Origin of the sequence: Kitasatospora sp. NBC_01300, from assembly GCF_041435235.1 — a bacterium.
Taxonomy (GTDB): domain Bacteria; phylum Actinomycetota; class Actinomycetes; order Streptomycetales; family Streptomycetaceae; genus Kitasatospora.
This window is the reverse complement of the sequence record NZ_CP108408.1, coordinates 2,933,530-3,587,500: the sequence shown is the minus strand read 5'-3', so window position 1 is coordinate 3,587,500 and position 653,971 is coordinate 2,933,530. Positions and strand designations below refer to the sequence as shown.

At 72.5% G+C, this 653,971-nt stretch carries 575 protein-coding genes, 6 tRNA genes, 2 rRNA genes, 3 pseudogenes and 3 riboswitches (2 of these 589 running past the window's edge); of the genes and pseudogenes, 344 read left to right on the top strand and 242 right to left on the bottom strand.

The window, feature by feature from the left end:
• From OG556_RS15825 to pstB, 10 genes are all read left to right on the top strand, one after another.
• Positions 1-2,699: ribosomal RNA gene (locus tag OG556_RS15825) — 23S ribosomal RNA — on the top strand (it extends 422 nt beyond the left edge of the window).
• 87 nt (positions 2,700-2,786) lie between these two features.
• Positions 2,787-2,903: ribosomal RNA gene (gene rrf, locus OG556_RS15820) — 5S ribosomal RNA — on the top strand.
• Positions 2,904-2,978: 75 nt separating this feature from the next.
• The gene (mshD, locus tag OG556_RS15815) at positions 2,979-3,941 is read left to right on the top strand and encodes a mycothiol synthase (RefSeq protein WP_371517583.1); all 963 of its coding nucleotides are present in this window, start codon (positions 2,979-2,981) and stop codon (positions 3,939-3,941) included.
• 347 nt (positions 3,942-4,288) lie between these two features.
• Positions 4,289-6,466: an RNA degradosome polyphosphate kinase gene (locus OG556_RS15810; protein WP_371522723.1), complete on the top strand. Its 2,178-nt coding sequence runs from the start codon at positions 4,289-4,291 to the stop codon at positions 6,464-6,466.
• A gap of 103 nt (positions 6,467-6,569) precedes the next feature.
• Positions 6,570-7,658 (top strand): CHAD domain-containing protein, encoded by a 1,089-nt coding sequence (locus tag OG556_RS15805; RefSeq protein ID WP_371517582.1) that lies wholly within the window; start codon positions 6,570-6,572, stop codon positions 7,656-7,658.
• A gap of 31 nt (positions 7,659-7,689) precedes the next feature.
• Positions 7,690-8,169, top strand: coding sequence for an NUDIX hydrolase (locus OG556_RS15800; protein WP_371522721.1), 480 nt, complete (start codon positions 7,690-7,692; stop codon positions 8,167-8,169).
• Between the two features lie 243 nt (positions 8,170-8,412).
• Positions 8,413-9,543 (top strand): phosphate ABC transporter substrate-binding protein PstS, encoded by a 1,131-nt coding sequence (gene pstS / locus OG556_RS15795; RefSeq protein ID WP_371517581.1) that lies wholly within the window; start codon positions 8,413-8,415, stop codon positions 9,541-9,543.
• Positions 9,544-9,692: 149 nt separating this feature from the next.
• Positions 9,693-10,670, top strand: a complete 978-nt coding sequence (pstC, locus tag OG556_RS15790; RefSeq protein ID WP_350885123.1) for a phosphate ABC transporter permease subunit PstC — start codon at positions 9,693-9,695, stop codon at positions 10,668-10,670.
• A complete protein-coding gene (gene pstA, locus OG556_RS15785) occupies positions 10,667-11,743 on the top strand; it encodes a phosphate ABC transporter permease PstA (RefSeq protein WP_371517580.1) in 1,077 nt (358 codons plus the stop codon). The genes pstC and pstA overlap by 4 nt, the downstream gene beginning before the upstream one ends.
• A 43-nt stretch (positions 11,744-11,786) precedes the next feature.
• A complete protein-coding gene (gene pstB / locus OG556_RS15780) occupies positions 11,787-12,563 on the top strand; it encodes a phosphate ABC transporter ATP-binding protein PstB (protein WP_063348284.1) in 777 nt (258 codons plus the stop codon).
• 156 nt (positions 12,564-12,719) lie between these two features.
• Here pstB and OG556_RS15775 read toward each other — a convergent pair whose 3' ends face one another.
• Together OG556_RS15775 and OG556_RS15770 are read right to left on the bottom strand one after the other, a co-directional pair.
• Positions 12,720-13,715: an inorganic phosphate transporter gene (locus OG556_RS15775; protein ID WP_350885128.1), complete on the bottom strand. Its 996-nt coding sequence runs from the start codon at positions 13,713-13,715 to the stop codon at positions 12,720-12,722.
• Positions 13,716-13,720: 5 nt separating this feature from the next.
• Positions 13,721-14,341: a DUF47 domain-containing protein gene (locus OG556_RS15770; RefSeq protein ID WP_063348282.1), complete on the bottom strand. Its 621-nt coding sequence runs from the start codon at positions 14,339-14,341 to the stop codon at positions 13,721-13,723.
• A gap of 425 nt (positions 14,342-14,766) precedes the next feature.
• Here OG556_RS15770 and OG556_RS15765 point away from each other — a divergent pair, with 425 nt between their 5' ends.
• Positions 14,767-15,159 carry a metal-sensitive transcriptional regulator gene (locus tag OG556_RS15765; RefSeq protein WP_363586545.1) on the top strand — a complete coding sequence of 131 codons (393 nt, stop codon included), beginning with the start codon at positions 14,767-14,769 and terminating at the stop codon, positions 15,157-15,159.
• Positions 15,160-15,234: 75 nt separating this feature from the next.
• On the opposite strand, the gene OG556_RS15760 is transcribed toward OG556_RS15765, so the two are convergent.
• Both OG556_RS15760 and OG556_RS15755 read right to left on the bottom strand, forming a co-directional pair.
• A complete protein-coding gene (locus tag OG556_RS15760) occupies positions 15,235-15,435 on the bottom strand; it encodes a hypothetical protein (RefSeq protein ID WP_371517579.1) in 201 nt (66 codons plus the stop codon).
• Positions 15,436-15,631: 196 nt separating this feature from the next.
• Complete coding sequence (locus OG556_RS15755) at positions 15,632-16,531, bottom strand: hypothetical protein (RefSeq protein WP_371517578.1); 900 nt, start codon at positions 16,529-16,531, stop codon at positions 15,632-15,634.
• Between the two features lie 162 nt (positions 16,532-16,693).
• Here OG556_RS15755 and OG556_RS15750 point away from each other — a divergent pair, with 162 nt between their 5' ends.
• On the top strand, positions 16,694-16,891 hold the full coding sequence (locus OG556_RS15750) for a hypothetical protein (RefSeq protein WP_371517577.1): 198 nt from the start codon (positions 16,694-16,696) through the stop codon (positions 16,889-16,891).
• Positions 16,892-16,905: 14 nt separating this feature from the next.
• On the opposite strand, the gene OG556_RS15745 is transcribed toward OG556_RS15750, so the two are convergent.
• Together OG556_RS15745 and OG556_RS15740 are read right to left on the bottom strand one after the other, a co-directional pair.
• Complete coding sequence (locus OG556_RS15745; RefSeq protein ID WP_371517576.1) at positions 16,906-17,619, bottom strand: phosphatase PAP2 family protein; 714 nt, start codon at positions 17,617-17,619, stop codon at positions 16,906-16,908.
• A 185-nt stretch (positions 17,620-17,804) separates the two neighbouring features.
• The gene (locus tag OG556_RS15740; RefSeq protein ID WP_371522719.1) at positions 17,805-19,040 is read right to left on the bottom strand and encodes an NlpC/P60 family protein; all 1,236 of its coding nucleotides are present in this window, start codon (positions 19,038-19,040) and stop codon (positions 17,805-17,807) included.
• Positions 19,041-19,288: 248 nt separating this feature from the next.
• On the opposite strand from OG556_RS15740, the gene OG556_RS15735 reads away from it, so the two are divergent.
• The 6 genes from OG556_RS15735 to OG556_RS15710 all read left to right on the top strand — a co-directional run bounded on the left by OG556_RS15735 (position 19,289) and on the right by OG556_RS15710 (position 26,922).
• Complete coding sequence (locus tag OG556_RS15735; protein WP_350885142.1) at positions 19,289-19,639, top strand: hypothetical protein; 351 nt, start codon at positions 19,289-19,291, stop codon at positions 19,637-19,639.
• A gap of 168 nt (positions 19,640-19,807) precedes the next feature.
• A complete protein-coding gene (locus OG556_RS15730; RefSeq protein ID WP_371517575.1) occupies positions 19,808-20,623 on the top strand; it encodes a hypothetical protein in 816 nt (271 codons plus the stop codon).
• A 28-nt stretch (positions 20,624-20,651) separates the two neighbouring features.
• Positions 20,652-21,893 (top strand): hypothetical protein, encoded by a 1,242-nt coding sequence (locus OG556_RS15725; protein ID WP_371517573.1) that lies wholly within the window; start codon positions 20,652-20,654, stop codon positions 21,891-21,893.
• 7 nt (positions 21,894-21,900) lie between these two features.
• Complete coding sequence (locus OG556_RS15720; protein WP_350885148.1) at positions 21,901-23,475, top strand: SCO6880 family protein; 1,575 nt, start codon at positions 21,901-21,903, stop codon at positions 23,473-23,475.
• A 54-nt stretch (positions 23,476-23,529) separates the two neighbouring features.
• Complete coding sequence (locus OG556_RS15715; RefSeq protein WP_350885150.1) at positions 23,530-24,879, top strand: ATP-binding protein; 1,350 nt, start codon at positions 23,530-23,532, stop codon at positions 24,877-24,879.
• A 243-nt stretch (positions 24,880-25,122) separates the two neighbouring features.
• Positions 25,123-26,922 (top strand): bifunctional UDP-sugar hydrolase/5'-nucleotidase, encoded by a 1,800-nt coding sequence (locus OG556_RS15710; protein ID WP_371517572.1) that lies wholly within the window; start codon positions 25,123-25,125, stop codon positions 26,920-26,922.
• Between the two features lie 56 nt (positions 26,923-26,978).
• Here OG556_RS15710 and OG556_RS15705 read toward each other — a convergent pair whose 3' ends face one another.
• The 5 genes from OG556_RS15705 to OG556_RS15685 form a co-directional block, all read right to left on the bottom strand.
• The gene (locus tag OG556_RS15705) at positions 26,979-28,520 is read right to left on the bottom strand and encodes a sensor histidine kinase (protein ID WP_371517571.1); all 1,542 of its coding nucleotides are present in this window, start codon (positions 28,518-28,520) and stop codon (positions 26,979-26,981) included.
• Positions 28,517-29,287, bottom strand: a complete 771-nt coding sequence (locus OG556_RS15700; protein WP_371517570.1) for a response regulator transcription factor — start codon at positions 29,285-29,287, stop codon at positions 28,517-28,519. Before OG556_RS15700 ends, OG556_RS15705 begins: the two co-directional genes overlap by 4 nt.
• Positions 29,288-29,349: 62 nt before the next feature.
• Positions 29,350-30,492 carry a S1C family serine protease gene (locus tag OG556_RS15695; protein WP_371517569.1) on the bottom strand — a complete coding sequence of 381 codons (1,143 nt, stop codon included), beginning with the start codon at positions 30,490-30,492 and terminating at the stop codon, positions 29,350-29,352.
• 125 nt (positions 30,493-30,617) lie between these two features.
• The gene (locus OG556_RS15690; RefSeq protein WP_371517568.1) at positions 30,618-31,679 is read right to left on the bottom strand and encodes a LacI family DNA-binding transcriptional regulator; all 1,062 of its coding nucleotides are present in this window, start codon (positions 31,677-31,679) and stop codon (positions 30,618-30,620) included.
• A gap of 114 nt (positions 31,680-31,793) precedes the next feature.
• The gene (locus OG556_RS15685; RefSeq protein WP_350885162.1) at positions 31,794-32,525 is read right to left on the bottom strand and encodes a response regulator transcription factor; all 732 of its coding nucleotides are present in this window, start codon (positions 32,523-32,525) and stop codon (positions 31,794-31,796) included.
• Between the two features lie 679 nt (positions 32,526-33,204).
• Here OG556_RS15685 and OG556_RS15680 point away from each other — a divergent pair.
• The 7 genes from OG556_RS15680 (at position 33,205) to OG556_RS15650 (ending at position 37,943) form a co-directional block, all read left to right on the top strand.
• Positions 33,205-33,498 carry a MoaD/ThiS family protein gene (locus OG556_RS15680; RefSeq protein ID WP_371517567.1) on the top strand — a complete coding sequence of 98 codons (294 nt, stop codon included), beginning with the start codon at positions 33,205-33,207 and terminating at the stop codon, positions 33,496-33,498.
• Between the two features lie 5 nt (positions 33,499-33,503).
• Complete coding sequence (locus OG556_RS15675) at positions 33,504-34,886, top strand: hypothetical protein (protein ID WP_371517566.1); 1,383 nt, start codon at positions 33,504-33,506, stop codon at positions 34,884-34,886.
• Positions 34,887-35,066: 180 nt separating this feature from the next.
• Positions 35,067-35,792: a DUF2993 domain-containing protein gene (locus tag OG556_RS15670; RefSeq protein ID WP_371517565.1), complete on the top strand. Its 726-nt coding sequence runs from the start codon at positions 35,067-35,069 to the stop codon at positions 35,790-35,792.
• A gap of 291 nt (positions 35,793-36,083) precedes the next feature.
• Complete coding sequence (locus OG556_RS15665) at positions 36,084-36,164, top strand: Ms5788A family Cys-rich leader peptide (protein ID WP_350517234.1); 81 nt, start codon at positions 36,084-36,086, stop codon at positions 36,162-36,164.
• Between the two features lie 231 nt (positions 36,165-36,395).
• Entirely contained in the window at positions 36,396-37,232 is an 837-nt protein-coding gene (locus OG556_RS15660; RefSeq protein WP_063351213.1) for a sulfurtransferase, read from the top strand.
• A gap of 38 nt (positions 37,233-37,270) precedes the next feature.
• Complete coding sequence (locus tag OG556_RS15655; RefSeq protein ID WP_030059605.1) at positions 37,271-37,561, top strand: DUF1416 domain-containing protein; 291 nt, start codon at positions 37,271-37,273, stop codon at positions 37,559-37,561.
• Positions 37,562-37,670: 109 nt separating this feature from the next.
• Positions 37,671-37,943: a DUF3099 domain-containing protein gene (locus tag OG556_RS15650; RefSeq protein ID WP_350885170.1), complete on the top strand. Its 273-nt coding sequence runs from the start codon at positions 37,671-37,673 to the stop codon at positions 37,941-37,943.
• A 3-nt stretch (positions 37,944-37,946) separates the two neighbouring features.
• On the opposite strand, the gene OG556_RS15645 is transcribed toward OG556_RS15650, so the two are convergent.
• Positions 37,947-38,309: a DsrE family protein gene (locus tag OG556_RS15645; protein ID WP_371517564.1), complete on the bottom strand. Its 363-nt coding sequence runs from the start codon at positions 38,307-38,309 to the stop codon at positions 37,947-37,949.
• Positions 38,310-38,657: 348 nt separating this feature from the next.
• Between OG556_RS15645 and OG556_RS15640 the strand changes: the two genes are divergently transcribed.
• The 3 genes from OG556_RS15640 to OG556_RS15630 all read left to right on the top strand — a co-directional run bounded on the left by OG556_RS15640 (position 38,658) and on the right by OG556_RS15630 (position 40,804).
• Entirely contained in the window at positions 38,658-39,260 is a 603-nt protein-coding gene (locus OG556_RS15640; RefSeq protein WP_350885173.1) for an FABP family protein, read from the top strand.
• A gap of 106 nt (positions 39,261-39,366) precedes the next feature.
• The gene (locus tag OG556_RS15635; RefSeq protein WP_371517563.1) at positions 39,367-39,831 is read left to right on the top strand and encodes a Fur family transcriptional regulator; all 465 of its coding nucleotides are present in this window, start codon (positions 39,367-39,369) and stop codon (positions 39,829-39,831) included.
• A gap of 10 nt (positions 39,832-39,841) precedes the next feature.
• Complete coding sequence (locus tag OG556_RS15630; RefSeq protein ID WP_371517562.1) at positions 39,842-40,804, top strand: folate-binding protein YgfZ; 963 nt, start codon at positions 39,842-39,844, stop codon at positions 40,802-40,804.
• 19 nt (positions 40,805-40,823) lie between these two features.
• On the opposite strand, the gene dtd is transcribed toward OG556_RS15630, so the two are convergent.
• Positions 40,824-41,264 (bottom strand): D-aminoacyl-tRNA deacylase, encoded by a 441-nt coding sequence (gene dtd / locus OG556_RS15625; RefSeq protein WP_063348263.1) that lies wholly within the window; start codon positions 41,262-41,264, stop codon positions 40,824-40,826.
• A gap of 523 nt (positions 41,265-41,787) precedes the next feature.
• Between dtd and OG556_RS15620 the strand changes: the two genes are divergently transcribed.
• From OG556_RS15620 to OG556_RS15610, 3 genes are all read left to right on the top strand, one after another.
• Entirely contained in the window at positions 41,788-42,408 is a 621-nt protein-coding gene (locus tag OG556_RS15620) for an ABC transporter substrate-binding protein (RefSeq protein ID WP_371517561.1), read from the top strand.
• A gap of 62 nt (positions 42,409-42,470) precedes the next feature.
• Entirely contained in the window at positions 42,471-43,433 is a 963-nt protein-coding gene (locus tag OG556_RS15615) for an asparaginase (protein ID WP_371517560.1), read from the top strand.
• A 182-nt stretch (positions 43,434-43,615) separates the two neighbouring features.
• Positions 43,616-43,825 (top strand): dodecin, encoded by a 210-nt coding sequence (locus tag OG556_RS15610; protein ID WP_371517559.1) that lies wholly within the window; start codon positions 43,616-43,618, stop codon positions 43,823-43,825.
• A gap of 75 nt (positions 43,826-43,900) precedes the next feature.
• On the opposite strand, the gene OG556_RS15605 is transcribed toward OG556_RS15610, so the two are convergent.
• Genes OG556_RS15605 through OG556_RS15595 form a run of 3 tightly spaced genes read right to left on the bottom strand, consistent with a single transcriptional unit; the run spans position 43,901 to position 46,796 of the window.
• Positions 43,901-44,716, bottom strand: a complete 816-nt coding sequence (locus tag OG556_RS15605; RefSeq protein WP_371517558.1) for a heme ABC transporter ATP-binding protein — start codon at positions 44,714-44,716, stop codon at positions 43,901-43,903.
• Positions 44,713-45,774 carry a FecCD family ABC transporter permease gene (locus OG556_RS15600; RefSeq protein WP_371517557.1) on the bottom strand — a complete coding sequence of 354 codons (1,062 nt, stop codon included), beginning with the start codon at positions 45,772-45,774 and terminating at the stop codon, positions 44,713-44,715. Before OG556_RS15600 ends, OG556_RS15605 begins: the two co-directional genes overlap by 4 nt.
• Positions 45,771-46,796 carry a hemin ABC transporter substrate-binding protein gene (locus OG556_RS15595; protein WP_371517555.1) on the bottom strand — a complete coding sequence of 342 codons (1,026 nt, stop codon included), beginning with the start codon at positions 46,794-46,796 and terminating at the stop codon, positions 45,771-45,773. The genes OG556_RS15600 and OG556_RS15595 overlap by 4 nt, the downstream gene beginning before the upstream one ends.
• A 186-nt stretch (positions 46,797-46,982) precedes the next feature.
• Here OG556_RS15595 and OG556_RS15590 point away from each other — a divergent pair, with 186 nt between their 5' ends.
• Together OG556_RS15590 and OG556_RS15585 are read left to right on the top strand one after the other, a co-directional pair.
• A complete protein-coding gene (locus OG556_RS15590; RefSeq protein WP_371517554.1) occupies positions 46,983-48,551 on the top strand; it encodes an HtaA domain-containing protein in 1,569 nt (522 codons plus the stop codon).
• Between the two features lie 57 nt (positions 48,552-48,608).
• A complete protein-coding gene (locus tag OG556_RS15585; RefSeq protein WP_371517553.1) occupies positions 48,609-50,276 on the top strand; it encodes an HtaA domain-containing protein in 1,668 nt (555 codons plus the stop codon).
• A 94-nt stretch (positions 50,277-50,370) separates the two neighbouring features.
• On the opposite strand, the gene OG556_RS15580 is transcribed toward OG556_RS15585, so the two are convergent.
• Together OG556_RS15580 and OG556_RS15575 are read right to left on the bottom strand one after the other, a co-directional pair.
• On the bottom strand, positions 50,371-51,039 hold the full coding sequence (locus OG556_RS15580) for a heme oxygenase (biliverdin-producing) (protein ID WP_371517552.1): 669 nt from the start codon (positions 51,037-51,039) through the stop codon (positions 50,371-50,373).
• A gap of 215 nt (positions 51,040-51,254) precedes the next feature.
• On the bottom strand, positions 51,255-51,746 hold the full coding sequence (locus OG556_RS15575) for an inorganic diphosphatase (protein WP_063348256.1): 492 nt from the start codon (positions 51,744-51,746) through the stop codon (positions 51,255-51,257).
• A 76-nt stretch (positions 51,747-51,822) separates the two neighbouring features.
• Here OG556_RS15575 and dacB point away from each other — a divergent pair, with 76 nt between their 5' ends.
• The 6 genes from dacB (at position 51,823) to folE (ending at position 59,820) form a co-directional block, all read left to right on the top strand.
• The gene (gene dacB, locus OG556_RS15570) at positions 51,823-53,475 is read left to right on the top strand and encodes a D-alanyl-D-alanine carboxypeptidase/D-alanyl-D-alanine-endopeptidase (protein ID WP_371517551.1); all 1,653 of its coding nucleotides are present in this window, start codon (positions 51,823-51,825) and stop codon (positions 53,473-53,475) included.
• A gap of 100 nt (positions 53,476-53,575) precedes the next feature.
• Positions 53,576-54,751: a zinc-dependent metalloprotease gene (locus OG556_RS15565; protein WP_371517550.1), complete on the top strand. Its 1,176-nt coding sequence runs from the start codon at positions 53,576-53,578 to the stop codon at positions 54,749-54,751.
• 323 nt (positions 54,752-55,074) lie between these two features.
• The gene (gene tilS / locus OG556_RS15560) at positions 55,075-56,202 is read left to right on the top strand and encodes a tRNA lysidine(34) synthetase TilS (RefSeq protein WP_371517549.1); all 1,128 of its coding nucleotides are present in this window, start codon (positions 55,075-55,077) and stop codon (positions 56,200-56,202) included.
• Between the two features lie 70 nt (positions 56,203-56,272).
• Positions 56,273-56,827 carry a hypoxanthine phosphoribosyltransferase gene (hpt, locus tag OG556_RS15555; protein ID WP_063348252.1) on the top strand — a complete coding sequence of 185 codons (555 nt, stop codon included), beginning with the start codon at positions 56,273-56,275 and terminating at the stop codon, positions 56,825-56,827.
• Between the two features lie 228 nt (positions 56,828-57,055).
• Positions 57,056-59,110 carry an ATP-dependent zinc metalloprotease FtsH gene (gene ftsH, locus OG556_RS15550; RefSeq protein ID WP_350885202.1) on the top strand — a complete coding sequence of 685 codons (2,055 nt, stop codon included), beginning with the start codon at positions 57,056-57,058 and terminating at the stop codon, positions 59,108-59,110.
• Positions 59,111-59,214: 104 nt separating this feature from the next.
• Positions 59,215-59,820 carry a GTP cyclohydrolase I FolE gene (gene folE / locus OG556_RS15545; RefSeq protein ID WP_063348250.1) on the top strand — a complete coding sequence of 202 codons (606 nt, stop codon included), beginning with the start codon at positions 59,215-59,217 and terminating at the stop codon, positions 59,818-59,820.
• A gap of 89 nt (positions 59,821-59,909) precedes the next feature.
• On the opposite strand, the gene OG556_RS15540 is transcribed toward folE, so the two are convergent.
• The gene (locus tag OG556_RS15540) at positions 59,910-61,064 is read right to left on the bottom strand and encodes an alpha/beta hydrolase (protein WP_371517548.1); all 1,155 of its coding nucleotides are present in this window, start codon (positions 61,062-61,064) and stop codon (positions 59,910-59,912) included.
• Positions 61,065-61,440: 376 nt separating this feature from the next.
• On the opposite strand from OG556_RS15540, the gene OG556_RS15535 reads away from it, so the two are divergent.
• The 7 genes from OG556_RS15535 to OG556_RS15505 all read left to right on the top strand — a co-directional run bounded on the left by OG556_RS15535 (position 61,441) and on the right by OG556_RS15505 (position 67,990).
• Positions 61,441-63,279: a phosphatidylglycerol lysyltransferase domain-containing protein gene (locus OG556_RS15535; protein ID WP_371517547.1), complete on the top strand. Its 1,839-nt coding sequence runs from the start codon at positions 61,441-61,443 to the stop codon at positions 63,277-63,279.
• 68 nt (positions 63,280-63,347) lie between these two features.
• Positions 63,348-64,235 carry a dihydropteroate synthase gene (gene folP / locus OG556_RS15530; protein ID WP_371517546.1) on the top strand — a complete coding sequence of 296 codons (888 nt, stop codon included), beginning with the start codon at positions 63,348-63,350 and terminating at the stop codon, positions 64,233-64,235.
• Positions 64,232-64,729 (top strand): nuclear transport factor 2 family protein, encoded by a 498-nt coding sequence (locus tag OG556_RS15525; protein WP_063348246.1) that lies wholly within the window; start codon positions 64,232-64,234, stop codon positions 64,727-64,729. Before folP (OG556_RS15530) ends, OG556_RS15525 begins: the two co-directional genes overlap by 4 nt.
• A gap of 247 nt (positions 64,730-64,976) precedes the next feature.
• Positions 64,977-65,336, top strand: coding sequence for a dihydroneopterin aldolase (folB, locus tag OG556_RS15520; RefSeq protein ID WP_371522717.1), 360 nt, complete (start codon positions 64,977-64,979; stop codon positions 65,334-65,336).
• Between the two features lie 40 nt (positions 65,337-65,376).
• A complete protein-coding gene (gene folK, locus OG556_RS15515; RefSeq protein ID WP_363586580.1) occupies positions 65,377-65,976 on the top strand; it encodes a 2-amino-4-hydroxy-6-hydroxymethyldihydropteridine diphosphokinase in 600 nt (199 codons plus the stop codon).
• Between the two features lie 188 nt (positions 65,977-66,164).
• Positions 66,165-66,653, top strand: coding sequence for a DUF3180 domain-containing protein (locus OG556_RS15510; protein WP_371517545.1), 489 nt, complete (start codon positions 66,165-66,167; stop codon positions 66,651-66,653).
• 122 nt (positions 66,654-66,775) lie between these two features.
• Positions 66,776-67,990 carry a hypothetical protein gene (locus tag OG556_RS15505; protein WP_371517544.1) on the top strand — a complete coding sequence of 405 codons (1,215 nt, stop codon included), beginning with the start codon at positions 66,776-66,778 and terminating at the stop codon, positions 67,988-67,990.
• A gap of 106 nt (positions 67,991-68,096) precedes the next feature.
• Here OG556_RS15505 and OG556_RS15500 read toward each other — a convergent pair whose 3' ends face one another.
• Both OG556_RS15500 and OG556_RS15495 read right to left on the bottom strand, forming a co-directional pair.
• On the bottom strand, positions 68,097-68,672 hold the full coding sequence (locus tag OG556_RS15500; protein ID WP_350885215.1) for a TerD family protein: 576 nt from the start codon (positions 68,670-68,672) through the stop codon (positions 68,097-68,099).
• Between the two features lie 124 nt (positions 68,673-68,796).
• On the bottom strand, positions 68,797-69,294 hold the full coding sequence (locus tag OG556_RS15495) for a hypothetical protein (RefSeq protein ID WP_371517543.1): 498 nt from the start codon (positions 69,292-69,294) through the stop codon (positions 68,797-68,799).
• Between the two features lie 92 nt (positions 69,295-69,386).
• Here OG556_RS15495 and arfB point away from each other — a divergent pair, with 92 nt between their 5' ends.
• Positions 69,387-69,821, top strand: coding sequence for an alternative ribosome rescue aminoacyl-tRNA hydrolase ArfB (gene arfB, locus OG556_RS15490; protein WP_371517542.1), 435 nt, complete (start codon positions 69,387-69,389; stop codon positions 69,819-69,821).
• 10 nt (positions 69,822-69,831) lie between these two features.
• Here arfB and OG556_RS15485 read toward each other — a convergent pair whose 3' ends face one another.
• Positions 69,832-70,359, bottom strand: coding sequence for a flavin reductase family protein (locus OG556_RS15485; protein ID WP_350885220.1), 528 nt, complete (start codon positions 70,357-70,359; stop codon positions 69,832-69,834).
• Positions 70,360-70,732: 373 nt separating this feature from the next.
• Between OG556_RS15485 and OG556_RS15480 the strand changes: the two genes are divergently transcribed.
• Both OG556_RS15480 and OG556_RS15475 read left to right on the top strand, forming a co-directional pair.
• Entirely contained in the window at positions 70,733-72,523 is a 1,791-nt protein-coding gene (locus OG556_RS15480) for a diguanylate cyclase domain-containing protein (protein ID WP_371517541.1), read from the top strand.
• 143 nt (positions 72,524-72,666) lie between these two features.
• Positions 72,667-73,656 (top strand): hypothetical protein, encoded by a 990-nt coding sequence (locus tag OG556_RS15475; protein WP_371517540.1) that lies wholly within the window; start codon positions 72,667-72,669, stop codon positions 73,654-73,656.
• Between the two features lie 113 nt (positions 73,657-73,769).
• On the opposite strand, the gene nagA is transcribed toward OG556_RS15475, so the two are convergent.
• Together nagA and OG556_RS15465 are read right to left on the bottom strand one after the other, a co-directional pair.
• Entirely contained in the window at positions 73,770-74,951 is a 1,182-nt protein-coding gene (gene nagA, locus OG556_RS15470; protein ID WP_371517539.1) for an N-acetylglucosamine-6-phosphate deacetylase, read from the bottom strand.
• On the bottom strand, positions 74,948-75,895 hold the full coding sequence (locus tag OG556_RS15465; protein WP_371517538.1) for an ROK family protein: 948 nt from the start codon (positions 75,893-75,895) through the stop codon (positions 74,948-74,950). Before OG556_RS15465 ends, nagA begins: the two co-directional genes overlap by 4 nt.
• A 293-nt stretch (positions 75,896-76,188) precedes the next feature.
• Between OG556_RS15465 and OG556_RS15460 the strand changes: the two genes are divergently transcribed.
• On the top strand, positions 76,189-77,469 hold the full coding sequence (locus tag OG556_RS15460) for an extracellular solute-binding protein (RefSeq protein WP_371517537.1): 1,281 nt from the start codon (positions 76,189-76,191) through the stop codon (positions 77,467-77,469).
• Positions 77,470-77,532: 63 nt separating this feature from the next.
• On the opposite strand, the gene OG556_RS15455 is transcribed toward OG556_RS15460, so the two are convergent.
• The gene (locus OG556_RS15455; protein ID WP_371517536.1) at positions 77,533-77,883 is read right to left on the bottom strand and encodes a cupin domain-containing protein; all 351 of its coding nucleotides are present in this window, start codon (positions 77,881-77,883) and stop codon (positions 77,533-77,535) included.
• Between the two features lie 67 nt (positions 77,884-77,950).
• On the opposite strand from OG556_RS15455, the gene OG556_RS15450 reads away from it, so the two are divergent.
• Both OG556_RS15450 and otsB read left to right on the top strand, forming a co-directional pair.
• A complete protein-coding gene (locus OG556_RS15450) occupies positions 77,951-78,211 on the top strand; it encodes a DUF3263 domain-containing protein (RefSeq protein ID WP_363584876.1) in 261 nt (86 codons plus the stop codon).
• A gap of 30 nt (positions 78,212-78,241) precedes the next feature.
• On the top strand, positions 78,242-79,081 hold the full coding sequence (otsB, locus tag OG556_RS15445; RefSeq protein WP_371517535.1) for a trehalose-phosphatase: 840 nt from the start codon (positions 78,242-78,244) through the stop codon (positions 79,079-79,081).
• Positions 79,082-79,167: 86 nt separating this feature from the next.
• Here the strand turns inward: otsB and OG556_RS15440 are convergent, their stop codons facing one another.
• The gene (locus OG556_RS15440) at positions 79,168-80,634 is read right to left on the bottom strand and encodes a trehalose-6-phosphate synthase (RefSeq protein WP_371517534.1); all 1,467 of its coding nucleotides are present in this window, start codon (positions 80,632-80,634) and stop codon (positions 79,168-79,170) included.
• 50 nt (positions 80,635-80,684) lie between these two features.
• On the bottom strand, positions 80,685-81,662 hold the full coding sequence (locus OG556_RS15435; RefSeq protein WP_363632276.1) for a glucosyl-3-phosphoglycerate synthase: 978 nt from the start codon (positions 81,660-81,662) through the stop codon (positions 80,685-80,687).
• Between the two features lie 171 nt (positions 81,663-81,833).
• A riboswitch (SAM riboswitch) is annotated at positions 81,834-81,970 on the top strand.
• Positions 81,971-81,987: 17 nt separating this feature from the next.
• On the opposite strand from OG556_RS15435, the gene thrC reads away from it, so the two are divergent.
• The 5 genes from thrC (at position 81,988) to OG556_RS15410 (ending at position 86,805) form a co-directional block, all read left to right on the top strand.
• On the top strand, positions 81,988-83,268 hold the full coding sequence (gene thrC / locus OG556_RS15430; protein WP_371517533.1) for a threonine synthase: 1,281 nt from the start codon (positions 81,988-81,990) through the stop codon (positions 83,266-83,268).
• 40 nt (positions 83,269-83,308) lie between these two features.
• Complete coding sequence (locus OG556_RS15425; RefSeq protein ID WP_350877443.1) at positions 83,309-83,587, top strand: MoaD/ThiS family protein; 279 nt, start codon at positions 83,309-83,311, stop codon at positions 83,585-83,587.
• 593 nt (positions 83,588-84,180) lie between these two features.
• Positions 84,181-84,384, top strand: a complete 204-nt coding sequence (locus OG556_RS15420; protein WP_030289665.1) for a cold-shock protein — start codon at positions 84,181-84,183, stop codon at positions 84,382-84,384.
• Positions 84,385-84,730: 346 nt separating this feature from the next.
• Complete coding sequence (gene groL, locus OG556_RS15415) at positions 84,731-86,353, top strand: chaperonin GroEL (RefSeq protein ID WP_063348228.1); 1,623 nt, start codon at positions 84,731-84,733, stop codon at positions 86,351-86,353.
• Between the two features lie 95 nt (positions 86,354-86,448).
• Complete coding sequence (locus tag OG556_RS15410) at positions 86,449-86,805, top strand: hypothetical protein (protein WP_063348227.1); 357 nt, start codon at positions 86,449-86,451, stop codon at positions 86,803-86,805.
• Between the two features lie 39 nt (positions 86,806-86,844).
• Here OG556_RS15410 and OG556_RS15405 read toward each other — a convergent pair whose 3' ends face one another.
• Positions 86,845-88,419: an IS1182 family transposase gene (locus OG556_RS15405; RefSeq protein ID WP_371522715.1), complete on the bottom strand. Its 1,575-nt coding sequence runs from the start codon at positions 88,417-88,419 to the stop codon at positions 86,845-86,847.
• Positions 88,420-88,601: 182 nt separating this feature from the next.
• Here OG556_RS15405 and OG556_RS15400 point away from each other — a divergent pair, with 182 nt between their 5' ends.
• The 3 genes from OG556_RS15400 to OG556_RS15390 are packed head-to-tail and all read left to right on the top strand — an operon-like array spanning position 88,602 to position 90,724.
• Complete coding sequence (locus OG556_RS15400) at positions 88,602-88,985, top strand: PadR family transcriptional regulator (protein WP_350877446.1); 384 nt, start codon at positions 88,602-88,604, stop codon at positions 88,983-88,985.
• Complete coding sequence (locus OG556_RS15395; RefSeq protein WP_371517532.1) at positions 88,982-89,980, top strand: hypothetical protein; 999 nt, start codon at positions 88,982-88,984, stop codon at positions 89,978-89,980. Before OG556_RS15400 ends, OG556_RS15395 begins: the two co-directional genes overlap by 4 nt.
• A 57-nt stretch (positions 89,981-90,037) precedes the next feature.
• Entirely contained in the window at positions 90,038-90,724 is a 687-nt protein-coding gene (locus OG556_RS15390) for a copper homeostasis protein CutC (protein WP_371517531.1), read from the top strand.
• 58 nt (positions 90,725-90,782) lie between these two features.
• Here the strand turns inward: OG556_RS15390 and OG556_RS15385 are convergent, their stop codons facing one another.
• Both OG556_RS15385 and OG556_RS15380 read right to left on the bottom strand, forming a co-directional pair.
• Complete coding sequence (locus OG556_RS15385) at positions 90,783-92,834, bottom strand: AAA family ATPase (RefSeq protein WP_371517530.1); 2,052 nt, start codon at positions 92,832-92,834, stop codon at positions 90,783-90,785.
• 284 nt (positions 92,835-93,118) lie between these two features.
• Positions 93,119-94,756, bottom strand: coding sequence for a DNA repair helicase XPB (locus tag OG556_RS15380; protein ID WP_063348223.1), 1,638 nt, complete (start codon positions 94,754-94,756; stop codon positions 93,119-93,121).
• A 189-nt stretch (positions 94,757-94,945) separates the two neighbouring features.
• Between OG556_RS15380 and OG556_RS15375 the strand changes: the two genes are divergently transcribed.
• Positions 94,946-95,197, top strand: a complete 252-nt coding sequence (locus tag OG556_RS15375) for a hypothetical protein (protein WP_280678786.1) — start codon at positions 94,946-94,948, stop codon at positions 95,195-95,197.
• Positions 95,198-95,217: 20 nt separating this feature from the next.
• Here OG556_RS15375 and OG556_RS15370 read toward each other — a convergent pair whose 3' ends face one another.
• Positions 95,218-97,719, bottom strand: a complete 2,502-nt coding sequence (locus OG556_RS15370; RefSeq protein ID WP_371517529.1) for a helicase-associated domain-containing protein — start codon at positions 97,717-97,719, stop codon at positions 95,218-95,220.
• 160 nt (positions 97,720-97,879) lie between these two features.
• Here OG556_RS15370 and OG556_RS15365 point away from each other — a divergent pair, with 160 nt between their 5' ends.
• Positions 97,880-98,917, top strand: coding sequence for a hypothetical protein (locus OG556_RS15365; RefSeq protein WP_371517528.1), 1,038 nt, complete (start codon positions 97,880-97,882; stop codon positions 98,915-98,917).
• On the opposite strand, the gene OG556_RS15360 is transcribed toward OG556_RS15365, so the two are convergent.
• Complete coding sequence (locus OG556_RS15360) at positions 98,814-99,548, bottom strand: TetR/AcrR family transcriptional regulator (RefSeq protein ID WP_371517527.1); 735 nt, start codon at positions 99,546-99,548, stop codon at positions 98,814-98,816. The two genes, OG556_RS15365 and OG556_RS15360, sit on opposite strands and share 104 nt — an antisense overlap.
• A 102-nt stretch (positions 99,549-99,650) precedes the next feature.
• On the opposite strand from OG556_RS15360, the gene OG556_RS15355 reads away from it, so the two are divergent.
• Positions 99,651-100,301: a hypothetical protein gene (locus OG556_RS15355; protein ID WP_371517526.1), complete on the top strand. Its 651-nt coding sequence runs from the start codon at positions 99,651-99,653 to the stop codon at positions 100,299-100,301.
• 104 nt (positions 100,302-100,405) lie between these two features.
• Here OG556_RS15355 and OG556_RS15350 read toward each other — a convergent pair whose 3' ends face one another.
• Positions 100,406-100,594: a hypothetical protein gene (locus OG556_RS15350; RefSeq protein WP_371517525.1), complete on the bottom strand. Its 189-nt coding sequence runs from the start codon at positions 100,592-100,594 to the stop codon at positions 100,406-100,408.
• Positions 100,595-100,608: 14 nt separating this feature from the next.
• Positions 100,609-100,767 (bottom strand): nuclear transport factor 2 family protein, encoded by a 159-nt coding sequence (locus OG556_RS15345; protein ID WP_371517524.1) that lies wholly within the window; start codon positions 100,765-100,767, stop codon positions 100,609-100,611.
• 70 nt (positions 100,768-100,837) lie between these two features.
• On the opposite strand from OG556_RS15345, the gene OG556_RS15340 reads away from it, so the two are divergent.
• Positions 100,838-101,716 (top strand): LysR family transcriptional regulator, encoded by an 879-nt coding sequence (locus OG556_RS15340; RefSeq protein WP_371517523.1) that lies wholly within the window; start codon positions 100,838-100,840, stop codon positions 101,714-101,716.
• A gap of 33 nt (positions 101,717-101,749) precedes the next feature.
• Here OG556_RS15340 and OG556_RS15335 read toward each other — a convergent pair whose 3' ends face one another.
• On the bottom strand, positions 101,750-102,355 hold the full coding sequence (locus OG556_RS15335) for a TIGR03086 family metal-binding protein (RefSeq protein WP_371517522.1): 606 nt from the start codon (positions 102,353-102,355) through the stop codon (positions 101,750-101,752).
• Between the two features lie 234 nt (positions 102,356-102,589).
• Between OG556_RS15335 and OG556_RS15330 the strand changes: the two genes are divergently transcribed.
• Positions 102,590-104,023, top strand: coding sequence for an MFS transporter (locus OG556_RS15330; protein WP_371517521.1), 1,434 nt, complete (start codon positions 102,590-102,592; stop codon positions 104,021-104,023).
• 19 nt (positions 104,024-104,042) lie between these two features.
• On the opposite strand, the gene OG556_RS15325 is transcribed toward OG556_RS15330, so the two are convergent.
• Complete coding sequence (locus OG556_RS15325) at positions 104,043-104,927, bottom strand: IS982 family transposase (RefSeq protein ID WP_331744010.1); 885 nt, start codon at positions 104,925-104,927, stop codon at positions 104,043-104,045.
• Positions 104,928-104,989: 62 nt separating this feature from the next.
• Positions 104,990-105,433 carry a MarR family winged helix-turn-helix transcriptional regulator gene (locus OG556_RS15320; protein ID WP_371517520.1) on the bottom strand — a complete coding sequence of 148 codons (444 nt, stop codon included), beginning with the start codon at positions 105,431-105,433 and terminating at the stop codon, positions 104,990-104,992.
• Between the two features lie 101 nt (positions 105,434-105,534).
• On the opposite strand from OG556_RS15320, the gene OG556_RS15315 reads away from it, so the two are divergent.
• Complete coding sequence (locus OG556_RS15315; protein WP_371517519.1) at positions 105,535-106,368, top strand: DUF6597 domain-containing transcriptional factor; 834 nt, start codon at positions 105,535-105,537, stop codon at positions 106,366-106,368.
• Here the strand turns inward: OG556_RS15315 and OG556_RS15310 are convergent.
• The 4 genes from OG556_RS15310 to OG556_RS15295 all read right to left on the bottom strand — a co-directional run bounded on the left by OG556_RS15310 (position 106,331) and on the right by OG556_RS15295 (position 110,280).
• Positions 106,331-107,302, bottom strand: a complete 972-nt coding sequence (locus tag OG556_RS15310; RefSeq protein ID WP_371517518.1) for an ABC transporter substrate-binding protein — start codon at positions 107,300-107,302, stop codon at positions 106,331-106,333. The two genes, OG556_RS15315 and OG556_RS15310, sit on opposite strands and share 38 nt — an antisense overlap.
• Before the next feature lie 67 nt (positions 107,303-107,369).
• Positions 107,370-108,176: an ABC transporter ATP-binding protein gene (locus OG556_RS15305; protein ID WP_371517517.1), complete on the bottom strand. Its 807-nt coding sequence runs from the start codon at positions 108,174-108,176 to the stop codon at positions 107,370-107,372.
• Positions 108,176-109,252 carry a FecCD family ABC transporter permease gene (locus OG556_RS15300; RefSeq protein WP_371517516.1) on the bottom strand — a complete coding sequence of 359 codons (1,077 nt, stop codon included), beginning with the start codon at positions 109,250-109,252 and terminating at the stop codon, positions 108,176-108,178. The genes OG556_RS15305 and OG556_RS15300 overlap by 1 nt, the downstream gene beginning before the upstream one ends.
• A complete protein-coding gene (locus OG556_RS15295; RefSeq protein ID WP_350877476.1) occupies positions 109,249-110,280 on the bottom strand; it encodes an iron ABC transporter permease in 1,032 nt (343 codons plus the stop codon). The genes OG556_RS15300 and OG556_RS15295 overlap by 4 nt, the downstream gene beginning before the upstream one ends.
• A gap of 100 nt (positions 110,281-110,380) precedes the next feature.
• On the opposite strand from OG556_RS15295, the gene OG556_RS15290 reads away from it, so the two are divergent.
• The gene (locus OG556_RS15290; protein WP_371517515.1) at positions 110,381-111,007 is read left to right on the top strand and encodes an HAD family hydrolase; all 627 of its coding nucleotides are present in this window, start codon (positions 110,381-110,383) and stop codon (positions 111,005-111,007) included.
• Positions 111,008-111,029: 22 nt separating this feature from the next.
• Here the strand turns inward: OG556_RS15290 and OG556_RS15285 are convergent, their stop codons facing one another.
• Positions 111,030-111,272 (bottom strand): hypothetical protein, encoded by a 243-nt coding sequence (locus OG556_RS15285; protein ID WP_371517514.1) that lies wholly within the window; start codon positions 111,270-111,272, stop codon positions 111,030-111,032.
• 474 nt (positions 111,273-111,746) lie between these two features.
• Here OG556_RS15285 and OG556_RS15280 point away from each other — a divergent pair, with 474 nt between their 5' ends.
• On the top strand, positions 111,747-112,130 hold the full coding sequence (locus OG556_RS15280; RefSeq protein ID WP_063348207.1) for a cold-shock protein: 384 nt from the start codon (positions 111,747-111,749) through the stop codon (positions 112,128-112,130).
• 10 nt (positions 112,131-112,140) lie between these two features.
• Here the strand turns inward: OG556_RS15280 and OG556_RS15275 are convergent, their stop codons facing one another.
• The 4 genes from OG556_RS15275 to OG556_RS15260 all read right to left on the bottom strand — a co-directional run bounded on the left by OG556_RS15275 (position 112,141) and on the right by OG556_RS15260 (position 115,706).
• On the bottom strand, positions 112,141-112,992 hold the full coding sequence (locus OG556_RS15275; RefSeq protein WP_371517513.1) for a 1,4-dihydroxy-6-naphthoate synthase: 852 nt from the start codon (positions 112,990-112,992) through the stop codon (positions 112,141-112,143).
• Positions 112,985-113,749: a futalosine hydrolase gene (locus tag OG556_RS15270; protein ID WP_371517512.1), complete on the bottom strand. Its 765-nt coding sequence runs from the start codon at positions 113,747-113,749 to the stop codon at positions 112,985-112,987. The genes OG556_RS15275 and OG556_RS15270 overlap by 8 nt, the downstream gene beginning before the upstream one ends.
• A 10-nt stretch (positions 113,750-113,759) precedes the next feature.
• Positions 113,760-114,290: a hypothetical protein gene (locus tag OG556_RS15265; RefSeq protein ID WP_371517511.1), complete on the bottom strand. Its 531-nt coding sequence runs from the start codon at positions 114,288-114,290 to the stop codon at positions 113,760-113,762.
• Between the two features lie 72 nt (positions 114,291-114,362).
• Entirely contained in the window at positions 114,363-115,706 is a 1,344-nt protein-coding gene (locus OG556_RS15260) for an MFS transporter (RefSeq protein ID WP_371522713.1), read from the bottom strand.
• Between the two features lie 582 nt (positions 115,707-116,288).
• Here OG556_RS15260 and OG556_RS15255 point away from each other — a divergent pair.
• A complete protein-coding gene (locus OG556_RS15255; RefSeq protein WP_363585068.1) occupies positions 116,289-117,170 on the top strand; it encodes a DUF3027 domain-containing protein in 882 nt (293 codons plus the stop codon).
• 174 nt (positions 117,171-117,344) lie between these two features.
• Positions 117,345-120,641, top strand: a complete 3,297-nt coding sequence (locus tag OG556_RS15250; protein ID WP_371517510.1) for a sacsin N-terminal ATP-binding-like domain-containing protein — start codon at positions 117,345-117,347, stop codon at positions 120,639-120,641.
• Between the two features lie 4 nt (positions 120,642-120,645).
• Here OG556_RS15250 and OG556_RS15245 read toward each other — a convergent pair whose 3' ends face one another.
• From OG556_RS15245 to OG556_RS15235, 3 genes are all read right to left on the bottom strand, one after another.
• Positions 120,646-120,903 carry a hypothetical protein gene (locus tag OG556_RS15245; protein ID WP_371517509.1) on the bottom strand — a complete coding sequence of 86 codons (258 nt, stop codon included), beginning with the start codon at positions 120,901-120,903 and terminating at the stop codon, positions 120,646-120,648.
• Between the two features lie 98 nt (positions 120,904-121,001).
• Positions 121,002-123,476 carry an HAD-IC family P-type ATPase gene (locus OG556_RS15240; RefSeq protein WP_371517508.1) on the bottom strand — a complete coding sequence of 825 codons (2,475 nt, stop codon included), beginning with the start codon at positions 123,474-123,476 and terminating at the stop codon, positions 121,002-121,004.
• Positions 123,477-123,528: 52 nt separating this feature from the next.
• Positions 123,529-123,831 (bottom strand): DUF2530 domain-containing protein, encoded by a 303-nt coding sequence (locus OG556_RS15235; protein ID WP_371517507.1) that lies wholly within the window; start codon positions 123,829-123,831, stop codon positions 123,529-123,531.
• 162 nt (positions 123,832-123,993) lie between these two features.
• On the opposite strand from OG556_RS15235, the gene OG556_RS15230 reads away from it, so the two are divergent.
• The 3 genes from OG556_RS15230 (at position 123,994) to OG556_RS15220 (ending at position 128,555) form a co-directional block, all read left to right on the top strand.
• Positions 123,994-125,454, top strand: coding sequence for an NCS2 family permease (locus tag OG556_RS15230; RefSeq protein ID WP_371517506.1), 1,461 nt, complete (start codon positions 123,994-123,996; stop codon positions 125,452-125,454).
• A gap of 204 nt (positions 125,455-125,658) precedes the next feature.
• Entirely contained in the window at positions 125,659-126,582 is a 924-nt protein-coding gene (locus OG556_RS15225) for a DUF4231 domain-containing protein (protein WP_350877520.1), read from the top strand.
• Between the two features lie 260 nt (positions 126,583-126,842).
• Positions 126,843-128,555, top strand: coding sequence for a hydrogenase maturation protein (locus OG556_RS15220; protein ID WP_371517505.1), 1,713 nt, complete (start codon positions 126,843-126,845; stop codon positions 128,553-128,555).
• 120 nt (positions 128,556-128,675) lie between these two features.
• On the opposite strand, the gene OG556_RS15215 is transcribed toward OG556_RS15220, so the two are convergent.
• Positions 128,676-129,482 (bottom strand): MHYT domain-containing protein, encoded by an 807-nt coding sequence (locus OG556_RS15215; protein WP_363584956.1) that lies wholly within the window; start codon positions 129,480-129,482, stop codon positions 128,676-128,678.
• A 309-nt stretch (positions 129,483-129,791) separates the two neighbouring features.
• Positions 129,792-130,211: a VOC family protein gene (locus OG556_RS15210; protein WP_363584958.1), complete on the bottom strand. Its 420-nt coding sequence runs from the start codon at positions 130,209-130,211 to the stop codon at positions 129,792-129,794.
• 151 nt (positions 130,212-130,362) lie between these two features.
• On the opposite strand from OG556_RS15210, the gene OG556_RS15205 reads away from it, so the two are divergent.
• Both OG556_RS15205 and OG556_RS15200 read left to right on the top strand, forming a co-directional pair.
• Entirely contained in the window at positions 130,363-130,797 is a 435-nt protein-coding gene (locus tag OG556_RS15205; RefSeq protein ID WP_063348195.1) for a MarR family winged helix-turn-helix transcriptional regulator, read from the top strand.
• Positions 130,798-131,154: 357 nt separating this feature from the next.
• Complete coding sequence (locus tag OG556_RS15200) at positions 131,155-132,444, top strand: MFS transporter (protein WP_350877760.1); 1,290 nt, start codon at positions 131,155-131,157, stop codon at positions 132,442-132,444.
• Positions 132,445-132,523: 79 nt separating this feature from the next.
• Here the strand turns inward: OG556_RS15200 and OG556_RS15195 are convergent, their stop codons facing one another.
• Entirely contained in the window at positions 132,524-133,042 is a 519-nt protein-coding gene (locus OG556_RS15195; RefSeq protein WP_363584960.1) for a GNAT family N-acetyltransferase, read from the bottom strand.
• A gap of 45 nt (positions 133,043-133,087) precedes the next feature.
• Here OG556_RS15195 and thpR point away from each other — a divergent pair, with 45 nt between their 5' ends.
• Positions 133,088-133,675, top strand: a complete 588-nt coding sequence (gene thpR, locus OG556_RS15190) for an RNA 2',3'-cyclic phosphodiesterase (RefSeq protein ID WP_363584962.1) — start codon at positions 133,088-133,090, stop codon at positions 133,673-133,675.
• Positions 133,676-133,990: 315 nt separating this feature from the next.
• Here thpR and serC read toward each other — a convergent pair whose 3' ends face one another.
• On the bottom strand, positions 133,991-135,109 hold the full coding sequence (gene serC, locus OG556_RS15185) for a phosphoserine transaminase (protein WP_371517503.1): 1,119 nt from the start codon (positions 135,107-135,109) through the stop codon (positions 133,991-133,993).
• A 194-nt stretch (positions 135,110-135,303) separates the two neighbouring features.
• Positions 135,304-136,404: a citrate synthase 2 gene (locus OG556_RS15180; RefSeq protein ID WP_350877533.1), complete on the bottom strand. Its 1,101-nt coding sequence runs from the start codon at positions 136,402-136,404 to the stop codon at positions 135,304-135,306.
• A gap of 416 nt (positions 136,405-136,820) precedes the next feature.
• Between OG556_RS15180 and pdxH the strand changes: the two genes are divergently transcribed.
• The 6 genes from pdxH (at position 136,821) to OG556_RS15150 (ending at position 143,649) form a co-directional block, all read left to right on the top strand.
• Positions 136,821-137,453: a pyridoxamine 5'-phosphate oxidase gene (pdxH, locus tag OG556_RS15175; RefSeq protein WP_363585069.1), complete on the top strand. Its 633-nt coding sequence runs from the start codon at positions 136,821-136,823 to the stop codon at positions 137,451-137,453.
• Positions 137,454-137,975: 522 nt separating this feature from the next.
• Positions 137,976-138,158, top strand: coding sequence for an FxSxx-COOH cyclophane-containing RiPP peptide (gene fxsA / locus OG556_RS15170; RefSeq protein ID WP_350877535.1), 183 nt, complete (start codon positions 137,976-137,978; stop codon positions 138,156-138,158).
• A 41-nt stretch (positions 138,159-138,199) separates the two neighbouring features.
• The gene (locus OG556_RS15165) at positions 138,200-140,641 is read left to right on the top strand and encodes an FxsB family cyclophane-forming radical SAM/SPASM peptide maturase (RefSeq protein WP_371517501.1); all 2,442 of its coding nucleotides are present in this window, start codon (positions 138,200-138,202) and stop codon (positions 140,639-140,641) included.
• A gap of 15 nt (positions 140,642-140,656) precedes the next feature.
• Positions 140,657-141,481 (top strand): aminoglycoside N(3)-acetyltransferase, encoded by an 825-nt coding sequence (locus OG556_RS15160; protein WP_371517500.1) that lies wholly within the window; start codon positions 140,657-140,659, stop codon positions 141,479-141,481.
• A gap of 144 nt (positions 141,482-141,625) precedes the next feature.
• The gene (locus OG556_RS15155) at positions 141,626-142,108 is read left to right on the top strand and encodes a DUF6879 family protein (protein ID WP_371517498.1); all 483 of its coding nucleotides are present in this window, start codon (positions 141,626-141,628) and stop codon (positions 142,106-142,108) included.
• A gap of 305 nt (positions 142,109-142,413) precedes the next feature.
• Positions 142,414-143,649, top strand: coding sequence for a cytochrome P450 (locus OG556_RS15150; RefSeq protein ID WP_371517497.1), 1,236 nt, complete (start codon positions 142,414-142,416; stop codon positions 143,647-143,649).
• Between the two features lie 137 nt (positions 143,650-143,786).
• Here OG556_RS15150 and OG556_RS15145 read toward each other — a convergent pair whose 3' ends face one another.
• The 7 genes from OG556_RS15145 to OG556_RS15115 all read right to left on the bottom strand — a co-directional run bounded on the left by OG556_RS15145 (position 143,787) and on the right by OG556_RS15115 (position 149,174).
• A complete protein-coding gene (locus tag OG556_RS15145) occupies positions 143,787-144,905 on the bottom strand; it encodes a hypothetical protein (RefSeq protein ID WP_363584975.1) in 1,119 nt (372 codons plus the stop codon).
• Between the two features lie 9 nt (positions 144,906-144,914).
• Positions 144,915-145,589: a histidine phosphatase family protein gene (locus tag OG556_RS15140; protein WP_363632108.1), complete on the bottom strand. Its 675-nt coding sequence runs from the start codon at positions 145,587-145,589 to the stop codon at positions 144,915-144,917.
• A 10-nt stretch (positions 145,590-145,599) separates the two neighbouring features.
• Positions 145,600-146,595, bottom strand: a complete 996-nt coding sequence (locus tag OG556_RS15135) for a nucleotidyltransferase domain-containing protein (RefSeq protein WP_363584978.1) — start codon at positions 146,593-146,595, stop codon at positions 145,600-145,602.
• Positions 146,596-146,629: 34 nt separating this feature from the next.
• Positions 146,630-147,532, bottom strand: a complete 903-nt coding sequence (locus tag OG556_RS15130) for a phosphotransferase (protein WP_371517495.1) — start codon at positions 147,530-147,532, stop codon at positions 146,630-146,632.
• A 100-nt stretch (positions 147,533-147,632) separates the two neighbouring features.
• Entirely contained in the window at positions 147,633-148,466 is an 834-nt protein-coding gene (locus OG556_RS15125) for a helix-turn-helix transcriptional regulator (RefSeq protein ID WP_363632111.1), read from the bottom strand.
• Positions 148,463-148,978 carry a DUF6879 family protein gene (locus OG556_RS15120; protein WP_363632112.1) on the bottom strand — a complete coding sequence of 172 codons (516 nt, stop codon included), beginning with the start codon at positions 148,976-148,978 and terminating at the stop codon, positions 148,463-148,465. Before OG556_RS15120 ends, OG556_RS15125 begins: the two co-directional genes overlap by 4 nt.
• On the bottom strand, positions 148,962-149,174 hold the full coding sequence (locus tag OG556_RS15115) for a hypothetical protein (protein WP_363584986.1): 213 nt from the start codon (positions 149,172-149,174) through the stop codon (positions 148,962-148,964). The genes OG556_RS15120 and OG556_RS15115 overlap by 17 nt, the downstream gene beginning before the upstream one ends.
• A gap of 352 nt (positions 149,175-149,526) precedes the next feature.
• On the opposite strand from OG556_RS15115, the gene OG556_RS15110 reads away from it, so the two are divergent.
• Positions 149,527-149,946 (top strand): NUDIX hydrolase, encoded by a 420-nt coding sequence (locus OG556_RS15110; protein WP_363632113.1) that lies wholly within the window; start codon positions 149,527-149,529, stop codon positions 149,944-149,946.
• Between the two features lie 49 nt (positions 149,947-149,995).
• Here OG556_RS15110 and OG556_RS15105 read toward each other — a convergent pair whose 3' ends face one another.
• Together OG556_RS15105 and OG556_RS15100 are read right to left on the bottom strand one after the other, a co-directional pair.
• The gene (locus OG556_RS15105) at positions 149,996-150,190 is read right to left on the bottom strand and encodes a DUF397 domain-containing protein (protein ID WP_363584990.1); all 195 of its coding nucleotides are present in this window, start codon (positions 150,188-150,190) and stop codon (positions 149,996-149,998) included.
• Positions 150,191-150,192: 2 nt separating this feature from the next.
• Positions 150,193-151,062 (bottom strand): helix-turn-helix transcriptional regulator, encoded by an 870-nt coding sequence (locus OG556_RS15100; RefSeq protein WP_363584992.1) that lies wholly within the window; start codon positions 151,060-151,062, stop codon positions 150,193-150,195.
• 146 nt (positions 151,063-151,208) lie between these two features.
• Here OG556_RS15100 and OG556_RS15095 point away from each other — a divergent pair, with 146 nt between their 5' ends.
• Both OG556_RS15095 and OG556_RS15090 read left to right on the top strand, forming a co-directional pair.
• Complete coding sequence (locus OG556_RS15095; protein WP_063348181.1) at positions 151,209-151,577, top strand: ATP-binding protein; 369 nt, start codon at positions 151,209-151,211, stop codon at positions 151,575-151,577.
• A complete protein-coding gene (locus tag OG556_RS15090) occupies positions 151,574-151,825 on the top strand; it encodes a hypothetical protein (protein ID WP_371517494.1) in 252 nt (83 codons plus the stop codon). The genes OG556_RS15095 and OG556_RS15090 overlap by 4 nt, the downstream gene beginning before the upstream one ends.
• A gap of 160 nt (positions 151,826-151,985) precedes the next feature.
• On the opposite strand, the gene OG556_RS15085 is transcribed toward OG556_RS15090, so the two are convergent.
• Positions 151,986-152,180: a DUF397 domain-containing protein gene (locus tag OG556_RS15085; RefSeq protein WP_371517493.1), complete on the bottom strand. Its 195-nt coding sequence runs from the start codon at positions 152,178-152,180 to the stop codon at positions 151,986-151,988.
• 194 nt (positions 152,181-152,374) lie between these two features.
• Here OG556_RS15085 and OG556_RS15080 point away from each other — a divergent pair, with 194 nt between their 5' ends.
• From OG556_RS15080 to OG556_RS15070, 3 genes are all read left to right on the top strand, one after another.
• Positions 152,375-153,754 (top strand): TIR-like protein FxsC, encoded by a 1,380-nt coding sequence (locus OG556_RS15080; protein WP_363584998.1) that lies wholly within the window; start codon positions 152,375-152,377, stop codon positions 153,752-153,754.
• A gap of 83 nt (positions 153,755-153,837) precedes the next feature.
• Positions 153,838-157,758 carry an FxSxx-COOH system tetratricopeptide repeat protein gene (gene fxsT, locus OG556_RS15075; RefSeq protein ID WP_363585070.1) on the top strand — a complete coding sequence of 1,307 codons (3,921 nt, stop codon included), beginning with the start codon at positions 153,838-153,840 and terminating at the stop codon, positions 157,756-157,758.
• Between the two features lie 65 nt (positions 157,759-157,823).
• Positions 157,824-158,792: a 2-hydroxyacid dehydrogenase gene (locus OG556_RS15070; protein ID WP_371517492.1), complete on the top strand. Its 969-nt coding sequence runs from the start codon at positions 157,824-157,826 to the stop codon at positions 158,790-158,792.
• 4 nt (positions 158,793-158,796) lie between these two features.
• Here the strand turns inward: OG556_RS15070 and OG556_RS15065 are convergent, their stop codons facing one another.
• The 3 genes from OG556_RS15065 to OG556_RS15055 all read right to left on the bottom strand — a co-directional run bounded on the left by OG556_RS15065 (position 158,797) and on the right by OG556_RS15055 (position 161,568).
• The gene (locus OG556_RS15065; protein WP_363585072.1) at positions 158,797-159,651 is read right to left on the bottom strand and encodes an alpha/beta hydrolase; all 855 of its coding nucleotides are present in this window, start codon (positions 159,649-159,651) and stop codon (positions 158,797-158,799) included.
• A gap of 23 nt (positions 159,652-159,674) precedes the next feature.
• Positions 159,675-160,583, bottom strand: a complete 909-nt coding sequence (locus OG556_RS15060) for a DUF4231 domain-containing protein (protein ID WP_363585002.1) — start codon at positions 160,581-160,583, stop codon at positions 159,675-159,677.
• A gap of 220 nt (positions 160,584-160,803) precedes the next feature.
• The gene (locus OG556_RS15055) at positions 160,804-161,568 is read right to left on the bottom strand and encodes a sugar isomerase domain-containing protein (protein WP_371517491.1); all 765 of its coding nucleotides are present in this window, start codon (positions 161,566-161,568) and stop codon (positions 160,804-160,806) included.
• A 222-nt stretch (positions 161,569-161,790) separates the two neighbouring features.
• On the opposite strand from OG556_RS15055, the gene OG556_RS15050 reads away from it, so the two are divergent.
• The gene (locus tag OG556_RS15050; RefSeq protein WP_350877579.1) at positions 161,791-162,483 is read left to right on the top strand and encodes a metal-dependent transcriptional regulator; all 693 of its coding nucleotides are present in this window, start codon (positions 161,791-161,793) and stop codon (positions 162,481-162,483) included.
• 546 nt (positions 162,484-163,029) lie between these two features.
• Here OG556_RS15050 and OG556_RS15045 read toward each other — a convergent pair.
• Positions 163,030-163,734 carry a bifunctional DNA primase/polymerase gene (locus tag OG556_RS15045; protein WP_371522710.1) on the bottom strand — a complete coding sequence of 235 codons (705 nt, stop codon included), beginning with the start codon at positions 163,732-163,734 and terminating at the stop codon, positions 163,030-163,032.
• 315 nt (positions 163,735-164,049) lie between these two features.
• Here OG556_RS15045 and OG556_RS15040 point away from each other — a divergent pair, with 315 nt between their 5' ends.
• Together OG556_RS15040 and OG556_RS15035 are read left to right on the top strand one after the other, a co-directional pair.
• Positions 164,050-165,426 (top strand): transcriptional regulator, encoded by a 1,377-nt coding sequence (locus OG556_RS15040; RefSeq protein ID WP_350877580.1) that lies wholly within the window; start codon positions 164,050-164,052, stop codon positions 165,424-165,426.
• Between the two features lie 209 nt (positions 165,427-165,635).
• On the top strand, positions 165,636-166,865 hold the full coding sequence (locus OG556_RS15035) for a hypothetical protein (protein ID WP_363585008.1): 1,230 nt from the start codon (positions 165,636-165,638) through the stop codon (positions 166,863-166,865).
• Between the two features lie 106 nt (positions 166,866-166,971).
• On the opposite strand, the gene OG556_RS15030 is transcribed toward OG556_RS15035, so the two are convergent.
• Positions 166,972-168,270 carry an ABC transporter substrate-binding protein gene (locus tag OG556_RS15030; RefSeq protein ID WP_371517488.1) on the bottom strand — a complete coding sequence of 433 codons (1,299 nt, stop codon included), beginning with the start codon at positions 168,268-168,270 and terminating at the stop codon, positions 166,972-166,974.
• A 174-nt stretch (positions 168,271-168,444) separates the two neighbouring features.
• On the opposite strand from OG556_RS15030, the gene OG556_RS15025 reads away from it, so the two are divergent.
• Together OG556_RS15025 and purU are read left to right on the top strand one after the other, a co-directional pair.
• A complete protein-coding gene (locus OG556_RS15025) occupies positions 168,445-168,960 on the top strand; it encodes a hypothetical protein (RefSeq protein WP_079135686.1) in 516 nt (171 codons plus the stop codon).
• Positions 168,961-169,171: 211 nt separating this feature from the next.
• The gene (purU, locus tag OG556_RS15020; RefSeq protein ID WP_371517487.1) at positions 169,172-170,038 is read left to right on the top strand and encodes a formyltetrahydrofolate deformylase; all 867 of its coding nucleotides are present in this window, start codon (positions 169,172-169,174) and stop codon (positions 170,036-170,038) included.
• Between the two features lie 61 nt (positions 170,039-170,099).
• Here the strand turns inward: purU and OG556_RS15015 are convergent, their stop codons facing one another.
• Entirely contained in the window at positions 170,100-171,347 is a 1,248-nt protein-coding gene (locus OG556_RS15015) for a zf-HC2 domain-containing protein (RefSeq protein ID WP_371517486.1), read from the bottom strand.
• Positions 171,344-172,012: a sigma-70 family RNA polymerase sigma factor gene (locus OG556_RS15010; RefSeq protein ID WP_371517485.1), complete on the bottom strand. Its 669-nt coding sequence runs from the start codon at positions 172,010-172,012 to the stop codon at positions 171,344-171,346. The genes OG556_RS15015 and OG556_RS15010 overlap by 4 nt, the downstream gene beginning before the upstream one ends.
• Before the next feature lie 596 nt (positions 172,013-172,608).
• Here OG556_RS15010 and OG556_RS15005 point away from each other — a divergent pair.
• Positions 172,609-173,082 (top strand): ATP-binding protein, encoded by a 474-nt coding sequence (locus OG556_RS15005; RefSeq protein WP_371517484.1) that lies wholly within the window; start codon positions 172,609-172,611, stop codon positions 173,080-173,082.
• A gap of 474 nt (positions 173,083-173,556) precedes the next feature.
• On the opposite strand, the gene OG556_RS15000 is transcribed toward OG556_RS15005, so the two are convergent.
• The gene (locus tag OG556_RS15000; RefSeq protein WP_371517483.1) at positions 173,557-174,528 is read right to left on the bottom strand and encodes a GlxA family transcriptional regulator; all 972 of its coding nucleotides are present in this window, start codon (positions 174,526-174,528) and stop codon (positions 173,557-173,559) included.
• Between the two features lie 182 nt (positions 174,529-174,710).
• Between OG556_RS15000 and OG556_RS14995 the strand changes: the two genes are divergently transcribed.
• Complete coding sequence (locus OG556_RS14995) at positions 174,711-176,042, top strand: MFS transporter (protein WP_371517482.1); 1,332 nt, start codon at positions 174,711-174,713, stop codon at positions 176,040-176,042.
• A 22-nt stretch (positions 176,043-176,064) separates the two neighbouring features.
• Here OG556_RS14995 and OG556_RS14990 read toward each other — a convergent pair whose 3' ends face one another.
• Positions 176,065-176,949, bottom strand: a complete 885-nt coding sequence (locus OG556_RS14990; RefSeq protein ID WP_331745013.1) for an IS5 family transposase — start codon at positions 176,947-176,949, stop codon at positions 176,065-176,067.
• Between the two features lie 313 nt (positions 176,950-177,262).
• Between OG556_RS14990 and OG556_RS14985 the strand changes: the two genes are divergently transcribed.
• The 5 genes from OG556_RS14985 (at position 177,263) to OG556_RS14965 (ending at position 181,865) form a co-directional block, all read left to right on the top strand.
• Complete coding sequence (locus OG556_RS14985; RefSeq protein ID WP_331744010.1) at positions 177,263-178,147, top strand: IS982 family transposase; 885 nt, start codon at positions 177,263-177,265, stop codon at positions 178,145-178,147.
• 79 nt (positions 178,148-178,226) lie between these two features.
• Positions 178,227-179,465 carry an IS701 family transposase gene (locus OG556_RS14980; protein WP_371516237.1) on the top strand — a complete coding sequence of 413 codons (1,239 nt, stop codon included), beginning with the start codon at positions 178,227-178,229 and terminating at the stop codon, positions 179,463-179,465.
• Between the two features lie 184 nt (positions 179,466-179,649).
• A complete protein-coding gene (locus tag OG556_RS14975) occupies positions 179,650-180,177 on the top strand; it encodes an N-acetyltransferase family protein (protein WP_371517481.1) in 528 nt (175 codons plus the stop codon).
• A 120-nt stretch (positions 180,178-180,297) separates the two neighbouring features.
• Complete coding sequence (locus tag OG556_RS14970) at positions 180,298-180,642, top strand: DUF4229 domain-containing protein (protein WP_371517480.1); 345 nt, start codon at positions 180,298-180,300, stop codon at positions 180,640-180,642.
• Between the two features lie 227 nt (positions 180,643-180,869).
• Entirely contained in the window at positions 180,870-181,865 is a 996-nt protein-coding gene (locus OG556_RS14965) for a LacI family DNA-binding transcriptional regulator (RefSeq protein ID WP_371517479.1), read from the top strand.
• A gap of 72 nt (positions 181,866-181,937) precedes the next feature.
• Here OG556_RS14965 and OG556_RS14960 read toward each other — a convergent pair whose 3' ends face one another.
• Entirely contained in the window at positions 181,938-183,146 is a 1,209-nt protein-coding gene (locus tag OG556_RS14960; RefSeq protein WP_371517478.1) for an MFS transporter, read from the bottom strand.
• Positions 183,147-183,573: 427 nt separating this feature from the next.
• Between OG556_RS14960 and OG556_RS14955 the strand changes: the two genes are divergently transcribed.
• Positions 183,574-184,920 carry a dicarboxylate/amino acid:cation symporter gene (locus tag OG556_RS14955; protein ID WP_371517477.1) on the top strand — a complete coding sequence of 449 codons (1,347 nt, stop codon included), beginning with the start codon at positions 183,574-183,576 and terminating at the stop codon, positions 184,918-184,920.
• Between the two features lie 281 nt (positions 184,921-185,201).
• On the opposite strand, the gene OG556_RS14950 is transcribed toward OG556_RS14955, so the two are convergent.
• Entirely contained in the window at positions 185,202-185,405 is a 204-nt protein-coding gene (locus OG556_RS14950) for a cold-shock protein (protein ID WP_052580872.1), read from the bottom strand.
• 368 nt (positions 185,406-185,773) lie between these two features.
• On the opposite strand from OG556_RS14950, the gene OG556_RS14945 reads away from it, so the two are divergent.
• The 6 genes from OG556_RS14945 (at position 185,774) to OG556_RS14920 (ending at position 191,812) form a co-directional block, all read left to right on the top strand.
• Positions 185,774-186,673 carry a menaquinone biosynthetic enzyme MqnA/MqnD family protein gene (locus OG556_RS14945; protein WP_371517476.1) on the top strand — a complete coding sequence of 300 codons (900 nt, stop codon included), beginning with the start codon at positions 185,774-185,776 and terminating at the stop codon, positions 186,671-186,673.
• A gap of 168 nt (positions 186,674-186,841) precedes the next feature.
• Positions 186,842-188,062 (top strand): cyclic dehypoxanthinyl futalosine synthase, encoded by a 1,221-nt coding sequence (mqnC, locus tag OG556_RS14940; RefSeq protein ID WP_063348156.1) that lies wholly within the window; start codon positions 186,842-186,844, stop codon positions 188,060-188,062.
• A 16-nt stretch (positions 188,063-188,078) separates the two neighbouring features.
• Positions 188,079-188,720 carry a hypothetical protein gene (locus tag OG556_RS14935; protein ID WP_371517475.1) on the top strand — a complete coding sequence of 214 codons (642 nt, stop codon included), beginning with the start codon at positions 188,079-188,081 and terminating at the stop codon, positions 188,718-188,720.
• A gap of 247 nt (positions 188,721-188,967) precedes the next feature.
• Positions 188,968-189,555, top strand: a complete 588-nt coding sequence (locus OG556_RS14930; RefSeq protein ID WP_371517473.1) for a hypothetical protein — start codon at positions 188,968-188,970, stop codon at positions 189,553-189,555.
• Positions 189,556-189,692: 137 nt separating this feature from the next.
• Positions 189,693-190,388, top strand: a complete 696-nt coding sequence (locus tag OG556_RS14925; protein WP_063348153.1) for a demethylmenaquinone methyltransferase — start codon at positions 189,693-189,695, stop codon at positions 190,386-190,388.
• 134 nt (positions 190,389-190,522) lie between these two features.
• The gene (locus tag OG556_RS14920) at positions 190,523-191,812 is read left to right on the top strand and encodes a geranylgeranyl reductase family protein (protein WP_350877772.1); all 1,290 of its coding nucleotides are present in this window, start codon (positions 190,523-190,525) and stop codon (positions 191,810-191,812) included.
• A 39-nt stretch (positions 191,813-191,851) separates the two neighbouring features.
• On the opposite strand, the gene OG556_RS14915 is transcribed toward OG556_RS14920, so the two are convergent.
• From OG556_RS14915 to OG556_RS14905, 3 genes are all read right to left on the bottom strand, one after another.
• On the bottom strand, positions 191,852-192,214 hold the full coding sequence (locus tag OG556_RS14915) for a MazG-like family protein (RefSeq protein ID WP_371517472.1): 363 nt from the start codon (positions 192,212-192,214) through the stop codon (positions 191,852-191,854).
• A 104-nt stretch (positions 192,215-192,318) separates the two neighbouring features.
• Positions 192,319-192,975: a peptidylprolyl isomerase gene (locus OG556_RS14910; RefSeq protein WP_371517471.1), complete on the bottom strand. Its 657-nt coding sequence runs from the start codon at positions 192,973-192,975 to the stop codon at positions 192,319-192,321.
• A 127-nt stretch (positions 192,976-193,102) separates the two neighbouring features.
• Complete coding sequence (locus OG556_RS14905) at positions 193,103-193,786, bottom strand: TetR/AcrR family transcriptional regulator (protein ID WP_371517470.1); 684 nt, start codon at positions 193,784-193,786, stop codon at positions 193,103-193,105.
• A 564-nt stretch (positions 193,787-194,350) separates the two neighbouring features.
• Between OG556_RS14905 and OG556_RS14900 the strand changes: the two genes are divergently transcribed.
• The 18 genes from OG556_RS14900 (at position 194,351) to OG556_RS14815 (ending at position 215,958) form a co-directional block, all read left to right on the top strand.
• Positions 194,351-194,710: an NADH-quinone oxidoreductase subunit A gene (locus OG556_RS14900; RefSeq protein WP_030060100.1), complete on the top strand. Its 360-nt coding sequence runs from the start codon at positions 194,351-194,353 to the stop codon at positions 194,708-194,710.
• 100 nt (positions 194,711-194,810) lie between these two features.
• On the top strand, positions 194,811-195,365 hold the full coding sequence (locus OG556_RS14895; RefSeq protein WP_063348147.1) for an NADH-quinone oxidoreductase subunit B family protein: 555 nt from the start codon (positions 194,811-194,813) through the stop codon (positions 195,363-195,365).
• Positions 195,362-196,075: an NADH-quinone oxidoreductase subunit C gene (locus OG556_RS14890; RefSeq protein WP_371517469.1), complete on the top strand. Its 714-nt coding sequence runs from the start codon at positions 195,362-195,364 to the stop codon at positions 196,073-196,075. Before OG556_RS14895 ends, OG556_RS14890 begins: the two co-directional genes overlap by 4 nt.
• On the top strand, positions 196,075-197,451 hold the full coding sequence (locus tag OG556_RS14885; protein WP_371517467.1) for an NADH-quinone oxidoreductase subunit D: 1,377 nt from the start codon (positions 196,075-196,077) through the stop codon (positions 197,449-197,451). Before OG556_RS14890 ends, OG556_RS14885 begins: the two co-directional genes overlap by 1 nt.
• Before the next feature lie 17 nt (positions 197,452-197,468).
• Positions 197,469-198,218, top strand: a complete 750-nt coding sequence (gene nuoE, locus OG556_RS14880) for an NADH-quinone oxidoreductase subunit NuoE (protein WP_371522708.1) — start codon at positions 197,469-197,471, stop codon at positions 198,216-198,218.
• Complete coding sequence (nuoF, locus tag OG556_RS14875) at positions 198,218-199,579, top strand: NADH-quinone oxidoreductase subunit NuoF (protein WP_371517466.1); 1,362 nt, start codon at positions 198,218-198,220, stop codon at positions 199,577-199,579. The genes nuoE and nuoF overlap by 1 nt, the downstream gene beginning before the upstream one ends.
• Positions 199,576-202,125 (top strand): NADH-quinone oxidoreductase subunit G, encoded by a 2,550-nt coding sequence (locus OG556_RS14870; RefSeq protein WP_371517465.1) that lies wholly within the window; start codon positions 199,576-199,578, stop codon positions 202,123-202,125. Before nuoF ends, OG556_RS14870 begins: the two co-directional genes overlap by 4 nt.
• Positions 202,122-203,450, top strand: coding sequence for an NADH-quinone oxidoreductase subunit NuoH (nuoH, locus tag OG556_RS14865; protein ID WP_371517464.1), 1,329 nt, complete (start codon positions 202,122-202,124; stop codon positions 203,448-203,450). The genes OG556_RS14870 and nuoH overlap by 4 nt, the downstream gene beginning before the upstream one ends.
• Before the next feature lie 6 nt (positions 203,451-203,456).
• Positions 203,457-204,059, top strand: coding sequence for an NADH-quinone oxidoreductase subunit NuoI (gene nuoI / locus OG556_RS14860; protein ID WP_063348141.1), 603 nt, complete (start codon positions 203,457-203,459; stop codon positions 204,057-204,059).
• Entirely contained in the window at positions 204,056-205,060 is a 1,005-nt protein-coding gene (locus OG556_RS14855) for an NADH-quinone oxidoreductase subunit J (RefSeq protein ID WP_371517463.1), read from the top strand. The genes nuoI and OG556_RS14855 overlap by 4 nt, the downstream gene beginning before the upstream one ends.
• Entirely contained in the window at positions 205,057-205,356 is a 300-nt protein-coding gene (gene nuoK, locus OG556_RS14850) for an NADH-quinone oxidoreductase subunit NuoK (protein ID WP_030060110.1), read from the top strand. Before OG556_RS14855 ends, nuoK begins: the two co-directional genes overlap by 4 nt.
• 13 nt (positions 205,357-205,369) lie before the next feature.
• On the top strand, positions 205,370-207,265 hold the full coding sequence (gene nuoL / locus OG556_RS14845) for an NADH-quinone oxidoreductase subunit L (RefSeq protein ID WP_371517462.1): 1,896 nt from the start codon (positions 205,370-205,372) through the stop codon (positions 207,263-207,265).
• Positions 207,266-207,299: 34 nt separating this feature from the next.
• Complete coding sequence (locus tag OG556_RS14840; protein ID WP_371517461.1) at positions 207,300-208,934, top strand: NADH-quinone oxidoreductase subunit M; 1,635 nt, start codon at positions 207,300-207,302, stop codon at positions 208,932-208,934.
• An 11-nt stretch (positions 208,935-208,945) separates the two neighbouring features.
• Entirely contained in the window at positions 208,946-210,568 is a 1,623-nt protein-coding gene (gene nuoN, locus OG556_RS14835) for an NADH-quinone oxidoreductase subunit NuoN (RefSeq protein WP_350877774.1), read from the top strand.
• Between the two features lie 303 nt (positions 210,569-210,871).
• A complete protein-coding gene (locus tag OG556_RS14830) occupies positions 210,872-211,882 on the top strand; it encodes a polyprenyl synthetase family protein (protein ID WP_371517460.1) in 1,011 nt (336 codons plus the stop codon).
• Between the two features lie 115 nt (positions 211,883-211,997).
• Positions 211,998-212,660, top strand: a complete 663-nt coding sequence (locus OG556_RS14825) for a response regulator (RefSeq protein WP_371517459.1) — start codon at positions 211,998-212,000, stop codon at positions 212,658-212,660.
• A gap of 248 nt (positions 212,661-212,908) precedes the next feature.
• Entirely contained in the window at positions 212,909-214,906 is a 1,998-nt protein-coding gene (locus tag OG556_RS14820; RefSeq protein ID WP_371517458.1) for a 2-oxoacid:acceptor oxidoreductase subunit alpha, read from the top strand.
• Complete coding sequence (locus OG556_RS14815; RefSeq protein ID WP_371517457.1) at positions 214,903-215,958, top strand: 2-oxoacid:ferredoxin oxidoreductase subunit beta; 1,056 nt, start codon at positions 214,903-214,905, stop codon at positions 215,956-215,958. Before OG556_RS14820 ends, OG556_RS14815 begins: the two co-directional genes overlap by 4 nt.
• Positions 215,959-216,030: 72 nt before the next feature.
• Here OG556_RS14815 and OG556_RS14810 read toward each other — a convergent pair whose 3' ends face one another.
• The 3 genes from OG556_RS14810 to OG556_RS14800 form a co-directional block, all read right to left on the bottom strand.
• Positions 216,031-216,411 carry a VOC family protein gene (locus tag OG556_RS14810; RefSeq protein ID WP_371517456.1) on the bottom strand — a complete coding sequence of 127 codons (381 nt, stop codon included), beginning with the start codon at positions 216,409-216,411 and terminating at the stop codon, positions 216,031-216,033.
• 184 nt (positions 216,412-216,595) lie between these two features.
• A complete protein-coding gene (locus tag OG556_RS14805) occupies positions 216,596-218,248 on the bottom strand; it encodes an LCP family protein (protein WP_371517455.1) in 1,653 nt (550 codons plus the stop codon).
• A complete protein-coding gene (locus OG556_RS14800; protein WP_371517454.1) occupies positions 218,241-218,594 on the bottom strand; it encodes a DUF6542 domain-containing protein in 354 nt (117 codons plus the stop codon). Before OG556_RS14800 ends, OG556_RS14805 begins: the two co-directional genes overlap by 8 nt.
• Before the next feature lie 544 nt (positions 218,595-219,138).
• Between OG556_RS14800 and OG556_RS14795 the strand changes: the two genes are divergently transcribed.
• Positions 219,139-219,795 (top strand): TetR/AcrR family transcriptional regulator, encoded by a 657-nt coding sequence (locus tag OG556_RS14795; protein WP_371517453.1) that lies wholly within the window; start codon positions 219,139-219,141, stop codon positions 219,793-219,795.
• 249 nt (positions 219,796-220,044) lie between these two features.
• Here the strand turns inward: OG556_RS14795 and OG556_RS14790 are convergent, their stop codons facing one another.
• The 4 genes from OG556_RS14790 to OG556_RS14775 form a co-directional block, all read right to left on the bottom strand.
• The gene (locus OG556_RS14790) at positions 220,045-220,602 is read right to left on the bottom strand and encodes an RICIN domain-containing protein (protein ID WP_371517452.1); all 558 of its coding nucleotides are present in this window, start codon (positions 220,600-220,602) and stop codon (positions 220,045-220,047) included.
• Between the two features lie 80 nt (positions 220,603-220,682).
• Positions 220,683-221,555: a peptidoglycan-binding protein gene (locus OG556_RS14785; RefSeq protein WP_371517451.1), complete on the bottom strand. Its 873-nt coding sequence runs from the start codon at positions 221,553-221,555 to the stop codon at positions 220,683-220,685.
• A gap of 63 nt (positions 221,556-221,618) precedes the next feature.
• On the bottom strand, positions 221,619-222,518 hold the full coding sequence (locus OG556_RS14780) for a CAP domain-containing protein (protein ID WP_371517450.1): 900 nt from the start codon (positions 222,516-222,518) through the stop codon (positions 221,619-221,621).
• A gap of 131 nt (positions 222,519-222,649) precedes the next feature.
• On the bottom strand, positions 222,650-225,679 hold the full coding sequence (locus OG556_RS14775) for a BTAD domain-containing putative transcriptional regulator (protein WP_371517449.1): 3,030 nt from the start codon (positions 225,677-225,679) through the stop codon (positions 222,650-222,652).
• A 132-nt stretch (positions 225,680-225,811) separates the two neighbouring features.
• Between OG556_RS14775 and OG556_RS14770 the strand changes: the two genes are divergently transcribed.
• Positions 225,812-227,296, top strand: coding sequence for a BTAD domain-containing putative transcriptional regulator (locus tag OG556_RS14770; RefSeq protein WP_371517448.1), 1,485 nt, complete (start codon positions 225,812-225,814; stop codon positions 227,294-227,296).
• A gap of 46 nt (positions 227,297-227,342) precedes the next feature.
• On the opposite strand, the gene OG556_RS14765 is transcribed toward OG556_RS14770, so the two are convergent.
• From OG556_RS14765 to OG556_RS14710, 12 genes are all read right to left on the bottom strand, one after another.
• Positions 227,343-227,831, bottom strand: coding sequence for a hypothetical protein (locus OG556_RS14765; protein WP_371517447.1), 489 nt, complete (start codon positions 227,829-227,831; stop codon positions 227,343-227,345).
• 133 nt (positions 227,832-227,964) lie between these two features.
• The gene (locus OG556_RS14760; protein WP_371517446.1) at positions 227,965-228,543 is read right to left on the bottom strand and encodes a DUF4157 domain-containing protein; all 579 of its coding nucleotides are present in this window, start codon (positions 228,541-228,543) and stop codon (positions 227,965-227,967) included.
• Positions 228,544-228,680: 137 nt separating this feature from the next.
• Positions 228,681-229,859, bottom strand: a complete 1,179-nt coding sequence (locus tag OG556_RS14755) for a methyltransferase domain-containing protein (RefSeq protein ID WP_371517445.1) — start codon at positions 229,857-229,859, stop codon at positions 228,681-228,683.
• Positions 229,856-230,002 carry a hypothetical protein gene (locus OG556_RS14750; protein ID WP_371517444.1) on the bottom strand — a complete coding sequence of 49 codons (147 nt, stop codon included), beginning with the start codon at positions 230,000-230,002 and terminating at the stop codon, positions 229,856-229,858. Before OG556_RS14750 ends, OG556_RS14755 begins: the two co-directional genes overlap by 4 nt.
• 118 nt (positions 230,003-230,120) lie before the next feature.
• Positions 230,121-230,969 carry a helix-turn-helix domain-containing protein gene (locus tag OG556_RS14745; protein WP_371517443.1) on the bottom strand — a complete coding sequence of 283 codons (849 nt, stop codon included), beginning with the start codon at positions 230,967-230,969 and terminating at the stop codon, positions 230,121-230,123.
• Between the two features lie 6 nt (positions 230,970-230,975).
• Positions 230,976-231,491, bottom strand: a complete 516-nt coding sequence (locus OG556_RS14740; protein WP_371517442.1) for a DUF6879 family protein — start codon at positions 231,489-231,491, stop codon at positions 230,976-230,978.
• Positions 231,492-231,496: 5 nt separating this feature from the next.
• Positions 231,497-231,739, bottom strand: coding sequence for a hypothetical protein (locus OG556_RS14735; RefSeq protein ID WP_371517441.1), 243 nt, complete (start codon positions 231,737-231,739; stop codon positions 231,497-231,499).
• Positions 231,740-231,936: 197 nt separating this feature from the next.
• On the bottom strand, positions 231,937-232,455 hold the full coding sequence (locus OG556_RS14730) for a DUF6879 family protein (RefSeq protein WP_371517440.1): 519 nt from the start codon (positions 232,453-232,455) through the stop codon (positions 231,937-231,939).
• A 276-nt stretch (positions 232,456-232,731) separates the two neighbouring features.
• Positions 232,732-233,304 (bottom strand): DUF1707 domain-containing protein, encoded by a 573-nt coding sequence (locus OG556_RS14725; RefSeq protein WP_371517438.1) that lies wholly within the window; start codon positions 233,302-233,304, stop codon positions 232,732-232,734.
• 86 nt (positions 233,305-233,390) lie between these two features.
• Entirely contained in the window at positions 233,391-233,591 is a 201-nt protein-coding gene (locus OG556_RS14720) for a DUF397 domain-containing protein (RefSeq protein ID WP_371517437.1), read from the bottom strand.
• Between the two features lie 29 nt (positions 233,592-233,620).
• Positions 233,621-233,821 carry a DUF397 domain-containing protein gene (locus OG556_RS14715; protein WP_371517436.1) on the bottom strand — a complete coding sequence of 67 codons (201 nt, stop codon included), beginning with the start codon at positions 233,819-233,821 and terminating at the stop codon, positions 233,621-233,623.
• A gap of 10 nt (positions 233,822-233,831) precedes the next feature.
• Positions 233,832-234,722: a helix-turn-helix domain-containing protein gene (locus OG556_RS14710; RefSeq protein ID WP_371517435.1), complete on the bottom strand. Its 891-nt coding sequence runs from the start codon at positions 234,720-234,722 to the stop codon at positions 233,832-233,834.
• Between the two features lie 175 nt (positions 234,723-234,897).
• Here OG556_RS14710 and OG556_RS14705 point away from each other — a divergent pair, with 175 nt between their 5' ends.
• The 5 genes from OG556_RS14705 (at position 234,898) to OG556_RS14685 (ending at position 236,802) form a co-directional block, all read left to right on the top strand.
• Complete coding sequence (locus tag OG556_RS14705; RefSeq protein WP_371517434.1) at positions 234,898-235,269, top strand: ATP-binding protein; 372 nt, start codon at positions 234,898-234,900, stop codon at positions 235,267-235,269.
• Entirely contained in the window at positions 235,269-235,532 is a 264-nt protein-coding gene (locus OG556_RS14700; RefSeq protein WP_371517433.1) for a hypothetical protein, read from the top strand. The genes OG556_RS14705 and OG556_RS14700 overlap by 1 nt, the downstream gene beginning before the upstream one ends.
• A 105-nt stretch (positions 235,533-235,637) precedes the next feature.
• The gene (locus OG556_RS14695; protein WP_371517432.1) at positions 235,638-236,015 is read left to right on the top strand and encodes a hypothetical protein; all 378 of its coding nucleotides are present in this window, start codon (positions 235,638-235,640) and stop codon (positions 236,013-236,015) included.
• A gap of 77 nt (positions 236,016-236,092) precedes the next feature.
• Positions 236,093-236,293: a hypothetical protein gene (locus OG556_RS14690; protein WP_371517431.1), complete on the top strand. Its 201-nt coding sequence runs from the start codon at positions 236,093-236,095 to the stop codon at positions 236,291-236,293.
• Between the two features lie 104 nt (positions 236,294-236,397).
• Complete coding sequence (locus OG556_RS14685; protein WP_371517430.1) at positions 236,398-236,802, top strand: DUF3052 domain-containing protein; 405 nt, start codon at positions 236,398-236,400, stop codon at positions 236,800-236,802.
• Between the two features lie 86 nt (positions 236,803-236,888).
• Here the strand turns inward: OG556_RS14685 and OG556_RS14680 are convergent, their stop codons facing one another.
• From OG556_RS14680 to OG556_RS14670, 3 genes are all read right to left on the bottom strand, one after another.
• Positions 236,889-237,623: a DsbA family protein gene (locus tag OG556_RS14680; protein WP_371517429.1), complete on the bottom strand. Its 735-nt coding sequence runs from the start codon at positions 237,621-237,623 to the stop codon at positions 236,889-236,891.
• Between the two features lie 118 nt (positions 237,624-237,741).
• Positions 237,742-238,566 (bottom strand): methyltransferase domain-containing protein, encoded by an 825-nt coding sequence (locus OG556_RS14675; protein ID WP_371517428.1) that lies wholly within the window; start codon positions 238,564-238,566, stop codon positions 237,742-237,744.
• Between the two features lie 171 nt (positions 238,567-238,737).
• Positions 238,738-239,472: a chitinase gene (locus OG556_RS14670; protein ID WP_371517427.1), complete on the bottom strand. Its 735-nt coding sequence runs from the start codon at positions 239,470-239,472 to the stop codon at positions 238,738-238,740.
• A gap of 311 nt (positions 239,473-239,783) precedes the next feature.
• Here OG556_RS14670 and OG556_RS14665 point away from each other — a divergent pair, with 311 nt between their 5' ends.
• Positions 239,784-241,718, top strand: a complete 1,935-nt coding sequence (locus OG556_RS14665; RefSeq protein WP_371517426.1) for a hypothetical protein — start codon at positions 239,784-239,786, stop codon at positions 241,716-241,718.
• Positions 241,719-241,786: 68 nt separating this feature from the next.
• On the opposite strand, the gene OG556_RS14660 is transcribed toward OG556_RS14665, so the two are convergent.
• Both OG556_RS14660 and OG556_RS14655 read right to left on the bottom strand, forming a co-directional pair.
• Positions 241,787-242,044, bottom strand: coding sequence for a DUF6011 domain-containing protein (locus OG556_RS14660; RefSeq protein WP_371517425.1), 258 nt, complete (start codon positions 242,042-242,044; stop codon positions 241,787-241,789).
• 125 nt (positions 242,045-242,169) lie between these two features.
• Positions 242,170-243,735, bottom strand: a complete 1,566-nt coding sequence (locus OG556_RS14655; RefSeq protein ID WP_371522706.1) for an MFS transporter — start codon at positions 243,733-243,735, stop codon at positions 242,170-242,172.
• 262 nt (positions 243,736-243,997) lie between these two features.
• On the opposite strand from OG556_RS14655, the gene OG556_RS14650 reads away from it, so the two are divergent.
• Together OG556_RS14650 and OG556_RS14645 are read left to right on the top strand one after the other, a co-directional pair.
• The gene (locus tag OG556_RS14650) at positions 243,998-244,993 is read left to right on the top strand and encodes an Lrp/AsnC family transcriptional regulator (RefSeq protein WP_371517423.1); all 996 of its coding nucleotides are present in this window, start codon (positions 243,998-244,000) and stop codon (positions 244,991-244,993) included.
• A gap of 82 nt (positions 244,994-245,075) precedes the next feature.
• On the top strand, positions 245,076-245,843 hold the full coding sequence (locus tag OG556_RS14645) for a TetR/AcrR family transcriptional regulator (protein ID WP_371517422.1): 768 nt from the start codon (positions 245,076-245,078) through the stop codon (positions 245,841-245,843).
• Here OG556_RS14645 and OG556_RS14640 read toward each other — a convergent pair.
• Complete coding sequence (locus tag OG556_RS14640) at positions 245,830-246,171, bottom strand: helix-turn-helix domain-containing protein (protein WP_350877776.1); 342 nt, start codon at positions 246,169-246,171, stop codon at positions 245,830-245,832. The two genes, OG556_RS14645 and OG556_RS14640, sit on opposite strands and share 14 nt — an antisense overlap.
• A gap of 205 nt (positions 246,172-246,376) precedes the next feature.
• On the opposite strand from OG556_RS14640, the gene OG556_RS14635 reads away from it, so the two are divergent.
• Positions 246,377-247,225: an SDR family oxidoreductase gene (locus OG556_RS14635; protein ID WP_371517421.1), complete on the top strand. Its 849-nt coding sequence runs from the start codon at positions 246,377-246,379 to the stop codon at positions 247,223-247,225.
• Between the two features lie 137 nt (positions 247,226-247,362).
• The gene (rarD, locus tag OG556_RS14630; RefSeq protein ID WP_371517420.1) at positions 247,363-248,331 is read left to right on the top strand and encodes an EamA family transporter RarD; all 969 of its coding nucleotides are present in this window, start codon (positions 247,363-247,365) and stop codon (positions 248,329-248,331) included.
• Here rarD and OG556_RS14625 read toward each other — a convergent pair.
• From OG556_RS14625 to OG556_RS14615, 3 genes are read right to left on the bottom strand one after another with little or no spacing between them, the layout of a single operon-like run.
• The gene (locus OG556_RS14625) at positions 248,321-249,241 is read right to left on the bottom strand and encodes an ABC transporter permease (RefSeq protein WP_371517419.1); all 921 of its coding nucleotides are present in this window, start codon (positions 249,239-249,241) and stop codon (positions 248,321-248,323) included. The two genes, rarD and OG556_RS14625, sit on opposite strands and share 11 nt — an antisense overlap.
• Entirely contained in the window at positions 249,228-250,340 is a 1,113-nt protein-coding gene (locus tag OG556_RS14620; RefSeq protein WP_371517418.1) for an ABC transporter ATP-binding protein, read from the bottom strand. Before OG556_RS14620 ends, OG556_RS14625 begins: the two co-directional genes overlap by 14 nt.
• Positions 250,341-250,343: 3 nt before the next feature.
• Positions 250,344-251,633 (bottom strand): outer membrane lipoprotein carrier protein LolA, encoded by a 1,290-nt coding sequence (locus OG556_RS14615; protein ID WP_371517417.1) that lies wholly within the window; start codon positions 251,631-251,633, stop codon positions 250,344-250,346.
• A 182-nt stretch (positions 251,634-251,815) separates the two neighbouring features.
• On the opposite strand from OG556_RS14615, the gene OG556_RS14610 reads away from it, so the two are divergent.
• Together OG556_RS14610 and OG556_RS14605 are read left to right on the top strand one after the other, a co-directional pair.
• Positions 251,816-254,425, top strand: coding sequence for a bifunctional FO biosynthesis protein CofGH (locus tag OG556_RS14610; RefSeq protein WP_371517416.1), 2,610 nt, complete (start codon positions 251,816-251,818; stop codon positions 254,423-254,425).
• Positions 254,426-254,655: 230 nt separating this feature from the next.
• On the top strand, positions 254,656-255,771 hold the full coding sequence (locus OG556_RS14605) for an ADP-ribosylglycohydrolase family protein (protein WP_371517415.1): 1,116 nt from the start codon (positions 254,656-254,658) through the stop codon (positions 255,769-255,771).
• 197 nt (positions 255,772-255,968) lie between these two features.
• Here OG556_RS14605 and OG556_RS14600 read toward each other — a convergent pair whose 3' ends face one another.
• The 3 genes from OG556_RS14600 to OG556_RS14590 form a co-directional block, all read right to left on the bottom strand.
• Positions 255,969-256,178, bottom strand: a complete 210-nt coding sequence (locus tag OG556_RS14600) for a DUF397 domain-containing protein (RefSeq protein WP_350877671.1) — start codon at positions 256,176-256,178, stop codon at positions 255,969-255,971.
• Positions 256,178-257,038, bottom strand: coding sequence for a helix-turn-helix transcriptional regulator (locus OG556_RS14595; RefSeq protein ID WP_350877673.1), 861 nt, complete (start codon positions 257,036-257,038; stop codon positions 256,178-256,180). The genes OG556_RS14600 and OG556_RS14595 overlap by 1 nt, the downstream gene beginning before the upstream one ends.
• 601 nt (positions 257,039-257,639) lie before the next feature.
• Entirely contained in the window at positions 257,640-258,383 is a 744-nt protein-coding gene (locus OG556_RS14590; protein WP_371517414.1) for a GPP34 family phosphoprotein, read from the bottom strand.
• Positions 258,384-258,681: 298 nt separating this feature from the next.
• On the opposite strand from OG556_RS14590, the gene OG556_RS14585 reads away from it, so the two are divergent.
• The gene (locus OG556_RS14585; RefSeq protein WP_371517413.1) at positions 258,682-260,931 is read left to right on the top strand and encodes a hypothetical protein; all 2,250 of its coding nucleotides are present in this window, start codon (positions 258,682-258,684) and stop codon (positions 260,929-260,931) included.
• A gap of 137 nt (positions 260,932-261,068) precedes the next feature.
• On the opposite strand, the gene OG556_RS14580 is transcribed toward OG556_RS14585, so the two are convergent.
• Positions 261,069-262,601 (bottom strand): glycosyltransferase family 39 protein, encoded by a 1,533-nt coding sequence (locus OG556_RS14580; protein ID WP_371517412.1) that lies wholly within the window; start codon positions 262,599-262,601, stop codon positions 261,069-261,071.
• 747 nt (positions 262,602-263,348) lie between these two features.
• On the opposite strand from OG556_RS14580, the gene OG556_RS14575 reads away from it, so the two are divergent.
• The 3 genes from OG556_RS14575 to OG556_RS14565 all read left to right on the top strand — a co-directional run bounded on the left by OG556_RS14575 (position 263,349) and on the right by OG556_RS14565 (position 266,526).
• Positions 263,349-264,794 (top strand): hypothetical protein, encoded by a 1,446-nt coding sequence (locus OG556_RS14575; protein ID WP_371517411.1) that lies wholly within the window; start codon positions 263,349-263,351, stop codon positions 264,792-264,794.
• Between the two features lie 149 nt (positions 264,795-264,943).
• On the top strand, positions 264,944-266,236 hold the full coding sequence (locus OG556_RS14570) for a transglycosylase family protein (protein ID WP_371517410.1): 1,293 nt from the start codon (positions 264,944-264,946) through the stop codon (positions 266,234-266,236).
• 214 nt (positions 266,237-266,450) lie between these two features.
• Positions 266,451-266,526: transfer RNA gene (locus tag OG556_RS14565), tRNA-Arg, on the top strand.
• A gap of 78 nt (positions 266,527-266,604) precedes the next feature.
• On the opposite strand, the gene OG556_RS14560 is transcribed toward OG556_RS14565, so the two are convergent.
• Positions 266,605-267,486: a carbon-nitrogen hydrolase family protein gene (locus tag OG556_RS14560; protein WP_371517409.1), complete on the bottom strand. Its 882-nt coding sequence runs from the start codon at positions 267,484-267,486 to the stop codon at positions 266,605-266,607.
• A 104-nt stretch (positions 267,487-267,590) separates the two neighbouring features.
• Positions 267,591-268,403, bottom strand: coding sequence for a phosphatase PAP2 family protein (locus OG556_RS14555; protein ID WP_371517408.1), 813 nt, complete (start codon positions 268,401-268,403; stop codon positions 267,591-267,593).
• A gap of 442 nt (positions 268,404-268,845) precedes the next feature.
• On the opposite strand from OG556_RS14555, the gene OG556_RS14550 reads away from it, so the two are divergent.
• Positions 268,846-269,817 (top strand): sigma-70 family RNA polymerase sigma factor, encoded by a 972-nt coding sequence (locus tag OG556_RS14550; RefSeq protein WP_363585362.1) that lies wholly within the window; start codon positions 268,846-268,848, stop codon positions 269,815-269,817.
• A 172-nt stretch (positions 269,818-269,989) separates the two neighbouring features.
• Positions 269,990-270,223, top strand: coding sequence for a hypothetical protein (locus tag OG556_RS14545; RefSeq protein ID WP_371517407.1), 234 nt, complete (start codon positions 269,990-269,992; stop codon positions 270,221-270,223).
• Between the two features lie 10 nt (positions 270,224-270,233).
• Here the strand turns inward: OG556_RS14545 and mscL are convergent, their stop codons facing one another.
• The 5 genes from mscL to OG556_RS14520 form a co-directional block, all read right to left on the bottom strand.
• Positions 270,234-270,653, bottom strand: a complete 420-nt coding sequence (gene mscL, locus OG556_RS14540) for a large conductance mechanosensitive channel protein MscL (RefSeq protein WP_371517406.1) — start codon at positions 270,651-270,653, stop codon at positions 270,234-270,236.
• 30 nt (positions 270,654-270,683) lie between these two features.
• The gene (locus tag OG556_RS14535) at positions 270,684-270,947 is read right to left on the bottom strand and encodes a hypothetical protein (protein WP_371517405.1); all 264 of its coding nucleotides are present in this window, start codon (positions 270,945-270,947) and stop codon (positions 270,684-270,686) included.
• Positions 270,948-271,295: 348 nt separating this feature from the next.
• On the bottom strand, positions 271,296-271,628 hold the full coding sequence (locus tag OG556_RS14530) for an FmdB family zinc ribbon protein (protein WP_371517404.1): 333 nt from the start codon (positions 271,626-271,628) through the stop codon (positions 271,296-271,298).
• Positions 271,629-271,821: 193 nt separating this feature from the next.
• Positions 271,822-273,204, bottom strand: coding sequence for an MFS transporter (locus OG556_RS14525; protein WP_371517403.1), 1,383 nt, complete (start codon positions 273,202-273,204; stop codon positions 271,822-271,824).
• Positions 273,205-273,522: 318 nt separating this feature from the next.
• On the bottom strand, positions 273,523-275,007 hold the full coding sequence (locus OG556_RS14520; RefSeq protein ID WP_371517402.1) for a potassium/proton antiporter: 1,485 nt from the start codon (positions 275,005-275,007) through the stop codon (positions 273,523-273,525).
• Between the two features lie 311 nt (positions 275,008-275,318).
• On the opposite strand from OG556_RS14520, the gene OG556_RS14515 reads away from it, so the two are divergent.
• Positions 275,319-278,027, top strand: coding sequence for a penicillin acylase family protein (locus tag OG556_RS14515; RefSeq protein WP_371517401.1), 2,709 nt, complete (start codon positions 275,319-275,321; stop codon positions 278,025-278,027).
• 63 nt (positions 278,028-278,090) lie between these two features.
• Here the strand turns inward: OG556_RS14515 and OG556_RS14510 are convergent, their stop codons facing one another.
• Complete coding sequence (locus OG556_RS14510) at positions 278,091-278,666, bottom strand: 5-formyltetrahydrofolate cyclo-ligase (protein ID WP_371517400.1); 576 nt, start codon at positions 278,664-278,666, stop codon at positions 278,091-278,093.
• Positions 278,667-278,754: 88 nt separating this feature from the next.
• Here OG556_RS14510 and OG556_RS14505 point away from each other — a divergent pair, with 88 nt between their 5' ends.
• From OG556_RS14505 to OG556_RS14465, 9 genes are all read left to right on the top strand, one after another.
• A complete protein-coding gene (locus OG556_RS14505) occupies positions 278,755-279,666 on the top strand; it encodes a GGDEF domain-containing protein (RefSeq protein ID WP_371517399.1) in 912 nt (303 codons plus the stop codon).
• 50 nt (positions 279,667-279,716) lie between these two features.
• Positions 279,717-280,637 carry a UTP--glucose-1-phosphate uridylyltransferase GalU gene (galU, locus tag OG556_RS14500; RefSeq protein ID WP_363585354.1) on the top strand — a complete coding sequence of 307 codons (921 nt, stop codon included), beginning with the start codon at positions 279,717-279,719 and terminating at the stop codon, positions 280,635-280,637.
• 25 nt (positions 280,638-280,662) lie between these two features.
• Positions 280,663-282,003, top strand: a complete 1,341-nt coding sequence (glp, locus tag OG556_RS14495) for a gephyrin-like molybdotransferase Glp (RefSeq protein ID WP_371517398.1) — start codon at positions 280,663-280,665, stop codon at positions 282,001-282,003.
• A 125-nt stretch (positions 282,004-282,128) separates the two neighbouring features.
• A complete protein-coding gene (locus OG556_RS14490; RefSeq protein WP_371517397.1) occupies positions 282,129-283,112 on the top strand; it encodes an IS481 family transposase in 984 nt (327 codons plus the stop codon).
• A 93-nt stretch (positions 283,113-283,205) separates the two neighbouring features.
• A complete protein-coding gene (moaC, locus tag OG556_RS14485) occupies positions 283,206-283,706 on the top strand; it encodes a cyclic pyranopterin monophosphate synthase MoaC (RefSeq protein ID WP_371517396.1) in 501 nt (166 codons plus the stop codon).
• A 38-nt stretch (positions 283,707-283,744) separates the two neighbouring features.
• Positions 283,745-284,248, top strand: coding sequence for a molybdenum cofactor biosynthesis protein B (locus OG556_RS14480; protein ID WP_371517395.1), 504 nt, complete (start codon positions 283,745-283,747; stop codon positions 284,246-284,248).
• Positions 284,245-284,871, top strand: a complete 627-nt coding sequence (locus OG556_RS14475) for a GNAT family N-acetyltransferase (RefSeq protein ID WP_371522704.1) — start codon at positions 284,245-284,247, stop codon at positions 284,869-284,871. Before OG556_RS14480 ends, OG556_RS14475 begins: the two co-directional genes overlap by 4 nt.
• Positions 284,872-285,020: 149 nt before the next feature.
• Positions 285,021-286,169 carry a gephyrin-like molybdotransferase receptor GlpR gene (glpR, locus tag OG556_RS14470; protein WP_371517394.1) on the top strand — a complete coding sequence of 383 codons (1,149 nt, stop codon included), beginning with the start codon at positions 285,021-285,023 and terminating at the stop codon, positions 286,167-286,169.
• Positions 286,170-286,251: 82 nt separating this feature from the next.
• Positions 286,252-286,325: transfer RNA gene (locus tag OG556_RS14465), tRNA-Ala, on the top strand.
• A 235-nt stretch (positions 286,326-286,560) separates the two neighbouring features.
• Here the strand turns inward: OG556_RS14465 and OG556_RS14460 are convergent.
• Both OG556_RS14460 and OG556_RS14455 read right to left on the bottom strand, forming a co-directional pair.
• Positions 286,561-287,460: a peptidase gene (locus OG556_RS14460; RefSeq protein ID WP_371517393.1), complete on the bottom strand. Its 900-nt coding sequence runs from the start codon at positions 287,458-287,460 to the stop codon at positions 286,561-286,563.
• 2 nt (positions 287,461-287,462) lie between these two features.
• The gene (locus OG556_RS14455; RefSeq protein WP_371517392.1) at positions 287,463-288,782 is read right to left on the bottom strand and encodes a VWA domain-containing protein; all 1,320 of its coding nucleotides are present in this window, start codon (positions 288,780-288,782) and stop codon (positions 287,463-287,465) included.
• A gap of 186 nt (positions 288,783-288,968) precedes the next feature.
• On the opposite strand from OG556_RS14455, the gene OG556_RS14450 reads away from it, so the two are divergent.
• From OG556_RS14450 to OG556_RS14425, 6 genes are all read left to right on the top strand, one after another.
• Positions 288,969-289,817 (top strand): ATP-binding cassette domain-containing protein, encoded by an 849-nt coding sequence (locus OG556_RS14450; RefSeq protein WP_371517391.1) that lies wholly within the window; start codon positions 288,969-288,971, stop codon positions 289,815-289,817.
• Complete coding sequence (locus OG556_RS14445; RefSeq protein WP_371517390.1) at positions 289,814-290,497, top strand: ABC transporter; 684 nt, start codon at positions 289,814-289,816, stop codon at positions 290,495-290,497. The genes OG556_RS14450 and OG556_RS14445 overlap by 4 nt, the downstream gene beginning before the upstream one ends.
• Positions 290,498-290,683: 186 nt before the next feature.
• Positions 290,684-292,060 carry an FtsW/RodA/SpoVE family cell cycle protein gene (locus tag OG556_RS14440; RefSeq protein ID WP_371517389.1) on the top strand — a complete coding sequence of 459 codons (1,377 nt, stop codon included), beginning with the start codon at positions 290,684-290,686 and terminating at the stop codon, positions 292,058-292,060.
• Entirely contained in the window at positions 292,060-293,580 is a 1,521-nt protein-coding gene (locus tag OG556_RS14435; RefSeq protein ID WP_371517388.1) for a penicillin-binding transpeptidase domain-containing protein, read from the top strand. Before OG556_RS14440 ends, OG556_RS14435 begins: the two co-directional genes overlap by 1 nt.
• A 160-nt stretch (positions 293,581-293,740) precedes the next feature.
• Positions 293,741-295,309: an amino acid permease gene (locus OG556_RS14430; protein WP_371517387.1), complete on the top strand. Its 1,569-nt coding sequence runs from the start codon at positions 293,741-293,743 to the stop codon at positions 295,307-295,309.
• 124 nt (positions 295,310-295,433) lie between these two features.
• The gene (locus tag OG556_RS14425) at positions 295,434-296,843 is read left to right on the top strand and encodes a glycosyltransferase 87 family protein (protein ID WP_371517386.1); all 1,410 of its coding nucleotides are present in this window, start codon (positions 295,434-295,436) and stop codon (positions 296,841-296,843) included.
• A 29-nt stretch (positions 296,844-296,872) separates the two neighbouring features.
• Here OG556_RS14425 and OG556_RS14420 read toward each other — a convergent pair whose 3' ends face one another.
• Both OG556_RS14420 and OG556_RS14415 read right to left on the bottom strand, forming a co-directional pair.
• On the bottom strand, positions 296,873-298,633 hold the full coding sequence (locus tag OG556_RS14420) for a penicillin-binding transpeptidase domain-containing protein (RefSeq protein ID WP_371517385.1): 1,761 nt from the start codon (positions 298,631-298,633) through the stop codon (positions 296,873-296,875).
• 174 nt (positions 298,634-298,807) lie between these two features.
• Positions 298,808-300,685 (bottom strand): dolichyl-phosphate-mannose--protein mannosyltransferase, encoded by a 1,878-nt coding sequence (locus OG556_RS14415; protein WP_371517384.1) that lies wholly within the window; start codon positions 300,683-300,685, stop codon positions 298,808-298,810.
• A 106-nt stretch (positions 300,686-300,791) separates the two neighbouring features.
• On the opposite strand from OG556_RS14415, the gene rsmI reads away from it, so the two are divergent.
• The 8 genes from rsmI (at position 300,792) to OG556_RS14375 (ending at position 309,614) form a co-directional block, all read left to right on the top strand.
• Complete coding sequence (rsmI, locus tag OG556_RS14410) at positions 300,792-301,685, top strand: 16S rRNA (cytidine(1402)-2'-O)-methyltransferase (RefSeq protein ID WP_371517383.1); 894 nt, start codon at positions 300,792-300,794, stop codon at positions 301,683-301,685.
• A 247-nt stretch (positions 301,686-301,932) separates the two neighbouring features.
• Positions 301,933-302,358, top strand: a complete 426-nt coding sequence (locus tag OG556_RS14405; protein ID WP_371517382.1) for a hypothetical protein — start codon at positions 301,933-301,935, stop codon at positions 302,356-302,358.
• A gap of 151 nt (positions 302,359-302,509) precedes the next feature.
• Complete coding sequence (gene metG, locus OG556_RS14400) at positions 302,510-304,129, top strand: methionine--tRNA ligase (RefSeq protein ID WP_371517381.1); 1,620 nt, start codon at positions 302,510-302,512, stop codon at positions 304,127-304,129.
• A complete protein-coding gene (locus OG556_RS14395) occupies positions 304,129-305,007 on the top strand; it encodes a TatD family hydrolase (RefSeq protein ID WP_371517380.1) in 879 nt (292 codons plus the stop codon). The genes metG and OG556_RS14395 overlap by 1 nt, the downstream gene beginning before the upstream one ends.
• Positions 305,008-305,077: 70 nt before the next feature.
• Complete coding sequence (locus tag OG556_RS14390; RefSeq protein ID WP_371517379.1) at positions 305,078-305,701, top strand: Uma2 family endonuclease; 624 nt, start codon at positions 305,078-305,080, stop codon at positions 305,699-305,701.
• Positions 305,702-305,729: 28 nt separating this feature from the next.
• Positions 305,730-306,653, top strand: coding sequence for a 16S rRNA (adenine(1518)-N(6)/adenine(1519)-N(6))-dimethyltransferase RsmA (rsmA, locus tag OG556_RS14385; RefSeq protein WP_371517378.1), 924 nt, complete (start codon positions 305,730-305,732; stop codon positions 306,651-306,653).
• The gene (locus tag OG556_RS14380; protein ID WP_363619217.1) at positions 306,650-307,567 is read left to right on the top strand and encodes a 4-(cytidine 5'-diphospho)-2-C-methyl-D-erythritol kinase; all 918 of its coding nucleotides are present in this window, start codon (positions 306,650-306,652) and stop codon (positions 307,565-307,567) included. Before rsmA ends, OG556_RS14380 begins: the two co-directional genes overlap by 4 nt.
• 187 nt (positions 307,568-307,754) lie before the next feature.
• On the top strand, positions 307,755-309,614 hold the full coding sequence (locus tag OG556_RS14375) for an ABC-F family ATP-binding cassette domain-containing protein (protein WP_371517377.1): 1,860 nt from the start codon (positions 307,755-307,757) through the stop codon (positions 309,612-309,614).
• Between the two features lie 92 nt (positions 309,615-309,706).
• Here the strand turns inward: OG556_RS14375 and OG556_RS14370 are convergent, their stop codons facing one another.
• Both OG556_RS14370 and OG556_RS14365 read right to left on the bottom strand, forming a co-directional pair.
• Positions 309,707-311,368 carry an FUSC family protein gene (locus OG556_RS14370; protein WP_371517376.1) on the bottom strand — a complete coding sequence of 554 codons (1,662 nt, stop codon included), beginning with the start codon at positions 311,366-311,368 and terminating at the stop codon, positions 309,707-309,709.
• The gene (locus OG556_RS14365) at positions 311,341-311,604 is read right to left on the bottom strand and encodes a hypothetical protein (protein ID WP_371517375.1); all 264 of its coding nucleotides are present in this window, start codon (positions 311,602-311,604) and stop codon (positions 311,341-311,343) included. The genes OG556_RS14370 and OG556_RS14365 overlap by 28 nt, the downstream gene beginning before the upstream one ends.
• A 418-nt stretch (positions 311,605-312,022) precedes the next feature.
• Between OG556_RS14365 and OG556_RS14360 the strand changes: the two genes are divergently transcribed.
• The 4 genes from OG556_RS14360 to OG556_RS14345 all read left to right on the top strand — a co-directional run bounded on the left by OG556_RS14360 (position 312,023) and on the right by OG556_RS14345 (position 317,030).
• The gene (locus tag OG556_RS14360) at positions 312,023-312,466 is read left to right on the top strand and encodes a hypothetical protein (protein WP_371517374.1); all 444 of its coding nucleotides are present in this window, start codon (positions 312,023-312,025) and stop codon (positions 312,464-312,466) included.
• Between the two features lie 43 nt (positions 312,467-312,509).
• Positions 312,510-314,165 (top strand): WXG100 family type VII secretion target, encoded by a 1,656-nt coding sequence (locus OG556_RS14355; RefSeq protein ID WP_371517373.1) that lies wholly within the window; start codon positions 312,510-312,512, stop codon positions 314,163-314,165.
• Between the two features lie 132 nt (positions 314,166-314,297).
• Complete coding sequence (locus tag OG556_RS14350) at positions 314,298-315,584, top strand: S8 family serine peptidase (protein WP_371517372.1); 1,287 nt, start codon at positions 314,298-314,300, stop codon at positions 315,582-315,584.
• Positions 315,585-315,707: 123 nt separating this feature from the next.
• Complete coding sequence (locus OG556_RS14345; protein WP_371517371.1) at positions 315,708-317,030, top strand: MFS transporter; 1,323 nt, start codon at positions 315,708-315,710, stop codon at positions 317,028-317,030.
• A 20-nt stretch (positions 317,031-317,050) separates the two neighbouring features.
• Here the strand turns inward: OG556_RS14345 and OG556_RS14340 are convergent, their stop codons facing one another.
• A complete protein-coding gene (locus OG556_RS14340; RefSeq protein ID WP_371517370.1) occupies positions 317,051-317,647 on the bottom strand; it encodes a flavodoxin family protein in 597 nt (198 codons plus the stop codon).
• A 185-nt stretch (positions 317,648-317,832) separates the two neighbouring features.
• On the opposite strand from OG556_RS14340, the gene OG556_RS14335 reads away from it, so the two are divergent.
• The 5 genes from OG556_RS14335 (at position 317,833) to OG556_RS14315 (ending at position 321,794) form a co-directional block, all read left to right on the top strand.
• Positions 317,833-318,282, top strand: coding sequence for a winged helix-turn-helix transcriptional regulator (locus OG556_RS14335; protein ID WP_371517369.1), 450 nt, complete (start codon positions 317,833-317,835; stop codon positions 318,280-318,282).
• A gap of 206 nt (positions 318,283-318,488) precedes the next feature.
• A tRNA-Thr gene (locus OG556_RS14330) sits at positions 318,489-318,564 on the top strand.
• Positions 318,565-318,764: 200 nt separating this feature from the next.
• Positions 318,765-319,433 carry a LuxR C-terminal-related transcriptional regulator gene (locus OG556_RS14325; protein WP_350877730.1) on the top strand — a complete coding sequence of 223 codons (669 nt, stop codon included), beginning with the start codon at positions 318,765-318,767 and terminating at the stop codon, positions 319,431-319,433.
• A 151-nt stretch (positions 319,434-319,584) separates the two neighbouring features.
• Positions 319,585-320,547: a UDP-glucose 4-epimerase GalE gene (gene galE / locus OG556_RS14320; RefSeq protein WP_371517368.1), complete on the top strand. Its 963-nt coding sequence runs from the start codon at positions 319,585-319,587 to the stop codon at positions 320,545-320,547.
• Between the two features lie 299 nt (positions 320,548-320,846).
• Positions 320,847-321,794, top strand: coding sequence for a LuxR C-terminal-related transcriptional regulator (locus OG556_RS14315; RefSeq protein ID WP_371517367.1), 948 nt, complete (start codon positions 320,847-320,849; stop codon positions 321,792-321,794).
• 15 nt (positions 321,795-321,809) lie between these two features.
• Here OG556_RS14315 and OG556_RS14310 read toward each other — a convergent pair whose 3' ends face one another.
• The gene (locus tag OG556_RS14310) at positions 321,810-322,307 is read right to left on the bottom strand and encodes a MarR family winged helix-turn-helix transcriptional regulator (protein WP_063348053.1); all 498 of its coding nucleotides are present in this window, start codon (positions 322,305-322,307) and stop codon (positions 321,810-321,812) included.
• Positions 322,308-322,417: 110 nt separating this feature from the next.
• On the opposite strand from OG556_RS14310, the gene OG556_RS14305 reads away from it, so the two are divergent.
• Positions 322,418-323,209 carry a methyltransferase domain-containing protein gene (locus tag OG556_RS14305; protein WP_371517365.1) on the top strand — a complete coding sequence of 264 codons (792 nt, stop codon included), beginning with the start codon at positions 322,418-322,420 and terminating at the stop codon, positions 323,207-323,209.
• Between the two features lie 70 nt (positions 323,210-323,279).
• Here the strand turns inward: OG556_RS14305 and OG556_RS14300 are convergent, their stop codons facing one another.
• Complete coding sequence (locus tag OG556_RS14300; RefSeq protein WP_079135661.1) at positions 323,280-324,047, bottom strand: TetR/AcrR family transcriptional regulator; 768 nt, start codon at positions 324,045-324,047, stop codon at positions 323,280-323,282.
• Positions 324,048-324,073: 26 nt separating this feature from the next.
• Positions 324,074-325,063 carry an acyl-CoA desaturase gene (locus tag OG556_RS14295; RefSeq protein WP_371517364.1) on the bottom strand — a complete coding sequence of 330 codons (990 nt, stop codon included), beginning with the start codon at positions 325,061-325,063 and terminating at the stop codon, positions 324,074-324,076.
• A gap of 249 nt (positions 325,064-325,312) precedes the next feature.
• Here OG556_RS14295 and OG556_RS14290 point away from each other — a divergent pair.
• The 6 genes from OG556_RS14290 (at position 325,313) to OG556_RS14265 (ending at position 330,180) form a co-directional block, all read left to right on the top strand.
• Positions 325,313-325,383, top strand: a tRNA-Gln gene (locus OG556_RS14290).
• Positions 325,384-325,527: 144 nt separating this feature from the next.
• The gene (gene glmU, locus OG556_RS14285) at positions 325,528-326,982 is read left to right on the top strand and encodes a bifunctional UDP-N-acetylglucosamine diphosphorylase/glucosamine-1-phosphate N-acetyltransferase GlmU (protein WP_371517363.1); all 1,455 of its coding nucleotides are present in this window, start codon (positions 325,528-325,530) and stop codon (positions 326,980-326,982) included.
• Between the two features lie 200 nt (positions 326,983-327,182).
• Positions 327,183-328,160: a ribose-phosphate diphosphokinase gene (locus OG556_RS14280; RefSeq protein WP_350877737.1), complete on the top strand. Its 978-nt coding sequence runs from the start codon at positions 327,183-327,185 to the stop codon at positions 328,158-328,160.
• 283 nt (positions 328,161-328,443) lie between these two features.
• Complete coding sequence (locus OG556_RS14275; protein WP_363619228.1) at positions 328,444-329,031, top strand: 50S ribosomal protein L25/general stress protein Ctc; 588 nt, start codon at positions 328,444-328,446, stop codon at positions 329,029-329,031.
• 109 nt (positions 329,032-329,140) lie between these two features.
• Positions 329,141-329,719: an aminoacyl-tRNA hydrolase gene (gene pth, locus OG556_RS14270; RefSeq protein ID WP_063348046.1), complete on the top strand. Its 579-nt coding sequence runs from the start codon at positions 329,141-329,143 to the stop codon at positions 329,717-329,719.
• Positions 329,720-329,856: 137 nt separating this feature from the next.
• Positions 329,857-330,180, top strand: coding sequence for a hypothetical protein (locus OG556_RS14265; RefSeq protein WP_371517362.1), 324 nt, complete (start codon positions 329,857-329,859; stop codon positions 330,178-330,180).
• 159 nt (positions 330,181-330,339) lie between these two features.
• Here the strand turns inward: OG556_RS14265 and ppc are convergent, their stop codons facing one another.
• The gene (gene ppc, locus OG556_RS14260; RefSeq protein WP_371522702.1) at positions 330,340-333,075 is read right to left on the bottom strand and encodes a phosphoenolpyruvate carboxylase; all 2,736 of its coding nucleotides are present in this window, start codon (positions 333,073-333,075) and stop codon (positions 330,340-330,342) included.
• Between the two features lie 334 nt (positions 333,076-333,409).
• Here ppc and OG556_RS14255 point away from each other — a divergent pair, with 334 nt between their 5' ends.
• Entirely contained in the window at positions 333,410-334,678 is a 1,269-nt protein-coding gene (locus tag OG556_RS14255; RefSeq protein WP_371517361.1) for a sensor histidine kinase, read from the top strand.
• Between the two features lie 66 nt (positions 334,679-334,744).
• Here the strand turns inward: OG556_RS14255 and OG556_RS14250 are convergent, their stop codons facing one another.
• Together OG556_RS14250 and OG556_RS14245 are read right to left on the bottom strand one after the other, a co-directional pair.
• Positions 334,745-335,254 (bottom strand): SUKH-3 domain-containing protein, encoded by a 510-nt coding sequence (locus OG556_RS14250; RefSeq protein WP_371522700.1) that lies wholly within the window; start codon positions 335,252-335,254, stop codon positions 334,745-334,747.
• Between the two features lie 83 nt (positions 335,255-335,337).
• A complete protein-coding gene (locus OG556_RS14245) occupies positions 335,338-335,799 on the bottom strand; it encodes a YwqJ-related putative deaminase (RefSeq protein WP_371517360.1) in 462 nt (153 codons plus the stop codon).
• A 380-nt stretch (positions 335,800-336,179) separates the two neighbouring features.
• Here OG556_RS14245 and OG556_RS14240 point away from each other — a divergent pair, with 380 nt between their 5' ends.
• The 7 genes from OG556_RS14240 (at position 336,180) to OG556_RS14210 (ending at position 349,433) form a co-directional block, all read left to right on the top strand.
• Entirely contained in the window at positions 336,180-337,364 is a 1,185-nt protein-coding gene (locus OG556_RS14240) for a Gfo/Idh/MocA family protein (protein ID WP_371517359.1), read from the top strand.
• Positions 337,361-338,509, top strand: coding sequence for a DegT/DnrJ/EryC1/StrS family aminotransferase (locus OG556_RS14235; RefSeq protein WP_371517358.1), 1,149 nt, complete (start codon positions 337,361-337,363; stop codon positions 338,507-338,509). Before OG556_RS14240 ends, OG556_RS14235 begins: the two co-directional genes overlap by 4 nt.
• Positions 338,510-338,613: 104 nt before the next feature.
• Positions 338,614-339,615, top strand: a complete 1,002-nt coding sequence (locus tag OG556_RS14230; protein WP_371517357.1) for an SMI1/KNR4 family protein — start codon at positions 338,614-338,616, stop codon at positions 339,613-339,615.
• 60 nt (positions 339,616-339,675) lie between these two features.
• Positions 339,676-342,285, top strand: a complete 2,610-nt coding sequence (locus OG556_RS14225; RefSeq protein ID WP_371517356.1) for an SUKH-4 family immunity protein — start codon at positions 339,676-339,678, stop codon at positions 342,283-342,285.
• Between the two features lie 266 nt (positions 342,286-342,551).
• The gene (locus OG556_RS14220; protein ID WP_371517355.1) at positions 342,552-343,856 is read left to right on the top strand and encodes a hypothetical protein; all 1,305 of its coding nucleotides are present in this window, start codon (positions 342,552-342,554) and stop codon (positions 343,854-343,856) included.
• An 808-nt stretch (positions 343,857-344,664) separates the two neighbouring features.
• Positions 344,665-348,294: a transcription-repair coupling factor gene (mfd, locus tag OG556_RS14215; RefSeq protein WP_371517354.1), complete on the top strand. Its 3,630-nt coding sequence runs from the start codon at positions 344,665-344,667 to the stop codon at positions 348,292-348,294.
• 113 nt (positions 348,295-348,407) lie between these two features.
• Entirely contained in the window at positions 348,408-349,433 is a 1,026-nt protein-coding gene (locus tag OG556_RS14210) for a MazG family protein (protein WP_371517353.1), read from the top strand.
• Between the two features lie 15 nt (positions 349,434-349,448).
• On the opposite strand, the gene OG556_RS14205 is transcribed toward OG556_RS14210, so the two are convergent.
• Positions 349,449-349,874: an SDR family NAD(P)-dependent oxidoreductase gene (locus tag OG556_RS14205; protein WP_371517352.1), complete on the bottom strand. Its 426-nt coding sequence runs from the start codon at positions 349,872-349,874 to the stop codon at positions 349,449-349,451.
• Between the two features lie 275 nt (positions 349,875-350,149).
• On the opposite strand from OG556_RS14205, the gene OG556_RS14200 reads away from it, so the two are divergent.
• From OG556_RS14200 to OG556_RS14170, 7 genes and pseudogenes are all read left to right on the top strand, one after another.
• Positions 350,150-351,445, top strand: a complete 1,296-nt coding sequence (locus tag OG556_RS14200) for a cytochrome P450 (RefSeq protein ID WP_371517351.1) — start codon at positions 350,150-350,152, stop codon at positions 351,443-351,445.
• Between the two features lie 210 nt (positions 351,446-351,655).
• A riboswitch (cyclic di-AMP (ydaO/yuaA leader) is annotated at positions 351,656-351,823 on the top strand.
• A gap of 5 nt (positions 351,824-351,828) precedes the next feature.
• A complete protein-coding gene (locus OG556_RS14195) occupies positions 351,829-352,746 on the top strand; it encodes a transglycosylase family protein (protein ID WP_371517350.1) in 918 nt (305 codons plus the stop codon).
• Positions 352,747-353,013: 267 nt separating this feature from the next.
• Positions 353,014-354,300: a phosphopyruvate hydratase gene (eno, locus tag OG556_RS14190; RefSeq protein ID WP_371517349.1), complete on the top strand. Its 1,287-nt coding sequence runs from the start codon at positions 353,014-353,016 to the stop codon at positions 354,298-354,300.
• A gap of 181 nt (positions 354,301-354,481) precedes the next feature.
• Positions 354,482-354,994, top strand: coding sequence for a septum formation initiator family protein (locus OG556_RS14185; RefSeq protein WP_371517348.1), 513 nt, complete (start codon positions 354,482-354,484; stop codon positions 354,992-354,994).
• Positions 354,966-355,505, top strand: a pseudogene (locus tag OG556_RS14180) (DUF501 domain-containing protein); the annotation flags it as partial. The gene OG556_RS14185 and the pseudogene OG556_RS14180, both read left to right, overlap by 29 nt.
• Before the next feature lie 131 nt (positions 355,506-355,636).
• Positions 355,637-356,572 carry an exopolyphosphatase gene (locus OG556_RS14175; protein ID WP_371522699.1) on the top strand — a complete coding sequence of 312 codons (936 nt, stop codon included), beginning with the start codon at positions 355,637-355,639 and terminating at the stop codon, positions 356,570-356,572.
• 428 nt (positions 356,573-357,000) lie between these two features.
• Positions 357,001-358,368 (top strand): NAD(P)/FAD-dependent oxidoreductase, encoded by a 1,368-nt coding sequence (locus tag OG556_RS14170; RefSeq protein WP_063348030.1) that lies wholly within the window; start codon positions 357,001-357,003, stop codon positions 358,366-358,368.
• Between the two features lie 200 nt (positions 358,369-358,568).
• Here the strand turns inward: OG556_RS14170 and OG556_RS14165 are convergent, their stop codons facing one another.
• Both OG556_RS14165 and OG556_RS14160 read right to left on the bottom strand, forming a co-directional pair.
• Complete coding sequence (locus OG556_RS14165) at positions 358,569-361,127, bottom strand: ABC transporter permease (RefSeq protein WP_371517347.1); 2,559 nt, start codon at positions 361,125-361,127, stop codon at positions 358,569-358,571.
• A gap of 63 nt (positions 361,128-361,190) precedes the next feature.
• Positions 361,191-361,964, bottom strand: coding sequence for an ABC transporter ATP-binding protein (locus OG556_RS14160; RefSeq protein WP_371517346.1), 774 nt, complete (start codon positions 361,962-361,964; stop codon positions 361,191-361,193).
• A 393-nt stretch (positions 361,965-362,357) separates the two neighbouring features.
• Between OG556_RS14160 and OG556_RS14155 the strand changes: the two genes are divergently transcribed.
• The 3 genes from OG556_RS14155 (at position 362,358) to OG556_RS14145 (ending at position 363,900) form a co-directional block, all read left to right on the top strand.
• A tRNA-Leu gene (locus tag OG556_RS14155) sits at positions 362,358-362,439 on the top strand.
• Positions 362,440-362,578: 139 nt separating this feature from the next.
• Positions 362,579-363,451 carry a Bax inhibitor-1/YccA family protein gene (locus OG556_RS14150; RefSeq protein ID WP_371517345.1) on the top strand — a complete coding sequence of 291 codons (873 nt, stop codon included), beginning with the start codon at positions 362,579-362,581 and terminating at the stop codon, positions 363,449-363,451.
• A gap of 80 nt (positions 363,452-363,531) precedes the next feature.
• Complete coding sequence (locus tag OG556_RS14145; protein WP_371517344.1) at positions 363,532-363,900, top strand: hypothetical protein; 369 nt, start codon at positions 363,532-363,534, stop codon at positions 363,898-363,900.
• A gap of 105 nt (positions 363,901-364,005) precedes the next feature.
• Here OG556_RS14145 and OG556_RS14140 read toward each other — a convergent pair whose 3' ends face one another.
• The 3 genes from OG556_RS14140 to OG556_RS14130 all read right to left on the bottom strand — a co-directional run bounded on the left by OG556_RS14140 (position 364,006) and on the right by OG556_RS14130 (position 367,654).
• A complete protein-coding gene (locus OG556_RS14140; protein WP_371517343.1) occupies positions 364,006-364,998 on the bottom strand; it encodes a hypothetical protein in 993 nt (330 codons plus the stop codon).
• A gap of 290 nt (positions 364,999-365,288) precedes the next feature.
• The gene (locus OG556_RS14135) at positions 365,289-366,509 is read right to left on the bottom strand and encodes an acetyl-CoA C-acetyltransferase (protein WP_063348024.1); all 1,221 of its coding nucleotides are present in this window, start codon (positions 366,507-366,509) and stop codon (positions 365,289-365,291) included.
• Positions 366,510-366,571: 62 nt separating this feature from the next.
• Positions 366,572-367,654, bottom strand: coding sequence for an SGNH/GDSL hydrolase family protein (locus tag OG556_RS14130; protein WP_371517342.1), 1,083 nt, complete (start codon positions 367,652-367,654; stop codon positions 366,572-366,574).
• A gap of 254 nt (positions 367,655-367,908) precedes the next feature.
• Between OG556_RS14130 and OG556_RS14125 the strand changes: the two genes are divergently transcribed.
• From OG556_RS14125 to OG556_RS14115, 3 genes are all read left to right on the top strand, one after another.
• Complete coding sequence (locus OG556_RS14125) at positions 367,909-369,309, top strand: cystathionine beta-synthase (RefSeq protein WP_350880017.1); 1,401 nt, start codon at positions 367,909-367,911, stop codon at positions 369,307-369,309.
• Positions 369,310-369,809: 500 nt separating this feature from the next.
• A complete protein-coding gene (locus OG556_RS14120; RefSeq protein ID WP_063348021.1) occupies positions 369,810-370,145 on the top strand; it encodes a hypothetical protein in 336 nt (111 codons plus the stop codon).
• Positions 370,146-370,337: 192 nt separating this feature from the next.
• Positions 370,338-371,624 (top strand): Ig-like domain-containing protein, encoded by a 1,287-nt coding sequence (locus OG556_RS14115; RefSeq protein ID WP_371517341.1) that lies wholly within the window; start codon positions 370,338-370,340, stop codon positions 371,622-371,624.
• A gap of 79 nt (positions 371,625-371,703) precedes the next feature.
• On the opposite strand, the gene msrA is transcribed toward OG556_RS14115, so the two are convergent.
• Complete coding sequence (gene msrA, locus OG556_RS14110) at positions 371,704-372,369, bottom strand: peptide-methionine (S)-S-oxide reductase MsrA (protein ID WP_371517340.1); 666 nt, start codon at positions 372,367-372,369, stop codon at positions 371,704-371,706.
• Positions 372,370-372,593: 224 nt separating this feature from the next.
• On the opposite strand from msrA, the gene OG556_RS14105 reads away from it, so the two are divergent.
• Positions 372,594-373,478 (top strand): IS982 family transposase, encoded by an 885-nt coding sequence (locus OG556_RS14105; protein ID WP_331744010.1) that lies wholly within the window; start codon positions 372,594-372,596, stop codon positions 373,476-373,478.
• Between the two features lie 32 nt (positions 373,479-373,510).
• Complete coding sequence (locus OG556_RS14100; protein WP_063348017.1) at positions 373,511-374,665, top strand: cystathionine gamma-synthase; 1,155 nt, start codon at positions 373,511-373,513, stop codon at positions 374,663-374,665.
• A gap of 173 nt (positions 374,666-374,838) precedes the next feature.
• Here the strand turns inward: OG556_RS14100 and OG556_RS14095 are convergent, their stop codons facing one another.
• Both OG556_RS14095 and OG556_RS14090 read right to left on the bottom strand, forming a co-directional pair.
• On the bottom strand, positions 374,839-377,727 hold the full coding sequence (locus OG556_RS14095) for a SpaA isopeptide-forming pilin-related protein (protein WP_371517339.1): 2,889 nt from the start codon (positions 377,725-377,727) through the stop codon (positions 374,839-374,841).
• A 174-nt stretch (positions 377,728-377,901) separates the two neighbouring features.
• A complete protein-coding gene (locus OG556_RS14090; protein ID WP_371517338.1) occupies positions 377,902-378,384 on the bottom strand; it encodes a MarR family winged helix-turn-helix transcriptional regulator in 483 nt (160 codons plus the stop codon).
• Between the two features lie 122 nt (positions 378,385-378,506).
• On the opposite strand from OG556_RS14090, the gene ilvA reads away from it, so the two are divergent.
• The 3 genes from ilvA (at position 378,507) to OG556_RS14075 (ending at position 381,999) form a co-directional block, all read left to right on the top strand.
• Positions 378,507-379,718, top strand: coding sequence for a threonine ammonia-lyase (gene ilvA / locus OG556_RS14085; protein ID WP_371517337.1), 1,212 nt, complete (start codon positions 378,507-378,509; stop codon positions 379,716-379,718).
• Positions 379,719-380,003: 285 nt separating this feature from the next.
• A complete protein-coding gene (locus tag OG556_RS14080) occupies positions 380,004-381,140 on the top strand; it encodes an ATP-binding cassette domain-containing protein (RefSeq protein WP_371517336.1) in 1,137 nt (378 codons plus the stop codon).
• A 1-nt stretch (position 381,141) separates the two neighbouring features.
• On the top strand, positions 381,142-381,999 hold the full coding sequence (locus tag OG556_RS14075; RefSeq protein WP_371517335.1) for an ABC transporter permease: 858 nt from the start codon (positions 381,142-381,144) through the stop codon (positions 381,997-381,999).
• 128 nt (positions 382,000-382,127) lie between these two features.
• Here OG556_RS14075 and greA read toward each other — a convergent pair whose 3' ends face one another.
• Together greA and OG556_RS14065 are read right to left on the bottom strand one after the other, a co-directional pair.
• Positions 382,128-382,628 carry a transcription elongation factor GreA gene (gene greA, locus OG556_RS14070; protein WP_371517334.1) on the bottom strand — a complete coding sequence of 167 codons (501 nt, stop codon included), beginning with the start codon at positions 382,626-382,628 and terminating at the stop codon, positions 382,128-382,130.
• A gap of 419 nt (positions 382,629-383,047) precedes the next feature.
• Entirely contained in the window at positions 383,048-383,464 is a 417-nt protein-coding gene (locus OG556_RS14065) for a DUF4307 domain-containing protein (RefSeq protein WP_363585466.1), read from the bottom strand.
• A 240-nt stretch (positions 383,465-383,704) separates the two neighbouring features.
• Between OG556_RS14065 and mca the strand changes: the two genes are divergently transcribed.
• The 3 genes from mca to OG556_RS14050 all read left to right on the top strand — a co-directional run bounded on the left by mca (position 383,705) and on the right by OG556_RS14050 (position 386,344).
• Positions 383,705-384,610 carry a mycothiol conjugate amidase Mca gene (mca, locus tag OG556_RS14060; protein ID WP_063351176.1) on the top strand — a complete coding sequence of 302 codons (906 nt, stop codon included), beginning with the start codon at positions 383,705-383,707 and terminating at the stop codon, positions 384,608-384,610.
• Between the two features lie 49 nt (positions 384,611-384,659).
• Entirely contained in the window at positions 384,660-384,851 is a 192-nt protein-coding gene (locus tag OG556_RS14055; protein WP_371517333.1) for a hypothetical protein, read from the top strand.
• Between the two features lie 770 nt (positions 384,852-385,621).
• Positions 385,622-386,344 (top strand): ArsR/SmtB family transcription factor, encoded by a 723-nt coding sequence (locus OG556_RS14050; RefSeq protein WP_371517332.1) that lies wholly within the window; start codon positions 385,622-385,624, stop codon positions 386,342-386,344.
• Positions 386,345-386,431: 87 nt separating this feature from the next.
• On the opposite strand, the gene OG556_RS14045 is transcribed toward OG556_RS14050, so the two are convergent.
• Entirely contained in the window at positions 386,432-387,079 is a 648-nt protein-coding gene (locus OG556_RS14045) for a response regulator (protein WP_371517331.1), read from the bottom strand.
• Between the two features lie 216 nt (positions 387,080-387,295).
• On the opposite strand from OG556_RS14045, the gene lanKC reads away from it, so the two are divergent.
• The 7 genes from lanKC to OG556_RS14010 all read left to right on the top strand — a co-directional run bounded on the left by lanKC (position 387,296) and on the right by OG556_RS14010 (position 396,536).
• Positions 387,296-389,863, top strand: a complete 2,568-nt coding sequence (gene lanKC, locus OG556_RS14040) for a class III lanthionine synthetase LanKC (RefSeq protein ID WP_371517330.1) — start codon at positions 387,296-387,298, stop codon at positions 389,861-389,863.
• Between the two features lie 6 nt (positions 389,864-389,869).
• Positions 389,870-389,956, top strand: a complete 87-nt coding sequence (locus OG556_RS14035; RefSeq protein ID WP_371522697.1) for a class III lanthipeptide — start codon at positions 389,870-389,872, stop codon at positions 389,954-389,956.
• A 55-nt stretch (positions 389,957-390,011) separates the two neighbouring features.
• Complete coding sequence (locus tag OG556_RS14030; protein ID WP_371522697.1) at positions 390,012-390,098, top strand: class III lanthipeptide; 87 nt, start codon at positions 390,012-390,014, stop codon at positions 390,096-390,098.
• Between the two features lie 243 nt (positions 390,099-390,341).
• Positions 390,342-392,297: an FtsX-like permease family protein gene (locus OG556_RS14025; RefSeq protein ID WP_371517329.1), complete on the top strand. Its 1,956-nt coding sequence runs from the start codon at positions 390,342-390,344 to the stop codon at positions 392,295-392,297.
• The gene (locus OG556_RS14020; protein ID WP_371517328.1) at positions 392,294-393,565 is read left to right on the top strand and encodes an MFS transporter; all 1,272 of its coding nucleotides are present in this window, start codon (positions 392,294-392,296) and stop codon (positions 393,563-393,565) included. The genes OG556_RS14025 and OG556_RS14020 overlap by 4 nt, the downstream gene beginning before the upstream one ends.
• Positions 393,558-395,687: a prolyl oligopeptidase family serine peptidase gene (locus tag OG556_RS14015; RefSeq protein ID WP_371517327.1), complete on the top strand. Its 2,130-nt coding sequence runs from the start codon at positions 393,558-393,560 to the stop codon at positions 395,685-395,687. Before OG556_RS14020 ends, OG556_RS14015 begins: the two co-directional genes overlap by 8 nt.
• Positions 395,688-395,723: 36 nt before the next feature.
• Positions 395,724-396,536, top strand: coding sequence for an ABC transporter ATP-binding protein (locus tag OG556_RS14010; RefSeq protein WP_371517326.1), 813 nt, complete (start codon positions 395,724-395,726; stop codon positions 396,534-396,536).
• A 243-nt stretch (positions 396,537-396,779) separates the two neighbouring features.
• On the opposite strand, the gene OG556_RS14005 is transcribed toward OG556_RS14010, so the two are convergent.
• Positions 396,780-397,622: a helix-turn-helix transcriptional regulator gene (locus tag OG556_RS14005; protein WP_371517325.1), complete on the bottom strand. Its 843-nt coding sequence runs from the start codon at positions 397,620-397,622 to the stop codon at positions 396,780-396,782.
• 125 nt (positions 397,623-397,747) lie between these two features.
• On the opposite strand from OG556_RS14005, the gene OG556_RS14000 reads away from it, so the two are divergent.
• The 4 genes and pseudogenes from OG556_RS14000 to OG556_RS13985 all read left to right on the top strand — a co-directional run bounded on the left by OG556_RS14000 (position 397,748) and on the right by OG556_RS13985 (position 400,955).
• Entirely contained in the window at positions 397,748-398,485 is a 738-nt protein-coding gene (locus tag OG556_RS14000) for an SDR family oxidoreductase (protein ID WP_371517323.1), read from the top strand.
• 14 nt (positions 398,486-398,499) lie between these two features.
• A complete protein-coding gene (locus OG556_RS13995) occupies positions 398,500-398,976 on the top strand; it encodes a nuclear transport factor 2 family protein (protein ID WP_371517322.1) in 477 nt (158 codons plus the stop codon).
• Between the two features lie 261 nt (positions 398,977-399,237).
• A pseudogene (locus tag OG556_RS13990) lies at positions 399,238-399,396 on the top strand (DUF255 domain-containing protein); the annotation flags it as partial.
• A 707-nt stretch (positions 399,397-400,103) separates the two neighbouring features.
• The gene (locus OG556_RS13985; RefSeq protein WP_371517321.1) at positions 400,104-400,955 is read left to right on the top strand and encodes a methyltransferase domain-containing protein; all 852 of its coding nucleotides are present in this window, start codon (positions 400,104-400,106) and stop codon (positions 400,953-400,955) included.
• A 7-nt stretch (positions 400,956-400,962) separates the two neighbouring features.
• Here OG556_RS13985 and OG556_RS13980 read toward each other — a convergent pair whose 3' ends face one another.
• The 8 genes from OG556_RS13980 to OG556_RS13945 are packed head-to-tail and all read right to left on the bottom strand — an operon-like array spanning position 400,963 to position 410,781.
• Positions 400,963-401,493 (bottom strand): adenylyl-sulfate kinase, encoded by a 531-nt coding sequence (locus OG556_RS13980; RefSeq protein WP_371517320.1) that lies wholly within the window; start codon positions 401,491-401,493, stop codon positions 400,963-400,965.
• On the bottom strand, positions 401,490-402,224 hold the full coding sequence (locus OG556_RS13975; protein ID WP_371517319.1) for a sulfotransferase: 735 nt from the start codon (positions 402,222-402,224) through the stop codon (positions 401,490-401,492). The genes OG556_RS13980 and OG556_RS13975 overlap by 4 nt, the downstream gene beginning before the upstream one ends.
• Positions 402,217-403,014, bottom strand: a complete 798-nt coding sequence (locus OG556_RS13970) for a hypothetical protein (protein ID WP_371517318.1) — start codon at positions 403,012-403,014, stop codon at positions 402,217-402,219. The genes OG556_RS13975 and OG556_RS13970 overlap by 8 nt, the downstream gene beginning before the upstream one ends.
• Before the next feature lie 5 nt (positions 403,015-403,019).
• Positions 403,020-404,672, bottom strand: a complete 1,653-nt coding sequence (locus OG556_RS13965; protein ID WP_371517317.1) for an aspartate aminotransferase family protein — start codon at positions 404,670-404,672, stop codon at positions 403,020-403,022.
• Positions 404,665-405,708 carry a radical SAM/SPASM domain-containing protein gene (locus OG556_RS13960; protein WP_371517316.1) on the bottom strand — a complete coding sequence of 348 codons (1,044 nt, stop codon included), beginning with the start codon at positions 405,706-405,708 and terminating at the stop codon, positions 404,665-404,667. The genes OG556_RS13965 and OG556_RS13960 overlap by 8 nt, the downstream gene beginning before the upstream one ends.
• On the bottom strand, positions 405,705-406,904 hold the full coding sequence (locus OG556_RS13955; protein WP_371517315.1) for a glycosyltransferase: 1,200 nt from the start codon (positions 406,902-406,904) through the stop codon (positions 405,705-405,707). Before OG556_RS13955 ends, OG556_RS13960 begins: the two co-directional genes overlap by 4 nt.
• An 11-nt stretch (positions 406,905-406,915) precedes the next feature.
• Complete coding sequence (locus OG556_RS13950) at positions 406,916-408,931, bottom strand: radical SAM protein (RefSeq protein WP_371517314.1); 2,016 nt, start codon at positions 408,929-408,931, stop codon at positions 406,916-406,918.
• Between the two features lie 47 nt (positions 408,932-408,978).
• The gene (locus OG556_RS13945) at positions 408,979-410,781 is read right to left on the bottom strand and encodes a hypothetical protein (protein ID WP_371517313.1); all 1,803 of its coding nucleotides are present in this window, start codon (positions 410,779-410,781) and stop codon (positions 408,979-408,981) included.
• A gap of 341 nt (positions 410,782-411,122) precedes the next feature.
• Between OG556_RS13945 and argS the strand changes: the two genes are divergently transcribed.
• Positions 411,123-412,883: an arginine--tRNA ligase gene (argS, locus tag OG556_RS13940; protein WP_371517312.1), complete on the top strand. Its 1,761-nt coding sequence runs from the start codon at positions 411,123-411,125 to the stop codon at positions 412,881-412,883.
• A gap of 290 nt (positions 412,884-413,173) precedes the next feature.
• On the opposite strand, the gene OG556_RS13935 is transcribed toward argS, so the two are convergent.
• The 11 genes from OG556_RS13935 to OG556_RS13885 form a co-directional block, all read right to left on the bottom strand.
• Positions 413,174-413,314, bottom strand: a complete 141-nt coding sequence (locus tag OG556_RS13935) for a hypothetical protein (protein WP_371517311.1) — start codon at positions 413,312-413,314, stop codon at positions 413,174-413,176.
• Positions 413,315-413,505: 191 nt separating this feature from the next.
• Positions 413,506-416,490: an RNaseH domain-containing protein gene (locus OG556_RS13930; protein WP_371517310.1), complete on the bottom strand. Its 2,985-nt coding sequence runs from the start codon at positions 416,488-416,490 to the stop codon at positions 413,506-413,508.
• Between the two features lie 57 nt (positions 416,491-416,547).
• A complete protein-coding gene (locus OG556_RS13925) occupies positions 416,548-419,865 on the bottom strand; it encodes a hypothetical protein (protein WP_371517309.1) in 3,318 nt (1,105 codons plus the stop codon).
• Positions 419,862-421,148 carry a hypothetical protein gene (locus OG556_RS13920; protein WP_371517307.1) on the bottom strand — a complete coding sequence of 429 codons (1,287 nt, stop codon included), beginning with the start codon at positions 421,146-421,148 and terminating at the stop codon, positions 419,862-419,864. Before OG556_RS13920 ends, OG556_RS13925 begins: the two co-directional genes overlap by 4 nt.
• Positions 421,149-421,200: 52 nt before the next feature.
• Positions 421,201-422,436, bottom strand: a complete 1,236-nt coding sequence (locus OG556_RS13915; RefSeq protein WP_371517306.1) for a helix-turn-helix domain-containing protein — start codon at positions 422,434-422,436, stop codon at positions 421,201-421,203.
• A 411-nt stretch (positions 422,437-422,847) separates the two neighbouring features.
• Positions 422,848-425,856 carry a DUF499 domain-containing protein gene (locus OG556_RS13910; RefSeq protein ID WP_371517305.1) on the bottom strand — a complete coding sequence of 1,003 codons (3,009 nt, stop codon included), beginning with the start codon at positions 425,854-425,856 and terminating at the stop codon, positions 422,848-422,850.
• A gap of 49 nt (positions 425,857-425,905) precedes the next feature.
• Positions 425,906-428,614: a DUF1156 domain-containing protein gene (locus OG556_RS13905; protein WP_371517304.1), complete on the bottom strand. Its 2,709-nt coding sequence runs from the start codon at positions 428,612-428,614 to the stop codon at positions 425,906-425,908.
• Positions 428,611-431,847, bottom strand: a complete 3,237-nt coding sequence (locus OG556_RS13900) for a helicase-related protein (RefSeq protein ID WP_371517303.1) — start codon at positions 431,845-431,847, stop codon at positions 428,611-428,613. The genes OG556_RS13905 and OG556_RS13900 overlap by 4 nt, the downstream gene beginning before the upstream one ends.
• Complete coding sequence (locus tag OG556_RS13895; protein WP_371517302.1) at positions 431,844-432,959, bottom strand: hypothetical protein; 1,116 nt, start codon at positions 432,957-432,959, stop codon at positions 431,844-431,846. The genes OG556_RS13900 and OG556_RS13895 overlap by 4 nt, the downstream gene beginning before the upstream one ends.
• Positions 432,960-433,312: 353 nt before the next feature.
• Positions 433,313-434,164 carry an HNH endonuclease gene (locus OG556_RS13890; RefSeq protein WP_371517301.1) on the bottom strand — a complete coding sequence of 284 codons (852 nt, stop codon included), beginning with the start codon at positions 434,162-434,164 and terminating at the stop codon, positions 433,313-433,315.
• Complete coding sequence (locus OG556_RS13885; protein WP_371517300.1) at positions 434,164-435,657, bottom strand: AAA family ATPase; 1,494 nt, start codon at positions 435,655-435,657, stop codon at positions 434,164-434,166. Before OG556_RS13885 ends, OG556_RS13890 begins: the two co-directional genes overlap by 1 nt.
• A gap of 341 nt (positions 435,658-435,998) precedes the next feature.
• Between OG556_RS13885 and OG556_RS13880 the strand changes: the two genes are divergently transcribed.
• From OG556_RS13880 to OG556_RS13870, 3 genes are read left to right on the top strand one after another with little or no spacing between them, the layout of a single operon-like run.
• Positions 435,999-436,160, top strand: coding sequence for a DUF255 domain-containing protein (locus OG556_RS13880; RefSeq protein ID WP_371517299.1), 162 nt, complete (start codon positions 435,999-436,001; stop codon positions 436,158-436,160).
• A 20-nt stretch (positions 436,161-436,180) separates the two neighbouring features.
• Positions 436,181-438,160, top strand: a complete 1,980-nt coding sequence (locus OG556_RS13875) for a thioredoxin domain-containing protein (RefSeq protein ID WP_371517298.1) — start codon at positions 436,181-436,183, stop codon at positions 438,158-438,160.
• Positions 438,161-438,200: 40 nt separating this feature from the next.
• Positions 438,201-439,076 (top strand): GNAT family N-acetyltransferase, encoded by an 876-nt coding sequence (locus OG556_RS13870; RefSeq protein WP_371517297.1) that lies wholly within the window; start codon positions 438,201-438,203, stop codon positions 439,074-439,076.
• Here OG556_RS13870 and OG556_RS13865 read toward each other — a convergent pair.
• Positions 439,067-439,423, bottom strand: a complete 357-nt coding sequence (locus tag OG556_RS13865) for a hypothetical protein (RefSeq protein WP_371517296.1) — start codon at positions 439,421-439,423, stop codon at positions 439,067-439,069. The genes OG556_RS13870 and OG556_RS13865 overlap by 10 nt on opposite strands.
• A 67-nt stretch (positions 439,424-439,490) precedes the next feature.
• Here OG556_RS13865 and OG556_RS13860 point away from each other — a divergent pair, with 67 nt between their 5' ends.
• Positions 439,491-441,242 carry an alpha/beta hydrolase gene (locus tag OG556_RS13860; protein WP_371517295.1) on the top strand — a complete coding sequence of 584 codons (1,752 nt, stop codon included), beginning with the start codon at positions 439,491-439,493 and terminating at the stop codon, positions 441,240-441,242.
• A complete protein-coding gene (locus tag OG556_RS13855) occupies positions 441,239-441,859 on the top strand; it encodes a hypothetical protein (RefSeq protein WP_371517294.1) in 621 nt (206 codons plus the stop codon). The genes OG556_RS13860 and OG556_RS13855 overlap by 4 nt, the downstream gene beginning before the upstream one ends.
• Positions 441,860-441,870: 11 nt before the next feature.
• On the opposite strand, the gene OG556_RS13850 is transcribed toward OG556_RS13855, so the two are convergent.
• A complete protein-coding gene (locus OG556_RS13850; protein ID WP_371522695.1) occupies positions 441,871-442,803 on the bottom strand; it encodes a hypothetical protein in 933 nt (310 codons plus the stop codon).
• Positions 442,804-443,068: 265 nt separating this feature from the next.
• On the opposite strand from OG556_RS13850, the gene OG556_RS13845 reads away from it, so the two are divergent.
• The 3 genes from OG556_RS13845 to OG556_RS13835 all read left to right on the top strand — a co-directional run bounded on the left by OG556_RS13845 (position 443,069) and on the right by OG556_RS13835 (position 445,472).
• Positions 443,069-443,743, top strand: coding sequence for a papain-like cysteine protease family protein (locus tag OG556_RS13845; protein ID WP_371517293.1), 675 nt, complete (start codon positions 443,069-443,071; stop codon positions 443,741-443,743).
• Positions 443,744-443,751: 8 nt separating this feature from the next.
• Positions 443,752-444,600, top strand: a complete 849-nt coding sequence (locus tag OG556_RS13840; RefSeq protein ID WP_371517292.1) for a hypothetical protein — start codon at positions 443,752-443,754, stop codon at positions 444,598-444,600.
• A 389-nt stretch (positions 444,601-444,989) separates the two neighbouring features.
• Positions 444,990-445,472, top strand: a complete 483-nt coding sequence (locus tag OG556_RS13835) for a hypothetical protein (RefSeq protein ID WP_371517291.1) — start codon at positions 444,990-444,992, stop codon at positions 445,470-445,472.
• Here OG556_RS13835 and OG556_RS13830 read toward each other — a convergent pair.
• Positions 445,443-446,138 (bottom strand): hemolysin III family protein, encoded by a 696-nt coding sequence (locus OG556_RS13830; RefSeq protein WP_371517290.1) that lies wholly within the window; start codon positions 446,136-446,138, stop codon positions 445,443-445,445. The two genes, OG556_RS13835 and OG556_RS13830, sit on opposite strands and share 30 nt — an antisense overlap.
• A gap of 285 nt (positions 446,139-446,423) precedes the next feature.
• Between OG556_RS13830 and OG556_RS13825 the strand changes: the two genes are divergently transcribed.
• Entirely contained in the window at positions 446,424-448,250 is a 1,827-nt protein-coding gene (locus OG556_RS13825) for a phosphoenolpyruvate carboxykinase (GTP) (protein WP_363585457.1), read from the top strand.
• Between the two features lie 193 nt (positions 448,251-448,443).
• On the opposite strand, the gene OG556_RS13820 is transcribed toward OG556_RS13825, so the two are convergent.
• Positions 448,444-449,658, bottom strand: coding sequence for a pyridoxal phosphate-dependent aminotransferase (locus OG556_RS13820; protein ID WP_350879977.1), 1,215 nt, complete (start codon positions 449,656-449,658; stop codon positions 448,444-448,446).
• A gap of 100 nt (positions 449,659-449,758) precedes the next feature.
• Positions 449,759-450,496: a hypothetical protein gene (locus OG556_RS13815; RefSeq protein WP_371517289.1), complete on the bottom strand. Its 738-nt coding sequence runs from the start codon at positions 450,494-450,496 to the stop codon at positions 449,759-449,761.
• A 99-nt stretch (positions 450,497-450,595) separates the two neighbouring features.
• Here OG556_RS13815 and OG556_RS13810 point away from each other — a divergent pair, with 99 nt between their 5' ends.
• Entirely contained in the window at positions 450,596-451,306 is a 711-nt protein-coding gene (locus OG556_RS13810) for a prepilin peptidase (protein ID WP_363585480.1), read from the top strand.
• A 205-nt stretch (positions 451,307-451,511) separates the two neighbouring features.
• On the opposite strand, the gene OG556_RS13805 is transcribed toward OG556_RS13810, so the two are convergent.
• On the bottom strand, positions 451,512-453,119 hold the full coding sequence (locus OG556_RS13805; RefSeq protein WP_371517288.1) for a chitinase: 1,608 nt from the start codon (positions 453,117-453,119) through the stop codon (positions 451,512-451,514).
• A gap of 443 nt (positions 453,120-453,562) precedes the next feature.
• Between OG556_RS13805 and OG556_RS13800 the strand changes: the two genes are divergently transcribed.
• The 4 genes from OG556_RS13800 to OG556_RS13785 all read left to right on the top strand — a co-directional run bounded on the left by OG556_RS13800 (position 453,563) and on the right by OG556_RS13785 (position 458,985).
• Positions 453,563-454,357: an isoprenyl transferase gene (locus OG556_RS13800; RefSeq protein ID WP_208869076.1), complete on the top strand. Its 795-nt coding sequence runs from the start codon at positions 453,563-453,565 to the stop codon at positions 454,355-454,357.
• 206 nt (positions 454,358-454,563) lie between these two features.
• On the top strand, positions 454,564-455,898 hold the full coding sequence (locus OG556_RS13795) for a PhoH family protein (protein WP_063347994.1): 1,335 nt from the start codon (positions 454,564-454,566) through the stop codon (positions 455,896-455,898).
• A 433-nt stretch (positions 455,899-456,331) separates the two neighbouring features.
• Positions 456,332-457,090 carry a transglycosylase SLT domain-containing protein gene (locus OG556_RS13790; RefSeq protein ID WP_371517287.1) on the top strand — a complete coding sequence of 253 codons (759 nt, stop codon included), beginning with the start codon at positions 456,332-456,334 and terminating at the stop codon, positions 457,088-457,090.
• 473 nt (positions 457,091-457,563) lie between these two features.
• On the top strand, positions 457,564-458,985 hold the full coding sequence (locus OG556_RS13785) for an AI-2E family transporter (RefSeq protein WP_371517286.1): 1,422 nt from the start codon (positions 457,564-457,566) through the stop codon (positions 458,983-458,985).
• Positions 458,986-459,059: 74 nt separating this feature from the next.
• Here OG556_RS13785 and OG556_RS13780 read toward each other — a convergent pair whose 3' ends face one another.
• On the bottom strand, positions 459,060-459,602 hold the full coding sequence (locus OG556_RS13780; RefSeq protein ID WP_363629586.1) for an alkyl hydroperoxide reductase: 543 nt from the start codon (positions 459,600-459,602) through the stop codon (positions 459,060-459,062).
• 3 nt (positions 459,603-459,605) lie between these two features.
• Entirely contained in the window at positions 459,606-460,157 is a 552-nt protein-coding gene (locus OG556_RS13775; protein ID WP_371517285.1) for a peroxiredoxin, read from the bottom strand.
• A gap of 117 nt (positions 460,158-460,274) precedes the next feature.
• Here OG556_RS13775 and OG556_RS13770 point away from each other — a divergent pair, with 117 nt between their 5' ends.
• Positions 460,275-461,300 carry a LysR substrate-binding domain-containing protein gene (locus OG556_RS13770; RefSeq protein ID WP_371517284.1) on the top strand — a complete coding sequence of 342 codons (1,026 nt, stop codon included), beginning with the start codon at positions 460,275-460,277 and terminating at the stop codon, positions 461,298-461,300.
• A 20-nt stretch (positions 461,301-461,320) separates the two neighbouring features.
• Here OG556_RS13770 and OG556_RS13765 read toward each other — a convergent pair whose 3' ends face one another.
• On the bottom strand, positions 461,321-461,944 hold the full coding sequence (locus tag OG556_RS13765) for a TetR/AcrR family transcriptional regulator (protein WP_371517283.1): 624 nt from the start codon (positions 461,942-461,944) through the stop codon (positions 461,321-461,323).
• A gap of 151 nt (positions 461,945-462,095) precedes the next feature.
• On the opposite strand from OG556_RS13765, the gene OG556_RS13760 reads away from it, so the two are divergent.
• Complete coding sequence (locus tag OG556_RS13760) at positions 462,096-464,282, top strand: MMPL family transporter (protein WP_371517282.1); 2,187 nt, start codon at positions 462,096-462,098, stop codon at positions 464,280-464,282.
• A 104-nt stretch (positions 464,283-464,386) separates the two neighbouring features.
• On the opposite strand, the gene OG556_RS13755 is transcribed toward OG556_RS13760, so the two are convergent.
• The 3 genes from OG556_RS13755 to OG556_RS13745 all read right to left on the bottom strand — a co-directional run bounded on the left by OG556_RS13755 (position 464,387) and on the right by OG556_RS13745 (position 470,545).
• Entirely contained in the window at positions 464,387-466,252 is a 1,866-nt protein-coding gene (locus OG556_RS13755; protein WP_371517281.1) for a SpoIIE family protein phosphatase, read from the bottom strand.
• A gap of 81 nt (positions 466,253-466,333) precedes the next feature.
• Positions 466,334-467,098 (bottom strand): methyltransferase domain-containing protein, encoded by a 765-nt coding sequence (locus OG556_RS13750; RefSeq protein ID WP_371517280.1) that lies wholly within the window; start codon positions 467,096-467,098, stop codon positions 466,334-466,336.
• Between the two features lie 471 nt (positions 467,099-467,569).
• Positions 467,570-470,545 (bottom strand): BTAD domain-containing putative transcriptional regulator, encoded by a 2,976-nt coding sequence (locus OG556_RS13745; RefSeq protein ID WP_371517279.1) that lies wholly within the window; start codon positions 470,543-470,545, stop codon positions 467,570-467,572.
• A gap of 215 nt (positions 470,546-470,760) precedes the next feature.
• On the opposite strand from OG556_RS13745, the gene OG556_RS13740 reads away from it, so the two are divergent.
• Positions 470,761-471,045: a hypothetical protein gene (locus tag OG556_RS13740; protein WP_371517278.1), complete on the top strand. Its 285-nt coding sequence runs from the start codon at positions 470,761-470,763 to the stop codon at positions 471,043-471,045.
• Between the two features lie 246 nt (positions 471,046-471,291).
• On the opposite strand, the gene OG556_RS13735 is transcribed toward OG556_RS13740, so the two are convergent.
• Positions 471,292-471,510: a hypothetical protein gene (locus OG556_RS13735; protein ID WP_350879954.1), complete on the bottom strand. Its 219-nt coding sequence runs from the start codon at positions 471,508-471,510 to the stop codon at positions 471,292-471,294.
• 197 nt (positions 471,511-471,707) lie between these two features.
• On the opposite strand from OG556_RS13735, the gene OG556_RS13730 reads away from it, so the two are divergent.
• Positions 471,708-472,466 carry a GntR family transcriptional regulator gene (locus OG556_RS13730; protein WP_371517277.1) on the top strand — a complete coding sequence of 253 codons (759 nt, stop codon included), beginning with the start codon at positions 471,708-471,710 and terminating at the stop codon, positions 472,464-472,466.
• A 67-nt stretch (positions 472,467-472,533) separates the two neighbouring features.
• Here the strand turns inward: OG556_RS13730 and OG556_RS13725 are convergent, their stop codons facing one another.
• The gene (locus tag OG556_RS13725; RefSeq protein WP_063347981.1) at positions 472,534-474,201 is read right to left on the bottom strand and encodes a fumarate hydratase; all 1,668 of its coding nucleotides are present in this window, start codon (positions 474,199-474,201) and stop codon (positions 472,534-472,536) included.
• 204 nt (positions 474,202-474,405) lie between these two features.
• Here OG556_RS13725 and OG556_RS13720 point away from each other — a divergent pair, with 204 nt between their 5' ends.
• Together OG556_RS13720 and OG556_RS13715 are read left to right on the top strand one after the other, a co-directional pair.
• Positions 474,406-475,131, top strand: a complete 726-nt coding sequence (locus OG556_RS13720; RefSeq protein WP_371522693.1) for a DUF1707 domain-containing protein — start codon at positions 474,406-474,408, stop codon at positions 475,129-475,131.
• Positions 475,132-475,444: 313 nt separating this feature from the next.
• The gene (locus tag OG556_RS13715; RefSeq protein WP_371522692.1) at positions 475,445-475,828 is read left to right on the top strand and encodes a WhiB family transcriptional regulator; all 384 of its coding nucleotides are present in this window, start codon (positions 475,445-475,447) and stop codon (positions 475,826-475,828) included.
• An 87-nt stretch (positions 475,829-475,915) separates the two neighbouring features.
• Here the strand turns inward: OG556_RS13715 and glpX are convergent, their stop codons facing one another.
• The gene (gene glpX / locus OG556_RS13710) at positions 475,916-476,956 is read right to left on the bottom strand and encodes a class II fructose-bisphosphatase (protein WP_063347979.1); all 1,041 of its coding nucleotides are present in this window, start codon (positions 476,954-476,956) and stop codon (positions 475,916-475,918) included.
• 236 nt (positions 476,957-477,192) lie between these two features.
• Here glpX and OG556_RS13705 point away from each other — a divergent pair, with 236 nt between their 5' ends.
• Positions 477,193-477,708 carry a DUF4245 domain-containing protein gene (locus OG556_RS13705; protein WP_371517276.1) on the top strand — a complete coding sequence of 172 codons (516 nt, stop codon included), beginning with the start codon at positions 477,193-477,195 and terminating at the stop codon, positions 477,706-477,708.
• A 150-nt stretch (positions 477,709-477,858) separates the two neighbouring features.
• Here the strand turns inward: OG556_RS13705 and OG556_RS13700 are convergent, their stop codons facing one another.
• The gene (locus OG556_RS13700) at positions 477,859-478,461 is read right to left on the bottom strand and encodes a malonic semialdehyde reductase (protein ID WP_363585443.1); all 603 of its coding nucleotides are present in this window, start codon (positions 478,459-478,461) and stop codon (positions 477,859-477,861) included.
• Between the two features lie 113 nt (positions 478,462-478,574).
• Entirely contained in the window at positions 478,575-478,832 is a 258-nt protein-coding gene (locus OG556_RS13695; RefSeq protein WP_371517275.1) for an exodeoxyribonuclease VII small subunit, read from the bottom strand.
• Between the two features lie 177 nt (positions 478,833-479,009).
• Here OG556_RS13695 and OG556_RS13690 point away from each other — a divergent pair, with 177 nt between their 5' ends.
• Positions 479,010-479,504 (top strand): GNAT family N-acetyltransferase, encoded by a 495-nt coding sequence (locus OG556_RS13690; RefSeq protein ID WP_371517274.1) that lies wholly within the window; start codon positions 479,010-479,012, stop codon positions 479,502-479,504.
• A gap of 28 nt (positions 479,505-479,532) precedes the next feature.
• Here OG556_RS13690 and xseA read toward each other — a convergent pair whose 3' ends face one another.
• Both xseA and OG556_RS13680 read right to left on the bottom strand, forming a co-directional pair.
• Positions 479,533-480,753: an exodeoxyribonuclease VII large subunit gene (xseA, locus tag OG556_RS13685; protein WP_371517273.1), complete on the bottom strand. Its 1,221-nt coding sequence runs from the start codon at positions 480,751-480,753 to the stop codon at positions 479,533-479,535.
• A gap of 10 nt (positions 480,754-480,763) precedes the next feature.
• Positions 480,764-482,128 carry an APC family permease gene (locus OG556_RS13680; RefSeq protein WP_371517272.1) on the bottom strand — a complete coding sequence of 455 codons (1,365 nt, stop codon included), beginning with the start codon at positions 482,126-482,128 and terminating at the stop codon, positions 480,764-480,766.
• Between the two features lie 87 nt (positions 482,129-482,215).
• On the opposite strand from OG556_RS13680, the gene OG556_RS13675 reads away from it, so the two are divergent.
• Positions 482,216-483,190, top strand: coding sequence for a 4-hydroxy-3-methylbut-2-enyl diphosphate reductase (locus OG556_RS13675; RefSeq protein ID WP_371517271.1), 975 nt, complete (start codon positions 482,216-482,218; stop codon positions 483,188-483,190).
• Positions 483,191-483,366: 176 nt separating this feature from the next.
• On the top strand, positions 483,367-484,113 hold the full coding sequence (gene ppgK, locus OG556_RS13670; protein ID WP_371517270.1) for a polyphosphate--glucose phosphotransferase: 747 nt from the start codon (positions 483,367-483,369) through the stop codon (positions 484,111-484,113).
• A gap of 22 nt (positions 484,114-484,135) precedes the next feature.
• Here ppgK and OG556_RS13665 read toward each other — a convergent pair whose 3' ends face one another.
• The gene (locus OG556_RS13665) at positions 484,136-484,768 is read right to left on the bottom strand and encodes a DUF6542 domain-containing protein (RefSeq protein WP_371517268.1); all 633 of its coding nucleotides are present in this window, start codon (positions 484,766-484,768) and stop codon (positions 484,136-484,138) included.
• Between the two features lie 254 nt (positions 484,769-485,022).
• Here OG556_RS13665 and ychF point away from each other — a divergent pair, with 254 nt between their 5' ends.
• The 8 genes from ychF to OG556_RS13625 all read left to right on the top strand — a co-directional run bounded on the left by ychF (position 485,023) and on the right by OG556_RS13625 (position 490,457).
• Positions 485,023-486,096 (top strand): redox-regulated ATPase YchF, encoded by a 1,074-nt coding sequence (ychF, locus tag OG556_RS13660; protein ID WP_371517267.1) that lies wholly within the window; start codon positions 485,023-485,025, stop codon positions 486,094-486,096.
• Between the two features lie 248 nt (positions 486,097-486,344).
• Entirely contained in the window at positions 486,345-486,653 is a 309-nt protein-coding gene (locus tag OG556_RS13655; RefSeq protein WP_371517266.1) for a hypothetical protein, read from the top strand.
• Between the two features lie 115 nt (positions 486,654-486,768).
• Complete coding sequence (locus OG556_RS13650; protein ID WP_184935829.1) at positions 486,769-486,990, top strand: hypothetical protein; 222 nt, start codon at positions 486,769-486,771, stop codon at positions 486,988-486,990.
• On the top strand, positions 486,974-487,486 hold the full coding sequence (locus tag OG556_RS13645) for a DUF6879 family protein (protein WP_371517265.1): 513 nt from the start codon (positions 486,974-486,976) through the stop codon (positions 487,484-487,486). The genes OG556_RS13650 and OG556_RS13645 overlap by 17 nt, the downstream gene beginning before the upstream one ends.
• Entirely contained in the window at positions 487,483-488,325 is an 843-nt protein-coding gene (locus OG556_RS13640; RefSeq protein ID WP_371517264.1) for a helix-turn-helix domain-containing protein, read from the top strand. The genes OG556_RS13645 and OG556_RS13640 overlap by 4 nt, the downstream gene beginning before the upstream one ends.
• 132 nt (positions 488,326-488,457) lie before the next feature.
• Positions 488,458-488,880, top strand: a complete 423-nt coding sequence (locus tag OG556_RS13635; protein ID WP_371517262.1) for a hypothetical protein — start codon at positions 488,458-488,460, stop codon at positions 488,878-488,880.
• A gap of 117 nt (positions 488,881-488,997) precedes the next feature.
• The gene (locus tag OG556_RS13630; RefSeq protein ID WP_184935825.1) at positions 488,998-489,450 is read left to right on the top strand and encodes an NUDIX domain-containing protein; all 453 of its coding nucleotides are present in this window, start codon (positions 488,998-489,000) and stop codon (positions 489,448-489,450) included.
• Positions 489,375-490,457 (top strand): hypothetical protein, encoded by a 1,083-nt coding sequence (locus OG556_RS13625; RefSeq protein WP_371517261.1) that lies wholly within the window; start codon positions 489,375-489,377, stop codon positions 490,455-490,457. Before OG556_RS13630 ends, OG556_RS13625 begins: the two co-directional genes overlap by 76 nt.
• 1,436 nt (positions 490,458-491,893) lie before the next feature.
• Here the strand turns inward: OG556_RS13625 and OG556_RS13620 are convergent.
• The 5 genes from OG556_RS13620 to OG556_RS13600 form a co-directional block, all read right to left on the bottom strand.
• Positions 491,894-492,835: a P22 phage major capsid protein family protein gene (locus OG556_RS13620; protein WP_371517260.1), complete on the bottom strand. Its 942-nt coding sequence runs from the start codon at positions 492,833-492,835 to the stop codon at positions 491,894-491,896.
• 10 nt (positions 492,836-492,845) lie between these two features.
• Positions 492,846-493,292 carry a hypothetical protein gene (locus OG556_RS13615; RefSeq protein WP_371517258.1) on the bottom strand — a complete coding sequence of 149 codons (447 nt, stop codon included), beginning with the start codon at positions 493,290-493,292 and terminating at the stop codon, positions 492,846-492,848.
• Positions 493,289-493,624 (bottom strand): helix-turn-helix domain-containing protein, encoded by a 336-nt coding sequence (locus tag OG556_RS13610; protein ID WP_371517256.1) that lies wholly within the window; start codon positions 493,622-493,624, stop codon positions 493,289-493,291. The genes OG556_RS13615 and OG556_RS13610 overlap by 4 nt, the downstream gene beginning before the upstream one ends.
• A gap of 207 nt (positions 493,625-493,831) precedes the next feature.
• Positions 493,832-494,392, bottom strand: coding sequence for a hypothetical protein (locus tag OG556_RS13605; RefSeq protein WP_371517255.1), 561 nt, complete (start codon positions 494,390-494,392; stop codon positions 493,832-493,834).
• Between the two features lie 2 nt (positions 494,393-494,394).
• Positions 494,395-494,562: a helix-turn-helix domain-containing protein gene (locus tag OG556_RS13600; protein ID WP_371517254.1), complete on the bottom strand. Its 168-nt coding sequence runs from the start codon at positions 494,560-494,562 to the stop codon at positions 494,395-494,397.
• 172 nt (positions 494,563-494,734) lie between these two features.
• Between OG556_RS13600 and OG556_RS13595 the strand changes: the two genes are divergently transcribed.
• Positions 494,735-495,334, top strand: a complete 600-nt coding sequence (locus tag OG556_RS13595) for a hypothetical protein (RefSeq protein ID WP_371517253.1) — start codon at positions 494,735-494,737, stop codon at positions 495,332-495,334.
• Between the two features lie 24 nt (positions 495,335-495,358).
• A complete protein-coding gene (locus OG556_RS13590) occupies positions 495,359-496,519 on the top strand; it encodes a tyrosine-type recombinase/integrase (protein ID WP_371517252.1) in 1,161 nt (386 codons plus the stop codon).
• 250 nt (positions 496,520-496,769) lie between these two features.
• Here OG556_RS13590 and OG556_RS13585 read toward each other — a convergent pair whose 3' ends face one another.
• The 4 genes and pseudogenes from OG556_RS13585 to OG556_RS13570 form a co-directional block, all read right to left on the bottom strand.
• The gene (locus OG556_RS13585) at positions 496,770-497,033 is read right to left on the bottom strand and encodes a type II toxin-antitoxin system RelE/ParE family toxin (protein ID WP_371517250.1); all 264 of its coding nucleotides are present in this window, start codon (positions 497,031-497,033) and stop codon (positions 496,770-496,772) included.
• Complete coding sequence (locus OG556_RS13580) at positions 497,026-497,295, bottom strand: type II toxin-antitoxin system Phd/YefM family antitoxin (protein WP_371517249.1); 270 nt, start codon at positions 497,293-497,295, stop codon at positions 497,026-497,028. The genes OG556_RS13585 and OG556_RS13580 overlap by 8 nt, the downstream gene beginning before the upstream one ends.
• A 64-nt stretch (positions 497,296-497,359) precedes the next feature.
• Complete coding sequence (locus OG556_RS13575; protein ID WP_371517248.1) at positions 497,360-498,025, bottom strand: HAD-IA family hydrolase; 666 nt, start codon at positions 498,023-498,025, stop codon at positions 497,360-497,362.
• A 57-nt stretch (positions 498,026-498,082) separates the two neighbouring features.
• Positions 498,083-499,230: pseudogene (locus OG556_RS13570) on the bottom strand (dihydrofolate reductase family protein).
• A gap of 160 nt (positions 499,231-499,390) precedes the next feature.
• Here OG556_RS13570 and OG556_RS13565 point away from each other — a divergent pair.
• The 19 genes from OG556_RS13565 to OG556_RS13475 all read left to right on the top strand — a co-directional run bounded on the left by OG556_RS13565 (position 499,391) and on the right by OG556_RS13475 (position 525,990).
• Entirely contained in the window at positions 499,391-500,209 is an 819-nt protein-coding gene (locus OG556_RS13565; protein ID WP_371517247.1) for a methyltransferase domain-containing protein, read from the top strand.
• 232 nt (positions 500,210-500,441) lie between these two features.
• Positions 500,442-501,881, top strand: coding sequence for a DUF4190 domain-containing protein (locus tag OG556_RS13560; RefSeq protein WP_371517246.1), 1,440 nt, complete (start codon positions 500,442-500,444; stop codon positions 501,879-501,881).
• 179 nt (positions 501,882-502,060) lie between these two features.
• Positions 502,061-502,243 carry an SPOR domain-containing protein gene (locus OG556_RS13555; protein ID WP_371517245.1) on the top strand — a complete coding sequence of 61 codons (183 nt, stop codon included), beginning with the start codon at positions 502,061-502,063 and terminating at the stop codon, positions 502,241-502,243.
• A 10-nt stretch (positions 502,244-502,253) separates the two neighbouring features.
• Positions 502,254-502,670 (top strand): NUDIX domain-containing protein, encoded by a 417-nt coding sequence (locus OG556_RS13550; protein WP_371517244.1) that lies wholly within the window; start codon positions 502,254-502,256, stop codon positions 502,668-502,670.
• Positions 502,671-502,849: 179 nt separating this feature from the next.
• Entirely contained in the window at positions 502,850-505,603 is a 2,754-nt protein-coding gene (locus OG556_RS13545) for a SpoIIE family protein phosphatase (RefSeq protein WP_371517243.1), read from the top strand.
• 254 nt (positions 505,604-505,857) lie between these two features.
• Positions 505,858-508,467: a SpoIIE family protein phosphatase gene (locus tag OG556_RS13540; protein WP_371517242.1), complete on the top strand. Its 2,610-nt coding sequence runs from the start codon at positions 505,858-505,860 to the stop codon at positions 508,465-508,467.
• A 103-nt stretch (positions 508,468-508,570) separates the two neighbouring features.
• Entirely contained in the window at positions 508,571-510,430 is a 1,860-nt protein-coding gene (locus tag OG556_RS13535; protein WP_371517241.1) for an ABC transporter family substrate-binding protein, read from the top strand.
• 272 nt (positions 510,431-510,702) lie between these two features.
• Positions 510,703-512,607, top strand: a complete 1,905-nt coding sequence (gene typA, locus OG556_RS13530; RefSeq protein WP_350879930.1) for a translational GTPase TypA — start codon at positions 510,703-510,705, stop codon at positions 512,605-512,607.
• A gap of 429 nt (positions 512,608-513,036) precedes the next feature.
• Complete coding sequence (locus tag OG556_RS13525; RefSeq protein ID WP_371517240.1) at positions 513,037-514,674, top strand: ABC transporter substrate-binding protein; 1,638 nt, start codon at positions 513,037-513,039, stop codon at positions 514,672-514,674.
• Positions 514,675-514,815: 141 nt separating this feature from the next.
• Complete coding sequence (locus tag OG556_RS13520; protein ID WP_363372519.1) at positions 514,816-515,742, top strand: ABC transporter permease; 927 nt, start codon at positions 514,816-514,818, stop codon at positions 515,740-515,742.
• On the top strand, positions 515,735-516,679 hold the full coding sequence (locus OG556_RS13515; RefSeq protein WP_371517239.1) for an ABC transporter permease: 945 nt from the start codon (positions 515,735-515,737) through the stop codon (positions 516,677-516,679). Before OG556_RS13520 ends, OG556_RS13515 begins: the two co-directional genes overlap by 8 nt.
• 19 nt (positions 516,680-516,698) lie before the next feature.
• A complete protein-coding gene (locus OG556_RS13510; protein ID WP_371517238.1) occupies positions 516,699-517,751 on the top strand; it encodes an ABC transporter ATP-binding protein in 1,053 nt (350 codons plus the stop codon).
• A complete protein-coding gene (locus tag OG556_RS13505; RefSeq protein ID WP_371517237.1) occupies positions 517,744-518,760 on the top strand; it encodes an ABC transporter ATP-binding protein in 1,017 nt (338 codons plus the stop codon). The genes OG556_RS13510 and OG556_RS13505 overlap by 8 nt, the downstream gene beginning before the upstream one ends.
• Before the next feature lie 172 nt (positions 518,761-518,932).
• Positions 518,933-520,558 carry an ABC transporter substrate-binding protein gene (locus OG556_RS13500; RefSeq protein ID WP_363621423.1) on the top strand — a complete coding sequence of 542 codons (1,626 nt, stop codon included), beginning with the start codon at positions 518,933-518,935 and terminating at the stop codon, positions 520,556-520,558.
• Between the two features lie 117 nt (positions 520,559-520,675).
• Entirely contained in the window at positions 520,676-521,602 is a 927-nt protein-coding gene (locus OG556_RS13495; RefSeq protein ID WP_363585423.1) for an ABC transporter permease, read from the top strand.
• Between the two features lie 76 nt (positions 521,603-521,678).
• The gene (locus OG556_RS13490) at positions 521,679-522,593 is read left to right on the top strand and encodes an ABC transporter permease (protein WP_363585478.1); all 915 of its coding nucleotides are present in this window, start codon (positions 521,679-521,681) and stop codon (positions 522,591-522,593) included.
• Between the two features lie 16 nt (positions 522,594-522,609).
• Positions 522,610-523,662, top strand: coding sequence for an ABC transporter ATP-binding protein (locus tag OG556_RS13485; protein WP_363585422.1), 1,053 nt, complete (start codon positions 522,610-522,612; stop codon positions 523,660-523,662).
• Positions 523,652-524,782, top strand: coding sequence for an ABC transporter ATP-binding protein (locus OG556_RS13480; RefSeq protein ID WP_371517236.1), 1,131 nt, complete (start codon positions 523,652-523,654; stop codon positions 524,780-524,782). The genes OG556_RS13485 and OG556_RS13480 overlap by 11 nt, the downstream gene beginning before the upstream one ends.
• 158 nt (positions 524,783-524,940) lie before the next feature.
• Positions 524,941-525,990, top strand: coding sequence for an ABC transporter ATP-binding protein (locus OG556_RS13475; protein ID WP_363585420.1), 1,050 nt, complete (start codon positions 524,941-524,943; stop codon positions 525,988-525,990).
• Between the two features lie 23 nt (positions 525,991-526,013).
• On the opposite strand, the gene OG556_RS13470 is transcribed toward OG556_RS13475, so the two are convergent.
• The 5 genes from OG556_RS13470 to OG556_RS13450 form a co-directional block, all read right to left on the bottom strand.
• Positions 526,014-527,726, bottom strand: coding sequence for an ABC transporter family substrate-binding protein (locus OG556_RS13470; RefSeq protein WP_371517235.1), 1,713 nt, complete (start codon positions 527,724-527,726; stop codon positions 526,014-526,016).
• Positions 527,727-527,847: 121 nt separating this feature from the next.
• Positions 527,848-530,172: a peptidoglycan binding domain-containing protein gene (locus OG556_RS13465; RefSeq protein ID WP_371517234.1), complete on the bottom strand. Its 2,325-nt coding sequence runs from the start codon at positions 530,170-530,172 to the stop codon at positions 527,848-527,850.
• Positions 530,173-530,409: 237 nt separating this feature from the next.
• Entirely contained in the window at positions 530,410-530,871 is a 462-nt protein-coding gene (locus OG556_RS13460) for a DUF6113 family protein (protein WP_363585417.1), read from the bottom strand.
• Positions 530,868-531,797 (bottom strand): N-acetyl-1-D-myo-inositol-2-amino-2-deoxy-alpha-D-glucopyranoside deacetylase, encoded by a 930-nt coding sequence (gene mshB, locus OG556_RS13455; protein WP_363585416.1) that lies wholly within the window; start codon positions 531,795-531,797, stop codon positions 530,868-530,870. Before mshB ends, OG556_RS13460 begins: the two co-directional genes overlap by 4 nt.
• Positions 531,798-531,828: 31 nt before the next feature.
• Positions 531,829-532,023, bottom strand: a complete 195-nt coding sequence (locus OG556_RS13450; protein WP_063347949.1) for a DUF2304 family protein — start codon at positions 532,021-532,023, stop codon at positions 531,829-531,831.
• Between the two features lie 311 nt (positions 532,024-532,334).
• On the opposite strand from OG556_RS13450, the gene OG556_RS13445 reads away from it, so the two are divergent.
• The 5 genes from OG556_RS13445 to OG556_RS13425 all read left to right on the top strand — a co-directional run bounded on the left by OG556_RS13445 (position 532,335) and on the right by OG556_RS13425 (position 537,996).
• Positions 532,335-534,488 (top strand): prolyl oligopeptidase family serine peptidase, encoded by a 2,154-nt coding sequence (locus OG556_RS13445; protein ID WP_371517233.1) that lies wholly within the window; start codon positions 532,335-532,337, stop codon positions 534,486-534,488.
• 205 nt (positions 534,489-534,693) lie between these two features.
• The gene (locus OG556_RS13440; RefSeq protein ID WP_363629547.1) at positions 534,694-535,641 is read left to right on the top strand and encodes an ABC transporter ATP-binding protein; all 948 of its coding nucleotides are present in this window, start codon (positions 534,694-534,696) and stop codon (positions 535,639-535,641) included.
• The gene (locus OG556_RS13435; RefSeq protein WP_363585413.1) at positions 535,638-536,360 is read left to right on the top strand and encodes an ABC transporter permease; all 723 of its coding nucleotides are present in this window, start codon (positions 535,638-535,640) and stop codon (positions 536,358-536,360) included. The genes OG556_RS13440 and OG556_RS13435 overlap by 4 nt, the downstream gene beginning before the upstream one ends.
• An 8-nt stretch (positions 536,361-536,368) precedes the next feature.
• Positions 536,369-537,631 carry a sensor histidine kinase gene (locus tag OG556_RS13430; protein WP_371517232.1) on the top strand — a complete coding sequence of 421 codons (1,263 nt, stop codon included), beginning with the start codon at positions 536,369-536,371 and terminating at the stop codon, positions 537,629-537,631.
• 14 nt (positions 537,632-537,645) lie between these two features.
• Complete coding sequence (locus tag OG556_RS13425) at positions 537,646-537,996, top strand: hypothetical protein (RefSeq protein WP_363585411.1); 351 nt, start codon at positions 537,646-537,648, stop codon at positions 537,994-537,996.
• 50 nt (positions 537,997-538,046) lie between these two features.
• On the opposite strand, the gene OG556_RS13420 is transcribed toward OG556_RS13425, so the two are convergent.
• Positions 538,047-538,547 carry a GNAT family N-acetyltransferase gene (locus OG556_RS13420; protein ID WP_371517231.1) on the bottom strand — a complete coding sequence of 167 codons (501 nt, stop codon included), beginning with the start codon at positions 538,545-538,547 and terminating at the stop codon, positions 538,047-538,049.
• 83 nt (positions 538,548-538,630) lie between these two features.
• On the opposite strand from OG556_RS13420, the gene OG556_RS13415 reads away from it, so the two are divergent.
• A complete protein-coding gene (locus OG556_RS13415; protein ID WP_063347943.1) occupies positions 538,631-539,260 on the top strand; it encodes a response regulator transcription factor in 630 nt (209 codons plus the stop codon).
• A gap of 63 nt (positions 539,261-539,323) precedes the next feature.
• Here OG556_RS13415 and OG556_RS13410 read toward each other — a convergent pair whose 3' ends face one another.
• Positions 539,324-540,196, bottom strand: a complete 873-nt coding sequence (locus OG556_RS13410) for a transglutaminase-like domain-containing protein (protein ID WP_363629540.1) — start codon at positions 540,194-540,196, stop codon at positions 539,324-539,326.
• Between the two features lie 88 nt (positions 540,197-540,284).
• Positions 540,285-541,298 (bottom strand): GNAT family N-acetyltransferase, encoded by a 1,014-nt coding sequence (locus OG556_RS13405; protein WP_363629538.1) that lies wholly within the window; start codon positions 541,296-541,298, stop codon positions 540,285-540,287.
• Between the two features lie 131 nt (positions 541,299-541,429).
• Here OG556_RS13405 and fdxA point away from each other — a divergent pair, with 131 nt between their 5' ends.
• Complete coding sequence (fdxA, locus tag OG556_RS13400) at positions 541,430-541,756, top strand: ferredoxin (protein ID WP_030061559.1); 327 nt, start codon at positions 541,430-541,432, stop codon at positions 541,754-541,756.
• Between the two features lie 95 nt (positions 541,757-541,851).
• On the top strand, positions 541,852-542,943 hold the full coding sequence (gene dapC, locus OG556_RS13395) for a succinyldiaminopimelate transaminase (RefSeq protein WP_371522689.1): 1,092 nt from the start codon (positions 541,852-541,854) through the stop codon (positions 542,941-542,943).
• Between the two features lie 65 nt (positions 542,944-543,008).
• On the opposite strand, the gene OG556_RS13390 is transcribed toward dapC, so the two are convergent.
• Entirely contained in the window at positions 543,009-543,776 is a 768-nt protein-coding gene (locus OG556_RS13390; protein ID WP_363586759.1) for a hypothetical protein, read from the bottom strand.
• A gap of 280 nt (positions 543,777-544,056) precedes the next feature.
• Positions 544,057-545,121, bottom strand: a complete 1,065-nt coding sequence (locus OG556_RS13385) for a hypothetical protein (protein WP_363586758.1) — start codon at positions 545,119-545,121, stop codon at positions 544,057-544,059.
• A gap of 169 nt (positions 545,122-545,290) precedes the next feature.
• On the opposite strand from OG556_RS13385, the gene dapE reads away from it, so the two are divergent.
• Positions 545,291-546,367 (top strand): succinyl-diaminopimelate desuccinylase, encoded by a 1,077-nt coding sequence (dapE, locus tag OG556_RS13380; protein WP_363586757.1) that lies wholly within the window; start codon positions 545,291-545,293, stop codon positions 546,365-546,367.
• 123 nt (positions 546,368-546,490) lie between these two features.
• Positions 546,491-547,300 (top strand): TIGR00730 family Rossman fold protein, encoded by an 810-nt coding sequence (locus OG556_RS13375; protein WP_363586756.1) that lies wholly within the window; start codon positions 546,491-546,493, stop codon positions 547,298-547,300.
• 36 nt (positions 547,301-547,336) lie between these two features.
• On the opposite strand, the gene folP (OG556_RS13370) is transcribed toward OG556_RS13375, so the two are convergent.
• Positions 547,337-548,149 carry a dihydropteroate synthase gene (gene folP / locus OG556_RS13370; protein WP_363586766.1) on the bottom strand — a complete coding sequence of 271 codons (813 nt, stop codon included), beginning with the start codon at positions 548,147-548,149 and terminating at the stop codon, positions 547,337-547,339.
• A gap of 178 nt (positions 548,150-548,327) precedes the next feature.
• On the opposite strand from folP (OG556_RS13370), the gene OG556_RS13365 reads away from it, so the two are divergent.
• Both OG556_RS13365 and OG556_RS13360 read left to right on the top strand, forming a co-directional pair.
• Entirely contained in the window at positions 548,328-548,768 is a 441-nt protein-coding gene (locus tag OG556_RS13365) for a DivIVA domain-containing protein (RefSeq protein ID WP_363586755.1), read from the top strand.
• Positions 548,765-549,358: a DNA-3-methyladenine glycosylase I gene (locus OG556_RS13360; protein WP_363586754.1), complete on the top strand. Its 594-nt coding sequence runs from the start codon at positions 548,765-548,767 to the stop codon at positions 549,356-549,358. Before OG556_RS13365 ends, OG556_RS13360 begins: the two co-directional genes overlap by 4 nt.
• A gap of 25 nt (positions 549,359-549,383) precedes the next feature.
• Here the strand turns inward: OG556_RS13360 and OG556_RS13355 are convergent, their stop codons facing one another.
• Positions 549,384-550,184, bottom strand: a complete 801-nt coding sequence (locus tag OG556_RS13355) for an enoyl-CoA hydratase-related protein (protein ID WP_363629537.1) — start codon at positions 550,182-550,184, stop codon at positions 549,384-549,386.
• 296 nt (positions 550,185-550,480) lie between these two features.
• On the opposite strand from OG556_RS13355, the gene OG556_RS13350 reads away from it, so the two are divergent.
• Complete coding sequence (locus tag OG556_RS13350; protein ID WP_014137929.1) at positions 550,481-550,648, top strand: DUF3117 domain-containing protein; 168 nt, start codon at positions 550,481-550,483, stop codon at positions 550,646-550,648.
• A gap of 177 nt (positions 550,649-550,825) precedes the next feature.
• On the opposite strand, the gene OG556_RS13345 is transcribed toward OG556_RS13350, so the two are convergent.
• Entirely contained in the window at positions 550,826-551,434 is a 609-nt protein-coding gene (locus OG556_RS13345; protein ID WP_350879900.1) for a class I SAM-dependent methyltransferase, read from the bottom strand.
• 312 nt (positions 551,435-551,746) lie between these two features.
• Between OG556_RS13345 and sigE the strand changes: the two genes are divergently transcribed.
• The 4 genes from sigE (at position 551,747) to OG556_RS13325 (ending at position 554,992) form a co-directional block, all read left to right on the top strand.
• Positions 551,747-552,475, top strand: a complete 729-nt coding sequence (gene sigE / locus OG556_RS13340) for an RNA polymerase sigma factor SigE (RefSeq protein WP_371522687.1) — start codon at positions 551,747-551,749, stop codon at positions 552,473-552,475.
• On the top strand, positions 552,472-553,500 hold the full coding sequence (locus OG556_RS13335; protein ID WP_363586752.1) for a zf-HC2 domain-containing protein: 1,029 nt from the start codon (positions 552,472-552,474) through the stop codon (positions 553,498-553,500). Before sigE ends, OG556_RS13335 begins: the two co-directional genes overlap by 4 nt.
• Before the next feature lie 154 nt (positions 553,501-553,654).
• A complete protein-coding gene (locus OG556_RS13330; RefSeq protein ID WP_363586751.1) occupies positions 553,655-554,092 on the top strand; it encodes a sec-independent translocase in 438 nt (145 codons plus the stop codon).
• Positions 554,093-554,314: 222 nt separating this feature from the next.
• Positions 554,315-554,992: a hypothetical protein gene (locus OG556_RS13325; RefSeq protein ID WP_363586750.1), complete on the top strand. Its 678-nt coding sequence runs from the start codon at positions 554,315-554,317 to the stop codon at positions 554,990-554,992.
• Positions 554,993-555,062: 70 nt separating this feature from the next.
• Here OG556_RS13325 and OG556_RS13320 read toward each other — a convergent pair whose 3' ends face one another.
• The 4 genes from OG556_RS13320 to OG556_RS13305 form a co-directional block, all read right to left on the bottom strand.
• On the bottom strand, positions 555,063-556,223 hold the full coding sequence (locus OG556_RS13320; protein ID WP_363586749.1) for an Mrp/NBP35 family ATP-binding protein: 1,161 nt from the start codon (positions 556,221-556,223) through the stop codon (positions 555,063-555,065).
• A 56-nt stretch (positions 556,224-556,279) separates the two neighbouring features.
• A complete protein-coding gene (locus OG556_RS13315) occupies positions 556,280-556,852 on the bottom strand; it encodes a DUF1003 domain-containing protein (RefSeq protein WP_371522685.1) in 573 nt (190 codons plus the stop codon).
• A gap of 49 nt (positions 556,853-556,901) precedes the next feature.
• A complete protein-coding gene (locus tag OG556_RS13310; protein ID WP_363586748.1) occupies positions 556,902-558,197 on the bottom strand; it encodes a magnesium transporter MgtE N-terminal domain-containing protein in 1,296 nt (431 codons plus the stop codon).
• A 129-nt stretch (positions 558,198-558,326) separates the two neighbouring features.
• A complete protein-coding gene (locus OG556_RS13305; protein ID WP_363629533.1) occupies positions 558,327-558,866 on the bottom strand; it encodes a hypothetical protein in 540 nt (179 codons plus the stop codon).
• A 160-nt stretch (positions 558,867-559,026) separates the two neighbouring features.
• Between OG556_RS13305 and OG556_RS13300 the strand changes: the two genes are divergently transcribed.
• Positions 559,027-559,953, top strand: coding sequence for a DMT family transporter (locus OG556_RS13300; RefSeq protein ID WP_371517229.1), 927 nt, complete (start codon positions 559,027-559,029; stop codon positions 559,951-559,953).
• A 23-nt stretch (positions 559,954-559,976) separates the two neighbouring features.
• Here the strand turns inward: OG556_RS13300 and corA are convergent, their stop codons facing one another.
• Entirely contained in the window at positions 559,977-561,098 is a 1,122-nt protein-coding gene (gene corA, locus OG556_RS13295; protein WP_371517228.1) for a magnesium/cobalt transporter CorA, read from the bottom strand.
• Between the two features lie 425 nt (positions 561,099-561,523).
• Between corA and OG556_RS13290 the strand changes: the two genes are divergently transcribed.
• Positions 561,524-562,165, top strand: a complete 642-nt coding sequence (locus OG556_RS13290; protein ID WP_363586745.1) for a suppressor of fused domain protein — start codon at positions 561,524-561,526, stop codon at positions 562,163-562,165.
• Between the two features lie 74 nt (positions 562,166-562,239).
• Here OG556_RS13290 and OG556_RS13285 read toward each other — a convergent pair whose 3' ends face one another.
• The 5 genes from OG556_RS13285 to OG556_RS13265 all read right to left on the bottom strand — a co-directional run bounded on the left by OG556_RS13285 (position 562,240) and on the right by OG556_RS13265 (position 567,630).
• On the bottom strand, positions 562,240-563,100 hold the full coding sequence (locus OG556_RS13285; RefSeq protein ID WP_363586744.1) for a PHP domain-containing protein: 861 nt from the start codon (positions 563,098-563,100) through the stop codon (positions 562,240-562,242).
• A gap of 71 nt (positions 563,101-563,171) precedes the next feature.
• The gene (locus OG556_RS13280; protein ID WP_363586743.1) at positions 563,172-563,810 is read right to left on the bottom strand and encodes a DUF6758 family protein; all 639 of its coding nucleotides are present in this window, start codon (positions 563,808-563,810) and stop codon (positions 563,172-563,174) included.
• Between the two features lie 310 nt (positions 563,811-564,120).
• Entirely contained in the window at positions 564,121-564,279 is a 159-nt protein-coding gene (locus OG556_RS13275) for a hypothetical protein (protein WP_159398440.1), read from the bottom strand.
• A gap of 360 nt (positions 564,280-564,639) precedes the next feature.
• Entirely contained in the window at positions 564,640-565,515 is an 876-nt protein-coding gene (locus tag OG556_RS13270; RefSeq protein ID WP_363629529.1) for an alpha/beta fold hydrolase, read from the bottom strand.
• A gap of 153 nt (positions 565,516-565,668) precedes the next feature.
• Complete coding sequence (locus OG556_RS13265; protein WP_371517227.1) at positions 565,669-567,630, bottom strand: DEAD/DEAH box helicase; 1,962 nt, start codon at positions 567,628-567,630, stop codon at positions 565,669-565,671.
• A 706-nt stretch (positions 567,631-568,336) separates the two neighbouring features.
• Between OG556_RS13265 and OG556_RS13260 the strand changes: the two genes are divergently transcribed.
• A complete protein-coding gene (locus OG556_RS13260; protein WP_063347921.1) occupies positions 568,337-569,065 on the top strand; it encodes a ferritin-like fold-containing protein in 729 nt (242 codons plus the stop codon).
• A gap of 19 nt (positions 569,066-569,084) precedes the next feature.
• On the opposite strand, the gene OG556_RS13255 is transcribed toward OG556_RS13260, so the two are convergent.
• The 3 genes from OG556_RS13255 to OG556_RS13245 all read right to left on the bottom strand — a co-directional run bounded on the left by OG556_RS13255 (position 569,085) and on the right by OG556_RS13245 (position 570,562).
• Positions 569,085-569,408, bottom strand: a complete 324-nt coding sequence (locus OG556_RS13255) for a hypothetical protein (RefSeq protein ID WP_363586741.1) — start codon at positions 569,406-569,408, stop codon at positions 569,085-569,087.
• A gap of 134 nt (positions 569,409-569,542) precedes the next feature.
• The gene (locus OG556_RS13250; RefSeq protein WP_063347919.1) at positions 569,543-569,770 is read right to left on the bottom strand and encodes a DUF3107 domain-containing protein; all 228 of its coding nucleotides are present in this window, start codon (positions 569,768-569,770) and stop codon (positions 569,543-569,545) included.
• A gap of 141 nt (positions 569,771-569,911) precedes the next feature.
• On the bottom strand, positions 569,912-570,562 hold the full coding sequence (locus tag OG556_RS13245; RefSeq protein WP_363586740.1) for a TetR/AcrR family transcriptional regulator: 651 nt from the start codon (positions 570,560-570,562) through the stop codon (positions 569,912-569,914).
• 793 nt (positions 570,563-571,355) lie between these two features.
• Between OG556_RS13245 and OG556_RS13240 the strand changes: the two genes are divergently transcribed.
• The 4 genes from OG556_RS13240 to moeZ all read left to right on the top strand — a co-directional run bounded on the left by OG556_RS13240 (position 571,356) and on the right by moeZ (position 576,623).
• Positions 571,356-573,023: a DUF3492 domain-containing protein gene (locus tag OG556_RS13240; RefSeq protein WP_371517226.1), complete on the top strand. Its 1,668-nt coding sequence runs from the start codon at positions 571,356-571,358 to the stop codon at positions 573,021-573,023.
• Complete coding sequence (locus OG556_RS13235; RefSeq protein ID WP_371517225.1) at positions 573,023-574,123, top strand: hypothetical protein; 1,101 nt, start codon at positions 573,023-573,025, stop codon at positions 574,121-574,123. The genes OG556_RS13240 and OG556_RS13235 overlap by 1 nt, the downstream gene beginning before the upstream one ends.
• Before the next feature lie 118 nt (positions 574,124-574,241).
• On the top strand, positions 574,242-575,216 hold the full coding sequence (locus tag OG556_RS13230; protein ID WP_363586737.1) for an NAD-dependent epimerase/dehydratase family protein: 975 nt from the start codon (positions 574,242-574,244) through the stop codon (positions 575,214-575,216).
• 228 nt (positions 575,217-575,444) lie between these two features.
• Entirely contained in the window at positions 575,445-576,623 is a 1,179-nt protein-coding gene (moeZ, locus tag OG556_RS13225; protein ID WP_363372596.1) for an adenylyltransferase/sulfurtransferase MoeZ, read from the top strand.
• Positions 576,624-576,683: 60 nt separating this feature from the next.
• Here the strand turns inward: moeZ and OG556_RS13220 are convergent, their stop codons facing one another.
• Positions 576,684-579,440, bottom strand: a complete 2,757-nt coding sequence (locus OG556_RS13220) for a lysylphosphatidylglycerol synthase transmembrane domain-containing protein (protein WP_363629524.1) — start codon at positions 579,438-579,440, stop codon at positions 576,684-576,686.
• 134 nt (positions 579,441-579,574) lie between these two features.
• Between OG556_RS13220 and OG556_RS13215 the strand changes: the two genes are divergently transcribed.
• The 4 genes from OG556_RS13215 (at position 579,575) to OG556_RS13200 (ending at position 588,063) form a co-directional block, all read left to right on the top strand.
• A complete protein-coding gene (locus OG556_RS13215) occupies positions 579,575-579,937 on the top strand; it encodes an MGMT family protein (protein WP_371517224.1) in 363 nt (120 codons plus the stop codon).
• A 173-nt stretch (positions 579,938-580,110) separates the two neighbouring features.
• Positions 580,111-583,428 carry an ATP-dependent DNA helicase gene (locus tag OG556_RS13210; protein ID WP_363586734.1) on the top strand — a complete coding sequence of 1,106 codons (3,318 nt, stop codon included), beginning with the start codon at positions 580,111-580,113 and terminating at the stop codon, positions 583,426-583,428.
• Positions 583,429-583,460: 32 nt separating this feature from the next.
• The gene (locus OG556_RS13205) at positions 583,461-586,688 is read left to right on the top strand and encodes a UvrD-helicase domain-containing protein (RefSeq protein ID WP_371517223.1); all 3,228 of its coding nucleotides are present in this window, start codon (positions 583,461-583,463) and stop codon (positions 586,686-586,688) included.
• Positions 586,689-586,878: 190 nt separating this feature from the next.
• A complete protein-coding gene (locus OG556_RS13200; RefSeq protein WP_363586732.1) occupies positions 586,879-588,063 on the top strand; it encodes a PP2C family protein-serine/threonine phosphatase in 1,185 nt (394 codons plus the stop codon).
• 18 nt (positions 588,064-588,081) lie between these two features.
• On the opposite strand, the gene OG556_RS13195 is transcribed toward OG556_RS13200, so the two are convergent.
• Positions 588,082-589,053: an endonuclease/exonuclease/phosphatase family protein gene (locus tag OG556_RS13195; RefSeq protein ID WP_371517222.1), complete on the bottom strand. Its 972-nt coding sequence runs from the start codon at positions 589,051-589,053 to the stop codon at positions 588,082-588,084.
• Between the two features lie 78 nt (positions 589,054-589,131).
• On the opposite strand from OG556_RS13195, the gene OG556_RS13190 reads away from it, so the two are divergent.
• The 6 genes from OG556_RS13190 (at position 589,132) to OG556_RS13165 (ending at position 597,128) form a co-directional block, all read left to right on the top strand.
• The gene (locus OG556_RS13190) at positions 589,132-589,764 is read left to right on the top strand and encodes a PadR family transcriptional regulator (RefSeq protein ID WP_371517221.1); all 633 of its coding nucleotides are present in this window, start codon (positions 589,132-589,134) and stop codon (positions 589,762-589,764) included.
• A 128-nt stretch (positions 589,765-589,892) separates the two neighbouring features.
• Positions 589,893-590,657, top strand: a complete 765-nt coding sequence (locus OG556_RS13185) for an ABC transporter ATP-binding protein (protein WP_371517220.1) — start codon at positions 589,893-589,895, stop codon at positions 590,655-590,657.
• On the top strand, positions 590,654-593,518 hold the full coding sequence (locus tag OG556_RS13180; protein WP_371517219.1) for an FtsX-like permease family protein: 2,865 nt from the start codon (positions 590,654-590,656) through the stop codon (positions 593,516-593,518). Before OG556_RS13185 ends, OG556_RS13180 begins: the two co-directional genes overlap by 4 nt.
• A 145-nt stretch (positions 593,519-593,663) precedes the next feature.
• A complete protein-coding gene (locus OG556_RS13175; protein WP_371517218.1) occupies positions 593,664-595,067 on the top strand; it encodes a dipeptidase in 1,404 nt (467 codons plus the stop codon).
• A 69-nt stretch (positions 595,068-595,136) separates the two neighbouring features.
• Positions 595,137-596,078 (top strand): NAD(+) diphosphatase, encoded by a 942-nt coding sequence (gene nudC / locus OG556_RS13170; RefSeq protein WP_371517217.1) that lies wholly within the window; start codon positions 595,137-595,139, stop codon positions 596,076-596,078.
• Positions 596,079-596,288: 210 nt separating this feature from the next.
• Positions 596,289-597,128 (top strand): GntR family transcriptional regulator, encoded by an 840-nt coding sequence (locus OG556_RS13165; RefSeq protein ID WP_371517216.1) that lies wholly within the window; start codon positions 596,289-596,291, stop codon positions 597,126-597,128.
• Positions 597,129-597,196: 68 nt separating this feature from the next.
• On the opposite strand, the gene OG556_RS13160 is transcribed toward OG556_RS13165, so the two are convergent.
• Complete coding sequence (locus OG556_RS13160; protein WP_371517215.1) at positions 597,197-597,454, bottom strand: mycoredoxin; 258 nt, start codon at positions 597,452-597,454, stop codon at positions 597,197-597,199.
• A gap of 200 nt (positions 597,455-597,654) precedes the next feature.
• On the opposite strand from OG556_RS13160, the gene OG556_RS13155 reads away from it, so the two are divergent.
• From OG556_RS13155 to OG556_RS13140, 4 genes are all read left to right on the top strand, one after another.
• Positions 597,655-599,922: an ATP-dependent DNA helicase UvrD2 gene (locus tag OG556_RS13155; protein ID WP_371517213.1), complete on the top strand. Its 2,268-nt coding sequence runs from the start codon at positions 597,655-597,657 to the stop codon at positions 599,920-599,922.
• A gap of 249 nt (positions 599,923-600,171) precedes the next feature.
• Complete coding sequence (locus OG556_RS13150; protein WP_371517212.1) at positions 600,172-600,630, top strand: hypothetical protein; 459 nt, start codon at positions 600,172-600,174, stop codon at positions 600,628-600,630.
• A 167-nt stretch (positions 600,631-600,797) separates the two neighbouring features.
• On the top strand, positions 600,798-601,166 hold the full coding sequence (locus OG556_RS13145) for a WhiB family transcriptional regulator (protein ID WP_371517211.1): 369 nt from the start codon (positions 600,798-600,800) through the stop codon (positions 601,164-601,166).
• A 149-nt stretch (positions 601,167-601,315) separates the two neighbouring features.
• The gene (locus OG556_RS13140; protein WP_079136258.1) at positions 601,316-601,561 is read left to right on the top strand and encodes a hypothetical protein; all 246 of its coding nucleotides are present in this window, start codon (positions 601,316-601,318) and stop codon (positions 601,559-601,561) included.
• 108 nt (positions 601,562-601,669) lie between these two features.
• Here the strand turns inward: OG556_RS13140 and OG556_RS13135 are convergent, their stop codons facing one another.
• The gene (locus OG556_RS13135; RefSeq protein ID WP_371517210.1) at positions 601,670-603,097 is read right to left on the bottom strand and encodes an ABC1 kinase family protein; all 1,428 of its coding nucleotides are present in this window, start codon (positions 603,095-603,097) and stop codon (positions 601,670-601,672) included.
• A gap of 240 nt (positions 603,098-603,337) precedes the next feature.
• Positions 603,338-604,060, bottom strand: a complete 723-nt coding sequence (locus OG556_RS13130) for a TetR/AcrR family transcriptional regulator (protein WP_363586723.1) — start codon at positions 604,058-604,060, stop codon at positions 603,338-603,340.
• A 165-nt stretch (positions 604,061-604,225) separates the two neighbouring features.
• On the opposite strand from OG556_RS13130, the gene OG556_RS13125 reads away from it, so the two are divergent.
• The gene (locus OG556_RS13125; RefSeq protein WP_371517209.1) at positions 604,226-605,761 is read left to right on the top strand and encodes an MFS transporter; all 1,536 of its coding nucleotides are present in this window, start codon (positions 604,226-604,228) and stop codon (positions 605,759-605,761) included.
• Between the two features lie 530 nt (positions 605,762-606,291).
• Here the strand turns inward: OG556_RS13125 and OG556_RS13120 are convergent.
• Positions 606,292-607,380, bottom strand: coding sequence for a ThiF family adenylyltransferase (locus tag OG556_RS13120; protein WP_363589728.1), 1,089 nt, complete (start codon positions 607,378-607,380; stop codon positions 606,292-606,294).
• A 324-nt stretch (positions 607,381-607,704) separates the two neighbouring features.
• On the opposite strand from OG556_RS13120, the gene OG556_RS13115 reads away from it, so the two are divergent.
• A complete protein-coding gene (locus OG556_RS13115; RefSeq protein WP_371517208.1) occupies positions 607,705-608,361 on the top strand; it encodes a M48 family metallopeptidase in 657 nt (218 codons plus the stop codon).
• 127 nt (positions 608,362-608,488) lie between these two features.
• On the opposite strand, the gene OG556_RS13110 is transcribed toward OG556_RS13115, so the two are convergent.
• Together OG556_RS13110 and OG556_RS13105 are read right to left on the bottom strand one after the other, a co-directional pair.
• Positions 608,489-609,052 carry an NUDIX domain-containing protein gene (locus tag OG556_RS13110; protein ID WP_363586992.1) on the bottom strand — a complete coding sequence of 188 codons (564 nt, stop codon included), beginning with the start codon at positions 609,050-609,052 and terminating at the stop codon, positions 608,489-608,491.
• Between the two features lie 20 nt (positions 609,053-609,072).
• The gene (locus tag OG556_RS13105) at positions 609,073-610,635 is read right to left on the bottom strand and encodes a zinc-dependent metalloprotease (RefSeq protein ID WP_363586988.1); all 1,563 of its coding nucleotides are present in this window, start codon (positions 610,633-610,635) and stop codon (positions 609,073-609,075) included.
• A 200-nt stretch (positions 610,636-610,835) separates the two neighbouring features.
• Here OG556_RS13105 and OG556_RS13100 point away from each other — a divergent pair, with 200 nt between their 5' ends.
• The 4 genes from OG556_RS13100 to OG556_RS13085 all read left to right on the top strand — a co-directional run bounded on the left by OG556_RS13100 (position 610,836) and on the right by OG556_RS13085 (position 614,146).
• A complete protein-coding gene (locus OG556_RS13100; protein ID WP_107452871.1) occupies positions 610,836-611,984 on the top strand; it encodes an NAD-dependent epimerase/dehydratase family protein in 1,149 nt (382 codons plus the stop codon).
• A gap of 108 nt (positions 611,985-612,092) precedes the next feature.
• Entirely contained in the window at positions 612,093-612,533 is a 441-nt protein-coding gene (locus OG556_RS13095) for a molybdenum cofactor biosynthesis protein MoaE (RefSeq protein WP_350879704.1), read from the top strand.
• A 263-nt stretch (positions 612,534-612,796) separates the two neighbouring features.
• Complete coding sequence (locus OG556_RS13090) at positions 612,797-612,988, top strand: hypothetical protein (RefSeq protein ID WP_350879703.1); 192 nt, start codon at positions 612,797-612,799, stop codon at positions 612,986-612,988.
• Positions 612,989-613,030: 42 nt separating this feature from the next.
• The gene (locus OG556_RS13085; protein WP_363586987.1) at positions 613,031-614,146 is read left to right on the top strand and encodes a PDZ domain-containing protein; all 1,116 of its coding nucleotides are present in this window, start codon (positions 613,031-613,033) and stop codon (positions 614,144-614,146) included.
• A gap of 66 nt (positions 614,147-614,212) precedes the next feature.
• On the opposite strand, the gene OG556_RS13080 is transcribed toward OG556_RS13085, so the two are convergent.
• Positions 614,213-614,794: a PPA1309 family protein gene (locus OG556_RS13080; RefSeq protein WP_363586986.1), complete on the bottom strand. Its 582-nt coding sequence runs from the start codon at positions 614,792-614,794 to the stop codon at positions 614,213-614,215.
• Between the two features lie 190 nt (positions 614,795-614,984).
• Between OG556_RS13080 and OG556_RS13075 the strand changes: the two genes are divergently transcribed.
• The 3 genes from OG556_RS13075 to OG556_RS13065 all read left to right on the top strand — a co-directional run bounded on the left by OG556_RS13075 (position 614,985) and on the right by OG556_RS13065 (position 620,434).
• Complete coding sequence (locus OG556_RS13075; RefSeq protein ID WP_371517207.1) at positions 614,985-617,954, top strand: UPF0182 family protein; 2,970 nt, start codon at positions 614,985-614,987, stop codon at positions 617,952-617,954.
• A 76-nt stretch (positions 617,955-618,030) separates the two neighbouring features.
• A tRNA-Met gene (locus tag OG556_RS13070) sits at positions 618,031-618,104 on the top strand.
• Positions 618,105-618,460: 356 nt separating this feature from the next.
• Complete coding sequence (locus OG556_RS13065) at positions 618,461-620,434, top strand: tetratricopeptide repeat protein (RefSeq protein WP_371517206.1); 1,974 nt, start codon at positions 618,461-618,463, stop codon at positions 620,432-620,434.
• A gap of 40 nt (positions 620,435-620,474) precedes the next feature.
• Here the strand turns inward: OG556_RS13065 and OG556_RS13060 are convergent, their stop codons facing one another.
• Positions 620,475-620,894 (bottom strand): Fur family transcriptional regulator, encoded by a 420-nt coding sequence (locus OG556_RS13060; protein ID WP_371517205.1) that lies wholly within the window; start codon positions 620,892-620,894, stop codon positions 620,475-620,477.
• Positions 620,895-620,997: 103 nt separating this feature from the next.
• On the opposite strand from OG556_RS13060, the gene OG556_RS13055 reads away from it, so the two are divergent.
• Positions 620,998-622,473 (top strand): catalase, encoded by a 1,476-nt coding sequence (locus tag OG556_RS13055; RefSeq protein WP_363586983.1) that lies wholly within the window; start codon positions 620,998-621,000, stop codon positions 622,471-622,473.
• 85 nt (positions 622,474-622,558) lie between these two features.
• On the opposite strand, the gene hisN is transcribed toward OG556_RS13055, so the two are convergent.
• From hisN to OG556_RS13030, 5 genes are all read right to left on the bottom strand, one after another.
• Positions 622,559-623,356: a histidinol-phosphatase gene (hisN, locus tag OG556_RS13050; RefSeq protein WP_063347890.1), complete on the bottom strand. Its 798-nt coding sequence runs from the start codon at positions 623,354-623,356 to the stop codon at positions 622,559-622,561.
• Between the two features lie 106 nt (positions 623,357-623,462).
• The gene (locus OG556_RS13045) at positions 623,463-623,786 is read right to left on the bottom strand and encodes a multidrug efflux SMR transporter (RefSeq protein WP_355672455.1); all 324 of its coding nucleotides are present in this window, start codon (positions 623,784-623,786) and stop codon (positions 623,463-623,465) included.
• A gap of 130 nt (positions 623,787-623,916) precedes the next feature.
• Positions 623,917-624,972: a ribosome small subunit-dependent GTPase A gene (rsgA, locus tag OG556_RS13040; protein WP_371517204.1), complete on the bottom strand. Its 1,056-nt coding sequence runs from the start codon at positions 624,970-624,972 to the stop codon at positions 623,917-623,919.
• 15 nt (positions 624,973-624,987) lie between these two features.
• A complete protein-coding gene (aroA, locus tag OG556_RS13035) occupies positions 624,988-626,319 on the bottom strand; it encodes a 3-phosphoshikimate 1-carboxyvinyltransferase (protein ID WP_063347887.1) in 1,332 nt (443 codons plus the stop codon).
• A 154-nt stretch (positions 626,320-626,473) separates the two neighbouring features.
• A complete protein-coding gene (locus OG556_RS13030) occupies positions 626,474-627,205 on the bottom strand; it encodes a M50 family metallopeptidase (RefSeq protein WP_371517203.1) in 732 nt (243 codons plus the stop codon).
• A gap of 138 nt (positions 627,206-627,343) precedes the next feature.
• Between OG556_RS13030 and OG556_RS13025 the strand changes: the two genes are divergently transcribed.
• The 8 genes from OG556_RS13025 to def all read left to right on the top strand — a co-directional run bounded on the left by OG556_RS13025 (position 627,344) and on the right by def (position 635,407).
• Positions 627,344-628,096 carry an SOS response-associated peptidase gene (locus OG556_RS13025; RefSeq protein ID WP_371517202.1) on the top strand — a complete coding sequence of 251 codons (753 nt, stop codon included), beginning with the start codon at positions 627,344-627,346 and terminating at the stop codon, positions 628,094-628,096.
• Positions 628,097-628,169: 73 nt separating this feature from the next.
• Positions 628,170-628,805 (top strand): alpha/beta family hydrolase, encoded by a 636-nt coding sequence (locus tag OG556_RS13020; protein WP_371517201.1) that lies wholly within the window; start codon positions 628,170-628,172, stop codon positions 628,803-628,805.
• A 301-nt stretch (positions 628,806-629,106) separates the two neighbouring features.
• Positions 629,107-629,850, top strand: coding sequence for a sigma-70 family RNA polymerase sigma factor (locus OG556_RS13015; RefSeq protein ID WP_371522683.1), 744 nt, complete (start codon positions 629,107-629,109; stop codon positions 629,848-629,850).
• Entirely contained in the window at positions 629,847-630,254 is a 408-nt protein-coding gene (gene rsrA / locus OG556_RS13010; protein ID WP_371517200.1) for a mycothiol system anti-sigma-R factor, read from the top strand. The genes OG556_RS13015 and rsrA overlap by 4 nt, the downstream gene beginning before the upstream one ends.
• 349 nt (positions 630,255-630,603) lie before the next feature.
• A complete protein-coding gene (locus OG556_RS13005; RefSeq protein ID WP_371517199.1) occupies positions 630,604-632,040 on the top strand; it encodes an HD-GYP domain-containing protein in 1,437 nt (478 codons plus the stop codon).
• Between the two features lie 23 nt (positions 632,041-632,063).
• Complete coding sequence (locus OG556_RS13000; protein ID WP_371517198.1) at positions 632,064-633,395, top strand: HD-GYP domain-containing protein; 1,332 nt, start codon at positions 632,064-632,066, stop codon at positions 633,393-633,395.
• A 291-nt stretch (positions 633,396-633,686) separates the two neighbouring features.
• Positions 633,687-634,679: a tetratricopeptide repeat protein gene (locus OG556_RS12995; protein WP_371517197.1), complete on the top strand. Its 993-nt coding sequence runs from the start codon at positions 633,687-633,689 to the stop codon at positions 634,677-634,679.
• A gap of 83 nt (positions 634,680-634,762) precedes the next feature.
• Entirely contained in the window at positions 634,763-635,407 is a 645-nt protein-coding gene (def, locus tag OG556_RS12990) for a peptide deformylase (protein ID WP_371517196.1), read from the top strand.
• An 80-nt stretch (positions 635,408-635,487) separates the two neighbouring features.
• Here the strand turns inward: def and OG556_RS12985 are convergent, their stop codons facing one another.
• Complete coding sequence (locus tag OG556_RS12985) at positions 635,488-635,610, bottom strand: hypothetical protein (protein WP_371517195.1); 123 nt, start codon at positions 635,608-635,610, stop codon at positions 635,488-635,490.
• Here OG556_RS12985 and OG556_RS12980 point away from each other — a divergent pair.
• The 5 genes from OG556_RS12980 to OG556_RS12960 all read left to right on the top strand — a co-directional run bounded on the left by OG556_RS12980 (position 635,594) and on the right by OG556_RS12960 (position 641,614).
• Complete coding sequence (locus tag OG556_RS12980) at positions 635,594-635,821, top strand: hypothetical protein (protein WP_371517194.1); 228 nt, start codon at positions 635,594-635,596, stop codon at positions 635,819-635,821. The two genes, OG556_RS12985 and OG556_RS12980, sit on opposite strands and share 17 nt — an antisense overlap.
• Before the next feature lie 261 nt (positions 635,822-636,082).
• A complete protein-coding gene (gene cseB / locus OG556_RS12975) occupies positions 636,083-636,799 on the top strand; it encodes a two-component system response regulator CseB (RefSeq protein ID WP_371517193.1) in 717 nt (238 codons plus the stop codon).
• A gap of 5 nt (positions 636,800-636,804) precedes the next feature.
• Positions 636,805-638,067: a sensor histidine kinase gene (locus tag OG556_RS12970; RefSeq protein ID WP_371517192.1), complete on the top strand. Its 1,263-nt coding sequence runs from the start codon at positions 636,805-636,807 to the stop codon at positions 638,065-638,067.
• 178 nt (positions 638,068-638,245) lie between these two features.
• Positions 638,246-639,004, top strand: a complete 759-nt coding sequence (locus OG556_RS12965) for an ABC transporter ATP-binding protein (protein ID WP_371517191.1) — start codon at positions 638,246-638,248, stop codon at positions 639,002-639,004.
• Positions 639,005-639,034: 30 nt separating this feature from the next.
• Positions 639,035-641,614: an ABC transporter permease gene (locus OG556_RS12960; protein ID WP_371517190.1), complete on the top strand. Its 2,580-nt coding sequence runs from the start codon at positions 639,035-639,037 to the stop codon at positions 641,612-641,614.
• Between the two features lie 147 nt (positions 641,615-641,761).
• Here OG556_RS12960 and OG556_RS12955 read toward each other — a convergent pair whose 3' ends face one another.
• The 8 genes from OG556_RS12955 to OG556_RS12920 form a co-directional block, all read right to left on the bottom strand.
• Positions 641,762-642,043 (bottom strand): hypothetical protein, encoded by a 282-nt coding sequence (locus OG556_RS12955; RefSeq protein ID WP_371517189.1) that lies wholly within the window; start codon positions 642,041-642,043, stop codon positions 641,762-641,764.
• 189 nt (positions 642,044-642,232) lie between these two features.
• Entirely contained in the window at positions 642,233-642,652 is a 420-nt protein-coding gene (locus OG556_RS12950) for a hypothetical protein (RefSeq protein ID WP_371517188.1), read from the bottom strand.
• A gap of 76 nt (positions 642,653-642,728) precedes the next feature.
• Positions 642,729-642,965 (bottom strand): DUF397 domain-containing protein, encoded by a 237-nt coding sequence (locus OG556_RS12945; protein WP_371517187.1) that lies wholly within the window; start codon positions 642,963-642,965, stop codon positions 642,729-642,731.
• 93 nt (positions 642,966-643,058) lie between these two features.
• Positions 643,059-643,232, bottom strand: coding sequence for a hypothetical protein (locus tag OG556_RS12940; RefSeq protein WP_371517186.1), 174 nt, complete (start codon positions 643,230-643,232; stop codon positions 643,059-643,061).
• Positions 643,233-643,589: 357 nt separating this feature from the next.
• On the bottom strand, positions 643,590-644,420 hold the full coding sequence (locus tag OG556_RS12935) for a helix-turn-helix domain-containing protein (protein WP_371517185.1): 831 nt from the start codon (positions 644,418-644,420) through the stop codon (positions 643,590-643,592).
• The gene (locus OG556_RS12930) at positions 644,417-644,920 is read right to left on the bottom strand and encodes a DUF6879 family protein (RefSeq protein WP_371517184.1); all 504 of its coding nucleotides are present in this window, start codon (positions 644,918-644,920) and stop codon (positions 644,417-644,419) included. The genes OG556_RS12935 and OG556_RS12930 overlap by 4 nt, the downstream gene beginning before the upstream one ends.
• A gap of 429 nt (positions 644,921-645,349) precedes the next feature.
• Complete coding sequence (locus tag OG556_RS12925) at positions 645,350-646,345, bottom strand: ribonucleotide-diphosphate reductase subunit beta (protein ID WP_079136257.1); 996 nt, start codon at positions 646,343-646,345, stop codon at positions 645,350-645,352.
• Between the two features lie 20 nt (positions 646,346-646,365).
• Positions 646,366-648,777, bottom strand: coding sequence for a ribonucleoside-diphosphate reductase subunit alpha (locus tag OG556_RS12920; RefSeq protein ID WP_371522681.1), 2,412 nt, complete (start codon positions 648,775-648,777; stop codon positions 646,366-646,368).
• A 191-nt stretch (positions 648,778-648,968) separates the two neighbouring features.
• A riboswitch (cobalamin riboswitch) is annotated at positions 648,969-649,111 on the bottom strand.
• Between the two features lie 443 nt (positions 649,112-649,554).
• Between OG556_RS12920 and OG556_RS12915 the strand changes: the two genes are divergently transcribed.
• The 4 genes from OG556_RS12915 to OG556_RS12900 form a co-directional block, all read left to right on the top strand.
• Positions 649,555-650,601 (top strand): hypothetical protein, encoded by a 1,047-nt coding sequence (locus OG556_RS12915; RefSeq protein WP_371517183.1) that lies wholly within the window; start codon positions 649,555-649,557, stop codon positions 650,599-650,601.
• 140 nt (positions 650,602-650,741) lie between these two features.
• The gene (locus OG556_RS12910; RefSeq protein ID WP_371517182.1) at positions 650,742-652,196 is read left to right on the top strand and encodes a glycoside hydrolase family 26 protein; all 1,455 of its coding nucleotides are present in this window, start codon (positions 650,742-650,744) and stop codon (positions 652,194-652,196) included.
• A 182-nt stretch (positions 652,197-652,378) separates the two neighbouring features.
• Complete coding sequence (locus tag OG556_RS12905) at positions 652,379-653,302, top strand: hypothetical protein (protein ID WP_371517181.1); 924 nt, start codon at positions 652,379-652,381, stop codon at positions 653,300-653,302.
• Positions 653,303-653,385: 83 nt separating this feature from the next.
• Positions 653,386-653,971, top strand: partial view of a glycosyltransferase family 2 protein gene (locus OG556_RS12900; protein ID WP_063347871.1) — the start only. It continues 866 nt past the right edge of the window; the window shows 586 of its 1,452 coding nt (coding positions 1-586); its start codon is at positions 653,386-653,388; its stop codon lies off the right edge, out of view.

Genomic DNA, 653,971 nt, shown 5'->3' with positions numbered 1-653,971 from the left:
AGACGAAATCTGTACGGCTTGCTTGCTCATCTCCCAAGTAGCACGGGGCCCGAGAAATCCCGTGTGAATCTGGCGGGACCACCCGCTAAGCCTAAATATTCCCTGGTGACCGATAGCGGATAGTACCGTGAGGGAATGGTGAAAAGTACCGCGGGAGCGGAGTGAAATAGTACCTGAAACCGTGTGCCTACAAGCCGTGGGAGCGTCGTTCATCAGCTTGCTGGTGGGCCGTGACTGCGTGCCTTTTGAAGAATGAGCCTGCGAGTTTGCGGTGTGTAGCGAGGTTAACCCGTGTGGGGTAGCCGTAGCGAAAGCGAGTCCGAATAGGGCGGTTGAGTTGCATGCCCAAGACCCGAAGCGGAGTGATCTAGCCATGGGCAGGTTGAAGCGCGGGTAAGACCGTGTGGAGGACCGAACCCACCAGGGTTGAAAACCTGGGGGATGACCTGTGGTTAGGGGTGAAAGGCCAATCAAACTCCGTTATAGCTGGTTCTCCCCGAAATGCATTTAGGTGCAGCGTCACGTGTTTCTTGCCGGAGGTAGAGCACTGGATAGGCGATGGGCCTTACCGGGTTACTGACCTTAGCCAAACTCCGAATGCCGGTAAGTGAGAGCGTGGCAGTGAGACTGTGGGGGATAAGCTCCATGGTCGAGAGGGAAACAGCCCAGAACACCGACTAAGGTCCCTAAGCGTGTGCTAAGTGGGAAAGGATGTGGAGTCGCAGAGACAACCAGGAGGTTGGCTTAGAAGCAGCCACCCTTGAAAGAGTGCGTAATAGCTCACTGGTCAAGTGATTCCGCGCCGACAATGTAGCGGGGCTCAAGCACATCACCGAAGTCGTGTCATTGCAGCATGAAGGGCCAACGCCTGCTGTGATGGGTAGGGGAGCGTCGTGTGCCGGGTGAAGCGGCGGTGGAAACCAGTCGTGGACGGTATACGAGTGAGAATGCAGGCATGAGTAGCGATACAAGAGTGGGAAACTCTTGCGCCGATTGACCAAGGGTTCCTGGGTCAAGCTGATCTGCCCAGGGTAAGTCGGGACCTAAGGCGAGGCCGACAGGCGTAGTCGATGGACAACGGGTTGATATTCCCGTACCCGCTTTGAAGCGCCAACGCTGAACCTCTTGATGCTAAGCCCGTGAAGCCGGCCCGGAGTCTTCGGACAATGGGACGTGGTGGAGCCGGTGACCCAAGAGGGTAGTAGGTGAGCGATGGGGTGACGCAGGAAGGTAGTCCAGCCCGGGCGGTGGTTGTCCCGGGGTAAGGGTGTAGGACGAACGGTAGGCAAATCCGCCGTTCACATAGTCTGAGACCTGATGCCGAGCCGATTGTGGTGAAGTGGATGATCCTATGCTGTCGAGAAAAGCCTCTAGCGAGTTTCATGGCGGCCCGTACCCCAAACCGACTCAGGTGGTCAGGTAGAGAATACCGAGGCGTTCGGGTGAACTATGGTTAAGGAACTCGGCAAAATGCCCCCGTAACTTCGGGAGAAGGGGGGCCATTCCTGGTGACGGCACTTGCTGCCAGAGCTGGGGGTGGCCGCAGAGACCAGCGAGAAGCGACTGTTTACTAAAAACACAGGTCCGTGCGAAGCCGTAAGGCGATGTATACGGACTGACGCCTGCCCGGTGCTGGAACGTTAAGGGGACCGGTTAGCTTGGATTCGTCCAGGCGAAGCTGAGAACTTAAGCGCCAGTAAACGGCGGTGGTAACTATAACCATCCTAAGGTAGCGAAATTCCTTGTCGGGTAAGTTCCGACCTGCACGAATGGCGTAACGACTTCTCGACTGTCTCAACCATAGGCCCGGTGAAATTGCATTACGAGTAAAGATGCTCGTTTCGCGCAGCAGGACGGAAAGACCCCGGGACCTTTACTATAGCTTGATATTGGTGTTCGGTTCGGCTTGTGTAGGATAGGTGGGAGACTTTGAAGCAGCAACGCCAGTTGTTGTGGAGTCGTCGTTGAAATACCACTCTGGTCGTGCTGGATGTCTAACCTGGGTCCGTGATCCGGATCAGGGACAGTGTCTGGTGGGTAGTTTAACTGGGGCGGTTGCCTCCTAAAGAGTAACGGAGGCGCCCAAAGGTTCCCTCAGCCTGGTTGGCAATCAGGTGTTGAGTGTAAGTGCACAAGGGAGCTTGACTGTGAGACTGACGGGTCGAGCAGGTACGAAAGTAGGGACTAGTGATCCGGCGGTGGCTTGTGGAAGCGCCGTCGCTCAACGGATAAAAGGTACCCCGGGGATAACAGGCTGATCTTCCCCAAGAGTCCATATCGACGGGATGGTTTGGCACCTCGATGTCGGCTCGTCGCATCCTGGGGCTGGAGTAGGTCCCAAGGGTTGGGCTGTTCGCCCATTAAAGCGGTACGCGAGCTGGGTTTAGAACGTCGTGAGACAGTTCGGTCCCTATCCGCTGTGCGCGTAGGAGTGTTGAGAAGGGCTGTCCCTAGTACGAGAGGACCGGGACGGACGAACCTCTGGTGTGCCAGTTGTCCTGCCAAGGGCATGGCTGGTTGGCTACGTTCGGGAGGGATAACCGCTGAAAGCATCTAAGCGGGAAGCCTGCTTCGAGATGAGCACTCCCACCTCCTTGAGAGGGTAAGGCTCCCAGTAGACGACTGGGTTGATAGGCCGGATATGGAAGCCCTGTGAGGGGTGGAGTTGACCGGTACTAATAGGCCGAGGGCTTGTCCTCAGTTGCTCGCGTCCACTGTGTTGTTCTGAAACAACGACCCCAACCCGTTTGGCTACGGGGTTGGTGCGGTTGACAGTTTCATAGTGTTTCGGTGGTCATAGCGTGAGGGAAACGCCCGGTTACATTCCGAACCCGGAAGCTAAGCCTTACAGCGCCGATGGTACTGCAGGGGGGACCCTGTGGGAGAGTAGGACGCCGCCGAACAATCATTCACAGAGAACCCCCATCCGGGAAACCGGATGGGGGTTCTTTGCATTTCCGGTGACGTATCGTCGGGGCATGGACGATCAGACAGCGGTCATTGCGAACAGTGTGCTCCGCCCCGAGCAGCGCGACGGCGCCCTGCGCGTTCTGGCGGACGCCCAGGCGGTGGACGGCCGGGCTGCCGTGTCCGAGCAGGGCCGGCTTCGGCTGCGTTCCTCGGACACTCCGCGCCCCGGGGTGAGCCACTTCATCGAGAGCGAGCACGCCGACGTCGTCGGTTACGGACAGCTCGAAGTCCCGGAGGGCTCCGCCGCCAACCCCGCCGCCGAGCTGGTGGTCGACCCGGCCGCCCGCGGCCGCGGCCTGGCCCGGCCGCTGGTGGACGCGGTGCTGGCACAGGCCCACCGGGCCGGCCGCGACGCGGTGGACTTCTGGGTGCACGGCGGTCACCCGGCGGCCCGGCACCTGGCCGGCCGGTACGGGGCCGAGCTGGTCCGCGAGCTGCGGCAGATGCGCCGCACCGGGCCGCAGACCGAGGCCGTCGCCGTCCCCGAGGGCGTCGAGCTCCGGACCTTCCGCCCCGGCGAGGACGACGCCGAGTGGCTGCGGTTGAACGCGCTGGCCTTCGCCCACCACCCGGAGCAGGGCTCCTGGACGGAGCGGGACCTGGCCGAGCGGCTGGCCGAGCCCTGGTTCGATCCGGCCGGCTTCTTCCTCGCCACCCGGGGCGGCAAGGTGGTCGGCTTCCACTGGACCAAGGTGCACCCGGCCACCGCCACCGAGCCCGCGCTCGGCGAGGTCTACGTGGTCGGGGTGGACCCGGCGGAGCAGGGCAGCGGTCTCGGCCGTGCCCTGACCGCTGCCGGTCTGCGTCACCTGACCGGTTCGGACGCCGGCGAGCGCGGTCTGGAGACGGTCCTGCTCTACGTCGACGCCGACAATCCGGCCGCGGTGCGGGTATATGAACGACTGGGGTTCACCATCCACGAGGTGGACCTGATGTACCGCGTCCAGTACCGCGAGGACCAGGCGGCCTAGGACCGGACAGGACCTACAGGACCTACAGGACCTACAGGACCCGCAGGACCGGGCAGGGCCTAGCGGCTCGGGGCGGTCCGGGGCAAGGGGCCGGACGTCACCGGCCCTTGCCCCGACCGACTCAGCTTTCCTCCTGGCCATGCGGTGTTTACCGTGGATTCAATTGCTGCCGCGAAGATCACAGGATGAAGTCCGTAGTGTCTCGCTCGTGCAGAGTCGACCGCCACGTGCCGGCCGGCCCTGTACGGACCGCGCCCGGCGGGTGGGCGTTGGCCCTGGGCGAGGACGACGGCCCGCAGAGCCATTCGCGTCCGGACGACGTCCTGCTGCTGGAGGAGCTGGAGCCCATGAGCATCCCCCGCCCCGTCGCTGCCTCGCTGTCCCCGCCGGCCAGGATGTCCGGTGCGCTGGGGATACCGCCCGAGCTGCCGGCCGAGGACGAGCAGGAGTTCGACGCACTGCCGCAGGGTCGCTTCCTGGACCGCGAGCGCAGCTGGCTCGCGTTCAACGAGCGCGTTCTGGAGTTGGCCGAGGATCCGGGGATCCCGCTGCTGGAGCGGGCCAAGTTCCTCGCCATCTTCGCGAGCAACCTGGACGAGTTCTTCATGGTCAGGGTGGCCGGGCTGAAGCGCCGGATCGCGACGGGCGTCGCCCAGCGCAGCGCGTCCGGCCTCCAGCCGCGCGAGGTGCTGGACCTGATCTGGACCCGCTCGCGCGAGCTGATGGCGCGGCACGCCGCCGCCTTCCAGCAGGAGGTGCTGCCGGACCTCGCCACCGAGGGCATCGAGGTGGTCCGCTGGCCGGAGCTGGCCGAGAAGGAGCAGGCCCGGCTGCACACCCTGTTCCGGCAGAAGATCTTCCCGGTCCTCACCCCGCTGGCGGTCGACCCGGCGCACCCCTTCCCGTACATATCGGGGCTCTCGCTCAACCTGGCCGTGGTGGTGCGCAATCCGGTCTCGGGGCACAAGCACTTCGCCCGGGTGAAGGTGCCGCAGTCGCTGGCCCGCTTCCTGGAGGCCTCGCCGCAGCGTTACGTCCCGCTGGAGGACGTGATGGGCGCGCACCTGGAGGAGCTGTTCCCGGGCATGGAGGTGCTCGCCCACCACGCCTTCCGGGTGACCCGCAACGAGGACCTGGAGGTGGAGGAGGACGACACCGAGAACATCCTCAAGGCCCTGGAGAAGGAGCTGATGCGGCGGCGCTTCGGCCCGCCGGTGCGGCTGGAGGTCGAGGAGTCGATCGATCCCTACATCCTGGACCTGCTGGTGCGGGAGCTGAACATCACCGAGGCGGAGGTCTTCCCGCTGCCCGGTCCGCTCGACCTGACCGGTCTGTTCGGGATCGCCGAACTGGACCGCCCGGAGCTGAAGTACCCGAAGTTCGTGGCGGGCACCGCCCGCGGGCTGACGGACGTCGAGTCGGCGTCCCAGCCGGACATCTTCGCCGCGATGCGCGAGCGGGACGTCCTGCTGCACCACCCGTACGACAGCTTCTCCACCTCGGTGCAGGCCTTCCTGGAGCAGGCCGCCGCCGACCCGGACGTCCTGGCGATCAAGCAGACGCTGTACCGCACCTCCGGTGACTCGCCGATCGTGGACGCGCTGATAGACGCGGCGGAGTCGGGCAAGCAGGTGCTGGTCCTGGTCGAGATCAAGGCGCGCTTCGACGAGCAGGCCAACATCAAGTGGGCCCGCAAGCTGGAGGAAGCCGGCTGCCACGTGGTCTACGGCCTGGTCGGGCTGAAGACGCACTGCAAGCTGTCACTGGTGGTCCGGCAGGAGGGTGACACCCTGCGCCGCTACTCGCACGTCGGCACCGGCAACTACCACCCGAAGACCGCCCGGCTGTACGAGGACCTGGGGCTGCTGACCTCGGACCCGCAGGTCGGCGCCGATCTCTCGGACCTCTTCAACCGGCTGTCCGGCTACTCGCGCCGGGAGTCCTACCGCCGCCTGCTGACCGCCCCGCGCGGCCTGCGCGACGGGCTGGTCTCCCGGATCCACAACGAGATCGCCCACCACCGGGCCGGCCGGCCGGCGTACGTGAAGCTCAAGGTCAACTCGATCGTCGACGAGGCCGTGATCGACGCGCTGTACCGGGCCTCGCAGGCCGGCGTGCAGGTCGACGTCTGGGTGCGCGGGATCTGTGCGATCCGGCCGGGCGTGCCGGGGCTGAGCGAGAACGTCCGGGTCCGCAGCATCCTGGGTCGCTTCCTGGAGCACTCCCGGATCTTCGTGTTCGGCAACAACGGCGATCCGGAGGTCTGGATCGGCAGCGCCGACATGATGCACCGCAACCTGGACCGCCGGATCGAGGCGCTGATGCGGATCACCGACCCGGCCCACCGGGCCGAGCTGTCCGGCCTGATCGACCTCGGGATGTCGGACGAGACCGAGTCCTGGCACCTGGGGCAGGACGGTGCGTGGACCCGCCACTCGCAGGACGCCGAGAGCCGGCCGCTGCGGCACGTCCAGGATCTGCTGATCGACTCGCGCCTGCGCCGCCGGGCCGTCGCCTCGCGCTGACGCGACCACTGATGCGAGCCGCTGGAACCGTAGGGGACCGGTTCCAGCGGTCGGCCACCAGCCCCGGGGGGACGAACCCGGGGGAACGGGGATCTACCACGCCATGACCGATGCGCCGATGACGGCCCAGGCGGCCGCCACCACGACCGCCGGGGACATCCTCTCCAGCCACCTCACCGCCCAGGCCGGCGCGTTCCTGCGCGCCCTGCCGCTGACGGTGGGCGAGGTCGGCGCCAGACCGGGGACGGCCGCGGTCGTCCCGGCGGCCGGTACCGCAGACCTGCTGCGGGCGGTCCGGCGGATCGGCGGGCTGCTGCACACCTTCGGCTCCGTCTTCGAGCAGGCCTGGGCCCAGGAGTCGCGCACCGAACTGCGCTGGCTGCTCAACCTGCTGGCGCTGGAGCCCGGTTACGTCCGCCGCTCGGCCCGGCTGCTGGGCGCGCTGGACTCGCTGAGCGGCAGCGATCCGGACGGGACGGGCATGCTGGCCGGGCACGCCGGGGCGCCCAAGGCGCGGGCGCTGCTGGACCGGCAGCTGACCCTGGCCCGGACCAGGGCGCACTCCTCGGTGCTCCAGGAGCTCCGGTCGGCCCGGCTGCACGCGCTGGCGGACCGGATGACGCTGCTGGTCGGCGACGCCCCGCTGCTGGAGTCGGCGGGCGGCCGGGCGCCGGCGGTGCTGCTGCCGCAGGCGGCCGCCGCGTTCACGGCGCTGTCGGCGAGCGTCCAGCAGCTGCCGCTGCACCGGGCGGCCACGCCGTACGGCGGCGACGGGCTGCGCCGGCTGGGCGCCGTCCCGGCGGCGCGCGGCGCGGTGGACGCGGACACGGCGCTGGCGGCCGACGACGCGCCGTGGGCACGGACGCGCATCCTGGTGAAGCGGGCCCGGTACGCGCTGGAGGTGTGCGGTCGGGGGTCCGCCGAACTGGACGAGCTGGACGGGGTGCTGGGCCGGCACCAGGAGGCGGCGGACGCCGCGGTCACCGCGGCCACCGCCGCGCGGACCCCGCGGATCACCCCGGCGACCGCCTACGTGCTGGGCGTGGTGCATGCTGATCAGCGACTGGAGGTGGAGGCGGCGCGGTACGCCTTCGGCCGCCGGTGGCCCGACCTCCCGCCCGGCCTGGACGGCTGGCCGGACCTCCCCCCTGCCGAGGGCTGGGGGCATTCCCCCGCACCACGGACGGCCTGAATTGCGCGATCGCCTGAGCACCGGGCCGGCAGTGGACGCGGCCGCGACCGGGGCGGGACGTGCCCGGGTGGTCCTGGCGGCGGGCGCGGTGCTGTGGCTGCCGGGCCGGCCGAAGAAGAGCGGCCGGCTGGGGCGGCCGCGGATCGCGGTGATCCACCGGCCCAAGTACGACGACTGGAGCCTGCCGAAGGGCAAGCTCGACCCGGGGGAGGGAGTGGTCGCGGCGGCGCTGCGCGAGGTGCGCGAGGAGACCGGGTTCGCCTGTCTGCTCGGTCCGGAGCTCCCGACCCAGCACTACCTGGCGCAGGGTCGGCCGAAGGAGGTGCGCTACTGGGCGGCGGTGCCGTCGAGCGGGGCGTTCCGGCCGAACCGCGAGGTGGACCGGCTGGAGTGGCTGCCCGCCGGAAAGGCCCGCGCCCGGTTGACGCACGACCGCGACCGGTTGCTGGTCGACGCCCTGCTGGCGATCCTGGGGGCGAAGCCCGTACGGGCGAGCGACCACGCTCGGTGAAGGAACGGTGGGAGTGATCTCGTCGCGCCCTTGCCGTGACGCAACCGTGACTACCTGGCGTAGTTTCCTGTCATCCTTTCGAGGTTCACTCTCCGTTCACTTGTGACCGGCTGTCGTGTCACCTACCCGGCCTAACTTCGGGTTTACCGGAGGGCCGAACGGGCCCCGGACCACAGCAGAACCCGCGCCCGCCGTCCTCGCACGGCCCGCGCGACGGGCAATGCCACAGAAAGGGACATCCCTGTGAAGCTCCAGCGGAACGGCCGCTCCAAGGCCCTCGCCATCGGTGCCATGGCGCTCGTCAGCTCGCTGTCGCTCGCTGCCTGCGGCTCGGACGACAACGGTGCCAAGGCCGCCGGTGGCTCCAGCGGCTCCGCCTCGGCCGCCGCGGTCAACTGTGGCAAGGGCGGGACGCTGCTCGCCGCGGGCTCGACGGCCCAGGCCAACGCGATCGACGTCTGGAAGACCACCTACGGCGCGTCCTGCTCCGGCACCACCGTCAACTACAGCGGTGGCGGTTCCGGCGCCGGTGTGCAGCAGTTCAACCAGGGCAAGGTCGCCTTCGCGGGCACCGACTTCGCGCTCAAGCCCGCCGACGTCGACGCCTCCAAGACGGTCTGCACCGGTGGCAAGGCGATCGACCTGCCGCTGGTCGCGGGTCTCGTCTCGCTGGTCTACAACGTCGACAACGTCGACAACCTGGTCCTGGACGGCCCGACCTCCGCCAAGATCTTCGACTCGCAGATCACCAAGTGGAACGACCCGGCGATCGCCGCCCTGAACCCGGGCGTGCAGCTGCCGGACGCCGAGATCCAGACCGTCCACCGTTCGGACGACTCCGGGACCACCTACAACCTCACCTCCTACTTCACCAAGACCTCCGGTGGCGCCTGGACCGCGGCGCCGGAGAAGGCGTGGAAGGGCAAGGGCGGCCAGTCCGCCCAGGGCAGCGCCGGCGTCTCCGCGCAGATCAAGCAGGTCAAGAACTCCATCGGCTACGCCGAGCTGTCCTACGCGCAGAGCAACAACCTCAAGAGCGCCAAGATCGCCACCGGTGCGGCCAAGCCCGTCGAGGCGACCGCGGCCAACGCCGCCCTCACCTTCGCCTCCTCCACCGTGGTGGGCACCGACGGCGACCTCGCCCTCTCCCTGGACTACGGGACCAAGGCCGACAACGCCTACCCGATCGTCCTGGTGACCTACGAGATCGCCTGCGACAAGGGCAACAAGCCGGAGAACCTGGACAACCTCAAGTCCTTCCTGACCTACGCCGTCAGCGACGCCGCGCAGAAGGCGATCGGCGACAAGGGCTACGTCCCGCTCCCCGCCGCCATCAGCGACAAGGTCAAGGCCGCCGTCTCCTCCCTGGCCTGACCCGACAGGAGCACCGGTGGGACGGCCCCGTGAGCGAGGGGGGCCGGGGCCGTCCCACCGGAACGCACCGACCCAGCACCAACGTCCGGGGCACCGCCGCCATGGTGCCGTCCTCCTTCCGGGGCGGCACCACCAGACCGGAGTAGACAATGACTTCATCCTCCCCTGCCGCCCCGCGAGGCAGGGAACGCCGACCGCGCGACAGCCGCTTCGGCGACAAGATCTTCATGAACCTCGCCCGCGGTTCGGGCATCCTGCTGCTGGTCATCATGGCCGCGATCGCCGGCTTCCTGGCCTGGCGCGCGGGCCTGGCCCTCAGCACCAACGAGGGCAACTTCCTCACCACCTTCGAGTGGACGCCGGACGCAACGAAGCCGGTCTTCGGCATCGCCGTCCTGGCCTTCGGCACCCTCGTCAGCGCCGTCATCGCGATGACGATCGCCGTCCCGGTGGCCATCGGGATCGCGCTGTTCATCTCGCACTACGCGCCGCGGAAGATCGCCCAGCCGTTCGCCTACCTGGTCGACCTGCTCGCCGCCGTCCCCAGCATCGTCTACGGCCTGTGGGGCGCGCTCTTCCTGGTCCCGCACATGGACGGCCTGACCAGCTGGCTCAACCAGTACCTCGGCTGGACGTACCTCTTCGACCAGACCAAGAGCGGCACCCCGCGCAACCTGTTCACCGTCGGCATCCTGCTGGCGATCATGGTCCTGCCGATCATCACAGCGGTCTCCCGCGAGGTGTTCCGCCAGGTGCCGCGGATGCAGGAGGAGGCGGCGCTCGCGCTCGGCGCGACCCGCTGGGAGATGATCCGCACCGCGGTGCTGCCGTTCGGCCGCCCCGGCATCATCTCGGCCTCGATGCTCGGCCTCGGCCGCGCGCTCGGCGAGACCATCGCCGTCGCGGTGGTGCTGTCCGCGAGCAACGTGCTCTCGCTGCACATCCTCGACGCGGGCGGCGGCACCTTCGCGCAGAACATCGCGCTGAAGTTCGCCGAGGCCGGCAACAACGGGCGCGACGCCCTGATGGCCTCCGGCCTCGTCCTGTTCGTCATCACCCTGCTGGTGAACGGTGCCGCGCGACTGATCATCGCCCGCCGCAAGGAGTACTCGGGGGCCAACGCATGACCGCGGCAACGACTTCCGTCACGGCCGACGCCCGGCCGCTCAGCCGGTCGCTGACCGCCAACCGGCTGCCCAAGTGGGCCCCGGCCGCCGTCGCGGTCGGCTCGATCGCGGTCGGCTGCGGGATCGGCGCCGCCGCGGGGCTGCAGAGCCACCTGCAGTGGGGCCTGATCTCCGCCCTGCTGTTCCTGCTGGTCAGCTACGGCGTCTCGGCCCAGGTCGAGGGCCGCCGCCAGGCCAAGGACCGGTTCGCCACCTCGGTGGTCTGGGTCGCCTTCATCCTGGCCGTCGTCCCGCTGATCTCCCTGACGGTCTACACGATCCAGCAGGGCATCGGCGTGGTGAACGGGAACTTCCTGAGCCACTCGATGAAGGGCGTGATCGCCTCCGGCCCCGGCGGCGGCATCTACCACGCGCTGCTCGGCACCATGCAGCAGGTCGCCCTGGCCACCGCGATGGCCGCCCCGGTGGGTCTGCTGACCGCCGTCTACCTGGTCGAGTACGGCCGCGGCACGCTCGCCAAGACCGTCACCTTCTTCGTCGACGTCATGACGGGCATCCCGTCGATCGTCGCCGGTCTGTTCGTCCTGTCGCTCTGGAACATCGCCCTGGGCTTCAGCTACTCGGGCTTCTCGGGCAGCCTCGCCCTGGCGATCCTGATGATGCCGGTCGTGGTCCGCTCCACCGAGGAGATGCTCAAGCTCGTCCCGAACGAGCTGCGCGAGGCCTCGTACGCACTCGGCGTGCCGAAGTGGAAGACGATCCTGCGGATCGTCCTCCCCACCGCGATCGGCGGCATCACCACCGGCGTGATGCTGGCGGTCGCCCGCATCACGGGCGAGACCGCCCCGGTGCTGATGCTGGTCTTCGGCGCCGACGCCATCAACAGCAACCCGTTCGAAGGACCGCAGCAGTCCCTGCCGATGTACATCTGGCAGCAGTACTCGGTGGTCAACAACGACTTCGGCTACGCCCGCGCCTGGGGCGCCGCGCTGGTGCTGATCGCCTTCGTGATGGGGCTCAACCTCATCGCCCGGGGCATCGCACGCTGGCGCTCGCCCAAGGGCGGACACTGAGCGACCGACTGACGTACGAAGACAGACGAGAGAAGCAACGATCATGGCCAAGCGCATCGACGTCAGCGGACTGTCCGCCTACTACGGCACCACCAAGGCCATCGAGGACATCTCGATGAGCATCGAACCCCGCTCGGTGACCGCCTTCATCGGCCCCTCCGGCTGCGGCAAGTCCACCTTCCTGCGCACCCTCAACCGGATGCACGAGGTGATCCCCGGCGCCCGGGTCGAGGGCAAGGTCCTCCTGGACGACGAGAACCTCTACGCCTCGAACGTCGACCCGGTCGCCGTCCGCCGCTCGGTCGGCATGGTCTTCCAGCGCCCGAACCCGTTCCCGACCATGTCGATCTACGACAACGTGATCGCCGGCCTCAAGCTCGCGGGCGTGCGCAAGAAGTCCGTCCTGGACGAGGTGGTCGAGCGCTCGCTGAAGGGCGCCAACCTCTGGAACGAGGTCCACACCCGGCTGAACAAGCCGGGGGCCGGCCTCTCCGGCGGCCAGCAGCAGCGGCTGTGCATCGCCCGCGCCATCGCGGTCGAGCCGCAGGTCCTGCTGATGGACGAGCCCTGCTCCGCGCTCGACCCGATCTCCACCCTCGCGATCGAGGACCTGATCGGCGAGCTGAAGTCGCAGTTCACCATCGTCATCGTGACCCACAACATGCAGCAGGCGGCCCGCGTCAGCGACCGCACCGCCTTCTTCAACCTGGCCGGCGTCGGCCAGCCGGGCAAGCTGGTCGAGCTGGACGACACCCAGCGGATCTTCTCCAACCCGTCGGTCCAGGCGACCGAGGACTACATCTCCGGCCGCTTCGGCTAGGCCGGACCCCCGCCACCGGCCTCCGGACCGCGGGTCCGGAGGCGAACGGCGAGCACACAGGCTGCTCCGCGGTGCTGCATGGCGGTGCCGCCGTGGAGCATGAAGAAGGGCCCGCCCCCGAGATGTGGGGGCGGGCCCTGTCACGTGCGGGGCCGGTCAGCCCCAGAACAGGTGGGCGAACCAGTACACCAGCGCTGCGACGATGGCGGCCGCCGGCATCGTGATGAACCAGCCGAGCACGATGTTCTTGGCGACGCCCCAGCGCACCGCGCGGATCCGCTTGGTGGCCCCCGCGCCCATGATCGCCGCGGTGATCACGTGGGTGGTGGAGATCGGCGCCTTGAAGACGAACGAGGTGACGTACATGACCGTCGCGGCGGTGGCCTCGGCGGCGAAGCCCTGCGGCGGGTCCAGCTCGATGATCTTGCGTCCGAGCGTCCGCATGATCCGCCAGCCGCCCGCGTAGGTGCCCAGCGAGAGCATCGTGGCGCAGGAGATCTTCACCCACACCGGGATGCCCTCGCCGGAGTGGTGGCCGGAGATGGTGAGCGCCATCACCACGATGCCCATGGTCTTCTGCGCGTCCTGCAGACCGTGCGCCAGCGCCATCGCGGCGGCCGAGGCGGTCTGGGCGACCCGGAAGTTGCGCTTGGCCTTGTGCGGGTTGGCCCGGCGGAAGATCCACAGGATCGCCAGCATCACCAGGAAGCCGCCGACCAGGCCGACGATCGGCGAGACGATCATCGGGATGACGATCTTGTCGAGGACGCCGCCCCAGATCACGTCGATGCCGCCGGCCATGGCCGCGCCCACCATGCCGCCGAACAGCGCGTGCGAGGAGGAGGACGGCAGGCCGAAGTACCAGGTGACCAGGTTCCAGGCGATCGCCCCGACCAGCGCGGCGAACAGGATCACCATGCCCCGGTCGCCGGTGGGCGTCTCGATGATCCCCTGGGAGACGGTGTGCGCCACGCCGCTGCCGAGGAAGGCGCCGGCCAGGTTCATCACCGCGGCCATCGCCAGCGCGGCCCTGGGGGTCAGCGCACGGGTGGAGACCGAGGTGGCGATCGCGTTCGCGGAGTCGTGGAAGCCGTTGGTGTAGGTGAAGAAGAACGCAACGCCGACGACGGCGATGAGTGCAGCCATGTCCACGAGGGTCAGGACTCCTTGACGGCGATGGTCTCCACCGTGTTGGCGACGTGCTCGAACGCGTCCGCCGCCTCCTCAAGGACGTCCACGACCTGCTTGAGCTTGAGCACCTCGATGGCGTCGTACTGGCCGGAGAACAGGTGGGCGAGCAGCTTGCGGTGGATCTGGTCGGCCTGGTTCTCCAGCCGGTTGACCTCGATCCAGTACTCGGTGAGGTTCGACATGCTGCGCAGGTTCGGCATCGCCTCGGCGGTGAGCTCGGCGGCCCGGGCCAGCACCTCGATCTGCTGCTCGATCCCCTTCGGCAGCGTCTGGATGTCGTAGAGGACGACCAGGTCGACGGCCTCCTCCATGAAGTCCATGATGTCGTCCAGCGACGAGGCGAGGTTGTAGATGTCCTCGCGGTCGAAGGGCGTGATGAAGGACGAGTTCAGCTGGTGGAACACGGCATGGGTGGTGTCGTCCCCGGCGTGCTCGGCGGCGCGCATGCGCTCGACGATCTCCGCGCGGGCCGACACGTCTGATCCCAGCAGTTCCAGCAGGAGCTTCGAACCGACGACGAGGTTCTCCGCGGCGGCAGAGAACATGTCGTAGAAGCTCGTCTCCTTCGGGGTCAGGCTAAAACGCACGGAAATCTCCGATGTGCGGGGTAGGGACTGAACGATGCTAGGTGCAACCAAGCGCAATCGCGCAAACGGGGTGGTGATGGTGGAGGCGGAACCTCCTCTTCCGTTCGGCTGCCGCACCAGCTGACCCGGACCGCACACCCAGGTGCGGACGTGAGCCCCCAGTCTGACGGAACCTCGCCCGGATTGTCCCCGTGGTACGTACGGAAGACGGGGGCGCCGCTCAGACGGGTGAACCGCGCGGCGGCCCGCCCGCAGCCCGTCCGCAACCCGTTCGCGGACCGCCCGGAACCAGTCCGCAGACCGTCCGCCGACCGTCCGGAACCCTTCGGCACATGCCGCGTCGGCCGTCGGAACACCACGGACGGCCCCGGTGTTGGACACTGGTGGCCGACGCAGCCACCAGGCATCCAGACGAAGGCGGGCCGATGACCACGACGCAAGCGCGCACCGAGCCGGACCACGGGCACGGCACCGACGCGCAGGCCGACGCACCCGCCGCCCCCGCGGCCGCCGCAGGACATCAGGGCGGGCACGGCCCGCACGGCTACAGCGCGCAGAAGGACGCCCACCTCAAGCGGCTGCGCCGGATCGAGGGCCAGATCCGCGGCCTCCAGCGCATGGTCGACGAGGACGTCTACTGCATCGACGTGCTCACCCAGGTCTCGGCCGGCACCAAGGCGCTGCAGTCCTTCGCGCTGTCCCTGCTGGAGGAGCACCTGCGGCACTGCGTCGCGGCCGCCGCCGAGGAGGGCGGCGCCGAACTCGACGCCAAGGTCGCGGAGGCCACGGCCGCGATCGGCCGGCTGCTGCGCAGCTGAGGCCGGGCCGGTTCCGGGCGAGCGGGTCCGGGCCGCGCACGCCCCGGCCGCCAACACCCCCGGGCCGCGAACCCGCTAGCCGTCGGCCTGCCGCCAGGCCTCGCCGTCGGTCCGCCCCGGCTCGATCCGGTCGAGCAGCACCTCGTCGATCCGCTCGGTCGGCAGCCGGTCGCCGGTGCTGGCCGTCGCGGCGATCATCAGCTCGCCGGCCAGATCGATCTCGTCGAGGGCCGCGTCGTCGTGGCCGCCGCTGCGGCCGCCCGTGGACGACACCACCTGCACCACCCCTTCAGTGCCTCGCCAGCCCGGGCGGCAGCCACCCGACGTCCAGCCTAGGCACTTCGGAGCCCGTCCACATGGCACGGACGGGCCATCTCGGCGCCGCCGAAACGGGTGGCCGCCGCTCCCCGGGCGGCCACCCGCTCCGGCGGCGCCCCGGTTCGCCCCGGCGCCGGAGCCCTGCCCCGGCGGCCTACTTCGGGCTTTCCGAGGGTTTCATCGCGTAGATGTCCGAGGCCGGCGGCTCGGCCGCCTCCACCGGCTTGCCGAAGTCCGTCACCGAGGTGGTCGACGTCACCTTCACCTGGTCCTTGGCCTCCTTCGAACCGGCCACCCCGGCGAAGGTGAACACCTCGACCACCTTGTGCAGCCGGCCCTGGTCGTCCAGCCAGGCGTCGTACGGGACCTCCTTCACGGTGAAGGTCTGGGCCCCCATCCGCAGGCCGTCCCCGCCGCGGCCGCCGGTCGCGTCGGCCGCCTTGGCCAGGTCCAGGGTGCCGCGGTAGTGGTGCAGCGCCACCCCGTCGACGGTCTCGGTGCCGACCGCGTCCGCCTTCTGCGCCCCGCGCAGGGCGCCCGCCGCCGAGGCCGGGTCGGTGGCGCCGCTGCTGACCAGGTTGCCGTCCGGCAGCTGGCGCACGTCCAGCTTGACCCACTTGCCCTCGGGCACCTTGGCGCCGCTGTTCTGCAGGTAGACGGTGCCCGGCAGGACCACCTCGACGATCTTCCCGGTGGTCGCCGCGCCCGGCGGCACCTGGACCTCCAGCCGGCCGATCCGCTTCACGTAGTCGTAGCCGCCCGTCCCGGTGAAGACGGCCTTCTTCTCGGACGACTCGGTGACCAGCTCGGTGGCGGTGTGCGCGGAGCCGGTGCGGCCGGTGATGTCGGCGCTGTTGCGCACCGCCGTCAGCGGGTCCGCGGCGAGCTGGTCGGGGGCACCCGACTGCCGGTCGGAGGAACCGCCGCTGGAGCCGGCCGCGCAGCCGGCGGACAGGCCTGCCAGGGCGGCGGCGAGCAGGGCGGCCCCGGCCGCCGAACGCAGATGCGGCCGCGGACGGCGCCCCGGCCGTCCGCCACGCTGCTGGTCGGTCATCTTCATCCTCGCGACAACCCCCTCGGGCCCGACTGCCCTGCCGACACCACCAGGTGAGCAGAGCTCTTTCCGGGCAAACGAGTTGAGCCGCGAAGGGTTACGCGGAAAAGGTCTCGTGGACGGCATCGCGCGCCCGGTGCCCGGCGCGTTACGGTGAACCACGTGCACAGTGAGCTGCCGGCCTCCCCCGGCACCGCCCGGATGCCCGAACACCGCGTCGCGGTCAGCGAGCGCGGTTCCTTCGCCTTCGCGACCTGCAGCTGCGGCTGGTTCTCACCGGCCCGCCGCTCGCGCGACCTGGTCCGGCGCGAGGGGGACGACCACCTCGCCCTCGCCGAGAGCGGCGCTGGACCGGGGTAGCCGGGCCGGGAGGCTCACGCCGCCAGGTCGGACTCCGGCGGCTGCTCCTCGGAGCGCACCGACCCGCGCTCGCGCCCGCGCCGTCGGCCGCGCGGGCCGCCGCCGGCGCGCTCCGGCGCCCGGATCAGCGGGGCGAGGGCGGTCCGGCCCAGCGCGTGGCAGAGCGGGACGAGCACCGCCATCGCGATCGGCGCCAGCAGCAGCACCACCGCGGCGGCCAGCGCGAAGCCGCCGATCACGTCGGTCGGGTAGTGCACGCCCATGAACATCCGGCAGAAGCCCTGCAACAGGGCCAGGCCCCCGGCGATCCAGCCGAGCCGCCGGTTCACCAGGAACAGCGCCACCGCCACGCCCATCGTCATGGTCGAGTGGTCGCTGACGAAGGAGTGGGTGCCGGCCTTGCCGTCCACCAGCACCAGCAGCCCGCTGTGGTCGACGAACGGGCGCGGACGGTTCACGATCGCGGCGATCGGCAGGTTGGCCAGTTCGGCGATGGCGACGGAGAGCGGCACCCAGAGCAGCCCGGCGACGGCCACCGGCGCGTCGGGGCGGCGTCTCGCCTGCAGCCAGGCCACCAGGCCCAGCATCGCCAGGCCGATCAGGATGCCGTACTCACCGATCCACGAGACCAGGTGGTCCAGCCACTGCGGGGAGCGCTTGGCCAGTCCGTTGACGGCGTAGAGCAGGCCGAGGTCGGGGTTGGTCGTGTCGGCAAGCGGCGTCGACACGCCGCACCTCCTTCTGGTCCGCTGCAGCTGTTCGATCCGGTCGGGGCCCTTCCCGGCGCGGGAAGCTGACGGTGGGCCATCGGGACCAACGTCATCGCCGGGGCACAGCGTTCCACGGAAACGCGCGGTTATGGAAACTTGACTCAGCGTCCACAGGGCACTCACACCTCGGGGCCACGGGCGGCTCAGTTCTTCGCCGTCGGCCGCCCCGCCCCGGCGGGGTCCGGGCCGGTCGGGGCGGGTGGCGCGGCGGCTGCGGGCGGTCCGGCGGCGGGCCGGGTGGCGGCGCCGCCGGGGCTCGCCAGGGCTGCCGGGGCCACCGGGGCCGAAGGGGTGGTCGCCGCGGCCGGACTGGTCGGACTGGTCGGGCTGGTCGGCGTCGTCGAGCCCGGGCGGCTCGGGGCGCTCACGGAGCCGTCCGCGTTGCGGGCCGGCAGCGCCTGGGCGCCGTCCGAGGTGACCCGGGTCGCGCCGATGTACTCCCTGGTGTCGATCTTGTCGTAGCGGATCACCGCGCCGGTGTGCGGCGCGTTGATCATGTAGCCGCCGCCGACGTAGATCCCGACGTGGTGGATGCTCCGCGGATCGTTCAGGTCCGTCGCCCAGAACACCAGGTCGCCCGGCCGCAGCTGATCGCGCGACGGGTGCGGCCCGGCGTACCACTGGTCGTTCGCCACCCGGGGCAGCGTGATGCCCACGCTGGCGTACGCCGCCTGGGTCAGGCCCGAGCAGTCGAACCGTCCGTTCTGCGAGGGCAGCCCCTCCCCGCCCCACAGGTACGGCGTCCCGAGCTTGCTCTGCGCGAAGTAGATCGCCCCGGCCGACTGCCCGGACACCTCCACCGGCGCCGTGGGCACCGAGAAGCTGCGGGCCATCGCCTGGATGTTCCTCACGTAGCCCTGGGTCTCCTTGTACGGCGGCACCCCGTTGTATTTGGTCACCGCGTACGGGCCGGCGTTGTAGGCGGCCAGCAGGTTGGCCTGCCGGTCGCCCGGGACCTTGGCGACGTCCTTCGCGAGCGCGCAGTCGAAGGTGGCCGCCGAGGCGATCGCGTCCAGCGGGTCCCAGACGTCCTTCTTGCCGTCCCCATTGGCGTCCGTGCCGTACGCCGCCCAGGTATCGGGCATGAACTGCGCCATTCCCTGTGCCCCGACGCCCGATTGGGCCTTCGGATCGAAACCGCTTTCCTGGTAGAGCTGTGCCGCGAGCATCGGCGGCGAGATCTCCGGGCAGAGCGCGCCCCACTGCTGGATCGGTGCCTGGAACGCCGCCGGGACCGTCCCCGGCGAGAGTGCGGCGCGATTCGCCGACTGCTGCGGTGTCCCACTCGCCGCGAACGTCCCCACCGTCACCAAACCGAGCAACCCGAACGTCACAACTCCCGCAGCGGCGGCGGCCGTACCGGCCTTCCGGAGTACCATCAGCACCATCCCGACGAATCGTCAGTCGAAGTGTTCCGGAAGGCGTTGCTCACCGCAATCATCAGAGATACAAAGAGTGAGCGCTATCCTTCGTACGGTGGACATCCTCGCGTACGTGCCCGGTGCCTCACGACCAATCCGCGAGAAGTAGCCAAGTCGACATCAGATCTGGCCAAGAATAGGTACCGACCCTTCGCGCGGGCGGGGTCAGGGCCCTTGAATTTGCCTGATCGGGCGGTGAGATGGAAATGAACCTGAGCAGCGTGCACACGAACGCGATCGGCCACCTGGCCGAGGACCCACCAAAGAAGCCGAATATCGACACCATCATCGGCGGGATCGCCCCGGACTGGGGCCCGTTCGCGACCCTCGGGTCGGAGGCCAGGGTGATGGTCGAGGTCATCATGGCCGTCGCCATCCTCATCTGCCTCGGCATCGCCGTCTGGGGGGCGGCCAAACAGCGGATCGGTGCGACCGCGATGCGCGACAGCTTCGGTGCCGAACAGGGTAAGGGGCTGATCGTCGCCGGTCTGACCGGCGTGTTCATCATTGGATCACTCGGCACTCTGTTCACCATTGTCTACGGCATGGCGATCTGACGATCGGACAGCAGTAGCCAGGCCCGCCCGCCCCGGGGCCAGGTCCCCGTCCGGACCGCCCCGAGCCCACCCGCCAGCAGTCCACCCCCCGTTCCCACCCTCCGTCCGCGCCCGCCCCCGGCGGAGGGTCCCCGGAGCCGCCCGGCTCCCCGCACCAGGAGGGCCGCCGTGCCGTTGTCCGACGACCAGCCGCACACCCGTACGCGGCTGCCGGTCGGCGAACAGCCCTCCTCCCAGCCGACCCTGCGTCAGGCCCGACCGCTCCGCACCCTGCTGACCGTCCTCGTCGTCGTCACCCTGCTCGTCGTGGCCATCGCCATCGCCAACCGCGACAAGCCCGACCCCGGCAGCACCGGTCGCTCCGCCGACCACGCGGCCCCCACCGCGCCCGCCGGCGCCGGCCCCGCCCCCAGCGGCGACCAGCCCGTCGGCACCACCATCAACGGCATCGGCTCCGGCTACCCGCACACCGACCAGGGTGCCCAGTCCGCCGCCGCCAACTACGCGGTGGCGATCGGCTCCGCCGACATGTTCCGCGCCGACAGCCGCCACACCATCGTCGCCACCATCGCCGACCCGGGCGCGGTTGCGGGCCTGCAGAGCCGCCTGGACCAGGGGTTCTCTCCCGAGACGGCGGCCAGGTTCGGGGTCGATGCCCAGGGACAGCCGCCCAAGGGGATGGCGTTCGTCAGCCGGACCATCCCGGTCGGGACCAAGAGCAGCAGTTACACCGCGGAGAGCGTCAAGGTCGACGTCTGGTGCACCGGGTTGTTCGGACTGGCCGGCGAGCGTTCCACCAGGCCGGTGTCCGAGGAGTGGTTCACCCTGACACTCAGCCTGCGGTGGACCGGGACGGACTGGAAACTCACCGACTTCAGCCGAGCAGCCGGTCCGGCGCCGGTTCCGCCGGACCAGCAGGCCGCAACCGCCGAGGAGATCACTGGTGCCGTCGAGCAGTTCGGAGGCTTCCGTTATGCCCGCTGACGGTTGTTCCGGTTTCGTGCGGCGGGGCATGAGCCACCTGGCCGGTGGGGCGCTGTTCGGCGTCCTTGCGGTGGTCCTGACGGCCCACCGCGCCATGGCTGAGCCGTCGCCGACCCCGACCTCAGGGGCGACCAACACGAGTTGCCCGGGTGTTCCCCTGCCCGGCAACGACGTCTACTGCGCTCCGGGCGGCTCCGGCGCGATCCCGGGCGGTGGGGCCATCGGGAGTGTGGCCGATCCGTTGGGGTCGTTGGCCAAGGGGTGTGCCCAGGCGGCGGCTTGGGTGGTGCGGAAGCTGTCGAGCGCGATCGACGGGACGACGCAGGTGGACTTCACCAACGCGTCGTTCCTGCAGCAGTACGCGGTGGTGTTCGCCGTGTCGACGGTGATCACGCTGGTGCTGTGGCTGCTGGCGGTGACGAAGCGGGCGGTGCGGGGGGCGCCGTTGGCGACGGCGTTCACGGAGGCGATCGGCTTCCTGTGGCTGACCGTCGTGGCGTCCGCGTTCACGCCGCTGATCCTCTACACCGTGGTGAGCGTGACGGACGGGCTGACCAAGGGGATCGCGGTGGGGACGAAGTCGGACACCGGGTCGTACCTGGGCGCGTTCGCCGACACCCTGGAGAAGGGTGACATGGGCGGCGGCCCGCTGATCCTGATCATCGTGTCGCTGGTGGCGGTGCTGGCGGCGGCGGTGCTCTGGATCGAGCTGCTGATCCGGGCGGCGATGTTGTACGTGGGCGCGCTGCTGGGTACGGCGGTGTACGCGGGGTTGGTGGACAAGCAGCTGTGGAAGCACGTGCGCCGGTGGGCGGGGGTGATGGTGGCGGTGGACCTGGCGAAGCCGATCATCGTGGTCATCCTGGGCCTGGCGGGTGCGGTGGCGTCGGGGGCCGGGGCCAGCGACGACTTCGCGCGGGTGCTGTCGGGGCTGGCGATCCTGTTCCTGTCGATCTTCGCGAGTGCCGCGGTGTACCGCTTCGTGCCGGGCTTCGGCGACGAGATCATGAACATGCGCCATGCCCGGGCGAGCGCGGTGTCGGCCGGATCGGCGATGATCAACGGCACCGCGAACATGATGAAGCAGGGCATCACCACCCACGGTGACCGTGGGCCGGTCGGTGGTGGTGGCGGCGGGGGCGCGGGCGGCGGTTCGGTCGCGCCGGGCATCGCCGCGCACGCCGGGCGGACGCCGGCGCCACCAGCGCAGGCCGGGCCGCCGCAGACCTCGGTTCCGATCCGCGACAGCAACTCAGCGAAGGGAGGGTGACGGGTAAGTGAGCAGTGAACCGCTCGGCCAGTACGGAGCCCAGTACGCCCAGCCGTACGTGCACCAGCGCCGCACCTACCTGATCGGCAAGGCCCGCCCGAACGCGCCGATCGGCCGCAACCGGGAGTCCGGCGAGATCGTCCTGATCATCTTCGGGGCGTTCCTCGGCATGCTCTGGGGCCTGCTGATGCCGATCCTGCCGCTGCGGATCGGGGGCCTGATCGGCCTGCCCATGGTGGCCATCGCGGCGGTGTACGTGCCGTACCGCAGGCGGACGTTCTACAAGTGGGCGGAGATCAACCGCACCTACCGCCGGACGGTGCGGAGCGGCCGGTCGGTGTGGCGCTCGGACGTGATGGACGCCGGGACCCGGATGGACGGCCGCGAGGTGGAGGTCGGCCCGCCGCCCGGGGTGGGGCGGCTGCGCTGGCTGACCGCGCCGTTCGGGCCGGACGAGGTCGGGGTGCTGATGCACCTGGAGCGGCGGACGGTGACGGCCGCGATCGAGATCGAGGGCCCGGGTGTCGGCCTGCGCGACTCGGAGGACCAGGAGGCGCTGGTCGACCGGTTCGGCACGCTGCTGAAGCACGTCGCCAACGGGGACGGCTTCGTGACCCGGTTGCAGATCCTGGCCCGGACGCTGCCGGCCGACCCGGACGCGCACGCCAAGGACGTCGAGCGGCGCGGGGACCACGACGCGCCGCGCTGGCTGCAGGACTCGTACGACCAGTTGCAGTCGATGGTGTCGACCTCCTCGGAGCAGCACCGGGCGTACCTGGTCGCGTGCATGCACTACACCCGCGACCTGGCGGCCGAGGCGCACGCGATGGGCCGTACGGCGACCGGCCGGCGGGCCCGGGACGACGAGGGGCTGGCGGCCGTGATGGCGCGCGAGCTGACCGACATCTGCGCCCGGCTGGCGGAGGCGGACATCCGGGTGCGCCAGCCGCTGGGGCAGGCCCGGCTCTCCTCGCTGCTGCACTCGATGTACGACCCGGACCACCCGATCGACCACATCCAGGCGATGTCCCGGCGCAACGCCTGGCCGGCCGAACTGGACGCGACCAACCCGCAGTACCTGGAGGCGAAGACCCGCGAGTCGGCGACCCGGGAGCCGTGGTGCCACGCCACCGCGTGGATCAAGGAGTGGCCGCTGACGCCGGTGGGGGTCAACTTCCTGGCGCCGCTGCTGGTGCACACCCCGGACGTGATCCGGACGGTCGCGGTGACGATGGACCTGGAGCCCACCGACGTCGCGATCGAGCGGATGCTGACCGAGAAGACCAACGACGAGGCGGAGGCCAGCCGCGCGGCCAAGATGAACCGGACGGTCGACCCGCGCGACCTGGCCCACACCGGCCGGGTGGACCAGCGCGGCGACGACCTGGCCTCCGGCGCGGCCGGCGTGAACCTGGTCGGCTACATCACGGTGTCCTCGCGCAACCCCGACGCGCTGGCCCGGGACAAGCGCACCATCCGGGCCTCGGCCGGCAAGAGCTACCTCAAGCTGGAGTGGTGCGACCGCGAGCACCACCGGGCCTTCGTCAACACCCTGCCGTTCGCGACCGGCATCCGCCGCTGACGCCCGGTCCGCACCGCTCCACCACCGCCCGTCGACCAGACCAGGAGGCCGTACATGGCGCTCGGCAACCTCTCCGAGGCGTTCACCAGCCTGATGTTCGGCAAGGTGGAGACCACCCGGCTGCCGGTGCGCACCTCCACCGGCCAGGCGCAGGCGGTCTACCTGCCCACCGCTGCGCCGGGGCTGGGCGACTCGGGCGTGATCATCGGCCGTGAGGTGTACAGCGGCAAGGGGTACGTCTACGACCCCTTCCAGCTGTACGGGCAGCAGCTGCCGGCCCCGCACTGGCTGGTGCTCGGCGAGTCCGGCAACGGCAAGTCGGCGCTGGAGAAGACGTACGTGCTGCGGCAGTTGAGGTTCCGCGACCGGCAGGTCGTGGTGCTCGACGCGCAGGGCGAGGACGGCGTCGGCGAGTGGAACCTGATCGCCAACGCGCTGGGCATAAAGTCGATCCGGCTCGACCCGATGGCCGCCCGGGACGGCGGGGTGAAGCTCAACCCGCTGGACCCGGCGATCACCCAGACCGGCCAGCTGTCGCTGCTGCGCACCATCGTCGAGGTGGCGATGGGCCGGGGCCTGGAGGAGCGGGCCGGGTTCGCGCTGAAGGCCGCGCACGCCCATGTGGTGGCGACGGTGAAGGACCGCCAGCCGGTGCTGGACGACATCATCGACACCCTGCGCAGCCCCGAGCTGTCCTCGGTGGAGTCGCTGGGCGTGGCGGTGGACGAGGTGCAGTCCTGGGGCCTGGACGTGGCGCTGGTGCTGGACCGGCTGGTCGACGGCGACCTGCGCGGCATGTTCGACGGGTCGACCACCGACGGCATCGACCTGGACGCGCCGCTGATCGTCTTCGACCTCTCGCACATCGACCGGAACTCGATCGCGATGCCGATCCTGATGGCGATCGTCGGCGTGTGGCTGGAGCACACCTGGATCCGGCCGGACCGGAAGAAGCGCATCTTCCTGGTCGAGGAGGCCTGGCACATCATCAACAGTCCCTTCGTGGCGCAGCTGTTCCAGCGGCTGCTGAAGTTCGGCCGCCGGCTCGGGCTCTCCTTCGTCGCGGTGGTGCACCACCTGTCGGACGTGGTGGACGGCGCGGCGGCCAAGGAGGCGTCGGCGATCCTGAAGATGGCCTCCACCCGGACGATCTACATGCAGAAGGCGGAGGAGGCGCGGGCCACCGGCCGGGTGCTGGGCCTGCCGCGCTGGGCGGTGGAGATCATCCCCACCCTGTCGCCGGGCATCGCGGTCTGGGATGTCAACGGCAACGTCCAGGTGGTCAAGCACATCATCACCGAGGCCGAGCGGCCGCTGGTGTACACCGACCGTGCGATGACCGAGGACGCGGTGGCCGAACGGGACCGGGCCGAGCGGCAGTTGGCGGCCGAGCCGGGAGTCTGAGCGGCCGGCGGGGGGCCGGGCGGCCGGCGGGGGCCGGGCGGCTCTGCCGGGCGGGGCCGGGAGGCCCGGACGGGGGCAGCGGCCCTGGTCGGACGGCGACGGTTCGTCAGGAGGTAATCCTCTCGTTACGTTCAACGTCCTGACAGCTACGCGCGTTGACTCTAGGCTTCACAGGCGCAACACATCGCCCAGACGCCCGGTCCAGTCCACAGCGGGCGCTCCTCCAAGGTGCAGGGGACCCTCATGCTCACCGTCAGATCCCGACGCGCGGCGCTCGCCGTCGTCGCCGCCGCAGGTCTGTTCGGCACGGTGGCCGTGCCGACGGCCGCGCAGGCCGCCGACGCCAACGCCAAGCGTCACAAGACCGTCAACCTCCAGCTGCTGGCGATCAACGACTTCCACGGCAACCTGGAGCCCCCGGCCGGTTCGTCCGGCACCATCCGGGAGATCGACCCGGCCACCGGCAAGGAGGTCTCGACCCCGGCCGGTGGCATCGAGTACCTGGCCACCGAGCTGCGCAAGGCGCGGATCCCGGCCGACGACTCGATCACCGTCGCGGCCGGCGACATCATCGGCGCCAGCCCGCTCACCTCGGCGCTCTTCCACGACGAGCCGACCATCGAGGCGATGGACAAGCTCGGCCTGGACGTCACCTCGGTCGGCAACCACGAGTTCGACGAGGGCGCGCAGGAGCTGCGGCGCATGCAGGACGGCGGCTGCCACCCGGTCGACGGCTGCTACGAGCCCGGCCGCACGTTCAAGGGCGCCAACTTCAACTACCTGTCGGCCAACGTCACCGACGAGAAGACCGGCAAGCCGCTGCTGGCCCCGTACTGGGTGACCAAGTCCCAGGGCGTGAAGATCGGCTTCATCGGCGTCACCCTGGAGGGCACGCCGAACATCGTGACCGCCGAGGGCGTCAAGGGCCTGAAGTTCGCCAACGAGGTCACCACGATCAACAAGTACGCCGCCGAGCTCAAGGCCAAGGGCGTCAACTCGATCGTCGCGCTGATCCACGAGGGCGGCTACCCGGCCAGCAGCGTCTACAACTACGACTGCGGCCCGGCCGGCCAGGGCATCTCCGGTCCGATCGTCGACATCTCCAAGAAGCTCGACCCGTCGGTCGGCGCCATCGTCACCGGCCACACCCACAACGCGTACGCCTGCACCATCCCCGACCCCAACGGCGTCCCGCGCTCGGTCACCAGCGCCGCCTCCTTCGGCCGGCTGTACACCGAGATCGACATGAAGCTGGACAAGACCACCGGCGAGATCGTGCGCCCGACGGTCAAGGCCGAGAACCACGTGGTGCGCCGCACCGTCGAGAAGGCGCCCGACATGACGGCGCTGGTCGACCACTACTCCAAGCTCGCCGCCCCGATCGCCAACCGGCCGATCGGTTACATCGCCTCGGACATCAACGGCCGCGGCAACAGCGACCTGGAGAAGCCGCTCGGCGACCTGATCGCCGACGCGCAGGTGGAGGGGCTCGCCCCGGCCGCCAAGGGCGGGGCGCAGATCGCCTTCATGAACCCCGGCGGCATCCGCGCCGACCTGGTCTACAAGGCCTCCGGCGCCGAGGGCGACGGCGTGGTGACCTACGGCGAGGCGTTCACCGTCCAGCCGTTCACCAACATGATGCAGGTCAAGACACTGACCGGCGCCCAGCTGGTGCAGCTGCTCCAGCAGCAGGTCAGCGGCTCCAACGCGGCCGCGCCGAAGATCCTCCAGGCGTCCTCGGGCCTGCACTACACCCTGGACATGCGCAAGACCGGCGCGGACCGGGTGGTCGTCGACTCGATCCGGCTGAACGGCGCTCCGATCGACCCGGCCGCCAAGTATCGGGTCGCGGCCAACGAGTTCCTGGCCGGCGGCGGCGACGGCTTCCCGGCCTTCGCGGCCGGCACCGACAAGCTCGTCGGCGCCTCTGACCTGGACGTCTTCGCGGCCTACCTGGGCGCCCACAGCTCGGCGGCCTCGCCGCTGAAGGCCCCGGCGCAGGACCGGATCAAGGTCATCGGCCCGGGCGTCGACATCGACTGACCGAGCCGGTTCCGGGGCGGGTGGGGCGCTGTCGGGGCGCCCCACCCGCCCTTCCGTCATTCCGGGGCGGGGCCGCCGGGCAGCCGGACGGTCGCCAGCGCGCCCGGTCCACCGTCCCCGGCCGGGCCCAGCGACACCTCGCCGCCCGCCTCCCGGACGCTCTGCGCGACGATCGACAGGCCCAGGCCGGAGCCGGGCAGCTGCCGCGAGGACGGCGAGCGCCAGAACCGGTCGAACACGTACTGCAGTTCCTCCGGCGGAATGCCGGGGCCGTGGTCGCGGACGGTCAACAGGCCTTGGTGGAGCCGGACTTCGATGGTGCCGCCGGGCGGGCTGTACTTGACCGCGTTGTCCAGCAGGTTGATCACCGCGCGTTCGAGCCCGGCGGCGTCGCCGTGCACGAACCAGGGGTCGGTCGCGGTCTCGAAGACCAGCCCCGGGCCGCGCAGCTTCGCCCGCTCGACCGCCCGCCCGGCGATCTCGTGCAGGGCGACGAGGGTGAGGTTCGGGCCGGCCTTGGGGGTGTCGGGGCGGGAGAGCTGGAGCAGGTCGCCGATCAGGACGGTGAGCTCCTGCATCTGGGCCTTCATGTTGCCGAGCAGCTTGGTCTTGGTGGCTGCCGGGAGCGGGCGGCCGGTGTCGTTGCTGCGGATCAGCAGGTCGACGTTGGTGCGCAGGGAGGTGAGCGGCGTCCGGAGTTCGTGGCCCGCGTCGGCGATCAGCCGGGTCTGCCGCTCGCGGGAGTTGGCGAGGGCGGTGCTCATGGAGTTGAACGAGGTGGAGAGGCGGGCGATCTCGTCGTGGCCCTGGACCGGGATGGTGGTGCCGACCTCCTCGGTCCTGGCGATGTGCTCGACGGCGTCGGTGAGTTGGTCGACCGGCTTCAGGGCGGACCGGGCGACCAGCCGGCCGGCCACGGCGGCGAGCAGGATGCCGCCGACGGAGACGGAGCCGAGCAGGATGGCCAGGCCCTGGAGGGAGTCCTCGACGGGCTTGGTCGGCGCGGCGACCATGACCAGGACCGGCGGGTAGCCGGGTTTGATGTTCGGGTACCAGGCCAGCCGGACCATCGCGGGCTCACCGTTGGTGTACAGGCCGTCCCGGACGACCGACTGGCCCTTCTTCAGGCCGAGGACCTTGGCGTCACCGGGTTCGATGACGATGGCCCGCTTCGCGCCGATCGGCAGGCAGACGAGGGACAGGTCGGAGGAGACGTTCTGGGTGTCCCGCAGCGGGGGGCTGCCCATGTCGGTCGGCGGCCGGCTGGTGCGGGGGGTGGCCAGGGACTTGGCCAGGGCGTCCTGCGGGGTGTCGCCACAGGGGTAGTTCGCGCCGCGCAGCGGCTCCGGTTCGGCGCTGAGCAGGTCGGTGCGGACCTGGTTGTAGAGCTGCTTCTCCACGATGAACCAGCACGCCAGCGCGGACAGCGCGATGGCCACCGCCACCGCCGCCGAGCTCAGGATGGTGAGGCGGCTGCGCAGGGAGCGGGATCGCAGCCAGTGGACGAGGCGCTGCCGGCGGCCGGGGGTGCGGGGTGGGATCAGGGGCGGCGGCGGAACGGTGGCCCCGGTCGCGGTGCGCTCGCCCTGCTCGTTCACGCGCCGGTGCCGGCAGCCGGGCGCAGGGCGTAGCCGACGCCGCGTACGGTCTGGATGAGGCGGGGCATGCCGCCCTGCTCGGTCTTGCGGCGCAGGTACATCACGTAGACGTCCAGGGAGTTGGAGGAGGGTTCGAAGTCGAAGCCCCAGACGGCCTTGAGGATCTGTTCGCGGGTCAGGACCTGGCGGGGGTGGGCGAGGAACATCTCCAGCAGCATGAACTCGGTGCGGGTGAGTTCGACGGGCTTGCCGGCGCGGGTGACCTCGCGGGTGGCGGTGTTCATCCGCAGGTCGCCGAAGGCCAGCACCTCGCTCTCGTCCTCGGCGGCGGCGCGGGCGGCGGCCTCGGTGGCGAGGGCGTTGCGGCGCAGCAGGGCGCGGACGCGGGCGAGCAGTTCGTCGAGTTCGAAGGGCTTGGCGAGGTAGTCGTCGGCGCCGACGTCCAGGCCGGTGACGCGGTCGCCGACGGCGTCGCGGGCGGTGAGCATCAGGACGGGGACGGTGTCGCCGCGGGAGCGCATCCGGCGGACGGCGGTGAGGCCGTCCATCCGGGGCATCATGATGTCCAGCAGGACGAGGTCGGGCCGGTCGCGTTCGACGGATTCCAGGGCCTCGTAGCCGTCGGTGGCGGTGGCGACCTCGTAGCCCTCGAAGGCGAGGCTGCTCTCCAGGGCGTCCCGGAGGGCGGGTTCGTCGTCGACCACGAGGAGCCGGGCGGAGGGGTGGCCGGCCTCGGCGGGGGTGCGGTCGTCGGCGGACGGGGTCATGGGCTGCTGCCCTTTCTCGTCGGGTGGAGGGCCTGCTGGGAGTACGGGGGCAATTGTCCGTCCTACAGGTTCTGGCCGGCCTCCAGTTTCGGCAGAACCTGCTTGATGTCGTTGATCGGGATGGCGAAGCCGAGGCCGACGCTGCCGGCGCTGCTGCCGCCGCCGCCGGCGGTGGAGCTGGCGCCGCTGGGGGCGTACATCGCCGAGTTGATGCCGATGACCTGGCCGTTGGCGTTGATGAGCGGGCCGCCGGAGTTGCCGGGGTTGAGGGCGGCGTCGGTCTGGAAGGCCTTGTAGGTGGTGGTGCTGCCGCTGTTCTGCTGCGGGAGGTTGCCGCGCGTTCCGGGCAGGTTGGGCAGGCCGGGCAGGCTGGGGAAGCCGAAGCCGCCGTTGCTGCTGGTGGTGCCCTCGTCGAGCTGGACGGTGACGTCGCGGTTCTCGGCGCTGATGATGCCGGAGGTGACGGTGCCGGTGAGGCCGTCGGGGTTGCCGATGGCGACGACGGGGTCGCCGACGGCCACGGCGGAGGAGTCGCCGAGGGTGGCGGGGGTGAGGTTCTTGCCGCCGCCGGCGGTGATCACGGCGACGTCGAGGGACTTGTCGGTGCCGGTGACGGTGGCCGGGGCGGTGGAGCCGTCCTTGAAGGTGACGGTGATCTGGCCGCCGTCGGCGGCGGTGTCGATCACGTGGTAGTTGGTGAGGATCCGTCCGCTGGTGTCGAGGATGACGCCGGTGCCGGTGGCGGTGCCGTTGCCGTTCTTGACGGTGATCTGGACGACGCTCGGCGAGACGGCGGCGGCGATGGCCGGGACGTCGGCGCCGCCGTCGGAGCGGGCGGAGACGGGGCTGGCGACGGTGCTGGTGCGGGTGGCGGAGCCGTGCTGCTCGGCGGCGACGAACCCGCCGGTGACGCCGCCGATGACGGCGGCGACCGCGGCGACGGCGGTGACCAGGGCGAGCCGCCCGCGCAGCAGGCCGCGCCGGGCGCGGTTGCCGTGGCCGCCGTGCCCGCCGGGCTGGCCGGTGGTGGGCGGCTCGGGGGGCATGGGCGGGGGCGGGGTCGGGGAGTCGAAGCCGCCGGCCGAGTGGTCCTCGCGGTACCCGTAGGCGGTCGTTGCGGCGCTGCTGCCGAGGACGGTGCCCTCGACCACGCGGGGCTCGTACGGGCCGTACTGCTCGTCGTGGTGCTGCTGCTGTTCGCTCATGCCGACCAAAGTCCGCCTGGTGGATGAGGATGGCATGAGAACCGGCTCAGAAGGGTCCGAGAAGCCCGTTGGGTTCTCATAAAGCCTGGTCAGGCGGTGTACGGCGGCGGGTGGAGCGGAGTGCGCTACTCCGCTTCCCCGGTCGGGACCGCCGCGGCGCCGCCGCAGCCGCAGGAACGGCGGATCACCAGGCGGGACGGGAACTTGCGGACCCGCTCGGTGTCCGACCCGGGCACCATCAGCGAGTCGTCGAGCACCAGGTCCACGGCGGCCCGGGCCATCGCGTCGCGGTCGGAGGCGACGGTGGTCAGCGGCGGGTCGGCGAGCGCGGCCTCGGGGACGTCGTCGAAGCCGGCCACCGCGAGGTCCTCCGGGACCTTCAGGCCGACCTCGCGGGCGGCCCGCAGCACGCCGATCGCCTGGTCGTCGGTGGAGCAGAAGATCGCCCGCGGCCGGTCCGGCGAGCGCAGCACCCCGAGCGCGACCTCGTACGCGCCGTAGCGGTGGAAGGGCGCGTCGATCAGGTGGGGCTCGGTGGGCAGGCCGTGCGCGTCCATGGCGCGCTGCCAGCCCTCGACGTGGTCGATGACCGGGTCGCCGGGGGCGGGGGACTCGACCGGGCCGCCGAAGCAGGCCACGTACGGGTGCCCGTGCACCTCCAGCAGGTGGCGGACGACGGCCTCGGCGCCGCCGACGTCGTCGGTGACCACCGCGACGTCGTCGATCGCCTCGGGGCGGCGGTGCAGCAGCACGACCTTGGCGCCCTCCATCGCGGCGAACTCCTCGGCGGCGCGCTGCGAGGGGCCCTGGCTGACCAGGATCAGGCCGGAGACGCGCATGCCGAGGAAGGCCCGGACGTAGTGCACCTCGCGGTCGTCCACGTAGTCGGAGTTGCCGATCAGCACGAGCTTGCCGCGCTCGGAGGCGGCCCGTTCCACGGCGTGCGCCATCTCGGCGAAGAAGGGCTGGCGGGCGTCCGGGACGACCATGCCGATCAGGTTGGTCCGGCGGGAGGCCATCGCCTGGGCGACGCTGTTCGGCCGGTAGCCGAGCTGATCGATCGCGGCGAGGACCTTCTCCCGGGTCGCGGGTGCGACCGGGCGCGGCCCGTTGTTGATGACGTAGCTGACGACCGCGGTCGAGGTACCAGCCAGCCGGGCTACATCGTCGCGCGTCACTTTGGCCACGGGGGGGAGTCTACGCGTGTGGCGTGCGTGTCGGCAGTGGGACCTGGGGCCTTCTGCGGGTGTCCGGGGGAGCGAACCGGACAAGCCGGGCGGGGCGGCCCGCCCGGCCGTCGGTCAGGCCTCCAGCGGCGCCGAGGGGCGCTGGGCGAGCTCCGGGCGCTCGCCCTTCTCCGGCTTCTCCGGGACGACGAAGCGGTAGCCGACGTTGCGCACGGTGCCGATCAGCTGCTCGTGCTCGACGCCGAGCTTGGCGCGCAGCCGTCGGACGTGCACGTCCACCGTCCGGGTACCGCCGAAGTAGTCGTAGCCCCAGACCTCCTGCAGCAGCTGGGCCCGGGTGAAGACCCGGCCGGGGTGCTGGGCGAGGTACTTGATCAGCTCGAACTCCTTGAAGGTGAGGTCGAGCGCCCGGCCCTTGAGTTTGGCGGAGTAGGTGGCCTCGTCGACCGAGAGGTCGCCGTTGCGGATCTCCATCGGGCTGTCGTCGGTGCTGATGTGGAGCCGGCCGAGCGCGAGCCGCAGCCGGGCCTCGACCTCGGCCGGGCCGGCCGTGTCCAGCAGGACGTCGTCGATGCCCCACTCGGCGGTGACGGCGGCGAGGCCGCCCTCGGTCACCACCAGGATCAGCGGGCAGCCGATGCCGGTGGAGCGCAGCAGTTGGCACAGACTGCGGATCTGCGGCAGGTCGCGCCGGCCGTCGACCAGGATGACGTCCGCACTGGGGGTGTCCACCAGGGCGGATCCCTCGGCGGGGGCCACCCGGACGTTGTGCAGCAGCAGGCCGAGGGCCGGCAGCACCTCCGCGGAGGGTTGCAGAGCGTTGGTGAGGAGGAGGAGAGAACTCATACCCGGTAGTCCCCTTTCCGGGTCGTCGCGGTCGCGTTACGGCTGCCGCCACAGCCGGATGGCGCACGTGCTGAGGTCGGGGGGAGGTGGACGGACGTCAGAGGAGCGCCGGAGGGCCGGCCGGTGCGCAGGACGCGACGGCGCACGCGCCGAGGGTCCCGCAACCCTTGGCGCACCGTTTCTGCCCTGTTCATCCCGCGAATCCTCCGGTTCGTTCCGGTCCCGGGCGGCGGCCCGGGTGCCGGGTGGACACCCCGGCCGGCCGGGGCACGTCGTCGTGCCGCGTGGGGCGGGGCGGTTCCCGCGACGCGCCGGGGGTGGGCCGACGAATCGCAAGAATGTCCGTACTGGCGTCCTGAAAGCACAAAAGGACCCGGGGGCGACTCTGCCCGGATCCCTCTTGGACGTCGAGAATAGCCGACGGCCCTGCGCGCCGGGAGGGCTCGAATCCGGCGGTTCGCCCAATCCGGGCGCGCGCCGGGTGAGCCTGGACACAGCTTCGAGCCGTCCTCCGGGCCCCCTGGGCCAGGGCGATTGCCCCTCGTGGCGGCGGACACGCCATCATGGGACCCACATCGGCGGCGCCGTGCGAGTCCATCTTTCGGGTGGTCGGGCGGCCCGGTGGCGAGCCGGACCGGGGCACCGGGGCCGGGCGAGGACGACGAGAAGGGGTGGCCCGATGGGTGCGACCACGGAGCCCGCGAGCGGCGCCCGGGCGCGCGGGACGATCCGCTACTGGGCGGCCGCGAAGTCCGAGGCCGGGCTGGCCGAGGAGCCGTACGAGGCGGTGACCCTGGCGGAGGCGCTGGCACAGGCCAGGCGGCGGCACGCGGACCGGCCGAAGCTCGTCCAGTTGCTCGGGCACTGCTCCTACCTGGTCGACGGCTCCCAGGTCGGCGGCCGGGACCACACGACCGTGCCCCTGACCGAGGGCGGCACGGTCGAGGTGCTGCCGCCGTTCGCGGGAGGCTGAGCGGCGTGACGGACATGAACAACGCGAACCAGGGCGGCTACGGCGAGTGGCCGCAGCAGCCCCCGCCGCCCCAGCCGCCCTACCGGCATCCGCAGCAGCAGCCCCAGTCGCCGTACCCGCAGCCGCCGTACCCGCAGGCCCAGGCACCGCAGCCGGGGCAGCAGCCGCCGTACGGCTACCCGGGGTACGGGCAGCCGCCGATGGACGACGCGGCGACGACGCTGCTGCCGCCCGTCCCCGCGACGGACGACGCCACGGCGACCACGCTGCTGCCGCCCGTGCCGCCGATGGACGACGCGGCCACCACGTTGCTGCCGCCCGTGCCCCCGATGGACGACGCGGCGACGACGCTGCTGCCGCCGGTGGTCGTGTCCGGCGCGATGCCGACCGCCCCGCCGGCCTGGACGCCAGCCCCACCGCCGCCGGCGGCACGGCACGCCGCGCCGCCGCAGGCCCGGCACGCTGCTCCGGCGCCGGTCCCGCGGCAGGCGGCCCCGCCGGTGGTGACCCCGCCGACGGCGCCCCCGCAGCAGGGAGGGCCCGCCCTCGACTCGCCGACCATGACGCTCAAGCGCCCGGTCGCCCCCGGCGGCCCGGCGGGCGCCCCGGCCGCGCCGCCGTACGCGGCCGTCCCGGCGCAGCCCGCGCCGGTGGCGCCGCCCGCCGGCCCGCGCGGCCGGACCGGTTCGCCGATCATCGATCCGGGCCTTCAGCCCGCGCTGATCACCGCCGGCGTGGCCGCGCTGCTGGCCGGCGGTGCCGCGCTCGGGCAGGTGGCGCTGGCACTGGTGGTGGCGCTGCTCCAGGTGCTGACGGCGGCCGGCTGGTTCCGGCTGAACGGGATGTGGCCGGCCCGCCAGGGCATCGCGCTCGCCGCGCTGGCCGGGCTGACCGCGGACGCGGCGGTGCTGCTGGCGGACTCCGAGGGCAGCGTGGCGGCGGTGGTCGGCACGCTGGGCGGGTTCTTCCTGCTGGTCCTGGTGCTGCAGACGTTCCGTCCCTCGGACCCGAAGGAGCGGTTCTACGCGCTGACGGTGCTCGGCTCGGCCACGGTGGTGACGGCGCTGTGCACCTCGCTGCTGGTGGCCGACTGGGTGCCCGCCGGGGTGGGCGCGGTCGCGCTGGCCACCGTGCTGGCCGCGGCGCCGCTGCCCGGCCCGAAGCTGCTGGGCCCGGTGCTGGGCCTGGCGGCGGCGGTGCTGCTGGGTCTGCTGGTGGGCGCGCCGCCGGCGCTGGGGGTGCTGGCGGGGCTGGGTGCGCTGGTCGGCCGACGGGTCGCGGCGTACGACTTCCCGTCCCGGTTCGTACACATGACGGCGGGCGTGGCGCTGCCGCTGGCGGTGGCCTCGCCGCTGATCTGGATCGCCACGGACCTGCTGGCCGGCTGACATCCGGCCGACGACCGCGCGTCCCGCCCCGGAACCATGCTCCGGGGCGGGACGTCGTACGGTCGGGCGGGAACGGCCTCGGCCGGGGCCGCCGCGGAACGCCGGGCAGGGAACGCCGGGCGAGGAACACCGGACGAGGACAGCGAACGACGACGGCGACCGGCGACGACGGGGAGTGCGATGCGCGGATGGCTGAAGGCGACGATCGGCCTGGTGGTGCTCTCCGGCCTGCTGGTCGGCGCCGACCGGATCGCGGTCGGGGTGGCCGAGGACCAGGCCGCCGACCGGATGGTGAGCAGCGGCCGGATGAGCCAGCGGCCGGACATCTCGATCGAGGGCTTCCCGTTCCTCACCCAGGCGCTGTCGATGAAGCTGGACGACGTCCGGATCTCCTCCGACGGCCTGACCGTCGGTGACGGCGGCCGCCAGGTGGCGCTGCGCTCCTTCAAGGCCCGGCTGTCCGGCGTCACGGTGAGCGACAGCCTGAGGAGCGCCACGGTGGACAGCGGGACCGGCAGCGGCCTGATCTCGTACGCGGATCTCGCGCTGCTGCTGCCGCCGGCCTCCCAGCTGGTGACGGGGGCGGGCAAGCTGCCGGTGGGCGGCAACACCCGGCTGGCCCTGTCGTACGGCGGGCCGGGCAAGGTCAAGGCCGCGCTGGGGCCGATCGAGGTCGGTGAGGGTTCGGTGCACAACAGCGGGAGCACCGTCACCGCGGACGGCTTCCAGCTCAGCGCGCTGGCCGGGATGTTCGCCGGGGTCACCGACCAGCGGCTGAAGCCGATGAGCTTCACCCTCGACGCGCTCCCGGCGGGGCTGAAGCTGGCCGACAAGGACGGGGCGACGCCGCTGCCGGAGGGTCTGCAGCTGACCTTCGAGGGGAAGGGCGTCAAGCTGCTGGGCTGACCGGCCGGTCACTTCCGCTCCCGTGCCGTCCCCTCTTCCGCTCCTTCCGCTCCTTCCGCTCCTTCCTCTTCTTCCGTCTCCTGCGTTCCGCTCCGCGAGACACGCCGTCCGGCGCGTCTGGCGGAGCGGTGCCGTTTCCGCCCGTTGTGGGCCGCCCGGGGCCGCCGGTCTCGGGCGGGACGGCGGCCCCGGCAGGCCATGAAAAGGTCAAATCTCGGCATTCGGGCTATTCAGTCTCGACATTCGGTACGCTGATGACAGCGGACCTCCGGTGTCCCTAGCATCGTCGACATGAAGCGACAGACGGATCTCACGAAGCGGCGGGCGGTCGACCTGTGCCGCGTGGCCGCCTGTCTGTGTCGAATGCGCTAACTCGGCGTTTTTGCTGGGCAGTTGAAGCCCGCCGCCGATTTTCCCGGTGACCTTGCCCGGCCACCCCGGCCGGCCGTCGCCGCCGCACCCCGCAGTTCCTCGCCCGTCGGCCCGGACCGCCACCCCCGTCCCAGTATTCGGACAGGAATTCGGACCGCAGTCGCCCGGGCACCCAGCAGCACCTCCCGAGCAGAACCTTCCGCACACCGCCCTCGGATGGAGAACACCACCATGAGCCGCAGCGACGTCCTGGTCGACGCCGACTGGGTCCAGGCCCACCTGGACGACCCGAAGGTCGTGATCGTCGAGGTCGACGAGGACACCTCCGCGTACGACAAGAACCACATCCGCAACGCCGTCCGGATCGACTGGAAGCAGGACCTCCAGGACCCGGTCCGCCGCGACTTCATCGACCAGGCCGGCTTCGACGCGCTGCTCAGCGCCAAGGGCATCGCCAACGACGACACCGTCGTGCTCTACGGCGGCAACAACAACTGGTTCGCCTCGTACGCCTACTGGTACTTCAAGCTGTACGGCCACGGTGACGTCCGCCTGCTGGACGGCGGCCGCAAGAAGTGGGAGCTGGACTCCCGCGACCTGGTCGCCGAGGTGCCGGCCCGCGAGGCCACCGAGTACCGGGCGCAGGCCGCCGACTCCTCGATCCGCGCCTTCCGCGACGACGTGCTCGCGGCCATCGGCCAGCTCAACCTGGTCGACGTCCGTTCGCCCGACGAGTTCTCCGGCAAGCTGCTCGCCCCGGCGCACCTCCCGCAGGAGCAGTCGCAGCGCCCCGGCCACGTGCCGAGCGCCCGCAACATCCCGTGGGCCAAGAACGCCAACGACGACGGCACCTTCAAGAGCGACGACGAGCTCAAGGCGCTGTACGAGGCCGAGGGCATCGACCTGGCGAAGGACACCATCGCCTACTGCCGCATCGGCGAGCGCTCCGCGCTCACCTGGTTCGTCCTGCACGAGCTGCTCGGCCAGGAGAACGTCAAGAACTACGACGGTTCGTGGACCGAGTACGGCAGCCTCGTCGGCGTGCCGATCGAGCTCGGCAGCAACTGAGCCCGCGGCTCGACCGTCGTCAGAAGGGAAGACAAGACATGTGCGGTGCGAAGGCCGGCGGGCCGGACCTGGCAGGAGTTGACGTGGCGAACGAGACGATCATCCAGGGTTCGGTGACCCGCGACGGTGAGCCGGTCAACGGCTACGTGCGGCTGCTCGACGAGGGGGGTGAGTTCACGGCCGAGGTGCCCACCTCGGCGACCGGCCAGTTCCGGTTCTTCGCCCGCCCGGGCAAGTGGACCCTGCGCGCGCTGGTGCCGGGCCAGACCGTGGACCGTCAGGTGGTGGCCTCCCAGGGCACCGCCGTCGAGGTCGCGATCGCGGTCTGACCGGAACCCGGTCCGCCCGTTCCACCTGAGCCACCCGATCCGCCTGATCCACGGGCGGAGTACACCGAGGGCCCTGCCGCGGCAGGGCCCTCGGTCGTACCGTGGAGACGTGCAGACAAGGCGGCGGCGGCATTACTACTTCGCCCTGATGGGCGTCTGCCTGGGCCTGTTCGTGCTGGCCTGGGGCGTGGTGAGGTTCTTCTCCGTGCCCGCCGCGATCGGCATGTGCGTGGTCGCGATGGTGATCCCGCCGGCCGCCGCCGTGTTCGCCAACAAGCGGGACCCGGACGACGACTGGTGGAACGACCCGCGCTGGGACGACCCGAAGTGGGACGAGCCCGGTCACGACCGGGACCGCCCCGACCACGAGGAGCACCCGTAGCCGTCAGTAGACGAGTGCCTGGACGTTGTCCGCCATGATCTCGCTGACGAAGACCTGCGCGCCCGCGATCCGGACGCCCTCGACGGTGTCCTGCTGCACGATCCCCCGGCGGGCCGCACACTGGGTGCACAGCGTCACCGAGCCGTTCGCGAGGATCGCCTCCAGCAGGTCCGGAAGCGGTGCCGCGTGCGGCAGTTCGAACTCCGCCGCCCGCCCCGGCAGGGCGAACCAGGAGGACTCCCCGGTCAGCCAGAGCGAGACCTCGATCCCGCTGGCGACGGCCACCGCCGCGACGGTGAACGCCTGCGAACACCGCTCCGGCGCATCGGCCCCGGCGGTGACCTTGATGACGAGTTTCTTCGACATGGCGCCACCTTAGAGGGCTCGCGGCCCCCGCTCGCCGTCATCCCAGGATCCCTTGGGGAAACCTTGGACGGCGGGGGAAAATCGGCGCGAACGATGACGTGGTGGGGCTCACCGCGACCGGCCGATGACCGGCGGATAGAGTGAGCGGCAGCAAAATCCACCACACTGTCGCCGCCTGGGAGCCACCCGTGTCCGGTCTGGAAATCTTCTTCGACGGTCTGCTGGCCCTCATGGCCGTGCTGATCACCTGGTTCGCCATCTTCTCGGTGATGAAGCTCTACCAGGGCCAGCGCTGATCCTGCCGTACGGTTGAGGCAGCCCACACCGACGACGACAGCGACCAGGAACATGATCGAGATCCCCTCTGACCTCCACAAGGACGTCGTCCCGCTCGCCTTCCTCCTCGGCACCTGGGAGGGCGCGGGCGTTTACGCCCCGTTGCCAGATGAAGAGGGCCCTGGCACCGAGAAGTGCAACTTCGGCCAGGAGATCGTGATCCGGCACGACGGCCGGCCCTTCCTGGAGTTCCGCTCCCGCACCTGGGTGCTGGACAACGAGGGCGAGAAGGTCCGCCCGCTGGAGAACGAGCACGCGTTCTGGCGCATCACCAGCAACCACGACGGCACCAGCGGCGTCCGCGGGATCGAGATCTCGTCCGTCCGCGACGACGGCACCGTGGAGATCTGGTACGGCGAGCTGGCCGACGGCAAGCCGCAGATCGACGTCTCCACGGACGCGGTCGCCCGGATCGAGGGCTCGCCGGAGTACTCGGGCGGCAAGCGGCTGTACGGCTTCGTGAACGAGGAGCTGCTCTGGGTCGGCGAGAAGGCCGCCCCGAACGTTCCGCTGCGCCCGTACATGTCGGCCCAGCTGAAGAAGGTGCTCAGCCCGGCCCAGCTGATCAAGGACATCAACGACCTGCCGGACGACGGCATCGCGTTCTTCAAGTGAGCCCGGCGCTCCGCTGAGCGGTACGGCTTTCGCGTGAGGTAGGGACCGGCCGCCGGCCGGTCCCTACACTTGCCTCAGGACCCCCGACCTTGGCAGGGACAGCACCGTGGCGGACACCGGCACCACCGACTGGCAGCTCTCCGGCGACTGGAAGGCCGACCTGCGCGAACGCGGCTACCGGCTGACCCCGCAGCGGCAGCTCGTACTCGAAGCCGTCGACCGCCTCGACCACGCCACCCCCGACGACATCCTCTGCCACGTCCGGCAGACCGCCAGCGGCGTCAACATCTCCACCGTCTACCGGACCCTGGAGCTGCTGGAGGAACTCGGCCTGGTCTCGCACGCCCACCTCGGCCACGGCGCCCCGACCTACCACCTGGCCGGCCGCCACCACCACCTGCACCTGGTCTGCCGGGACTGCGACAAGGTCTCCGAGACCGGCACCGAGATCGCCGAGCCGCTGATCCGCAGCCTGCGCGAACAGCACGGATTCGACACCGACCTCAAGCACTTCGCCATCTTCGGCCGCTGCGCGGACTGCACCGCCAAGCTCGCGGACGGCCGGTCGTAAGCTGGCCGGTATGAAGAGCCCGCTGCTGAGCCTGCCCGGAGCCGTCCCCGCCGAAGGCGCCGACGAGGGCGTCGCCGCCCACTACGGCGACATCTTCCGTGAGCAACGCAACCTCTCGCAGGGCACGGGCTTCGTGGACCTCTCGCACCGCGGCGTGCTCACCGTCACCGGCCAGGACCGCCTGGCCTGGCTGCACCTGCTGCTCACCCAGCACGTCAGCGCGCTGGCGCCGCAGGAGGCCACCGAGGCGCTGGTGCTCTCCCCGAACGGGCACGTCGAGCACGCGCTCTACCTGGTCGACGACGGCACCACCACCTGGGCGCACGTCGAGCCGGGCACCCAGGAGGCGCTGCTGGGCTACCTGGAGAGCATGAAGTTCTTCTACCGGGTGGAGGTCGCCGACGCGACCGCCGAGTACGCCGTGGTGCACCTGCCGGCGGGCTCCACCGCTTCCGTCGAGGGCGCCGCGGCGGTGCGCGAACTCCCGTACGGGCGCGATCTGTTCGTGCCGCGCGCCGAGCTGGCGGAGCTGACCGCCGGGTACGGCCCGGCGGCGGGGGTCTGGGCGTACGAGGCGCTGCGGATCGAGGGCCACCGGCCGCGGCTGGGCTTCGAGACCGACCACCGGACCATCCCGCACGAGGTGGACTGGCTGCGCACCGCCGTCCACCTGCAGAAGGGCTGCTACCGCGGACAGGAGACCGTCGCCCGGGTGCACAACCTGGGCCGGCCGCCGCGCCGCCTGGTCTTCCTGCACCTGGACGGCACCGAGGAGACGCTGCCCCCGCACGGGACGCAGGTGCGGCTGGCCGCGGAGCCGGACGGGCGCCCGCTCGGCTTCGTCACCTCCTCGGCCCGCCACCACGAGCTGGGGCCGATCGCGCTGGCGATCGTCAAGCGGAACGTCCCGGTGGACGCGGTGCTGCTGGCCGGGACGGTGCCGGGCACCCAGGACGTGATCGTCCCGCAGTAGCCCGTGCGCCCGGCTGCGGTCAGACCTCCACGAGGACGGTGAACGGGCCGTCGTTCACCAGCGCCACCTGCATGTCGGCGCCGAACCGGCCCGTCTCCACCTTGGCGCCGAGCGCGCGCAGTTGGGCGACCACCTCGTCCACCAGGGGCTCGGCGACCGGGCCGGGGGCGGCGGCGTTCCAGGTCGGGCGGCGGCCCTTGCGGGCGTCGCCGTAGAGGGTGAACTGGCTGATCACCAGCAGCGGGGCCCCGAGGTCGGAGCAGGACTGCTCGACGCCCTCGTCGTCGGCGGGCAGCAGCCGCAGCGTCCACAGTTTGCGGGCCAGCTGGGCGGCCTTGGCCGGGGTGTCCTCGTGGGTGACGCCGACCAGGACGCAGAGCCCGGGCCCCTCGATCGCGCCGACGGTCTCTCCGGCCACGGTCACCCTGGCCTCGGTCACTCGCTGCACCACTGCTCGCATGCCGCCATTGTGCCGGAGGCCCGGGGCGGGCCCGACGGGCACCCGGCGCCGTGCTCGGCGGGCACCCGGTGCCATGCCCGGCGGCACCTTGGGGCGTGCAGGAGGGGCGCGTGTGCAGGTGGTGCACGCCGGGTGGTGCGCGCCTGCGCGGGGTCGGGCGCCGCTCTTCCTGCGGAAAGGTCCGGTCATATCAGCCACCCCCGTTCGCCAGGGGGCCGTTCGGGTGCACGGGCGGTGCGCCCGCGCCGGGCGGGGTGGCACGCTGGTGGACCGTACGGAGGGCCCGGCGCGCCATGTGGTCCGCCGCACCGGGCCGGGCTCGGCCGGGCGGTCGAGCCCGTAGGTCAGGCGTTCTGGCGGCATCGCCCCGGTGGGTGGTTCCGGCCGGGAACCGGAACCTTCGGGGGCGGCCGGGCGTGCCAACGGACGGGACGCGTGAGCCCGTCGGGGGACGGGTCGGACCGGCGGCAGGGACGCAGTGCCGCGAGCGGGCGGGATCGGACGACGGCAGGTGGGTTGGTTGATGGACGCGAGCAGCGCGGCGTGGGACCGGTCCGGGCACGTGGCGGAGGTCGCCGGGGGCGCCGGGGCCCTGGGCACGGCGATAGAGCCCGACCTGGAGCGGCTGGGCCTGGACCAGCTGCGGATCCTGCGCCGGGAGACCCTGGAGCAGGAGGCCGACCTCTCCTACCTGCGGCGGCTGCTGCACGGGCGGATGGACATCCTGCGCGCCGAACTCGACCGCCGGCCCGGAGGTCCGCCCCGGGCCGCCGGGCCGCCCGGGGCGGACGGCGCCGACGGGCCCCCCGGCGACCTGCTGGACCGCCTCCCGGCCATCCTGACCGACGCGCCCTCCACCGTGCGGCGCTCGGCCCGGCACGTCACGCTCGGGCCGCCGCGCGGCCACGAGTCCCAGCTGGAGGCGGCCGAGCTGATGGGGGACGTCCAGCTCGCCGACCTGGCCGCGCACCCGGCGGAGGAGCTGCTGGCCGCGCTGGAGCGGCTGCGCGCGCACGAGCGCGAGGTGTCCGGGCGGCGGCAGCTGCTGCTGCGGACGGCCGACGGTTGCAGCGCGGAGATCACCCGCAGGTACCGTGATGGGGAAGCACGGGTCGAGGACCTGCTCGCAGGGGGGCCGCTCTGACCGGGTGAGGTACCACGGGCGGGCGGGGCCCGGTCCACCCTCACCCCCGGAAGGCTCCCGCCATGTCCCAGTCCGCCACCCCGCCCGTCGTCCTCGCCGAGGTCATACGCTCGGGCTTCACCGAGGGCCGCCACCACGGCTCCCTGGTGCTGCTCGCCGCCGACGGCTCGGTGGAGTTCGCGCTCGGCGACCCCGACGCGCCGGTCTTCCCCCGGTCGACCGCCAAGCCGTTCCAGGCGGTGGCCACGCTGCGGGCCGGGCTGGCGATCGAGGGCGAGCTGCTGGCGCTGGCCGCCTCCAGCCACTCCGCAGAATCGTTTCACCTCGACGGTGTGCGGACCATCCTGAGCTCCGCAGGGCTCGACGAGTCCGCCCTGCTCACCCCGGCCGACCTCCCGCTCGACGAGACCGAGGCGGAACTGCTGCTCGGCTCCGGCGGCCGCCGCGCCCCCGTCCTGATGGACTGCTCCGGCAAGCACGCCGGCTGGCTGGCCGCCTGCGTCGCCAACGGCTGGGACACCGCGAGCTACCTCGACCCCGGGCACCCGATCCAGCGGCTGGCCCGCGAGGCCCTGGAGGAGGGCACCGGCGGGACCGCCACGCACGCCGGGGTGGACGGCTGCGGCGCGCCGCTGCTGGCCGTCACGCTGACCGGCCTGGCCCGCGGCTACCGCGGCCTGGTGCTGGCCGCCGAGGGCACGGCGCCCCGCCGGGTGGCCGACGCGATGCGCGCCCACCCCGAGTACGTGGCCGGCACCCGCCGGGCCGACACCTGGCTGATGCGGGCCGTCCCCGGCGCGCTGTCCAAGATGGGCGCCGAGGCCGTCCAGGTGGTGGCGCTGCCGGACGGGCGGGCGCTCGCCTTCAAGATCGACGACGGCGGCGAGCGGGCCCGCGGCCCGGTGCTGGCGGCCGCGCTGCGCCGGCTCGGGGTGACCGGCGCGGACGAGACCGTCGAGCGGATCGGGGCGGCCCCGCTGCTGGGCGGCGGGGCTCCGGTCGGGCAGGTGCGGGCGGCCTTCTAGCGGCCTCCGCGGCCTCCCGCGGCCGTCCCGGGGTGTGCCGGCGGCCTCCCCGGGGCGTCCCGGAGGCCTGACAGCGGCCTTCCAGGGGATGCGGGGCGGCCGGAGGCGGCCGTCGGCGTGCGGGCGGAGCGGCGGCGGTGCACGGTGGACCGGGGGCCGTCGCACAGCTGAGGGAGTCCGCCATGACTGACCACGTGTACCGGGTGACCGAGATCGTCGGATCCTCGACCGAGAGCGTCGACGCCGCGATCCGCAACGGGGTGGAGCGGGCCTCCCGGACGCTGCGCAACCTCGACTGGTTCGAGGTGACGCAGGTCCGGGGCCACCTGGACGGCGGCGGGGTGAAGCACTACCAGGTCGGACTGAAGCTCGGCTTCCGGCTGGAGGACTGAGCCGCTCCCACGGCCCGCCCCGGCCCGCTCGCCCGGGCCCGCCCGCAGCCCTGCCGCCGCCGGCCCCGCGCCCGGTCAGCGTTCGGGCAGCACCAGCGGAACCCCGGTGCGCGGGTGCGCCAGCACCTCGACCGGGTGGCCGTACACCTCGCTGAGCAGCGGGGCGCGCAGCACCTCGGCGACCGGCCCGTCCGCGACCGTCGCCCCGGCGTTCAGCAGCACCACCCGGTCCGCGTAGGCCGCCGCCAGGGACAGGTCGTGCAGCACCACGACCACGCCGTCCCCGGCGGCGGCGCGCTCCCGGGCGACCCGCAGCACCAGCTCCTGGTGGCGCAGGTCGAGGGCGGCGGTCGGCTCGTCCAGGAGCAGCAGCGACGCGCGCTGGGCCAGGACCCGGGCCAGCGCCACCCGGGCCCGCTCGCCGCCGGACAGCGCGGTGAACGGGCGCCCGGCAAAGGCGGCGGACTCGGTGGCGGCCATCGCCTCGGCGACCACGGCCTCGTCCTCGGCGGCGGCCGCCGTGCCGGTCCAGGGGGCGCGGCCCATCCGGACCACCTCGTCGGCGGGGAACGGGAAGGACAGCGCGGCGGACTGCGGCAGCAGCGCGCGGTGCAGGGCGAGCTCGGCGGCGCCGTAGCCGGCCAGCGGGCGGCCGCGCAGCCGGACCTCGCCGCCGTCCGGCCGGACGTCGCCGGCCAGGACGGACAGCAGGGTGGACTTGCCGGCGCCGTTCGGCCCGAGCAGCGCGACCACCTCTCCGGCGGCGACCCGCACCGACGCGCCGTCCAGCAGGGCGCGCCCGCCGATGGTCAGCCGGACGGTCTCGGCGGTCAGCAACTCGGTTCCGGGAACGGGCCGTTCGGGCACCTCCCGGAGGGTTCGCAATCTCATGCCCAGCCTCCCTGCCTGGTCCTGGTCCGGCGCAGCAGCCAGAAGAAGAACGGACTGCCGATCAGTGCGGTGAGCACCCCGAGCGGTAGCTCGGCCGGCTCGGCGACGGTGCGGGCGGCGAGGTCGGCGGCCACCAGGACCAGCGCGCCGCCGAGCGCCGAGGCGGGCAGCAGGAAGCGGTGGCCGGGCCCGGCCAGCATCCGCAGCAGGTGCGGGACGACCAGTCCGACGAAGCCGATGATGCCGCTGACCGCGACGGCCGCGGCGGTGAGCAGCGCGACGACGGTGATCAGCACCAGCCGCATCCGCTCGACGTCCACCCCGAGGTGGCGGGCCGGGCGTTCGCCGAGGGCCAGCAGGTCCAGCTTGCGGGCGTACAGCGGGGCGACGGCCAGGCCGACGGCGGCGAACGGCAGGACGGCGAGCACCTTGCCCCAGGTGGCCTGGGAGAGCGAGCCGAGCTGCCAGAAGGTGACCTGGCTGATCGCGGCGGAGTCGGCGGTGAACAGGAAGATCCCGATCAGCGCACCGCAGAAGGCGTTCACGGCGACCCCGGTGAGGATCAGCGTGACCACCTCGGTGCGGCCGCCGGAGCGGGCCATCAGGTACACCGCGAAGACGGTCAGCAGGCCGGTGGCGAAGGCGAAGGCGGTGATCGTCCAGCTGCCGAGGGCGTCCAGGCCGAGCACGATGCAGGCCACCGCGCCGACCGCGCCGCCCGAGGAGACGCCGATCACGGCGGGCTCGGCCAGCGGGTTGCCGAACACGCCCTGCATCAGCGCCCCGGCGCAGCCGAGCGAGCCGCCGACCAGCAGGGCGAGCACCACCCGGGGGAGCCGGACGTTCCACAGCACCGACTCGGGCACCCGGTCCAGGGCGTGCCCGCCGAGGCCGAGCCGGTGGGCGGCGGAGGCCAGGATGTCGCCGAGCGGGATGCGGTAGGCGCCGATGCCGGCGGCGAGCAGGGCGCAGAGCACCAGGGCGGCGGCGAGCCCGGCGGTGATCAGGGTGGTCCTGCTGACGGCGGGCGCGCTCTTCGCCCGTACGGCGGTGGTCACTTGGCGTCCGCCGGGTAGAGCTGGGCGGCGATCTCGCGGAGCACCTGGGGGGTGCGCGGGCCGTAGCTGAGCAGTTGGCCGTCCTCGATCGAGACGATCCGGCGGTCGAGGCCGGCCGGGGTCTGGGCGACGCCGGGCAGCTTGAGCAGGCCGTCGACTCCGCCGACCGAGTCCAGGCCCTTGCTCATCACCAGGATGGCGTCGGGCGCGGCCTTGACCAGGGCCTCGCTGGTGAGCGGGGTGAAGTCGCCGGTGAGGCCGGCGGCGGTGCCGGCGTCCTGGCCGCCGACCGCCTCGATCAGCGAGCCGGCGCCGGAGGCGGGCCCGCCGAGCAGGTAGACGGAGGCGCTGCCGCGCAGGTAGAGGAAGGCGACCTTGGGGTGGCGGGCGGCGGCCGGGGCGGCGGCCTTGGCCTCGTCGATCCGCTGGTCGGTGCGTTCCTTCAACTGCCGTCCGGCGTCCGGGACTCCGAGGGCGGCGGCGACGGTGTCGATGCGCGGGCCGACGTCGGCGAGCCGCTTGGCGTCGTCCAGGACGAGCAGCGGGACGCCGGCCGCGCGGATCTGCGCGATGGCCTCGGCCGGGCCGGTGGAGCGGTCGGCGAGGACGACGGTGGGGTGCAGCGACAGCACGCCCTCGGCGGACACGTCGTGGGCCTGGGTGATCACCGGCAGGGCGGCGGCCTGCCGGAAGGTGGTGGAGACGTCCCGGGCGACGACCTTGGGGCCGAGGCCGAGGCTGAACACCAGCTCGGAGAGGCTGCCGTTGAGCGGGATGATCCGCTCGGCGCTGGTGACGGTGACCTGGCGGCCGTCGACGGAGGCGGTGGTGGCCGGGAGCTGCGGGACGGGTTCGACGGGCAGCGGTTCGACCGCGTCGGGGGCCCGGGAGGAGCTCGCCGCGGCCGCTCCGCCGGTGGTGCCGGACGGGCCGCAGGCGGTGAGGGCGAGCAGCAGGCCGAGGGCGAGCAGCAGGAGGGCGGGCCCGCGGGCCGCCCCGGTTCGGATCGTACTGCTGCTCAACGCTCTTCCCTTCAGTGGGAGTTGTCGCCGATCCGGTCCTGGTGGAGGGGTTGCGGCGGGACTCTTGACTCATATATTAGGTTAGCCTTACCTGAGTTTCGCAAGGGGGGTCGGCGCCACGCCCGACCCCTCCCTTGCCGCGTCCTCCACCGCCACTGACCGCACCCCGCCGAGGAGTGATCCGCCGTGCCCCTGTCCAGCCGGCTCCGCCGTCTGGCCGCCACCCTGGTGGCCGCCCTCGCCGCCCTGCTGGCGGTGGGCCTGTCACCCGGCCCGGCGCACGCGGCGGAGGGCAAGGTCGCCGGCGGACGGCTGGACTGGGGCATCAAGCAGTCCTTCCTGACGTACATCACCGGGCCCATCGCCAAGGGGAGTTGGACGCTCAACGGCGGCGCGGCCACGGTCGGCGGCAGCACCTTCCGGTTCCACTCCGCGACCGGCGGCTACGACCCGGCGACCGGTGCGCTGACCGCCGCCTTCTCCGGCGGGGTCCGGTTCACCGGGCACCAGGAGAACGGCGCCAACGCGCTCGACCTGAGCCTCAACCGGCTCACCGTCCGGGCCGTCCAGGGCGGCGCGGCCGGGCTGTACGCCGACGTCAGCAGCAAGTCCAAGGACACCGGGCAGGTCAGCAGCGCGAGCCAGGCCAAACTGGCCGAGCTCTCACTGGGCGGCGTCGACCTGCGCGGCGCGGCCGGCACCCTGACGCTCAGCAACGTGCCGGGCACCCTCACCGACGCCGGGGCCAAGGCCTTCGGCAACTTCTACCCCGCCGGGACGGCCCTGGACCCGCTCACCCTCTCGGTCAACCTGCCTGCCGCGCAGCCGACTTCGCAGGCCCCGTCGCCGACCGCCGCGGCCACCCCCTCGGCGGCCGCCGTGCCGACGCCGTCGGCGACCGCCGAGGCCCCGAGCGCGGAGACCCCGACCGCCCCGCCCGTCGCCCAGGCCCCCGCCAGGACCGAGTTCGCGAACGGCGCCCTCGACTGGGGCGTGCGCCGCACCTTCCGCGACTACGTCACCGGCTCGATCGCCCAGGGCCGCTGGGAACTCGGCGCCGGCGCGGCGGACGGCGGCGCCTACTTCCGCTGGACCCCGGCCAAGGGCAGCTACGACCCCGCCGACGGCGGCCTCACCGCCGCCTTCGCCGGCACCGTGCGCTTCACCGGCCTGCGCAGCGGCGACGCCTACGGCCTGGACCTCACCCTCGCCAACCCGGGCGTCACCGTGGCCGGCGGCCAGGGCCGCCTGGTCGCGGACGTCTCCGGCCGGACCCTGGACGGCGCCACCCAGCAGCTCACCGGCGTCGAGCTGGCCGCCTTCGACCCGGCCGGCCTCAAGCCCGAGGGCGGCCTGCTGAAGGCCGTCGAGGTGCCGCTGAAGCTCACCGAGGGCGGCGCCAAGGCCTTCGGCGGCCTCTACCCGGCCGGCACCGAGATGGACCCGCTGAGCTTCGCCGTCGCGCTCGACCCGGCCGCCGCGCTGCCCCCGCTGCCCGACCTCGGCAGCGCCCCGGCCACCGCGCCGAGCGCCACCGCGACCCCCGCCACCAGCCCCTCCGCCGCACCCGTCGCCGCCTCCTCCCAGGGCGGCTTCCCGATGGCGGCCGTGGCCGGCGGCGCCGTGCTGGTGGCCGCGCTCGCCGTGACCGGCGGCCTGCTCGTCCGGCGCCGCCGCGCGGCCGCCGCGTCGGGCGCGGCCGACGGCCCCGGCGACGGCCCCGGCGCCGCGTCGGGCCCCGGCGACGCGGCCTGACACCCCGGAGCGTCCCCCCGCTCCCTCCCCCCGCCCCATCCGAACGGAGTACCCACCATGTCCCGCAACCGCACCCGGCTGGCCGCCCTCGCGGCCGCCACCGCCGGCCTCGGCCTGACCGCCCTCGGCGCCCCCGCACTGGCCTTCGGCGCGGGCGGCCCCGGCAGCGTCACGTACGACACCGGCTCGCTGGACTGGGGCGTGAAGGCCAGCTTCCGCAGCTACGTCAGCGGCCCGGCCTCCCAGGGCGGCGCCATCGAACTGACCGGCGGCGCCACCACCAACGCCGACGGCACCTTCCACTTCGGCCTGGCGAACGCCACGTACGACCTCGCCACCCACGCGCTGAGCTCCTCCTTCACCGGCGGGGTCCGCTTCACCGCCCACCACGGCGCGCTGGACGTCGCCCTCAGCGACCTCAAGGTCACCACCGCCGGGACGACCGGCACGCTCACCGCCGACACCGCCTCCAAGGAGTCGATGGGCGCCACCGAGGTCACCCGACGGGACGACGTGCCGCTGGTGACGTTCACCGTCGGGCGCGACACCACCACCGGGGTGCCGACGGCGGCGAAGCTGACCGAGCAGGGCGCCAAGGCCTTCGCGGGCTTCTACGCGGCCGGGACGGACATGGACCCGCTGTCGCTGCTGCTGAAGCAGAGCCCGGCGACGCCGTCGCCGACGGCCACGGCGACCGCCACCGCCACCGCTTCGCCGACGGCCCCGACCCCGACGTCGACGCCGTCCGCGACGGGCACGCCGACCGCCTCGCCGTCCGCCACCGGCACGCCGACGGCCGCGCCCTCCGCCACGCCGTCGGCCACCTCGACGCCGTCCGCGACGCAGTCGCCGAGCGCCACCGCCTCGCCGTCCGCGAGCGCCACCCCGTCCGCGACCGGGACCCCGGCGCCCACCGGCGCCCCCGGCCGGCTGCCCGTGCTGAACGGCACCCTCGACTGGAAGGTCAAGGAGAGCTTCCGCGCGTACCTGGCCACCCCGATGGCGAGCGGCAAGGTCGAGTTCGGCGGCGGCGCGGCCGACTACCGCTTCGGCGGCGCCACCGGCGGCTACAACACCGCCGACCACTCGCTGACCGCCGCGTTCGACGGCTCGGTCCGCTTCCTCGGCCACCCCGGCAAGGACGGCTGGGCGCTCGACACCACCCTCTCCAAGCTGGGCCTGACGATCGACCAGGGCGGCGCCTTCCTGACCGCCGACGTGAACGGCAAGTCCCCTGACGGCAAGGCGACGTCGCTGAGCGGCGCGCGGATCGCCAAGCTGGACGTGCCCGCCTCCGCCCTGAAGCCGGTCAACGGCGTGGTGACGCTCTCCGGCGTCCCGGCCACGCTCACCGCCGAGGGCGTCCCGGTGTTCTCCAACTACCCGGCGGGCACGGCCCTGGACCCGGTCAGCGCCACCCTGGCGTTCGACAAGGACGCCAAGCTGCCGGCCACCCCGCCGACCGCCGGGTCCGGTGTCGGTGCCGGTGGTGCCGACCAGCCCGCCGGAGGCCAGGGTTCGGGCACCGGCACGGTCGGCGGCGCCTCGCTGACCACCGGCGGCGGCCTGACCGGTGCGGGCAGCGCGGGCGGTGCGGGCGGCGTGCTGGCCGCCACCGGTTCGGACACCCCGGTGGTCCCGCTGCTGGCCACCGCGGCCGGTCTGCTGCTGGTCGGCGGCAGCGCCACCGTGCTGGTGCGCAACCGGCGCGGCGCGCGCTCCTGACGCACCCCCGGGACGCGCGACGGCCCCGGCGAGCAACCGCTCGCCGGGGCCGATCCGTTGGCGCACCCGGGCGGGTGCGCCTCGGGAGAAACGTTCAGGCGCTCAGGGGGTAGCGAGCGTCCAGGTCCCGGAAGACCGCGCCGTTGAGCACGAAGGCCCGCTTGCACTCCTCGACCACCCGGCGCCGCTCCACCTCGTCCATCGCCAGCCCGGCGGCGTCCAGCCGGGCCCGGTACTCGCGCTTGAAGGCGGCCGGGTTGTCGACCTCCTCGAAGACGTAGAACCGCACGCCGTCGCCCTTGCGCTCGAAGCCCCAGGTCTTCTCGGCGATGCCGCGGATGATCTGACCGCCGGACAGGTCGCCCAGGTAGCGGGTGTAGTGGTGCGCGATGTACCCGGCCGGCCACGTCTCGGCCAGCTCCTCCACCCGCGCGACGTACGCGGCGGTGGCCGGCAGCGGCGCCAGGCCGTCCTGCCAGTCCGGCCCGCGCAGGTGCGCCAGGTCGTGCTCGATGGCGGCGGTGCGCAGCAGCGCCCGGTCGATGAAGGGCCCGGCGAGCGGGTGCTCGGCCAGGTGTCCGGCGCGGTCCTCCAGGGCCCGGTAGACGTACCAGAGCTGGCCGGTGAGGTCGGCGTAGGCCTCGATGCCGAGCCGTCCGCCCAGCAGGTGGCTCATGAACGAGGACTGCTCCGCAGCCTCGTGCTCCTCGCTGCTGGCGGTGCGGAGCGCGGTGGAGAACGGGACGGGCTCGGGCGTGGGCATGCGGCCTCCAGGATCGGATTCGGCCCCGACTGTTTTGGTTAGCCTAACCTAACAATCCGTCTTGCCGACAGGTTGTCGGCAAGACGGCCGCGTCCGGCCCCGGACACGGCGAAGGCCGGGGCCCGCGGACGAATCCGCTAACCCCGGCCTCCGGCTGCCCCGACCTACCTCGAACTGCTCAGAACTATCTGATCGAACGAGATCGGAACGACGGCTCAGTGACCGCCCTGCTCCGCCAGACGCTTGATCGAAGCGGTGACCTCGGCCTCGGCCTCGGCGCGGCCGACCCAGTTGGCGCCCTCGACGGACTTGCCGGGCTCCAGGTCCTTGTAGACCTCGAAGAAGTGCTGGATCTCCAGACGGTCGAACTCCGACACGTGGTGGATGTCCCGCAGGTGCTCCCAGCGCGGGTCGGTGGCCGGAACGCACAGCAGCTTGTCGTCGCCGCCGGCCTCGTCGGTCATCTGGAACATGCCGATGGCACGGCACTTGATGAGGCAACCCGGGAAGGTCGGCTCGTCCAGGATCACCAGCGCGTCCAGCGGGTCGCCGTCCTCGCCGAGCGTGCCCTCCACGTAGCCGTAGTCGGCCGGGTAGCGGGTCGAGGTGAAGAGCATCCGGTCGAGCCGCAGCCGGCCGCTCTCGTGGTCGACCTCGTACTTGTTACGAGAGCCCTTCGGGATTTCGATAAGGACGTCGAATTCCAACGGTTCCTCCAAGGTAGGGACTGACAGAATCCAAGTGTCTCCTACGGGAGTGAGTGCTCAGGAAAGGGGCCGGTCGGTGGGAACAGGGGTCGGGGCGGCGCGCCGCCGCAGGGGGACGGCCGCGGGACTGTTCGGGGCGGCCCTGCTGGTCGCCGGAACGGTCCTGACCTCGGGCGGAGCGTACGCGCAGCCCTCCCCGGGCCCCGGCGGCCACAGCACCGAGCACGGCGAGGGCGACGGCCGGGGCGACGGCCGGGACGGCCGCGACGGCGGGAAGGGCGGCCGGGGGAAGGGCGACGGCAAGTCCAGGCCGGGCGACACCCCGGCCACCCGCCCGGGCGAACAGCCCGCCACCTCCGGCACCGCCGCCGGCTCCACACCCACCGGCACCGGCTCCACGGGCCCCACCGGCTCCGCCCCCGCCCCGGGCGGCGGTGCCCGCCCGGCCCCCGCCCCCGGTGCCGTCCTGGCCATCGTCGAGGCCGGCGGCTCCGCCGCCGCACCCACCGCCCAGGGCCTCCAGCAGGCGCTCGCCGCCGTCGTCGCCGACAAGAGCCTCGGCACCGTCACCTTCGCCGTCGCGGACGCCGCCGACGGTCAACTCCTCTACGGCTCCGGCGAGAACACCCCGGCCACCCCCGCCTCCACCACCAAGCTGGCCACCGCGATCGCGGCCCTGTCGCTGATCCCCGGCGACACCCGGCTGACCACCCGGGTGGTCCGGGGCGCGGACCCCGGCACGATCACCCTGGTCGGCGGCGGCGACCCGACGCTCACCGCGCTGCCCGCCGACCAGGTCCAGATCGGCGGCCAGGCGGCCGATGCCGACACCGCCCCCGCCTCGCTCGACGCCCTGGCCCGGCAGACCGCCGCCGCCCTCAAGGCGGCCGGCACCACCACCGTCAAGCTCGACTACGACCTGTCGATGTACGCGGGCAACCCGCAGCACAAGAACCACGACGGCCAGAACATCGCCCTGGTCGTCCCGTTGATGGTCGACGAGGCCAAGGTGGACCCCAAGAGCCGTGACGACGCGCCGGCCCGGGTCGCCGACCCGGCCGGGAAGGCCGCCGAGGTCTTCGCCGCCCTGCTCAAGGCCCAGGGCGTCACCGTCGACGGCACGGCCAGGCCCGCCGCCGCCCCGGCCGCTGCCGCCGCCCCCGTCCTCGGCCGGGTGGACTCGCCGACCGTCGCCCGGCTGGTCGAGCGCATGCTCACCACCTCCGACAACCAGATCGGCGAGGCGATGGCCCGTCAGGCGGCCCTCGCCGCGGGCCAACCGGCCAGCTTCGAGGGCGCCGCCACCGCCGTCACCCAGGAACTCGCCAAGCTCGGCGTGCCGATGGCGGGCGTGTCCCTGAACGACGGCAGCGGACTGCACCCGGGCAACGCCGTCCCGCCCGCCGTCCTCGTCCGACTCCTCGCCCTGGCCGCCTCCGACCAGCACCCGACCCTGCGCCCGGTCCTCACCGGCCTGCCCATCGCCGGCTTCACCGGCACCCTCGGCAAGCGCTACGGCACCGGCTCGGGCGCCGCCGACGCGGCCGGTCTGATCCGCGCCAAGACCGGGACCCTCAGCGGCGTCAACACCCTCGCCGGCACCGTCGTCGACGCCGACGGCCGCCTCCTCGCCTTCGCCGTCATGACCCGCACCACCGCCGCCGCCGACACCGCGCGCGCCGCCATGGACCGCATCGCCGCCCGTCTCGCCACCTGCGGCTGCCACTGACCCGCCCCCGCCCGCCCGCGGCCCCCGCCCCGTCGGGCGGGGTGAGGGTGTTCGTGGCGGGTGGCTGCCGCTGGCGGGTGGGAGCACGTACGGTGAGGGCATGACGAGCGCGAGTGGCGGTGCTGGCATGGTCGACTGGAATCTCGCGGTCGCAACCGCGACCAGGTTGGTGCGGCCGGGGCCGGAGGTGAGTCGGGCGGAGGCGGCGGCCGTGGTCGCCGAACTGCGCCGGCACGCGCTGGAGGCCGAGGAGCACGTCCGGGCGTTCACGGGGATGCGGTCGAGCAGTCTGACGGCGGCCGCCGCGACGCCGGTGCTGGTGGTGGACCGCCCGGGCTGGGTGCGGGCGAACGTGGCCGGCTTCCGCACGGTGGTCCAGCCGCTGGTGGAGAAGCTCCAGGCGCGCCGGGCGAGCAGCCCGACGGCGGGGGTGTTCGGCGCGGTGGGGGAGAAGGCCACCGGGATCGAGGTGGGCGCGCTGCTGGCGTTCCTGGCCGGGAAGGTGCTCGGCCAGTACGAGACCTTCGCCCCGGCGGAGCCTTCGCTGGAGGCTCCGGACAGCCCGGCGGCGCTGTTCGACAAGCCCCGGCTGGGGCCGGAGGGCCCGGGGCCGGGCCGGCTGCTGCTGGTGGCGCCGAACATCGTGCACGTCGAGCGGGAGCTGGACGTCGACCCGTCCGACTTCCGGCTCTGGGTCTGCCTGCACGAGGAGACGCACCGGACGCAGTTCACCGCGGTGCCGTGGCTGCGCGACCACATCCAGTCCGAGGTGCAGTCCTTCCTGGCGGAGACGGACGTGGACCCCGGCGCCCTGCTGGAGCGGCTGCGGGACGCGGCGGGTTCGCTCGGCGGCGGGCTGCCGGGGGCCGGGGGCCGGGACGGCATGCCGTCGGCGGGGCTGATGGAGGTCGTCCAGTCGCCGGCGCAGCGCGAGATCCTGGGCCGGCTGACGGCGGTGATGTCGCTGCTGGAGGGCCACGCGGACGTGGTGATGGACGGGGTCGGCCCGGCGGTGGTGCCGACCGTGGCGGAGATCCGGGAGAAGTTCCAGCAGCGCCGGGACCGCGGGGCGAACCGGCTCGACCTGCTGTTGCGCCGACTGCTCGGGATGGACGCGAAGCTGCGCCAGTACCAGGACGGCGCGGTGTTCGTGCGCGGGGTGGTGGAGCGGGTCGGCATGGAGGGCTTCAACCGGGTCTGGACCTCCCCGAACACGCTGCCGACCAAGGAGGAGATCCACGATCCGGCCGCCTGGGTCGCCCGCGTCGCCCGCTGAGGCGGGCGCGGACGGGGCTCGGGCAGGGTTCGGGCAGGGTTCGGGCAGGGCACGGACGGGGCTCGGACCCCAACTGCCGCGCGGTGGTCGGTGGTGGTCAAACCCGCTCGTACGAGTGGTCCAATCGGGCAGCCGGAGGGTGAAGATACGTTTCTCCATTCACCCGAACGTGGGACGGTGGTCGTACCGGTGGCGCGGGTGGCGTAGCGGGGTGCTCCTTTCTGCCACCATCTGTGAGCGCCCGGTAACAGGGCGCTCATGAAGCTGCGCGGCCCCGCCGCGTGAGCCGCCGTCCTGTCCCCTCCGTCGAGGAGTCGTCCGCCGTGGGTCCACACCCCGCAGTCGCAGCGATACGCCTGGCCGTCCGCCGCACGCTCACCGACCTCGCCGCCGAGGCCGGTATCACCTTCACCGCGCCCGTGCGCGAGCCCCGCCAGCGCCCGGCCGGGGCGCCCCTGGTGGGCGCCGCCGTCGGCACCACCCTGATCGGCAACGCCGCCCGGCACCCGTCCGGACTGCCCCGGACCCCGGCCGCCCCCGGCTCGCCGCTGGTGCTGGTCGCCGTCAGCGGCGGCGCCGACTCGATGGCGCTGGCCATCGCCGCCGCCTTCGAAGCCCCCAAGATCGGCCTGCGGGTCGGCGCCGTCACCGTGGACCACGGCCTGCAGCCCGGCTCCGCCGACCGCGCCGCCCAGGTGGCCGAACGGCTGCGCTCGCTCGGCCTGGACCCGGTCGAGGCGATCCCGGTGCGCGTCGGCCGGTCCGGCGGCCCGGAGGCCGCCGCCCGGGACGCCCGCTACGCGGCCCTGGACGCGGCCGCCGAGCGGCTCGGCGCGGTCGCGGTACTGCTCGGCCACACCCGGGACGACCAGGCCGAGACGGTGCTGCTGGGCCTGGCCCGCGGTTCGGGCTCCCGCTCGCTGGCCGGGATGCCGGCGCAGAAGGGCCGCTACCGCCGCCCGCTGCTGGAGCTGGACCGGGCAGCCACCCGGCAGGCCTGCTCCGCCCAGGCGATCCCGGTCTGGGACGACCCGCACAACTGTGATCCCGCCTACACCCGCTCGCGGGTCCGGCACGAGGTGCTGCCGGTGCTGGAGAAGCACCTGGGCGGCGGGGTGGTCGAGGCGCTGGCCCGCACCGCCCGGCTGTTCCGCGACGACGCGGACGCCCTCGACCAGTGGGCCTCCCTGGCCGAACGCGACCTCCGGACGGGTGAGGGCGCCCTGGACGCGGTGAAACTCGCCGAGCTCCCGCCCGCGGTCCGCCGCCGGGTGCTGCGGCGGGCCGCGCTGCGGGCGGGCTGCCCGGCCGGAGACCTGTTCGCGCGGCACCTGGAGACGATCGACCTGCTGGTCACCGGATGGCGCGGCCAGGGGCCGCTGCACCTACCCGGGGGCGTCGAGGCCACCCGCAGGTGTGGCACGCTGGTCTTTCGGCGGCAGGGCGACTGACGGGCGGGCATGTCCCGGGGTAGTCGGCCGCCGGCCACACAGACCCCGAACGTTTGAGGACGTATCCCCGGTGGACCAGAACGACATGGGCGCTGACCTCGCGAAGGTGCTCATCAGCAAGGACGAGATCGACGCCAAGCTCCTGGAGCTGGCCGAGCGCATCGACCGGGACTACGCAGGCAAGGACCTGCTGATCGTCGGCGTCCTCAAGGGGGCTGTGATGGTCATGGCCGACCTCGCCCGGGCCCTGCACTCGCAGGTCACCATGGACTGGATGGCGGTGTCGTCCTACGGCATGGGCACCAAGTCCTCCGGCGTGGTCCGCATCCTGAAGGACCTGGACACCGACATCGCCGGCCGGGACGTCCTGATCGTCGAGGACATCATCGACTCCGGTCTGACCCTGTCCTGGCTGCTGGGCAACCTGAGCTCGCGCGGCCCGGCCTCGCTGGAGGTCTGCGCCCTGCTGCGCAAGCCGGACGCGGCCAAGGTCGAGATCGACGTGAAGTACGTCGGTTTCGACATTCCGAACGAGTTCGTGGTCGGCTACGGCCTGGACTACGCGGAGAAGCTGCGTAACCTGCCCTTCATCGGGACGCTCGCCCCGCACGTCTACGGGGGCTGAGGGCTCCGTTCGGGCTACGGGTGGGAACAGGAGCCGGTTCCCGCCCGTTGGACCGGGGGGACCAAGAACGACGGCCGTGTCGCTGCGCTCCCGCCATGGGCGGGTGCGACTGCGGTACGGTCCATTAAAACCGCTCTTCACATGAGCACCGACCAGGATGCGCCGGCGGCACCCAGCCCGCGGCGCCGCTGAGTGGCAGGAGGGACGGGGCGGCAACGCCCCGCATGGATGGACGTCAAGCGATACTTCCGTGCGCCGATCATGTGGATCGTGCTGGCCGTCCTCGCCGTCATCGTTTTGATGCAGGTCGTTTCGGATTCGAACGGCTACAAGACGGTGGACACCGGTCAGGTCGTCGCGGCGATCGACGCGAAGCAGGTCAAGTCGGCGCAGATCACCACTGGTGACTCGAACACGATCAAGATCCAGCTGAAGGACGGCGCCACGCTGTCCAACGCCGGTACCGGCAAGACGCCGTCCGGCAGCAAGTTCCAGGCCTCGTACATCGGCGACCAGGGTGTTGCGATCGCCGACAAGCTCCAGGCCCAGATCAACGACAACGACCAGAGCACGCTCGCCGAGGGCTACACCATCAGCCCCGAGAAGCAGAGCACCTTCGTCAGCCTGCTGCTGTCGATGCTCCCGATCGTCATCATCGTCCTGGTCTTCCTGTTCCTGATGAATCAGATGCAGGGCGGCGGCTCCCGGGTCATGCAGTTCGGCAAGTCCAAGGCCAAGCTGCTCACCAAGGACACCCCGAAGACGACCTTCGCGGACGTCGCGGGCGCCGACGAGGCGGTCGAGGAGCTCCACGAGATCAAGGAGTTCCTCCAGGAGCCGGCCAAGTTCCAGGCCGTCGGCGCCAAGATCCCCAAGGGTGTGCTGCTCTACGGCCCGCCCGGTACCGGCAAGACCCTGCTGGCGCGTGCCGTCGCGGGCGAGGCCGGGGTGCCGTTCTACTCGATCTCCGGCTCGGACTTCGTCGAGATGTTCGTGGGTGTCGGCGCCAGCCGCGTCCGCGACCTCTTCGAGCAGGCCAAGGCGAACGCCCCGGCGATCGTCTTCGTCGACGAGATCGACGCCGTTGGCCGGCACCGCGGTGCGGGTCTGGGCGGTGGTCACGACGAGCGCGAGCAGACCCTCAACCAGCTGCTGGTCGAGATGGACGGCTTCGACGTCAAGGGTGGCGTGATCCTGATCGCGGCCACCAACCGCCCCGACATCCTGGACCCGGCGCTGCTGCGCCCGGGCCGCTTCGACCGCCAGATCGCGGTCGAGCGCCCCGACCTCCAGGGCCGGCTGGACATCCTCAAGGTGCACCAGAAGGGCAAGCCGATCGCGCCCGACGTCGACCTCTCGGCCGTCGCCAAGCGCACCCCCGGCTTCACCGGCGCGGACCTGTCGAACGTCCTCAACGAGGCCGCTCTGCTGACGGCCCGTTCGGACAAGAAGCTGATCGACAACGGCATCCTGGACGAGGCGATCGACCGCGTCGTGGCCGGTCCGCAGAAGCGCACCCGGATCATGTCCGAGCGCGAGAAGAAGATCACCGCGTACCACGAGGGCGGCCACGCCCTGGTGGCGGCGGCGTGCCCCAACAGCGACCCGGTGCACAAGATCACGATCCTCTCGCGCGGCCGCGCCCTCGGCTACACCATGGTGCTGCCGGACGAGGACAAGTACTCCACCACCCGCAACGAGATGCTCGACCAGCTGGCCTACATGCTGGGCGGGCGCGCGGCGGAGGAGCTGGTCTTCCACGACCCGACCACCGGCGCGTCGAACGACATCGAGAAGGCCACCGCCACCGCCCGGGCCATGGTGACCCAGTACGGCATGACCGAGCGGCTCGGCGCCATCAAGTTCGGCTCGGACAACGCGGAGCCGTTCCTGGGCCGCGAGATGGGCCACCAGCGCGACTACTCGGAAGAGGTCGCCGGGCTGGTGGACGAAGAGGTCAAGAAGCTCATCGAGAACGCGCACAACGAGGCCTGGGAGATCCTGGTCGAGAACCGCGACGTGCTCGACAACCTGGTTCTGGAGCTCCTGGAGAAGGAGACCCTGAACAAGGAGCAGATCGCGGAGATCTTCGCCACGATCGTGAAGCGCCCGGCCCGGCCGGCCTGGACGGGCTCGTCCCGTCGCACGCCGTCCACCCGGCCTCCGGTGCAGTCCCCGAAGGAGCTGGCGCTCACCAACGGCGCCGCCGCGATCGACACCGCCCCGGTGGACATCGTGAAGCTCCCGCCGCTGCCGACCGCGGAGCCGCCCGCCGAGGGCTGATCCCGCGCACCGTACGGAATGGATGCCGCGTCACCGGGGTTTGTACCCTGGAGACGCGGCATCCGTGCTGTTCAGCAAAGTCGTCCCAAGTAAGCGAGGCCCGCATGATCGACCCGGTGACGCTCGACGGTCCACCCACCGTCGGGACCTTCGACCAGAAGCGGGCCGAGAACGCCATCCGCGAGCTGTTGCTCGCCGTGGGTGAGGATCCGGACCGCGAGGGGCTGCTGGAGACCCCGGCCCGGGTCGCACGCGCCTACAAGGAGATATTCGCGGGCCTCTGGCAGGAGCCCGAGGACGTCCTCACCACCACCTTCGACCTCGGGCACGACGAGATGGTGCTCGTGAAGGACATCGAGCTGACGTCCGTCTGCGAGCACCACCTGGTGCCGTTCCGCGGCGTGGCGCACGTCGGGTACATCCCGTCCGCCAGCGGCAAGATCACCGGCCTGTCCAAGCTGGCCCGGCTGGTCGACGTCTACGCCCGCCGCCCCCAGGTGCAGGAGCGGCTGACCAGCCAGGTGGCCGACGCGCTGATGCGGATCCTGGAGCCGCGCGGGGCGATCGTCGTGGTCGAGTGCGAGCACATGTGCATGTCGATGCGCGGCATCCGCAAGCCCGGCGCCAAGACCATCACCTCGTGCGTCCGCGGCCAGCTGCGCGACCCGGCCACCCGGGCCGAGGCGATGAGCCTCATCATCGGCCGATAGCGGAACGGCCGGCCGGTCCCCTCGGACCGGCCGGCCGTCACCTGCCCGCGTCACCTGCCCGCGTCACCTGCCCGCGTCACCCGGCTGCGTCAGCCGAGCCGTTGGCCGATCCACTCCAGCGAGGACGGCAGCTCACGGGTCCAGCTGTCGAAGTTGTGGCCGCCGTCGTCCAGGTAGAGCGAGTCGACCTTGAACTGCGGGTTGGCCGCGGCGACCTGCTGGGCGTGGTCGACGAACTGGAGGGTCTGCGCGAAGTCGCCCTCCTTGCGGGAGGAGACCACCAGCAGCGAGAGGGCGGGGGCCGGGAGGTTCGTCAGCCGCCAGTCGAGGTCGCTCTGCTGGGCCAGGGCGGCGTCGCCGGCGAACAGGTCACCGCCGGTGAACTGGTCCTCCTTGACCTTGTACTCGCTGTGCAGGCCCACCCCGATGCCGTACACGTTCGGGAAGCGCATCGCCAGCCGCAGCGCGCAGCTGCCCCCGGTCGAGTAGCCGAAGACGGACCAGGAGGCGGCCGAGCGGCCGGTCCGGTAGGTGGTGCGGAGCGCCTCCGGCAGGTCCTTGGTGAACCAGGTCTCGGTGCGCGGGCCGCCGGGGACGTCCACGCACTCGGTGTCGCGCGGCGGGGCGACGGTCGGGCGGGCCATGACCACGACGGTCGGCGGCATCTTGCCGGACTTCCGCAGCTCGGCCGCGGTGCGCAGGAGCGGCAGCTCCTTGATCAGGTTGAGCGAGGTGCCGGGGAAGCCGGAGATGGCGACCAGGACGGGGAAGCGGACCAGGGCGAACTTCGGGTCGAAGTACTCGGGCGGCAGGTAGACGAACAGCTGGTCGGACAGCCCGGTCTCCTTGCCGGTGACCCGGACCGATTCGACCTTGCCGACCTCCTCGGGCGGGCCCTTGGGCAGGTCGGTGACGGTCTCCAGACCGCCCTCGTCGGTCGGCTGGAGCTGGGTGTCCGAGGCCGGGGCGCCGCTCTTGTGGTTCTCGTTGCTGGTCAGCGCGAGCTTGGTGCTGCCGGGGCTGAGCAGGTCGTCCCACGAGGTGTAGAACCCGAAGGAGTTGTTCACCGCCAGCGCCAGCACGGCCACGACCGCGACTTGAGTGACGGTCAGCAGGCCGATGCGGCCCAGCACGGGCAGCGGGCGCTGGCGCGCCAGTCGCGGCCAGAGCCACAGGGTGGTGACGAGAGCCGCAGCGCCGAGTGCGAGCAGCGAGTTCACCAGCGCGTCGCTGGTCAGTTCCATGCCGTCGGCCTTCCGGTGGGACACTGTCGGTGCACGCCTCATCGTCTGGCGGTCCGTCAGCTCCGGCCACCGCGGCTAGGCTGTCCGGATGCCCGGGCGAGCTGGGAGGGCGGGGGGAGCCACAGGCAACCGGCGCCCTAGAATGCGGCGTCCACCGTACGTACGGCGTACCGGAGGACCCTGCCGCGCCACGCGGCGGCAGGCCCTCGGCTCCGTCCCCGGCTCCACCGCAGCGCGCCCACGGCACCGGTTTACCGACCGTTTCCGGGTCCTTGGTATGCGCATTGCCTGATGAAGGAAAAGGCATTGAAGGTCCATCACACGTGCTCCCCCGGAGTGACCGGACGGCGTCCCGCAGCCTCTACGCTGAGCTTCCATGAGCGTTCCCGTGTCCGTTGAGCCGAGCCCCGAGCAGCCGCGTCGCCGACGCGGCCTGCAGACGCTTCGCACCCAGGCGGCGGCCGTTCCGAGGGCCTGGCTGCCCCGCGCGGTCGGGTACGCCTGTCTGCTGATCGGCCTGGTCGACATCGCCAGCGCGGTGTTCCCCAAGCTCCGGCACTCCAAGATGCACACCTTCACCGGGCAGCTGCCCGGCGGCACCACCTCGCTGGCCGCGGTCGGGACGATGATGGTCGGCCTGCTGCTGGTGCTGCTCGCGCACGCGCTGCGCCGGCGCAAGCGGCGGGCCTGGCGGGCGGTGTGCGTGCTGCTGCCGGTCGGCGCCGCGCTGCACATCGTGCGCTGGCACCAGGTCGGCCCGGCGGTGGTCTCGCTGGCGGTCTTCGTGGTGATGCTGGTGCACCAGCGCGAGTTCTACGCCAAGGCCGACCCGCGCACCCGCTGGCGGGCGCTGGTCAACCTGATCGTGATGGGCGCCGTCAGCGTGCTGCTCGGCCTGCTGATCGTGAGCACCCGGACCAAGTACGAGATCGGCTACCCGGCCCTGCCCGAGCGCCTCCAGCACGTCGTGTACGGGCTGTTCGGCTTCGAGGGGCCGATCCGGTACAACAACGTCCGGATGTCCGACCTGGTCGCCTACCTGCTCGGCGGGCTGGGCCTGCTGACCGCCTTCACCACCGCCTACCTGGCGCTGCGCCCGGGCAAGCCCAAGCCGGAGCTGACCCCGGAGGACGAGGAGAAGGTCCGCGAGCTGCTCACCCGGCACGGCGAGCGCGACTCGCTCGGCTACTTCGCGCTGCGCCGCGACAAGAGCGTGCTGTTCTCGCCCACCGGCAAGGCCGCGATCTCCTACCGGGTGGTCTCCGGCGTGATGCTGGCCTCCGGCGACCCGGTCGGCGACGTCGAGGCCTGGCCGGGCGCGATCAAGGTGTTCATGGCCGAGGCCCGCGAGCACGCCTGGGTGCCGGCCGTGATGGGCTGCAGCGAGGTCGGCGGCGAGGTCTGGACCCGCGAGGCGGACCTGGACGCGCTGGAGCTGGGCGACGAGGCGATCGTCGACACCGCCACCTTCTCGCTCTCCGGCCGGGCCATGCGCAACGTCCGCCAGATGGTCAAGCGGATCGAGCGCAACGGCTACTCCTGCCAGGTGCGCCGGGTCAGCGACCTCACCCCGGAGGAGAAGCACCGGATCGCCGACGCCGCCGCCCGCTGGCGCGGCACCGACACCGAGCGCGGCTTCTCGATGGCCCTCGGGCGCTTCGGCGACCCGCTGGACGACGACTGCGTGGTGGTCACCGCCCACAAGGCCCCGGAGGAGGGCGAGAGCGGCGACGACCTGAAGGCCGTGCTGCACTTCGTGCCCTGGGGGCCGGACGGCATCTCGCTGGAGCTGATGCGCCGCGACCGCGCGGCCGACCCGGGCCTGAACGAGCTGCTGATCGTCGCCGCCCTCCAGGCCGTGCCCGCGATGGGCGTGCGCCGGGTGTCGCTCAACTTCGCGATGTTCCGCTCGGCGCTGGCCCGCGGCGAGCGGATCGGCGCAGGCCCCGTGCTGCGGGCCTGGCGCGGACTGCTGGTGTTCCTCTCGCGCTGGTTCCAGATCGAGTCGCTGTACAAGTTCAACGCCAAGTTCCAGCCCGAATGGGAACCGCGCTTCCTGGTCTTCCCGAACACCCGGGACCTGCCGCGGATCGGCTTCGCCGCGATGCAGGCCGAGGCCTTCATCACCCTCGGCATGCCGCGCTTCGGCCGCCGGCGCCAGCGGGAGGGCCTGATGCCCACCCCGGGCGCCCGCGACGTCACCGAGGCCGCCTGAGGCACCGCCGCGACCAACGGGGCCCCCGCCGAGAATCCTCGGCGGGGGCCCCGTTCGATAATGGGCGCATGAGCAACTCGCCGTCCTTCTCGCTGCCGGCCGGACTGCCGCGGCTCGACCGCTGCGCCGTGATGGGTGTGGTCAACGTCACGCCCGACTCCTTCTCGGACGGCGGCCTCTGGCACGACCCCGCCAAGGCGATCGCGCACGGGCTCGCCCTGCGCGCCCGCGGCGCGGACCTGGTGGACGTCGGGGGCGAGTCCACCCGGCCCGGCTCGCAGCGGGTGCCCGAGGAGGAGGAGCTGCGCCGGGTGCTGCCGGTGGTGCGCGAGCTCGTCGCCGCCGGGGTCGTGGTGTCGGTCGACACCATGCGGGCCTCCGTCGCCGAGCAGGCCGTGGCGGCCGGTGCCGCGCTCGTCAACGACGTCTCCGGCGGGCTCGCCGACCCGGAGATGGCCCGGGTGGTCGCCGACACCGGCGCGCCGTTCGTGGTGATGCACTGGCGCGGCCAGTCCGCGGACATGGAGCGGCTGGCGGTCTACCGGGACGTCGTGACGGACGTCGTCGCCGAGCTGGCCGTCCGGGTGGACGCGCTGCTGGCGGCCGGGGTCAAGGAGGACCAGCTGATCCTCGACCCGGGCCTCGGCTTCGCCAAGACCCCCGAGCACAACTGGGCGCTGCTCGGCCGACTGGACGCGCTCACCGCGCTCGGCCGTCCCGTCCTCGTGGCCGCATCGCGCAAGCGGTTCCTGGGTACGCTGCTCGCCGACCCGCAAACCGGGGCGCTGCGCCCGGCCCGGGAGCGCGACGACGCGACCGCCGCGGTGTCGGTGCTGTCGGCCCAGGCCGGCGCCTGGGCGGTGCGGGTGCACGACGTGTCCGGCACGGCGGACGCCGTCCGGGTGGTCGCGGCCTGGCAGCACGCGGCCCGGCAAGGGGTGAGGGAGGGTCTGTGACAGGTGACGGCAGGCTGAGCGGCGGAACGGCCGGCCAGGCCCGCGAGGCGGACCTGGAGGCGGTGCTCGCGGCCAACCAGGCGCTCTACCAGGCGCTGGAGGAGGGGGACCTGGAGGCGGTCGAGGACGCCTGGCTGGGGGCCGCGGACGCGGACGACAAGGGCGGCGTGGTGTGCGTGCACCCCGGCTGGCCGGTGCTGCGCGGACGGGCGCAGGTGACCCGCTCGTACATGCTGATCATGATGAACACGGAGTACATCCAGTTCTTCCTGACCGATGTCGAGGCCGAGGTCCACGGAGATGTGGCCCTTGTCACGTGCACCGAGAACATCCTCTCCGGCGGCGAGGCGGAGGAGGAGGGGGAACTCGGTCCGCTGGTCGGCGGAAAGGTCGTGTCGACGAATCTGTTCCGCCGTACCCCGGGCGGGTGGAAGCTCTGGTCGCACCACGGTTCACCCGTTCTGACCAGCGGTGACGACGAGGACGAGGACTGATTCGGGCGGCCTTCGGAAAACGCCGCCGGGCGGTCGCCCGGGAATTCCCGAGTGGTCACCGAACGTTCACGTCAATCGCCATTCCGGTGCGCGTGGCGACGGTTCGTGCCGGGTAGGACGGTCAGACGTTGTCAGCGCCCGCGGGTAGATTCGAAACGGAGTGGCGGGTGTGCTGCCCGCCTTCGCCCCGCTCGTCCATGCCATTCTCCGGGTGGGGCCCGTCCGACTGGGAGCAGTGATTCGTTTGCTGGACCGCGTCACCCTGCGGGGGCTGCGTGCCCGGGGCAACCACGGCGTCTTCGAGCGCGAGCGCATCGAGGGCCAGACCTTCGTGGTCGACCTCGTGCTGTACCTGGACACCCGCCCCGCCGCGGCCGGCGACGACCTCACCCGCACGGCGCACTACGGCCTCGTGGCCGAGGAGGTCACCGCGATCATCGCGGGGGAGCCGGTCGACCTGATCGAGACCCTGGCCCAGCGCATCGCCGACCAGTGCCTGAAGCACGAAGCGGTCGAGGAGGTCGAGGTGACCGTGCACAAGCCCGACGCCCCGATCACCGTGCCGTTCGACGACGTGACCGTGACCATTCACCGGGGCCGCGCATGACCGCCGCCGTGCGCCCCGTTCCAGTTGCAGAGGGATCTCGATGAGCACCAGCGACCCGACCGCCTCGCCGACCACGTTCGACCTGGAGAGCCGGGTGGACTCCGCCGACACCACGCTGCACAGCCAGCGCTGCGCGGTGATCGCACTCGGCAGCAACCTGGGCAACCGCCTGGACACCCTCCAGGGCGCCGTCGACGCGCTCGCCGACACCCCCGGGCTCAAGATCAAGGCCGTCTCCGCGGTCTACGAGACCGAGGCCGTCGGCGGCCCGGACGAACAGCCCAACTACTACAACGCGGTCGTCGTGCTGCGCACCTCGCTGCCGCCGCGCGACCTGCTGGAGCGCGGCAACGCGATCGAGGACGCCTTCGGGCGGGTCCGGACGGTGCACTGGGGTCCGCGGACCCTGGACGTCGACATCCTGGCCTACGAGGGCGTGCTCAGCGACGACCCGCAGCTGCTGCTGCCGCACCCGCGCTCGCACGAGCGGGCCTTCGTGCTCGCCCCCTGGCTGGACGCCCAGCCGGAGGCCGAGGTGCCCGGGCACGGGCAGGTCGGCGAACTGCTGGACGCGCTCGGCGGCCCGGGCGCGCAGGGCGTCCGGCGGCGGGACGACATCCGGCTGACGCTGCCGGAGTGACCGGCCCCGGCCCGGCGGCCCGGTGAGGGCGGCCGGGGAACTCGACCGGGGGGCCCGGCCGTACGAGTAGGTGTCCGCCGTTCGCGCGGGTGCCCGCCCGGCCGGGCCCGGTACGGTGGCCTGGCGCCGTTGTGCCGGGCCACCGGGCGGCGGCCGGCTCTGGTAACCCCGGGAAGGACCTCCTCCGAGTGAAGCTGCTTCGCCTCCGCCTGCTGGTCGGCATCACCGCTGCTACCACGGCGCTGTCCTGGGCCGGTGCCAAGCTCTGGGCCTCCCTGGACACGCTGCCGGCCGTGCCGGTCGCGGCACCGGTGGTGCTGGCGGCGGTGGCGGTGGTCCTGCTGGCGACCGCCCTCTCGCTGCGGTCCCGGCTGAAGGCGGTGCGCGAGCGGCAGCCCGGCGCGAAGGGCGTCGACCCGCTGCTGGCGGCCCGGGCGGTGGTGCTGGGGCAGGCCAGCGCGCTGGTCTCGGCGGTGGTCACCGGCGTCTACGCGGGCGCGGGGATCTTCCTGCTCGGCGAGCTGGACGTGTCGGCGCGCAAGGACCAGGCCGTCACGGCCGGGCTCGCGGTGCTGGCCGGGGTGGCGGTGATCGCGGCGGCGCTCTGGTTGCAGCACGTGTGCAAGCTGCCGGAGAACCACGACGATCCGAGCGGCCCGGCGCCCTCGCCCCGCTGAACAGGTCTTTTTTCGTGATCTTGAGTGAAACGCCGGGTACGTGCGGTAAAACTTGCGCACTGTCAAGGGCGGAAGAGGACCCTGGGCTGACACGGCCCCAATTCGCACGCTAGTTTCTTGGCATGTCTCGCGGACGCCACCGTCATTCCTCCGTCCTCGGCCGGATCTTCCCCCCCACCGCCGCCGGCGTGCTGCTCGTCGCCGCGCTGGCCGCTCTGCTCTTCAGTCAGGACGCCGTCCTCGTGCGTTCGGTGGGTGTCGCGGCGGTGGTCGCGACGCTCGGCTTCGCGCTGCTGCTGCGGCAGCGGGACAAGGCGGCCCGGGCGGCCGCCGAGATGGCCGCGGCGCAGCGGCTGCGGGCCGAGGAGCGCTTCGAGGAGCAGCTGGCGGAGGCCGAGTACGCGGCGGAGGTCGCCGAGGAGCGGGCCACCCGGTTCGGGCGGCGGCTGACGGCGGAGAAGTCGCGGCTGGCGAAGGCCGAGACCGAGATCGCCCGGCTGCTGCGGGAGCGGGCCGTGACGGTGGCCGAACAGGCGCTCAAGGAGGCCGAGGCGGCCCAGCGGGCGCTCGCCGCGAGCCGCCCCAAGTACCCGGCCAGCCCGGCCGCGTTCGTCCGTGCGGCGTCCGTGCTGCGGCTGCTGGAGCGGCGGGCGGCGGAGCAGGAGGCGCGGCGGGAGCGGACGGCGGGCTCGGCGGTCGCGCTGCGGGCGCGTACGGCACCGGCCGCTGCGGCCCCGGCGCCCGTGCCCGCGGTGGTGGCGCCCTCGGTGCCGGCGCCGGTGGCCCCCGCGGTGCCCACTCCGGAGCAGGCTCCGGTGGCACAGGCACAGGCACAGGCACAGGACCAGAGCCGGGCACAGGCCCCGGCGCCGGTGCGGCCCGCGCCGGTGCGCCCGGCGCTGACCGCCACGGTCGGGCAGCTCGGCGGGACGCCGTCCGCTCCGGTCGCGGCGCCCGCGCAGGTGGAGCGGCAGCGGCCGCGGTCGGCGCAGTCCGGGGCGGTGCGCGGGCCGGGCTTCAGCTTCTTCGGCCGGGGTTCGGGCGCGGCCGTGCGGGCGGCGGCCCCGGCGCCTTCGGTGGGCAGCGTCGCAGAACTGGGCGAGCGCACGGACCTGGCCGACGTGGTGGGCGACGAGGCGGTGGCCGCGCAGGCGAAGGCCGAGGCGCAGGAGGCCCAGGAGGCCCAGGAAGCTCGTGAGGTGCAGGAGGCCGTGGCCGACTCGCAGGAGTCGCAGCCGGCGGCCGAGTCGGCGCCGGGTGCGCCCGCGGTGGTGGACCTGACCCCGGAGGACGAGACCGAGCTGATCCAGCTGCCGGAGCTGCGCGCCTCGCGCTGAGCCCGGGCCGGGCACGCGAAAGCGGCGCGGGACGTCGGTGTGACCGATGTCCCGCGCCGCTTTCGTTCCAGGCGGTGCGCCGGGCCGGGAGGGGCCCGGCGGGGCGTCAGAGCTGGACGCCGAAGTCCTGAGCGATGCCCGCCAGGCCGGAGGCGTAGCCCTGGCCGACGGCGCGGAACTTCCACTCGCCGCCGTTGCGGTAGAGCTCGCCGAAGATCATGGCGGTCTCGGTGGCGGCGTCCTCGGAGAGGTCGTAGCGGGCGATCTCGGCGCCGCCGGCGGCGTTCACCACGCGGATGTACGCGTTGCGGACCTGGCCGAAGCTCTGGCCGCGGGCGACCCCGTCGTAGATGGTGACGGGGAAGGTGATCTTGACGGCCTCGGCCGGCAGGCCGGCCAGGTTGACGTTGATCGACTCGTCGTCGCCGGCGCCCTCACCGGTGCGGTTGTCACCGGTGTGCACGACGGTGTTGTCCGGGCTGCTGGTGTTGTTGAAGAAGACGAAGTGCCCGTTGGAGAGCACCTTGCCGTCCGCGTTCAGGACGATCGCGCTGGCGTCGAGGTCGAACTCGGTGCCGGTCGTGGTCCGGACGTCCCAGCCCAGGCCGACACTGACCGCGGACAGGCCCGGGGCCTCCTTGGTCAGCGAGACGTTGCCACCCTTGGAAAGGCTCACTGGCATGGCGATTGCAGTCCCTTCGTTCGCTTTTTCCGGGACAACGCAATACTCCGGTGGGTTGGTTCCGCGAAGCCCGTGAATTCTTCGTGGACGTCAATCCGCCGGCAAAGGCCTGACAATGTCCTGGTCAGATCCGGGGGAACCGGCCCTGCAGCGACCAGATGTTCGGATTGTCGGCCAGCTCGGGGTGCATATCGAAGAGATCGGCGAGGGTGTCCTGGAGGAAGTCCCGGGCCTCGCGCCGCAGCTCGCCGTGGCGGACCACGGCGGGCGGCTCGTCCGGCAGCCAGGTCGCGGTGATCTCGACCCAGTTGAAGCGGCGGGCGAACCGCAGCAGCTCGGTGTTCTGGGTGAAGTCGAGGTCCGCGGTCTGCACCCGGGCGGCCCGGCCGCCGTCCGGGTCGCGGTCCAGCTCCTCGACGATGTCGCACAGCGCCCAGGCGAAGTCGAGCACCGGCACCCACCCCCAGCCGGTGGACAGCTCGGCGCCCTCGGCGTCCAGGTAGACGTCGCCGCAGAACAGGTCGTACCGCAGGGACCGCACCGGGACGGAGCGGTAGTCCGTCTGCGGGGGGTCGGGGAAGCGGTTGGAGAGGGAGTAGCCGAGCTCGATCACGTACGCCATTGTCCGGGCTGCGGGCGGTGGCGCGGAACCGGGCCGTCGGCCGCCGCGGATAACCGGGTGACCGGGCGGTACGGGCGCGGGATGATGGACGCATGCCCGAGCCCATCCGCGTACGGGGGTCGGTGGTCGTCCCCGACACCGAGCTCGTCTGGCGCTTCTCGCGTTCCTCCGGCCCCGGTGGCCAGCACGTCAACACCTCCGACAGCAAGGTCGAGCTGCGCTACGACCTGGCGGCGTCCAGAGCGCTGCCCGAGGTGTGGCGCGAGCGCGCGCTGGAGCGGCTGGCCGGGCGGCTGGTGGACGGCCGGGTGCTGGTGATCCAGGCCTCGGAGTTCCGCTCGCAGTGGCGCAACCGGGAGGCGGCCGCGGCCCGGCTGTCGGCGGTGCTGACCGAGGCGTGCGCGCCGCCGCCGAAGTCCCGCCGGGCGACCAGGCCGAGCCGGGGGATGGTCGAGCGCCGGCTGTCCAACAAGCGGCGCCGCTCCGAGCTGAAGCAGGGGCGGCAGTCGCCGCGGGGCGGCGAGTAGCCGGGGCGGTTCAGCCGAGGGCGCGGTAGCCGCCGCGGAAGTAGAGCAGCGGCCGGCCGGCCGGGCTGGGTACCGCGGCCTCCAGGACACGGCCGAGCAGCAGGGTGTGGTCGCCCGCCGGTATCCGCTGCTCGGTGCGGCACTCGACGGTGGCGAGCGCGCCGTCGATCAGCGGGGCGCCGGAGCGGGGGCCGCGGTGGTGCGGGGTGTCCGCGAACAGCAGCCGGTCGCTGAGCCGGCCCTTCATGGCGAAGCGGGAGCCGAGCGCCTTCTGCCCCTCGGTGAGCAGCGAGACCGCCCAGGTGTCGGTGCGGGAGAGCACCTCGTCCATCCGGGAGTCCTCGCGGACCGAGATCAGGACCAGCGGCGGCTCCAGCGACACGGACAGGAAGGACGTGGCGGTCATGCCGACGTCCTCGCCGTCCTCCGGGTCGTGGACGGTCACCAGGCTCACGCCGGAGGCGAGCTGGGAGAGTGCCGCCCGGAACTCGTCGGGCGTGGCGTGGGAGGCAGCTTCGGGCTGCGGGGACGAGTACACGTACCGCACGGTAGTCGGCGGCCGCCGGAATCGGCATCGGGCCGAGGTCGTAGGACCAGCGGCGCACGGGGTGCGGTTGCGGCCGGGTTCGGGACTCACCCTCAGGAGTGAAGCAAGGGGCCTGCCGGGCGGCAGCGGGCTTCAGGGCGGGGCCAATGCGGTCGACCAAGGGAAATATCCCGATAGCGCTTTATGTCCCGCTATGGGGCGGATGAGCTGATTAAGGGTGCATTAGTGTCGTGTGATTTAAGTCACAAGTGATGGCCTATTGCTGACCGAGCGTGCCGAACGCTGTGCTCCCTGTGATTCAGTTCTTCTGGCAATCGGACGATAACCAATCAAGAACTATCCGAAGCAGCCGGGGAGCCCCCGCATGGAAGCCGAGTCGGAGCCGTACGTCCGTCTCGCGACCCTCCGCACCTTGCACCGGGTCGTGGCGGACCTCAACGCTGCCCGCAGCCTGGCGGGCACGCTGCAGGCCGTCGTCGAGGGTGCGGTGCACGGGCTCGGCTTCGACGCCGCCGCGGTCAGCCTGGTCCGCCCGGACGGGGACCTCGTGGTGGCGGCCGTCTGGGAGCTGGAGGAGAGCACCATGGGCGGCCCCTCCGTCCTGCTCGGCCAGGTCGGCTCCCGGGAGTCCTGGGACCGGCTGCTCGGCGTCAGCGACCACTGGGGCACCCTGCGCTTCCTGCCGTACGACCGCGGCTGGGCCGTCGCCAGCGACATCCCGCGCTGGATCGGGGACGGCCCGCTGCCCGTCTACGCCAACGACTGGCACCCCGCCGACGGACTGCTCGCCCCGATGTACAGCGCCGGCGGCGACCTGCTCGGCGTCCTCTCGGTGGACCGCCCGCGCAGCGGCAAGCGGCCCGGGGCGTGGACCCGCGAGGCGCTGGAGATGTTCTCGCTGCAGGCCTCCATCGCGATCGGCAACGCCCGGCTGCGGGCCGAGATGCAGCGCGCGCTGGCCCGCCTGGAGAAGGAGCAGCAGGCCCTGCGGGCCAGCGAGGAGAGCTTCCGTCAGGCCTTCGAGTACGCGCCCAGCGGGATGGCCATCACCGAACTGCACGGCGCCGGGCGCGGCCAGCTGACCAGGGTCAACGACGCGCTCTGTCGCCTGCTCGGCCGCCCCCGCGCGGTGCTGCGCCAGCAGAGCTTCGCCGACCTCGTGCACCCGGAGGACCGGGCGCTGTTGGAACGCACCAGTGCCGAGAGCGGCCGGGCGGAACTGCGGCTGTCCCGGCGGGACGGCGGCTACCAGTGGGTGTGCCTGCGCAACTCGATCGTGGCGGACGCGGCCGAGGGCCCGAGCTTCCTGCTCACCCACGTCGAGGACATCGAGGACCGCAAGCGGCACGAGTTCCAGCTCGCCCACCGGGCCAGCCACGACGCGCTCACCGGCTTGCCGAACGGTGCCGAACTGAAGGCCCGGCTGGGCCGCCGGCTCTGCGCCGAGCCGCAGACCGTCGGGGCCCCCGCCGGGCCGGGCGAGCCGGCCTACCCGGCGCCGTACGGCTACCCGGCCGACTCCTACAGCGCGCACGCCGCGTACGACCGGCTGGAGGGCGCGGACCCGTACGGCGGGCCGGTGCACGGCTACGGGATGCCCGAGGGCGGCCCGCCGTACGGCCTCGCCCCGGGCTACGGGGAGCACGTGCACGCGGTGGTCCCGGCCGACCAGGGTCCGGGCGGCGAGGCGTGGTCCGTACCGTTCCGCTCCGGCGTCGCGGCGTCGCTGGACAAGGGGCTCGCGGTGCTCTTCTGCGACCTGGACGGCTTCAAGTCGATCAACGACCGGTTCGGCCACAACGCGGGCGACGCGGTGCTGGTCGAGGTCGCCCGGCGGCTGAGCCAGGCCGTCCGGGACGGCGACACGGTGGCCCGGCTCGGCGGCGACGAGTTCGTCGTGCTGGCCGACGGGATCGGCCGCGAGGAGGCCAAGGACCTGGCCCACCGGCTGCGGGGCGCCATCATCCCGCCGATGCGGATCGACGGCCGGGCGATGCGGGTGGGGGTGAGCCTCGGGGTCGGCTGGGCGGGCTGCGGGATGAGCATCGAGGAGGTGCTGCACACCGCGGACGAGCGGATGTACGACGAGAAGCGGGCCCGGGGCGGCGCGGTGCGCGGCGCGCGGGGCGAGCGTTCGCACCGACGGGCGGGCTGAACCCGCCCGGTCCTGGTTACCCACGGGTTGTCAAGGGTTCTTTTCCGGCTGTCACAAAGGACAGGTAGGGTTCCCGGGTACGACAGCGTCCATGATCTGCGCCGGCGGCCCCGCATCCCGGCGGCGCGAACCGGATGGGGGAGTTGACCACCGTGACGACCGCCGGCAACAACGGAGCGCCCGAGGGCGGTGCCCCGCAGGACGACGACCCGTTCGGCTACCTCTACCGCCCGGCGGAGGGTGCCTCCGGGCAGCCGGCCGAGCCACAGCAGGGCGTGCCCCGGACGCCGTACAGCCGTCCGATGGAGGTCGGCCGGGCCCAGTACGGGCAGCAGCCCTACCAGCCGAGGCCGCAGCAGCCCCAGTACGGTCAGCAGGCGGGGCCGCAGCAGGGCTACCCCGGCGGCCAGCAGCCGTACCCGCCGCAGCAGCAGCAGCCCGAGTACGGCACCGCGCCCACCCAGCAGACCCGTTACGCCGAGCACTCCCGGCCGCAGCCGGGGGAGGACCGGTCGAGCAGCGGCCGGAGCAAGGGCGCGGTGATCGGTGCGGTCGCGGTGGTCGCGGCCATAGCGATCGGCGCCGGGATCGCGCTCTCCAAGGGCGACCCGGACGGCGACAAGACCGCCAAGGGCGGCGTCCAGACCACCGCTGCGGTTTCCCCCAGCGCGCCGGCGACCGGCAGTTCGTCCCCGACCCCCTCGGCCTCGGCGAGCACCACCGCCCCGGCCGGGCCGTTGACCGTGGACGCGGGCCAGCTCCAGGCCCAGAACGCGCCGTCCGGCAACGGCATCAAGGGCACCAAGTCCGCCGACGGCAGCTACCTGACGCTCCAGCCCGGCGGCTCGGTGACCTGGAGCGGCGAGGTCGCCGCGGCCGGCACCTACAAGCTGAACGTGCACTACAACAACACCGGCGGGGACCTGAAGGGCGCCGCCTCGGTGAACGGCAAGGACTGGCCGAGCGGGCTGCTCTTCAAGAACTACGCGTCCGGCAAGGACCCGGCGTCCTCCTGGTTCAACACCTGGATACTCCCGCAGCTCCAGGCCGGGGCGAACACCATCACCTTCACCGTGCCCTCCGGTTCGATCCTGATCGACCAGATCACCCTCGAACCGAATGCGACCGGCTGACCGGCAGAGCGGCTGACCGGTTGAGCATCTGACCGGTTGATCGGCTGAGTCGAACGCGAGACGGCCGCCCGTCCCCGTGGGGGAAGGGCGGCCGTCGGCGTTCCGGCGGGCCGTCAGGAGGGCTTGACCACGTCGAAGCGCTCGCCGCCGAGGACCCAGCGGCCGCGACGCATGACGGCGACCAGGTCGTAGCCCTCGGAGTCGAGCACGACCAGGTCGGCCTGCTTGCCGGCCTCCAGCGAGCCGATCGAGTCGGCGAGGCCCAGCAGGCGGGCCGGGGTGGCGGACAGCGACTCGACGGCCTGGTTCAGCGTCAGGCCGTTGACGGTGAGCGAGCGCTTGAACGCGACGTCCAGCGTCAGGGTGGAGCCGGCGATGGCGCCGCCCTCGACCAGCCGGGCGACGCCGTCCTTGACCTCGACCTGGAGCGGGCCGAGCGGGTAGAGGCCGTCGCCCATGCCGGCCGCGCCCATCGCGTCGGTGATCAGGGCGACCCGGGACGCCCCGGCGGTGCCGTAGGCGAGGTCGAGCACGGACGGGTGCAGGTGCACGCCGTCGTTGATCAGCTCGACCGTGACCCGCTCGTCCTCCAGCAGCGCCACGATCGGGCCCGGGGCGCGGTGGGCGATGCCGGGCATCGCGTTGAAGAGGTGGGTGGCGACGCTCGCGCCGGCGTCGATCGCCTCCAGCGTGGTGGCGTAGTCGGAGTCGGTGTGGCCGACGGCGGCGATCACGCCGAGGTCGGCGAGCATCCGCACCGAGTCCAGGCCGCCGGGCAGTTCGGGGGCCAGGGTGACCATCTTCGCGTGGCCGCGGGCCGCGTCGACCAGCTTGCGCACCAGCGCCGGGTCCGGATCGCGCAGCAGGTCGGGGCGGTGGGCGCCGCAGCGGTTGTGGGAGATGAACGGGCCCTCGAAGTGGATGCCGGCCAGCACGCCGTCCTCGACCAGCTCGGACAGCACGGACGCCTGGCGGGCGACCTCGTCGATCTCCCCGGTGACGGTGGACGCGACCGTGGTGGTGGTGCCGTGCTCCAGGTGCGTCCGGGCGGCGAGCAGGGCCTCCTCCGCGATGCCGGAGGCGTAGGAGGCGCCGCCGCCGCCGTGCACGTGCAGGTCGACGAAGCCGGGGACGACGGTGTACCCGGTCAGGTCGAGGTCGCCCGGCTCGCTCCCGCCTCCGAGGCCGGCGATCCGGTCGCCCTCGACGGCCAGGCGGCCGCCCTCGACGACGCCGCCGGGCAGGACCAGCCGGGCGCCGGCCAGTGCGGTACGGTCACGGTCCGCGGTGGTCACGCGGTCACCTCCATGGAGAGCAGATCCCAGGCGAGCAGGCCCGCGCCCAGGGACGCGGCGGTGTCTTTGAGCATGGCGGGTACGACCTTCGGGGGCATCTGGAAGGTCAGGCGCTCGGTGACCGCCGCGCGCAGCGGGCCGAAGAGCGTGTCACCGGCCTCGGCCAGCCCGCCGCCGACGATCACCGTGGACGGGTCGAGCAGGCTCTGGGCGAGCACGATCCCGTCGGCGAGGGCGTCGACGGCGCCCTGCCAGACCGCGAGCGCGCGGTCGTCCCCGGCGTCCACCGCGGCGGCGCAGGATGCCGCGTCGGCGTCGGGGTCGCCGCTGGCCGCGGCCCAGGCACGGGACACGGCGGAGGCGGAGGCGAGCGTCTCCAGGCAGCCGCGGGCGCCGCAGCCGCACTGCGGTCCGCCCGGGCGGACCACGACGTGGCCGATCTCGCCGCCGTAGCCGTGCGCGCCGGCCTCGATCCGGCCGCCGATGCCGATGGCACCGGCGATGCCGGTGCCCAGCGCGATGAACAGGAAGCGGTCGACGCCCCGGCCGGCGCCGAGCCGGCCCTCGGCCAGGCCGCCCGAGCGCACGTCGTGGCCGAGTGCGACGGGGATGCCGGCGCGGTCGGGCCCGGCCAGGCGCTCGCCCAGGAGCTTGCGCAGCGGGAGGTCCCGCCAGCCGAGGTTGGCCGAGTAGACCGCGATGCCGTTCCTCTCGTCGATCGTGCCGGGGACGGCGACGCCGGCCGCGAGCGGGGCGACGCCGAAGCGGCCCCGGCCCTCGTCCGCCAGGTCGGCGGCGAAGTCGAGGATGGCGGTGACCACGGCGTCCGTGCCATGCTCCCGCCCGGTCGGTCGGCGTGCTTCGAACAGCACGGAGCCGTCCTGGGCGAGCAGCGCGGCCTTCATGCCGGTGCCGCCTACATCGAGTGCGATGACGTGCTTCACGGAGGACAGTTTCCCTTGGTCGGGTAGAAGAGGTCTAGTCCAGTTGTCGGATTGGTCTGGTCCAAAGTAGGTGAGCTTTGTCGCAGATGGGGGCGGTGTGAGCGGCTTTGCGCCGGGCGCCTTCCGTTCACCTTCTGTTGCGCATCGTGCAATGACGTCCGCACTTCGATAACTACTCGGCGGGCTCGGCACAGTGGTGTGGACCACCGCCCGGTGGGTTTGGCAGTGTTGCGCCTCCCCCCTCCCGGATTCCCCCGTCCGGTCGCAGTTCTCCCCTGAAGGCGGTACCCGCGTTGAACAGGCGCGCCCACGTTCCCACCCGCGTCCTCGGCACCGCGCTGGCCGGAGCACTGGTACTCACCGCCGTCAGCGCCTGCGGCGGGAAGGACGACGGGCCGGTCACCCTCAAGCTGGTCGCCGCCGACTACGGGGAGAGCGCCGACACCAGCTCCAAGCTGTACTGGGACGAGATCGCGCGCGGCTTCGAGGCCGCCAACCCCGGCATCAAGGTCGACGTCGAGGTGGACAGCTGGACCGACATCGGCAAGAAGGTCGACGACATGATCGCGGCCGGCAAGTCCCCCGACCTGCTGCAGACCGGCGGTTTCGCCGACCAGGTCGCGGCGGACCGGCTGTACCCGGCCGCCGACGTGCTCTCGATGGACACCCAGGCCAATTTCCTGGACACCTTCGCGCACGCCGGGCAGGTGCTCGGCACCCAGTACGGCATCCCGTTCGTCTCGTCCTCCCGGGTGCTCTTCTACAACAAGGCGGTCTTCCGCCAGGCCGGCATCACCCAGCCGCCGGCCACCTGGAACGAGCTGCGCCAGGACGCCGAAAAGATCAAGGCCAAGGTGCCGGGCGTGACCCCGTACGGGCTGCCGCTCGGGCCGGAGGAGGCGCCCGCCGAGTCCATGCTGTGGTCGCTGAGCGGCGGCGGCAGCCTCTCCGACGACGTCGGCAACTACACCATCGACAGCACCCAGAACCAGGCCACCTTCAGCTGGCTGAAGAACAACCTGGTGGCCACCGGGCTGACCTATCCGGACCCGGGCAAGATGAACCGCACCCCCGTCTTCCAGGACTTCGCGGCCGGGAAGGTCGCGATGCTGAACGGGCACCCGACGCTGCTGCGGATGGCCACCGCCGGGAAGATCGACTTCGGGACGGCGCCGATCCCCAAGAAGGACGGCGTGGGCAAGACCGGCAGCCTCGGCGTCGCGGACTGGATGATGGCGTTCAAGGCCAACGGGCACAAGAACGAGATCAAGAAGTTCCTGTCCTTCGCCTACTCCCGCGAGTTCCAGCTGAAGTTCGACGAGCAGTACAACCTGCTGCCGGTCACCCAGGACGCGTTCAACCAGATGACGTCCGACCCGAAGCACGAGGACCTCAAGCAGTTCGCGGTCGGGCTGACCAACGCCAGCTTCTACCCGTTCGGGGACCCGGCCTGGGGCGACGTCAGCAACCGGATCAAGGCCGGGATCGGGCAGGCCGTCACCGGGGACCCGAAGCAGGCGCTCGCCGGGCTGCAGGACGCGGCGGTCAAGGAGGCGGCCCGGGTCCGCAAGTGAACCCGGGCCGGGGCGCCCTCCGGGGGCGGGGTCGTCAGGGTCGGGGTCGTCGGTGCGGGCTCGTCAGGGGAGCGTGATGGCGTAGGCCTTGCGGAGCGTCTCGTGGACCGTCCAGGTGGTCCGGTCGCCCTCGCGCAGCACGGCGCAGTCGCCCGGGCCGACCTCCAGGATCGGGCCGCCCTCGACCTCGATGGTGGCCCGGCCGCTGAGCACCACGAACAGCTCGTCGGCCTCCACGTCGGTGACCACGCCCGGGGTGATCTGCCAGATGCCGCGCAGCTGGCGGCCGTCGGGGGACTCGGAGAGGACCAGGCCGGAGACCTCCGGGGTGCCGGAGACGATCTGGGCCGGGTCGAGCGGATCGGGTTCGAGGTCGGCGGTGGGGATGTGCACGGCGAAGCTGGGCGTGGTCATACCGCCGACGCTAGCCGGGGCGGCCGGACGCCGGAGGGCGCACAGTGTGTCCGGCTCACGCGGGAGAATGACACTCCGTAGTGATGGCGGAGGTGTCCTGGTGGGCGAGCTGAGTGAGCGGGACGTGGCGGTGCTGGCCCTGGAGGGGCGGCAGTGGCGGACGGCCGGGGCCAAGGAACGGGCGATCCGGGAGGAGCTGGGGCTCTCCTCCACCCGGTACTACCAGCTGCTGAACGCGCTGCTGGACCGGCCGGAGGCCCTGGCGCACGCCCCGGTCCTGGTGAACCGGCTGCGCCGGATCCGGGAGGCCCGGCGGGCGGCACGGTAGCGGGACGGGGCCGCGGGGTAGGGCTCGGGCATGGGCTTTGACGAGAAGTGGGCGCCGGTCACGGCTGCCGGGCGGGACGGGCTGCGGGCGATCCTGGCAGCGCCGGGTGACGCGGTGATCGCGCTGGACTTCGACGGGACGCTGGCGCCGATCGTGGCGGACCCCGATCGGGCGCGGGCGCATCCGGGGGCGGCGGCCGCGCTGCGGGCGCTGGTGCCGGCGGTGCGGGCCGTGGTGGTGGTGACGGGGCGGCCGGCCGCGCTGGCGGCGGAGTACGGCGGCCTGGACGGGCTGCCCGGGGTCGTGGTGCTGGGGCACTACGGCGCCGAGCGTTGGGAGGGCGGCGAGGTGACCGCGCCGCCGGTGCACCCCGGGGTGGCCGGGGCACGGGCGGCGCTGCCTGGCCTGCTGGCGGCGGCGGGGGCGCCCGAGGGGACGTGGCTGGAGGACAAGGGGCGCTCGCTGGCGGTGCACACCCGGCGCACGGCGGCGCCCGAGGAGGCGCTGGAGCTGCTGCGGGCGCCGGTCGGCGAGCTGGCGGCCGGGCACGGGCTGGTGGTGGAGCCCGGGCGGCTGGTGCTGGAGCTGCGGCCGCCGGGGGTGGACAAGGGCGCGGCGCTGACCGGCTTCCTGCGTGAGCGCGGGGCGGCTTCGGTGCTGTACGCGGGGGACGACCTGGGGGACGTGGCGGCCTTCGCGGCGGTGGAGAAGCTGCGTGGCGAGGGGGTGGCGGGGCTGCTGGTGTGCAGCGGCGCGGTGGGGGACGCGCCGGTGCGCGAACTCGCCGACCGGGCGGACCTGGTGGTCCCGGGCCCGGCCGGCGTGGTGGAGCTGCTCGCGGCGCTGGGTGCGGCCGTCGGCGCGGGCTGAGCCGGGCGGCGGCGCGTCGAGCGGGCTCAGCGTGCTTTGAACCGGTTCACAGCACGTCGAGCCGGTTCACAGCACGTCGAGCCGGTTCACAGCGCGTTGAGCTGGTCGAGGAACCACTGCTGCGGGGGCAGCGCGGTGGCCGCCGCCGCGAGGCGCTTGGTGCGGTCGGCGCGCTCCTCCTCGGGCATGGTGAGGCCGGCGTGCAGGGCGTCGGCGGTGGCGATGACGTCGTACGGGTTGACGGTGAGCGCGTCCTCGGCGAGTTCGGCGTGCGCGCCCGCCTCGCGGGAGAGCACCAGGGCGCAGCCGTGGTCGGACACCACCGGAACCTCCTTGGCGACCAGGTTCATGCCGTCCCGGATCGGGTTGACCAGGGCCACGTCGGCGAGCCGGTAGGCGGCCAGGGAGCGCGGGAAGTCGTCGTCGACGTGCAGGATCAGCGGCTGCCAGGCGGGGGTCGCGAACTCGGCGTTGATGTCCTCGGCGAGCCGTTGGACCTGCGCGGTGTAGGCGCGGTACTCGGCGAGGTCGGTGCGCGAGGGGTAGGCGAAGGCGATGTGCACCACCCGGTCGTGCCATTCGGGGCGGGTGCGCAGCAGGTGCCGGTAGGCCTGGAGGCCGCGGACGATGTTCTTGCTCAGCTCGGTGCGGTCGACCCGGACGATGGTGCGGCGCCCGCCGACGGCCTCGCGGAGGGCGGCGAGGCGTTCGTCGACGTCCGGGCGGTGGGAGCGCTCGCGCAGGAAGTCGGCGTCGGCGCCGAGCGCGTGCACGCCGAGCCGGGTGGTGCGGCCGGCGTGGGTGACGGTCATGGCGTCCCGGTCGACCTCGGCACCGAGCAGGTCGGCGCAGCAGTCGGCGAAGGCCAGCGCCCAGCGGCGGGTCAGGAAGCCGGCCCGGTCGGCGCCCAGGATGCCGGTGAGGACGGCCTCGGCGACGTCGTCGGGCAGCAGCCGGAAGTACTCGGGCGGGGCCCACGGGGTGTGCGAGAAGTGGCCGATCCGCAGGTCGGGGCGGGCGGCGCGGAGCAGGGCCGGGGTCAGCGAGAGGTGGTAGTCCTGGACCAGCACGGCGGCCCCGGGGGCTGCCTCGGCGGCCAGCGCCTCGGCGAAGGCGGCGTTGTAGGCGCGGTAGGCGGCCCACTCGGTGCGGAACCCGGCGTCGAAGGCGGGGGCGGTGGGGGTGGCGTAGAGCAGGTGGTGGACGAACCAGAGGGTGGAGTTGGCGACGCCGTTGTAGGCGCGGGCGAAGGTGTCGGGATCGATGTCCAGCATGCGGACGGCCTGGCCGCCCACGTCGTGCCCGGCGAGGTCGAGGCGGCCGTCCGGGGCCTCCCTGGCGGCCTGCCGGTCGGCCGCGCCGAGGGCGGCGCAGACCCAGACGGCGTCGGGGTCGTCGATGGCGGAGAGGCCGGAGACCAGGCCTCCGCCGCCGCGGCGGAGGGTCAGCGCGCCGTCGTCCGCGGTGCTGAACGACACCGGTCCCCGATTGGAGGCCACCAGGACGGGGGCGGTGCCGGTCACACTCGAACGTTCGGTCGTGAGATCGCCCATGGTTGGTACGTTGCCGGGGCTCCGGAGCGGCAAACCCTTTCGGTGGGTGTTCAGTGTCGGGTCGCGTACTCGGGCACGGTGTGCATGGGCGGGCGTTCCAGGGCGGTCACCGGGTGGGTGTGGGCGGTGAACTCCCGGCTCTGCGGGTCGCGGGTGAACTGGGTCAGCAGCGGGTGGACGAGGTCGGCCGAGGCCTTCAGCCGGTGGGTACGGTCGAGGCGTTCCAGGGCGGTGCGGTAGATGGTGGCGGCCATCCGGCCGAGGGCCTGGCCGTCCTGGTGCCGGTGGTGCCGGACGCCGACGTCCACCTGGGCCAGGGCGTCCAGCCCGACCGTCTCCAGCGCGTCGACCAGCAGGCCGAGTTCGACGCCGTAGCCGGTGGGGAAGGGGAGCCGTTCGAGCAGCGCGCGGCGGGCCGCGTACTCGCCGCCGAGCGGCTGGACGAAACCGGCGAGTTCCGGCCAGTGCAGGTTGAGCAGCGGGCGGGCGACCAGTTCGGTGACCCGGCCGCCGCCGGCCGGGACCACCGCCCCCTCGGTCTCCAGCGGCCGGTCGTACATGGCCTTGACCAGCTGGATGTCCGGTTCGGTGAGCAGCGGGCCGAGGATGCCGGAGACGAAGGCCGGGTCGAACTCGCGCAGGTCGGCGTCGACGAAGCAGACGATGTCGCCGCGGGTGACCAGCAGCGAGCGCCAGAGCACCTCGCCCTTGCCGGGGACGGCGGGCAGCCGGGGCAGGATCGCGTCGCGGTACTCCACCCGGGCGCCGGCCCGGGCGGCGACGGCGGCGGTGGCGTCGGCCGAGCCGGAGTCGACCACGACGAGTTCGTCGACCAGCGGGAGGCGCTCCATCAGCTCGCGGCGGATGGTGCGGACGATGTCGCCGACGGTGGCCTCCTCGTCCAGCGCGGGCAGCACCACGCTGACCGTGTGGCCGGTCCGGCGCTTGGCCTCCAGCAGGGCGTGCACCGGCCGGTCGACCGCGCTCCACGAGCGGCGGCGCAGCCAGGACGCCGCCTGCGGGAGCAGCGCGGGGGTCGGTTCGGCGGGCACGGGACTCTCCTCGGCGGGGTCGGTGGGACGCGCCATCTCGCGTGGCGGACGATCCCATTCGGGGTTGACGCCTTCGGATACAGTCTTCGTACAGCGGCCGGACCTTTGCACGCCGGGGTCGCCGTTGAGCACCACCACAATTTCACATGCTCATCCAGAGGGACTGAGGGAACGGCCCGTTGACGTCCCGGCAACCTTCTCGCGCGGCTGTCTGTCGACAGGCCCCGGCGGGACAGGTGCCAATTCCGGCCTGTGGCGCGACCGTGCCACGGGGAAGATGAGGAGAGAGGCCTCCGCCATCATGGCTATCGACACTGTCGCACCCGCATCCGTGGACCTCGGCCCCGCCACCGCGCTGTCCTGTCGGGAGTGCGGCACCCGCTTCCCGCTCGGTCCGAGCTTCGCCTGCCTGGAGTGCTTCGGCCCGCTGGAGATCGCGTACGACTTCGGCAGCGAGGACGCCGAGGAGCTGCGCCGCCGGATCGAGGCCGGCCCGAGCTCGATCTGGCGCTACGCGCCGCTGCTGCCCGTCCCGGCCGACGTCGCCACCAAGCCCAACCTGAACCCCGGCTGGACCCCGCTGGTCAAGGCGGACAACCTGGGCCGCGAGCTGGGCTTCACCGCGCAGCTGCACATCAAGGACGACTCGGGCAACCCGACCCACTCGTTCAAGGACCGCGTGGTGGCCTGCGCCATCGAGGCCGCGCGGGCCTTCGACTTCACGACGCTCTCCTGCTCCTCCACCGGCAACCTGGCCGGCGCGGTGGGCGCGGCGGCCGCCCGGGCCGGCTTCAAGTCCTGCGTGTTCATCCCGCACGACCTGGAGCAGGGCAAGGTCGTCATGGCCGGGGTGTACGGCGGCGAGCTGGTCGGCATCGAGGGCAACTACGACGACGTGAACCGCTTCTGCTCGGAGCTGATCGGCGACCCGGCCGGCGAGGGCTGGGGCTTCGTCAACGTCAACCTGCGCCCGTACTACGGCGAGGGCTCCAAGACGCTGGCGTACGAGATCTGCGAGCAGCTCGGCTGGCGGCTGCCGGAGCAGATCGTCATCCCGATCGCCTCCGGCTCCCAGCTGACCAAGATCGACAAGGGGCTGCAGGAGCTGATCAGGCTCGGCCTGGTCGAGGACCGGCCGTACAAGGTCTTCGGCGCCCAGGCGGCGGGCTGCTCCCCGGTGTCGGCGGCGTTCAAGGCCGGCCAGGACGTGATCCGCCCGGTCAAGCCGGACACCATCGCCAAGTCGCTGGCGATCGGCAACCCGGCGGACGGCCCGTACGTGCTGGACATCGCCCGGCGCACCGGCGGCGCGGTCGAGGACGTCACCGACGCCGAGGTGGTGGACGCGATCCGGCTGCTGGCCCGCACCGAGGGCGTCTTCGCCGAGACCGCGGGCGGGGTGACCGTCGGCGTGCTGAAGAAGCTGGTGGAGACCGGCCAGCTGGACCCGGCCAAGGAGACCGTCGCGATCAACACCGGCGACGGCCTGAAGACCCTGGACGCCGTCGCCGGGTCCGGGATGACCGCCGTCATCCGCCCGACCCTGGCGTCCTTCCACGACGCCGGCCTCGCGTCCGCCTGAACACCCCCCACCCCGCTGGGCCCCGTCCGCTAGGAGAACCATGAGCGCCAACGTCCGTATCCCCACCATCCTGCGCACCTACACCGGCGGCGCCGCCGAGGTGGCCGCCGAGGGCGCCACCCTGGGCGAGGTCATCGCCGACCTGGAGAAGAACCACGCGGGGATCTCCGCCCGCATCCTGGACGACGCCGGCAAGCTGCGCCGCTTCGTCAACGTCTACGTGAACGACGACGACGTGCGCTTCGCCGAGGGCCTGGCGACCGGGATCGCGGACGGCGCCAGCGTCTCGATCATCCCGGCGGTGGCCGGCGGCTGCTGAGCCGCGCCCCGATCGATCCGGGCACCCCGCCCGAGCCGTTCGTCCGACCGGCCGTCCGCGCGTACGGAATTCCGTTCTCCGTACGCACGGGCGGCCGGCCGCATTTCGGCGGGAATATGGCGGGGTCAAGTCGGAGTAGAGTGTGGCTCGGTTGGGAACAGGGCTTCCCCTCATCCTCACCCGCGAATCACCCGCGAATCGCCGGACGGTCGTCCGGCCGCTGAGACCGGTCGGGTGCCTGGGCCGTGAAACATGTCAGGCAGATGTCAGAATTCCCGCGGGGATTTGTAGTAATCCGTCCGCTATGTCCGGCGTGAAATGCCGAATTCCTCCCGCTTTGGCCCGTCCTGCCCCTTGGCGCGTTGCCGGAATTCCCCGCAGCTGACCCTGTTGCAGAGGGCGTCGATCCGGATACATTCAGCCGCGGTCGACGTAATCACCCGCTCACAGGGCGCCGTCAGGCACCCCCGGTGGAGGATTGCGGCGTGCACGGCTGCGCCCAGGGGGGGTTCCCCGGGCCGGCCTTCAAACCAGACCCGGGCCCGCGACCTGCGGGCGCGTGAAGGGCCAGCACAGCACTAGGGGAGTTCGGAATGGCTCAGGGCACCGTCAAGTGGTTCAACGCGGAGAAGGGCTACGGCTTCATCGCGGTCGACGGTGGTGCGGACGTCTTCGTCCACTACAGCGCGATCCAGATGGACGGCTACCGCACCCTCGAGGAGGGCCAGCGGGTCGAGTTCGAGATCTCCCAGGGACAGAAGGGCCCGCAGGCGGACATGGTCCGCGCCGCGGTGTGACCCCCTTCCGACCCCAGGAGCTCGGCGCGGCCCACGGCTGGTGACCACTCGCTTCTCGGCGGGCCCGTACGACACGCGTCGTGCGGGCCCGTCGGCGTTCCCCGGCGGGGAGTTGCGCGGGTCGGCGGGAGCGCCCCGGGCGGCTCGCGGGATCGCGATTGGGCTTGCACTCGACCACCCGGAGTGCTAATCATTGGCGTTAGCACTCACAGCGTGAGAGTGACAGCGGACCGGGTCGGTGAGGCCCCCGGGAGCGGTAGGGGAAAGGACCCCCGCACACCAGGGCCGTCCGTCGCGGGCACCCCTTGGTCCGAGCAGTCGACCGTGTCCCGGAGGACCACTTCTGATGGCCAAGATCATCGCCTTTGATGAGGAAGCTCGCCGCGGCCTTGAGCGTGGCATGAACCAGCTCGCCGACGCAGTGAAGGTCACGCTCGGCCCCAAGGGTCGCAACGTCGTGCTGGAGAAGAAGTGGGGCGCCCCCACGATCACCAACGACGGTGTCTCCATCGCCAAGGAGATCGAGCTCGAGGACCCCTACGAGAAGATCGGCGCGGAGCTCGTCAAGGAGGTCGCCAAGAAGACCGACGACGTCGCGGGTGACGGCACCACCACCGCCACCGTGCTGGCCCAGGCCCTGGTGCGCGAGGGTCTGCGCAACGTCGCCGCCGGCGCCAACCCGATGGCCCTGAAGCGCGGCATCGAGAAGGCCGTCGCCGCCGTCTCCGACCAGCTGCTGGCCCAGGCCAAGGACGTGGAGACCAAGGAGCAGATCGCCTCCACCGCCTCCATCTCGGCCGCCGACACCCAGATCGGCGAGCTCATCGCCGAGGCCATGGACAAGGTCGGCAAGGAAGGCGTCATCACCGTCGAGGAGAGCAACACCTTCGGTCTGGAGCTCGAGCTCACCGAGGGCATGCGCTTCGACAAGGGCTACATCTCCGCCTACTTCGCGACCGACCTGGAGCGCATGGAGGCGACGTTCGAGGACCCCTACATCCTCATCGCCAACTCCAAGATCGGCTCGGTCAAGGACCTGCTGCCGCTGCTGGAGAAGGTCATGCAGAGCGGCAAGCCGCTCGTCATCATCGCCGAGGACGTCGAGGGCGAGGCCCTGTCGACCCTGGTCGTGAACAAGATCCGCGGCACCTTCAAGTCCGTCGCCGTCAAGGCCCCGGGCTTCGGCGACCGCCGCAAGGCCATGCTCGGCGACATCGCCATCCTCACCGGTGGCACCGTGATCTCCGAGGAGGTCGGCCTCAAGCTGGAGAACGCCGGCATCGACCTGCTGGGCACCGCCCGCAAGGTGGTCATCACCAAGGACGAGACCACCATCGTCGACGGTGGCGGTGACAGCGAGCAGGTCGCCGGCCGCGTGAACCAGATCCGCGCCGAGATCGAGAACAGCGACTCGGACTACGACCGCGAGAAGCTCCAGGAGCGCCTCGCCAAGCTGGCCGGCGGCGTGGCCGTCATCAAGGCCGGCGCGGCCACCGAGGTGGAGCTCAAGGAGCGCAAGCACCGCATCGAGGACGCCGTCCGCAACGCGAAGGCCGCCGTCGAGGAGGGCATCGTCGCCGGTGGTGGCGTCGCGCTGCTGCAGGCCTCGGTCGCCTTCGACAAGCTGGAGCTGGAGGGCGACGAGGCCACCGGTGCCAACATCGTCAAGGTCGCGCTGGAGGCCCCGATCAAGCAGATCGCGACCAACGCCGGCCTGGAGGGTGGCGTCGTGGTGGAGAAGGTGCGCAACCTCCCCGCCGGTCACGGCCTGAACGCGGCCACCAACACCTACGTCGACCTGATCGCCGAGGGCATCATCGACCCGGCCAAGGTGACCCGCTCCGCGCTGCAGAACGCCGCCTCCATCGCGGCGCTGTTCCTCACCACCGAGGCCGTCATCGCCGACAAGCCGGAGAAGGCCGCTGCGGCCGCCGGCGGCGGCATGCCGGGCGGTGACATGGACTTCTGATCCTGATCGCACCGATCGGATCGGCTGGTTCCTGATCGTGTGGGCGGTTCCCTTCGGGGGGCCGCCCACACGGCGTTCTACCGGAGAATGGACAGATGGCTTCCGACGACATCGAGACCGCGCTGCACAACGCGCGGGCGCTGATCCTGGCCGACCTCACCGCGCGGGACGTGGCGGACGCCGCCGTCGTCTCCCTGGTGGAGCAGGCCGTGACGCACCGCCGCTGGTGGCTGGAGCAGTGGCCGGACGGCACCGAGTACGTGCTCGGGCTGGTCGCCCAGGACGTCCAGGACGCGCTGCTGGAGGCGTACGGGCGCTGGCCGCTGTGCACCGCCTGCGCCGCCGACGGGGACCCGCACGCGCTCGGCGTGGAGCCGGAGCTGGGGCCGGAGCCGCACTGGGTGTGCGGCAAGCAGGGCGCGGTGGTCGCGCCGGTGGGGGAGCTCTCCTAGAAGGCTGATGAAGATCTTGGGTTGATCCGGGCCGTGCCGTCAGGTGGTGGCCTGGATTTGCCAGGTCGTGCCGTTGTGGGCGAGTCCGAGGTTGACCAGGGTTCGCAGGTTGAGGGCGGCTGCGCGGGTGTGGAGCCAGGTGTTGTTCTTGATGGTTCCTCGGTAGCGCAGGCGGCGGCTTCGGTGTCCGACGAGCCAGGCCACGGCTCGTTCGACCGGGGGTCGCCATCGGCGGTAGGCGGCTTGCCAGGCGGGGTCGGCGGCTTGTCGGCGGGCGGTGTGCTGGAGGTCGTAGCCGGGTTGGATCCGAAGGGTCCTGCCGGTCTTGGAGGCGGTGCACCGCTCGCGGAGCTGGCAGCCGGTGCAGCGGTCACCGAAGGCCGCCGAGCGGGGTGTGTCGGGGCCGCGGTCGGGTGAGAGCGGGAGGGTGCGGCCGGCGGGGCAGGTGACCGTCCCGCCGGCGGTGTCGATCCGGAAGTCGTCGAGGATGAAACCGCCCGCGATGGCGGGTCGTTGAGGGGCGGGCTTGAAGAACAGGCGGTGTCCTGCGTCGCCGAGGGCCTGGCGGGCGCCCCCGGTGGAGTAGGCGGTGTCGCCGAACGCGTCCACCGGCTCGTCCTCGCCCGCGAGCAGGCTCTCGGCGACGGCGGCTTCGTGGTGCCGGGGTCCTGCGCCCGGGGTGAGCTCGACCTCGGTGTAGATCGTGGTCTCGGGCTCGATGGCGAGGTGGGCCTTGTATCCGTCCTGGTAGTGGGTGCGGGTCTTGTGGACGTGTCGGGCGTCGGGGTCGACGGTGGAGACGATCCGGTCAGGTGCGGTGCCCCGGGTGATGCGCCAGCGGCCGTCACGGCCGTCGGAGTCGTCGGCGGGCTCGACGTCCTGTCCGGCGACCAGGGCCAGCAGGCCGACCGCAGTGGCGGCCTTCTCGCCGAGTTGCTGCTCGGGCAGGTGCCCGAGCAGCAACAGCGCGTCGCCGACCAGGGCGTCCACGAGGTCGGCGCGGGCCTGGGCGTCGTTCCAGGCGATGCGGGGCTTGCCCGGGTCGGCGTAGTCGTGTGCGGTGCAGTGGCGGGTGGCGACCGCGTCGGCGCCGGGGACCTCGCGGATCACCGCCCGCACGGCGGCGATCAGCTGGGTCACGGTGTCCTGGGTGGCGACCGCGTCGTCCAGCACGGTGGAATCCAGCGCCCGGCGGTGCTTGCCCTTGAGGACCCCGGTCGCCTTCACCACCTCCCGCACGGCCTCGAACACGCGGTTCGGTCGGGCGGAGCGGGCCAGGCGGCGGCGGAAGTAGGCCAGGAGTGAGGAATCGAACGCGGTGTCGTGCAGGCCGAGTCCGCACGCTGCCTTCCACCGCAGGTCGCAGCGCAGTTCCTGGACCGTCTCGAAGTCCGAGAGCCCGTGCAGGGCCTGAAGAGTGATCGCGGCTGCCAGGATCTGGGGCGGCATGCTCGGGCGGCCGTTCGCCGACGGGTACATGTCCGCGAACATCACCGCAGGAAACAGCCGGCCGCGATGCTCGGCCAGGAACGCGAACACACTCCCTGCCGGAATCAGGTCCCCGCAGGTCTCCCAGACATCCGGCCCGACAGTCTCTCCGGACCATTCCCCCATCGCCACAACACAAGTCTGGCCCCGCCGCTCACGCGGCGGGGCCAGAACCCAACATCTTCATCAGCCTTCTAGCCGGCGTCCGGCCTGCGCCTGGTCCGCTTTCAGCCCGCTCGTGGTCCGCGTCGTGGACCGGGCGGCGGGAGTACTGGACCTATAGGTAGGTTGGCGATATATGTAGTCGTATGACTGAACGCTCGATGCAGGAGCCGACGCTGCTGCTGCTCACCGCCCTGGCGGACGCCCCGAGACACGGCTACGCCCTCATCCAGGAGATCGCCGCCATCTCCGAGGGCCGGGTCAAGATGCGCACCGGCACCCTGTACGGCGCCCTCGACCGGCTGCTCCAGCAGGGGCTGATCGAGGTCGCCGCGGAAGAGGTCGTGGACGGGCGGGCGCGGCGCAGCTACGCGCTGACCAGCGTCGGCCGGGAGGCGCTGGCCTCCGAGGCGGAGCGGCTGCGGGCCGTCGCCACCGAGGCGGAGCGCCGCCTCGCGAACGTCCTGTCGGCGCTGCAGGGCAAGCCGGAGCCGGAGGGGAAGTCGACGATGAGGGGGTTCTTCGCATGACGATGACCACGCCGGCGATCGGGACGCCGTCGACCGTGCTGCGGGCGGCGCTGCAGTTCTACCCGCCGCGCTACCGCCGGGAGCGCGGCGAGGAACTGGCCGCGGTGTTCGCCGACACCACGGCGGAGGCGGGCCGCTCGGCCGTCGTCCGTGAGGCGATCGACCTGGCCGCGTACGGGCTGCGGGTGCGGCTCGGGCTGACCGGCTCCTCGCTGGCCGGGCGGGTGCTCGCGCTGGCCGCGCCGATGGTCGCCGGGGCGCTGGCCGGTGCGGCGCTGGTGCCGTGGGTGAGCGATGCGGAGCGGGCCGCCCACCGGCTGACCTGGGACACCTCGTACAGCACGTACGCGCTGACCATCGCGCCGCCGGTGATCGCGCTGCTGCTCGCGGTGGCCGTCGTGACGGGGCGCTGGACGGCGGTGCGGGTCATCTCGCTGGTCCAGGCCGTCTCCGCGCTGTTCGTGCTGGCGCAGGCCGTCGTGCTGCCGCAGGAATTCGACCTCTGGGGGGTGGGGGACAGCAGCGTGTCCACCATGCCGTTCGTGCTGGGGGCGCTGGTGGTGGCCGCGGCGCCGACGGAGTTGCTGCCCAGGGCCTCCTGGCGTTCCGGCGGGCTGGCGCTGGCCTCGGTCCTCGGGGGCGGGGTGCTGGTGGCGGTCCAGCGCTGGGGCGACTCCACCTTCCCGCTGGACATGCAGTGGTTCGCGGTGCTGCTGATCGGGCCGCTGCTGCTGACCTTCACCGCGCTGCGCGGCCGGGTGCTGCCGGCGGCCGTCGGGGTCGCGGTGCTGTCGCTGACGATGTTCGCGGGCCTGTTCAACATCTGGCGCGAGGGCCGCGGGTTCTGGCACGTGCTGCCGATGGCGGCGCCGGTGCTGCTGCTCCTGGTGGCGGCCGCGGTGGCGATGCGCCGGATCGGGACCGGCGACGGGTTCGGCGGACGGTTCGGCGGATGGTTCGGCGGGGACTCCGGGAAGGGGCGCAGCCTGGCGTGACCCGGGGGGTGGGGAGAAGGGCTCGCCGGGCCCGGCCGGATGTGGCAACCTACTGATATGTCTAGACCAATTTTCGAAGTCATCGCGCTGACGCCCCAGGACGCCCAGGCTGCCGAGTCGGGCGGCGCCGACCGGCTCGAACTGGTCACCGACATGGCCGCGGACGGGCTCACCCCGTCCGTCGAGGACTTCGCCCGGATCCGGGCCGCCGTCGACATCCCGCTGCGCGTCATGCTCCGGATCCGGGACGGCTTCGCGCCCGGCGACCTGGACGAACTGGCCGCCCGGGCCGCCGCGTTGCGGGCCGAGGGCGCCGAGGAGTTCGTCTTCGGCTTCCTCCACGCCGACGGCGCCGTCGACCTGGCCGCCACCGCCGCCGTCGCCGAGGCGGTGGCCGGCTGCCGCTGGACCTTCCACCGGGCGATCGACCACAGCACCGACCGGGCCGCCCTGCGGGCCGCCGTCGGCGCGCTGCCCGGGCTGGACACCTTCCTCACCTCGGGCGCACCCGCCGGCGTCGACGCCGGGTACGAGGTGCTGCTGGCGGAGCTGGCCCGCGCGGGCGAGCCCGGGTACGGGCAGCGGATCCTGATCGGCGGCGGCCTGCGGGCCGAACACCTGAAGGGGCTGCGGGCCGAGGGCTTCGACGGCTTCCACGTCGGCGGTGCGGTGCGGGTCGACGGCTGGCGGACGCCGGTGGACGCGGCCAAGGTCGCCGAGTGGCGGGCGCTGATCGACGCCTGAGCGCGCGCGGAGGGCGGGGGCCGGTCCCGGTCGGGGCCGGCCCCCGCCGCCCGGTTCCTCAGCGCAGCTGCGCGGGCAGCGGTTCGCCGTGCAGCACCGTCAGGCCCGAGACGGCACGGGTGAGCGCCACGTACAGCCGCCGCAGGCCGGTCCGCTCGTCCGGCTCGCCCGCGATCACCGCGGCCGGCTCGTCCAGCACCACGTAGTCGTACTCCAGACCCTTGGCCAGCGAGGCCGGGACGAGCGTCAGCCGGGCCTCGGCGCTGGTCTCGGCGCCCGGGGACAGGTACGGCAGGCCGGCCGCGGTCAGCGCCTCGGCGAGCATCGGGATCCGGGCGTCGGCGGCGATCAGCCCGGTCGAGCCCTCGTGCTCCAGCGCCTCGCGGCAGGCCGCCACGACGGCGGGCGCGGCCTCCGCGTCCGGGAGGTGGCGGATCGTCAGCGAGCCGGGGGCGTCGCGGACGGAGGTCGCCGGGGCCAGGCCCGGGGCGATCGCCGGGAGCAGCCGGGAGGCGTACGCGATGACCTCCTCCGGCACCCGGAAGCCCTTGGTCAGCTCCTCGACGTGGGCGTCCGGCTTGCCCAGGTGGCGCAGCGCGTCCGGCCAGCTCGCCGTCGCCCACGGGGTGGTGCCCTGGGCGAGGTCGCCGAGGACGGTCGCCGAGCCGGTCGTGCAGCGGCGGCCGACCGCGCGGTACTGCATCGGGGAGAGGTCCTGCGCCTCGTCCAGCACCACGTGCCCGAGCGAGGGGGTGCGCTGCACCAGGTCCGTCGCCTCGTCGACCAGGACGGCGTCGGCCTGCGTCCAGCGGGCCGTCTTCACCGAGCGGCCCGGCTTGGGCCACAGCACCGCCTGCTGCTCCTCCGGGGTCAGCACGCCCTCCGCGCAGGCGGCCAGGAACTCCGGGTCGGAGAGCAGCCGCAGCACCAGCTTCGCCGGGTCGACGGCCGGCCAGCACTCCTTGGCGACCGCCTTGACCGCGGCGTTGCGGGCCACCGCGTCCTGCACCCGGTCGTCGGGGGCCTCGCCGGACTGCTCCATCTTCAGCAGCACGGTGTGCGCGATCCGCTGCGGCAGGGCGTCCCTGGCGGCGCCGTAGCGCACCTCGCGGCTCTTCAACTCCTCGATGATCGCGGTGAGCTCGTGCACCTGGACGCGCCAGCGGCGGGAGCCGCGGACCACCACGCAGGGCTCGGTGGGCAGCGTGATGCCCGCGCGCACCGCCCGGCGCAGCACCTCGGCCATCCGGGCGTCGCCCTTCAGCCGGGCCGCCTGCGGGTCGTCCTCGCCGCGCACCTCGACGTGCCCGACCAGCTGCTGCACGGTCGCCTGGTTGACGTCCAGCTCGCCCAGGGCCGGGAGCACCTGCTCGATGTAGGAGAGGAAGGCGTTGTTCGGCCCGATCACCAGCGTGCCCGTCCGGGCGAGGCGCTCGCGGTGCGCGTACAGCAGGTACGCGACGCGGTGCAGGCCCACGGCCGTCTTCCCGGTGCCGGGGGCGCCCTGGACGCAGATGGTGCCCGTCACGTCGGAGCGGACGATCTCGTCCTGCTCGGGCTGGATGGTGGCGACGATGTCGCGCATCGGGCCGACGCGGGGCTTCTCGATCTCGGCGGCGAGCAGGGCGGAGGCGGTGTCGGCCTCCGCCGGGTCGCTCAGGTGCTCGTCCTCGTAGGCGGTGAGCTCGCCGCCGGTGTAGCCGAAGCGGCGGCGGCGTTCGACGTCCAGCGGCTCGGTGCGGCTGGCCCGGTAGAACGGCTGGGAGACCGGCGCGCGCCAGTCGATCACCATCGGGTCGCCGTCGGCGTCGTGGACGTGCCGGCGCCCGATGTAGAAGCTCTCCCCGCCTCCTCCCTCGCTCAGCTCCTCGCTGATCGTGTGCAGGTAGTCCAGGCGGCCGAAGAACAGCGGGGTGTGCGAGAGGTCGGCGAGGGCGGCGATCCGGGCCTCGATCTGGTTCTGGAGGACGGCGGCGGACACCCAGGTGCCGGTCACGTCGCGCAGGTCCAGCGACTGGACGTCCTCGCGCATCGCTCGCAGCGCGGACCGGGACGCGGCCAGGTGGTCGCGTTCGCGCTGGAGGGGGTCGGTGGTGGGGGTGGCGGGCACAGCGAACCTTCCCGGCTGCGCCGGAAGCGGGCGCAGCGGATCGATGGAGCTCACGGTGGGTACGGCCGACCGGTTGCCGTGCGGTCGGCGCCTCCCCCGGCTGCCTGCGCGACTTCAGCAGGTACCACGGTTCGGGAGGGGGCAGACGGACGATCCTAGACCCGTGCGCCCCGGGGTTCCAGCCCCGCAGCTCCCGGGCCCGCAGGTCCCGGCCCCCGTACGGGCCGCAGGACGTGCGCGACGGCGGCACCGTTCCGGGCACCGCCACGCGCCTGCCGCACGTCCTACAGCACGTCGTCCGCGTCGATGATGCGGTACGCGTAGCCCTGCTCGGCCAGGAAGCGCTGCCGGTGGGCGGCGAAGTCCTGGTCCACGGTGTCCCGGGCGACCACCGAGTAGAAGTGCGCCGAGTGGCCGTCCGCCTTCGGACGCAGGACGCGGCCCAGGCGCTGGGCCTCCTCCTGGCGGGAGCCGAACGTCCCGGAGACCTGGATGGCCACGGTGGCCTCGGGCAGGTCGATCGAGAAGTTCGCGACCTTGGAGACCACCAGGACGCCGATCTCCTTGTTGCGGAACGCCTCGAACAGCTTCTCGCGCTGGGCGTTGCTGGTCTCGCCCTTGATCACGGGCGCGTCCAGCACCTCGCCGAGCTCGTCCAGCTGGTCGATGTACTGGCCGATGACCAGCGTCTGGTCCTTCTCGTGCTTCTTCACCAGCGCCTCCACCACCCGCCGCTTGGTCGCCGTGGTGGCGCAGAAGCGGTAGCGCTCCTCGGGCTCGGCGGTGGCGTAGGCCAGGCGCTCCGAGTCGGTCAGGGTGACCCGCACCTCGCAGCAGTCGGCGGGCGCGATGTAGCCCTGCGCCTCGATCTCCTTCCACGGCGCGTCGAAGCGCTTGGGCCCGATCAGGCTGAACACGTCGCCCTCACGGCCGTCCTCGCGCACCAGCGTCGCGGTCAGGCCCAGGCGGCGGCGGGCCTGGAGGTCGGCGGTGAACTTGAACACCGGCGCCGGCAGCAGGTGCACCTCGTCGTAGACCACCAGGCCCCAGTTGCGGGCGTCGAACAGCTCCAGGTGCGCGTAGGCGCCCTTCCGCTTGGTGGTCATCACCTGGTAGGTGGCGATGGTGACCGGGCGGATCTCCTTGCGCGTCCCGCTGTACTCGCCGATCTCCTCCTCGGTGAGCGAGGTGCGCTTGACCAGCTCGTGCTTCCACTGGCGGGCCGAGACGGTGTTGGTGACCAGGATCAGCGTCGTCGACTTGGCGTGCGCCATCGCGGCCGCGCCGACCAGCGTCTTGCCGGCGCCGCAGGGCAGCACCACGACGCCCGAGCCGCCGTGCCAGAAGCCCTCGACGGCCTGCGCCTGGTACGGGCGCAGCCGCCAGCCGTCCTCGTCCAGCTCGATCGGGTGCGCCTCGCCGTCCACGTACCCGGCGAAGTCCTCGGCCGGCCAGCCGAGCTTGAGCAGCACCTGCTTGATCTGGCCGCGCTCGGAGGGGTGCACCACCACCGTGTCCGGGTCGACCCGGGCGCCGACCAGCGGGGCGATCTTCTTGGAGCGCAGCACCTCCTCCAGCACCGGCCGGTCGGTGGTGGCGAGCACCAGCCCGTGCGTCGGGTGCTTGAGCAGCTGGAGCCGCCCGTAGCGGCCCATGGTGTCCGCCACGTCCACCAGCAGCGCGTGCGGCACCGGGTAGCGCGAGTACGTCACCAGGGCGTCGACCACCTGCTCGGCGTCGTGCCCGGCCGCCCGCGCGTTCCACAGCCCGAGCGGTGTCACCCGGTACGTGTGCACGTGCTCGGGGGCGCGCTCCAACTCGGCGAACGGCGCGATGACGCGGCGGCACTCGGCGGCCTTGGGGTGATCGATCTCCAGGAGAAGAGTTTTGTCGCTCTGGACGATGAGCGGTCCGTCGTTCACGCGGGGAAGCCCTCCACTGGCTGACAGGCTGGATTGACGCAGACCCTCCAGTGTCGCGCATTCCGCGGCGAACGTGGTCGGGCTCCTTCCGAACGGGAGCGGGCACCTTCCGTTCGTACGGGTGAGCGCGCCCGCGCTCCGGGCGGCGGCGCCGGGTGACCACGGTGCGCATCGCTCGTTGAGCCGGTCATGAAGAAGTCGAAGCGCGTTCTCACCGCTCTCGCCCTGATGGGCACGGCCTTCGCGGCCACCGCCTCGTCCGCCGGCTCCGCGCACGCCCTCGCGGGGATCGGGGAGGGGCCCGGCGGGCTGCTCGCAGCGCCCGGATTCCTGATCGCCGACCAGGTCGGCGGCGGCTCGCTGCCGGTCGGACAGGGGGAGATCGGCAGCCTGGCGGACAAGGCCGTCAAGGAGAAGATGAAGGAGTCGCAGGGGCACTGAGCCCGGCCCTGTCGCCGGGGTTACTCGTCGAGCTCCGCGACGCCGGTGATGCGGTGCAGGGCGAAGGTGCGGAGCTCGTCGGCGTGGTGGTCGAAGGCGGTGACGAAGCCGCCTTCGACCTTGACCGGGTCGATGATCCGCTGGCTGGCGATGCCCTCGGCGTTGAGGTAGCCGATCCACATCCGTTCGCCGAGCAGGACGGCGGTCTGCAGGGCCGCGAGGGTCTCGGCGGCGGCGGTGCGGGGCAGCTGGCGCGGGTCGGGGGTGGAGTCCCGGCGGTTGACGGTGGCGGCGCGGTCGCCGGCCCGGATGGCCTTGATGGCGGCGGCGAGCAGGGTGTCGTCCGGGGTCGGCGGGCCGTCCGGGACGGGCGCGGGGGCGGTGCGGGGCGGGGTGCGGTGGCTGTCCTGGCGGGTGATCAGGACGTCGCCCTCGGCGGACTCGGCGGCCGGGGCGTAGCCCATCGTGCGCAGGGCGGCGAGCAGGACGTCCGGGGCGGCCTGGGCGGCGAGGACGGTGGGGGCGAGCAGCCGAAGCCGCAGGTCGGCGGAGCGGCGGTCGGCGAGGACCTCGTTCAGCAGGGACGGGTCGTCGCAGCGCAGGTAGGAGGAGGCGGCGCCGACCCGCAGGATGCCGTGCCGGCGGGCGACGTCGTCGATCAGGTAGGCGAGCGGCTGCGGGACGGGCGTCCGGGAGTGCTGCTCCAGGAAGGCCCGCAGGTCGGCGGCGGTGCGTCCGGCGTCGAGGGCGCGGCGGACGGACACCGGGGTGAAGCGGTAGACGGTGGCGCCGCCCTTGGACTCGATGTCGGCGCACAGCGCGAGGGCCTGGGCGAGCGGGGTGAGCAGCGGGCCGGGGGCGATCGCGGTGAGGTCCGGTTGCAGGATCACGTGGTCGAGCGGCTGCGGCAGCAGCGGGGCGAGCACCTCGGCCGGGTCGGCTTCGGCGGTGAGCAGGGCGCGGGCGGGGGCGGCGAGGGCGCCGCGGCCGGTGACGCCGAGGAGTTCGGCCTCGGCGAGGGTCCAGGCGGCGAGGTCGTCGCGCAGCTCGTGGCCGTCCGGGCCGGTCGGGCCGCCGCGCAGCGGGCGCTGCCAGCGCAGGGTGGGCAGGAGTTCGGCGGCGGTGGCGGGGGTGCCGGGCGGGAGCTCGGCGAGCAGCGCGAGGGTGGCGCGGCGGACGGACGGGGCGAGGGTGCGGTCGAGCTCGGGCCCGAGGGCGGCGCGCGGCTTGCCCTTGCCGTCCGGGGTGCCGGTGAGGGCGGGGACGCGGGTGGCGGCGAGCCAGGCGGCGGCGAGGACGGACCAGCGTTCGGCGGTGTCCCGCTGGAGCCAGCCGTCGTAGGCCGGGGTCGGGGCCCAGCGTTCGTCGGCCTCGCCGTCGGGGGCCAGCAGTCCGGCGGCGTAGGCGAGTTCGAGCCAGAAGGCGGCCTGCTGCTCGGTGGTCTCCAGGGCCTGCGCGGTGCGCTTGAGGTCGCGGACGCCGAGGCCGCCGGCGCGCAGCGTGGGCGGCGGGGTGAGGCCCCAGGCGTCGAGGAGTTCCTCGACGGTCTTGACGGCGGTGTGGGCCTGGCCGGCCGCCGCGCCGTCCACAGCCTGTGGATCGCGCGGGGCGGCGGCCGGGGCGGGCTCGGGCTGGACCGGCTCGACGGCGCGGTGGGTGCGGCCGCCGCGCAGGTGCAGGGCCAGTTCGCGCGGCAGGACGACGCTGCCCGGCCCGCTGGGCAGCAGCAGCCCGCGGGCGAGCAGCCACTCGACGGGGCTCTGCGCGTCCTCGGCGGTGACCGGGCGGGTGGCGTCCGGGACGGTGCCGGTCGGCGGCCCCCAGACCAGCCGTTCCAGCAGCCGCAGCGCGGCCTCGGGGGCGGTGTCGAGCAGCGCCGCGCAGCGGGCGCGGTCGTTCAGCAGGGAGGCGAGCGCATCGACGGCGGTGACCGGGTCCGGGGTGGCGGGCTGCCCGGCGGAGGCGAGCAGCTGCTGCAGCCGGGCCGGGGACATCCCGACGGTCGCGTCGGAGAGGGTCGGGCCGAGGCCGGTGCGACCGGGGTTGGCGGCCGTCGGGGCGAGTGCCTCGCGGACGGCGAGGACCAGCCGCAGGCCGTTGTCCGGGCCCCAGAGCAGGGCCCGGTCGCGCAGGGTGGCGATCGCCCGGGGGAGGGCGGCGGCGACGGCGGACCGGTCGGCGGGCGTCAGCGGGGTCGCGCCGGGGTGCGGCTTGACCTTGGCCGGGCCGGTCAGCAGGGTGCGGACGGTGGCCAGGCCGGTGCCGTCCGGAGCGGTGGCCAGGACCTCGGCGACCTGCAGGGTGAAGCGGTCCAGGCGCTCCAGGGCGCGCAGCGCCGAGGCGCGGGAGGAGAGCCGGGCGGACAGCTGGGTGAGGTCGCCGGGGACGGGGTTGAGCAGGTCGGGGCGGGAGCGGAGCAGGGCGGCGATCGCGTCGTCGGGGCGGGCGCGCAACTCCTCGGCGAGGGTGCGGGGGCCGGCGGCGGACCTGCCCTGGCGTTGAGGGCCCTGCTGTGTGGTCATTCGACCTAGGTTAGTCGGGCGGGCGGACGGCGGGGTGTCCGTGCGGCGGCCCGTGGTGGACCGGCCCTCAGGACTCGCGCGCGCGGGGGCGGGGTGGGTAGCGTCACGGCCGAGGGTGGTTCGGTGGGCCGGGGTTCGGGCGCGAGGCGGGGTGTCGGTGATGACGGACGGCGAGTGGTGGCGCAGGAGTGGGCCGTGGAGCGGCCGTTCGGGGGGCGGGGAGGGGGCCTCCGGCGGGTCCGCCGGCTCCGGTGCCGCCGGCGACAAGGGCGGTTCGGGCGGTTCGGGTGCGTCCGGCGCCTCCGGTGCGTCCGGTCCGTCCGGTGCCTCCGACGGGGACAGCGTGTACGACACGGCGGCGCCGGGCGGCGGGAGCCCGTCGGTGCCGCTGGACCCGCCCCGGACGCCGCGCGCCCCGGGGGCCGGGGCGCCGCCCGTACAGCTGGACAAGCCGCCTCTCGACGGGCCCGAGGACGATCCGGGCTCCATCCCGCCGCCCCAGGTGTACAGCTCCGGCGCGAACGGCTGGGATCTGGTGCTGCTCAACTTCTCGGACGCGCCGCAGGCTCCGCCGAAGCCGATCCCCGAGCAGCGCGCCGGGGGCGGGGCGGGAGCGGCGGGTGCGCAGGCCGCCGATCCGGCGGGGGCTGGGGCTGGGGCTGGGTCTGGGGCGGCTGCGGCGGCCTCGGCGAAGGGGAAGAAGCAGCGCAAGGCCAAGTGGAGGGCGGCCGCCGCCGGGGGGAAGGCGAAGGCGCAGCCGGCCGCCCCCGCCCCCGCCGGCCAGGCCGATGCCGGTGCCGGTGCGGGCGCAAGTGCGGGCGCGGGCGCGGGCCTCGGGGCCCGGCGGCCGTCCCTGCTGGTGCTGCTCTCCTGCGGGCTGCTGATCGGCGGCGCCGCCATGAGCTTCTTCCCGGCCATGCTGGTCGGCTGGGCCCTCGGCTACCTGTCCCGCCAACTCTCCGATCTGATGCGCAAGTTCGTCATCCTCGGGATTCCGCTGATCACGATGAGCGCGGCCACCCTGCACGCCATGCAGGCCAAGCCGGGCGCCCAGGGCGGCGCGGGCGTGCAGGCCGGCGCGCAGTTCAGTCAGATCAGCTGGTCGGCGGCCCCGGGCGTGCTGCGCCTGTCGGCGGTGCTGTCGGCGGTGGTGCTGCTGCTGTTGAGCCTGCGCCGTCGTCCGCCGCAGCAGGGCTGACGCCCGGGACGAGGGCGGCGAAGCCGGTGCAGAGCAGTCGGATGCTCTGGGTGAACTTCTCGTCCTGGCCGATCCGGGGGATCAACTCGCCCATGATCAGCGGGAACTGCGCGCACAGGTCGGCGTAGAGCTCGGCGCTGACGGGCGGTGGGGCCGCCGGCTGGTTCTGTTCCTGGAGGACGAAGCCGGTGACGTGGCTGAGCAGGATGTCGGCGGCGATGCCGCAGTGGACGGTGGGCAGGCCGGCGTCGAGGAGGGTGCGCAGCAGGCGTTCCATCAGGGAGAGGCCGCCGGAGCTGAGGACACCGGGGCTCTCGGCGAGGAGCAGTGCGCCGCCGGGGTGTTGCCGGATGCTGCGGCGCAGGGTGGCGGCCTGGGCCTCGACCCGGTCCCGCCAGGTGGCGTCGGGGGGGAGGGCGGCGAGGGTCGCGGTGCCGGTGTCGTAGGCCTGTCGGCAGACGCGGTCGGCCATCAGGGTGAGCAACTCCTCCTTGCCACGCACGTGGTAGTAGAGGCTGCCGGCGTGGGCGTCGAGGCGGTCGGCGACCTGGCGCATGGACAGGTTGTGGTAGCCGACCTCCGCGAAGACGGCCATGCCCGCATCGACGATGCGCTCCTTGGTGAGCTTCATGGCTCCACCGTACAACGTTTTCCAACACCGTTCGAAAACTGTGTTAGCTTTGCCCTGCCCGGTTTTCGAACGGTGTTGGAATGCGATGGGGGAGGGGCAGTCATGGGGGCGATCCTGTTCAACGTGACCACGGCCGCGCTGATGGTCATGATGGTCAACTGCGGGCTCGGCGTGGTCGGCCGGGACACGCTGCGGGGGCGGCCGATCCCGTGGGCGGCGGTGGCCCTGACCGCGCTCGCCGTCGGCGGCGTGCTGCTCCAACTGCTCTGGTCCGGCGCCATGGACGCGCTCGACGCCGACCCCGCCAAGTCCGGCTGGTGGCGCGAGTTCACCTCGGTCTTCATGCAGAACGGCGGCCTCGGCGGCGGACTGTGGAACCTCGCCACCCTCGCCGCCGTCGCCGCGCTCGCCCAGTGGTACTGGGGCGGCCCGCTCACCCTCGCCCTCTTCCTCGCGGGCATCCTGCTGCCCGGCCGGATCGACGACCTGCTCGGCTTCGGCGACGGCCCCAGCACCGACCCCCGCAACTTCGCCGGCAGCTCCGGCGCCACCTACTTCCTCGGCGCCACCCTGGCCCTCGCCTTCCTCACCCGCACCCGCCTGCCCAAGGAGCGCGCACTGGCCGCAGGCGTCCCGGTGCTGGGCCTCGCCATGTGGCTCGCCCAGGACAACGGGCACGGCCTGGTGGCGGTCTACGGCTTCGCCCTCGGCGCGGCGGCCTGGGCGGTTCGCGGCCGGCCGGCGCGTCGGTAGCCGGGCCCGCCGCGATCCGGCCCGCCGGGCTGGATCACCCGGCTCGGCGGGCCGGACCGCTTGGCCCGGAGCTCCTCGGCCCGGCCGCGTGGTGTGGAATCCGCTCAGCGGGCGAAGCCCGCCAGCAGCTCCCGCGGGTCGAAGGCCACCCGGATCCGGGTGATCCGCCCGTTCTCTACGTGGCTCCAGTTCGCCGTCGGCGCCGGCGGCGCGATGCTCGTGTGCAGGTCGAACCAGGTGACCACGTCGTCCCCCTCGGCCACCCGGGCGTGCACCTCGATCTTCTCCAGCACCTGCCCGAGCCCCTTCAGCCGGCCAGGGCGTCCTCCGCCCCCGACACCGTGGCCAGCGGCCCCACGAAGTCGACGTCCTCCGCCAGCAACCCCCGCAGCGTCTCGAAGTCGCCCGCCTGCCAGGCCGCGAAGTAGGTCTCGGAAATCTCACGCGCAGTCTTCGTCGTCGTCATGCCTCCATCCTTCCGAGCACTCCGCCATCCGTCCAACAGATGGATCAGATCCCAGCTATCATCACTGGTTATGGAGATGCACCAGCTGCGCTACTTCGCGGCCGTCGTCGACGAGGGCTCCTTCACCGCCGCCGCGACCCGCCTGCACGTGAGCCAGTCCGGCATCAGCACCCAGGTCGGCAAGCTGGAACGCGAGCTGGGCCAGCTGCTCCTCGACCGCTCCGGCCGCCGGGTCCGCCTCACCCCCGCCGGCGAGGCCGTCCTGCCGCTGGCCAAGGACGCCCTCGCCACCCTCGAAGCCATCCAGCACACCGCCGCCGAGTTCGCCGACGCCGTCCGCGGCCGCGTCCGGCTCGGGATGATCATGGGGTGCGCGATCCCGCCGTTCCTCGACGTCGTCGCCGACCTCGGTCGCACCCACCCCGGCATCGAACTGAGCCTGCACGAGGGCCACTCCGAGCTGCTCCAGGCGCAGGTCCTCTCCGGGGCCCTCGACCTCGCGCTGATCGGTTTCGCCAAGGAGGCCGGCCCCGGTCTGGACGTCACCGTCGTCGTCGACGAGCCGATCGCCGCCGTCGTCCCCGTCGGCCACCGGCTGGACCGCCCCTCCGTCCGGCTCGCCGACCTCGCGTCCGAGAAGATCCTCTGCCTCTCCCCGGGCACCGGCATCCGCGCCGCCTACGAGCACTCCTGCCTGCAACTCGGCCTCGACCCGCGGGTGGACATCGACGCCAGCTCCCCGGCCACGCTGTTCCGGCTCGCCCAACGTGGCGCCGGCGTCGCCGTCCTCAGCCCCTCCTCCGCCGCCGGCGAGGGCCTGCGGACCGTCCCCGTCGCCGATGCGCCGGTCCGGGCCTGCCTCGGCCTGGCCGCCCGGCCCGGCCGGCACTCCCCGGCCGTGCGCCTGCTGCACGCCCGGCTCCGCGCGTCCCTGCGGGCGACGGGCTGAGGGCCTGACCGACCGGCCGGCCCGCTCAGCCGCTCACGCGCTCCAGCGCGGATCGCGCCCGGAGGCGGCCAGCGCGCGGTCCAGCGCCGGGGCACCGTCCGGCACCGCCACCGGGGCGGCGAAGCCGCCGTACTGGCGGTACAGCTCGGCGTTCTCCTCGACGACCTCCAGCACCAGCCGCGCGAGCTCCTCGTCGATCCCGATCGGACCGCCGGTCGCCCGGGCGACGTCCCAGCCGTGCAGGACGAGCTCCGCGATCAGCATCCGGGCGACGCCCTCCGCCGGTGCCGGGGAGCCGCCGAGGTCGACGTCCCCCGCCCAGGCGGCCGGGTCGGCCCAGGCCGCCACGGCGCGGTCCAGCTGGGCCGCGTAGGCGGCGGGCCAGCCGGGGTCGGCGGTGAAGTCGTGGTCGACCAGCGCCTTGGGCAGTTCGGCGCGGCGGGCCCGGTGCTCCAGGCCGTGCGAGGTGTAGAGCACCCAGTGGTTGACGAGGGCGCGGGCGTCGAAGTCCGTGCAGGGCGTCGGGCCGTCCAGCGGGTGGTCCGCCGGGACGCCGTCGGCGACGCGGGCGGCGGCCGCGGCGGCGCGGGCCAGCAGGGGGTGCAGCGGGTGGGTGTCCGGGGTCGGGTGATCGTTCATGCCCCGATCCTGCGCCGGTCGGGGCCGCCGGGTCTTGAAGAAACGCGACGGCCGGCGCCCTGACTAGGGGCGTCGGGACGGGGCTCGCGGCGGCCCGCCCCGACTGCGGCGAACACTTCAAAATAGGCAGGCTGCCTGCTAATGTTCAGCAGGTAGCCTGCCTATCTCCGCCGGGATCTCCCCAGCAGGCCCGCCCCGTCGCAGAGGTCCCGGAGGAAGCGGAAGGAACCCGGCATGCCTCTCCCCGGCGACACCCGCACCCCACCGTCAGCGGCCACGACCCCGGCGCCCGCCGGCAACCCCTTCGGCCCGCGCTTCGTGGCCCCGCTGTACCTGGGGGCCTCGCTCAACCCGGTCAACAGCTCGATCATCGCGACCGCACTGGTGGCCATCGCGGCCGCCTTGCACCTCCCCGTCGGGGACACCGCCGTCCTGATCTCCTGCCTGTACCTCACCAGCGCACTGGCCCAGCCCGCCGCCGGGCGGCTCGCCGAGGAGTTCGGGCCCCGACGGATCTTCGTCGCCGGCATCGTGCTCGTCTTCGCGGCCGGGATCGTCGGCACGCTGGCCCACTCGATGGCCGCCCTGATCGCGGCCCGGGTGCTGATCGGCGCGGGCACCTCGGCCGGCTACCCGGCCGCGATGCTGCTGATCCGCCGCCGCGCCGAACAGGCCGGGTACCGGACCCCGCCGCGCGGGGTGCTCGGCGGCCTGGCGATCACCGGCGCCGCCACCGTCGCCGTCGGCCCCGCCCTCGGCGGGCTGCTGGTGGGCTGGTTCGGCTGGCAGACCGCCTTCTGGATCAACATTCCGGTCGCCGCCGTCGCCCTGGTCCTGGCCGTGGTGGGGATCGCGCCGGACCCCGACCCGGTGCGCCTCGGTTCACCCCGCGCCCTCGCCTCCCGCCTCGACCTGACCGGCATGCTGGGCTTCGGCGGCTCGCTGGCCGCCCTGATGGTCTTCCTCTCCGCCCTGCCGCGCCCGGACTGGCCCGCGCTCGCCGCCGCCCTCGTCCTCGCCGCCGTGCTGGTCGGCTGGGAACTGCGCGCCGCCCACCCGTTCCTCGACGTCCGGCTGCTCGCCTCCAACGGGGCCCTGACCCGCACCTACGTGCGCAACGGCCTGACGCTGATGGGGACGTACGTGATCCTCTACGGGCTCACCCAGTGGCTGGAGGCGGCCCGCGGGCTGTCCGCCTACCAGGCAGGCCTGGCGCTGATGCCGATGGGCGTCCTGAGCGCCGTGACCGCCCGGGTGGTGGCACGACGGACGGGCGTGCGGCTGCCGTTGATCGCCTGCGCGGTGCTGCTGCTGCTCGGCGCGGTGGCCGTGCTGTTCGTCGGCGGCGGCACCCCGATGGCGGCGGTCGTCGCCGTCAGCGCGGTGTTCGGCCTGACCTCCGGCGCCGGGGCGATCGCCAACCAGACCGTCCTCTACCAGGAGGCCCCCGCCGCGACGGTCGGCACCGCCTCCGGACTGCTGCGCACCTTCGGCTACCTCGGCTCCATCGCCTCGGCGGCGATCACCGGCACCGCCTTCCACGACCGGGTGGGCGACGCCGGCCTGCACTCCATCGCCTGGGTGCTGGTCGCGATCTCCGCCCTCCTCCTCGTCCTGACCGTCTGCGACCGCCGACTCGCCCGGCGTGATCCGAAAGAGAGCCCCTAGATGAATGAGTCCGATGTCCTCAGTGGTCATAGGCGATGAGTGAGCGCTTGAGCGCGGCGCCGGTGTTCCAGTTGTGCCAGATCGCGGCGGCGAGGGCGAGCAGGCGTTGACCGGTGCGGGCGAAGACGCCGGCCTCGGTTCGTGCGCCGTGCTGTTCGAGACTGAGCTGGCCCTTGAGGGTGTCGATGACCGCCTCGATCCACTGGCGGACGCGGGCGAGCCTGCCGAATCGGGCAGGCTCGCCCTTGCGGTCGGGCCGGACCAGGTGCGCGCCGAGCTCGTCGGTGACGAAGGCCTCGAACGCGGCTCCGGCGAAGCCTTTGTCGCCGAGGATCACCTGGCCCCGGCGCACGAGGTGTCGGTCACGGCCGAGCATGGCCTCCATGACCTCGCGCTCGCCGAGTTTCGGGTTGGCCAGGCACCAGCTGACCGGCATGCCCTCGGCCGTGGTCAACAGGTAGAGCCGCAGACCCCAGAAGAAGCGGGAGTGACTGGCGCAGTAGCCGTACCCGGCGGTGCCGGCCAGGGCCGAGCGCTTGACCGTCTCACGGGAGGCCGCGCAGGGCAGCGGCGTGGAGTCGATCAGCCGCAGGTCGTCGTGCCAGGTCGGCACCTGCCGGGCCAGTGCGCCGACGACCTGCGGGATGAGCGGGCCGGCCGCGTTCAGACGCTTGTTGTAGCCGGACTGCCCCGGCAGGTACGGGAACAGGTGCCGCAGCCGGCCACTCGCGAAGCGGTGCCAGTGCCTCGCCGACGGGAAGCCGAGCAGTACCTGCGCCACAGCCAGGCACAGCAGTTCCGCATCCGAGAGCCTCGGAGGTCGCCCGATCCGGTGACGAGGGGCCATGTGATCGTCGATGAACACGTACAGTGCCGTCAGAAGGGTGTCCAGGTTCGTCTTCACAAACCAACCAACGGGCACCCTTCGTCATGGTCGCGGCCAACCCAACAATCGGACTCATTCATCTAGCTGTCCGCCAGGCGGTTCATGATCTCGGCGGCCCGGTCGAGCGTCTTGCGCTCGCCGGCCCGGAGGGTGGAGCCGATCACCTCGGCCAGCCACGCCTCCCGCGCCGCCGGGATCCGCTCGCACAGGTCGGCTCCGGCCGGGGTCGCGCTGAAGAGGGACTTGCGCCCGTCGTTCGGGTCCTTGGCGGCGCTGACCAGGCCGCCGGCCCGCAGCGCGGCCACGGTCTCCGCCATGGACTGGCGGCGCACGTGCTCGGCCTGGGCGAGTTCGGTCACGGTCGCCGGGCCCTGCTGCACGACGCGGTGCAGGGTGGTCAGGTGCGACCAGTTCCACGGCAGGTCGTCGATCGGGGCCTCGGTGCGCAGCCGTGCCCGCAGCCGCGTCATCGCGCGCATCAGCTCGACGGCGGTGTCCTCGGGCGGGGCCGGTTCGCTACTCACCGCGCCAGCTTATGGCAGGGTGCAGCCGTCCCCACCGGCGCCGGAACCCGGGCGTCGCGGGCCCGGAGAGTCCATGCCGGACAGGCCCTAGCCTGGCGGGTATGGACTCTCCCGACCTCGGACGCGGCGTGCTCCACCCCGCCCGCGCGGCGGAGGCGATCAGGGTGGAGCGGCTCGCGCCCGCCCCCGCCGTGGCGCGCTTCGTCGAGTTCTACTGGCTGGTCCGCTGGGACCTGCGCGGCCGGCCCCCGTACGAGCAGAAGGTGCTCGCCCACCCGAACGTGCACCTGGTCTTCGAGGCCCCGCGGGCCCGCGTCTACGGGGTCGACCGGTCGCTCTTCGTCCGCCGCCTGGAGGGCGCCGGGCACGCGCTGGGCGTGAAGTTCTTGCCGGGCGCGTTCCGTTCGTTCGCCGGGCACCCGGTGGCCGGGCTCGCGGACCGGTCGGTGCCCGCGGCCGCCTACTTCGGCCCGGAGGCGGACCGGCTGAACGAGGACGTCCTCGGCGAACGGATGCGGGACCAGGCCGCCCTCGTGGACGCCTTCCTGCTGCCCCGGCTGCCCGCGCCCGACCCGGTCGCGCAGGAGGTCGCCGCCATGGTGGAGCGGATCACCGGCACCCCCGACCTGTGCCGGGTCGACGACCTGGCGCGGGAGTCGGGCCTCACCGTCCGCCGGCTCCAGCGGCTGTTCGCCGAGTACGTCGGCGCCTCCCCGAAGTGGGTGCTGCGCCGTGCCCGCCTCCACGAGGCCGCCGAACGCGCCGACGCGGGCGGCGCGTTGGACCTGGCGGCGCTCGCGGCCGAACTCGGCTACGCCGACCAGGCCCATCTCACCCGTGACTTCACGGCCGCCGTCGGCACCTCCCCGGCCCGCTACGCCGAGGCCGCGCGGCGGGTCAGGCCTCCAGGAAGCGCTGCAGCTCGGCCAGCATGAAGTTGGCGCCGGTGTACCCGATCCCCTGGAACCACAGCTGGTCGTCCACCGGGAACGCCCGGTGCGCCTTGACCACCTCCAGCGCCTGCCAACCCGGGCTCTCCAGCACGGCGTTGGTGTCGGCCAGGCCCTGGTCGCCGAAGGTGGCGTACAGCAGCAGGTCGCCGTCCGCCTTGGCGATCTGGTCCAGCGGGATCTCGACGTCGGACTGGTCGACGTTCTGCGCGTCCGGCCGCCCCACCTGGGCGTCCGACAGCACGATCCCGGGGAAGCTCTGCTTCCCGAACAGCCGGATCCCGCCGCCCTCCACGAACCGCACCAGGCTCACCTTCCGGCCGGACGCCTTCGCCGTCGACAGGGCCTGCACCACCTGGTTGGCGTGCCGCTGGTAGGAGGCGACGAAGGCCGCCGCCGCGGCCTCCCGGCTCAACGCCTGGGCGTGCACCTGGAAGTCGGCCTTCCACGGCGCGCCGGTGGTCTGGGTGAGCACGGTCGGCGCGATCTCCCGCAGCTGGTCGTAGCGGTCGCCGTCGCGCGCCTGGTTGGAGAGGATCAGGTCCGGCCGCAGCGCCCGGATCGCGACCAGGTCCGGGGCGCCGGCCAGGCCGACCCGGTGGATCCCGGCGACCCGGGAGGCCGGCCAGTAGCTCGGGAACCGGATGTCGGCGGCCGGCAGCGCGGCGCCCACCGGGGTGATGCCGAGGGTCAGCGCGGAGTCCAGCACGTCCGTGTCGAGGACGATCACCCGCAGCGGCTCGCCCGGCACCAGCACCGGCCCGGTGGCCGCGTCCACCGTGACCGGCGGCACCGGGGTGGGCGAGGCGGACGCGCCCAGGCCGTCGGCGGTCGGCGGCGCCGACCGCCCGGTCGTGCAGGCCACGAGCGCGGCCCCGCCGAGACCGGCGAGGAACGAACGGCGGGCGATCCGGTGCATCGGCGGTCCTCGGGCGGTGAGGCTTCGGGGGCGCGCCGATTATGTCCGGTTTGGTGTGGAATTTTCGTCAGGCGTCCACGGCCGCCGCCCACGGGGCCCCCGGAACGACCAACGGCGTGCCCGTCACCGGGTCCGGTACCACCACCGACTCCAGCCCGAACACCTCCCGCACCAGCTCGGCCGTCACCACCTCGGTCGGCGGGCCCTGCGCCACCACCCGGCCGTCCCGCATCGCCACCAGGTGGTCCGCGTACCGGGCCGCCTGGTTGAGGTCGTGCAGCACCGCCACCACCGTCCGGCCGCGCTCGACGTTCAGCCGGCGGACCAGGTCCAGCACCTCCACCTGGTGCGCGATGTCCAGGTAGGTGGTCGGCTCGTCCAGCAACAGGATGTCCGTGCCCTGCGCCAGCGCCATCGCGATCCACGCCCGCTGCCGCTGGCCGCCGGACAGCTCGTCCATGCTGCGCTCGGCCAGCTCCGCCGTGGACGTCCGCTCCAGCGCCTCCGTCACCGCCGCCTCGTCCTCCGGCGACCACTGCTGCCACCAGCTCTGGTGCGGCTGGCGGCCCCGCGAGACCAGGTCCGCCACCGAGATGCCCTCCGGCGCCGTCGGCGACTGCGGCAGCAGGCCCAGCCGCTGGGCGATCCGCTTCGTCGGGATCCGCGCCAGCTCCTCGCCGTCCAGCAGCACCGCGCCCCGGACCGGCTTCAGCAGGCGCCCCAGGGCCCGCAGCAGCGTCGACTTGCCGCAGGCGTTCGGGCCGACGATCACCGTCACCCGCCCGTCCGGGATGCCGACGTCCAGGCCCTCGACGACCGTGCGCGCCTCGTAGGCCAGGGTGAGGCCCCGGGCCTCCAGACGGTGAGCGGACATCAGGAACCTCCACGACGGGAACGAATCAGCAGCCACATCAAGTACGGCGCGCCGACCATGCCGGTCACCACGCCCACCGGCAGCTCGGTCGGCGCCATCAGCCGCCGGGCGATCAGATCGGCCAGCACGACCACCAGCGCGCCCGTCAGCGCCGAGCAGAACAGCGGGACCTGCGCGGACCGGACCAGCCGCAGCGCGATCTGCGGGGCCATCAGCGCCACGAAGTCCACCGGCCCGGCGGCGCCCGCCGCGCACGAGGCCAGCACGATGCCCAGCAGCGCCATGCCGAGGCGGATCCGGTCCAGCCGCAGGCCCAGGCCGACGGCCGTCGCGTCGTCGAAGGAGATCGAGCGCTGCGCCCGCGCCGCCCACAGGACGACGGGCACGGCGGCGAGCAGCACCCAGGCCAGCCAGTCGGCCTGGTCGTAGCCGGCGCCGTTCAGGCTGCCCGTCATCCAGACCTTCGCGGCCTGCGCCTGGAAGCCGTCGCCCTTGGTCAGGAACACGGAGGTCAGCGAGGACAGGGCCACGCTGATCCCGATCCCGATCAGCACGAAGCGCTGCGCGTGCAGGCCGCGCCGCCAGGCCAGCGCGTACACCAGCAGCCCGGCCACCAGCCCGCCCGCGACCGCCGCGTACGGGGCCTGGCCGGTCGAGCCGACCACGCCGTACGCCATCAGCCCGACGACGGTGGCGGTCGCGCCCCAGGTCACGCCCACCACGTCGGGGCTGGCCAGCGGATTGCGGGCGACGGTCTGGATCAGCGCCCCGGCCAGCCCCAGCGCCGTGCCGACCAGCAGGCCCACGACCACCCGGGGCAGCCGGAACTCGCCGACCACCAGCTCGTGCGGGCTCGGCTGCCCGAGCACCACCTTCACCACCTCGACCGGGGACACGGCCGACTCGCCCAGGCAGAGCGAGGCGACGACCGTCCCGGCCAGCGCGACCAGCAGGCCCAGCGCCACCACCGCCGACCGGCGGTGCAGCAGCACGGACGCCCGCCCGGCCCGCAGCACGGCGTACCCGCGCGGGGAGACGGCGCCGCGCCCGACGGTTCGCCCGCCCTGCGCGCTCATGACGCGACCACCTTCCGGCGGCGCACCAGCGCGACCAGGACCGGGACGCCGACGAGCGCCGTCATCACGCCCGCCGGGACCTCCGACGGCGGGAAGAGGACCCGCCCCAGGGTGTCGGCGAGCAGCAGCAGGGCCGGGCCGAGGACGGCCGAGAAGGCGAGCACCCAGCGGTGGTCCGCGCCGGCGACGGCCCGCGCCGCGTGCGGGACGGCGAGGCCGACGAAGGCGATCGGCCCGGCGGCCGCGACGGCCGAGCCGGTCAGCACCGTCGCGCCGAGCGCGCCGACCGCCCGGACCAGGCCGGTCTTGGCGCCGAGGCCCTTGGCGGTGTCCTCGCCGAGCGCGAGCGCGTCCAGGCCGCGGGCCACCGCGACCACCAGCACCGTGCCGACGGCGAGGAACGGCAGCAGCTGCCAGGCCACGTCCGAGGTCCGCCCGGAGAGCGAGCCGACGTGCCAGAAGCGGAACTGGTCCATGGTGGCCGCGTCGGTCGTCAGCACCATGGTGTTGAGCGAGGCGATGAACGCGGACATCGCCGAGCCGGCCAGCGCCAGCTTGATCGGCGTGGCCCCGCCCCGGCCGCGCCCGGCCAGGCCGTACACGAGCACGGTGGCGATCACGGCGCCCGCGAAGCCGAACCAGACGTAGCCGGTGAGGGTGGAGACGCCGAAGCCGGAGATGGCGAGGACCACGCCGGCCGCCGCGCCCTGGGAGACGCCGAGGATGCCGGGGTCGGCGATCGGGTTGCGGGTGAGGCCCTGCATGACGGCCCCGGCGAGGCCGAGCGCCGCGCCGACGGCCAGTCCGACGACGGTGCGCGGCACCCGCAGCTCGCGGACGACGACGGCGTTGGCCGTGTCGCCGCCGTGCAGCAGGGCGTCGAGGGTGTCGCCGAAGGGGATGGTGCGGCTGCCGACCGCCAGGCTCAGCAGCACCGCGGCGGCCAGGACGGCCAGCGCGGCGGCGAGCCACAGTATTCGGTGGCGCGCTGTCCGTCGCGCGCCGGGCGGCGCGGTGGTGTCGGTCATGGGCCCTCTCCGCAGACAACTCAGGTAAACCTAAGTTCCCGTCGGAAGCCGGGGCAAATTGCCTCGTCCCCCCGAACCGCCCGTTGGATAGCCTGGCAGCATGCCCGAGACCCGCACCGCCCCGCTCACCGTCGGCTTCGACCTCGACATGACGCTGCTGGACACCCGGCCGGGTATCCACGCCACCTACCTGGCGCTCGCGGCCGAGACCGGCGCCCGTATCGACGCCGACCTGGTGGTCACCCGGCTCGGCCCGCCGCTGCTGGACGAGATCCGCAACTGGTTCCCGGAGGACGAGGTGGAGCACGCCGCCGCCCGCTACCGCGAGCTCTACCGCGACCTCGCCTTCGCCCCGACCGTCGCCCTCCCCGGCGCGCACGCCGCCGTCGAGGCGGTCCGCGACCACGGCGGCCGGGTCGCGGTGATCACCGGCAAGTACGAGCCGAACGCCCGCCTGCACCTGGAGCACGCCGGGCTGCACGCGGACGCGCTGGTCGGCGACCTCTGGGCGGAGACCAAGGGCGAGGCGCTGCGCGAGCACGGCGCGAGCGTCTACGTCGGCGACCACCTCGGCGACATCCGGGGCGCCCGGAGCGCTGACGCCGTCGCGGTGTGCGTGGCCACCGGCCCGTACAGCGCGGACGAGCTGCGCGCGGCCGGGGCGGACGTGGTGCTGGCGGACCTCACCGGCTTCCCGGCCTGGCTCGACGCCCACCTGGCCGGCTGAGTCCCGGCCCCGGGGCCAGGGCTCAGGAGGCGCCCGCGGACTCCACCCGGCGGCGCTGGGCCCGCGCGTTCAGGAACAGCCCGGCCAGCGCGGCCAGGAAGCCCGCCGGCATCAGCATGCTCAGCCAGTACGCGGCCGTCGGCAGCGGCGTCAGGTGCAGGAACAGCGGGACGAAGGTGACCAGGGTGGCGAGCGCGCCCAGACCGAAGACGATCGTTCCGGCCTTGACGTACACGTCGCCGGGGTCGGCGCTCTGGCTGCTCACGTCTGCTCGCTCCTCGGGGCTGGTCGGGCCGGTCCGTCCAGTCTGGCAGAGCGGCCGCCGGCCCCCGCCACCGGAGCGGTCCGGTCACGTTGCGCAGTTTCTCGGAAGCTGAACGTTTTGATCCCTGCTGGGCGGGGGTATGCAGGGGGTGCCGAGGGGTGCGACAGGTGCGCCCCGTTTCCTCAGACCCGGGGGGTGTGAGCCGATGGACCGTGCTGAGCCGCGCCCCGGCCGTGCCAGTACCGGGTCGCCCGTGATCGCGAGAACGCCGCGCCCGTACCGCCCCCAACGGGCCTTGGAACGCGGATCTTTCGCGGAACGCGGATGAGGCAGTGACGGACCGTTAGTCTGCTCCTGACAGCGTGCTGACCGTGAGCGCCCGCGGGCGCCGAGCCGAGGTCGGCTGCCTTCCCCACCACCCAGTGATCCCCGGCCAGGGCCGGGATCCCTCACACCCATTCGAGGACTGTCGAGATGCCCACCGGCCAGGTCAAGTGGTTCAACGAGACGAAGGGCTTCGGCTTCCTGTCGCGCGACGACGGCGGCGACGTCTTCGTCCACACCAAGGCGCTGCCCGCCGGTGTCACCGTGCTGAAGCCGGGCCAGCGGGTCGAGTTCGGCGTGGTCGCCGGCCACCGCGGCGACCAGGCGATGGCCGTGCAGCTGCTGGACGCACTGCCGTCGGTGGCCGCCGCGCAGCGCAAGAGCGCCGACGACATGGCGCCGATCGTCCAGGACCTGATCACCACGCTGGACGCGGTGCTGCCGGGCCTCCAGCACGGGCGCTACCCGGCCAAGGCGACCGGCCAGAAGCTGGCCGGCCTGCTGCGCGCGGTGGCCGACCAGTTCGACGTCTGACCGAGGGGGATCAGAACGCCAGCGCACCCGGGTCGAGCGGGGGCACCAGCCCCTCCGCGGCGGCCCGGGTGAGCAGGGCGCGGACGGCCGCGTAGCCGTCCTCGCCGAGCTCCGCGGTGAACTCGTTCACGTACAGGGCGATGTGCTGGTCGGCGACGGCCGGGTCCATCTCCTGGGCGTGCGCCAGCACGTACTCCCGGCTGGCGCTCGGGTCCGCCCAGGCCTGCCGGACGGAGGCGCGGACGGCGTCGGCGAGCGCGCGCAGCCGTTCGGCGCCGAGCGAGCGCCGGGCGACGATCGCGCCGAGCGGGATCGGCAGGCCGGTCTCCTGCTCCCAGGCCTCGCCCATGTCGGCCAGGCTGTGCAGGCCGTACTGCCGGTACGTGAACCGGGCCTCGTGGATCACCAGGCCGGCGTCCACCCGGCCGTCCCGGACGGCGGGCATGATCTCGTGGAACGGCAGGACGACGATCTCGCCGAAGCCGCCCGGCACCGCCTTCGCGGCCCAGAGCCGGAACAGCAGGTAGGCGGTGGAGCGCTCGGACGGCACCGCCACCGTCTTCCCGGTGAGGTCCGCGGGGGCGTCCGTGCCCGGCCGGGTGAGCACCAGCGGGCCGCAGCCGCGCCCGAGCGCGCCGCCGCAGGGCAGCAGGGTGTACTCGTCCAGGACCCAGGGCAGCGCGCCGTAGCTGATCTTCAGGACGTCCAGCTCGCCGCGCTCGGCCAGGCCGTTGGTGATGTCGATGTCCGCGAAGGTCACCTCGGGGGCGTCCGCTCCGGGCACCAGGCCGTGCGCCCAGGCGTGGAAGACGAAGGTGTCGTTCGGGCAGGGCGAGTACGCGATGCTCAGCCGTTCAGCCACGGCCGGCCTCCTCGATCAGTTCGTGGACGGGCAGTGCGGCGAAGGCCCGCTCCAGGGCGGCCAGCGCCTCGCCGATCCGCCAGGCGGCCCGGTCGCGCGGGCCGACCGGGTTGGAGACGGTCCGCAGTTCGAGCACCGGCACGCCGTACCGGGTGGCGGCCTCGGCCACGCCGAAGCCCTCCATCGCCTCGGCCAGGGCGCCCGGGTGGCGGGCGGCCAGCGCGGCGGCCCGCTCGGCGCTGCCGGTGACGGTGGAGACGGTCAGCACCGGGCCGGTGGCGGCGCCCAAGGCCCGGGCGGCCAGCGCGACGGCGGCCGGGGGAGGGGTGTGCCGGACGGTGCCGAAGCCCAGTTCGGTGACGTCGACGAAGCCCTCGGGGGTCTCGGCGCCGAGGTCGGCGGTGACGATCGCGTCGGCCAGCACGGTGGTGCCGACCGGGGCGTGCGGGGCGAACCCGCCGGCGATCCCGGCCGAGACGACCAGGCCGTAGCGGCCCCCCGAGGACGCCTGAGCCCCCAGCGCGGCGGAGGCGGCGGCCGCGGCGGCGGCCGGGCCGACCCCGCCCGCCAGGACGTCCACCGGGGCGTCCGCGGCCCGGTGCAGCGCACCGCCGGGCAGTGGCAGCGCGGTGGCCGGGCCGGGCAGGCCGCGCAGGACGGCCTCGGCCTCGGCGGGCACCGCGACGACGACGAGCAGCCGGGCCCGGTCGGGGCCCGGCTGCTCGTCGCGCTCGTCCGCGACGGCGTGTGCGGTCATCGCGGGAGCGTCAGCTGTCCTGGGTGTTCAGCTGGAAGTACCAGACGGCGATCGGGTTGTCCGAGTTCTTGTCGCCCTCGACCACGGTGACCAGGGTCTTGCCGGAGGCGTTCAGCACCTGGCTCGCCGGCTGGGAGCCGGAGAAGGTCGGGCCCTTGGCGTAGGAGAACAGGCTGAAGCGCCCGCCCTGGCCCTGCGAGCCGCCGTTGGTGAAGGCCCACCAGCCCGTGTCCGCCACGTTCGGGGAGACGCCGACGCCGACCCGGTCGCTCACCGCGACGTCGGAGGTCGGGAGGGTGCCCTCCGCGAGGGCCTGGGTGGCCTTCTGCTGGCACTCCTGCTGCAGGTCCTCCGTGATCGGGCTGCCGCCGTTGAAGCACAGCGGGTCCGCGACGATCGAGGAGTTGCCGACCTGGAGGGTCGCGCGGTGGGAGCTGTGCTCGGTCTGGCCGCTCGCGATGGCGACGGACGTGCCGACCGTGGCAGCACCGACCACGACGACGGCGCCGAGGGCGGCGATGGCACGGGTATTGAGGCTCATGCGTCAGAATCTACCGGGCTTCGTCGATCACGCTACGCGGGGGTCGGCCACCGCGTGTTGCCCGTGGCCGGTTCAGGCCACCCTGGGCGCCGTCGGGCGCCGCCGCAGGCCCACCCGGAACAGCGTGCGGACCGTCCACAGCAGCATCAGGCCCACCACCCCGGCGGCCACCGACAGACCCAGCACGCCGTTCAGCGGCAGCAGGATGCCGGCCGCGCCGCCGGCCACCCAGGACAGCTGGAGCAGCGTCTCCGAGCGCGCGAACGCCGAGGTCCGCACCGCCTCCGGGACGTCCCGCTGGATCAGCGCGTCCAGCGACAGCTTGCCCAGCGAGGCCGCCACCCCGGCCACGCCGGCGACCAGGACCACCGTCACCACGCCGTACCAGAGCGCGGCCGCCGCCGTCGCGCCGGTCGCCAGCAGCAGCATCGCGGTGACCGTCGCCTCCGGGCCCCGGGTGCGCAGCCAGGAGCCCAGCACCGAACCCAGCGCGTTGCCCGTCCCCGCCGCCAGCGCCACCAGGCCCAGCGCCAGCGTCGGCCGCAGGCCCCCGATCGGCTCGTCGCGCAGCAGGAACGCCAGGAACATCACCAGGAAGCCGACCAGCCAGCGCAGCGCCGACATCGCCCGCAGCGCCAGGATCACCGACGGGCCGACGGTGCGCAGCGAGGCCTTCGGGGCCCTGGCGTCCTCCGGCGCCCGCCCGCCGTGCACCTCGGCGTGCAGGAGGGCGCGCTGCTCGCCCTTGGCGGAGTCCACCGCGTGCGGCAGGTGGAAGGCCATCAGGGTGCCGATCACGAAGACCAGGAACGCGCCGCGCAGCGGCCAGCCCGGCCCGATCAGGTGCAGCAGACCGCCCACCCCGGCCGCCACCCCGGTGGCCAGCAGCCCGGCCAGGGTGACCCGGGAGTTCGCCTTCACCAGCGACAGCCGGCTCGGCAGCAGCCGCGGCACCACCACGCTGCGCACCACCCCGTACGCCTTGGACGCCACCAGCACGCCCAGCGCCTCCGGGTACAGCGCCAGGCCGCCGCCGGTGATCACCCCGGCCATCGTCCAGGCCAGCACCGCCCGGGCCAGCATCGACATCGCCATCGCCGCCCGGCGGCCGTGCGGCAGCCGGTCCAGCAGCGGGCCGATCACCGGGGCCAGCAGCGCGAACGGGGCCATCGTGATCAGCAGGTACAGCGACACCCGGCCGCGGGCCTCGCCGGTGGGCACGGAGAAGAAGATGGTCGAGGCCAGCGCGACGGTGATCAGCATGTCGCCGAAGGAGTTCAGCGCGTGCAGTTCGATCAGCTTCGCCAGGCCGGATTCGCCCGCGCCCTCCGCGGAGGTGGCCTTGCGGATCCGGCGGCCGGTGCCGTGCACCACCCGGCCGGTGCGGGCGCCGGCCGCGGAGGCGGTCCGGACCAGGAGGTTGCGGCTCGGCTCGGAGTCCTCTTCGCCAGGGTCCCCGTCCAGGGCGGCGAGCTGCCGGGCGTGGACGGTCGGGTCGGCGCCGGTGCCGGTCAGGGTGGCGATCGCGGCGCCGGTCTTGACGAGGCTCACGGGGGCGGTGGGCGACTCGAAATCGCCCCCCGGCTGCGGTTCGCCCGCAGCGGGGGCCGGAGACTGCTGTCGCGGCACGGCGTCCGCCTGGTCGGGGCTGTCGGCCTGCGAGGCGTGCAGTGCGTGCTGCGACGGGTCCTCGTCCGCCACATGCCCATCCTGCCCCAGAATCGCCGCAGTGACGCGGGAATCCACCCCCCTCGGCGCGGCCCCGGAACGGCCGCCACCGCCCCGGACTGTGCCGGGGCGCCGACCGGCGGGTAGCCTGCCCAAGGGCCGCGCGCCGAGCGCCGGGGCGCCGGCAGGCCCGGACGAGCGGCGCGGCCGGTATCCGCGGCGGCCCCTGGTCGCGCAGAATGGACAAGGGACTATCGAGCCGCGACGGAACAGGCAACACGCCGTGGGCGACAGAAGAACTGGGAGAGAATCGACGCCGTGAGTGCTGCGATGCGAAGCCGTACCCCCGATCGGCTCTGTGCCGAGGCCGTCGAACTCGCCCGGAAGGCGGCCGAGGAGGCCGTCGGCCCGGAGACCGTCGGACCACATCTCGGCGCCCAGGCGGACGCCGACCGCGTCGTCACCCACACCTTCGAGTGCCTGGACGCCGCCTACCGTGGCTGGCACTGGGCGGTCACCGTCGCCCGCGCGCCGCGCGCCAAGAACGTCACCCTCGACGAGGTCGTCCTGCTGCCCGGCGCCGACGCCGTCCTCGCCCCCCAGTGGGTGCCGTGGAGCGAGCGGCTGCGCCCGGGCGACATGGGGCCGGGCGACCTGCTGCCCACCGGCGCCGACGACGCGCGCCTGGAGCCCGGCTGGAGCGGCGAGGACGAGCCCGCCCCGAACTCCGCGGTCGCCCTCGCGGCCGAGGAGGACGTGGTCGTCACCGACCCGGGCATCCAGCCCGCCCCGGCCCGGGCCCGGATCAACGCCGTCGCCGAGGAGCTCGGCATGGGCCGCAGCCGGGTGCTCTCCCGGCTCGGCCTGCACCTGGCCGCCGACCGCTGGGAGAAGGCGCACGGCGCGCAGACGCCGATGGCGCAGGCCGCGCCCGCCGCGTGCGGCAGCTGCGGCTTCCTGATCCCGATCGGCGGCTCGCTCGGACAGGCCTTCGGCGTGTGCGGCAACGAGTTCGGGCCGGCGGACGGGCAGATCGTCTCCTTCGCGTACGGCTGCGGCGGGCACTCCGAGGCGGCCGTCATCCCGGCCCCGCCGGCGCCGTCCGAGCTGATCCTGGACGAGCTGGTGGTCGAGCCGATGCAGCTGCACCCGGACCGCACCTCCGGCTCGGTCGAGCCGGACGCCCCGGCGGAGGAGCTCGGGCACTCCTGACCGGCTGTCGTCGCTCGCGGCCCGCTCCACCGAACCGGTGGGGCGGGCCGCGGCGTTCGTGCGGGTGGGGGCCCCGCGGGCGCCCGGCGGCGGGGGCGCGGTCCGGAGCAGCGGCCGGGGCGGGGGAGAATGCCCCCCGTACGAAGTACAGGGCGGCGGAAGGCGGCAGGTCCAGTGGAACCTCGGATCATCGGCAGCGGCACGGACGAGCACCTCGCGGACCCCTTCGGGAGCGCCGCGCTGCGCCGGCGGGTGCTGGACGCCTGGGCCGCCTCGCCGGCCCGGTTCCGGGAGGACGCCAACGCCGAGGAGGAACTCGCGCTCGGCGGCTACCGCGACCGCCTGGTCGTCGAGTTGGCGCAGAACGCGGCCGACGCCGCGGTCCGGGCCGGGCACGGGCCCGGCCGGCTGCGGCTCACCCTCGCCGACGGTGTGCTCGCCGCAGCCAACACCGGAGCCCCGCTGGACGCGGCCGCCGTCGAGTCGCTGTCCACCCTGCGCGCCTCCTCCAAGCGCGGTGAGACGCCCGCCGTCGGCCGGTTCGGCGTCGGCTTCGCCGCCGTGCTCGCCGTCACCGACGAGCCCGCCGTGCTCGGTGCCGCCGGCGGGGTGCGCTGGTCGCTCGGCGAGGCCCGCTCGCTGGCCCAGGCGCAGCCCGCGCTGGCCGAGGAACTGCGCCGCCGGGACGGCCACGTGCCGCTGCTGCGGCTGCCGTTCGCCGCCGAGGGCCCGGCCCCCGACGGCTACGACACGGTGGTCGTGCTGCCGCTGCGGGACGCCGCCGCCGAGGACCTGACCCGCCGTCTGCTCGCCGGCATCGACGACGCGCTGCTGCTCACCCTGCCCGGCCTCGCCGAGGTCGTGGTGGAGACCCCGGAGGGCACCCGGACGCTCACCCGGGCCGCCGACGAGCCCCGCCCGGACGGCGTCACCGAGGTCACCGTGACCGACGACGCGGACGGCCGGCCGCGGCGGACCCGCTGGCAGACCGCCGGCGCCACCGGCACCCTGGCCGCCGAGCTGCTCGCCGACCGCCCCACCGAGGAGCGCGCCCGCCCGTACTGGACGGTCACCTGGGCCGTCCCGGTCGCCGCCGACGGCACCCCGCAGGCGCCCGGCATCGCGCCGGTGCTGCACGCGCCCACGCCCAGCGACGAGCCGATCGGCCTGCCCGCGCTGCTCATCGCCTCCTACCCGCTGGACTCCACCCGCCGGCACGTCGCCCCCGGCGCGCTCGCCGACTTCCTCACCGAGCGCGCCGCCGACAGCTACGCCGACCTGCTGCGCGCCCGCGGCGCCGACCTCGGCTCGCTCGGCCTCGTCCCCGGGCCGCTCGGCCAGGGCGCGCTCGACAACGCGCTCCGCGCGGCCGTCCTGTCCCGGCTGCCCGGCACGCCGTTCCTGCCGCACCCGGCGCCGGTCGAGGCGGGCACGCCCGCGCTGCGCCCCCGGGACGCCACCCTGCTGGAGGGCGCGGACGGCTCGGTGGTCGAGGCGCTGGCGCCGATCTTCCCCGGACTGCTGCCGGCCGGGCTGGAGCGCCGCACCGAGCTGCGGGTGCTGAACGTGCGCCGGGTGCCGCTGGCCGACGTGGTCGACCAGCTCGGCGGCCTGGACCGCGAGCCCGCCTGGTGGCGCAACCTGTACGCGGCGCTGGGCGCCGCCGACCCGGAGGCGCTCGGCGCGCTGCCCGTCCCGCTCGCCGACGGCCGGACCATCACCGGGCCCCGGCGCGTCCTGCTGCCCTCCGAGGACGCCGACTGGGCGGCCTTCCCCGGCTACCCCGAGTCGCTGGCCGACGCGCTCGCCGCCCTCGACCTGCGGCTTGCCCACCCCGAGGCCGCCCACCCGCTGCTCGCCAAGCTCGGCGCCGGCACCGCCACCCCGGCCGGGGTGCTCGACACCCCCGAGGTGCGGGCCGCCGTCGCCCGCTCCTACCAGGTGGCCGAGGACGACGTCGAGGCCGCGCTCGAACTGGCCGACGCCGTCCTGGCGCTGGTCAAGGTCGCCGGCCCGGTCGCCGGCGAGCACCCCTGGCTGGCCCGGCTGGCCCTGCTCGACGACGAGGGCGAGCCCGCCCGCGCCGGTGAACTCGTCCTGCCCGGAAGCCCGTTCGCGGCCCTCGCCCGGGAGGAGGACGCCGGCTGGGTGGACGACGAGCTGCTGGAGCGCTGGGGCCCGGAGGTGCTCACCGCCGTCGGCGTGCTCGCCGACTTCGTCCTCGTCCGCGCCGAGGACGTGGTGCTCGACCCGGACGACCTGGAACGGCTCGACCCCACCGCGCCCGCCGACCGCGCGGCCGGCGGCCACCCCACCGGGCTGCTCGACGAGGCGCCCGACGGCCTCGCCGACTGGGCCGAGGACGCCCTCGAAGCCCTGCAGGCCGACGACGTCGCGGGCGTCCCGCCGGTGGCCGCCGAACTGCTGGCCGTCCGCGACCTCGACCTGGTCGACGACGACGCCTGGCCCGAGGCGCTCGCCGCGCTCTCCCGCCCGCCGTACCGGGACGCCGTCGTCAACCCCGTCCGCACCCTGCTGCCGGACGGCTCCTACACCGACCTGCCGCCGTACACCGCCTGGTGGCTGCGCGACCACCCGGTGCTGGACGGCCGGGAGCCCGCCGGGCTGCGCGCGGCCGGTGCCGACCCGCTGCTGCGCGGCCTCTACGACGAGGCCCGGACGACCCTGGACGAGCAGTTCCTGCACGCGCTCGGGGTGCGCACCACGCTGGCCGCGCTGCTCGCCGAACCGCACGGCCCGGACGAGGTGCTGGACCGGCTCACCGATCAGGCCTCCGATGTCGGCCACCGCCAACTGCACGGTTTGCACAGCGCCTTGGCGCGGGTCGAGATCGAGCGGATCGAACCGGTCGACGTGGTGCGGGCGCTGCCGCCGCTCGACCCGGACACCGGCCGCCGGCCGGCCCACACGGTGATCGTCGACGCCTCCAGGGCGGTCGTCGCCGACGCGCCCGACCTCGTCCAGCTCCTGCACCCGTACCCGCTGGTGCCGGTCGCCCCGGCGCTCGCCGCCGACCTCGCCGAGCGGCTGCACGTCTCGCTCGCCAGCGAGGTGGCGGGCGGGCGGGTGCTGTCCGAGGGCGTGCTGCACCGGGTCCCCGCCGTGGTGCGGGAGCTGCTGCCCGGCTGCCCCGTCGCCTACGAGGAGCACGAGGAGCTGCTAGTGGTCGGCCCGGACGGCAACGACGCCGCCGTGGACTGGCGTTGGGACGTCGAGGCGGACGCCCCGGAGGCGCCCTACGACCCGGACGCGGCCGAGGCCGCCGACGAGGACGACGAGTTCGAGCTCCCGCCGGTGCCCGGGCTGCTGCACGCGGCCACCCCGGAGGGCCTGGCGGCTGGGCTCGCCTGGTCGGTCGGGCAGTGGCACCGGCGGTTCGAGGTGCTGGCCGCGCTCACCGATCCGGACCGGGCGTACGAGCTGTCCGCGGCGCGGGACTTCGAGGGCTGAGCGCTCAGCGGGCCCGCCCTCGGCGCTTGAACCGCAGGTAGACGACGGTGGTGGTGGTCAGCCAGACGGCCGCCACCAGGGCCTTCACGGCCGTCGGCACCCACGGCAGCGCCGGGGCGGTCACCTCGCCGGCGTTCGTCAGCCAGCGGCCGCCCACCAGGGCCAGGACCGTCAGTCCGGCGGCCAGCAGGCCGGCCAGGAAGGCGGCGAACGCCTCCACCTGCCCGGTCTCGCGCTCGGTCTCCCCACCCGTGTGGGCCATGTCGGCACCCCCGTTCGTGGTGGCCATCATGCAGGTCGGGAGGGCGGACCGCCAGAGGCGCCCCGGGCGGGCGCCGCCCCGGTCAGGTCCAGCCCCGGTCAGGAGTCGACGCGGCGCTTCATGAAGCGCCAGGCGACCTCCAGGGCCAGGCCGCAGACCACCGCGATGCCGACGCCGACCAGGGGGTCGCGGGTGCCGACCAGCGAGAGCTGGAAGAACTCCGCGAGCCAGGGCACCAGCAGGACCAGGGCGAAGGCGCCGCCCATGGTGCCGATCAGCAGCAGGCGCCACCAGTTGTAGGGGCGGGCGACGATGGCGAGCACCCAGATGGCGATCAGGAAGAGCGTCAGGGTGGCCACGCTGGTGTCGGCCTTGAGGTCGGTCGCGTGGTCGGCGCGGGCCAGCGCGTAGGCGACGAAGGTGCCGGTGCCGGCGATGACGCCGCCCGGCACGGCGAGCCGCAGGACGCGCTTCACGAAGCCGGTGCGGGCCCGCTCGTTGTTGGGGGCGAGGGCGAGGAAGAAGGCCGGCACGCCGATGGTGAGGGTGGAGAGCACGGTGGAGTGCCGGGGCAGGAACGGGTACGGCGAGTGGGTGAAGATCACCAGCAGGGCCAGCAGGACCGAGTAGACCGTCTTCACCAGGAACAGGCCCGCGACCCGCTCGATGTTGCCGATCACCCGGCGGCCCTCGGCGACCACCGAGGGCAGGGTGGCGAACGAGTCGTTGAGCAGCACGATCTGGGCGACCGCCTTGGTGGCGTCGCTGCCGGTGCCCATCGCCACGCCGATGTCGGCGTCCTTGAGCGCGAGCACGTCGTTGACGCCGTCGCCGGTCATCGCCACGGTGTGCCCGCGGGACTGCAGGGCGGCGACCAGCTGGCGCTTCTGCTGCGGGGTGACCCGGCCGAAGACCGTGGTCCGTTCGGCCGTGTCGGCGAGGGCGTCCGGTTCGGTGGGCAGCGTCCGGGCGTCCAGCGGGTGGTCGGCGCCGGGCAGGCCGAGGTGGCCGGCGACCGCGCCGACCGAGACCGCGGCGTCGCCGGAGATGACCTTGGCCTGCACCTGCTGGCCCTCGAAGTAGCGCAGGGTCTCGGCGGCGTCGTGGCGCAGCCGCTGCTGGAGCACCACCAGGGCGAGCGGGGCGAGCCCGGCGGCCGGGTCGGGGGAGTCCAGCGGGGTGGGGGTGCGGCCGAGCAGCAGCACCCGCAGGCCCTTGGCGCCCAGCTCGTCGACCTCGGTGAGCGCCGGGTGCCCGGGGGGCAGCAGCACGTCGGGGGCGCCGAGCAGCCAGCTGGCCTCGCCGCCCTGCGGCTCCAGCAGCTGCACGCCGCTCCACTTGCGGGCGGAGGAGAACGGCATCGCCTCGATCACCCGCCAGCCGTTGGCGGCCGGGGCGCCGCCGGCCTCCGATGCGCCGCCGTCGCCGCGCCCGTAGGCGTCGATGACCGCCTGCATGGACGGGTTGGGGCGGGCGTCGGCGCCGGCCATCACGCCGAGCGCGTGCTTGATGGTGTCCGGGTCGAGGGCGCCGGGCTCGCCGTCGGAGAGGACCCGCAGGTCGACGACGTCCATGCCGCCCTCGGTGAGGGTGCCGGTCTTGTCCAGGCAGACGGTGTCGACCCGGGCCAGGCCCTCGATCGCCGGGAGCTCCTGGACCAGGCACTGCTTGCGGCCCAGCCGGATCACGCCGATCGCGAAGGCGACCGAGGTCAGCAGGACCAGCCCCTCGGGGACCATCGGTACGATCCCGGCCACCATCCGGCGCACGGCCTCGCGCCAGTCGCGGCCCTCGACGGCCAGCTGGCTGATGATCAGGCCGATGGCGGTGGGGATCAGCAGGTAGGTGATGAAGCGCAGGATGCTGTTGATGCCGCTGCGCAGCTCCGACTTCACCAGGGTGAACCGGCTGGCCTCCTCGGCGAGCTGCGCCGCGTACGCCTCGCGGCCGACCCTGGTGGCGGTGAACGCGCCCGCGCCGGCCACCACGAAGCTGCCGGACATGACCTGGTCGCCGGGCTGCTTGAGGACGGGGTCGGGCTCGCCGGTGAGCAGCGACTCGTCGATCTCCAGGCCGTCCGCCTCGGTGACCTCGCCGTCGACGATCACCTTGTCGCCGATGCCGAGCAGCACCGTGTCGTCGAGCACGATCTCGGCGACGGCGATCTGTTCGACGGTGCCGTCCCGGCGGACCTCGGGGCGGGCCTCGCCGATCAGGGCCAGGCTGTCCAGGGTCTTCTTGGCGCGCAGCTCCTGGATGATGCCGATCGCCGTGTTGGCGACGATGACCAGGCCGAACAGGCCGTCCTGGATCGGACCGACGATCAGGATGATCCCGAACATCACGCCGATGATCGCGTTGAAGCGGGTGAAGACGTTGGCCCGGACGATCTCCTTGGCGGAGCGGCTGGACCGTACGGGGACGTCGTTGACCTGTCCGCGCGCGATCCGTTCGGTGACCTCGGCGGAGGTCAGTCCGCCGCGTCGGCCGGGCAGCAGCCCGAGGGGGTGCGCACCGTCGGGGCGGTCGGCGTCGCCGGGCTGCTCTTCCGCGGGGTGGGCAGGCTGCGTCATGGCACCGACTCTACGGGTGCCTTATGTCCGGTGCGTGCTACTAAAGGACTATTCAGTCCGACCGGGTGGCCGGGTCCTGGCCGTCGTTTCCGGCCGCCCGGTTCGCGGTCTCGGCGGCGCGGTCGCGGGCGATGGCGTCCCGTCGGGCGCGGCAGTACCAGAGGCCGATCAGGCCGAGCAGGCCGCCGGAGAGACAGATCCACGGCCAGGTGCCGTGGCCGTGGTCGGAGAGGGTGCCCTGGAAGGGGAGCAGCGCCAGGAAGGCGACGAACCACAGCACCGTGCCGCCGCCGACGATGGCGACGTCGTTGGCCTCCAGCGGAGGGGGCGAGGGGTGCAGCGGCTTCTTGGGCATGGGGCCTAGCGTACGGTGCGGCGGCCGGCCCTCAGGGGCCCTTGGGCTTCTACGCGCGAAGATAGCGCGTGTGCGATCGGGAAACCATACTGAAAGTTCCCCGCCCGGCCACCGTCGCCCCGGGCGTCACCCCTCCTCAGCTCCCCCACAGAGGACGCACGCATGCCTGTGGTCCAGCCGACCACCGAGTCGCCCGAACCCGCCTCCAGCGCCCCCAAGCCCCCCGCCGGCGCCCTGGACCGTTACTTCCGGATCAGCGAGCGCGGCTCCACCCTGCCGCGCGAGATCCGCGGCGGCGTCGCCACCTTCTTCACCATGGCGTACATCCTGGTGCTGAACCCGATCATCCTGGCCAGCGCCACGGACATGACCGGGGCCCACCTGGACAGCGCCCAGCTGGTCACCGCCACCGCCCTCACCGCAGGTCTCACCACCCTGCTGATGGGCGTGATCGGCAACGTCCCGATCGGCCTGGCCGCCGGCCTCGGCGTCAACACCATCGTGGCGCTCCAGCTCGCCCCCAAGATGACCTGGCCGGACGCCATGGGCATGGTCGTGCTGGCCGGCTTCGCGATCATGCTGCTGGTCGCCACCGGCCTGCGCGAGCGGGTCATGAACGCCGTGCCGCTCGGGCTGCGCAAGGCCATCGCGATCGGTATCGGCCTGTTCATCAGCCTCGTCGGCCTGGTCGACTCCGGCTTCGTCAGCCGCATGCCGGACGCCGCGCACACCACCGTCCCGCTGCAGCTCGGCGGCAGCGGGCACCTGCTCGGCTGGCCGGTGCTGATCTTCGTGTTCGGCCTGCTGCTCACCCTCGTGCTGCTGATCCGCAAGGTGCCCGGCGCCATCCTGATCAGCATCGTGGTCAGCACCGCGCTCGCCGTGGTGATCGACAAGCTCGTCGACATCCCGGCGCTCAAGTGGGGCCTGACCGTCCCGGCCTGGCCGGGCAACCCGGTCGCCGCCCCCGACTTCGGCCTGGTCGGCAAGGTCAGCCTGTTCGGCGGCTTCGAGAAGGTCGGCGTGCTGACCGGCGTGCTGTTCGTCTTCACCGTGCTGATGTCCTGCTTCTTCGACGCGATGGGCACCATCCTCGGCGTCGCCGACGAGGCCCACCTGCTCGACGAGAACGGCGACCTGCCCGGCATCAACAAGATCCTGATGGTCGACGGCATCGCCACCGCGGCCGGCGGCGCCACCTCCGCCTCCGCGAACACCTGCTTCGTGGAGTCCACCGCCGGTGTCGGCGAGGGCGCCCGGACCGGCTTCGCCTCGATCGTCACCGGCCTGCTCTTCGTGGTCGCGCTCTTCCTCACGCCGCTCGCCACCATGGTCCCGGCCCAGGCCGCGACCCCGGCCCTGGTCGCCGTCGGCTTCCTGATCCTGGCGGGCTCGATCAAGGAGATCGACTGGTCGGACCACACCATCGCGATCCCGGCCTTCCTGACGATCGTGATGATGCCGTTCACCTACAGCATCACCAACGGCATCGGCTTCGGCTTCATCGCCTTCTGCGTCCTGCGCGTGGCCGCCGGGCGCGGGCGCAGCGTGCCCGTCCCGCTGTACGCGGTGGCGGCGGTGTTCGCCTTCTACTACCTGATGCCGGCCCTCGGCCTGCTCTGACGCCGTACCGCTCCACCGGCGGCCCCGTCCTCTCCCCCTGGGGGAAAGGCTGGGCCGCCGTCGTTGTCCGGGGCCGGTGGACGCGGAGCCCGTTGTCCTCGGGGCCGGTCGGACGCCGCGCGGGAAAATGTCAAGAATGGCCCTGTGTAGCGAAGTTGACGGAGGGAATACTGCCTGGACGGACACCGGGAGGGGGCTCGACCGATGGTGCAACAGGATCCGCCCGGGGGAGACGAGGCGAAGCTGCTGCCGGAGCTGTTCTGGACGGCGGACAAGGCCTCGCTGGACGGCCAGCGCGAGACGCTGCGCTGGTACCGCGGACTGATCGCCATGCTGGTGATCGCCGCCGTGATCGGCTCGTTCCCCGGGCCGAAGGACCGCGGCTCCTTCGACAGCGTGCCGCTGTACTCGGTGGGCGCCTTCCTGATCGCCGGCTACTTCTGGTCCCGGCTGCGCCGCAGCAACCCGCAGGGGCGCTGGTACGAGGCCCGGGCGGCGGCCGAGTCGGTCAAGACGCTGGCCTGGAAGTACACCGTCCGGGCCCGGCCGTTCGACGGTGAGGCGGAGTCCGCGGACGTGGACCGCGGCTACCTGCTCCAGGTCGAGGACGTGCTGCGGGCCTTCGAGGACCCGGAGATCGTGCCGCCCGGCACCGTCCCCGAGATCACCCCGGAGATGCGGCGGATGCGGGCCGGCAGCCTGACCGCGCGCCGCATGCTCTACCTGCGCACCCGGGTCGAGGGCCAGCGCACCTGGTACCGCGCCCGGGCCGAGGCGTGCGAGACGCAGGCGGTGTCCTGGGGGCTCGGCATCGCGGCGCTGATCATCATCGGCGCGGCGGCGGCCGTCGCCCAGGCCACCGGCGCCCTCCAGGTGCACGTCTTCGGCGCCAGTTCGGCCGCGGCGGCCGCCGTCATCGCCTGGACCCAGCTCAAGCAGCTGCGCCCGCTGGCCGCCGCCTACCAGCTGGCCGCGCGCGAACTGGAGAACGTCGGCAACCAGCTCTCCGACCTGGACCTCAAGACGCCGGACGCCGAGGCGCGCTGGGCCCGGATGGCCGCCGAGGCGGAGGACGCGGTGTCCCGCGAGCACACCACCTGGCGGGCCCGCCGGGCGTTTCCGAGGTAGCGGCCGGGGCCGTCGACTCCGGGGAGCGACCGCTGCCGTCAACGTCGGCGAGCGGTCGCCGCCGTCGATGCCGGCGAATGGTCGGGGCCGTCAACTCCGGGGAGGAGCTGGGGAGATCCGGCGAAGCGGGCGCCACGCCGGGGGCACAGGTGTGCGGAGTGCGTGAGGGTCGGGCGGGAAGGCGTAGAACGTAATCATTACGTGTCCATGCCCTGGTTTCATCGCCTGCGCGCGACCCCAGTCCCTGTCCGGAGGCCCTCTTGCGCATTCTCCTGATCGCCAGCGCGTTCAACAGCCTGACCCAGCGCGTCCACACCGAGCTGCGCGGGCGCGGCCACCAGGTCGCCGTCCAACTCGCCCTCGGCGACGAGGCGATGAGGACGGCGGTGGACCGTACCGACCCCGAGCTGATCATCTGTCCGATGCTCACCAAGGCCGTCCCGCAGGACATCTGGTCCACCCGGACCGTCCTGATCGTGCACCCCGGGCCCCAGGGCGACCGCGGCCCCTCCTCGCTCGACTGGGCGATCACCGAGGGGGCGGACCGCTGGGGCGTGACCGTCCTCCAGGCCGTCGAGGAGATGGACGCCGGTGACATCTGGGCGTCCGTCGAGTTCCCCGTCACCGACTGCGGCAAGAGCGAGCTGTACCGGGGCGAGGTCGCCGACGCCGCCGTCGAGGCCGTCCTGCTCGCCGTCCAGCGCTTCGAGGGCGGGCTGTTCACCCCCGAACCGCTCGACTACGACCGGCCGGACGTCCACGGCAGGCTGCGGCCCCTGCTGCGGCAGGACGCGCGCCGGATCGACTGGGCCGCCGACGACACCGCCACCGTGCTGCGCAAGCTCCGCGCCGCCGACTCCCAACCCGGCGTGCTCGACGAGCTGTTCGGACGCGAGTACTTCCTGCACGGCGGCCACCCCGAGGACGAGCTGCGCGGCCCGGTGCCCGGCGCCGTGCTCGCCACCCGCGACGGCGCGATCTGCCGTGCCACCGTGGACGGCGCGGTCTGGATCCCCCAGCTGCGCCCGCGCCGCACCCCGGGCGGGCCCGCCACCTTCAAGCAGCCGGCCGCGACGGTGCTCGCCGGCCGCCTGCACCGGGTCCGCGAAGTCCCGGTGACGCCGACCTCGGCGGCCCACCGGGACACCTGGTCGGAGCTGCGCTACCGCGAGGAGGGCGACGTCGGCTACCTCGAATTCGCCTACGCGGGCGGGGCGATGAGCACCGGGCAGTGCCGCCGGCTGCTCGCCGCCTACCGCGAGGCCGCCGGCCGGCCCACCTCGGTGCTGGTGCTCGGGGCGCCCCGGGACTTCTACTCCAACGGGATCCACCTCAACGTCATCGAGGGTGCGGCGTTCCCGGCACTGGAGTCCTGGGAGAACATCAACGCGATGGACGACCTGGTCCACGCGGTCCTCACCACGACCGACAAGCTCACCGTCGCCGCCCTGGCCGGGAACGCGGCGGCCGGCGGCCTGATGGCGGCCCTCGCCGCCGACGAGGTGTGGTGCCGGGAGTCGGCGGTGCTCAACCCGCACTACCGGCTGATGGGCCTCTACGGCTCCGAGTACTGGACGTACACCCTGCCGCGCCGGGTCGGCGACGAGCAGGCCGCGCGGCTGACCACCGAGGCGCTGCCGGTCGGCGCCGAACACGCCCGCCGGATCGGCCTGGTGGACCGCACCTGCGGCGGGGACGCGGCGGCCTTCCGGCGCTGGGTGGTCCGGGAGGCCGCCGCGCTCGGAGCCTCGCCCGAACTCACCGGGCGGCTGGTCGACAAGAAGCGCCGCCGGTCCGCCGACGAGGAGGCGAAGCCGCTGGCCGAGTACCGGGCGGAGGAACTGCGGCGGATGCACGCCAACTTCTACCGGGCGGGCGAGCCCTACCACGCGCTGCGGCGGGACTTCGTGCACAAGGTCTGCCCGGTGGCCACGCCCGCGCACCTGACCGGGCTGCTGGGGCGGCCGGAGTGAGGCAGGGGTGGTCGCGGGAGCGAGGCGGGGGCGGTCGCCGAAAGTGAGCCGAGGGCGCCCGGCCGGGGTGGGGGACCCGGTCGGACGCCCTCGGGGCTTGGGGGGTGGGGCCCGCCCGGCTCAGCGCCTGACGCCGGCCTCGTCCCGCCGCCGCGGCTGGCGCGGGACCAACGGGGCCGCCGGGCCGAGCAGGAGCGGCTGCGTGGTGCCGCGGCTCGGCGAGACCGCGAAGGCCAGCGAGCCGAAGAAGACGTAGCAGCCGAGCCCGACCCCGAGCGGGAAGATGAACTGCAGCGCCATCACGCCGCCCTGGGTGGAGTGCGAGAAGTCGAGCCGCACCGAGAGCGCCGCCATGCCGGTGTAGTGCATCGCGCACACCGCCACGCCCATGACCGGCGCGGCCGCCAGGACGGCGAGCGTGCCGCGGATGTTCAGGGTGGCCCACAGTGCGGCCGTGGCCGCGAACACGGCGATGGCGACGGACAGTCCGACCGTGAGCCGGTCGTAGCCGAGGTGGCCGGGCAGGACCATCGCGGCCATTCCGAGGTAGTGCATCGCCGCGACCCCGAGGCCGGTGGTCAGCCCGCCGGCCAGCAGGGACAGGACGGGCCGGCGGCTGTACCCGACGGTGAACAGGCCGATGCCGACGACGGCGATGGCGACCAGCAGGCTGAGCACGGTCAGTCCGGGCCGGTAGCTGATGTCGACCCCGGTGACGGAGAAGCCGAGCATCGCGATGAAGTGCATGGACCAGATCCCGGCGCCGAGCGAGGTCGAGGCGAAGAGCAGCCAGAGCACCCGGGTGCGGCCCTGCGAGACGAGTGCCCAGCGGGCGCTGCGCAGGGCGACGAAGGCGCCGAGGCAGGCGACGAAGTACGAGACCGCCGGTGTCACCCAGCCGTGGTCGGCATGATGGATCTCACCCAAGAGAGCTCCCAGGACGGATGCGGGGGAGGAAGGGCGCCAGGCCTCGGGCGGACACGGGTGGTCGGGAGGGAACGCGGCAACGGGCGCGGGAACGGCGCCGCCGAAGGGAGACCTGGCGTGTGGTGCCCCTGACAACGGGGGACAGTAACCACTACCGGACGGTCGCACAAGGTTCGCGCTTTTCGTGAAGTCCCTGGTCAGGATGGACCTTTACGCGGTCTGCATGATCTTGGCACCAACTCCTGACACCGCCTGCGCACGGCCGCCGGGCGGTTCGTCCGTTACTCCGGGTTCGTCACTCCGGGTTGGTCACTCCAGCGGGGCTAGCCCGAACGGGTGGCCGGCCGGGTCGATCAGCACCTTGAGCGTCCGGCCGTGCTGGTACGTCGGCTCGGTCGCGCCGAGCGCGAGCGCCTTCGCGATCGCCTCGTCCAGGTCGTCCACGTAGAAGTCCAGGTGGAAGTGCTTGCCGCCGTCCGGCTCCGTCCACGGCTCCGGCCGGTAGCCCGAGACCCGGCCGAAGCCCAGCGGGCTGCCGCCCTCCGGGTTGTCCAGGATCGCGAACTGCTCGTCCAGGTGGCGGCTCTCCCAGCCCAGCAGCTCGCCGTAGAACCCGGCCAGCGCGATCGGGTCGGCGCAGTCGATGGTGACCATGGCGAGGCGGGCGAAGCCGGTGTCGTCCGGCTCGGCGGCGAGGCCGGAGGCGGGGTCGGCGGCGAGGTCGGACATGTCTGGTCGGCCCTTCCAGTCGAGATCATTCGAGACCCAGCACCAGCATCGCACCGGGCCGATCTTCCGGCGCGCGGTGAACGGACGGGGCCGGCGGGGTGGAATGGGAACGCATTTTCCTTAGCGAGAGTAATGACGTAAGCTAAAGAACATGCCCGAGATGTCCGAGCAGGACCTCGCAGCGATCAATCAGCTGCGATCGTCCACGATGCGCCTCTCCCGTCGACTCAAACACCAGCGGGTCGAGGAGTCGCTGAGCCCCACCGAGATGGGGGTGCTCGGCACCCTCGCCAGATGCGGAAAGGCGACACCGGGTGAGCTCGCCCGGAAGGAGCACGTGCAGCCGCCCTCCATGACCAGGATCGTCGCGATGCTGGAGGAGAAGGGGCTGGTGCGGCGCGAGCCGCACCCCGAGGACCGCCGCCAGGTCGTCGTCAGCAGCACCGAGCAGGCCGAGGCGATCCTCGCCGAGAGCCGCCGTCGCCGCAACGTCTGGCTCGCCGAGCTCGCCGAGGGGCTCGACGAGGAGGAGTGGGCCGTCCTCCGGGAGGCCGCGCCCGTGCTCTACAAGCTCGCACACCTCTAGGCACGCCGACCCCGGCCCGCCGGCCGGGAGAAGAAGGAGCACCGCATCACCGCAGGACCGACCACCGAAACCAGGAGCACGACGGCCGCAGTTCGGGCCGCCGCGCCGCGAGGGGAGACCACCGTGACACCGCCGGCCGCAGCCAGCGCCGCCGCCATCCGCACCGACGACCAGACCACCGACCCCGCCGCGGCAGGCGCCGCGGCCGCCGACCTCCAGGCGCCCGCCCCCACGGGGCTGCCCGGCAGCGGCGACGACGACCCCGACGAACGCACCGCGGCGGACGACCCCGCCGCTCCCGGACGCACCCACGCGTCCACGTCTCCCGCAGGTGCCCGCTTCACGAGGCCCGGGGGGATGTTCTCCTCCCTTCGCGTTCGCAACTACCGCTACTACTTCGCCGGCCAGGTGGTGTCCAACACCGGTACCTGGATGCAGCGGATCGCCCAGGACTGGCTGGTCCTCAGCCTCACCGGCAGCCCCCTCGCGGTCGGCATCACCACCGCCATGCAGTTCCTGCCGATGCTGCTGCTCGGCCTGTTCGGCGGCGTGCTCGCCGACCGGATGCCCAAGCGCCGGCTGCTGATCTACACCCAGGGCGCCATGGGCCTGCTGGCCGCCGGCCTGGCCGTTCTGACCATCGGCGGCGTCGTGACGCCGTACTACGTGTACGCCTTCGCGCTGCTGCTCGGCCTGGTCACCGTGGTCGACAACCCGACCCGGCAGGCCTTCGTGTCCGAGATGGTCGGGCCCAAGGACCTCGCCAACGCGGTCAGCCTGAACGCCGCCAACTTCCAGACCGCCCGGCTGGTCGGCCCCGCCGTCGCGGGCCTGCTGATCGCCGTGGTCGGCAGTGGCTGGGCGTTCGCCGTCAACGCGCTGTCCTTCGCCGCCGTGATCGGCGGGCTGCTCGCCATGCGGGAGAGCGAACTGCGCCCGACCGAGCCGATCGCCCGCGAGAAGGGCCAGCTGCGGGAGGGCCTGCGCTACGTCAAGGAGCGGCCCGAACTGCTCTGGCCGATGGTCCTGGCCGGGTTCATCGGCACCTTCGGCTTCAACTTCCCGACGCTGCTATCCGGCTTCGCCTACGACACCTTCAAGGTCGGCGCCGGCCAGTACGGCCTGCTGAACACCGCGATGGCGGTCGGCTCGCTGGCCGGCGCGCTGCTCGCCGCCCGCCGGGGCGTGCCCAGGCTGCGCCGGCTGGTGGCGGCGGCGCTGGCCTTCGGCTCGCTGGAGGTGGTGGCCGCGTTCGCGCCCGACTACTGGACCTTCGCGGTGCTGCTGACGCTGATCGGGGTGTTCGGACTCAGCTTCAACACCTCCGTCAACTCCACGCTGCAGCTGGCCACTGACCCCGCGATGCGCGGTCGCGTGATGGGCCTGCTGGTGCTGGTCTTCACCGGCGGCACGCCGATCGGCGCCCCGATCGTCGGCTGGGTGACCGCCTCGTACGGGCCCCGGCTCGGCCTGCTGGCCTGCGGACTGGTGTCCGCGCTGGCGGCCGGCGTGGTGGGCCTGGTGCTGGCCCGCAGCGCGGACCTGCGGGTGCGGTTCGACCTGCACCCCGGCCGTGGCGGCCGGGTGGTGGCCTTCGTGCCGCGGACCGTCACCGCCAACAAGTCGGAGCTGGCGCCCGCCTGCTGACGAGGCGTCATGCCCCGGGGCGGTGGTCCGCCCCGGGGCTTCGGTGCAGGGTCGAGGGGCTTCGGTGCAGGGTCGAGGGTCAGAGCCGGATCGCGAGGACCTGACCGGGCCAGACGCCGTCCGGCTGCTCGACCTCGAAGGACTCGGTCTCGGTGAACCCGAGTGCCCGGTACTGGCCGACCAGCCTGCGGTCGGCGCCCGCGTAGCAGTCCACCCGCAGCAGGCCGAGGCCGCGCCGGCGGGTCTCCTCGACCGCGTCGGCGATCAGCGCGGCGCCGATCCCCGAGCCCTTGCGGCTGCGGTCGGTGACCAGGATGCGGACGAACAGCTCGGGCTCGTCCACCGGGGGGATGTACTTCCCCCGCTGCTCGGACAGCACGCAGCAGCCGATGGCGCGGCCCTCGGCGTCCTCGGCGAGGCGGATCAGGAACGGTTCGGCGGCGTACCCGGCGACCTGCTCGACCCGGGCCGGGATGGTGCTGAAGGGCTGGTCCCCCCACTGGCCGGTGCGGCCCTGGCCGGCCAGCCAGCCCACGGCGCCGTCGAGCAGGGCGAGGATGTCGGGAATGTCGTCCGGTCCCCCGGTGCGGATCTTCATACGAAAGGTTCTAGCCCAAACGGCCTCGCGCGGGAAGATGTCCCCATGAGGCTCTTCGTGGCGGTCCTGCCGCCGGTCAACGCGCTCCAGGGGCTGTCGGACGCGGTGGCGCCGGTGCGCGGGCTGCCCGGGGCGGACCGGCTGCGCTGGACCACCGTCGAGGGCTGGCACCTGACCCTGGCCTTCCTCGGCGAGGTGCCGGCCGAGGAACTGCCGGAGCTGGAGGCGGGCCTGGCCGCCGTCGCCGAGGTGCATCCGGTGCACCGGCTGCGGCTGTCCGGCGCCGGGCGGTTCGGCGACCGGGTGCTCTGGGCCGGGGTGGAGGGGCAGACCTGGGCGCTGCGCAGGCTCGCCGAGGCCGTGTCCGAGGCCGCCGCCGGGGTGACCGGGGAGGTCGACGCCTTCACCTTCCACCCGCACCTCACCCTCGCCCGGGCCGGCTCCTCGCGCGGCCACCGGCGGGCCGTCCAGCGGCTCGCGGCGGCCGAGCTGGACACCCTGGCGGCCGCGCTGGCCGACTACCGGGGGCCCGAGTGGGAGGCCGCCGAGCTGCACCTGATGCAGAGCGACCTGGACGGCGGCTTCGCCCACTACTCCTCGCTGCGCGCCTGGCCGCTCGCCGACTGGAGCTGAGCCGGGGCGCGCCCGGGTCCGGGGCGGGGGGGGGGGGCCGGGATGGCCGTTGGGCCCGGGGTGGCCGTTGGGCCCGGGGCTCCGATCCGTCGGCGGATGGTCCGGAGGTACGCTCGTTGACCGTGGATCCCAAGACTCGTATGCGTATCGTGACCGGCACCCTGGTGCTGCTGCTGGTCGTCGTGCTGATCAGCTCGATGGTCGGCGGGTAGCCGGGCCGGCGGGCACGCCTACCCGGCCCGGTGGGTCGACCCCGCCGCAACGGCTGAGGGCCACCGCCCGGAGGCGGTGGCCCTCAGCCGTGCACGGGATCGCTCAGAGCTGCTCGACCACGTAGTCGATGCAGTGGGTGAGCGCCTCGACGTCCGCCGGGTCGATCGCCGGGAACATCGCGACGCGCAGCTGGTTGCGGCCCAGCTTGCGGTACGGCTCGGTGTCCACGATGCCGTTGGCACGCAGTGCCTTGGCGACGGCGGCGGCGTCCACCGACTCGTCGAAGTCGATGGTGCCGACCACCTGGGAGCGCTCGGCCGGGTTCGCCACGAACGGGCTGGCGTAGGAGGACTTCTCGGCCCACGCGTACAGCCGGGACGAGGAATCAGCCGTACGGGCGACGGCCCAGTCGAGCCCGCCGTTGCCGTTCAGCCATTCCAGCTGGTCGGCCAGCAGGAACAGGGTGGAGATCGCCGGGGTGTTGTACGTCTGGTCCTTCGACGAGTTGTCGATGGCCGTCGGCAGGTCGAAGAACGGCGGGATGTACCGGCCGGAGCCGGCGATCTCGGTGGCGCGCTCCAGGGCGGCCGGGGAGAACGCGGCCAGCCACAGGCCGCCCTCGGAGGCGAAGGACTTCTGCGGGGCGAAGTAGTAGACGTCGGTCTCGGTGATGTCCACCGGCAGGCCGCCGGCGCCCGAGGTGGCGTCCACCAGGACCAGCGAACCCTCGTCCGCGCCCACCGGGCGCTTGATCGGCATCGCGACGCCGGTCGAGGTCTCGTTGTGGGTGAGCCCGTAGACGTCGACGCCGGCCTCGGCGACCGGCAGCGGGTGGGTGCCCGGGGCGGTCTTGATGACGCTCGGCTCGGCGAGCCACGGCGCGGCCTTGACCGAGGAGGCGAACTTGGAGGAGAACTCGCCGAAGTCCAGGTGCTGGGACTTCTCCCGCACCAGGCCGAACGCGGCGATGTCCCAGAAGGAGGTGGAGCCGCCGTTGCCGAGGACGACCTGGTAGCCCTCGGGGAGCGAGAAGAGGCTGCTCACGCCCTCGCGTACGCGCTTGACCAGGTTCTTGACCGGGGCCTGGCGGTGTGAGGTGCCGAGCAGGGAGGTCTGGGTGGCGGCGAGGGCACTCAGGGCCTCGGGGCGCACCTTGGACGGTCCGCAGCCGAAACGGCCGTCTGCGGGCTTGATGTCAGCGGGGATCTGGATCTGAGCCACGCGCGCAGCCTACCGGCCGGGGAGCCGCCCGGGGTACGGTCGTCCGCCCGCTGAGACTGTGATCTTCACGGCTCCCAGCTGCGGAAACAGCGGGCCCGACGGAGGTCGGACCCGCTGCTCAGGGGTGGTGCGGACGAGGGGCGCCCGGGGCGCTCGGGGGGCGTTCGGCGGGCGCTCGGGGGCGCTCGGCGGGCTCAGTGGCCGATGGCGTCCCAGCCCTCGATCTCCTCGGGGCGGCGCGGGCCGGGGCCGATGTAGCGCGCGGCGGGGCGCACGAGCCGGCCGGTGCGCTTCTGCTCCAGGATGTGCGCCGACCAGCCCGCGGTGCGCGCACAGGTGAACATCGAGGTGAACATGTGCGCCGGCACCTCGGCGAAGTCCAGCATGATCGCGGCCCAGAACTCGACGTTGGTGGCCAGCACGCGGTCGGGGCGGCGGTTGTGCAACTCCTCCAGCGCGGCCTTCTCCAGCGCCTCGGCGACCTCGAAGCGCGGGGCGCCGAGCTCCTTGGCGGTGCGGCGCAGCACGCGGGCGCGCGGGTCCTCGGCGCGGTAGACGCGGTGGCCGAAGCCCATCAGGCGCTCGCCGCGGTCCAGCGCGTTCTTGACCCAGGTGGTGGCGTCGCCGGTGCGCTCGATCTCCTCGATCATGCCGAGCACGCGGGACGGCGCACCGCCGTGCAGCGGGCCGGACATCGCGCCGACCGCGCCGGAGAGCGCGGCCGCCACGTCGGCGCCGGTGGAGGCGATGACGCGGGCGGTGAAGGTGGAGGCGTTCATGCCGTGCTCGGCGGCGGAGGTCCAGTAGGCGTCGATGGCCTTGACGTGCTTCGGGTCCGGCTCGCCGCGCCAGCGGATCATGAACCGCTCGACGACCGTCTCGGCCTTGTCGATCTCGCTCTGCGGGACCATCGGCAGGCCCTGGCCGCGGGCCGACTGGGCCACGTAGGACAGCGCCATCACGGCGGCGCGGGCGAGGTCGTCGCGGGCCTGCTCGGCGGAGATGTCGAGCAGCGGCTTGAGGCCCCAGACCGGGGCGAGCATGGCGAGCGCGGACTGCACGTCGACCCGGATGTCACCGGAGTGCACCGGGATCGGGAACGGCTCGGCGGCCGGCAGGCCGGGGTTGAACTTGCCGTCCACCAGCAGGCCCCAGACGTGGCCGAAGGAGACGTGGCCCACCAGGTCGTCGATGTCGACACCGCGGTACCGCAGCGCGCCGCCTTCACGGTCGGGTTCGGCGATCTCGCTCTCGAACGCGACGACTCCCTCAAGCCCGGGTACGAAGTCGGACATACGACGGCTCCTTCAGTTCTGCGATCGGCGCTGCGCCGTGGTGGGGCGGCGCGCCAGTGACCGAATGGTGGTTGGCACTCGGTGCCAGAGTGACAGGCACCGGGTGCATTGCGCCATACACCACCATGGTGATGTTGCGCTTGGGCCCGCTTGACTTTTCCGCCGAGGGTCGGTCGTGCCCGGGAATCTCCGGAACCAAACGCCTGGTTCGGGACAATTCACCGTACGGGGGGCGGTCGAGCGGTGGCGGGACACCTTATCTCCCACCGGGGTTTGTCCGGAGGTAGCGGTGCCGGTTGCTTGTCGTACGGGATGATGTTGACGTGCAGACCCCGGAACGCGCCCAGTCGACGCCCCTGAGCCCCGCCACCCGGATCCTGGCCGACGATGCCCGGCCCGGACCGGACCTCACCGTGATGCGCAAGCACTACACCCACGAGGGCCTGGTCGAGGAACAGCTCGCGCCCGAGCCGATCGCCCAGTTCACCCGCTGGTTCCACGAGGCGGACGACGCCGGGGTGGTCGAGCCCAACGCGATGGTGCTCTCCACCGCCGACGCCCAGGGGCGGCCCAGCTCGCGCACCGTCCTGCTCAAGGGCTACGACGCGCGCGGCTTCGTCTTCTTCACCAACTACGGCTCCCGCAAGGGCTCCGAGCTCGCCGCCAACCCGTACGCCGCGCTGCTGTTCCCGTGGATCGCGCTGGCCCGCCAGGTGATCGTCCAGGGGCGGGTGGAGAAGGTCGGCCGGGACGAGACCGCCGCCTACTTCCGCACCCGGCCGCACGGTTCGCAGCTCGGCGCCTGGGCCAGCGAGCAGTCCAGTCCGGTCGGCGGGCGCGACGTCCTCGAACAGCGCTACGCCGAACTGGAGCGCCGCTACCCGGAGGGCGAGGGCGTGCCCGTGCCGCCGTTCTGGGGCGGGTACCGGGTGATCCCGGAGAGCGTGGAGTTCTGGCAGGGGCGGGAGAACCGGCTGCACGACCGGCTGCGCTACTTCGCCGATCCGGCCGGAGCGGGCGGGTGGCGGGTGGAGCGGCTCTGCCCGTAGCGGGCGGGTCTGCGAGGCGTTCGAATACCGGCGCGTCCGTCGGTGGGTTCGCCGTCGGGCTCGTCGGGCTCGTCGGGCTCGTCGGGCTCGTCGGGTCCGCCATCGGGCTCGTCGGGCTGGCTGTCGTGCGGTGGCGGGGGAGTGTGGGGCGCTGTCGAATCGCGCCAACTGGCCTTCGCCGACCGGTGGTTCGGATGGGGCGCGAGCGCCGGGGGAGCGGGCTCCGGCCGCGCCGGGGGAGCGGGTCGGGCCGGGGCGGCGGCCGTACGTCGGCGGAGGGGCGCCGCCAGGGTGGGTTCGGCGGCGCGACGCCGGTCCCCTGTGCGCCGGTCAGGTGCCTTCACGCGACCGCCGAGTGGGTGAACTTTTGGCGAGACTTCGCTGCGTGAAGGGGGTAGTGGGCTGTTAGGGGCGCGCAAGAGCACGGCGCAGCCCACGTGCTGGCAGTACCCTGGTCGACTAGGCCGACCTATATACCCGGCCCTGCTTCTCTCTAACCCCCATCGTGGAAGAGAATCGAACATGACACCCGCACTGGACACCATGCCCCGCACTGAACTGACGGAGCCTCAGGGTGAAACCCGGCCTTCACTGGCCGACCTCGCCCAGCTCGGCGCCGAGGAGCTCTCCACCAGGATCCGACGAGCCCTGCCCGACACCGGTGCGGGTGCGGTGCCGGTCGCGGCCTTCAACTCCTCCATCTGATCGGCCGACTGACCATCGGCTCCGGCTGAATCCGATCGACCATGACGCCAACTCCGCTGCCTTTCACCCAGTTCGTCGTGAAAGTGCACAGCCGGTGTGATCTCGCCTGCGATCACTGCTACGTGTACGAGCACGCCGACACCAGTTGGCGTCGACGCCCCAAGGTCATCGGTGACGAAGTCCTGAACAGGATCGCCGAGCGGATCGGCGACCACGCGGCCGCACACCGGCTGCCCGCCGTCCGGGTCGTCCTGCACGGGGGAGAGCCCCTGCTCGCCGGCCCGGACCGGTTACGCCACGCGGCCAAGGCGCTCCGGGCGGCCCTGCCGCCCGGCTGCGCACTCGACCTGCGCATCCACACCAACGGCGTCCAACTCGACGACGCCTACTGCGAACTCTTCGCCGAAGTCGGCATGAGGGTCGGCGTCTCGCTCGACGGCGACCGCGCCGCCAACGACCGCCACCGCCGCTTCGCCGACGGCCGCAGCAGCCACCCGCACGTCCTGCGGGCGGTCGAGCGGCTGCGCCGGCCCGCCTACCGGCACCTCTACGCCGGGCTGCTCTGCACCGTCGACATCGAGAACGACCCGGACGCCGTCTACCGCGCCCTGGCCGAACTCGACCCCCCCGCCGTCGACTTCCTGCTGCCGCACGCCACCTGGGAGGACCGGCCGAAACCGGCCGTCGACGGTGCGCGAACGCCGTACGCGGACTGGCTGTTGGCCGTGTACCGGAGATGGGACGCCGACGGCCGCCCGTTCGCCGTCCGCACCTTCGAATCCGTCCACCGGACGTTGCGCGGGCTCTCCAGCCTCACCGAATCGCTCGGCCTGGAACCGTCCGACCTCGTCGTCCTGGAGACGGACGGCAGCTTCGAACAGGCCGACAGCCTCAAGACCGCCTACGACGGCGCGCCGGAGACGGGGTACGACGTCTTCACGCACAGCCTCGACCAGGTCGCGCTGCACCCCGGCATGACCGCCCGCCAGTCGGGGCTGGCCGGGCTGAGCGCCGCCTGCCGGGCCTGCCCGGTCGTCCGCAGCTGCGGCGGCGGCCTGTACGCCCACCGGTACCGGGCCGACACGGGCTTCGACAATCCCTCCGTCTACTGCGGTGACCTCATGAAGCTCATCAACGAACTCGCCGGCGACGCCGCCGGTTCCGCCTCTGGTTCCGCTGCCGGTTCCGCCGCCGCTTCCGCTGTCGGGGCGGGTCCTTCTGTCCCCGCCCAGGCCGGGGAGCCGGTGGTGCCGGCCACCCTCACCGAGCGGCAGCTCGACCAGCTCGCCCGCGGGTACGGGGACCAGGACACCGTACGGGCCCTGTCCCGCGCCCAACTCGCCCTCACCCGGGCCATGCTGGCCGCCGCCTGGGACGCCTCCGGGCAGCCCGGATCGGCCGCGTGGGCGTTGCTGTCCGAACTCGACGCGAGCGCACCCGCCGCCGTCGACACCGTCCTCGCCCACCCGTACGCCCGCGCCTGGGCCGCCCGCCGGCTCGCCGGGGACCTCACCGTCGGGCTCGGCCCGCTGGCCGCCTTGGCCGCCGCCGCCGCCGTCCGCGCCGGGCGGGGGGACGCGGTCGCGGTGCCGGTGCGCGGCGGGTGGCTGCACCTGCCGACCCTCGGGCGGACCGCCACCCCGGACGGGGAGGCGGTCGTCACCGGCCTGGCCGACGGATTCAGCGTGCGGGTGTCCGACGGATCGGTGTCCGCCGCCCTGGACGAGCCGCTGCGGCGGGTCCGGCTGGCCGGAGGGTGGACGGTCACCCTGGAGGACGTCGACCCGCTGCGCGACAGCCACGACCACGCCGTGGCCGGCCGGCTCTCCGACGGCGAACTGCTCGACTGGACGGGCGCGTTGCGCGAAGCCTGGGAACTGCTCGGGCACGACCTGCCCGCGTACGCGGAAGGCCTCCGGGCCGGCCTCACCACCATCACCCCGCTACGGCCGGGCCCCGCCGGGCGGGACGTCAGCTCGGCCGCCCGGCAGGCCCACGGCGCGGTCGGCATCGCCCGGCCCGCGACCGCGCCGACGCTCGCACTGCTGCTCGCGCACGAGTTCCAGCACGTCAAACTCGGCGCCGTACTCGACCTGTTCGACCTCCACGACCCGGCCGACGACCAGCTGTACCTCGCGCCCTGGCGGCCCGACCCGCGCCCGCTCGAAGGCCTGCTCCAGGGCACCTACGCGCACCTCGCCGTCACCGAGTACTGGGGCACCCGCGCGCTCGCCTACGACGGGCTGCCGGGCGAGGCCGCCGACCGGGCGCGTACCCAGTTCGCGCTCTGGCGCCGGTACACCGCCGAAGCCGTCGACCGGCTGGCCGGATCCGGCGCCCTCACGGCGCTCGGCTTGCGCTTCGCCGACGGCATGCGTGAGAGCGTCGCTCCGTGGCTCGCCGTGCCGTTGCCCGCCGCCGCCGAACGGGCCGCCGAACGGGCCCGCCACGAGCGCGGCCACGCCCGCCCCGCCGAGGTCTGACCCAGAGGAGCGGCCATGCGCACCGTCACTGCTCTCACCGGCACCGCCCTCACCGATACCGCCCTCACCGATACCGCCCTCACCGCTGGGGGTCTGGTCGCCGGGTTCGCCCAACTCGGCGTCCGCCCAGGCATGGTGGTGCACGTCGAGGCCTCCCTGCGCGCCCTCGGCCCGGTGGACGGCGGCGCCGCCACCGTCGCCGACGCGCTGCTCCACGTCCTCGGCCCCGGCGGCACCCTGGTCGCCTACACCGCCACCCCCGAGAACTCCGCCACCTCGCGCATCCACCAGACCGCCACCGCCGGCCTCACCCCGGCCGAGACCGCCGCCTACCGGGCCCGGATGCCGCGGTTCGACCCGGCGAACACCCCCTGCTCGCCGACCATGGGCGCCCTCTCCGAGGAGATCCGCACCCGCCCCGGCGCCCTGCGCAGCCGCCACCCCCAGACCTCCTGGACGGCCCTCGGCCGGCACGCCCGCGAGATCACCGCCCACCACCCCCTCACCTCCCACCTCGGCCCCGAGTCCCCGCTCGGGCGCCTCTACGACCTCGACGCCAGGGTGCTGATGCTCGGCGTCCCGATGGCCCGGTTCACCGCCTTCCACCTCGCCGACCAGCGCATGCCCGACGTCCCCCTGCGTGAGTACCGCTGCGTCGGCCCCGACGGCTGGCTCACCTTCCGGGCCCCCGAGCTCGACGACCTCCACTTCGCCGACCTCGGCACCCAGGTCCTCGCCGCTGCCACCGGCATCACCACCATCCACCTCGGCACCACCGACTGCCGCCTCGTCCCCGTCCGCGAAGCCGTCGACCTCGCCGAACACCTCCTCCGCCCCTGACGGTCCCGCGCCCCCGCCCCTCCTCCAGTTCGGTTGCTCCCGTCGCCGCTTCGGCCCCGCCGAAGCGGCGACGGTCCTGTCCAGGTCTCTTGTGCGTAGGAAGTCGGCCTCACCGACTTCCTACGCACAAGGACGCGCCTACCTGTGGAGAGGGCTGGGCCTGCGCTCTCCGCACAGGCCCGGCCCGGTCATGACGTCGGCCCGCGTCCCAGGACACCTGGGACGCGGGCCGACGGATGCGGTGTTGCACAAGAAGTCGGTGGGGTCGACTTCTTGTGCGACCCTCGCAGCAGGTTCGGTGGCGACGGAGCTGTTCGGCGCGATCACGTGATCACCCGGCCCCTGACGGACTACCTCCGTTTCGAGTTCGCGCACTATGTCCACAACGTCGCGGCCGGCGAGGACATCCGGATTCTCGACCTGACCGGCCGCGAGAATCCGGGCTTACCGGATCAGGATTTCTGGATGTTCGACGAGTCCAGGGTGGTCCCGATGAACTACCGCCCGGACGGGACGCAGATCAGTCGCGAGGTGTTCGACGGCGACCCGATCCGATTCGTCGAGTGGAAGCGCTTGGCCGTATCCGAGTCGGTTCCTTTCTCGGAGTACGTGAGAGCAAGCGGCTGAGTGTCTCTGGATCCGGAACGGCTCGGACAGTCCAAGTCCGAGCTGGGGAAGAAGCTGCGAGAGCTGCGCAAGCGAGCCGGCCTGGTGGTGGGGGAGGAGGGGAGGCCGGACCTGGGCCGGTTCGGCGTGACCGTCGGTGTAGACGGTGCACAGTCCGTCTGACTGGATGATCCTGGTAACACCGTCCCGGCCCGTTGACGACCGCTCCGCGCCGCTCTAGAACGGAGCACAGGCCCCGGACACGGCAGGACGTGTCGCGGCACGGACTGCCGGGGCACCCCCGAGAGATCCTGAGGAGCAATGCCATGGCTCCAGACGACAACGGCTGCCCGGTGCTGGACATGACCGCCCGGGCCCTGCACCAGCAGAACGCGGAGCTCCGCGCCGCCGGGCCCGCCGTGCGGGTCGAACTCCCCGGCGGCATCATCGCCTGGTCCGTGACCCGCAGCTCGGTGATCCGCGCTCTGACCGGCGATCCGCGGGTCTCCCGCGACCCGCGCAAGCACTGGCCCGGCCTGGCCGCGGTGCCCGAGGGGTGGCCGATGGGCCCGATCGCGTTCCAGCAGAACTTCTTCAACCGCTACGGCGACGAACACCGCTCGGCACGACGACGGATGGCGCCCTCGTTCTCGCCCCGCCGGGTGTCCGCGCTGCGGCCCGGGATCGAGGCGACGACCACCGCCCTGGTCGGCGCGTTCCGTGACCTCGCCCCCGGCGAGGCCGTGGACATCCGCCGGGCCCTCTCGCTCCCGCTCACCATGACGGTGATCTGCGACCTCTTCGGCGTACCCGCCGACATGCGGCCGCAGATCGGCCGGTCGATGGACACCCTGCTGACGACGACGGCGACGACCGAGCAGATGACGGTCGCGCGGGCGGAGATCAACGTGGTGCTGGTCGAACTGCTGGAGCTCAAACGGCGCGACCCCGGGCCCGACCTCGCCAGCGACGTGGCCGCCGTCGGCACCGGCGGCGACACGGGCCGCGCCGAGGAGGAGTCCCGCGACGAGCTCTTCCTGATGCTCGGCGCCGGGTACGAGACGGCGGTCAACCTCATCACCAGCGCCGTCCAGGCGCTCCTCACCCACCCCCGCTACCTGGCCCAGGTCCGCGAGGGCGCCCTCGCGTGGGAGGACGTCATCGAGGAGACCCTGCGCCACGAGAGCCCGGTGATGCACATCCCGCTTCGCTACCCGCTGGAGGACATCGACCTCGGCGAGGGCGTGGTCATCCGGCAGGGCGAGCCGATCCTGCTCGGATTCGGCGCGGCCGGCCGGGACCCGGAGGTCCACCCGGACCGGCCGGACGACTTCGACCCGACCCGCCCCGACACGGAGCACCTGTCCTTCGGCTACGGCCCGCACTTCTGCCTCGGCGCACCCCTGGCCCGGCTGGAGGCCGAAGTGGCCCTGGACGGCCTCTTCGGCGCCTACCCCGGCAGTGTCCTGGACCCGGCCAGCCCGACGCCGGCCCGCCTGGAGTCCGTCATCATCAGCGGCCCGGCCGAGCTCTGGATCGTCCCGAGGCCCACCGCAGAGTGACGGCGGCACCTGGGGGAAGGGCGGCTCCCGCGAGTTCGCGGGAGCCGCCCTTCCGTCGAAGGCGGCGACGTTCCTGTCGAGCCTCCCTGTGCATAGGAAGTCGGTGGGCCCGACTTCCTATGCAGGGCCGGATGCTTCTACACAGTGGCCTCACAAGCTGTCATCGCGGCGGCCAGCACGCGTTTCCGAGTGATCCATTCCGTATTGCCGGCTTCGACTGAGCACCGTAGGGCCTCGATCATCTCTTCGTCGGCTGCAGCCGGTCTGGCCAGGTGCGCCCGCATGTAGTGCCTGAAGATTGCCGGCAACTGCTCGGGCCGGGTTGCGGCCTTGGCCTGCAGGGAGAAGAGGGGGAGGAACCAGGCTTCGAAGCTCTCCTTGATCGCCGGGGTGGCTCGGTATGCGTCGTGGAGCGGTTGAAGATCTGCCGTGTGGTTGTAGGGCAGGTGTCCGTGGAGGGCATAGCGGAGGCGGATGCCGTCGTGTTCGCGGAAGTGCAGGCCGTGGGCGGCGATGTGGTTGGCGGCATTCTGGGTGGTGGCCATGACGGCCACCTCCGCCCGGTGCCTTCGGGCTGCGGCGAGGACGGTGGCATGGATGCCGGCGCGCGGGTCGAGCACGAGGCGGTCGAGACCGACTGGCGACAGGTCGATGCCGTGGTCGCGGGTACGGGAGAGGATCAGGCGCCCTGGAACCTTGCCGACGGTGCCCTGAAGGTGTCTGGGCTGCTGTCGGTGACTGGCGTGGATGTCCGAGCGGTCGAGGATGGGGCGGTCCTTGGCGAGTTCGGCGACAAGGTGAAGGCTTGTGCGGTCCCGGGTGTCGGTGCTGCCGCAGGCGTTGCAGGGGCGGCCACCGGTACCGGTCATGTGGCCGCAGGCCCGGCAGGTGGGAACGGTCTCACGGCTGATGGTCAGGGTGCCGGCGCGGAGGTTGTTCTCGATCATCTCCAGGGCGAGGCTTGCGACCTCAGTGTCGGTGTCGGTCATGATGCCGCCTGCCGGAGACTGCCCCGGCGCGTACTTGCTCGCGATGAGGTCGGCCTCAAAGCGCTGACGGGGGATCTTCGGCCCCTCAGCCTCGCGGTGGCGGAGGTCTCCGGCGAGGGTGGCGGTGTTCCACAGGTGGGGTGCGGGCGGTGAGCCGAGGATGGCGTTGAGGGCGGCGGCGAGGCGGATGCCGACGGCCTTGCCGGGGCGGGTGCCGAAGATGAAGGTCCCGTTCTGGACAGGGCCGTTGAGGAACAGGTGTCGCACGGACTCCTCCTAGATCGGCGGGGTCGTGGTTCGCGTCCGGGTGAACCGGCCGTCTCGCAGTTCGTAGTGGAGGATCGCGGCGTTGGGCATCTTGCCCTTCCGCTCCTCGGCGAGGATCTCGGGCAGGGTGCAGGCTTCGAGTAGGGAGCGGAGTGCCACTGCGGCGGTCTGGTGGGTGAAGGCGACGATGGTGCTCGATTCCTGGAGTTCGGCCTGGGCGAGGGCGGCGAACTCGGTGGCCCGGTTGAGTACGCCTTCGGCGAGCGACTCGCCGCCACCCGGTGCGGTCCAGAGGTGCTTGCGCAGGCGGCGGTCCTCGGCGAGTTCGGGGTAGCTGTCGTTCAGCTCACGCTTGGTCATGTAGGTGGCGTCGCCGTAGTGCTGCTCGTCGAGGAGCGTGGTCTGCTGGGGCCAGCCGTCGGGGATGTCGGGCAGGGCGATCGCGGCGGTGTCGATCGTCCTGCGGTAGGTCGACGTGTAGACGCGTGGCGTGGGGCCGGCGAGCTTCGGCAGGATGCCGGCGAGCCACTGGGCCTGCCGGAAACCGTGCGGGGTGAGGCCGACGATCGTGCGGGAGATGGTGTGGGCGACGGCTCCGGTGCAGGGGCGCGGGTCCTGGTAGAAGCCGTGGTACTTGTCGGCGTTCTCGACGGACTCGGCGTGCCGGATGACGAGCAGGGCCACCGCGCGGCGCCTACGCGGCGAGGTTGGCGACGTAGGAGCCGCTGACGGTCCAGGGGGTGAGCTCGATGCCGAAGCTGCTGCGGTCGCCGTCCTGGGAGTGGACGAGTTTGCCGGACAGGTGCACGGTGTCTCCGGATCGGAACGCGCCGGTGTAGGCGCCGAGGTAGGAACGCATGTGGGTGATCCGGCGGGCGAAGGAGTCGGGCTCGTCGATGGTCGAGCTCAGGATGGTCCTGACCTTGATCCCATAGAGCGCCGGGGTGGTGAGGCCTTCGGCGTGGTCGGTGATTCTCGCGAGGAGGGAGATCTCTCCGATCTCCTTGGAGGAGATGCGGGAGAAGGGTCTGTCGCGGTCGGAGCGGATGGGTTCGCAGTTGATGTGCGCGCCGGAGCTGGAGGTGAGCCCCTGGAGCTTTCGGCGTTCCTGCTTGATGAGGGCCTCGAAGGAGCTGCCCTCCATGTACTTGGCCCGGCGGATGTACAGCCGGGTCAGGTCGTCTCCGTCGTAGGGCTTGATCAGAGCGGTCTGCTGGAACAGGTCCTGGGCGGCCTCGTAGCCCTCCGGCCCGTAGCAGACGAGGTCGATGTCCGAGCGTTCGTTGAAACAGCCGACGAGAAAGGACCCGGTGACACCCAGGAGATCCCGGGCGCCGTTCGTGGCGACCCACTCGGTGATCGCCAGGAGGTCCTTGCCTGCCGGATTGTCGGCGACCGATCCGGGTTCCTCATGGATGGCAGAGAGGGCCTGGCGGCACGAGTAGTGGACGGCGACGTCCTCGCGCGGAATGCCCGTGATGACGCAGCCGAGGGCGTCGGAGTAGACGTAGCACTCCGGTCGGTCGGCAAGGATGCCGAAGGATTTCGACACGACACTGTTCTGCCGGTAGGTCCGGCCGAACACCCGCCGGTCCCCCTTCTCGTCCGGGTGGTACTTGACGTAGCCCAGGTAGTGGCTGCCGGGGTGGCTGTCCCCGATGACCTTGAAGACGACGCCGTGGTGATCCATCAGGTAGTCACGGTCGCGGACGATGGGGACCGGCCTACCGGTGTTCAGCGGCGAACTGCTCCAGAGCGGGGAAGGCTCCGGTGTCAATCGTGGTGGACGACTCATACTGCTCAAGTCCCATCGAGAAGAGGGCGCGGCGGTACTGCCACTTGATGTGCTTGTCATGCCCTGCGGGGTGAGTGGGCCGCATGAGGGCGAGGAAGAAGAAGCACTTGACGAGCAGGAAGTCGCCCAGGTGATCGCTCACCCGCCGGCCGATCAGGGACGTGCTGGTCCGGTCGAGTGCGACGGTGTACGTGGCGCGCTGCTCCGAGGTGATGGTGTAGCCCTTGCCTCCACCTTTGAAGGCCACGATGTCGAGCGCCGGGTACACGTCGTAGCCGAACGGGATCGGTCCGTGGTGCTGCCAGTCGATGATCCCGGCCGTGAGGATGTTGGGCAGACCGTAGTCCAAGTGCCCGTGCACGATGGGGAGTCGGGACAGCCGGTCGAGGGCGTGCTCGACGGCCTGGTGGACCCGCGGCGTGTCGAAGTCCGGGTTCTCCTCGAAGACGGCCGCTGCGAAGGCCGCCTTCTCGAACCACGGGGTCGAGGGCAGAGGGTGCCTCGCCTGGGCCTGTAGGAGCTTCGAGGCGACGGCGGCCGCGGTGCTGATCACGTGGTCGCCGACCTGTCCGGCCCGCTGAGTGTCGGCCAGGGCGTCCTCGTGCAGTGAGCTGTTGCCGATGGTGCGTTCGATGGCGAAGTAACTTCCGCCTTCGAATCCGCTGTCGACAATCGCAGGTACGGGGTATCCAAGTCCGGCGGCCAGCTGCTGGAACTCGACTTCCGCCCGCAAGTCCTCTCCGCCGGTCCGCTTGTAGAGCGAGCCGTCAGCCGATCTCCAGACCGCACCCCGGGTGGCGGTCCGGTCCTTCACGAACTCCCAGGTGTTCATCGGCCCGTCCTTCTGCCGTACCGAGTCGCCGTAGCGCAGGCGTCCAGACTAGGAGGGTTCGAGCAGGCCGGACAACGATATTCCCGTCAGTGAATAAATATCACCCACGGTAAATCATCGACCATTCGCTGAGCCGCCCCCTGGCCTCGTCGCCGAAGAGGGCGGATTCTTCGAATATCGAGAAAATTTCACGATAGCGCTGGATGTCCCGGTGATCGCGAAATGCGAGACGGCCGGTGAACGACTCCACAGTGGCGAGGCGGTCGTCGTACACCGTGAACGTGTTCATTGGTCCGCGAGTAATAAGTGTCCCATATGGAATCACGCCGATTCGAACGGACGGCAGATGGGTGAGCGATGCAAGGCGGTCAATCTGGACGGCCATTGCCTGAGGAGGAAGCAGTGCCCAATTCACCGCCTGCTCCGTGAGCAGGAACGTGAATGACTTTGATTCGTCGTAGAGAGCCACCTGGCGTTCCAGCTTGCGGCCCACGATGATCGCCCTGTCGCCGGGGGAGTGGCTCAAGCTGGCCCGAATGTACTCGGGCGTGGCCAGGAGGCCTGTGATCATTGCCGGCAGGAAATATCGCAGCTCTGTCGCGTCCGACTCCAGCGACGCCAGCTCCGCCTGTCGCTTTTCGATGCCCCGGCGCCATGAGGTTCGCTTGTCCTGCCACTCGGTATTGGCCGTACGAGCCAGCGAGGATACTTCCCGGACGAGGGCGGCCGGAGCCCCAAGAGCCCTGAGGATGCGCTCCACATCGACGAGGGTCGGGGTCAGTTTTCCGGTCTCGATCTTACTGATCTTGCTCTGGGAGATGCCACAACGCACCGAAAGCCGGTCTCCTGTGAGACCGGCTTCCAGGCGGAGCCTTCTGAGCGTTTCGGCCAGATCGGACTTCGACCGGCCGAGCTGATCTGGATCGAGCGTCACCCGAGCTCTTTCAGATATTCGGAAAACGGCACGGAGTGAGCCAGGGCGATTCTTTTCCACTCGCGGTGGCGGCGCATGTCGCCGCTGACCAGCTCCCGGTTGATCTGGGTGCCGTCAGGTCGGAAGTTCAGGTGGACCGCCGAGGTGTCATCGAACAGCCACCAGTCCTGGTCGGGGATACCGAAGTTCCCTTCAGTGGCGTCCAGGATTCGAATGTCTTCCCCGGCGGCGATGTTGCCGGGGATGCCCCAGGCGAACTGGTACCGCTGGTAGTCCGTGAGGGGGCGGCGCACCACCCGGACGCGGCCGATCGTCCGCCCCGAGGAGACGAAGCCGTGCACCCTCCGGTGCCACGCCGCGTTGTGATCGACCGGCTTCGGCTCGCCGCGCAGAAAGCGGGCCAGGCTCTCTGCTTCCCTGGGCATGGTGTAGGCGGGCTGCGCCTCGAACCGGAACGCTTCGTGCTGGTAACTGTCGAAGTGAGCGCGCCACTGGTCACCATCCAAGAGCACGGATGGCCTCCTCCAGGACGTGTCGGGGAATCTCGACGGCGGACTCCCCGGTGGGCACCTTCAGGGCCGTGAAGTGGTCGCCCTGGACCACGAACGTCCCTCGGTCGGTGGCGTACACGTTCGGGCAGTCGTCATCGTCGCAGTTCGGGCCGTTGAACTTGCCGGTAAGACGCAGCAGTTGCGGGTACTCAGCCATGCTGACCCCTTCCAGGTCGAGTGCCTCCCAACCCATCAACGACGCTAAGGCCGGCTGCGGCGCCTGTCCAAGCCGTATCGGGCATATTCCTGATCTGGAATAAGAATCTTGCCGGGGGTCTCCCGCTCTGACGCTCCGGGGAGCTGTTGACCGGCGGCTCCTTGCGAGGGGCAACCGCTGGTCCGGCTGAAGTCCGTCATCATCAGAGGCCCGGCCGAGCCCTGGAGCTGATGTGCTCCAGAAAGCGCTTGGAGAAGATCGTCTCGGCACTGGTGTCGGCGAGAGAAGGTGACCCGCTTCATCGCGCCGATACGATCTTTCCACCCGTCCTGGCCGCGCTGGAGGAGCAGACGTGACACAGCAGACTGCCGAGGAACGCCCGGGAATCGCCGCCGCGATCGTGGCCCACGAAGGCCGCGTCCTGATGGTCCGGCGGCGGGTCAGCGAGGGCCAGCTCTCGTGGCAGTTCCCGGCTGGTGAGATCGAGTCCGGCGAGTCGCCCGAGCTGGCGGCTGTCCGAGAGACGGCGGAGGAGACCGGGCTCGGTGTGGCCGCGATCAAGCTCCTGGGTGAGCGCGTGCACCCGAAGACCGGCCGACTGATGTCGTACACGGCCTGTGAGGTCGTCAGCGGCACCGCCGAGGTGGTCGACACGGAGGAGCTGGACCAGCTCGCGTGGGTGGCTCTCGCCGAGATCCCCGAGTACGTGCCGTACGGGCTGTTCGAGCCGGTGCAGGAGTATCTCGATACCGCGCTCAGCGCCGATCGGTAGGCGGCGGCTCCCGCGAGTTCGCGGGAGCCGCCCTTCTGCGCTGTGTGGGTCAGGCGGTGAAGTGGTCGAACTCGCCGGCCTTGGCGCCGAGGAGCCAGGCGTTGAGCTTGGTGCGGGTGGTGGTGACGATGTGGGCGGGGTCGTCGGACTCGCGGATGTAGACCAGCTCACCCTCGGAAGCGACCTCGATGCAGTTGGTCTGCTCCCCACTGAAGCTCGACTTCTGCCAGTTGAGCTGTTCCATGCTTACCTTCCCTGTACTGCGTACCGAATGTGCTGGAGCAAGCCCCATGAGTCGCGATATGAGGGCGATAGCTCGGATGCGCTGGCCGTCAGAGGCGGGAGTGCCAGGCCTTTGAGTCGTTCGAACTGTCGCCGGAACGAGGCTACTGCTTCGGGCTCGCCAAGGAATGGTGAGCCCTGGGGCTGTTCCATCAAGACGGTGTCGAGCTTGGAGTGTCGGCCGTGAAGCAGCATGAACGGGGTGTCGGCCGAGGCGAACACGGTGCAGTCGAACGGCAGGATCTGGATGGTGACGTGAGGCAGCTTGCCGACCTCGGCCAGGTGGTTCAGCTGGTCACGCATGACGGTAGGTCCGCCGTACATCGTTCGTAGCGCAGCCTCGTGGATCACGGCATGAAATGGCGTCCCGTTCTCGACGCTCAGGATGCGTTGCCGCGACTGTCGGAACTCGACCGTCTTCTGCGCGTATTCGAGGATGACCTCGCTGTAGCCCTTGGTCTGGAGCAGGCCAGGGATCAGTAGCGTCTCGTATGTGTCCAGGCGGGTAGCGCCGTGTTCGAACTCGGCGAGATCGAGGGCTGACGTTGGAACGTAGGGCCGGTAGTCGGTCCACCAGCCCTTGCCGTTGCTCTGGCCCATGGCGAGAAGGCCTGCTCGATACTCGGGATCGTTGGCATGGCAGGCGTCGAGCCAGAGGGCCAATCGCTCAGGATTGATACCAAGCCTGCCCGACTCGGTGTGGCTGACGGCTGGTCCCTTCATGCCGACCAGCTCGCCGAGTTCTGGAAGGGACATGCCTGCGCTGGTGCGGAGACGCCGCAGCTCATCGCCAAGTCGACGCTGTCGTTCGCTGATTGCGGTCCTGAATCCCATGCACGTGCCCTTCTCGTGCAGTAGTTCGGCCAACGAGTAGGCCGCCTACTGAAAGTGTAGATCTAGATGCGGAGAGTGTTGCAGGATTGTGGTGATTGGCCCTACAGTCCACTCACCAATCACTTTGCACCGCTGGGAGATTCCCCATGTGTGACCCCAACCTCAACTCCCCCTCCCTCACCGTCTCTCGCGAGGCGTTGCGCGACACCATGGCGCGCGCCGGGTACCCCAATTCCTCCATCGGGGATGCCGAACTCGCTCTCGTGGAGCTGGTGGTGAACGCCTGGCGGCACGGGTTGACCGCCGCGCCCGTCGTCCTGGTCGCCGTCGTCCACGGGACGCTCCGCGTCACCGTCGCGGACCGCAGTCCCGTGCTGCCCGAGCAGCGGAAGCCCGACCCGTTCGCCCAGTCCGGGCGGGGGTTGATGCTGGTGGAGGGGCTCATGCACCGCTGGGGTGCGGAGCCGCAGAAGCTCGGCAAGCGCGTTTGGTTCGAGCTGGACGGCGCCGCGTGATCGCCCACCACCCGATCCACCCCGCCGACCCGGCCCTGCGGCAGCTCACCGGCCGGCAGATCACCGAACTGATCGTCGATCTCCGCACGGAGGGACGCGAGTTCGGCCTCCTCTGGCCGTCCGCCCAGTCCGGCGAGACCGATCTGAACGGCCGTGCCCTGGTCTCCATCGGCAACATCCCGGCCAGCACCTTGATCAACCTGCTGACTCTGCTGCGCGAGTTCAAGCGCCGACGGGGCCAGGCGTGACGGGCATGCTGGTCCTGATCCTGCTGGCCGCCGCCGTCGGCGGTGTCTGCCAGGCCCGGTCCGAGCGGCTGCGGGATCGACGGGATCGGACATAGGTGCCATGCATGGCACGCGGGCCCGCCTCCTCCAGGCGGGCCCGCGCCATGCCCGGCCGTGGAGGTCAGGCGATGAAGTGGTCGAACTCGCCGGCCTTGGCGCCGAGGAGCCAGGCGTTGAGCTTGGCGCGGGTGGTGGTGACGATGTGGGTGGGGTTGTCGGACTCGCGGAGGTAGACGAAGTCGCCGTCGGAAGCGATCTCGATGCAGTTGGCTTCCTCCCCGCTGACGCTCGGCTTCTGCCAGTTGAGGTGGTCCATGGCTACCTTCCTTGTACTCCGTGGCGGACGTGCTGGAGCCACGATAAGCGGGCGCACAGCCGCGTCGTTTCGGTCATGTCAATTCGTACGACTCGTTGTGCTATTCCCTTGGGTCCTCAGTCGTTCCTACACTGAGACCCCGCCGCACGGGGGCTGCGGGAACCAGGTTGCCGACGGGCCCGGGGGAGGCGCGTGTGAACGACCGTGGCTGGGACGAGGACGATGCCCGGCCGTACTTCTTCCTCTCCTACGCGCACACCCCGAAGGCCGGCACGCGCGGCGCCGGTGATCCGAACCACTGGGTGCGCCAGCTGTACCGGGACCTGTGCGAGGCGGTGCTGCAACTGACCACGGTCCCGGCCGGGGTGCCGGTCGGCTTCATGGACGAGTCCATGCACCAGGGGGAGTTGTGGGCGGAGCGGCTGTCGGAGGAGCTGGCGACCTGCCGGGTGTTCGTACCGCTGTACTCGCCCCGGTACTTCAACAGCGTCCCGTGCGGGCAGGAGTGGCACGCCTTCACCCGCCGCCCGGTGTACCCGGCGACGATCGACGCGGAGCGCACCAGTGGCATCGTGCCGGTGCTGTGGGCGCCGATGAGTCGCTACCGGCTGCCCAAGGTGGCCAGTGAACTCCAGTTCAACCACGCCAGTTTCGGGCCGGACTACGCCACCGAGGGCCTGTACGCGCTGATGAAGCTCACCTACTTCCGCTCCGCCTACGAGCTGGCCGTGCACCGGCTGGCGGCGCGGATCGTGCAGGTGGCGGAGGAGACGGTGATCCCGGTCGGGCGGCGGCTGGACTTCAACGGCCTGCCCAGTGCCTTCGACGTGAGCGCGCCGACCAAGCAGCTGCGGATCTCCGTACTCTCCTACCATCAGGGCGAGTTGCCGCCCGACCGCAATCCCGACTTCTACGGCACCCGGCGCACCGACTGGCACCCCTATCGCCCGGCCGGCTCGCCGATCGCCCAGCACGCGGTGCGGCTGGCCCGGCAGTTGGGGTTCCAGCCGACCGTGCACGAGTTCGACGACGAGGTCGAGTCCATCATCGAGGGGGAGGCGGCAGCCCCCGGCCTGCTCCTGCTCGACCGGTGGGCGCTGCGCGACCCGGACCGCCGGGAGCTCGTCCGCCGCTTCGACCGCTCGGACGCCACCTGGGTGAGCGTCCTGGAGCCGTGGAACACCGAGGACCCCGAGTGCGAGGAACGCGGCGGCGACCTCGGAGAGTTGAGCGACCAGGCGCTGCGCATCACCCGGCGGGCGAGCCGCCCCAGCTTCCTCGGCGTGACCGGCCCGACCGGGCTGAACACCCTGGAGGACTTCGACGACGCGCTGCCCCGGGCCGCCATGAAGGCCAAGTACGCCTTCGAGGGCCGCACCAGGGCCGAGCCGGAGGACCCGCCGCCGCCCCGCCCGAACCTGCGGGACGCGTTCCGGCGCGGCCCGGGCGCGGCCCCGTTCGGCCGCGACGCCCCCTTCGGGCAGGACGGCTCCGGACCCGACGACCACCCAGACCGTGACGACGGCGATGACCCCGATGACGGGATGGCGCCCTTGGGAGGACGACCCAGATGAGCGAGAACCCCACCAGGAACTTCCGCGTCGGGGGCCTCACCGTGGCCGAACTGGCCGCCCAGCGGGAGGCCGAGCGACGGTCCGTGGAGCAGGACCGCAACGGCCGGATCATCACCTTCTACTCCTACAAGGGCGGCACCGGGCGCACCATGGCGCTCGCCAACACGGCATGGATCCTGGCCGCCAACGGCTACCGGGTGCTCACCGTGGACTGGGACCTGGAGGCGCCGGGCCTGGCCAAGTTCTTCCACCCCTTCCTCGACCCGGCCTCGCTGGCCGGCACGACCGGGATGATGGACCTGATCGCCGAGTACCGCGAGGAGGCCCTGCGCCCGGTCGAGCACGCCGAGGGCTGGCACCTGGACTTCGCCAGGGTGCACCCGCACGCGCTGTCGCTGTCCTGGCCGCTGTTCCCGACCGGGGGCAGCCTGGACTTCCTGTCCGCCGGCCAGTTCAACCGGGACTACTCCGAGGCCGTCACCCACCTGGACTGGGACATCTTCTACGACCGCTTCGACGGCGGGCAGTTCTTCGACGCCCTCAAGGCCGACATGAGCAAGCGGTACGACTACGTGCTCATCGACTCGCGCACCGGACTGTCCGACATCGCCGAGATCTGCACCGTCCAGATGCCCGACGACCTGGTGGTCTGCTTCACCCTGAGCGACCAGTCCATCGACGGTGCCTCCCGGATCGCCCAGCACATCCACGACCGCTACCGCGAGCGCGGCATCCGCATCCTGCCCGTCCCGATGCGCATCGACGAGGGCGAGAAGGAGAAGGCCGACGCCGGCCGCTCCCTCGCCCGGGTCCGCTTCGACGGGCTGCCGGCCGGCCTCAACGGCGAGGAACTCGCCTCCTACTGGGGCTCGGTGGAGATCCCGTACCGGCCGTTCTACGCCTACGAGGAGATCCTCGCCACCTTCGGCGACCAGACCGGCACCCCCACCTCGATGCTCGCCGCCTGCGAGCGGCTCACCGCGATGATCACCCGGCGCAAGGTCACCTCCCTGCCGGTCATGGACGAGGAACTACGGCTGCGCTACGTGGACGCGTTCACCCGCCGCCGCCCGTCCGTCCCCGCCGACCTCTACCTCTCCTACGTCCCCGAGGACCGGATGTGGGCGGACTGGATCGAGTCCGTGCTCACCCGGGCCGGCTTCCGGGTGCTGCCCCGCGACCTCAGCGCCGGCACCGACACGCGCGAGGAGACCGAACGCGGCATCGACGCCGCCTACCGGACCGTCGCCGTGCTCTCGCCCGCCTACCAGCGCTCCCCGCAGGCCCGGGCGCTGTGGGAGTCCGTGGTCAACTCCGACCCCGCCGGCACCCGGCGCCAGCTCGTCCCCGTCCGCGTCGGCGACGTCAGGCTCACCGCACCCTTCAGCAACCGCAACCCCGTCGACCTCGTCGGCCGCGACGAGACGCAGTCCGTCCAGACCCTGCTGCGTGCCCTCGGCCGCGGCGACGTCGTCCTGACCGAGCCCAACGGCGGCGGGCCGCGCTTCCCCGGCAGCAAGCCGACCGTGTGGGACGTCCCGCCGCGCAACCCCTCCTTCACCGGCCGCGCCGCCGTCCTGGAACAACTGCGCAACCAGCTGCGCGGCGGCATGGCGGCCGTCCTGCCCACCCCCCAGACGCTGTACGGGCTCGGCGGCGTCGGCAAGACCCAGGTCGCGCTGGAGTACGCGCACCGGTTCATGTCCGACTACGACCTGGTCTGGTGGATCGACGCCGAACAGACCGAACTCGTCGCCCCCGCCCTCGCCGACCTCGCCCGCCGGCTCGGCCTGCGCGTCGGCGACTCCGTCACCGAAGCCGCCGAGGCCGCCCGGGAGGCGCTGCGCCGCGGCGTGCCCACCTCGCGCTGGCTGCTGATCTTCGACAACGCCGACGAACCGGCCGAGATCCGCCGCTTCTTCCCCGGAGGCTCCGGCCACATCCTGGTCACCTCCCGCAACCAGGCCTGGACCGGGCACGCCGAGGCGCTGGAGGTGGACGTCTTCACCCGCGGCGAGAGCGTCGAGCACCTGTGCCGGCGCGCCCGCGGCCTGTCCCGCCCGGACGCCGACCGGGTCGCCGAGGCGGTCGGCGACCTGCCGCTCGCCGTCGAGGTCGCGGCCGCCTGGCTGGACACCACCGGCACCCCGGTGGAGACCTACGTCGCCCAACTGCACGCCGAGGCGGCCCGCGCGCTGGCCGTCGCCCGCCCCGCCGACTACCCGACCCCGGTCGGCGCGACCTGGAACGTCTCCATCGGCCGGCTGCGCCAGCAGTCCCCGGCCGCCGTCCGGCTCCTCCAGCTCTGCGCGTTCTTCGCGCCCGAGCCGATCTCGATGAACCTCTTCTACAGCGACCAGATGATCCGGGCGCTGGTGAAGTACGACGCCGACCTCAGCGACAAGTTCATGCTGGGCAAGGTGATCCAGGCGATCGGCCGGTACGCGCTGGCCAAGGTCGACGCCGGCAGCAACAGCTTCCAGGTGCACCGGCTCGTCCAGGCGGTGATCCGGGCCGAGATGACCGACGACGAACAGGAGATCGCCGTCCACGAGGTGCATCGCATCCTGACCGGCGCCCGGCCGGTCCTCGGCGACACCGACGACCCCGCCAACTGGCCCGCCTTCGACGAGATCTGGCCGCACCTGTCGCCCTCCAAGGCGCACAACTGCGACGAGGCGGACACCCGCCAGCTGCTCATCGACCGCGTCCGCTACCTCTGGAAGCGCGGCGAACTCGACCGCGCCCGCGACCTCGGCCACGCCCTGGACACCGAGTGGACCAACAAGCTCGGCGAGAACGACCGGCAGACCCTGCTGCTGCGCTTCCAACTCGCCAACGTGCTGCGCTCCCAGGGCAACTACGCGGAAGCACTGGCCCTGGACGAGGACACCCTGGAACGCCAGCGGGCCCTGCTCGGCGAGCACCACCCGTACACCCTGATGACGGCCGGCTCCCTCGGCGCCGACCGCCGGGCACTCGGCCGGTTCCAGGCCGCACTCGACCTCGACCGCGAAATCCTCGACCAGTTCCGCGAGTTGTTCGGCGACGACAACCCGCGCACGCTCTCGATGGCCAACAACCTGGCCATCGACTACCGGCTCGTCGGCAACAGCGAGGCCGCCCGCGAACTCGACCAGGAGACCCTCGACCGGCGCACGGCCGTCCTCGGCCCCCGGCACCCCTACACCCTCTCCACCAAGTCCAACCTCGCCCGCGACCTGCGCGAACTCGGCGACTACCGCGGCTCGGTGGACCTGCTCCAGGAAGTCACCTCCGACCTCGGCGACGTCCTCGACCCCGACCTGCCGGAGAACCTGCGCAACGCCAAGTCCCTGGCCGTCTCACTGCGCCGCATCGGCGCGCTCGCCGAAGCCCGCCGGATCACCAAGGAGACCTACGAGCGCTACCTGGAGCGCTACGGCGCCGACGCCCCCGACGCGCTCGCCTGCGCGCTCAACCTGGCCGCCGACCACAGCGCCTCCGGCGACAAGGAGGCCGCCCGCGACCTCTGCTCCACCGTCTTCGAAGGCCACCGCCGCCTGTTCGGCGACGAACACCCCTTCACCCTGGCCTGCGCCAACAACCTCGGCATCTACCTGCGCGGCAGCGGTGACGTCCAGGGCGCCATCGAACGCGGCCGGCTCACCGTCGAGGGGCTCACCGACTCCGTCGGAGCGGACCACCCGTACACCCTCAACGCGGTGATCAACCTGGCCAACGCCTACGGCGACGACGGCCAGATCGGCCTCGCCGAGGAACTCGGCCGGGCCGCCTACCAGGGCCTGTGCGAGCGCTACACGCCCCGGCACCCGGACGCCGTCGCCTGCGAGGCCAACCTGTCGATCACCCTGCGCTCGGCCGGTCGGCACACCCAGGCCGCCGAACTGCGGGCCCGCGCGATCGGCGAGCTGATCCGGCAGTTCGGCGAGGAGCACCCCAACACGGTCGCGGCGCGCGGCTGGAAGCGGATCAACCGGGACCTGGAGCCGCAACCGGTGTAAGCGGCGGTGCAGGCGCCGGTGAGAGCACGGCCTCCGGCCGGGGGCGGCGGGTACGCTGCGGGACCATGAGCAAGCAGACGCCGCCCCCGGTCCTGGTCACCCGGCGCCTCGCGCCCGGGGTGATCGAACGGCTCACCGCGCGCCACACCGTCACCTGCCACGACTCCGACCAGGCGATGGCCCGGGCCGACCTGCTGGCCGCCGTCCGCGACCGCCGTGCCGTGCTCACCACCCTGGACGACCGGGTCGACGGCGAGTTCCTGGACGCGGCCGGGCCGTCCCTGGAGATCGTCGCCAACCACGCCGTGGGGCACCACAACATCGACCTGGCCGCCTGCGCCGAACGCGGCGTGCTGGTCTCCAACACCCCCGGCGTGCTCACCACCGCCACCGCCGACATGGCCTGGGCGCTGCTGCTGGCCGCCACCCGCCGCCTCGGCGAGGGCGAGCGCCTGCTGCGCTCCGGCAGCCCCTGGACCTGGGCGCCGAACTTCCTGCTCGGCATGGAGCTGGCCGGCACCCCGCTGGGCGTGCTCGGCATGGGCCGGATCGGGCAGGCGGTGGCCCGCCGGGCCCGCGCCTTCGACATGCCGGTCAGCTACCACAACCGCCGCGAGCTGCCGCCCGAGCAGGCCGACGGCGCCACCTGGCGGCCGCTGGAGGACCTGCTCGCCCACTCCACGGTGCTGGTCGTCACCGCCCCGCTCAGCGCCGCCACCCGGCACCTGCTGGACGCCCGCCGCCTCGCCCTGCTGCCGCGCGGGGCGGTGGTGGTCAGCATGACCGCCGGAGTGGTGGACGAGGAGGCGCTGGCCGGCGCGCTGGAGTCCGGCGCGCTGTTCGCCGCCGCCGTGGACAACTTCGAGCACGAGCCGGCCGTCCCGTCCGCGCTGCTCGCCCAGGAACGCGCCGTCCTGGCCCCGCACCTGGGCAGTGCCACCGTCGCCACCCGGCAGGCGATGGGCGGCCTGGCCGTGGACAACGTCCTGGCCGTGCTGGGCGGGGGAGCGCCGGTCACCCCGGTGACGGCCTGAGGCCTTAGCCCGCCGCCCAGGCCAGGGCGGTGGTCAGCACCCGGAAAGCGCCGAAGTGCGCGGCGCCGGGCTCCAGGAAGAGCTCGGCGCCGGGGATGTGGTCGCCCAGCCAGCGGGAGTGCTCGACCGGGGAGAACTGGTCGTCGGTGCCGTGCCACAGCCAGCTCGGCACCGCGATGTCCTCGACCTTGAACCCCCAGTCGGCGGTGAACGCCAGCACGTCGTCGATCCAGCCGTCCGCGCCGTGCCGGAACGCCTCCCGGTAGTTGCTCTGCAGCATCCGCCGCAGCCCGCTGTCGGCCACCACCTCCCGGTCGGCGGGCGACAGTTCGGGCCGCAGCCCGTTCAGCAGCCGGACCGGGTCGTCCTTGATCTGCCGGGAGCGGAACTCCATCGCGTCGGCGATCCGGCCGTGCCCGCGCTCCGCCTCCTGGTAGGCGTGCACGTTCGACGGGGTCATCCCGGCGTACCAGTCCAGGCCGGCCGCGTTGCGCGGCGCCAGGCCGACCAGCACCGCCACCCGGCTGACCCGCTCCGGCAGCAGCGCCGCGCAGGCCAGCGCGTGCGGGCCGCCGCCGGAGCGGCCGAGCACCGCGAAGCCGTCCAGCTTGAGGTCGTCCGCGATGGCCCGCACGTCGGCGGCCGCCGCGCTCACCCGGCGGCCGAACTGGCGGGTCGAGTCGCCGTAGCCGGGCCGGTCGTAGGAGATCAGCCGCACCCCCAGCCGGTACAGCACGGTGCTGCGCGGGTGCGGGCCCACCCGGCTGCCGGGCATGCCGTGCAGCAGGAACACCGGGCGGCCGCGCGGGTCGCCCAGGGATTCGACGGCGAGGGCGCGACCGTCCGGGGCCTTGACCATCCGTAACGACACCTGCGGCCTCCTCAGTGGTCCCGGTCGGTGGTGGTGCGGATCTCCCGGCGGGCCTGCCAGGTGGTGTGCTCGCGGGAGACCGCGTCCTCGGCGTCCCGGGCCAGCCGGGCCCAGAGCTCCTCGGCGTCCGCCGACTCCACGTCCAGCCGGGCCAGTTGGCGCCGGATGAGCTCCAGCTCGTCGGCGGCCAGCCCGTACGCGGCGGCCAGCGGGCGGTACTGGCGCAGCTGCGCCCACGCGGTGATCGAGGCGGCCACCGCCGAGACGGTGCCCAACGCGTCGTAGGTGAACGCGCCGAGCGCCCGCAGCACCGCGAGCACCAGCCCGAGCGCCGGGAGCACCACGCCCAGCACCCCCGCCAGGGCTCCGGCCCGGGCGCAGTACCGGGACTTGGCGCGGTACCAGTCGTGCTGCACCTGGATCCGCTCCCGCAGGTACACCTCGCGCCGCACCGCGAGCGGCTGCTCGCGCAGGTCGCGCATCGCCGCCGTGATCCCGGCGAGCTCCGCCCCGGCGCCCGGCGTGACCACCCGGCTGTCCCGGAAGGCGCCCAGCACCCCGCCGAGCTGGACGCGGTACAGGCCCTCCGCGTCCGGCAGGGTGTGCGGCGGCGGCTGGTAGGCGTCCGCCCGGACGGCGAACTTCCAGGCCAGCGTCTTGACCGACTCGGCGGCGGCCCGGCCCTCGTACCAGAGCCCCTGCGGGTTCTGCCGGCTGATCACCACCGCGAGGACGATCGCGCCGAGGTAGGCGGCGGCCGCCGGCCAGGCCCACGGCTCGCCGTCGGCCGAGCCGGTCGCGGCGGCGGCCACCAGCAGGAGCAGCTCCCAGGCGGAGAGCAGCACCGAACGCCGCTGGCCGCGCAGCGAGGCCGCGTCGGCGGCCCAGAAGAACCCGGGCAGCAGTTCCCGCTCGCGCACCCACCCCGTCCGTCCCGCCCCAGACGCCATGTCCGGCCCCCACCCGTCGCTCCGGTCGCACCGCCCTCCTGCCCCGGGCGGCTTCCCGGTACGCCTGGCCCGCCCCCGGGCCGCCCGCAATGGCCGGGATGCCCCGGTGGATTGTCCGGCCCGGGTACGTTCGGTGGGCGGGCGGACACCCTGCGTGGCCCGGCGTGCCCGTGGGCGCGACCGGTGGGCGTCAGTAGGTGTAGAGGATCCGGTCGGCGTTGTCGGCCATCTGCTTGGCGTTCCACTCGGTGCCGCCGGGGACGTTGCCGGAGCGGAACAGCGGCGGGGCCGCGGCGGTGCCCTCGGCCGCCGCGTCGGCCAGCCGGCCGACCGCCGAGGCGACCACGGCCTGCATGAGCGCGCTGGTCACGATGGTGGAGACCGGGCCGAAGGTGGTCTCGGCGGCCGGGTGGGTCAGCTCGCCGTCCCCGACCGCGATCTTGCTGTCCAGCACCACGTCGCAGTTGTCCTTCAGGTACGTGCCGGACGGGTGCGCCGGGGGCACCTCGCCCGGGTACGCCAGCGAGGTCACGCCGATCACCTTCAGACCGCGCTCCCGGGCGTACCGGGCCAGCTCGACCGGCATCACCTGGCGGCCGGACAGCGAGATCACGAACAGCAGGTCGCCGGAGGCGGCCGGGGTCAGGTCCAGGGTGGTGGTGGCCAGGCCGGACACCCGCTCCAGCGCGCTGGCCAGCGGCGCGGGCATCACCGTCACCCCCGCCATCCCGGGGACGTTCAACAGGTTCATCGGGACCAGCCCGCCGGCCCGGTAGACCACGTCCTGGGCCGGCAGCGCGGAGTGCCCGGCGCCGAAGGTGAACACCCGGCGGCCCTCGGTGATCGCCTCGGCGAGCAGCGCCGCGGCGGCCTCGATGGCGTCGGCCTCCTCCTCCCGGACCCGCTGGAGATGGGCGATCGCGGCGTCGAAGTACCGGCCGACCAGGTCGTTCATCTGTTGCCTTCGCTCTCTGCCGGTGGGGGAGCCGGCCGGGTGGGGCGGGCCGGTCGGGTCCGGGCCGCCAGTGGAGAAAGCTACGGCGAGCACCGTGGCGCCCAGGCGGCACCGCTGTCAACAGGAACGAAAACCGGGACCCGGGGCCCTTGCGCGGGCCCGGTTGTCGGTGCAGTACGTCAGAATTGGCGGTGAGGACACCGAAGAACGGAGCCAGCGGCGATGTCTGGGCTGATCGACACCACTGAGATGTACCTTCGCACCATCCTGGAGCTGGAGGAGGAAGGCATCGTCCCGATGCGCGCCCGGATCGCCGAGCGACTGGAGCAGAGCGGCCCGACGGTCAGCCAGACGGTCGGCCGGATGGAGCGCGACGGGTTGTTGCAGGTGGCGGGGGACCGCCACCTCGAACTGACCGACGACGGGCGCCGGCTCGCCGTGCGCGTCATGCGCAAGCACCGCATCGCCGAGTGCCTGCTCGTCGACGTGATCGGACTGGAGTGGGAGCAGGTCCACGAGGAGGCCTGCCGCTGGGAGCACGTGATGAGCGAGACGGTCGAGCGCAAGGTGCTCGCCATGCTCGGCCACCCGACCCAGTCCCCGTACGGCAACCCGATCCCGGGCCTGGACGAGCTGGGCGACGCCAAGGCCGAGGGCGAGGGCTTCGACGCCGCGCTCGTCCCGCTGGACACCGTCAAGCCGGGTGACGGCGGCGCCAGCGTGGTGGTCCGCCGGATCGGCGAGCCGATCCAGACCGACGGCGAACTGATGCGCACGCTGCGCCGGGCCGGGATCCGGCCGGGCTCCACCGTGCGGGTCAGCGCCGGCGTCGGCGGCGTGCTGGTCGGCACCGGGGAGAACGCGGCGGAGCTGGGCAAGGACATCGCCCAGCACGTCTTCGTCGCCCAGGCCTGAGGAACGCGCCCCCCGGGCCCGGAGGAACGCTTCCGGGCCCGGGGAACGTGCTTCCCGGAACGACGCGAAGGGCCCGCTGCTCCCCGTGCAGCGGGCCCTTTCGCCTCCCCGTTCCCTCCCTGTCCCCTCCGTCCCTCCCATCCCCTCCGTTCCCTCCCGGCCCCTCCACCGCCTCGCCCGGCTTCCCCGTCCGAGCGCTCCCTCCGGCGTCCCCTCGCACCGCAATTCCTCCCCTCGGCCGATCATGGCAATCCTTGAGCGTTGTCACTCGTCCGGGGGGCTTTCGTCCATGGTCAGCGGGTACACGGAGGCCTTATCCGCACATGCGTGTGACGGGCCTCGCCTCCGGTGGGAGACAAGGCCCGTCAGCCGGGCGCGGGGTGTCGCGCGCTGCGCGCCCTCACCCGATAGGCGGAGGGCGGCCGTTCACGGGGTGGTGAATCGGGGCAGTGAATCGGGGCGGTTCACGAGGCCGTTCACGAGACGGTGAACCAGGGTGGTGAACCAGGATGGTGAACCGCGGCGGTGAACCGTTGCCGCGCCCGTTCAGCGCACCGCTGCCGCCGGCTGGGCGGGCTGGGGGTGGGCGGCCGCGGGCGCCTCGCGTCCGCAGGCGTACGCGAGCGGGCTGATCAGCTCGGCGGCGTCGGGCAGCCAGCGGTTGAGCGCCGAGGGGGAGCGGGCCCACTGGGCGTAGCCGGTGCCGCCGATCCGGGAGGGCGGGGCGACCGTCCAGTCCCCTTCGCCGCGGGCCACCAGGTCCAGCCGACCGGGCGGCCAGCCGAGCTTGCGGAGCATCTCCGGCAGCTTGGCCGCGACCCCGGGCAGCACCAGGAAGTGCAGCCGCCGGCCGATCCGGCCGGGCGAGGCGGGCAGCACCGCGACCGGGCCCAGCTGGAGGTCCATCCGCTCCATCCGCGCCAGCGCCAGGCAGCCGGCCGTCTCCGGGACGTCCAGGACGTCGAAGGACCGGCCGGTGGGCAGCAGGATCGAGGCCTGCGGCCGCTCGGTCCACCAGCGCCGCACCGCCCCCGGCCCGGCGCTCGCCTTGCGGGCCCAGTCCGCGTCGAGCGGGTGGGCCCCCGGCAGCAGGCAGCGCCGGTCGCCGCAGGAGCAGCGGGCGGGCCCGTCGCCGTCGATCAGCCAGGCGCCGGGAGCGACCTCCCAGTGGCGGTTCTCGGCGTAGCCGACGGCTTCGATGAGCAGCGGGGGCAGTGCGGCGGTCTTGCCCTGGTCGGGGGAGTCGGGGATGTCTTCCACACGCTGCTCAACTACCGTGTGTGAGGCTGGTTACGGCCCGGCGCAAGCCGGTTGGGCGTATACCGGCAATGTCACCCGAACCGGTTACTCGACCGAGTTGAGGCGGGCGGAGGCAGGCGCAGTGGGGGCGCACAGGAGCATTTCCCAGGGCGCGTGGGGGGTGCGGATCGTCACCGTGGGTATCCCGCTGGCGTTGCTGATCGCTAACCTGGTGTCAGATTCCTTGGACGGTCGGACAGTCGGCAACAGATCAGCAGAATCGTCGCCCGCCGGCCGGGACCGGAGGGTGTGGGGAGGCGAAACCCAATGGCCGCAAGACCACTCGTCGCACGACAGCCCAACGAGCGTCTGCAGCAACTGATCCAGGAGGCCAGCTGCTCCAACGCCGGCCTGGCCCGGAGGGTCAACCTCTGCGGCGCCGAGCACGGTCTGGACCTGCGGTACGACAAGACCTCCGTCGCCCGCTGGCTGCGCGGGCAGCAACCGCGCGGGCAGGCGCCGGCGGTGATCGCCGAGGCCCTCGGCCGCAAGCTCGGCCGCAGCGTGTCGGTCGAGGAGATCGGCATGGCCGACGGCAAGAACCTCAGCTCCGGTATCGGGCTCCAGTTCGCGCCGACCCTGAACGCCGCCCTGGAGCAGGTCTGCGAGCTCTGGCGCAGCGACGTCGGACGGCGGGACTTCCTGACCGGGGCCACGGTCGCGGCCTCCGCGCTGGTGGAGCCCAGCCGGGACTGGCTGATCACCCCGCCCGACCCGGTGGTGGCCCGCACCGGCGGCCCCCGGGTCGGCCCGACCGACGTGGCCGCGATCAAGGCCACCACCACGATGCTGGTCGACCTGGACCACCGCTTCGGCAGCGGTCACGTGCGCCCGGTGGTCGTGCACTACCTCAACTCGGTGGTCTCCAGCCTGCTCGGCGGGGCGTACCGGGACGAGACCGGGCGCCAACTCTTCGCCGCGGTGGCCCGGTTGACCGAACTGGCCGGATACATGGCGGTGGACACCGGCCAGCCCGGCCTGGCCCAGCGCTACTACATCCAGGCGCTCCGGCTCGCCCAGGCGGCCGACGACCGCGGCTACGGCGGCTACGTGCTGGCGGCGTCGATGAGCCACCTGGCGGCGACGCTCGGCAACCCGCGGGAGATCGCCCAGCTCGCCCGCGCCGCGCAGGAGGGCGCCCGGACGGTCGCCACCCCGACGGCGATGGCGATGTTCTACGCCGCCGAGGCCCGCGGCCACGCCCTGCTGGGGGACGCCCGCTCCTGCGAGGCGGTGTCGGCCAAGGCGCTGGAGATGATGGAGAAGCGCCGCCCGGAGGACGACCCGGACTGGATCGTCCACTTCGACGACGCCTACCTGTCGGACGAACTGGCCCACTGCCACCGGGACTTGGAGCAGGCCGGCCAGGCCGAGCACTACGCCCGCCGGGCGCTCGACCTGCACCCGCCGACCCGGGTCCGCCGCCGCGCGGTGGACCTCGTCCTGCTCGCCACCGCCCAGTTGCAGCAGCGGGACCTCGAACGCGCCTGTGAGACGGGCGCGCAGGCGGTCCGGCTGCTGAGCGGGCTGCGGTCCAACCGGGGCGTGGAGTACCTGGACGAGTTCCGGCGCAGGCTGGAGCCCTACCGGGAGCAGCGGGTGGTCCGCGAGTTCCACGCCCGGGCGGATGCGGAGGCCGCCTAGTGTCGCGCCCGGGGCGCCAGGGCGGGTCCAAGGCCCCGGGCCCCGGCGGGGCGGGGTGAGGGGAGCGTGAGGGATGTCCCGCCCGCGTGGTCACCCGGTTCGGCGAACCGGTAGCGTGGGCGCGACGTCCAAGGAACTGTGATGCCCCCAAGAACCGACGAGATGTGGTCCGCCGTCAGCGCGCGGTCGTGCACAGGTGAGGAATCGCGTTGAGCCAGCGCCGCTCGTACCCCAACTCGGGTGACTTCAACCTGGACGACCTGTTCCGCCCCGAGCCCGGCCAGACCCAGGGCGGCGCGCCGGGCCAGCCGCAGGGTCACCCCCAGGGCCACCCGCAGGGGCAGACGGGCGTGCCGCCGGTGGGGCAGCCGTCCGGGCAGCCGGAGTACCTCGGCGAGGGCGGGCACGCGCGGCCGACCCAGGCCATGCCGGCCCAGCCCGCCCCGTGGGCCGGCGCTCCGCAGCCCGGTTACGGCGTCCCGCAGCACGAGCCGGCGCCGGAGACGCAGCACCTCCCGCCGTACCCGGGCGCGGACCCGTACGCGGGCGGGTACCCCACGGGCCAGTCCCAGGCCGGCTACCCGCAGCAGCCCGGCCCGGGCGGCTACCAGGGCTACTCGCAGGCCGGGCAGCCGCCGCCGGCGCCGGCCTACCCCGGTCAGGACTACGGGCAGAACTACGGCCAGGGCTACGGGCAGGACCACGGGCACGGGCAGGGCTACGCCCAGGACCACGGGCAGGGCTTCGACACCACCCAGGCGGGCGCGCAGGCTCCGGCCGCCCGGGGCGGCCGCCCGTCCAACAAGCTGATCATCGGTGGGGTGGTGGCCGGTTTCGCGGTGGCCGGCATCCTGGTCGCCGTCCTGGTGAACGGGGACGACACCACCCCCGCCGCCGACGCCAAGAAGACCCTCCCGGTGGCCGCCACCGGCAGCGCCACCCCCGGCACGGCGAGCGCGAGCAGCTCGGGCACCACCGTCGACCCGGCGGTCAAGGCCCAGGCGCAGCCGCTGTCGGACCTGCTCGGCACCGCGAGCGACAGCCGCTCGGCGGTGGTCGGCGCGGTCGCCGCGGTGCAGAAGTGCGACAAGCTGCCCGAGTCGCAGCAGGCGCTCACCGGCGCGGCCGGCAAGCGGCGCGAACTCCAGACCAAGCTCGGCCAGCTGAAGGCCGACAAGCTGCCCGGCGGCCAGCAGCTGGTCGAGCAGCTCAATGCGGCGTGGACCGCCTCCGCGCAGGCCGACGACGAGTACGCGGCCTGGGCCGGGGACTCACAGGCGCCCGGCGCCTGTGACCCCAAGAAGCTGGACAACCAGCACTACAAGAACGCCGTCCAGGCCAGCGGCACGGCGACCACCGCGAAGAAGCAGGCCTCGACCCTGTGGAACGCGATCGCCACCCAGACCGGCCTGCCCAGCCGCAGCGACGGCGACCTGTAGGACGGACGGGGGAACGGGCCCGCCGGCCCGCCCCTTCGTCGTCCGTCCCCCTGTCGTCCGTGCTGCGTCGGCTGTCCTTCACCGGCCGTCCTGCGCCGCCCGGGCGTCACGCCGGCGGGCGGCCCCCGGTGAGCACCCAGCGGATGTCCACGAAGCCCGGCTGCTGGAGGGTCATCCGGCCGCCCTTGACCACCTGGTAGGTGACCCAGGTGTTCACCAGCCGCGGGGACTCGGTGCTGGGCAGCATGTTGGGGGTGCCCCAGTTCAGTGGCGGGGTGAGGCCGACGTCGATGCCCTCGCCGCTGTCCAGCAGCCCGGTGACGGTCTTCTCGGTGACCTGCCGGCCGGACGCCGCGACCTTCTCGGCGACCAGCCGGAACACCTCGTACGCGACCCAGGTGGTCTGCACGCCGGGATCGGAGACGTCGATGGTGTGGCCGCCGGTGGTGTCGGCGCGCACCACCGCGCGCAGCCCGTCCCAGACCTTCGCCGACTCCGGCGGGTACCAGCTGGTGACGTAGGTGCCGGCCAGCGGGCCGGAGTCGCCGCCGGTGGAGTCGACCACCGACTGCTGGACGCTGCCGATCACCGAGGCGAACCGGGTGTTCCTCGGGTTCAGCCGGCGGTAGGAGTCCAGCAGGTTGCCGGTCGGCTCGGCGGCGAGGGCGCTGGTGACGCAGTTCGCCGCTTCGTCCTTGCCGATCGCCTTGCGGGCCACCGCCGTGTAGTCGGTGGACTGCTCGGGAGCCTTGACGTCGAGCAGCTTGATGCCGGCCGGCTTGAGCGCGTTGGCCAGGTAGCCGAGCAGGTTGTCGCCGGACGGGGTGTCCGGGCGGACGAGTGCGACGGCCTTGCAGCCGGCCTCGACCAGCTGACGGCCGCTGCCGCCGATCAGCGCGGGCATGCCGCCGTCCACCGGGTACGAGAGCGGGCTGCTGAACTCGGGCTGGGAGAGCCCGTAGCCGCCGATCAGGGGGATGCCGGCGCGCTCCAGGACGGGCATGAAGTCGAAGCCGTACTGGCTGTAGGAGCCGATCACGGCGACCGCCTTGGCGTCCACCGCCCGCTGGGCGCAGGCCTTGGCGCCTTCGGAGGTGTTGTGCTCGTTGCAGGTGAGCACCTGCAACCGGCGGCCGTTCAGTCCGCCCTTGAGGTTGACGTCCCGGCCGATCGCCTCGGCGAGGGCGGTCATGCCGGGCCGGTCGGCGGCGCCGGTGCCGGACGGGGACCAGGTCATCACGGTGAGGTCGCCGCCGTTGGTGGAGGCATCGGCCGGTCCGCCGCACGCGGAGGCCGAGAAGAGGGTGGGGAGCAGGGCCGCGGCGGTGGCGGCCGCGGCGATCGGGCGGCGGCGGCGCCGCGCGAACTGGTGCCGGGGCTGGAACGGGTCCCTTCGGCTGGTCATCGGTCTTCCCTCTCTGGGGCGCCATCCGGCGCACCGGAGCAAGCCAAGCCCCGGCGCCACACGCAGAGAGGGCCGAAGTGCGAACGGTCGGACAACGGGAGCTGAAATCCGGTGGGGCACGCGTGTAGATCGGGAGTGGAGTACGAACGGACAGGGAACGTACGATCGTTCTCCATGTCCGCCAGCACAGATTCTTCGCATCGGTCTGCCCGAAACACTTCTCGTCCGGGCCACCGCTCCAGCACGATGAACGGCATGCCGCTCAACGACCTGCCCTGGTGGCGCTGGCGAGCCCGACTGCGCTCGGCGCTGCACATGTTGTCCGACCCCGGTTTCCAGCAGGAGACCTGGCTGAACGGCCGGGAGGGGTACGGCGACGTGACCGACGCCGTCTACCGGCTGGTGGAGGACACCTGGCTGGACCACTGGTCGGCCGAGAAGTACGTGGGCACGATCTTCCGCGACTCCGCCGAGGCCGCCCTGGTCGACGTCGCGGTGCTGCGGGTGGTCCAGCTGCTGCACGAGGTCGGCGCGGACGCCCACGCCTCCGCCTACTTCGGCCACCCCGGCTGGCCGGAGGCGGTCCGGGCCGCGCGCGAGGCGCACGTCGCGCTGGCGGTGAACGACGGGGACGACCCGGACGCGGCGCCCAAGTCGCTGGACGTGCTGCGCATCCTCACCCGGGTCTGAGCCCGGGTCTGGGCCCGGGTCTGGGCCCGGGTCTGGGCCCCGGCCGACGGCGGGGCCGCCGGCCGGGTGCCCGGTCGGGTGCCCGGTCGGGCTTTCGGCCGGGCCGCTGAGCAGTGCCGTCCCGCAGTACGGGCAGCCGGGCGGCGACTGTCCAGGATGTGACACGCTGGACCACCCACGAACGCCACGACATCAGGACGGGATACCCCCAGTGGACCAGCAGCCGGCCAGCGCCCAGTACGTCCTCACGCTGTCCTGCCCCGACAAGCAGGGCATCGTCCATGCCGTCTCCAGCTACCTCTTCATGACCGGCTGCAACATCATCGACAGCCAGCAGTTCGGCGACGGGGACAGCGGGCTGTTCTTCATGCGGGTGCACTTCTCCGCCGCCGAGCCGGTCACCGCCGACAAGCTGCGGGCCAGCTTCGCGGCGATCGGGGCCTCGTTCGGGATGGACTGGCAGATCCACCCGACCGAGCAGCGGATGCGGATCGTCCTCATGGTCAGCAAGTTCGGGCACTGCCTGAACGACCTGCTCTACCGCACCCGGATCGGCGCCCTGCCGGTGGAGATCGCCGCGGTGGTGTCCAACCACACCGACCTGCGCGACCTGACCGAGAGCTACGGCGTCCCGTTCCACCACATCCCGGTCACCCGGGACACCAAGGCCGACGCCGAGCAGCAGCTGCTGGACCTGGTCGCCAAGGAGGACGTCGAGCTGGTCGTGCTGGCCCGCTACATGCAGGTGCTCTCGGACCAGCTGTGCACCGCGCTGTCCGGCCGGGTGATCAACATCCACCACTCCTTCCTGCCGAGTTTCAAGGGCGCCAAGCCCTACCACCAGGCGCACGCCCGGGGCGTGAAGCTGATCGGCGCCACCGCGCACTACGTCACCGCCGACCTCGACGAGGGCCCGATCATCGAGCAGGAGGTGGCCCGGGTGACCCACGACGTCACCCCGGACCAGCTGGTCGCGCTCGGCCGGGACGTCGAGTGCCAGGCGCTGGCCCGTGCGGTGAAGTGGCACAGCGAGCACCGGGTGCTGCTGAACGGCACCCGCACGGTGGTCTTCGCGTAGCGAGCTCGGGGCGCGCAGTCGGGACGGTCGGCGCGGTTGCTGCCGTTGCTGCCGTTGCCGCTTACGGCCGCGACAGCAGCGGCAGGGCGTGCAGCACTTCGCGGATCGCGGCCCGGTCGCCGTGCTCGCCGACCGGCAGCCGGTCCGGATCGCGGTGCGCGGCGGCCAGCTGGCAGAGCTCCAGGCCGTCCAGCACCATCGAGGCCACCGGCTCGCCGCCGGGCGGCCCCGACTCCGGTCCGTCCAGCGGTATCAGCCACTCGCCGGCCGCCGGGCCGTCGATCACCAGCCGCAGCCGCCGGCCCCGGCCTCGGCCCTGGTCCGCCACGGGCGGGAGGGCCGGCGCCCCGGCGGGCTCGGGGCGGGTGGCGCGGGCGGCACGCAGCTCGGCCAGTGCCCGCGGGACCATCCGGACCGCCAGGTCCACCATCTGCCGCAGGTGCTGGGGCGCCGGCGGGTCGTACGGGTAGGCGACCGCGCGGGCCACGTCCTCGCCGTGCACGTAGCACTCGAAGGCGCGGTCCACGAACGCGTCGCGCAGCGGCAGCACGGCGAAGCCGTAGTCGACGGGGGTGTTGCCCTGCGGGGCGAGCGCGGCGGTGCGCACCAGGTCGTGGGTCTGCCGCCGCCACCGCTCCCGCACCGACTGCGGCGGGAGGCCGGCCTGGTCGGCGACCAGCCGGGCGGTGCGCTCGGCGATCCCGGCGTACGGCCCGCCCTGCGGCGGGACCCGGGGCGGGAACAGCGGCGGGAGCCGGAGCGCCGGCGGCCGCCCGGCCGGCTCCTGCCGAGGCACCCGCCGGGCGGCCGGGGCCGGTGCGGCGCCCGGGCCGGCCGGCACCGGGTCGGGCAGACCGAGGGCGAGCGCCAGGTAGCCGTCCACGGCGGCGAGGTGGCACAGCACCTCGGCCGGGCGCAGCCGCCCGGTGCCGCCGTGCCACGGCAGGTCGGCCACCTCCTGCCACTCCTCCGGGCCGAGGTCGCGCAGCAGCGCGTCGAGCTTGGCCGTCTCCGCGGTGTACGGCATGCCCCAGGCGGGGACGGGCAGTTCGGCCGGGCGGCGGGCCAGGCACCAGTCGAGCACCTGCTGGCGCAGCGAGTTGGGCTGGTCGAGCGGCTCGTCCAGAGCGAGCCAGCCCGCCGCCTCGCGCAGCCGGACGGCCTCCTCGGCGCACTCCGGGCAGGTGCGCAGGTGCCGCTCCAGCTCGGCGGCGTCATGGCTCGGGCAGGCGCCGAGGGCCCAGGCGCCGAGCAGCGAGCGCAGGGCGTCGTGCCGCTCCTCGGTGGTGGGCTCGCTCCGCTCGCTCATGCGCCCCAGTCCCCGTCGTCCCTGTCGCCCGCGTCGCCCGCGTCGCCCGTGTCTTTCCGGTCGCCCTCGCGGCCGTGCCGTTCGTCGTGGCGGGCGCGCTCCTCGGCCAGTTCGGTGGCCAGCAGTTCCAGTCCGAGCCGCATCCGCTGCTTGGCGGCCTGCTCGCTGATGCCGAGCAGCCGGGCCGTCTCCTGGTAGGTGCGGCCGTCGTAGTACGTCACCGCGATGGTCTCACGCAGGGGTTGGGGCAGGGAGTCCACCACGTACTGCATGCGCGCGGCGGTGGCCACGGCGCGGATCTCCGCCTCGGCCGCGCCCTCGCCGCCGCCCGGTCCGTCAAGTCCGCTGCCCGGGCCGCCCGGTACCCGCTCGGCGGCCCGCCGCGCCCGCAGCCGGTCGACCGCGCGGCGGTGGGTGAGCGCGCCGATCCAGGAGCGCAGCGAGCCCTGGGCCGGGTCGAAGTCCTCGGGGTGCTCCCAGACGTGGGCGAATATCTCCCGGGTGAGCTGGGCGGCGGCGGCCTGGTCGGCGAGTATCCGCCCGGCCAGTCCGTGCACCATCGGTGCGAGCTGGTCGTAGATCTCGCCGAGCGCGGTCTCCTCGCCGCGGGCGAGGCGGCGTTGGAGCTGCTCGTCCCAGCGCGGCGCGCGGTCGGGGGTGGCCATCGGGAACCACCCTCCTGCCCGGGTTTCGCTGGCGTACCCAACGGTATCTTGCGGCCGGTCGGCGGCGGGAGCATTCCCCGAAGAACGGAACCCGGGTCCGCGGATCGTCGCCCGGTTGTCGCTCGCACCGGCGGCCCGTGTGCGGGGCGGTCCGTGGAGGCCGCTGTTCGAAGGCCGTTGGACATATGTCGCACGGGTGGTTCGCGAGTGGCGGGCCGGGCGTGCGGGGCGTCCGGAGGTAGGTTCGCCACTGCGGGGACCGGCGGGTCGGCCCGGGCCGGACGAGTGCCGGTACGAGGCTCGCGAGAGTGAACGGGACAGTATGCACTGCGCTGTCCCCCGATCGCTGGAATATGCCCGAAGCGCTTGCCGAGGCCCGTCCGCCCACTCATCCTGAGGCGTAATCGAGTCGCGGCCAGTGCGCGACGGACGAGTCGGCCCGGACGAGTTGGCCCGGACAGGACAGGTCGGGTGAGCGCCGGGCGGGAGCCCGGCCGAGGGCCCGGGTGGCACCGGGCGATGTGCGAGGGTTCGCCGGCTGGACGATCCGGCCCGATCGGGACGATGGCCGAACTGCGAGTGCGGGTGGTGGAGCGGTGCAGGTTCTTCAGGTACAGCTGGCGGTGCAGGCGGACCCCGCCGAGGTCGGCCGGGCCCGTCGGTGGGTGCGCTCGCGGCTGCTGAACCACGGGGTGGACCCGGACGCGCCGGTCGCCGAGACGGTGGTGCTGGTGGTCTCCGAGCTGGTGACCAACGCCGTGGTGCACACCGGGTGTCCGGCGGTGCTGCGGCTCTGTCTGCCGGTGGAGGAGGACCAGGCGGGCGGCGAGCCGGCCGGCCCGCTGCGGGTGGAGGTCGCCGACGCGAGCCGGACGGCCCCCGCCCCGCGGCACGCCGGGGCGGACGAGAACGCCACCAACGGGCGCGGTCTGGAGCTGGTCGAGCTGCTCTGCGAGCGCTGGGGCTGGTTCCCGGACGGCTCGGGCAAGCGGGTGTGGTGCGAGATCGGTGCGGACGCCCGGCCGACGGACCCGCTGGCGGGCGTGGACTGGGCGGCGCTGGCGCAGTAGCGGCAGCACGAGCGGCAGCGGCAGCCCGGGGCCTGCTCGGTTCGCCGCCGTTCCCGCCGCCGTTGCCGTCGGTGATCGTCGGTGGAGATCACTGGCGGAGATCACCGGCCGAAAGTTGACGCAACCATTCCGAATTTCGGACTACCCATTGACGTGACGTATCCGACTGATCACGCTTGGGTGCGGCTCTCCGTCAGTGAGGGGACGCCGAGGGGACGCCCGAACGCCGCCGCGGTGCTGTTGTCCAGGGGGACCACGCCAGCAGGGGGGCCGTGGACCGCCGGTCGCGGGCGCTCCTTGGCGAGTGCGGAGGGCGCGGCGCGGGTTCAGGGCCCGTGCGTCGCGATTGGATGGCGGCCGGCCGCGCCGTGCTCGGGGTGCACGCGGCCGGCCGCCATCCGACCCGCCGTCATCCGGCGTCGCTTTTCGGCCACTCGGCCGAGAGCCGCCCAGGGCACCCGAGGCCGCCCGGGGTCACCCGGGGACGGTGCGGAAGGTGCGCCGGTAGGCGCTCGGGGCGACGTCCAGCCGGTCGCGCAGTTGCAGCCGGAGCGAGGCGGCGGTGCCGAAACCGGACTCCCGGGCGACCTGGTCGATCGTCAGGTCGGTGCGCTCCAGCAGTTGCCGGGCCCGCTCGGTGCGTTGCACGGTGAGCCACTTCCCGGGGCTGGCGCCGGTCTCCTCGCGGAAGCGCCGGGTGAAGGTCCGCACGCTCATGCCCGCCCGGTCGGCGAGTTGGCGCAGCGCCAGCGGCTGGTCCAGGTGTTCCAGTGCCCACGCGCGGACGGCGGCGGTGCCGTGGCCGGTGGAGTCCACCGGGCTCGGGGCCTCGACGTACTGCTTCTGGCCGCCCTCGCGCCACGGCGGCACCAGGCAGCTGCGGGCCACCGCGTTGGCCACCGCGCTGCCGTGGTCGCGGCGGACCACGTGCAGGCACAGGTCCACCCCGGCGGCCACCCCGCCGGAGGTGAGGAGGTCGCCGTCGTCGGTGTAGAGCACGTCCGGGTCCAGCCGCACCTTCGGGTACAGCTCGGCGAAGCGCTGGGTGTAGCGCCAGTGGGTGGTGGCCGGGCGGCCGTCGAGCAGTCCGGCGGCGGCCAGCAGGAAGGAGCCGGTGCAGATCGACATCAGCCGGGTGCCGGGCCGGATCCGGCGCAGCGCGGCGGCCAGTTCGGGGGTGAAGGCGGTGTCGACGGTGGCCGTGCTCGCGTCGGCGGAGGCCGGGATCACCACCGTGTCGGCCCGCTCCAGCAGTTCCGGCCCGTGGTCGACGCTGATCCGGAAGTCCGCGCTGGTGGCGACCGACCGGCCGTCCAGCGTGCAGGTGGCGACCTCGTAGAGCGGCCGTCCGGCCGGGTCCTTGGCGCCGCCGAAGATGCGGGCGGGGATGCCGAGTTCGAAGGCGATCACGCCGTCGAGGGCGAGTACCGCGACCAGGTGGGCCATGCCGTTCCCCTTCGGTGGTGCGGCCGCCCGGGCCGATCGGGCCGGGTCGGCGGGTTGAGTTGGTTCGGTCGGCCGGTCCTGCCGGTTCGAGCCAGGGTACGCCGGGACCGTGGCCCGATTCTTGCGAAAGCTGTCATTCAGGCCACTCGTCGCGGCCGCGTCGCTTCGGGACACTCGTCCGCGTGACCGAACGCAACGCCCTCGCCCCCGCCCCCGCGCCCGCCCCCGAAGGACCCGTCCGCCCCGCCCGCCCGGCCCGCTTCCGGGTGCACTACGCCTGGGTGGTGGCCGGTGTCTCGCTGCTGGTCCTGCTCGGCTCGGCCGGCTTCCGGTCCACGCCCAGCCTGATGATGGACGCCCTGCACAACGAGTTCGGCTGGTCGCTCGGGACGATATCCAGCGCCACCTCCGTCAACCTGACCCTCTACGGCCTCACCGCCCCCTTCGCCGCCGCCCTGATGGACCGTTTCGGCGTGCGCCTGGTGGTGGTCTGCGCGCTGCTGACCATCTCGGTCGGCTCCGGGCTCACCATGCTGATGCGCGAACCCTGGCAACTGGTGCTCTGCTGGGGCGTGCTGGTGGGCCTGGGCAGCGGCTCGATGGCCGGCGCTTTCGCCACCACCATCACCGGCCGCTGGTTCCAGGCGCGCCAGGGCCTGGTCACCGGCGTGCTGACCGCCGCCGGGGCAGCGGGAAACCTGGTCTTCCTGCCGGTCGGCGCCTGGCTGGTCGAGCACCACGGCTGGCGCTCGGCGGTGATCGTAGTCTCGCTCGCGGCCAGCGCGGTCGCCGTCCCCGTCCTGCTGCTGATGCGCGAGCGGCCCGCCGACCTCGGCCTGCTCCCGTACGGAGCGACCGAGGAGCCCCCGGCGCCCGCCGCCGACGGCCGCGCCCTGACCCGCTCGCTGCGGGTGCTGCGGGACGCCGCCCGGAGCCGGGCGTTCTGGCTGCTGTCCGGTTCCTTCGCGATCTGCGGCGCCACCACCGCCGGCCTGGTCGGCACCCACTTCATCCCGGCCGCCCACGACCACGGCATGCCGGTGACCACCGCGGCCGGCCTGCTCGCCATGATCGGCGTCTTCGACGTGGTCGGCACCATCTTCAGCGGCTGGCTCACCGACCGGGTCGACTCCCGGATCCTGCTGGTCACCTACTACGGGCTGCGCGGGATCTCGCTGCTCCTGCTGCCGCAGCTGCTCGCCGGCTCGCTGGAACCGCCGATCCTGGCCTTCGTCGTCTTCTACGGCCTGGACTGGGTGGCCACCGTGCCGCCGACCGTCGCGCTGTGCCGCCGGCACTTCGGCGGGGACGCCCCGATCGTCTTCGGCTGGGTGCTGGCCAGCCACCAGATCGGCGCGGCCGTCGTCGCCGGGCTGGCGGGCCTGGCCCGCGACGCGCTCGGGAACTACGACCTCACCTGGTACGGCGCCGGCGCCCTGTGCGTGGTCGCCGTCGGGCTCTGCCTGGCGCTGCGCACCGGCCGGCCGGACCGCCCCGTCCCGGCCCTCGCTTAGAAAGTGTTGGGTAATCGGGTGATCACTCGTTCTTGAGGTCGTCGGCGAGGCGGCGGGCTGCTTCGGTCTCGATGGGGCCGCGTGGTTCGACCTCCTCGCCGGCGAGGCGGGCGGCCATGAGCCGGATCATGGCGACCTTGATCATCGCTTCGGCGTGCGCGGTCTTGCGCTCGTAGTCCCGTGCCAACCGTCTGCACCGTCCCAGCCAGGAGAATGTCCGCTCGACCACCCACCTGCGGGGCAGCACCTGGAAGCCTTTCACATCAGCATTGCGCGGCACCGCGACGATCTCCAGGTTCTCGCGTTCCGCCGCCCAGCCGACCAGGCCCGCATCGACGATGTTGACGTAGCCGCCGTCGACCCAGACGAGCCCGACCTGCGGGAACAGCTCCCGGATGCCGGAAAGGACGAGCTTCGCGCCCGCCCGGTCCTGCACCGAGGCCGAGTGCACCACCGCCCGCAGGACCAGCCCGCAGGTGTCCACGAGCAGGTGCCGCTTGCGGCCCCGCACGCGCTTTCCCGCGTCGTAGCCGATCGCCTCGCCGCCCTGGTGGCTGCGGGCCGACTGCGAGTCCAGCACCGCCGCCGAGGGCTGCGGATCCCGCCCGTCCGCCACCCGGACCCGCTCGCGCAGCGTCTCGTGGACCCGGCTCCACGTGCCGTCGGCCGTCCAGGCGCGGAACCACCGGTAGGCCACGTCCCACGGCGCCAGATCGTGCGGCACCAGGCGCCACGCACATCCGCTGACCAGCACGTACAACACGGTGTCCACGACCAGCCTGCGCGGGAACTTCAACGGCCGCCCTCCCCGACGCGGATCCCGCTCGGGCAGCAGAGGCTCGATCACCAGCCACTGGGCATCCGTCAACGACGAGTCGTAGGAAGGCTTGCACGCGCAGACACACATGGCGGTGATCGTCGCGGATGCCCCGCCCGCGACGATCACCGCCAGCGCATCACGCCACGAAGTTGATCAATTACCCAACACTTTCTTAGGGCCTCTCTTTCGGATCACGCCGGGCGCGCGACGCCGGAGCACGCACCTCGCTGCGTTGTCGTCGGTCGCCGATGCTCCGCATGGACTCCCTCCTCCGCCTTGCGATGCACGCACCCCGACGCCGCGCGCTGATCCGACGTGATCCGAAAGAGAGCCCCTAGATGAATGAGTCCGATTGTTGGGTTGGCCGCGACCATGACGAAGGGTGCCCGTTGGTTGGTTTGTGAAGACGAACCTGGACACCCTTCTGACGGCACTGTACGTGTTCATCGACGATCACATGGCTCCTCGTCACCGGATCGGGCGACCTCCGAGGCTCTCGGATGCGGAACTGCTGTGCCTGGCTGTGGCGCAGGTACTGCTCGGCTTCCCGTCGGCGAGGCACTGGCACCGCTTCGCGAGTGGCCGGCTGCGGCACCTGTTCCCGTACCTGCCGGGGCAGTCCGGCTACAACAAGCGTCTGAACGCGGCCGGCCCGCTCATCCCGCAGGTCGTCGGCGCACTGGCCCGGCAGGTGCCGACCTGGCACGACGACCTGCGGCTGATCGACTCCACGCCGCTGCCCTGCGCGGCCTCCCGTGAGACGGTCAAGCGCTCGGCCCTGGCCGGCACCGCCGGGTACGGCTACTGCGCCAGTCACTCCCGCTTCTTCTGGGGTCTGCGGCTCTACCTGTTGACCACGGCCGAGGGCATGCCGGTCAGCTGGTGCCTGGCCAACCCGAAACTCGGCGAGCGCGAGGTCATGGAGGCCATGCTCGGCCGTGACCGACACCTCGTGCGCCGGGGCCAGGTGATCCTCGGCGACAAAGGCTTCGCCGGAGCCGCGTTCGAGGCCTTCGTCACCGACGAGCTCGGCGCGCACCTGGTCCGGCCCGACCGCAAGGGCGAGCCTGCCCGATTCGGCAGGCTCGCCCGCGTCCGCCAGTGGATCGAGGCGGTCATCGACACCCTCAAGGGCCAGCTCAGTCTCGAACAGCACGGCGCACGAACCGAGGCCGGCGTCTTCGCCCGCACCGGTCAACGCCTGCTCGCCCTCGCCGCCGCGATCTGGCACAACTGGAACACCGGCGCCGCGCTCAAGCGCTCACTCATCGCCTATGACCACTGAGGACATCGGACTCATTCATCTAGTAGTACTTCGTTAGGTTGATTTGATCTTGTGGTCGTGGCGGTGCATGCTGCGGTCTGTGGATCTTGGTGAGGTGGAGAAGCTTCGTGGGGACCTCGGCGACTTCGTGGCCGAGGTCTTCGCATCGCTCGCGCGCAAGGATCAGCGCCGGCAAGGGGATTGCTATCTGCGCGGGCTGATGTTGGACGGGCGGCGCAAGTCGATCCAGCCGATGGCCGAGCGGCTGCCGGACGGGAACATGCAGGCGCTGCAGCAGTTCGTCAGCCAGTCGCCGTGGGACCACACGCCGGTTCTGCGGCAGATCGCACGGAAGATGACCGCCGCCCTCGCGCCGGAGGCGTGGGTGATCGACGACACCTCGTTCCCGAAGGCCGGCGACCAGTCCGTGGCCACGTCTCGGCAGTACTGCGGCGCGCTGGGCAAACGCTCTCTCTGCCAGGTCGGGGTGAGCGTCCACGCCGTCACCGACCAGGCCTCCGGCCCGCTGTCCTGGCGGCTGTTCGTGCCGCCGGAGTGGGACGATCGTGACGATGCCCGCCGCCGTCGCACCGGCCTGCCACCGGAGGTCGGGCACGTCGAGAAGTGGCGCCTGGCCGTCGACGCCCTCGAAGAGTTGATCTCCTGGGGGCTCGCCCCGCAGGTCGTGGTCGCCGACGCGGGCTACGGCCAGTCCGCCGCGTTCCGCCATGCCCTGCGCTCACGGGGCCTGGACTACATCGTGGCGGTGCGCGGCGACGAGACCGCGCACCGCCACGACGCCGAACCGGTGGCGCCCGCCTATGGCGGTGCCGGCCGCAGGACACTGCCCCGTTACCGCACGGATTCCGTCGCCCTGCACGAGCTCGCCACCGAAGGCGGGCGCCGTGCGTTTCGGCAGGTCACCTGGCGTCAGGGCAGCCGCGGGGCGATGCGCTCGCGCTTTCGCGTCCTGCAGGTGCGGCCCGCGGGGAAGATCCCCCGGACGCTCGCCGCCGCCGAGGCCGGCGGCGGCGCCGCATGGAACGGCGTCCTACCGGCCGAGACCCTGCTGGTCGAATGGCCTCCCGGCGCGACCGCGCCCACCGACTACTGGCTCACCAACCTGCCACCCGACACCGTGATCCGCCGCCTCGTGCGCCTGGCCAAGATCCGCTGGCGCATCGAGCACGACTACCGCGAGATGAAACACGGCCTGGGCCTGGACCACTTCGAGGGCCGCACCTGGCGCGGCTGGCACCACCACGTCACCCTGGTCACCGCCGCCCACGCCTTCCTCACCCTCCGGCGCCTCGACCCAAAAGTCGAGACGCCGGCCTGACCTTCTACCGAGTCCTCGACACCATCCAGGACCTGATACGGGCCTGGACCGGCGAATGCCCCACCTGCCACCGCGAGTTACCCACCACACGCCGACCGGGACGCACCCGACCACGCCAGACCTAACGAAGTACTACTAGGGCGGGTCGGGGGCCTGTCGGACCGGAGAGCTAGGCTCCGCAGCCATGGCGCTCATCTTCACCCTGGACCCGAAGCTCGACCCGGACCTGCGCACCGCCGTCGTCCGGCTGTGGGCCGACGTCACCAACGCCGGCGGCGCGGTCGGCTTCGTGGCGCCGGTGACGGAGGACGAGGTCTGGGACACCGCCGACCACCAGTTCGCCGGGGTCGCGCCGGACGGCCCGGACCGGCTGCTGGTCGCCCACGAAAGTGACACCGGTCGGCTGGTCGGCGTCCTCTTCTTCGAGTCGATGCGCTTCGGTCTGATGGAGCACTGGCGGATGCTCAAGCGGGTCATGGTGCACCCCGACTGCCAGGGCCGCGGCTACGGCGTCCGGCTGCTCGCCGAGGCCGAGCGGACGGCTCGGGAGTGGGGCCTGGAGAGCCTGCGGCTGACCGCGCGCGGCGGCCAGGGCCTGGAGCGCTTCTACACCCGCTGCGGCTACCGGGAGGTCGGCCGGGTGCCGGCCGCGGTCCGGGTCGCCCCCGGGGACGACCGTGACGAGATCACCATGTGGCTCGACCTGCGCTGATCCGCAGGACGGCCGGGCGGCGGCGGGCGGGGGACGGGCGCCCCCTTCCCCACGCCCCCCGTCAGGCATGCTTCACTGGGAGACCGGCCCCCGCCCAGACCAGTGAAAAGGATGTGTCCCGTGAGCAGCACCGGCCAGGAGAAGTCGCACGCCACGCTCCGCTACACCTCCCTGCGGGTCAGCATCTTCCTCGGCTGCCTGCTGGTCGCCCTGCTGCTCGGGCACTTCAAGATCATCCCGGTCAGCGGCCAGGCCGGAGTGATCTTCCTGTTCCTGCTGGCCGCGATCGCGTCCGCGCCGCTCAGCTACGTGCTGCTGAGCCGTCAGCGCGACGACATGTCCGCCCAGATCACCACCAAGGTCTCCGGCCTGCGCAGCCGTACCGCCGAGCGGATCGCCGCGCAGAACGCCGAGGAGGACGCCGCCGACGAGGCGGCCCGGGCGGCCGCCGTCCGGCAGAGCTGACCCCGGCCGGACCCGCAGCCGCAGCCGCCGTGCCCGACTCCGCCGCCTCGGACGCCTCCGACCCCGACCCCGCTTCCGCTTCCGCTTCTGCGGCTTCCGGGCCCGGACCGGCCGACCCGCCGTCCGGGCCGTCCGCGTCGAGCGGGTCGGCCGCGTCGCCCGAGGCAGCCGTCGAGGGGGAGGCCGGGACCTGGCCGGCCCCGGTGCGCCGGCCCACCGGCCGGGACGTGGCCAGGCTCGCCGGGGTCTCCCAGGCCACCGTCTCGCTGGTCTTCTCCGGCGCCGAGGCCGGCCGCCGGGTCTCCGACGCCACCCGGGAGCGGGTCCGGGAGGCCGCCCGCAGCCTCGGCTACCGCCCGCAGGCGGCCGGCCGGCAGCTGCGGCTCGGCCGTAGCGGGATGATCCTCCTGGCGGTGCCGAACATCCTCGGCCCGTTCTTCGGCCGGGTGCTGGAGGGCGTCCACGAGGAGGCCGGCCGGCACGGCCTGGCGGTCGTGGTCAGCTCCGGCTGGGGGAGCGCCACCCTCGCCGAGGCCGCCACCACCAGCCGCTTCGACGGCCTGCTGATCTGCTCCCCGGACGACAGCCAGCTCGGCGAACTGCCCGCCGACACCCCCGTCGTCTTCCTCGACGCCGACCCGGGCACCGACCGGGCCCGGCCGACCGTCGAACTCGACGTGGCGGGCGGGATGCGCGCCGCCGTCGAGCACCTGGCCGGGCTCGGCCACCGCCGGATCGGGCGGCTGCGCTCCACCCACTCCGCGTACACGTTCCGGGTGCGGCAGGCCGCGTTCGAGCAGGTCGCCGCCGAACTCGACCTGGAGGTCGTGGAGTTGGGTGTGAGCCTGAACGAGGGCCAGCCGGCCGCGCGGACGGTGGCGCACCGCCTGCTGGAGCGCCCGGACCGCCCGCGCGCGGTGATCTGCGACGACGACGTGGTCGCCTCCGGGGTGTACCAGGCCGCCGCCGAGCTGGGGCTGAGGGTGCCGGCCGACCTGTCGGTGGTCGGCATGGACAACGTCGCGGTGGCCGCGCTGCTGGCCCCGCCGCTGACCACCGTCGACCTGCCCGGCGAGGAGCTGGGCCGGGTCGGCGCGGCGGCGCTGGCGGGCCTGCTGCGCGGCGAGCGGGCGGCGCCCGTCCCGCCGCTGGCCACCTCGCTGGTGCTGCGCTCCTCCACCGCGCCGGCGGTCGGCGCGCCGGGGCGGGGCGCGAAGCCGTAGGCAGGAGCAGGGGAGAACGAAAGACCGCGCCCGCCGGCCAGACCCCGGTGGGCGCGGTCGTCTGTGGGGGCCTCAGCCCACCGGCACCGGCCGCACCGACGGCGCCGGCGGCACCGGGTGGAACCAGCGGCGGGCGCCGAACAGCAGCAGGGCGCCGAGCGCGATCCCGCCCGCCGCGCACAGCGCCACCGGCCGCAGCGAGTCCTCGGCCAGGTTGCCGGACACCGCGTAGCCGAGCGAGTTGCCCGTCGCGAACAGCGTCACCAGCCAGGCGAACGCCTCGGTCACCGTCCCGGTCGGCGCCAGCTCGGCGACCAGCACGAACGCCGCCGCCAGCAGCGGCGCCAGCCCGATCCCGGAGAGGAAGGCCAGCGCGGCCATCGGGTACGGCCCGGGCAGCAGCACCAGCGGCAGGTAGGACGCGGCCATCGCGAGCGCCATGACCCAGGTGCGGGTGGCCGTGCTGCTGCGCCACTTCACCGCGCCGTAGGCGAGCGCGCCGAGCAGGCCGCCGAGCGCCGCCAGCGCCAGCAGGGTGCCCGCGCCGCCGGGCAGGGCGTCGGCGTGGTGCTCGGCGTAGGCGATGAACAGCACGTTCTGCGCGCCGACCGCCCAGCCGGCCCCGGCCAGTCCGACCAGCAGCAGCACCAGGCCGGGGGAGCGCAGCGGGCCGAGCAGCCCGGCGGAGTGCGCGCGGGCCGGGGCGCGCCAGGCCCGGGCCGGGGCGGCGGTGGCCACGATCAGCGCGCCGGCCAGCCCCAGTCCGGCGGCCATCCAGAGCGCGGCGACCGGGCTGAACAGGCCGGCGATCCCGGCGACGGCCAGCGGGCCGGCCACGTAGAGGATCTGCTGGGAGGCGGAGTCGAAGGCGTAGGCGGTGTCGAGCTGCTCCTCCTCCACCACGTCCGGCCAGAGCGAGCGCAGGCAGGGTTCGAGCGGGGGCATGGCGAGCCCGGCGATCGCGGCGCCGAGCGGGGCGGCGATCCCGGAGCCGGGGGCGAGGGCGAGCAGCGCGTACCCGCCGCCGGCGAGCACGGCGGAGACGAGCAGGACGCGGGGCTGCCCGGTGCGGTCCACGATCCGCCCGAGCACCGGCCCGCCGACGGCGGCGGAGATCGCGTAGGCGGCGGTGGCCAGTCCGATCCGCCCGTACGGCGCGCCGGCCTCGCGCAGGGCGAGGGCGATCACCAGGGCGGTCATGCCGGCGGGCAGGCGGCCGAGCAGGGTGCCGAGGAGCAGGCGGCTGACATGGGGGGCGCGGAGCAGGGCGAGGTAGCCCATCGGGCGTCTTCTCCGGTCTGGGCAGGCGGGGGCGGGGACGCCGTCAAAGTTATACGTATAACTGTTCAGCGGTCAATCGGGCCGGTGGGGATGATCTGATGGTGTGTCAGCTTCGTTCGTGTCCGGATCTCGCTCCAACCTCAAACAACTACTTTGAACATCTCAAACCTTTGCTGCTAATGTGTCGGCCATGACCACCTCAGACGCATCGCGGAAGCACGGCCAGGGCTCGCTGCCCGGCGCCGCCCGCCCGTGCGCTCTGACCGGTGCTGTGGACAGCCCGCGCCGTTGTCGCGCCATGAGCTGTATCCCGGCGGCACGCCCCTGACCGGGGGCCGGGACCTCCCCGCCCGGCCCGCGCGCCGTGCCGCCTCCTCCGCCACACCCCCACCGTCGAAGCAACGCCCTCCCCCGGAGCCGCACCGTCATGTCCACAGCGCCCGAGGCGACCCCGTCGCCGTCCGTGCTCGCGAGAATCCGCAAGACCCCGTTCTGGGTCCAGATCGTCGGCGGCCTGCTGCTCGGCGTCGGCCTGGGCTACCTGGCCCGCGCCGCCGACATCTCCTGGCTGGCCACCACCCTGGAGACCATCGGCAAGATCTTCGTCCAGCTGCTCAAGCTGGCCGTCCCGCCGCTGGTGTTCACCGCGATCGTGGTGAGCGTCGCCAACCTGCGCAACGTCACCAACGCGGCCCGCCTGGCCACCCGCACGCTGCTCTGGTTCATGATCACCTCGCTGATCGCGGTGGCCGTCGGCCTGGGCCTGGGCCTGCTGACCAACCCCGGCCAGGGCACCAACCTCAAGACCGACGGCCTCAAGGCGCTCGACTCCAAGGGCTCCTGGATCGACTTCCTGACCGGGATCTTCCCGACCAACATCGTCGACGCCTTCGCCAAGGTGAACGTGCTGCAGATCGTCTTCATGGCGGTCGTGGTCGGCGCGGCGATCATCAAGCTCGGCAGCAAGGCCGAGCCGGTCCTCAAGCTCAGCGAGTCCGTCCTGGAGCTGACCCAGACCGCCCTGTGGTGGGTCATCCGGCTCTCCCCGCTCGGCACCCTCGGCCTGATCGGCAAGTCCGTCGCCAAGTACGGCTGGGACCTGCTCAAGCCGTTCGCCACGCTGACCCTCGACATCTACGTCGGCTGCGCGCTGGTGCTCTTCGTCGTCTACTCGCTGCTGCTGAAGTTCGCCGCCGGCCTGAACCCGGTCAACTTCTTCAAGGGCGCCTGGCCCGCCATCCAGCTGGCCTTCGTCTCGCGCTCCTCGGTCGGCACCCTGCCGGTCACCCGCCGCGTCACCGAGCGCCTCGGCGTCCCCAGCGAGTACGCGTCCTTCTCCGTGCCGTTCGGCGCCACCACCAAGATGGACGGCTGCGCCTCGATCTACCCGGCGATCGCCGCGATCTTCGTCGCCCAGGTCTACAACATCGACCTCGGCATCCGGGACTACCTGCTGATCGCCTTCGTCTCGGTCGTCGGCTCGGCCGCCACCGCAGGCCTCACCGGTGCGATCATCATGCTGACGCTCACCCTCTCCACCCTGGGCCTGCCCCTGGAGGGCGTCGGCCTGCTGCTCGCCATCGACCCGATCCTCGACATGATGCGCACCGCGACCAACGTCGCGGGCCAGGTGCTGGTGCCGGTCCTGGTGGCCTCGCGGGAGAAGATCCTCGACGTCGCCGCCTACAACCGCCCCTCCGGCGACCTGTACGAGGACGCGCCGTCGGCCGCCGCCCCGGCGCAGACGGACAAGGCGGCCCCGGTGGCCGCCTGATCCCCGCCGGCTCGGCGACCAGGGCCCGCCTCCGCACCGCTCCCCGGTGCGGGGGCGGGCCCTCGTGCGTGCCGCGGGGGCGCGGGTGGTGTGCTGCTCCCCGGGGCGTGCGGTCGGGAGAAAGGCCGGGGGAAGGCTGGGGGAAAAGGCCCGGGGAAAAGGCAGGGGGCCCGCCGGTTGGGCGGGCCCCCTTGGGTGTTGCTCTTGTGCTCATGGTGACGGCTGTCGGGAGCCGTCGACGGACCCGCTGGGGTCCCGAGCGATCAGAACATCAGAGGATGTCAGATGGGGGTGACGTTCTCCGCCTGCGGGCCCTTCGGGCCCTGGGTGACGTCAAAGTTCACCGCCTGGTTCTCCTCCAGCGAGCGGAAGCCGCTCGCGTTGATGGCGGAGTAGTGGACGAAGACGTCGGGGCCGCCGCCCTCCTGGGCGATGAAGCCGAAGCCCTTCTCAGCGTTGAACCACTTGACGGTTCCCGTGGCCATGCCGTTCTCCTTGCGAGGGACGTGTCGGGGCCACACCGTGTGGCACCCGGTCCGCTGCGCTGATCGCCCTGCCTCCGGACGAGTCCGAAGTTTTTCGATATTGCTGAAAAACTACAAAAAGCCCGCGGTTACATGCTCCGCAGGCTTCAAGTACTGCAAGGGGAATCAAACTGCAACTGAGGGCAACGCTAGCATGCGGTCGCTGTGACGACCAGGGGTGAACTGCGGCCCCCACGGCGCGTGTCGTAGGGCCCCGCGGGGGCCTCCCGCAGGCCTCGCGGGCGCGTGTCGGGTGCCCGGTGCAAGCCTTTGTGAACAGCAGGCATACGCTGCGGGAAAGCGCACGAACAGTACAAGGGAGCGGCGCAGTGGCAGCACCGGACGGACAATCGCGGGAGCCCCAGGAACACCCGGTCAGGCCTCGCGTCGGCCACATCCAGTTCCTGAACTGCGTCCCCCTCTACTGGGGCCTCGCCAGGACCGGCAACCTGCTGGACCTCGACCTCACCAAGGACACTCCCGAGAAGCTGAGCGACCAGCTCGTCGACGGCTCGCTGGACATCGGTCCGATCACCTGCGTGGAGTACCTGCGCAACGCCGACGACCTGCTGGTGCTGCCCGACATCGCGGTCGGCAGCGACGGCCCGGTGATGTCGTGCCTCATCGTCAGCAAGGTGCCGCTCGCCGACCTGGACGGCCGCCGCGTCGCCCTCGGCTCCACCAGCCGCACCTCCGTCCGGCTCGCCCGGCTGCTGCTGGAGGAGCGCGAGGGCGTCCGCCCCGACTACTTCAGCTGCCCGCCCGACCTCAGCTCGATGCTCGCCGAGGCCGACGCCGCCGTCCTGATCGGCGACCCGGCGCTGCGCGCCTACCTCGGCCAGGCCGCCGACCTCGGACTGACCGTCCACGACCTCGGCGAGATGTGGAAGGAGTGGACCGGCCTGCCGTTCGTCTTCGCCGTCTGGGCCGTGCGCCGCGAGTTCGCCGAGCGCCGTCCGGAACTGACCGCGGCCGTGCACCGGGCCTTCCTGGAGTCCCGCGACCTCTCACTGGTCGAGGCCGCCAAGGTCGCCGAACAGGCCGCCCGCTGGGAGGCCTTCGGCGCGGACGTGCTGGAGCGGTACTTCAGCGAGGCCCTCGACTTCTCGCTCGGCGAGCGGCAGCTGGCCGGGGTCGCCGAGTTCGCCCGCCGGGTCGCGCACGACAGCGGCTTCGCGTCGGACGTCGCGGTGCGGCTGCTGGAGCCGGCGGCGCTGCCGGTCGGCTGAGCGCGACGGGGCGCTCCGGTGCTCGGGTGCTCCGGGGCCGACGGGCAGCGGGCTGACGCGGACGCCCGAAAGGCCTGGCGTAGGCTGGTTCGGCCGTACCCGGACGCCCGCCGTCCGGGGGTCGGCAGCGCCGAGAACTGCAGTATCCGAGAGAGAGAAGGCGGCCAGGTGACCGAGCTCGCAGCGACCACCCTCGATGCGCCCAGCACCGATTTGCAGGCCGTGCTCGACCGCGCCGCCGGCGGTGGCCGGATCACCCCGGAGGAGGCGCTGGAGCTGTACCGCTCGGCGCCGCTGCACGCGCTCGGCTCCGCCGCCGACGCGGTGCGCCGCCGCCGTTACGCCGGTACCGAGCACATCGCGACGTACATCATCGAGCGCAACATCAACTACACCAACGTCTGCGTGACGGCGTGCAAGTTCTGCGCCTTCTACGTGCCGCCGAAGAGCGACAAGGGCTGGTCCCGCGAGCTCGACGAGATCCTGCGCCGCTGCGCCGAGACCGTCGAACTGGGCGGCACCCAGATCATGTTCCAGGGCGGCCACCACCCGGACTACGGCGTGGAGTACTACGAGCGCGCGTTCTCGGCCATCAAGGCCGACTTCCCGCAGCTGGTGATCCACTCCCTGGGCGCCTCCGAGGTCGACCACATGGCCCGGATCTCGGGCGTCTCGATCGAGGAGGCCATCACCCGGATCCACCGGGCCGGCCTGGACTCCTTCGCCGGCGCCGGCGCCGAGCTGCTGCCCGCGCGGCCGCGCAAGGCGATCGCCCCGCTCAAGGAGTCCGGCGAGCGCTGGCTGGAGATCATGGAGGCCGCGCACGGCCTCGGCGTGGAGTCCACCTCCACCATGCTGATGGGCACCGGCGAGACCAACGCCGAGCGGATCGAGCACCTGCGGATGATCCGCGACGTGCAGGACCGCACCGGCGGCTTCCGGGCCTTCATCCCCTACACCTACCAGCCGCAGAACAACCACCTGAAGGGCTCGACGCAGGCCACCGTCTTCGAGTACCTGCGGATGATCGCGATCGCCCGCCTGTTCCTCGACAACATCGCCCACATCCAGGGCTCCTGGCTCACCACCGGCAAGGAGGCCGGCCAGCTGTCGCTGCACTACGGTGCGGACGACCTCGGCTCGGTCATGCTGGAGGAGAACGTCGTCTCGGCGGCCGGTGCCAAGCACCGCTCCAACCTCACCGAGCTGATCCACCTCATCCGGGCCGCCGACCGCGTCCCGGCGCAGCGCGCGACCACGTACGAGCACCTGCGGGTGCTGGACGACCCGGCCAACGACCCGGTGGACCCGCGGGTCGCCTCGCACATCGCCTCCACGGCGATCGAGGGCGGCACCGCGCACCCCGAGCTGAAGATCCTGGACAACTGAGGCCCGGGGCACCGCCGTGCTGACCCTGCACCGGGCGGCCCTGGTGCTGCCCGACCCGGCCGACCCCACCGCCCCGTCCCTCCCGGACGGGGCGGTGCTGGTGCGCGGCGACCGCGTCGAGGCCGTCGGACCGTACCGGGAGCTGGCCGCCGCGCACCCGGGGGCGCGACTGCGGGACTGGGGCGCCGCGGTGCTCACGCCGGGGCTGCGCAACCCGTACGGGCACCGGCTGCTGGAGCACGCCTACCACCCGGACCCGCGCGAGGAGATCGGCGTCGAGCCGGTCGCGGACGGGCTGACGGGCTCCGTCGACGAGGGGCGCTGCGGCGCGAGCGCCCGGCGCGGGCTGCAACGGATGCTCGGGTTCGGGGTGACGGCGGTGGCCGGGCCGTTCGAGCGGGCCGCGGTGCGCACGGCCGTGGCGCGCTCCGGGCTGGTCGCGCTGCCGGGCGCCCCGGACGCGACGGACCCGGGGGACGGCCCGCTGGACCCGCTGGCGGTGCTGCCGCTCACGGCGGCCGTGCACGGCCGGGTGGCGGCGGGCGGCCGGGCCGACTTCGCGGTGTTCCCGGCCGTTGGGGAGGGCTTCGCCCAGCCATCGCCGGGCGGTTGCCTGGCCGCGGTGCTGGGCGGACGGTTGGTGTACCGGCGGCGCTGAACGGGGCCGGGAACCGGGCGGCGTACCCGCCGGTAGTCGGACTTCCTTGCGGCGCACGGCACTTCCTTCGTGTGCCGTCGAACTCCATTGTCCACCCTGTGGGGTGATTCCCCCTTCGCCGTGACCTGAGGGCCCGCCAGCGGATACGATCCCGGACAGCTCACTCCGTACCCTCACCACCTACCGCCCGTGCCCGCGGGTGGCGGGGCCGTGTCCCAGGCCCCGAAGGCAAGCCAGGACAGGAACCATGCGATCCGCGACCGTCCCCCCGCCGCGATCCCCGCGGTTGGGCCGTGGTTGGTACCTCGCCGCCGTGCTCAGCGCCGTGCTGGCCGTCGGCATGTGCCTGCTCGGCTGGCGCCAGGCCGACCAGGCCGACCGGATCGGCGCCCACCCCGTGAGAGTCGAGGGCGTCGTCACCCAGCTGCCCACCGGCGGCGGCTCCTACAGTGCCGTCAGCTACCGGGCGTCCGGCCAGTCGCACACCGCGGCCGCGCTGCCGCTCGCCGACGGCGCCAGGATCGGGGACCCGATCTGCCTGGAGCACGCCGCCGACGACCCGGGCGCGGTGCGGATCTGCGGCGACACCTACCCGCAGCCGGTCGGCGTGGGCCTGGCCCGGTTCAGCGTGCCGGTCGCGGTCGGGATGTTCGTGATCTGCGTGCTGCGCATCCGGCGGCACCGGCGGGCGCTCGCGGTCCGCGCCGGGCAGGGCCGGCTGGCCACCACCGTCGCCCTGGCGACCGGGGCGCTGGCCGACGGGATGCCCGCGATAACCCACGGCAAGCGCTCCCGGCGTCGGCGGCGGGCGGGCGGGCGGCGCGCGCAGCACTGACGGGGCGCGCGGCACCGGTGGGCCGGGCGGGGGCGCTGGACGGCGGGGGCGTGCGGCGGGGCCCGTACGGCGGGTGCGGACGCCCCGCGGCGTGCCCCGTTGGTCGGGGTGTCGGCGCCAGGGTGAACAATGGGGGCGTGACCCGAGCCTCTCTGGACAAGCAGCCGCACGAAGTCGCCGCCATGTTCGACGACGTCGCGGCCAAGTACGACCGCACCAACGACGTGCTGTCCCTCGGCCAGGCCCGCGCCTGGCGCCGGGCGGTGGCCGAGGCGGTGGCCGCCGGACCGGGGGACCTCGTGCTCGACCTCGGAGCCGGCACCGGCACCTCCTCGCTGCCCTTCGCCGAGGCCGGCGCGCAGGTCGTCCCGTGCGACTTCTCCGTCGGCATGCTCGTCGAGGGCAAGCGCCGCCACCCCGAGCTGCCGCTCACCGCCGGCGACGCCACCCGGCTGCCGTTCGCGGACGGCACCTTCGACTCGGTGACGATCTCCTTCGCGCTGCGCAACGTCCAGGACACCGACGCGGCGCTGCGCGAGATGCAGCGCGTCACCAAGCCCGGCGGCAAGCTGGTGATCTGCGAGTTCTCCACCCCGACCTGGACGCCGTTCCGGACGGTCTACACCGAGTACCTGATGCGCGCCCTGCCGCCGGTCGCCACCGCGGTCAGCAGCAACCCGGACGCGTACGTGTACCTCGCCGAGTCCATCCGCTCCTGGCCCGACCAGCCCGAGCTGGCGGCCCGGCTGCAGGAGAGCGGCTGGTCCAAGGTCGCCTGGCGCAACCTCACCGGCGGCATCGTCGCGCTGCACCGGGCGTACAAGCTCGGGTAGCCGTCGGACCGGCGGGGTGGGGGCGTGGTCGTTTCCGGCGGCGGGGACGGAACTAGACTGCCGGAGACAAAAGCCGCCGTCCCCACAGCCGCAGCTCCAGGAGAGTGTCCACCGTGACCGAGACCGCAGCCGATCTGACGAAGCCGGACAGCCCGGTCGAGAGCACGGCCGACGTCATCGTGGTCGGCGCGGGTCCGGCCGGGTCCACCACCGCGTACTACCTCGCCCAGGCCGGGCTGGACGTGCTGCTGCTGGAGAAGACCGCGTTCCCGCGCGAGAAGGTCTGCGGCGACGGCCTCACCCCCCGCGCCACCAAGCAGCTGGTGGACATGGGCATCGACGTCTCCACCGAGAACGGCTGGCTGCACAACAAGGGCCTGCGCATCATCGGCGGCGGCGTCCGGCTGGAGCTGGACTGGCCCGAGCTGTCGGCCTTCCCCGACTACGGCCTGGTCCGCAAGCGCGCCGACTTCGACGAGCTGCTGGTCCGTCAGGCCGAGAAGGCCGGTGCCCGGCTCTACGAGCGCTGCAACGTCAGCGGGCCCGTCCTGGACGAGCGCACCGGCCGGATCGTCGGCGTCACCGCCAAGCTCGGCGACGAGAAGCGGCCGGTCACCTTCCGCGCCCCGCTGGTGGTCGCCGCCGACGGCAACTCCACCCGGCTCTCGCTCGCCATGGGCCTGCACCGCCGCGAGGACCGCCCGATGGGCGTCGCCTACCGGACGTACTTCACCTCGCCGCGCCACGACGACGACTACCTGGAGTCCTGGCTGGAGCTGTGGGACACCCGCGGCGGCCAGCGCAAGCAGCTGCCCGGGTACGGGTGGGTCTTCGGCATGGGCGACGGCACCTCCAACGTCGGCCTCGGCATCCTCAACTCCTCGCCCGCGTTCGGCGAACTCGACTGGCGCGAGGTGCTCAAGGCCTGGTGCGCCGGCATGCCGGAGGAGTGGGGCTACACCCCCGAGAACATGACCGACCCGATCCGCGGCGCCGCGCTGCCGATGGCCTTCAACCGGCAGCCGCACTACACCCGCGGCCTGCTGCTCGTCGGCGACGCGGGCGGCATGGTCAACCCGTTCAACGGCGAGGGCATCGCCTACGCGATGGAATCCGGCCAGATCGCCGCCGGGGTCATCGTCCAGGCCCACGCCCGGGTCACCGAGACCGGGCGCGAGCGCGCCCTGCAGGGCTACCCGCGCGTCCTCAAGGACGTCTACGGCGGCTACTACACGATGGGCCGCGCCTTCGTGAAGCTCATCGGCAACCCCAAGGTGATGCAGCTCGCCACCCAGCGCGGCCTCACCCACCCGATGCTGATGCGCTTCACCCTCAAGATGCTCGCCAACCTCACCGACCCGCAGGGCGGCGACGCGATGGACCGCATCATCAACGGCCTCGCGAAGGTCGCGCCCAACGCGTAGCGGGCCCGGGGCCCTCTCCCGGCCCCCCTGCCAAAGGCCTCAGGGCGTCTCCTCCGCCGTCTTCCGCTCCCCGTCCGCCGGGCGGCGGGAGGCGGCGGTGCGCTGTTCGACGTAGACGAGGCGGTCGGCGAAGACCCGGGCCGCGTCGGGGGTGAGCGTCCGGAGGGCGACGAGGGCGGTGAAGACGACATCGCAGAGCTCGTGCTGGACGTCCTCCCAGCTGTGGGTGACGCCCTTGCGCGGGTTCTGGCCGGTGGCGCCGATCACCGCGGCGCCGACCTCGCCGACCTCCTCGGAGAGCTTGAGGATCCGCAGCAGGCGCTCCTCCCGGGGCGACTGCGTGCTCTGCTCGTCGAGCCACGCGACGAGGTGGTCCACGCTCTCCCAGATCCGGCTGTCCATGCGCGCTGCTCCCGTGCGGTGTCGTTGGTGCTGCCACCGTACGGGAGGCGCCGCGGGCGTACGGGAACGGCGTGGGGGCGGACGGTGCGGGGGCGGGCTCCCGGTCAGCGGGTGCTGATCTTCACGTGGCGGATGTTCACGGGGAGGGTGGGGAAGCCGTCGCCGGGGTTGTTCTGGTCGTCCTCGCCGCCTGCGGCGATCTTCTGCAGGACGTCCAGGCCCGCCGTGATCCGGCCGAACGGGGTGTAGGCGGGGGAGAGCTTGGTGTCCTTCCAGACGAAGAAGAACTGGCTGCCGTTGGTGTTCGGACCGGCGTTGGCCATCGCCACGGTGCCGGCCGGGTAGGTGGCGCCGGTCAGGTTCTCGTCCGGGAAGGAGTAGCCGGGCCCGCCGCTGCCCGTTCCGGTCGGGTCGCCGCACTGCAGGACGTAGAGCCGCTGGGTGGTGAGGCGGTGGCAGTGGCTGCGGTCGAAGTAGTCGTGCTCGGCGAGGAAGCGGAACGAGAAGGTGGTGCAGGGCGCCTTGTCGGTCAGCGCCTGGAAGGTGATCGCGCCCTGGCTGGTGCGCAGGGTGGCGCGGTAGGGCTGGGCGGCCTTCTTGGCGTCGAAGACCGGGATGCCCTTGAAGTTGTCGGCCGGCACCGCGGGCGTGTAGGCGCAGGCGGGCGCGGGCGGCGGGGTGTCCGCGACGGCGGTGCCGGTGCTCGCCGTCAGCGGGAGGACGGTGGCGACGGCGAGCAGGGCCCAGGGTGCGCGCTTCACGTGACGGGCCTTCCGAGGGGTGGTGGACGGCGGGGTTGGCATGGCGACATCATCCACGCCGGGGCGGGGATCCGGTAGGGGTAGGCAGGGATCGGTGGGGTTCGGGGCCCGCCGGGCGGATGGAGGGTCAGGAGTCCTTCGAGGGGCCGGGGTTGGCCTCGGGTGCGGAGGTGAACAGCCCGGCGCGGGCGGCCAGCGCGGCGGCGTCGGCGGCCCGTTCGGCGGTGTGGGCGTCCAGCGGCTCGCCGGTGACGAACAGCCGGTAGTAGAGCGGGGCGGTGGCGGCCCGGACCACCTCGGCGCCGTCCGTTCCGGTGGGCAACTCGCCCCGGGCGACGGCTCGTTCGGCGACCTCGGCGGCCTGGCGGTGGCGGGAGGCGAAGAAGGCGCGCAGGGCGGTCGCGCCGGCGTCGGAGCGCTGGGCGGCGAAGATCAGCGCGGTGGGGGTGGCGCCCAGGTCGGGATCGGTGAAGACGGTGAACACCTCCCGGGTGATCAGCCGCAGGTCCTCGCGGAGGTCGCCGGTGTCGGGCAGCGGCCAGGGCTGGTCGGCCGAGGCGGTCAGGGCGTCCGCGACCAGGCCGTCCACCCCTCCCCACCGCCGGTACAGCGTCGCCTTGTGGACGCCGGAGCGGCTCGCGACCGCCTCGACGGTGAGGCCGTCGTACCCCTTCTCGGTGATCTCGGCGAGCGTGGCGGCGACCACGCCCTCCCGGACCCGGGCGCTGCGGCCGCCGGGGCGCGGGGTCGGGGTGCGGGGCTCGGGGTGGTCAGTCCCGGGGTGGTTCGTCCCGGGGGTGCTCTCGTGCACGGTCGACTCCAGTCGCGTCAGGGCTTGCCGTGGCGTGGCGGTCTCGCCACGCCCATCGTAAGGCGACTTCTGTCGCGTTACGGGTGGAGTCCCGCCGACCGTCGAGCCCGGGGCCGCCGGCTCCGAGGGCCGTTCCGCACGCTTGTGAACGAAGGGTCAAGCGAGCGTTCGGACCCCCGCCACCCCTCAGGGTGAGCCGCTATAACACGTCAACATGACGCCTCTAAATTTGCTCCGGTGGACGCATAGTTGATATAGGAGCGCGGCTCTGACCAGCCGCTTCACAGGTAAATGCGACTGATTGTGACCATTTGACTTCTTTGCGTCGACAACTCTGGGCATGTTCATATTCGGCACGATTCCCATCGTGGCGTAGATCACAAAGATGACGTTGAACTGCGTGTCGCAGATCACAAGCCGACGGGCATAGGATGCGCTCGTTCCAGGCTTTGTGAACTGCCTCACATGGGGTGGATTCCGGGAACCGGAACGCGGGTTCACCACAGCGTGACCCGCCGGTTCCGATCTGCAGTCAAGGACGACTGGACGGAGGGAGCGGGGGCTATGAATGCCTACGCGCCGATCCTCGTACTCGGTGCCATCGCGGCGGCGTTCGCGGTCGGCTCCGTCGTGATGGCCTCACTCACCGGCCCCAAGCGGTACAACCGGGCCAAGTTGGAGGCGTACGAGTGCGGCATCGAGCCGACCCCGCAGCCCGTGGGCGGCGGTCGGTTCCCGATCAAGTACTACCTGACGGCGATGCTCTTCATCGTCTTCGACATCGAGATCGTCTTTCTCTACCCCTGGGCGGTGACCTTCGACGCCCTGGGGATCTTCGGGTTGGTCGAGATGCTCCTGTTCATCGCCACGGTCTTCGTCGCCTACGCCTACGTGTGGCGCCGCGGCGGCCTGGAGTGGGACTGAGCGCGGGGTGGCCGCCGCCTTTGTGAACGAGCGGACAAGCCCGAACGGGCCGACGTACCACAGGACTTGAGGGCTTCTTGAGGGCATTGAGAGGGATCTGATGGGAATCGAGGAGAAGCTGCCGAGCGGCTTTCTGCTCACGACCGTGGAGACGGCCGCCGGTTGGGTGCGCAAGGCGTCACTCTTCCCGGCCACCTTCGGTCTGGCCTGCTGCGCGATCGAGATGATGACCACCGGCGCCGGCCGCTACGACCTGGCCCGGTTCGGCATGGAGGTGTTCCGGGGCTCCCCCCGGCAGGCCGATCTGATGATCGTGGCAGGTCGGGTGAGCCAGAAGATGGCCCCGGTGCTGCGCCAGGTTTACGACCAGATGGCCAACCCGAAGTGGGTCATCTCGATGGGCGTCTGCGCCTCCTCGGGCGGGATGTTCAACAACTACGCGATCGTGCAGGGCGTCGACCACATCGTCCCGGTGGACATCTACCTGCCCGGTTGCCCGCCCCGCCCGGAGATGCTGATGGACGCCATCCTGAAGCTGCACGACAAGATCCAGCACGAGCCGCTGGGCGCGAACCGGATCCGGGCCGAGGAACTCGGCGAGGCGCTCGCCCTCAAGGCCACCCCGGTCAGCGAGATGCGGGGGCTGCTGCGATGAACGAGCAGGTACCCGAGACCCGTCGCGAGCACCCGGTCCGCGAGATCCCGGTCGAGGTGGTCGGCCGCCGGCAGGGCATGTTCGGCGCCCAGGACAGCGGTGACACCTCCGGCTTCGGCGGCCTGGCCGCGCCGATCGTGCTGCCCGGCCCGAGCGAACGGCCGTACGGCGGCTGGTTCGACGAGGTCGCCGACGAGCTGGAGGGCGCCCTGGAGGAACAGGGCCTGGACCCGGCCGAGGTGATCGAGAAGACCGTCGTCGACCGCGGCGAGCTCACCTTCCACATCGACCGCGCCCACCTGCTCCGGACCGCCCGCACCCTGCGCGACGACCCGGCGCTGCGCTTCGAACTGTGCCTGGGCGTGAGCGGCGTGCACTACCCCGACGACAAGGGCCGCGAGCTGCACGCGGTCTACCACCTGCGGTCGATCACCCACGGACGGCTGATCCGGGTGGAGGTCACCGCGCCGGACGCCGACCCGCGCATCCCCTCCGTGGTGAGCGTCTACCCGACCAACGACTGGCACGAGCGCGAGGCCTACGACTTCTTCGGCCTGGTCTTCGACGGCCACCCGGCGCTCACCCGGATCATGATGCCGGACGACTGGCTGGGCCACCCGCAGCGCAAGGACTACCCGCTCGGCGGCATCCCCGTCGAGTACAAGGGCGCCCAGATCCCGGCTCCCGACCAGCGGAGGTCGTACAGCTGATGAGTACTCGGCACCACGAAGATGCTCGGCACGACGAAGAGACCCGACCCCACGAGGAGACCGAGCAGGCAGAGTCCCGGGAGACCACCGAGGGCCGGGTCTTCACGGTCACCGGCGGCGACTGGGGCGAGGTGGTCGAGGCCGTCGGCCGGGCCGACGACGAGCGCATCATCGTCAACATGGGCCCCCAGCACCCGTCCACCCACGGCGTGCTGCGGCTGATCCTGGAGATCGACGGCGAGACGGTGAAGGAGGCCCGCTGCGGCATCGGCTACCTCCACACCGGCATCGAGAAGAACATGGAGTTCCGCAACTGGGTCCAGGGCACCACCTTCGTGACCCGGATGGACTACCTGACCCCGCTGTTCAACGAGACCGCGTACTGCCTGGCCGTCGAGAAGCTGCTCGGCATCACCGACGACATCCCGGACCGGGCCAGCGTGATCCGGGTGCTGATGATGGAGCTCAACCGGATCGCCTCGCACCTGGTCTGCCTGGCCACCGGCGGCATGGAGATCGGCTCCACCACCCTGATGATCTACGGCTTCCGCGACCGCGAGCTGATCCTGGACGTCTTCGAGCTGGTCACCGGCCTGCGCATGAACCACGCGTACGTGCGCCCCGGCGGCCTCGCCCAGGACCTCCCGCCCGGCGCCGTCGACCAGATCCGCGAGTGCGTGAAGACCCTGCGCTCCCGGATGCACGAGTACGACAAACTCGCCACCGGGAACCCGGTGTTCAAGGCCCGCCTGGTCGACGTCGGCTTCCTCGACCTGCCCGGCTGCCTGGCCCTCGGCGCCACCGGCCCGATCCTGCGCGCCACCGGCCTGCCGCACGACCTGCGCAAGACCGACCCGTACTGCGGCTACCAGGACTACGACTTCGAGGTCGCGACCGCGGACAGCGCCGACTCCTACGGCCGCTTCCTGATCCGCCTGGAGGAGATGCGGCAGTCGCTGGGGATCGTCGAGCAGTGCCTGGACCGGCTGCGGCCGGGCCCGGTGATGGTGGCCGACAAGAAGATCGCCTGGCCCGCCCAACTCGCCGTCGGCCCCGACGGGATGGGCAACTCGCTCGACCACATCCGCAAGATCATGGGCACCTCGATGGAGGCCCTGATCCACCACTTCAAGCTGGTCACCGAGGGCTTCCGAGTCCCGGTCGGCCAGGCGTACGCGGCGGTCGAGTCGCCCAAGGGCGAGCTGGGCGTCCACGTGGTCAGCGACGGCGGGACACGCCCGTACCGGGTCCATTTCCGGGACCCGTCGTTCACCAATCTGCAGACGATGGCGGCGATGTGCGAGGGCGGCCAGGTCGCCGACGTGATCGTCGCGGTGGCCGGGATCGACCCGGTGATGGGAGGCGTGGACCGGTGACAGACGTCCAGTTGGGGATGCCGGCGCTGCCGGCCACACCGTACCCCGAGGAGGTGCACGCCCGGCTGGCCGCCGACGCCGCGGAGCTGATCGGCCGCTACCCGCAGGCCCGGTCGGCGCTGCTGCCGCTGCTGCACCTGGTGCAGGCCGAGGAGGGCTTCGTCAGCCCGACCGGCATCCGGTTCTGCGCCGAGCAGTTGGACCTCACCACCGCCGAGGTCACCGCCGTCGCCACCTTCTACACCATGTACCGGCGGCGCCCGGCCGGGAAGTACCACGTCGGGGTCTGCACCAACACCCTGTGCGCGGTGCTCGGCGGCGACCAGATCTTCGACGAGCTCCAGCAGCACCTCGGCGTGCGCAACAACGAGACCACCGGGGACGGCGAGATCTCGATCGAGCACATCGAGTGCAACGCGGCCTGCGACTACGCGCCCGTGGTGATGGTCAACTGGGAGTTCTTCGACGACCAGACCCCGGAGAGCGCCAAGCGGCTGGTCGACGACCTGCGCGCGGGCCGGGAGGTCCGGCCGACCCGCGGCGCCCGGCTGTGCACCTTCAAGGAGTCCGCCCGGATCCTGGCGGGCTTCCCCGACGAGCGCCCGGGTGCCAACGACGAGTCCGGCGCGGGCGGCGCGCCCTCGATGGCCGGCCTGCGCCTGGCCAAGGGCGAGGCGCTGCCCGGCACCGGCGGCACCAAGGTCGTCGCACCCCGCCACGAAGGCACCGGTCACGAGGGCACCGGCCACGAAGGGACGGAAGCGTGATGACCGCCGCCGAGCCGGCCGAGAAGCTGCTCACCCCCGTCCTGTCCGCCTCCTGGGACGACGAACGGCCCTGGACGCTGGCCACCTACCGCCGCCACCACGGCTACGACGGCCTCAAGGCGGCCCTCGCGATGCCGCCGGACGACGTGATCGCCCTGGTGAAGGAGGCCGGGCTGCGCGGTCGCGGCGGCGCGGGCTTCCCCACCGGGATGAAGTGGCAGTTCATCCCGCAGAACGACGGCAAGCCGCACTACCTGGTGGTCAACGCGGACGAGTCCGAGCCGGGCACCTGCAAGGACATCCCGCTGATGTTCGCCAACCCGCACGCGCTGATCGAGGGCATGATCATCGCCTCCTACGCGATCCGCTGCGACCACGCGTTCATCTACCTGCGCGGCGAGGTCGTCCCGGTGCTGCGCCGCCTGCACGCGGCCGTCGCCGAGGCGTACCGGGCCGGGCTGCTCGGCCGCGACATCCTCGGCTCCGGCGTCAACCTCGACATCACCGTGCACGCCGGCGCCGGCGCCTACATCTGCGGCGAGGAGACGGCACTGCTGGACTCGCTGGAGGGCCGCCGCGGCCAGCCCCGGCTGCGGCCGCCGTTCCCGGCGATCGCCGGCCTGTACGCCTGCCCGACGGTGGTCAACAACGTCGAGTCGATCGCCTCGGTGCCGCCGATCCTGGCCCGCGGCAAGGAGTGGTTCAAGGGCCTGGGCACCGAGAAGTCCCCCGGCTTCACGCTGTACTCGCTCTCCGGCCACGTCACCAACCCCGGCCAGTACGAGGCGCCGCTGGGCATCACGCTGCGCCAGCTGCTGGACATGAGCGGCGGCGTCCGCCCCGGGCACCGGCTCAAGTTCTGGACCCCGGGCGGCTCCTCCACCCCGATGTTCACCGACGAGCACCTGGACGTCCCGCTGGACTACGAGGGCGTCGGCGCGGCCGGCTCGATGCTCGGCACCAAGGCGCTGCAGGTCTTCGACGAGACCACCTGCGTGGTGCGGGCGGTCACCCGCTGGACCGAGTTCTACGCCCACGAGTCCTGCGGCAAGTGCACCCCCTGCCGCGAGGGCACCTACTGGCTGGTCCAGCTGCTCAAGCGGATCGAGGCGGGCGCGGGCGTCGACGGGGACCTGGAGAAGCTCCTCGACATCGCCGACAACATCAACGGCAAGTCCTTCTGCGCACTGGGCGACGGCGCCGCGAGCCCGATCGTCTCCTCCCTCCAGCACTTCCGGGCCGAGTACGAGCAGCACCTGGCCGAGCGCCGCTGCCCGTTCGACCCGGCCGCCTCCACCGTCTGGGCCGACGGCCCCCGCCCCGGCCACCAGTCCGCCACCGAAAGGGAGGTGCACGCGTGACGATCACAGAGCCATCCACCTCCACGGGCGACAAGGCCGCGGTCGAGCTGGTCACGCTCACCATCGACGGCGTCGAAGTGCAGGTCCCCAAGGGGACGTTGGTGATCCGGGCCGCCGAACGGATCGGCACCCAGATCCCGCGCTTCTGCGACCACCCGCTGCTCGACCCGGCCGGCGCCTGCCGGCAGTGCATCGTCGAGATCGAGGGTCAGCGCAAGCCCGTCGCCTCCTGCACCATCCCGGTCGCCGAGGGCATGGTGGTGCGCACCCAGGTGAGTTCACCGGTGGCCGAGAAGGCGCAGCGCGGCGTGATGGAGCTGCTGCTGATCAACCACCCGCTGGACTGCCCGGTCTGCGACAAGGGCGGCGAGTGCCCGCTGCAGAACCAGGCGATGTCCACCGGTGACGCCGACACCCGCTTCGAGGGGATGAAGCGCACCTACGAGAAGCCGATCCCGCTCAGCACCCAGGTGCTGCTGGACCGGGAGCGCTGCGTGCTGTGCGCGCGCTGCACCCGCTTCTCGCAGCAGATCGCCGGGGACCCGTTCATCGACCTGCTGGAACGCGGCGCGCTCCAGCAGGTCGGCACCGGGGACGACGAGCCGCTCGACTCGTACTTCTCCGGGAACACCATCCAGATCTGCCCGGTCGGCGCCCTGACGTCGGCGGCCTACCGCTTCCGCTCCCGCCCGTTCGACCTGGTCTCCTCGCCGAGCGTGTGCGAGCACTGCTCCGCGGGCTGCGCCCAGCGCACCGACCACCGGCGCGGCAAGGTGCTGCGCCGGCTGGCGGGCGAGGACCCGGCGGTCAACGAGGAGTGGAACTGCGACAAGGGCCGGTTCGCGTTCCGCTACGCCCAGCAGCGGGACCGGATCGCCACCCCGCTGGTGCGGGTGGACGGCGAGCTGGTGCCCGCCTCCTGGCCGGAGGCGCTGGCCCGGGCCGCCGAGGGACTGCGCGGCGCCCGCGCCGGGGTGCTGACCGGCGGCCGGGTCACCGTCGAGGACGCCTACGCGTACGGGAAGTTCGCGCGGGTGGTGCTCGGCACCAACGACGTGGACTTCCGGGCCCGCCCGCACAGCGGTGAGGAGGCGGACTTCCTGGCCGCCGCCGTCGCCGGGCGCGGCGTGGACGTGGACGGCGAGGGCCTGACCTACGAGCAGCTGGAGCAGGCTCCGGCGGTGCTGCTGGCGGGCTTCGAGCCGGAGGAGGAGTCGCCGATCGTCTTCCTGCGGCTGCGCAAGGCCAGCCGCGACCGGGGCCTGAAGGTGTACTCGGTGGCGGCGTTCGCCTCCCGGGGCCTGGCCAAGCTGCGCGGCGCGCTGCTGCCGGCCGCCCCGGGCACGGAGGCGGAGTGGTTCGCCGCGCTGGCCGCCGACGAGCCGCTGAACGACGAGGCCGGGCGGGCCGCCGAGCTGCTGCGCGGCCCGGGCGCGGTGATCCTGGTGGGCGAGCGGCTGGCCGCCGCCCCGGGCGCGCTGACGGCGGTGCTGCGTCTGGCGCACGCGACCGGCGCCCGGCTGGCGTGGGTGCCGCGCCGGGCGGGCGAGCGCGGTGCGGTCGAGGCGGGCCTGCTGCCGGGGCTGCTGCCCGGCGGCCGTCCGGTGGCGGCTCAGGCCGCCCGGGCGGAGGCCGCCGGGGTGTGGGGGGTGGCGGAGCTGCCGTCCCGGCCGGGCCGGGACACCGAGCAGATCCTGACGGCCGCCGCGCACGGCGAGCTGGACGCGCTGCTGGTCGGCGGCGTCGACCCGGACGACCTGCCGGATCCGGCGCTGGCCGACGCGGCGCTGGCGGCGGTGCCGTTCGTGGTGTCGCTGGAGCTGCGGCCCTCCGCGGTGACGGCGCGCGCGGACGTGGTGCTACCGGTGGCGGCGGTGGCGGAGAAGGCCGGCGCCTTCCTGGACTGGGAGGGCCGGCTGCGGATGTTCGAGGCGGCGCTCAAGCCCGATCAGCAGATGGGCCGCCACCTGTACCCGGACCTGCGGGTGCTGACCATGCTGGCGGAGGCGCTGGGCCACCGGCTGGGCCTGCCGGACGTCCGGGCGGCCCGGCTGGAGCTGGACCACTTCACTCCGTGGGCGGGCGACCGGTCCGCGGACCCGGCCGCGCACCCCGGCGTGCTGCCCCGCCCGGCCACCGGCCAGGCGGTGCTGGCGGGTTGGCGCCAGCTGCTGGACAACGGCACGTTGCAGCAGGGCGATCCGCACCTGGCGGGCACCCGGCACCGGGCGGTGGCCCGGGTCTCGCCGGCCACCGCGAAGGAGATCGGCGCGTCGGAGGCCGGCACGTCGGAGGCCGGCGCCGAGGGGGGCGGGGCGCTGCGGCTGACCGGCCCGGCCGGCTCGCTGACCCTGCCGCTGGAGGTCACCGACTCGATCCCGGACCGCACGGTCTGGATCCCGCTCAACTCCACGCCGGGCGGCGCCCACCGCGCGCTCGGCACCACCGTCGGCCATCTGGTCACGATCGCCGTGGCCGCCCCCGAGCCGGCCGCGCGGGCCGAGGCCGCGGCGGGCGATGCGGGCAGCGAAGGGGAGGAGCGATGACTCCGCAGCCGTACGAGACGCTCCACTTCTTCGGGCAGGACCCGTGGTGGATGGTGCTGCTGAAGGCGGTGTTCTGCTTCGGCTTCCTCGTCCTGACGGTGCTGATCGCGATCGTCTGGGAGCGCAAGGTGGTGGCCTGGATGCAGCTGCGCATCGGGCCGAACCGGCACGGGCCGTGGGGGATGCTGCAGTCCCTGGCGGACGGCGTGAAGCTGGCGCTCAAGGAAGACCTGGTGGTCAAGGGCGCGGACAAGGTGGTCTACATCCTGGCCCCGATCGTCTGCGCCGTCCCGGCGTTCATGGCCTTCGCGGTGATCCCGTTCGGGCCGGCCGGCAACGAGGTGTCGATCTTCGGCACCCGGACGGCGATGCAGCTGACCGACTTCCCGGTGGCGCTGCTGTACATCCTGGCGACGGCCTCGATCGGCATCTACGGCATCGTGCTGGCCGGCTGGTCGTCCGGTTCGACGTACCCGCTGCTGGGCGGGCTGCGCTCGGCCGCGCAGATGGTCAGCTACGAGATCGCGATGGGCCTGTCCTTCGCGGCGGTGTTCATCTACTCGGGGTCGATGTCGACCTCGGAGATCGTGGCGCACCAGCAGCCGACCTGGTTCGCGGCGCTGCTGCCGGTGTCGTTCATCGTGTACATCATCGCGATGGTGGGTGAGACCAACCGGGCGCCGTTCGACCTCCCGGAGGCCGAGGGCGAGCTGGTCGGCGGCTTCAACACCGAGTACTCCTCGCTGAAGTTCGCGATGTTCATGCTGGCCGAGTACGTCAACATGGTGACCGTCTCGGCGGTGGCCTCCACCCTGTTCCTGGGCGGCTGGCGGGCCCCGTGGCCGGTGTCGACCTTCTGGGAGGGCGCCAACCACGGCTGGTGGCCGATGCTGTGGATCACGCTGAAGATCCAGCTGCTGCTGTTCTTCTTCATCTGGCTGCGCGGCACGCTGCCCCGGTTCCGCTACGACCAGTTCATGAAGCTGGGCTGGAAGGTGCTCATCCCGGTCTCGCTGGTGTGGCTGGTGCTGATCGCGAGCGTGCGGGCGCTGCGCAACGAGGGCTACGGCTTCGGCGAGGTGGTGCTGTACGTCGGCGCGCCGGTCGGGGCGATCCTGCTGCTCGCCCTGCTGCGGGACTTCCTGAAGAAGGAACCCGAGCCCGAACCCGCCCCGCCGAAGGGGGAGTTCGACCCGATGGCGGGCGGCTACCCGGTGCCCCCGCTGCCCGGACAGGAGCTCCCGCCGGTGCCGCGCCGGCGCAGCCGGGCCCCGAAGCAACTCCAGGACGCCCTCAACGGGGCCGACCATACCGAAGGGAGCTGAACCGAGATGTCGTCCGACCAGACGGAGCGGGCCGAGCGGCCCGACAAGCCGTCGATCCTCGGCCCGGCCGCCGGCTTCGGCGTGACCTTCAAGGCCATGTTCAAGAAGCGGCTCACCGAGCAGTACCCGGAGCAGAAGAAGCCCACCGCTCCGCGCTTCCACGGCCGCCACCAGCTGAACCGGCACCCGGACGGCCTGGAGAAGTGCGTCGGCTGCGAGCTGTGCGCGTGGGCCTGTCCGGCCGACGCCATCTACGTGGAGGGCGCGGACAACCGGGAGGAGGAGCGCTACTCGCCGGGCGAGCGCTACGGCGCGGTCTACCAGATCAACTACGCCCGCTGCATCCTGTGCGGGCTGTGCATCGAGGCCTGCCCGACCCGCGCGCTCACCATGACCAACGAGTACGAGCTGGCCGACTCCTCGCGCCGGGACCTGATCTTCACCAAGGAGCAGCTGCTGGTCGGCCTGTCCGAGGGCATGGTGGACTCCCCGCACTCGATCTTCCCGGGCGCCGACGAGGGCGCGTACTACCGGGGCGAGATCACCGCGGCGGCGCCCGGGACGGTCCAGCAGGAGCGCACCGACCGGGAGCGGGAGGTCCAGCAGTGACCTCCCTCAACCTGGCCGCGACCGGGACGACCTCCCTCGGGGAGGCCGTCCAGTTCTGGGTGCTCGCGGTGATCGCGGTCGGCGGCGCGCTCGGCATGGTGCTGATGCGCAAGGCCGTGCACAGCGCGCTGTGCCTGGCGGCCACGATGATGGCGCTGGCGGTCTGCTACATGGCGCAGGGCGCGGTGTTCCTGGGCGTGGTGCAGATCGTCGTCTACACCGGCGCGATCATGATGCTGTTCCTGTTCGTGGTGATGCTGGTCGGTGTCACCAGCGAGGACTCCCTGAAGGAGCAGTTGAAGGGCCAGCGGTTCGCCGCGGTGCTGTGCGGGCTGGGCTTCGGCGTGCTGCTGATCGCCGGGATCGCCAACGCGCGGCTGGACCACTTCACCGGCCTGTCCGAGGCGAACGCCGAGGGCAACGTGCCGGGCCTGGCCCGGCTGATCTTCACCCGGTACGTGTGGGCGTTCGAGGTCACCGGCGCGCTGCTGATCACCGCGGCGATCGGTGCGATGGTGCTGACCCACCGCGAGCACGTGAAGGCGCCGAAGACGCAGCGCGAGCTGGCCGCCCAGCGGGTCGTGGACAACCTCCAGCTGCCGCCGCTGCCGGCGCCGGGCGTGTACGCGCGGCACAACGCGGTGGACGTTCCGGCGCTGCTGCCGGACGGCACGATCGCCGAGGACTCGGTGATGGCGACGCTGCGCGAGCGCGGCCAGGTCCGGGACGTCAGCCAGGAGATGCTGCGGCGGATGGCCGAGCTGGAGAACACCACGGCGGACTGGCTGGGCCGGCCGTCGTCCGAGCGGCCGGCGGTCTCCGGACCGCGCAAGTCCCTGGAGCCGGTGCCGGCGTCGGTGAACGGCAAGGACGGCAACGGCGGTCCGAACGGGCTGAACGGTCTGAACGGCAACGGCGGTTCGAACGGCCTGAATGCCAAGGACGGTCTGAACGGCAAGGGCGGCCCGAACGGCCGCGCCGACGAGGAGGGAGCGGAGTGAACCCGGTCAACTACCTGTACCTCGCGGCCCTGTTGTTCACCATCGGCGCGGCCGGAGTGCTGATCCGGCGCAACGCGATCGTGCTGTTCATGTGCGTGGAGCTGATGCTGAACGCCTCGAACCTCGCCCTGGTGACCTTCTCCCGGCTGCACGGCACCCTGGACGGCCAGATCATCGCGTTCTTCACGATGGTGGTCGCGGCGGCCGAGGTCGTGGTCGGCCTCGCCATCATCGTCTCCATCTTCCGGACCAGGCACTCCGCTTCGGTCGACGACAGCAATCTGATGAAGCTGTAGGCGGAGGGCCTCGGTGAACTCTCTCATTCCGCTGCTGGTGGCGGCCCCGCTGGCCGGCGCCGCCCTGCTCCTGCTCGGCGGCCGCGCGCTGGACCGCTTCGGCCACTGGCTGGCCACCGCCCTCGCGGCGCTCTCGTTCGGCTTCGGCCTGGCGCTGTTCCGGGACATGCTGGGCCGCGAGGCCGAGCACCGGGCCGTCACCGAGCACCTGTTCAGCTGGATCCCGGTGAACGGGTTCCAGGCCGACATGTCGTTCCGGCTCGACCAGTTGTCGATGACCTTCGTCCTGCTGATCACCGGCGTCGGCACGCTGATCCACCTGTACTCGGTGGGCTACATGGCGCACGACGAACGCCGGCGCCGCTTCTTCGCGTACCTGAACCTGTTCCTGGCCGCCATGCTGCTGTTGGTGGTCGCCGACAACTACCTGCTGCTGTACTTCGGTTGGGAGGGCGTGGGCCTCGCCTCGTACCTGCTGATCGGCTTCTGGCAGCACAAGCCGAGCGCGGCGACGGCGGCGAAGAAGGCGTTCATCGTCAACCGGGTCGGTGACCTGGGCCTGTCGATCGCGATCATGCTGATGTTCACCGAGTTCGGCTCCTTCGCCTTCCAGCCGGTCTTCGGCGGGGCGGCGCAGGCGAGCGAGGGCAAGCTGACGGCGATCGGCCTGATGCTGCTGCTGGCGGCCTGCGGCAAGTCGGCGCAGGTGCCGCTGCAGTCCTGGCTGGGCGACGCGATGGAGGGCCCGACCCCGGTGTCGGCGCTGATCCACGCGGCCACCATGGTGACGGCCGGCGTCTACCTGATCACCCGCTCGTCGGCGATCTTCGACCTGGCGCCGGACGCGCAGACCGCCGTGGTGGTGGTCGGCGCGGTCACGCTGCTGTTCGGTGCGATCGTCGGTTGCGCGAAGGACGACATCAAGAAGGCGCTGGCCGGGTCGACGATGTCGCAGATCGGCTACATGGTGCTGGCGGCCGGGCTCGGCCCGATCGGCTACGCCTTCGCGATCATGCACCTGGTGACGCACGGCTTCTTCAAGGCCGGGCTGTTCCTCGGCGCCGGGTCGGTCATGCACGGCATGAACGACGAGGTGAACATGCGTCACTACGGTGGCCTGCGCAAGTTCATGCCGGTCACCTTCGTCACCTTCGGCCTCGGCTACCTGGCGATCATCGGCTTCCCCGGCCTGTCCGGCTTCTTCTCCAAGGACAAGATCATCGAGGCGGCCTTCGCCAAGGGCGGCACCGAGGGCTGGATCCTCGGCCTGTGCGCGCTGACCGGCGCCGCCGTCACCGCGTTCTACATGACCCGGGTGATGCTGCTGACCTTCTTCGGCGAGAAGCGCTGGCAGCCGGACGCGGAGGGCAACGCCCCGCACCCGCACGAGTCCCCGAAGACCATGACCATCCCGATGGTCCTGCTGGCCTTCGGCTCGGTCTTCGCGGGCGGGCTGTTCGCCTTCAACGACTCGTTCCTGAAATGGCTGGAGCCGGTCACCGGACACTCCGAGGGCAACTCGCCGCTCGCCCCGCTGGTGGTCACCGTGCTCACCACGGCCTGCATGCTGGCCGGCGTCCTCGTCTCGTACCTGATGTACGGGCGCTCCGCCGTCCCCGTGGTGCCGCCGGTCGGCTCCCCGCTCACCCGGGCCGCCCGCCGCGACCTGCTCCAGGACGACTTCAACCACGCCGTCCTGGTCCGCCCGGGCTCGGCGCTCACCGCGACGCTGGTCTACTTCGACAGCCGCGGCCTGGACGGCTTCGTCAACGGCCTGGCCGCCACCATCGGAGGCGTGTCCAGTCGGCTGCGGCGGATCCAGAACGGCTTCGTCCGCTCGTACGCGCTCTCCATGTTCGGCGGCACGCTGGTGCTGGTCGCCACGACTCTCCTGATGAGGTCCGTCTGATGACTCGCGCAGATTCCACGTGGGGGGTGCGGCCATGAGCGCGTTGCTGACCGCCACCTGTGCCGTCCCGGCGGCCGGCGCGGTGCTGACCGCCGCCCTGCCCGCCGGGTCGACCGAGCGCCGCCGCTCGACCACCAAGGCCGTCGCCCTGGGCGTCTCGGTCGTCACCCTGGTGCTGGCCGCCGTGGTGGCGACCCGCTTCGACCCGCACGGCGACCGCTACCAGCTGACCGAGTCGTACAGCTGGATCCGCTCCTTCGGCATCACCTTCTCGCTCGGCGTGGACGGCATCGGCGCCGTCCTCGCCCTGCTCACCGCCGTCCTGGTGCCGGTGGTGATGCTGGCCTCCTGGCACGACGCCGACCCGGGGCCGGCCGCCCCCGACGGCACCTTCGCCCCCGACACCTTTGAGGGCAGGCGCCGCACCCAGGGCTTCTTCGCCCTGATCCTGGCGGTGGAGGCGATGGTGGTCGTCTCCTTCTACGCCACCGACGTCTTCCTCTTCTACGTGTTCTTCGAAGCCATGCTGATCCCGATGTACTTCCTGATCGGCGGCTTCGGCGACCGGGCCGGCGGCCCCGACGCGGCGCGCCAGCGCTCGTACGCGGCCGTGAAGTTCCTGCTCTACAACCTGCTCGGCGGCCTGGTGATGCTGGCCGCCGTGATCGGCCTGTACGTGATCGCGCAGGACCAGGGCTTCGGCACCTTCGACCTCCGGACCCTCACCTCGGCGATCGCCGACGGCAGGCTCCAGCTGTCCGGCACCGCCGAGAAGGCGCTGTTCCTCGGCTTCTTCTTCGCCTTCGCGGTGAAGGCCCCGCTGTGGCCGCTGCACACCTGGCTGCCGAACGCGATGGGCGAGGCCACCGCCGGCACCGCCGTGCTGATCACCGCCGTGGTCGACAAGGTCGGCACCTTCGCGATGCTGCGCTTCTGCCTCGGGCTGTTCCCGCACGCCTCGAAGACCTTCGCCCCGGCGATCCTGGTCCTGTCGGTGATCGGGATCATCTACGGCGCGCTGCTGGCGGTCGGTCAGAAGGACATCAAGCGGCTGGTCGCCTACGCGTCGATCTCGCACTTCGGCTTCATCATCATGGGCATCTTCGCGCTGACCAGCCAGGGCCAGAGCGGCGCCACCCTCTACATGGTCAACCACGGCATCTCCACCGCCGCGTGGATGCTGGTGGCGGGCTTCCTGATCTCCCGCCGCGGCTCGCGGCTGATCGCCGACTACGGCGGGGTGCAGAAGGTCGCCCCGGTGCTCGCCGGAACGTTCCTGGTCGGCGGTCTGGCCACCCTGTCGCTGCCCGGGCTGGCCCCGTTCGTCAGCGAGTTCCTGGTGCTGGTCGGCACGTTCACCCGCTACCCGGCGATCGGCATCGTGGCGACCTTCGGCATCGTGCTGGCCGCGCTGTACGCCCTGCTGCTGTACCAGCGCACCATGACCGGCCCGGTGAAGGCCGGCGTCGGCGGGATGCCCGACCTCAAGGTCCGCGAACTGGCCGTGGTCGCCCCGCTGGTGGCGCTGACCATCCTGCTCGGCGTCTACCCCAAGCCGCTCACCGACCTGGTCAACCCCTCGGTGAACGCGACGCTCTCGCAGGTCCACGAGACCGACCCGGCGCCGGCCCACCCGGTCGCCGCCACCTCAGGAGGTGAGCAGAAGTGAGCACCACCGGCATGCTCGCCGCCGCCGGCGGCAACACCGCCAGCATCCCGGCGCCGCACCTGGAGTACGGCCAGCTCTCCCCGATGCTGGTGGTGTTCGGCGCCGCCGTGGCCGGCATCCTGGTGGAGGCCTTCGTGCCCCGCCGGTACCGGCACTGGACGCAGGTGTCGCTCGCCCTGGCCGGACTGATCGGCTCCTTCGTCGCCGTGGTGGTGTTGGCCTCCCAGGGCTTCGGCTCCACCCGGGTCGACCTGCTGGCCATGGAGTCCGTCGCGCTGGACGGCCCGGCACTGTTCCTGCAGGGCGTGATCCTGCTGGCCGCCGTCGTCGCGGTGCTCACCTACGCCGAACGGAAGCTGGAGCCCAAGGCGGGCGGCCTGCCCGCCGACGCCTTCGCGGCCCAGGCCGCCGCCACCCCCGGCGGCGAGCAGGAGCGGGCCGCGGTCCGGGCCGGCTTCGCCACCAGCGAGGTCTTCCCGCTCACCATGTTCGCGGTCGGCGGGATGCTGCTGTTCCCCGCGGCCAACGACCTGCTGACGATGTTCGTGGCGCTGGAGGTCTTCTCGCTCCCGCTGTACCTGCTCTGCGCGCTGGCCCGGCGCCGCCGGCTGCTCTCCCAGGAGGCGGCCGTCAAGTACTTCCTGCTGGGCGCCTTCGCCTCGGCGTTCTTCCTGTTCGGCACCGCGCTGCTGTACGGCTACGCGGGCAGCGTGAAGCTCGGCGACATCTCGGACGTGATCTCCGGCAAGGCGATGACCACCCCGGCGCAGCTGAGCAGCACCCAGAGTGACGCGCTGCTGCTGATCGGCCTGGCGATGCTCGCGGTCGGCCTGCTGTTCAAGGTCGGCGCGGTGCCGTTCCACTCCTGGACCCCGGACGTGTACCAGGGCGCGCCGACCCCGGTGACCGGCTTCATGGCGGCGGCGACGAAGGTCGCGGCCTTCGGGGCGTTCCTGCGGCTGTTCTACGTGGCCTTCCCCGGCCTGCGGCTGGACTGGCGGCCGGTGCTGTGGGGGGTGGCGATCCTCACCATGGTGGTGGGCGCGGTGCTGGCGGTCACCCAGCAGGACGTCAAGCGGCTGCTGGCGTACTCCTCGATCGCGCACGCCGGGTTCATCCTCACGGGCGTGATCGCCACCAACAAGCAGGGCCTGTCCTCGGTGCTGTTCTACCTGCTGTCGTACTCCTTCGTGACGCTCGGCGCGTTCGCCGTGGTCACCCTGGTGCGCGACTCCAAGGGGGAGGCGACCCACCTGTCCAGCTGGGCCGGGCTGGGCCGGCGCTCGCCGCTGGTGGCGGCGGTGTTCGCGCTGTTCCTGCTGGCCTTCGCCGGGATCCCGCTGACCTCCGGGTTCACCGGGAAGTTCGCGGTGTTCCAGGCGGCGGCGGCCGGCGGGGCGACGCCGCTGGTGATCGTCGGTGTGCTGAGTTCGGCGGTGGCCGCGTTCTTCTACATCCGGGTCATCGTGCTGATGTTCTTCTCCGACCCGAAGCCGGGCGGCCCGACGGTCGCGATCCCGAGCGCCTTCACGGCGACCGCGATCGGGGTGGGGGTGCTGGTCACGCTGGGTCTCGGCCTGCTGCCGCAGTACTTCCTGGACCTGGCGTCGAAGGCCGCGCTGTTCGTCCGCTGACCGCCTCCGGGGCGGCGCCGCCGCCCCGGGCCCGTCCGGGCCGCGCCCTCGGCGCGCGGTCCGGACGCGCGTTTGCCGCCGGCCCGCCGGCGGAGGGGCTCCGGCCCGTGTTTTCCAGCTGAATTCGCCCCCACCGCAGTACTGCCCCCACAGCCGCCCTGACCAGGGCATCCGGCCCGATCATGACAGGATCCGCACGCCCGTGCAGTGATCCACTCGTGACCGGATACCCTGCCTGTATGGCCAGCGGCGGCACTCAGGGACCAGGCCGCTAGATCGACCAGGGACAGAGGAGTGGTCTTCGTGACCGTCGTGGGACCCTTCGGGCTCAGCGTGCAGGACCGCGACCTGACCCGGGACGTTCAGGCCGGACTGGACGCGGTGGAGACGGCGCTCGCCGAGGCCGTCAAGAGCGACGTCCCGTTCATCACCATCACCGCCAGTCACCTCATCGAGGCCGGCGGCAAGCGCTTCCGCCCGCTGCTGCTGCTGCTGGCGGCGCAGTTCGGCGACCCGGGGGCGCCCGGCGTGGTGCCGGCCGCCGTCGTCGTCGAGCTCACCCACCTGGCGACCCTGTACCACGACGACGTCATGGACGAGGCCCCGGTGCGCCGCGGCGCCCCCAGCGCCAACTCCCGCTGGGACAACTCGGTGGCCATCCTCACCGGCGACTTCCTGTTCTCCCGCGCCTCCCAGGTGCTCGCCGACCTCGGCCCCGAGGCCGTGCGGATGCAGGCCGACGCCTTCGAGCGGCTGGTCACCGGCCAGATCCTGGAGACCCGCGGCCCCGGCCCGGACGGCGACCCGCTGCTGCACTACCTCGACGTGCTGGCCGGCAAGACCGGCTCGCTGATCGCGGTCTCCTGCCGGATAGGAGCGCTGATGGCCGGCGCCGAGCCGTGGATGGTGGACACCCTCAGCGAGTTCGGCGAGCGGATCGGCATCGCCTTCCAGCTGGCCGACGACGTGCTGGACATCGCCAGCGACGGCCAGGAGTCCGGCAAGACCCCCGGCACCGACCTGCGCGAGGGCGTGCCGACCCTGCCGACCCTGCTGCTGGAGCAGATGCCGGCCGACCCCGCCGACCCGGCCGACGCCCGGCTGCGCGAACTGCTCACCCTGGACCTCGCCGACGACGAGCTGCACGCCGAGGCGCTGCGGCTGCTGCGCCGCCACCCCGCGCTGGAGCGCGCCCGCCGGGAGACGCTGCGCCAGGCCGAGGACGCCCGGGCGCTGCTCGCCCCGCTGCCGGACTGCGCGGCGAAGGCGGCCCTGGAGGGGCTCTGCGACGCGGTGGCGATCCGGACCATGTGACCGGGGCGCGGCGGGCGGCGGCCCCCGGCCGGCGGATCCGCGGACGGCGGGCCGGGTGTTTACCCGGATGGGGGACACTGGCCCCTGTCAGCTCAGCCCTGCCGGGAAGGTCACCATGCGCCGTGTCGTCATAGCCGAGGACTCCGTACTGCTGCGGGAGGGCCTGACCCGGCTGCTCACCGACCGGGGCCTGGAGGTCGTGGCGGGTGTCGGCGACGGCGCCGCGCTGGTGAAGACCATCCACGACCTGGCCGCGGCCGGGCAACTGCCGGACGTCGTGGTCTCCGACGTGCGGATGCCGCCGAGCCACACCGACGAGGGCCTGCGCGCCTGCGTCGAGCTGCGCGGGCGCTACCCGGAACTGAACGTGCTGGTGCTGTCGCAGTTCGTGGAGGAGCGGTACGCCTCCGAGCTGCTGGCCGGTTCGACCCGGGGCGTCGGCTACCTGCTGAAGGACCGGGTCGCGGAGGTGCGCGAGTTCGCGGACGCGGTGGTCCGGGTCTCCGAGGGCGGCACCGCGCTGGACCCGGAGGTCGTGCAGCAACTCCTCAGCCGCAGCCGCAAGGGCGACGTGCTGGCCAACCTCACCCCGCGCGAGCGGGAGGTGCTCGGGCTGATGGCGGAGGGCCGCACCAACAGCGCGGTGGCCAAGCAGCTGGTGGTCTCGGACGGCGCGGTGGAGAAGCACGTCAGCAACATCTTCCTGAAGCTGGGCCTGGCGCAGAGCCCGGAGGACCACCGCCGGGTGCTGGCGGTGCTCACCTACCTCAACTCCTAGTCGTCCCGGCGGCCGGGCAGCTCGGGGGCAGCTCGGGCGCAGGGGAGCGGGACGTCGGACGCGGAATGATCTCCGCCGTTCGGACGTTGTACCCCGTGTGCGGTTCGGGCGCGGGCCGGTGTTTTCCCGCCGCACGTGGGAGTTCCGTCCGGGATCAAGTGCCCGCGCATAGGATGCGGGAGGTGCACCAAGCGGACGGGGCACGGGGCCGCGCCCGCGGTGGTGTGCCCTCGAGGAGGTCCGCGGCAGTGACCAGTCAGGTCGATCAGTCAGAGGCAGTGGACGGCTCGGACGGCGATGGTGGTCGTTCCGGGAACGGTGACGGACGCCCTGGTGCGGCCGTGCCCGCCGATCCAACGGCCCCGGGAGGTTCGCCGCCGAGGCACAGCAAGCCGATCCGCCGACTCGACCGGGTGATCATCCGTTTCGCCGGCGACTCGGGTGACGGCATGCAGCTCACCGGTGACCGGTTCACCTCGGAGACGGCGTCCTTCGGCAACGACCTCTCCACGCTGCCGAACTTCCCGGCCGAGATCCGGGCGCCCGCCGGGACGCTGCCGGGCGTGTCGAGCTTCCAACTGCACTTCGCGGACCACGACATCCTCACCCCGGGGGACGCGCCGAACGTGCTGGTGGCGATGAACCCGGCGGCGCTGAAGGCGAACCTGGAGGACTTGCCGCGCGGCGCGCAGATCATCGTCAACACGGACGAGTTCACCAAGCGCGCGCTGGCGAAGGTCGGTTACGCGGCGGATCCGCTGGCCGACGGCTCGCTGGAGGGCTACCACCTGCACAAGGTGCCGCTGACGACGCTGACCCTGGAGGCGTTGAAGGACAGCGGCTTGGCGCGCAAGGACGCCGAGCGGGCCAAGAACATGTTCGCGCTGGGGCTGCTGTCCTGGATGTACCACCGCCCCACCCGCGGGACGGAGACCTTCCTGCGCAGCAAGTTCGCGAAGAAGCCGCAGATCGCCGAGGCGAACATCAGCGCCTTCAAGGCGGGTTGGAACTTCGGTGAGACCACGGAGTCCTTCGCGGTCTCCTACGAGGTGCCGCCGGCCAAGCTCCCGGCCGGGCGCTACCGCAACATCTCGGGGAACCTGGCGCTCTCCTACGGCCTGATCGCCGCCGCGCAGCGCTCCGGGCTGCCGCTGTACCTGGGCTCGTACCCGATCACGCCGGCCTCGGACATCCTGCACGAGCTGAGCCGGCACAAGAACTTCGGCGTCCGCACCTTCCAGGCCGAGGACGAGATCGCCGGGATCGGCGCCGCGCTCGGCGCGTCCTTCGGCGGCGCGCTCGGCGTGACGACGACCTCGGGCCCCGGGGTGGCGCTGAAGAGCGAGACGATCGGCCTGGCGGTGTCGCTGGAACTGCCGCTGCTGGTCGTGGACATCCAGCGCGGCGGCCCCTCCACCGGCCTGCCGACCAAGACGGAGCAGGCGGACCTGCTGCAGGCGATGTTCGGGCGCAACGGCGAGGCGCCGGTGCCGATCGTCGCCCCGGCGACGCCGGCCGAGTGCTTCGACGCCGCGCTGGAGGCGGCGCGGATCGCGGTGACGTACCGGACGCCGGTGTTCCTGCTCTCGGACGGCTACCTGGCGAACGGCTCGGAGCCGTGGCGGATCCCGGAGGTGGACGAACTCCCGCTGATCAGCCCGGACTTCGCGACCGGGCCGAACCGCGAGGACGGCTCGTTCTGGCCCTACCTGCGGGATCCGAAGACCCTGGCCAGGCCGTGGGCGCTGCCCGGCACGCCGGGGCTGGAGCACCGGATCGGCGGGATCGAGAAGCAGGACGGGACGGGGAACATCTCCTACGACCCGGCGAACCACGACTTCATGGTCCGCACCCGGCAGGCGAAGATCGACGGGATCGCCGTCCCCGACGTGGAGGTCGACGACCCGAGCGGCGAGGCGCGGGTGCTGGTGCTCGGCTGGGGCTCGACGTACGGGCCGATCACCGCGGCCGTGCGGCGGGTGCGGGCGGACGGCGGGGAGGTCGCCCAGGCGCACCTGCGCCACCTGAACCCCTTCCCGGCCAACCTGGGCACGGTGCTCCGGAGTTACGAGAAGGTCATCGTGCCGGAGATGAACCTCGGCCAGCTCGCGCTGCTGCTGCGGGCGAAGTACCTGGTGGACGCGGAGTCCTACAACCAGGTGCGTGGACTGCCGTTCAAGGCGGCACAGTTGGCGGACGTGCTGTCGGCGGCGATCGGCACCCTGGACGAGGAGGACCACCGATGAGCGAGAACGGCTTCCCCTCCCTGAACCTGGTGCCCAAGGCCGAAGGGCCGCAGAGCGCCCGGGACTTCAAGACCGACCAGGAGGTGCGCTGGTGCCCCGGCTGCGGGGACTACGCCGTCCTGGCGGCGGTGCAGGGCTTCATGCCGGAGCTCGGCATCAAGCGCGAGAACACCGTGTTCGTCTCCGGGATCGGCTGTTCCTCGCGCTTCCCGTACTACATGAACACCTACGGGGTGCACTCGATCCACGGGCGCGCGCCGGCGATCGCGACCGGGCTGGCCTCCTCGCGGCAGGACCTGAGCGTGTGGGTGGTGACGGGGGACGGCGACGCGCTGTCCATCGGCGGCAACCACCTGATCCACGCGTTGCGGCGCAACGTCAACCTGAAGATCCTGCTGTTCAACAACCGGATCTACGGCCTGACCAAGGGCCAGTACTCGCCGACCAGCGAGCTGGGCAAGATCACCAAGTCGACGCCGATGGGCTCGCTGGACGCGCCGTTCAACCCGCTCTCGCTGGCGATCGGCGCCGAGGCGACCTTCGTCGCCCGGACGATCGACTCGGACCGCCAGCACCTGCAGTCGGTGCTGCGGGCGGCGGCCGCGCACGAGGGCACCGCGCTGGTGGAGATCTACCAGAACTGCAACATCTTCAACGACGGCGCGTTCGAGGCCCTGAAGCAGCCCGGCACCCGGGACGAGGCGCTGATCCGGCTGGAGCACGGGCAGCCGATCCGCTTCGGCGCGGACCTGGCCGGCGGCGTGTTCCGCGGCCCGGACGGCGAGCTGTTCACCGCGCCGGTGACGGCGGACAACGAGGCGCGGGTGCTGGTCCACGACGCGCACGCGGCCAACCCGGCGGCGGCCTTCGCGCTGTCCCGGATCGCCGACGCCGACACCCTGCACCACACCCCGATCGGTGTCCTGCGCGATGTGCGGCGGCCCGTCTACGACGAGCTGATGGCGGGCCAGCTGGCGGCCGCGCAGGCCGATCGCGGGCCGGGCGACCTGGGCGCGCTGCTGGCGGGTGGCGACACCTGGACGGTGGACTGACCGGTCCGGTCCGGTCACTGCGGCGCCCCCTCGGCCATCGGCCGAGGGGGCGCCGCAGTTTCGGGCGGGCGGTCACTGCCTGGCCCACTCGACCAATTCGATCACGACCCCGTTCGGGTCGGTGACCTGGAACAGCTTCTCGCCCCACGGCTCCTCGCGCAGCGGCAGGGTGATCTCGACCCCTTCGCCGCGCAGCCGCCGCTCCTCGCCGGCGAGGTCCTCGACGACGAACGCCAGGATGAGGCCGGACGTGGTCCGGTCGCGCTGGCCCTCGGGCAGCACCTCCAGGCCGCGCCGCAGGCAGACGACGTCGACCCCGCCGCCGGGGTGCTGGAGCGAGACGAAGCCGTCTGCCGACATCTCCTCGGTGTAGCCGAAGTGCCGCTGGAGGAAGGCGGCTGAGGCGGTGACGTCCTCGACGGTCAGGGCGAGGGTGGTGGTGGTGATCTGCATGGCGGAGCCCTCTCGTCGGCGCGGGCGCGCGGTTATCCCGTACGCAGTACACTATACATAGTACGGAGAATTGTGCGAGGGGTGTCCGCCCTGGATCCGGACGTGGGGGAAGGCGCGGGGAAAAGCCGTAGGGAGGCTCCCTGGTGGGAGCCTCCCTACGGTGCGGTGCGTCAGGTGCGGGGTGTCAGTAGACGCAGGGGATGCCGCCGTCGCTCTGGGCGTCGACCGACGGGCCCTGCACGGGCAGGTTGGCCGCCGGGTCGGACGGGGCCCCGGTCGCGCCGCCGCCCGGCGCTGCGGCGCCCGTCTTGTCGTCGGTCGCGCCGGTGAAGCCGGTGCCGAGGGTGACGACCACCCGGTCGGCGGGGGCCGACGCGGACTCCGTGGCGGTGACGCCGTAGCGGGCGGCGATCTGGTCGGCCGCCTCCTTGGCGCCCTTGCCGTAGGCCACGGTGGTGGTCTTGGGCTTCGCGGCGGCGCTGCCGGTCTTGCCCGCCTTGAAGCCCATCGCGACCAGGGCCTTGGACTCGGCGGTGGAGGAGACCCCGGCGGCCGTGGAGGCGTTGAAGACGTCCACGGTGGTGGGGACGGCGGCCTTGGTGGTGGGCGGCGCGGTCGTGGGCGGAGCGGAGGAGGCCGCCGGGGCGGGCGAGTCGCCCGCCGCCTCGGGGGCGGCCGGGGCGGAGTCGGCGTAGCCGAAGATCTGCTTGACGACCTTCTGGAGCTTCGCGGGGGTGACCAGGTTGACGTCCTGGCCGTTGCGGGTGCCGAAGCCGTCGAAGGTCAGGGTGTTGAACTCGACGTTGCCGCCGGTGAGGTTGGGGGCCTGCTGGGCGAAGTCGAGGACGTTCCACTCGTTGTCGATGACCAGGTCCTTCTGCACCACGCCGAACAGCTGCTGCAGCTTGCCGAGGTCGCTGATGACGCCGTCCTGCTTGAGCTTGTGCACGACGGAGGAGATGAAGGCCTGCTGGCGGTGGGTGCGGGCGAAGTCGCCGCTGTTGCCGTCCGGGCCGTCCAGGTTGTGGCGCTGGCGGACGAAGGAGAGCGCCTGGGAGGCGTTGAGCTTGTTGATGCCCTTGTGGAAGTCGGCACCGGAGCCCTGGCCCTCCATGGCCGGGTCCTTGGTGTCGTGGGTGAGGCAGACCTCGATCGGCTCGACGGCCTTGGCGATGTCGTAGAAGCCCATCAGGTTGACTTCGGCTATGTGGTCGACGGGCTGGTCGAGGAGCTTCTGCACGGTCTGGATGGTGGCCGCCCGGCCGGCGTCGCGGCCGGCCTTCTCCAGGTCCGCGCCCTTGAGCCCCTTCGCCTGGAGGGCCGGGGTGGCCTTCTCCTTGGCCTCGCCGTAGGCCTCCTTGATCTTGCGCATGCCGGCCTGCTTGCCGTCCCCGGTGTAGGTCATGACGTAGTCGTCACGGGGGATGGAGACGGCCTGCGCCTTGCCGCCGCCGGCGGGGATGTGCAGCAGGATCAGGGAGTTGGTGTTGTAGCCGCCGATGTCGGAGCTGTGGCCGGCGTGCAGTTCGTCCTGGACGAACTCCGGGGGCAGGTCCGTCCCGTCCATGTTCTTGCGGCTGTCGAGGCCGATCAGCAGGATGTTGACCGAGTTGTCGAGGTGCTTGGGCGCGTTCTTCTTGGTCTCGGCGATGGCGTTGGAGGTGGTCATCCCGTCCGTGAGGGACGTCACCTCGTACCAGACCACCCCGCTGGCGGCGAACACCGCGAGGGCGACCGAGCAGGCCAGCGTCCGGCCCGCGATCAGCAGGGGGGACGTGCGGCGGGTCGGGGGCGCGGCGGCGCGGCCGCCGTCCCGGGTCTGCGGGTTCTCAGCCATGGTCCCTCCTCCGGTCCCGGACCAGCCGGACCACGATCACCAGGGCGGCCGCCGCGGCGGCCGCGGCCATCACGGGAAAGTCGTGGACCACCCACTTCGCGGAGCCGGTGGCCAGGTTCTTGCCCTGGTAGGCGTCGCCGTTGGCCAGCAGTTCCGCGCCGGCCGTCACCCCCAGGACCAGCAGCGGAGTGGAGGCGAGGACCCACCACCAGCCGTTGCGGCTGCTGAGTGCGGCCGCCAGGCCGGTGCCGAGCACGGCGCCCACCAGGAAGGCCGTCCCCATGCCGGGGCCGGAGAGCTCGTCGATACCGGCGCCCACGGCCGGCAGCCCCACGGCCAGGGCCACGGGCAGGGCCGCTCCGCCGGGGCGGGGGCGGGCGGGGGCCTTGTTCGCCCGCCGGCGGGCTCCCTGGTCGGAGGCGCGCCCCGGTGACCGGCGGTCGGAGGCGCGCCCCGGTGTCCGCTGGTCGGTCGTTCGCTGGTCGGTCGTTCGCTGGTCGGCCGACCGTTGGCCGGTCGTCCGCTGGTCGGTCGTCCGCGCCTGCGTCTCCTGGCCGGGCGTTCGCCCGTGTGCCTCCTGGTTGGACGTCCGTCCTCGCCGCCCCGCCACGCACTCACCCCCGGTGTTCCCGTGCTTTGCGCCCCTGTGGCGCCTGCGCCCGGTCCTCGTGAGATGAGCCGTTGTGCGCTGCCACTTCTGGACGCTGCTGTTCGGCCGGCCGGTTCCCGCGCTCGGCTTCCGTGTTCCGGTCGGGGGCAGGCGTGCTGTTGAATTCCCTCTACACGGGTGTAGAGGTTGTAGGCAGCATAGAGCACCCTTGTTCGATGGCAACCCGGCTCAGGCGGGCTCGGGAGACACTACACCGGGCAGTTTTCGAGAGTCCCGGTAGATGAGGAGTGACGCCGTGGCGGCGACGGGCGGAGCGGGACGGCCGGAGAAGCGCAAGGCGATCACGCGGGCCGCGACGGCGGTGTTCGGGCGCGAGGGTTACGTCCGGGCCAGCATGGACGCGATCGCGGCGGAGGCCGGGGTGTCCAAGCGCACGGTCTACAACCACTTCGCCGACAAGGAGACCCTCTTCCTCTCCGTCGCGCTCCAGAACTCGGCCGAACTAACCGAGGTCATGGGCGAGTTGATGGACAAGCACCTCGACCGGGTGGTGGACCTGCGCCAGGGCCTCACCGACTTCGCGGTCGAACGGGCCCGGGCCGCCCTCTCGGCCGGGGACCGCGGCGCGCTCGGCCGGGCCATCCGCGCCGAGGTCGCCAACATCCCGGCCGACGTCCTGGAGGCGTGGCTGGAGGCCGGCCCGATCGCCTCGCAGCGCGACCTCGCGCGGCGGTTCGAGGCGATCGCGGACCGGGGCCTGCTGGCCGTCGACGACGCCCCGCAGACCGCCGAGCAGTTCACGCTGCTGACCTTCCACGGCGTCGCCGAGCGCTCGTTCTGGGGCGCCCTGCCGGTGGCGGACGAGGAGCTCGCCCGGATCGCGGCGCTCGGTGTCGACGCCTTCCTGCGGATCCACCGGGTGCCTGTGGCGCGGTGACGGCGGGCGCCTGACCGTGACACGCCGTCGGGGAGGGGTTTCGGCGGCGTGTCACGGGGCCCACTCGTGGGCGGGCAGGTCGAGGACCGGCTCGCCGACGAACCCCTCCGCCGGCCCAGGGGTGGCTCGGGCGGAGGGTGGTGGGCGCGGACCGGTCCGCTCGCCGGAGTCGGCGAACGGACCGGGGACGGGGCGGGTCCGACGGTCCGCGCCCCGGGCGGGAACCGTCGGGCCCCTCTCGGCGAGCCGTCAGCCGATCTTCCAGCGCTGGGCCGGGTCGCTGCCGTTGCAGGACGTCACCGAGGTGAGCTGGGCGACGCCGTTGGACTTGAGGCACTGGCCGGTGGCCACGTTCTGGATCAGGTACCAGCCGCGGTCCTCGCCGGTGCGGATCCACTTCTGGTTGGTCGGCATCCACTCGCCGGCCGGGCGGTTGAGGCCGTCCCAGCCGCCGGGGGTGTCCCAGAGCTGGACGGCGCCCGAGCGGGTGTCGAGGTCGACGACCTTGCCGGCCGAGCCGTGCGAGATGGCGGTGGTGCCGTCGCAGTAGCCCCAGAACGACCAGGTCTGCGCGGCGCTCTGGTTGCCCTGGTAGACGCCGATCCGCTGGCCGTTGACCTCCGTGTTGGCCGGCAGGTCGAGGACGCCGGTGGCGCCGTTGTAGACGGCGGTGACGGTCTGCAGGTTCGGCGGCAGCTCGCAGCCGGCGGCGTGCGCGGCCGGGGCGGTGACCACGGCCGCCCCCGCGACGGCCGCGACGGCGCCGAGCCCGGCGAGGAACCTGCGGGTACGGGTGACGGGTTTCATCGGGTTCTCCTTCTGGGTGTGGTGGCCCTGGGTGCGGTGGATCCGGGTGGGGTGGATCCGGGTGGGGTGGAGGCGCGGCGTCAGCCGCGCGGGACCTGGAGGGCGTCCCACTGCTTGGGGCCGGGGATTCCGTCGGCGTCGCTGCCGGAGTCGCCCAGCTTGTGCTGCCAGTTGCGGAAGGATTCGAGGTCCGCGCCGGACCACTCGGGGCCGGGGCCCTCGGCGTAGGCGGAGCAGCCCTCGGCGACCAGGCGCTCGCCCATCCGGGTGATGACGTCGCTCTTCTGGCCGTCCTGGAAGAAGTCGGCGCCGGGGAAGGGCTCGTAGCCGCCCTCGCCGCCGCCTCCGTCCCCGCCGTCTCCGTTCCCGCCGCCGTCGGCCTGGGGCCGGGCGCCGCCGTTCGGCTGGTCGGCGGCGGATGCCTCCTGCCCGAAGTAGACGGCCCCCTGGCGGTCCCGCCACTGCGGGTCGGCGAGGATGACGCCGTCGGCGAAGTCCGGGATGCCGTACCCGTACACCCAACTCGACTTGCGGTCACGGGTCTTGAGGTAGACGCCGTCGCCCTCGGAGCTGCCGTCGTCGTTGGTGTTGCCCTCGACGGTGGTGATGGTGGAGCTGGTGTAGGCGACGCAGATGCCGGTGTGGCTGCCGCCGCCGGGGCCGTAGAACACCTGGCCGCCGATCACCGGGTAGTCGGTGAAGCGGTCGCGGTCCCTGAACCAGGCGACGCCCTCCGCGCAGGAGGCCGTCACCGGGAACAGCCCGGCGTTGCCGGACTGCCGGGCGCACCAGGCGACGAACGTCGCGCACCAGGCCTCGCCCTGGGACCACTCCAGGCCGGGGACGGCCGGGGAGTACTTCTGGATGTTGTTCCAGTGCGAGCCGCTGCGGCCCTCCTGGTATCCGACCTCGTCTCGGGCGACGCGGATCAGGTCCGCCGCGTTCGAGGACATGAGGGTGGCTCCTTGCTTGCTGTGGCTGCTGTGGCTGATGTGACGACTGAGGGGGTGGGGAGGTCAGGCCTGGGCGAAGGTCTGGACGTAGCGGCCCCAGTTGCCGCGCTGGCGGGGGGTGTAGCCGATGCCGATGGAGGTGAAGTCGCGGCCCAGGATGTTGTCGCGGTGGTGCGGGCTGTTCATCCACATCTGCATGGCCTCCGCCACGCTGTTGCCCGGGGTGACGTTCTCGGCGGCCGAGCGGAACTGGAAGCCGGCGGCGTGGATGCGGTCCCACGGGTTGCTGCCGTCGGTGCCGTCGTGCTGGGTGAGGTCGTGGGACGCCATGTCGTTGGCGTGCCGCTGGGCGGCGGCGCTCAGGCGGTCGTCGAGCCGCAGCGGCTGGAGGCCGGCCCGGCCGCGCTCCGTGTTGACGGAGGCCAGCATCTCGGTGCGGAAGTCGCCGCCGGGCTGCGGCTGGGGCTGGGGCTGCGGCTGCTGCTGGCCGCCGGCGCCGCCGTTCTGGCCGCCGGCCGGGATGAGCTGCCAGCGCTGCGCCGGGTTGTTGTCGTCCTGCTTGGTGAGGGTGAGCGGGGAGCCGGGGGCGGCCGCGGTGAGGAACAGCTGGCCCTCGTCGCAGCGGGCGGTCCGGATCCGGAACCAGTCGTTGTCGATGACGTCCAGCACCCAGCGCTGGTTGGGCTGCCCGTGCTCGTTGAACAGCCAGGTCTGGCCGGTGGAGTAGTTGTAGTCGATGACGACGGCCTGGCCGGGGGCGTGCCTGCCGTTGGTGAGCTGGGTCTCCAGGAGCCAGCTGCCGCCGTCCTTGGCCCAGAAGACCCAGCCCTGGGCGGTGGTGCCGTTGGGGCCCCAGGACTGGACCGGGGTGCCCGGGCTGCTCTGGCTGGAGCGCACGTCGGCGACCGTTCCGTTCGCGGACTTGAGGGTCCAGGTCTGGCCGTTCTGCGGGAGCGTGGGCATGAGTCGCGCCTATCTTCGGTGGGAGTGGCCCCGGCTCCGCACTGGTGCGGTCCGCGACCTGACGAGAGAGAAGATCGCGGACCGCGGTAGACAAGTGATCAACAAGGGGTGGACGGCCCCCGGGGACACGCTCAGGGCCGCGGCAGGCCGTCCAGCAGGGCCCCGGTCCGCTCGGCGTCCTCGCCGAGCCCGAGCCGCTCGTACACCTCCAGCGCGTCCGCCAGGCAGGCGCGGGCCTGGCGGGGGCGGCCGAGGCCGGTGAGCGCGGTGCCCAGGGTGCGCAGCAGCGCGGCCTCCAGGGCGGCGCTGGTGCGGCGGGCGAGCGGCAGCGCCGCCTCGGCGGCGTCGGCGGCGAGCAGCCAGCGTTCGGCCTCGGCGTGGATCCGGGCGGCGAGGTCGCCCGCCGCCGCCGCGAACACCGTCACCTGGAGGGCGGCGAACTCGTCGCGGGCGCCGACGGCGTGGGCGAGCGCCGCCTCCGGGTCGCCGCACAGCCGCAGGACCCGGGCCAGGTAGTAGCGGCCGGTGGCGGCGGACACCGGGCCGGATCCGCTCATCAGGCGGGCGCCGCGCTCGGCGGCGTCCCGGGCCTCGGCCAGCCGGCCGGTCTGGGCGCAGCTGAACGCGAACTCGCCGAGGGCGCTGCCCTCGGAGCGTTCGGCGCCGAGGCGGCGGAACAGGTCGGCGGCGCGGCCGGCGTGTCGGGCGGCGTCGGCGTAGCGGCCGTGGACGCGGGCGTTGCCGCCGAGGGTGAGCAGGGCCTTGGCGAGGACGCGGACCTTCGGGCCGTCGCCGCTGCCCCCGTTGCCGCGGTCGTCGTCCTGGCAGAGCGCGACGGCCTGGCGGATGTCCTGTTCGGATTCGGCGTAGCGGTTGATGTGCCAGAGCATGCCGCCGCGCACGTAGCGGGCGAGGGCGAGCGGGCCGTGGTCGCCGCGGGCGGCGGCCTCGCGGGCGATGCGGTCGGAGAGGTCGGCGATGTCGCGGGTCTGGGTGCGTTCGGCGAGTACGGAGCCCATCCGGTCGGCGAGTTCGGCGGCCCGGTCGAGCGGCAGCGCCGGGTCGGCGCAGCTCAGGGCGATGGCGGCGGCGTGCACGCCGGCCTGTTCGCGCATCCAGCGGACGGCGGCGGGCCCGTCCGTGATCGTCTTCCCGGGGGAGCGGACGGGGGCGTCGAGCAGGCTGAGTTCGACCGGGTCGGCCTTGCGGGCGGCGCGGTCGGCGTTGCGGGCGGTGGCCAGGCAGTAGTCGACCAGCCGGTCGGCGGCGGCGGTGTGCTCGGCGGCGGGCTCCTCGGCGGCGAGCCGGCCGCGGGCGTAGTCGCGGACCAGGTCGTGGAAGCCGTAACGGCCGAAGCGGGGGGAGTGCAGCAGGTTGAGGTCGACGAGCGCTTCGAGGAGTTCGTCGGTCTCGGCTTCGCTGCGGCCGAGCAGGGCGGCCGCGCAGGGCAGCGGGACGTCCGGGGCGTCGGGCAGGGACAGCAGGCGGAAGGCGCGGGCGAGTTCGGTGTCGAGGCGGTGGTAGGAGAGGGCGAAGGTGGCCTCCACCGTCCTTTCGCCGTCGCTGAGTTCGGCCAGCCGGTGTTCCCGGCGCAGCCCGTCGGCGAGCGCGGCCAGGGTGAGCGCGGGGTCGGCGGCGAGCCGGGAGGCGACGATGCGCACGGCGAGCGGCAGCAGTCCGCAGGCCCGCACGATCTCCTCGGCGGCGCCGGGTTCGGCGTCGACGCGGTCGGCGCCGACGATCCGGGTCAGCAGTTCCAGCGCCTCGGCGGGCGGCAGGGTGTCCAGGCGCATCTGGTGCGCCCCGGCGAGGCCGGCCAGCCGGACGCGGCTGGTGACCAGGACGGCGCAGCCGGACGAGCCGGGCAGTAGCGGTTCGACCTGGCCGAGGGTGGCGGCGTTGTCGAGGACGACGAGGACCCGCCGCCCGGCCAGCGCCGAGCGGTAGAGGGCGGAGCGCTCCCCGGTGTCGAGCGGGATCTCGGCGGCGGCCACGCCGAGGGCGCGCAGGAAGCCGGCGAGTACCGCGCCCGGGTCCAGCGGGGTGCGGTCGGCGCCGCGCAGGTCGGCGAAGAGCCGTCCGTCGGGGAAGCGCCCGTGGGCCTGTCGGGCGACGTGCACGGCGAGCGTGGTCTTGCCGACCCCGCCCATGCCGTCCAGGGCGGAGACCACGACGGCTCGCCCGCCGGCCCCGGCGAGGCGGTCCACCAGGGTCTCGACCTCCTCCGTGCGGCCGGTGAAGTCGGCCAGGCCGTCGGGCAGTTGGTCGGGCGGCTGCCAGGCGGCGGCGGGTTCGGCGTGGGCGGAGGCGGAGGGGGCGGGGGCGGGCAGCAGGGACGGGTCCTCGCGCAGGATCCGCAGGTGCAGTGCGGCGGGGCCGTCCTCGGCCGTCGGAGCGGCGGCCGTCGGCGGCCGACGGGTGTCCTCGTGCCGGGTGGGCCCGTCCCCGCCGGGCGGCAGCCGGCGGCGGGCGTCCTCGTACACGGCGAGCGCCTCGGCCTTGCGGCCCGCCTGGTAGAGGGCGCGCATCAGGACGGCGGTCAGCCGGGGCCGTTCGGGGTGTTCCAGGGCGAGGGCGGCGGCCTCGGCCGTCAGGCCGGTGTGGTCGCCGATCTCCGCGTCCAGCTCCAGCCGCGTCTCCTTGGCGTGAAGTCGCTGTTCGGCGAGGCGGGAGCGGACGGCCTCGGCGTGCGGCCCGGGCAGCCCGGCCAGCGGTTCGCCGACCCACAGCCGCTGCGCGGCCAGCAGGACCTCCCGGACCTCCTGCGGCGGGGCCTGCTCGTCGCGCAGCCGTCCGGCCGTGGCCAGCAGTTCCTCCCAGCGGGCCGCGTCCACCTCCGCGTCGGGCACCCGCAGCGCGTAGCCGTCGCCGACCCGCACCAGCGGCATCCGCTGCGGATCCGGCCCGGTGTACGGCTTGAAGGCCGACCGCAGCCGGGAGACGGCCAGCTGGACGGCCTTGCGGGGGTCGGCCGGTGCGGCCCCGCCCCACACCCCCTCCACCAGCACCGGCGTCGCCACCGTCCGTCCGGCGGCGCCCAGCAGCACCGCCAGGACGGCCCGCTGCTGCGGCCGGCCCAGTTCGATCTCCCGCTCCCCGTGCCAGGCGCGCAGCGGCCCCAGCAGTCCGAACCGCAGTCCGGACGCCCCGATGTCAACCATGTCCCGTCCCCGAATGTCGTGCGGTGCCCGGATCGCGCCAGTTCTGTGCGGACGGCGGTGCCCCCTGGTCCGGTCACCTATGCTCTGTCACGGATTGTGTACTTGAAACTCATGGCTTCGAGGGGTGGGGGCATGGGGCTCGAATTCCGTGTGCTGGGGCCGCTGCGGGCCCGGTGTGACGGCCGCGAGATCGACCTCGGCCGGCCGCAGCAGCGGGCCGTGCTGGCCGCCCTGCTGCTCGCCCCGGGCCAGCTCGTGCCCACTGAACGGCTGGTCGAGGGCTTGTGGGGCGAGGATGACGCCCGTTGGCCCAAGGCCCCGGCCGGCCAGATCGGCACCCACGCGCACCGGCTGCGGCGCGCCCTCGCGGCCCCCGGCCTGTTGGTCGCCACCGCCGGTGGCTACCGGCTGGAGGTGGATCGGGCCGCCGTCGACCTGTTCCGCTACGAGGCCGGGGTGGCCGAGGCCGTCACGCTGCGCTACGACGACCCGCTGCGGGCCCGGGAGTTGCTCGCCGGCGCGCTCGCGCTGTGGGAGGGGCGCGCGCTGGACGGCGTGCCCGGCGGTTTCGCCGAACGCGCCCGCGAACGGCTCGCCGCCGGACACCACGCCGCCGTCAAGGTGCTGTACGACCTGGACCTGGCGCTCGGCCGGCACACCGAGGCGCTGCCCGCACTGGACGCGCTCGCCGCCGCACACCCGCGCGACGAGGAGGTGCAGCGCCTCCACCTGCTGGCCCTGCACCGCTGCGGGCGGACGGCCGAGGCGCTGGCCGCCTTCGAGGCGCTGCGCGAACGGCTGGACCGCGAGCTGGGGCTCGAACCGGCACCGGCGGTCGCGGACCTGCACGCCCGCATCCGGGGAGGGGACGCCGAGCTCGCGGCGCCGTCCGCCCCGGTACCGCCGCGCAGGCCCGCCCGGCCCTGCCAACTGCCGCCGGACATCCCCGACCTGGTCGGGCGGGCGGCCCAGGTGCGGGAGGCCGAGCGGATCCTGCGGGCGGCCGGTGACGGCGGTGACGGCGGTGGTGCCGACGTCGGGGCCTCGCCGGTGCTCGGCCTGTCCGGGCCGGCCGGCAGCGGCACCTCCGCGCTCGCCGTGCACCTGGCGCACACCGTCCAGGACGCCTTCCCGGACGGGCAGCTGTACGCGGCCGGCGAGACGGCGGAGCCGGGCACGGTGCTGCCCGCCTTCCTGCGGGCCCTGGGGGAGCGGCCCGTCGAGGACGCCGACGTCGGCGAACTGGGCGCCCGCTACCGGGCCGCGCTCGCCGGGCGGCGGGTGCTCGTCGTGCTCGACGGCGTCACCGACCCGGCGCCGCTGCTGCCCGCGGTGGCGGGCTGCGCGGCCGTCGTGGCCGGCGCCGAACCGGGCGCGCTGCCCGCCGACGCGGCCCGGCTGGCCGTGGGCCCGCTGGAGCCGCAGGACGCGTACGAGCTGCTGGCCCGGGTCGTCGGCGCCGAGCGGATCCGCCGGGAGCCGGGCCCGGCCGCCGAGGTCGCCGAGCTCTGCGGCTACCTGCCCGTACTCCTGCGGTCGGTGGCGGCGCGCCTCGCGGCCCGCCCGCAGTGGTCCGTCGCCGACCTGGTCCGCTGGCTCGCCGAACGGGGCGCCTGAGCGGCGCTCCGTCCGGGGGCGGGGGCTAGGGCGTGTCAGACACGCCTTAGTAGAGGTCCGAGGACATCGCCCACATGCGGATGTCGCTGGTGGGCGTGGTGACGATGGGGACCTCGCCGTCACCCCAGTAGATGGCGACGCCGCCGAGCTTCTTCACCACCAGCCGGGCGCCCGGGTGCCCGTACGTGCCGGAGGACCAGCAGACGCCCCCGGAGGCGGAGTAGACGACCAGGTTGCCGTCGGACTGCATGACCGCCTTGTACCCGCAGTGGTTCACGTTGGTGCGGGAGTCCCACACGGCCAACGGGTTCGGGGTGTTGTACCCGCGGTAGACGACCAGGTTGCCGTCGGACTGCATGATCAGCCGGGAGTTCTCGGAGTCGACGTGCCAGCCCGGGTAGAGCGGCTCGTCGTTCCAGAGCGTGTGGGTCACCGGGTCGTACGCCGCCTGCGCGGTGCCGGCCCCCAGCATCGTCCCCGTCAGCGCCAGCGCCGTCGCCGCCACCCCGACGGCCATGCGTCGCACTGCCTTCACTGCCTTCATCCCCGGGTACCTCTTTCGTCCATATCGCGCCCGTGAAAGTTCGGGGCGCCCCGTGGGACTGACCATGGGGCAAGGCGGTAGACAAACGATGAACGATCCCGTTCATGGGCGGGGGCGAGACGGCTCAGCCTCCGTGCTCCTCGTCCTCGTGGGCGGCGGCGTGGTCGGCTTGGTGGCCTGCGGCCGGGCCGGACAGCACCCGCCGGGCGTTGGCCTCGGCCTCGCGCTCGAAGCGGTCGGACGGGTCGCTGATGCTCAGCCCGGAGCCGTTGTCGGAGCCCGCCACGGGGCCCTGCCGCTGCTGGAGGACGTGGGTCAGCTCGTGGGCGAGGGTGTGCCGGTCGCCGCCGCCGTCGCCGATGACGACGTGGTTGCCGGAGGTGTAGGCGCGGGCGCCGATCTCGGCGGCGGAGCTCCGGGCGGCGCTGTCGTCATGGATCCGGACGTCCGAGAAGTCGGCGCCCAGGCGGGCCTCCATGTCGGCGCGGGTGGCGCCGTCGAGCGAGCGGCCGCCGCTGCGCAGCACGTCGTGGACGGCGGCGCCGGAGCGCTGCACCTGGCCGGCCCGCTGGAGCCGCTGGACGACGGCGGCGTTGCCGACGGACGCCTGGAGGCCGAGCAGCGCGGGTGCTGGTGTCCGGGCGGAGGCGGGAGAGCTGGTCGAGGGGGAGTGCGCCTTGTCGTCACTGTCGCGGGTCCTCATCGGCGTCCCTTCGGGTCGATGGCCGGTGAGTCCTGGATACCCCGCCCACGCCCGGAGCGGTAGGGATGGCGGGGGCAGCAACCCTGCCCCCGAGGGCATCAACGTGCTTACGAGGCAAGGGTTTTTGCGTACTGCCGTCAGCCTCGGACCGGCACCGGGTTGCTCGGGTCGTCCAGCCACACCGCATGGCGGCCGGGTGTGACCGTCAGGCCGAAGCGGTCGAAGCCGGGGCGGCCGTGGCCGTCCCACCAGCGGTAGGCGGCCTCCACCTCGTCCCAGAGGTTGCGGGGGCCGGACTGGTAGACCTCGTACTCGGTGCGGTCCCGCTCGTAGTCGGCGGAGGCCCAGGAGAGGGTGTCGCGGCTGTAGAGCCAGAGTGTGTACGCGCCGTTGTCGTAGCGCTCCGTCCGCCAGAACGCGGCGGGTACGCCGGACCCGATGACGAACTGCTCGAACCAGCCGCCGGTTTCGGGAGGAGACAGCTCGGTGCTACTTCTCACCGCATCGGCGGGCCAAGGCTCCCCGCGCAGGTAGTCCTCGAAGGGCGGCCGGTCCGTGCGCTGCTGGCGCAGCCGCATGAACGCGGAGCCTCTGGTGAACCTGCCGCTCGCGCTCGTCCCGTCCTCGCTCATGGTCAGCCTGACGATCTGCTCGCCGCCGAACTCGGTGCCGAAGGGCGCCACGATGATTCCGCCGGGGGCCGTCTGCTCCAGCCACGCGGGAGGGATCTCCAGCAGGGAGCAGGTGGCGATGATCCGGTCGTAGGGGGCGCCGTCCGACCAGCCCTGTCGTCCGTCGCCCTCGACCACGGTGGGCGCGAGCCCGACCCGGTGCAGGCTCTCCCGGGCGCCGCGAGCGACGTCGGGGTCGTACTCGACGGTCACCACGTGGTGGTTGCCGAGGCGGTGGGCGAGCAGGCCCGCGTTCCAGCCGGTGCCGGCTCCGACCTCCAGGGCCCTGTTTCCTGGGCGCACGTCGAGGTCCTGGAGCATCGAGAACACCATGGTCGGCATGGAGCTGGACGAACTCGGGGTGGTGCCGAGCCCGTCGCCCTGGTGGTCTCCGTCGTCCCACTGGGTGGTCAGCGGGATGTCCGAGTAGACGGCCTCCCGCCATGCTTCGGGCTCCTGCGACCGGTACACGACGGGGTTCTGTCGGGTGCCGTCCTCGATGCCCGGCCAGATGCGGTCCGGAACGAACAGCTCGCGGGGCACCGCGTTGAAGGAGGGCAGCCAGTCCGAGACGAGCGCGCCGCCGGCCACCAGCGCGGAGGCGAGCCCCTGAGGGCCCGCCTCCTGGTGCGTTTCGCTGGTCACTTGCCGCCGCCCGCCGGGCCCTGGCCGTCCGAGGTGTTGCCGCCCTCGTCGGACCCGCCGCCGCCGTGCCCGGCGCCCTTGTTGGAGTCGTCCTGCTGCCCGCCGCCCTTGCCGTCGCCCGAGCCGCCACCGCGCTTGCCCATGGTTTTCCCCTCTCTGTCGGTCGGGTCGGTCGCTTCCTCGAAGCTGCTGGACCCGATGGCAACACGCTAGGAACACAGGCTGGTTGGGCTCTACGACATTGCACGATCTTGCACAGATTCACCCGAGAGAGTTGATCGCCGAGGTGATCAGCGTCCGGGCGTCCGGGCCGTAGACCGCCATGTCAGCCAGTTCGGCGAACGTGTCGGCATACGTCGCGACCTCGCTGGGCTGCGTGATCGTGAGATAGCCCGAGACCAGCTCGACATTGACCTGTGCAGCGTCGAAGATCCAGAACCCCTCTACCGGCATCCGCGTCCGACCCGGCTGATCGGGCACGATGCCCAGGCTCACGCTCGGCAGCGAGCCGACCGTGAGCAGATGGCCGAGCTGCTCGATCAGCACGTCAACGCCGCCGAGTCCGTTGCGCAACACTGACTCCTCCATGAGGAAGGCAAACCGTCGGCCCCCCTCGTGCAGGACTGCTTGACGTTCCATGCGGGCCGTCACCGCTTCGGCCACGTCGTCCACCTCGACCCTGCGGCGTTGCACAGCGCGCAACACCGACTCGGTGTAGCCGCGAGTTTGGATCAATCCGGGCACAAGCCATGACGAGTACGAGCGGAAGCGTCGCGTGCGCTGGTACAGGGGCAGGCGCGCTTCCTGCGCCCGCTTGAGCCCGGACCGTTCCATGCGCCGCCAGCCGATCCACATGTCTTCGACGGTCCGCAGCGAGGCAATCAGGTCTTCGGCTTGGTCTTCCGCCCCGCACGCCTGGCACCACGCCCGGATATCGTCGGCGGACGGGGGAGTTCGGGCGTTGATGATCCGGGACGACTTCGACGGATGCCAGCCGCACAGGCGTGCGATGCCAAGCCCGGTGAGCCCAGCATCCCGGCACAGTTCGGCGAGCCGATTCGCCAGAACATGACGGGCCTGCTGGGCACTTGAAGAGGGCGAGGCAGCCATGGTGGATCAGTGAAGCCGGTACTCCTCGTGCGGTGTGGCCCGGTCCCACACCGCCTCGAACGCCGACTTCACCAGTTCGACGACGGCCGGCTCGGTGCGCCACTCACGGTCGACGACCTCACCGACACCCGAGAAGTACGTGAACAGCACCGACGACCCGTCGAACAGCCACAGGTCGGTACCGGGCAGCGCGATGTCCGCTGCCTTCCGGCGGGGAAGCCAACGGATCTGCTCGCCTGCTCGGACGTTCGGGAACGTCACGTCGTACTCGTACCGGATGTAGTCGGTGACCGGTTCGGAGATGATCCGGGCGCGCCTCATCACGACACCGCGCGCCGTCGTCTCGGTCACCACGTCCAGGAACGGGCGCCACCAGGACGACCGCTCGGCAGCAGGGTCAAGGCGTTTCCCCTGCTGCCACGCGATGAACTCGGGGTCGCTGGGCTGGTAGGCGTCGCGCATCTCAAGATGCACGGCGGAAACCTTGGCCTCGGCCAGGCCCTCAAGTACCGGGTTTGTCATCGCTCCTACTCACTGTCGGGCTTGGGGATGAACTGAAGCATGATCTTGGGAAGCCTGATGATCGTCTCGTGATCGGGCACGTCGGTGGAGTGGCCGGGGATCGAACCGATCTCCTGGCATGCCTTCACTTCGTCGTCCGTGGCCTTGTAGGACTGGATCAGCAAGTCTCCGGTCTCCTCGTCCAACCAGATCGTCGGCGAGTCCGTGTCCGGGGTGTTCGGGATGATGCCGAGGAACCTCAGGGCCATTCTCACTCCCGTAGTCGAGTGGGGTGCACCGGTGTGCGTGAGCTTCACCCTCCCGGTGGATGGCCGTCAAGAGGGCGGTGGGGCGGTTGCCGCCCGCTCGTTGGGCTCCAACGAGCGGGCGGGTGCGGCCTCCTCCTACGGGCACTTGGCCAACGCCAGATTGCCTTGCAGGACGCCGGATGACGCTCGTGCGCCGGTCAGTGGAGCTGGAAGTCCTCGTGTGGGACCGCCCGTTCCCAGACGGCCTCGAACGCGGAGTGAGAGAGCTTCACGGTTTGCGGGTCGGTGCTGATCTCGTCGTCGACGAAGTCGCCCTCGCCGCCAAAGTGGTGGACGACGAGTAGCTGACCGTCGATGAGCCAGAAGTCATTGCCGGGGAGCGCCAGGTCGGTCGTCTGTTGGCGGGGGAGCCACCGGACCTGCTCGCCGGAGGCGATGTTCCGGAACGTGATCTCGTGTTCGAACCGGATGTACTCGCTCACCGGCTCCGACACCACGCGGGCGCGTCGGACCTCGACGCCTCGGGCCGTGGTTTCGTGGATCAGCTGCAGCCACGGGCTCCACCACGACGAGCGGTCGGCCGGATCGTCCCGGTGCCCGTCGAGCCAGCGGAGGAACAGCGGGTCGTCCCGCATGTAGCCGTCGCGCATCTCAAGGTGAAGCGCGGAGTGGGTGCAGGATCGCAGCAGGTCCTCAAGTGGGGTCTCTGCGGGCATCGTTCACCTCCGGGAAGAACTGCATCGTTCGCTCGGGAGATTCGACCACGACCGCGCGCCTCTGGGAGCCGATCTTCGTGAGACGGCCGGGGATCGGTGTGTAGCGGAGATGCTTGGAGAGGAGGTCACCAGCGTGGTCGTGCCGGAAGGCTGGAATCGGCCAACGAGGAGTCATGGCAGTGCCTTTGAGGTCCGTAGGCCTGCGGATGAACGAGAGCGCCCGCTCGTCGGGATCGACGAGCGGGCGAGGGTGTGTAGCTGTGGAGTGGGTATGCCTCAAGCGCTGAAGAGGCGGCGGCGGGGAGGGCGCGCGACGACCGAGGCGTGTTTGAGGGTGCCGACGAGCTCGATGCGGAGCCGGGGCCTGGCGTCGCCGCCGCTGTCGAAGCGCTGCTTGACCTTGGAGAAGACCAGGGTGAGACCGTCGGTGTCGAGGGTGACGAGGCCCGGCGGGCTGATGATGAGCAGCTTGCCGTGCCGCAGGGACACGTCGATCTGAACGGTGTCGGCCGTGATGACCGCCTCGGTGAAGTCGAGGACGACCGTGCAGTGCTTCGGCCGCAACTCGATGTGCCGGGGGACAACCCAGCGTCCGGCCCGGGTGTACTTGCCGCCGCGTTGGTCGATGACCAGCACGTCCTTCGGCACGGCCACGGTCGATGCGAAGCCCGGCAGGTCGGTGGTCAGCTCGGCCAGCTCGCCGAGCGTCCGGGCCGAGAGCGCGGCTTCCAGTCGGGTTTCGAGCTCTTCGGGGGTGAGCCGGCCGTCTGCGGCGGCGACCTGCAGCGTTTCTACGATGCGGTCCCGGTCCTGATGGGATGCCCGTAGCGCGGGCAGGTCACTCGACATGAGGTCCACGCTAACCCAGGCCGGGCGGCCCGGAACAGGGAGTTGGACGGGGGCGGTCAGCACCAAGCGTGCTGACCGCCGGGGGTTCAGGCGAGGTGGTCGAACTCGCCGGCCTTGGCGCCGAGGATGAGGGCGCGGAGTTTGGCGGTGGTGGTGGTGAGGATGACGTCGGGGTCGTCGGATTCGCGGAGGTGGAGGATGTCGTCGGCGCCGTAGGCGAGTTCAACGCAGCTGCCGCCCTCGTTGGAGCCGCTGAACGATGACTTCTGCCAGGCCGCTCTCTCCACGTTCAGCTCCGTTTAGGCGTTGCGGATGGCTAGAGAAGGTGGTCGAACTCGCCGGCCTTGGCGCCGAGGATGAGGGCGCGGAGTTTGGTGGTGGTGGTGGTGACGATGATGTCGGGGTCGTCGGATTCGCGGAGATGGCGGAGGTCGTCGTCGCCCTGGGCAAGTTCAAGGCAGGCATCGGCGCCTTCTGCGTCGCTGTACGACGACTTTTGCCAGACGAGGTGGGACATCGGATGCCTTTCAGGTCTGAAGCTCGTAGAGGAGATGGTGAATGAGCCCCCAAGAGTCACGTGTATCGAGCTTACGCAGGGCGCCGTTGCGGTCGACAGGCGGGAGTGAGAGCTCGCTCAACTGCTGAAACTTCTGGACGTAGGCATCAACGTCGACTGGGTCTCCGAGGTGCTCCGAACGCTTCGGGCCGGAGAGGATCACCGTCGACAGCTCAAGGCACCCCGGGTCGCAGAACAGGAATGAAGCCGAGAGCGGCGCATGCCTCGGTGCAGTGAATGGCAGTACCTGGATGCTGACATTCGGCGATTCCGCCACTTCGATCAGATGAAGAAGCTGGGACCGCATGACTGTGTCTCCGGCAAAGCGCATGCGCAGCGCGGCTTCATGGATGACGAACTTGAACTGCCGGGGCTTGTCATCTGCGAGGATCCGCTGTCGGTCGCTTCGGAAACGGACCTGCGTCTGGGGTTCCCAGGGGCTCTTGGCGTGACCACCCTCGTAGATCGCCTTCGCGTAGTCGGGTAGTTGCAGCACCCCTGGGATGTAGAGCGAGTCGTAGCTGTGCAACCGGACGGAGCGGTCCTCCGTCTCGGCCAGATCCAGGGCAAGGGGCGGGACCTTTCCCTTGAATTCGGTCCACCAGCCCTTGCCATCACTCGCCCCGAGATCGCGCAAGAGGGCGGCATAGGTCTCATCCGTGCACCCGTAGCCGTCAAGAAGAGTCGCGAGCCGTTCCGAGTCGAGTGCCGTGCGCGCCGCCTCGATGTGGCTGAGCTGCGGCCCGGCGATGCCGATGAGGGCACCGGCATCCTTGACCGCCAGCCCGGCGGCCTCGCGCAGCCGCCTCAGCTCAGCGCCGAACCGCCGCTGCCGTTCGCTGATTTGGGTCCTGAGTGCCAAGGGAGGTTCCTTCCGTGTCGGGGCAGTCTCCACCCACACGAGTGAGCTTATCCAAGCTGGGTGGGTCTTCTCCGCGATTAGGTTGCACGCGTGAGCCCTGTGCTCTTACTCTCAGTGTTGCACCGGTCACATGACGGATCGTCAGTGACTCCCCCTCTCCCTCCCGGGGTCTCCCATGCGTGCTTCCAACCCTCCCGACTGGACCGCCGCCCGCACCGAGCTGTGCGACCTCCTCACCACCGCCGGCTGGCCGCCTCCCACCATCTCCGACGCCGAACTCGCCCTCCACGAACTCTTCTTCAACGCCTGGAAGCACGCCGGGAGCCTCGCGCCCCTCGTCGTTCTCTCCCTCCTCAACCACCGGCTCCGCGTCTCGGTCTGTGACGACAGCCAGGCCCTCCCGCCCGAGCCGTGCGCCCCCGTCGACCCCTACGCGCTCTCCGGCCGAGGCCTGCACCTCGTCCGTTCCCTCACCCACCGCTTCGGCGCCGACCTGCGCAAGCAGGGCAAGGCCGTCTGGTTCGAGCTCCAGTTGGACGCCGCCTGATGCCCCTTCCCCGTCGCCGCCCGATGCTCCCGACCGACCCCCGGATCCGGTACTACACCGACGACCACATCCGCACGCTCCTCGCCGAAGTCGACGAGCGCGGCCGCAGGTTCGGCCTCATCTTCCCCTCCGCCACCATCGACCGCACCATCGACGGCCGCGTCCTCGTCCGCTTCAACACCGCCCCGGCCTCCACTCTCCTCAACCTCCTCTCCCTCCTCCTCGCCGCCGAACGAGACCGCGAAGACCCGTGCGCTTCCTGATCGCCACCGCCTTCGCCGTCCTCCTCGCCCTGGCGATCGCCACCGTCGTCCTGGGCGTCATCACCGCACTCAACGTTGCAAAGCCCGACGAGGAGGACCCCTGACATGCCCGACCCCGACCCGGACCCCGGCTTCGGCCCCACCCCCCTGGCCAACGCCCTCGCCGCGACGCACTACGCCGTCGCCGCCGCCTTCAACACCGTCGCCCCCGGCGCCGCCCAGCCCGTCCCCGACGACTTCGACTGGCGCGAACTCGAATCCTTCATCTTCCACTTGGGCTTCGTCGCCGACGGCTCCGACGCCGCCCTCAACCTCTACCGCCTGCTCACCGCCGTCCAGCGCATCGCCTACCGCGAGGCCGCCGGCCGCAACGCCGCCGGCCACCCCGCCCGCCTCAACCCCCATCCCAGCCCCCACCTCAAACCCGGCCCCAACCCCCGCCCACCCTCCGCCGGATTCACCCGTGGGAGTGGTGCCGGGTGAATGCCACCGACCGCGCCCCGCGCGGCCCTTAGCGTGGGCAGGGCCAAGCGCCAGCCACCCCAGGGGAGGGGCCCGACGTGTCCGACGTCGCCGAGTACCTGCTGCTCTACGTCGAGGGCGACGCGGTCGTGGCGCATGACGCCGACCTGCACCCGCACACGTTCCCCCTCCCGCCCGGCGAGCTGGGTGCCACCATCACCCGGGCCGATGCCACCGGGGGCGCCCAACTCCTGCTGGCCGTCAGCTCGGCCGGGATCGTCTCCTGCCGCGAGATCTGACGTACCGTCAATCCCCGGGCGTGTTCCGCGCCGACCACCGTCCGCGTCTGGTTGGCTACCCGGATGCGAGGCGACAGGCGCCTCCAAGTCAAAGGAACACCGGCATGACGACAGAGCGCACCAACCCGGCGGCCCGGCTCGGGTTCCAGCCCGGGCAGGTCGTCCAGGAGATCGGCTACGACGACGACGTCGACCAGGACCTCCGCGAGGGCATCGAGTCGATCACCGGCCAGGACCTCGTCGACGAGGACTACGAGGACGCGGCAGACACCGTCCTGCTCTGGTTCCGCGACGACGACGGCGACCTCACCGACGCCCTGGTCGATGCCATCGGCCTCCTCGGAGAGGGCGGCATGATCTGGCTGCTCACCCCGAAGTCGGGCCGGGAGGGCTACATCGAGCCCAGCGACGTCAACGAGGCCGCCCAGACCGCCGGCCTCGCCTCGACCAAGGCCATCAGCGCCGCCGCGGACTGGACCGGCATCCGCCTCATCACCCCCAAGCGCTGACCCCCCCGGAGCAGGAAGTCGGCGGAGCGGGAAGTCGGCGGAGCAGGAAGTCGGCCCCGCCGACTTCCTGCTCCGCGCCCCTCGCCTCACCGCTGCGGCAGCTCGCACCCGTCCGGCCCGCAGACCTCGCCGCTGCCGTCACCGCTCGTGCCGCCACCGGCGCCGCCGACCAGCAGCGGCACCACCACCCGGCTCTCCCAGGCCTGCTCCAGCGCCGCCGTGAACGTCTCGGCCGGCTGGGCGCCCGAGACCCCGAGCCGCCGGTCGAACACGAAGAACGGCACCCCGGTGGCACCCATCGCGCCCGCCGTCGCCTCGTCCTCGCGCACCGCCTCCGCGTAGGCGTCCGGATCGGCCAGCACCGCCGCCGCGGCCTCGCCGTCCAGCCCCGCTTCGACGGCCAGTTCCACCAGCCGTCCTTCCGCGAACGCGGATCGCGCGTCGGCGAAGTTGGCCCGGTACAGCGCGTCCAGCAGCTCCCCCTGCCGCCCGTGGTCCTTGGCGAAGTGCAGCAGGCGGTGCATGTCGAAGGAGTTCGCCGCGTCGCGGCCCTCGCGGAGGTACGCCAGCCCCTCCCCGTGCGCGTTGTCCGCGATCCGGGCCTCCGCCGCCTCGGCCTGCTCCAGGCTGAGCCCGTACTTGGCGGCGATCAACGGGACGACCGGCCGTGCCTCGGCCGGCGAGTGGGGGTCGAGCTCGAAGGAGCGGTGGACGACCTCCACGTCCCCGCGGTGGGGGAACCGCTCCAAGGCCTGCTCGAACCGGGCCTTGCCGATGTAGCACCACGGGCAGTTGATGTCGGTCCAGATCTCCACGCGCACGGCGTCGCTCCCGTCTCCAGCCGTGCGGGGCCTTCCCGCACCCGGCTCCGTGGCCAACGCCGACGACCACCTGAATATTTCTCGTGATGAAATATTCAGGTGTCCGACGGGACCGGCCTCACCGCAGCCGCGCCGTCGCGAGGTGGATCCTGAACCCGTACGGGAGGTGCCCGTCCGCCGAGCCCGACGCCGCCCGGGCCTCCGTGAGGAACGCCTCGCGCAGGGCGGCGCGGTCCTCCTCGTCGAGCGGGCCCATGTCGTAGACGCCGGACACGGCCTCCCACACCCGTTCCGCCGGGCCGCCGAGGTCGATGAGGACCGTCTCCCACCCCACCGGCCCGAACCCGGCCGGCCCGAGCAGCCCGGCGAGGCCCTCGCGGCTCCGCGCCCGCCGATCGCCCAGCGCCGGGATGCGACGGTCCGCGGGGAGCGCGGCGAGGGCGGCGGACAGCCGCTCGCCGAACCGCTCATGGACCTCGCCGCCGACCATTCCGCCGCCGAGTACGCAGGCGAGCAGCCCTCCAGGGGCGAGCACCCGGGCGATCTCGGCGGTGACCAGTTCCAGGTCGCCCATCAGCATCAGCGCGAGGTGGGAGACGCAGGCGTCGAACGCGCCGTCCGTGAAAGGGAGCTCCTGCGCCCGTCCGACGGCCAGCCGGGCGCCCGCGAGGGCCGGTCGGCGGCGGGCCAGCGCGAGCGCCTCGGGGGACAGGTCGATCCCGGCCAGCTCGCGACCGCCGGTCCCGGCGAGCAGTTCGAGCAACAGCCCGTCGCCGCAGCCGAGGTCGAGCACCCGGCGGCTCCCGTCGGCGCGGTCGCGGAGGACCTGGTAGCTGGTCCTGCCGTCCGAAGCCCTGGCGCGGCCGAGCACGTCCGAGGTCAGCGCCGGATGCTCGGCGTGGAAGGCCTTCAGGAACGCTTCCTGCGATGCGGTCGTCGTCATGTCCCCGAACGTAGGTACTCGGCGCCCCGCCCGCAGGTCGTTCCGTGGATCGGCGACGGTGGCCGGGGCGGGTGCCATCGCCACTCGCTCGTACGGCAACGGCCGCATCCGCGAAGGGCCCCCGTGAGCAGGAAGTCGGCCCGGCCGACTTCCTGCTCAACTCCCACCGCTTCAGCAGGAGATGTTGCCGCCGCCGACGTCGGTGCCGAGGACGCCGACGAACTTCTTGTAGAGGTTGATGCGGTCGTTGCGCTCGTCCGGGTTCTTGCCGTTGCACTCCAGGTCGCCGTTGATGCTGCGGATGGTCTCGCCGAAGCCCTTGCCGTTGACGATGGCGTCGTGCGCGGTCATCGTCCCGGCGCCCTTCTGGGAGTTCCAGAACCAGAGGCCGGTCTTCCAGGAGACGGCCGGGTCCTTCTCGGCCAGGGAGGGGTTGTTCAGCAGGTCGATGTGCAGGGCGTCGCCCGCCGCCTTGTAGTTGAAGTTCCAGCTGATCTGGAGCGGGCCGCGCCCGTAGTAGGCGCTCTTGCCGGCGGGACAGCCGTAGGGCTGCGAGGTGTCGCAGTAGTGGCTGTAGTTGGCGGTGTTCTGCTCGACGACGTACTTCAGGCCGCCGGTCTCGTGGCTGACGTTGGCGAGGAAGGCGGCCGCCTCGCGCTTGCGGGTGGCGTCGTTGCCGGTGGTGGTGAACCCGGGGTAGGCGCTGAGGGCGTCGGTCAGGCCGCGGTAGGTGTAGAAGGAGTTCCGGCTCGGGAACATCTGGTTGAACTGGGCCTCGCTGACCACGAACGAGGCGGCGGCCGCGGGTGTGGCGTGCCCGGTGAGGGCGGTGGTGCCCAGGGCGACGGTGCTCAGGACGGCGGCCGAGGCGGCCATGGACAGGGTGCGGGAGAGCTTCATCGTCACTTCTCGCTTGTCGTCGGGGTCGGGGTGCTCCGGTGGCGCTCCGGTGGTGCTCCGGTGGGTGCATCGGTAGGTGCATCGAGGGATGCTTCGGGAGCGAAGAGCCGGGAACATCGTGGTGCGCCGATTCCGGGAAAAGGCGTAGACCAGCACCCAAACCACTCGTTCGAGGTGTATCCGGCCCAGAAGGTGGGCGTGATTCAGGCCAATTCCAGCTCGTCCGACACACCGACAAATTGATCATCCGGTCATCAGATGCGCGGGATAGCCTCGTCCGCGCACAGGGCAGACACCGCGAGCGGGGGGACGACCACATGGGGCACGCCGACGACGAGGGCGACGAGCGGCTGGCGGCGGAGGGCGAGGTGGCGGTGGCCCGGCTGGCGATCGACTCCGGAGACCTCCCGCACGCCGCCGACCACCTGGCCGACGCGATCCTCGCCGACCCCCAGCTCCCCGAACTGCACGAGGCACTGGCCGAGTTGTGCGCCGCCGCCGGAGGACCGGCCGCCGCCCGCGACCTGTTCCCGCTGGACGGCCAGGTCTACCTGGGCACCGTCGCCTGCCGGGCCCACGTCGAGGCCGCCGCCGGGGACTGGGACACCGCCGTCGGCCTGCTCGCCTCCGCGATCCAGTACGAGCCCGCGAGACCCTGGGCGCACGCCGCCTGGCTCGCCCGTGAGGACCTGCCCGCCCTCGTCGACCCGGACGCCGTCGCCCAGGCGGTGGCCCGGGCCACCGGCGGACTGCCCGACCCGCTGCCCGCCGAACTCGCCGAAGCCGTCCAGCCGTTCGAGGACTTCGTCCAGTCCGTGGTGGCCCGCCACGGCGACCACGCACTGCTGCTCGCGATGGCCTCCGGCCTCACCCGCCGCCTCGGCGCCACCGACCGCGCCGTCGAACTCGCCGAACTGGCCCACCTGCTGTCCCCCGGCTACCTGCCGTCCGTGATGCTCGGCAACGCCCTGCGCGCGCACGGCCGGCCGGAACGGGCGCTCGCCGTCTGGGAGGCCGAACTGGCCCGGGTCGAACCGGAGCGGGACAACTCCAGCAGCTACCTCGCCGTCGACGTCGCCGAGTTGTACGGCGCCCTCGGCCGCCCCGCCGACGGCCTGCCCTGGCTGGACCGCGTGCTCGCCACCGAACCCGACCACCCCAAGGCGGCCCCCGCCCGGTACGGCCTGCGGCACGCCGCCGACGGCGACACCGCCCACCTGCTCGCCCTGGCCGACCACCACCGCGCCCACCCGGACCACGAGTACGCCCAGGACCTGCTGGAACGGCTCAGCCACCGGGAACCCTGGCTCGGCATGGTCTCCGGCGCCACCGAGGCGACCGTCAACGTGCTGCACCAGGTGCTCGCCGCCCCCGGCACCACCCGCGACAGCGAGATCGAGTGCAGCGCCTCCGCCGTGGAACCGCCCAGCTCCCTGCTGGCCGTCCGCCTCGCCCTGCCGCGTTCCACCGTCGCCTACCAGTCCGTCGCCGAGCCCGACCCCCGGCTCCCACTGGCCGAACCGGCCACCCGGATCTGGGCCTGGGACGGCACCGACCCGCGCCCGGCCGTCGCCCCGCCCGCACCCGACAGCGCCGAACTCGTCCGGGCCACCGCCGAGATCGTCTGGGCGACCGTCCCCGCCGCCTACGACCACGCCGTCCGGCTGGCCGGGCTGCCGCTCGACGACCTGCTCGGCGCGCTCGTCCACCCGCCGATGCCCCGGGAGGACGAGCTCGGCCGGGCCCTGCTCGCCCACCAGCCCGAACTGTGGGTGCGGGCCGTCCAGGTCTTCGCCTGCCTCGGCATCGCCCACCACCGCACCGACCAGCCGTGGGAGGAGTCCGAGCGCCGCCGCGTGCTGGTCGACCTGCTGCTCGGGCCCGAGGACTGGGTGGTCGAGGCGGCCGGCTTCGCCCTCGTCGCGATCGGCTGGACGCACCCCGAGACCCGCGCCGACATCGCCGACCGGCTCCGGCAGCGGCTGCACTACAGCGCCCGGGCCCGCCGCACCCGTGTGGTGACCGTCCTGCGCTCGCTCGCCGCGCTGTCGCTCACCGCGCCCTGGCTGCCCCGGGCCGACCTCGACCTGGCCCGGCGGATGATCGAGCGGGCCGAGGCGCAGGAGGCCAGGGAGGCCCGGGAGGCGAGGGAAGCCCGGGAGGTCGGGGAAGCCCAGCAGGCCGAGGTGGCGCCCCAGGAACAGCCGGAACCCCGCCCCGGCCTCCTGCGCCGCCTCTTCCGGCGTGCCTGACGGGCGCTACAACACCTGACGGGCGCTACAACAGGGGGCGCCGGGCCACGCCCGTCACCCGACGTGCGTCACCCGATGCCCGGCAGCGGATCCTGGTCGACGTCGAAGCGCGCGACCCGCTCCGCCGGATCGCGGCACTCCGGGCCGAGCCGCAGGATCCGCGACTCCGGGTCGTGCAGCGGGCGGTGGCAGCGGCGGCAGGTGACGCGGGGCCGGATGGCCTCGGGGGTGTCGGTGCCCGGGAGCGGGTCCGGGCCGCCACCGCTCGGGCCGCCACCGCTCGGGCCGCTGCCACTCGGGCCGTTGCTGGTCGGGACGCTGGTCATGGAGAGACGGTAGCCCGGCCTCGGGGAACACCGGTACAGCGGTCGGCGCCGAGATCGATCACGGTCGGCCGGTGCACCGGCCGGGGGCTCCGCCGGGGTTCGCGGAAAGATCGCCGGGCGGGTCCTCAGGCCGGCTGCGCCGCGACCGGGACCGCAACCGGGACCGCGGCCTGCTCCGCTTCCGGCACCGGCCGTCCCGGACCAGCCGCCCTCGGTGCCGCGCTCGACGGGCTCCTCAGCAGCAGGGCGCAGGCCAGCGCGGCCAGCAGGGCGAGGCCGGCGGAGACCAGCAGGCACAGCCGCATGCCGTCCAGGAAGGAGTTGCTCAGCGCGGTCAGGGCCTGTCCCGTGGCGGGGCCGAGGTCGAGTCCGGCGACGGCGCCCAGGCCGTGTTCGCGGGCGGCGTCCAGGACGCGCGCGCCGGTCCGGGCCGGGACGCCGGCGTTCGCGAGCTGTTCGGGCAGGGCGTTCAGGGCGCGGGTGGTGAGCAGCGCCCCGAGGACGGCCGGGCCGAGCGCGGCGCCGACCTGGCGGATCGCGTTGTTGCCGGCCGCGGCCATCCCGGCCAGGTGGAAGGGAACGGCGGAGACCGCGGAGGCGGTCATCGGGGTGAGCACCGCGCCCATGCCGAGTCCGAGCAGTACCAGCCGCCAGGTCAGCGCCGCGTAGGAGGTGTGGGCGTCGACGCCGGTCATGGCGAACATCGCGGCGGCGATCAGCACCAGCCCGGAGGTGATCAGCACCCGCGGCGGGATCCGGTGCATCAGCCGTCCGACCGGGAGGCCGGCCACCAGCGAGGTGCCGGACACCAGCACCATCCGCAGTGCCGCCTGCATGGTGCTCAGGTGCTGGACCAGGCCGAAGTACAGGCTGAGCACGAAGAAGAAGCCGATCAGGCCGAGGAAGCTGACCACGGCCACCAGTGCGGTGGCGGTGAACGCGGGGCTGCGGAACAGCGCCAGGTCCAGCATCGGGCCGGCACTGCGGAGTTCCACCAGGACGAAGGCTCCGGCGGCGACCGCGCCGAGCGTCAGCGCGGTGATCACAGCGGGTTCGTCGAAGCCTCCCGCGCCGCCCTCGATGACGCCGTAGACCAGTGCGGTGACGGCGACGGCGGCGGTGATCTGGCCGGGCCAGTCGAGCCGGCGGCCGTGCGGGGCGCGCGAGTCGGGCAGCCGGAACGCGGCGACGGCCAGCAGGGCCACGGAGAGCGGTATCGGCAGCAGGAAGATCCAGCGCCAGGTGGTGTGCTCCAGCAGGGCGCCGCCGATCAGCGGGCCGACGGCGAGCGGGGCCGTCAGGCTCATCGCCCAGAAGCCGATGAACTTGCCCCGCTCACGGTGGTCGGGCACGGCATGGCTGATCAGCGTGAGTGTGGTGGGCAGCAGAGCGGCGGCGCCGATGCCGGAGACCGCCTGCCCGACCCACAGTGCCTGCACCGAGTTGGACAGCAGCGAGATCGCGGCGCCCAGCGCACAGAAGACCATGCCGGTCTGGAAGACCTTCTTGCGGCCGTGGACATCGCCCCAGACGCCGGTGGTCAGGATCAGCGCGGCCATCGGCAGCACGAACGCGTCCGACACCCAGGACAGTTCGGAGGTCGACGTGCCCAGCGCGCGCTGGATCGCCGGCAGGCTCACCGACACGGTGGTGACGGGCAGGTAGGCGACGAAGACACCCAGGCAGGCCATGACGAGCGTGGCGGCCCGTCCGGCCCTGAGGTCCGGCGTCGTTGTGGAGTTCACGGGGTCGTTCCTTCGGCTGCTGCGGGGGAGGCCCCGCATTCTCGGAGCGCCGCCGGGAGCGTGCGCCCGCTCCCGGGGGCGACGGCCGATGGCAGCCGCCCGTGGAGCCGCCGATCAGCTTCTCCCCGAGGCGCCCGAAACCCGCAGTCGATCCCAAGAAGCCTCCCGGAACCTCCGCCTGAGCGCCTGGCGATGGGACCATTCCTCCATGGCTGATGATCTGGACCGCAAAATCATCCACGGTTTGCAGTGCGCGCCCCGGGTCTCGTTCCGGCGGCTCGGGGAGGTCATCGGCGTGTCCGAACAGACTGTGGCGCGCCGCTACGCCGCCCTGCGGCGGGACGGCCTGCTGCGCGTCGTCGGGCTGGGCAACCCGAACGCCGACGGCCAGGCGGAGTGGATCGTCCGGCTGCGCTGCCGACCTGATGCGGTGGCACCGCTGGCCCAGTCACTGGCCCGCCGGTCCGAGGTGGCGTACGTCGGCATCGCCTCCGGCGGCTCGGAGATCATCTGCATCATCCGGTCCCCCGCCGGAACCGACCACGACGACCTGCTGCTGCGCCAGCTGCCGCGAGCGGGCGCGGTCCTGGACGTGAACGTCGACCTGGTCGTGCGCATCTACGGCGGTCCCGGAACCGCGCCCTGGACCGACCCCGACGCCTCGCTCACCCCCGAACAGGTGCGGCGGCTGACCTCCGGCCACCCCACCCCGGCAGCGGCCTCGTCGACGCCCCTGGGCGAACAGGACCTGCCGCTGCTGCGCGCGCTCGCCGAGGACGGCCGGGCCACCCACACCCACCTGGCCGAGGTCACCGGCTGGTCCAAGCCCCGGGTCGCCCGTCGCCTGGAGGCACTGGAGGCGGCCGGCTCGCTCACGTACGACGTCGACACCCTGGCCGAGCGCCTCGGCTACCGGCTCAACGCCACCCTGTGGCTGCAGGTCGACCTACCGCGGCTGCACCAGGTCGGCGAGGAGGTCGGCGGCCACCACGAGTGCGCGTTCGTCGCCGCGATCAGCGGACGCCACAACCTGATGGCCGTGGTCGCCTGCCGGGACACCCCCGACTTCTACCGTTACCTCACCGGCCGCCTGGCCCACGTCGAGGGCATCCGCGGCTACGAGATCAGCGTCCGGGTGAACCGGCTCAAGCAGTCCGCCTCGCTCGTCCACCACGGGCGGCTGATCCACCCGGCGCTCGTATGACGCCGGCACCGGGCTGCCGGCCCGCCGAGCGACCGGCCGTCGCTCCGTCGAGCCGTCGGCGGGGCCGTGAAAAGATCCCCCCATGGCCACGGACCGCAGCAGCGCAGGAGATCCGGCGCGCACCCTCGCCCTGCTCTGGGGGCTGACCGCCGAGGAGAAGCCCGGCCGGCGCGGCCCGCGGCAGGCCCGGTCGACCGGCGAGATCGCCGCCGTGGCCATCGCCCTGGCCGACGCCGAGGGCGTGGACGCCGTCACCATGCGCCGGGTGGCGCAGGAGCTCGGGCTGTCCCCGATGGCGCTGTACACCTACGTCCCCGGCAAGGCCGAACTGCTCGATCTGATGCTGGACACCGTCTACGCGACGACGCCGCGCAGCACCCCCGCCGACGACGGCTGGCGGGCCAGGGTCACCGCCGTCGCCGACGACAACCGGGCGCTGCACCGAGCCCACCCGTGGGTCTCGGCGGTCTCCACCAGCCGCCCGCCGCTCGGCCCGGGCCTGATGGCCAAGTACGAGTACGAGCTGCGCGCCTTCGAGGGCACCGGCCTGCCCGACGTCGAACTGGACGCGGCGCTCACCCACCTGCTGGGCTTCGTCCAGACCTGCGCCCGGATGGCCGCCGACGAGCGCGCCGCCCGGCAGGACAGCGCGATGACCGACGCGCAGTGGTGGGACGCCAACGCCGAACTGCTCGCCAAGGTCTTCGACGCCGAGCGCTACCCGGTCGCGGCCCGGGTGGGCGCCGCCGCCGGCGAGGCGCACGGCGGCGCGTACGACCCGGACCACGCGTACGCCTTCGGCCTGGCCCGCGTCCTGGACGGGCTGGCGGCCCTGATCAGCGAACGCTAGGCCGGGCGTCGTACTCCGCGCGGGCGGCCTCGACGGCGGGGACCCGCTGCTCGGACCAGTGCGCGAGGGCGGCGACCAGTTCGGCGGCCTCCCGGCCGAGCGGGGTGAGGCTGTAGTCGACCCGGGGCGGGATCACCGGGTGGGCCTCGCGGTGCACGAAGCCGTCGCGCTCCAGCGTCTGCAGGGTCTGCGCGAGCATCTTCTCGCTGACGCCGGAGACCCGGCGGCGCAGTTCGCTGAAGCGGTAGCCGCGCTCGCGCAGCGCACCGAGCACGAGGACGCCCCAGCGGCTGGTGACGTGCTCCAGCACGCCCCGGGACGGGCACATGCGGTCGAACACGTCGGCCGGCGGCAGCTCGCGCACCGGGACGGCCGGGCGGCCTTCCTCCAGGGTCCTCATGACTGTCCTGCCATTACCTTCATGTCAGTACCGTACTTTGAAGTGCGTACTTTCGAAAGGTTAGTGCAGTCCCTAGGGTGAGTTTCGAGGCAGGAACCCCATCGAGGCAGAAACCCACCCGAGGAGCATCCCCATGTACGTCGTCACCGGTGCCACCGGCCAGCTCGGCCGTCTCGTCGTCGAAGGCCTGCTGGCCGCGGTCCCCGCGAGCGAGGTGGCCGTCGCCGTCCGCTCCGCCGAGAAGGCGGCCGACCTGGCCGCGCGCGGGGTCGCCGTCCGCGTGGTCGACTACGACGACCCGGCGTCCCTGGCCGGCGCCTTCGCGGCCGGTGACCGGGTGCTGCTGATCTCGGGCAGCGAGGTCGGCCGCCGGATCCCGCAGCACCGCGCGGTGGTCGACGCGGCCCGTGCGGCCGGCGTCGCGCTGTTCGCCTACACGAGCGCGCCGGGCGCGGCGACCTTCCGGCTGGCCGACGAGCACAAGGCGACGGAGGAGCTGATCCGCGCATCCGGCCTGCCGTCCGTCCTGCTGCGCAACGGCTGGTACACCGAGAACTACCTGGGGGACGCGGCCGGCACGGTGGCGCGCGGCGTGGTGCTCGGCAGCGCCGGGGACGGCCGGGTGGCCACCGCCCCGCGCAAGGACTACGCGGACGCGGCGGTCGCCGTGCTCCTCGGCGAGGGCCACGAGGGCCGGGTGTACGAGCTGAGCGGCGACGCCGCGTGGAGCCTGGCGGAGCTGGCGGCCGAGCTGGCGCTGGTCTCCGGGCAGCCGGTCGCGCACCAGGACGTGGCACCGGCGGAGCACCTCGCGGCGTTGGTCGGCGCGGGCCTGCCGGAGGGCTTCGCCGAGGTGCTGGTGGACGTGGACGCGGGCATCGCCCGTGGCGAGCTGGCCGGCACCCCGGGCGACCTGGCCCGGCTGATCGGCCGCCCGACCGTCCCGCTGGCCGAGTCGGTGCGCGCCGCGCTCCAGGCCTGAGGCGCTGCGGGCCGGCGATGAGCCCCGCGTTTCCCGAGGTCAGCGATGTCATGACCAAAATGCGGAAACGGAGATGACAGCCTGCCCCTCCGCCAGCTACCGTCACCTCGACACACGCGCGCGGAGGGCAGGCGGCCATGCCAGACACAACCCAGCAGGACAGCGGTCGAGGCCTCTGGTACGGCGTCGCGGCCTACGGCATCTGGGGCCTCTTCCCCCTGTTCTGGCCACTGCTGGAGCCCGGCGCCGCCGACGACATCCTGGCCAACCGGATGGTCTGGTCCCTGCTCGCCGTGGTGCTGCTGCTGATCGCCCAGCGGCACTGGAGCTGGATACGCCCGCTGCTGCGCCAGCCCCGACGGCTCGCCATGCTGGCCGGCGCGGCCACGGTGATCTCGATCAACTGGGGCGTCTACATCTGGGGCGTCAACGCCGGGCACGTCGTCGAGACCAGCCTCGGCTACTTCATCAACCCGCTGGTCACCATCGGCTTCGGCGTCCTGGTACTCAAGGAACGGCTGCGGACGGCGCAGTGGGCGGCGGTCGGCGTCGGCGCGGCCGCCGTCGCGGTGCTCAGCGTCGCGTACGGGCGGCTGCCGTGGATCGCGCTCACCCTGGCGCTCTCCTTCGCCACGTACGGGCTGCTGAAGAAGAAGGTCGGACTGAGCGGGCTGGAGAGCCTGGCGGCGGAGAGCGCCTTCATGTTCCCGTTCGCGCTCGGCTACCTGATCTACCTGGAGGTCAGCGGGCGCGGCACCTTCGGCCACACGGTGGCCGGCTCGTACGGCTGGGGGCACTCCGGGCTGCTGATGCTCAGCGGGGTGATCACGGCGATCCCGCTGCTGCTCTTCGGCACGGCGGCCGTGCGGGTGCCGCTGACCGTGCTCGGGCTGCTGCAGTACCTGGCGCCGGTGTTCCAGTTCCTGATCGGCGTGGCGGTGTTCCACGAGTCGATGCCGCCCGCCCGCTGGGCCGGCTTCGGCCTGGTCTGGCTGGCGCTCGCGGTGCTCACCTGGGACGCGCTGCGCCAGGTGCGGGCCGACCGCGCCGGGCGGGCCGCGGCCGTGCCGCAGCCCGCCCCCGCCGAGGCGGCCGTCAGGCGCTGATGTCCCGGCTGGTGAAGCGGGACCAGGCCGCCGCGCCGAACACGGCGACGTAGGCGGCCTGGAGGCCGAGGTCCTTCCACACGTCGTCCCAGTACATCGGCTGGCGCAGGAGGTCCGCGAAGCTGAGCCAGTAATGGGTGAACAGGAACGGCCTCACGGCGTCCAGCTGCGGGAAGGCGTCCAGGATCTGCACGGTGACCACCAGCCCGACGGTCGCGGCCATCGCCGCGATGCCGCTGCCGGTGAGCGTGGAGACGAACAGCCCGATCGCCACCAGCCCGGCCAGCGAGGCCGCCACCACCCCGGCCACGAGCACCGCGCGCAACAGCGCGTCGCCGAAGCCGATGGTGTCGCCGGAGATCAGCGTCACCTCGCCGAGCGGGAACAGCGCGGCGCCGGTGGCCAGCGCCGCCGCCGCGACCGCCGCGGTGGCGGCCAGGCAGAACACCAGCCCGGCGGTGAACTTGGCGGCCAGCAGCCGGGTGCGCCCGGCCGGGGCGACCAGCAGGTAGCGCAGCGTCCCGGTGGCCGCCTCGCCGGCGACCGAGTCCCCGGCGACCACGCCGACCGTCATCGGCAGGAACACCGGCAGCGCGACCGCGAGGGCGGTGAAGACCAGGAACAGGCCGTTCTGGGTGGTCTGCGCGATGAAGTTCACCCCGCCGCCGCCCTCGTGCGGGCTGCCCGTGTTGAGCTTGACGACCACGCCGATCAGGATCGGCAGCACCGCCAGGATCCCCAGCAGCACCTTGGTGCGCATCCGGCGGAAGGTCAGGTGCAGTTCGTTGCGGAACAGCGCCAGGAACCCGGCCGCCGTCTGCGGCCTCCGCCCGGCCCGGACCGGCTGCGCACCGACCGGCTGCGCCCCGACAGGCACCGCCCCGGCCTGTGACAGCTCAGCCTGCGACATCGAAGCCCTCCCCGGTCAGCGCCACGAAGGCGTCCTCCAACGTGCCCCGCTCCAGCCCGAACCCGTGCACCCGCACCCCGGCCTCGACCAGCGCCGCACACAGCTTCGGCAGCGCCTCCTCGACCGGGGAGCCGAGCGGGCCGAGCGCGCCGAGATCGCCGTCCACCCGCCCGTCGCGGGGCAGCAGGGAGCCGACCCGGTGGGCCGCCAGCACCTCCACGGCGTGCGCCACGTCCGGCGTGCGGACCACCAGCCGGCCCTGCGCGCGGGCGGCCAGTTCGGCGACGGTGCCCTGCACCACCAGCCGGCCCCGGGACATCACCGCCGCGTGCGTGCAGACCTGCTCGATCTCGTCCAGCAGGTGCGAGGAGAGGAACACCGTGGTCCCCTCCGCCGCGACCTCCCGCACCAGCGCCCGGATCTCGCGCATGCCCTGCGGGTCCAGCCCGTTGGTGGGCTCGTCCAGCACCAGCAGCTCGCGCGGCTGGAGCAGCGCCGACGCCAGGCCGAGCCGCTGCTTCATGCCCAGCGAGTACGCGCGGGCCTTCTTGGCCGCCGCGGCGCTCAGCCCGACCCGTTCCAACGCCGTCTCGACGCGCAGGCGCCGGGTGCGCGGGTCGGCGGTCGGGTCGGCGGCGTCGAACCGGACCAGGTTGTCCCGCCCGGAGAGGAAGCCGTACAGCGCCGGGCCCTCGATCAGCGCGCCCACCCGGGGCAGCACGGAGGCGACGGACTGCGGCATCGGCTCGCCGAGGACGGTGGCCACGCCGGAGGTGGGGGCGATCAGGCCCATCAGCATCCGGATGGTGGTGGTCTTGCCGGAGCCGTTCGGGCCGAGGAAGCCGAAGACGGAGCCGCGCGGCACGCTCAGGTCCAGGCCGTCCACGGCGAGCTGGCCGCCCCGGAAGCGCTTGGTCAGGCCGCGGGTCCTGATCACGTCGTCGGGCCGGGAGGAGCCGGCGGAACCGGCGGAGGCGGCGGAACCGGGGGCGGAGGGGGAGGAGGAGGGAGAGGCGGAAGGCGCGGGGCCCGGGCGCTGCTCGGCGCCCGGACCCCCGGCCGACTCCGTAACGTCCCCCGTTACGGGAGTCTTCGTCATCCGTCAGTTCACCCCGGCGGCGTGCTGGAGCACCGGCAGGGTCACCGCGCCGGCGAACACCCGGCCGTCGTCGGTGACCAGGACGTTCACCACCTTGGTGCTGATCAGCGTGCCGCCGCCGACCGGCTTGCCGAGCGACTTCACCAGCGCCTGCGGGTTCAGGGCCGCGCCCCGGCCGCCGTGCTTGCCGCCCTTGCCGCCGTCCTGCGGCGCGTCGACGGCGCCGCCGGGCAGCTGCGCCGAGACCACGGTCGTCCAGCCCTCGCCGATCACGTTCACGCCGCCGTGGTCCTGGCCCGAGGCGTCCTGACCGGCCTTGCCCCCGGGAGCGGAACCCTCGGGCGCGAAGCCCTGCGGCACCTCGCCCTTGGCGCCCTCGTCCGCCTTGTGCTCCGTCACCTTGGCGCCCTTGGGCACGGTGAAGTCGAAGGTCTTGGCGGCCGGCTTGGCGAAGGACACGTCGGTGAAGTGGACGTCCAGCACGGTGGAACCGTCGACGCCCTTGACCACCACCGAGAGCGGCACCCCGTTGTCGGCGGCGACCGCGATCCGGACCTCGGCGACGGTCGAACCGGACTGCGCGGGCTTGACGCTCAGCTGGTACGCCTTCTGCCCGGCCACGTTGGCGGTGCCGGCCACGGTGACCGACGTGGTGCCCGCGCTCGCGGTCAGGAACTGCCGGGCGGCCTCCTGCGGGGTCGTCGGCACCCCGGTCAGCGGCGCCCCGGCGTGCTTGCCGGCGGCGTCGGGGTGCTGGGCGCCCGTCTGGCCGGTCAGGCGCACGGCGGTGTTGGTCGAGCTGTCCCAGGCCCAGGCCTGGTCGCCGTTGTGGACGACGGTGTAGCCGGCCATGTCCTCCAGCAGGTCGACCCGCTGGCGGTCCGGGCCGTCCACCGCGATCCGCAGCGTCTGGTCACCGCCGAGCAGGCCGAGCAGCTTGGCCTGCGGGTCGGCCGCCGAGGAGCCCTGGCCGCCGCCGCGCCCGGCCGCCGCGCCGAGCCCGCCGGCCGCGGCACCCAGCAGCTGGCTGGGCAGGCCGAGGTCGGTGGAGACCGACACCGTGCCGGAGAGGCTCTGCGCGTCGGAGCCGAGCACCTTGGCCACCAGCTGCTCCGGCGTCAGCGAGGGAAGTTCGGGCGGGGCGTCGGCGGCCAGTGCGGGCACCAGCCCGACCCCGGCGGCGATCACCGCGGCCACCGTCAGCGGTACCCCGGCCCGCACCAGCATGCGCCGCCGTGAGCGGTACGGCACGCCGCCGTCCACGTTGTCCCCCGCCGCCGTGTCATTGGTCATGGCGTCCTCAACTCCTCTACGAACACGAGCGATTGGCTGTGCCCCTCCATTAGAGGCCCGCACTCCGCTCCCGTCATCGCCCTGCGGGGCCAGTTCGGGGTAAACCTCACGGGTACATCGACCCTGAGACGCCCTCAGGGTTGGCTACTCCGAACGTACGACACCTGGCGTAGGGTCGCGCCATGGACGGAACCGCCATGGACGCAAGCAACCCCCCGACCGCTAACGCGATGCGGCGCGCACTGCGCCGAGCCCGGGACGGCGTCGCCCTGGACGTCACCGAGACCGCGGTGCTGCTCCAGGCCAGAGGCGAGGACCTGAACGACCTGTGTGCGAGCGCCGCCCGGGTCCGCGACGCGGGGCTGGAGGCGGCCGGACGGCCCGGCGTCATCACCTACTCCAAGAGCGTCTTCATCCCGCTCACCCGGCTCTGCCGCGACAAGTGCCACTACTGCACCTTCGTCACCGTCCCCGGCAAGCTGCGCCGGGCGGGCCACGGGATGTTCATGTCCCCCGACGAGGTGCTGGACGTCGCCCGGCGCGGGGCCGAACTCGGCTGCAAGGAAGCCCTGATCACCCTCGGCGACAAGCCCGAGGACCGCTGGCCCGAGGCCCGCGAGTGGCTCGACGCGCACGGGTACGACGACACCATCGCCTACGTGCGGGCGATGTCGATCCGCATCCTGGAGGAGACCGGCCTGCTCCCGCACCTCAACCCCGGGGTGCTCGGCTGGACGGACTTCCAGCGGCTCAAGCCCGTCTCCGCCTCGATGGGCATGATGCTGGAGACCACCGCCACCCGGCTGTGGAGCGAGCCCGGCGGCCCGCACCACGGCTCGCCGGACAAGGAGCCGGCCGTCCGGCTGCGGGTGCTGGAGGACGCCGGGCGCAGCTCCGTCCCGTTCACCAGCGGCCTGCTGATCGGCATCGGCGAGACGTACCAGGAGCGCGCGGAGTCGCTGTTCGCGCTGCGCAAGGTCTCCCGGGCCTACCACGGCGTCCAGGAGCTGATCCTGCAGAACTTCCGCGCCAAGCCGGACACGGCGATGCGCGGCATGCCCGACGCCGAACTGGACGAGCTGGTCGCCACCGTGGCGGTGGCCCGGCACGTGATGGGCCCGGCGGCCTGCCTGCAGGCGCCGCCGAACCTGGTGGACGGCGAGTACGAGCGGCTGATCGCGGCCGGCGTCGACGACTGGGGCGGCGTCTCGCCGCTCACCCCCGACCACGTCAACCCCGAACGCCCGTGGCCGCAGATCGAGCGGCTCGCCGAGCGCTCCGCGGCCGCCGGCTTCGAACTGCGCGAGCGCCTCGCCGTCTACCCCGAGTACGTGCGGCGCGGCGAGCCCTGGCTGGACCCGCGGGTGCTGCCGCACGTGCGCGCCCTCGCCGACCCGGAGACCGGGCTGGCGAACCCGGACGCGGTGGTCCGCGGCCTGCCCTGGCAGGAGCCCGAGGACCTGCCCGTCTCGTACGGGCGGACCGACCTGCACGCCACCATCGACACCGAGGGCCGCACCGGCGACCGCCGGGCCGACTTCGAGGACGTCTACGGCGACTGGGAGGTGCTGCGCGAGCAGGTGCTCGCCGAGGGCGCGCCCGAGCGGCTGGTCGGCGACCTGCGCGAGGCGCTGGCGGTGGCCGCCGACGACCCGACGCGGCTCACCGACGACCAGGCGCTGGCGCTGTTCCACGCGGACGGCCCGGCCCTGGACGCGCTCTGCCGGATCGCCGACGACGTCCGCCGGGACACCGTGGGCGAGGACGTCACCTACTGCGTCACCCGGAACATCAACTTCACCAACGTCTGCTACACCGGCTGCCGCTTCTGCGCGTTCGCCCAGCGCCGCACCGACGCCGACGCCTACACCCTGTCGCTGGAGCAGGTCGCCGACCGGGCCGCGCAGGCCTGGGAGGTGGGCGCCACCGAGGTCTGCATGCAGGGCGGCATCCACCCGGACCTGCCCGGCACCGCCTACTTCGACATCGCCCGCGCGGTGAAGGAGCGGGTGCCCGGCATCCACGTGCACGCCTTCTCGCCGATGGAGGTGGTCAACGGCGCGACCCGCACCGGGCTGTCCATCCGCGACTGGCTCCAGCGGGCCAAGGAGAACGGCCTGGACAGCATCCCGGGTACGGCGGCCGAGATCCTGGACGACGAGGTCCGCTGGGTGCTCACCAAGGGCAAGCTGCCCGCCGCCACCTGGGTCGAGGTGGTCACCACCGCGCACGAACTGGGCATCCGCTCCTCGTCCACCATGATGTACGGGCACGTGGACACCCCGAAGCACTGGCTCGGGCACCTGCGGCTGCTCGCCGAGATCCAGCAGCGCTCCCTGGCGGCCAACGGCACGGGCGGCGGCTTCACCGAGTTCGTGACCCTGCCGTTCATCCACACCAACGCGCCGGTCTACCTGGCCGGCATCGCCCGGCCCGGCCCGACCGCCCGGGACAACCGCGCGGTGGTCGCGATGGCCCGGCTGCTGCTGCACCCGCACATCCCCAACATCCAGACCAGCTGGGTCAAGCTGGGCGCGGAGGGCGCCGCCGAGATGCTCCGCTCGGGCGCCAACGACCTGGGCGGCACGCTGATGGAGGAGACCATCTCGCGGATGGCCGGCTCGGCGTACGGGAGCTACAAGTCGGTGCGCGACCTCCAGGCGATCGCCGAGGCGGCGGGCCGCCCGCACCGCCAGCGCACCACCACGTACGGCGAGGTGCCGGCCGAGCGCCGGGCGGCGGCGCTGGCCTCGGACGGGCACCTGCCGGAGCTGCTGCCGGTCCTGGACTGATCCCGCCACTTCCCTGCCACCGGCCTCCCGGTTCCCCGGCCTGCTGGTTCACCCGGCCCCGGCCTGCCGGTTCCCCCGGCCCCGCTGCCGCCCGTACGGCGGCCGGGGCCGGGAAACCGGAGCACGAGGGACGCCCTTGATTCGCTCGGGTCTTCGAATACAGTGCCAGGGCGCGCGCCGCGGCCGTGCGTCGCGCAGCCCCCTGCCCCGAGGAAAGGCGCCCCGTCGTGATGCCACTGTGGTCACGCGCCCAGCAGCAGGACTTCCGCAGCCGGGTGCGGGGCTGTCTGCTCGGCGGTGCCATCGGCGACGCGCTCGGCGCCGGCGTCGAGTTCGAGCCGCTGGAGAAGATCCGGGCCCAGCACGGCCCGCAGGGCGTCACCGGCTACGTCCCCGCGTACGGGCGCACCGGCGCCGTCACCGACGACACCCAGCTCACCCTGTTCACCGTCGACGGCCTGATCCGCGCCCACATCCGGCGCGACACCGGCAGCTGGCACCCGCCCACCGACCTGCACCTGGCCTACCTGCGCTGGGCCGCCACCCAGCGCGACTGGGGCCCCGACGAGCGCCGCCCCGACCTCGGCTGGCTCGGCCGCGAGGAGTGGCTGTACGCCCAGCGCGCCCCCGGCCAGGGCTGCCTGTCCGGCCTGACCGGCGCCGACGCCGAGTTCCTCGGCACCGTGGAGCGGCCCAAGAACCCGCACTCCAAGGCCTGCGGCACGGTGGTGCGGGCGGCGCCGTTCGGCCTGCTCACCAGCTGGGAGCCGGGCCTGGTCTTCCAACTCGCGGTGGAGTGCGCGGTGCTCACCCACGGCCACCCCACCGGCTACCTCGCGGCGGGCGCGCTCGCGGTGATCGTCCAGAGCGTGGCCCGCGGCGGCACCCTGGAGGAGGGCGTCCACCTCGCCCTGGCGCTGCTCTCCGAGCGGCAGGCGCACGAGGAGACCACCGCCGCGCTGCGGGCCGCGCTGGACGCCGTCCGGGCCGGCGAGCCGTCCGCCGACCGGGTGGAGGCGCTGGGGGAGGGCTGGGTCGCCGAGGAGGCGCTGGCGATCGGGGTCTACTGCGCGCTGGTCGCGCACGACGTGCGCTCGGGCCTGCTGCTCGCCGTCAACCACTCCGGGGACAGCGACTCCACCGGCGCGGTCTGCGGGAGCCTGCTCGGGGTGCTGCACGGTGACACCGCGCTGCCGTCGGGGCTGGTGGCCGGGCTGGAGGGGCGAGGCGCCATCCTCGAACTCGCCGACGACTTCGTGCTGGAACTGATGCACGGCACCGAACTGCACGATCCGCGCACCCCGGAGGGGCTGACCTGGGCCGAGCGGTACCCGGTGGTGCGCTGAACGGGGCGGACCGGACGGGAAGTTCGGGCGGGAAGTCCGAGCGGGAAGGTCGTTCGGGCGGGAAAGCGGTCCGGGCGGGAACGACGGTTGCCCGTAGCGTCGGCCGCCGGCGAGGGCGACGGCCACTGCTACGGGCAACCGGGCCGAGCTCGGATTCGCACCGGGGGCGCGGGGCCGGGTCGATGGCCGCCGCAGGGTCAGTGGCGGCCGAACACCCCGGTGGCCGCAGCGCTCGCGAACGCGGTCCAGGCCTCGGCGGAGAAGCGCAGCTGCGGCCCCTGAGGGTCCTTGGAGTCCCGTACCGCCACCGCCCCCGTGGCCGGCGTGGCGATCTCCACACAGGCGCCGTTGCCGCCGCTGTGGCTGCTCTTCCGCCAGCGGGTTCCGTGCTCGGAGGTGGTGCTCATCAGTGGTATCCCTCTTCAATCTCAGCTATCAGTGCCCGGCTCTCCGCCACGCCGAGTGCCGCCGCCCGCAGGTAGTCGTACAGACCGGTATAGCGGCGGACGTCCGCGTCCTTCTCCAGGTAGAGATCGCTCGTCACCCCTTCGAAGTAGACAACCGTGGAATCGGCTGACTCGGGGAACTCCAGCAGGGAGAATGTCCCGGTCATACCGGGGTGGGCCCCGGCCGAGAACGGGATCACCTGGATGGTGATGTTCGGGTGCTGGCTCAGCTCCATCATGTGCTTGAGCTGCTCGGCCATCACCTCGCGGCTGCCGACCTCGCGGCGCAGCACCGCCTCGTCTATGACGGTCCACAGGCTGCCGAGCTGGTTCTCGCCCTGGATGCGGTCCTGGCGCTTCATCCGGACCTGCACCCTGCGCTGCACGGCGAGCGCGTCGGTGTCCGGCTGGGTGCCCTCCACGACAGCCTGCGCGTACTGCTCGGTCTGCAACAGGCCCGGGACGAAGGAGGATTCGTACGCGCGGATCGAGGAGGCCTCGGCCTCCAGTCCGATGTAGACGCTGTACGGGGTCGGCATGTCGTTGAAGTCGTGCCACCAGCCGCGCTGGCGGGACTCCTTGGCCATCTCCATCAGGCTGGCGCGCATCTGCTCGTCGTTCACGAGGTAGACGTCGCAGAGGTCGCGCACGTCGCGCTGGCTGATGCTGCGGCGGCCGTTCTCCAGTCGGCTGATCTTCGACTGGGAGACCATCAGCCGGCCCGCCACCTCCTCCGCCGTCATCCCGAGGCCCTCGCGGAGTTTGCGCAGCTCCGAGCCCAGGCGCCGACGGCGCACGGTGGGATTGATGCTCGTCGACACATCGACCTCCGGCCGGACCTCTGGTGATCGTTGGATCGGCAGCCCTCGGAACACTTCGGACATTGGGACCAACCCCCCTGACTTGGAGCAGCATGTCACCTTGGGCCAGGTCGGCGTCAGGGAATCACAGCAGCGCAGTAGAACAGATCGTCGGAAAAGCACTTCTGCGAGACGGCGAGGGCCTTCGAGTGGTAATGCGGCTCAGCGGCTCGAACCGGTACGGGCTAAGGATGTGCTCCCCGGCGGCGCAGGTGCCAGAGGCACGTGCGAGGGCAGGACCGCCGGGCTCCCCGGACGGGCCCCGAAGGGCCTCCGGGGACGGCAGAGGGGCGGTCACCGGGCGACTTCCGTCGCGGGGCGACCGCCCCTCCGTGCTCCTGGTGGTGCGGGTGCTGCTTCGGTGGTGCGTCGGGTCCTTCAGCGCCGTTGCTCAGCGCCGTCGGGCGGCGTGAACGGGGCGGCGCGCGCCGTCGGGGGTGCCGCCGGGCCCGTGGTGCCGGTGGTGCTCGTCCTGCCCGCCGTCACGGGCTGCACGGGCCGTACGGGCCGCGCAGGCCGTACGGCGACCGGTGCGGCGTCCCGCGCGCCCGGGCGGTCCCGGTCAGCGGACGCCGACCCGTGAGGCGGCGACCCGCCCGGAGCCCCGGCCCGCCGCGCGGGCGCCGGAGCGCCCGGTGCCGGTGCCGGTCCCGGAACCCTGGGCAGCACGGTTCTGCTGCGCCGGCAGGCCGTTCTGCACGTCCATCACGGCGTGCGCGACCATCCCGCCCAGCGGGTCGTACCGGATCAGGTCGCGCAGCCGCGACCGCGAGGACCGGCCCTCGTTGCCCGGATACAGGTGCTTGCCCAGGCCGACGGAATGGGCCAGCGCCGCCAGCGCCGCCGTCCGCGGGTCCGGCGGCACGCCGGTGCGGATGGCGGTGTCCAGCCGCTGTTTGATCGCGGCGTTGGTGCAGTCGTCCGACGCCTGATAGCGGGTCGTCGGCAGCACCCCGCACACCTGGCCCGGCACGGCCGTGACCATGCCGCAGCGCTCCAGGTGCGCCAGGTAGGTCTGCCGCAGCCCCAGCCGGGGCCCGCCGATCCAGTGCGCCGCGCGGACCGGACTGCCGCGTCGGCGCAGCAGTTCCAGTGCGTGGTCCAGGGTCGGGTCGCCGGTCGGCCGTGCGAGCACGACTGCGATCCGGTCTCCCTCCGGTACGATCCGTCCGGCCAGGGACAGCTCGACGAGCTGGGCCCCGGCGAGTCCGAGGTCGAGGGTCTGCGGCTGCGCCGTGGTACCCGTGGTCGGGTCCAAAGCGAGCAGCAAGAGTTCCTCGGGAACAGTTCTGCGGCTCTTGCCCATCCAAGCCTCCCCGCGTGGATGAGAGACAGGGTGACGCCTCTCACACGGGCTTGTCGAGTACGCCTCCGAATCGTGACCTTGCCGCGGAGGCGGGGAACCAGGGGCGGCGGGCCCGGCGTCTGACCGGTGAACAGACCGCAGTACGCCCGTGCGACGGCAATAAGCGCCGGTCGGGCGGGGTGTGCGCGGCCGGATCGGCCGGCGGTGGCGGAGACTGTACAGGTACACGGGGCGGGGCGTCGGCTTCCCGAAATCGGGTCTGCCGGTGCCCCGCCGGGCGTTGAGGAGGCTGGGATACGTGGGCGAGTCCCCCGACAGGGTGCTGAGGGACGGCGAGCGGGCGCAGGAGCGCGAACGCGAACGGACCGGGACGGCCGGCGGTGCGGGTCCGGACCCGGACGGTGCTCCGGACGGCAACCCGAACGGCAGCCGGGAGGCCGGGACCGGCCCCGGCGACGCGCCGGCGGCGGGGGCCAAGCGCGGCTCGACCGTACAGCTCCGTGTCCGGGATGTGGACAGCAAGACCACGATGCTTCGGCTGCCGGTGGACAGTGCGACCACCGCGCTGCGGCTGCCCGAGGAGCTGACCAAGCCCGCCGGTGACGGAAGTTCCGACGTCGCGGCCGGGGAGGCGGAGGCCGTGACGGCCACCGACGGCGAGGAGGAGGCGGCCGGACGGCCGACCGGAACCGACCCGCGTCTCGCCATGCGGACGGCCGCTGCGGGTGCGGGAGCCGTGGCGGGGAGTGCGGAGAAGGGCTCGGAGAAGGGCACGGAGAAGGGGGCGGGGGAGGCCGGCGAGAAGGCCGCGTCCGAGGGCGACACGCCCGGGGCCGCCGCACCCGCCGAGGCCGCCGAACCCGCCGCGTCCGCCGCGCCCGAGAGCGACGAACCGGACGAGGCGGCAGCCGAACCGGCCGAGCCCGAGGAGCCGGCCGAGCCCGCGCCTCCGCGCGCCTCCGCCGCCGCCGTGGCCCCCAAGGCCGCCGCGTCCGGCACCGTGCCCGAGCCCCCGGCGCCGACCCCGCAGCCCGAGCCGTCCCCCGTCCCGGAGCCGGTGCCCGAGCCGCACCCGGCGCCCAAGCCCCTCCCCGAACCCGAGCCGCAGCCCGGCCCGGAGCCGCTGCCGAAGCCGACTCCCGCCCCCGTGCCCGGCCCCGCCCCGGCCCCCGAGCCACTGCCCACCCCCGACCCGCGGCCGGTGCCGCCCGTCCCGCCGCTGCCGAAGCCCGAGCCGCTGCCCCTCCCGGAGCCGCCGCCCGCGCCGGAGAACACCGCCGAGGCGATGGAGGTCCTGGCGACCCTCAACGCGCGCCCGGTCTCGCCGCTGCGCCGCGCGCTCAAGCGGATCACCATCTGGACGGCCTTCCTCGCCGTGGTGCTCGGTGCGGCGGTGGTGGCCCAGCTGCTGCGCCCGCTGCCGGACGCCAAGGTGCGGATGTCCGCCGCGGGCAGCTTCAGCTTCGCCGGCGACCCGCTCGACCTCGCCTGGCCGGCCAAGGGCCAGTCAGCCGCCGAGGTGGTCGGTGTCGGCAGCCTCGGCAGCTCCGGGCAGGAGACGCCGTCCGCGATCGCCAGCGTCACCAAGGTGATGAACGCCTACCTGATCCTGCAGAAGTTCCCGCTGAAGAAGGGGGAGAGCGGCCCGAAGATCACCGTGGACAAGCAGGCCGCGCAGGAGTCCGGCAACGTCGACGAGTCCCGGGTCACCCTCACCGAGGGCCAGGTGCTCACCGAGTACCAGGCGCTGGAGCTGCTGATGCTGCCCTCGGCCAACAACGTGGCCCGGCTGCTGGCCCGCTTCCACTCCGGCTCCGAGGAAGCGTTCGTCAAGCTGATGAACGAGACGTCGGCCAAGTTCGGCATGACCAACACCACCTACGCCGACCCGGCGGGCTTCCTCGCGGACACCAAGTCCACCGCCAAGGACCAGCTGAAGCTGGCCGAGCAGGTCATGCAGGACGAGATCTTCCGGCAGATCGTCTCCACCCCGGAGACCAGCCTCAACAACGTGAAGATCTCCAACACCAACAACCTGATCAACCCGAAGACCGGGGTCATCGGCGTCAAGACCGGCTCCAGCACCCCGGCCGGCGGCTGCCTGATGTGGGCCGCCTACAAGGAGATCGGCGGCGTGAAGCGGCTGATCATCGGCGTCACCCTGGGCCAGCAGGCCACCTCGCCCAACCCCGGCGACGGCATCCTGCCGACCGTGCTCAAGGTCAGCGGCAAGCAGATCCAGGCCGCGCAGGGCGGCCTGACCGGCCAGACCGTGGTGAAGAAGGGCGATGTCGTCGGCACCGTGGACGACGGCCTCGGCGGCAAGGTCCAGGTCGTCGCGACCAAGGACCTCGTGGTGGCCGGCTTCCCGGGCATCACCGGCACGGTCACCCTGGACGCGGCCAAGCTCGGCCACACCGCGAAGGCCGGCCAGGAGGTCGGCCTGCTGCGGGTCGGCGAGGGCGACGACAAGACGGAGGTCCCGGTGGCCCTCCAGTCCGACCTGAACCCGCCGTCCATCCAGTCCCGGCTGACCCGCACGCTCTGACACCGCGACGACGGAGGGGGAGCCGGTTCGCCCGGCTCCCCCTCCGTCGTGTTTCCGCATGTTGCGGGTGGTGCCCGTCAGCCGTCGCGTGCGCCGGGTCCCGCTCGTCGGTCGTCGCGTGCTCCGAGCCCGTCCCGTCAGTTGTCGCGGTCGAGCAGCGCGACCGTGAACCCGCCGAGCGGAGTGACCTGGTCGGGCGAGCCGTACTGCGAGCGGAGGGCCTGGGCCTGGTCCTCCGGCATGGTGGTCAGCGGGTCCTCGGTGTCCCCGAGGACCAGCAGCCAGATCCGCGCCGCCTGCCCCAGGCAGGCCTCCGGCTGCGGGCACGGAGTCGGCGACAGGTCCTCCGCGTCGTCGGCGCTCTGCGCGACGAACACCGGGTACGGGTGGACGTCCGGCGGCAGGTAGTAGCTGACGCCCGGCCACACCATCGCCCAGGCCTGGTTGCCGAGCGGGGCCGCCATTCCGTCCCCGGACCGGTAGCCCGCGGCGATCACCCCGGCCGCCGCCCGGAACGGCTCCTCCGACCCGTTGTGCGAGCCCACGTAGCGCACCGCGGGCTGCTTCGGCAGCGCCGCCACGGCCGGGAGGGCGAGCAGTCCCAGCGCCAGCAGTCCCACCGCCGCCCTGGCCGGGCCCGGAGCACGGAAACGTTTCGCCCAGGCCGCCGCGACGCCGTACACCGCGCCGACCCCGCCCCCGGCCAGCACCGCCCACGCGGGCACCGTGAACAGCATGTACCGCTCGATGAAGTACGAGGTGCCGCCCTGCGACACCACCCACACGCCCACCACCGGCAGCCCCGCGAGCAGCAGCGCCTGCCCGGCCTGCACCCGCCGGCCCGGCAGCAGCAGCGCCGGCAGCGCCAGCAGCACGAAGGCGTAGAACACCGTGTGCGAGCCGAACAGGTGCTGGCCGAAGTGCACCAGGCCCCCGAGGTTCGGCTTCTCGATCCAGCCCAGCTGCCGGTCCGACTGCTGACTGCCGAGCAGCACCACCGGCAGCACCGGCACCGCTGCCACGCCCACCGCCACCGGGTACTGCCACAGCAGCCGCCGCTCCGCCGCCCCGCGCGTGCGCCACAGGTGCAGCAGCACCAGCGCGGCCTGCCCGGCCACGGTGCTGAACGAGATCAGGTGCCCGGCGCCGGCCGCCGCCATCGCGGCGCAGTACGGCGCCCACCGCCGCCACGTCGGCCGCTCCAGCGCCCGCACCAGGAACCAGGTGGCCGCCGCGATCGCGAAGGTCACCAGCGCGTACGCGCGCGCCTCCTGCGCGTACCGCGACACCTCCGGCGGCACCGCGAACAGCAGCCCCGCGCCGACCGCCGCCACCCGGTTGCCGAACAGCCGCTCGGCGGTCAGCGCCACGAACGCGGCCGCCCCCGCCATCGCCAGCACGGAGGGTATTCGCAGCGCCACCACGGAGTCGCCGAACACCGTCGTCCAGCCGTGCATCAGCAGGTAGTACGCCCCGTTGCTGGCGTCCACGTGCTGGAGCAGCCGGAGCAGGTCGCCCAACGACCGGGTGGCCACCGTCCAGGTCGCCATCTCGTCGCGCCACAGCTCCGGCGTCCCCAGCCGGTACCCGCCCACCGCCAGCATCACCACCGCGGGCCACACCCACACCTGCCCCAGCAGTCGCACCACCGGGTGCCCAGCAGGTCTCATCGGGTCCTTCGTCTCCTTCGCACGGCGCGGCAAGGCGGTCGAACACTTTTCCGGCAGGCTACTTGACCCGCTCTGACCCCTCGTCGGCACCCGCACCCCGACCCGGCCCCGGCGCGGTCCCGACCCGGCCCCGGCCCGGAGGCCGACCGCTCCTGGACGGAACGGTCCAGGGCCACTTCCGTCCAGCCGAAGCCCCTTCCACCGCCGCCGAGCTGCGACGAAGCTGGTGATCGCCGCCAGGGAGCACCGCTCGGGGCGGCACCGGAGAGCGCGTCACCGCGGGACGCGGCCACCGGATCCCACCCTCACGTCGCAGCAGGAGAGGACACCGTCATGCTCCGCACCGTCATGACCGAGGCCACCGCGGTCACCACCCTCGCCGTCGCAGGCCGGGCCGCCACCGCGGCCGCTTCCTAGCGCCTGTCCGGGGCCGACGGCCCCACCACCTCGCCCCGGCCCCGCCGGGCCCCGTCGACCGGCCGCTCCTGCGGGGCGGCCGTCCCGCCGGGCCCGCTGCCGAGGCAGGCCGATCCGAGCGCCGTACCCCGGCCTCGCCGAGCGCCGCACCCCGCGGCGCCCCGCACCAGCGCATCGAACCAGCGCGTCGAACCGCCGCCAGGCCGACTGCTCCCGCAGGGCAGCCGACCGGAATCCGCGCGCCGCGTGAGCCGCCCGTCACCGTCGGGCCCCGGGCACCTCGAAGCCGGGCCCAGCCGCCATCCCGTCCACCACGTCCGGAGGTCCGCCATGTCCGCCAACCGTTCGAAGCTCGCCAACGTCGCTCTCGCCGGGGCCCTCGCCCTCGGCGCCGTCGTCTCCACCGTGTCGCTGACCGCACCGGCACAGGCCGTCGGCACCTCGTCCGTCAACGGCCCGATCAGCCGCTCCGAGATCATCGCCCGGGCCCAGAACTGGGTCGACCAGGCGGTGCCGTACAGCCAGAGCCTGTGGCACAGCGACAGCAACGGCTCCTACCGGCAGGACTGCTCCGGCCTGGTCTCGATGGCCTGGCACCTCGGCTCCAGCCGGGTCACCTCCACCCTCGACGACATCTCCACCCAGCTCGGCAGCCTCGACGACCTGCAGCCCGGCGACATGATCGACAACATCAGCACGCACGTCGTGCTGTTCGCCGGCTGGACCGACGGCAACCACAACACCGCCGTGGTCTACGAGGAGCCGCGGCCGGGCCTGACCGCCCGCAAGATCAACTACTCGCGCAGCTCCCTGATCAGCGGAGGCTTCAAGCCCTTCCGCTACGACAAGACCGTCGACAGCACCCCGCTGCCGCCGAAGCAGGCGCCCGTGGGCTGGGGCGCCCAGGTCGTGGTGAACGGCGGCGGCGACGTCTTCCACACCACCCGCTCCTCCAACGGGAGCTGGACCGGCTTCGGGAACGTGGAGAGCGCCGCGGGCGACATCGGCGGCGTCCAGTCCATCGCGGACGCCGGCATCAACGGCGACACCCACCTGCTCGCCGTCGGCGGCGACGGGAACATCTACCACACCATCCGCCACTCCAGCGGCAGCTGGGAGCGCTTCACCGACATCGGCCCGCAGACCAACAGGCTGGGCAACGTCACCAAGGTCTCGGCAGTCTCGATCGGCGGCGACCTGCACGTCGTCGCCGTCGCCGACGGCAGGCTCTTCCACACCGCCCGGCTCGCGAACGGCACCTGGCTGCACTTCGGCGACATCACCCCGGCGGGCGGCGCCGTGACCAGCGCCTCGGTCGCCAGCGTCAACGGCGAACTCCAGGTCGTGACGGTCTCGGGCGGCACGGTCTACCACGCCATCCGCGCCGTCAGCGGCTCCTGGTCGGGTTGGGGCAACGCCTACGACGCCGCCGGGAACGTCGGCCCCGCCCAGGACGTGGCGGTCGCCGGCACCGGATCCGACGCGCAGATCGTCGTGGTGAACAACAACGGCCAGCAGTTCCACGGCGTCCGCTACGGCAACGGCACGTGGCAGCCGTTCGCCGAGCTCGCCCCCGTGATCGGCTCGTTCACCGCCAACCGGGTCAGCGCCGCCAACATCGACGGCGAGTTCCAGGCCGTCTTCATCACCAACGACGACCGGATCATGCACACCATCCGCGACGGCTCCGGCAGCTGGGACCCGGCGTCCCCGATCCAGCTGAACGGCGTGAGCGGCAACCACTACGCCGTCTCCATCGGCGGCACCTACAACTGACCGTCCCCGCCCGCCGGTTCCACCCGCCGGCCCACCGCTGCCCCGCCGCGGTGGGCCGGCCCCCTTCGCCGCCGCCCTCCTGCCGTCGCGCCGCTCACCCCCGGCTCCGTCCCGCGCGAGCCGTCCCGCCCCTCCGAGAAGAGGTCACGATGTCCCGCGCCTCCCGCCGACCCCGCGCAGCCGCCCTCACGTTCACCGCCCTCGCCGCCCTGAGCCTGTCCACGGTGGCCGCCGGCTCCGCCCAGGCCGCCTCGGTGGCCACCTGGGACCGGGTGGCACAGTGCGAGAGCACCGGCGACTGGAGCTACTACAAGGCCGGCTGGCCGTACTACGGGGGCCTGCAGATCACGAAGAGCACCTGGGAGGCGTACGGCGGCACCCAGTACGCGCCGATGCCCCACCAGGCCACCAAGCAGCAGCAGATCCTGACGGCGGAGCGGATCCTGGCCGGCCAGGGCGCCGGGGCCTGGGCGGCCAAGTGCAACGGCGGCCTGAGCACCGACCACGCCAACCCGTACCCGTCGCCGACCGCGCCGGTGAGCAAGGCCGGCGACCTCTTCCACGCCACGCGCCTGGTGGACGGCAACTGGACGTCCTTCAGCCCGCTGGACGGCTACGCCGGCTCGGCCTTCTTCAACGGCTCGCAGGACGCCATCGCGGCGACCCCGGACGGCTCGACCCAGACGCTGGCCACCGGAGCCGACGGCAACCTGTACCACACGGCGCGCTACCCGAACGGGTCCTGGACGGGCTGGGCGCCACTGGACGGCTACGCCGGAGCGGCGCGGTTCGCGGCCCGGGCCGGGGCGATCGCCGGCATGCCGAACGGCGACACCCAGGTGATGGCGATCGGCAAGGACGGGAAGATCTACCACAACGCCCGCTACGCCTCGGGCTCCTGGCAGGGCTGGCTGCCGATCGGAGACTGGAGCGCGCAGAAGATCGCCGCCGCCGGCCTGCCGGACGGCAGCATGCAGGTGCTGATCACCGGCAGCGACGGCAACGTCTACCACAACGTCCGTGCCGCGAACGGCACCTGGCAGGGCTGGAACGGCGTCGCGGGCCTCGGCGCCGCGACCTTCCAGGCGAAGGACGTCGCGATCGCCGGCATGCCGAACGGCGACACCCAGCTGCTGGCGACCGGCAGCGACGGGAAGATCTACCACAGCGCCCGCTACGCGAGCGGCTCCTGGCAGGACTGGAACGTGGTCGACGGATACGCTGGCGCGGCGGGCTTCCAGTCCGGGAGCTTCGCGATCGCCGGCATGCCGAACGGCGACGCCCAGCTGATCGCCGTGGGCAACGACGGCGTCGTCTACCACAACGCCCGCTACGCCTCGGGCAGTTGGCAGGGCTGGTGGAGCACCTCCTTCGGCGGGCAGAAGGTCGCCGTCGCCGGCCTGCCGGACGGCAGCGCCCAGATGGTCGTCTCCCGCAGCTGAGCCCCGCCCCCGGCCCGGCGGGCAGCCGTCACCGCCCGCCCCGACGCCCCGTCGGAGCCCGGAGGGCGGCGCGCCCGGCCCCGCCGCCGGCAAGATCGCGAAGCCGCCGCCCGGGCGCCGCCCGACCCGCTACACTGAGCCGGTAGCGGCTTGCCCTCGGGCCGGCCGCCCCCGGATCCGCTTACGGGATGCAGTCGCTCCCCGGCGGATCCTCGCCTCAGTAGCTCAGGGGATAGAGCACGGCTCTCCTAAAGCCGGTGTCGCAGGTTCGAATCCTGCCTGGGGCACCACCACGCGTGGCCGCAGGCCCCCGCCCACCAGGGCGGGGGCCTGCGGCGTTCCCCGGACCGGGCGGCGCCGGGCCCGGCTCAGGCCAGGGTGAAGAGCGCGCGCGGGGCGGCCGGGCGGGCGTTGGCGGCGGCCAGGTCGGCGAGCATGGTCTCGGTCTCCCGGGCGGCGCGCAGGACGGCCGGGTCGAGGTCGACGACGACCAGTTCGCGCCGGTCCTCGCCCGCCTCGGCGAGCAGTCGGCCGTCCGGGCCCCACACCGCGCTGCCACCGCAGGTGTGCCAACCGCCGGTGTGGCCGATGTGGTTGGCGAGCACCGTGTAGAGGGTGTTGTCGAGCGCGCGGGCGGGGAACCAGGTGCGGGACTCGTGGTGGCCGTGGCCGACGCTGAACAGCGCGCCGACCAGGTAGGCGTGGCAGCCGTCGAGGGCGGCGGCGCGGGCGTGCTCGGGGAAGCCCGAGTCGTAGCAGACGCCGAGGCCGAGCCGCCAGCCGTCCAGCTCCAGGCTGCAACCGGCCGCCCCGGGGCGGTAGTAGTCGCGTTCGGTCTTGAACAGGTGCTGCTTGTCGTAGCGGGTGACGAGGCCGCCGTCCGGGCCGAGGACGAAGGCGGAGACCCGCAGTTCGTCGCCCACCTGCGCGGCGGCGCCGACGATCGCGGCGGTGCCGGTCTCGCGACAGGCCTCGGCGATCGACGCGAGGCGCGGATCGCCGGGCTGGACGGCGCACTTGAGCGGGTCGGTGCGGATCAGCTCGGGCTCGTAGCCGGAGAGGAACTTCTCGGCGAACAGCACCAGGCGGGCGCCGGCCGCGGCGGCCTCGCGGATCAACTCGGCGGCCTGGGCGGCGTTGGCGGGTATGTCACCGGCCACGTCCTGGGCCTGGACGGTGGCGATCCGCAGCGGGCGCTCGGGGTGGCGGACGGCGGCGGTGGGGACCGGGTCGGGAGATATGGCCGTCACGCTAGCGGACGGCTCCGGGCAGCCCCGGACGGCTCTGTACGGCCCTGTACGGCCTTGTACGACCTTGGACGGCCCCGGGCGACCGCACGTGGATGCCGACGGCCTCAGTGGACGGCCTCGTCCGGGTGGTCGGTGGCGGAGTCGCCCAGCGGGTCGGTGCCGCGCGGCGACCGGACCGGGGGCACGGTGATCCGCTGGACCCTCGGCCGGGTACGCCAGTTGACCCGCCGTACGTCGCGGGCGAGCGCGCCCGGTCGCCAGAGTTCGACGACGGCCGTCACGGCGCCCAGCACGAATCCGGCGGCCAGCCAGCCGGCGACCACGTCGCTCGGCCAGTGGACCCCGAGGGCGATCCTGGTCCAGCCGATGGTCAGCACCGTCGCCGCCGCCACCGCGCAGGCGGCGATCCGCCCGCGTCGGCGGACCCGGTACCAGACCAGGCCGACCAGCACCGCGCAGGTGATCGCCGAGGCCATGGCGTGCCCGGAGGGGAAGGCCGGACCGCCGGCGTGCGAGACCGGGTCGGCGAAGGAGGGCCGTTGGCGGCCGACGGCCAGCTTCAGCGCCCACTGGCCGCCCCAGCCGACCAGGGTCTGGGCGGCCACCCAGCCGGCCAGGACCCGGGCGCCGATCAGCCACAGCCAGACGGCCGCGATGCCGAGCAGGGTGCGCATCGTGACCGTGCCGCCGATGTCGGAGAGCGTCTGCACCGAGGCGGTCCAGATCCGGTGCCGCCGGGCGAAGGTGTGCAGTTCGCCGATCCAGCTCTGGTCGAGTTGCTCCAGCGGATGCCAGTGACGGGTCACCAGGGCGGCGAGGAGGCCGAACAGCGCGGCACAGACCACCGCGAGCGCCGAACCCCGCAAGAGGCGGCGGTGACGCGCAGTGACGGCGGTCGAGCTGTTGGTCAGGTGCATGGCTGACACCTTCCCAGTGTCCCGGGGCGATCAGGACCACAGGTGATAGCGATTCGGCATCGTTTGTGGGGAGAACCTGCGTGCGCCGGGGGGCGGGCGCCGGGGGAAGCCGGGGGGCGCGCGGGAACGCGCGTGCCGGTTCGGGGGTTTCACCCAGTAGAGCGACCGGTGGGGCGGCGGGCGCGTGCGCGGGGCGTGACGGAAGTGTTCGGAATCGGTCGCGGAAGCGGCACCGAAGGTGCTCGGCCGGTCACGCGGTGTCCATATCCGGGGTGAAAACCGGCAGGATACTGCATCGCGGGGAAGAATCTGAGTGACTTGGGAATGTTGTCCGGATTCTGTTCGTTGGATCGTTACGTGTGAGCCCCGGCGGGGCCCGCATTTCTTGCCCTCTCGGGGGGCAGGCAGGCAGACCTCGGCAATTCCAGCAAAGGGAGCAAGCATGGCCACCCGTGCCGTCGTTCGCGACAGGGCCGACCGGACTCGCGCGGCCCGCCCGACCAACCTTGAGGCCGACCGCGACCTGGTCGGCATGTACCTCGACGAGATCGCCAGGACACCCCTGCTCGATGCCGCCGAGGAGGTCGAGCTCTCACTGCGGATCGAGGCCGGCGTGTACGCCCAGCACCTGCTGGAGGAGGGCGTGTTCCCCGAGGGCGTGAAGCGCGAGGAACTGGAGGCGATAGCCGAGGACGCCGAGCGCGCCAAGGACGTCTTCATCCGCTCCAACCTCCGGCTCGTGGTGGCGGTCGCCCGCCGGTACCCGCGCAGCGGCCTTCCGCTGCTGGACCTCATCCAGGAGGGCAACGCCGGCCTCGTGCGCGCCGTCGAGAAGTTCGACTACGCCAAGGGCTTCAAGTTCTCCACCTACGCCACCTGGTGGATCCGGCAGGCGATCACCCGGTCGATCGCCGACCAGTCCCGCACCATCCGGCTGCCCGTGCACCTGGTCGAGGAGCTGGGGCGGATCCGGCGCGTGCAGCGGGAGAAGTCCAAGGAGCTGGGCCGGGAGGCCGAGCCGGCCGAGATCGCGGCCGAGCTGGACACCACCGAGGCCCGGATCAAGGACGTGCTGGACTGGGCCCGCGACCCGGTCAGCCTCAACATGGCGGTCGACGACGAGGGCGAGACCCAGTTCGGCGACCTGGTCGAGGACACCGGGGCGACGTCCCCCGAGGACGCCGTGATGGTGATGCTCCGCCGCGAGGAGCTGGACGGCCTGATCGGGCGGCTGGACGACCGCACGGCCTCGATCATCCGTTCCCGCTACGGGATGGAGGACGGCCGCGAGCGCACCCTCACCGAGGTGGGCAAGCAGCACGGCCTCACCCGCGAGCGGATCCGCCAGATCGAGAAGCACGCGCTGGCCGAGCTGAAGAAGATCGCCGACCACGCGGGCTTCGAGGCCGCCTGAGAACCCGAGCCACTGGGAACCCGAGCCACTGAGAACCCGAGCCAACTGCCTGCGGCTCCATCCCGCCCCGGGCCCTGGTGCGGAGCGCTCCGCACCAGGGCCCGGGGTGTGTCACGGGGCTCCTAGGCTGGAGGGACAGGACGATCCGGACGGCAGTCGACGGGAAGTGGAAGTGAGCAGGGTGAGCGAGCAGGCGCGGGAGCCGGAGCAGGGGCAGGGAGAACAGCAGGGGCGGGAGGAGCGGCCGGCGGCGCCGAAGGCCCGGCTGGTCTTCCGGGACCCGCTGGACCAGCAGTCCCGGGACGACACCGACACCGGCTGGGGTGAGCGCCCCGGGGCGGGGGAGAGCGGTGGGCGGGGGCTGGACTGGTACCTGAGCCAGCGCCCGCCGCACCACGGGGACTGAGGAGCGGTGCTCAGCGCTGCGGGGTGACCAGCGCGTCGCGGATCTCGGTGAGCAGTTGGACCTCCTTGGCCTCGGCCTCCGCCGTCGTCTCGGCGGTGCTCTTCCGCCTGGCGGCCAGCCTGTTCATGGGCACGATCAGGACGAAGTAGACGACGGCCGCCGTGATCAGGAACTGCAGCAGGGCGCTGAGCACCGATCCCCACAGGATGAGGATCCCGGACGTGACCTCGCCGGTGGCGTTCAGCTCGCAGGGGCCCTTGAGGCAGGAGCTGTAGGACGCCAGGTCCTTCGTTCCGAAGACGCCGACGATCGGATTGATGACGCCCTTGACGAAGGCGTTGACGATGTTGGTGAAGGCCGCGCCGATGACGACGGCGACGGCGAATTCGACGACGTTTCCACGCAGCAGGAATTGCTTGAAGCCTTTCATGCCGCCGTGAACGACGAAGTCGTTGCCCGGTTACGGGTGATCTTCCGTCGGACCGGATTGACAACCCGTCCGGCTCACCGGGCCGCCCGGCGGCGACGGCAGCCCGGCCCGCGCGGGCCCGACCGCGAGCGCCGCGGCCACCGCGAGCAGCACCAGCGCGGGCACCCCGGCCCGGCGCCGTACGGCGTGCCGCCAGCGGTGCCACCCGCCGGCCCCGCGCCGGATCGGTGGGAAGCGCGGCACCTCCCGCCGGGGCGGCACGGCGGGTGCGGGCAGCGGTACGGAGAGGCTCATGGTCGTCATGGTCACCACCGAGGTCGTGGGGGGCCGCTCCTGTGCGGGCCGGTCGTTCTCCGGCGACCCCTACGATGTGCGCCGCGCGCCGCCCCGGAAAGCCCTTGCCCGTAGCCTGTGGACAACTCGGGCCCTGTGGATGGATTCGTACACCCGCACGAGTGCATCCGGCCTGCCTGGGGTGACGAACCGGGACGGCGAGCGGTGACGGCGAACCGGGGCGACGAGCGGTGACGGCGAACCGGGACGGCGAGCGGTGACGGCGAACCGGGACGACGAAGGCCCGCCGCCCCGCGAAGAACGCGGGATGGCGGGCCTTGTCGATGCGCCGGGCGTCCGGCGCCGAGGTCAGCTCGCGGCCGGAGCCGGGCTGGAGGAGCTGGAAGAGCTGGAAGAGCTGGAGGACGAGGACGTCGACGACGTCGAGGACGAAGCCGGGGTCGAGCCGGACGACGACGCCGAGGAGCTGCCGGAGGAGCCTGCGCCCACCGTGCTGCTGGAGGACGAGCGGCTGTCGGTGCGGTAGAAGCCCGAGCCCTTGAACACGACGCCCACGGCCGAGAAGACCTTGCGGAGCCGTCCCTGGCAGTCGGGGCACGTGGTCAGCGCCTCGTCGGTGAACTTCTGCACCGCCTCCAGGCCGTTGCCGCACTCGGTGCACTGGTACTGGTACGTGGGCACTTGTCTTCCTCCTGGCACTCTCGCCTGATGAGTGCTAACGATGTTCAATGATGCGGCATTCCGCTGAATCAGTCCAGCGACTCCGATGTGAGATGAGCCGTGGCCGTGCCGCGCAGGCTCCTCCACCACGGCTCCGCGCCGCCCCCACCGCGCGCCGCCCACGGCTCCGCGCGGTGCGCCACCGCGTGCCCGCTCAGCCCTTGGCCGCGCCCACCAGCTGCGTCGCGGCGCCGCGCTCCGGTGCGGACGCGACCACCTGGCCCGGCCTGCCCGGCGCGGTCAGCAGGTGCCGCAGCGACACCAGCGCGATCAGGCCCAGGCCGGCGCCGGCCACCGGCACCAGGAACCCGCTGGACGGCCCGTGGCCGTCGATCAGCTGCCCGGCGATCATCTGGCCGACGGCCAGGCCGAGGCCGATGGCGCCGGTCAGCCAGGTGAACGCCTCGGTCTTGGCGCCGTCCGCGACGAGCGTCTCGACCAGGGTGTAGCCGCTGATCAGGGTCGGCGCGATGGCCAGGCCGCAGACCAGTCCGGCGGTGGCGAGCGCGATCAGGTTGGGCATCGCCCACAGCGTCGAGCAGCCCAGCACCAGCAGGGCGTAGCTCATGATCATCCGATGCTGTACGGACCGCCGCCAGGCGATCACGCCGTACAGCACGCCGGCCACCATCGAGCCGCCGGCGAAGATCCCGTACACGGTGCCGGCGGCGCCGTGCTGCCCGACCGAGTCGGCGAAGGCGTTCACCGAGACCTGCATGCCGCCGAACACGGCGCCCACCCCGAGGAAGGCCCCGGCCAGCAGCCGGACCCCGGGGGAGGCGAGCGCGGAGGCGCGCCGCACGCCGGGCTGGGGCAGCGCCCGGGCGGGCGCGGTGCGCCGCTGGGCGGCGAAGGCCAGGCCGCCGACGAGGGTCAGCGTGGCCTCGGCGATCAGCCCGGCCGAGGGGCTGACCGTGGTGGCGACGGCGGTGGCCAGGATCGGGCCGATCACGAAGGTGAACTCGTCCGTCACGGACTCGAAGGCGAACGCGGTGCCCACCTTGGCCGCGGACGAGGCGGACGCGCCGTCCGCGGTGAACTTGGCGATCCAGCGGGACCGGACCATGGCGCCGATCTGCGGAACGCTCGCGCCGGCCGGGACGGCGGCCAGGAACAGGCTCCAGGCCGGTGCGTGGCCGAGCGCCAGCGCGATCAGCGTGCCGACCGAGGCGGCGTGCACCACGACGGTCGGGACGAGGACGGCGGTCTGGCCGTACCGGTCGGCGAGCCGGCCGGTCTGCGGGCCGATCAGGGCCTGGGCGACGGCGGCGACGGCCGCGACGGTGCTCGCGGTGCCGTACGAGCCGTGGGTGTCCTTGACGAGCAGCAGGATGCCCATGCTGAGCATCGCGTACGGCAGCCGCGCGAGGAACGCCGGCGCCAGGAACGTCCAGACGCCGGGCGTGCGCAGCAGTGCGCCGTATCCGACCCGCACGGGGGCGGCGGCATCGGCGGTGCCGTCGGCAGGGGTGGCGTCGGCGGTGTCAAGCGGGGTCGCGGTGTCCGCGGGGTCGTCGACCGTTCGGCGGGCCGTCACGGTCGGTCCTTCCTGCTGCCTGGTAGCGCGGCAGGGCATGGGGTGGCCCCGACGGCGCCGAGAGTCGTCCTCTCGCGCGTCGACCGGGGTAGATACCGGGCCGGCCCGGCGTGGTGGCCGAGGTCCTGACCGCGGCCGCCGAACGGTCGCGCCAACTCTGCTTCAGGCAGATGCTGGGTGTGATCTGACCATCATACATATACGCGCGTAGATGTCGCGCGAATCCCCAGACTACAAGGCACGTCCAAAATTGTCCTGCCCATCGAAGGTGAACAGCGGGTGAGGCCTTCCGGTCCACCCGCCGCCCACCCGCCGGGCTCAGCGCCCGTTCAGCCACCCCGCGAGCTTGCCGCCCTTGTCCACGGCCCGCAGCCGCCGCTCGGCCGCCTCGCCGACCTCGTCGGTGGTGACCACCAGCAGTTCGTCCCCGCCGCGCAGCACCGTCGCCTTGTCCGGCACGAAGGAGCTGCCCTCCCGCACCACCAGGGTGACGGCGGCCCCCTTGGGCAGCCGCAGCTCGCTGACCTCCACGCCGGACATCCGGGAGCCGGGGGAGAGCGCGACCGACAGCAGGTGCCCGTGCAGCTTCTCCAGCGGGGCGGACTCGATGTCCAGGTCCTGGCCCATCGAGCCCTCGCCGATCCGCAGCTGCTTGGCCACCCAGGGCAGGGTCGGGCCCTGGAGCAGGGTGAAGACGACGACCAGGATGAAGACGATGTTGAAGACGTCCTGGGCCTTCGGCGCGCCCGACACCAGTGGGATGGTCGCCAGCACGATGGGCACCGCCCCGCGCAGTCCGGCCCAGCTGAGCAGCGCCTGCTCCCGGCCCGGCACCTTGAACGGGGTCAGCGTCAGCACCACGGACAGCGGCCGGGCCAGGAAGACCAGCACGCCGCCGATCACCAGCGCGGGGACCACTGCGGAGCCCATGGTCTCGGGCGTGCAGAGCAGGCCGAGCAGCACGAACATGCCGATCTGCCCGATCCAGGCCAAACCGTCGGCGAAGCCCCGGACGGCCGGGCCGTGCGGCAGCTTGGCGTTGCCGAGGATCACCGCGCAGATGTAGACGGCGAGGAAGCCGGAGCCGTGCAGCAGCGCGCCGCCCGCGTAGGCGAGCACGGTCAGGGCCATCACGGCGATCGGGTACAGGCCGGAGGAGGGCAGCGCGACGTGCTTGATCCCGTACGCGCCGAGCTTGCCGACCGCGAAGCCGATCGCCGCGCCGATCGCCAGCTCGGCGATGATCGTGCCGACCAGGACGTACCAGGAGTCCAGCTCGCCGGTGGTGGCGAAGGCGACGACCAGGATGACCACGGGCGCGTCGTTGAAGCCGGACTCGGCCTCCAGTAGGCCGGTGAGCCGGTGCGGCAGCGGGACCATGCGCAGGACGGAGAAGACGGCGGCGGCGTCGGTGGAGGAGACGATCGCGCCGAGCAGCATCGAGGTCCGCCAGTCCAGGCCGACCAGCCAGTGCGCGCCGGCCGCGGTGACGAACACGCTGACGCCGACGCCGACGGTGGCGAGCACGGTGGCGGCCGGCATCACGGGTCTGACCTCGCGCCAGCTGGTCTTGAGGCCGCCCTCGGCGAGGATCACCACGAGCGCCGCGTAGCCGAGCACCTGGGTCAGCTCGGCGTTGTTGAAGGAGACGCCGATGCCGTTCTGGCCCAGGGCGACACCGATCCCGAGGTAGATCAGCAGGCTCGGTAGCCCTGAGCGGGTGGATATCCGCACGGCGACCACCGCGACCAGCAGGATCACGGAGAACTCGAGGAGGAGCTGGTTCAGGTGGTCGATGTTCACGCAGTGGCACCTCGTGCAGGCAGGGGCGGGCGGGGTGTCTGGTGGTGCTGGAGGGTGCGACCCGTTAAGAAGGCGTCAATGCTCCTGTTGCGGATCGTTACTCAGTCTAACATTTTGCCATATCTTTAGTTTCTTTTCCTCCTCGGGCCCCCAACCGCCGCCTCCGGGCCTCCTCGTTGACCTCCTCCGATCCCACGGTGAGCGTCCCCCGTGCACGCCGCTCGGCCGACTCGGCCTAATGTGGTGCCCTGTCACGGCCCCCGGCCCTGGACACGCCCGCCCGCCCCGAAGTCAGGACCGCAAGGACCCAGATGCCCCGCTCGAAGAAGTTCCGGCGCGCCCGTCTGATCGTGATCGTGCTGGTCGTGCTGCTGGTGGCCGGCGTCGGCTACGGCGGCTACCGCGGGGTCACCGCGGTCCGCGCGTCCTTCCCGGAGGTCGACGGCACCGTCAAGGTGGCGGGCATGAGCGCGCCGGTCGACGTCAAGCGGGACGCCAACGGCATCCCGCAGCTCTACGCCGACACCAACGAGGACCTCTTCCGCGCCCAGGGCTACGTCCAGGCGCAGGACCGCTTCTGGGAGATGGACGTCCGGCGGCACATCACCGCCGGACGGCTGTCCGAGATGTTCGGCGACGGCCAGGTCGACACCGACGCCTTCATCCGGACCATGGGCTGGCGGCAGGTGGCGCAGAAGGAGTTCGACACCAAGCTGTCGGCCGACACCAAGAAGAACCTCCAGGCCTACGCGGACGGCGTGAACGCCTGGCTCGCCGAGCACCCCGGCGGCGAGAAGGCCTCGCTGGAGTACGCCCTGCTCGGCGCCGTCAACGGCGACTACCAGCCCGAGCAGTGGAGCCCGGTCGACTCGGTGGCCTGGCTCAAGGCGATGGCCTGGAACCTCTCCGGGAACCTCCAGGAGGAGATCGACCGCTCGCTGCTGGCCCAGGACTTCGGCCCGGACAAGATCGCCGAGCTGTACCCCGACTACCCGTACACCCGCAACGGCACGATCGTGAAGACCGGCACGGTGGCCGGCGACAACTACCGCCCCGCCGACGGCTCGCCCCCGTCCGGCGGCACCGCCACCACCCAGGGCGCGGCCACCACCAAGGCGCTGCTCCAGGGCCTCACCGACCGGATCGACGGCATGCCGCAGCTGCTCGGCCGCCCCGGCCAGGGCATCGGCTCCAACTCCTGGGTCGTCGCCGGCACCCACACCACCACCGGCAAGCCGCTGCTGGCCAACGACCCGCACCTCGGCCCCGGCCTGCCCTCGGTCTGGTACCAGATGGGCCTGCACTGCCGCACCAGCTCGCCGGCCTGCCAGTACGACGTCTCCGGCTTCAGCTTCGCCGGCATGCCCGGCGTGATAATCGGCCACAACAAGGACGTCGCCTGGGGCTTCACCAACCTCGGCGCCGACGTGACCGACCTCTACCTGGAGAAGGTCACCGGCCCGGACACCTACCAGGTCGACGGCAAGGACGTGAAGTTCGACCTCCGCAAGGAGACCATCAAGGTCGCCGGCGGCGAGGACCGCACGATCACCGTCCGCACCACCCAGACCGGCGCCCCGCTCATCTCCGACCAGAGCACCGAGCAGCAGAACGTCGGCAAGTACGCCCCCAACGGCAGCGCCGCCCCCGACCGCGGGACCGGCGGCTACGGCGTCGCCCTGCAGTGGACGGCGCTGAACCCCGGCAAGACCATGGACGCGGTGTTCGAGCTGGACCGGGCCCGCAACTGGGACGAGTTCCGGGCCGCCGCCAAGGACTTCGCCGTCCCCGCGCAGAACCTGGTCTACGCCGACGCCAAGCACATCGGCTACCAGGCCCCCGGCGACATCCCGGTCCGCGGCAAGGGCGACGGCAGCTACCCGGCCCCGGGCTGGGACTCCGCGTACCAGTGGAAGGGCTCGATCCCCTTCACCGCCCTGCCGTACAGCCTGGACCCGTCCGCGGGCTACATCGTCACCGCCAACCAGGCCGTGGTGGACCCGAGCTACAAGTACACGCTCACCAAGGACTGGGAGTACGGCACCCGGGCCAAGGAGATCACCGACCAGATCGAGGGCCTGCTCAAGAACAACGGCAAGATCTCGCCGGACGACATGCAGACCATGCAGCTGGACAACACCAGCATCATGGCCAAGACGCTCGTCCCGCTGCTGCTCAAGCAGCAGATCGACGACCCGTACGTGCGCGAGGCCCAGGACCTGCTGAAGGACTGGAACTACCACCAGGACGCCGACTCGGCCGCCGCCGCCTACTACAACGGCGTCTGGCGCCAGCTGCTCAGCCTCGCTTTCGGCCAGAAGTTCCCGGCCGACCTGCGGGCCAAGGGCAACTGTCTGCTGGTCCGCCAGCAGGACGACCCGACCAGGCCGGACAGCTCCAGCAAGATCGTCACCGAGTGCGGCACCCGCGACCCGGGCAAGGCCCAGCCGGACGGCGGCGACCGCTGGACCGAGGTGGTCCGGCAGCAGCTGGACAAGCCGGACAGCTCCTGGTGGACGTACATCGACTCCCAGCACAAGGAGCAGAAGGGCCTGGACAACCTGCTCAAGGAGGCGATGAAGGACGCCCGGCAGGACCTCACCTCGCTGCTCAGCAAGGACATCTCCACCTGGAGCTGGGGCCGCCTGCACAAGCTGACCCTGCGCGAGCAGACCCTCGGCACCGACGACTCCTCGATCGCCTCCGGCGTGGTCCACCGGCTGCTCAACCGCGGCCCGTACCGGCTCTCCGGCGGCTCGGCGGCCGTCGACGCGGCCGGCTGGAACGCGGCGGCCGGCTACCAGGTGGACTGGATCCCGTCGATGCGGATGGTGATCGACCTGAGCGACCTCGACTCCTCGCGGTGGATCAACGTCGGCGGCGCCTCCGGCCACGCCTTCCACGACAACTACAACGACCAGACCGACCTCTGGCTCAAGGGCAAGCTGCTGACCTGGGCCTACACGCCGGACGCGGTCGAGAAGGCCACCAAGCACAAGCTGGTGCTCGCCAACGGCTGACCCCGCACAACCCGCACGACCCCGGCGGCCCCGCTCCTTCTCCGGAGCGGGGCCGCCGCCGTCTCACCCCAGCCGGCGCAGCCCGGCGGGCGTGACCGCCAGGTCCACCGGGCGGTCGTGCGGCTCGGCCGGCACCTCGTCCAGCAGCTCGTGCTCGTAGAGCAGCACCGCCAGCACCGGCCGCGCGCCCGCCCGCCCCAGCCGGGCCAGCACCCGGTCGTAGCTGCCGCCGCCGCGGCCCAGCCGCAGCCCCCGCCGGTCCACCGCCAGGCCCGGCAGCAGCACCACGGAGGCCTCCGCGACCGCCTCCGGGCCGAGCCGGGGGCCGACCGGCTCCAGCAGCCCGCGCCCGGCCGGGGCCAGCTCCTGCGGGCCCTGGTAGGCGGCCCAGTCCAGGTCGTTGTCGGGCAGCAGCACCGGCAGCAGCACCCGCACCCCGCGCGCCCGCAGCGCGTCCAGCAACGGCCTGGTCCCGGGCTCGGCGCCCACCGACACGTACGCGGCCACGGTGGCGCCCGGCGCCGCCAGCTCCCCGGCGTGCCCGGCCAACGCGTGCGCGGCCTCCGCGCGGCCCTCGGCGGAGAGCGCGCGGCGCCGGGTCAACAGCCGTGTCCTCAGATCGCTCTTCTCGTTGTGCATCGGATCCTCCGCAACTCTGTGCCGCCGACCGGTCCCGCCGGCCGGCGTCATCGACGCGCAGAGCCTGACACGCGAAAGGGCGCCGCGATTGTCCACCCCGCTGCTGGTCCAGGCCCTGGCCGTGCTCAGCGCCCCCGCGCTGGCCGGCGCCACCGTGCTCGGGCTGCGGCTGCGCCGGTGCGGTGCCGAAGCCGCCGCCCGGCAGAAACGGCTGCGCGAGCGGATCGCCGAACTGGAGACCCGCTGCGCCGACCTGGAGCGCACCGCCTCCTGCGACCCGCTCACCGGCGTGTGGAACTACCGCCACCTGCAGCTCACCCTGGACCGCGAGATCGAGCGCGCCCGCCGCGCCGAGCGGACCGACCAGCCCGAAGGGCCGCGCCCGCTGGCCGTGCTGCTGCTGGAGATCACCGGCTTCGACGCGGTCGTCGCCGAGCACGGCCGCGGCCGCGCCGGCGCGGTGCTGCGCGACCTCGCCCAACGGCTGGCGATGGAGATCCGCCGGGCCGACACCCTCGGCCGCTACAGCGGGGAGGAGTTCCTGGTGGTGCTGCCGGACACCGGCGCCGAGGGCGCCGCGCAGGTCGCCGAGCGCCTGGTCTGGTCGGTCCGCCGGCACCTGCTGCTCGACTGGTCCTCCGGCCCGCGCGAGTCCCGCCCGGCCCACGGCAACGGCCTCACCGCCGCCGTCGGCGTCGCCGTGCTGCCCGAGGACGGCACCCACGCCGCCGTGCTGCTGCGCGCCGCCGACCGCGCGCTCGCCGAGGCCAGGGCGGCCGGCGGCGACTGCTGGCGGGTCCGGCCGGGCCCCGGCGACCGGTCGGCGGCGCGGCCGCCCGCCCCGCCCGCCGCCGGTGCGCAGCCCAACGCGACTGCCGAGCGTGACCGTTCGGAAAAGCCGGGTAGTCTGTCGCCCTGTGCCGGCGGGGACCCCCTCGCCCAGCCGGTCAATTCCCATACGCCTGCCGCCGTGGCCGGGCCCCGCGACGTGCTGTCCTAGCCGTCGACCGCGCCCGGCCGGGCGAAAACGTGCCTGAGTAAGGTAAACGCATGACGACGACCAACTCCCGAATCCCGGTAACCAAGGCCGTGGTACCCGCGGCCGGACTGGGCACCCGCTTCCTCCCGGCAACCAAGGCCACTCCGAAGGAGATGCTGCCCGTCGTCGACAAGCCGGCCATCCAGTACGTCGTCGAGGAGGCCTCCTCCGCGGGGCTGTCCGACATACTGATGGTCACCGGCCGTAACAAGCGGGCCCTGGAGGACCACTTCGACCGCGCCTACGAGCTGGAGGAGCTGCTCGCCCGCAAGGGCGACGAGGACCGCCTGCGCCGGGTCCGCGAATCCGTCGAGCTGGCCAACATGCACTACGTCCGCCAGGGCGACCCGAAGGGCCTCGGCCACGCCGTCTCGGTCGCCGAGCAGCACGTGGCCGGCCAGCCCTTCGCCGTCCTCCTCGGCGACGACCTGATCGACCCGCGCGACCCGCTGCTCGCCCGCATGATCGAGGTCCAGCAGGAGCTCGGCGGCTCGGTCGTCGCCCTCATGGAGGTCGACCCCTCCCAGATCCACCTCTACGGCTGCGCCGCCGTCAAGGCGAACGGCTTCGGCGAGGACGTCTTCCAGGTGACCGACCTGGTCGAGAAGCCCGAGACGAACGAGGCCCCCTCGAACTACGCCGTCATCGGCCGCTACGTCCTCGACCCGCTGGTCTTCGACGTGCTGCGGGAGACCCCGCCCGGCCGCGGCGGCGAGATCCAGCTCACCGACGCCCTGCGCGAGCTGACCACCCGCGAGCCGGAGGCCGGCGGCCAGGTCCACGGCGTGCTCTTCAAGGGCCGCCGCTACGACACCGGCGACCGCGCGGACTACCTGCGCGCTATCGTCCGACTGGCCTCCGAGCGCGAGGACCTCGGCCCGGAGTTCCGCTCCTGGCTGCGCGAGTTCGTCGCCTCCGAGCTGCAGGACTGACACGACGACAGAGAGCGAGCCGCCGATGACCGGGTCCACCCAACACACCACCGGATCCGCCGCAGCCTGCTGCGACGGAACCACGGACCCGGCACCGGCGGCCCCCCGCCTCTGGACGGTGGACGAACACCTCTCCGACGTCCTGGCCGCGGTCGGCCCGCTGCCCGCCATCGAGCTGCAACTGCTCGACGCCCAGGGCTGCCGGCTCGACGAGGACGTCCTCGCCGACGGCGACCTGCCGCCCTTCGACAACAGCTCGATGGACGGCTACGCCGTGCGCACCGCCGACACCGCCGGCGCCACCGACCCGTACCCCTCGGTGCTCACCGTCGTCGGCGACATCGCGGCCGGCGCGGGCGAACTGCCCCGGGTCGGGCCCGGCCAGGCCGCCCGGATCATGACCGGCGCCCCCGTCCCGCCCGGCGCCCAGGCCGTCGCCCCGGTCGAATGGACCGACGGCGGCACCGGCACCGGCGTGCCCGCCGACGCGATGACCGCGCCCGTCGAGGACGAGGAGGTCCGCGTCCTGCGCCCGGTCGCCGAGGGTGCCCACATCCGCCGCCGCGGCAGCGACGTCGCGGCCGGCACCAAGGTCCTGGGGGCCGGCACCCGGCTCGGCCCCACCCAGCTCGGCCTGCTCGCCGCGATCGGCCGCGCCACCGTCAAGGTCCGCCCGCGCCCCCGGGTCGTGGTGCTGTCCACCGGCAGCGAGCTGGTCCAGCCCGGCGAGCCGGTCGGTCCCGGGCAGATCTCCGACTCCAACAGCTTCACCCTCACCGCGGCCGCCCAGGACGCCGGCGCCATCGCCTACCGGGTCGGCGCCGTCCCGGACCGGGCCGACCGGCTGCGCGCCGTCCTGGAGGACCAGCTCGGCCGGGCCGACCTGATCGTCACCAGCGGCGGGGTCAGCGTCGGCGCGTACGACGTGGTCAAGGAGGTCTTCGAGTCCTACGGCGGCGTCGACTTCCGCAGGCTGCGGATGCAGCCCGGCAAGCCGCAGGGCTTCGGCCGGATCGGCGGCCCGGCCGGCGTGCCGCTGCTCGCCCTGCCCGGCAACCCGGTCAGCGCCTACATCTCCTTCGAGCTGTTCGTCCGCCCGGTCATCCGCACCATGCTCGGCGCCGCCGACGTCCACCGCCCGGTGGTCCGCGCGCTCTGCCCGGCGGCGCTGCGCTCCCCGGCCGGCCGCCGGCAGTTCCTGCGCGGCCGCTACTCGGCCGCGGACGGCACCGTCGAGCCGGTCGGCGGCGCCGAGTCGCACCTGGTCGGCGCCCTGGCCCGGGCGAACTGCCTGATCACCGTCCCCGAGGCCGTCACCGCCCTGCCCGCCGGCAGCGAGGTCGACGTGGTCCTGCTGGGCTCCTAGGGCGTGTCAGCCACGTCCTAGGTGTATTGACCATGAGCGTTGTTGACGGTGGTCGGGCTTGATCATGGCGAAGACCTCCGGTGTGGTGGAGGTGTCTAGGCTCCACACCACACACGGAGGTCTTCGTGTCCCACCGTAATGCCCGGCTGACCGTGCACGGCAGGCGGCTCCTGGTCGAACGCGTACGCGCGGGCCGTCCCGTGGCACACATAGCCGCCGAGATGGGCATCTCCCGGGCCACCGCCCACAAGTGGGTGCGGCGCTGGCGAGCCGAGGGCGAAGCAGGCCTGCACGACCGCTCCAGCCGCCCTCACACCACCCCACACCGCACCGCGGCCGCCGTCGAAGCCCGGGTCTGCGGGATACGCCGCGACCGCAAGCTCGGACCCGCCAGGATCGGGCCGATCCTCGGCATCCCGGCCTCGACGGTGCACCGGATCCTGACCAGGCACGGCCTGAACCGCCTGGCCTGGCTCGACCGGCCCAGCGGCGAACCGATACGCCGCTACGAACGCGAACGTCCGGGCGAACTCGTCCACGTCGACATCAAGAAGCTCGGCAACATCCCCGACGGCGGCGGCTGGCGCACGGTCGGCCGCGAGGCCGGCGACCGCAACCGCCAGGCCACCACCACCGAACGCAGGAGCCACAAGCCGGTCATCGGCTACAGCTACGTCCACTCCGCCGTCGACGACCACACCCGCCTCGCCTACAGCGAGATCCTCCCCGACGAACGCCAGGAGACCGCCACCGCATTCTGGCAGCGGGCCCAGGCATTCTTCGCCGACCACGGCATCACCGTCGAACGCGTCCTGACCGACAACGGCTCCTGCTACAAGTCCAAGCTCTTCACCCGGACCCTCACCGCCGCAGGGATCGCCCACAAGCGCATCCGGCCCTACCGGCCGCAGACCAACGGCAAAGTCGAACGTTTCAACCGCACCCTGCTCGACGAGTGGGCCTACCGGCAGCCGTACGCCAGCAACGCCGAACGCACCGCCGCCCTCGCCGACTTCCTCCACGGCTACAACTACCATCGCTGCCACACCGCACTCGGAGGCAAGCCACCCATCAGCCGCGTCAACAACCCTGCGGGTCAATACACCTAGGGCGTGTCCCGCGGACCAGGCCCCTCCCACGGGGTGGGGCGGGGGAGCTGTACGGTAGCGCGGTATTCCACCTGCGCGCCCCTGGAGCCACCCGTGACCACACCTCCCCCCGGCGACCGCCTCACCCACGTCGACGACCAGGGCGCGGCCCGGATGGTCGACGTCTCCGAGAAGGCCACCACCGCGCGCACCGCCGTCGCGGCCGGCCGGGTCCGGGTCTCCCCGAAGGTGGTCGAGCTGCTGCGCGGCGAGGGCATGCCCAAGGGCGACGCCCTCGCGGTGGCCCGGATCGCCGGGATCATGGGCGCCAAGAAGACCCCCGACCTGATCCCGCTCTGCCACCCCATCGCCGTCTCCGGCGTCACGGTGGACCTCACGGTCGCGGACGACGCCGTCGAGATCACCGCCACCGTGAGGACCGCCGACCGCACCGGCGTCGAGATGGAGGCGCTGACCGCCGTCGCGGTGGCCGGCCTCACCGTCATCGACATGGTCAAGGCCGTGGACAAGGGCGCCGCCATCGAGTCCGTCCGGGTGCTCAGCAAGACCGGCGGCAAGAGCGGTGACTGGTTCGCGCCGGAGGCGGGCGAGTGAGCGGGCGGAGCGAGCTCACCACCGAAAGGTCCGGGCGGATGAGGGCCCTTGCGGTCACCGTGTCCAACCGGGCCTCGGCCGGCGTCTACGAGGACCGGGGCGGCCCGCTGCTGGTGGCCGGCCTGACCGCGATGGGCTTCACCGCCGACGGCCCCCGGGTCGTCCCGGACGGCGAGCCGGTGGAGGCCGTCCTGCGCGAGGCCGTCGCGGCCGGCTACGACGTCGTGCTCACCACCGGCGGCACCGGCATCTCGCCGATGGACCTCACCCCGGAGATGACCGCCCGGGTGATCGACCGGCAGGTCCCCGGCATCGCCGAGTCCATCCGCGCGTACGGCCGGGAGAAGGTGCCGACCTCGGCGCTCTCCCGCGGGCTGGCCGGGCTCGCCGGACGTACCCTGATCGTCAACCTGCCGGGCTCGACCGGCGGCGTCAAGGACGGCCTGGCCGTCCTCGAACCGCTGCTCGCCCACGCCGTCGACCAGCTCGGCGGCGGGGACCACCCCCGGCCGGACGCACCAGCTTCCGGGAGAACGCACTGAACGCCGGTTGGCCGGTAGAACTCCACGAGGGGGAGGTCGTGCTGCGCCCGATCCGGGCCCGCGACCAGCGCGAGTGGCAGGAGGTCAGCCTCCGCAACCGGGACTGGCTGCGCCGCTGGGAGGCGACCGTCCCGCCCGGTCCGGCCGGGCAGGCCGCCGGGCCGCGCCCGACGTTCCGGCAGATGGTGCGCTTCCTGCGCGGTGAGGGCTCGGCCGGGCGGATGCTGCCCTTCGTCGTGCTCTACAAGGGCCAGCTGGTCGGCCAGCTGACCGTCGGCGGCATCACCTGGGGCTCGATGTGCTCGGCGAACGTCGGGTACTGGATCGACGAGGCGGTGGCCGGCCGGGGCATCATGCCGACGGCCGTGGCGCTTTCCGTCAACCACTGCTTCCGTACCCTCGGCCTGCACCGGATCGAGGTCTGCATCCGCCCGGAGAACGCCCCGAGCCGCCGGGTGGTGGAAAAGCTCGGCTTCCGCTCGGAGGGAATCCGCCCGCGCTATCTCCACATCGACGGCGCCTGGCAGGACCACCTGGTGTACGCGCTGACCGCCGAGGAGGTGCCGGAGGGGATGCTGGAACGCTGGCGGTCGATCAGTTCAGGCCGCGAGTCAAGTAATTGAATATATGTTCGAAAAAAATATCGATATGGCATCGCCGCGACGGCGGACTGGCACAAATACCGGCAAAATAGTCGGAGAATCAGCTTGATCACACGACACGCCGAGCCAAATTGCTGCCAGGCCTTCCCGGCGCCCGTACGGTGTGGATCGTGAGCAGTAGCGGCCTTATCTACGCCGTCATCGTAGGGGCCTGGGCCGCCTATCTGGTGCCGATGTGGCTCCGCAGGCAGGACGAACTCAACGAGGCGCGCCCGACGGAGCGCTTCAGCACCGCCATCCGCCTGCTGGCCGGGCGTTCGGGGCTGGAGCGGCGGGCAGCCCGGGCCCTGGGCGACGAACCGCGTGACGACGAGCACAGCAGCGACGGCCCTCCCGGACGGGACGGGGCCGCCTCCGGCGACCCCGCGGCGGACTCCGCGCCGCCCGCAGTGGAGCCCGAGTCCTCGCCCTCCGGCGAGCCTCCGCCCGCGCCGGTGCCCGAGCCCTCGCCCGCGTCCTCGCCTTCACCTTCGCCTTCACCTTCGCCCGAGCGGGGTGCCCGGGGAGAGCGTCCGGGCTCCGCGCCGCACGGCGGGGCGCAGCGCCGGGCCCGGCTGCTGGCCCGCCGGCGCCGGATGGTCACCGCCCTCTTCCTGGCCTTCGCGCTCGGCGCCGTGGTCGCGGCGGTGGCCGGACTGGCCTTCCTCTGGGTCCCGGCCGTCCCGGCGATCCTCCTCACCCTGTACATCGGCCACCTGCGCAAGCTGGAGCGCCAGCGCTACGAGGTGAAGCTCGACCGTGCCCGGGCCGCCCAGGCGGCCGAGCGGCTGCGCAAGCGCGAGCAGCAGCGCGCCGAGGCCCGGAGCGTCCCGGCCGAGGCCGTTGACACCCAGGCCCACACCCAGGTCCACACCCAGCCCCACGTCCGGGCCCACGCCCCGGCTCGTGCCCAGGCCCCGGCCGCCGAGGGGCGGGCCGGACGCCGCCCGCACCTGCGGCTGGCCGCCGACCCCGGCGAGGCCGCCGTCTCCGCGCCGTCCGCCTCCGCGGTGGCCGAGGCGACCGAGCACGAGGAGTGGGTCGACGGCATGCGCGAGCGCGGCGCGGCCGGCCCGGACTCCTGGGAGCCGGTGCCCGTCCCGCTGCCGACGTACGTCACGGCGCCGGTCGCCCCCCGGGTCTCCCGGGGCCTCGACCTGACGGCTCCCGGCACCTGGACCGCGGGCCGCCCCGCCGAGTCCGCCCGCAACACCCCGCTGTTCGACCAGTACGCCGAGCCGTCGGCCCCGGAGGCCCGCCCCCGCGCGGCCAACGAGTGACCTCCCCGGCCCCCGGACCAGCACCGCATCGCCGGGGGTGGTCACGGACCCCCTCCGGAAGGTGCTAGAGTTTCTTCTCGTTGGGGCTGTGGCGCAGTCCGGTAGCGCACCTCGTTCGCATCGAGGGGGTCAGGGGTTCGAATCCCCTCAGCTCCACCCAACAAGGGCCCCGCCCGGTCGTCAGACCGGGCGGGGCTTCTGCGTTGTCCGGGGGCGATCCGGCGCGGGGGTGCGGGAGTTGGCCGTGTGACGACCGTCACGGCGGGGTGGGGCGGTGAACTGACGGTCGGTCGCGCGCGGGAACAAGAGCGGGAACCGGAGCGGGAACGGCCGAGGGCCGGCCGGGGAGTCCGGCCGGCCCTCGGGGTCGGGCGAGGTGGGGCGGGGTGGGTCAGGGGCGCTGGGAGCCGGCGTAGGGGCCGGGCTGGGGGGCGCCGGACTGCGGCGGGACGGCGCCGTAGCGGGGCGGGCGGTAGCCGCGGGGGTGCCGGGTCAGGTTGTAGCCCAGGACGCCCGCCAGGGCGGCCAGGGCGCCGCCGCCGATGGTCCAGTACCAGCGGCTGTTCCAACCGGAGAACCAGCCGGTGTACCAGTGCTCCTCGGCCGCCACCGGGGCGGCCGCCTTGGCGGTGCTGGCGCCGCCGCCGGCCGGCGGGACCAGCGGGGCCTTGAGCTCGCCGCCCTCCGGCTGGGCGTTGTCCGCGTTGCCCTTGGCGCTGACGTGCAGCTGGACGGAGGTGGCCAGGCCCAGGTCGGTCTGCGGGACGTCGCTGACCGAGAGCCGCACGTAGTAGGTGCCGGGCAGCGGGTCGCCGGACCACGGCTCGGCCCAGGAGCGGATCTCGCGCAGGGTGCAGCTCAGCGTGAGCGTGCCGGTGTTCTGGTCGCCGGTGGCGTTCTGGGTGCCGGCGGTGCAGGACTGGCGGCGGCGGAGCCCGTCGAAGACCTCGGCGGACCAGGTCTGCGGGCCGTGCCGGTCGGCCGCGGGGGCCAGGTTGACGGTCAGGCCGATCGTCGGGGTCTGGCCCTCGGAGGCGCCGAACGCCCAGTACAGGTAGTCACCGGTGGAGGCGGCGACGTTGGCGTCCTGGCCGGGGGAGAGGTTGGTCGCGGTCAGGAAGGAGGTGCCGGCCTTGGTGGCCGGGGCCGGGGCGCCGCTCGCGCTCGCCGAGGGCGAGGGGGAGGCGGCGGAGGCGGTCGGGGCGGCCAGCGCGAGGGCGGGCAGCAGGGCGAGGGCGGCGAGGGCACCGCGAACGGTCGTGCGCGTGGTCGATCGCGTGGTCGGTCGCATGGTCAGTTCTCCCGCCAGACAGAGATCCGCCAGCGGGCGATCCAGCCGAACACCAGGCCGAACAGCAGTCCGGCGAGGGTGAGGGTGAGCAGCAGGATCCAGCCGCGGCCCAGGCCCATCGCCGCACCCTCGGGGGCGGACGAGGCGGTGGCCAGGTCGACGGTCAGCTCCAGCGGCAGGCCGGGGTCGGCCTGGACGCCGGCCTGCGGGGCCAGCGAGTTGCTGACGACCAGGCAGACGGTGGTCTCCGGCTTGGCGCTCGACGAGGAGGTCGGGCCGGTGGTGATGTAGCCCTTGGAGTCGCTGGTGGACCAGCGCAGGCCGGTGGAGATCACGTCGGTGCGGCTGCTGCCGGCGTCGGTGCCGCGGACCAGCTCCTGGCCGGTCGCGCTGGTGGCCTGCAGCAGGACGCCGTAGTCCCGGGCCACCGCGCGGTCCAGGCCGACGCTGACCGAGGCGCGCAGCTCCTGGCCGGACTTGACCGGGACCTTGTAGACGCGGTGCTCGGAGAACTTCTCGCGGTCGCTGTACACGCCCGGGGCGAGCACCGGGGCGCTCTCGCACTTGTCGGCGCCGGAGGTCTTCACCGGGGTCACCGCGTAGGTGTCGTTGGAGCGGTCGACCAGCTGCTTCACCTTGTCGGTGAGCTGTTCCTGGGTGCGGACGTCGGTGTAGGTGCCACCGGTCGCGTTGGCGATGCAGAGCAGCTGCTGGCGGGTCTTGTCGTCGTGGGCCAGGCCGAGGGTGTCGACGACCAGGTGGATGCCCTGGGAGGCGAGTTCACGGGCGACGTCGCAGGGGTCCGGCGGGGTGCAGGTGTCCTCGCCGTCGGTGATCAGCACCACCCGGCGGGTGGTCTCGCCCTTGCCGAGGTCCTGGGCCGCGCCGCGCAGGGCCAGGCCGATCGGGGTCCAGCCGGTGGGCCGCAGGGTGGCGACGGCCGTCTTGGCCTCGACCTTGTTGGTCTTGCCGACCGGGTACAGCTGCTTGGTGTCCTGGCAGCCCTGGGTCTTGTCGTTGCCGGGGTAGTTCGCGCCCAGGGTGCGGATGCCGAACTCGGTCTCCGCGGGCAGCGCGTCGATCACGTCGTTCAGCGACTGCTGGGCCACCGAGATCCGGCTCTTGCCCTGGATGTCCCGTTCGTTCATGGAGCCGCTGACGTCCAGGACGAGGTCGACCCTGGGGGCCTCCTTGGGCGCGGCGGCTCCGGCTGATGGTTCGTCGGCGTGGGCGGGCAGGCCGATGAGCAGCGAGGCGCCCGTTATCGCCAGGGCGCCCAGCAGGCTGCCGAGCCTGGTCTTTGGTCGTCGTCCGGTAGTCACCCGGTGATCCTAGGGATCATCAGTTCGCGATGGCCAAACGAGACCGGATCGTGCGCCACCCCGTCACGGCGTGAACTCCGGCGCGTGGAAAGGCCGTCGGGGCTGCGCGGACTTACGTCCGCCCTACCCGGGCCGGATAGCCTTCCGTGCGGGTTTCGTGCGGGTCCGGGCGGGAATGGGGGCGCGGTGGAGCTGGCGGGGGTCGGAAAACGGTACGGGCGGCGCGGGCGGTGGGTCCTGCGCGGGGTCGATCTCGCCGTCGGGCCGGGGGAGTTGGTGCGGATCGCCGGGGCGAACGGGAGCGGCAAGTCGACGCTGCTCCGGCTGGCGGCCGGGATCGAGCGGCCGACCGCGGGGCGGGTGGCCCGCCCCGGCGGTGCCGCGTACGTGCCCGAACGCTTCCCGCCCGCGCTGCCGTTCGACGCCGCCTCGTACCTGCTGCGGGTGGGCCGGGTACACGGGCTGTCGGCGGAGCGGGCGCGACGGCGGGCGGGGGACTGGCTGGACCGCTTCGGCATCGCGGACCGGGCGGGCACGCCGCTGAGCCGGCTGTCGAAGGGCACCTGCCAGAAGGTCGCGGTCGTGCAGGCGCTGCTCGCGCAGGCCCCGGTCCTGCTGCTGGACGAGGCCTGGACCGGGCTCGACCCCGACGCCAGGGCGGTGCTGGACGAGGCGGCCGCCGAGCGGGCGGCGGACGGCGGGGCGGTGCTGTTCGTCGACCACGACCCGGCCCGGCTGGCCGGGCTGACCAGCGCCGCCTACCGGGTCGGCGCGGACGGCGCGCTGCGGCCCGCCGAGGAGGCGGAGCCCGCGCCGGACGGCGGCGGCCCGGAGACGGAGGTCGAGGTGGACGTCCCGGACGGCACCCCGCTGCCGCCCCGGCTGCCCGGGACGCCGCGGCTCACCCCGCTGGGCGGCACGGCCGTGCGGCTGACCGTGCCGGCCGCGCACACGGAAGCGCTGCTGCGCCGGCTGCTGCTCGGCCGGCCGGCCGTCCGGGTGCTGGCGGTGCGGCAGCGGGAGGGGCGGCGGTGAGGCAGCTCGGGGCGCTGACCCGGTACCACCTGGAACTGCTGGTGCGCTCGCACGCCTGGCTGCCGCCGTTCCTGGCGTACGCGCTGCTGCTGGTGGTGGGGGTGTCGGCGGGCAACCCGCTGCTGGGCGACCTCGGCTACGGCGCGGCCGTGCTGCTGCCGGTGAGCGCCTGGTACGTGCGCAGCGCGCTCGGCGCGGAGCCGCCGGCCTCGCGGGCCTGCCTGGTCGCGGCGGCGGGGCCGCTGCGGGTGCACCTGGGCGCGCTGCTGGCGGCGCTGACGGCCGGGCTGGTGCTGGCGGCGGCCGAGGTGGCGGCGCTGTGGTGGCTGAGCGGGACGGTGGCCAACCCGGGGGTGGAGCGGCAGCCGCCGGTCGGACCGGCGCTGGCGGCCGGGGCGTCGGCCGCGGTGGTGTGCGTGCTGCTGGGGGTGGTGGCCGGGGCGCTGGCGAACCGGCCGGTGCTGGCGCGGCCGCAGTACGGCATCGCGGTGGCGCTGGCACTGGCCGCGCTGGCGCTGGTGGCGCCCCTCTCGCCGGCCAACGCGGCGGTGCGCGCTCTGGTCTCCGCGGCCCGCACCGGGCGGGTCGTCGTGCCGGGGGCGGAACTGCCGCCCGCCGCCGTCCTGCTGGCCGTGGCGGCGGCCGGGGTGGCGGTGCTGGCCGGGCGGCGGCCCGAGTGAGCGGAGGATTCATGCCAAGGGAGGACACACCGCAGCAAAAAGCCGATAAATATGGATATTGCTCGTTAGGGTGACGAACCTGGGTGAACCGGCTTCGTGTCGCCGGTCCATTCCGATTGGCTTCCCCCGGAACAGCGCTCCGGCTCCCCGCGACCCCCAGGACGGTCCGTGGCGACACCCCCCGCCGTGACGAGAACCGCAGCCCGGCCGAGTCGGCCGGTGCCGACCAGGCGCACCACCGAGCTGCTGCTGGTCCTGGCCGCCGTGCTGATCGCCGTGTTCGGCTACGTCGAGGTCGGCGTCAACCTGGACGGCAGGGTGCCGGCCGACGCGGCCGAGTACGGCGCCGCGCTCGGCGTGCTCGCCCTGCTGGCGCACGTCGTGGTCCGCCGGCGGGCCCGGTACGCGGACCCGCTGCTGCTGCCGATCGCGGTGCTGCTCAACGGGATCGGCCTGGTGGTGATCTACCGGCTCGACCGCGCGACCTCGGGCGTCGGCGCGGCCTCCACCCAGCTGCTCTGGTCGAGCCTGGGGGTGGCGCTGTTCATCGCGGTCGTGCTGCTGGTGCGCGACCACCGGCGGCTGCAGCGGTACGCCTACCTCGGGGCGCTGGTGGCGCTGGTCCTGCTGGTGCTGCCGATCTTCTTCCCGCCGGTGTACGGCTCGCGGATCTGGATCGTCGTCGGGCCGCTGTCCTTCCAGCCGGGGGAGTTCGCCAAGATCCTGCTGGCCGTCTTCTTCGCCGCCTACCTGGCGGTGCACCGGGACGCGCTGGCGCTCACCGGCCGCCGGGTCTGGCGCTGGCAGCTGCCCCGCGGCCGGGTGCTCGGGCCGGTGCTGCTGATCTGGGCGGCGTTCGTCGGCGTCCTGGTGCTGGAGACGGACCTCGGCACCTCGCTGCTGTTCTTCGGCCTGTTCGTGGTGATGCTGTACGTGGCCACCGCGCGCACCGGGTGGATCGTGATCGGGCTGGTCCTGGCGGCGGTCGGGGCGGTCACGGTGGGCTGGCTCTCGCCGCACGTGCACAGCCGGGTGGCGGACTGGCTGGACCCGCTGGGCTCGATCGCGGCGGGCAAGGGCGCCAACCAGATCGCCCAGTCGCTGTTCGCCTTCGCCTGGGGCGGGGAACTGGGCACCGGGCTCGGCAACGGGCACTCGGTGCTGATCGGCTTCGCCGCCAAGTCGGACTTCATCCTCGCCACCATCGGCGAGGAACTCGGCCTGGCCGGGCTCGTCGCGGTGTTCCTGCTGTACGCGCTGCTGATCTCCCGGGGGTTCCGGACGGGCATCGCGCTGCGCGACCCGTTCGGGCGGCTGCTGGCGATCGGGCTGGCCTCGATCGTCGGCCTCCAGGTGTTCGTGGTGGCCGGCGGGGTGCTCGACCTCATCCCGCTGACCGGGATGACGCTGCCGTTCGTCGCGCAGGGCGGCTCCTCGGTGGTCACCAACTGGATCATCGTGGCGCTGCTGGTGCGGATGAGCGACATCGCGCGCAGGCCGGCCCCGGCCCCGGCCCCGCCCGCGCCCGCGTCCGCGTCCGCGTCCGTGTCGGAGGAGGACTGATGGCGCGCACCCGCTCCCGTCCGCGCGCCCGGGGCAACGGGCCGCAGGGCCTGCCCGGCATCTCCGTCACCGGGCGCCGCGCGGGCGTCTTCTGCCTGCTGCTGGTCGCGGCACTGTGCGTCCAGGCCACCCGGGTGGAGGTGTTCCAGGCCAAGGACCTCAACCACAACGCCGCCAACCAGCGGCTCACCATCGAGCGGTACTCGCAGCCGCGCGGCAACATCCGGGTCGGCGCGGACACCGTGACCGGCTCCGAGCCCACCGGCGGCCGGTACGACTACAAGCGCACCTACACCGACGGCCCGACGTACGCGGCCGTCACCGGCTTCGCCTCGCAGGCGTACGGCAACACCCAGCTGGAGGGGGTCGAGGACGACCTGCTCTCCGGGACGGACAGCAGGCTGGCCGGCTGGGCGGTCTGGGACGCCGTCGCCCGCCGGCAGAACCCCGGCGGGGACGTCTACACCACCCTGAACCGGGCCGCCCAGGAGGCCGCGATGCGCGGGCTCGGCAGCCAGAAGGGCGCGGTGGCCGCGATCGAGCCGACCACCGGCCGGATCCTCGCCCTGGCCAGCACGCCGTCCTACGACCCGGGCAGCTTCGCCGGCTCCGCCGCGGCCGACCAGGCCGCCTGGAACCGGCTGCAGGCCGACACCGACCAGCCGATGCTCAACCGGGCGCTGCGCCAGACCTATCCGCCGGGCTCGACCTTCAAGGTGGTCACGGCGGCGGCCGCGCTCGCGGCCGGGGTGGTCACCGACCCCGACGCGCCGACCGACGCGCCGTACCCGTACGTGCTGCCCGGGACGACCACGCCGCTGGTCAACGACACCTCGGCGTGCGACCGGCCCGGCCAGTCGCTGGACACCGCGATGGTCTACAGCTGCAACAGCGTGCTGGGCTACCTCGGGGTGCGGACCGGGCTGGGCCCGATGGTGGCGATGGCCGAGAACTTCGGCTTCAACGACGCCAGGCTGGACATGCCGGTGCGCCCGGCCCGCTCCAACTTCGACACCACGATGAACCAGTCGCAGGTGGCGCTCTCCTCGATCGGGCAGTTCGACACCGCGGCGACCCCGCTGGTGATGGCGATGGTCGCGGCCGGGATCGCCAACGACGGGACGGTGATGCGTCCACAGCTCGTGGACAAACTGACGAAGGCCGACGGCACCGCGGTGCAGCTGATGAAACCCGCCGTGTACCGGCGGGCGATGACCCCGGCGGTGGCCGGGCAGGTGCAGAAGCTGATGACCGACGTGGTGGAGAACGGCACCGGCGGCAACGCCCGGATCGGCGGCGCGGTGGTCGGCGGGAAGACCGGCACCGCGCAGCACGGGGTGGACAACAGCGGGACGCCGTACGCCTGGTTCATCTCCTGGGCCAAGCCCGCCGGCTCGGACGCGGTGCCGCCGGTGGCGGTGGCCGTGGTGATCGCGGACAGTGCCGCCACGGACGTCACCGGCGGCGGGCTGGCCGCGCCGATCGCCCGCTCGGTGATGCGGGCGGTGCTGGGCCGCTGAGCCAGTGCTTTAGCTGCTGGGCGGCGAATCCGCCGTCTGCGAAGTGTCCGGTTTGTATAGACTGATGCGCCAATTCGTACAATGCGCCGATCCGGACTGTTCGTTTGCGACACTGGTGCTTTCGCGGGGTACTGTCCCATCTTTGTTCGGTTGGTCCCCGATGACACCCCATGGCGCGTCGAGTGACCGGCCGCCAGGACACCCTCCCCCGCCCAGAAGGACCGCAGCTGTGACCAGCAACTCTCTCGGTGCGCGTCTGCTGCGACGCAAGCCCGTCTCGTCCCTCATGGCCGAGAGCGAGGGCCGGGACGGCCCCCCGGCCGGCGCGCCCGAGGAGGGCGGACGCTCCGGCATCCACCTGCGCCGCACGATCGGCCTCTGGCAGCTGTCCTCGATCGGCATCGGCGCCACCATCGGCACCGGCATCTTCTTCGTGCTCAGCAGCGCGGTGCCCTCGGCCGGCCCGGCCGTCATCCTGTCCTTCGTGCTCGCCGCGGTCACCGCCGGGCTCACCGCGCTCTGCTACGCCGAGATGGCCTCCGCGATCCCGGTCTCCGGATCCTCGTACTCCTACGCCTACGCCACCCTCGGCGAGGGCGTCGCGTTCGGCGTCGGCATCTGCCTGCTGATGGAGTACGGCGTCTCCGCCTCCGCGATCGCGGTGAGCTGGGCCGAGTACCTGAACAAGTTCCTCCACCTGGCCTTCGGCTTCACCATCCCTGAGCAGCTGTCCGGCGCGCCCAACGACACCCACTGGTTCAACCTGCCTGCGCTGCTGCTGGTCGCGATGGTCTGCGTGCTGCTCACCCGCGGCGTCAGCGAGTCGGTGAAGGTCAACGCGGCCATGGTCGGGATCAAGATCCTGATCCTGCTGCTGTTCGTCGGCATCGCGCTCACCGGCTTCCACTCCGGCAACCTGACCCCGTTCATGCCGCTCGGCATCGGCGGCGTGCAGGTCGCCGCCTCCAGCATCTTCTTCTCGTTCATCGGCCTGGACGCCGTGTCCACCGCCGGTGAGGAGGTCAAGAACCCGCGCCGCACCCTGCCACTGGCGATCATCATCTCGCTGGTCGTGGTGACCCTGCTCTACATCCTGGTCGCCCTCGCCGGCATCGGCGCCCAGCCGTGGCAGAAGTTCCAGGGCCAGGAGGCCGGCCTCGCCCAGATCCTCCAGGACATCACCGGCCAGACCTGGCCCTCGATCGTCTTCGCGATCGGCGCGATCATCTCGATCTTCAGCATCACCCTCGTGGTGATCTACGGCCAGACCCGCATCCTGTACTCCATGGGCCGCGACGGCATGCTGCCCAAGCGCTTCGCCGAACTCTCCCCGCGCACCGGCACCCCGGTCTGGAACACCCTCGTGGTGGGCCTCGGCGTCGGCGCGCTGGCCGCCTTCGTCCCGCTGAAGGAACTGGCCGACATCACCAGCCTCGGGACGCTCATCGCCTTCTCGGTCGTCTCGATCGGCGTGATCATCCTGCGCCGCACCCAGCCCGACCTGCCGCGCGGCTTCAAGGTCCCCGGCTACCCGGTCGTCCCGCTGCTCAGCGTCGCCTTCTGCGCCTACCTGATCACCGGCCTGCACGCCGACACCTTCCGGGCCGGCGCGATCGCCCTCGCCGTCGCCGTGGTCGTCTACTTCGGCTACAGCATCAAGCACTCCAAGCTGGAGCAGCAGGCACAGGCCGCCACGGCGGACAGCTCCACCGGCCACCGCAACAGCTGAGCCGGACGAATCGGGACATGAGGGGCCGCCGACCACGACACTCGGCGGCCCCCCTCATGCCACCTCCCACGACGTGCCCCACGCCATGGCGACAGGGCCCGGCCACCACCCATAACCTTCCACCATGGTGAGCACCCGCACGCCCGGCTTCTCCCGCCCGCGCGGCCGCTTCACCGGCCGCAGCAGAACGCCGGCCCCGCCGACCCCCGCCCGAGCGCCGTCCGGACCAGGACGACCGCCCCTGGGCTTCTCCGATCGGCCGTTCCCCCGCCAGCGTGGCGAGAGCACGTTCCCGCCCACGCCCGATCGGCTGAATCCCGCCCGACTCGCCTCGATGCGCACCGTCCAACTGCTCGGCTGCCTGATCGCGGCCGGCTGGGCGGCCGCCTTCCCGCTCGTCTCCGACCTGCCCAACCAGCGGACGTGGGGCTTCATCGCGGCCCCCGCCTACGTCCTGGCCGGGCTGCTCTGCCTCACCCTGCCGCGCCGCTACGCGGCCCGCGCCGCCGCCGTGGTCGCGCTCGCCGGGGCCGTCCTCGCGCCGCTCGCCCTGCTCGCCGTGCAGGGCCGCCACCAGTCCGAGGTGATGGTGGTCGAACGCTCGGCCCACCTGCTGCTCACCACCGGCAGCCCGTACCTGCCGCACCCGGTGGTGGTCACCGACTACAACCCGTACCTGCCGGCCATGACCCTGTTCGGGATGCCGCGCCAACTGCTGGGCGACGGCTCCGACCTCGCCCAGGTCGCCGGGGACGCCCGGATCTGGTTCGCGCTGGCCTTCGTGGCCTGCCTGCTGGCCAGCTGGCGGCTGCTGCGGCCCACCCGCGAGCGCGCGCCGCTGCTGCCGCTCGCCGTGCTCACCGCCTCGCCGCTGATCTCGCTGGCCCTCGTCGTCGGCGGGGTGGACCTGCCGCTGATCGGCCTCTGCTGCCTCGCCATGGCGCTCGCCGAGCGGGACCGCACCGTCGGCGCCGGCCTGGTGCTCGCCCTCGCCTGCACCCTCAAGTGGACGGCCTGGCCGGCCCTGCCGGTCGCCGCCCTGCTGCTGTGGCGGCTGTACGGCCGCCGGCCCGCCGCCCGGACCACGCTGATCGCGCTCGGCACCGGCCTGGCCGTGCTCCTGCCCTCCGTGCTGACCCGGGCGGACGCGCTGCGCGAGCAGGTGGTGCGCTTCCCGCTCGGGCTCACCGCCATCCGCACCCCGGCCGGCAGCCCGCTGCCCGGCAAGGTGCTGGCCGGCTTCGGGCCGACCGGGCACTCCGTCTCGCTGGCGCTGATGACCATGGGCGGGATCGGGGTGGCCATCTGGCTGCTCGCCCGGCCGCCGGTGTCCGCGATTGCGGCCGCCGACCTGCTGGCCGCCGGGCTGGCGATCGCGTTCATGCTCGCCCCGGCCGGGCGGTTCGGCTACCTCGCCCTGCCGGTGGTCCTGGTGATCTGGCCGCGGCTGGCGGCCCGGCGCTGGAGCAGCCGGCGCCCGATCCCGCCGCACCGGCTGCCGGGCAGACCGGAGCCCGCCCTGCCGCGGGGCTGAGCGGGCTCCGTCCTGATGCGTGCGCCGGCCTAGCGGTTGCCGACCTTGAGCAGCGAGGCGACGGCCGGGCCGGCCGCGTCCACGCCGTGGCCGCCGCCCTGCACCTCGGCGGCGACCGCCATGTTGCCGCGGAAGGCGGTGAACCAGCTGTTGGTGGTGGTCGCGCCGGCGACCTCGGCGGAGCCGGTCTTGGCACCCGCGTTGTCGGTGATCCCGGCCATCACGTCCTTGGCCGTGCCGCCGGTGGCGGTGGCGTTCATCATCGCGCGCAGCTTGCCCGCGACGTCCGGCGCGATCTGGCGGGCCGCCGCCTGCTGCGGCAGGCCGGCGACCAGGATCGGCTGCTTAAAGGCGCCGCTCTGGACGGTCGCGGTGATCGAGGCGATGGCCAGCGGGTTCATCTGGACCTTGCCCTGGCCGATGTAGTTCATGGCCTGCTCGTCCTTGCTGCCCGGCGTCGGCGGCACCTTGCCGTCGGTGTTCGGCAGGCCGGTCTTCCACTCCAGGCCGATGCCGAACACGTCCTTGGCCGTGCTGGACAGCGTCTCGGGCTTGAGGCTGGTCAGGCCCTGGTTGATGAAGGCCGTGTTGCAGGACACCATGAAGTCCTGCTGGAGCGTGTTGTTGGGGAAGGCTCCCGGGAAGTCGTTCGGGATCGCGACCGGGTTGCTGCTCTTCTCCGGGCAGGCCACCACGGTGTCCGGGTTGACCCCGGCCTCCAGCAGCGCCGTCGAGGTGACGATCTTCATCGTCGAGCCGGGCGCGAGCAGGCCGGTGAAGGCCCGGTTCTGACCGTTGGCCGGCGCGTTCGCGAAGGCCAGCACCTGGCCGGTGCTCGGCTCGATCGCGGTGATCGACCCGGACTTGCCGCCCAGGTCCGTCATCGCCTTCTCGGCCGCCGCCTGGATGGTGTTGTCGATGGTCACCTTGAACGGCTTGCCGGGCTTGGGCTCGACGATGGTGAACAGCTTGTCCGAGGCGCCCTTGCCGGCCGGGTCGCTGATCACCACCGCGCTGCCCGCGTCCTGGTCCTTGTTCGGGTCCGGCGGCAGCAGCTTGTGGGCGTTGTCCTGGAGGGTGGACAGCAGCGCCGGGGTGAGCGAGGCGCCCTGCAGCGGCTTGCCGTTGCGGTCCACCACGGTGGACGGCGGGGCGAAGACCTGCTGGGTGGCGATCGTCTCGTTGCCGGACAGGTGAGGGTGGATCACCGTCGGCGCCCAGTGCACGGCCGGGGTGTTGTCGCTCATCTTCACGACGTTCAGGAAGCCGTTGTAGTCCCAGACCCGGTTGGTGCCGGCGAACTCGGCGCGCGCCTTGAAACCCATCAGCACACCGGTGGGGCCGGCCGAGGCGGAGGCCGACGGCGAGTCGGTGGCGCCGGGGGTCGCGCCCGCCGACGGCGTGGCCGAGGCGGAGGGCTTGGTCGGCGCGGGGGTGCCGGTGGCCGACGCGAAGGCCTGCGGGGTGGCCGGGCCGGCCGGGGCCAGGGTCAGCGCGCTCGGCTTGACCTGGTCGCGGAACGCCGTCAGCGCGGTGGTGGCCGCAGCCGGGTCGTCCGTCAGCGCGGCCGCCTTGTCCAGGTCACCGGCCGCCCAGGCCGCCAGGAAGTCCTTCGCACCGTTGGTCGCCTGCTCGGCCGAGGGCGGCTCGGCGACCACCGTGCGGGGCTTCTTCGCCGAGGACGATCCGGAGTCCGAGCCGCCCATCAGGCTGTACGCCCCGTAGCCACCGCCCGCGAGCACGGCGACGGAGACGCCGGTGATGATGCCGATCTTCGCGCCTCTGCGCATGGTGCTGTTCCCCCAAGGGTCTGCCGGACGGGCGCGACCGACCGGGGCCGGACACGCTGTTCCCCCCACCCTAGGCAGCGCCGATCGGTGCGCCGACGAAATGCCCGCGAGTTGTGACGGATCTGGTACGTGTCGTGCACCGCATACGGACGATTCAGGGAACAGCGGTGTCGATCAGATCCAGCTGTTGAACCACATCCGCTGCCGCCAGTCGTCCATCGGAATCGTCTGCCCGGTGAACAGCGGGAAGAAGAAGAGGAAGTTCCACACGATCAGCAGCACCAGCAGCCCGGCCGCCGCCGAACCGATGATCCGGCGGTCCCGGGAGGCCCCCGGCGGCCCGATCAGCGCACCGACCAGCATGGTCACCGCGAGCACCAGGAACGGGACGAACACCACCGCGTAGAAGAGGAAGATCGTCCGCTGCTGGTAGGCGAACCACGGCAGGTAGCCGGCGGCCAGGCCGCACAGCACCGCGCCCGCCCGCCAGTCCCGCCGCGCCACCCAGCGCCACAGGCAGTACACCAGCGCCACCACGGCCGCCCACCACAGCAGCGGGGTGCCGATGCCCAGCACCTCGCGGGCGCACTCGGCGGCCGTGCAGCCGCTCTGGCCCTGCTTGGGGGACTCGTAGAAGAACGAGACCGGCCGGCCCAGCACCAGCCAGGACCACGGGTTCGACTGGTAGGTGTGCGGGTCGCTCAGGTGGGTGTGGAAGTCGTAGACCGTCGAGTGGTAGTGCCACAGGGCGCGCAGCCCCTCGGGTATCCACGGGTAGTCGGTCGAGCGGCCCGCCGCCCAGTCCCGGCCCCAGCCGCCCCTGCCCGGAACGTTGCTGCTGGCGAACCAGCCCCACCAGGACGTGACGTAGACGACCAGCGACACCACCACGACCGACACGAAGGCCGGCACCACGTCCCGCGCGAGCGTCGCCAGGTACGGGCGCGGGGCCCCGGCCAGGCGGCGGGCGCCGACGTCCCACAGCACCGTCATCACGCCGAAGGCCGCCGCCACGTACAGGCCGCTCCACTTGGTGGCGCAGGTCAGGCCGATGCAGACGCCGGCCGCGATCCGGTACGGGCGCCAGCCCAGGTTCGCCCGCTGCGCGAGCACCGCGTCCGGCACCCCGCCGAGCCGGTCGGCCAGCCGGGCCCGGGTGCGGTCGCGGTCCAGCAGCAGGAAACCGAAGGCGGCGAGGATCCAGAACATCACCACCAGGTCCAGCAGCGCGGCGCGGCTGAGCACCAGGTGCAGGCCGTCCACCGAGAGCAGCAGGCCGGCCACGCAGCCCAGCAGGGTCGAGCGGAACAGCCGGCGGGCGATCCTGGCCACCATCAGCACCGACAGCGTGCCGAGCAGGGCCACCGCGAACCGCCAGCCGAAGGGGTTCATGCCGAACAGCATCTCGCCGGCGCCGATGATCCACTTGCCCACCGGCGGATGGACCACGTAGGAGGCCGTCGAGCGGTACGGGACGGCCGCGCCGGGCGTCATGATCTGCTCGTTGGCGCCGTCCGGCCAGTTGATCTCGTAGCCGCCGTGCCAGAGCGCGTAGGCGTCCTTGGCGTAGTACGTCTCGTCGAAGATGATCGCGTGCGGCTGGCCGAGGTTGGTGAAGCGCAGGATCCCGGCGAACACCGCCACCGCGATCGGGCCCAGCCAGCCGGACCAGCGGCACAGCCACGACCACACGGCCGGCGGCACGGACACGCCCAGCCGCAGCAGCAGCGGCGACGGGGGCACCACCGCCGGGGTCACCCCGGGGCCGTCCGGCATCGGCGGGACCAGGCGCTCGGCCAGCGGGGCCACCGGGCGGCCGGCGTAGCCGAACCCGGCCAGCCGCTCGCGCCAGCTGCGCGCGGCGCTGCCGGATCGGTCGGGGTGGTCCAGGTGGTCGGGTTGGTCCGGTTGATCGGGCCGCGCGGGGCTCCCGGCCTGGTCGGCGGGCCGCGGACCCGGGACGGCGGAGGACGGCAGGCCGGCCACGTCGCCGCCATCCTGCGCGGTGTGGTCTGTACCAGTGGGCGTGTGCGCCGCCGTGTCGCCGTTCATCCGCCACATCGTAGGGGCGCTTCTCGTACGTGTGACCGCTCCCTCGGAAGCTGCCCGAATCGTCACCAAAAGCCCCCGGGCCGCGGTAGCTGCAAGGATGGGGCCCGTGACAGGAGTACTCGTTCTCGCAGGCACCCCCATCGGCGACGTCTCGGACGCCCCGCCCCGGCTGCTCACCGAACTCGCCACGGCGGACGTGATCGCGGCCGAGGACACCCGGCGGCTGCGCCGGCTCACCCAGGCGCTCGGGGTGACCCCGGCCGGGCGGGTGGTCTCCTACTTCGAGGGCAACGAGGTCGGCCGCACCCCCGAACTGGTCGAGGCACTGCTCGGCGGCGCCCGGGTGCTGCTGGTCACCGACGCCGGCATGCCGTCCGTCTCCGACCCCGGCTACCGGCTGGTCGCCGCCGCCGTCGACGCCGACGTCAAGGTCACCGCGGTGCCCGGGCCGTCCGCCGTGCTCACCGCGCTCGCACTGTCCGGCCTGCCCGTCGACCGCTTCACCTTCGAGGGCTTCCTGCCGCGCAAGACCGGCGACCGGGCCCGGCAGCTCGCCTCGATCGCGGCCGAGCCGCGCACCATGGTCTTCTTCGAGGCGCCGCACCGGATCGCCGAGGCGCTCGCCGCGATGGCCGAGGCGTTCGGCGCCGACCGGCCCGCCGCCGTCTGCCGCGAGCTCACCAAGACGTACGAGGAGGTGAAGCGCGGGCCCCTCGGCGACCTGGCGACCTGGGCCGCCGAAGGCGTCAGGGGCGAGATCACCGTCGTCGTCGCGGGCGCCCCGCCGGCGGCGCCGCAGGAGCTCACCCCCGCCGAACTGGCCCGGCTGGTGGCCGTCCGGGAGGAGGCCGGGGAGCGCCGCAAGGAGGCCATCGCGGCCGTCGCGGCGGAGCTCGCGCTGCCGAAGCGGGAGGTGTTCGACGCGGTGGTGGCGGCCAAGAACGAGGCGAAGAGCGAGGCGAAGAGCGAGGCCGCGAAGGGGGCGGGGACGGGGCCGTGAAAGAGGGGTGAATTCCGGGGGGTTGCGGGACCCCGGGGGAGTCGTACCTTTGAGGGAAGGCCCCGGTAAACGCCCACGGAGCTGAAAGTTCGGTCGCGGTTTCCGGAACGATCCAGGCCTTTCGTATAGGAGTTCCCAACCCGCGTCCAACTCTTCACAAGCAGGGCATCGGCCGAGGCCGTCAGGGCATTTCCTGGAATGGAAAGACCCAGCCGGGCGAGCGCCCGGCGGGCGCTGGGAGACGGCTATGAGCGAGATGATCGGTAGCCCCCTCGGTGGCAACGCGCTGAGCGCCCCCGGCCTGGCCGGACGGCCGCACACTCCCGTCGAGACCGTGCGGGAGGCCTACTCCTTCGCCTGCCTGCGATGCGGGTACGGCTGGGAGCAGGCGTACGACATCGAGCACCACGCCGGCAAGGACGGGCACGTCGTGTTCGAATACCACGCCAACGGTGTCCGGGTACCGTCCCCGCTGCTCAAGCCGACCTGCCCGGGGTGTGGCGGACACACCGTCCGGATCATGCGCGAGGGCCGGGTCGCCACCGCCGACCAGTCCTGGCACCACGCCCCCGGCTACCCGGCGCACGCCGAGCCGGCCGGGGCGCCCCCGGTGACCGACCCCGCGAAGCCGCGCGGACGCTGGGCCCGGTTCTGGTCGCGGCTGCTGGGCTGACCGCCGGCACCGGGAGCGCACCCGGGGGCCGCCCGCCGCGAGCAGCGCGGCGGGCGGCCCCCGCCGCCGCCGGCCGGGCGGCGATCCGTCGAGGGCGGCGGGCGGCAATCCGGTCGAGGGCTGCGGGCGGGCCCGACTAAGCTTTCCGACCATGGCGGCCACTGCAGACCACAGCACCACCGGGGCGACCGCCCCGGCGTACTACGTTTCCACCCCGATCTACTACGTCAACGATCGCCCGCACCTGGGCCACGCGTACACCACCGTGGCGGGCGACGTCCTCACCCGCTGGCACCGCCAGCGCGGCGAGAAGGTGTGGTACCTGACCGGCACCGACGAGCACGGTCAGAAGATCATGCGGACCGCCGAGGCCAACGGCGTCAGCCCGCAGGAGTGGTGCGACAAGCTGGTCGAAGAGGCCTGGAAGCCGCTCTGGGAGCACCTGGAGATCGCCAACGACGACTTCATCCGCACCACCCAGCAGCGCCACACCGACCGCGTGCAGGAGTTCGTCCAGGACCTGTACGACAAGGACGAGATCTACAAGGGCGGCTACTCCGGCCCGTACTGCGTCGGCTGCGAGGAGTTCAAGCTCCCGGCCGAACTGCTCGACGGCGCCACCGAGGACGAGAAGCTCTGCGCCGTGCACAAGCGGCCGGTCGAGTGGCTGGAGGAGGAGAACTACTTCTTCCGCCTCTCCGCCTACGGCCCGAAGCTGCTGGAGTTCTACGCCGCCAACCCGGACTTCATCCAGCCGGCCTCGGCCCGCAACGAGGTGCTGCGCTTCGTCGAGCAGGACCTGAAGGACCTCTCGATCTCCCGCTCCACCTTCAACTGGGGTGTCCCGCTGCCCTGGGACGAGAAGCACGTCCTGTACGTGTGGGTGGACGCGCTGCAGAACTACATCACCGCGGCCGGCTACGGCAGCGACCCGGAGCGCTTCGCCGAACTGTGGCCGGCCTCCGTCCACCTGGTGGGCAAGGACATCCTGCGCTTCCACGCGGTGATCTGGCCCGCCATGCTGATGGCCGCGGGCCTGCCGCTGCCCAAGCGGGTCGTCGCCAACGGCTGGCTGATGGTCGGCGGCGAGAAGATGTCCAAGTCCAACCTGACCGGCATCTCGCCCACCGACCTCACCTCGCACTTCGGCGTGGACGCCTACCGCTACTACTTCCTGCGGGCGATCCCCTTCGGCACCGACGGCTCGTTCTCCTGGGAGGACTTCACCGCCCGGTACACCTCCGAACTCGCCAACGACTTCGGCAACCTGGCCTCCCGGGTCGCCGCCATGGTCGGCAAGTACTTCGACGGCGCGCTGCCGGCCGCCGCCGCCCCCGGTGACGCCGAGCAGGCCATCGCGGACGGCCTCGCCACGGCCCTCGCCACCGCCGACCGGAAGATCGGCGAGGAGCTGGACTTCGCCGGCGGCCTCGCGGCGATCTTCGAGTTCGTCAAGCAGGTCAACGGCTACCTCACCGAGCAGGAGCCGTGGAAGGTCGCCAAGGACGACTCGGAGCAGGGCCGGGCCCGCCTCGCCACCATCCTCTACACCGCCGCCGAGGCGCTGCGCGGCACCGCCGTCATGCTCAACCCGGTGATGCCGTCCACCGCCGAGAAGCTGTGGACCTCGCTCGGCGCCGAGGCCGGCCTCGGCGCGCTCGCCGCGCAGACCATCGCCACCACCGCCGACTGGGGTCGGCTGCCCGTCGGCAGCACCGTCACCAAGGGCGAGATCCTGTTCCCGCGCCTCGAAGAGAAGCCCGCCTCCTGATGTCTGCCAAGGACGACGCCCGGTCGACCCCGCCGCCACTGCCGGAACCCCTGGCCGTGGCGGTGGCCGACTCGCACACCCACCTCGACATGCAGGCCGGCACCCCGGCCGAGGGACTGGCCCGGGCCGCCTCGGTCGGGGTCACCACGGTCGTCCAGGTGGGCTGCGACGTGCCCGGCTCGCGCTGGGCCGCCGAACTGGCGGCCCAGTACGAGCAGGTGCACGCGGCCGTCGCCCTGCACCCCAACGAGGCGCCGCGGATCTTCCTCGGCGACGCGGACGGCTGGTCCGGCCAGCAGCGGAAGGCGGGCGGCGAGGCCGCGCTGGAGGAGGCGCTCGCCGAGATCGACCGGCTCGCCGCCCTCCCGCAGGTCCGCGCCGTCGGCGAGACCGGCCTCGACTACTTCCGCACCGGCCCCGAGGGCGTCGAGATCCAGAAGGAGTCGTTCCGCCGCCACATCGAGATGGCCAAGCGGCACGACAAGGCCCTGGTCATCCACGACCGCGACGCCCACGAGGACGTCATCGCCGTCCTGCTGGCGGAAGGCGCCCCCGAGCGGACGGTCTTCCACTGCTACTCCGGCGACGTCGAGATGGCCAAGGTCTGCGCCGAACACGGCTGGTACCTGTCCTTCGCCGGCCCGGTCACCTTCAAGGCCAACCAGCCGCTGCGCGACGCCCTCGCCGCGACCCCCCTCGACCGGGTCCTGGTCGAGACCGACGCGCCCTTCCTCACCCCCCACCCCTACCGCGGCCGGCCCAACGCCCCGTACCTCATCCCGGTCACCGTCCGCTCGATGGCCGACACGCTGGGGCTGCACGAGGACGAGCTGTCCACGGCGATCGCGGAGAACACGGCCCGGGCCTTCGGGTACTGAGCCGGTCGAACGAAAGTCGGATTCCGGCGGAACGATTCGGCACTCCCGGCTGCTTCTTAGGCTGGCTAGCATGAGTGCAGTGAGGGAGGTGGCGATGACCGCCGAGCCGATCGACGAACCTGTCGAGGACCGCATCGACTGGACGCATCCGCCGTCCCAGGGCTGGACGTACGAGCAGGCTCGGAAATTCGACCTGCCGTTCGCATGGGATCTGGTGGACGGAGTCATCGTGGTCCGGGGGCAGACGAATCAGTGGCACGACCAGGTGCGCGACGAGCTGTACACGGCTCTTCGTAGCGCACGCGTCGCGCCGTACGCGGCGAACGTCGAGCGTTGCGTCCTCCTGGACGAGGACAACACGGCCAAGCCGGACGTGGTGGTCTTCGACAAGACCGGTCTCGACGTCTTCGAACTGGAGTGTCTGCCGCCGGAATCCTTGGTGCTGGCCGTCGAGGTCGTTTCCCACGGCACCCGGGCCAACGACCGTTTCCGCAAGCCCGGCCAGTACGCCGAGAAGAAGATCCCGTACTACTGGCGGGTCGAGCGCGGCCTCGACAACCTGCCGATCGTGCACGAGTTCCACCGGGACGAGGAGAAGGGCGTCTACCTGCCCGTCGCCCAGCACGAGGGCGTGCTCCGCACCTCGGTGCCGTACCCCGTCGAGATCGACCTCGCCCAGGTCGTCGAACTCTGAGGGCCCCGCGCGCCCGTATCCTTGGCGCGTGAGCACCACCGACCCCACCCCTGACAGCCACCTGCTGGGCGCCGCCGACATTCGGGAGCTGGCGGCCGCGTTCGGCGTGAAGCCGACCAAGCAGCGCGGGCAGAACTTCGTCATCGACGGCAACACCGTGCGGCGGATCGTCCGGGCAGGCGGGGTGACGGCCGAGGACGCGGTGGTCGAGGTCGGCCCCGGGCTCGGGTCGCTGACGCTGGCGCTGCTGGAGGTGGCCGCGCACGTCACGGCGGTGGAGATCGACCCGGTGCTGGCACAGCACCTGCCGGCGACCGTCGCGGCCCGGATGCCCGGCAAGGTCGACAGCTTCGACCTGGTGTTCAGCGACGCCATGGAGGTCACCGAGCTGCCCGGGCCGGCGCCCACCGCACTGGTCGCCAACCTGCCGTACAACGTGGCCGTGCCCGTCCTGCTGCACATGCTGGCGACCTTCCCCAGCATCGAGCGCACCCTGGTGATGGTGCAGGCCGAGGTCGCCGACCGGCTCGCCGCCAAGCCCGGCAACAAGGTGTACGGCGTCCCGTCCGTCAAGGCCAACTGGTACGCCGACGTGAAGCGGTCCGGTGCCATCGGCCGGAACGTGTTCTGGCCCGCCCCCAACGTCGACTCCGGGCTGGTCTCGCTGATCCGCCGCGAGCCGCCGAAGACCACCGCCAGCCGCAGGGAGGTGTTCGCCGTCGTCGACGCCGCGTTCGCCCAGCGGCGCAAGACCCTGCGCGCCGCGCTGGCCGGCTGGGCCGGGTCCGCCGCCGGGGCCGAGCAGGCGCTCGCGGCCGCCGGGATCGACCACAAGCTGCGCGGCGAGATGCTCACGGTGGAGCAGTTCGCCGCGATCGCCGAGCACAAGCCGAGGACCGCCGAGCACGAGTCGGAGCTCGCCGAGCACGAGTCGGAGGCGGACTCCCAGTGATCACCGTGCGGGTTCCGGCCAAGGTCAACGTCCAGCTCGGAGTGGGCGGACTGCGCGCCGACGGGTTCCACGACCTGGCCAACGTGTTCTTCGCCGTCGCCCTCGGCGACGAGGTCACCGCCACGGCGGGGGAGGGCGTCACGCTCTCCTGCACCGGGCCGGACGCCCACGTCGTCCCCCTCGACGACAGCAACCTCGCCGCCCGCGCCGCCCGCCTGCTCGCCGCCCACCACGGCATCGCCGACCCCGGCGTGCACCTGCACATCGCCAAGGCCATCCCGGTCGCCGGCGGCATGGCCGGCGGCAGCGCCGACGGGGCCGCCGCACTGGTCGCCTGCGACGCGCTCTGGCAGCTCGACACCCCCCTCGACACCCTCCTGGAGCTGGCCGCCGAACTCGGCTCCGACGTGCCGTTCGCCCTGCTCGGCGGCGTCGCGCTGGGCCTCGGCCGGGGCGAGATCCTGCAGCCGCTCACCGTCGACGGCACCTTCCACTGGGTGTTCGCGGTCGCCGACGGCGGCCTCTCCACCCCCGCCGTCTTCCGCGAGTGCGACCGCCTGCGCGAGGAGGCCGGCACCGGCTCCAGCGACACCGACGTCCGCACCCCCGACGCCGACCCCGCGCTGCTCGCCGCCCTCGCCCAGGGCGATGCCGTCGCCCTGGCCGCAGCCCTCGCCAACGACCTCCAGCCCGCCGCCCTCTCGCTGCGCCCCGCGCTCGCTGCCACCTTGCGGGCCGGCACCGAGGCCGGCGCGCTCGGCGCCCTCGTCTCCGGCTCGGGGCCGACCTGCGCGTTCCTCGCCAAGGACGCCGACGCGGCCGCCGCCGTCGCGGAGGCGCTGCGGGCCTCCGGCACCTGCCGGACCGCGCACGCCACGTACGGGCCGGTGCCGGGGGCGGCGCTGGTGCCGTAAGGCCCCATCCGTGCCGTAGGGGCTTCGGCGGTTCGGGGCCCGCCGGTTTCGGGGCCCCGCCGCTGCGAGCGGTGAGGGCGCTTCGGCTGGCCCATTAGGCTGGGGAGATCGGGGCGTCCCCGACAGGGGTGCCCGGCCGCGACCGGCGGGCCGCCCCGAGACCACCGATCCCAGGAGCGCAGCAGACGTGGCCGTCAACCTCGCCACCATCGAGTCCGTCACGAAGGTCTACGGCACCCGCGCCCTCCTGGACGGAGTCAGCCTCGGCGTCAGCGAAGGCGACCGGATCGGCGTCGTCGGACGCAACGGTGACGGCAAGACCACCCTGATCCGGATGCTCGCCAAGCTGGAGGAGGCCGACAGCGGCCGGATCACCTGGAACGGCGGCCTCCAGCTGGCCGTCCTCACCCAGCACGACTCGCTCGACCCGACGGCCACCATCCGGCACGAGGTGATCGCCGACCGGGCCGACCACGAGTGGCTCGGCGACGCCCGCATCCGCGACATCGTCGAAGGCCTCTTCGGCGGCCTCGACCTGCCCGGCTTCGCCGACGGCCTCGACACCGTCATCGGCCCGCTCTCCGGCGGCGAGCGCCGCCGGATCGCCCTCGCCAAGCTGCTCCTCGGCTCGCCCGACCTGATCGTCCTCGACGAGCCCACCAACCACCTCGACGTCGAGGGCATCAACTGGCTCGCCCAGCACCTGCAGAAGCGCCGCTCCGCGCTGGTCTGCGTCACCCACGACCGCTGGTTCCTCGACCAGGTCTGCACCCGGATGTGGGACGTCCAGGGCGGTGCCGTGCACGAGTACGAGGGCGGCTACTCCGACTACGTCTTCGCCCGCGCCGAGCGCTCCCGGATCGAGGCCGTCGAGGAGCAGAAGCGCCAGAACCTCGCCCGCAAGGAACTCGCCTGGCTGCGCCGCGGCGCCCCCGCCCGCACCTCCAAGCCGCGCTACCGGATCGAGGCCGCCAACGCCCTGATCGCCGACGTGCCGGAGCCCCGGGACCGCTCCGAGCTGATGAAGTTCGCCAACGCGCGACTGGGCCGGACCGTCTTCGACCTGGAAGGCGTCACCGTCAAGGCCGGCCCTAAGCTGCTGCTGGAGAACCTCACCTGGCAGCTCGGCCCCGGCGAGCGGATCGGCCTGCTCGGCGTCAACGGCGCCGGCAAGACCTCGCTGCTGCGCGCCCTGCGCGACGCGTACGCCTCCGAGGGCGACGTGCAGCCCGCGTCGGGTCTGATCAAGGTCGGCAAGACGGTGCGGCTCGCCTACCTGTCGCAGGAGGTCGCCGAACTGGACCCGGCCATCCGGGTGCTCCAGGCCGTCGAGCAGGTCCGCTCGCGCGTCGACCTCGGCAAGGGCCGGGAGATGAGCGCCGGCCAGCTGTGCGAGCAGTTCGGCTTCGGCAAGGACAAGCAGTGGACGCCCGTCGGCGACCTGTCCGGCGGCGAGCGGCGGCGGCTCCAGCTGCTGCGCCTGCTGATGGACGAGCCCAACGTGCTGTTCCTCGACGAGCCCACCAACGACCTCGACATCGAGACCCTCAACCAGCTGGAGGACCTGCTCGACGGCTGGCCCGGCTCGATGATCGTCATCAGCCACGACCGGTTCTTCATCGAGCGGACCACCGACGTCGTCCACGCGCTCCTCGGCGACCAGAAGATGCGGATGCTGCCGGGCGGCGTCGACGAGTACCTGGAGCGGCGGGCGCGGATGGCCGCCTCGATCGCCGCCGCCGCTTCGGCCTCGGCGGGTGCTTCGACCGCCTCGGCTGCTTCGGCCGCCGTGTCCGGCGGTTCGGACTCCGGGACCGCCGCGTCGGCCCTGTCGGGCGGCGACCTGCGGGCGGCGAAGAAGGAAATGCAGAAGATGGAGCGGCAGATCGCCAAGCTGGACCAGAAGGAGTCCAAGCTGCACGCCCAACTCGCCGAGCACGCCGCCGACTTCTCCAAGGTTGCGGAGCTGGACGCGCAGCTGCGCGCCGTCCGGGAGGAGAAGGAGGAGCTGGAGCTGAGCTGGCTGGAGCTGGCCGAGCAGGTCTGAGTCCTGATCGGAGTCCTGGTCTGATCTCCGGCTGGAGTTCTGGTCTGATTTTTGGCCGGAGTCCTGGCCGGGACCGGGACTCCGGTCGGGCCCTACCGGGCCAGCAGGGCCTCCAGCTCGTCCGCCGCACGGCCCAGCGCACTGCGCGCCGGGTCGTGCGGCGCCGTCGGGCGGGCCGCCGCCCCGGTCGGCGGGCGGTGCTCGCGGGCCGCGGCCGTCAGCTCGTCCAGCGCCCGGCGCACCCGCCCCACCTCCGCCGGATCCGGCACCCGGCCGCCGTACCGCAGCTGCGCCGCGAACGCCGCCACCGCGCCGCCCAGCCGCTCCAACGCCGCCGTCGCCGGCAGCCACTGCTCCGCCAGCCGCCCCGTCGGCGGCGGCTCGGCCAGCCCCTGCCGCACCTCCTGGCGGGCGTCCTCCAACGCCCGGTACGCCGTACGGCGCAGCCACACCTCGGCCCGGCCCGCGTCCCCGGTGACCGCGTCCAGATAGGCCCGCAGCGCGGTGGCCGCGTCCACCAGCCGGGGCTCGATCCGGTGCCGCGGACGCTCCGGCCACAGCAGATAGCCGAAGAGCAGTACGATCGCGCTCGCGAGCACCGTGTCCAGCACCCGCGGCCAGAACTCGGCCGCGCTGCTCTGCCCGCCCAACTGGAGCAGGATCAACGCCATCGGCGTCATCGCCACCGTGTTCAGCCCGTAGTGCGCCGCCGTCACGTACGGCAGCAGGGCCACGCAGAACGCGGCGATCGCCGTCAGTACCCACGCGTCGGTCGTGAGCGACACCACGGCCGCCGTGACCGCCACCCCGAGCACCGTGCCGATCGAGCGGCTCACCGCCCGCAGGAACACCGAACCGAGATCCGGCTTCAACACGAAGGCGATCGTCATCGGCACCCAGTAGCTCTTGCTGAGCGGGTAGCTGGCCGTCACCGCCGAACCGACCGCGATGCACAACGCCACCCGCAGCCCGTACCGGACCGAACCGCGCGACAGCAGCCGCACCCGCAGCCGCCACGGATCGGGCGGCGGCGCCGGGGCGGTACCGACCTCCGCCTCCCGGCCGGCCACGGTGTCGGCCGCCGCGCGCAACGCCACGTCCAGGGCCTGCCGGGACGGCGTGTCCGGCTGCCACTGCGGAACGGCGACCTCGCCGCCGCCCCGCCGGACCGCCTCCGCCAACCGCAGCGGCACCTCCGCGACCTCGGGCGGCACCGGCCGCCACGCCCACAACAGGCCCGTCGCCGCCTCGGTGGCGGCCAACGCCGCCTCGTACATCCGGCGCAGCCGAACCGTACGGGCGGACTCCGACCCCGGGCGGTGCGGTCGAGGGAGGAGGTCCTGCAACTGGTTCAACCGGGCCGTCAACACCTGGCGCGAAGCCGCGCCCTGCGGCGTGCCCAAATCGGCCAGCGTCCGGCCGAACGCCTCGTACACGGCCGCCAGCGCACGGTTGCGCGGATCCGAGGCGGGGCGGCGGTGCGCGCCCCCCGGCAGACCCAGCACCACCACGAACGCGGCACCCGCCAGCATCATCGGCGCAGCCGCCCACCACGGATGCGGCAACGGCATCCCGCTGCCCAACGCCGCCGACACCAGCAGCAGCATCCCCGCCGCCGAACCCCGCGGGCCCGTCGCACTCAGCGCGCCGGACGCGAACGCCGTGAACGTGAGCGCCGCACCGAGCGCCACCGCCGAAACGTGCCCGTGCTGGAGGGAGGTGCCGATCAGCATGCCGAGCGCCGAAGCCAGCACCGCCGACACGATCCGGGCACCCGCAGGCCACTCGGCTCCGCGCGGTCGTTCATCGTCGCGTGCATCGCGCCCAGACCGGCGAACACCCCCAGGTCCAGCCGGTGCGCCAGCAGCCCAGCGGCCAGCGGCACCGCCATGCCCACCGCCGCGCGGGCCATCAGCGCCAGCGGCAACGGCGGCCGGGAAGGACGGGCGGCACGGGCCCACCAGGAGGGGGCGGACTCGTCTGCAGGCATCAGGTCACGTCCGTTCTGCGGCCAGGGGTCGCTGCTGTGCGACATTGCGCGGCAGATGGGGGCGTACCCGGTCCAACCGGGCGAGGCCAGTCTACCGGGGCCCGGCGCGGCACCCCCGAGGGCCGCGCATGTCAAGTTCGTACCGATCCCGCACAGGCGGGCCAAGGCCCCTGCCGACCCGACAGGGGCGGTGGCTACGATTGCGGAGGCGGAGACCGCCCCCAGGGCGGGCGGTGCACCGACCAGCACTGTACGACCGAGAAGTTGACGGTATGTTGCGGACCGGCGGTCCCGGGGTTACCCCCGAACCGCCGGCCGTACGGGGGAGAGGTGAACTGCTGTGGCAGGAGAGGTTCCACCGAGCACGGGGGCCGGTCCGGACGCGTCCGGTGACGTCACGCCATTCATGCTCAGCCACATGATGGGGTTCGGCCCCCTCGTCAGCACCGTGCAGACGAACGTCAGCGCCGCCGACCTGGTGTCCGCCTTCGGCAAGAAGGACGTCAAGGTCGAGCTCGACACGCTCACCGCGTTCGCCAAGAAGATCGAAGCCCTGCTCCAGGCCATGGAAGGCTCCCCGGCGGCCCCGTACAAACTCCAGGAACAGAAGCTGACCGGCGGAAGCTTCGCCAGCGCGGAGTTCGCCGAAGCGACGGCCCTGACCGCGGCCTACGACAAGGTGCACACCCAGCTCGTCAAGCTGCACAAGGACTTCGTGTCGCAGATCGAGGCGATGAAGATCGCGGTCGCGGCGACGGCGGGCAACTACTCGGCCAACGAGGACGACACGACGGCCGCGCAGAACGCCGTCGCGAAGAACGCGGGCGGCCCCACGCAGACGCGGGCCGACTCGACGTTCTGATGGCTGCGCCAGGAGAGACCTACGGGGAAACGGGGAGTAAGTAGTGGCAGGCGGAACGAACTTCGAGAGCTATGACCACGACAAGCTGAGGAAGATGGTCGATAGCACGGACCCTTCAAAGGTCCTGAGCCGAGGCACCCAGCTGCAGTCGGCCGGCCGTGTTCTGAAGGAACTGAGCGCGGCACTCAAGTCGCACATCGACCAGGTCCACTGGGAAGGCCCCGCCGCCGAGAGCTTCAAGACCTGGGCCGGGAACCTGCATCAGTCCGCCGGGCTGCTCGGCGACTACTCCAAGACCGCCGGCGAAGCCATGCACCAGGCCGGTGAAGCGCTCAGCACCGCAAAGTCCGCTGTGCCCGAACCGCCGCACACGGAGATCGCGACGGTCACCAAGCGCAACAGCCAGACGGTCTACATTCCCTCAAGCGTGCAGCTCGCGGTCGGTCAGTCCGTCGACGATTACATGAAGACGGTCAACAAGGGCTGGGTGACTGGGACCGAGGCCGCCCAGGCCCAGGCGAAGGTCCAGAAGGAGCATCAGGAAGCCGTCCTCCAGATGGAGAAGCTCGCGCAGGCGTACGACGCGGCGACGACGAAACTGGCCGGGCTCGGGCCAGTGGACCTCCCGGGGACGCCCACAGCTAACAAGGGCACTGACTCGGAATACACCAAGGACGCTGGATATACAGGCGGCTCCGGAGGGGCTGTTCGTAGCGCTCGCACAGGCGGTGGTGGCAGTACCAGCGGAGGTTACCGCCCGTCCGGAGGCAGCTACAGCGGCGGCTCGGTCGCGATTCGCAACCCCAGGTCGGACTCGCAGGTGTCGAGCGAGCCGGGACACACCGACCCGGTTCCGCTGCGAAGCGGTGGCCAGGTACCGCCGGCGCCGGTGGACCCGGGTTCCTCGACGCCGCCCTCTGTGCCGTCGGAACCCGTCCACCGCCCCGGTACCGGCCTCGACAGCCTGCCGACCGTACCGACCCTGCCAGGTCAGATCGGCCCGCTCGGCCCCAGTGGTGGTGGAAGCCTCCCGTCTGACGGTCCAAGTGGGATTCCCGGATACCCGGGTGGCCCCGGTGGCACCCCGGGATATCCGGGTGGTCCGGGCAGCGGCCCGGTGACCGGTTTCCCGGCCGGGGCCGGCGGCGGTTCGATCCCGGCCAAGGGCGGCGGCGGATCCGTCTCCGGCAGGGGCGGGGGCTCGATTCCCGCCCGCACGGCTCCGTTCGGCGGCGGCTCGGTGCCGGGAAAGTCCGGTGGTAGCCCGGGTCTGCCCAGCGGGACGGTCTTCGGCGCCCGTGAGGCCCAGGCGGGTCGGGCGGGAGCGGCCGGCAGCGCGGGCGGGATGGGCGGCATGCACCCAGGGATGGGTGGTGGTTCCGGAGTCGTTGGTTCGGGTGGCAGCTCGCGGGGCCGGGGCCTGACCTCGACCGGAGGAGGTGTGGTCGGCGGTCGCAAGGGACCGGCTGCTGGCGGGGAGTTCACGCCAGGTGGTACGGGTCTGCGTAACCGGGCGGCTGCTGCGGGAGCCGTTGAGGGCGAAGCCCGTTCGGGGCAGAACGGAATGATGTCCCCTGGAATGGCGGGTCACTCCGGGCGGAACGAGCGCGATCGCCGCAAGCGGGCCGACTACCTCCACGAGGACGAGGAGACCTGGACCAGCGGTACGCCGCACAGCAATCCGGACGTGATTGAGTAGGACGGCAACGACTGCCCGGTCACTGGGCTCTCCCGGTGGCCGGGCAGACCTGTTCGGGGCACGCTCCCCGGTCGACGGAGAGATTGACGAGGAGTTGTGATGGGGCGGACGAACACGCGATCTCGTTGGTGGGTGCTTACCGTCGCGCTTCTGGCGACGGGAGTCGTGGTCGGCCCGGTCGCAGAGCCGGCACTAGCCGACGGTTCCATTCGCACGGATCAATGGCATCTGGATGCGATGCATGCGCCGGAGATGTGGAAGGTCTCCAAGGGGCAAGGTGTCACGGTGGCTGTAGTGGACGGTGGATTCAAGCTTGATCACCCCGACTTGGCTGGGCAGTTCCTGCCCGGCAAGGACTTCAGTGGCAGTTCAGGTGGGGTGGGTTCATACACCGACGGGCACGGAACCCAGATGGCCAGCCTCATTGCAGGCACCGGAAAGAACCAAGGCGGCGGTGGCGCTTACGGCCTGGCGCCCGCTGCAAAGATTCTTCCCTTGAAGATCAACAACGGGTCAGTAATGCCACTCGTCACTGCTGATTTTCTTGAGCAGGTCGGACAGGCTGTCACCTATGCCGTTGACCAAGGCGCCAAGGTTGTCAGTATTTCGCAGGGAATGGATTCGGTCCCGGCCTCCCCGGGAGATGTCGCCAAGCTAAACCGCATTCTTGCGGCTGCTCGTACCAAGGGTGTCCTGGTGGTTGCCGCTGTTGGAAATGAGGCGCAGTCGGGGAATCCCGTCGAGTATCCGGGTGCGCTGCCTAATGTAGTTGGTGTCGGTGCCGTTGACCGGGACGGAACTGTAACGGCAGAGTCCGAGCAGGGGGCCCAGGTTGCTCTGGTCGCGCCCGGTGTAGACGTGATCGCCGCTTGCACGGCTCCGTCGGGATACTGCAAGGGGCACGGAACGTCCGACGCGACCGCTCTGGTTTCCGCTTCCGCCGCATTGGTGTGGTCGGTACATCCGGACTGGACGGCCAATCAAATTCTGCGGGTTCTCATCAACACGGCAGGCAAGTCGAGCGATGGGGCCATTCGAAACAACGATGCCGGTTATGGGGCGGTCAGGCCGCGGATCGCGCTGACGAGTCCTGGCGACCCGGGGCCCGCGGACGTGTCGCCGATCCCGGTTTCGGAGGCCTCGGCGCTGGCCGCTCCGTCTCCCTCGGCGAGCCCGTCGGCTACTTCGACGCCCTCGCCGAGTTCGGCCGCCCCGAGTCCGAGTGAGGTGGCCGTGGGGGCGCCGCCGGTGGAGCCGGTGGCGGGGAAGTCCTCCGGTTCGGGTGGTGTGTTGCCGGTTGTGGCCGGTGTGGTGGGCGGGTTGGTGCTGGTCGCCGGTGCGGTGTTCGTCGTGTTGCGGCGGCGGAAGGCCGGCGGGCAGCCCGTGGTGCCGCCGGGGGAAGACCCGTACGTGCGGTGATCCGGGCGCCTGCGCTGCTGCGCGCCTCCGGTGTTGAGCCGGGGGCGCGTGGGGTGGAGGTGTGCGCGGGGGTCACTCGGGTGGGGGCTGGTGGCGGGGTGGGTTGGTGTCCAGTGTGGCGGTATGGATGCGGAGGAAGCCCGGCGGGCGGGGCAGTTGAGGCGTGCGGCGGCTGCGGCGCTGATCGGTACGGCGATCGAGTTCTACGACTTCTTTTTGTACGGGACGGCGGCGGCCTGGGTGTTCGGGTCGGTGTTCTTTCCCGAACTGGGCACGGTGGGGGCGCTGTTGGCGGCGTTCTCGGTGTACGCGGTGGCGTTCCTGGCCCGGCCGCTGGGGGCGGTGGTGTTCGGGCATTTCGGGGACCGGGTGGGGCGGAAGGCGACGCTGGTGGTGTCGCTGTTGTTGATGGGGCTGTCGACGGCGGCGGTGGGGGTGTTGCCGGGCTTCGGCTCGTGGGGGTGGTGGGCGCCGGTGGCTCTGGTGGCCTTGCGGGTGTGCCAGGGCGGGGAGTGGGGCGGGGCGGCGCTGCTGATCGCGGAGAACGCGCCGGCCGGGCGGCGGGGGCGGTACGGGGCGTTCCTGCAGTTGGGGCCGACGAGCGGGTTCGTGTTGGCGAACGGGGTGTTCCTGGCGGTCCAACTCGGCCTGGACGAAAGGGCGTTCCGGGAGTGGGGCTGGCGGGTGCCGTTCCTGGCGTCGTTGGGGCTGGTGGCGGTGGGGCTGTTCGTGCGGCTGCGGTTGGAGGAGACGCCGCTGTTCCGGCCGGACGAGCCGAGGGACCGGGCGCCGGTGGTGGAGGTGCTGCGCGGGCACTGGCGCACGGTGCTGCTGGGCTGTGGGGCGATCACCGTGGGGTACGCGCTGTTCTACCTGACCACGACGTACGCGTTGGCGTACGCGACGTCCGGGCTCGGGGTGGCGAGTTCGCTGGTGCTGGTGATGCTGCTGGTGGGCGCGCTGGGCATGGGCGTGACGGTGTGGGTGAGCGCGTCGCGCAGTGACGGGTGGGGGCGGCGGCGGACGCTGTGCTGGGCGACGGGCCTGGCGGCGGGGTGGTCGCTGGTGCTGTTCCCGCTGCTGGAGACGGTGCGCCGGCCGTTGATGTTCGTGGCGCTGGCGGGTGCGCTGGTGGTGCTGGGGTGCCTGATGGGGCCGGTGGCGGCGTTCCTGCCGGAGTTGTTCCCGACCCGGGTGCGGTACACGGGTGCCGCGTTGACGTACAACCTGGGCGGCGTGGTGGGCGGGGCGACGACGCCGCTGGTGGCGACGCGGCTGACGGAGGCGTACGGGACGGCGGAGCCGGTCGGCTGGTACCTGGTGGGGCTGGGTGTGGTGGCGCTGGGGTGCCTGTGGCTGCTGCCGGAGACCGGCGGCGCGGAGCTGGGCGCGGTGGACGGCGGACGCCGCCGGGCGCCCCTCCTGGGGGCGGACCCGGCGGCGTAGGTGCCGACCGTGCGGTGCGGTCAGCCGGCGAGGGCGGCGCGGCCGGCCAGCACGACGGCGGTGTGCCGGGCGACCCGCTCGCCGAGGTACTCGGCGGTCGCGATGTCGGCCTTGTGCACGGCCTCGGGGCCGGCGTCGGACGGGCTGGAGGCGGCGGCGCCGTTGAAGAAGCCGAGGCGGTTGAGGTCGTTCTCGGTGGCGGTGGTGGCGTTCCAGCCGGGCTTGAGGCCGAGGTTGACCCAGCTCATGGCGTGCTGGGCGGCGAGGGTCTGGAAGAAGCCGAGGGTGCCGGCCTTGTCGCCGCTCTTGGAGGCGGAGTTGGTGAAGCCGGCGGCGACCTTGTCCCGCCAGGTGTCGGAGAACCAGCGCTTGCTGGTGGCCTCGGCGAAGACGTGGAAGGCGCCGGAGGCGGTGCCCATGTAGGTGGGGGAGCCGAAGACGATCGCGTCCGCGGCGTCGAGCTGGGCCCACTGCTCGTCGGTGATCGTGTCGACGGCGATCGAGACGACCTCGGCGCCGGCGGCGGCGGCGCCGCGGGCGACGGCCTCGGCGATGACGGCGGTGTGGCCGTAGCCGGAGTGGTAGGCGAGGGCGACGGTCGGGCGGATGGCGGTCATGCGGGGGCACTCCTGTACGGGAACGGGTGCGGGCAGGGGTAAGGCGGGGCAAGGCAAGGGCAAGGCAGGGGGCGACGGCGGGGCGTGCTGTCGCACCTCGACCCGCCGGGCTGGTCTCCAATATAGACCAAGTCTCCATTGGTTACCAAGGGTGGATTGGAGACCACGGGGCTACCCTGGACAGCATGACGACGGAGGAAGCGGCCCGGGTGGAGAGCGGCACCGGGCGGCAGGGGCAGGACGGGGAGGGCGGGCAGGACCGGGAGCAGGAGCTCGACGTCTTCGCCCAGCTCTGTCCCAGCCGCGCGATGTTCGCCGAACTGGCCGACAAGTGGTCGATGTTGATCCTGATGAGCCTCGCCGCCTGCGGGCAGCAGCGGTTCTCCGAACTGCAGCGCGGCGTCGGCGGGGTCAGCCGCAAGATGCTCACCCAGTCGCTGCGCAGCCTGGAGCGCAGCGGACTGGTGCGCCGCACCGTGTTCCCGGAGACACCGCCGCGGGTGGTCTACGACCTGCTGCCGCTCGGCCGGGAGCTGGCCGTGCTGCTGGCGCCGCTCGGCCGGTGGACGGAGCAGCGGACCGGGCAGATGCTGGCCGCCCGCGAGGAGTTCGACGAGGCGCACGCCGAAGGCTGACCGGGCGCACGCCGAAGGCTGACCAGCTCCGTACCGAAGGCTGACCAGCTCCGTACCGAAGGCCGGCCGGGCCCGCGCCGAGCGGCGGGTGCCCGCCCGCCGGGGGTCGGTCCGGTATGCGCCGGGGCCGCGGACCCGATTTCCCTTCCGGGCCGCCAGCCGTGTAATGTCTTCCTTGTTCGACCGGCCCGGTGAAAGCCCGGCAAGCCCCTATAGCTCAGTCGGTAGAGCGTCTCCATGGTAAGGAGAAGGTCTGCGGTTCGATTCCGCATGGGGGCTCCACTTGAAGGCCCTCGCTTCATGGCGAGGGCCTTTTGCTGTTCCCCGATCAGACCGTCGGGCGCGGCGCGGCGCAGCGGCCCGGCACGGCGGCCGAACGCGGCGGCCTAGCGGGTCGGGTACGGAATGCGCTGTGATGGTGCGTCATCGGCCGCCCGCCCATGGGGTGCGGGCGCGAGCCGAACCCCGACCGGGAGGGCGTCATGGGCGTTCGACTCGTGGTGGTCGACGATCACCGGCTGTTGGCCGAGGCGCTGGCCACGGCGTTGCAGTTGCGCGGCCACCGGGTGCTCGCGGTCGGCTGCCCGGCCGGGGTCGCGGCCGATCTGGTGGTTGGCCGGCGGCCGGAGGTGTGTCTGCTGGGGGTGGCCGCGCCGAGTGAGCCGACGGCTTTCGACGGGCTGCGCCGGATCCGCCGGGAACGCCCCGAGGTGGCCGTGATCGTGCTCGGGCCGGTGGGTGAACTGCGCGGTGTGGCGGGGGCGTTCGCGGCCGGGGCGGCGGGGTACGTGCCGAGCGACGAGCGGATCGGGGTGGTCGAGCGGGCGATCGGGCGGGCCCGGGCGGGCGAGGCGGCGGTGGCCGTGGACGTGCTGCGCGGGGCCTTCGACCAGTTGCTGCGGCCGGTCGCCGAGCCGGACGACGAGGCGGTGCGGCTGCTGCGGCTGCTGACCCGCCGTGAGGTGCAGGTGCTGGCCCGGATCGCGGACGGGGAGGACACGGCGGCGATCGCCGCCGGGATGCGGATCGCCGCGAGCACCGCCCGGACGCACGTCCAGCGGGTGCTGATGAAGCTCGGTGCGCGGACCAGGCTGGAGGCGGCTGCGGTGGCGGCCCGTACCGGGCTGCTGGAGCGGATGGCCGGTGGCTGAGGGGGGTTCGGGTTCCGTGAAACCGGCTCCCGGGCGGCCCGTTCACATGGTCCTGGGCACTCCGGCGGGCAGGGAGAATAGCCTCAGTCGTACACACGTCATCGACGGCCGCCGCTGATCCGGCGGACCGTCGCCCGCTGGAGGTCTCATCATGAGTAAGTACCTGGTCACGGGTGGCGCCGGCTACGTCGGCAGCGTGGTGGCCGCCCACCTGCTGGAGGCGGGGCACCAGGTGACCGTCCTGGACGATCTCTCCACCGGTTTCCGCGAGGGCGTCCCGGTCGGTGCCGAGTTCGTCGAGGGTCGGGTCCAGGAGGCCGGCCGGGTGCTGGACGGTTCCTTCGACGGCGTGCTGCACTTCGCCGCCTCCTCGCAGGTCGGCGAGTCGGTCGTGGACCCGGAGAAGTACTGGCGCAACAACGTGGCGGGTTCGCTGGAGCTGGTCGCGGCGATGCGTACGGCGGGTGTGCGCAAGCTGGTGTTCTCGTCCACCGCCGCCGTCTACGGCGAGCCGGAGGTCGTGCCGATCGCGGAGACCGCCCGCACCTCGCCGACCAACGCCTACGGCGCCACCAAGCTCGCCGTGGACCACCTGATCACCAGCGAGGCCGTCGCGCACGGCCTGGCCGCCGTCTCGCTGCGCTACTTCAACGTGGCCGGTGCGTACGGCGCGTACGGGGAGCGCCACGACCCCGAGTCGCACCTGATCCCGCTGGTGTTCCAGGCGGCGCTGGGCCAGCGCCCGCACATCGCGGTGTACGGCGAGGACTACCCGACCCCGGACGGCACCTGCATCCGCGACTACATCCACGTCGCGGACCTGGCCGACGCGCACCTGCTGGCGCTGGACGCGGCCAAGCCGGGCGAGCACCTGATCTGCAACCTGGGCAACGGCAGCGGCTTCTCGGTGCGCGAGGTGATCGAGTCGGTCCGGCGCGTCACCGGCCGGGAGATCCCGGTGCAGGCGGCCGGCCGCCGGGCCGGCGACCCGGCCGTGCTGGTGGCCTCGGCGGCCCGCGCCCACGAGGCGCTGGGCTGGACGCCGCGCCGCCCGAACCTGGACGACATCGTCGCCGACGCCTGGAAGTTCGCCCTGGAGAAGCACGGCAAGTAGGCCGCAGGACCCCGCAGGCGCCGCTCCCGGAGGTTCGGGGGCGGCGCCTCGGCGTTGCCCGCTTCGACCGGTGATGGCGTGAAATCCCGCCACTCGCGCACCTCCTGACGAAACTTCACCAAACCGCCACGAGGGGGTTTCCCGGCCCGTACGCTGAGTGCGGTACCGGTGGGGGCCGGCGCCCTTTTTCGGTCTCACCGGCCACCGGTGGGCGGGCGGAGTGACGGGCCCGGACCGCGGGTGCCGGGGCCGGTCCCCGCCCCCGGGCTCGGGTCGGTCTGAGCAGGGGGGTAGTGACGATGGGGCGGATCCGCGTCCTGGTGGTCGACGACCACCGGATCTTCGCCGAGGCCCTGGCCGCGGCGCTCGCCGCCGAGCCCGACGTGGAGGTGGGGGCGGCCGGTAGCGGGGCCGCGGCCGAGCGGGCGCTGGAGCGTGCCGCCGTCGAGGGGCGGGCCTTCGACGTGGTCCTGATCGATGCCGACCTGGGGGCCGACGGCGCTGCTTCGGCGGGTGTCCGGAGCCGGCCCGGCCCGGACGCGGCCGACGCGGCCCGGCGGCGGCCGGCCCCGGCGGTGCCGCCGCCCCGCCACCCGGTCGGCCCGCCGGTGGCGCAGTCCGGCGGACGCCAGGTGGACCTGCTGCGCCCGGGCGGGCGCGGCGCGGAGCCGTCCCGCTCCGACGCGTACCGGGCCGACCAGCTCAGGACCGCGCCTCCGGCACCGGACGGCATCACCCTGCTCGCCCGGGTCCGCCGCGCCCATCCGGGGCTGCGGGCGGTCGTGCTGGCCGCCGCCGACGACCCGCACCGCGCCGCCCGGGCCCTGCACGCGGGCGCCACCGGCTGGGTGGCCAAGGAGAGTTCGCTGGCCCGGCTGCTCTCCGTGGTCCGGGGGGTGCTGCGGGACGAGACGCACCTGCCGCCCGCGCTGCTGACCGGGGTGATCCGCGAGCTGACCACCGCCCGGCGGGACCGCACCGAGAGCGAGCGGCTGGTCGACACCCTCACTCCGCGGGAGAAGCAGATCCTGCGCTGCATGGTCGCGGGCCTGGGCCGGCAGGCGGTCGCGGAGCGGCTCTACCTGTCGCCGCACACCGTCCGGACGCACATGCAGAACGTGCTCGGCAAGCTCGGGGTGCACTCCACGCTGGCCGCGGTCGCGGTGGCCCGCCGGGCCGGGGTCAGCCCGGCCGAGCCGGCCCTGCCGGCGCCGCCGTCCGTCGCGACCGCGGTGGACCGGACGTGAGCCCAGGGGCGCGGGTCAGCCCGGGATGTTGTCGAACGGGGCGACCAGCTGCCGCAGGAGCGCGGCGAGTTCGCCCTGCTGGCCGGAGCTGAGCTGGGCGAGCAGTTCGCGTTCGTGCGCGAGCAGTCCGGCGAGCGCCTGGTCGGCGCGGTCGCGGCCGTCGTCGGTGAGCCGGACGAGCACGCCGCGCCGGTCGTCCGGGTCGGGCAGGCGCTTGACCAGGCCCTTGCCGGTGAGGCGGTCGATGCGGTTGGTCATGGTGCCGGAGGTGACCAGGGTCTGGGTGAGCAGTTGGCCGGGGGAGAGCTGGTAGGGGGAGCCGGCCCGGCGCAGGGCGGTCAGGACGTCGAACTCCCAGGGCTCCAGCCCGTGCTCGGCGAAGGCGGTGCGGCGGGCGCGGTCGAGGTGCCGGGCGAGTCTGCTGACCCGGCTGAGTACCTCCAGCGGCTCCACGTCGAGGTCGGGGCGCTCTCGGCGCCACGCTGCGACCAGCCTGTCGACCTCGTCCTCCATGACGATCAGTGTATCGGTGGATGTGTCGATGTGAAGTCTCTTGACGTCGAGAAATGTGCCAGCAAGGCTACCTGGGATATCTTGATGTCGAGATACTTGCGAGGTGGACCATGACCAGTCCCGTCTGGGACCCGGCGCAGTACCTGCGCTTCGCGGACGAACGCACCCGTCCGCTGCACGACCTGCTCGCCCGCGTCCCCGCCCTCCCGAACCCGAGCGATCCCGTGATCCTCGACATCGGCTGCGGCCCCGGCAACTCCACCGCGGTGCTGCGCGCACGCTGGCCGCACGCCCGCCTCACCGGCGTCGACAACTCCGCTCCGATGCTCGCCACCGCCCGCACCGGCGGTGAGCCCAGCGCCGACTATCTGCTCGCCGACGCCCGCGACTACGACCCGGCCCCGGCCGGCCCCGACCTGATCGTCTCCAACGCCACGCTGCAGTGGATCGACGGCCACCTCGACCTCGTCCCGCGCTGGGCCGGCGCCTTGCGGCCCGGCGGCACCCTCGCCTTCCAGGTCCCCGGCAACTTCGACGCCCCCAGCCACACCCTGCTCGCCGAACTCCGGCGCAGCCCCCGCTGGCGCGACCTCCTCGGCGACGACGCCGCCAGGGCCGGCGTCCACCCGCCCGAGCGCTACCTGGACGCCCTCACCGCCGCCGGCTGCACGCCCGACGTCTGGGAGACCACCTACCGCACCCTGCTCCCGGGCCCGGACCCGGTCCTCGCCTGGGTCAAGGGCACCGCCCTGCGCCCCGTCCTCACCCGGCTGGCCGACCCCGCCCGCCGGGCCGCCTTCCTCGCCGAGTACGGGGCGCTCCTGCGCGAGGCCTACCCGGCCGGGCCGTACGGCACCGTCTTCCCGTTCCGGCGGATCTTCGCCGTCGGGACCAGGGCCTGATCCCGGGGCGGGAGGGCCGTCGGCCCTTCCGCCCGCCGACCGGTCGCTCCGCCGCCGGTCCGCCCGCAGGTCAGTCCTTGCGCCCGCCGACCAGCCTCGGGTGCCGCTCCAGGCCCTCCAGCCCGTGCCAGGCCAGGTTCACCAGGTGCGCCGCGACCTGCGCCTTGTCCGGCTTGCGGACCTCCAGCCACCACTGCCCGGTCAGCGCCACCATGCCGACCAGCATCTGCGAGTACATCGGGGCCAGTCGCGCGTCGAAGCCCCGGGACTTGAACTCCAGGCCGAGGATGTCCTCCACCTGCGTCGCGATGTCGCTGATCAGTGACGCGAAGGTGCCGGTCGACTGGGCCACCGGGGAGTCCCGGACCAGGATCCGGAAGCCGTCCGTCGAGGTGTCGATGTAGTCCATCAGCGCGAACGCGGCCTGCTCCAGCAGCTCCCGCGAGTGCCCGCCGGTCAGCGCCCCCGTGACCATGTCCAGCAGCAGTTGCATCTCGCGGTCCACCACCACCGCGTACAGCCCCTCCTTGCCGCCGAAGTGCTCGTACACCACCGGCTTCGACACCCCGGCCCGCTCGGCGATCTCCTCCACCGAGGTGCCGTCGTAGCCGCGCTCCGCGAACACCGTCCGGCCGATCTCCAGCAGTTGCTCCCGCCGCTGCTTGCCGGTCATCCGGACCCGCCCGCCCCGGCGGCGCGGCGCCGGGGCGGGCGCACCTCCCGAGGCGCCCCCGCCCGCCGGTGCAGCGGTTCGCGGACGGGCCGGCGCCGCGTCGGGCGCTGCGTCCGTCCGCGTGCTCTGGTGGCCGCCTGTGCTGTCTGCGCTGCTCCCGTTCACCCCTACATCATGCTGGAAGCGACGACTCATGCGGCGCGGCGGGCGGCGATCCGCTGTGCGTCCGGCCAACGGACGTCCCGGACCCAGCCGGCCAGCTCGAACCAGCGGATCAGCCGGGCCGAGGAGTCGATCTGCCCGCGCAGCACCCCGTGCCGGGCGGACGTCGGGTCCGCGTGGTGCAGGTTGTGCCAGGACTCGCCGCAGGAGAGCACCGCCAGCCACCAGACGTTGCCCGAGCGGTCCCGGGAGCGGAACGGGCGGCGGCCGACGGCGTGGCAGATCGAGTTGATCGACCAGGTGACGTGGTGCAGCAGGGCCACCCGGACCAGCGATCCCCAGAAGAAGGCGGACAGCGCGCCCCACCAGGACAGAGTCACCAGCCCGCCGACCAGCGGGGGGAGCAGCAGCGAGATCGTGGTCCAGAGCCAGAACAGCCGGGAGATCCGCCGTATGGCCGGATCGCGGACGAGGTCCGGCGCGTACGTGAGCTGCGGGGTCTGCTCCTCGTCGAACATCCAGCCCATGTGCGCCCACCACAGGCCCTTGAGCAGGGCCGGGAGGCTCTCCCCGTAGCGCCACGGTGAGTGCGGGTCGCCGTCCTTGTCGCTGAACCGGTGGTGCTTGCGGTGGTCGGCCACCCAGCGCACCAGCGGGCCCTCGACGGCCAGGCTGCCGGCGACGGCGAGGGCGAGCCGCATCGGGCGGTTGGCCTTGAACGCGCTGTGGGTGAAGTAGCGGTGGTAGCCGACGGTGATGCCGTGGCAGGTGAGGAAGTACATGGCGACGGCGATCGCCGCGTCCGTCCATCCCAGTCCCCACCCCCAGGCCACCGGCACGGCGGCCAGCAGCGCGGCGAACGGCAGGAGGATGAACAGCCCGAGCGCGAGCCGCTCGGCGAGGCCCTGCTTCTCCCCGCCGCGGGTGGCGGACAGCCGGGTGGCGGTGTCGGTGGGATCGGGGGATTCGGTGGGATGCGCGGCGTTCCCCGCGCTCGGCTCGCCGGCCTTGGTGGTCATGGGCGTCCCTTTGCGACATCCCTGTGCGGGAGGGAGGAGCGGAGGCTACGTTGGCGTAACCTACGGCATCGTAGGTTGCGCTCCGTGGCGAAGGGAACACGCCGCCGCACGGCGCTTGAGTGAATTCACCCGACTGGATGGATGAACCGGCGGCCCGGCTTGTTCGACCGTTCCCGGCGGATCGGGGCCTGCGGATCGCGGCAGTTGATACCCATGGCAGGGCCGACTCGGGTAGGGTCTGAGCAACCATCCGCCGTGGTGTAATGGCAGCACAGGGCCCTTTGGAGGCCTTTGTCTGGGTTCGAATCCTAGCGGCGGAGCCTCTGCACGCCTCAGGTTCGGGCGTACCGCCGAACCGCCGGTATTGTCGGTGCTGCTCGGCGGACTGTGCGAATGGCGACCGGCCTCGGTCCGGTCCGGGCCCGTTCTGCCCGCTCTGTGAACCGACCGAGGAGCCTCCCCGCATGGGTGCCAATTCGCTTGCCGCCGTTGTCGTGCTCGCCGCCGGTGGCGGGACCCGGATGAAGTCGAACAAGCTGCCCAAGGTGCTGCACGAGGTCTGCGGCCGGTCGCTGGTGGGTCATGCCGTCTCGGCGGCCCGCGAACTGACGCCGGAACAGCTCGTCGTGGTGGTCGGACACCAGCGGGAGCAGGTCCAGGAGCACCTCGCGGCGCACTACCCGGCGGCCCGTCCGGTGGTGCAGGAGGACCAGAAGGGCACCGGGCACGCGGTGCGCACGGCGCTGGAGGCGCTGGCCGCCGACGGCGTGGTGCTGGACGGCACGGTGATCGTCACCGCCGGGGACTCCCCGCTGCTGACCGGGGACACGCTGCGCCGCCTGGCGAAGGCCCACGCCGGCCAGGACAACGGGGTCACCGTCCTGACCGCCGTCGTCCCCGAGCCCTTCGGCTACGGCCGGATCCTGCGGGACGAGGACGGCACCGTCGCCGCGATCGTCGAGGAGCGGGACGCCACCGCCGTCCAGCGCTCGATCGCCGAGATCAACTCGGGCGTCTTCGCCTTCGACGCCAAGCTGCTGGTCGAGGCGCTGGCCGAGCTCACCACGGACAACTCGCAGGGCGAGGAGTACCTCACCGACACCCTGGAGATCCTGCGCACCGCCGGGCACCGGGTGGGCGCCGTGGTCGCGGAGGACCACCGGGACATCCTGGGCATCAACGACCGGGTGCAGCTCGCGCAGGCCCGCCGGCTGCTGAACGACCGCCTGCTGGAGCGGGCGATGCGGGCCGGCGTCACCGTGGTGGACCCGGCGACCACCTGGATCGACGTGCAGGTGACGTACGAGCCGGACGCCCTCGTGCTGCCGAACACCCAGCTGCAGGGCGCCACCCACCTGGGCGAGGGCTGCGAGGTCGGCCCGAACTCGACCCTGACCGACACCCTGATCGGCGCCGGCGCCCGTGTGAGCAACACCACGGCGGACCGCGCCGAGGTGGGCGAGCTGGCCACCGCCGGCCCGTACGCCTACCTGCGGCCGGGGGCCAAGCTGGCCCGCAAGGCGAAGGTCGGCACCTACGTCGAGGTGAAGAACTCCGAGCTGGGCGAGGGCGCCAAGGTGCCGCACCTCTCCTACATCGGGGACACCACGATCGGCGAGGGCACCAACGTCGGCGCGGCCTCGGTCACCGTGAACTACGACGGCGTCAACAAGCACCGCACGGTGATCGGTGCGCACTGCCGCACCGGCTCCGACAACATGTTCATCGCCCCGGTGACGATCGGGGACGGCGCCTACACCGCGGCCGGTTCGGTGATCACCACCGACGTCCCGCCGGGCGCGCTCGGCGTGAGCCGGGCGCACCAGCGCAACATCGAGGGCTGGGTGGAGCGCAAGCGCCCGGGGACCACCTCCGCGCAGGCCGCGAAGGCCGCGACGGACGGGGCCGCGGACGCCTGACGGGGCGGGCGGGAGCCCGAGGGCGGTCCCGGGGCGGACGGTTTCTGCGTGGGCGCGTAACCTTGGGGTCATACGTGCGCCACTGGGCTTACGGCCCGTGTCCAGGCGTACCGACAATTCCCCCGACCCCGTGCGAGCCGGCTGCGCCTGCCCGCACGGGACGACGGGGTTCAGCGTCAGCAACGCGAGGAGACGGTGCAGTGAGCGGGATCACGACGTCGGGTGAGAAGAAACTCAAGCTCTTCTCCGGCCGTGCCCACCCGGAACTGGCGAGGGAGGTGGCCGAGGCGCTCGGGACCGAGCTCGTCCCGACCAAGGCCCTGGACTTCGCCAACGGCGAGATCTACGTCCGCTTCCTGGACTCGGCCCGCGGCGCGGACTGCTTCGTGATGCAGAGCCACACGGCTCCCATCAACCAGTGGATCATGGAACAGCTGATCATGATCGATGCGCTGAAGCGGGCCTCCGCCAAGAGCATCACCGCGATCCTGCCGTTCTACGGGTACGCCCGCCAGGACAAGAAGCACCTGGGCCGCGAGCCCATCTCGGCGCGCCTGGTCGCCGACCTGCTGCGCCAGGCGGGCGCCGACCGGCTGATGGCCGTGGACCTGCACACCGCGCAGATCCAGGGCTTCTTCGACGGCCCGGTGGACCACCTGTTCGCGCTGCCGATGCTGGCGGACTACGTGGGCGGGAGGGTGGACCGCTCCAAGCTGACCATCGTGTCGCCGGACGCCGGCCGGGTGAAGGTGGCCGACCAGTGGTGCGACCGGCTGGACGCGCCGCTGGCGATCATCCACAAGCGCCGCGACATGACCCAGGCCAACACCATCCTGTCGGCCGAGGTCGTCGGTGACGTCAAGGACCGGGTCTGCGTCCTGGTCGACGACATGATCGACACCGCCGGCACGATCTGCGCCGCGGCCGACGCGCTGTTCGACAACGGTGCGGCGGACGTCCTGGTGGCGGCCACCCACGGCGTGCTCTCCGGCCCGGCCGCGGACCGGCTGAAGAACTCGCGGGTGAGCGAGTTCGTGTTCACCAACACGCTGCCGACCCCGGCGCAGATCCAGCTGGACAAGATCACCACGCTGTCCATCGCCCCCTCGATCGCGGCCGCGATCCGCGAGGTGTTCGAGGAGGGTTCGGTCACGAGCCTCTTCGAGGGCGTGCACTGACGAAGCCCGACGGCGGCGGCCCCGGTCCGGATCGGACCGGGGCCGCCGCCGATTTCACGGGAGACCGTTCATGCGGTTAGACTCGTGAAACTGCTCGGCGAGGGATGCCGTGCGCCTGCTTGCCGGGTGCCCGCTCCGTGATCGACGCGCTGCCGGTGTCGGATTTCCGTCCGTCGGCAGAGGCCGTTACCGCCGAGTGACCCCCGAACGTACTGAGGGTGTGGCCCCGGCGGTTTTTCGCGTTGCCTGCACCCCCGCGCCAGTCTTCCCGAGGAGTGCAGTCGTGTCCGAGATCCGCATCGCCGCTGAGACCCGTTCCGAGTTCGGCAAGGGTGCCGCCCGTCGCGCCCGCCGTGCCGGCTTCGTCCCCGGTGTCGTCTACGGCCACGGCCACGCCCCGGTTCACCTGAACCTGCCGAGCCACGACCTGATGATGGCGCTCAAGACCCCGAACGCCCTGCTGGTCGTGCCGATCGAGGGCAAGGACGAGTACGTGCTGCCCAAGGCCGTGCAGCGCGAGGCCATCAAGCGCACCATCGAGCACGTCGACCTGCTGCTGGTCAAGCGCGGCGAGAAGGTCACCGTCGAGATCCCGGTCCTCACCGAGGGCGAGCTGGCCCCCGGCGGCAACCTGCTGGAGCACGTCCTGAACGCGCTGCCGATCGAGGCCGAGGCCACCCACCTGCCCGAGTCGGTCACCGTCTCGGTCGAGGGCCTGGAGTCCGGTGCCTCCGTCCTCGCCAAGGACATCGCCCTGCCGGCCGGCGTCACCCTGGCCGTCGACGCCGACGCCGTCGTGCTGCAGGTCATCGGCGCCCAGGCCGCCCCGGCCGAGGACGAGGCCGCCGAGGCCGAGGGCACCGAGGCCTGAGCCTCGCCCCACCAGCTGTGACCGCTGCCCCGGTCGCTCCCCTCGGAGCGGCCGGGGCAGCGGTGTGTCCGGGAAGATGACGTAGAGCGCGCACAGGAGGAGAGAGGGCATGGCGGACGAGTACGAGGGCCCCTGGCTGGTGGTGGGGCTGGGCAACCCGGGCGAGCAGTACGCCCGGAACCGGCACAACATCGGGTTCATGGTGGTGGACCTGCTGGCGCAGCGGATGGGCGCGAAGTTCAAGGCGCACAAGAGCCGGGCGCAGGTGGCCGAAGGGCGGCTGTCCGGCCGCCGGGTGGTGCTGGCCAAGCCGATGTCGTTCATGAACCTCTCCGGCGGCCCGGTGACGGCGCTGCGGGACTTCTACAAGGCGCCGGCCTCGGCGCTGGTCGCCGTCCACGACGAGCTGGACATCGACTACGCGGCACTGCGCCTCAAGCTGGGCGGCGGGGACAACGGCCACAACGGACTGAAGTCGATCACCAAGTCGCTGGGGCCGGACTACTACCGGGTGCGGTGCGGGATCGGCCGGCCGCCGGGCCGGATGGAGGTCGCGGACTTCGTGCTGAAGGACTTCTCCGGCGCCGAGCGCAAGGAACTGGAGTGGTTCGTGGACCGCTCGGCGGACGCGGTGGAGGCGCTGCTGTCCGAGGGGCTGGAGCGGGCGCAGGGCACCTACAACTCCTGACGCTCCATCAAGTCCGGGAGTGGTGTTACGCAACAGTCGTACAACGCTTGACGGTCCAAACCTGAATCCGTGTGAGAACCCTGTGCGGGATCGGATAGCGTCGGCCTGGTACGCGAACGAGTCCTGGGGAGTTCTCGATGCGGGGTTTTCGTCCGGTCCGCCGACTGCGGCGGCTCCGGGTGGTCCGACTGAAGCAGTTCGGACGGCGGGTCGGCACGGCCGGTGCGCTGGGGGCGGCCGGGGTGCTGCTCTCGGGCGGCGCGGTGGCGCACGCGGACGCGGTGGCCGAGCCGGATCCGGGCGTCTCCGCGGATCCCGCGGCGGCGCAGTTCGGGCCGCTGCTCGGTGAATCGATGGGCACGGACGCCGGGCTGCTGGCGGTCGGCGGCGGCCTGGTGGTCGCGGCCGGCGGCGCCGCGCTGTGGCTGAAGCGCCGGCGCGCGGGCGAGCCGGGCGAGTAGGCCGGGTGCGGGCCCTGGCCGCCCGCGCGGTGACACGACACCGGGCCGGTGCCCACGGGCACCGGCCCTTTCGCGTGCCCCGAGCCCTTCCGGTACGGGACGGGGCCGCCGCCCACCCCGGAGGGCGGACGGCGGCCCCGTCCCGTACGCGCGGTGGCGTCAGCCGGTGTTGCGCAGGCCGGCGGCGATGCCGTTGACGGTCAGCAGCAGCGCGCGGGCGCGCAGCGGGTCCTCGTGGCGGCCGGTGGCGACCTCCTCGCGCTGGCGGCGCAGCAGCGCGACCTGGAGGTAGGAGATCGGGTCGAGGTAGGCGTCGCGGACGGTGAAGGTCTGCTTGAGCACCGGGTTGTGCTCCAGCAGTTCGCCCTCGCCGGTGAGCCGGAGCACCTCGCGCAGGGTGAGGTCGTGCTCGGCGACGATCTGGTCGAAGACGTGGTGCAGGTCGGCGGGCACCAGCTGCTCGACGTAGTGGCGGGCGATCCGCAGGTCGGTCTTGGCCAGCGTCATGGCGACGTTGGACAGGAAGTTGCGGAAGAAGTGCCACTGGCCGTGCATCTCGTCGAGCACGCCGCCGAGGCCGGCCGCGCGGGCGGCGGCGAGGCCGGAGCCGACGCCGTACCAGCCGGGGACGATCTGGCGGGACTGGGTCCAGCCGAAGACCCACGGGATGGCCCGCAGGCCGTCGAGGCCGGCGCCGGAGTCGGGGCGGCGGGACGGGCGGGAGCCCAGGTGCAGCGAGGCGAGCTGGTCGACCGGGGTGGCGGCGAAGAAGTACTTCGGCAGGTCGTCCTGCTCGACCAGGGCGCGGTAGGCGGTGTGGGCGGCCGCGGAGACCTGGTCCATCGCGGCGTCCCAGCGGGCCAGTTCCTCGGGGGCCTGGCGCGGGGCGGTGTGCAGCGCGGAGGCGGAGAGGGTGGCGGAGATGGTCAGCTCCAGGTTCTCCCGGGCGAGGGAGGGGAGCAGGTACTTGTCGGAGATGACCTCGCCCTGCTCGGTGACCTTGATCTCGCCCTCCAGGGTGCCCCAGGGCTGGGCCAGGATGGCCTCGTGGGAGGGGCCGCCGCCGCGGCCGACGGTGCCGCCGCGGCCGTGGAACAGGCGCAGCCGGATGCCGTAGCGGTGGGCGACGTCGCGCAGCCGGCGCTGGGCGCGGTGGATCTCCCACTGGGAGGTGGTGATGCCGCCGAACTTGGAGGAGTCGGAGTAGCCGAGCATGACCTCCTGGACGTCGCCGCGCAGCGAGACGAGCAGCCGGTAGGAGGGGTCGGACAGCATCTCGTCGAGGATGAGGTCGGCCTTCTGGAGTTCCTCGGTGGTCTCCAGCAGCGGCACGATGCCGATCTTGGCGATGCCGCCGTGCAGGTCGATCAGGCCGGCCTCGCGGGCCAGGACGGTGGCGGCGAAGACGTCGTCGGCGCCCTGGCACATGGAGATGATGTAGCTCTCGACGATCTCGTCGCCGAAGCGCTCGAAGCCCTCGCGGATGGTGTTGAAGACGCCGAGGGTCTTGGTGCCGGCGGCGTCCAGCGGGGCCGGGGTGGGGGCGAGCGGGCGGCGCGAGCGGAGCTCCTTGGCGAGCAGCTTCTGCCGGTACTCGCGGGGCATGTCGGCGTAGCGCCAGGCCTCCTCGCCGAGGCGGTCGAAGAGCTGGCCGAGGGCGTGGTGGTGGGCCTCGGCGTGCTCGCGGACGTCCATGGTGGCGAGCTGGAGGCCGAAGGCCTCGATGGTGCGGATGGCGCGGGCGAGGCGGCCGTCGGCGATCAGCTCGCCGCGGTGGGAGCGCAGGGAGTCCTGGATGAGCCGCAGGTCGGTGATCAGCTCGCGGGTGCCGAGGTAGTCGCGGCCCTCGACGTGCGGGGTGCCCTGGGCGAGCCGCTCGCGGGTGTTCTCCAGCTTGAGCCGGACGCAGGTGGCCTTGAGGCGGTAGGGCTCCTCGGCGTTCATCCGCTTGTAGCGGGGGCTGAGCTCGGGGAGCTGGTGCAGGTCGGTGTTGAGCGAGGCGAGCAGTTCGACCGAGGCGCCGGCCAGCCGCTCGGAGGTGGAGAGGGTGCTGCGCAGGTCGTCGACGGCGGCCAGGGCGTCCTTGATGCCGTACTCGTGCTGGAGGTTGAGGACGTCCCAGGTGACCTGCGGGGTCACGTTGGGGTTGCCGTCGCGGTCGCCGCCGATCCAGGTGCCGAAGGTGAGCGGGCGGACGCCGTCGGGCAGGGTCAGGCCGACCCGGCCGAGCTCCTCGTGCAGCTCCTCCAGGACCTGGGGGACGGCGTCGCGGTAGAGCTCGTCCAGGTAGTAGACGGCGTTGCGGGCCTCGTCGGTGGGCTCGGGGCGGGCGATGCGCAGCTCGTCGGTCTGCCAGAGCAGGTCGATGACCTCGGCGAGGCGGCGGTCGGCCTGGCGGCGGGCGCTGCTGGTGCGGGCCGGGTCGGCCTGGGAGAGGCCGGCGGCGATCTCCTCGCGGTGGATGCGGTCGAGGAGTTCGCCGATGCGGCGCAGCTTGTTGAGGACGCTGCGGCGGGCGGCCTCGGTGGGGTGGGCGGTGAAGACCGGGCGGACCGCGAGGTGGGCCAGGGTGTTCTCGAGGTGCTTGGGGTCCGCCTCGGCGAGCTGGTCGGCGGTCTGGGCGAGCAGCGAGCCCTCCCGGGCGCGGCGGGTGGCGAACTCGCGGCCGCGGTGCACCTGTTCGGTGACGTTGGCGAGGTGGAAGTAGGTGGAGAAGGCCCGGACCAGCTTGGCGGCGGTGTCCAGGTCGATGTCGGAGAGGAGTTCGGCGGTGGCCTCGCCGTCGGTGCGGCTGAGCAGGCGGACCTGTTCGACCAGGCCCAGCAGCTGGGGGCCTTCCTGGCGGACGAGCGTCTCGCCGAGCAGGTCGCCGAGGCGGCGGATGTCCGCCCGCAGGGCCGCGTTGTCGGCAACTGGGCCGGTGGCGTGGACATTGGGGCTGTCCGCCGGGGTGGGGACCGGAGCGGTCACGGCTGGCTCCCTGTGGTGGTGGGGTTCGGCAACGGCTCATCGTCACAGGTCCGCCCGCGTGTGGCGGGTGTGACGCGTGCGGACCGCGCTGTCCGACGCGACCAGCATAGGTGTCGGGGCGGTCGCTGTCCGCGAGGTGGCCGGATGGCGGACAGTGACGCCGCTGGCCGCATGTGGTCTGGACCACTTGGGGGTCCGGCGAGGTGTCGGGGGCAATCCCGGTGGGGAGGGGAGGGGGTTGCCGCTTAGGCTGTCGGCCATGAGCAAGTCGCCTGGGGAGCGCGCGCCGGTCCGGTCGTTCTGGTGGTGGGAGCGGCCGCGCAGCGCCTTCCTGGACATCGGGCTGGCGGTGCTCGCCGCGCTGGAGTGCGCGCTCAGCACGATCGCCTTCCTCTTCGGCCGGGTGCACCTGGGCGCCGCCGGGCTGGCCGGCATCTCGTTGCTCGGCGTGGTGGCGGGCGGGTCGCTGGTGCTGCGCCGCCGCTGGCCGGCCGTACCGGTGCTGGTGACCCTGGTGGCGATGCCGGGGATGCTCGGCGTCCTGCTGCTGGTGGTGTCGCTGTACACGCTGGCGGCGACCTGGGAGTGGCCCACCCGGCGCTGGCGGGTGGTGGCGCTGTCCGCACTGGCCTTCGCCGAGACCGTCGCCGTGATGATGGTGTCGATGCTGACGCCCGGCGACACGGCGGTGGAGCAGCCGCCGCTCTGGGGCCAGGTGCTGATCTCGGTGCTGGTCTCCGTCGGCCTGACCGTCCCGCCGGTGGTCACCGGACTGTACGTGGGCGCGCGGCGGCGGCTGATCGACTCGCTCAAGGACCGCGCGCACGGCCTGGAGACCGAACTGGACCTGCTGGCCGAGCAGGCCCAGGAGCGTGCCCGCCGGGCCCGGCTGGAGGAGCGCACCCGGATCGCCCGGGAGATGCACGACGTGGTGGCGCACCGGGTGTCCCTGATGGTGGTGCACGCCGGGGCGCTGGAGCGGATCGTCGCCAAGGACCCGGAGAAGGCCGCGCAGAGCGCCAAGCTGATGGGCGAGGTCGGGCGGCAGGCGCTGAACGAGCTGCGGGAGATCCTCGGCGTGCTGCGGATGGACGACGAGCGCCAGCCGGAGCCGGACTCGCTGGCCGGGCTGCCCCGGCTGGTCGACCAGTCCAGGGCGGCCGGCATGGCGGTGACGCTGACCGTCAGCGGCAGCCGGCAGGAGTTCACCGGCGAGGCCGAGCAGACCGCCTACCGGGTCGTCCAGGAGGGTCTGACCAACGCGCACAAGCACGCGGGCGGCGCACAGGTGTCCGTCCTGCTCGCGTACGCGCCCAACGGGGTGCGGGTGAGCGTGGTGAACGCCTGCCCGGGCGGCGGCGGGGGCGCGGCGAAGCTGCCCAGCGGCGGCAACGGGCTGGTCGGGATGCGGGAGCGGGTGATCGCGCTGGGCGGCACCTTCTCCTCCGGGCCGGAGGCGGACGGCGGGTTCCGGGTCGAGGCGGTGCTGCCGTCCCGGCTGGCGGTCCGGGCCGAACGGCTGCGGTGACGCGCCGCCGGGCCCGGTCCGAAGATCAGACCCGGGCGCGCGTCGGCGGAGCGCCCCGGGCCGCCGTCAGGTCCCGTCGGCGGTGCGCAGCCGCTCCGGGGCGGTGCCCAGGACCAGGGTGGTGACGGCCTGGTCGATGCCGTGCCCGAGGAACCACTCGCCGGTGTGGTCCAGGCTGTAGACCCGGCCCTCCTCGTCGACGGCCAGCAGCGCCTGCCCGTACGCCTCCTCGCCGAGCGGGGCGAGCTGGGTGCCCAGGGCGCGGCCGAGGTCGAGCAGGGTGCGCGGCTGGTGCAGCCCGCACAGCGGGTCGATCAGGAACGGGGTGCGGGCCAGCTGGCGGCCCGGGCCGGCCAGGTCGAAGGCGAGGCCGCCGAACTCGGCCCAGGCCTCCACCGCCGCCGGGAACACCGCGTGCCGCAGGCCGGACGGCCCGCCGTACCCGACCAGGGCGTCGGCCCACTCCTCGGCCTGCCGTATCTGCCAGCGGCCGGGGTGCCAGCCGGCCGCCTTGAGCTCGGCGGCGACGTCGGCGGGGAAGCGCGGGCGGGCCCGCCCGGCGGGGGCGGCGGACAGGGTGGCCGGCGGTGGCGGGGGCGGGCTGGGCGGGTTCAGGGCGGACTCCAGGGCTCGGGGACAGGGGGCGTACGAGGGCGCGGTCAGCGCGCGGGCGGCCCGACGGCGACGCTCTGCACGGTGAAGTGCTCCAGCATCGGCGCGCAGGAACGGCACGGCGGGGCGTGGGTGCCGTGCGCCGGGTCGCCCTCCTCCCGGATGCGAACGGTCGTCATCCGCGAGCCCTTGAGCGCCTTGCGGGCCTCGTGCAGGGTCATCGGCTTGCGGGCGGCGCGCTTGGAGCGCCGGCCGTCGACCGCGGCCAGGTGCTGGGAGAGCAGGACGGCCTCCGGGCAGCGGCCGGTGAACCGCTCGCGCGCCTCGACGGGCAGCGTGTCCAGGAACTCGCCGACCAACGGGTGCAGGACCGGCCGTCGGGCGTCCTTGTCCCCGGCCAGGGTGTGCACCTCGCCGCCCTTGAGCGACAGCGCGGCGGCGACGGCGGGCAGCAGGCTGTCGCGGTGGTGGCGCAGCACGGGCGGGCCCGCGGGCTCACCGGTGGTCATGCGTCGTCCTCCTCCTCTGTTCCCGCTGACGGAAGGACCGGTGGGACGGTCCGGGGCAAGCCTGTCAAACGACACCGACATCCGCACAACCGGGGTGCGAGGGCGGACGAACGACCGTGCGGGACCGGCCGGGCCGTCACCCGATCCTCGCCGGACCGGGGCCGGATCCGCACACCGTCGTCACGACTTGTCCGCCGATTTCCCGAAACCACCCCCGGGCCGGGGGCACGGCCGGTACCGTTCCGGCAGCGAGGCCGAAGGGGATCCGGCCGACCGCCCGCGGACGCGCGGACGGGGCCGGACCCGGTGCCCGCGCCGGACGTTGGGGCCGCCGGGGTGGGCCCGCGCCCGCCCCGGCGGCGGAGCGAAGGGGCTCGTGGATGACGTCGGAGCAGCCCGGTCGGAACGGACCACGGCAGCGCTCGGGAGTCTGGGACGCGCAGGCCGCCAACCAGGCGCCCGGCGGGCACGTGCCCACGCCGGGCGAACCGCCCCGGCCGGCGCCGGAACGCCCGGTGGGCCTCGCCGTGGTCGGGGCCGGCTACTGGGGCCCGAAGCTGGTCCGCAACGCGCAGGACACCCCGGCGCTGCGGCTGCACTGGCTGTGCGACCTGGACGAGGCCAAGGCCCGTACCGTGCTGGGGGAGTACAGCACCGTCCGGGCGACCGGCTCCTACCGGCGGGTGCTCGACGACGAGCGGGTCGGGGCGGTCGCGGTGGCCACGCCCGCGGCCGCGCACTACCGGCTGGTGCGGGCCGCCCTGGAGGCCGGCAAGCACGTGCTGGTGGAGAAGCCGATCACCACCTCCGCCGCCGAGGCCGCCGAACTGGTCGACCTGGCCGAGCGCAGCGGGCTGGTGCTGATGTGCGACCACACCTTCTGCTACACCCCGGTGGTGCGCCGGATCCGCGAGCTGGTGCACGGCGGCGAGATCGGCGACATCCAGTTCTTCGACTCGGTGCGGATCAACCTCGGCCTGGTGCAGCCCGACGTGGACGTGCTGTGGGACCTCGCCCCGCACGACCTGTCGATCCTCGACTTCGTGCTGCCGCCCGGCGTCGAACCGGTCGGGGTGTCCGCCCAGGGCGCCGACCCGATCGGCGCCGGCCGGGCCTGCGTGGCGTACCTGACGGTCCGGCTGAGCAACGGCGCGCTGGCCCACTGCCACGTCAACTGGCTCTCCCCGACGAAGGTCCGCACCACGCTGATCGGCGGCTCCCGGCGCACCCTGGTCTGGGACGACCTCAACCCGCAGGCCCGGCTGGCCGTGCACGACCGCGGCGTCGACCTCACCCCGCCCGACCAGCTGACCGACGCGATCCGGCACCGGGCGCTGATCTCCTACCGGGTCGGCGAGATGGTCGCGCCCGCGCTGGTCGAGCAGGAGGCGCTGCGCAACGTGATGGCCGAGTTCGCCGCCGCGATCACCGAGGGCCGGGCCCCGCTCACCGACGGCCGGGCCGGGGTGCGGGTGCTCCAGCTGTTGGAGGCGGCCTCGCTCAGCCTCGAACTCGGCGGCGCCACCGTCCCGGTGGGGTCCGGGGACCGGGCGGCCGCCCGGTGAGCGCCGACATCCCGCCGGTCGAACCGATCCCGCCGGCCGACCCGATCCCGCTGGTCGACCTGGCGGCCGCGCACGCCGAGGTCGCGGCCGAGGTCCGGGCCGGCTTCGACCGGGTGCTCGCCTCCGGCGGCTACGTCAAGGGCCCCGAAGTGGACGGCTTCGAGCGGGAGTACGCCGACTTCACCGGCGCCCGGCACTGCGTGGGCGCCGGCAACGGCACCGACGCCCTCGAACTCGCCCTGCGCGCCCTCGACCTGCCGCCCGGCGGCGGCGTCGTGCTGCCCGCCAACACCTTCGTCGCCACCGCCGAGGCCGTGCAGCGGGCCGGGCTGCGCCCGGTGCTGGTCGACGCCGACCCGGCGCACCTGCTGATCGACCCCGAGCGGGCCGTCGGGGCGCTGCCCGGCGCGGTCGCGCTGCTGCCCGTCCACCTGAACGGCCAGCTCGCCCCGATGGGGCCGCTGCTGGAACTGGCCGACGGGCGGCCGGTGGTGGAGGACGCGGCGCAGTCCCAGGGCGCCCGGCAGCACGGGCGCACCGGCTACGGGCGGATCGCGGCCACCAGCTTCTACCCGGGCAAGAACCTCGGCGGCTACGGCGACGCCGGGGCGGTGCTCACCGACGACGACGAACTCGCCGCCGCCGTCCGGCTGATCGGCGACCACGGCGCGCGCGAGAAGTACCGGCACGAGCGGTTCGGCTTCAACTCCCGGATGGACGCGCTGCAGGCCGTCGTGCTGCGGGCCAAGCTGCGCCGGCTGCCCGCCTGGAACGCCGCCCGCCGGGCCGCCGCCGCCCGCTACGACGCCCTGCTCGGCGCCCTCGACGGACTGACCCTGCCGCGCACCGCGCCCGGCAACGAGCACGTCTGGCACCTGTACGCGGTGCGGATCGGCCCCGGCCGGGACCGCGACGCCGTCCTCGCCGCGCTGCGCGCCGCCGGGATCGGCGCCGGGGTGCACTACCCCGTCCCGGTCCACCTCCAGCCCGCGTTCCGTCACCTCGGCCACCGCGCGGGGGCGTTCCCGGTCGCCGAACGGGCCGCCCGCGAACTGCTCAGCCTGCCGCTGCACCCGCACCTCACCGAGGCGCAGCAGACCAGGATCGCCGGGGTGCTGGCCGGGGCGCTCGGGCAGCGGCTCTGACGATTCCCCTTCTCCCGGGCGGGGGCCCGGGCCCGGAGACGACCCCCTACGCTGGTGTCCAGCAAGCGCTTCGAGAATTTGCAGCAGCCAGTGGGGGCTCCCAGATGACGACAGGTCGGCCCGGCGTCGCCGCCGCACCGAACGCGGCGTACGCAGGTCAGGTGGTGCAGTTCCCGGACCCGGTCCGCGCGGAGCGACACCCCGCCGGGGTCCGGGTGGACGAGTACGGCTACCCGGACTTCGGCCCGTACGCCGCCGCCGCGGCCGAGGTCGCCGACCCGCCGGACGGCTTCGGCGTGGACGAGCTGCGGCTGACCGACTACGTGTCGGCCAACGCCGCGCTGTTCACCCAGGGCCACCCGCTCTGGGCCGACCTGGACACCGCCGTCGCCACCCCGCCCGGCTGGACCTGGCACCACGCGGTCGGCCGGGCCGCCCCCGGCTGGCGGCGGATGGAGCTCGTCCCGGTGGAGGTCAAGGCGCTGCTGCGGCACCACGCCGGCCTGGCCACCTCCGCCGCCGACCACACCCGCCGCGGCACCCGCCCGCTGCAGGAGCGCCGGCCCGTGCACTTCTCGCTGGCCAAGGACGGCGGCGACCCGATCGGCGTCCCCGAGGACCTGGTGCAGCGCGCCGAGGAGCGCCTCGGCTACCGGCTGCCCGGCGCCTACCGCACCTTCCTCAAGCTGGGCGGCGGCCGCGCCCCGGTCGGGGTGGCGCTGGACCCCGAGCTCGGCATGCTGCTCGACCAGCCCTTCCTCACCCTCAGCGAGGAGTACGGCACCCAGGACGTCGTGTACGCCAACAAGTGCCTGCGCGACCACCTCACCAAGGACTACCTGGGCGTCGCCTACGTGCAGGGCGGCATCGTCGCGCTCAAGGTGCGCGGCGACCGGGTCGGCTCGGTCTGGTTCCACCTGTACGACGACGCCCGCGACACCGGTGCGCCGGAGGCCCCGGAGGACCGCTGCGCCCGGCTGCTGCTGCCCTGCGGCGAGGACTTCGACGCGTTCCTGCTGCGGCTGGCCGGCAGCCCGCCGGAGCTGGAGACGGTCGCGGAGCTGATGGTGGACGGCGGGTTCGCCCGGGCCGTCCCGGTGGACTGACGTGGCCGCGGCGGTGGAGCGAGCGGGGACGACGAGGATGGGGACAGGGGTGAACCGGGCGTGGTGACGTACGCGCAGGCGCAGGAGCTCGCCGAGGAGTGGATCAACGGAGGGGTGCCGCAGCCGCAGCAGCGCGAGGTACGGGTCCGGGAGTTCGACCTGGGCTTCGTCTGCTGGGCGGTGGCTCCCGGGGACGGGACGGCGGGGCCGTCGGGTGCGGGGGACGGGTCGGCCGGCGAGGCGCGACTGGTGATCGCCCGGGACTCCGGCGCGACCACGCTCTGGCCCGCGCTGCCCGTCAACGAGGTGGTCCGGCAGTACGAGGAGGCGTACGGGCGGCCGGTCGCGGCCAACCCGGCGGGGGCGGCGAAGCCCGCGCCCGGGCCGGTCGAGGCGACGTCCTTCCTGCTCAGCCCGCCGCAGTGGCTGCAGGAGGCGGGGGCCGCGGCGATCGCGGCGGAGGCGGAGCGGCTGGGGGGCCAGGGGGCTCCGGCTGCCGCTGCTCCGGCGGCTGCTGCTCAGGCGCCGGCTCCGGCTCCGGTTGCTCCGACGGCTCCGGTGGCCGAGCCGCCCGCGCCGGTCGCTGCGGCGCCCGCCGTGCCGGCCGCGCCCGCCGCGCCTGCCGGTCCTGCCGGTCCTGCTGGTTTCGCCGTCCCGCCGCAGGCCCCCGCGCCGGTGCCGTCGCCCGGGGCCGAGGCGGCCACCGTCCTGATGCCCGAGGGGCTGCGGACCACCGGCTCCGACCTGCCCGACGCGCCCGCGCCGGCCGGGGCCGAGGCCGCGACCGTGCTGATGCCGCCGGAGGGCGGCTACGGCATGCCGCCGGTCCCGCCGCCCGCCGCCGTCCCGCCGCCCACGCCGGTGTCCGCGCCCGTGCCGCCCGCGGCCGTCGAGCCGGCGCCGACGCTGCTCGCGTCGCCGGACGCCGTGCCGGGGCTGATGGGCCTGCCGGGTGCGCCGTCCGGGCCGCCCGGCGGGGTGGAGCAGACGCCGACCGTCCTGGCACCGCCCGCCGCCGCCCCGCAGCCGGCCGCGTCGGTGGATCACGCGCCGACCGTGCTCGCCGCGCCCGGCGGCCTGCCCGGCCTGGGCGGTCCGCCCGCTGCCCCGGCTCCCGCTGCCCCGGCTCCCGCTGCCCCGGCGCCGACTGCGCCGCCGCAGGCCGGGCTCGGCCGCAACCCGGCGTCGGCCCCGCCGCCGCCTCCTCCGGCCGCGTTGCGTGGTGGCGCGTCCGGTCCGGGCGCCGCGCACGGCGTCGTGCTCGGCCGCAGTCCGGCCTCCGCCCCGCCGCCGCCCCCGCCCGCCGGGCTGCGGCACACCCCGGGGGCCGGCGCGCCCGCCGCCGGCCCCGGCGGCCGCGCGGCCGGTTCGACCCCGCCGCCCCCGCCTCCGGCGGGCCTGCGCGGGGCCGTCGCCCCGTCGCCCGCCCCGGTGCCGCCGGCCGCGCCCGCCTCCGGCGCGGCGTACGAGGCGACCCAGCTGGCCGAGGCGGTCGACCCGGCGCTGCTGGGCGCCGTGCCGGCCGACCCGGGCACCCCGCCGTCCGGCGGCCCCGCCGTCCCGCCGCCGCCCGGCGGTCCGGCGGCCCCCGCCGCGCCCGCGGCCGGGTACGGCTACCCGAACGCGGGCGGTGCGGCCCCGGCCGTCCCGCCGGCGCCCGTGCCCGGCGTGCCGCAGGGCGCCGCCGTCCCGCCGGGGGTTCCGGCGGTCGGCCCCGGCTACTTCGCCGCGCTGAGCTACCGGGGCCCGGACGGCTCCGAGCAGAAGCTGTTGCACCGCAGCGAGCCCGGGACCCCGCACCCCGAGTGGAAGATCCTCCAGGACCTGCGGCGGCTGAACGTGCCGCCGGAGCAGGTGCTGGAGCTCTACACCGAGCTGGAGTCGTGCGACCTGCCGGGCGGCTACTGCAACCGCATGATCGCCGCGTCCTGGCCGAACGTCCGGCTCACCCACACCGCCGCCTACGGCCGCGACCACGCGTCCCGGCAGGCCGGCATGGCCGAGCTGCTCGACCACCTGGACGAGCTGCACCAGCTGGCCTCCGGGGCCCAGCGGGTCCGCCCGTCCCGGGTGCCGCTGCCCGCGCCGGGGACGGTCCAGCCGCTGCCGCCGCTCCCGCCGCAGCAGCTCGCCCAGGAGCTCGTGGCGGCCTTCGGCCAGAACGTGTTCCGCTACGAGCAGCGCGCGGTCTCCCGCCAGGGCGTGCCCGAGCCGGTGTCGCAGGCCCTGGTGTGGGCGGGGCTGCCGCGCGACTTCGGCCCGTTCTTCTGGGCGCAGGCGCAGGAGGGCCGGCCGATCCCGACGCTCGCCGAGCTGGCCGCCGAGCGCGGTCTGCCCGCGGCCCCGGACTTCGGCGGCTACCTGGTGCTCGGCAACGACTACGGCCGCCAGCTCTGCGTCCAGTACGGCACCGCGAACGTGGTCGCCGTGGACGTCGACGGAACCGGCCAGCCGCCCCGGTTCGTCAACACGGGTGTACCGGAGTTCGTCCGCGCGCTGGCCCTGCTGGGCCGGATGTGGCGGCTGCGGTACGGGCTGACCCCGGACCAGGCCGGTCGCTGGACGACCGACTTCCAGGCGCAGCTCGCCGCGATCGACCCGGCGGCCCTGCAGACGACGGACACGTGGTGGGCCGTGCTGCTGGAGCAGTTCTGGGACGGCCTGCTGTAGCGGGTCGTCGCGGATCCTCGCAGGTGGGGAGGGGTCGTTCCGGTGTTTGGGACGACCCCTCCGGCATGCCGTCCCGGCTGTGCCTCGTTGGGGTTTCGCCCAGATCTGCGCAAAATAGGTCAAGAGGATGGGTCTATTCGCCCGGTCCTCGACGTATTCCGGTCCGCCAGGCGTCCGATTTCGGCCCTGGCCGCCGAACCGGTTCCGGATCCGTCCGTTCCGTCCGATCATGGGCTCCGCAGCCCGCGACATGAGGGGAAGAGCCCATGAGCGACGCCGTCCCCGAGTACGGCTTCACCTCTGCCCGGCGCGGTTACGCGCCCGAGCAGGTCGACCGAGCCCTCACCGCCCTCACCGCGCAGCGCGACGAGGCGTGGGAGCGGCTGAGCGTCCTCGGCGCCGGGCTCCGGCAGATGGAGGCCAGGCTGGCCGACATCCGCCGGGCCGCCGAGGAGGCCCCGGAGCCCGACTACGAGGTGCTCAGCGAGCAGGCCGCCGGACTGGCGGTGATGGCCCAGAACGAGGCGAGCGCCGTCCGGGAGAAGGCCGAGCGCTTCTCCGAGGACCTCCGGGACGAGGTCTACGAGGCCGGCCAGGCCCTCGGCCACGCCGCCAAGAAGTACGCCGACACCACCCGCTCCGAGGCCGACCAGGCCGCCCGGCGCACCGACGAGCGCACCCGCGCCGAGGCCGAGGGCATCCGGGCCGAGGCCGACCGGGAGAGCCGCAGCGCCCGGGACGCCGCCACCTCCTACGCCGCCAAGGTGCGGGTGGCCGCCGCCGAGGCCGGCGAGCAGGCCGAGGCCACGCTCGCCGAACTGCGCCGCAAGGCCGACGAGACCTTCGCCCAGGCCCAGACCAGGGCCGACGCCGAGGACGCCCAGGTCTCCGCGACCGCCGAGCGCCGGGTCAAGGAGGCCGAGCAGCACCGGGAGACCGTGCTCGGCCGGATCAAGCAGCTGGAGACCGACGCCCAGGCCAAGGCCGACCAGCTGATCGAGCAGGCCCGCCGGGAGGCCGAGCGGATCAACGCGGCGAGCGAACGCGAGCAGGGCGAGTTCGACGGCCGTCTGGAGACCGTGCAGAAGCACCTGGACCACATCAAGGCCACCCTGGCCTCGCTCACCGGCGCGGCGGTCGGCGCCATCGAGCCGGAGCGGCTGGCGGCGGCGGTCGCCGGGCCGGCCGTCGACGCGGCACCGGTGGACGCGGCGCCGGTGGACTCGGAGGCGGACACCGGCGAGATCGAGGTGGCCGACCTGCGGAAGGCCGTCGCACCGGCGGCGCGGGAGAAGCCGGTGGCCGGGCCGCGGATGCCGGTCGTGGGCGGGGCCGCCGGGGCCGCGAGCGGTTCCGGTGCGCCCGCCGGGGCGGTGGCGACCGGTCCGGTCGCGCCGGCCGCGGCGCCGCCGAAGCCGGTCGGACCGCCCCGGTCGGCGGAGGCCGACGGGGACGGCGAAGGGGCCGAGAAGGAGCCGCAGGAGGAGACCCGGATCATCCCGAAGATCGTCATCGTGGACGACGGCGCCGGCTACGCCACCCCGAACACGGTGAGCTACCGGCGCCGCTGACCGCCGCGTCGGCGGCTCGCCCGCGATCGGCCGGGTGAGCTTCGCGTCCTGGGCCCTGACCGCCTCCCACCTGGGGCGGTCAGGGCCTTCGCGTTGCGGTCGGCCAGTCGGCCAGTCGGCCAGTCGGCCAGTCGGCGACGGCAGCCGGCCAGGGCGGCGGACCGGAGTCGGCCAGGTCGGTCCTCGAAGACGTACGACGTCGGCCTGTCACGCCGGTGACCGCCGCATCCGTGGCGGCGGCGGTGGGCCGGAACGCGGTCCGGCAGGGCGGCGGCCATGAGTGAGGCCGAGACCCGTGGCGCCCTCCAGGAAAGGGCGCCACGGTTCCCGGCGCTTGGGCGGGCGCCCCCACCCAGGGTCGCCCGGCCTCGCACCTCCGACCCCCATCGGGGGTGCGACAGTGCCGCCACAGCCATCCCCCACGGTTGGGTGCGGCGGGCACATTCACCATGGTGCGCGATCTCCATGGACAGGCAGTGACAGGAGTATGTCCAGTTCGTGGCAGATCGCGGAGCCGAATCTGACCAGGGGCCGGACGGTTCGTCCACCGGCCGGTCCGGTGTTCCGTCCAGTGGTTCGTCCGCGGTCCGGTCACGGTCCCGTCCCGGGCTCCGCGCGGGGCCGTTCGTCGCCCCGGACGGTGGTTCGTTCCCGCCCGGCCCCGCCGGGCCGTAGACCGCGTGCGCGTCCGTGCCGCGGCGTAGGCTGGATACCCCCGGCCGCTCGGCGTGCCGGGCCGTTCGCGTTGCCCCGGCAGGCCTCTGCCGCCCGGAGGCAGCACCAGCCACGGGACGAAGAAGAGACCCTGATGAGTCTGACCGGACTGCTCGATGTCGTCGCGCGGGACTCGGCCCTCGCCGAGGCCATCGAGGCGGCGACCGCCACCGGAGCCGCGGCCGGCGGCCGCCGCCACCTGGACCTGGTCGGACCGCCCGCCGCCCGGCCGTTCGCCATCGCCGCGCTCGCCCGCGCGCTGGCCGGCCAGGCCGCCGGCGAGCGGGGCCGCCCGGTGCTGGCCGTCACCGCGACCGGCCGGGAGGCCGAGGACCTCGCGGCCTCGCTGCGCTCGCTGCTGCCGCCGGACGCGGTCGCCGAGTACCCGGCCTGGGAGACCCTGCCGCACGAGCGGCTGTCGCCCCGCTCGGACACCGTCGGGCGCCGGCTGGCCGTGCTGCGCCGGATCGTACACCCGCGGGCGGACGACCCGGCGGCCGGCCCGGTGCAGGTGGTCGTCGCGCCGGTCCGCTCGGTGCTCCAGCCGCAGGTCAAGGGGCTGGCCGAGCTGGAGCCGGTGGCCGTCCGGCGCGGCGAGTCGCACGACCTGGAGGAGGTCGCCCGACGGCTCTCCGCCGCCGCCTACGCGCGTGTCGAACTGGTCGAGAAGCGCGGCGAGTTCGCCGTCCGCGGCGGCATCCTGGACGTCTTCCCGCCGACCGAGGAGCACCCGCTGCGGGTGGAGTTCTGGGGCGACGACGTGGAGGAGATCCGCTACTTCAAGGTCGCCGACCAGCGCTCGCTGGAGATCGCCGAGCACGGCCTGTGGGCGCCGCCCTGCCGTGAGCTGCTGCTCACCGACGAGGTGCGGGCGCGGGCCGCCGAGCTGGCCGCCGAGCAGCCCGGGCTGGCCGAGATCCTGGACAAGATCGCCGAGGGCATCGCGGTCGAGGGCATGGAGTCGCTGGCGCCCGTCCTGGTGGACGACATGGAACTGCTGATGGACGTGCTGCCGCTCGGCTCGGTCGCCGTGGTCTGCGACCCCGAGCGGGTCCGCACCCGGGCCGCCGACCTGGTGGCGACCAGCCAGGAGTTCCTGCACGCCTCCTGGGTGGCGGCCGCGGCCGGCGGGGACCGGCCGATCGATCTGGAGACCATCGACGTCTCCGCCGCCTCGCTGCGCTCGCTCGCCGAGGTGCGCGAGCACGCCGCCGAGATCGGCCTGCCCTGGTGGTCGGTCAGCCCGTTCGCGACCAGCGAGTCCACCGTGAACGAGGTCCTGGAGTTCGACGCCAACACGCTCACCCTCGGCATGCACGCCGTCGAGGCCTACCGGGGCGACACCGCCCGGGCGATCGCCGACGCCAAGGAGCGGCTGGCCGCCGACTGGCGCGTCGTGATGGTGACGGAGGGCCACGGGCCCGCCTCCCGGCTCGCCGAGGTGCTCGGCAACGAGGGCATCCCGGCCCGGCTGGTCGCCGACCTCGCCGAGGCGCCCACCCGGGACGTCGTCTACGTCTCCTGCGGCTCGATCGAGCACGGCTTCGTCGACGAGGCCCTGAAGCTGACGGTCATCACCGAGACCGACCTGTCCGGCCAGAAGTCCTCCACCAAGGACATGCGCCGGATGCCGTCCCGGCGCCGCAACGCGATCGACCCGCTGGCCCTGGCCGCCGGCGACTACGTCGTCCACGAGGCGCACGGCGTCGGCCGGTACGTCGAGATGGTGCAGCGCACCGTCCAGGGCGCCACCCGCGAGTACCTGGTGCTGGAGTACGCCCCGGCCAAGCGCGGCCACCCCGGCGACCGGCTGTTCGTGCCGACCGACCAGCTCGACCAGGTCACCAAGTACGTCGGTGGCGAGGCCCCGACGCTGCACCGGCTCGGCGGCGCGGACTGGGCGAAGACCAAGCAGCGGGCCAAGAAGGCGGTCAAGGAGATCGCCGCCGACCTGATCAAGCTGTACTCGGCGCGGATGGCCGCCCCCGGCCACACCTTCGGCCCGGACACCCCCTGGCAGCGCGAGCTGGAGGACGCCTTCCCGTACGCGGAGACGCCGGACCAGCTGACCACCATCGCCGAGGTCAAGTCCGACATGGAGAAGTCCGTCCCGATGGACCGGCTGATCTGCGGCGACGTCGGCTACGGCAAGACCGAGATCGCGGTGCGCGCCGCGTTCAAGGCGGTGCAGGACGGCAAGCAGGTGGCGGTGCTGGTGCCGACCACGCTGCTGGTGCAGCAGCACTTCTCCACCTTCGCCGAGCGGTACGCCAACTTCCCGGTGTCGGTGAAGGCGCTCTCCCGGTTCCAGAGCGACAGCGAGGCCAAGGCCGTGCTGGAGGGCCTGTTCGAGGGCTCGGTGGACGTCGTCATCGGCACCCACCGGCTGTTCTCCTCCGAGACCAGGTTCAAGGACCTCGGCCTGGTCATCGTCGACGAGGAGCAGCGCTTCGGCGTCGAGCACAAGGAGCAGCTGAAGAAGCTGCGCGCCAACGTCGACGTGCTCACCATGTCCGCGACGCCGATCCCGCGCACCCTGGAGATGGCCGTCACCGGCATCCGCGAGATGTCCACCATCACCACCCCGCCGGAGGAGCGGCACCCGGTGCTCACCTTCGTCGGCCCGTACGACGAGAAGCAGATCTCGGCCGCGATCCGGCGTGAACTCCTGCGCGAGGGCCAGGTGTTCTACATCCACAACCGGGTGGAGTCGATCGACAAGGCGGCCGCCCGGCTCAAGGACCTCGTCCCCGAGGCGCGGATCGCCACCGCGCACGGGCAGATGGGGGAGAACCAGCTGGAGAAGGTCGTCGTCGACTTCTGGGAGAAGGAGTTCGACGTCCTGGTGTCGACCACGATCGTGGAGTCCGGCATCGACATCTCCAACGCCAACACCCTGATCGTCGAGCGCGGGGACACCTTCGGCCTCTCCCAGCTGCACCAGCTGCGCGGCCGGGTCGGCCGGGGTCGCGAGCGCGGCTACGCGTACATGCTGTACCCGCCGGAGAAGCCGCTCACCGAGACCGCGCACGAGCGCCTGGCCACCATCGCCCAGCACACCGAGATGGGCGCCGGCATGTACGTCGCGATGAAGGACCTGGAGATCCGCGGCGCCGGCAACCTGCTCGGCGGCGAGCAGTCCGGGCACATCGCCGGCGTCGGCTTCGACCTCTACATGCGGATGGTCGGCGAGGCGGTGGCCGAGTTCCGCGAGTCGCTGGCGAACGGCGGCGAGCCGGAGGAGGAGCCGCTGGAGGTGAAGATCGAGCTGCCGGTCGACGCGCACGTGCCGCACGACTACGCGCCCGGCGAGCGGCTGCGGCTGCAGGCGTACCGCTCGATCGCGGCGGTCAACTCCGAGGCGGACATCCAGCAGGTCCGGGACGAGCTCGTCGACCGCTACGGCAAGCTGCCCGAGCCGGTGGAGAACCTGCTGCTGGTCGCGGCGCTGCGGCTGTACGCCCGGCGGTGCGGCATCGCGGACATCACCCTCCAGGGGGCCAACGTCCGGTTCGGGCCGGTGGAGCTGCGGGAGTCCCAGCAGCTGCGGCTGAACCGGCTCTACCCGCGCAGCCAGGTCAAGGCGGCCGCCCAGCAGCTGCTGGTGCCGCGGCCGAGCACCGGGCGGATCGGCGGCAAGCCGCTGGTCGGGCGGGAGCTGCTGGGCTGGTGCAGCGAGTTCCTGTCGGCGATGTTCGACGACCTGGCGGGGTCGAAGAAGTAGCGCCCCGGCGGTCCGGCGGGAGGGGCGGGTCCGGTCGGGCCCGCCGCCCGTCCCGTCCCTGCTCCGTCCCCGCCCCGTCCCCGCCCCGTCCCCGCCCCGGGTAGGTTCGGGGTGTGACGACGAATGTTCCGGACGCGAAGCTGATCCTGCTGACGACCACCCACCGGGTGGCCCCCGGGTTGCTGGCGTGGCCGGCGTGGGAGGCGCTGCGGTCGGCGGGGCGGGTGCTGGCGGCGGACGAGGGGCACCCGCAGGTGGCCGCGGTGCGGCAGGCCGGGGTGGAGGTCGAGGTCGTGGCGGCGGGGTCGGCACCGGCGCTGGCGCGGCTGCTGACCGGGCAGCCGGGCGGGGCCGGGCCGACGGTGTGGCTGGGCAGCCCGGATGGGGATCCGGGGCTGACGGACGCGCTGGCGCGGCTGGCGGTGGAGCACGCCGGTGAGGTGCCGGAGATCGAGGTGCTGCCGGGGTCGTACGACCTGCCGGGGGCGCGGCTGCTGGACCTGGTGTCGGTGATGGACCGGCTGCGCTCGCCGGGCGGTTGCCCGTGGGACGCCGAGCAGACGCACGAGAGCCTGGTGAAGTACCTGGTCGAGGAGTCGTACGAGCTGGTCGAGGCGATCGAGGAGGGGGACCGGGAGACGCTGCGCGAGGAGTTGGGCGACGTGCTGCTCCAGGTGTTCTTCCACTCCCGGATCGCCGAGGAGGACCCGGCGGAGGCGTTCTCGATCGACGATGTGGCCGGTGACATCGTCGAGAAGCTGATGTACCGGCACCCGCACGTGTTCGGGGACGTCGAGGCGGAGGGCGCCGCCGAGGTGGAGGCGAACTGGGAGCAGCTGAAGGCGGCCGAGAAGGCGGACCGGGAGTCGGTGCTGGACGGCGTGCCGGCCGGGCTGCCGTCGCTGGCGTACGCGGCGAAGCTGGTGTCGCGGGTGCGCCGGGCGGGCTTCGCGGGCGTGCCGGACGAGCCGTACGCGCTGCCGGCGGAGCTGACGGCGCAGTCGGCGGGCCGGCTGCTGCTGGCGGTGGCGCAACGGGCGCACGACGCCGGGGTGGACGTGGACGCGGCGCTGCGCTCGGCCGCGCGCGGTTACCGGGACGCGGTGCGCGCGGCCGAGGGCCTCGGGCCGGTCGGTTAGGGCCCGGGCAGGGCCTCAGGCGGCCGTGGCGGTGTTCTCGATCGGCCGCCGCTGCCGGGGGACGACTTCGCCGATGGCCTCGCCGACGAGGGCGAGGAGCTCGGCGAGGCGTTCGAGGTCGAGGCGGGCGGGCAGTTCGGCGAGCGAGACGATCCGCTCGCCGTCGGGGCCGGCGACGCAGAACAGGTCGATGGGGCCGAGGTGCTTCTCGGCGGTGTCGACGAGGGCGGCGACGTCGCTGGGGCGGCGGATGTCGCCGCCGACGCCGACGACGGGGCAGCCCGGCCGGTCGAGTTCGGTGGCGAGGTCCTCGGCGACGCCCGCACGCTGGTCGGCGATCAGCACTCCGGCGGCGCCGGCGGCGGCGAACCGGCGGGCGAGCTCGGCTCCCGATCCGCCGTCGAGTACCGCGATGACGACGACTGACCCGCTGACCCGCATGGTCTGCTCCTCCCTGTGGGCGACACCGCACCGGCGCCCACGATTTCTGCGGAGGATCGTAGGCAGGTCCTGACCCTCCGCAACAGGGATTACCCCTCAGGTGACCAGGGTCACGCCCGCCACCCGGCCAAGAGCTGTCCAAGAGCTGTCCACGGACCGTCCACGGACTGTCCACGGAGCGTTGGCGGGCCGTCCGCCGGGTGTCGACGATCCGGCCCCGCCGGTCGCGGCCGCCGGAGGCGGTGCGGCCCCGACCCACCGGATACGGTCGACGCATGCCAGTGCAGCCCGATCCCACCGCCCCGCAGCTCTTCACCTGGGAGTTCGCCACCGATCCGTACCCCGCCTACGCCTGGTTGCGCGAGCACGCCCCGGTGCACCGCACGACGCTGCCGAGCGGGGTGGAGGCCTGGCTGGTGACCCGTTACGCGGACGCGCGGCAGGCGCTGGCGGACGGCCGGCTGTCGAAGAACCCGGCGCACCACAGCGAGCAGGCGCACCGCACCGGGCGGGTGGGGATTCCGGGGGAGCGCCAGGCGGACTTGATGACGCATCTGCTGAACATCGACCCGCCGGACCACACCCGGCTGCGCCGGCTGGTGTCGAAGGCGTTCACGCCGCGCCGGGTGGCGGAGTTCGAGCCGCGGGTGCAGCAGCTCACGGACCGGCTGATCGACGGCTTCGCGCAGCGCGGTTCGGCGGACCTGATCCACGAGTTCGCGTTCCCGCTCCCCATCTACGCGATCTGCGACCTGCTGGGCGTGCCGGCCGAGGACCAGGACGACTTCCGGGACTGGGCCGGGATGATGATCCGGCACGGCGGCGGCCAGCGCGGCGGCGTGGGGCGGGCGGTGAAGCGGATGCGGGCGTACCTGCTGGAGCTGATCCACCGCAAGCGGGCGGATCCGGGCGAGGACCTGATCTCGGGCCTGATCCGGGCGAGCGACCACGGCGAGCACCTGAACGAGAACGAGGCCGCCGCGATGGCGTTCATCCTCCTGTTCGCGGGGTTCGAGACGACCGTCAACCTGATCGGCAACGGCACGTACGCGCTGCTGCGCAACCCGGAGCAGCGCAGGCTGCTGCAGGAGTCGGTGGTGCGCGGCGAGACCGCGCTGCTGGACACCGGGATCGAGGAACTCCTGCGCTACGACGGGCCGGTGGAGATGGCGACGTGGCGCTTCGCGACGCGGCCGCTGTCGATCGGCGGGGTGGACATCCCGGTGGGCGATCCGGTGCTGGTGGTGCTGGCCGCGGCGGACCGCGATCCGGCCAGGTTCGCGGACGAGAACACCCTGGACCTGGCCCGTACGGACAATCCGCACCTGGGTTTCGGCCACGGGATCCACTACTGCATCGGCGCCCCGCTGGCCCGCCTGGAGGGGCGGAGCGCGCTGGCCACGCTGCTTTCCCGGCTGCCGGACCTGCGGCTCGCGGATAACCCGGAGAACCTGCGCTGGCGGGGCGGCCTGATCATGCGTGGCCTGCGGGAACTCCCGGTCGAATTCACTCCGGAGACCCGCTCTCCGCACGCGCCGCCGGTCACGCCGACCGACGCCCCGACACGCTGACGACACGTCTCCGGTGGCTCTCGACGCCGGGTCTGAACCAGCATCAATCCGGACATACCGCCGCCGTTGGTAGGCGATTGACCACGCGCCGTAATTTGTGTGTGATATCGGCGATATGAGCTTGTTATTGGTCTGATGATCTGTCTACTCTCCCTGGAGTTCGCAGCTGCGGACCTCGTGCGCGGAACGCCGAATCCTGCCCGCCGCGCCACGGGAAACCGACCAGACCCTGGGCAGGGGCGGGGGAACCAGGTTTGTTGCCGTTCCCCAACGGCTTGGGGTGAAGCCGCCCGAGCGGAATCGTTTCCGCTTTCGGCGGCCGGGCCACCTCCCGGTCCGAACCCGACAGCTCACCTCGCAGGCGTGCGGAGAGGGACCTCTTCATGCTGTTCGTTGGAACTGGCCGCCACCGCCGTCGCACCCAGGCCGAGAAGGCCATCGCCGTCGCCGGTGTGGCCGGCGTCGGACTCGCGATGCCGCTCCTCACCGCCACCGGCGCCTCCGCCGCCCCGGCCTCCACCTGGGACGCCGTCGCCCAGTGCGAGAGCGGCGGCAACTGGAGCATCAACACCGGCAACGGCTTCTCCGGCGGCCTGCAGTTCACGCCCAGCACCTGGAAGGCGTACGGCGGCACCTCCTACGCCCCGCAGGCCAACCAGGCCAGCAAGGCGCAGCAGATCTCGGTCGCCGAGAAGGTGCTGGCCTCGCAGGGCCCGGGCGCCTGGCCCGTCTGCTCCCAGAAGGCCGGCCTGACCAAGGGCGGCGCCCCGGCCTCCGTGGACACCTCCACGGACGCCAAGCCCGCCAAGCAGCCCGCCGCCAAGCAGACCCAGCAGGCGCAGGCCCCGAAGCCCGCCCAGCAGCCGGCCAAGCAGGCCGCCCCGAAGCCGGCCGCCCAGCAGCCCGTCCAGCAGGCCCCGCAGCAGACGCAGCCGCAGACCCAGGGCTTCTCCGGCAAGGCCGGCTGGGACGCCGACGCGAAGGTGTACTGGTACCAGAACAACGGCGCCTGGTACTGGACCAGCCACCAGAGCGTCTACCAGCAGTACGCGGGCCAGCCCGCCGCCCAGCCGCAGTACGCGCCCCGCGCCGCGCAGCCCGCGCAGTCCGCCCCGGCCGCGCAGCCCGCCGCCGCGCAGGGCGGTCACGACTACACCGTCCGGGCCGGCGACACGCTGTCGACGATCGCCGCCGCCCAGGGCGTGTCCGGCGGCTGGCAGTCGGTGTACGACGGCAACCGCGGCACCGTCGGCGGCAACCCCAACCTGATCATGCCCGGCCAGGTGCTGCACCTCGGCTGAGCGGCCCGGGCCAGGAGCGGCCCGCGCCACGCGGGCGAAGGGGGACGGGACCCGTCCCCCTTCGCCCGCATTCCCCCGTATTCGCCCGCTTCGCTCGGGCAAGCAGGTGAACTACTGGTGGGTAGCCGGGCCACACGCTGAGACGGGACCGAGGCCAGCGCGGCCCCGGGGGCCGGGGCGGTTAGGCTCTGGTCGTAACGACTCCGCAATCGTCCCGCCGGCAGCACCCAACGTCAGCCGGACCCTGCTTCCGCAAGGAGATGCCTCGTGCCGTCCATCGATGTCGTCGTAGCCCGTGAGATTCTCGACTCGCGTGGCAACCCCACGGTCGAGGTCGAGGTCGGCCTCGACGACGGCAGCACCGGCCGTGCCGCTGTCCCGTCGGGTGCCTCCACCGGTGCCTTCGAGGCGCTGGAGCTGCGCGACGGTGACAAGAACCGCTACTTCGGCAAGGGCGTGGAGAAGGCCGTCCTGGCCGTCATCGAGCAGATCGGCCCGGAGCTGGTCGGCTACGACGCCACCGAGCAGCGCCTGATCGACCAGGCCATGCTCGACCTGGACGCCACCCCGGACAAGTCCTCGCTCGGCGCCAACGCGATCCTGGGCGTCTCGCTGGCCGTGGCGCACGCCGCCTCCGAGGCCAGCGACCTGCCGCTGTTCCGCTACCTGGGCGGCCCGAACGCGCACGTGCTGCCCGTTCCGATGATGAACATCCTCAACGGCGGTTCGCACGCGGACTCCAACGTCGACATCCAGGAGTTCATGATCGCCCCGATCGGCGCGGAGTCCTTCTCCGAGGCCGTCCGCTGGGGCGTCGAGGTCTACCACACCCTCAAGGGCGTCCTGAAGGAGCGCGGCCTGTCCACCGGCCTCGGCGACGAGGGCGGCTTCGCGCCGAACCTGGACAGCAACCGCGAGGCCCTGGACCTCATCACCGAGGCCATCCAGAAGGCCGGCTACGTGCCCGGCCGCGACATCGCGCTCGCCCTGGACGTCGCCGCGTCCGAGTTCTACGAGGACGGCGCCTACCAGTTCGAGGGCAAGGCCATCTCCGCCGCCGAGCTCATCGAGTACTACGCCGAGCTGGTCGAGGCCTACCCGCTGGTCTCCATCGAGGACCCGCTGGACGAGTCGGACTGGGACGGCTGGAAGGCCATGACCGTCAAGCTGGGCGACAAGGTCCAGCTGGTCGGCGACGACCTGTTCGTCACCAACCCGGCCCGCCTGGCCAGGGGCATCGAGACCGGCACCGCCAACGCGCTGCTGGTGAAGGTGAACCAGATCGGCTCGCTGACCGAGACCCTGGACGCCGTCGAGCTGGCCCAGCGCAACGGCTACCGCTGCATGATGTCGCACCGCTCCGGCGAGACCGAGGACGTCACCATCGCCGACCTGGCCGTCGCCACCAACTGCGGCCAGATCAAGACCGGTGCCCCGGCCCGCTCCGAGCGCGTCGCCAAGTACAACCAGCTGCTGCGCATCGAGGAGATCCTCGACGACGCCGCCGAGTACGCCGGCCGCGGCGCCTTCCCGCGCTTCCGCTCCGCGGAGTAGCAGGCACAGCCGCTCCGCGGAGCAGCAGGCTCAGCCGCTCCTCGGAGCAGCGGGCACGGTCGCTCCGCCGACCGGTGAGCACGCCTGACCGGTGCCCCGCCGTTCACCCCGTAGGGTGGACGGCGGGGCACCGTCGCGACCAGGAGGGGAACGGGAGATGGCAGGCTGGAGGATCCCGGGCTTGGCGGCCCGGCCTCGCTTCACGAGCCGGGCGACCGTCCTCGTCCTGGTGCTCTGCTCGCTGGTGGCGATCCTCGCCTACCCGACGCGGCAGTTCATCTCCCAGCGCGCCGAGATCTCCGCCCAGCAGGCGAAGGCCGACCGCTCCCGCCAGCAGGTCGAGCAGCTGCGCCGGGAGAAGGCCCGCTGGCAGGACCCCGAGTACGTCAAGGCGCAGGCCCGCGCCCGGCTGCACTACGCGATGCCGGGGGAGACCCCGTACATCGCGGTGGATCCGGCCGGTCCGGCCGCCGCCCGACCCTCGGCGTCCGCCACCGGTTCCGCTTCCGCCGCCGGCCCGGCCGCCTCCGACGGCGCGCCAGGCGGCTCGGCGCGGGCCGCCAAGCCCTGGTACGCCAGCATCTGGGACTCGGTCGACGCCGCCGACACCACCGACGCCGCCGCCCCGGCCCCCGCCTCCCCCCGTCCGCTCCCACCGTCCCCCGCTGGAGACACCTCCCCCCATGACCACTGAGAACCACCCCGCCGTCTCCGACGCCGACGTCGCCGCCATCGCCGCCCAGCTCGGCCGGGTGCCGCGCGGCCTGCGCGGCGTGGCGCACCGCTGCCCCTGCGGCAACCCGGACGTCGTGGAGACGGCTCCCCGACTGCCGGACGGCACGCCCTTCCCGACGCTGTACTACCTGACCTGCCCCAAGGCCGCCTCGCTGATCGGCACCCTGGAGGCGGACGGCGTGATGAAGGAGCAGACGGCCCGGCTCGCCGAGGACCCGGAGCTTGCCGCCGCCTACCAGAAGGCGCACGAGGACTACATCGCCCGGCGCGATGCCATCGAGGTGCTGGAGGGCTTCCCGAGCGCCGGCGGCATGCCGGACCGGGTGAAGTGCCTGCACGTGCTGGTCGGCCACTCGCTGGCGGCCGGCGAGGGCGTCAACCCGCTCGGCGACGAGGCGATCGGCCTGCTGGAGGACTGGTGGGCCAAGGGTCCCTGCGTCTCCCCGGCCGAGGTCGAGGCCGCCGGTGAGCGGGTCGCCCGCAACCGGGCCAAGGACCAGGACCACCAGGCCGTGATCGAGGCCAAGCAGCAGAAGGCCGCCGAGCGCGCCGCGAAGAAGCGGGCCGCCGAGGAGTCCGACACCGGGGAGTCCGCGTGAGCATGACCCGGGTGGCCGCGATCGACTGCGGCACCAACTCGATCCGGCTGCTGGTCGCCGACCTGGACCCGGCCACCGGGGAGATCACCGACCTCGACCGCCGCATGATCATCAACCGGCTGGGCCAGGGTGTGGACCAGACCGGCCGGCTGCACCCGGACGCGCTGGCCCGCACCTTCGCGGCCTGCCGCGAGTACCGGGAGGTCATCGCCGGGTTCGGGGTCGGCCCGGAGCGCACCCGCTTCGTCGCCACCAGCGCCTCGCGGGACGCCGAGAACAGCGACGAGTACGTCGAGGGCGTGCGCGCGATCCTGGGCGTCGAGCCCGAGGTGGTGAGCGGCGAGGAGGAGGCGCACCTGTCCTTCGTGGGCGCCACCAAGGAGCTGACCGGCGGTCAGTTCCCGGCGCCGTACCTGGTGTTCGACCTCGGCGGCGGCTCGACCGAGTTCGTGCTGGGCGGTGCGGACGTGCAGGCGGCGCGCTCGGTGGACATCGGCTGCGTCCGGCTCACCGAGCGGCACTTCGGCGGCGTCGAGCTGCCCTCGCCGGAGCAGATCGAGACGGCCCGGGCGCACGTGCGGGCCGAGCTGGACAAGGCCGAGGAGGTCGTCCCGCTGCGCGGCGCGGCCACCCTGGTGGGCCTGGCCGGGACGGTCACCACGGTGTCCGCGATCGCCCAGGACCTGCCGGCCTACGACTCGGCGGCGATCCACCACTCGCGGATCGGTCGGGAGCGGGTCGCCGGGATCGCCCGCGAGCTGCTGGGCGCCACCCACGCCGAGCGCGCGGCCATCCCGTCGATGCACCCGGGCCGGGTGGACGTGATCGCGGCCGGCGCGCTGGAGCTGCTGGAGATCATGGAGCGGACGGGCGCGGCCGAGGTGGTCGTGAGCGAGCACGACATCCTGGACGGCATCGCCTGGAGTATGGCTTCCTGACCTCCTGCGAGCCTTACCCGACCGGCCCCGGCACCCCTTTCGGGGGTCCGGGGCCGGGGCGCGCCCGGACCGGTGCGGGAAAGTTCGTGAATTTCTTCACATGGCGATCCAGTCATTCGTCGCACCTGCTCGCCCGCTACGTCCGAAATGTGGGACCGAAGGTCTGCTCGGCGTGACGACCCCTGGATCGCAGGTCAAGCCTCGGTTGAGGTTTGAAAATCGAAATCACGAGCGGGAACCCGGGTGCCGTACGGATCGTTGCTGCTCAGCAGGGTGGTGTTCCGGCGTGTGCTCAGGAGGGGGCGCGCAAGGCCGTGAGTCGACGCGCTGAGCCCGGATTTGCGGCCGCGCAGTGTAGCACGGGGTGTCCAGAAGCTTGTGACCGGGCTCACGAAGGCTGCTCCGGGCGGTGCTGGATACTTTCGGATATGAGCACCACGGAGCGTCCTCGCATCCTCATTGTCGGCGGTGGTTACGTCGGCCTGTATGCCGCGATGCGCATCCTCAAGAAGATGCGTTACGGCGAAGCGACCGTCACGGTCGTGGACCCGCGGTCGTACATGACGTACCTGCCCTTCCTCCCCGAGGCGGCCGGCGGCAACGTCGCGCCCCGCAACCTCGTCGCGCCGCTGCGCAGCGCCCTCAAGAAGGCGGAGGTGCTCACCGGTGCGGTCACCGGTGTGGACCACGCCCGCAAGGTCGCCACCATCCAGCCCGCGGCCGGCGACAGCTACGAGCTGCCCTTCGAGTACCTGGTCGTCGCGACCGGCTCGGTCTCCCGCACCTTCCCGATCCCGGGTCTGGCGGAGCACGGCATCGGCATGAAGACGGTGGAGGAGGCCATCAGCCTCCGCAACCACGTCATGGCCCAGCTCGACAAGGCCGAGTCCACCGCCGACGAGGAGGTCCGCCGCAAGGCCCTGACCTTCGTCGTCATCGGCGGCGGCTTCGCCGGTGTCGAGACGATCGCCGAGGTCGAGGACATGGCGCGCGACGCCGCCAAGATCTACAAGACCGTCAGCCGTGACGACATGCGCTTCGTCCTGGTGGAGGCGGCCAACCGCATCCTCCCGGAGATGGGCCCGGACCTCGGTCTGTGGACCAAGGAGAAGCTCGAGGAGCGGAAGATCGAGGTCTACATCGAGACCTCGATGGACTCCTGCGTCGACCAGCACGTGGTGCTGAAGAACGGCCTGGAGATGGACGCCTCCACCATCGTGTGGACGGCCGGCGTGAAGCCGAACCCGGTGCTGGCCAACTTCGGCCTGCCGCTGGGCCCGCGCGGCCACGTCGACACCGCGCCGACCCTCCAGGTCCAGGGCTTCGACTACGTCTGGTCCGCCGGCGACAACGCCCAGGTCCCGGACCTCGCCTCCGGCGAGGGCGCCTGGTGCCCGCCGAACGCGCAGCACGCCGTGCGCCAGGCCGCCGTCCTCGGTGACAACGTCATCTCGGGCATGCGGGGCTTCCCGCAGAAGAACTACGAGCACAAGAACCTCGGTGCGGTCGCCGGCCTGGGCCTGCACAAGGGCGTCGCGATCCTCTTCGGCAAGGTCAAGCTGAAGGGCCGTCTGGCCTGGTGGTTCCACCGCGCGTACCACGGCGCCATGGTCCCGACCATGAACCGCAAGGTCCGGGTCTTCACCGACTGGACGCTGGCCATGTTCCTGAAGCGCGAGATGGTCGGCCTCTCCCAGATGGAGCAGCCGCGCCTGCCGATCCAGGAGGTCACGGCGCCCACGAAGCCCGTGGAGGCCGCCAAGCCGGCCGCCGAGAAGGAACTCGCCAGCAAGTAAGCGACTGAGACCCCGGTGTGGGAGCACCGGGGTATGAGTCGGAGGCCCTCCGCCCGGCAGTGTCGCCGGACCACGACCTCCGTGGTGCTCAGCCGGCCGTGCGACCGGGCGGAGTACAGAAGTAGAAGGGCCCCTGCCGAAACCCTCCGGCAGGGGCCCTTTCTCGTCGTCCGCCCGCTGGGCGGGCCCGTGAGGGGCGGTCAGTCGGTCTTGATGCTCGCCAGGATGTCCAGCTTGGACGCCCGGCGGGCGGGCCAGATCGCGGCCACCAGGCCGACCACCCCGGCCAGGGCCAGGAACAGCGCCAGCTGGCCGAACGGCAGGACGGTGGTCAGGCCGCTCAGGCTGGACTTCAGGGTGCCGTTGATCGCCCAGGCGATGAAGCAGCCGAGCAGCAGGCCGATGCCGGCGCCGAACAGCGAGATCACCACGGACTCCAGGCGGACCATCCGCTTGATGCCCCGGCGGTCCAGGCCGATCGCCCGCAGCATCCCGATCTCGCGCTTGCGCTCGAAGACCGACATCGCCAGCGTGTTGATCACGCCCAGGATCGCGACCAGCACGGACATCGCCAGCAGGCCGTACATCAGGTTCAGCGCGAAGGTGATGGTCTGGCTGAAGTCGTCGCGGACTTCTTGCTTGGACTTGACGTCGATCACTGGGTTGGCGCCGGTGGCGTCCTTGAGGGACTGCTTGAGCGCGGCGGTGGCGCCGTCCTTGCCCTTGACCAGGACGTCGGTGATGTAGGGCTTCGGCTCGTGCTTGGCGACCTCGCTGTTGGCCAGCAGGGCCGAGCCGAGCATGCCGCCCTTCTCGTACACGCCGCCGACGGTGAGCTGACCGGTGGACTGGTCGGGGTAGGAGACCGCCATCGTCGAGCCGGCGGTGAGGTGGAGCTTGGCGGCGAGGTCCTGGTCCACCAGGACCTTGCCCTGGCCGAGCGCGGCGGTGGCGCCGCTGGTCAGCTTGACCTCGGCGAGCTGGTCGAAGGAGCCGGCGTCCATGCCGGTGATCGTCACGCCGGTGCCGTCGAACTTCCAGCTGGTGGTCGTCACCGCGGAGGAGGCGGCCACCCCGGGGGCCTTGGCGATCTGCCCGGGCACCTGCTCGGACAGGCTCATGTGGTTGGCGCCCGAGACCATGTAGTCGGACTTCATCGAGCTGGTGACGGCCTTGTCGATCGCGCCGCCGACCGAGGCACCGATCACGGTGAGGCCGCTGACCAGGGTCAGGCCGATGGTGAGCGCGGCGGCGGTGGACGCGGTGCGGCGCGGGTTGCGGACCGCGTTCTGCTGGGCGAGCTTGCCCGGGGTGCCGCCGAGCCCGCGCAGCAGCGGGCCGATCAGCGCGACCACCGGGCGGGAGAGCAGCGGCAGCAGGACGAACACGCCGATCAGGGCGAGCAGGGCGCCGAGGCCGACCGGCAGGCGGCCGCTGTCGTTGCCGGTGGAGGCGCCGAAGCCGATCAGCGCGAGGCCGCCGGCGGTGAGCGCCGAGCCGATCGAGTTGCGGACCAGCAGGCTCTTCTGGCTGGTCGGCTGGTCGCCGCTGCTCATCGCCGCGACCGGGGCGATCCGGGCGGCGCGCATGGCGGGCAGCAGGGCGGACAGCACCGTCACGAGGACGCCGACGGTCAGGGTCACCGCGATGGTGAGCGGCTTGATGACCAGCGTGCCGTGCGGCATGTTCTCGTTCAGCCGGCCCATCAGGGACTGCATGCCGGCGCCGATCCCGATGCCGGCGAGCAGTCCGGCCACCGCCGCGATGGTGCCGATCGCCAGGGCCTCGACCAGCACCGAGCGGGTGACCTGCTTGCGGCTGGCGCCGATCGCCCGCAGCAGCGCGAGTTCCTTGGTGCGCTGGGCGACCAGCATGGTGAAGGTGTTGGCGATGATGAAGATGCCGACGAAGAGCGAGATCCCGGCGAAGACCAGCAGCATGGTGCGCATGCCGTCGGTGGCCTTGGTGATCATCTCCTGCTCGTCGGCCTTGAGCTTGGCGCCCGTCTCGACGTCGAAGTGCTGGTCGGACGGCACCTTGGGCTGGACCTGGGCGAGCAGCGCGTCCTCGCTGGTGCCGGGCTTGGCGGTGAGCACGATGCTGCTGAAGTGGCCGGGCTCCAGCAGCAGCTGCTGGGCGGTGGCGCGGTCGAACAGGGTGAGGGTGCCGCCGCTGTTCACCACCGGGTCGTCGGTGGTGAAGACGCCGGTGAGCTTCGCCTCGATCACCGGGCCGTTGATGGCGATCCGGACGGTGTCGCCGATCTTGTAGCCGGCCTTGTCGGCGGTCTTGCGGTCGAGGGCTATCTCCTTGCCGTTCTTCGGGCCCTGGCCCTCGGCCATCGGGTAGCGCGGGTCCTTGCCGTCCGCGGCCGGGGCGAAGTTGGCGCCCTTGGCGGCCCAGAACTGGCCGATCAGGTTGCCGCTCCGGTCGGCGACCCCGGTGAAGCCGCTGACCACGCCGCGGGCGTTGGCGGTGCCCGGCAGGGCGGCCAGCTGCTGGACGGTGGCGTCGGTGAGCGAGGCGTTGCCGCTCTCGTTCTTCACCTTGGTGCTGGCGCGGGAGCCGGCCGAGTAGTCCACGACCTGGACCGAGACGTCCGAGTAGCTCTTGGAGTTGTTGTCCCGCATGGCCTTGCCGAAGGTGTCGGAGAAGACCATGGTGCCGGCGACGAAGGCGGTGCCGAGCATGACGGCCAGCGCCGTCATGAGGAGTCGGCCCTTGTGGGCCAGCACATTGCGCAGTGCGGTGCGGTACATGGGGTGTCCTGGGTTTCGCGTAGGGGCGGCGGCTGGGCTGGCTGGCCCTGGCTGGTGGTGGCTCTAGCTGGTGCGGCCCTTGGCGTCGAAGCGGCGCATGCGGTCCAGGACGGTGTCGGCGGTGGGGTGGTGGAGTTCGTCGACGATGCGGCCGTCGGCGAGGAAGACGACGCGGTCGGCGTAGGAGGCGGCGACGGGGTCGTGGGTGACCATGACGACGGTCTGGCCGAGTTCGCGGACGGAGTTGCGCAGGAAGGAGAGGATCTCGGCGCCGGAGCGGGAGTCGAGGTTTCCGGTGGGTTCGTCGGCGAAGATGATGTCGGGCTTGCCGGCGAGGGCGCGGGCGCAGGCGACGCGTTGCTGCTGGCCGCCGGAGAGCTGGGAGGGGCGGTGGCTGAGGCGGCCGGAGAGGCCGACGGTGTCGACGACGCGGTCGAGCCAGGCCTTGTCGACCTTGCGGCCGGCGATGTCCATCGGGAGGGTGATGTTCTCCAGGGCGGTGAGGGTGGGGAGCAGGTTGAAGGCCTGGAAGACGAAGCCGATGTGGTCGCGGCGGATCTGGGTGAGCTGCTTGTCCTTGAGGCCGACGAGTTCGGTGTCGCCGATGGTGGTGGAGCCGGAGCTGATGGTGTCGAGGCCGGCCATGCAGTGCATGAGGGTGGACTTGCCGGAGCCGGAGGGGCCCATGATGGCGGTGAACTGGCCCTGCGGGAAGTCGACGCTGACGTTGTCGAGGGCCACGACGCGGGTCTCCCCGTCCCCGTAGACCTTGTTGAGGCCGGTGGCGCGGGCGGCCGCCAGGCCGGTCCGGACGGCGGTTGCGGTCGACGTGGTCACGGGGGTGCTCCTTGGTGGTCGCGGGCTGCGGGAGACGCGCTGGGCGCCTGGACGGCCGGGCCGCCAGGGGCGCCCGGCCGTACCTCCATGCTCCGCCGCGTGATCATGAGTTCTCGTCGCTCCGCCGGACGGTTGGCCTGACCACCGCTGGGCGTACGGCCAGGTGACGCCCTCCTCCTGGGGTATGACGCCGACCCTGAGCGCCGGGCGGTGGCCGGAACTCATGCACTTCGTGGCCGAATTGCGGACTGTTCGTCAGATCGCAAGGAAACATGACAACTTCCCTGGCTGGGAACATGCGAAAGGGTGAGCCGGGCGACTAGGCTCTGGGGTGGCCCGCACCGGGGGTGGAGCGCTTCTTCTCCGGCCGATGGAGGGGTCCGTCCTCAGGACGCCCGGATGGTGGAACGCAGACACGGGCAGCTTAAAACTGCTTGGCCGCGAGGCCGTGCCGGTTCGAGTCCGGCTCCGGGCACCGCTCGACTCGCGGGGGCGCCGACGGCGTCCCCGCCGGGAGTCGATCGGTGATCCTCCTCGCGGCGTATCCCGATATTTTTGCCAAGCCATTACCCTGGTGGCTGGGCGGTGCAGTGCCGCCACGGAGGGAATGTGCAATGAGAAGCAGCAACCCGGTCTTCTCGCGGGAGGGGTCCTTCACCCGCGAGCCCGGCTACGCGGGGTTCGGTACCACCACGCAGGCCGGGGGCCAGTACGGCAACAACCCCTACGCGGGGACCCCTTACGCCCAGCAGCCGCAGGCGCAGGGCCCGCTGACCGACGAGCAGCTGTACGAGATGTACAACGGGCCGTCGGCCGGCCCCGCCGCCACCGGGCGGATGACGCTCGACGACGTGGTCGCGCGCACGGCCATGACGCTGCTGACCCTGGTCGCCGGCGGTGCGGTGGCCTGGTTCGCGCTGCCGTTCGAGAACTACGGCTACGCCATCGGCGCCTCGGTGGTCGCCTTCGTCGTCTACCTGGTCATCGCCTTCAAGCGCAGTGTCAGCCCGCCGCTGATCCTGACCTACGCGGCGCTCCAGGGCTTCGCGCTCGGTGCCGTCTCACACGTCTTCAACACCATGCTGAACGGCATCGTGCTCCAGGCGGTGCTGGGTACGGCGGCGGTCTTCGCGGCGATGCTGTTCGCCTACAAGAGCGGCAGGATCCGGGTCACCGCGCGCTACCAGCGGATCGGCATCGCGATCGCCATCGGCTTCGTGCTGCTGATGCTGGTCAACATGGTCGCGATGGCGTTCGGCGCCGACATGGGCCTGCGCTCGGGCCCGCTGGGCATCGTGGTCGGCCTGGTCGGCATCGCCCTGGGCGCGTTCTTCCTGTCGCTGGACTTCGCGGCGGTCGAGGAGGCCATCGCCCAGGGCGCGCCGCAGCGCGAGTCCTGGCGGGCCGCCTTCGGGCTGACCCTGTCGCTGGTCTGGATCTACATGGAGATGCTGCGCCTGATCGCGATCCTGCGCGGCGACGACTAACCGCGCTCCCGCCGTACCACTGCCGCCGGGCCCCCGGAGCGAAACGCTCCGGGGGCCCGGCGGCGTTTAGGCTCCCTGTCATGCATGACGTACAGCTCCTGGTCGAAGCCGTCGACTCCTTGGCGGATCGTTTCCGCTCGCTGCCGCAGAGCAAACTGCTGGGCGCCGTGCCCGGGTACGAGTCCCGGGCGGGGGCCGTGCTGGCGCTGGCCCGGCGGCTGGCCGAACTGGCGCTGGCAGCGGAGGGCGGGCCGGAGCGGGAGTTCCCGGACGCCGGGGCCTTCGCGGCGGGGGACCAACTGGCCGTCGCCGGGCACGACCTGGCGGCCGCGCTGGCGGCGCTGCCGGAGGGCGACGCGGTCGCCCTGCCGGGCGGGCCGGTGGCGGCCGCGGAGGTGCTCGCCGGAGCACTGGCCGCGGTTCGGGAGACGGCGGCGCTCTGCCGATAGACGTCCGGACACGCCGAAGGCCGGCCGGGTCGGTAACCCCTTGACCCGGCCGGCCTTCGGTGTGCTGCGCCGTGTGTGCGGTGCTGCCGCGCTGCTGGGGCGGCGTCAGATGCTGGCGACCACCCGGTCGGCGAGGACGTAGACGGCCTCCTCGTCGGTGGAGAAGGTCAGCGAGTACGAGCCGGAGAAGCGCGAGCCGCCGAGCAGCCGGACGTGCTCACCGGCACGGACCGCGTCGATCAGCCGGTAGGCGGCCTCCCGGTCGCCCGGGGCCACGCAGAGCGTGGTGCTGTCGGCGAAGGCGTACACGTCCAGGGTGCCCAGCGGGCCCGGGCGGACGTCGATCAGGGCGACGGCCTCGTCGGCGAGGGTGGCCAGCCGGGTGTCGGTCCACTCGCGGGACGGCGCCTGGCTGGGCACGAAGTCGGGGTGGGAGGGGTGGCGGCGCTGGTCGGGCGCGGCGACCGGGGCGTCCTCGACGGCCTGGTCGGCGTCCAGCAGCCCGGCCTCCAGGCCGGTGGCCAGCAGGTCGGCCTCGCGGCGGGCGCGGGCGTCCCCGGTGGGCTCGGTGGAGCCGGTGGAGGCGGTGGAGGCGGAGGCAGCGGAGGAGGTGCCGGCGGAGGAAGCGCCGGCGCCCTGGCCGGGGAACGGCGACGAGCCGCCCTCGGGCCCGGGCTCGGCGGGACCCTCGTTGATCAGGTCCTCCAGCGCGGAGCGCAGCGCCTCGCCGAACTCCGGGTCCATGGTGCCGGCGTTGTCGACGGCGTCCTGCGGGCCGGTGGGGCGGGGGAAGAACAGCGGCCACTCGTCGGTGCTGGCGAACGGGCCGGTGTACGGGGAGTCGAACAGTGGTGCGTCCTCGGCCGCGCGGGCCTCCTGCTCGGCCCAGAACGCCCGGGCCTCGGTGATCTCCCGCTCGCGGTCGGCGGCGAGTGCCTCGGTGACGGCCTGGCGTATCGCGGCCTGGTCCACCGGGACGGGTGCGGCCTGGGCCGCGGCCTGCGCGTCCAGCCGGCGGGAGAGTCCCCGGAGGTGGAGCAGCACGGCGGTCGACACGGTGATCAGGATCAGCAGCAGGATGGTGTAGACGGCGCTCACGGAACGTACTCCTAGCGAGGAGTGGAACGGGGTTACGTGTCCACACTGCCGCATCCGGCGCTGTTGCCGCAGTGGCGAATGTCTAATTTGTGGGGGACTTTCGCTCTTGTCCCCAAATTGTTAGGTAACACCGTTCTACGCAGTGGAGTTGATCCGCTCCGCAGTGTCGATTTCCGAGCCGAAAACGAGCGAAAAGAGGGCCGGATCGACCTCGCGATGTGATCCGGCCCTCAATTACTCACGGTCACTCCAAACGGGTGGTCCAGACCCTTTCGGGGTGGCCCGGCAGGTCAGCTGAGGCGCTCGATCACCATCGCCATGCCCTGGCCGCCGCCGACGCACATGGTCTCCAGACCGAACTGCTTGTCGTGCCACTGAAGGGAGTTGATCAGGGTGGTGGTGATCCGGGCGCCGGTCATGCCGAACGGGTGGCCGACGGCGATCGCGCCGCCGTTGACGTTCAGCTTGTCCAGGTCGATGCCGAGATCCCGGTAGGACGGGATCACCTGGGCGGCGAAGGCCTCGTTGATCTCGACCAGGTCGATGTCGTCGATGGTCAGGCCGGCCCGCCGCAGCGCCTGCCGGGAGGCCTCGACCGGGCCGTAGCCCATGATCTCGGGGGAGAGCGCGCTGACGCCGGTGGAGACCACCCGGGCGAGCGGGGTGATGCCCAGCTCCCGGGCCTTGGTGTCGGACATGATGACCAGCGCGGCGGCGCCGTCGTTCAGCGGGCAGCAGTTACCGGCGGTCACGGTGCCGTCCGGCCGGAACACCGGCTTCAGGCCGGAGACGCCCTCCAGCGTGACGCCGGCGCGCGGGCCGTCGTCCTTGCTCACCACGGTGCCGTCCGGGAGCGTCACCGGGGTGATCTCGCGCTCCCAGAAGCCGGCCTTGATGGCGGCCTCGGCGAGGTTCTGCGAGCGGACGCCGAACTCGTCCTGCTCGGCGCGGGTGATCCCCTTGAGCGCGGCCAGGTTCTCGGCGGTCTGGCCCATCGCGATGTAGGCGTCCGGCAGCAGGCCGTCCTCGCGCGGGTCGTGCCACTCCCCGCCGCCCTCCTCGGCGCGCTTGGCGGTGCGGGCCTGGGCCTCGTCGAAGACCGGGTTCGTGGTGCCCGGCATGCCGTCCGAGGTCCCGTTCACGCTGCGCGAGACGGTCTCCACGCCGGCCGAGAGGAAGACGTCGCCCTCGCCGGCCCTGATCGCGTGCAGTGCCATCCGCGTGGTCTGCAGCGAGGACGAGCAGTAGCGGGTGATGGTGGCGCCGGGCAGGTAGTCCATGCCCATCTGGACGGCCACGATGCGGGCCAGGTTGTGGCCCTGCTCGCCGCCGGGCAGGCCGCAGCCGAGCATCAGGTCGTCGATCTCGCGCGGGTCGAGCTGCGGGACCTTGGCCAGGGCGGCCTGGATGACGTGGGCGGTCAGGTCGTCGGGGCGGACGTCCTTGAGCGACCCCTTGAAGGCCCGGCCGATCGGCGAACGGGTGGCGCTGACGATGACGGCTTCGGGCATGGCGGGCTCCTCGCTGGGTGACGGCGGACTGGCGTCCGGGAGGAAAGTTACCGCCTGGTAGATCAGGCGTCACCCGTCCCGGCGTGTGAGCTGGCCGACGTGTCGCCGGCCTCTGGAACGGCTCCTTCCCTGGCCTCCTCGGGCGCCCACGAGCCGGGCAGCCCGACCCGCAGCCGGTGGCGCAGCAACGCCCAGCGGCGGACGGCGCCCTCCGCCTCGACGGCCGCGACCTCGGTGCCCGAACGCCCGGCCGCGGCGGCGGCGGCCATCGCCACCGGCAGCACCGTCCCGCCCGGCACGGGTGCGGCCGGGCGCTCCTCCTCCGGCCAGAGGCCGAGCGCGGCGCACACCGAGGGCAGCACGGCCATCGCGGCCGTCGCGTAGCCCTGGGCGGACGGGTGGTAGCGGTCGGCGGCGAACATCTCCGGGCGCGCCGCGAACTCCGGGCCCAGCAGCGAGCCCAGCGAGACCGTCCGGCCGCCGGCCTCCACGACCGCGATGGTCTGCGCGGCCGCCAGCTGCCGGCTCAGCCGGCGGGCCACCCAGCGCAGCGGCGGGCGCACCGGCTTGATCGTCCCGAGGTCCGGGCAGGTGCCGACCACCACCTCGCAGCCGTTCGCCCGCAGCGCCGCGACCGCCTCGCCGAGCTGGCGGACGGCCAGCTGGGCCGGGCTGTGCCGGGTCACGTCGTTGGCGCCGATCATGAGCACGGCGACGTCCGGGTGGTGCGGCAGCGCCTGCTCCAGCTGGCCCGAGAGGTGGGCGGAACGGCCGCCGGTGCGGGCCACGTTGACCAGCCGGACCGGGCGTTCGGCGACCGAGGCCAGGCCCGCGGCCAGCAGCGCGCCCGGGGTCTCCCGGGCCCGCAGCACACCGAGGCCGGCGCCGGTGGAGTCACCGAGGACGGCCAGCACCAGCGGCGGCTGCGTGGCGGCGGAGCTGTCGGCGAAGGCCTCGCCGTAGACGCCGTCGGCCTTGGGCGGATCGCCCTCCAGCACGCCGATGGCCTGGATCGCCAGCTTGCTCTCGGTGAGCAGCACGCCCACCAGGCCCACGCCCAGCAGGCCGAGCCCGCCGCCGCCGTACGCCGCCGCGGTGGCGATCCGGCGGGCCACCCGGGCCCGCGAGTCCTGTGCCCCTGGCATCCGATGCCCCCTTCGCGTCCTCGTGCCGCCCCCTCCGGGGCCATGGCGATGCCTGCACCCTCCTCCTACCCGCGCCGGGGCCGGGGCTACCTGCGGGGCTGGGCCATTGGGGGAGGAGGGCGGGTGGGGGCCGCCGTGCGGGGCCGCGGCGGGGCGAGGGGCGGGTGGGGCGGAAGGGCGGGCTGGGGCGGGCGGCACGGCCTAGGCTTTGCAGTACCGAAAGCACTCGCATGCCCACTACCGGGAGGACCCCCGTGCGGTACCACAACTCGATCATCGACCTCGTCGGCAACACGCCGCTGGTCAAGCTGAACAAGGTCACCGAGGGCATCAGCGCGACAGTGCTGGCGAAGGTCGAGTACTTCAACCCCGGCGGTTCGGTGAAGGACCGCATCGCGATGCGCATGATCGAGGCCGCCGAGGCCTCGGGCGCCCTGAAGCCGGGCGGCACCATCGTCGAGCCGACCTCCGGCAACACCGGCGTCGGCCTGGCGATCGTGGCCCAGCAGAAGGGCTACAAGTGCATCTTCGTCTGTCCGGACAAGGTGTCCACCGACAAGATCAACACCCTGCGCGCGTACGGCGCCGAGGTGGTCGTCTGTCCCACCGCCGTGGCCCCCGAGCACCCGGACTCGTACTACAACGTCTCCGACCGGCTCGTCCGGGAGACCCCGAACGCCTGGAAGCCGGACCAGTACTCCAACCCGGACAACCCGGCCTCGCACTACCACTCCACCGGTCCGGAGCTGTGGGAGCAGACCGAGGGCCGGATCACCCACTTCGTGGCGGGCGTCGGCACCGGCGGCACCATCTCCGGCACCGGCAACTACCTGAAGGAGGTCTCGGGCGGCAAGGTCAAGGTGATCGGCGCCGACCCGGAGGGCTCGGTCTACTCGGGCGGCACCGGCCGGCCGTACCTGGTCGAGGGCGTGGGTGAGGACTTCTGGCCGACCGCCTACGACCGTGACGTCGCCGACGGCATCGTCGCCGTCTCCGACAAGGACTCCTTCCAGATGACCCGCCGTCTGGCCAAGGAGGAGGGCCTGCTGGTCGGCGGCTCCTGCGGCATGGCCGTGGTGGCCGCGCTGGAGGTGGCCAAGGGCCTGGGCCCGGACGACGTCGTGGTGGTGCTGCTGCCGGACGGCGGCCGCGGCTACCTGTCCAAGATCTTCAACGACGACTGGATGGCCGACTACGGCTTCCTGCCCTCGGCCACCGACGAGGCGCACATCGGCGAGGTGCTGGCCCGCAAGGACGCCATCGAGCACGAGGGCATCCCGCAGTTCGTCCACATGCACCCGAACGAGACGGTCGCCGAGGCGGTCCGGGTGCTGCGCGAGTACGGCGTCTCGCAGATGCCGGTGGTCTCCCCGGGTGCCGGGCACCCGGACATCATGGCCGGCGAGGTGATCGGCTCGGTGGCGGAGAAGCTGCTGCTGGAGGGCGTCTTCGCGAAGGAGATCGAGCTGACCGACACGCTGGACCGGGTGATGTCCAAGCCGCTGCCGGTCGTCGGTGCGGGCGAGACGGTCACCAACCTGATGACCGTGCTGGAGAAGGCCGACGCCGCGGTGGTGCTGGTGGAGGGCAAGCCGCAGGGCATCGTCACCCGCCAGGACCTGCTGGGCTTCCTCGCCGGCCGCGCCGCGCACTGACCCGTCGGCCCCGGTCCTGACCGGTCCTGACCGGCCCGACCCCGTCACCGGCTCCGGTCGGCGGGGCGGCCGAGGTTTCGTCCACGTTTTGCCCGCGGTTCGCCCACGGGCGAAGTGGTACACCGGCGTCACCTGCCCGCAGCACGCGGTTAACAACGGTCCGGCATCGTGGTGGTCAACGGCGAGACGCCGAGCGAGACGACGGCAACCGTCCGGGAGCGGCTCCCCGGCGGACGCGGTCGGCTCCGGACACGTCGGGCGGTCCTGACCCGGCCCGCCGCGTCCGCCCTCCGACCCGGCAACGGGGGAGAGGGGCCTCCGCGGGAGGCGCCGTCGTCCCGCCCCTGCCCGGCTGAGGCCGGTCGACAGGGTGCGGCGGCTCCCGCGGCACCGCGCGCCGCACGGCGCGTCTCCGCGGTTCCCGGGTGGGGGAACCGAGGCGGAGAACGGCAGGGCCGGTCCTTCTCCGAGGGACCGGCCCTTCCCGTACGCTCACACGCATGACCAGCACTGAAACCACCCAGGACGAGCCGCGCTACGTCCGGCTCAAGATCGAGCTCATCGCGGAGATCACCGACGAGGGCGCGCTCAAGGCGGCCGCCCTGAAGCAGGTGACCGAGGACGAGTACCTCGACGACGACGAGCGCGCCCAGTCCGTCGACGCCATCGAGGTGGACCCGTCGGGTTCGCTCGCCCACTTCATCGACCCGGTGGCGCTGCTCGGCGACGTGCCGGGTGTCGAGCTGGCCTCGGCGACCTGGGAGTCGGCGCAGACCGAGTTCGACCCCGAGAACGAGGGGTGGGACGAGTACGTGGTGGACGAGTCCGCCGAGTAGCGGCCTCGTCCCGCCAACTCGTCACCGCTCGTGAACGCCCGGTCTGCCCCGCAGGCCGGGCGTTTTTTCCCTGTTCACCGGGAAGTTGGGTCATCTCATACGATCGCTTACCCTTCGGAGGTGGAACCGTGCACGGGCGGATTGCGTTTCTGTATCCGTAAATGCCCGGGATGATCAGCAGGGAGACGCGACGTGACGGCACGGGACGGTCAGGGGCGGGCAGGCGGAGGCAACTGGAGCCGGCGCGGAGTGCTCGCGGGCCTGATCGGGGCGCCGGTCCTGCTGCTCGCGGCCTGCAACGACACCAAGAGCGCCGACGCCAACGGCTCGGGCGGCTCGGGCGGCTCCGGTGGAACCCCCGGCGCCGGCAGCGGCTCCGGCGGGACCAGCAGCGCGCCGAAGACCTCGACCGCCGTCATCACCGTCACTCCTGCGGACGGTGCCGCCTCCGCCAGCTTCAGCGAGCCGGTCACGGTCACCGTCAGCAACGGAACCCTGGGCACCGTCAAGGTCACCGACTCCACGGGCAAGGAACTGGCCGGCCAGCTCGCCTCCGACGGCGCCAGCTGGACCTCGGCCGCCGCCCCCGCCAGCGGCACCAAGTACACCGTGGCCGCCACCGCCGTCGACAAGGACAAGCTGGAGGCGGACGCCAACGCCACCTTCACCACGGCCACCCCGGCCAACACCTTCGTCGGCTACTTCACGCCCGAGGACGGCTCGGTCGTCGGCGTCGGCATGCCCGTCTCGATCACCTTCAGCAAGCCGATCACCGACCGCAAGGCCGTCCAGCAGGCGATCACCGTGATAGCCGAGCCGGGCGTCGAGATCGTCGGGCACTGGTTCTCCAGCACCCGCCTCGACTTCCGGCCGCAGGAGTACTGGGCCAAGGGCACCAAGGTCACCCTCAAGCTCCGGCTCAAGGACGTCGAGGGCGCCAAGGGCGTCTACGGCACCCAGTCCAAGGACGTCCGCTTCACCATCGGCCGCGCCCAGACCAGCGTCGCCGACCTCGGCGCCAAGAAGCTCACCGTCACCACCGACGGCCAGGTCAGCGCCGTCTACAAGATCTCCGGCGGGTCGCCCGAGCACCGCACCTGGGGCGGCAAGATGGTGATCTCCGAGCAGTTCCAGCAGACCCGGATGAACTCGCAGACCGTTAACCTCGGCAGCGAGTACGACATCGCGGACGTGCCGCACGCCCAGCGGCTCACCACCTCGGGCACCTTCATCCACGGCAACTACTGGTCCTCGTCGTCGATCTTCGGCGGCCAGAACACCAGCCACGGCTGCATCGGCCTCCAGGACGCCAAGGGCGCGCAGGACGGCAGCACGGACGGCTACAAGTTCTACAAGAGCTCCATGGTCGGCGACGTCGTCGAGGTCACGAACTCCGGTGACAAGACCGTCGCGCCGGACAACGGCCTGAACGGCTGGAACCTCGGCTGGGCCGCCTGGAAGGCCGGCAGCGCGGTCTGACGCCGGGAGCCGCCGGTCGGCGCCCCGACCGGCGGGCGGTCACCTCGGGTGGCCGGCCCGCCGGAACGGTCCCGGACGGTCAGCCCTGCGTGCGGGCCACGCCGATCGGGCAGGACGCGCCGGTGCCGCCGAGGCCGCAGTAGCCGTTCGGGTTCTTGGCGTCGGACAGGTACTGCTGGTGGTACGGCTCGGCCGGGTAGAACGGGCCCGCCGGGGCGATCTCGGTGGTGATCGGACCGTAGCCGAGCGCGGTCAGGGCCGGCTGGAAGGCGTCCCGGGCGGCGGCCGCGGCGGCGGCCTGGGCGGGGGAGTGGGTGTAGACGGCGGAGCGGTACTGGCTGCCGACGTCGTTGCCCTGGCGGTTGCCCTGGGTCGGGTCGTGCGCCTCCCAGAAGGTCTTCAGCAGCCGCTCGTAGGAGACCACCGAGGGGTCGAACACCACCCGGACCGCCTCGGTGTGCCCGGTCAGCCCGCTGCACACCTCCTCGTACGTCGGGTGGGGGGTGTAGCCACCCTGGTAGCCGACCAGCGTCGTCCAGACGCCGGGCAGGCGCCAGAACGTCCGCTCGGCGCCCCAGAAGCAGCCCAGCCCGAAGTCGGCCACCTCCAGGCCGTCCGGGTACGGCCCGGTGAGCGGGTGGCCGAGCACGGTGTGCGGCTCGCGCAGCGCGAAGCCCGGCGACTCCCGGCCGGGCAGCGCCTGGTCGGCGGGAACGAGCGAGGTCTTGTGGCGGTTGAACAGCACGGCCTGCTCCTGCGGGGTAGGGAGGGTTGCGCAGGATTCAACGCGGCGGGGCGCCCCCGGATTCCGGCGCCGCCAGGATTCCGCCGCGGCCCCGGTCGGCAACCGGCCCGGTTCACGGCGGGCTGGGACGTTCCGGAGGGCGCCGGGCCGTACGGCCACTAGATGAATGAGTCCGATTGTTGGGCTGGCCGCGACCATGACGAAGGGTGCCCGTTGGTTGGTTTGTGAAGACGAACCTGGACACCCTTCTGACGGCACTGTACGTGTTCATCGACGATCACATGGCCCCTCGTCACCGGATCGGGCGACCTCCGAGGCTCTCGGATGCGGAACTGCTGTGCCTGGCCGTGGCGCAGGTACTGCTCGGCTTCCCGTCGGCGAGGCACTGGCACCGCTTCGCGAGTGGCCGGCTGCGGCACCTGTTCCCGTACCTGCCGGGGCAGTCCGGCTACAACAAGCGTCTGAACGCGGCCGGCCCGCTCATCCCGCAGGTCGTCGGCGCACTGGCCCGGCAGGTGCCGACCTGGCACGACGACCTGCGGCTGATCGACTCCACGCCGCTGCCCTGCGCGGCCTCCCGTGAGACGGTCAAGCGCTCGGCCCTGGCCGGCACCGCCGGGTACGGCTACTGCGCCAGTCACTCCCGCTTCTTCTGGGGTCTGCGGCTCTACCTGTTGACCACGGCCGAGGGCATGCCGGTCAGCTGGTGCCTGGCCAACCCGAAACTCGGCGAGCGCGAGGTCATGGAGGCCATGCTCGGCCGTGACCGACACCTCGTGCGCCGGGGCCAGGTGATCCTCGGCGACAAAGGCTTCGCCGGAGCCGCGTTCGAGGCCTTCGTCACCGACGAGCTCGGCGCGCACCTGGTCCGGCCCGACCGCAAGGGCGAGCCTGCCCGATTCGGCAGGCTCGCCCGCGTCCGCCAGTGGATCGAGGCGGTCATCGACACCCTCAAGGGCCAGCTCAGTCTCGAACAGCACGGCGCACGAACCGAGGCCGGCGTCTTCGCCCGCACCGGTCAACGCCTGCTCGCCCTCGCCGCCGCGATCTGGCACAACTGGAACACCGGCGCCGCGCTCAAGCGCTCACTCATCGCCTATGACCACTGAGGACATCGGACTCATTCATCTAGGCTCGACCCATGACCGAGCACCAGCTTCCCCAGGGCTTCGAGACCCTCGCCATCCACGCGGGTCAGGAAGCAGACCCCCAGACCGGGGCCGTCGTCACGCCGATCTACCAGGTGTCCACCTACAAGCAGGACGGGGTGGGCGGCCTGCGGGGCGGCTACGAGTACAGCCGCAGCGCCAACCCGACCCGCACCGCGCTGGAGGAGTGCCTCGCGGCGCTGGAGGGCGGCGCCCGCGGCCTCGCCTTCGCCTCCGGCCTGGCCGCCGAGGACACCCTGCTGCGCACCATCCTCAAGCCGGGCGACCACATCGTGATCCCCAACGACGCCTACGGCGGCACCTTCCGGCTGTTCGCCAAGGTGCTGACCCGCTGGGGCGTCGAGTTCTCCGTCGCCAACACCCAGGACCTGGCCACCGTCCGGGCCGCGCTGCGCCCCAACACCCGCGCGGTCTGGGTGGAGACCCCGTCCAACCCGCTGCTGGGCATCACCGACCTGGCCGCGCTCGCCGAGGTCGCGCACGGCGCCGGCGCGCTGCTGGTGGTCGACAACACCTTCGCCAGCCCGTACCTGCAGCAGCCGATCGCGCTCGGCGCGGACGCGGTCGTGCACTCCACCACCAAGTACATGGGCGGCCACTCGGACGTGGTCGGCGGTGCGCTGGTGCTGGCCGACGCGAGCCTGGGCGAGGAGGTGGCGTACCACCAGAACGCGATGGGCGCCGTCTCCGGGCCGTTCGACGCCTGGCTGGTGCTGCGCGGCATCAAGACGCTGGGCGTCCGGATGGACCGGCACAGCGCCAACGCGGAGAAGGTCGCCGAGCTGCTGGCGAGCCACCCGAAGGTCAGCCAGGTGCTGTACCCGGGCCTGCCCGAGCACCCCGGCCACGAGATCGCCGCCAAGCAGATGAAGGCCTTCGGCGGCATGGTCTCGTTCCGGGTCCAGGGCGGCGAGGAGGCGGCGGTCGAGGTCTGCAACCGCGCGCAACTGTTCACCCTCGGCGAGTCGCTCGGCGGCGTGGAGTCGCTGATCGAGCACCCGGGCCGGATGACCCACGCCTCGGTGGCCGGTTCGGCGCTGGAGGTGCCCGCCGACCTGGTGCGCGTCTCGGTCGGCATCGAGTCGATCGACGACCTGCTCGCCGACCTCAAGCAGGCGCTGGGCTAGGACGCGTTCGGAGGCCCGGATCCTGTTGGGGATCCCCGGCCTCGGTGAGCCCGCCGGGGACCGCGATGGTCACCTGACACGCTGTCGACGCACCCGGCCGGAGGAGCCCCTGCGGGCTCCTCCGGCCGGGTGCGTCGCGTCATGCCCTCACGGGCTCGCGCCGGAGCGCTCCTTCAGGAGCGCTTCCAGGGACCGGGCGACGCGGAGGTGCAGTCCTCGTCCGGACCGGACTCACCGCGCACCAGGTCCCAGAGGTTCCATCCGCCCCACACGGTCCACGAGTCCGCCGAGGCCCATGAGTGCGGCGGGTGCGGGGGGCGCGGACACGGCTTCGGCGGGCACTTCTTGTCCTCGACCGTGATCGTCACGCACGGGCAGTCCGCGGTCAGTTCGACCGTGGTCACCGCGGTCTGGGGCAGTTCGTAGCCGGGAGGCGCCGAGACCTCCTGCCAGTAGTAGGTGCCGAACGGAAGGTTGTCCGCGGAGCAGACGCCGTCCGCCCCGGTGGTGCAGGGGGAGCCGACGGGGGTGTCGGGGTTGGTTCCGGTGGTTTGGAGGCCGGGGACGCCGTTGGTCTCGTGCCAGAGCTGGAAGGTGGCGCCGGCCAGTGGCTGTCCGGTGGCGGAGTCGACCTTGGTGACCGTGGTGGAGCCGGTCGGAGTGGTGGTCTTGGTGTCCTGGACGGTGACGGGGATGCTCTGTCCGTCGGTGTCGAGGACCACGGTCGTCACCGCGGGCTTCGGCAGCTCGTAGCCGGGGGGAGCGGCGGTCTCCTGCCAGTAGTAGGTGCCGAGGGGGAGGCCGCTTGCGGTGCAGAGGCCGTTGGCTCCGGTGGTGCAGGGGGAGCCGACGGGGGTGTCGGGGTTGGTTCCGGTGGTTTGGAGGCCGGGGACGCCGTTGGTCTCGTGCCAGAGTTGGAAGGTGGCGCCGGCCAGTGGCTGCCCGGTGGCGGAGTCGACCTTGGTCACGCTGGTGGAGCCGGTCGGGGCGGTGGCCTTGGTGTCCTGGACGGTGATCGGGACGTTCTGTCCGTTGGTGTCGAGGACCACGGTGGTGACGTTGAGTTCCGGCAGCTCGTAGCCGGGAGGAGCGGCGGTCTCCTGCCAGTAGTAGGTGCCGAGGGGGAGGCCGCTTGCGGTGCAGAGGCCGTTGGCTCCGGTGGTGCAAGGGGAGCCGACGGCGGTGTCGGGGTTGGTTCCGGTGGTTTGGAGGCCGGGGACGCCGTTGGTCTCGTGCCAGAGCTGGAAGGTCGCGCCGGCCAGCGGTTGCCCGGTGGCGGAGTCGACCTTGGTCACGCTGGTGGACGCGGTCGGGGCGGTGGCCTTGGTGTCCTGGACGGTGATCGGGACGTTCTGTCCGTTGGTGTCGAGGACCACGGTGGTGACGTTGAGTTCCGGCAGCTCGTAGCCGGGAGGAGCGGCGGTCTCCTGCCAGTAGTAGGTGCCCAGGGGGAGGCCGCTCGCGGTGCAGAGGCCGTTGGCTCCGGTGGTGCAGGGAGAGCCGACGGCGGTGTCGGGGTTGGTTCCGGTGGTTTGGAGGCCGGGGACGCCGTTGGTCTCGTGCCACAGCTGGAAGGTCGCGCCGACCAGCGGTTGCCCGGTGGCGGAGTCGACCTTCGTCACGCTGGTGGACCCGGTCTCGACGACCGGGGACTTGGTGTCCTTGACGGTCACCGGGACGTTCTGCCCGTTGGTGTCCAGGACCACGGTCGTCACCGCGGGCTGCGGCAGGTCGTAGCCGGGGGGAGCGGCGGTCTCCTGCCAGTAGTAGGTGCCCAGCGGGAGACCGGCCGTGGAGCAGAGGCCGTTGGCTCCGGTGGTGCAGGGGGCGCCCACCTCGGTGTCCGGGGTGGCCCCCGAGGTCTGGAGGCCGGGGACGCCGTTGGTCTCACGCCACAGCTGGAAGGTGGCCCCCGCCAGGGGCTGCCCCGTGACGGAGTCGACCTTCGCCACGCTGGTCGAGGCGGTGGGAGTGGGACTTCCGCACGCCGGAAGATCGCCGTTGAAGGGATAGGCGTGGAACTCGGTCCCGGTCATCCCCGAGCCGGAGTTCTGCAGCAGCGAACCGGTGGTGAAGAACCGTCCGTTCAGACCGGGCAGGCTCATGGTGGCGGTGCTGGCCGGGTTGCCGACCAGCACACTGCCCTGGAACTGCCCCGATCCCTTGAGCGTGACGGACGTCGCGGCGGGGAAGTTCCACAGGAGGCGCTCGCGCAGCCGGTTCCAGGGATCGGTGTCCTGGAGGCTCCCGCTGTAGGTGTTGATGGTGCGGGCGCCGCCCACGAGGTTGACGAGCACCGTCGCGTTCGCGGGGATGCCGGCGAACGCGATGCCCTGGGTGGCGCCTCCGTTCCCGGCGATGTCGAAGTCGACGTTGAAGACCTGGAGTGCGGAGGTGCCGTCACCGGTGAACAGGGTCTGGTACCCCTGGTTGACCGCGGTTCCGGTGGCGGGGCGGGGCGTGCCGACCCCGGCGTAGCACTCGCTCGCCGTCTGCAGCTGACCGCGCAGCGGCGTGTAGGCGGCCACGGCCTGTGCTTCCTGGACCTTCGTACCGACGATGGTGCCCGTGGCCGTGCCCGCGTAGCGGACGACGCCGCCCTCCGCCAGGAGCCGTTGTCCCGGGGCCACCGTGACGTTGCCTCCGGCGGTGAGGAAGTCGGCGCCGTTCGGCGGGGGGACCCGTGAGCCGACGCCGACGATGCCGATGTTGTAGACGGAGCTGGCTCCGGGGGCTTTGTTCAGGCCGAAGTTGCCGAGGGTCACCACGTGGCCCTCGGCCTCGGCGGCGGAACCGCCGACGTTGAAGTCGCCGCCGACGAAGATGTTCACGCCGTCGTCGCGGCCTGCGAAGGGACCGTTGTTGACCGGGGGGAACGTCGCGGGACAGTCCGCACCCAGGCACGGCCCGAGGCCGCCCGGGAGGCCGGCCGCGTACGCGGCCTGTGGTGCGACGAGTGACATGCCGAAGGGCACGAGCGTCAGGGCCAGGACGGAACCCACCGTCCTGCCGAGTCGGCGTCTCCAGGTGACGGTGGTCACCGGGTTCTGACTGGGCTTCACCTCAGTCCTCTCACCATGTGGACACAATGGGGCCCTCGGAGTGTTCCGGGCTGGAGGGCCGAGCATCACGACTCACTGGTGTTGTCATCTGAAAATCGTGTTAATGCACCCGTTCGGCTGTGTGTCGACGGGAGACCGGTCCGGACGCGGGGGACGGCCTCCGGCCGTCGGCGGTCACTGGCCCTGCTGGTCCGCGGTGTACGACTCCATCGCGTGGTTGAAGCGGGCCAGTAGGGCGCAGAACGCCTGCTGTTCCTCGGGCGGCCAGTCGGCCGTCAGGCGGCGGGCCAACTCGGCCCGCCCGTCGCGGACTTCGGCCAGCCGGCCGGAGCCGACCGGGGTCAGCGCGAGGCGTACGGCGCGGCGGTCGGCCGGGTCCTGGACCCGGCCGACCAGCCCGCCCGCGACCAGCGGGGCGACCTGCCGGGTCACCGTGGAGGAGTCGACGCCGAGCGACTCGGCCAGCGCCTTGACGTTGGCGGGCCCGTGCCGCTCCAGGCGGTCGAGCAGCAGGTAGGCGGCCCGGTCCAGCGCGCCGAGACCGCCGCCGGTGGTCCGGACCTGGTCCATCCGGCGGGCGAACACCGCCAGCTGGTACTGGAGTCGGGCGTGCACGGGGTCGGTGCGGTCGGTGGCCTGGGGCGAGGTCGTCGTCATCGCGGCTCACGATCGTCGTGCGGTGAGGGAGGCTCAGAAGCAGCAGCGTACGCGGGCGGGGCGGGCCCGGGAACAGCCCCGACATCCCGGATTGCCGGTGTCGACCACCGTAGGCTGGCGTTATGCACAACTGGCCGGTCACCCTCGACGACGTCCGCGGCGCCCAGAAGATGCTCGCCGGAATCGCCCGGGTGACGCCGATGGAGGGCAGCCGGTACCTGTCCGGGCTGATCGGCGCGCCGGTCCACCTGAAGTGCGAGAACCTCCAGCGCACCGGTTCGTTCAAGCTGCGCGGCGCGTACGTGCGGATCGCCGGGCTCTCGCCGGTGCAGCGGGCCGGCGGGGTGGTGGCGGCGAGCGCGGGCAACCACGCGCAGGGGGTGGCGCTGGCGGCCTCGCTGCTGGGGGTGCACTCGACCGTGTTCATGCCGGTCGCGGCGCCGCTGCCCAAGGTCGCGGCGACCCGGGAGTACGGCGCACAGGTGCGGCTGCACGGCGCGACGGTGGACGAGGCGTTGCAGGCCGCGCAGCGGTACTCGGAGGCGACCGGCGCCGTGTTCATCCACCCCTTCGACCACTGGGACGTGGTCACCGGCCAGGCGACCGTCGGGCTGGAGATCCTGGAGCAGTGCCCCGAGGTGCGGACCATCCTGGTCGGTGTGGGCGGCGGCGGCCTGCTGGCCGGGATCGCGGCGGCGGTCAAGCCGTTGCGGCCGGACGTCCGGGTGGTGGGGGTGCAGGCGGCGGGCGCGGCCGCGTACCCGCCCTCGCTGGCGGCCGGGCGGCCGGTGTCGCTGGAGCACTACGCCACGATGGCCGACGGGATCATGGTCGGCCGGCCCGGGGACATCCCGTTCGAGGTGGTCAACTCGCTGGCGGACGGCGTCCGGACGGTCTCCGAGGACGCGCTGTCGCGGGCCCTGCTGGTCGGCCTGGAGCGGTTGAAACTGGTGGTCGAACCGGCCGGGGCGGCCCCGATCGCGGCGCTGCTGGAGCAGCCGGACTCCTTCGAGGGGCCGGTGGTGGCCGTGCTGTCCGGCGGCAACATCGACCCGCAGCTGATGCAGCGGGTGCTGCGGCACGGGCTGGCGGCGGCCGGCCGGTACCTGTCGCTGCGGGTGCGGCTGGCGGACAAGCCGGGCTCGCTGGCCGACCTGCTGGGGGTGCTGACCAGGCTGGACGCCAACGTGCTGGACGTCGCGCACGTGCGGATCGACCCGCGGCTGGGGCTGACCGAGGTCGAGGTGGACCTGCACCTGGAGACCAAGGGGCCGGAGCACTGCGCGGCCGTGGTCGGCGAGCTGCGGGACGCGGGGTACGTCGTTTCCAGCTGAGGCGCCTCAGGCGCTCGGGGTGCTCGGGGTGCTTGGGGCGCTCGGGGGCTGGGTGTTTCGGGCGTCGGATGGTGCGGGGCGGGCCTCAGCGGATCCCGGTGGATGTCAGTGGTCCCTGTCACGATGGCGGAGCCCTATGCCTTGACGCGATATATCGCGTGCTGCCAGACTCGCGATACATCGCGTTCTGTGCGCCGGTAGGCGAAAACCGAGTCGCCCGCATGCCCGAAAAAGGGGCAGAGTGTGACAGATCGCCCATATTCGTCCGAGGAGATGAGGCAGGCCATGGCGCCAGCCATCCAAGCCGAGAACCTGGTCAAGACCTTCGGCGACGTACGAGCCCTGGACGGCGTGAGCCTCGACGTCCCCGAGGGCACGGTGCTCGGGCTGCTCGGCCCGAACGGCGCCGGCAAGACCACCACCGTGCGGGTCCTCACCACCCTGCTGCGCCCCGACTCGGGCCGCGCGGTGGTCGCCGGCGTCGACGTGCTCAAACACCCCAACAAGGTCCGCAGCCTGATCGGCCTGTCCGGCCAGTACGCGGCGGTCGACGAGTACCTCACCGGCTTCGAGAACCTCCAGATGGTCGGCGAGCTCTACCAGATGAGCGCCCGTCAGGCGAAGGCCCGGGCGCTGGAGCTGCTGGAGTGGTTCAACCTCACCGAGGCCAAGGACCGCACCGCCAAGACCTACTCCGGCGGCATGCGCCGCCGCCTCGACCTCGCCGCCGCGCTGGTCGTCCGGCCGCCGGTGATGTTCCTCGACGAGCCGACCACCGGCCTCGACCCGCGCAACCGGCTCGCGCTCTGGGAGGTCATCGAGACCCTGGTCGAGCAGGGCACCACGCTGCTGCTCACCACCCAGTACCTGGAGGAGGCCGACCGGCTGGCGCACGACATCGCCGTCGTCGACCACGGCCGGGTGATCGCCCGCGGCACCGCCGACCAGCTCAAGGCCCAGATCGGCGGCGAGCGGATAGAGGTCGTGGTGCACGAGCCGGGCCTGGTCACCGACGCGGTCGCGGCGCTGTCCGGGTACGCGCTGGGCGAGCCGGCGGTGGAGAAGAACACCCGCCGGATCACCGTGCCGGTCAGCGGCGGCGCCCGGGTGCTCGCCGACGTCATCCGCGAACTGGACGCCCGCGGCATCGAGATCGACGACATCGGCCTGCGCCGCCCGACCCTGGACGACGTGTTCCTCACCCTCACCGGCCACGTCGCCGAGGCGGTGGAGGAGGAGAACGGCTCCGGCGGCCACGGCCGGAGCGGCCGGGGCAAGGGCGGGCCCTCCGCTGAAGGGCTGCCCGCCGAAGGGCCGCCCGCCGAGGGGCCGTCCGCCAAGGGGCTGTCCACCGAAGGGCCGGGCGGCTCCGACGGCCAGGGACCGGACAAGCGGGCCGTCGCGGCCGGAACGGAGCGTTGAGATGAGCACCGCCACCGAGCACGCCATCGGCGAGGCGATGCCCAGGCAGCGCCGCGGCGTCGCCGCCACCCTGCACGACTCCTGGGTGGTCGCCAAGCGCAACCTGCGCCGGATGACCAGGATCCCCGAGATCGTGGTCTTCGGGCTGATGCAGCCGGTCATGTTCGTGCTGCTGTTCTCGTACGTGATGGGCGGGGCGATCAAGATCCCCGGGGCGAGCTCCAGCTCCGACTCGTACATCCAGTTCCTGATGGCCGGCATCTTCGCCCAGACCGTCACCTTCGCCGTCGCCGGTGCCTCCGCCGGGATCGCGGAGGACATGACCAAGGGCCTGGTGGACCGCTTCCGCTCACTGCCGATGGCCCGCTCCGCGGTGCTGGTCGGCCGCACCCTGGCCGACCTGTGCCAGACCGCGTTCACCGTGGTCGTGCTGGCCTTGGTCGCGCTGCTGGTCGGCTGGCGGATCCACGACGGCGTGCTCAACGCGCTCGGCGCCTTCGGCCTGCTGCTCCTGCTCGGCTACGCGTTCTCCTGGATCGGCGCGCTGATCGGCCTCTCGGTGCGCAGCCCCGAGGCGGCCACCTCGGCCGGCCTGATCTGGCTCTTCCCGCTGACCTTCGTCTCCAACGCCTTCGTGCCGGTCAGCTCGATGCCGGGCTGGCTGCAGGCGGTCGCGTACTGGAACCCGTTCAGCGCCACCGTGCAGGCCTGCCGGGACCTGTTCGGCAACCAGGTCGGCCCGGTGGACGCCGCCTGGCCGATGCAGCACGCCGCGCTGGTGTCGGTGCTCTGGTCGGTGCTGATCACCGCGGTGTTCTCCTGGCTGTCGGTGCGCAAGTACCGCTCGGCCGTGGGCTGAACCGCGCCCGGTACGCCGCGAGGGCGGCCGCGGAGTCCCTGGACTCCGCGGCCGCCCTCGTCGGTCGGTCAGGCCCGGCTAGGCCGGACCACGCCGGATCGCGTCGGATCGCGTCGGATCAGGCCTGGTCAGCCGGCGTGCGGGACGACCTTGACGATCTTCACCATGGCGGGCTTGCCGTTCGGCAGCTCGTAGGTCGCCTCGTCGCCGATCTTCTTGCCGTCGATCGCGCGGCCCAGCGGCGACTGCGGCGAGTAGACGTCCATGGTGTCGGAGCCGGCGACCTCGCGCGAGGCGAGCAGGAACTCCATGGTGTCGTCCTCGTCGCCGTCGAAGGCGACCGTGACGACCATGCCCGGGGCCACCACACCCGAGTCGGCCGGGGCCTCGCCGACCTTGGCGCGCTCCAGCAGCTGGGTCAGCTGGCGGATGCGCAGCTCGTACTTGCCCTGCTCCTCCTTGGCCGCGTGATAGCCGGCGTTCTCCTTGAGGTCGCCCTCCTCGCGCGCCGCCTCGATCTTCTGGGCGATCTCGATGCGCCAGGGCCCGGTCAGGTGATCCAGCTCGGCCTTCAGCTGGTCGTAGCCGGCCTGAGTGAGCCAGGTCACGTTCTCACTGGTCTGGGTCACGGGTGCTCCTCGTAGGTGCTGGGGCTGTGCTGAGGGCGTGAGTCGTCAGCAGGGGGTTGGTGGTGATATCGGTCGTAACTACAAAGCAACGCCCGCTCCCGTACCATCCGGTGCGGAAGGGGCGAAACCACGAGCCTAACAAGTCCTGCCGACAAGCAGAAGGGTCGTTGGCGCGCCATTGACGTCGGCGTTGCGCCACGGTGTACAGCGAATGCGCCACGGTGTACGGAGGCGGTGCGTGCCGGGCCGGGTGCGGGACTTCCTACGGATGCCCGTTCTCCCGATCGGTTATGCGCCGGTGTCCGGCAGAGTACCGGTGGTGCCCGGCAGAGTACCGGTGAGCGGGGCGCGCTGCCGGTGCGACTCGGCGGGCGGGCCTCCTGCTCCGGGCTTCTTCGCGGGCGTACTTCTTCCGGGGCCTACTTCTTCGCCGGCGTGCAGCCCAGCAGCTCGGCGGTGGTGCCGCGGGCGGTGGTCCGCAGGGTGACCACGGCGTCGTAGCTGGAGCCGCCGGCCGGCACCGGGAAGTCGGCCACCCCGACCACCGAGCCGTCCGAACCCTGCGAGCGGACCGTGCAGCTGCCGGCCGTTCCGCCGCTCTTGCGCACCGCCAGGTGCAGCTCGACCTCGGAGTCCGAGACCGCCTGGAAGGTCGGCACCGAACCGTTGATCGTGGTCTCGCGCAGCAGGTAGGAGCCGCCCAGCCAGGCCACCAGGCCCAGGCCCAGCACGCCGCAGACCGCGCCGACCACCTTCAGACGCCGGTCCGAATCGCGGTCGCCGCGCCGGCCGTAGCGCCCCTCGGGCAGCTGCGGGGTGGTGGTGCTCGCGTTCATCGGACCCAGTCCTCTCCTGACGGGAGGGGCCGCGCGGGTGGTGCGGGGGAATGCGACGCTCCTCCAGTCCGTCACTATAGGAGGGGCACGCCCGCGGCCGGTCCGGCGGGGGCGGGGCTCGACCGGGCCGGGGTTCGTCCGCGGCCGGTCCCGCGGCGACGCGGCCCCGACGTGAGCGGCTCGTACGGTGGGCGGACCGGACTTCGCGGAACGCCCGATATGTGGAAGGAACGCAAGGCGTTGACTGAGCAGTTGCGACTGATGGCGGTGCACGCCCACCCGGACGACGAGTCCAGCAAGGGCGCGGCCACCATGGCCATGTACGTCGAGCAGGGAGTGGACGTGCTCGTGGCCACCTGCACCGGGGGCGAACGCGGGTCGGTTCTCAACCCCAAGCTCCAGGGGGACCCGTACATCGAGGAGAACATCCACGAGGTGCGCCGCAAGGAGATGGACGAGGCCCGGGCGATCCTGGGCGTCAAGCAGGCCTGGCTCGGCTTCGTCGACTCGGGCCTGCCCGAGGGCGACCCGCTGCCCCCGCTGCCCGAGGGCTGCTTCGCCCTGGAGGACGTGAAGGAGGCGGCCGAACCGCTGGTCCGGCTGATCCGGGAGTTCAAGCCGCAGGTCATCACGACCTACGACGAGAACGGCGGCTACCCGCACCCCGACCACATCATGACCCACAAGATCACCATGCTGGCCTTCGACGCCGCCGGCGACCCGGACGCCTACCCGGAGGCCGGCGAGCCCTGGCAGCCGCTGAAGGTCTACTACAACCACGGCTTCCCGATGGGCCGCATCCGCGCCCTGCACCAGTACCTCACCGAGCACGGCCACGACTCGCCGTACGGCGAGTGGATCGCGGGCTGGGAGAAGAGCGGCCGCCAGGAGCGCGAGATCACCACCCGGGTGAGCTGCGGCGACTGGTTCGAGACCCGCGACCGCGCGCTGATCGCCCACGCCACCCAGATCGACCCCGACGGGCCGTGGTTCCGCGTCCCGCTGGACGTCCAGCGCGAGGTCTGGCCCACCGAGGACTACGAACTCGCCCGTACCCTGATCGACGTGGACCTGCCGGAGGACGACCTGTTCGCCGGCCTGCGCACCCCCACCCTGGCCGTCGAGGCCGCCGACACGCGCGACTGAACCACCCCCCGATGGCCCGGCTCCCCGTGAGCCGGGCCACCATAGAGATATGAGCGCCCCCGTGAACCTCGTCAACCTCGCCGCCAACCTCGCCGTCGACGACGCCAAGGTCACCCCCGGACTCCTCGGCTTCGTCGTCTTCGCCGCCCTCGGCGTGGCCACCTGGTTCCTGGCCAAGTCCATGAACCGGCAGTTCAAGAAGGTCGACTTCGCGGAGGAGCCGGAAGCCCCCAAGGAGTAGCACGCGGGCGCGCCCCGGGGTCTCCCCGGCAGTGGCGCGTCGAGGGGCCGGACTTTCCCGGGCGTTCCCGGAGGGGCGGCGCGCGCTCCGGGGTGGTGGCGGTGGCCGCCGGGCTGTTCCCGGCACTCTGGGCCGCGGGCAGCCCGGCGCTGCGGCCCCGTCGGTGCTGATCGCCTGCTCCGCCTCGCTGAGGGTGACCGCTTTCCACGGCGGGCTGGTGTCCGGCGGCGCCGAGACCTGATGGCTGTTGGAGACCGGCGCGCTGCTGGTGCCGGTCGTCCCCGCAGTGCGCCGGACCCGGGCACTCACCGCTTCGCCTTCGGATCGCCGTCGGTCGTGGTGGTCGCCCTGCTTCCGCTGTGGATCGGCTTCTCCGGAGGCTCATCCGGTCGGTCGGATAGGCCGATCGGCCGATGGTGGTGGGCCCTTGTGCCGAGGCAGGATGGTGGCACGGCGACCAGGGGCGCGAGGTTTCCCGGGGTTCCGCCGTGACGGATGAAACCGGATCGGGGGATCAGTTTGTGATTCGTATCGTCATGTCTGCCGATGATCTAGCTCGTGTACGAATTTCTGGCGATGTCGACCGGGATATGGAGGCCGTGCTCGCGCTGGAGGCTTGGCGGGTCGGCGGAGAGTTCTTTCGTCCCTGGCAGCGGGCCGTCGGCGGGCGGCTCGCGTGCCAACCGGTGCTGACCGAGCGGTTACGACGCCTTTCGGGAGCCAATGGTGGTTTCCGGGACGTTCTGCGTACGTGGGCGAATGGCCGGATCGTGTCGCCCGGCCAGGAGGGCCCGTCGACGGTGCCGCGGGCCGACATCGCCGCCGCGGTGCGCGAGTTCCACCGGGTGGCGCTGCTGCCCTGCTGGGCGGACGTCCGGGCCCGGCTGGAGGCCGAGCGGGACGTCCGCCGCCAGATCGCCGGCAGCGGCGGCGTGGACGCGCTGCTCGGCACGTTGCACCCGCGGATCCGCTGGAACGCCCCGGTACTGGAGATCCCGGCCGAGTGGGACATCGAACTCGCCCTCGCCGGCCGGGGGTTGCGGCTGGCGCCGTCACTCTTCCTGCAGGGTGCCGGGGTGCTGCTGCGGCCCCGGCGCGACGAGCCGGACGAAGCCCCGACGCTGCTCTTCGCCATGCGCCCCGACCGGATCGGCGCTCCCGTTCTGGCCGGTGCGCCGGAGACGGCGGTGTCCGCGCGGCGGGGCGAGGAGCCGCTGGCGGCGCTGGTCGGCCGGACCAGGGCGGCGGTCCTGCAGACCCTGCTGGACGGCTGTACCACTGGCGAGTTGGCCGGTCGGCTCGGGGTGACGTCCTCGGCGGTCAGCCAGCACACCGCCGTGCTGCGGGCGGCCGGGCTGATCGACACCCGGCGCAGCGGCAACGGCGTGCTGCACACCGTCACCCCGCTGGGGCGGCTGCTGCTGCGTGGCGAGACGCGGTTCGGCGAGGCGGGTCCGCGGCCGGCCAGGGGCCCCCGGCGGGCGCTGCTGTGAAGCTCCGGGCGGTGCGCGTGCTCCGTGCGAGGCCCGGGCCGACGGGCGGACGCCGGCGGAGTGGGACCGGTCGGTCGGGCCTGCCGGTCAGGCCCGGTTGCTCAGGCCCGACTCCCAGGCCCAGGTGGCGATGCCCACCCGGTTGCGGGCCTTCAACTTGCGCTGGAGGTTGGTCAGATGGGTCTTGACGGTGCCGAGGGAGATGAACAGTTCGGCGCCGATGTCGGAGTTGGTCAGCCCCTTGGAGACCAGGGCGGCGATCTCCTCCTCGCGGGCCGTCAGCGGCTCGATCGGGGAGCGGTCGACCCGGCGCGGGCCGGTGAAGTGGTGCAGGAGGCGAGTGGTGATCTGCGGGCTGATCAGCGAGTCGCCGGCCACGGCCGAGCGGACCGCCTCGGCCAGCAGTGCGGGTCCGGAATGCTTGAGCAGGAAGCCGCAGGCGCCGTTGCGCAGGGCGGTGTGCACGTACTCGTCGAGGTCGAAGGTGGTCACCACGACGACCTTCACCTCGGGGGCGATGCCGGCCAGCCGGCGGGTGACCTCCAGTCCGTCCAGCCCGGGCATCCGGATGTCGGCCAGCAGGACGTCGGGCCGCAGGGTGCGGACCGTCTCCAGAGCGGTCAGGCCGTCCTCGGCCTCGGCCACGACCTCCATGTCGGGCTGGGCCGCCAGGATGTGCCGAAACCCCTGGCGGACGCTCGCCTGGTCGTCCGCGATCACGACGCGCGTTTTCATACGGTCATGATCGCACGGGCTTTCGGTGAACTCCGAGGCGTACGCCGGGATTCCGCCGTCTATGTGTCGGATTCAGTTCCCGCTTAACACGGTTGTCACATGGCCGGGCGGCTGTGAATGATGGTTCATGTCGGAACGGGGAGGCCGCAAATTCGAAAGTTCCGGCGGAAACCGGAATGTGGTTCGGCGGAATGAGAAAAAGGGGGTGGATGTCGCGTGGACGCGAAATACGAGTCGTATACGATTGCCGGCCCAGTGTGGTACGACGCCCTGGACCAGTGTGACGACCGGGATTCCCGGTTCGCACCGGGCGGGGGCGCACTGCCCGACGGCTGGCGCAGCCGCACCCAGGGGGTGTGGGAGTGCCTGGCGCCGCCCGGCGCGCTGGAGCTGCCGGAGCAGGGCTGGAAGGTCCACGTCAGTGCCACGCCCGACTCCGCCGAGGAGACGATCGAGATCGCCTGGCGGGTCTGTCGTCAGCTCGGGCTGCCGTGGAAGTACCTGCGCAGCCGACTGGTGGTCACCGTGATGAACGCCAAGTACGCCGACCGGTCCGCCAGCGGTAAGGCCGTCACCGTCTACCCGCGCACCGCCGACGAGTTGGAGACCGTCCTCGCCGAGTTGGACAAGGCACTGGGGGGCCGGCCCGGCCCGTACGTCCTCAACGACCTGCGCTGGAACGAGGGCCCGGTGTCGGTGCGCTACGGCGCCTTCACCCTGATGTGGTGCGAACTGCCGGACGGCACCAGGGTGCCCGCGGTCAAGGATCCGGACGGCAGGCTCGCCCCGGACGCGCGGCGCCCGGTCTTCACCGTCCCCGCGTGGGTCGGGACGCCCGACTTCCTGGCCGAGCGGATCGCCGCCGGCGGCTCGGGCGCGGGGGCCGTGATCGGGCGTTACCAGGTGGTCAAGGCACTGCACTTCTCCAACGCCGGCGGTGTCTACCTCGCCGAGGACGAGGACGGCCGGCAGGTCGTCCTCAAGGAGGCCCGCCCGCACGCCGGGCTGGACGCCGCCGGGGTCGACGCCGTGACCCGGCTGATGGTCGAACGGGACGTCCTGACCCGGATCGGCCACCTGCCGTTCGTGCCGACCCTGTTCGAGTACTTCACCGCCTGGGAGCACCACTACCTGGCCATGGAGTACATCCCCGGTGAGCCCTTCAGCGCCTGGTTGGGGCGGGAGTACCCGCTCATCAGGCACCGGCCGGAGGCGCGGACCCTGGCCGGCTTCGCCGAGCTCGCCGTGGCGAGGCTCACTCAGGTCGAGGAGTGCGTAGCGGCGCTGCACCGGGAAGGGGTGGCGTTCGGCGACCTCCACCACCACAACATCATGATCCGTCCGGACGGCACCGTCGCGCTGATCGACTTCGAACTCGCGACGCCGCTCGACGCCACGCGCCAGGCTGCGCTCGGCGCCCCCGGCTTCATGGACCGCGCCATCGCCGACGCCCGCGACGCCGACCTGTTCGCGCTGGGCTGTTGCCAGCTCGCCGCCCTCATCTCGCTGACCGCGCTCACCATGCGCAACCCGGCGGTCGTCACGCGATTGCTGGACCTCGTCCAGGAATCGTTCCCGACGCTGCCGTCCGACTTCGTCGCCCGGATGACCGAACGGCTGGCCCTCTCGCCGGCGTTGCGTCCGCACCTCGCGGCCCGGCCCACAGCCGAGTCGCCGTCGACGCTCACCGCCGCCGGGCTGCTGCGCGGCATCGACGAGGCGGCCACCCCCGGGCGGGCGGACCGTCTCCACCCCGGCGACGTGGCCGGGCTCCGTCCCGGCGGAGCGCTCGGACTGGCGTACGGCGCGCCCGGCGTGCTGCTCGCCCGCCACCTGGCCGGCGTCGCACCGGACGAGGAACACCTCGACTGGCTCGCCGCCGCCGTACGGCGTGCCCCCGCCGACACGCCCACCGGGCTATACGACGGGCTGGCCGGAGCGGGTTGGCTGTTGCACCGGCTCGGGCACCCGGACGCCCCGAAGGTGGTGGACCGTCTGCTGGCCGGCCCGCTTCCCGAGGCGCTCGGCCTCCACGGCGGTGTGACGGGCATCGCCCACCTGCTGCTGGAGGTCGGGGCCACCGACGAGGCACTCGGACTGGCCGCCAAGGCTGCCGGGCGGATCGGCGAGGCCGGACTGCTGGACCGGCCCGGGCTGCTGCGCGGATGGTCCGGACCGGCGGTGCTGTTCGCCCGCTGCGCCCGGCTCACCGGCGACGCGGCCTGGGCCGAGGCCGGCGAGCGCGCCGTCCGCTGCGAGCTGCGACACGGCCGACTGGTTGACGGCATGCTGCAGATGCACAGCTCGAACCGGCTGCTGCCGTACCTGGCGGAGGGCTCGGCCGGGGTGGCCCTGGCCGCTCTTGCCTTACCCGCCGCGCAGGCCGAGGCGCTCGACGCCGACCGCGTGGTGGAGGCCGCGGCCCGGGCCGGTGCGGTCCGCGTGGTCGTCCAGGGCGGGCTGTTCAACGGCCGGGCCGGGCTCGCCTACGTCCTCTCCCAGGTCGCCGCCCGCCTGCCGCACTGGCAGGCCGAGGCGGAGGAGCAACTGCGGCTGCTGGAGCTGCACCTGGCCCCGCATCAGGACGGGCACGTCCTCCACGGGGACCAGCTGGTCCGGCTCTCGACCGACCTGGCCACCGGCTCCGCCGGCGCCCTTCTGGCGCTGGAAGCCGCCAAAAGCCCCGGGCAGGCCCTGCTCCCCGGTGCCCACCCCGTCAGCGGGTGGACGCCGGAGCGGGCGGAGCCCGGTACCACGTCCCGACGAGACAGTGAGAGGAGGTGACTGGTAATGGCCGACATTCTGGCGCTGCAGGAGCTCGACGAGGAGATCGTCGTCGACGCCCCGTTCAGCTCGCTCAGCGGGTGGAGCTGCTGATTTCAGCAGCCTGGTGGGCACGTTCCGACGAGACGGTGAGGGGAGGTGACTGGTAATGGCCGACATTCTGGCGCTGCAGGAGCTCGACGAGGAGATCGTCGTCGACGCCCCGTTCAGCTCGCTCAGCGGGTGGAGCTGCTGATTTCAGCAGCCTGGTGGGCACGTTCCGACGAGACGGTGAGGGGAGGTGACTGGTAATGGCCGACATCCTGGCGCTGCAGGAGCTCGACGAGGAGATCGTCGTCGACGCCCCGTTCAGCTCGTACAGCCTGTTCGACTGCTGACCTAGACGGTCCGGCAGTAAGAGATGACAGAGGGGGAAGGCCGCGGCGCATGCGGCCTTCCCAACTCTGCATCTTATTAATAGTTTTGAGGTGGGATAACCATGACCGTGGCATCGGACCCGAGCCCCCGTCTCGGCGGCCCGCTGGGTGGGCTGCGGCTCTGCGTCGCCGAGGTGCGGGCGTATCCCGGGCGGGTCGTGGGCGTGGCGGCCGCCTGTGCGCTGACCGCCACCGGGGTGGGTGCCTGCCTGGTGCTGCTGGAGGCGGTGCGCCGCCCGTCCTACCCGGAGGGCTCCGCGGCCGCCGTGGCGGCCCGTGACGCGCAGAACCTGCTGGGCCTGCTGCTGACGCTGCTGCTGACGTCGGCGGTGCTGGTGACCGGGTCGACGGTCGCACTCTGGACCAACCAGCGGCTCGGGCAGTTCGCCGTGCTGCGCGCGCTGGGCGTGACGGCCGGTCGGCTGCGGGCCCTGGTCGTCGCGGACGTGGCGCTGGTCGCCTTCGTTCCGGCTGCTGTTGCCTCGGCGGCCGGGCTGGCCCCGGCGGCCGGGCTCGGGCGGCGTCTGCTGGTCGAGCGCGAGCTGTTCCCCGCCGCGGTCGGCATGCCGCCCGCCGGGTTGACCTGGGCGATCGCAGCCGGTGCCTGCGCGGGCACCTGCGCCGTCGCGGTGCTCGCGGCGCTGGCCAGCGTGCTGGCGGCCGGCCGGGTCCAGCCGATCGACCTGCTCAAGGACCAATCGTTGGCCCTGGCCCCGGGCCGCCGCAACCGCGGCCGGCTGGTGGCGGGCCTCGGCATGACCGTCCTGATGTGCGGGCCGTTCCTGGTCCTGTCGGTCGTCGGGGACGTGCCGGGAGTGCTCCGCGGGATCCTGGTAATGGCGTTGGCGCTGACCGTCATCCCCACGCTCGCGGTGCTCGCGCCCTGGATCGTGCCGGTCCTCACCGGCCCGTGCTGCGTCCTGCTGCGCCTGCTGGACCGGAGGGCCGGCCGGATTGCCGCCGCCGGGCTGCGGGCCGCGCCCGCCCGGACGGCCGCGATTGCGGTGCCCGTCCTGCTGGCCGTCGGCATCGCGGTCTGCCTGCTCGGCTCAGGGAGCACGATGGGAGCCGCCGTGCAGCGGCAGACCGAGCAGGCGTTGCGCGCCGACGGGGTGGTGACGGCCGAGCCGGACCACCGGCTGCCGGTCGGGCCCCCGAGCCTTCCCGGAGGCACCGCGACGGCGCTGGTCGCCACCGAGGTAACCGCGCCGCCGAGCTTCTACGACAGCAAGCCCCGGCCCACCCGCGCCTGGGGCGTCGACGGGCCGGCCCTGCGGACCTTCCTGGACCTGGGCGAACAGCAGGGCCGACTGGACGACTTGGCGGACGACACCTTCGCCGCCGGCACTACCCAGGCGCAGGCGCACGGCTGGCAGCTCGGCCAGAGCGTGACCTTCACGCTCGCCGACGGGCAGGAAGCGCAGCTGCGGCTCGCCGCGATCTACCAGCGGGACCTTGCCTTCCCCTCCTTCGTCCTGCCCAGCGCCCTGGCCCTCGCGCACACCCCGGCCCCGCACGCCGACCAGGTGCTCCTCCATGGCGATCCGAGTGCCTGGCGGACGCAACCCGGCGAGCGGCTCGTCTCCCGGGCCGGCTACCTGGCCGACCTCCGGCCCCGCAGCGTGCAGGACGACCTGGCGTCCCGGCTGATCGTCGCAGTGGTGGCCGGCTACGCGCTGCTCGCCGTCGCCAACACCTGCGCGCTGGCCCAGCGGGACCGTCGCTCCCAGCGCGCGCATCTGCGGGCCCTCGGCCTCGGCCGGGGGCAACTGCTGCGGTGCGTGGTGTACGAGGTCCTGGCCGCGGCGCTGGTCGGGGTGGTCCTGGCGGTGGTGACGGCGGGCGTCTGCCTGGTGCCGCTGGCCAGGGCGGTCGGGCAGGGGCTGCTGCCGGCCGTGGACGTCCCGTGGACGGTCGGCGTGCTGCTCGGGGTGCTGGTCGCGACGGCCGTCCCGGCGGCGCTGGCAGCCCGTCCGTTGCGCGGCATCAGGCGCCAGTTCGCGGCGGGATCGGCGTGAGCCGGGCGGCCGGCGGGAGGCTGGGGCGGCCGTTCTGGCTGCTCTTCGGCGGCGAGTCGGCCTCCGCCCTGGGTACCGCCGCCTCGGTGGTCGCCCTTCCGGTGGTCGCCCTGCACGCCGGCGGTGACGTCCGGCAGGCCGGGCTGGCCGGCACCGCGCTCTCCGTCGGGGTTCTGCTCGCCCGGCTCCCGGCCGGGGTGATCGCCGACCGCTGCGAGCGGCGGACCCTGCTGCTGGTCTGCGACCTGGTCGGGGCGGGTGTGCTGGCCGCGCTGGCCCTGCTGGCCTCCGGTGGTCCGGCTCCGCTGTGGGCGCTGCTGGCCGCCGCCCTGCTGCTCGGCGTGGTGGGGAGCACCCTGGCGCCCGCGGAGAACGTCGCCGTGCGCTCCTTCGTCCGGCCCGAACTGCTGCCCAGGGCGCTCGGCCTGCTGCAGACCAGGGCGGCCGTCGCGCTGATCGCCGGTCCGCTGGTCGCGGGCGCGCTGCTGGCCGTCGACCCGGCCTGGGTGTTCGCCGCCGACGCCGGCAGCTACCTGGCGGCGGCCTGCTGCGCGGCGCTGCTGCCGAGGGAGGTCCGGGACGAGGTCGAGGGCGGCCCGGCCGAACGAAGCGGCCGGGCCGCGCTGGCCGAAGGCCTCCGGTTCATCTGGCGGATGCCCTTCCTGCGGTACGCGGCGGTCAACGCGGCCGTGCTCAACCTGGTCTTCAACGGCCTGCTGATCGTGGTGGTCGCCTCGGCCGGGGACACTGTCGACGTCGGCGTGCTGACCGCGGCCCTCGGAGCGGGCGGGCTGGCCGGATCCCTGTTCGCGCCCGCCGTGGCCCGGCGGCTGCCACCCGCCCGGGGCATCGCCCTCGGCACGGTCGTGGTCGCCCTCGCTCTGCCCGGCTTCACGGCGCTCCAAGGGCACTGGTCGGCAGCGGTGCCGCTCGCCGTCGCCGCGGCCGCCGGGCCGGTGGTCACCGTGCTGATCGCGGTGACCCAGATGGCCGTCACCCCGCCGCGGTTGCAGGGCCGGGTGCACAGCGGCATCGGCTTCCTCGCCCAGGTCATCGCCCCCGTCGGACCGACCCTGGCGGGCCTGAGCGCCCACGCGCTCGGGCTGACCGCCACCGTGGCCGCGGCGGCAGCGATCGTGGTGGTCCTTGCCGTGGCCGGCGTGGCTGCCACCGCGGGCCGGGCCGGCGGCCGCCGGCCCGGCCTCGCCGGGGCGGAGCCCCTTCCGGAACTGCGAAGCGACGATCCCGTGGAGGCCCGCCGTGGCTGACCCCGACCAGCCGGCGGTACCGCTCGGCCCGGCGCCCGGTTCACCGGTACCGCTCGGCCCGGCGCTCACCGCACCGGCGGATCCGTACCGCTGGCTGGAGGACATGGACGCGCCGCGCACCCGGGCCTGGCTCGCCGCACAGCAGCGCCTCCTGGACGCCCGCCCGCAGCGGGCCGACGAGCCGGCCTGGACCGCGCTGATCGACCGGGTCGGACAGGAGGCGCCCGATCGGACGCCCACCCCGCCCGCCGAAGCCGGCGGCCTGGTCTTCCGCCACGAACGCAGGCCCGACGGTGACCTCCTCACCGTCCAACGCCCCGACGGCACCCGCCACGCGCTGCTCGACGACGCGGTCCGCCGCACCGACCGGATCGCGGGCTGGTCCGCCGACCCGAGCGGCCGACTCGTCGCCGTCCAACTCCATCGGGACGGCAGGGAGAACGGAGGACTCCACCTGCTCCCCACCCGCCCCGGCGAGCGGCCCCGGCACCTCCCCGACGCGGCGCCGTACGCGACCCTCGCGTTCGCCGGTGACGCGCTGCTGTACACCGCCGGTACCCGCACCGAGCACGCCCTGACGGCCCGACACCTGAGTGACGGCACCACTCGCCGGCTCGCCCTGCCGGTGCCGGGGCCCGTCCGGCTCACCCTGTACGGCGGGCCCGGTGGCTTCCTGCTGCTGCGTACCCGCCCACAGCCGTCCGGTCCGGCGCGCTGGTGGGCCACCAGGTGGACCGGTGAAGCGGCGCCCGACTGGCAGGCGCTCGACCTGACGGGGTTCCGGGTCACCGCCTTGGACCTGAACGAGTCCGTCTGCTTCCTCGCCGCTGACCGGCTCCTCACCCTCGACCTGGCCGCGGTGGCCCGCGGTGCCGCCGACCGGCCCGCCCCCATGGAGGCGCCGCCCGCTGACGACGGGCCCGCTCCGGCTGGCCTGTTCACCCCTGCCGACCCGTTCACCGTTGACGCCATGCCCACCGCTGACGCCCTGTCCGCCGTCGGCGGGGCGAACGCAGGCCAGGTCACCGCCCTGCGGGTGCTCGGCCCCGGCCGGACGCCGCGGCTGGCGGTGCTCCGCCGGATCGGCACCACCCACCGGCTCGACCTGCACCGGCCCGGCGCCGTGGCGGATCGGGTCACCGCCCTTCACTGGTCGGCCCGACTGCGCCTCGGTGTCACCCCGTACGACGGGCAGGGGAAGGTCGGCGGGGCGGTCTGGCTGCTCGCCGACGACCCCCGGTACGGCACCTGGATCAGGCGCCTCGACGGATTCGGCCCGATCGCGATGCCCGAGCGCCGGGCGGCCCTGCGTACGCTCACCGCGGTCAGCCGGGACGGCACCCCCGTCCCGGTGACGCTCTGCGACCCGGAGCCGCAGGCCCGGCACCGCCCAGCGCCCACCGTGCTCACCGTCTACGGCGGCTTCGGCATCCCGCTGGAGCCCAGTTGGGACCCGGCCATGGAGGCGTGGCTGCGGGCCGGCGGCCGGATCGCCTGGGTGCACGCGCGCGGCGGAGGCGAGCTCGGCCCCACGTGGGCGGCCGCCGGGCGCGGGGCCGGCAAGAGCGCCACGGTCGACGACTTCCGCGCCGCCGCCGCGATGCTGGTCGAACGCGGCGAGGCTCAGGCCGGCCAACTGGGCGCGCTGGCCGCCAGCAACGGGGCGTTGGTGATCGCCGCCGCGCTCACCCGGGAGCCCGGTCTGTTCTCCGCCGCGGTCTGCGTGGCGCCCCTCGCCGATCTGGCCCGCTACCAGGTCGGCGGCCTCGGCCGGCTCTGGACCGAGGAGTACGGCGACCCGACCGACCCGCAGGCGCTGCGGGCGTTGCTCGACTACTCGCCCTACCACCGGGTGGAGCCCGGCACCGCGTACCCGGCGGTGCTGCTCGTCACCGGGGCCAACGACGCGCGGGTGCCGCCCTGGCACTCCTGGAAGCTCTGCGCGGCCCTTGGCCGGGCCACCACGGGGGAGGCGCCGGTCCTGCTCGACCACCACGACAGCGGTGGGCACCAGGGCCGCCAGGGTGCGGACGCCTGGGAGCTGGCGGCCCGGGCCCTCGCCGTGCTGGGCGCCGGCACCGGCCTGAGACCACCATCCGGCCCGTCCGGACCGCAACTCTGAACCGTCGCCCGTGCACAACCTAGGAGAGCACCGCTCATGATCGAGTCCCCGCCCCCGCCCGGTGGCCCGTCCGCCCCCGTCGCCACGTCCACCCCGGTGGCCGCGGCAGCCGTCGAGCTGACCAAGGTGCACGGGGCCGGCGGCGCCCGAGTGGTGGCGCTGGAACGGGTCTCGGTGGCGTTCCGGGAGGGGGAGTTCGCGGCGATCATGGGCCCGTCCGGCTCGGGCAAGTCCACCCTGCTGCAGTGCCTGGCCGGTCTGGAGTCCTGCACCTCGGGCTCGACCCGGATCGGCGAAACCGACCTCACCCGGCTGAACGACCGCAGGCTGACTCGGCTCCGCCGCGACCACGTGGGCTTCATCTTCCAGGCCTTCCACCTGATCCCCACCCTGACGGTGCTGGAGAACATCACCCTGCCGCTCGTCCTCGCCGGCCTCACCCCCGACCGGCAGTGGCTGCACACCGTGATCGACGCGGCCGGCCTCGGCCGACGCCTCGACCACCGCCCGGCCCAGCTCTCCGGCGGTCAGCAGCAACGGGCTGCCTGCGCCCGGGCGTTGGCCGGCCGCCCCCGGATCGTCTTCGTCGACGAGCCGACTGGCAACCTGGACTCCCGCTCCGCCGCCGAGATCCTCTCCCTGCTGCGCCATTGCGTCCGCGAGCTGGGCCAGACCGTCGTGATGGTCACCCACGACCCCGTCGCGGCCGGCCACGCGGACCGGGTGGTCTTCCTCGCCGACGGCCGGATCGTCGACGAGCTCGCCGGCCCCACCCCCGACCAGGTGCTCCGACGGATGCGCACCTTCGACGCCAACCTCGGTATCAGCCACTGGTCCGAACCGGCCTGACCCGCGGCATACCCGACGGCATCCGCAGGGCAGCGAACCAGTGGCCGTCGTACCACCCGAAGCGGGCCTGACCAGCTGATCGGCACCTCCCACCCTGCGGGGGAGCCCAACGTGCAGGTGAAAGACACACAAGCCAGTCATGCACGTAAGGCACATCCAGCCCCGACCATGCGGCGGCCCGGGGGTGAGTGTCCGGCGTGAGGACCGTGGGCCCGTCGCGCTCACCGTGCCACGCACGGGCTGTCACCCGGCGGACCGGTAGGCGCGGTTCGCTGTGGCGTGCACGGAGCCGAGCAGGCTGAGCGCCTCGACGCTGGGGCTGCCGGGTTCGGCGTGGTAGATGATCAACTGCTGGCCGGGGGCGTCCCGCACGTCGAATGCGTGGTGGGTGAGGGTCATGCCGCCGACGTCCGGGTGGTGGACGTGCTTGTGTTCGCGGGTCTTGCCGCGCACGGTGTGGGTGTTCCACAGCCGGGCGAAGTCCGTGCTGCGCGTGCTGAGTTCGTCTACGAGAGCCCGTAGGCGCGGACTATCCGGGTCGACGCCGGATGCCTGGCGCAGGTGCCCCACCACCGTCTCCGCCGTCCGGTCCCATCGGGGGTGGAACGGCCGACCTGCCGGGTCGAGGAAGACCATGCGGGCCAGGTTGTCCATCGGTTCAAAGGGCGAGTACAGGGCCTCGGCCAGGGCGTTGGCGGCCAGGATGTCCAGGGTCGGGTTGATGACGAACGCCGGAGTGCCGGGGTAGCCGTCCAGCAGGACGCGCAGGGCGGTGTCGACCTGGTCGGTGGCGGCGACGGGCCGCTGGGACGGTGCGGTTCCGGACAGTTGGTGAAGGTGCGCCTGGGCGTCGGTGTCCAGCAACAGCGCGCGGCTGAGCGCATCCACCACCTGCGCGGACGGGTGGCGTTCACGGCCCTGTTCCAGCCGGGTGTAGTAGTCCGCGTTCACCCCTGCCAGTACGGCGACCTCTTCGCGGCGCAGCCCGGCCACCCTGCGCACGCCATGGCTCGGCATCCCGACCTCGTCCGGCCGCACGGCCGCACGGCGCGCCCGCAGGAACTCACCCAGCTGGTTGTCGGTCATGTGCCCAGGCTAGGCCGCGGGCCCGGTGTGCTGCCTGGGTGTACCGCACCCAGGCGGCACACGGCCTGGGCCGCCCGCGACACCTCGCCCAGACTCGGTGCCCTACCGAGAGATGAGGGGCAGTCATGCCAGAGCGGACGATCAAGGTCGTAGCGATCACCGGTGCCAGCAGCGGGATCGGCGAGGCGACCGCCCGCCGGCTCGCCGCCGACGGCCACCGCCTGTTCCTGGGAGCACGGCGCACCGATCGCCTGGACCAACTCGTCACGGAGATCACCGCCGCGGGCGGCACGGCGGCGACCCAGCGCCTGGACGTGACCGAGACCGCCGACGTGAGGGACTTCGTGGCAGCGGCCGAAGAGCGGTACGGCCGCGTGGACGTGATGGTCAACAACGCCGGGGTGATGCCGCTGTCGCCGCTGGAGGCGCTCAGGACGGAGGAGTGGGACCGCATGATCGACGTGAACGTGCGGGGTGTCCTGCATGGCATCTCCGCCGCCTTGCCCGTGATGCGCGCCCAAGGTGGCGGGCACATCGTGAACATCGCCTCCGTCGGCGCGCACGAGGTCTCTCCCACCGCCGCCGTGTACTGCGCCACCAAGTTCGCGGTCCGTGCGATCTCCGAGGGACTGCGTCAGGAGTCCGCCGGTGACGTCCGGGTCACGCTGGTCTCGCCGGGCGTCACGGAGTCCGAACTCGCCGACGGCATCGCGGACCCGGTCGCTCGGGCGGCCATGCGGACGTACCGCGCCGTGGCCCTGCCGGCCTCCGCGATCGCGGAGGCCGTCGCCTACGCAATCTCCCAGCCGCCGTACGTCGACGTGAACGAGATCGTCGTACGACCTGCGGCGAGCGCCCAGTGACGGAAGGAACCGGAGTGCCGCACACCCCCGCTCTCGACGACCTGGCGCGCAGAATACGCGGCCTGGAGGACCGGGACGCCCTGCACGCCCTCATGATCCGCGGCTGGCGGGCACTGGACCGCAAGGACTGGCGGGCCTGGTCCGCCTGCTGGGCCGAAGACGCCGTGCTGGAGTTCGGGCCCTGGCAGCGAATCCAGGGAAGGGAGGCCATCCGCGCGAAGGTGGAGGAGGCCGAGTCGCCTTACACGAGCATCCAGCACCACATCCTCAACATGCACGTGGACGTGGAGGGCGACCGGGCGACCGGCATCGGGTACATGTGGTTCGTCGCCGACACCGCTCCCGGGAGGACCTCTGCCCCCTACTCCATGGGCGGTCCCTACGACTGGGAGTTCCGCCGTGACGGGGACGGATGGCTCTTGGCCCGGCAGCGGCTCGGGGTCCTGTGGACCGACGGCGACGACACCCTGCGAGCCTTCGAACCGGAGTGACCAGAGTGATGAGAGTGACCGGAGTGACCGGAACTACGTTGTCGACTGCTCGGTGAATCAACACGCTGGGCCGCGCGGCGGCTTCACCTCCAGCCGATCGAGTGTTGCGGCGTGCTGGGGGGTGAGCAGGTCGGACGTGGCGGACGCCGCCCCGGCCGCATGCACAAGCCGAAGGGCAAGCCACCTGGCCGGCCGCGCGGGGCCCGGCTCGCCGCAGCCGGTGTCCCGTCGCCCGGCCCCCGATGCGCGAGGATGGGGGGCATGCCGAACCGTCTCGCGGACGCGACCTCGCCGTACCTGCTGCAGCATGCCGAGAACCCTGTGGACTGGTGGCCCTGGGGGCCGGAGGCGTTCGCGGAGGCGGAGCGGCGCGGGGTCCCGGTGCTGCTCAGCGTCGGGTACGCGGCGTGCCACTGGTGCCAGTGGCACGCTGCGTAATCGACTGGTGGCAGAAAGAGTATTTTGCGCCGCGGTGCCCCCTCGAACGCCTCGGACCCCAAGGCCGCCCGGCGGCCGGATTCTCGGCGTGCTGAAGCAGATAAGGCGAGGTCACGCCAGCCCGCCTGTCCGTGCGAGACAGCCTCTCACACAGTCCCGACCTCAAGTGCGGGACCCGCACACCTCCGCCTGCTTGGCTGATTTGCACTCATGAGCCATCACGTGGTGGACGGGGATCGGCCGGGATTCGAGCCGGTAGCCCTGTAGCGGCCCGACTGGTCCTGTCCTGCCGTTGTGGCGTTCTTGGGTACGGCGTCGAAGGTGCCATCGACCGGGTCGATGGCAGTGCCACCCGCCATCCGCCTGCCCCCAACCGCCTTCGGCGTCCCCCATTGCGTTGCCGCTACCCCCTGCGCCACCTCACCCCTCCTGGATCATCCGAACACTGCTTGGGGCCAGGTCATTGCCGGCCCTCCGTCGTGCTTTCCCCGCAGGTGTCATCTTGACCTGCGCGACCGCGAGTGGGGCCGCCCATGTCGCCGAGGCAGCCCATCTGCGAGCCCTCTCGCGCTCTGAAGGTTCTGTCTTTGCCCGACAGGACGCCATCCGACTTGTCACATATTGTGCAGCTATGCGTCGGATGCGCTGTCGCTTCGGCTCCAGCGCGGGTCAGGGAGAGGGGTCGTGCTGTGTCGGACTGCGCCGAAGCGATCCACAACCGGCTTGCCGAGCTCGCCGCTCCGACGGCCAGCAGCCGGGTCATCGACCTGGGATGCGGTGCCGGACCGACGCTGCTGGCGCTGAGCCGTGTGGCTCCCGAGGCCACGTTGATCGGGATAGACAGGTCTGCGGAGTTCCTCAGGCAAGCTCAGCAGGAGCTCCATGGTCACCTCGGCTCGGTGATGGCCCTTGCTGCAGATCTTCGGACTCCGCTGCCGTGCGGGGATGAGAGTGCTGACGCTGTTCTCTCGTACAACACGGTTGAGTGCCTCCCGGACCCGGAGCATCTGCTGGTCGAGATTGCTCGGGTTCTTCGGCCAGGTGGGCGGGTGGTCCTTGCGCACGTCGACTTCGATTCTCTGGTGATCGCCGGCGCGGATGCGGACCTTGATCGGCGGGTCTGTCACGCTTTCGCGGACGACGTGCAGGGCTGGATGGATCACGCGGATGGGCGGATCGGCCGCAAGCTGGGGCTGCTGCTGGCGCGGAGTGCACTGAGGCTGGTGAGCGTCGAGCCGCTGTTGACGTGGTCGACCGAGCTGTCGGGACACGCGGAGGCCCGGATCGGAGAGATCCGAAAGGCGCTGTTGTCCGCGGACAAGCATGGTCGCGGCACAGTCACTGCAGCTGAGGTGGAGAAGTGGTACGCGGCGGTGCAGGAGGCCGATCGCCTGGGCGGGTTCTTCTTCTCCGAGCTGGCCTTCATCGCGGTCGCCGAGCGCCCAAGCGATGGGTGCCTGGCCGGCGCCACCGCTCCACCGAATGGCGTCCTGCCCGGGCATGAGGACCGCTGGGCGTCGGGGCGTTCCGCCGCTGCGTGACGGACGGCTATGGCACGGCGCGGCCCCGGAGCACGTTGTCGGCGAATGAGCAGATGGCCTTCTCCGAGACCCCGAGCGGAGCTGTGGTGTCCAGGGTGAGTACCTGGTGCTCAGGGTCGGTCCAGGAGAGTTCGGGCGCGTCGGGTGCTGGGTTGGCGCGGTAGGCGGGTGAGGGTCGGAGGGCGTCGCGGGCGTGCCGGAGCTGTTCGGGTGCGCGGACGTGGATGAGGTGGAGTCGTTCGCGGAGCAGATCTGCGGCCAGCCGCCGCTCTGCGGGCGTGGAGGTCACGAGCGTGACGATGCTGATCGGGTGCCGGAGGGCGGCCTGGGCGAGCGCCTCGATGGTGGCGATGCGGTCTTCCGGGGACCAGCCGAGGTCTCGCAGGACGCCGGTGGCGCGCTGTTCGTCGGCGTCGTACAGGACACAGTCGCGGTGCTCGGGTTGAAGGTGGGCGAGGAGTCGGCGGGCGAGGGTGGTCTTCCCGGAAGCCGGCAGGCCCATGAGCCAGAAGACCGCGGAGGCTGCTGGGTGCGTCACGCGGAGTAGCCCCATCTCTCGCACCAGTGCTTGAGCAACGGGGGGACGTCTGCGTCTTCGGGCGGCGGGGTGGCGTCCTGGATCCGGCCGGAGGCGATCTGGGGCGACCAGTCGCCGATGCCGTAGACGAACGGGCCATGGTCGTGGCGGCCGTAGTCGAGCATGGCCGGCTCCCAGGGGATGCCGATGTACTCGCACAGGGTCTTGCAGGTGACTTCCGGTTCAGCGGTCAGCTGCTCGTAAGTGACGCTGACGGAGGTGGGGACGTGGGCGGCGGCTTCGTCGAGGGCGGTGGCGAACTTGTCGACGGTGACGGCGGCTTCGGCGAGGTCGGTGGCGTCGCCGGCGCGGCGGATGGAGTCGGCGATGGCCACCGGGTGGCGGCGCAGGATGATGTAGCGGGCGTCGGGCCAGCAGGCGGTGAGGCGCTGCCAGATGAAGACGTTGCCGGGGGACTTCTCGGCGAGCACGGTCTTGCCCGCTTCGGTGAGTTGGCGGTGCAGCAGCCGGTCCCACAGGAGGTGTTCGAGGTCCTGGCGGCCGAGGTCGAGGGTGCGCATGGCGAGGTCGGTGAACTCGTCGTCGACTGTGACGGTGAGGCCGCCGAGGTGGAGTTCGTGCGGGGCGTGGACGTCGGGGTGGGAGCCGAGCAGGCAGCGCAGCAGGGTCGATCCGGAGCGGATCGGGGAGAGGATGAAGACGGGTGCGGGGACGAGGCGCTGGTCAGGCACGGAACTCCTTCTTCACCTGGTGCTCGCGTTCGGCGAAGACGCGCAGGCGGGTTTCGAGGTCGCGGCGGTAGTGGGCTGAGCCGGGGGCGGTTTTCTCGTCGCAGTGGAAGATCCGCAGCGGGAGCTGGTGCAGGTAGCCGATGCCGGGCCCGGCGGGGTGGGCGAAGGTGTGGGAGAGCCAGTCCTCGTAGTTCAGCCAGCTCTGGCCGTCGTCGTGGAACCGGTCGCCGGGGATGCCGCCAGCTGCGGCCATGACGGGCCGCGCGCGGTGGGTGTCGTAGATCAGGAAGTGGGAGGAGACCCGGTTGACCGAGCGGGCCTCGGCGTTGAGGACGGGGCCGGCGTCTTCGAGTTTCCATTGCCAGCAGTCGTGGTCGTCGATGCGCTGAGCGAGGGCGAGCTGGGGGCAGCGGTCGAAGGTGTCGGCGATCTCGGCGAGGACGTCGGTGACGCTGGGGTCGCGGAAGGCGACGACGTCGCCCTCAATGGTGATCAGGAATCGGCTCTTGTCGGTGACGAAGTGGGTGTGGATGTTGTTGGCCTGGTCGCCGGAGGCCCGGTGGCGGGTGCGCCAGCGCAGCCGCACTTCGTCGAATCCCCAGGTGGAGTGCGCGAGTTCGGTGATCTCTTCGATCGGGGCGCTCTCGGCGCCGTCCACGACGAGGACCAGGTCGTAGGGGTGGCGGGTGCCCCGGCACAGGGCGTCCAGGGTGGCGGGGATGGTGCGGCGCAGGAGTTCGACGTCGCTATGGACGAGGTAGGCGATGGTGAACGCGGGCGGGTACGCCACCGGGGTCACCACCCTGCTGGTCCGGTCACGTCCGCCGCGGCGCCGCTGTCTGGCGGGGCTGCTGTGGTGAGCAGTGCGTGGGCGTCGGTCAGCATGGCGGCGGTGAGTTCCCGGGAGTGGTCGAGGATGGCCCGTTCGATTCCGCGCTCGATGTCGTCGGGGATGTGGGGGTGGCCCACGCACATGCCCATGACCTGGTACTTGGCAGTGGTGCCGAGTCCGATGCGGTCGGCGAGGTCCTGGAGGGCGAATAGGTCGAAGACGACGGTGCCGCTGCGGTAGAGGCGGTCGGCGAAGGCCGCGGTGTAGCGGGACACGAGCGCGCGCACCGCCCCGTGGAGTTCAGGTCGGCTGTACGCCTCCTGGAGGGCGTGGGCGACCTGGTCGGGGAGGAAGACGAAGGCGCACCGGTAGAAGTCGGAGGTGCCGAGGAGGCGGAAGCTGCCGGTGCGCTCCAGCAGGTCGACCATCCGCTGGTAGGTGGCCTGGCGGCCTTCTACCAGCCGGCCGATGCCGTCGGTGCCCTGGTGTTTCATCAGGGCCCACAGCTTGAGTGATTCGAAGCCGCGGGATCCGTAGAACGGGGTGATCAGCCCGAGGTCGAGGCAGTCGGGGTCGTCGGCGCGGTCCGGGTAGCGGGCGAAGTGACCGAGCACGGCCGGGTCGCGGAAGAGCGCGTAGCTGGAGGGGTAGGAGACGAACAGGCCCTTGTGCGGGTCGAGGGCGACGGAGTCGGCGCGTTCGATGCCGGCGAGCTGGACCTTGAGCTTCTCGGAGAACAGCAGGCTGCCGCCGTGGCAGGCGTCGACGTGGAACCAGACGCCGTGCTGGGCGCAGAGGTCGGCAAGCGCTTGCAGGTCGTCGATGCCGGTGGTGCGGCAGTTCCCTGCGACGCCGACGACCATGAAGATCCGCTTGCCGGGCGGCGGTGAGGCCAGCAGGCCCGCGATCGAGGCGGGGTCGCTGGTGAAGTCGGGGGTGGCGTCCGCCCACAGGAGTCCGTCCGTGCCGAGGCCGAGGGCTTGGGCGGCGGCGAGGTAGGAGAAGTGCTCGACGCCGCCGGCGAGGAGGATCACGGGCTGCTCGGGGATGGCGCGCAGGCCGCTGTGGCGGACTTCGGGGTAGGTGTGGGCGAGGGCGGCGGCGATGGCGATGTGGTTGCTCATGTTGCCGCCGGAGGTCCACATCCCGCCGAGCGAGGCGAGGCCCTGGTAGGCGGTGAGCGGTGCGGCCTTGTAGCCGATGAGTTCCCGCAGCCAGATGATCAGCTGGGCTTCGATCACGCTGGCGGCGGGCGCGCTGCGGTCGAAGGCGATCAGGTTCTGGTTGAGGAAGGTGGCGACGATGTCCGCGGCGAGGGCGGCGATGCTGTCGCCGGTGTCAGGGAACGCGAGGTAGCGCGGGTCGGCCTGGGAGATCGACCACCTGGCGATCTCGGCCAGGGAGTCCATGAGCTGGTCGTCGCTGGTCCCGGTGTGGGGGATCGGCCCGGCGAGGCGGTCGATGAGTTGGCCGACCGTCGCGTGCCGCAGGACGCGGTGGTCGCGCAGCTCACCGGAGGTGAAGTCGAGTCCGAGGTCGACCGCCTGGTGCAGCATCCGCCGGCTGTCGTCCCGGGGACGGTTGCTCAGCAGGGCGGGCGGTTGGGGGTCAGGCACGTCCGAACTCCATTCGATACACGCAGCCTTCGCACGAGGACCAGGCGGGGCCTTCGATGAAGGAGTCCCGCAGCGACTGGTACGGCGACGCCGTCCAGATCTCGGCCATCGGCGTCTGGTGGATGTTGCCGAGCACGTTGCCCGGGCTGGACTCCATGTGGACACAGCACGGCGTGACGTCGCCGTCCTTGGTGAGGTAGCTCGCGTCCCACGGCCACGGACATACGGCGTTCGCGGCGGCCGGGGAGGTGAGGCGGGAGTAGTCGAAGATCGACAGCTGCAGGTCGTGCTCCTCGGCCCGGGTGAGGCCGGCCTCCAGGTGCGGGACGACGTCGTACGGGGGGAGGGCGAACAGGGACTCGGTGTTGAGGCTCTTGTCCTCGCCCCAGTGGTGCAGGCTCTCCACGCTGACGCGCCCCAGGCCGTGGTCGGCGACGAAGTCGACGATCGCCGGGAACTGTTCCAGGTTCGCGGCCGAGAGCGTCACGGCCGCGGACAGTCCCGTCTCCCGTCCCTCGGTCAGTGCGACCGCTTCGCGCAGAGCCGCGCTTAGCTGGGTCAGGCGCAGCCCGGAGCGCATCCGCCCGAGCGTGGCGTCGTCGGCGCCGTCGACGCTGATGGCGATCAGTCCGAGCCCGGCAGCCAGGACCGGTTCGAGACGGCGGCGCACCAGCAGGCCGTTGGTGTTCGTCGAGGTGAACACGGAGCGGTCCGTGCATGCCTGGACGTAGGCGGCGAAGTCGCGGACGATCAGTGCCTCCCCACCGCCGACGAAGGAGACGTGGCCGAGGTCGGGGAGCTGGTCGAGGAGCGCGACGAACGCCTCCAAGGGCAGGTGCCCACCACTGCTCTCGTGCACGGCCCGAAGGCAGCCGGCGCACGCGAGGTTGCACAGGTCGGTGAGCTCCACCTGCAGGTACTGCGGCATGGCGGTGGGCTGTCCGGGGGTGAGGCCGTAGCGGTCGAAGTCGTCGGTGACGAGGAACTTCCGGAACCGCTCGGGCACCGTGATCTGCGGCGCGTGTTCGGGTATCACCCGGCCACCGCCTTCCGGTAGACGGAGACGGTCTCGTCGGCGAACAGGGCGAACTCCTCCACCCTGCGGTCGAACGACGGTACCCGAGGGGCCAGTTTCTCGGATGCCGCGTCGATCGCCCGGGTCCAGGCGACCGGATCGCGGTAGTCCTCGACGAGGTGGACGCTGGGGTCGTCTGCGAGGTGGTGCATGGACGGGACGGCCGAGGACCACACCGGGACACCCAGGGCCCGGGCCTCGTACGCCACCAATGGGTGGTTCTCCCACCACTGCGAGGGCACCAGCAGCGCCCGGGCGTCGGCCAGCACCAGACCGACCTCGGCACGGGAGTGCGGGGGAAGCCAGCGCACCCGTCGATCTGCCGCGGCGACGGCGCGCATCCGCTCCTCGTAGGCGGTGTCGTCCGGCACGGTCGCGATCACCAGCGGCAGGTCGGTGAAGCTACGGCGGAAGGCGTCGAGCAGGAGATGCAATCCCTTCTCGGGCGAGCACCTGCCCAGGAACAGCAGATACCGTCCGCCGCCTGCGCTGGTGGCGAGCGGAGCCCAGACGGCTGGCAGTCCGTAGCGGGCCCGGTCGCGGACGACCTTGCCCACGTCGACGCCGGCCTTCGCCAACTCGGCGGCCTGGTGCGGCGTCTGCGTCCACAGGGCCCGGGCCCGGTCGTTCAGCCAGGCGATGTTCCGCGCCCGCCAAGAGGCCACGTCGCCGTGCGCGTTCTCGGGGGCATTGAGGCATCCGAGGCAGTCCTGGGTGGGAGCTGTCGCCGTGCACTGGGTGCCGGTGGCCCGGATGACGAGCTGGTGGTCGGGGCAGATCGCGGTGTAGTCGGTCAGCGTCGCGACCACCGGCACCCCGGCCAGGGACGGGAGGTCGAGGAACTCCAGGCCGATGCGGCTGAAGTGCAGCACATGCACGACGTCCACGGCAGGACGTGCGGCAAGCAGTCGCTCGACCCTGCGGGCCTGTTCCATCTCCTGGGCACGCCAGCCGACGGGGTAGTCGTTGCCGAGGGCAGCGGGCAGGCTCAGGTACTCGTCGGCCGTGCGACGATGCGGTGGCGGTGGCTCGCCGGCCGCGAGCCAGCTGACGTGCACGCCGCGGGCCGTCAGCGCCCGGGCGAGGTCGTCGGCCAGGATCTCCGTGCCGCCAGCGTCGTCGCCGGCGAATCGGTGGGTGGTCAGAAGGATCCGCAAGTCTCCGCCCCTCAGCAGGTGTTGCCCTGGAGACCGGCCCAGCGGCCGACCGGGGTGAGACCGGCGGGCATCCGCCCGTTCACACCGGCAGCCTCCGGGCCAGCGGGAGTCTCCGGTCCGGACAGTCGCAGCACTCCGGTGCGGGAGCGGTCGAGGACCGCGAACGGCTCGTGCAGGGTCAGCGCCGTCCAGCCGCCGTCCTCGAAGTCCACGAACACGTTCACCCCGAGCCCGGCCCCGGTCTCGCCGTGTGCGGGCAAGGGCAAACGGAGCCGCACCTGTTCCGCTTCCCAGAAGAGGTCGACGTCGGCGGCGTCCTCCCAGATGGGATCGGGGTGTGGGACGCGGCGGAAGCGATCCGTGGGTGCATGGAGCCCCCTGGCGCCGTCGCGCGTGGCACGCCACTGGTGCTCGCCCGGCCCCTGCTGGGCGGCGAGGTCATGCAGGGTAAAGCCACCCGACCCCAGCGGCTGCAGGCGAACCCTCACGGCGCGCACGGTATCGGGGGTGTCGCCCAGGTCGAGGCGGACCTCCAGCTGGTCGTCGTCGAGCGCGAGCCGGGCGCGCAGACCAGCCGAAGTCGCCAGGCCGCCCCGCAGCCGGCCAGGACCGCCCAGCGGGATGGCCGAGTCCTCGTCGTGGCCCGGATCCGCCAGGAGGCGGGCGGCTGGCAGGTAGTCGGCCTCGGGGGATGCGGCGAGCGCCTCGCTGGTGAGCCCGTACGGGGCGGGGAGCGCGTCGAGGACCTCGGGGTGCTTCTCGCGGAGCGTGATGACGAGGCGGACCGCGAGGTCGGTGATGAACCGGATCAGGTCGCACTTGACCTCGTCGGGCCGGGTGATGTCCCCGTTCGCCAACACAGCCTGGTAGTAGCAGCCGCCACCGCACACGTACCGCGACGGGCAGGTGGAGCACCCGTCACGCTGGTCGACCACCAGGTCGAGGTACCGGCTGCGTTCGCTGTCCTCCACGCCGGTGGAGGCGTGCCCGATGTGCCAGCCGGACTTCCCGATGAAGTGCGCGCAGGGGTAGAGGTTGCCGTTCGTGTCCAGGTAGGTGCCGCTCTTGCCCGCCCCGCACCGGTAGACCTGCGCCGCGCGGTCCTTCACCCGGTAGAAGAATCGCATGAAGAAGTCCTCGGAGTTCAGGGCGAGCAACCGGGCGAGGATGCCCTCCGGCGGCTGGGCGAGGAGGTGCTCGACGAGGTCGGCGTAGCCCTGGCGGAAGGCCGGCAGCGTGGCGGCGTTGAGCGCGTAGTCCTTGTCGTAGGTGGCGTTGACCGGCTTCATGTAGATGTTGCGGGCGCCGACGTCCTCGAAGAGGTGGCGGAAGATCATGGTGAAGTCGGTGCAGTACGCGGTCAGGACCGCGGAGACGCCCATGTCGGGGTAACGGGCCAGCACCCGGTCCAGGACCGGACGCACGTGGTCGTACGTGCCACCACGTCCGTTGGTGTAGAAGCGGACCCGGTCGTGGACATCCTTCGGGCCGTCGAGGCTGATGTCCTGGGGCGGGCCGAGCCGGTCGGCGAGCTCCGGCGTCATCGACAGCGTCGCGTTGGTGACCATCGGCCCGGCCCACACCACGCTGACCGGCGAGTCTGCCAGGCCCTCCTCCACCAGGGACTGGACCTCCTCGTGCATGTGCCGCACCAGCATCGTTTCGCCGGCGAGCCCGAAGTCGACGCGGCTGTACCGCGCGTCCTCCTCGACGAGCCGCTTGCGGTGGGTGGCGAGGCCCTGCACCACCGTCTCCAGGGGAATCGTCACGGGCTTGCCGTCGGCGTGGACCCGGTCGCGGAACGAGCAGTACGTGCAGCCCATGTTGCAGGAGTCGGTGAGGGAGAGCTGCGCCTGCGGGTACGCCTCGCGGTAGGACGTGATCTGGTGCACCGCTTCCGGTGCGCCGCACGGGCACGGCGCGCCCGGGGCGGTGATCTGGCCGCCGAGGACGTGGAAGACGTAGCCGTCCGCGAAGGAGACGTGTGCGGGGTCGCTGGTGGAGAGTGGAATCGCGTCGCTGATCACGGTGGACCTCTCGGGTTGAGATGGTGCGGATCGGGGCGGTACGGGAATTACGGGTTTTGCGGGCCGGGCAGTCCCAGGCGCTGGCGGAACAGGTTCAGCCGGGCGGCGAGCCGGGTGATCTCAGCGTCGGCCTGCCCGCCGGCCGGGTGGGCGGGGTCGGCTGTCTCCCGCAGGGCGAACGTGGCGTGGACGAGATCGCGCAGCTCCGCGGCCTCCTCGGCGCCGATCACCTGTGGGAGGAGGGCGAGTTGCCGCTCCACAGTCACCGGCATCCGCGCCGTGCCCGAGCCGGTGGACGCGAGGCGCGCCAGCGCGGCCCGGGATTCGAACCACAGGTACTTGGCGGTGTACTCGCGGCCCTGCTCTTCGTACTGGCTCGGGCGGCCGATGGTCTCAGCGGATGGCGGTGTCAGGACTGTCGTCGCCCAACCTGGGTCGTGAACGGCGGAGCCTGGCCGACGGAGCTCGAACCACTCGTGAAGGTCGCGGCTCGCGTTGCCGTCGGCGTTGACGAGGTCGTGCTCGACCGGGCGCGCGGCGGAGCCCTCGGCCTCCAGCCCGAGGCAGGTGAGTGCCTCGATCAGCAGGTCCTCCGCCGGCCTGTGCCCGCAGGGGAACGCTGCCGAGCTCAACTCGAAGTCGATGTCGCTGCCGAGGCCCAGTACCCCCTGGGCGCAAGAACCCCGCAACAGCAGGTCCAGCTCCTCGATCCGCAGGACGGTTAGGACGACGTCGGCGAGGCGACCGGCGATCTCCTCGGCCACCATAGCCCGCTCGCATGCCGCGTCCCAGCCGCTCACGCGAGCCAATTGGCCTATTCGCTCGGCCAGTTGCTCAAGCGACACGGCTCCGGCCAGAGGGATCGACTCGGCGGCCGAGAACAGTGCCAGGACCCAAGCCCGCCGTAATGCGGCCAGATCTGGTGGAAAAGCAGCCGGTCGACTGCCTGTCGCCAGGGCGTCCAACTGTCCGAGCAGGGACGCATAGGCGTCCTCACCGCGCTGCTCGCGCAGGTGTGCGGTCAGCACGGTGTGGAAGACGCCGAGCTTCGCGGGAAGGACGTCCTCGGCGAGGTGCCCCAGAGCGGCGGCGCTTGCCGATCCGGCCCTCGTCAGCGGGAGTTCGCTCGCGAGTGTCACCTCGATCCCGTAGCGGCGGACGTCCACGTGGGGCGCGCCCCGGGCGAACCAGCTCGCCAGGACGGTCTCGAAGTCGTCCAACACCGCCTGCTCGCCCGGTAGCGAGGTGGGGATTCGGTCCCGCAGCTTGAGGTCGTGCCCGAGCAGGTCGGACCAGGCGATGTCCCACTTCATCAGGGTCAGCTCGTTGGGGGTGGCTCCGGCCGGCACCAGGAGCGCGTCCTCCCAGTCGATCAGGACCGTCCGCCCGACCCGGCGGAACATGTTCCGCGGCACACACCCCGACGCCTCGACCCCTCGGTCCAGCAAGGCCACCAGCAGGTCGGCGACAACGGGAACGGACAGACCGTTCGCCCCGTTCCCGGCCGATAAACGCCTGCCCAGATGCGGGGAAACCAGTGCGGCACCCTGGCCGGGCAGTGGGACCAGCTCGGGAACACAGACCTCCACGGCGCCGAACCCGTCGACAGTCAACCCGCCCAGACGACGCGCGGACTCAGCGGCCAGCTCCTGCTCCGAGCGCGCAGCCCCAAGAGGCCGGAGCTTCGCCACCAGGTCGCGCCCACGGTGGCGAAACCGGTGCACCCGCCCGCCAATGTCGACGAAGTCGGGGTCATCGAAGGTGACCCGGCCGCTCGCCGTGTCGAGCGCCTGCCGAACTGAGACCGCGAGGTCCCCCGAACCACGCGCACCCCTTGTCGTTCTGCTCACTTCACTCCCCTCCCGAGTGCCGCACGCAGATGTGTCACCGTAGCCGCTCCGTCACCGTGTGTTCGATCGAATTAGCGGATTCGGCCACCGGCTTCCGGTCTGTATGGAGCCGCACGAAGCGGAACGGTGGCTCCCAATTTCTGATGATCATTCAGTTCTGCGACTCATCAATGCTGTTGGGGAGTCATGTCGTGCCGGGCGGCTACGCTTAATCGGCCTCTCGCCCGCGAGAGCATGGGACAATCGGCGTGCGGCGCCGACCGTCCACCTGGTGCGGTTGCTGTGCGACTCCCGCGGCCCGTCCGCGGATCCGCCCTCTCACAGAAGTGGTCCTTCGTTCTATGGCTACGGTCCTCTCCATCGCCGACGCGGTGCAGCAGCGCTTTGCTCAGGCGATCTCCACCGCGTTTCCCGACGCAGCGGACAGCGACCCCCAGCTGCGACGAAGTGACCGCGCCGACTTCCAGGCCAACGGGATCATGAGTCTCGCCAAGCCTCTGCGGGCCAACCCCCGTGAGGTGGCCACGCGCGTCCTGGAACACCTGGCTGCGGACGAGGTGATCGCGAGCCTGGAGGTCTCCGGCCCCGGATTCGTCAACGTCACGGTCACGGATGCCGCCATCCTGGAGCGGCTGGCCGCCCGTGCGGCGGACACCCGGCTCGGTGTCGGCAGCACCGCCGAGCCTGGCGTCACGGTGATCGACTACAGCCAGCCGAACATCGCCAAGGAGATGCACGTCGGCCACCTGCGCTCGACGATCATCGGCGACGCCCTGGTGCGTACTCTGGAGTTCACCGGCGAGAAGGTCATCAAGCGCAACCACCTCGGCGACTGGGGCACCCAGTTCGGCATGCTCATCCAGTACCTGATCGAGCACCACGACGAACTCGGCGACGACACCGAGGCCGCTGACTCCGGCCCGTCGATGTCCCGCCTCAACCGCCTCTACAAGGCGTCGCGCGCCAAGTTCGACAGCGACACCGACTTCGCCGACCGGGCCCGTCGGCGCGTCGTCGACCTCCAGGCCGGCAACCCGGAGACCGTCGCCTCCTGGCAGGGCATGGTCGACGAGTCGAAGGTGTACTTCGAGGCCGTCTACGCCCGCCTCGGCGTCCTCCTCGAAGACGCCGACGCCATCGGCGAGAGCTACTACAACCCCATGCTCGCCGAGGTCTGCGCAGACCTCGAAGCCTCCGGTGTCGCTGTCCGCTCCGACGGAGCCCTGTGTGTCTTCTTCGACGACATCAAGGGCCCCAACGGCGAGCCGACCCCGCTCATCGTCCAGAAGAGCGACGGCGGCTACGGCTACGCCACCACCGACCTCGCCGCCATCCGCGACCGCGTCGGCCTGCTCGGAGCCAACCAACTCCTCTACGTCGTCGACAGCCGCCAGGCCCTCCACTTCCAGATGGTCTTCGAAACCGCCCGCCGCGCAGGCTGGCTCCCCGACAGCGTCCGCGCCCTGCACCTCGGCTTCGGCACGGTCCTCGGCAAGGACGGCAAGCCCTTCAAGACCCGCTCCGGCGAGACCGTCCGCCTCATGGACCTCCTCGACGAAGCCGTCGACCGGGCCCGCACCGTCGTCTCCGAGAAAAGCCCGCAGCTCGCCACCGAGGAACTCGAAGACCGGGCCAAGCAGGTCGGCATCGGCGCGGTCAAGTACGCCGACCTCTCGACCTCCCGTACCCGCGACTACATCTTCGACGCCGACCGCATGGTCTCCCTCAACGGCGACACCGGCACCTACCTCCAGTACGCCTACGCCCGCATCCAGTCCATCCTGCGCAAGGCCCCCGAGGGCGTCATCCCGACCGCCCACCAGGACCTTGACCTGGAGCCGGCCGAGCGCGCCCTCGGCCTCCTCCTCGACGAGTTCGGCGCCACCATCACTCAGGTGACCGGAACGTTCGAGCCCCACCGGCTCTGCGCCTACCTGCACCACCTGGCGTCGGCGTACACCACCTTCTACGAGCACTGCCCCGTCCTCAAGGCCCCCAGCCCCGAGGTCATGGAGACCCGCCTGCTGCTCTGCCAGCTCACCGGTCAGACCCTCCGACAGGGCGTGGACCTCCTCGGCATCGGCACGCCCGAGAGGTTGTGACTCCTTCGGCGGGGCCGGTGGAACGCGGAGTGGCTGAGCTGGGCAGACAGGCCCAGGTCAGCCACCCAAGAGTCTCGCGTGCCCCAGTCGCACAAGCGCGCCGCTCCCAGTAGCGGCGCGCTTCGTCAACCTGTAGCGCCTGCCGGCTCAGACTCATGCACCACCGTGCGGCTGGCACCGGGGCGCGTAACGACAGCGCGCCCCGGTGCCAGCCGGTGGCTGATCTGAACAGAGGCGGACTTCGGGGCGGGTTCCGTAGTGGTAGGTAGGCCCAAGGGCCTGGAAGTCGACTACGCCTGATCCTCTTGATCCTTGCCATCTGCCCTCAGCAGGGCCGAGATGCGTTCCCACCTCTCTGCGGACCAGGCGGGTGACAGGGCGAGCTGCTCCTCCACCCAGGCGTCGATCTCCTCGTCGCAGTTTGCGCTCATGTGCAATCAATCTATGGAATTGCGCCGGTTTGGATAGGTGTGCTCCCGCAGTGTTAATGCCTGAATCAAGCAGCCCGCCGCGGGAGCACGCATCACGGGACTGGCGTGAGGGATGGCCTATATTTCATTTCCCGAGTGCCACGGGCGGCGGGATTCGCGAGGTGAAATATCGGCGGGCCCAGGACCGAGGGTCATGAGCCAATGCTGTTGTTGCCATTCATCGCGTCTGCGATGACCTTCAGCGATTCGGGGTCCGTGGGCGCGGAGCGGCGGTACTGCGGGTGGTCGAGGTCCATCTGGAGTGCTGCATGCTGCGGGGCCGCGTACCGAGTGCGGTCGGACCAGGCCAAGGCTTGGTGACTGAGGCGGGCGGCGGCGACGGCGAGGTGTTCGCGCTGGTAGCCCGAGTTGGTGCACATGGGCGTGATTTCGCGAGTGCTCATCGTATACCAGGGTGCGTTGAGTTCGTTTTCCTTACGCTCGTCGGCATTCTCGGAGGCGTGGCCCGGGTCGGCACGCCAGCGGGTCTTGTGCTGGCCGTGGCGCTTCTTGCCGTAATTCCGCGGTTCGGTGTACAGGAACCAGGGGTGACCTTCGGTGCGTTCGGCCGGGAAGTAGAGGTCGCTGGAGGTTTTGAGGGTCTTCTCCTTGCCACTCTTCAGCTTCTCCGTGACATAGGCGAGACGGGGCATCTCCTCCTGGTTGCAGTTGAGGCGGATGACGCTCACCGGTGCGGCGTGGACCGGAAGCCCAGTGCTGGGGAGCCACGGGCGGGAGTCGGTGGGGTCGGGTTGCTTGCCTTGCTTGTTGTTGTTGAGCCCCGGCCACATCCTGCGGCAGGCGCTGCCGTCGATGATGAGGGCGTAGGGGAGGTCGTCGAGTTCGTCGGCGAGGTCCTGCAGGGCGAGTTTGACGTCGTGGCTGGCCTGGGTCCAGCGCTGGATCTCGTTGTCGCCGTCGGTTCGGTGGAGCGGGTAGTTGGCGGCGTGGAAGCGGGCCTGGGCGGTGGGGTAGTGCTCCCAGACCGGGCTGAGGTTGCTCCAGCCGAGCATCCGCCAGGCGCCTTCAGGGGTGTCCGGTGGGATGATCACGCTGGCCGTGACGATCCGCTTGGGCTCGCCGCGGAACCTTCGGTCGGTGGCCTGCTTGCGGATGTGGACGCCGCACCAGGCCATGCGGGGGATCGAATAGGGGTCGTCCGGGCCGTAGAGCGCTTCCTCGAACCGGGCGTCGATGATGCCGCAGGAGCGGTAGAGGTCGAGGAGCCCCATGTAGACGCGATGGTCGTCGTACGGCTTCTTCGGGACGGTGAGGACCTGGTCGCCCTTGACAGCGTCTCGCTGGCGCCCGATGAGGTACTGGCTGGGGGTGAGGGTGGCGGCGAGGGCGCGCCTGGTCTGGAACTTGGCGTCGCTGTCCTCCAAGGCCCTCTCCACCTCGGAGGACTTCAACTGCTTGTGTTCCTCGCCGGCGATGGGCTTCTCGGTCTCGCACCACGCGGCCAGCATGACGCCCGGTTCGCTGTAGGCGTCGACCACGGCGCGGGTGTCCGTGGCCCGGGTCGTGACCGGGCCGTGGGCCAGAAGGTCCTTGGCGTAGTGGAAGACCGCTTCCACCCCGGGTGCCAGCGCGATGCGGTCGCCGTCGACACTGCGGTCGATGTCGGACGGGTCGAGGCGGTAGGAGTGCGCCAGGCCGTGGAGCATCCGCATGCGGGTGGACGCCTCGTAGTACAGGCACAGGATCCGCAGCGTCTTGTACCCGGCTGCTTCGATCGAGCGCTGGATGCTGGCAGGGTCGGGCAGGCCGACGAGGTCGATGTATTGGTTGTCCTTCTTGCGGGCGGCTTTCTCCGCGGCCGAGATGGTCTCGAAGGGGCGCGGCGAGAAGACACTGCCCTTGGACTTGAGCTCCAGCAGGCGGGCGGCGCCGTCGAAGGCCCTCTCGATCTGGTCGCGGAGCAGCCCCAGGTGGTACAGGCCGGCGCCGGTGCCGACGGCGAACCACTTCGGCGGAGTGGGTACGACGGGGCGGACGGGGCCCGGGGCTGGGGTGAGGAGCGTGGCGCGCTTTCCGTTCGCGTCGCGGGTGTTCCACAGGTTTCGCTCGCGCTCGACGCGGTTCTCCACCGCGTTGAGAGCGGTCCGGTCGGCGTCCAGCTTGGCGAGGATTTCCAGCGCGTAGGAGTTGGCCTGCCGCAGGCCTCGGCCGTCCAGGGTCACCTTCAGCAGTGGCCGGCCGGTTCCTTGGTCGACGAGGGCGGTGCGGGAGAAGATCAGGGCGTTGTTGACCCGCCGTACGTGGGCGTCGGTGTTGATGATCGGGTGGTCGACCGCGGTGTAGGTGGCCATCTTGACGGTCATCCTGGACATGGCGTACTGGAGCCTGCTGGAGCTTTCGTCAGTGGGCCAGTCCCGGCTGATGTCTTCGGCCTTGATGGGGTGGCCGCGGCCGGCGAAGGTCGGGCCGATGGGGTGGCCCCAGGCGACGAGGCTTCCGTCGTTGGCCGGCCGGTAGTGCACCTCGGCCCGGGTGCCCTCGTCCTTGGCGGCCTGCCAGCCGATGATCCGTTCCTTGGTCTCCCCCTTCTTGTCGACGTACTCCTCCGTGACGCCTTCCATCTGCTGGTCGATCAGGGGGACGGCGGCAAGGCGCTTGGCGATGTGCCATTTCACCGCGTCGTAGGCCCAGCTGGGTGGGTTGACCACACCTTCGTCCCCGGTGGCGAGGATGTGCTCGGCCAGCGGGAGGCGGCGTGCCGTGGTGGCGGCGATCAGCGTGGCGAGCCGGGACTCGACCTGGAAGGGGACCTCATCGAGCGGGACCTTCCGGACGATTCCTTCCAGGAAAGTGAAGACCTTCACCAGGGTCTTGGGCGTGATCTCGGTGAGGCTCACCATGTACCGCAGGTACTTGTCGAGGTGGACGTAGCCGTCGGTGAGTTGCTGCAGTACGGTCACGACGATGGAGTACGGGACGAGGAAGACGTCCTCCTCGCGTTGGTCACGGACCGCCTTGGCGTTCGCGCGGGCTGTCTTCTGAAGGCCGCGCCATTCGTTGCGGGTGTCGTCGTCGAACTCCCAGACAAGCGCCTCCATGCCTTTGAGGAGGTCGGTGGTGCAGTGGATCGCCGTGGTGTGCGCGGTCAGATCCCGCTCGGCGGCACGTCGCCCCATTTCGCGGTCCCCTTCTCTCTCGTCATCCTGGCTGGGTGGGCCGTGGGCCCGGACGTGTTACAGGCCAGCGTCGGGCACGCCCGCGTAGGACAGGAACGCGTGCAGGGCCTGGCCGTAGAGCTCGTTCATGACCCGTTTCTGCTCTCGCGTCCAGTTGCCGTGGATACGGCGGATGATGCTGGACAGGTCGGAGCTGAACTTCGTGTCGTGCAGGGAGTGGTCCACGATGTGCAGGGTCATGTCCGTCTCCCCTCGGCGTGCCCGGCCGGCGAGTTGCACGAGTTGGACGAGCATGCCCGCGATCAGTTCCTCCTGCAGCTCATGGGCCATCTGGGAGAACCGCGACGGGGAGCGCAGGATGCGCTGCAGCTGGCGCCACGACGCGTCACGGGCTGTTTCGATCGCCAGCAGCGGGTCAGCGCAGCCGCCCGGTGGAAGGGTGTTGATGCCGGCCGCGTTGACCGAGCCGTGGATCCACTCGGTGTCCTCGATGCTCAGGACCGGTCGCACGCACAGGAAGATCTCGCTGACGGCGGAGCGGGTGCCGACGACGATGTTCAGGCCTCGGGCGATCACGGCCAGCGGGGCGATGAGGATCTCGCCGTGGTCGGGGAAGTCTTCCAGTTCCTCGCGGACCATGCGGCGGACGTGAGAGGGCAGGTGCTGCTCGTAGTCCCGTTGGTGGAAGTCCTTGACCAGCAGGCAGATGCGGTGGCGCAGGCCCTCGGCCTGCGCCAGGCCGTGGGCGAGGTAAGCGCACTGCTCGTAGGAGTTGGCGGTAAGGATCACCCGCGCCCGGTCGTCCTTTCGCCCCTCCAGCCGCCGCAGCCGCCTGTCTAGGTGCTGCTCGTACAGCAGCCGGCCCAGGTCACGCAGGACGGCTGGCTTCTTGTCCGCCCAGATACCGCCTACGCGCAGAGCCTCGCGCTCATCGCCCGAGCTCGGGTCGATGACGGGGGTGGCACGGGTGACGATGGAACGCGGCCGGGTATCGGGGAGCCACCACTTCACCGGGGCATGGACGTGCTCCTGGACGGCCTGGGGGAAGTAGGCGGTGGCAGACAGCCCGAGCACCGGGCGTTGGACACCGGCGACCATGAGCGCGGTCAGTCCGCCGAGTTCGGAGACGAAGGTGTGGGGGTCGCCTTCGAAACAGCGGGACAGCAGTTCGGCCTCGGTCTCCTTGGCCTCCAAGCCGCGGATCTGGTATCCGCTGATGGAACGCCCGAGCGTGGAGAGCGGATACAGGACGGTCACCGTGCTCTTGTGCAGCCCGTCGAGGATCTTGCGGACGGAGGCCAGGTCGAGGTGGCTCAGGGCGGCGGCCTGCCGACGGAGGTTCGTCATACTGATGTCGAGATCGCCGAGGATGGTGCGAGTGGCGAGCAGGTTCACCACCGCGGCCCGGTCGTTGGCGACAGGGACGGCATTGCCCAGCAGACCATGGAGTTCTTGCTGCACGAGGGCAAGGAAGTTCTCACTGCGGGGCGCGGTCAGGGCGGCCAAGGCCCGTTGGAGGGCGTCCCAGTCCGCCGACGCGGGGTAGTCGGCGCTGCCGGCCGACTCGGGGCCGTTCCACCGCTCGGGCATGATCCGTTCGAGGAAGCCGAAGAGCTCCGGGGGAACGGCGTCCGCACTGGGAACCAGGTCGGGGAAGAGCAGCTGGAGGATCTCGCGGTCACGGGACTGGGTCAGGCGCCACCCGTCATTGTCGCGCCCCGCGGCACCCCAGCCCCCGGTCTCATTGCCGGGATTGAGCTTCAGAGCGCGGGAGCAGAGCCACAGCAGCAGGAACTCCGCCATCAAACGGGAGTGGCTCACCGGAGAGAGGAACTGTTCCTGGTTCCCGCTCGGCAGCCGCTTGGCATCCTGGTCGATCTCCCGCAGGGCACTGTCCCGTTTGCGGGAGGCCAGCACGACGGACGAGGTGCAGCGGCCGATCGCGGTCTTCTGGAAGGCGTCGACCTCATCGACGATCAGCGCGTCGAACGAGCGCAGCGCCAGTTCCAAGGCGCTCACGCCAGCGGTGCCGCGCACCTGCCCGCGCCATTCCCGCCCGTCGATGACGGCCCCGATCCGCAGGGCCCCTTCGAGAAGGTTGGCGTGGTTGGTGACCACGATGTCCGCCTCGGCCGCCGCGTAGACGGGACGGAACTTGTCGCACACCGGGATGTAAGGGCAGGCGTGCGCCTTGAAGCTGTCCGCTGTCGGCGCGAGGAGCGTCAGACAGTTCTCCTGCCCGGGAGGATAGAGACCGGGCGGGTCCATGAGAACGCGCTGCGCGCACCCGTACGCGAGGTGGGCGATGTCCCGCTGCCCTCGCAGGTCCCACTCGGTGATCTTGGTCGAGGGGGTCAGCGCGGCGTAGTCCATGGCCCGCTTGTGCATGCTGGCGGCCGACATCAGCGGGGCGCAGGTGGCCTGCTTGTCGATCTTTCCGGTTTCGAAGAGCCAGCCGAGGTCGTTGTTGATGTCCCAGGCCATGCTGAGGGTGGCACGAACGTCGGTGAGCGCGATGGCCAGCCGGTAACCATGGAGGACCGCCCACGAGGCCATGACGCGTACGAGCACCGTTTTGCCGCTGCCGGTCGGGGCGTTGAGCACCTGCAGCAGGCCGGACACCAGGTCCAGCTCGGACAGCTCACCACCGGCACTGCTCTTGAGGTCCCTGATGAACTTCGAGAGCACCGTGTGCAGGTAGGCCACCGACTTGTCGCGCTCGGACAGCCATTGCGAGACCTCCAACAGCTGCGCCACGGGCGCCGTGATCCGGTCACGGGCCGCGGCGGTGACCAGATGCGGAAGCGCCTCGTGCCCGGCCGCCTTCTCGAACAGCGGGGTGGCGCGGAACTCGATCTCGCGGCTGGTGACCCCGTGCTCGGGGCCAAGGTAAGTCGTCCTGGTCTTCCACGTACCCGGCCCGGCGAACTCCCCGGCCTTGGGCCGCTTGCCCGGAGTGAAGAACCGCCCCGTCAGGCGTTCGGCGTGGCCGAGGAAATCACCCCCGACCTTCAACAGCGCCGCCTCCGCCGTGAACGGGTCATCCCCGACCAGGGTGACCGTGCCGCCCGACCTGTCATGCCCGTCACCGTCCGAGGTGAGCTTGCCGACGAACGCCAGCACGGCCGATCTGAACGCCTTCGGGTTCCACCACTCGGCCGGCATCAGCTGCGCCACCTGGCGGACCACGCGCCGCTCGGCGAGCGTCAGCATCGGCCATTGGTCCCATGCCTGCGGCTTGCGCGCGGCGAAGTACGCCGCGTCCCTGAAGGAGGCCACCACGTTGCCATCGTTGTCCTTGCGCCTCATACAGTGCGAAGCCAAGGCCAGGGCCCCGACGAGACCGGCCTCCGCACCGCTGAGCTCCCCGTTCACGCCCGCCCCTCCCGGATCGCCGCCAGCACCTCGTCCACGTAGCCGCCCGCGGTGATCGCCCGCATCCCGTAGCCGCGGCACACCGGGTCGAGCGTCGCCACTTGCGCCTCCCGGTGGTCGGCCACCACCAGCCACTTCGCGTTGCCCTTGTCACCGGAGTCCATGTGCAGTTTGTCGACCAGGTGACTGACGAAGGTGTAGTCCTTGAAATCCGCCGGGAATGCGGCTTTTCGCTGCTGGCCGTCGTCTTTGGCGACGTGCAGGTCGATGCGGTCGCCGTCCACCCACAGCTCCGCGCGCCAACCCGTGCCCTGGAGATGGCGGTTGAGGACGCGGTGCAGTCTCAACTCGGGCAGACCGGGTACGCAGGTGCTCCGCCACACCGACCTCACCAGCGCCTTGTGGCCGTCGACGGGCTGCGCCTGCGGCACTTCGGGGACGCACCCTGTCCACAGCTCACCCTGCCGCCCGTGCGGAACGCCACACGGGAACACGGGATTCAGCACGGGCGGCTCACCCTGGGTCGGCTCGAAGCGGTAGGTCGCGCCGGTCTGCTCATGCCACGGATAGAGGCACCAGGCGCTTCCCTGGTCCCGTCCCTCGGAATGGTGCACCGAGACCTTCATCGGCCACTTACACGCAGGGCAGGGGAACCACCAGCCGCGGTAACGCGCATGCTGAGGCACCGGCCGGTAGAAGTCGACTGCCCGGGTGGGCAGGTCCAGATCTGCAAGGGCCAGCCGGTCACTGATGGCATCAGCCGGTTCCTTCTCCAGCACGACGGGGTGCTCGATCAGGTTCGTGCGATGCCGCTCGTAGTAGGGGCCCTTGATGGCACTGAAGACCGATTCCTGGCTGTGCTCGTCTTCGAGGGCCGTGAACGTGACCCGCCCGGCGAACCGGCCCACCTTCTTCGCAGCCCGGATGACCCGCTCTGCCTCCAGCCGAAAGTCGAATGCCTCTCCCGGCGTGACCCCGTCCACGTCGAGGAATCGAAGCCCGTCCAGGCTGCCCGGATCCGCCCACTCGGGCATCAGGCCCGCCATGGAACCCGTCTCTGCTCCGGTCAGCCTTTCCAGCAGACCGGTGAACCTGACACGGTGTCCTGGGCCGGCTGCGGCCATCAGCGCCCCCTGGGCCTCCATGAGCCGCTCCAGCCGGCCCGGGCCGCTCAAGTCGTCTCGTGTGAGAGCGTCCCCGCACACCGCGAAGGCCATCGCCGCGCTGAGCAGCGCCTCCGTCTGGCGGAACTGCTCCGAGTTTTCCGCCTGTTCGCTGTCCACACCGGGACGGTACGGGCGCCGACGAGCGAACTCGCCTGTTCTGCAGCAGACTTCACTCGATCAAGTGGTTTAGATCGGAAGTCTCAACGTCCGGATACAGTTCCTGATAGGCGTCAAGGTAGTCCTTCGCGTGCTGTCGCCCGCTGTCGGTCAGGAACCAGAAGTACGGGCCGCTCTCCTCGCCCTCGGGGTGGCGCAGAACGATGAACCCGCGGCTGGGGTTGCGGCCGTCCGGGCTTCGCCCGACAGCCAGGGCGTGCGGCGCTCGCCCTGCCAACGAACCGTCCACGCCGACCCCGTCGGCGCGGGCGACGCGCACCAGGACACTCCACAACCAGCGGGACAGCAGCGGTGCCGGCGCTCCCTTGCTGCTGGGAACCTTCAGGCCCGCTCGCGCGACGCTTCGCCCGTGGCGCGTCACCTCAACCAGCGTTCGGTCAACCTCGCCGACGCCGTCGACGTAGACGCGGTCCCGGTGCGTGGTGACCATGTCGCGGCGCCGCAGTGCGGCGACCGACGAGCCCACTCCCGGATCGCGCACGCCTTCCTGCCGAAGCCGCTCCTGAAGCCTAGTCAGCCCGACAAACTCCTTAGGCGCGTGGAGTGCGAGGGGCATCCTTCGCCACTCGCGCGCAGCGCTGCGGACGCCACCCATCGCATGGCTCCGCCGCTGCAGCAGTTCCTCCTCCTGGTCCTGCCAGAAGAGGCACGCCAAGTACAGACGCTGACGCTCGTTCAGTCCTTTCCACGCCGCCATCGGCCCGGACGTCTCTCCACGGCCGGACGCCCTCCTGGACAGGACCGGCACAGTCTCGTCAGCCGGCCGACTACGCCGCCAGGCATCCAACAGCACCCGCTCAGGTACCCCGTACACCTGAGCCAGGGCACGCGCTACCCTCCCGGCCATCTCCGGAGCCCCGCCATCACACTCCGGAACTGCTCGTCCGAGTTCCAGAGCCCGGAGCATCCCGGCATCGAAGCCCAAGTCCCGAGCCCATGGCTTCTCGGCCACTGCGGTAGCGGCCTGACCTACCTCCAGCCCAGCGTCCCTGCGAAGGTCCGCAAGAGTCTCGGTTCCACGAAGCCTGCCGCACAAGTCCTGCGCGTCGCACCGCAGGACAGCCAATAAACGCCCGAACGACCGATCACCAGGAGCGCTCCGCCCAGCCAGCCAGTACTGCACCGCCCGCTCGGACACGCCGACGGCCCTCGCCAGCTCGGCCGAGCCCATGCCGCGTAGCTCGATGTACCTTGCCAGCGCGGACGGAGAGAACGCGGTCTCGGTCATGTGCCCAGATAACGGTAAGAGCGTGGTCCCGGGCAACCGCCGAACAGGGACCGACTGTGTGACTCGGGTACCCATCTCCCGCCTCTACCCGAAAGCACAACCGTCCTGCATCCAATCGGATGTCCTGAGACCGAGGAGGGCCACGCCCCGGCAGAGGGTCTGTCGGGGCCGCAGACTCCGAGGTAGTTGCGGCGGGGGACACATATCATCTTCGCCGCCCTACCCCGGACTCCCGCCATCGACCATCTCGCGGCGAGGTGACGGGCGCACAGGCTCCGGAGTGGCGGTCCGCCCACGCACTTCACCATTGGGGTCAATGGTGGCGAGTTGGGCGCCCCGCATACGTCGGGGTCTCCAGGGCGCCCAGCTCCAATGCCTCATGGCCGATAACTCGACCGGTGTGACAAGTGTCTAGATCTCCTTGAACGTCGCCGAGATCCCCATCTCGTCGAGTCGTTGCCGGATCTGCTCGGCTCCCTCGGCACTCAGTACGACCTGGAATGTGCTCTGAAGGTAGCTGATCTGCCTTTCGTCCAGAGCCATGAAGAACGAACGGAACAATGCGGCAAGTCCATCAGCGGTGTCGTCATCGGCCAGGAGGTTGCAGGTGAACGAGAACACTGCCTTCTGGTCCTTGCCACCGGACTGCTGAGGGACGTCGTCGCTTGAACCGTCCGCTCCGGTGTCCTGGTGGCCGGCTGCCCCGTTCGCCTGAGTGGCGCTTGCTGCCCCTGCCCCGCTCTGTGTCGTGTCATTCGGGGCTGAGGGTTCGCTTGTGTCGGTGCAGGTGCCGTCGTGGGAAGGCTCACCGCAGGTCGGGCAGAGCTGAGGCTTCGGCTTCGAGAGCCGCAGGCTCGTGCTCGCCAGGTTGACTTGCGCAGGCCCGGTGACAGCGACCTCGGTTCCATTGCCGTCGACGATGCTCACCAGGCCCTGGTCCACGGCGTCGTGAATCGCTTGCTGAAGATCGCGATCCCCACCGTAGAGCAGCGGCAGTCTCGGAGCGCTGTAGAACGCGGCCCGGATGTCGGAGAGGGTCTTCCCGTAGTCCTGGTCGCGGAGGTTGTGGTGCAGGGCTCGGGGAGTGAACTCCCCGACATCGAAGACCTTGTCCCGCGCGGCCAGCGCCTTCCAGACCGCAGTACCGTTCAGAGCGGTGAAGTTGTCGTCATCGTAGGTGAGTTCGTCGAGGTAGCGCTCTCCGTCCGGGTCAGGCTGCGCGAGGAAGACGACGTGCTGGTAGGCCCGCTTGAGGGCCTTCTCCAGCTGCTCTTTCGCCGTGGCAAGTTCCTTGGTGCCGATCGTCTTGAGTTCGCTGTCGTTCTGCACCTCGGGCGCGGCCAGGGCTCGTTGCCGCGCCAGGTACTCCACTGCCAGGCCGCGCACCAGGCTGCGGCGCTGGGTGTTCGCCACGGCGTAGACCGCGCTGCTGGCCCACTGGACGGGGAGCTGTTGGACACCTTGCCCGAGGCCCATCGCGACGGTCAGCGCCTCCATCGTCGGCTTCTCCATGCCGTTGCGGAGGCTGAACTGGGCAGGGTCGAGCACGACGAGCCGGTTTGTGTAGGCCATGTCCAGGCCGCTGGTGGCCATGACATCGACTGCGGTGCGTTGGGCATCGGCGGGAATGAACTTGAGTTCACGGAACGGGCCGCTGTTGGCGAGCTTCTGAGCGAAGTCGGCGATGACCTGGTCCCGCTCGGTTTCGGTGATGGTGCGCCGGATGTCCTTGACGAGCATCTGGTGGGTGAGGCGGGTGGACATGAAGTAACGGGCGGGCTTGTTGTTGCCCTGGCCTCGGGCGATGTCGAGAGCGCTTATGCCCCGTTCCTGGTTGACAACCTCTTCGACGACGATGTCGGCGTCGGTGATGGTGTAGCTGGCGTGCGGGACACTGGTGGCCGCCTTGACCTCGGGCGCGCTGGCACCGCGCCCTCGACCGGGACGGAGGGTGCCGACGATGCTCACCAGGAAGATAAAGGTGGCAGCGCGTTCAGCGGCTCGCGGATTATCCCCATGCCACGGCACCTCGGGGCGTTCGAGGTCCTGGCGGCGTGCTGTTCCTGACGAACCTTCGTGGTTGACGACCTCGATTTCGGCGAGGCTTCGGTAGTTCGCGATCGTGCGGTCATCCTCCACTAGGCCGCTGCCCAGGAGCGCCTCGCGGACTGTGCTCTCCGACAGGGGAAGGTCTCCGGGTCCGATGAGTGCCGGCACCCACTCTCCCGCCTTGCCTCGCTGTTGCAGGGCGAACACGGTGGCAGCGAAGATCCGGATCGTGGATCGGACACGCTGGAATCCGGTGACTCTGCTCCACTCGTCCTTCGCCAGACTCACGAGCATCGGGTGGAAGGGGTAGCAGGCAGCAACCTCGTCCGACCAGTGGCGGCGCCAGTCAGCACCGATCTGCTCCCAGACGTGCTTGGTCCAGCCGTTGTCGCCCAGGACCGGCTCGTAGAGGCGGGCCGTCGCGGCGAGCACCTCGGCGGCTGGCTCGGTGTCGAAGAGTCGCCGCCGCAGGATGTCGGCGAAATCGCTGACCTCGGTGACCGTGGCCGGCAGGCCGTTGCGTTCGAGCAGGGTGTTGAGGTCGTCGCGGCGTTCCTTGCCAGCCGGCGAGAGCGCGGTCTTGTCTGCGTCGGAAGCGATCATCACGACGAGCATCGCCACGTGAGGGACGTCGTTGACGACGTCGAGAAGGGCGCGCAGGAACGCCATGTCCTGGGCTGCAAGATCGGGCTTCTTGGTGCCGTCGAGACCGTTGCCGATGTAGTCCAGGACCTCGTCGACGATGATCAACACAGGCCTGTTCACGGCGCGGATGGCCTCGGCGATCTTGTGCTTGTCGCTCCAAAAGGGCTGGTAGCGCTCGTAGAGCGAGTAGTCCTTGGAGAACAGCCGCCACAGGAACCGCTCGTAGAGGCTGACCGCCGGCCCGTCGAGCTCCTGCACGCCAGCACCGGCGGTCATGTTGTCGCACGGGAGGACGACCACATGCGGCCCTCCGAGGTCCCGGGCGAGCTCTCGGCCCATCTTGGCCTTCGCCCGCTCGACGACCTTCTCGCCCAGTTCGGTGGACAGCAACGCCGTGGGATTGGCAGCCAGGTGGAAGGCTCCGATGCAGGCGTGCGACTTACCACCACCCATGCCCTGGTCGAGCCGGGTGACGGCCCGAGCCTTGAGGTAGTCGTCACCGCCTCCGACGCGGACCGCGATCTCGGTGAGGAGGTCGATCAGCCGCTCGGTGGGGTGGGTGATGTCACCGTAATAGGCCGCATCCGCATACGGCGGCCGGTCCGTGGCGGTGCCGTGGACGGCGCGGAACAGCGACATTTGCACATCGTCGATCTGGCCGGAGGCGTTGAGGATCTCCTCACGGATCTTCAGGGCCTTCCACCACGGGGTCACGCTCGTCGTCACTACTTATCTCCTGGGCTGGTGAACATGGGTGCTCGTGGTGTGCTCGTCATCACATCAGCTTCAGCTGGGCGCCCTGTCGGCGCGCGCGTTCGAAGGCGCTGGCGGTGACCGCCTCGGCGGCGCTGCCGATTCCGGCCCGGGTGCGCAGGACTCGGGTGAACGCGATTGAGTCCGGGTCGTTGTCGGGAAGCCGGTCCGCGAGGAACTGGATGGCCGACCAGAGGTAGGTGTCGTCGACACCGCGCTCCGATGCCGCCAGGACCTCACCCATGGCCTGCAAGCCCTCATCGGACGCCGCGGCGAGCGCGAGTGCTACGTCGACCGCGGCGGAGTCGCCGTCGACCTTGCCGTAGTACTCACGCGAGGTGATGAAGCGGACCCCCTTGTCGGCGTCACCCACAAGATCGCGTACGGCGGCGAGGTCGAGGGAAGAAGCCAGGGCCTGCCAGCGCAGCTCGGACTTTGCCTGGACCTGTCGGCCGTAGAGCCGAATCCACCAGAGGGCGAACCGGGTGCGGGCGTCGAAGGCCGAGAGTGGCTGGTTGTTGACCTCGACAGCCATGGCTTCCTGGACCGCGGCGCGAGCCAGCGGTAGGAACGTGTGGATGTCGACTGGTCCGCCCTTGGCATCGAGGACCTCGCTGTAGCGGCCCACAACCTCCATCGCGGGGCCGGCCGCCGCCATTAGCATGTCGGCGGGCGCCAGGCCCCACCGCTCCCAGTCGGGGTAGCGGCGCTTGATCTCCGCCTTGATCTCCGCCTCGACGGCACCCTTGCGGCCGGCCGGCCGTCCGGCCGGGGCAGGACGGCAGGCCATGGTCAGCGTGGTCTCGATATTCGCCTTGCCCTGCTGCCCGCCGGATTCAGTGTTGGCCGGCCACGAGCCGGTCATCACCAGCCCCGCCTTTTCGATGGAGTGCAGCAGCCGCTGCCACACCTCGGGCTCACCATGGCCGAAGACGATCGTGACGACGCCGTCGTCGCGGACGGCCAGGCGCATCTGCGCGAAGGCGTCCGCGATGAGGTTGTCGTAGTGCTCGCGGGTGCGGTGCTCGTTCGGGGCCTCACCGCGTACCCGCTTGACGATGATCTCCTGGCTCTTGTCCTGGCAGCCGTGCGGGTCGGCGGTGACGGCAAGCTCCGGCCAGGTGTTGTGCAGGCAACGCTTGACCCAGGTGTAGAAGAGATCCGAAGCGTCCGCGTAGGCGATCATCTGGTCGTACGGCGGGTCTGTGACCACCGCGCTGAACGTCTTGGGCGGGTAGGACAGCGCGGTCGCGCTTCCGCGCTGCACCGAGGCGGGCACCCCGCGCAGGCCGGAGAACAGGTTCCGGCAGGCGGCCAGCACGTTGTCCGAGATCGATTTCCACGTTCCGGGGCCGTCGCCGATGCCGGACTCGAAGAAGTCGTGGGAGAAAGTGATGGACCCCTCGTTGACGAACAGGTCCCCGACCTGAGCACCGCCCTTGCTTTGGAACCGGGCGCCGCGGGTGGAGCGCCGCAACTTCTTCACCACGACCGCCGTCGCGTAGCCGCACAGGGCCCGCACGTAATCACGCGACAACCCGGCTGCGGTGAGCTCGTCGCCGAGTTCGTTGATGATCCGTGCCAGGCGCACGTACGAGAGGGTCTGACGGTCGACCATGAAGTCGCCGTACGTCTTCGCCCCGTAGATGCTCGGCCCGATGATGTTGTTGTTGCCGGGGGCGATCCCCTCGTCCGGGATCGCCGGGAGGAAGGGGCTGAACGCTGGCTCGAAGCCCAGCGCAGTGGTGGCCGCAGCGGCGGCCTTCCGCTCCTCGTCGGTGGGCTGGCGGAAGGTCTTCTGGCTCTTCGCGTCGATATCTGCTGCCAGGACGAGAGCGTCGCGGCCCTGGCCTTCCTGCAAGAGCCGCCGGTGCACAGCCAGCGAGTGGACGTGGCTGCAGAACACGCAGATCGCGCTCTTGCCCGGCACCTTCTTGCCGTTCTCCACGGCGTTGGTCAGCGTGGGGGCCCGGGAGGGCTTGCCCGGCGTCACGACGGCCTCCCATGTTCCGGAGGCCCGGTCCGCGGCGATGTAGAACGCCACCGCTTCGCGGGAGCCGCGAGCGGGCATCAACTCGTAGGAACCGATGAGCGGGAACGCGTGCCCGCACTCCTGGCAGGGGATCTCGACGGCCCACAGGTACCCCCATGGAAATGCGCCGTTGCTGCGAGGGTAGAAGTCGCTCATTGCAGCGGTATGCCTGGCTTGGATCTCGGCGAACAGCGTCTCAAGGTCGCCGAGCAGCCGGTCCGTGCGGGAGGTCAGCAGATGGCCGAGGTCGCCGAACGGAAGGTCAGGCTCCTGGCTCCAGTCCTCGAACGGGGCCGAGGTGAGCAGGTGGCTGGCCAGTACTGCGACCGGACTGTAGTCGACGGCGGATGCCTGGACGCCCAGGCGTGCCGACTCCAGTGGGATCATGCCGCGTCCCGAGAACGGATCAAGGGTGGTTGCGCCCTGCGGGTTGGCCTTGGCGATCTCGGCCTGCAGTTCGCCCCACGCCCCGTAGCGTCCCGTCATGGCCTCCCGGACGAGGTTCTGCAACCGGGTCTGCTCGCCGACCTCGTCGGGCCACGGCAGCAGGGAGCAGATCGTGGCGGCCTTGGCCTGGGCGGTGGGCCGCTTGGCGAACCACATGAACAGGGAGATCTCGCTATTCCCTGACCCCCAGCCCTTGTCGCTGTTGGCCGACACCTCGGCGCTGGGAAACCATCGTTCGATCATCCGGCTCATGTGTTGCTCCCCGGGGCGTTCTTGAGACTGCTACCGGGGACGCGGAAGATCGCGTTCCCGGTCATGACATTGGCAAAGAGGGTGGCAGGGTCCTGGTAGGCCCCGAAGAAACGTCCGCGGCCGTCAGCGCACTGGTCGACGACGTAGAGCCAGTACTCCTTGCGGTGCTGGGTGGCGATCAGGACCTCGTTGCCGGTCATCCGGATGCCGTCGCTGGCCGCGTTGCCCAGCAGGCCCTTGACCTCGACATGCCGGACCTGGCTGTTCCGACGCGCTTCCAGATCGTAGCCACGGCCCTCGGTGTGCACGTCCTCCACAGCCCACCCATCGTCGGCGAGGAGCTGTTGGACGTGGCGCATGGAGACCAGCTCTGCGTCTATTTCCGCCTGGACCGTGATATCAGCGGCCGCCAGGACACGGATACGGCCGATCAGCTTCGGCGCGGTCAACTGCACGTCAGCAAGGCGTTCAAGCTCGTCGAGTCGTTGCGCGGTCTGGGCCTGGAGCCGGCGCCGCAGTTCGACCCGGGCCGCGCGGTCGTCGATGTTCTCTGTCAGGCTCAGCGGCAGGTTGGTCAGATCCTTGCGCGCTTGGGCGAACCAGTCAGCGCGCACGCGCCGGTGTTCGGCGACAGTTTCATCGGCCACCTCCCGGGCAGTCGAGAGCGCCAGCCCCTCTCGGGCGGGATGGGGCGCGGTGCCGTACTGACCAGTAGGTACGAGGTTGGCCAGCGTTTCCCACCGCACCGGGCGGGCGTTGCCGCTGTCGTCGACCTTGACCAGGCTCGCCCAGATGCTCGCGCGCTTCCCGTCGCTTTCCGTCAAGGTCGCCGTGTACGCGTACAGGTCGTACGGGGTGAGACTTGTGGGGTCGGCAGCGGCGCCGGACTGGTGCAGGTCCTCGGCGAGGGAGTGTTCCGCCATGCCGATCAGATCGGTGAACCCGGGCTCGCCCGGGCCGAGCGTAATGGTGTCGCCGACGTCGATGCTCTCCGCGGCCTCGCGTACCGCGTCGCCGCTGGTGGCGATGTGGACCTCGCCAGCGCCGCCAAGGGTGACGGGGAACCTTGCCGTACCCTCCAGCGCCAGCCGGCGGAATCCGGCGCCGGCGGCCGTCGGGGAAGACTGCAGTACTCGGGCAGCGGTGAGCCGGTCGAGGTATGCCTCGACGATCGCCGGGTTGATCCGTGCGAACAGATCACGCTGAAGCAGGGTCAGCGCGGCGACGGCGTCGACCTGGCTGGCCAGACGTCGTTCGTTGTCCCGCACCTGCCTGGCAGCCCGGGTGAGCTCCTGGGACTGGACGGCCTTGGCGGCGTCGATCGCCTGTTGTTTCCTGCCTTCGTCGTTGCCGTACAGGTCGGAGAGCCACTTGTCGTAGTCAACGCCGGTGATCTCAGCCACCGCTGACAGACTGTCGAACATCTGGCCACGCAGCTCATTCGCCGCGGTGACGAAGTGGTCCAGCAGCCTGAGCAGGGTTTCACCCTCTCGCGTGTCAGTGGCGATCAGGTTGTACAGGTGGACATCACGCAACTGACCGACGCGGTGGATACGTCCCATCCGCTGCTCAAGGCGCACGAGGGACCAAGGGATGTCGTAGTTAACCAGCACGTGCGCGGCCTGAAGGTCGATGCCTTCGTTACCGGCGTCGGTGGTGACGATGACCTGGAACTCGCCTCGCATGAAGGCTCGGCGCACGTCGTCGCGTTCAGCCTTATTCTGCCGACCCGAGTACAGCTTGGCAGTGAACCCTTCGGCTTCGAGGCGTTGTGCTACCCACTGGGCCGAGTCGGCGTACTCGGTGAACACCACGGCTTGCTCGCCGTTGCCGGGAAGGACCCCGTGCGGGGCAAGGCAGTCCTCGGTGAGCCGCTTCCATTTCGACGGCTTCCAGGCCTGATCACGGAGTGTGGCGTTGATCTGGTCTGCGAGGCTCTTGATCGCTGCCCGCTCGGCCCTGCTGGCGGTCGAGCTCGTGTGGACGACCTTCGCCTCGTCGACCTCCGCCTCGTCGCCTTGCCCGTCGCCCTCGGCGATGAGAGCGGCCTCCGCCTCACTCATCGCCCCCATGTGGTCGTGGCGCCGGCGCAGTGTCTCGGCAAGCGCGTACAAACTGGAAGCGGCCCGCTTCGCGTACACCATGCGGGCAAGCGGCTGCGCGGCGGGTGGGAAGTACCTGTCGACCATGTCCAATGCGGCCTGGTAATAGCCGTATTCGACCTGCGACAGGGGGACGCTGTGGTTGTGCGCGGCGCGGCCCTTGAACAGTCGGGTCCTGCCGTCGTAGTCGACCAGGTCCTCCTTCATCCGCCGCAGGAAATGGATCGGACCCGGGCGAAGCGCACGCAGCGTCACATTGGGGTCACTGCCCGGGTCCGGGTAGATCGCCGGGTCCACAAGGTGCAGCAGGTGCCGGAAGAGCCACTCCTTGCCCCGGTGCGGGGTCGCGGTCATCAGCAGTGCCCGCGGGGTGTTCTTGGCCAGGAGGCGGCCGACTTGGTGGAATCCGGCGGCGGTAGGAGTCAGCCGGTGCGCCTCATCGAAGACCACCAGGTCCCAGCCGGCCTTGTCCGGCCGAATGGCGTCCTGTACGGCCGGGTTGACGGACGCCAGCTCAAGAGAGACCACCCACAGGTCGTTGGAATTCAGCGCGTTCTCACGCACAGTCGCCGAGGTGAGTTGGCGCAGTCCTCCGCCGAGCAGACGCTCGAAGTCGTCGACCCACTTGGTGGCCAGGTTCGCCGGGCAGACGATAATCGCACGCTTGACCAGGCCCAGTCGCTGCATCTCCCGGAGATACAGGCCGGCCATGATCGTCTTGCCTGTGCCAGGCTCGTCCGCGAGCAGGAAGCGCAGCAGCGGCTGCGGCAGCATCGCGCCGTAAACAGCCGTGGTCTGGTGCGCGTACGGCTTCAACGGGGTGGCCGCCATGGCGCTGGATTCGGCGTTGGTGGCGGCGGCATACATCCACTGGGTCCACATGGCTGCCAGCACCCTGGCCGAGTCGGCTCGACCGTCGCTGACCAGGGGCCGCACGGTCTGGGTGTCTCCGGCGGCCAGGTTCACCTCATGCCGTCGGTCCTGGTCGTCAACAAGGATGAGGTCCCACGAACCCGGGTCATCGCCGGGCAGGGCGAAGCGGACAGTGGCGAATTCGGGCACTCCGCTGGCCTGGACTCTCACTCGTTGCCCGCGTTCGAATGACACCTCGTCCTGCGGCTGATTACTCATGCGCGAGTCCCGTAGTTCGTCTGGATCCAGCGGGCCAGCAACGGATCGATCACACGCCACCCTTGACTCGTGTCTTCGATGAGCCCGCTGGCGACCAAATGCGGTGCCGCTTTCTGAGCTGTCGTCTTGGGAAGGCCCAGTGTCCGCACAGCCCGCGCGGCCATCGGGGCGCCGTACTCAGCCACCGCCCGGAGAACCTTGCGTTGGCCCACGCTGAGCCCGCTCATCGTGGCTCGTGCTTCAGGGTCGATCTGCCGCAGAGCCGCAGCAATCGCTGCATCGAGATGATCACTGGTGGCTGGCTCTCCTGCGGGGACCTCTTGCCACAGCAGGTGAGCCAACAGCATGGTCCGCTGGGGATGCCCCTCGCCCGCAGCCAGTAGCTCGTCCAGCACACCAGTCACGTCGCGGTCCCCTGCGGTAGCGAACCGCTCTTGGATCGATTCGCGGAGTTTCGCTTTGGGCAGCCGACCAAGGCGGAGCGCGGACACTGGCTCCCCCTCCCCTTCGGCAGACCCCGTGGACAGCATGTCTGGCCTGCTCCCGGAGAACAGGTAGGAGACGGCCGCCCGCTGTCGGCAAGCATGCTGCCGGATCAACGCCTCTGCCCCCGGCACACCAGCAGCAGACTGGAACTCATCGAGCACGATCAGAGTCCGCCCGCCCTCACGCTGAGCCAACAGGGAGGGAAGCTCTAGCAGAGCATTCAATGCCGCCAGCGGGTCGGCTGCGGGCCGACTATCCATGGCCGAAGCGAATCCGGACCCCGTGATCGACACTCCAGCCTGCGAGGCAGCCAAGATCTTGCTCACTGCCGGACGCACCACCTCGGGTGCGTACGACGCCCACGCCCGCTCAAGGCGAAGCACCAGGTCAGAGAAGCTCGCGACCCCGAACAGATCGGCAGTGACCACAGTCAGGCCGTCCCGCTGCCCCTCGGCCGCGATCTTGTGAATCAGGCTCGTCTTGCCGAAGCGCCGCGGTGCCACCAGCGCCATCAGCCGGCCCTCGCGGGCCCATGCCTTGATCATCTCGGCCTCTCGGCACCTGTCGACCACCTGGTCACCAGCGACTGGCCCGTCGTATTCGAACGGGCCTGTGCTGTCCCGCATCGTCGACTCCAGGAGGTGTGGTGCTGAGATCGCAAAGGTATGTCGACAGCGTACCTCCTGGTACGCCAGCGGCGTACCTCTTTGCCCAGTCCCGGGCCGACCTTCCGCAGGCGATCCGATCATGACGACGGACTCGCCCACTGGGCGTGAACACCCCGGGCCCGGAGACCGGTACCCCATGTGCGGATCGGGAGGCTGCCCGTCATCCGGTAGTGACAGAGTTGCTGGAGGCGGTTGGCCGGACTGCCTCGGCGGTTGGCTGTTGCGGGGGCCGTGGGTGTGCACGACCTTGGAGACGGTGGCTTCGCAGTCGGCGGCCACCTGGCTCATTGGGCGGGCCCACAGAGGGCAGGTCAGTCGTCCCATTCATTGAGGCAGCCGGATTTGATGAACCAGGGATTGGCGGCCAGGGCTCGATAGAGGGCGGCCTGCCAGGAGTTTCGGTTTCCGTAGCTTGCGGCCCGGTCATGGATTTCGTCGATGGCGGCCCGGTACGGCTTGCCGCGTAGATAGTCGCTGAGTGCGGCCAGCTCGGTACCCACCTGTGCCGCGTAAAGCCTGGCGAGCTTGTAAGTGGCGAAGTGCTTCTGCACGCGAGCGGTCAAGGTCGCCGACCAGTCGGGGTGCGGGGCGACGAAGAAGATGACGCCCGGCTCCGGTGGCGGGGTAAGGCGGGCTGCCAGCCATACCTGGCCGCTGACATCGTCGAAATAGGGGTGGAGCGTCTGCTCCTCGGCCAGGGCCGGTATCGCTTCGCCTTTGGCCTTGTTGCAGGGCAGGCACGCGGGGACGAGGTTGGCCGGGGTGACCGCGAGCAGCGGGTAGGCGATCTTGGGGAGCTGGTGGTCGATGGTGTCGGCGAACCCGTGCCCGCACAGCGGGCAGCGTCCCCGGCGGGCGCTTTTGACCAGCTGGTCGTAGATCTCCCGGCCCGCGCTGCCTTTGCGGGCCATGCGGCTCGTGTAGCAACTGGTGAGCTTCTTGTTGTCGCCCTTGGCAGGGTCGTTGCCGTCGGGCTGGTCCTTCAAGTGCTTCAGGGCGTGAAGTGACCCGGTGGCGGCAGCCTTCTCGTACTCGTCGGCTGCGGCAGCGACGGCGTCTTCCAGCAGTTCCAGACGGGCTTTGACCTTCGCGGGCCGGGTCTTGGAGATGCAGGCGGTGTAGACGCTGCGGGCGTCGAGGTCGGGTTGCTGGATCGGCCACATCAGGACGGTTCCCCCGGTACCCAGGCTTCATCGCCGAGGTCGCGGAGAGCGATCAGGGAGCGGACGATCATGCGTGCTTCGCCGCCAAGGCGGCCGCCGAACCGTTCCAGGATGCTGCCGAAGGATTCCCCGTCGTCGACGAGGCGGTTCAGTTCCCAGTGGAAACCGGAGGCGGTGACCTCCAGGCCGAAGACTTCGCGGGTGAGGACACCGACGTTCTCCCCGAACGTCTCGGTTTCGGGGCGGTCGGCAACGACGTGGTCACCGTAGCGGCGCAGCTTCCAGACGCAGTGGGCGGGGACTTCCTGCAAGACCACGGGGGAGTGGGTGGCGATGAGCGCCAGCCCGTTGCGGTTCGAGATCAAGCTAGACAGTACCCGGACAAAGGCCGACAGCAGGGGCGGATGGAGGTGGGTCTCCGGCTCGTCGATGATGACGAGGGTGCGCTCGCCGACGTGCTCGACCAGCCGGGTCACAGTCAGCAGTACGACCTTGTGGCCGGAGCTGAGGGAGGCGAACAGCTTGCGGGCCTTGGCCCGGCGGCTGTTGGGGCTGCGTGTCGCCTGGAAGTCTTCCAGCCAGTCCTCGGCCAGCAGACCGCTGCCAGCGTATGCCAGTGTCCGCAACGCGCTGATCCAGCGGTGCGCCTGCTCGCCGGTCAGGCAGGCCTCGACGCTCTCGGCGAAGTCGCGTTTCAGCTGCCACTGGGACTTGATGCGCGGCGCCCGTGTGCCGCCTGAGGGCATGCGCAGGCCGACGTGGGTGGTGGGGAACGACTCGTCGTCCGGGAGGAGGGGAAGGTCGTCGAAGGCGCTGAAGGAGACGCTGACGAGGTTGCCGAAGGACCGGCGCTGGCCTCGGCTGTCCTCGATGACGCGGCCGACCTCCGAGGGGTCGGCTTCTGGGTCGGCGACCGCTCTGGCCAGGCGGTTGAGCAGGACGGACTTGCCGGCGCCGTTTCGGCCGGTGAGCACGTGGATGTTGCTGGAGGGCTGGCTGTGTGGTGTCACCTGGAAGGACAGCTCAAGGCCGCCTGTGTCTGCGGTGGCCGGCGCGGGGCCCTGGTAGGAGACGTGAAAGGGCGTGATGCGGTCGCCGTCGCGTGCGATGCGCCGGAACTGCTCCTCGATCATGAACGGTTTCACGAACCGCCACAGCGAGGTCCGTGTCACCTCTTGATGGCGGGCGGTTTCGAAGATGCTGTTGTCGAAGGCCATGTCGCGCAGACCGATCAGGACGCCGCGACGTATGTCGTCACCGAGCTGGCGCAGCCGCTCGTAGTACGTGTCATCCTGTCCAACGGAGAAGAGCGTGTCGTCGAGCGAGTTGAAGTTCCGCGGCAGGTCCGGGACGCCGTTCTCGTGACCGTCCATGCCGAGCTGGCCGATTTTGACCTGGCCGATCTGGTGCACGGTGTCGTCGGAGTCGGCGATCGACAGCCGGAACAGGGTGCGGAATCCGGAGTCGTCCCACGCTTCTTTGTTCAGGAGCACCCAGGGGCGTGGACCTCTCGCGGGGACGTGCCCCGGCCCGTCCAAGACCATGAAATGCACGGCGTGCTCCTGCTCTCTTGCCTACCTCGTGCTGGCGCACCGATCCTACGGCGGCCCGGCTGGTGAGCCGCCAGCTGGCACCGGGAAGTGTCGGAGCGGATAGCAAGCGGGCAAGTCCTCCGGGGAGCGAGACTGGCGGGCTCGCCACACAGTCCGAGATCGTTCGGCAGGTTCCTCGGGGGAGTGGGATCTGCTGGCCGTTGGGTGCATGGTGTGCGCACGCGTGGACCCACCCCCTCGAAAGCTAGGTTGGGCGGCCGTGATCGTGCGACGATGCCAGCATGAATCGACTCGCGAACGCGACGTCGCCGTACCTGCTCCAGCACGCTTCCAATCCGGTGGATTGGTGGCCATGGGGAGAGGAGGCGATGAATGAAGCTAAGCGGCGGGACGTGCCCATCCTCTTGAGTGTGGGCTATGCGTCCTGTCACTTATGCTTCTAATAATTTACTGGTGTCACGTGATGGCCCACGAGAGCTTCGAGGACGCCGGGGTCGCCGGCTACCTGAACGAGCGGTTCGTCGCCGTCAAGGTGGACCGGGAGGAGCGGCCCGACGTCGACGCCGTCTACATGGAGGCCGTGCAGGCCGCCACCGGGCAGGGCGGCTGGCCGATGACGGTGTTCCTCACGCCCGACAAGGAGCCGTTCTACTTCGGCACCTACTTCCCGCCGGAGCCCCGGCACGGCATGCCGTCCTTCCGCCAGGTGTTGGAAGGCGTCGACGCCGCCTGGCGGGGCCGGCGGCAGGAGGTCGCGGAGGTCGCCGGGCGGATCCGGGCCGACCTCGCCGAGCGCGCCGCCGTCTACTCGGCCGGCGCCCACCACCCGCCCGCCGGTGCCGATCTGCACCAGGCGCTGGTCGCCCTCAGCCGGGAGTTCGACGACCGGCACGGCGGCTTCGGGGGCGCGCCCAAGTTCCCGCCGGCCATGGTCGTCGAGTTCCTGCTGCGCCACCACGCCCGCACCGGCTCCGAGGCGGCCCTGGAGATGGCCGTCCGCACCGGCGAGGCGATGGCCCGCGGCGGCATCCACGACCAACTCGGCGGCGGCTTCGCCCGGTACGCGGTCGACGCCGGCTGGGTCGTGCCGCACTTCGAGAAGATGCTGTACGACAACGCCCTGCTGCTGCGCGCCTACCTGCACCTGTGGCGGGCCACCGGCTCCCCGCTGGCCCGCCGGACCGCGCTGACCACCGCCGACTTCCTGCTGCGCGAACTGCGCACCCCCGAAGGCGCGTTCGCGTCCGCGCTGGACGCCGACAGCCTCGACGAGGAGACCGGGCAGTCCACCGAAGGCGCCTACTACGTCTGGGAGCCCGGCCAGTTGGTCGACCTGCTCGGCCCCGCCGACGCGGCCACCGCCGCCCGGCTGTTCACCGTCACCGCCGGCGGCACCTTCGAACACGGCACCTCCGTCCTCCAACTCCTCGCCGATCCCGAGGACTTCGCCGAGTACGAGACCATCCGCGCCCGGCTGTTCGAGGCCCGCACCCGGCGGCCCGCCCCCGCCCGCGACGACAAGGTCGTCGCCGCCTGGAACGGCCTCGCCATCGCCGCCCTCGCCGAGACCGGCGCCCTCCTGGAGCGCCCCGACCTCGTCGAGGCCGCCGAACGCGCCGCCGACCTGCTGCTCGCCGTCCACCTCACCCCCGACGGCCGGCTGCTGCGCACCTCCCGCGACGGCCGGGCCGGCACCAACGCGGGCGTCCTGGAGGACTACGCCGACACCGCCGAGGGCTTCCTGTCCCTGTACGCCGTCACCGGCGACGCCGCCTGGCTGCAACTGGCCGGCGGACTCCTCGACACCGTGCTCAAGCACTTCACCGACGAGGCCTCCGGCGCGCTCTACGACACCGCCGACGACGCCGAGGAACTCATCCGGCGTCCCCAGGACCCCACCGACAACGCCACCCCGTCCGGCTGGACCGCCGCCGCCGGCGCCCTGCTCACCTACGCCGCCTACACCGGCTCCGACCGGCACCGGACGGCCGCCGAACGGGCCCTCGGCATCGTCGGCGCGCTCGCGTCCCGGGCCCCCCGGTTCATCGGCTGGGGCCTCGCCGTCGCCGAGGCGCTGCTCGACGGGCCGCGCGAAGTCGCCGTCGTCGGCCCGGCCGACGACCCGGCCACCGCCGCACTGCGCCGGGCCGCGCTGCTCGGGACCGCGCCCGGGGCGGTCGTCGCGGTGGGCGCGCCGGCGGGCCCGGCGGATGGTTCGGCGGAGAGCCCGGCGGGTGCTTCGGCGGGTGCTTCGGCGGACGGTTCGGTGGACGGTTCGGGGGGTGGTTCGGCGGAGGACGGCGGCGCGGAGGTGCCGCTGCTGGCGGGCCGGCCGCTGGTCGGCGGAGCGCCCGCCGCCTACGTCTGCCGGCACTTCGCCTGCGAAGCGCCGACCACCGACCCGGCGGTCCTCGCCGAGCGGCTGGGCGTCGCCGTCGAATAAATCGCTGGTGGGAGGGGGTTCGGCCGGGCCAGAATGGGCCATGACCTGGACCTTGAGCAGCTCGTTCGACGACTTCCGGCACCACGCGGAAGAGTTCCTCGCCGCCCGCCCGGCCGAGAGCACCGTCCTGCTCACGGTCGTACACCGGCTGGCCGAACGCGGCCTGGACGTGTTCGGGCAGCGGCCACCGGTCTTCGGCTGGTGGCGCCCGGCGGACGGCGGCCCGGTCGAAGGAGCCTTCCTCCAGACACCGCCGTTCGGCCCCCGGCTCTCCTGCACGCCGGCGGCGGCAGCCGAGCTGGCGGTCGAACTGGCCGCCGCCGGGAGCGGGTTCACCGAGGTGTCCGGCGTCGGCGGAGGTGCGGACGCGGTCCGGGCCTTCGCCGCGGCCTGGACCGCCGCCACCGGTGCCGGCCAGTCCGTCCGCTTCAACGAACGGCTCTACCGGCTCGGCGAGTTGACCGCCCCGCCCCGCCCGCCCGCCGGCCACCACCGGCCCGCCGCCCCGGCCGACCGCGAACTGGTGATCCGCTGGTACGAGGAGTTCCTCGTCGAAGCCGGGGTCGACCTGCCCAACATCCCCCAGGCCGTCGACGACCGGATCGCCGCCGGCGGCCTCCACCTGTGGGAGGACGACGGCCGCCCCGTCGCCCTGGCCGGCAGCAGCCCGGTGATCGCCGGAATGTCCCGCATCGGCCCCGTCTACACCCCGACCGACCAGCGCGGACGCGGCTACGCCAGCGCCGTCACCGCCGCCGCCTCCGCCCACGCCCTCGCCCAGGGGGCAACCGAAGTCCTGCTCTACACCGACCTCGCCAACCCGACCAGCAACTCCATCTACCAGCAGATCGGCTACCGGCCGGTCGAGGACTGCCTGACCCTGGACTTCACCACGCAGGACGGAAACTACGCGTAGTCGACCGGGCGGCCGCCGACCACCTTCGTGTTGAAGGGGTCGACGGCCGCAGTCGTGGTGGGGGCCGGCAGGTGGTCCGTGTTCACGTAGGTCTGCGCGCAGGTCAGCAGATTGCCGCCGGCCGACTTCATGTCACCGGCCAGGCCGTCCAGCAGTGCCTTCCAGGCCGCGCCGCATCCCTGCAGCGCCGCCCCGCTCTGCCAACCCGCCAGACTCCCGGCCGCCTTGGCACTCGGCTCGGCCAACTTCGCGGTCTCGTCGGGCACTTTCCCGGCGACGGTCAGCGCGTTGTTCCCGGCCGCGGTCAACTCGCCCGGTTTGACGGTGAATCCTGGGTCGCTCGGCACGATGTCCCCCCGGACGTCCGATGTCGGTCGTGGGCTATGGTAGCGGCGAGTACTGGGGGGTGCACTCATGGTTGACACGGATCGGCGAGCGGGAGAGAACCGCCTCGATCTCGCGAGCCTGAAGAACGCCAAGCCGGGGGACCTGTACGCGGCGGCGGACGCCTACGACGCGCTGCACAAGGCGTACACGCAGCACACCGCCGACTGGAAGAGCGGTACCGCCGACCGGGTCCACGGATCCGGCTGGACCGGCCCGGCGGCCGACGCCGCCTTCCACTCACTGGACGGCACCACCAGCCAACTGCACGCCGCCGAAACCGAACTGGCCGCCATCGGCCAGACCCTGCGGGACCACGCCGACCTCTTCGGGCTCGCCCAGTCGAAACTCCGGCAGGCCCTCGTCGACGCCACCGCCAAGGGACTGACGGTCAGCGACACCGGGACGGTGAGCTGGCCTCCGGCGACCGGCCCCGTGGACGCCACCTGGGAGACGAAACAGAAGACGGCGGCCGAGGACGTCGCCATGCGGATCAATGCCGCCATCACGGAGGCGAGTGCGGCCGACCAGACCCTGGCGGGGCTGCTCAAGGGCTTCACCCAGCACGCCACCAGCAAGTCGGGGCTGACCCTCGCCGTCGCCGAGGCCGACCAGAAGGCGGCGAACAGCCCGGGCTCCCCCTACCTCAGGGACATGCCCGCCGTGGGGGCGCCCCCGACGGAGGTCAACAACTGGTGGAACGGCCTCGACCCGGCGGGCCGGCAGTGGTACATCGACCACCATCCGGAGAACATTGGAAACCTGGACGGGGTCCCGGTGGAGGTGCGGGACCGGGTCAACCAGACGTACCTGGACAAGCGGATGAGGGAACTCGAAGGCAGGAACCGGACGAAGGAAGAAGAGGCGGAGTACCAGAAGCTCAAACCCATCCAAGAGCGCCTCGCCCAGGATTCCCAGGCGAAGGACGGTCGGCCACCCACCTACCTGATCGGCGTCGGTACCGAAGGCCAAGGCCGCGCGATCCTGTCCTTCGGAAACCCCGACACCGCCACCGACATCTCCTCCTACGTTCCCGGGATCACGACCACCCCCGATTCGCTCGGCGCGGCGAAGTCAGGTACCACGCCCGGCACCAACGAGGCGGAAAACGCCTTGAACGTCTGGCGAGAGGCCAACAAGAAGATCAAGCCCGGTGGATCGGCGGCCTCCATCATCTGGCTCGGCTACGACCCGCCGGACATCGACATCAAAGCGGCCACGCCCGAGCGGGCGGTCAAAGGTGCACCCGACTACGCGAGGTTCGTCACCGGGCTCCGGGCGACCAACACGAACGACCAGGGCCCGCACATCACCTCGATGGGGCACAGCTACGGCTCGCTCCTCGTCGGACAGGCCACGAAGATGGCCGCCCACCAGGGGAACTACACGCTGCCGGACGACGTGGTGATCATCGGCAGTCCCGGTGTCGGCGTGACACACGCCTCGGACCTGGGGATGCCCTCCGGGCATGTGTGGGCGGGCGCGGCCGGCAACGACCCGGTCACCCAAATCCCCTCGGCGAACGCCGCGACGGTGCCCTGGCCCTTCGGCGGCTTGGTCGGCGCCGACCCGCACGACCTCTGGTACGGGAGAGACCCAGCGAGCGAGTCCTTCGGAGCCAAGCGCTTCACCGTCGACGGTTGGAGCAAGTCGTGGAGCTGGGAGGACTTCGGGATGCACACCAAGTACCTGGCCCCGGAGACCGGCGGCCCCTCGCTGGGCAACATCGCCTCGATCGTGACGGGCAAGGCCGACGACGTTCACCTGACGGAGGGCCGATGACGACCCGCTGGAAGGTGGCCGGCTCGATCTTGCTGTCGTTCGTCGTCACGGTGGCCCTCGGTGCGGTGCTGTTCGCCAACGGGTACGGGCCGTTGGCGTTGGCCGATCGATCGGGCAGGGTGGGTACGGGCGAGGGGAAGAGCCGGATCGACCGTGCCCTGCGCGCCACCATGGATGGAGTTTCGCCTTCATTCACCTATGCGGGGGCCGAGTTCGAGGTGCGGAGGGAGGACGATCTCTGGGACGGCGAGCGGAGCATGGGTTCGGCCGTCACCGAGATCGTCACCGTGCGGACCGCGGTCTCGCGGGCGAAACTGCCGACCCTGATGGATCAGGTGACCCAAGCCTGGAAGGCACTTGGTAGCCGGGTGGTCGATCGGTCGAACCCCGCCGATGAGATTCAGGCCCTGCGGGGTATGGGAGACATGGGTGGGGAGACGTTCCTGACGTTCTACGCGAGGGCTCAGCAAGACTCGAGCTACCTGGTGATGTTCAGGGCGGAGGCCATTGGGGTGCTGTACCAGCCCGCCCATGAGTACAAGCCCGTCCCCCCGCTCGTCCGGACATCACTCGACGCCAAGGTCGATGTGATCGACGACCCGTACTGGTCGCACTGACGGCGTGCCCGTCACTCCCAGTCCCACCTGATTCCCAGCAGGCACGGCCGCAGGGCCGTCGCGACCAGGTGGACGCAGTGGTGGCCGTCCAGGGTCAGTTCCTCCGTCTCGTAGGGGGCTTCGCCCGGGGAGTGGAGGGCGAAGCGGTGGCAGCGGACGGGGAGGGCGGCGGGGTGGAAGGTGATCTGGAGGACGTACTGGCCGGCGCCGGAGTTGAAGCCGCGGACGTATTCGCAGCTGGGGTCGGGGGAGGGGGCGTCGTCGAAGCCGTAGCCGAGGAGGTGGGTGTCGCCGGCGCGTAGGCGGCGGTCGAGGAGGAGTTCGGCGACGAGCAGGTGGTGGGTCTGGTCGCGGCGGATGCGGCCGGGGCGGCAGTTCTCTTCGGCGCGGACGCCGACGCGGGTGATGTCGCTGCCGGGGTCGCCCTGGTAGAGGGCGAGGTAGCGGTCGATGCCGTCGCGGTGGGCGCGGAGGGCGTGTTGGGAGTCACGGCGGGCGAGTTGGCGGTCGGGGCCGAGGCGGATGCGTTCGATGTGGGTGATGGTGTGCAGGCCGGTGTCGCGGGGGCCGACGATGGTGGCGAGCAGGTCGTCGACGGCGGTGGCGGGGGAGATGAGGTCGCGGTAGGGGCGGACGGGTGGGCCGGCGGGGGTGGTGTCGGCGGCGCGGCGGGGGCCGAGCAGGCGGGTGAGGGAGTGTTCGGGGAGGTCGAGGACGTCTTCGAGGGCGGAGACGGCGCGGAGGGATTCGGGGCGTTCGGGGCGGCGGCGGCCTTGTTGCCAGTAGCTGAGGCTGGTGAGGCCGACGTGGACGCCGCGCAGGGCGAGGTGGCGCCGGATGCGGTGGAGGGCGAGGCCGCGGGTGGCGATGGCGGTGCGCAGGGCGAGGTGGAAGGGGCCGGTGCGGAGGGCGGCGGTGAGGTCGGCCTGGTCGGTGCGGTGGATGACGGCCTCCTGGGGGACGGGTGCGGGCAGACCGTGTTTGACCGTGAATATTCACATCAGGGCGGCGGTTTGTCACCGGGCCTGGCGTGCCACGCGGGGGTCTTCGGGGTGGCGTTCACACCCGTGGCCGGTCGTTCACACCTGAACTGTGATGGTCCTGAAGGCCGTTGACCGGCTTCCGGGGGCGGCGGGATGCTCATGGCGCGATCCGGACCGCGCCCCCACACAGCACCTCGCTCCGCTTGTGCAAGGAGGCACTTCCCCCATGCCAGTTCCACGGATACGACTGCGCCGCGCGGTCTCGCTGCTCGCCCTCGGCGTGCTGGGCCCGGCGCTGACCGCGGTGGCGGCCACTCCGGCGCTCGCCGCCCCCGCCCAGGGTCTCGCTCCCGTCCAGGACCGCGCCCCGGCGCAGGTCCGCCAGGCTGCCGCGCCCGGCAGCACGGCCGATCTGGCCGGCACGTTCAAGAAGCTCAACATCACCATGCAGCAGCAACAGCAGACCAACTGGTGCTGGGCGGCGAGCGGGAACACCATCGCCACCTGGTTCGGCTACAACTACAGCCAGAACCAGTTCTGCAACGCCGCGTTCGGCCGTTCGGTCAACTCCAGTTGCCCCAACAGTCAGGCCTCGCTGGCCGATGTGCAGAACGGGCTGGACTGGGTCGGCATCAACCCGGGTTCGTACGTCACCGGCTACCTGCGCTACAACACCGTGCAGACGGAGGTGGACGCGAACCGGCCGATCGAGACCCGGATCCAGTGGAGTTCCGGCGGCGGGCACATGCACGTCGTCTACGGCTACGACACCAGCAGCAACTGGGTGTACTGGGGCGACCCGTGGCCGTCCAACTACCGCTACAACTGGGCGGACTACAACTACTACGTGAACAACAACACGTTCTCGTGGACCCACTCCCTGTACCGGATCGGCGCGTGAGGGCGACCATGACTGACCTCGGAAAGGCCCGTCGGGCCGCCGTCACCGCCCTGCTCGCCGCCGGCCTCGGGCTGGGGCTGGCCCCGGCCGCGCATGCGGACGGGGCGGCCGGCGCCCCGGTGCCGGTGCCCGCCGCGGATCTGGCGAAGGCCCGTGGTGTGGTCCAGGACCAGGCCGTCCTCGACAAGGTGGGCCACTTCTTCGCCCGCAAGGGCGTCCCGCCGACCCAGCAGCTGACCATCGGTGCGGCGCAGGAGGCGCAGGCGGCGAGCGCGGCCGCGCCCCGGCTGGCCGGCGACACCGTGCCGGTGTACACCCTGGACGCGGGTTTCGTGGCCGGCGCCCCGGGTGCGCCGGTGGCGAAGGCCGAGTTCACCGCGAGCAAGGTGGTCGCGGCGGACGGGCAGACGGCCTCGGTGTGGACGATCCGGCAGGGCGACTCCTGGCGGGTGGTCAACATCGCCTCCGGCGGTGACGAGAGCGACTATGCGGCGAAGGCGGCCGGCGGCGGTGGCGGTACGGCGTTCCGCGAGCCGCAGGTGAACGCCTGGTACGTGCTGCGCGACGGCCGGGTGCTGCCGCTGGACGACGAGGCCCGGCGCTCGGTGGGCGCGGGCGGGGTGTCGCTGGCCGCATACCAGAAGCTGGTGCACGAGCGGTACGGGGACAAGCTGCCCGGCTCGGCGTACGACCGGGAGGGCAAGGGCGGCGGCTACCAGCTGGCGGCCGACCAGGAGCGGGCGGCGGGCGGCGGTTCGGCGCTGCCGGCCGTGACGGCGGTCGCGGCCCTGGGCGTCACCGCGCTCGTGGGCGCGGGTGCGGCCGTGCGGCGCAGGGCGGGTGTCCGACGGGGGTAGGGCCTCTCGGGCACGACATGCGCGCCATGCGAGACGTGCACGCCATGCGAGACGTGCACGCCATGCACGACATGCGCGACATGCACGCGACGCGAGACAAGCGGCGGGGTCCGGCTGACACAGCCGGGCCCCGCCGTGCTGCGTGCGGCCCCGGCACGTCAGCCTGTAGTCGAGCGGGCGCGCAGCGTGATGTGTCCTGGAAGTAATGCTTCCGCACAAGGAATTGACGCAACGTTGATCTGTCGTTCGCCGCCCGGGGGCAGCTCCGGGTGACGGACGGTAGATACCATGTGGCAATCGGTCAGTGCTGACTGACGCGTGCCGAGAGCGGAGAAGGGGTGGGGCGGCCGGAGCCGACCACGAGCCCGGCGCCGGGAAAGGGGAGTCGAATGGCCGGCAGGGAGTCGAGCGCCCAGGTGTGGGGTGCGGCGGTGGTGGTGGCGTCCGCGCTCGCCGTGGTCGCGGCCTACCTGATCAACGGGGCGATGCTGGTCCTGGTCGTCGCCGGGGTCGAGGTGCTGCTGCTCATGGTCTACGTGGGCCGCCGTTGGCGGGCGCTCCACCGGCCGGCCGTCCCGCGGGGGCACCGGCCGTCGGCCGTCACCCCGGACGCCGCGCACTGCGAGCGCTGCCGCCGGGCCCGCGAGGCGTTGGACGCCCGGCAGGCGCGTGGCCGCACCGCCGGGCCGGCGGTGGAGCCGTGGCCGGAGGCCGGCACGGGGGACCACCCGCCGTACCCGCGCCGCCCGCAGGGCCGGGCACCGTACGAGCGCCCCTGGACAGCGGAGCGGGCGGTCGCCCGGTCCGTGGACCGCGCGGCCGCCCGCCGTGGCGCGCCGGGTTCAGCCGGCCGCGCTGTACGCCACCAGTGAGACCCCGACGTACTGCACGATGAACGCGCCGAGGGTGAAGGCGTGGAACACCTCGTGGAAGCCGAACCAGCGCGGTGACGGATTGGGCCGCTTGAGCCCGTACACCACGCCGCCGATGCTGTAGAGCACCCCGCCGACGATCATCAGCACCAGGACGGCGACGCCGCCGGCGTGCAGGAAGTCCGGCAGGAAGAAGGCGGCGGCCCAGCCGAGCGCAATGTACACCGGCGTGTACAGCCAGCGCGGCGCGCCGACCCAGAACACCCGGAACGCTATTCCGGCCAGCGCGCCGCCCCAGGCCACCCAGAGCAGCACCTGCTGGTCGGCGCCCTTGAGCAGCAGGATCGTGAACGGCGTGTAGGTGCCCGCGATGATCAGGAAGATGTTCGCGTGGTCCAGCCGCCGCAGCACGGCGTCCCCGCGCGGGCCCCAGTCGAAGCGGTGGTAGACCGCGCTGACCCCGAACAGCAGCCAGGCGCTGATCGAGTAGATCGCGCAGGCGATCTTGGCGGGGGTGGAGTCGGCCAGGCAGATCAGCACGATCCCGGCGGCGACGGTGGCGGGGAACATCCCGGCGTGCAGCCAGCCGCGCCACTTCGGCTTGCGTCCCGAGGCCCCGTTCTCCGCGCCCTCGTTCTCCGTGCTCTCGACGAGCTCAGCAGTCATGCGCAGCATGCTACCCGCTACCTACGGGGCCGTAGGTTACTGACGCGTAGGAAAGTGGTGATCGTCACTCTTGGACGTTTTGGAGTGTTCGGGGTGTCCGCGAAGGCGTCCGGGCCGGGATGTGGGCGACCCATTACTGGCCGGTAGTCATACTTAATGTAGTAAAAGATGAGTCAATTTCGACGCTGTGCCGCAGTTTGGCGTTGGAGCCGGAGCTACGCTGCAAGCACCCTCAGACCCCCGCTACGCCACCTCCTCGCCGAGATGGTGTGAAACGGAGCGATCGTGTCGTACGAGATCTCTGCTCTCAGCGCCTCCGCGCCCACCCGCCACCAGCGCCTGCTCGCGTGGGTGAACGAGATCGCCGAGCTCACCCAGCCGGACCGCGTCGAGTGGTGCGACGGCTCCGACGAGGAGTACCAGCGCCTCGCGGACCTGCTGGTGGCTCAGGGCACCTTCAAGAAGCTCAACGAGGAAAAGCGCCCCAACTCCTACTACGCCGCCTCGGACCCGACGGACGTGGCGCGCGTGGAGGACCGCACCTACATCTGCTCCGAGCAGGAGAAGGACGCCGGTCCGACCAACAACTGGAAGGCCCCGGCCGAGATGCGGGAGGTCTTCCAGGGCGAGAAGGGACTGTTCCGCGGCGCGATGAAGGGCCGCACGATGTACGTCGTGCCCTTCTCGATGGGCCCGGTCGGTTCCCCGCTGGCCGCGTACGGCGTCGAGATCACCGACTCCGCCTACGTCGCCGTGTCGATGCGCGTGATGACCCGCATGGGCAAGGCGGTGCTGGACCAGCTCGGCGAGGACGGCGACTTCGTCAAGGCCGTGCACACCGTCGGCGCCCCGCTGGCCGAGGGCCAGGCGGACGTGCCGTGGCCGTGCAACAGCACCAAGTACATCTCGCACTTCCCGGAGACCCGGGAGATCTGGTCCTTCGGTTCCGGCTACGGCGGCAACGCCCTGCTCGGCAAGAAGTGCTACGCGCTGCGCATCGCCTCGACCATGGCCCGTGACGAGGGCTGGCTGGCCGAGCACATGCTGATCCTGAAGCTCACCCCGCCGTCCGGCGAGGTCAAGTACGTCGCCGCCGCCTTCCCGTCGGCCTGTGGCAAGACCAACCTGGCCATGCTCCAGCCGACCGTCCCGGGCTGGAAGGTCGAGACGATCGGCGACGACATCGCCTGGATGCGCTTCGGCGCCGACGGCCAGCTCTACGCGATCAACCCCGAGGCCGGTTTCTTCGGCGTCGCCCCCGGCACCGGCGTGGACACCAACGCCAACGCCATCGACACCCTGTGGGGCAACACGGTCTTCACCAACGTCGCGCTGACCGACGACGGCGACGTGTGGTGGGAGGGCCTGACCGAGGAGCCCCCGGCGCACCTCACCGACTGGCGCGGCAACGACTGGACCCCCGAGTCCGGCACCCCGGCCGCCCACCCGAACGCCCGCTTCGCCGTCCCGGCCGCGCAGTGCCCGACCATCGCCCCCGAGTGGGAGGACCAGTCGGGCGTGCCGATCTCGGCGATCCTGTTCGGCGGCCGCCGCGCCACCGCCGTCCCGCTGGTGACCGAGTCCTTCACCTGGCAGCACGGCGTCTTCCTCGGCGCCAACATCGCGTCCGAGAAGACCGCCGCCGCCGAGGGCACCGTCGGCGAGCTGCGCCGCGACCCGTTCGCGATGCTGCCGTTCTGCGGCTACAACATGGGCGACTACTTCGCCCACTGGCTGAAGGTCGGCGCCCAGGCGGACGCCGCGAAGCTGCCGAAGATCTACTACGTCAACTGGTTCCGCAAGAACGCCGAGGGCGCGTTCGTCTGGCCGGGCTACGGCGAGAACAGCCGCGTCCTCAAGTGGATCGTCGAGCGCCTGGAGGGCACCGGCGAGGGCGTCGAGACCCCGATCGGCGTGCTGCCGACCGTCGACGGCTTCGACCTCGGCGACCTGAAGCTGTCCCAGGAGGACCTCGACCTGCTCTTCACCGTGGACGCCGACATCTGGCGCCAGGAGGCCGCGCTGGTGCCGGCCCACCTGGAGCTGTTCGGCGACCACACCCCGAAGGAGCTGTGGGACGAGTACCGGAGCCTCGTCGCGCGTCTCGGCTGAGCCTGAGCCTCAGCAGAGCGAGAGGCGGTCGCGCGGCACGAACCGCGCGCCCGCCGAGTGACAGGACGGCCGGAGTTCCCCCGGGCGGTCTTTCCCCGACCAAGGAGACCGCCCGGGCCGGGACTCCGGCCGTAGTGCTTTCCCCGTGCGCCGGGCGCGCGGGGGGTCACGGCTGGGTGCGGCCGTTCACGCCCTACGGCTGGGTGTAGCCGCTCAGGAAGTCGCCGATCCTGGTCACCGCGTCGGTGATCTCCTCCGCCCGGGGCAGTGTGACCAGCCGGAAGTGGTCCGGCTCGGGCCAGTTGAAGCCGGTGCCCTGGACCAGCAGGATGCGCTGGGAGCGCAGCAGGTCCAGCACCATCTGGGCGTCGTCCTTGATCTTGTAGACCTTCGGGTCCAGCCGCGGGAACGCGTACAGCGCGCCCTTGGGCTTGACGCAGCTGACCCCCGGGATCTCGTTGAGCAGCCGGTACGCCGCGTCGCGCGAGGCGAGCAGCCGCCCGCCGGGCAGCACCAGGTCGCGGATCGACTGCCGGCCGCCGAGCGCGGCGGCCACCGCGTGCTGGGCGGGCATGTTGGCGCACAGCCGCATCGAGGCCAGCACGGCCAGGCCCTCGATGTAACTGTGGGCCCGCTGCCGGTCGCCGGAGAGCACCATCCAGCCGGAGCGGAAGCCCGCGACCCGGTACGCCTTGGACAGGCCGTTGAAGGTGACGCAGAAGAGGTCGGGCGCCAGGGTGGCCAGCGGGACGTGCTCGGCGTCGTCGTAGAGGATCTTGTCGTAGATCTCGTCCGCGTAGACCACCAGCCGGTGCCGGCGGGCGATCTCGACGATGCCCTCCAGCACCTCGCGCGGGTAGACCGCGCCGGTGGGGTTGTTCGGGTTGATCACCACGATGGCCCGGGTCCGGTCGGTGACCTTGGCCTCGATGTCGGCGAGGTCCGGGTACCACTCGGCCTGCTCGTCGCAGCGGTAGTGCACCGCGGTGCCGCCGGCCAGCGAGACCGAGGCGGTCCACAGCGGGTAGTCGGGCGCCGGGACGAGCACCTCGTCGCCGTCGTCCAGCAGTGCGGTCATGGCCAGCTGGATCAGCTCGGAGACGCCGTTGCCGAGGAAGACGTCCTCGACGCTCAGCCCGTGCAGGCCGCGGTCCTCGTAGTGCATGACCACCGCGCGGCGGGCGGCGAGCAGGCCCTTGGAGTCGCCGTACCCGTGCGCGGTCGAGAGGTTGCGCAGGATGTCCTGGAGGATCTCCGGCGGCGCCTCGAAGCCGAAGACGGCGGGGTTGCCGGTGTTGAGCTTGAGGATGCGGTGGCCCTGTTCCTCCAGCCGCATCGCCTCGTCGAGTACCGGGCCGCGGATGTCGTAGCAGACATTGGCGAGCTTGCTGGACTGGATGACCTGCATGCCTGCCTACTTTAGGGGCACCTCCGGGCACTTCGGTGCGCGTCCCGGGACGCGCACCGAACCGCCCGGAGCGGCCTCCTTGGATCGGCAGGCGGGGGTGTCAGCCGACCTTCCAAACCAGGGGCGCGGTGTCCAGGATGTTCCCGTACGTGAGGAAGCTGGGCGGGGTCTCGTTCGGGACGAGATAGACGGCACACAGCTTGACGGACTGCCCGTCCGCGAGCGTGACCAGCGACCGGGTGTCGCACTGCGGGATCGCCTTCTGCAGGGTCGCGGCCGGCAGCGCGCCCGCCGAGTGGTCCTTGGGCTTCACCCAGACCCGCATCATGTAGGCGTCCTCGGCCAGCGGGGCGCCGGTGCGGTTGGTGAAGGAGACGGTGACGTAGTACGGCGTCTTGCCGCTGGTGCTCGTCGACGGGAGGTTGAGCGGGGCGATCTCCGCGGCGGTGCCCTTGACGATCGAGACCGCGGCGGCGTCCACCACCGAGCTCTTGCCGACGTAGCGGCCGGCGCTGCCGAGCGGCAGCGGGCGGTCGTAGCTGACCTGGGTGACGTTGTTGCCGCCGGCGGTGACGGACGGCTGCGGTCCGGCCGGGGCGGTCGGGGCGGTCGGGGCGGTCGGGGTGGCCGGGGCGGTCGAGGCCGCGGAGCCGGTCGGGGTGCCGGTCGGGGTGCCGGGAGCCGTGGAGGCCCCGGCGGTGCCGGTGGGCGGCGCGGCCGGGGCGCTCGGGACGGCCGCCGGGTCGGCGTTGTCCGGCCCGCAGGCCGACAGCGCCAGGACGAGCGCCGCCGCCGGCAGGCCGGCCGCGATTCTCCGGATGGACTGGGTCTTCGTCATGGTCGTTCCCCCGTTGGATGATGTGGTCGGTGCGCCCCGCCCGGTTCCCGGGTGCCGCACGGGCGTGCGGGCGTTGATCGAAAAGGGGGTGCGCCGGTGATGCTAGCCGCAGTCGGCGCGGTGCTGGCCGCATTTCTGGTGGCTCCGCTGCTGCGCGGGCTGGTCGCCCGGTTCGCCGTGCCGGAGGGCGAACCCTGGTGCGGTGCCTGCCCGTTGTGCGGGCGCGAGGTGCGACTGCTGCCGCCCACCGGACGCTGTCCGGGCTGCCGGGAGCGGTTGGGCGCGGGCGCCTGGTCGGTGGAGCTGGTGGCGGCCGTGGTCGCCGCCGGGCTGGCGTACGCGGCGGACGGGCCGTCGGCCGCGGCGCTGGGCTGGGCGGCCGGGCTCGGCGTGGTGCTCGGCTTCGTCGACGCCCGGGTGCGCCGGCTGCCGTACCGGCTGACCCTGCCGCTGGTCGGCGGGGTGGCCCCCCTGCTGGCGGTGGCGGCGCTGGCCGCGGGGCGCCCGGGGGTGCTGCTGCGCTGCCTGCTGGTGGCCCTCGCGGTCGGGGCCCTGCTCGAACTGGCGGTCTGGATCGGCGCGTTGGGCCCGGGTGACTCGCCGCTGGGGTTCGCCCTGGGCGGGCTGCTCGGCTGGTACGGCTGGCCGGTGGCGGTCGCCGGGTTGTTCGCCGCGGTGGTGCTCGCCGGGCTCTGGGCGATCCTGCGGGCCGCCGTCGCGCTGGCCCGCCGACGCCCGGTGCGCGGGCTCGACGTCCCGGTCGGACCGTTCCTGCTGCTCGGCGCGCTGCTGGCGGTGCTGGCCCGGTAGCCCCCGGGCCCGGGAGGCCGGACTTCCCGGGCCACCGCGACGCCACAGGTGGCGCCTGGGCCCGGGGGCCGGACCGGACCTGGCGCTACCGGGCCCGGACGCGGGAGGGCCCGCCGTACCGGGTCGGGTACGGCGGGCCCCGCCGCCGGCGCGCAGGCCCCACCCTCAAGGAGCGGCGCGCCGGTGGGGGATTGGCGGTGGGGGGTTACGGCATCTTGTGGACGAACGGGCCGACCGCGTTGGAGGACGCGTTGCCGTTGTTGGCGTCCCAGTTGGTGGACCAGGTCATCGCACCGCGGATGGTCGGCCACTTGGCCGGCGGGACGAAGCTGCCGCAGTTGTTGCCGGTGGCCAGGCAGTCCAGCGCGTTGTTCACCACGGTCGGCGAGACGTAGCCGCCGCCGGCCGCCTTGGCGGAGGCGGGGACGCCGATGCCGACCTGGTCGGGCCGCAGGCCGCCCTGGATGTGGGTGCAGACCTGCGAGGTGATGAAGTCGATGGTGCCCTGGTTGTAGACCTTGCCGTCGCAGCCGTTCATGCCGCCCGAGTTGTAGAACTGGGTGTTGACGACGGTGAGGATGTCCTTGGTGTTCAGCGCCAGCTGGAAGTAGGCGCCGGCGGTGCTGTACATCCCGATCGTCTCGGGCGCCATGGTCAGGATGAAGCCGGGGCCGACCTTGGCCTGGAGGGTGTGCAGCGCGTTGCCGAGCGGGCCGGCCTGGACGCCGTTCTCCAGGTCGACGTCGATGCCGTCGAAGCCGTAGTCCTTGATGATCGCGTAGGCGCTGTTGGCGAAGTTGTTGCCGGCGGTGGCGTCGCCGACGGTGATCGCGCCGTTCTGGCCGCCGATGGAGAGGACGACCTTCTTGCCGGCCGCCTGCTTGGCCTTGATGTCGGCGCGGAACTGCGCGTCGCTGTAGCCGCCGAGGGCCTTGGACAGGCCGGGGTCGAGGGTGAAGCTGATCGCGCCGGTCTGGGTGGGCACGGCGTCGGCGAAGGACACCGCGATGATGTCGTAGGCGCTCTGCACGTCGCCGAGGCGCTGCGGGGTCGAGCCGTTGTCGAAGTTCTGCCAGTAGCCGGTGACCGCGTGCGCGGGCAGGCCGGTGACCGGCGGGGTGGTGGCGGTCGCGGTGGCCGTGGGGGTCGGCGTCGCGGTCGCGGTGGCGGTCGGGGTCGCGGTGGCCGTCGGCGTGCCGGTCGCGGTGGGGGAGGAGGTCGCGGTGGCCGTGGCGGTCGGTGACGGGGTGGCGGTGGCGGTCGGGCTCGGGGTGGAGGGGCCGCCGGGGCCGATCAGGCTCACGTCGTCGGCGAGGTAGGCGCTCTGGCCGTACCAGCCGTGCAGGTAGACGGTGACGCTGGTGGCGTTCGCGCCGGTGGTGAAGGTGGAGGACAGCTGGTTCCAGCTGTTCTGGTTCGACCAGGTGGACGGGTCGGTGCCGCCGGTGCCGCGCGCACCGAGGTAGACGTACGGGCCCTGGACCCAGGCGCTCAGCGTGTAGCTGGTGTTGGGCAGCACGCTGATGGTCTGGGTGCACTCGGCGGTGTCGCCGGCGCCCGGGGTGGCCTGCAGCGCGCCGGTGCCGGAGTGGGCCGGGGAGGAGACGGTGGTCGCCGCGCCGGCGCAGTTCCAGCCGCCCAGCCCGCTGTCGAAGCCGCCGTTGGTGACCAGGTTGCCGACGGCCGCGCTGGCGCCGCCGGCGAAGAGGGCCAGGCCGCCGCCGGCCAGGGCGAGGGCGGTGGCGCCGGCCGCGACGGCCGGGAGGGGGCTGCGCCGGCGCTTGTGCGCGGGCTGGTTCAGCGTACGGGCCATGGGGTGACGCTCCTGGGGAGGGAGCGGCCGCCGCGGTGGGGGGCGCGGCGGCCGCGTGTGGGGGAGGGGAGGTCCGTCGTGGTGCGTGGGGTCGTCGTACCTGGGGGTGGGCGACCGCGGCGGTGCATGGTGGTGCACGGTGGTGCGTGGGGGTGGGGCGGGGCCGTGGGGTTCGTTCCGCCTTGGATCAAAAGCTGGACTAGACCATTGCCGGTCGTCAAGCATTGGACAGTCGGCTTACGGATTCCTTAAGGATTCGGAGACCGTTCCGTGTCCGCCGTCGGAGCCGTCGGGCAAGGCCCGCGACACGCCCGCCGGGGCGGACTCCGTACAGGACCGTGACCAGACCGCTACCTGCGGCTTTACCGTGTGCCTGCCCGCCGGAGTAGGCTGCGCCGGGGCGTTGACGCACCAGCTGAACGAGCACGGAGGGGCCGGGAATCATGGGTCTGCGCGATGTCGCCGAACGGACGCCGGGTCTGCGTACCCTGCTGGGCGGGATGTACGGGCTCTACGGCCGCCGGGTCGAGGTCCACCTCGCCCGCACCCCGCACCACATCGGCGTGATCCTGGACGGCAACCGCCGCTGGGCGAAGGCCGCCGGGGGCACCACCGTGTACGGCCACCAGCGCGGCGCCGACAAGATCAGCGAGTTCCTCGGCTGGTGCGACGAGACCCACGTCAAGGTCGTCACCCTCTGGATGCTCTCCACCGACAACCTCGACCGCCCCGCCGACGAGCTGGTCCCGCTGCTGGGCATCATCGAGGACGCCGTCACCGGGCTGGCCGCCGCCCGCCGCTGGAAGGTCCACCCGGTCGGCGCACTGGACCTGCTCCCGCAGCACACCGCCGACGTGCTCAAGCGGGCCGCCGAGGAGACCGCCGACATCGACGGCATCACGGTCAACGTCGCGGTCGGCTACGGGGGCCGGCACGAGATCGCCGACGCCGTCCGCTCGCTGCTCCAGGAGCACGCCGGGCGCGGCACCTCGATCGAGGAACTGGCCGAGATCCTCGACGTCGAGCACATCGCCGAGCACCTCTACACCCGCAACCAGCCCGACCCGGACCTGATCATCCGCACCTCGGGCGAGCAGCGCCTGTCCGGTTTCCTGCTCTGGCAGAGCGCGCACAGCGAGTTCTACTTCTGCGAGGCGTACTGGCCGGCCTTCCGCAAGGTCGACTTCCTGCGGGCGCTGCGGGCGTTCGAGCAGCGCAACCGGCGACTGGGCCTCTGAACGGGTGAAGTGACCGCCGTAGGGCTGGCCTACCCGGAGCCCTCGTGAGGCCAAACGTTCACCGGCAATGATCCGTCAGTTCGCCGGGGGCGCGAATGCACCGCCCCTCGCCTGGGAATACTCCAGGCAGTCCGGTCCCGAGGCCACCGGGGCAGCGGGGGCCGGCTTGCCGCGGATGACGCAGGGTCATCCGCTCTGGAGGCCTAGTGGTCAGTTCCAAGAGCCGCCGGACGCCAGACCGGCGCACGTACGTTCTCGACACCAGCGTGCTCCTGGCGGACCCGCTCGCCATGACCCGCTTCGAGGAGCACGAGGTCGTCCTGCCGGTGGTGGTCGTCACCGAGCTGGAGGCCAAGCGGCACCACCCGGAGCTGGGCTACTTCGCCCGCCAGGCGCTGCGACTGCTCGACGACTACCGCATCCGCCACGGCCGGCTCGACGAGCCGATCCCGGTCGGCGAGCTCGGCGGCACCATCAGGGTCGAGCTCAACCACTCCGACCTGTCGATACTGCCGGCCGGCTACCGGGTCGGCGGCGGCGAGGCGGACTCGCGGATCCTCGCGGTCGCCCGCAACCTCCAGGCCGAGGGGTACGACGTCACGGTCGTCTCCAAGGACCTGCCGCTGCGGATCAAGGCCAGCTCGGTGGGCCTGCTCGCCGAGGAGTACCGGGCCGAGCTCGCCATCACCTCCGGCTGGACGGGGATGTCCGAGCTGCACGTCCCGGCGGAGCAGGTGGACGCGCTGTTCGCGGCCGGCCACGACGCCGCGGTGGACGTCGAGGGGGCGGACGAGCTGCCGGTGCACACCGGGCTGGTGCTCACCTCGGAGCGCGGCCGGGCGCTCGGCCGGGTGACCGGCGACGGCCGGGTCCGGCTGGTGCGCGGCGAGCGCGAGGCGTTCGGACTGCGCGGGCGCAGCGCCGAGCAGCGGGTGGCGCTGGACCTGCTGCTCGATCCGGACGTCGGCATCGTCTCGATGGGCGGCCGGGCGGGCACCGGCAAGTCCGCGCTGGCGCTGTGCGCGGGGCTGGAGGCGGTGCTGGAGCGGGGGCAGCACCGCAAGGTGATGGTCTTCCGGCCGCTGTACGCGGTCGGCGGGCAGGAGCTCGGCTACCTGCCGGGCTCCGAGACGGAGAAGATGAGCCCCTGGGCGCAGGCGGTCTTCGACACCCTCTCCGCCGTCACCACCCCGGACGTGATCGAGGAGGTGATCTCCCGGGGGATGCTGGAGGTGCTGCCGCTGACCCACATCCGGGGCCGCTCGCTGCACGACGCCTTCGTGATCGTGGACGAGGCCCAGTCGCTGGAGCGGAACGTCCTGCTGACGGTGCTGTCCCGGATCGGCCAGGGTTCGCGGGTGGTGCTCACCCACGACGTGGCGCAGCGCGACAACCTCCGGGTGGGCCGGTACGACGGCGTGGTGGCGGTGGTGGAGAAGCTGAAGGGGCATCCGCTCTTCGCGCACATCACGCTCACCCGCTCGGAGCGTTCGCCGATCGCGGCGCTGGTCACGGAGATGCTGGAGGACATCCACCCGTGATTCGTCCCTGACCAGGACATAGTCGGACAATACGGTTAACTCTTGGTGCGGGGCCCGCTCCTGACGGGGCGGGCCCTCACCCCTTTCATCACATCGAGTGCTTTCCGCCCGGGGAACTCCCGTGCGGTGAATGTGACGTGCGCCACGCGAACGGGAATTGCGTCGACAGCGTCCGGTGCGGCATGGTGAGGGTTCTGTCAGGCCCCGCGTACGGCGTGGCAGGGCTTCCGGACTCCACGAGTCCGGGCCCGGATGGTCCACCAACTCCGGTCGGTGGACGCACAATTGAAGACCGATGAGCCGTACGCCGCCCGATTCCAACGCCCGGTCGCCTCACCTCGGCCGGACGCCGGGCCAGCACCTCCCGTGACCAGAGCACCTGCGGAGGTCAGTGCCAAGGGGCATGTTGCGCCCGCACGGTCACGCGTGGGCGATGCTGGAAGGAATCCATGTGACTCGGATCTCGGTCCGGGGAGTCGCTGTGGCCTCCGCCACCGCCGTCACCGCTGTCGGTGCCGTCGTGGGTGTGGCCTCGGGCAGCGAGGGCAAGACGACGCAGACGGTCGACGTCGCGGGCGCGACCCTGCTTGCCGAAGTCCCCTCTGGCGCCCAGGCGCAGACCATCAGTGACAACATCGGCCAGCAGGCATCCGCCCAGCAGGCCTCCGCCGACGCCGCGGCCAAGGCCGCCGCCGAGCAGAAGGCCGCCGAGGAGGCCGCGCGCCAGAAGGCCGCCGCGGACGCCCAGGCGAAGGCCGATGCCCAGGCCAAGGCCGACGCGGACAAGGCTGCCAAGGCCGCCGAGGACAAGCGCAAGGCCGACGAGGCCGCTGCCAACCGTTCCAAGGCGCGTTCGGCGATGGCCGCCACCGACAACAGCGCCCCGCCGGTCTCGGCCAGCCCCGGATCCGTCCAGGACATCGCCCGGCAGGTCGTCGGTGACGACGCCCAGTTCCAGTGCTTCAGCCAGATCGTGAAGCGCGAGAGCGGCTGGGACTACACCGCGACCAACCGGAGTTCCGGCGCGTACGGCCTGGTCCAGGCGCTGCCCGGCACCAAGATGGCCTCGGCCGGTGCCGACTGGCGCACCAACCCGGCCACCCAGATCAAGTGGGGTCTGGGCTACATGAACAGCCGCTACGGCAGCCCCTGTGGCGCCTGGTCGTTCTGGCAGTCCCACAACTGGTACTAGGAGCCGCCACCGCCCGGCGGTGGACTCTCCCGTACGGCCCCCGGCCGCTCGTCCCGCCCGACGAGCGACCGGGGGCCGTCGCGTTCCCGCCCACCGGGAGCCGGATCGGGCCGCGCCGCCCGGGCTGCGCTGACCAGTGCGCCTGCGGGCGGTGCGGACCCGGTGCGGACGCGGGGCGCGGGAAGGGGTCCTGGTCGCTTCCCGCACCGGCCGGTCCGCCGGCAGTTGGTCCGTGGTCCGAGGCCTCGCTCTCCCCGGGGGCCTCGTTTCGACTCCTCCCCAGCGATCCCGGTCCGAAACCATCTGAAACCTGACGGTTTGCCCCGGTTTGATGGCGAGGTTGTTCGAGCCGAACCCGGCGGGGGCCGGACTCGCCGGGCCGCCGCCGGGTAGCGTCATCCCTGACGGCCGTGGCGGGACCCACGGCGTACCGCCGGGCACGGCGGCTCAGCAGGGGAGCGGTGGTAGCGAGGATGGCGCGGGGCGGAAAGGCCTTCAAGGCCGTGGCCAAGGGCATGGCCGTGGTGGCGAGCGCGGCCGCCGTGATCGAACGGCGCCGGCGTGCCGCGATGGCGGCCGACCCGCACGAGCTCGCCGTCCCCGCACTGGCGGAGGCACCCGATCCGGTGCCGGCCCCGCGGGTCGAACCCGCCGCGGTTCCGGCCGCCGCCCCGGTGGCCCCCGCCCCGGTGGCCCCCGCGCCGGTGGCCCCCGCGCCGACCGCACCGCCCGGCCCGGCGCGGGAGTACCACCCCGGCCGGCCCGCCACCCCGGCCGAGGCCGTGCCCTGGGGGCTGCGGGTGGCCGCCGAGTCGACCTGGCGGCTGCTGCTGCTCGGGGGCGCACTCTACGTCGTCTTCTACATCGTCGACATGCTGAGGCTGGTCGCCTTCGCGGTGCTGGCCTCGCTGCTGATCTCCGCGCTGCTGGAACCGACGGTCTCCTGGCTGCGCCGGCACGGGGTGCCGCGCTCGCTGGCGGCGGGCGCGGTGTTCCTGAGCGGTCTGGCCGGAATCGGGCTGGTCGGCTGGTTCGTGGTCTGGCAGGTGTCCACCAACCTGTCGACGGTCACCAGCAAGGTGAAGGACGGTGTGGACCAGCTGCGGGACTGGCTGAGCACCGGGCCGCTGCACCTGACCCAGCAGCAGATCAACGACTACGCCGACCAGATCGGCAAGGCGATCACCACCAACACCGACCAGATCACCTCGGCCAGCCTGACCGGCGCGCAGATCGCCGTCGAGGTGCTGACCGCCGTGGCGCTGGCCTTCTTCACCACCTTCTTCTTCCTCTACGACGGCGCGCGGATCTGGAACTGGGCGTTGCGCGGACTGCCCCGGCACTCCCGCTTCGCCATGGCCGGCGCCGGCCCGAAGGCCTGGGCGACGCTCACCGCGTACGTGCGCGGCACCGTTGGCGTGGCCTTCATCGACGCGGTCTGCATCGGCATCGGCATCGACCTGCTGGGCGTGCCGATGGCGATGCCGCTGGCCGTGATCATCTTCCTGGGCGCCTTCGTCCCGCTGGTCGGCGCACTCGTCACCGGCACGGTCGCGATGCTGATCGCGCTGGTCACCGAGGGGCCGTGGACGGCGCTGATGGTGCTGATCGTGCTGGTCGCGGTGATGCAGATCGAGAGCCACATCCTGCAGCCGCTGATCCTCGGCCGGGCCGTCCGGGTGCACCCGCTGGGCGTCGTCCTCGGCGTCGCGGCCGGCGGCATCATCGGCGGCATCGGCGGCGCGGTGGTGGCCGTCCCGCTGATCGCCGTCACCAACACCGTGATCACCCACCTGCGCCGCCGCAACGAGGCCGGCCAGGCCGTCTTCACCGCGATGGAGGCCGCCCGCGAGGCCGCGGGCCGGACCTCCGCCGCCCCGACCGGGGACGGCTGAGGCCGGAGCACAACGCCGACGGGCCCTCCCGGACGTGGTGTCCGGGAGGGCCCGTCGGCGTCGTGCGGGGTCCGTCAGGCGCCGGCGGCGGCGAGGGCGGCCTCGGAGTCGAGGACACCCGCCACGGCCTGGAGCACGGCGGCGATCTTCATCGAGGCCTGGACGACCTCGCGCTCGACACCGGCCTTGCGCAGCACGGCCTCGTGCGAGTCGAGGCACTGGCCGCAGCCGTTGATGGCCGAGACGGCGAAGCACCAGAGCTCGAAGTCGACCTTCTCGACGCCCGGGGTGCCGATGATGTTCATCCGCAGACCGGCCCGCATCGTGCTGTACTCCTTGTCGGAGAGCAGGTGCAGCGTCCGGTAGTAGACGTTGTTCATCCCCATGATCGCGGCCGCGCCCTTGGCGGCGGTGTACGCCTCCGGGGAGAGGTTGGCCTTGGCCTCGGGCTCCAGCTCACGCAGCAGGGCGGCGCTGCGGGTGGCCATCGCGCAGGACAGCACGGTGCCCCAGAGCTGCTGGGCGGGGAGGTCGGAGTTGCCGATGACCGAGCCCAGGTTGAGCTTGAGGTCCTTGGCGTAGTCCGGGAGGGCGGCCTTCAGGTCGTCGAGGGCCATGGGTCAGCCCGCCAGCAGGGCCTGGGCGTCGAGGGTGTCCTCGCCCTTGGTCCAGTTGCACGGGCACAGCTCGTCGGTCTGCAGGGCGTCCAGCACCCGCAGGACCTCCTTGGGGTTACGGCCGACGGAGCCGGCGGTCACCATGACGAACTGGATCTCGTTGTTCGGGTCGACGATGAACACCGCGCGCTGGGCGGTGCCGTCGGCGCCCTCGACGCCGCAGGCGCGCATCAGGTCGTGCTTGACGTCGGCCAGCATCGGGAAGGGCAGGTCGCGCAGGTCCTTGTGGTCCTTGCGCCAGGCGTGGTGCACGAACTCGGAGTCGCCGGAGACGCCGAGGATCTGGGCGTCGCGGTCCGCGAACTCGTCGTTCAGCTTGCCGAACGCGGCGATCTCGGTCGGGCAGACGAAGGTGAAGTCCATCGGCCAGAAGAAGACGACCTTCCACTTGCCCTCGTAGGACTTGTGGTTGATCTCGGCGAAGGCGTTCGCGGCGTCCAGGTCGACGCAGGCGTTGAGTTCGAACTCGGGGAACTTGTCACCGATCGTGAGCACGTTCGCTTCTCCTGAAGTGAGACTGAGGGGAGTTTTGTCCGGATTCCGGACACGTCCTACGTTTCCACATCGTGGACTGATCAGGGAAATAGCTACACTTGATGTGTCTGATCGGAGATGGCTATCAGTACCGAACCGCCCACGTCGCGGCCCCGCCCCCGCAGGGCCGCCGCCGCCAAACCCGACGCCGCTGTGGCGAGCGCCACAGTCCGCAGCCCCCGGGCGCCGACCGTCGCCCAGCTCAAGGCCTTCCTCGCGGTCGCCGAGCACCGGCACTTCCGGGAGGCCGCCGCCGCCACCGGGACCAGCCAGCCGGCCCTGTCCGGGGCGGTCGCGGCGCTGGAGGAGTCGCTGGGCGCGCAGCTGGTCGAGCGTACGACGCGCAGGGTGATTATCACCCCCCTGGGTGAGCGCGTGCGCGAGCACGCACGCCGGGTGCTCGCCTCGCTGCAAGCCCTCACCGAGGAGGTCGAGGCCGCCCGCCGCCCGTTCACCGGGCCGCTGCACCTCGGCGTCATCCCGACCGTCGCGCCCTACCTGCTGCCCACCGTGCTGCGGCTGGTCCGCGACCGCTTCCCGGAGCTGGAACTGCACGTCCACGAGGAGCGCACCCCCGCGCTGCTGGAGGGGCTGGCCGCCGGGCGGCTGGACGTCCTGCTGCTCGCGCTCCCGGCCGGCGGCACCTCGCCGACCCGCGACATCCCGCTGTTCGACGAGGACTTCGTCCTGGTCACCCCGCCCGAGCACCCGCTCGCCGGGCGGATCGACGTCCCGCGCGACGTGCTGCTCGACCTGGACGTGCTGCTGCTGGAGGAGGGCCACTGCCTGCGCGACCAGGCCCTCGACATCTGCCGTGAGGTCGGTGCCGATCCCGGGGGTTCCACCACTCGCGCGGCCGGCCTGTCCACCCTGGTCCAACTGGTCGCCGGCGGCCTCGGGGTGACGCTGCTGCCCGCCACCGCGCTGGACGTCGAGGCCGGCCGCACCGACCGGCTGGCCGCCGTCCGCTTCGCCGCCCCGGCCCCCGGCCGCCGGATCGGGCTGGCCACCCGCCCGGGCTCGGCCCGCAGCGCCGAGTACGAGCGCTTCGCGGCCGCGCTGCGCGAGGTGCTGGCCGAACTCCCGGTCCGGATCGCCTCCTAGCGCCCTGTGGTCCTGCGGCCTTACTGCTTCGCGGGGGCGCCGAGGCAGAGCCCGACCGTGGTGGCCACCAGCAGGTCCAGGGCCCGCAGGGTGCCCTGGTCGGGCTGCTCGCCGGGCGCGCGCAGGGCCAGGTAGCGGTCGGTGAGGCCGTCGAAGCCGGTGAGGAAGTGGACGGCGATCTCCTCGGCGGGCGTGGCCAGTTCGAGGCCGTGCGCCTCGGCGAGGGCGGTGAGCATCTCCGCCGCGGTGCGCTCGATCCCGTGCTGGAGCGCCCGCATGATCTCCTGCAGGTCCGGGTCGCGCATCGCCAGCGCCGCGAACTCGCTCAGCAGCACGCAGCGCCCGTCCGTGCCGGTCGAACTCTCCCAGAGCGCGTGGACCAGGGTGGCGACCTGCTCGCCGAAGGAGCCGTCGCCCGGGTAGGCGGCGCGGACGTGGCCGATGAACTCGGCGGTCAGCTGCTCGACGACGGCCCGGTAGAGGTCCTTCTTGGTGCCGAAGGTGTAGTGCACCGTCGCCTGCGCCACGCCCAGCTCGGCCGCGATCGCCCGGGTGCTGCCGGCGGCGACCCCCTCCCGGGTCATCAGGTCGAGGGCGGCCTGGACCAGTTGCGGTCGGCGTTCGGAGGCGGGGACATGAGCCATCCAGCCAGGGTATCGCCATGGTCGGATAACTGCGTCGAATGATTCTGTCGCCCGATTCTGTCGACCAACTTTGTCACCTGACAAGGTTGCGCGTACGGTGGACCGCGACCTGTTTACCTGCCTGCCCGACGACCTGACCGAGGGGTCACCCATGGCCACGTACCTCTACCGACTCGGCCGCTACTGCTTCCGGAAACGGCGGGCGGTGCTGGCGGTCTGGATCGCCGTGCTGATCGCGATCGGCGGGGCCGCGGGGGCCTTCGCCGGCAAGACCAGCGACGAGTTCAAGGTGCCGGGCACCGAGGCGCAGACCACCCTGGACCGGATCAAGGACACCTTCCCGGAGCAGGGCCACGGCTCCGCCCAGGTCGTCTTCGCGGCCCCCGCGCCCGGCGGCGCCACCACGCCCGAGGCGGGCAGGGCGGTCGGCGAGGCGGTCGCCCGGATCACCGCCGTCCCCGGCGTGGCCGCCGTGCCCGACCCGTACGCCACCCACGCCGTCTCACCGGACGGCCGGGTCGCGATCGCCCTGGTCTCCTTCGACCACAAGCTCGCCGACGTCACCGACCAGCAGCGCGAGGCCGTCAAGGCCGCCGCCGAACCGGCCCGCGCGGCCGGGTTGGACGTCGCCTTCGGCGGCGACGCGTACAACCGGATGGCGCAGGTCGACGGCGGCGAGGCGATCGGTCTGGCCGTCGCCGGGGTGGTCCTGGTGATCACCCTCGGCTCGTTGGTCGCCGCCGGACTGCCGCTGCTGACCGCGCTGGTCGGGGTCGGCGTGGCGATGGCCGCGATCATGGCGCTGTCCGGCTCGTTCGAGATCATCACCACCGCGCCGGTGCTGGCCCTGATGGTCGGTCTCGCCGTCGGCATCGACTACGCGCTGTTCATCCTCTCCCGGCACCGCCGCCACCTGGACGAGGGCCTGGAGCCGGACGAGGCCGCCGCCCGCGCCACCGCCACCGCCGGCAGCGCCGTCGTCTTCGCCGGCCTCACCGTGGTCGTGGCGCTCGCCGGGCTCGCCGTCGCCGGCGTCCCCTTCCTGACCGTGATGGGCCTGGCCGCCTCCGGCGCCGTCGTGGTGGCCGTCCTGGTCGCGATCACGCTGCTGCCCGCGCTGCTCGGCTTCGCCGGCCGCGCCATCGACCGGCTGCCGGTCTGGAAGCGGGCGCTGCGCACCGGCGGCCGCACCACCCTGGGCGAGCGCTGGGGCCGCTTCGTGGTCCGCCGCCCGCTGGCCGTGCTGCTCGTCGGACTGGCCGGCCTGGGCCTGCTCGCGGTGCCCGCCGCGAGCCTCCAGCTCGGCCTGCCGGGCGGCGGTTCGCAGGCCGCCGGCACCGATGCGCGCAAGGCCTACGACCTGGTCGGCGAGAGCTTCGGGCCGGGCTTCAACGCGCCGCTGGTGGTCGTCGTGGACGCCGGGGGCGTGCCGCGGCCGGAGCAGGCGGTGCAGGGGGTGGCGGCCGGGCTGCAGACCCTGCCGGGCGTGCGGACACTGCTGCCCCCGGCCGTCGACCAGACCGGGCGCACCGCCCTGCTCACCGTCATCCCGCAAACCGGACCGGACGACGCCGGCACCAGGACGCTGGTCAACGAGATCCGCGACCAGCGCGCTCCGCTCAAGGCCTCGACCGGCGCGGACATCGCCGTCACCGGCACCACCGCCGCCAACATCGACGTCTCCACCAAGCTCGGCCAGGCACTGCCGCCGTTCCTCGCGGTGATCGTCGGCATCGCGGTGGTGCTGCTGGCGCTGGCGTTCCGCTCGGTGCTCGTCCCGCTCAAGGCGGTGGCCGGCTTCCTGCTCAGCATCACCGCCTCGCTCGGCGCGGTGGTCGCGGTCTACCAGTGGGGCTGGCTGGACGGCCTGATCGACGTGCCGAAGGTCGGGCCGGTGGTGAGCTTCGTGCCGATCCTGCTGATCGGCGTGCTGTTCGGGCTGGCGATGGACTACGAGCTGTTCCTGGTCTCCGGGATGAAGGAGCAGTACGTCCACGGGAAGGCGCCGCGGGACGCCGTGGTGGCCGGGGTGCGCGGCGGCGCCCGGGTGGTCACGGCGGCGGCGCTGATCATGGTGTCGGTGTTCGGCTCGTTCGTCTTCGGCCACGACCCGATCGTGCAGCCGATCGGCTTCGCCCTCGCGGTGGGCGTGCTGGTGGACGCCTTCGTGGTGCGGATGGCGCTGGTGCCGGCCGCGATGGCGCTGTTCGGCAAGGCCGCCTGGTGGTTCCCGAAGCGGCTGGAGAAGGTCGTGCCGCGGGTCGACATGGAGGGCGAGCAGCTGATCGCGCGGCTGGAGTCGGCGGAGCACCCGGCGAAGGAGCCGGCCGGGGTCTGAACCGCTCCCGGGCGCCCGGCGGGCCGTTCCCGTCGGGCGTCCGCGCGCCGCGGCAGCCGCTGTTCGACGGGCGGCCGCGGGCGGCTGCGGGCGGCTTCGGGCGGTTACGGCAGCCGTGGCTCGACGGGCGGTTGGGGCAGTCGCTGCTCGAACCAGACCACCTTGCCGGTGCCCAGCCGGGTGGCGCCCCAGCGGTCCGCGCACCGGGCCACTATCTGCAGGCCGCGACCGCGTTCGTCCTCCGGCCCGGTACGGCGCGGCCGCGGCAGCAGCGGGCTGTCGTCGCCGACCTCGCAGCGCAGCCGGGTGGTGCGCACCAGGCTCAGGGTGACCGGGCGGGTCGCGTGCTGGACGGCGTTGGTCACCAGCTCGCTGATCATCAGCTCGGTCGCCTCGCTGAGCTCGCCGAGCCCCCAGCGGCGCAGCGTGTGGGCGGCCAGCCGGCGGGCCCGGCCGGGCGTCTCGTTGCGCGGCTGGAGGTACCAGTGCGCGACGTCCCCGGCCGGGATGCCGTCGAAGCAGGCGCCCAGCAGGGCGATGTCGTCGCCGCGGTCGCCGGGCGGCAGGATCCGCAGCGCCTCCTGGCACAGCTGCTCGGGGGACTGCCAGCGGGCGGCGGCGATCCGGGCGCGGAGGACCTCCAGGCCGTCGCTGATCGGGCGGCTGCGGGTCTCCACCAGGCCGTCGGTGAACAGCAGCAGGGCCGAGCCGGGCGGGGCGGGCAGCTCGACCGAGTTGAAGTCCACCCCGCCGACCCCGATCGGGGCCCCGGAGTCCAGCTCCACCAACTCGGCGGTGCCGTCCGGCCGGACCAGGACGGGCGGGACGTGCCCGGCGTTGGCCAGCACCACCCGGTTGGCGATCGGGTCGTACACCGCGTACACGCAGGTCGCCAGGTGCTGTTCGCGGCCGAGCCGTTGGGCCTGCTCGTCCAGGTGGTAGAGCACCTCGTGCGGCGGCAGGTCGAGGGCGGCCAAGGTCTGGGCGCTGGTGCGCAGTTGGCCCATGATGGCGGCCGAGGTGAGCGAGTGGCCCATCACGTCGCCGACGATCAGGGCGACCCGGTTGCCGGGCAGCGGCACGGCGTCGTACCAGTCGCCGCCGACCTGCGCGCCGCGCTCGCCCGGCAGGTAGCGCTGGGCGAGGCGGACGCCGTGCGGCTGCGGCAGGCGCAACGGCAGCATGCTGCGCTGGAGTTCGTTGGCTATCTCCCACTCGCGGGCGTACCGCAGGGCGGTGTCCACCGCCAGGCCCGCCTGGGTGGCGAGGTGCGCGGCGGTCGCGGTGTCGGCGGCGTCGAAGGCGGGCCGGCCGGTGCGTTCAGGAGGGCGGCGGATCAGCACCAGCAGGCCGAGCACGGCCTTGCGGCCGCGCAGCGGCAGGGCCAGCACCGAGGTGCCCGCGGCCAGCCGGGCCAGCCCGCGGGTGCCGTACAGCTCGCGCAGCAGCGCCTCGGTGCGTTCGGCGCCGGGCGCGCCGAGCACCGCGGACTCGGCGGGGCGGCGGCTCAGCAGGGCGTGCGCGAGCGCCCCGCCGCGGGTCACCGGGGTGGCGGGGCCGGTGTCGGCGGTGGAGCGGGAGCCGTACCGGGAGCGGTGCCGGTCGTCCGCGCCGCTCGGCCGGCCGCGCCGTCCGATCCGGGTGCCGGTGCTGTGGTGGATCCGCAGCTCGTCCGGGAAGCCGGGCTCGCGCTCGACGTTGGGCAGCGGGTCGCGCAGGTGGACCACGGCGGCGTCGGCCAGCGTGGGGACGAGCACCCGGCCGATGTTGCGCAGCGTCGCGGACAGGTCGAGCGCGCTGTTGATCCGCCGGGTGGCCAGGTCGAGGTGGCCGAGCCGGCCCGCCACGTCCTCGCGCTCCGGGCGCGCGGTCGGCTGGTGCGCCGGTGCCGGTACTGGTGCCAGGGGCAGGCCGCGCTGGCCCGGGACGGCAGGCGGCTGTCCGGCCTCGGTCTTGAGCTGGTCGCGCACGGGCTGCCTGTCCTGGATTCGGTGTGGTCTCTGTGGTGGTCTGCGGTGTCCTGCTGGCGGGCCCTGCTGCCGTGCGGTGGGTCAGCCGACGCGTCGACAGCACAGGAACAGCTGTTCCTCCGGCGGCAGCGTGGTGCTGGCCGGCGCGTACGGATGCCCCGAGCACTCCTCGACGGCGAAGCCCGCCGTGACGAGAACCCGCTCCAGATCCTCCCTCAGATACCCACTGATCCGCAGCTCTCTGCCAAGGAACGGAAGCGGAACGTGATCCAGATCCGCCTCGACCATACCGAGCGCCAGCAGTCCGCCCGGCCGGAGGAGTTCGCGCAGCCGCGTGAGCACGGTCGGGATCTCGTCCTGCGGCAGCAGGATCAGTGAGAAGAACGCGGTGACGGCGGCGAACCCGTCCTTGCCCAGCGGCCCCAGTCCGGGGGCGTTCCAGACCTGCCCGGCGCGCTCGGTGGCCAGATCGAACAGGTCGATCCGATGGAACTCCGGCGGGTGTTCGCCCGGGAACCGGGCCTGCCGGGCCAGCGAGAGCATCACGTCCGAGAGGTCTATCCCGGTCACCCGTAGCCCGCCCGCGACCAGCTGCCGGACCGTCGGGTCCCCGGTGCCGCAGCCCACGTCCAGCACCCGCGCGCCGGGTTCGAGCTCGGCCAGCAGCTGCCGTCCGCAGGCCAGCTGCCCGTCCTTGGCGGGGAACGCCTCGCCGTACCCGGCGCCGATGGTGTCGAAGGCGACGGCTTGCAGGGCACGCGCCGCCCGGCGCCGCCGCACGTCGGGCCCGTCGTCTCCCGCGTCCTCGTCGACGGGGTACGAGTCGGATATCTGTCCGGTCGTCACGATTGAGAGGCACCCTTCCACCCGTGGCCTCCGGCCGGCTGCACGCGGCCGCACGGGAGCGGGATGCCGTCCGCCCCGGCGCCCGTCCTGCCTCGCCGGCCCACACGTTGCCGGCAGACACTCGTGTGTGTACTGGCATCTGAGAATATGCGTGATCTCTGCGCCATGGGGTCCCTTTCCAGCCAACTCGTCATGCTTGGGCCGGTGTGGACGGGGTTGCGGAAGCACGACGGTGCGGGCAGGGGTGGTGCGCGCCGGCTCCGCGCGCCGCATGGCGCGCCGTGGCGTAACGACTGACCTGCGGTTTCGCCGGGGCGAGGGCCGGCCGTCGGGCGTTTATCGAACGTCAATCGCCGGAGTGCAGAGTGGAGTCCAGCGCCGGGGAAGCGTTGAGGGCGCTCCCGCAGCCGGGGGGCTGCGGGGGCGCCGACGCGCACAACGGGGGTGGGGGCTCTGCCGGGGGGCGGAGACCTACGGCGCTGGGGAAGATGGGGGAGGCTCGGTGTGCTGTTGGGAGATGAGGTCCGCCACGGGGGAGGCCTCCGGCACACCGAGCCGCGTGAAGATCGCGTGCGCCTCGCGCAGGCAGGCGAGCCCGCGCGCGGGCTGCGCCAGCGCCAGCAGCGCCTCGCCGAGGGTGGCGTTCGCGAGGCCCTGGCAGTAGGCGGAGTCCAGCTCCTGGGCGATCACGAGCGACTCGTCGGCCGCCTCGGCCGCCTCGGCGTGCTGTCCGGCGGCGAGCAGGGCGGAGGCCAGGCGGGCGAGGGTGTAGCCCTCCCAGAGCGGATTCTGCTGGGCCTGGAACAGCTGGTGGGCCTCTCGCAGGTAGCCCACCGCCGCCTTCGGCTCGTCGGTGGAGGCGAGCACCACACCGGTCTGGTACAGGGTGTCGGCGAGGCAGGGGCCGTTCCTCGACGTCCGGGCCGTCGCCACCGCCTCGATGACCGAGCGGACGGCGGTCTCGGTGTCCCCCAGCTTGAGCTGTGCCCGCGCCATGTTGCCGAGCAGCCGGGCCTCGTTGATCGGAACGCGGACCACCCGGCTGATGCCGAGGGCCTGCTCGAAGAGCGGGATGGCTTCGGCGGGGCGGTTCGTCAGGCTGAGGATGATCCCCAGGTCGTTGCTCGCCGCCGACCGCAGGATCGTCATGTCGTCGGAGCGCTGGAGGCTCAGGCTCTTGCGGAGCGACTGTTCGGCGCCCTGGAAGTCATTGGTGATCGACTGCAGTGTGCCGAAGGCGAAGTGCACCCGGGCCAGGGCGGCAGCGTCTCCGTAGGCGGCGGCGTTGCGCTCGGCGGTCACCAGGAACCGGCGCATCCGCGAGCCGTGCGTGGGATCCCTGACCAGGCTGTTCAGGACGATCAGCAGGTCGACGGCCGGGCGCAGCACGAAGTCCGGTCCTCGCACGGCCGCCTCGACGGCGCTGAGCAGGAAGGTGATCTCCGTCCGCAGCCACTGCCGGGCGTCCCGGCTCGTCGGCAGGTCCAGGCCTGACGAGCCCAGGGGGTTGAGCGGTTCCGGGAGCTGGTCGTCGGGCTCGATCACCTGGGCCGCGTTGCGGACGGTCGGGATCAGCAGGTCGAGCAGGCGCAGCACCGCCCGCTCCTGCTCCTCGGTGTCCCCGATCCGCTCGTTCTGCCGCTGGGCGTAGAGCCGGAGCAGGTCGTGGTAGCGGTAGCGGCCGGGGGTGAAGCACTCCAGCATGTTCGCCTCGACCAGCGCCTCGGCGAGGTCCTCGGCGGTGTACTCGTTCGTGCCGAGCAGCGCCGCGGCGGCGGGCAGCGGGATGTCGGGGGAGTCGATCAGGGCGAGCAGCCGAAAGGCGCGGGCCTCGTCCGTGGAGAGCTGCCCGTAGCCGAGTCCGATGGTGGTCTCCACGGCGAGGTTGCCGAGCTGGAGTTCGTCCAGCCGCCGCCGTTGGTCGGCTAACCGTCTGGCCAGGTCGGAGACGCTCCAGCGCGGACGGCTGGCCAGCCGGGCGGCGGCGATGCGGACGGCGAGCGGCAGGAACCCGCAGGCGGTGACCACCTGCATGGCCGCCTCCGGTTCGGCGGCGACCCGCTGCTCGCCGACGATGGCCGAGAACAGCGCCAGCGCTTCGTTCGGGGTCAGCTCCTCGACGTCGAACAACTGCGCACCCGGGATGCCGGCCAGCCGGGAGCGGCTGGTGGCGAGCACGGCGCTGCCGGAGACGCCGGGGATCAGCGGTCGGATCTGCTCGGCGTCGCGCGCGTTGTCGAGCAGGATGAGCATCCGCCGGCTGGCGAGCAGCGACCGGTAGAGGGCGGCGCGCTGTTCGAGCGAGTCGGGGCTGTCGGTGACGCCGAGCGCGTGCAGGAAGTCGCCCAGGACGGCCACCGGGTCGGCCGGCGAGGTGCCCGCGCCGCGCAGGTCGACGTACAGCTGCCCGTCCGGGAACTCGCCGCGGACGCGGTGGGCGACGTGGACGGCGAGGGTGGTCTTCCCGACCCCGCCGATACCGGCCAACGAAGTCACCACCACGGCCTGGCCGGTGGCGTTCATCAGGACCGTCGAGAGGTCGCTCACCAGGTCGGTGCGGCCGCTGAAGTCCGATACGTCGGCCGGGAGTTGGGCGGGCGCCGGGGGAGCGGCCGGACCGTCCTCGCGGCTCGCCGGGGCGGGTACGGCCGGGAGGGCGAGCGTCGGGTCCGCCGCCAGGATGCGGGCGTGCATCGCGGACAGGCCGGCTCCGGGTTCGACCCCGAGTTCCTCGATCAGCAGCTTGCGGGTGTCGGTGTAGACGCCGAGCGCCTCGGCCTGGCGCCCACAGCGGTACAGCGCCAGCATCAGCAGTTCGCTCAGGCGCTCGCGCAGCGGGTGTTCGGCCGTCAGGCCGTTCAGCTCGCCGACGATCTCGGCGTGCAGGCCGATGTCGAGGGCGACGGCGCACAGCTCCTCGGCGGCGGCCACCTGCCGTTCGGCGAGCCGCAGCCGCTGGGTGTCGGCGTAGGGGCCGGGGATGCCGGTGAGCGGCCGGCCGCTGAACAGGTCCAGCGCCCGTGCCAGCAGCCGGTGCGCCTCGTGCTTGTCACCCGAGGCCCGGGCGGCCGCGGCCTCGGCGCAGAGCCGTTCGAAGACCGTCAGGTCGAGGGCCTCGCCGGGAATGCGCAGCGCGTAGCCGTCGGCGACCGAGATCAGCAGTTCGGAGGGCCGGCGCACCTCCCGCCGGGGCTCGATGACGGAGCGCAGGCGGGATACGTAGGTGCGCAGCGCCGCCACCGCCTGGGCCGGGTGCCGTTCGCCCCAGAGTGCGTCGACCAGGTCCTGTGTGGTGACCGGGCGTCCGGAATGCAGCAGAAGGGTGGTCAGAACTGCCTGTTGCTGAGGGGATCCGAGGGAAAGGGGCTTGCCGTCGAGCCAGGCCTGGACCGGACCGAGGACTTGGAAGCGCAGCGCAGGGGTCTGCGGCGTCTCCCGAAACTCCATGAAAGTCCCCCGATGGCCTGTGGTGTCGATTCCGTGAAAGGGCGCTCGGCGGTCCGCCGTGGTGCTTCAGCTTAGGCGGACGCCCGACTCTGCCGGACTGCAGCGCAAGCCGCACGATGTTTATCGGACATTTAATCAACCCTACGATACTGTCCGCACGCCCGTGCCACGGAGGTCGGGCGAGACACATTTGATGACCGAAAGGCGGCCGCCCAATGGCCAACGACCAGAGCGAGACCCCGGTGGCGTCGGCGCCCGAGAACGCGGCGGCGACGGACACCCCGGCCGTCGCTGTGGAGGCGGGCGAGGCTGTCGAGGGCGCGGTGGCCGCGTCCTCGAACACGACCGAGTACACCGCGCCGTCCGACGCGCAGAAGGCGGCGATCGAGAACGACCTGTTCGGGGACGAGGCCGCGCACGTGGTGGAGCCCGTCGCGCCGGCCACGGGCGGGCCGGGCAAGCGCTACGAGCCGGAAGGCATGATCTCCGGCCACCCGTAAGCCGCTCCGGCCGAAGGCCCCGTGTCCCCCGTGTCCCGGTCCGGGCACGGGGGCGCTGTGGGTTTTGGGCGTGCTCCATTCGGCACCGGCGCCCGCCCGGTGGCCGAATCCCGTCCGTGGTGCACTCATGGTGACCGGTGATATCCGTAACGTGCCCGACGGTGGGTGCGGGGCGTTCCGGAATTCCGGATTCACTCGGGGGGATTGCGGGTGGGAATGTTGCTGTTTGCGTGCTTTTTGCCGCAATTAGCGCGGAAGATCGTATTCGGCTGAATCGCGGGGCCCGGGAACGGGCGAGACCCGTCCGGGTTCGGCGGTCCATTCGCGGCCGCCGCCCTCGGGGCGCAGGTAGTGCTCCCCGCCGATGGTGTCCATGTAGATGCCGGTGCGTCCGGTCCTCCGGTCGAGGACGAGTTCACCCACGTGCGGCCGGTAGGCCGCGGAGTCGCGCTGACGGGTGCTCACCGCACTGCTCCTCGCTGTTCTGGTGCGGGTGCGGCTCCGGGTGGGGGTCGCGCCCTGGTCGCTGTCCGTGTGTGTGGTGCTCGGCGACTACCCAGCATCTCTAGAGAAGCTAATATCTCTAGAGATGTCAACAGTCGTAGCCGCTTACCGTCCGCCGCGGTCGCGCCTACGATTTGTTCGAGGGAGAGGGAGCGGCGATGACCGGCAGCAGTGGCGACAAACAGCCCAAGTACCAACGGATCGCCGACACGCTGAAGGCGGCCATCGACGACGGCCAGTACCGCGCGGGCGACCGGCTGCCGGGCGAGAACGACCTCATGGACGAGTACGGCGTGGCCCGGATGACCGCCCGCCAGGCGCTCGGCGTGCTGCAGAGCGAGGGCATCGCCGAGGCGCGCCGGGGCGCGGGGGTCTTCGTCCGGGACTTCCGGCCGCTGCGCCGGCGCGGGATCCAGCGGCTGGCGCAGGGGCAGTGGGGCTCGGGCCGCTCCATATGGTCGGCGGACATCGACAACCGCCTGCTGGTGGTCGACCAGGTGTCCGTCACCGAACGGGGCGCGCCGGAGCACGTCGCCCGGGTGCTGGGCGTGGATCCGGGCGCGTCGATGTGCGTGCGGCACCGCCGCTTCGTGCTGGACGGCAAGCCGGTGCTGCTGTCGACCTCCTACCTGCCGGCCGGCCTGGTCGCCGGCACGGCCATCACCCGCGAGGACACCGGCCCGGGCGGCACCTACGCCCGGCTGGCCGAGATCGGCGCGAAGCCCGTCCACTTCCGCGAGGAGGTCCGCTCCCGGATGCCCGGCGCGGAGGAGGCCGCCCGCCTGGAGCTGTCGGCGGGCACCCCGGTCATCCTGATCTGCCGCACCGCCTTCGCCGACGACGGCCAGGTCGTCGAGCTCAACGAGATGATCCTCGACGCCGCCTCCTACGTCCTGGAGTACGACTTCGACGCGTGAGCACGCGCAACGCGGCCGCCCCGGTCGCGACGGGCGCGGCCGGGGCGGCTGAGGGAGACCGGGGTGGTTACTCCTTGGAGCGGACCCGGAGGCTGGTGATCAGCGGGCCCTCGGTGGTCTCGCGGAAGAAGTCGTTGCCCTTGTCGTCGACCACGATGAAGGCCGGGAAGTCCTCGACCTCGATGCGCCAGACGGCCTCCATGCCGAGCTCGGCGTACTCCAGGACCTCGACCTTCTTGATGCAGTCCTGGGCGAGACGGGCGGCGGGGCCGCCGATGGAGCCGAGGTAGAAGCCGCCGTGGGCGGCGCAGGCGTCGGTGACCTGCTTGCTGCGGTTGCCCTTGGCGAGCATGACCATGGAGCCGCCGGCGGCCTGGAACTGATCGACGTAGGAGTCCATCCGGCCGGCGGTGGTGGGGCCGAAGGAGCCGGAGGCGTAGCCCTCGGGGGTCTTGGCCGGGCCGGCGTAGTAGACGGGGTGGTCCTGGAGGTACTTGGGCATGCCCTCGCCGGCGTCCAGGCGCTCCTTGATCTTGGCGTGGGCGATGTCGCGGGCGACGACCAGGGTGCCGGTGAGCGAGAGCCGGGTCTTGACCGGGTACTTGGACAGCTCGGCGCGGATCGCGGACATCGGCTGGTCGAGGTCGACGCGCACGACGTCGTCGTCCAGGTGCTCGTCGGTGGTGTCCGGCAGGTACTTGGCCGGGTCGGTCTCCAGCTGCTCCAGGAAGACGCCCTCGGCGGTGATCTTGCCGAGCGCCTGGCGGTCGGCGGAGCAGGAGACGGCCATGGCGACCGGCAGCGAGGCGCCGTGGCGCGGCAGGCGGACGACCCGCACGTCGTGGCAGAAGTACTTGCCGCCGAACTGGGCGCCGATGCCGATCTTCTGGGTCAGCTCGGTGACCTTCGCCTCCAGCTCCAGGTCGCGGAAGCCGTGGCCGGTCTTGGCGTCGCCGGAGGTCGGCAGGTTGTCCAGGTAGTGCGCGGACGCGTACTTGGCGGTCTTGAGCGCGAACTCGGCGCTGGTGCCGCCGATCACGATCGCCAGGTGGTACGGCGGGCAGGCGGCGGTGCCGAGGGAGCGGATCTTCTGCTCCAGGAACGAGAGCATGCTCGCCTCGTTCAGGATGGCCTTGGTCTCCTGGTACAGGTACGACTTGTTGGCGGAGCCGCCGCCCTTGGCCATGAAGAGGAACTTGTACGCGCCGCCGTCGGTGGCGTACAGCTCGATCTGGGCCGGCAGGTTGTTGCCGGTGTTCTTCTCGTCCCACATGGTCACCGGGGCCATCTGGGAGTAGCGCAGGTTGAGCTTGGTGTACGCGTCGAAGACGCCGCGCGCGATGGCCGACTCGTCGCCGCCCTCGGTGAGCACGTTCTGGCCGCGCTTGCCCATGACGATGGCGGTGCCGGTGTCCTGGCACATCGGCAGGATGCCGCCGGCCGAGATGTTGACGTTCTTCAGCAGGTCGAGCGCGACGAAGCGGTCGTTCGGGCTGGCCTCCGGGTCGTCCAGGATGCGGCGCAGCTGGGCGAGGTGGGCGGGGCGCAGGTAGTGCGAGATGTCGTGCATCGCCTCGGCGGTGAGCAGCCGCAGCGCCTCGGGCTCGACCTGGAGGAAGGTGCGACCGCCGGCCTCGAAGGTGGAGACACCCTCGGAGGTCAGCTTGCGGTACGGGGTCGGGTCAGCGCCCAGGGGGAGCAGGTCGCTGTACTCGAAGTCTGGCGTGGGAGCCATGGGGGCGGTCCTTAGGTTTCCGTGGTCCGGCTGCGTCGGCGAAGCACCCTCAAGGGTAGGACCCGGCTCCGCGTCGCACGCGGACAGGGCAGCCTGCGTGACCGGGCTCACTCGGCCGCACGTACGAGCGACTAGTCTTGGGCCGTGGACAACTCGCCGTCGCAGGACGATCCGGGGCAGCCGTCCGTGCCGGCGCCCGTACCGATGACCAAGCCCGAGAGCCGGCCCGAGCCGCAGCCGCAACTCCGGCCGCTGCCGGAGCCGAAGACCCAGCCGTCGCACGCCCCGGTGGCGCAGGCGGAGATGCGGGTGTCGGACGCCGACCGCGAGCGGATCGCGGAACTGCTGCGGGACGCCTACGCCGAGGGCCGGCTGGACGCGGACGAGCACGCGGACCGGATCGGGGCCGCGTACGCCGCCAAGACCTTCGGCGATCTGGTGCCGCTGACCAGGGACCTGCCGGGCCACCGGCCGCTGTCGTTCGAGAAGCCGCCGCTGGAGGCCCCGGCGCCGCGTGCGGTGACGCCGGCGCTGCCGCCCGCGCGCCAGGAGTCGCCGTCGATGGTGGCGATCTTCGGCGGTTCGTCCCGCAAGGGCCGCTGGCGGGTGGGGTCGCACCTGAAGGCGTTCGCGGCGTTCGGCGGGGTGGAGATCGACCTGACCGACGCCGTGTTCGAGTCGCCCGAGGTGGAGATCGAGGTGACGGCGCTGTTCGGCGGCGTCGAGATCCGGGTGCCGGAGAACGTGAGCCTGCACGGCGGCGGCGTCGGCATCTTCGGCGGATTCGACGTCAAGGAGCAGACGGCGGCGGACCCGTACGCGCCGGTGGTCCGGGTCAAGGGCGTCGCGGTGTTCGGCGGTTGCGAGGCCAAGCCGCGCCGGGGCAAGAAGCTCAAGGAGTGGGTGCGCAAGCAACTCGGCACCGAGTAGCCGGGGTTGACGGATCGAACGCCCGGTCGGGGATCAACTCCCGGCCGGGCGTTCCGCGTTGTCTCAGGTGCGCTCCGTAGTCGATTGCGTGCAGTGTGCATGAATCGCGGGCGGGCGGGGTAGTTCCTTCCGCACATCGCTTCTTGTACGGCTGCGCACCGGAGGCGGCCCAGCGGCCGACTCGGGGTTGGACAGCGGGGGCTCGCAGCCGGGCAGGGGAGCGAGCTTCCCCGTGTCCGAGAGTCTCGTCAGGAGTACGGCCGTGCTGCATCCGATCGAGTCCCGCACCACCTCGCCCGTCGCCGCCGCGCAGTTGCTGGAGCGCAGTCCGCAGCCGCACCCCCCGGGCGGCCAGGGCCCCCAGACCGCCGCCCAGGGCGCGTCCTCGGGCGAGGACAGCCCTTGGCACACCGGCGCGGCCTGCCGGCGGGACGAGGTGGGGCTGTTCTTCGCGCCCTCGAAGGAGCCGACGGCGGCCCGGTTGTCGCGCGAGGAGCAGGCGAAGCAGGTGTGCGCCCGGTGTCCGGTGCTGCTGGAGTGCCGCGAGCACGCGCTGGCCCAGCCGGAGCCGTACGGGGTCTGGGGCGGGCTGACGGCCGCCGAGCGGCGGGTGGTGCTGGCCCGTCGCCGCCGCCGGGAGTCGGAGCTGCGCGAGGCGACCCGGGTGGTCGCGGGGCAGCGCCGGATAGCGGGCTGACGGGGCTCCGGGTGTGCCCCGGGCCGGACGCGCCGCGGCCTCGGCGGAGGGGGATTCCGCCGAGGCCGCGGGTGCGGTCGCCCGGTGTCAGTTGGCGCGGTCGAAGTCGATCGCGCTGTAGGCCCGCAGCTTCGACAGCTTGTGGACGGAGTTGATCTCGCGGATCGTGCCGCTCTTGGAACGCATCACCAGCGAGCTGGTGGTGGCGGTCTCCTGGCGGTAGTGCACGCCGCGCAGCAGCTCGCCGTCGGTGATGCCGGTGGCGACGAAGAACACGTTCTCGCCGCTGACCAGGTCGTCGGTGGTGAGGACCCGGTCCAGGTCGTGGCCGGCGTCGAGGGCCTTCTGCCGCTCGGCGTCGTCCTTGGGCCACAGCCGGCCCTGGATGACGCCGCCCATGCACTTCATGGCGCAGGCCGCGATGATGCCCTCGGGGGTGCCGCCGATGCCCATCAGCAGGTCGACGCCGGTGCCCTCGCGGGCGGCCATGATGGCGCCGGCCACGTCGCCGTCGGAGATGAACTTGATCCGGGCGCCCGCTTCGCGGATCTCCCGGACCAGGCCGTCGTGGCGCGGGCGGTCGAGGACGACGACGGTGACGTCCTCGACGGCGCTGCCCTTGGCCTTGGCGACCCGGCGGATGTTGACGGCCGCGGGGGCGGTGATGTCGACGAACTCGGCGGCCTCGGGGCCGGCCACCAGCTTGTCCATGTAGAACACGGCGCTGGGGTCGAACATGGTGCCGCGGTCGGCGACGGCCAGGACGGCGACGGCGTTGTTCATGCCCTTGGCGGTGAGCGTGGTGCCGTCGACCGGGTCGACCGCGACGTCGCACTCGGCGCCGGTGCCGTCGCCGACCCGCTCGCCGTTGTAGAGCATCGGGGCTTCGTCCTTCTCTCCCTCCCCGATGACGACCACGCCGTTCATCGAGACGGTCGAGACGAGGGTGCGCATCGCCTTGACGGCGGCGCCGTCCGCGCCGTTCTTGTCGCCACGGCCGACCCACCGGCCGGCGGCCATCGCGGCCGCCTCGGTGACCCGGACGAGTTCGAGCGCGAGGTTCCGGTCCGGAGCCTCGGGCGCGACCTCCAGGGCGCTGGGAAGGTGGTTCGGGTACTGCGTGGTCATCGTCGTTACCTCTCTGTACGCGACGGCCAGTAAGCGCCCGACTACTGCCTGGTCGAACGCCGTGGTGAGGGTCCTGCGATCGTATCTGCCTACGAGATGACTGTCTGTGGCGCGGGTCGCCACCCGGCGCCCGACCAGGTCGGTTCGTCCCGGTTCACCCGTACGCGGGCACCCCGGGTGGCCGTACCGCCGTAGGGATGAGTCACCATGTGGGGGTGGCTGGAGAGAGCAAACGCATGAGGGGCCGGGAGACCGTACGGGACATGGTCCTGTCGATGCTGGCGGTCGGCGCCGTGGTCTGGATCGGGTACCTGTTCCTTCCGTACGACGCGAACAGCGACCCGGTGCACGTGGTCGAGTACAAGGTGGCGGCGGCCTCCGCGAAGCGCGGCGCGCCGTACCCGCTGCTCTCCCCGGACGGGCTGTCCGACCAGTGGCGGGCCACCTCGGTCGGCTACCAGCCGGCCGCGATCAGCAAGGGCAAGGGCAACGCCTGGCACCTGGGCTTCGTCACGCCGTCCGGCCAGTACGCGGCGGTCGAGCAGAGCGACGTCCCGCGCGACGCGCTGCTGGCCGACAAGATCGCGGGCGGCAAGCCGGACGGCACCTCGGAGGTCGCCGGGCGCACCTGGGAGCGGGTGCAGGGCGAGAAGTCCCGCGCCCTGACCGTGCAGACCGGTGACGCGACCACCGTGCTCACCGGCACCGCCTCCTACGAGGAACTGGCCGAGCTGGCCCAGGCGCTCAAGTAGCCCGGTCCCCCCGGGTCTCCCCCGGGGGACCGGCTTCGTACGCCCCCGCGAACGCCCCGCGGACGCGCCCGTACGACCCCGAACGCCCCCGTGCGCATACGGAGAGGGCCCGCACCGGAAACCGGTGCGGGCCCTCTCGCGTGCGGCGGATCAGACCGTGGTGACGACCTGGTCGTACTCCAGGCGCGGCGAGCGCGGGAACCACGCGTCGTCGCCCGGCTTGCCGATGTTGACCACGGCCAGCACCGAGTGCTCGCCGTCGCCGAAGAACTCCTTGTTGATGCCCTCGGCGTCGTAGCCGGTCATCGGGCCGGCGGCCAGGCCGGCGGCGCGCACGCCGATGATGAAGTAGGCGGCCTGCAGCGCGCCGTTCAGCGAGGCGGAGCGCTCGCGGACGGTGCGCTCGGAGAAGAAGACGTCCTTGGCCTGCGGGAAGTGCGGGAACTGGGTCGGCAGCTCCTCGTGGAACTCGTTGTCCGCGGCGAGGATGGCGACCAGCGGGGCGGTGCTGGTCTTGGCCTTGTTGCCGTCCGCCAGGTGCTGGACGAGGCGCTCGCGGCCCTCGGTCGAGCGGACCAGGACGACGCGCAGCGGCTGCTGGTTGAAGGCGGTCGGGCCGTACTTGACCAGCTCGTAGATGGCCTGGACCTGCTCCTCGGTCACCGGCTCGTCGGTGAAGGTGTTCGCGGTGCGGGCCTCGCGGAACAGCAGGTCCTGAGCGGCGGCGTCGAGTACCAGGGCGTCGGTGGTCATGCTTGTCTGCACCTCATGCGGGAGGGGGTTCGTCGGACTGACCGGCCGCGGCCGGTCACACCATCTCAACATGGATGAAGATTCAACGATTCCCCGGCCCACTGTGAGCCGCGTCACTGCCCGCCCGTGGCCCCGTCCTCCTCGGCGGCCAGCGCCGCGTCCAGCCGGGCCCGGGCGCCGTCCAGCCAGCGCTGGCACACCTTCGCCAGCTGCTCGCCGCGCTCCCACAGCGCCAGCGACTCCTCCAACGACGTCCCGCCGTTCTCCAGCTGCCGGACCACCTCCAGCAGCGCGTCCCGGGCGTGCTCGTAGCCCAGCGCGTCGTCCGGGGTCGGTGCCGCCGCGTCCTGCTGCTCCTGCTGCTCTGCCATGCGTGCCAGCGTAGGGGCTGGAGCCGACAGAGCCTGCGCAGCACCGACGCAACGGCCGTGGCGGGGCGAAAGCGGCAGGGCGAAGGCGGCGGGTGGGGGCAGCGGGCGAAGGCGGCGGGTGCGGGCAGCGGCGAAATCGGGTGCAGCCGGCCGGCCGGCGGCGCTACCCTCCGCCGCATGATCACGGTCCGACCCGCCGCCCCGGCCGACGCCCCCGAGCTCGTCCGGCTGCGCAACCTGATGTTCGAGGCGATGCCCAGCATGGCCGGCCTGACCGGGCCGGGGCCCTGGCAGGCCACCGCCGAGCGGATACTGCGAGAGCGCCTCGCCGCCCCGCCCGCCGAACTGACCATGCCGTCCTTCGTGGTGGACGATCCGCAGCGGCCCGGCCGGCTAGCCGCCTGCGCGGTCGGCACGCTGGAGCACCGGCTGCCCTCGCCGGGAAACCCGGACGGCCGGTTCGGCTTCGTCTTCAACATCTGCACCGACCCCGGCCACCGGCTGCGCGGCTACGCCCGGGCCTGTACCGAGGCGCTGCTGGACTGGTTCGACGACCAGCGGGTCGGCCGGATCGACCTGCACGCCAGCAGCGGCGGCGAGGCGCTCTACCGCAGCCTCGGCTTCGGCGAGCACTCCCGCGCGCTCTCCCGGCAGCGCTCCCACGAGGCCTGACCGTCGTCCACCCTGACGCCGGGCGTTCCTACGAGTCCTGGCCGTCCGCCACCGCGACGTCGAAGGCCCCGCCCGCGACCCGGGCGCGCAGCCCCTCGCCGGCCGTGACCTGCGCCGGGTCGGTCACCACCGCGCCGTCCGTCCGCTGGAGCACCGCGTAGCCGCGCTCCAGGGTGGCCGCCGGGGACAGCGCGACCACCCGGGCGAGGGTGTGCCCGAGGTCGCTCTGCGCGTGGTCCAGCCGGTGCCGCAGGGTGCGCCGGGCCCGCTCCAGCAGCGCGGTGACCTCCTGGCCGCGCCCGTCCAGCATCCGGTGCGGGGCGGCCAGCGCGGGGCGGCTGCGCACGCCGTCCAGCCCGTGCTGCTCGCGCTCGACCCGGCCGAGGACGTGCCGCCGGGCACGGTCCCGCAGCAGGAGGACCTTGGCCAGCTCCTCGCCGACGTCCGGAACCACCCGTTTGGCGGCATCGGTCGGGGTGGAGGCGCGCAGGTCGGCGACGAAGTCCAGCAGCGGCTGGTCCGGCTCGTGGCCGATCGCGCTGACCACCGGCGTACGGGCGGCCGCGACCAGCCGCACCAGCCCCTCGTCCGAGAACGGCAGCAGGTCCTCGACGCTGCCGCCGCCGCGGGCCACGATGATCACGTCCACCTCGGGGTGCTCGTCCAGCTCCCGGACGGCCGCGCTCACCCGCTCCACCGCGCTGACCCCCTGCACCGGGACGTTGCGCACCTCGAAGCGGACGGCCGGCCAGCGCCGCCGGGCGTTCTCCAGCACGTCCCGCTCGGCCGCCGAGCCGCGCCCGGTGACCAGCCCGACGCACAGCGGCAGGAACGGCAGCGGGCGCTTGCGCTCGGCCGCGAACAGCCCCTCCGCGGCGAGCCGCCGCTTCAGCTGCTCCAGCCGGGCCAGCAGCTCGCCCAGCCCGACCGGCCGGATCTCCGAGGCGCGCAGCGACAGCTGTCCGCGCGCCGCGTACCACTCCGGCTTGGCGTGCACGACGACCCGCGCGCCCTCCTGCACCACCTCCGCGACCTGGTCGAACACCGAGCGGAAGCAGGTCACCGTGAGCGACACGTCCGCCTGCGGGTCGCGCAGGGTCAGGAACACCACGCCCGCCCCCGGCCGGCGGCTGAGCTGGGTGATCTGCCCCTCCACCCAGACCGCGCCGAGCCGGTCGATCCAGCCGCCGATCAGCGCGGAGACCTTGCCGACCGGGATCGGGGCTTCGGGGGAGCTGGTGTTGGCCATGCGTACGAGGCTAGCGGCGTCCGCCGACAGGGCCGCCCGAAGCGGGGGAGCCCTGGACGCCCAGCACCACCAGCCCGACCGCCAGCCAGATCAGCCCGACGAGCTGCGCGGTCGTCGAGGCCTCGTAGACCACCGCCGCGATCACCGCGATCCCCAGGGCCGGGACGAGCAGGTGCCGCACCCGGTCCCGGGAGCCGTGCCGCACCGTGTACCAGCCGATCACCGAGGCGTGCAGCAGCGCGAAGGCGGTCAGCGCGCCCACGTTGACCACCGAGGTCAGCTGGTCCAGCCCGTCGTCCCGGTTGGCCGCCCAGACCGCCGCGGCCATCGTGATCACCGCGGCCGCCAGCAGCGCCCGGCGCGGCACCGCGGTGGCCGGGTCGACCGTGCCGAGGACGCGCGGCAGCCGCCCCTCCCGGCCCATCGCGTAGACCAGCCGCCCGGCCGCCGCCTGCCCGGCCAGCGCCGCGAAGGCCGCGCCGATCGCCTTGCTGGCCGCCACCAGGACGTGCAGCCAGTGCCCGACCCCGCTCTCGACCGTGTCGTAGAAGGCCGAGCCCTGCGCCGCCGGGTCGGCCGCCAGCTGCTGCGGGCCCAGCGGTTCCAGCAGTGCCGCCAGGTAGGTCTGGGCGACGAACAGCACCCCGGCCAGTGCCAGGCACCAGAGCACGGCCCGGGCCACCGCCGCCGAGGCGCCGACCGCCTCCTCGACGAAGGTGGCGATCGCGTCGAAGCCCAGGTAGGAGAGCACCGCGACGGACACCGCCGAGATCACCGCGGTCAGCGAGAAGGCGCCGACGGCGGTGAACGGGGTGTCCCAGCCGCGCCGGGCGCCGCCCTGGACCAGCGCCACCACGGCCGCGGCGACGAACACCGCCAGCACCGCGATCTCCAGGGCGAGCACCGCGAAGCCGACCACGGCCGCCGTCCGCACGCCGATCAGGTTGAGCGCGGTGGTCAGCACCACCGCGAGCGCCGTCCAGACCCAGCGGGAGACCCCGGGCACCAACGAGTTCAGCGCGATCCCGGAGAACAGGTAGGCGACCGCCGGGATCAGCAGGTAGTCGAGCATCGCCATCCAGCCGGCGATGAACCCGGGCCCCTCGCCCAGCCCGGCCCGCGCGTAGGCGAACACCGAGCCGGTCTGCGGCACCGCGCGCACCATCTGGGCGTACGAGAAGGCGGTGAAGCCCATCGCGACGGTCGCGGCCAGGTAGACGGTGGCGACGGCGCCGTGGCTCCTGGCGTCCAGGACGCCGAACACGCCGACCGGTGCCATCGGAGCGATGAACAGCAGGCCGTAGACCATCAGGTCGCGGACGCTCAGGCTGCGGCGCAGGCCGCCCGGTTCCGTTTGCCCGTTCGCAGAGCTCATAGACACCACATTTGAGCACCGACGACCGGGTCTGTCCGGAAAGCGCCTCCCGTCGGCGCGGCTCGGCGCCGCCCGTACGATGGAGCCATGTCCAACACCGCGCCGCGCCGTGTCCTGCTCGCCGCCCCCCGGGGCTACTGCGCGGGTGTAGACCGCGCCGTGATCGCCGTGGAGAAGGCCCTGGAGCAGTACGGGGCCCCCATCTACGTCCGCAAGCAGATCGTCCACAACAAGTACGTGGTGCAGACCCTGGAGAAGAAGGGCGCGATCTTCGTCGACGAGACGGAGGAGGTGCCCGAGGGCTCGATCGTGGTCTTCTCCGCGCACGGCGTCGCGCCGTCCGTCCACGACGAGGCGAAGACCGGCCGGCTGGCCACCATCGACGCCACCTGCCCGTTGGTCACCAAGGTGCACAAGGAGGCCGTGCGCTTCGCCGACGAGGGCTTCGACATCCTGCTGGTGGGCCACGAGGGCCACGAGGAGGTCGTCGGGACGATGGGCGAGGCCCCGGACCGGATCCACCTGGTGGACGGCGCCGAGGACGTCGCCAACGTGCGGGTCCGGGACGAGTCCAGGGTCGTCTGGCTGTCCCAGACCACCCTGTCGGTGGACGAGACCATGGCGACCGTCGGCGAGCTGAAGAAGCGCTTCCCGGCGCTGGTCAGCCCGCCCAGCGACGACATCTGCTACGCCACCCAGAACCGCCAGGTCGCGGTCAAGCAGATGGCCCCCGAGACCGACCTGCTGATCGTGGTCGGCTCCAAGAACTCCTCCAACTCCGTCCGCCTGGTCGAGGTCGGCCTGGAGTACGGCGCCAAGGCCGCCCACCTGGTGGACTTCGCCGAGGAGGTCCAGGAGGCCTGGCTGGAGGGCGTCGACACGGTCGGCCTGACCAGCGGCGCCTCCGTCCCGGAGATCCTGGTCGAGGGCGTGCTGGAGTGGCTGGCCGCGCGCGGCTACGACACGGTCGAGACGGTCAAGACCGCCGAGGAGCACCTGACCTTCTCGCTGCCCAAGGAGCTGCGCCGCGACCTGCGCGCCGAGGCGGCGGGCAAGCTGTAGGGCCGCTCCCGGGATCTCCCGGACCGCTCCCGGACCGCTCCCGGGCCCTTTCACGCAGAGCCCGGCATCCTCTCGGGGTTGCCGGGTTTTCTGCTGTGCGTCCACCCGTGCCCTCTCGTAGTTTTGTGCACAGGCTGTGGACAAGCGGTCCGCGGCCCCGGCGGAGGGTGGACGTGATGACGGCGGTATTCGGCGTGGACATCGGCGGTTCGGGCATCAAGGGCGCCCCGGTCGACCTCGCCCGGGGCGTGCTGGCCCAGGAGCGGTACAAGGTGCTCACCCCCCAGCCGTCCGCCCCCGAGGCCGTGGTCGCCGCCGTCTGCGAGGTGGTCCGCCAGTTCGACCACCAGGGCCCGGTCGGGCTCACCTTCCCCGGCGTGGTGGTCGGCGGCCGGACCAGAACCGCCGCGAACGTGGACAAGGGCTGGATCGGCCTGGACGCCGCGGGCCTGTTCCGCGAGGCGCTCGACCTGCCCGCGACCGTGCTCAACGACGCCGACGCGGCCGGGCTCGCCGAGACCGTGCACGGCGCCGGGCGCGACCAGTCGGGCGTGGTGCTGGTGCTCACCTTCGGCACCGGCATCGGCAGCGCGCTCTTCGTGGACGGCGTGCTGGTGCCCAACACCGAGCTGGGCCACCTGGAACTGCGCGGCAAGGACGCCGAACGCCGGGCCTCCTCGGCCGCCAAGGAACGGCACGGGCTGACCTGGGAGCAGTGGGCCGAGCGGGTCGACGAGTACCTGGACCTGGTCGAGATGCTGTTCTCGCCGCAGCTGGTCGTGATCGGCGGCGGGGTGAGCCGCAAGCACGACAAGTTCCTGCCGCTGTTGCGGGAGCGGGAGGCGCGGGTGGTGCCGGCCGAGCTGCGCAACGACGCGGGCATCGTCGGCGCCGCCATGGCGGCGGCCCGGGCGGCGGGCTGAGGCCGCCCGCCCGAGGCGCCGCTCAGCGGGAGCGCTGGATCCGGCGCTGGGCCACGAACCGGGCGAGCACGATCAGTGCGGCCAGCCCGGTGCCGGAGAACAGCCAGCCGGCCCGCATCGCCAGCCCGGTCGCCAGCGCCACCACCTGGGCGGTGACGCCCGAGGAGGTGACCGGCCCGAGCAGCAGCAGTGCCAGCGCGAAGGCGATCGGCCCGCTGATCGGTGCGGCCAGCAGGTCGACGTAGCGCACCCGGACGGCCAGCTGGAAGCAGACGGCCAGGTAGCCGAGGCCGAACAGCCAGCCGAGGCCGTCGAACAGCAGCCGGTCCAGGCCCGCGACGGCGAGCGTCGCCAGCACGGCGGCCACGCCCGTGCCGATGGCGGTCAGCCGGGTCGGCCGTCCGGTCCGGCGCCGCCCGTACAGCGGGGCCTCGGCGCGTCCGCGCAGCGGCAGCCGCAACCGCAGCCTGGGGGTGGCCGGGCGGGCGGTGGCGGCGGGCGGCCCGGCTACCGGGCGTAGCCGGGCGGCGGGGGCGGCGGCGGGGGCTCCGGCGGTCTCGGGAGCCCGGCCGGGCCCGGGGACGGCGGCCCCGGCCGCGCTGTTCGGCGGTCGGCGTCTGGGCCCTGGCGGCTGGGTACGGATGCTCTGCTCCACCCGCCCAACGTACGGTCCGATCATCGCCACACTGTGTAATGGACCGTTCAGGTCTTGCCCCGTGTCTCCTCGCGGAGTGCTGATGTGATCGTCGTTCAGCGGCCTGACCTGTCCGGCCCAGCCACCCGGGCGGCCCGCCGGAGTTCCCGGAGCCCCTCCCGTCGGCGACCGGGGCGTGAGGCGCTGCCCGTAGACTTGGGGGTCGGCCCGCACGGTGCCGACCCAACTCCTCCAAGCCCACGGGACTGCGCTTCATGTCGCTCACGATCGGAATCGTCGGCCTGCCGAACGTCGGCAAGTCGACCCTGTTCAACGCCCTGACCAAGAACGACGTGCTGGCGGCCAACTACCCGTTCGCCACCATCGAGCCGAACGTCGGCGTCGTCGGCGTCCCGGACGCGCGGCTGGCCAAGCTCGCCGAGATCTTCGGCTCCCAGCGGATCCTCCCGGCCACCGTCGACTTCGTCGACATCGCCGGCATCGTGCGCGGCGCCAGCGAGGGCGAGGGACTGGGCAACAAGTTCCTCGCCAACATCCGCGAGTCGGACGCGATCTGCCAGGTCGTGCGCGCCTTCACCGACCCGGACGTGGTGCACGTGGACGGCAAGGTGTCGCCCAAGGACGACATCGAGACCATCCACACCGAGCTGATCCTGGCCGACCTCCAGACCGTCGAGAAGGTCCTGCCGCGCCTGCAGAAGGAGGCGCGCCTCAAGAAGGAGACCGCCCCCGTGCTGGCCGCCGCCGAGGCCGCGCAGGCGATCCTGGAGACCGGCAAGACCCTCTTCGAGGCCGGCTTCGACACCGCCCCGATCCGCGACCTCCACCTGCTGACCGCCAAGCCCTTCCTCTACGTCTTCAACGTGGACGAGGACGAGCTGGCCGACGAGGACTTCAAGAACGCCCAGCGCGAGCTGGTCGCCCCGGCCGAGGCGATCTTCCTCAACGCCAAGATCGAGTCCGAGCTGATCGAGCTCGACGACGCCGAGGCCCTGGAGCTGCTGCAGTCGATGGGCCAGGAGGAGCCCGGCCTCGCCACCCTCGCCCGGGTCGGCTTCGACACCCTCGGCCTGCAGACCTACCTCACCGCAGGCCCCAAGGAGACCCGCGCCTGGACCATCAAGAAGGGCGCCACCGCCCCCGAGGCCGCCGGAGTCATCCACACCGACTTCCAGAAGGGCTTCATCAAGGCCGAGGTGATCTCCTTCGCCGACCTGGTCGAGACCGGCTCCATCGCCGAGGCCCGCTCCAAGGGCAAGGCCCGCATCGAGGGCAAGGAATACATCATGCAGGACGGCGACGTGGTGGAGTTCCGCTTCAACGTCTAGTGCATAACGGCGGGGCTTCTATCACCCCAGGTCGATAGCTGCAAACAAGCAGGTCAGAGCCCATGCGGCCCGGTCACTCTTCGGAGTGTTCCGGGCCGCTTCTGTGTGTTCCTCGGCATGGTGGTGACTTGGTGGTGACCAATCTGACGTGGCCTCAGCAGCCGCGACGGTGGCCTCCGCTGTCGTGCCGCTGCCGGGCATGCGTTGCTCGTGACCTGGGAGCCGTGCCCTGTCGTAGCCTCGGGAGCATGAGTTTTGATGACCACAAGATCTACTTCGAAGCCGTCACCGAGTCCCAGACGGACCGGAGCCGGTCGCCTGCGGGGTCTTACTGCGCGGGCACCCTTGAGCAGGCTCGGGCTTTCGCGCAGCTTGCCCTTGGCTGGGCAGGTGTCGATCAGGTGAGGATCAAGCCCTTCTCCGTCAGGGCCGTGACGCCGATCATGAGTGAGCTTCACGAGCGCGATGGCGTGGTCACTCACTTCGATGACGCTTGGAAGCCGGGTCCGTGGCCAGCTGAGATCCTGGCGAAGCTGGACAGCGCAGTACTGAGCTGACCATGATCCTTAGTCAATGACGTGCATAGTCGCGTTCATGCATAGACGGCCTGCCCCTGGCACCTCTAGCTTGACTGTTAGTTCGTCAACCTGGCTTGTGACAAGGAGGCTTGACATGTCTGATCGCGCAGAGCTGACCCGCCTGACCAACACCGGCAACGGGAACGGCAACGGTACGTGCGGGGAGAAGGACTGCCCCAACGTCTACCGCACGGCGAAGGGATCGTTCTTGGTCCAGGGCGACCTGGCCAACGCCTTCACCCCGCCGACGGGTGAGGGCCTGGTCGAGATCCCTGAGGAAACGCTGCGGGAGGCATTCCGTGCTCTTGGCTGGTGATGCCTGGAATCAGTGCTTCGATTCCATGCAGTCGGAGGCGTGGCGGCTCGAAACGCTGCCCACCTACACCATGCCGCAGGAAGCGGAGAAGCTGGCACGCTTTCTGAATGGGGAACGGTCACCCGAGGACTACAAGTCCGGGTGGATGGACGAAGTGGAGCAGTGGACGGCCGAGGGAAAGCGCGTCGGTCGCGTTCACATTGTTACCCGTCCGCTGTCCGACTACCTTCGCTTCGAATTCGAGTACTACTATCGGCATCACGTGAGGGCTGGCGAGGATATTCGAATCCTTGACGTGACCGACAGGGAAAACCCACTTCCGTCAGTGCAGGACTTCTGGATGTTCGACCAGTCCAAGATTGTTCTCATGAACTACAGGGCGGACGGAACGCAGATCAGCCGCGAGCTCTTCGGCGGCGACCCCACCCCCTTTGTCGAGTATCAGCGGGTGGCCGTTGCGGAATCAGTCCCGTTCTTGGAGTACGTCAGGTCGTGACGCTCAGCCCTGAGCAGCTGGGTCAGTCGAAACAGGAACTGGCTGCAACACTGAAAGAACTGCGGAAGCGAGCCGGGCTCTCAGGGGCCCGGCTCGCTGCGCGCTGCAACATGTCTCAGTCCAAGATTTCCAGGATTGAGAACGGGAAGAGCCCCGCGAGTCTCGTGGATGTGGAACAGATCCTCCGCACCCTGGAGGCCCCGGCGGAGGTACTGGCCAGAGTCACAGAGCTTGCCCGCCTGGCGAACACCGACTGGCAGAGCCTCCGAGCGCTCCGGCGGAAGGGGCTCCATCACAAGCAACAAGAGCTCGCCGGCCTGGAGTCATCATCTACGGAGTTCAGGTTCTTCCTGCTGTCGATGATTACGGGACTCCTCTCGACTCCCGAATACATCAAGGCCAGCCTTGCTCACCTTGACGGAGATCAGGGCAAGCTCATTGCGCGGAAGCTGAGTCGTCAAGAAGTCCTCTATGACACCAGCAAGAAGTTCACGTTTCTCTTGTCGGAAATGGCCGTGAGGTGGCCATTGATCCCTGCGCCGGCCATGGCGATGCAACTCGATCGACTCGTCTCCGTGTCACGGCTTCCCAATGTCCGATTCGGTGTGATCCCTCTGAGGGGGCTTATGCCGGTGGCGCCGATGGACACTTTCACGGTATATGACGCATCCTTGGTCACCATTGAAACAACCAGTGGTGTTCTGGCTCTCAGAGACTCAAAAGATGTGGCGATGCACCTGGAAGCCTTCGCGGCAATGGAGAGATTCGCTCTCTTTGGCGGGGAGATGCGGAGCCTGCTCGAACAGTGGTCCGATGACTTTCGGGGCTCGGCTCGGTAATTTATGCAGCCACGTGAATAAAATTGGAATGGCGGGCTTGAATCCCGTAGCTTGACTCCTCGCCCACAACGCCAGGTGAAGGGGAGCAAAGCATGTCCATTCCGAGGTGTACGGAGCAGAGGGCGGCCCGCAATGCCGCCGCTTGAGCTGATGGCGGCGCCCGGGGAGCCGAAGCCGGGCCTGCTGATGCGCTATGAGGTGGTGGAGGCTGCGGGGTCTCACGTCCTGCGGGATGTGGTCTTGGGCGAGTTCTGCACGCTGCCGGACCCGTCCGGCCGATCGGTGCTGCTGGCCTTCCCCGACGCCTATCACGCCCGTCTGTGGCTGATGCAGGCCGACACCCGCAAGCAGTATGCGGTGAGTACCACCCGCGTCCGCGCCGAGCAGCGCAAGAAGCCGTTGCCGGAGCACGCCGACTGGTTGCTGTTCGACCTCTACACCGAGGCGCCGGCCGAGCCGCCCACCGGCCTGGAGATGTGCGATCAGGTGGCTGCCGAGCGGACCCGACAAGCGGTCATGCGCTCGGAACGTCTGCGGTACCGGCACCAGCACTGACGCCACCCCAATTGGTCTGATGATCACGGGATTTGGTGTCGATGGGGTGGTGTGCGGGAGTGTGGGCCGACCGTGCGAGCGGCGCGCGGGAGTGGCCACCGATGAAGGGGCGAACCCATGAAGAAGATCGCTGCGAAGCTCTGGCGGATCATCCGGGGTCCGATGCAGTGGCGCGTGCTGTGGCTGTGGCACTCGAAGTTCATGGTCGGGGTCACGGGCATCGTCCGCGATGAGGAAGGCCGGGTGCTGCTGCTCAAGCACCGGATGTGGCCGGAGGGTCGGCAGTGGGGTCTGCCGACCGGCTACGCGAACGCCAAGGAGGCGTTCGAGGACACGATCGTGCGAGAGGTCCGGGAGGAGACCGGGCTCACGGTGAAGGTGTGCGAGCTGGCGCACCTGAAGAGCGGTTACAAGCTGCGCGTCGAAGTCGCCTACGAGGCGTTGTACGTCAGCGGACGGATCAAGGTCGCTTCGTTTGAGATCTTGGAGGCCCGATGGTTCTCACCGGACAATCTCCCCGAGGGGATGCAGGACTCGCACCGGCAGCTGATCAGCCGTCAGCGCTTCTGACCCTCGGACGCTCGCTCACCCCGTCGTGCCTGGGACCGAACGAGCACCTGACAGGGGACCTGGCCGGGCGCGCCGAGCTGGCGCATCTGCTGGCCGGACGGCGGTCGACGGCCGCCCTGGACCAGGCGCACCCGCACATCACGTTCTCGCTGCTGCACTGGGTCCTGGACACCTGGGCGGACGAGCCGGCGCGGGAGGTCTTCCGGCGCGGGTCGGCTCTACTGGACGACCGTTACCGGGAATTGGGGTTGCACCAGCTGTTGCCGATCGATCGGGTGTGGGTCGGGGTGCGCTCGACCCAGCCTGACGCCTTCGGCGGGTTCCACCACCCGAACCAGGGATACCGGCACGTGCAGCTGGCGTCGGTGATCACCCGGTACGGACGGCTGAGTGATCCCCGCCTGGCCTCGCCGGAACTGGTAGCGCTCGATCTCCTCCGCAGCTACGCCCATGACTGCCTTCACTGGGGGTCGTTCCGGGAGTACCGGCTCCAGGACGGGCAGCCGATACGGAGCCGGTACGGAATCAACTGGCGTGACCCTCAGGGACGGACGTACTCGGCCCCCGACCCGGACGACGCCGTTTCGACCCGAAACCTGGGCATCGTGATGGAAGGGGCGACCGACCGGGAGGCCCGGACGATCGCCGCCACGGTGGCCGATCGCCTCGGCCTGGCCGAGCGGATCGCACCGCCCGATCGGCTGGCGTTCCGTGACACCACGGGACGCCTTGAGCCGTCCGACTTCGACCACGCCGAGCCCGGGATTGCTACCCGCTTCCACCTGGCCATGGCCGGATACGAACACGGTGTCGGGGCGCGGTATCAGCACTTCCTCACCGAGGTGGGCGGCGCGGACCCGAGGACCCTGCACGGGCTCATAGTCGCTGCCATGATCAGCGGCGACCTGTCTGGCCTGACCGGCTGGCTCAACCAGCACCACGGGCACGGCGCGTTCCGCCGCATCTTCCGCTCCCCGACCTACACCGGTCCCGACCCGGACGAGTAGGCCGCCCTCGACCGCCCTGGCTGTCCGTCGTTCCCCTGTGGCGGATGGCCGGGGCACCAACACGCCCAGACGCGCCTAGAAGGCGCCTGGATGGCGCTCCGGCGGTCGGAGCCTGGCCCGCTTGCTGCGCGCGACGCTGGCGGCCCTGCCACCCTCGCTGGCGGTCTTGCTGGCGTGGTGGTACTGACAAAGCGCCTGGAGATTCCCGTACCCGTGGTCATCACCCCGGCGGAGGTGGTCCACCTGATTCGCCGGGGCTTCGCACAGTCGGCCCGTGTCGGCCCGAATGGCGCGACAGCGGTAACCATCGCGGGCGAGCACGATAAGTCGTCGCTGTGGCCAATCAGCAGGAAGCCTGGCCCGCCGATTGCCATTGTCGAATCCAGAAGCGGTCACCTTCGCCAGATGCCGTCCTTAAAGGTCATTTCGATTCGCTTCGGGTGAATGCAGAATCGCTTCGGATATTGGCCGCCGCGGTGCAGGCCGGCGGCCGTCTCGCTATTGAATGTCTCGTGGCATGCCGGGCAATGAGAGCGGGTGTTTCCGGTCCATGTGTTTCCGCATTCCCCGTGCGTGACCACGGGGTTTCTGATGTCGTAGCCCATGAGTCTCCAATGAGCAGGTAGAAGGGGCCGGAGAATCGGCTTGGAGAAATCGAGTCGCGGGAGCGGGGCCGTTGCCGGGAACCTGCCCGTTGACGGCCCTCTCGGGGTTGCTCTGCGGAACGGCGGCCTCGGGCGCGTACGCCCGCCCGTTCACGCGCGCCCACGCGTAGGGCTGGCGTCTGGCCTGGTCGGCGGCCTGGCCGGCCGAAGTGCGGGACCCGTACGGCGAGGCTTTCGCTTAGCCGCAGCCGTCCCCGAGAAGGCCGGGAGGGGGTATTCCCCAGGGCTTGGAGCCGTCCGCGACGCGGGCCAGGCGCGGCCCGGCCGGACAGGCGAGCGACGATGGCAAGTCGAACGACTCGATAGGAACGAGCGATCAACGACGAATCGAAGCGGCGATGATCGAGCCAATGCGCGTGACGCATTGAACAGAATGCAAGGAACGAGAACGACGAATCATTCAGTCGATTGATTCGAAGCGCGAAGCTCACGACTGCACTCGCCGAGAAAGACGAACGAATTGTGCGGTAGTGCATCATCGGGATGAGATCGGATGTTGAGTAGAACACCGATGGTTCGAAGTCTGGACTCGACTTCCTGTCGCTCCCTGGGATCGGTGTAGGCCCCCGAAACTACCCCCTTCCGGACGGCCCCCCACTGACGACATCCCCACGAGCAATGCGGTTTCCAGTCGCGCCGCCGCGCGTCCCGCTTTCTATCGAACCGGCATCCGGTCCGCCTGCATTCCCCTGCCATGCAATGACCTCCCTGTGAAACAACGAAAGGCCGGTCCCCCGATGAAAGAGGATCGGCCGTAGGGACCTGGAGTCGCTAGACAACCTTGGCGCGGATACCAATCGCACGCCGGGCGTCGAAGATGACCGCGCCACTGAACGCATCGACAACCGATCGCTCGGAGAGCGTATTCATGTCGGTGCCCTTTGTGTGGCGGAGGCTGTATCCCGACTTGGACAGACTCCCCGAGTAACCGGCGGACTGGAGCGCTTCGGGGGCGCCAGTTGCCAGGCAGAATGCTTCCTTGATGAACGCGACAGCACCCGTGATGAAGTTGGAGAGGTACACGGCGAAACCGAGGATGTTACCCATGTACATCTTGTCCCTCTCGGCAGCCCCCTGCTGAATCAGGGCCGCACTGCCGAAGTCGGCCGCCTTGACGAACGACGGGTCGTTCAGGATCACCTCCCGAAAGTCAGGATTCACAACCAGGACCCGACCGGACAGCGGAACGCTGTTGCCGTTCAGAATCTTGTCAGCCTTCACGAGCGCGGCATGAAAGCTCTTCATGTCGCACTCGATAGCAGTCGGAATGACCTGGCCCTGACCATCCCGATCTGTCTTGCCATCGGAGGTCACGAAGCGATTCAGTTCGGTAGCAACTCGCAGTTCGATGTCCTCGGCGACGGCATCGACCTGCGGTGCCATGACCTGCTGAGCGAAGCTCTCCAGGTTTACGGTCAGGTCCCAGGAGTCCGCCTTGACCGAGCTGTACGAATGGGTGTCGAGAACGACCGGGATCTCAGTCTCAACCAGCGGTGAATCCTCGACTGTGCCGCCCTGCGGAAGTCGCTTGGCCTTGAGCGCGGTCGGAACTCGCACGAGCACTGACTTACCACGGGCCGGCTGGAAATCAGAGATTCCCTGACGCGTGATGAGATTGGGCAGGACGAGACGCTTGGTCAGCGCTTCGAGGCCGCCGGTCAGAACGGCGGTCGAGATCGCAGACCGGTTGGCGTTGCCAGTGGAAAGAGGCATTCAGAATCCTTTAGCTGGAATGGTAGGAGTATCGGTTCCGGTCATCGGACATGGCCGGGTTCGCATGGCGATCACGGGCGCCGTACATCAGCGCTCCAAGGCTCGGCGCGGCGGGACTGTCCGGGGCCTGACCGGCGGAGCGCAGAGCTTCGACCGGCTGAGACTGGAGTGCGGCGGGCTTCACGGCCTGGGCCAGCGCGGCGGCCTGGGCCTGCATCATGGCTTCGTCTCCGGTCAGGAATGAGGCCAGGCCGGCCGGTAGGCCGTGCTCGGCGAGAAGGGTGTTCACGGCCTTCTCACGGGTGGCCTCTTCGATCTGCTGGCGGAGGCGATCGCGCTCCGCATTGGCGGCTTCGAGTTGAGCCCTCAGACCGTCCTCAACGGCGGTCTCCGTCGCCGGGTGGGCGACACCATCGGGGACAGCCTCAGCGGGCGTCGGAACGGTGATCTCGCTCAACGAAGACTCCCGTAGATCCGATCCACGAAGAGCCGGGTATCGGCATCATCGGAATCCCGAATCGTCGGCTCAATGTCGGGAGTCCTCTTACGGGACCACTCGGCGGCGAGAAGATCGGGAACCATCCCAGTCTCCTCAGCCTGCTGCATCAGGCCGTCGAACGGAATCCGAAGAGCGTTAGCCAGATGTACGTAGTGGTCAAGAGTCGGGGTCCGGTCTCCCGACTCCCACGCATAGACAGTGGTTTCCGAAACTCCGATTCGATCGGCCACCTGTCGGATGCTTAGGCCGATCTCCTGACGTCGCGCCTTAGTGCGCGTCGGATCGTACATCTCTGTTCCTCCTTCTAGTTGAGATCATTGGGAATAAAAGAAGCCCCGCCGGTGGAGGCGGGGCCTAAGGGTTCCACTGCGGGTGGAACCTTCTCTCACCTGTAGAGAGATGCCCGCTGCCCTAAATTTGGGCAGCGGGGAAGTGTGGCATCGGCCACACCGAGGGGTGTAAAAGAGAAAGCCCCGGCTACGAAGCCGGGGCATGTCTCATGGGAAGCAGCAGTGACAGAAGGGATCACGGACGTGATCCTTCATGCTCTTCTCTTCTTTCTTCGAGCTTGGAGCTTGGTCCTCCAAGCTCCTCCCTTCTTCCTTGTCTCTTTCTGCTTCCTTCTTAGTTCCCGCTGGAGCGGGAATCAAAGGGCTCTCAAGGTCACCGATGACGCTCTCTAGCAACGTCTCGTACTTCTCGGAGTTCACCAAGCAGGCCGGAGCGGACAAGCGCACGACTTCGGCCCGCCCCCTGCCCCTGCCTGTGGGCTGGAGCAGTCCGAGCCGCTTCAGCATCCGGCGGGTACTGGTGCCGGGGTGGCTGTTGCCGGTGTAGCCGAGTGCCTGGGCGAGCGACTTGTCTCCGATGAAGACCTCGCCTGTTCGGCCGTTCACATGCCGCAGCAGCGACAGAGCCCAGAGCAGGTGCTCACGGTTGAAGTCCGGGGCCGTCTCAGCGATCCAGCCGCCGGGGCCGAACTCGTCGAGGAGGAGGCGACTCCAAGCCTCCTTGACGTCGTACGTCGCCTTGAGTGCGTACCGGGGTTCGCTTGCCACCGTCACCCCTCCTGTCGGTCGATCCAGCGCTCAAGGTCGGCGGGTCGGCAGCGCAGTGACTGGCCGATCTTCTTGAACGGGATGCCCTCGGGGCGCCAGTTCTCGTACACCCAACTGCGGGGCTTTTTCAGGTAGTTGGCTACCTGCTGTACGTCCATGAGGTTGCTCATCGTGCTCCGTGGAAGGTGGCCGGCTGGGCTGGCCGGGGTGGCGCTGCTGTCTCATGACAGCGGCGCCCCTCACCCTACGGGGCATTGAACCCAAAGCTTGTCGAGTTCAATATGAGGAACCTCACGTGTGTTGAACTGGAATCGAGATGGGTTCGCCACCTATGGTCCTCGCATGACAGAAACAGGCAAAGCAACCGGGGCGGGTCCTGACCCGCTGCCGTTGGGGTGGTCGCGGCGCGCGGATGGCGCGTTGGTCTGGCAGCAGGAGCACGGCCCGTGGCGGGTCGAGATGATCTGCTCCCCAGGGGCGCCGTTCAGTGGCCCGTACGAGATGAAGGTGTGGCTCGCTGCGGGCGGCGACACGGCGCAGGAGGCCATGGACGCGGCAGAGGAGACAGACGGTATCCCGTCCGCTCTCCTGAGCCGTCTGCCGCTCGCCGAGATTAAGCAGACGGCCCGGCGTCTGGTGGCCGAAGCATCCCCGGAGGCCCCCTGGCCAGTGCCGGAGCGATGCGCCACGGACGAGGACTTCGCGCTCCTCGCGGCTGAGTTGGTGAGGATCAAGGCCACCGGTGCCAGCGCCCCGCAACAGGTTCTCGCCGATCGCCTGGGCGTCGGCAAGGCAACCATGTCCGAGCGCGTGAAGCGTGCCCGGGGGCGCGGACTCCTGGTGGCCGACCGGCTCGAACTCACCGATAAGGCACGAGAGTTCTTGGCGGCGTTCGGCGATCCTCCGGTGGCCGGCTGGCCGGCAAGGTCTCCGAAGATCTGATTCACGAGTAAGGCGAGTACCTCAGTGGCAAGTGTCCTGAAGAAGTGCGAGTGCAACACCCCGAAGTGCGGTCACCCGTGGACCGTCCGCTACCGGGAGCCGGGAGGCAGGCAGGGCCGGAAGCGTGAGAAGTCGTTCCGGCTCAAGAAGGATGCCGACGCCTTCGCGCTCAAGGTCGAGAACGACAAGAACGAGGGCGTGTTCCTCGACCCGGAGCGGGGCAAGGTGCCGGTGCACGTGTGGTCGGCCGACTGGCTGTCGCGGCACGTGGTGAACGAGTCCACCCGGAGGAACTATCAGGGGTTCATCGACAACCACCTGATACCGGCGCTCGGCCGGAAGACCATCCTCGGTGTCACGTTGGCAGACGTGAAGGCGTTGCAGGCGACGATGGCCAAGAAGCTCGCAGCGTCCACGGTGAACGATCGGCTCGGCGTGCTGTCCGCGATGTTGGGCGCAGCCGTGGATGAGAAGCGCATCCCTGAGAACCCATGCAAGGGCTTGAAGCCGCTCAAGGCCGGGACAGACGCCGTGGACCCGGACGAGGTTCCGACGCTGGCTGAGGTCAACGCCATCGCTGCGGCCATGTCGCCGCAGTACCAGTTGGCGGTGTGGCTGATGGCCGGTGCCGGGCTGCGGATCAGTGAGGCTCTGGGCTTCTCGGCCGAGTGCAAGCGTGACGGCTTCGTGCGTCTGCGTCGGCAGATCAGCAGCAAGGCCAACACCGAGGGGTGCCGTACGCGGCTGGTGCCGCTCAAGCACCGGACGGCGGACGAGTACCGGGATGTTCCGGTGGCTCCGTTCCTGGCTGACGAGATCGACGCTCACATTGCTCACTGGGGAACGGTGACCGTGGAAGGCGTCGAAGTGCTGTTCTCACCGCGTGAGCGCGGCAAGGGGTACATCCCGACGGCTTCGACCTTCGGCTATCACTGGAACAAGGCTCTCAAGGCCGCCGGGCTGGAAGGCAGCGGCTACACGCCTCACTCGCTCCGCCACTTCTTCGCCAGTACGGCCCTTGCCGGTGGCGTGCCCATCCTCGAAGTGAGCCGATGGCTCGGTCACCGGTCCATCAAGGTCACGGCTGACATCTACGGCCATCTGACCGCCGAAGCGCCGGAGCGCTGCCGTCAGGTGATGCAGGCAGCCTTGCGCCCGAAGGTCACCCTTCGTGCGGTGGCCTGAGTGGTGACTACTCGGCGGGGTGGTGACTCCGTGGTGAGTGGTGACCGGCGGAAGTGCCGGAACCCTTGGAAACACTGGGCAGGAGGCCAGTCGTGCGATGTTCCGCTTCAACGTCTAGTCGGTGACTTGGCGGCGCTTCGCCAGTCTGGCAAATGTGCAGGTCGGAAGGGGTCGGGCTCTGTCGAGTCCGACCCCTTCCGTGTCACCGTGCTGGACGGGTGCTGATGTTCTGGCTCCGGGTCGGCGGCCATCAGGCCTCGTAAACGGTGGATCGGTGTCCCACGTGGACGACCCAGATCACCAGTTCCCCGTTGTCGATCGTGTAGACGACGCGGTAGTCGCCGACGCGTAGGCGGCGACGCTCGGGCTGGGAGACGAGCGCAGTGGTGTTGAAGCCGAGGGGATCGGTCTCCAACTCGGTCAGCTTGGCCAGGATGCGCAGCGCCATGTCGCGAGGGATCTTCCGGAGTTCGGCCTGAGCCTCGGGCCGGAAGACCGTCCGGAACTCACTCATTGCGCGCCAGCGTCTCCCTCATGACGTCCTCGATCGGGATGCCGGCTGCGGGATTCGCCATGCGCTCGTCGATGATCCGGTTGATCTCGCGCTCTTCCCACTTCTGGTACTTCCGAAGTACCTCGATGGACACCACGGCGGCGACTTCTTTGCCTCGGCGCGTGATCACCGTGGGTACGTCGTCCCGGTCGGCGCGCTCCACGACCTCGGCCAGGTGCGCGCGCACGTCGCGGATGGACTCTATGGGCAAGGGCTGCGTCATGCGCTCAAGGGTACCGAGTGTTCCATGTGTACACAACGGGATCCGGGCGGTGCGGCCGGCCCGGTCAGGGGCGGATGCTGACGGTCAGGGTGCCGTCCGGGGTGGTGGTCACGGTGACGTCGTCGAGGGTGGCGGCGTGGGCGTCCGGTCGGTGGGCGGCGGCGCGGGGGCCGATGCCGATGACGCGGATGCCGGCGGCGCGGGCGGCCGTGATGCCGGCGTCGGAGTCCTCGAAGGCGAGGCAGTCGGCGGGGGCGAAGCCGAGGGCGGCGGCGCCCTTGAGGAAGCCCTCCGGGTCGGGCTTGCTGGCGCCGACGGACTCGGCGGTCACCAGGACGGGCGGCATCGGGAGGCCGGCGGCGCCCATCCGGACCCGGGCGAGCGGTTCGTCGGCGGAGGTGACCAGGGCGTGCGGCAGGCCGTCCAGGGCGGCGAGGAAGGCGCCCGCGCCGGGGATCGGGACGACGCCGTCGGTGTCGGCGCGCTCGGCGGCGAGCATCTGCCGGTTGTCGGCGAGGTTGAGTTCCACCGGGCGGTCGGGCAGCAGTTCGGCCATCGTCGCGTGGCCCTGGCGGCCGTGGGCGACGGCCAGTACGGCGACGGGGTCGAGTCCGTGCTGCTCGGCCCAGCGGTGCCAGCAGCGCTCGACCACGGCGTCGGAGTTGACCAGGGTGCCGTCCATGTCCAGGAGGAGGGCGCGAGCGGTCAGCTGGAGGGGTGTGGCGGGCATGGGGCTGCTCCTCGGGCAAGGAAGGACGAGCTCTTTGTTCCCCGATGATACAAAAGATCAGCCGAGCAGGTGGGCGTTGACCGCGCGGGCCGCCTCGGCGAGCTCCGGCAGCTCCACCACCTCGACCCCGGCCGCCGCCAGCAGGGCCGTGCCCTGGCAGTCGGTGACGAACAGGTCCGGCTCGCGCCAGGCCACCACCACCCGCGGCACGCCCGCCGCGATCAGCAGCCGGGCGCACGGCGCCGGCCGCGAGGCGCGCTGTCCGCACGGTTCGAGCGAGCTGTAGACGGTCGCCCCGCGCAGCCGCGGGTCGCCGGCCGGGAGCTTGCCGAGGGCCGCCTCCTCGGCGTGGTCGTGCGCGTCGCCCTCCCGGCTGTAGCCCTCCGCCAGGACCTCGCCGTCGGCGCCGACGATCACCGCGCCGACCGAGAAGGCCGTCGCGGACGGCGGGCAGCGGCGGGAGAGTTCGACGGCCCGGCGCAGGTGGTCGAGGTCGGTGGTCGCGGGACGGGCTCCGGTCACGGGGCGGGCTCCTTCGGGGCGTACCTGAGCAGGACGACGTCGTCCACCGTACGTGCCTCCAGCAGGCGCATCCGCCGGGCCGGGCCACCCGGGAACGCGGCCGGGCGGACGAACCGCGGCGCCTCGGCCTGGCCGACCAGCAGCGGGGCGACCGCCAGCTGGAGCTCGTCCGCCAGGCCCTGGGCCAGGAACTGGGTGTGCACGCCGCCGCCGCCCTCGACCATCAGCCGGCGCACCCCGCGCGCGCCCAGGTCGTCCAGCACCGCGCCGAGGTCCACCGCGCCGCCGAGCGCGACCACCTCGGCCAGCCCGTCCAGGCGGGGCCGCAGCACGGTCGCGCCGGCGTCCGTGGTGTAGGCGAGCCGGGCGCCGCCGGTGTGCCAGAAGCGCAGGCCGGCGTCGAGCGCGCCGCTCGCGCTGAGCGTCACCTTCAGCGGGTACTCGGCGCGGCCGTCCGCGAGCCGGGCGGCCCGGCGTGCGGGGTCGTTGACCAGCAGGCGCGGATTGTCGGCGCGCAGCGTGTTGCCGCCGACCAGGACGGCGTCGGCGGCCGCGCGTTCGGCGTCGACCCGGTCGAAGTCGGCCCGGTTGGAGAGCAGCAGGCGGTCGGGGGAGGCGTCGTCGAGGTGGCCGTCGAGGGACATCGCGGCGCTCAGCAGGACGAAGGGGCGCTGGCCGGGCATGGGCGGGGGGACCGTTCTCTCGGGTGCGCCCCCACGGTACGGCCGGCGGGGGTGCTGCGGTCGCCGGGTGATCGACAGGTGAGACGAATCTTCTCGGAATGCGGAACGTCCACTAGCGTCGAAGGCATCGCGGAAACCGACCACTCCCCAGGGGGACGCCATGACCGGACAGCAGCCCGACACCGTCTACACCCACGGCTACCAGGAGGCCGTGCTGCGCTCGCACCGCTCCCGGACGGCGGCCGACTCGGCCGCCTACCTGCTGCCCGAACTGCGCCCCGGGCAGGCGCTGCTGGACATCGGCTGCGGGCCCGGCACGATCACCGCCGACCTGGCCGAGCTGGTCGGCCCGGACGGTCGCGTGGTGGCCGTGGACACCTCCGCCGAGGTGCTGGAGCAGGCCGCCGCCTACGTGGCCGGCCGAGGCCTGTCCAACGTCGTGTTCGAGGTCGCCGATGTCCACGAACTGCCCTACCGGGAGGGCGAGTTCGACGTGGTGCACGCTCACCAGGTGTTGCAGCACGTGGCCGACCCGGTGGCCGCGCTGCGTGAGATGCGCCGGGTCGCGGCGCCGGGCGGTGTGGTCGCGGCCCGGGACGTCGACTACGCGTCGATGACCTGGTTCCCCGAGGCGCCCGCGCTGGACCGCTGGCTGGAGCTGTACGAGCGGATCGCCCGCGCCAACGGCGGTGAGCCGGACGCCGGGCGGCGGCTGCTGTCCTGGGCGCGGGCGGCGGGCTTCACCGACATCGCGGCGAGCGCCACCACCTGGACGTACGCGACGCCCGAGCAGCGCGCCTGGTGGGGCGGGATGTGGGCGGACCGGGTGACCGGCTCCGCCATCGGCCGGACGGCGGTGGAGCGGGGCTTCGCGGACCAGGCCGAACTGGCGCGGATCGCGGCCGGCTGGCGGGAGTGGAGCGCCGCCGGGGACGGCTGGTTCTCCATGCTGCACGGCGAGATCCTGGCGCGCGGCTGACCGGGGGCCGGGCCGGCGACGGGCCGAGGGCGGGGCCGGGCGGCGGGATGGGGAGCGGGACGGGCGGCGGGGTGGGAGAAACGCCCGCGCGGGCGTTCGGAAAGATCGGGTAAAGTCGCGCGTCCGCTCGTACCGGGGCCGTTCGGGCCCGTCCGGCCCGTTGCTGGAGGGGGCGAGCCGACGAGTCGAGCTGCCGAGTCGATGCCCGTACCGGCGGGCCGGGGGAGTCCACGTGTCCAAGCCTGCGTCCGAGCCGCCCGCGCCGGGGCCGGAGTCGCCCGCGGCCGATCCCCGTACACCGGCCCACGAGGCCGCGCCGGCGAAGCAGGCCGAGCGGGCGGGGCAGTCGGAGTGGACGGACCAGCCGGAGCAGCAGGCGCAGCCCGGGCAGCCCGAGCCGGTCGCGGTACCCGGCCAGCCCGGCCCCGCCGTCCCGCCCGCGCCCGCCGTCCCGCCCGTGCCGCCCCTCCCGCCCGAGCCCGCCAACCCGTGGGCCGCGCCCCTGCCGTCGCAGTCCCGGTCGCAGGCCCCGCCGCAGCCACCGCCCCCGCCGCTGCCCGCCGGCGGCTGGGCGTCGGTGCCGCCCGCCGCGCAGTCCGGCCTCCAGCCCGGCTTCCCCTACCCCCGGCCCGCCCCCGTCACCAACGGTTTCGCGGTCGCCGCCCTGGTGACCGGCCTGGTCGTGGTGGCGCCGGTGGCCCTGGTGTTCGGCATCATCGCGCTGGTCCAGATCAACCGCCACAAGGAGCGCGGCTTCGGCATGGCGTTGACCGGCCTGGTGCTCGGGGTGGTCGGCACGGTGCTGCTGTCGCTCGTGGTGGCCGGTTCGGCCTTCGAGTCCCCCGACAGCGGCCGGTTCGGCCAGTCCGTGAAGGCTCCGGCCGGGTCCGTCCCGTGGGCCGCGCTGAAGTCCGGGGACTGCTACAACACCCCCGACAACGGCAGCCGGGCCGACCCCGAGGGCGGGGACGAGACGCTCTACTGGGTCCGCCGGGTGCCGTGCTCGGCCCCGCACCACGGTGAGGTGGCCGGCACCGCCCGGATCCCCGCGAGCGACGGCCCGTCCTACCCGGGCGAGGCGACGGTCCGCCTGCGGGCCGCCGAACTGTGCCGCACGGTGCTCGACGACTACGCCCTCGACCAGTGGGCGATCCCGGACGGCATGGACGACGTCTACCTCTACCCGACCCGGGGCAACTGGAGGTCCGGCGACCGCTACGTCACCTGCGCGTTCGAGGACCGCGACGGCGAGCACCTGGGGACGGTCCGCACCGACCGGGGCAGCCTGAACCCCGCCCAGCTGGCCTACCTGGAGGCCGTCCGGGGCTTCAACGACGCCTACGCGGAGCAGCCGAGCAAGGGCTTCGCGGACGCGTCGTCCGAGTACCGGACCTGGGCCCGGCGGATGTCCACCGCCTCCCACGCGGAGGCCGCGGCGCTGAACAGGGCGTCGGTGGCGTGGCCGGCCGAGGTCAAGCCGGCGGTCCGCAAGCTGGCCGCGGCCCAGGAGGCGGCCGCCACCGCCTGGGACGCGGCGGCCTCCGGCGACGACCTGGAGGGCGACGTCCGGCGGGCCCGGGCGCTGGTGACCAAGTCGGTGCCGCTCAGCATCGAGATCCGGCGCGGGCTCGGCCTGTCCACCGGCGAGCAGGTGCCCGACCTCCAGGCCTGAGCCGCTGACGGGTCCGGGCCGTCGAGGGGGCTGATCCACCGAGGGGTCCGGGCCGCCGGGCGCGGCCGGGTTACCCGCCGTTAACCGCACCCGTACCTGCCGGTAGCGAGCCGCCCGTAGCGTCGTGGGGGCGGATCCCCGGCCCGACCCCCACGCAGGCCGGGGATACGCTCCCCGCCATGAGCGCCTTTCGGGTGATGCGGCAGGACGACAACGGCAACCGCTTCCTGGTCGCGGCCGGGCTCGACCGCGTCGCGGCGGAGCGGCTGGCGGCCGAGTTCGAGGCCCGCGGCCACAAGCAGCTGTACTGGGTCGAGGCCGAGGCCGAGGCAGCGGACGGCGAGGGGCCGGACACGCCCTAGGGTCGGGCCCATGGACAAGGCGAGCGAGAACACCGTCGAGCCCCGGATCGTCGTCGGCGGCGCCCTCATCCACGGGGGCCGGGTGCTCGCCGCCCGGCGCAGCGCGCCCGCGGCGGTGGCGGGGCGCTGGGAGTTCCCGGGCGGGAAGGCCGAACCCGGCGAGACCGAGGCGCAGGCGCTGGAGCGGGAGCTGCTGGAGGAGCTGGGCGTCCGGGCGCGGGCGCTGGAGCGGCTGCCGGGCGCGTGGAGCGTCCGGCCGGGGCTGGAGCTGCGCTTCTGGACGGCCGAGCTGCTGGCCGGCGACCCCCGTCCGCTGGAGGACCACGACGAGCTGCGCTGGCTCGGCCCGGCCGAGCTGGACAGCGTCGACTGGATCGAGCACGACCGCGACGTCCTGCCGCACGTCGCCCGGTTGCTCCATGCATAGGGCGGCCTGAGCCGGTGTGCGACGCGCGGGGTACGGGGTAGGTCAATCAGACAAGACGACCCGGCGGCCGGGATAGCCTGGGTTCTGCTGGGTATGTCACTTTTCGGCACTATTCGTCACCATCGGTGAGCCGCCCCAGCCGGCGACGCCGATCCCGACCAGAGCCGGAGGCCCCGTCGGTGTCGAGTACCGGGAACGGCGGCGGAGGAGCACGGCGGACAGGCGCCGCGGGGAGCGCAGCCGCCCGTGTCCGGCTGCGCCGGGGCGCCGGGCCCGCCGCCCCGCAGCCGTCGGCCGGCCGCCGTCGGCGGGACGCCGCCGATGCCCCCGAAGCCCCGCGGCCCGACCAGCCGGCGCCGACCCTGGCCGTCCCCGTCTCCGACCCGGGCCCCCAGCCCGGCCTGCGCAGCCGGCCCGCCCGGCCGTTCCCCGGCGGGCCGTCCGACGCCCCGTACGGCCCCGGCGCGCCGGCCGAGGGCAGTCTGCTCGACATGCTGAAGGTCGCCATCGCGATCCTGGACACCGCGGGCCGGGTGGTGCTCTGGAGCCCGGCCGCCGAGGAACTGCTCGGCTGGCCGAACGAGCTGCTGGTCGGCCGCCGGATCGACGAGCTGATCCCCGACCAGGAGCAGGTCGGCCGGATCCGGGCCGCGATCCAGGACACCCTGCGCCACGGCCGCTGGGCCGGCAACGCCGAACTGCGCGACCGGGACGGCGTGCCGATCGCGGTGGATGCCAGGATCTCCCTCCTGGTGGACGGCGACGGCACCCCGTTCCTCCAGGTCAACATGGCCGAGGCGGCCGCCGTCCGGGCCGTCGAGCACGACCTCGCCGTCCGTGACGCGCTGTTCGAGCAGTCCCCGCTGGGCATCGCGATCATGGATACCGAGCTGCGCTACACCGCCGTCAACCAGACCCTGGCCGCGATGAACGGCGTCGCCCTGGAGGACCACGTCGGCCGGACCACCGGCGAGACCCTGCCCGAGCGGGCCGCCGACGAGATCACCGCGATCCAGCGCCAGGTGTTGGCCACCGGCGAGCCGGTCATCGACGTCACCCTCGCCTCCCCGGTCACCGCCCGCTCCGGCTACCGCTCGATCTCCTACAGCCGGATGACCGACCGCTCCGGCCGGGTGCTCGGCATCTCCGGCACCGTGATGGACGTGACCGAGCGCTACCGCGCCGTCGCCAAGGTCGAACACGCCCGGCGCCGGCTCTCGCTGCTCAACGAGTTCGGCTCCCGGGTCGGGGACCTGCTCGACGCCGCCCGGATCGCCCAGGAGCTCGCCAGCTCCGTCGTCCCCCGGCTCACCGACCACTCCGCGGTGATCCTGCTGCAGGCCGTCGCGCACGGTGACGACCTGCCCCGGCACGGCCACGACCGCCGCACCTCGCTGCTCCAGCTCGGCACCGCCTCCGTCCAGGACGGCCCCGAGGTCGAGGTGATGCTCCGCCGCGGCGCCCGGATCACCTTCGCCGAGGACTCCGCCTGCGGCCGGGTGCTGCGCACCGGCGTCCCCGAACTGCTCTCCGGCGCGGACCAGCTCGACGACGTGACGTACCCCGGCGACCCGAAGACGCAGGCCGCCCACGACCTGGGCGTGCACTCCATGCTGGTCGTCCCGCTGCGCGCCCGCGGCATCGTGATCGGTCTGCTGCTGGTCAGCCGGGGCGGCTACCGGGAGGGCTTCGACCGGGACGACCTGGCCTTCACCGTCGAGCTGGCCGACCGGGCCGGCAGCTCGCTGGACAACGCCCGGCTGTACGCCCGCGAGCGCACCGCGGCGCTCACCCTCCAACGCACCCTGCTCCCGCAGCAGGTCCCGCAGCCCACCGGCGTCGAGGTCGCCTACCGGTACGTGCCCGGCAGCAGCGGCGCCGAGGTCGGCGGCGACTGGTTCGACGTCATCCCGCTGCCCGGCGACCGCACCGCGCTGGTGGTCGGCGACGTGATGGGCCACGGCCTGCGGGCCGCCGCCACCATGGGCCGGCTGCGCACCGCCGTCCGGGTGCTGGCCGCCCTCGACCTGCCGCCGGACGTCCTGCTGCGGCACGTCCACGAGCTGGCCGACGACCTGGCCCAGGGCCCGGACGAGGCGCTGCTCGCCACCTGCATCTACGCGGTGTTCGACCCGGGGACGGCCAGACTGACCGTCGCCAAGGCCGGGCACATCCCGCCCGTCCTGGTGGTGCCGGGCGAGGAGGGCGGGGAGCCGACCCGGACCGGCGGCCCACTGCGCGGCGGCGCCGGCCGGATCCTCGACCTGCCCTCCGGCGCCCCGCTCGGCGTCGGCGGCGTCCCGTTCGAATCCGTCGAACTGAAGATCCCCGAGGGCAGCCTGCTCGCCCTCTGCACCGACGGCCTGGTCGAGTCCCGGGACAAGGACCTCGACGTCGGCCTCGGCCGGCTGGTCACCGTGCTCCAGGAGCCGCACGCCTCCATCCAGGCCGCCTGCGAGGCCGTGCTCGACACCATGGAACAGGGCCGCGAGCCGGACGACGTCGCGCTGCTGCTGGCCCGGCTCGGCCACGGCCAGGCCGGTACTCCGACGGCCGGCTGGACCCTGCCCGCCGAGCCCACCGCCGTCTCCCGGGCCCGCCGGCTGGTCCGCTCCACGCTCGCCGAGTGGGGCGTCGAGGAGCTCACCGACACCGCGGAGCTGCTGGTCAGCGAGCTGGTCACGAACGCCGTCCGGTACGCCAGCGCCCCCATCGGCGTGCGGCTGACGCTCGGCGAGACGCTGCTGGTCGAGATCTCCGACCCGCTGCCCGAGCCGCCCCGGGAGCGGCACGCGGCCGAGGCCGACGAGGGCGGCCGGGGCCTGGAACTGGTCCGCCGGCTGGCGCTGCACTGGGGTGCCCGGGCCGAGGGCATCGGCAAGGTGGTCTGGTTCGAGCAGGCGCTGCCGGGTAATGAGCCCGACGAGTCATAGGGAGCGCAGCGGGTCGGGGGCGCGAGCCCGAGCGGGGGCGAGGAGGACGGAACCGCATATGCCAGCAGGTGGCCGGGGGGAGCGCGCAGCCCGGAAGGGGGCGCGGACGTGGCATTGTGGTTGCGCGGGCGGTAGGACAAAAACCTTCGCCCGATCTGATGTTGTGATGTTGAGGGCGTGTGAACGTACCCCTCGATGATGAATACTCGGTCTTCTCGACATCCGGACGGTCGCGGGTTGGAGGGGTCGGTCCGTTGAACAGCACCCCGGCGCGTAACGCGCCGAGCAGCAGCGGTCATGCTGTCGTGCCCGGGCAGGCCGGTTCACCGCACCTGCCCACGCCGGCGGACCCGCCCGGCGCGGGCCCCGTGGGCCTCGGTCACCACCCGGGGGCCGCGAACCACCCGTGGGGCGTGGGCGGCCCCGGGTCGATCTACGACTACATCCGGGTCGCCACCTTCACCATCGGCCCCGACGGCCGGATCAGCCAGTGGAGCGAGCGCGCCGCCGAGTTCTTCGGCGTCCCCGCCCCCGACGCCGTCGGCGCCGACCCGATCACCACCTTCGTCCCCCGCGAGCTCTGGCAGCGCGGACGCGCCCGGCTGGAACGCGCCCTGGCCGGCGAGGAGTGGGTCGGCACCACCCCCTACCGGGACGCCGTCGGCGGCGAGGGCCTCGCCGAGCTGTACCTGATGCCCGACAGCGCCCTGCCCACCGCCGGCGCCACCTGCCTGGCCGTCGACCTCGGCCGGCTGCGCCGGGTCGAGACCGACCTCGCCGCCTCCGAGGCCGTCTTCGGGCAGACGCCCACCGGCTTCATCCTGTTCGACGACCGGCTGCGCCTCCAGCGGGTCAACGACGCCTTCGCCTCCGGCATGGGCCTGGCCCCCACCGACCTCGAAGGCCTCACCCCGCACGACCTCTTCCCACCGTCCGAGGCCGACCGCCTCAGCGCCGCCCTGCGCAAGGTCCTCGCCACCGGCGAGCCCGTGTTCGACCTGCGCTTCCACGGCGCCGTCCCCACCCGCGAGGGCAACCGGCTCTGGGCCGTCTCGCTGTACCGCCTCAACGGCGCGGCCGGACAGCCGATCGGCGTCGCCGGGCAGGTCTCCGACGTCACCAGCCGGCACGTCGCCGAGCGCGAGGCCGACGGCGTCCGCCGCAACCTCGCCCTGCTCAACGAGGCCAGCGCGCACATCGGCTCCACCCTCGACCTGGAGACCACGGCCAAGGAACTGCTCGACGTCGTCGTCCCGCCGTTCTGCGACCTCGCCACCGTCGACCTGTACACCGCGCTGCTCTCCGGCGAGAGCGTGCCCAGCGCCGGCCGGCTCGGCGACACCGTGCTCACCGACGGCAGCGGCGAACTGCGCCGGGTCGCCGTCTCCAGCGTCATCGGCGGCGCCTCCTCGGTGCTCGGCTCGGTCACCGGCCTGCCCATCGCCGAGGCCGGCGGCACCCTCTGTTACCCGCGACGCTCCCCGCACGCCCGGGCGCTGCGCACCGGCCGCAGCGTCGTCCCCGAGCCCGGGCCCGACCCGCTGCTGCGCTCCACCCTGATCGTCCCGCTGGTCGCCCGCGACCAGGTGCTCGGCCTCGTCCAGCTCTCCCGCGCGATCGGCAGCGAGCCCTTCGACGCCCGCGACGTCGCCATCGCCGAGGAGCTCGTCGCCCGCGCCGCCGTCTGCATCGACAACGCCCGGCTCTACCGCCGCGAGCACGAGCGCGCCCTGATCCTCCAGCGCAGCCTGCTGCCCCCGGGCAACCCGGCCGCCAGCGGCCTGGAGATCGCCTGCCGCTACCTGCCCAGCAACAACAACACCGAGGTCGGCGGCGACTGGTTCGACGTCATCCCGCTGCCCGGCAACCGCACCGCCCTGGTCATCGGCGACGTGATGGGGCGCGGCCTGCGCGCCGCCGTCGCCATGGGCCAGCTGCGCACCGCCGTCCGCACCCTCGCCATGCTCGACCTGGAGCCCGGCGAGGTGCTCACCGCCCTCGACGAGATCGCCCGCGGCCTCGGTGGCGACACCGTGCCGGCCGGCCCGCCCACCCCGTACGGCCGGCTCACCTCCGCCGCCGACGAGGAGGCCCGCGAGGTCTACCTGGCCACCTGCGTCTACGCGGTCTACGACGCCGTCACCCGGCGCTGCTGGATCGCCAACGCCGGCCACCTGCCGCCCGTCCTGCTCAGCCCCGGTGAGCCCGCCCGGATGCTCGACGTCCCGCCCGGCCTGCCGCTCGGCGTCGGCGGCGAGCCCTTCGAGGAGGTCGAGCTGACCCTCCCGGACGGCGCCATCCTCGGCCTCTACACCGACGGCCTGGTGGAGAGCCGCAAGCACCAGTTGGACGAGGGCCTGCGCGGCTTCCGCACCGCGCTGTCGGCCAAGGGCAAGGGCCTCGAAGAACTCTGCGAGCACGTCCTCGGCGAGCTCAACCCGCACCACGGCGAGGACGACATCGCCCTGCTGATGGCCAAGGTGCACGCCTTCCCCGAGGACGCCGTCGGCAACTGGTTCCTGCCGCCCGAGCCCACCTCCGTCGCCAAGGCCCGTGAGCTGGCCTGCAGCTGGCTGCTGACCCGCGGCCTGGAGGAGCTCGTGGACACCACCGAGCTGCTGGTCAGCGAACTGGTCACCAACGCGCTCAAGCACGGCCGGGGCGAGATCCGGCTGCGGCTGCTGCGCGATCGCGGCCTGGTCTGCGAGGTCTGGGACGACGGTTACGCCCAGCCCCGGCAGCGGCGCGCCCAGGAGACCGACGAGGGCGGGCGCGGCCTGCAGCTGGTCAGCCTGCTGGCCGAGCGCTGGGGCAGCCGGCGGACGCCCAAGGGCAAGATCGTCTGGTTCGAGCTGGGCCTCTAGGGCGGCTGGAGGCCCTCGGCGGTTCGGCCGTCCGGGTGCAGTCGGCGGGCGGTCCGCCGTGTCGGCCCGCGTCCGGGCGCCCGGACGGCGTTCCATGGCCGCCATGCGCGTCCGCCAGCTCACCTCCGCAGCCGTCGCGCTGCTGCTCGCCGCCGGCCTCGGCGGCTGCTCCGACGGCCGGGATCCGGCCCGTACCCCCGGCCTCGCGCCGGCCTCGGCCGACCCCACCTCCGGCACCGGGGACGTCCGGACCGCCGACCGCAACGCCGTCCGGGTCGGCGGCAGGCTGCGCTGGGCCGTGGACGGCGTCCCGGCCACGCTCAACGTCTACCAGGGCGCCGCGACCGCCGACTCGGCACTGCTCGCACACGCCCTCTACCCCTCGCTGTTCCGGCCCGACGGGCACGGCCGGCTCGTCCCCGACCCGGACTACCTGGCCGGCGCCGAGTCCACCCCGCCCGGGCAGCAGCCGCAGGTCGTCACCTACCGGCTCAACCCGCGCGCGGTCTGGAGCGACGGCACCCCGCTGACGGCCGCCGACCTGACCGCCCAGCGGACCGCCCTCTCCGGCCTCGACCCGGCCTACCAGGGCGGCCGCCCGGCCGGGTACGACGCCATCGACGCGATCGCCCAGGGCGCCGACCCGCACGAAGTCCGGGTGACCTTCCGGCGCCCGTACGCCGAATGGCGCTCGCTGTTCGGCCCGCTCTACCCGGCGGCCGAGACGGCCACCCCGGCCGCGTTCAACCGGGCGCTGACCGGCGGAGAGCACCTGAGCGCCGGGCCGTACACCGTCTCCGGCTACGACGCCGCGGCCGGGCAGGTCGTCCTCACCCGCAACCCGCGGTGGTGGGGGGACCAGCCGAAGACCGACCGGATCGAGTTCATCGCCGCGCCGCCGGAGGGCCGGCTGGACGCGCTCGACCAGAACCGGCTGGACATCGCCCCGCTCACCGCGGCGGTGGACCAGGCGGTGCCCGGGTCCGCCCCGGCCGCCTCCGCCACGCCCACCGCCTCCGCCGCACCGACCGCCACGCCGACCGCCACCCCGGACGCCGCCGGTACGCCGACCGCCGAGGCGGCGCCCCCGCCCGCCGCACCCGAGGCCGCGGCGCTGGCCCTGCGGCGGGCCGAGGGGCTGCACGGCGTCATCGTGCACCGGGCCGTCGGCGCCTCGCTCACCCAGCTCACCCTCAACTCCGCCCACGGCCCGCTCGCCGACCCGGCCCTGCGGCTCGCCCTGACCCGCGCCGTCGACCGGCGGCGGATCGCCGACGCCGCGCTCACCCCGCTCGGCCTGCCCGGCGCCCCGCTGGGCAGTCACCTGCTCGCCGGCGACCAGGACGGCTACCGCGACAACAGCGCGGCCGCCGGCCCGGCCGACGCCGCCCGGCTGTTCGACGAGGCGGGCTGGAAGCGGCCCGACAACGGCGGCACCCGCACCAAGGACGACAAGGAGCTCACCCTCACCCTGCTCGTCCCGGCCGGCTCCGCGACCGCCCAGCGCACCGCCGACGCGCTCACCGCCGACCTCGGCGAGTCCGGAGTCGAGGTGAAGGCCGTGACCGCGTCCGCCGGCACCTTCGTCCAGGAGCAGCTGGCCGCCGGGGAGTACGACCTCGCCCTGTTCTCCTGGCCCGCCGGCACCAGCCCGGCGAGCGAGCAGCGGCCCGTCTACGCCAAGCCCCGGCCCGACGCCGACGGCACCCTCGACGTCGGCAGCAACTACGCCCGCAGCGGAACCGAGGAGATCGACCGGCTCTTCGACCGTGCCACCGCCGAGCTCGATCCGGCCGCCCGGCTCGGCCTGCTCCAGGAGGCGGACGTGCGGATCTGGCAGCTCGGCCACTCGGTGCCGCTCTACCAGCGGCCGGAGCTGGTCGGCGTCCGGGCGGGCGTCGCCGGCGCCGGGGTCTGGGGGTACGGCTGGCCGCGCTTCCAGGACGTGGGGTGGAGCGCTTGAGCCCGCTCCCCGGGCCCGGCGGAGCCGGTCGGGGAGCGAACACCGGGTGACGAACGGGTGGCCTGCCTGTGATCTTGATCCCGCCCGACCTGCTCGTTTCTGCTCACCTGGGCGCTTCCCCGTACGATAGGAGGAAGCCGAGGCATGTCCGTTGCCACGGCGGGTGGACCGGTAGTAGCAGGCGGAACGGGCGGCGGCGATCCAGAGGGATCGCTGGTCGGCGTCTCGCGGCCGGGCGCCGTAACCCACGATTCCAGGAGAATCCGCTAGGCATGCCCACGCGCAACGACATCCGCAACGTCGCTATCGTCGCCCACGTCGACCACGGCAAGACCACTCTGGTCGACGCCATGCTGAAGCAGGCCGGCGCCTTCGCCGCCCACCAGCACCTGGACGACCGGATGATGGACTCCAACGACCTGGAGCGCGAGAAGGGCATCACCATTCTCGCGAAGAACACCGCCGTCAAGTACCACCCGAAGGATGGTGGCGCGCCCATCACCATCAACATCATCGACACCCCGGGCCACGCCGACTTCGGTGGCGAGGTCGAGCGCGGTCTGTCGATGGTGGACGCGGTCGTCCTGCTGGTCGACGCCTCCGAGGGCCCGCTGCCGCAGACGCGCTTCGTGCTCCGCAAGGCGCTCACCGCCAGGCTTCCCGTCATCCTCTGCATCAACAAGACGGACCGCCCGGACTCCCGGATCGACGAGGTCATCAACGAGACCTACGACCTGTTCCTGGACCTGGACGCGGACGAGGACCAGATCGAGTTCCCGATCGTCTACGCCTGCGCCCGTGACGGCGTCGCCTCGCTGACCAAGCCGGAGAACGGCACCGTCCCGGCCGACAGCACCAGCCTGGAGCCGTTCTTCTCCACGCTGCTGGAGCACGTCCCGGCCCCGACGTACGAGGCTGACGCGCCGCTCCAGGCCCACGTCACCAACCTCGACGCCGACAACTTCCTCGGCCGCATCGCGCTGCTGCGCGTCGAGCAGGGCGAGCTGCGCAAGGGCCAGACCGTGGCCTGGATCAAGCGCGACGGCACCATCTCCAGCGTCCGCATCTCGGAGCTGCTGATGACCGAGGCGCTCACCCGCAAGCCGGCCGAGGTGGCGGGCCCGGGTGACATCTGCGCCGTCGCCGGCATCTCCGAGATCATGATCGGCGAGACCCTCGCCGACCCGGAGAACCCGATCGCGCTGCCGCTGATCACGGTGGACGAGCCGGCCATCTCGATGACCATCGGCACCAACACCTCGCCGCTGGTCGGCCGTGGCGGCAGCGGCAAGGGCGCGGACGCCAAGTCCAGCGGCAAGGTCGACCGCAAGGTCACCGCCCGCCAGGTGAAGGACCGCCTGGACCGCGAGCTGATCGGTAACGTCTCGCTGCGCGTCCTGGAGACCGAGCGCCCGGACGCCTGGGAGGTGCAGGGCCGTGGTGAGCTGGCGCTGGCCATCCTGATCGAGACCATGCGTCGCGAGGGCTTCGAGCTGACCGTCGGCAAGCCGCAGGTCGTCACCAAGGAGGTCAACGGCAAGACCCACGAGCCGGTCGAGCGCCTCACGGTGGACGTGCCGGAGGAGCACATGGGCGCGGTCACGCAGCTCATGGGCGTCCGCAAGGGCCGGATGGACAACATGTCCAACCACGGCTCGGGCTGGGTCCGGATGGAGTTCGTCGTCCCGTCCCGCGGTCTGATCGGTTTCCGGACCGAGTTCCTCACCAGCACCCGCGGCACCGGCATCGCGCACTCGATCCACGAGGGCCACGAGCCGTGGTTCGGCACCCTGACCACCCGCAACAACGGTTCGCTGGTCGCCGACCGGTCCGGCGTGGTCACCGCCTTCGCGATGACCAACCTCCAGGAGCGCGGCGTGCTCTTCTGCGAGCCGGGCACCGAGGTGTACGAGGGCATGATCGTCGGCGAGAACTCGCGCGCCGACGACATGGACGTCAACATCACCAAGGAGAAGAAGCTCACCAACATGCGTTCCTCGAACGCAGACGTGGCCGAGTCGATCGTCCCGCCGCGCAAGCTCTCGCTGGAGCAGTCGCTGGAGTTCTGCCGCGAGGACGAGTGCATCGAGGTGACCCCGGAGACGGTTCGCATCCGTAAGGTCGTCCTCGACGCGAAGGACCGCGGCCGCACCGCCTCGCGCGCCAAGAAGGCGTGATCCGGACGGCTTGACCGGCCTTTGGCCGGAATGCTTCGCCCCCCTTTCCCATGGAGAGGGGGGCGAACTTTTTCAACTACTCCAAGTTGTCGACGGGCGTATTAACGGAATAGCGCTCATCACTCCCAGGTGTCCGCTGAGCGAACGTGACAGTTCGTCATTCATGACGACTGTCCGTTTGGTGCCTGTCTGGCTATGTCTCTTATGTCCGGTTTTCGAAACTTACCGACTGTTCATGTGACCTAATTGAGATCGTCACTGGTCACTTTCGTGTCCGTGCGTGACGGATAGTGGGTGCAGTCAGGCTCGGGTCAAGGGTGACGCGCAGGGGTGCGCGCCGAAACCACGAGCGCGGACGGCACAGCGGGCCAGGTAACACCCGTCCGCAGTGCCCTCCTCGTTGCAACGTCGAATTCAGGAGGCACACCGATGCGTGGTGGGAGCCAGGCCAAGTGGGTTGTCGCAGCTGTTGCGGTCGCCCTCGCCGCGACTGCTTGTAGCAGTGGCGGTTCCACCGGTGGGAGCAGCTCCGATGGCGCTGCGGTCAACGCCCAGGGCGTGTTCAGCTACCAGAGCGGCGAGCCGCAGCGTCCGCTGCAGCCGGCCAACGCCATGGAGAACCAGGGCGGCCGCATCGTCAAGCAGCTCTTCCAGGGCCTCGTCGACTACGACCCCGCCACCGGCGCCCTGCGTAACCAGGTGGCCGACAAGATCGAGACCACTGACGCCAAGAACTACACCGTCACGCTGAAGTCCGGTTGGACCTTCCACGACGGCACCCCGGTGACGGCCAAGTCCTTCGTGGACTCCTGGAACTGGTCGGCGAACACCAAGAACAACCAGATCAACTCGGACTGGTTCTCCGACATCGTCGGCTACGAGGCCGTTCACCCGGAGAAGGGTGACCCGACCGCCGACACCATGTCCGGTCTGAAGGTCGTCGACGACACGCACTTCACCATCGAGCTGAGCAGCCCGGTCTCGTACTTCACGTACAAGCTCGGCTACTCGGCCTTCTACCCGCTGCCGACCGGGTTCTTCTCCGACCCGGCGGGCTACGGCCAGAAGCCGGTCGGCAACGGCCCGTACAAGTTCGTGTCGTGGGAGCACAACAAGGCCATCACCCTGGCCGCCTACGACAAGTACGCGGGCACGAACAAGGCCAAGAACGGCGGCATCGTCTTCCGGAACTACACCGCCGGTGAGGCCGCGTACAAGGACCTGATGTCGGACACCCTCGACGTCCTGGACCAGGTCGACTCGACCGACCTGCCCAAGTACAAGGACGACCTGGGCAAGCGCGCGGTCGACCAGCCGCAGGGCGCCATCCAGAACATCTCCTTCGCGCTGTACAACGCCGACTGGAGCGCTCCGGAGAAGGCCAAGGTCCGCCAGGGCCTGTCGATGGCCATCGACCGTGACACCATCACCAAGACCGTGCTGAACGGCACGCGTCAGCCCGCCGACGCGTTCGTGGCGCCCGGCGTCATGGGCTTCAAGGCCGGCAGCTGCGGCGACGCCTGCAAGTACGACCCGGCGAAGGCCAAGCAGCTCATCGCCGAGGGCAACGGTGTCCCCGGTAACAAGATCACCATCCTCTACAACTCCGATGGTGGTCACAAGGAGTGGGTCGACGCGGTCTGCAACTCGATCCGCCAGGCCACCGGCGTCGAGTGCCTCGGTGACCCGAAGCCGGACTTCAAGACCTCGCGCGACATCGTGACCAAGCGTCAGGTATCGAGCATGATGCGTACCGGCTGGGTGCAGGACTACCCGCTGAACGCCAACTTCCTGCGCGACGTCTACGGCACCGGTGCGGCGGCGAACGACGCCGGCTACTCCAGCCCGGAGTTCGACAAGCTCTCGAAGGAGGCCGACGCGGCCACCACGGTGGAGAAGACCACCGAGCTCTACCAGCAGGCCGAGGCCGTCCTGGCCAAGGACATGCCGGCCATCCCGCTCTGGTACTACAAGACCAGCTCCGGCTGGTCCAACAACGTCCAGAACGTGAAGTTCGACTCCTTCGGCAACCCGGTCTACACCGACGTCGAGGTCAAGAAGAAGTAATCGGTCGGCACCGCCTGACCCGGTGACAACGGCCGGTGCCCGTCCCATCCCCACAAGGGCGAGGACTGGCACCGGCCGTTGGCACGCCGACTTATCTCTGGCCGGGATGACGGGCCCGGCAGAGTCATACATGGAGGCACGATGGGGCGCTTTGTCGCAAGGCGACTGCTCCAGATGATCCCGGTCTTCCTCGGAACGACCGCGCTCATCTTTTTCATGGTGCACGCGCTGCCGGGTGACCCGGTGGCCGCGATGTGGGGCGACAAGGCGCCGGACCCGGCCCAGCTCGCCGCTCTGAGGCACCAGATGGGCTTCGACAAGCCGCTGGTCCAGCAGTACCTCGACTACATGGGGAAGCTGCTCACCGGTGACTTCGGAACCACCCTGGACCAGCGGCCGGTGCTCGACGTGATCACCGATGCGCTGCCGGTCACCACCCGGCTGGCGCTGTTCGCGTTCGCCATCGAGATCGTGCTCGGCGTCACCATCGGCCTCTTCGCCGGTCTGCGCCGCGGCAAGGCGTTCGACAAGAGCACCCTGGTCCTGACCCTGCTGCTGATCTCGATCCCGGTTCCGGTGCTGGGCTTCATCTTCCAGACGGTCTTCGGGCAGAACCTGAAGTGGGTCACGCCGACCGTCCAGGACAGCAACGACATCACCCAGCTGGTGTTGCCGGCGTTCGTGCTCGGCTCGCTGTCGCTGGCGTACGTGGCGCGTCTCACCCGTACCTCCATAGCCGAGAACATCAAGGCCGACTACGTCCGCACCGCGGTGGCCAAGGGCCTGCCCCGGCGCAAGGTGATCGGCACCCACCTGCTCCGCAACTCGATGATCCCGGTGGTCACCTTCCTCGGCACCGACCTGGGCGCCCTGATGGGTGGCGCGATCGTGACCGAGGGCATCTTCAACGTCAAGGGCATCGGCAACGCGCTCTACGCGGCGATCAACCACAAGGAGGGCCCGACGGTCGCCGGCTTCGTGGCCTTCCTGGTGCTCGTGTACCTGGCCGCCGGCCTGATCGTCGACCTGCTTTACGCGGTCCTGGACCCGAGGATCCGTTATGCCTGACCTGACCGAGAAGAAGACGGCCGAGGAGATCCCGGCCCAGCGTGGCGCCGACACCGCGGCGGCCAAGCCCGAGAAGGCCCGTAGCCTCGGCTCCGACGCCTGGAACGACCTGCGCCGCAAGCCGATCTTCGTGATCTCCGCGCTGCTGATCCTGCTGCTGATCGTCATCGCGATCGCCCCCGGGCTGTTCACCTCGGCGGACCCGCGCGCCGGCGACCTGCGTCTGCACTACCTGACCAAGCCGAACTACAGCCACTTCTTCCAGGCGGACTGGTTCGGCTACGACCTCCAGGGCCGCAGCATCTACGCCCGGGTGATCTACGGCGCCCGCGCCTCGGTCGTCGTCGGCATCTGCGTCACGGCGGGTGTGACCATCCTCGGTGGCATCACCGGCATGCTGGCCGGCTACTTCGGTGGCTGGGTCGACACGATCATCTCCCGGGTCACCGACATCTTCTTCGGCATCCCGCTGCTGCTCGGCGCCCTGGTCATCCTCAACGCCTTCACCTCGCGCACCATCTGGAGCGTGGTCTTCGCGCTGGTCTCCCTGGGCTGGACCCAGATGACCCGTGTCATGCGCGGTTCGGTCATCACGGTCAAGCAGGCCGACTTCGTGACGGCCGCCAAGGCGCTCGGCGCAGGCACCAGCCGGATCCTGTGGAAGCACATCCTGCCGAACGCGGTCGCCCCGGTGATCGTCGTCGCCACCATCGCGCTCGGCGGCTACATCGCCACCGAGGCGACGCTGAGCTTCCTCGGCATCGGTCTGCAGGACCCGACCATCTCCTGGGGCATCGACATCAACACCGCCCAGAAGGTGATCCGGACCGCCCCGTTCGCCCTGTTCTTCCCCGCCGGAATGCTGAGCCTCACGGTTCTGGCCTTCATCATGCTCGGCGACGCGGTGCGCGACGCCCTCGACCCGAAGCTCCGCTGAGAGAAGAGGTGACGACCCGATGACCACCGTGATCGAGAACAACAACCAGAAGAGCGGCCGACTCGAAGTTGGCACCCCGCTGCTGGAGGTCAAGAACCTCCACGTGGAGTTCCACACCCGGGACGGCATCGCGAAGGCCGTGAACGGCGTCAACTACTCCGTCGCGGCCGGCGAGACGCTCGCCGTGCTCGGCGAGTCCGGCTCCGGCAAGTCCGTGACCGCCCAGACCATCATGGGCATCCTGGACATGCCGCCCGGCAAGGTGACGCAGGGCGAGATCCTGTACCGCGGCCAGGACATGCTCAAGATGGGCAACGAGGAGCGGCGCAAGATCCGCGGCCAGAAGATCGCGATGATCTTCCAGGACGCGCTGTCCTCGCTCAACCCCGTGCTCAGCGTGGGCTACCAGCTCGGCGAGATGTTCCGGGTGCACCAGGGCGTTTCCAAGAAGGACGCCAAGGAGAAGGCCATCGAGCTGATGGACCGGGTGCGCATCCCGGCCGCCAGGCAGCGCGTCGGCGACTACCCGCACCAGTTCTCCGGCGGCATGCGCCAGCGCATCATGATCGCCATGGCGCTCTCGATGCAGCCCGACCTGATCATCGCGGACGAGCCCACCACCGCCCTGGACGTCACCGTCCAGGCCCAGGTGATGGACCTGCTCGCGGAGCTCCAGGCCGAGTACAACATGGGCCTGATCCTGATCACCCACGACCTCGGCGTGGTCGCCGACGTCGCGGACAAGATCGCCGTGATGTACGCCGGCCGGATCGTCGAGACCGCCCCGGTGCACGACCTGTACGCCAACCCGGCGCACCCGTACACCAAGGGCCTGCTCCGCTCGATCCCGCGCCTGGACCAGAAGGGCCAGGAGCTCTACGCGATCCAGGGCCTGCCCCCGAACCTGCTGAAGGTCCCGACCGGCTGCGCGTTCAACCCCCGCTGTGACGTCGCCACCGACCTGTGCCGCACGGAGACCCCGGCGCTGCACCAGGTGACCGACAAGGACGGCAAGGAGCTCACCGGCCGCCGCAGCGCGTGCCACCTCTGGAAGGAGACCCTCCATGGCTGAGCCCATCCTGGAGGTCAAGGACCTGGTCAAGCACTACCCGCTGAGCCAGGGCATCCTCTTCAAGAAGCAGGTCGGCGCGGTCAAGGCGGTCGACGGCATCTCCTTCGAGCTGGCGAAGGGCGAGACGCTCGGCATCGTCGGCGAGTCCGGCTGTGGCAAGTCCACGCTGGCCAAGGTGCTGATGAACCTGGAACGGGCCACCTCCGGCCAGGTGCTGTTCAAGGGCGAGGACATCTCCAAGCTGTCCGGCCAGGCCCTCAAGGCCGTCCGCCGCAACATCCAGATGGTGTTCCAGGACCCGTACACCTCGCTGAACCCGCGCATGACGGTCGGCGACATCATCGGGGAGCCCTACGAGATCCACCCCGAGGTGGCGCCCAAGGGCGACCGCCGCAAGGCCGTCCAGGACCTCCTGGACGTCGTGGGTCTGAACCCGGAGTACATCAACCGGTACCCGCACCAGTTCTCCGGCGGCCAGCGCCAGCGCATCGGCATCGCCCGCGGCCTCGCGCTCAAGCCCGAGATCATCATCTGCGACGAGCCGGTCTCCGCCCTGGACGTGTCCGTCCAGGCGCAGGTGATCAACCTGCTGGAGAAGCTGCAGGGCGACTTCGGCCTGTCGTACATGTTCATCGCGCACGACCTCTCCATCGTCCGGCACATCTCCGACCGCGTCGGCGTGATGTACCTCGGCAAGATGGTCGAGATCGGCACCGACGAGCAGATCTACGACAACGCCACCCACCCGTACACCCAGGCGCTGCTCTCCGCGGTGCCGGTGCCGGACCCGACGGCGCGCGAGAACCGTGACCGGATCATCCTGACCGGTGACATCCCCTCGCCGGCCAACCCGCCGTCCGGCTGCCGCTTCCGCACCCGCTGCTGGAAGGCGCAGGACCGCTGCGCCGAGGAGATCCCGCTGCTCGCGGTGCCCTCGGTGCTGAAGGGCCCGGCCGCGCACGAGTCGGCCTGTCACTTCGCCGAGGTCCGGGAGCCGGCCGCCGCCTGACTCCCCGTGGCATCCCCGGAAGGGCCCGTGGCTTCGCGCCGCGGGCCCTTCCGTCGTTCCGTCAACTCACGGGGCGTCCGGTGCACCCGTCCGGGTGCACCTGACTCGCGCCGTCGTCCGGGCGCGCTTCTCATGGGGTGTGATGCGACACACACCACGAGGAGGGACTTCCATGCCCGTAGCCGCCCGTGCTCGCTGGGTCCTCGCCGCTGCGACATCCGTGGCCCTGGTGGCCACCGGGTGCAGCAGCGGCGGCGGCGGAAGCAGCAACAGCTCGTCGGACAGCAGCAAGAGCTTCAGCTACCAGAGCAGTGAGCCGCAGAACCCGCTGCAGCCGGCCAACGCGAACGAGGTCGGCGGTGGTCGCATCATCCAGAACCTCTTCAAGGGGCTGGTCGACTACGACCCCGCCACCGCCAAGATCCGGATGCAGGTCGCCGACAAGATCGACACCAGCGACTCCCAGACCTTCGACGTCACGCTGAAGGACGGCTGGAAGTTCCACGACGGCACGCCGGTGCACGCCAAGAACTTCGTGGACTCCTGGAACTGGAGCGCGACCACCAGCAACAACCAGATCAACAGCTCCTGGTTCTCCGACATCGAGGGCTACCAGGACGTCCACCCCGGCAGCGGCCAGCCGACCGCGACCAAGATGTCCGGCCTGACCGTGGTCGACGACCTGCACTTCACCGTCAAGCTCAGCAACAAGGTCTCGTACTTCGAGTACAAGCTCGGCTACATCGCCTTCTCCCCGCTGCCGGACGCCTTCTTCAACGACCCGACCGGGTACGGGCAGAAGCCGGTGGGCAACGGCCCCTACCAGTTCGTCAGCTGGAACCACAACACCGAGGTCGTCACCAAGGCCTTCCCGGACTACCAGGGCGTCGACAAGCCGAAGAACGGCGGCATCGTCTTCAAGATGTACACCACGTCCGAGGCCGCCTACGCCGACCTCCAGTCCAGCAACCTGGACGTGATGGACCAGGTGCCGCCGTCCGCGCTGGCGACGTACAAGAGCGACCTCGGAGACCGGGCGATCGACGCCCCGCAGGGCGCCATCCAGAACATCGGCTTCACCCTCTACCAGGCCGACTGGGCCGCGCCCGACAAGGCCAAGGTGCGCCAGGGCCTGTCCATGGCGATCGACCGCGACACCATCACCAAGACGGTGCTGCAGAACTCCCGCAAGCCGGCCACCGCCTGGGTGGCCGAGGGCGTCGAGGGCTACAAGGACGGCGCCTGCGGCGACTTCTGCAAGTTCGACCCCGCCAAGGCCAAGCAGCTGATCAGCGACGGCGGCGGCGTCCCCGGCAACAAGCTGCTGATCACCTACAACTCCGACGGCGGCCACAAGGAGTGGGTCGACGCGGTCTGCAACTCGATCCGGCAGAGCACCGGCGTCGAGTGCCTCGGCGACCCGAAGCCCGACTTCAAGACCGCGCGCGCCGCGATCACCGGGCACCAGGTCAACGGCGCCTTCCGCACCGGCTGGGTGCAGGACTACCCGCTGAACGCCAACTTCCTGTCCGACGTGTACCGCACCGGCGCCGCGTCCAACGACTTCGGCTACAGCAACCCGCAGTTCGACCAGGCGGCCACCAAGGCCGACGAGGCCGCCAGCGTCGCCGACACGGTGACCGGCTACCAGCAGGCCGAGGCGGTGCTGCCGAGCGGGATGCCGGCTATCCCGCTCTGGTACTACCGCACCAACTCGGGTTACTCGACCAAGGTGCAGAACGTGAAGTTCGACTCCTTCGGAAACCCGGCCTGGACCCAGGTCGAGGTCAAGGGCTGATCCCCCGACCCCTCGCGCCGGCCCCGCCCTTCCCGCACGGAGGGCGGGGCCCGGCCCTCCCGGCCGACCGTCCCCGGCCGGCCGTGCACCCAGGGCACGTCTAGGAAGGAGGCTCGGATGGGCAGTTACGTGCTGCGGCGGGTGCTGCAGATGATCCCGGTGTTCTTTGGCACCACGCTGCTGATCTTCCTGATGGTCTACACGCTGCCGGGCGACCCGGTGTCGGCGCTGTTCGGCGAGAAGGCCGCCGACCCGGCCATCGTGGCCAGCATCAAGCACAAGTACTTCCTGGACCAGCCGGTCTGGAAGCAGTACCTGCACTACATGGGGAACCTCTTCCAGGGGGACTTCGGGACGAGCTTCACCGGCCGCCCCGTCTCCGAGATCATGGCGACCGCCTTCCCGGTCACCATCCGGCTCGCGTTGATGGCCTTCGTCTTCGAAGTGGTCCTCGGCCTCGCCCTGGGTATGGCCTCCGGCCTCCGGCGCGGCAGCGTCCAGGACACCCTGGTGCTGATCCTCACCCTGGTGGTGATCTCGATCCCGGTCTTCGTGCTGGCCTACATCGCGCAGACGATCTTCGCCACCAACCTCGGCTGGGTCACCCCGACGGTGCAGGACTCCACCGACCTCTCCCAGCTGATCCTGCCCGCGATCGTGCTGGGCTCGCTCTCGCTCGCGTACGTCGCCCGGCTCACCCGGACGTCCATCGGCGAGAACCTGCGGGCCGACTACATCCGCACGGCGGTCGCCAAGGGGCTGCCCCGGCGGACCGTCATCTCCCGCCACCTGCTGCGCAACTCGCTGATCCCGGTGGTCACCTTCCTCGGCACCGACCTCGGCGCCCTGATGGGCGGGGCGATCGTCACCGAGGGCATCTTCAACGTGCAGGGCGTCGGCAACGTCCTGTACCGGGCGATCAACCAGAAGGAAGGCCCCACCGTGGTCGGCATCGTGACCGTCCTGGTGATCGTCTACCTCGTCGCCAGCCTGCTCGTCGACCTGCTCTACGCGGTCCTGGACCCGAGGATCCGCTATGCCTGACGTCCACGACGAGAACTCGTACGAGCCGCGCCCCAAGCCCGGGGTCTCGCACCTCGACTACGCCGGGGAGCAGGGCATGGCGGTCGAGCAGGAGACCCTGGTCGAGCCCGACCCGGCCAAGCGGGAGGAGGCCCGCAGCCTCTGGGGCGACGCCTGGCGGGACCTGCGCCGGCGGCCGATCTTCCTGATCTCCGCCGTGCTGATCCTGCTGCTGGTCGTCATGGCGGTCTTCCCCTGGGCGTTCACCGACGCCGACCCGCGCAAGGCCGACCTGATCCACGACTACCTCAGGCGGCCGGACTGGACGGACTTCTTCGGTGCCGGCTGGTTCGGCTACGACGGGCAGGGCCGGTCGATCTACGCCCGGGTGGTGTACGGCGCCCGCGCCTCGATCACCGTCGGCATCTGCGTGACCCTGTCGGTCACCGTGCTCGGCGGACTGGCCGGCATGGTCGCCGGCTACTTCGGCGGCGCCGTCGACGCGGTGATCTCCCGGATCACCGACATCTTCTTCGGCCTCCCACTGCTGCTCGGCGCCCTGGTGCTGCTGAACGCCTTCACCACCCGAACGGTGTGGAGCGTGGTCATCGCGCTGGCCTTCCTCGGCTGGACCCAGATCGCCCGCGTCATGCGCGGCGCCGTGCTGACCGTCAAACAGTCCGACTACGTGGTGGCCGGCCGGGCGCTCGGCGCCGGGACGGGGCGGCTGATGTTCCGGCACATCCTGCCGAACGCGATCGCCCCCGTGATCGTCGTCGCCACCATCGCGCTCGGCGGCTACATCGCCACCGAGGCGACGCTGAGCTTCCTCGGCATCGGTCTGCAGGACCCGACCATCTCCTGGGGCATCGACATCTCCTCCGCCCAGAAGGTGATCCGGACGGCGCCGTACGTGCTGTTCTTCCCGGCCGTGGCGCTCTCCGTCACCGTGCTGGCCTTCATCATGCTGGGCGACGCGGTGCGCGACGCCCTCGACCCGAAGCTTCGCTGAGCGAGGGGAGCGCAACGTGAGTACAGCTGTGGACGCCAGCAGGTCCGAGCGGACCGCGTCGTACGAGGGGCCGCTGCTCGACGTCCGTGACCTGCACGTCGAGTTCGTCACCCGGGACGGCGTGGCCAAGGCGGTCAACGGGGTCGACTACAGCGTCCGGGCGGGGGAGACGCTCGCGGTGCTCGGCGAGTCCGGTTCGGGCAAGTCGGTGACCGCGCAGGCGATCATGGGCATCCTGGACATGCCGCCGGCCAGGATCCCGCGCGGGGAGATCCGCTTCCGCGGTCGGGACATGCTGAAGATGGGCAACGAGGAGCGGCGCAGGATCCGCGGCCAGAAGATCGCGATGATCTTCCAGGACGCGCTGTCCTCGCTCAACCCGGTGCTGACGGTGGGCTTCCAGCTCGGCGAGATGTTCCGCGCCCACCGGGGGGCGTCCCGCAAGGAGGCCAAGGACAGGGCCGTCGAACTGATGGACCGGGTGCGGATCCCGGCGGCCAAGCAGCGGGTGAACGACTACCCGCACCAGTTCTCCGGCGGCATGCGCCAGCGCATCATGATCGCCATGGCGCTGGCCCTGGAACCGGACCTGATCATCGCGGACGAGCCCACCACCGCGCTGGACGTCACCGTCCAGGCGCAGGTAATGGACCTGCTCGCGGAGCTCCAGGCGGAGTACAACATGGGCCTGATCCTGATCACCCACGACCTCGGCGTGGTCGCCGACGTCGCCGACAAGATCGCCGTGATGTACGCCGGCCGGATCGTCGAGACCGCCCCGGTGCACGAGCTGTACGCGCGCCCCGCGCACCCGTACACCCGCGGCCTGCTGGACTCCATCCCGCGGCTGGACCAGAAGGGCCAGGAGCTCTACGCCATCAAGGGCCTGCCGCCCAACCTGCTGCGGATCCCCCAGGGCTGTGCCTTCAACCCGCGCTGCCCGCGGGCGCAGGACCGCTGCCGGGCCGAGGTGCCGGAGCTGTACCCGGTCGCCGAGGACGACGGCGCCCCGCTGGCCGGGCGGGGCAGCGCCTGCTTCTTCTGGAAGGAGACCCTCCATGGCCGCTAACGGGTCCACCGCACTGGGCGCCGCGGTGCCGGAGGAGGCCGCCTTCGCCCAGGAAGTGCCGCGCGGCGAGCCGATCCTCGAAGTCCGGGACCTGGTCAAGCACTTCCCGCTGACCAAGGGCGTGCTGTTCAGGAAGCAGGTCGGCGCCGTGAAGGCCGTCGACGGGATCTCCTTCGACCTGAGGCAGGGCGAGACGCTGGGCGTCGTCGGCGAGTCCGGCTGCGGGAAGTCCACGCTGGCCAAGGTGCTGATGAACCTGGAGCCGGCCACCGGGGGATCGGTCCGCTACAAGGGCGAGGAGATCTCCCGGCTGTCCGGGTCGGCGCTGAAGGCCGTCCGCCGCAACATCCAGATGGTGTTCCAGGACCCGTACACCTCGCTGAACCCGCGCATGACGGTCGGCGACATCATCGGGGAGCCCTTCGAGATCCACCCCGAGGTGGCGCCCAAGGGGGACCGCCGCAAGGCCGTCCAGGACCTGCTGGACGTGGTCGGGCTCAACCCCGAGTACATCAACCGCTATCCGCACCAGTTCTCCGGCGGGCAGCGCCAGCGCATCGGCATCGCAAGGGGGTTGGCGCTCAGGCCGGAGATCATCATCTGTGACGAGCCGGTCTCCGCGCTGGACGTGTCGGTGCAGGCGCAGGTGATCAACCTGCTGGACAAGCTGCAGGGGGAGTTCAACCTCTCGTACATGTTCATCGCGCACGACCTCTCCATCGTCCGGCACATCTCGGACCGGGTCGGCGTGATGTACCTCGGCAAGATGGTCGAGATCGGCAGCGATGCCGAGATCTACGACCACGCCACCCACCCGTACACCCAGGCGCTGCTCTCCGCCGTCCCCGTGCCGGACCCGACGGCCAGGGAGTCGCGGGACCGGATCGTGCTCACCGGGGACGTGCCCTCGCCGGCCAACCCGCCGTCCGGCTGCCGCTTCCGCACCCGCTGCTGGAAGGCGCAGGACCGCTGCGCGGCCGAGATCCCGCTGCTCGCCTCGCCGTCCTGGCTGGGCGGGGCGGCCCGGCACGACTCGGCGTGTCACTTCGCGGCGGAGCGCGAAATCGGGCAGAGCGCGGCGGAGCGCGAGGTCGGGCAGGGCGGTACCGAGCCCGGTTAGCGGCTCGCGAGACCCAGGGCGCGCCCCCGCACCGGGGGTGCGCCCTTTCTTGTGATGGAAAAGAGACGTGCCGCGCGATTCCGCAAGTGGGGTCGGGTCGTTGATAGTTGCTCTGCGCGTACAGGTGCTCGCCGCTGCGCTGGGGGAGGGCTGCTCGGATGGACATGGTGGAGGTGATCGGCGGCGGTCGGGAGAACCTGGTGCCCGGGACCCCGCTGCTGGAGGTCGACGACCTGCACGTCGAGTTCCGTACCCGGGACGGCGTGGCCAGGGCCGTCAACGGGGTGAGCTACTCGGTGTCGGCCGGGGAGACGCTGGCGGTGCTGGGTGAGTCCGGTTCGGGCAAGTCGGTGACCGCGCAGGCGATCATGGGCATCCTGGACACGCCGCCCGGGCGGATCACCGGCGGGCGGATCCTCTACCGCGGCGAGGACCTGCTGACCATGGGCTCCAGGGCCCGGCGGTTCGTCCGGGGCCAGAAGATCGCGATGATCTTCCAGGACGCGCTGTCCTCGCTCAACCCGGTGCTCAGCGTGGGGTACCAGCTCGGCGAGATGTTCCAGGTGCACCGCGGCGCCAGCCGCAAGGAGGCCAGGGAGAGGGCCATCGAGCTGATGGACCGGGTGCGGATCCCGGCGGCCAGGCAGCGCGTCGGTGACTACCCGCACCAGTTCTCCGGCGGCATGCGCCAGCGCATCATGATCGCCATGGCGCTCTCCATGGAGCCGGACCTGATCATCGCGGACGAGCCCACCACCGCGCTGGACGTCACCGTGCAGGCCCAGGTGATGGACCTGCTGGCCGAGTTGCAGCACGAGTTCCACATGGGGCTGATCCTGATCACCCACGACCTCGGCGTGGTCGCCGACGTCGCGGACACGATCGCGGTGATGTACGCGGGCCGGATCGTCGAGACGGCCCCGGTGCGCGACCTGTACGCGCGCCCCGCCCACCCGTACACCCGGGGACTGCTCGACTCGATCCCGCGGCTGGACCAGAAGGGGCAGAACCTCCACGCCATCAAGGGCCTGCCGCCCAGCCTCCTGGAGATCCCGCAGGGCTGCGCGTTCAACCCGCGCTGCGACCGGGTGCAGGACCGCTGCCTGAGCGAACTCCCGCCGCTGGTGCCGATGGTGGACGCCGAGGGCGCCGAGCTGCCGGGCCGTCGCAGCGCCTGCCACTTCTGGCGGGAGACCCTGCACGGCTGAGGGCGCCGGGGCGCCGCCGGCGCCTACCGCTCGAAGCCGACGTTCTCCCAGACGATGTCGGACAGCCCCTGGGCGCCGATGTTGGCGAGGTTGGCGCGGGCGCCGTACAGCTGCGGGCGCTGGTAGAGCGGCAGCACGCCGGCCACCTTCCACAGCTCGCCGTCGGCCTGGTTGATCGCCTCGGAGGCGGTGGCCGCGTCGGGTGCGGCGGCGGCGCGGTCGAGGGCGGCGTCCACCGCCGGGCTGCCCGTGCCGACGTGGTTGGTGCCGCCGTTCTGGACGAAGTCGGCGCGGTTGCCGCTGGCCGGGAAGGGCGTGCCGAGCAGCGAGTACGCGGTGATGTCGAAGTCGCCGCGGTTGACGTACTTGTCGAAGAACTCGTTGGCGGCGGAGGTGACCGTGGTGACCTTGACACCGATGTCCTTGAGCGTCCTGGTGGCGCTGTCGGCCTCGCTCTGTGCCTGGGTGACGCCGGCCGGGACGACCATCCGCAGGTTCAGCTCGCGGCCGTTGCGCTTGCGGACGTCGCCGTCGAGCCGCCAGCCGGCCGCGTCCAGCTTGCGGGCGGCCTCGGCGGGGTCGTAGCGGCTGAGGCCGAGGGAGTTGTCCCGGTAGGCGTTCTGGTTGGCGACCAGCAGGTGGTTGTTGAGCGGGGCGGCGGGCCAGTCCAGGCCGTTCAGGTCGGAGCGGATGACGGCGTCCCGGTTGATGGCCTGGAAGACGGCCTGGCGGACGGTCGCGTCGCTGAGTGCCGGGGTGCGGGCGTTGAGGGTGAGCTGGCGGAAGTCGGGCCCGCCGGCCCGGCGGACGGCGGCGCCCTTGGTGCTCTTGATGGTCTGGTAGCCGGCGACGTCCGGGCCGTTGTTGAAGAGGTCGATCTCGCCCTTGGCGAAGGCGGGGGCCATGGCGTTGGGCAGCATGGCGTGGAAGACGATCCGGTCCAGCATCGGCTTGTCGCCCCACCAGGCGGGGTCGGCGACCAGTGTGATGGTCTGGGCGGCGCGGTCCAGCCGTTCGACCTTGAACGGGCCGGCGGTGACCGGGATCGCGTCCAGGTAGGCGGAGTTGAACAGCTCCGGGGTGGCGAGCCGGCTCGCGGGCAGCAGCGGGGCGTTGGCGGCGCCGTTGAACATCGACTGCCACTCGGAGAACGGCCGGTCGAAGGTCATCACCGCCTGGAAGTCGTCCTTGCCCCGCTCGACCGAGGAGACCTGTTCGAAGCCGGTGTTGCTGGCGGGCCGGTAGGCCGGGTCCTTCCCGTTCAGCGCCCGCCAGTTGGCTTCGAGGTCGCGCCAGGTGATCGGGGTGCCGTCGGACCAGTGGGCCTTCGGGTTGAGCGTCCAGACGACGACCTGCCGGCCGTCCCGCAGCTCCGCGTGGGCGTCTTGCAGGTAGGCCGGGTTGACGGTCTGGGTGCCGGCCGCGTCGGAGCGGAAGAAGGTCGGCAGCAGCGGCTTGCTGACGCTGATCGTCGAGGACTCGCTGCCGTCGGTCTGGATCGGCGACCACTGGCGGGAGAACTGGGCGATCGCCAGGTGCAGGGTGCCGCCCTGGCGCAGCTGGGAGCGCTCGCGCGGGTTGACGTCGATCGAGGTGAGCTTGGGGGCCCCGGTGGCGGACGGCCCGTCCGCGGCGGCGCCGCCCTGGCCGGAGGCGCACGAACAGAGCGTCAGTGAGAGCGACAGGGCGGTGAGACCGGCGAGCAGAGCCGTCCGGTGCTGGAGGCGGCGGCTCATCGGCGTGCTCCCCGAGGTGGCTGTGGCGGAAGGTGTGGCGTCACATCTTGCTGACCGGGAGGGGGAGTTGTCGAGGGGCGGGCCGGATGCCGGCCCGCCCCCCGATCGGTGCGGTCGTTGCTCAGGCGACGGTGAACTTGAAGGTGCGGTCCTTCTCGCCGGTCTTGTCGAGCAGCGAGGTGACGGCGTCCGCGACGTCCTGCGGGGTGATCGCGGCGCTCTGGCCGTTCTTCTTGACCTTCACCTTGTCGAACACGCTGCCCAGCTGGCCGTTCAGCGCGTCGAGGTCCCACTTGGGCACGATCTTGCCGGAGGCGTCCGGGACGAGCGTGAGCGTCTTGGCGGCGACCTGCTTGCCGAAGATCCACTTCTTGGCGCCGGCCAGGACGTACACGTTGCCGTTGAGCGCGGACTTGCCGAGGCTGTCCGCGGCGGCTTGCAGGGCCTGCGGGGAGACCTTGGGCTGGGCGGCCGTCACGGCGAGCGCGATCGGCTGCTCGGGCTTGCCGGCGGCGCGGTCGCGGTAGGCCTGCTCGACCACGTCGAGGGCGCTCGCCGAGTCGACGGCCTGGCCGGCCCGGCCGGGCACCACGACCGGGTCGCCGTTGTCGGCGAACTTGACGTAGCCCTCCTGAAGGCCCTGGCCCGAGCCGGAGGCCAGGGTGTCCAGGGCGGCCTTGAGCTTGGCCCGGTCCACCTTGACGTCCGGTGCGACCGCCTTGGTGCCGCCCTTCAGCGACTTGATGACGTCGACCGGGCTGTAGCTGTGCTGGGCGAGGCCGTCCACGGTGCCCGTGGTGTCGAAGCTCAGCCCGGCAACGGTCGGGTCGAGGTTCAGCGCCTGGTCGCCGACCTTCAGCTTGAGCGGCTGCTGGCCGGTCTTGCCGACGGTCTCGTCGAGCTGGTGGATCGCCTGGTCGCGGCTGTTGCCGCCGATGTCGGTGCCGAGCACCACGGTGCCCTTGGGGATGTCGGACTGGTTGAGCATCAGGCCGGTGCCGTACGCGGCGGCGCCGAGGAACAGCACGAAGCCGAAGCCGTACACGCCCAGCTTGACCAGCTTCTTGCCGGCGCTGGCCTTCGGCTTGGCCTTGCCCTTGGTCTTGGCGGGCGCGGGCGCGGGCGCGGACTCGGTCCTGGCCGGCTGCGGTGCGGGCCGGGGGCCCGGGGCGGGGGTCGGCAGCGGGGTGAACTCGGTGGCCTCCGGGTCCGGTCCGGGCTGCTGCGGGTGCCCGGGGGCGGTACCGGGGGCGCCGGGGAAGAGCCCGCCGGGGGCCGGGTGGGCGAAGGCGTCCTGGCCCGGTGCGGCGGGGCGCTGGGCGGCGAACGGGTCGGCACCGGCCGGGGCCGAGGCGAACAGGCCGGGCTGCGGGCGGGCTTCGCCGCCGTGCGCGGCGCCGTTCTGCGGCAGGCCCGGTATGGCGGCGGGCGGCGGGGTGCCCTCGCGGATCGGCTCGAAGCCGTCGACCGAGGTGTCCTCCGGGTCCGTCGCGCCGGCCGCCGGGCCCTGCGGGCGGGCGCCCGGGCGCGGGCCCTGCTGCGGCCGTCCGTCGGACTGCCGGCCGTTGCGCCGGCCGCCGTTCTGCTGGGCGTCCTGCTGCGGGCGGTCGTCGCGCCGGCCGCGGGCTCCGGCCGTGGGCGCCATCGGGGCGAACGGGTCGGCGGTGGGCGGCGCGAAGGGGGAGGCGGCCTCGTACACGCCGGGCTCCTCCGCCGGGGCCTGCGCACCGGGGCCGGCGGGGAACGGCGCACCGTTCGGATTCGGGGCCGGGTTCGGGGCCTGGGCCTGGGCGGGCACCGGTCGGCCGTTCGGACGGGCCGCGCCCTGGGCGGGGCGGGCACCGTTCGGGCGGGCGCCGGGGGCCGGGGCGGCCGTCGGCCGGGGCTCGGCGGCGGCGGGCGCGGCCGGGGCCTCCGGCGCGCCCGGGGTGTTCGGGGCACCGGCCGGTACGGCGGTCGGCGCCGGCTCGGCCTTCTTCTGCCGGGGCCGGAACCAGGCGCCGGTGGACTCGGCCTCGGACGTCGCCGGCGGGATCGGCGGGACCTGCCACTCCGGCGGCAGTTCCGGCGGGGTGGCCGTGCGGGCGCCGCCCTCCATCACCCCGAGGACGGGGGAGGAGGGCGCGGACCGGTGCCGCGGGCCGCCCGGCTCGGGGACGGCCGCCGGGGCCTCCTCGCCCGGGCCGTCCTCGTTCTTGACGGTGCTGCGGACCACGACCGGCGGGATCGGGCGCGACCCGGGGATGTTGATCCGGACCCGGGTCGTCAGGGTGGTCTCGGTCTTCGGGCCGTCGTCCTCGCCGCCCGACGCGGCGCCCTGGGCGGCACCGGCCCGGTCGCCGCCCGGGAGCCCCGGTGTGCCGTAGGGCGGGGTGCCCGACGGGTAGGCGTCCGGACCCGTACGCCGGGGCGTCGGGTGGGCGTTGTCAGATTCGCGGCTGCTCAATGCTGCTCTGCTCCGGGTTCGCGGGCGGGCCGTGCGGCGCGACCGCGGTTCGTGGTCGCCGGGCCTGGGCGGGCGGCGGTCGGGTACGGCGTTCTGCGGGACCACCATACTGGGAAGAACAGAGCGGCGAACGGCTTCGGACAGATCCTGATACGTCCGGTTCCTCCGGTATGAGAGTACGGCCGCGCGCTCCTGACTGCGCGTCGTGCGCGGTGCGTACGTGCCCCGCGGGCGGGTTCAGCGCGGCGGGCCGGGCACGCCCGGGAACCAGCTGCCGCGGGTCGGCAGGGTGGCGCAGATCACGCCCAGGACCGAGCCGCCGAACAGCCAGCCGAGCGAGGTGGCGTTGGACCACAGCACGTTGTCGCCCTCCGGCCGGGGCACGATCACCAGCAGCATCGCCATGAACCAGCCGGCCGCGGGCAGTGCCGCGCCCAGCCGGGTGCCGGTGACCCGTAGGCCGCCGTAGAAGGTGGCGCCGGTCGCCGCGAGCGCCAGCAGGACCCCCACGGGCGGCCACAAGGCCTGCACGAAGGATCCGCAGACCGACACCGCGACACCCAGCAGGAAGAACAGGACGTAGGCCGCGATCCGGGCGGCGCGCGGGGGCTGAGGCTCGGCCAGCCGTTCCCCGCGGGTGCCGAGGACGGCCGCCGGGAACGAGCGGCGCGGCGGCCGGGCGGCGGCGGGCTCGGTCATCGGACGCTCTCCTCGGCGGTGGCGGTGGCGGTGGGCAGCGGGTCGGCGGCGGGCGACAGCCCCGCGAACAGGTCGTCCTCGGGCCGTTCCGGCCCGGCCTGGCCGCGTACCAGCTGGTAGTACTCGGTGGCGACCAGCGGCTGGCCGAGGTCGTTGGAGAGCGCGAAGAAGGCGCCGTCCACGGTGATCTGAGTGGCGTGCGCGGCCATCGCGGCGGCCTTGCGCCCGGCGTACGCGGAGCCGTCCAGCACGGTGGTGACCACCTCGTCGGCCACCACCCCGGGAACGTCGGCGGGCCGGGCCGTCCCGGGGAAGGACGCCCGGGCGGCGGTCTCGGCGAGCCCGGCCTCGATCACCGAGCGGGGCATCCGGTTCCAGTACACCTTGGCGATCCGCCAGGCCGGGCCCAGCTCCGGGCGGTGCGCCGGATCGGCCGCCAGCTCGTACGCGCGCATCGCGACCCGGTGCGCCTGGATGTGGTCCGGGTGCCCGTAGCCGCCGTTCTCGTCGTAGGTGACCAGCACCTGCGGCCGGACCTCGCGGACCACCGCGACCAGGTGGCCGGCCGCCTCGTCGAGGTCGGCCCGCCAGAAGCAGCCGGGCACGTCGTTGTCGGGCAGGCCCATCATCCCGGAGTCGCGGTAGCGGCCAGGGCCGCCGAGGAAGCGGAGGTCGGTGACGCCGAGCGCGCGCATTGCCGCGGTCAGCTCGCCGATCCGGTACGCGCCGAGGGTGCCTTCCCGATCGGCCGTCAGATGGGCCAGCCCGGGCGGGATCACCTCGCCGCCCTCGCCGAGGGTGCAGGTCACCAGGGTGACCTGGGCGCCCTCGGCGGCGTACCGGGCCATGGTGGCGCCGTTGCCGATCGACTCGTCGTCGGGGTGGGCGTGCACCAGGAGCAGGCGGCGGCCGGTAGTCGCGGTCATGGGAGGAAGCCTAACGACCGCCGTGGCGGGGTCAGAGCTTCAGGCCGTTGATCATCCCGGCGAGGTTGCTGGTGACCTGGCTGATCGACGGCGCGATCGAGCTGGACGCCAGGTAGAAGCCGAGCAGCGCGCAGATGATCGCGTGCGCGAGCTTCAGCCCGGAGCGGCGGATCAGTACCACCACGATGACCAGCATCAGCATGGCTGCGGAGACGGACAAAGCCATGTCGGCTCACACCCCTTCTCGGGTGCGCCACCCCCTGGGGAGGGTGACGGTGGGACCGTACGGGACTTGCGGTCGGGCGACCGTGGCCGGGACGGGCCCGACGATCACTCGCCCGACCAGTCATACCCGATGAGTAAGGGGAGCATTACATTCGGTGAGTCTCCATACGCCGGGGTACGGAGGCACTCGTAGGGCGCATGGGCCGGTCGGAGGGGGTATGGGCGCCTTTGGGGCGTACTCGGGAACGATGCTCCGAACGAGTGATCACCGGCGCCCGGCAGCGGGAGTACGGCGTCGTAGGGTCTGGTGCCATGACCTCCCACACCCCTGCGGACACCTTCCCCCGGCAGTACGCGCGGACCCTGCGCTACACCGTCGGCGCGCCCCGCTCCTTCTCCGTCGCACCGGACGGCTCGCGGGTCGTCTTCCTGCGCTCCCGATCGGGCGGCGACCGGGCCAACCTGCTCTGGACCCTCGACACCGCCACCGGCGAGGAGCGGATCGCCGCCGACCCGGCCGTGCTGCTCGGCGGCGGCGAGGAGGACCTCTCGCCCGCCGAGAAGGCCCGCCGCGAGCGCAGCCGCGAAGGCTCGGCCGGCATCGTCGGCTACGCCCTGGACGCGGCCGGCCGGCTGGCCGCCTTCGCCCTCTCCGGCCGGCTGTTCACCGCGGACCTGGCCACCGGCGCCACCGCCGAACTGCCCGCCCAGGGCCCGCTGCTGGACCCGCGGGTCTCCCCGGACGGCAGCCACGTCGCCTACGCCAACACCGCCGGCGAACTGCGCCTCACCCGCGCCGACGGCACCGCCGACCGGGTGCTCGCCGAGCCCGACGGCCCGAACGTCACCTGGGGGCAGGCCGAGTTCATCGCCCAGGAGGAGATGAGCCGCGACCGGGGCTTCTGGTGGTCCCCCGACGGCGACCGGCTGCTGGTCGAGCGCGCCGACGACACCCCGGTGCGCCGCTGGTGGATCGCCGACCCGGCCAACCCGCAGCGCGAGCCCGCCGAGGTCGCCTACCCGGCCGCCGGCACCGCCGACGCCGAGGTCGGCCTCTGGGTGCTCGACCTGGACGGCGGCCGCACCGAGGTGGTCTGGGACCGCACGGCCTTCCCGTACCTCGCCCGGGTGCACTGGTCCGCGGGCGGCGTGCCGCTGCTGCTCGTCCAGGCCCGCGACCAGCGCAGCCAGCTGGTTCTCGGCCTCGACGTGGCCACCGGCGCCACCGAGGTGCTGTTCGAGGAGCGCGACGACGCCTGGCTGGAGCTGTTCCAGGGCGTCCCGGCCTGGACCCCGGACGGCAAGCTGGTCCGGATCTCCGACGAGGGCGGCGTGCGGGCGCTGGTGATCGGCGACCAGGCCGTCACCGGGGCCGACCTGCACCTGCGCTCGGTGGTCGCCGTCACCGACGCCGAGGTGCTGTTCACCGCCTCCGGCGGCGCCGCGGAGACCGACCCCGAGCCCGGCTGGATCGCCGTCGGCCGGATCAGCCACGACGGCAAGCGGCTCGGCTGGGAGTCCGCCAACGGCCGTCCGTTCACCTCCGTCACCAGCGCCGTGCACGCGGGCGGGATCACCGTGCGCGCCACCGCCGAGCCCGACCTGCCCGGCACCCTCGTCCAGGTCGCCCGCGACCTGCCCGAAGGCGTGGTCGTCGACGACGTCGCCACCATCGCCTCCTACGCCGAGACCCCGGTCATCACCGCCCGCCCGGTGTTCCGCTTCGCCGGCGAGCGCCGCATCCCGGCCGCCGTCTTCCTGCCCACCGGCTACGACCGCGAGCGGGACGGCCTGCTGCCCGTCCTGATGGACCCGTACGGCGGCCCGCACGGCCAGCGCGTCGTCCAGGCGCACAACCCGCACCTCAACTCGCAGTGGTTCGCCGACCAGGGCTTCGCCGTGGTCGTCGCCGACGGGCGCGGCACCCCCGGGCGCGGCCCGGCCTGGGAGAAGTCCATCGCCTTCGACTTCGCCGGGGCCACCCTCGACGACCAGGCCGACGCGCTGCAGGCGCTCGCCGAGGAGTTCCCGCTGGACCTCGGCCGGGTCGCCATCCGCGGCTGGTCGTACGGCGGCTACCTCTCCGCGCTCGCCGTGCTGCGCCGCCCCGACGTCTTCCACGCGGCCGTCGCCGGCGCGCCGGTGACCGACTGGGAGCTGTACGACACCCACTACACCGAGCGCTACCTCGGCCACCCGGCCGAGCGGCCCGAGGTGTACGCGGCCAACTCGCTGACCGGCTACGCCGCCGGGCTGGAGCGGCCGCTGATGATCATCCACGGGCTGGCGGACGACAACGTGGTCGCCGCGCACACCCTGCGGCTGTCCTCCGCGCTGCTCGCGGCCGGCCGCCCGCACACCGTGCTGCCGCTGTCCGGTGTCACGCACATGACGCCGCAGGAGGAGGTCGCGGAGAACCTGCTGCTGCTCCAGGTCGACTTCGTGAAGCGCGCGCTGGGCCTCTGACACCCAGCCTGACCTGCGGTCGTGCGGCCGGTACCCCTGACCCGGGTACCGGCCGCAGCCATGACATCCGTCATACCGAAGGCACGACGGCGGACACTGCCGCCGCACCCCGCCCGCACGGGACTCTGAGGTGGTGCGAACGACACCGATCGCGACACCGATCGCGACCACGGGCGCGACACCACCAGGGGAGAAGAGCGGGACGATGAGCACCGAAGTGGCCGCCTTCCGCGGCGTCGGCAAGAGCTACGGGCGGGTGCGCGCCGTGGACGACCTCAACCTCGTGCTGCGCCCGGGCGAGACCGTCGCCCTGCTCGGCCCGAACGGCGCCGGCAAGTCCAGCAGCCTTGACCTGCTGCTCGGCCTGCGCCAGCCCGACCAGGGCAGCGTCACGCTGTTCGGCGGCACCCCGCGGGAGGCGATCGCGGCCGGCCGGGTCGGCGCGATGCTGCAGAGCGGCGGGCTGATGGCCGACGTCAAGGTCCGCGAACTGGTCGAGCTCGCCCGCGACGTGCACCCGCGCGGCCGGTCGGTCGAGGAGGTGCTGGCCGACGCCGGGATCACCGAACTGGCCGAGCGCCGGGCGGACAAGCTGTCCGGCGGCCAGGAACAGCGGGTCCGCTTCGCGCTCGCGATCGCGGGAGACAGCGACCTGATCGTGCTGGACGAGCCCACCACCGGCATGGACGTCACCGTCCGGCAGGCGTTCTGGGCGAGCATGCGGGCGCAGGCCGACGCCGGGCGCACGGTGCTGTTCGCCACCCACTACCTGGAGGAGGCGGACTCGATCGCCGACCGCGTCCTCGTCCTGCACCGGGGCCGGCTGATCGCCGACGGCAGCTCCGCCGAGATCAAGGCGCGCGCCGGAGCCCGTCGGGTCGCCTTCGAACTCCACGACGCGGACGGGGAGTTCGACGAAGGCGTGCTGCGCCTGCTGCCGGGCGTGCAGTCCCTGGACGTCACCGCCCGGGTGCCGGGCGTGCGGACCGTCCGGATCCGCACCGCGGACGCCGACGCCAGCGTCGCCGGGCTCTACCGGGCGGGCCTGTACCCGCGCGGGCTGGAAGTCACCGGCCTCGGCCTGGAACAGGCCTTCCTGACCATCACCGGCGCGCAGGACCAGCGCGAGGACGCGAAGGAGACCGTGCGATGACCACCCTGATCCGGCTGGAGATCCTGCGGACCTTCCGCAACCGGCGCTACCTGGTCTTCACCATCGCCTTCCCGGCGCTGATGTACTTCTTCTTCACCCACGCCTACGGCTCCTCCCCACTGGCCGGCGGCCTGTCGGCGAAGACCTACTTCATGGTCTCGATGGCCACCTTCGGCGCGGTCGGCGCGGTGCTCACCGGCAGCGCGCAGCGGATCTCGCTGGAGCGCAAGAGCGGCTGGGTGCGCCAGCTGCGGCTCACCGCGCTGCCCGGCCGGGCGTACACCCTCGGCAAGATCGCCGCGAGCTCGGTGACCACGCTGCCGGCGATCCTGGTGGTCTTCGCGCTCGGCGCGGTCCAGGGCGTGTCGCTCGGCGCGGCGCAGTGGGCCGGTCTGGCGGCGGCGCTGTGGCTGGGCAGCTTCGTGTTCGCGGCGCTCGGGGTCGCGCTCGGGTACGCGGCGGCGCCGGACTCGGTGCAGACCATCGTGATGATCACCTACATGGTGATGGCGCTGTTCGGCGGGACGTGGTTCCCGGTGAGCGGCTCGCTGGAGAAGTTCGCCCGGTTCAACCCGGTGTACCTGTACAACCAGCTGGCCGCGTTCACCCAGCCCGGGCACTCCCTGGACACCGGCGCGGTCGCCGGGCTGGCCGCCTTCCTCGCGGTGTTCGTCGTCGCCGCGGCGGCGCTGTACCGCCGCGACACCCGCCAGGCATGATGACCGGCATGACCGAGCCGCGCCAGACCCGCCGATCCGACGAGCAGCCGGAGGCGGGTCCGGCGCGCACGTCGTTCATGACCGTCCCGGGCTCGCCGATCGAGACCAGGCGGCAGCTGCTGGTCAAGGTCAGCTGGATGCTGCTGTGGACGATCTACCTGGCCTACCCGGTGGGCAACCTGCTGCACGGCGGGCACGGGACGGCCGCCCGGGTGTTCGGCTGGCTCTGCCTGGCGGTCTTCGTCGGCAGCTACGTCCTGCTGGTGATCTTCCGCTCGATGGTCGGGATGCGGCCCCGGGCCTGTCGGCTGATCGTCGCGATGATGGTCGTGCTCGCGAGCGTCTCGGCCTTCGTCCTCGGTGAGGCCTTCCTGACCCTCTTCACCTACGCCTCGGTGTGCGTCGCCGTGATCCTGCCGGTGCGCTACGCGCTGCCCGGTGTCGCCGCCATGGCCGCGCTCACCGCCACCGTCGGCGTGCTGAGCCACGCCGGCGGCGACACCATCCCCACCCTGGCCCTCACCTCCTTCCTCGCCGGCGCCGCGATGACCGGCATGCAGCGGCTGGTCGCCACCATGAAGGAACTGCGCGAGGCCCGCGCCGTCGTCGCCCACCTGGCCGCCTCCGAGGAACGGCTGCGCCTCTCCCGCGACCTGCACGACCTGCTCGGGCACTCGCTGTCGCTGATCACGCTGAAGAGCGAACTGGCCGGGCGGTTCATGGACGCAGGCAAGGACGAGGCGGCGCGGGCGCAGGTCGCCGACATCGAGCAGGTCGCCCGGCAGTCGCTGATCGACGTCCGGGAGGCGGTGACCGGCTTCCGCCGCCCCACCCTGCCGGTCGAACTCGCCGCCGCCCGCACCGCGCTGGCCGCCGCACAGGTCAGGCTGGAGGCCGCGCCGGAACTGGCCGACACCTGGCCGGGGCTCGCCGACGAGGAGGCGGGCGCGCTGGCCTGGGCACTGCGCGAGGCCGTCACCAACATCGTCCGGCACGGCGAGGGCGCCACCGTCTGCACCGTCACGGCCGACGAGAGCTGGGAGGGCGGCGGCGAGCGCTACGCCGTCCTGGAGATCGCCGACAACGGGCGCGGACCGGGCAAGTCCCAGCCGGGCAACGGGCTTTCGGGCCTGGAGGAGCGGCTGGCCCTGGTCGGCGGGCGGCTGGAGGCCGGGCCGGGCGAGCGGGGCCGGGGCTTCCGGCTCCGGGCCTTCGTCCCGCTGCGGATGGTCACCGCGCCGGCCGGCACGGAACCCGGCCGGTCGGGTTGACCGTCCTCCCCGGCATGGCTACCGCACTCATCCTCGGTTTCGACCCGCACACCGTCCCCGGCATGGACGGCGACGGCCTGCGGGCCGTCCTCGACGCCGAACTCGCCCGCTTCGCCGACCACGGCATCGACGCGTCGATGGCCCTGGTCGCGCCCGACGAGACGGCCGGGCCCGTGATCACCGCCGCCCTCGCCGGCCGGGACTGGGATGTCGTCGTCATCGGCGGCGGCATCCGCAAGCCCGAACCCGCCCTGCCCTTCTTCGAGCTCGTCGTCAACCTCGTCCGCCGCCACGCCCCGCAGGCCGCCATCGCCTTCAACACCAGTGGCTCCGACAGTGTCGAGGCCGCGCAGCGCTGGCTCTGACCCGCGTCCGGCGCGGGAAGTCGGCCTGGCCGACTTCCCGCGCCGGTTTCCTATGCCGACGGCCGGCCGTCGGCGAGGGCGCGGCCGAACCGGAGCGCGGGGCGGTCGTCGAGGGTGAGTTCGGCGACGACCGCGAAGCCGTTGCGGGTGAGGACGGTCTGGGAGGCGAGGTTGTCGAGGGTGGTGATGGCGGTCAGCGACGTGAGGGCGTAGTCCGCGGCGGCCAGCCGGCAGAGGTGGGCGACGGCGGTGGTGGCGACGCCCCGGCCGGTCGCGTGTTCGCCGACGCGGTAGCCGAGTTCGGCGGTGCCGTCGGTGATGTCGACGAGGTTGACGCGGCCGAGGACGGCGCCGGCCGCGTCGAGGACGACGTGGAACCGGCAGACGCCGGAGTCCTGTTCGGCGAGCAGGGCGGCGTGGCGGGCCGGGAAATCGGCGAAGTAGGCGTCACCGCGGTCCGGAACGGTCCGCGCGAACCAGGCGCGGTTGGCGCGCTCGAAGGCCAGCAGGGCGTCGGCGTGGTCCGGGCGGAGGCGTTCCAGGTTCAGCATGCCGCCAGTCTGGCCCGCAGGCCTTCGGCGAGCCAGGCGAATACCTTCCGCGGCCTCTCCGGCGCCCCTCTAAGGTCGTGGCCATGAGTGACATTCAGAACGGGGCCCTGATCCGCGTGCTGCTCGCCGAGGACCAGGGGATGGTCCGGGAGGCGCTGGCGGCGCTGCTCGGGCTGGAGGGGGACATCGACGTCGTCGCGCAGGTGGGGCGCGGGGACGAGGTGGTGGCGGCGGTGCTGGCGCACGAGGTGCAGGTGGCCGTGCTGGACATCGAGATGCCGGGGATGACGGGCATCGAGGCGGCCGCCGAGCTGCGTCGGAACGCGCCGGGGACGAGGGTGGTGATCGCGACGACCTTCGGCCGGCCGGGGTACCTGCGGCGGGCGATGGAGTCGGGGGCGGACGCGTTCCTGGTGAAGGACGCGCCGGCCTCGGAGCTGGCGGAGGCGATCCGGCGGGTGCTGCGCGGGGAGCGGGTGATCGATCCGGTGCTGGCGGCGGCCGCGCTGGCGGAGGGGGCGAATCCGCTGACGGCGCGCGAGCGGGACGTGCTGGGCGCGGCGGCGGACGGGGCGGTGAACGCGGACATCGCGCGGCGGCTGCACCTGTCGGAGGGGACGGTCCGCAACTACCTGTCGATGGCGATCCAGAAGACCGAGGCCCGCAACCGCACCGAGGCGGTGCGGATCGCCCGGGAGAAGGGCTGGCTCTGAGCGCGCCCCGGCTGACTCCGAGCGCGCCCCCCGACTGGCTCCGAGCGAGTTCCCGGGCGGTCGTCAGTTGAGCCGGTGCCGGGCGGCCCGGGCCTCCTGGCGGACCTTGGCGGCGGTGTCGGGGTCGAAGGTGTCGAGGATCTGCGCGAAGGCGTCCATCTCGGCCGAGCCACCGAGGAAGTCGCCGGTGCGGACGAGGAGTTCGGCGCGTTCGAGGCGGAGCTGGGCGGGGTGGCGGGGCAGCAGGAGGGCGAGTTCGGTGGCCCAGAGCTGGGTGCGGGCGTGTTCGGGGCGGTCGGCGGCCCAGGCGCGGATGTTGCCGAGCACGCGCAGCACGAGGTCGAGCGGCTGGGCGGGGGTGAGCAGGTCGGGGTTGAACTCCTGCCCGGCGCCGCGGACCAGGCGTTCGGCGTCGTCCGGGTCGAGCAGCCGCCCGCCGTGGAAGGGGTCGGCGAGCACGTACTCGTCGCCGCCGCCCGGCCCGCCGACGGCGACGATGACGTGGCCGGGCAGCGCGATGCCGTGGACGGCGAGCCCGGCCCGCCGCCCGACCGCCATCCACACCAGGGACAGCATGATCGGCAGTCCGCGCCGCCGCCGCAGCACGTCGGGCAGCAGCGAGGACTCGAGCCGCCGGTAGTCGGACTGCCGCCCGTGGAAGCGTTCCCGCCCGCCGAGGACGGCGGCGAGCAGGGCGGCGGTCTCCTCCGGGCCGGCGGGGGCGCGTTCGGCGACGGCGAGCCGGACGGCGCTCGCGTGCCGGTCGAGGGCGGCCTCGCAGGCGGCGAGCAGGGCGTCCACGCTGGGCGGTTCCCCGGGGTCGTCCGGGTCGAGGACCGGGCCGTGTTCGGCGGCGGCGAGCAGGCAGAGCAGCACCGGGTCGGGATGCTCGGCGCGGGCGGCGGTCCGGAAGCGGTCTCTGCTCTGCTCGGTCACGGTGACGGCGACGGCTTTCGTACGACGGGCGGGCGAACGGCGGGCGAGGAGCGGCGGGCGGGCGGGGCGGCGGTGCGGGCGGGCGGTGCTACCCCTGGGGGAGAAGGGCGTAGTGGTAAGTGTGACTGGTCGTGAAGCCGAGTCCGTCATAGAGCGCGATCGCCCCGGTGTTGTCCGCCTCGACCTGGAGGTATCCACCGGTCGCCCCCTCCTCGGCGGCCCGGGCGGCGAGCACCGCCATGACGGTCGTGGCCAGCCCGGCCCGCCGGGCGTACGGCGCGACCTCGATCGCGCCGAAGCAGGCCCAGGGCCCGTCGACGACGCAGCGTCCGATCGCCAGCGGCGGCTGTCCGGGGGCGCCCGGCACGGTGGCGAACCAGACCGACGGCCCGCCGTGCAGCACCTGCCGGGCGGCCCGTTCCAGCGCCTCGTCCTCGCCGACCCGGCGGTAGAGCGAGAGCCAGGCCGGGTCGGCGGTCCGGGCGAGCCGGACCCGCTCGGGCCCGGAGCCGGCCCGGGCGAGCCCGGCCAGCGGGGCGGTGCGCACCAGGGTGGGCGCGTAACGGGCTCCCAGCCGGTCGAGCTCGGCCCGCAGCTCGTCCGGCGAGCCCGGGGTGATCACCTCGACGTACGCGGGAAGGCCGCGCGCCGCGTACCAGCGGCGGACGGCGGTGAGCGCGTCGGGCAGCGGCAGTCCGGGGTCACCGAGCGCCTGGACGGAGTTGGCGCGGCGGGTGAACCCGGCCGAGGCGCGCAGCGTCCACGCGCCGAGCGGCTCCTGTTCGACGGCCGGCCAGCCGCGGGCCGCGATCCGCTGGAGTTCGACGGGCGTGGCGGCGGGCAGCGGTGCGCGCCGGGCCGGGAAGAGCGGCACGACCTTGCCCGCGACCAGCAGCTTCTCGGGGAAGGAGACGGGGACGCCGGTCCGCGGAGCGACCGTCAGTCCATGATCGTCCCACGATGTGAGCACGCCGATCGAATCCCGGAACACCGGCCGGTCGTCCACGAACCCCGAGAGGCGCCGGACGGACACGCGTCGTCCCACGTCAGAGCGATCTATCCGGACCTCCGGACGGTCCTGGGCCGGGCCGCCTGCCGTCATCTGGGCACCTCCTGTGCATTTGCGGTCTCCGACCCGCGATACTAGGGGCGGGCATCGACGACGCCGCGCTCACCGCGCACGCGAGCAGAACAGAACGGGCCGCCACGGCCCTTCCGAGGAGGAACGACAGCGTGACCTACGTCATCGCGCAGCCTTGTGTCGACGTGAAGGACAAGGCGTGCATCGAAGAGTGCCCGGTTGACTGCATCTACGAGGGCGAGCGATCGCTCTACATCCACCCGGATGAGTGTGTCGACTGTGGCGCTTGCGAGCCGGTCTGCCCGGTCGAGGCGATCTTCTACGAGGACGACACCCCGGAGGAGTGGAAGGACTACTACAAGGCGAACGTCGAGTTCTTCGACGATCTGGGTTCGCCCGGTGGCGCCTCGAAGCTGGGCCTGATCGAGCGCGACCACCCCTTCATCGCCGCTCTGCCGCCGCAGAACGCCGACCACTGACGATCGGTGGCATCTGAGCTGTGAACACCAACAGCACGCGCGCGCCGTTCCCGGGTCACCCGGGGGCGGCGCGCCGCCCATCTGGCCGAGGAAGGCTGTCCGACCTCCTGCCGGTCTTCCCCTGGGACAAGCTGGAGCCGTACAAGGCGACCGCGCTGGCCCACCCGGGCGGTCTCTGCGACTTCTCGGTGGGCACCCCGGTGGACCCGGTCCCCGAGGTGATCCAGAAGGCGCTGGCCGCCGCCACCGACACGCCGGGCTACCCGACGGTGTGGGGCCCGGTGGAGCTGCGCGAGGCGATCGCCGGCTGGCTGCACCGCCGCTGCGGCGCCGAGATCGGCCCGCAGGCCGTGCTGCCGACCGTCGGCTCCAAGGAGCTGGTGGCCTGGCTGCCGACCCAGCTCGGCCTCGGCCCGGGCGACCAGGTCGCCTACCCGCGGCTGGCCTACCCGACGTACGAGGTGGGCGCGCGGCTGTGCGGCGCGGAGCCGGTCGAGTACGACTCGGTGGACGAGCTGGACGGTTCGCGGGTCCGCCTGCTCTGGGTGAACTCGCCGTCCAACCCGACCGGCCGGGTGCTCGGCGCGGACGAGCTGCGCCGGGCGGTCGCCTGGGCCCGGGAGCACGGGGCGCTGCTGGTCAGCGACGAGTGCTACCTGGAGCTGGGCTGGTCCGCCGAGCCGGTCTCGGTCCTGCACCCGGACGTCTGCGGCGCGGGCCACGAGGGCCTGCTGGCCGTCCACTCGCTCTCCAAGCGCTCCAACCTGGCCGGCTACCGCGCCTCCTTCGTGGCGGGCGACCCGGTGGTGGTCAGGGAGCTGCTGGAGGTGCGCAAGCACGGCGGCATGATCGTGCCGGCGCCGGTCCAGGCGGCGACGATCGCGGCGCTGTCGGACGACGCGCACGTGGCGGAGCAGCGGGAGCGGTACGCGGCCCGGCGCTCGGCGCTGCGGGCGGCGCTGGAGGCGTACGGCTTCCGGGTCGAGCACTCGGAGGCGAGCCTCTACCTGTGGGTGACGCAGGACCGCCCGTGCTGGGAGACCGTGGCCGAGCTGGCCGGACTGGGCATCCTGGTGGCGCCCGGCGACTTCTACGGGCCGGCTGGCGGGCGCTTCGTCCGGGTCGCGTTCACCGCGACCGACGAGCGGGTGGCCGCGGCCGTGGAGCGGCTGAACGCGGCCCGCTGACCGACGCCGAAGGGGCCGGTGTTCCGAGAGCGGAACACCGGCCCCTTCGCCGTACCCGGGGCGGGTTACAGCGGCAGGCCGCTGATGCTGCCGCCGTTCACGCCGCCCAGCAGGCCGCCGATCGGGCCGAGCGCGCCGGTGAGGCCGGACAGCGGGTTGTTCGGGCCGAGGTCGGCGCCGCCGAGGCGGTTGGCCGAGCCGTGCTCGGCCAGGCCCAGGACGTCGGTGCCGGGCAGGGCGGGCAGCGCGCGCGCGACGGAGCCGAGCGGCAGCGCGTCGGTGACGGCGTTGGTGCCGGGGACGGCGCCGGCGAGCTTGTCGGCGCCGGGCAGGCCCTTGGCGATGGCGCCGGTCTGGGCGAGCCCGCCGACCGGGCTGGCCGCGGCGCTGCGGGTGCCGACGCCCTTGCCGGTGACGGCCTCGCCGAGCTTGCCGGCCAGTGCGGAGGCGACCTTCGGGGTGACGGCGGAGAGCTGGCCGGTGGTGGCGGCGGTCTGGTCGACCGGGGCGGTCAGCGAGCTGGCCTTCTCGTTCGCCTCGGGGAGCTGGTGGGCGACGATGTTGCCGGCGGCGTCGGCGGAGGCCGGTACGCCCGCGGCGACGGTGGCGGCGCCGGTGCTGCCGGCGGCCTGGCCCAGCTGGTGGGTGGTGTGCTGGAGGGTGGAACCGGTGTCGGTGTTGGTCAGCTGGCCCAGCGGCGCGGCCAGGTCGCTCTTGGGCAGCAGGGCGTCGCCGCCCAGGGCGGACGCGGAGCCGGCCGCGACCAGCGGGGTCGCGCCGGCCGCCACGAGCAGCGCGGCGCTGGCGATCCGTCGCGTGAGGGGGTGAGACATGGGGCTCCTCGGAGGGTCTGGGTCCGTCACGTCCGCCGGGCGGACTGACGGTGTTACCGCTTGAGAAGCCAGATGGTTTCGGCCTGGACCAGGAAAGTGTCTGACCGACCATCGGATCGTAGGACCGCCGTGACGGCGCCTGGCGGGGTCCGTACGGCCCCGTGGGCCCGGCGCCGGGCAAGGGGAGTGACGGTTCTCCGGCGGGGCCGCCACGGCGGGCTCCCGGTCCACCGGGGTTGACCGGATTCACCCGTCCGGCGGCCACCCGAACGTCAGTGCGTCAGCCCTTGTCGGACGTGGCGAGGGTGACCTGAACGAGCTTGGTCGACGTCCCGGAGGTCTGCGGCTGCCAGCCGTCCTCCGACTTGGTCTTGCGCCAGATCTTCCCGTCGTAGGCGACCGTCGCGATGCCCAGCTGCTGGGCCTGGGCGACCGCCCAGTGGGCGACCTCCCAGCCGCTCGCCCGCTCGGCGGTGATCCCGTCGTCGGTTCCGTCGGTCGAGGAGGTCAGCGCGGCGGCGGACGGGTCCGGGGTGAGCGAGACCGCGTTCTCGGCGCCCTTGATGGTCGAGGCGTACCCGGTGGCCGGGGTCACGGTGCGGCCGAACTCGCGGCGCACCCGGTCGGACAGCACCTGGGCCCGGTCCGCGGCGGTGGGCTGGACGGCGGCCGGGGAGACGGTGGAGCCCGCCGTGGGGGAGGGCGAGTCGACCGGATCCGGCTTGGCGTAGTCGTGCACCACGCAGGAGAACGAACCGGGCTCCCGGCCGGCCAGCGCCGAGGTGAGCAGCGTCGCCTTGGTCTCGTGCTTGGCGTACGCCTGCGGGTAGCCGCTCTTCTGCACGGCCTGGGCCGCGTCGGTCAGCGGCAGCCGGGTGTAGCCGGGCACCTTGACCAGGCCGTCCAGGAACTTGTTGGTCGCGTAGACCGGGTCCCCGATCTGCTGCGCCGTGCCCCAGCCCATCGAGGGCCGCTGCTGGAACAGGCCGATCGAGTCCCGGTCGCCGCCCGCGAGGTTGCGCAGCTTGGACTCCTGCATCGCGGTGGCCAGCGAGATCGTCGTCGCCCGGTCCGGCAGTCCGCGCGAGCGCGCCACCGCGGCGATCGTCGCGGCGTTGGCCGCCTGCGGGAGCTCCAGCGTGCCGCTGCCGGCCGCGGTCTTCACCGAGCAGCCCTCGGGCTCGCCCTGTTTGAAGCCGAACCACCAGATGCCGACCACGGCCAGTCCCGCGACCAGCGCGAGGCCGAGCAGGCCGACGATCACGAGCAACAGCGCGCGCAGTGGACCGCGGCGGGGGGGCGCCAACTCCTCGCCCAGCTCCTCGCCGCTCTTTCTCCTGGCCACCGTCGCCCCTCTCGCGCCTTGCTTCTTGATCCGACACCGTACCCACTCGGACGGGTGTGCGGCGCCACCCGGTTGCGGTTGCCGGTCCGCTCGCTCCGGGGCGGGCCCGCGCGCGCCGCGTCACGGAAGCGCCACACGGGGTGCACGCCACGCGGACTAGGCTGGCGCCATGAGCAGCCCGAACCCGACGCCCCTGGACCTCACCCTCGACGGCGGCGCGCTGACCGCCCGGCTCGTCGACTTCCCGTCGGTGAGCGGCGACGAGCAGGCGCTCGCCGACGCCGTGGAGACCGCGCTGCGCGGCTACCCGCACCTGACCGTGGACCGGTACGGCAACAACGTGGTCGCCCGCACCACCCTCGGCCGCCCCGAGCGCGTCCTGCTCGCCGGCCACCTGGACACCGTGCCGATCGCCGACAACGTGCCCTCCCATGTCGAGGGGGACCTGCTCTACGGCTGCGGCACCTCGGACATGAAGTCCGGCGTCGCCGTCCAGCTGCGGCTCGCCGCCACCCTGCCCGAGCCCAACCGCGACCTCACCTTCGTGTTCTACGACTGCGAGGAGGTGGAGGCCCACCGCAACGGCCTCGGCCACCTCGCCAGGGAGCGCCCGGACTGGCTGGCCGCCGACTTCGCGGTGCTGATGGAGCCGAGCGGCGCGGTCGTCGAGGGCGGCTGCCAGGGCACCCTGCGGGCGCAGATCCGGCTCACCGGCGTGCGCGCGCACTCGGCCCGCAGCTGGCTCGGCGACAACGCCATCCACCACGCCGCCGAGGTGCTCACCCGGCTCGCGGACTACCGGCCGCGCCGGGTGGAGATCGACGGCCTGGAGTACCGGGAGGGCCTGAACGCCGTCCGGATCGACGGCGGCGTGGCCGGCAACGTCATCCCGGACGAGTGCGTCGTGACGGTCAACTTCCGCTACGCGCCGGACCGCAGCGAGGCGGAGGCGGAGAAGCACGTGCGCGAGGTCTTCGACGGCTTCGAGCTGACCGTCACCGACTTCGCCCCGGGCGCGCTGCCCGGGCTCGCCCAGCCGGCCGCCCAGGCCTTCCTGGAGGCCACCGGCGGCCAGGCCCGCGCCAAGTTCGGCTGGACCGACGTCGCCCGGTTCAGCGCGCTGGGCGTCCCGGCGGTCAACTACGGCCCCGGTGACCCGAACCTCGCGCACAAGCGGGAGGAGCACTGCTCGCTGAGCGCCATCGCGGAGACCGAGGAGCGGCTGCGGGCCTGGCTGACCAGCTGAGGTGCCGTTCCGATGATCGGCCGGTCCGACCGGCCGATCATCGGCTGAGCGCCATCTTCCGGTCGCCCAACCGACCTTCCCCTGTTGCCTGAAAACCGGGATCACCGGACGTAGGGTTTCGTCATGACAGGCACAGGAGACGAGAAGCACTACGGACACGGCCCCGAGCAGGTCGGCGTGCCGCGGAAGAAGAAGGCCTGGCCCGAGAAGCAGAAGGGCCCGGTGCTGGTGCGCCGGGACCAGGTCGGCACGAGCACCACGGACCAGCGGCTGCTGGACACCACCGGCCCGACCGACTGGCTGCACACCGATCCGTGGCGGGTGCTGCGGATCACCTCCGAGTTCGTCGAGGGCTTCGGCGCCCTCGCCGAACTCCCGCCCGCGATCAGCGTCTTCGGCTCCGCCCGGACCCCGGCCGACTCGCCCGAGTACGAGGCCGGCGTGGCCATCGGCCGGGCCCTCGCCGAGGCCGGCTACGCGGTGATCACCGGAGGCGGTCCGGGTGCCATGGAGGCCGCCAACCGCGGCGCCTCCGAGGCCGGCGGCCTCAGCGTCGGCCTCGGCATCGAGCTGCCCTTCGAGCAGGGCCTCAACGAGTTCGTCGACCTCGGGCTGAACTTCCGTTACTTCTTCGTCCGCAAGACGATGTTCGTGAAGTACTCCCAGGGCTTCGTGGTCCTGCCCGGCGGGCTCGGCACGCTGGACGAGCTGTTCGAGGCGCTCACCCTGGTGCAGACGAAGAAGGTCACCCGCTTCCCGGTGATCCTCTTCGGCAGCGCGTACTGGGGCGGCCTCTACGAGTGGCTGAAGAACACCCTGGTCGCGCAGGGCAAGGCGGCCCCGCACGACCTGGAGCTGTTCCACATCACCGACGAGATCGACGAGGTCATGAAGATCCTCGCCGACACCCGCCGGCCGACCAACCAGATCTAGGCCGGACAGGCCTGGGCCCCCGGCCCTCCGGGCCGCCTACGCCAGCCCCCGGCGGGCGACCGCCGGGGGGCGGGTGCCCCGGATCGAGGCGACCATGTCCAGCACCTGGCGGGTCTCCGCGACCTGGTGGACCCGGTAGACCTGCGCGCCCAGCCAGGCCGAGACCGCGGTGGTGGCCAGGGTGCCGAGCAGCCGCTCGTTCACCGGCCGGTCCAGCGTCTCGCCGACGAAGTCCTTGTTGGACAGCGAGACCAGCACCGGGAAGCCGGTCGCGGTCATCTCCGGCAGCCGCCGGGTGGCCTCCAGCGAGTGCCGGGTGTTCTTGCCGAAGTCGTGCCCCGGGTCGATGATCACCGCGTCCCGCCGCACACCCAGCCCCACCGCCCGCTCGGCCAGCCCGACGGTCACCCGCAGGATGTCCGCCATCACGTCCTGGTAGCCGATCCGGTGCGGCCGGGTGCGCGGCTCGGCGCCGCCCGCGTGCGTGCAGACCAGCCCGACGTCGTGGCGCGCGGCCACCTCGGCGAGCTTCGGGTCCACCCCGCCCCAGGCGTCGTTCAGCAGGTCGGCGCCCACCTCGCAGACCGCCTCGCCGACCTCGTGCCGCCAGGTGTCGACGCTGATCACGGCCTCCGGGTGGCGCTTGCGCAGCTCGGCCACGAAGGGCACGGTGCGCCGCAGCTCCTCCTCCACCGTGACCTCGTCACCGGGCCCGGCCTTCACCCCGCCGATGTCCAGGATCGCCGCTCCCTCGGCCATCGCGCGGTCGGCGGCGGCGAACGCGGCCTCGTCCGCGAAGGTCGCCCCCCTGTCGAAGAACGAGTCCGGCGTCCGGTTGACGATCGCCATGATCACCAGCTCGTCGTCACCGAATTCCCGCGGTCCCAGGCGCAGTGCCACCGATGTCTCCTCCACAGCTGCTGCGGGTGCGATGATGGCCCCCGGCCTCACAGGGACCATGCTGTCATGATCAGTTTGGTCGGGGGCACTTCGCAGCAGGCCGGCCGGGAGTTCGGGAGGACAGCTCGTGTTCTGGGTGATCGTGGTCGCCATGGCCGTGGTGGTCGGCGGCGCCGCGCTGGTGGCGCTCGGCGGGGGCGGCTCGATGCCGGAGGCGGTGCAGGACCGCATCGCCGCCCGGCTGCCGCAGGACCGTCCGCTGAGCAAGGCGGACGTGGACGACCTGCGGCTGCCGATGGCCGTCCGCGGCTACCGGATGGACGAGGTCGACGACGTCCTGGACCGCCTCGGCGCCGAACTCGCCTACCGCGACTCGCGGATCGCCGAACTGGAGGCCGCCGGCCACCTGCGCGGCGCGGTCGAGGCGACCGACGGCCCGGACGCCGGCGCCGAACCGCTGCCCGGCCTGGAGGAGTTCGCGAAGGTGGTCGAACCGGCCGTCGCGCTCACCAAGGAGCGGCCCGAGCAGGAGCGGCCCGAGGACGCGAAGCCGGTGAACGACCGGTGACCGCTCTCGCCGAGGGCGCGGTGCTCGGCGCGGACGGCCTGCGCCGCTGCGCCTGGGGCGAGTCGACCGACGACTACCGGGCCTACCACGACACCGAGTGGGGCCGTCCGGTGCACGGCGACGACGCCCTGTTCGAGCGGGTCTGCCTGGAGGCGTTCCAGTCCGGGCTGTCCTGGCTGACCATCCTGCGCCGCCGGGAGGGCTTCCGGTCCGCGTTCGCCGGCTTCGGGATCGCCGCGGTCGCCGAGTTCGGCGAGGCGGACGTGGAGCGGCTGCTCGCCGACACCGGCATCATCCGCAACCGGGCCAAGATCGAGGCCGCCATCGCCAACGCCCGGGTCGCCCGCGACCTGGACGGCGGGCTGGACGCGCTGATCTGGCGGTTCGCCGGAGCCCCGGACCGGCCGGCCCCCCGCACGATGGGGGAGGTGCCGGCCGTCACGCCCGAGTCGACCGCGCTCGCGAAGGCCCTGAAGAAGGAGGGCTTCCGCTTCGTCGGCCCGACCACCGCCTACGCCCTGATGCAGGCCTGCGGCCTGGTCGACGACCACCTGGCGGACTGCCACGTCCGCACCGCGCGCCCGGTGTGATCCGAAGAGGGCCGCTGGGCGCGCCCTAGCGGCCCAGGTAGGTCGGCTTCTCCTTGGCGATGAAGGCGCGGACCGCGATCCGGTGGTCCTCGCTCTCGCCGGCCAGGGTCTGCAGCTCGTCCTCCTTGTCGAGCAGTTCGTCCAGCGAGTGCGAGGCGCCGTACGCCAGCGACTCCTTGATGGCGCCGTAGGCCACCGTGGGGCCCGCGGCCAGCTCCCGGGCGAAGGCCCGCGCGGTGGCGGCGAGCTCCCCGGCCGGCACCACCCTGGTGGCCAGGCCCAGCTCCAGCGCCTCGGCGGCCTTGACCGTCCGGGGCAGCATCAGCAGCTCGGTGGCCCTGGCGTGCCCGACCAGCCGGGGCAGCGTCCAGGAGGCGCCCGAGTCGGCGGTCAGGGCGATCCCGGCGAAGGCGGTGTTGAAGCCGGCCCGGTCGGAGAGGACCCGGAAGTCGCAGGCGAAGGCCAGCGAGGCGCCCGCGCCGGCCGCCACCCCGCCGACCGCGGCGACGGTCGGCTTGCGCATCCCGGCCAGCGCCCGCACCAGCGGGTTGTAGTGCTCGGCGACGGTGCCCAGCGGGCTCTGTCCGGTCTCCTCGGCCCGCTTCAGCGCCGTCAGGTGCTCGTTCAGGTCCTGCCCGACGCAGAACGCGCGCTCGCCGGCCCCGGTCAGCAGCACCGCCCGCACCGCCGGGTCCGCGGCCGCGGCGGCCACGGCGTCCCGCAGCGCGACCTTGGTCGCGACGTCCAGGGCGTTCATCGCCTCCGGGCGGTTGATGGTGATGACGGCCAGGCCGCCGTCCAGCTCGTACAGCACGGAATCGGACATGGGCGAGGGCTCCCTGTGGTCGGCTCGGTGTCGGTCGTGTGCCAGGATGCCGGAGCGGACGGCCGGGTGGGGAGTGTGAGGTATCGCACCTTTCGACGGCCCGCGCGCCGCCGCCACGCCGGGGCTTATGACGGCAATTGCGGCGCTTGGGGGCGGTCCGGCCGATGTTGCACCGAGAGTGATGTTGGTCATCAGCCCGTGGCATGCGGGATAATGGCTTCCGATCAATGCGTTCGATACCGGCGGTGGACGGACTGCCGGTGCGTAGCTGAGCGGTTGCAGGAAGGGGAACGAGCATGGCGGCCATGAAGCCGCGGACGGGTGACGGCCCGCTCGAAGTCACCAAAGAGGGACGGGGCATCATCATGCGCGTTCCGCTCGAAGGCGGCGGACGCCTTGTGGTGGAGCTCACACCTGACGAGGCCGACGCCCTCGGCGAGGCCCTGAAGAAGGCCTGCGGCTGACCGCAGCGGGTGCTCGTCATCTCCTGGAGATGTGCTGCCGGGCCCGGGTACGACGTCATGTCGGCCCGGGCCCCGCGGCGTTTGGGGCCCTGCCCGGCCGCCCGGAGGCCGCGGTCCGGGGCGGCGGGGCCGCTGCCTGACGGTCCGGCTGCCTGACGGCCCTGCCGCTCGACGGTCCTACCGCTTGATGGCGCAGAGCAGTCCGTCCGAGACCGGCAGCAGCGCCGGCAGCAGCGCCTCGCTCTCCCGGACGTCCCGGACCAGGTCGCGCACCGCGCCCGTCTGGGGGTCCTGCAGCTCCGGCTCGGCCAGCCGGCCCTCCTGGAACACCCCCTCGAAGCAGACCATCCCGCCCGGCCGTAGCAGCCGCATCGCCTCCAGCAGGTACTCCCTGGACTCGGCCGGGTCGCCGTCGCAGAACACCAGGTCGTACTGGCCGTCGGCGAGCCGGGGCAGCACCTCCAGCGCCCGGCCCGGTATGAACCGCGAGCGGTTGGCCGCGAATCCGGCCGCGTGGTACGCCTCGCGGGCCAGCTGCTGGCGCACCGGCTCGGAGTCCACCGTGGTGAGCACGCCGTCCGGCCGCATGCCGCGCAGCAGGTAGACCCCGGAGACGCCCGTCCCGGTGCCGATCTCGGCCACCGCCTTGGCGTCCAGTGCCGCGGCCAGCAGCCGCAGGCACGCCCCGCCGCTGGGCCCGATCGCCCGTATCCCGGTGCGCGCGGACTGCGCCCGGGCGTAGGTCAGCACCGCGTCCTCGCCGACGTAGGTGTCGGCGAGGGCCACACGCGCGGGCCCGAACTCGCTGATGGCTGCCTCTTTCGGAGCCCCGGGTTACGGCCCGGTGCCGAGGGAAGTCGATATTTCCTGGCACAGATTACTGGCCGACCGGGAACCGCGTACGGCGGCGGGCCGTTGTCACGAAGGACCGGGTACGGGAGACCTCCCGGGCACTTTTATCCGGGCTTGACGGGTGAGGTGGATATGGTGGTGGCCCTGCTGGGCAGAAGAGCCGACCGAGGAGGTGTGGCCGAGGGCGACGTCCCCGTGCGGCGGCACTCCCGCGGCACCGCGTCGGCCCGTACGCCGAAGCCCGTGATGAACCAGCCTGCGCACTCCGACCTGGACCAGCCCGCCGCCGCGACGCCGGCCGCCGGTACCACCGAGGCCCCCGCCCTCGCGACCTTCACCGAGGGCCCCGACGCGCAGACCTGGACTCCACCCTCCTGGGAGGAGATCGTCGAGGCGCACAGCGCCCGGGTCTACCGCCTCGCGTACCGCCTGACGGGCAACCAGCACGACGCCGAGGACCTCACCCAGGAGGTCTTCGTCCGGGTGTTCCGTTCGCTGTCCACCTACACCCCCGGCACGTTCGAGGGCTGGCTGCACCGGATCACCACCAACCTGTTCCTGGACATGGTCCGCCGCCGCCAGCGCATCCGCTTCGACGCGCTCGGCGAGGACGCGGCCGAGCGGCTCGCCTCCCGCGAGCCCAGCCCGGCCCAGCACTTCAGCGACACCCACTTCGACGCCGACGTGCAGCACGCCCTGGACACCCTCGCCCCGGAGTTCCGCGCCGCCGTGGTGCTCTGCGACATCGAGGGACTGTCCTACGAGGAGATCGCCGCCACGCTGGGCGTCAAGCTCGGCACCGTCCGCAGCCGCATCCACCGCGGCCGCTCGCACCTGCGCGCCGCGCTCAAGCACCGTGCCCCCGGCTCGGCCCCCGGGCGCGAGCGCCGCGGCGGCTCGGAGGAGCCGGTGCCGGTCGGCGCCGCCGTCGAGGGCGCGCTCGCGCCGGGTGCGCGCGGACGGAGGCGATCGTGAGCGGAACCGGCCGGTCCGGGCCGGGCCAGCCGGACCCGTCCGGCCGGTCCGCGGCCAGGCGGGGCTGGGCCCTGCCCGGCCGCCGCGGCGGCGACGAACCGGGCGAGCCCGTCCTGCCCGCGCTGCCGCTGCCGGGCGAGACGGCGCTGCGCGCGGTGCCGGTGCGCCCCGCCGAGCCGGCCGCCGAGGAGCACCACCTCGGTGAGCGCCTCTCCGCGTTCCTGGACGGCGAACTCGGCCACGACTCGCGCGATCGCGTCCAGGCCCACCTGGCGACCTGCCCGCAGTGCCTCGCCGAGGTCGACGCGGGCCGGGCCGTCAAGCACCTGCTGACCCGCACCGGCACCCCCGGCCCCTCCTCCGGCCTGATGGCCCGGCTGATGGCCGTCGGCGGCCTGCCCGAGGACGATCCGGCGGACGCCGACTGGCCCGTCCGCCGCGGCAGCCGCGGTGACGACGACGACCTGCCCGGCGGCGGGGTCGCGGCCGGCGGCACGCTCGGCGGCAGCCGGCTCACCGGCGGCTCCTTCGGCCGCGGCGCAGGCGCCTCCTTCGGCGCGGGCGCGCTCGGCGCCGACACCCCGGTGCCCGGGGTCGACCCGCGGGCGTTCGGGCGCGGCGGCGCGGTGCTGCGGCCCCTGATGGGCCGGCGCAACGGCCGCCCCGAGGCCGCGGCCCGCCCCGAGAGCACCGTCCGGCCCCGCCCGGCCGCCGCCGTACGCTCCGCCGCGCCGCGCGGGCGCCGCTTCGTCTTCGCCGCCGCGGGCGCCTTCTCGGTCGCCGCGGTCACGCTCGGCGGGGTCGGCGGCCTCAGCGCGCAGAGCGAGGACCAGCACGGCAACCCGGTCAGCACGGTCGGCAACAGCGGCGGCACGGGCCGCAGCGGGGGCCTGGTCCCGATGACCGCGCAGATCCCGGTGGACTTCCCGGCCCACCCCGTCGCCGCGACCCGCGACGCGACGCCGCCGCCGGCCTCGGAGCGCAACTCGGGCGGCCTGCCCGCACTGCGCCAGCAGACCCGCTAGGCCCTGTCCGCACCTAGAGCGCCGCTCGCGCCCCGGTCGCGACGATCTCGGCCATCGGCAGGTCTTTACCACGGCTTCATCGCAGCGTGGACCATGGACCCGCCGATGGCCATTACCCTGTAGGGACCGTCGTCCGACGAGCTAGGGAGCTTAGGTGTTCAGCGATGTAGGCGGGCTGGAGATCCTGACCCTGGCCGTGATGGCGATCGTCATCTTCGGCCCCGACAAGCTGCCGAAGCTGATCCAGGACACCATGGGCTTCATCCGGAAGGTCCGTTCCTTCGCCGACAACGCGAAGGAGGACATCCGCAGCGAGCTGGGCCCCGAGTTCAAGGACTTCGAGTTCGAGGACCTGAACCCCAAGACCTTCGTCCGCAAGCAGCTCATGGGCGGCGAAGAGGACCCGCTGGGCCTCAAGGAGATGAAGGACTCGCTCGACATCCGCTCGGTCCTGGACGACAAGCCGGCGGCGCCGGTGAACGGCCGCAGCGGCAGCGTCAGCTTCGAGAAGGCCGCCGCCCCGGTGGCGGCCTCCACCGGGGCGCCGTTGCAGCCCGGCGAGCGGCCCCCGTTCGACCCCGACGCGACCTGACCGGCCCCCGGTCACACCCCGTACGACCACGCCACCGCCCCGCCCGGCCGCCCGGCTGAGCGGGGCGGCGGCGTGTGCGCCGCTATTGTGCTGATTGTTCCCGCTGAGCCGTCCGTCACATTCCGCGCTGTCGCGGACCAGGAACGGCTCCCGGGAACGCCGCGGTACGCCACGATGGGAGCGCGCCACGGCAGGCAAACGTGTGTTTGAGGAGGCCCGGGGATGGACGCGACGAGTCAGGCGGTGGGGACGACGGCCACGGCCGGCGGCCCGGTGGTCGGCGGGCAGGCCGGCCCGGCGGACCCGCTGGTGCCCTACCTGTCCGCCGACTTCCCCTGGTACGGCCTGGACGACGGCTGGACCGGCCGCCGCTACCTGATGCAGGCCGGCGCCGGAGGCCTCCGGGCCGGGGCGCCCGGCAGCGTCGACTACGGCAGCCTCGGCCACGGCGAGGAGCCGGCCAGGCAGTACGAGCCGCGCGACATGCGCAGGTTCGCGGTCGTGGTCACGGTGGCCCGCCGGGACAGCCGCCGCAGCGCCGACAACACCGGCACCCTGGAGGCGACCTCCGCCTCCTCCGCCGCCTGGCTGGCCGGCTCGGGCCTGCTCGCCTCGACCTGGCCCGGCCAGCTCGACCGCGCGCTGCGCCAGGACTGGCTGGACCAGCAGAGCACCCTCGCGTGGGACCTCGCCGACGACCTGGCCGGCCCCGGCTGGTCCACCCTCAGCCTCCCGGTGAACGGCCTGCCGCAGCCCTTCCGCTACCGCGAGTCCGAGTACGGCTGGGTGCTCGCCGGCGAGGCCCCGGGCGTCCTGCTCGGCGCCTACGGCCGCGGCGTCAGCGCCTACGGAGCCGGCTTCGCCACCGCCCCCGACCTGACCGCCTACACCCGCCCGTAGGGCGCGACGACGCCGAGTACGCCGAAGGGGCCGGGTGGTCGAACCACCCGGCCCCTTCGGCGACGCGTCATCAGAACTTGTTCTTCGGGGTCAGCCCGAGGGAGAGCCCGGAGAGGCCGCGCTGGCGGCCGCCGAGCTTGCCGGCGACGGCGCGCAGGGCGACGCCGGCCGGGGAGTCGGGGGCGGCGAGCACGACCGGGCGGCCGTCGTCGCCGCCCTCGCGCAGGCGCACGTCGATCGGGATCGAGCCGAGCACCGGGACGGTCGCGCCGACGGTGCGGGTGAGCGCGTCCGCGACGGTCTGGCCGCCGCCGGTGCCGAAGACGTCGATCATCTCGTCGCAGTGCGGGCACGGCATGCCGGACATGTTCTCGATCACGCCGACGATCTTCTGGTGGGTCTGCACCGCGATGGTGCCGGCCCGCTCGGCCACCTCGGCGGCGGCCATCTGCGGGGTGGTGACGATCAGGATCTCCGCGTTGGGGACCAGCTGGGCCACCGAGATCGCGATGTCGCCGGTGCCGGGCGGCAGGTCCAGCAGCAGGACGTCCAGGTCGCCCCAGTAGACGTCGGCGAGGAACTGCTGGAGCGCGCGGTGCAGCATCGGGCCGCGCCAGACCACCGGGGCGTTGCCCGGGGTGAACATGCCGATCGAGATGACCTTCACGCCGTGCGACTGCGGCGGCATGATCATGTCCTGGACCTGGGTGGGCCGGCCCTCGACGCCGAGCATGCGGGGCACGCTGTGGCCGTAGATGTCGGCGTCCACGACGGCGACCTTCAGGCCGTCGGCGGCCATCGCGGCGGCCAGGTTGACCGTGACCGAGGACTTGCCGACGCCGCCCTTGCCGGAGGCGACGGCGTAGACCCGGGTCAGCGTGCCCGGCTTGGCGAACGGGATCTCCCGCTCGGGGGCGCCGCCGCGCAGCAGCTGGGAGAGTTCCTTGCGCTGCTCGTCGCTCATCACGTCGAGCTCGACCTCGACGCCGGTCACACCGGGCACGCGGCCGACCGCTTCGCGGACCCGGGTGACGATGGTGTCGCGCATCGGGCAGCCGGAGACGGTCAGGTAGACCGCGACGCGCACCACGCCGCCCTCGGCGATCTCGACCGATTTCACCATGCCGATCTCGGTGATCGGGCGGTTGATCTCCGGGTCGTTGACGGTCGCCAGCGCCTGGCGTACGGACTCCTCCGTGACGCCGGCCGCGACCTCTGTCTCGTTGGCCATGCCTTGATGGTACGGCGCTCGGGGGATCCCCTAACCCGACGGTGGCGTGCCGCCGGTCACAGCGTCTCGGAGGGCTCCCGGCGCTCCTCGATCTCCTTGAGCAGGGACTGGAGTTCGGAGCGGATGAAGTCCCGGGTGGCGACCTCGCCGAGCCCGTGCCGCAGTGCCGCGACCTCGCGGGTCAGGTACTCGGTGTCCGCGATGTTGCGGTCGCTGCGGGCCCGGTCCTGCTCCATGTTGACCCGGTCCCGGTTGTCCTGGCGGTTCTGCGCGAGCAGGATCAGCGGGGCCGCGTAGGAGGCCTGGAGCGACAGCACCAGGGTGAGGAAGATGAAGGGGTAGCTGTCGAAGCGCACGTTCTCCGGCAGCAGGGTGTTCCAGGCCACCCAGATGATGATCACCACCGTCATCCAGACGATGAAGCGGCCGGTGCCCAGGAAGCGCGCGATCCGTTCGGAGAGCTTGCCGAACGCCTCCGGGTCGTAGGCGGGCAGCGAGATCAGCCCGGGCCGGGCGGTGCGGGGCTGGTCGAGCCGGGTGCGGGCCGGGCCGGCCACGGAGATCTCGGCGCGCCGCTCCCGGCCGCCCTCCCGGCCGCGCAGTTCGCGCAGCTGGCGCAGTTCCCGCAGTTCGCTCTGGAGGCGTTGGCGGGGGGACTCGTCCCGCCGCCCCTTGCGGTCAGCGTCCACCGTGCACCTCTTCCCTCGTGCCGTCCGTGTCGTCGTGGCCGTGCAGGACGGACTCGCGCCAGTCCTCCGGCAGCAGGTGGTCGAGCACGTCGTCGACGGTCACCGCGCCGAGCAGGTGGTCGGCCTCGTCGACGACCGGCGCGGACACCAGGTTGTAGGTCGCCAGGTAGCTGGTGATCAGTGACAGCGGGGTGTCCGGCGGCAGCGGGTCCAGGTCGTCGTCGACCAGCGAGCCGACCAGCACGTACGGCGGCTCGCGCAGCAGCCGCTGGAAGTGCACGGTGCCCAGGTACTTGCCGGTCGGGGTCTCGTTCGGCGGCCGGCAGACGTACACCTGCGCGGCGAGCGCGGGCTTGTGGTCGGAGACCCGGATGCGGGCGAGTGCCTCGGCCACGGTCGCGTCCGGCTCCAGCACGACCGGCTCGGTGGTCATCAGACCGCCGGCGGTGTTCTCCTCGTACGACAGCAGGCGGCGGACGGGCTCGGCCTCGTCCGGCTCCATCAGCTGGAGCAGCCGCTCGGCCTCGTCGGCGGGCAGTTCGGAGAGCAGGTCGGCGGCGTCGTCCGGGTCCATCGCCTCCAGGACGTCGGCGGCGCGTTCGTCCTTGAGCTTGCCGATGATCTCGACCTGGTCGTCCTCGGGCAGCTCCTCCAGGACGTCGGCGAGCCGCTCGTCGTCGAGCGCGGCGGCCACCTCGGCACGGCGCTTGGCGGACAGGTGGTGCATGACGCTGGCGAGGTCGGCGGCGCGCAGCTGGTCGAAGGTGGCGAGCAGGTTGGCGGCGCCCTGGTCCTGCTCGGGCAGCGTGAAGCCGGTGACGTCCTGCCAGTCCAGGGTGAGCCGTTCGCCCTTGCCCTTGCGCAGCCGGCCGGCCCGGCCGATCTGGACGAAGACCTTGCTGATCTCCCACTCGCGCATCCGGGTCTGCACCATCCCGACGTCCAGCACGGTGACGTTCTCACCGGTCTTGGACCAGGTGACGGTGCGGTCCAGCAGTTCGGCGAGCACCAGGGTCTCGGACGGGCGCTGCTCGAAGCGCCGCAGGTTGATCACGCCGGTGGCGAGCACCTGGCCGGACTCCAGGCTGGTCACCCGGGTCATCGGCAGGAAGATCCGGCGCCGGCCGACCACCTCGACCACCAGGCCCAGGACCCGCGGCGGGCGGCCGCTCAGCCGCAGCGAGACGACGACGTCACGGACCCGGCCGACCTGGTCGCCGTTCGGGTCGAAGACGGCGAGGGCGGAGAGGTGGGAGATGAAGACCCGGGTGCCTGGCCCTGCCATGAACTCCCTCGACTCGTTCGATGCCGTGCCGGGTACGCCGGGGCGCACCTGCGGGCAAGGCTACCCGCGTGTCGCGAGCCCGGCCCGACGAGGCACGGTACACAGCCGAGGAGTCCCGGGCGTGAATCTTTAGCGGCGCTTGAACAGCAGTTTGGGCAGGCCGGCCGGGACGGGGCGGCGGGTGGTGGCCGCGGTGGGCATCGGCTGGGCGGCGTGCGAGACGTCCGGCATCGCGCCCGGACGCTCGGTCAGCGCACCGGCGGGCTCCAGGCGCAGCACCCGGCACTCGCGGGCCCAGCGGTCGGTGATGGTGTCGGTGTCGGGCGCGTTCAGCCGCTTGCCCTTGAGCTCCTCGACGGCGCCCAGCCAGGCCTCGCCGCCGGGGGCCAGCTCCGAGACCCGGGCGCTCCAGCCGGTCAGCCGGCCGCCCTTGTCCTTGCTGCGGACGGTCACCACCGCGCCGGATCCGGCGGTCAGGCCGTGCAGCGGCTGCTCGCCGCCCTCGCCGACCACCACCACGGCGCCGTCGTGCCAGGCGTGCCAGAGCGGGCGGGCCTGCTCCTGGCCGTCCGCGCGGACCCAGAGGAGGCCGGACTTCTTCGCGGCCTCCTCCAGCAGGGCCTGGTCGAGGAAGTCGTCGGCGGTCGCGGCGGCGGGCGTACGGTCCATGGCGCCCAGCGTACGACCTCCGCCGTCCACGAGTTGTCTCAGCCGTCGGGCGACAGTTCCATCGGCTTGCCACGGGCCTTACCGTAGGAACGCCCGGCCCCGGCCCGGTTCAGCCCGGTCCCCGCCTCGCCCCAGCCCACGTGACCAGCAGAGGAGCGCCGTGCCCGCCGCCCGGCCCGCGACCGCCCCCGCACCAGCCGCCACCGCCACCGAGCCGGTGCACCCGCTCCCCACCGCCGACCTGCTGCTGCTCGCCGTCTCCATCGCCGGCATCTCGCTGTCCGGCCCGCTGATCAGCGCCACCGCCGCGCCCGCGCTGGCGATCGCGTTCTGGCGCAACGTCATGTCGGTCGGCGTCCTCGGCCCGTACGCGCTGCTGCGCCACCGCGCCGAACTGCGCGGGATCGGCCGGCGGGCGCTGCTGCTCGCGATCGCGGCGGGCGCACTGCTCGCCGTGCACTTCGCGCTCTGGATGCCCAGCCTGCGGATGACCTCGGTGGCCTCGGCGACCGCCCTGGTCACCACCACCCCGCTGTGGACCATCCTGCTGATGCGCCTGCTCGGCGTCCGCGCCCCCCGGATGGTCTGGCTCGGCACGGGCGTGGCCTTCGCCGGCGTGCTGGTGCTGACCGGCGTCGACCTCTCGCTCTCCCCGCGCGCGCTGCTCGGCGACGCGCTCGCCCTCGGCGCGGGCCTGGCCGCCGCCGGGTACATGCTGCTGGGCGCTGAGGTCCGCAGGACCGTCAGCACCACCGCGTACACGCTGGTCTGCTACGCCACCACGGCGGCGGGCCTGCTGGCGATCTGCCTGGTCGCCGGGACGCCGCTGGCCGGCTGGCCGGCCGGGGTGTGGTGGCAGATCGTGCTGCTGATGGTCGCCGCCCAGCTGCTCGGCCACTCGCTGAGCAACCGCGTGGTGCGCACCCTCGGCCCGTCGATCACCTCCACGGCGATCCTGCTGGAGACCCCGGGCGCGGCCCTGATCGCCGCCCTCTGGCTCGGCCAGTGGCCCCCGGTGGCGGCGTATCCGGCGGTGGTGCTGATCCTGGTGGGCCTGGTCCTGGTCGCCCGTGGCGGCCGGCGGTAGCGGCCGGCGGGCGCCGCGGGCGGCTACAGCCAGCCGTTGCGGCGGAAGCCCCGGTACATCCCGACGCAGATCAGGATGATGGCGGTGAGCACCATCGGATAGCCGTACTTGTGGTGCAGCTCGGGCATGTACTCGAAGTTCATCCCGTACACGCCGGTGATCATGGTGGGCACGGCGAAGATCGCCGCCCAGGCGGTGATCTTGCGCATGTCCTCGTTCTGCGCCACCGAGACCTGCGCCAGATTGGCCTGGAGCAGCGAGTTCAGCAGTTCGTCGAAGCCGTGCACCTGCTCGGTGACCCGGGCCAGGTGGTCGGCGACGTCCCGGAAGTACTTCTGGATGTCCGGGTCGACGAGGCGCTGCAGCGGTTCGGACAGCTGCTGCATCGGGCGCAGCAGCGGCACCACGGCTCGCTTGAACTCCAGTACCTCGCGCTTGAGTTGGTACACCCGGCCGACGTCGGCGCTGCGCCCGCCCTTGGCCGAGAAGACGCCGTACTCGATCTCGTCCACGTCGTTCTGCAGCCGCTCGGAGACCAGCAGGTAGTTGTCCACGACGTGGTCGGCGATCGCGTGCAGCACCGCGGACGGGCCCTTGGCGAGCAGCCCGGACTCGTCCGCGTCGGCCTCCAGCCGGTGCCGCAGCTCCTGCAGCGAGCCGTGGCCGCCGTGCCGGACGGTGATCACGAAGTCCCGCCCGGCGAAGACCATCAACTCGCCGGTCTCCACCACCTCGCTGGTCGGGGTGAGCTGGTCGTGCTCGACGTAGCGGATGGTCTTGAAGACGGCGAACAGCACGTCGTCGTAGCGCTCGACCTTGGGCCGCTGGTGCGCGTGCACCGCGTCCTCGACCGCGAGCGGGTGCAGGCCGAAGCGCTGGGCGATGCCCTCGAACTCGGCCTCGGTCGGCTCGTGCAGCCCGATCCAGCTGAACGAGCCGTCCCCGTCCGGGAGTTGGTGCGCGGCCTTGATCCGGCGGGCGGCCTCGCGGGGGCTGCAGGTCTCGCCGTGGCGCTTGCCGTGCTGGTACACCGCGCAGTCGACGACCGCCGAGCCGGCGCCCGCCGGGACGGTGTCGTACGCGCCGACCGCGGAACGGCGGCGGTTGGTGCGGACGGCGGCGCGCAGGCTGTTGATCATCGACATGGCAGGCTCCCTGGAACAGGAGCCGCCGCACAGCGGCGTCGGGGTCCCCCGCCGGAAGGCGGGGGAGGAGCGGGCGGCCGTGGTGCGACGGCGAAGAACACCGGTGAAGGGGGGTGAGGGTGCTCTCCCGGCCGGTTCGTCCGCGCCCGGCCTGCCCGGGCTACCTCGGCTGGATCAGCCGGTTCAGCCTGCGTGGCGAGGGGTGCGGGGAAGTCGGGGCCGGGTAGAGCTGCCGGTACTGCATGGTCGGCCGGTATCCACCGCAACCACCTCCTTCGTGCCGCCGCCCCGGGAACCTGAGGATTCCCGGTGGCCAGTCGCTCACCCTAACATCTGACCGACCATCGGCGCCCCGGGCTTTCCCGAGGCTTTGCCCGGGCCGCCCGCACACGGCCGGCCCGCCCCCGGGGGTTACGCTCACCGGCATGGCGCACGACTTCCCGCTCTTCGGCGAACCCCACGGCGGCAGCTCCCCGGCGCTCTCCCGGGAGGCGGTGCTGGCCGCCGTCGAGGCCCGGCTGATCACCACCTTCGGCGAGCCGAGCGGCCGCGCCGCGGTCACCTTCCTCGGCACCGACCGGATCGAGGTGCTGCGCTTCGGCCCGGACGCCGACGGCCTGGTCCGGTACGCGACGCTCGGCATGTCCGCCGCGCCGATGGCCGACCCGACCGCACCGGTGGCCGACCAACTGCGCGGCCCACGCGCCGAACTGGTGCTGACCGTCCGCGGCGGGCGCGACAGCGTGCTGCGCAGCCTGGCCACCCTGGCCGCGACCCCGCAGGTCGAGGGCCTGGTGGTGGCCCCCGGCGGCTCGCTGGACCTCGGCGCCCCGCTGTGGGACGGCGCGCCGTTCACCTCGGTGCTGGCCGCCGAGCCGGGCGGCCTGGTGCCGGACCTGGAGCTGGACGAGCCGGCCGACCCGGTCCGTTTCCTGCCGCTGCTGCCGATGACGCCCAACGAGGCCGGCTGGAAGCGGGTGCACGGCGCGGCCGCGCTCCAGGAGCGCTGGCTGGAGCAGGGCGCCGACCTGCGCGACCCGGACCGCCGCGGCGTCCGGCTGGACTGACCGGGGCTCAGGTCACGGGTCTCCCGTCCTGGCCCCGCGCTCCCGCCGCGCCCCCGCACCCCGGCGCGCGGCCCTCAGCCGCCGATCGGCTTCGCGCCGGTGGCCTGCGCCAGCAGCGCCTCGTACACCGCGGGGTCGGTGGTGTGCTCGCCGAGCCGGACGGTCTTGCGGCTGCCGTGGTAGTCGCTGGAGCCGGTGACCAGCAGCCCCAGCTCGTCGGCCAGGCCGCGCAGCCGCACCCTGGTCTCCTCGTCGTGGTCGGTGTGGTCGACCTCCAGCGCCGCCAGCCCGGCCGCCGCGAGGTCGGCGATCACCTGGTCCGGGACGGTCCGCCCGCGCTTGACCGCGCCGGGGTGGGCGAACACCGGCACCCCGCCGGCCGCCCGGACCAGCCGGACCGCCTCGATCGGGTCGGTCTCGTGCTTGCGCACGTCCGCCCGGGCGCCGTTGGCCAGCCACTCGGCGGTGAAGGCGTCCGACACGGTGGCCACGACGCCCGCCTCGACCAGCGCGCTGGCGATGTGCGGGCGACCGACCGAGCCGGTCCCGGCGATCCGCTGCACCTGCTCCCAGCTGATGTCCGCGCCGAGTTCGCGGCAGCGCTCGACGATCGCCCGCCCGCGCCGGAACCGGTCGGTGCGCACCAGCTCCCGCTCGCGCGCGAACTCCGGCTCGTCCGGGTCGAACAGGTACGCCAGCAGGTGCATGCTGACGCCGCCCACCACGCAGGACAGCTCGGCGCCCGGGACGACGGTCAGCCGGCTGCCGTCCGGCAGCGCGCGCACCGCCTCGGCGGCCTCGGCGTGGCCCGCGACGGTGTCGTGGTCGGTGAGCGCCACGACGTCGAGGCCCGCGGCCACGGCCGCCGCGACCAGCTCGGTCGGGCTGTCGGTGCCGTCGGAGGCGTTGCTGTGGGCGTGCAGGTCGATGCGCACGGGGCGGACTCCTGAGGGCTCGGGGTGCCGCCCAGGATAGGACAGGGCGCCGGGCCCCGGCCGGACAGGACCTATCCCAGCAGGCGGGGGGAGAGGGCCCCGCAGGGGAGCAGGTCCAGTTCGGCGCCGGCCTCGCGCAGGTCGGTGAGGACGAGTTCGTCGTACATCACCAGGGCGGACTGCTCGGGCCAGGCGACGGCCCAGAGCCAGAGGCCGCGGGCCTCGCCGACGAACACCGCGCGGTCGACCGGGGCGTCCGGAACGTGGAACATCGGGGTGGGCCGCCCGGCGGCCAGCAGTTTGGCGTCGGCGGGCTTGTAGAGGCCGACGGAGTCGCCCGGGTCGGGCCCGGGCATCCCGGCGTAGCGGGCGCCGAGGCCGACCCCCAGCTCCTCGGCGACGAGCACCAGCTCGCCGAAGCCGCCGAGCGGGGCCGGTCCGGAGCAGGCGACGGCGGTGGCCCGGGCGCCGGAGACGTCGTCGCCGACGTGGGCGATGCCGGTGTAGAGCCAGCCGACCGGGAGCGGCCAGGGCAGCCAGACGGGGACCTGCGAGCGGGCGACGGCGACGCCCAGGGCTTCGACGCTCGGTGGCAGCACGGGCTGCATCGGGTGCACGGCTCCGTGCCGGTCGCACTGCCAGGTGTCTGAGAACAGACCGGGGGCGCGGACCCGACCGGCGCACCTCGGGCAGCTTGGCTCGCCCCTCATAGGCGACAACGCTCCTCCCTCCGGACCGCCGCGTCAAGGACGATCACCCGTACGGAGGGCTCGGCGGCACCTGTCGGTGGCGGGGCCCGTTCGGCGCGGGTGGGGCGGCGCGGCACGGGCGGTTCCCGTTGGGGGATGTCCCGTGGCGGGCGGCGGCAAACGTCTACGGGCCCAGGGCCCGGACGCACTGACGCCCTGTCATCGGCGATCGCGGTGACAGGGCGTCAGTCGGGTATCGGAACGTCCGGATCGGACGCTCCCGGCTCGTCGGCGGCGGGTGAGGGCTCCCGGTCGGAGGCGCCGCGCGTGGTCAGACGGTCGGGCACGGGCGGATGAGCAGGCGCTCACCGGTGCGGGCGGCGGCCTGGACGAACTCGCGGACGGTCTCGGCGTCGGCTATCAGGCGGTCGGCGGCGGAGCCGTTGGCGTCGTCCAGTCGGACGATCTCGAAGCGCATGGTCTTCGTCATGGGCGTCTCCTCTTCTTGCCCCGTCGGTCGGGGCGATTGCGGCTGAGTGGGTACCAGCCCTTTCGGGGTCCTGCGGGTCCGGCGGTGCGGCCGGATCGTTCGGTTCGTACGTGCGGCGGTCTGCTGCGGCAAGGGCTCCCCCTGCTTGCCTGGTGCCTCGTGAACCACGGTGACGTGGTGATGCTTCCGGGTCGTTGCCCGACCGTGAAGTCCAGGTTTCGGCTGATTCGCGCCGACGCGGAGGCCGGCGATGATTCCCGGACAGAATCAAAGATTACCGTAACTAACGACTTTTGTCCTGTGTTGAGGACGGTCGAACTTCGAGAAGTGGTTCAGACCACTCTCCGGGACCGGTGCGGCTCAGGCCCAGAACGCGGCCAGCGCCTCGGCCGTGGCGGCCGGGCGTTCGGCGTTGGGGGAGTGGCCGGCGTCCTCGACGACCACCCGGCGGGCCCCCAGGCGCTCCGCCATCCCGGTCTGCTCCGGCACCGGCCAGGCGTAGTCCCGCACCCCGGACAGCACCAGCACCGGCAGGCCGGCGGTGGCGGCGGCCAGCTCCGCCACCCGGTCCGGCGCGGCGACCAGATGGCCACCGGTGACGCTCAGCGACAGCGGTACGTTGGCCAGCCAGCGGCGGTGCAGGAACTCCGCGACGGCCGGCTCCGGGCGCTGCTTCTGGTCCCCGCTGCCCTCCTCCATCTGCCGCATGACCTGCCAGATCTCCTCCAGGCTCATGACCGGCAGCACGTCCAGCAGCAGCTGGGTACGGGCCGCCTCGGCCGGGTCGATCGCGCCCGGGCCGGTGGACATCAGGGTCAGCGAGCGCCACGGCGACGGGCCGTCCGCGGCCGCGGCCAGCACTGCCTCCCGGACCACCTGGCCGCCGAAGGAGTGCCCCAGCAGGTGCGGCGGCCCGCCGTCGGCGGCCACGGCCTCGGTGAGCGCCCGGACGTCCGCGCCCAGCGCCTCGACGGCGTACGCGGCCGGGTCGTCCGGGCCGCCGGTCTCGTACTGGCCGCGCTGGTCGACGGCGGTCACCCGGTAGCCGGCCGCCGCCAGCGGCTCCAGCAGGGCGATGAAGTCCTCCTTGCTGCCGGTGAAGCCCGGCACCAGCAGCGCCGAGCCGCGCACCGGCCCGTCCGGCTCGGCCCGCAGCGCGGCGAACCCGCCGCGGCTTGTGGACAGCCGCAGCGCGCGGGCGCAGCGGGGAAGGGTGAGGAACGGCGGCGTGCTCATGGGCTGCTCTCCTGCAGGCGACTGGCCGGTGCCCCCGACCCTATCCAGCCTGTGCCGGAACGCCGGAACGCCGGAACGCCGGAACGCCGGAACGCCGGAGGGGGCGGGCCGGACCGCGAGGGGCCCGGCCCGCCCCCTCCGGGACGGGGTGCGTCAGCTCTCCGGGGTGGCCTCCGGCGCGGCGGCGGCCTTGCGGGCCCGGGTGCGCTTGCGCGGGGCCGGGACCTCGGTCGCGGCGTCGGCGGCCGCAGCCTCCGGAGCCGCCGGGGCGGTCGCGGCCTCGGCCTTGGGCTTGCGGGTGCGCGTCCGGGTGGCCGGCTTCTCCGCGACGGCGGCCTCGGTGGCCGGGGCCTCGACGACGGCCTCGACGGCCTCCGCCTTCGGCTTGCGGGTGCGCGTCCGGGTGGCCGGCTTCTTCGCGACGACGGCCTCAGCGGCCTCGACGGCTTCGACGGCCGGAGCCTCGGCCGGGGCCTCGACGGCCTCCGCCTTCGGCTTGCGGGCGGCGCGCGTCCGGGTGCGGGCGGCCGGCTTCTCCGCGACGACGGCCTCGACGACGGCCTCGGCGGCGGCCACGACGGCCACCGCGGCCGGAGCCTCGGCGACCGGAGCCGCCACGGCCGCCTCGGTCACCGCGACGGCCTCGGCCACCACGGCGGCCTCGCCGGCGGCGGCGCCGCGCGAACGGCGGCGACGGCGGCGCGGGGCCGCCTCGCCCTCGGTGCCCTCGACGGCCGGGGCCGCGGGGGCCTCGACGACGGTCCCGGCCTCGCCCTCGGCGACCGCGGAGCCGCCCCGGGTGCGGCGGCGCTCACGGGTGCGGCGCGGCTTCTCCTCGGTCGCCACGGCGGCCTCGGGGGCGCCGGTGCGGCCGGAGCCGCTGCGCGGGCCCTTGGCCCGGGCGGTGCGCGCACCGCGCCCGCCGGTCTCGCCGAGGTCCTCGACCTCCTCCGCGCCGAGCCCGGCCCGGGTCCGCTCCGAACGCGGCAGCACACCCTTGGTGCCCGGCGCGATCTTCAGCAGCTCGTACAGGTGCGGCGAGGTGGAGTAGGTCTCCTCCGGGTCGTTGAAGGTCAGCTCCAGCGCCTTGTTGATCAGCTGCCAGCGCGGGATGTCGTCCCAGTCGACCAGGGTGACGGCGGTGCCCGAGGCGCCGGCCCGGCCGGTGCGGCCGATCCGGTGCAGGTAGGTCTTCTCGTCCTCGGGGCACTGGTAGTTGACCACGTGCGTGACGCCCTCGACGTCGATGCCGCGGGCGGCGACGTCGGTGCAGACCAGCACGTCGACCTTGCCGTTGCGGAACGCGCGCAGCGCCTGCTCGCGGGCGCCCTGGCCGAGGTCGCCGTGGACGGCGCCGGCCGCGAAGCCGCGCTGGGTCAGCTGGTCGGCGACGTCGGCGGCGGTGCGCTTGGTCCGGCAGAAGATCATCGCCAGCCCGCGGCCGTCGGCCTGGAGGATGCGCGAGACGAGCTCGACCTTGTCCAGCGAGTGCGCGCGGAAGATGTGCTGCTCGATGTTGGCGACGGTGGTGCCGGTGTCGTCCGGGGCGGCGGCCCGGATGTGGGTGGGCTGGCTCATGTACCGGCGGGCGAGGCTGATGACCTGACCCGGCATGGTGGCCGAGAACAGCAGGGTCTGCCGCTTGGCCGGCAGCATGGTGATGATCTTCTCGACGTCCGGCAGGAAGCCGAGGTCGAGCATCTCGTCGGCCTCGTCCAGGACCAGCGAGCGGACCTTGGACAGGTTCAGCTTCTTCTGCCCGGCCAGGTCCAGCAGGCGGCCCGGGGTGCCGACCACGATGTCGACGCCCTTGGCGAGCGCCTCGACCTGCGGCTCGTACGCGCGGCCGCCGTAGACGGCCAGGACGCGCACGTCGCGGACCTTGCCGGCGGTCTGCAGGTCGTTGGTGACCTGGGTGCAGAGCTCACGCGTCGGGACGACGATGAGCGCCTGCGGGCCGTCGGAGAGCTGCTCCTCGGTCGCCCGGCCGGCGTCCACGTCGGCGCGCACGACGCACCGCTCGATCAGCGGGAGGCCGAAGCCGAGGGTCTTGCCGGTGCCGGTCTTGGCCTGGCCGATGACGTCGTGGCCGGTCAGCGCGACCGGGAGGGTCATCTCCTGGATGGGGAAGGGGTGGACGATGCCGACGGACTCGAGCGCCTCGGCGGTCTCCGGGAGGATTCCCAGATCCCGGAACGTCGTCTTGATGGGTTCAGCGGTGGTGGACAGGGTGCTGCCTCTTCCGTGTGAAAGGGGCCGAGAGCGAGCGGCGGGCGGGCAGCCGCACGGCTGCGTACGGGCCTGGCGGCCCTGATGCAGCTGAGCGGACGCACAACCGCGCCGGTCCCTGCGGCCGGCCGGTGCGCGCTGCCCTGTGCGGGGCGCGTCGCCGGCGGCGTCGGGGAGGATTCCCATGAGGGACCTGCGCGGGACCTTCGCCAGGGGGCGCGGTCTCGGCGGCCCTCGCTCGGCCACTGATGCGGTGCCAAGGCTTGAAGTCCAAGCCATGGTCGGAGCCGATCGGCTCTCCGACCGGGCATCCGCGTACGTGAGTACCCGTGGCTCCGGTGCGGACACGTCCGGATGGACGGTGCCGCTTCGGAGCGGGCTTGCGCGGGACACCGAGACGGCGGTGACACCGTGCGAACACGACGGGGCTCCGTACCACCATACAGTCAGGCGACGACTCGAACACGTGACGCGTCTGACATTGCCCCTCCCGACCCGGGCCGGAAGGGGTGTTCCGGCCGGTCACCCGGGCGACCGGCCGACGGCCGGCCAGGGTGGGTCCCCCGGGCCGGCGGGACTAAGGTGGCGGGTCATGGAGACCCATGGTGAGACGCAGGACGCCGCGGCCGGCTCGATCGGGGACTGGGCCGCGTGCTCGGCCGACCCCGGCTACCGGGCGGCGGTGCTGGACCTGCTCGGCGCACTCGCCTACGGCGAGCTGAGCGCCTTCGAGCGGCTCGCCGAGGACGCCAAGCTGGCGCCGGACCTCGCCGACAAGGCGGCCCTGGCCCGGATGGCCTCCGCCGAGTTCCAGCACTACCAGCGCCTGCACGACCGGCTCGCCGAGATCGGCGCCGACCCGCAGGAGGCGATGCGCCCGTTCGTCGAGCCGCTGGAGCTGTTCCACCGGATGACCGCGCCCTCGGACTGGCTGGAGGGCCTGGTCAAGGCCTACGTCGGCGACGCCATCGCGACCGACTTCTACCGCGAGGTCGCCGTCCGGCTCGACGACGACACCCGCGACCTGGTGCTCGGCGTCATGTCCGACACCGGGCACGCCCAGTTCGCGGTGGACAAGGTGCGCCAGGCCATCGAGGCCGACCCGCGCTCCGGCGGCCGGCTCGCGCTGTGGGGCCGGCGGCTGATGGGCGAGGCGCTCAGCCAGGCCCAGCGGGTGGTCGCCGAGCGGGACGCGCTGTCCAACCTGCTGGTCGGCGGCGTCCAGGTGCAGGGCTTCGACCTGGTCGAGGTCGGCAAGATGTTCAACCGGATCACCGAGGCGCACACCCGGCGGATGGCCGCCCTGGGCCTGGCCAGCTAGGGCCTGCCCGGCCCGGGCGTCAGGCCGGCCGGTGGCGCCGGGTGCGGTGGACACCGGCCCGGTGCGGGTGGTGCCGGTGCGCCGGGGCCCGCCCGGCGGCGAGGTCCGGCCGGGCCAGCGTCGTGGTCAGCACCGCCGAGGCCAGCGCCGCGGCCGCGATCGACGCCGCCGGGTAGCGCCCGTCCAGGCAGAAGTGCGCCACCGTCCCGCCGAGCAGCGCCGCCGCCAGGGCGGTGCCCAGGGTCAGGGTGCGGGCCGCCCGGAAGTACGCGGGCCGCGCCAGCAGTGCGGCCAGGCCCGCGGCCAGGCCGACGAGGGCGAAGGCGATCGACTCGACCAGCAAAACTGCCTCCCGGGGACGGGCGCGCGGCGCCGACGGCCGCACTGTCGCCGTACCCCGGCCGACCCGGCCGTACACGCAACGGTGCCCCGCTCCCTGGGGGAGCGGGGCACCGGGTGAGCAGCTCGGACGACGCCTCAGGCGGTGCCGAAGCCGACCTTGCGGGCGGCCTGCTCGCCGATCTCCACGTACGCCAGGCGCTCGGCCGGGACGATGACGCGGCGGCCGTGCTCGTCGGTCAGCGCGAAGAGCTTCTCCGAACCCTCCAGCGCCTTGGCGATCGCGCTCTGGATCTCATCGGCACTCTGCGTGCTCTCGATCACGATCTCGCGCGGCGTGTTCTGCACGCCGATCTTGACCTCCACGGCTTCCGTCCCTCCGGGGTTGCAGCCTCCACGCGCGGACACCCCGACCGCCTGGGACAAGCGTTCGCGACGACCGCGCCGTACGGCTTCACCATAGAGCACGGGATCACCGCGGCGGCGAAGGTCGGTGGATCACCCCTGCTAGAGGGCCTCTCCGCCCTCCGAGGTGGGGTGCATCGGGAAGCCCTTCAGCCCGCGCCAGGCCAGGCTGGCGACCAGTCGCGCCGCCTCGTCGCGCGGGATGTCCAGGCCCTGCGACAGCCAGTACCGGGCGGTGATCTGGGCCAGGCCGCAGACCCCGGCGGCGAGCAGCTTGGACTCCGCCTCGGGCAGGTCGGTGTCCTCCTGGATCACCTTGCTGACCAGCGTCGCGCTCGCCTCGGAGGCCCGCTCGACCCGCTCGCGCACGGCCGGCTCGTTGGTCAGGTCCGACTCGAAGACCAGGCGGAACGCGCCGGACTCGCTGGAGACGTAGTTGAAGTACGCCTCCATCGTCGCGGCCACCCGGAGCTTGTTGTCGGTGGTCGTCGACAGTGCGTCGCGGGTCGACTCGACCAGGGCGTCGCAGTGCTTGTCCAGCAGCGCCAGGTACAGCTCCAGCTTCCCGGGGAAGTGCTGGTACAGCACCGGCTTGCTGACCCCGGCGCGGTCGGCGATGTCGTCCATGGCGGCCGCGTGGTAACCCTGCGCGACGAACACCTCCTGGGCGGCACCGAGCAGTTGTTCACGGCGGGCGCTTCGCGGCAGGCGGGCACCGCGCGGGCGCTCCTGCGCCTCCTGGATGGCCGTCACGGCGCTCCTCACTTCGGTTGTTCGGGGCTGGCAAGAGGGCCGATTCTACTTTTCGGTAACCGCTTCCGCGTTCGGCGGGAGTGAGAAAAGGACCTCGGCCTCCTTGTCAGGAGCCCACAATACGGCGCTGACCTCGGCGTCGGCAGGGGTGTGACAGGGGCCGGAACGGCCGTCCGGGCCGTCGGAATCCGAACCTCGTGACGCACCGCACCGGCGGCGTCACCGAGCGCGGAGCGCGGGCCGGCATCGTGGACCCGGGGCCCCTCGCGGCGGCGAACAAGGCCACTCCCATCGTCCGCCATGAGCGGGGAGGCCGGCGACCGGCGCCCGGCCGTCGGCGCCGCCCGGTAACGGCCCGGTTCGGGGCGAGGTCACGCCCGTTCACTCGTTCAGGTGGCAACCAGGCATGTGACCGATGGATTGCCCGGGCCCGGTCCTACCTTTCTGCTGTCGGACCGAACAGGTGTGGGGGAGGCCGCGGACGCCGGGGAAATCCGGAGGGCGGCCGCACCCAGGGGGCCCGGCGGGTCGGGCCCGGCCCGCCGGAACGGGCGTGCGCCCGGGGGAACGGATCGCGGGAGGGGCGCGGCCGGACCGTCGGGCCGGACGGCCGCACCACCGCTCGGTGGTGCCCCGCCCCGGGGGAGCGTCGCGGTGTCGTACCCGGCCGACCGGACTCCTCGCCCCCGGACCGTCCCCGCCGCCGTGCGGGGCCGCCCCGGTGGCCACTCAAGCCGCTCAAGCCATCCGTCGATCCGCCCGCCCGTGATCCGCTCTGCCCTGGAGGTCTCCCGTGCGCATCGCCCTGCTCACCGAGGGTGCCGGCCCACATTCCCGGCGCGGCGCCGGAGGCTGGTGCGACCGGCTGGCCGCGGGCCTGCCGGAGCACGAGTTCGGGCTGTACCTGCTGACCGGCCAGGGCGGCCAGGGCACCGCCGAGCGGCTGTCGCCCGCCTGGCGCGGGGCGCGCGAGCTGGCGCTGTGGGGGCGCCGGCCGGGCGGCCGGGTGCCCGGCACGCTGCGCGGACGCCAGTACGCCCGGGCGTACGAGGACCTGGTCAGAGCCCTGGTGCTGCCGGGGGAGCGGGCCGGCTTCGGGGCCGGGCTGTACCGGCTGGCCGTCCTCGCCCGGGAGGACGGCACGCTGCCCGCCTTCCTCGCCTCCGCGCACGCCCGGCGCACCCTGGAGCGGGTCTGGCGGCTGCCGGGCGCGGAGACCTCGGCCGGGCAGCCGCTGGTCCGCGACGTGCTGGTCGCGGCGGACCTGCTGGAGCAGTGCCTGCGGCCGTTGTCCGCGCCCTGGTACGGCACCGGGCCCGACGGCCTCGGCGGCGCCGACCTGTGCCACGTGGTCGGCGGCGGCCCCGCGGCGCTGCCCGCGCTGGTCGCCCGGTACCTGCACGGGGTGCCGTTCGTGGTCACCGAGCACGGCCTGCACCTGCGCGAGCAGTACCTCGGCCACCGCGAGGCGCCGTACCGGTGGCCGGTCCGGGCGCTGCTGCTGGCGTACTTCCGGGCGCTCACCGAGGAGACCTACCGGCAGGCGGCCGTCCTGACCCCCGGCAGCGCCCACGACCAGCAGTGGCAGCGCCGCTGCGGGGCCGACCCGGCGCGCACCCGGGTGGTGTACGAGGGGACGCCCGCGGTGGTCCGCCCGGCGGCCGGGCCCGAGCCCGCCGTGCCGACCCTGGTGTGGGCGGGCGCGCTGGAGCCGGGGCGGGACACCGAGCTGATGCTGCACGCCTTCGCGCGGGTGCGCGCCGACCTGCCGAGGGCCCGGCTGGTGATCCACGGCGAGGAGGCCGAGCCCGGCTACCGGGCGCACTGCGCGGCGCTCGCCGAGCGGCTCGGACTGGCCGCGGCGGTGGACTTCGCCGGGCGGCCCGGCTCGCTCGCCGAGGTCTGGGAGGGCGGCACGCTGGCCGTGTTCTCCGCGCTGTCCCAGCGCAGCCCCAGGCTGCTCGCGGACGCGATGCTCAGCGGCCGGGCCGTGGTGTCCACCGACGTCGGGGTGGCCCGCGAGGTGGTCGGGCCGACCGGGCTGCTGGTGCCCGCCGGGGACCCGCGCGCGCTGGCCGGCGCCTGCCTGGCGCTGCTGCGCGATGAGGAGCGGCGCGCCCGGCTCGGGCTGGCCGGGCGGCTGCGGGCGCAGGAACGCTTCGCCGTGGAGCCGGTGATCGGCGCCTTCCGGGAGATCTACCTGGAGCTGGTCTCGCAGTACCCGGCCTTCCCCGGCGGCGCGGCCGGGGAGTCGCCGCGCCCGTTCGCCCGGCCCGCCGAGTACTGGCTCGCCGACGGCCGCCGCGCGCCGGACGGCCCGGGCGGCCAGGGTGCCCCGGACGCGGCGGACGGCCCCGGAGGACGCCACGGCGCCGGGCCGGCCGGGTCCGAGCGGCCGGAGGACGGGGGCGGTGACGCCGGCGCGCAAGAGCGCCCCGGCGCCCTCGCGGAGGCCGTCTGATGGCGGGCGGCGCGGCGCCGGGCGGCCCCGGGAGCCCGGTGGGGGACCCGGTGCGCGAGGTGATGGCCGAGCACCGGGCGCTGTGCGAGCGGGCCGTCGACCCGCTGGAGATCGCCGCCGGACTGGAGGAGGCCGGGCTCGGCCCGCAGGCCGCCGCGCGCTGCCGGCACGCCGACCTGTTCTCGCTCGCCGAGGAGCTGTACGCGCGGGTGCCCCGCCGCCCACCCGTGCCGGAGCCGCCGCGCGGCCGGGAGTGCGCCGCCGCCACCCGGGCGACGCTGACCGCCGCCGCGCTGGCCGCGCTGCCCTGCGCGGCCGTGGTCGCGCTCGGCGCCCGCTGGCCGGTGCTGCTGCCGGCCGCCGTCCCGCTGGTGCTGGTGCCCGCCCTGGCCGCGGACCCCGCCGCCGAGCCCGGCCCGCCGGACACCCGCCCCTGCGGCGCGGCGGACGGGCTGGGTCCGGCGCGGGCGCCGCGGCGGGCCGGCTCCCGGTGGCACCCGGCGGCGCTGGGGCACGGGCTGGGCCTGGCCGCGCTGCTGCTGCTCCCGCTGGCCGCGGCGGACGGGGACCGGCGGCTGACCGCCGCGCTGGTGCTGGCCGGGGCGGTGTCGGCCGGGTCGGCCGAGCGGGCGGCCCGCTGGTACCGGCAGGTCGGCCGCGGCCATCTCGGCGCGGCGGCCACGCTGGCCGAGTTCCGGTCCCGGATGCGGCCGGTGCTCCCGGTGGCGGTCGCCCTGCACCTGGCGGTGCTCGCGGTGCTGACCTTCGCCGCGCTGGCGGTGCTGACCGTCCTCGCGCCGCGCCCCGGGCCGGGCCACGGCGGGGGCCTGCTGCACCTGGCGGCCGAACGGGCCGGTGCCACGCAGTGGGCGGCGCAGGGCGTGCTGGGCCTGCTGCTGGTGCTGCCCGCGCTGCTGGCCCGCTGCGGCCGGACGGCGGCCGCCGCGGCGGGGGCGCTGGCCGGGCCCGCCGTGGCGCTCGGGCTGCTCGCCCTGGGCCGTTCCGGGCCGACGGCCGGGATGCTCGGCGGCGGCGCGGTCGCCGCGGTGCTGCTGGCGTACGCCTGGGCCGTGCTCGGCCGGGCCGGTTCGCACCGCTGAGCCCGCCCGCCGGTGCGGCCCCGGGTGCCGCCCCCTTCTCTTTGCTCTCACTCAGTCCGCTCTTGATTTTCAGTCCGCCAGGTCGTCCCCGACCTCGCTTCGTGGAAGGACGCCCCCGATGAGGGTGCTGCTGCTGGGCGCCGACGGTTTCATCGGCCGCCGGGTCACCGATCGTCTGCTCATGGACCAGGAGTTGCAGGTGACGGTGCTCGGCCGGCGCGACTCGGCCGACATCCGCTTCGACCTGACCACCGGAAGCCCGGGCGCGCTGGCCCGGTTCCTGGACGCGGTCGTGCCGCAGGTGGTGATCAACTGCGCGGGCGCCACCTACGGCAGCTCGCGCACCCTGATCCGGTCGAACACGCTGGCCGTCGCCACCGTCTGCGAGGCGATCCGGCGCAGCCGGGAGCCGGCCCGGCTGGTGCACGTCGGCTCGGCCGCCGAGTACGGCCCGGTGCCGGGCGGGGTGCCGGTGTCGGAGCAGGCCGAGCCGCGGCCGGTCGGCCCGTACGGGGTGTCCAAGCTGGCCGGGACGGAGCTGGTGCTGGCGTCGGGCCTGGACGCGGCGGTGCTGCGGGTGTTCGACGTGGTGGGCCCGGGGGCGCCGACCGCCTCGCTGTTCGGGCGGCTCGCGGAGGGGCTGCGGCGGGCCCTGGAGCGGGACGAAACCCAGGTGCGGATGCCGGACCTGTCCGGATACCGGGATTTCGTGGACGTGCGGGACGTCGCGCGGGCGATTCAGGCGGCGGCGGTGTCGGCCGCCACCGGGGTGGTCAACATCGGCAGCGGGCACGCCGTCCGGGCCCGGGACGCGGCCCAGCTGCTGGTCCGGGCGTCCGGCTTCGAGGGGGCGATCGTCGAGGAGAACCGCCAGGTCCTGCTGCCCGCGCAGGCCGGCGGCCCGGTCGGCGACCACCTGCCCGGCCACCACCTGCCGGGCCACCGGCCGGAGGGCCGGGTCGCGGCGGGGGAGCCGGTGCCGTGGCGGCAGGCGGACGTGCGCACCGCCCGGGACCGTCTCGGCTGGCGGACACAGGTGCCGCTGGAGGAGTCGCTCGGGGACGTCTGGCTGGAGACGGCCTGCCGGGTCTGAGCGGCCACCGGGAGCGCCCCGGGCCTGTCGGCACAGGCCGGGGGCGCTTTTCCGGGCTCCGGCGGGCGGTCCCACGATCCGACGCCGGCCGTCTCGCCCATCGGACGAGCTGTCTCGGAATACCGGAGGGGCGTGACACTGTTGGCCTAGGAGCCACCCGCGTGGCGGCGCAGCAACCACCATGAGGCTGGCCCAGGCCACCTGAACCAGACACCCATCGGAGTCCCCGTGTCGTTGCCACCCCTGGTCGAGCCGGCCGACGAGCTCACCGTTGACGAGGTCCGCAGGTACTCCCGCCACCTGATCATCCCCGACGTGGGCATGGCCGGGCAGAAGCGGCTGAAGAACGCCAAGGTGCTGTGCGTCGGCGCCGGCGGCCTGGGCTCGCCCGCGCTGATGTACCTGGCCGCGGCCGGTGTCGGCACGCTGGGCATCGTCGAGTTCGACGTGGTCGACGAGTCGAACCTCCAGCGCCAGATCATCCACGGCCAGTCGGACGTGGGCCGCTCCAAGGCGGAGTCGGCGCGGGACTCGGTCAAGGAGATCAACCCCTACGTCGACGTGATCCTCCACGAGGAGCGCCTCGACAACTCCAACGTCATGGAGATCTTCTCCGGCTACGACCTGATCGTGGACGGCACCGACAACTTCGCCACCCGCTACCTGGTGAACGACGCCGCGGTGCTGCTCGGCAAGCCGTACGTGTGGGGCTCGATCTACCGCTTCGACGGCCAGGCCAGCGTGTTCTGGGCCGAGCACGGCCCCTGCTACCGCTGCCTCTACCCGGAGGCCCCGCCGGCGGGCATGGTCCCCTCCTGCGCCGAGGGCGGCGTGCTGGGCGTGCTGTGCGCGTCCATCGGCTCGATCCAGGTCACCGAGGCGATCAAGCTGCTGGCCGGCGTGGGTGACCCGCTGGTCGGCCGGCTGATGATCTACGACGCCCTGGAGATGAACTACCGCCAGGTGAAGGTCCGCAAGGACCCGGACTGCGCCGTCTGCTCCGAGCACCCGACGGTCACCGAGCTGATCGACTACGAGGCCTTCTGCGGCGTCGTGTCGGAGGAGGCGCAGGCCGCCGCCGCCGGCTCGACCGTCACCTCGGCGCAGCTCAAGCAGTGGCAGGACGACAAGGAGGACATCTTCCTGATCGACGTCCGCGAGCCCGGCGAGTACGAGATCGTCAACATCCCCGGCGCGGTGCTGATCCCGAAGAACGAGTTCCTCATGGGCGACGCCCTGGAGAAGCTGCCGCAGGACCGCAAGATCGTGCTGCACTGCAAGTCGGGCGTGCGCTCGGCCGAGGTGCTGGCCGTGGTCAAGGCGGCCGGCTTCGCCAACGCCGTCCACCTGGGCGGCGGCGTGCTCGGCTGGGTCAACCAGATCGAGCCGCACAAGCCGGTCTACTAGAACGCCGGAACGCACCGGAAGGGCCCGCCTCGGCGGGCCCTTCCGCGTATCCGGTGGACGTCAGAGCGCGCCGCGGCGCTGCAGCACGTTGTAGGAGATCCAGCCCGGCAGCACCGGCAGCCAGAAGGTGAGCGCCCGGTAGAGGAAGACCGCCGGGGTGGCGACCGCCGGCGACACGTCCGCGACCGTCAGGGCGCCGATCAGGGCGACCTCGACCGGGCCGATGCCTCCCGGGGTGGGGATCGCCGAGCCGGCCGCGTTGGCGGTCAGGAAGACCACCGCGACCGCCGAGAAGCTGACGTCGCCGCCGAAGGCCTGAACCGAGGCGTCCAGGCAGGCGGTGAAGGACAGGGTCAGCAGCAGGATGCCGCCGAAGCCGGTGACCAGCTTGCTGGGCGTCTGCATCAGGTCGAGCATCCGCGGCACCACGCCGAAGAACAGCGAACGCAGCCGGCCCAGCACGAACCGGCGCAGCGGCGCGACCGCCGCCACCACCAGGGCGAGCACGGCGGCGGTCAGCACGCCGATGATCACCGCGCGGGAGGCGGACAGGTCGCCGTTGGTCTGGCTGCCGGTGATCAGGCCGAAGCTGAACAGCAGCAGCAGGTGCCCGGCCAGGCCGGCCAGCTGGGAGGCGCCGACCGAGGCCACCGCCTGGCCGGAGCGGATCCCGGCCTTCTGCAGGTAGCGGGTGTTGAGCGCGATGCCGCCGATCGCGGCGGGCGCGACCAGCTTGACGAAGGAGCCGGCCAGCTGGGCCGCGACGGTGCGCCGGAACGGCAGCTTCTCCGGGACGAATCCGGTCAGGCTCATCGCGGCGGCGACGTAGCTGAACGCGGCCGCCAGCAGGGCCGCCGCCGCCCAGACCCAGTCCATCTGGGAGAGCTTGAGCTGGGCCGGCTTGATGGTGGTCAGCGCCAGGTAGGCGGCGAAGGTGAGCGCGATCACCATGATCAGGCTCTTCGGCTTCAGCCGCTCCAGCTTGGCCGGCTCCATCGGCGCCTCGGGGGCGATCTGGAGGATCTGGCCGCGGATGCGGCTCAGCAGGTCCTCGCCGGCCACCGCGATGTCCTCCTCGGCCTGCTGCTGGGTGCGCTCGCCGGCCGCGACCTGCTCCAGCGCCCTGGCCCGGGCGACGGTCTTGCGCTCCTTGGTGAGCCGCGCGAGGTCGACCCTGGTGGAGCGGCTCATCCCGACCGGCTGGAGCAGCGGCAGCGCCTGGGCGACCCGGTCGGCGCCGAGCACCGCGTTGGCGGTGGCGACGGCCCGCTCCGGGCCGATCCGCAGCGCGAAGGTGGTGACCAGCTGGGCGACGTCGATGCGCAGCGTCAGGTCGGTGGCGGCGATGTCGCCGCCGGAGAGGTTGACCAGGCAGGCCGTCTTCTCGTCCACCACCAGCAGCGACTCGCCGGTCAGCCGGCGGTGGGCGATCCGGCGCTCGTGCAGGGCCGCCACCGACTCCCAGAGCGAGGCCATCACCTGGTCGGTGACCTCCTCGTCGGAGAGCTCGTCCAGGATGCGGCCCTCGACCTTGCCGTAGACCAGGATCGCGGCGTCCGGACCCAGCTCGGAGGTGGCGACCAGCTGCGGCGCGCGGGCGCCCGACGCGGCCGCCGCGTAGGCGATCAGGGCCTCCTGCTCCAGCGCCTGGCGCAGCGACTGCGGGCTGCGGCGCACCGCCACCGAGCGCAGCCGCAGCCGCCGCCAGGCCCGGTAGAAGAAGCCGGAGGCCTGCTGCTCGCGGTCGATGATGTGGACGTCCAGCGGCGGGCCGCTCTGCTGGGTGACGTAGTAGCGGCGGGTGCCGCCGGGCGCGTCCGGGGCGCGGTGGGCGCTCTCCGGGGTGAAGCCGACCTTGCGCAGGCCGATCATCAGGTGCTGGCCGGTGGGCCGGATGTTCGGGGAGCCGATCGCGTACAGCGTGCCGTACGCGACGGACCAGCCGATCAGGACGGTGAGCAGCAGCGACAGCGGGGTGGTGTAGCCGCCGAGCAGTTCGGTGATCCCGCTGAAGACCACCACCACCCACAGGGCGACCCGCCACCGGGGGCGGCTCGACATGCCGACCGCGGTCATGTAGGCGATCACCGGGGCGAGGTAGCCGTGCACCGGGTCGGTGAGGGTGCCGTTGCTGTCCATCGGCAGCCTGGTCAGCGCGTCCCGGATGTGGTCGGAGGCGCCTTCGGCCACCCACCAGTCGATGCCCAGCGAGACGCCGTAGGCGAGCACCGAGGCGAGCACGCCGTCGGCGACCCGCAGGCCGTCGCGTTTGATCAGCCGCTCGACCGCGAAGGCCAGCGGCACGGCGAGCACCGCGACGCTGGAGAGCAGGCCGGTGATCGTGGAGAGCACCGCGGAGAAGTGCGGCGCGTTGGTGGCGATGTCCTGTTCGATGCCGGTGGTGGTCGAGGTGGCGATGCCCGCCAGCACGAAGACGGCGACTATGCCGAAGACGCCGGCCAGGAAGCGGATCAGGTCGGACGGGCGGTGCGCCCGGGCGGCGAGCAGTGGCTCGTCGACGTCCAGGTGCGGGGTGCCGTCCAGCGGGTCGTGGTAGTCGGGCAGCGGGCGCCGGGCCGGCGGTTCGGCAGCCGCCGGTCCGGGGACGGCCGGTTCCCCGGGGGCCTCGGCGGGTTCGGCGGCTTCGGCGGGTTCTTCGGAGGCCTCGGCGGGCGCGGGGGTCTTGATCGTCAGGTCCTTGATCAGGGAGACTTCCGGCGTCGGCCCGGTCGCGGGCCCACCACCGGGAGCCGAGGGCACGGCGGCGGCGGACTCGTCGGAGTCCTCGTCCACACCCACGTCAGCCGTCCCGGTCATCTGGTCTTGTCCTCGTATCACCACTCACCGCCCCGAAGATGGTGGCATGCCTCGGCGCCCCGTGCTGGACAGGGGCCGGATCGGGCGCGGCGGATCGTTCGTACGGGGCCGCGGGTGCGCCCCCGTGAGGAAGAATGCCGCAGGTGACGGACGTAACAGACGACGGCCTCCCGGACACCCTGCCGCCCTTCGCCGAACTGGTGCTCGACCTGACCGAGCGGATTCCACCCGGCAGGGTGATGACCTACGGGGACGTTGCCGAGTACCTCGGCCAGGGCGGCCCCCGGCAGGTCGGCCGGGTGATGGCCCTGTACGGCGGCTCGGTCCCCTGGTGGCGGGTCATCCGCGCCGACGGCCGCTTCCTGCCCGGGCACGAGCACCGCGCCCTCGCCCACTACGGCGAGGAAGGCACCCCGCTGCGCGAACTCGCCGACCCGCCCCGGGTCGACCTGCGCCGGGCCCGCTGGGACGGACGGGAGCCGGGCACCGCGCGATGAGGCCGCCGCGGAACGCGCGACGAGGCCGCCGCGGACCGGGTCGCCGCGGACCGGGGATGCCGCGAAACCGCCGCGCCGACGGGAATGACGGGGCAGGATCGTAGGCTCGATACGGGCGGGCCCCGGCGGGCCCGCCCGGCCACGCCTCCAGCACAACCCCAGGATCCGCCTCCGTGAGTTCCCCGTACCGGCTCGTGCGCAGCCCGCTCGTCCAGCCCGCCCCACCCGTGCTGGACGAGTACCAGCGCGCCGTGGTCGAGCACGGCGGCGGGCCGCTGCTGGTGCTCGCCGGCCCCGGGACGGGCAAGACCACCACCCTGGTCGAGGCCGTCGCCCGGCGGATCGAGGACGGCACCGACCCCGAGCGCATCCTCGTCCTCACCTTCAGCCGCAAGGCCGCGACGGAACTGCGCGACCGGATGTCCGCCCGGCTCGGCTCCTCCTCGGCCGCCCCCCAGGCCACCACCTTCCACTCCTTCAGCTACGCCCTGCTGCGCGCCCACCAGGACCCGCAGGACTACGCCGAACCGCTGCGGCTGCTCTCCGGCCCCGAGCAGGACGTCATGGTCCGCGAACTGCTGGCCGGCGGGGCCGAGGACGCGAAACTCGGCAGCTCCCGGATCCACTGGCCGCTCGACCTGCGGGCCTGCCTGACCACCCGCGGCTTCGCCGACGAGGTCCGTGCCGTCCTCGCCCGCAGCCGCGAGCTGGGCCTCGGCGAAGCCGAACTGGAGCGCTTCGCCCAGGGCGTCCAGCGCCCCGACTGGGCCGCCGCCGCGCACTTCCTCGCCGACTACCTCGACGTGCTCGACCTGCGCGGCGTCCTCGACTACGCCGAACTCGTCCACCGGGCCGTCCTGCTCGCCGAACGCCCCGAGGTCGCCGAGCAACTGCGGCGGCGCTACGAGGTGGTGTTCGTCGACGAGTACCAGGACACCGACCCCTCCCAGGTCCGGCTGCTGCGCCAGCTGGCCGGCGGCGGTCGCGAACTCGTCGCGGTCGGCGACCCCGACCAGTCGATCTACGCCTTCCGCGGCGCCGACATCAACGGCATCCTCGACTTCCCGCAGACCTTCCGCCGGGCCGACGGCGAACCCGCCGACGTCAAGGTGCTGCGCGTCTCCCGCCGCTCCGGCGCCGTCCTGCTCGCCGCCTCCCGGGAACTCGCCCGGCGGATGCCGATGGGCCGGCTGCCCGCCGACAAGCTCGCCCAGCACCGCGCGCTGCTGCCCTCCCGCGAGGGCGGCCGGGCCGAGGTCTACACCTACCCCACCCCCGGCGCCGAACTCGACTCGATCGCCGACCTGCTGCGCCGCGCCCACCTGGAGGACGGCGTGCCCTGGGGCGAGATGGCCGTCCTGGTCCGGGCCGGCGCCCGCTCCATCCCCGGCGTACGGCGGGCGCTCAGCGCGGCCGGCGTCCCGCTGGAGATCGACGGCGACGACCTGCCGCTGCGCGAGGAGCCGGCCGTCGCCCACCTGCTGCTCGCCCTGCGGGTCTGCGCCGAGCAGGCCGCCCGCGACCGGCACGGCGACCCCGACACACCCGACCCGCTCACCACCGACCTGGCCCACGCCCTGCTCACCGGCCCGCTCGGCGGCCTCGACGGCTCCGACCTGCGCCGCCTCGGCCGCGCCCTGCGCGAGGAGGAACGCGCCGCCCTGCGCGCCGACGGGGACCCGGCCGCCCCGCGCCCGGCCGGCGACCTGCTGCGCGAGGCCCTCGCCGAACCCGAGCGGCTGATCGCCCTCGACCCCGCCCACGCCCGCCGGGCCCGCGACCTCGGCACCCTGCTGCGCAAGGTCCGCGAACGCCTCGCCGGCGGCTGCACCGCCGAGGAGGCGCTCTGGGAGCTGTGGGACGGCAGCCGCCGCTGGCGCGAACGTCTGGAACGGGCCGCCCTGCGCGGCGGCGCCGCCGGCCGCAACGCCGACCGCGACCTCGACGCGCTGTGCGCCCTGTTCGAGACCGCCGCCCGCGCCGAGGAACAGGTCACCGGCCACCGCGGCGCCCTCGACCTGCTCGCCGAGCTCGACGCCCAGGACATCGCCGCCGACACCCTCACCGTCCGGGCCGTGCGCCCCGAGGCCGTCCGGCTGATGACCGCCCACCGCTCCAAGGGCCTGGAGTGGCGCCTGGTCGTCGTCGCCGGCGTCCAGGACGGCCTCTGGCCCGACCTGCGCCGCCGCGGCTCCCTGCTGGAGGCCGACCGGATCGGCCGCGACGGCCTCGCCGAACCGCTCTCCCCGGGCGCCCTGCTCGGCGAGGAGCGCCGGCTCTTCTACGTCGCCGCGACCCGCGCCCGGGAGCGGCTGATCGTCACCGCCGTCAAGGCCCCCGCCGACGACGGCGACGAGCCCTCCCGCTTCCTGCGCGAGCTCTACCGCGAGGACGTCGACCCGCGCACCGGAAGGGTCGTGCGCCGCACCCCGCCGGTCGTCGTCGAGGACGTCACCCACCGTCCGCGCCGCCCGCTGTCCGTCGCCGCACTGGTCGCCGAACTGCGGGCCGTCACCGTCGACCCGGCCCGCTCGCCCGAACTGCGCCGGGCTGCCGCCGAACGGCTCGCCCTGCTCGCCGCCGCCACCGACGACGAGGGCCTGCCACTGGTGCCCGCCGCCCGCCCCGACCGCTGGTGGGGCCTGGCCGACGCCACCGCCGCCCCCGACCCGCTGCGCAGCGCCGACCTGCCGGTGCGGCTGTCCGGCAGCGGCCTGGAGCAACTGGAGAACTGCTCGCTGCAGTGGTTCCTGGACAAGGAGGTCAAGGCCCGCGCAGCCGGCTCCGCCGCCCAGGGCTTCGGCAACGTCGTGCACGCGCTCGCCGACGAGGTCGGCTCCGGGCGCACCCCCGCCGACCTCGCCGTCCTGATGGAACGCCTGGACACCGTCTGGGACGCGCTGGCCTTCGACGCGCCCTGGAAGTCCCAGCAGGAGAAGACCCAGGCCCGTGCCGCCCTGGAGCGCTTCCTCAACTGGCACGTGCTGGAACGCGGCCGCGACCTCGTCGCCACCGAGCACGGCTTCGACGTCACCCTCGACGCCGGCGGCGTCTCGGTGCGCATCCGCGGCTCGATGGACCGGGTCGAGAAGGACGCGGCCGGGCGCGCCTACGTCGTCGACTTCAAGACCGGCAAGCAGATCCCCACCGACAGGTCGCTGCCCGAGCACAAGCAGCTCGCCGTCTACCAGCTCGCCGTCCGCGCAGGGGCCCTCAACGAGCTGCCCGGCTTCGCCGACCGCCCCCCGGCCACCGGCGGCGCCGAACTCGTCCACCTGCGCGAGCCCGCCGCCAAGGCCGCCCAGGACGCCCCCAAGGTGCAGCGGCAGGACCCGCCGGAGGGCGAGCCGTGGATCGAGAACCTGCTCGCCGACGCGGCCGGCCGGGTCCTCGCCGAGCGCTTCGTCCCGCAGACCGGCGGCGGCTGCGACCGCTGCACCTTCCGCCGCAGCTGCTCCGCCCAGCGGGACGGGGCGCAACTCGTCGAGTGAAGGTTGTCCGCCGCTCCGGTTAACGTTGCGGGGTGACCGCCGTGCTCAGCCATCCCGACCAGCTCAAGGAGCTGCTGGGCATCCCGTTCAACCGGGAGCAGATGGCGGCCATCGGCGCCCCCCTGGAACCGGCCGTGATCGTGGCCGGCGCCGGGTCCGGCAAGACCACGGTGATGGCCGCCCGGGTGGTCTGGCTGGTCGGCTCCGGCGCCGTCCGGCCCGAGGAGGTGCTCGGCCTCACCTTCACCAACAAGGCCGCCGGCGAACTCGCCGAACGCGTGCGCACCGCCCTGCTGCGGGCCGGTGTCACCGGGGAGGACGGCGCGGAGCCGCTCGGCGAACCGGAGATCTCCACCTACCACGCCTTCGCCGGCCGGCTGCTCAAGGAGCACGGCCTGCGGATCGGCATCGAACCCGACGTGCGGCTGCTCGCCGACGCCACCCGCTTCCAGCTCGCCGCCAAGGTGCTGCGCACCGCCCGCGGCCCGTTCCCCGCGCTCACCGGCACCTTCGCCAACCTGGTCGCCGACCTGATCGCCCTGGACGGCGAACTCGCCGAGCACCTGGTCGAGCCGGACACCCTGCGCGCCCACGACGAGGACCTGCTGGACACCCTCGCCACCGTCAAGCTCACCAACGACGACCTGCGGGCCGTCCCCGCCACCGCCCGGGCCCGGCTGGAGCTGCTGCGCCTGGTCGAGGACTACCGGCGCCGCAAGCACGCCGCCGGGCTGATGGACTTCGGCGACCAGATAGCCGCCGCCGCCCGGCTCGCCCAGCAGCGGCCCGAGGTCGGCGCGCTGCTCCGCGGCCAGTTCCGGGTCGTGCTGCTCGACGAGTACCAGGACACCTCGGTCGCCCAGCGGCTGATGCTGGCCGGCCTGTTCGGCGCCGGCCCAGGGGGACCGGGCGGTGCCCACCCCGTCAGCGGCCACCCCGTCACCGCCGTCGGCGACCCCTGCCAGGCGATCTACGGCTGGCGCGGCGCCTCCGTCGCCAACCTCGACGAGTTCCCCCGGCACTTCCCGAAGGCCGACGGCCGCCCCGCCGCCCGCTACGCGCTCAGCGAGAACCGCCGCAGCGGCGGGCGGCTGCTCGCCTTCGCCAACGAACTCGCCGCGCCGCTGCGGGCCATGCACGAGGGCGTCGAGGCGCTGCGCCCGGCCCCCGGCGCCGAGCAGGACGGCTACGCGCGGGCGGCGCTGCTGCCCACCCACGCCGAGGAGGTCGACTGGCTCGCCGACTCGATCGCCCACCTGGTGCGCACCGGCACCGCGCCCGGCCGGATCGCCGTGCTGTGCCGCGGCGGCGCGGCCTTCCCGGACATCCACGCGGCCCTGGTCGCCCGCGAGGTGCCGGTCGAGGTGGTGGGCCTGGGCGGGCTGCTGCAACTGCCCGAGGTGGCCGACCTGGTGGCGGTCTGCGAGGTGCTCCAGGACCCGACCGCCAACGCCGCGCTGGTGCGCCTGCTGATCGGCCCGCGCTGGCGGATCGGCCCGCGCGACCTCGCCCTGCTCGGTCGCCGGGCCGCCGACCTGGTGCGCACCGACCGACCCGAGGGCGTGGAGGCGCTGACGGCGGCCGTCGCCGAGGCCGACCCCACCGAGGTGGTCTCGCTCGCCGACGCGGTGGAGACCTTCCTCGACGCGGAGCAGCCCGACGAACTGCCCTTCTCCGCCGAGGCCAGGGTCCGCCTGGCCCGCCTCGGCCAGGAGCTGCGCGACCTGCGCCGCTCGCTCGCCGACCCGCTGATGGACGTGCTGCACCGGGTGCTGGCCGTCACCGGTCTGGAGGTCGAACTCGCCGCCTCCCCGCAGGCGCTGGCCGCCCGGCGGCGCGAGACCCTGCACGCCTTCCTGGACGTCGCCGCCTCCTTCGCCGACCTCGACGGCGACCCCGGCCTGGCCGCCTTCCTCGGCTTCCTGCGCGCCGCCCAGGAGTACGAGCGCGGCCTGGACAGCAGCCTGCCCGGCGGCGAGGACACCGTGAAGGTGCTCACCGCACACAAGTCCAAGGGCCTGGAGTGGGACGTCGTCGCCGTCCCCGGCCTGGTCAAGGGCTCGTTCCCGTCCACCACCTCGCGCGAGCGCTGGACCAGCAGCAAGCGGGTGCTCCCGCACGCCCTGCGCGGCGACGCGGACACCCTGCCCGACGTGCGCGGCGGGTGGGACGGCAAGGCCATGACCGCGTTCAAACGGCAGCTGGCCGAGCACTCCGGCACCGAGGAACTGCGCCTGGGCTACGTCGCGTTCACCCGCCCGCGCACGCTGCTGCTGGCCTCCGGGCACTGGTGGGGGCCCAGCCAGAAGACCGTCCGCGGCCCGTCCGCCTTCCTGGAGCAGCTGCGCGAGCACTGCGAGCGGCCCGGCGCCGGGGAGGTCGAGCACTGGGCCGAGCAGCCGGAGAAGGGCGCCGAGAACCCGGCGCTGGCCGCCCCCGTCGAGCACCCCTGGCCGCTGCCGCTGGACCCGGCCGCCCAGCTGGCCCGCCGCCGGGTCGCCGAGGTGGTGCACGCCCGGCTGGCCGGCGCGCCCGCCCCCGAGCCCGAGCCGATGGCCGCCGAGGACCAGCGCCAGGCGGCCTCCTGGGACCGCGACCTCACCGCGCTGCTGGGCGAGTTGGAGCGCTCCCGGCGCACCGCCCGCGACGTGCCGCTGCCCGCCGCGCTGTCCGCCACCCAACTGCTGCGCCTGGCCGCCGACCCGGACGGCTTCGCGCGCGACCTGGCCAGGCCGATGCCGCGCCCGCCGCAGCCGGCCGCCCGGCGGGGCACCCGCTTCCACGCCTGGGTGCAGTCCCGGATCGAACCGCTGCTGCTGATCGAGCCGGGCGCGCTGCCCGGCGCGGACGACGACGGCATCGAGGACGAGCAGGACCTGGAGCAGCTCAAGGAGGCGTTCCTGCGCACCCCGTACGCCCAGCGCCGGCCGCACCGGGTGGAGGCGCCGTTCCAGCTGGTGCTCGGGGGGCGGGTGGTGCGCGGCCGGATCGACGCGGTCTACCGGGACGGTGACGTGACGTCAGTAGCCGGTGGCGCGTCACGCTACGAAGTGGTGGACTGGAAGACCCACCGCGAGGAGACTGCCGACCCGTTGCAGCTCGCGGTCTACCGGATCGCCTGGGCCGAGCAGGCGGGCGTTCCGCCGGAGCAGGTCACGGCTTCCTTCCTGTACGTCCGCAGCGGGCGGATCGTCCGTCCGGCAGGACTTCCCGACCGAAAAGAGTTGGAACGGCTCCTGATCGGGAACAGTGAAGAATGAGTCACGCAGAGCATTCAAGTCATCACGGCAGCGCCCGAAACCTGTGCGTCATGCACGTTTCGTGCCTATTGTGGGGTCGGTAACCGGTCAACCCCCGTGCTCCGGCCGCCAGCGAGGCCCGCATTCCCTAACCCTCAGTCATCACCGCAGGTGCCCCAGGGCATCGGCGTCTTCTGCTGGAGTAACGACGTTGAGCGCGACCGGATGGATCAGAGAGCGGTTCACCGGGCCGACCCCGGGACCCGCTCCGGGCACGACCGGCACCTGGCCGAGGACGGCGCTCGCGCTGCCCTTCATCGGCATGGCGCTGATCGTCGCCCTCGACTTCGTCAGCAACACCGAGGTGACGGTCGAACCGGCCCTCACCGCCGTCCCCGCGCTGGCCGCCGTGGTCAGCCACCGAACCTGGTACCCGCTCGCCATCGGCCTCTTCACCGAGGCGGTGGCCTTCCTGATGGCCTTCCGCAGCGACGCGCTCGACCAGTCCGTGCACGCCGCCAGCGTCTTCGCGATCCTGCTGGTCGCGCTGATCGGCTGGGTCAGCGCCACCCTGCGGCTGCGCCAGGAGCGGGCGCTGGCCGACGCCCAGCTCGTCGCCTCGATCGCCCGCCGGGTGCTGCTGAGGCCCGTCCCCGAGCGGGTCGGCACCGTCCAGGCGGCCGTCCACTACGAGGCCGCCGCCGCGCACGCCAGGATCGGCGGCGACCTGTACGAGGTGGTCAACACCCGGCACGGGGTGCGGGCCGTGGTCGGCGACGTCCGCGGCAAGGGCCTCGGCGCGGTCGAGACCGCCGCCGCCGTCCTCGGCGCCTTCCGCGAGGCCGCGCACCAGGAGCCCGCACTGGACCGGGTCGCCGGCTGGCTGGCCGTCAGCCTCGACCGGGCCCTGCACGAGAACGACCACCCGGGCGTGGAGGAGGAGTTCGTCACCCTGGTGCTGATCGGCGTCGGGGCGGACGGCACCGCGGAACTGGTCAACTGCGGCCACCCCTCGCCGCTGCTGCTGCGCGGCGGGGATGTCCGGCCGCTCGAACTCGCCGAGACCGTCCCGCCGCTGGGCGTCCTCGACCCGGCCGACGTCCGGCCGCCGGTGCACCGGGTGGCACTGCGGCCCGGCGACCGGGTCCTGCTGTTCACCGACGGGGTGATCGAGGCCCGCGACCGCTCCGGCGCCTTCTACCCGCTCGCCGAGCGCCTCCCGCGCTGCGCCGACGGCCGCCCGGCGGACGTCCTGCAGCGCCTGCACGAGGACGTGGTGCGCCACGTCGGCCGCCAACTCGGCGACGACGCGGCCATGCTGCTCCTCCAGTACGCGCCGGCCCCCGCCGCCGGCACCCAACTACCGCACCAGCACGGCGTCCTGACCCGGCACTAGTCCCGTGCTGGGCCCGCACTAGAGCGAGACCTCCACCAGCAGCGGCCGGTGGTCCGACACCGCCGCGCGCGGCGCCGCCGCCGGGCCGACCGCGGCGCGCGGCACGCCGACCGCCAGCACGTGGTCGAACTGCACCGCCGGGCGGTGCGAGGGGTACGTCGGGGTGCGGGCCAGGTCGTACCAGCCCTGCAGACGGGGGCGGGGCTCGCGCACCCGGCGCCGGCGCGGCTCGGCCAGGGCCGGCCGGGCCCGCCGGGCCGCCCGCAGCTCCCGGACCCGTGCCCGGGGCGCGGTGCGCTCCAGTGCGGTCGCCCCGCCGAGGACGGTGCGCGGCACCGCGCCGACCAGGTTGAAGTCGCCCAGCACCAGGTACGGCTGCGGCAGGTCCGCGATCCACCGCCGGATGCCGGCCAGCTGCGCCATGTTCCACCCGGGGACGAAGGACAGGTGCGCCGCCACCACGGTGAACGGGCCGTGGTCGCCCTCCAGCACGGCCGCCAGCGCCGCCCGCGGCTCGTCCGGCACCGGGGTGAGCCCGCGCCGGCCGGCCACCCGCAGCGGCAGTCCGAACGGGGCCGGGGCGAACCGGCGGGCCCGCCAGTGCCGCACCGGCAGCCGGGTCAGCAGTGCGGTGCCGTACGAGGGCGGGGCGCCGTCGCCGACGTCGCCGGGCCCGTACACCCGCAGGCCGTCGGGCACGGAGGGCTCCGGCACCCAGCCCGCGACCGGCGCCGGGCGCCCGTGCAGGGCGGCGGCGAACCGCCAGTCGGCGGCCCCCATGGCCTTGGCGGCCACCGCGGTCTGGTCGGTGCCGCCGGAGCGGGACTGGTGGCGGTCGACCTCCTGGAGGGCCAGCACGTCGGCGTCCAGCGCGGCCACCGCCTCCGCCAGCGGCCCGCCGGCGTCGGCGGGGTAGGGCCGCGGGGCGCCGTCCGGGGCGAGCGGCTGACCGTGCAGCAGGTTGAAGGTGGCGATGCGCAACTGGCTCACACCGCACGACGGTACCCGTTCGCCGGGGGAGGGGGCGCGGCTTGAGCCTGTGGGGCATACCGGGTATACATACTGAGTATGTCCATCCGACACGGTCTGCTCGCCCTGCTCGACCAGGGCCCGCGCTACGGCTACCAACTGCGCACCGAGTTCGAGGCGCGCACCGGCGCCACCTGGCCGCTCAACGTCGGGCAGGTCTACACCACGCTGTCCCGACTGGAACGGGACGGCCTGGTCGAGCCCGCCGGAGAGGACGACGAGGGCCACCAGTTCTACGCCGTCACCGACGAGGGACGCACCGAGCTGCGGGCCTGGTTCGACACCCCGGTGCCCCGGACCAACCCCCCGCGCGACGAACTGGCCATCAAGCTCGCCATGGCCGTCACCGTCCCCGGGGTGGACGTCTCCGCCGTCGTCCAGGGCCAGCGCCGCCACAGCATCAAGGCGCTCCAGGACTACACCCGGCTCAAGGGCCGCGCGCTGGCCGGGGAGTCACGGCCCGGCATCGCGCCGTCCGCGAGCAACGACCTGGCCTGGCTGCTCGTCCTCGACCAGCTGATCTTCCAGACCGAGGCCGAGATCCGCTGGCTCGACCACTGCGAGACCCGACTCCACCAGCACGCGGAGACCGAACAGGCCCGCGCCGCCGAAGCCGCCCGCGACGGCGGCGCCACGGCCGCCCGGCCCGCCCGCCGCCGCTCGCGCACCTGACCCCGCCCGCCGTCGCCCGCGCACCCGAACCCGCGACGGCCGCCGCTCGCGCACCTGACCGCGACGGCCCGCCCGAACCACCGGCCCGGACCCGACGCCGAGCCCACCACCAGCACAAGGGGGGAACCATGTCCCACACCGACCCGGCCCGGCAGACGCCGGTACTGCACCTGGAGAACGTCACCCGAGTCCACGGCCAAGGCGCCGCGGAGGTCCAAGCCCTGCGCGGCATCGACCTCAAGGTCCACCCCGGCGAGTTCGTCGCCGTCATGGGCCCGTCCGGCTCCGGCAAGTCGACGCTCCTCACCCTCGCCGGCGGACTGGACACCCCGACCACCGGCCAGGTCCTCGTCGAGGGCGCCGCCCTCGGCGGGCTCAACCGCAAGCAGCTCGCCCAGGTCCGCCGCCGCTCCATCGGCTACGTCTTCCAGGACTACAACCTGATCCCCGCCCTCACCGCCGGCGAGAACATCTCGCTGCCGCGCGAACTCGACGGCCTCTCCGCCCGCGCCGCCCGCCGCGAGGCGCTCGCCGCCCTGGAGGAACTCGGCATCCCCGAGCTCGCCGACCGCTTCCCCGACGACATGTCCGGCGGCCAGCAGCAGCGCGTCGCCATCGCCCGCGCCCTCATCGGCGACCGCCGCCTCGTCCTCGCCGACGAGCCCACCGGCGCCCTCGACTCCACCACCGGCGAGGCCGTCCTCGCCGTCCTGCGCGCCCGCTGCGACGCCGGCGCCGCCGCCATGATGGTCACCCACGAGGCCCGGCACGCCGCCTGGGCCGACCGCGTGGTCTTCCTGCGCGACGGCCGCATGGTCGACGAGAGCGTCAGCCAGGACGCCGCCAGCCTGCTCGTCAGCGCCGCCACCAACAGCATGAAGGTGGACGAGTGAAGCTCAGCGCCTGGCGGGTCGCCCTGCGCATCGCCCGCCGCGACGCCCTGCGCGCCAAGGGCCGCAGCGCCCTGGTGATCGCCATGGTCGCACTGCCCGTTCTCGGCGTCACCGGCGCCGACGTGGTCTTCCGCAGCGCCGACCTCGAACCCGCCGAACACGTCGTGCGCGTCATGGGCCAGGCCGACGGCGAACTGCAGATGCTCGAACGCGGCGCCATCGTCCTCCAGGCGCCCGACCCCGACAAGGGGATGTCCACCAAGAACGCCAAGGACGAGGCGAAGAACGGCGCCGCCCCCCAGTACACCCCCGCCCAGCAGCGCAGCCTCAACACCGAACCCGTCGAACTGGCGAAGCAGCTGCTCCCGCCCGGCACCGTCCTCGTGCCCGAGCGGCAGGGCCCCTACACCGCCGCCGGCAGCTCCCAGGGCCTGCTCAGCACCCGCACCACCGAGCTGGACCTCACCGACCCGATCTGGAAGGGCCGGGTCAACCTGGTCAAGGGCCGCGCCCCCGCCACCGACGGCGAAGCCGCCGTCACCCGGGACTTCCTCACCCGCTCCGGCCTCAAGATCGGCGACCAGACCGCCGTCCGCGGCCTGGAGGACACCCCCTTCACCATCACCGGCGTCGTCGAGTACCCCAGCGAACTCACGGCCACCGAGATCATCGCCCGGCCCGGCACCCTGATCAGCAAGCTCGCCAAGCTCCCCGGCGCCGACCGCAGCCGCAACGCCGGCTCCGACGCGCCCACCCGCTGGCTCGTCAAGCTCCCCTCCGGCACCCTCGACTGGCCCAAGGTCACCGAACTGGGCGGCTACGGCTTCACCCTCGCCTCCCGCGCCGTCCTGCTCGACCCGCCGGCCCGCGCCGACGTCCCCTACTACGTCGAGGCCGACAAGCACGGCGGCCCCACCCCCGGCTACCTCGACCGCACCTCCGTCGTCATCCTCGCCACCGTCGTCGGCATGGCCCTGCTGGAGATCGTCCTCCTCGCGGGCCCCGCCTTCGCCGTCGGGGCCAGGCGCTCCCGGCGGCAGCTCGGACTGCTCGCCGCCGGCGGCGGTGAGCGCGCCAACATCCGCGCCGTCGTCCTCGGCGGCGGCATCGTCCTCGGTATCACCGGCGCCGTCGTCGGCCTCGGACTCGGCATCGGCCTGGTCGCCCTGCTGCGCACCCGGGCCGAGGAGTACGCCGGCCAGCGCTTCGGCCACTTCAACCTCCAGCCGCTCGACCTGCTCGGCGTGCTCCTGGTCGGCCTGGTCACCGGCCTGCTCGCCGCCGTCGTGCCCGCCGTCCAGGCCTCCCGCCAGGACGTCGTCGCCGCGCTCACCGGCCGCGACTCGCTCAAGCCCCCGAGCCGCAAGCTCGCCCTGCTCGGCCTGCTGATGCTCGGCGGCGGCTCCGCGCTCGCCCTGCTCGGCGCCACCAGCGGCTTCGCCAACCGCAGCCTGTCCGTCCTCGGTGGCTCGGCCGTCGCCGAACTCGGCATGGTCGCCCTGACGCCCTACCTGGTCGGCCTGTTCGGCCGGCTCGGCCGCTGGCTCTCGCTCGGCCCCCGGCTCGCCCTGCGCGACTCGGTGCGCCACCGCGGCCGCACCGCGCCCGCCGTCGCCGCCGTGATGGCCGCCGTCGCCGGCACCGTCGCGGTCAGCGTCTACCTCGCCAGCTACGACGAGGGGAACCGCCGCGAGTACACCGCCGCCGCCCCCTCCGGCGCCGTCATGCTCGGCAGCGGATGGCTGCCCGCCTCCGAGGGCAAGCTGCTGCCGCAGATGCGCGACGCGGTGGAACGCAACATCCCCGCCCTCGGATCGCGCGCCGACATCCAGCGCGTCGACTACAAGGGCGACTGTGCCGACGGCGGCAGCGGCTGCGGCTACATCCAGGTCGAACTGCCCAAGGAACTGCGCTGCCCCGCCCTCGACGACACCGAGCGCAGCACCGACGAGACGGAACGCATCCTCGGCACCGACCCGCGCTGCCAGGGCATCGGCCACCGCGGCAACCACTTCAGCAACCTCTCCGCGGGCGACGCCACCCTGCTGCGCAACCTCTACGGCGTCACCGACCCGGCCGCCGGGCAGGCCCTCGCCGCCGGCAAGGCCGTGGTCTTCGACGCGAAGTACCTCAAGGACGGCAAGGTCGCGGTCGGGTTGAACGATCCGATGGAGGAGACCGACGGGCCGTCCCCCCGGAAGCGCGGCCACACCGAGATCTCCGTCGACGCCGTCCTCGCGTCCGCGGTGGTGCCGGCCAGCGGCCAGGCCGTGATCAGCCCCGACACCGCCACCCGGCTCGGCCTCACCACCTCCCCGGCCGGCTCGGTCTGGCTGCCCGACAGCTCGCCCTCCGACGGCGCCCAGCAGAAGGCCAACGGGGCGCTGGCCAAGCTCACCGACCAGGACGTCCTCTCGATCGAGCGCGGCTACCAGTCCAGGTCCGACCTGATCGGCCTCGGCCTGTCGATCTTCGCCGGCATCGTCGCCCTCGGCGCGGCCGGCATCGCCACCGGACTCGCCGCCGCCGACTCCCAGCGCGACCTGACCACCCTCGCGGCGGTCGGCGCCGAGCCCCGGATCCGGCGCACGCTCTCCGGCTTCCAGTGCGGGGTGATCGCCGCCATGGGCACCCTCCTCGGCACCGTCTGCGGGATCGTGCCGGCGGTGGCCCTGCGCAAGGTCCAGGGCGTGGCGACCTCCGTCCCCGGGATGAGCGCCGAGACGATCGCCAACAACTCGGTCGTGGTCCTCCCGTGGCTCACCATCGCGGTCACCGTGGTGGCGCTGCCGGTGCTCGCGGCGGGCCTGGCCGCGCTGCTCACCCGCTCGCGGATCTCCCTGCTGCGCCGCTCCGGCTGAGGTTCGCGCACCCTCCCGTCACCCCCGTCCGCGCCCCCTCCACTCCGGGGGCGCGGGCGGGGGTGACGGAGGTTACAGCCCCGACGGCGCCCGGCAGCCGGACGGCCGGGGCGGGCACCCGCACGGGCGAACTAAAGTCGTCCGTATGACGAGAACTCCGGACAGCGTCGTCCGCTCCTTCATCGACCAGCACCAGGCCGGCTTCCTCGCCGACCTCTCCGAGTGGCTGGCCATTCCCTCGGTCTCCGCCGACCCGGCCCGCGCCGGCGACGTGCGGCGCTCCGCCGAGTGGCTGGCCGCCAAGCTGCGCGACTCCGGCTTCCCGGTGACCGAGGTGTGGGAGACCGACGGCCTGCCGGCGGTGTTCGCCGAGTGGCCCTCCGGGGACTCGTCCGCGCCGACCGTCCTGGTCTACGGGCACCACGACGTGCAGCCCGCCGCCAAGGAGGACGGCTGGGACACGGAGCCGTTCACCCCGACTGTGGTCGGCGGACGGCTGTTCGCCCGCGGCGCGGCCGACGACAAGGGCCAGGTGTTCTTCCACACCCTGGGCGTGCGCGCCCACCTGGCCGCGACCGGCCGCACCGCGCCGGCCGTCAACCTCAAGCTGCTGATCGAGGGCGAGGAGGAGTCCGGCTCGCCGCACTTCGCCGACCTGGTCCGGCGCGAGGCCGGGCGGCTGGCCGCCGACGTGGTGGTCATCTCGGACACCGGCATGTGGTCCGAGACCACGCCGACCGTCTGCACCGGCATGCGGGGCCTGGCCGACGCCCAGATCGACCTGTACGGCCCGGACACCGACATCCACTCCGGCTCCTTCGGCGGCGCCGTCCCCAACCCGGCGCAGGTCGCCGCCGAGCTGGCGGCCGGCCTGCACGACGCCGACCGCCGGGTGGACATCCCGGGCTTCTACGACGGCGTGATCGAGCTGACCGACCGCGAGCGCGAGCTGTTCGCCGAACTGCCCTTCGACGAGGCGCAGTGGCTCAGGGTCGCCAAGTCGTACGGCACCCGGGGCGAGGCCGGCTACTCCACCCTGGAGCGGGTCTGGGCCCGCCCGACCGCCGAGGTCAACGGCCTCTGGGGCGGCTACACCGGCCCCGGCGGCAAGACCATCGTGCCGTCCTCGGCGCACCTCAAGCTGTCCTTCCGGCTGGTCGCCGGGCAGGAGGTGGAGAAGGTGCGCGAGGCCGTCCGGGAGTGGGTGGCCGCGCGGGTGCCCGAGGGCGTCCGCCACGAGCTGACCTTCCCGGGCGCGACCCGGCCCTGCCTGACCCCGCTGGACCACCCGGCGCTGCAGTCCACCGTCCGCGCCATGGGCCGGGCCTTCGGGCAGAAGATCCTCTTCACCCGCGAGGGCGGCTCCGGCCCGGCCGCCGACCTCCAGGACGTGCTCGGCGCGCCGGTGCTGTTCCTCGGCATCTCGGTGCCCTCGGACGGCTGGCACTCGGTCAACGAGAAGGTCGAACTGGACCTGCTGGCCAAGGGCGTGGAGACGGCCGCGTACCTGTGGGGGGACCTGGCCGAGAACTTCCGGCCCGGCGCGTGACCCCGCGCGGGCACACCATGGCAGTCAGATCACTCATCCGGATGATTCATCACGTGGGGATGGAACGAAGTGAGCACCGTGCCTGAGACCGAACGCCCACTGAACCTGGCACTGGCCCGGGCCGGGGTGGACCGGGCGGCCGAGCACCGGCTCGACGAGCCCTGGCTGGCCGCCGCCTGGAGCCACCCGGCCACCCGGGTGCTGCCGATCGCCGGCGGCGAGGCGTTCGTCGTCGACACCGCGCAGGGCACCGAACTCGTGCTGATGCCCTCCTTCGAGGCGCCGCAGACCGGGGACCGGTACTTCCTCGGCACTGACGAGGACGGCGTCTCGTACTTCGCGCTGGCCGGTGAGAGCCTGCCCGGGCGGCTGGACGGCGACGCCCGCCCGGCCGGACTGCGCGAGGTCGGCGCGCTGCTGTCGGACCGGGACGCCGGACTGCTGGTGCACGCCGTGGCGCTGGAGCACTGGCACCGGCTGCACAGCTTCTGCTCGCGCTGCGGGCACCCGACCGAGAAGGCCGGCGCCGGGCACGTGCGGCGCTGCACCTCCTGTGCGGCCGAGCACTACCCGCGCACCGACCCGGCGGTGATCATGGTGATCACCGACGAGCAGGACCGCTGCCTGCTCGGCCGCCAGGCGCTGTGGCCGGAGGGCCGCTGGTCCACCCTGGCCGGCTTCGTCGAGCCGGGGGAGTCGATCGAGCAGGCGGTGGTGCGCGAGGTGCACGAGGAGGCCGGCGTGCAGGTCGGCGAGGTGCGCTACGTCGCCAGCCAGCCCTGGCCCTTCCCGTCGAGCCTGATGCTCGGCTTCACGGGCCGGGCGCTGCCGGGCGGCACGGCGATCACCGTGGACGGCGAGGAACTGGCCGAGGCGCGCTGGTTCTCCCGCGAGGAGCTGCGGGCCGGGATGGAGGGGGGGGAGATCCTGCCGCCCTCCGGGATCTCGATCGCGCGCCACCTGGTCGAGCTCTGGTACGGCGGACCGCTGCCGTCGGCGGCGCGCTGGTAATCCCCGACGAATGGGGGGCGTGCGGGTTATCCCGCGCGCCCCCGTTTTTCTTTTCCCTTCCTTTCCGAATCCGCCACGATCGGATGTTCGTGGCCGGACGGGCCAGTTCTGCTACCACCGCCCGCCGTCCCGAAGCCGTCGTCAACCCGCGCGGACGACATTGCCGGAAACGGCTGAAACCCCGCCATCGCGCTCGCTACATTCACTCGGGTGACAATCCCCCGGGGCACCGCCCAATCCCCCAAATACCAGCGTCTCGCCGCCGACCTGCGCCGCCGGATCGCCGAGGGCGAGTTCACCGCCGACGCCGCACTCCCGGTCGAGAGCGAACTGGAACGCCAGTACGGAGTCGCCCGCAACACCGTCCGGCTCGCCGTCGACGTCCTGGTCAACGAAGGCCGCCTGGTCCGCCTCCAGGGCAAGGGCACCTACCTGCGGGAACACCCCGTCCTGGACCACCGCGCCTACGGCCCCACCCTGGCCCCCGCCCCCCGGGACTGCCTGGCCGTGCCCTCCGCCGTCTACCTCGGCGAGGCCGCCGAGGCCGGCCGCGAACTCACCACCGACTTCGAGATGATGATCGTCCGGGCCCGGGTCGACATCGCCGAACGGCTCGGACTGCGCCCCGGCGAGGCCATCGTGGTCCGCCGCCAACTGCGCCTGCTCGACCGCGAGCCGTACTCCATCGAGGAGAGCCACTACCGGGCCGGACTCGCCGCCGGCACCCCGCTGATGGAACCCGACCCGGTCGAGGGCGGCGACGAGGCCGTCCTCAACGAACTCGGCCGCACCGAGATCGGCGCCGTCGACCACCTGGTCGCCCGGATGCCCGGCCCCGAGGAGGCCCAGTGGTTCCAGGGCGGCCCCGGCGTGCCGCTGATGGTCCAGACCCGCGTCACCTACGACCGGCGCGGGCCCGTCCGGGTCATCGAGACCCGCTACTCGGCCGACCGCAGCCGGCTCGTCTACGGCATCGGCGACCTCAGCGCGCGCGCCACCCTGCCCGCGCCCGCCGCACCCGTCGACCCCGCCAGGGCCGACGCGCAGTGACGCGCGCCGGCCCGGACCCCGGGCCGGCCCACCTGGGCCGTTCGGGTCATGCGGACCGCTCAGACCACTCAGACCCCGAGGGCCTTCTTCACCTGGAGCAGGCTCGGGTTGGTCATCACGACCCGCTCGCCGCCGGCCTTCGGCGTCACCAGCACCGTCGGCACGGTCTGGTTGCCGCCGTTGACCGACTCGACGAACGACGCCGACGCCGGGTCCTCCTCGATGTTGACCTCCGTGTAGCCGATCCCCTCCCGGTCCAGCTGGCTCTTGAGTCGGTTGCAGTACCCGCACCAGGTCGTGCTGTACATCGTCACGCTGCCGGACATCGAGGAGGCTCCTTCAGGAAGAGGGCGTACGGTCTCAGGGCAGGAACGCCCACCGCGCGACGGTCATTCCGCACGGCCACGCTCCGTCGCACCACGACGGCGCCCGAACGGCCCCGCGCGCCCCGGTGCGCAGCGATCATCCTGCGATCACACCGTGCCTGTGGACAACCCCGCCCCCGTTGTCCCAGCGGGCTGAGAGGATGGAAAGCATGCAGGAAGACCTCTTGAGCGGCAGCCCGTCCGACGGCCCCCACGGCTCCCTCTGGGCCGACCCCACCGCCGCCACGGGCCCCGACGCCGTGCTCGCCGGGCTCGACCCCGAACAGCGCGCCGTCGCCACCGCCCTGCACGGGCCCGTCTGCGTCCTCGCCGGCGCCGGCACCGGCAAGACCCGCGCCATCACCCACCGGATCGCCTACGGCGTGCGCAGCGGCGTGTACCAGCCCCAGCAGGTCCTCGCCGTCACCTTCACCGCCCGCGCCGCCGGCGAGATGCGCGGCCGGCTGCGCCAACTCGGCGCCGACGGCGTCCAGGCCCGCACCTTCCACGCCGCCGCCCTGCGCCAGCTCCAGTACTTCTGGCCGCGCGCCGTCGGCGGCCCCGTGCCCCAGCTGCTCGAACGCAAGGTCCAGCTCGTCGCCGAATCCGCCGGCCGCTGCGGCCTGCGCGTCCAGCGCACCGAACTGCGCGACCTCACCGCCGAGATCGAATGGGCCAAGGTCACCCAGCTCGGCCCCGACGACTACCCCGCCGCCGTCCAGAAGTCCGGCCGCGACGCCCCCCGCGACCCGGCCGAGACCGCCCAGGTCTACCGCGTCTACGAGGAGACCAAGAGCCGCCGCGGCGTCATCGACTTCGAGGACGTCCTGCTGCTCACCGCCGCCATCCTGGAGGACCGCCCCGACATCGCGGACCAGGTCCGCTCCCAGTACCGGCACTTCACCGTCGACGAGTACCAGGACGTCTCCCCGCTCCAGCAGCGGCTGCTCGACCAGTGGACCGGCCCCGGCGGCGGCGCCAGCCTCTGCGTCGTCGGCGACGCCAGCCAGACCATCTACTCCTTCACCGGCGCCACCCCCGACTACCTGCTCAACTTCCGCACCCGCCACCCCGAGGCCACGGTCGTCAAGCTGGTCCGCGACTACCGCTCCACCCCGCAGGTCGTCCACCTCGCCAACGGACTGCTCAGCCAGGCCCGCGGCGAGGCCGCCCGCCACCGCCTCGAACTCGTCTCCCAGCGCGAGGCCGGCCCCGAACCCGTCTACACCGAGTACGAGGACGAACCCACCGAGGCCGAGACCACCGCCCGCCGGATCAAGGACCTGCTCGCCACCGGCGTGCGCGCCAGCGAGATCGCCGTCCTGTTCCGCACCAACGGCCAGTCCGAGGTCTACGAGCAGGCCCTCGCCGACCTCGGCGTCCCCTACCAGCTCAAGGGCGCCGAGCGGTTCTTCGAACGCCCCGAGGTCCGCGACGCCGGCGTCCTGCTGCGCGGCGCCGCCCGGGCCGGCGCCGACCCGCTCACCGCCGACGCCCCCGACCTCGCCGGCCAGGTCCGCGCCGTCCTCGCCGCCCGCGGCTTCACCGCCGAACCGCCCGCCGGCTCCGGCGCCGTCCGCGACCGCTGGGAGTCCCTCGCCGCCCTCGTCCGGCTCGCCGAGGAGTTCGAGCGCACCCGCACCGCCGCCGGCCACAGCGCCGACCTCGCCGCCTACGTCGCCGAACTCGACGCCCGCGCCGCCGCCCAGCACGCCCCCGCCGTCGAAGGCGTCACCCTCGCCTCGCTGCACGCCGCCAAGGGCCTCGAATGGGACGCCGTCTTCCTCGTCGGCCTCACCGAGGGCACCCTGCCGATCATCTACGCCAAGACCGACGAGCAGATCGAGGAGGAGCGCCGACTCCTCTACGTCGGCGTCACCCGGGCCCGCAAGCACCTCTCCCTCTCCTGGGCGCTCAGCCGCTCCCCGGGCGGCCGGGCCAGCCGCAAGCCCAGCCGCTTCCTGGACGGGCTGCGCCCCGGTTCCAGCGCCCCCGGCGCACGCACCGGCGGGCGGGGCGGGCGCGGGGGCGTGGAGCCCGGCGAGCGCTCCGCCGGACGGCGGGTCCGCGGCCCGGTCAAGTGCCGGGTCTGCGAGAAGGTGCTCACCGAGGCGGTCGAGCGCAAGCTGCGCCGCTGCGAGAGCTGCCCGTCCACCATGGACGAGGCGCTGTACGAGCGGCTGCGCGAGTGGCGGGCCCGGCAGGCCAAGAAGCAGGGGGCGCCGGCCTACGTGGTGTTCACCGACGCCACGCTGATGGCCATCGCCGAGGACGTGCCGGCCAGCCGCCAGGAGCTGGCCGTGATCTCCGGGGTCGGTGCGATGAAGCTGGACAAGTACGGGGCGGCCGTGCTCTCGTTGTGTGCGGGGGAGGAGCCCGAGGAGGATCCGGACGGCGTCGAGGACGGCGAGCCGGTCGATCCGGCGTGAGCCGGTCCGGGCGCGGTCCAGGGGAGTCTCCCGGGGGCCGCTCGGGGGACATCCGAACCCGCCGTGAAAAATAGTTTGCGCGGCATACCGGGAGCGCAATAGCCTGCCGGAGCGGTCAAGGGGACGAGATCGCACGGGGTGACACCTGTGCCGAATCCCCTGCACCCAACAGCTTCACCGAGACAGACATCCGAACATTCGGAACCGGGGCGACCTGGCTCCGCGAGACGCCGAGAGGAGGCGATGACAGTGGGAAACATCATGATCACCAAAATGACTGGCCAGACCGTTGTTGCTGCCTCCCTGCGTGCCGCCCGCCTGTGGGCGCTCGCCGAGCTCGGTGGAACCGGTCTGGGTCTCGACACCACCGGTGTCTCCGTCGTCCCCGCTGTCAGTGGCCTTGGACACACTGATGTCTGCGCCGCGGGCGGCAGGAACGTCGAAGGCACCTCCGTCGAGGCCGGTCTGTCCGGCGACTGGGCGTCGTTCGGCACGTCGCGCTCCCTGCGTGATGAGCGACCGACCCAGGCACCGAAGGCAGTCGTAGTAGCCGCCATGCATGGCGACTATGCGCAGGTCGTCGGTGCCGGAAACACCCAGAAGCAGAACGAGCAGCAGATTAACCAGGCCATGGCCGCCTTTGCGGGCGCCACGGCCGTCCGGATGCGGGCCTTCCGCGGGCCTGAACCCTGGAGAGAACGAACCTGAGTAAGCCTCAGGTCGGCACCTCCAGGGCCGCGGAACCCGTCACACCGGGATCCGCGGCCCTTCTGTTTTGTCCGGTACGCAAGACCACCCAGGCCCCCCGGGGCCTCCGGCCCAGACCCACCAGCCATCTGGGCCGGAACCACTGAAAAGACGAGGAAGACGCCACAGTGTCCACGGTCATCACGCCGCCCATCCCGTCCGTACCGCCGACAAGCCAGATCACCAAGGCCGACCAGGCCGACCCCCCGGAGGTTCTTTCCATGCAGATCAGCTCCATCGAGCAGGCCGAGGCGCTCGGGCTCCCCATCCCCTGCCGCGCCTTCGACCCCGAGGTCTTCTTCGCCGAGACGCCCGCCGACGTCGAGTACGCGAAGTCCCTCTGCGGCACCTGCCCGGTGAAGGACGCCTGTCTGACCGGTGCGCTGGAGCGTCGCGAGCCGTGGGGCGTCTGGGGTGGCGAGCTCTTCGTCCAGGGCGTCGTCGTGGCCCGCAAGCGGCCGCGTGGCCGTCCGCGCAAGACCGAGGTCATGGCGTGAACCCCGCCCACGGCGCCAGGGCCGTCCGCCGGGGAGAACAGCCCCTGCTGGACAGCTCCCTCCGCCGTTCCGTCCGGATCGCCGCCGCCAAGGCCGACGCATCCCGGCCAGCCCCCTTCCCGAGCACGCACCACGAGCAGGACCACCACATGACCGCCGCCGCCATCGATCCGACCGTCCGCGCTGAGCAGACCACCGAACTTCAGATCCAGAACAGGACCCTCGAAATGCAACTCCTCCACGAATCCCTGGCCCGGGCCCATATGCAAGAGCGCCTGCACGAGGCCGAGCACCAACGCCTCGTCACCCGGGTCGCCCGGGCCCGCCGGCTCAAGCAGCGGGCCGAGCGCGCCTCGCTGCGGGCCCGCAAGGCGATCGCCGTCGCCCTGATGTAGTCGCGGCCGTCGTCGCGCGCGGGGCCTCCCCGCGTTCCACCCCCGTCGTGCCGCAGGCCGCCCCCCGTCACGGGGAGCGGCCTGCGGTCGTCGGGGGCGGCGTTGCGGTCAGCTCTTGCGGGTGCGGCTGGCGGGCCCGCCGCTGGCCGGCTTGCGACCGGCGGGCTTCGTCGTCCCCGCAGGGTCGTCGGCCGGCTTCGCCGGCTCCTGACCGGCGAACTGGGGCAGCCACGCCAGCATCTCCGCCCGGAACGGCGCCTGGGCGCCCAGCTGGCAGAGCACCCCGATGGTGCTCAGCGTGACCCGGTGGATCAGCAGGTACGCGGGCGGCAGGTTCAGCTGCTTGCCCAGGTTGTAGGCGGGCGAGCGCGGATCGGCGATCCGGGCCGCCTGCGCGCGCATCCAGGCCCGGGTGAAGTGGAAGCTGTCCACGGCGGCCGGCTCGATGATCGGCCGCAGGTAGTCCAGCACCGCGTCCGGGTCCAGCTCGATCGAGGGCTTGACGAAGCCCTCCTCGCGCAGCATCTTCAGCACGCCCGCCGCGTCACCGTCCAGGGCCATCCGCAGCGACGCCCCGATCGGCGCGGGCAGCCCGCCCGGCAGCCGGTCCACCGTGCCGAAGTCCAGCACCCCCAGCCGCCAGCCCGATGCCGGGCCGTCGTCCTTCAGCAGCCGGAAGTTGCCCGGGTGCGGGTCCGCGTGGAGCAGACCGGTCCGGGACGGGCCCGCGAACAGGAACCGGGCCAGCAACTGCCCGGCACGGTCGCGCTCCTCCTGGGTGCCGTCCGTGATCACCTCGGCCAGCGGGGTGCCGTCCATCCACTCGGAGACGAGCACCTGGTCGGCCTGCGCCACCACGCCGGGCACCACGATGTCCGGGTCGCCGGCGAACTCCTCGGCGTGCCGGCGCTGGGCCTGCGCCTCCAGCTCGTAGTCCAGTTCCTCCGACACCCGTTCGCGCAGCTCGGCGATCAGCGGCTTGATGTCCAGCCCCGGGATCAGCGGGCCCAACAGCCAGGCCACCCGGCTCAGTTGCGTCAGGTCGGTGAGCAGCGCGTCACCCGCGCCCGGGTACTGCACCTTGACCGCGACCCGGCGCCCGTCGTGCCAGACGGCCCGGTGCACCTGCCCGATCGAGGCGGCCGCGGCCGGCCGGTCGTCGAACTCCCGGAACAGCTCGCGCCAGCCGTCCCCGAGCCGCTGGGCGAGCGCGGTGTGCACCTTGGCGGCGGGCATCGGGGGAGCGGCGTCCTGCAGCTTGGTGAGCGCGGCCCGGTACGGCCCGGCGACCTCCTCGGGCAGCGCGGCCTCGAAGACGGACAGCACCTGCCCGAACTTCATGGCTCCGCCCTTGAGTTCACCCAGGACCTTGAACAGCTGGTCGGCGGTGGCCTGCTGGAGCTCGGCCGTCACCACCTCGGCGGAGCGGCCGCCGATGCGCTTGCCCAGACCGAGCGTGGCGCGTCCGGCTATCCCCAGAGGCAGGGCGGCGAGCCGTGCCGTGCGGGTCACTGCCTTGCGCGGAAGATCGCTCACCCGGGCCTCCATTCCCTGGCCCCCCGACACCGGACGGCCCACCATCACTAGGCCATTGTGCCCGCTCCCCACCCCGCGACCGCCGGTATTTCGCCAGGCGGGGAAGGGGCGCCCGCACGTGGGACGCGACCGCTGTCCCTTTGCGGGGGAGTTGGACGGCTTGGTCCGGTCGGCCCGGCGTGGTGGGCGGACGGCGGCTGCGCGCTGAGCGGAGTGGCCGGGGGTCGTCCGACCGGAGAGTCAGCGGGGCAGGCGGAGGGCCAGGCCGTCCAGGACCACGTCGAGGCCGTAGGCGAACTTGGCGTCGCGCGTGGCGGCCGGGTCCGGGTCCGCGGAGACGGTCGAGTAGGCGTCGGTGAGGTGGGCGAAGCCCGCGGTGGCCTCCCGGGCGGCGGGCATCAGCCGGGCGATGAACGCGGCCTCGCTCTCGCCGGCCCGGGCGACGGTGGTGAGCCAGGCCGCCTCCGTGGTGCTCATGCCGACGACGTAGGAGATGACCGCGTCGATCGCCCGGACCGGCTCGGGGAAGCCGGCCGAGGTGAAGAAGGCGGTCAGCCGTTCGCCGTAGGACATCAGGTTGGGGCCGAGGTAGGCGAGGCCGGCCTGGCCGAGGACGGACGACAGCCAGGGGTGGCGCAGGGCCGTCGCCCGGAAGGCGCCGGCGGCCTCGGTGGCGGCGGCGCGCCAGTCGGGGCTGTCGGCGGGCGGGAGGGTGATCTCGCCGAAGACCTCGTCCACCGCGAGCTCCATCAGCTCGTCCTTGGTCGCCACGTGCCGGTACAGGGAGGTGGCGCCCGCGTTCAGCCGGGTGGCCAGCTTGCGCATGCTCAGGGCCTCGATGCCCTCGGCGTCCAGCATGGTGATCGCCTCGCGGACGATCGCGGCCCGGCTGAGTGCGGGCTGGTCGGGCTCGCGCTGCCGACGGGCCCACACGGACGGGATCGGGTTCGTTTCGGCGGCCATGGCGGCTCCCCTTCCCTCTGCTCCTGCTTCGCTGCGTACACCGTTCGCATCGAGCGTACAGGAGTCGGGTGTTGCGCACACTGTTCCGCAGTGCGTACAGTGTGCGCAACGAAGGATCGACGTGCGCATCGGGGGAACGGTGTGCGCAGAATGGAGGGGTGGCTGATGACAGCGCTCAACGCGACCGAGGGCCGCAACCCGCACCGCTGGTGGATCCTGATCGTGCTGTGCCTGAGCTCGCTCGTCCTGGTGGTCGACAGCATGGCGCTCACGGTCGCCGTGCCCTCGATGACGGCGGACCTCGACGCCGGCGCCCAGGACACCCAGTGGATCCTCGACTCCTATGTCCTGGTCTTCGCCGGGCTGCTGCTCACCGCCGGCAGCCTCGGGGACCGCTTCGGCCGCCGGAAGATCATGATCATCGGACTGCTGCTCTTCGGGGCGGCCTCCCTCGCGGCCACCTTCTGCACCAACCCCGGCGAGGTGATCGCGGCACGGGTCGCCATGGGCGTCGGCGGATCGCTGATCATGCCCTCGACGCTGTCGATCCTCATCACCGTCTTCGACGAGGACGAGCGCAACAAGGCGATGGCCGCCTGGAGCTCCGTGGCGATGCTGGGGCTGGTCGGCAGCCCGGTCCTCGGCGGCGTGCTGATCGACCACTTCTCCTGGCACTCGATCTTCTTCATCAACGTTCCGGTCGTCGCCCTGGCGATCCTGGCGGGCCTGCTCCTGATGCCGGAGTCCAAGGGGCCGTGGCAGAAGCCCGACCCGCTCGGCGCGGTGCTGTCCGCGGCCGGCATGACCGCCCTGGTCTGGTGGATCATCGAGATCCCGCAGCACGGCGCCTTCGGCGGCCAGTCCCTGGTCACCCTGGCCGTCGCGGTGCTCGCGCTCGGCGGGTTCGTGGTGTGGGAGAACGTCACCTCCGCGCCCATGGTCCCGCTGGCGCTCTTCAAGCACCGCAACTTCAGCGGGGGCTCGCTGTCGCTGACCCTGGTGCAGATCGGCAATGGCGGCCTGCTGCTCGTGCTCACCCAGTACCTGCAGTTCGTGCTCGGCTACTCGCCGGTCAAGGCGGGCCTCGCGTTCGTTCCGCTGGCCATCGCCGCCCTGGTCGGCAACGGGGTCGGCGCCAAGTTCGCCGCCACGATCGGCAACCGCCTGCTCATCCTCACCGGGATGCTCGTCATGGCCGCCTCCTTCGCCCTGCTGACCACCGTCACCGCCAGCACCGGCTTCACCGTCCCGGCGGTCGCCCTCGGGCTGCTCGGCCTCGGCGCGGGCCTGGCGATGCCGGCGGCGGTGGGGGCGCTGATGGGCACCATCCCGCCGGAGCAGGCGGGCGTCGGCTCGGCGCTGAACGACACCATCCAGCAGGCCGGCACCGCGCTCGGCATCGCGATCCTGGGCTCGCTACTGTCGAGCGGCTTCGCCGCCGAGATGCCCGCCGGGATGCCGGAGGAGGCGAAGCACTCCGTCGGCGGGGCGCTGGCGCTGGCCAACGGGGACGCCGGGCTCGTCCGGACCGTCCGGGAGGCCTTCACCTCGGCGATGTCGACGACCTTCACGATCAGCGCGATCGGGGTGCTGGCGGCGGCGGTCGTGGCCACGCTGGTGATGCGCGACCGGAAGGCCGGGACGGCGGCGGGGGAGCCGGTGGCCGGGGCGTCGGTGGAGGACGCCGGGATCGCCGCCTGACTTCGCTGGACCTGGCTGGTCCGCCTCGCCGTGAAGGCCGGTGCCCCAGGGGCACCGGCCTTCGGTGCGGTGGGGTGGGGTGGTGGTGTGGTGGTGCGCAGGAAGTCGGACGGGCCGACTTCCTGCGCGTGGTTCTTTGCCTGATCTCTGGGGCCCCCTCCCCCCCGCCCCCACCCTCCCCACCTCCCGCCCACCACCTCCCGCTGGCAACAGCGGATCCCCGCCTTGCATGGCCCGCGCCCTGCCCCAGGCAGGGCGCGGGCCATGGGCTCACCTGGCCATGGGCTCACCTGGCCATGGGCTCACCTGGCCATGGGCTCACCTGGCCATGGGCTCACCTGGCCATGGGCTCACCTGGCCATGGGCTCACCTGGCCATGGGCTCACCTGGCCATGGGCTCACCTGGCCGGGCGCTGGCCCGGTCCGCCGTGGCGTGGGGCCGGGCGGCTGCCGAGCCTCGCAGCCGCCGGGCCCGCGCCCGGTAGGTTCTCTCCTCGGCCAGGCCCGCGCCCGGCAGGTTCCTCTCCTCCTCACCTCGGTGGCTGCGGCTGCCAGAGGCACCCGCAGTCCGGGTGTCCGCGCAGTCGCAGACGTCGTGGCATCCCTTCGCCGGCCGACACCTCGCACCACCCGTCCACGCTCGGGGGCCGCCCGCCGTCCAGGTGGACCTGGACGTGCAGCGCCGCCAGGCCGGCCACCATCGTGGCCAGGGCCGTGTCGCAGGCCGGGGTGCGCGCCCGGCCGGGCCCGCCGTCCGCCAGCTGGGCCAGGATCCGGGGCCAGGCGGCGTCCTCGTCCTCCCGGCGCAGGACCAGGCAGTGTCCGCAGGCCGACACCCCTGGCAGCACCAGGGGCCCGACCACCCCGAACTCCTCGACCACTCCGACGTACAGGTGCGGCACCCCGGCCCGGAGCAGCAGTCGGGCCTCGTACGTCCCGCCGGCGAACGCCCCGCTCCCGTCCCGGGGCGCGAGCACCACCAGGTCGGGCGGCGGCCCGTCGGGCTTTCGCCGGGGCACGGGCACCAGTGGTCGGCCCGCCGCCCGTTGCACGGCCTCCCGGGCGGCCGTCAACCGCAGCCGCCCGACGTCCCCCGGCGGCAGTCCTGCCGGGGAGCAGTCCCCGGGGCGCACCCGGCCGCCGTCCACCACGGTGACCGTGCCCGCCCCGCCGGCCGAGAGCACGGCCGCCACGGCGGCGCCCACCCGGCCCGCGCCGCGGACCTCGATCCGGGCGCCTGCCCGCCGGGCCAGGACGGCCGGTGCGGCGCCGGGGCCGGAGTGGACCAGGGACAGCGAGGCGAGGTCGGGGCCGAGCAGGTCCCGGTGGGGCTGGGGGAAGCGGGCCAGTGCGGTGCCGGCCGCCTCCGCGTCGTCCAGTAACCCGGTCTCCTCCAGGTCGGTCAGCAGTGCGTCGGCGGGCTCCCGGCCGAGGCCGAGCTGCTCGCCGGCCTCCAGCAGTTCGGGGCGGTCCCTGGTCCCGTCGACCAGGCCGAGGAAGTCGCAGAGGGTCTTGTCGGCCTGGCCGAGCACCCCGGCGTAGCGGGTGATGGTCCCGAACTGCAGGGTGTCGGAGTCCCGCCAGCTGCGGGACAGGGCGGGCTTCAGTACGAGGCGCACGGCGATCTCCCTTCCGATCGTTTCCGGACGGCTGACCGCAGCATGCCCCATCGCCCCGACGTCGTGCGCAAAGTTATCCACAGGCCCAGGCTCATGATCACATCATCTGTTCGCAGACCCTGTGGATAACCGCCCATCCGCTCCGGCGCCGGTTTCCGGACACCCGCCGTCGACTTTTCGTTCCCGATCACTCCATGAAAGATTTCGGCCACGGCACCGGACTTCTGTCCGTGGTACCGGGTAACGTCGTGTGCCATGGCAGCCGAGCGGGACTCCCATCCACCGGCGTCGCGTCGGCGTGCCCGTGCAGCGTCCGGGTCGCAAGTGGCGGCGCCCAGCACGCGTGGGCGTCGGGACCAGGATCAGCAGGCGAGGCCCGCGTCGCCGCAGCACCCACCCGCCGCAGCGCCACCGGAGCCGCACGACCGCGGCCGGGTGGAAGTGCGCCGCAGCGCCCGTCGCAGCCGCACCGTCTCGGCCTACCGCGAGGGCGACCGCACGATCGTGCTGATCCCGGCCCGGATGTCGCACGCCGAGGAGCAGCGCTGGGTCGCGCAGATGCTGGAGAAGCTCGCCGCCCAGGAGAGCCGCCGGATCCTCGGCGACGACGCGCTGATGGACCGGGCGCGCGGGCTGTCGGCCGCCTACCTGGGCGATCGCGCCCGGCCCGCCCAGGTCCGCTGGGTCACCAACCAGAACTCGCGCTGGGGCTCGTGCACCCCCAGCGAGGGGACGATCCGCCTCTCCCACCGTCTGCAGGGCATGCCGGAGTACGTCCTGGACTACGTGCTGCTGCACGAGCTCGCCCACCTGCTGGTGCCGGACCACGGCCCGGCGTTCTGGGCCCTGCTGGAGGCCTACCCCCGGACGGAACGGGCCCGCGGCTACCTGGAGGGCGTGGTCTCGGCGGCCCGGCTGCCGCACATCCCCGGCGCCCGGCACGCCGACCGGGATGCCGATCCGGCCTGTTCCTGCGGCTGACGGCTTGACGCCCGGCCGGGAGGCGGCGGCGGAGAGGGTGGCGAGGAGAACGACGCGGGGAACGATGCGGGGAACGAAAAGAGGGGGCGCGGGCCGATCGGCCCGCGCCCCCTCTTCGCGTTTCACCTCAGCTGGTCAGCCGGCGGGCCCGTGCCACCAGGTCCCGCACCGAGTGGTCGGTCAACTCCGGCAGCCGGTCGTAGTCGAACCAGCGCAGGTCCAGCGACTCCTCGCTGATCAGCGCCTGCGCACCGGCCGGTGCCACCGCGATGTACTGGACGTCCAGGTGGGTGTTCTCCGGCCGGTCCTTGCCGGTGCAGCGGACCCGGTGCCGGTCCAGCTTGGCCGGCACCGGGACGCCGTCCAGCTCCAGCAGGGCCAGGTCGGGGATGCCGGACTCCTCGACGGCCTCCCGCAGCGCCGCCGACGCGAGGTCCCGGTCGTCGGGCTCGCAGTGCCCGCCCATCTGCAGCCAGATGCCGACCTTGGGGTGCAGGGTGAGCAGCACCCGCCCGGCCGCCGGGTCGACGACCGCCGCGCTCGCGGTGATGTGCGCGGGCAGGCAGGACCGGTACAGGCCCTCGGGCTGCTCGGCCAGGTGCGCCAGGTAGTCGAGCCGCAGCCGGTCCTGCTCCTCGTCGGCGGGGCGCCACCCGGTCAGGGTGCGCACGGCGTCCGCGTGCAGGGACATCGCCCCGGTGTCGGTGGCCGTCATGCGGTGGGCTCGCCCTTTCCGTCGGTGCCGTCGCCGTCGCCGTCCCGCTTCGGCTCCTCGCTCTTCGCCGGCCCGTCGTTCTTGGTGAGGTCCGGCTTGGCGGCGGTGCCGCCCGCGGCGGCCTCGCCGAGCAGCTTGTCGATCGCGTCGAAGTCGAGGCCGCCCTCCAGGTCGCCGGTGCCCCGGTGCACGAAGGCGTCCGGGTCGTCCAGGTCGGCGGCGGTGGGCAGCATGTCCGGGTGCTGCCAGAGCGCGTCGCGGCCCTCGATGCCGCGCGCGTCGGCGAGCAGCGCCCACAGCCGGGCGGCGTCGCGCAGCCGGCGCGGGCGCAGCTCCAGGCCGACCAGGGTGGCGAAGGTCTGCTCGGCGGGCCCGCCGGCGGCGCGGCGGCGGCGGACGGTCTCGCGCAGCGCGCCGGCCTGCGGCAGGTGCGGTTCGGCGGCGGCGTGCACGACCGCGTCGACCCAGCCTTCGAGCAGCGCGAGCGCGGTCTCCAGGCGGGCGAGCGCGGCCTTCTGCTCGGGGGTGTCCTCGGGCTGGAGCAGCCCGCCGGCCAGCGCCTCCTGGAGCGCCTCCGGGTTGTTCGGGTCGAGCTGGCCGACGAGCTCCTCCATCCGGGAGGTGTCGACCTTGATGCCGCGGGCGTAGGCCTCGACGGCGCCGAGCAGGTGGGCCCGCAGCCACGGCACGTGGGCGAAGAGCCGCTGGTGGGCGGCCTCGCGCAGGGCGAGGTAGAGCCGGACTTCGTCGGCGGGCACGTTGAGGCCCTCGCCGAACTCGGCGACGTTCTGCGGCAGCAGTGCGGCCTTGCCGGCCGGGGCGAGCGGCAGGCCGACGTCGGCGGAGCCGACCACCTCGGCGGCGAGGGCGCCGAGCGCCTGGCCGATCTGGGTGCCGAACATGGCACCGCCCATGGAGCGCATCATGCCCATCAGCGGGCCGGCCATGGCCTGCATCTCCTCGGGCAGGACGCCGCCCATGGCGTTGCCGACCCGCTCGGCGACCGGGTCGACGAGGTCCTTCCAGACCGGGAGGGTGGCCTCGATCCACTCGGCGCGGCTCCAGGCGACGGCGGTGCCGGCGCCGGAGGGGAACTCGGTGGCGCCGTCGAGCCACAGGTCGGCGAGCCGGACGGCCTCGGCGACGGCGGAGTGCTCGGCGGCGCTGACCGAGCGGTCCTTGCTCTTGCCCTCGGCGGGTTCGGCGACGACGCTCTGGCGGGCGATGTTCTTGGCGAGGTCCCAGTTCACCGGGCCGCCCTCGAACGAGAGCATCTGCCCGAGCTGCTGGAACGCGCTGCCGAGGTCGTTGGGGTTGAGGCCGCCGAACATCGCGGCGAACGGGTTGTCGGCCCCGCCGGGGCCGCCCGGGGCTCCGCCGCCGGGCATGCCGAACAGCGCGCCGAACGGGTTGCCGGCGCCGAAGCCGAACGGCTGCGCGCCGCTCTGGTCGGAGCCTGCGGAGCCCTGGTCCTTCTTCTGCTGCTCGTTGTCGGGCTTGGCCTTGCCGTCCTCGGGCTCCTCGGGCGGAACGCCGAATCCGAAGGGAAGGTCGCTCACGGGGTCCTCGATCCGGTCGGCCGTCATACGGGTGTGGCGGGAAGTGCTGCCCGCCCGGGGCACCAGCGGAGTGGGGGACTCGTGGGCGGCTCCAGTGCGGCAGGCCCGCGCCGGGTGCACCGCCGGGCCTTCGCCTCGGGCAGGATGGACGTACGTGACACACGTCCGTACGCACATAAGCTAACCGTGGAGGATGGTCGGTGAGTTCCCCGCCTTCGGACGTTCGCTCTGGGCTGACCGGAGACGAGGACGCCCCGGACATCACGGCGTCGCCGCCTCCAGCCTACGGCGGACGGCCGCTGACCGTGGCCGTCACCGGTGCCGCCGGCGTGATCGGCGAACGGGTCGCGGCCCGTCTGGTCGCCTCGCCGCACGTGCGCAGGGTGCTGGCGGTGGACGACCGGCGCGGTGAGGTGCCGGGTGTGCAGTGGCGGGTGCTGGACGTGCGCGACCCCGCGGTGGCCGAGCGGCTGTCCGGGGTGGACGTGGTGGTGCACCTGGCGATGGACTTCGGCATGGAGTCGGATCCGCGCGCCCGCAGCGCCTACAACGTGCGCGGCGCGCAGACCGTGCTGACGGCGGCCGCGGCCGCCGGGGTGCACCGGGTGGTGCTCTGCACCTCCGCGATGGTCTACGGCGCGCTGGCCGACAACGAGGTGCCGCTGGCCGAGGACTCCGAGCTGCGGGCGACCGAGGAGGCCTCGCTGGTCGGGGACCTGCTGGAGATCGAGCGCCTGGCCCGCAGGGCGCCGCGCGCCCACCCGGGGCTGCAGGTGACGGTGCTGCGTCCGGCGGTGGTGGTCGGCCCCGGCGTGGACACCGTGCTGACCCGGCACTTCGAGGCGCCGAGGCTGCTGGTGGTGGCCGGTTCCCGCCCGTGCTGGCAGTTCTGCCACGTGGACGACCTGGCGGCGGCGCTGGAGTACGCGGCGCTGGGCCTGGTGGAGGGCGAGGTGACGGTCGGCTGTGACGGCTGGCTGGAGCAGGAGGACGTGGAGCGGCTGTCGGGGATCCGGCGGATGGAGTTGCCGGCCTCGCTGGCGCTGGGCACCGCGGCCCGGCTGCACCGGCTGGGCCTGACCCCGGCCCCGGCGGGGGACCTGGCCTACACGATGTACCCGTGGGTGGTGTCCGGCAGCCGGCTGCACGAGGCGGGCTGGCGTCCGGAGCACAGCAACGAGCAGGTGCTGGCCGAGCTGCTGGGCCAGGTCGCCGGGAAGCACGCGGTGGCCGGGCGCCGGCTGGGCGGCAAGGAGGCCGCGACCAGCCTGGGGGCGGCCGGGGCTACGGTGGCGCTGGTCGGTACGGCCGCGCTGGTGCGCCGGGCCCGAAAGCGGCGCCGCTTCTGAGACCGGCGGCCCCGAGGGACGGGCAGGTTTTCTCACGATGCGGAATCCCGCCATCGTGATGCGGAACCTGCTTGCCTCAAACCACCCGGGATGGGGAATCATGGGGGCATGTCCGAGAACCACGACCCCATCCGCCTGCTCGCCATCCGCGACACCCCGCTCTCGCTGGACGAGGTGTACGAGGCGGTCGGCGACGACGCGGCCGGCGGGACGACCGTCTTCGTCGGGACGGTCCGCGACCACGACGGCGGCAAGTCGGTCACCGCGCTGGAATACAGCTGCCACCCCACCGCCGAGCAGGAGATGCGCCGGATCGCCGAGAAGGTCGTCGCCGACTTCCCGGTGCGGGCGCTGGCCGCGGTGCACCGGGTCGGCCGGCTGGAGATCACCGACAAGGCGGTGATCGTCGCCGTGTCCTGCGCCCACCGGGGCGAGGCCTTCGCGGCCGCCCGGCGGCTGATCGACGACCTCAAGCACGAGGTGCCGATCTGGAAGCACCAGGTCTTCACCGACGGCGAGGAGGAGTGGGTCGGCGCCGGCAGTTGCTGACCCGGGTGCCCCTGTGGATCGGACCGGATCGGACCGGGGCGGACCCGAAAAGGGCGATTGGCTGCGGAGAGTGGCCACCTGCGCACGGAATGCGACGAACATGCCGGGCGGGCCGGGCTCTCACTCGAACGGGTCTGGGTCAGTGGGCCGAATACTCCCTGGCAGTGAGCCGATCGGCCGTCCCGTAACCCGGACGGCGCCGGCCGCGTTGTCCGCCGGAGTGGTTAATCTGCTCATAGACACGACGAGCTGGGAGTACTGATATGGGTGCGCTCGCCTGGTTGATCATTCCGGTCATCGCCGTCCTGCTCGCCGCCCTGTGGGCGGGCTGGGCCCAGCGTGCCCCGAGAGCCACGGGGGACCCGGCCTCGCTCGCCGAGCACCGGCGCTTCATGGCCGCGATGGAACGCACCACCGCCGGAAGCGCCGCCTCCGAGGACGGTTCCGGCCGCTAGCCCGGGGGGCGCCCGCTCATCCGCGTCCCGTACTGTCGAGGCATGCCACGCCGCTCCGCGACGATGCTCGCTGCCACCCTGCTGCTCATAGCGCTGCTCTGCGTCTCGGTGCTGATGAAGGTGCCGTACACGGAGATGAGTCCGGGGCCGACGTACAACACGCTCGGCAACCAGGGGGGCAAGTCGGTGATCACCATCACCGGGCGCGACTCGTACCCGACCACCGGGCACCTCAACATGACCACCGTCCAGGTCACCGGGGCCAAGTACGAGCCCAGCCTGGTCAACGCGGTGGTCGGGTGGCTGCGCGACGACGTGATGGTCGTGCCGCACGACAACGTCTACCCGAAGGGGCAGACGGACGCCGACGCCAAGAAGCAGAACGCCGAGGAGTTCGCCTCCTCCGAGGACAGTGCCCGCACCGCCGCGCTCAACCAGATGGGCATCCCGGTCGGCACCGAGCTGATCATCAAATCGGTCACGGCGGGGGCTCCGGCGGAGGGCCGGCTGCACGCGGGCGACCAGATCGTGGCCGTCGACGGCACGCCGGTCAGCACGGCCGAGCAGGTGGTGGCCGCGGTCACCAGGCACAAGCCGGGTGAGTCGGTGGTCTTCACCGTGGTCCCGCGGGTCAAGGACGCGACCGGCAACGGCGGCGCCAACCCGGGGGACCGGACCGACGTCACCGTCCCCACCGTGCGGGCCAAGGACCTCGACCCGAAGGCCCCGGCCGAGCGGGCGGAACTCGCGGTGGTCGGCATCGGCACCACGATCCGGCACACCTACCCGTTCCAGATCGACATCGGCCTCCAGGACGTCGGCGGGCCGAGCGCCGGACTGATGTTCTCGCTCGGCATCATCGACAAGCTCACCCCCGGCGGCGACCTCACCGGCGGCCGGTTCGTGGCGGGTACCGGCACCATCGACGACGACGGCAAGGTCGGCCCGATCGGCGGGATATCGATGAAGCTGATCGCCGCCCGGGACGCCGGCGCCGAGTACTTCTTCACCCCGTCCTCGAACTGCGCCGAGGCGACCAAGAACGTCCCGTCCGGGCTGAACCTGATCAAGACGGACACGCTGGACGGCGCGCTGAAGTCGCTGGAGCAGATCCGCTCCGGGCAGACCTCCGCGCTGCCGTCCTGCGCCGTGAAGTAGTGCCGTGAAGTAATCCCGTGACGTAGTGCGGAGAACGTGAAGGGGTGCCGCCGGGGCAGCCGGGGGCTACGAGAAGGTCGCCAGCAGCGCCGCGGTCAGGCCGGGCACCAGGTCCGGGCCGGTCAGCACCTCGCGGGCGACGTCCTTGGAGCGCAGCCGCAGCGCGATCTCCTTCTTGCCGTTGCGCAGCACGGCGGCGGTGATCCGCACCTCCTCGCGCTTGGGGTGGTTGGCCACCCACTCGGCGAGCTGGGCGTCGCTGGCGTTGCGCGGGCGGGTCTGCTCGGAGCCCGGAGGCAGCATCAGGCGCTCGACGACCAGGGCGCAGCCGACCACTGCGTCGGGCCAGGCGATGGTGCCGAGGAACTTGTCCAGCTCCATGCCGGCCGGCAGCTCGTCCTGCTCGACCGGGGTGAGGCCGGCCGTGTCGTCGTCGCCGAGGCCGAGCTGGGCGGCGATCTTCGGGTCGGCCTTGCGCAGGGCGGTGCTGTCCACCAGGGCGAACAGCCGGGCCGGGAGGTCCCAGCCGAGCGTGGCGGCGTACTCGTCGATCTCCAGCGCGGCCCGGGTGAGCGGGGTGGCGGCGGGGAGCTTGGAGACGTCGTCGGGGGAGCCGGGGGTGTTGAGTGCATTGGACGCGTCGGACATGCCTCAATCCTCACACGCCGGGCGGGGGCCCGGGCGCCGGGCGCCGCCGGTGGGCCGGGGAACGGCCGGGACGGGGAACGGCGTCGTAACCGTCTGCTAACGGTGGGAACTCGGCCAAAGCCTGGTTAAGTTTCCCTGAAGACCGACTGACTCCAGACGACACAGCTGAGGTGCCACCGTGGTATTCCAGATGCCGGAACGCTCAGGGCCGGGTTTCCGGCGCAGGGTAGGGCCGCCCTCCCGGCGGGCGCGGGTGGCCCTGCTGACCCTGGGCGTGCTCGCGGTGCTGTTCCTGCTGTTCGTCATGTTCGCCGGGTTCTGGACGGACTGGCTGTGGTTCAGATCCGTCCGTTACTCCTCGGTGTTCACCACGCAGCTGTGGACGAAGATCGGCCTGTTCGCGGTGTTCGGCCTGCTGATGGCGGTGATCGTCGGCTTCAACGTCTGGCTGGCGCACCGGCTGCGGCCGCCGCTGTCGGCGATGTCGGTCGAGCAGCAGAGCCTGGACCGCTACCGGTCGGGCCTGGCGCCGTTCAAGCGCTGGGCGCTGATCGGGGTCTCGCTGGTGATCGGCCTGGTGGCGGGCGCCGCGGCGTCCGGCCAGTGGCGGACCTGGCTGATGTGGACGAACGCGACGCCCTTCGGCGAGAAGGACGCCCAGTTCGGCATGGACGTCTCGTTCTACGCCTTCGACCTCCCGTTCTACGAGTTCGTGCTGGGCTTCGCGTTCAGCGCGGTGATCGTCTCGCTGCTGACCTCGGCGCTGGTGCACTACCTGTACGGGGGGCTGCGGCTGCAGGGCCCGGGCCGTCGGGCGAGCGCGGGCGCGCAGGGGCACCTGGCGGTGCTGCTGGGCGTGTTCGTGCTGCTGAAGGCGGTGGCGTACTGGCTGGACCGGTACGCGCTGGCGGTGAAGACCGGCTCCTACAAGGGGGTCTCCGGCTGGACCGGCCTGCGCTACGTGGACGCCAACGCGTTCCTGCCGGCCAAGACGATCCTGTTCTTCGTGGCGATCATCTGCGCGCTGCTGTTCTTCCTGACGCCGGTGCGCCGCACCTGGGCGCCGGCCCTGATCGGGCTGGGGCTGATGGTGCTGTCGGCGGTGCTGATCGGCGGGCTGTACCCGGCGATCGTGCAGCAGTTCCAGGTCAAGCCGAACGAGCAGGCCAAGGAAACGCCGTACATCCAGAAGAACATCGACGCGACGCGGCAGGCGTACGGGATCGCGGACGCGCAGACCACCCAGTACAGCCCGCAGGGGTCGACGACGGCCGAGGCGCTCAAGCCGGACGCGCAGACCATCTCCGACATCCGGCTGCTGGACCCGAACGTCGTCTCGCCGACCTTCCAGTCGATCGAGCAGCAGCGCAACTACTACGCCTTCCCGAACACCCTGGACGTGGACCGTTACGGCTCCGGCACGGACAAGCAGGACACCGTGATCGGCCTGCGCGAGCTGGACCTCAACGGCGTGCAGCGCAACTGGATCAACGACCACTTCAAGTACACCCACGGCTACGGCGCGGTCGTCGCCAAGGGCAACCAGGTCAGCGACAAGGGCGAGCCGGTGTTCACCGAGTCCGGCCTGCCGGCCACCGGCGCGCTGGGCGACTACCAGCAGCGGATCTACTACGGCGAGAAGACGACGTCGTACTCGATCGTCGGCGGCTCGAACAAGGAGATCGACTACACCACCAAGACCGGCGAGAACAAGGAGTACACCTACACCGGCAACAGCGGTGTCTCGCTGGACAACCCGATCACCCGGGCCGCGTACGCGGTGCGCTTCGCCGAGCCGCAGATCCTCTACGCGGGGGCGATCACCGACGGCGCGAAGGTGATCTACAACCGGACGCCGAAGGAGCGGGTGGAGAAGGTCGCCCCGTGGCTGTCGATCGACGCCGACGCGTACCCGGTGGTGCAGGACGGCCGGGTGGTCTGGGTGCTGGACGGCTACACCACCTCGGACGGCTACCCGTTCTCGTCGAAGACGACGCTGGGCACCGCGACCAAGGACTCGCTGACCAACCAGCGCGGTGAGCTGCTGACCGTCGCCAACCAGGTCAACTACATCCGCAACTCGGTCAAGGCCACGGTGGACGCCTACACCGGCGAGGTGAAGCTCTACCAGTGGGACGAGCAGGACCCGGTGCTGAAGACCTGGATGAAGGCCTTCCCCGGCACCGTCGAGCCGAAGGCGGACATCCCGGGCACGCTGCTGCCGCACCTGCGCTACCCGCAGGACATGTTCAAGGTGCAGCGCGACCTGCTCGGCCAGTACCACGTGACCGACGCCAACTCCTTCTTCAACGGCAGCGACATCTGGCAGATCCCGGTCGACCCGACCAGCGACACCAAGCAGGTCCAGCCGCCGTACTACGTGACGGTGCGGATGCCGGACCCGCAGGTCACCTCGGCGAGCTTCTCGCTGACCACGACCTTCGTGCCCAACGGCCGCCCGAACCTGGCCGCGTTCATGGCCGTCAACGCCGATCCGGGGCCGGACTACGGGAAGATCCGCATCCTGAAGATCTCGGGGGACAACAGCGCCCCCGGCCCGGGCCTGGTGCAGTCGACGTTCAACTCCCGGCAGGAGGTGGCCTCGCAGATCTTCGCGCTGAAGAGCGGCGGTGACACCGAGCTGGAGTACGGGAACCTGCTGACCCTGCCGGTCGGCGGCGGGCTGCTCAACGTCGAGCCGGTGTACGTGCGCGGACGCGGCGCCAAGTACCCGACGCTGCAGAAGGTGCTGGCGGTGTACGGGAACGACAACGTGGCGTTCGAGAACACCCTGGAGGACGCGCTGAAGAAGGTGTTCGCCGGGGCGGCCCCGGGGACCACGCCGACCGCGCCGTCCACGCCGAACAACCCGGGGACGCCCACCAACCCGGGGACGTCGACCGGTCCGGGGACGGCGACGCCGGGCGGGACGATCTCGCCGGAGCTGCAGAAGGCGCTCGGGGACGCGGAGAAGGCGTACAACGACAGCCAGACCGCGTTCAAGAACGGCGACTGGGTGGCCTACGGCAACGCCCAGAAGGCGCTGGGCGACGCGTTGAAGGCGGCCGAGGCGGCCCGCGGCGGGAGCCCGGCGCAGGCCCCGACGCCGGGCGCGACCCCGGGCGCGACGCCGACCGGATCGCCGTCCGGACAGCCGTAGCCGGAGCCGTGGCCCGCTGAGCTGCGGCGACCGATTCCTGTTCCACCCCGCACCCGTGCTATGGTTCAACTACCGACGCGGGGTGGAGCAGCTCGGTAGCTCGCTGGGCTCATAACCCAGAGGTCGCAGGTTCAAATCCTGTCCCCGCTACTCAGTGGCCAGAGGCCCGGAGGATTCTTCCTCCGGGCCTCTGGTGTTTTTCCCCCGAAGCGGTGGGAACCGCTCCGGTACCATCAACCGTCGCCAACGACGACGGCACGGGGTTTGTGGGGCCCGAGTGTCGGGAAATCGACAAAGCGCCGAAGCAATTTCGTCGGCTTCGGGTCGGCCCCGCCCGAATTCGGCCGGGGCAGGTGTACGCGGGTTGCGGGTGGTGCGACGATGGGACACATGGGGGACGGTGCGCGGCTGCTGATCGGCCGTCGGTTCCGGCGCCTCCCCTGGGGGTCCCCCCGGCCGCGGGCCGGGGCACGATGCCGCGACACTCTGGGGGAGCGGGAGTCGGCATGAGGCTGATCGGCAAGTACGGGTCAGGCACCAAGTCCGCGGCGGCCACCGAGGCGGACACCGACGCCTGGGCGGAGAGCCCCGAGAGCCGCCCCGGAGCCCTGCCCGCCCAGCGCACCAGCGGCCTGTCCGAGCGCCCCCCGGTCGCCGGCTACGGCCCCGACAGCCTGGTCCGCGTGCCCACCCGTCAGTTCGCCGACGCCGTCCGCCCGTACGGGTCCGACGGCGCCGCCGAGGGCCCGAACGCCGCCGCACTCGACCAGGCCGGCCTGGACACCACCAGCTTCGAGACCGCGCTGGCCGCCCGCGAGAGCGCCGCGCTGGAGGCCCGCCACCGGCAGGCCGCCGACGACGGCGACCCGGACGCCGCCAGCCGGCTCGGCACCCTGCTGCTGCGCCGCGGCGACCTGGAGGACGCCGAGCCCTACCTGCGCGCCGCCGCGGCCGCCGGGACGCGCGCCGCCGCCAACAACCTCGGCGTGCTGCTGCACCAGCAGGGCCACCGCGCCGAGGCCGCCCAGTGGTGGCGCCAGGCCGCGGTGGCCGGCAGCGCCCCCGCCGCGCACGCGCTCGGGCTCCAACTGCGCGACCAGGGCGAGGAGGAGGCCGCCGAGTACTGGCTGCACTTCGCCGCCGACCACGGCCACCCGCTCGGCGCCTACGCGCTGGGCGACCTGATGGAGCACCGGCGCGACGTGCGCGCCGAGCGCTGGTTCAAGGTCTCCGCCGACGCCGGGCACCGGGAGGCCGCCTACCGGCTGGCCCGGATGCGCGAGGCCGCCGGGGACAAGGAGATCGCCGAGGCCTGGTACCGCACCGCCGCCGCCCGCGGCCACGCCCGCGCCGCGCTGCGCCTGGGCGTGCTGCTGGAGGAGCGCGCCGCCACCGACCAGCCGCTGCTGGAGGAGGCCGCCCGCTGGTACCGGCAGTCCGCGCAGAACGGCGAGCCGCGGGCCGCCTGCGCGCTGGGCTTCCTGCTGCGCGACTCCGGGGACCTGGCCGCCGCCGCCGAGTGGTGGCGGGAGGCCGCCGAGGCCGGCGACGGCAACGCCGCCAACGCGCTGGGCGCCCTGCACGCCGGCCGCGGCGAGTCCAAGGAGGCCGAGCACTGGTACCGCACCGCCCTGGACGCGGGCGACCAGAACGGCGCCTTCAACCTCGGCCTGCTCTGCGTCGCCACCGGCCGGGACCAGCAGGCCGAGCAGTGGTACCGCCGGGCCGCGTACGCCGGGCACCGGGAGGCCTGCAACGCGCTGGCCGTGGTGCTGTTGCAGCGCGGCGAGGAGACGGGCGCCGAGCCGTGGTTCTCCAAGGCGGCAGAGGCCGGCAGCGTGGACGGCGCGTTCAACCTGGGCGTGCTGCACGCCGGGCGCGGCGAGCAGCGGCAGGCCCAGGAGTGGTACGCGCGGGCCGCCGCCGAGGGCCACGGCGAGGCCGCGCTGCAACTGGCCGTCGCCCAGGAGCAGCGGGGCAACCTGGCCGGCGCGCTGGAGCGCTACCGGCAGGCGGCGTCCGGCGGGTCGGCGGAGGGCGCGTTCCGGCTGGCCTCGGTGCTGGACCGGCGCGGTGACGCGGACACCGAGGCCGAGCACTGGTACGCGCTGGCGGCCGATGCCGGGCACCGGCGGGCGCAGGTGCGGATGGGGGTGCGGGCGGCCGAGCGCGGCGCGCTGGAGATCGCCGAGAGCTGGTACCGGCGGGCGGCCGAGGCCGGCAGCCGCAGCGCCGCCTTCAACCTGGGGCTGCTGCTGGCCCGGCAGGACCGCGAGGCGCAGGCGATGCTCTGGTACACCCGGGCTGCCGACGCCGGGCACGGGCGGGCGGCGCTGCGCCTGGCACTGCTGGCGCTGCGCCGGGGGGAGCCGGTGCAGGCGGAGAACTGGTGCCGCCGGGCGGCCGACTACGGGCCGGCCGAGGTGGCGGAGCGGGCCGGGCGCCTGCTGGGCGCGCTGCACGCGGAGCTGAGCGCGTAGGGCGTGTCGGGAGGTTCCCGCCGGGCCGGGCGGGGCCGCGTCACGGCGTGCCCGTGCAGTCCGGACAGAGTCCGCGGTAGGTGACCTCGGCGGTGGTGACGGTGAAGCCGAAGCGTTCGCCGGCCGGGAGGGCGGCGAGCGGGTCGCCGTGCGGGTGGACGTCGCGGATGGCGCCGCAGCCGGAGCAGACCAGGTGCTGGTGGGCGCGGTGGGCGTTGGGGTCGTAGCGCTTGGCGCGCCCGTTGGTGGCGACCTCCAGGACCTCGCCGAGGCCGACCAGTTCGCCGAGGGTGTTGTAGACGGTCGCGCGGCTGATCTCGGGCAGGCGGGCGACGGCGCGGGCGTGCACCTCGTCCGCGGTGAGGTGCACGTGGTCGCCGTTGAGGACCTCGGCCACGACCCGGCGCTGTGAGGTCAGCCGCCAGCCGCGTCCGCGAAGTCGTTCCAGCAGGTCGCTCATGGGAACAGGGTAAGTCACGCTCTGAGATTGGTTCCAGTGTTGACTTGGACAAAGTCCAAGTTAGGATCGAGTCGTCACGACCGGATAACGCGGAGGCCCTCTTATGACGACCCAGGACGAGCTGCGCCCCACCCTCACCACGGAGGCGGGTGCCCCCGTCGCCGACAACCAGAACACCGAGACCGCGGGACCCGGCGGCCCGGCGCTCATCCAGGACCAGCAGCTCTTCGAGAAGCTCGCGCACTTCAACCGCGAGCGGATCCCGGAGCGCGTGGTGCACGCCCGCGGCGCGGCGGCCTACGGCACCTTCACGGTGACCGCCGACCTGACGCCCTACACCCGGGCCTCGTTCCTGTCCGAGGTCGGCAAGCAGACCGAGGTCTTCCTGCGGTTCTCCACCGTGGCCGGCAACCTCGGCTCGGCCGACGCGGTGCGCGACCCGCGCGGCTTCGCGCTGAAGTTCTACACCGAGGAGGGCAACTACGACCTCGTCGGCAACAACACCCCGGTGTTCTTCATCAAGGACGCCGTGAAGTTCCCCGACTTCATCCACACCCAGAAGCGCGACCCGTACACCGGCTCCCAGGAGGCGGACAACGTCTGGGACTTCTGGGGCCTGTCGCCCGAGGCCACCCACCAGGTGACCTGGCTGTTCGGCGACCGCGGCATCCCGGCCAGCTACCGCCACCTCAACGGCTACGGCTCGCACACCTTCCAGTGGCAGAACGAGGCCGGCGAGCACTTCTGGGTCAAGTACCACTTCAAGACCGACCAGGGCATCAGGAACCTCACCCAGGACGAGGCCAACCGGCTGGCCGGCGAGGACCCGGACAGCCACCAGCGCGACCTGCGCGAGTCGATCGAGCGCGGCGAGTTCCCCAGCTGGACCGTGCAGGTCCAGATCATGCCGGCGGCCGACGCGGCGAACTACCGCTTCAACCCCTTCGACCTCACCAAGGTCTGGCCGCACGCCGACTACCCGCCGGTCGAGATCGGGCGGCTGGAGCTCAACCGCAACCCCGACAACGTCTTCGCCGAGGTCGAGCAGTCGATCTTCTCCCCGTCGCACTTCGTGCCCGGCATCGGCCCGTCCCCCGACAAGATGCTGCAGGGCCGCCTGTTCGCGTACGCGGACGCCCACCGCTACCGCGTCGGCATCAACGCCGACCACCTGCCGGTGAACCGCCCGCACGCCACCGAGGCGCGCACCAACAGCCGCGACGGCCACCTGTACGACGGCCGCCACGGCCGCCAGAAGAACTACGAGCCGAACAGCTTCGGCGGCCCGGTGCAGACCGGCCGCCCGCTGTGGGCCGCCACCGCGGTCACCGGCGCCACCGGCAACCACGAGGCGCCCTCGCACGCCGAGGACGACGACTTCGTGCAGGCCGGCAACCTGTACCGGCTGTTCTCGGAGGACGAGAAGCAGCGGCTGATCGCCAACCTGGCCGGCTTCATCGCCAAGGTCTCCGCCGACCGCGAGGACATCGTCGAGCGGGCGGTCGACAACTTCCGCAAGGCCGACGCCGACTACGGGCAGCGGTTGGAGGCGGCCGTCCGGGAGCTGCGCAAGCAGTAGCCGGGACGCGCCCCGATGAGCGGCGGGCCCGGTCGACCGGAGGACTGGTCGACCGGGCCCGCACCATGTTCCGGGCGCTCGCGGCCTAGACGCTCAGGCGGCGCAGGGTCTCCTCGTGGAGGATGCCGTTGCTGGCGACGGCGTCGGCGCCGCCGGGGCCGGGCACGCCGTCCAGACCGGTGAAGCGGCCGCCGGCCTCCTCGACGATGACGCAGTTGGCGGCCATGTCCCAGAGCGACAGCTCGGGCTCGGCGGCGATGTCGACCGCGCCCTCGGCCACCATCATGTAGGACCAGAAGTCGCCGTAGGCGCGGGTGCGCCAGCAGGCGCGGGTGAGGTCCAGGAAGGGATCGAGGCGGCCGCGCTCCTCCCAGCCGGAGAGCGAGGAGTAGGAGAACGAGGCGTCCTCGATCCGGGAGACGCCGGAGACGTGGATCCGGGAGGCCTTGGTGAGGCTGCGGCCGGCGTAGGCGCCGAGGTCCTTGGCCGCCCACCAGCGGCGCTGCAGCGCGGGGGCGGAGACGATGCCGACCACCGGGCGCTCGACACCGTCCGGGCCGTCCTCCAGCAGGGCGATCAGGGTGGCCCAGACCGGGACGCCGCGGATGTAGTTCTTGGTGCCGTCGATCGGGTCGATCACCCAGCGGCGCGGGCCGGAGCCCTGGAGGCCGAACTCCTCGCCGAGCACCGCGTCGCGCGGGCGGGCGCGCTGCAGCACGCTGCGGACGAGTTCCTCGGCGGCCTTGTCGGCGTCGCTCACGGGGGTGAGGTCGGGCTTGGTCTCGACCTTCAGGTCGAGGGCGCGGAAGCGCTCCAGGGTGACCGAGTCGGCCGAGTCGGCGAGGACGTGGGCGAGTCGGAGATCGTCGTGGTAATCGGCCATGCCCGAAACCCTAGCGATCCCGCCCGGATCGGGACAGCCGGGCTCGCGGACCGGGACGGGCCCGCCGGAGGCGGTGGGGCGAGCGACGGGGCCGGGCCGGCGGCGGTCAGTGCGCCGAGCCGCTGAGCTGGAGGCCGATCACACCGGCGATCACCAGGGAGATGGACACCAGCTTCAGCACCGAGGTGGTCTCGTCCAGGAAGACCATGCCGTAGACGGCGGTGCCGGCCGCGCCGATGCCGGTCCACACCGCGTAGGCGGGGCCGACCGGCAGGCTCTTCAGGGAGAGTGTGAGCAGGCCGAAGCTGCCCAGGGCGAACACGCAGAAGCTGATGGTGGGCCAGAGCTTGGTGAAGCCCTCGCTGAGCTTGAGGTTGATCGCGAAGCCGGTCTCCAGCAGGCCGGCCAGGACCACCAAGGCCCATGCCATCGCGTGCCCTCCCTGTCGATCGACGGGTCGGACCGCGCTGTGGCCCGACCTTCCTATGATCGCCAGGCCGGCGCGGTCCGACACCTCGAACGGTCGGGAAACCCATGGGACGGTAAAACCGCCGCCGGGATCAGTCGCCCTCGCGGGCCTCCTTGCTGGCCAGCAGACGGCGCAGCGAGTAGAGCCGGGCGCCCTCGGCGTGGCCGCCGGCGACCCAGGCGTCCAGCGCGCAGTCCGGCTCGTCGTGGCTGCAGGCGCGCGGGCACTCGACGGTGCCGGGCTCCAGGTCGGGGAAGGCGTGGATGACCCGGGACGGGTCGATGTGCGAGAGGCCGAAGGAGCGGAAGCCCGGGGTGTCGATCACCCATCCCGGGTCCAGCGCCTTCTTGGAGCCCGGCTTGGCGCCGGGCGGCGGGGGCAGCCGCAGCGCCAGGGCGGACACGGTGGTGTGCCGGCCGCGCCCGGTGACCGCGTTGACCCGGCCGGTCTGCCGCTGGTGGTCCGGGACGAGGGCGTTGACCAGGGTGGTCTTGCCGACGCCGGAGTGGCCGATGAACACCGTGGAGAGGCCGCGCAGGTGCGCGCGGACGGCCTCGGCACCGGCCGTCTCCAGTTCGTCCCGACGGGTGACCACGTAGTCGATGCCGAGCGGCGCGTACGACTCCAGCAGCGGCCCGGCCGGGGCGAGGTCGGCCTTGGTGAGCACCAGCAGCGGCTCCATGCCCGCGTCGTACGCGGCCACCAGGCAGCGGTCGATCAGCCGGGGCCGGGGCTCCGGGTCGGCCAGCGCCGTGACGATGGCCAGCTGCTGGGCGTTGGCGACGACGATCCGCTCGTACGGGTCGTCGTCGTCCGCGGTGCGCCGCAGCACCGAGCTGCGCTCCTCGACCCGGACGATCCGGGCGAGCGTGTCGGTGTCCCCGGAGAGGTCGCCGACGATGTTGACCACGTCGCCCACGACGACGCCCTTGCGGCCCAGCTCGCGGGCCTTCATGGCGACGATCTCGCGTTCCTGCTTGGTGCCCGGGTCGATCAGGCAGGTCAGCCGGCCGCGGTCGACGGTCAGCACCATCGCCTCGGCGGCGTCCTCGTGTTTGGGCCGGATCCGGGTCCGCGGCCGGGAGCCCCGGCGGGCGGGGCGGTTGCGGATGTCGTCCTCGTCGGCGTCCTTGCCGTAGCGGCGCATGTGCTCAGTCTCCGCTCAGGCGTCCGCCACCGCTTCGCCGAGCAGTTCCGCCCACATCTTCGGGAAGTCCGGCAGGGTCTTGGCGGTGGTGGCCACGTTCTCCACCTCGACGCCGGGCACGGCCAGGCCGACCACGGCGGCGGCGGTGGCCAGGCGGTGGTCCTCGTAGGTGTGGAAGACGCCGCCGTGCAGCGGGCGGGGGCGGATCCGCAGGCCGTCCTCGGTCTCGGTGACGTCGCCGCCGAGGTCGTTGATCTCCTTGGCGAGCGCGGCGAGCCGGTCGGTCTCGTGCAGCCGCAGGTGGGCGATGCCGTACAGGTGGGACTCGGAGTCGGCCAGCGCGGCGACGGCGGCGATCACCGGGGTGAGCTCGCCGACGTCGTGCAGGTCCGCCTCGATGCCGTGGATCCGGCCGGTGCCGGTGAACTGCAGGCCCTCGTCGGTGAACTCGCAGGCGCCGCCCATCCGGGTGTAGATCTCGCGCAGCTGGTCGCCGGGCTGGCTGGTGTGCTTGGGCCAGTCGCGCACGGTGACCCGGCCGCCGGTGACCAGGGCGGCGGCGAAGAACGGCGCGGCGTTGGAGAGGTCCGGCTCGACCACCAGGTCGCGGCCGATCAGGGCGCCGGGGGTGACCCGCCAGACGTCCTTCTCGCCGCCGTCCTCGGGGGCGTCGACCTGGACGCCGGCCAGGCGCAGCATCTCGACGGTCATCCGGATGTGCGGCAGCGACGGCACCGGGCCGCCGACGTGCCGGACCTCGACGCCCTGGTTGTAGCGGGCGCCGGAGAGCAGCAGGGCGGAGACGAACTGGGAGGAGGAGGAGGCGTCGAGCTCGACCGGGCCGCCGTCGAGCGCGCCGGTGCCGTGCACGGTCAGCGGGAAGGCGCCGCGGCCGCCGTCGTCGATCCGGGCGCCGAGCGCGCGCAGGGCGTTGATCACGCCGTGCTGGGGGCGCTCGTAGCTGCGCGGGTCGCCGTCGAAGTGCACCGGGCCGTCGGCGAGGACGGCGAGCGGGGGCAGGAAGCGCATCACGGTGCCGGCGTTGCCGACGTCGATCGAGGCGGGGCCGCGCAGCGCGGGGGTCGGGATGACCCGCCAGGCCTCGCCGCCACCGGTGCCGCCGGAGTCGTTGTTGACCTTCTCCTCGATGCCGACGCCGAGGGCGCGCAGGCCGTCGGCCATCAGCTGGGAGTCGCGGCTGCGCAGCGGTCGGCGCACCCAGCCGGGCTCGTCGGCGAGCGCCGCCAGCACCAGGGCTCGGTTGGTGACCGACTTGGAGCCGGGGATGGTGACGGTGGCGTCAACGGGGGTGGTCGCGACGGGGGCGGGCCACAGGGTCTCGGTCATGGGGCCAAGTTTAGGGGCCGTACCGGAACGGCCCCTGCGCCAACCGCATGGCGGGACGGGGGAGGCCCGGTGCAGGGGTTGTGGCAGCCGGACCGTGCCGCGGGGGCGGCCCGGTGCGGGGCCCGGAGCAGCCGGTTCGCGCCGGGGGCGGGGTTCAGTGCAGGGGCTGGAGCAGCCAGCTCGCGCTCAGGGCGAGGCAGGCGAGGGCGGTGAGCAGGAAGACGGTGATCCAGGCGAAGCCGGGGATGTGGGTGAGGCGGGCCAGTTGGTCGGCGTCGGAGTCGCGGGCCCAGCCGATGCGGCGCTGGTGCTGGAGTTCGAGGACCGGGCGGACGGCGCCGAACAGCAGGAACCAGCAGCCGAGGTAGGCGAAGCCGGCCTGGACCTCGGCGCTGCCGAACCAGGAGACCAGGAAGAAGGCGCCGCCGGCGACCAGCACGGTGAACAGGCCGAAGGCGTTGCGGATGCGCACCAGGAGGGCGAGCAGCAGGACGACGGCCAGCCAGAGCAGCAGGGTGATCCGGCCGGTGGAGAGCAGGGCGGCGCAGCCGAGGCCGAGCAGGGCGGGGGCGGTGTAGCCGGCGGCGGCGGTGAGGATCATGCCGGGGCCGGTGGGGCGGCCGTAGGAGAGGGTGAGGCCGGAGGTGTCGGAGTGCAGCCGGATGCCGGCGAGCCGGCGGCCGGTGACGAGGGCGATCAGGCCGTGGCCGCCTTCGTGGGCGATGGTCACGGCGTTGCGGGTGACGTGCCAGAGCGGGCGGGCGAGGACGGCGAGCAGGGCGGCGCCGGCGGTGGCCAGCACCAGCCAGCCGGGCGGCGCGGGCTGGGTGCCGGTGACCTGGTTCCACAGTTCGCCGAGGTTCTGGTCGGTGGGTTGTGCGCTCATCGTCTCGTCTCCGCCTCCGTCCGCTGCGTTGGGCCGTTCGGGGCAGCCTCCCATGCGGGGACGGGCGGGCGGGAGCGGACGGTTCTCCTGGCGGGATGAAGAAGTGGTGAGCGGGGCCGGCATGGCAAGCTGGCCCGCATGTGCGGTCGCTTCGCAGCCAGTGGCAAGCCCGAGGACATCGTCGAGCTGTTCGGCGTCGAGCAGTGGGATCCGGCGGAGACGCTGGCCCCCAACTGGAACGTCGCCCCGACCACCAGCGCCTTCGTGGTGCTGGAGCGGGTGCCGAAGGGCCGGGCGCGGCCGGTGCGCCAGCTGAGGGTGCTGCGCTGGGGTCTGGTGCCGCAGTGGTCGCGGTCGGCCGAGACGGCGGTGAAGATGATCAACGCCCGTTCGGACACGGTGCACGAGAAGCCCTCGTACCGGCAGGCGTTCGTCTCGCGCCGGTGCATCCTGCCGGTGGACGGCTACTACGAGTGGCAGACGGTGCCGGGGGAGCGCGGCAAGGCGCGCAAGAAGCCGTTCTTCGTCTCCCGGGCGGACGGCACCCCGCTGGCGCTGGCCGGGCTGTACGAGTTCTGGCGCGACCGGACGGTGCCGGCCGACCATCCGGCGGCCTGGCTGGTGACCTTCACCATCGTCACCACCGACGCCGAGGAGTCGCTGGCGCCGATCCACGAGCGGATGCCGCTGTTCCTCGACCCGGGCTCCTACGACGAGTGGCTGGACCCGGGGCTGGACGATCCGGACGAGCTGCGCCGGCTGCTGATACCGCCGCCGCCCGGCGCGCTGCTGGCCACCCCGGTCTCGCCGGCGGTCGGCAGCATCCGCAACAACGGGCCGGAGCTCAAGGAGCCGTGGGCCGAGGCGGAGTACGAGACCACCCTGTTCTGACGTCTGACGCATTGAGTCCTGACGATCGAGTCCTGACAGCTGAGGGAGCCTGAGCCGGTTGGAGCGACCGACGATGACCACCGAACTCGTCCCCACCGAGGTGGGGGACGCCCGGATCAGCTACCACCGGGCCGGTGCGCCGAAGGCGCTGCTGGCGCTCGGTCACGGCGCGGGCGGCGGGATCGAGGCCCGGGACCTGGTGGCGCTGGCCGCGGCGCTGCCGGCGCGCGGGATCACCGTGGCGCTGGTGGAGCAGCCCTGGCGGGTGGCGGGCAAGCGGCTCGCCCCGGCGCCGCGCACGCTGGACCGCGGCTGGGCCCCGGTCGCCGGGCGGCTGGCCGGCCAGGGGCTGCCGCTGGTGGTCGGCGGGCGCAGCGCCGGGGCGCGGGTGGCCTGCCGGACCGGGGCGGCGAGCGGGGCGGTGGGGGTGGTGGCGCTGGCGTTCCCGCTGCACCCGCCGGGCCGGCCGGAGAAGAGCCGGGCGCAGGAGCTGCTGGAGTCGGGGACGGCGACGCTGGTGGTGCAGGGTACGGCGGATCCGTTCGGCGGGCCGCAGGAGTTCCCGGAGCTGCCGCCCGGGCACGAGCTGGTGGCGGTGCCGTACGGCGGGCACGGTTTCGACGTGCCCAAGCGGGCGCCGGTGGGGCAGGACGAGGTGCTGGAGGCGATCTGCCGGGCGGTCGGGGACTGGGTGCTGCGGGTCGTCTGAGGCGGCGGGGGCGGCCGTGAGCGGGGGGTTTCCACTCGATCACCCGTACGAGCGATTTCGGGGCGGGCGCGGGAATGCGGGCGGGGCCGGGGTGGTTGGCACTCTCGTCAGCACGATTCCCGGTTGAGAGGCAGGGCAGATGGGTTCGATCGCGTGCCCCGAGCGGTCAGAGCAGCGCGAGGCCGCCGCGGCGTTCGGCCCCGCCTGGTCCGACTGGATTGTCGCGGGCGAGAAGCCCGTCAGCCCGATATCCTCCATTTCGGGGCGGCCCGCCGTGGGTCGTGCCCGCCATGCCGAGGAGGTGGGTCCGGTCGTCGGGACCGAGCACGAGGCCGAGCCGGGCCGGGGCCCGGAGGAGGGCCAGCCCGCGGGCGAGGCGCTCACCGGTGAGGAGCTGGCCGAGGCGATCGGTGAGGATACCTTCCGGGTGTCGGCACAGGAGAGCGAGGAGGCCCGGCGGGACCGCTTCGAGCGCGACGCCCTGGGCTTCCTGGATCCGATGTACTCGGCGGCGCTGCGCATGACGCGCAACCCCGCGGACGCGGAGGACCTGCTCCAGGAGGCGTTCGCCAAGGCGTACGCGTCCTTCCACCAGTTCCGCGAGGGCACGAACCTCAAGGCCTGGCTGTACCGCATCCTCACCAACACGTTCATCAACTCGTACCGCAAGAAGCAGCGCGAGCCCCAGCGCACGGCGGCGGAGGAGATCGAGGACTGGCAGCTGGCCCGCGCCGAGTCGCACATGTCGACCGGTCTGCGCTCGGCCGAGACCCAGGCGCTCGACCACCTCCCCGACAGTGACGTGAAGGACGCGCTCCAGGCCATTCCGGAGGAATTCCGGATCGCCGTGTACCTCGCGGACGTAGAAGGCTTTGCGTACAAGGAGATCGCGGACATCATGGGTACTCCCATCGGTACGGTGATGTCCCGGCTGCACCGCGGCCGCCGTCAGCTGCGCGGCATGCTGGAGGATTACGCCCGTGAGCGCGGGCTCGTCCCGGCCGGCAGCGGGGCAGGGCAGGAAGCGAAGGGCTCGGGCTCATGAGCTGCGGCGATCCGCACGACACGGAGTGTGGCGAGGTCCTCGACCACCTCTACGAATTCCTCGACAACGAGATGGCCGAGGGCGACTGCGCCAAGCTGCGGGTGCACTTCGAGGAGTGCTCGCCCTGCCTGAAGCAGTACGGGCTGGAGCAGGCGATCAAAGCGCTGATCAAGCGCTCCTGCGGCTGCGACGACACCCCGGCCGACCTGCGCAGCAAGGTGCTGGCCAGGATCGACTCGATCCGGGCGGGGCAGCGTTCGGGCGAGCAGGTGGTGGTCGCCGTCGACACCACGGTCGAGTTGCACGTCGAGACGGACCGGCCGGCGCCGGGCGTCGGCGAGGCCCCGGAGGACCCGGCGGTCCGGCCCGGTGCCACCGTCGAGGCGGGCGCCCCGGCGGAGTAGCCGGGCGGCCGTTCAACGGCCGGGCGGAGCAAGTGGACGGGCCTGCCGGCGAGGGCGGGCCGAGCGGTCCGGACACGGAGTCAGACGGCCCCGGGAGCGTGCGCTCCCGGGGCCGCTCCCTTTGTGCTTGCATGCGCCCCTCACTCGTTCGAGTGAGTTGGCGGTGCGCCAGCAGCGTCGTCGCGCCATCATGCGTCCCTACGCCCGGGTGGCGGCCTATCCTCCTGACGGACGCTCACCGCCGGTCCGCCCGGCGAGCTGAGGCAACGCGGGCCCGGACGTCGGGGAGGTCGAGATCGCTATCGACGGCGAAGACGCGGCCCTGCCGGAGGGGGCGCTGCGCTACCTGGTGGCCGTCCCGGTGGCGGCGCTGTGCTGCCTGCTGCCGCTGCTGCCGGCCGGTGTGCCGCCCGGGGTCCCGCGCTGGCTCGGTGCCCCGGTGGACTGGCCCAAGGTCGGGCTGCTGGCCTTCCTGCACGGCTGCTGGGAGTCGCTGGCCCAGGGCCTGCCGACGCCCTGCCTGCGACTGGTCCGCCGACTGCTGCGCCGCCCGCCGCCGCCCGAGCGGGCGCCCTCCCGCCCCGGGGTCAACGCCTTCTTCCCGGTGCTGTTCGCCGGCGTGCTGATGCTGCCGCCGGCCGCCGCCGCGCTGGTCGCGGTGCCCGCCGCGGTGCTCGGCGGCCCGGGCGGGACCGACTGCCGGACCCGCCAGCTGTGGAACGGCTCCCAGCTCGCGCTGTGCGCCTTCGCCTCCGCGGCTGCGTTCCACCTGCTGTACGGGCCGCAACTGCTGCTCGGCTCCCGCTTCCCGGCCGCGCTGCTGCCCGGCTTCGCCGCCGTCGTCACGTTCTGCCTGGTCAACGGGGTGCTGGTGGGCGCGATGCTGATGCTCGCGGAGGACCGCCGGCCCGTCGTGCTGCTGCGCGGGGCGGTCGCGGTGTGCGGGCTGCCGGTGCTGGTGCACGCGGCCGGCGGGCTGATGGTGGCCGTGCTCTGGCAGGGCCCGTACGGGGCGTTCGCGGCCCTGCTGGCGCTGCTGCCGCTGTCGATCTCGGCCTGGGTGTTCGCCCAGGGCCAGCGCGAGCGGGACGCCCACCAGGCCACCGTGCAGTCGCTGGTGCAGGCCGTGGAGATCAAGGACTCGTACACCCGCGGGCACAGCGAACGGGTCGGCCGGGCCTCGGTGCTGATCGCTGGTCAGCTCGGCATGGAGGCCGAACGGCTGCGCACCCTGCGCTTCGCGGGGATCCTGCACGACGTCGGCAAGCTGGGCGTGGCCACCGAGCTGCTGCGCAGAAACGGTCCCCTCAGCGAGGCGGAGCGGCGGGCCGTCGAGGTCCACCCCGTGTACGGGTACGAGCTGGTGCGCGGGATCGCCTTCCTCGGCGAGGCGCACGCCGGGATCCTGCACCACCACGAGCGGATGGACGGCCGGGGCTACCCGAGCGGGCTGGTCGGCGAGCAGATCCCCGAGTTCGCCCGGATCATCTCGGTCGCCGACGCCTTCGACTCGATGACCTCCACCCGCTCCTACCGGCGCGGCCGCCCGGTCGCCGAGGCCGTGGCGGAGCTGGAGCGCTGCTCGGGCAGCCAGTTCGACCCGGTGATGGTCCGGGCGCTGATCGACGCGCTGGCCGGGTACGACTGGCAGCCGGTGCTGCCGCCGCCCGGGGACGGCATCCGGGCCGTCCCCGACATTCCGCTCGGGGTGCCCGAGCCGGCCCGGGCGGCGCCGGGCCGGGTGCCCGCGCAGGGCGGGAGCGTCCCCACGGCCGGGCAGCCGTGACAGCGGTCGGCCGGGAGGCCCGCGTGGTGCACGCGGTGGCGGCCGCGCTGCTGGTGTTCGCGGTGGGCGCGGTCGCGCTGCGCGGGGTGGCCGGGGCGCGGGTCGCGCTGGCGTTCACGGCGCTGATCGCGCTCGGCGAGTGCGTCCGGATCACCCTTCCGGGCGACCGCGAGCAGGCGCCGATCGGCGCGGCCGGCGCGCTGGCGTACGCCCTGCTCGGGCCGCTGCGCGGGGTGCCCGCCGCGCCCGGGATGCTCCAGGTCGTCGCGGTGACCGGCGTCGGCCTGCTGCTGGCCTGGCTGCCCGGCCTCGTGCTGCCCCGGCTCAGGGCGTGCCGCCCGGGCCGGGGCCGGCCGGGCCCGGTCCAGCGGGCCCGCCCCGGCCGCCCGCACCGGCGCCCGCCCTGGGCCGACCCGGCCCGGCGGGACAGCGCCGCCCGCCGGCTGCTCGGGGTCGGCTTCGCCGCCGCCGTCTTCCAGCCGCTCTACAACGGCGGACTGGTCGACCGCTTCTCGCCCGAGGGCCCGGCGTACGGGGTGTTCCTGACCGCCGTCGCCGCGCTGGCCGCGCTCTGCGACGCGACCCTGGCGGCGCTGCTGCGCCGGTCGGCGGCGGGCCTGGAGGGCGGGCTGCGGTTCCCGGCGGCGCTGGAGGACGAGCTGCGCTCGCTGTTCGGGATCGGCTCGGCGATCGTCGCCACCGGGATGCTGGTCAGCCTGGCGGCCGGCGAGGTCGGGCTGTGGGCGCTGCCGCTGTTCTGCACCCCGCTGCTGCTCGCCCAGGTGTCCTTCCGGCGGGCCGCGGCCGTGCGGGCCACCACCGGGCAGACCATCGCCAGCCTGGCCCGGGCCACCGAGGTGGCCGGCTACACCCCGCACGGGCATGCCCGCCGGGTCGCGGACACGGCGTGCGCGCTGGGGCGCGAGCTGGGGCTGGGCACCCGGGAACTCGCCCTGCTGGAGTACGCGGCGCTGATGCACGACGTGGGCCAGCTGTCGCTGGTCGAGCCGGTGCCGGACGGCGCGACCGCGCTGCTGCCCTGCGCCGAGCAGCAGCGGATCGCCCGGCTGGGCAGCGAGGTGATCAGCCGCACCGGGGTGCCCCGGCAGGTCGCCGAGCAGGTCGCCCGGCTGGCCGATCCGGTGCTCGGTACGGCCGGCGGGGACGGCGCGGTGCCGCTGGCGGCCCGGATCATCCGGGTGGCCAACGCCCACGACGACCTGCTGACGGCGGCCCGCGGCCGCGGGGTCGGCGAGGCGGCGGGCCGGCTGGAGGCGCTGGAGGTGCTGCGGCTGGGGCGCGGCCGGCTGTACGACGCCCGGGTGGTGGACGCGCTGGCCCGGGTGGGCGGCTAGCGCCTGTCCTGCGGCTCGGGCGCGGGCCCGAGTCCGGCGGCTGACCCGGGCTCCGGCGGAGCGCCGCGGACCGGCGGGCCTCGGTCGGGGTTGAGGCGGGGCGGCCGGGCGGGCAGGCTGGGTAGGGGCGGCCCCAACCTCGGCGGTGGGGAGCGCGGGCGGGGGCGGGCGTGGTTGGATGCGGTCGTAGCGTGGAACACCGACCCGGGGCACCGTGCCCCGGACCCCCGCGGAAGTGGATCCGGACGCGGCGGTACGGGACTTGAGCGGACGACGACGGCAGGGACGAACGTGAGGATCTTCCACCGGGCACGGCACCGGCCGTCCGCCACCTGGCGGCAGACGACCGACCGGGCCTTCACGCTGATCGGCGACGGCCGCTACGAGGACGCCGGCGCGCTGCTGGTGATGGCCGCCGACCTGGAGCCCTGGCTGTCCGACTCCTGGTTCAACCTCGCCCTGCTGCACAAGTTCCGGCGGGACTGGGAGCAGGCCCGCTCCGCCGGGCTGCGGGCCGTCGCCCTGCTGGACCGCGAGCACGGCGCCCCCGACTGGTGGAACCTCGGCATCACCGCGACCGCCCTGCAGGACTGGCCGCTGGCCCGCCGCGCCTGGCAGGCGTACGGGCTGAAGCTGCCCGGCGGCCCGGGCGGGCAGCAGGACGGCCCGGTCAGCCTGGACCTCGGCACCACCCCGGTGCGGCTCTCCCCGGACGGCGAGTCCGAGGTGGTGTGGGGCCGCCGGCTGGACCCGGCCCGGATCGAGGTGCTGTCCATCCCGCTGCCGTCCTCCGGCCGCCGCTGGGGCGAGGTGGTGCTGCACGACGGCGCCCCGCACGGCGAGCGGGTCACCGACGGGGTCGCCTACCCGGTGTTCGACGAGATCGAGCTGTGGGCGCCGTCCCCGGTGCCGACCTACGTGGTGCTGCTCCAGGCCGCCACGGCGGCGGACCGGGACGCGCTGGAGCGGGTGGTCGCGGACGCCGGCTACGCGGCGGAGGACTGGACGTCCTCGGTGCGGCTGCTCTGCCGGGCCTGCTCGGAGAGCCGGATGGCCACGGACGACGGGAACACCGCCCACCACGACCCGCACGACGACGGCGACGCCGCGCACCCCGGACACCTCAGCCACCTCAGCCAGGGCGGGGAGGCCGGAATGTCCTGGCTGGTGGAGCGCGAGTGCGGGATCGCCGCGCCCGCGCTGCTGGTCCGCTCGCTGCTGGACCGCTGGGCCGCGGCCTCGCCCGGCACGCGGGCGTACCGCGATCTGGAAGAAGTCTGTTGAGCGCGCCGCTTACCCTTGAGCGGTGTACCCGGCGAGAGCCGAATACCTGGACCATTCTCGGAAGCGGAAGCGGATAAGCAGCGATGGCGGAGCAGCAGGACCACCAGCACGACCACGACCACGACCAGGAGTCGGCGGCCGCCGAGGCCCCGCTGAAGGTGGTCGGCGAGCAGCCGGACCTCTCCAAGGGCACCGCGCGTCCGATCACCGTGGTGGGCAACCCGGTCCTGCACCGCGAGGTCAAGGACGTCACCGCGTTCGACGGTGAGCTGTCCGCGTTGATCGACGACATGTTCCAGTCGATGTACGCGGCCGAGGGCGTGGGCCTGGCGGCCAATCAGATCGGCGTGGACCTGAAGGTCTTCGTCTACGACTGCCCGGACGACGAGGGCGTGCGCCACATCGGCCACGTGATCAACCCGAAGCTGGAGGAGTACCCGGCGGACCGCCGGCGGGTGCTGGACGACAGCAACGAGGGCTGCCTGTCGGTGCCGGGCGCGTACGCCGAGCTGCCCCGCCCGGAGTACGCGGCGGTGACCGGCGTGGACAAGGACGGCCGGCCGATCCGGGTCGAGGGCACCGGCTTCTTCGCCCGCTGCCTGCAGCACGAGACCGACCACCTGTTCGGCACCCTCTACATCGACAAGCTGTCGAAGCGGGACCGCAAGGACGCGCTGAAGCAGATGGCCGAGGGCACCCCGCGGTACGCGACCGTGGCGAACGACTGACGAACCGTCGAGGGCCGGGGCGCGACAGGCGTCCCGGCCTTCGGTGTTCCCGCACTTGATTCCCCGTCGGGTGCGGCCCGTCAGCCGGGCGCCCGGCCGGTGGACTCGCGGGCGACCAGCTCCGGCGTGAACAGGTAGTCCCGGGCCTGCCCGCCGTGTCCCTCCAGCCGGCGCCACAGGGCCTCGGTGACCGCCGCGCTCAACGACGTGATCCTGGCGAACATCTTCCTGACCTCGAACGACTCCAAGACCGTCGCGGTCGGCCTCTACGGGATCATCTCCGGCCAACAGGACCAGAACTACGGGCTGTTCGCGGCCGGGGCGCTGGTGGCCTCGCTGCCGGTGATCGTCGTCTACCAGTTCCTCCAGCGCTACCTGGCCCAGGGCCTGACCGCCGGGTCGGTCAAGGGGTGATCGGTGGCGGGTGCGGCGGGTGCGGCGGGCGCGGCGGGTGCGGCGGGGGTTCGTCGGCGGGTTCGTCGGCGGGTTTGTATCCGCCGGGTATCAGGGAGTGCGCGGCCTGACGTCGATGCGGGCGAGGAGGCCGGGGCGTCCGGTATCTGCCGTATCGTGCCCTTGTCCGCCGCTGTATGCCACCGTCGCCGTTTGCCACCGCCCACCGCCCACCGCCCACCGCCCGCCGCCCGCAGCCGTCCGAGCAGGAGCCGTCCGCCCGTGTCCTCGCCCGCGCCGCCCCCGCACCCCGTCCGCGTGCTGTTGGTCGAGGACGACGAGCTGATGCGCCGCTCCTTCACCGTCGCGCTGGAACGCTACGGCTACGGGATGCGCGCCGCGGCGGACGGCCTCACGGCGCTGGAGCTGTTCCGGGACGAGCAGTTCGACCTGCTGATCCTGGACGTGATGCTGCCCGGCCTGGACGGGATCGGCCTGTGCCGCAAGGTCCGGGAGACCAGCCTGGTGCCCGTCCTGATGATGTCCGCGCGCGGCGACGGCCTCGACGTCGTCGCAGGCCTGGAGGCCGGGGCGGACGACTACGTGGTCAAGCCCGTGGACACGTACGTGCTGGTGGCGCGCATCCGCTCGCTGCTGCGGCGGGCGACGTACGCGCCACCCGCCCCGGCGCCCTCGCCCGGAGCCGCCGACGGGAACGTCCTGGTGTTCGGGGACCTCACCGTCGACACCGCCGGAATGGAGGTGTCCGTCGGCGGGGCGCCGGTGGCACTGACCCCGACCGAGCTGAAACTGCTGCTGGAGTTCGCCGCCCACCCCGGCGTCGTGCTGGAGCGGCACACCCTGCTGCGCAACGTCTGGGAGTACGGCTGGGACGGCGACAGCCGGGTCGTGGACCTGTGCGTGCAGCGGCTGCGCCGCAAGCTCGGCCGGGAGCGGATCGAGACGGTCCGCGGTTTCGGCTACAAGCTCAGGCGCTGAGAGCGGTGCACCCGACTCCCCGGCCGGTCCGCGCCCCCCTGCGCTGGAAGATCGCCGCGCTGGCCGCCGCCACCGCCTGCCTCGTCGCGGTGGCGGTCGGGGTGCTGGTGCACCTGTGGACCGCGCACGACATCCGCAGCCGGGCCGAGGCACAGGCCTTCAACGCCGTCTACTCGGCCATGGACGTCTACCGGCGCACCGGATCGCTGGCGGACGGCGCCGAACTCGATCCCGTCGACCTGCCCGCCGCCCTGCGCCACCCGGCCGACGGCGAACGGCATACGGCCTACGACGCGCACGCCGAAGGGAACTCGGGCCCGAGCTACTGGGCCGCCCAGCGCACCGGCGGGCCCGGCAGCCCCGTCCTCGCCATCCGGGTCAACCTGGCACCGCAGCTCTCCGACCTGCCCCGGCTGGACGCGGCGATGGCGGTGGCCTCGCTGGTCGCGCTCGTGGCGGCCACGCCGGCCGCGGTCTACGGGGCCGGACTGCTCGCCCGCCGGCTGCGGCGGGTCGCCGAGACTGCGGGCCGGATCTCCGCCGGGGACCTCGACGCCCGGACCGGGCCCACCAAGGGCGGCGACGAGGTCGCCGACATCGCGGCGACGGTGGATCTGATGGCCGACAGCCTCGGCCGACGGCTGCGCTCCGAACGGCAGTTCACCGCGGACGTGGCGCACGAGCTGCGCACGCCGGTCGGCGGACTGCTGGCCGCCGTCGACCTGCTGCCGGCGGGCGAGACCGAGGACCTGATCCGGGCGCGGGTGCGGGACCTGCGCGGGCTGGTCGAGGACCTGCTGGAGATCTCGCGGCTGGACGCCGGGGCGGAGGAGGTGGCGCGGGCCCGGGTGCCGCTCGCGGCCGTCGTCCGGGAGGCCGTGCTGCGCACCGGGTACGAGGCCGAGATCGCCGTGGCGGCCGAGCGGACGGCCGAGCGGACGGCGGAGCGGACGGTGGAGACCGATCCGCGGCGGCTGGAACGGATCGTCGGCAACCTCGTCGTCAACGCGCACCGGCACGGGGCCGCTCCCGTCCTGGTCACCGTCCAGGACCGTACGGTCGTCGTGCGCGACCACGGCCCCGGCTTCCCGCCGGACCTGCTGCGGCACGGCCCGCGCCGCTTCCACACCGGCGCCGCCGAGCGCGGCACGGGCCACGGACTGGGGCTGACCATCGCGCTGGGGCAGGCCCGGCTGCTCGGCGCGGAGCTGCGCCTCGACAACGCGGAGGACGGCGGCGCGGTGGCCACGCTGCGGCTGCCGGGCTGAGCGAACCGGTTGCCGGGTTGCCGGGCTGACCGCTGCGGCTTGCGGTTGCTGCAGAACTGCCGCGAAGCGGCGCGGGGACCGATACACGGCGGCGCAGGGGCCTGATACGTGCTCCGGACACCCTTCGAAGTGCACCGACCCGCACCTTGACCCGCGCCTTCGGACAGGAGCCCCTCCCGTGATCGCCAACCCCCTTGCCCTGCAAACGACCCCCGGGGTCGCGGCCGCCGTCGTCGACCTGACGAAGACCTACGGGAGCGGCGACACCCGGGTCACCGCCCTGGACCGGGTCAGCGTGGCCTTCCGGGAGGGCGAGTTCACCGCGATCATGGGCCCGTCCGGCTGCGGCAAGTCCACCCTGATGCACTGCGCGGCCGGGCTCGACACCCCCACGTCGGGGTCGGTGCGGATCGGCACGACGGAGCTGGGCGGCCTGGGCGACCGGCAGCTCACCCGGCTGCGGCGGGACCGCGTCGGCTTCATCTTCCAGGCGTTCAACCTGCTGCCCACCCTGACCGCGCTGGAGAACATCACGCTCCCGCTGTCGCTGGCCGGGCGCACGCCGGACCGGCAGTGGCTGGACCGGGTGGTGTCGATGGTCGGGCTCTCCCAGCGCCTCGACCACCGGCCGGCCGAACTGTCCGGCGGGCAGCAGCAGCGCGTGGCGGTCGCCCGGGCGCTGGTCGCGCGGCCCTCGATCGTGTTCGGCGACGAGCCGACCGGCAACCTCGACTCCCGGGCCGGGGGCGAGGTGCTCGGCTTCCTGCGCGGCTCCGTCAGGGAGTTGGGGCAGACGGTGGTCATGGTGACCCACGACCCGGTGGCCGCCGGGTACGCGGACCGGGTGGTGTTCCTGTCCGACGGGCGGCTGGTCGACGAGATGGCGCACCCGACGCCGGACCGGGTGCTGGACGTCATGAAGTCCTTCGCCGGCTGACCCCGCACCCGCCACTTCCGAAAGCTGATCATGCTGACCACAGCCCTGCGCAACGTCCTGGCGCACAAGGCCCGGCTGCTCATGACCGTCCTCGCGGTCTGCCTCGGCGTCGCCTTCGTCTCCGGCACCCTCGTCTTCGCGGACTCGACCGCCGCCGTCCAGCAGGCGGCCGCGTCCCGCACCTTCGCCGACATCGCGGTCAGCGTCACCGCGAAGGAGTCTCCCGCCGCCCCCGACCGGCCGAGTGCACCGAGCGTGCTGACGGACGCGCTGGCGCGCCGGCTCGCCGACGTGCCCGGCGTCGCGGCGGTACGGCCGTCGGTCGACGGGAGCGCCACGTTGAACGCGGCCGACGGCCGACCGCTGCGGGTCAAGCGGGGGACGAACCTCGCGGCCGCCTACGTCCCGGGGCGCGACGGCAAGGACGCCCGCTACCCCGTGGTCGAGGGGCGGGCCCCCGCCGGCGCCGACGAGATCGCCGTCGACCGGGGCACCGCGGCGGCCGGCCGGTACCGGGTGGGCGACACGATCACCCTCGCCACCGACGGCCCGGTCCTCACCGCGCGCCTGGTCGGCACCGTCACCACCGGGGACACCCGGGTCACGGCCGGCGGCACGCTCACCCTGTTCGACCGGGCCACCGCACAGCGGCTGTTCGCAACTCCCGGGCACGACACCAGCCTTGAGGTCTCCGCCGGGCCGGGCACCGGCCAGTACGAGCTGGCGGAGCGGATCGCCGCCGTCCTGCCGCCCGGCACCGCCGAGGTCACCACCGGACAGGCGCAGGCGAACCAACAGGCCATCTACGTCGGCACGTTGACCCGGGGCTACCAGAAGCTGCCGATGGTCTTCGCCGGGGTGTCGCTGTTCATCGGCTCGTTCCTCGTGGTCAACACCTTCACCATGCTCGTCGCCCGGCGCACCCGGGAGATCGCCCTGCTGCGGGCGGTGGGCGCGACGCGGCGCCAGGTGGTGCGCTCGCTGCTGGCCGAAGCAGCGCTGGTCGGGGTCGTCGCGTCGGCGGCGGGGTTCGCCCTCGGGCTCGGCATCGCGGCCGTGCTGCCCGGGCTGCTGAGCGGTGACGGGAACCAGGTGCCGAAGGGCCCGCTGGTCATCGGGCCCCGGCCGGTGGCGGCGGCCCTGTTCGTCGGGGTCGGGGTGACGGTGCCGGCCGCCTGGCTGCCGTCGCGCAGGGCGGCGCGGATCGCGCCGATCGAGGCGCTGCGGGCGGCGGCCGCCGTGCAGCCGGGCGGGCGCTCGTGGCTGCGTCCGACCGCCGGGGTGGGGCTGCTCGCGCTCGGCATCGGCCTGCTGGTCGCGCTCGCGGGTTCGGCCGAGGACGCCTCCGAGGCGAACCTGCGCAGCGCGATGCTCGGCTGCGGGGTCCTGGTCGTCGCCCTGATCGTGCTGGCGCCGACCCTCGCCGTCCCGGTGATCCGGCTGACGGGCCGCCTCACCCGGCGGTTCGGCGTCGCCGGCCTCCTGGCCCGGCAGAACGCGCTGCGCGACCCCCGGCGCACGGCGGCGACCGCCGCCACGCTGCTGATCAGCACGGCACTGGTCAGCGGACTGGCTACCATCGGCCACTCCACCGGGCAGGCCCTCGACCGGCAGACGGCGGACGGGCTCGCGGCCGACTACGTCATCAGCACCGGCGACACCATGACCGGCATCGACCCGACCGCCGTCCAGCGGGTGGCCGGCGCCCCCGGGGTACGCGGCGCGAGCGCGGTCGCCGACTCCACCGTGGTCATCGGCGGCAAGGTGCGCGAGATCTCCGGCATCGACCCGGCCGACGTGAAGTCGGGCGGCGTGGAGCCGGGCGGCGTCGGCCAGGTGATGAAGCTCGACTTCGTGAGCGGCTCCGCGCAGGACCTCGGGCCCGGCCGGATCGCCGTCTCCAACAGCGTCGCCCGCGAGACCGGTGTGAGCACGGGGGCCCAGGTCAACGCCCGCCTCGGCCGGAGCGAGGAGTTCACGCGGTACACCGTCGTGGGCGTCTACCAGGACAACCCCACCGCCCACGACGCGGTCGGTGCCCGGGGCGACGTGCAGAACCACAGCTTCAAGCCCGGCTCCGTCCAGCGGATCCTCGTCCGGGGCGACGGCGCGTCCGGGGAGGGGCTGCGGGCGGCGGTGGGCAACAACCCGCTGCTGAAGGTGCAGGACCGGGCCGAGCTGGTCCGCGAAGCGGCGGGGACGATGAGCGACCTGCTGACCCTGATGTACGGGCTCCTCGGCATCGGCGTCGTGATCTCCGCCCTCGGCATCGTCAACACCCTGGCCATGTCCGTCACCGAACGGACGCGCGAGATCGGCGTCCTGCGTGCCATCGGCATGGACCGCGGGGGCATCCGTCGGATGATCCGCCTGGAAGCCGTGACGGTCGCGGCGTTCGGCACCCTGCTCGGCCTGGCCGGCGGCCTGTTCGGCGCCTGGGCCGTCGGCGCCCTGGCCGGCGGCGCGGTCAAGCAGTACACGCTGGCCGTGCCCTGGGGGACACTGGCCCTCCTCTGCCTCGCCTCCCTCACCATCGGCGCCCTCGCCGCCGCCCTCCCCGCCCGCCGGGCCGCCACCCTCAGCCCCCTGGAAGCGGTCGCGGCAGCGTGAGCGCCCCGCCCGCCCGACGGTCCCCGCCCAGCGCCCGCGCCGGGCGGGGGACCGTCAGGGGCGGGTCGGGCACCGACTGTCCGGCCGGACCCGGTCGGGGTACACGACCATGCGGAGGCCGGACCGGCGGCTGTCGGACAAGGCCGCTCACCGGGCCCCGAGACGGCGCAGGACCGCGGACGCGGGGGTGCCCGGGGCGGTGCCGGCCTGGACGGCGGCGTGGATGCGGTCGCCCTCCGGGTCGCGGTAGAGCTGGGTGCGCAGCCACCAGCGCCGCAGGACACCGCCGATCGTCGAGTCGTCGGCCTCGCCCATCTCCCGGTAGAACTCCATCCGCTGTGCCGGCGGGAGAGCGGCGGCGACGGCGTCCTGGGTCCGCGGGATCGGCTGCTGGCTGTCGTGGTGGCCGTGCAGGGGCGCTGCGCTCACCGTTCCTCCGGAAGTCTGGTGCGGGCGGGACCGGTACCAGCGTCCTCCCTCGCGGCCCGGCCGGTACCGGGGTCGTCACGAGAGCCCCGATCTGGGTGTTCCTTCCCGGCGAAGATTGACCGGTCTCGCCGAACCCGTTCCGGGGGCCCGCCGGAGACTCCGACGGGCCCCCGCAGACGGGGCGGCAGGTCAGCCCGAGACCGGCGGCCGGGCGGTGTGCCGGGTCGGGCACGGGATGTCCGGCCGGGTCTTGTGGGGGCACGCGATCACGTAGTGGCCCGACCAGCGGCTGTCGGACACCCAGCGGGACCACACCACGTCTGCGGCACCCTCCAATTGCTCGATCGCGCGGAGTCGCCGTGCCCCGGTGGGAAGCCAAGGATCACCGCCGGGCGTGTGCTCCTCGTACCGTGCCGCAAGCCAGTCGGCCGCGTCGGCCGCCGTCTCCCAGGTGCCCCGGATCTGGGCGGCCGGCCGCAGCAGCCACCAGCCGGTCATCATTGGCGGGAGCTCCGAGAGGCCGAACCGCGCGGCCTCGATCGGACGACGCTCCGGCTCCTTCGCCAGCAGCCGGCCGTCACCGGCCCACTCGTAGCCGTGGAAGTGCAACGGTGCTTCTCCTCGGAGACGTTGAAGCCCCGGCCGCCCGCAGGGGACTGCGGGCGGCCGGGGCTGTCAGGGGACTTCAGACGGACAGCCCGAACCGCGCCGGGTCGATCCCGGCGCGGTTCAACTCCTCGGCGGTGAACAGCAGCGGCTCGCGGTCGGGACGCTTGCTGTCGCCGAGGGCGAAGACGCCGTGCTCGACCAGGCCGAGGATCACGCACGACTCGCCGCCGTCACCCCCGCCCTGGTTGCCGCCGCACGCACGGTTGAACTCGACCTGGGAGAGGTCGAGTTCGTACAGGTTGTGGTCAGTCATCGCCTGCACCTTCCGGTATCGCTTCGGGGCAGCACGGAACCGCCCCGCCCCGCCCAGGACTTGGGCGGAAGATTCAAGGGGAGGGCTGATCTGTCATCGCCACAGGCTGATGCGCATGGTGAGCTGGTCGGCTGGCACCTGGCGCGGCGGGGCGTCCGGCTCGAACAGCGGCCGGACCAGCGCCCGGCCGTTCTGCGCCCCCACGATCTCGACCAGGCACCCGGTCGTCAGGTCCTTCCGGACCGGGTTGTTGTCGATCCGCTCCATGAGTTCCGCGTGCGTACGGCGACGCTTCTGCGGACAGTTCGTGCTGCTCGGTTGAGTGAAACCCGCAGCGGACATGGTGGACTCCCGTGACTCGCGGATCGTTTCGGTGAGTCACCAAATTACGGCGGATTGGTGCCTGTTCCCGTCGTCTTTCCTGTCTCTGAAAGAACTCGCATCGGATCCTTTCGAGCTGCGCACGCATTCATCTTTCGTCCCGGCTCTGCGCTGGCCAGGTGGGCGCATCGAGCGCTGGCGCAGGAAGTCGGAATGGCCGACTTCCTGCGCCGCGAAGTTCCTCTGAGGTCGGTTCCTGTCGGGCGGATCGACTCTCGGCAGAGACCCTGTGGCGCAGGCTTCCTATTCTCGAAGAAACTCGTCTCGGATCCCCTCGACCAGTGCGCGCATGTCGTCTCCGTGTAGTGCTACGGCGTCGAATTCGGAGAATTTTGACAGATAGGCGTCGACATCTCGTGGATCGTGAGTGGTGATCTCTGAATGGAACGTCTCCACGATGACCAGGCGATCGTCATACATGCTGAAGCATGTCATTGGGAAGTCCGGCATTCGTCTGGCGAGGGGAATGGCCCCGATGGTCACGTTGGGAAGCCGGGACAGTGACACCAGGCGATCGAGCTGTGTAGCCATGACGGCAGGAGGGCAGATCCGCCAACGTAGTACGTGTTCACAGATGAGGAAGTGGAACTGCCGCTGGCGTTCGTACAACACGGCCTGGCGCTCCAGTCGAGCTGCGATCGTCTTCGTCTTCGCTTCTTCCGGCAGCTCTGGGTGCAAGGCGAAGACAGCCGAGACGTATTCGGCGCTCTGGAGCAGTCCAGGAATCAGCTGCCCCTGGAAGAGTCGGAGAAGGCCTGTTCGGGCTTCGATGGCTTTGATGGCGTGCTGATGCTTCCAGTGGCCCATCCGGCGGAGTTCCCGCCAGGCGACCTCTTCGGTCGCCGCGCCGCGGGCTGCCTCCAGGAACTCTGCTTTGGCTTCGCCTGATATGCCGAGCGCGGTCAGAATGAGGTCCACGTCCTGCACGCTCGGCAGGGTCTTGCCGTTTTCGATCTTCGAAAGTTTGGCCGGAGACATGGAAGCCCTGCGGGCGATGGTCTCGGCTGTCTTGTCCGAGGCGATCCGCAGCGCCCGCAGGGCTTTGCCCAAGTCCTTGTGCTGTTCTCTGCTCAAGCCGCCGAGTACTCCCCGAAGGGCACGGCGTTCGTCAGAGCGATCTCCCGGTACTGCTGGTACTCGCTCAGGTACTCGTCGGGCAGGAGTTCGGCTCCGAGGAACTGCCCTGCATCCGTGTAGTGCATCCGGTAGACTTGGGCGTCATCGAACAGCCAGAAGTCGTGGTCGGGTAGTCCGGCCACCTTCTGCCGAGCCGTGTCGATGATGCCGATCGACTCGCCGGCCGTGATGTTGCCGGGGTACGACGCCAACTCGTATCGGAGGTAGTCCGACAGGGGCGAGTGGAGGACGTGCACCCGGGCCACCTGCTTGCCCAGGTCGGTCATGGAGCGGACCCAAGGGTTGTCGGACGATTCGGGTGGCAGCCCCTTGCCCGCGAGGAAGTCGGCGAACTCGTCGCGTTCCTCGTCCACGTCGTAGACCGCCAGCGTTTCGAGCCGGAAGGCCGTTCGTTCGAACGTTTCGAAGAGGCGGCCGAAGTCTTCACCTTTGAGCACGAAAGTATCCCTCCAGGACCGTAGCGGGGATCACGACCGCCGACTCGCCGTCGGGCAGGTTCAACTCCGCGAGACGGGAAGGATCGGTGATCGCGTAACCCTGGACCACGTAGTCCCCGTTCTCGGCGCCCCACAGAGTGGGGCAATTCCCGTTCTTGCAGGACCCGTCCCCAGCCAGCCAACGCAGCATCAGGTGCCTCCAGTCGCCAGTGGTTCCTGTCTTGGCCGATGCTCCCGGCTCTCTGGGTGCAGGGTCAAGAACGCGATCTTTCCGGAACGGGAAAGTGGTTCAGCTGGCCCCGACCGGTGTGAACGCCGGGTGGGGGCGGGGGAGTTCGGGGGGATGGGGTGGGGGGTCGGGGCGGTACGGACAGAGGTGCCCCGCGCGGCGGTGGGCCGGGCGGGGCACCTCTGGGGTGGCTGAGCGGTTTAGAAGTCGTCGTCGAAGGCGACGGAGCCTTCGACGGCGACCTGGTACGCGGAGACGCGCCGCTCGAAGAAGTTGGTCAGCTCCTGGACGTTCTGGAGCTCCATGAAGCCGAACGGGTTGGTGGACCCGTAGCGGATCGGCAGGCCGAGGCGGGCGAGGCGCTGGTCGGCCACGGCCTCCAGGTACTGGCGCATGGAGTCGGTGTTCATGCCGGCGAGGCCGTCGCCGCACAGGTCCTGGGCGAACTGGAGCTCGGCCTCGACGGCCTCTTCCAGCATCTCGGTGACCTGCTTGGCCATCTCGTCGTCGAAGAGGTCGGGCTCCTCCTCGCGGACCGTGTCGACGACCGACATCGCGAAGTCCATGTGCATGGACTCGTCGCGAAACACCCAGTTGGTGCCGGTGGCCAGGCCGTGCAGCAGGCCGCGCGAGCGGAACCAGTACACGTACGCGAACGCGCCGTAGAAGAAAAGGCCCTCGACGCACGCCGCGAAGCAGATCAGGTTCAGGAGGAACGCGCGGCGGTCCTCCTTGGTCTGCAGCGAGTCGATGTGGTCGACGGCGTTCATGTACTTGAAGCAGAACTGCGCCTTCTGGCGGATGGAGGGGATGTTCTCCACCGCGGCGAAGGCCGCGTTGCGGTCCTCGGGGTCGGGCAGGTAGGTGTCGAGCAGCGTCAGGTAGAACTGGACGTGCACGGCCTCCTCGAACAGCTGGCGCGACAGGTACAGCCGCGCCTCCGGGGAGTTGATGTGCTTGTAGAGGCTCAGCACCACGTTGTTGGAGACGATCGAGTCCCCGGTGGCGAAGAAGGCGACCAGGCGGCCGATGAGGTGGCGCTCGCCCTCGCTGAGCTTGGCCAGGTCGGCGACGTCGGAGTGCAGGTCCACCTCCTCGACGGTCCAGGTGTTCTTGATCGCGTCCCGGTACCGGTCGTAGAACGACGGGTAGCGCATCGGGCGCAGGGTCAGCTCGAAGCCGGGGTCGAGCAGCATCTTCTCGCGGTCGGGGGTGCTCACTGGCAGGCCTCGCAGGACTCGGGGTTCTCCAGGGAGCAGGCCAGCGCGGCCTCCTCCTCCGGGGTGAGGGTCGGGGTGTTCACGGGCACGGGCGCGGGCGCGGCGGCGCGGGCGGTACCGGAGGCGGCCTGGGCGATCCGGGTCGCCGGGCGCGAGCGCAGGTAGTAGGTGGTCTTCAGACCGACCTTCCATGCGTAGGCGTACATCGAGCTGAGCTTGCCGATGGTCGGCGCCGCCATGAACAGGTTCAGCGACTGGCTCTGGTCGAGGTACGGCATGCGGGCCGCGGCCAGGTCGATCAGCGCGCGCTGGGGCAGCTCCCAGGCGGTGCGGTAGAGCGAGCGGACCTCGGCGGGCAGCCAGCCCAGCTCCTGGACGGAGCCGTTGGCCTCGCGCAGGGCGTCGCGGGTCTGCTGGTCCCAGACGCCGAGCTCCTTGAGCTCGCGCACCAGGTACGGGTTGACCTGGAGGAACTCGCCGGACAGCGTCTCGCGCTTGAACAGGTTGGAGACCTGCGGCTCGATGCACTCGTAGACGCCGGCGATGGACGCGATGGTCGCGGTCGGCGCGATGGCCAGCAGCAGCGAGTTGCGCAGGCCGGTCTCGGCGATGCGGGCGCGCAGCGCGGTCCAGCGGTCGGCCCACTGCGGGGCGGCCGTCGGGAAGTGGTCGATGTGCAGCTCGCCGCGGGCGGCGCGGGTCTCGCCGTAGGCCTCGTGGCGGCCCAGCTGCTCGGCCAGGTCGGCGGAGCGCTCGTACGCGGTGAGCATGATGCGCTCGGCGATGAGGGTGGACAGCCGCGCGGCCTCGGTGGAGTCGAAGTCGATCCGCAGCTTGAAGAAGACGTCCTGGAGGCCCATCACGCCGAGGCCGACCGGGCGCCAGCGGGAGTTGGAGGTGCCGGCCTCGGTGGTCGGGTAGAAGTTGATGTCCACCACGCGGTCGAGGAACGTCACGGCGGTGCGGACGGTGGCGTCGAGGCGCTCCCAGTCCATGGCGCCGAGCAGGTCGTCGACGGAGGCCCCCGGGGCGACGTGGGCGCCGAGGTTGACCGAGCCGAGGTTGCAGACGGCGGTCTCGGAGTCGTCCGTGACCTCGAGGATCTCGGTGCACAGGTTCGAGGAGTGCACCGTGCGGCCGGGGAGCGCGGTCTGGTTGGCGGCGCGGTTGGAGGCGTCCTTGAAGGTCATCCAGCCGTTGCCGGTCTGCGCCAGGGTGCGCATCATCCGGGCGTACAGGGTCTGCGCGGGGATGGTGCGCACGGCCTTGCCGGCCAGCTCGGCCTTGCGGTAGGCCTCGTCGAAGTCGGAGCCCCACAGGTCGACGAGCTCGGGCACGTCGGCGGGGGAGAACAGCGACCAGTCCTCGTTGGCGTTGACCCGGCGCATGAACTCGTCCGGGATCCAGTGCGCCAGGTTGAGGTTGTGGGTGCGCCGCGCCTCCTCGCCGGTGTTGTCGCGGAGCTCCAGGAACTCCTCGATGTCGGCGTGCCAGGTCTCCAGGTAGACGCAGGCCGCGCCCTTGCGGCGGCCGCCCTGGTTGACGGCGGCGACCGAGGAGTCGAGGGTGCGCAGGAACGGGACGATGCCGTTGGACTTGCCGTTGGTGCCGCGGATCAGGCTGCCGCGCGAGCGGATGCGCGAGTAGGACAGGCCGATGCCGCCGGCGTGCTTGGACAGCCGGGCGATCTGCGCGTAGCGGTTGTAGATCGAGTCCAGGTTGTCCAGCGGGGAGTCGAGCAGGTAGCAGCTCGACATCTGCGGGTGCCGGGTGCCGGAGTTGAACAGGGTCGGCGAGGAGGTCAGGTACTCCAGCCGGCTCATCAGGCCGTACAGCTCGGCGACCTCGCGCACCGACTGCTCGCTGTCGCCGACCGCCAGGCCGCAGGCGACGCGGAGCAGGAAGTGCTGCGGGGTCTCGATGACCTTGCGGGTGATCGGGTGGCGCAGCAGGTAGCGGGACTGCACGGTGCGCAGGCCGAAGTACTCGAAGCGGTCGTCGCCGTGGGCGTCGATCAGCGCGTCCAGGGCGGCGGCGTGCTTGGCGACGAAGGCGGCGGTGGTGTCGCCGATCAGGCCCTCGGCGTGGCCGACGGCGATCGAGGCGGCGAAGGAGCGCGAGCCCTGGCTGTTCGCCTCGTCGACGATCTCCAGGGCGAGCAGCCGGGCGGCGAGCTTCGAGTACTGGGGGTCCTCGGCGATCATCGACGCGGCGGCGTCCACGGCCAGCCCGCGCAGCTCGGCGAAGTCCGAGCCGGCGTGGCGGCCGCGCAGCGCGGCGGCGGCGACATGGCCGGGGTCCACCTGGGGGAGATCGACGCTGCGGTCGGTGAGCAGCCGAAGGAGCGCGCCACCGGGGTCGGAGACCGTCGGGTCGGTGGGGGCGGGGCCGGTGCCCTGGGCGGGCAGGGTGGCTGAGGCAGCGGTGGTCAAGGCGCTCTCTCCTGGCGGCGATCGGCGGTGGTGCTCGGGGGGTACCGGGCCGTTCGGGGCAGGGGAGCACGGCACGTACGCAGGAAGCGTCGCGCGACAGTGGCGTCCCCGGCCCGCCCGCGAGGCCCGGAAGGTAGTTCTCGTGCTGGCGCGGCCTCTGCGGGAGGGCCCGTGCGCACACCGTCGGCAGGTACTCGGACTCGCGGTGCGGCTGCTGGAGCCGCCCGCTCACCGCTGCGGGGCAGTCCCGGATTCGCACCGGGTTCCCCTGCATCGACAGCAGGATTGAGCATACATCTAGTGGTGTCTCTCTGATGCGACCCCACATGTAGTACGGCGCGGTGTGTCGGAGCGATAACCGGGGGTGCCGGGAGGAGGCGGGTCGGGGCCTTGGGGCGCCTCGGATCCGGGCTCCCGGCGCCCCGATTCCGAGCCCCTGGCGCCCTGATTCCGGGCCCCGTCGTCCTGGTTTCGATACGGAACGGTCACCGGGCGGACCGGTTGCCGGGGGCATGCCCTACGATCTGGGCGCATGAGCGGGCGAAGCGCCGAGGGGCGCGTTTCGCGAAGCGATCATCGAGCGAAGCGAGGGGGCGCGTGAGCGACGGAACTGGCGCACCCGGGCAGGGTCCGCAGGGAACGCCTCCCACCGGGCCGGGGGGCGCGCACGGTCAGCAGCCGCCGGTGGTGCCCGGCCCGGTGTTGCCGCCGAGCGGGGGCTTCGGGCCGCCGCCGGCCTCGTACGGGCCTCCGGTGCCGCCCGCGCCGCCGGTGGCGCCGCCCGGTCCGCCCGGTCCGCCCGGTCCGCCGGGGCAGCCTCCGCTGCCGCAGCCGGGGCAGCAGTGGCAGCCGAACCCCCAGGCGTACCCCCAGCAGCACCCGCAGGCACACTCCCAGCCGCATCCCCAGCAGCACCCGCAGTCGTACCCGCAGCCCCAGGCGCCGCAGCGCTCCGAGCCGAACTGGGAGGCGCTGGCGGACCGCAACGCGGCGGACGGCAAGCGCCGCCGCCGGCTGCGGGCCCTCGGCGTGGCGGTCGGGGTCGTCGTGGTCGGCGGACTGATCGCGGGCGGGGCGGTGCTGCTGACGAAGGGCGGCGACGACAAGCCGGTCGCCGGGCCGGTCACCTCGGCCTCCAGCCGGCCGTCCTCCGCCGCATCGGGTGCCGCCCAGAGCGCCGCGCCCAGTGCCGCCGCGACCCCGGGCGGGAACCCGTCCGGCACCCCGGGCGGCGCGCCGGACGACCCGTCGAAGCCGATCTGGGAGGCCGCCACCGACCCGGCGCCGCAGGACGCGGGGGCACTGTTCTCCGCGCTCCAGGTGACGGTCAACGGCGCCACCTGGAACCGGACCTTCGTCTCGCTGGACTCGCCCTGCTGGGACGGGAACTCGACGACCGGCGGGCTCGGCAAGGTCCTCGGTGACCAGGGCTGCCAGAAGGTGCTCCGGGCGACCTACGTCTCCGGCGACAGCGCGGTCACCGTCGGTGTGGCGGTCTTCGACCACAAGATCCAGGCCGAGACCTCGATGAAGAGCTACACCGGCCACCTCAAGGGCGCCGTCGCGCCGGGCGCGCCGGCCTTCTGCGCCACCCCGGGCTGCACCAACACGCACAACACCCTGGGCCGGTACGCCTACTTCACGGTCGAGGGCTCGGCGAAGGGCGGCGACGCCGCCGACGCCACCGCCACCGCGGCGGCCGCCGGCTTCGGCGAGCACGTGAAGGGCCAGCTGCTCCAGCGCGCCAAGGCCGCAGCCGCGGCCGCGCCGGGTGCGCCGGGGGCCGCCGCGGCCGGCTGATCCGCCGTGACGCCCCGGCCCCGGCGGGTTCGCTCGCCGGTGCCGGGGGAGTGTGGCAGGCTCTCGGGGCAGTCATTCGCACGAGTGTTCCGGTTGTGTCCGCCTGGGCCGGTGCCGGCGAGCAACCGGAGGAGCGGTCCGTGGCCCTGCCCAGAGCCCTGCGCGGCAAGCCCGCCGTCCTGGCCGCGGCCGGGATCGTGGTGGCTGCGGGCGCCGTGGCGCTGTTGCAGCGCGACGGCCGGGCCGACGGCGAACGGCCCGCCCGCGTCCCGGTGACGGTCGGCCTCCCCGGCCGCACCCTGCCGCCGGAGGTCGGCCGGGACCTGCTCGCCCGGGACCCGCAGGCCTCGCCGAACGCCCGGGCCGTCCAGCAGCTGCTCGCCGACCTGGAGGGCCGGGCCCGCACCGGGCAGAGCGGCGGGACGGTGATCGGCCAGCACGTCGAGGCGCACAACGAGCGCAACAACCCCGAGTACGGCGACTACCGCGGCACCAAGCAGGTCGGCTACTACTACAAGAAGGCCGCCGACCTCACCGGCAAGCTGCCCGGCTTCGTCGAGACCGACCTCGGCCCCGGCTACGGCCAGACCGGCTGGGGCGTCGGCGACCCGCGCTCCTACTCGGCCGGCCGGTGGCCCACCTGCCGGCCCGGCTGGCAGTACACCGACGACGCCGTCGACCTGCTCTCCGCCGTCTGGTCCGGTCACCCGCGCGCCGACGACGGCACGTACGGCACGGCCGGCGTCCAGCGCAACTGCGACGGCACCACCACCGAACTGCCCGACAACGGCGGGGGGCCGGCCGGGATCGTCGGCATGTCCTTCCACCAGCCCTACCCCGGTTCGGACGTCAAGTCCTTCGAGCAGGTGCTCTGTTCGAACTCCCCGGCCGCGAAGGACAAGGGCTGGTTCGGCCGGGTCGTCGACAGCGCGCACGACACGCCCGAGTACCGCGCGCTGATGACCGACCTGTCCTACCTGGCCGACCACCTGGAGTACCTGGCCGCCCACGACGTGCCGGTGCTGCTGCGCCCGTACCACGAGATGAACGTGCAGGACTGCTCCCGCAGGTTCTGGTGGTCGGGCCAGAAGCCGGCCGACTACCAGGCGCTGTGGCGGATCACCTACCGCTACCTGGTGGAGACCAGGGGCCTGCACAACCTGCTGTTCGTCTGGACGCCGGTGTCCTGGGACGGAGCCCCCGGCGCGGACCCGTGGGACTACTACCCGGGCTCGCAGTACGTCGACGTGGTCGGGGTGGACGACTACAGCGGCAGCCCCGCGCACCCGATCGGCACCGGCGAGGTGTGGACCAAGCGGTACTACGACGGGCTCGCCGGCTACGACAAGCCGCGGATCCTGGCCGAGTCCTTCGCCGTCCCGGTCAACTCCCGCCAGCCGGACACGCTGCGGCGCACGCCCTGGACGATCTGGACGGTCTGGGGGCAGTCGCTCACCTCGGACAACCTGACGCCGGATCAGCCGCGCAACTCCGGCGCGGACGTCAACGCCACCTACCACAGCCCGCTGGCGCTCACCGGCGGCGCCGGGCCGTTCGGCGCGAACGTCGACTGGGGTGGCCTGCACGTTCGTTGAGCCGTTCCGCACGTCCGCCGAGCGGCCCCGCAGGTCCGTCGAACCGGGCGCCGTGAGGTGCGCTACAGCGCCGAATTCCCTTGAACGGCTGGAATACCGTGTCCGTTGTGCCGTGTGGCATCCTGTGGCGGCGAAGCCGAGGGGCTGACGCCGGGACGGGCCCGGCGGGGCGGGGGTGCGGGATGGGACAGGCGCGTGCGATGCGCGCGGCCGGCGGCATCGCCGTCGGCTGGGGCGCGGTGCTGCTCGCTTGGGCGGCGTACAACTGCTTCGGCCAGGTCGGGTTCGCGACCTACCTCAAAGGCATCTTCTACTACGGCGGCACCTCGGTGGACGCCGAGACCGGCAGCCTCAACTACGGCCTGATCTACCTGCTTTCGGGAATCCTGCTGCTGCGCGGGCGCGGCTGGGCGCTCGGGGTCGCGGCCGGCGTCGCGCTGGTCGAGGGGTACAACCGGGTGCGCAGCCTGACCGGCGCGCTGCTGGACAAGCCGCAGCGGGAGTGGTTCACCAGCACCACCGAGGGCGGGCTCAAGCTCGCGACCTTCGCGCTCGGCGTGGCCGTCACCGCGGCGCTGATCCTGCTGCTGGTCCGGCTGAAGTGGCGGGAGCAGCGGGCACCGGAGGCCGCCGCGGCGTCGGGCGGCCAGGTGCACTGGTCGCTGCTGCAGACGATCCCGGCCGAGCCGGCTCCGGGCCGGCAGCCGTACCAGCAGCCGCCGTTCCAGCACCAGCCCGCCTGGCCGCAGCAACAGCAGCAACAACAGCAACAGCAGCAGGCCGCCTGGCCGGCGCAGCCGCCGTTCCAGCAGCAGCCGCAGCCCGCGTGGCCGCAGCAGCCCCCGGCCCCGCAGTCGCAGTCGCAGCCCGCTGCCTGGCCGCAGCCGGCGCCGGCCCAGCCTTCGCAGCCGGTGCCGTACGCGCAGCAGCAGCAGTCCGCCCAGCCGGCCCCGCACCCGTCGACGCTCGCCCAGCAGCCGTGGCCCGCCGCGCCGCCGGTGACGCCCGGTCCGGTCGCCCCCGGCCCGGTCGTGCCCCCGGTCGTGCCCCCGGCCGACCGCCCGCCGACGGACCGCCCGCCGCAGGACCGCCCGCCGCAGGCCTGAACCTCTGCAGCCCCGGACCGCCCACGAACGACCCGGCTCCTGCGAGGGATCGGCCGGACACCAGACGAGGAGCGACTTTCGCCATGCCATCGACAGCCCCCGCACGGACGGTGCTCACCACGTCCCGCGAGGCCGCCCGGCTCGCCGAGCGACAGATGTCGTGGAAGCCCCGGGTCCTCCCGTTCTACTTCTCCTTCACGGTCATCTTCGCCTTCTCGGTCTGGGCCTACGTGCCCAACCCCACCCCGCTCGGCTGGACGATCACCATCCTGTGGGGGATGCCGGTGTTCGGCGTCCTGATCGGCTTCCAGGGCGTGCTGATGGTCCGCCGCCGGCTGCGCCAGGTGAGCCGGATGACGCCGGCTGTGCCGGTCGAGGACGACTTCCTGATCGTGCTGGTGCCGACCATCGGCCGCCACGACACCTATCCGGCGCTGGAGCGCTCGGTGCTCTCGTACGTCGAGCACCTGCCGGCCTACTTCCCGTGGATGCGGGTGGACGTCCTCACCGAGGAGGGCTGCGCGGCCGCCGAGAAGATCGACGGGCTGGCCGCCCGCAACCCGCTGATCCGGGTGGTGACCGTGCCGAAGGCCTACGAGACGGCCAACGGCACCAAGTTCAAGGCCCGCGCCAACCACTACTCGCACGAGCTGCGGATCGAGGAGGGCG

Excerpts from the sequence above, each read along its gene's own strand:
- mshD (WP_371517583.1), top strand. The coding sequence starts at position 2,979 with ATGGACGATCAGACAGCGGTCATTGCGAACAGTGTGCTCCGCCCCGAG.
- OG556_RS15810 (WP_371522723.1), top strand. The coding sequence starts at position 4,289 with ATGAGCATCCCCCGCCCCGTCGCTGCCTCGCTGTCCCCGCCGGCCAGG.
- OG556_RS15805 (WP_371517582.1), top strand. The coding sequence starts at position 6,570 with ATGACCGATGCGCCGATGACGGCCCAGGCGGCCGCCACCACGACCGCC.
- pstC (WP_350885123.1), top strand. The coding sequence starts at position 9,693 with ATGACTTCATCCTCCCCTGCCGCCCCGCGAGGCAGGGAACGCCGACCG.
- pstA (WP_371517580.1), top strand. The coding sequence starts at position 10,667 with ATGACCGCGGCAACGACTTCCGTCACGGCCGACGCCCGGCCGCTCAGC.
- pstB (WP_063348284.1), top strand. The coding sequence starts at position 11,787 with ATGGCCAAGCGCATCGACGTCAGCGGACTGTCCGCCTACTACGGCACC.
- OG556_RS15765 (WP_363586545.1), top strand. The coding sequence starts at position 14,767 with ATGACCACGACGCAAGCGCGCACCGAGCCGGACCACGGGCACGGCACC.
- OG556_RS15755 (WP_371517578.1), bottom strand. The coding sequence starts at position 16,531 with ATGACCGACCAGCAGCGTGGCGGACGGCCGGGGCGCCGTCCGCGGCCG.
- OG556_RS15740 (WP_371522719.1), bottom strand. The coding sequence starts at position 19,040 with ATGGTACTCCGGAAGGCCGGTACGGCCGCCGCCGCTGCGGGAGTTGTG.
- OG556_RS15735 (WP_350885142.1), top strand. The coding sequence starts at position 19,289 with ATGAACCTGAGCAGCGTGCACACGAACGCGATCGGCCACCTGGCCGAG.
- OG556_RS15725 (WP_371517573.1), top strand. The coding sequence starts at position 20,652 with ATGAGCCACCTGGCCGGTGGGGCGCTGTTCGGCGTCCTTGCGGTGGTC.
- OG556_RS15715 (WP_350885150.1), top strand. The coding sequence starts at position 23,530 with ATGGCGCTCGGCAACCTCTCCGAGGCGTTCACCAGCCTGATGTTCGGC.
- OG556_RS15710 (WP_371517572.1), top strand. The coding sequence starts at position 25,123 with ATGCTCACCGTCAGATCCCGACGCGCGGCGCTCGCCGTCGTCGCCGCC.
- OG556_RS15700 (WP_371517570.1), bottom strand. The coding sequence starts at position 29,287 with ATGACCCCGTCCGCCGACGACCGCACCCCCGCCGAGGCCGGCCACCCC.
- OG556_RS15695 (WP_371517569.1), bottom strand. The coding sequence starts at position 30,492 with ATGAGCGAACAGCAGCAGCACCACGACGAGCAGTACGGCCCGTACGAG.
- OG556_RS15685 (WP_350885162.1), bottom strand. The coding sequence starts at position 32,525 with ATGAGTTCTCTCCTCCTCCTCACCAACGCTCTGCAACCCTCCGCGGAG.
- OG556_RS15680 (WP_371517567.1), top strand. The coding sequence starts at position 33,205 with ATGGGTGCGACCACGGAGCCCGCGAGCGGCGCCCGGGCGCGCGGGACG.
- OG556_RS15670 (WP_371517565.1), top strand. The coding sequence starts at position 35,067 with ATGCGCGGATGGCTGAAGGCGACGATCGGCCTGGTGGTGCTCTCCGGC.
- OG556_RS15665 (WP_350517234.1), top strand. The coding sequence starts at position 36,084 with ATGAAGCGACAGACGGATCTCACGAAGCGGCGGGCGGTCGACCTGTGC.
- OG556_RS15660 (WP_063351213.1), top strand. The coding sequence starts at position 36,396 with ATGAGCCGCAGCGACGTCCTGGTCGACGCCGACTGGGTCCAGGCCCAC.
- OG556_RS15655 (WP_030059605.1), top strand. The coding sequence starts at position 37,271 with ATGTGCGGTGCGAAGGCCGGCGGGCCGGACCTGGCAGGAGTTGACGTG.
- OG556_RS15645 (WP_371517564.1), bottom strand. The coding sequence starts at position 38,309 with ATGTCGAAGAAACTCGTCATCAAGGTCACCGCCGGGGCCGATGCGCCG.
- OG556_RS15640 (WP_350885173.1), top strand. The coding sequence starts at position 38,658 with ATGATCGAGATCCCCTCTGACCTCCACAAGGACGTCGTCCCGCTCGCC.
- OG556_RS15630 (WP_371517562.1), top strand. The coding sequence starts at position 39,842 with ATGAAGAGCCCGCTGCTGAGCCTGCCCGGAGCCGTCCCCGCCGAAGGC.
- dtd (WP_063348263.1), bottom strand. The coding sequence starts at position 41,264 with ATGCGAGCAGTGGTGCAGCGAGTGACCGAGGCCAGGGTGACCGTGGCC.
- OG556_RS15620 (WP_371517561.1), top strand. The coding sequence starts at position 41,788 with ATGGACGCGAGCAGCGCGGCGTGGGACCGGTCCGGGCACGTGGCGGAG.
- OG556_RS15615 (WP_371517560.1), top strand. The coding sequence starts at position 42,471 with ATGTCCCAGTCCGCCACCCCGCCCGTCGTCCTCGCCGAGGTCATACGC.
- OG556_RS15610 (WP_371517559.1), top strand. The coding sequence starts at position 43,616 with ATGACTGACCACGTGTACCGGGTGACCGAGATCGTCGGATCCTCGACC.
- OG556_RS15605 (WP_371517558.1), bottom strand. The coding sequence starts at position 44,716 with ATGAGATTGCGAACCCTCCGGGAGGTGCCCGAACGGCCCGTTCCCGGA.
- OG556_RS15585 (WP_371517553.1), top strand. The coding sequence starts at position 48,609 with ATGTCCCGCAACCGCACCCGGCTGGCCGCCCTCGCGGCCGCCACCGCC.
- OG556_RS15580 (WP_371517552.1), bottom strand. The coding sequence starts at position 51,039 with ATGCCCACGCCCGAGCCCGTCCCGTTCTCCACCGCGCTCCGCACCGCC.
- OG556_RS15565 (WP_371517550.1), top strand. The coding sequence starts at position 53,576 with ATGACGAGCGCGAGTGGCGGTGCTGGCATGGTCGACTGGAATCTCGCG.
- ftsH (WP_350885202.1), top strand. The coding sequence starts at position 57,056 with ATGGACGTCAAGCGATACTTCCGTGCGCCGATCATGTGGATCGTGCTG.
- folE (WP_063348250.1), top strand. The coding sequence starts at position 59,215 with ATGATCGACCCGGTGACGCTCGACGGTCCACCCACCGTCGGGACCTTC.
- OG556_RS15540 (WP_371517548.1), bottom strand. The coding sequence starts at position 61,064 with ATGGAACTGACCAGCGACGCGCTGGTGAACTCGCTGCTCGCACTCGGC.
- OG556_RS15535 (WP_371517547.1), top strand. The coding sequence starts at position 61,441 with ATGAGCGTTCCCGTGTCCGTTGAGCCGAGCCCCGAGCAGCCGCGTCGC.
- folP (WP_371517546.1), top strand. The coding sequence starts at position 63,348 with ATGAGCAACTCGCCGTCCTTCTCGCTGCCGGCCGGACTGCCGCGGCTC.
- folK (WP_363586580.1), top strand. The coding sequence starts at position 65,377 with ATGAGCACCAGCGACCCGACCGCCTCGCCGACCACGTTCGACCTGGAG.
- OG556_RS15505 (WP_371517544.1), top strand. The coding sequence starts at position 66,776 with ATGTCTCGCGGACGCCACCGTCATTCCTCCGTCCTCGGCCGGATCTTC.
- OG556_RS15500 (WP_350885215.1), bottom strand. The coding sequence starts at position 68,672 with ATGCCAGTGAGCCTTTCCAAGGGTGGCAACGTCTCGCTGACCAAGGAG.
- OG556_RS15495 (WP_371517543.1), bottom strand. The coding sequence starts at position 69,294 with ATGGCGTACGTGATCGAGCTCGGCTACTCCCTCTCCAACCGCTTCCCC.
- arfB (WP_371517542.1), top strand. The coding sequence starts at position 69,387 with ATGCCCGAGCCCATCCGCGTACGGGGGTCGGTGGTCGTCCCCGACACC.
- OG556_RS15480 (WP_371517541.1), top strand. The coding sequence starts at position 70,733 with ATGGAAGCCGAGTCGGAGCCGTACGTCCGTCTCGCGACCCTCCGCACC.
- OG556_RS15455 (WP_371517536.1), bottom strand. The coding sequence starts at position 77,883 with ATGACCACGCCCAGCTTCGCCGTGCACATCCCCACCGCCGACCTCGAA.
- OG556_RS15450 (WP_363584876.1), top strand. The coding sequence starts at position 77,951 with ATGACACTCCGTAGTGATGGCGGAGGTGTCCTGGTGGGCGAGCTGAGT.
- otsB (WP_371517535.1), top strand. The coding sequence starts at position 78,242 with ATGGGCTTTGACGAGAAGTGGGCGCCGGTCACGGCTGCCGGGCGGGAC.
- OG556_RS15440 (WP_371517534.1), bottom strand. The coding sequence starts at position 80,634 with ATGGGCGATCTCACGACCGAACGTTCGAGTGTGACCGGCACCGCCCCC.
- thrC (WP_371517533.1), top strand. The coding sequence starts at position 81,988 with ATGGCTATCGACACTGTCGCACCCGCATCCGTGGACCTCGGCCCCGCC.
- OG556_RS15425 (WP_350877443.1), top strand. The coding sequence starts at position 83,309 with ATGAGCGCCAACGTCCGTATCCCCACCATCCTGCGCACCTACACCGGC.
- OG556_RS15420 (WP_030289665.1), top strand. The coding sequence starts at position 84,181 with ATGGCTCAGGGCACCGTCAAGTGGTTCAACGCGGAGAAGGGCTACGGC.
- groL (WP_063348228.1), top strand. The coding sequence starts at position 84,731 with ATGGCCAAGATCATCGCCTTTGATGAGGAAGCTCGCCGCGGCCTTGAG.
- OG556_RS15410 (WP_063348227.1), top strand. The coding sequence starts at position 86,449 with ATGGCTTCCGACGACATCGAGACCGCGCTGCACAACGCGCGGGCGCTG.
- OG556_RS15405 (WP_371522715.1), bottom strand. The coding sequence starts at position 88,419 with ATGGGGGAATGGTCCGGAGAGACTGTCGGGCCGGATGTCTGGGAGACC.
- OG556_RS15400 (WP_350877446.1), top strand. The coding sequence starts at position 88,602 with ATGACTGAACGCTCGATGCAGGAGCCGACGCTGCTGCTGCTCACCGCC.
- OG556_RS15395 (WP_371517532.1), top strand. The coding sequence starts at position 88,982 with ATGACGATGACCACGCCGGCGATCGGGACGCCGTCGACCGTGCTGCGG.
- OG556_RS15390 (WP_371517531.1), top strand. The coding sequence starts at position 90,038 with ATGTCTAGACCAATTTTCGAAGTCATCGCGCTGACGCCCCAGGACGCC.
- OG556_RS15375 (WP_280678786.1), top strand. The coding sequence starts at position 94,946 with ATGAAGAAGTCGAAGCGCGTTCTCACCGCTCTCGCCCTGATGGGCACG.
- OG556_RS15370 (WP_371517529.1), bottom strand. The coding sequence starts at position 97,719 with ATGACCACACAGCAGGGCCCTCAACGCCAGGGCAGGTCCGCCGCCGGC.
- OG556_RS15365 (WP_371517528.1), top strand. The coding sequence starts at position 97,880 with ATGACGGACGGCGAGTGGTGGCGCAGGAGTGGGCCGTGGAGCGGCCGT.
- OG556_RS15360 (WP_371517527.1), bottom strand. The coding sequence starts at position 99,548 with ATGAAGCTCACCAAGGAGCGCATCGTCGATGCGGGCATGGCCGTCTTC.
- OG556_RS15355 (WP_371517526.1), top strand. The coding sequence starts at position 99,651 with ATGGGGGCGATCCTGTTCAACGTGACCACGGCCGCGCTGATGGTCATG.
- OG556_RS15345 (WP_371517524.1), bottom strand. The coding sequence starts at position 100,767 with ATGACGACGACGAAGACTGCGCGTGAGATTTCCGAGACCTACTTCGCG.
- OG556_RS15340 (WP_371517523.1), top strand. The coding sequence starts at position 100,838 with ATGGAGATGCACCAGCTGCGCTACTTCGCGGCCGTCGTCGACGAGGGC.
- OG556_RS15335 (WP_371517522.1), bottom strand. The coding sequence starts at position 102,355 with ATGAACGATCACCCGACCCCGGACACCCACCCGCTGCACCCCCTGCTG.
- OG556_RS15330 (WP_371517521.1), top strand. The coding sequence starts at position 102,590 with ATGCCTCTCCCCGGCGACACCCGCACCCCACCGTCAGCGGCCACGACC.
- OG556_RS15315 (WP_371517519.1), top strand. The coding sequence starts at position 105,535 with ATGGACTCTCCCGACCTCGGACGCGGCGTGCTCCACCCCGCCCGCGCG.
- OG556_RS15310 (WP_371517518.1), bottom strand. The coding sequence starts at position 107,302 with ATGCACCGGATCGCCCGCCGTTCGTTCCTCGCCGGTCTCGGCGGGGCC.
- OG556_RS15305 (WP_371517517.1), bottom strand. The coding sequence starts at position 108,176 with ATGTCCGCTCACCGTCTGGAGGCCCGGGGCCTCACCCTGGCCTACGAG.
- OG556_RS15300 (WP_371517516.1), bottom strand. The coding sequence starts at position 109,252 with ATGAGCGCGCAGGGCGGGCGAACCGTCGGGCGCGGCGCCGTCTCCCCG.
- OG556_RS15295 (WP_350877476.1), bottom strand. The coding sequence starts at position 110,280 with ATGACCGACACCACCGCGCCGCCCGGCGCGCGACGGACAGCGCGCCAC.
- OG556_RS15290 (WP_371517515.1), top strand. The coding sequence starts at position 110,381 with ATGCCCGAGACCCGCACCGCCCCGCTCACCGTCGGCTTCGACCTCGAC.
- OG556_RS15280 (WP_063348207.1), top strand. The coding sequence starts at position 111,747 with ATGCCCACCGGCCAGGTCAAGTGGTTCAACGAGACGAAGGGCTTCGGC.
- OG556_RS15270 (WP_371517512.1), bottom strand. The coding sequence starts at position 113,749 with ATGACCGCACACGCCGTCGCGGACGAGCGCGACGAGCAGCCGGGCCCC.
- OG556_RS15265 (WP_371517511.1), bottom strand. The coding sequence starts at position 114,290 with ATGAGCCTCAATACCCGTGCCATCGCCGCCCTCGGCGCCGTCGTCGTG.
- OG556_RS15255 (WP_363585068.1), top strand. The coding sequence starts at position 116,289 with ATGCGAAGCCGTACCCCCGATCGGCTCTGTGCCGAGGCCGTCGAACTC.
- OG556_RS15245 (WP_371517509.1), bottom strand. The coding sequence starts at position 120,903 with ATGGCCCACACGGGTGGGGAGACCGAGCGCGAGACCGGGCAGGTGGAG.
- OG556_RS15240 (WP_371517508.1), bottom strand. The coding sequence starts at position 123,476 with ATGACGCAGCCTGCCCACCCCGCGGAAGAGCAGCCCGGCGACGCCGAC.
- OG556_RS15235 (WP_371517507.1), bottom strand. The coding sequence starts at position 123,831 with ATGCCCAAGAAGCCGCTGCACCCCTCGCCCCCTCCGCTGGAGGCCAAC.
- OG556_RS15230 (WP_371517506.1), top strand. The coding sequence starts at position 123,994 with ATGCCTGTGGTCCAGCCGACCACCGAGTCGCCCGAACCCGCCTCCAGC.
- OG556_RS15225 (WP_350877520.1), top strand. The coding sequence starts at position 125,659 with ATGGTGCAACAGGATCCGCCCGGGGGAGACGAGGCGAAGCTGCTGCCG.
- OG556_RS15210 (WP_363584958.1), bottom strand. The coding sequence starts at position 130,211 with ATGTCCGACCTCGCCGCCGACCCCGCCTCCGGCCTCGCCGCCGAGCCG.
- OG556_RS15205 (WP_063348195.1), top strand. The coding sequence starts at position 130,363 with ATGCCCGAGATGTCCGAGCAGGACCTCGCAGCGATCAATCAGCTGCGA.
- OG556_RS15200 (WP_350877760.1), top strand. The coding sequence starts at position 131,155 with ATGTTCTCCTCCCTTCGCGTTCGCAACTACCGCTACTACTTCGCCGGC.
- OG556_RS15195 (WP_363584960.1), bottom strand. The coding sequence starts at position 133,042 with ATGAAGATCCGCACCGGGGGACCGGACGACATTCCCGACATCCTCGCC.
- thpR (WP_363584962.1), top strand. The coding sequence starts at position 133,088 with ATGAGGCTCTTCGTGGCGGTCCTGCCGCCGGTCAACGCGCTCCAGGGG.
- OG556_RS15180 (WP_350877533.1), bottom strand. The coding sequence starts at position 136,404 with ATGTCCGACTTCGTACCCGGGCTTGAGGGAGTCGTCGCGTTCGAGAGC.
- pdxH (WP_363585069.1), top strand. The coding sequence starts at position 136,821 with ATGCGCAAGCACTACACCCACGAGGGCCTGGTCGAGGAACAGCTCGCG.
- fxsA (WP_350877535.1), top strand. The coding sequence starts at position 137,976 with ATGACACCCGCACTGGACACCATGCCCCGCACTGAACTGACGGAGCCT.
- OG556_RS15165 (WP_371517501.1), top strand. The coding sequence starts at position 138,200 with ATGACGCCAACTCCGCTGCCTTTCACCCAGTTCGTCGTGAAAGTGCAC.
- OG556_RS15160 (WP_371517500.1), top strand. The coding sequence starts at position 140,657 with ATGCGCACCGTCACTGCTCTCACCGGCACCGCCCTCACCGATACCGCC.
- OG556_RS15150 (WP_371517497.1), top strand. The coding sequence starts at position 142,414 with ATGGCTCCAGACGACAACGGCTGCCCGGTGCTGGACATGACCGCCCGG.
- OG556_RS15135 (WP_363584978.1), bottom strand. The coding sequence starts at position 146,595 with ATGGATCACCACGGCGTCGTCTTCAAGGTCATCGGGGACAGCCACCCC.
- OG556_RS15130 (WP_371517495.1), bottom strand. The coding sequence starts at position 147,532 with ATGAACACCTGGGAGTTCGTGAAGGACCGGACCGCCACCCGGGGTGCG.
- OG556_RS15115 (WP_363584986.1), bottom strand. The coding sequence starts at position 149,174 with ATGGCTGAGTACCCGCAACTGCTGCGTCTTACCGGCAAGTTCAACGGC.
- OG556_RS15105 (WP_363584990.1), bottom strand. The coding sequence starts at position 150,190 with ATGGAACAGCTCAACTGGCAGAAGTCGAGCTTCAGTGGGGAGCAGACC.
- OG556_RS15100 (WP_363584992.1), bottom strand. The coding sequence starts at position 151,062 with ATGGGATTCAGGACCGCAATCAGCGAACGACAGCGTCGACTTGGCGAT.
- OG556_RS15095 (WP_063348181.1), top strand. The coding sequence starts at position 151,209 with ATGTGTGACCCCAACCTCAACTCCCCCTCCCTCACCGTCTCTCGCGAG.
- OG556_RS15085 (WP_371517493.1), bottom strand. The coding sequence starts at position 152,180 with ATGGACCACCTCAACTGGCAGAAGCCGAGCGTCAGCGGGGAGGAAGCC.
- OG556_RS15070 (WP_371517492.1), top strand. The coding sequence starts at position 157,824 with ATGAGCAAGCAGACGCCGCCCCCGGTCCTGGTCACCCGGCGCCTCGCG.
- OG556_RS15065 (WP_363585072.1), bottom strand. The coding sequence starts at position 159,651 with ATGGTCAAGGCCCCGGACGGTCGCGCCCTCGCCGTCGAATCCCTGGGC.
- OG556_RS15055 (WP_371517491.1), bottom strand. The coding sequence starts at position 161,568 with ATGAACGACCTGGTCGGCCGGTACTTCGACGCCGCGATCGCCCATCTC.
- OG556_RS15050 (WP_350877579.1), top strand. The coding sequence starts at position 161,791 with ATGTCTGGGCTGATCGACACCACTGAGATGTACCTTCGCACCATCCTG.
- OG556_RS15040 (WP_350877580.1), top strand. The coding sequence starts at position 164,050 with ATGGCCGCAAGACCACTCGTCGCACGACAGCCCAACGAGCGTCTGCAG.
- OG556_RS15030 (WP_371517488.1), bottom strand. The coding sequence starts at position 168,270 with ATGACCAGCCGAAGGGACCCGTTCCAGCCCCGGCACCAGTTCGCGCGG.
- OG556_RS15025 (WP_079135686.1), top strand. The coding sequence starts at position 168,445 with ATGTCCGCCAGCACAGATTCTTCGCATCGGTCTGCCCGAAACACTTCT.
- OG556_RS15015 (WP_371517486.1), bottom strand. The coding sequence starts at position 171,347 with ATGAGCGAGCGGAGCGAGCCCACCACCGAGGAGCGGCACGACGCCCTG.
- OG556_RS15010 (WP_371517485.1), bottom strand. The coding sequence starts at position 172,012 with ATGGCCACCCCCGACCGCGCGCCGCGCTGGGACGAGCAGCTCCAACGC.
- OG556_RS15000 (WP_371517483.1), bottom strand. The coding sequence starts at position 174,528 with ATGGCCCACCTGGTCGCGGTACTCGCCCTCGACGGCGTGATCGCCTTC.
- OG556_RS14990 (WP_331745013.1), bottom strand. The coding sequence starts at position 176,949 with ATGTGTGTCTGCGCGTGCAAGCCTTCCTACGACTCGTCGTTGACGGAT.
- OG556_RS14975 (WP_371517481.1), top strand. The coding sequence starts at position 179,650 with ATGGCGCTCATCTTCACCCTGGACCCGAAGCTCGACCCGGACCTGCGC.
- OG556_RS14960 (WP_371517478.1), bottom strand. The coding sequence starts at position 183,146 with ATGGGCTACCTCGCCCTGCTCCGCGCCCCCCATGTCAGCCGCCTGCTC.
- OG556_RS14955 (WP_371517477.1), top strand. The coding sequence starts at position 183,574 with ATGTCCACAGCGCCCGAGGCGACCCCGTCGCCGTCCGTGCTCGCGAGA.
- OG556_RS14950 (WP_052580872.1), bottom strand. The coding sequence starts at position 185,405 with ATGGCCACGGGAACCGTCAAGTGGTTCAACGCTGAGAAGGGCTTCGGC.
- OG556_RS14930 (WP_371517473.1), top strand. The coding sequence starts at position 188,968 with ATGCGATCCGCGACCGTCCCCCCGCCGCGATCCCCGCGGTTGGGCCGT.
- OG556_RS14915 (WP_371517472.1), bottom strand. The coding sequence starts at position 192,214 with ATGGACAGCCGGATCTGGGAGAGCGTGGACCACCTCGTCGCGTGGCTC.
- OG556_RS14900 (WP_030060100.1), top strand. The coding sequence starts at position 194,351 with ATGAATGCCTACGCGCCGATCCTCGTACTCGGTGCCATCGCGGCGGCG.
- OG556_RS14895 (WP_063348147.1), top strand. The coding sequence starts at position 194,811 with ATGGGAATCGAGGAGAAGCTGCCGAGCGGCTTTCTGCTCACGACCGTG.
- OG556_RS14890 (WP_371517469.1), top strand. The coding sequence starts at position 195,362 with ATGAACGAGCAGGTACCCGAGACCCGTCGCGAGCACCCGGTCCGCGAG.
- OG556_RS14885 (WP_371517467.1), top strand. The coding sequence starts at position 196,075 with ATGAGTACTCGGCACCACGAAGATGCTCGGCACGACGAAGAGACCCGA.
- nuoE (WP_371522708.1), top strand. The coding sequence starts at position 197,469 with ATGCCGGCGCTGCCGGCCACACCGTACCCCGAGGAGGTGCACGCCCGG.
- nuoF (WP_371517466.1), top strand. The coding sequence starts at position 198,218 with ATGACCGCCGCCGAGCCGGCCGAGAAGCTGCTCACCCCCGTCCTGTCC.
- nuoH (WP_371517464.1), top strand. The coding sequence starts at position 202,122 with ATGACTCCGCAGCCGTACGAGACGCTCCACTTCTTCGGGCAGGACCCG.
- nuoI (WP_063348141.1), top strand. The coding sequence starts at position 203,457 with ATGTCGTCCGACCAGACGGAGCGGGCCGAGCGGCCCGACAAGCCGTCG.
- OG556_RS14840 (WP_371517461.1), top strand. The coding sequence starts at position 207,300 with ATGAGCGCGTTGCTGACCGCCACCTGTGCCGTCCCGGCGGCCGGCGCG.
- nuoN (WP_350877774.1), top strand. The coding sequence starts at position 208,946 with ATGCTCGCCGCCGCCGGCGGCAACACCGCCAGCATCCCGGCGCCGCAC.
- OG556_RS14825 (WP_371517459.1), top strand. The coding sequence starts at position 211,998 with ATGCGCCGTGTCGTCATAGCCGAGGACTCCGTACTGCTGCGGGAGGGC.
- OG556_RS14815 (WP_371517457.1), top strand. The coding sequence starts at position 214,903 with ATGAGCGAGAACGGCTTCCCCTCCCTGAACCTGGTGCCCAAGGCCGAA.
- OG556_RS14810 (WP_371517456.1), bottom strand. The coding sequence starts at position 216,411 with ATGCAGATCACCACCACCACCCTCGCCCTGACCGTCGAGGACGTCACC.
- OG556_RS14805 (WP_371517455.1), bottom strand. The coding sequence starts at position 218,248 with ATGGCTGAGAACCCGCAGACCCGGGACGGCGGCCGCGCCGCCGCGCCC.
- OG556_RS14795 (WP_371517453.1), top strand. The coding sequence starts at position 219,139 with ATGAGGAGTGACGCCGTGGCGGCGACGGGCGGAGCGGGACGGCCGGAG.
- OG556_RS14790 (WP_371517452.1), bottom strand. The coding sequence starts at position 220,602 with ATGAAACCCGTCACCCGTACCCGCAGGTTCCTCGCCGGGCTCGGCGCC.
- OG556_RS14785 (WP_371517451.1), bottom strand. The coding sequence starts at position 221,555 with ATGTCCTCGAACGCGGCGGACCTGATCCGCGTCGCCCGAGACGAGGTC.
- OG556_RS14780 (WP_371517450.1), bottom strand. The coding sequence starts at position 222,518 with ATGCCCACGCTCCCGCAGAACGGCCAGACCTGGACCCTCAAGTCCGCG.
- OG556_RS14775 (WP_371517449.1), bottom strand. The coding sequence starts at position 225,679 with ATGGTTGACATCGGGGCGTCCGGACTGCGGTTCGGACTGCTGGGGCCG.
- OG556_RS14770 (WP_371517448.1), top strand. The coding sequence starts at position 225,812 with ATGGGGCTCGAATTCCGTGTGCTGGGGCCGCTGCGGGCCCGGTGTGAC.
- OG556_RS14760 (WP_371517446.1), bottom strand. The coding sequence starts at position 228,543 with ATGAGGACCCGCGACAGTGACGACAAGGCGCACTCCCCCTCGACCAGC.
- OG556_RS14750 (WP_371517444.1), bottom strand. The coding sequence starts at position 230,002 with ATGGGCAAGCGCGGTGGCGGCTCGGGCGACGGCAAGGGCGGCGGGCAG.
- OG556_RS14745 (WP_371517443.1), bottom strand. The coding sequence starts at position 230,969 with ATGGCTGCCTCGCCCTCTTCAAGTGCCCAGCAGGCCCGTCATGTTCTG.
- OG556_RS14740 (WP_371517442.1), bottom strand. The coding sequence starts at position 231,491 with ATGACAAACCCGGTACTTGAGGGCCTGGCCGAGGCCAAGGTTTCCGCC.
- OG556_RS14735 (WP_371517441.1), bottom strand. The coding sequence starts at position 231,739 with ATGGCCCTGAGGTTCCTCGGCATCATCCCGAACACCCCGGACACGGAC.
- OG556_RS14730 (WP_371517440.1), bottom strand. The coding sequence starts at position 232,455 with ATGCCCGCAGAGACCCCACTTGAGGACCTGCTGCGATCCTGCACCCAC.
- OG556_RS14725 (WP_371517438.1), bottom strand. The coding sequence starts at position 233,304 with ATGTCGAGTGACCTGCCCGCGCTACGGGCATCCCATCAGGACCGGGAC.
- OG556_RS14715 (WP_371517436.1), bottom strand. The coding sequence starts at position 233,821 with ATGTCCCACCTCGTCTGGCAAAAGTCGTCGTACAGCGACGCAGAAGGC.
- OG556_RS14705 (WP_371517434.1), top strand. The coding sequence starts at position 234,898 with ATGCGTGCTTCCAACCCTCCCGACTGGACCGCCGCCCGCACCGAGCTG.
- OG556_RS14700 (WP_371517433.1), top strand. The coding sequence starts at position 235,269 with ATGCCCCTTCCCCGTCGCCGCCCGATGCTCCCGACCGACCCCCGGATC.
- OG556_RS14695 (WP_371517432.1), top strand. The coding sequence starts at position 235,638 with ATGCCCGACCCCGACCCGGACCCCGGCTTCGGCCCCACCCCCCTGGCC.
- OG556_RS14685 (WP_371517430.1), top strand. The coding sequence starts at position 236,398 with ATGACGACAGAGCGCACCAACCCGGCGGCCCGGCTCGGGTTCCAGCCC.
- OG556_RS14675 (WP_371517428.1), bottom strand. The coding sequence starts at position 238,566 with ATGACGACGACCGCATCGCAGGAAGCGTTCCTGAAGGCCTTCCACGCC.
- OG556_RS14665 (WP_371517426.1), top strand. The coding sequence starts at position 239,784 with ATGGGGCACGCCGACGACGAGGGCGACGAGCGGCTGGCGGCGGAGGGC.
- OG556_RS14660 (WP_371517425.1), bottom strand. The coding sequence starts at position 242,044 with ATGACCAGCGTCCCGACCAGCAACGGCCCGAGTGGCAGCGGCCCGAGC.
- OG556_RS14655 (WP_371522706.1), bottom strand. The coding sequence starts at position 243,735 with ATGGCCTGCCTGGGTGTCTTCGTCGCCTACCTGCCCGTCACCACCGTG.
- OG556_RS14650 (WP_371517423.1), top strand. The coding sequence starts at position 243,998 with ATGGCTGATGATCTGGACCGCAAAATCATCCACGGTTTGCAGTGCGCG.
- OG556_RS14645 (WP_371517422.1), top strand. The coding sequence starts at position 245,076 with ATGGCCACGGACCGCAGCAGCGCAGGAGATCCGGCGCGCACCCTCGCC.
- OG556_RS14640 (WP_350877776.1), bottom strand. The coding sequence starts at position 246,171 with ATGTGCCCGTCCCGGGGCGTGCTGGAGCACGTCACCAGCCGCTGGGGC.
- OG556_RS14635 (WP_371517421.1), top strand. The coding sequence starts at position 246,377 with ATGTACGTCGTCACCGGTGCCACCGGCCAGCTCGGCCGTCTCGTCGTC.
- rarD (WP_371517420.1), top strand. The coding sequence starts at position 247,363 with ATGCCAGACACAACCCAGCAGGACAGCGGTCGAGGCCTCTGGTACGGC.
- OG556_RS14625 (WP_371517419.1), bottom strand. The coding sequence starts at position 249,241 with ATGTCGCAGGCTGAGCTGTCACAGGCCGGGGCGGTGCCTGTCGGGGCG.
- OG556_RS14620 (WP_371517418.1), bottom strand. The coding sequence starts at position 250,340 with ATGACGAAGACTCCCGTAACGGGGGACGTTACGGAGTCGGCCGGGGGT.
- OG556_RS14615 (WP_371517417.1), bottom strand. The coding sequence starts at position 251,633 with ATGACCAATGACACGGCGGCGGGGGACAACGTGGACGGCGGCGTGCCG.
- OG556_RS14610 (WP_371517416.1), top strand. The coding sequence starts at position 251,816 with ATGGACGGAACCGCCATGGACGCAAGCAACCCCCCGACCGCTAACGCG.
- OG556_RS14605 (WP_371517415.1), top strand. The coding sequence starts at position 254,656 with ATGCCACTGTGGTCACGCGCCCAGCAGCAGGACTTCCGCAGCCGGGTG.
- OG556_RS14600 (WP_350877671.1), bottom strand. The coding sequence starts at position 256,178 with ATGAGCACCACCTCCGAGCACGGAACCCGCTGGCGGAAGAGCAGCCAC.
- OG556_RS14590 (WP_371517414.1), bottom strand. The coding sequence starts at position 258,383 with ATGGGCAAGAGCCGCAGAACTGTTCCCGAGGAACTCTTGCTGCTCGCT.
- OG556_RS14580 (WP_371517412.1), bottom strand. The coding sequence starts at position 262,601 with ATGAGACCTGCTGGGCACCCGGTGGTGCGACTGCTGGGGCAGGTGTGG.
- OG556_RS14575 (WP_371517411.1), top strand. The coding sequence starts at position 263,349 with ATGTCCGCCAACCGTTCGAAGCTCGCCAACGTCGCTCTCGCCGGGGCC.
- OG556_RS14570 (WP_371517410.1), top strand. The coding sequence starts at position 264,944 with ATGTCCCGCGCCTCCCGCCGACCCCGCGCAGCCGCCCTCACGTTCACC.
- OG556_RS14555 (WP_371517408.1), bottom strand. The coding sequence starts at position 268,403 with ATGCACCTGACCAACAGCTCGACCGCCGTCACTGCGCGTCACCGCCGC.
- OG556_RS14550 (WP_363585362.1), top strand. The coding sequence starts at position 268,846 with ATGGCCACCCGTGCCGTCGTTCGCGACAGGGCCGACCGGACTCGCGCG.
- mscL (WP_371517406.1), bottom strand. The coding sequence starts at position 270,653 with ATGAAAGGCTTCAAGCAATTCCTGCTGCGTGGAAACGTCGTCGAATTC.
- OG556_RS14535 (WP_371517405.1), bottom strand. The coding sequence starts at position 270,947 with ATGAGCCTCTCCGTACCGCTGCCCGCACCCGCCGTGCCGCCCCGGCGG.
- OG556_RS14515 (WP_371517401.1), top strand. The coding sequence starts at position 275,319 with ATGCCCCGCTCGAAGAAGTTCCGGCGCGCCCGTCTGATCGTGATCGTG.
- OG556_RS14510 (WP_371517400.1), bottom strand. The coding sequence starts at position 278,666 with ATGCACAACGAGAAGAGCGATCTGAGGACACGGCTGTTGACCCGGCGC.
- galU (WP_363585354.1), top strand. The coding sequence starts at position 279,717 with ATGACGACGACCAACTCCCGAATCCCGGTAACCAAGGCCGTGGTACCC.
- glp (WP_371517398.1), top strand. The coding sequence starts at position 280,663 with ATGACCGGGTCCACCCAACACACCACCGGATCCGCCGCAGCCTGCTGC.
- OG556_RS14480 (WP_371517395.1), top strand. The coding sequence starts at position 283,745 with ATGAGGGCCCTTGCGGTCACCGTGTCCAACCGGGCCTCGGCCGGCGTC.
- OG556_RS14460 (WP_371517393.1), bottom strand. The coding sequence starts at position 287,460 with ATGCGACCGACCACGCGATCGACCACGCGCACGACCGTTCGCGGTGCC.
- OG556_RS14435 (WP_371517388.1), top strand. The coding sequence starts at position 292,060 with ATGGCGCGCACCCGCTCCCGTCCGCGCGCCCGGGGCAACGGGCCGCAG.
- OG556_RS14430 (WP_371517387.1), top strand. The coding sequence starts at position 293,741 with ATGACACCCCATGGCGCGTCGAGTGACCGGCCGCCAGGACACCCTCCC.
- OG556_RS14425 (WP_371517386.1), top strand. The coding sequence starts at position 295,434 with ATGGTGAGCACCCGCACGCCCGGCTTCTCCCGCCCGCGCGGCCGCTTC.
- OG556_RS14420 (WP_371517385.1), bottom strand. The coding sequence starts at position 298,633 with ATGCGCAGAGGCGCGAAGATCGGCATCATCACCGGCGTCTCCGTCGCC.
- OG556_RS14415 (WP_371517384.1), bottom strand. The coding sequence starts at position 300,685 with ATGAACGGCGACACGGCGGCGCACACGCCCACTGGTACAGACCACACC.
- OG556_RS14405 (WP_371517382.1), top strand. The coding sequence starts at position 301,933 with ATGAGCGAGATGATCGGTAGCCCCCTCGGTGGCAACGCGCTGAGCGCC.
- metG (WP_371517381.1), top strand. The coding sequence starts at position 302,510 with ATGGCGGCCACTGCAGACCACAGCACCACCGGGGCGACCGCCCCGGCG.
- OG556_RS14395 (WP_371517380.1), top strand. The coding sequence starts at position 304,129 with ATGTCTGCCAAGGACGACGCCCGGTCGACCCCGCCGCCACTGCCGGAA.
- OG556_RS14390 (WP_371517379.1), top strand. The coding sequence starts at position 305,078 with ATGAGTGCAGTGAGGGAGGTGGCGATGACCGCCGAGCCGATCGACGAA.
- OG556_RS14365 (WP_371517375.1), bottom strand. The coding sequence starts at position 311,604 with ATGCCTGCAGACGAGTCCGCCCCCTCCTGGTGGGCCCGTGCCGCCCGT.
- OG556_RS14360 (WP_371517374.1), top strand. The coding sequence starts at position 312,023 with ATGATGGGGTTCGGCCCCCTCGTCAGCACCGTGCAGACGAACGTCAGC.
- OG556_RS14345 (WP_371517371.1), top strand. The coding sequence starts at position 315,708 with ATGGATGCGGAGGAAGCCCGGCGGGCGGGGCAGTTGAGGCGTGCGGCG.
- OG556_RS14340 (WP_371517370.1), bottom strand. The coding sequence starts at position 317,647 with ATGACCGCCATCCGCCCGACCGTCGCCCTCGCCTACCACTCCGGCTAC.
- OG556_RS14335 (WP_371517369.1), top strand. The coding sequence starts at position 317,833 with ATGACGACGGAGGAAGCGGCCCGGGTGGAGAGCGGCACCGGGCGGCAG.
- OG556_RS14325 (WP_350877730.1), top strand. The coding sequence starts at position 318,765 with ATGGGCGTTCGACTCGTGGTGGTCGACGATCACCGGCTGTTGGCCGAG.
- galE (WP_371517368.1), top strand. The coding sequence starts at position 319,585 with ATGAGTAAGTACCTGGTCACGGGTGGCGCCGGCTACGTCGGCAGCGTG.
- OG556_RS14315 (WP_371517367.1), top strand. The coding sequence starts at position 320,847 with ATGGGGCGGATCCGCGTCCTGGTGGTCGACGACCACCGGATCTTCGCC.
- OG556_RS14310 (WP_063348053.1), bottom strand. The coding sequence starts at position 322,307 with ATGGAGGACGAGGTCGACAGGCTGGTCGCAGCGTGGCGCCGAGAGCGC.
- OG556_RS14305 (WP_371517365.1), top strand. The coding sequence starts at position 322,418 with ATGACCAGTCCCGTCTGGGACCCGGCGCAGTACCTGCGCTTCGCGGAC.
- OG556_RS14295 (WP_371517364.1), bottom strand. The coding sequence starts at position 325,063 with ATGACCACCAAGGCCGGCGAGCCGAGCGCGGGGAACGCCGCGCATCCC.
- glmU (WP_371517363.1), top strand. The coding sequence starts at position 325,528 with ATGGGTGCCAATTCGCTTGCCGCCGTTGTCGTGCTCGCCGCCGGTGGC.
- pth (WP_063348046.1), top strand. The coding sequence starts at position 329,141 with ATGGCGGACGAGTACGAGGGCCCCTGGCTGGTGGTGGGGCTGGGCAAC.
- OG556_RS14265 (WP_371517362.1), top strand. The coding sequence starts at position 329,857 with ATGCGGGGTTTTCGTCCGGTCCGCCGACTGCGGCGGCTCCGGGTGGTC.
- OG556_RS14255 (WP_371517361.1), top strand. The coding sequence starts at position 333,410 with ATGAGCAAGTCGCCTGGGGAGCGCGCGCCGGTCCGGTCGTTCTGGTGG.
- OG556_RS14245 (WP_371517360.1), bottom strand. The coding sequence starts at position 335,799 with ATGACCACCGGTGAGCCCGCGGGCCCGCCCGTGCTGCGCCACCACCGC.
- OG556_RS14240 (WP_371517359.1), top strand. The coding sequence starts at position 336,180 with ATGACGTCGGAGCAGCCCGGTCGGAACGGACCACGGCAGCGCTCGGGA.
- OG556_RS14230 (WP_371517357.1), top strand. The coding sequence starts at position 338,614 with ATGACGACAGGTCGGCCCGGCGTCGCCGCCGCACCGAACGCGGCGTAC.
- OG556_RS14220 (WP_371517355.1), top strand. The coding sequence starts at position 342,552 with ATGAGCGACGCCGTCCCCGAGTACGGCTTCACCTCTGCCCGGCGCGGT.
- mfd (WP_371517354.1), top strand. The coding sequence starts at position 344,665 with ATGAGTCTGACCGGACTGCTCGATGTCGTCGCGCGGGACTCGGCCCTC.
- OG556_RS14205 (WP_371517352.1), bottom strand. The coding sequence starts at position 349,874 with ATGCGGGTCAGCGGGTCAGTCGTCGTCATCGCGGTACTCGACGGCGGA.
- OG556_RS14200 (WP_371517351.1), top strand. The coding sequence starts at position 350,150 with ATGCCAGTGCAGCCCGATCCCACCGCCCCGCAGCTCTTCACCTGGGAG.
- OG556_RS14195 (WP_371517350.1), top strand. The coding sequence starts at position 351,829 with ATGCTGTTCGTTGGAACTGGCCGCCACCGCCGTCGCACCCAGGCCGAG.
- OG556_RS14175 (WP_371522699.1), top strand. The coding sequence starts at position 355,637 with ATGACCCGGGTGGCCGCGATCGACTGCGGCACCAACTCGATCCGGCTG.
- OG556_RS14170 (WP_063348030.1), top strand. The coding sequence starts at position 357,001 with ATGAGCACCACGGAGCGTCCTCGCATCCTCATTGTCGGCGGTGGTTAC.
- OG556_RS14165 (WP_371517347.1), bottom strand. The coding sequence starts at position 361,127 with ATGTACCGCACCGCACTGCGCAATGTGCTGGCCCACAAGGGCCGACTC.
- OG556_RS14150 (WP_371517345.1), top strand. The coding sequence starts at position 362,579 with ATGAGAAGCAGCAACCCGGTCTTCTCGCGGGAGGGGTCCTTCACCCGC.
- OG556_RS14145 (WP_371517344.1), top strand. The coding sequence starts at position 363,532 with ATGCATGACGTACAGCTCCTGGTCGAAGCCGTCGACTCCTTGGCGGAT.
- OG556_RS14135 (WP_063348024.1), bottom strand. The coding sequence starts at position 366,509 with ATGCCCGAAGCCGTCATCGTCAGCGCCACCCGTTCGCCGATCGGCCGG.
- OG556_RS14130 (WP_371517342.1), bottom strand. The coding sequence starts at position 367,654 with ATGCCAGGGGCACAGGACTCGCGGGCCCGGGTGGCCCGCCGGATCGCC.
- OG556_RS14120 (WP_063348021.1), top strand. The coding sequence starts at position 369,810 with ATGACCAGCACTGAAACCACCCAGGACGAGCCGCGCTACGTCCGGCTC.
- OG556_RS14100 (WP_063348017.1), top strand. The coding sequence starts at position 373,511 with ATGACCGAGCACCAGCTTCCCCAGGGCTTCGAGACCCTCGCCATCCAC.
- OG556_RS14090 (WP_371517338.1), bottom strand. The coding sequence starts at position 378,384 with ATGACGACGACCTCGCCCCAGGCCACCGACCGCACCGACCCCGTGCAC.
- ilvA (WP_371517337.1), top strand. The coding sequence starts at position 378,507 with ATGCACAACTGGCCGGTCACCCTCGACGACGTCCGCGGCGCCCAGAAG.
- OG556_RS14080 (WP_371517336.1), top strand. The coding sequence starts at position 380,004 with ATGGCGCCAGCCATCCAAGCCGAGAACCTGGTCAAGACCTTCGGCGAC.
- OG556_RS14075 (WP_371517335.1), top strand. The coding sequence starts at position 381,142 with ATGAGCACCGCCACCGAGCACGCCATCGGCGAGGCGATGCCCAGGCAG.
- OG556_RS14065 (WP_363585466.1), bottom strand. The coding sequence starts at position 383,464 with ATGAACGCGAGCACCACCACCCCGCAGCTGCCCGAGGGGCGCTACGGC.
- OG556_RS14055 (WP_371517333.1), top strand. The coding sequence starts at position 384,660 with ATGAGCGCCCCCGTGAACCTCGTCAACCTCGCCGCCAACCTCGCCGTC.
- OG556_RS14045 (WP_371517331.1), bottom strand. The coding sequence starts at position 387,079 with ATGAAAACGCGCGTCGTGATCGCGGACGACCAGGCGAGCGTCCGCCAG.
- OG556_RS14035 (WP_371522697.1), top strand. The coding sequence starts at position 389,870 with ATGGCCGACATTCTGGCGCTGCAGGAGCTCGACGAGGAGATCGTCGTC.
- OG556_RS14030 (WP_371522697.1), top strand. The coding sequence starts at position 390,012 with ATGGCCGACATTCTGGCGCTGCAGGAGCTCGACGAGGAGATCGTCGTC.
- OG556_RS14025 (WP_371517329.1), top strand. The coding sequence starts at position 390,342 with ATGACCGTGGCATCGGACCCGAGCCCCCGTCTCGGCGGCCCGCTGGGT.
- OG556_RS14010 (WP_371517326.1), top strand. The coding sequence starts at position 395,724 with ATGATCGAGTCCCCGCCCCCGCCCGGTGGCCCGTCCGCCCCCGTCGCC.
- OG556_RS14005 (WP_371517325.1), bottom strand. The coding sequence starts at position 397,622 with ATGACCGACAACCAGCTGGGTGAGTTCCTGCGGGCGCGCCGTGCGGCC.
- OG556_RS14000 (WP_371517323.1), top strand. The coding sequence starts at position 397,748 with ATGCCAGAGCGGACGATCAAGGTCGTAGCGATCACCGGTGCCAGCAGC.
- argS (WP_371517312.1), top strand. The coding sequence starts at position 411,123 with ATGGCTACGGTCCTCTCCATCGCCGACGCGGTGCAGCAGCGCTTTGCT.
- OG556_RS13935 (WP_371517311.1), bottom strand. The coding sequence starts at position 413,314 with ATGAGCGCAAACTGCGACGAGGAGATCGACGCCTGGGTGGAGGAGCAG.
- OG556_RS13930 (WP_371517310.1), bottom strand. The coding sequence starts at position 416,490 with ATGGGGCGACGTGCCGCCGAGCGGGATCTGACCGCGCACACCACGGCG.
- OG556_RS13915 (WP_371517306.1), bottom strand. The coding sequence starts at position 422,436 with ATGACCGAGACCGCGTTCTCTCCGTCCGCGCTGGCAAGGTACATCGAG.
- OG556_RS13905 (WP_371517304.1), bottom strand. The coding sequence starts at position 428,614 with ATGAGCCGGATGATCGAACGATGGTTTCCCAGCGCCGAGGTGTCGGCC.
- OG556_RS13900 (WP_371517303.1), bottom strand. The coding sequence starts at position 431,847 with ATGAGTAATCAGCCGCAGGACGAGGTGTCATTCGAACGCGGGCAACGA.
- OG556_RS13895 (WP_371517302.1), bottom strand. The coding sequence starts at position 432,959 with ATGCGGGACAGCACAGGCCCGTTCGAATACGACGGGCCAGTCGCTGGT.
- OG556_RS13890 (WP_371517301.1), bottom strand. The coding sequence starts at position 434,164 with ATGTGGCCGATCCAGCAACCCGACCTCGACGCCCGCAGCGTCTACACC.
- OG556_RS13880 (WP_371517299.1), top strand. The coding sequence starts at position 435,999 with ATGAATCGACTCGCGAACGCGACGTCGCCGTACCTGCTCCAGCACGCT.
- OG556_RS13875 (WP_371517298.1), top strand. The coding sequence starts at position 436,181 with ATGGCCCACGAGAGCTTCGAGGACGCCGGGGTCGCCGGCTACCTGAAC.
- OG556_RS13870 (WP_371517297.1), top strand. The coding sequence starts at position 438,201 with ATGACCTGGACCTTGAGCAGCTCGTTCGACGACTTCCGGCACCACGCG.
- OG556_RS13860 (WP_371517295.1), top strand. The coding sequence starts at position 439,491 with ATGGTTGACACGGATCGGCGAGCGGGAGAGAACCGCCTCGATCTCGCG.
- OG556_RS13855 (WP_371517294.1), top strand. The coding sequence starts at position 441,239 with ATGACGACCCGCTGGAAGGTGGCCGGCTCGATCTTGCTGTCGTTCGTC.
- OG556_RS13845 (WP_371517293.1), top strand. The coding sequence starts at position 443,069 with ATGCCAGTTCCACGGATACGACTGCGCCGCGCGGTCTCGCTGCTCGCC.
- OG556_RS13840 (WP_371517292.1), top strand. The coding sequence starts at position 443,752 with ATGACTGACCTCGGAAAGGCCCGTCGGGCCGCCGTCACCGCCCTGCTC.
- OG556_RS13835 (WP_371517291.1), top strand. The coding sequence starts at position 444,990 with ATGGCCGGCAGGGAGTCGAGCGCCCAGGTGTGGGGTGCGGCGGTGGTG.
- OG556_RS13830 (WP_371517290.1), bottom strand. The coding sequence starts at position 446,138 with ATGACTGCTGAGCTCGTCGAGAGCACGGAGAACGAGGGCGCGGAGAAC.
- OG556_RS13820 (WP_350879977.1), bottom strand. The coding sequence starts at position 449,658 with ATGCAGGTCATCCAGTCCAGCAAGCTCGCCAATGTCTGCTACGACATC.
- OG556_RS13815 (WP_371517289.1), bottom strand. The coding sequence starts at position 450,496 with ATGACGAAGACCCAGTCCATCCGGAGAATCGCGGCCGGCCTGCCGGCG.
- OG556_RS13810 (WP_363585480.1), top strand. The coding sequence starts at position 450,596 with ATGCTAGCCGCAGTCGGCGCGGTGCTGGCCGCATTTCTGGTGGCTCCG.
- OG556_RS13805 (WP_371517288.1), bottom strand. The coding sequence starts at position 453,119 with ATGGCCCGTACGCTGAACCAGCCCGCGCACAAGCGCCGGCGCAGCCCC.
- OG556_RS13800 (WP_208869076.1), top strand. The coding sequence starts at position 453,563 with ATGGGTCTGCGCGATGTCGCCGAACGGACGCCGGGTCTGCGTACCCTG.
- OG556_RS13790 (WP_371517287.1), top strand. The coding sequence starts at position 456,332 with ATGCTGGAAGGAATCCATGTGACTCGGATCTCGGTCCGGGGAGTCGCT.
- OG556_RS13785 (WP_371517286.1), top strand. The coding sequence starts at position 457,564 with ATGGCGCGGGGCGGAAAGGCCTTCAAGGCCGTGGCCAAGGGCATGGCC.
- OG556_RS13780 (WP_363629586.1), bottom strand. The coding sequence starts at position 459,602 with ATGGCCCTCGACGACCTGAAGGCCGCCCTCCCGGACTACGCCAAGGAC.
- OG556_RS13770 (WP_371517284.1), top strand. The coding sequence starts at position 460,275 with ATGGCTATCAGTACCGAACCGCCCACGTCGCGGCCCCGCCCCCGCAGG.
- OG556_RS13765 (WP_371517283.1), bottom strand. The coding sequence starts at position 461,944 with ATGGCTCATGTCCCCGCCTCCGAACGCCGACCGCAACTGGTCCAGGCC.
- OG556_RS13760 (WP_371517282.1), top strand. The coding sequence starts at position 462,096 with ATGGCCACGTACCTCTACCGACTCGGCCGCTACTGCTTCCGGAAACGG.
- OG556_RS13745 (WP_371517279.1), bottom strand. The coding sequence starts at position 470,545 with ATGGAGTTTCGGGAGACGCCGCAGACCCCTGCGCTGCGCTTCCAAGTC.
- OG556_RS13740 (WP_371517278.1), top strand. The coding sequence starts at position 470,761 with ATGGCCAACGACCAGAGCGAGACCCCGGTGGCGTCGGCGCCCGAGAAC.
- OG556_RS13730 (WP_371517277.1), top strand. The coding sequence starts at position 471,708 with ATGACCGGCAGCAGTGGCGACAAACAGCCCAAGTACCAACGGATCGCC.
- OG556_RS13725 (WP_063347981.1), bottom strand. The coding sequence starts at position 474,201 with ATGGCTCCCACGCCAGACTTCGAGTACAGCGACCTGCTCCCCCTGGGC.
- OG556_RS13720 (WP_371522693.1), top strand. The coding sequence starts at position 474,406 with ATGACCAAGCCCGAGAGCCGGCCCGAGCCGCAGCCGCAACTCCGGCCG.
- glpX (WP_063347979.1), bottom strand. The coding sequence starts at position 476,956 with ATGACCACGCAGTACCCGAACCACCTTCCCAGCGCCCTGGAGGTCGCG.
- OG556_RS13705 (WP_371517276.1), top strand. The coding sequence starts at position 477,193 with ATGAGGGGCCGGGAGACCGTACGGGACATGGTCCTGTCGATGCTGGCG.
- OG556_RS13700 (WP_363585443.1), bottom strand. The coding sequence starts at position 478,461 with ATGACCACCGACGCCCTGGTACTCGACGCCGCCGCTCAGGACCTGCTG.
- OG556_RS13695 (WP_371517275.1), bottom strand. The coding sequence starts at position 478,832 with ATGGCAGAGCAGCAGGAGCAGCAGGACGCGGCGGCACCGACCCCGGAC.
- OG556_RS13690 (WP_371517274.1), top strand. The coding sequence starts at position 479,010 with ATGATCACGGTCCGACCCGCCGCCCCGGCCGACGCCCCCGAGCTCGTC.
- xseA (WP_371517273.1), bottom strand. The coding sequence starts at position 480,753 with ATGGCCAACACCAGCTCCCCCGAAGCCCCGATCCCGGTCGGCAAGGTC.
- OG556_RS13680 (WP_371517272.1), bottom strand. The coding sequence starts at position 482,128 with ATGAGCTCTGCGAACGGGCAAACGGAACCGGGCGGCCTGCGCCGCAGC.
- OG556_RS13675 (WP_371517271.1), top strand. The coding sequence starts at position 482,216 with ATGTCCAACACCGCGCCGCGCCGTGTCCTGCTCGCCGCCCCCCGGGGC.
- ppgK (WP_371517270.1), top strand. The coding sequence starts at position 483,367 with ATGACGGCGGTATTCGGCGTGGACATCGGCGGTTCGGGCATCAAGGGC.
- ychF (WP_371517267.1), top strand. The coding sequence starts at position 485,023 with ATGTCGCTCACGATCGGAATCGTCGGCCTGCCGAACGTCGGCAAGTCG.
- OG556_RS13655 (WP_371517266.1), top strand. The coding sequence starts at position 486,345 with ATGAGTTTTGATGACCACAAGATCTACTTCGAAGCCGTCACCGAGTCC.
- OG556_RS13650 (WP_184935829.1), top strand. The coding sequence starts at position 486,769 with ATGTCTGATCGCGCAGAGCTGACCCGCCTGACCAACACCGGCAACGGG.
- OG556_RS13635 (WP_371517262.1), top strand. The coding sequence starts at position 488,458 with ATGCCGCCGCTTGAGCTGATGGCGGCGCCCGGGGAGCCGAAGCCGGGC.
- OG556_RS13630 (WP_184935825.1), top strand. The coding sequence starts at position 488,998 with ATGAAGAAGATCGCTGCGAAGCTCTGGCGGATCATCCGGGGTCCGATG.
- OG556_RS13625 (WP_371517261.1), top strand. The coding sequence starts at position 489,375 with ATGGTTCTCACCGGACAATCTCCCCGAGGGGATGCAGGACTCGCACCG.
- OG556_RS13620 (WP_371517260.1), bottom strand. The coding sequence starts at position 492,835 with ATGCCTCTTTCCACTGGCAACGCCAACCGGTCTGCGATCTCGACCGCC.
- OG556_RS13610 (WP_371517256.1), bottom strand. The coding sequence starts at position 493,624 with ATGTACGATCCGACGCGCACTAAGGCGCGACGTCAGGAGATCGGCCTA.
- OG556_RS13600 (WP_371517254.1), bottom strand. The coding sequence starts at position 494,562 with ATGAGCAACCTCATGGACGTACAGCAGGTAGCCAACTACCTGAAAAAG.
- OG556_RS13595 (WP_371517253.1), top strand. The coding sequence starts at position 494,735 with ATGACAGAAACAGGCAAAGCAACCGGGGCGGGTCCTGACCCGCTGCCG.
- OG556_RS13585 (WP_371517250.1), bottom strand. The coding sequence starts at position 497,033 with ATGAGTGAGTTCCGGACGGTCTTCCGGCCCGAGGCTCAGGCCGAACTC.
- OG556_RS13580 (WP_371517249.1), bottom strand. The coding sequence starts at position 497,295 with ATGACGCAGCCCTTGCCCATAGAGTCCATCCGCGACGTGCGCGCGCAC.
- OG556_RS13575 (WP_371517248.1), bottom strand. The coding sequence starts at position 498,025 with ATGCCCGCCACACCCCTCCAGCTGACCGCTCGCGCCCTCCTCCTGGAC.
- OG556_RS13565 (WP_371517247.1), top strand. The coding sequence starts at position 499,391 with ATGACCGGACAGCAGCCCGACACCGTCTACACCCACGGCTACCAGGAG.
- OG556_RS13555 (WP_371517245.1), top strand. The coding sequence starts at position 502,061 with ATGAGCGCCTTTCGGGTGATGCGGCAGGACGACAACGGCAACCGCTTC.
- OG556_RS13550 (WP_371517244.1), top strand. The coding sequence starts at position 502,254 with ATGGACAAGGCGAGCGAGAACACCGTCGAGCCCCGGATCGTCGTCGGC.
- OG556_RS13535 (WP_371517241.1), top strand. The coding sequence starts at position 508,571 with ATGCGCGTCCGCCAGCTCACCTCCGCAGCCGTCGCGCTGCTGCTCGCC.
- typA (WP_350879930.1), top strand. The coding sequence starts at position 510,703 with ATGCCCACGCGCAACGACATCCGCAACGTCGCTATCGTCGCCCACGTC.
- OG556_RS13525 (WP_371517240.1), top strand. The coding sequence starts at position 513,037 with ATGCGTGGTGGGAGCCAGGCCAAGTGGGTTGTCGCAGCTGTTGCGGTC.
- OG556_RS13520 (WP_363372519.1), top strand. The coding sequence starts at position 514,816 with ATGGGGCGCTTTGTCGCAAGGCGACTGCTCCAGATGATCCCGGTCTTC.
- OG556_RS13515 (WP_371517239.1), top strand. The coding sequence starts at position 515,735 with ATGCCTGACCTGACCGAGAAGAAGACGGCCGAGGAGATCCCGGCCCAG.
- OG556_RS13510 (WP_371517238.1), top strand. The coding sequence starts at position 516,699 with ATGACCACCGTGATCGAGAACAACAACCAGAAGAGCGGCCGACTCGAA.
- OG556_RS13505 (WP_371517237.1), top strand. The coding sequence starts at position 517,744 with ATGGCTGAGCCCATCCTGGAGGTCAAGGACCTGGTCAAGCACTACCCG.
- OG556_RS13500 (WP_363621423.1), top strand. The coding sequence starts at position 518,933 with ATGCCCGTAGCCGCCCGTGCTCGCTGGGTCCTCGCCGCTGCGACATCC.
- OG556_RS13495 (WP_363585423.1), top strand. The coding sequence starts at position 520,676 with ATGGGCAGTTACGTGCTGCGGCGGGTGCTGCAGATGATCCCGGTGTTC.
- OG556_RS13490 (WP_363585478.1), top strand. The coding sequence starts at position 521,679 with ATGGCGGTCGAGCAGGAGACCCTGGTCGAGCCCGACCCGGCCAAGCGG.
- OG556_RS13480 (WP_371517236.1), top strand. The coding sequence starts at position 523,652 with ATGGCCGCTAACGGGTCCACCGCACTGGGCGCCGCGGTGCCGGAGGAG.
- OG556_RS13475 (WP_363585420.1), top strand. The coding sequence starts at position 524,941 with ATGGACATGGTGGAGGTGATCGGCGGCGGTCGGGAGAACCTGGTGCCC.
- OG556_RS13470 (WP_371517235.1), bottom strand. The coding sequence starts at position 527,726 with ATGAGCCGCCGCCTCCAGCACCGGACGGCTCTGCTCGCCGGTCTCACC.
- OG556_RS13460 (WP_363585417.1), bottom strand. The coding sequence starts at position 530,871 with ATGACCGAGCCCGCCGCCGCCCGGCCGCCGCGCCGCTCGTTCCCGGCG.
- mshB (WP_363585416.1), bottom strand. The coding sequence starts at position 531,797 with ATGACCGCGACTACCGGCCGCCGCCTGCTCCTGGTGCACGCCCACCCC.
- OG556_RS13450 (WP_063347949.1), bottom strand. The coding sequence starts at position 532,023 with ATGGCTTTGTCCGTCTCCGCAGCCATGCTGATGCTGGTCATCGTGGTG.
- OG556_RS13445 (WP_371517233.1), top strand. The coding sequence starts at position 532,335 with ATGACCTCCCACACCCCTGCGGACACCTTCCCCCGGCAGTACGCGCGG.
- OG556_RS13440 (WP_363629547.1), top strand. The coding sequence starts at position 534,694 with ATGAGCACCGAAGTGGCCGCCTTCCGCGGCGTCGGCAAGAGCTACGGG.
- OG556_RS13435 (WP_363585413.1), top strand. The coding sequence starts at position 535,638 with ATGACCACCCTGATCCGGCTGGAGATCCTGCGGACCTTCCGCAACCGG.
- OG556_RS13430 (WP_371517232.1), top strand. The coding sequence starts at position 536,369 with ATGACCGAGCCGCGCCAGACCCGCCGATCCGACGAGCAGCCGGAGGCG.
- OG556_RS13425 (WP_363585411.1), top strand. The coding sequence starts at position 537,646 with ATGGCTACCGCACTCATCCTCGGTTTCGACCCGCACACCGTCCCCGGC.
- OG556_RS13420 (WP_371517231.1), bottom strand. The coding sequence starts at position 538,547 with ATGCTGAACCTGGAACGCCTCCGCCCGGACCACGCCGACGCCCTGCTG.
- OG556_RS13415 (WP_063347943.1), top strand. The coding sequence starts at position 538,631 with ATGAGTGACATTCAGAACGGGGCCCTGATCCGCGTGCTGCTCGCCGAG.
- OG556_RS13405 (WP_363629538.1), bottom strand. The coding sequence starts at position 541,298 with ATGACGGCAGGCGGCCCGGCCCAGGACCGTCCGGAGGTCCGGATAGAT.
- OG556_RS13390 (WP_363586759.1), bottom strand. The coding sequence starts at position 543,776 with ATGTCTCACCCCCTCACGCGACGGATCGCCAGCGCCGCGCTGCTCGTG.
- dapE (WP_363586757.1), top strand. The coding sequence starts at position 545,291 with ATGAGCAGCCCGAACCCGACGCCCCTGGACCTCACCCTCGACGGCGGC.
- OG556_RS13375 (WP_363586756.1), top strand. The coding sequence starts at position 546,491 with ATGACAGGCACAGGAGACGAGAAGCACTACGGACACGGCCCCGAGCAG.
- folP (WP_363586766.1), bottom strand. The coding sequence starts at position 548,149 with ATGGCGATCGTCAACCGGACGCCGGACTCGTTCTTCGACAGGGGGGCG.
- OG556_RS13355 (WP_363629537.1), bottom strand. The coding sequence starts at position 550,184 with ATGTCCGATTCCGTGCTGTACGAGCTGGACGGCGGCCTGGCCGTCATC.
- OG556_RS13350 (WP_014137929.1), top strand. The coding sequence starts at position 550,481 with ATGGCGGCCATGAAGCCGCGGACGGGTGACGGCCCGCTCGAAGTCACC.
- sigE (WP_371522687.1), top strand. The coding sequence starts at position 551,747 with ATGAACCAGCCTGCGCACTCCGACCTGGACCAGCCCGCCGCCGCGACG.
- OG556_RS13325 (WP_363586750.1), top strand. The coding sequence starts at position 554,315 with ATGGACGCGACGAGTCAGGCGGTGGGGACGACGGCCACGGCCGGCGGC.
- OG556_RS13320 (WP_363586749.1), bottom strand. The coding sequence starts at position 556,223 with ATGGCCAACGAGACAGAGGTCGCGGCCGGCGTCACGGAGGAGTCCGTA.
- OG556_RS13310 (WP_363586748.1), bottom strand. The coding sequence starts at position 558,197 with ATGGCAGGGCCAGGCACCCGGGTCTTCATCTCCCACCTCTCCGCCCTC.
- OG556_RS13305 (WP_363629533.1), bottom strand. The coding sequence starts at position 558,866 with ATGGACCGTACGCCCGCCGCCGCGACCGCCGACGACTTCCTCGACCAG.
- corA (WP_371517228.1), bottom strand. The coding sequence starts at position 561,098 with ATGTCGATGATCAACAGCCTGCGCGCCGCCGTCCGCACCAACCGCCGC.
- OG556_RS13290 (WP_363586745.1), top strand. The coding sequence starts at position 561,524 with ATGGCGCACGACTTCCCGCTCTTCGGCGAACCCCACGGCGGCAGCTCC.
- OG556_RS13280 (WP_363586743.1), bottom strand. The coding sequence starts at position 563,810 with ATGAGGGGCGAGCCAAGCTGCCCGAGGTGCGCCGGTCGGGTCCGCGCC.
- OG556_RS13275 (WP_159398440.1), bottom strand. The coding sequence starts at position 564,279 with ATGACGAAGACCATGCGCTTCGAGATCGTCCGACTGGACGACGCCAAC.
- OG556_RS13270 (WP_363629529.1), bottom strand. The coding sequence starts at position 565,515 with ATGAGCACGCCGCCGTTCCTCACCCTTCCCCGCTGCGCCCGCGCGCTG.
- OG556_RS13265 (WP_371517227.1), bottom strand. The coding sequence starts at position 567,630 with ATGACCCTCCCGGTCGCGCTGACCGGCCACGACGTCATCGGCCAGGCC.
- OG556_RS13260 (WP_063347921.1), top strand. The coding sequence starts at position 568,337 with ATGGAGACCCATGGTGAGACGCAGGACGCCGCGGCCGGCTCGATCGGG.
- OG556_RS13235 (WP_371517225.1), top strand. The coding sequence starts at position 573,023 with ATGGCGGGCGGCGCGGCGCCGGGCGGCCCCGGGAGCCCGGTGGGGGAC.
- OG556_RS13230 (WP_363586737.1), top strand. The coding sequence starts at position 574,242 with ATGAGGGTGCTGCTGCTGGGCGCCGACGGTTTCATCGGCCGCCGGGTC.
- OG556_RS13220 (WP_363629524.1), bottom strand. The coding sequence starts at position 579,440 with ATGACCGGGACGGCTGACGTGGGTGTGGACGAGGACTCCGACGAGTCC.
- OG556_RS13215 (WP_371517224.1), top strand. The coding sequence starts at position 579,575 with ATGCCGCAGGTGACGGACGTAACAGACGACGGCCTCCCGGACACCCTG.
- OG556_RS13190 (WP_371517221.1), top strand. The coding sequence starts at position 589,132 with ATGTCCATCCGACACGGTCTGCTCGCCCTGCTCGACCAGGGCCCGCGC.
- OG556_RS13185 (WP_371517220.1), top strand. The coding sequence starts at position 589,893 with ATGTCCCACACCGACCCGGCCCGGCAGACGCCGGTACTGCACCTGGAG.
- OG556_RS13175 (WP_371517218.1), top strand. The coding sequence starts at position 593,664 with ATGACGAGAACTCCGGACAGCGTCGTCCGCTCCTTCATCGACCAGCAC.
- OG556_RS13160 (WP_371517215.1), bottom strand. The coding sequence starts at position 597,454 with ATGTCCGGCAGCGTGACGATGTACAGCACGACCTGGTGCGGGTACTGC.
- OG556_RS13155 (WP_371517213.1), top strand. The coding sequence starts at position 597,655 with ATGGAAAGCATGCAGGAAGACCTCTTGAGCGGCAGCCCGTCCGACGGC.
- OG556_RS13140 (WP_079136258.1), top strand. The coding sequence starts at position 601,316 with ATGACCGCCGCCGCCATCGATCCGACCGTCCGCGCTGAGCAGACCACC.
- OG556_RS13130 (WP_363586723.1), bottom strand. The coding sequence starts at position 604,060 with ATGGCCGCCGAAACGAACCCGATCCCGTCCGTGTGGGCCCGTCGGCAG.
- OG556_RS13125 (WP_371517209.1), top strand. The coding sequence starts at position 604,226 with ATGACAGCGCTCAACGCGACCGAGGGCCGCAACCCGCACCGCTGGTGG.
- OG556_RS13110 (WP_363586992.1), bottom strand. The coding sequence starts at position 609,052 with ATGTCCCTGCACGCGGACGCCGTGCGCACCCTGACCGGGTGGCGCCCC.
- OG556_RS13095 (WP_350879704.1), top strand. The coding sequence starts at position 612,093 with ATGTCCGAGAACCACGACCCCATCCGCCTGCTCGCCATCCGCGACACC.
- OG556_RS13090 (WP_350879703.1), top strand. The coding sequence starts at position 612,797 with ATGGGTGCGCTCGCCTGGTTGATCATTCCGGTCATCGCCGTCCTGCTC.
- OG556_RS13085 (WP_363586987.1), top strand. The coding sequence starts at position 613,031 with ATGCCACGCCGCTCCGCGACGATGCTCGCTGCCACCCTGCTGCTCATA.
- OG556_RS13080 (WP_363586986.1), bottom strand. The coding sequence starts at position 614,794 with ATGTCCGACGCGTCCAATGCACTCAACACCCCCGGCTCCCCCGACGAC.
- OG556_RS13075 (WP_371517207.1), top strand. The coding sequence starts at position 614,985 with ATGCCGGAACGCTCAGGGCCGGGTTTCCGGCGCAGGGTAGGGCCGCCC.
- OG556_RS13065 (WP_371517206.1), top strand. The coding sequence starts at position 618,461 with ATGAGGCTGATCGGCAAGTACGGGTCAGGCACCAAGTCCGCGGCGGCC.
- OG556_RS13060 (WP_371517205.1), bottom strand. The coding sequence starts at position 620,894 with ATGAGCGACCTGCTGGAACGACTTCGCGGACGCGGCTGGCGGCTGACC.
- OG556_RS13055 (WP_363586983.1), top strand. The coding sequence starts at position 620,998 with ATGACGACCCAGGACGAGCTGCGCCCCACCCTCACCACGGAGGCGGGT.
- hisN (WP_063347890.1), bottom strand. The coding sequence starts at position 623,356 with ATGGCCGATTACCACGACGATCTCCGACTCGCCCACGTCCTCGCCGAC.
- OG556_RS13045 (WP_355672455.1), bottom strand. The coding sequence starts at position 623,786 with ATGGCATGGGCCTTGGTGGTCCTGGCCGGCCTGCTGGAGACCGGCTTC.
- rsgA (WP_371517204.1), bottom strand. The coding sequence starts at position 624,972 with ATGCGCCGCTACGGCAAGGACGCCGACGAGGACGACATCCGCAACCGC.
- aroA (WP_063347887.1), bottom strand. The coding sequence starts at position 626,319 with ATGACCGAGACCCTGTGGCCCGCCCCCGTCGCGACCACCCCCGTTGAC.
- OG556_RS13030 (WP_371517203.1), bottom strand. The coding sequence starts at position 627,205 with ATGAGCGCACAACCCACCGACCAGAACCTCGGCGAACTGTGGAACCAG.
- OG556_RS13025 (WP_371517202.1), top strand. The coding sequence starts at position 627,344 with ATGTGCGGTCGCTTCGCAGCCAGTGGCAAGCCCGAGGACATCGTCGAG.
- OG556_RS13020 (WP_371517201.1), top strand. The coding sequence starts at position 628,170 with ATGACCACCGAACTCGTCCCCACCGAGGTGGGGGACGCCCGGATCAGC.
- rsrA (WP_371517200.1), top strand. The coding sequence starts at position 629,847 with ATGAGCTGCGGCGATCCGCACGACACGGAGTGTGGCGAGGTCCTCGAC.
- def (WP_371517196.1), top strand. The coding sequence starts at position 634,763 with ATGGCGGAGCAGCAGGACCACCAGCACGACCACGACCACGACCAGGAG.
- OG556_RS12960 (WP_371517190.1), top strand. The coding sequence starts at position 639,035 with ATGCTGACCACAGCCCTGCGCAACGTCCTGGCGCACAAGGCCCGGCTG.
- OG556_RS12945 (WP_371517187.1), bottom strand. The coding sequence starts at position 642,965 with ATGACTGACCACAACCTGTACGAACTCGACCTCTCCCAGGTCGAGTTC.
- OG556_RS12940 (WP_371517186.1), bottom strand. The coding sequence starts at position 643,232 with ATGGAGCGGATCGACAACAACCCGGTCCGGAAGGACCTGACGACCGGG.
- OG556_RS12925 (WP_079136257.1), bottom strand. The coding sequence starts at position 646,345 with ATGCTGCTCGACCCCGGCTTCGAGCTGACCCTGCGCCCGATGCGCTAC.
- OG556_RS12905 (WP_371517181.1), top strand. The coding sequence starts at position 652,379 with ATGGGACAGGCGCGTGCGATGCGCGCGGCCGGCGGCATCGCCGTCGGC.